This is a genomic window from Agrobacterium vaccinii (genome assembly GCF_021310995.1).
Lineage (GTDB): Bacteria > Pseudomonadota > Alphaproteobacteria > Rhizobiales > Rhizobiaceae > Agrobacterium > Agrobacterium vaccinii.
Map to the genome: position 1 here is coordinate 228,213 of NZ_CP054150.1, position 903,136 is coordinate 1,131,348.

Below are 903,136 nucleotides of genomic sequence, written 5' to 3' on the forward strand. Positions count from 1 at the left end.
TGAAATTCGATGGTCGGCTCACGGGAAACAGTGACGGCACAATTTGCGATCGTATCGTTGGGTCTCGCTTTAGCCAATGTTTCAGCGAGCGCCGGAATCGCTTCCACCAAAACACCCGTAGCACCGTAAAGCTTATATAGAAGGTAGGTCGAACTCGTCTGGAAGGGGTGGTTTGCGCCGATCTCAATATATCTTATCGTATCCATAGAGCGGCCAGACCTTCGCATCTGCGCACGAAGAACGGATTCTACAATAATATCTTCGTTACACTGCCCATATGTCTCATAAATATTGGTCGTTATTGGCGCCGGACTGATTGAAAAATTATTACACTCGTTGGCTACGAATGGATTTTGAAACACGTTCCGTGCAGTCTTAAGCATGATTGTCATCCCCAGTAATTCATTAAAACGTCGTTCTATTCGACATTGCAATCTCAGTTGATCATCGAATAAAACACGCGTCTTGCCTGAGGCTTGTGAATCAATCCCGTTAGACTTGTGTGCGACACTTGATGCTCAGTGCATTCGGCATCAAAAGCATTTCATGTCGATTATGATGGCATTTGGAATTGCGAAAGTGCGCTTCGCGGGTATCACGATGGCCCAAAAAATCTGACCATCGGATTTTAGGATCTGTGAGGCAGGATGATGAGATTACTGCGGAGTGATTTTCGATTCACGCAGCTTGAAGCATTGTATGCTTCGCATCACGTCTCAAATTTTAGGAAAAAGAGATGGCGCACCCGAAGAGATTCGAACTCCTGACCCCCAGATTCGTAGTCTGGTGCTCTATCCAGCTGAGCTACGGGTGCGTGCCGCAGAAACATGTTCCGTTGGCGTGGCGATCCTCTAAAACGTCCTCGGTTTGAATGCAAGCGATTTTGAAAAGAAATTGTCATTTTGGTGTAATGAAATTTCTAAATATCTGAAAATAAATGATTTTTTGATCAACGTGATTTCGACGGCTCCAAACCGCGCATCAGCCGTTACGCAGTCAGCCGCTTTTACGCCGTTGCGCTGGCGCGAAGGTCGGTGGCAGGGCGGTCAGGGATTTCGATGCGGAATTGGGTGCCGTGGTGGGATTTTTCCACGAGCGCGATGGTGCCCTTGTGCGACAGGACCAGTTCACGGGCGATGACGAGGCCAAGGCCGGTGCCGCCGGAGCGGGCGGAGCCGCGGAAGGCGGAGAACAAGTTCTCCCGGGCCTTTTGCGGCATGCCCGGACCATTGTCGTCAATGACGATGCTGACGACATCGGCGTTGCGCTGTGCGGCAATCGTCAGCCGTTTGGTCGGGTAGTCGTCGCCGCTGGCCTGTTGCAGCGCTTGCACAGCGTTGCGACAGAGGTTGTAGAGGACGCGGAACAATTGTTCGCTGTCGGCATCGATGCGCAGGTCCGCAGGCACGTTGTCGGCGAACTCGATGCCGCTGGTAGGATCTATGGCGAGGATGTCCTTGACGTCCTGCACAAGCTCGTCCAGATCAATGAGGCGGCGCTTTGGCGCGCCTTCTGTGGCCTGTCCATAGGCCAGAACTTCGCTGGTGTAGCCAACGGCGCGGTCGATGGTGCGCAGCAGTTTCGGCGCAAAGCTGCGCACCATGGGGTCTTCGACATCCACGAGCCTGTCCGACATCAGCTGGGCAGAGGACAGGATGTTGCGCATGTCGTGATTGATCTTGGAAACGGCAAGACCGAGATCCGCGAGGTTCTTCTGTTGGCGAAGGGTCTTTTGCAGTTGCGTCTGCATATCGGCCAGATGTCGTCCGGCAACCGCCAGTTCGTCGCTGCCGTCATCGGGTTTGAACACACGCGAGGGATCGTCGGGCTGTTCGGAAAAACCCTGCATTCCCAGCGTCAGACGACGGATGGGCCGGATGAGGATGCGGTTGATCGAGACGAAGATCAGGCTGGCGGTGATCAGCGACAGGGCCACCGAGATCATCAAGACATTGCCCGCATAGGCGATCATCGCGGCCCGCAGCTTATGCTCGCCGATCACGATCTCGATGATCATATTGCTGTCGCCGATGACATCGAAAACGCGGATGACACGGTTGCCACCGAACAGCAGCACGGAAAACGCGTCGCGCACGGCTTCCAGTTGGGAGACATCGGAAAGGTCGTATTGATCATCGACGCTGGGCGGCACCTCGGTCGCGGCCAGCAGCGTGTTGGTGCCATCCTTGCGCAGGGCGATCAATTTGGCGCCGGTGGCGAGCAGAGTGTCGTTCTGGACGGTTCTGGGCAGTTCTGTTTGCAAGCCATCGATGACGATGCCAGCGGCGGCAGCTGTGTTCAGCCTGTCTCGCAGCCATGAAAGGCGCATATTGGCGACGGAGGGTACGAAAATCAGGACTTCGGCGATCATCACGAAGATCACCGTCAGCAACAGCAGACGACCGGACAAGCCTTTCGTCAAGGCAGGTACCTCGCTTTGCGGGTCAGCCTGCTGACGTTCAGTCCGGTTTATGATGGTCGAAAACACCAGGCCTGTTCCTGTTGTTGCGTGCGCCCTTGGTTTCATATCGGCGCATGGCCTGAATTCCAAGCGATAATAGGGTTTTCCGCACGATTTTCAAACGCGTGACAAAGACTGCACGCGCAACGACGGTAAAGAAGAAACCCGCCGATGATGGTATCGGCGGGTTCGATGTGGAGTCACGGTTCGGCTGCGAACGCTTATGCCTTCGTTGCGAGGCTCGACAGCGCCTTGACGAGCCCCTGTGTCGAGCTGTCATGTCCTTCGGCGCTTTCCTTGCCTTCCACCACTGGCAGCAGGCCGGTTGCCAGTTCCTTGCCCAGTTCCACACCCCATTGGTCGAAGGAATTGATGCGGAAGAGCACGCCTTCGACGAAGACGCGATGTTCGTAAAGGGCAATCAGGCGGCCGAGCGCAAACGGTGTCAGCTTGTCATAGACAAAGGTGATCGACGGACGGTTGCCGGTGAAAACGCGGTGTGGGGCGATGAAATCGGCTTTTTTGTCGTCCATGCCCTTGGAGGTCAGCTGCTCCTTGGCCTCGGCCAATGTGCGGCCCTTCATCAAGGCTTCGGATTGCGCAAGGCAATTGGCAATCAGCAACTGATGCTGATGGCGCAGGTCGGGTTCGAAGCCATTGGCGGCAATCATAAATTCGACGGGAATGACGCTCGTGCCTTGATGGATGAGCTGGTAGAAAGCGTGCTGGCCGTTGGTGCCGGGTTCGCCCCAGACCACAGGGCCGGACTGTCCCTCCACCGGCGTTCCATCGATGGTGACGCCCTTGCCGTTCGATTCCATATCCAGCTGTTGCAGATAGGCAGGGAAACGCGACAGGCGCTGGTCGTAGGGCAGAATGGCGCGGGTCGGGTAATCAAGCACGTTGCGATGATAAAAACCGATAAGGCCGAGCAGCATCGGCAGGTTCTGGCGCACTGGTGCTTCCCGGAAATGCTGGTCCATGGCATGGGCGCCATCCAGGAACTTGCCGAAATTCTCAGGCCCGATGGCGATCATCAATGGCAGGCCGATGGCCGACCAGATGGAGTAGCGCCCGCCGACCCAGTCCCAGAAGCCGAAGATGCGGTCGCTTTCGATGCCGAATTTTGCGACCTTGTCGAGTGCTGTGGAAACGGCGCAGAAGTGGTGCTTAACCGCGTCTTCGCCCAGCGCATCGGCGATAAACTTGCGGGCGGTGGCCGCATTCGTCATGGTTTCGATGGTGGTGAAGGTCTTCGACGCCACGATGAAGAGGGTCGTCTCCGGGTCGGTCAGCTTCAGCGTATCGGCGATATGGGCGCCATCGATGTTGGAGACGAAATGGGCGCGCGGGCCATCATGGAAGGGTGCGAGCGACAACGTGGCCATGACAGGCCCAAGGTCGGAACCGCCAATGCCGATATTGACGACATCGGTGATTTTTTTGCCCGTCGCACCCTTGAGGGCGCCGGAACGGATGGCATTGGCAAATTTGCCCATGGCGGCGAGAACGCCGTTCACGTCCGGCATCACATCTTTGCCATCCACCACGACAGGCGTGTTGGAACGGTTGCGCAGCGCGGTGTGCAGAACGGCACGTCCCTCGGTAAAGTTGATTTCCGCGCCTGAGAACATCTCGTCACGCTTCTTCTCGACGCCGCCTTCGATGGCGAGCTTTTCGAGAAGGGCCAGAATGTCACCATTCACGGCGCATTTGGAGAAGTCCATCAACAGATCGTCGAAACGCACGCTGAACTGCTCGAAACGGTTTGCGTCGGCGGCAAAGGCGGCGCGGAGGTCGGTCGCGGCGGTCTTGGCGGCAGTGGATTTCAGGGTCTCGACGATAGCCTGCATGGAATGCTCCTCATGCTCCGGGGAAGGATGAGGAAACTATTCTTTTTCATCGGGCTAAATCAAGGCGCGTGCGTCCAAAACGGTCAAATTCTGCAAGTGGCACCAATCAGTTAGCCAGCTTCCGAAGTTCACGCCGCAAAATCTTGCCCACATTTGTCTTCGGCAGTTCCTGAATGAACTCCACATGCTTGGGTCGCTTGTAATTCGTCAGGCTTTTTGCACAGAAGGCTTTCAGGTCTTCCACCGTCAGCGCGGGGTCCTTCCTGACCACGTAAAGCTTCACCGCTTCGCCGGAATGCTCGTCTGTTACGCCGACCGCTGCGCATTCCTGCACACCGGGGTGGCCGGCTGCCACTTCCTCGATTTCGTTGGGATAAACGTTGAAGCCCGAGACGAGAATCATGTCCTTCTTGCGGTCGACGATCTTGGTGTAGCCTGCCTCGTCCATGAAGCCCATGTCGCCGGACCGGAAGAAGCCGTCTGCCGTCATCACCTTGGCGGTCTCATCCGGGCGCTGCCAGTAGCCGGGCATGACCTGTGGGCCACGAATGCAGATTTCACCGACTTCGCCGAGAGGCAGGCTGTTGCCTTCATCGTCGCGAATATCGACCTCGGTGGAGGGCACGGGAAGACCGATGGTGCCGCTGAAATCGGATCGACCAAGCGGGTTGACGGTTGCGACAGGGGAGGTTTCGGAAAGGCCATAGCCTTCGCAGATATGGGTGCCGGTCACCGATGCCCAGCGTTCTGCCACGGGCCGCTGGACGGACATGCCGCCGCCCATGACGAGCACGAGTGAGCTGAGATCCAGTTTGCGGAAGTCCTCGTTGTTCAAAAGCGCATTGAACAGCGTGTTGATGGCGGGAAAGACGTGTGGCGTATAACCGGACAGTTCTTTGACGAAGCCGGGGATGTCGCGAGGGTTTGCAATCAGCAGGTTGTGACCGCCCAGCGCAATGCCCATCAGCGAATTCACCGTCAGCGCAAAAATGTGATAAAGCGGCAGCGCGCAGACGAAGTTCATCACCTCGGGCCGCTTTTTGTGCAGAAATACCGCGTCCATCCACAGCGCAATCTGCGCCTTATTGGCAAGCAGGTTGGCATGAGTCAGCACCGCACCCTTGGAAACACCGGTCGTGCCGCCGGTATATTGCAGGAAGGCCACGTCGCTGCGGGCGATATCGACCTTCTTGAGCGTGAGCCCGCAGGATTGTTTCAACACTGCCTTGAATCTGATGGCGTTGGGCAGGTCATAGGCCGGAACCATTTTCTTGACCTTGCGAACCACGAGATTGACGATGTGGCCCTTGAGGCCCAGCAGATCGCCCATGGTGGCAACGACGATATGTTGGAGATCGGTTTTTGGAAGCGCCTGCTGCACGACATGGGCGAAGTTCTCCAGAACGAAAATGACTTTCGCACCGGAGTCCTTGAGCTGATGCTCCAACTCACGCGGTGTATAGAGCGGGTTGACATTGACCACCGTTAGGCCAGCCCGCAGGATTGCATAGGTTGCGACGGGGTTCTGGAGAATATTGGGCATCATGACCGCAACACGGTCGCCTTTTTGCAGGCCCAGCGTTTGCAACCACGCGCCGATCTGACGGGTCTGCTCTTCCAGCTGACGGTAGCTGAGCGATTTGCCCATGCTGGAAAACGCTTTGCGATCGGCATAGAGGGCGCAGCTCTTTTCCAGCAGTTCAACGAGGGAGGCGTAACCGAGGTCCGGTAGTTCCGCTGGCACACCCTGCGGATAGGATGCAAGCCATGGCCGCTGGATGATCCGGGTCGCCGGGCTGCTCAAAGTCGTGTCGCTCATGTCTAGTCCTCCCCATGCTGGCATTTGCAATCATCTGCGGTGTGCGCTTCTACCCGCCTGCTCCTCAGCCCGACAGATGCACCAGCAATTTTTGCAATCGTAGATGAAGCCTCCAAAACCATCCACTCACATCAGCGTATTTAACTCTAACGTAAACGTCAACCGAGGCCGTTCCATATTAGCGGCCACTTTTGGCACGGGCAGATGACAAGCGTTTGGGTTTTGACTTTAATCCTGATTTGCGCGATCAACAAACCAAAGCACCGCACGGAAACCAAGACATGTCAGAGATATCAGCCCTGAAACTTCACGCTGTCGGAAAGCGTTTTGGCGGTCGCGATGTGCTCACAGGCATCGATCTCTCGGTCATGCGGGGTGAAGTCATCTGCCTCGTCGGACGCTCCGGCTGCGGAAAGTCCACCTTGCTGCGCATTATTGCCGGGGTGGAAACGCCGGATGCGGGCTCTGTCACGATGAATGGGCAGGAGATCGCAGGCCCCGCCACCTTCATGGAGCCGGAAAAGCGACGCATCGGTTTCGTCTTTCAGGACTATGCGCTGTTTCCGCATCTCACCGTCGAGCAGAATGTTCTCTTTGGCTTGAAAGGCATGCCAAAAGCGCAGGCGAAAGCGCGGGCGGCAGACATGATCGAGCATGTGCGCCTGGCCGACCTTGCCAAGCGCTATCCACACACGCTTTCGGGCGGCGAACAGCAGCGCGTGGCCTTGGCTCGTGCGCTCGCGCCGAAACCGGAAATCCTCCTGATGGACGAGCCCTTCTCCAATCTGGACCGAGGTCTGCGTGACAGCGTGCGCGAGGAAACGCTGGCGCTTCTGCGGGAGCTGAAAACGACCGCGATCATGGTGACGCATGATCCTGAGGAGGCGCTTTCGGCAGGTGATCGTGTGGTGCTGATGCAGGAGGGCAGGGTCGTCCAGATCGGCACGGGCTATGAGGTGCACGACAACCCCGTTAGCCGTTATGCGGCAGATTTCTTCTGCGCCTTCAACAAGGTCGAGGGCACGGTGCGCAATGGGCATGTGAAAACACCCGTCGGCGATTTTCCACACAATGGTACGTTGGCCGAGGGTAGCCCTGCCTACGCCTATATCCGGCCCAGCGCGATCTCGATTTCGCGCGCAGGCGGCGAGGGCGATGTGGCAGGTCGCATCACCAGCCGCGTCTTCATGGGTGAGATCGAACAGGTGTCGGTCAATGTCGATGGTCTGGCGCAGGACTTGCGGGTTCGCAGCATGCGCAGAAGCCCTGTGGATGTGGACACTGTGAGGCTTTCCATCGAGAAAGACTCGGTCCTTATGTTTACTGAAAATTGAATTTTGGCTTGATGGGTCAAAAATCCCTGCCTTATTCAACTCAAAGTGAACAAAACCTCCTGAAATTCCATGGCGATAACTTGATTTAATTGATCATGTATGATGCATGCATTTCCGACGTCATTTTTCGAGTCGTAGGGGATAGACATGACATCTTTGACCAAGTTCGCGCTACTGGCCGGTACGGTGGCCTTTTCTGCCGGTACCGCACAGTCCGCAGAACTCAACATCTACACAACACGCGAGCCAGCGCTGATCCAGCCGTTGCTGGAAGCCTTCACCAAGGAAAGCGGCGTCAAGGTCAACACCGTGTTTCTGAAAGACGGTCTGGCCGAGCGCGTGTTGAGCGAAGGCGCCAGCTCGCCCGCCGACGTGCTGATGACGGTTGATGCCGGTAATCTGGTCGACCTGGTCGAAAAGGGCGTGACGCAGCCTGTCGAATCCGAAGTCTTGACCAAAGCCATCCCTGCCGAACTTCGTGATGCCAAGGGTAACTGGTTTGCCCTGTCAATGCGCGCCCGCGTTCTTTACGCCGCCAAGGATGTCGACGTGTCCTCGTTCAACTACGAAGACCTCGCCGATGCCAAGTGGAAGGGCAAGGTGTGCATTCGCTCCGGCCAGCACCCTTACAACACGGCGCTGTTTGCCGACTACATCGCCCACCACGGCGCTGAAGCGACCGAAAAGTGGCTGGCTGGCGTGAAGGACAATCTGGCCCGCAAGGCTGGCGGCGGTGACCGCGATGTTGCCAAGGACATTCTCGGCGGCATTTGCGATATCGGCATCGCCAACTCCTACTATGTCGGCCTGATGCGCTCCGGCAAGGGCGGCGAAGAACAGGTCAAGTGGGGCGAGGCCATCAAGGTCGTTCTGCCAACCTTCAAGGACGGCGGCACGCAGGTCAACGTTTCTGGTGCAGCCGTTGCCAAGAATGCGCCAAACAAGGCAGAGGCCGTCAAGCTTCTCGAATATCTGGCGTCCGATGAAGCCCAGAAGATCTACGCCGAAGCCAACTACGAGTACCCCGTCAACAAGGGCGCTGGCGTCGACAAGATCGTCGCTTCTTTCGGTGAGCTGAAGATCGACAACAAGCCACTGACGGAAATTGTGTCCCACCGCAAGGAAGCCAGCCAGCTGGTGGACAAGGTCGGCTTCGACAACTAAGCGAATGGGCATGACGCGCCCGGTATGGGTGCGTTGAGTTCTTGCCTGCGCCAACCACACACTCCGTCATCCTCGGGCTTGTCCCGAGGATCTGCAACGGACCGGGTTTGGTGACGTGGGTGGATCCTCGGGACAAGCCCGAGGATGACGGAGCGAGCGATTTATTCTCGACAATCTCAGGCGCCCGTTTCCCGCGGGCGCCTTGCCTGTTTCCCGCAAAGCGATACCCAAGATCAGCATGCGCGCCACCAACTGCACGGCCATCCGTTCCAAACCCAGACTGCGGATCAATTCCGCGTCGTGGTGGCTTGTGGCATCCTGCGGCATTGCGGCACTGGCTATGCTGCCGGTTCTGGCGCTGTTGTCAGAGGCTATCAAAGGCTCTTCTGGGCTTTGGGAGCACCTGCGCGACACGGTGCTGGCAACCGCGCTTCCCGAAACACTGATCCTGCTGCTCGGCGTCGGCCTTGTTGCCGGGGTTATCGGAACCGCCAGCGCATGGCTCGTCAGCGCCTATGATTTTCGCGGACGAAAACTGCTGGAGTGGGCGCTGCTGCTGCCGCTGGCCATGCCGACCTATATCGTCGCCTACGCCTATCTCGACATTCTGCATCCGCTGGGTCCGGTGCAGGGAGCGGTTCGCTGGCTGCTGGGATATTCCAGCCCACGCGAATTTCGGCTGCCCGATATCCGCTCGATGACGGGCTGCATCATCCTGCTCGGCTTCGTGCTTTACCCTTATGTCTACATTCCTGTCCGGGCGATGTTTCTGACGCAGGCCGGTAACCTGCTGGATGCGGCGCGGATGCTGGGAACCTCGCGGCACGCCGTGTTTTTCCGCGTCGCCGTCCCGCTCGCACGCCCGGCCATAGCCGTCGGCATCAGCCTTGCATTGATGGAAGCGCTGAACGACATCGGTGCATCCGAGTTTCTCGGCGTGCGAACGCTGACGGTCTCGATCTACACGACATGGGTCACCAAGTCTGATCTGCCGGGCGCATCGCAGATTGCGCTGTGCATGCTGCTGCTGGTCGTCGCGCTGATTGCCGTGGAGCGATGGGCGCGGCGCAGGCAGTGCTATTCGACCTCGGCACAGAAGAGCACGGTGCTCGCTCCTGCCCGTGTTGGCGGGCTCGGCGGCTTGTTGGTTTTTCTGCTCGGTGGTTTGCCGATCCTGATCGGTTTCGTCGCCCCGGCCATCTATCTCACGGTCGAGGCGTGGAAGCGTTACCAGTTTGGCGGGCTGTCATCGCGCTTTGCCTCGGAAGCCATGAATACCGTTGCTTTTGCTGGAACCGCCACGCTTGTCACCGTGGGTGCCGGGCTGGTCATTGCCTACGCCATGCGGATCATTCCCGGAAAGGCATCGCTCTGGTCCTTCCGGTTGGCCACGGTCGGCTATGCGGCACCGGGAACCGTGATCGCCATCGGCGTGCTGATTGCGCTGGGAAGTTTCGACAGGTTTCTGGATCAGACGCTGCAACAATGGTTCGGCGTTTCCAGCGGCCTGCTGTTGATCGGTAGCGGTGCTGCTCTGATCTTTGCCTACGCCGCTCGTTTCCTGACGATAGCAGGCGGCGGGATCGATGCCGGCTTGAGCCGTATTCCGATGTCCTTCGATCATGCCTCGCGCACTCTTGGCCGCACATCCACCGCAACATTCAGCGCCGTTCACTTGCCCTTGTCGAAAGCAGCCATGGCGGCAGCGGCACTGCTGGTGTTCGTGGATTGCGTCAAGGAACTGCCCGCGACACTTCTCTTGCGCCCGCTCAATTTCGAAACCTTTGCCACCCATCTCTATGGTGAGGCCGCGCGTGGCACTTACGAGGAGGCCTCGATTGCCGCCCTCGCCATCGTCGTGATCGGCATCCTGCCTGTCATCCTTCTCGCACGCGTCGGCCGCGTCAGGCGCTAATTCTGATCATCGCGCGCTTTGCATTTCGAGCGGAGATCGAGGCGCTGGACTGGCGCCAGCCAACTTTGCGCGGAACGATTTTGCCGCCCTCGGGTTTACAAGCCATAACGCATACAAGCCTAAGGAGGAAACGTTATGGTACATCATGAACCCCGCGCCGGTCAGGACCCCTACGTCAAGGACACGCCGAGCTTCATCGCCAGCGACAAGGTCGAAGGCACCAGCGTTTACGGCGCAGACAGCAAAAAGATCGGCTCTATTCAGCGCATCATCCTCGAAAAGCGCGGTGGCCGCGTCGCCTACGCCGTTCTGAGCTTCGGCGGCTTTCTGGGCATCGGTGACGACTACTATCCGCTGCCATGGGAAAAGCTGCATTACGATGAAGAGCTTGATGGCTACCGCATCGACCTCATCAAGGAGCAGATCGAGAACGGACCACGCTTTGCCAACCGTGATGACGAGAGTTTCCTCGGTCGCGATGACCGGACCGTTTACGACCACTACGGCGTTCCGCCATACTGGATGTAACACCGAAAAAGAGATGGCCCCGGAAGGGGCCATTTTCTTGTTCAACGATATCAGAAATCAAGCAGTGGTTGTAAACGCAAAATCCGATCTCAGTGAGCCCGGTGCAATTTTGCTTCAGACACCGCATCTTCAAAACACCTGCGCGCTTCCTCGGCAGTCTTGCGACCATCGAGTGCAGCACGGCACGCGCTTCTGGCGCGGACAAATGTCAATCCACGCGTATGCGGCCAGTTTTCAGTTAAAAGTGCCAGCGCGTCGAACGGGCCGGCGATTACGTCTTTGTCGGCTTTGTCGAAATTCACTTCGACAGGCTTTGTCCATTTCGTTTGTTGCATCGGACGCCTCCCTAACAGCCCATGTCAACGAGCGATAAGCTGACATGGTTCCCATCGAAGAGAATATTTGCAAAGACGCAGATTTACAACGGTAAAGTTGTGGTCTCAGCGGAAGCCGAAGAAGGACAGAATTGCGAGTACGATGACGACCAGGCCGACGATGTAAATGATCTGATTCATGGATAATCTCCGCTTTGTGAGATCGAACCGAGCGGGCTGACCGCTGCTGCAATGTTCGATGCTGAAACATATGACACTCACCGTAACGTGAGCGCCTGCGTGAGGTTCCATGAATATGAGAAATTCATTGTGCGCGAGCAGATTGCGCTCTCGGCATCGATAGGGTCGAGAGCGCGTTTTTTTGGTTTTAAGACTTTGCCAGTTTGAACTGCACGACGTCTATTCGGTCGGTTCTAAAGCCTGCTGCGCAGTAATGCAGGTAATATTGCCACATGCGGCGGAAGCGCTCGTCAAAACCCATGGGTTCGATGCGGTGCCAGTTCGCCAGAAACGCACGGTCCCACAGCATCAGGGTGCGGTCGTAATCCTTGCCGAACCGCAGCATGTCGGGCACCGCAAAGCCTTTCGCGGCGGCTGCTTTCTGGAACGCGGTGATGGTTGGCAGCATGCCGCCGGGAAAGATGTAGGTCTGGATGAAGTCGGCGTTGCGGCGATATTCATCGAAACGGCTCTCATCGATGGTGATCACCTGCACCATGGCCTCACCCTTGTCGGCCAGAAGGTCGCGCAGGCGCTGGAAATAGGTCGGCCAGTTTTCTTCACCCACCGCTTCGAACATTTCGATGGAGACGATCTTCGAGAATTGGCCCTGGCAATCGCGGTAATCTTCCAGCCGGATATCCGCACGGTGGGCGAGCCCCGCCTTTGCGAGGCGCTTCGTCGCAAAATCGGCCTGTTCGGTCGAAAGCGTAAGACCAGTCACACGGCATCCCGTCTTGGCGATTGCATATTCGGCAAAGCCACCCCAGCCGCAACCGACTTCCAGCACATGGTCGTCGGGGCCGATGTTCAACTGCTCGACGATGCGGTCGTACTTTGCATTCTGCGCGTCGGCGAGGCTCTGGCTCGGCTTTTCGAACAGCGCCGATGAGTAGGTCATCGTCTCGTCCAGCCAGGCCGAATAGAACCGGTTACCGAGATCGTAATGGAAGGCGATGTTGCGGCGGCTGCCGGACTTGGAGTTGCGGCGCAGGCGGTGGCGCAGATAGGCGAAGGCGGAGACCAGACGCGCGGGCTCCGACACGGACATCCAGTTCTGCTCATTGGCAATGGCCACTTCCAGAAGCGTGGCGATATCGGGCGTATCCCAATCGCCATCTATGTAGGACTGCGCAAAACCAAGGCTGCCGCCCATCAACAACCGGCGAACGACACGACCTTTGTTGAGCGAAACGACACCGTGCGGGCCGGGCTGCTGTCCACTAACGACATATTCATAGCCGCCGGGAAACAGCACGGTCAGGCGCCCATGGGTGATGTTTTTCAGGCGGCGACAAATCATCCGCTGCCAGAGAGGTGCTTGTTCCATGAGAAAGGGGCTGGTCTCCTGTTCAGCGTGGCTCATCTTTCATTCCTCCTGATGGTGCGCCCGCAACAGCGCTCTTTCCCTTGATGGAACTGGCAATGCGGTTGCGTGCAGCCTTGTGTCGATAAATCGGATTGCCTTTTGCCCAAAGCAGCAGCGCTTCCCAGTGGATCGCGCCCATGATCTTCAGGGTCATCAACGGATAGGTTAAAAGTGCGCTCAACAAAGCCCTGTCATCAAGGGTGCGGCGCTTGCCGGAAAAGGAAGCAAACAGCAGATCGCCATCGCGATCCTGCTCGTTGATGGCAACCAGAACCGCCTCATCCGGCGGCTGGATGCGGAAATCATAGCTGCATTCCATCGGCACGAAGGGCGAAACATACATTTCCTTGGCGCAGGAATGTCGCACCGTTCCGGGCTGATCGGCATCCGTGGGAATGACATAGGTGTGGCGTTCGTGAAAGGTGTTGCGCACTTCGTAGAGAATGGCCACCAGCCGCTCATCCTGCCGGTCGTAACAGAAATAGACCGTCAGCGGATTGAACACATACCCGAAAATCCGCGGGTAACACAGCATGTCCACCCGCAATGCCTCGGGCGCAAGTGCGATGTCCGCATCGGCCAGATGCTGCGCGACCCATTCCTTCAAGCGACCCGTCTCGCCAACGCCGTGGTCTTTGTCGTGGAAGCTGAAGACGGCTCCGCTGTTATAACCGAACAGCCGCAGGCCCTTGTCCAGAACGTTGAGTTCATCGAGGTCCAAAAGCATGGAAAACACGCGGTAGCGCATTTTGTGGGCATGCGGGCGGTGGCGCGCATGCACGACGTGTCCGGCATAAATGGCGGAACGGAAGCTCATTGCGCCAGCACCTTTTCCGGGGTGAGGAGGATGCGCCCCGACTCGTTTTCGACCGTCCAAGGGCGCTTGACGCCACCCAGCGCCTCGGCAACGGCGAGGCCCGATTGCAGCCCGTCCTCGTGGAAACCGCTGCCGAAATGCGCGCCGCAGAACCAGGTGTTGCGACGGCCCTGCAGGCTCCACAGCAGCTTCTGTGCCTCCAGCGCCTTGGTGTCGAACAGCGGATGCGCGTAATCGAATGTGCGGATCAGCTTGGCAGGATCGATCGGACGCGACGGGTTCAGCGTCACGAATAAAGGCGTTGCGTCGTCAATATTCTGCAGGCGATTCATCCAGTAGGTCACGCACAGCTGTTCGGTACCGAGCGAGCCCGGCTCGCTCAGATAATTCCAGCTGGACCAGACATTGCGACGTTTCGGCATGAGGTTGATGTCGGAATGAAGAACGGCAGTGTTGCGCGTATACTCAAAGGCACCCAGCACCGCGCGCTCATCGCTATCGGCATCGCCCAGCAGCGCCAGTGCTTGGTCAGAATGGGTGGCAATGACGACATCATCGAAGGCGGACATCAGGCCGGAGCGGTCGAGAAGTTTCACGCCATCCCCATCACGCCGTATCGCTGCGATCTGGCTGTTGACGACGACGGTGCCCTTGAACTGCGCCTTGATGCGCGAAACATATTCGCGACTGCCGCCCTTTACCGTGCGCCACTGCGGACGATCTGCCAGTTGCACGAGGCCATGATTGACGAAGAAGCGTATGAAGGCCTGAAGCGGGTAGGCACGCATGTCGGAAGCCGTGGTCGACCAGATGGCCGCGCCCATCGGCAGCAGATGATCGTCTATGAAGCTTTGCGAATAATTGTTCTGGTCGAGATAGTCACCGAGGCTGACGCCTTCCAGCGAGCCATCGTTCAGTAGATTAGGCGCTGTCTTATAAAAGCGCATCACATCGCGCACCATCCGCCAGAAACGCGGGCGCAACAGGTTGGACCTCTGCCCGAACAGGCCTGAAATGTTGGACCCCGAATATTCCAGCCTGCCGCCGGAAATCGATGCCGCAAAAGACATGTCGGAGGCGGTGGTTTCCACGCCCAGATGCTTGAAGATGGCGACGAGGTTAGGATAATTCCGCTCGTTATAGACGATGAAACCGGTATCGACGGCAATCGTGTCTTTGCCCGGCAGATCGACCGAGACGGTATTGGCGTGGCCACCCAGACGGTTATCCGCCTCGAACAGCGTCACGTCGGCGCTCTGATCCAGCAACCATGCGGCGGAAAGGCCCGAAATGCCCGAACCGATCACGGCAATCCGTTTTCTCTGAGATCGGTTGCTGGTGCCTGTCTGAAAGTCCATGACGTTCGGTTCCGCATTTGTCTTATCAGCATTTACGGGGCAGGTCGCCGACTGGATTGCTTGCGGCATAATTTTTATTGTCGGTGATCCGATTTCAGCACCGTGGCGTAATCGGATTCATGACAATAAACGTTTCCATAACGGGCCCTGCGTGCCAGTATATGAGCCGCCCTCGGAACAATCCGGTGGTTGGCAAGTCGCATGGAAGCGGAGTGAAGCCGATCCGCATGAGCAATACCGTCAAGGACGACATCGAAAATCAATGTCCGGCGCTGATCAAGGCCGTGGCTGGCGAGCGCAGCGTCGAAGCGTTCGAAGTGCTGTTCCGCTATTACGGACCGCGCGTGCGGATTTATATGTTACGGCAAGTGCGCGATGCACAGGCCGCTGAGGAGCTGATGCAGGAAACAATGATGACGGTCTGGAACAAGGCCGCTCTTTTCGATCCGGCCCGCGGCAACGTCTCGGCCTGGATATTCAGAATAGCTCGAAATCTGAGGATCGATGCGCACCGCAAGGACAAGCGCCCGGAATTCGATATCAACGACCCGGCCTTTGTGAAAGACGATGCGCCCGCCGCCGATACGCAGATGGAAGAGGTACAGGATGCCGAACGTCTGCACCGGGCGCTGGCGCAACTGCCGCAGGAACAGCTCGATCTGTTGAAACGCTCTTTTTTCGATGAGGCCTCCCACAGCACTATCGCACAGCAACTTGGTCTGCCCATCGGCACGGTCAAGTCTCGCATCCGTCTTGCCTTTGCCAAGCTTCGCACCGCGCTGGAGTCACGCTCATGAGGGTAAATCACAAGGTTAGCGACGAATTGCTGCTGGATTACGCATCGGGAAGTCTCGGCGAAAGCTGGAGCCTTGCGGTATCGACGCATCTCGCCCTGTGTCCCGAAAGCCGCCAGCGGCTGGAAGCACTTGAGATGACCGGCGGCGCGCTGCTCAGCGATATCACACCCGTCGATGAAGTGTCCGAAGATCAGTGGCAGAAGATACGCAAGCTCCTGAAGGCGGATGCAACAACTGTGTCGTCCCCGCCCGCAGCTCAGACACATGACGGCGCCGTGCTGCCGGAACCGCTGCGGTCCTATGCAGGTGGCGATGTGGATGCGCTGAAATGGAAGCAACTTGGCCCCGGCGCCTACCACTTCCCCATTCGCACGCGTGATGGCGAGGCCAATGTTCGCCTGCTGCGCATCCCGGCGGGAAAGCCGGTGCCTGAACATACCCATGGCGGGCGTGAACTCACGGTCGTGCTCTCGGGCTATTTCAAGGATGGAAACGATGTCTTCCGCCGTGGCGATTTCGAAGAGGCCGACGAGGATCTGACGCACCAGCCAATTGCGGGCGAAGGCGAAGACTGTATCTGTCTTGCCGTCACCGACGCGCCGTTGAAGTTCAAGAGTTGGCTGGTTCGGTTGGTTCAGCCGGTTCTGGGAATATAATTAGGAAGTCAGGCGGGTCGCAGGAGAAAAAATCGCGTGACCCGCAATGACCTCATTCCCGCGCCCGTCAATCCAGCCAGCCCAAGTCCTTAGGTTGAGGATAGTCTTTTTGCCGTGCAGACGCGTTTTAGCCACAAGTACAGGAATAAGCGCAGTAGCGCTGCTCTGGAATTCGCCAGCCCATTAAGGAAACAAAAGCATGCAGCTTCTCGTCGCCTATATCGGCACGGCCATCGTCTTTTTTGGACTGGATTTCATCTGGTTGTCGAAGGCATCCGGCTTTTACAAGCGCGAGATCGGCCCGCTTCTGCTACCAAAACCCAATTTCGCTGCCGCTGGCATCTTCTACCTCTTTTATATCGCCGGCATCGTCTATTTCGCCGTTCTCCCTGCATTGAATGGCGGCGGATGGAGCACGGCGCTCACCTCCGGCGCGATCCTCGGCTGCTTTGCCTATGGCACCTATGATATGACCAATCTTTCCACTTTGAAGGGCTGGTCATGGCGCATTTGTGTGGCTGATATTCTTTGGGGAACCTTCCTGACCGGCCTCGCCGCTGTCGGCGGTTTCTGGCTTGTTCAGGCCGTGGCGTAATCGGTTTCCACGATCTTCCGCCATTTGCTGTAGTAATCCAAGACGCCTTGAAGCGCTTCAACGGCGTGATAGGATTGTCGCGGCGCATTCCTGATCGCAAGCAGCGCAGCCCCGAGCGCCGTGCCAGACGGGCTGTTGCTATCGGTCACCAGGACATCCGATCCGGTTACTGCTGTCAGCGCCTGCGTGTAAATGCCATTGCTCCCGAACGGACCTTCCACGATGGTCGTTTGTGCATTGCCAACCAGCGCAAGACAAGAGGCCGTCATCATCGCCGCATAGAGACTTGCTGCGACATAGCGCTCCGCTTCGCCTCTTGGTTCGTTCAGCCAGTGGCCCTTGCCACCGGGATAGGGCCCAGAACCTTCCGCCGCATTAGGCAGATAGAGAATGTCATCTGCCAGAACGGCCTCCAGTGCCGCGCCACACTCAGCCTCGCTCGGCGGGGTAAGACCCACCGTCAGCATCTCGAATTCCCGCCCACCCATGAAACGCGCCGAAGGCACTGGCTTGCCGAACGCATCGACATTGACCAGCGTATCGCGCGCCGAGTCAAGCGTTTCCAATGGCGCGCCGACGCCAAAGCAGATGACCCATGTCCCGGTCGACACGACCGAAAACGGACCTTTGCGCACCATCAGATGCGGCAGCAGCGATGCATTGGAATCGTGAAGGCCGCAATAGACCGGCATCTCGCCATCGATGCCGATCCTCGCCGCTATATCAGGTAACACCGTTCCCAACACATCGAAAGCAGAACGCACCAGCGCGAGCAGATTGGCGATGCCCAAGCGATCCGGCAGGCTCGAAAATGTTGATTTGCCCGGCTGCCAGAGATCCGTGTGGCAGCCCAGCGATGTCGCCTCATTGGCCTTCACGCCGGTCAGCCGGTAGGCCCAATATTGCGGGTAGGTCAGGATATCAGTGACTTCGGTGAAGGCGTCGGGAAAGGCCGTCTTCTGGTAGTGCAGTTGCGCCCCGACATTCAGCCCCATGGGAAGCGCCGGTGAGAAGGTTTCCTCAAAGGGCGGGCGCAGACCGGCATAAGCTCTTTGAATGTCGTCGGGGTAGCTGTGTTCGTAATCCAGAACCGGCAGCGCCAAATCGCCCTTACTATTCAGTAGAGCGACACTCGCCCCATGGGTGGTGATGGATATCGCCTGATATCCGGGCTGCTCGTGAAAAGCCGCCAGTCCCTCGATGATGAAACTCCACAGCGTCTCGATATCGTAATGCGGGTAGGGCGGGGCGCTCAGAACCCTGTTGGCGATCTTGCGCGACGCAATTTCCTCGCCGCTCTCGCCATCGACCACGATCAGCTTGGCGTGCGTCTTGCCGATATCGATGACGGCGACATTCTTGATGGTCATGGCAGGTGAAACAACGTCACGAGGTCGGTCGCAACAGGGGAATTATCCTGATGGCTGTCCATGATGTCGGCCATATGCGCCCACCAGCGTTTCATCACCGGATGGTCGGGTAGCGATGCCATGCCGTGGTTCGCAGGACGGGTCAAAACGCCAAACAGGATGTTAGTTTCCGGGTCGAGATGAATGGAATAATCGCTGACGCCTGCCTCGTGCAGAAGCGTGACCAGTTCCGGCCAGATCTCGTCATGGCGTTTCCGGTACTCCGCTTCCATGCCGGGAAAGAGCTTCATCTTGAAGGCGTGTTTTTCGAGTTCTGACATGGTCTACCTCATGGCCCGCAGACGGCGCACGACGATGGGAATGGCGATGGTGATGATGAGGAGAAGCCCGACGAAGATGGACATGACGATGCCGGGCACGTTCAAGAGACCAAGCCCGAAGGTGACGAGGCCCGTGACGAAGGCTGCAATGACCACCCCGCCGATGGTGCCGGAACCGCCCAGAATGGAAACGCCACCCAGCACCACCATCGTCACCACTTCCAGCTCCCAGCCTTGCGCGATGGAGGGGCGGGTGGAGCCGAGGCGGGAGGTAAGGCAGACGGCAGCGATGCCGCTCATAAGGCCCGTCAGCAGGAACAGGATGAACTTCACCCGTTCCACCGGAATGCCGGAAAAGCGCGCGGCAAAGGAGTTGGTACCGATGACGAAGACCTGACGCCCGAAATTGGTGGCATGCAGCAGAATGGCGAAGAGGACGGCCATGACGACGAACAGCACGAATTCAAAGGAGATAACCCAGAACACGTAACCCTGTCCGAAATAGGCAAAGCTTTCCGGGTATTTGCCGAAGGCCTGATCGCCCAGCACCAGATAGGAAATGCCACGAAACAGGCTCATCGTGCCGATGGTGACGACGATGGAGGGCAGCCGCAAACCCGCCACCAGAAAGCCGTTGAAAGCACCGCAGGCGAGGCCGGTGCCGATGCCGAGCGCCACAAGGCCCGGCGTGCCCACACCCATCTGCACCGCATAACCCATGACGGTGGAGGCGAGCGCGATGATGGCGGCGACCGAAAGATCGATTTCACCGGCGATGATCAAAAGCGCCATGGCGAAGGCGATCAGCGCCTTTTCGGTAAAGTTGAAGGTGGCGTCCGAGAGGTTATAGGCATCGAGAAAGTAAGGCGATGCGAAGGAATTGACGACGAAGATCAGGATCGCCACGCCCAGAAGCAGCACTTCCCAACTGGCCATGATGCGCTTGAACGGCGTACCGAGCTTGTCTGGAATGACGCGCGGCGTTGCGGTGTCGGGTGCTATCACGCTCATGCCGAAGCCTCCTTGGTGATTTCGGTCCTGGCCCTGTCGCGCAGAATGATGCGGCCCTTTTTGGCTTCGGCGCGGGCGTTGAACACCACGGCAAGCACGATGACGACGCCTGAAATTGCCATCTGCGCAAAGGGCGAAATGCCGATGACGGGCAGCGCATTCTTGATGACACCGAGAAACAGAGCCCCCAGCACCGCACCGGCAACCGAGCCGATGCCACCCGCAATCGAAATGCCGCCGATGACGTTTGCGGCGACGCTATCCAGTTCGAAACCGGATGCGATATCGACATAGGCCACGGCGTAGCGCGACACCCAGAGGTAGCTCGCCAACCCCGCCAAAGCACCCGAAAGTACAAAGGCCAGAAAGCGCGTGCGGCCGACATCGATGCCCGCATAGACCGCAGCGCCCGGATTGCCGCCCGAGGCATAGGCGGAACGCCCGAAGGAGGTGCGGGTTAGGACTAGCCATGCGCCCGCAATGATGAGGACGGCGACCCAGGATAGAACAGGCATTCCAAAAATCGGCGTGCGTGGAATATTCAGGAACGTCGGCGACATCTGGTGTGCGTTGATCCATGCGCCACCGGAGAGAACAAAGGCCATGCCACGATAGATGGTCAGCGTTCCCAGTGTGACCACGATGGAAGGCAGGCCCAGCCACCAGACAAGAATGCCGTTGATCGAGCCAAGAAGTGCGCCGATGACAACCGCCATGGCAATGAGGAAGGGCAGGGGTATCGAGGGAAAAGCGGCATTGGTCATCGCCACGGCCATGCCGGTAAAGGCAAGGTTGGCGGCAACAGAGAGATCGATGGATTTCGTCAGGATCACCGCCATCTGGCCCAGCGCCAGAATGATGAGGATCGACGTGTCATTGAAGATATTGACGAGATTGGCCGGGCGCTCGAAACCGGGGGAACGCATGGAGAAGCCCGCGATCAAGGTGATGATGATGCCTGCCAGCAGCCATTCGCGATTTTTCAATAGTCTTTTCATGGCGTTGGTCCTCTCACGCGTTTCCTGTGGCAGCGCGCACCAGCTTTTCGGCGGAAAAATCTGGTCGTTCGAACACGCCCGCCATCAGACCTTCGCGCATGACGATGGCGCGGTCCGACATGCCCAGAATTTCCGGCAGTTCGGATGAAATCATGATGATCGACAGTCCCTCGGCGGCAAGCTCGCTGATGAAGCCGTGGACTGCGGCCTTGGAGCCGATATCGATGCCCTTGGTCGGCTCGTCCAGAATGATGACCTTGGGCTGGGTGGCCAGCCACTTGCCGATGACCACCTTCTGCTGGTTGCCGCCCGAGAGCGTACCGACTGGCACCGACAGGGCGGCGGCGCGCAGATCCAGACGCGAGGCATATTTGCGGGCGAGCGCAAATTCATTGGCAGCGGCCAGAAACCCCTTGCGGGATGTGCGCGCCAGCGATGGCAGCGACATGTTCTGATAGATCGGCAGTTCGAGCGCCAGCCCGTGCCGCCCGCGCTCTTCCGGCACATAGACGATGCCAGCATGAATCGCGTCTTGCGGGCTGCGAATGGAAATCTGCTGACCATCCAGCGTCAAGGTGCCGGATGCAGGGCGGGTGATGCCGAACAGCGACTGGCAAAGCTCCGAACGCCCGGCACCAATCAGGCCGTAAAGCCCGAGAATCTCGCCCTTGCGCAGATCGAAGGAAATGTCGCGAAACTCGGTATCGTGGCAATAGCTTTTGACAGAGAGCGTCGTGGTGCCGATGTTGACGGCCTGCTTGGGAAAGGCATCCTTCACATCGCGTCCCACCATCAGCCTGACGATTTCGTCCTGTGGTGTCTGCTTGAGGTCACCCGAACCGACCATCTTGCCATCACGGAACACGGCATAGCTTTCGGCGATCTCATAGACCTCATCGAATTTGTGGCTGATGAACAGGATGGCTTTGCCCTGTCGTTTCAGGTTCTCGACAATGCGGAACAGATCGTCGATTTCCTTGCGCGAAAGGGCGGCTGTCGGCTCGTCCATGATGACGATGCGGGCTTCGACAGACAGTGCACGGGCAATCGCTACCAGATGGCGCTGCGCGATGGAGAGGTCTTTCAACCGGATGGTCGGATCGATCTTGCTTTCCAGCCGCTCCAGCAAAGCGCGGGATTTGTCGTTGATTGTTTTCCAGTCGATCAGCCCGAAGCGCCCCTTCGGCGCGTGGCCGAGAAAGATGTTTTCACCCACCGAAAGCTCGTCAAACAGCACGGTTTCCTGATGGATGGCAGTCACGCCGGCATCGATGGCATCCTGCGCGCTGTGGAATGTGACGGGCTGACCATCCAGCAGGATTTCGCCCTCATTGGGGCGGTAAATACCGGTGAGGATTTTGACGAGCGTGGATTTTCCAGCACCGTTTTCACCGATGAGGGCCGTGACCTTGCCGGGGTAGAGGCGGACGTTGACGGCATCCAAGGCTTTGACGCCGGGGAATATCTGGCTGATGCCGCGCATTTCGAGAATGGGCGCTGAACTTCCCATTGCTTGTGCGTGTGGCGCTGTCGCGTCGGTGATTTTCTCTACAGCCATTGTCATTGTCAGAATTCCGAACGCTCGTTGTTGAGCAGGGGCGCCCCACACCCTCGACGTCATCCTCGGGCTTGTCCCGAGGATCTAACCACGTTCGATGTCGGGGTTCGTTAGATCCTCGGGACAAGCCCGAGGATGACGTCGAGGATGTGGATGCGACTTGAGATCCCCGGCAGCGATCACCGACCAATGCCGCCGGGAGAACCGTCAAAAGATCAGAAAATCTTCGAGAACTGATCGATATTGGACGAGTTGTAGACGAAGGGATCGGCCATCGCGGCTTCGCTGTTCTCGCCGACCTTGATCTTGCCCATGCGTCCGGCTGCGATTTCCGAACCGGCCTTGCCGTCTGCTTCGCCCTTGACGAGGCGGTAGGCGATCTGGGTGGCGGAATAGCCGAGGTCAATGGGGTTCCAGATGGCGAATTCCTTTGTCGCGCCGGACTTGATGGCACCGGCCATTTCGGATGGAAGGCCGAGGCCGGTGACGAAGACCTGGCCGATCTTGCCGGCATCCTTCACCGCCTGCGATGCCGCCAGCACGCCGACCGTGGTGGGGGCGACGATGACCTTCACATTGGGCTGCGAGGTGAGAAGGCCCTGGGCTTCGCGGTAGCTCTTGTCGGCAAGGTCGTCACCGTAAACTGTCGTGACGAGGTTAAGGCCGGGGAAGTCCTTCAGTTGCTTCTTCATCTCTTCGATCCAGATGTTCTGGTTCGTGGATGTCGTGGTGGCAGAGAGGATTGCGAAATCGCCCTTGCCGCCTTCCAGATGGTCTGCCGCCAGTTGCAGGCACATCTTGCCGATCAGCGCGTTGGAAGATGGGTTGAGCTGGAGAATGCGGCCTGCCGGTGCAACACCGCTATCCCAGGAGATAACCTTGATGCCACGCTGTGCCGCCTTCTTGAGGGCTGGAACGACCGCGTCCGGATCGTTGGCGGAAATGGCGATGGCATCCACGCCCTGCGCGATCAGCGAATTGATGACCTCGATCTGCCCTTCGGCTGTTGTCGTGGTTGGGCCGGTATAGATGATTTCGACCCCGCCCAGTTCCTTGGCCGCTTCCTGCGCGCCCTTGTTGGCGGCTTCGAAGAAGCCGTTGCCGAGCGATTTCACGACAAGCGCGATCTTGATGTCTTCGGCCTGCGCCATGCCGCCAAAACCGGCAACGCCGATGGCAACGCTGAGTGCCAGGGCCTGGCTTAATCTTCTGCGTGACAGTTTCATGTTGGTTCTCCTCCCGATTGAACTTCATTCTCCGCTGCGGTGCTCCTCAAGCAACCGAAGCGGAATCCTCCTCGTCTGGCGGTCGCGTCTGCGCCGCCGCTGCCGGTCCGGCCACGATCAACGTCACGCCCGCCGCCTCCACCATCCGTGCTGCCTCGTCTGAAATGCCCTCATCGGTAATGATGGTGGACACGTTTTCCAGCGGGCAAAGGATAAGGCTTGAGCGTTTGCGGAACTTGGAGGAGTCGATCATCACGATCAGCTCTTCCGCCTGCCGCATCAATTTCTGTTCGCTCTGAATGACGAGCGCATCCGACTCCATGATGCCAAGCGCGCCGACACCCTGTGCGCCTATGAAGATCCTGCGCGCATAAAAATTGCGGATCGCGTCGTTTTCAAAGGGCGACAATATCAGGCTCTGGTCGCGGTAGATCGCGCCGCCGGGAACGCTGACATTGCACTTGGAATGCTTGACCAGATGTTCGGCAATGGCGAAGGAATTGGTCATGACCTGCAAACGGCGGGCCAACATGTAATGCACCATCTGGAATGTCGTGGTGCCACCATTGATGATAATGGCGTCGCCTTCCTCACAGAGATCCACCGCTTTGCGTGCAATTGATCGCTTCTTGTCGATATTGACCGATTCCGACACGCGAAACGGTCGTGCCGCGAGATTGCCGAGCTGTGGTGGATGCACTGCTTCTGCCCCGCCGCGTACCCGCCGCAGCTTTCCCTGAACATGCAAGGAAGCGATATCGCGCCGGATCGTCGCTTCGGAAGCGTCCGTCAATTCGGCAATATCCTGCACCGTCACCACAGGCTTTTCCTGTATGGCGCTCAAGATGATGCGATGGCGTTCGCTTTCGTGCATGGGTCCTCCTAATGGTCAGTTATTCGTAAAGTTCTGATGTTGTCAATCAAGTTCGATCAAAATAAACAATGGTGCGATGCAGCATGAAAATTTATGATCGTTTTTGATTGACATTGTCGTTTTGAATGCGCGATACCTGCCTGCATTGGGAGGCGGGCTGGTTTGAAAGTCTGCAGATAAACGACATGGGAGGATATTGCGATGGGCCAGACGGGTCTTCTCGAAAACCGCTGGGATGATGCCTATGCGGCAACACTCGATGAGCCGGGCAAGCTGCTCTATCGCTCCAATCTCCTGGGTGCAGACAAGCGCATCACCAATTATGGCGGCGGCAACACCTCTGCGAAGGTTCTGGAAACTGACCCGCTGACGGGCGAAAAGGTCCGCGTCATGTGGGTCAAGGGCTCCGGCGGCGATGTAGGCACCATCAAGCTGGATGGCTTTGCCACGCTCTATCTCGACAAGCTGGAAGCCTTGAAAAGCATTTATAAGGGCGTGGAAGACGAAGACCGCATGGTTGGTTTCCTGCCCCATTGCACCTTCAATCTCAACCCGCGCGCCGCCTCCATCGATACGCCGCTGCACGGTTTCGTGCCGTTTGCCCACGTCGATCACATGCACCCGGATGCAATCATCGCCATTGCCGCTTCGAAAAACTCCAAAGAGCTGACGCAGCGGATTTTCGGGTCCGATATCGGCTGGCTGCCATGGCGCCGCCCCGGCTTCCAGCTGGGTCTCGACCTCGAAGCTTTCGTCAAGGCCAACCCCGCCGCCAAGGGCGTGGTTCTGGAAAGCCATGGCCTGTTTACCTGGGATAATGATGCCAAGGCCTGCTACGAACTGACGCTGAAGATCATCAACAAGGCCATCACCTGGTTTGCCAAGGAGACGGAAGGTAAGACTATTTTCGGTGGTGCGGTTGCCAAAAGCCTTTCACCAGAACAGCGCCGAGACATCGCAGCCCGCCTGATGCCGGAAATTCGTGGCCGGATCGGTCGTGATGAGCGCAAGCTCGGTCATTTCGACGATCAGGATGCCGTGCTGGAATTCGTCAATTCCAAGGATTTGAAGCCGCTGGGTGCGCTCGGCACATCCTGCCCGGACCATTTCCTGCGCACCAAGATCCGCCCGTTGATCCTCGATCTCGATACGGCAAATCCCGATGTGGATGCGCTGCTTGGCGGTCTTGATCAGGCGCTTGCCGATTATCGCGCCGATTACGTCAGATATTACGAGACCTGCAAGCACGACAACTCGCCTGGGATTCGGGATCCCAACCCGGTGATCTTCCTCATTCCCGGCGTCGGTCTGCTGTCCTTCGCCAAGGATAAGGCGACCGCGCGCATTGCCGGTGAGTTTTACGTCAACGCCATCAATGTGATGCGTGGCGCTTCCACGGTTTCGGACTATCACGGCCTGCCGGAGCAGGAAGCCTTCGATATCGAATATTGGCTGCTGGAAGAGGCGAAGCTTCAGCGTATGCCAAAGCCGAAGAGCCTGGCTGGCCGCGTCGCCTTCATCACTGGCGGAGCCGGTGGCATCGGTCGTGCGACGGCGCAACGTCTGGCAAATGAAGGTGCCTGCGTGGTGCTGGCCGATATTGACGAAGGCGCTTTGGAAGCAACCAAGTCGGATTTCGAGAGGCGTTTCAGCCCGGATGCCGTGCGCACCGTCAAGCTTGATGTGACGAAAGAAGACGCGGTGCTGTTAGCCTTTACCCAGGCCAGCGTTGAATTCGGCGGCATCGATATTCTCGTCTCCAATGCCGGCATTGCCTCGTCTGCGCCTGTCGAAGACACCACACTTGCCATGTGGAACAAGAACATCGACATTCTGGCAACCGGCTATTTCCTCGTTTCACGAGAAGCCTTCCGGCTGTTCCGTCGCCAGAAGCTCGGCGGCAACGTGGTCTTCGTAGCATCGAAGAACGGTCTGGCTTCTTCGCCAAACGCTTCCGCCTATTGCACGGCAAAGGCTGCCGAAATCCATCTGGCGCGTTGCCTTGCGCTCGAAGGTGCAGACGCGGGCATCCGTGTCAACACGGTCAATCCTGACGCGGTTCTGCGCGGTTCAAAGATCTGGAATGGTGAGTGGCGGGAGCAGCGGGCTGCCTCCTCGAAGATCGAAGTCACCGATCTCGAAGAGCATTATCGCAATCGCTCCATGCTGAAGCTGAATGTATTCCCGGAGGATATAGCGGAAGCGATCTACTTCCTGACATCGGATGCATCGGCCAAATCAACCGGCAACATCATCAATGTCGATGCGGGCAATGCGCAAAGTTTCACCCGCTAAGTGCGGGTGAAAACAGGCTTACTTGCGTAGGATAACCCAGATGGCGTGGATGATGCCGGGAATATAACCGCACAGCGTCAGCAGGATGTTGAGCCAGAAGTGCAGGCCAAGGCCAACCTGAAGGAACACGCCGACCGGCGGCAGGAAAATGGCAAGAATAATACGAATTACGTCCACGATTGAATATCCCGTCTGTTTGTTGCTGCCCCCATAACGTGGGAAACGCCGGATTGGTTTCAAATGCGAGGACGCGGACCGGGAGGAACACATGGTTGAACTGAAGATTGCCGCCGATATTGTCGGGCGCGAGAACGAAAAGCGCCAGTCGGCCCAAGGGTCAGACTATGATGCGCTGGGCGAACATCTGGCGCGGCGCAATATCGATATCGAAGCTATTACCGAGCAGGTGTCGAAATTCTCCGTGGCTGTCCCGTCCTGGGGTGTGGGCACCGGCGGCACGCGCTTTGCCCGCTTTCCCGGAAAGGGCGAGCCGCGCGGCATCTTCGACAAGCTGGATGATTGCGCCGTTATCAACCAGCTGACAGCAGCAACGCCAAACGTCTCGCTGCATATTCCCTGGGACAAACAGGACCCGAAGGCGCTGAGAGCCCATGCCGATGCGCTGGGTCTCGGCTTTGATGCGATGAACTCCAACACGTTTTCGGATGCGGAGGGACAGCAACATTCCTACAAATACGGCTCGCTCAGCCATGCCGATTCGGCAACGCGGCAGCAGGCTGTCGATCACAACATCGAATGTATCGAAATCGGCAATGCTCTCGGCTCCAAGGCGCTGACGGTGTGGGTTGGCGATGGCTCCAACTTCCCCGGCCAGAGCAATTTTACCAGAAGCTTCGAGCGGTATCTCTCCGCCATGGCCGATATCTACAAAGCGCTGCCGGATGACTGGCGCATCTTTTCCGAACACAAGATGTATGAGCCCGCCTTCTATTCGACCGTGGTGCAGGATTGGGGCACGAACTACCTCATCGCCAATACGCTGGGCGACAAGGCCTTCTGCCTCGTGGATCTCGGCCACCATGCGCCCAACACCAACATCGAAATGATCGTCGCCCGCCTGATCCAGTTCGGCAAGCTCGGCGGCTTCCATTTCAATGACAGCAAATATGGCGATGACGATCTGGATGCAGGCTCCATCGATCCCTACCGCCTGTTTTTGGTCTTCAACGAGCTTGTCGATGCCGACCACCGCGGCGTCAAGGGCTTCCACCCGGCCCACATGATCGACCAGTCGCACAATGTAACCGACCCCATCGAAAGCCTCATCTCCAGCGCCAACGAAATCCGCCGCGCCTATGCGCAGGCGCTTCTGGTGGACCGGGTGGCACTCGATGGATACCAGCAGGAAAATGATGCGCTGATGGCATCCGACACCCTAAAACGCGCTTACCGCACAGATGTTGAGCCTATTCTGGCCGAAGCGCGGAAGAGATCAAACGGTGCCATCGACCCCGTCGCCACCTACCGCGCCAGCGGCTACCGTGCCAAGGTGGCAGCCGAACGCCCGGCATCGAAGGGCGGCAGCGGCGGCATCATCTAACTCCATTCGCGCGCACCGAAAACCTTAACAAACGAAGGCACGCAACAGCGTGCCTTCACGCTTTCATAACCAAATATGTCCGCCGTTAAAAAAACGTGTTTTTCGCCCCATCATCTTCACATTCACGGTTATGTTAGCGAGGCATGAAGAAGCCAATAGACAAATCCGGCCTGATTTTCGTAGCAATGCTGTGCGTGCTCGTGGGCATCGTGCTGAGCATCGCCTTCCTCAACGGCGACAGGCAGCTTTCACCACAAAGTCAGGACGGGACGTTGATCCCGAGGACGACGGCTCAACCGCAGCAGTGATGCTTGCGGCTTTCGTCATGCGTATTTTCGTTCGCAAAGATGATACGGCTCCACTAGAGATTCCGCCGGGATGCCCCACTCCTTATGCAGCCTATGGATCATATCCACGGTAAGAGCGCGTTTCCTGTTCAGGACTTCTGAGGCGCGCGAGCGTGAACCGAAAAGCGCGGCAAGATCACCTTGAGTCCGACCAGTCATCTCCATATGCGTTTTGATCAATTCCACCGGCTCAGGCGCGTCGATGTGATAATGCTTGTTCTCAAAAGCTTCGATGAGCGTAGCTAGCACATCGAACCTGTCGGCATCAGGCGTTCCGAGATCAGGCGGATTGTCAAAATAAGGGCTGATCTCCGCAATGGCCCAGGCAAGATCAGCATCGGTTTTGATGGCGCGAATATTGTCCATTACACTGTCTCCGGGTCTATCTGGTCGTAGTCTTTATGGGTGCCGACAAAGTTGATCAAAACGCGTTTGTAAGCATATGCGACATGGACAATCAGGCGATATTTGTTGCCCGAAATGTCGAAAATGATGCGGTTATCCGAAACGAAATCCACCGTTGAACCAAACGCTGTCTTGACGTCTGAAGGTCCGCTCCACTCTGCCTTGCTGACAATCGCATACCACGTCTTCAATGCTGTTTCGGCCTGAGCATGGCGCTCCCAAAACAGCTTCAGTGTAGACTTTGCGATGATCTGCATGAAGCAGACTATACGGCATTCCCAATTTGGGAACAACGGGAAATTACCAAATTGGCGACTTTAAGTAGGCGCGGCTTAATGCTGAGCTTTCACAGCAAGCATATCAATAAAAAGGTGTAAAATGAGATTGAGTGCCGTTACAAAAACTGGTGCCGCTTGCAGGACTCGAACCTGCGACCCCATCATTACGAATGATGTGCTCTACCACCTGAGCTAAAGCGGCTTGCCAAGCGCCGAATATGTCTCGGCTCGGCGTATGGCGGGCTGATACAGGCATTGGGGATGGATTTCAAGCCTTGAATACGGGTTCGACTAAAAATCCCGTATCGCCAACCCTCGCAAGCTCCATCACGCCAGAATGCGGGCCTTGGCGGCGTCGTATTCCCGGGCGAGCCGTTCGACCACGGCGGCAACGGGCTGCACGGCTTTCACCGCGCCTACGCCCTGACCTGCGCCCCAGATGTCTTTCCAGGCTTTCGCGCCACTGGTGGCTGCTCCGAAATCCATTTTGGAAGGGTCTGCTTCCGGCAGGTTATCTGGGTCCAGACCGGCTGCGATGATCGATGCTTTCATGTAGTTGCCGTGAATGCCGGTGAAATAGTTGGAGTAGACGATGTCGTTGGCTTGGGCGTCCACAATGGCTTGCTTGTAGGCATCGGTCGCGCGCGCTTCCGTCGTGGCGATAAAGGGGGAGCCGATATAAGCCATGTCGGCACCCATGGCTTGGGCTGCGAGAATAGCGCCACCATTGGCGATGGCGCCTGCCAGAAGCAGGGGGCCGTCGAACCATTCGCGGATTTCCTGAACCAGCGCGAAGGGGGAAAGCGTGCCCGCATGACCGCCCGCACCCGTCGCCACCGCAATCAGCCCGTCCGCACCCTTGCGGATGGCGGAATTGGCGTGGCGGTTGTTGATGACGTCATGCAGCACGATGCCGCCATAGGAATGGATCGCGGCATTCACTTCCGGCACAGCCCCCAGCGAGGAGATGACGATCGGCACCTTGTATTTCACGCAGAGACCCAGATCATGCTCCAGCCGCTTGTTGGAGGTGTGGACGATCTGGTTGACGGCAAAGGGCGCTGCCGGTGTCTCAGGGTTTGCAGCATTATAGCTCGCCAAATCCTCGGTCATCATCGCCAGCCATTCGTCCAGCTGGCTTTCAGGGCGCGCATTCAGCGCCGGAAACGCCCCCACGATACCTGCCTTGCATTGCGCGAGCGTCAGCTCCGGGTGGGAAATGATGAACAGCGGAGAGGCGACCACCGGCAGTCTCAGATTGTCTTTCAATACGGATGGCAGCATGGTTCCTCCCACAGGCTTACGTTTACGCGCACGTAAGATGTAACGAAGGCTATCCGATATGAAAAGCAGAAAATTGCGTGCTGGTTTCGGTTGGAACCTTTGAAGAAGCGCAGGCCAAGCGATAGTGCTCATAGCCTTAACTTGAACGTCTAGACGTTGCGTGAGGCGTGTTTTCCCCAAGCCATTCCGATAATTGCGAAACACGTCCCTTGCGGTTGGGCAAACGAGAGGTTACCGAATCGTAAACGAAGGCGGCGCGCCTTGTTGCTTGAGTGACAGCGTGGATAATGCAGCGCCTCTTCGACGAAAAGCAAAGGACCGACAGTGAGCGGACTGGAAACGGCAATCAGAAATGCCCTTGAAAAATCGGACCGATCGAGTGCCGAGGTGCGGGCGCGTATTTACCAGTCCTCGCGTCAGGCGCTGGAAGCGGGCTTGCGCAAACAGGGCATAGACGATCCCGAAACCGTGGCGCAGCAGCGTCAACGGCTGGAGGCGCTGGTTCACGCCATTGAAAGCGAAGAGCGCAACCGTCTTTTGAGCGTCGTCGAAGACCATGTGCGCCGGGAAGCGGCACGGGCACCAGCTCCGCCGCCCATACAGACTGTCACGCCAACGGTCTCTGCACAGAACCGCGAAGACTACGACCAAGAAGACGTGCTGCCGGTGGACGCCGAAATCCGCAGTGAGCGCGACGATAGCGAGCCCGCCTCCAATGATATTGGCGATATCAGAGCAGAGCGCGGCGTGGTCGCACCGGATGCGCGGTCAAACCCGCGCACAGATGCGGCATCATCGCTAGCCTTCACACCGGAACGTGCTGCCAAGGCGCGCCGCAAGAAGGGGCTTGTCGCACGGCTGTTCATCTATTTTACCTTGCTTGCCTTTATCGGCTTGGGCGCTTGGTGGGTCTATAGTTCAGGCCTGCTTTTGTCACCGAGCGAACGCGACACCGGCGTGCCGAACCCGCCTCCTGAGGTGCAGTCGGAAGATTTCAATGGCGCAGAAGCCACGCCGCAGCCAAGTGTCGAGGCCGGTCGCGGCTTTTCCGATGCCTGGGAAGATGTCTTCAACGCTGAGCGCGGCACGAACGGCATCCAGGCGGCGTCGCTCTCGGTGGTAGAGCCCATCACCACGCCAGCCGGAAAGGCCGTGCGCCTGACATCGCGGGTCGGCGAAGTGGATGGCAATGTCAGCATCACCGTGCCTGCGGAGGTGCTGAAGGAAATGGCGGGCAAGTCCTCCACCATTTCGATTACACTGCAATCCTCCAGCGACCGGCAGACACAGCTCTCCGTCAGCTGTGATTTCGGCAGCCTCGGTGATTGCTCCCGTCATCGTTTCACCGCAACGCCGGAGCGGGCGGATATGCTGATCAACGTCGCATTCGACCGCACGCTCGCGCCCAATAGCCCGGGCCGCATCATCATCAACAGCGATATCGATGGCAATGGACTGCCGGTCAATCTCTACTCGGTCCGTATTCTGCCGGGCGAGTGATATGCTGCCCCACTCCCCGCATCGACAGGGAGTGAGGGCTTGATATCATGATTTCAGAAAATCAGGGCCAAATCCGAGAATTTTCTCGTCGATATCGCCGATGACACTCTTGTCTTTACCCTCGTAATCCAGCGTTTTTAGAATGTGACGGATAAGGTTGATGCGGGCGCGGCGCTTGTCGTTGGCGCGGATCACAGTCCACGGCGCGTCATCGATGTGGGTCTTTTCCAGCATCAAATCCCGCATGGCGGTGTAATCGTCCCACTTGGTCAGCGCTGCGATGTCCATATCGGACAGTTTCCAGGCCTTCAGCGGGCTGTGCCGCCGGTCGTGAAAACGCGCGATCTGGGTTTCGCGACCGATATCCAGCCAGAACTTGAACAGATAGGTGCCCTCGTGCTCCACCATCTTTTCCAGACGCGGCGTTTCCTTGAGAAAGCGCTTGTGTTCGTCAGGAGTGCAGAAACCCATGACCGGTTCCACGCCCGCGCGGTTGTACCATGAACGGTCGAACATGACGATTTCGCCAGCGGTCGGAAAATGCGAGATGTAGCGCTGGAAATACCATTGCCCACGCTCCGTCTCAGTTGGTTTGGACAGAGCAACCACGCGTGCGGCGCGAGGGTTGAGGTATTCCTTGACGACCGAGATAGCACCGCCTTTGCCCGCCGCATCACGGCCTTCGAAGACGGAAAGCACGCGACTGCCCGTGGCCTGTAGCCAGTATTGCACCTTCACCAACTCGATCTGCAACGCTTCCAGCGTCTTGTCATAGTCGTCTCGGTTCATCTTCTTGTCATAGGGAAAGCCGCCCGCAGACAGCTTCTTTTCTTCCACCCAGTCCGGCAAAACCGGGTCGTCTATGTTGAAGATGCGGGTCTTCCCACCGATTTGAAGTTCGACCGAACGGTCCTTGGCGTTTTCGCTCATCATCGCTCCCTGTGTGGCGGGTTCATCGTGCGGTTCGTCTGCATCAACTCACAGTCTGTGCCGAAGTTCAATATAGTGCGTTTCGCGGCGCGTGCCGGAAGATCAAGCTGTGGGAAAAGACACAGTGATGAATCTCTGTCATGAAAGAGCGATAAAAGGGTCGATACGCTGATTTCGGCGGCAGAGGAAAGCAGATGGCAATGGCGGTGATGGAAAGCGGCAGCACGCTGGCAAGATATTGGCATGGACTTCGCCGCAGCTGGCTGCCCATTTCCGTCGTCACCCTTCTGGCACTCGTCACACTTTCTGAACTGCGCACGCCCTATGTACCGCTGGTGCTGTGGGTCGGCGCGGTGCTGGCCATTCTTGCCGTCAACTCCGGCAAGGTCGCCAAGGTCACGAAACGTGCGGCAGAGACGGTTGTAGACGAGGAGCAGGCGGTCAGCGAAAGCCTGATTGCCGGGGTGCGCTCCGGGCTCGCGGTTCTCGACACGCCCGTCTTCATTCTGGATCGCAACGCCAGCGTCCTGTTTGAAAACAGCGCCGCAGACCGGGCTTTCGGCACCCTGCCAGTCGGTTCGCATATATCGGGGCGTTTGCGGTCTCCGGGCCTGCTGGATGTTATCAGGGAAACCATCGCGACCGGTCAGCCCAATCAGGTCGAACATTCCGAACGGCTTCCGTCGGAGCGGGTCTTCATCGTCCGCATCGCGCCTGCCGCGACCCAGGAGCAGGCTGGAGCGCCGATCTATATTCTGTCTTTCCGCGATGTTTCGGAACTGCGCCGGATCGATCGCATGCGCAGCGATTTCGTGGCGAATGCGAGCCATGAGCTGCGCACGCCGCTGGCATCCTTGCGCGGCTTTATCGAAACCATGCAGGGCCCGGCCCGCGATGATCCCAAGGCGCGGGAGCGGTTTTTAGGCATCATGCTGGATCAGGCCACCCGCATGAGCCGCCTCGTGGATGATCTTATGTCCCTGTCGCGGCTGGAATTGCGCGCCAATATCGCCCCGGATCAACGCGTGGATCTCGTGCCGCTCCTCGGCCACGTGCGGGACTCGCTGCTGCCGCTGGCCGAAGATCTCGAGATCGGCATCAATTTGCACATCCCCGAGGGCAAGGTGGAAGTGACCGGTGACCGGGACGAACTGGTGCAGGTGTTCCAGAACCTCGTCGAAAATGCCTGCAAATATGGTCAGGACGGCAAGGTGGTGGATGTCTTCTTGCGCGCCGACGCTGGAAAGCCCGTCGAAGTCAGCGTCGTGGACAAGGGGCCGGGCATTCCGGCAGAGCACGTGCCGCGTCTCACAGAGCGGTTTTACCGGGTCAGTGTCGCAGACAGCCGCTCCAAAAAAGGCACCGGTTTAGGCCTTGCCATCGTCAAGCACATCCTCACCAGACACCGGGCTCGCCTCATCATTCGCTCGGAACTGGAGGTCGGCACGGACTTCACCGTTAGATTTTGACACATAATGCTTTGCTCGTGCATTGCGGATAAAAATAGATATTGAAAATCATATACTTGACCTGTCACAAATCTTTCACCCAAATGACATAAAAGGGTGTGGCAAGACTGGTTAAGAAGAGGCCGCCGGGGCAGCCCAGATTGGGCAAGAGGGTAAAGTTACTGCCGGCAGCGTCTATAAAAGCCCAATGCGGGCCCCATACGGGAGAGTTACATGAATATCGTAAAATTGTCCGCCGCCGCCTTGGTGGCCTCCGTTGCCTTTGCGGGTGCCGCATCTGCTCGTGACCAGATCCAGGTTGCCGGCTCGTCCACGGTTCTGCCTTACGCAAAGATCGTTGCTGAAACTTTTGCTGAAACTTTCCCTGACTTCAAGGCTCCAGTCGTTGAGTCCGGCGGCACAGGCGGCGGCTTGAAGGCATTCTGCTCCGGCGTTGGTGAAGGCACCATCGACGTTGCAAACGCCTCGCGCCCAATCAAGGCCGACGAACTTGCAGCCTGTAAGGCAGCAGGCGTGACCGACGTTCAGGAAGTCAAGATCGGTTACGACGGCATCGTCTTCGCCATGGACAAGTCCAACAAGGACGTGAAGCTCGAGCCAAAGGACCTCTACCTCGGTCTCGCTGCTGAAGTCGTCAAGGACGGCAAGCTGGTTGCCAACCCTTACAAGAAGTGGTCGGAAATCAACAAGGAACTGCCTGACGTCGCCATCGCTGCCTACATCCCAGGCTCCAAGCACGGTACACGCGAAGTCTTCGAAGAGAAGATCATGGCTGACGGCTGCAAGGAAGCTGGTGCGACCGACGCGATCAAGGGTCTCGTTGCCGACGCCAAGCAGGCTGCTGCAAAGTGCGTTGCTGTTCGTAAAGACGGCGCTGCTGTCGACATCGACGGCGACTACACAGAGACGCTCGCTCGCATCGACGCCAACAAGACCGGTCTCGGCGTATTCGGCCTCGCATTCTACGAAAACAACAAGGACAAGCTGAAGGTTGCAACCGTCAGCGGCGTTGTTCCAACGACTGAATCCGTTGCAAGCGGCAAGTACCCTGTGTCTCGCCCGCTGTTCTTCTACGTCAAGAAGGCACATGTCGGCGTTATTCCTGGTCTGAAGGAATATGTCGAGTTCTTCACCTCCGACGAGATGATCGGCCCTGACTCGCCGCTGTCCAACTACGGTCTGGTTGCGGCGCCTGAAGCCGAGCGCAAGGAAATCCGCGCTCAGTTCGAAGCTGGCAAGATCATGTAATAGGTCTGGAAGGCGCGGCGACATCGTCGCGCCTTCCGTCCATCTATCTGTTGGCAAGGCGCTGTGTGGGTTGACAGTTCCTATTTATCGCATGATCAAGCGGCCGATACATATGATGTATCAACCCGGAATGCCTGAGCCAAAATAGGGAAGACGGCACTGTCGCGAAGCCATCGAGCTGAAAGAAGTTCGGTGCGGTTTTTCGATGATCCGATGTGCAAGTAACAAAGCTGCCTGATACCGCATCCCTTTCTGGTGCGCCGAGGAAAGTCTCATGAACACATCCATTCTTTTGCTGATATTGGCGCTGATCGGCATAACCAGCTATGTGCTGGGTTCACGCCGCGCTGTCGCCCTGGCGGGCGGTCGTCCGTCCTCCATGCATTCCCGTGCCGGTTATCATGGTTCCTATGTTCTCATATGGGCCGTCCTGCCTGCCGCATTCATTTTAGCACTCTGGCTCATCATCAGCCCCATGATCGTCACTGCAGCCGTCCGGGGCGAGTTTCCCGAAGACATCAAGGCGCGGTCCGAGGCGCAGCAGAGCCTCAGCTACGGCATGGTCGGTTCCATCGCCCGCGGCCTTCAACGGCTGACGGCAGATGAAACTGCCCAGGCAAAGGCCGATCCGGCCAAATTGCGTCCGCTGCTCGGCTCCAAGGGTGTCGCCATTGCTGGCGATCCCGAAGCCTACATGGTCGAAGCGGCTGAAACGCTCAATACCATGACGACGGCCAGCCGCCTTGGCATGGTCATCATCGTGCTGGGCACGGCCTTCGCTGGCGCCTTCTACGCCATGCGCGGCATCGCACCTCGGTTCCGGGCGCGCAACAATGTCGAGAAGGTCATTCTCGCAGCCCTGCTGCTGGCCTCTTCCATCGCCATCCTCACCACCATCGGCATCGTATTGTCGATGCTGACGGAAGCCATCCAGTTCTTCAACATGGTCCCGGCTCAGGAGTTCTTCTTCGGAACGGTCTGGGACCCGCGGTTTGCCGCAGCGGGCTCGACGGACAGTGCCGGTCAGTTCGGTCTCATTCCACTTTTGGCGGGCACGCTTTACATCGGCTTCGTCGCCATGCTGGTTGCCGTTCCCGTCGGTCTGTTCTCGGCCATCTACATGGCGGAATATGCCAGCCCTCGCTTCCGCTCGGTCGCAAAGCCGCTGCTGGAAGTTCTGGCCGGTATCCCCACCATCGTTTACGGCTTCTTCGCGCTGACAACGGTCGGTCCCTTCCTGCGGGACATCTCCTCGCAGATCAATGGCCTGACGACTGGCGATTACACTAACTTCATTCAGGCGCAGAGTGTCATCACCGCCGGTTTCGTCATGGGTATCATGTTGATCCCTTACGTCTCCTCGCTGTCCGATGACATCATCACAGCCGTTCCTCGCACGCTGCGCGATGGTTCGCTGGGTCTGGGTGCAACACGCTCCGAGACGGTCAAGAAGGTCATCCTGCCTGCCGCTCTTCCCGGCATCGTCGGCGCCATTCTGATGACTGCTTCGCGCGCCATCGGTGAAACGATGATCGTGGTTCTGGCCGCCGGTGTTGCCGCACGCCTTCAGATCGATCCGTTCGAGCCGATGACGACGGTCACCGTCAAGATCGTCAGCCAGTTGACGGGCGACCTTGAATTCACGTCGCCGCAGACACTGGTTGCCTTTGCGCTTGGCATCACCCTGTTTGCCATCACGCTTTGCCTCAATATCTACGCGCTCTATATCGTGCGCAAATACCGGGAGCAGTACGAATGACCGAGGTCGTTACTCCGGGCGTCATCGCCCCCGCCGCAACGAAGAAGGTCCGTCGCGATATCGGCATCAAGCGCCGTTACGCCTCAGAGCGCCGCTTTCGGACCTATGGTCTGGCGGCCATCTCCTTCGGCCTGCTGTTTCTGTTCCTGCTTCTCTGGTCCGTCGTCGGCAAAGGCTACACGGCGTTCCAGCAGACCATGATCACCGTTCCGGTCGAGTTCTCGCAGCAGATCATCGATCCCGACAATGTCCGTGCCCAGAACCCCGGCAAGCTGATGACCGCGAACTATCCCGTGGTTGCCCGCAATGCGGTGGCAAAGGCACTCGGCGTGTCCTTGGATGATCGTGATGCCCTGAAGGCCGTGAATGCGATGATCTCCGACAGCATCCGAGGACAGCTTCGCGATCTGGTGGTGGCCGATCCTAGCGTCATCGGTACCACGCGCACCGTTGCCCTTCTGGCATCCGGCGATCTCGACAGCGTGGTCAAAGGTCAGGTCGATGTTTCCGTCAACGAACAGAACCGTCGCATCTCCGACCAGCAGCTCGGCTGGGTCAAGCAACTGACCGATGCGGGGCAACTGGCCAAGGAGTTCAACACCGGCATCTTCTTCAACGGCGCATCCAGCCGTCCAGAGGCCGCAGGTGTCGGCGTGGCGCTGATCGGCTCCTTCTATATGATGCTGATCGTTCTGGTGCTGTCCCTGCCCATCGGTGTCGCCGCTTCCATCTATCTGGAAGAATTCGCACCGAAGAACCGCCTGACGGACCTGATCGAGGTCAACATCAACAACCTCGCAGCCGTTCCGTCGATCGTCTACGGTCTGCTCGGCCTGTCGGTCTTCATCAACTTCATGGGCTTCCCGCGCTCGGCCTCGCTGGTCGGTGGTCTGGTCCTGACGCTGATGACGCTGCCGACCATCATCATCGCCACACGTGCGGCGCTGAAAGCCGTACCGCCATCCATCCGTGCTGCGGCCCTTGGGCTTGGCGCATCGAAAATGCAGACGATTTTCCACCACGTGCTGCCACTGGCCATGCCGGGAATTCTCACCGGCACCATCATCGGTCTGGCGCATGCCCTAGGCGAAACCGCACCGCTGCTGCTCATCGGCATGGTCGCCTTCGTCGCAAATTACCCGACAACGCCGATGGACCCGTCCACGGCACTGCCGGTACAGATCTACATGTGGGCGAACGAAGCAGAACGTGCCTTTGTCGAGAGAACATCAGGCGCTATCATCATTCTGCTCATGTTCCTCGTCGTCATGAATGTTGGAGCAATCCTGTTGCGCCGCCGCTTCGAGCGTCGCTGGTAAGCATTTCCTGAAAAACCGGTCTCCGGTTTTTCCTCTGGACGTGCGATGTAACGGAAACCGGGAGCTTGAGGCTATGAATATGTTGTCGGAAGCAGCAGTTGAAAAGGCGCTGGACAAGAAAATGAATGAAGTAACATACAAGATGATCGGCAAGGACGTTTCGGTCTATTACAGCGAGAAGCGTGCCCTCTACGATGTGAACCTCAATGTTCGCGAAAACACCGTGACGGCGCTCATCGGCCCGTCCGGCTGTGGCAAATCGACATTCCTGCGCACACTGAACCGCATGAATGACACGATCGATGGCTGCCGCGTTGCGGGTAAGATCACGCTCGACGAAGAAGACATCTACGATCAGACCATCGACGTGGTTGAACTGCGTGCCCGTGTCGGCATGGTGTTCCAGAAGCCCAACCCGTTCCCCAAGACGATCTACGAAAACATCGCCTACGGCCCGCGCATCCATGGTCTTGCCCGCAACAAGGCGGATATGGACCAGATCGTCGAGTCCAGCCTTCAGAAGGCCGGTCTGTGGAACGAAGCCAAGGATCGTCTGCACGAATCCGGCACCGGCCTGTCCGGCGGTCAGCAGCAGCGTCTGTGCATCGCCCGCGCCATTGCCGTTTCGCCCGAAGTCATTCTCATGGACGAGCCCTGCTCGGCGCTGGACCCGATCGCAACTGCTAAGGTCGAGGAGCTGATCCACGAACTGCGCGCCAATTACACCATCGTCATCGTCACCCACTCCATGCAGCAGGCTGCCCGTGTTTCGCAACGCACGGCCATGTTCCATCTGGGTCACCTGGTGGAAGAGAACGATACGGACAAGATGTTCACCAACCCGGATGACCAGCGCACGCAGGACTACATCATGGGTCGCTTCGGCTGATTGGCCGTAGGTTTAATCATTCGCGCCAAACGCTGGAGCCCTACCGGGCTTGCGAAAAAGCGCATCGAAACTGGAGAGTTCGAACATGCCGACACATTCGCATATCATGTCCGCCTACGATGAAGAGCTGAAGTTCCTGACCCGCCGTATCGCCGAAATGGGCGGTCTGGCAGAGCAGATGTGTGCCGATGCGGTGCGCGCGCTGGTCAACTCCGACGCGGCTCTAGCCCAGAAGGTCATCTCGGACGATACGATCCTCGATCACGCCGAGCGCGAGATTGGCGATAAGGCTATCGTTACCATTGCAAAGCGTCAGCCCATGGCGGCGGACCTTCGCGAGATCATCGGTTCGCTGCGCATCGCAGCCGATCTGGAGCGCGTGGGCGATCTGGGCAAGAACACCGCCAAACGTGTCATCGCGGTTGCCGGTACGGGTGTTCCGCGCAAGTTGGCGCGCGGTCTGGAGCATCTCTCCGAACTGGCTCTGGTGCAGCTCAAGGAAGTGCTCGACGTCTACTCCACCCGTTCCGCGGAAAAGGCGCAGGCCATCCGTGAGCGTGACGAGGAAATCGACGCCATGTACACGTCGCTGTTCCGCGAACTTTTGACCTACATGATGGAAGATCCGCGCAACATCACGACCTGCACGCACCTTCTGTTCTGCGCCAAGAACATAGAGCGCGTGGGTGACCACGCCACCAATATCGCCGAGACCATCTACTATATGGCAACCGGCAGCCAGCCGGAAGGCGAGCGTCCCAAGGACGACAGTTCCAACACGCTCGGTGCGATCACCGAGTAAGCCTCGTCGCATCGGCCCGATCCGTTCGGTCGGGCCGGATGCGTAAACCCACATGCCAATGCGTCCTTGCGGGCGCATGGCGTTCTCCCAAGATGGGCGGAGTCCTGAGCTATGGTGCCGAAAATCGCAGTTGTCGAAGACGAGGAAGCCCTCAGCGTTCTTCTTCGATACAATCTGGAATCTGAAGGTTACGACGTGGACACCATTCCGCGTGGCGACGAGGCGGAAATCCGTCTGCAGGAGCGAACCCCGGATCTTCTGATCCTCGATTGGATGCTTCCAGGCGTTTCCGGCATCGAGCTGTGCCGCCGCCTGCGCATGCGCCCGGAAACGGAGCGACTGCCGATCATCATGCTGACGGCCCGTGGCGAAGAGAGCGAGCGCGTACGCGGCCTGGCAACCGGCGCCGACGATTACGTAGTCAAGCCGTTCTCGACACCGGAACTGATGGCACGAGTCAAGGCCATGTTGCGCCGCGCCCGCCCGGAAGTTCTGTCATCGCTGTTGAAATGCGGCGATATCGAGCTGGACCGCGAAACCCATCGCGTCCATCGCAAGACGCGCGAAGTGCGTCTGGGGCCGACCGAATTCCGCCTGCTGGAGTTCCTAATGGTATCGCCGGGTCGAGTCTTCTCGCGCTCACAGCTTCTCGACGGTGTCTGGGGCCACGATATCTACGTGGATGAACGCACCGTGGACGTCCACGTAGGCCGTCTGCGCAAGGCGCTCAACTTCTCCAACATGCAGGATGTCATCCGCACCGTACGCGGCGCTGGCTACTCCATGGAAGCCTGAGAGCTTCAATACGCTCTGCGATGACGCCAATTGAGGCGTCATCAGCTGCGCCGAAATGGACGGCGTTCTCTATGAAATTGCAGAAAGCCAAGCCAAACCAAAGCCTGATGCATATCCCCGGCCATATATTTTCTACCTCTTTGACGGCTCCGAATGACGCTTATGGAGGGTGATTGTCCGGCGTGCAAGAGGCGAGGGCGGTCTGGTATTTGTTCAGCGAAATCAGTTATATCGGAGATATTGATCGTCGATTTGAATGAACAGTGAATAGGATTCCAAGTCGAATTTCAAATGACTGTCGCTGACGCCAAGAACAGGAATTTTGAAAATTAAGTTTGACTAGCTCGCCATAAACCTCTATCAATACGTCATCGATCTTTTGCTTGCTGAGCTTTGGTTACCGCGCGATTAGCACCGCGCTTTGAACTAACACTTCCTTTCAAAAAAATCGCTATATTCGCACACAGGGCACCTGTCCTGTGATCTGTAACTTATGCTTTGAAAGGGTTCATTATGACCACAGGCACAGTAAAATGGTTTAACTCCACCAAGGGCTTCGGCTTCATTCAGCCAGACAACGGCGGCGCTGATGCATTCGTGCACATCTCTGCTGTAGAGCGTGCAGGCATGCGCGAAATCGTAGAAGGCCAGAAGCTGAGCTACGATCTTGAGCGGGACAACAAGTCCGGCAAGATGTCTGCCTGCAATCTTCAGGCTGCTTAATACGGAATCTACTTTCCTTTGACCACGGATGTACTGGCACTGTTGAAAGTATGAGACCAACCGAGGTCAGGCAACGTTGCCTGGCCTTTTTTTGTGCCGCATGTCGGCCAGTCCCTTTAGGCGTCCATAAGCGTGTCGCACGAAATGTGCAGCAGTTTTGCGATAATGATATGCTTGAATGGACGCGAGGCGCTCTGAGCCAACCACTTCACATCCCGTTTAGGTCGATGTGACAGAAAGGGAATTCCATGACAGAAACGTATAGCAAGTCTCGCCAGCAGGCGGAGATCGCTTTCGGTGCGGCGCAATCCCAGTTTTTCGCCAAGGGCCATGCGGTTGACGAACTCAACTCGATCGCTCAAGCTCGTGATGAAAAGACGCTTCGGCTGCGTGAAGCGCGTCTTGCCAAGGAATTGCAGGACAGCACCACGCCTAAACCCACCCCTTCAAAGCGTGTCAAGAAATCCTGAGCCCGATCAGGCTGACACTTTCACTGGAGTAGAGATTTGAAAAATACTAAAAACGTGAAGAACAACGATCTTTCTGACCGTCGCAGCGCCGCTGCCGACGCGAAGGCAGCCCTTCTTCAGGCCTATCGTGCCGCCAAGGAAGCTGCCGAACCTTTGCGCGAAGCCAAGCAGGCCGAACGTATTGCCGCAGCAGAAGCCCGTGAGGCACGCCGTGCAGAGCGCGAGCAGCTGAAGCTGGAAGAGAAGAAGCAGGCCGAAGCTGAAAAGCTTCAACGCGAAGCTGAAATCGAAGCCGCAGCCAATGCTGAAGCCGAAGAGCGTAAGCTCGCCGAGAAAAGCCGCGTTGCCCGCGTGATCGAAGACGAAGCAGCCCGTAAGGCCGCGCGTGACCTTCGCTACGCCAACCGCAAGGCCCGCCAAGGCTGATACTGATAGCGCCACGGGTCCTTCGGGACGTACCAAGGGCGCTGTGAGTTTACATCGACATTGTGCAGTCTGAAAATCGATTTCGGTTTTCAGACCGATGCTTTGAAGTGCTGCGCGTCCAGCAGGGATGCGCCGCTTCGATCTTGATCAAAGTGATCACGGCTGCGAAAGCCGTTGCAATTTTCGCCCCCAATCCCGCAGTTCCCACCGTTTGCAACGTCCGAGCATCCCTCGGACGATCACAATGCTGAGTTTTCGCGACGCTGTCGCCGACGAGCGAGGCGGCGCCTTCCCGACATTAAAACCGTAAGACGGACATCAACCGTGATGGTCTATCGGCCAGCGAATGTATGATCTAAAACGAAAAAAGCGGGCCCTTTGACCCGCTTTTCGTCGTCAATGTCTGGAAGCAATCAGGCGCGGCGGCGTTCGCTCACCGGCTGGTACGCCATCTTTGCGTGGAACTTGCAGTAAGGAGAGGATTCCGACGCGTCGCAGCCGCAAAAATGGAAGTCATCCTTCAGCGGATCGCCAACCGGCCACTTGCAGGTGCGTTCCGTCAGTTCCGTCAGCGTCAGGCGAAGCGATGTCGGCAGCGTGGCGTTGCTGACCGGTACGTATTCGAGAACCTGCGCGGTATCCATGTCCATCTCGTCCTTCAGCGCGGTTGCGCCTGCGGTGCGGATGTTGGGACGGGAAGGGGCGACGCGTGCCTGAAAATTGGCGGCGCGTGGAGCAGCCGTTGCTGGCGCTGCCGGGCGCTTGGCGGCAGGACGTGTGGTTGCAACCGTGCCACCAGCCTTGGCGCGGCCAGGCAGGTTCAGACGGTGCACTTTGCCGATGACTGCGTTACGGCTGACACCGCCCAACTGGGCAGCGATCTGGCTGGCGCTCAGGCCTTCAGACCACAGTCGTTTCAGTCTCTCGACTCGTTCATCAGTCCAGTTCATGCCGTTTCTCCGCTGGTCGCGAAGGCAGAATCATTCTGCTATGCCGTGGAGCAAACCACGCGCAGAGTATCCGCCAGATTGTAGGTGACTAGGTCCGCCGCTTGCGATCTAGTAATTGAGAGTTAACCTAATCGTCGGCAGACTCCGTGACAAGAGTCGGGAGAATCATCTGGAATCGATTTTCCGGTTTTCCCCAACTTGCTGTGTCCAGTGAGTCAGAAAAGCAACACACTGAGGGCCATCGTGACGTCATCCCACCTCTTGGAAGTGCCGGGAAATGTGGACATTTGTTGACATCCTCGGGCGAAGTGACAATAGTGCGCTCGCAGTTACAGGGATACCCCAAGCCGCCGCGAGGCGGCATTTTTGATTTTCAGGCACGGTATAACCGATAAGCCCTATTGACAGCGCGTTTGCGCAGGGAGTGATGCAGCCATGGCCGACACTGTGCTCGAAACTGGGCCATTGTTCGATACGTTTTCCAGAGCCCCTTTGCGCTTCGAGCGAGGAGAGGGCGTGTGGCTCGTGACCGAGACCGGAGAGCGATATCTGGATTTCGGCGCAGGCGTCGCGGTCACCTCCGTCGGCCACAGCCATCCACACATGGTCGATGCGCTCAAGTCGCAGGCCGAGAAGGTCTGGCACCTGTCCAATCTCTATGAGGTTGCGGGTCAGGAAACGCTCGCCAGACGGCTGACCGATGCAACCTTTGCGGATAAAGCCTTTTTTACCAATTCCGGGGCCGAAGCCTTGGAATGTGCGATCAAGACCGCGCGCCGGTATCACTATACCCATGGCAATCCTGAGAAATTCCGCATCATCACGTTCGAAGGTGCATTTCACGGGCGCACGCTGGCAACCATCGCAGCCGGTGGCCAGCAGAAATATATCGAAGGCTTTGGGCCCAAGGTCGAAGGTTTCGATCAGGTGCCCTTCAATGATCTCGACGCGCTGAAGGCGGCCATCGTGCCGGAAACGGCAGCGTTGCTGATCGAGCCCATTCAGGGCGAGGGCGGTATTCGTCCCGTGGCGCCGGAGTTCCTGCGTGAGCTTCGCGCGCTGTGCGACGAGCACGGTCTGTTGTTGATCTATGATGAGGTTCAGACCGGCGTTGGCCGTACCGGCAAGTTCTTCGCTTATGAGTGGTCGGGCGTGGCACCGGATATCATGGCTGTGGCCAAGGGCATCGGCGGCGGCTTCCCATTCGGCGCATGCCTTGCAACGGCAGAGGCCGCATCCGGCATGACGGCTGGCGTTCACGGCACGACCTATGGCGGCAACCCGCTGGCCATGGCCTGCGGCAATGCCGTGCTGGATATCGTTCTGGCCGATGGTTTCCTCCAGCATGTGCGCGATGTCGCGCTGGTGTTCCGTCAGGGACTGGCCTCGCTAAAAGACCGTTTTCCAGACGTGATCGAGGAAATTCGCGGTGAGGGCCTGCTTTTGGGCGTCAAGGCGAAGGTTCCGTCATCCGATCTTCTCGCTGCCATTCGCGCCGAGCATCTCCTTGGCGTTCCCGCTGGCGATAACGTCATCCGTCTGCTGCCACCGCTCGTGGTCACGGCGGAAGAAGCGCGCGACGGTCTGGCACGGCTTGAAAAGGCTGCAGAAGCAGTCACCTCGAAACTGGCAAAGAGCGCCTGACGCCTGTTGCACAAAGGCGTGCAGCGGTTTCGGAACAACGACATGCACCAAGATAACGCATCCGGGCTGGCAAAGAGGTCGCCCGTAGTGATGGGACTATATTGAAATGGCATCAGCTAAGCATTTTCTAGACCTTTCGACCGTCGGCTCGGAAGACCTGCGGGTCATTATGGACGACGCCCGCGCCCGCAAGATCGCAACCAAGAACGGCACGGCGGAAAAGCCATTGGCTGGCAAGATGCTGGCGATGATCTTCGAAAAGCCCTCGACGCGCACCCGCGTTTCCTTCGATGTCGGCATGCGCCAGTTGGGCGGCGAAACGCTGTTTCTCTCCGGCACCGAAATGCAGCTCGGTCGCGCCGAAACCATTGGCGATACGGCCAAGGTGCTGTCGCGTTATGTGGATGCGATCATGATCCGCACGACCGACCACAAGCGCCTGCTGGAGCTGGCCGAACACGCTACCGTGCCCGTCATCAATGGCCTGACGGACGATACGCATCCGTGCCAGATCATGGCCGATATCCTGACCTTCGAAGAGCACCGTGGCCCGGTCAAGGGCAAGACGATCGCCTGGACGGGTGATGGCAACAACGTGCTGCATTCGCTGGTCGAGGGTTCTGCCCGCTTCGGTTACAAGATGAACATGGCCGTGCCCATGGGTTCCGAACCGCATGACCGTTTCCTGAACTGGGCGCGCAACAATGGCGGCGACATCATGCTGTGCCATGATGCGGAACGTGCCGTCGAAGGTGCGGACTGCGTTGTGACCGACACCTGGGTGTCCATGAACCAGGAACACAAGGCCCGTGGCCACAACATCTTCCAGCCCTATCAGGTCAATGCCGGTTTGATGGGCAAGGCGAACAAGGACGCGCTGTTCATGCATTGCCTGCCCGCCCACCGTGGCGAGGAAGTGACCGACGAGGTCATCGATGGCCCGCAGTCTGTGGTGTTCGACGAGGCAGAAAACCGTTTGCACGCACAAAAGGCCATCATTGCCTGGTGCATGGGCGTCATCTGATTTCAACATCTCGTCGCGCGTGCCGGGCTGCTTGAAATCCCGATCTGGCTTCCCATTTGTAGGCCAGGTCGATGCCGCCGGAGTGTTTGAAGGCGGCTTTTCATCAATTGTTCATCGCATACAGCCCCGGCAGCGGTTTCGCTTTCCGGGCGTCTGTGCAAGAACGAATATCATGTCCGTCGCGACGCCGGTTACGGCATAGCTGTGTCCCCATGCGGTTGCGCGCATGCAGACGGGCGTCAAGGAGTTGGAATATGGCAGACGTAACGGTAGAGCTGGACGAGCTTCAATTGGCTGGCGATGACAAGGTCGTTCCCTTTCAGGTCGAGGGGTTGGATGTGCGTGGCCGCGCCGTGCAGATCGGTCCTTTGTTGAACTCCATTCTGGAGCGGCATGATTACCCGCCGGTCGTTGCCTGCCTTCTGGCGGAGGCCGTGGTGCTGACGGCGCTCATCGGTACATCGCTGAAATTTTCCGGCAAGCTGACGCTCCAGACCAAGGGTGATGGCCCGGTCGATCTGTTGGTCGCCGATTTCACAGCGCCCGAAAACATGCGCGCCTATGCCCGTTTCGATGAGGAGCGTTTGCAGCAGGCCATCGCGTCTGGTGAAACCTCGCCGGAAGAGCTGCTGGGCAACGGCATCCTCGCCTTCACCATCGATCAGGGCGTCGGCATGCAGCCTTATCAGGGCATCGTGCCGCTGGATGGATCGTCGCTGGAAGACATTGCAGGCGTCTATTTCCGCCAGTCGGAACAGCTTCCGACCCGTGTGCGCCTGGGTGTTGCCGAACTCTTCGACCGTGACGAGGATGGCAAACCACGCCACGGCTGGCGCGCTGGCGGCATCATCGCCCAGTTCCTGCCGCAGGCCCCGGAGCGTCTGCGCCAGCAGGACCTTCACGGCGGTGATGGCGATGAGGGCGCAGTCGATTTGGCCTATGACGACGCCTGGAACGAGGCGGTGGCACTGATCGACACCGTGCATATGGACGAGTTGACGGACCCGCAGGTGCCTGCCGAAAAGCTGCTGTTCCGGCTGTTTCACGAGCAGGGCGTGCGCGTCTACGATCCGCAACTGATCGTGGACCGATGCAATTGCTCACGCGAAAAGATCAAGGGCGTCCTCACAGGCTTCACCGCCGAGGAAATCCGCGACAGCCAGGAAGACGGCGTCATCTCCGTCACTTGCGAGTTCTGCTCCACGACCTACCACTACCCGGTAGACGAAGTCGCGGCGATCAGTTGAGAAGAGAAGGGCGGGACCATGATCCCGCCCGTTATCGTCAGGGGGCCTGACACGCAAAGTTTGCACCGTCATTGATATTGCCGCTACCGGAGTACTTTGCAGATTCCGGGTATGGGCAAAGCGGACGCGTCATCGTGGTTTTGTCGGCAACGATCTTTTTGGCCTCGATGACATCAGGTGCCTTGCCGTTTTCTACCCAATCCATCAGCGGCGTGAAGGCATCGAACGTATCCGTGCCGTAGCCCATGCGGCAATGGAACATGCCGGGCACCATGAACATCCGATAGAAATCGGCAACCTTCTCTGCCCCCATCGTCTTGCGCACGGATTCGTAATAATCGACGCCCATCAGTGGGTTCAACGCCGGGTCCGACCATCCGAAATAGGTGATCATCCGTCCGCCGCGTTTGTGAAACGCACTGAGGTCGGGATCGTCAGCATCAACAAGCCCACGCACCATCACCGTCTTTTCATACTGCGTGTCGAAGTCGTAGCGTTTCCAGTCTATGTCCTTGCCGGATGCAGGCAGCATGGCCATGTTCTTGACGAAGGTATCGCCATAGGCCAGTTGTCGGCTTGGTCCCTTTTCCGAAATCACCCATTCTTCCCAGCCGCTCACGCCAGCGGCGTCGATCCCCTCCGTGCCGGGCAGCACACCGGGAAACACGGTTTGACCCTTGACCTTCACGCCGTCAGCGAGTGTTTTCAGCGTATCGACCTGCGCTGTCGTAAAGCAATCATCGCCGCCATTTTCGCACATCTTCAAATCCTTGGCAGGATCGAAATTGCATTGGCGCGGATCCGCAATCAGCCCATCCTTGGCGCCATCGATCGCGTCACATTTGTCCATGACGGCTTTGGCCAAGGCAGGCAGTTGCGCCTTGCTGATGGGCGCCTTGGCCAGCGCCTGCGCGTTCCAGATGTTCCACAGGCCCGTATCGCTGAAACGCAGAACCGGGGCACCCGCCAGAATGCCATCGAAATCGCCGGGATAGCGCTGCGCCGCCATCAGTCCCTGACGACCGCCGGTCGAGCATCCATCCCAATAGGAGAACGAGGGGTCTCGGTCATAATACTGTGCCGCGACGGCCTTCGCCGTTTGCAATGTCACGTGGACCGCCCGCGAACCGTAATCCACCAGGAGCGCCATATCCGACGCAAAGTCTCCCAGATCATAGGTTTTCGCGTCATGACCGGTGTTTTGCTGGACGCTGATGAATCCCCTTTGCAAGGCAGCGTTACGCGTCTCGAGGCGGGACGGGGCGGCCAGATCCTCTCCGGCATAACCGCCATTTCCGAACATGTAGACGCGCCGATTCCAGCTGTCCGGCAGTGCAATTTCAAACCGAATCTGGGGTTGGATATATCCGGTGACATGGCAAAAGCCCGGCACCTTGCCCTGCGCTTCCACATGCCGGACGCTCAGCATCGTCACCTCATCAAATGTCTGCGCCGCAAGCACGCTGCATTGCATATTGGCCGAGACGGTGGCGGAAGACAGGTCCGTCCGGTCATCCTGAACGAGAAAGCTGCTTCGATTTTGCGCGAGTTCCGAGGTGGAAACGAGCAGACCGAGAAACACCGGGCCTGCCAGCAGGATAGATCGCGTCATGTGTTTTCCTCCCAGAAACGGTGACGCGACAAGTTTTAAGGATTGCAACCGGAAGAACAAATAACAAAAACGGCCCGATTCATAACCGTAAGCTGTATTCGTTCAATTCAGCACGCGCGACAATCCGGGGCTGTCGAGGGAAAAGGCGGGAATGGCGACGGTGAAGACCTCGCCCGTCTCGGCCTGCATTTCGTAATGGCCGAACATCAGCCCGGACGGCGTATCCAGCGGGCAGCCAGATGAATATTCGTAGGTATCGCCGGGCTTCAGATGCGGCTGTTCGCCGATCACGCCGGGGCCGGAGACCTCGTCCACTTGGCCATTTTCATCGGTAATGTGCCAGTAGCGACTGACCAGCGTCACCGATATATCCGAGTTGTTGGAAATCACGACCGTGTAGCCCCAGACGTAGCGGTTGTCATCCGGGTCGGACTGCTCCTCAAGATAATACGGGTCTACGGTGACCTCGATCTCTCTTGTCAGTGCACGGTACATTCACAGGGCCCTAAGTCATTGTTGTCAAGACATTCTACACTACAGGCGCGGGCCGTGGTCAAGAAAGGTAAGACCCATATTAGCTTTGCTTTACAAAACAGCCGTGCATTTCGTCTGTCAGGGATAAGTTTATTGGTAAACAGAAGCGGCCCGGCTGATAATGCCGGGCCTTAAGGGTCTCTTAGGCCGAGACCTGTGCCAGCGCTGCTGCGAAATCTTCCAACAGGTCGTCGGTGTCCTCGATGCCGCAGGACAGGCGCAACGTGCCGCCGGAAATACCGAGCTCAGCACGCGCCTCGTCCGTCAGGTTCTTGTGCGTTGTCGTGCCGGGATGTGTAATCAGGCTCTTGGCATCGCCCAGATTGTTGGAAATCTTGACGACTTCAAGCGCGTTCTGCAGCTTGAACGCCGCCTCCTTGCCGCCCTTCAATTCGAAGCAGACCAGCGTCGAGCCGCCCGTCATCTGCTTGGCAATGATATCGGCCTGCGGATGGTCGGCACGGCCCGGGTAGATGACCTTGGCGACCTTGTTCTGCTCGGCGAGAAAATCTGCAATCTTGCCTGCATTCGCCGTCTGCTGGCGCACGCGCAGCGGCAGCGTCTCGATACCCTTCAACAGCGTCCATGCGTTGAAAGGCGAAAGGGCAGGGCCGGTGTGGCGGAAATAATCCTGAAGCTCTTCCTCGATCCATTTCTTGTCCGAGAGAACGACGCCACCCAGGCAACGGCCCTGGCCATCGATATGCTTGGTTGCGGAGTAGACGACGATATGCGCCCCCAACTCCAATGGCTTCTGGAAAAGCGGCGTGGCAAACACGTTGTCGACCACCACTTTCGCGTCGATCTGGTTGGCGAGCTTGGCCACGCCAGCAATATCGACCACTTCCAGCGTCGGGTTCGTCGGGCTTTCAAGGAAGAACAGCTGGGTGTTCGGCTGGATCGCCTTTTCCCAATTGGCCAGATCACGACCATCGACCAGCGTGCACTCGATGCCGTATTTCGGCGCCAGCGTTTCAACAACCCAGCGGCAGGAGCCGAACAGGGCGCGGGCAGCCACGATGTGATCGCCTGCCTTCAACTGGCACAAAATGGCGGCGCTGACGGCAGCCATGCCGGATGCCGTGGCGCGGGCATCTTCGGCACCCTCCAGCAGGCACATGCGCTTTTCAAACATGTCATTGGTGGGGCTGGCGTAGCGGGCGTAGATGAAGCCCTCGGTTTCGCCCTTGAAACGGGCTTCCGCCGCTTCCGAGCTGTCATAGACGAAGCCTTGGGTCAGATAGATTGCCTCAGAGGTCTCGCCATATTCGGACCGCAGCGTACCGCCGTGAACCAGTTGCGTTGCCGGGCGCCATTTCTTGCTCATGTCATCACCTTACAAACAAAAAAACCGGTCGCAAAAGCAGACCGGTTACAAGCGCACCCGGTCTTTTTAGCCACTTATTTAACGTGGCTGCAAGCCGACCGGCCAAATCACCACGGGATAAGATTGCCATAACTCCGTTAACGACTTGCGTCAATGCCTGGCTTTTGGTTTTGTCGCCGTGAAAAGGGATGATCAAAAGATGACGAGAACGACGGGCATACTGGCGGATGGCGCGATCCGGGAACTGTTCGCTTCAGGCCAATTGACGAGCGAACGGTCGCTGGATGCCGACCAGATTCAGCCTGCCAGCCTCGATCTGCGTCTGGGCGCGAAAGCCTATCGCGTGCGCGCCAGCTTCATGCCCGGCCCCACGACAAAGGTCATCGAAAAGCTCACACGTCTCAGCCTGCACGAGATCGATCTCAGCGACGGCGCGGTTCTGGAAACCGGCTGCGTCTACATCGTGCCACTGATGGAAGCTCTCGCACTTCCGCAGGGCATGTCGGCCTCGGCAAACCCGAAAAGCTCCACGGGCCGTCTCGATATTTTCACCCGCGTCATCACCGACCACGCGCAGGAATTTGACAAGATCCCAGCAGGCTATAACGGCCCACTTTATCTGGAAATCAGCCCGCGCACCTTCCCCATCGTCGTGCGCCAGGGCTCGCGCCTCTCGCAAATCCGCTTCCGCATCGGCCATTCCGTGCTGGCCGATACCGAGCTGCTGGCCCTGCATGAAAGTGAAATACTGGTTGCCAGCGAGACGCCCAACGTCTCCGGCGGAGGCATTGCCCTGTCCATCGATCTCCAGGGGTTCGGTGAGCTCGGGCTGATCGGCTACCGTGGCAAGCATCACACGGCGGTTGTCGATGTCGACCAGAAGGCGGCCCATGACGTGCTGGATTTCTGGGACCCGATCTATTCGCGGGGTCGAGCCGAACTCATTCTCGATCCGGATGAATTCTACATCCTCGTCTCGCAGGAAGCCGTCCACGTTCCACCGCTCTACGCTGCCGAAATGACGCCCTTCGATCCGCTGGTCGGCGAATTCCGCGTCCACTACGCCGGCTTCTTCGACCCCGGCTTCGGCCACGCCAGCGCCGGCGGCACCGGCAGCCGCGCCGTCCTCGAAGTCCGCAGCCACGAAGTCCCCTTCATCTTGGAACACGGCCAGATCGTCGGCCGCCTCGTCTATGAACACATGCTCACCAAACCCGAAGGCCTCTACGGCTCGGGCCTGGGCTCCAACTATCAAGCGCAGGGCCTGAAACTGTCCAAACACTTCCGCGCCGAATAACCACAAAGCTTGACAGCCTCCAGGAACTATCAGACCCTCAGGTCTGCGCGGGTGTAGCTCAATGGTAGAGCAGCAGCTTCCCAAGCTGAATACGAGGGTTCGATTCCCTTCACCCGCTCCAGTAACTTTAATGAAATTTCGCGCCACTTTTGTCAGGTGCGGTTTTTAGCCCGCGCTTCGGCAACTTTACGGCTCATATCTAGACCGTCACCACGGCTGTAGCGTTTGGTCATCTTTACGGTCGTATGCCTGGCCAACTCTCTGGCTGCTTCAATCGACTCTGTTGCCTCAATTGTTTTAGACACGGCGCCGGCGCGGGAATACTTACATTCGAGGAGACGCCAGCCGCATTTCTCACCTTTCTGAATTTTTCAGCGTAACGATTTCCGCGCTGATGCTAGAGCACATAGTTGTGGTCGGGCAAGTTCAGAGAGTCTTGGTCGATTTTGCGTAACGCACCAATTGATATGGGCGCGCGTTATGCCGAAGCCATCGTCAAGGGTGATTGCCTATTCCAAAGGGCTATATTCGGCCGAGGCAAAACTGAAAACTGTAAAAACTTCAGCCACGAAGCGTTTATCCCAAATTCAAGTATATTTCCAGCTTCGAGGCGTCGCGAGTGGTTCTGGCATCTGAATGGAACCTTCCAGTGCGTATAGACTAAAATCATCAATTCGAACTGGTGAGCGAAAGAAATCGTTGCCAATCAATGGCATAAATTCCAAGAGGTATGGAAGAGAGAATTCGAAATCTGCATCTATGTTGTCGCGTATCTCCAAAACTCTATCGACGTATTGCGAATGTTTACACAAATACAGGGCGGATTGAGGAACTAAGTCTTTATTATTTTTATAATAATCAGAAGATGAAAGAAAGACATTGCGTGATATTTCATCCAATCCCTTGATGTGGTTGCTTGGCTTCAGAAATGTGTTGCGTCCTTCCGATGCGAATAAGATGGAAGGATTTGCCGCTGCGAGCTCGACAAGGTCTGCTAGTGGTGTTCTCCCCAGAAATGCTTCGGGCACGCGGTCGCATTGCTCGTCCTCCCAAAACGCTGACATCCCGTGCTGGTCGAGCGACATTTGCACAAAGTATGCGAGTGACGCTTTAGACGGTGGATTATCGGTCGATATCAGGGTGGAAAATGCAAAGTTTTCTTCGCTAGTACTTGGACCGGTCCATGCTTCAGCAGTGATGAAAACTTCGCCCCAAGGATACTCAAGTGTCAACGACCTTAAACGTTCAGTGAATTTTTCACTGTAGCTTTCTATCATGGACTTTTGGAAAAACGGTTTACTAAACAGGTCACAGTCGATGAATTCGCAAAAGCTTTTACCAATGAAGTAAAACCGAACTAATTGATCTGACGTATCGGGATATATTTCTGCTTTGAGGTCATCTGACTGAACATGTTGACAAGCATCAAAAATAGCTTTCTTGGCAAGAGGAAAAATACCTACATGTCCCTTATCTATGTCCAGCCTCCTCAAAATTGCATCCTCTATAAACGTGATTGCCGGTGCCAGAACGGTGGTTGGCCCGTTCTTCGGTCTACCAGTATAAATTGTTTCAAATCTCTTACCCAAGCTCTATCGGAGCGATTTGGATTAAGTCTTTCAAGTTTGCGATAATAATCCCTGATGGACCCCATTTCCGGATTAGTATGCATTACGAAATTCTGAGTTTGACCTTTCTCAATCGCTGTTCATCTGGTTTACCATCGCCGTTTGATCAAAGGTCTGGTGTTTTCTGCGGCTGATTTCTAACGAAGGGAAAGTCGCTTTCTACAAGACGCTGGGTGCCCTCCCGCGAATGATTTTTCCGGCTTTTCCTTGAGGGGTCGTCGAGCATATCGATCTAGGTCCTGTTGACAAAGTGGATTCCCAAATCAGCGGAAGCATGATTCAAGATTGCCTTTTAGGAGGCAGTTTTGGCTCGCGGCGACCTGACGGATATAGAATGGCGGATCATTGAGGGGCTGTTGCCCACCGAACGCGGCAGGAAGTCTCGTCCCTCACACGATAATCGACGATACCTGAACGGCATGCTACATGTTCTTCGGGTCGGATGCCCATGGCGCGACATGTATGACCGATACGGAAAGTGGAATTCCGTCTATGTGCGCTTTCGCCGTTGGGCCGAGCAAGGAGTTTGGGACGCTCTGCTTGAAACACTCGTTGAACTGGGACTGACGGATGACTGGCAACACATGATCGACAGCACCACGGTTCGCGGCCATTCTCAGGCTGCGGGCGCTAAAGGGGGACTTATCAGGAGGCTTTTGGTCGATCACGCGGCGGCTTTACGACGAAAATCCACGCCCGAGCAGACGGTCAAGGACGCCCTCTTGGCTTCGTCCTGACGGGTGGTGAGGCTTCAGACTTCAACGCCGTTCCGGACCTGCTGGCAATACCGGTCGGCAAGCCGAGGCTGTTCCTTGCTGACAAGGGCTACGACGGCGATTTCCTGCGCGAGGAACTCCTGATCCACGGGATCAGGCCGGTCATTCCGCCGAAGGCCAACCGGAAGAACCCGCCTGCCTGCGACTTCCGGGCATACAAGGATCGAAACCGCATCGAGCGGATGTTCAACCGCCTCAAACAGTTCCGTCGCGTTGCGACCCGATACGACAAGACCCGAAAAGCCTTCTCAGCATTTCTCGCCCTGGCCGCCGTAAAGATATGGCTGCCATACTTTGTCAACAGGCCCTAGTAACCCCGTTTCTGAAGAGCTTTTCGCTTCACCGACCTTTCCAATGAGTTCACCTACGTTGCTAAGCACTGGGTTATCATCGCTTTAGCATGACGAAGCGCAGCATATTGCAATGATATATTGAGGAAATTCAACATCGCGTCGCACGTCGATTTTTTGCGTGTCAATACGAAATTTTAACTTTCTTCACTTTTCCGGAACAAAAGGCGTAGGCCTGACGTTGGTATTCCAAATAGAAAAAAGGAATTACCGATGTCTATTCTGGTAAAACTCGTTTCTGTCGTTGCAGTGAGCATTGGTTTCTCGACAGTTACTACAATACCTGCTCACGCCCTCAGCATCATCTCTCCTGCCTATGAAGGCCAGGCAGAAGCCCAAGGCTCCACCTATGGCAACGCGCCCGTTGCCTTTACAGGCGGTGTTGCGCAGAGCGCCAATTCCAGCGGTTTGTCTCTGTCTGCCCAGGAAATCAAGCATGTTACGTGGTGTGCGAAGACATATACATCTTACCACGCAACTGATAACAGCTATCAGACCAAGCAGGGTTCGCGCACGGAGTGCCGCTCACCATACTGAGTGAAACGAAAATTGCGTTTCCAGTTATACTTTAAAAAAACTATATTTTAATTAGAAATTTACTTAGTTATTCTTGGCGGTCGGCTTGTGCGGCGTCTTGTTCCAGACAAATGGCTTATATCGTAATTTGTAGACTGCTCTCCATGCCGCGACTGATAGAAGAAGCCAATAAACCGGCGTCGCAATCCACCGTCGTCCCACCATGCCCCGCTCGTGTGCGATCATTGCGCGCGTGCCCATTAGCAGAAAAATCGCGTAACTTGCCGCCATGTTGAGCAGATCGACTCCCGCTAGCGCGAGCTCGGCGTGAGATAGCGCGCTTGGCCCCTCTAGAAGAAGAGTCTTGCTGACCATCAACAGGTAGATGATGAAAATTGGATGTGTCAGCGAAGAGAGTAGCATACCGCCGATCAATAGGTGGAACACCGCATAGGCTTTCCAGCCCATCTCTTCGCCAACGCGTAAGGGCGACCGCATCATCACCAGCCAGCTTTGAAGCCAGCCCTTGAACCAGCGGCTGCGTTGCGCCAACCACACTGAAAGATCGGTCGGTGCATCCTCCAGCGTCTGGTAGCTGATGACATCTGAATAATAGCCCAACCGGTAGAGCCGCATGCCTAGATCGGCATCCTCGGTGACGTTGTAAGGGTCCCATGCCCCGACCTCACGGAGGATCGATGCGCGAAAATGGTTGGACGTGCCACCCAGTGGCAGAGGCATTTTCATACGCGCCAGCATCGGCAGCATGCGCCTGAACAGGGCGGAATATTCCAGCGAGAAGGATGAAGTCATCCACGAGACATGCGCATTGCTGATGATCAACGGTGCCTGCAGGCAGGCCAGCTTGTCGCACCCATCGCGAAAACGCGCATAGGCTTCGCGCAATTGCTTGGGGTGCGGGCGGTCTTCGGCATCGTAGATGGCGATGAACTCGCCCCTTGCTCCGGCAAGAGCGTAGTTCAGAGCCTTCGGCTTGGTCCGTGGCAATGAGGGAGGGACGGTGACGATTTCGAATTGAGGACCGGGCCGCAAGCGCTCTATCGCCGCGATGGTAGAGGCATCGTCCGCCTCGCAGACCAGCTTGATATCGAGCCTGGATTTCGGCCAGTCGAGCCGGTTCAGCGCCGTGACAAGTTGCTCGACCACGGCTTCCTCGCGGTAGAGCGCCACCAGTATCGTATAGACGGGCAGGGGGCCGTCTGGCGATTGCTCCACCAGCTTCAACGTTCGTCGGTCCGGCTTTGCGCGCAGCGGTACCAGCCGGAACAGAATAGCCGCCATGTAAAGTGCTGCCGTCAGAATATGCAGCAGCTGAAAAGTCATATCAGGCGAAATCAGGATCAGGCACGCCAGCAGCGTTGCGCCGACACCCAGCAGAAATCCCTGTTTTCCATGTAGCGTGATCCGTGCCGAATAATGAGGTTTGGCATCGAACAGGGCGTTGACCGTCTGGCGTGTGCGGCGATCTTCGCCCACCTCCCAAACTGCTTTTCGCAGCGCCGTTGGTGTCGTCACGACGAGGTTCCTGCCGAAGTCGGGTGACGTCTCCAGCGCCTGTTTTAGCCGCTCGATGCTGCCCACGTCCGGCACCATCGCGATGTAAGGCGCTGCGTCTTTGGGAGACAGGCGTACCATCCGCGTGTCCAGAAGCTGCACGTCCAGCGATGGCGTGTCCACCACCAGACCACTGTCCAGCTCGGCCAGGAACGGCAGCCGCAAAAAGCGCGCAAAAGCGCCGAAATAGGCGTCTTCCGTCACCGTTCCGCTCTGCAACAACTCCGCCTCGAAGGTGGAACCGTTGCGAAGGGCGCGAGCGGTGAAGTCTTCTATATAGGGCTTGCCCAACCCCAGTGCTTTGAGAAATGTAGCCGCGTCGCTGTCTTGCGACGGCCCGTCCAAAAAAGGAATGAGCTCGCCCTCGAGCCTGTCGAGCGCGACAATTTCACCCTTCACAAGCATCGCTTTTTGCGATTCTTGTGTATACTCGTCAAAACGCAACATACGCTACCCGCCACCGTTGAGGTGGAGCCCCTAAATTCCCCAGCCGGATCATATGCATGCGCTCTTTGGTTGCAACCTTGAAAATTACGGGGATTTTGGTTTCCGCCATCACCGCGTCGTTGTTTATTGGCCCGAACTCTGCCGTTGCAGATGGGCTGGTGGAAAATGGACGCCTGCCGGTGCTGTTCGATACGCAGGAGCGTCTACCCGGCGCCGACCTCTCGACCATTCCGCGCGTTCGTTTCCTGATGTCGGTGGATTTTCCACCTTTCAACTTCACCGATCAGGATGGGCGTCTGGTCGGCTTCCACGTCGATCTGGCACGGGAGATTTGCGCGCAGCTGAAAATCGAAAACAAATGCCAGGTGCAGGCTTTGCCGTTCGATGAGCTTGAGGCGGCTGTCGAAATGGGCGAGGGCGAGGCTGTCATGTCCGGCATCGCCTCCAGCGCTGATCTGCGAAAAAGTTTCAGTTTTACGCGCCCCTATACGCTTCTGCCTGCCCGTTTTGCGGTGAATAAGGCGACGAAACTCGATGGGCAGTCAGCCACTGCGCTATCTGGCAAAAAGGTCGGCGTTGTCACCAATTCGCGTCATGAGGCCATGCTCAAGGCATTTTTCCCGGCGGTTCTGATCAATGGTTTCGATGGTTACGAGCCAATGTATGAGGCGCTGAAATCCGGCAAGATAGATGCTGTCTTTGCCGATGGCCTGCGCCTGCCCTTTTGGGTATCGGGCACGGCGTCCAGTGGCTGCTGCGCCATGTTCGACGGCCCCTATATGTCGGACCGGTTTCTGGGTGAGGGGCTGTCCATCATGACCGTCGATCCTGAAAACAAGCTGGTTCCCGCCTTTGATCAAGCGCTGGCCGCTCTGTCGCGCAACGGCCGTCTGGAAGAAATCTACCGCAGGTATTTCCCCTACGGAATGTTTTAACGCTAATTATTGGCTGGCCCAGATGATACGCGCCATCCACTCCACATCCGCTAGATCGAAGCTGCGATTGGGATGCTCGGGGTTGAGCGAAAAAAGCTCGATGGTTTTGGCGGTCTGGCGGGCCAGCACCTTTGCCATGACTTCGCCATCCCGGCTTTTGACGACGACGCGGTCGCCCCGACGCACCTGCGCGCCCGGCTCCACGATCAGCACGTCGCCGTCGCGGTAGAGCGGCATCATGCTTTCGCCCTGCACTTCCAGTGCATAAACGCCGACCTTGTTGGCGGGGGAAGCGGGGAAATCCACGACATCCCAGCCTTGGCCAGCGGGGAAACCACCATCATCGAAGAAACCACCGGAACCGGCCTGCGCAAAGCCCAGCAACGGAATGGCGCCCGGCTGCGGCGGAAAATTGCTTTCGGGCAGCGTATTTCTGTCCGCATGGTTCAGCACATAGCCGAAAAACTGGTCGACTGTCGCCCCGGTCGCCTCCAGCACCTTGGACACGGACTCGGTGGAAGGCCAGCGCTGGCGTCCATCCGGCCCCAGCCGCTTGGATTTGTTGAACGAAGTCGGGTCCAGCCCCGCTTTCCGCGCCAGCCCGGAAGGGGTCAACTGGTTACGGTCCGCAAGCGTATCGATCGCACTCCAGATATTATCGTGTGACAGCATGGTTCAACGGTCCGGATGGAGCGGCGTCGTCACGCGGCTCGCTTCAGTATCTGGCGAAATTTAACCAAAGACGCTCGAAGAGTAAAGTCGTAAAAGGAATAAAATCCTTAATGATCAGGCCACCAGTGTCGACATATTGATCTTGGAAAGCTGGATCACGGCCTGCGTGCGGCTGTCCACCTTCAGTTTCAGCAAGATGGCAGAGACATGCGCCTTGATCGTGGCTTCGGAAACGCCGAGTTCATAGGCGATCTGCTTGTTCAGCAACCCTTCGCCCAGCATGCCCAGAACCCTGCTTTGCTGCGGCGTCAGCGTGCGCAAGCGGTGTATGAGGTCGGCCATGTCAGGGTCCTGCTCGTGGCCTGACTGACAGGATGCGGGTATCCAGACGTCGCCCTCCAGCACGGCACGAATACCGGCGCGCATGTCTTCGATGCCCGAGGATTTGGAAATGAAGCCGGACGCGCCAAGCTCGATGGCACGGCGCATGGTGGCAGGGTCGTCGGTGGCCGAGACGATGACGATGGGCAGGCTGAAAAACTCCGCCCGCAGCGCCATCAACCCCGAAAACCCGCTGACGCCTGGCATGGCGAGGTCCAGCAGCATCAGATCGGCATCGGGCTGCTGCCCTGCGGCGGCCTTCGCCGCTTCGAAATCGCCCGCTTCGATGATGGCGTTGTCGCCTTCCAGCCCCGTCACCGCCTGGCGAAGCGCGCCGCGAAACAGGGGATGATCATCTGCAATGATAATGGTGAGTTGTGACATGCAGCGCCCCCTCCCAAAGGCATTTCATGTGCGTCCCATATTTGGCGCAGAACAGTTGGCCGTCAAGCGACCGCAATCCAAATCTAAATCAAGAATTGCGTGAAATGCGGCTGCAACACAAGCGCTAGATTGCATGCAGCACCCCTCAGGTGCCATCTACACGCAAAATTCTGTGTGAAGCGGTGGACAAGGACCCGCATTTGCGGCAAACCGCCCGCATATGAAGGAGACGCCGCATGAGTGAAACGCCCCCGATTATCAATCAGGTCATTTACAAGATCGTGCCGACAGGCCTTTGGCGGGACGCGAAGGAAGCGGGTGTTTTCAACGGCGCGGCCATAGACCTCGAGGATGGTTATATCCATTTCTCCACCGCAGCCCAGGTCAAGGAAACCGCGCTCAAGCACTTCGCCGGTCAGGACGATCTTCTGCTGGTCGCCGTCGATGGTGGCGTGCTGGGTGACAAGCTGGTGTTCGAAACCTCACGCGGTGGAGATCAGTTCCCCCATCTTTACGCGCCTCTGCCCTTGAACGCGGTCCTTTGGGAAACACCGCTGACACTTGATGATGATGGTGCCCACCAGTTTCCGGAGATTGCATGATGAGCGGAATTTTTTCCTCAATCGGTCGGCGCGGCCTGTTTCTCATAGACCCGGAAGTGGCCCACGGCATGTCGATCACGGCGCTGCGCTCCGGCTTCATCCCCACCTGCATGGTGCCGCACGATCCCCGCCTGCAACAGACGGTCGCTGGCCTCGTCTTTCCCAACCCACTTGGCATGGCGGCGGGCTATGACAAGAACGCGGAAGTGCCTGGCCCATTGCTGAAACTCGGCTTCGGCTTCACAGAAATCGGCACGGTCACGCCGCGCCCGCAATCGGGCAATCCGAAACCCCGCATCTTCCGCCTCGTGGAAAACGACGCCGTCATCAACCGTCTCGGCTTCAATAATGAAGGCCATGCGGCAGCCCTTGCCCGCCTGATCGCCGCTGGCCTGCGCGGCCTTGTTGGCGTCAATATTGGTGCCAACAAGGATAGCGAAGACCGCATTTCTGACTACGTGAAGGGCATCGAGACCTTCGCCTCTGTCGCCTCCTATTTCACGGCCAACATCTCCTCGCCCAACACGCCGGGCCTGCGCGATTTGCAGGCGCGCGAAAGCCTGTCTGCCCTGTTGAAAGCCGTGCTGGAAAAGCGCGATGCCGAGGCGGCAAAGCTCAATCGCCCGCTTCCAGTCTTCCTCAAGATCGCACCCGATCTGACCGAGGAAGGGCTTGATGATATCGCCGCTGAAGTGCTGGCGCATAATCTCGATGGTCTGATCGTCTCCAATACCACGCTGTCGCGCGATGGCCTTCGACCCGGCCCCAACAATCATGAAACGGGTGGTCTGTCCGGCAAACCACTCTTCGATCTCTCCACCACCGTGCTCGCCAAAATGCGCAAACGCGTCGGCCCTGATCTCCCCATCATTGGGGTCGGTGGCGTGTCATCGGCGGAAACCGCGCTCGAAAAAATCCGCGCCGGTGCCGATCTTGTGCAGCTCTATTCCTGCATGGTCTATGAGGGGCCGGCTCTACCGGGCCGCATCGTGCGCGGGCTTTCCACCTTGGTGGAGCGCGAGCGGGTTGGGAATGTCAGGGAGTTGCGTGATAGCGCTGTGGACCGCTGGGCCGAGCGGACGATTTAGTGATCTTACGTCGTGTATGCCTTGAGCGAGCGAACCCCTCACTTGCGATTTCTAACACTTAAGCGAGCTTAAGATGTTGAAATCGCTTTCTCTCCCACAAGGGGAGAGATAAGATTGCCGCGCCGCCGCGGGTTACCTCTCCCCTTGTGGGAGAGGAAGAAAAATCATGATCTTAGCGTCAGCTAAGTCATAGATTTTTCAGGTGAGGGGTGCCTTCACGGGCGCAGGTTCAACCCCATCACCGACACAGCACCATTGCCCAATAAGGCCGGTTCTTCGCCGCCGCATCATAAGCAACCGCCACACCGAGCCCGCCATAATTGCCCAGCATATTCTCCAGATGGTGCGGAGAGCTAATCCACGCCTTCACCACGCGCTCGACCGTATCCTGCCCAGCCGCAACATTTTCAGCCGCAGGCAACGGTACGCCGCCGTCCTTCATGCGAATGAGAAAACTGTCCGTAAGGCCGATGAGATGCGCCATTTTCTGCGCTTTCACCATGCGGTTGGCCTGATAGGCGGCGGCCTGCTGCGCCGCGCTGTTGGCGGACAGCGTGGGTAACCCCTTCGAGCGGCGAAGCTCGTTGACCATAGGCAAGGCCGCAGCTGTCTCATCGCGCGTGCCGGAGGCCACGCCCTTGTTGGTGGGCGTGGAAACGCAGGCGGACAGTGCAGCACCAGCGGAAACCAGCACGAAGCCGCGCCGGGAAAACGTAAGCAGGGAATGTTGGGTCATATCAGCGGCGGAAGCTCAAAAGGCGCAGGATGATGAAAACGGGGACGACGATTACGGCACCCGCCAGCAGATAGTCGCCAATGCTGCCCAGAGCACGGAAGCCGCTATGCCAGAGGTCGAGCACGAAATTTCTGACGCCATAGATGATGTTCCATGGTGTCAGGCCGAAGACAGCCATGACGAAGCCGACGATCAGCGATACGACCAGCAACTTTATGATCGTGCGCGCTACGCTGTCACCCAGCACCTTATCCACCTCACCGGCCATCTGCAAAATCTCCTAATTCAGCCAAGACATAGAAAGCATGGTGCCTCTATGCAAGCGTCGGCGCATTATCAGCGCCATATTGGCCGCTGCCATGAAATAGGACTTGAGTTTTTTTATGGCCTGATGAAAGACAGCCCACCTCTTTCAGGAAAGCGTGCATGGCCCCACACCAGTTTTCGTCCGGCGATGCCATCGCAGACCGGCGCGCAGATTACGCCCGCATGCTGGCGGAAAGCGCAGATCACGCCGCCGCTGCCGAACTGATGGAGCAGGCGCTGGAACTGACCCCATCATGGGCCGCAGGCTGGGTCCAGCTGGGAGATTATTGCGACAAGGCTGGGCAAAGGGAAAAGGCAATTACGGCCTACGAGACAGTCGATCGGCTGGACCCCGAAGGTATCTTCGCAGCCCCGCTCAAACTCGCCGTACTCGGTGCCGCCGCAACACCGGAGCAACCGCCAAGCGCTTATGTCGAAGGCCTGTTCGATGATTACGCCGACCGTTTCGAAACCTCGCTGGTGGAAAAGTTGGAATACAGCGTCCCACAGAAACTGGCAGCGTTGATCGAAACGGCAAGACCAGGTGGCGGCCAATTCAATTGCACTGTCGATATCGGTTGCGGCACCGGCCTGCTGGGTCTCGAAATCCACGGCTGGACGCAACGCCTCGAAGGCTTCGACATCTCCACCAACATGCTGGCCAAGGCCGAAGAAAAGGGCATCTACAACCATCTGGCGCAAGCCGATCTTTCGCTGGCGGCAGAAACATCCGGCCTCTTTACCGATGACCTTCCCCATCGCCGCGCCGATCTGGTCGCCGCCGCCGATGTGATGATGTATCTCGGCAGTCTGGAAACCGTCATGCCGCTGGTCCTGGCGCTGCTGGCAGCTGGAGGTACCTTCGCTTTTTCGGTGGAAGATGCAGGGAGCGAGGAGGGCTTTGTCCTCCAGCCGTCCCTGCGGTATGCCCATTCGGAAGCCTATGTCCGAGCTCTCCTGGAGGCCTCCGGCCTGCAAACAATGCAAACCCGCAAAACCACCATTCGCAAGGACGCCGGAAAACCTCTCGCTGGCATTCTGTTTCTTGCCAGAAAACCCACCTGATCTTTTCGTTTCTTGCCTTTTTATCGATAGGTCAGCCTTGCTTACATATCGATGTTGAAACGCCGCCTCTTGCAGTGCAAAATAGACCCCGTTGAGCTGGCCCAATCGCAAGAATGACGATGCGGCGATGCCCTCTCATAAAACTGGCAGTTCCATTTCGGGGTAGCGCGCATGGCATTCACGAGAAGCGTTTATGGCATGTGGAGTGCCGATCCGGCCAAGCACGCGCCGGTGGAAGACATTCAGGGCATCGTCACCGGCAGCATCGTCTCGGCGCTCGGTTTCTACCTTCTCGCCAAGGTCGGCCTGCTCACCGGCGGCACGGCGGGCGTGGCCTTTCTTCTGCATTACGCCTTCGGCATCAGTTTCGGCCTGCTGTTCTTCCTCGTCAATCTTCCCTTCTACTACCTGTCCTTCCGTCGTTTGGGCCTTGCCTTCTCGCTTAAAACCTTCATCGCCATCGGCCTCGTGTCGGTGCTGACGGAGCTGGAAAGCCGCTGGATGGTGGTGGAAAGCATCAATCCGCTCTGGGCGGCACTGCTCGGCGGTCTTCTTCTGGGCTACGGCCTTCTGGCGCTCTATCGTCACCGCGCCAGCCTTGGCGGCATCGGCATTCTCGCCATCTACATTCAGGATCGTTTCGGCATCCGCGCCGGTCTCATCCAGCTTGCTTTCGATATCTGCGTCATGATCGCCGCCTTTGCCGTCATCAACCCCGAAACGGTGCTCTACTCCATCGTCGGCGCCTTTGTGCTCAATCTCTTCCTCGCCATCAACCACCGCTCGGATCGCTATATCGTCGTGCGCTGACCTCCAAGGCCTTCTTTTTCGCCCAGGTTTCACTACTTTAGATCAGTGAAACACACTGAGCCCCCCATCTCCGGCGTCGACGTCGGCACCTTGCCTTTATCCTTCCAGAAATGGTTCGGCGAAAAGGGCTGGAGCCCCCGCGCCCATCAGCTGGAATTATCCGCTCGCGCTCGCGCGGGTGAAAACATGCTGCTGATTGCGCCCACGGGTGCGGGCAAGACGCTGGGCGGCTTCATGGCCTCGCTCACCGATCTCGCAGAACGCGGCAAGGTGCCGCCCGGCTCGGCCTTCGTCGGCGTCCACACGCTCTACATCTCGCCGCTTAAAGCCTTGGCCGTCGATATCGAGCGCAACCTGATGAAGCCGGTGTCGGAAATGGGCCTGCCCATATCTGTCGAAACCCGCACCGGCGATACGCCACAGGCCAAGCGCCAGCGCCAGAAGCTGAAACCACCCGACATTCTGCTGACGACACCCGAACAGGTCTCCCTGCTGCTCGCCAACAAGGAAGCCGAACGCTTCTTCAAGGACCTGAAATATGTGGTGCTGGATGAGCTGCATTCGCTCGTCACCTCCAAGCGCGGCCACCTGCTATCTTTGGCCTTGGCGCGTGTGCGCAAACACGCCCCCGCCATGCGCACTATCGGCCTGTCCGCCACCGTCGCTGACCCGATGGATTTGCAACGCTATCTCAGCCCGCAGACAGAGGGCGAACCCACCGCCGGTCTCATCACCGTGGATGGTGGCGCAAAGCCCGACATCGCCATTCTCGGCACCGAAGAGCGCATTCCATGGTCCGGTCACTCGGCGCGCTATGCGATGCAGGATCTCTACCCGGCCTTGAAGGCGCACAAGACGACGCTGATTTTCGTCAACACCCGCTCTCAAGCCGAGCGCATTTTTCAGGAACTGTGGACCATCAACGACGACAATCTGCCGATTGCGCTGCATCACGGCTCGCTCGATGCGGGCCAGCGCCGCAAGGTGGAAGCGGCGATGGCCGACAACAAGCTGCGCGCCGTCGTCGCCACCTCCACGCTCGATCTCGGCATCGACTGGGGCGATGTCGATCTCGTCGTGCATGTCGGTGCGCCCAAGGGTGCCAGCCGCCTTGCCCAGCGTATCGGCCGTGCCAACCACCGCATGGACGAACCCTCCAAGGCCATCCTCGTGCCCGCCAACCGTTTCGAGGTCATGGAATGCCGCGCCGCACTGGATGCCAACTACATCGGCGCACAGGACACGCCGCCGATTGCCGAGGGCGCGCTGGATGTGTTGGCCCAGCATGTGCTCGGCATGGCCTGCGCCGAACCCTTCGATGCGGATGACCTCTACCGCGAAGTCACCACCGCCTCACCCTATGCCGATCTGCCGCGCGAAACCTTCGACCGTATCGTGGATTTCACCGCCACCGGCGGCTATGCCCTGCGCACCTATGAGCGTTACGCCCGCATCCGCCAGACGAAAGATGGCCTTTGGCGCGTCTCCAACCCGCAGGTCGCGATGCAATATCGCCTCAACCTCGGCACGATTGTCGAGGCGGCGGAACTGAATGTCCGTATGGTCAAACGCAACGCCAAGGGTACCATCGGGCGCGGCGGCATGACGCTCGGCAAGGTCGAGGAGCATTTCTTAGAGCAGTTGGTGCAGGGCGATACCTTCCTCTTTGCGGGTAAGGTGCTGCGCTTCGAAGGTATCCGCGAAAGCGAATGCCTCGTCAGTCAGGCCTTTTCCATGGACCCGAAAATACCGTCCTATGCAGGCGGCAAGTTTCCGCTCTCCACCTATCTGGCAGACCAGGTCCGCTCCATGCTGGCCGATCCCGCCCGCTGGCACGCCTTGCCGGATCAGGTCCGCGATTGGCTGGCCATCCAGAAAGAGAAATCCATCATCCCCAAACGGGATGAACTGCTGGTTGAGACCTTCCCTTTCCGCAAGCGCTTCTTCATGGTCATGTATCCCTTCGAGGGGCGGCTGGCGCACCAGACGCTGGGCATGTTGCTGACGCGGCGGCTGGAGCGGGCAGGGGCCAAGCCCATGGGCTTCGTCGCCACGGATTATTCACTGGCCATCTGGGCGCTGGAAGATATCGGCATGCGCCTGCAATCCGACCGCCTTTCGCTGCCCGATCTCTTGGATGAGGATATGCTGGGTGATGATCTCGAGGCATGGCTCGACGAATCCTTCATGCTCAAACGCACCTTCCGCAATTGCGCGATCATTTCTGGCCTCATCGAACGCCGCCATCCCGGCAAGGAAAAGACCGGGCGGCAGGTCACGGTCTCTGCCGATCTTATTTATGACGTTCTTCGCAGCCATGAGCCCGATCACATCCTGCTGGAAGCCACGCGGCGCGATGCCGCAGCCGGACTTTTGGACATTGGCCGTCTTGGCGATATGCTAAGGCGAATCAAGGGCCACACCACCCATTGCGCTCTGGAGCATGTCTCGCCGCTGGCCGTTCCGGTTATGATGGAAATAGGGCGCGAGACGGTGCCGGGCCAAGCCTTGGACGATGTGCTGGCCGAAGCCGCCGACGAACTGATTGCGGATGCGATGTCATGATGCATCCGCTTGCCAAGAATGAAGGACAAAACCGAAACGTGCTGAGCCGACTTGCCCTGAGCGACAAATTTGCCACTGGCTTCGAATGCCTCGGCTCGGAAACCGCCATCAACGGCGTCGCTGGCTGGTGCGATCCGCTGGGCGGGCTCTATCTGCCCGACCTGTCGCTGCTGGTCGTCTCGGATTTGCACCTGGAAAAGGGTGCCGCCTTTGCCCGTCGCGGTCGCTTGCTGCCGCCCTACGACACCATCGCCACCCTCAAAATCCTGTCCTCGTTGATCACACGCTACGACCCGAAGATCGTCGTCAGCCTCGGCGATAATTTCCACGATCGCATCGGCTCGCATCATCTGCCGCTGCCTCTGCGGGATCTCATCAAGGAAATGGCCCGGGGCCGCGAATGGATCTGGATCAACGGCAATCACGATCCCGATGGCACGGTGGATTTGCCGGGCTCATCGTCCGATGAAATGTTCTACGGCAACCTCGTTTTCCGGCACGAGCCGAAACCGGGCGCATCATCAGGCGAAATCGCCGGCCACCTCCACCCCGCCGCCACCGTCCGCCGCCGCGATAAATCGGTGCGCCGCCCCTGCTTCGCCACTGACGGAACCCGCATGCTGATGCCAGCCTTCGGCGTGCTCAGCGGCGGGCTTGATCTGCGCCACAAGGCGATGAAGGGCCTATTTGACCATTCGGCGCTGGTTGCGCATCTGCTGGGGCGGGACCGGATTTATTCGGTTCGGTTCGGGAACTTGCTGGGGTGAGGGGTGTGGGCGGTTGGCCGCAGAGTACGCCGCTCACCCCCCTCTGTCCTGCCGGACATCTCCCCCTCAAGGGGGGAGATCGGCAAGAGGCGCGATCACCGCTCTAATTACAGCCGTTAGACGGTTGGTCGGCAATACACGTCGTACCCAGTGCAGCAGCGCAACGCTCAAGATGGTCGAGCGCCATCCACGAGTCGATCTCCCCACCTGAGGGGGAGATGCCCGGCAGGGCAGAGGGAGGTAAACCCCACTCTCTGACCTCACGATGCACTCCCCAAAACACCTCAAACAAAAATACTTCCAATCTAAATCAACAACTTAAAATAAATCCCGCAAAAAACACCAAAATCCCCCCCGCAACTTTCTCAATGACGCGCGAATCACCCGCACAATTGCCCCGTTCCGCCCTCGGATACACCGCAAGGCGTTGCGGCGAGGCGGGACCGGCGCTGGGGTTGAGAGGGTGACGCAAACCTTTCAACCTCGGGGTCGAGCAGCGATCTCCCCGGTGGGACGGGAGAAAGGCGGCGGCGGTTTCGGACCGGCTGTCGCAGCCTTTCCAATGTCCGGACCGGCCCGGCATGTCTGCGCCCCAAAACACCGTTTCGGGTTTTGTGGCGGGTCATGACGGTCCGGTTCGCCAGCCACCGGGTGTACCGACAGCTCATTGGCACCGGGTCGAACGCGACCGCAGGGGCTTGAAGCGAAAGTCAGGCGGTACACAGGAACACGCTGCATCTGCCCCGCACTGTCGATGAGACAGCGCGGACGGACCGCAAGGGACGCACAAGCCATGGATGGCGAGTGTGGCTCTTGCGGAGAACGGATCGATGGCTGCGGGCGCTTCGTCAGAATGAACGCTCGCATCCTCGAAGGCAGATGTGGCCGAACTGGCAGGCGACGGCTTTGGCAACAAAGCCGCCGTCACCCGGGTGGGTAAGGGCCGGACCTTGGAAATGTCCGACCGTTCCAACGGCAAGGCCCCCTTGCCCTCCGGGATATGCCAGCCGTGGCAAGAGGATCGCTGTTTGGCCAAAAGAGCTGAACGGGGCGCTGCGAGGTGCCATTCTTTAGACTACCCAACGAGGCAACTTACAGCGCCCCGTCCGAAATACCATGGCCGCGAATGGCTGTGGACACTGATTGAAGGTCAAGCCACGGGCAGATGCTGCCGCGTGAACGGCGAAGCTTGTTTGAGCGGTGGCCGGGGTTTTTGATAGCGATGGATTGGTGACGTTTAGGCCGCTGGTTGCCGGTGCAAGCTGCGTTCGCTGGGCCGCAGGCAGCAACGTAGCAACCCTCATCCTGAGGTGCCCCGCAGGGGCCTCGAAGGACGGGGGTTGCGGGCTTGAGGCAGAGTATGCGGCGGATGCTTCGAGGCTTTGCCCTTCGGCCAAAGCACCTCAGCATGAGGGCAGTGGGTGAGGTTGCCCTCTCCAATACCGGACCAACGCGGAATGCGACCATGTAGGAGGAATGCTTGGCGATGATGCAGGCCGCAGGCCGCAACCCTCACCACCATGAGAGCCGAACGAGGTGCCACGCAAAGGGCACGACAGAGCAACCCTCATCCATCATCCTGAGCTTGTCGAAGGAGAGGTGCCCCGCAGGGGCCTCGAAGGACGAGGGTTGCGGGCTTAGTTACAGAATGCGGCGGATGCTTCGAGGCTTTGCCCTTCGGTCAAAGCACCTCAGCATGAGGGCGGAGTACGCCGCTAGCCCCTCAATCCTAATCCCGCCGGAACAAAATACTCGCACCCCAACCCGTCACCACCGCCAGCAACACACACAAAAAGCCATAAACCACCGGCGTCTGGTGTGCCGCATCCGTTATCGCCTGCTCCATGCCCGTTTTCACCACGCGCAGCCGCAATTCCTTCTGCGCAATCGGCAGGCCGCTCTTGAACAGATAGGCGCGGGCCGTGTGGACGCCGTTGGGCACGTTGGCGGGCAGGCGCAGCGTTGCCCAGAAGAGGCCGGTGCGCTCCAGACGAACACCGGTCGTGTCGTTGCGGTAGATGCCGCTCGATAGTTTCAGGCGGCGATAGGCATCCTGGAAGTCGTAGACATTGTCAGGCACGCCGGAAAAGACGGCGCTACGCAGTGGCAGGTGGTCCACGCCCAGGCCCATGGCCTTCAGCGTACCCGCCGTTGCTATGGTGTCGATGCTGCGCGTGCTGGCCATGGAATAGGATTCCGGCAGCGGCGCAAAGGTGATCGCGCTGGTGTTGATCCAGATACCCGCTACCCGGCTTTTTTTGCGCACGGTGGAGTAATCGTTGGGGCCTTCCAGCGTCACGACGATGTCGTATTGGCCGATGGCCAGCAGCAACTGGTCGGCATTGTTCAGCGCGCCGAACATGGTGAAATCCGCGCCGCGAAAATCTGACGCGATGGAGATTTCGGTGGTCGATGCGCCGATCTCGATGTTTTCCTGCAAGGTGCGGGTCTGCCCGCGCGCATCCGGCAAAATCGCAAGCGGTGGCGTTTGCGCCTGGGCAGCGCTACAGCACAGGCCGAAGATCGCAGCGATGAGGGTGCCACGGATCAATAGCCCAGCCCCCCAACAGCCACCGAAAACAGGTCTTCTGGTCGTACAACCAGCCCGATGGCAAGACGGATGCCGACGGCCAGAACCAGCAGCGCCAAGAGCGCGCGCAACTGTTCGCCGCGCAGCTTCTGCCCCACCCGCACGCCATATTGCGCGCCGATCACGCCCGCCAGCATCAGAATGAAGGCCAGCACGATATCGACGGAGTAGTTCGTTGCCGCCTGCACGATGGTGGTGTAGGCGGTAACGAAAATGATCTGGAACAGCGAAGTGCCGACAACGACGTTGGTGGGAATGCGCAGGAGATAGATCATGGCGGGCACCATAATGAAGCCGCCGCCCACACCCATGATCGAGGTCAGAACGCCGATGCCGAAGCCGAGAACGATGATGGGAATGACGCTGAGATAGAGCTTCGATTTCTTGAACCGCATTTTCAGCGGCAGGCGGTGCACCCAGTTGTGGTGGCCGGGGCGGCGCAGCGTCACTGTTTCATTGCGCGCCGTGCGGCGAATGGCCGAAATGCTTTCCTTCAGCATCAGCGCGCCGACGGTGGAAAGCAGGATGACGTAGAGGAGCGAAATGATGAGGTCGAGTTGGCCGACGCTGCGCAAAAGCGTAAACAGCCACACGCCGAGCGTCGCCCCGCACAGGCCGCCGATCAGCAGCACGGTTCCCAGCTTCACATCCAGCGTGCCGCGCCGGAAATGGGTGATCGAACCCGAGACGGAGGAAGCGACGACCTGGTTTGCGCCGGTTGCTACGGCAACGACGGGGGGAATGTTGTAGAATATCAGCAGCGGCGTGATCAGAAACCCGCCGCCGACGCCAAACATGCCGGACAAAAATCCCACAGCCGCGCCCATGCCGAGAATGATGAAGATATTCACCGAAAGTTCCGCAATGGGCAGATAGACAGTCACATCAGGACCTCTGGCATGGTTCCGTGTAGAAAAGGCAAAGCGCCGTCAAGGCAGGGCTTGCGGCGATTGGGCGGTCTGTGTCTGAGAGGCGAAGGCCTTGGCCATCCGACCTGACATCGGTCATGCCCGTGGTGGGCATGACTGTCAATTATTCAACGGCAAATACGTTGATAATTAGGAAAGATCGGGTCCGGCTAAAATTACTTGTTGCGCGCCAGCAACGCTGTGACCAGCTCGTCGGTAATACGGCCATCCGGCGTCTGGCCCACGGACTTCTGGAAGTCCTTGATAGCCGCCACCGTCGCACGGCCCAGCTTGCCATCCGGCTCGCCTGCCTTGAAGCCATTGTTGTTGAGAATGGCCTGAATGTTGCGGATCGCCTTCTGCATATCGACAGACGATGTCTTGACCTCTTCGCCGCCGGTCCATTCGGCTGGCGGGTTGACCGAGTTCGCTTCGTCGTTGAGCGGCGTCACCTGCCATGCATCCACCTTGGCCTTGGCGCTGGCCAGTTGTTCGGGCCGCATGGCCTTGGCAACATCGTCGCGCTTCTGACCGGCATCGGCATCGCCATCACGAGCGGCAATCGCGAACCATTTGTAGGATTCCTCCAGGCTCTGGGGCACGCCGCTGCCACGAGCATAGAGAATGGCAAGGTTGAACTGGCTGTCACGGACGCCAAGGTTGGATGCCTTGATGAACCAGTCACCGGCAGTCTTGAAGTCAGGGGCACCGGCAGCATCGGAAGCCAGAAGCACGGCCAGATTATGCATGGCCCCGGCATTACCCTGGTCAGCCGCCATCTGGTAGTAGCGCTTGGCCTCGGAAAGGTTGCGCTCTACGCCGTTGGCCTTCTCATACATGTTGCCAAGGCGGTATTGGGCCGGTGCAAGACCACGATCTGCGGACAGCTTGTACCACTTGGCGGCCTCGGTGCGGTCGGCAGCAACGCCGCGACCATCTGTAAAGCGCGCGCCGATTTCAAACAGGGCCTGCCTGTCACCCTTGACCGCAGCATCCGCCAGTGATGGCGGCGTGATGCCTGCGGGAACGGCAATGATCTCTTCTAGCTGCAAAGGCTGCTGCTGGGCTTGTGGCTGTGCCTCGGGTGCCTGTGCGGCAGGGCGCAGATCGGCAATATCGGCCCCGGCGGATGGCGCAGGCGCTTCCACGGCGGGCGTTTCATCGGGCATTGGTGCCCCGCCAACCTGCCTTGTGTCGATGTCAGGCGCGGCCCGGTCGGCATCGGCCTGCATGCGCTCGCCTGCGGCGCGCGCACTTTCGTCCATCGCTTCGGTTGATGGTTCGGTCACGGCTGGCGTGACGGAGGCTGGCACGGTGACGGCTGCTGCTGGCGCAACCGGCTTTGCCTGGGTGGGCAGAACCGGCAGCATCGACATGTCGTTGTTGGCCTTCGGTTCAATCGTTGCGGCAGGAGGCGTGGTTTCGCCGCCGACGAACGACTTGATCGCAGGCATGGCCATCATCGCCAGAAGAATGGCGCCGATGCCCAGAAGCAGCGGGCGGCGGTAACGGGAAAGTGCTGAGCCTTCCTTCTGCTCGACACCCTTGCTGCTGCGCGATGGGCGCGAAGTGATGCTTCTGTCCGGTACGCTTTCCTGGGCTGCGGCCTGCGCTGCACGGCGGGCGGCGGCAATGAAGTCGGCGCGGTTGTCGCTTTCGCTCGCACCGGCGCGAGCCGCTGCCGTCTGGCTGGCACGCACGCGTTCCAGAATTTTCTTGATGTCGGGAGCGCCCGAGCCGGGCTCCAGCAGTTCGGTTTCGATATCGGCCTGCAGCACATCGACAGGGTCGAGCGCAGGTGCCGGGTCGATCTGGGTACGGGCCGAAACCTGCTCCTGCGGTGCATCTTCGGCCTTTGCCGCGCTGGATTTGAAACGGCGCGTCAGACCGGCCAGAAGCCCGCGCTTTTCCTGCGCGGCAGGCTTTTGCGCTTCCGGCGGCGTAAGCGTGTCGGTGTCGACGCCAGCCTCATGTTCGTTCTGCGCAATCAGGCCCTCTTCAGGGAAGGTGGCGGCAGGCATGCGTGCATTGCCGTCATAGTCGGCCCAGTCACGGTCGGCATCTGCCGGTGCCGCGGCTGTCGGGCGCGCGCTGCCGCGGCTGTCCAGATTGTCCAGGCGACCGGCAATCTGCACCAATGTTTCATGCAGTGCCTCGAAGGTGCGGTGCGTGCGCTCTTCGGTGTTGCGGCTCAACCCTTCCAGCTTGCGCAGGTCGTTGGCCAGCTCGGTCAAAATGGCGATGTCGCCATTGGTGGCGGTTTGCGCCAGATTGTTGCGCGTGTGGGCTTCCAGCACGGCTTCCGCCGCCTGTCGTGCCGCTTCGATAATATACTCGTCGCTCGACGCCATATACTCTTCGATCGCGGACATGCGGTCGTTCAGCTCCGGCGACATGCCGGAAACGACAGGTGTTGCCGGTGCCTGCGTCTCGTCCAGCTTGGCGGCAATGTCGCTCAGCCGGTCTTCCAGCCGCTTGAAGGCGGTGTCATAGGATGGGTTTTTGGCAGGGGCGGGCTGCGCCTCGATCTGCTCGATGCGGCGAGCGATTTTTTCCAGACGCTCGGCCAGCTTGTCATTGACCGCACCACTGCCCAGCTCGTCGATCTTGCGCGAGATATCGGTCAGAAAGCGTGTCAGTTCAGGTTGACTGGATGGGCGCTGCGAACGCTCCAGCAACAGCGAAAGCTGATCCAGCCGTTCGCCCAGCTGCGCCACGTTGCGCTCGGCAGACAGTTCCTCGATGCGGCTGGTCAGCGCATCGAGACGCAGACCAAGGGCTTCGGAAGGCTTGTCTTTTGCGCTCGCAAGGTCGTTCAGCACGTCCATCTGCGAAGAGAGCGCCTGCAAGCGGTTTTCCAGACGCTCGGCAAGGGCCGGATCGACGGAGGGTGCCGCGCGGTTTCCGGCAGCGGCAATCGCACGGCTGATTTCGTCGAGACGCTGGTCCAGACCGGAGAAATGCTCGCTATAGGCCTGATCGTTGGGCTGAACATGCTTGCCGATATGCTCTACGGCACTGGCAATGGTCAGAAGCTTTTCTTCCAGCGCACGCACGGTGGCATTGCTGCCGCTCATCGAACCCAGCTGGCTCTTGATGTCATCCAGCCGGTAGGCCAGCGCCACGATTTCATCCTGAAGCGGAACGGTGTCGAAACCGCTCAACCGGTCGTCCACGCTGTTGAAGCGGCTTTCCATGCGGTGCAGGCTGTCTTCGCGGGCAACCTGGTCCATCAGGCTGCGAAGCTCTTCGAATTCGCTGCGCAGAGCCTCGACATCAGGCGACGTCGTCTCGCCCATGCGGTCGATGCTGGCGGCCAGCCGGGCGACATCCTCGCGGATGTCCTCGGCGAAATCCTGGGTTTCGGCAAAAGTGCGGATGTTGCGCAGTTCGGAACGCACACCCTGCATTTCGCGGGCAACGCCTTCGGAAATCTCGTGCTTCAGTTCCTGACGCAGGCTGACCAGCGCTTCAGCCACTTCGCGCAGCGCCGCATCACTCTGATTGGGTGCTGCTGGGGCTGGGGCAGGCGGCGCACTGCGCTCGTAACGGGCTGTGGGACGCTGGCGGGCTGGGGGAATGGCGGTCGAGGCACGGTATTCGCGCTCGCTATAGCGGTGGTCCAGTTCCCGTTCAGCGGAAAGGTCGGTGCCACGCGGAGCTTCCGTCTGCTGGCGTTCCCAGCGGGCGTCCAGTGCCTGCTGGCGCTGGCGGATTTCATTGACGGGGTCGAAGCGTGGCTTGGATGCGGGCCGTGCAGCATTGGCAGTGCGCTCGGTCTCAGTCCGGGCAGGGGCGCTTTCATAGGGAGAACGCGTGGGTTTCGCGCCCAGCAAATCCTCTATCCGGGCTTCCAGGCCTTCGATAGTGCGATTGAGCGCATCCAGAGACGATCTGTCGCTATGCTGCTGGGAATTCGATCGCAATCCGTTCATCGTCCTGCCCGCTTCGTCTTTGCCCGATGGTGTTCCCCCTTCTGGTCGACACCGTCGAGGCGAACATAGGTCTTTTCGATTTCATTAAAGGACCCCCACGATTCCCGAAGCAGTCCCCTGAAGAGGAACAATTGACGAAGTGTGGTTAATTAATTATTAATTAGAGGTTCCTTGTTTAACGATTTCTTCAGTATTTAGCTTGTGCGAAACTTGCCGAAATGGCGAAATTTCACCATTAAATTGATTTAGAGGTATCTAATTATAATTATTCGATTGACGTAATCGCTGTGCGCAAAGCTGACAATGCACTGGTTTCATTGAATTGCGAGTTCGCTTGAGGATCGAAGCACCGCTTCGTACGCATTTAAGCCCTGCGCGCATCGCTTGCGTTAAGATTACGCCGTGCGGTTGTGTAAAAGCTGCGCACCGCTTTCACGAAGCCGCAATGTTTATCGTCCAACATCCCAGCCTTCCCTGACGAAATTTTGTTCTGAAAGCCATTTGACGTTTACGCGCACGTCAAATATTGTTGGTCTATCTTGAGGCCGGATGATCTCCGGCGAGCGATGCGGAGGATCATCGGTAATGCCTGTTTACAAGGCCCCTGTTAAGGATACGCTTTTCATTCTGAACGACGTGCTCGGTATCGAGCGCTACAACAACCTTCCCGGTTTTGAAGACGCCACGCCCGATATGATCGAGGCGATTACTGGCGAAGCCGCAAAGCTGGCGGAAGAACAGCTTTTCCCGCTCAACCTGTCTGGCGACCAGCAGGGTTGCAAGCGCGCCGAAGATGGCTCGGTCTCTGTGCCGGACGGTTTCAAGCAGGCCTACGATGCCTATTGCGAAGGCGGCTGGACCGGCCTTGCCGTGCCGCCGGAATATGGCGGGCAAGGGCTGCCCTATACGCTGCATGCGGCCATCGGTGAATATATGTCGTCCGCCAACCTGTCGCTGATGATGTATCCCGGCCTGACGCAGGGCGCGATTGCGGCCGTTCTGGCGCATGGCTCCGACGAGCAGAAGCAGACCTATCTGCCGAAGATGGTCGAGGGCACATGGTCCGGCACCATGAACCTGACCGAGCCCCATTGTGGCACCGATCTCGGTCTTCTGCGCACCAAGGCCGTGCCGCAGGGCGATGGTTCCTACAAGATTTCTGGCCAGAAGATTTTCATCTCGGCTGGCGAACATTCCATGACCAGCAACATCATCCATCTGGTTCTCGCCCGCATCGAAGGCGCGCCCGAGGGGACCAAGGGTATCTCGCTGTTCATCGTGCCGAAGTTCCTCGTCAATGACGATGGATCGGTCGGCGCGCGCAACGGCGTGGTCTGCGGTGCGCTTGAGCACAAGATGGGCATTCACGGCAACGCCACCTGCGTCATGAATTACGATGATGCGACCGGCTACCTCATCGGCGCGGAGAACAAGGGCCTGTCGGCCATGTTCGTGATGATGAACGAAGCCCGCCTTGGCGTTGGTCTTCAGGGCCTGTCGGTTGGCGAAATCGCCTATCAGAACGCGGTGGAATATGCCCGTGAGCGCATTCAGGGCCGCTCTCTCTCAGGCGCTAAGGCTCCAGACAAGAAGGCCGATCCGATCATCGTCCATCCTGATATCCGCCGCACGCTGATGACCATCAAGGCCTATAACGAAGCCAGCCGCGCCTTCCTTCTCTGGACCGCGCTGCAATCGGACATCGCTCATCGCGCAGCAGATGAGAAGGAACGTCAGGCAGCAGACGATATTCTCGGCCTCGTCACCCCCATCCTCAAGGGTGTGTTGACCGACAAGGGCTTCGACCACGCCGTTATGGCGCAGCAGGTGTTCGGCGGTCACGGCTATATCGAAGAACACGGCATGAGCCAGTATGTGCGCGATGCGCGCATCACCATGATCTATGAGGGTGCCAACGGCATTCAGGCGCTCGACCTCGTCGGCCGCAAGCTGGGCCTCAATGGCGGACGTGCCGTGATGGCGCTGTTCAAGGAAATCGGTGATTTCTGCGAGGAAAACCGTGGCGATGAAGCCCTGACACTCTACACCAAGGGCCTCAAGAAGGGCCTGAACGACCTGCAGGCGGCCACCATGTGGTTCATGCAGCATGCCATGGCAAAGCCAGACAATGCCGGTGCCGGTTCCACAGACTACATGCACCTCTTCGGCCTTGTGGTGCTGGGTTACATGCAGGCCCGCATGGCAAAGGCCGCGCAGGCTGCCTTGTCGTCGGGCTCTGCCTCTGACGAGCAGTACCTCAAGACCAAGCTCGTCACCGCTAAGTTCTTCATGGAACGCATTCTGCCGGAAACGGCGGTTCGCAAGATCCGCATCGAGGCTGGTGCCGATACGATGATGGAACTGGCTGCTGAGGCGTTTTGAGCAGAGACACCCTCCCCCTTGTGGGGAGGGTTGGGGAGGGGTTCTTCCCAAGGTCTGTGCCGGTGAATTAGGGCGCCCATGCGCCGACAGGGAGATGAGAAATGACTGACGTATACATTTATGACCACGTCCGCACTCCGCGCGGGCGCGGCAAGAAGGATGGTTCGTTGCACGAAGTGCCGTCCGTTCGTCTGGCCGCCAAGACGCTGGAAGCCATCCGCGACCGCAACGGGCTCGATACATCCACCGTCGATGACATCATCATGGGCTGCGTCGATCCGGTCATGGATGCCGGTGCTGTCATTGCCAAGGGTGCCGCCTTCGAGGCCGGTTATTCCACCAAGGCACCGGGCATGCAAATCTCGCGCTTCTGCGCCTCGGGTCTCGATGCCATCAATTTCGCAGCCGGAAAGGTTGCGGCAGGTGCCGATGAGATTGTCATCGCGGGCGGCGTGGAAAGCATGTCGCGCGTCGGCATGGGCATGTCCGGCGGTGCCTGGTACATGGACCCCTCGGTCAGCTTCCCGGCTTACTTCATGCCGCAGGGCGTATCCGCCGATCTTATCGCCACCAAATACGGTTTCAGCCGCGATGACGTGGATGCATTTGCCGTGGAAAGCCAGAAGCGCGCCGCCCACGCCTGGGAAAACGGCTACTTCAAGAACTCCGTCATTCCGGTGAAAGACCAGAACGGTATCACCATTCTCGACCGCGACGAGCATATGCGTCCCGGCACGGACATGCAGGCGCTGGCCTCGCTCAACGCATCCTTCCAGATGCCGGGCGAAATGGGCGGCTTCGAGGCCGTCGGTATCATGGCGCACCCGGAAGTCGAGCGCATCAATTATGTCCACCATGCGGGCAATTCATCCGGCATCGTCGATGGCGCCGCTGCCGTGCTGGTCGGCTCCAAGGCTGGCGGCGAGAGCATGGGCCTGAAACCCCGCGCCCGCATCCGCTCCTTTGCCAATATCGGCTCCGACCCGGCGCTTATGCTGACAGGCCCGGTGGACGTGACCGAAAAGCTGTTGGCGAAAACCGGCATGTCGATTTCCGATATCGACCTCTTTGAACTCAACGAAGCCTTCGCCGCCGTCGTACTGCGTTACCTTCAGGCCTTCGACATCAGCCACGACAAGATGAACGTCAACGGCGGCGCGATTGCCATGGGCCACCCGCTGGGCGCCACCGGCGCAATGATCCTCGGCACGGTTCTGGACGAGTTGGAACGCCGCGATCTCAACACCGCGCTGGTCACGCTCTGCATTGGCGCGGGCATGGGTACGGCGACTGTCATCGAGCGGGTTTGATTGGGACGACGAGCATGGCGGGCTATCAAAACGAGACAAAGCGCCACTTCCAGACGAGGCAACTCGACAAGGACATGGCCGAGGCTGCTGAAGCAGCCGGTCGCGTTGCGCCTGCCCAAAGCCACGCACGGATGAAAGCAGAGGGGCGAGGACTGATTATCGTTCTTGCTCTGCTTGTCGTTCTGCTTTGCTACCTGCTCGGCGTCTTCGGTTAGCACAAGAAATTCAGGGAAGAGGAATCCCACTATGAGCACTTACACCAATTTCACCGTCGAAACAGACGCAGACGGCATCGCCCTCGTCACCTGGGATATGCCGGAAAAATCCATGAACGTCTTCACAGCCCAAGTGCTGGAAGAACTGGATGCCATCGTGGATGCGACGGTGGCGGATGCCGCCGTCAAGGGCGTGGTGTTCACATCGGGCAAGAGCACATTTTCCGGCGGCGCTGATCTGTCGATGATCAAGTCCATGTTCTCCTTCTATCATGAGGAGAAGGAAAAGAACCCGGATGAGGCCGCCAAAAAGCTGTTCGACCTCGTCGGCAAGATGAACTGGTTGTACCGCAAGCTGGAAACCAACGGCAAACCCTGGGTGTCTGCCATCAACGGCACCTGCATGGGCGGCGCGCTGGAACTGTCGCTGGCCTGCCATGGCCGCGTTGCCTCCAATGCTAAAAGCGTCAAGCTGGCGCTGCCGGAAATTAAGGTCGGCATTTTCCCCGGTGCCGGTGGCACACAGCGCGTCTCGCGCCTCACCGACGCGCAGTCCGCGCTTCAGATGATGACGACCGGCCAGTCGCTGACGGCAAGCCGCGCGAAGTCCATGAACCTCGTGCATCAGGTGGTGGAGCCCGATCAGCTGATCCCCGCCGCCAAGCAGATGATCAAGGACGGCCTGAAACCCGTCGCCCCATGGGACGAAAAAGGCTTCAAGGCCCCCGGTGGTGGCATCTGGACGCCCGCTGCCGCTCAGCTCTGGCCAGCAGCCCCAGCCATTCTGCGCCGCGAAAGTGCTGGCAATTACCCCGCAGCACTCGCCATTCTCAAATGCGTTTACGAAGGCCTGCAATTGCCCTTCGATACCGCTTTGAAGGTGGAGCAGCGCTATTTCACGGAAATCCTTCGTTCGAAGGAAGCCTTCGCAATGATCCGCTCGCTGTTCATTTCCATGCAGGAACTGGGCAAGGGTGCGCGCCGCCCAGCCGGTCAGCCGAAGAGCGATCTGAAGCATGTCGGCGTCGTCGGTGCAGGCTTCATGGGTGCGTCCATTGCGTACGTTACAGCCGTTGCTGGTCTCGACGTCACCCTGATCGACCGTGACGACGAAGCCGCCGCCAAGGGCAAAACCACCTGCGAAGGTCTGGTGAAGGACAGCGTCGGTAAGGGCCGCATGACGCAGGAAGAGGGTGCCGCCATCCTCGCCCGCATCACGCCAAGCTCGGATTATGCCTCGCTCAAGACCGCAAACCTTGTCATCGAAGCCGTGTTCGAAGACCGCGACGTGAAGAAAGCCGTGATCGAAGCCGTGGAAGCTGTCCTTCCCGAAGGCGCGATCTTCGCTTCCAACACCTCCACTTTGCCCATCACCGGTCTGGCGCAGAATTCCAAGCGCCCGACCGATTTCATCGGCATCCACTTCTTCTCGCCCGTCGAAAAGATGATGCTGACGGAAGTCATTCTCGGCAAGGAAACCGGCGACAAGGCGCTGGCCGTGGCGCTGGATTACGTCGCGAAAATCAAGAAGACGCCGATTGTCGTTAACGACACCCGTGGCTTCTTCGTCAATCGCTGCGTGCTGCGTTACATGGCCGAAAGCTATGACATGCTGATCGAAGGCGTGCCCGCCGCCATGATCGAGAATGCCGCGAAATTCGCCGGCATGCCTGTGGGACCACTGGCGCTGAACGACGAAGTCGCCATCGACCTCTCCTACAAAATCCTCAAGGCCACTGTCGCCGATCTGGGCGAAAAGGCCGTGGACCCGCGCCATATGGAGCTGGTCAAGACGATGGTGGAAGGCGAGGGCCGCTTTGGCCGCAAGAACGCCAAGGGCTTTTACGATTACCCGGCCAAGCCTGCCAAGAAATCTCTCTGGCCAGGTCTGAAAGACCTCCATGCGCAGAAGAAGCCTGAGGATGTGGACATGGAGGTGCTGAAACAGCGCTTCCTCGTCACCATCGCTCTGGAAGCCGCCCGCACAGTCGAAGAGGGCATAGTGACCGATCCACGCGAAGCCGACGTCGGCTCCATCCTCGGCTTCGGCTTTGCGCCCTACACCGGCGGTGCGCTGTCCTACATTGATGGCATGGGCGTGAAGACTTTCGTGGAACTGGCCGAAAAGCTCAGCCAAACCTACGGTCCGCACTTCAAACCCACCCCGTTGCTGCAAGACATGGCCTCCAAGGGCGACACCTTCTACGGCAGGTTCGATCCCTATGGGGCCGCCGCAAAAGCTGCCTGAGATCAAAATCACGCAACCATCAGCAGGCCCTTGGGGGCCTGTTTCTTTATCGAGCCATCTCGATATCAATCTGTAATTGCGGAGCCAGTGTATAATGCAAAATTTATAGAGGGCTGTTACAGAGAATGACCGTCCTGGGCCACGTTAACTCTGGTCGTAACATTCTCCATTACTTGATATTATTCTGATGACATAATAACGGCTTTTCCTTTATATCCATTTTGGCAACGGCTGGGGCACCATTGCTCACCTGATATTGCGCGCCTCGATTCCAGAGGATTTTTCCATGAAAAGAACCATCTTGGCCGCCGCCTTTGTGCTGGCGCCGTTTTTTGCGCAGGCCGAAACACTCAAGTTTCCCAGCGACGCGCCAATCGCATCGGTCAAAATTCCCAATGACTGGGAGCCGAAGGAAACCGAATCCGGCGTTGACGCCACATCGCCCGATGCCGCGATCTACTTCTCCATCGATGTCGCCAGCGACAAGACCATGGACAAGGTCATCGATGACGCCATCAAGTTCTTGACCGACAATGGCGTGGAGATCGATGCCAGCACCAAGTCGGATTCCGGCGATGTCGAGATTAACGGCATGCAGTTCGGCAGCATCGAATTCGATGGCAAGGATGAGGATGGCCCGGTCGAAGTCTCCCTTGGCTTCGCCTCGCCACGCGAGGGCAAGATGCTGGTCGTGACCTATTGGGGCACCAAGGCCACGCAGGACGCCCACCACTCGGAACTGGTCGGCATTCTCCAGTCGCTGAAGCCTGTCAAGTAAACGGCCCTGCACCGCATGACGATACGACCAGACGCCGCAGTCAACATGCGGCGTCAGTCGGTCTGGCTGTCCGGTTTTTGACGGACATAGCAGGTCCTCATAAAACACTGCATCCTTTTGCGCCTCTCTGCGTTTGCAAAACATCCATGATCCGGTCGCAAGATTGCGACCTACACGCACGTGAGAGGAAAATTGCATGAGGGCGCCGATCCGTTCCCATGGGTTCGACAAACCGTCAGACCTTGAAGACGAACTTTCTCAACTGGATGATGACGTGAAAGCAACGCCGACAAAACCATCCGCCCGCGCCAAGCCGCCGCAAAAACCTGGCATCGACGCATCGTTGCGCCGCGAGATAGAAGACCTGCGCCGCGATATCGACACCATCCGCAAGCAGGTGGAAGAGCTTCAGGAGGCGCAGTCGTGCGCGATGCGTTCCGCGTCACCCCGCCAGAACGCATCGCGCCACAGCACAGATATCGCCAATTGGCTACCGGTCGTCCGCTCCGTCGCCATCACCTCGCTGGCAGGCCGCATCTTCGCGTCCTCCCCCGTCATGGCACTTTTGGTCGCAGCCGTTCCATTCGCTCTCGGTCTTTCTGCCGGGTCGAAATAAGCACTATTCCTGTCAGACAGACTGCCTGCGGCCCGCCCAATGCGGGCCGTTTGCATGTCCGCAGATACGTTTTGTAAAAATATCTTTTTTAAAACAGATGCTTACTCAAAAAATGCAAAATAATCCAAAAATCTTTCTCAATGGCACCAAAACCGCCCGCACAATGCCCCTGCTTCCGCCACCAAACTGTATCGCGAGACAGTGAGGTGGCGGGGCTGGTGCGCAATTGTCTGGCTGTAACGTGCGGTCAGATATGTCGGGCCATCGAAGGGCTGACCCGTCGACACCAGAAGGGCGTCGGGTCAGCCCGACTTCTCATGTGCAAAACACATGGGAGGAATACATGCCTTGAAGGCAGCGCATGGTCCCGGAGTGTTGATCCGGCCAGGACGATGCGTGTTGCCTGAAGGTGTGCGTGCAGGAAATGAAATGGGGATAGCGATATCCCCGCAGTCCGAAGGCCACGCAAATGCGGATGCCAACAGACTTACCATACCAGAGATGACCGCATTTGCGTGCGCTCTCCGGGTTAAAAGAAACGCCAGCCACGGGTGCTCGCACCGCCTGACCGGCGAAGCATGCCAAAAATTTGGAAGGCCTGAACGACGGGAAAATCGAAGAGAAAATGCAATTTGATCATAAGCTTCCGTGACCTTTTCCCATGAAGTACAGGCCTTTCAAAGCCCATCCACGACCACCGCCAAAAAACTGTCAAAAAAGTTCAGCCAACCGCTTGCCATGGCCGAACAAGATGTTATAACCCCGCTCATTCCGGGGCAGCCAAGCTTCTCCGGCGCTGTAAAAAGCGAAGGTTCCACAAGAGCCTGTAGTGCCCGAATAGCTCAGTTGGTAGAGCAGCGGATTGAAAATCCGCGTGTCGGTGGTTCAAATCCGCCTTCGGGCACCATTTTTCTTCGATAAAATCAATGACATGGTGCACACATATAGCGTCACATTCTAAGTGCTTTGTGTGCTAGAACCGCTTATTTCTTTGAGTTTTCGAGAGCTTACAGCTAATCCATGCAAACACGCTACCGTGCTTGAACTTCCGTAAGTAAGCAGATGACATTTCGTAAGTTTAGTTAGCGAAAAAGAACAATACGAGAACATATTTTAGAGTTGTCAGTTCGTCGTGAAATCGCTTGTGGATTGTCGTTCCATCCACTGACTAATCAGGTGATTCTGGAGTCATAGTGCGCGTGTGCCGGAAAGCAAATGCGTTTAGAACCCGCATAATAATCTACTTCCCGGCCACTGGCGACCCCGGACGGGGGAGGGCGGCTGCAACCGTTCTCCCTCACTCGACCGGATAGCCGTTATTCTTCAACAATCCATCCAACCTGCAAAGCCCCACGTGATCTTTTGCAGATATTTTTTTGGGTAGAGAAATGGAAAATCCTGACAACTCCCTATTGGTCGAGCACTGGACAGATGAGAAACGGCGCGAGCGATATCAGTATTACGCTCGAGAAAAGTACGAGTTTTATAAGTCCGCTCGTGAGATCGCTTTCAAGGCTAACATTGATTATGGAAAATGGCTGTTAGCCTCCGGTTTGCTTGTCCACGGTGGTGCAATCTACGCGATTAATACGATCAAGGATCCGTCCAAGCAGGGGCTGATGGAGGGCTTGATGATCGGCGCACAGTGGAACGTGGCAGGCATTGTATTTGTGTTGATTGCTGGACTAGCCGCTTGGCTGAATTTTCAAGCGGCGGCGTCGATATACGACGAATGGGCAAACCCCCTTATGGTATACAAAACCGATCAGTTTCCAGAGAACAGCAGTAGTAGGGATTTCGTCGGGGCTACCCGTCTTCTCTCTATTTTTTCAGGTCTCTTAGCTTTGTGGTCATTCGTCGCGAGTGCTACAAATGTATTCCAAGCATTGAAGGCTAGCTACTGAACTATCGATAAACTTAGCCGCGATAGGGGTGTTAAAGGGTTTATCCTAAAATCTTACCTACCATCTTCCCGAGCGGCCGGCGTCAAACCTCGACCACTAGTGCTCCACCTACTCCTGATACAACTCGCCCGCCGAGGTCACGATCTGCCATTTGCCATCGATGTTGTTCATGGACAGCAGTTTGCTTTCGTCTGGCAGGACGGAGCCGATCTGGACGAGGAACATGCCGGATTTGTCCTCGATGAGAGCGCGGCCGTTGGAGACGTGGAGGAGTTTGAAGCGGGTGCCGCCGGGGAAGGGTTGTGACGTGCCTTCATTGGCGTTCTGGCCTTGGCCGGAGGCCTGCACCGTGGCTGTGGTCAGGGTGTCGAGGTGGCTGGCGGTTTCCTCGCGTTTTTCGGCGGCCAGGCTTTCGTCGATATGCGGGATCACGGCTGTCACGCCGCCGCCTTCGCGCTGGGGCACATTCGTCAGGGCTTCCCAGCCATTGCCAGTCATGCCGAATTTTTCCGGGTTGAAGAAGACGTACCATGGCAGGGCCGCCGCCGCCGCCGCTACCGCAACGAGGCCGCCGGTCAGGACGCGGTCGAAATCGCGGATGGAGCGTCTCTGGCGGGCAGCCTGCTCGGAATTGCCACGGGTTTTCTGTCTGCGGAATGTCATTGTCATGGCCCCCGTCGCTGCGCTGGCTGAGTGTTGACCGGCGCGTTTCTCAATGCGTTGGCCAGTTCGGCATAGGCATCTATGACTGTGGGATCACCGGGTGATTGCTTGAGAACGTCGTAGACGAAGGGCACCTGCTTGACGGCCATGTCGAGCTCGGCATCCACGCCGGGGCGATAGCCGCCGATGAGACGCAGGTCCTTCGTTTCCTCGTAATTGTGGATCAGGGATTTGAGCCGCGAGACCAGCTTGTGCTGGTCCGGCGTCCACGCCTTGTGGGAGAGGCGCGAAATCGAGGCGAGCGGGTTGATGGGCGGGTAACGGCCTTCATCGGCAAGCGAGCGGTCGAGCACGATGTGTCCGTCCAGAATACCACGCGTCGAGTCAGCGATAGGGTCGTTATGATTGTCTCCGTCCACCAGGATGGAGATGATGGCGGTCACGGTTCCCGTGCCCTCTTCACCGGGGCCGGCGCGTTCCAGCAGACGGGGAAGTTCGGTGAAAACTGATGCCGGGTAGCCACGCGCGATCGGCGGTTCGCCAGCGGCAATCGCCACTTCGCGGATGGCATGGGCAAAACGGGTGATACTGTCTGCGATGAAGAGAACGTTTTCGCCCTTGTCGCGAAAATGCTCGGCAACCGTCATGGCCACCAGCGGCGCCATCTTGCGCAGCATCGGGCTTTCATCGCTGGTCGCGACGATGGCGATGGATTTCTTCATGTTGTCACCGAGCGTGTCTTCGATGAATTCGCGCACTTCGCGGCCACGTTCGCCCACCAGTGCGATAACGACCTTGTCGAAGGCATCGGCGCGCGCCAGCATGGACAGCAGCGTGGATTTACCGACGCCCGAACCGGCGAAAATGCCGAGGCGCTGGCCCAGACACAGCGGGGTGAAGATATCGATGGCCTTGACGCCGGTGCGGAAACCGGTGTCTACGCGGCTGCGTGTCATGGATGGCGGGGGCAGGGTCATGACGGAGCGCTTCTTCGCGCCCTTCATCAACGGGCCCTTGTTGTCGATGGGCTTGCACAGCGAGTTGATGGTGCGTCCACACCAGCTGTCGTCAGGCTCGACCCGGAACTCACCCTCACGCAGAACGATGTCGTTGACACCGATCGGGTCGCCCGGCTCGATCGGGCAGACATAGATCAGGTCGGGTTCCACACGCACCACTTCGCCCAGATGCAGGCCGGTCTCGCTCTTGTGCACCACAAACTCGCCAAGGCGAACGAAGGGCGACAGACCGCTGACGGTGTAGTGACCGGCAGCAATGGTCCTGACCCGCCCGCCGCGTGACATCGGCGTGCCGGATGCGACCTGCGCTTCCACCATCTGCGCCAAGGCATCAAGCCGGGTGAAGATGTTGGCAGGCTGGGCAAGTGGTGGTTCGACCACGGGCTCTGGAAGGGTGTCGATCTCGGCTTCGATGTCCATTTAAATCACACGCCGCTTACTGGCCGCCCCCAAGGGTGCGGATGGCTTGTGAGAAGGAATCTTCCGTGGACTTCATCAGCGAGGAAATGCCTTCGAAGGCGCGGTTGACCTGCACGAGCTGCGTCATCTGGCTGATGGCATTGACGTTGGACTGCTCGACATAACCCTGGATCACGCCGATATCGCCGTTGTCGACAACCGGCTGCGGGGCTTCTGAAAAGATGACGCCGGAGTTTTCATAGCGCACAAAGCCCTTGTTGGCGTCCGCCGTAAAGAGGCCCAGCTGCGCGACTGTCGCGCCGTTTTGCAGAATGCGGCCATCGGCACCCACGGTCGGTTCACCGGCGGCGGGGTTGAGCTGGATCGGCGCACCGCCTGCATCCACAACGGGATAGCCCTGCGTGGAAACGAGCTCGCCGGTAATGCCCATGGAGAAGCGACCGTCGCGGGTCAGGACCTGGCCCGCAGGCGTGTTGATCGCAAACCAGCCGTCACCCTTGACGGCAAAGTCAAAGGAGTTGCCGGTGCGGATCATTTCGCCGTTGCGGGTGGAAAGATAATCGCTGCCCTGGGTTACGAAGGAAACGTCGGCGTTCAGGTCGTTGTGCGTCTGGCTCATCACTTGGTCGAACTTCACTTCCGTGCCGCGAAAGCCGACCGTGTTCATGTTGGCAATGTTGTCTGCGATGGTGGTGAGACGACGTTCCAGTGCGATCTGCGAGGATATGCCTACGTAAATACCAGACTGCATGTCGGTCTCCTGTCCGTAACTTCTAGAAAAGGCGCGCTGGTGACACTGCAACCTCATGTATGTCCCGAAACTACGGGCGCTTGCTTGTGCGAAGCTTTTGAACGGCAGCTTATAAAGAGAGCGAGCATGGTGGGGCGGCGCGTGGGCCCAGCCGATGTTTCGAGGGGCAGGGGCGGGCGGTGCGACAAACCGCGTTCGCAAGCCAGCCTCGCACAAGGCATGTCACCTATCCCTGAAGTGCGAAATTGGCATCAGACGCGAGCTTCAGATGAATATTATTATCGGACTAGTGATTACCTTCGGCTGTATTATCGGCGGCTACATGGCCATGGGCGGTCACCTGGACGTGCTTTTCCAGCCGTTCGAGCTTGTCATCATCGGCGGTGCCGGTCTTGGTGGCTTCATCATGGCCAACCCGATGAAGGTCGTGAAGGACAGCGGTAAAGCCATCGGCGAGGCGTTCAAGTTCGCGGTGCCGAAAGAGCGCAATTACCTCGACGTTCTCGGCGTTCTCTACTCGCTGATGCGCGATCTGCGCACGAAATCGCGCAACGAGATCGAAGCTCACATCGATAACCCGGACGAATCCTCGATCTTCCAGACGGCACCGTCTGTTTTGAAGAACAAGGAGCTGACGTCCTTCATCTGCGACTATGTCCGTCTGATCATCATCGGCAATGCCCGCAGCCACGAAATCGAAGCGCTGATGGATGAGGAAATCGAGACGATCCTCAACGACAAGCTGAAGCCCTATCACGCCATTACGGCCATGGGTGACTCCTTCCCGGCCATCGGTATCGTCGCCGCCGTTCTCGGCGTCATCAAGGCCATGGGCAAGATCAACGAATCGCCTGCGGTTCTGGGTGGTCTCATCGGCGCGGCGCTCGTCGGCACCATGCTTGGCATCATTCTGTCCTACTCGATCTGTAACCCGCTGACATCGCAGATCAAGATCGTTCGCACAAAGCAGCACCGGCTCTACATCGTCGTGAAGCAGACGCTGATCGCCTACATGAACGGCTCGGTTCCGCAGGTTGCGCTCGAATACGGCCGCAAGACGATTTCCGGCTACGAGCGTCCTTCCATCGATGCCGTGGAGCAGGAAATGATGAACCCGGGTGGCGACCAGAAGGCGGCTTGATGATGGCGAATGCTGCACAATCAAAAACTTCGGCGAACGTAACGCCCATGGAACCCGCCCTTCTCGCAAAGCTGACGGGCGGTCTGGGTGACAGCAAGAAGGTCTCAAAGATCGGTTCGGATATCGGCCAGATCTACAGCCACTTCCTGCCGGATATCTTCCACAGCGAAACGGGCATCGCCATCCAGGTGGATTATCTGGGCTGCGAGTCCGGTCTGATGGTCGAACTTGTCCAGAAGCTCGGCAAGGACTTTGCCGTTGCCGATTGCTCGCTGCGCAACTGGTGCCCCAATTTTCTGATCGGCACCGGCACGGCCTTCATTATGGCGCTGATGGAGCGCATGCTGGGTGCCGCCCCCGATACGATCATGGAACCCGAGACACGGGCGCTGTCGCATATCGAGCTTGATCTCGCTGCCCTCGTCATGGGCCGGATCGGCGATGTGCTGCGGTCTGCCGTCAATGCGCCGGGTGGTTTCGAAGCGACCATCGACCCGCCCTTCAACGGCAACGGCAAGACCATTTTCGAAGAAGCGATCTCTGCCCAGTTCGGCATGATGATCCGCCTCAAGGTCGAAATCGGCAAGGTTGCCTCCGAATTTGCACTGGTCATTCCGCAGCGCACGCTGCTGAAGACGACTATCGTCGCGCCCAAGCCATCGGCCCAGGCGTTGAAGAAGCAGGAAGAATGGATGGAGATGATCTCCGAACAGGTGAAGCGTTCACAGGTGACGCTGGAAGCCAGAATCCGGTTGCAGAGCCTGACGCTGAAAACGATCTCGCGGCTGGTGGAGGGGGATGTCATTCCCTTCCGCGATATCCGCCAGGACGACATCTGCGTCGAGGTGAGCGCCAATGGCGCGAACATGTACAACTGCGAGTTCGGTCGCGCAGGGGATAAATACACGGTTCGCGTGAAAAACAACGTCAGCACGGACGACGAAATTCTTAGACATTTGATGGGTTGAATGCCCGTTTCGCCTTCTCACAGGCATGGGCAGCTTGACGCAAGTTTCAAAGGGAATAATTAGCGCATGGCTACGAAAAAGACACCAAAACCCGAAGATGATTTCATGGCTTCGCTGGATGATACCGGCGATCTGGATCAGGCAATCGGCGATCTGCGCGGTGTTCTGAAAAGCGATTCGGAAGGATCGCTCTCGGACTTCGGTGATTTTGGCGACTTCGGTTCGACAGCGGTCGAGCCGGCGGCGACAGACGATCTGGCGGGCTTCGGTGGCGGAATGGACAGCTTCGGCATGTCCGATTTCGGCTCCTCTTCCGCCCCGCTGTCCGCTTCGCCCTCGCCACTGGGCAGCGGACTGTCCGACAACTTCGATCTGATCATGGATATCCCGATCGATGTCCAGATCGTGCTGGGCACTAGCCGCATGCTGGTGTCGGGCCTGATGGGACTGGAAGAAGGCGCCACCATCGCTCTTGAGCGCAGGATTGGTGAGCCGGTAGAGATCATGGTGAATGGCCGCTGCATCGCACGCGGCGAAATCACCGTGCTGGATGATGACGATACGCGTTTCGGTGTGAAGCTGATTGAAGTAATGAGTACGAAGAAAGCCTAATCCCTGTGGGGACGGAGAGGAAAGACCATGATGGACTTTGAGGATTTCGGTAACCCAATCGCTGGGAAACCGTTGTCTCAGGCTGATAAGGCCGCCGCCGTACTGCTGGCGATGGGAAAAGGCGTGGCCGGAAAACTCCTCAAGTTTTTCACGCAGGCCGAGTTGCAGACCATCATCAATTCGGCCCAGACGCTTCGGGTTATTCCGCCAGACGAGCTTGCGCAGATCGTGGCGGAATTCGAAGACCTGTTTACCGAAGGCACTGGCCTTATGGACAACGCCAAAGCCATCGAGAGCATTCTCGAAGAAGGTCTGACCCCTGAAGAGGTCGACGGTCTTTTGGGCCGTCGCGCCGCGTTCCAGGCATACGAGACCTCCATCTGGGATCAGTTGCAGGATGCGGACCCGCAGTTCATCGGCAAGTTCCTGATGCGCGAGCATCCTCAGACCATCGCCTACATCCTCTCCATGCTGCCATCGTCCTTCGGTGCCAAGGTACTGTTGACCATTCCCGACGAGCAGCGCGCCGACATCATGAACCGTACCGTCAACATGAAGGAGGTCAGCCCAGCTGCCGCCCAGATCATCGAAAAGCGTGTCATGGCGCTGATCGCCGAAATCGAGGCCGAACGCAATGCTGGAGGCTCGGCAAAGGTTGCCGACCTGATGAACGAACTCGAAAAGCCGCAGGTCGATACCCTGCTCAGCTCGCTCGAAACGCTCAGCAAGGAATCCGCCAACAAGGTCAAGCCGAAGATCTTCCTGTTCGAAGACCTTCTCTACATGCCGCAGCGCAGCCGCGTTTCGCTGCTCAACGATGTCTCGGCAGACATTCTCACCATGGCGCTGCGTGGCGCCACGAACGAGATCAAGGAATGTGTGCTGGCCTGTATCAGCCCGCGCCAGCGCCGCATGATCGAATCGGATTTGGCTGTGCCGACCGCATCCCTCAACACCCGCGAAGTGGCGATTGCGCGGCGCGCGGTTGCTCAGGAAGCCATCCGTCTGGCCAATTCCGGCCAGATCTTGCTGAAAGAAACGGCTCCTGCCGATCAGTCAGCCGCTGCCTAAAAGCCATACGGGCCCATAAAACCTGTGTGGCAAGCCCAGGCGGCTTGCGGGCCAAAGCGCGCCCCTATACCCTCTCAATAACGGCCTGCCGGTTCCGGCGGGCCTTTTCCATTGAGGGGACGTGTCTTGTCGGACGAAGACAAAGACAGTAAAACAGAAGAACCAACAGAGAAAAAACTACGCGACGCGATGGAAAAGGGAAATGTCCCTTCATCGCAGGAAGCGTCGTTGTTCGCGTCCACGCTCGCGTTTTACATTTATCTCGTGTTTTTTCTCCCCGATGGCATCAAACGGCTGTCGCAAACACTGCAAGACATTCTCGAGCGGCCCGAACAATGGCGGATGACCAACGCCGCCGACATGGTGTCGCTTGGCCTGCATCTGGCAAAGGAGATCGGTTGGCTGCTAACACCCGCTGCCATTCTCTTCTGTCTGTTCGGGCTGGCACAGTCCTTCGTGCAGAACCTGCCGCAATTCGTGCTGGATCGAATCACCCCGAAATTCGAGCGCATATCGCCAGTCGGTGGTTTCAAGCGCATCTACAGCGCCAATGGCATGGTCAATTTCGGCAAATCGCTGTTCAAGGTGGTGGTCGTCGCCATCATCATGGTGATGGTTCTGAAAGCCGACTACTATAAGCTGCTCGACGCGCTGGTCACCGACCCGCACACCATGATCTACACCGGCTATGAAATTCTGAAGAAAATGGTCGTCGTGGTTCTGTTTTCGACCGGCATTCTGACCGTCGCCGACTACTTCTGGACGACCTATCGCTGGCACGCCGACCAGCGCATGTCGAAGCAGGAAATTAAGGACGAATACAAGCAATCGCAGGGCGACCCGGTGGTCAAGGCCCGTCAGCGCTCGATTGCGCGTGACCGTGCACGGCGTAGAATGATGGACGGCGTGCCAAGAGCCACGCTGGTCATCACCAACCCGACGCACTATGCGGTTGCGCTGCGTTACGTGAAGGAAGAAAGCGACGCGCCGGTCGTCGTTGCCAAGGGGCAGGATCTCATCGCTTTGAGGATCAGGGAGATCGCCACAGAAAACGGAATTCCGATTTTTGAAGACGTTCCGCTCGCTCGCTCCATGTTTGCACAAGTCTCGGTCGATAGTGTCATACCGTCAGTATTTTATAAGGCTGTGGCTGAACTTATTCATAAGGTTTACGCCGCACGCCAAAACAAAAGACGGGTAAACTGATCAATATGAAAAAATGCTCATATTCGGCTGAACGGGAAGAAATCTTGGCTCGTGCAATCGGCCCTGTGGCAGCCGAGCTTCGTTTAATCGATGCGGGAGATCTGATCTCCCTCCTGAAATTCGAGTATTACAGCTCCCTGTCGGATCTCGTCGATTCGGCAGCCGAGCTCTACTTCCATCCGGGCACGGTGTATTTCGGCATCGGCGGTGATTACAAGTTGGATTGGGACACCTATCCAACCATCACGCTGGATCTGGAAATCAAGCCGAAGGGCGTCACCATCTATGCACAGTTGTTGCTGGAGAAGGACCGCGCCGGGGTGAACATCAACTACATCAACTTCCAGAATCCATCCAACGACCCGAACGAGAATACCGCGTTCCTGGCCGACAGTCTGCGCCACGCAGCCTTCCAGCGCGCGAACGATGCACCCGTCAGTACCACGGCTCACTGATTTGGCGTGACAGACCGTGACGGTGCACGTCACGGTTTCAGAAGTATAATCCTGACATAAAACCACTCGCCACCAACGATCCAAACGATCGCCGGTGGCGTTTGGTTTGCGTCAGATGGATTTGCCGAGAATATAGCTCGAGAGCCGGTCTGCGGCGTCTTCGATCTGGGCGGGATTGCGCAGGAAGCAGGCGCGCAGGAACAGCTCTCCCCCTGAACCGAAGGCTGTGCCGGGTGCAAGGCCGACGCCGACCTTATCGACGATGTCGAAGGCGGCTGCGCGGCTGTCGGTGACACCATCTATTTTCAGGAACGCATAAAGCGCGCCATCGGGTTTGAGCGTTTCCACACGGTTGGTGGCGATCAGAGCATCGCAGAGAATGTCGCGCGATCTGGCGGCGCGGTCGAAGTTCTGGCGGATGAAGTCATCGCCGTTATCGAGGGCTGCAATCGCGCCCCGCTGCATGAATTGCGCCACGCCCGACGTCGAATACTGGATGAGGTTTTCGATGACCTGCCCGATTTCCGGTGGGGCCACCAGCCAGCCGACGCGCCAGCCGGTCATCGACCAGTTCTTCGAGAAGGAATTGGCAAACACGATCCGGTCGCCATCTTCCATGATGTCGAGGAAGGATGGCGCGCGGGTCCCGGCATAATGGTAGAGCGCGTAGATCTCGTCGGCGATGATCCAGAGACCGTGCTTGCGCGCCAGAGTGAGAATATCGCGCAGGTTATCGAGCGTCGCCGTCCAGCCGGTCGGGTTGGATGGGGTGTTGATGAACAGCGCCTTGGTCTTCGGCGTGATCGCCTGTTCCAGCTTGGCAATATCGATATCCCATTTGCCGTTGGTGAAATCGATGCCGACAGGCACCGCCTTGGCACCGGCCACGCCGATGGCGGCGACGATATTGGGCCATGTCGGCGTGAGGTACACCAGCTCGTCACCCGGTGACGTCAGCGCCTGTACGGCAAGGACGATGGCCTGCATACCGGAACCGGTGACGTAGAAATGGTCGGACGAGAGGCTGGCCGCAAAGTGGCGCTGGTAGTAACGGCTCAGCGCCTCGCGCAGTTCTGGAATGCCGCGCTGCCAGGTGTAGAAGGTCTCGCCGCCCGCCAGCGCATCTGCCGCCGCCTGTGCGATGAAGGCAGGTGTTGGAAGATCGCCTTCGCCGACCCAGAGCGGCAAAAGGTTTTCGCGGGCATGGGCGTATTTCTTGACCTCGACGATGCCGCTTTCAGGCGCAGCCAGAGAACGGGTACTTAGACTTTGCAGAACCGACATGAAAAAAGGCACTCCAGTGTGAGTGCCTTCTTTAGCGCATGAAAAGCCTGTCTTGCATGATATTCCGTGAAGAGATCACGGATTTTTCTGATGGATCAGATGCGATTGGTGCCAGAAGTTTTCAGCAGATCGCGGATTTCCATGAGAAGACGCACGTCTTCCGGCGGCGGAGCAGGTTCCTTCTTCTCCTCGATCTTCTGACGCTCGACCGACGAGCGCAGCTTGTTCACGCCCTTGACCATCAGGAAGATGATCCAGGCGAGGATGACGAAGTTGATGACGACGGTGAGGAAGTTGCCATAGGCGAAAACCGCACCCTGCTCACGTGCAGCGGCAAGCGACTCGGCTGTCACCTTCGAGCTGAGCGGCAGGAAGTAATTGGCAAAATCGAACCCGCCGAAGATGGCGCCAACGATCGGCATGATCAGATCGTTGACCACCGATTCGACGATCTTGCTGAAGGCAGCGCCGATGATCACACCTACGGCGAGGTCCATAACGTTGCCGCGGGCGATAAAGGTTTTAAATTCGTTGAGCATTCAGATGTCCCTCTTTGAAGCCCTCTCTCAGCCGTCGCATCCGCGACGACCAACGCATAATAACATCCAATTTTCGAATGTGCAGATATACGCAACAAAAACACGATTGGTTCCGCCGTCTTAAACTTTATGCCAAGGCCTGACCAATTCTCATTTTGGCGGAACTGGCCTATGCTCGACCGCGAGGACGGTGGAGGAGAACAGCCAGGTGCTTCCGGGGTGGGTCATATTCGGTTCGGCATTCGCCTATATTCTGCTGCTGTTTGCGGTGGCAAGTTATGGCGACGCCAAGAGCCGTGGCAAGCCGCCCTCGAAAAAGGGCAGGCCCATCGTCTATGCGCTGAGCCTTGCGATCTATTGCACATCATGGACCTATTTCGGCGGTGTCGGTCTCGCATCCGAACGCGGCCTGGAATTCCTCGGCATCTACACCGGCCCGATCCTCGCCTTCACATTGGGCATGCCCATCCTGCGGCGCATCGTGGAACTGGCGAAGGCCGAAAAGCTGACGTCGGTCGCCGATTTCATCGCGGCCCGCTATGGCAAGAATCCGACGGTGGCAACGCTGGTCTCGATCATCGCGCTGGTCGGGGCCATTCCCTATATCGCCTTGCAGCTGAAAGCCGTCTCCAACTCGGTTGCCGCCATGGTAGACCCGAGCGATTACGGTATTGGCAGCGGCAATCTCTATTTCCTCGATCTGCCGCTGCTGGTGACGGTCGTCATGGCCGGATTTGCGGTCATCTTCGGCACCCGCCACACGGATGCTACGGAGCATCAGGATGGGCTGATCCTCGCCATTTCAATGGAATCGGTCGTCAAGCTGATCGCCATCTGCACGGCAGGTGTCTATGTCGTCTTCTTCCTGTTCGACGGTCCCTCGCAGCTCTGGGAGTTGGCGTCGAAGAACGAACAGGTCATGCAGGCCATGTCCTATCAGACGCCGATCAGTCGCTGGATCGTGCTGACGCTGCTCTCGGCCTTCGCGATCATTCTCCTGCCGCGCCAGTTTCATGTGACGGTGGTCGAAAACCGCACGCCGAATGAGCTGCGCATGGCGGGGCTGCTGTTTCCGCTCTACCTCATCGCCATCAACATCTTCGTGCTGCCGATTGCCATTGCCGGGCTGCTGACGCTGGGTAGCCGCGGTGACGCCGATCTCTATGTGCTGCAATTGCCGCTGGTGAACCAGATGCCGGTGGTGTCGCTGATCACCTTCATCGGTGGCTTTTCGGCGGCGACGGCGATGGTCATCGTCGCTTCGGTCGCGCTGTCCATCATGGTCTCCAATGATATCGTGATGCCGATTTTCCTGCGGCAGAAGTTGCTGAACCGCACCGCGCATCGCGATGACTTTGCCAAGACGCTGCTCAACATCCGCCGCACCGCTATCTTTGCGGTTCTGCTTTTGGGCTATGCCTATTACCGGGCGGCAGACAGCGCGTCGGGCCTCGCCTCCATCGGTCTGCTGGCCTTTGCGGCAATCGCGCAGATGGCACCGTCTCTGCTGGGCGGGCTGGTCTGGCGACGGGCCAATGCGCGCGGGGCCATTGCGGGCTTGAGTTCCGGTTTCTTCGTCTGGGGTTATCTGTTGTTTCTACCCAGCCTCGGCGGGCCTGACAATTCTCACATCGCAACAACGGTTCTGAGCTTCCTGCTGCCGGGCGTGACCGTGTTCAGCGGCACGGATGCCGACCCGCTGGTCAACGCCGTCACGCTCAGCCTGCTGGTCAATTGCGCTGCCTTCGTGCTGGGGTCTCTGTCGCGCAATCCGCGTCCGGTGGAGCGCATCCAGTCCGGCATTTTTGTGAAGCGCCATTCGCGATCGCAATTTGCGACGCGCGGCTGGAAAACGCGGGTCAGCGTGGGTGATTTGAAGACTGCGGTGGCACGCTATCTGGGGGAGGAGCGCATGCTGCGCTCGCTGTCTGCCTACGAGAAGACCGCCGGGCGCAAGCTGGAAGACGAGCAACCGGCGGATATGGCGCTTATTCATTTCTCGGAGCAATTGCTGGGCAGTGCCATCGGCTCGTCTTCGGCGCGGCTGGTGCTGTCGCTGATCCTGCAAAAGGCCGAGGACACCAGCGCCGATACGGTCTGGCTGCTGGACCAGGCCAGCGAAGCGCTGCAATATAATCAGGACATGCTGCAAACGGCGCTGGCGCAGATGGAGCAGGGGATTGCCGTGTTCGATAGTTCGCAGCAACTGACCATCTGGAACCGCCGGTTCCGCACGCTGCTGGACCTGCCGGAACAGTTCGGGCGCGTGGGTCTGCCGCTCAACGAGATCGTTGCGATGCTGGAAGAGCGCGGCGATATCGCAGCGGGTCAGGAAAAGCAGACCATCGATCTGTTCCTGACCATGGACATGCCGTTCTCGCTGGTGCTGGCCGGTGGCGCGCGGATCATCGAGGTGCGCTCCAATGCCATGCCGGACAAGGGCATCGTCGCGACCTTCACCGATATCACCCAGCGGGTGGCGAGCGATCAGGCGCTGAAGCAGGCCAACGAAACGCTGGAGCAGCGGGTGGAAGAGCGTACCGGCGAGCTGACAAGGGTAAACCACGAGCTGGCCGAGGCACGGGCCGCTGCCGATGAGGCCAATATCGGCAAGACCCGCTTCTTCGCCGCTGCCGGACACGACATTCTCCAGCCGCTCAACGCCGCCCGGCTTTATTCGTCGGCGCTGGTGGAGCGGGTGGGCGCGTCTGAGAATGGCTCCCTCGTCCAGAACATCGATTCGGCGCTGGAATCCGTTGAGGCGATCCTCGGGGCCGTGCTGGATATTTCGCGGCTCGACACCGGCACCATGAAGCCGCGCATGGCATCTGTTGCCTTGAATGACCTGTTGAAGCGCATCGAGACGGATTTTGCGCCGATGGCGCGGGAAAAAAACCTCGAACTCATCGTCATGCCGACATCGTTGACGGTGAAATCCGACATCAACCTGCTGCGACGTCTGGTGCAGAACCTCGTGTCCAACGCCATCAAGTATACGGTGACAGGCAAGGTGGTCGTCGGGGTGCGTCGCCAAGGGAAAGAGGCGATCATTCAGGTGGTGGATTCCGGCATCGGCATTCCGTCGTCCAAATTCCGCACCATCTTCAAGGAGTTCGCGCGGCTGGACGAGGGTGCCAAGACGGCGGCAGGCCTTGGCCTTGGGCTTTCCATCGTCGACCGCCTGTCGCGCATTCTGCACCACCCCGTCCACCTCTCGTCCGTGCCGGGCAGGGGGACGTCCTTCCGGGTCAATCTGCCACGCGAGACGACCCAGAGCAGGTCAATGAAAGCGGTGGAGCGAGATGTGCCGCAGCCCGTTGCCCAGCAACTGCGCGGTTTCCGGGTGCTGTGCATCGATAACGAACCGAAGATACTGGATGGCATGGAGCTTCTCATATCCGGCTGGGGCTGCAAGGTCAGCACGGCGGGCTCCATCAGCGCCGTCGATGCCTTGCTGTCGGCGCCGGGCGACGCGCCCGATATCATCGTTGCGGATTATCATCTTGACGACGGCGATGGCATCGATGCCGTGCTGCGGCTGCGACGCTTCTACCGCAAGGATATTCCGGCCCTGCTGATCACGGCGGACCGGACGCCGGAGGTGCGCGCGCAGGCCGAAAAGGAAGGCATTGCCGTGCAGCACAAACCGGTGCGGCCTGCTGCACTCAGGGCCTATATCAACCAGGTTTTCAGCGTCACCCAGGCGGCAGCCGAATAGAAAAAGGGCCGCCTGAGAGGTATCAGGCGGCCCTTTCGGATTTCGGATGATGTAGCTTTGATCAGGCAGCGCGGCTGTAGCGGTCGCGCTGCTGGTCAGGCTGGATGCGGAAGCGCTGGACGAGACCGAGCAAGGCTTCGACCTCTTCCGACAGCATCTGGGTCGCGGCGCTGGATTCTTCGGCCATGGCGGCGTTCTGCTGGGTCATCTGGTCCATCTGGTTGACGGAGCCGTTGACTTCCTGAAGCGCAGAGGACTGGTCGGCGGTAGCAGTCGCGATGGTTTCGACGTGCTTGCTGACGACGATGATCTGCTCGCTGATGTCGGACAGAACCTGTCCGGCTTCCTGCACCAGAAGCGCGCCTGTGCCGACTTCGTTGGTGGACTGGTTGATCAGCGTCTTGATTTCGCGAGCGGCATCCGCCGAACGCTGGGCAAGCTCGCGGACTTCCTGAGCGACGACGGCAAAGCCCTTGCCGGCTTCACCCGCGCGGGCAGCTTCGATACCGGCGTTCAGCGCAAGCAGGTTGGTCTGGAAGGCGATGTCGTCGATAACCTCGATGATCTGTTCGATCTTCTTGGATGCGTCTTCGATACGGCCCATCGCGTCGATGGCGTTCTTGACGACAGAGCCGGAGCTGTCGGCGCTCTTCTGGGTGACGCGAACCGCCTGGTTGGCTTCACGGGCACGTTCAGCCGAAGACTTCACGGTCACGGTGATCTCTTCGACGGCGGCAGCCGTTTCTTCCAGCGATGCAGCCTGTGATTCCGTGCGGCGGGACAGATCGTTGGAGGATTCACGCATTTCCATGCCGTTGTGCTGAATGACCAGCGTTCTCTCGCGGATTTGCGCCAGAACGTCTTTCAGGTTGGCGAGCGAGTTGTTGAAGTCCGAACGCAACTGCTCCAGACGGCCGGAGAATGGCGTATCGATGGTCTGCGTCAGATCACCCTGCGAAAGCCGGGCAAGGCCACCGGCCAGCTGGGTCACGGCGAAGTCGATCTGGCGATCCGTCTCGCGCTTTTCGGCATCGTTGCGACCGCGTTCTGCTTCTGCTTCTGCGCGTTCATCGGCACTGCGGCCTTCGATGACCAGCTTTTCATGGGCATTGTCGCGGAAAACTTCGAGTGCGCGGGCAATGTTGCCGAACTCGTTCTTGCGTTGGACATAGGGAATGGTCGTGTCGAGCTTGCCTTCCGACAGCGACTTGACCGCGTTGGTCAGCACGCCGAGTGGGCGAAGTGCGCGGTTGATGACGTAGTAGCCGAGAAGGCCGAAGACCAGCATGACGCCGAATCCGCACCACAGCACGATGTCGCGCAGGCCGTCGATGTGAGACTGATAGACCGTCATGGGAACGCCGACGAACAGAATGCCGACGGCAGCGCCAGACTTATTGAGAACGGGAAGGTATCCAGTCATGTAATCGGTGCCGAACAGGCGGGCCTGACCGAAGTAGGCCTCACCCTTGCTGATCTTGGCATAGGCGGGGCTGTCGAGCGCCAGCTTGGTGCCGACGGCGCGTTCGCCCTTTTCGTTTTTCACGTTGGTCGAGATACGCAGGAAATCAGACCCCTGAGCCTGAAACACCGTGGCGACGCCGCCATTGGAAATGCCGGTGCGATCCACAAGGTCGAAGTCCAGCAGAGAGCCGATGCTGGGACGGCTGACGGATTTCAGTTCGCCGTTTTCGATGGCGACCTGCGCACCGCCGACCTTCATCTCATAAAGGATTGCCATGCTTCTGACCGCGCGCCGCGTATCGAGAAGAGCGCTTTCCATGACATCATCTTTCAACCGCATGTAGGTTGTGCTGCCAACGGCCACGATGCCCATAAAAATGAGTGCGATGGTCAGACAGACCATCTGCACCACGATCGATTTTGAAAAGAAACCCGTCATAACATACCCCGAACAAACTGAATTCCGCCACAATGCGGGAAAACCGTTAAGATTCAGGGAACATCGCGCCGCTGTAAATATGCGATATCACTCATCTTTTTGGCGGATTTGACAGGGGTCAAATATAGGAAATCATTGGATTTTCAGGGTGTGAATGGTTGTAGAAAACAATCAAGCTGTTTTACAGGCTGTCAGTTTTCTACAAAAAACTATCGACATCAACGGGTTTTGGGGCGCTCAGCGCTCAGAGGCTCTGGCGACTGTTGGGGTCCTGTTCGGCGCGGTCGCGGTAGAGGGCCGCGCGTCCCAGAAGCATCAGCGAGACCGGCGTGGTGATGGTCATGAACAGGCCGATGAAGATTTCATGGAAGACCGGGCGCTGGCCCGACACCGAGAAATAGATGATGGATGCCATGACGATACCGCCCGTGCCCCAACTCGTGCCAAGCGTCGGGGCGTGCAGGCGCTCGTAGAAACTTTGCAGCCGAGCAAAGCCGATGGTGCCGACCAGCGTCAGCGATGATCCCAAAAGCACGAAGAATGCGACCAGTATGGCGGCCCAGAGGGGGAATTCGGCAGCTTCACTCATTCGATGACCTCCCCGCGCATCATGAATTTCGAGAGCGCAACGGTTGAAACAAAGCCCAAGATGGCAATCAGCAGGGATGCGGCGAAGTAGACATCGTTACCGGTGCGCAGGCCGAAGGTCAGCACCAGCAGCATAGCGTTGACATAAAGCGTATCGACACCCAGCACCCGGTCCTGCGCGCGCGGGCCGATGGCGATGCGGTAGACGGAAATGGCCATGGCGATGGCGAGAAAGAACTGGGCGATGGAAAACGACCAGAACAGGATAACCGAACTCATTCGAATATCTCCATCAGTAATTTTTCATATCGGCTTTTGATGAGGTTCTGCCAATGCGCCTCGCTGACTTCGTCGAGAACGTGGATCAACAGGGTGCCCTGCGAGGAGTTGTATTCCAGCCATGCGCTGCCCGGCGTGGCGGTCAGCACCACGGCCAGAGCCGCAAGGCCCATCGGGTCTCGCAGGTCGAGCGGAATGGTCAAAAAGCCCGCATTGGCCTTTCTGTCACGATTGAACAGAATGATGAAGGCAACCGCGAGGTTGGAGCGAATGATATCGTAAAACACGATGAAGCACAGCTTCACCACGAGATGCCAGTTGCGAATGCGCGGCTTTGGCGGACGCAGCGAGGCCATGGCCCAGGACGCGACCATGGCAACAGCAATTCCCAGCAACAGATGACCGGGCGAAAAGCTGTTGATCGTCATCCAGAAGACGACCAGCGAGATCGTCAGCAGCGGGTAGGGAAAGATGCGTCTGATCATGGTGCTGCCTCCGGGGCAGTGGCGGCCCGCGGTGCCGTCATCACGCCCTGGATGTAGCTTTCGGGCAGGCCGCCGATCCGCGCCGTTTCCTGCATGTAGCGCATGATCGGCCCGGCAGCGATGGTCATGGCGAGCGTCATGCCGAGCAGCAGCAGGATCGGTGCGATTTCGATGACGAGAACGCGTGGCACCGTGCCTTCCAGCGAACCCCAGAAAGTGCGGATGCCAGCGCGCGTCATGGAAATGAGCGAGGCAAGACCTGAGAAGACGATGAGGAACACCAGCCACCACGACAGCGTGGAGATGGTATCGTTCGCGCCAAGGCCCGATGGGTTGAGGATGGCCGAGAGCATCGAGAATTTGGCGATGAAGCCCGAGAGTGGCGGCAGACCGGCGAGCAGAATTCCGCAGGCCGCAAAGCAGGTGCCGAGAACTGCCATGGTGCCGGGCATGGTCACACCGACCTCGTCTTCCACCTCGTCCTCCTCACCGTCACCATAGGCTTCCATGGTCACGGCCAGAACGTTGGCACCGGCATCCTGTCCGCGCTCCACGAGTTCGATCAGCAGGAAGAAGGCGCTGATCGTCAGCGTCGAGGAGACGAGATAATAGAGCGCACCGGCGGCAACCGTGGGATTGCCGGTGCCCATGGCCGCCAGCAGGGTGCCGGAAGACACCAGCACCGAGAAACCGGCCAGACGTCCGAGTGCCTGCGAGGCCAGTACGCCGATGGTGCCGAAGACGATGGTGGCGATACCGCCGACCAGCAGCGCATCATGGCCGAAGCCTGCGGAGGCGCCTGCCGTTTCACCAAACAGCAGGAAGGACAGGCGGGCGACCACGTAGATGCCGACCTTGCTCATGATGGCAAACAGCGCGGCGACCGGGGCGGAGGCGGCGCTGTAGGCGGACGGCAACCAGAAGTTCAGCGGCCACATGCCTGCTTTGACCAGAAAGGCGATGCCGAGAACGGCTGCGCCTGTTTCCAGCAGCATGCGCTGATCCGGGTTGAGGCCCGCAATGCGCTGGGCGAGATCGCCCATGTTGAGGGTGCCGGTGACGCCATAGATCAGGCTGACGCCGATCAGGAAGAAGAGTGCGGCCACGAGGTTGATGGCGATGTAGTGCAGACCGGCCTTTACTCGCAACTGTCCCGAACCGTGCAGCAGAAGGCCATAGGAGGCGGCCAGCATAACCTCGAAGAAGACGAAGAGGTTGAACAGATCGCCCGTCAGGAACGCGCCGTTGACGCCCATCAGCATCAGATGGAACAGTGAGTGGAAATGCGCGCCCGCCTTGTGCCATTTGGCCAGCGAATAGATGAGCGATGGAATGGCGAGCAGCGCCACCAGCAGCACCATCAGCCCCGACAGGCGGTCTGCGACCAGAACGATGCCGAAGGGGGCGGGCCAGTTGCCGAGCAGGTAGACGCCGGTCGAAATGACGGCTGCGACTTCCGTGTTGACGGTCGAATTCACCTCGAGAAACAGCGCGATGGCGACGGCCAGCGATACGAAAGTGGCAAGGACACTGATGAGACCCTTCGCGGTACGCTTGCGCTCATCGATGAAGAGCAGCAGTGCACCGGCGATCAGCGGCACCAGAATGGGTAAAACGACGATGTGGGCGGGGAAGTCGTTCACTTCGTTTCCCTCCCGTCGACATGGTCGGTGCCGGTCAGGCCGCGCGCTGCCAGCAGCACCACGAGGAACAGGGCGGTGGTGGCAAAGCCGATGACGATGGCTGTCAGCACCAGTGCCTGTGGAACCGGATCGGTGAGGGTAGAGGTGATGACGCCATCCAGAAGCAGGGGTGGTGCATTGGTCTTGATGCCGCCGACGCCGAAGATGAAGAGATTGACGGCGTAGGACAGCAGCGACAGGCCGATGATGACCTGATAGGTGCGCGGGCGCAGGATCAGCCAGACGCCCGATCCCGTCATCACACCGATACCCATGGCGAGAATGAGTTCCATTACGCGTCCTCCGCTTTTGCGGCGTCGGGCGTACGTACCTTGTAATTACGCAGCGATTGGTGCGCCAATGCTATCAGAATAAGAACGGTCGCGCCGACCACCAGCGAAAAGACGCCGAGATCGAACAGCAGCGCCGTGGCTGTCGGCATTTTGCCGATATAGGGGATCTCCGTGTACTGGAAATAGGAGGTCAAGAACGGATAGCCCAGGAACCACGACCCCATACCGGTCGATGCCGCCATCAACAGGCCAAAGCCCATCCAGCGCAGCGGCAGGATGCGGATACGGTCTTCCGCCCAGCGGGTGCCGCCTGCCAGATATTGCAGCAGGAACGCCACCGCCATCGTGATGCCAGCCGAAAACCCGCCGCCGGGCAGATCATGACCGCGAATGAACAGGAAGAAGGAGAAGGTGACGATGACGGGGAACATCCACTGCATGATGACCGATGGCACCAGCAGGTAATCGCGCACCGTATCGCCCTTGCTGCGCTCTGGGCTATCGGCATCGAAAGCGTTCTGGATGAGCTGCTGTTCCGGCAGGCCGATGCTTTCCTGAGCGGGGCGGAAACGGCGAAGCAGCGCAAAGACGGTGAGGCCGACGATGGCCAGTACAGCGATTTCACCCATCGTATCGAAGCCACGGAAGTCCACCAGAATGACGTTGACGACATTGGTGCCGCCGCCTTCCGAATAGGCTTTCTCGAGGAAATAATTTGCGATCGTGTTGGGCACCGGCAGCGTCATGACGGCAAAGGCGATGACGCTCATGCCGATGCCGCAGAAAACGGCGAGCAGGAAATCCCGCCCGCGACGAAGCTGCGAGGGCAGTTCGTTGTTGTTGTCCACCTTCACCATACGCTTGGGCAGCCAGCGCAGGCCAAGCAGAATGAGCACGAGGGTGACGATTTCGACCAGCAACTGGGTAATCGCGAGATCCGGTGCCGACAGCCACACGAAGGTGAGGCAGGTGACGAGGCCGGAGACGCCAAGCATGACGAGGGCCGCAAGCCGATGATACTTCGCCTGCCATGCCGCACCCATGGCGGCAATCATGCCGATGGCCCATAGAATGGCGAAGATCGGATCGAAACTGGTGACGCTGGGCAGCGTCAGCGAAAACTGCGAGGCGGCAAGCGGCGAGAAACCGGCAATCAGCGCAACGAGGATCAGCATGCGCAGCTGTGGCTGAAGACGCCGGGTTCCCAGCGTGCTTTCCAGCCAGCGCGCCCATTTCCATGACACGGTGACGATGATGCGCTCGAAAATACGCTGGCCGCGCAGGTGGCGAAAGATCGGTGGGCCATCTTCGCAGCGCGAAAAATAGCCGCCGAGCGCCGCATAGATGGCAACGCCGCCGATGAGCGCCACGAGGCTCATCATCAGCGGAACGTTGAAACCGTGCCAGATCGACAGGCTGTAGACCGGCGTCTGCGGCCCTAGCACCGACAGCACCGCCGAATGCAGGAACGGGCCGATGGAGAGGCTGGGCACGATGCCGACGATCAGGCAGGCGAGAACCAGAAACTCGATGGGAAAACGCATCCAGCGCGGCGGTTCATGCGGCTTGGGGTTGGGAATATCGTGCGGCGGCGGGCCGAAGAACACGGTGTGAATGAAGCGTAGCGAATAGGCCACCGCAAATGCACCCGACAGGGTCGCGACATAGGGCAGGGCCTTGTCCAGCAGCGAATCCGCATGGGTTTCGACGGATTCGGCGAAGAACATTTCCTTCGACAGGAAGCCGTTGAACAAGGGCACCCCGGCCATGGCCGCACTGGCCGCCATGGCAAGCGTGGCGGTTGCGGGCAGGAAGCGATAGAGGCCGCTCAAACGCCGCATGTCTCGGGTGCCGGTCTCGTGGTCGATGATGCCAGCGGCCATGAACAAAGACGCCTTGAAGGTGGCATGGTTCATCATGTGGAAGATGGCGGCGACAGCGGCCAGCGGGCTTCCAAGGCTCAAAAGCGTGGTGATGAGGCCGAGGTGGCTGATGGTGGAGTAGGCGAGAAGCCCCTTCAAATCCTGCTGGAACATCGCGAAGTAGGCGCCGAGCAAAAGGGTGATGATGCCGCAGAAACCGAGCAGCCAGAACCATTCCGGCGTCCCCGCCAGAACCGGCCACATGCGCGCAAGCAGGAAGACGCCCGCTTTTACCATGGTGGCGGAGTGCAGATAGGCCGAAACCGGCGTCGGCGCGGCCATCGCATTGGGAAGCCAGAAATGGAACGGGAACTGCGCGCTTTTCGTCAGCGCACCAATGAGGATGAGGACGAGGGCTGGCACATACAGCGAGTGGGCGCGGATATCGGCACCCTTTGCAATGATCGCGTCCAGATCGTAGCTGCCTGCCATGTGGCCGAGGATCAGCAGACCCGCCAGAAGGCAGAAACCACCGATGCCGGTGACGGTCAGCGCCATGCGCGCGCCATCGCGGGCGGTGGCATTGTGGTGCCAGTAACCGATCAGCAGGAAGGAGAAGACGCTGGTCAGTTCCCAGAAGATCGACAGCAGAATGACGTTGCCGGACAGCACGATACCCAGCATCGAGCCCATGAAGGACAGGAGAAAGGCGAAGAAGCGCGGGATCGGGTCTTCTGCCGACATGTAATAGCGGGCGTAAAGCACCACCAGAAAACCGATGCCGGTGATGAGGATGATGAACATCCAAGCGAAGGCATCCAGCCGAAGCGTGAAGTTGAGGCCGAGCTGCGGCAACCATTCCACATCATATTTGATGACCGCGCCACCCTTGACGCTGCTATAGAGAAAGATAGCGGAAAGCAGCGCAAACAGGGCAATGCCACCGGCCACGGCGGCGGGCGCGCGCGCGGCGCCATATCGCGGCATCGCGGCAGTGATGATGCTGCCGAGGAAGGGTAGGGCAATCAAAATGGGAAGTAGGACTTCAAGTCTCATATAGGCTGGCAATTTCTCTGGCGTTGCGGTTTGGCGGTTCTTGCGTCCGTCAGCTTCGCCAGATCCGTCGGGAAGAGACGGAAGAAATGGCCGTGACGGCTATGTGCTTGTTTTCGGTGGACCGCGAGGCGAGACCGTTCCGGCGAGACGAAAACCACGCAGATCGGCGCGCAGGTCTTCAAGCCCGATTTGGGCCTTCCTACAGTCGGTTACCAGTGGCAAAACCGGTAAAATCCCATGAACAAAATTGTGATCGAGCGTGTGATCGCAGACATCGCAGATGGCGACTTGAACAGCCAGATCAGCGCTTGCCTCGGCACCGGAGGGCGCTGTCTGCTGCGGAAGATGGGAGCGTTCGAGACGGTGTGGTTTCAGAACCGGCGCGGCGTTTGCGGCAACCTGAATTCCGATGAAAACGAGCATGCCCGCGACAAAGACATCGATCAGCCTCGTGGAGTGAAGCGGGGCGCAACGGCTTTTCCCGATCCATGGCAAAATCATGTCTCCTTATTCGTCGTCAGCGTTTCGTTGAAACATCACCATGGAAGTGGATATCGTGTGATTTTGTTTTAGGGGAACGGTGTTGCCGTTGTCCAGCGCGGGAGGCCTAAAAATAAGAAATCTTTTCCAAAAACGGCGATTCTCGAATGAATCCGATCCTGTTAAATGTTGTGAAAGATAAATTACATAACAAATTTTAGCAATCTCAGGTGAAACCGCGCTTTCTTAACCTTCAAGCAAGGAATTAACCATAAAGATTGGACGTATTTCACGGCGGAATGGAGTTTCACCAATCTCCTTCCAGGCATGACGCCGCCCTGCCGTACCGGGTTGATCCGGTATTCTCTTTGATTGCAGAAGGCTCAGCAGCGTCGGTGCGTCACCATGTGTGGTGCGCGGGCTCGTGAAATATCCTCCCGGATACTGACATTCTCAATCGGTCATGAGCCGGTTTCAACCGGCGTAACTATCGGGGACGTCGCTTGGGGCAGGAATTGCCAACAGATCATACGCGAAAGGCCACAGGCGGAAGCTTGGCAGGCCGGTTGCGTTTTGCTGGTCTTGACCAAGACCAGTGCGATCTGCTGCGCCGTTACCGCACCATGCTGGAGCCCCACGTCAAGGCGGGCCTGCGCGACCTGATGGTTCGCTTCCAGTCCATGCCCGACTGTTCCCCTTCTTTCGAAAGTGAAAACCAGCTCGACCGTCTGCACGACCTCCAGACCGCGCATTGGAGCGTTTTGACGGACGCCCGTTTCGACGCTGTCTATGCGGAACGGATCAAGGTTCTGTCCGACACCGAAAGCCGCATGGGTCTCGACCCGCGCTGGCACGTGGCCGGTCATGCGGTAGTTCTTGAAAATCTTCTGGGCGGATTGATTGCGCAAAACGCGCCCCGCTCCATTCTGCCCGGCAATCGCAAGCGTCAGCGCGAACTGGCCGAAGCCGTCAAGGCCGTCGTCCGGCTGGTGATGGTCGATACCGAAATTGCCGTGTCGCTGCGTTTCAACGAATTGCGCCTTCGCCACACCCAGGAACTGGCCAAGCAGCGCGAAGGCGACCAGGCCGATGCCAAGCGGCTTCTGGGCGATGCACTGAATGCATTTGCAGCCGGTGACCTGACCGCGCGCATCATCGGCGACATTCCCGACGTCTACCGCGATCTGGCAGAGGCCTTCAACAGCGCGCTGGAAAAGATCGAAGCTTCTATGGCTGCGGCGCAGGCCGGTGTGCGCGATGCGCAGACCGCAACCGAGCGCATGGCAGGCGAGGGCCGTACTATGGCCGCGCAGTCCTCGCAGCAGGCACAAAGGTTTACCGGTGCTTCCGATACGCTGGGCGCCGTTATCGGCGAAGTGCGCACCAGCAGCGAGCGCATTCAGGCCGCAGAAAATGCAATGACACAGGCCCGCACGGCGGCAACCGAAAGCGGCACCGCCGTCGGTGAAGCCATCAGCGCCATGGCCGGTATCGAACAATCCGCCGAGCAGATCGGTCGCATCATCGGCTCCATCGACGAGATTGCCTTCCAGACGAACTTGCTTGCACTCAATGCAGGCATTGAGGCGGCACGCGCTGGCGAAAGCGGTCGCGGTTTTGCCGTGGTGGCGCAGGAAGTGCGCGCCTTGGCGCAGCGTTCTGCCGATGCCGCACGCGAAATCAAGAACCTCGTCAACGGCACGAAAACGCAGGTGGACGCAGGAGTTCGCATGGTCAACCGCACCCAGGAAGCCATCGGCGGCGTTGTTCGCCAGGTCTCCGGCGTCAGCGACATGATCGGCGATGTGGCCCGTCGCACCGGTGAAAACGTCACCAGCCTGCAGGGCGTTGCGGTGGAACTCAATGCCATCGGCGCGGAGACGGACCGTTCCGCCAGCCGCCTGACGACGGCTTCGCAGGACGCAGACGACCTGCACACAGTCATTCTCGAGCTGGGCCGGACCGTGCGGGAATTCCGCATTGCCCGCCAGATGAACGCGGTGGAGCAGCCGATCACGAGACAACATCAGCAAAACGTGGCGACCATGCGCGAAGAGCCCATGGACTATGGCTACGTGCACCAACAATTCAGACGCCAAGGAGTGATTTGATGGCAGGCAGGAAAGCAGCGCAGTCGACATTGAAATTGTCACCGGTGCTGGACCTCAATCAGGCATCCGTCTTGCACGGAAAACTGATGGAAATGAGGGGTGCCCCGCTTGCGGTGGATGCCTCCGAGGTCGAGCGCGTGGGCGTGCAGTGCGCCCAGGTCTTGATGGCAGGCGTCAAGGCTTGGGAAGCCGACGGCAAGTCATTCACATTTTCCAAGGCATCCGATGCCTTTGACAAAACCCTTAAACTGATCGGCATGGACATCGATCATATGCTCCCGAAGGAGATGCAGAAATGAAGAAGAAGGTTCTGACCGTCGACGACTCCAGAACGATCCGCAATATGCTGCTATTGACGCTGAACAATGCCGGTTTTGAGACCATTCAGGCAGAAGACGGCATCGAAGGGCTGGAAGTGCTGGAAGGCTGCCAGCCGGATGTCATCGTCACCGACATCAACATGCCGCGTCTTGATGGCTTCGGCTTCATCGAGGGCGTTCGTCGCAACGAAAAGTACCGTGCGATCCCCATCCTCGTGCTGACCACCGAAAGCGATGCCGAGAAGAAAAATCGTGCCCGCCAGGCAGGCGCTACCGGCTGGATCGTCAAGCCGTTCGACCCTGCAAAGCTGATCGATGCCATTGAACGCGTAACTGCCTGATACGGGACCACACACGATGGATATGAACGAAATCAAAGAAATCTTTTTCCAGGAGTGCGAGGAGCAACTCGCTGAACTGGAATCGGGTCTTCTGAAATTAAATGACGGCGACCGCGACCCGGAAACCGTGAATGCTGTGTTTCGTGCCGTTCATTCCATCAAGGGTGGAGCGGGTGCATTCGGTCTCGAAGATCTCGTGGCCTTCGCCCATGTTTTCGAAACGACACTGGATTGCGTACGCTCGAACAAGCTCGAGCCCGATCAGGACGTTCTGAAGGTCATGCTGAAATCGGCTGACGTTCTGGCCGATCTGACCAATGCCGCCCGTGATGGTGGCAGCGTTGAGGAAGGCCGTACACGCGGTCTGGTCAAGGAACTGGAAGCGCTTGCCAACGGCGAAAAGGTGTCGCCCGGTGCAGCAGAACCAGCCGCACCAAAGGCCGCAGCGCCTGCACCGGTTGCAGCAGCACCGGCCCCGACAGACGACAGCGGCTTCCAGCCCGTCGCCTTCTCCTTCGGCGATTTTGAAGACGACACGGTTCCATTGATGGAAACACCGTCCTTCAACGTCGTCTTCAAGCCGCAGAACTCGCTCTATGCCAAGGGTAACGAAGCAGCACTTCTGCTGCGCGACCTTTCGCGCATCGGCGAGATGAGCATCAACTGCGACATGAGCAACCTGCCTGCGCTCGAAAACATCGAGCCGGAAGCGGCCTATTTCCAGTGGAAGATCACGATCAAGACGGACAAGGGCGCCGCTGGCATCCGCACCGTGTTCGAGTTCGCGGAATGGGATTGCGATCTGGAAATCACCGAGATCGTCGCCGAAGCCCCGCCTGAAGAAGAACTGCCGATGATACCGGTGCCGTTCGATCTTTCGGTACTGGATGAAGTTGCCGACGAACCAGCCGTCATGTCTGCTGGCGCAGAAGAGACGATTGCTGCAAAGACCGTTGCAACAGCCGTTGCCGCGACCGAAGTCACGCGCACCGTTTCTGCCGCTGCCGAGAAGAAGGAAGCACCGGCTGCCGCCGCTGCTGCCGCAAACGCCAGCGCCGGTCAGACCATCCGCGTCGATCTCGACCGCGTCGACCGCCTCATCAACCTCGTTGGCGAGCTCGTCATCAACCAGGCGATGCTGTCGCAGAGCGTCATCGAGAACGACACGACCGGCACATCTGCCGTGAACATGGGTCTGGAAGAACTCCAGCAGCTGACGCGTGAAATTCAGGATAGCGTCATGGCCATCCGCGCGCAGCCTGTGAAGCCTGTCTTCCAGCGCATGTCGCGTATCGTTCGCGAAGTGGCCGACATGATTGGCAAGCAGATCCGTCTGATCACCGAGGGTGAAAACACCGAAGTGGACAAGACGGTCATCGACAAGCTGGCCGAGCCGCTGACGCACATGATCCGTAATGCCGTCGACCACGGCATCGAAACACCTGAAAAGCGCGAAGCCGCAGGCAAGAACCCTGAGGGCACCGTCAAGCTGACGGCGAAGCACCGTTCGGGCCGCATTCTGATCGAACTGGCCGACGACGGCGCGGGTATCAACCGCGAGCGCGTTCGTCAGAAGGCCATCGACAACGATCTGATCGCTGCCGATGCCAACCTGACGGATGAGGAAATTGACAACCTGATCTTCGCACCGGGCTTCTCCACCGCCGACAAGATTTCCGACATTTCGGGTCGTGGCGTCGGCATGGACGTGGTCAAGCGCTCGATCCAGGCACTCGGTGGCCGCATCAGCATCACCTCGCGTCCGGGTCTCGGCTCCACCTTCACCATGAGCCTTCCGCTGACGCTGGCCGTTCTCGATGGCATGGTGGTGACGGTTGCTGGCCAGACACTGGTCGTGCCTTTGACGGCGATTGTCGAAACATTGCAGCCGGAAGCCGTGAACATTCACTCCTTCGGTTCCAACCAGCGCCTGATCTCCATCCGCAACTCCTTCTGCCCGCTGGTGGACGTCGGTCGCATTCTCAACTTCCGCGCCACCCAGGCAAACCCGGTCGACGGTGTTGCCCTTCTGGTGGAATCGGAAGGTGGCGGTCAGCGCGCTCTGATGGTCGATGCCATCCAGGGTCAGCGTCAGGTCGTGATCAAATCGCTGGAAGCCAACTACACCCACGTTCCGGGCATTGCTGCCGCAACCATCCTTGGCGATGGCCGCGTGGCTCTCATTCTGGATGTGGATGCCGTTGTCGGCGCGTCTCGTGGCCAGTCGCTCAAGCAAGAGATGTCTCTTGCGGTAGCCGGTTGAAAGTAGTGATGAATGACAGCGCTCAAGTTTAACGATACACGCCTATCCCCGGACGAAGTGCTGGCCAGCGGAGAATATCCGCTGACACGCCGCGACCTGTCCGAAATCGCCGCGATGATCTATGCCGATGCCGGCATCTATCTGAACGACACCAAGGCGTCGCTCGTTTATTCGCGACTGTCCAAGCACATCCGCAATCTGGGTATTTCCGGTTTTCGGGAATACTGCACCCTCGTGTCGTCCCAGGAAGGCGCCCATGCCCGTCGCGAGATGCTGTCGCATCTGACGACGAACTTCACGCGCTTCTTCCGCGAAAACCACCACTTCGAGAATCTGCGCGATGAGGTTCTTCCAGGGCTCATCAACCGTGCGAAAGCCGGTGGACGTGTTCGTATCTGGTCTGCCGCATGTTCCGATGGGCAGGAGCCCTATTCGATCGCCTTGACGGTTCTGGGCATGTTTCCCAACGCCGCCGAATACGACTTCCGCATTCTGGCAACCGATATCGACCCCAAAATTCTGGCGCAGGCCAGAGCCGGGGTCTATGACGAAAACGCACTGGAAACCGTCACGCCTGCCATGCGCAAGCAATGGTTCCAGGACGTGGATGTCGCCGGTCGCCGCAAGTTTCAGATCAGCGACAAGGTCAAGAAGTTGATCACCTTCAACGAGCTGAACCTCATGACGCAATGGCCCTTCAAGGGCGGTTTCGACGTGATCTTCTGCCGCAACGTGGTGATCTATTTCGATGAGCCGACACAGGTGAAAATCTGGGCACGTTTTGCCGGTCTTCTGCCGGAAGGCGGCCATCTCTATATCGGCCACTCCGAACGGGTCTCGGGCGACCCGAAGGCGCTGTTCGATAATACCGGCATCACGACCTATAAATACATCGGCAAACCGGGCGGGAGGAAAGCATGAGCGCACCCGCCAGAGTCCTCGTCGTCGATGATTCCCCGACGATGCGCGGCCTGATTTCGGCTGTCCTGAAAGCCGACCCCGATGTTCAAGTGGTGGGCCAGGCGGGCAACGCCATGGAAGCGCGCGCCGCGATCAAGGAGCTCAATCCTGATGTCGTGACGCTGGATATCGAGATGCCAGAGATGAACGGTCTCGAGTTTCTGGAAAAGATCATGCGGCTTCGGCCTATGCCCGTCATCATGGTCTCGACGCTGACGCATCGCGGTGCCGGTGCTTCGCTGGCGGCGCTTGAAATCGGCGCGTTCGATTGCGTCGGCAAGCCAGCGCCGGGCGACAGCAGGCCGTTTGGCGATCTGGCCGAGAAGGTCAAGGCCGCCGCACGTTCGCAGCATCAGAGCTATCGCAGCGTCGAGGTGGAAAAACCCGTTGCGTCGCTGCCCATGGCGGTCAGCGATTACCGCGTCGGTCGCAAGATCGTCGCCATCGGTTCTTCGACCGGCGGTGTCGAGGCTCTGATCTCCGTTTTACAGAAATTCCCGGCCAATTGCCCACCCACCGTCATCACGCAGCACATGCCATCGACGTTCACGAAAAGCTTTGCTGAGCGTCTGAACAGACTGTGCGCACCGGTGGTGGAAGAGGCAACCGATGGGGCGCGTCTCCAGACCGGGAAAATATATCTTGCACCGGGCGGGGAGCGCCATTTGCAGGTCGTTAATCATTCCGCACCAAGTTGCAGGCTTTTGGAAAAAGAACCTGTTAATGGCCATCGTCCGTCCGTTGATGTTCTGTTCGATTCCGTGGCCGAACTCGCCGGACGCAATGCCGTTGGTGTCATCCTGACCGGAATGGGGCGGGACGGTGCTGCCGGACTGCTGAAGATGCGCCATGCCGGTGCGCGCACGATCGGCCAAAACGAAAAAACCTGCGTCGTTTATGGCATGCCACGCGTTGCTCATGAGCTTGGTGCCGTCGAACAACAATTTCCGCTCAACGCCATCGGCGAAGAAATTCTGAAACTTACTGCTGCCCGAAAAGAAGGTTCCGACTAATGTCTCTTGCAGAAAAAATCAAAGTTCTGATCGTTGACGATCAGGTCACAAGCCGCCTCCTGCTCAGTGATGCACTGACGCAGCTCGGCTTCAAGCAGATCACCTCCGCTGGCGATGGCGAGCAGGGCATGAAGATCATGGAGCAGCAGCCCCATCATCTCGTGATCTCCGACTTCAACATGCCCAAGATGGATGGCCTCGGCTTCTTGCAGGCGGTTCGCACGAACCCCACCACCAAGAAGGCAGCCTTCATCATTCTGACCGCGCAGGGTGACCGCGCGCTGGTTCAGAAGGCGGCACAGCTGGGCGCCAACAACGTTCTGGCCAAGCCATTCTCCATCGACAAGATGAAGGCGGCAATCGAAGCCGTATTTGGATCCTTGAAATGATCGAAACCGCAGCCAAGCGCGTACATATTATCCAAGGCGAGTATAAAATCGCCAATGATCCCGATGTGGTCCTGACGACCATTCTCGGTTCGTGCGTGGCTGCGTGTCTCAGAGACCCTGTTGCGGGCGTCGGCGGCATGAACCATTTTCTGCTGCCGGGGACAGGGGGCATGGGGGGCGGAGATGCAACCCGTTATGGGGTGCATCTCATGGAATTGCTGATCAACGGCTTGCTCAAGCAGGGAGCACGCCGCGATCGGCTCGAGGCAAAGATTTTCGGCGGGGCGAAAACCATTGCCAGCTTCTCGAATGTCGGCGAACAGAACGCCGCATTCGCGGTGCAATTTCTAAAGGATGAAGGCATTCGTCTGCTGGGGCAGTCGACCGGGGGGGACTCGGGCCGCAAGGTAGAGTTCTGGCCGGTCTCCGGTCGTGCGCGTCAGCATCCGCTCAGCGGTGCCGAAGCACAGTCGACGGTCGCGCTGGAAAGACGTCCAGCACCGGCGCCGAAGCCAGTGGCCAACGATATCGAGTTTTTCTGACACGGCGTATAAGGGCGATTTGCTCACGCCGTACCATCATTTTTGTTTGAGTTTCGAACCGGGTAAAAACCTCTCGGTCCGCAATTCCGGCCACGGAGTATTTTATGCAGATCGCCGAGCACATAGATCTTTCAACTTTCGACGAGGCGCTGCCCGATGTGCTGATGCGGGTCGTTTCCGAATTGCACGACGTGGCCTATCTCATCGAACGTATCGAGCCGCAATTGCTCGAAGCGACCAATGGTGCGGTGACGACCGAGGGTATGCGGCTGTTGCAGGGCATCGACCTTGCCGTCCAGAAGACGCGCGGCCTTGCCGAATTCATCGACACCATCACCGGCTCCATTCCGATCGACTGGGTCGTGGATGTCTCCACGGCACTCAGCCTCGTCAAGCTGGCGGAAATGCAGAAGGCTCTGGGCGCTGGCCTGCGCCACGGTCATTCGCAGCCGCTCGACAAGGTCTCCGGCGACATCGACCTGTTCTAGAATGTGTCCCTACATGGCGGGCAAACAGATTATCTGCCCGCCTGATCGTAATTTCAGCAGCAATTCCATACAATTTTGAGTAAAGTCACGCTGATTTCGTGCAAGTAAAGCGCCGCACAAGCTTCGACGTATTAATCTCCACTCCGATTTAACACAGCTATTGGTTCGTTGCCCTTTGGGCACGCCAGCTCCGGGGTCTTGATTGATGAACAGTGTCGCAAACGTTGGTTCTTCCAGCTCGCTTTTTCTAAACCTTCTTGAACTGGCCAAATCTCAACGCCTTGCGCTGGGCGACGTGTTCAAGTTTGCCGAAAGCTTCAGCGCGGAAGGCCGCAAGGGCGAGGCGGTCGAGCTTTACAAGACGTGGCTCGCCTTTAACGAAGCGCACCCCGGCGCGCAGATGGTCTATTTCAACTATTCCGTCATGCTGCGTCAGCTCAATGACATCCCCGGCTCCATCAACGCCATGCGCGCCGCCCTGAAGATCGACCCCATGTTCGGGCCTGCCCAAATCAATCTCGGCCGCGCCTTCGAAGACAGCGGCTCTTTCCCGCAGGCGATCCAGCAATGGAGAAGCTTTGTCGAGAGCACGTCCGAGACGACGCCCGACCGCCTGTCCTACCGTGTCATGGCGATGCAGCACATAGGTCGCGTGATGGAAAATGCCGGACTTCTGGAAGAAGCCGAGACCATTCTGTGGGATGCCATGGAGCTTCGCCCGGAAAAGACCGAGACCGGACAGCACTGGAGTGCCATCCGTCAACGTCAGTGCAAATGGCCGATCATCACCTCCTCCAGCCATGTCACGCAACGCCAGATGATCGATTCCATGTCGCCGCTGACGCTGGGATGCTATGCCGACGACCCGATGTTCCAGTTGGCGCGTGCCTATGAATACAACAAGAGCTTCGTCGGTCGTCTCGACCTGCGCAATTTCCCGCGCAAAACGGTCAAGCAGAAGACCGGCACGGGCCAGCGCTTGCGTGTCGGCTATGTCTCTTCCGACCTGCGCGACCACGCCGTTGGATTTGCGCTGCGCGAAATGCTGGAACTGCATGACAAGACGAGCGTCGAAATTCACGCTTACTATTGCGGCGACCCGGTTGCCAACGATGCGACGCAGACGCGCATGAAGGCGGCGGTCGATGTGTGGCACGACATCGGCACGTTGACCGATGAGGCTGCGGCCCGCCAGATCGCCAACGACGAGATCGACATCCTGATCGACGTCAACGGCTATACCAAGCATGCGCGCACCAAGATTTTCGGCTACCGTCCGGCGCCGGTCATCGTCAATTTCTGCGGCTATCCCGGCTCCATGGGCTCGCCGTTCCACCAGTACATGATTGCCGACGCACAGATCGTGCCGCCTTCGAGCGAGATTTATTACTCCGAAAAGGTTCTGCGGATCGCCTGCAACCAGCCGATCGACCGCAAGCGTCTCATCGCCGAAAAGCCGTCGCGTGAAAAAGCCGGTCTGCCGGAAAACGCCTTCGTGTTCGCCTGCTTCAACGGCATGCAGAAGATCACGGCGGGTACGTTCGAACAGTGGAAGTCCATTTTGACAGCGACGCCGGGCAGCATTCTGTGGATGCTCAGCGGCAACGAAAAGGCCGACCAGCGTCTGCTGGCCATGTTCGTGGCAGCCGGAATCGACGCCGAGCGGATCATCTTTGCGCCAAAGGCGGCCAATGCCGAGCATCTGGCCCGCATCGGCGTCGCCGATCTCTTCCTCGACACCTTCCCCTACGGCGCGCACTCGACGGCAGCCGACTCGCTGACGGTCGGGCTTCCCGTGCTGACCTTCCCCGGCAAGAGCTTTGCATCACGCTTCTGCGCAAGCGTCGTTGCCGCAACCGGCGTGCCTGAACTGATCTGCGATGGTCCGCAGGATTACGTCGCCAAGGCGATTGCCTATGCCAAGAACCCGGCTGCGCTGAAACTGATCAGGGACAAGCTTCAGGCCAACCGCGAAACGAGTGCACTGCGCGACATTCCGGGTCTGGCCCGTCGTCTGGAAGAGCTGTACTGGCAGATGCAGGGTGAGGCCGAACGCGGCGAAACACCGGTTCCAGACTTCCGCAACATGGATGTCTACTACGAAATCGGTTCGGAACTCGTTCTGGAAAATCTCGAATTCGTCGATGAGGCGACCTATCGCGCGCGTTACCTCGAGAAGATGCTCGAGTGGCACGCCTTCTCCGACATTCCACATGATGCACGGTTGTGGACGCCTGAAGCCTCGGCTACGGCTTGACGTCCGAAGTGTCACAAATCGATATCGCCCCGTAAAGGAATATCGCAAGACTAACGCAGCACACCTGCGCATCCCAGATGTGCGGGTGTGCGTGTAACATTTACAAGGCAGGTCGATGACGTCCCAGTCCAAGAAGATAGCCATTGTCGGCGCCGGGCTTTCCGGTGCCGTTATCGGTCGCGAACTCGCCGTTGCGGGCCATCAGGTCGATATTTTCGACCGGCGCGACCATATTGCCGGCAATTGCCATACGGAGCGCGATGCGGAGACAGGCGTGATGGTTCACGTCTACGGCCCGCACATCTTCCACACCGACGATGCCGAGGTCTGGGATTACGTCAACACCTACCAGACCTTCATGCCCTACAAGAACCGGGTCAAGACAACCAGCCGCGACCAAGTGTTCTCGCTGCCGGTCAACCTGCATACGATCAACCAGTTCTTCAACAAGACATTTCGCCCGGATGAGGCGAAAGCATTTATTGAAGAGCAGGCCGACAAGACAGTCGAAGACCCGCAGACCTTCGAGGAACAGGCGCTGCGCTTCGTGGGACGCGATCTCTACGAGGCGTTTTTCCAGGGCTACACGCAGAAGCAATGGGGCTGCTCGCCGACCGATCTGCCCGCATCCATCCTCAAGCGCCTGCCGGTGCGGTTCAATTACGACGACGACTATTTCTTCCACAAATATCAGGGCATGCCGGAAACCGGCTACACGCCGATGGTGGAACGCATTCTCGATCATCCCGGCATTCGCGTTCACCTGAACAGCAATTTCGGTCGCGGGGATATCGCTGGCTACGACCATACCTTCTATTCCGGCTCGCTGGATGGTTACTTCGAATATGCCAATGGCAGGCTGGGTTATCGTACGCTGGATTTCGAACGCTTCACCTATGACGGCGATTACCAGGGCTGCGCGGTTATGAATTACGGTGAGGTCTCGGTGCCCTTCACCCGCATTACCGAACACAAGCACTTTTCACCGTGGGAAAAGCACGAAAGCTCCGTCTGCTACCGCGAGTTTTCGCGTGAATGCGGACCAGACGATGTGCCCTACTATCCCATCCGTCTGGTGACCGAAAAAGAGCAGCTTGCGCAATATGTTTCGCTGGCCAATGAGGAAAAGTCCGTGACCTTCGTGGGTCGGCTCGGCACCTATCGTTATCTGGACATGGATGTGACGATCCGCGAGGCGCTCGACACGTCGCGGCTTTTCCTATCGCTTGTCGAGGGTGAAAAGGCAATGCCGTCATTCCTCAACCCGCCGCTATGAGCTGAAGACTACTCCAGATTGTTACTCATAATGATCGCCGCGCGGTATCCGCGCGGCTTTTTACGTTTTTACGCATCGAAACTGCTCTGCCACGCTGCATGGGTGGGTTTTATATCGATAAAACTGACAGTTTCGCACAAGCAACGAAACCTAGGATTGCCGGTGACGAATGCCGTCTTCAGCTCTGCTGCAGGCCGGTTGCCTCGTCAGTCTGTTTTCGATCTTGAACTCGCGACCAAGGCCTGCAAATGACGTCGATCATTCCTTCCATGAGTGTTGCTCAAATCTCGAAATTATCGACTGCGGTAATTTCGAGTTGGACGACCGACGATGTGGAAGCGCTTTCGACGGAGCAGATCGCCGCTCTTTCCACTCGGCAGATCGGCGCCTTTTCTTCCCAGCATGTCGCTGCGCTGGAAACCGAAGACCTAGCCGCGATGTCAACGAAGCAGCGTGTGGGCATCACCGCCACCGCAATCGTCGGCCTGACGCTCGATCAGATCGCAGTGCTGGACAAACTCTCCATCGCCAGCCTCAGTGCAGATCAGGTCGCGGCGCTGACGAATTCGCAGGTCGCGGCGCTGGATCTAGACCAGACCGAAGCGCTCACGCCGAAGCAAATCGCGGTCATGAGCTCGAGCCAGATCGCAGCGCTGGACTATGATGAACTGGCGACATTTTCCAGCGCCGACATGGCGGCCATCTCGGCCAGCGCCATTGCGGGTATCAGTTCGGACGCTGTCGAGCATCTATCGACGGATCAGGTCGCAGCCATCAGCGCAAACGCCATTCCTGGAATGGGCCTCGATACCCTCACATCGCTGTCGGATGCACAGTTGGCGGCGATCAGCACCGGTGCGATCTCAAGGTTGACGACAGACCAGATCGGCGCCTTGAGCGCAGACCAGATCGGCGCCTTTACCTCTAGCCAGATCGCATCTCTCAAGGCCGTCCAGATTTCAGCACTCGGCGCCGATTACATCGCCAACCTTTCTTCTTCCGGTATCGCAGGCCTCAGCACGGCAGCGATTGCCAGCCTGACCACGGCCCAGGTCACGGCTCTCTCCACCGAGCAACTGTCAGGCTTGACGACAAAACAGGTCGCGGCGTTGAAGTCGACGCAGATAGAGGTGATCGCTGTCGAGAATATCGCAGCCTTCTCGGCAGAACAGATCACCGCACTCAGCACCAGATCCATCACGGGACTGACAACGGGCCAGATCGATAAATTGTCGACGCTTCAGGCTGAAGCCCTGAGTTCCCGACAGGTGAAAGTGCTGAGCTCGACGCAGATCGCGGCTCTGGGCAACGACCACATTGCGACATTTTCGACGGCGGATATCGCAGCGATTACCAGCGCGACCGCCGCTGGACTGACGACCGGCATGGTTGCAGCGTTGACTGAGGCTCAGGTTGCTTCGATCAGCGCCGGAACATTTGCCAAGTTGACGACCGAACAGATCGATGCTTTGAGTGCCAGCCAGCTTGGCGCGCTGACGTCTACGCAGATTGCATCGTTTACCTCGACGCAGGTCGCAGCCCTGACAGCGGATGACCTCAAGGCTCTGCCGTCGTCTGCCCTCGTCTCACTCTCGGGTAAGGCAATCTCCGGGCTGAGCACTGATCTCGTTTCGGAATTGACGCCTGTTCAGATCGCCGCCCTGTCTACCGGCGCAATCGCCAAGCTGACGACCGAACAGATCGGCGCGCTCACGACGGCGCAGGTCGAGGCGCTGACATCGGCGCAAGTGAAGGTTCTTAGCTCTTTGCAGATCGCCGCGATCAGCGTTGATGGTATAAAAACATTCTCGACCGGCGATATCGCAGCCATCTCCACCAAGGGCATTGCAGGATTGAGCACGGCAGCCGTCGCCGCATTGACGGCTGATAAGGTTGCAGCGTTCAGCTCGGCTGCGATCGCAGTGTTTTCAGCCGACCAGGTCAGCGCGCTCACCGCAGCCCAGCTGGAAGCATTGACGACGAAACAAATGACGGCAATCAAGGCTGCCCAGATCAAGGTATTGACGACTGAGGATGTCAGCAAGCTGACTCTGGAACAGATACCGTCGCTCAGCACCGGCGCCATTGCCGGTCTGTCTACCGCGCAGGTCCAGGCCTTTACACCACTTCAAATCGGCGCTTTTACACCGCAGCAGGTCAAGGCGCTCACCTCGGCGCAACTGTCGGTCCTGGGCGTCAACGATGTCGCCCAGTTTTCTTCGGAAGATATCGCTGCCATCAGCTCCAGGGCCATCCAGGGTCTGAGCACCGACGCTTTAAAGTCTCTAAAATCCTTTCAGATTTCTGCTCTCAGCCCGTCGGCCATAGCGGGCCTGACGACAGTTCAGGTCGACGCACTGACTAGCGAACAGCTTGGCTATATTTCGTCCGCTCAGGCCGCTGTTTTCAATTCTGAACAGCTTGGAGTGCTGGGTGTCGATGACATCGCAGCGTTGAAGAATGCAGCTATCGGCGCGTTGAGCACGAAGGCGATTTCGGGTCTTTCGACGGCGTCCATCGCGTCCTTGACAGCAGAGCAGGTGGCGGCCCTGAGCACCAATTCTGTCGCCAATCTGACCACGGGTCAGATCGGGGCGCTAACCGCAACGCAGGTTGCGGCCCTTTCGACAGGGCAAGTGAAGGCACTTGCCTCCACACAGGTGGCAGCCCTTGCGTCTGACAGGATCAGCGTTCTCACATCCAACCAGATTGGCGCGTTGACGACAAAAGCTTTGGCCGGTCTCAATTCAGACCAGATATCCGACCTCAAAACAACACAGATTGCTGCGTTGACGGCTTCGCAGATTGCCTCGCTGACATCCGCCCAAATCGCCGGTTTGGAAGTCGAAGACATTGCGGCATTGAAAATCGCCGGGATTCAGGCCTTGAGCGCTTCGGGCGCTTCAGGCTTATCGACGGATATCATGACGAACCTCACCTCGCTTGAGATCGCAGCTTTGAGCACCGCCGCGGTTGGCGGTCTGACATCCACGCAGCTTGCCGCGCTTTCGACAGGACAGGTCAATGCCCTGACGGAACGGCAACTCGGGGCTCTCAAGTCAACCCAGACGGTGGCACTGGGAACCGACGATATCGCGACCTTTGACTCAAAGGATATTGCGGCACTGACCAGCCGGGGTATCGCTGGTCTTAGCACCGCAGTCCTGGCCGCTCTGACCACGTCGCAATTGGTGGGTCTGTCGGTGGCCGCAGTTGCAGGACTGACGACGGACCAGATAGATATCATGAGCTCGACACAGCTCAACGCTCTCTCACTGACGCAGATCGCGGCCCTGACATCGACGCAGATTGCCGTGCTCAGCCCGACAATTCTGTCCTCTCTGTCTGCCGACAAGATTGCCGCAATGCGCGAGAGCGCCGTGACCAATTTGACCGACACCCAGCTGTCGGCACTGACACCCGCCCAACTTGCTGGCCTCAACACTGCACAGATCGCCGCCTTTACCTCCACCCAGATATCAGCGATGAGCAGCGCGCAGGTTGCGGCGCTGACCGCAGAGCAAATCACAGCCATCAGCACGGCGGGTGTGACCGGCCTTTCCAGCAAACATATCGCTGCCCTGTCCACAGCGCAGGCGCAGGCCTTTTCCAACATCCAAATTGCCAAGCTGACGGCTGAGCAGTTCGAAGGATTTGGGGCTGACGATCTCTCGACCTTCACGGACAAGGAACTCGGAGCCATTGGCTCCACAGCGATTACAGGCATTTCGCCCTCGCAACTGTCATTGCTCTCCCCCGACAAGATCGCACTGCTGAGCGAAACGAGTATCCCTGCCATGACGACGTCGCAGGTCGCGTCGTTGACGTCGGGTCAGGTCGCGGCCTTAACGCCCAAGCAGGTCGCCGCGCTGGCCGCGGGGCAGGTTGCGGTGCTTCGCACGGATGACATCAAGGCATTGACGACAGCACAGGTGGCCGCGCTGGGTACGAGCGGAATTTCCGGTTTGACGACGGCGCAGCTTTCGGTGCTGGACACCGATCAAGCCAAAGCGCTGACGAAGGTGCAGATTGAAGCGTTGAGCTATACGCAGTTTTCCGCCATCAAGGCTGAGGGCATCGCCACGTTCTCCGATGAGGAAATTGGCTCTGTTAGCACCAGCGTGCTGAGTTCATTGCCGACGGCGACGATTGCCGCTTTGACAACGACCCAGATTTCTTATTGGAGCACTGCGGCCGTTGCCAGCTTGACCAGCAGTCAAGTGAGTGCATTGACGACCGGTCAGGTGGCCTCTCTATCGACAAAACAGATAGGGGCTTTGAGTTCGCAACAGCTATCGGCTTTCGGAACGGATGATTTCAACGCGTTGTCTACCGGAGCCATCGCGGCCATCAGTTCGGCGGCCATTGCCGGTCTGTCCACCACGACGATCGCCGGTCTATATACTTCGCAGATCGCTGCCATCAGCACCGGAGCCATCGCTGGCCTGACGGGCGCTCAGCTGGATGCGTTGAGCATCGTTCAAATCGGTAGTCTCTTAACGACACAGATCTCGAGCTTGACGTCGAGACAGATAACGGCGCTGGGCGTCGGTGGCACCCAGTCGCTGACAGCAAATCAGATTTCAGCCATCAGCTCCGCCGGTATCGCCGGGCTTTCGACCGCCCAGATCAGTTCCTTGAGAGCAGATCAGGCGGAAGCTCTGAGTCCCACACAGGTTGCCGTGCTCAGCTCCGCACAGGTCAGTGCCCTCAGTGCTAACAGTTTGGCGACGTTCTCCATCAGAGACATCATGGCACTGTCCAGCGTTGCAGTTGCCGGTCTCTCGACCGCAGTTCTGGCCGGGTTGTCGAATGACGCCATTTCCAGCTTGTCGAGTGCAGGCATAGGCGGACTTTCAACAGCCCAGATCGCCGCACTGACGGCGTCACAGATCGGTGCATTGACGACGATGCAGGTCTCGGCGCTCGGCTCAAAGCAGGTTGCCGCCCTGGGCACCGGTGGCGCCATGGCGCTGTCCACCGCGCAGCTCGCCGCGTTGAGCAGCACGGGCATTCCCGGTCTTTCATCGGCGCAGATCGACGCACTGTCCACCGTTCAGGTCGAAGCGTTCAATACCACGCAGGTTGGATTTTTCACGTCCGGGCAGGTTGCCGGATTTAGTGCTGGTGATCTCGGTGTCTTTTCGACGGCGGAGCTGGCGGCGCTGACATCCACGGCCCTTCAGGGCATCTCCTCGGCCACGCTCTCGGGGCTTTCGGCAGATCGCATTGCGGTACTGGGAACCGCAAGCGTCTCCGGGCTGACGACGGAGCAGCTTGCATCCCTGACATCGGTTCAGCTGGAAGCGCTGACCACCGGTCAGGTCGCTTCGCTCGGGTCCAAGCAGATTGCGGCGCTAGGAACGACCGGAGCCGTCGCCCTGACCACAGCCCAGATTGCCGCTTTGGGTACCGCTGGCATCGCGGGGCTTTCGACAGCCCAGATTGCCGCTTTGTCCACCATCCAGATAGAAGCACTGACGTCCACGCAGGTTGCTGTGCTGACCTCGCTTCAGATCAGCGCGATGGACACCGATGATCTCGGTGTCTTTTCGACTGCCGATCTTGCAGCCTTGCCATCGAGCGCGCTTCAGGGGCTTTCGACGGAGATCATTGCAGGTCTTGCTACAGAGCGGGTTGCCGTCCTCGGCACGGCCAGCATTTCCGGTCTGACGACGGCGCAGATCGCAGCTTTGAAAACGGCGCAGCTTGAGGTTTTGACCACCGGCCAGGTTGCCGCACTTAGCTCCAAGCAGGTTGCTGCACTGGGAACGGCAGGCGTTTCTGTCCTGTCCACCGCGCAGATCATGTCCCTCAGTTCTGGGGCGATTGCCGGATTGTCCACGGGGCAGGTCGCGGTTCTCTCTACCGATCAGGTCGAATCCCTGACCTCGACGCAGGTGGCAGCGCTGAGTTCAACGCAGCTTTCGGCTCTGGCGCTCGATGATATCGATGTTCTCTCCAACGATGATCTTGCGGCCATGCCAGCGCATGCGATTCAGGGGCTCTCGACCGCCGCCATCGCCGCGCTGTCCACCGGCAGGATCGCGATTTTGAGTACGTCCGGCATCTCCGGGCTGACAACCGGCCAGATTGCGGCGCTCAGCCCGGATCAGGTGGAGGCCTTCACTAGCGATCAGGTGGCAGCACTCGGCTCCAAGCAGATGGCCGCACTCGGTCTCGATGACCTCAAGACATTCTCGACGGCGGATATCGCCGCCATCAGCGCGGGCGCCATCGTCGGTATTTCGACATCCATGCTGGCCGCGCTGCCGACGGAAACGATCCACGCTCTGAGTTCGCTCGGCATATCCGGTCTTTCGACGGCGCAGGTTGCTGCATTGACGGTCGATCAGATCAGTGCCCTTTCGCCCACGCAGGTGGGAGCCTTTACCTCACAACAGGTCGCAGCACTTGAAACACTGGATATCGCAGCCCTTTCCACGGGCCAGATCGCGGCGATCAGCACCGCTGGTATCACCGGACTTTCGAGCGGCCAGGTCGCAGCATTCAGCCTTGAGCAATTGCATGTGCTGACGACCGGGCAGATGGGTGCGCTAACCTCCACAGCGGTCTCCGGCCTGACGGCTGAGGAACTGGACACCCTGTCTTCCGCCCAGATTGCCGCGATTGGCAGCGCCGCCGTTGCGGGCTTGCCGACAGACTTTATCGCAGCATTGTCCCCGAGCGAGCTTGCGGCCATGGGCACAGCCGGTATTTCCGGCCTGACCAGCAAGCAGGTTGCCGTTCTCAGCCGGGATCAGCTCGACAGTTTGACGACCAGCCAGATCGCGGCGTTCAGCGCCGATGGCCTGTCCGGCCTGACGACTGATGGCATGGCGACCTTCTCCACCGCAGATATAGCCGCCATCGCATCCTCCGCCATCCGTGGGCTTTCGACCGCCATCATCGCACGGTTGACGACAGACGAGATCAAGGTGCTGACAGCCGGTCAGGTCGGGTCGCTGGGCTATAACCAGATCGTGGCGCTGAGCACCGGTCAGGTGGATGCCCTGTCCACGACGCAGCTCAATGCGTTCAACGCCATTCAGGCAGCGGCGCTGGGCACCGAAGACATCGCCCTGTTCACCACCGAAGACATCATAGCGCTCAGCACCAGCGCGGTCTCCGGCCTTGCGACGAGCGTTCTTGCGGCGCTGACGACAAGCCAGAGCGAGGCGCTGACACCGGCGCAGGTGGGGGCATTGACCTCATCGCAGGTCGCGGCTCTGTCGAAAGAAAAACTCGCGACGTTCTCGACAGCCGATATCGCCGCCTTCAGCTCGTCCGGTGTCAAGGGACTGTCCACCGATACGCTGGTCAGTCTCTCCAGCCAGCAGATCGATGCAATCCTGAACACCCATATGGGCGCGCTGACGCCGGAGCAGGTTTCGGCAATCATCTCCGTCTACATGACGTGATAAAGCGCAGTTTGAGGTTTCCCTTTAAAAGCCATGAGGGAAACGCTCGCGCAAGCTTCGCCGTCTAATTTGGTATCGAGGCCAAAAGGTCTTCGTTTCTTTGAATGACGGTGCGGGACAGAATGAATCTGTTAAATCAATTCCCACAGGTTTTAAAAAACTTCGCGGCCCTTGGGCAGACGCGGCTTTTGGTGCTTGGTGGCGTGGGTGTTCTGTCCATGGCGATCATTCTTGCCGCTGCGCTCTACGTGAACAAACCTGCTTACGAAACACTCTACGTCGGTCTGGAAACGATGGATCTGAACAAGATCAGCGTTGCTCTTGCCGAATCGAATGTCGATTTCCAGGTCGGTACAGACGGAACGAGCCTTCAGGTTCCCGTTGGCATGACAAGCAAGGCCCGCCTTTTGCTGGCCGAACGCGGTTTGCCCGATAGCGCCAATGCCGGTTACGAGCTGTTCGACAATGTCGGTTCGCTCGGCCTGACATCCTTCATGCAGGAAGTGACCCGCGTTCGCGCACTGGAAGGCGAAATTGGGCGGTCCATCCAGCAGATCGATGGCGTTGCCGCAGCCCGCGTGCACATCGTCATGCCCGACGTCGGCAATTTCCGCCGCGGCGAGCAAAAGCCGACCGCCTCCGTCATGATCCGTGCCAGTGCCACAGCCGGCCGCAAGGCCGCTTCTTCCATTCGCCACCTTGTCGCCTCGGCTGTTCCCGGCCTTGAAGTCGATGACGTGACGCTGCTGGATTCCACCGGCCAGCTTCTGGCATCCGGCGACGATGTCGGCAACGGCGCTCTCAACCGCTCGCTCACCCTGTCACAGAACGTCCAGCAGGAACTCGAAACCAAGATCGACAAGGCGCTTGCGCCATTCCTCGGCATGGACAACTTCCGCTCCACCGTCACAGCGGAACTGAACACCGACAGCCAGCAGATTCAGGAAACCGTGTTCGACCCCGAATCACGGGTCGAACGTTCTGTGCGCACCACCAAGGAAGACCAGAAATCGCAGGAAACGACGCCCGATACGGCCGCGACCGTGGAACAGAACGTTCCGCAGGCAGCGCCGCAGGGTGGCGGCAGCGGTCCGAAATCTTCTGACGAATCGGCCAAGAAGGAAGAACAGACCAACTACGAAATCAACTCCAAGACCACGGCCACTGTTCGTAACGGCTACACGGTCGACAAGATTTCGATTGCGGTCGTCGTCAACAAGGGCCGCCTCGCCAAGATGATCGGCGACAACGCCGACCAGGCCAAGGTCGATGCCTATCTGGCAGAAATGCAGAAGATCGTTGCTTCGGCAGCCGGTATCTCCACCAATCGCGGCGACGTGGTAACGATCACCGCCATGGACTTCCTCGAAACGCAGCTGCTCGATCAGGCGGTTGCCGGTCCGGGCTTCATGGAAGTGATGAGCCGCAACTCCGCAGGCATCATCAACTCGCTCGCCTTCGTTGCCGTCGCCTTCCTGGTGGTCTGGCTGGGTGTGCGTCCGATGGTTCGCTCCTTCTCCGGCGGCTCGGCAGCAACCGCAGAGCTTGGTCAGGAAACAGCAGGGCTCGAACTGCCGGACTTCTCCCCAGGCCTGGGTGGCGCAAGCGCCGGTGGCGGTCTCATGGATGGTTTCGGTGCCGACTTCGGCTTCGACAGCACCGACGATCTTCTCTCCGGCGACAATGGCGATGGCGATTTCAATCGCCGGGTTCGCGAAGGACCGGAACGTCGTCTGTCGCGCATGGTGGAAATCAGCGAAGAGCGCGCCGCCAAAATCCTGCGCAAATGGGCAATCGAAAAAGCAGCATAATCATGGAAGGCCGGTCTCGTACCGGCCTTTCGCCGTTTTATCGCTTGCATCATACCGGCGCACATGTTCTGTTTTGGGGCAGAATTTACGATTTGTTCATCACGTCGACAATTTACGTTGGAATAATGAAATCAACTCTGTGCGAGGCCGAGAACATCAATATGCTTTTGGTGGTATGACAGGGAGATAAAGACGGGGATGTCCACCGCTGGTGATGGCGTTTTTCGTCGCGTCTTTCTAATATACAATGATTCGGTCGCCAGACATGCAAGCCACGGATTGTGATTGTGTTTCTGAATGGAAATGATTTCCATCCCGGTTAAGTGATCTCCGATAAGGAGAGTGAGAGGGCGTAGGCTATTGAAGGTGGATGTTGATGTTCGCAGGCTCATCGCTGCGCCGTTTGATAGGTCGGTGAAGTTGCCGCGCGATCAACTCATTCGGAACATTTCTGTCGCGGCTACTGACGGCAACGTTACAGCCGCCATCGAAATGCTTGCGTCCTTTGCAGGCGCTGCCCACTATCTGCTGGCGCGCGAAGATCTTTTGCAGGAAGCCGGTCTCAATTTCATCATCACATCCGACTGGCCCTTCGATCTGGTGCGCAGGTTGGGGTCGGAACTGACCAACAACCAGAACCGCGTCAGCGAGATGGAAAAGTGCCTGGCGCTTTTGAAGCCGCGTGTGCTGTTCCTGCCGGACGATGCCGTCGTGCCCCATGGTGTCGACCGCAAATATTGCGCCATGACCTTCTGCGTGGGGCGCGTGCGGTTCTCGCTGCTGCTGCTGTTCGAACTCGACAATGTCCCCGTGGACGATCGCCTGCGTGAGACCGGTATGTTGGCGGGTTACTTCGCCAGTTCCGGCATCGTGGCGGAATCGCGTGTCGAACGGGACATCGACCTGACCGAGCGGGAACTCGAATGCCTGTTCTGGATTGCCGAGGGCAAGACCAGCGACGAAATGGCGACGATCCTCGGCATCTCCCGCAACACCATCAACAACTACATCACCAGCGTCATGCGCAAGACGGCAACCAAGACCCGCTCCGAGGCCATTGCCTATGCGGTTCGAAACAATCTCGTATGAGGGTGCGTGAGATGGGCTACTATAAGGATTCCGAGGTCGCCAGCACAGACCCTGTGGTGCCTGCGCGCGCCACGACAGCGGCCAGCCGCTCCGATCTGTTTCCGCGCCTTGTGGCGATACAGCGCATTCTGGGCGCCAAGAATTTTGTCGTGGTCAGGGCCGTCGCGTCTGGCTTTCCCAACAAGCGTAAGCTGTTCTGCGAGCTGGAAAACTGGGGCATCAATGCCAGCGATCAAAGCACGCGGCTGGTGTTGGCCATGGGCGAGCGTCTGCTCGAACATCTTGAACGTTCGCTTCTGCCCGTCACATGGAAGAGCGAAAACGGCTCGGGCTTTGCCGACGTCCCCGACGTTGCCGCGCTGATGGTTCGGCTTGCCAATGACGATCTGTCCTATGCCGGGCTGGCGCTGCCAGTGCGGCTGGGCACGATCGGCAATGGTTATGTCGTGTTCTGCGGTGGAAACCTGCTGCTGGACAACGAGATCGTTCTGGAGCAGCACATCAAGTGCACGGAAATCATGGTCGATCTTCTGGCGCTCGACGAACGCCGAGTCACGCCTGCCGAATCTCTCAGCGAACGCGAAGTCGCCTGCCTTCAGCTTGCCGGAGATGGCCGCATCAGCGAAGAAATTGCCGTGAAGCTCGGCCTGTCGGTTCACACCGTCAACGCCTATCTCGGCTCCGCGACCATCAAGCTTGATTCGGTCAACCGCATCCAGGCCATCGCCAAAGCGATCCGCATGGGCTACATCCACTGATATAGCGTTGCGACGCACGCTTTGTCCCTATATCGAACGGCCTGAAATCCCTTGGGAATTCAGGCCTTTTGCGTTTATCGCACCTCGAATGCGCCCTTCCGTGCGGGCAGGGCAGGGACGTCGAAGTGGTCGGGTGCTTCACCCGTCTTTGCCCGCTCGACCATCATTTCGTAAGCGGTCTCGAGGTGACGGCAGAAGCGTTCGGCATCGAACAGCGGCTTGATGAAACGGTTCGCATCGATGCGCGCGCGGATTTCCTTCAACGGTGCCTGATCCTGCGCATAGGCCACGGCCTGATCGACATAGGCTGCCTCGTCTTCTGCAATCAGTTCCGGCGCGCCGATGGCATGCAACAGGCTTTCGCTGACGCGGGAGGCGAAGTTGGTGCCCTTGACCGTCAGCACTGGCAGGCCGGACCATAGTTGTTCCGACGTCGTCGTGTGACCGTTGACGGGGAAGGTATCGAGGCCGAGATCGGCCACGGTGATACGATTGAGGTGAAGCTCGAAATCCAGCTTTGACATGAAGAACACGCGCTTGGCCGGAATGCCCATCGCCATGAACTTGGCCAGGATATTGGCCTTGCTGTCCTGACTGTTGTGCAAAATCCAGATGACGCTGTTGGGCGTGCGCTTGAGAATATCGCCCCAGATTTCGGCAACGCGCGGCGTGATCTTGCGGTTGGCGTTGAAGGACGCGAAGACGAAGGCGTCTTCCGGCAGGCCGACATCGGCGCGGCTGAGCTGTTTGGCGAGCGGGCGGTTGACCGGGTCGTTCGGTTGATAGGTCTCAGGCAGGCGCGCGAATTTTTCGTAATAGTGCGGTTTGGAACTGTCCGGCAGCACGTAATGGTCGCCGATGGCATAGTCCAGGTCGACATTGACCGTGGAGCCGGGAAAGCCGATCCATGCGACTTGCACGGGAGCTGCGCCCATGTTGAGGATGGCTGTGCGGTTGCCCGCCGTATGGCCTTTCAGGTCGACCAGAATATCGATGTTGCGTGCCTTGATCTCGGCCAGCGCCTCGTCATTGCTCATCTCGCGGATCGTGACCACGTCACCCCACAGGCTGCGGTCGGCCTCGTTGGTCTTCAAAAGATCCGGTGCGGAATGGCAAAACAGCGTGATCTCGAAGCGATCACGGTCATGCAACTCCAGCACGCGGCGAATGAGCTTCATGGTGGCATGTTTGTCGAAAAGGTCGGATGATAGATAGCCGATCCGTATTTTGCTGCCCCATTCATGGGGCATCTGCCGACGTGCAACGCTCATCTCCGGCTTGAAGGCAGGCGTGTTGCTGCGCGCAAGCTGGTTGATGTGTTCATCGCCACTCCAGTGGAGATTGAAGAAGGTGCCGTCCAGCGAGATGAAATTCACATCTCCGTTGGCGACCACCTCATCGATGATAGGCTGGTGCTTTTCGATGGCGTCGAACTTGCTGTGTTCGCGGCAGAAGACCAGATACATCAGGCGCACGGCCTGCTGGCGCGGCAATTTCGCCAGAAGCAGGCGGGCCGTCTCGATGTCTTTCGCATCGAACAGGTCCCATGTGGTGATGGCAATGCGCGCGCCGAGCTTGATGTGCTCGATGTCGTCGCTCTTCATCAGGATGCTTTTCAGTGCACGGGCAATACGGGGCTCGCCGCGTTCCAGCAGCATCGTGCCGACGATGAAGCATATTTCGGGGTATTTATGGAAGCGATGGATCAGCTTGTTGGAGAGCGCGAGCGCCTTTTCCTTCTGGCCGCAATCGTAATAGAGCTTGATACTATCGACGAGATAGCTCTCCGCATCCATGCCATTTTGCTGGTAGGCCAGCTCATAGGATGTTGCCGCCTGTTCGGGCATGCCGATCTGCAGGCAGGTCTTGGCCAGCAAAGCATAGGTACGCGCGTCACGCTTGGTATCGATCAGCTTGTTCAGCGTTTGAAGGGCCTGGGTGTACTGACCGGTCTTGAAATGCTTCGAGGCGGCGGAATAGCTGATTTCGTTTAACATGTGTCCCGTTCTATTCTCTTGCGGTTCCGCTTGCAGACAACGGCCTCTCGGGCGCGCGGAGACTGCCGATTTAGAAATTCGACAGATACTATCGGGCGAAGCTTGCTTGAAACAGGTCTTCGCGCGCACGCACCTGTCTCATTCTGGTTAACCCCTCTAACCGGCTGTTTGCGCAACATTAACCATTAGAATCGAGGGGGAAGCCGATACTGCTAAAATTAAGGACTTGGAAATGCTTGCCGCGCATTTTGACTGTGCGTGACGGGTTTGGTGTCCATTAAAAAACGGAACCGAGTGGCATGATGCCGAACCGTTATCGCCGGTACTTGTAATCCGGCATGTCCCTCATCTTGTACCGCGTTTTAAAGGGGCAACTTATGTCTAGCATCAACTTCAATTCTTCTGCGAACAATGCACTTCAGACATTGCGCACGATCAACTCGAACCTCGGCAACACACAGGACCGCGTTTCGACCGGCCTGAAAATCGCCAACGCCTCCGACGGTGCAGCATACTGGTCCATCGCGACCACAATGAAGTCCGACAACAAGGCCCTCGGCGCTGCAACGGATGCACTCGGCATCGGTTCTGCCAAGGTCGATACCGCGTATGCCGCCATGGACAGCGCGATTGACGTCGTCAACGAAATCAAGACGAAGCTGACCACTGCCAGCGAAACGTCCGTTGACAAGGAGCAGGTTCAGCTCGAAATCAAAAAGCTTCAGGAACAGCTGACGGCTATCGGTCAGGCTGCATCCTTCAACGGCGAAAACTGGATGGTTCAGTCCTCGGGTTCGAGCACGACGGTTGTCGACGGCTTCATCCGTAACTCTGACGGCACCGTCAAGGTCACCAGCGCGAACTTCAGCGCCGGCGACTACGCCCTTTTCGACACGATTGCCGGCGGCGTTGGCAGCAACGGTCTTCTGGGCGGCGTCATGACAGTCGCTCTGACGGCTACCACGACACAGGGTGAAATCGACACGTTCCTTTCGACGGTCGAATCTGCACTCGGCGAAATGACCAAGGGTGCAGCTGCTCTCGGCGCTCTCTCCACACGTATCGACCTGCAGGATGAATATTCCAGCAAGCTCAGCGATGCGATGGATGCAGGTATCAGCCGTCTCGTAGACGCTGATATGGAAGAAGAATCTGCACGTCTTTCGGCCTTGCAGACGCAGCAGCAGCTGGCCGTCCAGTCGCTGTCGATTGCGAACTCCAGCTCGCAGAGCCTGCTGTCGCTGTTCCGTTAATACGGGCATCAACATACGATATGAGGGGTCGGACCTATGGTCCGGCCCCTTTTTCGTTAACAAAGTATTATCAATTTATTTTAAAAATTTACTATTTGTTTATACAAAATTTGGAAGTCTTTAACCTTAATGAGGTTAGATCAGGTCATCGAAGCGACAGCCGAAAATTAACTATATTGTTCGGCAGGCATGAAGCTGATCGTCGTTTACCGGTAAGACCGGAATGTCCCTTCAAATATATTTGCCAAAGGGGCAATTAATACTATGACCAGTATCCTGACCAACACATCTGCTATGTCTGCACTGCAGACTCTTCGCACGATCAACAACAACCTTTCCACAACGCAGGACCGTGTGTCCTCCGGTGAGAAGGTCGGAAAAGCTGCCGATAACGTCGCCTACTGGTCCATCTCGACAACGATGAATTCGGACAACAAGGCACTCGGCGCAGCCACCGACGCTCTGGGCGTTGGCGCAGCAAAAGTCGACACTGCCTATGCCGCCATGGACAGCGCGATTGACGTCGTTAACGAAATCAAGGCAAAACTGACGACTTCCAGCGAAACATCTGTCGACAAGGAACAGGTTCAGCTCGAAATCACCAAGCTTCAGGAACAGCTGACGGCAATCGGCCAGGCTGCATCCTTCAACGGTGAGAACTGGGCAATTCAGGCTGACGTCTCTTCTCAGACGACTGTCGTCGACGGCTTCATTCGCAACGAAGACGGCTCGGTCAAGGTTACGACGGCTACCTTCGACGCAGGCACTTACGCCATGTTCTCCACCATCGCCGATGGCGTTGGTAACGGCGGCATTCTCGGCAGCGTCATGAGCGTTGCACTGACGAGCGTATCCACACAGGGCGAAATCGACGCCTTCCTGTCGACCGTTCAGACCGCGATCGACAACCTCACCGACGGTGCGGCTGCTCTTGGTGCGCTTTCTTCGCGTATCGACATGCAGGACGACTACTCCTCCAAGCTCAGCGATGCGATCGAAGCTGGCGTAAGCCGTCTGGTCGATGCCGACATGGAAGAAGAATCTGCACGCCTCTCGGCCCTGCAGACCCAGCAGCAGCTGGCCGTCCAGTCGCTGTCGATTGCGAACTCCAGCTCGCAGAACATCATGACCCTCTTCAGAGGCTAATCATTTCCTTAATGAAACGGAAAAGCCGCGCCCACAGCGCGGCTTTTTTTATGAAAAAATTCAACTTATCAGATTTAGAAAATCCACATATTTAACAATGACTTAATGAACATTAACGGGGTTTCCCGAGCTTAATGCTTTCTTCAACAAGGTAAAAGAACTCCTACTATTAAACCTTTGTTAACCAAAAACCTGTTTTCTGTGGTCATCGAAACAGCGCACCGAACACTACGATCGGTAAGCATGAAGCTGCCTGCTGCGTTTCCCGGCTTAAACCGGAATGTCCCTTCTTAAAAAATTTGCCAAAGGGGCGACCTACAGATGACAAGTATTTTGACAAACACCTCTGCAATGTCTGCCCTTCAGACGCTGCGCTCGATCAACACAGATCTCTCCAACACACAGGATCGCGTTTCGTCTGGTTACCGGGTTGGTCAGGCCAAGGACAACGTCGCTTACTGGTCCATCTCCACGACCATGAACTCCGATAACAAGGCGCTGAACGCGGCTTCGGACGCTCTGGGTGTGGGTGCTGCCAAGGTCGATACCGCCTATGCGGCAATGGAAAGCGCGATCAGCGCCGTCGACGAAATCAAGGCGAAACTGGTTACCGCCAGCGAACAATCCACCGACAAAGCACAGATCCAGCTCGAAATCAGCAAGCTTCAGGAACAGCTTTCGTCCATCGCACAGGGCGCTTCCTTCTCCGGTGAAAACTGGATGGTTCTGGGTGACGCCTCCGAGGCCAGCGTCGTTGACGGCTTCATCCGCACAGCCAGCGGCGGCGTCAGCGTCACGACTGCAAAGTTCAACATTTCCTCCTATGCCATGTTCTCGACGATCAACGCCGATGGTGTTGGCGAAGGTGGCATTCTCGGCAGCGTCATGAGCGTTGCACTGACGAGCGTCTCTACACAGGGCGAAATCGACGCATTCATGGACATCGTTGAAACAGCGATGAGCAGCCTGACGGACTCTGCCGCAGCTATCGGTGCCCTTCAGACCCGTATCGACTTGCAGGACAACTACTCGGCCAAGCTTTCCGACGCCATGGAATCCGGCGTCAGCCGTCTGGTCGATGCCGACATGGAAGAAGAATCAGCCAAGCTCTCTGCCTTGCAGACGCAGCAACAGCTGGCGATCCAGTCGCTGTCGATTGCAAACTCCAGCGCACAGAACATCATGTCGCTGTTCCAGCAGTAAAACTAGCATCCTCCCGATCCAAACCGCGCCCTCTGCAAAGGAGGCGCGGTTTTTTCGTCTTTCTGCTCAAGCGATTAAAAACATATGGTTTTTCGGCGTCGAACAGCCATCACGCAAGTTTCGCCATAGCTTCGGCGCGTAGAAGACTTGCCACGGGTTTAGCATTTCGTTAACCCTTGAGCCGTGCGATGCTTCGTGTCTTTTCGCGCCTGTGCCTCTTCATGATGAGAGTGCGGCTTTACGCCAGAAAGTTCTGGCATGTCCCCGTTCCTCCCGGCCCGATGTAGGTAACATGACCAATATCCTTTCTTCCAGCAGCGTGCAGAGTGCGCTTCAGACGCTTCTGTTCAGCAACGATACCCTTCAAAAAACGCAGGAACGCGTGACGTCGGGTTACAAGATTGCGTCCGCTGCGGACAATTCCGGGTACTGGTCGACGGCCACCAACCTGACATCGGACGGCAATGTTCTGACCAGCATCGGCGATGCCCTTAATCTCGGAGCCTCCAAGGTGGACACCACCTATGAGGCCGTCTCCTCGATGATCGACGTCACGGATCAGATCATGACGCAGTTGACGACGGCCTATGAAACGGGCACCGACCGCAGCCAAATCAACAACGCCATCGGTGCGTTGAAGGACAATTTGTACTCGATTTCTCAAGCCGCGACCTTCTCTGGCGACAATTGGCTTTTCAATTCGAGCGAGCAGCTTCCTGCGGAAAAAGTCGTGCCGTTCTCGTTCCACAAGGGCATCTCCGGCTCGATCTCGCTGGAGTATCTAACCGTCAACACCGCCGAAACGACGCTCGTAGATACGAACGACGCCAACCGGGGCCTGCTGACGAAGGGCGTCGATGCAAGCGCGCGGGACGCAAATGGCGGCTCCTCGGCGCGCGAATATTACCTGCTCGACGCCAACTCTGCGACAGCGGCGTCCGGCACTGAGATTTCCGTTTCCGATGCGACCACCAGAGACGAACTTGATGACATGGTCTATGTCGTTGGGCACTTGTCCAGTCAACTCAAACAGTTGGGTGCTTCATTGGGCACGATGTCCAACCGGATGGATCAGCAGACAACATTCGTGAGTTCCCTGAAGGATTCGATGGACAAGAGCGTCAGCCGCTTGGTGGATGCCAATATGGAAGAGGAATCCACACGGTTGACGGCCTATAAGACGCAGCGCGATCTGGCGGTCGAGGTCGTGTCCATGGCCAATAATCATCGCAAAAGCCTAGCCAGTCTGTTTGGTTGATGCGTGACGGGGTTCATCCTCGCACAAGTTTGACTCTCTATTTTAGAAAACTGAATTGCTGCCGGGTGTCTGTGCTTTCTCAATCAAAGCGACAGAATTCTGCCGGCCCTCTCTGACTGCCTTGCGGATGATTTCATGATTCTCTTCTCCATCGAAAAGACAAGCGCGATATTGGGCGAGGTGCGGCCATGAGCGGAGCGCTGGCGAGATATCTCAAGGACTTCAGTCAAGACACGACACCTGAACCTGTCGTCCATTTCGCAATGGAGACACCTGTTACGAGCTTCGAGAGCGACTGGCCGGCGGAACCCGAGGTCGTCATCGATATCGAAGAGGTAAAGAACAAGGCCTTTGCGGAGGGCCAGGAGGCGGGGAAGCGCGAGCAGCTTCTGGCCCAGGAAACCGAACTCGATGCGTTGCGCGCCCTCCACGATAAAGAGATGGAGGCGATGCGCACGCGCTATGAGGACGAGATCGCGACGCATCTCGCCACGTCGGTCACATCGATGAAGCATGCGATTGCCGGAAACGTCGAGTCCGCCTGTCTTCGCCTGTTCGAAACGGTTATGGAGCGGGAGCTGGCAAATACGGCAGCAACGGATATTTCGGCGAAGATCATCCGCGAAATACAGGACGGTTTTGCCGGAACGATCAAGATCACCGGTCCTGACCGGCTTCTGGCACGCATCCGTGAAACGCTTGGCGATGTCGACAATCAGGTCGATTACGATGCGTCCGATGACATCGATATCAAAGTTCAATTGGATAGCTCGGTCTTGATGACAAGACTTTCGGAGTTCTTCCAGAACACGCGAGGTCTAGCCGATGAGTGAAGGCGAAAATCACCATCACGGCAAGAACGAGATCATCATCGTCAAACGCCATAAGGGTGGCCACGACGGCGCGCATGGTGGTGCGTGGAAAATCGCCTACGCGGATTTCATGACCGCGATGATGGCGTTCTTTCTGGTCATGTGGCTGGTCAATGCTGCAAACGAGCCGACGAAAGCCTCTGTCGCCAGCTATTTCAACCCCATCAAGCTGACGGATGAAAAGCCTGCGGACCGGGGCATGAAACAGCCCGCGAAAACCGCCAAGGGCGAGCAGACGCAGCAGACGTCTGACACCAAATCCGAAAAGCCGCAGGACGCTGCTGCTGCGGCGAGCGGTGAAGATATGACCTCGTCTGCGGGCGATAACACCGCCTATTCCGAAGCGGCGCTGTTTGAAAACCCATACGCTGTTCTCGCCGAAATCGCGCAGGAAGTTGGCCAGCAGGCCAATGTCAGCTCCAAGGGCGAGGGCGGTGCCAGCAATTCCGGTCCTTCGACCGGCGCATCCGGTGGTGAAGCCTACCGCGACCCGTTCGACCCAGATTTTTGGAGCAAACAGGTGGAAGTGCGCCCCGACCAGAATGGCATGGCCATTCAGGACACGGCGCTGCCCGAAAAAGCGCAGAAGAAAACCGATGCGAAGGCTGTTGCCACGCCGCAGGATATGGCGAGCGTGATCAACGACAGCGAGCCATCGACGCCGTCGGCGATCAAGCCGCAAAAGGTCGATCCCGGCTCTGCCGACGAAATCGGTGAGGAATCTGCCAAGCCTGTCCAGTCCAAGGCGGCGAAGGCGGCAGCGGAAACGCAGGAAAAGACGACCGACGAATTGCGCGACGAGATTACCCAGCAGGTTGCAGGCGTTGCGGGCAAGCTCGCGGAAGGCATCGTCGTGACGCCAGCCGAAGGCGGAACGCTGATCACGATCTCGGAAAAGGCCAATACGGCCATGTTCGATGTCGGTTCGGCTGTGCCGCAGAAGGATCTGGTGCTGGCCATGCAGAAGATCGGCGAAGTGCTGAGCAGGCAGAAGGGCGCCGTCGTCATTCGTGGCCATACCGATGCACGGCCCTATAGCAGCGGCGGCAAGGACAATTGGACGCTATCGATGGATCGCGCCCATGCGGCCTATTATATGCTGGCACGCGGCGGGCTGGATGAGACCCGTATCAAACAGCTTTCCGGCTTTGCCGACCGTCGCTTGCAGTCCACGACCGATCCGCTCGACGGTGCAAACCGCCGCATCGAAATCTTGCTCGAGGATAGTTGAGGCAGCGGATGATGAAAGCGACCCGCATAGCTGTCCTGTTGACGGGCATTTCGTGGCTGGCAAGCGCCGGTTACGCTGATGCCCAGAGCGACCTGCCGCCCGCCAAGATATTGCGGTCGTTGCAGTTCATTCAGGATTCGGTCGTCATGGGCGATCATTCCGCCCGCGAAATGCAGAAATATCTGCTTGAGACGATCGACACGACGCTGCGGACCGCTGATCCCTCGATCTTCGAAGATTCCCGCAATGCGGACGCCGCTCTTGCCTACATCATGAGCGGCGGGAACCCGCAGACGCTCGATTATCTCGTGGCGCGCGACGTGCAGGGGCACTTCGATTCCCGCGTCATCAATATCCTGCTTAAATACTTCAATGGACGCGGCGGGCAGGTGGAAAAAATCCTGACCGATATTCTTCCCGAATATCGAAAGGGTGTCCTCGGCCCCTATCTGATGCTGATCGCAGGCAACATCGCTGTTAACAGAGACCCGGTCGCATCGCTGGTGTTCTTCGACGATGCGCGGCTGACAGCGCCCGGCACCATCATCGAGGAAGCCGCATTGCGGCGCTCGATCATCGCGATGATCCAGGCCAAACAGCTGGACAAGGCGTTTGAATATAGCCGCAAATACGCGGTCAGGTTTCTCCATTCGCCCTATGCCTCGCAGTTTGCCGATCTCTTCGTCAGCTTCGTGGTGGAGAGCGAAGGTGGCGTGTCCCATGACAGGATTGCCGAAATTGCCCAGCTGATGGACCCTGAAAGGGCAGAGGAAATCTATCTGCGCATCGCCCGGCAAGCGTCCTTGCGCGGTGAGGTCGATCTGGCGCGTTTTGCGACTGAACAGTCCACGGCACTTACATCGCAGACAGGCGACGTCTCGCGCGAGCCTCTGTCGAAGCTTTATTCGGGCCTTGCCGGCGTTCCGAGCGGCGATGTCCATAGCGCCAGTGAAACGCTGGCAAGCATCCCCAACGACGAGCTGTCGTCGCGCGATCTCGCGCTGCGGGATGCAGCCAAGGCGATTGCCGAACAGATCGTCAGAAAGCCTGCCTTCGAGACCGCGCCGCAAGGCGCTGATAGCGCGGTTGCGGGTAACGACAATCCGGTTCTTCAGGCCAATAACGACGACATGGCGCCCCAGCAGCAATCGGGACAGGCTGTCGCTGGCGCACCTTTGAGAGAATTCTTCGACAAGAGCCGGGCTCGTCTGAACGAGATCGACTCCATGCTGGAGCAGGAGGAGAGATAGTATGAACGTTGCGCAGACCATCGTTTCGGGCAATTCCGACGTCACGAACAAGACGAGCAGGCAGGACCGGGATAGTTCTTCCAAGCGGGGAGGCTCGGGCTTTTCCGACACACTTGGCTCGATCGACAAGCAGAGCTCTTCCTCTTCCAATGCATCGAGCGCTCCGGCAAAGCCGAGTTCAGCTTCCAGCGCCGCGACGTCAACCACCACGACGACAGCCGCAGACGGTGCCCAGACCCAGACGCCAGCCCAGACTGCGCCAGTCGCTGGCGCGCCGTCCACTCCAGCACCTGCCGCAGGCACCAAGGGCATTGTTGCTAACACCCTGTTTCTGACCGTTGGTGCTGATCAGACCGGGATTGCGGCTCTGGGCGACGTCACGCTGACCCAAGGCGTGGATACGGCCAAGGGGCCTGATAATATCGCACAGCTGATCAAGACCGAGGGCGATGTCGCCGTTCTTCCCGAGATGAGCGACCTTGCCCAACTGGTGACGGCGCTGAGCAAGAGCATTGCGGCTCCTGCCTCAGACGAGACTGAAGTCGTCGCCGATGGCAGCGAAGAGGCCGGTGACGCGGATGCGGACGCAGCACCCGGTGATTTGGCAGGCGAAAGCATGGACCTGTTGTCTCTGCTGGCCGCCACCGCCATGCCGGTCAACCAGAATACGCCACCGGCTGCGCAGGACGCGGGCCCGGCCCTGAGCGGTCTTTCCGGTACGGGGCAGGGCGTTGATCCACTGGCCGATGCGGTCGTTGCAACATCGACCGTGGTGAGATTGCAGAAGCAGGACGTGCCAGCGATCGATTTCCACATCGAGACGCAGGAGGATGGCTCAGCCACGCTTGATGTCTCCAAGGCGATGGGTGATGTGGCTGACGTTGTGCAGGTCGTCGATAGCAGACGCTTCGTTGGCATGGCCGCAGCCTCCAACGCAACGGCAATCTCGAGCGCGATGGCGGCGGACCCTGACTGGGCGACCACCATGGCGGGCCAGACCAGCAATTCTCCAATGATTTCAAGCACGGGACAGGTCGTTCATGTGCTGAAGATACAGATGACGCCAGTCGAGCTTGGCCACGTGACTGCGGCCATGAAACTGGTCGGTGACGAGCTGAGCGTGCAACTGACTGCACACACGCTGAAGGGCTATAGCGAGCTGCAAAAAGACAGTTCCGAAATTCTCGATGCCTTGAAATCGCAGGGCTTCAACGTTGACCAGGTCACAGTCACGCTGGCAAGCGGGGCAGACCGTCAGGACAGCAGCACCGGCAACCGCCAGCCGCAGGATGCGGGCCAGCAGGGTGCGCAGCAGGGCCAGCGCGGCAGCGACGACAGGCCGCAGGAGCAGTTTTACCGGCAGCCAGGCCGCGGCGCCCGCGAGGAAACAACAATTCATGAGACCACTTCACAGCCTGAAATACCTTCTCGCGTTAGCAGCGCTCGTCCTGACCACGTCTATCTGTGAGGCCTCTCAACCGGCCTCCAGGGTCGATTGTGAGCGGCAGATACAGGCGGCGGCGGGACACTACGGCATACCCGAAGGCATACTCTATTCGGTTGGTTTGACGGAGACGGGACGCAAGGGATCGCTCAGTCCCTATGCCATCAACATCGAGGGTAAGGCGTTTTTTCCTGACAGTTTACCAGAGGCTTTCAAGCTGGTGGATGATGCCCGACGCAACGGCGCGAAGCTGATCGACATCGGCTGCATGCAGATCAACGTGTATTTTCATGGCGCAGAGTTCAAATCTGTTGCAGAAATGTTCGATCCTGCAAAGAACGTCGCTTATGCCGCCCAGTTCCTCAAACGGCTCCATGATCGCCACGACACGTGGACGATGGCAGTTGCGCGTTACCATGCCGGACCCAACAATGACCCTGCCCAACAACGCTACGTGTGCCGAGTTATAAGCAATCTGGTCGCCACGGGCTACGGTCAGTGGACTGCCAATGCGAGAACTTTCTGCCTCACCTGAACAACCAATGATTGAGCAGCGGTTCTCTCCAGGGGCTCAAAACCAAATGTGGCAGGATTCATCCCAAAAATGGCAAGCAAGCAAAAAATGGGTTGACTGGCACTTTTCCACCAAAAAAATATACCGATTTTTGAAATCGTATACTAGATATAGATCAAATCGGGACAATATGGTTAATCAATTATTAATTATTGCCTGCGTTTTTTTGTAGTTGTGAGAGATTCACGCGATTCGTACACCTCACATTGTAGATTGGCTACACTGATTCGGAGGCGGACGAATGATCGTGGTAGTTGATGAGCGCAAGCTTGTTAAAGACGGATACACAGCCCTTTTTGGGCGCGAGGGAATTCCCTCAACCGGGTTTGATCCGGTAGAATTTGGTGAATGGGTAAATACGGCAGCAGACTCCGACATCGCGGCAATCGAGGCATTTCTGATCGGTCAGGCAGAAATGACCCAGGAGCTGCCGCGTGCCATCAGAGATCGCTCGCAGGCACCGGTGATTGCGGTTAGCGACCAGCACTCGCTGGATGCAACGCTTGCACTGTTTGATTGCGGCGTGGACGATGTTGTCCGCAAGCCCGTGCACCCACGTGAAATTCTGGCACGTGCTGCGGCTATCCGCCGTCGCCTGTCGGTTCTCACCAACTTCACGGACGCAGGACCTATCAGAGTTTTCTCTGATGGACGCGATCCAGAAGTGAACGGCGAAGTTTTCGCATTGCCGCGCCGCGAGCGCCGCATTCTGGAATACTTGATTGCCAACCGTGGCCGTCGTGTTTCCAAGGCGCAAATCTTCAACGCGATCTACGGCATCTTTGATGAAGAAGTCGAAGAGAACGTCGTGGAAAGCCACATCAGCAAATTGCGCAAGAAGCTTCGCAAGAAGCTCGGCTTCGATCCGATCGATTCCAAGCGGTTTCTGGGTTACTGCATCGACTGGAGCTAAACACGCTCTGCCCCGAAATCCTTAAACAGGTTTTGGAGAAACACATGCAAATCTATCGTTGACACGCCGTGGGTTCAAACAGCCCGCGGCGTTTTTCTTTCAACCAATTTCATACATCAGTTGCGGTCGCGGCCACCGACAGTTGCTCAAACACTCGACGCCAGGAATGGTTCCGCCCGGTTTTTTCTTTTTTCCAGATATTCTCAATCAGCGAAAAACAGACAGCCTCACGCAAGGCACACATCCTAGTTTCGCTATAGTTAAGAACAGAGGATTCGAGATGAGCCTTTTTGGAACGATGAAGACCGCCGTATCCGGTATGAATGCCCAGTCCAACAAATTGGGCACAGTCGGCGACAACATCGCGAACGCCAGCACGACCGGCTACAAAAGCGCATCGACAGCTTTTTCCTCGCTCGTCTTGAACACCGGCGGTGGCGGCGGCAACTACAATTCCGGCGGCGTCGATACAAAGGTGAAGTATTCGATTTCCCAGGCTGGCGCGACCGTCGCGACGCAATCTAACACCGACCTTGCCATCAATGGCGACGGCTTCTTCGTTGTTCAGGACTCGGCAGGCAGCATTTTCCTGACGCGTGCCGGCTCCTTTACCGCAGATGACAACGGCAACCTTGTCAACGACTCGGGCTTCACGCTTCTGGGTTACCAAAACAATGGAACAACGCCCACGACTGTCGTTAACAGCTATGATGGTCTGGTTCCCGTAAACATCGGTGCTAACGGTTTGACCGCGACCGCTTCCACGAAGGGCTCGTTGGAGGGTAACCTCAATCAGTCTGCTGAGGTCGTAAGCGTTCTTCCAAGTGACAAAGATGCCAATGTCGATCTCACTGAAAGCGGCATCTTGAAGACGTCGATGACCGGTTACAACGCCTATGGCGCAACCGTGAAATATGACTTTTACTTCGCCAAGACCGATACTGATACTTGGGAAGTGACGGTCTATGATGCTTCAAAATCGACCAATGGCGGCTTCCCATATTCTGAGGACCCGGTCGCTGGTCCTGAGACAATGTCCTATGATATCGGTAAACTAGCCGATCCTGAGACGATTACGATCGATGACGTTAATAACGATCTCAGTATTACCATTGACCTTTCTGCCATGACGCAGCTGTCGGGCAAATCAACGGGTGATGGCGGTAACATCAACGGTAACCCAGCGGAAGCGGTACAATCCGTATCCGTTTCGGCCGATGGCACCGTTTACGCCAACTATGCCAAATCCGCTGCTCGTGCACTCTACCAGATTCCGCTGGCTGATGTCGCAAGCCCCGACAATCTGAGTGTCCTTTCAGGAAACGTTTTCCAGACGAGCGCCGAATCCGGTGTCGTAACACTTGGCTTCGCCGGGACCTCCGGTTTCGGCAACATCAATTCCAAGCAGCTGGAATCGTCCAACGTCGATACCGCGACCGAGCTGACGGAAATGATCCAGGCTCAGCGCAGCTACACCGCAAACTCCAAGGTCTTCCAGACGGGTTCCGATCTGATGGAAACTCTCATCAATCTGGTACGATAACGTTTTAGAGGACGGGTGAATGTCGCTAGCATCGGCGCTTAATACGACGAAGGCAACTCTGAGCAATAATGCTGTTCAGAGCGGCATCGTCTCGAACAATATATCGTCTGCCAGCAACGCGGATTATAATCGCCGGACTGCGATCACCACCACAAACACCTCGACAGGCGCGATCACGGTCAAGCTTGAGCGGACTGAAGATGCGGCACTCTTGAAGCAGACGCTGTCTGCAACGTCTGACGATGCAGGCAAGCAGACGTTCCTCGATGGCATGAATTCGCTGAGTGTTCTTCTCGGCGGCGACGAATATTCGGCAGCTCCGTCCTCTTACCTTGCTGCCCTCCAGGAGGCCATGCAGACCTATGCGGCATCTCCGGGCGACGTAACCCTGGCATCTGCGGCCATTAGCGCTGCGAGCGATGTTGCCAACTCGTTGAACACATCCACCCAGTCTCTTCAGCAGTTGAGAGCGGATGCCGATACGGAAATCGACACGACGGTCAAAAAGCTGAACCAGCTTCTGGCCGATTTCGAGACGGCCAACAACGCCGTCAAATCCGCCACAGCCTCTGGCGGCGATCCGAACAATGCGCTCGACCAGCGAGAAGGCCTGCTGAAACAGATTTCCGGTATCGTCGGGATTTCAACGTCGGCTCGCGCCAACAACGATCTCATCATCTACACGGCAGACGGCACTACGCTGTTCGAAACAACAGCTCGCAAAGTGTCGTTCGATTCACAGTCTGCCTATGACACGACCGCGACTGGCAGCGGCGTCTACATCGACGGCGTTGCGGTCAAGACAGGGTCCGGCAGCAACACCGATGCGAAGGGCAGCCTTCCCGCACTTCTGCAATTGCGCGATGAGGTTTACCCGACCTATCAGTCGCAGCTGGATGAAATAGCACGCACCTTGATGGGTGCTTTCTCGGAAACGGACGCTGGTGGCGATCCTATCGCCGGACTGTTCACGACCTCAGATGGTTCGGACGTCGATTTTGCCACAGCCGAAATCGTGCCCGGTCTGGCAGGTCTGATCAAGGTTTCTGCTGATGCCCTGGCATCTCCGACCAAGCTTCGTGACGGCAGCATTGCCGGCGACACGCCCAACACCGACAGCTCTTCCGGCTATTCCGAGCTGCTGTACAAATACGCTGCTGCGCTGAACTCCCAGGTCGATTTTGACCCAAAGGCTGGCATTTCCACCAATGTCTCGCTGCTCAGCTTCGCATCCGACTCCGTCGGCTTCGTTGAAGAATATCGCAGCAACGCGACGACGGCTGCCGAAAGCACATCGGCCATGTTGAACAAGTCGAAGGAGGCCTACTCCAATTCGACTGGCGTCAACCTGGACGAAGAACTGATCCAGATGCTGGATATCGAACAGTCCTACAAGGCTGCGGCAAAGTTGATGTCGACCATCGACGAGCTTTTGAAGACACTGATGGAGGCTGCGGGCTGATATGAAAACGACACCGATTTCTTCCCTTTCTATTAGCAGCGCCATGCAATTAACCGTTTCCAACGCGCAGACGGAGATCACCAAGTTGCAGACAGAAGCCGTGACCGGAACCTATGCGGATGTGGGCCTCGAGCTGGGCACACGGACATCCACCAGCGTGGACTACAACCGCGAAAGCAGCCGTCTGCAATCCATCATGGACTCCAATTCCATCGCCGAACAGCGCATGGATGCGTCGCAGCTGGCCATGGAAAACATGTCGTCTTCCGCGCAAAGCCTTCTGAACTCGGTCATCGCGCTCAGCGGCAACACCGATGCCAGCAGCCTCAGCGTTGCCAAGACGACGGCCATGTCCACGCTCGAAAATTTCGTCAGCTACTCGAACACTTCGGTCAACGGCGAGTTCCTGTTCTCCGGCATCAACACCGATGTTCAGACGTTGAGCGACACGTTCATCCCCGACATTACTGCGGACTTCAATGCGGCCTTTACGGCGCAGTTCCCGGACCCTTCTGCGGTGACCGCGGATGACATGAAAACCTTCCTCGCCGACTATCAGGACGGCCTCGACTGGTCTGCCTGGACCGGTGCTTCGGAAGCCACCATGAACAGCCGCATTAGTACTTCGGAAACCGTATCTACATCCACTACGGCCAATTCCGACGGTTTCAAAAACCTCGTGCTGGCAAGTGTGATATCCTCGCAGCTGGTAAATTCCGGATTGAACGCAAGTGCGCTGGCCGTCGTCAACGACACCACCACGAGCCTGGCCGGGTCGGCTATTTCCGGCATCGACACCCAGCGCTCGCAGATCGGCCTGTCGCAGGAGCGCGTGGAAAAGGCGAATACCTATATGAGCGCCCAGAAAACCATCATCGACACACAGCTGAACAACCTGATCGGCGTCGATACGTATGAGGCCTCCACGCGCCTGACGACCCTGCTCAATCAGGTCGAGACGTCCTACAGCATCACATCCAAAATTCAGGGCCTCAGCCTTGTGAACTATCTCTGACGAAAACACTCAAACGCCTATGACGGGTGCCGGTTAAGACCATGAAGGAAAGATGAATGTTCCAGTTTTCATACGCGGAGATAATGGAGGATGACCCCAATATCGCCCGGGATAGGGAAAGACAGGTTCTTGAGCGATCGATTGAACTTCTTGCTGCCGCCAAGGCGCATGATCACTACGGTAAAGACGGCATAGAAGCCGTTTTCTACACACGACGCGTTTGGACCAGGCTCATAGACGACCTTAAACAGCCGGAAAATGAGCTGCCTGTTGAACTAAAAGCCAACCTGATATCCATCGCTATCTGGATTCTGAGAGAATGCGAGCAGATACGCAAACGTAATTCGAAGAATTATCAGGGCATTATCGACGTTACAACCATCATCAAGGATGGATTAAAATGAAAAGTACGCTGCGGATCTCTTTGAAGTCTGGGGAAAAAATCTTCATCAACGGCGCAGTTCTGCGCGTTGACCGGAAAGTATCTCTGGAATTCCTCAATGACGTAACATTCCTTCTGGAAAACCACGTCCTGCAACTTGAGGACACCACAACGCCATTGCGGCAGCTCTACTTCATCGTCCAGATGATGCTGATCAACCCGGAAGGCAAGGAACAGTCCCTGACGCTGTTCCGCAAGTCGATCACCATGTTGCTGACGACGTTCAAGAACGAAGAAATTCGCTCGGAACTGAAGCGCATCGACGCCACGGTTTCCTCCGGTCGTCCGTTTGACGCCCTGAAGACCATCCGCGGCCTTTACGCCAAGGAAGAAGCCATTCTCAACAGTCACGAGATCACTCCAGCCGTGGTCAACGAACTCAAGCGGGAAATCGCACCATGGCGGTAGACGGCGTAACGGGCACGACAGCAGCGGCAAACACCGCGTCCACAACATCAGCGTCAAAGACGGATGGTGCGAAGGCATCGCTGGACTATGATAATTTTCTGCAGCTGCTGATCGCGCAGATGAAGAACCAGGATCCAACGGACCCTATGGATGCCAGCGAACAGGTCGCGCAGCTCGCAACCTTCTCGCAGGTGGAACAGTCCATCAAGATGAACACCAATCTTGAAAGCCTGCTTTCCGTCAACACGCTGTCCAATGCGTCTTCCTATATCGGCAAGACACTGACCAGCGCAGACGAGAAGACCACCGGCGTCGTTGCCTCCATCAAGGTGACATCCGAGGGATTGACGGCCACCACGACATCAGGTGGCACGATCGCCATCACGTCCGGCATCAAAATTGCCGACACGCCGCAGACCACGTCTTAACGGCCCGTCGCGAATCATATACCGCTCTATGAAGACGGAAACGGCGTCACTGAAACTTTGAGACTTTCTTCGGCTTCGTGACGCCGATTACCCCGAGCGGGACTGAGATGAACGAGGCCGACGCTCTCGATATTATGCAGAATGCAATCTGGACAGTCCTGATCGCATCTGGCCCCGCCGTGCTCGCAGCCATGACAGTCGGCATCATCATCGCTTTCATTCAGGCGCTGACGCAGATTCAGGAAATGACGCTCACCTTCGTCCCCAAGATCATCGCTGTCATGGTCGCAATCGGCATCACAGCCCCTTTCGTCGGCGCCCAGATCGCCATGTTCACGAATATGGTGTTTTCCCGGGTTCAGTCGGGTTTTTAATGTGAGGGGTGGCGTGGCGCCACTCAAGATAATATCTCGTCCCAACGCCTCGACATACACAGCAAGGACACAGTGTTCTTGACTTCGAGCACAATATTTCTTATTTATTTCTTCAGGCACGCTGACTTAAATGTCGCTGTCATGTCAACCAAGGCTTAGCGGTTTTGGTCTCGTACACCACGGTAATGGACAACACATCAAGGCCCGGCGAAAGCTGGGCCTTATGCTTTTGGAGTGCGAGTTTTTTCGAAAATACATTTCCTGGCGAAATAGCTCAGTGTTTTGCGGCTGATACCTTTTTGGTTGATCAGTTTTGCATGACACGACAGGATTTCCATGCGCACTGATCGGCCATCATCCAAAGGCTGAAAACAATAGACGACTGCCCAGACCTCATTGTCGGCCGTCTCGATAAAAATAAGATTGTCTATCCCGCCATAGCTTTTTGAAACATGCGTCAGACTATTTGCGATGATGTGCTGCGCGATCAAAGCCGGAAGCGCCTTCGACATATCGTAGCGTTTCAAATCGAGCGCCCTTTTCGTGCCATGGTGATCAATGGCGTGGTGTTCTTCTCCGTGCTTCGCCCGCTCCGTGTAGACATGGTTTGAAAAAACGACCTCAACTGCGAGGTCGGTATTTTTGTCCGTACCCTTGCCGGGAATAGACGCAGAGAAGGCCCGAAGGTGGGCCAAGTCATAGACGTTGCCGTCTACCGTAACGGTGAATGGTCGGATGGGATGCTCACAAAACCGATATATAGATGGCAACGTCTAGCATCAACCAATAGTTGTTGACGGTCGATTATGTCATGTCAATATGATTTTGGAAAATGGTGCTGCGAAAGAGGATTGAACTCTCGACCTCTCCCTTACCAAGGGAGTGCTCTACCACTGAGCTACCGCAGCATCCGATGCCGAAGCAGGTGCTTCACATCAAGTTGGGGCCTATTGCCATAGGTTTATGACGAGCGCAAGCCGCAATTTGAGACTTCGTCATTCCATTCAGTAAAAATCGGTAGTGAGCCAAAAGCCGGTGGGGGCTATTGAAAAGGCGGAAATTCGGCTAGGGATGCGGATATGGATAAGGATCACGATGTTTTAGCGGATAATGCGGCGGTGCCTTCCGGCCAGAACGGTCCCGGTGACAGGGCAAAGCGGCAGGAGGCTGAGCGCAAGGCGCGGGCGGCGAAGAAGCTGCGCGAAAACCTTGCGCGCCGCAAAAGCCAAGCGCGGGCGCGCCGGGCAGGCGAAGCGGATGAGACAATTGGTCTACCCGCCGCAAAAACGGACGAATCGTGCTGACAAGAAATATGCATCAGAAATTTGAAATGGAATTGCGTTTCCTCTACTGCATAATCCAACGGATCACGCGGCAGACCCGCCGCTTAAGCCATTTCAGCTAGATATCTCAAACGAACGCTCGTTCGTTGCAAGCACTCAGGAAAGGCGGGCGCAATGCCCGTAGGGACGTATGGATCGCATCAGAATAACCGGCGGGAACGAACTCAACGGCATCATCCCCATTTCAGGCGCAAAGAACGCGGCTTTGCCGTTGATGATTGCGTCATTGATGACGAGCGATACGCTGACGCTGGAAAACGTGCCGCATCTGGCAGACGTCGAACAGCTCATCCGCATTCTGGGCAACCACGGTGTCGATATCTCGGTCAATGGCCGTCGCGAAAGCCAGGGCGAGGGCTATTCCCGCACAGTGCATTTCACCTGCCGCACCATCGTAGACACCACGGCTCCCTATGAGCTCGTGTCGAAGATGCGCGCAAGCTTCTGGGTTATCGGCCCGCTTCTGGCACGTAACGGCCAAGCACGTGTCTCCTTGCCCGGCGGCTGCGCCATCGGCACCCGCCCGGTCGATCTGTTCATCGAGGGTCTGGAAGCCCTTGGTGCCAAAATGGAAATCGACGGCGGCTACATCAATGCGACGGCTCCATCAGGCGGCCTTATCGGCGCGACCTACACATTCCCGAAAGTCTCGGTCGGCGCAACGCATGTGATGTTGATGGCAGCCTCGCTGGCACGCGGGACCACGGTCATTCACAACGCGGCGCGTGAGCCTGAAGTGGTCGATCTTGCCGATTGCCTCAAGGCCATGGGTGCGAAAATCGAAGGTGCCGGGACCTCTACCATCACCATCGAAGGTGTCACCTCGCTGTCCGGCGCGCGCCACCGGGTGTTGCCCGACCGTATCGAAACCGGCACCTACGCCATGGCGGTTGCCATGACGGGTGGCGATGTTCTCCTGGAAGGCACGCGCGCGTCTCTGCTCGACAATGCGCTCGATACGCTGAAGCTTGCCGGTGCGACCATCACGGAAACGGAGTCCGGCCTGCGCGTGGTGCGCAATGGCAATGGCATCCACCCCGTGGATGTCGTGACGGAGCCGTTCCCCGGCTTCCCGACCGACCTTCAGGCGCAGTTCATGGCGCTGATGACGATGGCGCAGGGCGTCTCGCACATTACCGAGACGATTTTCGAAAACCGCTTCATGCACGTGCAGGAACTGGCGCGTCTCGGTGCGAAGATTTCTCTCTCCGGTCAGATGGCCCGCATCGAAGGCGTATCTCGCCTCAAGGGTGCACCGGTCATGGCAACGGATCTGCGCGCCTCGGTATCGCTGGTGATCGCGGGTCTGGTGGCGGAAGGCGAAACGATGGTGTCGCGCGTCTACCATCTCGACCGTGGCTTCGAGCGGCTGGAAGAGAAGCTCAACCGCTGCGGCGCGCAGGTTGAGCGCGTCAGCGACTAATACTGTCCTTTCATCGAGGCCCGCTGGTTGCAGATCGGGCCTCGACTGCCTATCTCCAAGTCATATTTGGATATAGGCGAGCCTCTCGTGCAGAGGACTCCGCACAAGGAGGGCATAGACACGATGAGTGGCCTTAAATTGATGGCGCTGGATGGGGAAGACCTCTCCGTTATCTCCACACACATGCAGGACAGCGTCTTCAAGCTGAAAGACGTGTCCTTTGACCGCAAGCACGGTCAGTTTCTTCTCTCCGCCAACCGTTTCGTGTGGGAAAGCGTGGCCAAAAAGGGTCAAGCGCCGGAACGCTGCCGCAGTGTGCTGGCGCTCAAGCGGGTCGGCAATGTGCGGTCCAACGGGTTCAACCGCGACAACCGCGAAGAGGTACATTCGCTGCTGGCGGTACAGTTCAGCCAGAACGGTGAAGGACCTGACGGGACGGTGGAACTGACGCTTTCGGGCGGCGGCGCAATTGCACTCGACGTGGAATGCATCGAGGCGCAATTGGCCGATGTCAGCGGTGGTTGGGAAACGACGTCCAAGCCGCACCACCCGGAAGACTGAACCAATCCATTTCTTATCATCCAGGCGGACAGGAATTGCCTTGCCCGCCTGTTTTAATTTATGCCACATACCCAAGAGCGCATGCGTCAGCATGCAGGACAAGCATTTTGCCCCGCCCATTGGACGGGGCCGCAAGAGGGTAGGTTACGTGGCAATCTGGCTGGAGCAGGCGTCTCAGGATTTCGAACAGGCTTTCGCAGCGTTTTTGACGACCAAGAGAGAAGTGTCCGAAGACGTCAATGCCGTGGTGCGCGAGATTATCGACGACGTCCGCAGCCGGGGCGATGAAGCACTGGCCCATTACTCTCTGAAGTTCGACAAGCTGGATTTTTCGAAGACCTCCATGCGGGTTACCGCGAAGGAAATAGACGAGGCCATTGCACAGGTCGATCCCGCCGTTCTGGATGCCCTGAAACTCGCAGCCAAGCGCATCGAAAAGCACCACGCCCGGCAGATGCCGAAAGACGACATTTACGAGGACGATATCGGCGTGGGCCTCGGATCTCGCTGGACGGCGATCGAGGCGGTCGGGCTTTATGTGCCGGGCGGCACGGCGAGCTATCCAAGCTCGGTGCTGATGAATGCGGTTCCGGCCAAGGTCGCGGGTGTCGAGCGTGTGGTCATGGTGGTGCCGGCAAATGGCGGTGTCATCAACCCGGCGGTTCTGGCGGCGGCGCGAATCGCAGGCGTGGAAGAAATCTACCGCATCGGTGGTGCGCAGGCGGTTGCCGCTCTGGCCTATGGCACCGACAGCATTGCGCCGGTTGCCAAGATCGTCGGCCCCGGCAATGCCTATGTCGCAGCCGCCAAGCGACATGTTTTCGGCACTGTCGGCATCGACATGATCGCCGGACCATCCGAAGTGCTTGTCATTGCCGACAAGAACAACAATCCCGAATGGCTGGCTGCCGACTTGCTTGCGCAGGCCGAGCATGACGAGGGTGCCCAGTCCATTCTGATCACCGACGATGCCGAGTTGGGCAAAGCGGTGGAGCAGGCGGTTGAGCGTCAGTTGAAGCTGCTGTCACGCGAAAAGACGGCGACCGCCAGCTGGCGCGATTTCGGCGCAATCATTCTGGTGGATGATCTTGCGAAATCCGTCCCCCTTGCCAACCGCATCGCCGCCGAACATCTGGAGCTGGCGGTCGATGATCCCGACGCGCTCATGGCTGGTATCCGCAATGCGGGCGCGATCTTCGTCGGGCGCCATACGCCTGAAGTGATCGGTGATTATGTTGGCGGCTCCAACCATGTTCTGCCGACGGCACGGTCTGCCCGTTTCTCGTCTGGCCTGTCGGTTCTGGATTTCGTCAAGCGCACATCGATCCTGCGTCTGGGCGCGGAGCAGTTGCGACAACTGGCCCCGGCTGCGATTACGCTCGCCCATTCCGAAGGACTGGATGCGCATGCGCGCTCCGTCGCCATTCGTCTCAATCTGGAAGGGTGAGACATGGGGGCAGGGGATTTCAGGCTCTGCGATGTGGTTCTGGACGAGAGCATCGGCCGGTCCACGCCTGACGTGGAGCATGAACGCGCCGTTGCCATCTTCGACCTCATCGAGGAAAACTCGTTTGAGCCCGCAGGCCATGCCGGCGGCCCCTATCGGCTGAATATTTCGCTGGTGGATGCAAAGCTCGTCTTCACGATCAAGACCGAAAGCGATGAGGCCGTTGCGACCCATATCCTGTCGCTCACGCCGTTTCGCCGCATCATCAAAGACTATTTCGTGATCTGCGAAAGCTATTATGAAGCCATCCGGTCCTCTACGCCAAGCCAGATCGAAGCCATCGACATGGGCAGGCGCGGTATTCACAATGATGGCTCGCAGACATTGATGGACCGCCTATCGGGCAAGATAAAGGTGGACTTCGATACTGCGCGGCGACTGTTCACGCTGGTCTGTGTGCTGTATTGGCGGGGCTAGAGATGCAGGACCCGGCGGCTGTCGACTTGAAAGACAAGGCGCCGCGCGCCATATTGTTCATGTGCGGCATGAATTCCATCCGCTCTCCCATGGCCGAAGTCATTGCAAAACAGGTGATTGCACCGGGTATCTATATCCAGTCGGCTGGCGTACGCGCGGGTGAGCGCGACCCCTTCGTGGATGCGGTGCTGGATGAGGCGGGGCTGACGCTTGGAAAGCACAAGCCACGCACGCTGGACGAGATCGAGGACGACTTCTTCGACCTCATCATCACCCTGACCCCGGAGGCGCATCACGCCGCGCTGGAACTGACGCGGTCCAATGCGCTCGATGTCGTCTACTGGCCCACCATGGACCCGACGGTCGCCACAGGCACGCGCGAGCAGATACTGGAAGCTTACCGTGAGGTGCGGGAGCACCTGAAAAAGCTGATTTCGGAGCGCCTTCCGCAACGTGCCAGGCCATTTTCCGAGACACTTTAAAACGATTGACAATTTAGGTTCACAAATGTGCGGCGATTGTGTAGTTTCCGCGCAATTTTCCCGGACTGTTCAGCCCGGTAATATCAACAGGAAGAAAAACCCTATATGACCAAAGAAGAAGTCCTCGAGTTTCCGGGCGTCGTGACCGAACTTTTGCCGAATGCCACGTTCCGCGTGAAGCTGGAAAACGAACACGAAATCATTGCCCACACGGCTGGCCGCATGCGCAAGAACCGTATCCGCGTTCTGGCGGGCGACAAGGTGCTTGTCGAAATGACGCCTTACGACCTGACCAAGGGTCGCATCACCTATCGTTTCAAGTAATCGACCGGCTGATCGGACGACTGGCAGAGCATGACAGACGCAAAACAAAAGCTGATTCTGGCTTCCGGATCGCCACGCCGTCTTGAGCTGTTGCATCAGGTGGGCATCGAACCCGCACGTCTGATGCCGATGGATATCGACGAGACACCCGCACGGCTAGAGCATCCGCGCACGCTTTGCCGCAGGCTTTCCATGGCAAAGGCCGACGCCGCCTATAAGGCTGTGAAGGGTGAGCTTGCCTGGAAGGGTGCCTATGTGCTCGGCTCCGACACCGTGGTTGCCGTCGGTCGTCGCATCGTCGGTAAGGCGGAATACATCGAAGATGCCTCTGCCGCACTTCATCTTCTGTCGGGCCGAAGCCACTGGGTCTATACGGGCGTCTGCCTGATTACTCCCGGCGGCAAGGTACGCCAGAAGGTCGTCGAGACCAAGGTCCGCTTCAAGCGACTTTCCCAGCACGAGATCGAAAACTACATCGCCTCGGGCCAATGGCGCGGCAAGGCGGGCGCCTATGGCATTCAGGGCATTGCCAGCTGCTTCGTGCAGAAGCTGACCGGCTCCTACACCAATGTCGTCGGCCTGCCGCTGTATGAAACGGTATCGCTGCTGACAGGTGAAGGTTTCGAGGTGGCATCCGCCTGGCAGGAGGGTTGATTTCCATGACAGACGACAACAAATCCACGGTCACGCCGCTGCGCAAGGCCCAGCCTTGCCCGGAATGCAAACGGCCGTCCACACGCGAAGACTATCCGTTTTGCTCCGACCGCTGTCGCTCGCTCGATCTGTCGCGCTGGCTGAAAGGCTCCTACGCCATTCCGGTGGCCGACGATGAGAGCCAGGTCGACGGAACCGACGACCGCCGCCCGGGTGATGAGGATTATTAAACTCACACAGCAGCATCATTGAAGCGCTTGGAAGAAGCCCGGACACCAGATGGCGTCGCGGGCTTTTTTAATGCTTATCTGGCTGAGAGCTGAGCGACTGCCAGAAGCGTGTCTGCGCTGATCGATGTGCCGGTGTTGCTCGTCAGGATCGACAGGGACGACGATGTCGAATTGCTGTTCTGGAGATCGTAGAGCGCGGTGAAGCGCTTGAGAAGCTTGTTCACATATTCAGGGTCCTGAAGCTGCGTCAGGTCAACGAACTTGTTGACCATCTCGGCCTGTTTGGTCACGTCCATGTTGGCGATGGAGCTAGGTAGGCTGAAGGTGGTCTTGAAGAACTGGAACAAGGCGTCGTCGCTGAGGAAGCTGTAAGCGCTGGTAATGGTGGGCGCTGCGCGCTCGAAATACATGGCCAGCCGCACGCCTGCATTGCTTGCGCCCTGCTGCTCTTCCAGCGTCTGCTGGAAATAGTGATTGGTCGTTTCCAGAAGGGCACCACGTTGCTGTCCGCCGATCGAGGCATCGGCGTTCAGCTTTCCCTTGTCATCGAAGTTGAAGGAGCTAACAAGCTCGGCGAACCTGTTGTTTTCCTGCGTGTTGACGAAACTCTTCGGATCGGAAAGATCGGAAGCGAACATTCTCTTGAGGTCGGCAGGCTCGACACTCTTGGGGTCTACTCCGCTGCCCACAAGCATGAAATTCGTCAAACGGCTGTCGGCTAGAAGCTCGTCCACCGTCTTGATGGACTTCATTTTGTCCTTGTAATACTCGACTTCCGTCTCGGCCTTCGTATTCGCCGCCTGCTTGGCCTGGCCTGAGAGGGTTCGCACCATGCTGGCCTTGTAGTCGTCAGCCAGCTTGTTGGTCATGCTTTCAGATTGCGCCAGCAGCGGTGCCTTCAATTCTCCATCGCTGGTGAAGTTGAAAGCCTTGTTGAGCTCTACGAAGCGCTCGTCTTTCAACGAGTTGACGTAACTTTTCTTGTCAGACACGTCGCTGGTCAGAACACGTTTCAATTCGGATTGACTGACCTCGTCGGGGTCGATGCCGAACGCTCTCAGCGCCACGTCCCATACCTCGGTGACGTTGTTGTTCTTCTGGTCGTCGTCCTTTTTGTTGGAGACGAAGAAGTCATCGATATTCTCGTAGCTGGAAATCCGTGCCTCGTAGTTGGCAACTGCGGCGGTGCGTGCCGCGGATTCGTTGGCGGAAAATGCCGTGTTGTAGAGTTTGGCGACGGCACTAGTCTGTGTTGCCGTCTGCGCCGTATCGCCAGCGGCCAGCGTGCCATCGGTCTGGAAATTGAACTGGTCGAGCAACGCGGTGTTGCCATAGGTGGTTGCGAAATTCTCGCTCGACATCAGGCTGGCCACACTGCTGGACAGCATCGTGGAACTCAGACTGAAGGCCGTTTTGACGTAGGCCAGAACCCGGCTGTCCGAAACCAGTTCGGTCGCGGTCGTCGCCCTGGCAACGCTCTTTTCGAAATACCGATTGTTCGCATCGGACAGAGTCTTCGAATTGAATGTCGAATTGTTGAAGACATAGTCCAGCTTCAAATCTTCGGTCTGGTCTGCCGTCTGGGCGGTGATGCCGCTATCGAGTGTGCCATCGGCATTGAAGTTGAAGGCTTCGGCAAGCGTCTTCCAGGCCTTGTTCTTGGCCTGATTGGCGACACTGTTTTCGTCGTCCAGATCACTGGTCAGGACCTGTTTCAGATAGCTTTTGGAAACGAATTCGGAATCCAGGCCGACCGCATCGAGCATGTAGGACTGAAGCCTGCTGTTTTTGAGCAGGTCATCCACACTGGTGATCGCGCCGATCTTGCTGGCGAAATAGGTCGATTCGTCCTTGATCGACTTTTCCTCTGCGGCGAACGAGGCGGTGTAGGCATCGGTCAGGCTGGTGGCCTGGGCGGAATTCTGCGCGGCCTTCTTGTCACCGGCGAAGTTGAAGACCTCGGCGAACTGCACATAGCGTTTGTCGGTCAGCGAATTGGCAAAGCTGGCGCTATCGGTAAGATCGCTCTCCAGCACCTTGCGCATGAAGGCTTTGCCGTAGGTCATGTCTTCAAGGCCATAGGCCTTCATCGCATAGGAATAGAGCTTGTAGTCGCCCAGAAACTCATCGACCGTCGTGACCTTGCCGATGTTTTCCTTGTAATACGCCGTGTCCTTCGCCACCGAGGACTGGCTGGCCACCGTCGCAAGCGATGACTTCAGATCCCGGTTTACGGTCAGATAACTTGCATAGGTGGAAATCGCCATCGGTAGCCTTGCAGGGTTAGGCCTTACGTCATGGCCAGCGTGCACGCTCTCATCGCGCGAATAACTTCACATAAGATATTACAAAAATGGTGTGAACCAAAGCCTAAATTTGGGGTGAAGGGGTATGTTTGCTCGCAAGGTGGCATCCGCCAATCCATCCACTCTCGCGCAAGCTTGGATGCTTAAATGTCGGGCGTCGATCTCTGTCCAATGGGTCGGCAGGCTTTTCCATGAGAGAAAAGCCGTGATGCTTCTACAAGTTCTCATGAAGAGATGGAGTTAGAATGGCTGCGCCTTCGAGCATATTGCCCCTTCCCAAAGTCGCCGCACGAGGTCGCGACATCGGGTTTGCCGTCGGCATCGTGTCCATTCTGTGCATTCTCTTCCTGCCGATACCGGTCTTTATGATCGATATGGGACTGGCGTTCTCGATTGCGTTTTCCGTCCTTATCCTGATGGTGTCGTTGTGGATTCAGCGCCCGCTGGACTTCTCGTCCTTCCCGACGATCCTTCTGATTTCGACCATGATCCGTCTGGCGCTCAACATCGCGACCACGCGCGTCATCTTGTCTCACGGCAATGAGGGACACAGTGCTGCCGGTGGGGTCATTGCGGGCTTCTCCAGCCTTGTCATGTCCGGCGACTTCGTCATCGGTTTGATCGTCTTCCTCATCCTCATTGTGGTGAACTTCATCGTCATCACCAAGGGTGCGACGCGTATCGCGGAAGTCGGCGCTCGCTTCACCCTCGATGCCATTCCCGGCAAGCAGATGTCGATCGATGCCGACTTGTCTGCCGGTATCATCAACGAAAAAGAAGCCCAGCTTCGCCGCCGCGAACTCGAAGAAGAAAGCGCCTTTTACGGTGCGATGGACGGTGCGTCCAAGTTCGTTCGTGGTGATGCGGTCGCGGGCCTTCTCATCACCGCCATCAACATCTGCGGCGGTATCATCATCGGCGTTTTCCGTCACGGCATGCCGATCGGTGAAGCTGCCGACGTGTTCGTCAAACTTTCGGTCGGTGACGGTATCGTCTCGCAGGTTCCGGCCCTGATCGTCTCGCTGGCCGCAGGTCTGATCATCACCCGTGGTGGCGCGCAGGGCTCCACCGACACGGCCGTCATCAACCAGCTGAGCGGATATCCAAAGGCCCTCGGCGTTGCCGCAGGCCTGATGTTCGTTCTGTCGCTCATTCCGGGCCTGCCCTTCATACCGTTCTGTTTCCTGGGCGGCATGCTGGCCTTTGGCGCATGGTTCATTCCCCGGCAGTTGGCGGAAGCCAAGAACGCAGAGCGCATTGCCGAAGAACAGCAGACGACCAAGACCGAGGAAGCCGAAAAGGACACCGTCAAGAACTCGCTGCGCACCACAGAAATCGAGCTTGCGCTAGGCAAGCAGGTCTCGCCACGCCTGCTGGGTGCGCATCAGGAACTGGGATTCCGTGTCGGCAAGATGCGCAAGAAGTTCGCCACGCAATACGGTTTCGTCGTGCCGGAAATCAAGGTCACCGACGATATCGCCATTCCCGACAAGTCCTACCAGATCAGAATTCACGGCACGACGGTTGCCGCAAGCACCTTGCGCGTCGGTGAAGTTCTTGTCATCACCGGCAAGGGTCGCAGACCCTCGGTTCCGGGTGACGAGGTTCGCGAACCCGCTTTCGGCATGCCAGCGGTCTCGGTGCTGGAAAACTTCGTGGAAGATTTGAAGCGCGAGGGCTTCCACCCTATCGACAATATCTCCGCCCTTCTGACCCACGTCAGCGAAGTCATCCGCAACAACCTGCCGATGCTGCTGTCCTATAAGGACGTCAAGGTGCTGATCGATCGTCTGGACCCGGAGTACAAGAAGCTCGCCGACGAAATCTGCTCGTCGCACATGTCCTATTCCGGTCTGCAGGCCATCTTGAAGCTGCTGCTGGCCGAGCGCGTGTCGATCCGCAATCTTCACCTCATTCTCGAAGCGGTCGCGGAACTTGCGCCGCATCTTCGCCGCACGGAGCAGATCGTCGAACACGTTCGCATCCGCATGGCGCAGCAGATTTGCGGCGATCTCTCCGACAACGGCGTGCTGCGCGTGCTGCGACTGGGCACGAAATGGGACGTTGTGTTCCAGCAGGCCATCAAGCGCGATCCAAAGGGCGAAGTCATCGAATTCGACATCGATCCGCGTCAGGTGGAAGAGTTCTCCAACGAGGCCAGCAAAGTTATCCGTGAATACATGGATGTCGGCCTGCCATTCGTACTTGTCACCTTGCCGGAAACCCGGTCATATGTGCGCATGATTACCGAACGGCTTTTCAGCACGCTGCCGGTGCTGTCCCATGTCGAACTCGCCAAGGGCACGGAAATAAAGATACTCGGCTCGATCTCATGATCTCAGACCCGCAGGGAACGGTTGTAGCACTGTTTTTGGCATTTTGCCGGATCGGTGCCTGCTTGATGGTGATGCCGGGGTTTTCCTCGGCGCGCGTTCCCATGCAAATCCGCCTGTTGCTCGCCATGGCCCTCGCCATGGCGATTTTGCCACTGCTGTGGGACACGATCTACCCGGTGGTGAAGTCCGATCCCGTGACGATCCTCAAATTCATCTTCTTCGAATCCATGGTCGGCGCCACCTTCGGCATGATCGCCCATCTCTACGTGCTGGGAATGCAGTTCGCCGCAACGGCCATGGGCACGGCCATCTCATTTACCGGCCCGCCGGCTCAGGATGTGCTGGAAGATACCTCGGAAAACCAGTTGGCGAGCATGCTGTCCTATGGCGTGCTGCTGCTGCTGTTCATTCTCGATTTCCACCACGTCGTCTTCCGCGCTATCGTCGAGTCCTACGTGACCATTCCGCTGGGCGGTGCCATGAGCGTGCAGCGCATGCTGATTTCGCTGACGGATACGCTGGTCGCCTCGATGAACGTGGCTCTGCGCGTGGCGAGCCCGTTTATTCTCTACGGTTTCCTCTTCAACGTGGCGATCGGCCTTATCAACAAGCTGGCGCCGCAGATACCTGTCTACTTTATCTCCACGCCCTATGCGCTGGGCGGGGGGCTGCTGCTGCTCTACTTCGGCATAGGAGCGCTGGTGAATCAATTCGTCACCGGCTTCTTCCGTGTCTTTGGCAATATGTGAGGTCGGCGATGGACGATTCGAAATCCAAGAAGCTCAACCGTCTGGTCAAGGTGCAGGGTCACCTGAAACAGATGGCTGAAAACGAGCTGGCCATCACCACGCGCGAGCGCAACGAGATCGCCGAAAAGATCGACGCGCTGAGCGGTTATCTGACCTCTCTCGATCCGATGCACCAGCAGATGCTCAAGCATTACGCCACCCGCCACGGCAGGCTGATGTCGCGTGATGTGCGCCTGGAAGCGATCGAAAAGGCGCAGGAACAGCACGTTCTGAAAGAGACGAAAAAGGGCGAGCGCCTGGAAGACAAGCGCGATGCTGCCCGCGCCGACGAGCAGCGTGTGCGCGAAGACAACAGCGTCTATGAGATGATCGATCTCCAGATGAGCCTGAAAGACACCAGCCTCCAGCAAGGTTAGGCAGGTATCGTCATCCGATTAAAACGGAAAGGATGACGACGTGGCCATTTCTCCTCCAAGCGATCTCGTGCTTGATGTCGTGAATGCGGCGGACCCTACACAGCTGGTCGCTGCGCGGGAAAAACTGAGTTCGCTCGGTGCTGCGCGTCAAGCGTCGGTGCTGACGGCCAGCAATGCGGGCTTCGAATCTGCCATCAACAGCATCGACACGGCAGCGGGCAAGGCGGGCGTCGGCAACATCCACCACGTCAAGTCCGACGAAAAGATACCCGAGACCTATCGCAAGTTCGAGGCGAGCGTTCTGTCCACGATGCTTCAGAACATGATGCCGAAGGAAAGCGAAGAGGTTTACGGCAAGGGTTCTGCCGGTGACTTCTGGAAAAGCATGATGGCCGAGCAGATGGCGGATGCCGTTTCCAAGCGCGGCGGCATCGGCATTGCCGAGCAGGCCTATAATCAGGCCATGCAGAAGGTGCGCAATGCCGAAGCACCCACCAAGATGAACGAGGACGACAAGAGCCTTGCCGTCAGTATGGTGACGGACTTCCAGCGGCGCACATTTTCTGTAGCCGAAACCAACAAGACTGAAAGCTAAGCGGCGGAGCGCTGAAATATCATGGAAATTGTAAACAACGACTATAGAACACAGGCTATTCTCGGCCGCCTCGAAACGGTGATCGACAACGAGAACCAGCGGATCGGCAAGGACCCGGATTTCGACTTCAAGACGTCCAACGCCCACAAGAGCCGGTGCCTCTACGAACTCAGCATGCTGCTGCGCGACGTCGACGGTGCCAAGATCGCCGCGGCGCACAAGCGTCAGATCCTCGACATCAAGGCAAAGCTTGCCATCAACACCCGTCGTGTCGAAGCCAATCTCTTCGCCGTCAAGGCCGTGGTCGATCTCTTGAAGACCGCCGCCAAGCGTGCTGAAGACGATGGCACCTACTCGTTGCAACAGTTCGCGAGCGGGGCGCAATGATCAAGCTGATCGCGACCGGGATATGGATTCTCGTCGTAACACTCGGCGGCGTCTATGCCGCCGTGACATTCGGTAATAAGGGTGGAGCAGACAAAAGCGCCGAAGTCGTTCAGCCGCCGCATTTCGTGCAAAGCGAAACGGTCACCTTGCCCGTGGTGGCCGATGGCAAGGTGTCCGGCTACTTCCTCGTGCGCGCCAGCCTTCAGGTCGATGACGAAGCGCTGAAGGACCTCAAGGTTCCGGTTCCAACCTTTCTGACCGATGAGCTCTATACGCTTCTGGTCGGCGACAAGCTGGTGAACGTCAAGGACGCCGATAAGTTCGACGTCAACGGTTTCAAGGCAAGGATCAAGGACGGTCTCAACGCGCGGATGGAAAAGCCGCTCGTCAAGCAGGTCCTCATCGAGCAGATGGATTTCATCTCGAAGGAAGAGATCGAGGCGAGAAACCCCAATGCCAAGCCGAAGAAGATCGTTGTCGATACCGACCCCGAGCCGCCGAAGCCCGCCGGTGCTGCCAGTTCCGGCCACTGATTAATCGATCTTCATCCATGCGAATTCAGCCGCCCGAACTGCGTCATGTCAGTTCGGGCGGTTTTGTTTTATCTGGACGGTTGATGAATGAAAAAGATGGGGGCGGAGGAGGGCGCTGACACGGTCTCGTGGCGCGCGCTTCGTCAGTAGAACGATCTGACCAGCGAGCCGACCAGCAGGTTCCAGCCGTCGATCAGCACGAAGAACAGGATCTTGAACGGCAGCGAGATCGAGGTTGGCGGCAGCATCATCATGCCCATGGCCATGGTGATGGTGGCAACCACCATGTCGATAACGAGGAACGGCAGGATGATGAGGAAGCCGATTTCAAAGCCGCGACGGATTTCCGACAGCATGAAGGCGGGGATGAGGACGCGATATTGCGGCACAGTGCCGTTCATCGTTTCCTGCCCGCGCTCATTTGCGAGGTCCACGAAAAGCGCAAGATCCTTGGGGCGTGTATTGGCGACCATGAAGGTGCGAAACGGCTCGGCACCGCGCTCTATGGCCACGGCCTCGGTAATCTGGTTTTGCAAAAGCGGCTGGATGCCATCCTGCCAGGACCGCTCGAACGTCGGTGCCATGACGTAGAAGGTCATGAACATCGCCATGCTGGTCAGGATCATGGTAGATGGGGTGGTGCCCAGGCCCATGCCGGAACGCAGAATGGAAAAGGCAATGATGAAGCGCGGAAAGCTAGTCACCATGATGAGGATGCCGGGCGCGATGGACAAAACCGTCAGCAGCCCGAAGGTGCGAATGATCCACGAGGCCGCAGACCCATCAAGCGGCAGATTGAGCAAATCCGCCGGCGTTTGTTGGGCGAGCGCAAGTCCCGGTGTAAGGACTATGACCAGCAGAAGGAAAAGTTTTCGAATCATTCTATCACAAAGGTTCTGAAGAGAACCTTGGATACGCGCCCTTTTGATCTGAGGTCAACGATTTCTCTCAGGTCATCCCTAAGATATTGAAAGCCGCGCGGGCCCTGAAGCTGCTGGAGAGAAACGGTTCTGAGATAGGCCATCAGTTCCTGGTGCAAATCCTGAGCCATGCCGGTGTCACCGGGGCCGTTGAATTGCAGCGCAAGTTCGAGCCTGATCCAGTTGTCGGTGGGGTAACCGAGATTGGTAACGATGGGATCGAGCGCGATCAGGCTGGGTCCAGCAGCACCCGCCGCGCCATGCTCGCCACCGGCAGCCGGTGCGCCATGACCACCCGCTGCGGCAGCAGCCGAGGCTGGCTCCGCAGCAGGCGGGACCACCGGTGTTGCAGCAACAGGCGCGGCTGGAACCAGCAGCGTGTTGCCCACGAACCAGCCGCCGCCGATACCCAGAAGCGAGAGCACGACAATGGCCCCCGCCGTCACGATGATGGACGGCTTCTTCGGTGCGGCAGGTTCGGTTGTCGTGAGGCTCATGATCGCTTCTAACGTCTGTCTTGGATGACAGCCCCTGCGGAATGCAAGGGGCCGGATGCACTTGTATGGATGCGTCGATCAGATCGGCGAGAACATGTCCGCGATCTGCTGGCCCACCGGCGGCTGCTGGATTTCCGTGATGCGGCCACGGCCACCGTAGGAAATACGGGCTTCCGCGATCTTCTCGTAGGAAATGGTGTTTTCGGAATTGACGTCCTGAGGACGCACGATACCGGCGACGTTCAGAATGCGAACTTCGTGGTTGACGCGCACTTCCTGCGAACCGCTGATCAGAAGATTGCCGTTTTCCAGAATGCCGGTGACGACGGCTGCCACCAGAAGCGTCAGCTTTTCAGCACGGCTGATGGTGCCTTTGCCGTTGGACTCGCTGGTGTTGTCGAAACTGAGCGTGGAATCCGCCTGCGGCTTCCAGCCGAGAATTTCGGCATTCGCTTTCCAGCCGGTCTCACGGTTGTTCTTCTTCGTGCGGTCGGTCTCGTTGTCGAACGACGCCTTGTCGTTGATCTGGATGTTGACCGTCAGGATATCGCCGATGTTGAGGGCGCGTGCATCCTTGAACAGGGCCGCCTTGCTATCGCTCCACAGCGAGTAGCCACTAGCCGCGCGCAGAGGCTGCTTGGGGTAGGAGGCAAGCTGCGGCGCCTGGCTGAACTGCAATCCGCTGCCGATCGGGCTCATGGCGGGTGCGTTGCCGATTTCCTTCAGCGTCTGGTTCTGGGTGATGCTGGAGCAACCGGAAAGAACGCTTGCGGCGGAAAGGACAAGAATGAGCGCTTTGTTCATGACGGATCTCTTGATGTGGTTTTGTCGGACGCGCTGGACATGATCCCGGCGACCATGGCTGCCTTCTTGGGATCCATTTCGGCCAGTATCAGGCCGGATTGTCGTGGCGGTAGCTTCATGATGATGGCTGCCGCAAGGATGGGATTGACCTCGGCGAGCTGCGGTGCGGCGGCATCCGCCTTCATCGTCTTGTAGACGTTGACGAGGTTCGCGTCGGCCTGCGCCATGAAGTCGTTGCGGCGTTTCAGCCAGTCTTCATACTCGGCCTTGCGCGCTTCCATGACGGCAATGCGGTTGTCCACGTCCGCCTGCAGCTTTTCCAGATCCTGCTTTTGCAGGACATAGCGCTGGTCGCGGGCCTGATCGATGACGTTGGTGCAATATTGCTGAATTTCCTGCCCACTGGTGTCGCCGGTGGTGACGCGCACCTGTTCCTGCGCTTTCGCGGAGGGAAGGGCGGCTGTCAGAAGAAACAGCGCGATCAGCGTGCGGCGAGGGGTGAGGATGTCTGCGAATTTAGCCATCATTGTAGCACCAGTTCTGCTTGCAGCGCACCGGCTGACTTGATGCCCTGAAGAATGGCGATGATGCCATCGGGCTTGACGCCGATATTGTTGAGACCGGCCACCAGCGAGCGGAGGTTCGGACCGTTCAAGACAGCAACCGGGCCGCCCTTGTCGATGACAGAAATATCCGTTTGCGGCTGGACGGCAGTCTGCCCACGGCTGAATGGCTGCGGCTGGATGACCTGCGGCGTCTCGGTAACCTGAACGGTGAGCGTGCCGTAGCTGACGGCAACCTGCGAAATGCGGACGTCGGCGCCGATCACGATGGTGCCCGTACGCTCATTGATCACGACCTTGGCGGGCGTGTCGGTGATGACGGCCAGGTTTTCGATGCTGGCCATCAACCGCGTCAGGTCTGCGGTGCGGGGCTTCTGGATGAAAACGACCTGGCTGTCGCGCGCTTCGGCAATCGGTTCACCGAAAGCCGTGCGGGCATAGCCGTTGATGGCGTCTGCGATGCGGGTCGATGTCGAGAAGTCAGGGTTGCGCAGTTGCAGCACCAGATTGACGGAGTCCTTGAACTGGGATGGCAGCTCGCGCTCGATGATCGCGCCGCTGGGCACGCGCCCTGCGGTCGTCACGCCCTGAGTCACCTGTGCAGCCTGTCCCTCGGCATTGAAACCGGATACGATGACGGAGCCCTGTGCGACGGCATAGATCTGGCCATCGGCGCCGGACATGGACGTCATGATCAGCGTGCCGCCACGCAGCGACGATGCGTCGCCGAGCGAGCTGACATTGACATCGAGCCTGCTGCCGGGGCTGGCAAAGGGCGGAAGATTGGCCGTGACCATGACAGCAGCGACGTTCTTCGAGCCGGTCTGGTTGCCCTGCATGGAAATGCCGAGATTTTGTAGCATGGCGCGCATGGACTGTTCGGTGAAGGGCGATGACCGCATGCTATCGCCCGAGCCCTGAAGACCAACGACGAGGCCGTAACCGATCAACTGGTTTTCACGACCCGCCTGGAGGGACGCGATATCCTTGATGCGCGCATTCGCTTCGGAATAGGCCTCTGGCGCCGACACGAACAGCGTGGCGACGATCAGTGCGGCAGAGATGATGCCCTGACGGAAACTCATTTTTGGAAAACCTCCACAGTTCCATCCTGCATCGCCGTTCCGCTGATGGTGACGCCCGTATCGCGGTTGCGAACGCGGACGATTTCGCCAGCCATGCCGTCTTCGACGGCGGTGCCGGATGCCGAGAGGTTCATGCCGCCCATGCTGTAGACGATTCGGATGGTGGCCCCGCGCTGGATGGCGAAAGGATCACGAAGGTCGCCGACCTGAATGGTCCGGCCGGCAACCAGTGTGCGTTTGGAAACCTTGCCCACCACGGTCTGGATGCTTTCGGCATAGCCGGGCGCGAGATTGGGGTTGGTTACCAGAACTTCCGTCACGCGTTCGCGGGTGATGGTGTCGCCGGGGAAAATGGTGCCAGTCGGTACAACGGCGTGTCCTTGCTGCGAAAGTGCAGCCTGAGGCGCAAGCGCCACCAGACCGACCATGAGCGCCAGCGCCGTTGTGCAGAGACTGCCAGGCACGATTTTCGGGCGAAACTTCATGTTACCCTACCTTTGCGTTACTTCAGGTTCTGGCTGACGATCGTTGCCATCTCGTCGGCGGTGGTGATGACCTTGGAGTTCATTTCATAGGCGCGCTGCGCGGAAATGAGGTCGGTGATTTCCTTGACGGAATCGACGTTCGAGCTTTCGAGGTAACCCTGCTTGATGTAACCGAAGCCTACAGTCTGCGGTGTCGCCGTTACGGGATTGCCGGATGCTTCCGTCTGCGAAAACAGGTTGTCGCCCAGTGGCTTCAGACCCGCTTCGTTGGCGAAGTTGCTGAGGTTCAACTGGCCGAGTTCCGTCAGGGTTTCAGCCGTGCCGATGCGGGCCGATACGATACCATCCGTGCTGATCGTGACCTGCGTCGCGTCGGTCGGGATGGTGATGTTAGGCTGAACGCCGTAACCATCGATCGTCACAAGACGTCCGGTCGAATCCTTGTTCAGGGCGCCAGCACGTGTGTAGAGCGTGTTGCCATCGGGGCCATCGACCTGAAGCCAGCCCTTGCCGACGATTGCAACGTCGAGGTCGTTGCTGGTCTGGGAAATTTCGCCCTGAATGTGCAGCTTGCGAACGGCGGATGTCTGCACACCCAGACCGATATTGGCGCCTTCCGGCACCACGGACTGGTTGGCACGGTTCATCACGCCCTGTGCGCGTTCCGTCTGGTACAAAAGGTCGGTAAACTCGGCGCGGCCGCGCTTGAACGCGGTCGTGTTGATGTTCGCGATGTTGTTCGCGATGACCTCAAGGTTTGTCTGCTGGGCATCCATGCCCGTCGCTGCGATGGCTAGTGCTCTCATTTTTTATGTCCTTCAGCGTCAAATCTGCATTTTCACGATGTCGAGATAGGCCGAGACGATCTTGTCTCGCAGCGCAACCGCGGTCTTGAGTGTCTGGTCCGCCTGCATGACGGCATCCACCACTTCACGCGTGTCGGCCTTGCCCTGAATGCCGGCAAAGGACATCGCTTCACCCTTTTTCAGGGAATCGATGGCATCGGTTGCCACGCCGCCCAGCACGCTGGCAAAGGTCGGGCCGGTGGCAACGGTTGCGGCGGTAGAGACGGCGCTTTCGGCGAGCGAGCCGAGGCTGGACGACACACCTTTGATGCTGTCCATTGCGGAATTGCCCGTCAGTGATTTCAGGCTGCTAATTGAGTCGATCATCACTAACCCTTCAGTAAGTCGATGGTGGAGCTGATCAGGTCGCGGGTCTGCTTGATGACCTGAAGATTGGCGTCGTAGCTGCGGTTGGCTTCGCGAAGGTCGGCCATCTCGATCAGCATGTTGACGTTCGGAAGCTTGACCATGCCTTTTGCATCGGCGGCCGGGCTGTCTGGATCGTATTCCTGCGTGAAATCGGAACGGTCGACGCCCAGCTTCTTGACCTCTACGAGATTCGTCTGGGTAGCGCGGTCCATTTCCGTTGCAAAGGTAATCGTCTTGCGGCGATAGGGATCGGCACCGGGGGTGTCGCCCGTGGTGCGAGAGTTGGCGATATTTTCCGAGACGATGCGCAGGCGCGTGGCCTGGGCTTCCATCCCGCTGCCTGCGATCTTCATTGAAGACGAAAGACTGTCCATTTTTATTTGCCCACCGCGGTCAACATCATGTTGTGAAAGGAGCGAACGAGCTGCGTGTTCAGGTCATACTGACGCTTGATCTCGCCCGTTTTCGCCATTTCGGTCGAAAGGGAAACGGAGTTGCCGGATTCCTGCATGCCGATTTCATTGGCCAGAGGCGCGTCCGTCAGGCCGATCTTGCCAGCACCGGTAACTGCCAGTTCCATGTGCGCTGCATTGGTACGTGCCATCTGCATGCCGACCGACTGCAATTCCGTGTCGAAAGGAACGATGTCCTTGGCACGAAACTTGGGCGTGTTGGCATTTGCGATGTTGCTGGCGACGACTTCTTGACGCACAGAAAGCCATTCGGCCTGCCGGGATGCCAGCGAGAAGAGCTGAATCGGCTGCATGACAATTCTCCGTGTTTAACTTGTCCCCGGTTTAGGTCGACAATCTTGCGCGGGACTTACCGGCAGGGGCTTTCTTGAGCAGGTTCGGAAATGCAGCCTGTCTGTGCTGTTTTGGCCGCTATTAACCATTTGTTTGCCTTGTCGCTTTAGGGTTCGTTTATATTTACACCAGCGGAATTCCGACCTGGACACGCTGTAACCCCATGGGTTCGCAATGGTTTTTGAGAGCAAAAGACTCGGCCTGCCAAATTGGACCGTGCTTCGCAGCAAGCTGGGGCCAGCGTCCCTGCGCCACTCTCTGCTGTCTGCGGGTGTTGTCGTCTCGTTGACGGCGTCCGGTCTTTTCTTGCCGGGCATACTGCTCAACCCGGGCCTTCAGGGCTATGTCTCGGAGGCCAGTGTCAAGATTTCCAACCCGCGCGCCAACGCACCGGGCATACAGCGCCTTGCAGTTCATTTGCAGGAGACATTGCTGTCGCCGATGATGCTCGGCTTGATGGTGTCGGAGATGAAACTGCAGCCGCAGGACCTGACCGGCACTCAAGCGCCGGGCTACCTCTCGATCATCATGGACCTATTGGCGGGCGGCGGACAGGACATCACCACACTTGCCGGTGCCACCGAAACGGCATTGAAGAACGCAGTGAGGATTTCGGCTGCGCCTGCGAGCGACGAGATCGACATCGACGTCACCGCAGCCACGGCGGACGCATCACAGCGGATTGCCGACTATCTCGCCATCCGCGTCGTCAGGGAAATCGGCGCCGAGCGACACGATCCGCAGCTTCAGGCCGTCGAGACGGCGCGCGTGGCTCTCGACAGTGCCGAGGCGGCGCTGACCGGCTTCCAGATGCGGCATGGCAATGACGCCGTATCCCGCATTCAGGGCTTGCAGCAGAACATCCGCGAAGAGGAAGCGACAACCGCGACGCTTGCCGCCCGTGACCGCGAGCTTGGCGACGCCCTGTCGTCGGCGACCTCGATGAAACTTGACGATGTGTTGAGCCGCACCTTGCCTGCAATGGCGGAGTTTTCGCCGCTAGAGACCATCCGCCAGAGCTATACGACGGCAAAGCTGGCCTTGGCCGACGTCAGCGTCGATCACGGCCCGAAACATCCGCGCACCATTGCGGCCCAGACCACGCTGGACGCCGCACGCGCCACCGCCATGCCTGCCTTGCGCCGGGTGCGTGAAGCGCTGGCGCAGGAAAAAACGACGGTGAAAGCCGCACTCGATGCGCATGCCAGCGTCCGTGCCGATCTTGACAGCCAGTTGCAGGCCATGGGTGACGCGCCCGCTGATCTCGCACGGCTTGAAACGGCGCTCGAAAAGGCACGCAGCAATTACATCATCTCTAGTCAGGCCGCTGGCACCTTCTCGCCCTCGCCCCGCATCAGTGCTGCCGTTTCCGATGCAGCGCAGCCGGGCGTGGCCAACTACGACAGCTTTACCGCAACCGCCATGGCTCTGGCTGGCGGTGCCGCCGGTTTGCTGATGTCGCTTTTGATCCTCAGCTTCAAGCGCAGGCAAGACAGCGAAGAGCAGGCCGAAACCATCGTGGAGTTCGAGCCTGATGTTGTTGCCATTGCTGACGAGATCGAAGTCGAGGCGGCGCCTGTTGCAGCAATCGAGCCCGGCATCTTCGAGGATTTGGCACCTTCCAAGGGTGAAATTGAGCCCGAGCGCCCTCTCTTGGTCGAAGACGTCGCCGAGACCATGGAACACGAGCTTCCAGCTTTCGATACGGACCATGAACAGCCCGCAAACGACATGCCGCTCGACCAGCGGGTGCGGCAGGTGCTGATGCGCAACGCCGTGCCTGCGACGCCAACCGAAAGCGCCGCGCCGGTCTTCAAGCTGCCGCCGTTGCTGGCTGCGGCTCTGGCAGGCAAGGCGGAACATCCGCAGGCCGAGACGGCAGAACTGCGGGCATTGCGTCAGGAACTGGTTATCCTTCGCGAACGTCTTCATGAACTTGCGCAGGAAGAGCGCGACCGCGGTCACGCCTGATTTCATCTTTTCCCTTGCATTCCCACAGGCCTCGCAGCATTAGGGCGATAGACAGCTATCTTGTTCTAAGGAGGCAGGCATATGGCAGTGGTAATCGACGGCAAGGCGAAGGCGGCATCTGTTACGGCAACCGTTCGCGAGGCGGCGGAACGTCTGGAGCAACAGACGGGCGTCAAACCCGGACTTGCAGTTGTGATCGTCGGCAACGACCCGGCCAGCCATGCCTATGTGAACTCCAAGAGCAAGACGGCCAAGGAATGCGGCTTCAATTCCGTCCAGCACACGCTGGCGGAAGACACCACGCAGGCCGAGCTTGAAGCGCTGGTCGCCGCCTTGAATGCGGATGCGTCCATCCACGGTATTCTGGTGCAATTGCCGCTGCCGAAACATCTTGATGCCGATCCCGTCATCCAGTCCATTCTGCCTGAAAAGGACGTGGACGGGCTGAGCTTCGTCAATGCCGGGAAACTGGCGACCGGCGATATGGCAACAGGACTGATTTCCTGTACGCCTGCCGGTTCGATGCTTCTGGTTCGCAGCATTCATGGTGATGACCTTTCCGGCCTCAACGCCGTGGTCATCGGTCGTTCCAACCTGTTCGGCAAGCCGATGGGGCAATTGCTGCTCAACGCAAATGCGACCGTGACGATGGCCCATTCGCGCACCAAGAATCTGGCCGACGTTTGCCGCAATGCCGATATTCTGGTCGCCGCCGTTGGCCGTCCGCAGATGGTCAAGGCCGACTGGATCAAGCCAGGTGCGACGGTCATCGATGTCGGCATCAACCGTATTCCCGCACCTGAGAAGGGCGAGGGCAAATCGCGTCTGGTGGGAGATGTCGCCTATGATGAGGCGAGCACCGTCGCCGCAGCCATCACACCCGTTCCGGGCGGCGTTGGGCCGATGACGATTGCGATGCTGATGGCCAATACGGTCATTGCCGCACACCGCGCGCTTGGAAAACCCGCACCGACATTCTGATAAGACGGCAGAATAAGGCTCAGCCTTGTGCCGGGCCAGTCGATCCGCGCACCACGAGTTCAGCCTTCCACAACTCTTGAAGGCTGTCCTTTTTGCCGCTCTTGATCTGGCCGATCAGCCGCTCGGCAATCCGCGCGCCTGCCGCCCGCAAGGATGACCGGGTGGTGGTGAGCGGCACGGAAAAATTGACGGGTTTCAGCAGCGGCAACACGTCGTCATGGGCGATGACCGATATATCCTTGCCGGGTTTCAAGCCCCGTTGATTGAGTGCCCTGACAGCGCCCAGTGCCAGAGCCGTAGAGGCGCAGATGACCGCGGTGGGCCGATCTGTGCGCGACAGCAGCGCCTCCATCTTCACGTAACCGGCTTCGTCGCTCATGAAGCTGTGGCTGACATTGTCAGGGTTTAGAACGCCGCCATGTTCGCCAAGCGCCGCCGCCACGCCGCGCTGGCGTCGGAAGGTGAAGTCGTAACCTTCGGGGCCATTCAGCAGCGCAATGTTGCGGTGGCCGAGTTGTAAGAGAAGCGAGGTCGCATCGCGAAACGCCGTCTCGTTGTCGACGTCGAGATAGGGGTAGTCCGTTTCCACGCCCCACGAACGGCCATGCACCATGAAGGGGATCGACAGGTTCTGCATCATGGCGATGCGCGGATCGTTCTTCTTCATATAAGCGAGGTAGATGCCATCGACGCTGCCGCTTGCGGCGAGCTCCCGCAAGGCCTCTTCCTCATCCGCCGGATCGGTCGGCATGATGACGAGGTGGAAGCCGTTGCGGGCGGATGCCTCGCCAAGCCCGCTCAAAAACTCGCCGAAATGCACGTCGGACTGATGCTCCGGCCCGGTCGGCATGACCAGGCCGATGGACCCCATCTTGCCGGTTGCCAAGCGCTGGGCGGCGGCGTTGGGTCTGTAACCGGTTTTCTGTGCGGCCTCGATGATCCTGCGACGTGTCTCGGCGTTGACCTCGGGATAACCATTGAGCGCGCGGCTAATGGTGGTCTGGGAAATGCCGAGCAGCTGCGACAATTGCTTTAGGTTCATATAGCGCAGCCCTCCTTTTCAATCTCCACCCTTGGAACCTTTATTCGCCAAAGGAGTTCCCAAACCGCTTTGGAGATTAGCAATTCTTATGGATGGTCACAATTGGAAAGTGATATTTTCTACCGCACAATCATTTTATTGCGCTGCGGTAGACGGACATAAGCCGTCATAGTTGCGCAGAGGTCTTGACTCCTGTTCCATCTCAATGAGATGAATAGGCAGCCAAAGCGCTTTGAAGATTTTTTGCGGGTGATAGCCTGACAATGTGATGGGAGGAAAATCACATGAAAAAGACTTTCTGGACGACCGTGGCCATCGCCACATTTCTGTCGGGAGCGGCCTTTGCGGCGGAGCTCAAATTCAAGCCCGGCGAAGACGCCAAGTTCAACTGGAAAAGCTACGAAGACTACAAGGCTGCCAATGCCAGCCTGAAGGGCGAAACGCTGACGATCTTCGGACCATGGCGTGGTGAAGACGAGGCGCTGTTCCAGTCGGTTCTGGCTTATTTCGGCGAAGCGACCGGCGTCAACGTGCGCTACTCCTCCTCTGAGAACTACGAACAGCAGATCGTCATCGACACGCAGGCTGGCTCCCCTCCCAATGTCGCGATCTTGCCGCAGCCCGGCCTTCTGGCCGACCTCGCTGCCAAGGGTCTGCTGACGCCGCTGGGCGATGAGACGGCGAATTGGGTCAAGGAAAATTACGGCGCGGGCCAGTCCTGGGTCGATCTGGGCATGTACCCCGGCAAGGATGGGCAGAAGGCCTATTTCGCATTTCCGTTCAAAGCCGACGTGAAGTCGCTGGTCTGGTACGTGCCTGAAAACTTCGAAGAAGCAGGCTACAAGGTTCCAGAAAGCGTGGAAGACCTCGTCAAGCTTTCCGATCAGATCGTCGCCGATGGTGGCACGCCGTGGTGCATCGGTCTTGGTTCCGGTGGTGCCACGGGCTGGCCGGGCACCGACTGGGTCGAAGACTTCATGCTGCGCACCCAGCCGCTTGATGTCTACCTGAAGTGGACGACGAACGAAGTGAAGTTCAACGACCCACGCGTGGTCGCAGCCATCGAGGAATTTGGCAAATTCGCCAAGAACGACAAATATGTCTCGGGTGGCGTTGCGGCCGTTGCCTCCACCGACTTCCGCGATAGCCCCAAGGGTCTCTTCGACATTCCGCCGAAGTGCTACCTGCATCGCCAGGCATCGTTCATTCCATCCTTCTTCCCTGAGGGCACGAAGGTCGGAACGGACGTTGATTTCTTCTACATGCCGACATTTGCCTCCAAGCCAGAGCTTGGAAAGCCGGTTCTGGGTGCGGGAACGCTGTTCACCATCACCAAGGATTCCAAGGCTGCACGCGCCTTCGTCGAATTCCTGAAGACGCCGATTGCCCATGAAGTCTGGATGGCACAGTCCGGCTTCCTGACGCCCTACAAGAACGTCAACCTCGATACCTATGCCAGCGAGCAGACCAAACGTCAGGGACAAATTCTGACCGGGGCGACCAGCTTCGGCTTCGATGGTTCGGACCTGATGCCCGGCAAGATCGGTGCTGGCGCCTTCTGGACCGGCATGGTCGATTTCGTCGGCGGCAAGTCTGCGCAGCAGGTGGGCGACGACATTCAAAAGGCCTGGGACGGCCTGAAATAAGCAAATACTCCGCCCGGCAGTGGGAAGCCATTGCCGGGCCGTTCTTTGCAGGAGCCTGCATGGCAGCCATTGCGCGTCTTCAGGCACAGACGGAATAACGGGGAGGGAACATGATTACCCAGATCGTTTCGGCGCTCGGCGTGATGATCGTCGGCGTCTTCGCCTGCGCCGCCTATTACTGGCTTTCGGACAAGGCGCTGCAATTCATCTTCCCGCTGAAGGATGGCGACGTCATTCACGCCTCCCGCAACCTGAACCGGCGCGCGGCCGTTCGGCCTTGGCTCTTCGTCGGTCCGGCGCTGCTGCTGCTCACCGTCTATCTCGTCTATCCCGTCATCGCGACCTTCATCCTGTCGTTCCATGACAGAACCGGTGATAATTTCGTTGGTCTCGCAAACTACCGCTGGGCGTTTTTCGACGCGGGTTTCCGCCAGTCGATTTTCAACAACATCCTCTGGCTTGCCGTCGTGCCCGCCGCCTGCACCTTTTTTGGCCTGGTCATCGCCGTCATGACCGACCGCATCTGGTGGGGCAACATTGCCAAGTCCATCGTCTTCATGCCCATGGCCATTTCCTTCGTCGGCGCCTCGGTCATCTGGAAGTTCATCTATGAATATCGGGGTGAGGGGCAGGTGCAGATCGGCCTTCTGAACGCCATCGTTGAGTTCTTTGGCGGTAACCCGGAGGTGTGGATTTCCATACCCTTCTGGAACAACTTCTTTCTCATGGTCATCCTCATCTGGATCCAGACCGGCTTTGCCATGGTCATCCTGTCGGCGGCCCTGCGCGGCATTCCCGAGGAAACCGTCGAGGCGGCTGTCATCGATGGTGCCAATGGCTGGCAAATCTTCTGGAAAATCCTCGTGCCGCAGATTTGGGGCACCATCGCCGTGGTCTGGACGACCATCACCATTCTCGTTCTCAAGGTCTTCGATATCGTTCTGACCATGACCAACGGCCAGTGGAACACCATGGTTCTCGCCAACCTCATGTTCGACTGGATGTTCCGTGGTGGCGGCGATAGCGGACGCAGCGCCGTCATTGCACTCGTCATCATGGCAGCGGTCACGCCGATCATGATCTGGAACATCCGTCAGGCCAACAGCGAAATGGAGGGCCGCTGATATGAGCATCGCAACCCGCATTCGCCGCGTCGGCCTGCCACGCCTCATCGTCCACATCAGCGTTCTCTTTGTCGTGCTGCTCTGGCTTCTGCCGACACTCGGCATTCTCGTGAGCTCTCTGCGTGACAAGGACCAGCTCGTGGTTTCCGGCTGGTGGACGGCATTTTCCAGCTCCAGCCAAACGCAGGCGTCACGTCTTGCCGACCCGGCAACGCAACGCCAAGAAGGCGATCGTTTCGTCATCGCTGGCAACGTCTTCGAGAATGGCGCCGGTGGCAAGATTTCCGCCTTCGGAGTGCGCGTGCATGAACCGGCTGCTTTCGAGGCTGGCACAACGGCTGATCTGGGCGATGGCGAAAGCCTCGTCATCAACGAAGACGGCACCTATCAATATAGCAAGAATGCGAGCTTCGAAGGCTCTCGTGCCAAGCGCGTCTATCTTGCCGTGGCCACGCCGCCGATCTTCACACTCGACAACTATCGCACGGTGCTCACCTCTGAGGGGATTGGCCAGTCCTTCGTTAACTCGCTAACTGTTGCCATTCCGGCCACCGTCATCCCGATTCTCATCGCGGCCTTTGCGGCCTACGCGCTGTCATGGATGAAGTTTACCGGTCGCTCGTTGATGATTGCCATGGTCGTCGGCCTCATCGTCGTGCCCTTGCAAATGTCGCTCATTCCGCTCTTGCAGCTCTATAACTGGATCGGCAACGTGTTCGGCGTGCCATCCAAGACCTATGCAGGCATATGGTTGGCGCACACCGCTTTCGGCCTGCCGCTCGCCATCTACCTGCTGCGCAACTACATCGCCGGTTTGCCGAAAGAGATCATCGAAAGCGCGCGTGTCGATGGCGCCAGCGATTTCGAAATCTTCGTCAAGATCATCCTGCCGCTGTCGTTCCCGGCGCTAGCATCCTTTTCGATCTTCCAGTTCCTATGGACATGGAACGACCTTCTGGTCGCCATGGTGTTCCTCGGCACACAGAAGGACGAACTGGTGCTGACGGGTGCCCTGAATGCGCTGCTCGGTTCGCGCGGCGGCAACTGGGAAATCCTCACAGCATCGGCCTTCGTCACCATCATCGTGCCGCTCTGCGTTTTCTTCGCTCTCCAACGTTACCTTGTGCGCGGCCTGCTGACAGGCTCGGTCAAGGGAGGCTGATACATCCATGAATGCCCATACCACACAGGATACTGCAATGACGTCTTCTGCTCTCGTGCGCGATAAGGATTGGTGGCGCGGCGCCGTGATCTACCAGATCTACCCGCGCTCCTATCAGGATTCCAATGGCGATGGCATTGGTGACCTCAAGGGCATCACCTCGCGCCTGGAACACATCGCAAAGCTCGGCGCGGACGCGATCTGGATTTCGCCCTTCTTCACCTCGCCCATGAAGGATTTCGGCTACGACGTCTCCAACTACGTCGATGTCGACCCCATGTTCGGCACACTGGCGGATTTCGATGGCCTGATCGCCGAAGCCCACCGCCTCGGTGTTCGGGTGATGATCGACCTCGTCCTGTCGCACACGTCAGATCAGCATCCATGGTTCGTGCAAAGCCGCTCCAGCCGCCAGAACCCCAAGGCGGACTGGTATGTGTGGAGCGATGGCAAGCCGGATGGTACGCCGCCCAACAATTGGCTGTCCATCTTCGGCGGTTCCGGCTGGCAGTGGGACCCGACGCGCATGCAATATTACATGCACAACTTCCTCACTTCGCAGCCCGACCTCAATCTGCACAATGAAGAGGTGCAGCAGGAACTGCTGAACATCACCCGCTTCTGGCTGGAGCGCGGCGTCGATGGCTTCCGTCTGGATACCATCAACTTCTATTTCCACGACAAGGAGTTGCGCAACAACCCGGCGCTGGCACCGGAGCGCCGTAATGCGTCTACCGCACCTGCCGTGAACCCCTATAATTTTCAGGAACACATCTACGACAAGAACCGCCCTGAGAATATCGCCTTCCTCAAGCGTTTCCGCGCCGTGCTGGATGAGTTCCCGGATATCGCAGCCGTTGGCGAAGTCGGCGACAGCCAGCGCGGTCTCGAAATCGTTGGCGAATACACCTCCGGCGATGACAAGATGCAGATGTGCTATGCCTTCGAATTTCTGGCCCCAGACGCGCTGACACCGCAACGCGTGGCCGATGTGCAGGCGGAATTTGCCCAAGCTGCACCCGAGGGATGGGCCTGCTGGGCGTTCTCCAACCATGACGTCGTGCGTCATATCAGCCGTTGGGGCGATGTGGTGGAAGACAAGGACGCTTTCGCCAAGGTTTTGGCGGCACTGCTGATGACACAGCGCGGCTCTGTCTGCATCTATGAAGGCGAAGAGCTTGGCCTGACCGAAGCCGATATCGCCTTTGAAGATTTGCAGGACCCCTACGGCATTCAGTTCTGGCCGGAATTCAAGGGCCGTGATGGTTGCCGCACACCGATGGTCTGGGATGCGGGCCATGCGCTGGCAGGCTTCTCGACCGCCGAAAAGGGCTGGCTTCCCATTCCGCCGGAGCATAAAAAGCGTGCCGTCAGCGCCCAACAGGGCGACGAGACATCGGTGCTGGAGCATTATCGCCGCTTCCTGACGTTCCGCAAACTGCATCCGGCCTTTGCCAAGGGCAAGATCGAGTTCCAGCCGGTGGTCGGCACGGTGTCGAGCTATACGCGCACGCTCGGCAACGAGACGGTGCTGTGCCTCTTCAACCTCTCGGCAGAACCTTCGGTGGCGACACTGCCGGATGGTGACTGGCAGGTTCTGGACGGTCACGGCTTTACCGCAGAGCAGAGCGGCAACGAGGTTACATTACCGGCATGGGGCGCTTTCTTCGCCCGCCACGCCTGAAGATTGAGGGAGGACACCGCATGACTGGCGTTATTCTGAAGGATATCCGCAAATCCTACGGGCAGGTCAAAGTCCTGCACGGTATCGATCTCGACATCAAACAGGGCGAGTTCATCGTCTTTGTCGGCCCGTCCGGCTGCGGCAAATCCACGCTGCTGCGCATGATTGCCGGGCTGGAAGAGATCACCGGCGGCGAGATGTATATCGATGGCCAGCTGGTCAACGAAATCCCGCCCTCGCGGCGCGGCATCGCCATGGTGTTCCAGTCCTATGCGCTCTATCCGCATATGACCGTCTACGACAACATGGCCTTCGGCATGAAGATCGCCAAGGAAAACAAACAGGAGATCGACCGCCGCGTGCGTGCCGCCGCCGATATCCTGCAACTGACGCAATATCTGGAGCGTCTGCCGAAAGCGCTGTCCGGCGGTCAGCGCCAGCGTGTTGCCATCGGTCGCGCCATCTGCCGCAATCCGAAGGTCTTCCTGTTCGATGAACCCCTGTCAAACCTCGATGCTGCCCTGCGTGTTGCAACGCGCATCGAGATCGCCAAGCTGTCCGAACAGATGGCCGATACCACGATGATCTACGTCACCCACGATCAGGTCGAGGCCATGACGCTGGCCGACCGCATCGTCGTGCTGAACGGCGGTCGGGTCGAGCAGGTCGGTGCACCGCTCGATCTTTACGAAAACCCCGCCAATCTGTTCGTGGCGAAGTTCATCGGCTCTCCGGCCATGAACATCATCTCTGGCAAAGTGACGACCACGGGTGCGCAGACGGCGCTCGCGCTTGCCTATGGCAAATCGCTCATCGTCCCGATTGCGACGGCTGCCGGCGAAGAAGGCAAGGCCGCAGCCTTTGGCGTGAGGCCCGAAGACCTGTCGATTTCGACGGGTGACGACTATCTGTTCGAGGGCAAGGTTTCCATCGTGGAGGCACTCGGCGAAGTGACGCTTTTGTACCTCGAGGCACCTGCCGGACAGGAGCCGATCATCGTCAAGATACCCGGCATCGCGCAGGCCAAAAAAGGTCAGACTTTGCGCTTCTCCGCACCCGCTGAAAAGCTGCATCTCTTTGATGCGAACGGGCAGACATATCGCCGCTAAAAACGCTTGCGGAACGGCTTGTTAACGATAAAGATGAGCCGTTCCAAATTGCTATTATCCATAACATTTGTACAAAATTGAATTTTATCAACAGGTTAAGCCGCGTGACGTTGCGTAGGCGGTGATGAAGTTGAATTATCCACAGCAAGATTTCGTATGTGTTTCATATCGAAACGGCAACAGGAATTCTTAAGGAGTTCTGGCTAGTCTTTATCCGTGAAAAATAACAAAAAGGATGATGGCAGTGAACGCCCGGGCGGACATCGGTAAACCCACCTATCTCAGCAAGGAAGAATCTTTCATGTACGACCGGGAAGGTCGTTTCAAAATGGAAGATACGATGAATGCCGCGCGGATCGAATATACCGAAAAGGCCGTGATGAACATGGCGTCGCGCCGCTGTGACGTCATCAAGATTTCGTATTCGGAAGCGATCCTTGCGCTGATGACGCAGTACAATCTGCCGAAGCAATTCTATCTGGATATTCCAGACGCCCGCATCACCAAGATTGGTTGCGTGTTGTTGAAGGTCAATCCCAACAACACGATCCACGTTCGCTTCCTGCACCTTTTGAGCAAGAAGGACATGGACCGCATTTTCGTGTTCAGCACACACCCGGCGCACCGCGACCGCAAGCTCGATATCCGGGCCTGGTAGTCCTTAAGCTCAGCCGTGAAGCCTGGGCGTGCTGATTTTGAACCACGCCTTGGCAATCTTGCCGTCCGCGATCTCGTAGATGCAGATGACGTCCAACTCGCCGGGGCCGTCCGCAAACGTACGTATGACCGTTTCATGGTCGACCACGGTGTTGCCCATCACGATGCGATGCAGCAGCTTGCCGTGCAGGTTTGGCTCTTTGAAGCGCTCGACGTGTCTCTCGCGAATCTCCTCGGCGCTGCTGGCGACGAGTTGATCGGGAAAAACGTAATACTCGCAATCGTCAGCCCACCACGGCATGAACGCGTCGATGTCGCAGGCGTTATAGGCCTCCAGCTGCATCTGCACCGGGTGGGCTGCGTCGTCTGGCCCCATGCTGTCGCTCAATGCGAAAACACGCTCGCGCCGTGATCTGCGGCACCGACGCTGCGGCGGAAGGGGGCGAAAAGTTCGCGGCCCATGCCCCATTCGTTGCCGGAAAGATCTGCCGTGGCAGGTTCGCGCTTGGACAGTTCGGCAGCCGAAACCAGAATTTCCAACGTGCCGGAAATGGCGTCAAGACGGACGATATCGCCATCGCGGATGAGCGAGATCGGGCCGCAATCCACCGCTTCAGGCGTGACGTGGATGGCGGCTGGGACCTTGCCGGATGCACCGGACATACGACCATCGGTGACCAGCGCCACGTTGAAGCCACGATCCTGCAACACGCCAAGCGGTGGCGTCAGCTGGTGCAATTCGGGCATGCCATTGGCCTTCGGGCCTTGGAAACGAACGACAGCAACGAAGTCCCGGTTCAGCTTGCCTTCCTTGAAGGCGGCCTGGAGGCTGTCCTGATCGTGGAAGATGATGGCCGGGGCCTCGATGATATGGCGCTCTGGCTTGACCGCAGAAATCTTGATGACGGCCTTGCCGAGATTGCCGCTCAGCATCTTTACGCCACCGGTTGGCTGGAACGGCGTTTCAATGCCAGCGAGAACCTTCGGGTCATGGCTGACTTCCGGCGCGGCGGTGCGGGCTATCGCACCGTCTTCATCCAGTGTCGGCTCGATAGTGTAGGCTTCAAGCCCATGGCCGAACACGGTGCGCACGTCATCATGCACGAGACCCTGCTTCAAAAGCTGCTTGATGAGGAAGCCCATGCCGCCTGCTGCGTGAAAGTGGTTCACATCCGCCATACCGTTCGGATAGACACGGGCCAGAAGCGGCACAACGTCTGACAGATCGGAGATGTCCTGCCATGTCAGCACGATGCCAGCGGCTCGCGCCATGGCGATGAGGTGCATCGTGTGATTGGTGGAGCCACCCGTAGCGTGCAGACCAACGACGCCGTTGACCACGGAGCGCTCGTCGATCATCTCGCCCGCGGGCGTAAACTCGTTGCCCTGCGCGGTAATCGCCAACGCCCGCTTGGTGGCCTCACGCGTCATCGCATCGCGCAATGGCGTGTTGGGGTTGATGAAGGAGGAGCCGGGCATGTGAAAGCCCATGATTTCCATCAGCATCTGGTTGGAATTGGCGGTGCCGTAGAAGGTGCAGGTGCCGGGGCCGTGGTAGGATTTGGATTCGGCTTCCAGCAGTTCGGCGCGCCCAACCTTGCCTTCGGCATAGAGCTGGCGAATGCGCGACTTCTCGTCATTCGGCAAGCCCGACGTCATCGGCCCCGCCGGAATGAAGATCGAGGGCAGATGACCGAAGGACAGCGCCGCGATCACCAGACCCGGTACAATCTTGTCGCAGACGCCGAGGAACAGTGCAGCATCGAACATATTGTGCGACAGGCCGATGCCCGCTGCCATGGCGATTGCATCGCGTGAAAACAGCGACAGCTCCATGCCCGGCTGTCCTTGCGTCACGCCATCACACATGGCGGGAACCGCACCTGCCACCTGTGCAATGCCGCCAGCTTCCTTGGCGGCCTCACGGATCAGGTTCGGGTAAACCTCAAAGGGCTGATGCGCCGAGAGCATGTCGTTATAGGACGTGATGATGCCGAGATTTCCGACCCGGTCGCCGGCAAGGATGTCCTTGTCGGCGGGGGAACAGACCGCAAAGCCGTGCGCCAGATTGGCGCAGGAAAGAACTGAGCGATGCACACCCTTAGTCACCTGAAGCCGAAGCCTTTCGAGATAAATCTCGCGGTAAGGTTTCGAGCGCTCGACGATACGGGCCGTGATAGCCTGAATGCGCGGGTCGGCAGCCATGGGCGTTCATCCTGTCCTTCTGTAGATCATCGGCCAGACGCTTGGGAAAGCCGGGCCAATGATCATGTTGCTGTTTAAAGCCCGGGCCTTAGGGCGCCCAGTAGATATTCACCGGCGATTCCGCGCGGTTGAGGACGGCCCGGATGGGCATCTCTTCCTCGTCCAGATCGGACTTCGCCTGATCGAGCGTCTCTTTCTTGGCCGCACCTTCGATATGCAGCACCAGAAAACGGGCATCGTGGAGGGCGGAAAGATTGAAGGTCAAGCGATCTTCACCCGCAGTTTCAGCCGTCATCGGCAGCACGGCGCGGTCCTCATCCAGATCGAGTGCCTCTTCGAGATTGTCGCCGCCGGGGAAGAACGAGGCAGTATGGCCATCCGTGCCCATGCCCAAAATGACGACATCGAAGGGATCGCAGATCGCTTCCGTCTTGACGGTTGCCAGCGTTGCGGCATCTTCCGTGGTGGCGAAGAACTGGTAGAGCGGCACGAAATATGCGTAGGTCGCGGCGTTCTGCAACAGATTGTCGGCCACCAGCTTGTGGTTGGAACGATCGCTTTCCGGCGGCACGAAACGTTCGTCCACCAGCGTCACGCTGATGTTCTTCCAGTCTAGCTCGTGTTTCGAAAGCTCCTGAAAGAAGCGCTTCGGTGTCGAGCCGCCAGAGACGGCGATGCTTGCCGTGCCGCGCTCGGAAACCGCGTCTTCAAGACGCTTGGCGACGTCCTTTGCCAGTGTTTCTGCCAGTTCCTGGCCGTTTGCGAAGATATGCTCCTGCCCAATCATCTGCATATCCCCCTTAATCGGCTTCGTGCCATGTGCGGCCATCGCGTTCGATCAGTGCGATCGAACCGCTTGGGCCCCATGTGCCTGAGGTGTAACCCTGAACGCCCTGGCCCACGGCTTCCCAGCTTTTCAGAATAGGATCGACCCATTTCCATGCTGCTTCCACTTCGTCGCGGCGCATGAACAGGGCCTGATTGGAGCGGATGGTGTCCATCAACAGACGCTCATAGGCATCGGGGCTGCGCACGTTGAAGGCCTGTGCAAAGCTCATATCCAGCGAAACCTGACGCAGGCGCATGCCGCCTGGACCTGGGTCCTTGATGAGAAGAGACTGCTTGACGCCCTCATCCGGCTGCAGGCGAATGACCAGCTTATTGGCCTCGACCTTGCCAGCCGCATCGTCAAAGATCGAATGCGGGATCTGCTTGAATGTAACGACGATCTCGGAAACGCGGGTCGCAAGACGCTTGCCTGTGCGGATGTAGAACGGCACGCCCGCCCAGCGCCAGTTGGCGATCTCCGCTTTGATGGCAACGAAGGTTTCGGTGTTGGAAACGCCGCCTTCCAGCTCTTCCAGATAGCCTTTCACAGGACCACCGGCAGAGGCACCCGCGCGGTACTGACCGCGCACCGTCAGCTTCTCGACATTGGATTCATCGATCAGCTTCAGCGAACGCAGAACCTTGACCTTCTCGTCACGCACCGCTTCCGCATCCATGGAGGAGGGAGGCTCCATCGCAACAAGGCACAGCAATTGCAGAATGTGGTTCTGCACCATGTCGCGCAGCGCGCCGGCCTTGTCGTAATATCCGGCGCGGCCTTCCAGACCGACGGATTCGGCAACCGTGATCTGCACGTGGTCGATATGGGCGGAATTCCACAGCGGCTCGTAGAGCGCATTGGCAAACCGCAGAACCATCAGGTTCTGCACGGTTTCCTTGCCGAGATAGTGGTCGATACGGAAGATTTGCTCTTCCTTGAAGACATTGCCCAGCGTGTCGTTGAGTTCCAGCGCAGAGGCGAGATCGCGGCCGATCGGCTTTTCCACGACGATACGGGTGGATTTGGTGATGAGCTTGTGATCGCGGATCTTGAAGGCGATATCGCCGAAAATGCCGGGTGCAACGGCGAGATAAAAGGCGCGGATGCGATCCTTGCCTTCGTCCAGCAGCTTCTTCAACTTGTCCCAGCCGCCATCGGACTTGGCATCGACGGGAATGTAGAACAGGCGGGCGCAGAATTTTGCGACCTGTTCATCGTCATATTCGCCCTTCTTGAGATGCTCTTTCAGGGCATCCTGTGCGAATTTGCGATATTCCTCATGGGTCATGACCGAACGGGAGGCGCCAATGATGCGTGTCGGTTCAGACAGCTGGTTTTCCACCTGGCGGTGGTAAAGGGCTGGCAGAAGCTTGCGCTCGGCCAGATCGCCAGTGCCGCCGAAGACGACGCAATCGAAGGGCTCTACTGGAATGATTTGACTGCTCATACCGATTCTCTCGATCTTTCCATGTTGAGGGCATCCATAATCTAATCGATTTAAAAATGCCAGACGTGTTGTAAGAATTTATGAATTTTGCGTGCAAGCCGTTGTTTCTGTTCACTATGAGGATGTCTCACGAACATCTGCTCCAAACGCTCAATTAAAACCTGTCGCGCAATGCGTACCATGAAAGCGCCAGAAACAGCAGGGGTGCGCGCAACGTGGTGCCGCCCGGAAACGACGGGACATCCAGTGAGGCGAACTGGTCCAGTGCCTTATCCTTGGCAACGACCATATCCGCATAAAGCTTGCCGCAATAATTCGCCAGCATCACGCCATGGCCGGAATAGCCACCGATGGACATTACACCCGGCATCACTTCTCGCACGAAGGGCTGGCGCGTCAGCGTAATGCCCACCGATCCACCCCAGGCATGGGTCATCTCGATGGCATTCAAGGCCGGATATATCTCCGCAATCTGCTTGCGGATGTGTTTGGAAATGTCTCGCGGCGAATCCGCCGTATAGGCCTCGCGCCCGCCAAACAGCAGCCGGTTATCGGGCGTCTTGCGGAAGTAGCGCACCACGAAACGGCTGTCGGCAACCGCTTCTTTCCCCGGAATGATATCAGGAAAATCATCCAGCGGCACGGTCGCGCCGATGAAGGAGCGGATCGGCATGACATGCGCTGCCGTGACCGGCTCCAGATTGCCGATATGGGCATTGGTGGCGATCAACACACGGTTGGAGGTGATGGTGCCGGACGACGTTTTGATCAGCGTCTTGCCGCCCGACTGCGCAATGGATTTGGCCGGCGTCATTTCGAAGATCTGCGCACCAGCCGCCTTCGCTGCCTTCGCCAGCCCAATGACGAGTTTCAGCGGATGAATATGGCCGGTGCCGGTGTCGCGCACGCCGAAATGATAATGGTCGGAGCCCAGCCGCTGCGCCGTTTCAGCCTTCTCCATGAAGGAAACGTGGCTATAGCCATAACGACTGCGCATCGCCTCGACGCTTTTGCGATAGTCCCTCTCGTAGGACGCCTTGTGCAGAACGTTCAACTGGCCCGGCAGAAACTCCATGTCGATAGCGTGCTCGCGGGCGAAGTCCAGCACATAGTGTTTGGCGCTCTCGGCAATGTCGAACAGCGCCTTGGAGCGCTCAAAGCCGATGTCCTTTTCCAGATCATCCGGCCACGCGCGCTGGCCGGTGCCGAACTGGCCGCCATTGCGACCGGATGCGCCGTCGCCAAACCTGTAACCTTCGACAAGCGCAACAGAAACGCCAGCCTTGGCCAGATTATAGGCCGCCTGTAAGCCGGTAAAGCCACCGCCGATGATGGCCACGTCCACCGTGCGCGAACCATCCATCGCCGCATATTCGGGCCGCTCGCTCAGACTGTCCTGATACCAGGACATGCCGGGCGCTATCGGGCTTTGCCATGTCATGGGTATGCCCTCACACGTTCAACAGCAGGAATTCCCGTTCCCACGGGCTGATCACCTGCATGAAGGTCTCGAACTCGCCACGCTTCAAACCGGCGTAGAGGCCGACGAATTCGTGCCCAAAGACACGCTCCAGCTGCGGTTCGCCTTCCAGCAGTGCCACGGCTTCCAAAAGACCGCGTGGCAACTCGATTGAGCCTTCGTTCGCCGTCTCATAGGTCGGTTCGGTCGGTTCTATATTGTTCATAATGCCAAGCCAGCCGCAGGCGAGTGACGCCGCGATGGCGAGATACGGGTTCGCATCGGAACTTGGCAGGCGGTTTTCCACGCGCCGTGCCGAAGGGCCTGATATCGGCACGCGAAACGCCGTCGTGCGGTTGTCGTAACCCCAGGCATTGTTGACCGGGCAGGCCATGTCAGGCGTCAGGCGGCGGTAGGAGTTCACGTAAGGTGCCAGCATGACCAGTGCATTCGGCACATAACGCTGCATGCCGCCGACGAAGGAGAAGAACTCTTTCGACGGGCTGCCATCCTTGTTGGAAAACACGTTATCGCCGGTCTCGATATCCACCACCGACTGGTGAATATGCATGGCAGAACCGGGCATGCCCTGCATGGGTTTGGCCATGAAGGTGGCATAGATACCGTGTTTAAGTGCCGCCTCGCGGATCGTGCGCTTGAACAGGAACACCTGATCGGCAAGCTCGATGGGATCGCCATGGCGAAGGTTGATTTCCAGCTGCGCCGGACCTTCTTCGTGGATCAGCGTGTCGATCTCCAGACCCTGCTTTTCCGAGAAGTGATAGATATCGTCGATTAATTCGTCGAATTCGTTGATACCGGCAATAGAATAGCTCTGCCCGCCAACGATGGAGCGGCCGGAACGCCCCTTTGGCGGATGCAGCGGGTAATCCGGGTCGTCATTCATGGCCACGAGATAGAACTCGATTTCCGGAGCAACGACCGGCTTCCAGCCCTTGTCCTTGTAGAGATCAAGCACGTTTCGCAGCACGTTGCGCGGCGTATAGGGAACGAACTTGCCTTCCTGATCCACGACATCGCAGATGACCTGTGCGGTAGGGTCGCTCTCCCACGGCACGACGCAAAGCGTGGAAAGATCGGGCACCAGCTTCAGGTCGCTATCGCGCGGTTCATAACGGAAGTTTGCCGTCTCATCCGGGTATTCGCCAGAAATCGTGTGGCGATAAAGCGCGGATGGAAGCGCCAGCGATGTATCGCCGGTGAATTTGGAAGTCGGCATCATCTTGCCGCGGGGAACGCCTGCAAGGTCCGGGGTAATGCATTCGATGTCCTCGATGCCGCGGGCTTTCAGCCACTGCGCGGCTTCGCGCCATGTAGAGCAACCGCGTGTCGGAGAGACGTCAACTTGTATTTTCTTCGCCATGTTTGCCGGTTTTTTCGGATGGAGCATGGTTTTCTTGGGAGGCATAAATCACCGGCTTTGTGTTTCGATTGGCACTATCATAGTCAGACTTTGGCAATTGGCGAGGGGGGAAGCGCCATTGACAACAGACCTGACTTCGAAAAGAGGAAGTACACTGAAACTAGGGAAACTCCATGACGGAAAAATGTAACGTGCTGATTTTAGGCGCAGGCGCCGCTGGCATGATGTGCGCCATCCGTGCCGGTCAGCGTGGCCGTTCCGTCATCATCATCGATCACGCCAAGGCACCGGGCGAGAAAATCCGCATTTCCGGTGGTGGTCGCTGCAACTTTACCAATGTCCATGCGGCCCCGAAGAATTACCTCTCGAGCAATCCGCATTTCGCCAAATCCGCCTTGGCCCGTTACACGCCGCGCGACTTCATTGCCCTTGTCGAAAAGCACCGAATCCCGTTTCACGAAAAGACGCTTGGCCAATTGTTCTGCGATGACAGCGCCAAGGACATTATCCGCATGCTGCTGGCGGAAATGCAGGCCGTGGGCGTGAAGCTCAGGTTGCAAACGGAGATTGCTTCGGTGGAAGCCATTCCGACTGGTGGCTTTCGTGTTGCGACTTCATCCAGCATCATCGAAACGGAAAGTCTGGTGCTGGCGACCGGTGGAAAATCCATTCCGAAAATGGGCGCGACCGGCTTCGCCTATCGTATTGGCGAACAATTCGGCCTCGGCATCATCGAAACGCGCCCCGGCCTCGTGCCTTTGGCGCTGGAGCCAACGCAGCTTGAAAAGCTCTCGGCTCTCTCCGGCATCGCCGTTCCAGCCGAAATTTCCCTTGGCAAAACCTCGTTCAATGAGGCGCTGCTGTTCACGCACCGAGGGCTAAGCGGCCCATCCATTTTGCAGATATCATCCTACTGGCGCGAGGGTGATGAGATCAGCCTGAAGATGGAGCCCGATCTGGACATTATCGGCCATCTGAAAGCGGTGAAAAAGACCAACGGTCGCCAGTCTGCTCAAACCGCACTGGGCGAAATCCTGCCCAAGCGACTGGCGCAGCATGTGGTGGAGCGGGCAGGGGTTACCGGCAACATTGGCGATATGTCCGACAAGACATTATCGGCGCTGACTGCCGCAGTGCAGGAGTGGTCCATAAAGCCCTCCGGTTCGGAAGGATATCGCACTGCGGAAGTCACGCTCGGCGGCGTCGATACCACCCATCTCGACTCCAAATCCATGCAGGCCAAAACCGTGCCGGGCCTCTATTTCATCGGCGAATGCGTTGACGTGACGGGCTGGCTAGGTGGCTATAATTTCCAGTGGGCATGGGCATCCGGCCACGCCGCCGGGGAATCTGTGTAAAGCCTCGACATCTTAATGCCTTATTAAGAGACGCGGAGTCATGCTGATCGAATGCCAGCACAACGCAAGTTGATACATGATGTCCCGCTGGACGCCGGAACCCGGCATCGATCGGTTATGTTTCTCGTTCAGGAAGCCGCTCATGATGATGTCCAGAAAACCCGCCCGCGCCATCGCAATTGCTCGCACCGCCAATGACACCGCCGTCTATGCCTTCCGCCTGACCATGATTTCGGCGGGTGCGATTGCTGCGTTTCTCGTGCTGTTGCACTAAGTTTTTCATCGCATAGCCGCAAAATATGATGACAGCTTTGGCACATCGCCAAGGCGCTGACGCCTGCGCCGCCTCTGCATAAAACCTGTCCTCCTCCTCTCGCGCGTTTCGGGGCGTGTCGGGACGGGTAATCTTCAACAAAGCCAGTGCCGAATAAAGCTCTTGCATAAATGCCTCCGTATTTGAGGCTCAAGCATGAGCGATATTTTTTGATTTATATGCAGCCAAGAATGCCCTATGTTTTTCACTGATGAAAAACCTCGGTTGGGATGCATTTCAGATTTTCCTTGATGTCGCCCGCAGCGGTGGCCTCACCGGCGCGACCACAACGTCGGGCCTCAGTGCAGCGACGATCGGACGGCGGATGCTGGAGCTGGAGCAGACGCTCGGCAAATCCCTCTTCCTTCGCAGCCAGACCGGTTACCTGCTGACCGCCGATGGTCGTGCGTTGCTCGATCAACTTCAGGCCATGGAAGACGCGGCCCGCAATATCGACGGCTGGCGCAAATCCGGGGCGGCTTCGTCACTGGTGCGCATTGCCGCAGGCACTTGGAACACCCATCTACTCACCACCAACTTTTCAGCCATTTGCAGCGAGCGCGATGATTTCCGTGTCGATCTCTTTGTGGCGGAACAACGTGCCAGCCTGGCCCACCGCGAAAACGATATTGGCATCCGCGCGTTCGAGCCGGAAGAACGCAATCTCGCCGCCATCAAAACCGGTGACGTTGCCTATGCGGCCTATCGATTGCGCAATGCCGCAGCCTCCATCCGTGATCGCTGGGTAGCCGTTTCCACCGACAGCGCGATTTCCGCCTATCTGCGTTGGCCGCACGAAAACAGGGTCGGAAACATCGTGGTCACGGTCAACCGCCCAACGGCCTTGCTGGACCTGGCACTGGCTGGCGCAGGCGTGGCAGTGTTGCCCTGTTTCATCGGCGATGCGGAGGCGCGACTGGTGCGCGAGGGTGAGGTCATCGAGGAACTGCGCCACAAGCAATGGATCGTCATGAACAACGAAGACCGCCACCGTCGTGACATCAGGACGGTGGCGGATCGCATGGTGAAGCTGATCAAGGGGCATTCCGATCTCTTCGCCGGACGGCACAACCGCCCGGTTTGAGATTGGGGTCAAGCCGCAGCCTTACCCTGCGCGACGATGACAGGGATCAGCAGATCGCCCCAGTTGCCATCACCGCCATGGTGGCGGGCGGAGCGGACGAGCTCTACCGATACACCGGCCTCGACCGCATTCATGACCGCCTGGTTGAGGCGGTGCAGGTCGTTTGCCAGCATGCGGATGGCGCTTTGCTGATCCTGGCTCATGGATGAGGACTGCTCCTCGGTGCGTTCCTTAACTCTCGAAATCGAAGCCATTGGTTTTCCTCCGTTCAATGGGCTTGAAGCTGGTGTCTCGTTTGTCGCATGTCGTTATCGCAAAACCGCGGCACACTTTTGCGCGACATGCTTGTCATTCCGCAGCGGGGCGGAACTGGTCGTGTTCGGTCGATTCCTTCATCGCCGTGGTGGATGAGGTGCCGCCGGATATGGCGACGGAGACCGCATCGAAATAGCCGGTGCCGACTTCGCGCTGGTGCTTGGTGGCGGTGTAGCCGTTGATTTCGGCGGCGAATTCCGCTTCCTGAAGCTCCGAATAGGCTGCCATCTGCCGGTCCTTATAGCCGCGTGCCAGTTCGAACATGCCGTAGTTGAGTTGGTGGAAACCGGCAAGTGTGATGAACTGGAACTTGTAGCCCATGGCACCGAGTTCGCGCTGGAACTTGGCAATCGTCGCATCATCCAAGTGTTTCTTCCAGTTGAACGAAGGCGAGCAATTGTATGCCAGCTTCTTGCCCGGATGCACCTTGTGCACGCCTTCCGCAAAGCGCTTGGCCTGTTCCAGATCCGGCTTGGATGTTTCGCACCAGATGAGATCGCAATAGGGCGCATAGGCGTTGGCGCGGGCAATGCACGGTTCCAGCCCGTTTTTGACCGGGTAGAAGCCCTCGACCGTGCGCCCGGCATCGTAATCCACGAAGGGCTGGTCGCGCTCATCGATATCAGACGTCAGAAGCTTTGCGGCTTCCGCATCGGTGCGGGCTATGACCAGCGTCGGCGTGCCCATGACGTCTGCGGCCAAACGCGCCGCCGTCAGGTTGCGGATATGCGCCGCTGTCGGGATCAGAACCTTGCCGCCCAGATGGCCGCATTTCTTTTCAGATGCCAACTGGTCTTCATAATGAACACCCGCAGCCCCGGCCTCGATAAAGGCCTTCATGATTTCGAACGCATTCAGCGGGCCACCGAAGCCGGCTTCCGCATCGGCAACGATGGGTGCAAACCATGTGTCGACGGACAGGCCCTTGCCTTCGGCAGTCTCGATCTGGTCGGCGCGCTGCAAGGTCTTGTTGATGCGCTTCGCCAGTTCAGGCGCTGCATTGGCCGGGTAAAGCGATTGATCCGGGTACATCGCCGATGCCGTGTTGGCGTCTGCCGCAACCTGCCAGCCCGAGAGATAGATCGCCTTCAGACCGGCGCGAACCATCTGCATGGCCTGATTGCCGGAAAGCGCGCCGAGCGCATTGATGTAGCTTTCCTCGTTGATCAGCTTCCACAATCGGTTCGCGCCCATTTCCGCCAGCGAATGACGGATTTCGACGGAGCCGCGCAACCTCTCAACGTCCGTTGTTGTGTAAGTGCGCTCAATGCCATCGTAACGGCCTCTGGGTGCGCCCGGAACCAGCTTGTAAAAATCAGTCATGTCTCTCTCCCTTGTCAGAACCGAAAATCCCTCCACACATCGTTACTCCAATATGATGTGTGATCCGATGTGACTGAATTTACAGTTTCGATAATTTTTACGCCAGATAAAAAGGAAAATCAGTGACTTGAAAGAGGTCATGCTGTATCGCCTTTGACAGGGTGGAGTTGTAAAATTGTAAATTTTGTAAAAGTCGTGCACGACTAATTTTGTGTGGATTTTGTAAAGGGAGGAGGTCTGGTGGAGGCCAAGATATTTGCAGGGCCGCGCGTCCGGCGTGTGCGTAACGGGTTGGGTCTGACGCAGACGGCCATGGCCGAGGCGCTGTCGATCTCGCCGTCCTATCTCAATCTCATCGAGCGCAATCAGCGCCCGCTGACCGTCCAGCTGCTGTTGAAACTGAGCTCCGTTTATAAGGTCGATCTGGACGATTTGCAGGGCGAAAGCGGCGGCATTGCCAGCCAGTTGCGGGAAGTCTTTGCCGATCCGCTGCTGGCGGGCGAGGTGCCATCGGGGCAGGAACTGGTCGAGGTGGCGGAAGCGGCACCCAATGCGGCCAGCGGCATCACCAAGCTTTATCGTGCTTATAAGGAGCAGGCACAGCGCCTGAGCGATCTGTCAGACCTTCTGGCGCGGGAAGGGCACCAGACAACACTGTCGGCCACCCGCCTGCCGATCGACGAAGTCAGGGAAATCTTCGAGCGGCGTGCGGCACATTTCGCGCAGCTGGATGTGGCGGCGGAAGCTTTTCATGCGGCGCTGTCGCCCGGTGACGACTTGGCGCAGGCGCTGAAAAGCTGGCTTCAGAAAAACCACGGCATCGTCGTGCGCTCCATGCCCGTCCACGCCATGCCAAACCTGCGCCGACGTTATGACCGGCACTCCATGCGGCTGTTTCTATCCGAGCGCCTGTCGCCGCAGGACCAGTTGCGCGAAATGGCGATGGAGGCCTGTCTTCTGGCGCTGACGGAGGAGATTGGTGCAGAACTGCAAGCGCTGGCGCTATCAGGTGAAGAGGCCAAGCGCATCGCCCGTTTCGAGCTTGCCCGTTACGCCGCCCATGCGCTGATGATGCCCTACGGTGCGTTTCTCAGCGCTGCCCAGCGGGCGCGCTACGACATCGATATCCTACGCGGGCGCTTCAATGTGTCGTTCGAGCAGGTGGCGAACCGTCTCGTCACGCTGGCGCGTCCCGGTGCTTCCGGCATTCCGTTTTTTCTGATGGAAATCGACAGCGCCGGAAACCGATTTCGCAAGGCGGGCGCACAAGGCTTTCCGCAGGCAAAGTTCGGTGGGCAGTGCGTCAAGCTCAACGTCCACGCCGCTTTTTCCCAGCCGGGGCAGGTGCTGGTCGAACAGGTGGAGATGCCGGATGGCGGGGCTTATCTCACCATCGCCCGCTCGCTGGATGGGCCGCAGGCGGGGTTTGGAGAGCGCATTCGTCGCACGGCCATTATGGTCGCCTGCGATGCGGCGCTGGCGAAAGAGACTATTTACGGCGATGTCGTTGGCATCAAGGCCGGTACCATCGCCATCGGCCCATCCTGTCGGCTGTGTGAGCGGCAGGGCTGTCTGTCGCGGGCGGAGGCTCCATTGACGCGGCCGCTGGGGCTGGATGAAATGGTGACGGGCTTGAGCGTTTTCGATTTTCAGTGAGTGCTTTCAACACAATTGTTTGAAATTGCCGCGCTGCACATTTCCTGCTTGCCGCCGCAACTTTTCCTTTCTAGTCTCTGGCAAAACAAGGGGATCACGCGTCTTCCCACGGCGCGTTCAAACAGGAGATATCATGAAACATCGTTCGCTTCGTTTCAGCCTCGCCGTTGCCGCAGCCGTTCTGGCCGCTGGCACCGCATTTGCGCAGGAAAAGGTCGTCCACGTCTACAACTGGTCGGACTATATCGATCCTGCCCTTTTGGAAGAATTCACCAAGGAAACCGGCATCAAGGTCGTTTACGACGTCTATGACGGCAACGAAGTGCTGGAAACCAAGTTGCTGGCTGGCAACTCCGGTTATGATGTGGTCGCGCCGACATCGCCGTTCCTGGCGCGTCAGATCAAGGCTGGGGTCTACCAGAAGCTGGACAAGTCCAAGCTTCCGAACCTCAAGAACATGTGGCCGGAAATTACCACGCGCCTGTCGCAGTATGATCCCGGCAATGAATATGCCGTCAACTACATGTGGGGCACCACCGGCATCGGCTACAACGTCGCCAAGATCAAGGCTGCACTCGGCGATGATGTTAAGGTCGATAGCTGGGATATTCTGTTCAAGCCGGAAAACGCGGCCAAGCTGAAGTCCTGCGGCATCAACATTCTCGATGCATCCGACGAAACTTTCGCCATCGCCATGAACTACATCGGCAAGAACCCGGACAGCAAGGAAACGGCTGATCTGGAAGCCGGTGGCGATGTCTACAAGGCCATCCGTCCTTCGGTCAAAACCTTCAATTCCTCGGCCTATATCGATGAGCTGGCCAATGGCGACAGCTGCATCACCATCGGCTGGTCCGGCGATATTCTCCAGGCCAAGACCCGCGCCGAGGAAGCAAAGAACGGCGTTGAAGTGAACTACGTCATTCCGAAAGAAGGCACCTATATCTGGATGGATTCCTTTGCCATTCCCGCAGATGCCAAGAATGTTGATGCAGCGCACGCCTTCATCAACTTCATGATGAAGCCTGATGTTGCCGCCAAGGCTTCGGATTACGTCCAATATGCCAACGGCAACCTTGCGTCGCAGCCGCTAATGGATGAGGCTGTCTCCAAGAACCCGGGCGTTTACCCGGATGCGGAGACGATGAAGAAGCTCTTCACCATTTCGCCCTATGGACCGAAAGAACAGCGCGTTCTCAACCGCGTCTGGACCCAGATAAAAACCGGCAGCTGACCGGGTTTTCAAAAGGGGCGGGTGGAAACTCCTGCCCCTTTCTCGTTCAGCCTTTACATAAAACAAATGGGACAGTTCATGGCGAAATCTCTTGGCCCGGTTAAACGCAAATTCTCTCCATGGACTGATCCGGCGGCGGCTCCGTTCATCCGGTTTGAGAATGTCACCAAGAGGTTTGGCGATTTCGTCGCCGTGGATAATTTGACGCTGGATATTTACGAGCGCGAATTCTTCTCGCTGCTCGGCCCATCCGGCTGCGGCAAGACCACGCTGATGCGCATGCTGGCCGGTTTCGAGGAGCCGACGGAAGGTCGTATCCTCTTGCAGGGCAAGGACATCTCCGGCGTACCGCCCTATAAGCGGCCCACCAATATGATGTTCCAGTCCTACGCCTTGTTTCCGCATATGTCGGTGGAAAAGAACATCGCCTTCGGTCTTGAGCAGGATGGTCTGCCCAAAGCAGATATCAAGCTCCGCGTCGAGGAAATGCTGCGCATGGTCAAGCTCACCGAGTTTGCCAAACGCAAGCCGAGCCAGCTTTCCGGCGGGCAGCGTCAACGCGTGGCGCTGGCGCGCTCTCTGGCCAAGCGGCCAAAGGTGCTGTTGCTGGACGAGCCGCTTGGCGCGCTGGACAAGAAGCTGCGCGAGGAAACCCAGTTCGAGTTGATGGACCTTCAGCAAACGCTTGGTACCACCTTCCTCATCGTCACCCATGATCAGGAAGAAGCGATGACGGTATCTGACCGCATTGCCGTGATGGACAAGGGCATCGTCGCGCAGGTAGCAACACCGGCTGAAATTTACGAAGCCCCCAACAGCCGCTACGTGGCGGACTTCATCGGTGACATCAACATCTTCGACGCCACCGTCACGTCCAAGACAGGCCCTGCCGTGCAACTGGATTGCGATGGTCTTGATGTCACCGTGGAGCAGGAATGCGCCGCCGCAATCGGCGACAGGGTGGCCTTTGCCGTCCGCCCGGAAAAGGTCCGCATTTCACTGGATGCACCGACGGAGACATCGCCGAACGTGGCGCATGGCGAGGTCTGGGATATCGGCTATCTCGGCGATTTCTCGGTGTTCATCGTCAAGCTGGACGATGGCCGGGTCATTCGTGCCGCGCAGGCCAATGTCTCGCGTCTGGTCGATAGGCCCATCACCTTCGGGGATATGGTCTGGCTCAACTGGAAAGCCGATTCCGGTCTGGTTCTCACACGCTGAGGGAGGGTTGAACATGGCGATTTCGTCCCCGGAAAACCGGCAAAGCCCCACCCGTTGGCTGGTGGTGGCCATACCCTATCTCTGGCTGCTGCTGTTCTTCGCGGCACCCTTCCTCATCATTCTGAAAATCTCCTTTTCAGACACCGCCATCGCCATGCCGCCCTATACGCCGGTCTTCGAAGGCTTTGCCAGGATCGGCGATTTCTTTTCGCAGCTGGATTTCGAGAACTATCTCTTCCTGACCGAGGACCCGCTTTATATCGAAGCCTATCTGTCGTCGCTGCGCATCGCCTTCATCTCGACCTTCCTTCTGCTGTTGATCGGCTACCCCATGGCGCTGGCCATGGCGCGTGCTCCCAGCACCATCCGACCCACGCTGGTGATGCTGGTCATCCTGCCGTTCTGGACCTCGTTCCTCATACGCGTTTACGCCTGGATCGGCATTCTGAAGCCCGAAGGCCTCTTGACGTTGCTGTTCCAGACCACCGGACTTCTCGGGCCGGACGAACAGGTCAACATCTTCCGCACCGATACCGCCGTCTTCATCGGCATCGTCTATTCCTACCTGCCCTTCATGGTGCTGCCGCTTTACGCTGCGCTGGAAAAGCTGGATGCGACACTGTTGGAAGCAGCCAACGATCTGGGATGCCCACCGTGGAAAGCGTTCTGGAAAATCACCCTCCCGCTGTCTCTGCCGGGCGTCATCGCCGGATCGATGATCTGCTTCATTCCCATCACCGGCGAGTTCGTCATTCCCGATTTGCTGGGCGGCGCAGAAACTCTGATGATCGGCAAGACGCTTTGGACGGAGTTCTTCGGCAATCGTGACTGGCCGTTGGCATCTGCCGTGGCGGTGCTGTTGCTGCTGTTGCTCGTCGTGCCCATCGCCATCTTCCAGAACCAGCAGAAGAAGGTGGCATAGACATGAAGCGCGGCAAGTTCGATACGACTATTCTCACCTTCTGCTTTGCTTTTCTCTACATCCCCATCATCATTCTGGTGATCTATTCCTTCAATGCCTCCAAGCTGGTCACGGTGTGGGGCGGCTTTTCGCTGCAATGGTACAGCTCCATGTGGTCCAACCAGGGCCTGATGGATGCGGCATGGATCACCGCGCGCGTCGCCGTTCTCAGTGCCACCATCGGCACCATTCTCGGCACGCTGGCGGCACTGTCGCTCACGCGGTTCTCTCGCTTTCCGGGCCGTATCCTGTTTTCCGGCATGATCTATGCGCCACTGGTCATGCCGGAGGTGATCACCGGCCTGTCGCTGTTGCTGCTCTTCGTGGCCGTGGGCGTGGACCGCAGTTTCTGGACCGTGGTCATCGCGCATACGACTTTCACCATGTGTTACGTGGCGATTGTCGTGCAATCACGCCTGCTAACCTTCGACCGCAGTCTGGAAGAAGCCGCGCTCGATCTCGGTTGCCCGCCGGTCAAAACCTTCTTCCGCATCACGCTACCGCTCATCCTGCCCGCCGTCGTCGCCGGGTGGATGCTGGCCTTTTCGTTGTCGCTAGACGATCTCGTCATCGCCAGCTTCACGACCGGGCCGGGTGCCACGACGCTGCCGATCAAGATCTACTCGCAGGTGCGTCTTGGTGTGACGCCTGAGATCAATGCCATCTGCACCATCCTGATCGCGCTCGTCACCATCGGCGTCATCTGCGCCTCCATCGCTTCTAAACGTGGCGAATTGCAGCGCATGCGCGATGAACATGCGGCGGCGAAAGGATGAACCGGCAACTGAGCAGCGTCTCGCGAAATCCGGCGAATAATCTTAGGAATTTGTTGTCCCTAAATGGTGTAGTCGCCCTTTAACCCTTTGTTAAATGGCCATGTTCCAAATGGTAGGCAACGTGGGTGCACTCAATGAGAGGGTGACCGGGCCGGTGGCTCAAAGACATGATGTTGTTTTATTCCGACTCTCGTTAATAAGCACAAACTCTCAAGGCAGCTTCGGCTGCCTTTTCTTTTCGACGGATGCGCCTCATGACAAGTCAGGACTGCTCCACGTCCTGAAGAATTTTTTCCAGCATAAGGCGTCCGTATTCGACATTGGCGTGATAGTCGCCCGGTTGTTTTGCAAAGACGTCGAGCATCGCGCCATCTGCATCGTAAACCGACGAAGGTGGATGGTGGTAAGCGATGCCCATGTCTTCCAGTTGTGCCGTCGCGCGGTCGCGGAACCGATTGTAGATAAAAGCGATCTCGCCGTCAGCGAATTGGGTTTTCCCGGCCAACCTTTGATAGCTTGATGGTACAGGGCAACAGGAAGCAACCGAGAACTCAACGTTCATGCCACGCAGTGTGCGGAAGAACGACATAGGCTCTATCAGCGTGTGATCGATGATCGCGTCAAAGCCGCTCTTGGAGACGAATTGTCGGTCCTGAGACCAGATTGCGGCAGTGTGTGTCGTCCAGTGCTTTTGATCGAAACCAAAGCTTGGATAGAGCCCGAACATGAAGACGAAGCGTCGAGGATCGTTTCGGCAAATGACGGTCGGATGATCCGGGTTGATTTTCTCGAATATCGCCTTCGCAGGCGCCTGGGTAAACGCGACGGTATCGTTGTCGGCGGAAAAGAAAGGCTCCAGAAAGTTATAGCCGTGCCCCATCTGGGCGATACGCAATTGCCCATGACGGCTGTTGAAGGAGACATGCTTGATCGCCTCCGCCAGCGCGATGATGTGCGAATCTCCGATGATTTCAAGCATAACCAAGCTCCTGCGCCTGCATCATTTCCTCGCAGACGATCTCATGGTCGCCAATATTGATTGGCCTGCTTGTCATCGCGGAGGGTGCGGACGTGCCGCCCCGGTGCTCTTTGAAAAAATGTGACATGACGTAATCGACACCTGCGGGCGTTACCGTACGCAGGTTGGGATCGTAGAAAATACCGCGCCCGCTCGGCGCTGCGATGATCTCATAGGAGGGGAAATAATCGACGAAATCGGCTTCATTCGAAAGATGGCCTGCAACCGCACGCAGCACGGACTTGGAATACAGCGATGCCGCGAGAACGTGATCATCGCTCTTGGTCGCAGTCAGCGGAACGGGGGAGACGGTCAGCACGAATTTTATATCGGCATTGACCTCACGCCAACGCGTGATGATGGCAACGAGGTCTTCGAAAATCTCGAAGTAGTTGAAGTTTTTGAATTCGTATTCGCTCTCGTCAAACCGACCGGCCACCGTGCCAGGGCAAAGCGGAAAAACGGCGCCATCGCTTTTGGCAATCCAGGCTTCGGTCAGGCCCAGCGTGAAGACGAAGACTTCCGTTTTGGTAAAGAGCTCTCTGATCGCAGCGAAATGGGACTGGCGGGAGCGCTCCAGTTCTGCGACGCTTGAAAACGGCTCAGGCTCCAGCAGCGGACGGAATGGATCGACCACGCCTTCGCCCTTGCGCCACGCTTGCTCACCGGGCGTGAACCGGCCAAATGCCCGGTCAAACGTCTGGAGCAACTGCCGTGCGCTGTAAATGTTGCAATAGCGGGCGGAATAGACCCCATAATTGTAGCTCTTGGCCTGCGCTGGCGGAAAAAGAGGTGGCGCGGGTTCGAAGTCCGTGAAGGCAAAACCGTTCTTTTTCAGCGATGTGGCAACATGCTGCGCAAAGCAGCTGCCGGCTGTCGCAATTGCCGTTTGGGGGAAGATGTCGAATTTCTTCTTGTACAGATTTTCCAACTGCAACGCATGGGTCTCTGCCACCGCTTTGCGCCAGATCGCCCGGTCGGGGAGCGCACTATAGGGGTGGGAGCCAAGCTCAGCGTTTGCGGAATCTGTTTGCGCGATACTCATGCGTATCCTTCATGCCTCTTCTCTATCCACGTCGGAAAGGAAGGGCTTGAGGAATGAGCAGCATTACTTTCCTCGGCAAACATATCCGCCAAGGCTTTCTTCAGGCTGGTGCAGATGGCTGGATTACTGCCCGCCAGCCTCGCCTTTATGATCCAGCGATCGCGACACCAGCAGCACGGGTATCAGCCCGGCAGCGATGATGATGAGGGCGGGGATGGAAGCGTCCTGCACCTTGGAGCGTGATGCGTCTTCGTAGACGAGTGTTGCCAGCGTGTTGAAGTTGAAGGGGCGCAGCATGATGGTGGCGGGGAGTTCTTTGAGGGATTCGATGAAAACCAGCAGCGCCGCCGTGATGGCGGCAGGGCGGATGTTGGGTAAGAGAACGGTGATGAGCGTCTGCGCACGGTTGCGCCCCAGCGTCCTAGCCGCCATGTCGATGTGAGGCGAGAGCTTTTGAAAGCCCGCATCGATGGTGCCTTCCGCCAGTGTCATGAAGCGGACGCTGTGCGCATAGATGATGGCAAAGGCCGTGCCTGACAACAGAAGTCCGGTCGAGTAATTCATGTGCAGTCGCAAAAATCCATCCAGCGCATTGTCGAGCGCCGATAACGGCAACAGCACGCCGATCGCCAGCACGGTGCCGGGTATGCCATAACCGAGCGAGCCGATGCGGCTTGCCGACCGCGCCATCGGCGATGCGTTGACCCGCTGCACATAGGCAAAGATAAAGCCGCAGACGAGGGTGATCAGCGCCGCAGACAGCGAGACCTCCAGACTGTGGGCGAGCGCCTTGAGCAGTTTGGGGTCCGACAGCGCGCCAAGCCGTTTCAACGCATAACCACCCAGAACCAGCACCGGGATGGCAAAGCCCGAGAGGATTGGCAGCAGGCAAAACATCGTGGCAGCCCAGCCGCGTGCACCTGGCAGAGGCTTGAGGGCAAAGCGTTGCGTCATCGCCGTCGACTTGGCGGCTGAAAATCGCTGGCGGCTGCGTGCCCGCCTTTCCGTGATGATGAGCGCCGCGACGATGAGGATGAGGACCGAGGCGATCTGTGTCGCGCCTGCCAGATTGCCACGGTTCAGCCATGTCTCGTAAATGGCGAAGGTCAGCGTGCGAACACCGAGATATTCGATGGCCCCGATGTCATTCAGCGTTTCCATCATCACCAGGGCGAGGCCGATGATGATGGCGGGCCTTGCCATAGGCAGTTGCACGGACAGGAATATGCGCAGCGGACTTGCGCCGAGTGTTCTGGCGGCTTCCGTTGCATAGCGGCCTTGCAGGCCGAACGCCGCTCTGACTGAAAGATAGACATACGGATAAAGAACGGAGCTGAGCACCAGCACCGCACCGCCGAGAGACCGGATATCGGGAAACCAGTAATCCCTGATCGAATGATAGCCGAACAGCGTGCGGACGGCACTCTGCACCGGTCCGGTAAAATCCAGAAACTCGCCGAACGCGTATGCCGCAAGATAGGACGGAATTGCGAGCGGCAGAACCAGCGCGACCGAAAGGGCACGGCGCAGCGGAAACTGGAAAGTGCTAACCAGCCATGCTGCGATGATGCCGAATACGGCGGCAGCAAGTCCTGTCATGGAAAGCAGCAATAGCGTTTGGCCGCCTGCGCGCGGCAAAACATTGACCAGCAGGTGGCGCCAGCCATCGGTGCCGCCCGTGGCCGCGATGGAGAAGATCGCGATCAGCGGCATGGCGACCGCGACAGCAAGAACCAGTGTGCCGAGCGAAAGCCCCGAAGGTTTCAGGCTTCGGGCAACCGTGCGGGTAGGGGAAGCATGGGACAGCGGCAAGCTCTGATCCTTCCGGCACCGGCACTGGCCGATGGGCAGCTTAAAAATGCGAGAAGAGCGGATAGCGCTCTCCCACATTGCTAATCCCGTCAGGGGCTAGTTCGCAAGCACGCGCTGCGAGGGAAAGCTGATTTCCACCAGCGTTCCCTCATTGGGGGCCGATGTGATCGAGAAGTTGGCGCGGTTCGCATCCACCATCGCCTTGGTCAGCGGCAGGCCAAGGCCGGTGCCATCTCCCCGCACACGGCTGCTGGAGGCTGCAACCTGACGGAACGGTTTCATAGCCTGTTCCAGCTCGGCCCGGGTCATGCCGATGCCGGTATCGCGAATGCGCAGCACGACGCTGCCGTTCGCCTCATAGGCCGTGGACACCACGATCTGTCCGCCTGAAGGTGTGAACTTGATGGCGTTCGACAGCACATTGAGCATGATCTGCTTGATGGAGCGCAGATCGGCAACGATCGGCGGCACGGACTGCGACAATGCAGTGCGGATGATGACGCGCTGATTGTTGGCCTGCGGCTGCACAATGGAAACGGCCTCAGCAATCGTATCATTCAAGGCAACCGCCTTGAAGTCGACATCCATCTGCCCCGCCTCGATTTTAGAGATGTCGAGAAGGTCGTTGACGATATCAAGAACATGGCGGCCAGAGCGCACGATGTCATTGGAATATTCGACGTAGCGCGGATGACCGACCGGGCCGAACCGCTCCGTCGCCATCATGTCCGCAAAGCCGATGATCGCATTCAACGGCGTGCGGATTTCATGGCTGACGCGGGCAAGGAAATCCGTCTTGTGGGCATTGGCGGTTTCTGCGGCGCGTTTGGCGTTGCGCAAATCTTCCTCGGTGCGCTTCCATTGGGTAATGTCGCGGATGACGGCGCAGTAGCCGTTGGAGGATTTCAACCGACCGATGGTCATGAACAATGGCAGGAAACCGCCAGACGCTTCACGACCGATCACCTCGCGGCCATCGTTCAGCACGCTGGCAACGCCGTTATTGGCAAGCCCGGAAAGGTAATCCAGCACGGCCCGCTGGCTTTCATGCGCAAACAGGGTCACGAACGGCTTGGCGGAAAGTTCGTCATGATCGTAGTTGAACAGCGCGCTGGCCGACCGGTTGAGCGAGCGAATGGTACCGTCTTCACCCAGCAGCACAACGCCATCCGTTGCTGTTTCCAGAATGGAGTGCAGCTCCTCGACCTGACCTTTCAGATCGGTGACTTCGGCATCCGTTTCTCCAACAGGTGCTTCGCTATTGCTGTTGGCGGGCAGGGGATGCGCGGTTTGCTCATCCGTCGGGATCAGCGACAGCATCAACGCACCCGCATCTTCCCAGCGAATGGATTGTAGCCGCGCCTTGACCGGGATCAGCTCGTTATCGGCGCTGACGGCAACCATACCGCCCGAGCGTTCCGACACCGCGTCCAGTTCATCCCGTTGCAGCAGCGCATCGAGACCACCGACCTCGGCCAACTCTTCGGCTGTCGAATAACCCGTCAACCGCAGAAACTCCGGGTTGGCGTGGATCAGCCGGTCACCGCTGTGGATGAGAAGCGCGAGCGGCATCTGGTCTATCGTCTCTGCCGTCAAGGTCGCGGCGGGACGCAGCGGCGCGCGCTGCCCGGTAATGGCGTCATTTGCCTCTTCAGCATCCGCACCGCGGGCCGAGGCGAGTGGCACAACGAAGCTGACAGGCTCATCGCCCCGCGTATAATCCGCGAAGTCGTCATCTTCGGCCTGCGGCTCCACGACCGTCACTTCCGGGGTGGAAGGCTCATCCTGCGGCTGCACATCGGCCACGATTTCGGGCTCAGGGGCGATGATATCCGCCGTCTCCTGAGCATCCATTTCCTGATGCTCGGCGCCACCGTCGTCATCGCTGACCGCAGGCTTCAATGTGCGGGCAATTTCCTGAAAGGCCGCACGCTCGCTGACGGTCAATTGCTCGCGGCTTTTGGCACGCCGGTCTTCGAACTGCACCACCTTGTCGGAATAACGGCGGTTCGGCGTCTCGGTGATCCTGAGCGCAGGCACTTCATGGTCGGGCGGCTCGTAGCTGCGCGGCTCGTCTTCCGCTACGTTTTCATTCACCGCGTCAGGAATGGAAGTGGGCTGAACCTCGGCTTCTTCATCCTCCTGCGGCAGGGAAAACAGCGTTTCCTCGTCAACAGGCGCTGGCTCGATGGTCTCCGGCTGCACCTCTTCGGCAGACAGCGGTCCGGCAGCAAGAGACAGGCCAACCGCATTCGGATCTTCCACCGCGTCGCCAATGCGCACGATGCCAAAGCCCCGGAAGCCGTCGAATTCACGCGAGCGGGTATAGGTCGGCAGCGCGGCCAGATCGATGGGAACGGTCAGCGATGTGCCTTCGACGGGCCAAAAGATCGTCTTGCCGGACCATGTATCACGCCGGTTCAAAAGCTCGGTGATCTTGCCATCGGGGTCCAGATTGAACAGGGCAGCGAGATCGGAAAAGCTCATGCCCTCGACATTGGCAGCCTTCGGTCCGACAGCATCGGAAAATTCCCGCGAGATCGAGGTGAAACGTCCGGCCGCATCGATTTTCCAGACAAAGCGGGAGGCACGACGGTTCGGATCGAACACGAAGGGCGCGTCTTCGCCAGCCTGCTTTGTGTCAGGTTCCGCGTTGTCAATGGTGGCGACGGCGGGCTCTGCCAGCAGCGGCAGCTCGGGCTCAGCCTCGACCACCTGCGCTTCTGGCTCTTCGTCAACGATCGGCATCGGTTCTGCTGGTTGTTCGAGCTCGTCTTCGGCCAGAGCCTCGTTCGCAACCTCCGGCTCTGCCGCTTCCACGGCAACCGCGTCCGCAATCACCTCGGCATCATCATCAGCGTCCTGCGGCTCGGAGATATCATCGATATCCGCCACTGCATCCGGCGCATCGGCAATGGTCTGCGCTGCTTCATCGGCCATTTCGACAGGCGCAGTTGGCTCCGGTTCAGGCTCTACCTGCGGCTCCGGCTTCGTCTGCGTGAATTCGGCGGAAGGATCGAGCGTACCGATGACGGTCTCGACCACAAACAACAAATTGAGTTCCGGGTCCTGCGATAGCTGTCCAGCGGCGGCGGGCAGATAGCCTTTGCCTGCCGGCACAGGCCGCTTCACCAGCTTGCCCTGCTGGCTGGACGCCATGGAAACAAGGGTGCGCGTGGTGACCGGTGTGATGCCGAGCCCGGCGAACCCAGTGGATGCCGCCAGGATTTTGCTGTTTGCATCCAGCACGGCCATGTGAATATCGGGATCGTCAAAACCCTCTATCATCCGGCGCGCACGTTCCTGCAATGAAGGGATGGCAGCATCGATAGGAGCGGTAAACAGCAGGGTCTGCTCGCCTGCTTCCACCTCGATGATCTCGGCAGTTGCGACGACTGAAACGCTTCTAAAGCCGGAATGAATACGGATCGTGAACTGACCGCTATCGCCGGTCTTTACAAGACGCCCCGCCGTTGCGGAAAACTGGCGGAACGTCACGTCCTGCTGTCTTGGTCCACGTTCCAGAAAATCATAGATCATCGGAGTACCGAACAGTGCGGCACCGCGACCGTTTGCCCAGAGCGCACTTTGCAAATCCATCGAAAACAGGGCCATGGCTTCGCCCCGACCGAAATGGTCTCGAACACGCTCATGAACTGCAATGTCTATAAATGGATATTGTACGGCGGGCATGGGTAACCTATTCTGGGCACGACCTGACCTCACGCAACCGCTAGACCTCATCATGAGGAACCACACAGCCTGCATCGGCTCGATGTTAACAGAATCTTAAATAACTTCACAGGCCCAATAGGTCCATCATCTGTCTTGGGAATTGCCAATTACAGTTAATTCGCCGGGCCCATGAAAAAGTTCTGCACATCACGCAGAATGTGTGTTGGCAGGCCACCTTTTGCAATCGCCAATCACGCAGCGAAGCGTTCAATCCAAGCCTTTTTGCACGCCGTTGGCCATGCGGCCCGAACACGCTTGCTTTCCCAAGCTTTTTTGGCAAATATCACCGAAGGACTTGCAAAACGGAAAAACTCCCCGTATGTGAGCCTCCGTAACGCCGACGCGGCGTTTCTATGCGGTTGTAGCTCAGTTGGTTAGAGCGCAGGTTTGTGGCACCTGAGGTCGGAGGTTCAATTCCCCCCAACCGTACCATTTCTTCACAAAAAGCTTTTTGTTTAAAAGATGCCGATGTTTGAGCGGTCTGTCGCTTCACATGCGGCAATCTTTTGCGTTGCCTGATCCGCGTTCAACTCCCAGTACCAACGGGCGATTTCCTTTGCGATTTTTTCGCTGGATTCCACCTTGAAGTGAAGAACGTCGACCATCCCGTCAGCGCCAACCAGGCTATCGACGTCCATCAGATCGACGCAGTCGAATTTTTCTGCGATGGCCGCCCAAGCGTCACTGACACCCTTCAAACGCCTTTTGGTTATGCCATTAGTCTCCGAGTAGAACTCTTCGCCGTCCGGAGCTGCAGAGCAGACGACAAGCATTCGCTTGCCGTTCTCCTGAAGAAACTGCGCAAGCTTTTCCGCGCAAAACGGATAGAGCTTGGTTTCCAGCTCAGCTCGTTCTTCTTCCGGCCAAGGCATATCCATATAGTCGATACCGGTATGGTACACGAGAAAGTCCGGGAAATTCTGCACGCTGGGATCAAGACGGAGCATGAGCGGCAGAGCGAATACGCGCGGATAATTGTCGATCTCCGCAATATCCCTCAAGCCTGAAAAATGCGCGAAGGTGCCGGAATGGCAATGCGCCATAAACCGGATTTTTACCTTGGCCGGGTCGACCTCAATGTTTTTTTCCCTATCCAGAATCAGGGCTCGGATCGGGGCTGCGTTATAGTTTTCCTGCGTAATCCACGATGGAATGGTGGGCTCTATCGTCAAGGTAGGCGGAACTTTAAGATTTGGATAGTGTTCCATAACGTGCGCCAAAAACAGATTTTCCATGCCCATGTGCATGATGCGGCAAGAAAACGTCATGTGCAGCAAGGTGTTTTCTCGAACGTCGACTGCGATAAATCCGACAAGACCGTGATAGCCGAATTTGTCCCAAGCAAACAAGGCAAAGGACATGCGTAAGGATGACTCCGACAGGAATCTCGCCATGCTTCCAGGTTCGACTCGCGTCTTAAGAAAGTTCAGCTGGTTCGTTCGATTGATGAGTTCTTCAATCCGATGTGCAAAATCGACCACGTCGGATTCTCTGGCGATGGCGACACGAATATCGCAGGATTTCAGAAACTCTTCCCTGCTTCCCCCATGCAGTTGGTCTTCACTGACACGATTCTCCAGTGCCCGGTAGTCATCCAGTCGCGACTTGGTGACATTGCCATGCGCATCGAGCAGGGTCTGCAGGAACACGTCGCAATCTGCCGCCGTTGCATCAAGGACTTGAAGGTCGGGGAGAGCGGCGCAAGCCTCTGCCAGATTAACCGCGTTATCATCGATGAACAGGCAGTTTTTCGGTCGCAACTGCATGTCTGAAATCATGGATTTCAAAGCATCGCCCTTTGGGACAAAAGCAATCCGAGGAAAGACGAATTCATCCCATATGCCGAGTTCGATCAGTTTGGCCTTTGCGGTGTCGAAGTCATTTTTGGAACATATGGCGGAAATCAGTCCGCATTTGTTAAGGCGCTTGATGGTTTCGACCCGAAACGCTTTGAGTGACAGGGCACCGATATCATCCAGTGTCCCGTCCCACAGCGTATCGTCGAGATCCCAGATAATCGCCTTGATACTCTTTGCGCGATCGGCGAGATTCTCTCGTGATTGTTGAGCTTCAGCAGCCTTGAAGGGCCCCAGTGCCGCAAAGGCTCCTTGCAAAAAATACATCGCCGCTAGAAGGCCGGAAGATGTCAGTTCCAGACCAGCTTCTGGACGGAAGCAGATCGAAACAGGAATGCCGGTTTCTGACAAGGTATGGAACATTTTCAGAAAGTTCGCAGGTGGCGTGTGAGGATTGAGCCCCCCATGAACAAGAAAGACCGGCGGTAAGCTTTTGCAATCCATCGCGAAGTTTTCAAGATGCATGTTGAAGCTGATGATGGCCGCGAACTTGTCTTCGCTTTTTAGGGCTTCACACAGTATTTTGTCGGCGGCTGAGCCAAACCCGATGAGTGCCATGCGCTGTTTGGGAAGTCCGAATTGCTTTTCCAGAACTGCCAATCGTGCCGGAAGCTCTGGTGCGTGCGGGAGTGGCACAATCGCAAATGCTGTCGCTGGAAGATGTTCGCGCCATCGTTCGTAGGTTGACTGTGCATTGGCGTAGCCATCCGGGTCGTCATAGGTGAGAACTGCGAGGGTTGTCGCATTAGTCACTGACGCCGCAGGATATGACATTTCCAAAAGCATTTTGTACCTTCCATCGCGTCTAGAATTTGGTGGGCTACTTATGTTTGCACTCTTGGCAAACGTTTCTTGCCTAAACCTTGAGTTGGCGTCGCAACGGCGCGGAAGATCACGTTTATCCATGTTTGGAGGTGCAGATATTGTCGATGGTATTTACGCCGGGTCTATTTTCACCTGTGGGGCGGGATATTCTGCAATCGCAGCCAGCCGGAACTTACGACCTGACAGCACCGGAAAGCCGAGTGGCGTGGTCAATGTGTCTTGGCGAGACGATTCAGTTGTGAAGCGCATATTGTCGAAGACGGGGTAGGGCGGCAATCGGAGCTGATCACGAGATTTTCCTCAATCGAAGGGCTCTCTCGTCAAGCGGGAGACTAGCCCAATTGCGCTTTGCGTCCTGCGACAGCAGAGGGCTGCAACGCCCCACCCAAAAATCGGTTGGCTAAAATGCCGGGCGCTGGTATGGTTGCGTCAACGTAACTTATGAACGCCAGCAGCATCGCTTTACGCTTTCGCGCGGCGGATATGGATAGAACAGTGACTGACCCCGGTAACGGCGTAAAGCCGTCGGAATCAGGGGCGTCGGCGGTGGAAAAGGGGAATGCGAAGCGTTCCCGTCGTGGTAAGAGCAGGCGCAGCGGTAAGCCCCGTGATGCGCAGGCTTTGCCGCAGCTACATCATGCCGATTCCCGCACGGATTCCCCAAACACTGGCAATGCGGAGCGTGACTCCGAACCGCGAAAGCGTAAGCGACGCAGGCGTGCGCGCGGACAGGGAGGCGGCCAAGGGGGTGGCCAGAGCGATGCTCAGGCATCGCAGGAAACAGGCGCTGCTAGCCCTGCCACAGAGACATCAGGTCAACAGCAACCATCGCAGGGCAAACGCAAGTCGCGTGGCGGAAAACGTACGCAACGCGGACCGCAGGGCAGGCCGCTCATGCCGACCCATGCGCCCAAGACGTCTGCGCGTCAGAATGGCGCGGCAGCACCTGCGCATGCTCCCGCACCGACAGATCAACAGCATCGCGGTCATGGGCGGTCGCAGGCGCATTACCGTGACGGCAGCGTGGATACCAATGCCGACATGTATGCCGCGCTCGATCTTGGCACCAACAATTGCCGTCTCCTGATCGCGCAGCCCACCCGCCCCGGACAGTTCCGCGTGGTGGATGCCTTCTCGCGGATCGTGCGACTGGGTGAGGGGTTGGTATCGACGGGGCGGCTTTCGGACGATGCCATGGACCGCGCGGTCGAGGCGCTGAAGGTTTGCGCGGCCAAACTCGCCGGGCGCTCTATCCGCCGGATGCGGTTGATTGCGACGGAGGCCTGCCGCCAGGCAGTCAATGGCGAAGAGTTCCTGTCGCGTGTCACGCGTGAGACGGGGCTCGTTCTCGAGATCATCAGCCGCGAGACGGAGGCCCGTCTGGCGGTTTCCGGCTGCTCGTCGCTCGTCGGTCGCGAGGCAAGCTCTGTCGTGCTGTTCGATATTGGCGGTGGCTCGTCGGAGATCGCGGTGATCAGCGTCGGTGAAAACAGGTCCAGTCGGCTTGCCAACCACATCACGCACTGGACGTCGCTGCCGGTGGGTGTCGTGACGCTGTCCGAGCGTCATGGCGGGCGCGATGTGACGCCGGATGTCTTCGCGGCCATGGTGGGTGAGGTCGAGGGCCTGCTGGACGGGTTCCATTGCCCTCCGCTGGGGGCGCAGGCATCGCATGAGGATTTCCATCTGATCGGAACCTCTGGCACGGTGACGACGCTGGCTGGTGTTCATCTCGACTTGCCGCGCTATGATCGCAGAAAAGTCGATGGTCTTTGGCTGTCGGACGACGAGGTCACCGCCATGCAGGACAAGTTGCTGGCTTGGGATTTCGAAGGTCGCGCCGCCAATGCCTGCATCGGGCCGGATCGTGCCGATCTGGTTCTGGCCGGTTGCGCCATCCTTGAGGCGATCCGCAAGCGTTGGCCATCCCGGCGCATGCGCGTGGCCGACAGGGGGCTTCGCGAGGGGCTTTTGACGGATATGATGGCAGACGATGGCGCGTGGCGCCGCAACAAGATTCGCCGTGCGCAAATGCAGGGCAAACCGGAACGAAAGAGTTGATATGAGCAAGGCGCCCACGAGTACCAACCGTACCGGACGCAAGATCGGGCAGAAGGTGAAGAAGGCAAAGCTGAAGCCTTCGTCCCGCCGCTGGATCGAGCGTCACATCAACGACCCCTATGTGCAGCGGGCAAAGCTCGAGGGCTATCGCGCGCGAGCGGCTTTCAAGCTGCTGGAAATCAACGACAAGCATCAGATTTTGAAGGATGCGCGCCGCATCATCGATCTGGGGGCAGCCCCCGGCAGCTGGTCGCAGATTGCGGCCAAGGTAACGGATTCGACTGAAGACGACATCCGCGTCGCCGCCATCGACTTCCTCGAGCTTGACCCCATTCCCGGCGTCAAGATCCTGCATCTCGACTTTCTCGACCCAAGCGCGCCAGACCTGTTGATCGAATCTGTCGGTGGCACGCCGGATCTCGTTTTGTCGGATATGGCAGCGCCGACCACCGGCCACCAGAAGACCGACCATATTCGCACGATGCATCTTTGCGAAGTGGCGGCGGATTTTGCCGTGCAGGTGTTGGCAGAAGGCGGTCACTTCCTGGCCAAGACCTTCCAGGGCGGTACCGAAAAAGCGCTGCTGGATATGTTGAAGCAGAACTTCAAGCAGGTCATTCATATCAAACCTGCTTCGTCACGCTCCGAGTCCGTCGAAATGTTCCTGCTGGCCAAGCACTTCAAGGGCCGCAAGCCAGCGCCGGTCGCCGCCGAAGACGACAAATAGAACGCCCTAGAACAGGATAGAATATTTGCATCATGCCGCGCCCACTACGCGGCATGATCTATTCCGCTGGCGAGGCCTTGCCCCGGTGGCCGGAGACGGCGGCACCGGCGCTTCGGTCCATGGCAATCAGCGGCGCGATGGCGACAAGCGATACGATGGCCACGATCATGAAGGCCATGTGGAAATCTGCCAGTTGCAGATGCGACCCCGAGACATAGCTGCTGACTTCGAGGATCGTGGCGGCAAAGGCGACGCCGAGCGCGAGGCTGATCTGCTGCAGGACCGACGCCATGGATGTCGCCTGGCTCGCCTGTGAATCGTCGATATCCGAATAGCTGAGCGCGTTGGTTCCGGTGAAGAAAAAGGAGCGCGCGAAACCTGCCGTGACCAGAAAGATCATGATCAGCGGGTAGGGGGTCTGCTGGGTGAAGAAGGAGTTGGCCAGCGTCGTGAAGGCTCCGACGATGCCCGCGCCGATCAGAATGGTCTTGAAGCCCGTCGCCGCAAACACCCGCCGCGCCATGAACTTGGTGGTGATGGCGCCGATGGCGCCTGCAAAGGTGATCATGCCCGACTGGAACGGGTTAAGCCCGAACCCGATCTGCAACATCAGCGGCATCAGGAACGGGATAGCGCCGGTCGAAATGCGAAAGATCGTGCCGCTGACGGAAGCCGCGCGGAACGTCGCATTGCGGAAGATACGGAAGTCGAGGATCGGCGACGGATGCCCCTTGGCATGCCGGACATACAGGAAGCCGCAGATGAAACCGATCAACGTCGCCGCTATGCCGATCCACGGCGGCAGTGCGGGCAGGCTGACGACGGACACGCCGAAGACGACGCCCGATGCAGCGATGCCCGACAGGATGAAGCCCTTGGTATCCATTGGCGGCGGGCTGGTCGTTTCGATTTCCGGCAGGAAGATGGTTGCCAGCCAGATGCCGATGACGCCGATCGGTACGTTGATGAGGAAAATCCAGTGCCAGGAAAAATATGTGGTGATGAAGCCGCCGATGGGCGGGCCGGTGAGGGGCCCGACAAGGCCCGGTATCGTCAACAGTGCCATGGCCGAGACCAGATCGCTGCGCTTTGTGGTACGCAACAGCACCAGCCTGCCAACCGGCGTCATCATGGCGCCGCCCATGCCCTGCAGGAAGCGCGACACGACGAACTCGACCACCGACGAGGATATCGCACAGCAGATGGAGCCGACGACGAAGATGGCGATGGCGATGCGGAAGATTTTCTTGGCGCCGTATTTATCCGCCATCCAGCCGCTGATGGGAATGAAGATGGCCAGCGCCACCATGTAGGCGGTCAGAGCGAGCTTGAGCGTTATCGGCCCGACATGAAGGTCGGCAGCAATCGCTGGAAGCGATGTCGCGATGACGGTCGAGTCCATTTGCTCCATGAAGAGAGCGACGGCGAGGATCAGCGGAATGATGCGGTTCATGGATCGATTGCGGCTGGCCGCATCCTGAGACATTGATAAGCCCTACCTACGCCCATGTTTCGCCTTTGCCAACTAAACATTACGCAATATTCAGCTTTCCATCACGTCTGTGTGAGGCCGCTTTTTTCTACACATTCTCGGCACTTTACGGGTGATAGTGCGTTGAGTGTCGCTGAGAATTTATTGGAGGGTTTCATGAGCAATTTTTTAAAGATGAACAGGCGCGGGCTTTTCGCCACCGCAGGGCTTGGCGCCCTTGCGGCACCCTTCGTGCTGCGCGGCACCGCATTTGCACAGGCAACCCAGCCACAAACATCCATGAAGGTCGATCACGTCATGCCACCAGAAACAAACCGCTTCAAACTCGGAAATTTTGAAATTCTCGTCGTCAAGGACGGAGCGCGGCCTTCCGGCAAGCCAAACGAGACCTTCGGCACCAACCAGAGCGCTGACGCGGTGGGTGAATTGCTGGACAAGAATTTCCTGCCCAAGGACCAGTTCGTTAACAGCTTCTCGCCTGCGCTGATCAACACCGGCTCCGACCTCGTGTTGTTCGATACTGGCTTCGGCGAAAGCGGTCGCGAGGCTGGCAACGGACGTCTGCTGGAAGGTCTGGCGGCTGCCGGTTACAAGCCGGAAGACGTGACGGTGGTCGTTCTCACGCATATGCACGGCGACCATATTGGCGGGCTGATGGAGAAGGGCGCGCCGGCGTTTCCGAAGGCCAGATACGTCATGGGCCAAGTCGAGTATGATTTCTGGACGGATGCCAAGCGGGTGGGCACACCTGCGGAAGGCGGACAGAAGGGTGTGCTGGCCAACGTCAAGCCGCTGGCGGAAAAAGCAACTTTCATCGGCGATGGCGCAACCGTTGTGCCTGGCATCACCAGCGTTGCCGCTTTCGGTCACTCGCCTGGCCACATGATTTTCCTTGTCGAGTCGGAAGGCAAACAACTGGTGCTGACCGCCGATACTGCCAACCACTTCGTCCTTTCGCTTCAGCGCCCGGAATGGGAAGTAAAGTTCGACATGGACAAGGCCGCAGCCGCTGCCAGCCGCAAGAAGGTGTTCGATATGATCGCCACGGATCGCCTGCCGTTTCTGGGATATCACATGCCATTCCCGGCGGTTGGTTACGCGGAAAAACAGGATGTCGGTTACCGTTTCGTACCGAAATCCTACCAGTTCGACATCTGATATCTGCTGCAACGCAGCAACAGCGGGAACCCGGATCATGCGTCCGGGTTTTTTCTGTTCCCTTCCTGTCATGAACGTGTTACGAGCCCTCGCCAACTTCCAAGCAATCCTTTGCAAGGGCCGCCGGGGTGAACGTATCGTTCCGGGACGGCTATGCATTTTCAAAACAGGAATTTGGCCATGGCACGTATTATCCAAACCCCAACCGGTCTTGACGCCCTGACGTTCGACGATGTGCTGCTTCAGCCAGGGCACTCCGAAGTCATGCCCGGCCAGACGAATATCGCCACGCGCATCGCCCGCGATATCGATCTGAACCTGCCGATCCTTTCTTCCGCCATGGACACGGTGACAGAAGGTCGCCTCGCAATTGCCATGGCGCAGGCCGGTGGCATCGGCGTCATTCACCGCAACCTCACCCCCGTCGAGCAGGCCGAGGAAGTACGTCAGGTCAAGAAGTTCGAAAGCGGCATGGTCGTCAACCCTGTGACGATCGGACCGGATGCCACGCTTGCCGAAGCGCAGGCACTGATGAAGACCTACAGCATTTCCGGTATTCCCGTCGTTGAAAATGGTGGTTCCGGTGGTCACAAATCGGGACGCCTCGTCGGCATCCTCACCAACCGCGACGTGCGTTTCGCTTCCGATCCAGCCCAGAAAATTTACGAGCTGATGACCCGCGAAAACCTCGTGACGGTCAAGGAAAGCAGCGTCGATCAGCAGGAAGCCCGACGCCTTCTGCATAAGCACCGCATTGAAAAGCTGGTGGTTGTCGATGCCGCTGGCAATTGCGTTGGCCTTGTCACTGTCAAGGACATCGAAAAGTCGCAGCTGAACCCCAACGCGACCAAGGACGCGCAGGGACGCCTTCGCGCGGCTGCCGCCATCAGCGTTGGTGCAGATGCCATCGAGCGCGCAGAGCGCCTGATTGCAGCCGGTGTCGACCTTCTGGTGGTCGATACGGCTCATGGTCACTCGCAGCGCGTTCTCGATGCCGTGACGCAGGTCAAGAAGATGTCGAACTCGGTTCGCATCATCGCCGGTAACGTCGCAACGGCGGACGGAACGAAGGCACTGATCGATGCGGGCGCGGATGGCGTGAAGGTCGGTATCGGTCCCGGCTCGATCTGCACCACGCGCATCGTCGCAGGCGTTGGCGTTCCACAGCTTGCCGCCATCATGTCGGCGGTTGAAGCAGCACAGGCAGCGGATATTCCCGTTATCGCCGATGGCGGCATCAAGTTCTCGGGCGATCTGGCCAAGGCCATTGCCGCCGGTGCTTCCGCTGTCATGATCGGCTCGCTGCTGGCAGGCACGGATGAAAGCCCGGGCGAAGTGTTCCTCTATCAGGGTCGCTCCTTCAAGGCCTATCGCGGCATGGGCTCCGTTGGCGCCATGGCGCGCGGCTCGGCAGACCGTTACTTCCAGGCGGAAGTGCGCGATACGCTGAAGCTGGTTCCCGAAGGCATCGAAGGCCAGGTCCCCTACAAGGGTCCGGTTTCCGGCGTCCTGCACCAGTTGGCAGGCGGCCTGAAGGCAGCCATGGGTTATGTCGGCGGCAGCACCATCAAGGACTTCCAGGAGCGCGCCACCTTCGTTCGCATTTCCGGTGCAGGCTTGCGCGAAAGCCACGCCCATGACGTAACGATCACCCGCGAAAGCCCGAATTACCCTGGCGCGGTTTAATCTTTCGTCCAGATACGGAACATGCCAAAAGATACACGCTCTCCGAACAGACTGGTTCGGGGAGCGTTTTGCTGAAAGGAAGAGACGATGTCACCGACGACCGCAATGTTCTGGCCCATGATTGCCCACGCTTTCCTGGTTTTCGGTCTCTACGTGCTGCTTTTCCTGCGTCGAAAAAAGTTCACCTTCACCAGCCGCGAGGCCATCCAGCGTTTTCGCGATGCGCGTGAGGAGTCCGAGCAGAGCAAGCTGGTCAACAAGAACCTCGCCAACCAGTTCGAAATGCCGATGCTGTTTCATGCGGTGTGCCTGCTGCTTTACATCACCGATGCCGACAATATCGCCACTATCATTCTGGCGTGGATTTTCGTGGCGGGGCGTTATGCGCATTCCTACGTGCACGTGACCAGCAACCGCCTGCGTTACCGCGCGCCTGCCTTTGCCATCAGCCTCGCGTCGCTGATCCTGATGTGGGGCTGGATGATCGTCTGGCTGGCGCTGGAATAGGTCTCAGCGCGCGCTTTGGGATCGCGAAAAATTGTTTTGCCGATCCCAAAGCCCTGCATCCCTTTGCTTTCGTTTCAGCTAGTCTCGCCCGTGGCCGTTCACATGGGAGAAGATGATGACCGATAAGCCGAAGATTACGCAGGCAATGATCGATGCCTATGACGAATACACCCATCTCAGCCTCGACCGCCGCAAATTCATGGAAAAGCTGTCACTGCTGGCAGGTTCCGGGGCTGCTGCCGCTGTTATCGCGCCCATGCTGGCGGCAAGCGGTGCGCAAGCGGCCATCGTTCCCGAAACAGACGACCGTCTGACGACGGAAAACGTGAGCTATCCCGGCACAAAGGGTGAGATGAAGGGCTATCTTGTCACGCCCAAGACCGCGTCCGCGCCGCTCGGCTCCGTCATCGTCATCCACGAAAACCGAGGCCTCAACGAACATATTCGCGATGTCGCACGCCGGATGGCTCTGGACGGTTTTATAGCGCTTGCGCCTGATTTTCTGTCGCCGCAGGGCGGCACGCCAGCCGACGAAGACAAGGCACGTGAAATGTTCAGTGGTCTGGATATGGCCGCCACTGTTGCCGATGCGGAGGCCACGCGCGTGTGGTTATCCAAGCGTGAGGGTGCCAATGGCAAAGTCGGAGCTGTCGGCTTCTGCTGGGGCGGCGGCCTCGTCAACCGCCTCGCCACGAAGTCTGAAGGCCTCAATGCCGGTGTCGCCTATTACGGCGCCCAGCCCCCGGCAGAAGACGTCCCCGCCATCAAGGCGCCCCTGCTTCTGCACTATGCCGGTCTGGACGAGCGCATCAATGCTGGGATCGACGCCTATCGCAAGGCGCTGGAAACCAATGGCAAGACATTCGAGATCTTCGTCTATGACGGCGTCAACCATGCGTTCAACAACGACACGTCCAGTGCGCGCTATGACAAGAAGGCTGCGGACCTGGCGTGGGGCCGGACGGTGGATTTCTTTCGTAAGAATTTGGGGTGATTTGGTTGTTTTGATGCCGGGGCGTGGGGCGGTGGGCGTGGCTTACCCCCCTCTGTCCTGCCGGACATCTCCCCCACAGGTGGGGAGATCAGCAAGACGGATGCGCTCGCTCCACGCGAAGCCGTCGAGATGGCCGAGAGTTCTCAACGAGTCGATCTCCCTCCTTGTGGGGGAGATGTCCCGCAGGACAGAGGGGGGTGAGCCACACCCACTGCCAGCTAATACCTACCACCCCGGCGCCAACTGCCCCGTCCTCACCCGCGCCAGTTTCGGAAACTGCTTGATATCCTCATCCAGCTCATCCGGCGGTGATGCCAGCGAGATGTTGTCTAGACACGCGGTAATGTGGTCGGTGATGGCGTTGATGAGCGACGGTGACAGACCGGGTCGCTTCATCAGGCCGATTTGCACGGGCGGCAAAGGCGGGAAGCCATCAGCAGATGTCAGCACCTTCATGCCGGTTCGAAGGGTCGATTCCGGCAGGACAGAGACTGCCATGCCAGCCAGAACGGCAGCGGCGATGACGGTCGACGACCAACTCGTGAACAGAACCTGATAATCGCGTCCATCCGCATCGAGCGCAGAGGCGGCCAGTTGACGCCACTGGCAATCGCGCCGTCCCACGGCCAGCGGTACGGGTACATCGTCCCGCAGCGGATGGTTGGCGGATGCCACCCAGCAGAGAGGCTCCGTGCGGACGATGTCTGAAGCGCGGGCGCGGGGGTTATGGGTTACGAGCGCGATATCGAGTTCGCCGCGGCCCATTTTCTCCGCAAGGCTGACCGATGGCTCGCAGACGATATAGAGCTCGACATTCGGATGGGTCTTGGCAAAACGACCGATGATCTCGGGCATGTAGCGGTCCGCATAATCATCCGGCGTGCCGATGCGCAGCGTACCTTCCAGCCTGTTATCATCGAAGGCGGCTACGGCTTCGTTGTTGAGGCGGATGATACGGCGGGCATAATGCATCAGCTTTTCGCCCTCTGCCGTCAGCCGGTTGCCGCGCCCGTCCTTGGCGAAAAGCTGCTTGCCCAGCCGCTCCTCCAGCCGTCGCATCTGCATGGAGACGGCGGATTGCGTCTTGAAGACCCGGTCTGCCGCCTTGGTAAAGCTTCCCGTATCGACGATGGCGATAAAGGTATGCAACTGATCGATGTCGAGTGGTGCGGACATGGCGGGCCATCCATAAGAATGATTGATGCGTGACATTAGAAACATTCGTTGGACTGATCAATGGTCTTGCGACATTTTGACGCTCGGAACAGCAAATAACCAAATGGTCATCCGCCGATGACCGAACTGGCGGCTTTCACGCATGGGTGTGAAAGCGGTGCCTCATCGTGCCTGAATGAAGGGATAGTGTCATGCGCACGGCAGAACGGAAAATGGAACTGGGTTTTCTCGCACCACGGGCTACCTCCTTCGAGGCAGCGACGATGGGCGCGGTGAAAGGTTTCGTGACGTTTCTGCGCCGCATTGGCAATCGCGTGCAGGCCAATCGTCTTCTCGAGATGGATGACCATCAACTCGCGGATATCGGTCTGACCCGGGGCGAGCTCAAGAATGCGCTGGACACCGGCCTCATGGACGACCCAACGACGCAGCTTGCACGTTGCGCCAGAATGGCAGCGGCGCGCGCCCTGTAGTCGCCATCTACCAATCAGTTTCCCCGCAGGGTGATTGCCAATTAGCCCTGCCTTTTGCCCGGTGTTCGGCCCCAAGCCGCACCGGGCTTTTTTACGTCTCGATGTCAGTATTGATATTCGTCGAACACCGGCAAGACGGAGCCATTCCAGCGACCGTTGTAAAGCGCCAGCAGATCTTCCGCCATCGTCGTCTTCTTGGCCAGAACTTCATCCAGCGGATTGAGGAAGACGCTCTCGTCCTGCCCGTCGTCGTTCAGGCGCTTGCGGTTCTGTAGGCCCGTGCGGGAGATGGACATCGTCTCACGGGCGATGTCGAGCAGGTCGTGGCCAGCCACTTTTGCCTTCAATCCCTGTGCAGGCACGGTATCGCGCATGGCGATGACATCTTCGACTGTCCAGTTCGCGGTCAATTCATCGGCTGCGGTCAAGGCTGCGTCGTCATAGAGCAGGCCGACCCAGAAGGCAGGCAGCGCACAGATACGGCGCCATGGGCCGCCATCGGCGCCGCGCATTTCCAGAAAGCGCTTCAGGCGCACATCCGGGAACAGTGTCGACAGATGGTTGGTCCAGTCACCCAGATTGGGTTGCCATTCGGCAATCTGGCCCTTCAACGCGCCAGCCATGAACTGGCGGAAAGTGATGTCGGTACAATCGCGGTATTTGCCATCGCGAACGATGAAATACATCGGTGCGTCCAGGGCCCATTCGACATAATGGCGGAAACCGAAATCCGCGTCGAAGGTGAAGGGCAGCACGCCGGAGCGTCGGTTGTCGGTGTCACGCCAGATATCGCCGCGCCAGGACAGGAGTCCGTTCGGCTTGCCCTCGGTGAAGGGGGAGGAGGCAAACAGCGCGGTGGCGAGCGATTGCAACTTCATCGACGCGCGCATCTTGCGGCGCATGTCGTCTTCCGATGAAAAGTCGAGGTTCACCTGAATGGTGCAGGTGCGGTACATCATATCCAGACCCTGCGTGCCGACCTTGGGCATGTAGCGGGTCATGATGGCGTAGCGGGATTTCGGCATCTGCGGGGTTTCATCGAGCGTCCACAGCGGGCTGCCGCCGATGCCGAGAAAGCGGATGCCCATCGGCTCGGCAATCTCGCGCAGCATTGCCAGATGCCGGTTGGATTCCTTACAGGTCTCGTGCAGCGTTTCCAGCGGCGCGCCTGACAGCTCGAACTGGCCGCCGGGCTCGATGGAAATGGCACCCATGCCATTGGGCTCGCCAAGGCCGATGATGTTGCCCTCATCGATGATCGGTTCCCAGCCAAGCTTGTCCTGCATGCCCTTCAGCAAAGCGGAGATGCTGGCATCGCCGAAATAGGGAACAGGCGTGTTGTCACCCTTGAAGAAGGCGAACTTCTCGTGCTCCGTCCCGATGCGGAACTTCTCCACCGGTTTGCAACCCTCCGCCAGATAGTCTGTCAATTCCTGTGCGGAGGAAATGGGTGTCTGGTCGGTGGTATCGCGGGCCATGAAATTACCTTGTGGTCGATGGTGCCTTTGAGGCTTTGAATTCGCTGATAGGGCGCGGCAGGGCCGCGCGCAAATGAATTTCTTTCAAGCATGGTACAGCAGATTTATTTTGTGCCGTTGCCGTGTCCAATCAAGCTCTATTTCCAGTCGCCAAGTGTGGCCTGAATGACCGCTAAGGCCGCAACCGCTGCGGTATCCGCCCGCAGAATGCGTGGGCCCAGCGGAATGGGCGTGACCAAGGGATGGTTGCGCAACATGGCCCGCTCCTCCTCGGAAAAACCGCCTTCCGGTCCAACCAGAAGGGCGATCTGCTTTTCGGTGATGCGACCTAGAATGGGCAGCGGGTTCTGGCCTTCGTCGCCTTCATCGCAATAGATGATGCGGCGGTCGGCAGGCCATGTCTCCAGCAAGTCCTTGAGCTTGACCGGCTCTTCCACATCGGGAACGGACAGGATGCCACATTGCTCGGCGGCCTCGATGACATTTGCGCGCAGCTTGTCCAGATTGGTGATTTTTCCCTGCACATGCTGCGTCATCACAGGTTGCAGAACGCCTGCGCCCATTTCCACGACCTTTTGCACGAGATAATCCATGCGGCCCGTTTTCAAGGGAGCAAAGAGGTAGTGAAGGTCAGGCTTCTGAGGCTGTGCTCGCGTTTGTTCCGTTGGTGTCAGCAGGATTTTCTTGCGGGTGGGGTAGGACAGCGTCGCCTTCCATTCGCCATCACGCCCGTTGAACAGCAGTATGTCTGCCCCATCGGTCATGCGCAGCACGTTGGCGAGATAGTTGAACTGATCGCTATCGGCCTCCACCGCGCCGTTCATCACAAGGGCGTGGGTGACGAAAAGCCGCTGCATTCGAAAATTGGCGCGCATGTTTCTCTTCTATGTCAATCGTTACGCAAACAGCAGATACAGGATGCCATAAAGCACTGCCGCCAGTGTCGCGCTGGTGGGAACGGTAATAACCCATGCAGCAACGATCGTCATGAAGTGAGACCGTCGCACCAGATAACGACGGCGCACTTCGGATGAGTTCTCGTTGTCGTCATCCCCACCGGTCTGGCGCGCATCGCCCTCGTCCTGTCGTACGGCTTCTAGGCGGCTGCGGGAACGCTGGGTGTACCATTCACGGAAAAATCCGACCCCGAAGACGGCGCCAATGGCGGTGTGGGTGGTGCTGACGGGCAAGCCGAGACGTGAAGCGACCAGCACGGTGAGTGCGGTAGACACCGACACGCAAAAGGCGCGCATGGGATTGAGCTTGGTGATCTGCTCACCCACCAGCCGGATGAGGCGGGGGCCGAACAGCAGAATGCCGCAGGAGAGGCCAAAGGCGCCGATCAGCATTACCCATTCCGGTGCGCGCGCGGTATCGCCGACGACCTGGCCCTGCATGGCGCGCACGATGGCGACCACGGGGCCGATGGCGTTCGATACGTCATTGGCACCATGGGCAAAGGACATCATCGCCGCCGCGAAAATCAATGGCCATTGAAACAGCCTGCGCAGAGATTGGTTGCGATTTTCCAGCCCTTCGGACTGGCGGCGGATGAGCGGCACGCTGAGCCGCCAGCCGAGAAGCCCGACGGCAAGACCCAAAAGGCTTGCCGTGCCCATCGAAACCGTCACCACATTGTGCAGGCCAACCCAGATGAGATAGGCGGTGAAAACCCCGCTCATGACGCCGATCAGAACCGGAACCCACAGCCGCGCCGCCGCGATCTTGTCGTCGCGGTAGATGATCTTTTCCTTGATGAAGGCGAGGAAGACGACCGCGAAGAAGGCACTGATGAAGGGCGTCGTCATCCATGCCAATGCTATCTTCGACAGCGAAAACCAGTCGACCGCACCGAAACCATAGGCCGCCGTTCCCGCGCCCGCCACACCGCCGACAATGGTGTGGGTGGTGGAGATGGGAGCTTTCACGAGGTTGGACAGGTTGACCAACAGGCCCGCCGTGATCAGCGCCGACAGCATGGCCCAGGCGAAAATGGCCTTGTCGGGAATGGTATCGACGCTGATGATGCCGCGCGAGATGGTTTCCACCACATTGCCACCGGTGATCAGCGCGCCTGAAACCTCGCATATGGCAGCGAGGACCAACGCCGCCGTCAGGGGAATGGCCTTTGCGCCGACAGCCGGGCCGACATTGTTGGCGACGTCCTTCGCCCCGATGTTGAGGGCCATGTAAGCGCCGAGAATGGCAGCGGCCACCACGATCATACCGCCCGGCTTGCCGACGACATAGGCGCTGGCGAAGATGGCGGTGACGATGAGGAAAAGCAGACCGGCCGCGGGTGCCGACAGGCGGTCAGTGATGTGAAACGTAGCTTCCTCCACGCGCGTGAGCTTATCCAGATCCTTGTCCAGAGTCGGCTTCATGCGGTTAGACGGAGGTTGCGCCATCGGGTCTGCTTTCAATCGCGGCTGTTACCGCGTTTGCAGGCGCAGGAGCGGTGTTTTGTGGGGATTACAGGTTTACGGCTTTTTGAACCGGCTGCTGTTGTGTTTGCGCCATTTGCTTGCCGAAAGAAAGGAAAAGTTCCTTCAGTTCAGGCTCGTTGACGCGCAACGATGCTTCCTGTGGGGTGACCCATTCAAGCCTGCGACTTTCCCGCTCGGGAAAATTCTTGACCAGATCGGTCACCTCGAGCAGATGCACCTGCACGCGGCACATGACCTTCACGCCGTTGCGCAGCTTTTTTTCGTAATCGAAAAATCCGAAATGATTTTTATCGACATCGCCGCGCACGCCAGCTTCCTCGAAAGCCTCCTGCGCTGCCACAGCATGGGCTTTCTTGCCATTCATCGGCCAGCCCTTGGGAATGACCCAGCGTCCAGTGTCCCGGCTGGTCAGCAGCAGGACTTCCAGCTCGTTCGTCTTCTTTTTGCGACGATAGCAAAGTGCTGCATATTGCTGGCGCGGTGGGCGGCGCAGCATCAGGCAGACATCATTTGCAAGTCGGGTGATAATGTTCAAAGTTCCGGGCGTCCTTGTGGTCGATGTTTAATATACGATATGCCTAATGTATAAGCCAGCCGCGATATGCTGCAGCTGGCATCAGTATTGAATGATTCGCTTAATTGTCCCGATGTCGCGGACATAGGTCAATGCGCAGGCACTCGGCGCACACGCATTTTTGATGTTAAGCAGACATCACCTGTGAACGAAACAGATGGCTTTATAATGACAGCCAGTGCTTCAACCCGGAAATGATCCCATCGGCTTCTGCTTGGGTGGCACTATAGATGGTGTCCCGACCCTGCGCCAGCGCCCTCAGTTCAGGCAGCGCATTTGCGGGCGTAATGCCCCGCACGCCAGGGAGTTCGAACATGGCGCGGTCATTGCCCGTATCACCCGCCACGACCACTTCATCCAGACCGATTTCCAGGTGGTCGCAAAGCCAGGTAAGGGCCGCACCTTTGTCGGCAGCGCTTGGCAAAATGTCAAGATCACGATTGCTTGAATAGACGATGCGGGCATCGATACCATCGTTGCGAAGCAAGGTCTCGATGCCTTCAATGTCATCAGGCGAGGCATCATGCAGGTACCAACTCGACTTCATGCCATGCTGATACCGCTCGGGTTGAATGCTGATGCCGGTTATGCCCGATACCAGCGCCTGGATTTTCGCCGTGTCGAAGGCCTTGCCGAGCGAGGCACTGTAGGCCTGTCGCAGTGACGGTTGGTCACGGCAGGACAGCATGGTGCCGACACCGCCGATGACATAATCGGGTGTCGGCAGCGGCACGGCGTCCATCAATTCGAACTGATCATCCAGAAGGCGCCCACTGTTAAGCACCAGCAGGGGGCGGCTTTCCTCTGGCAGCGACTGCCAGAAGTCACGAAAACGGGCCGTCGCGGCGTCATCGCCGACGACGGTTCCATCCAGATCGGTGGAAAAGAGGCGAACCTGTTTCAATCGCCATCATTCCATGGTTCGGCCCAATCGGACTCTTCCAACACAGGCATCATCGGACGTCCTTCAACGACTGCCAGAAGCTGCTGGGCAATGCCGGTCCATGTGAACAGGCTGCGGGCCTTGTGGGCGCCCATGCGCGACAGGCGACCATAGAGCCGCTCATGCTTGAACGGCTTCATCATGGTGATGCCGAGATCTTCCTTGTCGAACGGATCGGCAAACAGTGCATGACGGCCATAGCTGACGGCTCGGAACAGGCCGCCGTGAATGGTGACGACAGTCGGCGTGCCGCTCGCCATCGCTTCGATGGCGGTCATGCCGAAGGGCTCGTATCGGCTGGAGAGCACGAAAAGGTCTGCTGCACGGTAAATATCCGGCAGGTCTTCATCGGCCACGTAACCAGAGAAGACGACCTTGTCCCCGAGGTTCAGGGCTTTCACCCGGCCCTTCAACTGGTTGAGGATCGTCGTTTCCTGCTCATCCATGTTCTCGCCACCGACGGCGAGATGCAGGCGCGCTTCCGGCTCGCGCTCGGCCAGCACAGAAAAGCCGTCGATCAAGAGATCATAGCCTTTGTTGGTGGCCAGACGCCCCAACGCCAACACCGTCTTGCCCTCGAAGCCGAAACGCTGACGCAACATCTGGCGTGAGCCTTCCGACACGGGGAAGAAGCGGTTGTCGTCATAACCCGGCGGGATCATGTGGATGTGCTTACGCTTGAGGCCGTAGTCCTCGATCAGCACGTCCAGCTGCACCGGCGTCGTCGCGATGACCATGTCGCAGCTGCGATAGATGATCAACTCGTGCTGGATACGTTCCTTGAAGTTGAACTCCAGCTCGAACGTATCGGCCTTCTCAGGATAATCCGTCTCCATCTGGCGCTTTTTCCAGATGCCGATGGAGTGCGGCGTGTGGAGATGCGGCACTTTCAGCGCTTCGGACAGGCGTTGTCCGGCAACACCCGCATCCCAGTAATGGCTGTTGATGAACGAGTAGTTGAGATTGTTCTTCTTGATGAACCGCAAGGCGTTCTCGCACCATTCCATCAGATGGCGGTGCAGATATTCCTTTGGAATGAAGTCCTTGCCCCCGCAGGGAATGCGCACGACGCGCACGCGTTCATCCACCTCATCGAATTCAGGCTGGTCTTCGAACTGGCGGGTATAGAGATCGACGGTATATCCGAGCTGTCCCAATTTCTTGGCAAGTTCGAGGACATAAACGACCTGTCCGCCGGTATCTGCTGCGCCGAGAGGCGGTTGTGCGGCTACGTAGCCATGTGTCGATATGAGTGCTATCCGGGGATAGCGTTCAGTTTCGCTCGTGGTAATCATAGCGTCCCATCGTAGTAAAAATTTCTAATTAACCTCATGACAATCTCCCTCTGCGGAAAAAGTTCCATCAAGAGGCGATAAAATTTTCAGTTTTTGATGTGATGGAACCTTTCGGCGTGATCCCGATAAGTCGCTGAATTTTGTTTTTCAAAGCATATTAGCGACCACTCGCGACGGACATGACGATGGAGTGGCTTGCATCATAATGCGAAACACCCATAGACTTTGCCCTACGCATCGCAAGGGAGGAGGCCTGTGGCGCAACCATGTCCCAACCCATAGAGTTTCTGAAACCTCGCGCTCCCGTGCTTGAAAGCAGGGACCGGATCATCGCCGATCTTGCCGACCTTCTGCCGCCGGACTGTCTGGTCCATGAGCCGCGTGAACTGGTGCCGTTCGAGACGGATGCGTTCGTTTCCTACCGCCGTGTGCCGCTTGCCGTTGTCTTGCCGAAAACGACGGAGCAGGTTTCCGCTGTCATGAAATACTGCCATCGCTATGGCATTCCCATCGTGCCACGTGGGGCAGGGACCTCGCTGTCTGGTGGTGCGATACCGCAGGAGGATGCGGTGGTGATCGGCCTGTCGAAACTGTCCGCCATTCTCGACCTCGATTTCTTCAACCGCACCGCCACCGTGCAGGCTGGGGTCACCAACCTTTCCATTTCCGATGCGGCGGGGCCGGAAGGCTTTTTCTATGCGCCCGACCCCAGCTCGCAGCTCGCCTGCACCATCGGCGGTAACATCGGCATGAACTCCGGCGGGGCGCATTGTCTGAAATACGGAGTGACCACCAACAATCTGCTGGGCGTGAAAATGGTGCTGGTGGATGGCACGGTGCTGGAGGTGGGCGGCAAACATCTGGATGCGGCGGGTTACGATCTGCTCGGCCTGATCTGCGGGTCGGAAGGCCAGCTTGGCATCGTCACCGAAGCGACGGTTCGGCTGATTGCCAAGCCCGAAGGAGCGCGACCTGTTCTCTTCGGGTTTGAAACCTCCGATCAGGCCGGTTCCTGCGTAGCGGATATCATCGCGGCGGGCATCATTCCCGTTGCCATCGAGTTCATGGACAAGCCTGCCATCGAGATTTGCGAAGCCTTCGCCAAGGCGGGTTATCCGCTGGATGTCGGCGCGCTGCTGATCGTCGAGGTGGAAGGGTCCGACGAAGAGATGGACGCCATGTTGGCCGACATCGTCTCCATTGCCCGCAGGCATGCGGTGAAGACGGTGCGCGAATGCCAATCCGCCACGGAAGCCGCCGCCATCTGGAAAGGCCGCAAATCCGCCTTCGGCGCGACGGGGCGCATTGCAGATTACATCTGCATGGATGGCACGGTGCCGCTCAGCCAGTTGTCCTATGTTCTAAAGAAGACCGGCGAAATTATCGATAGCCTCGGCCTTCGCGTCGCCAATGTCTTCCACGCAGGCGACGGCAACATGCACCCGCTCATTCTGTTCAATGCGAATGACCCGGAAGAAGTCGCGAAAGCAGAAGAAGCCGGTAATCAAATTCTGCGCCTCTGCGTCGATGCGGGTGGTTGCCTGACGGGCGAACACGGCGTCGGCATCGAAAAGCGCGACTTGATGCGCCACCAATATTCCGATGCCGATCTGGCACAGCAGATGGCGGTACGTTCGGCCTTCGACGAGGGCTGGATTCTCAATCCATCCAAGGTCTTTCCGCTGGAAGGACGGCCTGCGTCATGAAGGACATGCTTCTACCCAGCACCGAAACCGAAGCCGCCGATATCATCCGCGATCATGCGCAGGCCAGCCGGGCGCTCGCGATCTTCGGCGGCAACACGCGCTCGGGCTTCGGCAATCGCGTTGAGGCGGACGTCTCGTTGTCGTCGCGAGCAATCACCGGAATCGTCGCCTATAATCCCGCCGAAATGGTGATGACGGTCAAAGCTGGAACACCGGTGGCAGAGGTGGAGGCCGCCTTATCAGCGGCCAACCAGATGATGGCCTTCGAACCCATGGACCACCGCGCCATAATGGGAACGGCAGGTGAGCCAACCATCGGCGGCGTGTTCGCGGCCAACGTCTCCGGCCCGCGTCGCTTCGTTGCTGGTGCCGCGCGCGACAGCCTGCTGGGCATCCGCTTCATCAACGGCCAGGGTGAAGCCATCAAGGCGGGCGGTCGGGTCATGAAGAATGTCACCGGGCTCGATCTGGTGAAACTTCTGGCGGGCTCTTACGGCACGCTCGGCTTCCTCACCGAAGTCACATTCCGCGTCCTGCCGGTGCCGCCTGCGCAAACCACGCTCGTCATATCCGGCCTTGAGGACGAGGCCGCAACCCATGCCATGGCCTCCGCCATGGCGACTAGCGTCGAGGTTTCCGGTGCCGCGCATCTGCCGGAAAGCGTCAAATCGCGGTTTCTGGATGGATCGCTGCCGGATGGCGCAGCAACCGTTTTGCGGCTGGAAGGTCTTGCCGCGTCGGTGAAAGCGCGGTCGCAGAAATTGCAGACGAGCCTTTCCGGGCTTGGTCCTTCCATCTTTCTCTCCGAGGACGACAGCAAGACACTGTGGCGAGAGATCCGCGACGTGACGCCCTATGCAGCCAATCTTGCAAAACCGCTCTGGCGCGTCTCTGTCGCCCCCTCCCAAGGTCACAAGCTGGTGGCGGCATTGCGGTTGGAGGCGGGGATCGATGCGTTCTACGATTGGCAGGGCGGGTTGGTCTGGATGCAGATGGAATACGATCCAGAAGCGGACCTGATCAGCCACCGCATCAGAGCTTTGGGTGGTGGCCATTCGACGTTGATAAGGGCGTTGCCCATATCTCGCCATGGTCTCGCAGGCTTTGAGCCGCTTTTGATTGCTGAGAATGAGCTTTCGAAGCGCATCAAGGCAAAGCTTGATCCGGCAGGGATATTCAATCCGGGGAGGATGGGGCGATAATGATTGTTGAATTCGTGGCTTACCCCCCTCTGTCCTGCCGTACATCTCCCCCACAAGGAGGGAGATCGACTTGCGGTGACCTCCTGCCCATATTTGACGTCGAAGGTGAAGCGACGTTCGTGCGCCCAGCCGATCTCCCCACCTGTGGGGGAGATGTCCGGCAGGACAGAGGGGGGCACATCCGCACCCAAGCCCAACGAGGTCCAGCCTGATGCAAACCTCCTTCACCCCCCAGCAACTCGCCGATCCCCAAGTAGCGGAATCGGAAAAAATCCTGCGCAAATGCGTGCATTGCGGGTTCTGCACGGCCACCTGTCCCACCTATGTGACGCTGGGTAACGAGCTGGATAGCCCGCGCGGGCGCATCTATCTCATCAAGGATATGCTGGAAAACGACCGCCCGGCGGATAAGCAGGTGGTGACGCATATAGACCGGTGTCTGTCCTGTCTGGCCTGCACCACCACCTGTCCGTCTGGCGTCGACTATATGCATCTGGTCGATCACGCCCGAATCCATATCGAAAAGACCTATCGCCGCCCGCTTGTTGACCGGATGATGCGCAGCCTGCTGGCCTTCGTGCTGCCCCACCCATCGCGGTTTCGCCTGGCGCTGAAGCTTGCGCGCTTCGGCAGGCCGTTCGCTGGCCTGTTTCGCAAGACCGCAACGCTGAAACCGCTTGCGGCGATGCTGGATCTCGCGCCTCAAACAATTCCCGTCGCTTCCGCCCTGTCAAACCCCGGCACCTATTCACCCCAGATCGAAAAACGCGGGCGGGTCGCCATTTTGGGCGGTTGCGCGCAGCCGGTGCTCGATCCCGCCATCAATGACGCGACCATCCGGCTTCTGACCCGGCTTGGCGTAGAGGTGGTGCTGCCGGAAGGCGAGGGCTGTTGCGGCGCGCTGGTGCACCACATGGGGCGAGAGGAACAGGCGCTGGTTTCTGCAAGGCGCAATGTCGATGTCTGGACGCGCGAAATCGAGACCGGCGGGCTGGACGCGATCATCATCACCGCGTCCGGTTGCGGCACCACCATCAAGGATTACGGCCATATGCTGCGGCTGGATGCGGCCTATGCGGAAAAGGCAGCGCGCGTCTCGGCGCTTGCAAAAGACATCACCGAATATCTTGCCAGCCTCGATCTCGCGCCGCTGGAGCGAAACGGTCTGACCGTGGCCTATCACTCAGCCTGTTCCATGCAGCACGGCCAGAAGATCACTTCCATTCCCAAGCTGTTGCTGAAAGCCGCAGGCTTTACAGTACGCGACCCAGCGGAAGGACATCTCTGTTGTGGCTCGGCGGGAACCTACAATATTCTTCAGCCGGAAATATCGGCAACGTTGAAGGCCCGTAAGGTCAAAAATATCGAGGCGACGAAGGCCGACATCATCGCCACCGGCAACATTGGCTGCATGACGCAGATTGCCACCGGCACGGCCATGCCCATTCTGCACACGGTGCAACTGCTGGATTGGGCCTATGGTGGAGAAAAGCCTGCCGTGATCGAAGCGATACATAAAAAACGGGCGGTTTGAGCCGCCCGTTTTTCAATGTCCGGTCTGCTGCTGTAAAGCGCGTCCGGCCCCCTTGACGTCCCCCGCCAAAGTCGATGGCCGGACCTTAACCTATCTTTTTCAGAGAGCAACTTTCTTTACGCCCGTTTTCTACTTTTGGGCGTAAGGAATGACTTCACCGTTGCTATCAGATCACAATCACGCGGGTGCCGACATTCACCCGCTCGTAGAGATCGGTCACATCTTCATTGCGCATGCGGATACAACCTGAGGAATTGTTGCTGCCAATGGTCCATGGCTGGTTGGTGCCGTGGATGCGGTACAGCGTGGAGCCGAGATACATGGCGCGCGCGCCCATCGGGTTTTGCGGACCGCCTTCCATATAGGCGGGCAGGTAGTGTCCCTTGGCGGCCTCGCGGGTGATCATCTCTTTTGGCGGCGTCCAATCCGGCCATTCGTTCTTGCGGGTAATCTTGTGCGTACCGGCCCATTCGAAACCCGGCTTGCCGACGCCGACGCCGTAGCGACGCGCTTTGCCGTCTGCCATCACCAGATAAAGAAACCGGTTAGGCGTATCGATAACGATGGTGCCGGGCGCTTCCTTGCCATCATATCGCACCATCTGCGGCAGAAACTGCGGGGCGATGCGCAGGCGTGGATCACCCGTTCTGGCGGCAGCCGCCTGTGGGCGCGGTTGGGCCACCGGACGCTGGAACAGCGAACGAGATGCCGGGCGCTGCGGATAAACGACCGGGCGAACTTGCCCGCCGCCAAGCTGCATGACCCACGGCGCAGTAAGGTCAGGGCTGACGACGACCGGCGGGCGCTCCCGGTAGCGATCATTGGCAAGGGCTGGCATGGAGATGGCTGAGAGGAAACTCAGCGCCAGAACAACGGATTTCATCGACATCGGGTGGACTCTCTACATGACACCGGAAAATAATCATCACGTTCGCACCTCTAAGACAGCGAATGGTAAATGGCACATCATGAAAAGGCGCGATTTGGATGAAACCTTTTAATAAGGTTAGCGCGCGGTTTTGAAACAGAGTGAATCAATGGTAATCACCGCGTCACCAACCACAAAGGCATCTGCTCCATGACTGAAACCGGCCTTATGACGGGCGAAGATGGCAAGATCCGCTGCTTCTGGCAGCAGGGCCTGGAAGACTATGCCAGATACCATGATGAGGAATGGGGCCGCCCCGTCGATGACGACAGGCGCCTGTTCGAAAAGATTTGCCTTGAGGGCTTCCAGTCCGGCCTGTCCTGGCTGACGGTGCTGCGAAAGCGCGAAGCCTTTCGCGCCGCATTCTGTGGTTTCGATTTCGACAAGGTCGCGGAATTCGGAGACGAGGATATCGAGCGTTGCGTGTCCGACAAGGGCATCATCCGCCATCGCGGCAAGATCGTCTCCACCATCAACAATGCCCGCCGCGCCATCGAGATGCGCGATGAATTCGGGTCACTCGCCCGCTATTTCTGGCGCTTCGAGCCGCAGCCGGATGAGCGCCCGCCGGTGTTCGATTACGCCACCCTGCGCGCCAACCCCATCACGCCCGCCTCCACGCGCCTGTCGAAAGACCTGAAGAAGCGCGGCTGGAGCTTTGTCGGCCCGACGACAGTCTATGCTTTCATGCAGGCCATGGGTATGGTCAACGACCACATCGAAGGTTGCCACTGCCGCCCCCGCATCGATGCTCAACGGCTGGAGTTTTCACGCCCGTGACCCGATTTTTACACATTCTTCTGGCGTCTCTTCTCGTCATCTCGGCGACGGCTCCCGCCCATGCGGAAGGCCGCAATGTCGATGGTATCTGGCTTGATGATGGCGAGGCGCTGAAACAGGCGGCGCTTCCCGCCTCCGGCCCGCTGGTACTCAACGGCTGGACGCGGCAGGGCAGGGGAGATGTCTACCGCGTCAAGGTCAAGGCGGGCGAAACGCTGAAGGTAACGCTGACCAGTCGCAGCGAATTCGTCGTCATGGCGATCTTCGATTTCGCCAAGCCCGAGGACGACGCGATCTTTTTCAGCGATGCGGGCAAGAACACGGCGGTGCTGACACCCAAGGCCGACACGGAATGGCTGATCCGCCCCATCCTCGTTCTCAGCGCATCCCGCCGCGGGCTTGGGGCGAATTATACCATCACGGTGGAGAGGCAGCCTTAAGCTACCCTTTAGTGACCTCTGGCTTTCAGCCATTCTTTCATCATGGCTATCTCAGCTTCCTGCGCCTTGATGACCTCTTCCGCCAGTTTGCGGATTTCGGGGTCTTTGCCGTATTGCAATTGCACCTTCGCCATTTCAATCGCGCCCTGATGATGTGGGATCATGCCACGCACGAAATCCACGTCGGCATCGCCGGTATAGTCCATGGCCATATCGCCATGCATCTTCTTGCTGGCTTCCATGAACGCTTTCGTCGAGGGGCTGTCTGCTGCTGCGGCCTTTGACATGTCGTGGCCGGCATGGCTGCCGCTATCCTGCGCATAGGCTGGCATGATGAGCGAGACGACAATTGCGGCGGCGAGGGAAATGGTCTTCATGGTGATCGTGGGTCCTTGTTCAATCCTGCGGAATATCAAGAAAATAGGACAATCATGTCAGTTCGCTGGCAACGACTTTGTGAATGATCTGATAATCGCGGCTTTCTTCGCCAAACGGCACCACTGGCCAGTCCCAGCTGCGTGCACTCTTCGGAATACTCACGCCATGCAACAGGTCTTCCTGCTGATGCCGCGTGCCGTTTTTATCAATGACCTCGAAGGCGGTATCGGTGATAATGCAGGCCTTGCAGGGAAGACCCGACAGGCCATCCAGATGCGCCTGAATGAGCTGCGGCAAGGCGTCCTGCGGCATCGCGGGATCAGGCTGCTTTTCCAGCCGGTTGCGAATGCCGGTGCCGATTTGCGACAGAAGATTGGCCGACACGACGAAGTCGAGATAGGGCACCAGCCGCAGAAAACCTAACGGCTCCAGCGGCTTGCCTGCTTTCAGATCGTCATAACCGGAGAGATCGCGGTGGTTCAGAACCACGGTTCTGCTGTGGCGAGCATAAAGCTTGGCGCGAAGGCTGGCGAGATGCACCAGATCGACCAGCACCACCGTATCGAAGGCCGCAGCCAGTTGCTGCAACGGCACATCCCGCAACAGGCCGGAACCCAGCACGACAGCCGTGCGGCGCTGTTTCAGCTTCGCCGCAGCGGACAAAATGAAGCGCTTGCTGTTGTCCTCATGCTCGGCCCAAGCTTTTCCGCACCGGTTGGCCCGCGCCCACAGATTGACGGAATAGCGGATATAGGGCCGAAATTCAGGCGGCGTCTTGCGGTATGTCGCGGCGTAATTGATGGCTTCGAGGATCATGGTTCAGCGATAGACTTCTTGGGCAGGTGGCCGATTTCGATGACGAGTATGGACCGCTTTTGATCGTGAATATCGCAAATGAGCCGCAAACCGCTTTCCCAATATCGCCAGTAGTTGCCAAGATTTGCGCCGATTTTGCGCGGGTCGTCCAAGACCGCCACCTGCTCATGCAAAAACGAGCGGATGCGGTGGCGAAGACTTGGATCGATGTCTGCGACTTTCGTTCGAAAATCCGAGTGGTACTCAATTTTCCACGTCACGCCACATCTCCTCCGCGCTGATGATTTTGGACTGACCGCGCTGTATCTGCCGCGTCGCTTCTTCTGCCAGATACAAATCCTCCATATCCTCGATGTGCTTTTCGATGGCCTCGCGGATGTAATAGGTGGATGTGCGGCCCGTGCGTTCGGACAGCGCTTTCAGGCGCTCATAGGTGTCATCGGGCAGGCGAATGGCGGTCTGTTTGCTCATTGAGTTCTTCTCCCGGCAGTGGAGTGGGATGCGTGTATCCCAGCTAGCATCTTTTCCATCGCCACGCCAGTAAAACTGCACCGCTGCGGCCTTGCCGCACAGGGCTTCGTCCTCTATGACACCGGCTTGATTTCAAGAGATAATTGGACCGGCCCCATGAGCGAAAAAGCAAAAAAGCCTCAGAAACTGAAAGCCCGCCTGCCGCGCGGCTTCGTGGACCGCTCGAGCGCCGATATCCATGCCGCCAACGAGATGATCGAGAAGATCCGTGGCGTCTACGAACTCTACGGTTTCGATCCCATCGAGACGCCGCTGTTCGAATACACCGATGCGCTCGGCAAGTTCCTGCCCGATAGCGACCGCCCCAACGAAGGCGTGTTTTCGCTGACCGATGACGACGACCAGTGGATGAGCCTGCGCTACGACCTCACTGCCCCACTCGCCCGCCATGTGGCTGAGAACTTCAACGAGATACAGCTACCCTTCCGCACTTACCGCGCTGGTTACGTTTTTCGCAACGAAAAGCCCGGCCCCGGCCGCTTCCGCCAGTTCATGCAGTTCGATGCCGATAGCGTCGGTGCGCCGGGCGTGTCTGCCGATGCTGAAATGTGCATGATGATGGCTGATGTAATGGAAGCGCTGGGGCTGAAGGGCCAGTATGTCATTCGGGTCAATAACCGCAAAGTCCTCGATGGCTTAATGGAGGCCATCGGTTTGGGTGGAGAAGAATTAGCTGCCCAGCGACTTACCGTTATGCGTGCAATAGATAAGCTCGACAAATTCGGACCTGAGGGCGTTAAGCTTTTGCTTGGTAACGGTCGCAAGGATGAATCCGGCGATTTCACGAAAGGGGCGGGTTTATCTTCCGAACAAATTGAGAAATTCGAATTCTTGTTTGCCTGTTTCGAAGGTCGGACTTCTGCGTTCACCAGTGACGATTTTACGAAGCCAAACTATCGCGTGCCGACAGAAGAGGACGTGAGCAGGGCTAAAACCGAGGAGGCAGGAGTCTACTCACTGCCACTTGGAGTATTGCGTTCAGCCTTCCAAAAATTCGGCGGCGATGCTGACGCTACCCTAAGCGGCTTCGAGGGATACAAAGAACTGCTTCAGATGGGTATGCTCTTCAATGCGGCTGGTTATGCCGACCGCATCAAGATCGACCCCTCTGTAGTCCGTGGCCTCGAATACTACACCGGCCCTGTCTACGAAGCCGAACTCACCTTCGACGTCACCAACGAAAAAGGCGAAAAAGTCGTTTTCGGCTCGGTCGGCGGTGGTGGCCGTTATGATGGTCTGGTATCGCGCTTCATGGGTCAGCCGGTTCCCGCAACAGGCTTTTCCATCGGCGTTTCGCGTCTGATGACGGCGCTGAAGAACCTTGGCAAGCTGGGTCAGGTCAAGCCGCTCGCACCCGTCCTCGTCACCGTCATGGATGGCGATGTGGAGAGCATGGGACGCTACCAGCGCTTCACGCAGGCACTGCGCAAGGAAGGCATTCGCGCCGAAATGTATCAGGGGAACTGGAAGAAATTCGGCAATCAGCTGAAATATGCCGACCGCATGGGCGCCCCCATCGCGATCATTCAGGGTGGCGACGAACGTGCCGAGAACGTCGTGCAGATCAAGGACCTGATCGAGGGCAAGCGCCTGTCGGGCGAGATCGAGGACAATGTTGCTTGGCGTGAAGCCCGTGTCGCACAGGAAACCGTACCGGAAGCGGAACTCGTCGCGAAGGTGAAAGAGATTCTGGCGGCGCAGGCGGAAGATCGCCAGCGGGCGCAAGGCAATTAAGCGATGAGCCCAGCCAGCCCCCCTCTGCCCTGCCGGGCATCTCCCCCACAGGTGGGGAGATCGAACCGTAGCGCCGTCTCGGCCATCTTTAACGCTGCGGAAGGGGCAAGGAGCTTACGTCTTGCCGATCTCCCTCCTTGTGGGGGAGATGCCCGGCAGGGCAGAGGGGGGTATCCCGCACTCTGCGCAGGAGATCGTCCATGCCTCTGATCGATATGCCCGACTTCTCCGCAGATCTCTTGGATGAATTCGCCGCCCGCAAGACAGCGCGCGTCAACACCCCGGTCATTCAACCAGCCGAACCGTTCCTAGACATGGCTGGCGAAGACCTGCGCCGCCGAATTTTTCTGACGGAGAGTGAAACGGGCGAAAGCCTGTGCCTGCGCCCGGAATTCACCATTCCCGTCTGCCTGCGCCACATCGAAACCGCAACCGGCACGCCCAAGCGTTATTCCTATCTGGGCGAAGTCTTCCGCCAGCGCCGTGAAGGTGCAAACGAGTTTTATCAGGCCGGCATCGAAGACTTGGGCGATACCGATGTCGCCAGCGCCGATGCACGCGCCATCAGCGATGCCATCGGCATTCTGGCGCGGATTCTTCCCGGTCGCAAACTGACGGTGACGCTGGGTGACCAGCAGGTGTTCGAAGCGGTCGTCGCCGCCCTCGGCTTGCCGCAAGGCTGGCAAAAGCGGCTGGTGCAGGCCTTTGGCGATACGAAGCAGTTGGAAGCGCTGCTGCAAAGCCTCGTCAGCCCCAAACCCATGACGGGGCTCGATGCGCGCGTCGCTGGTTTGCTGGCCACGGGCGAAGAAAAGGTGCTGGTCGAGTATATCGACAGCGTCATGCAGGACACGGGCTATTCCACCAATGCCAGCCGCGCGCCGCAGGAAATCGCCCGCCGTCTGCGGGAAAAGCTGGCACTGGCCGCCACGCGCCTGCCGGATGAAAGTTTCGAGCTGCTGAAACAGTTTCTATCCCTGCAAGCCCCGCTGTCGCAGGCATCGCAGACGCTGTCCGAATTTGCCGATAAGGCGAAACTGAAACTGGATGGCGCCTTGTCTGCCTTCGACGCCCGTGTCGCAGCGCTTGCAAATGGCGGTCTCGATCTTGATGCGATCACCTACGGTGCCGCCTTCGGTCGTCCGCTGGATTACTACACCGGCCTCGTTTTCGAAGTCGGCGTAGAAGGCGAGAGTGCCGTTCTGGCAGGTGGAGGTCGGTTTGATCGGCTGATGACGCTGCTCGGCGCAAAAGACAAAATACCGGCGGTCGGGTTCTCGCTCTGGCTGGATCGCATCGAAGCCGTGAGGGCCAAACCATGACCATCACCATTGCTCTGCCCTCCAAGGGCCGCATGAAGGAAGATTCCTCCGCCATTCTGGAGCGGGCGGGCCTCAAGGTTGTCGCCATCGGCAATGACCGCTCCTATCGTGGACGCATCGAAGGGCGCGACGATATAGAAATCGCCTATCTCTCGGCCTCCGAAATCGCCCGCGAAATCGGTAATGGCACTGTGGATTTCGGCGTCACCGGTGAAGACCTCGTGCGCGAGGATTTGAGCGATGTCGAAAACCGCGTCGAGTTCTGCGCCCGGCTCGGCTTCGGCCATGCCGATGTCGTCGTCGCCGTGCCGGAGATTTGGCTGGATGTCGACAGCATGGCCGATCTTGGCGATGTCGCCTCCGAATTTCGCGCCCGCCATGGCCGTCGCCTCGCCATCGCCACCAAATACTGGCGGCTGACCCAGCAGTTCTTTTCGCGCCAGCACGGCATCCAGCTTTACCGCATCGTGGAAAGCTTAGGGGCCACCGAAGGTGCACCGGCGGCAGGGCAGGCCGATATCATCGTCGATATCACCTCCACCGGGTCGACGCTCAAGGCCAACCATTTGAAAATCCTGACCGACGGCATCATTCTGCGCTCGGAAGCCTGCTTCGTGCGGGCGCGCAAGCCGGAACATGAGGGTGATGCGGTGGTGGCCGATATCGTTTCGCGGCTGAAGTCTGCCGTCTGAGAATTGGAATTTGATCCAAACAAAAAGGCCGCCGGATCGCTCCAGCGGCCTTTTTCATGAACGGACGAGCAGCTTATGCGCGGGCGAGGCTGAGGCCACGGCGTGCGTCGAGCGAGTAGGCACCAGCGCCGAAGGTGGCAAGCAGGATGTAAGCGCCAGCCAGCGTGATGTTCTTCATCAGCATGATGCCGTTCAGCGTGTTGATCCAGCCCAGAGCGGCATCAGGCCAGCCGGGAACGGCAACAGTGCCGCTGTGGAAGACCAGACCGGTAAACACGCAGAAGGCGGCCAGTGCCCATGCGGCGATCTTCGTCTGGAAGCCGACGAGAATGGCAAGACCTGTGACCAACTCGAATGCGCCAGCGAGATAAGCAAGAGCGGTTGCGGCAGGCAGGCCAGCGCCGGTGATCATGCCAGCCGTACCGGCAGGATCCGTTAGCTTGCCGAAGCCGGAGAAGATAAAGATGAAGGACAGAAGAATACGCGCGACGAGCACGAGTGCGTTCTGAGTGTTGGACATTGGGGCGTCTCCGGTTGACGGGCGGTTTCTCAAGCCCGTTATAAATTCTGGAAACACTTCTGCCGGATTTCAGAGAGCTAAGAAAGATAAACGAATGAAGACATATTGTTCACTATTTGAAGACAGTCGTTGAAAGCCATCTCGCTCAATCAATTAAGCTTAGAAGACCCGTTTCAACAACGTCAAAGGCGGATGGCGCAAGATTTTCCTGCGGCACGAAAACGGATGCGTTCTCATGGCGAATAACAAAGCCCTCGATTCCCTTGAGATAGACGTAATCTTCGCATGGGACGAGAGCGCCGGAGTACAGTTCGACTGATTTGTCGCCTTCGCAGGTTTTGACGATTGGGATGAAGAAAGCCAGCTTGGCGAGAAAGAAACCGGCCAACGCCGATGCGGTCAAAAGAGGTGCCGCGCCCGCAAGCCCAAGGGACAGCAGTGTCGGTGTGAAATAGAGAATGAAGCCTACCGCAAGTATGTAGGAAATGCCGGAAAAGCCGATGGCAATCAGCAAAGGTGAGATGAAGATCGTCAAGCCAAGGCCTATTCCGGCATAGGGCTGTTTTAAAAGCCAGCCGGGAAATTTCAGATACGGGCCCTTCGATGGCGACGGTCGTTCGAGTGGCCTGCCGCAGGACGCTGCGACCGCAAAAAAAACCATCGTCTGTTTGCTGAAGAATGCGTCCTTGGTGAGAGCGAATAGAAGCGAAACCATATTATCTGGCACAGGAAGCGGCAATGATAGGATAACGCCTGCGGCATAACCAAAGCTATATAACACGAGGCAAAGGCACAGACACACGAGGCGTAGGACCACTTCTGAACGGCGGAATGGCTCTTGTTCAGCAACGTCTTCGACCTTTGTCATAGTCCCTCCTGGTGCGTCTAAAATGCGCGCCCCGGTGGTGCATCACTACGGATTTAATCGCAAGACGTCTACAAGCAAAAAAGGCGGCCCGTGAGGACCGCCTTTCCGTATTCCAGAGGGTAAGACTTCTTAGAAGTCCATACCGCCCATGCCGCCGCCAGGCATCTGTGGCATTGCAGATTCCTTCTTAGGAAGTTCTGCAATCATGGCTTCTGTCGTGATCAGCAGGGAAGCAACCGAAGCTGCGTTCTGCAGGGCTGTGCGAACAACCTTGACCGGGTCGACGATACCCATGGCAATCATGTCGCCATACTCGGAGGTCTGGGCGTTGTAGCCCCAGTTCTCTTCGTTCTTTTCGAGGATCTTGCCAACAACGATGGAGGCTTCGTCACCTGCGTTTTCAGCGATCTGGCGAACCAGCGACTGAAGAGCGCGGCGAACGATGTTGATGCCAGCTTCCTGGTCGTCGTTTGCACCCTTGACGGTGATCTTCGTGGAAGAGCGCAGAAGAGCAGTACCGCCGCCTGGGACGATGCCTTCCTGAACAGCAGCGCGCGTCGCGTTCAGAGCGTCGTCGATGCGGTCCTTGCGTTCCTTCACTTCGATTTCCGTGGAGCCGCCAACGCGGATAACGGCAACGCCGCCAGCGAGCTTGGCAAGACGTTCCTGCAGCTTTTCGCGGTCGTAATCGGAAGATGTTTCTTCGATCTGAGCCTTGATCTGGGCAACGCGGCCTTCGATGTCGGTCTTCTGGCCGGAGCCGTCAACGATCGTTGTGTTTTCCTTGGAGATCGAAACCTTCTTCGCCTTGCCGAGCATGTCGAGCGTGACGTTTTCGAGCTTGATGCCGATATCTTCGGAGATAACCGTACCGCCGGTCAGGATCGCGATGTCTTCTAGCATGGCCTTGCGGCGATCGCCGAAGCCAGGAGCCTTGACAGCAGCAATCTTCAGGCCGCCACGCAGCTTGTTGACGACGAGCGTAGCAAGAGCTTCGCCTTCAACGTCTTCAGCGATGATGACGAGTGGCTTGCCGGTCTGAACGACAGCTTCGAGAACAGGCAGCATGGCCTGAAGGTTCGAAAGCTTCTTCTCGTGGAGAAGAATGTAAGCGTCTTCCAGGTCAGCAACCATCTTTTCAGGGTTGGTGACGAAGTAAGGCGACAGGTAACCGCGGTCGAACTGCATGCCTTCAACGACTTCGAGTTCTGTTTCGGCGGTCTTGGCTTCTTCGACGGTGATAACGCCTTCGTTGCCAACCTTCTGCATGGCTTCGGCAATATCCTTGCCGACCTGCGTGTCGCCGTTTGCAGAGATCGTGCCGACCTGTGCAACTTCTTCAGACGTGGAGATCTTCTTCGCCTTGGACTGAAGGTCCTTGACGACTTCGGACACAGCGAGGTCGATACCGCGCTTGAGGTCCATCGGGTTCATGCCGGCAGCAACTGCCTTGTTGCCTTCGCGAACGATGGCCTGTGCAAGAACGGTCGCAGTCGTGGTGCCGTCACCGGCAATGTCGTTGGTCTTCGAAGCAACTTCGCGGACCATCTGCGCGCCCATGTTTTCGAACTTGTCTTCGAGTTCGATTTCCTTGGCGACAGAAACGCCGTCCTTGGTGATGCGCGGTGCGCCAAAGGACTTGTCGATGATGACGTTACGACCCTTAGGACCGAGCGTTACCTTCACTGCGTCTGCGAGGACGTCGACGCCCTTGAGCATCTTTTCGCGCGCTGTGCGGCCGAATTTAATTTCTTTAGCTGCCATTGTAGAAAACTCCCGGGCTCATTGCCCATTGGTTGTCATGGAAAGGTGAGAAGAACCGGCTAAATCAGCCGATAACGCCCATGATGTCGGATTCCTTCATGATCAGAAGGTCTTCGCCGTCGAGCTTGACTTCTGTGCCGGACCACTTGCCGAACAGAACGCGGTCGCCAGCCTTCACGTCCAAAGGAACGAGCTTGCCGCTATCGTCGCGAGCGCCGGTGCCAACAGCGACGATTTCGCCTTCCTGTGGCTTTTCCTTGGCGGTATCTGGAATGATGATGCCGCCCTTGGTCTTTGCTTCAGACTCAACGCGACGAACAACGACGCGGTCATGCAGCGGGCGGAAAGTTGTGCTTGTCATTAGTCTAATCCCTCGATCAAATGACCTGAACGAACCTCACAAAAAGGTCCGAGTGATGATTGTTAGCACTCTTCATTGGAGAGTGCTAGCGAGGCAGAGATAGGGGTGCCGCTGTGACGAGTCAAGAACGGCCTGTCGGAAATATTTCACATAAAATGGTTATCAGCGGTTCATGACAGATTTTGTAAGCCCGCCACCGACTGCCAAACCATCTCTCGCCGAACTCACATCGGTCTTCGCCCGCATCGGTTGCCTCAGCTTTGGCGGACCAGCAGGCCAGATCGGCATGATGCACCGCGTTCTGGTGGATGAGAAACGCTGGGTATCTGATGCGCGCTTCATGCACGCCCTCAATTATTGCATGTTGCTGCCGGGGCCGGAGGCGCAACAACTGGCCACCTATATCGGCTGGCTTATGCATGGCGTGCGCGGCGGCATCATCGCGGGAACGTTGTTCATCCTGCCGGGCTTCTTCGCCATCGTTGCGCTCGCCGCCGCCTACTGTCTGTATCAGGACACGCACTGGCTGCCCGGCCTTTTGTTTGGCCTCAAAGCCTGCGTGCTGGCTATCGTCATCGAAGCCTTGATCCGGGTGGCGAAACGGGCGCTGGTCAGCCGCTTTCTGGCGGCCATCGCCGCTGCTGCTTTTATTGCGCTATTCGTCTTCGGACTGCCGTTTCCGCTCGTCATTTTTGCCGCCGGTCTGCTCGGTTTTCTGAGAGCGCGACGGGGCGATCAGATCGGACAGGCGGAGACTGAGGACGACGCGGAGGCCACGCCCGTCATGCTGCTGTCGCGGGTGAGGGGGCTCGTGCTGGGGCTGGTGATCTGGCAGATACCGTTGGCCCTGATCTTTCTCTTCTCCGCACCGGAAACCTTAGCGACCCTGCAAAGCTTCTTCTCGCGCATGGCGGTCGTTACCTTCGGCGGTGCCTATGCGGTGCTGGCCTATGTCGCGCAGGTGGCGGTGGAAACCCATGGATGGCTCAGCCCCGGCGAAATGCTGGATGGTCTGGCGCTGGCCGAAGCCACGCCCGGTCCTCTGGTGCTGGTGCTGCCCTATATCGGCTTTCTCGCCGGTTTCCGCCACGCGGAATGGCTGGACCCGATGGTCGCAGGTATTCTCGGTGCGACGGTAACCGCCTGGGCGACATTCGTGCCCAGCTTCATCTTCATTTTCCTCGGCGCACCCTATGTCGAAAAACTGCGCAACAATCGCGCGCTGTCGGCAGCTCTGTCAGCCATCACGGCGGCGGTTGTTGGTGTCATTCTCAACCTTTCCATCTGGTTCGGGCTGCATGTGCTGTTTGGTGAGGTCAAGCGCATCGCCATCGTCCCCAGCTTCGGCCCCGGCATATCCTGGCCGGTCTGGAACACGCTTGATCCCTTCGCGACCGTGCTTCTCGCCTTGTCTCTACTGATGCTGATGCGCTGGAAAGTCGGCATGGTGCCGGTGCTGGCGCTTGGCATCGCAGGCGGTGTTCTTCGCCTCTGGCTGATGTGATGTGCCGCCGCGATAGCACGGCGGCACCAACGATTATTTGCCCTCGACAGCAGGCCTCATCGTCGCCTTCCCACCTGCGTTGGATGACGCGCGCTGGCTTTTCGACGTATAGAAGGGCCGCTCCACATATTTGTGCGCAAGGTAGGAGAAGGGAATGGCGGTGGCGAAGGTCAGCGCCGCCAGCATGGCGAAATAGGTGCCCTGGCTGAACCCCTGATCGTTCAGCACATACATCCAGCCATAGAGCGGGATCATGTGCAGCAGATAGAGCGAATAGGAGACGGTGCCGAGGAACATCATGACGGGATGCTCCAGAAACATCGCCACGAAACCCTTCTTGCGGCCCTTGTCGCGCACCATGATGGCGCTGGTGAAGACGAAAATCCATGCGCCGATGGCCAGATCGAAATAGCCGACGATGGCCGCCAGTGGCAGGACCACGGGCGGCGACATGAAGGGCTGGTCGTCCCAGCGCATTTTCCAGAGATAATAGCTGGCAATGCCCGACGCGAAATAGATCGCGTAATTGGCGAGGATCGCCCCGTTCGGCCAATGGCGGAAATACCAGACGCCCATGACGGAGGCGACCACAAAGCCTGCGCGTACAAGATTGCTGGAATGGTGAAGGCACCAGAAGGCCAGCGGCGCGATGAGATAGAACTGGAATTCCGTGGAAATATTCCACGCCTGCCCCAAAAACGCATAGGCCCCCAGCGGCAACCAGCTATCGGGAATGATGCCGTGCAGCATGGTCATATGAGCAAGCGTGTGCATTTCCCAGCTTTCGAAACTGCGGTCGAGAATGGCGATGCGGCCTGCATTGCGCACACTGTTGAAATCAGCGGTTAGCAGCGCCTGATAGGCGACCCATGCAAAACCGATCGACAGGAAAAACGCGAAAATATAGACGGGATAAATGCGTTTGATGCGGCGTGTGATGTAGGTGGAATAGTCTTCCGACAACGAGGACATCATGACGAAAATCACGAAACCGCTCATGATGCAGAAGATTTGCACCCGGATTTTCTCGTTGATCAGCGGTTTCAGCGCACCCATGCTGTCTGGATCGATACCGGCTGCGGGCAGCAGGTGAACCAGAACAACCCATGCGGCCAAAAGACCGCGAAGACCCTCGAGTTGGTCAATTCTCTTCATCGATGGCTCCTCGGTTGAGTAAGCCAGCCCCACTGCTTTAAAACACGTCAGGCGTGTGATCGCAATATGTTGCAGTGCAATAAGGCGAGTTTTCGTTTTTACGCCTTGGGCGCTGAGACACCTTTTTGCTTGTAATCGGCGTGCCGGTTTGCCATGTCACCCCCAAGCATTTTTGGAAAATCTGGCATTTTTGAAAGTCTGGAAGCAGCTCATGGCCCACCGCATTTCCACCCTTGGCGAAATCACAGATCGGTTCGACGTCGTTCTGTCCGATGTCTGGGGCGTGTTGCACAACGGTGTTGTCGCGTTTCCCCACGCCGCCACTGCGCTGGAAGCCGCGCGTAAGGCGGGCAAGACGGTCGTCCTCATTACCAATTCTCCGCGCCCGGCGCCGGGCGTCATCCCGCAGTTGCGGGCGCTGGGAGTTCCCGATAGCGCCTATGACCGCATCATCACCTCGGGCGATGTGACGCGCGAATTGATTGCGCAAGGGCCGAAAAAAGTCTTCCTGCTGGGACCAGAGCGCGACCTGCCGCTGATGGACGGTCTCGACGTCGAGATCGCGCTGGAAGCAGAGGCGACAGCCGTCGTCTGCACCGGCTTCTTCGATGACGAGACGGAAACGCCGGAAGATTATACGGAGATGCTCAAAGGCTTCGTTGCCCGCGGCGTGCCGATGATCTGCGCCAACCCCGATCTGGTGGTGGAGCGTGGCGAGCGCATCATTCCCTGTGCCGGAGCCGTCGCCGCTTACTACGAGCAATTGGGTGGTGAGGTTCGCATAGCGGGCAAGCCGCATTCGCCGATCTACGAGGCCTGCATGACAGCGGCCAAAGAGGTGCGTGGCGATTTTGCGAAAGACCGGGTGCTGGCCATCGGCGATGGTATGCCGACGGATGTAAAGGGTGCCATCAATGCAGGCCTCCAGCTTCTCTATATCAGCGGCGGCATTCATGCGGCGGAATATACGCTGAACGGTGAGACGGACGAGGCGCTGCTGAATGCCTATCTCAAAAGTCAGAACGCCGCTCCCGGCTGGTGGATGCCACGTCTTGCCTAACTGTGTGGCATCGGAATAGAGTCTGCCCATGACCGTGTTTCATCGCAATGAAAAGAAGGAACCGCTGCCCGAAAACCTGAAGGGCGGCGTCATCGCCATTGGCAATTTCGACGGTGTCCATCGTGGCCACCGCGCCGTGCTGGACCGTGCGCTGGAGCTTGCCGCGTCGCGCAACGTCCCGGCTCTGGTGCTCACATTCGAGCCGCATCCGCGCACCGTGTTTCGCCCCGAGACGCCGGTCTTCCGCCTCACACCTGCGTCTGTCAAGGCGCGGGTGCTGGAAGCCGAAGGGTTCAACTCCGTCATCGAATACCCGTTTGACCGGGATTTTTCGCAGCGGTCTGCGGAAGATTTCGTCAAATCCATTCTGGTCGACTGGCTGGGTGCAAGTGCCGTCGTCACCGGCGTCGATTTCCACTTCGGCAAGGGACGCGAAGGTGGCCCGGCCTATCTGATGGCCGCCGGGAAAAGGCACGGCTTCGATGTGATGCTGATCGATTCCTTCCGCGATGAAGGGGCAGAAGTCGTCTCCTCCAGCCGCATCCGGGACTTGCTGGCGCAAGGCGATGTTGCCGGTGCCGCTGGCCTGCTGGGATATCGCTACACCGTCGAAGCGGAAGTCATCGGCGGGCAGAAGCTGGGCCGCACGCTGGGTTATCCCACCGCCAACATGGCGTTGCCACCGGAAACGGAACTGAAGCCCGGTATTTACGCGGTGCGTTTCCGCCGGGCGGATGGGAGCCTGTATGATGGCGTCGCCAGCTTCGGCTATCGCCCGACGGTGACGGAGGATGGCGCGGCCCTTCTGGAAACCTTTCTCTTCGATTTTTCCGGCGATCTCTATGGCGAGATTTGCTCGGTCTCCTTTTTCGGCCATCTGCGCGACGAGCTGAAATTCGACGGGCTGGAAGCTCTGGTCGCTCAGATCAAGCGCGACGAGGAAGAGGCGAGGGCGTTGTTGTCAGGTGTGACGCCGCTGGGAGAGTTGGACGCGAGGCTTTCCTTTTGATGCTTGGCCAGCGGTTTTGTCGGCCAACAAGGGCATATTCGTGCCCTTAACCTCTTCCTTTTTACCGGAAAAACACATAAACATTGCGAATGTACCAATTTCGGTTGACGTTCATTTCCCGAATTATTGGCCCGGCCTTTCGCGCGCAGTAAGCAGCCGAAAGGTCCGGGATTTCGGCGCTTGCCTTGAGCGCCTTCCGCTTTTGCCCTCTTGCACTCAAGACGGCGCGACCTCTCAGCTTGAATGAGGGGGCGCCGCATAACGGTATGATCATGAACGACACCGCACAGACGATCGACTACTCCACCACGCTGTACCTGCCGCAGACGGATTTTCCGATGCGTGCCGGTCTGCCGCAGAAAGAGCCCGAGACGGTTGCCCGCTGGCAGCAGATGGGCCTTTACAAGAAGCTGCGCGCTTCCGCCGCTGGCCGCGAAAAATTCGTGCTGCATGATGGCCCTCCCTATGCCAACGGCAACATCCATATCGGCCATGCGCTGAACAAGATCCTCAAAGACGTCATCACCCGCTCGTTCCAGATGCGTGGGTTTGACAGCAACTATGTCCCCGGCTGGGACTGCCACGGCCTTCCCATCGAGTGGAAGATCGAGGAAGCCTACCGCGCCAAGGGCAAGAACAAGGACGAAGTCCCGATCAACGAATTCCGTCAGGAATGCCGTGAGTTCGCCGCTGGCTGGATCGCGAAGCAGTCGGAGGAATTCAAGCGTCTCGGCATCGAAGGCGATTTCGAAAACCCCTACACGACCATGAACTTCCACGCGGAAGCCCGCATCGCTGGCGAGCTGCTGAAGATCGCCAAGAGCGGCCAGCTGTATCGCGGGTCGAAGCCGGTCATGTGGTCGGTTGTCGAGCGCACGGCTTTGGCTGAGGCCGAGGTCGAGTATGCGGATGTCGAAAGCGACATGATCTGGGTGAAGTTCCCGGTTGAGAGTGTTGAGGGTGCTGCGAAGGCGGAATTCTTGTCGGGCACGAAGCGGGAGATGCCTGTCTCAAACGCACTAAATGACTTGGAATACGCATCCGTCGTCATCTGGACTACAACGCCTTGGACCATCCCCGGCAACCGGGCGATCTCCTTCTCCTCGCGCTTCCCTTACGGCCTGTTCGAAGTGGAAACGGCAGAAAACGATTTCGGTCCGCAGCCCGGTGAAAAGCTGATCTTCGCCACCAAGCTTGCCGACGAAGCGGCGAAGAAAGCAAAGCTGACATTCAAGCTGGTTCGGCCCGTCACGACGGACGAACTCGGTGCGATCACCTGTGCCCATCCGCTGGTCAATCTCGGTTACGACTTCGCCGTCCCGCTTCTCGATGGCGATCACGTCACCGATGATGCCGGTACTGGCTTCGTCCACACCGCACCAAGCCATGGTCGCGAAGACTTTGATGCATGGACGTCAAAGGTTCGCGAGCTTGAAGATCGTGGGATATCCACTAAAATCCCGTTCCCTGTTGGCGATGACGGCTTCTACACCGAAGACGCGCCCGGTTTCGGCCCATCCGCCGAAGGCGGTGCTGCCCGCGTGATGGACGATAACGGCAAGAAGGGTGATGCAAACGAGCGTGTCATCAAGGCGCTGATCGGCGCCAACAACCTTTTTGCCCGTGGCCGTCTGAAGCACAGCTATCCGCATAGCTGGCGCTCCAAGAAGCCGGTCATCTTCCGCAACACGCCGCAATGGTTCGTCTATATGGACAAGGAACTGGGCGATGGCACCACGCTGCGCTCGCGCTCCCTGTCGGCCATCGATGACACCCGTTTCGTGCCTGCCGCTGGCCAGAACCGCCTGCGCGCCATGATCGAGAACCGCCCGGATTGGGTTCTCTCGCGTCAGCGCGCCTGGGGCGTTCCCATCGCTGTGTTTGCCGATGAAAAGGGCGAAGTGCTGCTGGACGAAGCCGTCAATGCCCGCATCATCGAAGCCTTCGAGGCCGAAGGTGCCGATGCGTGGTTTGCCGATGGCGCACGCGAGCGCTTCCTTGGCAACCGTGCCGGTGAACCATGGATGCAGGTGCGCGATATCCTCGACGTCTGGTTCGACTCGGGTTGCACCCACACCTTCACGCTCGAAGACCGGCCAGATATGAAGTGGCCTGCCGATGTCTATCTTGAAGGCTCCGATCAGCATCGTGGCTGGTTCCACTCGTCGCTGCTGGAAAGCTGCGCGACGCGTGGTCGTGCGCCTTACAACGCCGTCGTCACCCACGGTTTCACCATGGACGAGCAGGGCCGCAAGCAGTCCAAGTCGCTTGGCAACGTGGTCGCTCCACAGGACGTGATGAAAGAGTCAGGCGCGGATATCCTGCGTCTGTGGGTCATGACCACGGATTATTGGGAAGACCAGCGTCTGGGCAAGGCCATCATCCAGACCAACATCGATGCCTATCGCAAGCTGCGCAACACCATCCGCTGGATGCTGGGCACGCTGGCCCACGATACGGGCGATGACATTGCCTATGCCGATCTGCCGGAACTGGAACAGCTGATGCTGCACCGTCTGTCGGAGCTGGATAAGGTCGTGCGTGACGGTTACGATGCTTTCGACTTCAAGAAGATCACCCGCGCGCTGATCGATTTCGCCAATGTCGAGCTGTCGGCCTTCTACTTCGATATCCGCAAGGATGCGCTCTATTGCGACGCGCCATCGTCGCTGAAGCGCCGCGCCTCACTGTCGGTCATCGCAAAGCTGTTCGATTGCCTCGTCACATGGCTCGCGCCCATGCTGCCGTTCACCACGGAGGAGGCATGGCTTTCGCGTTACCCGGATGCCGAGTCCGTGCATCTCGTTCAGTTCCCCGAAGTCCCGGCGGAATGGAAGAACGAGGCGCTGGAAGCCAAGTGGGATAAAATCCGCAAGGTTCGCACGGTGGTAACTGGCGCGCTGGAAGTCGAACGCCGCGAAAAGCGCATCGGTTCGTCGCTGGAAGCGGCTCCCGTCGTGCACATTGCCGATGCCGAGCTGATGGCTGCACTGGATGGTCAGGATTTTGCGGAAATCTGCATCACCTCGGCCATCTCCGTTGTGTCGGGTGAAGGCCCGGCAGATGGCTTCCGTCTGAACGAAGTGCAGAAGGTTTCCGTCGAGCAGAAGCTTGCCGAAGGCCGCAAATGCGCCCGTTCCTGGCGCATCACCACCGATGTCGGCTCCGACGCGGCGTTTCCTGACGTTTCGGCGCGCGACGCCGCTGCGCTTCGCGAATTGGGTGTGGCGCTCTAAGAAAAGTACCGGATGAATTGCACTTTGGCCATTCATCCGGTAAACCTGCCTGAAATTGGCCGGAATTTTAGCATCAATGCGGGCTGCCGGTCGTCGGGACGGCTAGGGCGGAAGGGTTTCAATGAGCATGACGCAGAGTTTTCGCATGTACAGCACCATTGCGGGCGCAATATCTGTCAGCCTGGCACTGAGCGCGTGCACCAGCCCCACCTATGGCACGGGCAAGACTGCTGCTGAGCAATTGGTAGACGACCTTGGCAACGCGACGTCCATTACCGGCGATCAGTCCAAGCGCAATGTGAAGTACAATCCCCGTCCGGGCCTCGTCGTGCCTGCACAGGCGCGTGGCGAACAGCTAACGCAGCCGCAGCAGAGCCTTGCCAACCGCGAGACGAACCCGCAATGGCCTGAGACGCCGGAAGAGGCGCGTGAACGCCTGCGCAAGGAAGCCGACGAAAACCGCGACAACCCGAATTACCGTTCGCCATTGCTGGCCGGTAACGGCACCAACGGTCAGATGACCGAGACCCAGAAGTGGGAAGCCTTCCGCAAGGCCAAGGCTGACGCGAAGGGTGGCTCGGTCGTCAACACCAACCAGCGCAAGTTCCTGACCGACCCACCGGTCGAATACCGCAACGTGCCGCAGGATCAGCTGGCCGATCTCGGCACGCCGGAAGCGAAAAAAGAAAAAGAACGCAAGAAGAATGCGGCCATGGCCAACACCGGCAAGAGCTGGTGGAACCCGTTCCAGTAAGGGTTGGGCTGACGCACGGTCTCTTCTCCCCGTTTGGGTGAAGATGGCCCGAAGGGCCGGATGAGGGGGCACTCCCCCCAACCTTCGTCACCCCGCACTCGATGCGGGGTCCAGTTCGATCAAGTCTTTGATCGCAAAAGACTCTTTCTCGTTACAGACGCAGTTCTACTGGATGCCGGGTCAAGCCCGGCATGACGGAAAAGAAGCATTTTCACAGCCTCACTCCCCACGCTTCCCTTGAAAAAACTCCCGTAAAATCTCCGCACTCTCCGTCTCGCCAAGGCCGGAATAGACCTCCGGCGCGTGGTGACAGGTGGGCTGGTTGAAGAACCGCACGCCACTTTCCACAGCCCCGCCTTTCACGTCGTTTGCGCCGTAATACAGGCGGCGGATGCGTGCGAAGGATATGGCAGCGGCGCACATGGTGCAGGGCTCCAGCGTCACATAAAGGTCTGCCCCCGGCAGCCGTTCCTGCCCCAGTTCTTCGCAAGCCATGCGAATGACGGCGATTTCGGCGTGGGCGGTTACATCGTTCAATTCGCGGGTGCGGTTGCCTGAACTGGCGATGATGCGACCATCCAGCACCAGCACGGCGCCGATAGGGACTTCATCGCGCTGGGCAGCAGCACGCGCCTGCGAGAGGGCAAAGTCCATGAAATGCGTCGTTTCCGCCATCGTTCTTGCAATTTCCTCTTAACCAGTGCCGCACGAACTGATAGGACACGGCAAACAACAGGCAAACAACAAATGACATTCAAAGACAAGCCGCCGCGCGGCGGGGCCAAGACATTCGACCGGGACCGGAAGCCGAATTCCACTGGCAAGCCCGATGCGGCGCGTGAGAAAAAGCCTTTCGTCGCGAAGGCGGAGACCGTCGTTTCGGAGACCGCGCCGACGAAACCAGAGCGCATCTCCAAGATCATGGCGCGCGCAGGCGTGGCCTCGCGCCGCGATGTCGAGCGCATGATCATGGAAGGTCGCGTTTCGCTGAACGGCGTCAAGCTGGAAAGCCCTGCGGTCAACGCCACCCTGGATGACAAGATAGAGGTCGATGGCGAACCGATCCGTGGTGCCGAACGCACGCGGCTTTGGCTCTATCACAAGCCATCCGGCCTGGTGACGACGAATTCCGATCCCGAGGGTCGCCCGACCGTTTTCGACAATCTGCCGAAGGAGCTTCCCCGCGTTTTGTCCATCGGACGTCTGGATATCAACACGGAAGGCCTGCTGCTGCTGACCAATGACGGCGGCCTGTCGCGCGTTCTGGAATTGCCGACCACCGGCTGGCTGCGCCGTTACCGCGTGCGCGCCTATGGTGAGGTCGATCAGGCTGCTCTCGACAAGCTGAAGGACGGCATTGCCGTCGATGGCGTGCTCTACGGTGCCATCGAGGCAACGCTCGATCGTACTCAGGGCCACAATGTCTGGATCACCATGGGTCTGCGCGAAGGCAAGAACCGTGAGATTAAGAACGTGCTGGGCGCCATCGGTCTTGAGGTCAACCGCCTCATCCGTATTTCCTATGGTCCGTTTCAGCTGGGTGACCTGCCGGAGAGCCAGGTCGTGGAAGTGCGCGGCCGCATGCTGCGCGATCAGCTTGGCCCACGCCTCATCGAGGCCGCCGGTGCGAACTTCGATGCGCCAATCTACGATGCCGTCACCGATGACGACGAAGCGCCTGCCCAGCGTCCCGTGAAGTCCGAATGGACGAAGCGCGGCGATGCGGAGCAGAACCCACGCGGCGGCAATTTCGCTGAAAAGCGCGACAATCCGCGTGATCGTGCGCAGGGCAAGCCGGATGCAAAACGTCCCGGCAAACCTTTCGCCAAGGGTCGTGATGACGAGCGGGACGATGATCGTCCCAAGCGTCCTCAGATGGGCAGCAACCGCACGGCCAATGTGTGGATGGCGCCGGGTGCAAGACCAACGCGCGATGGCAAGGAGCGCAAGTCCGTGCGCGCCGAAGCCGAAAGCGTCTTCAAACCATCGGCAGAAGCCGATGCCCGTCGCGCCATCGTCAGACACAGGGACGGTGACGGCGAATGGATTCGCGCCGACAAGCCTGCGCAGGACGAAAGCCGTGGACGCGGCAGAGGCGAACGCGGCGAGAAATCCTTTGGTGACCGTCCAGCTCGCGGTGGTGATCGCGGTGACCGGCCATCCGGCGACCGCAAACCGCGTGTTGTGGGTGAACGTTCCGACCGCCCGCGCGGCGAACGCTCCTTCGGTGACCGTCCGGCCCGCACTGACAGACCGTCTGGAGACCGCCCCAACCGTTCCGAGCGACCGTTCAGCGACCGCCCGTCCCGTGGTGGTGAACGAAGCGACCGCCCATATGGCGACCGCAAGCCGCGCGATGCTGGCGAACGTTCCTTCGGGGATCGCCCAGACCGTGGTGATCGCCCAGCGCGTGCAGAGAGATCATTCGGTGATCGTCCGGCCCGTAGCGGCGAGCGGCCTTACGGCGATCGCAAGCCACGCGAGGAGGGTGACCGTCCCCGTGGCGACCGCCCGTTCGGCGATAAGACGCGGGGAGCAAGACCTTTTGGCGACAAGCCGCGTGAAGGCAGGCCTTCCGGTGGCAAGCCGGGTGGCTTCGGCGGCAAGCCTGCATTTGGAAAGCCGCGTGGCGAGCGTTCCGAAGGCGGCTTTTCCGGCAAGGGCCCCGGCAATAAGGGACCTGGTGGCAAAGGTCCGGGCGGAAACGGCCCAAGCAACGGTCCCGGTGGCAAAGGCCCCGGTGGCAAACCTCCTGGCGCTAGGGGAATGACGCGTAATGCGGATCGTAGGCGGTGAATTTCGCGGCCGTTCCTTGGCCGCTCCGAAATCGAATGCAATCAGACCCACCATCGACCGTACGCGAGAAAGCCTCTTCAACATCCTGAGCCATGCCTATCCAGAGAGTCTGGATGGCACGCGCATTCTCGATGTTTTCGCGGGCACCGGTGCGGTGGGGCTGGAAGCCCTGTCGCGCGGTTGCCGGGTTGCGCTGTTCGTGGAAAACGGCGTCGAAGGCCGGGGTCTCCTTTGGGAAAATATCGATGCTCTGGGCCTGCATGGCCGCGCGCGCATTTTGCGCCGCGATGCCACCAAGCTCGGTAGCGTCAACAATATCGAACCCTTCAACGTGCTGTTTGCCGACCCTCCCTATGGCTTCGGTCACGGTGAGAAGGCGCTTCTGGCGGCGCATCTGGGCGGCTGGCTCGCGCCGGGCGCACTCGTCATCTTGGAAGAGCGCGCCGATGTGCTGGTGACGGTCGATCCGACTTTCACGCATCTGGAAAGCCGCACCTTCGGCGATTCCCGCATGCACTTTTATCGCTACAGCGCTTAACGCGCGTCTTCGTTTACGGCGCGCACGCCTGTGCTGCGCGCCGTCACTCTCCTGTCGTCTTTGTGTCATAGAGCGGGGCATCTGATGACATGAAGGAGAGGCCCCTCTCTTGGCTGCTAAGAAAAAGAAACTTTCCGAAAAGAAGCGTAAACGCGATGCGGTGGTCAAAGAGGTCCGCGATCCGACATTCGCACTCGCATTGGGCGGCGGCGGTGCACGCGGAATCTGCCACATCAACATCGTGGAAGCACTGGACGAGTTGGGCATTCGCCCCACCGCCATTGCCGGGTCCTCCATTGGGTCCATCATCGGCGCGGGCATGGCAGCAGGCATGCGCGGGCGCGATATCCGCGATTATATGCTGGAACTGATGGGCAAAAAGGGCAGCGTCGCCAATCGGCTCTGGAGCCTTGGGCCCGCTGCCATGCGCCACACCGCCTTCGGGTTTCGTCTGGGCCAGTTCAATCTCGAACTCATCCTCGATGCTCTCCTGCCCGCAGCACTGCCGAAGAATTTCGAAGAGCTGTCCATTCCGCTTAAAGTGACCGCGACGGATTATTACGATCAGTCGGAAGTCATCGTGGAAACGGGAGATCTGCGCCAAGCGCTTGCGGCATCGTCTGCCATCCCGGCTCTCTTCATGCCCATCCGCATGAATGGCCGGATCATGATCGATGGCGGCATCTTCAACCCGGTTCCCTATGATCATTTGCTGGATAAGGCGGATATCGTCATCGGTGTTGACGTCGTCGGCGGGCCGGAAGGCGATGGCACGACGATGCCCAGCCGCTTCGAAAGCCTGTTCGGAGCAAGTCAGTTGATGATGCAATCGGTCATTTCGCTGAAGCTGCGTATGCACCCGCCCCATATTTTCCTGCGCCCACCGGTCAATCGCTTCCGGGTGCTGGACTTTAGAAAGGCGCATGAAGTGCTGGCCGAATCCGAGGTCAGCAAGGACGATCTCAAGCGGCAGATCGAGATGCAGGTGGAGCTTTATCACAGGGGTCATGGGGTAGGGGCGTAGGTAAACGCCTCAAATCCAGGTGAATTGCCGCTTTGGCCTTGATGCGGCAGGTGCGCCGCAATAAATGAAGGTCAACGAAAGGCCCTCCTCATGTCCTCAGAAATCGATTCCTCCAATCTTCTCGACCGTGCAAGCGAACTCGTGGACCTCGCGCGTCGCGCCGGTGCAGATGAGGCGGATGCCGTGATCGTGCGGTCACGCTCGCAATCCGTTGGCGTGCGCCTGGGCAAGGTCGAGAGCACGGAATCGTCTGAAAGTGACGACTTTTCCCTGCGCGTTTTCGTCGGCAAGCGGGTTGCCAGTGTTTCGGCCAATCCGGGTTTCGACTTGAAGACGCTGGCCGAACGCGCCGTGGCGATGGCGAAAGTGTCGCCGGAAGACCCCTTCGCTTGCCTTGCGGACAAGGAGCGTCTGGCCACTTCCTATGACGACCTGCAACTGTTCGACCCGACGGAAGTCTCCACGGATCAGTTACGCGAGGCGGCACTGGCTGCGGAAGAAGCAGCGCTTGCGGTTCCCGGTGTCAGCAATTCGTCGGGCGCCGGCGCGTCCAGCGGCATGGGCGGCCTTGTTCTGGTTACGTCGCACGGATTTTCGGGCAGCTATATGGGAAGCCGTTTCAGCCGCTCGGTCAGCGTCATCGCGGGCGAGGGCACGAAGATGGAGCGCGATTACGATTTCGACAGCCGTCTCTACTTCGCCGATCTGGATACGCCCGACGATATCGGGCGCCGCGCAGGCGAAAAGGCAGTCAAGCGCATCAACCCGCGTCAGGTCGATACCGGCAGCAATATCACTGTCGTGTTCGATCCGCGCATCGCACGCGGTTTTGTCGGCAGCATTGCCGGTGCCATCAACGGCGCATCGGTTGCCCGCAAGACCAGCTTCCTGCGTGACAAGATGGGCCAGCAGGTGCTGAAAAAAGGCCTTGTTATCACCGACGATCCGCAGATCGTGCGCGGCCCGTCGTCGCGTCCCTTCGATGGCGAGGGCGTGCGTGGCGAAAAGCTCGTGATGATCGAAGACGGCGTGCTGAAACACTGGTTCCTGTCCACATCCACCGCCCGCGAAATCGGGCTGGAAACCAATGGCCGTGGGGTTCGTGGCGGCAATCTCGTCTCTCCGGCCTCCACCAATCTGGCGCTGGAGCCGGGCGATATCTCGCCAAAGGATTTGATGGCGCAGGTCGGCACAGGCTTTTACGTAACGGAACTGATCGGCCATGGCGCCAATCTGCTGACCGGCGAATATAGCTGTGGCGCAAGCGGTTTCTGGATCGAAGGTGGCGAAAAGGCCTTCCCCGTTTCCGAAGTCACGATTGCGTCCAACCTCAAGGACATGTTCATGCGGGTCACTCCCGCAAACGACATAGACCGCAAGTATGGTGTGGCCGCACCGACGCTCGCCATCGAAGGCATGACGATAGCGGGACGCTGATAGCGGCATTCGACGGTTGATTTGACCGCCATGCCATGCGCATGTTCTGGCATGTAAAACGCACCTTCTGAAGGTCGAATGACAAACGAAGACGATATGACCGATGCAACGGGAGCCGACTGGCGCTCCGACCTTGACCTTATTCTGGATGCCGCGCGGCAAGCAGGGCAGGTGGCGCTGAAGTTTTTCCGCAAGGACCCGGAGGTCTGGTGGAAACAGGGCCACTCTCCCGTCAGTGCCGCAGATTACGCCGCCAACGAATTGCTGGAAACCCTGCTTCGCAAGGCGCGACCGGATTATGGCTGGCTTTCGGAGGAAACGGATGACGATGAGGAGCGGTTGTCGAAAGAGACGCTCTTCGTTGTGGACCCCATCGATGGCACCCGCGCCTTCATTGGTGGCAAGGACACATGGTGTGTCAGCGTCGCCGTGGTTCATCGCGGCAGGCCGGTCGCAGCCGCACTGGTAGCACCTGCCTTTGACGAAGAGTTCAGTGCGCTCACTGTCGGTCCGGCCATGAAGAATGGTCAGCCCCTGTCTGTTACCGTAGCTGGCGAGGATATAAGACTTGCCGCGCCTGAAGACGTGATTGCGCGGCTTCCGCAGACGGTGAAGGCGCGGGTGCACCGCATTCCGCATGTGCCATCGCTGGCCTACCGGCTGGCCATGGTTGCCGATGGGCGCATTGACGGAACGCTGGTGAAGGCCAATTCCCATGACTGGGATCTCGCCGCTGCCGATCTCATTCTGGAGCGCGCTGGCGGTCGTCTGGTGGATTTTGCTGGAAAACCGTTGATCTACAACCAGCGTGATGTAACGCATCCAGAATTGTGCGCAGCCGCCGACCATGCGTTGCCTGTTCTCCTCAATCCCCCTCAACCTGTCTGACAGAGGTTGATTTTCACGACGAAATCCCGCAAATGAGGGGCTCTGCGGGCAATTGACCATTAGAAAGAAGATACAAAATGACGGCAGCGGGCGACCAGAAACAGCTTCTTCACCTCGTATTCGGCGGCGAACTTGAAAATCTGCAAGAGGTTCAGTTTCGCGATTTGAAGGCGCTGGATATCGTCGGCATCTTCCCGGATTATGCAACGGCACTGACGGCGTGGAAGTCCAAGGCCCAGCAGACTGTGGATAACGCCCATATGCGTTATTTTATAGTGCATATGCACCGTCTGCTCGATCCTCAAAGCAAATAATCGCTGCTTTCCTACTTCCTTTGTACTATACCAGACAGAGCAAAAGGTTGTGCGGCTCCCTCTAGGGTACGCACAACATCTGGGACCGCGGCGGATTTTTCGCAGACCCGTTTCTGTTCTGAAACAAAAAAGACGCATTTTTATATGAAGTAGGCCTTCAGGCATCGAAGGGAAAACGCAGAGACGTTTTCGAAAGATGCGATGCCAAACAAAAAGATAGAGCAACGCGGGTCAGCCCGTTGTTTGACGCTACGCTCTGGCAGGGTTCACAGGGGAAAGCATTGCGCGAAATGATCGAAGGCAGCATGTCATGAACAGCCGAATCGCACGTTTCGCCCTTTCGGGTTATAGAATTGCAGGCGTTGCAGCCTATCCCTTCGCCAGGCCTTACCTCATGTACCGCGCTGCCAAGGGCAAGGAAGACAAGCGTCGCCGCATGGAACGCTTCGGTCATGCCAGTGCCGACCGTCCGCGCGGACCCCTTGTCTGGTTCCACGCAGCCAGTGTCGGTGAAACGCTGGCGCTCGTGCCGCTCATTCGCGAGATACGCAAGCGCGATATTCACGTTCTTTTGACCACGGGCACAGTGACGTCTGCGGAGTTGAGCAAGACCCGCCTCGGCGACGATGTCATCCACCAATATGTGCCGCTCGATATCAAGATTTCCATCAACCGCTTCCTCACCTACTGGATGCCGGACGCGGCCATTACCGCTGAATCCGAGATATGGCCGGTGACGATGATGGAGCTCGAACGCCGCCACATTCCGCAAATCCGCGTCAATGCGCGCCTTTCGGATCGCTCCTTTGGACGTTGGCACAACCGGTCCGATTTTGCCGAGGCCTTGTTCAGCAAGCTTGCTCTCGTTGTCGCCCAGTCCGATCTCGATGCCGAACGTTTCCGTGATCTCGGTTCGTGGCCTGTCGTCGTATCGGGCAATCTCAAGGGCGACACCGATCCTCCGCCCTGCGATGCGACTGTGCTGGACACCTATCGTCGCCAGATCGGCAACCGCAAGACATGGGCAGCCATCTCCACCTTCGAAGGGGAAGAGAAGGCGGCGGCCACGGTTCACAACGCCATCAAATCCCGCGATGGGCAGTTGACGATCATCGTGCCGCGTCACCCGGAACGCTGCGACGACATCGAGACCATGCTGAAAGGCATGAACCTCAACGTCGCACGCCGCAGCCGCAACGATGTGATCACGCCGCAGACGGATGTGTTTCTGGGCGACAGCATCGGTGAAATGGGGCTTTATCTGCGCCTGACCGAACTGGCCTTTGTCGGCCGCTCCCTGCTGGCAGAGGGTGGGCAGAACCCGCTGGAACCAGCCATGCTGGGCTGCGCGGTACTGTCAGGTGCGCATGTGCAAAACTTCCGCGAAGCCTATCAGAAATTGCTGCGGTCCGGCGGCGGGCGCATCATCCGCGATGTAGAAATGCTGGCGAAGGCGGTGCATTACCTGCTGGTCAACGACAATGAACGCTACAAGATGATCGATGCTGGCGGCAGGGTCATTCAGGACATGCGCGGCGCGCTGTCCTGCACTGTGAAGGCGCTTGAACCCTACATTAACCCATTGACGGTAACGGCGAAACTCCAGCCCCGCAGTGCGGTCGGCTGATGATGCAGGTAGGCAGTGCCGCAAAATCGCCCGATGCCATAGCGGCCATTCTGTTCGACAAGGACGGAACGCTGATCGGTTATGATGCGAGCTGGGGGCCGGTCAACCGGGAGCTGGCGGCCATTGCCTCGCAGGGGGATGCCGCGCTGGCAGACCGATTGCTTCTCGCCTGTGGCATGGACCCCGTCACCGGACACGTCAAACCCGATAGCCTGCTGGCCGCTGGAAACACGGTGCAGATTGCCGAGGGCCTCGTTGCCGCCGGTTCGCCTTGCGAAATCGTGGACCTCACCCGGCGTCTCGATCTGCTGTTCACGCAAGCGGCGGGAAAATCCGTCGTGGTCACCGATCTCAAGGCGCTGTTCGCCCGTTTGAAGGGCAGGGGTTACAAGCTCGGCATCGCATCCAGCGACAATGAAGCGTCCATCCGCGAACTCGCCAAGCGTTTCGGCTTCGATGCCGATCTCGATTTCGTCGCGGGCTATGACAGCGGCCACGGCACCAAGCCGCAGCCCGGCATGGTCTTGGGCTTCTGTGCTGCCACCGGTCTGCCGCCGGAACGTGTGGCAGTGGTGGGCGATAACAATCACGATCTCCACATGGGCAGGCACGCGGGTGCTGGTCTGTGCATCGCCGTGCTCACGGGCACGGGCTCAAGAGAAAGCCTCGCTGCAGATTGTGATTATTGTTTAGACGACATCACCGGTCTCGAGACCCTGCTGCCGCAGCAGGTCACGGTTTAGCGGCGACCCACGCGCGCCGCCATTCTTTGCAAAATCCTTACCTTTCTGGCAGATAGCTGGTCTGATCCTAAGCCTGTCGCGCGAAATCTGCGCTACGACGTGCTTGGACAGAAACGCAGGAGTTTGGGGGACTGATGGTTTCGGAAGCGCCGCCATTCTGGTGGGAAAAGGCTGGTTGGCAGGCGTGGGCGCTGGCACCGTTTTCGTTCGTCTATGGCAAAATTGCCGGACGCACGATGAAAAAGGCCAGGCGTGCCTCCGTTCCGGTCCCGGTCATCTGCATCGGTAACTTCACCGTCGGTGGTGCGGGCAAGACTCCGACTGCCATTGCTATTGCCAGAGCCGCCCTTGCCAAAGGGCTGAAGCCCGGCTTTCTCAGCCGCGGTTATGGCGGCACACTGGATGTCACCACGCTGGTCGATGCCGATCATCACCGCTCCGTGGATGTTGGCGATGAACCGCTGTTGCTGGCCCGTGAGGCCATCACCGTCATTTCCCGCAGGCGGGTGGAGGGCGCGCGCCGTCTGGTGGCGGAAGGCGTCGATCTCATCATCATGGATGACGGCTTTCAAAGTGCGCGGCTGACGCTGGACTATGCGCTGGTGGTGATCGACACCCAGCGTGGCATTGGCAACGGCCATCTGGTGCCGGGTGGACCGGTCCGCGCACCGCTTGCCGAGCAAATGCGGCAACTCACCGCAATTTTGAAAGTCGGCAGCGGGCAGGCGGCGGAAGTCATCGTTCGCACTGCCGCGCGCGCCGGAAAGCCCGTCTTCGTCTCCTCCATCAAGCCAAGGCCGCAGCCGGATTTCGCGGATAAACGCGTGCTGGCCTATGCCGGTATCGCCGATCCCACCAAGTTTTATCGCACGGTCGAAGAACTGGGCGGGCAGATCGTCGCGCGCCGCTCTTTCCCGGATCACCACAATTTCAGCGACGAGGAAATCCGCGATCTGACGGATGAGGCCAACCGGCTCAACCTTATGCTGGTCACCACCGCCAAGGATGCCGTTCGCCTGAAAGGCCATCACGGCAGTGCTTCTGAACTGCTTTCGAGCACACTGGTCATCGATATCGACATGATCTTCGACGATCCCAATGCAGCAGGCGCCATCATCGACACAGCGATCAGCAACTGCCGTCAGCGGAAACTGGCGCAGGCCTAGACTTGCGCAGAGCGCGCGAATATCGCACGGCGAAGGAACTATATGGCTTTTGCACACTTTCCTGATGAGAGATGAGCGTCACATTTGTGCGTTCTCTGGTTTCAGGAGGATCCAATGCCGCAGGAAAATACGGAAAAGAAGGTGTTTACACCGCGCGAAAGCCGACAGGGTTTTAAAGGCAGCCCAGTGCTAATCATTCTCGTCATCAGCCTTCTGTTGGCTGGCGCTGTCTGGATCGTTGCCGAAACCTGGGGTGAAAGCACCGCACCTGCGACCACTGAGACACAGCCAGCACCTGGCCCAGCGACGTCTGTGCCATCGGCCAATCCAGGTGCACAGGGTGGCCAGACCTTCGACAACAACACTCCATCCGGCGCGACGCCCCCTACCGAAGGCACGGACAGAAACCCTAGCTCGACGAATACACCAGCACCCTAAGAAAACGCCGGGCGAGAGCCCGGCCTTTTCATACGTCGTGTCTCAAGCAAAAACGACGTCTCAGGCATTCCGCTTCTGATTTGGTAAAGCCCCGGCCCGTTTTTCGGCTTCCATCGACGCTGCCGCGTCCGCATAGGGCTCCTGACGCAACACGCTCCAATAGCGCAACTCATCGATGGGGATGTGCTTGCCAGTCATGGCACAGATGACGTGGGAGCCGGTCTGGACGATGCGCATATCGCCGTCGAGATATTCGACCTTGGCCTCGCGGTTGCTACCGCCTTCAAATCTGTTCATCTCTGTGCTCTCCTGACGTCTGTCTTATTAATGATGCCGCCTGAAAAATGCCAGCATGTTTTCCTCAGCTTCTGCCGAACAGTCGTTCGATATCGGCGAGCTTCAGTTCGATATAGGTTGGGCGCCCGTGGTTGCACTGGCCGGAGCCGGGCGTGTTTTCCATCTGCCGCAGCAGGGCGTTCATTTCTTCCGGGCGCATGCGGCGACCTGCGCGCACCGAACCGTGGCACGCCATGGTGGCAGCGACATATTCGAGCTTGCTGGCCAGACTGCCAGCCGTGTCCCACTCGGCTATTTCGTCAGCAAGCTGGCGCACCAGCCCTTGCACATTGACCTCACCCAGCATTGCGGGCGTCTCGCGCACGGCGACAGCACCCGGACCGAACCGCTCGATCGTCAGGCCCATGCTGTCGAACCCGGCGGCATGTTCCATCAGCCGGTCGCAATCCTCTTCCGGCAGATCGATGATTTCAGGGATGAGAAGCACCTGTGAGGGCGGGCGTTTGGCGTGAAGCGCCTTGCGAATTTCCTCGAAAACCAGCCGTTCATGCGCCGCGTGCTGATCCACGATCACGAGCCCGTCTTCCGTTTGCGCAACGATGTAGTTGGCGTGAACCTGCGCGCGGGCCGCTCCCAGAGGAAACCGCGATGGTTCGGCCCCGGTCACCACCGTTTCCGCAACCGCCTGTTCGGCGCGCGCGGTCGGCATGGTTATGTCGGTGAACTGCGATTGCGCGGTTTCCCGCAGCGCCAGATCGTTCGAAACCGACAATGGCCGAGACGGTGATGCGGCTGGCGTCCACGCCTGCGAAGGATAGGGCCGCACTGTCGAAGGGCTGTAGCCGGGGCGAAACGCGTTCATCATCTGTGCTGCACCGGTGGTGGCCGCCCGGTCTCCCTCGCGCAGCAAGCCCTGACGCACGGCCCCGACGATCAGCCCACGGATGAGGCCGGGATCGCGAAAACGCACATCGGATTTTGCCGGATGCACATTGACGTCAACCAGTGCGGGGTCGAGTTGCAGCGACAGAACTGCAATCGGGTAACGGCCATGGGGCACGGTTTCAGCATAGGCGCCGCGAATGGCCGAAAGCAGCAGCTTGTCCTGCACCGGGCGACCGTTCACGAACATATATTGATGCGCCGAGTTTCCCCTGTTGAAGGTCGGCACACCGGCAAATCCGGTCAGCGTGACGTCTTCGCGCTCCGCGTCGATCTCGATGGCGTTGTCCTTGAAATCCGCACCGAGAATCTGCGCCATGCGTGCCAGATGGTCATCACCGGTTGCCGCAAACTCCAGCGTCGAGCGGTCCGTGCCTGAGAGAACGAAGCGGATATGCGGGAAGGCAATCGCCATGCGCTTGACGATTTCGGTAATCGCTGCCGCTTCGGCCCGCTCCGTCTTCAGGAATTTCAGCCGCGCGGGCGTGGCAAAGAACAGGTCGCGTACTTCAACGATCGTGCCGGTGTTGGACGGCGCTGGCCGCACCGGCGAAAGCTTGCCACCCGCAACCGAGATAACAGCACCTTCGGTCGCACCCTGCTGGCGGCTGGTGATGGTCAGTTTGGCGACGGAGCCGATGGAGGGGAGGGCCTCGCCACGAAACCCCAGCGTCCTGATATCGTCGAGCGTTGCTGAAATCTTCGAGGTGCAATGCCTGCGGATCGCCAGCTCCAGATCGGCAGGCGACATGCCGCAGCCATTGTCCGAGATGCGCACGAGCCCTTTGCCGCCGCCAGCGGTGGCAATCTCGATGCGCGTTGCGCCTGCGTCGATGGCGTTTTCGATCAACTCCTTGGCCGCACTGGAAGGGCGCTCGATGACCTCGCCTGCGGCAATCTGGTTGATCAGGGTCTCGGAAAGCTGTTTGATGGACATGGCGTTATTTTCGTGGATTCGTCCGCCATGTGAAAGGAAATTCGCACAAAGCCCGGCAGATCGATTGGTTGTCCCGCTAAATTTTTGCAAACGACAATGTTAAGTGCCTTTTAAGGTAAAGCAGTTACTGTGCATTCAGCTTGAAATGAGTGCAGCATGATGTCCCTTCGGCGTGGCCAAGGGTGTGTGACGGGTAGCTGGGGCCGTCACATAACGCAAAAGGTCTGCTTCAAGTCGTAACCCCGTCTGTCTCATAATTTATCTATTTTCATGCGGCTATCGGTCGGGTTTTTGCTGTGAGTGATTATCGCCTTGAGACGTATGTGTGAGGAATTGCAATGAAGGAGGTGGGGTCGGTTTGCGCAGACATTCAGACTGCCATGTTCGACGCCGTTTGCGACGCGATCTCCTCCGCGCTGATCATCTATGACCGTGACGATCATATCGTTTTTGCGAGTCGCCGTGTTCTGAACCACTTTGCCGTTTGTGAGACCAAGTTCGCCGTCGGCACGCGGCTGCGCGATTTTCTAGGCGCACTCTACGATTGCCAGCGGGCATCGGGTGATGATTGCGCACCCCATTGCGTGGAGCGCGAAGACTGGATTGCAGAGCAACTGGCATCGCACTGGAAAGAGCGCTCCGAAACCGTCGAACAGATCGCTGGTGATCGCTGGTTGCGCTTGATGAAACGGCGCATGCCCTCCGGCATCGGCATCTGCGTCATCACCGACATTTCAGAGCAGAAGAAGCGCGAGGAGCAGTGGCGTTCGGATATCGAGCGGGTACAGTTGACGGAAGAAATTCTCGATACGCTGCCGCTGTCGGTCTTCGTCAAGGATCGCAGCACGGCCTATGTCGCTGTCAACAAAGCCGGTTGCGCGCTTCTGGAAACATCCGCCGATCTCATTCTTGGGCGCACCGTTTCCGATATCCACTCCGACCCGCTTGCCTCGCGCATCGATGCCATCGACCGTCACGTGCTGGCAACCGGCACGCCCGATATCTACCCGGAACGCGTCACGCGGCTGACAGGCGAAGAGGTTCTGGTCATCACGCGCAAACAGCGTGTGGGCAAGCCTGGTCGGTATTTCCTCGTCACCACCATGGATGATGTCACGGCCTTTTCGACAGCCGGAACGGATGGAAAGAGTGTCATTCGCGGGCTGGAACACATGTCCTTCGTGACCTCGTCCTACGTGGATGACGAGCATCATCAGGCATCGCAGATACTGAAGGGCCGCAGCATTCTGCTGGTCACGCCCAACGCCACGTTGGGGGAATTTGCGCGGCGCAAAATGGTGGCCGTGGGTGTGGACTGTGCGGTCACCACCAGTCAGGCCGAGCAGAGAGCGTTCATGGAATTCGCCGCATCCGCAGGGGTGCAGGTCGATCTCGTGATCGTTGACGTTCAACTGGATATTGCGTGCCTCGACCTTTCGCAGTCCTATGGCGTGGATTCGGTGGCGGTAGACGATTATCTGCTCGAAAGCGCACTGATCCATCATATTACCCGTCATTTCCGTCTCACCAGCCAGGCGCTGTCTTCCCCCGAAAGCGATGGCGGCTGGGAAATTTCCACCGGCACCACGCCTGCGAGCATCAAGAAAACCACGCTCGACGTTCTGGTCGTCGAGGATAACAACATCAACCAGATCGTCTTTTCGCAGATCATGGAAAGCCTGGGCATGAGCTATAGGATCGCCGCCACGGGCAAGGATGCGCTTCACCTTTACGAGCAGGAAAAGCCCGCCTTCGTCCTTCTGGATACGACCCTGCCGGACCTCGACGGCTTCGAAGTCGCGCGCAGATTGCGCAATATGATGGGATCGCAGCTGGCGCGCACGCCCATCATCGGCGTGGTGTCTCTGGCTTTCGAGGGCGATCGGCAAGCCTGCCTTGCCGCTGGCATGGACGATATGCTGCTGAAACCCGTCAGCCCCGATATGGTGGATGCTCTTATCAAACGACACATGCCACAACGGGAGTCCCGTGTGCGCAGTTAAATCGCTGCGCCAAGAGCGGTTCTACCCTCAAAATCGATAGCTATTTCGCAGAGTTCAGCGATAGTGATTGTGCAAGAATCATTCATGTCGACCTCGAAAATTCCTCACAATGCCCCGATCAGGATGCGCGAATGAAATCGCCTGAGCCCAATGCGCCGATGGTGAGCCAGCACGAGTTGCAGGCCATGGCCTATAGTGATCCGCTGACGGGTCTGGGAAACCGCTACCGGCTTCGTGACAAGGTGCGCATGCTGGCAACGGAACGGGCGAATGATCCTGCTCCCTTCACCATCGGTGTCGCCAATATCGACGGCTTCAAGCCGATCAACGATCTGTTCGGCGTGCAGGCGGGCGATGAGATTCTCTGTCAGGTCGCCCACCGCCTGAAGGCCTGCGTGCCGGATGGTGCCATCGTCACCCGTCACGATGGCGACGAGTTCGCTTTCGTCCTGCCACTCGTCTTCGAGCGAACCGGGGCAGAACGCGTCGGCCAGATGATCAAGGACGTCCTGTCGGCACCGTACGATCTGGGAGACCGCAATGTGCGTCTGTCTTCCTCCTTCGGCTTTGCAATCTACCCTTTCGCGGGCGACGATTTCGAGGATTTGCTGAAGAGTGCCGAAACAGCACTTTATCGCTCGAAGCGACGCGGTCGTGGGCAGATCACCGTCTATTCGCGCGAAATTGCGCAGGAAATGAAAAACGCGACGCAACTCGAACAGGCGCTGCGGCATGCCATCATCAGCGATTCCGTCGATGTGCATTTCCAACCCATCGTGCGTCTGACGGATGCCACCGTCATCGGCTTCGAGGCGCTGGCGCGCTGGAACGATCCCGACCTCGGCTTCGTGTCGCCCGCCGTCTTCGTGCCTCTGGCGGAAGAGCGCGGCTTCATCGATGCGCTCTCTGAAACGTTGCTGCGCAAGGCGGCAGAAGCCGCACTCTCCTGGCCACGGGAGCTGTTTTTATCCTTTAATCTCTCCTCGGCGCAATTGATGGACCCCGGCACTGCCGAGAACATTCTCTCCATTCTGCGGCGTGTCGGGCTCGATCCAAGGCGCGTTGAACTGGAAATCACCGAAACGGCGGTCATGACATCCGCCGATACCGCACAGCGCATCCTGACCGAACTTCAGCATGCAGGCATCAGGATTTCGCTGGATGATTTCGGCACCGGACAGTCCAGTCTCGGTCGCCTCCGCGACTTTTCGTTCGATAAGGTCAAGATCGACCGCGCCTTCGTCTCGCGCATCAGCACCGACCGTCCCTCGGAACACATCATCAAGGCCATTGTCGCCATGTGTGACGGGCTGGATCTGGAAGTCGTGGCGGAGGGTATCGAAGACAAGAGCGAGGCGGAGAAACTTCGCAGCCTCGGTTGCGCCATGGGTCAGGGCTATTTCTATGGCCGTCCGGTGGATTCCGCCGCCACCCACCGCTACCTTCAGGAAAACTACCGCGACCTCGCATCCGCCAGTCGCCATCCCTGAACCGATATCCCCGGGGCACGCCCGAGGATATCTGCATTCAAGCGCGAACTTAAGCTTTGTACGCCGCGTCCAGCACGCCCTTGACCTCGATACCAAGATCGAATGTCGCGCCGTAAAGCGGATTGGCCTTAATCACGTCGTCATCAAGACCTTCGCAGGCCGAGGTGACGCCAATGCGATTGGCCGATGCGCCGAAGAAGACCGGGCAGGTGCTCTGCACGGCAGGCACCTCGTAGCGCGCGAGATGTTGACCCTGCGGCGAATAGTGGTCCACTGCGCCAACACCCCAGCGGGCGTTCCAGATGTGACCTTCCGCATCGCAGACTGCGCCGTCCATGCCGCCCTTTTCGCCAGCCTGATCGATGAAGACCTCGGCTTTGCCGGTTGGCAGGCCGGTCGCCGGGTCCAGCGGCAGGCGCATCATGCGGTTGACCTTGGTGTCGACGTAGTAACCGGTCGCGCCGTCAGGTGAAAAGCAGATGGCATTGCTGATGCTGATGTTTTCAAACAGCGTCGTCACCACGCCCTTGGCCACGTGATAAATGGCCCCGGCGCCCTCTTCGGCCTTCCTGCCCATGGTGCCGATCCACAGGGCACCGCTTGGGTGCACGCGTCCGTCGTTGGAGCGATTGCCGGGCTTGGTCGGTTCGAAATCGACGTGAAGGAACAGCCCACCCGTCTCCCGGTCGCGGATGAACAGGCCGTCGTCCGTTGCCAGCAACTGCCGTTTGTCATCGATGCGCGCCACGACGCTTGCCATGAAGGGCAGAGCGTGGACGGTCTTGATGTCCGTCTTCAGATCGAGTTCGTGAAGCTCCTTGCCGAGAATGTTCAGCCAGCACAGCGTGTTGTTGGTTGGGTCGAAGCTTGGGCCTTCGCCCAGTTTCATCTGGGCCTTGTCCAGTACCTTGCCCGTAAACTTATGGATATCCGTCATGGCTCAGGCTCCCATCGCGGCGTCATAGGCCTTGACGGTCGTGACTGCGCGCTGACACACATCGTCCGCCGTCATGCCGGGCTTGTAAAGGCTGGTGCCAAGGCCGAAGGCCGTCACACCGATGCTGGTGTAATCGGTGAAATTTTTGTCCGAGACGCCACCCACAGCCGCAACCAGCGTATCCTTGGGCAGAATGGCTCTGATGGCGCTGATGCCGGATGGTCCCAGAACGCTTGCCGGGAAGAATTTCAGCCCGGTCGCACCGGCTTTCAGCGCCAGCAGCGCTTCCGTCGGCGTCAATACGCCCGGCATGGTGACCATGCCCTTTTCGCGGGCGGCGGTGATGACATCGACATCCACATTCGGGCTGACCATCAGCCTGCCACCGGCAGCATCCAGCTTTGCGACGTCTTCCACCGTCAGCACGGTGCCAGCGCCGATCAGCGCATCCGCAGGTGCAAGCTTTGCTGCGATCTCTATAGAGCGGAAGGCGTCAGGCGAGTTCAGCGGGATCTCGATGGCGCGTAGGCCGCTTTCCAGGAGAGCGGTGACAATGCCATCGGTTTCTTCGGGCCTGATGCCGCGCAAGATGGCGACGAGCGGATATGTCATGGAAGGGAAGGGAATACGCATGGTGTTGTTTCCTCAGTGCCAAATGGCGTTTGCGGCTGCGACAAGCCCGCGGCGAACGGCTTCATCGGCGTCGATTGTTACGAATTCTATGGACAGCGCGTCGAACGCGGCCTTGTAAAGGTCGCCTAGCGCACCGGACGCGATGAGAACGACCTTGGCATCTTTCGGTGCGGTGGAATGGGCCCCGGCAATTTCCAGCCCGATCATCGTGCCGGACAGTTTCGCCTTGGCATCGGTTGCGGAAAGGCCATGCAGCAACTGGCCGGAGCGGACCGTAAACAACCGGTTGGTCGCCATTTGCGGATTGGCATAGGCGTCCATCACGGCAGTGCGGAAAGCCGCGAGATCGCCGGTAAAGGCTTCTGCATCGGAGACAGCGTGCGAGAGAATGGAGTGCTTCGAAATGACGTCGAACAATTCGCCCGTCATGAAGGTGGAAAAGCCGGTGACCTTGAGATCGCTGACGCTGACCCATTTGGAATGGGTGCCGGGCATGCAGACAAGTTGCTGGCCTGTACGGTAATCTGCTGACAGCGCACCCAGCAACTGGGTCTCTTCGCCACGCATCACGTCTGGTGTTTCCACCGCGCGCTGGGCAAGGCCCGGCAGGATGCGGACATCGCTTGCCTGTCCCGGCACCTGGACAGCACCTTTCAGCACGTCAGAAAGATCGGCGGGAACATCGACATAACCGGCTTCGACCCAGCCCTGACGGGCACCCGCCATGCCGCAGATGATGACAGGCAGGCCCGCAGGTGCGGCCAGCGCTTCGAGATGCGATGCCAGCACCTCTGAAAAGCCGGTGCGCATAGCGGTCGTCATGCCTTCAGCGCTACGTCGCTCGCCAATGATCTCGCCGGATGTGCTGATCAGCCAGAGCCGGAAACTGGTCGTACCCCAGTCCACGGCAACGAATGCTGCATCGGACATTATAAAAGACCTCCATCGATGATGATTGTTTGGGCCGTCATGGCGGCGGATGCCGACGAGGCCAGAAATAGGCAGGGGCCGACGATGTCGTCTGCCGTCAGCGCGCGTTTGAGGCACTGGCGAGCGACAGTCTGGGTAATCGAATCATCGGTCAACCACAGCGCCTTTTGCCGCTCGGTCACGATCATGCCGGGCAGAATGGCATTGACGCGAATGTTTTCCGCCCCCAGCCGACCGGCAAGGCTCTTCGTCAACCCGATGATACCAGCCTTGGCAGCAGTATAGGCGGGTAATTCGCCCATGTTCAGCAGATAGGAGATGGATGAGAAATTGATGATCGAAGCATCCTTCTCCTTGCGCAAATAGGGCAGGGCCGCCTGCGTGACGAAGAAGACCGGCTTCAGATTGACCGCATGGTTTGCGTCCCAGTAGTCGCTGGTGACGGTGTCGATGTCGTGCCGGTCATCCCAGGCGGCGTTGTTGATCAGCACCTTGATGCCACCAGTCGCCTGAGCAGCATCCGTCACGGCTTTTGCCAGTTGCGACTGGTCGCGAAGGTCTGCCTTGATGAAGGATACGGGATGCTTCGTCCGTGCCGATAGTGTTTCGGAAAGCTCTTTTCCTGCGGTATCATCGATATCGATGAAAGCGACCTTCGCGCCGCGCTCTGCAAAGGCTGCGACCAGCGACGCGCCGATGCCGGAGCTGCCGCCGGTAATCAGAACGCCCTGATCGGCAAATTCGGAAAGCGTTTCGGAATTTTCCTGCAACATGACACCCGGCAAGGATTGCAAGTTCCAATATTTGGAACTAAGTTTCATTTAACGGAATAGTGCCCTCGCTGCCAGCGCAATGTCAAGCGCGGCAATTGCGCACGTGGAGAATAGCATGGCCGCTCGAATCGATAAAACCGGCGAGAGCACGACCGGTACGCTGGGCAAGGCCATATCCTTGCTTGAACTGGTCGTGATGTCGCCGCAACCGCTACGCTTCACGGATATTCTTCAACGCTGCGGACAGCCACGCGGCACGCTGCACCGCCAGCTCGCGCACCTCATGGAAGAAGGGCTGCTGGAGCAGCGCGGCGACCAGACCTATGTTGCGGGTCTGCGTCTGCTCACCTTCGCCTCGCAGGCCTGGAGCGGAAACGACGTGCGCTCGGTGGCCCTGCCGCATCTGCGGCTCCTGCATGAGAAGACGCAGGAATCCGTCCATCTCGGCGTGTTGCGCGGTGCCGAGATCGTCTACCTCGACAAGATCGATGGTAAGCATGCGGTGCGGATGCACTCCCAGATCGGTCGCGTTTCCCCAGCCTATTGCACCGGCGTCGGCAAGGCGGCGCTCTCGCTGCTCGGGGCGGCGGAACTGGATGAGACGCTGGCAGCCATCGCCTTCCACCCCTACACGGTCAATACGATCATATCTGCAAGAGAACTGAAACAGCAGGTTGCAGATATCCGCATGTCCGGTTATGGCTTCGATCTTGAAGAGCATGAAACCGGTATCCAGTGCATTGCCGTGCCCGTACCGGCACCGGGACGGCGCATTCACGCCGCCATTTCCGTGACAGGTCCGGCCTATAGATTAACTCGAGAGCGACTTGAGGAGTGGGTGGGCATCGTTTGCGAGGCCGCGCAGAATATCTCTCGTGATTTGATGGTACGCCTGCCCCCGTCGCAGGAATAGAAAACAGATATGACTGACTAATGTCCAATAACAATATTCATCAGACAAAAGTGTGATTAATGTTACCAACAACTTTTGTTTGCAAAAAATTGATACATTGATATTCATGCCTGATCATTCTTCTGATACTGAATATTTTTAATATAAGTCTATCCGTAAAGACAAAGCCAATGCTGAAACCAGAGATTTCAACCTATTCTCATCCCGGTGCCGAATGCGCGCAGGAAGTGGCCGAACTCAACACCCAATTCGACATTTTCCGGTTTCTCAAGAAGCTGACCGAAGCCTGGGATTTCAAGGCTTTCATGGTCGTCAATCTTCCAAGCCACATCGCGTTGGAGCTGTCGCAATATACGGTCATCAACAACTGGCCCGCCGAATTGCTACACCAGTATGATCACGAGGGCCTTCTGCCTCGCAGCAACGTGATGCGCACATTGAAGCAGTCCTGCACGCCTTTCCTCGTCGACCCCACCTTCATGAAAGCGGGGCATGAGGAGGCCCGTGCAAAAACGATCGTTGAGCTCTTTGCACGGTTCGAAATGACCATGTCGCTGTGGTGTCCCGTTCAGGACAGTACCGGCCAAAGGGGCGCGATTTCGTTTCACGGCGAAAACATCAAGCTGGGGCCGAAGTGCATTGCGGAAATCGCCTATGTCTCGGCCCATGTCTACAGCCGTCTCGCCTATGTCCGCAGCCTCGATACGCGCATTCCCGGCACCCTGACCGACCGGGAGATCGACTGTCTGAACTGGACAGCAGCCGGAAAGACCAGCGCGGAGATCGCCGATATCCTTACCTTGTCGGAACACACGGTCAATCACTACCTCAACCGCGCAACCAAGAAGCTCGATACGGTCAACCGCACCCAGGCCGTCGCAAAAGCATTGCGTGTAGGCTTGATAAAATAGGAATATTTTCGATTTTTCGATTGTGATATGCTCGAACGTGCGCAATTCTCATAGGAGCTGGCGGCAGAGGAGATTCGTTTGGCAGCTTCGAAAAGCTTCAAGGCCGGGTTTTCTCCCACGGTGGATAGCGCGGTCCTCGTTGTTGCTGCCGAAAAGGGCTTTGCCGCTGATGAAGGCATATCTCTAACACTGCTGAAAAAGCCTTCCGTGCAGGATTTGCTGACCGAATGGCGCAGCGGTGACCTCCAGGGCCTCCATCTTTCCGCCTCCTTGCCCGTTGCCAGCGCGCTTGGCGTGCCGGACCTTCCACCAGACCTCATCGCGCCCTTTATTCTCGCCACCGGCGGCGCGACATTCGTGGTGTCGCAGGAATTGCACGATGATCTGGCCGAGCAGGGCATGAAAATCCCTGACCCTGGCACCTTGGCCCGCGCTATGGCCCGTGTGGCGGCATCCCGTCAGTCGGCCCGGCTAAAGCCGCTGGTGTTCGGGGTGGAGCATCATCTGGCGGTTTCGGTGTTCGAGCTGCGATACCTGCTGGATAGCGCCCGTCTCAGCGCCGGTCAGGATTTCACTCTGGTCGAAGTCCCGCCCGCCGACATGCCGCAAATGCTCGAAGCAGGCGAGATCGACGGCTTCTACGGTTGCGAACCCTATGGCACCACCGCGGTTCTGCGTGGCACGGCGCGCATCGTCACAACGAAATCCCACATCTGGCAGAATGCGCCGGAAAAAGTGCTTGCCGTTTCACGCGAATGGGCTGACGCCGAGCCCGCCACACTGGAAGCACTGCTGCGCGCGCTCTACCATGCAGGGGAATGGTGCTCCAGCCACGCCAATATCGAGGAACTGGCAGGCATCCTGGCATCGCCGAATTATCTGGACATGGATGGCGAGCTTATACTGCCTGCGCTGACCGGCTTTATCTCGCACTCACCCGCCCGCATGCTGGAGTGCCACGGCTTCTTTTCCACCAGCGGCAAGGCGGCGAATTTTCCGTGGCAGAGCCAGGCACTGTGGTTCTTCAGCCAGATGCTGCACTGGAACGACTGCCCCGCAGAATTCGCGACCGATGCGAAGGTATACGACTCCGCCGCCAGCGCCTATCGCCCGGATATTTTCAGAAAGGCCGTGCGTCCCATCTTCGCCCCCGTGCCATCGGCCAACATGAAGCTGGAGGGCACGTTGCAGGTGCCGGTCCATGTCGGTGCTTCACGCTCCGGCCTCGTTCTGGGCCCGGATGCCTTTTTCGATGGGCGCATCTTCGACCCCGAGAAATTCGACGCCAAGACCGATCCGTGATGCCGCCTGTGTCGATATTGCGGCCAAACGTCCCCAATTACGCTTTATCATTGGCGAAACCGCAGCACTTGGTTATGGAGAACCTGCGGATGCCAAGCGTATGGAAAATGACATGACACAGGCCGATAAGAAGCAGATCGAGCAGGCGCTGGAAGGCGTCATCTATCCCGGCAGCGATAAAAGCATCGTTGCGCTCGGCATGGTGTCCGAAATCTTCATTGCGGATGGCAAAGCCTTTTTTTCCATTACTGTTCCCGCAGATCAGGCCGATGATATGGAACACTTGCGGCTGGCAGCGGAAAAAGCTGCACTCGCCGTGCCCGGCGTCAAGGCCGCCATGGTCGCCCTGACGGCTGACCGCAAACACGGCGCATCTCCGACCCAGCGCCCCGCCTCGAAAGCCCAGCCTTCGCCACCACCGCCCAGCCAGCCAGCGCGCACCAAGGCAGGCGTTCCCGGCATTGGCGCCATCATTGCCGTCGCATCCGGCAAGGGCGGCGTTGGAAAATCCACCACGGCAGTCAATCTGGCACTGGGGCTACAGACGCTCGGACTGCGCGTGGGTATTCTGGATGCGGATATTTACGGCCCATCGCTGCCACGGTTGCTCAAGCTTTCCGGTCGTCCCCAACAGGGTGAAGGTCGCACCATCATTCCCATGGAAAATTATGGCCTGAAGGTCATGTCCATGGGCTTTCTGGTGGATGAGGAAGCCGCGATGATCTGGCGCGGGCCGATGGTGCAATCGGCGCTGATGCAGATGCTGCGCGAAGTTGCCTGGGGCGAACTCGACGTTCTTGTGCTGGACATGCCACCCGGCACCGGCGATGCGCAACTGACTATCGCCCAGCAGGTGCCTCTGGCAGGGGCTGTCATCGTCTCCACGCCACAGGATTTGGCCCTGATCGATGCGCGCAAGGGCATCACCATGTTCAAGAAGGTCGAGGTGCCGCTTCTCGGAGTCATCGAAAACATGAGCTACTTCATCGCGCCCGATACCGGAGCACGCTATGATATCTTCGGCCATGGCGGCGCGCGGGCGGAAGCAGAACGCATCGGCGTTCCCTTCCTCGGCGAAGTGCCGCTCACCATCTCCATCCGTGAGCTGTCGGACGCAGGAACACCCGTGGTCGTGGCCGAGCCAGACGGGCCGCAGGCGAAGATTTACCGCGACATCGCGCAAGGGGTGTGGACCCAGATCGGCGCCGGTCTGCGCAGGCCCGCTCCCCGCATCGTTTTCGACTAATCGCAAGATAATCGATGCGTGCTGCGCATAGCACTCGGTCTTTCGCACGGCTTGACAGCGCTGCGTTTAAGTAGAGCCTACAGTTGGATTTCTGGTTTTACGGGAATCTAATGCGCGCTTGTTTTAATGTTCAACCAATTGATACATATGCGTTATACGCGATTTTTTGACGTATCCATGGTTGGGAGACGATTAACGAAACTACGCCGATGAAACAGCCATTCCACATTGGTTGCATGGCGACCCTGAAAAATACTCCTTGATTATTGCGGGCATAAAGAGCATAGGCCGCGCCGTTTGATCCGCCGTCCATTCTGGGCGTTTGCGGAAGCCACACATGATGTGTTAGAGCAGCCTTCCGGCATTTGTCGGTGTGCTGACCGGAGAAACTGATTGATCAAGGCCTATCGCTCGAATTGCGAGGCAATCAGCCTGTCGGCGGACCCATCGGTCCAGCAGATTTCGGATGATATTGTCTGGATCGACCTCATCAATCCCGACCGGGCCGAAGAAATACGTGTCGAGAAAATGCTCGGCGTCGAGTTGCCCACCCGTGAAGATTTGAAAGATATCGAACCGTCAAGCCGTCTTTATGTCGAAGACGGCAATGTCTTCATGACGGGCTCGCTTGTCTGGAATGCAGATAGCAAAGATCCGCGCCTGACCGATGTCGCTTTCATTCTGGCGGGCAAGCGGCTGGTCACGATCCGCTACGCCGAACCGAAATCCTTCAATCTCTTCATCGCCGCCATCACCCGTGTGCCGCACGAAATGCGCAGTGGTACGGCGCTGCTGTTGAAGCTTCTCGAAACGATCGTGGACCGCACGGCAGAAATTCTCGAAACCTCCGTTATTCGCATCGATACGGTCGCTGCCGGAATTTTCGGTGAACAGGCGCGCAGCAAACGCAAGGCACCGCGTTATCTGGAAGACAAGCTTGCCGATATCTCCGGTTATCACCGCCTGATATCGAAGGTGCGTGACAGCCTGGCATCGCTCGCCCGTCTGCAATCTTTCCTGCAAGCCACGCCCAATGTACAGCAGGACAAGGAAGCCAAGGAAACCGGGCGCTCGATTGGACGCGACATCCAGTCCCTGTCGGAGCATGCGTCCTTTATTTCAGGCAATCTGACGTTTCTGCTGGATGCGTCGCTTGGCATTATCAATGTCGAGCAGAACGCCATTATCAAGATTTTCTCCATCGCGTCGGTCGTGTTTTTGCCGCCAACGCTCGTGGCATCCGTTTACGGAATGAACTTTCAGGTCATGCCGGAGTTGCAGTGGTCCTACGGGTATCCATTGGCAGTTTTCATCATGCTCATATCGGCCATCATTCCGTTCATCATTTTCCGTTGGAAGGGCTGGCTCTAAAGGGTCAGAAACACCATGTCTCATGCCTTGGATAAGGAAAGCCACGACAAGCCGGAAGCGGGTGATCACCGCATGAAGGGCCTGTTTGCGGCAATGCTGGGTTCGATCGGTGTCGTCTATGGCGATATCGGTACCAGTCCGCTCTACGCTTTTCGCGAGGCGCTGAAGCCGATCTCGCACGATGGCCTGACGGAAGCGGAGGTCATCGGCCTCATCTCGCTGATGATCTGGGCTCTCACCATCATCGTCACCATCAAATACATCTGTTTCCTGCTGCGTGCAGACAATGACGGCGAAGGCGGCACACTGTCGCTTCTGGCCTTGCTGATGAAAAATGCAGGTGCCAAGCGCGGCGTGCTGATCATGCTCGGCCTCATCGGTGCCGCCCTGTTTCTGGGTGATGCGATGATCACGCCTGCGCTCTCGGTGTTGTCGGCGGTGGAGGGGTTGAAGCTTGTCACGCCGCAGATGGATGAGTTCATCATCCCCATATCCGTCTTTATTCTGGTCGGGCTTTTTGCCATCCAGTCCCACGGCACGGAAGTCGTTGCCAAGTTTTTCGGACCCATTACCGCGGTCTGGTTCCTCGTCATGGGCCTGACGGGCCTGATGCACATTTCCGATGATTACAGCATTCTCTTTGCTTTCAATCCTGTCCACGCGGTGGAGTTTCTGCTGGCGGAAGGTTTCTACGGCATCGTGGTTCTGGGCGCGGTCTTCCTGACTATCACCGGTGCCGAAGCGCTTTACGCCGACCTCGGCCATTTCGGGCGCAGGCCCATTCAATGGGCGTGGTTCGTGCTGGTGTTTCCGGCTCTGACACTTAATTATCTCGGGCAGGGCGCTCTGGTTCTCAAAGACCCCGCTGCGGCGGCCAACCCGTTCTATCTGATGTTCCCGCAATGGGCTCTGCTGCCTGCGGTCATTCTGGCAACTGCGGCGACCATCATTGCCAGCCAGGCCGTGATAACGGGGGCGTTCTCGCTGGTACGTCAGGCCATCCACCTTGGCTATCTGCCGCGCATGGAAATCCTGTTCACGTCGGAAACCAACACCGGGCAAATCTACCTGCCATCGGTCAATACCATCCTGCTGATCGGCGTGGTTGCCTTGGTGCTGACCTTCAAAAGCTCCGATGCGCTGGCAACGGCCTACGGCATTTCCGTCACCGGCGCGATGGTCGTCACCAGCCTGCTGTTCTTCCAGTTTGCACGCAGCCACTGGAAATGGTCGAAATCCCTGGCGATGCTGGTCATCTTCCCGTTCATTTCGCTGGAACTGATCTTCCTTGGCGCAAACCTCCTGAAGATTCACGATGGCGGCTACGTTCCTGTGCTGCTGGCTGTCGCTTTCGTCATCATCATGACGACATGGCAGCGCGGTTCGAAAATCCTGTTCGCCAAGACCCGCCGCACCGACGTTCCGTTGAAGGCCTTCGTGTCGTCAGTTGAAAAAGAAAGCGCCCATGCGCCGGTTCGTATTCCCGGCACGGCGATCTTCCTGACCGGCGACCCGGAGACGGCACCTGCGGCGCTGCTGCATAACCTCAAGCATAACCACGTCCTGCACGACAAGAACGTCATCCTGACGATCAGAACCGAGGACACGCCGCGCATTCACGCGGACAGGCGCTACACCATCACCAAGATCAGCGAACGTTTCGTCGTGGTCGAACTGCATTTCGGCTTCATGGAAACGCAAAACGTGACGCAGGCCTTGGGCTACCTGCGCCGCACCGGGTACAAGTTCGATATCATGTCGACATCCTTCTACCTCGGTCGTCGCAAGCTGGTGCCGGACCCGAAGTCGGGCATGCCCGGCTGGCAAAACCGCCTCTTCATCGCGCTTGCCGAAACGGCAGCAGACCCATCGGATTACTTCCGTCTGCCCGCAAACCGCGTGGTCGAGCTGGGTTCCCACGTCGTGATCTGACACGAGCTGTCTTCTTATATGCAACATTCAAACGCCACCCTGCCAAGCCGGGTGGCGTTTTTGCTTCCGGTACACGTTAACGTGAAACCGCGTCTGGCCCCGGCGTTAACCAAGCATCAAGGTTAATGAGAGATTATCCGGTCCTGTAGCAGTGAGTTGCGTTGTGTCCGGAGTACTGGTTTTGCGTTCAAAGAAAGTATCGCGTCGCGGGTTCTTCTTCTCGTATGAGAAATGGGCATCGCCTGTCATCTTCGGCATGGCCGCATGGCTTGCCTTTCCCTCCCTTGCAGCACGCGCCGATTTGGCATCCTTGCTCGCCGGTCTCGATGCCGGGGGCGAGCAGTGGCGCATGGTGCTCACCAACTCACCTGCCGGTTCCGTTCACAGCGCATCGCTTGCATTCAACGAAGCCGACCCTGCTTCGGCACTGACCGGTGCCGGAATGATCACACCGGATGGCCGCAAGGTCGCCTTCGTCACCGCCAAGAGCGGCAAGGAAAGCACGCCGGATGCGGACCGCGTCAACCGCACCAGCAAAAAGGGCAGGGTGGTCGCCACCGAAATCATGCAGCCGCCAAAAGCCTTCACGGCAGGGTCTGTCCTGCAACGCACCAGCATGCTGGACATCGAGCCGTTGAAGCGCAAGGACCGCACGGCCTTCGTCAAGCAGAAGAAGGAAAAGGACATCGAACTGGCGTCCTTCTATTTCCGCCGTGACGAAACCAAGAGCGAGAAGAATGTCTCGCCGATGGTGGCAGAGCTGATCACCAATCGCACACCCGACATTCTGGCCACCGCCTATGCCCCGGCAGAACCGGATTTCGCCCGCGAATCGCCCTTCGATGCGATTTTGAAAAAGCCTGAGACGGGCCGTTTCATTCCCCAGATCGCCGCAGACGACCATGCCTGGGCGGCGACCCCGCTTCCGGCAGAGGTTTTCTCCGCAGCCGAGCAGCAGTGTCTGGCGTCCGGCATCTATTTCGAGGCGCGCGGCGAATCGGTGAAAGGTCAGGCGGCTGTCGCGCAGGTCATTTTGAACCGCGTGCGCAACCCATCCTATCCCAAAACCATCTGTGGCGTCGTCTACCAGAACCAGGATTGGCGCAATCGCTGCCAGTTTTCCTTTGCCTGCGACAATATCAAGGACCGCATCAATTCCGAACGGCACTGGAAGATGGCCCGCGAAGTGGCTCTTGCCACGACGGCTGGCAAGATCTGGCTGAAGGAAGTCGGCTCCGCGACGCACTACCATGCCGTCTATGTTCGCCCCGCATGGGGAAAATCCATGAAAAAGGTTGGTAGAATCGGCCTGCACGTCTTCTACCGCACCTATGGCGGCGGCTGGAGCTGATATTCCGGCCTTTTCCCCGGGATAACCGTGTCAAAATTGCCGATTCTGCACGGCTGTGACGCCAATAATCCGCGAATATCAAATAACCAATTGTTTTCAATACACAATTTTGTATTCCGCTGAGGGCCATCAGTGCCTTGACTAGCGAAGTCCCTAAAACTATGTTGCGCGCGACTTCAGAGCGGGCTGGAACAGGCTTGAAGCCCTGCCGTTTACAACTCCAAAGAGTTCTGGCAATGCCAGTATGGAGACAAAGGGTGGGATTTGACGATGACCGGCAACCGTAACGATAGTCTGGATGAGCGCCGCAAGCGCCTTGCCAACGAATTGGCAAAGGTGAAGGCGGAAGACGACGCGGAACAGCGGACGGAGCAGAATGCAGCGGAGACCCGGAAGGGTTTTGCGATGGCGATCAAGCTCTCTTCCGAGTTCATTTCCGCAGTTATCGTCGGTGCGATGCTGGGTTATCTTCTGGACCATTTTGCTGGTACGTCGCCGTGGGGGATGATCGTTCTTCTTCTTCTCGGTTTCTGTGCCGGTGTGCTGAACGTTCTGCGTTCCGCCGGAGTGGTTGCCAAGCCGCCGCTTCTCGAAGGTGGGTTGGGGAAAGACAAGAGTGGTAAGCAGGGCGAGTAATCGCTTCGCTTCTATAGAAATAAAGTGCCGCTATCTGCGGCAAAAGGTAAAGAGGGCAGCCGGTGGCAAACGATCCGACGCATCAGTTCATTGTACAGCCGATCATCCCGATTGAGATCGGTGGCGTGGATTTTTCGTTCACCAACGCATCTCTCTTCATGGTCGCTACGGTTGCTGCCGCTTCCGGCTTCCTCTATTTCGCAACGTCGAACCGCGGTCTCATTCCTGGCCGCATGCAGTCCGTTGCCGAAATGTCGTACGAATTCATCGCGTCGATGCTGCGCGAAGGCGCTGGCAAGAAGGGAATGGTGTTCTTTCCATTCGTCTTCTCGCTGTTCATGTTCGTTCTGACCGCAAACCTTCTCGGCATGTTCCCGTATTTCTTCACGGTCACCAGCCAGATCATCGTAACCTTCGCACTGTCGTGCTTGGTCATCGGAACGGTCGTCGTTTACGGTTTCTATAAGCATGGCCTGCACTTCCTCGGCATTTTCGCGCCGCAGGGCGTTCCGGCGGTTCTTCTGCCGCTTGTGTCATCGATCGAAATCATCTCTTTCCTTTCGCGTCCCATCAGCCTGTCCGTTCGTCTTTTCGCGAACATGCTGGCCGGTCACATCACGCTGAAGGTTTTCTCGGGCTTCGTCGCCTCCATGGGTGCGCTCGGCGCTCTGGGTGTCGGTGGCGCAATCCTGCCACTCATCATGACGGTCGCAATGACCGGTCTGGAATTTCTCGTCGCCTTCCTGCAGGCATACGTCTTCGCGGTACTGACTTGCATGTACCTGAACGACGCCGTGCATGGCGGTCACTGAGAAGTAAAGTCGCTGGCCCCGGAGGACGGGTGTCAAAAATAGCCGCAACAACCATTCTAAGGAGCTTAACATGGAAGCGGAAGCAGCAAAGTACATCGGCGCAGGTCTCGCATGCCTCGGCATGGCTGGTACGTCCCTCGCTCTCGGCCGTATCTTCGGCGATTTCTTGTCGGGCGCATTGCGCAACCCGTCTGCCGCTGACAGCCAGTTCGGCCGTCTGGTATTCGGCTTCGCCGTTACGGAAGCTCTGGGCATCTTCTCGCTGCTCGTAGCTCTCCTTCTCCTGTTCGCTGTCTAATAACAGCATCAGGTTTGGATCACGGCTCGCAGCAGCGTGCCGTGATCCTTCGCATTTGCACTACCCCTGGAGGTGAGCATGTTCGTGACCGAGGCTTTGGCCCAGTCAGCACCGGCGACAAGTGAAACGAATACCGGAACTCCGGCTGTCGGTCAGACTGCCCCGGAAGCAACACATACGGAAACGGGAGTGGCACATGATGCCGGTCACGCATCTGCTGTGTTCCCACCGTTCGATCAGTCCACTTACGCATCCCAGCTTCTCTGGCTGGCAATTTCGTTCGGCCTTTTCTACGTGCTCATGAAGAAGGTCATCGTGCCACGCGTCGGCGGAATTCTCGAAGACCGTCACGGCCGTATCGCACAGGATCTGGATGAAGCATCCCGGCTCAAGGCCGAGGCAGATGCCGCCATCGAAACCTATGAAAAAGAATTGGCTGCTGCGCGCGCCAAGGCTGGCTCCATCGCCGCCGCTGCGCGTGACGCTGCAAAGACAAAGGCCGATGCAGATCGTGCCGCAATCGAAGCCGAGTTGGCCCAGAAGCTGACCGCTGCCGAAGCGCGCATCGACAGCATCAAGCAGCAGGCATTTGCCGATGTCGGCACGATTGCTGAGGAAACCGCGACCGCAATCGTCGATCAGCTGATCGGCGCCAAGGTCACCGAAACCGATGCCAAGGCAGCTGTATCAGCCGCATCCGCAGTGAAGGGGGCTTGATATGGCGTTCGATGCAACATTTTTCGCCCTCGTCGGTCTTATCCTTTTCTTCGTCCTGATTGCCTACCTGAAGGTTCCAGGCATGTTGGCAAGCTCGCTCGATGAGCGTGCAGGCAACATCAAGGAAGAGCTGGCGGAAGCCAAGCGCCTGCGTGAAGAGGCTCAGCATCTGCTGGCCGAATATCAGCGCAAGCGTAAGGAAGCCGAAGCAGACGCCGCCAACATCATCGCCGCTGCAGAACGTGAAGCAGCAGCGCTGACAGCGGAAGCCAAGGTCAAGACGGAAGAATTCGTCGCACGCCGCAACGCTTTGTCCGAACAGAAGATCAAGCAGGCAGAAACCGACGCCATCGGCGCCGTTCGTGCCGCCGCTGTCGATCTGGCTATTGCAGCCTCCGAAAAGCTGATTGCTCAAAAGACGACAGCAGCTTCGACGGCCAAGCTGTTCAACGCCGCTGTCAGCGACGTGAAGACACGCCTCAACTAAGATTTCGCATCATCGTCGTCTGGCGACAGACAACGTCGAAAATTTCGAACCCCGCCAATCGATTGGCGGGGTTTTTGTTTTGTCTAGGCACTATCAGCGGCAGTCCAGACGACCCCTCTATAGGACAGTCATTCAATAGTCGGAATAAAATCCGCCTGAGGAAAGCACGGGCGGTCGGGAGTGGACGCACATGTGCATTACACTTGCTTATATCTGCAAGAATTCGAATTTTATAAAGTTTCTCTCGCACGCCGCTCTAGATCATTCAAAATTTAATCAAATTTCAATCATGACAACACACTGTATCGTTATATCAGCTGCGTAATTGCGCGTCTGCTCAACAGTATAATTTAAGTTTCGATGTTCTAGACCTTCCTCAATCCGGGTGATCTGCTTTGGCAGAGAGACCGCGTGGGTCGATGCAGCAGGTCAGGCACATCCCGACGGGGGACGTAACATGAAAATATCCATTGGTGTCGTACTTGCAGCCCTCTCTGGCATCATGCTGCTGGTGGCAGGTGTGCAGGGAACGTTTTCAATTTCGTCTCTCCAGCAGATCAGGGGCGGGATCGACACGATCGTCGGCGACCGCGTTCCAGCCTTCATATTGATTGGCGAGATAAGCACCGAAGTCGGAAACATCAGAAATATCCAGAGCTCGATCGTCAGTTCGGCAGCCGACAAGTGGCCGCAGTTCGAAGCGCAGATGGGGAAATCACGGGCCGCACTGGAAGGTGATTTCGTCAAATATCAGGACTATCTGGTCGACGAGCTGGACAAGAAGCTCTTTCTGGATTTCGTGGCGAAATGGAAGATTGCCGAAAATGGCTGGAACGACGTCACAGCCCTGTTGAAAAGCGGAAACCTGGACGAGGCGCGGGCGCGTTTTGTTGGGCCCTCATTGGCTGACTACACCGCCGCAAACGCAATGCTCAAAGACACCGTCAGCGATATGGAGGCCGATGTCCGTCAGGAAGGTGAAAACACCACCGCGATCGCCGAAGATGCCGCCACGCTCAACTACATCTCCCTGGCCGTGGCGCTTGCCATCGGCGCGGGTGCCGCACTCTTCGGCAATATGCATTTGGCCCGACCATTGGTCCGCATGACGGACGTGATGCGCCGCCTGTCCGATGGCGATACCGAGATCACCGTGCCTGCGCGTGGGCGCAAGGACGAGATCGGCGCCATGGCGGAAGCCGTCGATGTCTTCCGCCTCGCGGCAATCGAGAACAAGCGCCTTGAGCTTCAGGCCGAGACGAACCGCCAGCTGGCCGAACAGGATCGGATAGCAACGCAGCAGAAGGCCGAAGCCGATGCGCAGGCACGGTTGCAGATTGCCACGGCTGGCCTCGCGGATGGTCTGCGTCGACTTGCATCCGGCGATCTCGCCTTCCAGCTCAACGACGCTTTCGCGCCGGATTTCGAGACGTTGCGGCAGGACTTCAACCGTTCGCTCAAGCAGTTGGGCGGCACGATGGCGGAGATTTCCCACTCCATCGACACCATGAACAATGGTACCCGCGAAATTGCTGGCGCTTCGGTGGAGCTTTCCAAGCGCACCGAACAGCAGGCCGCAACGCTGGAGGAAACGGCAGCAGCACTCGATGAAATCACGGTGAATGTGGCCAACTCCACCAAGCGCGTTCAGGAAGCACGTGGAGCCGCCACGGAGGCCAACCGCGCGGCCAAGGTTTCAGGCGAGGTCGTTGCAACTGCGGTGGACGCCATGCACCGCATCGAGCAATCCTCCGGCCAGATTTCCAACATCATCGTCGTCATCGATGAGATCGCCTTCCAGACCAATCTTCTGGCGCTGAACGCAGGCGTGGAAGCGGCTCGTGCGGGTGAAGCAGGCAAGGGCTTTGCCGTTGTTGCGCAGGAGGTGCGCGAACTGGCTCAGCGTTCCGCCAAGGCCGCCAAGGAAATCAAGGAACTGATCGGAAAATCGTCGGTCGAAGTGGAGAACGGTGTCAATCTGGTGCGCCAGACTGGCGATGCCCTCAAGACCATCGAGCAGCACGTGACCGTCATGAACCAGCATATGACCGCCATCGCCTCGTCGTCACAAGAACAGTCCACAGGGCTTGTCGAAGTCAACAATGCCGTCAACCAGATGGACCAGACGACCCAGCAGAACGCAGCCATGGTCGAGGAAACCACGTCCGCCACATCGGCACTCGCCAGCGAGAGCGATAAGCTGCGGACATTGCTGCAACAGTTTCAGCTGACTAGTTCGAATTCCTACGGTCAGCGGCACGAAGGATACGAGATGAGGCTTGCCGGCTAAAACCGAGGGTTTTGGCTTACTCTACGCGCATGGGACGAAAGCTCATGCGGTGCAGAGGGCAGGGGCCATTCGCCTCGATGGCACGCAGATGCGTCGGCGTGCCATAGCCTGCATGGGCTTCGAAACCATAGACGATATGGATCGACCCGGCTCTTTCCATCATTCTATCACGCGTGACTTTTGCGATGATGGAGGCCGCGGCAATCGAAACGGATCGAGCGTCTCCTTTGATCACGGCCTTACCGGCACACCCGATCCCCGGCGGAATGTCACGGCCATCGGCCAGAACCAGCGCGGGCGTCGTTTCCAGGCCGAGCACGGCCCTGCGCATCGCATCCAGACTGGCGCGCAGAATGTTCATCCGGTCGATGAGAACCGGGCCTGATGACGCGATCGAGACCTGCGACGTCTCCAGAATGCGCTCGAACAGAAATTCCCGACGTGCTTTCGAAAGCTTCTTCGAATCGTTGAGGCCATCGGGAATATTGTCCGGGTCGAGAATGACGGCTGCGGCAACCACAGGCCCGGCCAAGGGGCCGCGCCCGGCTTCATCCGTTCCGGCAACCGGCCATTCGCCACGCCGCTTCGCCTCAAGCTCCAGACTGAAATCAGGACCTGTTTCGGTGAAGTCGAAGAGCGCAGGAGAATCGGGTGCTGTGTTTCGTTTCATTTGGCGAAACTCGCACAGGCAACCGATCTCCTGCAAGCCCCCGGACGCAGGGTGTTTGCGCCAGCCCACGGGGCGGAGGGCTGGTGCATGAGGTCTCATGACCTCCAAAGCTCTTTCAATCGGGGCGGAAAGAGCAGACCCATGCGAGGCGGCAGATGCCGGGGGCGAAACCCGTAGCGCAGGGCATAGACGCTAGGGGTATTTCTGAGCGTCCGGCTGGCCCACAGGGCAGCAGCCGGACGTCTGTCATATCAAAGCAGCGAGAGTTGCACGCCTGCACCTCCCGGTGCGACGAACAGGTCATCCCGAAGGTGGAGGCCACGGCGCACGAGCCCCAGCCTCTTGGTCGTCATCTCGAAGCGACGGCCGATCTGCCAGGCATAGGGGCCAGCGCCCTTCATGCGCTTGCCGAATTCGGCATCATAGTCCTTGCCATCACGCATGGAGCGCACCAGCGACATGACATGCTGGTACCGGTGCGGATAATTGCGCAACAACCACTCGCGAAACAGCGGGCTGACCTCCAGCGGAAGCCGCAGCAGCACGTATGATGCTTCGGTTGCGCCTGCCGCCTTTCCGGCCTCCAGAACCCGCTCGATCTCGTGGTCGTTCAGCGCAGGAATGACCGGCGCCATCATCACGGCGACGGGAATACCGGCCTCAGTCAGCGTCTTGATGGCTTCCAGCCGCTTGGCAGGTGTCGCAGCGCGTGGTTCCATGCTTCGGGCAAGCTTGCGGTCCAGCGTGGTGACGGAGATGGCGACCTTCACAAGGCCCTTGGCGGCCATCGGGGCCAGAATATCGATATCGCGGGTGATCAGGCCCGATTTGGTGACGATGGCAACCGGATGCTCGGCCTTGGCCAGCACCTCGAGGATTTGCCGCATGATGCGCCATTCCCGCTCGATCGGCTGGTAGGGATCGGTATTGGTGCCGATGGCGATGACGCGGGCCTTGTATCCCGGCTTGCCCAGCTCCCGTTCCAGAAGCTTTGCGGCATCCGGCTTGGCAAACAGCTTGGCCTCGAAATCCAGCCCCGCCGACAGGCCCATATAGCTGTGGCTCGGCCTTGCGAAACAATAGATGCAGCCATGCTCGCATCCGCGATAGGGATTGACGGATCGGTCGAAGGGAATATCAGGCGAATCGTTGCGGCTGATGATCGTGCGTGGCTTTTCCACCTGCACTTCGGTACGAAACTCCGGCAATTCCTCGATGATCTGCCAGCCATCATCGACAGGCTCGTGCTGTAAGGTCTCGAAGCGGCCACCCGGATTGATGCCCGCACCACGCCCGCGACGACGGTCGATTTCGATCCGCAGACCCGATGCATCGACCAGCGCATTGGCAATATCTGGCGTATGGCCCGGCTGGAATGCAGCCTGCCCCGAAAGCACATGTTGTCTCATCTGGATGCTCCTGACCGGCACGAACCGGCTTGTTGGATGCCCCGATTCCTATCGCAGAAATTAGAACAATACAAGAACAAAATGTTAAAAACGCGCGATGGTAATTTGTTTTGCATTGCGATAGGAATTTGATCGATGAAATCTTGTGGCTTTGCGCGCTTTCTGTTTTATCGCTTCTAGGGGATCACACGCTGATAGACATATGCTGACAGTCATCATGGAATGCCGGGATCAGGAGCCGGAGCTTGCTCACACCCTCGCCACGCTCGTCTCGGGCGCCGTGGAAGGGCTGATCAGTGACGTCATCGTGCTGGATCATGCCTCCAGCGACGGCTCTGAGCGTGTGGCCGAAGCCGCTGGCTGCCGGTTTCATACGCAATGGGACATAAGGGATGTCATCGGCTCGGCGCGCGGCGAGTGGATTTTGATGATGGAGCCGGGCAGTCGCCCGCAAAATGGCTGGATCGCTGACATCAGCGAATATATGGCGCTGAGCAAACTGCCGGCACGCTTTGCGCCGTCGCGCCATTATCGCCCGTCGTTTCTGTCGCGGTTCGTCAGACGTAGGCCACCGCTGGAATATGGGCTGTTGCTGCGCAAACAGGAAGCTTTATCGATTGCCAAATCCGGCATGCCGCTCGACCATTTCCCGAAATCGCAGAAGACCCGCCGCTTGAGCGCCGAACTCATTCCTTCATGGGTGCTGCGCGCCGCGCGATAGTCAGCCTTGCGCCTTGCCGCGCTTCAGGTGCTCGTCCAGACGCGGCATGATTTCCACGAAATTGCAGGGCAAGTGGCGGTAGTCCAACTGCGCCTTCAAGATGCCGTCCCACGCATCCTTGCAGGCACCGGGAGAACCGGGCAGAACGAAGATGAAGGTGGAATTGGCAAGTCCCGCCGTGGCGCGCGACTGGATCGTCGATGTGCCGATCTTGTCATAGGAAATGCGTTGAAACACAGCCGAAAAGCCATCCATGCGCTTTTCGAACAGCGGCTCCAGCGCTTCCGGTGTCACGTCGCGCCCCGTGAAGCCGGTACCGCCGGTGGTGATGACGACGTCGATGTCTTCCGACAACGTCCACGCCTCGACCGTCTCACGAATAGCCGCCTTGTCGTCCTCGACGATGCCGCGATCCACCAGCCGGTGGCCCGTCTCCGCGATGCGCGCAACCAGCGTGTCGCCGGATTTGTCATCGGCAAGCGTGCGGGTGTCGGAGACGGTCAACACCGCGATGCCGACGGGAATAAAGGCTCTTTCGCCACTCATGATGCAGGTTCCGATACGGTTGTCGTGGCCTGAACATACCAGCCTAGCCGCTGTTGACGAAGAAAAACTGCGGCAGAGTTTGCTTCGTCTGCCGTGGCATAAAGTCCGAAACAGGTGGCGCCGGAGCCGGACATGCGCACCAGCGCCGCCCCGGTTCGTGTTAGCAACGCAGAGGCTTCGCCGATTTCGGCAAGACGTGTCCGGGCAGGCGGCTCCAGATCGTTGCGGCTTTTTGCGATGAAACTGAGCCAGTCCTCGCTGCGACGCTGCATGAGGGGTGGATTGTTCTTGTTGGCCAGATGCCTGAACACCTCGGGCGTCGAGACGCCCTTCAAGGGATTGACGAGAACGAGGTGCAGCGTCGGCATATCCTCGATGATCTCGAGGTCTTCGCCAATGCCGCGCGCAATCAGCGGCTTGCTGGCAAGACACATCGGCACATCTGCGCCGAGTTGGAGGCCGATCTCCACGAGGGCGGAATGGTCCGGCGCAACACCCCAGTGGGTCATCAAAGCGCGCAAGGTCGCGGCTGCATCGGCAGAACCGCCACCGATACCGGAGGCGACGGGCAGATTTTTATGCAGGTGGATGAAGACGGGCGTGGCGCTGGCGCCTGCCACTGCTCGCAAAAGATCCCGTGCCTTCAGCACGAGATTGCTGGCTGGATCGGCCTCTTTCAGCACATCGGCGAAGGGGCCGGAAATCACGAAGCCATCGCTTTCGGCATCGCTGATTTCGATCAGGTCACCCGCCTGCGTGAAAACCACCAGCGATTCAAGCAGATGATACCCGTCAGCCCGCTGACCCGTCACATGCAAGGCCAGATTGATCTTGGCGGGAGCGGCCTCTGTCGTCACGACCGCTCCAATAGGCTCGCGCAAGAGCATGATACCCTTAAGACTTCTTGTCCGGGGCAGGGGCCGGGGCCACGGGTGGCTCCGGCGGTGTCTGGTCTTTCCGGGCGGTGTTCTGCGCGTCCTTTTCCAGAGGCGGCAGGCCGTTGGCGATCTTTTCCTTCACCTTAGCCTTGTCGACATCGTCGCTATCGCCGATCAGGGCGCGGTTCCACTGGTACACGGCTTCGATCTTGCGACCGACGCGCCAGTAGGCATCGCCCAGATGGTCGTTGATGGTCGGGTCACCGGCGCGCAGTTCGATGGCGCGTTCCAGTTCCGTGACCGCCTCATCGAAAGCACCGAGACGGAAATGCGCCCAGCCGAGCGAATCGACGATGTAGCCGTCATTCGGGCGAAGCTCCACCGCGCGGCGGATCATGTCCATTGCCTGATCGAGGTTGAGGTTCTTGTCCACCCAGGAATAGCCCAGATAATTCAGAACCTGCGGCTGTTCCGGGTTCAGCTCCAGTGCGCGCTTGAAATCCGGCTCCGCCTTGTCCCACTGCTTCAGTCGCTCATAGGCAATGGCGCGCTGGAAGAAAATGGTCCAGTCGGTCTTCTTCGGCACGGCACCGATAACCTCGACAGCCTTGTCGTAATTGGCCGCCATCGCCGCATAGTCCTTGGCATCCGACAGGACCGAGCCATAGGCGAGATACGACCGCAGGTCTGTCGGGTCGGATTCCAGCAGCGAGCGCAGGTGCTGGCGCGCCTCGTCAACCTTGTCCGTCTGCGCCAGCGTTAGGCCCAGCTGCAACTCCGAAATGCGGTGCATGGGCGAATCGTCAGGCACTTCGCGATAGAACGCAATGGCGCGTTCCGGCTGCTTCTGCGCTTCTGCGAGGCCACCCAGCAAAATCAGCGTATCTGCGCTTTGCGGATCGAGCGCCCGAGATGTCTGAAGGTAGAGCGTAACGATCTCTTCGGCACCTTCGCGGTTCAGCGCACCGGCGATGGAGAACATCACCGAAGCGGCGCCCTCGATGGCGGTCTGAACCTGCTGATCTGGCTTTTCACCCTTTTCGATGCTCTGGCGCAGCGCCTTCAGCGGCGCATAGTTCGGCGCGAAGTTGTCGCCGACGGAAATCGTGTCCAGCGCCTTCTGCTTGTTGCCAGCCTTGGCCTCCAGCCGGGCCAGCGCCATCACCGCGCGCATGTAGGTATCGGTTGCGGTTGCGCCGCCTTCACGGTCGGCCACGGCGTCGTTCAGGTTCTTGCGGGCCGCTTCCGTGTTGCCGGTCACCAGCGCAATCGCGCCCGCATGATATTTCTGGAAAATGGAAATCCAGCCCGGGCCCTTCATGCCGTTGACCAGTGCCAGGGCTTCCTTGCCCTTGCCGGAACCGGCGCGCGACCAGGCGGTCAGCAGCGTGTTGACCATGCGGTCCAGATCGTTGGGGCCGGTATATTTCAGGATTTTTTCCGCGCTAGAAAATTCCTTGTGCTTGATGGCCGCCAGTGCCCGCACGATGGTGGTGACGCGCTCCACAGACGAATCGTCCTTGAGGCTATCGGCAATCTTGGCGCCTGCCTCGAAATCACCGCTCAGCAGCTGTGCAATCATCAGGCGCTGGCGAATTTCCACGTTGGCGGTATCGAATTCCAGCGCCTTTTTGTAGAGCGTAATGGCTGTCGCAAAATCCTGATCGACATCTGCCGTGCGTGCGGCCAGAAACGCGCCGGAGAAGGTGTTGACCTTATCGGGATTAAAAGTGACGGCATCAGGTGCTTTTTCTGCCGGTTTCGTCTCGGCAAATGCGGCCTGCTGGCCAGCGCCGAGGGAAAGGGCGGCAATGAAAGCCGCACCGCAGAGAAGACGAAATGCTGATTTGCGCCGCATGAAGAAACCTTTGCTCTTGTGCATATGCACCGAAAAATCCGTTGCACCCTACAGTTCGGTGCACCTTGCGGCACCTGGACGCTGTATGGCTTTGGCGGGAATCGAATGTCTGAATCGAGGCCGATTCAGACGATGACGCACCACGTCACGACAGAATGGCTTTTTTGAAGCAGCCCCGCAAGAAAATCCGCCACTGATATCAGAACTGCCGGAAATGTCGGCATCGCGCATATGATCAATCCGCGATGCTCTCCGTTATCAGTTCACACGCTCGATGCAGAAATCGATGACTTCCATCAGGGCGTTCTTCCATGGGCTTTTCGGCAGCGGCGCCAGCGCATCGCGCGCAATGGTGCCATAATGGTTGGCGCGGGTAATGGTGTCGGCCAGACCATTGTATTTCTTGATCAGGCCCAGCGCTGTTTCCAGATTTGCATCCGTGCTTTCGCCCTGCTCGATAGCGCGTTTCCAGAATTCGCGCTCTTCCACAGTGCCACGACGATAGGACAGAATGACCGGCAGCGTGATCTTGCCTTCGCGGAAATCATCGCCGGTGTTCTTGCCCAGATCGGCAGATTTGCCGCCGTAATCCAGCACGTCATCCACCAGCTGGAAGGCAAGGCCGAGGTTCATGCCGTAGGATTTCAGCGCGCTGCGGGTCGCCTTGTCGGTCTTGGCAACGATCGGGCCCACTTCGGCGGCAGCAGCAAAAAGAGCAGCGGTCTTAGCGCGAATGACCTGGAGATAATCGTCCTCGGTGGTTTCCATGTTCTTGGCCACGGAAAGCTGAAGAACCTCGCCCTCGGCAATCACGGAAGCCGCGGTGGACAGCACATCCAGCGCATCCAGCGAACCGACATCCACCATCATGCGGAAGGCCTGACCCAGCAGAAAATCTCCCACAAGAACGCTCGCCTGGTTGCCCCAGATGGTGCGTGCCGTAGATTTGCCGCGGCGCAGATCGCTCTCGTCCACCACGTCGTCATGCAGCAGCGTTGCCGTGTGCATGAATTCCACACTGGTTGCCAGCTTGATGTGGTGGTCGCCCTTGTAATCGAACATGGCAGCGGATGCGAGCGTCAGCATCGGACGCAGGCGCTTTCCACCGGAGGAGATCAGGTGGTTCGCCACTTCGGGTATCATCTGGACATCGGAACCGGCTTTGGAAAGAATAAGCTGGTTAACCCTTTCCATATCCGGGCGAGTCAGGTCGACAAGCGGCGTGACGGATGCGAGTTTGTTTTTGCTTTCTTCAAGCGGTATGACGACGCCCAACGGACCGGACTCCTGTTCGATATTGGGGCCGACAATAGAAAGCGGCGGTGCAAGCGGCAAGGGGCGAATTGCCTCATGCCGTTCAAAAAGATGGGATTTAGGGTGGAAACTGACCTATGCGTGAACTGATCCGTACAAACGACGCCGTTGTGCTCTCTTTTGCACAGAGCCTCATGAAGGATGCAGGCATTCACAGCCTCATCGCCGATCAGGGCATGAGCATTCTGGAAGGATCGCTCGGGCTGTTGCCACGCCGTTTTCTGGTGGAAGAGGATCGTGGCGATGAAGCGCGCCGCATTCTGACGGATGCCGGACTGGCCGACGAGCTGCGCGAAGACAAGGCCTGAAACGCCATGGCGGCAACCGTTTCCGAAACAGTCGATGCGTTTCATCGCGGTCGCTTCGAGATCGTGCAACCCAAGGGCAGGGGCCACAGGGCAGGCATGGATGCCATGCTGCTGGCCTCTCTGGTGGTTGATGATACCGCGTGTCGCGTGGCCGATCTGGGCGCCGGGGCGGGGGCCGCAGGCATGGCGGTGGCATCGCGTCTGGAAAAAGCTGACGTCACGCTGTTCGAGTTTTCGCCTGAGATGGTGGTTTTTGCGCAGCGCAGTTTGCAACTCCCGGCTAATGCTGCCTTTGCGCAGCGCGTCCTTGTCCAACAAGCGGATGTCACCCTGCGCGCCGACGCTCGAAGGGACGCGGGGCTGCTCGACAACCATTTCCATCACGTCATCATGAACCCGCCCTATAACGACGCAGGCGACCGCAAAACCCCCGATGCGCTCAAAGCCACCGCCCACGCCATGACGGACGATCTCTTCGAACACTGGCTCAGAACCGCCGCCGCCATCCTGATCCCCGGCGGCCAACTCTCCCTCATCGCCCGCCCCCAATCCATCTCCGACATCATCACCGCCTGCGGCCGCCGCTTCGGCGGCCTCGAAATCACCCTCGTCCACCCGCGCGCAGGCGAAGACGCGGTACGCATGCTGGTGACCGCCATCAAAGGCTCCCGCGCAAGGCTCACATTCCGCGCGCCGCTGACGATGCATGAGGATGGAAGTCATGCGTTTTTGCCGAGGGTGGATGATTTGAGCAATGGGCGGGTGGGGTATGGGCGGAATGATGCAAATACGCTGGGCAGGAGGCAGTCACCCTCCTCCTGAGGCACGTTCGCTATCCTGCCGAAGTTTTACGCACCTTTGCTGCGGGGGGTGTATTTGCATTTGTTTGCCGAGAGCTAAGGGGCGCGACGGTAGCAGTCCTCATCCTGAGGTGCCCCGTAGGGGCCTCGAAGGACGAGGGTTGCGGGCGGCGGGAATGCCGACACCAGAAACACATTTTTGCCCTCGCTGCCCAGCAGTCCTGACACCGCGACGTCTCTCCGCCCTCATGGTGAGGTGCGTAGCCCACAGGGCGGAGCCTCGAACCATCGGGGGCGGCCACTGGTTCAAGCCTTAACCACGGCAGGTCCCCTGCGCGACAGCTCCGGCAGCGTCTCATAGGCCATCGCAATCAACGCTTCCTTCTTGCGCCGCGACCAGCCCTTAATCTGGCGCTCCCGTTCGATGGCATCGACAATGCGGTCGTAGGTCTCAGTAAACACCAGCTCGACCGGGCGTGGTTTGGAGGTATATCCATAAATACCGGCGTTGTGTTCCCAAACGCGGGCTTCAACGGACTGCTTGGTCAGTCAGGTATAATACGATCCATCGCAGCAACGAACGATATAAACGGGTACTTCCATGGCGGGAATTCTGCCAAGTCATTACAGTCAATTCAATACTGAAAACTGCCAGTATTCCGGCCTTTGGAGCAAAACAACCCGCAGCCCCCGCCCTTCGAGGCCCCTACGGGGCACCTCAGGGTGAGGGCTGCTACCGCTGCGGAACCAAGTCGCGATTTCATCACCAACAGGAAGTTATGCATGAAGTGCGATATAGAGCTAAGCCACAGGCTCCGACGGTAGCAACCCTCATCCTGAGGTGCGGAGGCGAAGCCGGAGCCTCGAAGGACGAGGGTTGCGGGCAGTGGTATAAGGGCGGATAGCCGTCGCGGCATCAGTCGGCTTCCACCCGCAGCCCCCGCCCTTCGAGGCCCCTGCGGGGCACCTCAGGGTGAGGGCTGCTACCGCTGCGGAACCATAACGCGATCACCACCAACAGAAAGCTATGCACGAGACGTGATATAGAGCCAAGCCAAGGGCCCCGACGCAGCAACCCTCATCCATCATCCTGAGCTTGTCGAAGGAGAGGCGCGGAGGCGAAGCCGGAGCCTCGAAGGACGAGGGTTGCGGGCAAATTGCATGATGTCGTTCAAGCGCGCACCCACCCACCCCTCACCAAATTATCACCACCCCCGCCATTGTCTTTGCCCCGGCCATACCCACATCGGTTCCCATAGGAATGACGATGAGGATAAAATGGCCGGAATTTTGAAGCGATTGGTGCCCAAGCGGTTTCGCAAGACGGAGCTGATCATTCCCGTGGTGCGCATGCACGGCGCAATCATGGCAGGCGGCAGTCAGTTTCGTCCGGCGCTCAATCTGGCGTCCTACGCCCCACTGCTGGACAAGGCGTTCGGCATGAAGGAGGCGCCTGTCGTTGCCATTACGCTGAATTCCCCCGGCGGTTCGCCGGTTCAGTCGCGGATGATCTATAACCGCATCCGCCAGCTGGCGGAGGAGAAGAACAAGAAGGTGCTGATCTTCGTGGAAGATGTGGCGGCATCCGGCGGTTACATGATTGCGCTGGCGGGTGATGAGATCATCGCCGACCCGACCTCCATCGTCGGCTCTATCGGCGTCGTCTCCGGCGGCTTCGGTTTCCCTGAAATGCTGAAGAAGATCGGCGTCGAACGACGTGTCTATACTGCAGGCCAGAACAAGGCGATCCTCGATCCCTTCCAGCCGGAAAAGGAAGGCGATATCGAATATCTGAAATCGCTCCAGCTCGAAATCCACAACGTTTTCATCGACATGGTCAAACTGCGTCGCGGCTCGAAGTTGAAGGACGATCCGGCGATGTTCTCCGGCCTGTTCTGGACCGGCATGCGCGGGCTCGACCTCGGTCTTATCGATGGTCTGGGCGATATGCGCGACGTCCTGCGCCGTCGCTACGGCGACAAGGTCAAGCTTCAGCTTGTCAGCGGCGCGCGCAATTTCTTCGGCAAGAAACTGCCGGGCGTCGATCTCCACGCCCAGTCCATCGCCGCATCCGCCGCCTCGGGGCTTGCGGAAGTGGCGGAAGAAAAGGCATTGTGGGCCCGTTACGGTTTTTGATGGACAAACGATAGATGGCCCAATTGATAACGCTCGCCCTGCTCATGTTCGGGGCGATCATTCTTTACAAACGCTTCGTCGGCGATGCGAAAAAATTGTCCGAAAAAACCAAACGGCAGGAAAAAGAACGGGAAACCGGTGCCACCGGCACGCTCATCAAAGACCCCACCACGGGCGAATACCGCGTGAAGAAGGAAGACGAGGTTTAACCCTCGTCGCAGAGGCCGCTCACCAGCCCCCGCCTCCACCACCACCACCACCAGACCCGGACGAACCACCGCCACCGGAAAAGCTCGATGAAGACGAGCTGACCGGTGCCGGTATCGTTGAGGCGATTGTCGATGCCATGGAAGAGGAAAAGCCGCCGATTCGGGTTCCGAAATTGCTGTAGTTACCGCTGTACCATCCAGGCGAATATTCTCCCGCTTGAGCATTCGCCAGCCACGTCTCGAACGCCTCGCTCCAGGGCTTTTCCACGCCCAGAGCAACGGCATAAGGCAGCAATGTCTCAAAATGCTGTGGTGACATCTGCGGCGCGCCCTGCATGTTCATCCGGTCTTTCTCAGCCACCGTCAGATAAAGCCGAAGGCCCTCGATGCCGTCCATCAGCTTGCGCCCCAGCGGCGTCGGTGCGCCCATCAGCATCACGAACACGATGTTTGTGGTGATGATACCAGCGACGGACATCATGGCAGGCAATTGCAGCGCTTCGAGCTTTTCCAGCGAAACGACGGTCATCGCACCGCCAATACCGGAGATCAGCATGGACGCCACCAGCGCCAGAACGACGATCATCCCGATGCGCTTGAGCAGAGAGCCACCACGCGTCAACGATTTTCCGAAGGCAAGTGCAAAAATCGTCCCGACGAAGGACAGGATGCCGATGAAAAAGGTCGCAAAAAGGGCCTCCGGTTCGAAATTACCAAAGAACAAAACTGCGCAAACGATGAAGAAGGATAGGAAAAAGCCTGAGACCACAAAACCAATATTCTCGCGATAGTATTTGCCACTATGTTCCGTTTCGATTGCCTTTTGAAAAGCATTGCCGAGCGATACGACCCTTGATCCGTTTTTCTTGTTGATCTCGAATGCCATGCCCGGTTCATCGACCGTATTGATGATCTTTGCCTCACCCGCCTGTAACTTGCCCTCGATTGGCTTGTCGGTGCGGCGAATGATGAGCGAATTCTTCAAATCCTCCAGCACCACGTAACCTTTGACCGCAAGGTTGAGCGATGCGGCGGAAAACGCCGTCCAGCCATTCTCGGAAAACCCGTGATTATCGACGTAGTTGACGAGCGCAGGCGACAATCCCTCCGGCGCATCCCAACGCGGCACGATGATGCCCTTGGCGGGGTCGCGGCCAACAGCCGACCAAGCCCGGTAATAATAAAACAGGATGATTATGAAGCCTGAAACACCCAGTACCGAGCCCAAATGGTCTTGCAACCACCAGCTCCGCGCCTGCGCAGCCGTCGGCGCGTCAATCACACCCTTCGGCAGTTTCACCGCAATCGTCATGCCTTCGCCCTGATAGAACGGGCGCGTCGAGGCGAAGAACACCTCGTTGCCCTCGGTCATCACACGGGCATCCTTGCCCTTCGAACCGAGAGGTCCGGTGAAAACGGCGGTTTCGGATGGCGCCACGCCCTCCGGCAGGGAGACGGTGGCCGAGATGTCGCGCATCGGAAACTGCCAGCCATTGCCGGTCACGTTCCAGGTCAGCTCGTCATATGTGTCGAAATAGCGGATTTGCCGGTCGGTGGTATAGGTGATCTGGAAAACGTGATCGCCGGTTGGCAGAAACCGGTCGGCATTGCCGGTATAGATGCGGATGCCGCCATCGATGCTTTCGGTGCGCCAATCTTCTGGAGCGCCATCCCGCTCCACCGACAGAACCTTGAAGCCGACCTTGGTGCGGCTGCCGTTCTTGTCCAGCGCATACAGCGGGAAGTCGCGGAAAATACCGCGCTTGATCCGGTTGCCTTCGGCCCGCGCCGTAATGGTCTCCGTCACCGTCAGTTCACCGCTTTTGGCGACATCCACCACGGAATGATAGGAACTGATGAACTCTTCAGCCGCCGCAGGCAGGGCCGCAAGCATGAAGACGAAAAGTGCCAGACATCTCGCAGCAATAGTCTTCACGGGTGGCCCTTTCTGAGCGTCAGTCCTGTCCGGTTTCGCTGTAATCCACACCCAGCGAAGCCAGCGCCTTCCAGTAGCCGGGGTAGGTCTTGCCCACGCAAGCCGGGTTCTGAATGGCGATGCCGCCAGTCTTCAGGCCTGCCAGCGCAAAGCTCATGGCAATGCGGTGATCGTGGAACGTATCGATGGAGGCCGACACTGTCTGTCCGGCCAGATCAGGATCGGCATGCACGATCAGATCGTCGCCATCCTCTTCCGCAAGCCCTGCACGGATACCGTTCAGGCCAAGCGACAGCGCCCGAATGCGATCGCATTCCTTCACCCGCAGATTGGCAATGCCCACGAACCGCACCGGCGTCGTGTTGTAAGCAGCCAGCACCGCAATCGTCGGAATGGCGTCCTGCATCTGGCTGCCATCGATTTCGGCTGGCAGGTTGGGAAACTGTGCCATCACGGCATAGGCCTTGGCATCCGGCTGCGTAAACGCATCCGCAGGCGTACCGATATCGATCTTGCCGCCCGTCAACAGTTCCGCACCCCAGAGATAGGTGGCGGCAGACGCATCCGGCTCGATGTGGAAGTCGGTGGCCTTGTAACCAGTCGGGTGCACGCGCCAGACGGCGTTGCTCACCCGCTCAACCGTCGCGCCGAAGGCCTCCATGGCAGACACAGTCAGGTCGATATAGCCCTTGGCGCCAATGTCCTCACCCGCCAGAATGATATCCAGCGGCTTTGCCCCGCAAGGCGCGGCCATCAGAAGCGCGGACACATACTGGCTGGAAAGATTGGCGTCGATGGTCACGCTATCCCTCACAAAACCCTGTCCATTGCCCTTCACCGTCACCGGCGGGCAACCCGTTGCCGCTTCCGCTTCGATGCCCAGCGCATTCAGCGCCTCCACCAACGGCTGGATCGGCCGCTTGCGCATATGCTCGTCGCCATCGACAACCACGGTGCCATCCACGGAAGCCACCGCCGCCGTCAAAAACCGTGTCGCCGTTCCCGCATTGCCGAGGAAAAGCGGCTTGGTCGGTGCCGTCAATACGCCGCTGCTTTCCACCACGAAACTCGTCGCATCCGGCTCGGTCACATCAACGCCCATGGCGCGCAGGGCTTCGGCCATATAGAGCGTATCGTCGCTTTTCAGCGCGCCGGTCAGCACGCTTCGTCCCTTGGCAAGACCCGCCAGCAGCAACACGCGGTTGGTGATGGATTTGGAACCGGGCGGCTCCACCTTGCCGGAAAGCGGATGGTTGGGCGGGGTAATGGTCAGTTCGATCATGGCTTTATCGTTTCTCAACCAGCCGGCGGCCGGTTCTTTGGCTCAGAATTTTACGGTAGGAACGGCGCGATCCGCCTCATTGGTGATCTCGAAAAACGGTGCTTTGGCAAAGCCGAAATTGCGTGCCACCAGATTGGAAGGGAAGCTCTCCACCTTCACATTCAGGTCGCGCGCCGAACCATTATAATATCGGCGTGACATCTGAATTTCACCCTCGATGGTCTCAAGAGATTTCTGCAATTCCAGAAAGCCCTGATTGGCCTTGAGATCGGGGTAGGCCTCCGCCAGCGCAAACAACTTGCCCAGCGCCTGGCTCAGCAACCCTTCCGCCTGCGCACGCCCCTCGACATCGCCAGCAGGTACCGCCTGAGCGCGGTTGCGCATCGCCACCACCTCTTCAAAGGTGCTCTTCTCGTGCGCCGCATAGCCTTTCACGGTCTCGATCAGGTTGGGAATGAGGTCCGCGCGGCGCTTCAACTGCACATCGATGCCCGACCACGCCTCTTCCTTCATCTGCCGCGCCGTGACGAGGCTGTTATAGATGAAGACGACATAGACGGCGATAACAGCGATAATGGCCAGTGCGATATACATGTCCCAGTCCCCCTCATGAAACCTTATGGTCTGGCCGGACGATAGTCGTTCCGGCCCTCCCTGTCATCGCCTGTCAAACAACGCGTCAGGCCGCGTCCTTATTCCAGTTCGCACCACCGGCGTCGGTCATCAAAAACGCCTCGCCGCAGGCCTTGGACAGCGTGCGCACGCGCAAAATATAGCTCTGCCGCTCGGTCACGGAAATCACGCCGCGCGCATCCAGCAGGTTGAAGACGTGGCTCGCCTTGATGCACTGGTCATAGGCCGGAAACACGCATTTATGCAGCATTTGGTTGGCGTTGTCGCCGGGCGCACCGGCATCCAGCAGCGCCTTGCACTCTTTCTCGGCGTCGATGAAATGGCGGTGCAGCATGGCGGTGTCGGCATATTCGAAGTTGTGGCGCGAATATTCCTGCTCTGCCTGCAGGAAAACATCGCCGTAGGAAATCTTTTCCTCGCCTTCGCGACCATTGAAGTTCAGGTCGTAAACATTGTCCACGCCCTGCACATACATGGCCAGCCGCTCCAGACCATAGGTCAACTCACCGGCAACCGGCGAGCACTCGATGCCGCAAACCTGCTGGAAATAGGTAAACTGCGACACTTCCATGCCGTCGCACCAGCACTCCCAACCCAGACCCCAGGCCCCCAGCGTCGGGCTTTCCCAGTCGTCTTCCACAAAGCGCACATCATGCAGCAATGGATCGAGACCGATAGCCTTCAGCGAGCCGAGATACAGCTCCTGCAAATTGGAAGGGTTGGGTTTGAGAATGACCTGATATTGGTAATAATGCTGCAACCGGTTGGGGTTCTCACCATAGCGCCCGTCGGATGGACGGCGTGACGGCTGCACATAGGCAGCCTTCCACGGCTTCGGCCCCAGCGCCCGCAACGTCGTTGCCGGGTGAAACGTACCCGCGCCCACTTCCATATCGTAAGGCTGCAACACCGCACAGCCCTTGTCGGCCCAGTAATTGTGCAGCGTCAGGATCAACGCCTGAAAGGAACGCTTCGGGTTCATATGGTCTGGAACGTCGGTCATTACAGTCATCACGGCCATCGATTGTTGTCAGTAAGCGCTTACTTACCTCGGATGCGGACAGGTGCCACGGGGATGGGTTGCGGGTCAAGAACTTCTGTGTGTGGGAGGGTGCCTTGCGGCGGATGCTTCGAGGGCGCTGCGCGCCACCTTAGCATGAGGGCGGTGGGCGTGGTAGCCCGACTATCTCGCATAAGTGGAGAGCATCGCACAACGCAGCAACCCTCATCCATCATCCTGAGCCTGTCGAAGGAGAGGTGCCCGCAGGTCGCATTGGTAGCAATCCTCATCCTGAGGTGCCCCGCAGGGGCCTCGAAGGACGAGGGTTGCGGGCTTGAGGCAGAGTGCGCGGCAGATGCTTCGAGGGTCGCTTCGCTCCCACCTCAGCATGAGGTTGGAGGGTGTGGTGGCCCCAAGGCTTCGAGAGGGCAGAGCGAGACGCTGGACATCGAGCGCAAGGCAGCAACCCGAAAGGTCAGAGTACGCCGCTCACCCCCCTCTGGCCTGCCGGCCATCTCCCCCACAGGTGGGGAGATCGAATGCGGCAAACTCTCGCGAATCTCGACCGTTTTGGGAGAGGCCAGTTCGGAAGAGGCCATCTCTGCCGCTGCGGATAAAGCGGGGAGCATGCGCCCAGCCGATCTCCCCACCTGTGGGGGAGATGGCCGGCAGGCCAGAGGGGGGCGATCTGGCGCCGAGGCTTACCATCCTGCCAACAACACCCCACCCGCCCGATATTACCATTGTGCATCCACCGCAAATTTTGCTAGCAGAGGCCAACCGAAAATCCATGACACCGGAAAATAGATATGCCCGATCTTCTGCTTGAACTCCGCTCCGAGGAAATCCCCGCTCGCATGCAGCGGAAGGCGGCTGGCGATCTGAAGAAGCTTGTCACCGATGCGTTGGTGGAAAAAGGGCTGACCTATGAGGGTGCGCGCGAATATTGGACGCCGCGCCGCCTGACGCTGGATATTCGCGGGCTGAACGCGCGCTCTGCCGATGTGCGCGAAGAAAAGAAAGGCCCCCGCACCGATGCCAACGAAAAGGCCATCGAAGGCTTTTTGCGTGGCGCGGGCCTCAGCGATATCGCGCAGGCGCAGGTCGTGTCCGACCCGAAGAAGGGTGATTTCTACATTGCCATCGTCAACAAGCCCGGCCGTGCGGCAGAAGAGATTATTGCCGAGGTGATGCCCGGCATCATCCGCAAGTTCCCGTGGCCTGTTTCCATGCGCTCCGGGCCAGCCTCCATGCCAAAGGGCTCCAGCTATGCGGGCATTGAAGGCAAGGGTTCGGAAAGCCTCAGCTGGGTGCGCCCGCTGCAATCCATCGTCTGCCTGTTCGGCCCCGAACATGACGAAACGCAGGTCATTCCCTTCGAGATCGATGGCATTGTGGCCAGCAACGTGACCTATGGCCACCGTTTCCATGCGCCGGACGCCATCACCGTGCGCCGCTTCGAGGACTATGTGTCGAGCCTCGAAAAGGCCAAGGTCATCTTGGATGCCGAGCGCCGCAAGGACATCATTCTGCACGATGCCAAGGATCTGGCTTTCGCCAACGGCCTCGATCTCGTGGAAGACGAAGGCCTGCTGGAAGAAGTCTCCGGCCTCGTGGAATGGCCGCAGGTGCTGATCGGCACCTTCGAGGAAGATTACCTCGAAATCCCCGCCGAAATCATCCGCCTCACCATCAAGACCAACCAGAAGTGTTTCGTCACCCGCCCGCAAGGCGCGACGGAGGGCCTGTCCAACCGCTTCATTCTGGTCTCCAATATTCAAGCCATCGATGGCGGCAAGGAAATCATCCACGGCAACGGCAAGGTCGTGCGCGCCCGCCTCTCGGATGCCAAGCACTTCTGGACCCGCGATCAGGGCGACCTGCCGGACCTGGAAACGCTCAAAGCTTCCGCTGCGAAATTCGACCTCGACCTGAGGAAGCCGCTGGACCAGCGCATGGCCAAGCTCGATGCGCTGAACGTGACGTTCCACGCCAAGCTCGGCACGCAGGGCGAACGCGTCGCCCGCATCCGCGAACTGGCCAAGCAGCTTGCCCCGGTTATCGGGGCCGATGCCGATCTGGTAGACCGCGCCGTGGTTCTCGCCAAGGCCGACCTGCGCACCGAAGCCGTCGGCGAGTTCCCCGAGCTACAGGGCCTGATGGGCCGCAAATATGCGAGCCTTCAGGGCGAAAACGAAAGCGTCGCCGCCGCGATCGAAGACCACTGGAAGCCGAATGGCCCGTCCGACCGTCTGCCGCAAGACAAGGTCGGTCTGACGGTGGCTCTAGCCGACAAGCTAGATACCCTCGTCGGCTTCTGGGCCATCGATGAAAAGCCCACAGGTTCGAAAGACCCATTCGCGCTGCGCCGTGCGGCGCTTGGTGTGGTGCGGATGATTTTGGAGCGGGGTGTTCGGTTGCCGCTTAGGTTCTTACCAATCTATCGTGTAACAACGCCGGAGGAAGAGGCTACAAAATTTCCTCTTGGCCTTTATTCTGTCACTGCTGCTGATGCTGAAGACCTTAAGAGGTTTGTTCGCGATGACAAGCCTGAAATTGATCAAAGTGCTCTTGATCTACTAAAGGGCACCGCTGAATTTTGGCTTCAGCACAATGAAGTTGTTGGGCTTTCCGAGGCGGAAAAGAGAAATGCCAGTGTGAGGTCCGAGCCATCATACCAATTGTTTGGTCCTATGGCACAATATCTGGACCTCCTATCCTTTTTCCACGACCGCCTCAAAGTCTACCTCCGCGATCTCGGCGCGCGCTACGATCTCATCGAAGCCGTCCTCACGCCTGAGACAGACGATCTCCTCATGGTCGCCCGCCGCGTCGAAGCGCTGACGGCTTTCGTGACGGATCAGGATGGCATTAACCTTCTGGCTGGCACCAAGCGCGCCACCCAGCTTCTGGCCGCAGAAGAAAAGAAGGGCACCGTGGTGGCCGACAGCGTTTCGGAAGAACTGCTGAAACTCGACGCCGAAAAAGCGCTCTTTGCGGCCATCAAGACAGCCTCTGCCGATGCCGCCAAGGCGGTCGAAACGGAAGACTTCCGCTCCGCCATGCAGGCGCTTTCAACGCTGCGCGCGCCCGTCGACAAATTCTTCGAAGACGTCCTCGTCAACGACGAAGACACCGCCATCCGCGCCAACCGCCTGGCCCTGCTAAAGGCCATCCGCGAAGCGACAGGCACGGTTGCGGACTTCTCGAAGATCAGTGGGTGAGTTGGTCTTGCTCATGGTAACATTTATGGTACTATAGGCGATGAAGATTGTCGAATACATCGACCGGAATGGCATCAGCCCATTTGGCCGCTGGTTCGCGAAAATCGAGGCCCGTGCTGCGTCGAAAGTAACGATTGCCTTGACCCGCATGGGACAGGGCAATTAAGACCGTTGGCTCGGGCGTGCTGGAGTACCGGATTGATTATGGGCCGGGATACAGGGTTTATTTCGGTCGCGATGGCGATGAACTGGTGATTTTGCTGGTCGGTGGAACAAAAGCGCGGCAGCAGAACGATATCGAGACCGCACACGGTCTGTGGCGCGACTACAAATCCAGAAAGGGTATCTAACATGGCCCTGACACGGGACTTCAAACAAACGGTCAAGCTGCGGGCGGACAATGACCCGGCCTTCAGGGCAGCACTTCTCTCGGATGCGGTCGAACTGTTTCTGGAAGGTGACGTGGACACCGGCAAGGCCGTTTTGCGTGACTTCATCAATGCGACGATCGGCTTCGAAGCCTTGGCCATCGCGGTGGATATGCCGCCCAAAAGCCTGATGCGCATGTTCGGGCCAAAGGGCAATCCGCGTGCGGATAATCTGTTCAGCGTCATCCATGCGCTTCAGAAAGACTCCGGCATTCACCTTGCCGTCGCCGCGGCTTGAGCGTGCCCAAAATCCTCATCAGCGCCTGCCTGCTCGGCCACGCCGTCCGCTACGATGGCAGGGGCAAACCACTCTCCCACCCGGCCATCGAGCGCTGGAAGGGAGAGGGCCGATTGGTGACGATCTGTCCCGAAATGGCAGGCGGCATGGCGGTGCCGCGTCCGCCAGCGGAAATCGAAAATGGAGCCTCGGGCCTTGATGTGCTGGAGGGCCGGGCGCGCGTTCTGGAAATCACTGGTGGTGACGTGACGGCGCAGTTCGTGGCTGGTGCGCAAAAGGCGCTGGCGTTCGCGAAGGACAATGGCTGCGGCTATGCGCTGCTGATCGATGGCAGTCCATCCTGCGGGTCGGTTGCCATCCATGACGGTTCGTTTTCGGGCCGCAAGCACGCAAGCAACGGGGTTACCGCAGCATTGTTCGCGCAGGCAGGCATTACGGTGTTTTCCGACGGGCAGATCGATGCGCTTGTTGCTGCAGTCGAACAGCACGGAGCGCCGTCCTAGCGACCTCTGGAATTTTGAGGCATGATGCATTCGCCATACTGAATTCAGGGAGGAATGCACAATGGCCAAGAACACGATTTGCGTCTGGTATGACAAGGATGCCGAAGCCGCTGCCCGGTTTTATGCTGAGGTGTTTCCCGATAGCAACGTCGGCAGGGTCTATCACGCCCCCGGCGATTATCCCTCTGGCAAGCAGGGGGATGTGCTGATGGTGGAGTTCACGGTGGCAGGCGTCGCCTGCGTCGGCCTGAATGGCGGGCCGGTGTTCAAGCACAACGAAGCCTTCTCCTTCCAGATTTCAACCGAAACGCAGGAGGAGACCGACCGGTATTGGAGTGCCATCGTCGGCAATGGCGGGCAGGAAAGCGACTGCGGCTGGTGCAAGGACAAGTGGGGTGTCTCGTGGCAGATCACGCCGCGCGTGCTGATGGAGGCTATGGCCGCCGGTGGTGCCGAGGCCAAGAGGGCTTTCGATGCCATGATGACGATGAAGAAGATCGACGTGGCGAAGATCGAGGCGGCCCGGCGCGGACCATAATCGGTTTGTCTCACCCATAAAAAAAACGCGGGAGATCTCTCCCCGGCGGTTCACTTCAAAACATTCCGCTAAACCCGATCAGCTCGCCATCCGCATCTGCTGCGCCATGCCGTGCAGGCTGCCATTTTGCGAATTGGAGACGCGGAAGGTGCGGATGAGGTTGAGAAGCTCTTCGGTGTCGGCGGCCAACGCTTCGGCAGACGCGGTGGTCTCCTCGGCTATGGCGGCGTTGTGCTGGGTTGCGGCGTCCAGCTGGTTGAGCGAGGACGAGATGGAGCGAAGTGTGGTGTCCTGCTCAGCCGCCGAATGGGCGATCTTGCTGACGATGTCGCTGGAGGATTTGATCTGAGTGGAGATGCGTTTCAGCGCATCGCCTGCCTCACCCACCAGACGCACGCCATTTTCCACCTGGGTGGAGGAGCGGGCGATCTGCGTCTTGATTTCCTTGGCAGCAGCGGCGGATTTCTGGGCCAGTTCGCGCACTTCCTGGGCTACGACGGCAAAGCCCTTGCCAGCTTCACCTGCACGGGCAGCTTCCACACCCGCATTCAGGGCCAGAAGGTTAGTCTGGAAAGCGATGTCGTCGATGACGCCGATGATCTTGGAGATTTCCACGGCGGATTGTTCGATGCCGCTCATCGCGCCGATGGCTTCCTCCACGATCTGGTCGCTGCGGCTCGCATCTGTGCTGATGGAGGTCACGCGCTTTGCGGCTTCCGATGCGCCGTCTGCGGTCTGGCGTACGGCAACCGTCAGCTCGTCCAGTGCCGCCGAGGTTTCCTCAAGGCTTGCGGCCTGACGTTCGGTGCGCTGGGAGAGTTCATTGGAGGCCTTGCGGATTTCATCCTTGGAGCCGCCGATATCCACGCTCTTGACGTTGACCTTTTCCATGGCCGCGTCGAGTTGCGATAGTGCCTCGTTGAAATTGTCGCGCAAAGCGGCATAGCGCGAACCGAGATCGCCGCAGCGTACCGTCAAATCGCCCTGCGCCAGTTGCTCCAGCGCGTTGCCGATGGTGGTCACGACGCGGGCCTGTAGCTCGGCCTCATCGCGCTGCATGTCGAGGTTGGTCTGGCGCTCGGTGTCCAGCTGCTGCTGCTGTTCGTCCTGACGGGCCTGCATGGTGTGGCGCTCGCGCACCTTCTGTTGCAAGGCTTCCGTCGCCTTGGCCATCAGGCCGATCTCGTTCTTCATGCCGGTGTGGGGAATGGCCAAATCGACATTCTCGTTGGCGACTTCGCCCAGCGCCTTGTGAATGTCATCGAGCGGCTTGGAGATGCCTCTGATCACGATATAGGCAGCAGCGAGACCCAGCAGGAAGACGCCGAGACCGAAGGAAATGGCGCTGATGATGGTGTCGCGAACCTGCGCTTGCAGGTCATCGATATAGACACCCGTCACGACCACGACCTGCCACGGCTCGAATGCCATTGCGTAGGAGCTTTTGGCATAGGTATCGCCCTCAGCACCGGGCTTTGGACCATAAAAGCTGGTCTGGCCGCCGCCTGCGCGGGCCAGCCGAACCAGCTCATCGCGATAGTTGAAGCCTTGGCTGTCCGGCTTGCCCTTGAAGCTCTGGCCGACGCGCTTTGGATCAGGGTGAAACAGCATTTTGACATCGTAGTCATAGCCGAACATATATCCATCCGGGGTATATTTCATGGCCGCGACGATGGCGAAGGCTTGCGATATCGCCTGTTCGTGGGTCAGCGTACCCGCTTTTTCCTTGTCGTAGAACGACTGGAGAATGGAGATGGACGACTGCACCTGCGTGCGCAGCATCCCATATCGTTCCTCGTAAATGGCGTTGACGGACGATCTGATCTGGAAATAGGTCGTGGCGGCAAAGGCTGCCATCAGCGCGACCACGAGCAGGATCAGTTGTCGGGAAATCGGCAGGTTTTTCATACGCGCTCACAGGGCTAAAGCACCGCAGCATGGGCAACGGAGCGATCTCGGGACGATGTGGGATGGGCGCCTGATGCGCTACAAAGGTGCATTCATCGCACCCGATAATGTAGATGAAGCTTCAAAAATTTGAACAATTGTTTAAATTCGGCCCGCTGGAGGCGGCGCCGTAGAAAATATTTTGTCATTTGTCAAATATATGACAATAAAATTCCATCATTGGTTGTTCGTGATATCGGTTGTCACTCAGGATGGTTGTTTTTGCCATCACTGGCGCAGCCTAAAGCCATCCAGCGACAGCGGCGTGACAGCGTCCGCAGTTACAGGTTCGGGCATTTCACCGCCGATGGTCTTGCCGACAGCAGAAGTCTTCGCCGTCATATCGACAGTATCGGGTGCGGGGGCCGCCACATTCATCTCTGGCGCAGGAAACCATGTAGGGTTGCTGCTGACATAGGTTACGGGTGATCCGCCGAGCCAGGCTTCCGTGCGCACGATTTCCTTCTTGCCGCCGACATCACGAATGGAAATATCCTGCGTGCCGGGGCTGAGAACGGGGGTGGGCTGCGGTGCTGGCTGTCTTGGCTTGGGTGGCGGGCAGCCATCGCAGGAAATGGACAGCAGACTGCCGTTTCCGGTACGGTTCTGGCCAATGACTTCGATGGAAGATGCCATGGCACTGCTGCTTGTCAGCACAACTGCAATCGTCAGCAAAGTCTTGCGCATGAAAATCCCCGTCATCGGCAGCTCTTCGCTGCTGTATCAGGCGGGAATTTTACGCAGACTTCCTTTCCATACCGTCAGGAATAATGGTAAAAATTGAGCGAAATCAGCCCTCGCTCTGGCCTTGCTTTTCGCGGGCTACAGCTTGCCAGCCTATGTCCGTGCGGCTGAAACCATTGTCCCACTTCACCTCTTTGGCCAAGGCGTAGGCGCGGTCTCTTGCTTCGGTCACGGTCTTGCCAAAGGCAGTCACGTTCAGCACGCGCCCCCCGGTGGCAACCAGTTGGCCGTCCTTGATGGCTGTACCCGCGTGAAAGACCTTGGCATCGGCGCGCTCGTCCGGCACATGCGCAATCGGCATGTTTTTCTCATAGGAAGCGGGATAGCCGTTCGACGCCAGAACGATGGTCAGTGCCGCATCGTCACGCCATTCGGCGCTGACCTGATCCAGCGTGCCGGTGGCCGTTGCATGGAGGATTGGCAGAAGATCGCTCTTCAGCCGCATCATCAGCACCTGGCATTCCGGGTCGCCGAAACGGACATTGTACTCGATCAGCTCCGGGCCTTTCTGCGTGATCATAAGCCCTGCGAAAAAGACGCCGGAAAACGGGTTTCCGTCCTTCGCCATGCCCTTGATGGTCGGCTCGATGATCTCCTTCATGGTGCGTTCCACCATTTCGGGCGTCATGACCGGGGCAGGCGAATAGGCGCCCATGCCGCCTGTGTTGGGACCGGTGTCGCCATCGCCGACGCGCTTGTGATCCTGCGCGGTGGCCAGCGCCAGCGCTGTTTTGCCATCGGACAGGCAGAAAAAGCTGGCTTCCTCACCATCGAGAAAGGCTTCGACCACGACTTCAGCACCGGCAGCGCCGAAGGCACCATCGAAGCAATCGTCAATGGCTGCAAGCGCCTCGGCTTCCGTCATCGCAACGGTCACGCCTTTGCCAGCCGCCAGACCATCGGCCTTGATGACGATGGGTGCGCCCTGTTCGCGGACATAGGCCTTGGCCGGTTCGGCAGCCTTGAAGCGCTGATAGGCGCCGGTTGGAATATCGTATCGCGCACAGAGATCCTTGGTGAAGCCCTTGGATCCCTCTAGCTGTGCTGCTGCCTTCGATGGGCCGAAGGTCACGATGCCTGCTGCGCGCAGGTCATCGGCCAGACCCGCCACCAGCGGTGCTTCCGGGCCGACGATCACGAAGTCGATTGAGTTTTCCTGACAGAAGGCGATGACTGCCGGATGATCTTCGACATCGAGTGTGACCAGCGTCGCATGGTCGGCAATGCCGGGGTTGCCGGGGGCGGCGTAGAGTTTCGTCAGCAGGGGAGACTGGGCAATTTTCCACGCCAGCGCATGTTCGCGTCCGCCGGAACCAATCAACAGAACTTTCATGGTCAACACCCCTGTCATCTCGCGTTTTATCGTATTGTTGGGGCGTTAAGGGCAGGGGCAGGAAAGGTCAAGGTCACCTGCGGCTTTTCTGTGGAATCGATAAAGCTTCCTGTTGTCATGCCATAATCAACATCTATGTTCGGGCAGATTTTCAAAACAGTTCAGAGAACCATATGTCCGCAGATAATGCCCGTATCGCCCCGACAATCGCTTCCGAGATCAATGCCCGCGCCGAACAGGTCAAGGCAGCGATCGCGCTGCTGGACGAAGGCGCCACCGTGCCCTTCATCGCCCGCTACCGCAAGGAAGTGACCGGCGGGCTTGACGATACGCAACTGCGCACGCTGGCGGAGCGGCTATCCTATCTGCGGGAACTCAATGCCCGCCGCGCATCGATTGTCGATTCCATCACGGGTCAGGACAAGATGACCGACGAACTGATGGTCAAGATCGTCTCGGCCACGACGAAAGCGGAACTCGAAGACCTCTACCTTCCCTACAAGCCCAAGCGCCGCACCCGCGCCGAAATTGCCCGTGAACGCGGGCTTGGACCGCTGGCGCAGGCCATCTGGGACGACCGCAGCGCCGACCCGGCCAAGCTGGCGCAGGCTTATGTTCAGGGCGAGGTGGCCGATGTGAAGGCGGCGCTGGAGGGCGCACGCGACATCGTGGCCGAAACCATGACCGAGAATGCCGATCTGCTGAAGCGGCTGCGTGACTACATGCGCCACAATGCAACCTTCCGCGCCAAGGTGGTGGATGGTAAGCAGGCGACGGGTGAGAAGTTCTACGACTATTTCGACCATTCCGAGAAATGGGCGACTGTGCCGGGCCATCGCGCCTTGGCCATGCTGCGCGGCTGGAACGAGGAAGTGTTGACGCTGACCATCGATGTCGATGCGGATGATCCGTCGCCGGTCAAACCCGCCCAGCGCACCATCGCCAGCGCGTTTGATGTTCGCAGTGCGGGACCTGCCGATGCTTGGCTGATGGAAGTTGCTGGTTGGACCTGGCGCGTGAAGTTGTCCATGTCGCTTTCGCTCGACCTGATGCGCGAGCTGCGGGAGCGGGCGGAAGAGGAGGCAATCCACGTCTTTGCCCGCAACCTCAAGGACTTGCTGCTGGCTGCTCCCGCCGGTTCGCGTGCCACCATGGGTCTCGATCCGGGCATCCGCACCGGCGTCAAGGTGGCGATTATCGATGGCACCGGCAAGCTGCTGGATACGACCACGGTCTACCCGTTCCCGCCACGAAACGATATTCGCGGCACGCAGGCAGAGCTTGCGAGCCTCATCAAGAAGCACAATGTCGAGCTTATCTCCATTGGCAACGGCACAGGCAGCCGTGAAACGGAGCGGCTGGTTGCGGATATGCTGGTTCAGTTGACGGGCGCAAAGCCGACGAAGGTCATCGTGTCGGAAGCAGGGGCCTCGATCTATTCGGCCTCGGCCAGTGCTGCCGCCGAATTCCCCAATCTGGACGTCTCGCTGCGTGGTGCCGTCTCCATTGCTCGTCGTCTGCAAGACCCGCTGGCGGAACTGGTGAAGATCGAGCCGAAGTCGATCGGTGTCGGCCAGTACCAGCACGATGTCGATCAGGGCAAGCTGTCGCGCTCTCTGGATGCCGTCGTGGAAGATGCGGTGAATGCCGTGGGCGTCGACCTCAACACGGCGTCGGCTCCGTTGCTGGCCCGGGTTTCGGGCCTCGGTAGTTCGATTGCTGATGCCATCGTGCTGCATCGCGATCAGACCGGCCCGTTTGCCAGCCGCAAGGAACTGCTGAAAGTGCCGCGTCTCGGCCAACGCACATTCGAGCAATGCGCGGGCTTTCTGCGCATTCCCAACGGCAAGGAGCCGCTGGATTCGTCATCGGTGCACCCGGAAGCATACGGCGTTGCCAAGAAGATCGTCGCCGCCTGCGGTCGCGATCTGCGTTCTGTCATGGGTGACAGCGCCGCGCTGAAATCCTTGGATCCGAAGCAGTTCATTGATGAGCAGTTCGGTCTTCCCACAGTCAAAGACATCATCGCCGAGCTTGAAAAGCCGGGCCGCGACCCGCGCCCAAGCTTCAAGACCGCAACCTTTGCCGATGGCGTGGATGAAATCACCGACTTGAAGCCTGGTATGCTGCTGGAAGGCACGGTGACGAATGTCGCAGCCTTCGGTGCCTTCGTGGATATCGGCGTGCATCAGGATGGCCTCGTTCACGTGTCGCAGCTTGCGGACCGCTTTGTCAAAGACCCGCATGAGGTGGTAAAGGCCGGTGACGTGGTGAAGGTGCGCGTGGTGGAAGTGGACGTGAAGCGAAAGCGCATCGGTCTCACCATGCGCAAGGATGGCGGCGAGGCTGCTCCCCAGCCGATGCGCGAAAAGGGCAACGCCAATGCCATGCGCCATGCCAGCGCCAAACCGCAGACGCGTGCTGAGGCAGCGCCATCCGGCGGTGCATTGGCGGCAGCTTTGGCGGAAGCGATGAAGAAACGGTGATTGGTCGTAGATGTCAGCGGGCTTGGCTTACCCCCTCTGTCCTGCCGGACATCTCCCCCACAGGTGGGGAGATCGAATCGTGGCAAGCTCTTGCCCATCGTGAAGACTGCGGATAGAGCGGGGTGCATGCGTCTTGCCGATCTCCCTCCTTGTGGGGGAGATGTCCGGCAGGACAGAGGGGGGTAAGCCACACCCACTAAGCCTCTCTACTCTATCAACCACCCGAATAACGCCCAAAAACCAAGCTGAAATCATTCAATATTTTTGAACATTGTCCGGCTTGCAACTTTGCTTGAAAAGAATAGCTTCATTTTACTTGATAAGTGAGACTTAGCTTATTTGGTGGGTGGAATGGCCTCATCTCTGCATGCTCTGCTTGGTAAAATCATAAAGACAGGAAATCTGGTCGTGACGGGCCCTGGGGGCCTTCAGGTCTTTGGCGACAACACGGGAAAACGTGTCGCCATCAACTTCACCGATCAGGCCGCGATGGACGAGATTGCCGCGGACCCCGCGTTGAAGCTGGCGGAAATGTTCATGGAAGGGCGGATGGTTGTCGTTGAGGGCGACATCTATGATTTTCTCGCCCTCATCAAAAGCAACACGATCAGCGAAGCTTTGACATTCGGCATGATCTGGCGCGGCATGGCCCGCATCATCGCTGCCCGTATCAAGATGCACCTGCCGGTCAACCACAACAAGGATAACGTCGCTCACCATTATGATCTGAGCGCCAAGCTGTTTGATCTGTTTCTGGACGAGGACTGGCAATATTCCTGCGCCTACTTCAATCCACCAGGCATAAGTCTCTACGAAGCGCAGGTTGCCAAGAAGCGGCATATTACGGCAAAGCTTATGCCGGAGGCAGGCCATCGCGTGCTGGAAATCGGGTCCGGTTGGGGCGGGATGGCGATGTATCTTGCGGAAAGCTCCGGCGTCGAGGTCACGGGCATCACGCTCAGCGAAGAGCAGTTGCGGGTTTCGCGCGACCGTTCGCAAAAGCGCGGTCTGGATGCCAAGGTGCATTTCGAGCTGCAGGACTATCGCTATATGTCTGCCGGGCGACCTTATGACCGCATCGTTTCCGTCGGCATGTTCGAACATGTGGGGCCGACGCATTACCGCGAATACTTCACCAAGGCTGCAGAATTGCTGGATGATGACGGTGTGATGCTGCTGCATTCCATCGGCCAGCCACAACCCGCTTTGGCGACCAATCCCTTCATCGAAAAATATATTTTCCCCGGCGGTTATATTCCCTCGCTTGCCGAGGTTCTGCCGGCCATCGAAAAATCCGGTCTTCTGGTGCGTGACATCGAAATCCTGCCAATGCACTACGCCCATACGCTTCGGGCGTGGCGGGAACGGTTCGTTGCAAGCAAGGCGGAAGCCATCGCTCTTTATGATGAGCGCTTCTTCCGCATGTGGGAATTCTATCTGGCCGGATCGGAAATGGCCTTCACCCACGAGAACTTCCACATCTTCCAGATGCAGCTGACAAAACGTGGCGGCGTGGTGCCCGTTGCGCGCGATTACATCGCGAAAAACGAAGCGCGGCTAATGGAATTCGAAAAGACGCGTACGCCGCTGGAGAAGGTCATGTTTTAACGGGAATCGATCGCGCCCCCGCCCCCGCCCCCGCTTGACGCTTGATGAAGGCGAGGCGTAGAACGCTGGCATGGCTGACCAAAGCGATCTCTCCGGCCGCGTTTCCGACGCGCCATCCAACAATTGGGTCTATCGGATCTTGCCGAGGACGCTGCGGCCCTATGCGCAGCTTGCGCGTTGGGATAGGCCGATCGGCTGGGAGTTGCTGATGTGGCCGTGCTTCTGGTCGGCGGCGATGGCAGCCAATGCGGCGCAGCATCTCGGCACGTTCTCCTGGGGCCCGCTGCTTTTCCATCTCTTCCTGTTTTTTGCCGGTTCTGTCGCCATGCGTGGCGCGGGCTGCACTTATAATGATCTCGTCGATCACAATATCGATATGGCGGTGGCCAGAACCCGCTCGCGACCGCTGCCATCCGGGCGGGTCAGCCGCAAACAGGCGAAAATCTTCATCGTAATTCAGGCGTTTGTCGGACTTGCGGTGCTGTTGTGCTTCAACGGATTTGCCATTCTGGTCGGCCTGTCATCGCTCGTTTTCGTGGCGATATATCCCTTTGCGAAACGCTTCACCCACTGGCCGCAGTTTTTCCTCGGCCTTGCCTTTTCCTGGGGTGCGTTGATGGGCTGGGCCGGGCAGTTCGGATCGCTGTCGATGTCGCCTGTCCTGCTCTACGTCGGTGCCATCGCCTGGACCATCGGTTACGATACGATCTATGCGCATCAGGACCGGGAAGATGACACGGCTGCGGGCATCGGCTCGACAGCGCTGTTGTTCGGTGACAAGACCCATGGCTGGCTGATCGGTCTTTATGGTGCAGCGCTCGCCTTCATCCTGCTCGCATTTGTCACCGCAGGAGTCAGTCTCGCAGGCTATATCGGCGTCGCCATTGCGGCTTTCCTGCTGTTTCGACAGGTCTGGGTGCTGGATATCGACAATGTCGAGCAGTGCCTGGCGCTTTTCAAATCCAACAATCGCGTCGGACTTCTGATCTTTGCCGGATTGCTTCTGCCACTGGTCACAGGCTGACATGAAAAACCCGGCTGCGTCCTCAAACGCGCCGGGTTTTCTTTTGTCCGCAAGCGTGGTGGATCAGCTGCGGGCGATGATTTCCTTGCCCTGAATGCGCATGGTCATGCCCAGAGAACCGGTGCTGCGGCGCACGAGGAAGCGCGGGCGGCGGTCTGCGAAATAGGAATGGCGGCGGCGCGGGCGGGAGGTCTGGGTGCGCACATTGCCGAGATGATCTTCCAGTGGACGGGCAACGCCATCGGCTTCGACCATCAGCATGGGAATGCGATACTTTTCCGACCAGCTGCGCCAGTCTGCAGCGATGTCGCACAGATCGTGCGCCACCAGCAGCGGAATGCACAGCTCCGGGTCGTCGTGGTGAAGTTCGAGGGTAACAGTGACCTGTCCGTCACCATGGTCGATGGCGCGGGCGGCAACACCTTTGAAGGCGCGGGCAGGCAGAGCGAAGGAAAGCGGAAGGCCGCTGGTGTGAAGCACTTTGCGAAGAACAGCGCCGCGCTCATCAAGCGTGATTGCCACATCGGCTGAACCCTGGTCGTTGCCATACGTCAGCTGCTGCGGGAACCGCGTAGGATCGAGCCGGAGTGTCGCGCCTGCCCATTCGGGCTTCAGAACAGTGTTGGTCATATCATGCTATCCTTGTTTTACCTGAGAGCCGTTTCATGGTCTCGTCCGGGACTTTTCGTCCTCTGATAGGGAGAAGATAGCGGGCGCTTGTTCGATACAGCTTAAAAATCGAGGTTAAGAAAACTTTGCATTCCCAAATGGTTAGCAAAACGCAGCCTGATAGGGTTTCGAATTCCTGAATTGGTACGGCAACCCCTTGTGGCAGCCTGTCAGCCAATATCACCCCTTCACCCCGTCCATGCCGCATTCGGCTACGCTTCCCTTGCCCCCGCAGGTTCCGCCTAAAAGCAGCTTGCGCAGTGCAAAGCGCTTCCGCAATCGGTAAAATTGCGAAAGCCAAAAATGAGCGTGGATGAGGGAAAAGGGCGCGGAATCTCCGCGTCGGGTCAGTTCATGTCAGCTGTGGAAAATGAGCGCGAAAACGCCCTATATCTGCACAACCTTGCCCGGGTTCATGATGCCTGCGGGGTCGAAGGCTGTCTTGATTCGGTGCATCAATTCCATTTCGATGCCGGGGCGGATGGATGCGAGCTCGTCACGTTTTAACTGGCCGATGCCATGTTCGGCAGAAATCGACCCGCCATGGGAAAGCACGATGCCATGGACGATGTGGTTGATGTCACGCCAGCGTTCGATGAACTGCGCCTTGTCGGCCCCCACGGGCTGCGAGATGTTGTAATGGATATTGCCGTCACCCAGATGGCCGAAGGCGCAGATGCGCGCGCCGGGAATGGCTTGGAGAACGCCAGCCTCGGCCTCTGCCATAAATTCCGGGATTTTGGAAACCGGCACGGACACATCATGCTTGATGGAGCCGCCCTCAGGCTTTTGGGCATCCGACATGCTTTCGCGCATGTGCCACAGCGCCTGTCGCTGTGCCTCGGAACTGGCAATCACGGCATCCTGCACGATCCCGGCCTCAAAACCTTGCTCCAGAAGGGTCTCGATCATCGTCTGCGCCGTCTCGGCAGTGTCGGAGGTCGAGACGTCGATCAGCGCATACCAGGGATGCGGCGTTTCCAGGGGATCGCGGACGCCGGGAATGTGCTTTGCTGTAAACTCGATACCGATGCGTGGCATCAGCTCGAAACCGGTCAGCGCGCTGCCGCAAAGGGTCGAAGCGCGGTCGAAAAGCGTCAAGGCATCCGCCGGTGAATTCAATCCCGCAAATGCGACCTGATGGCCGCGCGGTTTCGGAAAGAGTTTCAGCACCGCACCTGTGATCACGCCAAGCGTACCTTCGGAGCCGATGAACAGGTCGCGCAGATCGTAACCGGTATTGTCCTTCTTCAGTCGGCGCAAGCCGTTCCAGATTTCGCCGGTCGGCAGAACGACCTCCAGACCGAGGCAAAGCTGGCGCATGTTGCCATAGGCCAAAACCGCCGTGCCGCCTGCATTGGTGGCGAGGTTGCCGCCGATGCGGCACGAGCCCTGCGAACCCAGCGACAGCGGAAAGATGCGCTCCACCTTGTCGGCGGCCTGATGGACGCTGTCGAGAATGCAGCCGCCATCCACCACGATGACATTGGCGACTGGATCGATATCGCGAACGCTGTTCATGCGCTCCAGCGATAGAATGACGTCGCTGGCATCGCCGCGTGGCGTCTGCCCGCCCACAAGGCCGGTATTGCCGGTCTGTGGAACGATGGCCGTACCGGTTTCGCTGGCAAGCTTCATGATGGCTGCGACCTCTTCCGTCGTGGCCGGTTTCAGCAGCAGCGGCGAGCTGCCCTTGTAAAGGCCACGATTTTCCACGAGATGCGGCGCCAGCTCTGAGGGATCGCGTAGAGCGTTCTTCTCCCCGACAATGGTCACGAAACGCTGCAACAGGTCATCGGGCAAAGCGGTCATCGTCATGAAGTCCTTATGGTGATGCGTCAGGGGCGGGGGGCTGCGGCGCGAGACAGCCGGTCGTTGATGGCTTCGCCAAGCCCGGTATTGGGGATGGGCGTAATGGCGATGAGGCTTGCGCCGCTGGCATCGGCGATTTTGAGATGGTCGAAGAGATTGGCAGCGGCTTCGGCCAGATCGGCAGCGGTGCTCAGATCAAGAATAATGGCCGCGTTTTCGTCACCCTCCACACGGCGGCCACCGAAACGGATCAGGGCCTCGCCAGCCTCCACGGAAACGGCGTTTAGCCGCACGGCAGCGCCTGGCGCATAATGAGAGGCCAGCATGCCGGGCGCTTCGATGGTGGCGGATGCCGTTTGCGGGCGGATCAGCGCCACGCCGGTCACCCGCTCAATATCCTCGGCAACCAGCCCTCCGGGCCGCAACAGCCGCACGGCGCCGTCAGCCTCGACCTTGACGATGGTGGATTCGACACCGACAGGTGCCGCGCCGCCATCGAGAATGAGGCTGATGCGCGCACCCAGATCGGCCTCGACATGGGCCGCGCTGGTGGAACTGATCTTGCCGGAACTGTTGGCGCTGGGTGCCGCCAGCGGCTTGCCGAAAGCACCGATCAACTCGGCCGCAAAGCCTTGGGGAATGCGGATGCCAACGGTATCAAGCCCCGCCGTTGCCAGCGAATGAATTGGGCTGCCTCGACGCAGCGGCAAAATGAGGGTCAGCGGACCTGGCCAGAATGCCTGCGCCAGTTTGCGCGAGATGGGATCGAAGGTGGCGTATTCCTCAGCCATCTCAACGCTGGCCATATGGCAGATCAACGGATTGAACTGCGGGCGGCCCTTGGTCTCGTAAATACGGGTAATGGCACCGGGGTTGGTCGCATCCGCAGCAAGGCCATAGACCGTCTCGGTGGGAATGGCGACGGGATGGCCAGACGACAACACCGCCACGGCGTCCCGAAGCGCCGTTTCCCTGTCTTGGTCGATGTCGATATGACGAGCCATTGCTGCTGCACCCTGTGGCGCGCGTCGCCTGAAAGCGCCGCACGGTTTTGCGCGGCATGCTTTAGAGGTTTTCGGGAGGGTTGGAAAGCCATATGCCGTTCACCGCGGGGCGATGATGCCGAGGTGACTTCTCGGGCAAGATCAGATGCTGCGGATGAACTTGCGCATCTCGCTGGAGCGTGTGCCGAGCATCAGCACATTTTTCAGTGCGATCTTCGGGTCGTGGGTGCGGAACAGCAAGCCATCGCGGTGGATGGTCTTGTCGATCTTCACCGACCTGTCCCCTGCCACATCCATCGCAACCGCAAAATACATTCGGGAATGGCGCGAATCGATGTTTTCGAAAAACGCACCCTCGCCGCACAGTTCAGAAAAGAAGTTTGCGAAGTAGAACGACCAGATGACCGGATTGCGCAAATCGAAACTGGTGCGCGATGCCGTGACGTGGCAGTAGCCGAGATGCGGGCTCTCATCGATGGTGCGGTGAAACACCATGTTGGGAAAGCGAATGGAGCTGTGAAAGCTGTTCAGCCGCGAATAGGTCAGTTCTCCGGCAGCCTGAAGCTTGCGGCCTGTAATGTCCGCGACCTGGTCATGGGTGAGATAACGCGGCTCCGGCGGTAGCCATTTCTGCTCATAACGGGCAATTCTGCCGGTGCGCAGGAAATCCGAATGGGCCGTTTTCGTGCGTGCAGGAGCCGCCGAGCGCGCGCTCGCATCGAAGTAGCGGATCTGTGTTCCCTTTTCCATCGGAGAACTCCTGTTGCCGATCTGATCTTTTTTTACGGCAAGGGAGTTAAAATTTCCTTGTCGCGGCATGACAAGCGTTAATGATTGCAAAGTGCTACGATTGCGTCATATTGCGACGGATTTTATCGCTGGAACGGCAATAAGCCTCTGTTTTGGAATTAGAATAACCCTTTGTCGCCATTCTGCGACATGTCGCAAATTGTCGCCAATGCGGAAGCCGATGTCGCTCTATGTGGTGCTGAAAAGGGGCGTCAGTGGTTAGATCATTTTCACACACGCGGCGCATGCCAGTCGATCCAGCCGCGACTTTTCGAGGACATGGCCATGGATTTGCGTGAAACCGTACTGCGCCAACTGAAAAACCGCCGCGAGGGCTTCACTCTGGAGCAGCCCTTCTATGTCGATCAGGACTATTTCAAGCTGGATATGGAAAATATCTGGTACCGGGACTGGTTGTTCGTGGCGCATGATTGCGAGGTGCCCAAAACCGGCGCCTACACGACGGTACAGATCGGCGACTACGCCATCGTCATCGTTCGCGGCAAGGATGGCGTTATCAGAGCATTCCACAATTCATGCCGCCATCGTGGCTCGCGCGTCTGCACCAGCCAGAAGGGACAGTCTGCCCGTCTCGTCTGTCCCTACCACCAGTGGACCTATGATCTGGATGGCAAGCTTCTGTTTGCACGCCACATGGGCGATGACTTCGACAAGGGTGATTTCGGCCTGAAGCCGATTGCCTGCGAATCCGTTGCCGGATACGTCTTCATCTGTCTGGCTGAGCAGCCGCTCGATTTCGCGCCTGTGCGCGCCGAGATCGAATCCTACATGGCCCCGCACCGGGTCTGGGAAGCGAAGGTCGCCCATGAGAGCACGATCATCGAAAAGGGCAACTGGAAGCTCGTTTGGGAAAACAATCGCGAGTGCTATCACTGCGCCGCTAACCACCCCGAGCTTTGCCGCACCTATCCTGAAAACCCCAGTGTCACCGGTACCGATGGCGGGGCAAGCGACCCGGAAATCGGCGGCCACTGGGCGCGCTGCGAAGCTGCCGGTCTGCCCAGCCGCTTCAAGATCGATCCCACCGGCCAATTCCGCGTGGCGCGCATGCCGCTGATCGGCGATGCCGAAAGCTACACCATGTCCGGCAAGCGCGCGGTACGCCGTCCGCTCTCCGATGATGTGACCATCGACCATATCGGCACGCTGCTTCTGTTCCACTACCCCACGACATGGAACCACTTCCTTGGCGACCACCTGATTTCCTTCCGCGTGATACCGCTGGGCCCGCAGGAAACGCAGGTCACGACCAAGTGGCTGGTGCACAAGGATGCGGTGGAAGGCGTCGATTACAATCTCGAAGACCTGACCCATGTCTGGAACGAGACCAACGATCAGGACCGCCGCATCGTCGAGGAAAACGCCTTCGGCATTCGCTCGCCCGCCTATGAGCCCGGCCCGTATTCGATGGAAGACGAGGGCGGCGTCATGCAGTTTGTGAACTGGTATTCCGATTTCATGATCGACCGTCTGTCCGGCGATAAACAGAAACTGTCGGCGGTTGCATGACATCGATGACCATGACGACGACGTACAAGCACATCGATGAAATGAAGCCGTGGAGCGATAAGCTCCACATGCTGGAATGTATTTCGGTCACGCCCGAAACACCGGATGTGATGACGTTTCTGTTTCGCTCAGAAGGTCCCAACTGGTTTCGATACCTGCCGGGCCAGTTCGTGACGCTGGAACTGCCGGTGGGGCCGGAGCCGCTGTTTCGCACCTACACGTTGTCATCAAGCCCGTCTCGACCCTATGCGCTGGCTGTCACGGTCAAGGCGCAGGCCACCAGCGTTGGAACGCGCTGGATGTTCAACAACCTCAAGCCTGGCATGCGCATCCGTGCGCTGGGGCCGCTGGGCGACTTTTCCTATGTGCGTCATCCCGGCGAGAAGTATCTGTTCATCTCGGCAGGCTCTGGCGTTACGCCGATGATGTCGATGGTGCGCGATATGAGCGACCGGGCACCGCAGAGCGACATCTCGTTCATCAACTGCTCGCGGTCCCCCTCAGACATTGTTTTCCGGCACGAACTGGAATATCTCGCCCGCTTCATGCCCAATCTGTCGCTGGGTTTCATCGTCGAGAATTGCGGTCGCACCGATCTCTGGTCGGGCCTAAAGGGCATGGTAGACAAGGCCAAGATCGCGCTGCTGTCGCATGATTTCATGGATCGCACCGTGTTCTGCTGCGGGCCGGAGCCGTTTATGGCCGCCATCCGCTCCATGCTGGATGCCTCGGACTTCGATATGTCGCGCTACCATCAGGAGAGCTTCTCTCCGGCCATGCCCGTTGCCGTCGGCGAGAGCGATTTGCCTGACGATGGCGAAGTGCTGGCTAAGATCGGTTTCACCCTGTCCGGCATGGACGTGCCATGCCAGCCGGGCCAGACGATTTTGATGACGGCGCGTGCCGCTGGCGTGCGCATCGGTGCTGCCTGCGAATCCGGCATCTGCGGCACCTGCCGCGTTTTGAAGATATCGGGCGAAGTTGAGATGAACCATAATGGTGGCATTCTCGATGAAGATATCGAGGAAGGTTATATTCTCGCCTGCTGCTCGCGCCCGCTGACGGATGTCAAAGTAGAGGCATAAATATACTTGGTTGCACTTCGCGTGGAACCAACACCCCGTTTTCCCGTTATTTGCCTATCGAAGCGCGGTTTCAACGCGTAGTGTAAAAAACGGAGGAAATTCATGCTGAATTTGCGCAAGACGAGCGTTGCGACCGCTCTGGTCATGCTTTTGACAAGCTTCACGCCGTCCCAGGCCTTTCAGGTCCCAATCCCAGCGCCAAAGCCGATCGCAGCACAGTCGAGCAACGTCGTAGACGTTCAGTACCGCGAATGGGACCGTCGTCATTACCGTAATGGACGTGATTTCCGCCGTGACCGCGACTTCCGCCGTCAGGGCTACTACAACGGCCACCGTGGCTACCGCGACCGTCGTCCAGGATATCGCCAGCACAATGGCTACTGGTTCCCGCTCGCAGCCTTCGCAACTGGTGCCATCATCGGCGGTGCGATGCAGCAGCAGACGCGTCCAGCCTATGGCAGCAGCCACCAGCAATATTGTGCCAATCGCTGGAGATCGTACCGCGCGTATGACAACACGTATCAGCCAAACAATGGCCCGCGCAGACAGTGCGTTTCGCCATAAGCTGATAGTTCCCAATATGCCCGGCGCAAGCCGGGCTTACTGCGTTTGATTTATTGAGACCGCATCAAGTACCTGTGATCGCATTGTTAATGCTGGGTTCAGCTAGCCGTTCCTATGCTACATAACATATAAATACCTCACCCTGTGTGAGATGAAATAAACAAGAAAACGTCGTCGTTGTTCACAATGAGCCGGAAGAGTAACCGGACGTGGATGGAGGAAATCAGATGCAAAACTATATGAAAACACTCTGGGCTGCCGGTTTCGCAGCATTGACTGCGGCAGGTGCCGTCGTACCAGCGCAGGCCATGCCGATGACAATCAATCCGCCTGTGGTCGATAAGGCCAATGACGGCGTCGTCAACGTGCAGTATTGGCGCGACCGCGGCTATGGTCGTGATTACGGCGGCGGCTATTATCGTGGCCATCGCGGATACCGCGACTACCGTCCCGGTTATCGCCACCACAACGGTTACTGGTTCCCGCTGGCTGCCTTCGGCGCTGGTGCGATCATCGGTGGTGCGCTTGCCCAGCCACGTGAAGTCTACCGTCCCGTTCCGGAATACCGTCCTCGCCCAGTATACCGCGAGTACCGCCCGACACGCCGCGCTGGCGTCAGCCAGAGCCATGTGAACTGGTGCTTCGGTCGCTACCGTTCGTATGATGCCTATAGCAACACGTTCCAGCCTTACAACGGCCCACGTCAGACCTGCTATTCGCCTTATGGCTGATATATTGACAGTGTGAAATGACAAACGCCGTCCGGCTCCAAACGGGCGGCGTTTTTGCGTTTAGAGAATACCGGCTCGGCGCAAGACCACCCAGGCGAACAAAATCGAAGCGACGATGAAGCTCGCCGCGTAGACCGTGCCGCTGGTGCCTTCGGTAAAGGGCAGCGCGCCCGTGTTCATGCCGAAAAAGCCCGTGACCAACGTGGGCGGCAAGAGAAACGCCGTCATCAGCGACAGGATATAGAGATGTCGGTTGGTTTCGGAGGATAGTTTCGAGTCCACTTCTTCATGCAGCAGCCGAGCCCTCTCTTGAAGCGCATAAACGTCGTGATCGATGGATTCCAGACGACCGGTCAGCCGGGCCGCGATATCTTCGAAACCGAAGGGCATCTCCTCCTCATCGGCCGCAGACGCTCTCCGCATCAAAGTCAGCACCGTGCGCAGATGCCGGTGGAGGCGCACCACGGTGCGCCGGACAGGGGCCAACCGGCGGCGCTCATCGCGCGGAGTGCTGTCATAGACGATGTCCTCGATGGCATTCAGCTCTTCGGTCGTTTCCATAACCAGGGCGATCAGGCTGCGCTGAAATTCCGCGACCAGTCCTTCGAAAATATGCGACGGCGTCGAATAGCGCTTGGGGTTCTTGTCAATGGCGGCACGCAGGCGATCGACGGAGCGCAGCGGTTGCAGGCGGGTGGTGATGATGTAGCGCTCACCCAGCGCAAAATGCAGCCAGCCGATATCGCGCGTTTCCTGATCGAACTCCCGCTGGAAATCGACCAGCGTTCCATAGAGCGCGCCCTCATCCACCACGATGGACGGGTGGGTCTCATGCGTTGTCAGATTTGCCTTCATGCTTTCGTCGAGCCCCGGCATGGTCTCGAGAAAGGCGGTGACGCGCGAGTCGGCCAGATTGAGGTGCAGCCAGAAAAAGCCGTCTTCGGTTTGCAGTTCGGCAAGCTCCACATCCGGGGGCAATCGGGTGCAGGGTTCCACGCCGGGACGGAAGCGATAGGCCCAGACAAGGCCGGGAATGGAGGGGTGGGGAATGTCCATGGGCGTAATCCTGAAACGGCAATCGCGGCGGGCAGCGGATGGTGCTCCGCTGAGGCGATACGGATATGCTGAGCAGAGTTTTGTGACAGTTTGATAACATCGAAGTTGATCGTACCAAGGATATTTCAAATTGACGTTTACGTAAAAATCATTTAGCCGAAGATTATCGCATTGCAGCAGACGCTTCGGGAGGAGGCAGGATGTACACCGCACCGGTCAACGACATTGCTTTTACGCTGAAACACGTGGCTGGCCTTGGTGCCGCACTGGAAAGCGGCGCATTTGGCGACCTCAGCGAAGACATCGTGGATGCTATCCTTCACGAAGCCGGGCGCTTTGCATCTGACGAAGTCGCGCCGCTCGCCGAAATCGGCGACAAACAAGGCTCGAAACTGGTGGACGGTGTTGTTCGCACGCCGGATGGTTGGGCAGACCTTTATCGCCGCTGGGCCGAAGGCGGCTGGAACGGCCTGACAGCACCAGAGGAATTCGGCGGCCAAGCCCTGCCGCATCTGCTCAACGTTGCCGCACTGGAAATGTGGAACTCCGGCTCCATGGCCTTTGCGCTGTGCCCGACACTGACCATGGGCGCTGTGGAAGCCATTGCCACCCACGGCAGCGATGATCTGAAGGCGATCTATCTCGAAAAGCTGGTATCCGGCCTCTGGACCGGAACGATGAACCTGACGGAACCCCATGCGGGATCTGATCTCGGTGCACTGAAAAGCCGGGCGGAACGCGTCGGCGATGGCAGCTACCGGATTTTCGGCCAGAAGATTTTCATCACCTGGGGTGAGCACGACGCTGCCGACAACATCATCCATCTGGTGCTGGCGCGCCTGCCGGATGCGCCTGCCGGTACACGTGGCATTTCGCTATTTCTGGTGCCAAAATTTCTGCCAGATGAGGCCGGAAATCCGGGCGAGCGCAACGATCTCTTCTGCCACGCGCTGGAACACAAGCTCGGTATTCATGGCTCTCCCACCTGCACGATGATCTTCGGCGATGGTCGCTACGGCACTGAAAAGGGCGCGCTGGGCTGGATCGTCGGCGAGGAAAACAAGGGTCTGGCCTGCATGTTCACGATGATGAACAATGCCCGCCTTGCCGTCGGCATGCAGGGCGTTGCCATTTGTGAAGCGGCAACGCAAAAGGCCATCGCCTACGCCAAGGACCGCACGCAGGGCAAAGCGCCGGGCACGACAGCCACGGGCATGAGCCCGATCATCGAGCATCCCGATATCGCCAGAACGCTTCTGACGATGAAGGCGCTGACGCAGGGTTCGCGCGCCATTTCCTTTTCCTGTGCCCACGCCATCGACATGAGCCACGCCGAGACAGATGCGACGAAGCAGAAATTCTGGCAGGAACGGGCTGCCCTTCTGACCCCAATTGCCAAGTCCTTTTCCACCGATGCCGGGGTGGACGTGGCCTCTCTTGGCATTCAGGTGCATGGCGGCATGGGCTTTATCGAGGAAACAGGTGCCGCGCGCTATCTGCGCGATGCCCGCATCGCGCCGATTTATGAAGGCACCAACGGCATTCAGGCTATCGATCTCGTCATGCGCAAATTGCCGCTGTCCGAAGGCGCGCAGGTTCGCGGCTTCATTGCCGAGCTGAAAGAGCAAGCCGAAGCTGTGCGTGCATCCAACCAGCCTGAACTGGGCGAGACCGCACGCTATCTGGAACAGAGCCTTGCCGATCTAGAAGAGGCGACGGAGTGGATGCTGGCATCTATCGCCAAGGGTGAGACCGCGGCGGCCCTTTCAGGTGCCACGCCGTACCAGCGGCTGTTCGGCCTCGCATTGACTGGTGCTTATCACGCCAAGGGCGCGCTTGCGCCTGTGGATGATGGACAGGCTGGAAACCGCGCCGCACTTTGCCGCTTTACGGCTGAAAATCTGCTGGCGGAAACAGCGGCCCTGAAAGACCGTGTCATTGCCGGTGCCGCAAGCCTCGAGGCGGCACGCGCCGTTCTGGCATAAGGAGCTATCTATGTCCGCAGAGCCTATTCTCGTCCAACGGCCTGAAACAGCACCGGGCGTCGAAGTCATACGCTTCAACCGCCCGGAAAAGAAAAACGCTATCACCGACGCCATGTATCGTACCATGATCGAGGCATTGCAGGCGGCGGATGCCGATGCGGATGTGCGCGTCATCGCGTTTCTCGGCTCGGACGGCTGCTTTTCGGCAGGCAATGACATGGCCGATTTCATGGCCTTCGCCATGTCCGGCGGGCAGGGACGGCTGGCAGCCGGTGATTTCCTGCATGCGCTCGTCGGTGTCGGCAAACCCATTATCTCCGGCGTCGATGGTCTGGCCATCGGCATCGGTACGACGCTCAACCTGCATTGCGATCTGACGGTCGCCTCCAGCCGCAGCCTGTTCAAGACGCCGTTCGTCGATCTGGCACTGGTGCCGGAAGCGGCCTCCAGCCTGCTCGTGCCGCGCATCATGGGTCATCAGCGGGCTTTCGCGCTTTTGGCCGCAGGCGAGGGCTTCTCCGCCGAACAGGCACTACAGGCTGGGTTGATCTGGAAAGTCGTTTCCGAAACGGAAGTCGAGAGCGAAACCCTGAAAATCGCAGCTTCGCTCGCCGCAAAGCCGCCCAAGGCCTTGAAGATCGCCCGTGATCTTCTGCGAGGCGATGTCTCAGAGGTTCGCGATCGCATCGACGCCGAGATCGTGCATTTTGCAGCGCAGTTGCAGAGCGCGGAAGCCAAAGCTGCCTTCGAGGCATTCATGCGCCGTTAAGGGTGGCTGATGAAAGTGGTCGGGTCTTATGGAATTGCTGATGAAGGCTGGTTAGTCTTTGCTCAACAACACCCGTCTTTCAAGAAAGCCGCCACCATGCGCAAAGTCGTTTTCGCAACGCTCGCCCTCATGTCGCTCTCCAGCCTCGCGGAGGCGGCCAGTTTCCAGCCGCCGTTGATGTCGCAGCCAGCACAGAGCGATGTCATCGAAGTACAGAACTTCAACAGCCAGGCCGGTCCATCCAACCGCAACAATGGTTACGACCGTCGCAAACAGCGTTTCGTCTGCGTCGTGACGCCACCCGATAGCGCCAACCGCTCACAGCCCTATGTCTGCCCGGTGCAGCAGGGGCGGGTAGGTGGTCGCTGCCGTTGCAGCGGTGTGGTGGGGAATGGCAATATCGATACGGCTTGGTGAGCGATAAATGCTTCCGTCATTCCGGCCTTGAGTCGGAAACCAGCAGTCACGCGTCTGCGTGGCAAAAGAGTCCTTCGCGATCAAGGACTTGATCGCACTGGACCCCGCAGCAAGTGCGGGGTGACGCAGGGGCTCTTTTGCCCTACTTCTCCAACGTCGCAACCGCTTCCACATGCGGCGACCACAGGAACTGGTCGATAGGTGTCACCTTGGTCACGCGGTAACCGCCCTCAACCAGAATGGCCAGATCGCGGGCAAGCGACAGCGGGTTGCAGCTGACGGCAACGATCTTCTTGACGCTGCTTTTCGCCAGCTCCTTGCACTGTGCTTCGGCACCCGCGCGCGGTGGATCGAACACGACGGCGTCGTAGTTCTTCAGTTCCTTGACGGTCAGCGCATGGCGGAAGAGGTCACGCTTTTCGATGGTGACGGGCTTCAAACCTTGTGTATTGCGGGCCGCGAGATCGAGCGCCTTCAGCGCCTTGTCTTCGGCTTCCACCGCGTGCACCTTGCCAAGACGTGCCAGCCGCAGGGCAAATGTGCCGGAGCCGCAGAAGAGGTCGGCGATGCGCTTGGATTTGCCGACATGCGCCAGCACCAGTTCCGCCATGGCGTCTTCCGCCGGTTTTGTGGCCTGCGCGAAACCGCCGGACGGTGGCGAAATCATCACGCCGTCGAAATCGATCAGCGGCTTTTGCGGCTCGATCAGAATTTCACCGGCAATCGAAACACGCGCAATGCCACGCGTGGCCAGCGTGATTTCCGTCGCCGTTCTGCGCTGCTTGTCGTTGGGCGCCTTGATGCCTTCAAAGGAAATATCGAGCCCTGTCCGTGTTTCCATAACGGTGATGCGGAACGGCTCGGCATTCGAGACCAGCGGTAGACCGATGGCACGGATGGCGTCCAGGCGTGAGACGATGCCATCCGACGCAACGGGACATTCCTCGATGGCGACGATGTGATGGCTGCCAGCCTGGCTGAAACCTAAAAGCAGGCCTTTTTCCGTCTTGCGGGCGGAAAACACAACGCGGCGTCTGTCTCCGGGGCGACAGTGCACCAGCGCATCGACTTCTGCGTCCAGCCCCTTGGATTTCAAGGCTGCAACGACGAGGCTGCGCTTGAAGACGTGGTAGGGCTCATCGGCCATATGCTGCAAGGAACAGCCGCCACAGGTGCCGTTTTTCCCGTCAGGGCCGAAGTGACAGCAGGCAGGTTCACGCCGTTCGGGGGCAGCCTCGGCAATCGACATGATCGTGCCCACGTCCTTGACGCGGGCAATGGCCACGGTTTCGCCGGGCAATGCAAATGGCACGTAGACCGTGCCGTCGGGACAGTGGACGATGCCATCGCCCTGCGCGCCGAGGTTCTGGATTTTTACGGTCTGGGCGGTCATGGTTTTTTGCCTCCGAGAAGGAATTCCTCGTTGCCGTCACCACCTGCAATGGGCGAGGGGATGAGGCCAAGGCTGACCCAGCCCATGTCTTCCACCAGCCAGCGCTCAAGTTCTGCAGCGACCGCCGGTGCCGTCTCCGGCTCCTTGAGCAGACCAGCCTTGCTGATCGCATCGCGTCCGGCCTCGAATTGCGGTTTGACGAGCAGGATGGCCAGTGCTTCCGGTTCTGCCAGTTCCAGGGCAGGGGCCAGCGCCAGTTTCAGCGAGATGAAGGACACGTCCGAGACGATGAAATTGATCGGGCGGTTGTCGATATCGTCACTGGTCAGAAAGCGGGCGTTGAAACCTTCGATGCTAGTGACGCGCCGGTCGTTTTCGATGCGCGGATGGATTTGGCCATGGCCGACATCGATGGAGGTGACGTGAGACGCGCCGCGCTTCAGCAACACCTCGGTAAAGCCACCGGTGGAGGCGCCGACGTCGAGACATTCGCAGTTGCGTGGGTCGATCTGGAAATGATCGAGTGCTGCAACCAGTTTCAAGGCCGCGCGCGACACATAATCCTGCGCAGGATCGCTGATCTCGAAGACGACATTTCCGGGGAATGTCAGGCTGGGCTTGGTAACGACCTTGCCATTGACGCGTACGGTGCCGCGCGCGACCGCGTCGCGTGCACGGGAGCGGCTGGCGAACAGGCCGCGCGATACCAGAAGCTGGTCCAGCCGGTGATTTTCAGATGAATGAGACATGGCCGTGTCAATGACTGTCAAAAGCCCGGAAAGCAAGTGTTTTGTATGGGTGAAGCTGTGAGCGAGGCGTGAACTGCGATTTCAACGCGGTTGCAGCAATCTGGGTCCTGCTGGGCGTTTAAGCGAAAATAAACGGCTTGGTGGCATTCTCTCGCCCAGCTGAGTTAGTCTCAACATTTTCGCCATGAAGGCGGTCCTCCCCAAATACATTGTGTGGTGTCACAGGCCGCTTTGCGTCTGGTCACACCTGAAGCGTGTCGAAAGAGTTCTCGATGTCTTTGAAGAATTTACCTATCAACCTGAAGCTGGTCGCCACATTCGTTGCGCTGATGGGCGTTTGCCTGGTCGCGTCAGCGGTTGTTTTCATGCAAACGGTTGATGCCAAGCGTGTCTCTGAACGTCAGACGAACACTGCCAAGATCATGTCGAACGTGGACGACGCGAAAGCGGCGATGCTGGAGCAGGCGGTCAACCAGCGCGGCTTCCTGCTGTTTCGCAGCGACAGCACATACAACGATGTGTTTGCCCAGCGCGACCTGATGTTGAAGAAGCTGGATGAGGCCCGTGCCTTGGCTGCCGGTCAGCCGGACATCCTGAAATCCATCGACGACATGCAGGCCAGCGCGACCGTGTTCTACACGCAGCTGGCTCAGCCACAGATGGCAGCCCGCAAGAACACCGAGGCACCGATTTCCGAAGTCATCGAAATCGGTCGCAATCAGGCCAAGGGTCAGCTGGATGGCTTCCGTGCCGCCGCTGCAAAGATCAAGGAGCAATTGACCGTTGCGTCGGATGCTCAGGTGGCCACACAGGCAGCCGCCCATACCAATCTGGAACTGGCGCTTCTGGGTGGCGGTGCCGCCGCTGGCGTCGTTGCCGTCCTGCTGATCTGGGCCCTGTCGCGCGCCATCGTGGCCCCGATTGTCGGCATGACGGACGCGATGAGCCGCCTTGCCGGTGGTGACACGACCGTTGACGTTCCTGCTCTCGACCGTGGTGATGAAGTCGGCAAGATGGCCAAGGCCGTTCTGGTCTTCAAGGACGCCGGTATCGAAAAGTCCCGCCTTGCGGATGAAAGCGACCGCATGCGTTCTTCGACGGAAGCAGACCGTCGCCGCAACGAAGCCGAAAAGGCACGTGCAGACGCCGAGCAGACCTTTGCGAGCGAAGAACTGGCTAAGGGCTTGCAGTCGCTCGCCGATGGCAATCTCGTCTACCGTATCGAAACGCCATTTGCAGAATCCATGGAGCCGCTGCGCATCAACTTCAACAACTCGCTGGACAAGCTACAGGAAGCCCTGAGCAATGTCGGTGACAACGCTTCTGCTATCAATGCCGGTGCCTCCGAAATGTTGTCCTCCGCAGACGACCTCTCGCGCCGTACCGAACAGCAGGCCGCATCCATCGAGCAGACGGCTGCAGCACTCGAAGAAGTCACCACCACCGTGCGCGACAGCGCCAGGGGTGCGGAAGAGGCAAGTGCTCTGGTTCAGCGCGCGCGTTCAGGTGCCGAAAATTCCGGCGTCGTGGTTCGCAAGGCGGTTGCTGCCATGCAGGAAATCGAGAAGTCGTCTGGCGAGATCACCAACATCATCGGTGTGATCGATGATATCGCGTTCCAGACCAACCTTCTGGCTTTGAACGCTGGTGTCGAAGCCGCGCGTGCCGGTGAGGCAGGCAAGGGCTTTGCGGTCGTGGCACAGGAAGTGCGTGAACTGGCGCAGCGCTCTGCCAACGCCGCCAAGGAAATCAAGGCTCTGATCGGTGCATCCAGCGCGCAGGTCGAAAACGGCGTGAACCTCGTTGGTGAAACCGGCAAGGCGTTGCAGGCGATCATTGCCGAGGTCGAAGAGATCAACTCCCACGTCAGCACCATCGTCACGGCGGCCCGCGAACAGGCAACCGGCCTTCAGGAAATCAACACCGCCGTCAACACCATGGATCAGGGCACGCAGCAGAACGCAGCCATGGTCGAAGAGCAGACCGCCGCAAGCCATGCACTTGCCCGGGAAGCGGAAGCACTCAACAGCCTGATCGGCCAGTTCAATCTGGGTGGCAGAGCGCGTGGTACAACAGCCTTTGCACCGTCCAGCACTCATGCCGCGCCACGCTCGGCAGCGCCTGCACCGAAGCCAAGCTTCGTCGCAAAACCACGCCCCGCCGCAAAGATCGCAGCGCCAAGCGCACGCCCGGTGTCTTCACCGGCCCGCGCACTCGGCCAGAGCCTCGCTCAGGCCTTTGCTCCGGCTCCGGCGCAGCCAGCAACGCAGGACTGGGAAGAATTCTGAGATCGAACGGAATTTGAAATGAATAAAACGCCGGGTCACCCCGGCGTTTTATTTTGTTCTATTGCAAGAATTCAAGGATCGGTCTGATCCGAAAACGTTCTAGGACGCGGCGTATTCCACGCCCGTCTGCTTCTGGCCCAACGCCTTGAACACCGTCGCAACGATGCCCGCGCGGTCCAGCCCGGCATTGGCATACATGATTTCAGGCTTGGCCTGCTCCACCCATTGGTCAGGCAGTGTCAGCGTTCGGACCTTGAGGCCCGTGTCGAGAAGACCGGCACTGGCCATGAAGTGCAGCACATGCGCGCCGAAACCGCCCGCCGATCCCTCTTCGATGGTGATGAGAACCTCGTGGTGGCTGGCCAACTGACGAATGAGATCGAGGTCCAGCGGCTTGGCAAAGCGCGCGTCGGCAACGGTGGTGGATAGTCCGGCGGCGTCGAGGTCTTCGGCTGCGGACAGGCATTCCGCAAGGCGCGTGCCGAATGAAAGAAGGGCGACCTTGCTGCCTTCCTTGACGATGCGGCCCTTGCCGATTTCGAGGATTTCACCACGCACCGGCATCTCGATGCCGACACCTTCGCCACGCGGGTAGCGGAATGAAATCGGACCGTCATCATAGGCGGCAGCGGTGCGCACCATATGTTTCAGTTCCGCCTCGTCAGCAGCCGCCATGACCACCATGCCAGGCAGGGTAGCGAGGAAGGTCGTGTCGAACGATCCTGAGTGGGTGGGGCCATCGGCACCGACGAAACCGGCGCGATCGATGGGAAAGCGCACCGGCAGGCTCTGAATGGCCACATCATGCACCAGCTGGTCGTAACCGCGTTGCAGGAAGGTGGAGTAAAGCGCGCAAAACGGCTTGTATCCATCCGCAGCAAGCCCCGCCGCAAAGGTCACCGCGTGCTGCTCGGCAATGCCGACATCGAAGCTGCGTGTGGGGAAGAGTTCGGCGAGCTTATCCAACCCGGTGCCATTCGGCATGGCGGCACTGACACCGACGATCTTGTCATCCAGCGTTGCTTCCTGGATCAGCGCTTCGGCAAAGACGCTGGTGTAGCTCGGTGCATTCGGCTTGGCCTTGGCCTGCGCGCCGGTGATGACGTCGAACTTGTTGACGCCGTGGTACTTGTCTGCCGCAGCTTCGGCAGGCGCGTAACCCTTGCCCTTTTGCGTGACGACATGGATCAGAACAGGGCCCTTCTGGTTATCGCGCACATTGCGTAGCACGGGCAACAGATGGTCGAAGGAATGACCGTCGATGGGGCCGATATGGTAAAAACCGAGCTCCTCGAACAGCGTTCCGCCGGTGACGTAGCCCCGCGCATGGGTCACGGCACGGGTAATGGCCCGGTCGATGGTCTTGCCAAGATAGGCCGTCAGTTTCTTGCCGAAATCGCGGAAACCCATATAGGTGCGGCCGGATGCGAGTCGCGCCAGATAGGCGCTCATGGCACCGGTCGGTGGCGCAATCGACATGTCGTTGTCATTGAGAATGACGATCAGGCGTGCATCCAGTGCACCGGCATTGTTCAGCGCCTCGAATGCCATGCCCGCCGACATCGAGCCATCGCCGATCACCGAGATGACCTTGCGATTGCTGCCATCGAGTTCCGCTGCCACGGCCATGCCGAGGCCGGCGGAAATGGAGGTGGAGGAGTGGCCTGCACCGAAATCGTCATATTCGCTCTCGGCGCGGCGGGTAAACCCGGAAAGGCCGCCTTCCTGGCGCAGCGTGCGAATGCGATCACGACGACCGGTCAGGATTTTGTGTGGATAGCATTGGTGGCCGACATCGAAAATCAGCCGGTCTTCCGGTGTGTTGAAAACCTTGTGAATGGCAATGGTCAGCTCGACGACACCAAGACCCGCACCCAGATGCCCACCGGTTGTGGAAACGGCGTCGATCATCTCGTCGCGCAATTCCCTGGCCAGCTGCGGCAGGTCGCGATCTTCTATCGCCTTGAGGTCGGATGGGAATTTCACCCGGTCAAGCAATGGTGTCTCTGGCATTCCGGTCAATCGTTCGGCCTTCGTCTCTATCGTTCTACCTATTGGCTACCAGATGGTGTGTAGCGTGGCCTTCGGCAAGATTTAAATCCTTTTAACGACTTTCAACCCTGCGGCAAAGGGACAAACTCTTCTTCATCCCCCGGAACGATATCGAAGCGTCCGGTTCTCCACTCCTGCTTGGCTTGTTCTATGCGTTCTTTTGATGACGATACGAAATTCCACCAGATGTATCGCTTCGAATTCAGCGCCGCTCCACCGAACATCATGATGTGGCAACCGCTGATTCCACCCTTCAGCGTAATGTCATCGCCCGCACGAAAGACGATCAATTGGTCGGCGGCAAACACATCGCCCGCCACTTCCAGACAGCCGGACAGAATATAGATCGCCCGCTCCTCTTGGTCGGCTGGAAAGGGGAATTTCACTCCGGCATTCAGGGTCAGATCGACATAGAGCGTATCCGTCAGGGTTTTGACCGGTGACGACGATCCGGCGAAGGCACCGATCACGACGCGACCGAAGACACCCGCATCGTCTATCATCGGCATGGACTCGCGTCCGGTATGGGAAAATTCCGGCGCGATCTCTTCCTTATCATCGGGCAAAGCAAGCCATGTTTGCAGGCCGGACATGGACAGCGGATGCCCGCGCAGATTTTCCGGTGTGCGTTCCGAATGCACGATGCCGCGCCCCGCCGTCATCAGGTTGATATCGCCGGGGCGGATGGTGAGTTCGGTGCCCAGACTATCCCGATGCTTGATCTCGCCATCGAACAGATAGGTGACGGTGGAAAGCCCGATATGCGGATGCGGTTTCACATCCAGCGCTTCCCCGGCTTTGAGGATCGCCGGACCCATGCGGTCGAAGAAGATGAACGGCCCAACCAGCCGCCGGTCCCGCGTCGGCAGCGCGCGCCGCACGGCAAAGCCGCCGATGTCGCTCGATCGCGGAATGATCAGATTCTCGATAGCATCGCAGGCAAAAGCGTCGCCCGCGACGGGGTCTTTTCCGGGAAAAAACGACATGGCAGATCTCCTGCGTTGCTGGCCGGTAGATTACCACGATTTGCGGGACTGTTGAGCGTTCTCTTATGAACGCTGTGTTCTCTGTTAAGGGAGGATAGGAGATCGCCCCACAACCCCTCCGCCGTCATGCTCGGGCCTGTCCCGAGCATCTAACGAAACCCTACGTTGATGAAACGTGGGCAGACCCTCAGGGTAAGCCCGAGGGTGACGAGTGCGAGGATAACCTGCGCCTCAGTCGCCGTCCAGCGGCTCCACGCCGACCGGCTTGCCAGCACGGTCCAGACGAATTTTCTCGATACGCTTTTCGGCAGCCGTCAGCAGGGTTTCGCAATGTTTCTTCAGGGCTTCACCGCGCTCATAGATGGCGATGGATTCGTCCAGCGCCACATCGCCGCGTTCCAGACGGGCGACAATGCTTTCCAGCTCGGCGACAGCCTTTTCGAAAGAATAACCGCTGACATCGGCTGTGTTGGCATTTTCCGTCATGTTCAACCCTTCATCATTCTCAAAATATGCATGGCTGCCGATTCCGCCAGCCCTTCCAGATCATAACCGCCTTCAAGCAGGCTGACGACCCGGTTGGCGGCAAATTTGTCGGCCATCTCTAGAATTCGCCCCGTCGCCCAGTCGAAATCATCGCCTACCAGATTGATCTGCGCCAACGGGTCGCGGTGGTGCGCATCGAAACCCGCAGAGATGATGATGAGATCGGGCGAGAAATCCGCAAGTGCAGGCAGCACGCGGGATTTGAACGCCTCGCGAAAATGATCGCTGCCGGTGTTGGGAGACAGCGGCGCGTTGACCACATTGTTTTTGATGCCGGTTTCTTTCTTCTCACCGCTCCACGGGTAAAGCGGCATCTGGTGGGTGGAGCAGAACAGGACCGATGTGTCGTTCCAGAAAATATCCTGCGTGCCGTTGCCGTGGTGCACGTCCCAATCAACGATCGCAACACGTTCCGCGCCATGGACCTTCTGCGCATGGCGGGCCGCGATGGCGGCGTTGTTGAACAGGCAAAAGCCCATCGCCTTTTCGGTCTCGGCATGGTGGCCGGGCGGGCGGCTGGCAACAAAGACATTGTCGGCGGCACCGCTGAACACGTCATCCACCGCCGCCATGGCAGCGCCGATGCCGGTCAGCGCCGCTTGCAGGCTTTTGGGCGAGGCATAGGTATCGGCCTCAATGCGGTTGATCTCGCCTTCTTCCTCGGGAATCTGCCGCATGATCGAGATCAGATGGCTTTCCGGGTGGGCCAGCAGCACTGCATCCTCATTGGCTTGCGGCGCTTGGCTAAGCTCCAGCCGCTCGAAATTCGGATGCTCCAGCGCGATGTTGAGCGAGCGCAGCCTGTCGGGCCGCTCCGGGTGGCCCGCAGGTGTGATGTGTTCCAGGAATATGGGATGCTCGTAAAGCCGTGTGGCCATGGCGGATACTCCTGAACGTGGGGCTTAGACCTATACGCGTTGTGGCAACAGCGGATATCCGGCCATCACGGCCCGACCTGCCAGTGCTGCGAGAACGGCCTTGAGGACATCGCCCGGAATGAAGGCCATGGAGCCGATAAAGGCTTTGGAAAAGCCGATGCCCGCTGCAAAGCCGAGATAGGTGATGCCGAACGCATAGAGCACGACCACCCCACCGGCGACGCTGGCCAGAAAGAAGCCGAAGCCTTGCGCGAGAGCCGATTGATCGCGATTGACCAGACGCTCCGACAGGTAGCCGGTGGTAAAGACAGCCGCGATCCAGCCGATCAGATAACCTGTTGTCGGTGTGTAGAAGATCGAAAGGCCACCGCGACCGCCCGAAAGCACCGGCAACCCAATGGCGGCGATGAGAATGGTGAGCAGAACGGCGAGCGTGCCGCGCTTTGCCCCCAGCACCACACCGGCCAGCATGACGCCAAGCGACTGCGCGGTGATGGGCACCGGAATGAAGCCGAGCGGGATCGGCGGCAACAGGCCAAGTGCGATGATGATGGCTGAAAACAGCGAAATCAGAACGAGGTCACGGGTCTTCATTCTCAATAGGCTCCCCTCTACAAATCCTTGGATGAGGTTTGGCCTCTGAAACCGCGCGCGTCAATGGCATCCGCAATCGCATCGGCATCCTTCAACGTCATAATGATGAGCGGAACCAGCGTGCTGTGCAGCTTTGGCGTCAACCCGCGTGCGCGTTGCGCATCCCGCAATGTCTCGTAGCGGGTCACGACCTCGGGCACGAAGCGCACGACGAGCCCCACGGCAAGCCCGATATCGGAGGCATTGGCGAGGCCAAGTTTTTCCAAGGGACGCAGCGCAAAGGCAATTTCATCCATGAACTGCGAAATGCTGACGCTGGCCGTCACCGCCGTTGCCAGTAGCGTCAGGGCCGTTAGTCGCAGCAGGGAGACGGTCGCCTCAAGAGGGGAGACCAGAACGAAACTGAAAGCCGCGATGATGGCGATGGTCAAAAAGACCGGGCGCAACCGCGCCATCGTCTCGCGCCAGCCCAGATGCGCCTGCGACAGAACCAGCGCCGCCAACGCAACTGCCATACCAAGGACCAGCATATCGCGGGTCAGAAACAAGGCAACGCTGAAAGCGGCAAGCGTGATGAGCTTGATGCGCGGCGATAGACGGTAGAGCCACCCACTACCTTCGATGTGGAGGCTTCTCATGACAGCGCCAGCGTGCGGTAGGCTTTGATGGCCTCGGTTGGCGAGGCGTCGCTATGCAACTTTCCCTGATGAAACAGCAGAACGCGATCGAAACTTTCCAGCAATGGCAGGTCATGGGTGATGACGATCAGCGACTGTTCCAAACCGGCCATCGTCCGCTCCACGAGGGCACGGTTTTTCAGGTCGAGCTGGTTTGTCGGCTCGTCCATGATCAGGATTCTGGGCTTGGTGATAGTCAGCGCCGCCAAGGCCGATAGCTGCAATTCTCCACCGGACAGTTCATGTGCGCGGCGCTTTGCCAGATGCTGGATATCGAAGCGTTGCAAGGTGGCATCCACAGCTGCATCGATTGCAGCCTTGTTCAGCCCCTTGTTCTTCAGGCCAAAGGCGATGTCGTCGCGGATGATGGGCAGGATGATCTGGTTTTGCGGGTTCTGGAAGATGAAGCCGACATCCTTCAAAACCTCCGAAGCGTCTTTGACCGTATCCAGCCCGTTGACGCTGACATGGCCGCTCGTCGGTTTCGTCAGGCCGTTGATCATCCGCGCAAAGGTGGTTTTGCCCGAGCCGTTGAGGCCGATAATGCCGACGCGTCGTTCAGTGAGCGTAAGCGTAAGCGGCTCGACCGCCGCTCTGCCGTCAAATACCACGCCAGCATCCTGAAAACGAATATCCAAAGGCCAGTCCCCGAAATGTTCTGGCTGTCTCTATAAACGCGAGGGACGACAAACGAAACAAGGAACAAAAAAAGAACATTGATTTTTCGTCGGCGCAACCATAGGCTTTTGCTATGGCGATTCTGATTTCGAACGAAGCAGCACGACGTATTTTTCTGGCGCGACAGGGCCTGTCCGCACCGCCTAGCCGCGCCATGGGCAAGGCAGATTTGCTGAAGCTCATCACCGACCTTGGCTTCGTTCAGCTCGACAGTATCGCCACGGTGGAGCGGGCACATCATCAGATCATCTTTTCACGCAACCAGACCTACAAGCGCCAGCACCTGACGGAACTGCTGGAAAAGGACCGGGCGCTGTTCGAACACTGGACGCATGACGCCTCGATTCTGCCCGCGACCTTCTACCCATACTGGAAACACCGCTTCCGCCGCCGTGAGCCGATCATTCAGGAACGCTGGCGCAATTGGCATGGCGAGGGCTTCGATTCCGCCTTCGAGGAAACCTATCGCCGCATTGCCGAAAACGGTCCCACCATGTCGCGCGATATGAAAGCGGAAGGACATCAGTCCGGCGGCTGGTGGAACTGGCATCCGTCGAAAACCGCGCTCGAATATCTCTGGCATACCGGCAAGCTGGCCGTGGCAGGCCGCGTTAATTTTCAGAAGGTCTATGATCTTGCGGAACGGGTGATTCCGTCAGAGCATCACGATCTGGAGGTCGATCACGATGCCTTTGTCGACTGGGCCTGCCGCGAGGCGTTAACGCGCCTCGGCTTTGCAACATCGGGCGAGATATCCGCGTTTTTCGACATCGTCACGCCGCAGGAAGCACGGGCGTGGGTGATGGCGCATCGCGATGAACTCTGCGAAGTCTCGCTCGCCTCGTCTGATGGCACCAAGGAACGTATCTCCTACGCCTTCGAAGGGTTTGCGAGCGGAGCGGAAGCAGAAATCGAGCCCCCTAACCGCATTCGGGTACTCAGCCCCTTCGATCCGCTCTTGCGCAACCGCGCCCGTACCGAACGCCTGTTCGGCTTTTTCTACCGCATCGAAGTCTTCGTGCCGGAGCCCAAACGGCAATATGGCTATTACGTCTTCCCACTTCTGGAAGGTGACCGCCTTGTCGGTCGCATCGATATGAAGGCGGAGCGCAAGGGAGGGACATTGGACGTGAGGCGGCTGTGGCTCGAAAAGGGCGTGCGTGCGTCTTCGGTGAGGCTTGCAAAGCTGGATGCGGAGTTGAGCCGGCTGGCGAAGTTCACGGGTGTCGAGAGTGTGCGGTATCTGGATGGGTGGCTGGGGTGAGAGGGTAATGTTGCCCCACGACCCTCATTCCTGTGCTCGTCACAGGAATCCAGTGGACGCGCGTCTGCGCGGCGGGAAGGGCCTCTTCAGCCCAAGGACTTGGGCTGGCTGGATTCCTGTCACAAGGACAGGAATGGGAGAGTTGATGTGCAGCGGTATTCGAAACTCACCCAATATCCGTCGAACTGATCTGGATTCCAAAACCCTCTAGCCCGACATAGTGGCGCTCGCGGGTGCTCAGCAGCTTGATCGAACTGATGCCAAGTTCCTTGAGGATCTGCGCGCCGAGGCCGATTTCTAGCCATTCATCGTCGCGCGAGCGTGCTTGCGCATGGGCCTCTTCAGGGTCGCGGGATTTGCGACGTCCGGCAACCTGTCCGACGCCGACCGAGCCTTCGCGCAGATAGATGATGACGCCGCGGCCTTCGGCTGCAATCTTTTCCATGTAGTGCTGCACGGGCTGCTTCTTGCCGAAGATGTCGTCTGCCACGTTTTCCGGGTGCAGGCGCACGGGAATATCGACACCATCGCGGATATCACCGAAGATCACGGCCATGTGCTCCATCGGGTCCCAAGGTAGGGAATAGGTTTGCGCCTTGGCGGGGCCGAAGGGCGTGTCGAGGGTGAATTCGGATTCCTTTTCGACCAGCGTTTCCTTGCGCTGGCGGTAGGCGATGAGATCGGCGACCGAAACCTGCTTCATGCCATGCGTTTCGGCGAAGGCCGAAACTTGCGGGCCGCGCATGACGGTGCCGTCGTCATTGACCAGCTCGCTGATGACGCCGATCAGTGGCAGGCCCGCGAGTTTGCAGAGATCGACGGCGGCTTCCGTATGGCCGGAGCGCATCAGCACACCGCCCTCGCGCGACACCAGCGGGAAGATGTGGCCGGGGCGGGTGAAATCGGCGGCACCTGCATTCGGATTGGCCAGATTGCGAACCGTCACGTTGCGGTCGCTGGCGGAAATGCCCGTCGTCGTGCCGTGTTTGAAGTCTACCGAAACAGTAAAGGCTGTCGTATGCGCGCTGTCGTTTTCGGCGACCATAGCGTTGAGGTTGAGGCGTTTGGCCTCTTCCCGTGGCATAGGCGCGCAGACGATACCGGAGGTGTGGCGCACGATGAAAGCCATCTTTTCCGGTGTGCAATGCACGGCAGCGACGATCAGGTCGCCTTCGTTCTCGCGGTCGTCGTCATCCATGACCACAACGATTTCGCCAGCCTCGAAGGCTCTGATCGCTTCAACGACGCGTTTTTGATCGTAGGTCATGGGTCTGTCTCCTATTCCAGACGGCCAGTCTGGCCGCGGTCTCTGAGGTAATGGTCGGCAACGGTGCAGGCAACCATGGCTTCGCCAATGGGCACGGCGCGAATGCCGACGCAGGGATCGTGGCGACCCTTCGTGCGCACATCGACATTGCGCCCATCGGCATCGATGGACTGGCGCTCGGTCAAAATGGATGAGGTCGGCTTGATGGCAAAGCGGGCGACGACGGGTTCGCCGGTTGCGATGCCGCCCAGAATGCCGCCTGCATGGTTGGACAGGAAAATCCGCCTGCCATCATTGCCCATCCGCATTTCGTCGGCATTTTCTTCGCCGGTCAACTCGGCAGAGGCGAAACCTTCGCCGATTTCCACGCCCTTGACGGCGTTGATCGACATGAGGTTGGAAGCGATATCCTGATCGAGCTTGGCATAAATGGGGGCGCCTATACCAGCGGGAACGCCCTCGGCCACGACTTCGACAACGGCACCGATGGAAGAACCGGCCTTGCGGATGCCATCGAGATACTCTTCCCAGACCGGCACCATCTCGGCATCCGGGCAGAAGAACGGGTTCTGGTCGACCTGCGCCCAGTCCCAATTGTCGCGGTTGATCTTGTGTTTGCCGATCTGCACCAGCGCGCCGCGCACATTGAGGCTGGGCACCACCTTGCGGGCGAGCGCACCGGCGGCAACACGGGCTGCCGTTTCGCGGGCGGAAGACCGACCGCCGCCACGATAATCGCGAATGCCGTATTTCAGGTCATAGGTGAAATCTGCATGGCCGGGGCGGAAGCTTCTGGCGATTTCGCCGTAATCCTTGGAGCGCTGGTCGGTGTTTTCGATCATCATCGACACGGGTGTTCCCGTGGTGATCATCGTCTCACCGTCCTCATCCATCATCACGCCGGAGAGGACTTTGACGATGTCGTCTTCGCGGCGCTGGGTCACGAAGCGGTTCTGGCCGGGCTTGCGCTTGTCCATCCATGCTTGCACTTCGGACAGCGTGAAGCGAATACCGGGCGGGCACCCGTCGATCACACAGCCCAGCGCCGGGCCGTGGCTTTCGCCCCAAGTGGAGACACGGAAGAGATAACCGAAAGTATTATGCGACATATGATCAAACCGAGAGAGCGGCATTCCGCAGGCGGAACGCATTTTCACAAACAAGCGGGTTTGTCATAGTGTAAAAACCGGGGAAGGCAAAAGCCTTTCTTTTGCCAATGGGGCTCGCCGGGAATGGCACAGGCGGGTAGGGCTCCACCCGCCATCTTGCTGGTGCATCACGATACCTTGCGCCATCTTTCCGCGCTTGCGAATTCCGAAAACTCCTCCGGGGCAAGCGGCTTTGCGAAGGCGTAGCCCTGAACCATGTCGCAACCCAACTGCCGCAGCAGGGCGGCGTGTTCCTGCGTTTCGACGCCTTCGGCAATGGTCTCTACGCCGAGCGACCGGGCGATATCGATGATGGAGCGGACCAGCGAGCGCTCCTGCGGCGAGGTGACGATGGGCATGACCAGCTGCCGGTCGATCTTCAGACGTTTCGGCTTCAGCCGCAAAAGGCTGATGATCGAGGTGTGGCCAGTGCCGAAATCGTCGATTTCGATATCGATGCCCATGGCCTTGATGCGCTCGATATTGCTTGCGGCGACATCCTCGTTCTCATCGAGAAAGATCGATTCCACCAGCTCGAACGTGACCTCGCCCGGCTTGATCTGCAATTGCTTGAGGCTCTCGATCAACTGATCGTCGTGCAGACGGCGAACCGAGACATTGACCGAAACACGCGGGACATCGAAGCCCTTCAGGCGCCATATTTCCATGTCCCGCAGCGCGTGTTGAAGAACGATGTGGTCGATGTTCGAGACGACGTTCAGCTCCTCGGCAATCTTGAGGAACTTGTCCGGTGTCAGAATGCCCCTGACGGGGTGGCGCCAGCGGACCAGCGCTTCCACGCCGGTCAGTTGTTGAGTGTTGGCACAAAATTGCGGCTGGTACCACGCTTCAAACTCGCCCCGCTCCAGTCCTGCCAGAATTTCGTCTGCGGTGCGCTTGTGGCTGACGATTTCGGCCTGAAGGTTCTGGGTGAAGAACTCGTAGCGGTTACGGCCCGTTGCCTTTGCGCGGTAGAGCGCAAGATCGGCATTGATCAGCGTGCGCCGTGCATCTGCCGATCCGACATCTGCGAACGCGATGCCGATGGAAACGCCGCAACGGCAGGTGAAACCCTCGAAATCGAAGGGATGGCTGAAGGCCGCAATGATCTTCGTGGCGATGGCCTTGATGTTGTCCTTATCGGCCAAGGGGGAGATCAGAATGACGAACTCATCGCCGCCGATGCGCGCGACGACGTCGCCTTCACGCACGTTGCGCGACAATATTTTCGCAGCATGGATCAACACCGCATCGCCAGCAGCGTGGCCCAACGTGTCGTTGATCTGCTTGAAGCGATCGAGATCGAGGTGGAGAATGGCGAAACGCTTGCGCTCGCCGGGAGAATGCGATGAGAGCGCGTCCAACTCGTGGTCCAGCTTGCGGCGGTTGGCAAGCCCGGTTAGAGGGTCGTGAAGCGCATTATGCTCGATGCGGTTCTTGGCGTGTTCCAGCTCTGCGTTTCTGGCCTCCGCTTCATCCTTGGCGGAGTTGAGCTGTTCCGACAGCAAAACATCAGCGGTGACATCGAAGGCGATACCAACGATTTTCCGGGTTCCATTGCGGTTTTCGTGGAGACGGCCGACAGCTTTGACATAGCGAATGCTACCATCAGGCAAAACGATCCGCTGCGTGGTCACGCGTTCCGGGTCATCGGCGGCTCTCATCGTGTTCAAAAGAGCGTTCGGTCTTTCGTCGGGATGGATGCAGTTGAGGTAATCATCCCGCGTGACGTATCTTCCCGCCTCCGGTGGCAGTCCGTAAAGCTCGCACATCCGCTCATTCCAAACGGCGCTGGAATAGTCGGCGACTGATTCCCATATCCCGCAATTGTAGGATTCCAAGGCGAGTGTCAGGCGTCCAGACAGCTCTTCCAACTCATGTTCGCGACTTGAAAGCTCCTGCAGGGCAAGCTCGAGTTCGGCATTCTTGATGTCGCTATTGTCCTTTGCCTCACGCAGCTTTTGCGCCATCAGCATGTCGGATGTCACATCCCACAAAATGCCCGTGGTCTGGTAGGTGCCATCCGGCTTTATGTAGCTGGAACCGGCAGAGCGCAGATAGCGAACCGTGCCACCTTCCATCGGCACGCGATAGACTTCCGACGATGTCTGCTGGCCGGAGGAGCAATTGAAGAAGAACCGTGCCGCCTTCGAGCGGTCTTCGACCACGAGCGCGGTCAGCCACGCATTCAGCAACAGATGCTGCTCCTGCATCGGAAAACCATGCAGGCTCGATGCGCGCTCATCCAGATAACAGCGTGATGTATCGTTTTCGATTTCCCAGATGCCGATACTGGACGAATCCATCGCAAGCTTGAAGCGCTGGGAGAGTTCCAGAAGCTTGCTCTCGCGCTGGCGCAGCGTCTTGATGTTGCGGTTGCGCTCGGAAAGCAGCAGTGCGGCCACTATGATGGGCAGCAGCATGGATATTGCAGCGATGGCAAGAGTGGTGCTGACGGAGCGATAATAGGGCTTCACCGCCTCCCATCCCGACGCAGGTGTCGCGCGGATTTCCCAGTTCGAACCGGGCAGGTCCACGGTTCTGACAACAGGGTCTTCGTGCAAGGGCTCCAGGACGCTGCTGACGACTTCGTTCGTCACCGTATCGCGGATTTCGAACCTTATATCACCGGCCTCTTCGCTCAGCGGGGCATGCGTGTCATAACCAATGCTCTGGAGCAGCTTTCTGCGGTCAACGACGGCAAGAATGAGGTCATCTTTATTCGCGTTTCCAGCGCTGGCTGGCGGCATGGTGACGATGACCATGATGGTGCCGCCCTCAGCCGCCTCGAAGACCTGGGTGTGCGGCAGGCGGTCTTTTTCCGGCATGGCCGCCAGCTTGGCCAGCCACTCGTTCAGCATCCTGTTCAGTCGATCGGCGGGAAAATCGGACGCAGATTGCGATGTATAGACCTTATCCAGCTGGAAATTCTGCGCAAAACCGATGGCGATGAAATGGCTCGACTGCTCGAACTGGAAGTCTGCAATCCTTTCGAAACCCTGCGTGGAAAGCGTCGCGTAATGCCCAAGCGAGGTCAGCGTCGCGACATCGTTGCGCAAACGCATGACAAGACCGTCATGCAGGAGATCGAGGGCGTAATGCGCGTGGGTTTCGAGGTCTTCGCGCATAGACGTCGCGCTGCGGTGATCCACGACATTGAATGCGCAGAAGGTGATACCGGCCATGGCGAGAGCCAGCATGGCGGCGACAACCCGCCGTTTTATGATTTCGTTAAGGCGGTCGCTAATATCAGCCCAAACAGTCACTTAATTATCCTTCGGCATTATCGCAATTTTCTCTGCTATACAGTGTAAAAGACAATATATTCTGAATCGTGAAATATAGATCGTGTTTCAATTAAAGCTAATATAGCAACACCAAAATTGCCGGGCGGTTTCGCGCACAGCAAGAGGAAACATTGCCTAAAGGCTTGATTAAAAGTTAAAATCCGTTCATCAATTATACGGAAAATGTCATGCTTGCGGGCGAATTCCGCCACATTCGGGAGGCAAATCTTGTCGCGTACACAGTTTTTCAGCAGCCTTAAGAAAGCTATAGCGATGCGTTTGATGATTGCCGCACTGATGGCCACAGCCAGTCTGTTTGCTCCCTTCAACGCGTTCTCGCAGAGCGTGGATGTGGAATCCACCATCAGCAAGGTGGATGTGAAGGGCCTGACGATTACGCTTGCGGATGGCAAGAGCTACAAGGTGCCCGAAGAGTTCAATTTCGATGGTTTGCAGGCGGGCGTTAAGGTCGTGGTGTTCTACACCGAAGTCGATGGAAAGCGCGTCGTTGATGACCTCGAGGTTATCCAGTAACAGCCTTTAGAGGTTCGCCGTAGCGTCGATCCACTCGGCGGTTCCGTTATCGGTTTCGACCTTGAGAATCTTGTCCTGCGGAATGGGAATGTCCGCAGCTTCTTCTTTTTCCATGCCTGTCACCAAGCGGAAGATGGAGCGGATGACGCCGCCATGGCAAACGCAGACGGTCTGGCGGTCGACGGACGCCAGCCAAGCGCCGATCCGCCAGGACAAAATCTCGTAGCTTTCAGCATCCTGACCGGGTGGGATGAAATCCCATTTGGCGGCCTTGCGGGCCCTGACTTTTTCGGGATGCGTGAGCTTCAGCTCGGGCAGTGTCTGGCCTTCCCAATCACCGAAGGAAACTTCGACCAGACGATCATCGGTTCGGTAGGCGTGCGCGTCTAGGCCCATGGCACCGCGCAGCAGTTCCATGGTTTCGCGCGTGCGGCCCAGCGGGCTGGCGACGTAGTCGAATTCGGGAGCTTTTCCCCCAAGAATGTCGCGAAGGGTTTTGCCGTTGGCGATCGCCTGTGAGCGACCGAAGTCATTGAGGGGAATGTCTTTTTGGCCTTGAAGCCTGCGGATCGCATTCCAGTCTGTTTGTCCGTGACGGATAACATAGACCAGCAAAGCGTCACTCCTGTTTCATTCGGTCATTCAAAGACAGCTGCGCTGTACTCAACGGCAAGCGCGTTGATTACACATGTCGCGCAAAAGCGCTTTACACTTTTACGCGACATGCAAAATATCAGTCTTTTACGACAGAGATATCGGGCGCGTCCACAGCCTTCATGCCGATCGTGTGATAGCCGGAATCGACGTGGTGAACTTCACCCGTCACGCCGGTGGACAGATCGGAGAGGAGGTACAAGGCGGATTTGCCGACTTCTTCGATGGAAACGGTGCGCTTCAGCGGCGCATTATATTCGTTCCACTTGAGGATATAGCGGAAGTCACCGATGCCGGAGGCAGCGAGCGTCTTGATCGGGCCAGCCGAAACAGCGTTGACGCGAATGCCACGACCGCCGAGATCGACAGCGAGATACCGAACGCTGGCTTCGAGAGCCGCCTTGGCAACGCCCATGACGTTGTAATTCGGCATGACTTTTTCCGCGCCATAATAGGTCAGCGTCAGCAGCGAGCCGCCATCGTTCATGACCGGGTCCGCGCGCTTGGCAACTGCGGCCAGTGAATAGACCGAAATGTCCATGGTGCGGTTGAAGTTGTCACGGCTGGTATCGAGATAACGACCGGTCAGCTCATCTTTGTCGGAAAACGCGATGGCGTGAACGACGAAGTCGATCTTGCCCCAATGCGCTTCGATATTCGCAAACACCGCATCGATGGTGCTGAGATCGGTCACGTCGCAGTGGCCCGCCATAAACGCGCCAAGTTCCTGCGCAAGTGGTTCGACGCGCTTCTTCAGCGCATCGCCCTGCCAGGTGAAAGCCAGTTCCGCGCCCGCATCCGCGCACGCCTTGGCAATGCCCCATGCGATGGAGCGGTTGTTTGCGACGCCCATGATGAGGCCGCGCTTGCCAGCCATGAGGCCGGATGTCTGAGCCATTGGATGCTCCCTATACACAAATCGAACTTGCCTATGGCATAGGCCGAACGCCGGTTCAAGCAGGGCCGGGATCATCTCGTGTTTGGGAACGTAACAAAGGGTGCGTTGTTCACGCCTTTCGACAAGAAGTACGTAGAAACCGTGTGCCGGCTTAGAGATAAAGCCCTTCGCGCATGTGGCGCATGAGGTCCATCACCTTGGCATCCGGCGTGTCCAGCAGCACAATGCGCAGCTCGACGACGAAATCCCCATGGCCGCCATTGCCATCGGCAAGACCCTTGCCTTCAACGCGAATGGCGCGGTCGGAGCCGGACCATGCGGGAACATCGACTTTCACCTCTCCGAACGGAGACTGAACGGTGGCCTCGTAACCCAGAACGGCATCCGCCAGGGAAACAGGCAAAGTCGTGTGAATATCGAAATTGTTGATGGTGAAGGGGCCATCTCGCGAAACCAGCAGCGTCACCACGAGGTCGCCGCGATTGGATTCCGGCAGTTTTAGCCCCTGACCCTTTAGACGCACGACGTAACCATCCGTCATGCCGGGCTCGAGCTGGAAGCGAACTTCCCGGTCTTCTGGCATGTTGAGGGTGACCCACTTGCGCTCGATAAGATCGGTCACGCTGATTGTGGCTTCGGCGGTGATATCGGGTGCCTTTTCGGGAACACTCGTGGTGCCCCTGATACGGCGCAAAAGCGAAGCGAAGAAGCTCGTGACCTGCGCACTGGCGGCTTCGGCTTTTTCTCTCTGCTGCGCCGGAGTGTCTTCCGATGAATTGTCGGTCTGTTCGGCCTCAGCCTTGGCGGCGACCTTGGCCTTCGCGTCGGCGCCGAAAATGCGCTCCAGCATGTCTTCGGCAGTTTCCGGCTTTGCAGCCTCGGCTGATGGTTCTGCCTTAGCAGTGCGGGCCTGTGCGCGGGCCAGTTCTTCCATCAACTTTTCGGCAGCCTTTGCGCGTTCCGCTGCCTGTCTGGCTGCATCGCGCTGCTGCATGATGGTTTGGTCGCGTTTTTTGGTTTCCGCCACACGTTTGGCCTGATCGTAAAGGCCGCGTTTCTTGGGGTCTTTCAGGAGGTCATAGGCCTGGCCTATTTCGGCAAAGCGGGCAGTTGCGTCCGGGTCGTTGCGGTTCTGATCGGGATGCACGGCTTTCGCCTGCGAACGCCACGCCGCCTTGATTTCGTCCGATCCGGCATCCTTTTGAACGCCGAGAATAGAGTAAGGATCACGCATCCAGACCACCAGTTACGCTTGCCGGTGCAGGCCGTTTGTTTCCATCATGAAAAGCCTGCAACACGTATGCCACCCCTTCTGAACGTGCTTGCGGTGTATTGCGTTGCATCGTTCGGTTTAAATTGGGTTTGACTGTCGCAAGAAGTTGCTAATCAGACCTTTACAGTCGCAAGCCTGCAGCTGCTGCTGCCGCTTTAAAGAAGGAAAGGGTAAATGCTTTATTTCTGGCTGAAGCGGGTCATCAGCCATTCACCGGTCTCGGAGAGACAGGCCTGACCGCTATAGCTCGCCACGCCTTCGAAAGAATGGCGAGTGGTATCGAACTGGCGGCAGACAAAGCCGCTGGCCCTGTCTTCCCTGATGGCGGTGACGACACCGGCACTGCCAGTGGCCGCATTGGCCCAGGGCAGGGGAGAATCGGAAATCTTTGCGAGATCGGCAGACGTGACGGCGTTGCGGATCGTCGCATCGTCGGAAAGCGTCTGGGTATTCGACTGGTTGGGAACCGATGCCGTGGACAGGGATTTATCGACCTTGTCACCACCGAACAGGTCAAGACTGACGCAACCGGTCAACATGCCAAGCATGCACACAGTTGCGGAGGCACCCGCGACCGATGACAAGAAGCTCTTTGTTCGACTGTTCGACTTTGCTATGACGTTCACCATCTATAAACCAGAATCCATCTCTGGTGTGCAAATCAGCTCAGGAGCATTTTATTCAATATGTCGGAAAGCCGGTTAACATCCAGTGACTTTACTGAGGAAAATGAACCTTTCACACTTTTTGCGGCCTGGTTGCAGGATGCGACCGCTTCGGAAATCAACGATCCGAACGGCGTAGCACTCGCTTCGGTGGATGAGGAAGGCATGCCCAGCGTGCGTATGGTTCTGTTGAAACATGCCGATGAGCGGGGCTTCGTTTTCTACACCAACTTCGAAAGCCGCAAAGGCCACGAACTGCTTGGCCAAAAAAAGGCGGCCATGTGTTTTCATTGGAAAAGCCTGCGCAGACAGGTGCGTGTGCGCGGTCTGGTCGAGGTTGTCAGCGATGCGGAAGCGGATGAATATTATGCGACGCGCGCCCGTGGCAGCCGCATCGGCGCATGGGCATCCAAACAGTCGCGCCCGCTGGAAAGCCGTTTCGCGTTGGAAAAAGCCGTCGCTGCCTATACGGCAAAATACGCCATCGGCGACATACCCCGCCCGCCGCACTGGTCGGGCTTCCGCATCCAGCCGCTGACCATCGAGTTCTGGCAAGACGGCAAATTCCGCCTGCACGACCGCGTCGAATTTCGCCGCGAGACGCCGCATGGGGACTGGTCCAAGGTGCGGATGTATCCCTGATGTGAAAGCGTTGCTTACGACGCTTTCAACAATTCCGCTACGTCGAACAGGCTGTCGCAGATCGCCACACACTTTTCGCGCATCGCGTCCGTCGCGGGCGCGACATCGGGCACCATAATGGTCTGCGTTCCAGCGCTCCATGCGGACTGAACGCCGTGATAGGAATCTTCCAGCGCAACGCAATCGCGAGGGTCGATGCCGAGACGTTCGGCGGCGGTCAGATAGGGGAGGGGCGATGGCTTCGGTTCCGCATAATCGCCGCGCGCCAGGATATGGTCAAAGCGGCGCAGGAGATCGAACGGGCCGAGATGGCGATTGACGGATTCGTGGCCGGACGACGTGGCGATGGCGCGCGGCAGGCCCATCTCGTCCAGCAGATCCAGAATTTCGAGAACGCCACCCCGAAGTGCCACGCCATCCGCCATCTGGATCGCCAGATGCCGAAGCCAGGCGTCGCGAAACGCCTCCATTGGAAAATCCTCGCCGTATTCGGTGCGGATGGTCTTGGTAATGACATCCCACGGACTACCGCAGACCCGCTGGTAGACATCGACCACCATGCCATGCCCGCCCTCTTCTGAGGCAGCCAGAAATGCATCCCGGTAGTGCTTTTCGCTCTCGATCAGCAGCCCATCCATATCAAAAATGACGGCTTTCGGCCTACGCAACATCAGGGCCATGGTTCAGCCGAACCGGAATGGGCGCTCGCCCAGGCTTTCGAATGGGCGGATGAGATAACCGTCCGGGTCAGCGACGACGAATTGCCGGTTGCCGACTTCGGTCTCGCCCCTCCGATACCATTTCTCTTCCAACGGCAGAAACAGCGAAATCTCCGCGCGCTCCAACCGCTCGATAATGGCCTCCAGCGACGGCACCACCAATTGAAGGTTCATTCCCCGCCCCAATGGATAATTCATCGGTCTGGTCTCGTCCTCGAAAGTCCGTCCCGCCCCGATCTGGTCGATCATCAACTGTGCATCGCCCAGCGCCAGATAGGTAAAACCTTCTTCCGGTCGTTCATAGACCACGTGAAAACCAATGAGATCGCAGTAAAAAGACCGGCTTCTCGGCCAGTCGCTAACGGCCAGTTCAGGAACAAGGGCATTTTCTATGAAAGTCATTTTTGGGCCATGTCACCTTTAAAAATACAATTGCTATAACGCTTCTGCGCAGAAAAGGTAACTCCGTTCAGGCGGAAACGTTGCAGGCCGACGATCCATTCAACGCGAACGCACCAGTTTGAGGGCACCATAGGTCAGCACGATCATGAGCGGTAAGCTGATGCCAAAGCCGATCAGCATTTCCAGATCAGCAACCTGCTCCGCATTTTCCGCCCCATAAAGATCGACAAGCTTTTCGGCAAGTGGTTGCGGAAATTGCGGAAACCAGTCAGGTCGCGTGAGCCAGAGATGCGTGAGAACGCTTGAGGCGAACAACACCCATATCGACACGAGAGCTGGTTCGGCGAGCTTCCGCATGAGCTCCGTCAAGCCTTCGTCCCGCCCACGGTGATCTGGTCCATGCGCAGATGCGGCTGGCCAACGCCGACCGGCACCCATTGGCCTGCCTTGCCGCAATTGCCGATACCGGTGTCGAGCTTCATGTCGTTGCCGATCATCGTCACGCGCTTCATGGCGTCAGGCCCGTTGCCGATCAGCATGGCGCCCTTGACCGGCGCGCCGATCTTGCCGTTCTCGATAAGGTAGGCTTCTGTGCAGCCGAAAACGAATTTGCCCGAGGTAATATCGACCTGACCGCCGCCGAAGGAAACGGCGTAGATGCCCTTCTTGACCGAGGCGATGATCTCTTCCGGCGTCTTGTCGCCGCCCAGCATATAGGTGTTCGTCATGCGCGGCATGGGGACATGCGAGTAACCCTGACGGCGGCCATTGCCGGTTGCCGTCATGCCCATCAGACGAGCATTCTGCCGGTCCTGCATATAGCCAACCAGCTTGCCGTTTTCGATCAGGACGTTGTAGGCGGACGGTGTGCCTTCGTCGTCGACGGTAATCGAACCGCGACGATTGTCGATGGTGCCGTCATCCACCACGGTTACGCCGGGTGCTGCCACCATTTCGCCCAACAGGCCAGCAAAGGCCGATGTCTTCTTGCGGTTGAAATCGCCTTCCAGACCGTGGCCGACGGCCTCATGCAGCATAACGCCTGGCCAGCCGGAGCCGAGCACCACATCCATGGTGCCTGCAGGCGCATCGATGGCGCTGAGGTTGACGAGGGCCTGACGTAAGGCGTCATCGGCACCGCGCTGCCAGTTTTCCGTGGTGATGAAATCGCTGAAGCCAACACGACCGCCGACGCCGAAGGAGCCGCTTTCCTGACGGTCGCCTTCTCCTGCGATGACGGAGATGTTGATGCGCGTCATCGGCCTGATGTCACTCACGCGATGGCCGTCTGCACGCAAGATATCCACGACCTGCCAGCTTGCCGAGACGCTGGCCGTAACCTGGCGGACCTTAGGGTCCTTGTCGCGCAGATAGGCGTCGATTTCGGTCAGAAGCTTCACCTTTTCCTCGAAGCTCGGAGCGCCGATGGGATTTTCATCGCCGTAGAGTTTCTTGTTGGTGCGCTGCGGAGCTGCCGCATAGGAGCCGGAATAACCTTTGGTGACCGCACCGACGGCATCCGATGCGCGCTGAAGGGCGCTCAGCGAAAGCTCGCCCGCATGGGCATAGCCCACCGTTTCGCCAGCGACGGCGCGAAGGCCAAAACCCTGATCGGTGTTGAAGCTGCCGCCCTTGAGGCGACCATTGTCGAAGGTCAGGGATTCCGACTGCGCATGTTCCACGAACAATTCACCGTCGTCTGCCCCGGAGAGCGCCTCGGCGACCTTGGCGCGCAACTGCCCTTCATCGCAATCGAAAAGGGTCAACAGGTCTTGGGTCATCGCAGGCTCCAGTCTTGGTGTGTCCTCAGCATCGAACAGTCTTTCTGTCCAACGCTTCAGCGCATTTAAGTGCTGAAACCCTTGCGCGCAAGATCGGTCAGGGGAGGGTGTCGTAACCTTCGGCAAAGCCGCGCAGCTCGATGGGGATACCGACACGGTCCTGATCCACGGCTTCACGCAGCGCGAAAACGGCGTTTTTGCCAGCCCGCAGCACCTTCAGCAACTCGTCGTCAATATCGACCTCGACATAGCAACCTTCGGAGAAGCAGCGTGTGAAATAGGCGCGGCCGATATTGTTGTTGTCTATGTAGAGTTCCATCCCATCCTTCAACAACACGCCCAGCGGCGCCAGAATGCGAAGAATGCGCGACTTGCGATCCGCTGTCTTGAGAATGACAACGGAAAGGCCAACTTCCGGGCGATCGTCCGCAATCACGTTCTGCATCAATGCGCATTGTTCTTCGGACGCGCCCGCAGGCTTGTCGCAGATGACAGACCATGCGCCATGCGTCGATTTCGGTGTTCCCGGCGGCTGCTGGGCAAAACCCACAGCGGGAACGGTAAGGGAAAGACCGGCGGCGAAAAGAAAAGCGCGCGCAATCGGGGACAGACGCATGGATACCTCGGAATTCGAATCAGTGCGGCTATTTTGACTTGCCGTTAGGGACAAGGAAAGAGCCGCGCTCCTCAATTCCAAGCGAGTGCGGCCAAAATAGGACTTAGAGGGGAGAAGGCTGCGGTTCCGGGCTTCGGCAAGCGCCTAATCCTGCGCTTTACGGGTCTGCGTGGGCCATCATAGCAGAACGTATAGCGTTAAAAATGCGTGGCTTGCCAACCAAGGCGATATTGCGGCGAAGGGCAAACTATGATTTGAAGTCTACACTATATGCATGGATTCTGCGTTTGAGATTGATCATGATCAAACGCGTGAGGGAGAGGTACCGTGACTAACAGGATTTACGCAAGCTTGGTGGGCGCCATCTGTCTGCTCACGGCTGCCGGCGCCCGCGCCGACCAGCCGCGGGACTGGCAAATGGGATTGCAGGAGGCGGCAACGCCCATCATGCATGAGATTCGCTGGTTCGAACAATATACACTTTGGTTCATCGTTCCGGTCACGCTGTTCGTGCTCGCCCTGTTGATTGTCGTTGCGGTCAAGTTCCGCGCGTCGAAAAATCCGGTGCCGTCCAAGACAAGCCATAACACTGCCATCGAGATCGTCTGGACGCTCGCGCCGGTTCTCATTCTGATGTTCCTGGCATTCCCCTCGTTCAACCTGCTCAATGCGCAGCTGACGCAGCCGGAAAATCCCGATCTGACGCTCAAGGCCACAGCTACACAGTGGCAGTGGAATTACGAATACGCGGCTGCCGAGGGCGCCGAGCCGCTGGCCTTCGACAGCTACATGCTGAAAGAGCCGGATCGCGCCACCGCTGGAAAACAGGATGTGGCCCGCTATCCGCGTCTTCTCGCCGTCGACAACGAAATGGTCGTTCCCGTCGGCAAGACCGTGCGTCTTCTGGTCACGGCAGCGCCGACAGACGTCATCCATGCCTTCGCGATGCCTGCCTTCGGCGTCAAGATCGATGCCGTGCCGGGCCGCCTGAACGAAACATGGTTCAAGCCTGAAAAAGAAGGCCTCTATTACGGGCAGTGCTCCGAGCTTTGCGGCAAGGATCACGCCTTCATGCCAATCGCCATACGTGTGGTTTCCGAAGAGCAGTACAACACCTGGCACGCCGCAGCCGCTTCAGATCTGAGCGGTGCGAACCGGGCGCTCATGGCTTCCGTGGATGGTGCGCCAAGCACCGTTCAGGTCGCCGAAAACGAAACCAAGTAACGTAAGGAGTGAGGACAATGGCTGGACCTTCCGCACACGACGATCATCACTCTCACGCGCATGATGCTTCTCATGATGATCACGCGCACCATGCGCATAAGCCGAGCTTCGCTCAGCGCTGGCTCTTTTCCACCAACCACAAAGACATCGGTACGCTCTACCTGATCTTCGCGATCATCGCGGGTATCATCGGTGGTGGCCTTTCCGTCGTCATGCGTATGGAATTGCAAGAGCCGGGCATTCAGATTTTCCATGGCCTCGCATCCATGGTCTATGGTTTCGAAGGCGATGCGGCCATTGATGGTGGCAAGCACATGTATAATGTGTTCACCACCGCGCACGCGCTCATCATGATCTTCTTCATGGTGATGCCTGCCATGATCGGCGGTTTCGCCAACTGGATGGTGCCGATCATGATCGGTGCGCCAGATATGGCGTTCCCGCGTCTCAACAACATCTCCTTCTGGCTCATCGTGCCAGCCTTTATTCTGCTGCTTCTGTCGCTCTTCGTTGAAGGACCGGCGGGTGCCTATGGTGTGGGTGGTGGCTGGACCATGTATCCGCCGCTCTCGACCAGCGGCATGCCGGGGCCTGCGGTGGATCTGGCGATCTTTGCGCTCCACGTTGCCGGTGCTTCGTCCATTCTGGGTGCCATCAACTTCATCACGACCATTCTCAACATGCGTGCGCCGGGCATGACCCTGCACAAGATGCCGCTGTTTGCATGGTCGGTGCTGGTGACAGCATTCCTGCTTCTCCTGTCGCTGCCGGTGTTGGCCGGTGGCATCACCATGCTTCTGACAGACCGCAACTTCGGAACGACTTTCTTCTCGCCCGAGGGCGGTGGTGATCCGATCCTCTACCAGCACCTGTTCTGGTTCTTCGGTCACCCGGAAGTCTACATTCTGATCCTGCCCGGCTTCGGCATCATCAGCCACATCGTGTCGACCTTCTCCAAGAAGCCGATCTTCGGTTATCTCGGCATGGCCTACGCCATGGTCGCCATCGGTGCCGTCGGCTTCATCGTGTGGGCGCACCACATGTACACGGTCGGCCTGTCGCTGGAAGCGCAGCGGTATTTCGTCTTCGCAACCATGGTCATCGCGGTGCCCACGGGGATCAAGATCTTTTCCTGGATTGCCACGATGTGGGGTGGGTCGCTGACTTTCTCGACACCGATGATCTGGGCCATCGGCTTCATCTTCCTGTTCACGGTGGGTGGCGTCACGGGCGTACAGCTCGCCAATGCCGGTCTCGACCGTTCGCTGCATGACACCTACTACGTGGTCGCACACTTCCATTACGTGCTGTCGCTGGGTGCCGTCTTTGCGATCTTTGCGGGCTGGTACTACTGGTTCCCGAAAATCACCGGTTACATGTACAGCGAAAAGATCGGCAATCTGCACTTCTGGGTCATGTTCGTCGGCGTCAACCTCATCTTCTTCCCGCAGCACTTCCTCGGTCTCGCTGGCATGCCGCGTCGTTACATCGACTACCCGGATGCCTATGCACATTGGAACGCAGTGTCGTCCTACGGCTCCTACATTTCGGCGGTGGCGGTTCTCATCTTCCTCGCCGGTGTCTGGGAAGCCTTCGCCAAGAAGCGTGTGGCGGGTGACAACCCTTGGGGTGAAGGTGCAACGACGCTGGAATGGCAGCTGTCTTCGCCGCCACCATATCACCAGTGGGAACAGCTTCCCCGCATCCGCTGAGGCATTTTGTCCAAGCGTGTATGTTTGCTGAACATGATAAATGTCAGTTTCACGCTGAGATGAAAGACACACAGGAGCGCCGCATCCATGCGCGGCGTTTCCTATGAAAGCAGAAAAAATGACTGTTATCGACAATCGCGACACGTTGGGACTGGAAAGCGTCAGGCTTTCGGAAGCGGGCGCTCGCGATTATTTCGAGCTGCTGAAGCCACGCGTCATGTCGCTTGTGGTGTTCACGGGCTTTGCTGGCCTCGTCCTTGCACCGGGCACGATCAATCCCGTGCTTGCGGTGGTTGCCATCCTCTGTATCGCCGTGGGTGCTGGTGCATCCGGCGCGCTGAACATGTGGTATGATGCGGATATCGACGCCGTGATGACACGCACTGCCAAGCGCCCGATCCCGTCTGGCCGCGTCGCACCCGGCGAAGCGCTGGCATTCGGCCTGATATTGTCGGTGTTCTCGGTCGCCATTCTCGGGCTCGCCATCAACTGGTTTGCCGCAGGCCTTCTGGCCTTTACGATCTTCTTCTACGCCGTGGTCTACACCATGTGGCTGAAGCGCTCGACACCGCAGAACATCGTTATCGGTGGCGCGGCGGGTGCATTCCCGCCCACGCTGGGCTGGGCCTGTGTGACGGGCGGCGTGTCGCTCGACAGCACCATTCTCTTCCTCATCATCTTCCTTTGGACGCCTGCGCATTTCTGGGCGCTGGCTCTATTCAAAATGCGCGACTACGGCTCCGTCGGCATTCCGATGATGCCGAATGTCGCAGGCGAGCGGTCCACCAAAAACCAGATGATCGCCTATTCGGTGCTGACGGCCTTCGTCGCGGTTGCGCCCTATTATACGGGTCTTGCGGGTGCTGGTTACGGCATCTTCGCCGCCGTTCTCAGCGCCATCTTCATCTACTGTTCCATCTCTGTCCGGCGCATGCCGGATGGCGACGAGCGTATGATGCAGGCCAAGAAGATGTTCGCCTATTCGGTTTTCTATCTCTTCGCGATCTTTTCCGGCCTGCTGGCCGATCATCTCGCGCCGTCATTTATGACGTTGATCTCGGGAGCGGCATAATGGAAACCATCAAGCTCAACGATGCGCAGAAGCGCTCGCGACGCAGCCGAAACATCGCGCTCGGCGTCGTGCTGGCCTCGCTCGTGGTTCTTTTCTACATCATCACCATCATAAAAATCGGCGATTTCTGATCGCGATCAGAGGAGGGGGAGGCGATATGGCAGCAACGGAAACCACGGCTAAGAAGACCAGCAACGGCTCTATTCTCGTGCTGTGCCTTGTCTTCGTCTGCGGCATGGTCGGCATGGCCTATGCGTCGGTGCCGCTTTACCGTCTGTTCTGCCAGGTCACCGGCTATAACGGCACCACCCAGCGTGTCGAGCAATATTCGGATGTCATTCTCGACAAGACGATAAAGGTCACCTTCGACGCCAACACCTCCACCGGTCTGAACTGGGATTTTCGTCCGGTTGACAGACAAGTCGAGCCGAAGATCGGAGAGACGGTGCAGGTCATGTTCAAGGCGACGAATCGCTCGCCGGTTGCCACGACCGGCAGTGCCGTGTTCAACGTGACGCCGATGGAGGCGGGTGCATACTTCAACAAGGTGCAATGTTTCTGCTTCACGGAAACCACGCTGCAACCCGGCGAAACGCTTGAGATGCCAGTGGTTTTCTTCATCGATCCCGAGATCGTCAAGGCTCGGGAAACGAAGGGCATTCATACTTTGACACTGTCCTATACGTTTTATCCATCCAAGACGGAAAAACCGGTTGCGTCCTTGCCGGTAAAGACTGAACGTGAAGAGACGAAACTTTGAGAGTGGGAGGCTCGACCGTTCCGGTCGTGCTGTAGACGTGGTTTTCTTGATGAAGAGCACGGTATCGAGTGAGACGAGCGCATCGACTTGAAACCTCAAGGGTTTCGAAATAGTCGATGGGTAGATGAAGAGAGTGAGAGCGTGGCGTGCGTCCGGTTGGATGTCCGGCGCTTTAGGGAAGAGCCTGCGGGGATCGATCACATGGCAGACACACATCAGAAGAAACATGACTACCATATCATAGACCCCAGCCCGTGGCCGCTTCTGGCCTCGATTGGTGCTTTCGTCCTGACCTTCGGTGGCGTCTGTTACATGCGCTACCTGCATGGCGGCTCGATGAAGATGTTCGGCCTGGAATGGGCCAACCCATGGATGTTCTACATCGGCGTGGCCATCGTGCTCTACGTCATGTACGCCTGGTGGGCCGATACGGTGAAGGAAGGACATGAGGGGCACCATACGCCTGTCGTGTCGCTGCATCTGCGCTACGGCATGATCATGTTCATCGCCTCCGAAGTCATGTTCTTCGTGGCTTGGTTCTGGGCCTATTTCGACGCCAGCCTTTACCCGCATGAGGCCATTCAGGCAGCACGCGTGGAGTTCACAGGCGGTCAATGGCCACCCAAGGGTATCGAGGTCATCGATCCCTGGCACCTGCCTCTTTACAACACGGTCATCCTGCTGTTGTCCGGTACCTGCGTGACCTGGGCGCACCACGCACTGCTGCACAATGACCGCAAGGGTCTGATCAGCGGACTGGCGTTGACGGTCGCGCTCGGCGCATTCTTCTCCTTCGTGCAGGTCTACGAATACATGCACGCGCCGTTCGACTTCAAAAATTCGATTTACGGCGCGACCTTCTTCATGGCGACAGGCTTTCACGGCTTCCACGTTTTCGTGGGAACGATCTTCCTGCTGGTCTGCCTGTTCCGTGCCATTTCAGGTGATTTTTCACCCAAGCGGCATTTCGCGTTCGAAGCTGCCGCATGGTACTGGCACTTCGTTGACGTTGTCTGGCTGTTCCTGTTTTTCGCTATCTACGTTTGGGGTGGCTGGGGCGCACCGCTGGCCCATTGAGGTCAAACGAGGAATTGAACAAAGGGCGGCGCGTGCCGCCCTTTGTATTTTTGCGGCCTGATGGATCGCAAAGGGAGAGGATGCGATGACGCAGGACAATGAGGCGCTTTATCCGCCCGTGGACCCGGTCAAGGTCGGGCTGCGGGGCTGTTGCCCGCGTTGCGGCCACGGCAGGCTGTTTGCCGGATTTCTGACGTTGAAACCCAAATGCAGCGCCTGCGGTCTGGATTATGCCTTTGCCGATGCGGGCGAGGGGCCAGCCGTTTTCGTCATGCTCATCGTCGGTTTCCTCATCATCGGTCTGGCGCTGTGGTTCGATGCTCGGTTTGCGCCACCGGTCTGGCTGCACGCCTTGATATGGATACCCACAGCGATCATCCTCTCGCTCGTTCTGCTCAAGAAAATGAAGGGCATCATGATTGCCCTGCAATATCGCACCAAGGCCAGTGAAGGCAGGATCGATCGTGACTGACAGTGCATCTCTTAAACCGCGACAGCGCAGCTTCTGGTTTGCAGCACCGCTCATCCTGCTGGCCATGATCATTCTCGTGTCGCTGGGTACCTGGCAGGTGAAGCGGATGTACTGGAAAGAGGCGCTTCTGGCCGACATCCAGCAACGCATCCACGCAGCCCCCGTGCCGCTTTCGGATATCGAGGCGATGGCCAAGAGCGGTGGCGATATCGAGTATCGCACCGTGGCGCTCACCGGCACGTTCGATCACGCCCACGAACAACACTTCTTCGCGACGTTTCAGGGCCAGACCGGCTATTACATCTATACGCCACTGAAACTTGAGGATGGCAGATCGATTTTCGTCAATCGTGGCTTCGTGCCATACGACATGAAGGAACCTGCCAAGCGTATGGCAGGCGAGGTTGCGGGTGTGGTGTCGATACAAGGTCTTGCCCGCGCCCGGCTTAACGCCAAACCATCGAGCCTGCTGCCGGAAAACGATCTGAACAAAAACATCTATTACTGGAAAGACCTCACCGCGATGACCGGCGCGGCAGGGCTTGAAAGCGAAAATGTCCTGCCGTTTTTCGTGGATACCAACGATGCATCCAACCCCGGCGGTTGGCCGAAGGGCGGTGTCACGCTGATCGATCTGCCGAATAATCACCTTCAATATGCGATAACTTGGTACGGATTGGCGCTCGCCCTTGTCATCGTGGTCGGTTTTGCCTATGTCCGGGGTTCAAGAAAAGCGACGGACTGAAAGCTCGGGAGGCAGAAGGAGAAGGAATGAATATTGCCGTTTCCAAACCGCCTCTGACGATCAGGCTCTGTGGCCCGCGCGGCTTCTGTGCTGGTGTCGACCGTGCCATCCAGATCGTCGTTCTGGCGCTGAAAGCCTATGGCGCACCCGTTTATGTCCGCCATGAAATCGTTCACAACCGCTATGTCGTTGAAGGTCTCGAGGCCAAAGGCGCGATTTTCGTTGAGGAACTGAACGAAATTCCGCCGGAGCATCGCCAGCAGCCGGTGGTGTTTTCCGCCCATGGCGTTCCCAAATCCGTGCCTGAGGATGCGCAGGCCAGAAACCTGTTCTACCTCGATGCGACGTGCCCGCTGGTGTCGAAGGTCCACAAGCAGGCCATGCGCCACCAGCGCCTCGGCCGCCATGTCATCCTCATCGGTCATGCCGGTCACCCGGAGGTCATCGGCACCATGGGGCAACTGCCGGAAGGCTCTGTCTCGCTGGTCGAAACCATCGAGGATGCCGCGCGCTATCAGCCCGCGGACACACAAAATCTCGGCTTCGTCACCCAGACGACTCTGTCCGTGGATGACACGGCAGGCGTGATCGCCAAGCTGCAGGAACGGTTTCCTGCCATGCAGGCACCTGCCGCAGACAGCATCTGCTACGCCACCACCAACCGTCAGGATGCGGTCAAGCAGGCGGCCCCCGGTTGCGACCTGTTCATCGTCGTCGGCGCGCCCAACTCCTCCAATTCCAAGCGGCTCGTGGAAGTGGCATTGCGCGCAGGCGCAAAACGCTCCGTGCTGGTGCAACGTGCCGCCGAAATCGACTGGAACGAGGTCGGTGATGTGGAGACCGTTGGCCTGTCTGCCGGTGCGTCCGCGCCCGAGGTCATCGTGGATGAGATCATCCAGGCCTTCAAGGCGCGCTACGACACCAAGCTCGACCTGGCCGTGACGGTCGAGGAAACAGAGCATTTCCTCGTCAATCGCGAATTGCGCGAGATCGAGCTGACGGTGCAGGACATGGCGTTCGTCAACGGTAGCGCGAGCGACGCTCTGCCTGCCAAACTCGCCAAGCCCCTCTGATCGCTAGCGAAAAATTTACGTCCCGACCCTTCTTCCGCTTAAGAGATTGAAAATTGGCAGTTTACACGGATATCAGCGAAGACGATCTGCGGCAGTTTCTCGGACAATATGATGTCGGTGAGCTGACATCCTATAAGGGCATTGCCGAGGGCGTGGAAAACACCAATTTTCTGCTGCACACGACAAAAGAACCGCTGATCCTGACGCTTTATGAAAAGCGGGTGGAAAAGTCGGACCTGCCATTCTTTCTGGGCCTGAAGCAGCATCTGTTCGCAAATGGCCTGTCGTGCCCTCTGCCCCTGCCGCGCCACGATGGCGAACTTCTGGGTGAACTTTCGGGCCGTCCCGCCGCACTGATCTCGTTTCTGGAAGGTATGTGGTTGCGCAAACCCGAGGCGCGTCATTGCCGTGAAGTGGGTAAGGCGCTCGCCGCCATGCATCTCGCCGGTGAAGGTTTTGAACTGACGCGCCCCAATGCGCTATCGGTGGAAGGCTGGAAGGTCTTGTGGGAAAAATCCGCTGATCGGGCCGACGAGGTCGAGGCCGGTTTGCAGAGCGAAATTCCCGCCGACATCGATTTCCTCAGCACCCACTGGCCGAAGGACCTGCCATCGGGCGTCATCCATGCCGATCTGTTTCAGGACAATGTCTTCTTTCTCGGAGATGAACTGTCCGGCCTGATCGACTTCTATTTCGCCTGCAATGATCTGCTGGCCTACGATGTTTCCATCTGCCTCAACGCATGGTGCTTCGAGAAAGACGGGTCTTATAACGTCACGAAGGGCAAGGCGCTGCTGGAGGGTTACCAGTCTGTGCGGCCTATGAGTGCGGCTGAACTGGATGCGTTGCCGCTTCTGGCGCGCGGCTCTGCGCTGCGGTTTTTCCTGACACGCCTGTATGACTGGCTGACGACGCCGGAAAGCGCGCTGGTGGTCAAGAAAGACCCGCTGGAGTATCTGCGCAAGCTTCGATTCCACCGCGCGGTTTCCAACGTGGCGGAATACGGGCTGGCAGTCGCATGAAGCATGTCGAAATTTACACCGATGGTGCCTGCTCGGGTAATCCGGGTCCGGGCGGCTGGGGCGCGGTGCTGCGCTATGGCGAGACGGAAAAAGAACTGTTCGGCGGTGAGGCCGATACCACCAACAACCGCATGGAGCTGATGGCAGCGATACAGTCGCTGAACGCGCTGAAAGCGGCTTGCGAGGTCGATCTTTACACCGACAGTGCCTATGTGAAGGACGGTATCACCAAGTGGATTTTCGGCTGGAAGAAAAAGGGCTGGAAAACCGCCGATAACAAGCCGGTCAAGAATGTCGAGCTTTGGCAGGCGCTAGAATTGGCACGTGAGCGACACAAGGTAACGCTGCACTGGGTCAAGGGCCATGCTGGTCACCCGGAAAACGAACGTGCCGACGAACTTGCCCGAAAGGGCATGGAGCCATTCAAACGGCGGTAACAGACAGGTGCTTTACTGGGGTTGCAGATCGCGCCCGCAAGGCTATCTATCGCTGATCATAATAAGAAATAAAGCAGAGAGGGACCCCGATGATTTCACATTGCGTATTTGTGCGCTTCAAATCCGCCGTTGCCAGTTCGGAAAAGCAGGCGATCTATGAAGCGATCACTGCGCTGAAAGACGTCATTCCCGGCATTATCGACGTCAAATTCGGGCAGAACGTTTCGTCTGAGGGGCTGAACGGCGGCTTTCTGGATGGTTTCATCGTAACGCTCGACAGTGTTGAAGCCCGCGACGAATATCTGGCACATCCGCAGCATATCGATGTGGGCGAGCGCTTGATCGGCTTGACGGATGGCGGCGCTGCCGGGCTGCTGGTCTTCGATATGGCCATCTGATCGAGACTTGCGGCGGGTGGCCCGCCGCAACTCAAACCGCTGGTCAGCTGGATTTGTTGATGGCAGCGGCAATCTGCTCGACATTGTAACGGAACATCTTTTCGTAAGTCGAGGCAGGGCCCTTCGCCTTGGAGAGTGATTCCACGTAGAGTTCACCGCCCGGCTCGGCCCCCGTTGCCTTTGCCACCTGCTTCACCAGGCGCGGATCGTTCGAATTCTCGAAGAAGTACGTCTTCACATGCTCGGCCTTGATCTGCTCGATCAGCTTGGCAACATCGCCCGCAGACGCTTCGGTTTCCGTCGAAACGCCGAGCGGCGACAGGAACGTCACCTTGTATTCGCGCCCGAAATAGCCGAACGCATCGTGGCTGGTCAGCACCTTGCGGCGATCTTCCGGGATGGCATCGAATTTCGTATGGGCATAGGCATCCAGTTTGTCCAGCGTCTTGAGGTAGGCCTGTGCATTGGCCTTGAAGTCCTGGGCGTCCGACGGATCTGCGGCTGAAAGCGCGGTCTCGATGTTTTCCACCCAGACTTTCACATTGACCGGGCTGTTCCACACATGCGGATCGGTCACCGTCTTCCCGTCCTCATCCATCTCGCGGGTCTTGATGCCTTGCGAAACCGTCACCGGCGTTCCCTTGTAACCGGAGGCGGAAATCAGGCGGTCCATCCAGCCTTCCAGCCCCAGGCCGCTGACGAAAACCACGTCTGCCGCCTTCAGGCTTTTGGCATCGGCGGGCGATGGCTCGAATTCATGCGGGTCGCCGTCAGGCTTGACGAGACTGGTGACGGTCACATCGTTGCCGCCCACCTGCTTGACCACATCGGCCAGCACGGTGAAAGACGCGACGGCCTTCAGTTCCGCAGCGGATGCGGGCGAGGCATAGGCCATGAGGGCGGGTAGTGCAGCAGTCGTCAGGAGTAGAGTTCGCGATAGCATTGGCAAGTCTCCAGATTTAGCCCTTCAAATGTGGGCGGGTGAAATAACGACCGGCCAGTCCCGCAGGGGCGGCCAGAATGGAAAGCCCGTATAGGCAGGTTGCTGCCATGATGATGGTCGGGCCGGAGGCGAGCTCGAAATGGTAGGACACCACAAGCCCGAGATAGCCGGAAAGCGCGGCGCTGAGCGCTGCGACGATGAGCATGGATGGCAGGCTGCGGGTCCACAATTGCGCGATGGCCGCAGGCAGCATCATGAGCCCCACCGCCATCAAGGTGCCAAGTGCCTGAAAGCTCGCGACCAGATTGATGACGACCAGCACCAGAAAAATGACGTGATAGGCAGGCCCACGCCCACCCACGGCTCGCAGAAATCCAGGATCGAAACATTCCGTCACCAGTGGGCGGTAGATGAAGGCGAGAGCGACAAGAGTGAGGGAAGTGATTGCGCCGATCTGGTAAAGGGCCGGTGCGTCTATCGCCAGAATGGTGCCGAACAGCACATGCAGAAGATCGACATTGGAACCGCGCAGGGACACGATCAGCACGCCCAGCGCCAGCGACGCCAGATAGAAGCTCGCAAAACTCGCATCCTCCTGCAACGGCGTGATGCGGCTGACGATGCCCGAGAGAAGGGCGACGGACAGCCCGGCAATCAGACCGCCAAAACCCATGGCTGTCAGCGAAAGTGACCCGGCGACGAGATAGCCGATGGCAGCGCCCGGCAGGATGGCATGGCTCAGCGCATCTCCCATCAGGCTCATGCGACGCAGCATCAGAAACACGCCGATGGGACTTGCGCCCACTGCCAAACAGAAGCAGGCAACGAGTGCCCGGCGCATGAAGCCATAATCCTGAAACGGTGCGAGGAAAATATCATAGACCGTCATGCTGCTGGCTCACAGACATCGCTGTTGTCGTCCCAGCGTTCCGCCATGATGCGGGCGCGCATCAGATTGACGGGCGACATCACTTGTTGCGTCGGCCCCCACGCAATCAGTTCTCGGGCCATCAACAGCGTCTCGGGAAAATAGGCGCGCACTTGATCGAAGTCATGCAGCACGGCAATGACCGTGCGTCCCTCGCCATGCCAGCGACCAACGATGTCCAGAAGGTCACGGGTTGTGCGGGCGTCGATTGCGGTAAAGGGCTCGTCCAGTAGGATGAGGCTGGCATCCTGCATCAACAGGCGGGCAAACAGCACGCGCTGGAACTGGCCGGCGGAAAGCGCCCCGACGGATCGGTGCTCGAAGCCCGCAAGACCGACGATGGCAAGAGCCTCCTCGGCACGCGCCTGCTGCTTTTTGCCGATGGAGCCGAAGGCTCCGGCGGTTTTCCATGTGCCCAGAAGCACGGTTTCGAGAACCGAAATCGGAAAACGCCTGTTGATATCGGCTGCTTGCGGCAGATAGCCGAAGTCGGCGCGCTCAAGAGCGTGGGTGATTCTGCCTTCTGACACCTTGAGGTCGCCGATAATCGCCTTCAGCAGCGTGGACTTGCCCGCCCCATTCGGCCCGGCAATCGCCGTCAGGCTGCCCCGGTCAAAACTCCCGGAGAGGTGATGCACCGCCGGATGCCGGTCATAGGCCACGGTCAGATTGTCGATCGACAGAACCGCCGCGCCGCTCATGACAGCAACGCCGCCCAGTGGATGGCAAGCCAGAGCGGAAGGAGAATGACAAGGGCGAGGATAAGGCGGGTCATGGCAGACTGTCGCAACAGGTGCCGTGGAGAGAGATGATGCAGCATGGAATGCTCACAATAATGTTATAGCATTACTGTAATGATATAACGATTACGGCGAAAGCATGACGTGTGTGTTGGGGATAACGGTAGACAGCACGCTAAGCGCGCGATGACTGGAATATGGGTGAGTGACCAGCCAGACCCATGACAGCAGCCGGTTCTGATCATCGCTTTCGTCATTCCGGCCTTGAGCCTTGACACCAGCGATCTCAGTTGGTCAGGTCGAAAGAGTCTTCCAACCCAAGGACTTGGGTTGGCTGGACCCCGGCTCAAGGCCGGGGTGACGGCGTCAGTAGACGCTTAAAGCTGCTCGATCATAGTCGCGGCAGACGACACTGTGGCCTGGCCGGGATTGTCTTCGACATTCAGAGACTTAATCACGCCGTCTTCCACCAGCATGGAGTAGCGCTTGGAGCGCACGCCGAGGCTTCCGGCGGAGAGATCGGCATCGAGGCCAAGCGCCTTGGTGAATGATGCGTCCCAGTCTGCGAGGAAGTGGATTTTGCCCTGGCCACCTGATGATTGCGCCCATGCACCCATGACGTGCCAGTCATTGACCGAAACAACGGCAATATCGTCCACGCCACGCGCGAGGATCGTATCGCGGTTTTCGAGGTAGCCGGGCAGGTGGTTGAGCGAGCAGGTGGGGGTGAACGCGCCGGGAACGGCGAAGACAACGACCTTCTTGCCTGCAAACAGGGCGTCCGTGGTGGTGTCCACCGGGCCGTCTGCCGTCTTTTCCTTGAAGGTCGCGGATGGAAGTTTATCGCCGATCTTGATGGTCATGCTGTCGCTCCTGTGGCAGTTTTCAGGGGCGACTATAGAGGACGAATTGCTGCCGTCGTCAATGAAATCCGGTGTCTTTCACTGCGGAAAATCGAGCGGCGCTTCCATGACCTGTCCACCGGACTTGACCAGAATGGTCCAGTGCTGGCCGCGCGGGTTATAGGATTTCGGCAGGCCCTTGATATTCATGTAGAAGGACAGCTTGCGCTTGTCGCGCACCATGTTCTGCGGCTCGAAATAGGCGTAACCGGAGGGGCCAGCGACGTAGATTTCCGTCTCCTTCGGCGCATTGTCCGGCAGACGAAGCTCTACGCCGAGCAGGGTTTTGTCGGGCGTGATGTGGAAATTCTGCACTTTGAAATCATCATCCGGCGGCTGCGGCAGTGCGACTTTGGCGTTGGCGACAGCTTCGGTCTCTTCCGGTGTCGCCGGCTTGCCGTGGTCCTTGCGGATTTCGAAATTCGCCTCGAAGGGAATGCAGATATTGAGGCAGACGCCGATGAATGCCGTCAATCTCGCCTTGTCTTCATCCGACCCCGGTTGTGCTTGCAAAACGAAAGGCAGGCTGACGGGGGCGTCGTAGCCGATGTCGTTGATCTCGCCATTCTCGATGAGTTTCGGCACGGGAAACGCCAGCGACGTCAGGGTCGCGCCGCTTGTCGGATCAAGCGTGATCTTCGGCGGAATGCCTGCTTCGCCCGGTTCGCGCCAATAGGTAATCCAGCCCGGTTTGAGTTCGATCTGCAATACGGCCTCGATGCGACCGCTGGCGTCGGCGGGTTGGCTGACGACACGCATGCGCCCACCCTCGCTGGTTTCCCAGTCCGTCGTATCGGCATTGGCCGGGGCAGGGGAGAGTACGAATGGAAGCGCAAGGGCGAAGAATGGCAACGATGCGCGCAGAAAGAGAGAGAGCTTAGCGTTCATTCCCCCGGTCTAGCCTAACATCCGCTAGCGGGCCAGTTACGATTTTGAGCCGGTTATCATTTTCGGTTGATTGATGGGCGACTATGCCGCATCCTTAACAAATGACCAACCCAATGCCGTAGCTGCTCACGCCAGCCTATCGCAGACCGGAGGCTCCAGTGACCTTTTCGACCCTGATGGACAAGAGAGAACGCGGCTTTCTGGATGGCCATTTTCTCATCGCGATGCCGGGACTGGAGGGCGGGTCCTTCGAGCGTTCGGTGGTTTACATCTGCGCCCATTCCAGCGCTGGCGCTATGGGCTTTATCATCAACCGCCCGCAACAGATCACCTTTACCGATGTGCTGCTGCACTTGAAGATGATGGATCAGAACGACGCCATCATGCTGCCGAACCGCACCCGCGAGTTCCCCATTCAGTGCGGCGGACCGGTGGAGTCCGGCAGGGGCTTCGTGCTGCATTCGGATGATTATAATGGCGACTCCAGCATTCCCGTCAGCGACGATATCTCGTTGACCTCGACGCTGGATATTGTGCGCGCCATTTCCAGCGGGCGCGGACCCGATAAGGCAACGATGCTGCTGGGCTATGCGGGTTGGGGGCCGGGGCAGCTCGAAGGCGAGATTGCCAGCAATGGCTGGCTCAATTGCCCCGCATCCGAGGAATTGATCTTCGACCGTATGCTGGACAATAAATACGAACGTGCCCTGGCGCTGATGGGGGTCGATCCGCGAATGCTGTCGGCAGAAGCGGGTCATGCTTAAGGGGCCAGAAATTTAGCGGAACCAAAATTTAATCCCGACGTTTTTATCCCGGTCGCCAGCGCCAAGTCTGGTTAAAAAACTAGGGAGAAACATCATGGGTAGCACATCCGATAAAGTCGCTGGCACAGCCAATGAAGTTGCTGGCAAGGTAAAGAAGAGCGTTGGCTCTGCCACTGGTAATGACCGTATGCGCGCCGAAGGTGCTGCACAGGAAACCAAGGGCAAGGTCCAGAAGACGGTTGGCAAGGCCAAGGATTCCGTCAAGGGCGCCGTAGACCGCATGTAATTCGTTTGGTCACTTCGGCCACCGGGCCGTGGCAATATTCTATAAAACGCATGTGCCGATATCAGGCGCATGCGTTTTTTCATCTCTGATCTCTCAATTTTCATAGCGCCGGACCATTCGAAAGCCGATCTTTCCCGTCCGCGTGCTCGCTTCTGGAGCGTTAAATGCAGCTATTCTCTTGCGCTGCCTGTGGGCAGCCGGTCCATTTCGACAATCGGTCCTGTGTGAAATGCGGCCATCGTCTGGCCTTCGTGCCGGAAACGCTTTCCATGGAAGCCGTGGACCCTGTGGGTGATCCAAACTGGTCGCTGGTGTCCAATCCAGAGCGGCAAATTCGCTATTGCGCCAATGAAGTCAACGACATCTGCAACTGGTCGGTGCCCGCTGAGAGCGACCATAAATTCTGCCCGGCCTGCAGCCATAACCGGCTCGTTCCAGACGCTTCGACAGAGGAGGGCATCGAGCAATGGCGCCGGTTGAGCCAGGCGCAACGTCACCTGTTCTATTCCATGCTGCGCCTGAACCTGCCGCACCCCAACCGCGATGTCGACCCAAATGGTGGTCTCGTTTTCGATTTTCTGGTGGATGAAGTCGCGCCCGATGGTTCGATCATTCCTGCCATGACCGGCCATGATGAAGGCTTGATTGCCATTCGCGCTGCTGAATCCGATGATGCGACGCGCGCGCAGATCAAAAGCAACATGAACGAGCCATACCGCACCATGCTCGGCCATTTCCGCCATGAAGTCGGTCACTTTATCTGGAACAAGCTGGTGCGCGATGCCAACCGGTTGGAAGCCTGCCGTGCCGTCTTTGGCGACGAGCGCGAGGATTATGGCGACGCGTTGAAGCGCAATTACGAGCAGGGGCCGCAGCTCGGCTGGGAGCAGACTTACATCAGCTCCTATGCCTCGGTTCACCCGTGGGAAGACTTTGCGGAATGCTTCGCGCACTACCTCCACATCGTCGACACGCTGGAAACGGCGCATGCTTTCGGCATCGCCATCGAGCCGGAAGGCCATGAGGAACTTGAAACGGATGTCGCCTTCGAGCCGTACAGCGCACGAAGTGCCAAACAGTTGGTCAACGCTTGGGTGCCGCTCAGCGTCGCGTTGAACTCCATGCAGCGCAGCATGGGTGAGGCCGACCTATATCCCTTCGTGCTGACGCCAGCCGTTGTGGACAAGCTGGAGTTCCTGCACAAGCTGTTGCATGGCCGGGTGCCTGAAGACCAGCAGCAGAACTGGCAGCCCGCCCCGCAGCAGCAGGCTGAGCAAAATCAGGCTCTCTTGACCACCTGAAAACGCTCGCGCAGCAGCTGTAGCGCCGCCTCCGGCGTATCCGGCGTACCGAACAGGAAGCTTTGCCCGTAATGACAATTCATGCGGGCAAGCTCTGCCGCATCTTCCGGCGTTTCGATCCCCTCAGCAACGACCTGCATTTCCAGCGCCCTCGCCATGGCGATGATTGAGCGCAGTAAGACGTTTCGCTTGTCGCTGGTGTTGGCGACCAGCGCCTTGTCCAGCTTGATCGTGTCGAACGGGAAGCGGGTGAGATAGGCGAGCGAAGAATAACCCGTGCCGAAATCGTCCAGTGCGAGGCTGAGCCCGGTTTCCTTTAGCTTTGCCAGCACCAGACGCGCCTGTTCCGGGTTTTCCATCACGACGGATTCGGTCAACTCCAGCTTCAACTGCGCGGGATTGCACCGCGTGCGCTGCAACATGCTGCGCACGTCGTTGTACAACTCGTTGTTCAGCAGTTGCGCGCTGGAGATATTCACGGAAATGAAGATCGGTAGCTTGTCGATGGCATGTTGCCAGTCCATAAGATCCGTCGCAGCCCGTTCCAGCGCGAACATGCCAAGCGGTTCGATAAGACCGGACGCTTCCGCAACAGGAATGAACTCGGATGGCGGAATGCTGCCGCGCTTGGGGTGTTCCCAACGCATCAAAGCTTCGAAGCCTGCCATATCGCCATTGTCGAGCTTGATAATCGGCTGATACGCCAGCGACAGCTCCTTGCGCTCTATAGCACGGCGAAGGTCGCTTTCCATCTGCAAACGGTCTGTGCCGGATGTGCGGAAGGCAGGGCGGAACGGCTCGACGCGGTTGCCGCCCGCGCGCTTGGCACGGTACATGGCAAGCTCGGCGTCGCTGAGCAGACCAGCGGCGTTTTCCTGCTGGTCGATCCACGAGACGAGGCCGATGGAGGCCGTCAGAATGATTTCGCGGTTGGCGAAATTGATCGGCACCATGATGGCCTTGTTCACCGCATCGGCAAAATCCGCCACGCGCTGAGGATCGCGTTCCGACACGAGAATGAGGCCGAATTCATCGCCCGACAGGCGCGCAAGTGTGTCCTGCGGTTTCAGCAGACGGCGCAGGCGGCGTGTCAATGCAATCAGGATATTGTCGCCAGCGGCAATGCCCAGCGTATCGTTGACCAGCTTGTAGCGGTCGATATCGATGGCCATGACGGTGGGGCGTACGGTTTCGCCTTCCGGTGCCAGATTGAGCACGGATTGCAGACGGTCGAGAAAAACCTGGCGGTTGGGCAGGCCGGTGAGATTGTCGCTCAAGGCATCCTGCAACAGCCGCTCTACCGAGTTCTTCTGCTCGGTGATATCGGTGATGGTGCCAACGCAACGGATGATTTCGCCGTTCGAGCCCAGCACGGGCCGCGCGCGGATTTGCAGCCAATGGAAATGCCCATCCTCGGCGCGAATGCGGAATTCGTGGTTCAGGCGTCCCTTGCGGTGGTCCAGCAGCACGTCCAGCGTGGCTTTGAAACGGTCACGGTCATCCGGGTGCAAGCGCGGCAACCAGTTGCGCGCAGCGCCGTGCATAGTGCCGGGGTGCAGGCCAAGCTTGATCGAGACATCAGGGGTGGTGACGATGCGGTCACGCGTCACGTCCCAGTCCCACACGGTGTCGCCACTACCCGTCAGCGCCAGAGATTGCCGTTCGAGATCCGAAAACAGCCCCTGTTGATAAGCACTGCCCGCAAAGGCATGCTGGATCACGGTAAAGCCGATCAAGAGAACGATGAGAACGAGACCGCCGCCCAGCGCAGGCTGAACGATGTCATTATCCAGTTGCCCCGTGACCGTCAGCCAACTTCCAAACAGCCAGACGAGAATCAGCGCCCATGAGGGCACAAGCAGAATGGCCCGGTCGTAGCGGTTGAAGCCGAGATAGATGATCAGCACGATACCGGCGGTCGCCGTTAGCGCAAACGACAGGCGGGCAATGCCGGACGCGATGGAAGGATCGTAGATCGCCACGCCGAACAGTGCGCCAAGCCCGATGATCCACGCAAATGTCGCGTAGCCAAGATGCGCGTGCCATCTGTTCAGATTGAGATAGGTGAACAGGAAGACCACGAAACTGGACGCGAGTGCGACTTCCGCACCCGCGCGCCATATTCGCTCGTCGCTTGATGTCACGGTGATCAGCTTTTCCAGAAAGCCGAAATCCACGCAGATGTAAGCCAGAACAGCCCAGGACAGCGCCGCAGAGGCGGGCAGGACGGAGGTGCCTTTGACCACGAAGAGGATGGTCAGGAGAACGGCGAGCAAACCCGCAATACCCAGCACGATGCCGCGATAGAGCGTGAACGCGTTGATCGTGTCTTTATATGCCTCGGGTTCCCAGAGATAGATTTGCGGCAGTTGTGGCGTGGAAAGCTCCGCCACGAAGGTGATGACCGCGCCGGGGTTCAGCGTGATGCGAAACACGTCGGCGTCGGGGCTGGGTTGCCGGTCCAGCGCAAAGCCTTCACTGGGGGTAATCGCAATGATGCGCTGCGAGCCGAGATCGGGCCAGAACAGTTTGGAATTCACCAGACGGAAATGCGGGGCGACGATCACGCGCTCCAGCTGCTCTTCCGACACGTTCGCCAGCGCAAACACGGCCCAGTCACCCTGATGTGCGGGGGAGGAAGCGCGCACTTCGATACGGCGGCGAATGCCATCAGGGCCGGGCGCTGTGGAAACCTGAAAGGCTTCGCCCTGATTGGCGTAAATGTCCGTCGTCGCCGTCAGGTCCAGCGCGGTGTCATCGCGAGAAATCTTGACCGGTTCGAAAGCATGGGCTTGTGCGGCGAAAAGTGCGCACAGAAACATCAGGGGCGTAAAGCGCGCTGCGGCCACAAAGCGTCCTATGAGGCGCAACGCAAGGCTAATATATGTCATCTATCCTACTGCGTCCCGCCGGGATTTTGCTTATCGGCAATGAGGGAGAACATGACGTGGTCTCGCCACTCACCGTTTATTTTCAGATATTCCCGCAAGAGACCTTCTCGCTGAAATCCGGCGTTTTCAAGCAGCCGTATGCTTTTGAAGTTCTCTGGAATACAGGCTGCCTCAATACGGTGCAACTGAAGTCCGTTGAAGATGTAGGGTATTACCAGCTTTAATGCGGCAGACATATGGCCTTGGCCCGCGTAAGCCTCGCCCATCCAATACCCGATCATGCAGCTTTGCGCCGCACCCCGCCGGATGTAGCCGATGGTGATGCCGCCCAAAAGCGTGTTGTCGGATTTGAACAGCAGCATGGACACCGCAAGGCCAGAGGAAAATTCCTGGCCGTTGCGTGTCACGCGGACCCGGTAGGAGCTTTCGCTCAGCTCGTCACCGCGCCAGCTCGGCTCCCACGGTTGAAGGAACTGCCTGCTATCCGAGCGCAGCCTGTGCCACTGTCGGTAATCGGAATAGCGCGGCAGTCGCAACAGATATTCGGCACTGCGAAGTTCCGGCGTATCGCTATGACGGGAAAGAAAACGCAGCATGTAAGGTCAGACCTCATCCTACTTGCCGCGGACACATGCCCTTAGCCCTCAGCCATTTGCCTTTATCTGGATGGACGGCGACGCAGAAAGCTCCGCCGTGATGTCTGACAGCGGCGAGAGGTTTTCCAGCGGGCCGATGGCGGACAAAGTCGGAACTGTATCGAAAAACAGCCGTCCCGCAAGATCAGTCAAACGCTGCGGAGTAATATCCCCCAGACGCTGCATCATCTCGTCATTGGGAATCGGGCGACCATAAAGCATCATCTGGCGTGCCATCTGCCCGGCACGCGCCGCCGGGCTTTCCTGACCCATCAGCAACTGCGCACGAATTTGGGCACGGGCGCGGTCGATTTCTTCCTGATGGATGGTCTGCGAGGACTTGCGAAGCTCGTCTATGATGACGGGCACGAGTTCCGGCAGGTCGCTGCTGCCGGTGGCGGCATGAATGCCGAAAATGCCGGTATCGGAGAAGCCCCAGTGGAAGGCGTAGACCGAGTAGCACAGGCCGCGATACTCACGCACTTCCTGAAACAGTCGCGAAGACATGCCGCCGCCGAGGATGTTGGCCAGAATTTGCGAACAGTAGAAATCGCGGGCGTGATAAGCCTTCCCCTCGAAACCGAGAAGCACCTGCGCATCCATCAGATCGCGCGTCTCGCGGATTTCACCACCTGTATAAATGGCTTTTTCCATGACAGGCGTGGCGACCGGCAGCTGCGGCAGGCCTGCGAAGCGTTGCTCGACCTGCTTGACGAAACTTTCATGATCCACCGCACCGGCGGCAACGACGAAAATACGATCCGTCGTGTAATTGCGTGCCAAATAGTGGCGAATCTGGCCGGTTGTAAAGGATTGGACCGTTTCAGGCGTGCCCAGAATAGGTCGGCCAATGGTTTGGTCGCGATAGGCGACACCGGAGAAATTGTCGAAGATGACGTCGTCGGGAGTATCGGTCGCAGCACCGATTTCCTGCAGGATGACGTTCTTTTCACGCTCCAGTTCCGCCTCTTCGAAAGCGGATTCGGTCAGGATATCTGCGAGGATATCCACCGCGAGCGGTACGTGGTCCTTGAGGACGCGGGCGTAATAGGATGTCGTTTCGGTCGATGTGGCAGCGTTGACTTCGCCGCCCACATTCTCGATTTCCTCGGCAATCTGGCGCGCTGTGCGCCGTGCCGTGCCCTTGAAGGCCATATGTTCGAGAAGATGCGCGATGCCATGCTCGTCATCGGTCTCGTTGCGGGAGCCGGATTTGATCCACACCCCAAGAGCAACGCTTTCGAGGTGTGGCATTCTTTCGGTAACAACGGTCAACCCGGAGGCTAGCCGGGTCACATTTACACTCATATTCAGTCTTTCCGCGCTACTCACTCTTGGCGCGAGCATGTATGCCGATGAAAGTTTCCACGGCGTCCAGCTCAGCATCCAGAATGTCGAAACGCTCCTCCCGGTTCATAAGATCAGCAAGCCATAGTGGAAGCGCGGGATCGATTTCGCAAGCGGATTTTACAGCAGCGGGAAATTTCGCTGGATGCGCAGTGGACAAGGTGACCATCGGCGCGCTTGATTTCTCATGCTTTTTCGCCACGTAGACGGCAGTTGCCGTGTGCGGGTCCAGGAGGTATCCGGTCTTTTCCAGCGTCTCGCGGATGGTGTCGGCTACCTGCTTTTCAGTGGCGCGGCCTGCACGGAAATCCCGCTTGATGAACTTCATCGCCTTGTCGGAAATGTCGAAAGCACCCGATTGCTTCAGCCCGTCCATGGAGCGTTTGACGGCGGAAGGGTCACGGTCATTGGCTTCAAACAGCAAGCGTTCGAAGTTGGACGAAATCTGGATGTCCATCGAAGGCGATGTCGTGGCGTGAACGCCGCGCATTTCGTAGCGACCGGTCTTCAGCGTGCGGGCCAGAATGTCGTTGTCGTTGGTGGCAATCACCAGCTTGTCGATGGGCAGGCCCATCTGCTTGGCTACGTAACCCGCGAAAATATCGCCGAAATTGCCTGTCGGTACCGTAAACGAAATCTTCCGGTCCGGCCCGCCCAGCGAAAGGGATGCGGTGAAGTAATAGACCACCTGCGCCATGATGCGCGCCCAATTGATGGAGTTGACGCCCGACAGCTTGACGCCGTCGCGGAATTTCGCGTCGTTGAACATCTCTTTGACGAGGTTCTGGCAATCGTCGAAATTACCGTTGACGGCGACGGCGTGCACATTGGACGCAGTCGAACTCGTCATCTGGCGCTGTTGCACCGGTGACACCTTGCCATGCGGGAAGAGGATGAAGATATCGGTGCGATCGCGGCCCGCGAAGGCATCGATGGCGGCGCCACCCGTATCGCCCGATGTCGCGCCGACGATGGTTGCGCGTTCGTCGCGTTGCGTCAGCACATAGTCCATCAGCCGAGCGATGAGTTGCATCGCCACGTCCTTGAACGCCAGCGTCGTGCCGTGGAACAGTTCAAGAATATAGGAGTTCGGCCCGGTCTGCACCAGCGGTGCAACTGCGGGATGACGGAACGTCGCGTAAGCATCGTCGATCATTGCACGGAAAGTGTCGGCGGGAATTTCGCCGCCGGTAAAACGGTAGAGAACCTCGAAGGCGACTTCCTGATAGGATTTGCCACGCAGCGCGCGAATTTCTTTTTTCGACATGGTCGGCCATTTGCGCGGGACATAAAGTCCGCCGTCACGTGCCAGACCCGCCAGAAGCGCGTCGGAAAAACCCAGCGATGGGGCGCTGCCCCTGGTCGAAACATATTCCACGAGATGGTCCCTTGTCGTCTTTCAGGCAAATGTCGTCAGTCGCTCATCCGCCGGAGGTGCCTGTTCGGCCCTGTCGAAAGCATTTTGCAAAATTCGGCCAAATCCGAACGCAACCAATCGATTTTCTCCAGCGTCGCTGCTATAGACCATCGCCGACGGGCATGAAAGGCCATTAAACGGGTTCTGCGGTCCTGTATCGGGATAGTTTTTGAAGGGTTGAACAAAGTGACAGGGAATATTTTGCGTTTGTCCGCCGCGATGTCGGTTCTTGCCGTGCTTGCTGGTTGCAACTCTTCCAATCCGTCGGACGCTATGGCGGTCAATCCACCGGCTGCGCAGGCCGTGGCACCGGTCGTGCAGGCCAATTGCCCCACCATCACCATTCTCGATAACAACGCCGTTAAACGGGTCTATGCCGGTGGCGCCAAGGACGATCCGACGAAGCTGGTCTATCAGGCGTCTCTTTCCGATACCACGCGCTCGTGCAGCATGAGTGACGCGACGCTGACCGTAAACGTGTTGGCCCAGGGCCGCCTCGTTCCCGGCCCGCTCTCCAAGCCCGGCCGCGTCAACCTGCCCATCCGCGTCACCGTGAAAGACGGCGACGGTGAAATCTTCTCGCAGGTCACCAATTTCCCAGTGGATGTCCCCGCAGGCCCATCCGGCACCCAGTTCATCTTCAACAACCCCAACGTCGCCATTCCCAACGCCCCTGGTGGCGCATCACGCCAGACGAATGTGTTTATTTCGTTTGACGAGGGTGGGGCGAATGCCGGCACGAAGAAGGGCCGTCGGGGGTAAGGCTAGTCTTTTGAACGCTGACGTTATGACAGCCCTGCGGCCTTGCGCAGGGCTTCATTCATTCTGCCTTGCCAGCCTTTTCCACTTTGGCGAAGCATCTAAGCGCCTTGCGAGGCCGTCCTCTTAATGTTATATAAATGTTCTACATTTTAGAGGCGAAGGTTATGGCGACAACAAAAGGTCAAACGGCGCGAAAGGACTTCTCGACGACGTCGAGGCTAAAGAAGGCTGGGGGCTCCTTGGTACTGACAGTGCCAGCCGCTGCTCGCAATATGCTAGGTCTTACCGAGGGCCAGGAGATGATCGTGTCTGTTAAAGGAAGACAGGTTATTGCCGAGGCTGCACCGGGTGCTAGTGGAACAATAAAGGTTCGTCAGCCAAAATACACGCTCGATCAATTGCTCGAGGGGTATAGCGCGGATGCTTCCATGTCGCTGGAAGAAGAGGCCTGGCTTAATGCGCCAGCGGTGGGAAATGAAGTTTGGTAAGGCCTAATATTCCGGCGCCTGGCGAAATATGGTGGCTCGACATGCAGCCGTCTGCCGGCAAAGAGCAACGCGGTCGCCATGCCGGACTCATTCTATCTGCGTTTAAGTTTAACATGGCTACCGGCTTTGCATTCATCGCCCCAATTACCACGACTGGCAACGCCTCGCGCAACAGCGGGTTTGCAATACAGTTGATCGGCGCGGGGACGAGTGCAACTGGTGTCGTTCAAATCGACCAAGTTAAATCAATGGACTGGCGAAATCGAAATGCAGAGAAGTCCAAAGACAAAATACCGGATGATATTTTCGCAGAAGTGCTAGAGCGGTTTGCTCCAATCTTCGGTCTCGTTTTCGCAGTGCCTGACCAAGAGTAACGGCATCGGCTTTAACGAGCCGCTCTCATGTGAGGCTGTCGCCTTCACATGAGAGCAAGTCACAATAATTACGCCACACCGCCCCACTCAGCTAACGCTTCGATCGTCGCAGGCAAATCCTGCATACGCGCAATCACCGTTTCCGCGCCCGCATCCGTCAAGCGATCCGCGTGGCTGGGATAGGTGTGGGAGGCGCCGGTGAAGCCGATGACGCGCATTCCGGCTGCGCGGGCGCCGTTGATGCCGTGGACGGAATCTTCAACGACGACGACGCGGTCCGGTGAGACATTGAACTGCTTGGCGCCGTGTAGAAAGATGTCAGGCTTGGGCTTGACGCGATCAGGGCCGAGATCCTTGGCGGAATAGATATGGCCCTCGAAATAGGGTTTAAGGCCGACTTTGGTCAGCATCATATCCAGGCGATGGCTGGATGAGTTCGAGCAGATGCAGCGCGGCGTCGTCAGGCGGGAAAGCGCCAGCTTGACGCCGTCGATGACCTTCACGTCCCGTTCGAGCCGGGCGTCCAGAAGCTTTTCCGACTTTTCCAGTAGGGAGGCTGAGAGCGGAATGCTGGCTTCACGCTCGATATCGAGGAGGATGTTTTTCCACGTCATGCCGGAGAAGCGCTCGCCCATTTCCTCGGTGGAAATTGGGTAGCCAGCATCGGTCAGCAGGCGCGATTCGACCTGGGCAGCGATGATTTCGGAATCGACGAGAACGCCGTCGCAGTCGAAAATAATGAGGTCGAAGCCGCTCATGGGCTCTCCTTAACGATTTGGGTCGGGAAGATTTGCGCGCTTTTAGCCCATGTGGGCCGCAAGCTCAACCGATGCCGATGCAAACGAGCCTTGCAAGGGGCGGCGCTTCCTCGACAATCCTGTCAGGGCATTTTATGGGAGTGCATGGCCAAACCTCAAAAAAACAAGCCGGACGATACCATCGCCACCAAAATCAGCCGCACGCTTGCAGACCGCATCGTGCGCGGCGAACTTGCGCCCGGTGCCCGGCTGCGGCAGGACCATGTGGCTGAGGAGTTTGGCGCGTCGCATGTGCCGGTGCGCGAAGCCTTCCGTCGGCTGGAGGCGCAGGGGCTTGCGGTCAGCATTCCACGCCGGGGTGTTCGCGTTGCCGATTTTGGCTTGCCCGATGTGCAGGAGGTAGCGGAGATGCGTGCGGCGCTGGAGGTCCTGGCCCTGCGTCACGCCGTCCCTAATCTGACTGCCGCTATTCTTGACGAGGCTGAGGCGGCGACGCTCGCCGGTGACAGGGCCATGGACGTGCGGCAATGGGAAGAGGCGAACCGCCGCTTTCACCGCCTGATTACGGCGCCGTGCGACATGCCGCGTCTGATGGAGGCCATCGACGGACTTCACGCCGCCAGTGCCCGCTTTCTGTTTTCGGCGTGGCGGGCAGGGTGGGAGAGGCGCACCGACACCGACCACCGCGCCATCATCGATGCGCTTCGCGGCAAGCGCGATGAGGAAGCTGTTCGCATTCTTGCCGGTCACGTTCAGTGGATCGGGCGCACCGCAATTCGCACGCCGACGGGCTCCACTCGAGATGCCTTCGCGATCGTCGGATAAATTATAGATAATTTTATATCGATATAAATATATGAAAAATATGAGTTAATTTCGACTCTATCCACATGAAGTGCGCATCTCTGCATCGAAGTTTTTGTTCCAAGCTTCCTTTGGTCGGTCTTTTAGCGATACATATCTCTCTGTTCTTTCAAATTATCTATAATTGAAATTCAGGAGGATATCATGTCCATTCAAATGCCCACCGCAACCACCGGCTTCCTTGGTTTGTCATCCAGATCATACGTTCAGCAGGCCCTGTTTCTTGTGGCAGGAACGATGATCCTGGCGCTTGCATCCAAGATCGAGGTCCCCATGGTGCCGGTGCCCATCACCATGCAGACATTTGCGGTTACGATGATCGGCGCTCTCTACGGTTGGCGTCTTGGCACATTGACGGTGCTCGCGTGGCTGGCTGAGGCCATGCTCGGACTGCCCGTTCTGGCAGATGCGGCATCTGGCCATGCGCCATTCGTCGGCCCGACGGCAGGCTACCTCGTGGCCTTTCCGGTCATGGCTGCGCTGGTTGGGCTTCTTACCGAAAAAGGTGCGGATGGTGATCGCCCGGTTGCCGCGTTCCTGCTGCATCTGTGCGCGAATGTCCTGTGCCTTGCACTTGGTTGGGCCTGGCTTGCGGGCCTGATCGGTTCAGAGGCGGCCTGGGTTGGCGGTGTTGCACCCTTCATACTCGGCGCTGTCCTGAAGTCGGCGCTGGCTGCCGCAGCATTGAAACTCATCGCATCGCGCGGCAGAAGCGCCCGGTGACGGTTCGCCTCAGAGCCCATCACCTGCTGTGCATGCTGACCTATGTCGGCAAGGGCTACACGCCCGGCTTCACGGTCAATTATGACCGTGTCGCTGCGCGGCTGAATGCCGGTGAGGATATCGAGATCGTTTCCGGTCCCGATGACATCTGTGCGCCGCTGCTGACGGACGCTGATGCACACTGCTTCAGCCAGAGTGTTGTGATACGCGATCAGAAAGCAATGGCGTCTATCGCACATTTTCTGGGTGAAGCAGTGACCGTGCACAAGAGTTTCACGCCTGACGACGCCTTTATGAAAAAGCTTCGCTCAGGCTTTCGCGATGGCACCGTGCGTTCGGCCTGTTCAGCATGCGAATGGGCCGATCTCTGCAACGAAGTCGCCGCTTCCAACTATTGCAGTGTCAAGATTGCGCCGCCGCTCAATCCGTGATGTTCAGTTCGGTGCGCTCCGCAGCCTTTACCGTGGCGGTCAGCTCCTTGGGCTCACGGTTGGTCTTGTCGTCATAGGTGATTTTGACAGAGTAGTCGCCGGGATGCAGGGTTTCCTGATGGGTGGTGCCGTAGCGACCGGAAATTTCATTCTGCGTGCCCTGCAAATCCTTGGTTGTTTCGACAATGTCGATACGCTGGGCATCGGGTGCCGTAACGGCCAGAACGCCTGCATTCAGATTGACGGTGACATTCGTCCGCTGTCCTGCGGTGACGGAGAAGGGTATCTCGGCACTGACCTTTCCAAGCCGCGCCCGCATGATGAAGTCACCAGCAGGCATCTGCATCATCTTGCCAACGCCGTAAGTGCCCGTCAGCGTGTCACGCGTGCCATCCAGTGTCTCGGTAGGGGAAACCGTTTCGAAGCGGATATTGTCCGTATCGACCGCGCGGCCACCATCCTTGTAGACGGCATTGGCAATTACCACACCGCTTGGGATGATAAGGTCGTGGCTGACAACGTCGCCAGCCTTGACAGTGACCGTGTCATCGGCGCGCGCCGGGCCAATGCGGCCCTCCAGCGTCAACTGCCCGGCAGGAACGTAAATCTGCTTGGCACCGTAGATGCTGTCGCTGAAGTCGGCGCCCTGCTTGACTTCGACACGGGCCTGCGGCTCAGCGTCCTTGCTGTCAGGGCTGCGCTTGGGGACGACGGTCAATTGAGCCGCGTTGAAGTCAGCCTTTACCTCCGCAACCGCCCCGTCCTTCACCTCGACAGGTATTTCGCGACGAATGTTTCCAAGGCCTGCCACGGCAATGTATTTGCCTGCCGGAATCTTTTCCTCGAACGTCGCATCATAGGCTCCACCGACGTTCTCATCGCTGCGTCCGCCTGCGCTGTCCACCTTGTAGAAATCCCAACGCACCTTGTCGCTATTGCCCAGCGAGGGTCCACCCTTCACCAGCACGGCGTCGGTGCGCACATTGATCGGCGGCTTGGGAACCGGAGGTGTGGCGGTTTGCGCAAACGCAGCGCTGGCAAAAAGTGTCGATACGATAACGAGAGAAATGCGCATTCTGAAATTACCCCTGCAGCCCTTACCCATGCCTTTCGGCTCCATCACACAGATGGCGCGCAAAATTCCGAAATCACAACGTTAAAAGATGCAACTGGTTCCATTGTGCGCCACTGATTGTGGTTGGAATGGTAAATGCCTCCGATATTGCTTTCCGCCATCAGGCAATCGATGCGAGGGGCCAACGTTTCGTTCGGCTCCTCACACAAAGGCAGTTTGCGTATTTTTTTACGCACTTAGCGTGATTTTGCATCACGCGTTCAGTCTTTGATAACCAACTTCGGTAACCATAAGGGTCAGTTCAGTCGAGTAAGCGTATGGAGCGAGTACCTATGGCATCAGTGTTTCCGCTGGCCGATTTTCGGCGTGCCGGTTTTGACCTTGCAGGTGATAGCGATGCCTGGAAGGACAGCATCATCAAGGGTGATTGCGTGGCCGCGCTTGAGGCACTTCCCAGTCAATCCGTTGATGCAATTTTTGCCGATCCACCATACAACCTTCAACTGGGCGGCGCGCTCCACCGCCCGGATCAGTCTGTTGTCGATGCTGTCGACAACGACTGGGACCAGTTCGCATCCTTCGAAGCTTACGATGCCTTTACCCGCGCATGGCTTCTGGCATGCCGCCGGGTGCTGAAGCCCAATGGCACCATCTGGGTCATCGGCTCCTATCACAATATCTACCGCGTCGGTTCCATTCTTCAGGACATGAATTTCTGGATTCTCAATGACATCGTTTGGCGCAAGACCAACCCGATGCCGAACTTCAAGGGTCGCCGGTTCCAGAACGCGCATGAAACCATGATCTGGGCCAGCCGCGACGCTAAGGCAAAAAGCTACACCTTCAATTACGAAGCGCTGAAGGCCTCCAATGATGACGTCCAGATGCGCTCGGATTGGCTGTTCCCGATTTGCAGCGGCGGCGAGCGCCTGAAAGGCGATGACGGCAAGAAGGTCCACCCGACCCAGAAACCGGAAGCCCTGCTGGCTCGCGTCATAATGGCATCCACAAAGCCCGGCGATGTCGTGCTCGACCCGTTCTTCGGCTCCGGCACCACAGGTGCGGTGGCAAAGCGTCTGGGTCGCCACTTCGTCGGCATCGAGCGCGAGCAGGACTATATCGATGCCGCCTCCGCACGCATCGCAGCCGTCGAGCCCCTCGGCAAGGCGGAACTGACCGTAATGACCGGGAAGAAGGCCGAACCACGCGTTGCCTTCAACGTGCTGCTCGAAAGCGGTCTGGTTCGCCCCGGACAGGTTCTGACAGACGCGAAACGTCGTTACAGTGCCATCATCCGTGCCGATGGTACCGTTGCCTCTGCCGGTACCGCAGGCTCCATTCATCGCCTCGGTGCAAAGGTGCAAGGGTTGGATGCCTGCAATGGCTGGACCTTCTGGCACTATGAGGACGGTGAGGCCTTGAAGCCCATCGATGATCTGAGAACACTGATCCGCAATGAAATGGCAAAGGCGGGATAAAGCGATCCACCGCTTTGCCCTTGCCAACAGTAGGCGGTCTTGCCGCCCCACAGACTTCGCCCGGTTTTAGTACCTTCAGTCCCGGGTGAAGAATAGGAGAGGCCCGGCGTTCCCTGAACGTCGGGCCTCTCCGTATTCGTTATTAATCATAACAGAATTTTCTTAAATATATCAATTGCATGGCAAGCCTGGAGCAAGTATGGCTCTCTAGCTAGTGTGTCCAAGGGAGCCACAAGCAAGCCGCCAACGGGTCTAGCCGAACGTCAGACATGATGTTCGTAAAGGTCAGATCCGGGAATAAGAAAGACGGCAACGTTCCCGATTACGAGATTTGACAAATCTGGCCGCTTGCGGCCGGACTGGTGCAGGTAGAAGACCGCCATTTTCGCCTGCACCAGACATTCTCAGCTCAGATGTCGATGCCGTATGCGGCCAGATCGGCTCTCAACTTTTCAGCACCGGTAAAATGCACCGCCTGCCATCCAACAGCCTTCGCGCCCTCCACATTGGGAAACGAGTCGTCGATGAAAAGACTGCTGGCAGGGTCGAGCCCAAAGGTCCGCGCATGCAATTCATAAATCGCCACATCGGGTTTGATCAGGCCCACATCGCCTGAGACCGTCACGCCGCGTGAGAGGGTCAGGAAGGGATACATCTTCTGCGCTTCCCGAAACGTGTCGGAGGCGAAATTGGTCAGCATCGTCACGTCGTGACCTGAAGCGATCAGACCTTTGAGAATGGCGACCGAATCGTCATAGGAGTGCGACACCATTTCGTGCCAGTGCAGACGAAAGGCGCGGATCGTTTTTTCGTGGTCCGGGTAAGTCTCCAAAAGCAACGCCTCGGCTTCTTCCCATGTGCGGCCCCGGTCCTGCTCCAGGTTCCATTCGTGCGTGCAGACATTCTCGAAGAACCATGCCCGCTCGTTCTCATCGGGAATTATGCTGCTGTAGGGAATGTTCGGGTCGTAGTGGATCAGAACCTTGCCGATATCGAAAACGATGTGATTGATCTTGGTCATCAATTTTTCCTGCTTTTATCGAATGCGAGAGGAATAGCCTGCGCGATCGCTTTTTTCATTACCGTCGGCAGGGCCTGCGCATCAAGATTTGTGACCGGCTCCCACCATTCGTCATTGGCACCCGGTTTCATGCTGCCGGAAACCCTGGCGCGGAAAATGGAGAGCCGAAGCTCGAAATGGGTGAAGACGTGGACAATTGTGCCCGCTGCTTCCCACTCCGCATCGAAGGGTGCGTGCTCAGTGCCAGTGCCACCATCGATCCGCGCAGTCCATGCGGTCGTCGGCACCTCCGTCATGCCGCCCAGCAGGCCAGTTTCGATCCGGCGGCGCAGCAGGATTTCGCCCTTGTCATTCACCGCAACGAAGGCGGCACCGACGCGGACAGGTTTTTCTTTCTTAGCAGCCTTCACCGGAAAACGCTCCGGCTCATCCTGCGCCAGCGCCAGACAGTGGCTATTGAACGGACAGAGCGCGCAGGCAGGGCGCTTCGGCGTGCAAATGGTGGCGCCGAGGTCCATCATCGCCTGAGCAAAATCCCCCGGACGATCAGCAGGTGTAACCTCCGCCACCTTCGCCCGCATTACTCCCTTTGAGCCGGGTAGGGGGGCATCGATGCAAAACAGACGGGAAACCACCCGCTCGACATTGCCATCCAGCACCGCCGATTGCCGGTTGAAGGCGATGGCTGCGATGGCCGCCGCCGTATAATCGCCGATGCCGGGCAGGCTCTTCAAGCCCTCTTCGGTGTCGGGAAACACGCCGCCATGCTCATTGGCAACGGCTTCAGCGCATTTCTTCAAGTTGCGGGCACGTGCATAATACCCAAGCCCTGCCCATGCCGCCATCACGTCCTCGCTGGGTGCTGCGGCCAGGTCCTCCACCTTTGGCCATAGCGCCAGAAACTTGGCGAAATAGGGCTTCACTGCCTGCACGGTGGTCTGTTGCAACATGACCTCCGATAGCCAGACGTGGTAAGGATTGGCCCGCAAACCCGTTGCGGTCATAGGTGGTGATGTGCGCCATGGGAGGTCGCGATGGTGCCTATCGTACCATGCTAAAAGTTGATCTGCTGTTGTCGGGAGTAGTGTTTTTCGAGCCGTTGTATCCATCTCACTGAACATAAGGCGAGCCTTGAAATCTTCAACATTATTCAGCCTCGGGTTAGATCGAACACGCGTCTTTAGGACGATGCGAAAATTAGATAGTCATTTCCAGAGCACAAAGGTTGAACAATGCTAGGTTTGTTAGTGAATGAAGTACCTCCAGCAATACGTTATGGAGCAGGCGTCTTGCTGGGTGTATTGCTCCTTGGATTGCTTTTAAACGGGCTCGGTCGCGTTTATTTTAATATCCCCAAACTTACAGCTTTTCTCATTGAGCGACTTATGAAAGAGGCTAGGGAACTTCAAAAATTCCAAGGTAGGCCATCAAGGCGTTGGCAGCTCTGCGAAGCATTTTTTTGGACGCTATTTGGTCATTTCATGTGGGTGTATCTCTTAGTGGTTCTCGTAAGTATGATGGTTATTGCAGCTACGTACCCTGTCGAGAAGATGTGGCACTTGCAGCTATTAGCAATGGGTTACTTCCTTTTAGGTTGCGCAGTGGCCCGATTTATACGGCTGAATGCCCGTAAAGATTGGTTTCGGTTTCGCACGCTCTTAAAGAATGGCGGTGAAAAATAACTGTGTGGCTTGATCTCGCGCGGACACATTGATTTAATAAGTTATGAAAAAACCAGCACAATCAGGGCGCAAAGGCGTTATCCAGATTGCCGAAATCGCAAACGGCATCATCGATCCGGTTCTAGCGAAACGCGCCGGAATCAGCACGTCGCTGCTCGGTTCGTGGGATGAAATCGCTGGCGTGGACTTTGCCGATTGCACCCGCCCGGAAAAGATTACATGGCCGCGCCGTGACGAGGGGCCGGATCGTGGCGGCTATCAGCCCGGCGTTCTGACCATCGCCTGCGAAGGGGCTCGCGCGCTGTTTCTCACCCATGCGCAGGGCGAATTGATTGCCCGCATCAATGGTTTCTTCGGCTTTCCCGCCGTCCGCCAGATCAGGATCGTGCAGAAGCCTGTCTCGCAAACGCTGAGCCGTCGCCCCAAACCGCAACCGCTGCGTGGTGATGCCGCCAGGCGGCTGGAAGGCATGATGGAGGGCATCGAAAGTGAGGCCTTGCGCAAGGCGGTCGAGCGTCTGGGAACTGCTGTTTTGCAGAAGCGAAAAGCAGGTCGGACGATTTGAAGCAGTCTTTCGGTCAAGACTGTCCTTGACTGGTCACAATTCTTTGACAAGAAGAAAAGAAATGGCCGCTTGTTCTGAACATGTGGCCGCGATATCGCAATTGCAGACAATTCCAGTCTTTCACACATAGGTGCTTGATGCATTTTCCTGAATTCAATATCACCCGTCGCAGCCTTCTGGGCGGCGTTGCTCTTGCAGCAGTCGCCGCATCCATTCCTTTTGCCCTGATGCCCAACGCAGCCCTTGCGCAGGATCTGCCCGAATCATCCGGCAATGTGGACATGGCCGCCGTTCTCAAGCCAGGCCCGCTGCCGGACCGTGCGCTGGGTGATGCGAATGCACCTGTCAAGATCGTTGAATATATGTCGATGACATGCCCGCACTGCGCGCATTTCCACAACACGACTTTCGAAGAAATCAAGAAGAAGTATATCGACACCGGCAAGGTCTACTTCATCATCCGCGAATTCCCGTTCGATCCACGCGCTGCCGCTGCCTTCATGCTGGCCCGCTGCGCGCCTGAACAGCAGTATTACCCGTTCGTTTCCATGCTGTTCAAACAGCAGCAGACATGGGCAACCGCGCAGGATGCACGCGCTGCCCTGCTGCAAATGTCGAAACTGGCCGGTTTTTCACAGGAGACATTCGAGGCCTGCTTGACGAACCAGAAACTTCTGGATGATGTGAACGCAACGATGCAACGCGGTGCGACGGAGTTCGGCGTCAACTCGACCCCGACCTTCATCATCAACGGAAAGCGCTACGCTGGAGACATGTCTGTGGAAAATATGTCGGCTCTCGTCGACAGCCTTCTCTAAAAGACGTTACCGCACAAAAACGGGCGACGGACATATCCGTGCGCCCGTTTTTTATGACCGCAGGGCAGCAGCATGAAATTCAACAAGCTGCGCCTGCTCGGCTTCAAGTCCTTCGTCGAGCCCTCCGAGTTCATCATCGAGCCGGGACTGACGGGCGTCGTCGGCCCCAATGGCTGCGGCAAGTCCAATCTTGTCGAGGCGCTTCGCTGGGTGATGGGCGAAAACTCCTACAAGAATATGCGCGCATCCGGCATGGATGACGTGATCTTCTCTGGTTCCGGCAATCGCCCGGCCCGCAACACTGCCGAAGTCGGCCTCTATCTCGACAATTCCGACCGCACCGCACCAGCCGCCTTCAACGATGCCGATGAAATTCAGGTCACACGACGCATCGAGCGCGAAAACGGCTCGGTCTATCGCATCAATGGTAAGGAAGCCCGCGCCAAGGACGTCCAGCTTCTGTTTGCCGATGCTTCCACCGGCGCTCGCTCGCCCTCCATGGTGGGGCAGGGGCGGATCGGCGAACTCATAAACGCCAAACCGCAGGCGCGCCGCCAGCTTCTGGAAGAGGCGGCGGGCATTTCCGGCCTGCATTCGCGCCGCCACGAGGCGGAACTGCGCCTGCGCGCGGCAGAGGCCAATCTGGAACGGCTGGAAGACGTCACCGCTCAGCTGGAAAGCCAGATCGAAAGCCTGAAACGGCAAGCGCGACAGGCCAACCGCTTCAAGATGCTATCAGCAGATATCCGCGCCCGTGAGGCGACCTTGCTGCACATCCGATGGGTGGAGGCCAAGCACGCCGAAGGCGAAGCAGAAAGCGCGCTCAATCAGGCGACCAATGTGGTGGCTGAAAAGGCGCAGGCGCAGATGGAAGCGGCAAAGGCGCAAGGGCTTGCGAGCTTCAAGCTGCCGGAACTGCGTGAAAACGAAGCCAAGGCCGCTGCTGCGCTGCAACGCCTGCAAATTGCCCGCACCCAACTGGATGAGGAAACCAACCGCATCCTGCGCCGCCGCGACGAGCTTGCCCGTCGCCTTGCGCAACTAGTCGAAGATATCGAGCGCGAAGAGCGCATGGTTTCTGACAATGCAGAAATCCTGGCGCGTCTGGATTCGGAAGAGGCGGAGATTCTCGAAATCCTGGCCGACTCGGGCCGCTATTCCGAGGAAACCCGCGAAGCTTTTGAAGCCTCCGCCGCAAAGCTGGCCGAGAGCGAACGTGTTTTCGCAAGCCTCACCGCAGAGCGAGCCGAGGCCTCCGCCAACCGGACCCAGCTTGAGCGCACCATCCGCGATCTGGCTGACCGGAAAGCGCGGCTGGACCGTCAGGCATCGGACGCCGCTGCCGAGATCGAAAACATAGATGAAAAACTCTCCGGCCTGCCGGACCCTTCGGAAAAGCGCGAAAGCGTGGAAGCCGCCGAAATCGCCGTCGAAGACGCGTTGATCGTGGTGGAAGAGGCGGAATCGGCTGTGGCAGACGCGCGGTCTGCGGAGGCGCTGGCGCGTGGACCGTTGGATATGGCGCGCAACCGTCTCAACGCGCTGGAAACCGAAGCGCGCACCATTTCCAAAATGCTGGCCGCCGGTGCCGTCTCCGGCTCGTTCACGCCGGTTGCCGAAGAACTGAAGGTGGATCGCGGCTTTGAAGCAGCCCTCGGTGCTGCCTTGGGTGATGATCTCGAAAGCCCGCTCGACCCTGCCGCCCCGGCCTATTGGACCGCAAACGGCGAAGGTGAGGCAGACCCAACGCTGCCCGACGGCGTGGGATCCCTGCTAGCGCATGTCGCAGGACCGGATGCGCTGAAACGCACGCTACGCCAGACGGGTATCGTTTCAAACGCTGATGACGCCAAACGCTTGATGCCCGCGCTGAAACCCGGCCAGCGCCTCGTTACTAAAGATGGCGCGCTGTTTCGCTGGGACGGCCACATCACCAGTGCGGACGCGCCCGGCAATGCAGCCCTGCGGCTTGCCCAGAAAAACCGTCTTGCCGAGCTGGAAGGTGAAGTCGAAGAGGCGCGCTACGCATTGGAGGAAGCCGAAGAGCAGCTTGCCGCCAGCGCCGATGAGATTCGACTTGTCGAAAGCCAGCTTGCCGACGCGCGGGAGCGCAGCCGTCTCGCTTCGCGCCAACTGGTCGAAGCCCGCGACGCATTGTCGATGGCCGAACGTGCCTCTGGCGATCTGCTGCGCCGTCGCGATATCGTTTCCGAAGCGATCAACCAGATCAGCGGCCAGATCGAAGACATTGCCGCTCAGGAAGAAAATGCGCGGATCGAGCTGGAAGAGGCTGCCGATCTTTCCGACCTCGATCTGCGCCTGCGCGAAAGCCAGTTGGAAGTCGCAACCGACCGCAGCCTTGTCGCCGAAGCCCGCGCAAAACATGAAGGCCTGAAACGTGAGGCCGAGGCACGCCAGCGCCGCATCAATGCCATCGCGCAGGAACGCGCCACGTGGCAGGCCCGCGCCGCGAGCGCCAGCGGTCATATCGCTACGCTGCGCGAACGTGAAGACGAAGCGCGCGACGAACTTGCCGAACTGGATATCGCGCCGGAAGAATTCGATGAAAAGCGCCGCGATCTCTTGACGCAACTACAAAAAACCGAGGAAGCACGGCGGGCCGCTGCGGATCAACTGGTCGAGGCGGAAAACCTGCAACGCGAGGCAGACCGCGCAGCCACCATCGCTTTGTCCGCGCTGGCAGAAGCTCGAGAAAAGCGCGGCCGCGCCGAAGAGCGCCTGGTATCTGCCCGCGAGAAACGTCAGGAAGGTGAACATCGCATCCGCGAGGCGCTGAACGTCGAGCCTCACATGGCCTTTCGCCTGACGGGCTTGGCGGGCGATGCGCCGATGCCCGAGATCCGCGATGTCGAGCGAGATCTAGACCGGCTGAAGATAGAACGCGAGCGGCTGGGTGCCGTCAACCTGCGCGCCGATGAGGAGCAGGCAGAGCTGTCCGAAAAGCTGGCGGCCCTCATCAAGGAACGCGACGACATCATCGATGCGGTCCGAAAGCTGCGTGCCGGCATCCACAACCTCAACCGCGAAGGCCGCGAGCGACTGGTTGCCGCCTTTGATATCGTCAACACCCAGTTCCAGCGGTTGTTCACCCACCTGTTCGGCGGTGGCACAGCGGAGCTGCAACTGATCGAATCTGACGATCCCTTGGAAGCGGGTCTCGAAATTCTCGCCCGCCCGCCCGGCAAGAAGCCGCAGACCATGACGCTGCTATCCGGCGGCGAGCAGGCGCTGACCGCCATGGCACTCATCTTTGCCGTCTTCCTCACCAACCCCGCACCGATCTGCGTGCTGGACGAAGTGGACGCACCGCTGGATGACCATAATGTCGAGCGTTACTGCAACCTGATGGACGAGATGGTGGCCTCCACCGAAACACGCTTCGTCATCATCACCCACAACCCCATCACCATGGCCCGCATGGACCGCCTGTTTGGGGTCACTATGGCAGAGCAGGGCGTGTCGCAACTGGTATCAGTCGATTTGCAGATGGCGGAACGGCTGATCGAGACCGTTTGACGTTGATAACTTCGATTTATTTTTGCGATTTCGCAAAAATAAACGCCATAATGCCTAAGCTTCCGTAACGTAAAGTGTGAATATTTACCCATCCTGGCGATGTGCTGCCTTATAGTCTCTCTTGGAAGTTGGCGCCTACGCGACGTATGCGTAATTATTATACATCTCTTGATTGGTATTCTTTCTTTCTGACGAGTAAGTCTGATCATTCCACGCGCAAACTGCTTAAATTATCAGCATAAAGGATATGTTTCATATCTAATTAATGCTTCGAGATCACTCTTTGATCGCGCATTCCATACATCGCCAGACATTATTCGGTTCCGTCCGATTGTCGCGAAGATGCGTCGTTCAAGAGGATCTCCATGTCTATTCGGTCAAAACTTCTGTCCTGCATATTCTTCCTCGTCGCAATACTTGCGGTGACGTCGGTCTTTTCGTTTTACGCGCTGAATGAAGAAGCAAGGCTGCTGCGCAGCGTTGTCGCCGACCGCGTGATACCCATGGCACAGCTCAAATCCATTTCGGATGACTATGCGGTCAAGATCGTGGACACCGTTCACAAGGTCAGCGGCGGTTCCCTGACGGTCGACCAGGGTATCCAGAACATCCGTGGCGCGATGCAGAACATCGACAAGTCCTGGAGGGATTATACCGCCACCTATCTGACAGTGGATGAGAAGCGTCTGGCCGATGAATTTCAGAGCATGCGCCAATCTGCGGATCAGAAAATCCAGGGCATCATCACGCTGTTGCAGGCCGGTAATCTGGAGGAGATCGGCAATTTCGCCGATGGTCAGCTCTATTCGATCATCGATCCCCTGGGCGATTCCGTATCGAAACTCATAGATATCCAGTTGACCGCAGCCAAGGACGGCATGGTTGCCGGTGAAGACCTCAAATCCTTCATCGTCCACACCTTGGCCATTCTCGGTGCCATTGCTTTGGCGCTGGCGGTGGTCTGCGTGCTCATCGTCATCCGTGGCGTCATCAAGCCCATTCAGCGTATGACGGGCTCCATGTCGTCGCTTGCATCCGGCAATGTCGATCTGGAAATTCCCGGCGCAGATCGCAAGGACGAGATCGGCAAGATGGCGCAGAACGTCGTCATCTTCCGCAACAATGCCATCGAACGCGCTCGCCTCGAACAGGAAGCCGATGCCAATCGCAGCCTGTCCGAGAAGGAACGCATTGCCCGCGAAGAACAGAAGGCTAAGGAAGCAGCAGACACAAGCTTTGCCGTCGATAATCTGGCCGATGCGCTGTCGCGCCTGTCGGACGGCGATGTGTCCTATCGCATCAGCCAGCCCTTCGCTGCCCATCTCGATGCTGTCCGCAGCAACTTCAACTCGTCCGCTGAAAAGCTGCAATCGGCGCTGTCTCGCGTTGCCGAAAACGCTCGCGGTATCGACGCCGGTGCCAATGAAATCCGCTCGGCTGCCGATGATCTGGCCAAGCGCACCGAACAGCAGGCTGCATCGGTAGAAGAAACCGCAGCAGCTCTGGAGCAGATCACTACGACGGTGAAGGACAGCACCAAGCGTGCACAGGAAGCCGGTCATCTGGTTGCCAAGGCTCGCACGGGTGCCGAACAGTCCGGCAACGTCGTCCGCAAGGCCGTCGTTGCGATGGAGCAGATCGAGAAGTCCTCGTCTGAAATCTCCAACATCATCAGCGTGATCGATGAGATCGCCTTCCAGACCAACCTTCTGGCACTCAACGCCGGTGTTGAAGCGGCACGTGCCGGTGAAGCAGGCAAGGGCTTTGCGGTCGTGGCACAGGAAGTGCGCGAGCTTGCACAGCGTTCCGCAAATGCTGCGAAGGACATCAAGGCGCTGATCACGACTTCGAACACGCAGGTTCAGGAAGGCGTCGAACTCGTCGGCCAGACCGGTCGTGCCTTGGAAACCATCGTGACCGAAGTGCAGGAAATCAACCGCCATGTCGTGGCCATCGTGGACGCGGCGCAGGAGCAGTCTTCCGGTCTCCAGCAGATCAACACCGCTGTGAACCAGATGGACCAGGACACGCAGAAGAACGCGGCCATGGTCGAAGAGCAGACGGCAGCCAGCCACGGCCTTGCAAAGGAAGCGGCGTCGCTCAACCAGTTGCTGGGCCAGTTCAGGCTGGGTGGTGGATACGAAGCACCGCGCCAGGCGACGCAGGCGCAGCGCCCGGTTCAGTCACCGGCCCGCGCGCTGGGTCGCAAGGTTGCCTCTGCCTTCAACGGCAGTGCCGCTGTAAAATCCGAATGGGAAGAGTTTTGAGCCGAAAGGTTTGAATGACCTGATCCGATAAGATCATGATTGCATGCCGCCCGCGCTCGTCGCGGGTGGTTTTTTATGATGAGCGCTGGCGCCTGCGCCGTATTTATGCTGCACTGCGGTGGCAACCTGCCAAAACTGGCGTTTCCAACACTATGACAATGCTGTAAAGGGTTGAAAAACAAGAACGCTTCTGGGTGGAGAGCGTAGAATGAAAAAGTGGGTCTATACCTTTGGCGATGGGATCGCTGAGGGACGCGCGAGCGACATCGCCATATTGGGCGGCAAGGGCGCGAACCTTGCCGAAATGGCGAGTCTCGGCCTGCCTGTTCCCCCCGGCCTGACCATCATCAGCGAGGCCTGTGCGCGCTACCATCAGGGCGGTCGCTGTCTGCCTGAAGAGCTGAAATTGCAGGTCACCAGCGGTATTTCCGGCATGGAAGCCATCACCGGTCGCACCTTCGGCTCCGGCTCTCAACCGCTTCTCCTTTCCATTCGCTCCGGCGCGCGCGCCTCCATGCCCGGCATGATGGACACCGTCCTTAACCTCGGCCTCAATGACGAGACGGTGCAGGCGCTGGCCAGCGATTCGGGTGACGCTCGCTTTGCTTGGGATAGCTACCGCCGCTTCATCCAGATGTATGCCGATGTGGTGATGGGCCTCGACCACGAAATCTTCGAGGAAATCCTGGAGGATGAGAAGGGTCGTCTTGGATATGAATACGATACCGAACTGTCGGCGGATGAGTGGCAGCACATCGTCTCGCTCTACAACGGCCTGATCGAAGACGAGCTCGGCGAGCCCTTTCCGCAGGACACGCAGGTGCAATTGTGGGGCGCCATCGGTGCCGTCTTTGCCAGCTGGATGAACACCCGCGCCGTCACCTATCGCCAACTGCACAATATTCCGGGCGATTGGGGCACGGCGGTCAACGTGCAGGCCATGGTGTTTGGCAATCTCGGCTCTACGTCCGCGACTGGCGTTGCCTTCACCCGCAATCCCTCCACCGGCGAAAAAGAGCTATACGGCGAATTCCTCGTCAATGCGCAGGGCGAGGATGTGGTCGCGGGCATTCGTACACCGCAATCCATCACCGAAGAGGCGCGCATAAACTCCGGCTCCGACAAGCCATCGATGGAAAAGCTGATGCCGGAGGCATTTGCTGAATTCATGCAGATTTGCGGACGGCTGGAAGGCCATTACCGCGATATGCAGGATATGGAATTTACCATAGAGCGCGGCAAATTGTGGATGTTGCAGACTCGTGCTGGCAAGCGCACCACCAAGGCCGCGATGAAGATCGCCGTCGACATGGTGGCCGAAGGTCTGGTTACCACTGATGAAGCCATCTGCCGCATCGAGCCATCCTCGCTGGATCAGTTGCTGCACCCGACCATCGATCCCTCCATCGAGCGCCCGATCATCGGCTCCGGCCTTCCGGCCTCGCCCGGTGCGGCATCCGGTGAGATCGTCTTCAGCTCCGATGAGGCGGTAGCGGCAAAAGCCGAGGGACGCCGCGTGATTCTCGTGCGCATGGAAACCAGCCCGGAAGACATTCACGGAATGCACGCCGCCGAAGGCATCCTGACCACGCGCGGCGGCATGACCAGCCACGCGGCGGTGGTCGCGCGTGGCATGGGCATTCCCTGCGTATCAGGCGCAGGCTCCATGCGGGTGGATGTGCGCAACAATGTCCTGATCGGCGTCGGCTGCATGCTGAGACGGGGCGATGTCATCACTATCGACGGGTCGTCCGGTCGCGTGATGAAGGGCGAAGTGCCGATGACGCAGCCTGAACTGTCAGGGGATTTCGCCAAGCTGATGCAATGGGCAGACGCCACCCGCCGCATGACGGTGCGCACCAATGCCGACACACCTGCCGATGCCCGCGCCGCCCGAGCTTTTGGCGCCGAAGGCATTGGCCTGTGCCGTACCGAACACATGTTCTTCGAAGGCGACCGCATTCAGGTGATGCGGGAAATGATCCTTGCCGAACACGAAGAGGGCAGGCGGGCAGCACTCGACCAGTTGCTGCCCATGCAGCGGCAGGATTTTACCGACCTGTTTTCCATCATGCACGGCCTGCCGGTGACAATTCGCCTGCTCGACCCGCCCTTGCACGAATTCCTGCCGAAGACCGATGGCGAGATCGTGGAGGTCGCGGCGGCCATGGGCATGTCGCAGACGCTGTTCCGGCAACGGCTGGATGCACTGCATGAGTTCAACCCCATGCTCGGCCATCGCGGTTGCCGCCTAGCCATTTCCTATCCTGAAATCGCCGAAATGCAGGCTCGCGCCATTTTCGAAGCCGCCGTCGAAGCCGCACGCCAGACCGGCGCACCCGTCGTGCCGGAAATCATGGTGCCGCTGGTTGGCCTGCGCTCGGAGCTGGACTATGTCCGCGCCGTCATCGACCGCGTCGCCGCCGCCGTGGCGCAGGAAACCGGCGTGACGCTGGAATATCTCACCGGGACCATGATCGAGCTACCGCGTGCCGCTCTCCGTGCCCATGTGATTGCCGAGGCCGCCGAATTCTTCTCCTTCGGCACCAACGACCTGACGCAAACGACATTCGGCATTTCCCGCGATGATGCCGCACGCTTCATTGAGACCTATCAGCGCAAAGGCATCATCGAGCGCGATCCCTTCGTTTCACTGGATTTCGACGGTGTCGGTGAGTTGATCCGCATCGCAGCAGATCGCGGTCGCCAGACGCGCCCGGAACTCAAGCTCGGCATTTGCGGCGAACATGGTGGCGATCCTGCCTCCATCCATTTCTGTGAGGATGCGGGTCTTGATTACGTGTCCTGCTCGCCCTTCCGCGTGCCGATTGCACGGCTATCTGCGGCGCAGGCAACGCTCTCCATGGCGCAAAAACGTGACACCGAAGCCGTTTCGAAAGTCGTGGCTTTCCGGGCCATTCCGGCGAAGGTCTAGCGATTCTGCACGATGATACGGCGTTCCACCACAACAGGGCGATAGAACATATCGCGGCTGGATTGTGCCTGCCATGCACGCGCATCCGCGCGGCGGTCGAGGTCCAGATCCAGCAGGCATCCGGCCATCTGGTCCGTATTGGGGCGGAAGCCATAACCGCGGCAGGTCGTCTCATCACGTGCGCGTCGCTCTTCCGGGCTCAGCGTCTGGCAGGACGAAAGCGCCATGGCAACGCCAAGTGCGCCAAGAACGATGGAAACACGCATGATGATAACTCCTGTAATGTCGGCCTGCCGCTCGATCTGCCTGGCACACTGATACGACTGTTTTCTTCCGTAGAAAAGTCCGGCGTCTGGCAAAGGTTGCGTAGGCGAAACAGATCACGCAAAACTGTGATAGACCGGGCACCCAGCGCCCAAACGGATTCCCTTCGGCCCGGAAACACATTATGACGTGATATCGGGCGATTCCCGCGAACGCTGCTGTTCGCGCGGGGTGGCTTTCAGCAAGACGACAGCATGTCAGGCGAAACGTATTCGACGGCACATGCGCATCCGGGTGCCGCTTTATGACTGTTCGTTTCGTTCGGCCCGTATCCTATGCGGCGTATCTTTCCCGATATCTCGGGCTGTCTTCGCTCGTCCTGTTTCTCATCGCCGCGCCCCTGCATCGGTTCGGGCCGTTGACCACGCCCGATTTCATCTCGCTTGCCCTGTTGTCAGCGGCAATCGCGGTCGCAGCTCTCGTGCTCGCCATGATCGGCCTGTTGCGTCTGTGGGTCTCTGGCGCAAAAGGTGGCATGTGGTCTCTGGCAGCGCTTGCTTTGGTAGCACTACCGCTCGGTGCTGTGGGTTTCGCGACGTTTCTCTATTGGCAGAAACCACCGCTTTACGATGTCTCGACCGATGTCACGGATACGCCGAACTGGCTCTCCATTCCCAAAGCCAACCAGCAATGGATGCCCCGCCCGCCCACCGTTTCCAAGGCCGAGCGCGACGTGCAGCTGGCCGCCTATCCCAGCCTTGCCGGTCATCGCTATGAAGGTGCCATCGACCGCGTCTATACGGCTGCACGCAAGGTGGCGAAGGCGCAGCACATCCGCATCGCCCATACCGACGGCCTTATAGGCTCGCTACCGGACGTGCAGCCCGGCGTACCACCGCAGGATCAGACCGAAGGCGCAAACGACACGCCCGTCGAAGAACTGCCGACGAACGTTCCCGTGCCCTTGGCCAGACCGCTCGATGCACCGGCCCCGACCTTCTTCAACGGCAGCGGCGTGGTGCTGTTGCAGGGCGAAATGCGCACCCTGATCTGGGGTCTGCGCTATGATATCCTCATTCGCCTGCGCGAAGACACCGAAACCACCCTCGTCGACGTCCGCATCGCCTCCCGCTATGGTCCCCACGATCTGGGTGTCGGCGCCGAGATGGCCGAAGCCTATCTAGACGCGCTGGATGCAGAAATGCAGGGTTTGAACGATAATTGAACGAGATCAGAGGAAACGATTGCGTTCGTCATCCGTCGGTATCCGGCAAGCCTGACTTCGTCCGGCAATTTTCATTCGGTTGCGGGCGACAAGATCATAAACCCAGTCTCGAAGACTGCGCGGCAAGAAGCGCAGCAGTGCCAAGAGGCTGACAGCCCCGCCCAAAAGCTGAAGCACGCGCAACACACCATCGGAGCGGGGATAGGCAATCCCGTTTTCAATCAGCAGGCTTGTTTCGTAGTTGTCGGTTCGATAGCCGTAGTGGCGCATCAACGCAGTACCGAGTTCAAATTGCGCAGGCGTGAAGCGAAACACCCTTTTCTTATCGTGCCGTAGAACGAAGTTGATATCCCGAGAGCAAAACCCGCAATCGTCGTCAAAAACGATGAGTGGCTTGTCGTCGGGAAAATCCGGAACCGACGGATCGTCGCGGTAGCTATAAGCCCTACCCATTGTCTCGCTCCTATGTCGGCAGATAAACACCACCCAGCGAAGGCGGACCTTCGGTCTGTACCTCGCCTTTTTCGATCAGGTCCTCGATGTGGGCCAGAACCGATAGCGCGGCAGCGCCGTGCAGGCGCACATCCGTACTGCGGTAGATGACCTTCACCATGTCCGCGATCGACCTGTCACCCGCCTTGATGCGGGCGAGCACGGCTTTTTCGCGCATGCGCCGGTGGGCACGAAGACCACGCATGAAGGCGTTGGGTTCGGTCACCGGGCCGCCATGGCCGGGCAGGAACAGCCTGTCATCGCGTTTGAGAAGCTTGTCCAGCGAGGCCATGTAATCGCTCATGGCCCCATCCGGCGGCGCAACGATGGTCGTGGCCCAGGCCATGACGTGGTCTGCCGAAAACACGATGTCACGTCCTTCCAGCGCGAAGGCGGCGTGATTGGCCGTATGGCCCGGCGTGTGCAGCGCCGTCAGCGTCCAGCCGTCGCCGGAGATACCTTCGCCATCCGCCAGCGTCACATCAGGCACGAAATCCGTATCGGAGCTTTCCGCAAAAGGGTTGAGCTCGCCTGCATGCAGCGTACGCGCGGCGCGATGCGGCCCTTCCGCAATGGTCAGCGCCCCGGTCGCTTCACGCAAACGCGCAGCAAGCGGGGAGTGATCGCGATGCGTATGGCTGACGAAAATATGCGTAACCTCGCGGCCCTCGAGAGCCGTCATCAAGGCCTGAAAATGCGCATCGTCTGCCGGGCCGGGGTCTATCACGGCCACGGAATCCTTGCCAACGATGTAGCTATTCGTGCCGTGAAAGGTGAACGGGGAGGGATTGTTGACGGTAAGACGCTGCACGTCCTGCGCCACCGGCACGGCGAGGCCATAAGCAGGCTCGAAATCACGGTTGAAATTCGGGTCTGCCATGCCGTTCGCCTTACTTGTACTCGATCTCGATGAACGACATCGGCTCGCTGCCGCCATTGACGACATTATGCGAAATACCGGCATCGCGCCGATAGGCTGCGCCCTTCGCCACATCCACCTGTCGACTTCCCGTTTCGTCTTCGATCAGAAACTGGCAGTCGGTCATCGGCACGACGACATAGCCAAGACCATGCGTGTGGTGCCCGGTTGCAGCACCGGGCTCAAAGTCCCAGCGAATGATCCTGACGACGGTATCATCGACCAGCGTCGTGGGAATGGCAGGCGGGCGGGCACTATATTTGCTCATGAACAGATTGGCCTGAAAAGCACTGAAACAAAGGTTGTATCCTCACGTAACATGAAGCTTCTGGCCGACCCACAAGAAATATCGCCCCTCCCTCAACTTAATGATTGCCGCTGCCATTGCGCTTTGCTAATCAGGCCCGGTTCAGGCAGTGGCGCTTTGCCCATCTGCCCTGTTGGGGCGTCGCCAAGCGGTAAGGCACCGGTTTTTGGTACCGGCATTCCCAGGTTCGAATCCTGGCGCCCCAGCCAGTTTTGAAAACGGCACACATTGCACAGCATCGTTGCATTGCTTCTGTCAGGCAATGGATAATTTCGTTCGAAGTTTCTTAAGTCTCAAACTTGACGCCCGCTAGGCGAGGCGGAGATATGGGCTCAGTGCCCCACCAGTTTCGCAAGGCGATATCGAGTTCCTGGGCTTCGGTGTCGTCGAATATTCGCTTCGGTAAAACGTGAGCCTGAGTTTTCGAGGTCCAGAAATAGTAACGCTCTGCGTCTTCCTCAACGCTATAGAGACTCTCCCACGGACAAATCCATGTTTGTTGCCGAATAAGAATGGAGACGCCGTTGGTATCGACCGTCATTTCCATTGGGACATTGACAGCCTCGCGTGCTTCGAGAAAACCCTTCCAAAACCCGCGGAACTGCGCGCGGAAAAAGCCGTAAAGCAACCAGGCAAGAGCTGGGCCTGAAGCGATAGCACCTATGACGATCGCCACAGCTGTTAAACGGTTCCCGTTCTTCCACCAGTCAAACGCAAATATGAAACCGGTAAAAAGCGTACACAGAGTGATAAACCCGGCAAAGCGGCCAAAAGGCAAAGGTTCAGTGCGGGCATAGCGAACCGCCAAGTGGTCTTCGACGCTGAGTTCAAACTGCTTTTTAAAGGAAGGTGTCGTCGATCTACGCCAAATAGAAGGAACGGTCGACTTGGTCATTTGATCTTCCTTTGCATTGGATCGGTTCATAGATACCGCCATTGCTCACCTTGGCAATAAGCCGGTACTTATTGAATACTTGTCCTCGCAAGGGTCATTTTTGCCATCTGTAAATTGTGGATGCAAGCAAAGATTGCGTCACGTCTAAATGCCACAAACGACAAGGGCGCGCCTGCAGACGTGCCCTTGTGTTCAAAAATTTTCGACTGGCGTTGATGTGCGCCAAAGTCGATTGTCAGAGCGCCATGTCTGGCCGCTTCACGCCAGGCTCGCCCGGGGCTGCGCCCGGCTCTGCGCTGACGGCGCTCATATCAATCTGTGGCGGTGTTGGCAGTTGCAGGTGTTCGCTTGTATAGGCCCATTCCTGCATGACCTTTTCCGGGTCGGCGTTCAGCTTCGTGCCGTAGCTTGGAACGATCTGGCGGATTTTGGTCTGCCATTCGGGGGAGGCGACCTTTTCCTTGAAGACCTTTTCCAGCACGTTAAGCATGATCGGCGCGGCAGTGGATGCGCCCGGGGAGGCGCCCAGCAGAGCTGCGATGCTGCCGTCCTTTGCGCTGACGATCTCGGTGCCGAGCTTCAGGACGCCGCCTTCTTCATCATCGCGCTTGATGATCTGCACGCGCTGGCCAGCCTGCCACAGACGCCATTCACCCTGCTTTGCATTGGGGAAATACTCCTGAAGCGCTGCAAAGCGGTCGTCGTCGGAGAGCATCAGCTGGCCTGCAAGATATTCGACCAGCGGATATTCGTCGATGCCGACGCTGACCATCGGCCACGCATTGCTGAGCGTCGTGGAGGTCAGGAGGTCGAAGTAAGACCCTTCCTTGAGGAACTTCGTAGAGAAGGTTGCGAACGGCCCGAACAGAACGACCCGCTTGCCGCCGATGACGCGCGTGTCCAGATGCGGAACCGACATGGGCGGAGAGCCGACCGAAGCCTTGCCATAGGCCTTGGCCAGATGCAGCATGGTCACGTCGGGGTTCTCGTTGACGAGGAACGAGCCGCCCACTGGGAAGCCTGCATAATCGTCGCCTTCGGGAATGCCGGACATCTGCAACAGGTGCAGCGCGCCGCCACCAGCGCCGACGAAGACGAACTTCGCATCAACGGTGTGGCTGCTGTCGTCCTTCGAATTGCTGTAGCTCACGCGCCATGTGCCGTCAGCATTACGCTCAATGCCGTCGACTTCGCTGGAAACCTGAAGGTTGAAATTCTGCTGGCTCTTCAAATGGGCGACGAACTGGCGGGTGATTTCACCGAATTCCATGTCGGTGCCCAGCGGAGACCAGGTCGCGCCGATTTTCTGGTTGGGATCACGCCCTTCCATCATCAATGGCACCCATTTCTTGATCTGCTCAGGGTCCGTGGAATATTGCATGCCTGCGAAAAGCGGGCTGGCCTTCAGCGCCTCATAGCGCTTTTCCAGATAAGAAATGTTCTCGTCGCCCCACACGAAGCTCATATGCGGCGTGTGGTTGATGAAGGAGCGCGGGTTTTTCAACACGCCATTGCGCACCTGCCAGGCCCAGAACTGACGCGAAATCTGGAAGGACTCGTTGATTTCGACAGCCTTGGAGATGTCGATGCCGCCATTGGCGGTCTCCGGCGTGTAGTTCAGTTCAGCGAGCGCCGAATGGCCGGTGCCGGCATTGTTCCAGCCGTTGGAGCTTTCCAGTGCCACAGCGTCCAGACGTTCGAGCATTTCGATGGACCATGTCGGTTCCAGCTCATGCAGCCACACGCCGAGTGTCGCGCTCATGATGCCGCCGCCGATCAGCAGCACATCGACCTTTTTATCCGCCGCCTGCGCAAGCGCCGGTGCGCCGGGAACCGCGGCAGCCGCAAGGCCCGCCAGCGCCGTGCCCAGCACCTGGCGACGGTTCATGGTAAAATCCTGAGAAAATCCGGTGGTAAGGCCGTTGCCCTTGATATCTTTGGTCACGTCTTGTCCTAAATTATTGATGATTTTCAATTTGTGCGGCGCAATAACGCACAAAAGTCTGTAAGACAACTCGTGGCCGGAAGGGGCAGGTGCCGCATTTGGCACAGGGGGCCGTCACAAGGCGGTCGCAGAAAAGCCGCGAAACATAGCGCATCAAAGATCAAGCTGCGACATTTTGCCTTATTTTTCCGCGTCATAGCAGCTGTAAAGCAGCATGATGCGCGTTTGAAACTCATCAGCTATAGCAAATACTAATCGGTTGAATAAGCAGGAATGCGCTGTGCGCATATCTGATGTGCGGCGTCGATTTGAGCTATGCGCGGTGATGTGAGCGGACAAATTGTCAGATCAAAAAAGCCCGCCTCGGAATGTCCGGGCGGGCTCTTGGGTCGATATTCGACAGGTCTTAATCGGCTGCGAGGAACTCTGCGCAGTAGCTTGGGCCGTTGACGCCGGGACGATCCGAAACTGTACGGATCGAGCGGATTTTGTAGTCGCTATCGACGACAATCTGCACGGTGCAGGAAAGGTAGGAGGTGCGGGCAGAGGCTGTCTGGCGACCGCGCTTGCCGTCTTTGCCTTCTTCGAACTTGGCCGGAATTTTCGCAGTCTTGTAACCGCCGCGCCAGTTGAATGTCGTCGTGGAGCCGGTGTCGACATCGCTGAGTGGCGGGCCGAACTTGGCAAAGAAGACGCCAGCCGACTGGCCAACCCAACGCGTTTCGACCGCACTTTTGGGCGAGAGCGAAGGGCCTGTTGTGGTGCAGGCGGACAGGGCCATCGCCAGCCCTACCAATGTCACGCTACGAAAACGCATTGAGATTTCCTTTTTATGCCGTATCCAGAAATGGGAGATGATGTCCCCTAGCAGATTTGTGGCGATGCGGCAGGGGCGCCAGACACGCAATCGAATATTTTTCGCCACAATTGCTTTTTTGTAACGTTTTTGACCCGCGCGAGAGGGCTCAAACCGGGGCTCAATATCTGTCACAAAAATTACATGTGGCGCGCTTGTCGAAGATAATGAGCTGGTTTATAGCAGCGCTGATGGTCGCGGAGTGTAGCGCAGTCTGGTAGCGCACGTCGTTCGGGACGACGGTTTCTAAGCGGATGCGTCTTTCTAGAGACGTGGCCGAAACCCTTGTTTATCAGGGCTTGTAGATGTTTTTAGCCTTCGTATTGAAATAGCTTTGTTCTCCATGCGCACAGTTTGCGCACAGGTTCAGAACGCATTCGCCGCGCTTTGCTGGAAATCAGGCGCGTTATGCAGGTACGTTCTTTCGAACTCATCGCTGGTAATTCCAAGCGATGCAGCGGCTTCCTGAACATCAACGCCAGCATGGGCCAGCCATGTCGCGCGCGTGTGCCGCAATATGTGCGGGGTGACATCTTCGCCCAGTCCAGCCTTAGCGCGGACAGCACGGAAGGCCTTGTGAGGCTTTATCAAACTCTCCCCGAAATAATGAATGACATATTGAGCGGCGAACTCATTCGATTTTCTGTCTCGCTCATACCAGTAGCGCAGGAATCGCAATAGGCGCGGCGGTATCTTTGCCGGCGTCTTGCGCTTGTTGTGAGCCACGCGCTCCCCGACCGCTTTGCGGTACATCACGCCCTTCTCAAGATCGACCCACCCACCATTGATATTAGGCATCCAGTTGAGCCCGAGCATGGCCGACAGGCGGGTGCCGCTGTAGACGCCGACGAGCAGCAAGCGGACAATGTGTTCGCAACGGTGGGTGTTTCTAGCGGCTCTGATGAGCTTGGCAACTTCCTGCCTTGTCAGCCAGCGTTCGCGTGGCAGGCTTTTTTCTGGAAGAGTGACCTTTGGCACAACGTCCAAGGTGTATTCGCCATGGTAGTAATTGATGGCGGCTCGGAGAACCTCGAGATCGCGGCGCGCGCCAGACACGGTTCCGCGCCATTCGGCAAAATCACGGCAAAGCTTGCCGCGAATATCCATTGCCAATTTTCCACCGAAGAACTCATTTAGACGAGCGATGCGAGCCTTTGTCTCTTTTGGCTCGCTGGTCTGATCAGCTTTCTCATCGTGATAGACGAGGAGGATATCAGCTATCTTGATCGAAGCGGCAGAACCGCCGCGCTTTGGCTCGTATTTTTCCGCGAGGTATTCACGGAGTTTGTTTTCTGCGCCGACAGTCTCTGCCTCAGAACATCCTGTGCGGATATCTTTCCCGCCATCTCTGATGATCCAGACGCGCTTTCCCTTGTCGGTTCGGAGATAGAGCCTGGGGGGCTTTCTTCTCTGTGACATTTTTCAATCATCCTTTTGATCCCGTTGCGAGTGACGAAATCCTTATTGGCAATCCGAATGAGATTGAGATTGCCGCGCTGCGCTTCCGTTCGGAGAGCGGATTTCGTCAGCCTGCCACCGAAGAACAATCGGCACGCCTCATCAAGCTTTACGGGTTCGTCATCCCCGATAAACACAGGGTCTGTCATCCCTCGCTCCTTTCAAGCGCCGCTCTGCCAGCTATACCAAGCTGGAGCTTTCTGGTTTTCCCGCACCAAGCGCACATAGGCTCCTCATTGCCGGGGTTTTCCCCTGCAAGACAGGCTTTGATGAACTTTGATTTTCGGGTTTCGTAATTGCCGCATACACAACGGACCACCCATTTTGCGCCGGTACCACCTGTCGGTATATCCGCCGCAACGCCGAGGACATTCAGCCGACCAATTTTCGAGCCGGTGAGATCAACAAACTGGCTTTGTTCATATTCATGCTTGCTAGGTTCGCGAAACGGTAGCGGCGTAGCGCTATGCACTTGGTGGGCCTTTGCACCAAATTCAAAATGTTCGCCCCTACCAGAAACTAACGCTGCAGTTTTGTTTGCGGGAGAGAGTGGCGCAATCGTGTCGAACAGGTTCTTGGCCATCAACGCTCCTCCGATTGCAGTTTGCGGATAGCTTTAGCTGCCCTTCGCAAGGAATTCCTTCGTTGCTCCCAAGGGGTTTTCTCGGCTGCTACATCAACAACCTTCGCAGCCTCCTCCAGCGCGACCCGCCTTGCGTCCTTCTCGCGCTGATCTGCTTCGGAGAGGAGTGTGCGTGACCGTTCTCGCTCGGCAAGAATTGCAAGGGCGATGACGACATACGCGTCGGTCTTCAGGATTTTGCCGTCTGCTTCACGCCAGGCCTTTTGAGCCGTTTCCATAATGTCTTCTGGGATCGCGCTCATTCTTCCTCTCCCTGCTTGGCGGCGGGTGCTGCGGCCATCGCCTGTGCGGCAGTAGCGTGGACGCCGACGAAACGAGACGTTGCGCTGAAGTCGTGGTTGTTTAAGTGCCATCCATCAGCGTACCTCTCGACTGACCAAGGATAATTCGAATAGCGCTCTGGGATTTTCTTCCAGCCTTCCGGTATAGCCACGTCCTGCACCTGTGCGGAGAGGGCGGAAACTGCTGGTTTGGTGGCGATTAAAGAAGCGATCTTCGCAGCATCCATCGGCGTGAAGTTTCCTTCCACCCACCGATGATTTCCAATGAACATCGAAACCGTGATAAGGTCGTCGTTGTCCTTCCATTCCTTAACGCTAACTCGGCTGTCAGGCTTTCCCTCAGCGCCCGTTTCGACAGAGGACCGGATAACACCGATATGCTTTTCGTCATCGGTCAGCTTCACGGCCACGGATGGCGCGGGAGCAGATGGAGAGTTGAGAGCGGCAATAATAGCCTTGCTCAACTCAGGGCGCATAACCGATGGGAGAAGCTGAATGGCCTCTCTCAAGTCCTTCGCATCAACTGGCTGGCTATATGCCACCGGCTCCGCGTCCGTCGATAGGGCGGCTTCGAGGGCAGCGCGGGCAAATTTCTCCTGCAGCCGCCAGCCGAGTACATATCGGCGTTTGCGATCATCTTCGGTGTCGAAACTTTCTTTCCCATCGAAGACGTTGATCTGATGCAGGCAGTCAGGGTTAAGCCCCTTGACCGCGCATATGGACCTTGAGGCCGCTTCAATCATCTTCTCAGTTACCATGGGTGTCTCCAGTGCTGGAAAGGGCGGCGCGGTTACGCTTGGCCATGACGCGCATCATGATAGCGTCCACATCGTCAGACGGTTTGCCTTCGGATAATGTTTCGAGAAGGCAGGCGGCGGAATCTAGCTCGTCGCGCAATCGACCGACATACTTTCGTACCGGCTCGGCACCATTCCAGATACCCGGTTCGCCGCGCGCGCCGCTGATGATCTGGTAGATTTCGGCAATCGTGGAATTTGCCCCTCGGGCTTCCATCGCGTGGTTCTGCGCTTCCAGCTTCAAACGGTCGGCAAGATTGCGCAGTTCCTCGTTTTCGCGCTGCAAGCTTTCGAGGGAATCATTTGCCTCTTCTGCCCGCGCCTTCTCATGCCACAGGCCATAGCGAAGCATGCTGTTGATATCGCGGATCCGCTCAAGCTCCTGAATGGCCTCAATGCTCAATTCACCAGACTGAACAAGCTTGTCGATGTGCGGGCATGTCAGTTCCGGCTCAACGTTGAGGGAGGATAGAGCAGTGCGGTCTTTTTCAAGCTCACGCATGAACTTGTCGCGCCAATGCTCTGGCATCGAGACATGGTTGATGATGAAAGCCATGTTCTCGGTTTGCCGTTCCAGCGCCTTCTTGATTGCTGTGATCGTATCTGCGGTCATGGCTTGGCCTCCGTAGTGACCGATATCGGAACAGCTTTGGTGCAGCCTTTGCCGCACGCCTCGGGATTAAATGAGGTCGTTGTGCCGGTGCAGTTAGAGAAATAGACAAACCGGCCAGCGTCTTTGAAGCGATACACCTTGCAGCCATCAGTTTCGAATAGGACCGCGACAGGCACATTTGGGTTGTCGGTGCTTTGTCTCGACACCGGGTCTTCACCGCAGGATGCCAAAACAGCAGCCGCCAACAATAATGCTAAAATGCTCTTCATGGCTTGGCCTCGTAAAAGCTGTTGCGTGGGAGCGGTGGCAGACCCTTGTTCGGATCGCGGCTAGATGACTTCTCGGACTTCGCGAACGATGGGCCTAGGAGCGGCTTAGCTGGCTTCGTCTTGATCCCGCGCACTTTGTCCTGCTGGCGAACCGTCTTCGCTGCCATCGGGATATCGTGGTTTGCCGTCTTCCACTTATGGCATTTGATGCAGACGGCGGCGCAGTTCTCCAGGCTATTATCCTTGGAGTTGGCATCGAGAACTATGTGGTCGAACTGTACGCCAAGCGCCAGATCGGCGTTGCATCGCTGGCCGGATGGAAGGCCATACATTGCTCCTATGGCTTCGCACTTAAATCCGGAGCGGGTGAATGCCTCGCGTTGGGTTTTCTTGGTGAACTCTTTGCGGTTGGCCATCACATCTGCCCTCCCAGCGCGTTCGAGCAGGAAGACTTGGGCTCTGTCCACATCGTGTAAGCCTTGGCGGTGACAACACCGGGCCAAAGCAGCACGGCATAATATTGCTCGGTTCCTGAAAGCTTCCTCCCAAGCCTGCCTTCGACACCAGCGGCAATGCCGATGCCCGCAATGATGTAGAGAGCTATCGCGAGTGTACCTCTCATAGCCCACCTCCCAGCGCTCGGGTCACCCGCTTCCACCAAGGCTCATGCCCAATGGAGTTGCGGAAGTCGTTGACCTTGCCCATGGCGTCACGCTGCTGGCGCTCGGCCATCGCCTTGTTGATGGTTGACTGGAACGGATCGGCTGGCTTCTTCACCCGGATTGTTTTTGTGGCGGTGGTCATGATGCACCTCCAATCTCGGATGGCTGGCAATCCAGAACCTCGGCATACAGCGCGAATGCCTTCTCACGAAGCGCAGGCATCACCTTCGGATCGGCCTTGATCTGGGCATCAACGCTTTCGACAAAGCCCTTGATGTGATCGTGCAGTTCGGCAGGAAGTTGAGCCTTCCACATATCCTTCGCTGCGATCAGCGTGTTCCGGCGCTCTTGTGGTGTCGTCAGCAATGGGTCAACCGGGATGAACATCATCTTGCGCAGGCATTCGATTAGGTCTGCGCGATCTGCCGGGAATAGTTCTGAGGGCGAGGCGGCTGGAGGAGTTTCCACCTCGCCCTCTGCTGGCTGGGCGCCAGCGTCAACCGACGAAGCAGGGGCGGAATCGTCGGTATCAGTGTTGTTGAGTATTTCGCCTGTGAGAGCGTCGTGCGGCTCGTCGGCGGCAGGTGTTGCGGTGAAGCCTTCGCGCTCGTCAGCGGCACGCTGTGGGGCGATAGGTTCATCCGACAGAGGGTCAAACACAGGCGTGATGTTCTTGGCTTTGTCAGGTCCACGGAACTCTTCGGCTTCGTCACGATCATAGACCCCGAGAATGACTTCCGGGCAGTGACGGCGCGCCCATGAGCGGGCTGCGAAATATCCGAGCTGCTGTTGCGGGTCAGATTTCCACAGCGGTGAGTTCTTGGTGGTGATGCTGCCCATGGATGGCGACGTGTAGACGCATTCCTCGCCGTCTAGGACGCCGGTAACAGTGCATGTCAGGGCAGGGCCTTCACCATCGAACTGGTAGCGCAAGCGGCCCTTGATACCGGATCGGGTGTTGACGACAGCGGCGATAAGCTGGGCCTCATAGGCAATGGCGCCACCAACCGAGTAGGATTTGCTGGCGACGGCAAAAGGGGACATCTGCCACTCAAGCGCCTGAAGCGCGACGGCCATACATGCCCCAGCATTCCCGCGTAGGTGCTTTGGAAGCGCGATATCAGCCCGCGCCATGACTTCTGCGAACTTGACAACCTCTCCCAGGTTCTGCGGCGCGATCTTGGTGCCGGTACCGGTGTTGGAGACGCCGACGGCATCCATCGGGATACGCTCTTGCTGTGTGGCTACTTGGTTCATGATCATGCTCCAGTCATGAGGCGCTGCTGGTACCAGACCGGCAGATCGGTTTCGTCTAGTTCTTCAAGGGGAGTGGACGGCACCCACGCGGCAGATGTGCCGAACTCCTTCATGTATCGGCGGTAATTGCCGATTGCCTTCTCGATCAGATTTCGCGCATACCCAAAGAGTGGGTTGCCGGGGGAAAGCTTGATGCCGTGCGATATCGGCGCGCCGTCCTTCTGCCAAAAGACAAAGACGAAGGCGAAGACCTCGTTGACAGCCACCTTGGCAAGCCATTCCGGGTCATGCGGTCCAAAGACCTTGCCTTCAGCAAACAGCCTTGCCATCTGGCGGCGACCGTCTGCGTAATGCTCTGCCGAGATGATGTAGTCGTAAGAACCGATTGCATCCCGGCAAGCCTTGTCGAACTCCTTGCCATACATGTTGGCGAGAGATTTCAAGTCGGTGATCGCATTCATCTTGAGATAGTCGAACCGGGCCTTGTAGCGAATGCCATCGACCGTCCAGAAAACCGAGACTTCCGGCTCTCCATTCTCGAAAGCATTTGCCAGCGTCTTGTTGGCCTTGATGAAGGCCGAAGCGGCTAGGATCTTTGTCCAGTCCTTGAACTTGACGGGCGTCTTCCCGGCAGACTTGATCTTGGCAATCTCGTCCTTGCCATCCTTGATGTTGCCTGGGTGCATCTGTGGCGCGTGGGCAGACTTGAACTTGTCTTCGCCTTCGAGGACGCACTGGTGAAGCTGCCGACCGAATATCTTCGCTGGTGTGTCGTCGTCATCTGGGCGCGCTGGGTTGAGGTGGCTTTCCCACCAGAAGTCCGGCGCATTGCCGATCAGCTTCTTCAGGCTGGTTGAGCCGAGCGCAGTATCAGCGTGATAGACCGCATCGCTCATGCCGAAATAGATACCGTCGGCGTGGTTCGTGAACCCAGCTTTCTCGCCAGCGTCGGCAACGATCTTCGCGACGAGATTTCCAATTACCTGTTCCATGCGATGACATTCTCCTGATTGATTTTCGCCTGCTGTTTCAGGCTGTTTTCGAGAACCAGAGTGCCGCCGAACAAAAGGCTTGATGCGACGAGAACGACCGTCAGGCACTCAATCCGCCATGCTTTTGCAAAGGCCTGATCGATCCTTTTGAGGCGCTTTTCAGCGATGTGCAGCAGGACGGTTACTTCGTCTCGGGCTTCTTCTGGTGTTGGGAAAGCGTCCATCACGCACCAGCCTCAACTGGCACGTCCAGCGTTTCGAGCATCGCCTGCATCGCCGCGATTTCGATCTCTGCCTTTTCACGCAAAGCCCCGGCCTGCTTTTCCATGATCTCTGCCATAGTCGCGAAGATCAGCTTCTGGTGCTTGTTGATGGCTGCGATGAAAACTTCATTCACGGCCTTGCCATCGTTCAAGGACAGTTGGCTGTAGACTGATGAGCTGCCGTATTGACCGGCATAAGCGTAAAACCACACATTCGTTTTGAACGCGAAGTACTCGCTGCTGCTGCTTGGATTGAAGCCGAATCCTTGCTTGTCGTGGTGCTTCTTGTCGGCAAATGCCTTTGCGAACCAGTCGTGGAACCCGCCGATCTTCGCGGCATCGCTTTTCAACGTCTGAATTTTCTGGATTGCTGCTGTATCGGTTGCCATTTGTCCTGCCCCTTGATTGCGCGGGTAAAGCGTGGTGGGTGTTTGGAAGTTGGCCGGGTTGCCGGAATTGCACCTTGAGCCCCGTCGGGCTGCCCCTCTCCGTTACAAACGGAGCGCTCTCTCTAGTGAGCTAAACCCGTGTTCTGTCCGTCATGCAGCCGCAGCAAGAGCGTTGGCCTTCTCAGCGATGCGCTTGGCCGAATAGAGCGAATTGTTCGTGATCATCCGCTGCCATGCCGTGTTGCGTGGCGACCATTTCCAAGCCGCGCCTTTCAGCTCCGCGAGGATTTCTGGCGTTGGCTTGCCGTCAAAGACGATCTGGACGCGCTCGATGTCGTGGTTGACCAAGATTTTGATATCGCCAACGATGACTTCTTCCGTGCCGGTCTTTGCGCCCTCTGGCTTTGGTGGCGCGACATAGCCGACCAGATTCACCGCCTTGATTGCCGTAGCCAGTGCGCGTTCCTGCCAAGTGTAGAACTCACCGCACTTCTTCTCGAAAGACGCCCAGACCTTCTCTTGGCGGCGCACAGGGAAGTTTGCGGGGCCGGTGATCATGGTGGACATCATCCGGCTACGGGAAGCCCAGACAGCGTTCTGGCGCTGGATATAGCCTTCACGGAAGCGCTCCGACTGAGCGACTGCCTCGGCCATGCGGTCTTCGTTGTCTGCGATGGCTGCCAGCTTGTCGTTGAATTCCTGAATGGCAGACACATAGCTGGCGACTTCGCTTTCGCCCCGGCGCTCTGGGCTGTGGCTGGTTCCAGAGTGGGCGCGGATTGCAGCCTCAAGGCTAACGTCGGTGGCGAGTGGCGTTCTGAAATTGCTCATATCGGTTACTCCGCAGCTGCGAGGAAAAGGGCAGGAGCGCTGGGGCGAACGAAGACTTTGCGGAAGCACTGAAATTCCATGACTTCGCCGTCCATCTGGTCGGCAACTTCCTGAGCTTCGTCTGCGTCGTCAAATTCGTGCGCGGCGTCGGCGTCCGTGGACCAAACAAACTCGCCAGCAAATGTCGTGAGGTAGAAGGCAGAGCCGTTGCGGTTAAGCTTTTCGACGTTGAAGCGTTTTACGAACTGCTCTTCCATGACGTTCCCATCCTCATCCGGGGTTCTGTTTCCGCCTTCCGTTTCGTCGTCCCGTAGGAGCTTCAGTCGGTGGGCTGATGGGGATTATGAAAGCATATCTTTCAACTGTGCGCAAGCAAAAAGAAAGCATTGCTTTCAGTTTTGTGAAAGCGTATGTCTTTCAGCAAGCGATGGGCGACCGGGTGCAATTCCCGAGCTGATGAAGCCCACGGCGCGGGAAGCGAAAGCTCTTAAGTGTGCTGTCAGAAAATCAGGGCGAGGTAAGCGAATAGCTCCTCTGGCGTGTGTCCCATCCCGGCTCCGGCCTTCAGGACTTAGCCATGGTTTCCCCGCCTCTTGGATTTGATCCATGGGGTAGGGGGAAGCTATGGCTGGAACCCTCCCTCACCATCCTTCAAAGACAAAAGATTTCAGGATAGGAAGAGTAGATAGGTAGTGGGAGAGTGCATGTCCGAAGATCAACGCAATGTACGTCCAAAGCGCCGTCGCCCGGTCTGGCCGTGGTTGCTCTTACTGGCCGTAACGCTGATCGCAATCGCGGGCTATTCGAAGCTCCTATCCGACATCGAGGACATGAAGCGGACTTGGAACGATCTGGTGCAGCTTTTCTGGCTAATCGTACCTGACAAACAATAGGCAAAAAGAAACCCGCCACGATGGACGGGCAGGTTGGGAATGCCGCGCGTACTCAGTACATTTCGCGCTTGGTTTCAGCTTTGCACGTCAGACGTTAATCGCGCGTGAATGGTAACAAAAAGAAACCCACTGGAGCGGGTCACTGGGTGCCGGCCGATATCCCGAGAAGCTGCTGTATCTGGCTTTGGAAAATAGTGATTGCAGCTATCAGTGCACCCACGATCCCGTAAACGCCGAAGACGAAAGATTTAGTGGCCATTGAGCTTTCGATGCGTACGGCACGGTCTCTCACATCGCGCATGTCGGTGCGCAGTTCCGATACGTCACGCTTGACGTATTCCAAATCAGCTTCGAGTTTTGCTAGGCGTGCTTCCATGCCGCCATTATTGCCACCATTGCCGCCGCCATGCAAATCTGCTTCTCTCTTGGCAGCTTCTGCGGCTTGACTGAATCTCGCAAACGCGTCCCGATCGATGTTACTCATCCGCTTCGATCCCCGGAAAATTCTTCTGAGATGTTTTTACGACTTGGTCAAAACTATCGAGCATTGCATCCATGCTGGCGGTAAGTCTGTCGATCTGGTCCCTCGGCACGTTCGTATGAGTTAGTGTAATATATGAAAGTTCAAGCACCACTCTATGGACCTTTTGAAAATGGCCGATGAGATCAAGCACTTCCATCTTCGTCGCATAAAACGGTTTCATCGGATCGTTATTACTCAATGCGTTATTCCTCCACGTCGCTCGACATACTGAGCGTTCAACAGATCTACCAGATCGTCTGCCTCTTCCATTTTAAGCGCATCCATCAGATTCCCGTTCACCTCCGCCGGAAGCCCGGTGAAGATATCGAAGACAGTCCAGTATTCGTCGTGGGCGTTCTTGCGCATGTTGTATCGGGCTTCGGACGGGTCAGGCATCACAATTCCCCTTTTGCGTTTAAAACGACTCGACTCTTGTTTTAGAACCTGCTTTCTTACCGTGAACGAAATGAGAACAAACGGGAGAAAGAAAATGGCTCAGAAAGCGGTAAATCAGTTTTTCGTAGTGCCGCCAGAAGATCAGCGCGACGGCGTTGTTGAAAACAAAGAGTTGTTCAAGGCCCACCTCAACGAGAGCTTTCCGGCTTATGAATTTTTGGTTCAGAAGAACTCCCCCTTTGAAAGCGACGACTTTCAAATAATCCCTATCGCTGGCGTGGTCGGGGACGATGAGAACCCCGGTGAAATGAGAAAGATGCCAGAGCGCTGGGTACTCGATGACATCGTGCAGGTCTGCCGCCGGTTTGACATCTCCACTTCCAAGCGCAAGCTCTCCTGATTACTTCCGAGCAATATGGCCGACGATCCGGCCAAGGATCGTCAAGCGCTCAAGCTCAACGGTGAAGCGCTCAAGATTTGGATTGTCCGAGATGATACGGACCTCCACAGGATCGCTGAACGGCACGCGCTGGAGCCGCTTGATTTGCGGTTCACTCTGGCCGTCGCTGATGGCATAGACCGTATCGCTGGACATCGTGGTCTGCGATAGGTCCACCAACACGCGATCACCTGGCATGTAAGTCGGCAGCATCGAATCCCCGATCACTTCCATAACCAGAGTGTGGTTCGGTGAGGCCTTTGCTTCATTTCGCAAGTACTGGAGCGGGATAAGCCATTCGGCCACCACTGCGTGGCCAGAGAAGCTCTCGCGACCCACGGATATATTGATCGTTTCCCCAACGACGCCGGACCCGGCGCCTAGCTTCACGTCTACTTCAGGAAGCGCACCATCTACCGCAGGCTTCCAATGCTCGCGGCTATAGCTGGCCGTTTCTTCCCGCGGTTGGTCATCACCTTCATCGGGATCGTATGATCTCACCAGAGCGCTTGTTATTCCCGTCGGTGCGACAGTTTTTATCACAGGGCCGCTACCCTTGTTGTAGGCCAGCCATTCGAGATCAACCCCTGATACTCGCGCAATCGAGGTGAGGCTTTCCAAGGAAATCTCCTTGCCAAGCTCCCAGTTCCCAACGGCGCCTCGGGTGGACTGTTTGCCGTGTCTGGTAAGCACTTCGGCAAATTTCTCTTGTGACTTTATGTGCATCACTTCGGTCCGGACATATTTGATCCGTTCGCCGCGCTCAGCATCGATTTTTCTCATTGTCGTCATTTCGAGAATATGCCCGACGAAAGAAAAACTTTCACCGAAAGATATGCTTGCATTAATCTGAAAGATATGCTTTCAATATGGGCATGGAAACAGTTTGCGAAAAAGCCAAAGACACCGCCGGCGGACCTGCCGCACTCGCTAAGGCATTGGGAGGTGTCACCCCCCAGGCCGTATCTCAATGGAAGAAAGTTCCAGCAGAGCGCGTTCTCGAAGTCGAGCGTGTCACTGGCATTTCGCGTCATGAGCTTCGACCCGATGTGTTCGGCGTTGCGGAGACCGCAGCATGACCCAATGGAGCCACGATATCAGCGCCGCACCGCGCGGCGAAGAAAAGCTCACCACGATTAGCGTAGACGGCAAACAGCGCACGAAGCGTGAATATCACGTCGCTCCGGTTTGGCTGGCTTGGGCTGATGGATCGGTAAGCCGCTCCTATTGGGTGCCTGAGACCAAAGCTGGTCCCGCCCGCTGGTCTGGCTGCACAGCGGCACAGGTTCCGATTGCTTGGCAGCACTTCGTTGTGCCGGAACATCCATTCACCCAGCGCGATGGCGCCAACGCAGGAGGCAGCCATGTAACCCCCGGTCGGAATGCTCACCCTCAACCATCGGCGGTTGAGCCCGTCAGTAGCTCCACCGAGTTCTACCTCGAAGATGCGGGGTCGGGCGCATGACATCAGCACGTGTCGAAGCCACGCTCCAATCACAGCGCGCAATCCACCAGACAGCCTATCAGGGCTGCCCAGAGTGCCAGCGTCGTCTGTCCATAGCAGAGATTGTCGAGCGCCATTGTGAAGGCTGCGACAAGGAAATTTCACCACGGGATATTCGGGAGGAACGGGCATGAAGAATTCTCGCAAGCGCAGCACTCCCAAGCCCATCGTCATCGACATGCAAGCCCTTGAAGCCGAGCTTATGGCCGAGGTGGACCGCATCAACCGTGAACGGGTGGCGGCATGAATAGCCAATCCCTCTTTATCGGTCTGGGCGCTTTCATCGGGGCTGTAACCATCCTCGTCATTCTCGCTCATTTTACAGTGTCGGGGAGGAAGTGATGGCTTTGGCAATGCTCAAGCCTGCACCTTGGCAACTTATGGATCAAATTGAGGGTGATCGCGCATCGGAAGCCTTTGTGGCCCTCTGCGCTGTCTATCCCGGCAGTGTCTCAGCAAAAGAGCTCATGACTAAATCGGGTCTGTCTTGGCGGGCCGAGCCGATCAAGTCCTTCGTGTGTCTTTGCAACGATTTCAAACGCATCAACGCAGCTATCAATCTCTACGGCTGGCAGGCCGAGCGGACCAATGGGACGCCTGATGCAATTTACTGGCTTTCGCCTCTGGGCGGGTAGCTCCTTTCCTATCGGCGCCCTCTGATAGTCCCAAGCTATCAGGAGAGCCGACCATGATCCGACAAACCTCAACCCACAAACCGACAATTAGTAAAACTGAAAACAGGGAAATTTCGATGAGTACCCTAGAGATGTTTTCTCCAGAACTGGCCCGAGATTACGGGCGCAAAATGCTTGAGATGGAAAGCCGGGGCAACGGCGATCAGTTGAATGCACTCGAAAGGATTGGCCGTGTTGTTGGCCTCAAGCCACGCGCTGTCCGTCGCATTCTCAACGGGGAAACCCAACCGACATTATCGGTCTTCGCCCGCTTGCGTTCCGGCTACCTCGATCTCTGCGAACGACAAATAAACCGGCTGCAGCACGAGGTTGCGACCGAAAAGGCGAGGTTTGGCGATGCTGCTTTTGCAGGTCTTGATCAAGAAATTCAGGCTCTGGCGGAAAAAATCCACAGAGCAAAAGAAGGCCAACCGAATGGATAGGAAAGGAACGGGTGAATGACAGCAGCAACAGCGAATATCGGACACAACGTTGACAAGGCAGAGCGCGAGCGGCGTGTTCTCTTCGCGTTCTACCACAAGAAAGACCGCGAGATTGCGGCGAAGATCAAGGCTCTGGCCGAGGAGAAGAAGTCAAACCGGCAGAATGCAAAGGCATCAGGTTTCCCCGCCCAGAAGCTCGACCATTACCTGGAATCATTTCAGGCCGAAGATCACCAGAAGCCGGTCGATAAGCTCAAGTCGGAACGGGAAAATCTCGAATGGCTTGGCTACATCCCGGCGACGAGCGGCGGCGACCTCCTCAAGCAGACTGATCGCGTTGACGGCGAACAGATGATTCAGGCCAAGGGCTTCCACGCCGGTCTGACGGGGCTTGATAGAGCCTCGGGCTACGACGGTGGCAGCGCAGACGACAAGCTCTGGCTGGAAAGCTACGACGCCGGGAAGAAGGAATACGATTCCGAAATCCCCGACATTATGGCGCGTCTTGAAACCACCAAGAGCAAGGAAGAGCCGCCGGTAACGTCTGCCGATGGCGATGATCCGTTCACCTTCAATCAGGAGAAATGAGCCATGGCCTTTGAGCGGGTTCTTATTCAGGCAAAGCAGGCATCCACAGGCACTGGCTTCAAGGTCATTTTGTCTAAGCGAACTGGACCCGCTTCGATGCGGTTCACGATCACGAAGGCAGTGGCGACGAAACTTGGTTGGTCAAACGGCGACAAGCTCGAAGTTCTCGTCGGAACCGAAGGCGACCACGGCATGCTTCGCTTCCGCAAAAACAACAGCGTTGGCGATGCCATCGTAAGCTTCAAGCAGACGGCCAAGGGCGAATGGGTGTCACTCAATATCGGACACCAAGCCCGCTTCGTTGACGAGGCCCAGCCAGCCGCTTGGTGCCAGTTCGAAGAGATCGAAGGCGGTTATGTCGAAGTCGTCCTTCCACGGTGGGCAGACCGCACGGCGCCGAAGAAGGTTTTGGCTGAAGCCAGACCAGTCGGCAGGCCACCATCTGACCCAACCCGCAGACCGGCGGCAGTTACCTCTAGCATCATGGGTGATCCACCACCGAACCGGCGCGAGATGATCGCGAAGATTGGCGAGATCAAAGCCTAAGAGTTCCCCCGGCCAGCTTACTCCCTGCTGGCCCATCTAGCCCGATGCGATGACTTGTAGTGCGGACCCGTCGCATCGGGCCTTTTCAATCCACGAGGCCGGATATGAACCACGTACCGCAGACAAGTCAGTTTACCTGCCCGTGCTGCAAGGGCTTTATCGGAGAAGCGGCGCCGATCGATGCTGTCAACGACAGCCTGTCGCGCCCGATCCTTCGCATCATCCTTGACCAGCTTTCCAAGCGCGTTGGCCGTAATGTCAGGCGCGATGCCATCATAGAGGCCTGTTACGCAGACGTTATTGACGGCGGCCCCGACGATGCGGAGCGGGTGTTTCGCGTCAACATGTTCAATCTGCGCAAAGCCATCAAGCCTTTCGGCTGGCATATCGAATGTGTTGGCGGCGTGGGTCGAGGACAAACGGGTGGCGCCTTCTATCGCCTGATGCCTGCGGAGGTGTCGCCATGAAGGTTCTAGCGTTCGATACCTCAAAGACAGCCGGATGGGCCGTGTTCGATACCGATCGGCATATCTCTTCGATCACCACTGGCGTTCTCGAATTTCCAGCCAAGGCGACAATCGAATACTGCGCTGACCAGATGGGCCTCAAAGTGGCGGCTCTGATCAAAGAGCATCGGCCCGCATTCGTCATCATGGAAACCGCGCTCAAGATGAGCCCCGGCGGCACGTTGGCCACGGTCGTTTCCTGCATGCTTCACGGCGCGGTTCTATCGACGGTCGCGAACTTCGGTATTCCTTGGGGTACGATCTCTTCAGCCACCTGGCGCAAGATGTTCTACGGCGAAGGCTTCAAGCCGCCTTTCAAGATCCACAAGCTGAAAACTCCCGACAAGAAGACCGGCAAGACAGAGCGGATAGAATACCTCTGGAAAGAGGCTATCGTGACCGCCTGCGAGCGCGAGAACATCGTTCTGCCGACCCGCAAGACCATCGCTCATAATGCCGGGGAAGCCGCTGCAATCGCCTACTGCTGGCGTGGTGCGAAAATCCATGCCGGTCGCTATTTGCCAGCCTTCCAAGACTTCCTGCAGCGCCGCAATGAGCGGTCTTCATCCAACGATCTATTCGCGGGGCAGGTGGCATAATGTTTGTAACGTTAATTGAGAAGAAGCTTCTCGCTAAGACCTTCACGCAAATCCAAGTAGTCTCCGAGCAAGGAAAGGGTCGCTTCAGTAGGCGGGTGTCCGGCGTGATAGTAGCAGCCTTCGAACTTGGAGCCCTCAATGTCACACGTAAAGTCAGCGCCGCTGAAATCGCATCGGATAAATTCGTTGTTTTTACTTTCTTCGGAGATTTTGAGAACCAAGGAGTCCTGGACATTGCAGTCTCTGATCCAAGCACCTTTGTTGATAAGTATGCTGTGTTCGATTCGACAATCCTGAAGATCAACTGTTCGCACGAAGTTAATATTTCGGAAATGTGCGTTCACCAAATAAACTTCACTATTACCTTCGCTCTCCAGCGCCCGCGCATCCGTTTCTCCTTCAGCTGCAGACCTCCCCAAGTGACCGAGCAAAGCCACGGAAGCCAAATAATAATCTATTTTCCCGCGCTCGTCGTGGTGCCTAATAAATTGGTAGAGAATATTGCCCGCAGCTCTAACCGCCACTTCGTCATCTTGCTTGAGAATAGCCTCGAGCATGTGGACCCCGGTTGCGCGCGACGAAGATTTGTCAGCTTCGAGCAGCGATCCACCTTTTTCAAGAAACCCCAAGTTCTCCGACGCTTGCCCGAGACGAAGCTGTTTCTCAGCGTGTTGCAATTGTTTCTCAGTTCGCAATCCCTGCGCAATTGTCTCGTCAACTTGTCGCTTAGCGATCCAACTTCTCCAAATGGCGAGAGGAAGTCCTATGATGCCAAGCAGGAACAATCCGACGTTTCGGACGATCTCGGACCGCTGAGAGAGACCGTCAAGGCTTTCGCTCCTGGCGGACACAATCTCGGAAACACCGAAGAGTCCACCAGCAACGACAATTGCCGCGAACACCACCAATGTGAGCCCCACAGCGTCAACACCTTTGCTTCCAACTCCACCCGTATCGTTATTTTCAGGCATGCAACTTCACCCCTCAGCCAGCTTTGCAAGGCTTCGACTGATTCTATGAGAAGTTGCAAGAGGTGTGCAGCATGAACGCCATGAACCAATCCGACCGCATGATGATGGACAAGATCACGGAAGCCGACGCTTTCGATGCTGCTGAACAGTTCTTCGCCTGCATGTTCGCTGACAACGAGGTTTTGAAGGACTGCGGGCTCGATGCTGACGACTTCGGCGAGCCGCTTCATCACACGGTCTTTTCCGAAGCCTTGAAGCTCTATGAAGCGCAGCAGCTGGTCAATGCCGTATCGCTTAAGCCAGCTATCCCGCGCCACATCGACAAGCTTGAAGTCACGCCAGCCGAGTACCTTTCCCGGTTGATGATCATGGGTGCCAATCCGTCTGTTCGGTCTGGGCTTGTCGCGGCGATCCAGATCATCAAATCGGTATCGCTCGCCCGCAAGGCAGCGCATGAAGCGCACTTCCTGTCCGATCTGGCCAATGAAGGCCACACTCTCCTGACTTTGGACGAGGAGATCGAAGCGCTTGAGAATCGGCTACGCGAGACCAGACAGCGGTTAAGCGCTCTCCGCAACGGTGCGTCAGCTGGCGCTCTCTATCTCAATGCCTTCAATGCCTCTGCCAAGCGCAACGGCGTGGTCGGCGTTCCTATCGCGCTGCCTGAAATAGGCCGTGTGCTGTCAGAGCCGGTCATGGAAGCGGGAAACCTCTATGGTCTGCTGTCATCATCAGGCGAGGGCAAAACCTCTCTGACGGTCCAGATGGTGCTTTACGCGCTGGAGCAAGGCCACCCGGTTCTCGTTATGTCCTATGACCAGTCGGCAGCCCAGATCATCCGGCAGATGATTTCCCAGAAATACAGCATCGACAACAAGCAGCAGCGCGATCCCATGAACAACATGACGGACAGCGAGAGAGACACTTGCGTTCGGTTCAGCACGTGGATCGATCAGCAGCCGTTCGAAGTCATCAAATGCCGCCGCGAGGGAATCGACCGCATCTGCACCTATGCCCGCCGGTTTGTGAAGAAGCACGGCAATGGCAACGCGCCCATGATCGTTCTCGACCACATCGGGAAAGTGACGCCAAAGGACGGCAGACTTTCCGCCGACAGGATATCCGGCGACATCACTGTAGAGGCCAAGGCCTGCGCAGAAGAGACCGGCGCTGCCTGGCTCGTGCTGAACCAGAGAAATGGGCAAGGCGACAAGCGAGACAATCCCCGGCCTATCGCAGCTGACCTTTACGGCGGTACCGGCGCGCGCGCTGACTATGACGCGATCCTCTACCTCTACTCCGCAGAGAAATACAAAGCCGAGCGAGAGAAGGTCGCAGCATCCGACGCCGACTGGAAGAAGATCAACCGGGTTTTCGGCTCCGACATCGCAGGCGTTCGCGAGATTGGCGTGATCAAGAGCCGGTTCGGAGACCCCACGCTGACCGAGAACGTCACCTTCATCCCCCGATACACACGATACGAGCCGAACAAACAGGCCGACCAACAGCCGAGGATGTTTTGATGACCCCCATCCAGTGGAACGGATCTAGCACGAGCTTCAGACAGTGGAGCAAGGCGAAGAATAGAGGGCTATTCGCATGACGTGGTCATTGATGCAAAACGTCAGTATCGAGCGACGATGCCCCGGAGACCGTATGTATGTGGGTTCGCAACTTCCTAGCTTTCGTCTCGCCTACAAGTTCGTACTCCAATTCTACGGGGAATGTATCCCAGCCGTAGACCTGCGGGTTTCGCGTTATGTGGACTGCTATCGAGAATTTCAGCATCGACGGCTCGCTTTCTCGCTTTACCCAGCCTTCAATGAGAATTGCTGGATCGAAAGCAATTGCAGTACTTCCAGTAGGGTTCAAATTTCCGAACCTGCGCGCAAAATCTGGATGCTTTTCTGGATTGAAGAAAAGATAAAGCGTAGCGTCCAGTTCGCTGGGTTCGATCAAAGCAATCCGCCTGAGGATCATAGATCGTCTGTTCCAGTTGCGAATGCGGATGACTACACGACGGTTGTCCTCCGCGTGCTGTACGGCGTCCAGACTGGGAGGAGCGTCACCCAGCTGAAAGTCAGTTTGTTTACGAGCAGCCTCTGCTTGCTGCCGAAGGCTGACTATGGTGATCCCAGCCGCAACCGCCGCAGCCCATCCACTCAAAGCTCCCACCCACTCGCGAAAGCAACTTTCGTCTGCACTGCAGAAGAATATTTCGCTGGGTGTGCTGAGAAACAGATAACCGATGAACATCGCCATCAAAATAATTGGCCCAAGCCAGTCCCAAAAACCTGCAGGCTTCATTCGAATCTCCCACGTCGTGATTACGTTTCAATCACAATGAAAAAGCTATTCACGCGGTCTTGGCTCGAAACACTCCAATTTGTGCCGAACAGCATTATTTCTGTCGTCTCCGTCGTGTGCTCGATGGATCGCTACGTGGCAGAGTGGGTGCAAGGCAATTACGGAATAGATGTCATCTGGTCCATTATCGGCGCGCCTATCGACGTGGTGGCACTCAAGGTATGGCTGGCCACGACGATTATTGAATGGCGCGGGTTCATTGCAGCATTCACATACGCCCTGTGCTCTTCGCAGAACGTGAGCCGTGATAGCCGCGGCACGATGGTAGACGTTTCGCTCACCCCGGTCTGCTGGTCTCTGATTTCCAGCGTCGATCGCTCGTTGGCGGAGCACCTCATCGGGTTCCGCATCGTATGCTTCAACGATTTCTTCAAGGGCATCTTGGCCGAGGGCTTCTCCGCGGACCAGGTTGAAGATCACTTGTTGAACTCTGGCGCCATCACGAACGACTTCTATCTCGCGATAGCCGTTATAGAACCATTCGCCATCAAATCTGTATTCGCCATTTTCTTTGAAGAACAAGAGTATCGATCGACCAACCTGCATGTGGTCGCGGATTTGGTGGTTGTTGTTTCGCCAAGCTCTGCCGCGTTGCGCGCGCTGTCCGTAGTACTCGTAACTTCCATCAGGAAGAAAATGATCACGGTAGCCGTATTTATTGCCGTGGGGATCGGACACCACAATCACAGTGTCCTCATCGTTGCTGTGGCTGATGCCTTGAAAACGATCGCCTCCGAACGTCGCTTTTATGTCCACGCGACGACGAAACCCAAGTCCTATGTGCTCATGCCACGGCATGCAATCCCCCCTGCCTATTTACCTGAGGCTGTATCAACCGAGGCGGGTTGCATCCGCGTTAAGGAGGAGCGTTAATGAACCACTTCGCAGCCTATTCAGTACCCGTTCCCGGTGGCCATTGGGCTATGTGCCGGTTCGCACAGAACGCGCAGCCATGGCCGATCCTCGACGGTGACAAGCCACTGATATTCACGACAGCCAAAGACGCGCTCATCGCCGCACAGGCCCACGTCATCAAGCACATAAACGGCACCATGCGCCGCGACGGAGCGGTTCTTGAAGCCCGCAGCAAGGCCGACGCGATATTCAATCTCCCCCGTTCCGTAAAGGTCAAGGGGAGAGAGAAGCGCACTGAGGTAGAGAGACGGAGGATAACGGCATGAACAGAGTTGTCATCAACATGGACGCTCAAGGCTTATTCACCGTCTACAGCGACGAACCGATTGAGTTCTTCGTGGTCTGCGATCACGTGCCAGATGATCGTGTCTACCAGATGGAGGTAGAGACAGGCGTGGAGAAGGTGCAACAGCAATTGCGCCTTGATCCTGTCGGCCACCGGAATGACAGCCACACGCTGGGTGAGGGGTATGGGCCTCGTAAGCCGCCATCAAAGCGCAAGCTGGAGGTGGTGAAGTGAACCAGATCGCACACATCTCCTATGAAGACAGAGCCAAGGCCAGAGCCGCTGAAATACGGCGCCGACTGATGGGAACCCCAAGGCGGGTGAACGTCATCCGTGAGGTGCTGGCAGACGTTGCGGCCCGACCAGTTCTTCCGACCGTAGAGCCCAAGCTGCAAGGCACCCATTGCACCATAAGGCTGGTAATGCCGGAACCTATCGTATTCGACCGGATATCCGATGTCTCTTTCGGTCCGCGCACCATGAAAGAAATTGCTGACGAGGTTCTGAGGTCTTTTCCAGACGTCACGCTGGCAGATATCAAAGGCCACAGCCGCATGCGCCACATCGTTCGCCCGCGCCAGTTGATCGTCCATGCCATTAAGACGGAACTGAACAAGTCATGGCCCGAGATTGGCCGGTTTATCGGCGGACGTGATCACACCACCGCGCTGCATGCGTTCCGTAAGATCAAAGCGGAGAGGGTGAGGGCGGGATGATCGATAAGCGCGTCTACGCCATATGCGAAGAGTACGGGATCGAGATCATCGACGGTCGCGCATACCCAGACGTTCGCCAGACGCGCGCTGTCGCCACTATGGACCGTATCTTGCGTAACCGTGGCGAAGATCATTTCCGCATGGTCATGTCCACATTGGCCGAGACCGATAACAATCAGGGACAGTTGGATGAATACCTTTTCTGGGCAGTCAGCGACCTTGTGGAAGCTTGCAAGGGGATTATCGAGGATGATCCATCCGCTTGGCTAGAATGCTTCGACGCAACACCGGTAGGGCAGCTACAATACATCGCTCGAGACCTATGCGGCATAACCCATCAGCGACATGCAATCGCTGGAATGCTATATGAAAGGATAGTCAGGCGCTTCGGTCCCAACGCTGCGCAAGGCGATCTATTTGATGAACGACGGAGGACAGCATGACCCGCGAAGAGATCATAGAGCTTTTCATCTCGGCTGCCGACGTTGACCGCCGGTTGCCAGACACAGCACGGCCCGCAAAACTCAAGGCTCAAGCACTGCCATATGTCCACGACAAGGCCGACCAAAACGGCTGGGGCGCGGAAAGGTACGGCGAGGAGCGTGAGAGCTTCTGGGATAGCCGCTCCACCCGATTGAAGACGGAAGACATCGGGATATGGGAACGGGCGAACGAACTCATCAAGCGCACCACGGATGAAAGCAACCGTCGTTGCCTGTGGCGCTGGGCTAAATCCAAGGTCGGCGGGCGACCTTTCAGTGAGTGGTGCAGGGCAGAGGGCATCCATTCGGAGACGGGAAGACGACGCAAAGACCGTGCAATCGTAGAGATTGAATTAAGTTTCCATCGGAACGCATTGCAAAATAACGAAAATGCCCCAGAAGAGCAGTTGTCAAGTGGCCATGAAATCAGCGATAAACATGTCATCATAAGCGATCCGACGCACTCACTTACATGGCGCTCGGATGATGCTTTCAGCCCCGTGGCAGTTCCAGAACTTCGGGACTTCACATGGTCAGACAAACGAAACGAAATGCGCCGCCAGCGTGAAGCAAGAAAGCGCGAGGCGGCATAACAGTTCGCATGATGACGCGGTAATTAGCCAAGGCCGTCCTCCCCGTAAGGGTGTAGAGTAATCCGAGTGTTTGGCGCTCGGCATGCGATTGGGAAGAGATACTTTGATTAACCGACGGATAAACTATCTTTGGCTTTATCGAACGGGATTGATCGTCATTCTGATTATGGCTTGCGTCACATCGGAATTCGCACGTCTCGTGTGTCTTGGCTTTGCGATACTTTGTCTCCCCGGCGTTCTAAGATTGTACGTAATGGGCGAGACGAAAAAATCTATCGCATCTCAGGACGTTAATCTGAAGGCGATTGTCTTCCTGCTGATGGCGCTTTACGTCTGGAACGGGCTCAGAGGTAGAGGCGAGATACCTCGATGGCATCAAGGCGGACATAGCTTGTGAAGGTTGGCTTTCTCGCCGGTCATTCCTGCATAGGTAATGGCCAGCTTAAAGCCATAGTCGGAGAAAAGTGGCGAGAATGCTTTGTGAAAGCCAAGCCCGCAAGGGACCGACTAGGGTATGAATTCGGAGATTGGTGATAACAGATCAGTCATCGACAAATTTCCCTTTGTCGAAGCCGTTCCATATGTATTCGAAAAAGTGAAGCGCGAAACAAGAGTAGTTGAACACCCCTAGCTCGCTAGACGATCTAACGCCTTTATTGATCAGAATTCGTACTACTAATCCCGCTAGAACATAGCAGAGGATTGCCGCTAGGATTTTGACGCCAGTCGCTGTTGAAAGAAGAGGCAATGGAATGAGCACGAGCACGGCTCTATAGGTGATAATGTTTTTTCTAATGAAACTTTTCACTAGCCCACCGCCCTGATCCGCATCAAATCCGCGGGGCGTTAAAGGTATTCGCACGGCACGTGACATGCAAGCAGACTCGGGAATTTGATCGTGTTTTGATCGTCATACAAGTTCACCAGCCCCGCCCGTAACAAGGTGGGGCTGATCTCGTTTCAGGAGCGAACATGATCCTCCTCCAAACCATGGTCTACATGATCGCGGCGCACTTCCTGCTCGACTATGCCCTTCAAGGCGAATGGATGAGCAAGGCGAAGAACGCAACGCTTGATCTGGTGCCAGGTGAGCGCATCTGGCCGCTGGCATTGTTCGGGCATGCTCTGCTTCATGCGACGGCGGTGCAGATCATCACAGGCAGCTGGGTGTTCTTTGCCGCCGAACTGATCATCCACGGTTCGACCGATTATGCCAAGTGCAATGGCCGGTTCGGCTACAACATTGATCAGGCCATCCACATCTGCTGCAAGCTGGCATATGTTGGCGCAATGCTGATCGCGCTTCTGTAGACCGTTGCGGGACCCCCCGTTTCGGCTTTCGTTTATGGAGATGAGAGATGAAGTTTTACATCTCCTTTAATCCTGAACCTAAACCGAATAGCCCTCCGAGCGCTCCTTTAGGAGGCGAATCCATAAGTGCTTTGGCGATCCGTTGAAGCGACATGCGGCTTTTGATTGATCGAAGATTGTTGTCAATGAGATTGATCTCATCAATGCGATCGATGAAGTCGTCAACGGACCAGTCTGTTTCAGCAAACTTAAGCTGCTTCTTGGCTTCGATAGTGAAGAACTCTACCCCATCGGTTTTAGGGCTGGCTCTAAAAGCGGTGTGGGCCACAATGTTTCTGGCCTCAGAAATCTTTCTGGCTTTTAATGCCCAGTTGTCGAACTCCTTGGCCTTTGTTTTATCGAAGACATAGAAGTTCACCAGCGACCTCAGGGTATTGATCTTGTCATTGAGGGACATGTTGCGGGTGATTATCGACAGTTTTGCTTGATCAATATCCAAAACGTCTCCGACCGCATCATTGATTGCCAATTCCAATACGGCGAAGTAGCCCATGTAGGCACCGACGAGAGTAAAAGCTCTTGTGTCTGGCTCAAGCTTGAGCATCTCGCTTTTTGTTAAGGGAGCCACCACCTACTGCCTTTCCTGCACCGCCATATAGTGCGGATTGTTACCGAAGGCGATTGGCCGTTGGTTTCCGATCCTATCGAAGTGTCCGGCTCGCTCGGGGTCGCCTTTGGGAAGCGATGCGCTGATTACCTCGTTTGGGTTGAGTTCGGTTGCCACAAGCCTGCGCATGATCTCTTCGATTTCGGTATCATCCAAGCCACCAGGCAACGACCAGGACGATACCGGTTCTAGCCCGTCATACTTAGTTATTATCCATTTCGCCATTCTCTCATCCCCCAAGGTAATCCATGCCAGTCCTGAAGAATGCACGGCACGAGCGGATGGCGCAAGGTCTCGCCAAAGGGCTGTCGGCAGAGAAGGCGCATGTCGAAGCAGGGTTCAAGCAGAACCGGCATAACGCGGCGGCTTTAGCACGAGATCAACACATTTTAACACGGGTGAAAGAATTGCAGGGCAAGGCCGCTGAAAAGGCCGGTGTCACCATACAGAGCCTCACAGAAGAGCTTGAGCAGGCTCGGGGCATCGCAATAGCCGAAAAGCAATCAAGCGCTGCTGTGGCCGCTACAATGGGCAAAGCAAAGCTGCATGGATTGCTCATTGAGAAGAAGCGCCTTGAAGGACCAGACGGCGGACCGGTCAAGATCGACCTGACAGGATATTCAATTGAACAGCTCCAGTCCCTTGAACAACTTCTCGGTTCGATTGCCAGCAGCACCGGCGGTGATACTGAAACAGGTGAGAGCGGAGATAGCGAAGCGGACGGCTGAAGCGGAGCGCGAAAGGATCGCGGCAGACGCAGAGCGGATCAAGGCGAGATGCCAGACACTGGAAGGGTTCATTACTGAGTTCTGGGATATCCTTGAACCGAAGAAGGAACTGAAATTCGGATGGGCCTTGCGCGCGATGTGCAAGCATCTGGAGGCGGTAACAGAAGGCAAGATACAGTTCCTGATGATGACCGTGCCGCCTGGCATGATGAAGTCATTGGTAATGGTGTTCTGGTCGGCATGGGAGTGGGGACCACTAGAGCGCCCTGATATTCAGGTTCTCGCCACCTCCTACAGCCAGCCAAACGTTCTTCGCGATAACATGAAGCTTCGCCGGTTGGTGGAGAGCGATAAGTTCCAGATGCTCTGGCCGCTCCGGCTTCGGGATGATCAGAACGCCAAGGGCAAGTTCGAAAACACTGGCAGCGGCTTTAGCGAGGCTCGTCCATTCAGTTCCATGACCGGTGGTCGCGGTGACCGGGTAAAGATCGATGACCCGCATTCGACCGAGACGGCAGAGAGCGACACAGAACGGCAGACGGCAGTCCGTATATTCCGAGAGGGTATATCGGACCGCCTGAACGATGTAACGACCTCGGCCATCGTCATCATCATGCAGCGATTGCACGAGCAGGACGTGGCCGGTGTGGCGCTGCAGCTTGATATCGGCTTTGTTCATCTCAACCTGCCGATGGAGTTCGAACCGGAGCGTAAGTGCCAGACATACGTCAAAGGCGAACTGTTCTTCGAAGACCCACGGACGGAAGATGGGGAGCTGCTGTTCCCTGAACGCTTCCCGGCGACCGAGATCGAACGGCTCAAGCGGGCGAAGGGATCATACGCCTATTCGGGTCAGTACCAGCAGCGTCCAGCGCCGCGCTCGGGCGGTATGTTCCAGCGTGGTGACTTTGAGATTGTTGACGCAGTCCCAGCCGGTGCCATGCGGTGCAGAGCGTGGGACTTTGCAGCAACCCAGCCGAAGCCCGGTAAGCAGCCTGACTGGACCGTGGGCCTCCGCATGGCGCATCACGCGGGCATCTTCTACGTCGAGGATGTGAAGCGTGACCGGTGGTCGCCAGCCGATGTGGAAAAGAACCTGAAGAACACGGCATCGCAGGATGGCCTAGAGGTTCGCGTTCGCATGCCGCAAGACCCCGGCGCTGCGGGTAAGTCGGATGCGGCCACGAAGGTCAAGCTGCTCGCCGGTTACGAGGTCAAGGTAGTGGCGCCGACTGGTGAGAAGTCGGTACGCGCCAAGCCAGCCTCTGCGCAGGCCGAAGCGGGCAACGTCAAGCTGGTGCGCGGACCATGGAACGATACATTTCTGGATGAGGTCTGCTCATTCCCGAATGCCCAACATGATGACCAGGTCGATGCCTTCGCTGATGCTCTGAATGAGTTGGCGCTTGGCTCAACCTTCACACTCGACAATATCTGAGGAACCCTATGGGAAACAATGACGTGCGGCTGAACGACAGCCTGACCAGTCTCGTGTCCCGCATGGGAACGGATCGGGACAAGGCCGCAACGGTCTTCTACACGCATCCGACCTTGGATGACGGGCAGGCGCTGGCCGCATATCGTGGCTCGTGGCTGCCGCGTAAGATCGTGGACATCCCGGCGCTGGATAGCTGCCGCAAGTGGCGCGACTGGCAGGCCAAGAATGATGAGATCGAACTCATCGAGGCGGAAGAGAACCGGCTGAACCTGAAGGGCAAGGTGCTGGATGCTCTGATCAAGGCTCGGCTTCTTGGTGGCGGCGCAATCTTCATCGGGACAGGTGATGCCAACCCAGAGGAGCCGCTTGACTATGAGAAGGTCCAGAAGGACGGCCTGAAATACCTTACCGTGCTTTCCAAGCGCGATATGTCGGCAGGACCGATCGATCAGGATGTGAACTCGGATTTTCATGGCAAGCCGTCATACTACGAGGTGACCGGCAACAACGCGATGGTGCGAATCCATCCGTCGCGTCTCGTGATCTTCGCCGGTGCCAAGCATCCAGACAGCCTCATGATGGGCATTCAGGACGGCTGGGGCGATAGTGTGCTGACTGCAACGCTCGATGCCATCAAAAACGCAGACAGCACGGCAGGCAACATCGCCTCGCTCGTGTTCGAAGCCAAGATCGATATCATCCGCGTTCCCAACTTCATGGCCTCGCTTGGCAATGAAGAATACAAGCGCAAGATCCTAGAGCGCTACACGCTGGCCAACATGTCCAAGGGCATCAACGGCACGCTGCTGCTCGACAAGGAAGAGGAATACGAGACCAAGTCTGCCCAGCTGGCAGGACTGACCGACATCCTCATGGCCTTCATGCAGATCGTGTCCGGTGCTGCCGATATCCCGGTTACACGCCTTCTAGGGCAGTCACCAGCGGGCATGAATGCAACCGGCACCAGCGACATGAAGAACTATCATGATCGCATCCAGTCGATACAACAGCTGGAAATGACGCCCGCCCTGCACAAGCTGGATGAAGTGCTTATCCGGTCCGCGCTCGGCAAGCGCCCGCCTGAAATCCATTATGTCTGGTCACCACTTGAGCAGATGAGTGAAAAGGAACGGGCCGACATCTTCAAGCTCAACGCCGATGCGGCACGCCAGCTTGTTGGCTCTGGAACGGGGCAAGAGATCATCACCCGTGAGGCTGTATCGAAGGCTCTGGTCAATCGACTGGTCGAGGATGGCGTTCTGCCAGGTCTTGAGGATGCCGTTGACGAGTTTGGCGGCATCGAAGAGCAAGAGCCAACCGAAGAAGAGCTTGCAGCCGCAGCAGGTGCCCAGCAGGCAGCAAACACCAACAACGTGACCCGGATGCAGCAGGCGGCGAACGATGCCGCTCCACGGACGCTGTATGTGTCCCGCAAGGTGGTCAACGCTGCTGATCTGATCGCATGGGCAAAGGGGCAGGGGTTTAAGACCACGCTTCCAGCCGATGATCTGCACGTAACCATAGCATTCAGCCGCGCGCCGGTGGATTGGATGAAGGTCGGTGAAGCTTGGCAGAGTGAGCTAAAGCTTGCCGCCGGTGGGCCGCGTCTGATGGAACGGTTCGGTGAAGCTCGGGTGCTGCTGTTCAAGGCCAGTGAGCTTGAGTGGCGACATGAAGCAATGAAGGCGGCTGGCGCATCGTGGGATCACGAGGAATACCAGCCGCACATCACCATCAGCTATGACCCGGAATCGCCTGACCTCGCCGACGTCGAGCCCTATCAGGGTGAGATCATCTTGGGGCCGGAGATGTTTGCCGAGGTCAAGGAGGGGTAAGGGTTTAGGAGTGAACCATAAGTGGGGCTGATCCTTGGGTGTTCCGATGATCTTCGGATGCCCAAAGTCGCCAAGCGCGAGTAAATACGCAGTTCGACTCATAGGACGAAATTCGTAAAGTAGCCAAGTTGAGATGGCCACCTCGCAATTTCATATCGGTCTTATTAGCTCCAATAACGAGCTTCAGTCCGGATGCTCCAATTTCCAGTGTCCCGGCTCTCTCTGCCAATGAAGAATCGGAAGTGAAACTCGCATCAGGCTCTATTTCGAAAACCCAGTCAGACCCGTAAGTTAGGCAAAGTTCTTCATTGTTGAACCTGTCAATGTAAGGCTCCGATCCTTGCTCTCCCACGAAACACGCGACCAGTGTTTGGTCATACTCAGGGTTCTGAGAGATAACGATGCCTAAGTCGGCCACACCGCTGTTTGGGATAATTACAAGTTCCCCTACGGCGACTGCCGAAAGCACCTTCGACTGAAATGCTGACTTTACTAACATTCTACCTCCTTTGATTGATAGTTGAAGTTAAGCACACGAAGCAACCCGTAGTCGATAGCGACTTAAGGACGATCAACAATGCAATTCACCGACGCTGTAACGGTGTCCGGCACGCGTCGGACTGCCGATGGATATCTTATTGCCGAAGCCAAGTCGGTTCGCACCGGCATCCAGCTTTACTCTGGCGATGAGGTCGGCAAGCCAGACATGAAGGTGGTGCGCGTCTATCGCCCTGCCGATCAGGTCTTTGCAGATAGCAGCCTCCAGAGCTTCACCCATGCCCCGGTGACGATGAACCACCCTGACGAAGCGGTGACAGCAGACAACTGGAAAGAGCTTGCCGTTGGAGAAGTCAGCACGGCTGCCAAGAAGGATGGGGAGTGGGTTCACCTGCCTCTCATCCTGAAGGACGCAGCGGCCATTTCCTCGGTGGAGAGCGGCAAGCGTGAGCTATCCGCTGGTTACACCTGCGAACTCGTCTGGGGCGACGGTGTGACGGATGACGGGCAAGAGTTCAACGCCACCCAGACAAACATCAAGATCAACCACCTGGCCATCGTAGATCGCGCCAGAGCCGGTTCACAAGCTCGCATTGGTGACAGTGCGGGAGAATGGGGCGCTTCCCCGCTCACCAATGATCACAAACCGAAAGAGGAAAAGATCATGACCCTGAAGACGGTTACCGTCGATGGCATCCCGGTTGAAGTAACCGATCAGGGCGCCATCGTCATCAATACGCTACAGACCCGGCTTGCGGACGCTGTTGCCAAGATCACCACGACCGAGACGGCCCACCAGTCTGTCGTAGCTGCAAAGGATCAGGAAATCGGCACGCTGAAAGCCGATCTCAAGAAGGCTCAAGACGCTGCCATGAAGCCGGAAGACGTTGACCGCCTCGTGGCCGACCGTTCTGCTCTCGTGCAAACCGTCAAGGCAATCGACAGCGCAATCGAAATCAAAGGCTCTGACGCCGATCTTCGCCGCGCTGCGGTCAAGTCCAAGCTCGGTGACGAGATGGTCAAGGATGCATCCGACGACATGATTACCGGCATGTTCCGGGCAATCGCCAAGGATGCCAAGCCGGTCGATGCTTTTGCCGACGTCATCAAAGACGGGCTCAAGCCATCTCCAACACTCACCGCCGATGAAGACAAGGCTTGGGCCGCGTCCATCGCTGATCTCAACCGCAAGACGGAGGCCGCATAATATGGCTATGACCCCTCTACAGACCACGTACCCGGATCGTCAGGCCCGCTGGGTCGAAGGTATGATCCCAGATATGCGCACGCCCGGTCAGGACATCTCGCTGAACGTTGAGACGGCGGCTGGTATCGGCTTCGGCAAGGCTGCATTCCACGGCACGGCTGACAATCAACTGATCGTCGCGAACGGCACTGCCAAGTTCGCGGGCATCACGGTTCTCGACACAACGCAGCTTGAAGACAAGTACCCGCAGTATGCGACCGCGCGCGTCCGCACCAAGGGCCCCGTTGTCGTCACCGCCAATGTGCAGGTTGCCAAGGGCGATCCGGCTTACTTCATCCCGGCCTCGGGCCTCTACACCAATGTGGCGACGAATAACACGCTCATCGGCAAGTTCGAGACCTCGACAACCGGCGCCACCCAGCTTGCAGTTCTGAACCTGCAGTAATCCTGAAAGGAAACGCTGAAATGAAACACTTCCAGATGGATGCTCAGGTGGCGATGTCTTTCGCCATTTCTCAGGCATCCCGCATCAACGCCACGGTCTACCAGACCCGCTACCCGGCGATCCGGTATCGTGGCCTCGTTCCTGTCGATACGACCGGCCCAGAATGGGTGAAGTCCATCACGTACTTCTCTCTTGATGGTGTTGGACAGGCTGAATGGATGAACGCTGGCGCCGATGACGTGCCGCGCGCAGAGCTTATCCGTGCCAAGACTGAAACCACCGTCAGCATGGCGGCTATCGGTTACGGTTGGAATCTCGAAGAGCTGGCGCAGGCTCAGATGCTTGGCATTGAACTTGCCCCTCGCAAGGGTCAAGCAGCACGCCGAGCGTCTGAAGAGTTCACGGATAACGTCGCTTTCTTCGGTGACGTCACCAAAGGCTTCTACGGCGTGACCAATCAGCCTGGCGTCGTCGCAGGTGACGCTCCGGCCACGGGCACAGGTTCCTCCACTTCGTGGGACGACAAGACGCCAGGTCAGATCATGGCAGATGTCAACGGCCTTCTGTCTGGCGTCTTCATCGGCTCCAATACCGTTGAAATGGCTGACACCCTTGTTCTCCCGTACACGGAGATGCACGAGATTGGCACCCGTCAGTTGTCCGAAAACACGGAAACCACCATCCTTGAATGGCTGCGCACCAACAACGTTTACACGATGGAAACGGGCCAACCCCTGACCATCCGTGGCATTCGGGGCCTCGAAAACGCAGGGGCGGGCGGTTCATCTCGCGCGGTTGCTTATCGCAATGACGAGGAAGTTCTTCGCATGAATATGCCAATGCCCTTCCGGTTCTTCCCGGTCTGGCAGACGGGCCCGTTCCGTTACGAAGTGCCAGGCGCGATGCGTCTTGGTGGTGTTGATGTCTCCCTTCCTGCAGCTATTCGCTACATGGACGGGATCGGCGCGGAGGATTGATCCATGGAAGTCACAAACAACAGCCCGGCAACGCTTGTCCTCAACGGCAAGGTTGACGGCAAGGTCAAGCAGTTCTCCCTCAAGCCGAAGGAAAAAAAGGAGTTTGACCTCCTCGAAACCAAGGCGAACGAAGCGCGTATCAAGTCCGGCGCGATCTCCGTTGATGGCGAGCGCGCAGCCAGCAAGGACGAGCCGAATCTTGACCGTGAAGACCTCAAGAAGCAGGCCGACGAGCTGGGCATCGAATACCCAGCAAACGTCAAGACGGCCAAGCTGAAAGAACTGATCGACGCCAAACTGGCCGAGTGATCACCATCCCCGGCGGGCAACTGCCGGGGTTACTTATTTAGATCAGGGTCTGATAGGTCTTCGGCGTATATCTGAAGGTTGCCAATCTGGTCCGCTCCGTCGCGGTCGTACTTGTTGCTTGCGATCTTCTCAAGAAGAAGCCTGTAGCGTTTGAACGTGGTCAGCGTGGCCCCTTCGGTCCTGTCCAGAGTCAAAAGTACGCTTCGTCCGATGACTATCTGCACATCCTCATGGGTGTCTGTTTTCATGGGCCAGAGTATTGCTGAAGGCTTTGGCTCTGCATCTCTTGAAATGGCTAGCAATGGCATATTTGTCTCCTTTCATGAGGAGGTAATATTTAACCCACCTTCTTTAAAGAGCCCGGGATTTAGAAACATGGCTGCATATGGCAACATCGCAGGTTTCACGGCTTATGCTGTTGCCGCTGGCTATGCGTTCCCCGATGACACGACCGATGCCCAGAAATCCGCTGCGCTTATGCGTGGGTCTCTGGTGATCGATCGATATGAGCCAAGGTTCAGCGGAAAGCGGACAGGTGGTTTTGCTCAAGATCGGGCATGGCCGCGCACCGGTGCCAGCACTTACTATGGCGAGGCGGTACCTGACAATGTCGTACCGGTGGCGATTGATAACGCAGCCTATGAGGCAGCTTTTCTCGAATTGACCAACCCCGGCAGCCTGTCACCGGTGATTACCGGATCGGCCACGGTCAAGCGGGAGAAGATCGGCAGCCTTGAGGTCGAATACAGTTCTAGCTCCACCATGAGCTTTGAAGACATGATCAAGCTGGCCACACCGTTCGTGCTGACAATTGAGGGACTGCTGTGGATGTTCTTCCGCGCGCCCGAGCCAGCGATATTGGTGGTGTAGCTAGAATGAAGCTATGCAACTTCCGGTGTCCTTATCGATTACTCGAATGATGTCATAGCGATGGCCAGCGTTTCTGGAAAACTGCTCACCCATCTTGATAGCAGCATTTTCAGTGCCGCTGCCTGTGTGAAGATTTGTCTTAGACCCACCTTTGTGACCGACAATCTGAAATGTAACCGACATCTGTGTCTCCTTGGTTTTATGTGCGGTTCTGTCATTACATCCAAGGGTTTAAATGATGGGCTAAAAAACTCAGTGAATGTTTGACTAAATGGGAGATTTGATCGTTGGGAAGCTTTGACTACGCGAAGTCCCGAGCGACCGCTGAACGCCTCATTGCTAAGTTCGGCATGGCGGGCACGATCCGGCGCTCGGTCTCTTCCGGCCCGTCATACGATCCGGTCATCACCGATGTGGATTACACATGCCAGCTGGTAGTTCTCGACTACGAGGACAGCAAGATTGACGGCACGCTCATCCGCAAGACCGACAAGATGATCTACATCTCGACGGCTGGCCTCACGATCACGATGGCCGAGAGCGATAAGGTGATTGCCGATGGCAAGGAATATGCCATTGAGAAGCTGAAGCCGCTGTCGCCTGCTGGGCTGGTTGTGTTCTACGAAATCCAGGGCAGACGATGAACGACAACGTGCCGCCGTCAATAGCAGCCCGCATTCTCGTGCGCGGCGTGATCATCGGCTTCCTCATTGCATGCGCCGCAAGGCTTGGCTGGGCCGCTGGTGGCTGGATAATCGGGTGACAGATGGCACGTAAACCAACAGCCAAGCAGCAAATCCGCAAGCTGCTGGATGATCTGGAGCCTACCGTCCAGAAGGCGTTCTTCGACAGCATCGACAACCTGAAATCCAACATCGAACTAAACCGGATTGTTGAGCGGCTGGAGCGGCAGGACCTTGATGGCGCGTTACGGCTGCTGAACATCGACGCCAGCGCCTACAGACCGCTACAGAAGACCACAGAAGACGTTTTCGAGAGCGGTGGTGCACAGGCATCAAAGAAGGTACCAAAGCCTTCAGATATGGCAACAGCGACTTTTCGCTTCGATGTCAGGCACCCAACGGCAGAGCAGGACTTGCGGCAGTACAGTTCGACACTGGTCACCCGGATCAGTGAAGACCAGCGCCAGGCTGTCCGTGATGCATTGGCAGATGGCATCGCACAGGGCAGGGCACCGCGCCGCACGGCTCTGGATATCGTCGGCAGGCTAGATCGCATCACAGGACGCCGTGAGGGCGGGATCATTGGCCTTTCGAACCCACAGGCCAAGTATGTCGAGAACATGCGCCAGCGGCTCCTATCGGGCGATAAGGACGAACTGAAGAAGGTTCTGACCATGGAGCGCCGTGACAAGCGCTTTGATCGATCGATCCTCGAAGCCATTAAGACTGGCAAGAAGCTGGATCAAGCAACGGTGGACCGGATGACGGGCCGATATGCCGACCGGTTGCTTCTACTGCGCGGTGAGACAATCGCCCGTACCGAGACAATGACAGCCTTCAACAAAGGCCAGATGTCCTCGATGGGGCAGGCCATTGCAGAGGGCCGACTGTCTGCCGCTGTCGTGATGAAGGTCTGGCATGCCTTTCTTGATGAGCGGACACGGTTCACGCATCGGCTGCTCAATAAGACGCGAGTGGCGTTCAATGACAAGTTCCAGACGGCGCGGGGCAGGTTCATGGCTCATCCCGGCGACCTGGAAGGCGGCGTTGAGGAGTGTGCTTGCTGCCGGTGCTGGATGGAGTTCGTTATCGACTTCTTGGCGGATCTAGACTGATGGCGCGCGGACCAAGCGTAACGACGAGAGCGGGTAGGGCATCCTTCGGGAAGGCTCGTTTCTCCAGCCAGATTGATGCGTGGGTAAACCAGACAGAGAGGCGGATAAACGCCGTCTTCCGACTCTCCACGCAGAAGGTCATCAGCTACATGCAGGAGAACGTTCCGGTTCGGGATGGCTTCTTGCGCGCCTCGCTGGTGGTGCTGGTCAACCAAGACCCGCCGAAGGCTGACAAGACCGACGAGGATGGCTTAGGACCTTACACAGACGCCTACATGAAGATGGCTCTGGCTGGGGCGGTTGCCGGTGATCGCATCGTATCGGCTTACACGATGGTATATGCCCGTAGGCTGGAATACGGCTTCACGGGCACGGATTCCCTGGGCCGGTCATATAACCAGCCGCCAAGGGGCTGGACGCGCGCTGCGGCGGCTCGGTGGAATGAAGCGGTTCAGGAAGCGACCAAGGAAGCTATAGCCCGTTCCGGTCAATAATGGCGCCGTTGTTGCGGTCGCCACGCTCTGAGGCGATCAGCAGGCACCCTTGCAGATTTACCAGTGTCGTCAACGCGGCTGCCATCGTGGCAGTGCCAAGCGGTGTCAGGCATGTGTCATGGCCCAGCGCCTTGATCGCATCATGCAGGCGGTCGTGAACATCGTTATCGCTGAGCGGCTTTTTCGCAGACATAGAGGTTGAATACATGGCGACGGGACCGGACGCAATAATCCTTGCTGCGCTGCTCGCGCATCTTGAACAACTGACATTTACGCCCGCACTCCAGATCGCGATGCCTGGCATCGACTTCCCAACTAGCGGACAGCCCAAGCCAGACAATTACCTCGCTGCGTTCTTCATGCCGAATGAAACGACCAACAGCGAGCTTGGGGCAGGGCAGGAGCAGCGCCGAGGCATGTTGCAGGTTTCCGTCTTCTGGAAGAAAGGCGTCGGCCACATCAAGCCCATGGAAGCCGCAGACAAGATTATCGCTCACTTCGCCAAGGGCACGAAACTCCACAGCGGCGGCTTGAAGATCATCATTGATCGCAAGCCTTACGCCGCGTCACCACTCCAAGAAACCGACCGTGTGCAGGTGCCTGTGACGGTTCGATACCACGCCTTTGCATAGGAAAGGATATCCCCATGGCAGGCATTAAGACCACACTGGCGGGCACCGTTGTGTCCATCAGCACCACACCCGTTTCACCCGTTCTCAACCAGGCTGCATTCGCTGCTTTGAGCTATACGCCAATCGGCTCTGTCGGCAATCTGGGCGACTACGGTTCGGCGCCCAACATGGTGACCTACAACACGCTGGACACGGAAGTTGCTTCCAAGGCTAAGGGCGTGGAAGACGCTGGCGATATGTCGATTGAAGTGGCTCGTATCTTCGATGATCCCGGCCAGATCGCGATGCGCGCAGCTGCCGGCACGAAGTTCAACTATGCGATCAAGATCGAATACGAGGACGCCCCGAACGAAGATTACAGCAACACCATCATGTATGCGGTCGGCCCTGTAGCTGGCCCGCAGCTTCTTGGCGGTGGCACTGACGACTTTATCCGCGAAAGCTACACCATAGCATTCACGGATCAGCGTCCGCTCTTCATCGCCCCTGTCGAAACTCCATAAGGTGACCAATGGACATTCTTGCACTGACACCATCCACAATCACAGTTGATCTGAAGCATCCAGGCACAGGCGAGCTGCTCGGCGTCTCTGTCGAGTTGCAGAGCATCGAAAGCGATGAGGTGAAAGCAGTCGAACGCTCCTTGAAGAATAAGGCGCTGTCTTCGGGCCGCAACCGCGTGACCGCTGAAAAGATTGATGACAACACGATTGCGATTCTATCGGCCACCATCGTCAACTGGACGTTCACTGGTGAAGCAAACCTTGCTGGTGACAAGAAACCAGCCTGCAACGCTGCCAACAAGCGCAAGCTGCTGTCCAACCCCGTGATCGCCAAGCAGATCGATCTTGCCCTTGGAGATGAGGCGGCTTTTTTCGCCAGCTAGGCGACGAGCTAGTCGCCGCTGTCTCCCAGATCGCAAAATGGGAAACGCCCGGATATGAATTGGAGGAAATGCCCTCCGGTCCCGGCAAGGGTAAGGGCAAGAAGAAATCGAAGATCATCCTATCCCGGCGGGAGTTCAATGAGCGCTTTGGCCGGGACGATGAGAACCCAGATCAGCCGGAAATCTCCGACGAAGGTCAGCACCTCTGGGCTTGGTTCTGGCATCTTCACGCCAGACGATTGCAGGGCATGAACGGGCCGCAACCAATCACCTACGCGGATATCGATATCTGGTCGAGAATGACCGGGGAGGCAGTTCTGCGCGAGGAGGTGGCTATCCTGATCCGAATGGATGACGGGTATCGGATTGCAATGGCAGAAGAGATGGAAGTTCATCGGAAGGCGAGGGAGGCGGGTTAGCCTCAAGAAGAAAATATGCCAGTTGCGAAAGATATGTGGGTAGAAGTGTTCCGCTGGGCAACAGGTGACGAGGCATGTTGACAATCGGGACGGATAAAAAGGTGAGATGGGGGCGGCTACCAAGCCGCCTTTTCTATTTTCGCCCCTCGGCATCAAGCTGCTGATCGTAGGTGATGTAACCGTTGTCCCTGCACCAATCTCGTAGTCGCTTCGCTGGCCCCAACTGCCATCCGTGAAAATCGCTGATCGAAGCCGCGCACCGCTCTCGCTTGACAACTTCAGTATCGGTTGCATGAGGGATATCGGGAGCGGTCCTGACCTGTGAACTAGCAGATGATGCGGCCAGTAAGATTGCTGCGGCAGCAAATAGAACTTTTCTCATTTCGTGATCCTCACTCCAATTTGGAGCGGGACCATAATCTGCATCGCTGCGGAAGGTAAAGCCATGGACATCGCACAGTTAGGGATTGAGGTTCAGTCCGGCGGCGTGAAAAGCGCTACAAACGACCTCAAGCAGTTCACAAACGCCTCACGCGTTGCAGAGCGGGCGGCGTCTGGCTTGTCTGATGCGTCGGGAAAGTTCTCCACCTCTGAGATTGCGGCAATGTCTGCTGCTATGGGCGGCGTAGAGAAAACATCAAATGCTGCCGCTAAGGCAATGGCAGCGGCTGCGCTGGCTGCCCAGCGAGCTGGTTCGGTCGGCGCTTCTGGGGTGAAGTCTCTAGGCCAAGCGTCAGGGGCCGCACGCCAGCAGGTTCAAAACCTTTCGTACCAGATGCAGGACATCGTAACGATGATGGCTATGGGCCAGTCACCGTTTATGTTGCTTGCACAGCAGCTGCCGCAGGTCACCCAGAATGGCGGACAGTTGAACGGCGTGCTGTCTGCCATCAAGCAAACGATTACTGGACTGGTGAGCCCTCTTGGCCTGGCGACTACGGCTTTTGTCTTCCTCGGAAGCGCAGCCATCTCATATTTCACCGAATGGATGAGTAAAGGATCATCGGCCAACGACCTGTTGAAAGAACAAGCCCAACTTATCCAGACTGTCGCGGACAGGTGGGGAGACGCGATCCCGGCACTGAGGGAGTACGCAGACCAACTCACACGCGCTCGTGAGGCTGCGGAGTTGCGCGAAGGATTGAGCCTGCTCAACGACAACACGCTAGAATCCGTGCGCGGTCGGCTCTCTGATGTGACGTTGGGACTTGCTGACCTCGTGTCGAATCTATCTGCCGCTGGCGAAGAGGCTACTGTCATTCGTGAGCTTCAGGAAGCTTTTGCAAGGTTCGCTGAGAGCGCGGCTGATGGATCGCTTCAGGTTTCAGAGGTGGAAAGGGTGCAGAATGCTTTGTCGGCAGCAGTCAATAGCACCGGTATCCCGGCCATCGATAGTTTCCGCTCATTCTTCGACACCTTGAGTGCGTCAGCTCTAAAGGCCGCTGAAAGCGTTGGAGCCGCGACCCAGGCAGCGAACATTGCCCAATCCCGTATCAACGACCCACGGACTTGGAGGGGCGTCGGCTTAGAAAGTAATGCTGACGGACGAATCCAAGGAGAAATGTTCCCGTTACCGGAAGATGGCCCAACACCCGGTAGCCGTCCACTGATCGAATTGGAAGGCATGCCAAAGACCAAGGGCGGCGGAGCGAAGCAGAAGGCCTACGAATCTGCCACAGCCTCAATCAACGAGCAGACCCGTGCGCTTCAAGCCCAGACAGCAGCCCAGCAGTCGCTCAACCCTGCCATTAACGACTACGGCTATGCCGTGGCCAAGGCCAAGGTTGAAACCGATCTGCTGCTGGCCGCTGAAAAGGATAAGAAGGCAATCACGCCTGAACTGACCGCACAGATCGGTGCGCAGGCTGAGAAGTATGCGCAAGCCGTTGTCGAGCAGAACAAGTTCACCGAGGCGACCAAGCGCGCCAATGAGGCAACGCAGTTCGTCAAGAACACGACCGCCGGATTTATCAACGATCTGCGGGACGGGTTGAAGAACGGGGAGAGCTTCTGGTCCTCATTCGGGAGCGCTGCTTTGTCCGTTCTCGATCGGATCACCGACAAGCTTCTGAACGAAGTGCTAGACGCCGTGTTCAAGGTTTCAAACGCAGGCTCTGGCGGTGGTGGTGGCTTTCTTTCAAGCATCTTTGGCAGCATTTTTGGTGGCGGCAATGGAGGATTGGGTGCTTCTGGCGTTCCTATGTATGCCAGTGGAACGGCATCCGCGCGCGCTGGCATGGCCCTAGTTGGGGAAAAGGGACCGGAAGTCGTTCGCTTTGGCGGCGGGGAGCAAGTGGTTCCGAACAATCAGCTTGGCAACGGCTTCGTCGGAAGTCGTCAGGCTGCCAACGCCAACACACCTCAGTCCATGCATGTCACCGTGGGTGTCTCCGTTGATCAGGACGGAAACCTGCAAGCCTACGTCAAAGATGTGGCGCGCAGCGAATCTGCGAAAATCTCCACTGCCGTGGTGAAGCAGAACGAGAAGAACAAGCGAAACCTTCAACAGAACGGGCAGGCTGCGTAATGGCTGATCCTATTTCTCTGCCTGCCGTTGGATGGAAGGAATGCACCTTCGATCCTATCCAGCCCAGAAGTACGAACCGCATGGAAGGACGCCGAACGGAATCGCAAACGTTCGGCACTCCTTTCTGGCGGGCGACCTATCAAGCCACCTGGTTGGATAAGTCCAAGTTCGGACTGATGGATGCCTTCATGATGCAAGCCGGGGATGATGGAGAAACCTTCCTCGGTTACGACATCTTCCGCCCGCGCCCTATTGCTATGGACACCGGTTCACCATTGAGCGGTACGAAGGCAGGTGGCGGTGCTTTCAACGGGACTGCTGTTCTCCAGGCGGTCACGAATAGCCGCACAGTGGTCATATCTGGCCTGCCAGCGGGATTTGTGCTTTCGCCGGGGGATTACGTCGAGTTCCGCATGTCGCCACTCCTGCGCTCTCTCCACCGGATCATCGCGCCAGCTACCGCAAATGGTTCTGGAGTTGTGACGTTGAGCATCCGGCACGGGCTCGACACTCAAAACTTCACGACAAGCTCTGTCGTCAACTTCGAGAAAGCTTCATGCACAATGCAGATCGACGCGGACAGTTATTCTGGGGCCAAATCTTGGGATAGCCGCGAGCCATCATTTACTGCGACGGAGGTCTTCGTATCATGAGTGCGATTGATCCAGTCGTTGCAGCACAGGTCGATAAGGGCAGAATTGCTCGACTTGATCTCATCCGCTTCGATCTCCCCGGCAAAACAGTGGGATATCATCGCGGCGGCAGGCCATACACCTACAATGGCCTCGTCTACCTGCCCAATCGCTTCATTGACATGGGCGGTATGAATTCTGCGGTCGGCACTGCAGTGACAACCCGAACCATCGTCTTTTCCGATATCCCTGTTACCAACCCAGATGATGCGATCGCGAAGATCGAGGAATACGATTATCAAAACTCCCCGGTGATCATCGCCCACCTTTGTGGTGTTCCAGGCACAAGCGACGTGCTGGGCGTGCTTGCGTCATCCATCTACGAGATTGATCAGGTCCGCTACAATAAAGGCGCTGTGAGCGGTTCTGAGCGAACGCTGACGATGGAAATCGATCTTCAGCCTCCGGGCCGCTCGGCGCGCGGCTCTACCGGCGTCAAGCGCTCTCTGGCCGAACAACAGTTCGACAACGACCCGACAGACACGGGCTTCGAATACGTCGCCACCAATGCCAGCATCCCCGAAGAGTGGGGCCAACGGACAGGCTGAACCATGAACAGATTTAGAGTTGTCGAAGCTACGCTAAACGCGGAGCTGGCGAAGCCGTATGCCTATGGAAATCCGGCGAAATCGGATTGTTTGTTTATGGGCTTCGCAATGGTGGACGCGCTCACAGGGTCTGATCTGTGCGGCAAATATGCCGGAAGCTACAAGACGCTCATCGGCGCGCAAAAAAGGCTTCGGAAGCATGGGCACAAATCTCTTGTCACAGCTTTTGCTGAAGAATTGGATCAACAGCCCCAAGGCGGCGCGGAAGCTCGTTTTGGTGACATCGCCATTTTGCGTCTTGATGACGGCGCTGAACACGTCGCGATTTGCCTCGGTACTAGGTTCGTAACCAAAACCCCAGCCGGTCGGCAGGATCACTACCTGTCCGAAGTCATCGCCGCTTTCCACATCGGATAATCATTCATGGCAATTTTCACGCTTATAGGCACGGCTATTGCCGGGGCGCTGTTCGGCGGCTCGTTGCTCGCCGCAACGCTCATCGCAGGCGCTCTTGCCTATGGCACCAGCATTGCCTTCAGCTATCTCAAGCGCCCAAAGAAGCGCACCTATACCGCTGTCCAAGGTGAAACGAAGTATGGCGGCGATGTCGATGTTGAAGCGCTGTATGGCACCGGCAAGACCAAAGGCCAGCGGACCTTCTACGCGAAATGGGGCGGCGGTAACAAGGTCAATGCCGACGTCTTCGTTCTGTCTGATGGTTGGTGTGATGGTCTTGAGCCCTACTGCTTCATGTATGGCGAGAAGAAAGAGCTTCTGCTGGTCGCCAACATCGGTGGTGAGGCGGCGCATTACCGTGTGAACGGCTATGGCGGGAACATCTCTATCCGTTTTTATGACGGTCGCCCCGGCCAGCCTGTGGACATGAAGCTCGTCAACGACACCGTTGCGCTTGGCAGCCGGTGGAAGATCACCAGCACGAATGCTGGCAAGGCTTATGTTATCGTTGAGCGGACCTATGACAGTGGCTTGTTTGAAAAGGGAAAGCCAGAGTTCGAATTCGTCATGCGCGGCCTTCGGGAATACGACCCTCGCAAGGATTCGACCGTCTCAGGTGGCTCCGGCCCACAGCGCATCAACGACCGTTCGACATGGGTGTTCACCAAGAACCCTGCTGTCCACCGGCTGAATTATCAGCTTGGCTTGAGAGCCATGATTTCCGGACGCACGCTGATCGGTGAAGGCAAGACCCTCGGTCAAATCGATCTGCCTACCTATTTCGCCGCCATGAACGTGTGCGACACGATCAAGAACGGCAAGAAGACCTACGAGTGCGGTCTATGGGTAACTGGCGCTGATGACCACACCGAAATCCTGAAAGAGTTTGACGATGCGATGGCTGGGTATGGCCTGAACCGTCGTGGGCTTTCTGGGGTGATCGCTGGCGCTCCACAGTTGCCAGTCGCCGCGATCACCGCAAAAGACATCGACATTGGCCGCTCGACAGAGGTGCAGTTCAAGAAGTCTGCCTTTGAGCGTTATAATCATCTTTCCGGTCAGTTCCTTTCCATTGAGGATAATTGGAACCCGCAGAGCCTTAAACCGATCTACGTCAATGCCGACGTTACCGCCGATGGACGAAATCGTCAGACCAGTAACGACTTTCTACAGGTCACCGACCCGGATATCGCACAATACCTTCTGACGATCCGCTATCGCCAGAACCGTCTTGGCGGCTCCGCGACAATCCCTGTGAGCCGCAGCCTTGGACTGAAGGTTCAGGAAGGCGAGTGGGTTACCTACGAAGAACGCGAATGGATGATTTCGGAATGGGGCTGTGATGAGAATTTTGACATCACTCTTACGCTCTCTGAAACCAGCGCCGACATTTACGATGATGGCGACATAGAGCCTGGCCCTATCGTCGTTCCTCCAACGCCGCCGGTTAACCCATCGATTATCACAACGGTTTCCGGGTTCCGTATCGAGACTGGGCTGATCCAAGGTGCTGACGGTTTTGAACAGCCCACGGTTCGCTTTGTTTGGGACGCACCAGACGATCCGACTATCACGCAGGTTCGATTCGAATACCGCATCAACGGGAAGACACAAGTCTATACCGACGTTTCGAATGAGCCGGAGAGTGGCCTCTATGAGACTTCCAAGGATGTGCAGTCCGGTGTGATCTATGATGCGCGCGCGACAATAACGACAGTTCCAGATCGGTTCAGGACTTTTACTCCGTGGGTGACTTCTTTAAGCGCAACGGGATACTCGTCTATTCGGTCTTCGTTGACGTCCATTGGCAGCGATGTGAAATCTGTCTTTCAGGAGCTAGGGCAGGAGCTTACTGATCTGTGGCAAAGGCTTGAAGAGGCCACGACAGCGTTTTCTCTCGACGGTGCAGTTGGTCAGATCGACCGCCAGCGTATCAAGGCTGAAATTGGTGCCGCGCGTGCTGAGATCGTCACTGAAAAACGGGTCCGCGCCACAGAAACGGAAGCGTTGGCTGAAGCGCTACTCGGTGTTTCCGCTGATGTGAATGGCAACTTTGCCAATGGTCTGGTGTCATTCAAGGCGGTGTCTGCGCCTGCCGGTGTGGATGTGCGCTTTGCCATCATGCTCCGGGCCGGGATGGACGATGCTCTCAAGGAGAGTGGCTTCTTCATCGAGATATACACTGAGGGTGGCGTTCAGAAATCGCGCGCTGCTTTCAATGTAGATCAATTCACGATCACTGATGGCGTGAATAGTTTCGCACTGTTTGCCATCGTGAATGGCGTTGTGAAGATGTTGAATGCGCAGATATCACAGGCGCAGATTGATAATCTGGTGGTTGGAACAAGTAACATCGAACCTGGAGCGGTGACTAGGTTTTTTTCTGCATCTGGCGGGGCGAACATCACCATCGCCGTTAATCATGGATTGGGCTCTCCTACAGTAAAGATCGAATATAAGGCAAATATTACTATAGTTGGTGAGTTCGGATCTGTAGCCGCTACCCTTTCAAACGTGACAGACGGCGGTAATATAGAGGTTGCTGGTGGTAGCTCTCCTCAGATCATATTCTCTTCAGTGTTGTTTACCCCTCCGCCTGATCGTGCATCCACCACATTTAGGCTTGTGACGCAGTCTCAAAACTCAAGCGTATCAGGGCAGACCCTTTTCGCTCTCGTCTTCAAAAGGTAATCACCAACATGACCACTCCTTACACGACGGGGCAGATCAGCCTCGTCAACGGCGAAGCTTTGGTGACTGGTATCGGCACGGGCTGGGCAACGTCGCTTATCATCGGCGGCACGATCTATGTCGAGGCGGATGGCGGCAATGCACTGCCAATTGACGAGATCACGAGCGATACCGAAATCACGTCGGCAATCGTCTGGAAAGGGCCGACAGGCACTTACGATTACGCTTTGGTCCGCGATACGGCTTATGGCCAGCAGACCGTGGCGAATGCACAAGCGTTGGCCGATTATATCCAGCGGCTGAATAGCACTGCATTGTCAGCCGTGGCAGGTGTGAGCCCGTCGGCTAACATGCTCATTCTGTTTACCGGTCCCGATAGTGCAACTCTGATCAATGCTGACGAAATCAGCGGCAGTGGTTTGGACTTCGACAAAGAGGTAAACGATCTTGCGGGAAGGGCGATTTATGACACGTCTGCCGCAAACTTTCGGGTAGCTGTCGCCAATATTGGTGATGGCAGAAGCGCGGTCTACGTCAAGAAAAGCGATACTGCCGGTGATTGGAGTGATCCGCTTTATATCACAGGCCGTGATGGCACCAACGGTACGGATGGAGCTGATGGTGAAGATGGCGCACCTGGCGCACCGGGTGCACCCGGCTCTCCTGGCCCGTACACAACGATCAACCCCGGAACTGTAACCACGCTCGCACCCGGATCACAAGCGACAGCTTCCTTCGCGCCTGTATCGTCTGGCGTCGTGCAGCTGAACCTTGGCATTCCAGCTGGTCAAAATGGCACCGGTTCTGGCACTGTCACCAGCGTTGGCTTGTCGGTGCCGACAGGCCTTCAGGTAAGCGTTGCAAGCATCACGACGACCGGCACCTTCGCTATCACTTACCAGAGCGGTTATCAGGGCTATACCACTGTCGAAGCGAACAAGCTTGCAGGTATACAGACGGGTGCACAGGTCAACCAGACTGTCGGCACCACGTCAGGCACTGTTGCCGCTGGCGATGATAGTCGCTTCAACAACAACGGCAAGCTCAACGTCGAAGACCAAACGCTGACAGGCGGCGCGCGCGTCACATCGAAAGACCTCGGCACGATCTCGACCGGAACACTCACGCTCGATCCGGGCGACCGCCCGTTACAGCACTACACGAACAACGGCGCTCACACACTGGCACCCGGCACTAACACCGGGTCATTCATGTTGGACATCACCAACGGCGCTTCGGCGGGCGCGATCACTGTCACTGGCTGGACGAAAGTAGCCGGTGACGCTTTCACCACCACCAGCGGCAACAAATTCCGTCTCCATTGCTCTGTTGGCAATGGTGGCTCGCTGCTCATTGTACAGGCGTTGCAATAATGGTCGCTTTCTTCTGCCCGCCGCCGTTTATGCGTAGCGCTGCGGTGAGAGGTGCTCCGTCGCTGATACCCTTTGGCACTGGTACCATATTTGGTGACTATCCGACCAGGTTGGCGACCGTGTTCGATGGGGTAACCTCACAATTCAGCACAGCCGGAGCGGTAAAAACATCTTCCTCAAACGCTTACGCTGGCAAGGCTTACTCGGCTCCAGTTGCAGTGAGTAATCTCGTGGTCTACGGGTCCGGCAATGCTGGATTCTTCTCAATTGATCCGACTGTAACGATAGAAATAAGAGCCAAAAAGGGCGCCGCTCCTGCTTCTGGAAGCGATGGTACTCTTCTAGGTTCAGTAACATTCACCGACACTGCGAACGAAAGCGCTGGAAGAACTATAATGAGTAACGATACGACCACTTATTGGGACCGTATTTGGGCGTTCATTTCAGGAAATCAAAGCGGGTCAATGTTTCTTGCTGAAATACAAATCGTAGGATGGACACAATGACGCTCGCGCTTATCAAAGACAACGTGGTACTGAACCGCGTGGATATACTAGGCCAGTTCCAAGAAGGCGCCTGGGTCGATCTGCCGGACGGTTCGCGTGTCTCGCCAGCCTATGACGGATGGGCACTGCGGGGCTATGAACTTCACACAATCCAGTCTGCCGATCCAGTGCCGACGGGCTATCGCGTCGCGTCGTCATCAGTCCAGATCGTGAACGGTCTGCCGAAGTGGGTGGATGTGGTTGAGATCGCTCCGCCGCAGCCATATCAGATCGCCAAAACTACTCCATGGCTGCGCATGACCGAAGACGAGGCGGCAATCATGGACGCTGTCATGAGCGAGACGACGGCACGTCTGAAGCAGATTTACATGGCTGCGCAGTTTCTCAGTTCGGGGGATTCTCTTTGGTCCACCATGCACGATCTCATTGCTGGTGCTCTTCCGGGCGGCAGTACACGCGCCGATGAACTACTCGCGCCGGAGGGCTGACAATGGCGAAGAAGATACCGGACGCCGCGCCGCTCACAGGCACAGAGGCCGCTATCGTTATTCAAGATGGCAAGGCTGTGAAGACAACCGCCCAGGCGATTGCCGATAAGGCAAAAGTAACCAAGGGCGATAAGGGGGACAAAGGAGATAAGGGCGATCTGGGGCCGACCGGCGCCCCGAAGCGCATTTCCCGGTTTTCTGCGGCGACAAACAGCAGCGGAATTGCCACGGTCACATTCAGCCCCGCATTCGAAACCGTCCCAGACATTGACGTCATTGATGGTTGGGCAAATGAGCAAATGATTACCGGTGCCGTTGTTGCCGGATCAGCCACAAAGACCGGCTGCCAAGTTCAGGTGATGGTGTCTCGCGGCACGTTGCTTTTGACCTCCGGCCCATTCCAGAAAGCCGCAGCGGGCGTGTCTGTGACCGTTCGCGCTATCGGCAACTAAAACCCCACAACATCAGGAGACCACCATGGCGACTGTACGCGACGTACAGCGGCGCTTGATTGCGCTTGGGTATGACGTAGGGCCAGCGGGTGCCGATGGCATTTCGGGCCGCAATACGACTAAGGCCGTTGCGCGCTTTCAGGACGATAAGAATATCCAGGTGCTGTATCGCGGGACCATCGGACCGAAGACGATTGCAGCTCTGGGCCTGAACGACAACGAGCCCATCAGTCCACCATGGGTGACGGAAGCCCGCCGGTTCCTCGGCCTGCACGAAGTGAAGAACGCCAAGGTACTGGACAGGGCGCTGCGCCTCGATGCCAGTGAAACTGCTTGGTGCGGGGCATTCGTCGGCATGGTCATTGCTACGGCTCTGCCGAAAGAACCACTGCCGGCCAATCCGCTCGGCTCTCGCAACTGGCTCAAGTTCGGGAAGGCTATCACCGGGCCGCAGATCGGCGCTATTGCTGTCTTCTGGCGCGGGTCCAAGACTGGCTGGCAAGGCCACGTCGGCATTGTCGTAGGCCACGACAAGACGCATCTGCATATCCTCGGCGGGAATCAAAGTGACTCTGTCAGTATCGCCCGGGTCGCGAAGAACCGCCTTCTCGGCTACCGCTGGCCGACAACTTACCCGGATGCTCCGAATACCGCTTTGCCGATGACGACGATCACGGCGAGCGTCACGACGAACGAGGCGTGAGATGGCAGCATTATCTCGCAAGCTTCGCAGCGCTCAAGATGGCGGCATTCTGTTTTGGTGCCCCGGGTGTGATGGGGCGCATATCGTTACGGTGGGTGAAGGGCAGGGTCCTAGGTGGGGCTATAACGGCAACGCTGAATCCCCGACTTTCACGCCCTCTGTTTTGGTGACCTACAATGGCCCAGACGCTGGCATTGACGGCGCGCCACCTGCGATCTGCCATTCATTCGTTACCGATGGCCGTATCCAGTTCCTAAGAGACTGCACTCACTCGCTCGCTGGGCAAACAGTAGACATTCCAGACTTCGACAACTGAACCATTCCACAAAGGAAACCACCATGCGTTCACTGATCATCGTATCAGCGGCGGCTATCGGCCTGTCCGCGTGCCAGTCTACCGGATCAATCGACACAGGCATCCGCCAAAGCCTTCCACAGGTCTGCTCGGCTGGCGAAACTGCCTATGCCGTGCTTCTGCCGTTCATCGCAGCCGACCGCCTCAAGCCAAAGACCGCTGCGGCTGCCGAGGCTGCTCACCAGAGCCTTCAGGCACTCTGCGCGAACAAAGACACAGCAACGCTTGCTTCAACGCTGGTGGCTGCGTCTGGCGCCTACCTGACGATCACCATCGCCATGCGCGAAGCCAAGAAGGTGGAGAACTGATCATGAATACTAACAAAGAGAATATCATCTCTGCCATCGCGCAAGGCGTCATAACCGGCGTCAATAGCCCATCCACGCGCGCGACGGCTTCGGATGCCAGAACCATCATCGATGCTGTCGAGCGATCTACAGCGCCCGTTGTGGCGCACATCACGAATACGGAGCCATGGTATCAGTCGCGTGTAACGCTCGGCGCCATCCTTGCCGCTGCGGCTGGTCTGCTCGGCGTTTTCGGCTACGCCTTCCCAGAAGACGTGCAGGGCAAAGTGGTTGACCTGATCGTTGCGCTTGCCCCGGTCATTGGCGGTATACTGGCGCTGCATGGTCGATGGGTCGCCAAGAAGCCTCTGGGCAAGTGAGGCAGCCATGAGCGAGGGCTACAAGGGAACAGGAATGTGGGTTCGAATCCAACACCGATTCGGCCCACGCATGATGGAGTGGTTCTTGGCTGGCCACCTCATCCTCTTCGGATATGTGCTGCTTCTACCGTCGCAGACATTCAACCAGCCATCTTTCATGGCCTTCGCCTCTCTCGTGCCATCCGAGAATTTTCTCGGGTGGTTGATGTTCCTTGTCGGCTGCTTGCGCATCATTGGTCTCGTGGTCAATGGAGCGAGGAAAACCGTCACACCTCAGATCCGGCAATTCTCTGCCGCTGCTGGGTGCCTCATCTGGGCTGGCATATCGTATGGCTTCGCATCCTCTGGTGTCATCAGCACGTGGCTTGCCATCTACCCACTCTTCGCAATCGGGGAGCTGGTAAACATCAATCGCGCTGCGCATGACCAAGGGGAAGCACGCAATGGAACAGTTGGCTAATCTCCCGCCGCTCGCGATCATTGCCCTGGGGGTAACGCTCGCGATCATCTTCGGCGTGCGATATCTAGGGCTTGCCTCCGGGGAGAACGCTTCTCCATCCAAGAGCCAAGCTGCGGCACAGGTTGCTGCGGTTATTGTTGATCCTACTGCGCTCAACAACGCTACAAAAGCCTTGGAATCTCATACGGAGGTGATGGGAGATATGATCGACGCCATGAAGGAATCAGGCCAATCTATTGCGAGGATGGCAATTGAGATGGATCGGATCAGGGAAGAGCTTCGAATCCAGCGTGAGGTTGCCCGTAGGCCTTAGATCCCTCTCCTCGACCGGTTAAGGCCGAGGAGCTTGACTTGGGATCAACAGCGAAAGCCTATCGGCTGTGGATCTTCGCTTGTAATCGTGATCACTGTGACAAAAGTAAGGCTGGTTGTCTACAGCTATTTTTCAAGCATAAATAACAAAAAACCCGGCACAATGGCCGGGTTTCTCGTCACTAACCTAAGTTAGATGATTAGAAGTTGCGCTGCAGGCGAACGAAACCGGTGACCTGATCGTCACGACCGTCTTCGTCGTAGTAGTTTGCGGTCATCTTCGTTGTCAGGCCGTCGGTGATTTTGTAATCAACCGTCAAGCCAGCTGTCCATGCGTCGCGGTTGGACCAATCAGAGCTGCGAAGCGTGGTGCTGTCGCCAGATACTGCTGTGCCGAGAGCCACAGTGTTTGTGCGAACTGCGTCAGATACGTTACCGAACCACTGAGCGCCGGGAGTGATGGTCAGCTTGTCAGTTGCCTTGATTGCGTATTCAGCAGCAACTGCCCACTCAGAGCGAGCGAAGTAAGCGTTTGCACCAGAGGAGTAAACGCCAGCCAAGCCGAGTGTGCCAGGGCCGATATCAGCTGTACCCATCAGACGAACAGCGCCGTCTTCGCGGTCAACGTCATAGCCGCCGATCAGCTGAAGCGTGAAGCCACCAAGCTTTGTGCCAACGCCAGCAGAGATGCCGACGTTGTTGTCAGGCTCAATACCAGCTGCAATGTCTGCAACTGTTCCGGTGAGAACGTTCGCGCTGGTTACGCGAGTGCCGAGGCCTTCAAGTTCGTCGACCGAAACGCCAGCCCAGAAAGAGCCTGCATCGTAGGTGTAACGGATGGAGTTGAAGAGTGTAGCAGAGTTCAGGTAGTCAGTTTCGCCAGAAAGGCTATCGTCCCACCAGTTGTAGAACTTACCGACCTTCAGGCCGCCGAGTTCGATGAATGCCTGCTGAATGTTGAGGCCAGCAGAGTCAGCATTGTCAGCATCACCACGGAATTCGATGAAACCACGCAGAGCGCCGAGTTCGGTGTCTGTACGTGTGTCAACGTTGAACTGAGCGCGTGTGAACGAATCCCAGTCAGATGTGCCAGAGCGGTCACGGGAGAAGTCTGTCTGGAAACGAACGTAACCAGAGAACTTCAAGCAGGTTTCGGTACCAGGGATGTAGAAGAAGCCTGTGCCGAAAGCGTCGCAAACGCGAACGTATTCCATTGGCTCAGGCTCAGCAGCGACGATTGCGTCGGCAGCCTGGGCGCCAGTTACTGCTGCGAGAGCGGCAGCGGAGCCGATCAAAAGGCTCTTGATGTTCATAATGACCTCCAGTCATGTTTCGATACAAAAAGCGAGACAATCTCGGAGATGCCCCCCGCTTCGGATTTGGAATAGACAGAAAGACGGGAGGATTCGCAATCAGCATTAGCCATATTTAAGGTTGCTGGCGTGAACGCGGGCTAAGTCCTGTTGCAATTTGAGCACAATTTAGTTCTGCACACTTAGCGTTTGCTTGATTTTGTTAAGGTTTTGTAAATGATTGGATTGTGGATAAACCGGGGCGCCACTACCTGCGAGGCACCTCCTTATGCGGGTAATGCTCCCAACACCACCATTGCGGCGGCTCGGCCTTGCTGCGGGCGAATCCAAACCCGCCCCATTTCTTGCATCCAGGCTCGCAGCAATAGTGGGTGTCTATTACGCCGTCGCCGGTCTTGCTCGTCAGGTCGCTCATCTTGATTCCTCAGTTGGCGGCAACCCCGCCGCCTCCCGCTGCCTATCATAATGCTCCTCGACCAGCCTAACGGCTTCTGACCGGCTTGGCGCATATCCACCATGTGGCATCACGGTTACGCGAATCTTCCGAGAGTGACCGCCGTTCCACATCCACTGGCCTTTCATCGGCCCTGCCTCTTGGTACGATATCCGGCCCGTATTCTCCCCGTCGATCACGCAGACGTAGTCTTCAAGCAGCTTGCCATCCAGCCCGGTTTCTCCCGGCCATGTGCGCTTCCATGGGTATCTGCGTTGGTATTCGGTCATGGAGTCAAATTAGCACTGATTCTGGTAAAGTCGTGACCGTGAACAAAACAGTGCGGCGCACAGTTTGCGCACAGTTTGACGGAACAGGACTGGAACAAACGCGGAATAGCTTGAACGGGAAACCCCGCGTTTGTTGACTTCTGCGGCCCAGCCAGTCGTTCGGGACGACGGGGTCGGAGGTTCGAATCCTCTCACTCCGACCAGAATTGTCTATTTCCGACATTCGCCGCACGGTACCGCTAAGCCTTTCCTCCTGCCTTCTTGATCTTCGTCAAATCCAGTCTGGAACAGTGCGTATTCACGTGCAGGTTTTAGCCGCGAGACGATTGTTATCGAGACTATTTTTGGGCTAAGGTGCGTTTCCGCCGCTTTTTTCGCCAAATCTGTTGACGTGTCGCGGATGGACGGTGACGTATATAAGAAACCACTGTATTTGAAAATATCAACTTTCTTGACAAATATTCCGTGCTGCAACGTTTTAGTTTAGTCCTCGCCCACGCCCACAAGCCAAGGTTCATGGATGTCCCACCGTCGTAAACGGAAAACCGCGATCAAAGTTACATTGCAAGACGTCGCCCGGGAAATCGGCGTCAGCGCAATTACGGTGTCACGCGCATTGCGCGAGCCTGAGAAGGTATCTGAGACCTTGCGCGACCAGATTCTCGGTGCCGTGGACAAGATGGGTTATGTTCCCGATCTGCATGCAAGGGCCTTGGCCAGAGGTACCAGCAATTTCATCGGTGTCCTCCTGCCGTCGCTCTCCCACCCCGCCGTCAGCGCCGTGCTCAATGGCATCGAGGCGCGCATCAGGGGAACGGATTATCGAATTCAGTATTCCAACAGCCATTATGACCCGGAAGAAGAGGTGCGGCAGTTGCGGGCGTTTGCTGCGCACAGCCCCGCGGGCGTCATCGTAGCGGGCACGGAACGGCTTGAGAACCTGAACACCATGGCGCAGGAAGCGGGCTGTCCCGTGGTGCAGACCATCGATGCCTCGCTCAAGATGGATGGTATCGCCGTCGGTATCAATCACAAGCAGGCGGCCATGGTCGCGACGCGGCACATGTTGTCGCAAGGGTACCGGCGCATCGCCATGCTGGGCTGCGGCCACGACATCAGAATTCGTTTGCGCCAATCCGGTTATTGCGAGGTCATGCAACAGGCCGGTCTGTTCGATGAGAAGCTGATCATCTGGCAGGATGCCCCGCCAAGCATTCATCTCGGCTCCCGAATGATCCGCCGTTTCATCGAGGCGCATCCCGATGTCGAGGGCGTTGTGTGCCACAGCGACGACCTGGCTCTGGGCGTCATCTTCGAGTGTCAGCGCCTCGGTATAAGGGTGCCCGAAGATTTCGGCATTTGCGGCTTCAACGATCTGGAATATGCCGTCTCGACGGAGCCACCCCTGACGACCGTTCGCGTTCCCCGCTTCGACATCGGTTACAAGGCCGCTGACATCGTAATTACGCTGGGCGAAGGCGGCGTTGTGCACGAACGCACCTGGGACCTTGGCTTTGAGCTCGTGGTGCGCGAAACGACACGGCGCACCCGCGCCGCAGCATTGGCCTAACCAAGAATTCTATACTTTTGCATATTCTCATACGCGCAAGGTCATTCCTCCAGGGAACTATTCGCCGGGATATCGCGTTAGATACACATGTGAAAAGGAGAATATTATGCTAAAAGGAATGGTTTTGTGGGCAATGGGTGTGCCGCTGGTGGTGGTCGTTCTGCTCTGGATGTTTGTATTTTGATTTCAGCGTAAACTGGCAAAGCTGAGCTTAAATTAGCTCAGCTTTGCCGTTTTTGTGTTTGCTTCAGCGCAAAATCTCTGTCCTGTGCATGCCTTCCCTAGAAGCATCAATCAACGACAGAGGCGTCATGCGTAACGACGAATTTCCTCAAGGGTAGACGTGGTTGATACGCCATCTGTCCGAGGCAAATATACGACTTCACATATGTGACTTAGGTAATCAAACCGTCCAGCCCAGTCGTCACCCATCACCAAAACATCGGCAGCATGCTCTGTAATGTATTGTTCTTTCAATTCGAGTGAGTGCTCCAGAAATACTTCATCCACACCAATAATAGCGCTGATAATTTCAAGCCGTTCATTTTCATTGTAAATCGGGCTTTTTTGCTTTTTTGAGTAATTGAGGGCGTCGGTCGAAACGCCTACAACAAGATAATCGCCCAACGCCCGCGCTCTTTGAAGAATTCGGATATGGCCGATGTGCAAAACGTCGAACGTGCCAAAAGTGATAATTTTCTTCATTTCAGTACCTCATCAAAAATACCGTTACCGCGCGTATCTCTCGTCAATTCGCTATGATCGCACCGTTCGAAAACGAGACGCAAAATCAGATGTGCAGCTTCAGCGAGCGCCCTCTTTAATCCCCTCGGCGATTGCCTCAAGAATAGCGGCAGATGCTTTCCCACGATTGGGGAGGATGTTGTCCTGAAGGGTTTTTCGCTCTTGCTCGAACTCCCAGGCTTTTCCGTCTTTGTACTCGATTGCGGCCTGTTTCAGCTGATCGAACGTCGTGACCCGTCGAGAGGCGGCTTCTGCCAGCTTACCGAGATCATTGAACTCAACATGGTTGCCAGAATCGAAGAAGATCAATGGCTTGTTGAAGAGAGGGTATTCCGCAAGGAACGAAAGGCCGTCTGATATCATAAGGTCAGACGCCGCAAAAAGAGAGCCATATTGCTCTTCTGAAAACGCACAGTTCGGCAGATCCGTCCACGCCTTCCTGATGACCGTCTGCGCCTCGGGAGTCAGCATAGCTCCGAAAAGAGCCGGGTGCGGCTTCATGACGAAGTCGATATCCGGGCTCTGTCTCGCCCAAGACAGCATCGATTCCCATATGCGATCAAATACCCCGAACCCGAGGCCTCCACCCTTTCCAACCGAATAGTGCGGAGCCCAGATAATTCTGAAATTCCGGCGGCCTGGGTGAGAAATCGGCCAGGACGGCGTTTCGCTTTCGCTGAGCAGGCGATCAAATTTCGGATAGCCGCTCAGAACAAATTTCTCTGGGTCCGAGTGGGCGAATGAACGAAAATAATTTTGAGTGATCGGTGTTTCGCAAAAAACACGCCAAGCCGCTCGGTGATAGGTTTGATCAAAGCCAAAGGCCGAAACATCGGTAACCACAGGATCACCCAAAGACGCCGCCAGATTGAGCGCATAGGGAACAAGACAAAGGCGGCTGAAGGTCAGTTCGTGTGTGCGGAATGCAGGCTGAACACCCATATCCCACTGCTGTTGGCGGAATATGACGGCGGGTCTCAATGCTTTGAGAATATCCAGCGCGGCATAGGAATCGTCCATATTAAAGCGAAGGTGGGGAATTCCCTGTTCTGAAAAGGCGCTGCTCACCTTATCCTCACCCTCGTAAATGTTGCGCCCCAGAGTGCCGACATGGATGGAGATGATGATCGGATCGAACCGATCATCGGCAACCATGGCATCATAAACATCTGAAAGTGCATCCCACATGGGTATGGACTGGATGAGGAACACGATTCGGATCGGAAAAACTCCGCGCGTCTGCTCGCGCAGGGTCAGATTCGCGCTTTGCTTTAAAGACGCGATATCGAGTGTTTTCTGCCTGCTATCATGCACGACTGCGAGGCCGATTTTCGATAGGTCGCTACGAATACTTCCGTCGGCAGCGGTTGTGACGGCGTTGGATAACGCGTCGACTTTGCCGTCCAGTTCCAACTGCGTCTGCTGCATGTGTTGCAGCAACTTCACGACTTCAATTTGGATTTCGCCATGAGTTTCATTGTTTTGCATCAAGGCATCCAGCCTCATGCTCATTTCGTCGATTTTTGCGGCAACAGAGTCAAGCCGGTCAGTCAATTGCACAGAGATTGAGGCGTCCATAGAACCTGTTCCGAGTTTACTGCGAATTCCGGCTGTCAGATTGGTGTGTGCACGGGTTTACACAGAGAATAAATTAACTGCGGACATACATTGCTGAACTGTAGTGGGGCTTGCGCGGTAGCTGCCGATCTTGAAGTCGGGACGCAAACCTTGGGTTAAAGACCTCCAAAAAAAAGGCGCCAGTTTTCACCAGCGCCTTTTTTCCGTTGTTTCAGCCCGGACCTCAGTCCAGTTCGTCCAGAACGCGTGCGGCGGTCGCGGCACTGGTGCGGCGGATGTCGATTTCGTCGCGGCGGCTGGAGAGCAGTTCGCTGGCGAGGATGGCTTCGGCCAGATCGGCCGGAAGCGAAAGGAGAACGCGTTCGCCCTGAGCGATCTTGCCGGTCTCGCTGCGTTTGCCGAGGATCATCCCGCCCGCGACAGTGTTGTTGGTGTCGGGGTCGATCAGGATGAAGGAGCCGGTGGACCGGTTCTGTTCGTAAGGGTCGAAAATCGCCGTTTCATCGAAGGAGAGTCGGACCTTGCCGATGGCGTTCATGGCCAGTGTATCGGTGTGGGCAAGCCACTGACCGTTCTTCAGGTCGAGCTGCGTGACCGGCTGCACGCTGACGCGCTGGCGGCGGCTGCCGCTTTTCAGCCAGTAGCGCTTGCCGGGTTCGATGCCGCCGGGCTGGAGCGCCACGATCTGCGCATCGAAGGCGTGACCCGTCTGCGGCTGTGCCTCGATGGACACGATCATGTCGCCACGCGAGACGTCCACCTGCCGGTCGAGAACCAGCGTTATGGCGTCGCCGGAAACGGCAGCATTGCGCACGAGATCGAAGGTGACGATCTGTTTAACGTTGGCCACCATGCCCGATGGCAGGATGACGACGGAATCACCTGGCTTCACAGCGCCACCGGCCACCGTGCCCTGATATCCACGGAAGCTTTCGCCGGGACGCGACACGCGCTGTACGGGCAGGCGGAAGCCACCGGTCTGCGTGGAGCGAGCAGTTGCCAGCTCCAGCGTTTCGGCCAGTGTCGGGCCTTCATACCACGGCATGGAAGGCTTGCCGGAGAGAACGACGTTCTCGCCCTTCAGTGCCGACATGGGGATCGACGTGATCTGCTTGATACCGAGCGAAAGCGCAAATTCTCTGAAATCATGGGCGATCAGCTCGAAACCGGCCTTGTCGTAATCGGTCAGGTCGATCTTGTTGACGGCCAGCACGAACTGGCGGATGCCCATCAGCGCGGCAATCGTCGCGTGGCGGCGGGTCTGTTCGAGAATGCCGGTGCGTGCATCGACCAGCAGCACGGCCAGATCGGCAGTCGATGCACCGGTGGCCATGTTGCGGGTGTACTGCTCATGGCCGGGTGTGTCGGCAACGATGAAGGCGCGCTTGTCGGTGGCGAAATAGCGATAGGCGACATCGATTGTGATGCCCTGTTCGCGCTCTGCCTGAAGACCATCCAGCAGCAGCGCGAAATCGGGCAGGCCGAGATCGTTCTGCTTGCCGCTGTCGCGGTGAAGCGTGGCGGCCTGATCTTCCTTGACCGCCTTGGTGTCCCAAAGCAGGCGACCGATCAGCGTGGATTTGCCGTCATCCACGCTGCCGCAGGTGATGAGACGCAAAGGGCGCGTATCACGCACGGCCTTGGCGGGCTCGACGAAAGGCAGAATGGTGGCGGATTGTGCGTTTGCGTTCTGGGTCATCAGAAATAGCCCTCGCGCTTTTTCTTTTCCATGGAGCCGGACTGGTCGCGGTCGATGGCGCGGCCCTGTCGTTCGGAAACGGTGGCGATCTCAAGCTCGGAAATCACCTCGTCCAGCGTCGTCGCCTCGGAGTTGATCGCACCGGTCAGCGGGAAGCAGCCGAGTGTTCGGAAGCGGATCATGCCGTGCTGAATTTCTTCGCCCGGAAGCAGCTCCAGCCGTTCGTCTTCAGCCAAAATCATCATGCCATCACGCTCGACGTAAGGGCGCTCTGCGGCGTAATAGAGTGGCACGAGTGGAATGTTTTCAGCCTGAATGTAGCGCCAGATATCGACCTCGGTCCAGTTGGACAGCGGGAAGGCGCGAACGCTTTCACCCTGACGCACCATGCCGTTATAGATGTTCCACAGCTCCGGGCGCTGATTGCGCGGGTCCCATTTATGGTCGGGCGTGCGGAAGGAATAGATACGCTCCTTGGCGCGGCTGGCTTCCTCATCGCGGCGTGCACCACCAAAGGCGGCATCGTACTTGCCAGCGTCGAGTGCTTGCCGCAGCGCTTCCGTCTTCATGATATCGGTATAGAGCGCAGAGCCATGCGTAAACGGCGTCACATTTTCGCTCGCACCACGTGGGTTGGTGTAGGATATGAGATCGAGATCGTATTCCTTGACGATATTGTCACGGAATTCGATCATTTCCTTGAACTTCCAGCCGGTGTTGACGTGCAGAAGCGGGAAGGGGATGCGACCCGGGAAGAACGCCTTGCGTGCCAGGTGCAACAGCACGGACGAGTCCTTGCCGATGGAATAGAGCATCACGGGATTGTCGAATTCCGCAGCGACTTCGCGGAAGATATGGATGGCTTCGTTTTCAAGGGCTTTCAGATGTGGATCAAGCGGCTGTTTGGGGCTGCTGACATTGCTGCCTTCCGTTTCCGGAACTGCGTTGGACATTTTAAACTCCGGCAATCTACTGATTTTCAAATATCTTTGTGAGGCGGCTGTTACAGGGGAGGCTTGGGTCGCCTCGGCCACGTGCAGGCCGCATTCGCGCTTCTCGTCATTTTCCCACCACCATCGACCGGCGCGTTCTGGCTCGCCGGGCTTGATGGCGCGGGTACACGGCTCGCAGCCGATGGAGGGATACCCGCGGGCGTGGAGGGGGTTGACGGGAATGTTTTCCGCAAGAACATGCGCCTTGATCACATCGATATCCCAATCCGCGAGAGGATTGACCTTGATCAGATTGCGCTCGGAATCGAACTCGGCAAAGGGCGTCGTCGCCCGGTTGCCGGACTGGCCACGGCGAAGACCCGTGATCCAGAAACTTGCGCCTTCCAGTGCCTTTGCCAGCGGCACCAGTTTGCGCACGTGACAGCAGGCATGACGGGCCTCGACGCTGTCGTAAAAGCCGTTGAGGCCATATTTTGCCGCGAAGGCATCGATATCGTCCTGCGCGGGGGTGAAACGTTTGATCGCGATATCGTAACGCTCTTCGGTCTCGCCGATCAATTCGACAGTCTCGGCAAAAAGCCGCCCCGTCTCCAGCGTGGAGACCTCAACCGGCAAACGGTGTGTGCCGATGGCGGCGGTGATGACCTGATCCTCAATGCCGAGGCTCGTGGTAAACACGGCGCGGCCACCCAGACCCGCAATGAAACTCAGACGTCCGGCCAGATTGAGCTTGGCAAGCGTCTCATCCAAGGATGCAACATCGTGGCTGGAAATATCATGCGGCGGGGTGTTGAGAGTCATTCCACTGGGTTCCGAACTTTACTGTTCGAAATATCCCCGAAATCCGCGGCTTTTGACAGGAATGGCTATGCTTGTGTCTGCCCGAGTGGAGCAAATATCTCTCGCTCACGCTGAATATGCGCAAAAGCCTCCCAAAGGCACAGTAATCCGCAATTATGCCGCTGCATAAAATCGTTTTGCCAGCAAAATGCAAGGCCTATTCGCGATATTTTCTGTAATTTTTGTAGACTATACTGCTGACGGTTATGACCAGTGGCGCGTTTGAGCAGAGTGCCCGTGCCGGGAAGAGGCTCCTAACCGCAGAAAAACATTCCGGTCGCGATAAAATTTTGGTTTTCACGGCGTCAATTGTGGTGAAAATACGAACTGGTTTTGCGTAGGTCATGGGTTTGGCCCATGTCTTATTGCGTGTTTTGCGGGAAGGGCGGCGTGTTTGTTGTCGTGCATGCAAGGCCAAGGGAAACACTTTTGCGATTGAATTGCACCTGATTGACCAGCGGGGCTGAACAAGTAGTCTTAGGCCCAGAGCATCTAGGAGGGTATCTATGTCCAAACTTATTTCCAGCCTGAGCGCAATTGCGCTGGGCCTGTCATTTACTCTGGGTGCAGTCGCAACGGCCTCGGCGCAGACGAAACTTCTCAATGTGTCCTACGACCCGACGCGCGAACTCTATAAGGACTTCAACGAAGCCTTCGCGAAAAAATGGAAAGCCGATACGGGCGAGGATGTCACCATCCAGCAATCCCACGGCGGTTCGGGCAAGCAGGCTCGTTCGGTTATCGATGGTCTGGAGGCAGACGTCGTGACACTGGCGCTTCAAAGCGATATCGACGCCATCGTCAAGAACAGCGGCAAGATCAAGGAAGACTGGCGCACACGCCTTCCTCATAACTCCTCTCCTTACACATCCACAATCGTGTTTCTGGTCCGCAAGGGCAACCCGAAGGGTATCCATAACTGGGGTGATCTCGTGAAGGGCGATATCCAGATCGTGACGCCAAACCCCAAGACATCGGGCGGTGCGCGCTGGAATTACCTAGCTGCTTGGGCATGGGCAAACGAGGAGTACAAAGGCGATCAGGACAAGATCAAGGCCTATGTCGGCGAACTCTACAAACGCGCTCCAGTGCTGGATACCGGCGCTCGCGGTTCGACCGTGACGTTTGCACAGCGCCAGATCGGTGACGTGCTGCTGGCCTGGGAAAACGAGGCCTATCTGGCCGGTGAAGAGTTCGGCAAGGACGCCTTCGACATCGTCGTTCCGCCGATCTCCATTCTGGCAGAACCGCCAGTCGCTGTGGTTGACGCCAATGTGGATGCCAAGGGAACGCGCAAGCAGGCCGAGGCCTATCTTCAGTACCTCTATTCGGACGAAGGCCAGAACATTGCTGCCAAGCACTTCTACCGCCCGTCCAACCCTTCCGTCGTTTCCAAGGATCTCCTCAAGCAGCTGCCTGACATCAAGCTCGTCACCATCGATGATCCGCAGTTCGGCGGGTGGGCCAAGGCGCAGCCTGAACATTTTGGCGATGGCGGCATCTTCGACCAGATTTACAAGCCCGCCAAGTAAGCGGATGATGGAGCACACCGAACAGGTCGTCTAGGCTTCCTGTTCGGATCGGAGACAAGATCGACCGGCCGCAAGCCGGTCGATGGCGCATAGAAAGACGGTCGCTGCCGCCTTTCAATTTACCCGGAGCCTTGATGAGCAATACCCCATCGCCCGCTAAGTGGAAGTGGCGTCAGTCGAGCGTCTTGCCTGGATTTGGCCTGACGCTGGGTTACACCATCACCTATCTTTTTCTGATCATTCTTATTCCGTTGGCCGGTCTGGTCTGGTCCACCGCAAAACTCGGTTTCGCAGATTTTTTCGCGATTGCCACCGATAGCCGTACGCTGAATGCGCTACGCATAAGCTTCACCACCGCGTTTCTAGCCGCGTTCGTCAACGCCATCTTCGGCGTGCTGATCGCCTGGGTTCTGGTGCGTTATCGCTTTCCCGGTCGTCGCTTCGTGGATGCTATCGTCGATTTGCCGTTTGCGCTGCCCACCGCTGTTGCAGGTATTGCGCTGACCGCGCTCTATTCCAATCGTGGCTGGGTGGGCGCCCTGTTCGAGCCCTTCGGCATCAAGATCGCATTCACGCCCACGGGCATCGTCATTGCGCTCATCTTCATCGGGCTGCCCTTCGTGGTGCGCACGGTGCAGCCGGTCATGGAAGAAATCGACCGTCAGGTGGAAGAGGTTGCCGCAACGCTCGGTGCCAACCGTTTCCAGACGATAACCCGCATTCTGCTGCCAAGCCTGCTGCCTGCGATCCTCACGGGCTTTTCCCTGGCATTTGCGCGTGGGGTTGGTGAATATGGTTCGGTCATCTTCATTGCCGGCAACATTCCCTATGTCTCTGAGATCGCACCGCTTCTCATCGTCATCCGGCTGGAGGAGTTCAACTATGCGGCAGCGACCGGCATTGCCACCATCATGCTGATCATCTCCTTTGCCATGCTCTTCGTCATCAATCTCATTCAGGCCTGGAGCCGCAAGAGGTACGGTTATGCCTGATAATGCGCGCAGCCTTCCATCCACCAAGCCGTTCCGCGATCCGGCCAGCGAGGCCTTGCCCGCCCGCATCGTGCTGATCGGTCTCGCTTTTCTGTTTCTCGCGCTGTTTCTCGTGCTGCCGCTGGTCGCGGTCTTCGTGGAGGCATTCCGCAAGGGCATCGGCTCTTTCTGGGAAGCGATTGTCGAGCAGGACGCCCTGTCGGCCATTCGCCTGACGCTGCTCGTGGCCGCCATCTCCGTGCCGCTCAACCTCGTCTTCGGCATCGCGGCTGCATGGTCCATCGCCAAATTCGAATTCAAAGGCAAAGCGTTCCTGATCACCCTGATCGATCTGCCATTCTCCATCTCGCCAGTCATTTCCGGCCTCGTCTATGTCATCCTGTTTTCATCGCACAGCGTGCTGGGGCCGTTCCTGAAAAGCTATGGCATCGAAATCCTGTTTGCCGTACCGGGCATCGTGCTGGCCACCATCTTCGTGACGTTCCCCTTCGTCGCGCGTGAGTTGATCCCACTCATGCAGGATCAGGGCACGGGTGATGAGGAAGCGGCGATTTCGCTTGGTGCTTCCGGCTGGCAGACCTTCTGGTTCGTCACGCTGCCCAATATCAAATGGGGTCTGCTCTACGGCGTACTGCTGTGCAACGCCCGCGCCATGGGTGAGTTCGGTGCCGTCTCTGTGGTCTCGGGCCATATCCGTGGCGAAACCAACACCATGCCGCTGCACGTCGAAATCCTTTACAACGAGTACAATATCGGCGCGGCCTTTGCCGTGGCGACATTGCTTGCGGGTCTGGCGCTCGTCACCCTCGTTCTTAAAACCATTCTTGAAATACGCTTTGGCGCGGGCAACGCCGCCGGCAAGCATTGAAGGGCATATCCATGGAAGTGAAAGTTTCCGGCATCACCAAGCAGTTCGATCGCTTCCCGGCGCTGAACGACGTGTCGCTCGACATCCGCTCCGGTGAGCTGATCGCGCTGCTCGGGCCCTCCGGGTCTGGTAAAACGACGCTGCTGCGCCTCATCGCCGGTTTGGAGCAGCCAACCAAGGGCCAGATTTTCTTTGGTGACGAAGACGCCTCGCACCGCTCCGTGCAGGAGCGCAACGTCGGCTTCGTGTTTCAGCATTACGCCCTGTTCCGCCACATGACGGTCGCCGATAATATCGGCTTTGGACTCAAAGTCCGCCCGTCCTCCAGCCGCCCCGCGAAATCAGACATCCGCAAGCGCGTGTCGGAACTTCTGGATATGGTCCACCTTCAAGGGCTGGAAAAACGCTATCCCAATCAGCTCTCCGGTGGTCAGCGTCAGCGCGTGGCGCTCGCCCGTGCCGTCGCCATCGAACCCCGCGTGCTGCTTCTCGATGAGCCCTTCGGCGCACTGGATGCCAAGGTTCGCAAGGAGCTGCGCCGCTGGCTGCGCGAGTTCCACGACCGCACCGGCCACACCACGGTCTTCGTGACGCATGATCAGGAGGAAGCGCTGGAACTGGCCGACCGCGTCGTCGTCATGAGCCAGGGCAAGATCGAGCAGGTCGGTACTGCAGACGATGTCTATGATACGCCGAACTCACCCTTCGTCTTCTCCTTCATCGGCGAATCCTCCAACTTGCCAGTGGCAATCCGCGATGGTCACGTGCTGTTTCAAGGTGAAAGCATTGGCATCAGAGAGGCCAATGACGGCGAGGGCGATCTGTTCTTCCGCCCTGAGGATGTGGTGCTAACTGGTGAGCAGGACGCGCTCTACGGCAAAGTCACCACCTGCCGCCGTCTTGCGGGCACCCGCATCGCCGAAATCGACATCGCCAACAACGGCCATGAACCCTACCATCTGGAAATCGAAGTCCCGCTCGACGCCTCGGTCGCCGTCGGCAACGAACTCCGCTTCCGCCCAACCCGCTGGAAAGTCTTCCGCAAGTAACAGAGGCTGACAAAGGAAAAGGGCCGCTTGGGGCGGCCCTTCCATGAGTTTGGTCGTTGTTACAGACCTGGAAACGTTTATCAACGTCCCGTTAGAAGGCGGATCAAGCCGAGGGCTGCCTCGTCAAAATCAAATCCTTTCCACTGTCACGCACCAAGACCGAAATCTCACTAGACATTGGATCACCTTCCTTTCGCTACGTTGAACATAAGAAGAAGGTAATACGATTCTGCAGGATTGCAAGGGTCTGATCTGGTATCACGCGTATTTACAACGAAGCGTAAATTACGTATTTTGCGTAAACGTGTGTTGTCCATTCGGGGAGGCCTATTCATGGTCCGTGCTCTTCAGGTACCTGCAACTGCTTTCTCCCGTAGCTTCGGAAAATATAGGGATGAGGTCCACAATATTGGTGTTATCGAGGTCACTTCGCATGACCGCGTTGTGGGCGCTTACATTAGTGCGAAAGAACTCGAGCATTTCAACGAGCTTAAAAAGCGTGAGCGACAGGTGATCCGAATAGAGGATGCCGACGATGAATTGATCGAGGCGATCAGAAATGCTCGCTGGGGCGAAATATCAGAGTGATCTATCCTGTTCCGGTTCAAGGTCTCGTCGTTCGTTATAATTATCTATGGCATTCAGACTATATCGGGGGTCTGACCGACAGCGGTAAAAACAGGCCCTGTGCGCTTGTCCTTTACTCATCGAAAAAAGGACAAGCTGCCGTCGTACCCATCACACATTCTCCACCGGAACTGGGTGAGGAGGATATGTCGATAATGATTCCTCCCGATATCTGCAAAGCCATCGGTTTAGACGAGGATATAAACTGGGTACGGGTCAACGAACTCAACACATTCGATTGGCCTGGAAATCATCTTTGTCTCCGTCCAGATAGCCCGTCACGTTTTGACTATGGCATCATGCCAAAAGACTTTTTTGAACAGGTGCGAGACCGGCTGGTAGATTTAATGACACAACGGCGTGTGGTGCAGACGAAACGATAAGACAACGCAATACGATACCTCACACGCCGCTTAAATAGAGCTATCCAGCAACCCGCATCACAATCTTCCCGATGTGGCTGCTGCTTTCCATCAACCTATGCCCATCCGCAACATGATCAAAATCGATCACATCGTGAATAACTGGCGCAATTGTGCCAGCCTCTAAGAGCGGCCACACCTCCGCCACCAGTTCATCGCGAATAGCACGCTTCTCGTCTGCGGTGCGGGGGCGCATGGTGGAGCCGGTGACGGTCAGGCGTTTGACCATGATGGGGCGCAGATCGACCTTTTCAGCGATGTTGCCGCCCAGAAAGGCGATGATCGACAGACAGCCGTCCTTGGCGAGAGAGGACAGGTTCTTCTCGAAATAGGATGCGCCGATCATGTCCAGAATGACATCGACACCCTTGCCGCCCGTTTCTGCCTTGATGACCTCCGCGAAATCCTCTTCGCGGTAATTGATCGCGCGCTTCGCACCGAGCTTTTCGCAAGCGTCGCATTTTTCCTTCGAACCGGCGGTGGCGTAGACCTCCGCGCCGAACGCCTTGGCGAGCTGGATCGCCGTCGTGCCGATGCCGCTAGTGCCGCCGTGGATCAGCACGCTCTCACCTTCGGTCAGGCCTGCCATCTGGAACAGATTGGCCCAGACGGTGAAGAAGGTTTCGGGCACAGCCGCTGCTTTTGCCGCGTCGTAACCCTTGGGAAATGGCAGGGTCTGCCCCGCAGGCAAGACGCAATATTCGGCATAACCGCCGCCGTTGGCCAATCCGCAGACATTGTCGCCGATCTTGAATTCGGTGACACCTTCGCCCAGCGCCACCACTTCACCTGAAATTTCCAGGCCCAGCACCGGGCTTGCATCCTTAGGTGCCGGATAGTGGCCCTGCCGTTGCGCCACATCCGGGCGGTTGATGCCCGCTGCTGCGACCTTCACCAGAATTTCACCTGCCTTGGGGGAGGGAAGCGGACCCGTCGCGAAGGTCATCACATCGGGCGCGCCGAAGCTTGGTAGATCAACAAATCGCATGGTTATGGGCAAAGTCATGGGGCGGCCTCCTCGAATTTTTCAATGACCTGAACTTAGGTCAGCGGAAAGGCCAATAAAAGGAGGTGTAATGCCGCGAGAGACAAAAACGCGGATTTGTCAGCGGCTGTGCACTGTTTTGGACCTGCCCGCAAATTATGGGGTCGTCACGCCGAAAGTGCGTATCACCAGACCGGAGTCGCTCTCCTTGGCCGCCTTCTTGATGGCGGCGATCTCGCTGCTGATGCGCTCCGGATTGCCGATGATCAAGCCCTTGGGCAGTTGCACCACGCCAATGGAACAGCGCAGAAGGGCAAATTCCCGCTCATTGCCAAAACGGTCGTGGCCGGTAATGACGCCAGCCGCGCGGTCTTCGTCGGAATAGAGATCGATCACGTCTTCGTGGAAATCGCTGAGCAACCGCTCGAGTATTTCTGTTACCTCCTCTTTCGCCCAGTCACGCACGCCGATGAAAAAGTCGTCACCGCCGATATGGCCGAGGAAGCAGTCGCCGGAGAAGAAGTAGCGCTTCATCAAGGCCGAAAATAGTGTGATCGAGTGGTCGCCGACGTGGAAGCCGTATTTGTCGTTGAAGGGCTTGAAGTTATCGAAGTCGCAATAGCAGAAAAAGCGGTCGTCATCGCTGTCGCTGCAACTATGGTCGATGAAGTTGCTGATGGCGCGGTTGCCGGGCAGTGCTGTCAGCGGGTTCTGTTCCTGCGCCAGTTTCAGCTGCTTTTCATTGATGACCTTGATCAGCGATGCTGCCGAGACGACACCGATATAGCGCATGTTTTCGGTCAAAATCACACAGGCGCTGCCGCCGGTGTTGGCAAAGACATTCATCAGCTGATCGGCATCCGCATCCAGCCCGACGATGGGCGCGCCATCCACGAAATGCGAAATCGTCCGCTCGTAGACCTTGTTCTTCAGCAGGTCGCGACCGAAGGGCTGGTAGATATATTCCTTCAGATGATGCTCGTTGATCACGCCGCGCGGCTCGCCATTGGCGTTGAGAACGGGAAAGAAGGCCTGCGCGGGATTGCGGCGGAACAGTTCGAAAACGCTGTCGATCGTGTCGTTTTCAAACACGGTCGGCAACCGCTCGATCTGGCGGCGGATGAGAATTTCGTCCAGCGTCTGGCTGCTGCGACGGACTTCTCCCAAATGCTGGAGATGCGGGAATGAGGGTTGCAATTCGCTGACGAAGGTGGTGGGGCGCGAGATGAACCAGCCCTGTACCAGATCCACGCCATGCTCCCGGCAGGCCAGAAATTCCGCTTCGGTCTCGATACCCTCGGCAATGACCCGAACGCCCAGAACATGCGCGATATTGACGATGTTCTTGACCAGATGCCGCTTGCGCGGATTGCGGTCCACGCCATCGATGAAATAGCGGTCGATCTTGAGGTAATCGACGGGATAGTCGCACAGCAGCTTCATCTCGCCGTGACCGACGCCGAAGTCATCGATGGCCAGTTTGAAGCCTTCCTTGCGCATGCGGGCAATCAGCGCGCTGAATTCCGGCACGGTGGTATTGTCGAACCGTTCTGACAGTTCGAAACAGATGGAGGAGGGCGGTATGGAGGCCTTCGCCAGATGCTCCAGCAGCTTGTCCAGAATGGTATCGCCATGCGGAATGAGCCGGACATCGAGATTGAGAAACAGCGTGGCAGAGGAAAATTCCGGCAAAGTGGAGAATTTCGCCAGCGCGCGGCCTGCCAGCATCTGCTCCACGGCAACCAGTTGGCCATCCGCTTCAACATGATCGAGCAATTCGAGAGGGTTTGAAAAGCCTATGCGGTCGAAACCGCGCATCAGCGACTCGTAACCAAAAACGGTTCCGGTGGTGGCTTCGACAATGGGTTGGAATGCAGTTTCTAAAACGAGTTTGGCCATAGACGCCATCTGCCCGCTGGCAAATCGCCGTATGACATCAGGGTCGATCGCCGTCGACTGCATGTTTTTTCTCCACCATCGCACCCCGGTCTGATCGCAGGGGCACTTTTTGATGGTGAGCGTGCCGTAAACTCCTCAACAAAAGCTTTCCCGTTCGTGAAGCTTTCTTGAAGGTTTTATGACGCCAATGTGACGTGCTAAAACAGTTTTAATGCAATTGTCTCAATTGCTTAGGCTTGGCGTCTTTTCAGCGAGTGTGCGGCGTAGAGTTCCGCGACATTGAGATGTTCGCCGTTTGACGAGGCACCGGAAGCGCCTCTTCGTTGGGAGCCACCATCACGACCCGCTATTTCGACCCATAAACGCAATGCGGCACGCACTACCTCGCTTCCCGAAGCATAGTCACCGCTGTCAACGGCTTCACGCATCTTGGCTGCCTGCTCTGGGGAAATGGATACAGTCACCATTGGCATCGTGTCTCTCCCTATGTTGGCGGTTCGTCCTCCAACGATCATGTCGAAGCCGCGCCGTCCCTGGCCGATTTAGCCATCCGCTCCAGGCCATTTGTGAACGGACTTAAGTGATTATTATATTAGCACATGCGCCATGCGCGCCGGAAGGAACGCCCGCCTTCGGTTAAGGTTCCAGACGAAACTTCGTTTCATGAAATGGGCAACTGGCAATAAAAAACATTACGCGGTCTGACGCGATGCAAACGTCTGCCTGCGTTAAGCGACGGCTGTCTTTTTTCAAGCGAATGCACTCGGTCATGTCTGCGACCTTTCCTGTGCCAGTTGGCGGAACCCTATCATATTCGCGCCCCCGGGCAAAATCTTTTGCAGGGTTTGAAATGACGCAACTCACACATTTGCGTGTCGCATTTATTATTGATTGATCAGTCAATCAATAATAAATTGTCCACGAAGGAGATTGGCATGCCGAAAGTTGGAATGGAGCCGCTGCGCAAAAAGGCGCTGATGGATGCTGCCCTGCGAGCCATCGGCCAGAACGGTTCGCTGAACGTGACCATGTCGGATATCGCCCGCGAGGCGGGTGTGTCGGCGGCTTTGGCGCACCATTATTTTGGCAGCAAGCAACAGCTTCTTCTCGAAACCATTCGCAGCCTGCTGCGCGCGCTTCGCCGGGATGCAATTACAGCCCTTGGGCAGGCGTCCGGCCCGCGAGCAAGGCTGAGCGCCGTCGTCCGCGTTTCGTTCCAGAGCGATCAGTTCACCAATGATACGGTTGCCGCATGGCTGGCCTTTTACGTCGAGGCACAACGCTCGGAAGAGATGCGCCGCCTGCTGATCGTCTATACGCGCCGCCTGCGCTCCAACATCATGGACAGCCTCAACCGCCTCTGCCCGCCAGATGATGCGGCGCGCATTGCGGAAGGGGCCGCAGCACTGATCGATGGGCTCTATATCAGGCACAGCCTTCAAGCGGCCCCGCTCGGCCTTTCCGCCGCACCGGCGCTGGTCGAAAATTACTTCGACACCCAACTCAAACCCTTTTTTGACGCCCCTTCTCGTGAAGGCAAGCCGTCCATTCGTATTCTCTGAGGACCTTTTAGATGACATTGAAAGCCCAGCCCAAAGCCTCGCATTTCATCGATGGCGACTATGTCGAAGATACTGCGGGCACCGTATTCGAAAGCATTTATCCCGCGACCGGCGAAGTCGTGGCAAGGCTGCATGCCGCCACACCCGCCATTGTGGAGCGCGCAATCGCTTCCGCCAAGAAGGCACAGAAGGAGTGGGCGGCGATGAGTCCGACCGCGCGAGGTCGCATCCTGCGAAGAGCGGCGGATATTATGCGCGAGCGTAACCGCGAGCTTTCTGAACTGGAAACGCTGGATACCGGCAAGCCCATTCAGGAAACCATCGTCGCTGACCCGACCTCCGGTGCGGACAGCTTCGAGTTCTTCGGCGGCATCGCACCGTCTGCGCTGAACGGCGATTACATTCCCCTTGGCGGCGATTTTGCCTATACCAAGCGCGTGCCGCTCGGTGTCTGCGTCGGCATCGGCGCGTGGAACTACCCTCAGCAGATCGCCTGCTGGAAGGCCGCACCGGCGCTGGTCGCTGGCAATGCCATGGTTTTCAAGCCATCGGAAAACACACCGCTTGGCGCACTTAAGATTGCGGAAATTCTGATCGAAGCCGGGCTTCCCAAAGGTCTCTTCAACGTCATTCAGGGCGACCGGGACACAGGCCCACTGCTGGTCAACCACCCGGATGTCGCCAAGGTTTCGTTGACGGGTTCGGTTCCCACGGGTCGAAAGGTGGCCGCTGCCGCCGCCGGACATTTGAAGCACGTCACCATGGAACTCGGCGGCAAGTCGCCGCTCATCGTGTTTGATGATGCCGATATCGAAAGTGCTGTCGGCGGGGCGATGCTCGGCAATTTCTACTCGTCCGGCCAGGTCTGCTCCAACGGTACCCGCGTTTTCGTCCAGCGTGGCGCAAAGCAGCGCTTTCTCGATAACCTCAAATCCCGCACCGATGCGATGGTGATTGGCGACCCGATGGACGAGAGAACGCAGATCGGCCCTCTGGTGTCCAAGGCGCAGCAGGAAAAGGTGCTGGCCTATATTGAAAAGGGCAAAGCCGAGGGTGCCACGCTCATCACCGGCGGCGGCATTCCCAACCATGTTGCGGGCGAGGGTGCTTACGTGCAGCCCACGGTCTTTGCCGATGTAACTGACGGTATGACCATCGCACGCGAGGAAATCTTCGGGCCCGTCATGTGCGTGCTGGATTTCGATGACGAAGACGAAGTCATCGCCCGTGCCAACGCCACCGAATTCGGCCTCGCGGGCGGTGTCTTCACCGCCGACATCAACCGCGCCCACCGGGTGGTGGACCAGCTAGAGGCCGGTACGTTGTGGATCAACACGTATAATTTGTGCCCGGTGGAGATGCCGTTTGGTGGGTCGAAACAGTCCGGGTTCGGGCGGGAGAATTCTGCAGCGGCGCTTAGTCATTATAGTGAATTGAAGACGGTTTATGTGGCGATGGGCAAGGTGGACGCGCCGTATTGATCGGTACGCTCCCCTGCTAAGGGAGTATTGGGATCAGCGGCTCATCCTGGTCCTTCGAGGCCCGTTTCACGGGCACCTCAGGATGAGGATGAGAGTAAGCATTTTCGACCACGGGGACCGCCGAGAGGGCGATGGCTGTTGAAGCAGTCCTAAGTCCCTGAGGCAATCTTAGTAGCGCGCGTTTTTTATTAAGTAACAACACGTCTCTCCACCTCATCCTGAGGTGCCCGTAAAACGGGCCTCGAAGGGCGACGTGGCCACAGCAAAGAGCAACCACAATGCAAAACGCAGATTTCGTCATCGTCGGTTCGGGTTCCGCAGGCTCTGCAATGGCCTATCGCCTGTCGGAAGACGGCAAATATTCCGTCATCGTCATCGAGGCAGGCGGCTCGGATTTCGGCCCCTTCATCCAGATGCCCGCTGCCCTTGCATGGCCGATGAGCATGAAGCGTTACAATTGGGGCTACCACTCGGAGCCCGAACCGAACCTCAACAACCGCCGCATCACCGCGCCGCGCGGCAAGGTGCTGGGGGGCTCATCCTCCATCAACGGTCTTGTCTATGTTCGCGGCCATGCAGAGGATTTCAACCGGTGGGAGGCGCTGGGTGCGCAGGGTTGGGCCTATGCGGATGTGTTGCCTTACTTCAAGCGCATGGAAACCAGCCATGGCGGAGAAGAGGGCTGGCGCGGAACCGATGGACCGCTGCATGTGCAGCGCGGGCCGGTCAAAAATCCGCTGTTTCATGCCTTCGTCAAAGCCGGTTCGCAGGCCGGGTTCGAATTGACGGATGACTATAATGGCTCCAAGCAGGAGGGTTTCGGCCTGATGGAGCAGACAATCCACAATGGTCGCCGCTGGTCCGCCGCCAATGCCTATCTGCGGCCCGCCTTGAAACGCGGAAACGTGACGCTGGTGCAAGGTTTTGCGCGCAAGATCGTCATCGAAAACGGTCGCGCCACGGGCGTCGAGATCGAACGCCGTGGCAAAGTGGAAGCCGTGCGTGCCAACCGCGAGGTCATCGTCGCGGCGTCTTCCTTCAATTCGCCCAAGCTGCTGATGCTCTCGGGCATCGGCCCTGCCCAGCATCTGCAGGATCTGGGTATCGAGGTGAAGGTCGATCGTCCCGGTGTCGGTGCCAATCTTCAGGACCATATGGAGTTCTATTTCCAGCAGGTCTCCACCAAGCCCGTCTCGCTCTATTCATGGCTGCCATGGTTCTGGCAGGGCGTCGCGGGTGCGCAATGGCTGGTGACCAAGGGTGGTCTGGGTGCCTCCAACCAGTTCGAGGCCTGCGCTTTTCTGCGGTCCGAACCGGGGCTAAAGCAGCCGGATATCCAGTTCCATTTCCTGCCCGTCGCCATTTCCTATGATGGCAAGGCCGCGGCGAAAAGCCATGGTTTTCAAGTGCATGTCGGCTTCAACCTGTCGAAATCACGCGGCAATGTCACGCTGCGCTCGTCCGATCCGAAGGACGATCCGGTCATTCGCTTCAACTATATGAGCCACGCCGAAGACTGGGAGAAATTCCGCCATTGCGTTCGCCTCACGCGGGACATCTTCAGCCAGAAGGCATTCGACGATTATCGCGGACCAGAGATACAGCCGGGCGAGGGCGTGCAGTCGGACGACGCTATCGACGCTTTCCTGCGCGAGCATCTGGAAAGCGCCTACCACCCCTGTGGCACCTGCCGAATGGGCGACCGAGATGACCCGATGGCGGTGGTCGATCCCGAATGCCGGGTGATCGGTGTGGAGGCCTTACGCGTTGCCGACAGCTCGATCTTCCCGCATGTCACCTACGGCAACCTCAACGGCCCCTCGATCATGACGGGCGAGAAGGCGGCAGATCATATTCTGGGGAGGCAGCCGCTGCCGCGCTCCAATCAGGAGCCGTGGGTCAATCCGCGCGCAGCAGTGAGCGATCGGTAGAGGTCAGTGGTAATCGTCTTCGCGTTGGTGGCGAATTGCGAGGATGGTGATTTTTTCTGAAGTCTCGACCTCAAACAAGACGACATATCCTGAAGAGCCAAATGGAATGATCAACTCACGTAAGAAAGGATTTACGGGGTCGACCTTGCGGAAACTCATCGGGAAATCGCCAAGCGCGTTGTTGCCCTTTTGAATGGCATCGTATGCGCGCTGTGCCGCGTACTTATCGTAATCGAGAAGATATCTGTAGAGGCGCATAATATCATCACGCGCTTTGTCCGCGAGAAATATTTGATACGTCACTGTTTTTTGTCTTCCGCGAGCTTTGCGTCCAGCATGGATTTCAGTTCTGCAAGAACTTCATCTGCTGAATAATAAATACCAGTCCGCTTCGATTCTTCTCTTGCGGCAAGTCCACGCGCAATAAACTCCGCCTGTGATTTGCGAATTTCGACCTGCTTGCGAACCGCCGCTTCCATGAACGCGGAGAGCGTCTCGCCTTCGTTTAAAACGCTTTCCGCCTTGTCACGAAATTCCGGCTCAACGCGTAGGGAAGGCAACGTGGCAGTCTTTAAGATTCGGCTCATGAGTAATAACCCCGCATTGCAATTGCGATGCGTGATCGTGCTCCTTTTCTAGCCAATTGTCAAAGATGCGGTTGAAATCGATGCGGGACGGGTCGATAACGGGCCCTCCTGACACCTGTCAAATTCCTACCTCAAAATGTCTGGATCATCATGCCTGCCAAGTCCCAAAAGCTGAAAATGCTGCGTCGTACCCGTGTCGTGTGGGGATCGTGGCGCATCTGGAAACCGCGGGCCGTGTTCTGGCTGGGTGCGCTTGCCGTTGGCGTCATCAGCGTTGTGTTTGCGATCTTGGCAGACCATGCTCAGCATCTTTTTTCCGTGGCAGTCTCGTCCGGGCAATATACGTATCTGTTGCCTTTGGTGATCAGCCCCTTGGGGTTCATGTTGTGCACCTGGCTTGCTTTTTCATTCTTTCCCAATGCGCAGGGCAGCGGTATTCCGCAGGCCATTGCGGCGCGTCACTTTCATGATGATGAGGATCGATCCCGTCTTCTTTCGCTGAAGCTTGCTTTCGGCAAGATCGTGCTGACGGTTGCGGGTCTCCTCTCCGGGGCCTCGATAGGCCGTGAAGGCCCGACTGTGCAGGTGGGAGCCTCGATCATGCTTCAGGCCGCACGCTGGGGCGGCATGGCGCAGGCCAGAGGTCTTATTCTCGCAGGCTCTGCCGCTGGCATCGCCGCCGCTTTCAACACGCCTTTGGCCGGTATCGTCTTTGCCATCGAGGAGATGGGCAAAGCCTACGAAACCCGCACCAACGGCATCGTGCTGACAGCCGTCATTCTCGCGGGCCTCTCATCCATCGGGCTCGTCGGAAGCTACAATTATTTCGGCACGAGCGCCATGATGGCGACCACTGCCATCGATTGGCTGCTGGTGTTGATCTGCGGTCTTCTCGGAGGCGTACTGGGTGCTCTGTTCAGTTCAACAGCCGTCAAAATCATGGCGCGCATTCGCCGCTGGAGCCATGTGCTACCGCTGAAACGCCTGCTGATCGTCGCCGCGACCTGCGGTCTGCTGTCCGCCATTATCGGTATCGTCTCAGGCGGCACGACCTATGGTACGGGTTACGAACAGGCCCGCGCCGCCATTGAAGGCCACGCTGCTCCTGCCATCTTCTTCATCGAAAAACTGCTGGCCACATTCCTCGCTATGCTATCCGGCATCCCCGGCGGCTTTTTCGCGCCTTCGCTCTCAGTCGGCACCGCACTTGGCAGCACGGTTGCGGATATGATCGGCGCCAGTATTGGCCTCGGTGCCATTCTCGGCATGGCTGGATATTTTTCCGGCGTCACGCAGGCGCCGATGACGACATTTGTCATCATTCTCGAAATGACGGGAAATCACCGCTGCATGATCCCCATCATGGCAGCATCCATGATCGGCTATCTGGCCTCGCGTATCATCATGCCGGAGCAGTTCTATCACGGAATGGCGCGTGTCTTCGTCGCCAACGTCATTCGCTCGCGACGCGCGGAGCATGCGCCGGACCATTGACGCGCTGGCGTCAGGCGCTGGTCGGCGGTCTCTCGGGGGCAGGCTCGAAAGAGTTGACGCCGAAATAACCGAGCCCAGGAATTTTGATGCCCGGGTTCATCACGTCGATGCCTGCTACGAGGCCTAAGAAGTTGACCTCGAAGCCGCTTCTGGCACCTGCCGAGACGCCGAAAATGCCGCCAAGCGAAAGACTGACATCCTTCCAGTCGTCGGCGACGTGGATGAACTCGCCATTGGGCAGGTAGTCGCGACCAACGGCATCGGGCGGCAGAACGACGCCGAGTTCCGGCACGCTGCGCAGCACGTGGGCGACGAAGGTGTTGGAGTTGGGGCCGGGATAAATATGATATCCGCCCGCCTTGCCATAGGGATAGTCGGCAATGGCCTGCTGCACTTTCGGTATCAGCTTTTCGGCCTCTTCGCCATGCAGCTCCACCACCAGACGTGGCATGTTGGAGTACCAATAGGCATCCGGCGCATAGGCATTGCGGCGAATGGGGTTGCCCCAGCCGACCTTGTCGTAACGCTCATAGCTATCCGCGCCCTGCGGCTTCATCACGATCCAGGCGTGGCTGGCGATCGAGCCTTTGAAGCCGCCGGTCATGGCGGAATAGACGTAGATGGCGGCTGGCTTGTCGGCGGGTGCCTGTGGCAAAATACCGGCGGAAGACCAGCGCGCATTGCGATAGCCGGTCGGATGTTCCTTCATGGCCCAGAGACCAGCCGAGGCAAGCGCGGGCAAAAGATAGATGATGAGAATGGCAAGCAGCAAACGTTTGGCAACTTTCAACGATGGGCCTCGTGCATCAATAAGAGAAGTTGGATAGAACGATCTCAATTTCGTATTTTTTGAGGCCGGACCCATGCACAACCCCGTTACCGTCGAAGTCACCAGAGGAAATCTCGTCGAAAGCCGCCATCGCGGCATGGCCGTGGTGGTGGATGGTGATGGCTCCGTCGTGTTTTCCGCAGGCGATGTGGAAGGTGGCGTGTTTCCACGCTCCGCCTGCAAGGCGATGCAGGCGCTGCCGCTCATCGAAAGCGGGGCTGCGGATGCTTACGGATTTGGAAACCGGGAACTGGCCTTTGCCTGCGCCTCCCATTCGGGCGAAGATGCTCATGCGCAGCTTGCGGCGGCCATGCTTGCTAAGGCAGGCAGGGACGTCGACACACTGGAATGCGGCGCGCACTGGTCGTCTGACCAGAAGACCATCATCCATCAGGCCCGCACGATGGATAGGCCCACGGCCCTTCACAACAATTGCTCCGGCAAACATTCCGGCTTCGTCTGCACCTGCGTCCATTCAGGCATGGAGACGAAGGGCTATGTCGGTTACGACCATCCTCTTCAGGCCGAGATACGCGCGACGATGGAAAGCCTGACCGGTGCCATGCTGGGTCATGACAATTGCGGTGTCGATGGCTGCTCCATCCCGACCTATGCCGTGCCGCTAAAGGGGCTGGCCCATGGCTTTGCCAGAATGGCGACGGGGCAGGGGTTGGGTGCAGGCCGCGCCAAAGCCTCCCGCCGTCTGATCGACGCCTGCATGGCGGAGCCGTTTTATGTGGCCGGCACGGGCCGCACCTGCACGCGGCTGATGGAACTCGCACCCGGCCAGATTTTCGCAAAGACGGGTGCGGAAGGCGTGTTTGTTGCCGGCTTGCCGCAGCAGGGCATCGCCATGGCGGTGAAGTGCGAGGATGGCACCACACGGGCTGCAGAAGCGATGATTGCAGCGCTTCTGGCACGAAACTTCGACAAGGATAGCGCGGAGCGCCACGCGCTTGTGTCCATGGCCAACCGTCCCATGAAAAACTGGAACGGCATCCATGTCGGCGATATCAGGGTGACGGGAGTCCTCGCTTAGCCTTAGGCGGGCTCGGCGGTGCGCGCATCCCACATGGCCTTAAAGGCCGGGCGTGCCTGGCAGCGTTCCAGCCAGGCCGTGACCGCGGGGTTGGCTTCAAACAGCGGCCCATGCGCCTGGGCGTATCGCACCACTTCTGCTGCATTGATATCCGCTACGCTGAAACGGTTGCCGACCAGATAATCGCTGCCCGACAGATGCTGTTCGAGAACCTTGAACGGACGACGCAGCATGCGCGCGGCGACCTCGATGACGGCTTGACCGGCATCGGTGCCTGCAAGTCCTTCGGCAGCGGTCGAAGAAATCTTCAGCGCATTGGTCTCGATTTCCGTCGCAGCGAAGAACGACCATTGCATCATCTGCGCGTCTTCGGCCAGATCCGCAGGCGCGAGCGCCGTTCCATGCTTGCGCGCCAGATAAAGATTGATGGCCATGGATTCGTACAGAACCATGCCGTCATCATCGATGCAGGGAATGGTGCCCATGGGATTGACCGCAAGATAGGATGGCGTCAGCGTGTTGACAGGCGCATCGGCAGCGAGCGGATCGCTGAGGCGGCGTGCCTGAATGACCGGCACATGTTTGAACTCCAGTCCCAGTTCGCCCGCCAGCCACAATGTGCGCGTTGCGCGAGAGCGATAGACCCCATAGATCGTCAGCATTCCATATCCCCTCAGATGTGTTGGTGGCAAGCCTATTGCTGCTACGCGCAAAACAAAAGCGGGAATGTCACAGTGCCAATATTTTTTGACTATCTAACGCATCCCTGAATTGCATTTTCCATCAATTCAATTTATCAGCTCTGTAGCTTTGTTATTGTCAACTCGTGAATATATTCAAGATATATATTGAGTGTTATAGCTCATATTAATTGAGCATAAGTTATTATGCTCTATGGTGATATCCGCTGTACCAGGTCTAAAAGTATGGTTTCGGTTGCAAGATCAACACGGTATGGAAAAGCTCGGCAGTATGAGGCTCTTGCGTAATGCGGGACGAAAATAGCGCTCGATCGTTCGACATGGTGGAAGTGAAGGATGCGTTCCTCACGAATGGCTTGTTGGACGTACGCCTGGCCTATCTGCTGGATAATATACCGGAGATGGTATTCCTGAAGGATGCCGCTGGATATTATACCTATATGAACGCAGCCGCGCTGGCGTCGCTCGGTCATCCTCCAGATCACATTCGCGGCCGCAGGCTGACGATCTATGATATGGCGCCCTACGATGTGGCGCGGCGGCTGGACGAGATCGACCAGCGTATCCTGACGACGGGTGTCGGGATCTATGAGGCCGAAGAGCGCGTGGGCACCCAGGACGGGCAGGTGCGCTGGTTTTCGGGAACACGCATCCCCATGCGCAACGAGCTGGGCGAAATAACTGGTATTGCAGGCATTTCGCGAAATATCACCGCTGCCAAGTGGCAGGAAACGCTGCGGCGCAGCCATGCCTCGCTTCTGGAAATGATCGTTCACGGAGAGCCACTCGGCACCGTTCTTGACGCCATCGTCGGCACTGTTGAAAATATTCTCGACAACCTGTCCGGCTCCATTCTTTTCGTGGAGCAGAACCGCTTGCGCACGGCATCGGCACCCTCTTTGCACAAGACCTATACGTCGGTGATCGACGGGGTGGAAATCGGCCCGGATGTCGGTTCCTGCGGCACGGCGGCATGGCGTCGCGAGGCGGTCTATGTCAGCGACACTTATCACGATCCGCTTTGGAAAAACTTCGCCGAAGCTGCAATGCGCCACGGCCTGCGCTCCTGCTGGTCCACGCCCATCATCGGCAATGGCGGTGTGTTGCTGGGCACCTTCGCTCTCTATTCCGGCACGGTGCGCAAGCCTTCCCCACTCGAAATCGAAATCATCGACATGGCGACCAACATCGCCGGTATTGCTATTGACCAGCGCCGTGCCGAAGAGCGCGCGCACTTCATGGCGCATCACGACCCGCTGACCGGGCTCTACAACAGAAACCTGTTCTGGACCCAGTTCAGCCGCGCCATCCACGAGGCCAAGCGCGAAAACCGGCTGGTGGCGATCACCTATATCGACCTCGATAATTTCAAGCAGATCAACGATACGCACGGCCATGCCGTAGGCGATGCGGTCCTGCGCAACCTGGCGGATCGCATTTCAAGCTGCATCAGGGCGTCCGACATTGCAGTGCGATTGGGTGGTGATGAGTTCGCCATCATTTTCAGCAACCCCAAGCACGACGAAGAGGGCATTCTTCGGCGGCTGGAAGCCATTCGCCAACGCGCCGCAGAGCCGATTGAGTTGACGCAGGGCTGTCTCTCCGTCACCTGCTCGTCCGGCACGGCTTTCTATCCCGGTGATGGCGATACGCCGGAAGCGCTGCTGGCGAAAGCGGATGCCGCCATGTATGCGGCGAAGAAAGACGGGCGCAACAGCGTGCGCGTTTCCGATCAGTCCGCGGGCAGCGGCATCTGAAATCATAATCGTCGTTACGCGTCGTCCGGCTTCGGTGTCGCCATCAGCGCGACGGCATCCGGCGCAAGGCGTTTTTCGAACCGTCCGATGAAGCGGTCGAACAGACGCGAAAAGTCCGCCACGTCCTGTTCGGGCCAGTCGCTGACGACGTCGCGGATAATGCTGATTTTAGCGCTGCGCATTTCAGCCAGAATGCTGTGGCCCAGCGGCGTGATGTCGATGACGCTGCGGCGCCCGTCTTCCTGGGACGCTTCCCGTTTCAAAAGACCTCTGCTGACCATTTCCGTCACCACGCGGCTGCCGCGCGATGGGTCGAGACGCATGGCATCGGCAATGGCACCCACTGTGGACGAGCCTTCGGCGCGGTTGACGATATCAAGCACATCGATATGCGAGAGCTCCAGCCCGGGGGCTAGCTTGGCGATGGCCATGCGGCCAATCACGCGTCGCCCTATCATCAGCCGCATACGCGTCATGGTGTGGCTGATATCCAGCACGTCATCGCGATCGGTGTTTTCACACTCTTTCGATAGTGACGCGTGCTCGTTCATATCCGCAATTCCCCTGACAATTCTCACCCACCATAGCACAGACACAGAAATGTGCCATTGACATATATATGCGAAAGGCACATAAATTGTCCATCAAGCGTGAGACCTTTCCATGGATATGTCCGTTACGCCTGTGGCGCCCCTCGTAACCGATCGCCGTCGCAGGCTTGTTGTGTTCTCTTTTCTGATGTTGGCCATGTTCATGGCGACGCTCGACAACCAGATCGTATCGACGGCTCTGCCGACGATCGTGGGTGAGTTCGGCGCGCTGGAGCGCTTCGGCTGGATCGGCTCTGCCTATCTTCTGGCCACCAGCGCCGTCATGCCTGTCTATGGCAAATTGGGCGATCTCTTCGGGCGCAAATACGTCATGATGGCCGCTATCGTGATCTTCACGCTGGGCTCGCTGGCCTGTGGGCTGGCATGGTCGATGGATTCTCTGATTGCCGCGCGCGTTCTGCAAGGTCTCGGCGGCGGCGGCATCATGGTGTCGATCTTCTCCGTCAATGCCGATCTGTTCGAGGCACGGGAGAGGGCACGTTACCAGAGCTATTCCAGCCTCGTCATCATGGCGTCGGGCAGCGTCGGGCCAATTCTCGGTGGCACGATGAGCGATCTCTTCGGCTGGCGCTCGATCTTCCTCATCAACCTGCCTATCGGTATCATCGTGCTGACGGGCCTTGCTTTCCTTCTGCCTTACCGTCGCCCGGAACGTCAGCCCAAGATCGATTATCTCGGCGCTCTGCTTCTGGCTCTGACGATTTCCAGCGTCGTGCTGTGGGCCGATAGTTCGCAGCTCTTCGGTTCGATCTTCGCCTGGAAAAGTCTCTGCATCGTCGCCTTTGCCGCTGTTACCGCCTATTTGTGGGTGCTGGTGGAGCGCCGTGCGCCGGAACCCGTGGTGCCGCTACGCCTGTTCAAGGACAGCACCTTTCCGCTGTTCATGATCATTTCGCTGGTCAGCGGCGGTCTTGGCATCGGCATGGTCAACTACTACGCGCTGTTCCTGCAAACGACGACGGGCCTGTCGCCATCGTCCGCCGGTCTGTTCTTCATCGCCATCACCGGCGGCATCGTCATGGGGTCTTTGACGGCAGGCCGTCTGATCTCGATCACCGGCAGTTACAAGATATTCTCCGTCATCAGCCTCAGCATAGGCGTAGTCGCCATGCTGTCGCTTTCGCAGATGCATGCGGGCTCACCACTGTTCATCATCGCCATCATCATGTTTGCGCAGGGCCTCGGTGTTGGTCTCGGTCAGCAGGCACCGATCATCGCGGTGCAGAACTCGGCGCCAAGGGCGGATATCGGTGCGGCCAGTGGCGCAGTGTCGCTGACGCGCATGGGCGGCGCTGCCATTGCCATCTCCATCTACGGCGCGATTGTCTCGTCCTATCTGAAGGGCGTATCCGTCGATATTCCGGGGGTTGGCAAGATACAGGAACTGACGCCGAAAATGCTGTCGGAACTGCCGGTCGCTTCGCAGAGCGCGGTTGCCAATCTCTATGCCGGTGCCTTCACGCCGTTGTTTTATGCAGCAGCAGCAACGGCGGCCATCGGGCTCGTTGCAGCCCTTGCGCTGAAGAACAAGAAGCTACCGGCAGCGGCCATCGAAAAGCCTGTTGCAGCGGTTGAGTAACGCGAAGCGCTGAAAAGTCGTGGCGGGAGGAACGTGTTGCTTTGGCAAACGTTTCTTCCATCCATGCCGCAATCGATAGCGCTTATGAAACCAGAGAAACTGCTCAACCCCACGCCAAAGGGGCTCTATTGCCCCGTTGGTGATTTCTATGTGGACCCTGTGCGCCCCGTGCCACGGGCGCTGATCACCCACGGCCATTCCGACCACGCCCGTGCCGGTCACGAGAAGGTTCTAGCCACCCGCCAGACGCTGGATATCATGCGCATTCGCTATGGCGAGGATTTCACGGGAAGTGAGCAGGCCGTTGGCTTTGGTGAGACCGTGGAGATCAACGGTGTCACGGTGGGCTTTTATCCCGCTGGTCATGTGCTCGGTTCTGCGCAAATCTCCATCGAATATGGTGGCACACGCATCGTGGCCTCGGGCGATTACAAGCGCGGCATCGATCCCACATGCGCATCGTTCGAACCCGTGCCCTGTGATGTCTTCATCACGGAGGCGACCTTCGGCTTGCCGGTTTTTCACCACCCGAAACCCAGCGTGGAAATCGGCAAGCTGCTGACCTCCATCCGGCAGTTTCCTGAGCGCACCCATCTTGTCGGGGCCTACTCGCTCGGCAAGGCACAACGCGTGCTACGCCTGCTGCGCGACAATGGTTATTCCAAACCGGTCTACATCCATGGCGCGCTGGCCAAGCTCTGCGATTACTACGTGTCTCAGGGCATAGACCTCGGAGACCTTTGCCCCGCCACGCTGGAAAAGAGCAATCCCGCCCAGTTCAAAGGCGCCATCGTCGTTGGCCCACCCTCCGCCTTTCAGGAAAAATGGGCCCGCCGCTTCAACGAACCGCTGATATCCTTCGCCTCGGGATGGATGATGGTGCGCCAGCGCGCCAAGCAGGGTGGCGTAGAACTGCCGCTTGTCATTTCCGACCATTGTGACTGGCCGGAGCTACTAGAAACCATCAAGGAAGTCGCACCGTCGCAGGTCTGGGTCACACACGGGCGCGAGGAGGCGCTGGTGCGCTGGTGCGAATTGCAGGGCATTCCGGCCAGGCCGCTGCATCTGGTGGGTTATGAGGATGAGGGGGATTGATGGTGCGGAGTTTGCGGCTTACCCCCCTCTGTCCTGCCGGACATCTCCCCCACAAGGAGGGAGATCGGCAAGACGCGCGCTCCTTACTCTATTCGCAACCTACAAGATGGGCGAGAGCCAACCACGAGTCGATCTCCCCCCTTGAGGGGGAGATGTCCGGCAGGACAGAGGGGGGTAACCCACCCACAGTTTCCCGATATGGGGAGAACCCCCACCCATGAAATCCTTCGCAACCCTCCTAGACCGCCTAGTCCTAACGCCCTCCCGCAACGGCAAGCTCAAACTCCTGACCGACTACTTCCGCGACACCCCAGACCCCGACCGAGGCTACGGCCTTGCCGCCATCGCTGGCACGTTGGACCTGAAAAGCGTCAAACCCGCCATGCTGCGCGAGCTGGTGCTGGAGCGCATGGACGATGTGCTGTTCCGCTATTCCTACGACTATGTCGGCGATCTGGCCGAGACGATCTCGCTCGTCTGGGACACCAGCCAGAATGCCAACCCGCCAGAGGTCCAAGATCCCGGCCTTGGCGAAATCGTCGATCTAATGAACTCGCTGGGCCGAACGGAAGTGCGTTCCGCTGTGCGCGATCTCCTCGACCGGCTGGAAACCTCCTCGCGCTTTGCCTTCCTCAAGCTCGTCACCGGCGGCCTGCGCATCGGCGTGTCCGCCCGGCTGGCCCGTCAGGCGCTGGCGGATTTCGGCGGGCGGGATATCACCGAGATCGAAACGCTCTGGCACGGTCTGGAACCGCCCTATGAGCCCTTGTTTGCGTGGCTGGAGGGCAAGACCGAGCGGCCCGTCATCGCCACGCCCGCCATCTTTCACTCCGTCATGCTGTCCACGCCGGTGGGCGATAACGACCTCCAAAACCTTGACCCGCAGGATTTTGTTTCGGAGTGGAAGTGGGATGGCATCCGTGTGCAGCTATCGCGCTCCGGCGAGACCAGAAAGCTCTATTCCCGGTCCGGCGACGATATTTCCGGCGCCTTTCCAGATGTTCTCGACAGGATCAACTTCGAAGGCGTTGTCGATGGGGAACTGCTGATCGGCGGCACGGCGCGCTCCAACATTGCGACCCGCACCTTTTCCGATCTCCAGCAGCGCCTGAACCGCAAGACCGTGACCGGCAAGATGCTGGAGGAGTATCCCGCCTTCATCCGCGCCTATGATCTTCTGTTCGACGGCGATGAGGACATTCGTGGCGAGGTCTTTCTCAAGCGACGGGAAAAGCTCACCCATCTCATCGAAAACGCCCCGCATGACAGGTTCGATATCTCGCCGCTGGTGCCCTTCGAAAGCTGGGACGAGTTGGAAACCCTGCGCAAGGCACCGCCCGATCCGGTCATCGAAGGCGTTATGATCAAGCGCAAGGACAGCATCTATCAGGCCGGTCGCGCCAAGGGGCCGTGGTTCAAATGGAAACGCGATCCCTTCAACATCGATGCCGTCATGATGTACGCCCAGCGCGGCCACGGCAAACGCTCTAGCTATTATTCCGACTTCACCTTCGGCGTCTGGTCGGACAATGAAGGAGCCGAACAACTGGTGCCCGTCGGCAAGGCCTATTTCGGCTTTACCGATGCCGAACTGGAAGTGCTGGACAAGTTCGTCCGCGACAACACCGTCGAGCGCTTCGGCCCCGTCCGCGCCGTTCGCGCGACCCCGCAATTCGGTTTCGTTCTCGAAGTCGCCTTCGAAGGTATAAATCGCTCCAACCGCCACAAATCCGGCGTAGCCATGCGCTTTCCCAGAATAGCCAGACTCCGCGCCGACAAGCTGCCATCGGAGGCCGACAGACTATCGACGCTGATGGCGATGATCGACGAGAAGGAAAGCGGTTAGCTTACCCACCACTTTCGCGAAACAGTGAGTGGACAACAGAATTTTTGAGTGATGAAATTGATAACGCGCAACGCAGATCCTGGGTCATCGACATGACAGATAAACGGTCTTCATTTCCTAGCACCTCTTCCCCACGCAGCATGACGCGTCGTTCGCTTTTGGCGGGCGGGGCCGGACTCTCGCTGGCGGCTTTGTTGCCGGTGCCGGGCGGGGCGGCGTTGATGATGCCGGAGAGCCTGCCGCTGGAGGCGGGGGACTATGCGGATGCGCGCCGGAAGTTTCAGACGCATTTGCTGCGCAAGATTGCCGCGCCTGAGAAGTCCGGGCCCCTCGGCACGCCGCCGGGTGCGACGCGGGTAACCTATCCGGGTGGTCCTAATGGGTCCATCGAGCTTGTGGCGTGGATTTCGCAATATGAACCATCGCAAAAGCTGAAGCCTGCCGTGCTGTTTCTCCACGGTGGCAATGCCACGGGTGATGGGCACTGGGCCTTGATGAAGCCCTATTGGGATGCCGGTTTCGTGGTGCTGCTGCCATCCTTCCGGGGCGAAAACGGCCAGAAGGGCAATTACTCCGGCTTCTATGACGAGACGTCTGACGCGTTGGCGGCGGCATCCTATCTCGAAAGCCTGCCGGGTATTGATCTCGACCGCCTGTTCATTGCCGGTCATTCCAATGGCGGTACGCTGTCTCTGCTCGCATCCATGACGCGGAAATTCCGCGCCGCCGTGCCGATTTCAGCCGGGGTGAACTCCTGGCGCTACTTTAACCGCTATTCCGATGAGCTGTGCTTCGATGAAAACAACCCGAAGGAATTCATCATGCGCTCCTCGGTCTGCTTCGGCCCCAGCCTGAAATGCCCGACACTTCTGTTGCGCGGCACCGAAGAGCGGCCTTTCGATGCTGACCACAAGCTTTTGATGGAGCGCGTAAGGTCTGCGGGCATGCAGATCGACAATATGCTGCTGAAAGGTACGCACAATGGCGTGGTGCCGGGTGCGGTGGTGGAAAGCATCCGTTTCTTCAATCAGTTCGCTTGACGCCGCCAAACTGACCGTTCCTCCAGCTTCGCGCCAGCCGGGGAGGGCATTGTCGTGAAAACGATGACTCCTGTGAAGCGGTGCAATGACAGCCCTATCCTTGAAAACCTGCCGTCGCCTTCTGTCTTTCGCGGCCCTTGCGGTCATGCCGCTTTTGAGCGGCTGCCTTTTTGTCACGGATACAAGCCGCATGAACCCTGATGTGTTCGTGCAGGAAACGGCGCCGGTCTTCAATTACAACAATGTCGGCTCCATTCCGCGTCAGCCGTTGCCGCCGACGCCGGGGTCGATCAACAGCCGTCCGCCGGATCTGTTCCGCTCGCAGTTCCAGCAGCTTTACGGTCCGCCATCCACCGCCCGCCCGCCCGCATCGGGCCTGTCGCCAGCCTATAGCGGCCAGACGGTCGGTTATGGCCTGCCGGTTTCCAACCCGCTGCACCGCGCCATGTATGACCAGATCAGCGATGACGGTCACACGCTGCCCGCCATTCCCTATTCCCGTGTCGATCCACGTTTCCTGCGGCAGGATGTGAGCTACCAGACGGCAGAAGCGCCGGGTACGATCGTCGTCGATACCAAGCAGCACTTCCTCTATCTGGTGCAGCCGGGCGGCAAGGCCGTTCGCTACGGCGTCGGCCTCGGTCGCGATGGTTATGCCTGGGCCGGTCGCGGCAAGATACAGTGGAAAGCCAAATGGCCGCGCTGGACGCCGCCGGACGAGATGGTGCAGCGACAACCGGAACTGGCGTCCATCTCAGCCGCCAATGGCGGCATGATTCCCGGTCTCAACAATCCGCTCGGTGCCCGGGCGCTTTACATTTTCAAGGATGGTAAGGACACGCTTTACCGCGTCCATGGTACGCCGGACTGGCAGTCGGTCGGCAAGGCAACATCATCCGGTTGCGTGCGCATGCTCAATCAGGATGTCATCGATCTCTATGACCGCGTGCCGCAGGGCGCGCCGATTGTGGTTATCTGATCACGCACGCCAACAATGCTCTGCTGAAACGGCCAGTGTTGCATCCGCGCAACTGGCCTTTAGTCATGTATTAACTACTATACCAATACGTGATTGATCGTGGAACAAACGACGTACAGCGAGATTGATGGATGGTTCCGGCAAACCCGCGCAATATCCGCCCCATTCGCTTCGATGTGAGAAAAACGGCCTTATGATGAGCACCGACACAGACTTTTCCAGACGTACCTTCCTTTCCCTTCTTGGCCTCTCCTCTGCATCGCTTCTGGCGGGTTGCGCGTCTTCCGGCGTCCGGCCTTACAACAGCGTTGAACCGGGTAGCCTTGCCAGCAACTTCGCGGGCGATTTCCGCTCCATGTTTGCAGGCGGCATTTCCGATGCAGAGCTTGCCGTCATGTACGGCACGGTGGAAGATGGCGGCTACGTCATCCCTGCCATTCCTTACCAGAAGATCGACCGCCGCTATTATCGCCAGCGCGTTGTCGACCCAACGGGCGAACCAGCCGGCACGATCGTCGTCGATACGCGCTCGCGCTTCCTCTACGTGGTCGAGCAGAACGGCTCCGCCATGCGCTACGGCGTCGGCATCGGCCGCGAAGGCTTTGCATGGTCGGGCGAGGGCGTGATCCAGTGGCGTCAGAAGTGGCCCAAGTGGACACCGCCAGACGAAATGGTTGCCCGTCAGCCAGAACTGGTCAAATTCTCCTCCAAGAACGGCGGCATGCCACCAGGCCTGAAAAACCCGCTCGGTGCCCGCGCGCTTTACATCTTCCAGAACGGCAAGGACACGCTCTACCGTCTGCACGGCTCGCCGGAGTGGAATTCCATCGGCAAGGCAGTGTCTTCCGGCTGCGTGCGCCTGATGAACCAGGACATCATCGACCTCTACGACCGCGTGCCGAACAAGGCACGGGTTGTTGTTTGGCAGTAAGCTGACCAATCAGATTTAAAAAGGAAAGCCGCAAGCGATCACACATCGTTCGCGGCTTTTTCAATATTATTCGGTGATTGCGCGTCGATCTTCAGGGATGGGATATTGCTGTCCATTGTAGACTAGCTTGAGTTTTTGCGGCTTGCTCGTGACGACAGTGTCGTTGCAGTCGCCGTCCTTCCCAAGAGCGCTGGTTGTTGTAGAGCCTGTTTCAGTCGCGATGATATCCAAGTGGCCTTGGCTAGCGGTCTGACCTATCGAAAGTGTGGTCTGCACCGACTGAAACTCACCGGCGCAATTGGTGTCCCATTCGCCGGTATTTTTCGAGACGATCATGCCGTCAAGCACCGGGCGAAGAGCGCCATTCTCAAGAGTGAAAAGCCATAAGCTGACGTCACTATAGGGGTTTGGTCTCGAACTTCCGCTTGTGGAGATGCGTAGGCCGAAGGCAGTCTGGTCTTTCGCCAGTCTGTAACGCGCCGTGTCGAATTCGACTGCGCTGATTCGCAGGGCATCGTCGTTCATTCTGTTCTCGAGACGAAGGCGATGTTTGACCGCAGATGTGGCCGTCTCGACAACCAGAAGGTCCAGATCGCCTTCATTTCCATCCTCATTCATGGAGGTCATCAACGGCACGGCCACCAATGTCAGTTGCGGATTGGCTGACCAGACGCGGCATCGCATCACCTGCGGCGCGTCTACAGCCACTTCGCTGTCGTTGACCGAGATTGCCGATCCGCCTACCGTGAATGTTTCGTCGCCGCTTTTGGTAGCATCAGGGTATGCATTGCGGATGATCTCCTCAGCCTCGCCGTCGCAACTAGTGGTCTCTGCGGCCTCCGCTCTTTCGAGTGGGAGAACGCCCATCACTACGGAAAGTAAAACAAGCCTCGCATATTGGGAAAACATTTGGCGGTTCCATGGGGCGGGATCAGGCGTGAATTTAGCATTACCGCGACCGCCTCGTGTTTCAAACCTACTCCTTCACCAAATTTTCCTTCAGCGCGTTCAACCGATCCCGCAGCTGTCCCAGCTCATCCAAGCTACAGCCCGTTGCCTCACCAATCGAGCGCATGACATTGGCGGCCTTCTTTTTCAAATCCGCACCCTCTGGCGTCAGCGCAATCAGCACCTGACGCTCATCCACCGTGCCGCGTTTGCGCGTAATGAGGCCTGCCTGTTCCAGCCGTTTCAAAAGCGGGGAGAGTGTGCCGGAATCCAGCCCCAGCATTTCGCCCAGAACTTTGACGGTGGCTGTTTCCTTTTCCCATAGCGCCATCATGACGAGATACTGCGGGTAGGTCAGACCCAGCGGCTCCAACAGGGGTTTATAGGCGCGGTTGAACGCATGTGCTGCGCCGTACAGCGCAAAGCAGATTTGCAGGTCCAGCCTCAGAAGGCCTTCCATCGTTCCATCGTCCATCGTGGGGGCGTCCATTATGTGGGCTCCAAATGCGGCTGCATAGGGAACAATTTATCCCGTCACTCGGTTCCTGCCCCATGCAACAAGCAATGCAATCTCCTCTCCACCTATCGCAGAAAGAGAAATCATTCTCAATGTGCAAAATTATATTGCGCACAATCTAATTGTGAGCTATATGAATACCAACATCACGCAAAAGGAGCAGTGACATGGCAATTCTCTACACGACCAAGGCAAGTGCAACAGGCGGCCGCGCCGGTAATGCCAAATCGGAAGATGGCGTTCTCGACGTCACCCTGACGGTGCCGAAGGAACTGGGTGGCGACGGTGCAACGGGTACCAACCCCGAGCAGCTCTTTGCCGCTGGCTATTCCGCCTGCTTTCTCGGCGCGTTGAAGAACGTTGCTGGCAAGCAGAAGGTAAAGATCCCTGAAGACACGACAGTGACAGCCAGCGTTGGCGTCGGTCCGCGCGATGACGGCACCGGCTTCGGCATCGACGTGTCGCTCTCCGTCAACATTCCAGGCCTCGATAAGGCAACGGCAGAAGATCTGGTCAAGAAGGCGCATATCGTTTGCCCTTACTCCCACGCTCTTCGCACCTCCACAGAGGTTCCTGTTTCCGTAGCGTAACCTCGTCCCCCGCGATTTTACGACACGGTAAGGGCTGGCTTCAACGCCAGCCCTTCTTGCTTTCAGAAAGAAATTCGCTATATTCTTTCCAAGGAAAGGATATGCGCATGAATATCCAAGTTAAACCAGCGGTCGACCCGGCAGAGCAGGGCAGGGTCGTTACGAAGGCCGTGGTCTCTGCTGCAGAGCGACTGGGCCTGAATGCCGCCCGCGTTGCTGATGTGCTGGGCGTTTCAGCCCCCACCGTCTCGCGCATGAAGCGGCTCGATTTCGTTTTGGAGCCCGGCAGCAAGGCCTTCGAACTCGCCGTCCTGCTTATCCGCGTTTTCCGCTCGCTCGACGCCATCGTCGGTGGGGATGAAGCGGTGGCACACGCGTGGATGCGTAACCACAACGAGACACTTGCCGCCGTACCAGCAGAAAAACTCACAACCATTACCGGATTGCTCGATGTCCTTGCCTATCTGGACGCCAGACGCGCTCCAATCTGAAAAGCGCGAAGTCTCAGGCCCTTATTGGCGGCTGGTGGAGGCGCAGCACCAGGTTTCCACCATGAAGCTTGTCGATACGGTCGATGAGCAGTCTCTGCTGGAAGATATTCTCGAAGGCAGCAAGCGCCGCTTTCCACCTGAGTGTGCGGGGCTCGATTATCTTCTGGCCACACCCTTCCGCTATGATGCCGCCTATCCCTATGGATCGCGCTTCCGTCGGGCGGGCTGGACCACGGGCGTCTATTATGCTGCCGCAAGCGTGGAAACGGCGCTGGCCGAAATGGCCTTCTATCGCCTGCTGTTTCACTCCGAATCCCCCGCTACGCCGTTACCCGCCAATGCGGCTGAATACACCGCCTTTTCCGCCGAAATCACTACCCCTGCAGCAATCGATCTGACCACGCCGCCCCTCTCAGACGACAAGGCGCTCTGGACGCACCCTACGGATTACGAACCGTGCCAAACGCTGGCCGATACGGCGCGCACGGCGGAGATCGAGGCCATCCTCTATCAGTCGGTGCGCGATCCCGTGGGTGGCCTGAACATCGCGCTTCTGACGCCGCATGGATTTACCCGCAAGCAGCCGGTGGAGCGGGTGAGTTGGCGCATCCGCCTTGCGAAAACAGGCATACAGGCGCTGTGCGAATTTCCCATGCGGCGCATTGGGTTTGCGGTGGAGGATTTTGCGGGAGACCCGCGTATTGCGGATTTGTTGCGGGGGTAGAGCTACCCACCTCCCTCATTCCTGTGACGAGCACAGGAATGAGGGGCGTTACTGTACTGGCGCCTACCCCAAATCCACAAGGTCACGCCTCAACCGGTCCGCATCGCCGCTTCCAATCTGCGCTTCCACCTCGCCATGCGTCCGCGTCCAGATGGGAACGGCGGAGGCCAGCACTGCCAATCCTTCCGGCGTCAGCTTCAAACGCTTGCCGCGCTTATCTCTCGGGTCCGGCTCTATGGAGAGCAGCCCGCGCTTTTCCAAGGGCTTCAACGCCGCCGTCAGTGTCGTGCGGTCCATGGCCAACAGGTTCGCCACCGGTCCCATAGGCGGCGGTTCGGGGCGGTTGAGAGACATCAGCAGCGAAAATTGCCCATTCGTCAGCCCCACCGGCTTCAGCGCCATGTCGAAACGTCGTGCCAGGGCGCGGGCGGCGCGCTGGGCGTGCAAGCACAGGCAGGTATCGCGCACCAGAAGCGTTGTTGAAAAAGGAATCACCACTGTATTTGACATCAGCAATATATGTTGATATCAACGTAAATAGTCAAGCGAAATCGTTTAGCCGGTCGGGGTTAGGGCGTCAGCCAAACCAAACCGCGCAACAAGCGTTGCTTGTGCAGCAGTAAGATCGAAGGAGGATGAGATCATGCCGCATGCTGTCGTTTCCAAGAAGGAGTGGCTGGAGGCCCGCAAGGCGCTTCTGGCGCAGGAGAAGGAACTCACCCGCGCCCGTGACAGGCTTAACGAGGCGCGCCGCACCCTGCCATGGGAGCCGGTGACAAAGGACTACATTTTCGACACCCCTTCCGGCCCGAAATCGCTGGCCGAGCTGTTCGGCACGTGCAGCCAGCTTATCGTCTACCATTTCATGCTAGCACCGGATTGGGAAGAGGGCTGCGTCGGCTGCTCATTCTTTGCAGACCATGTCGATGGCGCCATGGCACATCTGAAAGCGGGCGATGCCGCCTTCGTCGCTGCATCGCGCGCGCCGCTGGACAAGATCGAGGCTTACAAGGCACGCATGGGCTGGAAATTCCCCTGGGTGTCATCGCAGGGCAGCGATTTCAATTACGACTATCAGGCCTCGTTCCGCGATGAGGACGTCGCCTCCGGCACCATCACCTACAATTACACCGACATGCCCGCCATGGGCGACCTGAAGGACCTGCACGGCACCAGCGTCTTTGCGAAAGACGAAGATGGCAAGGTCTTCCATACCTATTCCACCTATGCCCGCGGTGCCGAGCAAACGCTGACGACACTCATGCTGCTCGACCTCGTGCCCAAGGGCCGCAACGAGGAGGGCACCATGGACTGGGTGCGCCGTCACGACCAGTATGAGGATGCGCCGAAGGCCGCCAGCTGTTGCCATTAAAATTCCAAGGGAGGAGAAACCAATGGAAAGCGCAAAGCCGCAAAAGGAACACGCATTTCTGGAGCGCCTCGTCGGAGACTGGGAGATGGTGTCCAGCACGGGCTATGAGGGATACGATCCCAACGATTCCAAACAGCGTTTCACCGAAACCATCCGCTCCATCGGCGGGCTCTGGATCGTCAGCGATGGCAGGGGCAAGATGCCGGATGGAACGCCGATGGAGGCGATCATCACGCTCGGCTTCGACCCCGCCAAAGACCATTATGTCGGCTCGTGGATCGGCTCGATGATGACGACGCTCTGGGTCTACAAGGGCTGGCTGGAGCCCGATGGCAAGACTTTGGTGCTGGAAGCGCAGGGCCCGAAATTCGATGGCAGCGGCGAGCACGCCACCTATCATGATGTCATGACCCTGCACGATGATAATAGCCGCACCTTTTCCGGCAGCGTGTTGCAGCCGGATGGAAGTTTCAAACAATTCATGTCGTCGGAATTCCGCCGCGTCTAAAAAGGGAGAAAAGCAAATGTCCGATACCCATGGAAAATTCATCTGGGCGGAATTGATGACGCCGGACAAGGACAGCGCAGGCCGCTTTTACAGCCACGTTGTCAGCTGGGACATCAAGGATTTCGGTTCACCAGAGATGGGCTACAAGATTTTCGAGGCCAACGGCATCGGCGTCGGCGGCATGATGGAACTGACGGACGAGCACAAAGGCGAGGGCATTCCGCCGAACTGGACGCGCTATGTCGCCGTCGATGATGTGGATGCCACGGCAAAACGCTTCGAGAAAAAAGGCGGCAAGATCATGCGTCCGCCGAGCGATATCCCCGAAGTCGGGCGCTTCGCTGTGGTGACGGACCCATCGGGTGCGGTACTGTGCATCATGAAACCCCTGCCGATGGACAGCAGCGGCTTTCCCGAGGACACCCACACCCTGACCGGTCACGTCGGCTGGAACGAGCTTTTCACCGATGACGTCGATAGCGCCATGGAATTCTACGGCGATGTCTTCGGCTGGACCAAGGACCATGATTTCGACATGGGCGAGATGGGACCATACCGCATGTTCGCCCACAACGGCAAAACCATCGGCGGCATCATGAAACGCCCACCCCAGGTACCCGTCTGCCACTGGGCTTACTACTTCAATGTAGACGGCATCGACGACGCCATCACCCGCGTCAGCACCGGCGGCGGCAAGGTCGTCAACGGCCCGATGTCCGTGCCGGGCGACACCTGGATCGTCAACTGCCAGGACCCGCAGGGTGCTTATTTCTCACTGGTTTCGCAGCGGAAGTAGCTTTAGACTTGTGGGCTTAGTGTTAAAGCCTCTAACGTCCGATAAGAGCGACCGCACCCACATTCGGTGCGGTCGATGGCGGAAATCAAGAGCTCGTTCGCTCAGTTAAAAGTCAAGCTCTTCCGCAACCATCATCTTGCATAGTTTCGAAGCTGTGCCTGTTCTACACGGCCTAAGGTTACTTCGCCTCTCGCTGAAACGTCGATTGGAGCTCGGCGGTTAATGATGGTGTTATCGATGAACCGATTTTTGATCGCTACCCAATCTCTTCCACTGTGTGAAGGCCGTATTGTACTGAACATGAGAGGAAACGATGTGTCGGAAGGTGATGACACGCCTGCGGTCGTTGGAAAAAGAATTGGCCTGAAGCTGCGTTTTTAACCGCACCAATTCCTTTGGGCAAATACTCGTCCCATATCCGCAGACTTTCCTTTTCTCCGGTATCGCCGCAAATATCGCGCAGCCGCGCCTCGCCAATGTTTCGATATGCGCCGTAGAAACCGATCAGGTTCGAAACTAGATCCTCTCCGCTAAAGCCGGAGTTCGTCGCCAGTGAAAAAGGAACGCTTGCCTGCATGTGTTCGAACGTACGTGACGCTGCCATGAAAATTCCGAGAGCAGCGCTTTCTTTCTGTTGCGGTGAGAGCCCTTTGCGAACGACCCAGTGAGCAACGGTTGAAACCTTTATCCCTATGCCTCCCATTTCCTGGCCGTAAACAATGACAAAAGCGGGCTCTCCCTCCAATCGTATGTCCAGCCGTTTGAGAGATGTCGAGTTGGCTTCCTCCTGGTCCATCTGGCCTTTGAGCGCTCGTGCACTCTCTGGCCGCGCATGTCCCCAATCAATCCAGCCGCATCGACGCGTATAGCTCAGTCTTCGCCAGCCGCGTCCATTTGCCGAAATATCTTTACGTTCAGTCATGTAGCCTCCGCCTCAAAAGCCTATCGCACGGGTTTCAATCATGAGCTTGCAATTGCTTTCGCAAGAGATTTTCGCGTAAACGCTGACGCTTTCACCGTTGTACCGTCCTGTGCATACAAGGTCTGGTTCCGACTCAAAAATATCTTTTGCAGGTGAGGACAGCCCCAACTCCGAACATCCTGTCTTTACAGAGGTAATTGTAGCGTTGCTTCCAGATTTCAGGGTGATTTCCTGATAGGCGGTTTCTGGCATGGGGCCATCGGGCGGCTCCACATCGATGGCGCCGGTGGAAAGTGCGTCAATATTGCCAGACGATACAATTTTTGTGAGAACTTCGGCGCTGGTTCCAGCGCGTTTTATGTTCCAGCTCTGCTGCGCTGATGCGACATTGGTGCCAAGCGATGAGCAGATCACCAGCCCAGTGAAAGTCAACGTGCGGCGCAGGTTCATATTCATCAACATTCCAAATCCCGTGAAAAGCCAAAACAGATCACATGTAATGCGTATGCCAAAGGTAGAAAATTTAGGGCAATTTAAAGGCAGTTATCGCTTTGGTTGATTTATAGTGTGGTCCAGAGTGTCTGAAAACGGCTGCTCCCCCACCTGTTGGTAGCCGCACATGATCGATAAAAACCCGCGAAGCTGGGGCAATAGCGTTCCAGCATGGCACAACTGCCCATGCTCGATATAGGGGCGAAAGGTTTCTTACATTCCGAAGGTCATGCCGGCGCCTGCGCAGGCCAGCTTGATCATCAGTTGCATGTCGTTACGGGGTTTACGGCGAATGGTGAGTTCGTGGATGATGTGCTGTATCACGGGGGCATGATTTTTTATCGGGACAAGTGATCTCCTCCCTCATTCCTGTGCTTGTCACAGGAATCCAGCAGACGCGCGTCTGCGCGGCGGAAGAGTCCTTTCAGCCCAAAGACTTGGGCTGACTAGATTCCTGTGACAAGCACAGGAGTGAGGGGCACCACCACAGGCTTCTGACGAAAGCCGTGGCGTATCCTACCGCCGCAAACTCCCCAAGATACCCCGTACCAATGCACGCCCCACCGAACTTGCCACAGTCCGCGCCGCACTCTTCATCGCCGCCTCGATTACCGTTTCGCGCTGATAGCCACCAGCCTTGCGTTTTGCGCCAGTGGTGGAAGCCTGTGTCGGCTCCTCGTCGCCAAAGCCGGGCAGCTTCCAGCGGCTGGCGGCAGCGTCCGGTTGGTTTGCCTGTTCTTCGGCAGCACGCTTCGCCGCTTCCGCATCGGCGGCTTTCTGGGCGCGGGCTGCCAGAAGTTCGAAGGCGGATTCACGGTCCAGGTCCGTGTCGTAGATACCGGCAACCGGGCTGGTGCTCATGATGCTGCGGCGCTCATCATCGCTGACGGGGCCGACGCGGCCTGATGGCGGGCGAACCAGCGTGCGTTCCACTATGGAGGGTGCGCCCCTGTCGCCCAGCGTCGAAACCAGTGCTTCGCCGGTGCCAAGTGTGGTGATGGCATCCGCCGTGCTGAAGGCCGGGTTCTGGCGGAATGTATCGGCGGCGGTTTTCACCGCTTTCTGCTCACGTGGTGTGTAGGCGCGAAGCGCATGCTGCACGCGATTGCCCAGCTGTGCCAGCACGGTTTCCGGTACGTCCAGCGGGTTCTGCGTCACGAAATAGACGCCGACGCCCTTGGAGCGAATGAGGCGCACGACCTGCTCCACGCGCTCCACCAGCACGCGCGGTGCATCGTTGAACAGCAGATGCGCCTCGTCGAAGAAGAAGACGAGTTTCGGCTTGGCGGGATCGCCCACCTCCGGCAGTTCCTCGAAAAGTTCTGAGAGCATCCACAGCAGGAATGTGCCGTAAAGGCGCGGATTCATCATCAGCTTGTCGGCGGCCAGAACCGAGATCGTGCCGCGTCCATCGCTGGTGGTGCGCATGATATCGGAAATCTTCAGCGCCGGTTCGCCGAAGAAATGTTCGGCACCCTGTAGCTCCAGCACCAGCAGACCGCGTTGCAGCGAGCCAACGGAGGATTTGGAAATCAGGCCGAACTGGTTGGACAGTTCTGAGGCATGCTCACCCATATAGTTCAGCAGCGCCTGCAAATCCTTGAGGTCCAGCAGCGGCAACCCGCCCTGATCGGCAATCTTGAAGGCGATGTTCAGCACGCCTTCCTGCGCCTCGGATGCATCCATCAGGCGCGCCAGCAGAAGCGGGCCCATTTCGGCGATGGTGGCCCGCACGCGGTGGCCTTTTTCACCGTAAAGGTCCCAGAAAATCACCGGAAACTGCTCGAAGGCAAGGTCGGTAAAGCCGATCTGCTCGGCGCGTTTCGTCACCCAGTCCTTGGCCTCACCCTTGGCCGCGATGCCTGAGAGGTCGCCCTTTACGTCGGCGCAGAACACCGGCACGCCTGCCTTGGCAAAGCCTTCGGCCAGCACTTGAAGCGACACGGTTTTTCCCGTGCCGGTCGCGCCGGTAATGAGGCCATGGCGGTTGCCGAAGCGCAGGTCGAGATATTCGCCCTTATTGAGGCTATCGTCGGCGTTGCGGCTCGTGCCGATGTAGAGCTTTCCATCCTGCAACATCAGGCCATTTCCTCCGGTCAGCGGGCATGGGTGCCCTTTATCCAATCTTTGCAATATTCTTATATGAACTGGCTGCGGGCTCAACAACTGTTTGATAAGGTTGTCGAAGCAGGGCCGCAAACTTAGTTGCGGCACCATTTCCCACCTTGTGTCCAAACTTCAGTTGTTTTACGTTGACGTTAACGTCATTTATTCGTTTTCAGGAGGAAACTATGAGCGAAATCGTTACCCAGGTTGCCGATAAGGTTGGTATCGAACACGACAAGGCCGAAAAGGCTTTGGGCATGATGCTGGGCTTTCTCCAGCGTGAAGCGGATGACGCACCCGTCGCCAAGATGATCGAAGCCATTCCCGGCGCGCCGGATCTGGTTGCCCGCTTCAACGGCGAAGGCCAGGGCGGCGGCGGTTTGCTGGGTGGCCTGATGAGCGCCATCGGCGGCGGCGGCATCATGGGTCTGGGCCAGCAACTGATGAGCCAGGGCCTCGGCATGAGCGAGATTTCTGCGCTGGCCAAGGAAACCATCGCAATCGCTCGCCAGCACGCAGGCGACGAAACCGTGGATCAGGTCATTGCATCTGTCCCAGGCCTTAGCCAGTTCGCTTAAGTCATTGATCATTCAAGGCGCGGGGATGGCTTTTTGAAAGCTTCTCGCGCCTTTTCTATTTCGGCATGGTGGGTTTCGGCCCAAATCCAGACGCCGCAAAATGCGCTGCCCAAGGTCTTGCCGAGATGGGTCAGGCTATAGTCCACATGAGGCGGAATGACGGGGTGAACGGTGCGGTTTACCAGCCCGTCGCATTCCATTTGCCGCAGCGTTTTCGTCAGCATTTTCTGGCTGATATCACCGACGACTTTGCCAATCTGGGTGAAGCGCAGCGTGCCGTTTTCTTCCAGCGCTTCCAGAATGAGCATCGTCCATTTGTCCGCGACCTTCGCGATTATATCCTGAACCAGCGCCTCGATGGCCGGGTCGGTCACATCGGGTGGTGGGTGCTGGCGCCTGTTTTCGATCTCGGGATCGGCGTGATGCCTTTTCATTCAGACACTCTCTTTCGGGTAAGTATAAATCTTTTGGGTGCCTACTTTCGATTAGAGAGCATCGTAGCTAACTTGAGTTCACCCAACAAGAGAGGTTATCTCGATGAAGACGACAGGCAATACCATTCTCATCACCGGCGGCGGTTCCGGTATCGGTCGGGCGCTGGCCGAAGCGTTTCACGCGCTTGGAAATAAAGTCATCATATCGGGGCGTCGTTGGGCGGTGCTGGATGAGGTGACGGCTGCCAACCCCGGCATGGCATCCATGGTGCTGGACGCAACCGAGGCCGCCGGCATCCGCGATTTCGCAAACGCCTTGACCCGCGAGCACCCGGATTTGAATGTCGTCATCAACAATGCCGGCATCATGAAGAACGAGGATATCATATCCGCACCTGATTATCTCGACACTGCAGAAGAAACCATCGCCACAAATCTTCTGGCCCCCATCCGCTTGACAGCAGCGCTCTTGCCGCATTTTCTGCAAAAGCCTGACGCAGCGGTATTGACCGTCTCATCGGGCCTCGCCTTCGTACCCATGGTCGCCACCCCCACCTACAGCGCCACGAAATCGGCCATCCACGCCTATTCAATGGCCATCCGCGAACAGCTCAAAAGCACGTCTGTCGATGTCATCGAGATCATTCCGCCCTACGTCCAGACGACGCTCCAAGGCGATCATCAGGCAACGGACGAACGCGCCATGCCGCTGGATGCCTATATCGCCGAGGTCATGGATATTCTGATCAACCAGCCGGATGCGACGGAAGTGGTGGTGGAACGCTGTAAACCTCTGCGGTTTGCGGCTGAGAACGGCAATTTCGATCAGGTGTTTGGCATGGTGAACGGGGCTCATTCTTGAGGAGGAGATGGGGATCGAACAAGTCGCTCCCCTGTCTCGACGTCATCCTCGGGCTTGTCCCACTGCTGTCCGGTTTAAACCTCCGTCCATTGGAGCATCAACTGGTCATTGTGGCATCTGCTGCTGTTGGGTGGTTTGAGAAGACTGTCTGTTCTTTTTCGATGCATGAGGTTGGCCCGCACGAGGCGGGCGAAGATCCAGGGGCTTTTGATGGTCTTCTGGTCTGCCTGCGCCATGCGCAGAAGCAGGAAAGCGATGAGGGCCACGGTGATCTGAATGCGCACGGCGTTTTCTGAGACACCCAGGAAATGCTTGATCTTCAAGGTCTGCTTGACCCATTTGAAGAACAGTTCGATAGCCCAGCGGCGCTTGTAGAGATCGGCGATCTCTTGCGCAGTGGCATCGAGATCGTTCGACAGGATCCGCAGCACCTTGCCGGTATCCTTTTGCACCGTGATCTCGCGAACCGGGTCGCTGAACGGGTTCTTGCGGTTGCCGGCCTGACGGGCAGGCAGCAGACCAATGCGATCCGACAGGATGCGACCACCGTTTGCATCCGCGTCCTCCAGCGGCTGCTCATGCAACACCGTCAAGGGTGTATGGGACTTGAAGCGGGTGACGATGCGGCATCCGGCCTGATCCATCCTGGCCCACCACGAGAAATCATAATAGCCCAGATCAAAGACGTAGGTCGCGCCCGGTTCGATCGGCATGGCCTTGGCGGCGGTGATGTCATTGACATTGGCGGGTGTGACGGCGGCATAGATCGGTCGCTCTGCGCCCGCATCATAGACGATGTGGACCTTGGCTCCGCAAGCCTGATGGGAGAACCGCGCCCATTGCGATCCTGCACCGGAAAGGCGAAGGCTCGTGGCATCAATCAGATAGGTCGCCTCGCCGACGGACCGTCGCAACCCGCGCCCGGCTCGTGCGACCAGCTCGGCAAACAGACCGGTAAAGACCGCACTTGAGCGTTTGGCATTGGCATCAGCCAGTGTCGAACGTGAGGCCGGGCGTGCGCCGAGATGATAAAGGCGTGTCGAATGGCTTTCCAGACCACCTTCGATCTCGCGCAAGCTGACAGCACCGGCGAGTTGCCCATACAGCAGGGCGATCAACTGGCTCTTGGTGGACAATCGCCGGATATGCTTGTCGGTGCCATGCTCATCCACAAGCCGCTCGAAGGTCGACCAGGAAATGCGCTTCAAAAGATCATGAAAAACGCTATTGTGATGCCGCACGGTGTTGCCCCTCTTTCGTGTCCAAATCGTCGCCAAACGCTTGAATACGAATAGAATCAACACCGTGCGCCGTGTCTACAAATTTAAACCGGACAGCAGTGGGCTTGTCCCGAGGATCCAATCACGTCTCCATATTTGCGACGAGAAAGATGCTCGGGACAAGCCCGAGCATGACGAAAAGCGGGCGTTCAAACACGATCAACCCTTTGACAGTGCTATCCTTTTCTGCCCAAACCTACTTATCCCACTCCGGCGCCAGATGGCCCGGATTGACGATCCGGCCATCCGCCTTCGCCAGCGCAAAGATCGCCTGCATTTCGTCACTGGAAAGCTCGAAATCGAAGATGTCGTAGTTTTCCTGCAACCGGCTCTCCGTCGCGGTTTTGGATAGCCCGATGACATCCGGTTGCTGCACGGCCCAGCGGAGTGCGACTTGTGCTGCCGTCTTGCCGTGTTTCGCGCCAATGTCCTTCAGCACCGTATCGTGGGGCACCTTGCCGTCGGCCATCAAGTAGTAGGCCGTAATGGAAATGCCGTGTTTGCGGGCAGCTTCGATGACCTTGGTCTGGTCGAGATAAGGGTGGTACTCGATCTGGTTGTTGGCAACGGGTGCATCGGAGAGTTTTACGGCCTCGTCGGTCAGCGCCACGTTGAAGTTGGAAATACCGATATTGCGGGTCTTGCCAGCCTTGTGCACCTCGTTCAGCGCGCCCATGCGTTCCGCCAGCGGCACGTCGCTCTTTGGCCAATGCAGCAGAAGAAGGTCGACGTAATCAGTCTTCAGCTTTTTCAGGCTCTCATCGACCGACTTGATGAAGTCGGCATGCTTATATTGATCGACCCAAACCTTGGTCGTGAGAAAGATGTCGCCACGCGCAATACCGGAATTGGCGATGACGTCGCCGACGGACGCTTCGTTCTTGTAGATTTGCGCCGTATCGACGTGGCGAAAGCCGAGTTTCAGGGCCTGCGGCAGAATGCGGTGGACGTCGTCATCCGGCATCCGAAACGTGCCGAAGCCGAGCGCTGGAATGTTCGCGCCATTGGCGTTCACTGTGTGCATGATCGTCTCCTTGGTGGGAGTTGGCCCGGCAGTGCGGGCGGGAATGTGTACCAGGGATAAGTGTGTGGTTGGCGGTTTGGTTCAAGCCGCTTTAGCAACATTCGCCGAATGAAGGTTGGGCACATTGCGCAAAAGCCCCGGTTTTCTAGGCCCGGGCGGGACAACACAAAATGCGGGCACCATGGCCCGCATCGTTTTTTCCGTTGGTGATCTATCTGCCGAAACAGACCGGCTTTTCTTAGCTTGTCAGGCGTGGTGAGGTGATCACGCGCTTGAACAGGGCTGCCATGGCGTCAGTAATGCCCTGTGTCGGGCTGACCTCGAAGTAGAGGCCGGGCGTGGCGCATTCTTCCATCTTGGTGCCGATCTGCGACTGGAATGGGCTGATCCACTTGTTGTACCAGTCGTTGGTCGGCAGGGGCAGATAGGTGGTGTAGAGCACGGCGATGCGGTAGCCTTTGTCTTTCAGCGCGGTGCAAAGCTTTGTGTCGATAGGCTCCTGACAACGACCACCGGTCAGCTTCTTTGTGCAGCCCGATGGCTTGTAGCTATCGCCGACGCCATCGGAAACGAAGAAGACGACCTTATCGGGGTTTGCGGAACTCGTGCCATCGCCTGCTGTGCTCATCTTGGTGCTGATTTGCGTGAGAGCACGATCAAAGTCGGTCATCTGGTCGTTGTTGAAACCCTGCATCGGGATCGACATCAGGTCGATGTCGCTTGCCTTCTTTTTGGTGGTGGCAAGATCGGCACTCAAGGCCGATACTTCCAGAAGCTTGGTATCTTCAGCCTTTTCACCGAACGTATAGACTGCCATCCTGTACTGGTTGACGGCCTTGCGGGTGGCGACAGCGGTGTCCATCAGGCTTGCGGTTGCCTGCGCAACGACGTTGATGCGGGTGGTGACGCCAAGCGACTTGGCCTTGAAATAATAGCTGTTCTGGTCGGCCACACCGTCTTTCACGATGTGACAGGCGAAGGCACATTTGTCGCTGGTGTTTGCCACCAGCTTCGCCACGTCGGCGGGTGTCGCGCCAACGCCCATGGACGGTGTGTTGTCCAGCAGCAGGTAGAAGTCGCTATAGGTTTCTGTTTCGTATTTCGCGGTGGCCCTGCCGGCCACGGTCACGAATTGCTTGCCAAGGATTTTGGTCAGCGAGGTATTGACGGTGGCCTGAAAGGTAACCGCGGCCTGCACGACATTGCCGACCTTCTCAACGCTCAACGAAACATTTTCGACCTTGAAATCCTCGCGCCCCACGGCGTCGCTCGTGAAGAACTCCAGCGCCTCGCCATTGGGAACCGAAATCTTGCCGTCACCCGACATCTTCCGGGCAGCTTCCACATAGGTGGACATCTTGGCCACGGAAGACAGAACGGCGGCATCGGCCGCCTGCTGAAGATCGGTCTTTACAGCCATTGCCTGGCTGATATCCAGCGCCACGCCCGCCGACCCGAAAATCGGGACGATCATCAGCGCGGTCAGAATTCCAAAGTTACCCGATCTGTCTTGCCAGAAATTTCGCACGTTCTACCCCAGCGTTACGATGTGCTGGAAGTATAGGTCGACAAAATTGAAAACTCGTTTCCGTAGATAACTAACGTGTTGTGAATATATTGCATTAATCTATTGATATTCAGGCATAATCATAGGGCCTTAAAGCCGTTTCGAGATGACGGCGATCTTCAGGGAAATACAGTGTCACGTTCTCAGCGGCTTTTCGATCTCTTGCAACTTTTGCGCACGCATCGCAGGCCGGTCAGCGGCGCTGAACTGGCTAGAGAGACTGGCATCAGCCTGCGCACACTCTACCGCGATATCGCGACGCTTCAGGCGCAGGGCGCCAATATCGAGGGTGAGGCCGGTGTGGGATATGTGCTGCGACCCGGTTTTCTGCTGCCACCCCTGATGTTCACCGAAGCAGAAATAGAAGCGCTTGTTCTGGGCTCGCGCTGGGTGGCAGGCCGGGCGGATGGCACCATGGCAACCGCGGCGCGGGCAGCGTTGGCAAAAATCGCCGCCGTTCTGCCGGAAGAACTGGGCGAAGAGCTCGAAAACTCCACGCTTTTGATCGGCCCCGGCAAGGTGCTGGAGATGGCGCATGTCGAGCTTGGTGTGCTGCGGGCAACCATTCGCAGCCAGTTGAAAGCACAGATCGACTACGGCGATGAAAATGGGCAGGGCACGCAACGCACGGTGTGGCCCTTTGCGCTGGCGTTTTTCGATCAGGTTCGGGTGGTTCTGGCATGGTGCGAGCTACGGCAGGATTTTCGCAGCTTCCGCGCACACCGCATCACCGCGTTCCAGCCAACGTCCACACGATACCCACGCAGCCGCCAATCGCTTTTGAAGGAATGGCGTGCGCGCCAGACAATCACTGCTGACAAAAACTGACAGCAGTACGGTCTAGGCTCACTCCATCGTCACAAAGGAGACAGAGCGATGACCCACCCCAACTTCACCATCCTGTTCGCGGAAAACCCGGTAAAAAGCACCGAATTCTACAAGGACCTGTTCGGCACTGCACCGGTCGAAGCGTCCGAGACCTTCGCGCTGTTCATTCTGCAAGGCGGCCTCAAATTCGGCCTTTGGTCACGCCACACGGCAGAACCCGCCGTGACCGTGACAGGTGGCGGAACGGAAGTCGTCTTTCAGGTGGCGGCGGATAGCGATGTCGATGCGCGCCACCTCGAATGGAAGGCCAAAGGCCTGACTGTTCTGCAAGCGCCGACCGCCATGGATTTCGGTTACACCTTCGCAGCCGCTGACCCCGATGGGCACCGCCTGCGCGTTTACGCCTTCCACGGCTAACGCTTGACCGCCACGATAAACAGGCGTGGAAACCGCAGCAGCCGCCGCCCGTCTGCCATGGGTGGATAGGCGGCGTCGATGCGGGCCAGATAGTCGGTGAGGAACGCTTCGCGGTGTTCTTCGCCTGCCGCATCCAGATAGGGGCGAAGGCCGGTGCCCTTGACCCATTCCACAATGGCCTGGGCAGTCTGCATAGGATGGTTATAGATCGTGTGCCAGACATCGACGCGTGCCGATTTCGGAGAAAGCCGGTCGAAATAGGTGGCGGGAGAAGGCAGGGGGTGTCGGCGCAATCGGTTGCCCTCGAATGCTGCGCTCCAAGGTCCCGCAGCGCCGGTTTCTTCCATCGCAAGATGGCTGGGCTCGCCCAAATTATCCGGCATCTGCACGGCCAGCACGCCGCCGGGCTTCAAGTGATCCATCAGCGTAACGAGAACATCCAAGTGGTTCGGCAGCCATTGAAAAACGGCATTGGCATAGAGCAGATCGGCCTTCTGCTGTGGCTTCCATGTGGCAAGATCGGCTCTCTGGAACGTGGTGTTGGGCAACCGAAGCCGCGCTTTTTCCAGCATATCCTGATCGCTATCCACGCCCGTGATGACGTTGACACCGTAGCGTTCGGCCAGAAGCTCCGTGGAATTGCCGGGTCCACAACCCAGATCGTACCCCGCCACCAGCTTTTCCAGCGGCACCTGCGCCAGGAGATCGCTGGCCGGACGCGTGCGTTCATTCTCGAATTTCAGATATTGTTGCGCCGACCAGACCATTTTTCACTCCTTCGCCAACCTTGAATTTTGCACGGCGTGGCGGCCCTGACCAGCCGACAACCCATCAATAAGCGTGATGGGTCCATCGACGCCGTTTGTGTAATTGCGCAATAAAATCCAAGGATTGGGGCGGTTTTCCGTAACTTTCCATCAATTTCCGATGTCAGAAGCATTTGGTCTTGACGCTTGGAGTGCAGAGGCATTCATTCGCCGGAACTATTCCAAGGAGAATGCCATGTCCGTCGATACCGCACCCCGATCCACCACCTGGACTTATGTCGATGGCCAGTGGCTGCCCGGCAATCCGCCGTTGATCGGGCCGACCTCGCATGCCATGTGGCTGGCTTCCACGGTGTTCGATGGTGCGCGCTGGTTCAACGGTCTGGCGCCGGATCTCGATCTGCACTGCCAGCGCGTCAACCGCTCTGCCATCAACATGGGCCTGAAGCCGACCTTTACGGCAGAGGAAATCGAGCAACTGGCGCTGGAAGGTGTGGCCAAGTTCGATGGCAATATGGCGATCTACATCAAGCCGATGTACTGGGCCGAACATGGCATGCCGGGCAGCATCGTTGCACCGGATGCAGCCTCCACGCGCTTCGCACTATGCCTGTTCGAAGCGCCGATGGATGCAGGCGCGCCTGTAACACTGACGGTCTCGTCGCTTCGCCGCCCTTCGCCGGAAACAGCCATGACGGATGCCAAGGCCGGTAGCCTGTACCCCAACAGTGGACGCGCCATCATCGAGGCCCGTTCTCGCGGGTTCAGCGGCGCGTTGATGCTGGATATGAACGGCAATGTCGCCGAGACGTCCTCGGCCAACGTCTTCATGGTCAAGGACGGTGTCGTCTTCACGCCCGTGCCCAACCGCACCTTCCTCGCCGGCATTACCCGCTCCCGCGTCATGCTCCTGCTGCGTCAGGCCGGTTTCGATGTGCGCGAGGTAACGCTCTCGGTTCAGGATTTCCGCGAAGCCGACGAAATCTTCTGCTCCGGCAATTACTCCAAAGTCTCGCCCGTGACGAAGCTGGACGAGCGTGAATTGCAGGCCGGTCCGGTCGCCCGTAAGGCGCTGGATTTGTATATGGAGTGGGCGGCGAGCTCGGGTGTCGAGGCGGAGTGAGGGAGCCAAGCCGCAGGTGTTGAGCTTGGGGCGGGACCCCTCACTTGCGATTTCTAACACTTAGCGAAGACGCTAAGATGTTGAAATCGCTTTCTCTCCCACAAGGGGAGAGATAAGGCTGCCGCGCCGCCGCAGGTTACCTCTCCCCCTGTGGGAGAGGACAGAAAATCACGATCTTAGCTGAAAGCTAAGTCGTAGATTTTCTAGGTGAGGGGTCCAGCCCCTTGCTCCAACCTGTCACCCCTGCACCAACACACCCCGCGCCACATCGACCACCGCCTGCGTCAACGGCTTGAGCTTCTCCGCCGCCAGCCGGTTCACCTGCCAGTACAGCGGAATATCCAGCGGCGTATCGGGCACCAGTTCCACCAGGCGTCCCGAGGCCAGATGCTGGGCCACCAGCGCGTGTGGGTTCATGCCCCAGCCCATGCTCAAAAGCGCTGCATCCACGAAGCTTTGGGTGGAGGGCAGCCAGTGGGTGGGGTGAACGACCGGTGCACCGAAGACATTCGACACCCATTGATGTTGCAGCCGGTCCTTCTGGTTGAAGGTCAGCGCTGGTGCCTGTGAGAGCCGCGCTTCCGTCACGCCGCCTGCAAAATATCGCGCCATGAATTGCGGGCTGGCGGTTGCGTGGTATCGCAATGACCCAAGCGGCGTGACGCGGCAACCCTGCACCGGCTTTTCAAGGCTGGTGACGGCACCCAGAACCCGGCCGCGTTGCAGCCACTCCGCCGTGTGGTCCTGATCGTCGACGGCAATGTTCAGCAGGTAGTTCTGCTCGGTGGCAAAGCCGGAGATGGCGTTGAGAAACCACGTGCCGAGGCTATCGGCATTGGTTGCGATGTGCAGCGTGACCTGCCGCCCCGGCTCGTCTGGCGTGAGCAGAGCGGGCAGTTGCCCGAACAGCTCCGTTTCCAGCATGCCGACATGCTCCATGTGGCGGCAGACCCACTCGCCCTTTTCCGTTGCCGTGCAGGGACTGCCGCGCAGGATCAGCACCGCACCCAACCGTTCCTCCAGTTGCTTGACGCGCTGTGAAACCGCCGAAGGCGTGACATGCAGCGCCTGCGCCGCCCGCTCGAAGCTGCCCGTCTGCACCACCATGGCCACTGCGCGAAGCGCCGCATAATCCAGCATATAAGTTAGCCTGCCTTAATCACGATAAGAAACCTTAACTGGATTAACCCAACTGCGCGCTCTATCCAAACCATGAATGAGGGCAGGACGATGGATTTTTCGACGTACATGACCGGTTTGACGATGGGGCTGACTCTGATCGTGGCCATCGGCGCGCAGAACGCGTTCGTCCTGCGGCAGGGCCTGCGCGGCGAGCACGTCTTCGCCGTGGTGCTGGCCTGCGCCCTGTCGGATGCCATTCTCATCACCATCGGCGTCACCGCATTCCGGCAGATGGCCACCATTCTGCCTGCGCTGGAACCCGCCATGCGCTATGCAGGCGCTGCATTTCTGTTCTGGTACGGCGCAAAAAGCCTGCAATCGGCGCTCGGCCCTGCCAATGCCCTCGCCGCTGCCTCCGGCAACGCCTCACACCTCTCGACAACGCTCGCCACCTGCCTTGCGCTGACATGGCTGAACCCGCATGTCTATCTCGACACCGTCGTGCTGCTCGGCACCATCTCCACGCAGTTTCCGGGGGCAGAAAAAGCATTCTGGGCAGGGGCGGTCACCTCGTCCTTCCTGTTCTTCTTTTCGCTCGGCTACGGCGCTCGCTGGCTGCGCCCCATCTTCGCCAATCCTCAAGCGTGGCGGATACTGGAGGGCGTGATTGCGCTCACCATGTGGCTGATTGCCATCAAGCTGTTGGCGGGTGGTTGAGAATGGCGGCAAGCGCCCGAAGCGGCGCGGTCAAATGCTTGTCGCGTCGAAGACCAAGCGCCAGCCTTCGTTCGAGCTTGGGTGACAAAGAACGCGCCGTCAGCGGCGAAGATTCTGCCTCACTCTGGATGGCCATGGCTGGAATGATGGCGACACCCAGCCCTGCTTGCGCGAGCTTCTTCAAAGCTTCGACGCTGCCGAGTTCCATCACTGGCTGAACGCGTTTGCCGCTCGCCCTCAGCCAGTCATCCACCAGCCGCCTTGTATTGCCACCTTCGTAAAGCAATAGCGGTTGGGCGGAGAGAAAATCGGCGGTGATTTCACTTGGTAGCGGCGCGGCATCTGGCGGAAAGATCGCCACCAGTTCTTCGCAATGGATATCGCGCAGTTCGATGCTGCGCCCGCTCGTGGGCAGTGTCACGATGGCTGCATCGATCATATTCTCTTCCAGAAGCCGCAGAATATCCGGCGTATTGCCGGTCTGAACCTTGATCTCGACATCCGGCATGGCTTGGTGAATCTGACCCAGAATGGCAGGCAAAAAATAGATCAGCGTCGTCGCACCTGTGCCGATCCGCAGCCGACCAGAAGTGCCGCTGCGGTGAGGCGCCACGGCCTCTAGTGCCTGCTCGACATCCTCCGCGATGCGCCGCGCATGGACGAGAAGATCATGACCAGCAAACGTCGGCTGCATCCGCCGCCCCACGCGCTCCACCAGCCGTGTGCCCAACTGCTTTTCCAGCAAGCGAATATGCAGACTGATCGCAGGCTGGGTCATGCCTGCTTTCTGCGCTGCTGCTGAAAAACTGCCGAGATCAGCCACGTCCATGAAGCTGCGCAATTGCTTGAGATCGAAATCCATAGACAAAGAATCCCTTATGGTTTGCATAAGATGGATAATCTTTATTTTGGCTTCCGCCTGATGCAAACTGTGTGCAGTGAATTTTCCAGGATATTGAAATGCATTCCCAGCCAAGACCAGCCGTCACCATCCGCCCCTGTGAAGAGGCTGATATCGAAACCATTACAGAGATCTATCGCGATGCCGTGCTTTACGGCAGCGCCAGTTTCGAAATCGAGCCTCCTTCCGCCGAGACGATGACCCAGCGCCGGGATGCTTTGGTGGCGGGGGGCTTTCCCTATATCGTGGCGGAGGTGGAGGGCACGGTTGCGGGCTATGCCTATGCGGGACCGCACCGCGCCCGCCCGGCCTATGGCGCGACGGTGGAGGATTCGATCTACGTCGATCAGAACCGCAAAGGCCTTGGCATCGGCAAGACGTTGCTGCTGGCGCTCATCGACGAGGCAACCGCCAAAGGCTTTCGGCAGATGGTGGCGGTGGTCGGCGATTCGGAGAATGCCGCCTCCGTCGGCGTCCACCGTGCGGCAGGCTTCGACATGGTCGGCACGCTCAAATCCGTTGGCTGGAAGCACGGTCGCTGGCTCGATATCGTGTTGATGCAGCGTCCGCTGGGTGACGCGGACACGACGCCACGGTTTTGATCACGGCTTGGTCGATCCCGGCAGTTCGACCTTGACGGTGTCGGCTGAAAATTCGCTGCCGAGTTCGACCTTCTTCGTCTTCTTGTCGTAAACGCAGATGTGGCTGATGGTGGTCTTAGTGCCCTTGGCGTTGCCGGTGAGGATCGCCAGGCCATAGTTTTCGCTGCCGGTCGGATCGACCACCGCCTTGGCATCCTCGATCATGTCCTTGGATGCATCCAGACATTTGGCCTGCACATCGGCTGCGAATTCCTGCCATGCAGCGTCGGAAGAGGCAACGGCGGGCAGTGCCAGAAGGCTTGCCAGACCGGCTACGAAAAACTGTCGTACCATGGTGTTACTCCTTGGAGTGTACTCGCCGCAAAAGAGGACGGATTTTCTTGTTTCGGTACGGCAGCCTCGGGTTGAAAAGTGTTTTCCGCAGGGCATGAGACGAATTTTCTCTTTTGCCGGAACAATTTGATATTTCACAGGTTGCCTCGGATGGCGTCCGCTCTTATGGTCCGGGCACACGGTTTCAAGGAGCGGTCAAGCCGCTGCAACAAGGAGTAAAACCATGGCTTTTGAACTTCCAGAATTGCCTTACGATTACGATGCGCTCGCGCCTTACATGTCGCGCGAAACGCTCGAATTCCACCACGACAAGCACCACAAGGCCTATGTCGACAACGGCAACAAGCTTGCCGCTGAAGCTGGTCTTGCTGACCTTTCGCTGGAAGAAGTCGTCAAGAAGTCGTTCGGCACCAATGCTGGCCTGTTCAACAACGCTGCCCAGCACTACAACCACGTCCATTTCTGGAAGTGGATGAAGAAGGACGGCGGCGGCAACAAGCTGCCCGGCAAGCTGGAGCAGGCTTTTGCGTCTGACCTCGGCGGCTACGATAAGTTCAAGGCTGACTTCATCGCAGCCGGTACCACGCAGTTCGGCTCCGGCTGGGCATGGCTGTCGGTCAAGAACGGCAAGCTCGAAATCTCCAAGACGCCAAACGGTGAAAACCCGCTGGTTCACGGCGCAGACCCGATCCTCGGCGTCGACGTGTGGGAACATTCCTACTACATCGACTACCGCAACCTGCGTCCAAAGTACCTCGAAGCCTTCGTCGATAATCTCATCAACTGGGATTACGTTCTGGAGCGCTACGAAGCTGCTGCCAAGTAAGCTTTTAACGCGTGAAGAATACGAAACACCCGGCCTCAGCGCCGGGTGTTTTCGTTCTGTCATATGCGTGTCATTTGCCCGGCCTATGCGGGTGCCATCATGACCGATACATCCCCGCTCTTCTCCTTCGGCATCGTCGCCGATCCTCAATATGCCGATATCGCGCCGCGCCCGGAGATGGACCGATATTATGCGCAAAGCACGCGCAAGCTGGATGCAGCAATCGAGGTGTTCAACGCGAACGATCTGGAATTCGTGGTGACGCTGGGGGATATCATCGATCGTGGCTGGGAGAATTTCGACGCTATTCTGGCGTGTTACGACAGGCTGAAACATCGCTCCGTATTGCTGCCCGGCAATCATGATTTTGCGGTTGCGCCTGAATATCTCGACAAGGTCCATGCGCGTCTCGGCATGCCTGCACCCTGGTATGATTTCGCGGTTGGCGGCGTCCGCTTCATCGTGCTGGATGGCAGTGATGTCAGCGTCTTTGCGCCACCCCCGGGTGATCCGCGTCGGGAGCTGGCGGCGCAGAGATTGGCGGCCCTTGCGCAGGCGGATGCCGTCAACGCGCAAGACTGGAACGGCTCTTTCAGCCCTGAGCAGTTCACGTGGCTTCGCGACACGTTGGCCGCGGCAGATGCGGCAGGCGAAAGCGCCGTCCTTTTCTGCCACTACCCGCTCTACCCGCAAAACTCCCACAATATGTGGGACGCACCTGAAATCCTCGACCTTCTCTCGGCACATCCCTGTGCCAAAGCCTGGTTCTGCGGCCACAACCATGTCGGCAATTACGGCCTCCTGGGCGGCACGCATTTTCTGAACTTCAAGGGCATGGTCGATACGCAGCACGAAAACACCTTCGCCATTGCCGATGTCTATGACGACAGAATCGACATTCGTGGCTTCGGTCGTGAAGACTCGAGAACGCTAAGCTTCTGATATCAAGATATTTCAGACAGCTCACCGCGCCCGGCCAGCAGGCGAAAACGCATCGCCAGCGAGATGAATTCACCACACGTATTCATCTGATATTTCCCAGAAATGCGCTGGAATTGGTCCGATATCCCGCATCGATCATTTTGCGACGGCTCTATTTTCAGGACCGCTCATGCGTAGGAAGAAGAGACCTATCATTAGGTTCAACTTCGGGTTTTCAGCGATCCTAGCGTGGATAAGGCTTTCTACGGTTTGATCACTTTCATCTTTCCAATTATTCATAGCCGGAACCCTGGTGAGGAACCGAGAGGGGTTCTCGCCTTGCGGTCATTTAAATCTCTATTACTCGTGGTCTCATAGCAACCATCAGTTCTGTGTCACACACGCCGTACGACTAACCGCGCTCTAAACAAGTTGAGTATGGAAACATGGGTGAAAAAGATGCCAGCAATGCAGTGCTGCACACTGCAGTAATCAAAGACGCTTATGAAATGTGGTCGAAGCTCTTGTGGGATGTCGATGTATTCCAAGACTTGCAGCGACTAAATCCCGATGAGAAAGAGCCTCTAGGTTTTGCTGCGATCAACGCATGCATCTCCATATCGGTGTTTGTTGATTGGGTGGCGAAGGCGACGGTGAACGGAAACAGGAAGAAATTTCTAAATGATCACCCGGACTTCCTCATGTTTACGGCGATAGCGAACACGTCGAAGCATAGTCTTCATGTTGAGAAAGATGGCGCACCGGTTGAAGCGAAAATGGTTTGGTTTGACGGTGATGAAGATTGCCCCCCGGCATGGCAACTATACTATGTAAATTCCGGCGAGAGCGTCACGGCGTATGAACGCTTTGATCGGATCAAGATTATCGCTTGGAAGGTTCTGGAAAAATTCGATCTAACGGATAGTCGGACATCTGGACCCGAGTGGTATCGAAGGAAGATGCTCCGCATATTCCGCCCCATCTCTCAGGAAGAGGTCAAGGCGCTAATTCAAAGCCACGAGCATACTGGAGAGTGATACGTGCCATTTGAAGTGTCCATAGTTACAGCCACGGACGCAGACAGCGTTGAGGGGGACACGGAAGTCTGTGTTCGCTTTATCTGCGATCTCCTTCATACGACGAAGGAAGAAGCCACGGCACTTCTAGCAAGAACGATGTTTTGTGATGTGGATGTCCAGTCGCCTATAACGCTGCATATAACAGTTCAAGGGCGCGACATATCTAATCGGTTGGATACACCATTCGCATCGCTGTATGATCTTGGACCGGGCGACTGGAGATATCAATTTATTGATAGCGGAGACACCGACGACGACATTTGATCGTCTCCCTTGTGTTTTGGCGTCCAGAAGCTAACGCCAGTTTGTCCAGAAGCCCGCGCCGCGCCACAGTCGCGCTGCGGGCTTGCTGCTGGTCATCATCGCCGGTTTCACGATTTGGGAGGCCGTTGCCGTCAGGTGATATGGGACTGATAATGCTTGAAAAATTCACCGGAATGTGACTTCTTTTTGCCATGTGAAACAGGCATCTTCTGTTTCGCTCGTGGCCAATGTTGAGCGTATCTGTGCGGCTGTTCCACGTTCTGACATTTTAGACCATTTCATAGCATCACCCCGCTGCGGCGGACCTCAGGAGAGAGACGATGAAGCTTAAAACCATTGCCGCATCCATACTGATAGGCTGTCTTTGCGCCGGTGCGGTTTCCGCAGCCGGCGAGGTCGAAAAGCGCGAAGGCCTGATGAAGGGTATCGGCGGCGCCATGGGCGCGCTGGGCGCCATCGCCAAGGGTGAAAAGCCTTACGACGCAGCCGCCGTCAAGACCGCCGTCACCACCATCAGCACCAACGCCAAGGCGTTCCCGGACCAGTTCCCTGCCGGTTCCGAAGGCGGTGCTGCGGCGCCTGCCATCTGGCAGAACTTCGCAGACTTCAAGTCGAAGTCCGAGAAGCTCGGCACGGATGCGGACGCGGCTCTGGCACAGTTGCCGACGGACCAGGCCAGCGTCGGTGCCGCCCTGAAGACGCTGGGTGCAGATTGCAGCAGCTGTCACCAGACGTATCGCCTCAAGAAGTAATAACTGAAAAGCCAGGTCCGCCGGTCATCCGGCGGACTTTTTCATCATTGATTTTACAATAGGCGGAGAAGGCGATGGCTTCCATCTGGGCCAGGCTGGCAGGCGGTGCCGTTATTGCGGGCGCGGCGGGGCTCGGTGTTTTCATGTGGGTGACCGCGCCTCAACGTCAGGCGCCGAGCCACTGGGCCAATTTAGGCGAACCGAACCTTGCCAATGGCGAAACCCTGTTCTGGGCAGGCGGTTGCGCCAGTTGCCACGCGGCACCCGATGCCACGGGTGATGCGCTCAAGACGCTCTCCGGCGGGCAGGCGCTGCCCAGCCCTTTCGGCACCTTCCATATGCCCAATATCTCGCCCGATCCGCAGCATGGTATCGGCGCATGGACTGTCGCAGAATTCGGCGATGCCATGACGCGCGGCGTCGGCAAGCAGGGAGAGCACCTCTACCCGTCCTTCCCCTATAATTCCTATGCGCGGATGACGCCGCAGGATGTCAACGACCTCTTCGCCTATCTGAAAACACTGCCCGCCAGCACCAATGATGCGCCGGGCCACGATCTGCCGTTTCCCTTCAACATTCGTCTGTCGCTGGGCGGCTGGAAGTTCCTGTATTTCGACAAGGGCCAACCGCGTGTCGAACTGGCCAATGCGAGTGCGGATGTCGTGCGCGGACAATATCTCGTCGAAGGCCTCGGCCATTGCGGCGAATGTCACACACCACGCGATGCGCTGGGTGGCTTCCTCAAGGGGCAGTGGCTGGCAGGCGGACCGAACCCGGAGGGCGAGGGCAAGATACCCGACATCCGTCCCGAATCCGCTACGATCGGTTCATGGACACAGGCCGATATCGCCAACTACCTCGAGACTGGCTTTACACCGGATTTCGACAGCGCTGGCGGCTCCATGGTCAAGGTGCAGCAGAACATGGCCCGCATTCCCGCCGAAGACCGCAATGCGATCGCGGCGTACCTCAAGGCGCTGCCTTCCCCGTGATGGCCATTGACTCGGCGAAACTTCCGCCGGATAACAGACGTGTGATGGTCTTTCCGGGTTCGCCCGAAAAGTGAAAAGGGAACACGATAGAAGCGCCAAGCTTTGATTCGTGGCTGCCCCCGCAACTGTGAGCGGATAGCCTGAGAACGAAAAGCCACTGATCTGGCGCATCGACGCGAAATCGTCTTCGATTTCGTAAAATACGATGCGGATACAAAAGGATTGGGAAGGTGTTTTCAAGGTTACGACCCGCAAGCCAGGAGACCTGCCATCACGTGAAGTGTCGTCCAAACCGGCGGGGTGTCCGGAACAGCACGGTTACGAGGTCTGATGTTTCAGGCCTTAGGACCCTGTGTCTCTTTTCCCCGTGGTGAATGTTGAATGCGGTCGTGTGGCGTTTGATCAGAATACGCCCACCCGCACAGGAAAGGGTCACCATGTCTATCCAGCAGAATACGGCCTCAGCCGTCTCAACCAAAACATCGAAAATCGCGCAATCATTGACGGCAGCCGCACTCGGCCTGTTCATCGTCGGCTTTGTCGGTTTTTCGCATGTCGAAGCCGTGCACAATGCCGCGCATGACACGCGTCATGCCAACGCTTTCCCTTGCCATTGAAGGGAGAGAGATCAATGCCATTTTTCCGTAATATCGTCTTTACCGCCGTTCTGGTGGGGCTGATTGCCGGTCTGGCCGTCAGCGCCCTGCAGGCCATCGGCACCACGCCGCTCATTCTCCAGGCGGAAACATTCGAAAGCGCGGGTGGCGAAGCAGCCCCCGCTCACGCCCACGATGCGGCAACACCTGCCGACCATCACCACGATACCGAGGCATGGGCACCCGCCGATGGCTTCGAGCGCAACGCCTATACCCTTGCCGCCAATGTGCTGACGGCTATCGGTTACGCGCTGGTACTGACAGCCCTTATCTCGCTGCGCAGCACGCAGGGCGGCTGGCGTGAAGGCCTGTTCTGGGGCCTTGCCGGTTTTGCCGCCGTCATGCTGGCACCCATGATCGGCCTGCCACCGGAATTGCCGGGAAGCCCAGCTGCTGCTCTCGAAGCACGGCAAATCTGGTGGGTCGCGACCGTTGCGGCAACGGCTGGCGGCATTGCGCTGCTTGCCTTCAAACGCAACGAACCATGGGCCATCCTTCTTGCTGTGGTGCTCATCGTCGCACCGCACGTCGTCGGCGCGCCACTGCCGCCAGAGGGTGAACATGCACTGGCCCCGTTGCCGCTGGAACGCCGTTTCATGGTGCTGGCAACGGTAACGAGCTTCGTGTTCTGGCTTATCCTCGGCTCGCTGAGCGGCCTGTTCCTCAAGCGCTTCGACGTTGCCCGATAAGATGGAAAACGCAGCGGAATGGAGTGACGAGCTCGACGCCGTGCGTTTTTCCATCCCCGGTCATGGCGCACCTTGCGCCATGCATCGCCTGGCCTTCAGGGCGCTTCTGGCAGAAGAACCGGGCAGGGAGGCCTGCCTCGCATTCTTTGCCGAAAACAGCGAGGCATTCTTCACCGCCGCCACCGCCAAGATCGCGCGACTTGCGTTGCCATTCGACCGCAGCCTGCACATCAACAGCCGTGATGTCAGACGCGCGATGGCCGGAAATGCGAGGGAGGGCGCAGCCCGCGCCTGCCGCGTTCTCGATCAGCGCTGATCTCACCGATGCTCCGCTGAAAACACCGCGATTTCGGCTTCTGCCTCCGGTCCCCACAGATCGAGCGCCTTTAGCACTTCGGCGGCAAAAGTCACCGGGGCGCTGCCGGGTGCAGTGACGATGCCTTCGTCGCTGACGGCCTGCGGCTGGTCGCGGTAGTGCTCCACGCCCTGATAGGTCTCGTATTTGCCGTGCGATTCCAGGGAATTGCCGGTATGGGCCACATGGTTCAACACGCCGGTTCCCGCCAGCGCGCTTGCCGCGGCGCAAATGCCGGCGACCACGCGGTGCTGGGTGCGAAAGCGGTGGACGAGATCGGTAAAATCCGGTGCGGCGCCCTTTTCCCAGGCCAGCCCGCCGGGAATGACCAGCGCATGGATCGTTTCCGGGTCGAGCGCGTCATAGGCCATGTCGGGCGTGACCCTCAGGCCGCCCATGGATGTCACGGGCGCGCCATCCGGTGAGGCCGTGACAATATCGACTCCTAGATATCCCCGTGCTGCCGCGGCCAGCAAAGCGGGTTCCCAATCGGCGAATTCCTCGGTCAGAGCCAAGGCGATGCGAGGCATAGTCTTCTCCTGCAATCAACGACATCAAGATCAGCGAACGGATGTCCGGCCGTCAAGCGAAACCTGAAAACGGCTGGGTCGGTTCCGTCTCGTTCGATGCTCTACGCCAATGCCTGCATGAAGCGCATGCCGGTGACGGGGCGGGGGACGAAATCCATGTTTTCGTAGAACTTGTGCGCAGCGAAATTGCCAGTGGCAGCGCCGACGGACAGGAAGTCGCAACCGCAACGCTTGGCCACATCGCGTGCACGCCCGACCAGATGCTGGCCGGTGCCGTGGCCACGATGTCCATCCCGCACGAAGAGGTGGTGAAGCTCCATGCCGCGACGGCCTTCCTGCGCGCGGTACTGCGGCACGAGAATGGCGTAGCCGATCAATTCGCCATCCGCCTCGGCCACCAGCGCGGTGATCCACGGCATCTGCGCAAACAGATCGCGCTCCAGCTTCTCAGGTGTAATCGCAGCCGCATCGCCATGGTGGGCGGCCAGCAGCGTGATCATCTCGTTCAGCTCAGGCAAATCCGTCTTGCGCGCCCCACGAATGGTCACGACAGGCGGTCTCGGCAAAGTCAGAAGGCTGTCCTCAGTCATTTTCTCGTCCCTCGGTTTCTTGGTGGTGCCGTCAGGACGTTTGAAAACAACAAAGCCGCCTGACGGCGGCTTGTTGACAAAGTGATCTGTCGAGCCGCCCTTAAAGGAAGGCCCAAAAATACGAGCAGGAAATGGGTGCGCGTTCGTTGATCATGGCGTGAGTGATGCGCCGGAATTTGGAAGGTGTCAAGGGCGGTAAAAGGGATTTGGACTGCCTCTAAAGAAATAGCAAAACAACAGAGGACCTTGATCACAATTTTGCACGTCCAAGTTCGCGTTCTAGGACGCGAATTACTCCGTTTCCCCTTTTGGTAAGTACGCGAAACCCTTGCGCACCAAGAGGAACAAATGAAATTCTTCATAACAGTCGTTGCTTCCGTGTTTGGCGCGATCTCTTCTTTGCTGATTGTTTTGCCGTTATCGGCAGCGGCGAATGAAGCTGTCGGCGTACGTCAAATTACCGCACATTCCACAGAACGTAACAGCGATCTCTCCGTTACAGTCTGGTACCCGTCAATGGGCGGCGGAAAGCCGGTAATGCTCGGCGAGAGCCCGTTTTTCGTGGGAACGCCAGCCTTGCTCGACGCACCAGCCAGCAAACACAGATATCCTTTGATTTTGCTCTCGCATGGCGCTGGCATTGCGGGGAGTGCGCAAGCCGTAAGCTGGATTGCGGGCCCCTTGGCAGCGCGCGGATTTATCGTCGCTGCGCCTACGCATCCGGGAAATGGCGGCACGAGCAGATCCGCGGCAGAAACGATGAAGCTGTGGTTGCGCCCAAAGGATATAACGGAAACGTTGAACACGTTGAACAAAGACGAATTTTTCAAAGACAATATCCAGTCTAAAGAAGTCGGTATGCTGGGGCTGTCAATGGGTGGAAACACAGCCCTTGCGATCGCTGGTGCGCGTATCGATCCAGCAATGCTTGCTCACTATTGCGACGATAACACGCGCAATGCCTCGCTTTGCGACTGGGTCACCAGAAGCGGCGTAGATCTACATGCCATGGACATGACATTGGCTGGCCGTGATAACCGAGATGATCGCATCAAATTTGTCATGGCGATTGATCCGGCACCAATGGATATTTTCGCGTCAAGGAGTTTTGCGACGATTTCGCTTTCTGTCCATCTGGTCAATCTCGGCAAATTATCGGAAATTCCACAGACGGTCAGGGCGGATAAAGCCGCACAGTCCATGCCTAATGCATCATACGCGACGATAGAGGATGCAAGTCACTATAGCATGTTTGCCGATTGTAAGCCCGGCATAGCGGGGAGTTCGGCAGAGAAAGAAGTCGGTGATCCTATTTGTTCAGATGGCGACGGAAGGTCTCGGAAGGAAATTCACGATCAAATGATCGATATGGCGAATGCCGCTTTTACGCAGGCGCTTAAATAAGAGCCGTAAGCCTGTTGACCCACGTTCCGAAAGGCGGCCACGCGTCTTCCACTGTTCAATAAAAACCGTCTTTTGGCCTTCGCAGGTCCTGATCCGAGATTGCACCCTCTGGCTCACAGCCCTTCCGGGTGAGGGGAGAGCCATTGGCGAAATGCGGTCCGCAATTCATCCGCTTTTTGAAAGCTCGCGGGAAACACGTCGAAGCCGCCGTCATAGGGAGCGAAAATGGTGGCATTTTCGCCATGCAACCACAGAGTGGGGCCGGTCGCATCGTCGGCGATTGAGCGCAGCAACGGGTCATGCTCGCCCATGCGCCATTTTGTTTTAGTGACAGTTGCGACCCAGCAGCTTTGTTCAGCGTCATCGTTAAAAATGAATGTGCCGGGAAGATTATCTTCGTGGGTGTGCTCGTGGTCAGCATGGCGGCATTCGATCTGCCAGCACTCTGTCCCGTCCTCTAACACGGCATTTCCGAGAGTATAGGCCCTTTCGAGGATGACTGCTGTTTCGTCGTCATGCTCGGCATAGCGTTTTGAGTTAGGCAGTGCATGAAATCGAACCCATGGGACGGATTTATCCTGCCGCAACAGATGCGACAGAGGCGTGCGACGACCATAGACGCGGCACCAATACAGATGAAAATTCTGTTCCACGCTTTTAGTCGATCTCAATGCTCGTGCTCACACAAAGCATGGTTCGACAGCGCGCGGATAACATAGCAATCCTCGATCGAATGCCCGTCGCAATGGGAAACGATGCGTTCCAGCTCGTGCTCTAGCTTCTTCAGCTTAACGATTTTTTCGCGGACGGTTGTCAGGTGGTCGGCGGCGATGCGGTCGGCGTCGGTGCAGGGCATTTCGCGGTGCTGGCTGAGCGCGATCAGTTCTTTGATCGCGTCGAGATTGAGGCCGAGGTCGCGGGCGTGGCGCACGAAGGCGAGGCGCTCGAGGTCGGACTTTTCGTAGCGCCGTTGGTTGCCCTCGGACCGTTCCGCTGCCCGCAGCAGGCCCATCTGCTCGTAATAGCGAATGGTCGGCACCTTGACGCCGGTATTTCGAGACAGATCACCGATGGAGTACATGTTCATTCCTCAAAGCTATAGCTTCTGGAGATATAGATCTTCAGCGCCACGGTAGCAAGGGGAGGGAGCAGCACCTTGCACACAGCGTCACTTCTCTATAATATACCCCCCTATACTATTTTGAAAGAAACTCATGTCACACACCTCCCAGAACAAGGACAAGCTGCTTGCCCGCATCCGTCGCCTCAAAGGCCAGATGGAAGCGGTGGAGCGGGCGTTGGAAGGTGGCAAGCCATGCGGGGAGGTGCTGCAATTGCTGGCATCCGTGCGCGGTGCGCTGTCCGGGCTGACGGGCGAGGTGATGCAGGACCATCTGCATGAGCATGTTCTGCATGCCGAAAATGACGAAGAGCGTGCCCGTGCCACCGAAGAGCTGGCGCAGGTTCTGAAAACCTATATCCGATAGAGGTGTGCCATGACGGCAGCGACTGACCATTTCCACCCGCATCCCCATCCCCATCCCCATCCCCACGGCACGCATAGCCATGTCTTTCTTGGCGATAACCACGAGCGCAACGAGCGCCGCGTCTGGGCCGTCATCGGCCTGACGACGGCGATGATGGTGGCGGAAATTGCCGCCGGTAGCTGGTTCGGCTCCATGGCGCTGACGGCGGATGGTTGGCATATGGCGACCCATGCGGGCGCGATGCTGATTTCGGCGCTCGCCTACCTCTATGCCCGCCGTCAGATCGCCAATGACCGTTTTACCTTCGGGACGGGAAAATTCGGCGATCTCGCGGGCTTTGCCAGCGCCGTGGTGCTGGGCGTTGCCGCCATCATGATTGCGTGGGAAAGCCTGCTGAGGTTCTTTGCACCGGTGGATATCGATTTCAACCAGGCAATCGCGGTTGCCGCCATCGGTCTCGTGGTCAACCTCGTCAGCGCTTGGCTATTGAAGGACGATCACCATCACGACCACGGACATGGACATTCGCATGGAAGCCATGCGCACCACGGAAGCCACGCCCATCAAGGTGATCACGCGCACCATGAAAGCCATGGCAGCAAGGATAACAACCTGCGTTCAGCCTATCTGCATGTGCTGGCCGATGCGCTGACATCGGTGCTCGCCATCGTCGCGCTGTTGCTTGGCAAATGGAATGGCTGGACGTTCCTCGATCCCGCCATGGGCATCGTCGGCGGCATCGTGATTGCGCGTTGGTCCTGGGGGCTGCTGCGCTCTACCGCATCCGTGCTGGTCGATGCAGCGCCAGAAGCGCAGGACCTTTCGCGTGAGATTCGAAATGCGGTTGAAACCCCGCAAGAGCAGATCACCGATCTCCACGTCTGGCAGGTAGGGCCGGGGCACCATGCGGCCATCGTCTCGATCCAGGCATCGTCACCGCAGGCGCCAGCATTCTATCGGCAGAAGCTGGAAGCAATCCACGAGCTGTCGCATGTGACGGTAGAGATCAACGCTGCCCATCCGGCGTGATGTGTTGAGGTCAAAGGCTCGAACGATAAGACGTGAGCTTGGTCCAGCGGGTACATCCCTCATTCCTGTGCTTGTCACAGGAATCCAGTCGTCGCGCGTCTGCGCGGCGGGAAAACTCCTTGCGCTTGCACTAGCTGAGAAAAGCTGGAGATCGCGGCGTCATAACTCAAGCCGCAGAGCGTTGATATAGAGCGGCGCGAAAAACTTTGAGCGCAGCCACTCCCAGGCCATTAATCAACTTTTAATCTAAAATATGCTTGCTGGCGACGTTAACTCAGTGTGAGCGATGCGATTCGGGGCAGATCAATGTTCCGTATAGGCTTGGCGAAACCATGCGCTGTCCAGCTGCGACGTGGCGCCTTCGCTGCCCTGCGCGGTGCTGGCATCCGCGTCATTGCTAACGGTCCACAGAACGTTGGCAAGAGATGTCGTTTCCAGCACGTTGACAAAGGAAAGTCTGCCGCCGCCGGAAACCGTTTGCTGCTGCTCGGGAGCGACAGGCTCAACCGTGCGCTTTTCGATGTGCTGAGAGCGGCTTTGATGCGCAGATCCGCCGATATTATTATCGATATTCATTGCAAGCCTCTTTCTTGACCGATTAACGAATTGTTAACGGCCGAAGCTTGCGCGAAGCTTGCGTCATTGTGTTTGGCTTGCGTTCTTCGCTTGACAGCATGGAAAGTGCTGCTTCGTTTTTACGTTTTTTAGGGTTGCCAAACCAGAAAACCGCCATTTCGAGCGATTCCCTAACGTAAGACGCCCTCCGCAAGGTGAGTCGTGGAGGGCGTTGGGTAGAATCAGGCGATCCGTTTTTCCGGTTCCGGCGATTCTGACGGCTCTGTCAGTGGCACGCCCGTCGGCACGGCCTCATCATCCTGCGTGGCAGGTGTCACCATGGCTGCCATCAGCGTTTCGATGCCGATGCTGCCGACCGTCTTGCCGTCTTCGTCCACCACCTGCGCAGTGGTCTCGTTGGCATCTGTCATGTCACGGGCAATGTTTTCCAGCGTGTCGGTTTCCAGAACCGACAGGTTTTCCGGCGCCGTCGTGGCCGGTTCCATCACGGTTGTTGCCTGCAACACGCGGCCACGGTTCACGTCACGCACGAAGTCGCTGACATATTCGTTGGCCGGATGCTGGATGATGCTCTGGCCATCGCCCTGCTGCACCATCTCGCCGTCTTTCAGGATCGCGATATGGTCACCAAGCCGCAGCGCTTCATCCAAATCGTGGGTAATGAAGACGACGGTCTTCTTCAGCTCCTGCTGAAGATCGAGCAGCATGGTCTGCATATCGACGCGGATCAGCGGGTCGAGCGCCGAATAGGCCTCATCCATCAACAGAATATCGGCATCGTTGGTCAGTGCCCGGGCAAGGCCTACGCGCTGCTGCATGCCGCCCGACAGCTGGTTCGGGTAATTGTCCTCGTAACCATCGAGGCCCACGCGGTTCAGCCAGTAACGGCCTTTTTCCAGACTGTCCTTGCGGGACACGCCCTGAATATCGAGACCATAGACGCTGTTCTCCAAGACGGTGCGATGCGGCAAAAGGCCGAATTTCTGGAACACCATCGCCGTCTTGTGGCGGCGGAAATCGCGAAGGGCGGACGTGCCCATCGAGCAGACGTCCTCGCCGCCATACAGCACTTCACCCGCACTCGGCTCGATCAACCGGTTGATGTGGCGGATCAGCGTAGACTTGCCGGAGCCCGAGAGGCCCATGACCACGGTGATCTTGCCGCCGGGCATGGTGATGTTGATGTTGTTGAGGCCGAGAACGTGGTTGTGCTTGTCGTTCAGCTCGGTCTTGCTCAAGCCGTTTTTAACGGCTTCGAGATGTCTCTCAGGGTGCTTGCCGAAGATCTTGTAAAGTCGGCGGATTTCGATGTCCTTAGCCATGTTGCACCTCGCGATATTTCTGCAAACGCTTGCCGAAGGCCTGGCTGGCACGGTCAAACATGATGGCGATAGCCACCAGCGCAAAGCCGTTCAGAAAGCCGATTGTGAAGAACTGGTTGTTGATGGCCTGAAGCACGTTCTTGCCCAAACCGCCGACACCGACCATGGAGGCGACCACGACCATGGCCAGCGACATCATGATTGTTTGGTTGATGCCGGTCATGATGGTGGGCAGCGCCAATGGCAGTTGCACATTGAACAGCTTCTGGGTGTTGGACGAGCCGAAGGCGTCTGCCGCCTCCAGCGTTTCCCGGTCCACCATGCGAATGCCCAGATTGGTCAGGCGGATCATCGGCGGTATCGCGTAGATGACGACCGCAATCAGGCCCGGCACCTTGCCAATGCCGAAGATGACGACGACCGGAATGAGATATACGAAGCTCGGCATCGTCTGCATCACATCCAGACCCGGATTGATGAAGCGTTGCAATCGCTCGGACCGCGCCATGAGAATGCCTAGCGGCAGGCCGATGGCAACGGCGATCAGCGTCGCAATCGCTACGATCGACAGCGTCGTCATCGCATCCCGCCACAGGCCAACAGCGCCAATCAGACACAGCGAAACGGCAGTGCCAAGCGTAATGCGGAAGCTGCGCCCGGCCAGATGCACCATGGCCAGCAGGCCGAGAAAAATGATGATCCACGGCGTCTGCGTGAAAAAGCGTTCGGATGAATTCAAAAACAGCTGCAGCGGGTGCATGACCGTATCGATGACATCGCCGTAGCTACGAACGATATCACGGAAGCCGTCATCGATAGACTTGCGCGCCACGCGCATGGTGCTGTTGCCAATGGCCGGAAACTTGCACAGCATATCCGGCAGGAGATTACAGAGGGCCATTATTGTTTTTTTCCCTTAGTTTTTGTTGGAGGGGCTTGTGGGTCGATGCCGAGTATGCGGCTTACCCCCTCTGTCCTGCCGGACATCTCCCCCACAAGGAGGGAGATCGACTCGGGGCGACCTCTCGGTCACCTCAAACGTCGAGAGTGGAGCGATGTCGGCGCGCCTTGCTTATCTCCCCACCTGTGGGGGAGATGCCCGGCAGGGCAGAGGGGGGTAAGCCACGCATTCAAGGGCTGCGATCAAACCGCAGCCCCAAACACACTCACATCACATCGAAGCCTTGATCTTCTCAGCCACCTCGGGCGAAACCCACTTCGTCCAGATGTCCTCATGGTTCTCGAGGAAATACGCTGCACCGTCTTCATTGGTGCCCTGGTTTTCATCCATCCAGGCCAGAATTTTCGCCAGGGTTTCGTTATCCCACTGGCGCTTCTTCACGTATTCGCCTGAAGGGCCAGCTTTTTCGGCGAATTCCTTGGTCACGACGGTAAAGACGTCCGCGATGGGATAGGCGTTCGGCTTGGGGTCGGCGCAATCGGCCTTGGCGATGCAGGTGTCGTAGGCCTCGCGGTCGAGTTCGACACCGTCATCCAGCTTGACCATATCGTATTTGCCCATGATCGCCGTTGGTGCCCAGTAATAGCCAAGCCAACCCTGCTTCTTCTCGTAAGCGTTGGAGATGGAGCCATCGAGACCCGCAGCCGAGCCGGTATCGACGAGGGTAAAGCCCTTGTCTTCCGCCTTGCGCGCCTTGAACAGATTGGCCGTCGTTGGCTGGCAACCCCAACCGGGAGGGCAACCGAAGACGGCGCCCTTGCTGGCATCTTCGGGGGCGGGGAACAGTTCGGGATGCTTCAACGCATCTTCAACCGTCTTGATGTCGGGATGTGCATCAGCCAGATACTTCGGAATCCACCATCCCTCGATGCCGCCATCGCTCAGAATCTTGACGTCCTGAATGAGATTGCCGGACTTGATGGCTTCCTCGTAAGGCGCGCCCAGCGTGTTCACCCACATCTCAGGCGCCATATCCGGCTGGCCTTTTTCGTTCATGGAGGTGAAGGTCGGTGTTGTATCGCCGGTCACGATATCGACCGTGCAGTCATAACCGTTTTCCATGATGAACTTATCGACATAAGCCGCGACACCCGCAGATGCCCAGTTCATTTCGGCGATGGAGATATTGCCGCAGGTCTCAGCGGCGTTGGCGGTGCTTGCGCCAGCGGCGGCGGCAAGGGTGAAGCCCGTGACAAGAATGGTCGAGGCGAGGAGTTTCTTCATTGTAAGACCCCCAAGTCTAATGCAGTGTTTATGTGAGGCATACCGGGGCACTGCAGAGCCCGGCCTGCCAAAGCGCCGGCGCGACATCAACGATATCGGCTGCCAGAACGCAGAGCTAAGGCCATGGAGCGTGAGTTCCGCCAGCATGCGCCAGCGAAAGCCCCAGGACGAAATGACATGCGCGGAAAGACGAGTGGAAACCCGTCAAAGAAAAGTCGCTCGACAGCGACGAAAAGAGCCGCAGTCGCAGCGGCGAAAAGCGCGTAAATATGTCAACGGGTTTTATAATACGGCGAGAAGATGATATTGCAACGCAAAATGCCGCATTGCAGCCATGCACATTGCTGCGGAACCATTTTTGTGGATGGGTAATACTTTTGGATGGTTATATTATACTGATAAAACGTAGATTTAAATTTCTTGAAAAATTAAAATGCAATTAATTTTGAAGATACATTCAAATAAACTGATGATTTGATTTTTTGTGGAAAAAAATCTCAAATAAATCATTTTAGGAGGTATTTTTCTCCAAGAAATCCCGAGTTCGTCATCCTCGGGCCTGTCCCGAAGATCTCATCATGCTTCTGCGGATGATACGTGGCAGATGCTCGGGACGAGCCCGAGCATGACGACGGTAGGCGTCCGGCTTGAAATAGCAGCCTTTGCCCTAAGCAAGTGCAAAACGGCTAGCCGTCATCCTCGGGCTTGACCCACTGCTGTCCGGTTTAAACTTATGTCCATTGGAGCATCAGCTGGTCATTGTGGCATCTGCTGCTGTTGGGTGGTTTTAGAAGACTGTCTGTTCTTTTTCGATGCATGAGGTTGGCCCGCACGAGGCGGGCGAAGATCCAGGGGCTTTTGATGGTCTTCTGGTCTGCCTGCGCCATGCGCAGAAGCAGGAAAGCGATGAGGGCCACGGTGATCTGAATGCGCACGGCGTTTTCTGAGACACCCAGGAAATGCTTGATCTTCAAGGTCTGCTTGACCCATTTGAAGAACAGTTCGATAGCCCAGCGGCGCTTGTAGAGATCGGCGATCTCTTGCGCAGTGGCATCGAGATCGTTCGACAGGATCCGCAGCACCTTGCCGGTATCGCTTTGCACCGTGATCTCGCGAACCGGGTCGCTGAACGGGTTCTTGCGGTTGCCGGCCTGACGGGCAGGCAGCAGACCAATGCGATCCGACAGGATGCGACCACCGTTTGCATCCGCGTCCTCCAGCGGCTGCTCATGCAACACCGTCAAGGGTGTATGGGACTTGAAGCGGGTGACGATGCGGCATCCGGCCTGATCCATCCTGGCCCACCACGAGAAATCATAATAGCCCAGATCAAAGACGTAGGTCGCGCCCGGTTCGATCGGCATGGCCTTGGCGGCGGTGATGTCATTGACATTGGCGGGTGTGACGGCGGCATAGATCGGTCGCTCTGCGCCCGCATCATAGACGATGTGGACCTTGGCCCCGCAAGCCTGATGGGAGAACCGCGCCCATTGCGATCCTGCACCGGAAAGGCGAAGGCTCGTGGCATCGATCAGATAGGTCGCCTCGCCGACGGCCCGTCGCAACCCGCGCCCGGCTCGTGCGACCAGCTCGGCAAACAGACCGGTAAAGACCGCACTTGAGCGTTTGGCATTGGCATCAGCCAGTGTCGAACGTGAGGCCGGGCGTGCGCCGAGATGATAAAGGCGTGTCGAATGGCTTTCCAGACCACCTTCGATCTCGCGCAAGCTGACAGCGCCGGCCAGTTGCCCATACAGCAGGGCGATCAACTGGCTCTTGGTGGACAATCGCCGGATATGCTTATCGGTACCATGCTCATCCACAAGCCGCTCGAAGGTCGACCAGGAAATGCGCTTCAAAAGATCATGAAAAACGCTATTGTGATGCCGCACGGTGTTGCCCCTCTTTCGTGTCCAAATCGTCGCCAAACGTTTGAATACGAATAGAATCAACACCGTGCGCCGTGTCTACAAATTTAAACCGGACAGCAGTGGGCTTGTCCCGAGGATCTAATCACGCTCCTGCGGATGCAACGTTGGTAGATGCCCGGGACAAGCCCGAGCATGACGAACGTGAGCCTATTGGCCTTCAAACCCCAGCCTTACCCGCCACCTTCAACGCAAACGCATACTCAAACGCAATCTCTTCCAACCGCTGGAACCGCCCGGACTTGCCGCCATGCCCCGCCGCCATATTTGTCTTAAGCAGAATGGGCGCTTCACCCGTCGTGTGCTCGCGAAGCTTCGCCACCCACTTGGTCGGTTCCCAATAGGTCACGCGCGGGTCGGTCAGGCCGGAAATGGCCAGAAGCGGTGGGTAGGGCTTCGCACCGACATTGTCATAAGGCGAATAGGCTGCGATCCACTGGTACTCTTCTTCGGACTCCAGCGGGTTACCCCATTCCGGCCATTCCGGCGGCGTCAGCGGCAGGGTGTCGTCCAGCATGGTGGTCAGCACGTCCACGAAGGGAACGGCAGCGATGATGCCTGCGAATTTCTCCGGTGCCATATTGGCCACCGCGCCCATCAGCATGCCACCGGCAGAACCACCTTCCGCGATGATGCCGCTGTAGGAGGTGAAACCGTCCTTCACCAGATGGTCGGCCGCCGCGATGAAGTCTTTGAACGTGTTCTGCTTGTGCTCCATCTTGCCGGTTTCGTACCACTCGAAACCCTTGTCCTTGCCGCCGCGAATATGGGCCACAGCATAGACGAAGCCGCGATCGGCCAGCGACAGATTGTTGGTGCTGAAGGACGCGGGGATGGAAATGCCGTAAGCGCCGTAACCATAAAGCAGGCAAGGGGCAGAACCATCCAGCGGCGTATCCTTCCGGTAGAGCAGGGAAACCGGCACCTGCGCGCCATCATGCGATGTCGCCATGATGCGGCGCGTCACGTAGTCGTCAGAGTTATGACCGGAGGGCACTTCCTGCGTTTTCAGCAGCGTGCGCTCACGCGTCACCATGTCGTAATCGAACAGCTGGCTCGGCGTCGTCATGGAAGAGTAGCTGAAGCGGATGACATTGGTGTCGTATTCGGCGGCACCATGCAGACCCAGCGAATAGGCTTCCTCATCAAAGGCAACGCTGTGTTCCTCACCGCTCACACGGTCGCGAATGACGATGCGCGGCAGGCCATCGCGGCGCTCCAGCCAGATCAGATGGCGGGCATAGGCGTCGATATCGAGGATGAGACGGCCCGGCTCGTGCGGCACGACCTCGGTCCAATTTTCCTTGCTCGGAGCCGTGACCGGCGTCTGGCAGATGCGGAAATCCTTGGCATCGCCGTCATTGGTCAGGATGTAGAAGACATCGCCGCCCTCGCACAGCGAATATTCGATGCCTTCCTCACGCTCCGCCACGATCTGCGGCTCGGCTGTCAAATCCTTGGTGGAGAGAATGCGGTATTCGCTGGTTTCGTGGTCGTGAATATCGATGAAGATGAAATCGTCCAGCACAGATGCGCCCACGCCCATGAAGAAGCCGGGGTCTTTTTCCTCATAGACCAATCGGTCGGATGATTGCGGCTCACCGATAATGTGGTGGAAGACCTTCGATGGGCGGTGGTTCTCGTCCTGTAGCGAATAGAAGAAGCTCTTGCCATCCGGCGCCCATGCACCACCACCGGCAGTGTTCTCGATCACGTCGGCCAGGTCCTCGCCGCTCTCCAGCTCACGAATGCGCAGCGTGTAATATTCCGAACCCTTGTCGTCGTAACCCCAGATGCCGCGACTGTGATCGCTGGTCTGGTCGAGACCGGCGAGCCGGAAATAATCCTTGCCTTCGGCTTCCTTGTCGCCGTTCAACAAAACGTGCTTCTCGCCACCGCCGCGCGGCGTGCGGAAATAATGCGGCTGCTCGCCACCGGTCACGAACAGGGTGCCATAGGCATAGGGACCGTCATTCACCGGCACGGATGAATCATCCTGCTTGATGCGGCCTTTCATCTCCTCAAACAGCTTTTCCTGAAGCGGCTTGGTATCGGCCATGGCCGCTTCCATATAGGCGTTCTCGGCTTCCAGATGGGTGCGGATGGCGGGGTCCAGCAGCGTCGGGTCCTTGAACATCGCCTGCCAGTTGTCGGCGCGAAACCACGCATAATCATCCGTGCGCGTTATGCCGTGATGCGTATCGGTGGTCGGCTTTTTCGCTGCAACGGGCGTTGCGGGCAGGTTCTTGAAAATGGACAAGGGAAACTCGCTTTCATGGGAAATCAGTCTGCGTAGCCAAAGATGTAGAGTGCCACCGCAGGTGGATCAAGGTCGAAATCTTGTCGGGGTGAAACCGAACACGGGCACAATTCTGTCAGCTTTCCATCACAATTTCATACTAGATCGCAAATCTGACACATCCATGTCGATGCTGTCGATCAGTGGGTTTGCCCAGCGAATCAAAAAGAAGAAACGAAGAGCCCGAACAGGATCCCATGCAAAAGCTTCTCCCCGTCGCCCTTCTTGCAACCTTGGCCGGCCTGCCTGCGGCCATGCCCGCATTTGCCATCGATGCCAATGTTCTCAGACAGTTGAACGTGCTTGCCCCGGAAGAACGCCTCGAGCAGCGTTGCGACATCGAAGCCATGGAGCGCATCGCCAAGGAACAGAAGGGCATGAAGCCCGACAAGGTCATCGCCTACGCCTTCGGCGACCCGGATGTAACCTCCGACAGCATCAAGGCCTCCGGCGCCGTGTTCAGAAGCGGCGGCGAATGGTTCCGCCTGCGCTACAAATGCCAGATCACGACGTCCACGCTTGGCATCAAGGATTTCGATTACAAGGTGGGAGACAAGGTGCCGGAAGCGCAGTGGGCGAAGCATTATCTGTATGATTGAGCCACAACGTCCCTCATTCCTGTGACGCGCACAGGAATGAGGGCAGAGAGACTGCCAGTTGCCAATCCGCAACGATATCTAACTGATTTCTTATTGATATTGCCGCCTGCTGAATTGCCGACTAATCCTTGTGTGAGAGGGTTTTTCAGGGGCAGGTTGCATGAGTGTGCGTTTTCACGGGCTTTCGGCGTTTCCGCTGACACCGGCGGATGAAGAAGGCGTCGTCGATGTCGAGGCACTGTCGCGGTTGATCGACAGGGCAGGGGCCGCGCAGGTGGATTCCATCGGCCTGCTGGGTAGTACGGGAAGCTACGTCTATTTCTCTCGCGAACAGCGCCGCCGGGCCGTGGAAGCGGCAGCGGAGTGCCTGAAAGGCAGCCGTCCTCTTCTCGTCGGCGTGGGCACGCTGCGCACCAACGATGCGGTCCTGCTGGCAAAGGATGCGGAAGCGGCAGGCGCGAATGCGCTGCTGCTGGCACCGGTGTCCTATGCCCCGCTGACGCAGGAAGAGGTCTATCACCACTTCGCAGCGGTGGCCGGTGCCACCAGCCTGCCGCTCTGCATTTACAACAACCCGTCCACCACCCATTTTACCTTCACCGACGAGCTGCTGGTGCGGCTGGCTTACATCCCGCATATCCTGGCGGTGAAAATGCCCTTGGCGCCAAACATGGAATTCAAGCCGGAACTGGAGCGTCTGCGCCCGCGTCTGGGCGACAATTTCTCCATTGGCTATAGCGGTGATTGGGGCTGTGCCGACGCCGTGCTGCAAGGGGCAGACGCCTGGTACAGCGTCATCGGTGGCCTTTTGCCGGTGCCATCATTGCGGCTTTTGCGCGCCGCACAGGCAGGCGACAGCGCCGAAGTTCAGCGGATCAGCGCTTACTTCGAACCGCTCTGGGCCTTGTTCAAGGAGTTCGGCAGCTTCCGCGTGGTCTATGCCGCCGCCAACCTGCTGTCGCTCACCCACCGCCAGCCACCTCTGCCGGTCATGCCCCTCAGCGTCAGCGATTGCGCGCGGGTGGAAGAGGCGCTGGCAAAGCTTGCAGAACTGGATGGCCTGCCCAACGCCACGCCATAATTCCGGCACTTTGCGGGCAGATTTGCCATGCAGTTGAAGATTGAAAGCACCTGACATGCTGAAGAAACTTGCCCTTGCCTGCATGCTGACCGCCGTCGCGTCTCCCGTTTTCGCGAGCTCCGGCCTGCTGGAGCCGACGTTGAAAATGCAGCCGGGCAAGGCGCATGCTCCGCGCGTTGCGATCACGCTGGATGCCTGCATGGGCAAGACGGATTTTCGCATTCTCGATACGCTCGTAAACGAGAAAATACCCGCCACCATCTTCGTCACCGCCCGCTGGCTCAAGCACAACCCCGAAGCGCTTGCGGTGATGCTGTCGCACCCCGACCTGTTCGAGCTTGAAAATCACGGCGAAAACCACATTCCCGCCGTCGATAAGCCCGTCTCGATCTACGGTATTGCTGCTGCCGGTTCGCAAGCAGCTGTGGAGCAAGAAGTAGAAGGCGGCAGGCTCGCCATCGTTGCTGCCACGGGCCACCAACCGCAATGGTTTCGCGGCGCAACGGCCAAATACACGGCCTCATCCATGACCACCATCAACCGCCTCGGCGAACGCGTCGCGGGTTATTCCATCAATGGCGATGGCGGATCGCTTCTGGGCGCAGGCGCAACGGCCAAACACATCGCATCCGCAAAAGACGGCGACGTCATCATCTCCCACATCAACCAGCCGACGCACGAAGCAGGCGAAGGCGTGGTCAAGGGCCTGCTGGCCCTGAAAGCCAGAGGCGTCATCTTCACCCGCCTCGACAGCCCGGCTTTTATCGTTCCGTCGAATTGATCAAGACGGCAAATTCGGCACCACTCTGCGCGATGGAAACAGCTCGCGTGCCACGGTCATTCCGATGAGGGAGAGGGGCAGGGCCAGCATGGCACCGGCGGCACCCCACATCCAGGTCCAGAAGATGATGGCGACGAAGACGAGGAAGGGGTTGATTTCCATGTTCTTTCCCACCACTGCCGGAAACGCCAGGTTTTCCATCAACAGGTGAATGGTGAAGAAGACGATGGCGGGCAGGAGGCCGAGGATGAGGCTGTCGTGGGTCAGAATGCCGCCCACCGTCAGGGCCAGCGTCATGGCGGTGATGCCGAGGAAGGGCACGAAGCTGGAGAGGAAGGCGAATAACCCCCACAGGAAAGGCATGGCGAGACCGCCGACATAGGCGATGATGATCATCGAGACGCCAAGCCCCGCATACATCATCGATGCTGTGGCAAAGTAGGAGCTCAAAACCTGCTCGATGGACCCGATGGTGCGGATAGTGCGCAGGCGCTGGTGGCGCTGGGGGAAGGCCATGATGGTGGCTTTGCGCAGGCGCACGCGGCTGTAGAGAAACAGCAGCAAGGCTGCAAAGAAGATCAGGGCCTGGACGATGGCAGGCGTGATGTTGGAGCCGATGACGGCGATGATATCGCCGCTGCGTGAAATCAACGATTCCATCGACATCGAACTCAGGCTGAAGGTGGCGGCGGAAACATTCAGCCAGCGCAGGCTTTGCAGGTAGGGCAAAAAGCGGTCGATGGCTTTTTCGACGATATTGGGGCCTTCTGCTGCCAGCGTCGACAGCGGGTCGATCAGCGAGTTGACGACCAGAAACAGAACGAGTGCCACGGCAGACGACAGAATGAGCGCCACCGCAAAGCCCGGAATGCCATAGGAGTTCAGCTTGGTGGCGGCCACGCCGAGAATCATGCCCACAACGATGGCCATGACCACGGGGATGAGGATGATCGACAAAGAATGGATGACGCTCATCATGATGACGACGAAGATGCCGACGGTGGACCAAGCCACGGCCACATCCAGAGCCTCGCGGCCCAGCGGCTGTTGGCTTCTTTCATCGTCCTGCGCAGAGCCAACAGCCCCGCGCATATACGGATCCTTCGGGTCGGCAGCAAGAAGGCTGCGTTCCGCCTGTTTCCGGTTGGCAATCGTCTGGTCATTCATCGAGCAGTCCCCCATCAGGGCGTATAACGCTCAACGGGTACGCCGGTTCCGGTGCATGGCCAATTTCGGTGTGGGGCGGCAAAGACGCAACCGCGCTTGCCGCCAGCACCTCAGGCCGAGAGCTTGAGGCCGATGCCCCATGGGTCTTTCAGCGCAATGCCATCGCTCTGCCGCTCCGTTGCGATTTCCATCCGCTCGAGGGCGGCAATCGCGGTGTCGAGTGCTGCTTTCTCGTTGAATTTCAGCGAGTAACCGGAAAGCCCTGTCATATTGGCTTGACGCGCCTGCGCACCCCGGCTGTTCCAGATGTTGGCCGCCACATGGTGGTGGTAGGCGCCGGAGCCGAAGAAGCTTGCACCGGGATACCGCGCCATGATCTTCAGCCCCAGCACATCCTGATAGAAGGCATCCGCCTCCGGGATATTGCCTACCTGGAGGTGGATATGGCCAATCGCCGTGTCTTCGGCAGCCTTGGCAAAGGTGGCCTTCGGCGCACTGTCGTAGAGTTCCTGAAGGTTGAGCCGCAAGGTGGACATGCTGATCGTGCCGTCCGCTTGGTAGGACCACTCCTGCGGTGTGCGGTCGCGGTAGACCTCGATACCGTTGCCTTCGGGGTCAGCCAGATAGATGGCTTCGCTGACGAGGTGGTCGGATGCGCCCTGCAAGGCGACATTGTTGTTGGCAACATGGGTCAGCCACAGCGCCAGATCGCTGCGTGTCGGCATCAGAAACGCGGTGTGGAACAGGCCCGCAGCGCCACCCGGTGCCCGCGTCGTGTTCTGCCCTGTGGTCAGCGTCAACAGCGGTTTGCCGCCTGCGCCCAGAACCTCGCCGCTCGGCGACGTCTCCAGCACCGAGAGACCGATGATCTGCTGATAGAAGGCCGAGACGCTTGCCAGGTCCTGCACCACCAGATGCGCCTGTCCCACATAAGCCGGGCGCGTCACCGCGAACATCTTGTCTTCGTTCATGTCATGCACTCCTGTCGGTTGCGCCCTTGCGGCGACGTTGGAGCCAATATGCGCGCGAATGATCGTTCACGAAAGACAGTGATTTGGTGAAGCAGCGTGCACTCAGTGTTGACAATGAAACGCGCTTACTTTGACGTCGATCAATTCCATCCGTGCCGGGAACGTGTAGATTAGCATCAGATCAACATCGAAGGGAGACCGATATGTACAACAAGATCCTTGTTCCGGTTGATTTGAGTGGCACGGAAAAAGCCCAAAAAATCCTGGCAAAGGCCGAGACCTTGCTGAACCCGGATGGTCAGATCGTGCTGCTGAACGTGGTCGAGGATTTGCCGAATTACCTCGCCATCGACCTGCCGATGGACCTCATCGAAAACGCCATAAAGGACGCGAAAGACCGGCTTGCCGTGTTGAAGCAGGGATCGCCCCGCGTCGGGCTGGTAGAAATTCGCAGCGGTGCGCCCGCGCGTGAAATTCTCGCCGCCGCTGCCGATCTTGAGGCCGACCTCATCATCATCGCTTCGCATACGCCCGACCTGACGAACTACTTCATCGGCGCAACGGCAGACCGGGTCGTGCGACACGCCAAATGCTCGGTACTGGTGGACCGATAGTTCGAGGCGCTGCCGCGGTCCCATAGCGTTTTGCAACAGGCGTGAATGCAAAGTGATCGCCTTTTGCAACCGTGGTCTTGTTCCCGTCTCATATTGCCTGCATGATCTCAAAACTAACATGCAGGAACAGATTTATGAGTGAGCTTTGGCGCTTCGGACGCCGTTATGACCTTCCCGAAGTCGTCGCTGATGGCATTGTCCATGGAGTAGGCATCGTTTTTGCGCTGATCGGCACGACGGCGCTGATTTTCTACGTCACGCTGTGGGGCAGCATAAGCGCCATTGCCGCCGTGTGGATTTACGCGCTGGGGCTGGTGGCCTGCCTGTCCATCTCCTTTACCTACAATATCTGGCCCCATTCCAACGTGAAATGGTACCTGCGCAGGCTGGATCATTCCGGCATCTTCATTCTCATCGCGGCCACCTACACACCGATTCTCCAGCGCGGTATCGAAGACCCGTTGATTGCCGTCACGCTGGCGGGAATCTGGGTCGCGGCGCTGTCCGGTATCATGCTGAAATGCTTCTTCCCCGGACGGTTCGACCGCCTGACCATTCTGCTTTACCTCGCCATGGGCTGGAGCGGCGTCATGGTGGCGGATCGCCTGTCCTATCATCTTCCGCCGCTCAGCCTCTGGCTCATCGTCATCGGTGGCGTCATCTATTCCATGGGCGTCATCTTCCACGTCTGGGAACGGCTGCGCTTCCAGAACGCCATCTGGCACGGCTTCGTGGTTACGGCGGCAGCGGTGCATTACGTGGCGGTGATGACCAGTTTCAGCATGGCCCCGGTCAGCGCGTAGAGCACTGTAATTTAACAGCCAGACGACTGTACGGTGCCGCAGCTTTCGTTATGTTGGCCGCGACATTGATTTGCAGCGGATAAACAGCATGACCATCGAGATGCGCGATGCCACCCCGGATGACCTTCCCGGCATCATGGAAATTTACAACGACGCGGTGCTGAACACCACGGCGATCTGGAACGATGTTCTGGTCGATCTGGAGAACCGCAAGGAGTGGTTCAAGGCCCGCAAGGACCGTGGCTTCCCCGTCATTGTCGCGGTGAGGGACGGTTCTGTCGTAGGCTACGCCTCCTATGGAGACTGGCGTGCCTTCGATGGCTACCGCCACACCCGCGAACATTCCATTTACGTGCACAAGAACGCCCGTGGCGCAGGCTTAGGCAAGCTGTTGATGCAGGCTTTGATCGAACACGCCAAAGCCAATGGCGTGCATGTGCTGATCGGCGCCATCGAATCGGAAAACACAGCATCCATCCGCCTGCATGAGGCGCTGGGCTTCCGCATTGCCGGCAGATATTCGGAGGTCGGTCGAAAATTCGACCGCTGGCTGGACCTGACCAGCATGGAACTCAAGCTTCCTACGGTGTGAACTGAACTGCGCCGAAGCGCTCGCGATAGCTCGCGGGTGTGGTGGCAAATTGCTGGCGAAAATGGTGCCGCAGATTGGCGGCACTGCCGAGGCCGCATGTCTCGGCCAGCGTTTCCATACCCATATCGGTCGTCTCCAGCAGATCCCTGGCCTTCGCCAACCGTTGCAGCAACAGCCATTTGGCAGGCGTGGTGCCGGTCGCGGCCTCGAAGCGACGCAGAAACGTACGGCTGCTCATGCCCGCCATTTGCGCCAAACGGGCGACACTGTAATCGCCGGTCAGATCGGCCTGCATTGTGTGGAGCAATGGCCCAAGCCTTGATTTTTCGTGCGGGTCCGGCACGGCCTTGTCGATGAATTGTGCCTGTCCGCCGTCCCGGTGCGGCGGCACCACCAGCCTTCGCGCCACCATATTCGCCGCCCGCGTGCCGAAATCACGGCGGATGAGGTGCAGGCAGAGATCGATCCCGGCGGCGCTGCCCGCCGAGGTCAGCACGTTGCCACCATCGACATAGAGCACGTCGGGCAGTACCTCGATATGGGCGAAGCGTTCCTTGAGAGCATCGGTATAACGCCAGTGCGTCGTCGCCTTGCGGCCCGTTAGCAGACCCGCTGCCGCCAGCACGAATACGCCGGAACAGATGGAGAGCAAGCGTGCGCCGTTGTCATGCGCCTTGCGCAGGGCCTCGCACAGCGCTTCGGGCACAGGGCAATCGATACCACGCCAGCCCGGCACGATGATCGTTCCCGCTTGCTCGATCAACTCGGTCCCGCCATCGGCAACGAACCGGACGCCGCCCGTCGCCCGCATTTCACCGCCATCGACCGCCGCCACCGCAAACCGGTACCAGTCGTCGCCCATCTCTGGCCGAGCCAGCCCGAAGACTTCGACCGCAACGCCGAATTCGAACGTGCACAGCCCGTCATAGGCAAGGGCAACGACGAGGCGGTTGGGTGGGGCGGTGAAGCCAGGTTTTGTCATGATCCTAACGATATATGGCAATCATGCCATCTGCCAGTCTTTTCGCATCCGGGTTAGGTTTGGACATCGCAACACGAAGGAGAAGCCCATGAGCACCGTCACAGACATTCCCGCCGCATCGCCGCAGGTCGCCGCCGATCATTTTTTAAAATTGCTGTCATTGGAAACAGATTGCTGGGACGTATACGGGGCGATGAACGCGGGGGAGCAGGATTTCGTCCTGCTGCACGTGGTCGGCACCGCGGACGTGTTCGCCCGCAGGCACATTCCCGGCGCGCTTCACCTTCGCCATGCGGAGATGACGGCAGAGCGCGTCGCGCAGTGGCCGGATGATACGCTGTTCGTCGTCTATTGCGCTGGCCCCCACTGCAACGGCGCCGACCGCGCCGCCCTCAAGCTCGCCCGCCTGGGTCGCCCCGTCAAAATCATGATCGGGGGAATGACGGGTTGGGAAGATGAAGGGTTTGGTTTTGTGAAGGGCGGTGTGGAATAGGTGGCAAGTTCCACCCAATACCGTCACCCTCGGGCTTGTCCCGAGGGCCTAATCACGCTTCTGCGGATGCAACCTAGCAGATCCTTGGGACAAGCCCAAGGATGACGGAGGTAGGGTCTTGCCGTGATTGCGAAGTTCCCGGCGGTAGGGTGGTGCTGTTGCAAGCCATAGTAACCGCACCATCACTCCTGCGGTTCAAACACCATCGAATGGCCGTTAATGCAGTAACGCAGACCCGTGGGCGGTGGGCCATCGGGGAACACGTGGCCGAGGTGGCCGCCGCAGTTGGCGCAGCGGATTTCCGTGCGCACCATGCCAAACGCGTTGTCGCGATGTTCGGTCACGGCATCCGGCTTTACAGGCTCAAAATAACTCGGCCAGCCGCAACCGGCATCGAATTTCGTGTCCGAGTAAAACAGTTCCTCATCGCAGGCAGCACAACGGTACAGTCCCTTTTCGGTGCTGTTCCAGTACGGGCCGGTGAACGGCCGTTCGGTGCCGTGCTCGCGCAGAATGCGGTACTGGTCCGCCGTCAGTTCCTCGCGCCACTGCGCATCGCTCTTGGTGATTTTCGGGGATTTGAGATCGCTCATCGGGGGATCCTTTCGTTTGGCATAGAGATAGTGTGGCAGCCTGCGCGATAAAAGAGGAAGCGGCTTTTCCCGGCAATAAAGCTGCTGTGATCCCGCTAAAGTCCGAAAACAGTTGAGGTCATCGCCACCTTGCCCTAATTGATTCCCTCAAAATCGTGTCGCGAAAAACAGAGCGGCGGGGGCTGGGAGACGAGATGATTGCCAATGTCACGCTGCTGACATTCGTTGTGCTGTTTTTGCCTTTCGTCATGGCATTGTGCGCACCGCTGGCACTCGCCCGGCTGGGGCACAATGCTGTCTGGCTTCTGGCGCTGGCACCGGCGCTTGCGTTCGTGCATTTCCTTGGTTTCATACCCACGATCTCGGCAGGTGAGGTCGTCACCGGCGGTTACGCCTGGGTGCCCAGCCTCAACCTCAGTTTCTCCTGGTTCATCGATGGTCTCTCGCTGACATTCGCGCTGCTCATCACCGGCATCGGCACGCTGATCGTGCTCTACGCGGGCGGCTACATGAAGGGCCATCCACAGCAGGGGCGTTTTCTGGCCTTTCTGCTACTGTTCATGGGCGCCATGTTGGGCGTTGTGGTGTCCGACAGCCTGTTGATGCTGTTCATCTATTGGGAACTGACATCGATCACCTCCTTCCTGCTGATCGGCTTCGATCACCGGCGCGAAGCGGCACGACGGGCGGCGTTGCAGGCGCTGGTGGTGACGGGCGGCGGCGGGCTTGCGCTTTTGGCGGGGCTCATCTTCATCTGGAACATCAGCGGCACGACGCAGCTTTCGATGCTGGTGCATGGCGATGATGTGCTGCGCCAGAGCCCGTTCTATTTCGCCACGCTGGTGCTGGTGCTGGGCGGTGCCTTCACCAAATCGGCGCAGTTTCCGTTTCACTTCTGGCTGCCCAATGCCATGGAAGCGCCGACGCCGGTGTCGGCCTATCTGCATTCCGCGACCATGGTAAAGGCGGGCGTCTATCTGTTGATGCGGCTTAACCCCGTCATGGGCGATACGGTGGCCTGGGAAATCCTGCTGCCCTTCTTCGGTGGGCTGACCATGCTGACCGGCGCGTTTCTGGCGCTGCGCCAGACCGATCTGAAACTGATGCTGGCCTATACGACGCTCTCGTCCCTCGGCCTTCTGGTTCTTTTGACCGGGTTCGGCGCACCCTATGCCATCGAAGCCGCCGTGCTGTATCTGGTGGCGCACTCCCTGTTCAAAGGCGCCCTGTTCATGGTCGTCGGCACCATCGACCATGAGACGGGAACGCGTGATGTGACGAAGCTTTCCGGCCTTCGCCGGGCCATGCCCGTCACCTTCGTCGTCGCCATCACTGCCGCGCTGTCCATGGCGGGCCTGCCGCCCTTATTCGGCTTTCTGGCAAAGGAAGAGATTTATGCGGCACTGGCGCACGCCAATCCCCGCGCCATTCTTTTTGTCGGCGTCGCTATCATCGGCAATGCCGCCATGCTCGCCATCGCCCTTGCCGTCGGCCTGAAACCTTTTATCGGCAAGCCTTCCAAAACGCTGAAACATCCGCATGAGGGACCGCTTCTGCTCTGGCTCGGACCTGCGGTCCTGGCCTTGGCCGGTCTGATCTCCGCGCTGTTTTCAGAAGTGTTTCACGCCGCCATTTCCACACCCATGGCAACGGCCATTGCGGGTGATTCCTCCCCGGTCGAGATATCGCTGATACCGCATATCGGCGTTCCCCTGGCGTTGTCGCTGTTTACGGTGGCGCTGGGCGTGATGATCTACACCAAGCTTTCCCTAGCACGCCACCTCATGGTCCGCGCTTTCGCCGCTGCCGGGCCGGGACCGGACAAGGCTTTCGATGCCGTCATCTCCAGCCTCGTCAAACTGTCCTTCCACGTCACCCGCATGATCCAGCCGGGCAGGCTGGAATTCTACGTCACCGCGACCTTCGCCATCATCGCGCTGGTGCTGCTGGTGCCGCTGTTTGCCTATGGCGAGTTGCCGGTCATGCCGGTCTGGCCTGCCGATATCCAGCTGCCCGAACTCACCTTCATCGCCATCGCCATCATCGGCCTCATCGCCGTTCTGACGGCAGCAAGTCGCCTGACGGCCATCGTTGCGCTCGGCATTCAGGGTTTCGCCGTGGCGGTGTTGTTTCTACTCTTCGGTGCACCGGACCTGTCGTTTACGCAGTTCATGGTCGAAACGCTTTTCGTCGTCATCCTGACGCTGGTCATGACACGCCTTCGCCTGTCTCCCACCGATCATCGCAAGCTCGGACAGAAACTGCTGGATGGCACGATCGCGCTGTCCTGCGGCACCGGCTTTGCGCTGATGCTGCTCAAATCCACGCAAGCGCCTTTCGATACCAGCCTTACCGCCTTTTTCAGCACCTATTCCAAGGTCATCGCCCACGGAAACAACGTGGTCAACGTCATCATCGTTGACTTCAGAGGCACCGATACGCTGGGCGAAATCGCCGTCGTCATGGTCACCGGCCTTGCCATTCTGGCGCTGATCCGCATTCGCCACGGCGCAAAACCGGCGCCTGTCGGTAAGACGGAGGGTAAGCCATGAACACGCTCATCTTCCGTACCGCCGCGCCCGTCATCACCAGCCTCATGGTCATGTTTTCCATCTTCGTCCTGCTGCGCGGTCATAACGAGCCGGGCGGTGGGTTCATCGGCGGGCTGATCGCGGTTTCGGCGCTGGCGATTTACGGCATCGCCTATGGCGCCGCTGCTGTCAGGCGCGCCATCGTCTTTCATCCGCTGTCCATTTCTGGCTTCGGCCTGCTGCTTGCCACGCTGTCCGGCGTCGTCTCGGCTTTCGTCGGCGTGCCCTTCATGACCGGGCTGTGGGTTACCCCCAGTTTCGCGGGGGTAGAGGTGCCGCTCGCAACGGTCATCTCCTTCGATATCGGCGTCTACCTTGTCGTGGTCGGTGGCTTCACCTCCATTGCGCTGGCCCTGGAAGAACGGGAGCGTGACTGATGGAAGCCGTGTTTTCGATCCTCGTCGGCATCTTCTTCAGCGTTGCCATTTACCTCATGCTGTCGCGCCACAGCGTACGGCTGCTGCTGGGCATCGCCGTGTTCGGAAACGCCGTGAACCTGCTTCTGTTTACCGCGGGTAGGCTGACACGCGAGGTGCCGCCCATGATCGGCGCGGGGCAGGATGTGCTGTCGCCAACCGCTGCCAATCCGCTGCCGCAGGCGCTGATCCTGACCGCCATCGTCATATCCTTCTGCTTCTTCTGCTTTTTGCTGGTCCTTGTCTGGCGGGCGTTTCAGGAGCTGAAAACCGACGATACCGACGAGATGCGCGCAGCCGAACCGGCACGTGAACCCTTGCCGCCGCTGAAGTATTGAAAGCGAACACGACTGATATGGCCGCACCCGGTTCCACTCCCATCGATCTTGCCGCTGCACTGGTGACCCAGCCAACCGTGCTGTCGGATTGGCTGATCATCGCCCCGGTCGCGCTGTGCATATCGGTCGGCGCTATCCTGATGATGGTTCGGCACGCCACGCGCCTGCATTCCACCATCGCAATTTCGGCCCTCGCCATGCTCACCGCCATCGATGCTGCATTGTTGTGGAAGGTTGCGACGGGCGGTCCCTTCACCATGGTCATGGGCCGCTGGCTGGCGCCCTTCGGTATTGCCTTCACCGCAGACCTGACCGGCGCGGCGCTCGCCCTTGCGGGCGCAATCGCGGCCCTTGGCTGCGCCATCCACGCGCGTGGTGAAATCGGTGACGCGTCCACGCGCTATGGCTTTTACCCGTTTCTGATGCTGCTGATGGCAGGCGTCAGCGGCGCGTTTCTGACCGGCGATATTTTCAACCTCTATGTCTGGTTCGAAGTTCTGCTGGTCTCGTCCTTCGGCCTCATCGTGCTCGGCTCCCGCAAGGAGCAGATCGATGGTGCACTGAAATATGCCGTGCTCAATCTCATCGGCACCACGCTGTTTTTGATCACGGTCGGCTACCTATATGCCATCTTCGGCACGCTCAACATGGCCGACATTGCGCTGAAGGTCAGGGTGGCAGATGGCGGCGCTCCGCTGATGACGCTCGGCGCGTTGTTCCTGCTGGCCTTCGCCATGAAGGCGGCGGCGTTTCCCGTCAATTTCTGGCTGCCCGCCTCCTATCACACGCCCAAACTCGTGGTATCCGCGCTGTTCGGCGGGTTGCTCACCAAGGTCGGCATCTATGCGCTGTTGCGCGTGATGGTCATGCTGTTTCCGGTGCAGCGGGAAGAACTCAGCCTCGTCATCGCCGTCGTCGCCGCGCTCACCATGCTCCTGGGCGCCATGGGTGCGCTGGCCCAGAACGATCTTCGCCGCCTGCTGGGCTATATCGTCGTGTCGGGCATAGGCACCATGCTGGCAGGCCTTGCCATCGGCTCTCCTTCGGCGCTCGGCGGCCTCATCTTCTATGCGCTGAATTCCGTGATCGTCATGACGGCGCTTTATCTCGCCATCGGTCACGCCATACGCCTTGGCGGTGCGTCGACGCTGTCGGAACTCTCCGGTCTCTATGCAAAGGCACCGCTGTTCTCCGGCCTTGCGCTGGCACTGTTTTTCGCAGGCTCCGGCCTGCCGCCTTTCTCCGGCTTCTGGCCGAAACTGATGCTGACGAAATCGGCCATCGATATCGGCGCATGGTGGCTGGCGGCTTCGATCCTCATTTCCGGCTTCCTCTGCACTATCGCCTTTGCCCGCATCTACCTGCTGTGCTTCTGGCGTTCCTCGCCGCCGGGCATGAAGGCGGTCGAGACCGAGTCACCTGCGCCATCCCTTGTCCCGCTCGTGGGCCTGACACTGCTCATCGTCGGCTTTGGCCTGTTCCCCGACGCCGTCGTGCGGCTTAGCCAGCAGGCGGCGGATCAACTGGCAGAGCCATCGGCCTATATCCGCTCGGTCTTTCCGCAGGAGCGTGCGCCATGAGCCGTTTCGTCATCGGTCTGCTGTTTCTTGTCGTCTGGTTCGCCATCACCGGAAGTTTTACGGTAGCGAACGGGCTGTTCGGCGCGGGTGTTGCGGCGCTGTCGCTCTTTCTCATCCGCCATCAGGTGAGGGAGAGCGAGACCTATTGGGGCCGCATCCCGGCCATTGTGTCGCTCGCGCTGCTGTTCATCAAGGAATTGGCGCTGTCCGCCTGGACCGTAGCCATGCTGGTCATCAGACCGCGCCTTGCCCTGACGCCGGGCATTTTCGCTTATCCGCTGGAGGTGAAAAGCGATTTCGAAATCACGTTGCTCGCCAATCTCATTACGCTCACACCCGGCACGCTCTCGGTGGATGTGTCTTCCGATCGCGCGACGCTCTATGTCCACGCGCTGGATTGCAGCGATGTGGAGGCCACAAAACGCTCCATTGCTGAGGGTTTCGAGCGTAAGATCATGGAGGCATTCCGCAAATGACACCGGAAACGCTGGTCTCCGGCGCAACCTTCGCCGCTTCCGTCATCCTCTCCATCGCGTTCCTCTTGACTGTGGTGCGGGTGGTCCTCGGGCCTACCCTGCCGGACAGGGTCATCGCGCTGGATATGCTGGTCGGCATCGCCATCGGTTTTCTGGGCGTCATCGCCATTCGCACGGGCTTTGATCTTTACGTGGATATTGCCATCGCGCTCGGGCTTGTCGGCTTTCTTGCGACAGTTGCATTCGCCCGTTTCATCCTGTCCCGCAGGCCGCAGGCAGGGCAGCATGGAAAACAGGTGCTCGATGGCACCGACCAGATGCCCGCGGGCAAGCCATCGCATCCACCCAAACAGCGCAAACGGTCGGGCAGGGGGAAGCGATCATGAACTGGATCATTGCCATCGCAGTTTCGGTTTTGCTGATCAGCGGCGCACTTTTCTCGCTGGCCGCCGCCATCGGTATCAACCGTTTTCCCGACCTCTATACTCGCATGCACGCTGCATCCAAGGCGGGAACAGTCGGCTCCGGCCTGCTTCTTCTTGCCGTCGGTCTGAATTCACTTGAACTTGCCGTATTCACGCGGTCTTTCATTGGTTTTTGCTTTGTTATTCTCACTGCCCCGGTATCGGCGCATTTGTTGGCCAAAGCTGCACATGAAGCTGGATATCGCTTATCAGGCATAACCATAAAAGATGAGTTGAAAGTAAACCGTAAGTTGAGTTGATGCTAATGCTTTATTGTAAGCTTGGCCACAATTCCAACATAAGCTCTAATTTTGTTACCTGTCATTTCTTGTAGGTAGAATAGTCGGTATTTGCTCTGGAATGTTCCAAAATAATAATTGGACTTTTTTTGGTTTGGTGTTATCCACATCAGGTAACGTGAATGATGTTGATTTGCAGCACGCGCAACAGCGAAATCGTCTTGGTATTTTAATAATGCCTAATCTATCCTCCTTCGAGAATAGCACGATATTTCTTCGGTGTTTGCAAATGTCGTAAGCATTACTCCCTGTTCTGTGGAGATCAGAATCGGGAATTGAACTTCGCAAGATGCAATCAGTGGGTAGGGTTTAACTTTGTTTCACAGGTAGGCGGGATATGCCCATGCCGGTGAAAATACGAACAGGAGAGACATAAATGACGGAAACTACATACGGCGGTGCGCAGGATCTGCTCGTTGAACTGACGGCGGATATCGTTGCTGCCTATGTTAGCCACCACGTCGTTCCGGTCACGGAACTGCCTGGCCTTATTTCCGACGTGCATACGGCGCTGAGCGGCACTTCCACACCGGTGGTGGCTGCTGTTAATGTTGAAAAGCAGAAGCCTGCGGTCTCCGTTCGCAAGTCGGTTCAGGATGACCAGATCATCTGCCTGGAATGTGGTGGTTCGTTCAAGTCGCTCAAGCGTCACCTGACGACACATCACAGCATCAGCCCGGAAGAATACCGCGACAAGTGGGATCTGCCGGTCGATTACCCCATGGTGGCTCCCGCCTACGCAGAAGCGCGCTCGCGCCTCGCCAAGGAAATGGGCCTCGGCCAGCGCCGCAAGTCCGGTCGCTAATCACACCAATCTTTCTAACGGAAAGCCGGTCCTCGTGGCCGGCTTTTTTGTGCGTTCTGGGTCAAAGAAAATATGAAAATAATCCTTAATAAATTTCTTATTGCAGAATATATGATTTAAAACCTGTTATTTCCTACTAGAATTACCGGATTGTCGCCATCGCTTTGCTGATGTATGAATTAATTCCTATTTAACGAGGAATTGCATCATGACGTTCAATCTCGACCCTTCCGGCCCACCACCGCCCGTCGCCCCCCATCACTCTGCCCCGCCAATCCCTACGCCGCCTGTGCCCAAGGTCAACCGCGATGCCTGCCAGCGAGTGCGGGAGATCACCTATCAGCTGTTCGTGGATATCGTTGATAGAGAGATGGTGCGTCGCGACCGTCGCCATGCCATGGCCCATATCCGCCAGATCGCGCTCTATATCAGCCATGTCGCGCTGTCCCTGCCCATGTGGCAGGTCGCAATCTGTTTCGGTCGGGAGCAATCCACGGCCAGCATCACCTGCCAGAATGTCGAGGATCGGCGCGACGATGCGGGTTTCGATGAGTTCGTGCTGGCCGTGGAAGAGGCCGTCAAACCGCTTATCCCAACGTTGGAGATCGCACACGATGCCTGAAGCACCCGCCAAGCAAAACCGCGCCCTCGTGCGCCTGCTGCGTTTCATCGGTCGCGATGCCGCGATGGTGACAGACCAAGGCGCCTATATGGAAATCACCCTCGAAAAGACCGGTGAGATCAGGCAGATCGACAACGGCGTTTTGGAAGAGGGCCGCTCCGCCGGATTGCTGCGCCGTGAAAACGACCGGCTTTTCGCTCAGCCCGCGGCCAGCGCCTTCCTCAAACGTGCGATGGTCAAGGAACGGGACGAGATATTTCAGGCGCAGCACCGTGACTGCGAAGTCGTCTCCGTCGAAATCGAAGGCGAGCGCCAGACCGCAAGACGCAACGAACTGTCGTCGCCCCTCTTGGCCCTGCTGCGTTTGAAGGATCGCGATGGGAAACTGTTCTTTCCCGCCCATACGATCGAAGCGGGCGAAAGGCTGGCCAGCGATTTCCACCGGGGACAGCTCAGCCCGCGTATCACCGCAAGCTGGGAGCCACGTCTGGCGAAACGCACCAAAGGGCAGGCCAATGGCGCGCAAGACCTGACCGACACAGCCGTCGCCGCCCGCATGCGCTTCTCCCGCGCCGCCGACGCCATGGGCCCGGAACTGGCGGGCGTCGCTATCGATATCTGCTGCTTCGAAAAAGGCCTTGAGGTCGTGGAGCGCGAAAGGCAATGGCCGGTCCGCTCCGCAAAACTCATGCTCCGCACCGCCCTCCAAAGCCTTGCCCGCCACTACGCCCCACCGTTAGCTCCGCAAAGCCGCAGCCAGCATCATTGGGGCGCGGAGGGTTACCGTCCGGTTTTGTAAAAAGGGGGCTCAAGCCGCCAAAACCTGCGCTTCCCCACGGATGCGGTTGATCATGGAGCGCAGGCCGTTGGCGCGTTGGGAGGAGAGGTGTTCTACGAGGCCGATTTTGCCGAAGACTTCGATGGCGTCGAGGCCGGCGATTTCGGAGGCGTGTTTTCCCGAGTAAACGGCCAGCACGATGGCCACCAGTCCGCGCACGATGTGGGCGTCGGAATCGCCCTCGAAGGTCAACACGGGGTCATCGCCGCCATCGCTGTGGCTGACGACCCAGACCTGACTGGCGCATCCCTGCACCTTGTTTTCGGCGGTCTTCTTCTCGTCTGCGAGATCGGGCAGGTCCTTGCCCAGTTCGATGACATAGCGATAGCGGTCTTCCCAGTCGTCCAGAAAGGCGAAGTCATCGAGGATTTTATCGAGAGAAGTCATGGGTCGGTCGTCCGTTCGTCGGATGCGTATAGGCAAGCATATAGGTCAAAGCCTGCGTGAATTGAACAGCCGCAGGGATGAAAAAAAGCCCTGCGACGAAGCAAATTCGTGCAGGGCTTGCAAGTCGGGCAGTCAGGCGGCTCACGCATGAGCCGCAAGGGGTGTCACGAGGCGGGCGGCCTCGGAAAGAAATCGCGTGAACTGTTTTAGATCAGAGCGCTGGGCGGCGCTGGGGCAGGGGCACGTAGGGCTGCGATTTGATGGTGCCGGTCTGGATCGCATCGGCCTTGACGTCTTCGATCGCCAAGGGAGCATCGACATGGACGACAGGCGCTTCGGCGGTAGCAAGTTTTGCGGGCTGTTCGCTGCCTGCAAGCTGGGCATCGATCAGCTGGTAGGCAACCTTGGCGCCTTCGCGGGCTCTTTCGCCAAGGGCGTGGAATGTTTCGGCGCCTTTTTCGCAGACCTCGGGTTTCTCAACGCAGATGGCGCTGACATAGCGGTAGGCTTCGCTGGCTGCCGATACGGCGCCTGCGACATTCATCTGCGAGGTCGGTGCATTGCTGTCGCTGGAACCGCCGAAGTAGGACAGCGCCACCAGTACCAGCGAAAAGAAGATCGACCCTTTGATCAAAAACCACATTGCGACACTACCCTGTTTGACCGTTGCCCTTTGCGGGTCATCCGTGTTTGCCCTGTTTTTCGGGCTTGCAATCACCCTAGAGCCAACAGACCAACAGCCATTTGCAAAAACCGGCAGAATTTAATTCAAATTGTCTCTATTTGTTCCGTGGCTGGACGAAGATTGCGAATTCGAGACAAGTTTAACGGATGCTATTAAGCATAATTGCGGCGCTGGCCCGCAATTGCAGGGGATAAGCCCACTACGCCGTGCCTTAAATGTTAACGCGAAGGGAAAAATATAACGAAATCCTTCGCTTACCCGTCATTAACCATGAAATGCAAAGTCTGCCCCAAATGCCTCGAAATGGGATTCCACGGGGCTTTAACCGGGGGCAGCGGCTCCGCTTTTAGCCTTTCCTTAAGCCGCGGGCCGCTATTGTCGGGCATGGTTAAGGGCGGCCTCGCCCCTTTGGAATTCGGTGTTCAAGTATTGCGTAAAATCACGGAAAAAGCGATTGCGTTGATTGATCATGCCACCGGCATGTGGCTTTCGCGCATGGAAGAAGACGCCAGCATACGGGTGGAAACGGTCCACGCGTTGCGTCGTCTCGTGGCCTTCGGCATGGCCGCGCTGGTCGTTTTGCCAGCTGCTTTCTGCCTGGCTTTTTCCGTATCGGTTGCGCTGCCGCTCGGCGTTGCGACCGTGTTCGCAATCTTCCTCGCCGCCGCTGCGTCCATGCTTGCCCTGCGTCGCCCCCAGAAAGTGCAGGACGTCGTGGCCTCTCCGGTTATGGGCAACATGGTGCTTGCGTCGCAGGTGCCCGGCCTGCTGCTGGTGTTCGATGAGCATGGCGTGGTCAAAAACGTTGCGGGCCGCGATGTCAGCCAGTTTCCATCGAAGTTTCAGAACTGCGCCGGTCATTTCTTTGCTGAACTGGTGCATGTATCCGATCGCATCGGCCTGATGCAGGCTTTCGATGCCCTTCGCCAGGGCAACGAGTCCTCCATTGCCGATCTGCGCTTCGACAATCCTGTTTCCGCGCGCCAGACGCAGTTCCTTCATGCCCGCATGGATATGACCGCAGAGCGCGACGACTTCGGCAGGCTGACCGGCGTTATCGGTCAGTTGCGCGATGTTACCGAGAAGGAATTGCTACGAACCGAGGTTGCCCGCAAGGCGGCAGAGGCGGAATCGGCAAACGATGCCAAGTCGCGTTTCCTCGCTGCCGTCAGCCATGAATTGCGCACGCCGCTCAATGCCGTGCTCGGCTTTTCGGATGTTCTGGCGGGCGAATATTTCGGCAAGCTGCAGAACGATCGCCAGCGCGAATACGTCTCTTTGATCCGCCAGTCGGGCGCCCATCTCCTGTCGGTGGTCAACACCATGCTGGATATGAGCAAGCTGGAAGCAGGCCGCTATGAGCTGATCATGGAACCCTTCCGCATCGGCGATGCCATCGCTACCTGCGAAGGCATGCTGGGTCTTCAGGCCAAACAGAAGGGCCTGACGCTGACGAGCCGCGTTCAGCGTGATATCGGTGAAGTCGTCGCCGATCAGCGCGCCGTTCAGCAGGTTCTCATCAATCTTGCAGGCAATGCCATCAAGTTTACCGAATCGGGTGGTGTGGTCACCATGGACGCATCGCTGGAAGGCGGCATGCTAAAGCTCACCGTCAGCGATACCGGCATCGGCATCGCCGCAGACAAGATGGCGTTTCTGGGCCAGCCTTTCATGCAGGTGCAGAACGAATATACACGGCGCTACGAAGGCACGGGCCTTGGGCTTGCGCTGGTCAAGGGATTGGTGGAGTTGCATGGCGGCAGCTTTGCGATTTCCAGCCGCGCGGGTGAGGGCACCATTGTAACGATCCTGCTGCCTGCGGATGGCTCTGGCCGCTCCGCTGGCGGTGACCGCGATGATGCGAGACACCCGGTGGAATTTCCGCCGCGTCTCAAGCAGGTCGTGGATGCAGATGAAATGACGAAGGAGGATGTTGCGGATGGCCGCGCCAAAGCGAAAATCGCCTAGGAAGACATCGGCTCGCAAGGAGCCCGGTTTCGTTTCCACGGTTGCTTCGGCCATGGGAAGGCAACTGTTGCAGCATCCAAAACTGGTCGGCGGCTGTACCGCCTTTTTCGTCGTTTTCGGCTTCATCGCCGCCAATGCGCTGTGGTATCAGCCCGGCCACCATCCATCGCCCTTCCTGCGCACGCGCGATGAGGAAAATCCCAACGGCATCGCCGGTTATCGCGTGGCCTCCGGCCTTGGCGAAAATGGCAACGTCACCACCTTCCGCATCGAGCGCCAGACGGACACGCCGCAACCGGCAGCGCCACCGCAAGCGCCCGCAGCAGCTGCGGTCCCCGACGATGCGCCTGCCTTGCCCCCGCTGGCGACGCCCCATCAGCCCTCCGAACTCGTAGCGGAAATCCAGCGTGAGCTTGCCCGTCGCGGCCTCTATGAAGGCGTTGCCGATGGCATGACCGGCCCGCGCACCACCGCCGCCATTCTCTTCTTCGAAGAAACCGTCGGCATGGAACAGACAGGCGAGCCGACGAGCCGCATTCTGTCTGCCCTCAAGATCGATAGCGCCACGACGGTCGCCGCCATTCCCAAGGCGCTTCCGAAGGATCGTCCCGCCAGCGCCAATTCCGGCGGCGTCGCCATCGATCCCGTGGCTGCCGCCATTCGCAGCGCCGAGGAGAGCAAGCCGAAGGCACAGTCGGTTTCGTTGACATCAGGCAACGCGGCCAAGCCTGTGACCAAGGATATCGTCGCGAAGATCCAGCAGGGCCTCGTCAACATCGCCTATGCGGATGTGAAGGTGGACGGCATGGCGGGCGAACAGACCCGCACCGCCATCCGCAATTTCGAAAAGCACTACCGCCTGCCGGAAACCGGCGAGCCCAGTGAAGCCGTGCTGAAGAAACTGAAATCCATCGGCGCCTTGTGATGCCAGCCTGGAAATGCTCCTGCCATGCGCCTTAAATCCGAGATCGTCGTCTCCGCCCTCCTGCGCCGCGTCTTCGCCGCCGGTGACTTCGCCGCCATCGAGCGCAAGGGTGCAGACGCCGCAGGCGCCATCTTCATTCGCCAGCGCCTTCGCAGCGGTCTGGAAAACCTCTACGGCCCAGCCCCGCAAAGCTTCTCCGACGATGAGGAAGAAAGGGCCGAACGCCGTTTCGAGCGCCGACTGACGAATGCGCAATCGCCGGATGTCGAGGCGCTGCTGGAGAAGGAACAGCGGTTCGACAGCGATCTATGGGTGGTGGAGTTGGAGACGGAAACCGTGGAGGGGTTGTTTACGGTTGTTGCTTGAGGTTCGGGGGCTTTGGGCGGCAGTAACAGTCTTGGCGACGGTGGTTTGTCGCCTTGTCGCGGCTGTAGTGGGTGGGGCTCACCCCCCTCTGTCCTGCCGGACATCTCCCCCACAAGGAGGGAGATCGGCTGGGCGCTCTGACACCACTTCACTCTCGACGCGAGAGATGGCCGAGAGCTCTCCACGAGTCGATCTCCCCACCTGTGGGGGAGATGGCCGGCAGGCCAGAGGGGGGTAAACCCCACCCACTGCCGCCTGCGAACTTACGCGCCGCCACAACACAAAAAGCGCCAACGCTAACGCATCGACGCCTTCCAACTGCATCCAAATTTCCGCTAAAAATCAGCTTACCGCCTCACCACCATCCGCTCACGGTCCCGCTCGTCCTGCTGCGGCACTGCGGTTTCCCGGCTCGGATCAACCGTATACCGGTCCGCGCGCCGCCAGCTCTCGATGCGGTCTTCGCATTGGGCGGCGTCGAGCTTGTCGAGCATGGCTTCCGCACGCGTCATGTCGTCTTCCCGGGCTTTGAGGTGCGGGTAGAAGCATTCCAGCACGAAGGCTGCGTCGGCGAAGTCCATGCCGAGTCCGATCATGGTGGTGGCCAGTTGCTGGCCGGAAATGTCCAGCATGATGCGTTCCGACAGCCAGTGGCTTGCCGATAGGGAGTCCGACAGGGCGGTGGAAAACTGGCGGGCATTGCGTTCTCGGGCAAAGCGCACCAGCAGCGCTTCCTGAACGTCCGTGAGGCGCCGTACCCCAAGGCCATCGCTGACCGGGCGGTGAAGCTGGCGTGCCATGGTGCGCAACTGGCGGCGCAAATCTTCTTCGCGCTCGGCAATCGTCTTTTCCATGGTACGCGAGACGGTGGGCTGCTCCGTAGCAGGCGAGGGGGCATTGCGCGAATGGCGCAGTCCCACCAAGGCATCGATAACCGTAGGCGAAAGGTCGTCGCGGCGCACGATGGTGCGCGCATGGGCGCCACCCTGGCTGCGGGCAATGGCAATCAGCGTATCGTCATCAAGGCACTTCGACGACACCAGAAAGGGTGCGGAAACGCCGATGGGCTGGCTGGCGATGAAGAAGGCGACCGCCGAGGGGACGTTGGGGTTCTGTGACAATGCCGCCACCGCTTCACGCTTCGCTTCCGGTGTGGAGGCGGTGAAGAGCGGCATGAACAGCTCCGCAAACTGGCGAAGCTCGGATTTGGACGGATGAGAAAGCCCTTCAAAACTCGAAACAGTGGCCATCAGCACCACATCTTTCTTCCTCTCGGCACTAGGCCTTTCTAACTCTCGAAACCGGTCGGTCAACGCAATACCCAATGTGACGCAAAACAAAACGATCCGTTCAAACTATAACAAACGTGTTGACGCGCTGTTAACCAGCACTGGCGCAAAGGACTTTTTTGCCGCTATGCACAGCAAATTTTTAAGACAATATTTTTGGGCGTACCGGGAACTCGGATGGGCATCGCAACGTCGCGTATCCTCAGCGGGAACTCGTCCCATCGACCACTGGCCGATAAAGACGAGCCCCTGACCGCCATCATGTCGGCTAAGGCACGTTAGACAGCAAGCAAATGACGCCCGTCAAATTTATTGCGCTGCAAAAATAACCCGCAATTTCTGGATTTTTCGGAATTGGTTATTGATTACAATGACTTTGGGAGAAGGCCCGTTTCTGGACTCACAGAACCGTGAACTCAACCTTTACGGACGGTATAAATAACACACTCAATTTTAATGGCATATGGTTCAAAGCCGGAACATTAGTGTTAACGAATGATTAACTTCTGCGTGTTTGTAATCCCATAGGCGGCTTTCAGATTCGGTGTTAGATTTCGATAAAGAAATTTAGGCTTTACTGTAGCAAGCGACATGGTTTGCAGCGGCCTCTCGTCTCCCATGCCAGTCTGTGGACTGGAAATGCACAATGTTGTGGTGATGGCATTCCCGCGCGTTTCTTTAATTCTCCGCGCGATTATTCAACAACCAAGCGTCATGCCCCTGAGAGGAGAAGACTATGACGGAAATTATTTCGTTTTATGCAGCGGCCCGCCGCCTGAGCCGACCGACGGATGTGCAAAAGCCCACGGGTGGTCCCGCCCAGCTTCTGTTCTTCACCGGCGTTCGCTACGAGCGCCCTGAGGTCGAGATCGATATTCAGACGCAGAGAAAACCGAGAAAGCGCAAGGTCGTGTCCGTCACGCCGGATGCGGCTATTGGTTCCTGAGTTCAAACGTCAGGCCGCCGTTTACGACCACGGCGTCTGCTCGCATTTTGCCTCGCTTAGAAATCGCGTGGCTTCCTCGCCGAAAGAGGACTGCGGCACCATGGTGCGCAACACGGCATAGCCCTTGTTCTGCCCCGCCTCCACCAGAATGGACTTGGAAAGGCCTGATGGCTGCGCCTTGCGAATAGCGGCCAGTTGCACCTGGTTTGCAACCAGAATATCCAGCTCGCCACCCGCTGAGGTACGGTCGTTCATGCTGAAGATTTCGTTGGAGGCGCTGTCGAAAACGGCAACCGACCAGAACGGCACAGCCCCGAAAGCCGCCAGACGCACAGGCTTTTCATCCACATCGAACGTGCACACGGCGACCCGCATGAAGGGATCGCCACTGCCCAGAGCCTTCTTTTCACTGGCTTCATCCAACAGGTGAAATGCATTGGGCGCGCCTTCCGCCATCGCGCGTGTGTACGCATCGCGGTTGGAAAAATGCGGCGTTGCCAGCAGAATGACCAGATGCAGAACGGCGGCACCCACAAGTCCGACGAAGACGGCGAAAAGCACTTTAAGCATTGCCGCATCCTGTCGTCTTGATGTCCGGCATCTTGATGTCGATCAGCCCCGTGCTGCCCGCAACAGGTGTGTCCAGCAGCGTCAGCACCAGCTTGAAATGGCCGTTAGGTGGCACCGCCAGCCAATTATAGGTCTGCGCAGAGGCGGCAACGCTGATGTCCATGCCACCGCCCGCACCATGCAGCAACGTGCGGGAGTTCAACGCCATGGGTCGCCCGGTGCCGTCATCCAGAAGATTACCCTGTTGGTCCGCGACATAAAGCGTCCAGAAGCGCGCAGGCGGCAAGGTGCCGGTCAGCCGGTAACGGCAGTCGCCTGATAGCCGCTGGCCGCTGCTATCGGCGGCGGCAGAAAAGCTCAGGCCCTCTGCCGTTCCATACAGAAGCTTGCCCGCATCTGCCCGGTGCGATTTCGCGTAAGGGTCGGCCTCGATGGTCTGCGCTTCGGGAAACGCATCCCACGCGCCGATCTTGATCGAACCGAACCCTTCGGTTGCTTCCAACGCCGCAAACGTTGACAATATGCCACCGCCAAAGGCGATGATGAGTGAAATCGCGACAAGGAATGGAACTCGAAACACGCTGTTTTCCCGTTTTGGAACAGGCCAGCGTTAGCATTGATTTCGTTGCGGGGAAATGGGCAGAACGAAGCGGAGACAAGGCTTTGCGCAAATGTCCACGCCCTTTGCTGGTGATGCGCTGAATTGCCACCTAACCGCCCGATGCGGTGTGTAACGCGTTCGAGGGTTTCTGAGCGGCTGAAACCTATCAGCTATCATGTCCTTGGGATGAACGAACAAACGCCGCCAACCCGAGGGTTAGCGGCGTTTGCTGAAATGCAGCGTCAGTTCGCAGGGGCCGGTGCTGTTGGTGTCGGTGTTGCCGCAGGTGCCGGTGTCGCAGGGGCAGGTGTGGATGATGCAGCAGCAGTACCTGACACGTCGTCCGTCGCCACCGGCGCAGGTGTAACCTTGCCATCGGCGGCAGCGACACGCCAGACCGTGTTGCCCGCATCGTCAGCCACAAGCAGCGCGCCAGTGCCATCGATGCCGACGCCGACTGGTCTGCCTCGGGCCTTGTCGCCCTGAATGAAGCCGGTGACCACATCCTGCGTCTTGCCTGCTGGCTTGCCGTTTTCGAATGGCACATAGGTCACGCGGTAACCGTTGAAGGCGTTGCGGTTCCAACTGCCGTGCTCGCCGATGAATGCGCCGTTTGCGTAGGCTGCGGGCAGGGCGGAGTTCAGCGAAAATGTTAGGCCGAGTGCGGCAACATGGCTTGAGAGCGCGTAATCAGGCTTGATAGCCTTCTCCACCATATCAGGACGCGGCGGGTGAACACGGGCATCGACATGGTTGCCGTAATAGCTCCACGGCCAGCCATAGAACGCACCTTCCTTTACCGATGTCATGTAATCGGGCACGAGGTTGGGACCGAGCTCGTCGCGCTCGTTGATGACAGCCCAGAGTTCCTTGCTTTCAGGGTTGAACGCCAGACCATTGGGGTTGCGCAGGCCGGACGCAAACAGCTTGAACGCGCCCGTCTGGCGGTCCACCTGCAAGATTGCCGCGCGGTTCTTTTCAGCCTCGATACCGTTTTCCACGATGTTGGAATTTGAGCCGACGGAGGCGTAGAGGAACTTGCCATCCGGGCTCAGCGCCAGATCCTTCGTCCAGTGGTGGTTGATCGGCCCGCCGGGCAGAGGCGTGAGGATTCTCGGCTCAGCCGTAATCTCGTTCTGCCCCAACTGGTAGGGATAGGCGACGATGTTGGACGCTGTCGCCACGTAGAGCGTGTTATCGGCAAAGGCGACGCCAAAGGGAGAATCCAGCTTCGTCAGCAACTCGTGGCGCTCATCTACCACGCCATCGCGGTTGGTATCTCGCAGCAGGGTAATGATGTTGCTTTCCTTGGGCGTACCGCCGGTTTCTCCATGCGCAATCGCCATGATCCAGCCGCGGATAATGTCTTTTGGCCGCGTCGGTGCCTCACCGGCAGGTGCACGGGACTGCACCACCAGCACATCACCGTTGGGCAGCGTGTGCACGGTGCGGGGATTGACCAGATCCTTCTGGTAAACCGAAATTTTCAAACCATCCGGCACGGTCGGCATCTCGCCGTCCTTCCAGCCGATGACCTCGGCCACCTTCAGGTCGGGAATGAGGTTCCGCGAAGGCTCCGGCAGCACAGGGTCGGCCCCGATCTGCTGGGCCGGATCGAAATTTGCGTCCTGCTGGTTGCATGCGGAAAGGACGACGGCGACACTGCCCATCAGGACAGCCGTGTGAATAAGGCGGCGCGCGATCATCATACTCTCCAAGCCAGACGTGCATATTTGCGGGTAGAAGCGGCAACCGCCATCAGCGAAACGACGAATGTCACCGCCGAAAGCAGCAACCCATAGGGCATCACCGCCGTCCAGCCATCACCGGCATGAACAAGACTGTTGGCGAAAGCCAGTACCAGCATAACCAGAAACAGAACGATCGCGAAAAACGACGGACGCATAGGCCGCGTGCGCGCCCGCAACACATCCACCACCCCCGCCAGGATCGCCAGCCCGCCGAACACCAGCCCGGCAAACAACAACCAGGCCGAAAAATTCTGCCACATCAGATTGGCCGTCTGCCAAAAGGCAATGTCGGTTCCCAGCGCCAGCGAAAAGCACACGAAGGGAAATGGCACGAATAGGGATTGAAAGGGATAGGCAGAGGCTTCTCTGCGAGACGCTTCACTCATAGGCCGAACTCCAACCTGAAATGGTAAGAACGTCCAAGTCATTGTGCGACTTGGACGTTTTAAAGGATATTGAGCTAACGGTTGGATGTGGGATTGGTTGCAGCAAAGACTAACGGGTGGGGCGAAGATGTCCCTGGTATGAAACGATGAGACCGATGCCACGGAGCGAAATATTGACATGAAAGCAGAAATTGCCGTTTTGCTCCATCTCGAAGCTCTCTTCCTTTCCTAGTAGCCATACGGGAAAGGGAATGCCAAACAGAGACCACCTTCTGGGAACAAGATAGAGTTTGTCGTCTTCTACTACGCAGGCCAGCGCGACAACTGTGGCGCCAAACCGCTCCAAGACCAGATATTTGTTTCTGCCGCTGCCGACTGATTGTCGTGATGAGAAAGTCGTTTGCCCGAATGTTCTGGTCCATAATTCACAATTGTGCCCAGGCGTTATGACGACCTGCACCGGAACACCGTCCGAACCTTGTGGGAATTTCATGAATTTGCAGATAAGCCGCGCAAAGGCAGAGCGCCCGCGTTTGACCGTGGCGCTTCCTTGCCAGCTGCGTGCCTGCTGGGAGTCATGCAAAGCTTTTACTGTTTCAGGTAAGGTTTCAAAACGAGGCCCCAATACCTGTTTGTAAACGGGATCGGTTTGGGTCTCGGCACCGCGAAATCCGGCGAATATGGAGCGAGTGGAAAATATCTGCTCGTAGTCCGCGAGTTCCAGTGCCCGGGTGGCCGGTCGTGCGCCAGTGGCTGGTCTGATGCCCGACAGAAGCTTGCGAATGATAATCTCTATCGCCATGGAAGGAATGTAAGGGCCGTCATCTCCTTCCGCCAATAAGTGCCAGCTTTGTTCTGTCTTCTGTTCATTCCTAGTGCCGATCGCATGAACGAACATACCGCCGCGATGTTCTCCGAACTTCATGACGTTGAGAGCCGTGTAAAAGAGCCTGGAGAGCGGAACGAGCGAAGGCAGTGGAAATCTTGAACGTACTTTTGCGAGCACGTTGAGCACGCGATGCAAAATCTCTGGCACAGGTCCGGCCCCCATCCATATATTTTGTAAAGACGGGTGCTCGGGTGGGATAACCTGAAGGTCCGGCACATCCACCAACGAAAAATGGATGTTTTTAAGCGGTAGTTTTCCGGGGGCGGCAATGGTGTAACGCATACTTTCCGTAAGTCCTGGCGCATGAGCCTGCTTGCCGTTTCGCCAAAGCTTGACGGGTTCTCCCGCATATCCCACCACCGCCCGCATGACATTCAGGCCAATTCCGGCAAAGGGGGAGGGCGCAATTCCGCCGCGCACGGAGATAATGTCCATTGTTTTCGCCATTTCCCGCAGAACTGCTGCGGTCAATACTGGAAAACTGCTGACGCCTGACAGAACGAATATTCCGGCAGCGTTTGCTGCGGCATCATATTGCGACACACCTAACACGAAGTCTGACGAATCGGAAAAATCGACATAATTGACGCCATGCGTAATGCAAGCCTCGATCACGCCGTAGGGTTTCGGTCCATAATTTTGAAAGGGCCCGGACGCATCGACCAACAGTTCGGGTTGTTCCGTTTGAAGAAGACTGTCGATCTGGTCTCGGTCTGATTTCAGAGGGCGGACTTTTGACTTGCCGCGATAGGTCGCACAAAAATCAACGGCTTTCGAAAGATTGCGTCCACCTATGAGGATTTCCAGATTGTCAATGTCGCCAAGCAGCTGAGCCAACCTGCCGCCAAAAACGCCGTATCCACCAAGAATGAGTATTTTCAACGTAACAGTCTCTTTTGAACTTCAGAATGTGGCAATTCGCACAAATCGGCGCTTCCGAAAAAGCGGAGACGGTTGACTGCAAAAAAACGATAGAGGCGATCTTGTAAGGAAGTAGGGAGAATATCAAGCAAAGACAGTAGCTTCCATTTCCCACCTAATCGATGTCCGGCGCGAATGAAAGCGTTGAGCGAGCAGAAGGCGCGCCCATCCTCGACATATAACCAAGATGCTGGGTCGTCAGGATTCATGCCATAGTGAGCGATCAAAGCGTTCCCTAACGCCGATTGCAGCGGTACAATCTTGAATTCTTGTTTCAAGTCGTTCTGCGCAATCCAGGTAGCGCCCTTTGCGCAGAGACCGCACTGAGCGTCCATGACGGTGAACACAGCGGTGTCGGGAAAGGTTGGAACGGATTTGTCTTCCTTGTAAGAAAACGGCTCGCGGCTTTCGATCATCCCAAGGTGCATCCGTATTGCGTCAGAAGCAACTTAGAGATGTCGAGCCCTACGGGCAACCGGAAGATTGTCTTGTCTGACGGTACGGTAAAACGGTGTGAAGCAGTATCCAACCTGGCGAGGGCGTAATAGCTGAAAGTCAAATACAGAAGCGACTAACTGCAGCATGTGCCTCTACCGCTTCACGCCCACATCCCCACCAACATCCGCCACCTTCTGCACCGTCAACGAAGGCGCAGATGCCTCCTTCAATTGTTTGCCGATCGAGCGGATAACGCGTGTTGCCTCTGCGGAGAGAGAGCGGGGGCGGGTGAGGGCTGGTAGGGCGTTGGCGTCTGCTGCGGCCACTTCTGCGCCAGCCACTGGTTTGGGGCGAGAGCCTGATGGCAGCGGGTTCTGGATGCCGGGGATGGGGCGCAGTTCCATGCCTTGGTGGGCATAGTCCATGAGGCGTTTGAACGTCATGGCGGGCAGGGCGCCGCCGGTCATGTTGTTCATGGAGGTGAAGTCGTCGTTACCGAACCACACGGCGGTCGTGTAGTTGCCGGTGAAGCCCACATACCAGGCATCGCGGTAGGATTGCGAGGTGCCGGTCTTGCCGCCGGAGACGATGCCGTTATCCAACGCGCCGCGCCGGGCGGTGCCTTCCACGGGAATGGTCACCAGCATGCGGTTCATCTTAGAATTGGCTTCTTCCGACAGCACCCGGTGTGCGGGCGGTTCGTCGCGGTCGAAATCGTAGAGAACCTTGCCTTCATAATCCAGCACCTGCTCGATGCCGTGGCGGCGCGATTGCATGCCGTTGGCCGGGAACACGGCATAGCCGGTCGCCTGATCCAGCACCGTCAGTTCAGAGGTGCCGAGTGGGATGGTCTTGTCGGTGCGCAGCGGTGTGGCCACGCCCATGGCCTTTGCGGTATCGGCAATGATCTGCGTGCCCAGCACATCCTTGGCAAGGCGCACCGGCACGGTGTTGTAGGATTTGGCCAGCGCCACCTGCAAGGTGACCTTGCCGGCATAGGAGCGGCCATAGTTCTGCGGCGACCAGCCGCGCCATGTGACGGGCGCGTCCGAAATCAGCGTTTCCGGCTTGTAGCCTTTTTCCATGGCTGCGGAGTAGGTGTAGACCTTGAAGGACGATCCCGGCTGGCGTAACGCTGCCGTTGCGCGGTTGAACTGGCTTTCGCCATAGTCGCGACCGCCGACCATGGCGCGGATTCCGCCGCCATTTTCGATCATCACCATCGCGCCCTGCTTGACCTTGTAGCCTTCGCCGAACTCGCGGAGGCTGCCTTCCATGGCCTGTTCGGCGGCCTGTTGCAGGCCGCTGTCGATGGTGGTGCGCACCACGACGGTGTGGTCCCTGAGCTTGCCGTCCTTGGCCAGTTTCTGCACCTCGTCAAAGGCCCAGTCGAGGAAGTAATCCGGTGCTTTCACGTCTTCACGGTCGATGACGGTGGCCGGGTTGCGGCGTGCGCCGACGACCTGACCCTCAGTCATCAATCCACCCTGAACGAGGTTGGAAAGAACCGTGTTGGCGCGCGCGCGCGCCGCAGGAAGGTTGACGTGCGGCGCGTATTTCGCCGGTGCCTTGAACAGGCCCGCCAGAATGGCGGATTCCGCCAGCGTCACATCCGTCAGGTTCTTGCCGAAATAGAATTGCGCCGCCGCCGCCGCACCAAAGGTGCCGCCGCCCATATAGGCGCGGTCGAGATAAAGGCTGAGGATTTCCTTCTTGGACATGTTGGCTTCCAGCCACAACGCCAGAAAGGCCTCCTTGATCTTGCGTTCCAGCGAGCGTTCATTGGTCAAAAACAGGTTCTTGGCCAATTGCTGCGTCAGCGTCGAGCCACCCTGCACGACCCCGCCTGCACGGGCGTTTTCGCTCATGGCGCGGGCAAGGCCGATGAAATCGATGCCGAAATGCTCGAAGAAGCGCCGGTCTTCGGTCGCCAGAACCGCCTTGATGAAATGATCCGGCATCTGGTCGATCGGCACGGAATCTTCGTGGATGATGCCGCGATGGCCGATGGTATTGCCGTAACGATCGAGGAATGTGACAGCAAAATCACCGCGATAACGCCAGTCCTTTTTGGTCTCCTCGAAGGCGGGCAGGGCCAGAGCGAGCATCAGCACGGTGCCAGCGGTGCCGACCGTCAGCGCATCGTCGGCAATGTTGATGAGGAATTTCTTCCACCCGCGCACGTGCAGTTTGCGGGATGCAATGGTAACGTCTTCCCAGAAATCCAAAACGCGGGATGCAGCCGTCCACAGGCCGGAATCGATGAAGGAATCGATCCGTAGCAGGATATGGCGTTTACGACGCGCTTGTTTCTTGTCTTTATCTTCCTGCACGTAAAACGAATTCCTGTTCGATATGGCGAGCGGATGCTTGACGCAACAACCTTGCGCGGGTCATTTCCCTCACCACCACTCTGCCAGATTTTAGAGTTATCTTAAAATCCTGAAGATTGCGATATGACAAAACGGGCTATGCCATGTTGCCGCCCGGCGCCCCAAAATGAAACGGAAATGTTAACGATGAGTGACGCGCCATTCTGGAAAACCAAATCGCTGGCGCAAATGAGTAACAGCGAGTGGGAAAGCCTGTGTGATGGCTGCGGCCTGTGCTGTCTCAACAAGCTTGAGGATTGGGACACAGGCGACGTGGTGTTCACCTCCGTTGCCTGCCAGTTGCTGGATGGGGATAGCTGTCAGTGCTCGGATTACCCCAACCGGTTCGCTACGGTGCCGGATTGCATTCAGCTGAACCTCAAGCTGGTCAACGAAATCGGATGGCTGCCACCCACCTGCGCCTATGCGCTGGTGCGCGATGGCGAGGACCTCTACTGGTGGCATCATCTGGTTTCGGGCGACCCTGAGACGGTGCATGTGGCCGGCATTTCCGCCCGTGGTCGTACAGTAAACGAGCTGAAGGTGGAGGTGGATGATTTCGAGAACTATGTGGTGGACTGGCCGTTGACGGTGGGAGAGCAGCCGGAGGCGCAGCAGCGGTGAGATCATCTTGCATCCACTCCACCCTCATTCCTGTGCTTGTCACAGGAATCCAGCCAGCCCAAGTCCTTGGGCTGAAAAGACTCGTCCCGCCGCGCAGACGCGCGACGACTGGATTCCTGTCACAGGGACAGGAATGAGGGGGATATGGGCTCGTCCTATTCCTGCCCCATCTGCATCCTAATATCTTCCGATACCTTTAGACACGCCCGTTACCGGCGATGACGACCGGATATTCAAGGAAAATGCATGCTGCCCCGCTGCGCCGTTCTTAAAGCTCTGTGCCTGACCGCTTTCGGTTTGTCACCCGTTTGGGCCTATGCCGCCACCCAGCCTTATGAATGCACCTTCGTAACATCGGTGGAAACCGGCGCGGTCATTACCCAGCAGGGCACCTGCGACAAGCGTGTTTCCCCCGGTGCCACGTTCAAGGTCCCGCTGGCGCTGATCGGCTATGATTCCGGCATTCTGCTGGATGAATTCAATCCCGTCTGGGACTGGCAGAAGGGCATGGAGGCAGCGCCGCAGGAGCGCAAGAAGGTCGATCCGTCCACCTGGCAGAAAGAGTCGATCCGCTGGTACTCCCGCGAAATCACGAGCCGCCTTGGGCCGGAGAAATTCGCCAGTTACGTCAAACGTCTGGGCTTCGGCAATGCCGATGTGGCGGGAGAGGCAGGCAAGGATAACGGCCTGACGGACGCCTGGGTCGGCACGTCTCTTGCCATTTCCCCAGTCGAACAGATCGGCTTCATGCGCCGCCTGCTGGCCAACAATCTGCCATTTTCCCGCGATGCCCAGAACAAGACCAAGGCCATCATCCCAGTATTCGATGGCGCCGAAGCCTGGAGCGCCCACGGCACGACCGGCACCGGCAACCTCAAGGGCGACGACGGCCAACCAGACCCCAACCGCCCCTTCGGCTGGTTCGTCGGCTGGGCCGAACGCGAAGGCCAGCACATCGTTTTCGTCCGCTTCCGTGTGGCCGATAAGCCATCGGACAAGCCGATGGGAGAGGTAGTGCGTGAGGAGTTCTTGCGGGATATTCCTCGGTTTTCGGTGCACCGGTGAGGGCAGGGTCACTTCCCGGCTTCTGATGGTTTGACGTAAACGCCGGAAAAGCTGACGCCTTGTCCGCCACATCTGTCATTGTCTTCCACGACCATGAAGTGGGTTAGGGAACGAAGACGGACACGACAACCGTCATCAGGTTCAGGCGTGCCCATGGCTGGCTCCGTGCCATCATAATGGTTATCTTGATACCCGGCCAACATGCCTTCCGGCTGAAGAAACGCCGGTCCCATAATCGACCCGGTGTGATAGGAGGGCGGCCCGTTGCCAGCGTCCCCCTCAATCATCACGAAGCTGCTGTTCTCTCCACCCGATATCGTGATGGTGGAATTTCCGGTCTTCCATGAACCCTGCATTTCCTGTGTATCGAACTTGGCGAAGACGTTGGTTTCGAAATCGAGGCAACGTGCTGGCAGAAGGCCCATTTTGCTGTTTCCCTTGGCGGAAATATACAAAACGCAAGACAGCTCGGCCGTTCCCGAGGACACGATCACCCTGTCTCCGGGGATCAGGTAGGCATCCTCTTCGCATTTGGTCCCGTCACTTGCGCATTGTTTGTCGGTCGCGGGATTTTTGACGAAATGGAGCTTACCCGTTCCATTGTCCAGCACCGTTGCGGTGTAGAGGTTCTTGGCCTGGACGACATCGTACTGACTGGAGCAGGGCAGGGACTGATCGCCGAACTGGATCCAGTTGGCATAGGCCTGATTCATCATTGCCACTGTCAGAAGAAAAACCATAAGTGAAAATCGCATCGGCGTTTCCAATCTCGCGTTTTAAAAATGGCGTGCATCAATATCGTGTAACCCTTTTAGACGGCATGCCGAGAAATACAATCACATCCCTTGACCTTCCCATCATGGGAAGCATTACATGGAGTCTCGAAAGGGGAAATCCCATGAACGAGACCATCAAGACTTTAACCGCGCCAGAGCCGATTTCCGTGTCCGTGGAAGGCATGACCTGTGCGTCCTGCGTGCGGCGTGTGGAGGTGGCGGCGGGGAAGGTGCCGGGGGTGGCGGCGAGTTCGGTGAATTTTGCGACGAAGAAGCTAACGGTGGAACCGGGGGCGGGGTTTTCTGCAAAGACACTGGCTGCGGCGGTGAAGAAAATTGGTTACGAGGTTGCGCCTCAAACGATGACGCTTTCGGCGCATGGCTTGAAGGGTGCGGATGATGCGGCGCGGTTGAAGACTGTGCTGGAAGCTGCGCCGACCACTATAAATGTGGAGGTGGATGCGCAGAGCGGGACTGTGACCATCGAGAGCTTGGGCGGTGCGCGTCAGCGCGATGTGTTGGTGGAAACGGCTCGGCTGGCCGGGTTTGCGTTGAACGTTCCGGGTGCCGCTGGCCGCGATCATGCAGGGCATGAGCACAGCCACCATGCCAGCGACGAGGCGACGCTGAAGCGGGATGTCATTCTGGCGGCCATCCTCACCGCGCCGCTCTTCGTGCTGGAAATGGGTGGGCATCTTTATGAGCCGATGCACCATTGGTTGATGGGCGTCATCGAGACGCAGACGCTGTATTACATCTATTTCGCACTGGCGACGGTGGTGATTTTCGGGCCGGGATGGCGCTTTCTAAAGTCCGGTTTTCCAGCGCTTGTGCATGGTGCGCCGGAGATGAATTCGCTGGTGGCGCTGGGGGTGAGCGCGGCCTATCTCTATTCGCTTGTGACGACCTTTGCCCCAGGCCTGCTGCCGGAGAACGCCCGGCACGTTTATTATGAGGCCGCGACCGTCATCGTCACGCTGATCCTGATCGGACGGTTGCTGGAGGCCCGCGCCAGCGGCAACACTGGCGATGCTATTCGTAAACTAGCGAACCTTCAGGCCAAGACGGCACGGGTGGAGCGGGGCGGGCAAACGCTCGATATCGCGCCGGAAGAGGTGGTGGTGGGTGACATCATCATCATTCGCCCCGGCGAGCGCCTGGCCGTGGATGGAGACGTGGTCGAGGGCGCGTCCTATATCGATGAATCGATGATTTCGGGCGAGCCGGTGCCGGTGGAAAAGACGGTGGGCGCGCATGTCACTGGCGGCACCATCAACAGGAATGGCACGCTGAAATTTCGCGTCACCAAGGTCGGGGCGGATACGATGCTGGCGCAGATCATCCGGTTGGTCGAGCATGCGCAAGGCGCGAAATTGCCGATCCAGCTTCTGGTCGACAAGGTCACTGCGCTGTTCGTGCCTGTCGTCATCGCCATCTCGGTATTGACTTTCATCGTCTGGGCGCTGTTCGGGCCACAGCCTGCCTATACCTACGCAATGATCAATGCCGTGGCCGTTCTCATCATCGCCTGCCCCTGTGCCATGGGGCTCGCCACACCGACATCCATCATGGTCGGCACGGGAAGGGCCGTGGAACTGGGCGTGCTGTTTCGCAAGGGCGCCGCCTTGCAGGCACTGAGTTCCGCCGGGATTGTTGTGGTGGACAAGACGGGGACGGTGACGAAGGGTCAACCGGAGTTGACTGATCTGGTGTTGGCAGAAGGGTTTGAGCGCCGTGAGGTATTGAGGCTGGTGGCGGCAGTGGAAAGCCGGTCGGAGCATCCGATTGCCGAGGCGATTGTGCGGGCGGCGCGTGGGCAAGAACCCCTCCCCAACCCCTCCCCACAAGGGGGAGGGACTAACCCAGCCGCACCGTTAGGAAATAGAATGGTGGGTCTGCCGCACGGTCTCTCCCCCCTTGTGGGGGCAGAGGAGCGGTCTGCGCAGCAGAGTAATCGATCCAGTGAATCGATTGCAGCGACGAAGCCCGGCAGGGCAGAGGGGGTCTTCACTCCTACAATAACCGACTTCCAGAACATTCCCGGTTACGGCATCTCCGCCACCGTTGATGGCCGCAAAGTCGACGTCGGCGCAGACCGCTTCATGTCCAAACTCGGCCTTTCCATCGCGCCTTTCGCTGACACCGCACAAAAGCTGGGCGATGAAGGCAAGACGCCACTTTACACAGCCATTGATGGTCAACTGGCAGCGATCATCGCGGTGGCGGACCCGCTGAAACCATCTAGCGTCCATGCCATAAAAGCCTTGAAATACATGGGCATAGAGCTGGCGATGGTGACGGGGGATAATGCCCGCACGGCAAAGGCCATCGCCCGTCAGGTGGGCATCGAGAAGGTGGTGGCCGAGGTGCTGCCGGAGGGCAAGGTGCAGGCGATCCATGATCTGCGGCGGGGCGGCACGACGCTGGTCTTCGTGGGCGATGGTATCAATGACGCACCAGCGCTGGCTGAAGCCGATATCGGTATCGCCATCGGTACCGGCACGGATGTCGCCATTGAAAGTGCCGATGTGGTGCTGGTGGGTGGTGATCTGATGGGTGTGGTCCATGCCATCGAGATGAGCTGCGCCACCATGCGCAACATCCGCCAGAACCTGTTCTGGGCGTTCGGCTACAACGTCGCGCTCATTCCCGTGGCGGCAGGCGCGCTTTATCCCGGCTTCGGCATCATGCTGTCGCCGATGATCGGCGCGGGTGCCATGGCGTTGTCCTCGGTCTTCGTGCTGGGCAACGCCTTGAGATTGAAAACAGCGGGGGTATCGCCATGAACATCGGTCAGGCATCGCAGGTCTCAGGCGTTTCAGCCAAAATGATCCGCTATTACGAGCAAATCGGCCTAATCACGCCCGCCGCCCGTACCGGCAACAATTACCGAACCTATGGCGAGCAGGACGTGCACAATCTGCGCTTCATCAAGCGCTCCCGCACGCTGGGCTTTTCGCTTGAAGAAACGGAAACGCTGCTGAAACTCTGGCAGGACAAGACCCGCGAAAGCTCAGCCGTGAAGGACATAGCGCTCGCCCACATCAATGATCTCGAGCGCAAGATTGCCGAGATGAAAGCCATGGTCAAAACGCTCTCCCATCTCGCCCACTGCTGCGGCGGCGACCACCGGCCCGATTGCCCCATTCTGGACGATCTGGCAGGCATCGACGCTGCCGCTTCGCAGACATAATTCGCAACGAAACAAAGGATACCACCATGGAAACCAATACCTTCACCGTTCCCGACATGACCTGCGGCCACTGCGAGAAGACCATCCGCGGCGCGCTGGCAGAGGCGCTTCCCGGCGCGAATATCGGCATCGATCTGCCCACACATCGTGTGACGGTGACTGGTGATGCTGCGATGGCTGAGGAGGCGATACGAGAGGTGGGGTATAGCCCGGAACGGGTGGGATGATGTTGCAAAAGAGGTGGTATGTGCTACATATGTAGCACATATGATCCCACTTAAGGCTTCGTTTGTCTTGAAACTATTCGTGACGACGCAGAGCGGAAATCTGGAGCAGGAGCAATGACGGTAACGACAAAAATCAGACGGCAGGGCGGTGCTGCGGTCATGACCATACCGCCCGCTTTGCTGAAGCTCATGGGAACCGAAATCGGTTCGGAAATGACACTCGAAATCGACAACGGAAATCTTGTCGCGAGCCCGGTGACAACGCAAAAAAAGCGCTACTCGCTTGCAGAATTGCTGGAGGGCGCTGATGAAATGGCTGAGCTGAACGTGGAAGCTTCGGCCTGGGACGCAGCGCCGCGTGTGGGCAAAGAAGCGCTGTAATGGTGCGCAGCAATGTTCCAAAGCGCGGCGACGTGTTTCTCATCGATCTCAACCCGGTGGTCGGCAATGAGATGAAGGACGAACATCGCTGTGTCGTCATTACGCCAAAAGAGATAAATGCCGTTGGGCTGTGCTTGGTCGTACCGATAACGACTGGAGGTATGTTTACCCGTAAAGCGGGCTTGGCGGTCAATATTTCCGGGCAGAGAACGACCGGCGTTGCGCTGTGTAATCAAGTACGAAGCCTCGATATTGCTGGGCGTATCGCGCTAAAGAAAGCAAAATTTCTCGAAACGTTGGATGATGCTACGATGCAGGAGATCGTGGCGAGGGTCGTCAGTGTGATCGACCCAGCATAGAGGTCGCAATGGATGAGAGAGGCGTTACAACGAACGCGGCAATTCCCGACGATGAGATCGAGCTCAGAGAACTGCTTCTGGCCCGAATGCGTGGGAAGTTTGTGTCTGATGAAGACGCCAGATCGCGAACCGAGGCAATGATCAAGGCGAAGAAAGTCTTTTATGGCCTGGCGAAATCAGCGCCCCTCAAGGATTGAGAAGCGCTTGTGATTTCAAACCTCGTCGAACTTTCCGCCTTCCATGGATGGATTGCGGTCCAAGACCTTTTCCTCATCGTCATCAGGCAGAGCGTCGTCGCTTTCCTGATAGGGATCGTCATCCGTTTCGGCCTCTTCGTCCCGCAGTTCATGCTCGATCTGCTGGGACAGTTCTCCGTCTTCGGGCAGATCGTCTACCTCGAGATCTACGATGTCTTGGTCGAGGGCGTCTTCGTTTTCTGTCAGTGGCTTGCGCGGGTCCATGGGGGCCTCCCTGAGGGTTTTTGTTCTTGTCATCAGTTAAACTGAATGGGGGGCGCAGAGTTCCGGCTGCGCATCAAAACAAAGTCTTGACCTCAACCGTGGTTGAGGACCTATTTTCCCTGCCGACCTTTGAATGAGCATGGAGACGGCAGTGGTGGATGTGATGGAAGAGAGCAGTTGGGCAGCATTGTTGCGGGGTCGCAATCTGGCGCTGCTGATGGCGATTTCGGCGGGCATCGGGCTTCATGCCTTCAACCAGTTCGCCATTGTCGCGGCTTTGCCGGTGGCGGTGGCGGATATTGGTGGGGCGCTGATCTATAGCTGGGCCTACAGCATCTACTTCGTCGGGTCTGTCGCAGGTGGTGTGACGGCCATTCTTCTGCGCGAACGGGTTGGCGCACGGGCGGCGCTGGTGGTGTCGGCGCTGTTCTTTTCTTTGGGTATGGTGATCTGCGCGGGTGCCATCAACTTTCCCATTCTGATCGTGGGGCGCGGTTTGCAGGGCATTGCCGATGGTTTGATCGTGGCCGTGTGTTACAGTCTGATCCCCGCAGGCTTCAGGTCCGATCTGCTGCCGAAGGTCTTTGCGGTTGAGGCTGGCGTGTGGGCGGCTGCATCCGTCGCGGGGCCGCTTCTGGGCGGGCTTGCCACCGAACATGTGTCGTGGCGGGCGACGTATCTGTTGCCGGTGCCGCTCATTCTGTTGCTGGTCGTCTATACGTGGGTGTCGGTTTCGCCGGAAAAGCTCGCCGTGTCGCAGCGCAAGGCGACATGGCCGCTGCTGCTGTGCCTGACGGGTGCGCTGGCCCTGTCGGCCCCCGCCGCCTTCGAAGGTCTGGAGATGCGCATTGCCAGCCTGGTGCTGGGCTCGGCATTGCTGTTCACGTCACTGAAAATGGGGGTGCGGCCCGACGCCGGACTGTTTCCCAAGGATGCGTTTCGGCCCGGCACGGTGGTGGGAAATGGTTTCTGGATGCTGTTTCTGATGTCCTATGCGCAGGCGCTGACCAGCGTCTATCTGGCGCTGATCGCCATCGGGCGGTGGGGCTACGAGCCGACATTTGCGGGGTTCATCGTGGTGGCCATGCCATTGGCTTGGAGCACGGTGGCGGTGATTGTCGGCAGCTTGCGGTCGCAGCGGCTGCGCGATGCGTGTGTGCATTACGGCCCGTGGCAGATGGCGCCGGGTTGCGCGCTGTTGGGGTATGGTCTGTTGACGGGAAGCTGGCTTGAAATGCTGGCGGGACAGGCCCTGATCGGCTCGACATTCGGCATGTGCTGGGCTGGCATCAACCAGAACGCGATGGAAGCCGCGCCGGAGCACGAGCGCAAGATGACCGGAGCGCTACTGCCGACCGTCGCCACCTTGGGCGCGGCTGCCGGGGCAGGGGCGAGCGGGACGATTGCTGCCGCCACAGCTCTCGTTCCCGCTCTTGAGCGCGGCGATTTATCGCCATCGCTATCTTCGATTTATGGAGTGGCAGCTGCGGTTTCGGTTGCCGCTATCTGGATCGGCCGGCGCGTCACGAAGGGTGCCGCGCCGTCGCCCTCATGACTGGGTGGTCGCGAACACGATCATTGCCAGATAAATGACGAAAGCCATGATGCCGACGCCAGCGATGATGAGGATGATGCCGCGACCGGCGCGTTTCTTCTCGCCCTTGTTCTCGTTGGCTTCGGAAGGAAATAGAATAGGATCGGTTTCCTGAATCTTGGTCACGCGGCTCTCCTCTGGATATTTTCGTTACCCAGAGAACGGTGTGGGCCCAGGAATGTTCCTACGCACTTACTGTTTTAGCGCCCAAATCGTGGCATGGGCCACCGCGCCTTCGATGCTTTTCAGGTGCGCGGCCCGCACCGGCTTGAAGCTGTCGATGCGCTTGGTGCCGACATAGCGGCCATGGTCCGCGAACACTTCGATGGAGCCGTAATCCAGGAAAATCCGTAGGCGGAAGGGGCGCGCGCCTTCAGCGATATAGCGCGGCGAGGGACCTTTGCGACCATCTTCATGGCGAATCCACAGGCCTGTTTCATCGCAGACAACGCCGAGTTTGACGCCGGGATGGTCCAGCTCAAGTTCGAAAGGCAGGCCGGGCGTGGTCAATTCGAACAGCAATTCAACGGCGCCTGTCGGAAACTCCACGCGCTCTCCTGCCGCCAGCCGTGTGCGGTCCAGAATACGGTGGCGCAGGCTTTCCGCCGCACCGATGGGCGGTGTCAGCAGCGCGCCGTGGGAGAAGTGCAGGCGGCGCGGCAGGGTCATGGCAGTGGGGAAGTCTATTTCCGGCGTCGCATCCGCCCAGTTGGCCAGCCAGCCGATGCCGACGATGGTATCGCCATCCAAAAAGGCCTGGAACGCATAATTATCCGTGCCGAAATCCAGCTCCTGGCCGAATTCCTTGACGAACGTCTTGCCATCGAACCAGCCGACATCTGCCATGGTCAGGTTCTTGCGGCCCGTGGCGGCATCTTCGGAATGCATGAGGCCATAGGTCAGCACCCAACGGGTAGAGCGGGCATTGGCAGGGCCATCCAGCGGCAGAAGGCACGGGCATTCTATCGCCGTGGTCTTGTAGCGCGTTTCCACCCACAGCTTGCCGACATAGGTCCAGCCGGATGCGGCTGTCGGGTCCTGTGTTTCATAGAGCAGAATGACGCCGCCGCCATCGCTCTGGCTACCCAGCAGCATTTTCCACAGGCCATCCGGGCCGCGTACCACATAGGGGTCACGGAAATCCGGGGTCAACCCCTGCCCATCCGGGCGGTGGCCGAGAATGACATCTGCCTGGCCGGCCATGATGAGATCCGACGAGGTGGCAGTGAGCTGGATCTGTTGTTCCGGCACGCGGTCCTGCACCTGCTCGGTGAAGAACACGCGAATGCCGGTGCCTTCCACCAGCGGAATGGTGGAGCCGGAATAGGCCCCGCCGCGCTTGTCAGGCCTTGTCGTCAGGTCTTCGGAGGGGAACAGAAAGATCGGCAGATGCCGCCAGCGCAGGTAATCCGAAGAAACCGCGTGGCCCCAATGCATGGTGTTCCAGCGCAGGCCGTGGGAATAATGCTGATAAAACAGATGCGGGCGCCCCTCGAAACGGCCAAAGCCGTTGGGGTCGTTCATCCAGCCAAAAGGCGGGCGGAAGTGGTAGCTATCGGGCAGATCGGGCGCTGCATTATCCGGCTTGGTGTGGACGACAGTAATGCCGGTTTCCAGAACATCGGAGGCGATGAACCAGTACATGACGGAGACCGCAGTGGTCACCGTATCATAGCTCAGCTCAACCCGCCCGCCGCCAAACACTTGATAAATACGGAAATTATACTCATCGACATTGGTGGTGGAGACTTCGCCGAACTTGCCATTATGATTGGAAAAGGACACCGAACCCGGCTCATCCGCCTTCTTCGCCTTCAGCCAGACGTGGAACGTGGCATTGACCGGAAGATCGGTTTGTATGGTGCGAACAGCGCTCTCGATCTCTACGGGCAAAGCTGTATCGTTCATTCCACTATCCTTTCATCAATATGCGGTGACAGGATAGCAACGAAAGTGGCAGGTTAAAGTTCAAGTCCACTGTAGCCAGTCCGTAAGGACTGATATGCATAAGGCGATAACAAGCAGCCAAAGAGACGTTTTCACAGATATCTTCGGAAATAGCGGCGCTAGCAGAATATGAAACAAGGCGCTCACGGTCGCGAAAATCAAAAACAGACCGATAAGAAAGAGCTGTCCAGACAATGCTGGTTCGGCATCGGAATGCAATATTGGGGCCGCTATTAAAAAGCCGACTGCAGCCAAGGCCATAAACCCTGCAAAAATCATTGATTCACGACGATTCATCGGTCACCATATTCCGAATATTGCTCGCTTTGGTTTAACATAATCTGCGGAAATACGCAGTGCTGTGTAGGATGAGGCTGGGTGGCGCGGCAGAGGAGGTAGATGTTTGAAACGCGTGATTTCTAGGCGCTAACCCACGCATTTGCGCTCCGTCCTTTCATGAACACCGTCTTCGGGCTGTTTTTCGCGGTCGTCATTGCGACGCACATCTTCATTTATTGATCTTACTTCGAATTTAATTTGGATATTGACCTTTGGTTGTATTTGTTGATTCCTTGGACATGTTCTTCAATTTTGTTTGTGCGGCGTTTGGTTTTTATAAGGGTGGCTGATGGCCGAATATTCGGACCGTATCATTCGCGTGGCAACCATTTTCACCGCCACTGATTTTGCAGTGACCACATCTTATCTCGAAGCATATGGCATCGTCGTTGTGGCAAAGCCGGTTCACGTCATCAATAATTTCCAGCATTACACAAACGCCGTTGGTGGTGCCGGTGTTTTCGTGCCGGAAAGACAAGCGCAGGCGGCGGTCAATCTCCTGATTGAAGCGGACAGAGGGGAGACGGAAATGAAAGACGGTGAGCCAAAACTCATGATGCCGAAGACTTTGTTCGACAGGGTGATGGAGCTGTTTCTCTACATCTATATCGGCGGAGGAGAGCCCGCGCCGCCCTATGCGAGCCGCCTCGTTCACGGGCAATGGCAGGCTCTGGGCAAAGAGGAAATTTAGCCGTGGACACCAAGGAGCGAGTTCTGGACATACGCTATGTTTGTATGCGGTCTGACTTCATTGCGGTCACCCGAGCATTGATCCGCAGACCCTTCTGGCACACTGCGTTGACAGTCGTCTTGTCACTAATCATTGCTGGAAATCTTTTCGTCATGGCATGGTTTTGGCCGGTCAAGGAGGGGGTGCCGACATGGTATGCCGAACTCTATTTCCGTTACTGGCCCATCTGGTGTCTGCCGCTTTTATTGACCGTTTTCAGCGGTCATCTGGCCGGTCTGATGGCGGCGATGGTATTCAAAACAAGGGCGGCGGCCAATCAGGACATCGTCGTTACGCTGTCAAAGGATGGCGTCAGGGCTCGTTCTGCGGATATCAACAGTGACATTTCTTGGAGTGGTATCGTCAAGGCGGTACAAACCAGGACGCATCTCTTTCTGGCCTTGTCCAAACGCGAGGCGTTGATCCTGCCGCGCCGGGGTTTTGCGTCCGATGCCGATTATGCCGAGGGGGTACGCCTGCTTCGCGCGCATCTCAAACCCTCCGCCCCGTTCGTCAGGCACGAAGGGTTGCGCATTATCGACGTGAAGACGGGCGATGTGAAATGAAGTCTCAGCGTCTGCTGCTGGAATATTGGGCTAAACCCGCCCATATAGATGGAAACAGGGAGAGTACCCGTGATCCATTTTGACAATTCCTATGCGCGCTTGCCAGAGCATTTTACCGCCGCTGCGTTGCCCACGCCGGTGGCGGCACCGATGTTGATTGCGTTCAACCGCCCGCTGGCTGACGAGCTGGGACTGGAGCTTGAAGGCGTCGATGAGGCGCGTTTGGCGGCGGTCTTTTCGGGCAATGTCGTGCCGCAGGGGGCGGAGCCGTTGGCCATGGCCTATGCGGGGCATCAGTTCGGCAATTTCGTGCCGCAGCTGGGGGATGGCCGGGCTATTCTGCTGGGCGAAGTTGTTGATATCAGTGGCAAACGGCGCGATATTCAGCTGAAGGGTGCCGGGCCGACGAAGTTTTCGAGGCGTGGTGACGGGCGGGCTGCGCTGGGGCCAGTTCTGCGGGAATATATCGTATCCGAGGCCATGCATGCGCTGGGCATCCCGGCCACACGGGCGCTGGCGGCAGTAGCGACGGGTGAGCGTGTGCAGCGCGAAACCGGCCTGCCGGGTGGCGTCGTGACGCGTGTGGCGGCGAGCCACATCAGGGTCGGGACGTTCCAGTTTTTCGCGGCGCGTGAGGACAACGAAGCGATAAAGGCGCTGGCTGATTATGTGATCGACCGGCACTACCCGGATGTCAAACAGGCGGAAAAGCCTTATTTTGCTTTGCTGCAAGCGATTGCGGAGCGGCAGCGGGTGCTGGTGTGTCGCTGGCTGATGGTGGGGTTCATCCATGGTGTGATGAATACCGACAATGTGGCTATATCCGGCGAGACGATCGATTTCGGGCCTTGCGCTTTTGTGGATGAATATAATCCTAACAAGGTATTCTCGTCCATCGATGCGCAGGGGCGCTATGCCTATAACAGCCAGCCGGGCATCGCCCAGTGGAACATTGCGCGGCTGGCGGAGTGCCTGTTGCTGTTGCTGGATGAGGATGCCGAAAAGGCCGTTGAACTAGCCAATGGCGTGCTGGCGGAATTTGCCAGTGATTTCCCCAGACGCTGGCTTTCCGGCATGCGCGAGAAGCTGGGATTGTCCACGCAGGACGATGCCGACGAGCAACTGGCGCAGGATTTGCTGGCGCTGATGCAGCGCAATGAGGTGGATTTTACGCTGACGTTCCGCAGGCTTTGCGATGCGGCGGATGGCAGCACGGAGGCGTTTCGCGGCATGTTTACCGATCTGGCAGGTGCGGATGAGTGGCTGGCCCGTTGGCGACAGCGGACATGGCGGGAAAGTGCCACCGAGAGTGACCGGGCGCAGGCGATGCGGGCGGTGAACCCGGCGGTCATTCCGCGCAACCACCGCATCGAGGAAGTGATTGCGGCGGCGGTGGAAGATGGCGATTTTGAGCCGATTCATAAGATGCTGAAAGCGACGGCACGGCCCTATGAGGAGGTGCCGGAGTTTGCGGTTTATATGCAGGCGCCGATGGGGCACGAGCGGGTGTTTCGGACGTTTTGTGGGACATGAGGATCGAGGATTGAGGGCGGTGGTTGGGGCTTACCCCCCTCTGTCCTGCCGGACATCTCCCCCACAAGGAGGGAGATTGGCTGGGCGTACGAACCCCGCTCTATCCGCAGCGTTTGAGGTGGGCGAGACCTCTCCGCGATTCGATCTCCCCACCTGTGGGGGGAGATGCCTGGCACGGCAGAGGGGGGTAAGCCCCACCCGCTTCCGCCAGTTGAGTTACCCCACCTTCGCTAAACCCTCACGCGGCGCATAATACTGCCCGAACCGATTGGCCAGGAAATCCGCCAAGCCGATATCCTCCTGTTTCACAAAGCCTTTTTGCGGTAGCTTCCCCTGGCTGAGCAAATCCAGAACTGTCGTGATCCCTGCTGCGGTGGTGATCTGGATGGCGCTCATCATGCGGCCGGAGACGGGGCCGGCGTAGACTTTGTGGGCGTAGGTTTCCTGCATGAAGCGGCCGTTCTTGGTGCCGCAGACAGTGACGAAGACGATGACGACATCCTGCATGGTGGCGGGGAGGGCGTTTTCGAACAGGTCTTTCAGCACATCGCGCCGGTTGCGCAGGTTGAGGTCGTTGAGCAGCGCCTTCATGATGGAAACGTGGCCGGGGTAGCGGATGGTGCGGTAATTCATGGTGCGCACCTTGCCCTCCAGCGTGGAGGCCAGCGTGCCGAGGCCGCCTGAGGTGTTGAAGGCCTCGTATGTCATGCCATCGAGCGAGAATTCCTCGCGTTCTTCCAGCGCGGGAACGGCTGTCAGGCGGCCCTCGACGATGGCTTCGCAGGGCTCGATATACTCGTTGATGAGGCCGTCCGTGCTCCAGGTGAGGTTATAATTCAAGGCGTTGGACGGATATTGCGGAAGCGCGCCGACGCGCATGCGCACGCTGTCCAACTTGTCGAAACGGGAGGCAAGATCGGCAGCGACGATGGAGATGAAGCCGGGCGCAAGGCCGCATTGCGGGATGAGGGCGCTTTCGGACGTTTCGGCCAGTTTCTTGACCTTGCGGGTGGATTCGACGTCTTCGGTAAGGTCGAGATAGTGCGTGCCGACGGCGACGGCGGCTTCGGCAATGCCAGCGGTGAGGTGGAACGGGGCGGCGGAGAGGACCGCGAATTTGTCCTTCAACAGCGCTTGCAGGCCAAGACGATCTGTGATGTCGACGATCTCGGTGTCGACGCGTTCATGGCTGGGAACGTTGGCGAGCTGGTCTGCGGAACGGTCCGCGACGGTGACGCGGTAATCGCCTGTGACGGCGAGCATCCATGCGATGGCTGAACCGATATTGCCCGCGCCGATGATGACGATGTGTTTCATTCTTTCCCCTTCAGATTTTTGTTGAGGTAACAGAATGCCGCTTTTCGCAGACGATTCGTAGCTTCACAATGTGCGAAAGAGCGATTAGAATTGTGCAGATCGCCGGGAGGATTGTGCACAATGCTAAGCGAAAAAGATCGGGCGCTGCTGTCGCTGCTGGCAGACAATGCGCGCATGCCGGTGGCGGAACTGGCGCGGAAGCTTGGCCTTTCCCGCACCACGGTGCAGGCGCGTATCGAGCGGCTGGAGGCGGATGGGGTGATATCTGGTTACGGCATCAAGCTGTCCGACGCTTATTTGTCCGGGCTGGTGCGGGCGCATGTGCTGATTACGATTGCGCCCAAGGCACTCGCGGGTGTGACCGCTGCACTTGCCGCGATCAAAGAAGTCACGACGCTGCATTCGGTCAGCGGCAGCTTCGACCTGATTGCTATTCTCACCGCGCCTTCGATTGCCGATCTCGACCGATTGATCGATGGCATCGGGGCGCTGGATGGGGTGGAGCGGACGTTGTCTTCGGTGATTTTATCGACGCGGATTTCGCGGTAGGTGGGCTACTCTTCGTAGTCGAAGTCATCGTCGATATCGATAGATGGTGGTTTCTGCTGCCCGTGTCGAACCTTCAAAATGGTGATTTCGTCTGGGCGAATCTCATAATCCACAAGATAGTTACCCATGACGACGCGGCGCACACCGGGTAGGGGAAGCTCTTCGGTTTCGTGACCAAGGCGCGGAAATTGCAGGAGGTTTTGCCTTAGTCTCGCAAGGTCGTCACGGAAGTGAGTGGCCGCCTGCGGGCTGCGTTTTCGCAGATAGGCCGCTTCCGACTTGATGTATTCCCGCGCCAGCGGAGAGACAACAAGCTTCACGCCGCAGCGCCCTTTACGATATCATCGACTTCGGCAATGACGTCATCCAGATCGAAGCTTTCGCCGTTCTCGATTTGCTGTCGGGCTTGGGCGATCTCTATGATTTCCCGGCCTTCTGCAGCGAGATATGTTTTCAAGGCGCGGACGAAAACCCAGCTGCGTGTTTTGTCGCAGGCTGCTGCAATCTGTTCGATTTCCGCCAAGATATCCTGGGGTAGGCGCATCGTGATGGGTTGCGATAGATTTCTTTGATCCGACATCGATTTTTCCTCGATTTGTAATACAAAGATAGCCGAGAATGTACTTTTCGTCAAAGGCATTTTCTCACCGCGCAGACGCGTGGTGGCTGGACCCCGGCTCAAGGCCGGGGTGACGGAGGAGAGGGCTCACACCGGGTCCGTGCTGCCCCGTTTCGCCTTGAAAAACATCTTCAGCCGCTGGATTTCGGCGGGTGTCCAGCCCTGTGGTTGGGTCACTTCCAGCCAGGCGTCGATATAGTGTTCGGGGGCGTAGACGTGGCCGTAGCCCATGGGGGCGGTGGTGGCGGCGGCGACGTCCAGGAGCAGTTGTAGTTCGGTGACGACTGGGAACCAGCGGAAGGAGGTGGACACGTCGCGGCCGCGGGGTTGTTTCATCCATTCCGGGCGGCGGTAGAGGGCGGCGGCCTCAAAAAAGGTGATGGGGTCGCTGGCATATTGCAGATAGACGATGCGCATCGGCCCCCAGGGCTTATCCGGCATGTGGGCGTTGGTGTACTGGTCCGCAAAGCGGATGACCGAGGAATCGCGGAATTTGGGCAGCCAATAGGGTGAGCCGGAGGCGCGGCCTGATGTGGCCATGCGCCATGTGGGGCTGGAGAAAGGTGGGCCGCTCCACAGTGCGCCCTGGAAGGGGTCTGCCAGCACATCGTAGAGATCGGACGATTTCTGGCTGTTCAGCGCGCCGAGGCTGAGGCCGTGGAGGTAGAGCTTGGGGCGGGTGTCCTTGGGCAGCGTCGTCCAGTAGCCGTAGATGGCTTCGAACAGGGCACGGGCGGTTTCCACGCCGTAATCCGGTTCGGTCAAAAGCGCGATCCAGCTGGAGAGGTAGGAATATTGCACGGCGACGGTGGCGACATCGCCATTGTGCAAATATTCAAGCGTATCAATAGCTTCCGGATCGATCCAGCCGGTGCCGGTTGGGGCGACGACGACAAGGGTATCGCGCTCGAAACCGCCGGTGCGTTTGAGTTCTTCGAGCGCCAGTTTGGCGCGGTCCGCCGGTGTTGCGCCGGCATTCAGACCGGCGTAAACGCGGATGGGTTCTATGGCGGGGCGGTTGGTGAAGGCGGAAATTTCGGCGCTGTGCGGCCCGGTGGCCACGAATTCGCGGCCGCGGCGTCCCAGCGATTCCCATGACATGAGCGAGGCTTCGCTGCCGGTTTTCATGGGGTCGGAGGGGCGCGGCACATCCGGTTCGATGAGGCTATCCACCTGTTTCAGCGATGAGTCCATGAACCGCAGGCCGACATCGACCACCAGCCCGTTGAGCAGGAGCACAGCGATGACGGCGGCGGCGGCAATGCCGACGACATTGGCCAGCGGGCGCGGCAAAAACCGGCGGCTGCGCAGGGCGAACAGCCGCCGCACGATCTGAAACAGACGCCCGAAACCGATGAGCAGGGCAGAGACGCCAACGGCGATGGCACCGGTTTTGATGCGGTGGGCGCTGTCCAGCGGGTCGAGTTCCATCAAGACGCGGATGGAGTTTTGCCACGTTGCCGCCTGCCACAGAAACCCGACCGCCGCGACGATGGCCGCCAGCGACACGACAAAGAGAATGCCGCGCTTATCATGCCGGGAGGGCTGCGGGAGGCCGAGATAGATGGCGATATCCTTCAGGAAAACGCCGATGAGATAACCTATGGCAAAGGAAAACCCGCACAACACGCCCTGCATAACGAAGGTGCGGGGAAGCAACGACGGCGTGAGCGAGACGCAGAGCAACACCGTGCCGACGACGATGCCCGTGCTCGACAACGGCATGACCAAACGACTGATCCATCTCAAGATTTTGCTTCCTTCCCCGTATCCACCGCCTGAGTGTAATATGCCGGGGGAGGGGTTGGAAGAATAAATTTTGGATGTGATAGGAAAATAATCCTTGACGGCGTTACGGTCGTTTGGTAGTGTTTGGGTATAGTCGGAAAAGTGTGGGTGGTGGGGGTGTTGCCGCAGGAGTGGACGCTTTCTCTATTCCATCGTCGGCGTTGCGGGTGGGGCTTACCCCCCTCTGTCCTGCCGGACATCTCCCCCACAAGGAGGGAGATTGGCAAGACGCACGCACTCCGCTCTATCCGAAGTCTTCAAGATGGGCGAGAGCTAGCCACGAGTCGATCTCCCCACCTGTGGGGGAGATGCCTGGCAAGGCAGAGGGGGGCGAGCTTGCGCCAGCTTTTGATGTTTTTACCGCAGGCAAACCATGACATCCACAATCAACGACGACCTCTCGCTTTACCGCGAGTGGCCGCAAAGCCTTGTCTACGCGCCGACCATAACACTCGAAACCAAATCTCTGCCGCCTGACACCGCAACCATTCACGAGCCGGATGGGTTGTGGGGCCTGCTGAATGAGATGACCGCTGAAATGCGCGAGCAGTTCCGGTTCTTTCGTCAGTTGCGCGAAGGAGCGGGCGCTGCGCTGGAGGGCGTGGCGGATGAGGCGGCGGGGAAGGTGGCGCGGGCGGATGTGAAGGCGGCAAACGATGCCGTTTCGCTGATCGTGCGGACGCTGGAAAAGATAGACACGCTGCAACGGCAACTGGCCCGGGATCGCGAGGCGGCGGCTGAAGACGCGGCGGGAGCGCAAGATTATGAAGAGGCCGTCGCATTCTTCCAAAGGCGCATCGACGAACTCGTCCGGCAAAAGATGCGGGCAAGGCTTGTCGCTGCCGGTGTTTCGCCGGACGAAGACACGGTTCAAGCCTGAAAATGAGGCGGGCCGGGCGGCGGTGCCTGTCATCGGCTCCACCGTTCCTGACATTCGCAGGCAGGAGATTGCGCAAGGCATGGCAGCGCCGCTGGCAGAGAAATATCAACGGCAGCACATTGCCCGTTTCAACCGCGACTGGCGCTTCGTGGGCAACCACCCGCAGCAACAGCCGGATGGCGACTGGCGCAACTGGCTGCTGATCGGCGGGCGTGGTTCCGGCAAGACGCGGGCCGGGGCCGAATGGGTGCATCTGGTTGCCTCCATGGGCGATCGCTCCGATCTGCGCATAGCGCTGGTGGCGGAAACGCTGGGCGATGCGCGTGAGGTGATGATCGACGGCGTCTCCGGCATCTGCCGGGTGGCGCGGTTCAGGCGACCGGATTTCGAGGCATCGCGCCGCAGGCTGGTCTGGCCGAACGGGGCGATGGCGCAAATCTTCTCTTCCGAAGACCCGGAAAGCCTGCGCGGACCGCAGTTTCATTTTGCCTGGTCTGATGAGCTGGCGAAATGGCGCTATGCCCAGGAAACCTGGGACATGCTGCAATTTGGCCTTCGCCTCGGTGACAATCCGCGTCAGCTGATTACCACCACGCCAAGGCCGATTCCGCTGTTGAAGACGCTGATGGCCGACCCGGCAAGCCGTGTGGTGCGAATGCGCACCCACGACAATGCCGATAATCTTTCGCCCGGCTTCATCGACGCCATGCTGAAACGCTATGGCGGCACGCGGCTGGGGCGGCAGGAACTGGATGGCGAGTTGATTGCACAGCGCGATGATGCGCTGTGGAAGCGCGCCGATCTGGAAGCGATTTTCGATGCAAGGCCGGATGCTTTGGCGCGGATCGTGGTCGCGGTGGACCCGCCAGCGGGAAGCGGCGAGGGCTCGTGCTGCGGTATCGTGGTGGCGGGCATCGGCATCGACGGGCGGTTCTGGGTTCTGGCGGATTGTTCCGCCGAGGGCGCGACACCGGCGGGCTGGGCGCGGGCAGTTGTTGCCGCCTTCCGCCGTTTCGAGGCCGACCGGGTGGTGGCGGAAGTCAACCAGGGCGGCGAGATGGTGAGCGCCATGCTGAAAAGCATCGACGCCAACCTGCCGATTACCATGGTGCGGGCCAGCCGGGGCAAGTTCACCCGCGCCGAACCGGTGGCGGCACTTTATGAGCAGGGTCGGGTGCGGCATGCGGACAGGTTTGAGAAGCTGGAAGACCAGATGGCCGATTTCGGGCCGGATGGGCTGTCTTCGGGCAAGTCGCCAGACAGGCTGGATGCGCTGGTCTGGGCGCTGACGGCGCTGGCGATGGACACGATGGCAGAGCCGCGGGTGCGGGGGATGTGATGGGAAGATGACATCGTCTTCCGTCATGCCGGGCTTGACCCGGTATCCAGTGCGATCAAGTCCTTGATCGGGGAAGAGTCTTTTCGCCGCGTAGACACGCGGCGGCTGGACCTCGCAGCACGTGCGGGGTGACGGAGTTTTGGGTTAGCGCTTCAGCACAAACGCAAAACGCCCGCGAAGGCCAATAAGGCGCATCACGGGCGGTTTCGAATTCCAGCAGGGGGCAGCATGTGCCCCTCCCAATTACTTCTTCGGGGCCTGCGAAGGTTTTGTCTGTGCGCTGACTTCGCGCATCTGACGCCATTCGTTTTCGAGACGGTCGTAGGTCGTCTGAGGGATCGTCGCGGTCATGGCATTCCTCCTTCGGGTTGGCGCTGTTCATTGCGCGGTGTGAAACAGAGTAGGGGGCCAGAGGTTCCGCAATTCAAGGTAAATTTTACCCTTAAAACGGTTCGCATGAAATAAAATCGATTAGGATTTTTCTAAATCGATTTAGGTACGGAAAGTTGCATATTAAAATCTGGGGTTTAGGCCACCATGATTCTGAGAGGTGATAATGCTGTTGGACAGACAACGTTTTTTCACGATGATTCGGGGTGCTCCCTTTCCGGGCCGATTGAGTGCCACACAGGTTACCGGCACGGAATTGGTGCTCGAGGAATTCGAGACAAGAGCGCCGGATGGAGACCTTCGCCACCTGGCCTATATGCTGGCGACCGCGTTTCATGAAACGGCGGCGACCATGCAGCCGGTGCGCGAAACGCTGGCCGCGAGCGATGAGGCGGCGATCCGTATTCTGGACCGGGCCTATGCGGCAGGAAGGTTGGGGCAGGTGCGCACGCCCTATTGGCGGCGCGATGCAGACGGCAAAAGCTGGCTGGGGCGCGGGCTGGTGCAACTGACGCACCGGCGCAATTACGAGGCGATGTCAGCGGTGACGGGCATCGATCTGGTGGAGCGCCCCGAGCGGGCGATGGAGCCGCAGGTATCAGCCGCCATTCTGGTGGAGGGCATGCTGCGCGGCAGTTTTACCGGTAGGCGGCTTTCGCAGTATTTCGATGCCCAGCGTGCCGACTGGGAGGGTGCGAGAGCCATCGTCAACGGTAATGACCGGGCGGCACTGATCGCCGGTTATGGCCGGACGTTTTACGCGGCCTTGACGGCAAGCCTGATTGAACAGCCAGCGGTGGGATGATAGCGATTTCCACCCCGAGATTTTGCATGACAGGTGCCACCATGATCCGCCACATCGTTTTCTTCACCGTACCGGAAGCCAACCGCGACGCGGTGCGCAAGGGCCTCTCCGGCCTGACCGCAATCTCCCACGCTTCGACGCTGGAAATCGGCGAGAACGTGAAGAAGGATCAGTGGGGCAATTCGGTCGACTTCATCGTCTACGGCGAATTTGAGAACGAGGCGGCGCTGGCGGCCTACAAGGCAGACCCAGCCTATGAGCTTTCCACCAGTACGGTGAAGCCGCTCAGGGATACGCGGGTGGCTGCGGATTTTGATAGTGACCGGGCGGTGAAAGCGCCGATCAAGTAAGTCAGCTTTCTGGCCCTCCATCTTAGCCACCTGCAGGGTGGCTTTTTTGTTGTCTTTCAAAGGAAATATCCATGCGATTTTTTGGTCATCTGCCGTGGCGGCGCCCGGTGGGGCGTGAGGGTGTGCGCGAAGAAAAGGCGGCGGGCGGGTTTCTGGTGCTGTCTGGCGAAGCGGGGCGGGCGCATTGGTCTGGCCGGGGTTATGGCGCGCTGTCGCGCGAAGGCTTCATGCGTAACCCGGTGGCGCATCGGGCGGCGCGGATGGTGGCGGAGGCTGCGGCGTCCGTCAGTTGGTTGCTGTATGAGGGTGACGACGAGATTGGCGAGCATGCGCTATTGCGGCTGCTGGCGCGTCCCAACGGGCAGATGAGCGGGCCGGATTTCTTCGAGGCGCTGTACGGACATCTGCTGCTGTCCGGCAATGGCTATATCGAGCCGCTGATGGTGGGCGAGCGGTTGCGGGAGCTGCATCTGCTGCGGCCCGACCGGGTCGGCATCATCGAGGGCGCGGATGGCTGGGTGGCGGCCTATGATTACCGCGCCGAAGGCCGGGCGGCGCGGCGCATCGCGGCGGATCGCGATGGGTTGGGGCTGCTACATCTGAAATTATTCAACCCGCTCGACGACCACGGCGGGTTTTCACCGCTGGCGGCGGCTGGTGCAGCGCTGGATCTGCACAATGCCGCCAGCATCTGGAACAAGCGGTTGCTGGACAACTCCGCCCGCCCCTCCGGCGCGCTGGTCTATCAGCCCAAGGAGGGCGGTAATCTTTCCACCGACCAATATGAGCGGCTGAAGCGGGAGCTGGAGGAGGGCTATGCAGGTGCCGTGAATGCCGGGCGTCCGCTGCTGCTGGAGGGCGGGCTGGACTGGAAGAGCATGGGGCTTTCGCCCAGGGATATGGACTTTATGGAGGCCAAGAATGGCGCGGCGCGGGACATCGCGCTGGCACTCGGCGTGCCGCCCATGCTGCTGGGCATTCCCGGTGACAATACCTATGCGAATTACCAGGAGGCCAACCGGGCGTTCTATCGGCTGACGGTTCTGCCGCTGATCAACCGGACGGCGGCGAGTTTATCGGCTTGGCTGGCACCATTGTTCGAGGGTTCTTTGCGGCTGGAGCCAGATCTGGATCGGATTGCGGGCTTGGCTGGCGAGCGGGATGCGCTGTGGGCGCGGGTGGGGGCTGCTGGGTTTTTGAGCGATGAGGAGAAGCGGGAGGCGGTGGGGTACTGAGGGTGGCTGTTCACGACAGCATATCCATGAGAATGAACGTCGCCGCTTGCCTTTGGTGTGCATTTATCAGCGGCACGAGCCGTGTAAAATGCTCTGTGGCGCAATGGGCATCCAGTGCTGCACGATCCGGCCATTCTTCGATGAAAACGAAGTGGCCCGGGTCTTTTTGATCGATGAAAAGATCATATGCGATGCAGAGTTCTTCCTGCTTCGTTTTCTCCACAAGCTCTCGGTAGAGTGGGAGCACAGTCTCGACCGCGTCAAGTTTGATAAAGTCCTGAGCGATGACCTTGAGCATGAAAATCTTTCGATAACAACTGCTTATGAGATGATGCGGAATCGGCTTGCGAAGCCCGACCCGCAAGTGGAATCGTTTTATGAGGCCTTTGCGATAAGCCGCTCAAATGAATCGGCAAAACGGACGTCCATTGTCAAAACACGCCGATCGTCCGGTCAAAGACAGGGCGTGGCCGCAACTTCAATCTAACCCGGAATGGTTACTTATGTCTGAATTTGCAAACGAGGGTAGCATCTGGGCTGCCCGTTTTACCGGGGCCGTGGCGGGAGCCGGGGTTTCGCTGATCTATCTGTTGCCGCAGACGCACCGTGAGGCGGCGAGCCGTTTTTTGACCGGGCTTGCCTGCGGCATGATTTTCGGCGGGCCGGTGGGGCTGTGGATCGTCCAGCGGCTGGGTATCTCCGGTGGCCTTTCGAGCCAGGAGGTGATGCTGACCGGCTCGGCTGCCGCCAGCCTGTGTGCGTGGTGGGGGCTGGGCGCGATGGTGCGCGTGGCCGAGCGGTACGCGGCGCGGCCCAAACCTTGACCTGATCCGTCAACGCACATTTCCTCAAAATCCCAGGAGAATTTCATGCACGTTTATCGCGGGCCGCGGCCTGCTACGCGCAAATTTGCCAGTCTGGAACTGCGCGGTATCCCTTTCGATGGGTCGTTTTCCGGTTATGCCAGCGTGTTTGGCGAGGTGGATCTGGGGCGTGATGTGATTGAGCAGGGTGCGTTTCGGCGCTCGCTGGAAGAACGCGGCGCTTCCGGGATTCGCATGCTGTACCAGCACGACCCGGCCCAGCCCATCGGCGCATGGCGCACCATTCGTGAAGATGAGCGCGGGCTCTACGTGGAGGGGGTGCTGGCGCCGGATGTGGCGCGGGCGAAGGAGGTGCATTCGTTGATGAAGACGGGTGCATTGGACGGACTTTCCATCGGTTTCCAGACCGTGCGGGCGGGTAAGGCATCCCGTGGTGGTGTGCGGCGTATTCTGGAGGCGGACCTTTGGGAAATTTCGGTCGTGACCTTTCCCATGCTGCCATCTGCGCGGGTTTCCAACGTCAAGCAGGCGAGGTTCTTTCGCGACCGGGAGACGGAGCTGGTGCGAACGATGCGCCTGGCGGCGAAGAGTTTGGCGGGCGGGGTGTTTCGGCGGTGAGGGGGCTTTTGAGGTTCGCCGTTTGGCCCTCATTCCTGTGCTCGTCACAGGAATCCAGCCAGCCCAAGTCCTTGGGCTGAAGGGAGTCTTTTCGCCACGCAGACGCGTGTCGACTGGATCCCTGTGACAAGCACAGGGATGAGGGAAGAGGAGTGGGTTTGCGCCGAGGAAGAGTCTTTTGCATCGCAGACGCGATGCTGCTGGGCCCCGGATCAAGTCCGGGGTGACGATGGGGAGGCGGGCGTCGTCTTCCAACTTAAAAACAATCAACAGAGGAAAACCACATGACGGAACAGACAGTTGCACCGCAGATCAAGGCCGTGCCGGATACGATGACGGCGGCTTTCGATGATTTTATGGAGGCGTTCGAGGCCTTCAGGGAGACCAATGACGAGCGGTTGGGGGATATCGAGCGCAAGATGGGCAGCGATGTTCTGACCCGCGAAAAGCTTGATCGCATTGACAAGGCGCTGGACGACAATAAAAAGGCGATGGACGAGCTTTCGCTGAAGAAGGCGCGACCTGCGCTGGGGCGCAGGGGTGCGGCCAACGCGGAGGCGGAGGAGCACAAGGCGGCGTTCGAGGCCTATATTCGCCGGGGTGACGAGGGCGCGCTGCGCGATCTGGAGGCCAAGGCGTTTTCTGGGAGTAGCGGCGCTGATGGCGGGTATCTGCTGCCCAACGAGACAGACAGCGATATCGGCAGGCGCATGGCGGTGGTTTCGCCCATGCGCGCACTTTCCACCGTGCGGCAGGTTTCCGGCTCTGTGCTGAAAAAGCCGTTTGCGCCGAGCGGCATGGCCACCGGCTGGGTTTCCGAGACGGCGGCACGACCGCAGACCAACACGCCGCAGCTTTCCGAGCTGACCTTCCCCACCATGGAGCTTTACGCAATGCCAGCGGCTACGCAAGGTTTGCTGGATGATGCGGCAGTCGATATCGAGGCGTGGATTGCGTCCGAAGTCGACGTGGCCTTTGCCGAGCAGGAGGGCACGGCGTTTATTTCCGGCGATGGGGTGAACAAGCCGAAGGGTCTGCTGGCCTATGACACGGTGGCGAACTCGGCCTGGGAGTGGGGCAAAATCGGCTATGTGGCGACCGGGACAGCTGGCGCGTTTGCCTCTTCCGGGCCGCTGGATGTGCTGATCGACACGGTCTATGCGCTCAAAGCCGGGCACCGCCAGAATGGCAACTTCCTGATGAACCGCAAGACGCAGTCCACCTTGCGCCGGGCGAAGGACAACACCGGCAACTATCTGTGGCAGCCACCAGCTTCTGCGGGTCAGGCGGCGCTGTTGATGGGCTTTCCGGTGGCCGAAGCCGAGGATATGCCGGATGTGGCTGCGGGCAGCACGGCCATTGCGTTTGGTGATTTCCGCGCCGGGTATCTGGTGGTGGACCGCACGGGTATTCGCATTCTGCGCGATCCGTATTCGGCAAAGCCTTATGTGCTGTTTTACACGACCAAGCGTGTTGGGGGCGGAGTGCAGAACTTTGAGGCGGTGAAGCTGGTGAAGTTTGCGGCGAGTTGAGAACTCGGTTCTTCATCTTGATGTCGTCATGCCGGAGTTTTCCGGCATGACGGAAGACGAACAGAAGCGTCATCGCTTGTGGCACACCCCCCTCTGTCCTGCCGGACATCTCCCCCACAAGGAGGGAGATCGGCAAGACGTGTGATCCCCACTCTATCCGCAACCCATGAGATGGGCGAGAGGTCTCAACGGGTCGATCTCCCCCATTGAGGGGGAGATGTCCGGCATGACAGAGGGGGTAAGCCACGGGCGCTGACAGACAAGAGTTGCTGCTGCAACGACCCAATTCCCCGGAGACACCATGACCTATGCCACACTGACCCCGCCGCTGGCGGAGGCGTTGACGCTTGCCGATGTGAAGGCGCATTTGCGGCTGGATGGCGCGGATGAGGATGCGCTGCTGGCAGCGCTGATCACCACCGCGCGCGAGCATCTGGAGCGCCAGACGGGCCTGTGCCTTATGCGCCGGAGCTTTCGGCTGTATCTCGACGACTGGCCTGCCAACGGCGTGATTCAGATTGCCAAGGGACCGGTGCAAGCCATCGAAACGATTCTGGTTTTCGATGATGCGGGCGACCCGACCGACGTAACCGACACGGACAAGCTGCTGGACGGGCAGGCGCGACCGGCGCGGCTGTGGCTGCGCCAGCCGCCTGCGTCGGGACAACCGCTGAACGGCATCGAAATCGATTTTACCGCAGGCTTTGGCGAGAGCGGCGCCGATGTGCCCGATACGCTGAAGCGGGCGATGCTGATCCATATTGCGCATATGTTTGCGTTTCGCGGCGCGGTTTCGCCTGCCGACCAGCCTGCGGGTGTGCCCGTTGGTTACGAGCGGCTGGTTGCACCGTTTCGCCGTGTGGGGCTGTGAGCGATGAACCTGACCTTTCTCGACCCCGGCCAGCTGACGGCGCGGCTGGAGCTTGAGGCACCGGAAGACCTTTCCGACGGACAGGGCGGTGTGACGGCGGGCTGGCGTCCGCTGCGTTCGCTCTGGGCGGCCATAGAGCCGGTTTCGCAAGGGGCTTACGAGCGGGCATCTGCCGATGGCGTGGCGATCACGCATCGCATCTGGGCCGGGTTTCGCAGCGATGTTGTGGCGGGCATGCGGCTGCGCAAAGGCGCGCGGGTGTTTGCGGTGAAATCGGTCATCGACCCCGATGAAACGGGTCGTTTCATTGTCTGCCGTTGCGAGGAGGAAAGCCGATGAGGGCAGCCAATGCGCTGTTGCAGGCGGTTCATGCCCGGCTCGTCCGCGATGCCGAACTGGTGGGCATGGTGGGTAGCGGCGGCATTGTGGACCGGCTGCTGCCGAGGCCGGTTTTGCCCTGCGTGGCCTTTGGCGAAATCGACAGCCGCGATTATTCTACCGCGTCGGAGCGCGGCGAAGAGCATTTTCTGACCATCGAAGTGTGGAGCGAGGCGGGCGGGCGAAAGCTGGCGCAGGACATTGCCGTGCGCATTCTGGCCCTGCTCGACGACGCGCCACTGGTGCTGGGCGGCGGCATTGCGCTGGTGAGCTTGTTTTATCGCAACAGCCGGTCTGTGCGGCAGGCGAAGACGAAGCAGTTTTTGACGGAAATACGGTTTCGGGCGGTGACGGAGTAAGCCTCAGGACGGAGGTGACATACGATTTTCAAGATCATGCAGTCGAATGCTTGTCTCTTCTGAAATCCGTAGTGCTTGCGAAGCATTCTGGAGGGCCGTCAGGATATCATTATACTGACCGGTGAGATCAATTTGAGTGCGTTTGACGTCCCGTGCACGCTCGTCAAGCTGCCGCTCCATATCTTCAATGCGAACTGAAACGGCATCAAGACGCCCCGTTGTTTCACCGTGCTGGCGAACGGCTAGCTCTTGTAGAGTCCCGAACTGGCGCATGTTCGACTCTTGCAGGCCGTTCATCTTGCGATTGAGTTTGGTGATTTCCGTTTCGACCGATGAAAACTTTTCGATCGCCGCTTCGACCATACCAAGCGTGCGGCGTTGGCCCTCGAAGAGGGCATTCAGTAACGGTAGTAATTTTGCGGCTTCATTATCAGACATTTGAAGCAATCCTCTCATCAAACGAAATATGGCACCGGATAGCGCGAAGTACAAGTAACCGCGCATCGCGTTAAGTCTGGGTTGCCGCGCTGTCGCGTGTCGTCACAACCATTCGAAAGGAAAAACCATGGTGGCGCAGAAGGGGAAAGACCTGCTGCTGAAGATCGAGAATGGCGGGGCGTTCGTGACCGTGGCCGGGCTGCGGACGAAACGGCTGGCGTTCAATGCGGAGAGCGTTGACGTAACCGATGCCGAAAGCGCCGGGCGCTGGCGGGAATTGCTGGCTGGGGCGGGCATTCAGCGGGCGGGGTTGACGGCATCGGGCATTTTCAAGGACCAGCAAAGCGACGCGCTGGTACGCGGGCAGTTCTTTGCCGGTGCCATTCCCGGCTGGCAGATCGTGATCCCGGATTTCGGCACGGTTGCGGGACCGTTCCAGATTACCGCGCTGGAATATTCCGGGCGGCATGATGGCGAAGTGCAGTTCGAAATCGCGCTGGAATCGGCGGGTGCCATCAGCTTCGGAGCTTTGTGATGGGGGCCGCGAATTTCAGGCGGGCGAACCGAAGGCGCGGCGAAGTGGAGGCAGTGCTGGATGGCGAGCGGCGCATTCTATGCCTAACGCTGGGCGCACTCGCCGAACTGGAAACCGCCTTTGCTGCCGATGACCTGACGGGTTTGGCGAGCCGCTTTGCCAGCGGGCGAATGAAGGCCGCCGATATGATCCGCGTCATCGGTGCCGGGCTTCGCGGCGCAGGCAATGTGTTTTCCGATGACGATGTGGGCGCGATGAGCATCGAAGGTGGAATTGCCGGTTACGCAACGATCGTGGGAGACCTCCTGACCGCGACTTTTGCCGGAACCGGCGAGCAGGGGCAAGCCACGGCTTCCCCTTGAGTGCCGCAGCGGGCGCAGACCACGCGCAGGATGCCAAGCCCTTTCCCTGGGGGCAGGTGATCCATGCGGGGCTGAGCCTGCTGCGGCTTTCTCCGGCGGTTTTCTGGGCGCTGACGCCGGTCGAGTTTTTTGCCATGACGGGTGGGATGCGGCCGCAACGTGGTGGGCTGGATCGGGGTGGGCTGGAGGGGTTGATGCGGGCTTTTCCGGATGGGTGACGTCTAATTTGTCGCATAGTGGTGCGGCGGGTTATCTCTCCCCCCTGTGGGAGAGAAAGCAATTTCAAAATCTTAAGCTTGCTTAAGTGTTAGAAATTGCAAGTGAGGGGTTCGACTTCGGCGCTAGCGGTAAACCCCTCACCTAGAAAATCTACGACTTAGCTGATGCTAAGATCGTGATTTTCTGTCCTCTCCCACAGGGGGAGAGGTAACCCGCAGCACACTCTGCGAAAATTCCTTTGTATTCCAATCCCCTAGCTTCCCAAATTGAATCAGAAAGGCAAGGCCGATGGTTGATGAGACGAGTTTTGCCGACCAGCGTGATGAGGCGCAGGCTTTGGCTGACGTGATGGAGGATCTGGAGCGGCGGTCTCAGCGGTTTGGGTCGGCGCTGACGTCTGCGCTTCAGGCAGCGACGACGGGCGGCAAGGGGCTGGATAGCGTGTTGCAGGGACTTGGGACGCGGCTTTCCAATATTGCGCTGTCTGCCGGGTTGAAACCGCTGGAGAACATGCTGTCATCGGCGGTCAGCAGTCTCACATCCGGGGCTGGATCGCTGTTTGCCTTTGCCGATGGCGGCGTGCCGGGGCGGGTGACGCCGTTTGCGGAGGGCGGTGTGGTTTCGAGCCCGACGTTTTTTCCCATGGGTGGCGATATGGGGTTGATGGGCGAGGCTGGGAGTGAAGCGATTTTGCCGCTGAAGCGCGGGGCGGATGGGTCGCTGGGCGTGGCTTCTGCCGGTGGCGTTGGGGGCACGCAGATCGTGTTCAACGTGACGGCGAGCGATGCGGCAAGTTTTCGGCGCAGCGAGGGGCAGATTTCGGCGATGCTGGCTAGGAGTGTGGGGCGGGGACAGAGGGGGCTTTAGTGTGTGTGGCTGAAGCGTTTTGCGTTTGGCGTTGAGTTTGTGGCTCACCCCCCTCTGTCCTGCCGGACATCTCCCCCACAAGGAGGGAGATCGGCTGGGCGCTTGCTCCCCGTTCTGTCCGCAGCCTTTGAGATGGCCGAGAGGCCTCCACAAGTCGATCTCCCCACCTGTGGGGGAGATGGCCGGCAGGCCAGAGGGGGGTGTGCCGCGCCCACTGCCGCCAGCGGGCTGCTCGCAAAATTTCACTTAAATCAGGAAAATCAAAGTCATGGCAGCATTTCATGAGGTGCGGTTTCCGTTGCGGTTGGCGTTGGGGACCAGTGGGGGACCGGTGCGGCGGACGGATATTGTCAATTTGTCCAATGGGCGGGAGAACCGGAACCAGCGGTGGAGGAATTCTCGGCGGGCATATGATGCTGGGTCGGGGGTGCGCTCGGTGAGTGACCTTTATGCGGTACTGGAGTTTTTCGAGGCGCGGAGCGGGCAGCTCTATGGATTTCGGTTTCGTGAACCGGTTGACTTCCGGTCCTGCCCGCCGCTGACGGTACCCACCGCCATGGACCAGCGGATCGGCACTGGCGATGGGGTGGCGGCTGCGTTTCCGTTGGTGAAGACCTATGCCGATGCAGGTGGCGGGTGGACGCGGACGATTGCGAAGCCCGTGGAGGGGTCGGTGCTGGTTTCGGTTAATGGTGTGGCGACGGTGAATTTTAGCACCGATTACGCGACCGGGATGGTGACGTTTGCGCCGGGGCATGTGCCAGCAGTGGGAGCAGCCATCCGGGCAGGGTTCGAGTTCGATGTGCCGGTGCGGTTCGATGTCGATCGCATCGACGTGAGCCTCAGTGCCTTCGAGGCCGGGCGTATTCCGTCCATTCCACTAGTGGAGATTTTGCCATGAAGACCGTGCCTTCGGCTCTCGCTGCGCATCTTAGGGGCGAGGCGACGACGACGTGTCATTGCTGGAAGGTGAGCCTGCGCGATGGCGCCATCATGGGCTTTACCGAGCATGACGAGCCGCTGACCTTCGGCGGCGTGACCTATCTGGCCGCATGCGGTTTTCAGGCCAGTGAAAACGACAGCGAGACGGGACTGGCGGCCAGCAGCGGCGAAGTCGCAGGCGGCTTTTCCAGCGAGGCGGTGAGCGAGGATGACCTTGCGGCTGGGCGTTATGACGGCGCGAAGGTGGAGCTTTACCTCGTGAACTGGCAGGCACCGGAGCAGCACATTCTGCTGAAGGTGCGCGAGATTGGCGAGGTGACTCGGGCGGGTGGGGCGTTTACGGCGGAACTGCGCAGTTTCGCGCACAGGCTGAGCCAGCCGCAGGGGCGGGTCTATGGACGGCGATGCGATGCGGCGCTGGGCGATGGCAGATGCGGTGCCAATGTGGGGGCGTTTCAGACCGGTGGCGCGGTGGTTTCAACGGATGCGGCGGGGCGACTGACGGTGTCTGGACTGTCTGCCTTTGCCGATGGGTTTTTCAAGCAGGGCAAGATGCGTTTTACCAGCGGGGCGAACAAAGGCCGCGGTTTCGACCTCGATGACCACGCGCTGCGCGATGGGGTGGTGACGTTTCGGTTGTGGCTGCCGCTGGAGGTTTTGCCGCAGCAGGGAGACACGTTCACGGTGACGGCGGGGTGCGACAAGAGCTTTGCGACCTGCAAAGCGAAGTTTGCCAATTATCTGAATTTTCGAGGCTTTCCGCATATGCCGGGGGCGGATTTTGCCTATTCCTATGTGACGAGCCGGACGCAACACGATGGCGGGGCGCTGTACCTATGAGCGATACGGGAGAACGTGTGCTGGCCGTGGCCGAAAGCTGGATCGGCACGCCCTACCGGCATCAGGCTTCCACCATCGGTGTGGGCTGCGATTGTCTGGGGCTGGTGCGCGGTATCTGGCGCGCGCTGTACGGTGACGAGCCAGAATTGCCGCCGCCCTATGCCCGCGACTGGGCCGAGCGTGGCGGTGAGGACCGGCTGATGGCGGCGGCGCAGCGGCATTTTCAGCCCGTTGCCAGCATGGCAGATGCGCTGCCGGGCGACATGCTGCTGTTTCGCTGGCGGCCGGAATTTGCAGCCAAGCATGTGGGCATTCTGGCCGGGCCTGATCACTTCATTCACGCCTATGAGGCGGCAGCGGTGTTGCGGTCTGCGTTGGTGCCCGCCTGGCGCAGGCGTGTTGCGGGGGTGTTTCGTTTTCCCGAAGGGGTGAGGTCGGATGAGGGGCGGGCGTCGATGGGGACGGATAGCTAGCCCCCGCATCCCGCGCCGCGACCTTCTCCCCGGCGGGGCGAAGGCGGCAAGGTGCGCCCACTGTGTTCATCCATAAAGTCTCGATAAACCTAAGAAGAGAGAGCTATGGCGACCCTTGTTCTACAGGCGGCTGGTGCTGCTGTTGGCAGTCTTTTCGGGCCGGTTGGGGCCATCATCGGCAGGGCGGCGGGGGCGTTGGCGGGGAGTGCTATCGATAGCGCGCTGCTGTCGAGTTCCAGAACGGTGACGGGTGCGCGGCTCTCGACGGCGCGTATTCCCGGTGCCGAGGAGGGGGCTGCCATATCACGGGCCTATGGCACGGTGCGCATCGGCGGCACGCTGATCTGGGCGACGCGGTTTGAGGAAAGTGTGACGCGGGAGCGGCAGGGCGGCAAGGGCAGCAACAGCGGCAGCACGACGACGGTCGAGACCTTCACCTACTTCGCTAACATCGCCATCGGCCTGTGCGAAGGCGAGGTGGCCATGGTGCGGCGGGTGTGGGCCGATGGGCAGGAGTTGGATCTGACCGGCATCGAAACACGGTTCTACCCCGGCAGTGACGACCAGCTTCCCGACCCGCTGATCGAGGCCAAGCAGGGTGCGGGCAATGCACCTGCCTATCGCGGGCTGTGCTACATGGTGTTCGAGCGGCTGCCGCTGGAAAGCTTCGGCAATCGTATTCCGCTGCTGCAGTTCGAGGTGGTCAGGCCCATCGGAAAGCTGGAGGGGCAGATCCGCGCGGTGACGGTGATACCCGGCGCGACGGAATATGGCTATGCGACGACTGCCGTTTCCGAGCGCACGGGTGCTGGCGAAAGCCGTATTCTGAACCGAAACACGCTGGTGGCGACGACCGACTGGCAGGCCTCCATCGACGAATTGCAGGCGCTTTGCCCCAATCTGGCGAGCGTGGCGCTGGTGGTGACGTGGTTCGGCACCGACATGCGGGCGGGCGAATGCCGTGTGCTGCCGGGGGTGGAGGTGGCCTATCGCGACCGCGAGAGTGCCACGTGGTCCGTGGCGGGGATGGGGCGCTGGCAGGCGCGGCTGGTTAGCCACCGTGACGGCGGCCCAGCCTATGGCGGCACGCCCAGCGATGCGAGCGTGTTGCAGGCCATTGCCGATTTGAAGGCGCGCGGTTTGAAAGTGTGTCTCTATCCGTTCGTGATGATGGATGTGCCAGCGGGCAATGGCTTGGCCGACCCCTATGGCAAAAGCGAGCAGGACGCCTATGGCTGGCGCGGCAACATTACCTGCCACCCGGCGGCGGGACGGGCGGGGAGCGTTGACCGGACTGCGGCGGCGCGGGGCCAAGTGACTGCCTTCAGCAGCCGGGCCGATGGTTACCGGCGCATGGTGCTGCATTATGCGGCGCTGGCAAAGCAGGCGGGCGGGGTGGATGCGTTTTTGATCGGTTCCGAACTGCGCGGGTTGACGCGGGTGCGGGATCAGGCCGGGGCATTTCCGTTCGTCGAGGACCTGGTGCGACTGGCGGGCGATGTGCGCGGGATGCTGGGTGCTGCGACGAAGCTGACCTATTCTGCCGACTGGAGCGAGTATTTCGGCTATCACCCGGCGGACGGCACGGGCGACGTGTTCTTCAACCTCGATCCGCTGTGGGCGAGCCCCGCCATCGATGCTGTCGGGATCGACAACTACATGCCGGTTTCCGACTGGCGTGACGAGGATGTGGAGGGCGGCAACCCGGATGGTTTCGTGGGTGCCGACGATGCGGCGGGCTTTGCGCGCAACGTGACGGCGGGCGAGGGGTATGACTGGTATTATGCCAGCGATGCCGACCGCGCGGCGCGACAGCGAACTGCCATTTCCGACGGTCTGAAGGGCAAGCACTGGCTTTATCGATACAAGGATCTGGTCGGCTGGTGGCAGAACCGACATTACGACCGGGTGGGTGGTGCGGAACGGTCTGCTCCGACAGCCTGGGTGCCAGGCATGAAGCCATTCTGGTTCACGGAGCTGGGTTGTCCGGCCATCGACAAGGGGGCGAACCGGCCCAACACCTTTATCGACCCGAAGTCCTCCGAAAGCGCTTTCCCGCATTTTTCCACCCGCAACCGTGCCGACAGTCAGCAGCGGCGTTTTCTGGAGGCGCATCACGACCATTGGGCAGGTGCTGCTGCGCCTGCCGGTATGGTCGATCCCGACAGGATTTTTGTGTGGACCTGGGATGCGCGGCCCTATCCGGCCTTTCCGCAGGATACGGCAAGCTGGAGCGACGGCGCGAACTGGCGCACCGGCCACTGGATGAACGGCAGGCTGGGCGCAACGACATTGGCCGATCTCATCTCTGCGGTTCTGACCGAGCATGGCTTTGCCGACTACGACGTGGCCGCCGTAACCGGCGATGTCGGCGGCTATGTGCAGGGCGAGGTGACGGCGGCGCGCAATCTGCTGGAGCCGTTGCTGGACGTGTTTCAGGTGGATTTGATCGAGGACGGGGCGGTGCTGCGGTTCGTGTCTCGCGGCAAGGCTGCGACGCGCACGAGGGTCATTTCCGCCTATGCGGATATCGAGGATGCGGCGCTGTGGTCCGAGGCGCGGGGGCACGACAGTGATTTTGCCGCAGAGGCTGTGCTGACGGCGTTCAACCCGGCGCTGGACTACGAGCAGGCCAGTGTGCGCTCGCGCCGTATCGACAATGCCGGAAACCGAGTGCTGCGGTACGATCTGGGTGCGGTGCTGGCGCAGGAAACGGCGCAGAATGCCGTGGAGGCGCTGCTGCGCGACAACCGGCTGGCGCGGCGCACGGTGCGGTTTTCGATCTCGCCGCAGGAGATCGCGCTCGACCCCGGCGACTGCGTGCAACTGGCTGGCGGCCCGAGCGGTCGTTTTCTGGTGAGCCGGATCGAGGATGGCGATGTCAGGCGGATCGAGGCGCGGGAGTTTTCACCCTCGGCAGTCGCCGCATCCGGCGAAACGGAGCCGTCGCGCAATGGCAGTGGCGGTGCGTCCGATGGTTTCGACCCCGATATCGTGCTGATGGATCTGCCGCGTTTCGAAACGGGCGAGGCGGCGGGCTTTGCCCGCGTAGCCGCCTATGCGCGTCCATGGCGGCGAATGGCGCTTTCCGTTTCAGCCGGGACGGAAGGCTATGAGGCACGCGCGGTGCTGGATCAGCCAGCGAAGATCGGCGCGCTGACGAGCGCCCTGCCGCAGGGGGTGGCAGGTCGTTTCAACTCGGCGGGGACGATAGACATCAGCTTGCCCTATGGCGATCTGGCCTCTGCCAGCGACCTTGCGGTGCTGAACGGTGCCAACCGCATTGCCATTCGCTGTGCCAACGGTGCGTGGGAGGTGGCGGCGTTCGGCCGCGCGCAGGAGGTGGCAAGCGGCGCGTGGCGGCTTTCCCGGTTGCTGCGCGGGCTGGCCGGGACCGAGGATGCAATGGCGGCGGGTGCCGTTTCTGGAAGCGACGTGGTGATTCTGGACGCGGGCGTTGTGGCGATGGGGCTGCGCAGCGAAGAACGCGGCCTGCACCTGAACTGGATCATCGAGGCGGCGGGTAAGCAGATTTCCAGCATCGGTCCCTTTGCCTTTGCCGGTGGAACGCGTGCCGAGACGCCGCTGGCACCGGTGCATCTGCGCGCGGTGCGACAGGCGGACGGTGTGCGCCTGACATGGGTGCGGCGCGGGCGCGTGGATGCCGATGGCTGGGACGCAGCCGATATTCCTCTGGATGAGGTGGCCGAGCGCTACCGCGTGGACATTCTGGCGGGGGAGGCAGTGCGCCGGACGATTGAGGTGGCTGAGGCCGCCTGTCTTTATGCCGCCAACGACGAGATTTCCGATTTCGGCGCGAAGCAGGCGACGCTTTCGGTCCGGGTGCGCCAGCTTGGACGGGCGGTGCCGTTGGGGATCGCAGCGGGCGCGATCTTGGACCTTTGAACTTCACAATGACGTCAACCGGGAAAGGGTAGAAACATGGACGATATGAAAGCCTGGTATCAGTCGAAAACCGTCTGGGGCGCACTGGTTGCCGTGATGGCACCGCTGTTGCAGGTGGTGGGTTTGAACTTGCCGAGGGGGTTTGAAGGCGAGCTTGTTGAGGGGTTGATGACGGTGGCTGGTGGCGTGGGCGGGTTGATTGCGCTGTATGGGCGGTTGTCGGCGACGCGGGTTATTCGGTAGTGGCGGTGGCTTCAGATAGGGCAGTGGGCGTGGCTAGCCCCCCTCTGCCCTGCCGGGCATCTCCCCCACAGGTGGGGAGATCGACTCGTGGTGATCTCTCGCCCATCTCAAACGCCGCGGATGGAGCGGTGAGCAAGCGTCTAGCCTATCTCCCCACCTGTGGGGGAGATGCCGGCAGGCAAAAGGGGGAGCCCCACCCACCGCCCTTCACCACACCCTCAAATCCGCGACATCCCACATTCATTTGCCATTCAGACGCTTTGCGATACATATTCGGGCAAGAATTCGTTTCGACGTGCATCCGATTTTTCCTTGGAAGTTTTTGCAATGGCATCACCTCTCATCATCGCGACGCTTGCAGCCGGTCTCTCCGGCTTTCCTGCGCCGCAGGCAGATGGGCAGGGTTCGTCAGCCCCGGCGCGTGTGCAGCAGGTTGCAAGCGACTGCTCGTCTGCCGTATCCCGTGTGGTGCGTGAGACCGGTGGGCAGTTGCTTTCGGTCTATCCCTCCAATGACGGCCAGAACTGTGTCGTGACCGTGCTGGTTCAGGGCAATGGCGAGCGCCCGCGCAAGGTGACGATGCGCGTGCCGATGTAGGTCAAGCCCCATCGAAATCTGCTTTAATCTGTTATAGATGTGATTTGGATTGCCGGTCTGCAGGCCGGATGGAATGAAAGGGCTGATGATGCGCATTCTCGTGGTCGAGGACGATACCAACCTCAATCGCCAACTGACCGACGCATTAAAAGAGGCGGGCTACGTTGTCGATCAGGCTTTCGATGGCGAAGAGGGGCATTATCTGGGTGATACCGAACCCTATGACGCCATTGTTCTCGATATCGGCCTGCCGCAACTGGACGGCATTACCGTTGTCGAGAAATGGCGTGCCAGCGGCAAGACCATGCCTGTCCTTATCCTCACCGCGCGTGACCGCTGGAGCGACAAGGTGGCAGGCATCGATGCCGGTGCCGACGACTATGTGACCAAGCCTTTCCATGTGGAAGAAGTGCTGGCGCGTGTGCGCGCACTGATCCGCCGTGCGGCGGGCCATGCATCGTCTGAAATCGTCTGTGGACCTGTCAGGCTGGACACCAAGTCTTCCAAGGCGACCGTCAACGGCACGACGCTGAAGCTGACCTCGCACGAGTTCCGGCTGCTCTCCTACCTCATGCACCACATGGGCGAAGTCGTTTCGCGTACCGAGCTGGTCGAGCATATGTACGATCAGGATTTCGACCGTGATTCCAATACGATCGAGGTGTTTGTCGGACGTTTGCGCAAGAAGCTGGGTGTCGATCTGATCGAGACCATCCGTGGCCTCGGCTACCGGATGCAAGCACCCGCAGATGCGAAGTAACTCACTCACCGCCCGCGTTCTGTTGCTGGCATCGGCATGGTCGATGCTGGCGCTGGTGGTGATCGCGGTGGTGATTTCCACGCTTTATAGACAGGGCGTGGAGCGCAGTTTTACCGATCTGCTGCGTGCGCAGCTTTACAACGTCATCAACTCCATCACCGTTTCCAACGAAAACACGCTGGCGGGAAGTCCGCAGCTGGGAGACCTGCGGTTTTCGCAGCCCGATACCGGCTGGTACTGGGTGGTGGAGCCGCTGGGCAATTTCCAGACTGCGCCTCTGGTGTCATCGTCTCTGGGTGTGTCGACGCTGCCTGTGCCCGGTATTCTGGACGTGCCCTTCGACAATCGCTACGAGCGTTATTACGTGGTGACGGATAGCGCGCAAAACCGCGTGCAGGTGGCGGAAACAGAGGTTGTGCTGGATGGCGAAGGCAGAGCGGCGCGGTTTCGCGTGACCGGCAATCTCAATGTCGTTGAAGACGATGTGCGCGATTTTTCCAACAGTCTTTATCTGGCACTGGCCGTGTTCGGCGTGGGCAGCCTAGTCGTCAATGGTCTTGCCATTCTCTACAGTTTGCGACCGCTGGACCATGCGCGTGTGGCACTGGGCAAGATACGCGGCGGCGATGCCGAACGTCTTGAGGGCGAATTTCCGAGGGAAATCCAGCCCTTGGCGACCGAAATCAATGCGCTGATCGAAAGCAACCGGAGGCTTGTGGAGCGAGCACGCATGCAGGTGGGCAATCTGGCGCACTCGCTGAAAACACCGATTGCCGTGCTGCTGAACGAGGCGCGCACGCTGGACAGCCACCATGGTGATCTGGTGCGCGGACAGGTGGAAGCGATGCAGGCGCAGGTGCAGTCCTACCTGTCACGCGCCCGGATCGCGGCGCAGCGCGGCTCGATTCTGGCGCGCGCGGAAGCCGAACCCGCGCTGGAGCGGCTGGTGCGCGTGATGCGCCGCCTGAACCCGGAAAAGACGTTCGAGCTGGATATGCAGCAACCGGCAGTCGTGCTGGCCATGGAGCAGCAGGATCTGGAAGAGGCCGTGGGCAACCTGCTGGAAAACGCGGCGCGTTTTGCGGATACGAAGGTGGTCATCAGCGTGATGCCCGGGGTTCATCCATCGTCCGACCCCGATGTGACGCGCCGCACCTGGGTTACGCTGCTGGTGGAGGATGATGGGCCGGGTCTGGAGCCCGAGCAGATAACCGAAGCGATGAAGCGCGGCAGGCGTCTGGACGAGAGCCGTCCGGGCACAGGCTTGGGTCTTTCCATCGTCAGCGAGGTGGTTTCTGAGTACCACGGTACCTTTGCCCTGTCGCGCAGTTCGCTTGGAGGCTTAAAAGCAGAATTGCTTCTACCCGGACTTTCGAAAGAGCTTGCATGACGGCCAAAAACTGGCAAGAGATGGCGGGAGCAGACCGTGCTAGGATGGCGCGTTGATAGGGAGTGTATTCTTGTTTGACATGATGGGCAAAGCCGGACTTGCCGGGAAGAATTCCAGCCTGATGCGCCCTGCCGTTCTGCCGGTCATCTGCCTGATGGCACTCAGCTCCTGCACGGCATCCGATACACGTTCTTCCGGTGGTGGACTGCTGGGACGCAGCGCGTCGCCATCCACGCCGTATATCTCTGCGCTTCAGGGCGGAATCGTTGGCCGCAGCGGCTTGCAGATGGGCCGGGGTGATTTCAACAAGGCGCTGGAAGCCGAATATCAGGCGCTGGAAACGGCACCCGGCGGCCAAGCAGTCACTTGGGGAAGCGGCGATACGCGCGGCGAAGTGATTGCCAACGCACCCTACCAGGTGGGCAACCAGAATTGCCGCCAATACGCACACAATCTGACGATCGATGGCAAACAGGCCAAGGTGCGCGGTGCAGCCTGTCGCAACGCAGACGGCACGTGGACGCCGCTGACCTGATGGCCGCTTGACACATGTCAAGGCAAGCGCAAGGCTTGTCGTTCAGAACTTGGACCGGTTGGGTCATCTACCGCAGGACGCCTTTGTGCGACCGCCTGCGGCATAGGGCCTCAAATTCACGTCATCCCGCAGCGGCTTATTCCAAAGCGGTGCGCATTCGAGTAATTGAAACGGCATGTTCTGGATTATCATCGCCCTGTTGACGGCGGCCGTGGCCCTCGTTTTGACCTATCCGCTGATGCGCAGCAAAGGCATAGCCGACACTGCCCGTGAGGGCGAGGTGGCGGTCTACCGCGACCAGCTGGCCGAATTGCAGCGCGAGCGCGCAAGCGGGCTGATCGGCGAGACCGAAGCCGAGTATGCGCGCGCCGAAATCGGTCGGCGACTTCTGGCGGCGGCGTCCGACAAAACGGGTGAGGCGTCAGCGATATCGCCACGCAAGCACAATGCTCTCGCCAGCATCGTGACCGTGCTTTTGCCGCTGATGGGGCTCTGTCTTTACTTGTATATGGGCAGTCCGAACACGCCGGATATGCCGCTTGCCGCGCGGCTGGAAAAGCCCGGCAACGACATGAACCTGATGATTGCCAAGGCCGAGCGGCATCTTGCACAGAACCCGGACGATGGCGCCGGATGGGACGTGCTGGCACCGATCTATTTCAAGACCATGCGTTTGGGTGATGCGGAGATGGCGTATCGCAATGCCATCCGTCTTCAGGGCGAAAACGCGCCGCGGCTGACCGGACTTGCCGAAACACTGATTGCGACCAATGACGGTGTCGTCGTCGAGGATGCGCGCTCGGCATTGGAAGATGCGGAAAAGATGAGCCCCGGCAATCCGCGCGTGCGCTTTTATCTGGCGCTTTCGCTGGAGCAGGCGGGCAAGACGGATCAAGCGCGCGATGCCTTTGCCGCGCTGCTGAAGGAATCGCCTGGGGGCGCGCCTTGGATCCCGTTGGTGCAGGCGCATCTGCAAAATACCGGTGGTGCCGATATAGCCGCAGCGCCGAGGCCACAGGCGCCGGGTGGACCGAGTGCCGAGGATGTGGCTGCGGCCAGCAGCATGTCGAGCGAAGACCGACAGGCGATGGTGGCGGGCATGGTGGAAAGCCTGGACGCGCGGCTGAAGGAAAATCCTGATAATTTCGAGGGTTGGATGCGGCTTGTGCGATCCTACGCGATGTTGAAGAATGACGAGAAGGCGCGCCAAGCTCTGGCCGATGGCCTGAAAGCCTTTCCGGCCGCCGGTGAACAGGGCAAGCAATTGCTGGCGCTGGCGCAGCAGCTGGGCGTGAATGCGCAGGGAGTGACGCAATGACCCGCAAGCAGAAAAGACTGGCGATTATCGGCGGTGGCGTCAGCTTCATCATGATCGCGGCGTTTCTGGTGATGTTCGCCTTCGGGCAATCCATTGCTTACTTCTACATGCCGGGCGATCTGGAAAAGACCGCAGTCGCACCCGGCACGCGCATCCGTCTTGGCGGGCTGGTGGCCGAAGGGTCGGTCAAGCGCGGCGAGGGGCGCACGGTAAGTTTTGCGGTAACCGATGGCGGGGCGAGTGTGCCGGTGAGCTATACCGGAATTTTGCCGGACCTGTTTCGTGAAGGGCAGGGCGTGGTGACCGAGGGCACCTTCGATGCCGCGACGCATGCCTTTGTTGCCGACAGCGTTCTGGCCAAGCATGATGAAAACTACATGCCCAAGGACGTTGCCGACCGCCTGAAGGACAAGGGCCTGTGGCAGCAGGCACCAGATGGCACCGCCAAAACCGGAGCAACGCAATGATCACCGAAATCGGCCATTATGCTCTGGTGCTGGCGCTGGGTGTAGCGCTTATCGTGTCCACGCTGCCCGCGTTCGGAGCGCGGCGCAACGACAAGGCGCTGATGGACATCGCGCCCATCGGCTCCGTTCTGCTGTTTTTGCTAGTCGGCATTTCGTTTGCGGCGCTGACGCATGCCTATGCCGTATCCGATTTCTCTCTGAAGAACGTTTACGAGAACTCCCATTCGCTGATGCCGATGCTCTACAAGCTGACCGGCGTGTGGGGCAACCATGAGGGATCGATGCTGCTGTGGCTGCTGATCCTGGTGCTGTTCAGCGCGATGGTCGCCGTCTATGGCCGCAATCTGCCCGATACGCTGCGGGCCAATGTGCTGGCCGTGCAGGCGTGGGTGACGACGGCGTTTCTGCTGTTCATTCTCTTGACCTCCAACCCGTTTGCCCGGCTTTCGCCGGTTCCAGCCGAAGGGCAGGACCTGAACCCGATCCTTCAGGATTTCGGTCTCGCGATCCACCCGCCGCTTCTTTATCTCGGCTATGTCGGCTTTTCCGTCTGTTTCTCCTTTGCTGTCGCTGCCCTGATCGAAGGGCGCATCGACGCCGCCTGGGCGCGCTGGGTGCGGCCATGGACGCTGGCCGCCTGGACGTTTCTGACGGCGGGTATTTCGATGGGGTCCTACTGGGCTTACTACGAACTCGGCTGGGGCGGTTGGTGGTTCTGGGACCCGGTGGAGAACGCATCCTTCATGCCATGGCTTGCGGGAACTGCGCTTTTGCATTCGGCGCTGGTGATGGAAAAGCGCGAGGCGCTGAAAATCTGGACCGTACTGCTGGCGATCATGACGTTTTCGCTGTCGCTGCTCGGCACCTTCCTCGTGCGCTCCGGTGTGCTGACCTCGGTGCATGCTTTTGCGACCGACCCGAGCCGTGGCATTTTCATTCTGTGCATTTTGATGATCTTCATCGGCGGCGCGTTTTCGCTGTTTGCATGGCGTGCGCCCATGTTGAAAGCGGGTGGACTGTTTGCGCCGATCTCGCGCGAGGGTGCGCTGGTTCTCAACAATCTGATCCTGACGGTTTCGACGGCGACTGTGCTGATCGGTACGCTCTATCCGCTGGTTCTGGAAACGCTGACAGGCGAGAAGATTTCCGTCGGCGAGCCCTTCTTCAACCTGACATTCGGTCTGTTGATGATCCCCATTCTGATCGTGACGCCGTTCGGGCCGATGCTGGCGTGGAAGCGCGGCGATCTGCTGGGCGCGTTTCAGCGGCTTTATGTGGCGGCGGGTTTGGCGGCACTTGCGGGTCTTGCGCTGTGGTACGCGGAACATGGCGGGCCGGTGCTGGCGGTTCTTGGCATCATCGCCGGGTTCTGGCTGATCTTCGGGGCGCTGGTCGATCTGTGGTACCGCGCCAATTTCGGCAAACTGGCCTTTGGAATCGCGTTTCGCCGCCTGAAAGGGTTGCCGCGTTCGACATTTGGCACGGCACTGGCGCATATGGGCCTCGGCATCAGCGTGCTGGGCATTGTCACCGTCACGACCTTCGAGACGGAAACCGTCGTGGAGATGAAGCAGGGAATGACGGTGGATGCGGGCGGCTACAGCCTGACCTTCGACGGCATTCGCCACCATGTCGGCCCCAACTATACCGAGGATCGCGGGCACTTCACGGCGCGCAAAGGCGGAGCAGAGGTGGCCGATGTGTGGTCCTCAAAACGGCTCTATACGGCGCGGCGCATGCCGACGACGGAAGCGGGGATCATGACCTTCGGCCTTTCGCAGCTCTATGTCTCGCTCGGTGACCCGATGAGCGACGGCGGCATGGTGGTTCGGATCTGGTGGAAACCGTTCATTCTGTGCATCTGGGGTGGGACGGTGTTCATGATGATCGGTGGCTTTGTTTCGCTGTCTGACCGCCGACTGCGGGTGGGTGCGCCGACGCGTAAGGCGAAGGCCGTGAAGGCTAGACCAGTGCCGGAGCCTGCGGAATGATGGGCAAGAACCCCTCCCCAACCCCTCCCCACAAGGGGGAGGGGCTTAACCTGGCCTCACGCTTTTCGTTTCCATTGGACCGGGTGGGTGCCGCACGGTGTCTCCCCCCTTGTGGGGGAGATGGCCGACAGGCCAGAGGGGGCTTTGTTCGCCATCTGAGAGCAATCGCCCTTTTCTTCACCCTTCTCCTCACCGCGCTCCCCGCCTTCGCCTTCAACCCGGACGAAGTCCTCGCCGACCCGGCACTGGAAGCCCGTGCGCGGGCGTTGACCGTTCAACTGCGATGCATGGTGTGCCAGAACCAGTCCATCGATGACAGTAATGCGGAGCTGGCGCGGGATTTGCGCGTGCTGGTGCGCGAGCGGTTGACGCAGGGCGATAGTGACGAAGCGGTGATCGATTATGTCGTGTCCCGCTACGGCGAATTCGTGCTGCTGAAGCCGCGTTTCAGTGCGCGGACCATTGCGCTTTGGGGTGCGCCGATTGCGCTGATTTTGATTGGTGCGATAGCGATTTTCGTTTTTGCGCGACGGCGAGTGGCGGTGTCGGAGGGGCAGAAGTTGACGGTGGATGAAGAGGCGCGGATTCGGGATTTGTTGGGGTAGAGGTGAGGCAGGGTGGCGTGTTCGGTACGCTTGTGGGTGTGGCTCACCCCCCTCTGTCCTGCCGGACATCTCCCCCACAGGTGGGGAGATCGACTCGTGGATAGCTCTCGGCCATCTCTGAAGTCCAGGTGAAGCGGGGTTGGTGCGTCTAGCCAATCTCCCTCCTTGTGGGGGAGATGTCCGGCAGGACAGAGGGGGGTAAGCCGCACCCGCCATCCGATATTATTGGCTGTTAGGAAAAAACCAAAAAAAGTAGATAATTCAGAATCTTAAATGCCCTTCATCACCCCACCTCTCTCAAATTCCCCAACATTACCGATTTTTCACGCACCAGACACTTCGCTGTAAGGTAGAGCGACCTATATCTTTAGTCATCCACCGCTTCCCCGATCCACCGGGGCTCCAGTCTGAATGAAGAAAGAAGGTAAGTTCCATGTTGAATTCGCAAAACGGACGTCCCTCGTTGAAGACCATTCTCAAGTCTTCCGCTGTTGGCGGTCTGGCGGCTCTGATGCTGACGACCGGTGTGGCCGGGCCAATCGCTCATTCTTTTGCAGCACCCGTTGAAGTGACCGCGCCGCAGGTGCCGAGCTTTGCCAATGTCGTTGACGCGGTCTCGCCCGCTGTCGTTTCGGTGCGTGTGCAGTCCAATGTGCAGCCTGCTTCTGACGACAACAGTGGCTATTCGTTCAATTTCGGCGGTCGTGGTCTCGACCAGCTTCCCGATGATCACCCGCTGAAGCGTTTCTTTAAAGAATTCGGTGGCCCAGGCTCCGGTGACGACAAGCGCGCCGACCGTGGCCCGAAGGCTCACCGTGATGGCAAGGGTCCGCTGCGTCCAACGGCTCAGGGCTCCGGCTTCTTCATCTCTGAAGACGGGTATATCGTGACCAACAACCACGTTGTTGATGATGGTTCTGCCTACACGGTCGTGATGAATGACGGCACCGAGCTTGACGCCAAGCTGGTCGGTCGCGACAGCCGCACCGATCTGGCCGTGCTGAAAGTGGATGTGAACCGCAAGTTTACCTATGTGCAGTTTGCGGATGACAGCAAAATCCGCGTCGGTGACTGGGTGGTTGCCGTGGGTAACCCGTTCGGCCTCGGCGGCACGGTGACCTCGGGTATCATTTCGGCCCGTGGACGCGATATCGGCTCTGGCCCTTACGACGATTATCTTCAGATCGATGCTGCCGTGAATCGTGGCAACTCCGGCGGTCCGGCGTTCAACCTCAACGGCGAAGTGATCGGCATCAACACGGCGATCTTCTCTCCTTCTGGCGGTAACGTCGGTATTGCCTTTGCCATTCCTGCCTCCGTTGCCAAGGACGTCATTCAGGACCTGATCAAGGACGGTAAGGTCGAGCGTGGCTGGCTTGGTGTGCAGATTCAGCCCGTAAGCAAGGATATTGCCGAATCGCTCGGTCTTTCCGAGGCAAGTGGTGCGCTGGTTGTTGCCCCGCAGGCCGGTTCGCCCGGTGACAAGGCTGGCATCAAGCAGGGTGATATCATCACCGCGATCAACGGCGATACGGTAAAGGATGCCCGCGATCTGTCACGCCGCATCGGTGCCATGGCGCCGAACACCAAGGTCGAGCTGTCGCTATGGCGCGGTGGCAAGTCGCAGCCAGTCAGCGTAACTCTGGGTGATCTGGCCAGCGACGATGCTACCAAGGCAACGGCAAACCAGAACGACGACAAGGGCGGTCAGTCCTCCAGCGAAAAGGCACTGTCGAGCCTCGGCCTTTCGGTCGCACCGGCTGACGACGGCAACGGGCTTGCCATTACCGATGTCGACCCCGACTCCGATGCCGCAGCGCGTGGCTTGAAGACCGGTGAGAAGATCACCTCTGTGAACAACCAGCAGGTGGCCAAGGCAGCCGATGTCGAGAAAATTCTCGAGCAGGCCAAGAAGGATGGGCGCTCCAAGGCGCTGTTCCAAATCCAGACCGACGATGGCAGCCGCTTCATCGCGCTGGATATCGACCAGGGTTGATGAACTGATGAGACGGGAAGGGGTTTCCTCTTCCCGTCACGTCGTTTTCGGGGAAACAGTTGGTGTTTCCTCGTCATCCCGGCCTTGAGCCGGGATCCAGTGCGATCAGGTCTCTGATCGCTAAAGACCCTTTGCCGCGCAGACGCGCGGCGGCTGGACCCCGGCTCAAGGCCGGGGTGACGGTGGAGAGGGCAACCTTTCGTGTCACTTGGTCGTCTTGTCACTGCTCGGGAGCCGAAACATATGGAAAGCAATCTGCATAACGAGAGCAACCCCACTGTTTCCAGTTGTGTGGCGAAGGTCGAGGACGCTATTGTCCCGCACATGAAGATTCTTGTTATCGAAGATGATCTGGAAGCTGCGGCCTATATGACCAAGGCGTTCCGGGAAGCAGGCATTGTGGCCGATCACGCCAGCGATGGCGAGAGCGGTTTGTTTATGGGCGTCGAGAACGCCTATGACGTGATGGTCATCGACCGTATGCTGCCGCGCCGTGATGGTCTTTCCGTCATCAGCGAGCTGCGCCGCCGTGGCATCGAGACGCCCGTGCTGATCCTGTCCGCACTGGGGCAGGTGGACGACCGCGTGACGGGTCTGCGCGCCGGTGGTGATGACTACTTGCCGAAGCCCTATGCGTTTAGCGAACTTCTGGCGCGTATCGAAGTGCTGGGCCGCCGCAAGGGCAAGCCTGAGCAGGACATGATCTACCGTGTCGGCGATCTGGAACTCGACCGTCTCTCCCATGATGTGCGTCGTGGCGGCAAGGAAATTCTCCTTCAGCCGCGCGAGTTTCGCCTGCTGGAATATTTGATGAAGAATGCGGGGCAGGTCGTGACGCGTACCATGCTGCTCGAAAATGTATGGGATTACCACTTCGATCCGCAGACCAATGTCATCGACGTGCATGTGTCGCGCCTGCGTTCCAAGATCGAGAAGGACTTCGACAAGCCGCTGCTGAAAACCATTCGCGGCGCCGGTTACATTATGAAGGACGAGGGGTAACGCCGCCTCATGGCCCGTCTTCGTCTTTTGTTCAGCTCGACGGCGGTGCGCCTTTCGGCGCTCTATATCCTGCTTTTCGCGCTTTGTGCCGCTTTCCTCGTTTTTTATGTCACGGCGTTGTCCGAAGGTTTGCTGAACCAGCAGACGCGCGATGCAGTGCAGCAGGAAGTCAACGACGTTCAGCGCGTTTATAATCGCGGCGGCATCAACCCGCTGCTGCGGATGATGGAGCGCCGCGCACGTCAACCGGGGGCGAGCCTTTATGTGATTGCCGGGCCGAATGGTGAAATTCTGGCGGGTAACGTCGCCTCCGTGCAGCCAGGTGTTTTCGACAGTGAGGGCTGGACCGAATTGCCGTTCGGTTATGAGCGCTATTCCGAAAGCGGCGATGCCGTGAAGCATCTGGCCACGGCCAATATTTTCCGTCTGGATAATGGACTTCGCATTCTGGTCGGTCGCGATCTGGGCGAGCCGACGAAGTTCCGTCTGCTGGTGCGCAATGCGCTGATGGTGGCGCTCGCTATCATGGGTGGCGGCGCCGTTCTCATCTGGTTCGCGATTGGGCGCAATGCTCTGAAGCGTCTCAACCGCATGTCGGATGCGACCAAGAAAATCATGGCAGGCGACCTGTCGCAGCGCCTGCCGCAAGGTCGTTCCGGCGATGAATTCGACCGGCTCTCGGGTTCGCTCAACGCCATGCTGGGGCGGATCGAGAAGCTGAACGAGGGGCTGCGGCAGGTTTCCGACAATATCGCCCATGACCTCAAAACGCCACTGACGCGCCTGCGCAACAAAGCGACCGAGGCGCTGGAAGACCGGGATGACGGTAAGCGCCGGGCAGCACTGGAGGGCATCATCGCCGAATCCGACCAGCTGATCCGCACCTTCAACGCGCTGCTGATGATTTCCCGTGTCGAGGCCGGTTCGATTGCCGCCGAGATGAGCGATGTGGATGTCTCGGCGATTGCCGAGGATAGCGCCGAACTTTACGAGCCGGTGGCCGATGAGGAAGGTTTGACGCTGACGGCGGATATTGCGCCGGGGCTGATCGTGCAGGGCAACCGCGAACTGATCGGTCAGGCGCTGACAAACATCATCGACAACGCCATCAAATATGCCGGTGGGCATGAGGGCAAGAAGGCGCTGGCCGTGCGGCTGGCGCGGCAGGACGAGGGGATCGTGCTTTCGGTTGCAGACAATGGACCCGGTGTCCCCGCAGCCAAGCGCGATGAGGTCATCAAGCGTTTCGTGCGGCTGGACGAAAGCCGCTCCAAGCCAGGAACGGGTCTGGGGCTTTCGCTTGTCGAGGCGGTGATGGAGCTGCATGGCGGTTCGCTGCGGCTTTCCGATACCGATCCCGACAACGCCGAGGCACCCGGCCTGACTGTTTCGATGGTTTTTCCCGTTTCCACACCGTAAGGTCGTACCCAAAAACAATGAAGCCGATTCCGTGAGGTCGGCATTCAGCGTGTAAGGGAGAGAGACATTGCAAAATGCCGCAACCGTCGAAAGACGGCTTGAAGACGTGCAGTCGGGGGTGATCCGCCCTTATACACAGACGGAGCTGAAATCCGTTCTCTCTACTTTGAAGGATATCGGCAAAAGCGAGCCGGATGTCGCGGCGCTTCTGGCGAGCGACAGGCCGCTCAAGGATTTCGTCGCGCAGGCATTGTCATTGTCTCCCTATCTGCGGGACGCTGCGGTGGCCGATGAGGGGTTGCTGACGCTGGCCATATCTGGACCGCTGGATGCAACACTCGCGCGTTTGGTCGAGGATGCCCGCAATTGCTGGCGACCTGATGATGAGGGCGCCCTGCCGAGCGAGGCCGAGGTGATGACCCAGCTGCGGATTGCCAAACGACGACTGTCCTTTATAGCGGCACTTGCCGATCTGGCGCGGGTCTTCGTGGCAAGAGATACGACCCGATGGTTGAGCGATATGGCCGACGCCAGTCTGGCGGCGGCTATCGATCACTTGCTTCTGGCCAACCACCACAGCGGCAAGCTGACGCTGAAGAATCTGGATGCGCCGAGTGAGGGCTCTGGCCTGATCGTGCTGGGCATGGGCAAGCTGGGTGCGCAGGAGCTGAATTATTCCTCCGATATCGATGCCGTTGTATTCTTCGAGCCATCCTCCGGCATCATCCCCGACCCGCTGGATGCGTTGGAAATCTTTGGACGCATGATGCGCCGCCTGATCCGTATCATGCAGGAGCGGACGGCGGATGGTTATGTCTTCAGAACCGACCTGCGGCTTCGTCCGGACCCCGGCTCGACGCCGCTGGCCATACCCGTCGAGGCGGCGCTGACCTATTATGAGGGCAGGGGGCAGAACTGGGAGCGTGCGGCCTATATCAAGGCGCGGCCGGTGGCAGGGGACATCAAGGCGGGTGAAAGCTTCCTGCGGGAACTGACGCCCTTCGTGTTTCGCAAGTATCTGGATTATGCGGCGATTGCCGATATCCACTCCATCAAGCGGCAGATACATGCGCATAAGGGCCATGGCGCGATTGCGGTGAAGGGGCACAATGTGAAGCTCGGTCGCGGTGGTATTCGTGAGATCGAATTCTTCGCGCAGACGCAGCAGTTGATTGCGGGCGGGCGGATGGCACCGCTGCGGGTGCGCTCGACGCAGGAAGCATTGGCGGCGCTGACGGAGGCGAAGTGGATCGATGCCAGCACGCGCGACAAGCTGACGGATGCCTACTGGTTTCTGCGCGAGGTGGAACACCGCATCCAGATGGTGCGCGACGAGCAGACGCATATTCTGCCCGATACCGAGGCGGAGCTGAAACGCATCGCCTTCATGCTGGGCTTTGCCGATACCAAGGCGTTTTCCGAAAAGCTGGAAACGGTGCTGCGGTTGGTGGAGCGGAAATATTCGGCGCTGTTCGAGCAGGAAACCAAACTTTCGGGCGAAAGCGGCAATCTGGTCTTTACCGGCCAGAAGGATGACCCTGATACGCTGAAGACGCTGGCAAGGCTTGGCTTCGAGCGCCCCGAATCCATGTCGGGCGTCATCCGCACATGGCACAATGGGCGTTACCGCGCCACGCAATCCGTCGAGGCGCGGGAGCGATTGACGGAGCTGACGCCGGAGCTATTGCAGGCTTTCGGCAAGAGCAAGCGGGCCGATGAGGCGTTATTGCGGTTCGACAATTTCCTGTCCGGTCTGCCTGCCGGTATTCAGCTTTTTTCGCTGCTGGGCAACAATCCGGCGCTTCTCTCGCTGCTGGTGACGATCATGTCGTCTGCGCCTCGACTGGCAGAAATTATCGCTGCGCGCCCGCATGTGTTCGATGGCATGCTGGACCCGGCGCTGATGACGGAAATCCCGACACGCGAGTATCTCGGCCAGCGCATGCAGGGCTTTTTGGCACCGGCGCGGCACTATGAAGACATTCTCGACCGGCTGCGAATCTTTGCTGCCGAACAGCGCTTCCTGATCGGTGTGCGGCTGCTGACGGGTGCCATCAGGGGAGAGGTTGCCGCGCGGGCCTTCACCTACCTTGCCGATCTGGTGATCGAAGCTGCGGTGAAGGCTGTGATGGCTGAGATGGAAGCTGCACATGGCAGATATCCTGGCGGTCGTGTCGCGATCGTCGGCATGGGCAAGCTTGGCTCGTTCGAGCTAACGGCGGGCTCAGATGTCGATCTGATTCTGCTGTATGATTATGACGATGCGGCGTCCGAATCCGATGGGGCGAAGCCGCTGGATGCGGTCCGATATTTCACCCGCATAACGCAAAGGCTGATTTCGGCTCTCTCAGCGCCGACTGCGGAAGGTGTGCTCTACGAAGTCGATATGCGGCTGCGGCCTTCCGGCAACAAGGGGCCGGTGGCGACGCGCATTTCCACCTTCGAGAAGTACCAGCGCGAGGAGGCATGGACATGGGAGCACCTGGCGCTGTCCCGCGCACGGTTGATCTGCGGCGATGCCTCGCTGATTGAGGATGCCGAACGCATCATTGCATCCGTTCTCTCGCAGACGCGGGATGTGGCGAAGATTGCGGCTGACGTGGCCGAGATGCGCAAGCTGATCGGCGAGGAAAAGCCGCCTGCCAATGGTTGGGATTTCAAGCTGATACCCGGCGGTCTGGTCGATCTGGAGTTCATCGCGCAATATCTGACGCTGGTTGCGCCCGCAAAGGACCTGCCGCCGCATGTGTCCGGGGAAAGCACGGCAGATGTTTGGAAACGCGTCGCGGCAGGCGCGATGGAGCCGCAGACCTATGACGACTGCATGGCTGCGCTCAATCTTTTTACTGAACTTTCCCAGATCATCCGCCTGTGCATCGACAGCGATTTCGAACCGAAGCAAGCGCCTGCCGGGCTGATCGACCTCGTCTGCCGTGCCGGTGATTGCCCTGATATCGGCACGCTGGAAGGTGAGGTGAAGCGGTTGTCGAAAACTGTGCGGAAGGCGTTTTCTGCGGTTGTGGCGGCAAAGGACTAAATTATAGGATGTACCAGCCTCAAGCTGGAGATGAGCAGATGATTGGATACACCATGGTTGGCACGACGGATCTGGACCGTGCTGTGCTGTTCTACGATCCGATTTTTACAGAGATGGGACTGAAGCAGTGCTACAAAGACGAGCAGGTTGCATTCTGGGGTGACAAGAGCGATGTCAACGCGCCACGTTTTGCAACGGGTTATCCCTTCGATGGTGGCACGGCTGGTGTTGGCAACGGCACGATGACGGCGTTCGTGATCGATGGTTCCGATACGATCGATCGGCTGCACGGACTTGCCATGGCAAATGGCGGATCGGATGAGGGTGCGCCGGGCCTGCGCCCGGATTACGGCGAAGGCTTTTACGCCGCCTATGTCCGCGATCCCGATGGCAACAAGATCGCATTCGTTTGCTACGACGTTAACAAGAGCGGCTGAGGGTTCTCGGACTGCGAATAAATGACGAAATCATTGACTTGGCCGTTTGACGCACCAGATGACCAAGACGGGCATTGGCCCTTGGCGGACTGATCTGCCGGGCGGCCAAGTTCGTAATAAGATGTTTAGCAAAGGCGCATTTATGTTTCATCTGATCTTCGGACTGCCGTGGCTGCTAGTGGTGATACGCTTCATCCAGCCGCTTCCCTGGATTTTGTCCGTCAAGGTGTCGCTTGCGATCCTTCTTCTCATCGGGTCTCAATATCTGCTGTTCAACCGTCTTTCGTCCGGTTCGGTGTTTTCCCCTGAGTTCCCGAGGGTGCTGGTCATCGCCTTCAACGTTGTGATGGGCACGGTCATCCTGCTTGCATTCTTTCAGATTGCGCTAGATCTGGTCTCGTTGGTCCTGCTTCCATTCAAGGGCCATTTTCCACGAGCGCCGGTGGGCCTGCGATACGCCATGGGTATCGTCGCTTTCGGCATGGCGGGTTTGGGCGTCAGTCAGGCCATTCGCGTTCCACCGCTCAAAGATATCGAGATACAGATAAAAGGCCTGCCAGCAGCCTTCGACGGCTACCAGATGGTGCAACTGACAGACCTGCACATCAGCCGACTGTTTTCCACAGGCTGGGCCGAAAAGGTGGTGGCCAAGACGAATGCGCTGAACGCCGATCTCATCGTCATCACGGGTGACCTGATTGATGGCAATATTCAGAGCCGTCGGGGTGATATCGCGCCACTTGCCAATCTCAAGGCAAAGGACGGCGTCTACACCATTCCGGGCAACCACGAATACTTCTTTGGCTACGAAGACTGGATGAAGTATTACGAGGGGCTGAACATGAAGACGCTGGCCAACGGCCATGCGATCATCGAGCGGGGCGGGGCGAAAATCGTTATCGCTGGAGTGACCGATCTGTCGTCATCGAGAACCGGCGCTCCCCCTCCCGATATCGCGGCGGCGCTGAATGGCGCGCCGGAGATTGCGCCGGTGATCTTGCTGGATCACCAGCCAAAGGAGGCGGCGCGCAACGCGGCTGCGGGCGTTGCCGTGCAGCTTTCCGGCCACACGCATGGTGGCATGGTTCTGGGTCTCAAAAACCTCGTCGCGCGCGCCAATAACGGCCTCGTATCTGGTTTCTATCAGATCGGTGGCATGCAGCTCTACGTCAACAACGGCACGGCGCTTTGGCCAGGATTTGCGATACGCCTGGGAGTTCCGTCGGAGCTCACGCGGATCACGTTGCGCCGTGCGGGGTGACGATCAATCTCCCCGCCAAATCCATCAGGCGGTTTCCGTGTTCGGAATGAACAGGGTGACCACAGTGCCCTTGCCGACGCAGGAGCGGATTTTCATGGTGCCGCCGTGCAGTTTGACCAGTGAGCGGGAGATGGCGAGGCCGAGGCCGGAGCCACCCTGGCTCTTGGCGTACTGGCTCTGAACCTGCTCGAAAGGCTGGCCGATTCTGTTGATGTTGGCTGAGGGGATGCCGATGCCGGTATCGGCGATGGTCAGCATCAAACCCTTCTGGTGAATATGGGTGCGAAGTTCGACACGTCCGCCATCGCCTGTGAACTTTACTGCGTTCGAAAGCAGGTTGAGCATGATCTGCTTCATGGCGCGGCGGTCGCCGGTCATGTGCATGTCGCGGCAGACACGCTGCTGGATGGCGATGTTTTTCTGAGCGGCCTGAATGGCGGTGAGGCGAAGCGTTTCCTCGACCAGTGGTGCGAGATCGACCTTTTCGCGATTGATGCGCATGTGCCCGGCTTCGATCTTGGACATATCGAGAATGTCGTTGATGACGTTAAGCAGGTGCTTGCCGCTATCGTGAATGTCGCGGGCATATTCGCTGTATTTCGATGAACCGACGGGGCCGAACATTTCCGCAAGCAGAATTTCGGAGAAGCCGAGAATGGCGTTCAGCGGAGTGCGCAGTTCGTGGCTCATATTGGCGAGGAACTCGGATTTCGCCGTATTGGCCGCTTCCGCACGTTCCTTTTCAGCCTGATAATTGGCGTTGGCGTTGGACAGCTCGGTCTTCTGACGTTCCAGCTTGTGGCGGGAGGCGGAGAGATCGCCAATCGTCGCCATCAGGCGTTTTTCGGAGTCGCGCAGACGCTCTTCGTGGCGCTTGAGAAGGGTGATGTTTGTGCCGACCGAAACCAGACCGCCATCACGGGTGCGGCGTTCGTTGATCTGTAGCCAGCGCGCATCGGCAAGCTGAACTTCGGTGGTGCGGGAAAGGCCCGATTGATCCGGGTCCGCCACGCGACGTTCCACCACGGGGCGGCAGGCGGCGGCGTTGACGACGGAACGCTCGGTGCCAGCGACCAGCACGCTATCGGGTAGACCATAGGCCTGCTGGAAGTGGGCGTTGCACATCACGAGACGATCATTCTTGTCCCAGAGGACGAAGGCTTCCGACGTGCTTTCGATGGCGTCCGCAAGACGCTGGTCGGCTTCTGCATAACGCTGGGCCAAGCGGTGCTGCTCAGTTACGTCCATGGCGATGCCGATGACGCGGGGGCCGTTCGAGGTGCGGATGACCTGAGCGCGGGCGCGGAGCCAGACGTAATGGCCGTGTGCATGGCGCATGCGGAAAATCTGGTCGATCTGGCGCAGGTCGCCACAGCCGACGGAACGGGCGAGTTCGTAGAGGTTGCCATCTTCCGAATGCATCATGCGGGCGGCATCGCTGAACGACAGCGGTTCGGTTCTAGGAGGAAGGCCGAGAATTTCGTAGAGCGAGGTGGACCAGAACATGCGACGGTTCGACAGATCGAAATCCCAGAGGCCGCAGCGTCCGCGAGACAGAGCCGTCTCGACGCGCAGGTTGGATTCGACGAAGATTTCATCTGCCGTGCGAGCGCGCTTCACCTGCATGTAATAGGCGTAGAGAATGACCAGCAGAATGGCCGAGATGCCGGTAAATAGCGTGACGTTCATCGCCACTTCGCTGCGCCAGAACGAGCGGATCGGTTGCAGCGAACGCGCTGCGATGATCATGCCGCCATCCATGCCGAGGGGCAGCATCGTTGCGTAGTGGGCCGTGCCTTCGATATTGGTCTCAATGGTGCCTGGAGCGCCTGGGAAACGTCTGACAATGGCGATTTCCGGCAGGAGATTGGTCAGCGATGTGCCAAGGTAAAGCCCTGCATGTTTGCCGATGCCGCCGAAGATACGGCCATCATTGCCCGCGACCAGCAGCAGCGTGTCGTCATCGAGGCTGCCGACGGGGAAAGCGGTGCGCATCCGCGCTTCTGCAGCCCCTTGATCCTGCGTCATGAACAGCGATTCAGCGCCGTTGAGCGATGCCTTGGCTGCCAGAGCGGAGAGGGCGGTGGCTTGCCGTGCGGATGCTTCCATGCGGCCAGATTCCGCGACGATGCCGACCATGCGCGAGGCTGCCACGACGACCAGAAAGGCCAGAATGAGAACCGGTATGAGCCGCTTTAGCAGCACTTCCAATTGTGGTAACTGAAGACTGCTTCTGGGCACTGTGGCAAATGCCGTCAGATATCCAGAAAGCTTTTCGCCCCATGCAGCTATGTCAGCAAATTTGGCATACGGGCGTTCATCGCCCGCGGTCGCCCGCCGCACGTTCGTCATTGTCCCGCCTTGATCTCCCCAGTGGAATTCGAAGCGCCGCCGCTCGAATCTGACACCAGTGAATCAAAGCTGATTCGGCTTGTCCAGAGCTTGAGGTTAAAAGAATTTTAACCCTTTGAACCGACTCCGTATTTTTTTGGGACAGGTCTGGCGGCCTGCTGAAAAGCCGCCAAACTCACGTAACGTCAAGCTTTTAGCACACGTTCGACGATGTCTCGAACGTCTGTCGAGAGTGCTGGAGCACGCTCGATTGTGGCCAGTGCATCGCGTGCGTGATCGGCCCGAACAGGCTCCAGAGAGCGCCATGAGCGCATGGAGGTGAGGATGCGGGCAGCAAGCTGCGGATTGCGCTTGTCGATGCTGACGATCTGTTCGGCCAGGAAGCGGTAGGCTTCACCATCGGCACGATTGAAGCCGGTCGGATTTCCGAAGGCGAAGGTGCCGATGAGGGAGCGAACGCGGTTCGGATTGGTGGCGATGAAGTGCTTCGAGCTTGTCAGTTGCTTGATGCGGGCAAGCGCGCCATCGCCGGGAATAGCAGCCTGGATAGACAGCCACTTGTCCAGAACGAGAGCGTTATCGGCAAAACGGCTCTCGAAGGTTGCCAGTGCCTGCGTCGTCTCCGGTGCATCTGGGAAACGCTGTGTGAGAACGCTGAGCGCATGGGCCAGATCGGTCATGTTGGTTGCTGCGGCAAAGGTTGCTGCGGCGCGCTCCGGTGTCGATTGCGCAAACGACAGATAGCTCATGGCGCTGTTGCGCAGGGACCTGCGGCCAGCGCTTGTTGCATCCGGCGAATAGGCGCCCTTGTCTTCGAAATCAGCAAAGAGCGACGTGAAGGTTGCCAGACCTGCTTCGGCGATGGCTGTCATGGCAGCCTTGCGCGCGGTGTGGACGGCTTCTGGATCGTTGTTGCTGCCGATCTCGCGGGCCACATCGGCTTCGCTCGGCAATGCTAGCGCCTGCGCCCGGAAGGCAGGTTCCAGCGTTTCGTCGCCAGCAATTTCGATAAGCGTTGCGATGAAGGCTGAGTCGAACTCCACAGGGGCGCCAGCGCGCACGGCATGTGTTGCCTTGACGAGGTTTGGCATGGCCAATGCTGTGAGCGCCTGCCAGCGGGAGAACATATCCGTATCGTGGCGGGCGATCAGCACGAGGTCGTCAGTCGGCTGTTCCAGATGCAGGTTGATGGGCGCCGAGAAGCCGCGATTGAGCGACAGCGCCGGACGCGACGGTATGCCGGAAAACGTGAAGGTCTGGCTGCGTTCGGTCAGGTGCAGAACGCCATCGCGGTATTCACCACCTTCGACCTTCGACGGTTCGGCAATCTGGCCGTTGTCGAGGATGAGCGCGGTGGAAAGCGGAATGTGCAGCGGTTCTTTCTTGCTCTGGCCGGGCGTTGGCGGAACGGTCTGCTCCAGCGACAGCGTAAAGGTCGAGGCGGCGGCGTCGAAGGCCGTCGATACGCTGACAAGCGGCGTACCGGCCTGCACGTACCAGCGGAAGAACTGCTGGAGATCGCGACCGCTTGCCTCTTCGAAGCACTTGATGAAATCCTCAACCGTCGAGGCATCGCCATCGTGGCGCTCGAAGTAAAGGTCCATGCCCTTGCGCAGATCATCCGGGCCCAGAATGGTAGCGATCATGCCGGTGATCTCGGCACCCTTCTCGTAGACGGTCGTGGTGTAAAAGTTGTTGATTTCGCGGTATTTATCCGGGCGTGGCGGATGCGCTAGCGGGCCGCCGTCTTCCGGGAACTGTTCCGACTTCAGGTGGCGCACATCGGCAATACGCTTGACGGCGCGCGAGCGCATGTCGGAAGAGAATTCCTGATCGCGATAGACGGTCAGGCCTTCCTTCAGGCAGAGCTGGAACCAGTCGCGGCAGGTGATGCGGTTGCCGGTCCAGTTGTGGAAATATTCGTGTGCGATGATGCGTTCGATATTGGCGTAATCGGTATCGGTCGCGGTCTCAGGGTCGGCCAAAACGTACTTGTCGTTGAAGACGTTGAGGCCCTTGTTTTCCATCGCGCCCATATTGAAATCGGACACGGCGACGATCATGAAAATATCCAGATCGTATTCGCGACCGAAGCGCTCTTCGTCCCATTTCATGGAGCGTTTCAGAGCATCCATGGCGTAGGCCGCGCGCGGCTCCTTGCCGTGCTCGACATAAATCTTCAACGCGACCTCACGACCGGACATGGTGGTGAATGTGTCTTCGATCAGACCGAGATCGCCAGCGACCAGCGCGAAGAGATAGCTTGGTTTGGGATGCGGATCGAACCATGCCGCAAAGTGGCGGCCTTCATCGTAATTGCCGCCACCAAGGAAATTGCCGTTCGACAGCAGGAAAGTATTGCCTTCTTTCGCCGCGATGATGGTGATGGTGTAGGGCGCCAGAACGTCGGGACGATCAGGGAAATAGGTGATGCGGCGGAAGCCTTCGGCTTCGCACTGGGTGCAATAGACGCCGTTGGTGCGGTAAAGACCCATCAACTGCGTATTGGTTTCCGGGTTGATGTAGTTGGTGACGCAGATTTCGAACGGTTCTGCTGCGGGCAGATCGCGGATCGTCAGGCTATCCGGCGTCGCATCATATTGCGCTGCCGGAATGTCGATCTGGTCCAGAAGCAGACCTGATAGCGCAAGCTCATCGCCATCGAGAACCAGCGGTGCCGAGACATCGACGCCTTCGCGCCGATGAAAGATCAGCCGGGCTTCGACCTTGGTGTTTTGCGGATCGAGTTCGAAGGTGAGGTCAACTCGTTCGAGAACGAAATCGAAAGGGCGATAATCCGCCAGGTGAACGATTTGGCCTATGTCTGTTCGCATGACTATTCCTGAATGAACCTTGTCTGCCACGATTCAGGTTTCATGCCGCATGCCACCTGAAAGTAAAATTGAAAGAGGGTCACATACATGTGAAATTCGCAAGACATGATGTCCTGCGTGTTGTCCTCGCCAGACCAACCGCTCAGAGAGGATCAATGAATGTGTCTCGCATTGGCACATCATTCCATTAAATGTTGAACGATTACTGAAATTATCGCCGTGCCAGAATTATATTATGATAAAATATTCACTTGGTTATCAATTCTATTAGAACAGGCTGCATGACCTCGATTTTATGCTGCCGCCCCGAAAAGCCGGGGCGCTGGCAGGTATGGTTCAGCCCTTGAGGCCGAGACTGGCTCTGATCGCATCCTCGTTTTCCGTTTGCTGAACGACAACGCCGTACCAGCCAAGGCCGCTATAGTCTTCATATCCCAGCGTTTTAGCGAAGGCGACGATTGCGCCGTTTGAGTCGTAGTAGCTGCCACGCATGGCATCGGCTGCATTTGCGAGCGGGAACCGGGTGAAGCGCAGAGCAGCGTTGTTGCTGGCGATGACCCGCATGTCTTCATCCAGAAGCATGACGACGGTGCGTTCCGCCACCTGCGGCGGCAGGTTCGCTTCCTTTTCCACAATGGCCTGACCCTGATCCTGCCAGTCGAAATAAACGCCGAGCGTGCCAAGCAACGCGCCGTCATTCTTTCCACCTTCGCGGATGCCGGTCGCATAGACCAGAACGTCGCGATCATCGTGGAATGGGCTGCTCTTGACTTGGTCGACAATATATTCGTCGCCGCTGCGGCACTGCGAGGCGGCGATAAACCATGGCTCGAGTTTCAGGCTGCGATCGATGAGGTTGCGCTGGTGCCGCGGATTGGCCGATGCGATGACCATGCCGTTCACGTCGGTCATGACGAGGTCGAGATAGACAGTATAGAAACGGTTGATGACGCCAAGACGCTCCGAAGCGAATGCGGCGTCGGCCTTGTCCCTGCTTTGCAGGGCCTGCCAGAGGGCGGTGTCCGTCGCCCACCAGCGCACGTCGGCGGTTCGCTCGAACAGATTGCGGACGATGAGCTGGACCAGCGTCTGTGCCGTGTCCATCAGGCGCACACCTTCCATCTCCTCCACCAGCGCTTCAGCCATATCGCGGCTGAGACCGATGCGGCTGAGCACGTTCTGTTCGAAGGTCGATGAAATATCCGAGGCGATCTGCGCGAGGCGCTGCACTTCATTGGCAACGACAGCGAAGCCCTTGCCTGCTTCACCCGCTCTTGCCGCCTCGATGAGGGCGTTGATGGCGAGCAGGCGGATCTGCTTGACGATGTGTGTATTGTCGGTGCTGAACCGCTTGAGGTCTGTGGACATGCCATCGGTGACAACACGCATGCCGCGCGGCGTCGCGGATTGCGATGCGTTTTTCCCGGCTGTCCGTAAAGCGCTGTTCATGGGGTGCCATCAATTCCAAATAGATATGAAAACAGTGTCAGTCTTTCCATCCACCGGATTGCAGAGCTGAGTTTCGAACTATCAAAATTAGAATAGAGCGTGGTTAATATTTGATTTCTACAGAACTACGACAAGTTGTCATGCAGTTGATCATGCAATGCGTACTAAGTGGGCATGTGCATTACTTTACGGCAGAACTTGACGGCTGCATGGCGGTTTGGGCCTGACGTGGCATTTGCGCACGGTGTCTGGCAAAAATGCCTTGGGGTGTACAGGATGATCAAATTTGTGTCCGACTCGGGTTCGATAATCTGCTACGCAGGGTGAACATGCAGGCTGACGTTGCGGTCTGTGAGGTGCAACCGGTTCACACTTCGAACCTATGAATGCCAATTCCCATGAGTGCCGCCCCCAACAACCCCATCCGGGGCATAAGCTTCAAGCTGATATCCGTTGCGTTTTTTCTGGTCATGCAGACCTGTATCAAGGCGGCCGGTTCGGACGTGCCTGCCGGGCAGATCAGCTTCTTCCGCTCGACCTTCGCCATCGTGCCGATCGTCATCTATCTGGCCTATCTGCGCAGTCTCAGCAGTGCATTTCACACGGAAAATCTTTTCGGGCATTTCAAGCGCGGGCTGCTTGGCATCCTCTCTATGATCTGCGGCTTTTACGGGCTGACGCTGTTGCCGCTGCCGGAGTTCATTGCCATCGGCTATGCATCGCCACTGATGGCGGTGGTGTTTGCCGCGCTGGTGCTGGGTGAAGCGGTGCGCATCTATCGCTGGTCTGCGGTTCTGATCGGCATGTCCGGCGTCATCATCATTCTATGGCCGAAACTGACGCTTTTGCAGCAGGGCGGTTTTGAAGCGGGTGAGGGCATCGGCGCGCTGGCCGTTCTGCTGGCTGCTGTGCTGGGCGGGCTTGCCATGGTGCAGGTGCGCCAACTGGTGGTGACCGAAAAGACGGCGACCATCGTTCTCTACTTCTCGCTGACCGGTAGCCTGCTTTCGGCTCTCAGCCTGCCCTTTGCCTGGGAATGGCTGGACTGGAAGCAAACGACCCTTCTGATCTCCTGCGGTATTGCCGGTGGTATCGCCCAGATTTTGCTGACAGAGAGCTATCGTCACGCCGAAGTCTCGACCATCGCGCCCTTCGAATACAGCTCCATCCTGTTCGGCATCGGTGTGTCCTATGTCTTGTTCGGTGACATACCGACGGTGACGATGCTGGTGGGAACGGCAATCGTGGTTTTCGCGGGAATATTCATCATCTTTCGCGAGCATCAACTCGGACTTGCCCGCAAGGCGGCGCGAAAGGCATCCTCCCCGCAGGGCTAGTCGCAACATTCATTTGATTGGGTGATTTAGCAGCTTCAAAAAACGATGTTTTTATCAAAGTTTTATTCAATTTGCGCACGAGTGTGTTATTGAACACACGGGTGGTAAAATGCAAATCTAAGGTGGCATAATCGTGTTTGGGGTAAAACGCGTGGAGCCTGATAACGCGCGTCTGTTAATGGGCGTTCGTGTTTGGCAGGGCAATGACGTGGCGAAGAACGGTCGCCACAAAACAAATTTCTTTTCATTATTTTTACAGGGGTGGTCATGACGTATTCGTATGACGACCTCGTTGCGCATCCTGAATTGCTGGGAGCGATAAGAACACTCGCCCGCAATCTGCGGGGCGCCTATAACAGTAATCCGCGGATAGCTCGGTTACTTTCAGCGCACCAGAAATGGTTGATGACGCAGGCGGGGATGGCCCTGAACCTGGAAAGCGGACCGCGTGGCTTCACGGTTGCACAAGCGCGGGAACTCATCACAACCAATCATGTCGCAAGCCGTAACACGGTTCAGAACTATCTCGATCAGCTTGAAATTTATCGATACGTCGAAAGGGTCAGCCCGGCCTCTCAGCGCCCCCGCCGATACAAGGCGACGCCCGTAAGCGAAGAGGCAATCCTGATGTGGTATATCGCCAATCTGGCAGCTCTCGATTGTCTTGATGGGGGAATACGCGCCGTTGAGATGATGGCGCATTCAAACTTGCTGGAGGTGGCGCAACCATTGGCCGCTCGTCTGTGCCTCATGGATCCTGCATGGGTGAACCCGCCTCCGCGCGTTGGGCTCTTTCTATGGACCGAGGCAGGGGCTCTGGTCATGGATGAATTCATCAGCCGGATTGAAGATGCAAACCGCGAAGTAGAGCGTATTGATATCGGTTTTGTCGATGCGCGTGCTTTGGCGGCGGAATTTATGATGTCACGCACGCATTTGCAGCGTCTTCTCAATAAGGCTGCAGAGCAGGGTGCGATGGGCTGGCATGACAGCGGCCTTCGTAGCGGCATGTGGTTTGCGCGCGACTTTCTGGAAGAGTATTGCCGATGGCAGGCAATCAAGTTCAAATATGTCCAGGATGCATTTATCGAGGCCAAGGCGAAAGCTGTCTGATCTGCTTCCGAAGCCATGCCGCCGTTTCCTTTGAAAACAGCCCGCTCGATTGCAAGGGGGGGCACAGGGTGCCCTCTCGTGCAGAGAGGGTTCGACTTTGAGCGGCAGCTTTTGATCTAGGATTTTTCAGGGCATATTTGCGTGCTGAGGGCGTTGCCACGACATATCCGTAAGTGGGGAGACGCAATCCGTCACGGCGTAAAACATGCCATTTGTAAAATATCGGCACTATTAAAACGCAAAAGCGCCTCTCCATGGGAAAGGCGCTGCGAAAGCGTCGTATCTTGAATGTCCTTCAGAGCTATGCCTGAAGACGATTTCTATCAGCGCTCACGGAAATCTGCGAAGACTGCCGAAGGACGTGTCGTGCGAACCTGCTGAGATGACGCGCGAGCGGTCAGCTGTTCGTTGGTGCCACCGAAGCGGTGGTAGCTGTCACCCGAGCGCGGGCCGAGGCCTGCAAGTCGGAGAGTTTCGAAGCCGGAGTGAACCGGACGGAAGCGAGTGGTCATTGCCTTGGTTCCTTAAACCTTTTCCTCCCAAGACGAGATCACTTATTGCAGTGCGGTATGGATTCGGCAATCAGGGTAAATGCGCCGCTGTTATGCGTCATTTGCATGGCTATTTTCATAAATGATTCATATTGATCAAAAAGGAAGCATTCACATTTGGCGAATGTGGGCCTGAAACGCTAATAAATCCTGCCACGCCAATGGTTTACTGGCTGGAGCGTTTAAAAGCTCTTGCGGGTGCAGGGTGGCGATTGCGGGCACGATTCCATGCCCGGATGCGACATCACGCCACTGTCCGCGCAGCGTATGGATGGTGCCGGTGCCGCCAAAGAAAAAACGAGCGGTGAAGTTGCCCAAAAGCAACAGTGCTTTCGGCTCTGCCAAAGCAACTTGACGCTCGATGAAGGGGCGGCAAATTTCCATCTCCGGGCCCGATGGCGAGCGATTGCCAGGTGGGCGCCACGGCACGACGTTGCTCAGCAGCAGATTGGCGCGATCGAGCCCGATGGCGGCCAGCATGCGATCCAGCAGAACGCCGGTTTTGCCGACGAAAGGCTGACCCTCGCGGTCATCATCCGCATCCGGCATGGGGCCGATCACCATGATGCCGGAGGACGGGTTGCCCTCGGCAAAGATGGTGTTGCGGGCGCTATTCTTGAGATTGCAGCCGTTGAAGCTTTCCAGCGCCGTCTTCAATTCCGGCAGGGAACGAGCGGTTTCCGCAGCAAACCGGGCGGCGGCAATGGCCTGCTCGTCCGGCATGGCCACATTGGTCTGGATGGCGGGCGCAGCGGGCGCCGAGCTACGGCCCTGCGGTGCCGACTGAGCAGCACGGGACGGGCTGTTTTGCGGCGCATCGTTCTGACGGGGTGGTGCTTCCCGTTGCGGCGCCCGGTTTTGCCGGGTGGCTGCAAATTCCGCGAAGCGATCCAGAGACGTGTCTTCCAGCAGCCAGTCCACGCCCGCATCCGCATGGAAATGCAGGAGCGCCGCCAGTTCTGCCGGGGAAAGGTCTTGGGCCAAGATCATGAGGCAAAACTACCTCAAGTGCTCGCCCCGCGAAACCCCTGTCATCACGCTGTCCAGCGCTCAATGTCACCACTGTCACCGATCATGGCTAGACCATGGGCGATGGAGAGCAACTCGCCGCCGGTCTCGATCTTATCGGCATCGAAACGGCGGGTGAAAAGCTGGCGCACGGCGGGCACGAAAGAGGTGCCGCCGGTGAGAAAGACCTTGTCGATGGCTTCAGGGGCGGTCTGGGTTTTCTCCAGCACCTCGTCCAGCGCGCCTTCAATCTTGGCGAGATCATCGCTGATCCAGCGGTCGAAATCTGTGCGCTTGACGGTCTTGCGGCCAGCCTTGCCCAAAGGCGAGAAGTTGAACTCGGCCTCTTCACTTGAAGACAGCGCCATCTTCGTCGCGGAGATGGCCTGGTAGAGCGGGTAGCCCTCATCATGCTCCACCAGTTCCACAAACATCTCCAGCTTCTCCGGCTCAAGCGCCGAGCGAACCAGCGATTTCAGGTCCGAGAATTCCTTGGAGGTCTTGAAGATGGACAATTGGTTCCAGCGGCCGAAATTGACGTAGTAACCGGAGGGGACATCGAGAACCTTGTCGAAGCTCTTGAATTTGCTGCCCTTGCCGATTTCGGGCGACACGAGATTGTCGATCATGCGGAAGTCGAAATGGTCGCCCGCAACGCCGACGCCGGAATGGCCGATGGGGGTGGCCGACAGCTTGCCGCCGTGCGTCTCGAAACGAATGAGCGAATAGTCGGTGGTGCCGCCGCCGAAGTCGGCAACCAGCACATTGGCGTCCTTCTTCAGGCTCTGCGCGAAGTAATAGGCTGCTGCCACGGGCTCGTAAACGTAATGGATTTCCGGAAAACCCGCGCGCGTGAGGGCATCGTTGTAGCGGGCAATCGCCAGCGCCTCATCCGGGTGGCTGCCAGCAAAACGGACCGGACGACCGGCTACCACGGTGGAGACGTCGTCGCGCCAGTCGTCACCTGCATAGGTCTTCAGCTTGCGCAGGAAGACCTCCATCAGGTCTTCGAAGCTCTGGCGCTTGGCAAAGACCAGCGTGCCCTGAAACAGCGAGGAGGCAGCGAAGGTCTTGATGGATTGCAGGAAGCGGCAATCGCCGGGATTATCGATGAACTGGCGAATGGCGGCATGACCGGCTTCGACCTGAAGGGCTGCGGCACCGAATGTGCCCGTTTTCATGAAGGACAGCGCCGTGCGCATGCTGTCCGTCGTGCCCGCACTGCTGGTGAAGCGCATGGACTGGCTGGTGTTACCGTTGTCAGACATTGCCATGACCGTGTTGGTCGTGCCGAAATCGAGCCCGAGTGTTCTTGCCATAGCGTGTTTTTCCCAAAGTCAATGATAGCTGTGCCGGGTGCCAATGGCGTCCGGTCATGAACGGGATGCAAAAGCATCCGCCTGTTTTGAAGAGGGCGCGTGATCGCACAGCGAATTGTGAATGGCAAGCACAAGGGCGGATTTTCCCTGATGCTGCCATAATAATGCCCGCCCAAATCGCGCTTATAAGTCGCTGGGGGAATCTCTTATGCGGATGAGTGGAGTGCCAATGGCCTTGAAACGACCTTTTGCAGCGGCAAGTTTTGCTGCTGTTTCTGCATGCTGCCTTTCCATGATGCCTGCGTCTGCCGCCGAGACGGCGCACTGCACGGTTATTCTGGATGCTGCCAGCGGCAAAGCCCTGCATCGCGACGGTGCCTGCGACAAGGCATTTGCGCCGCAATCCTCCTTCAAGCTGCCATTGGCGGTGATGGGTTACGATGCTGGTATTCTGAAAGACGAGACAAACCCGCGCTGGGACTACAAGGCGGAATGGAAGCGACCCAAGCGCGAGCAGAAGGCGACCGACCCGACCATCTGGGAGCGCGATTCCATCGTCTGGTACTCGCAGGAAATCACGCGGCGTCTCGGTGCCGAAAAATTTGCCGATTACGTGCGCCGCTTCGATTACGGCAATGCCGATGTGAAGGGCGTGAAAGGCCGAACGGACGGGCTGACCGAAGCCTGGTTGATGTCATCGCTAAAGATTTCCGGCGATGCGCAGGCTGACTTTGTTCGTCGCTTCGTGACAGGCAAGCTGCCGGTTTCCGCCGAGGCGACGAAAAAGACCATGGCGATCATTCCGCAATTTGCCGCAGCCGATGGCTGGCAGGTGCATGGCAAAACCGGTTCGGGGCGTATGCGCACCGAGGCTGGTAAATTCGACGGAGATTACTGGCTGGGCTGGTTCGTCGGCTGGGCACAGAAGGGCGACCGGCAGGTCGTGTTCGCCACCATGAACGTCAAGGACTGGAAAAGCGAAGAGCCCATCAGCTTTGCCACGCGGGACGCGCTGATTGCGGACTTGCCGAAGCTGGTGAAGTAATTCAGCGAACGAAGCGCCGGGCAGAGAAAATCAGCGCCAGACCGATGATGGCAACGATTGCCCCGCGCAGCATCCACGGGCTCTGGTTGATCATGAAACTGGAGGCAGGGTAGGGGAAATAACCGCTGCCCTGCCCAATCCAGACGATGCCGATGAGGGTGAGCAATGCGCCGAAGACAACAAGGGAAATCCGAAGTATCTGCATGATAGGCCTCGACAGGGGAAAATCTCCCCGGAGGTTACTCCGGGGAGGGTGCAATAGCCAATGGATTTCGCGGGCCCGGCTATACCCGAACGATTGCCGTTTATGAATTATGTGCGGCGTTTTTGGCAGCCAGCTTTAGTTCGGCCAGACGCTCACGCATCACGCCTTGCAACAGGGTTCCAACATCGTCCATCGACATGCCCTGATCTGCGAGACCCAGGACGAGATTGCTGAGATCGACGCGTGTCGTATCCGGCACGCCCGGCAGGTTGAGTGCACTGGCGTGCTGATCGATAAATGGAACGCGGCGATAGAAACCTTCTCCAAAAATATGGAGCCACATGCGTTCCAGAATATAGCCGTTTGCGTTGGCTGCTCCGGTCGCGAACTCGTAGATCAGTTGCTTCGTTTCGTCCGATAGCCGTGCAACATTCTCGTTGCGCACGGCGAAGATCGCGCCATAGGAGAAGACGCCGACCGTATGCCGCGCCGCTTCTTCGGCCTGCGCATCCAGCTTCCATTTTTTCAAGACATAGGCCGCAATATTGCTGGTATTGGGCGAGATGCCTTCCAGTGTCTTGTACACCAGCCCCATGTTCCAGGCACCGGCATCTTTGAATTCGAGCGCTTTCCAGTCCATCAGCGAGAATGTTTCAGGCCGGACACGAAGGTGAATCGGGAAATACTCCTGATAGCGCGCCAGCGTTTCTGCTGTTGGAATGTTGTTCGTCGTCAGCCACTGCCAGGAGAGAGCCTGGATATCATCCCATCTGCGCCAGTTCTTCAGCAGATCGATGAAGTCAGGGCTGTGCGTGATGGGATCGCCCTGGCTGAAGACGGTAAAGTCGCGATTATCCGCTTTGCGGGTCATCATGTGGTGAATGTAGGTCTCGGATTCGCGACCGACATTGGGGCGTGCGATGATCTCGTCGGCGCGCTGAAGCACAGCAGGCGAGGTGATTTCCTGGCCCTTGTTGTAGATGATGACTTTAAAATCTGTTGGAATATCAACGATCCACTCAAGTGCTTCGCTGTATCTCGCTAAAACGATGGTATGCATGGAATCCCTCTGATCAATATTAGGGCAGCCGCAATTCAGGTGGCTATCTATACATCGGAGGTATTCGGCTAAGCTTGTGCGTGCATTGTGCGGCCAAGGTTCCACGGCCCCGTCACTTCAGAGGGCAAGTAGAGAGCCCGCCATGCCGGGGCAACGACGGGCACATCCTGTTTACATCAGATCGATTTCGACGCGCCGCCATCCACGCGCAGCATGGTGCCGGTGATGTAGCTGGCAGGCTCTGAGCACAGGAAGGCACCGGCTGCGGCGAATTCCTCGACCTTGCCGAGTCGACCGGCGGGAATGGTCTTGAGGGACGCTTCGCGCACTTCTTCCACGCTTTTGCCCAGCCGGGTTGCGTTGGCGCCATCGAGTTCATCGATACGGTCGGTGTGGATGCGCCCCGGCAGCAACAGGTTGGCGGTAATGCCGGAGCCAGCGATTTCCGTGGCAAGTGTCTTGTTCCAGCCAACCAGCGCGCCGCGCAACGTGTTGGACAGGGCAAGGTTGGGAATGGGCTCGAACACGCCTGACGAGGCGACCGTCAGAATGCGGCCCCAGCCTTGCTCCTTCATCTGCGGCAGGAATGCGCCGGTCAGTGTGATGACGCGCAGCACCATGGACTGGAAAAAGGTTTCCAGCTTGTCGACAGTGATATCCTGTGCCGTGCCTGGAGTGGGCCCACCGGTGTTGTTGACGAGAATATCGATGCCGCCAAGCTTCGTCTGAACGGCCTCGACCATGGAGGCCACGAAATTCTCCTGCGAAAGATCGCCCTGCACCCAATCCGCCTTGCCCTTGCCAAGCGCATTGATGGCGTCCGCATTGGCTGCCAGCTTCTCACTGGTGCGCCCGACCAGAAGCACATGCGCGCCTTCCTTCGCCAGAGCCGTTGCAATGCCGAGGCCAAGGCCGCGAGAAGAGGCCAGAACGAGCGCGCGTTTGCCGGAAATGCCGAGATCCATGGGTGTCCTCCTAAAAGTGTTGGGGTGTTATAGGGGTGGGCGCCAGAGTTTTGAAGGTGTTTATTTCGCAGCTCGTCTACGAGATGATGCGCTCTCCACCTACAACCTTGACCTCCTCGCAAATCCCGGTAATTTACGTGAACGTAAGAGTAAGATATTACATGTGCGGTCGATAATGTAATAAGCTCGGATAGGATTTGCCGCGTTTCAACCTCGACAACGGCTTTTTGCTTTGCGAAGAAGGAGTTGAGACAGAGCCTGAAAGCAGGCGAGTGCAGCCAGGGTTGTGAACCCTGCGGCGGTTGGCACGTTAGAAAAACAACGCCGGATGGGACCGGCGAGCTGAGAGGATGGATATGACGGACGCGATGGAAATGCCGGAACGCGAATCGATGGAATTCGACGTTGTGATCGTTGGTGCGGGACCTGCGGGTCTTTCGGCGGCGATACGGCTGAAGCAGGTCAATCCTGAACTTTCCGTCGTCGTGCTGGAAAAGGGCGCGGAAGTCGGCGCGCATATCGTCTCCGGCGCCGTGGTCGATCCGATCGGCATCGACCGTCTGCTGCCGGGCTGGCGCGAAGAAGAGGGGCATCCCTTCAAGACGGAAGTCAAGGACGACCAGTTTCTGCTTCTCGGGCCCGCTGGCTCCATCCGCCTGCCCAACTTCGCCATGCCGCCGCTGATGAACAACCACGGCAACTACATCGTCTCGCTCGGGCTCGTCTGTCGCTGGCTGGCGGAAAAGGCGGAAGCGCTGGGCGTTGAAATTTATCCCGGCTTTGCGGCGACTGAAGTGCTTTACAATGACGCTGGCGCGGTGATCGGCGTTGCGACCGGCGACATGGGCGTGGAACGCAACGGCGAACCCGGCCCGGCTTTTACGCGCGGTATGGAGCTGCACGGCAAATATGTGCTGATCGGCGAGGGCGTGCGCGGCTCGCTGGCCAAGCAGCTCATCCAGAAATTCGACCTCTCCAAGGATAGCGACGTCCAGAAATTCGGCATCGGTATCAAGGAACTCTGGCAGGTCAAGCCGGAGAACCATAGGCCCGGCCTCGTGCAGCACTCCTTCGGCTGGCCACTGGGCATGAAGACGGGTGGCGGATCGTTCCTCTATCACCTCGAAGACAATCTCGTTGCCGTCGGCTTCGTGGTGCATCTGAACTACAAGAACCCTTACCTCTATCCCTTCGAGGAATTCCAGCGCTACAAGACGCATCCGGCAATTGCCCCGACATTCGAAGGCGGCAAGCGCCTGTCCTACGGCGCGCGCGCGATTACCGAGGGCGGGTATCAGTCGGTGCCGAAGCTGACCTTCCCCGGCGGTGCGCTGATCGGCTGTTCCGCCGGTTTCGTCAACGTGCCGCGCATCAAGGGCAGCCACAATGCCGTGCTGTCAGGCATGATGGCGGCGGACAGGCTGGCGGATGCCATCGCCGCTGGCCGTGCCAATGACGAAGTCATCGAGATCGAAAACGAATGGCGCGGCAGCGACATCGGCAAGGATCTGAAGCGCGTGCGCAACGTCAAGCCGCTGTGGTCGAAGTTCGGCACGGCGATCGGCGTGGCGCTGGGCGGGCTGGATATGTGGACCAACCAGTTGCTCGGCCTTTCGATTTTCGGCACGCTGAAGCACGGCAAGACCGATGCGCAAAGCCTGGAGCCAGCGAAGTTCCACAAGCCCATCGCTTATCCAAGACCCGACGGCGTGCTGACCTTCGACCGCCTGTCATCCGTGTTCCTCTCCTCCACCAACCACGAGGAAGACCAGCCGGTGCACCTGCAGGTGAAGGATATGGACCTGCAGAAACGATCCGAACACGACGTCTACGCCGGTCCTTCGACCCGCTACTGTCCCGCCGGGGTCTATGAGTGGGTGGAGAAGGACGGCGAGCCGACCTATGTCATCAACGCGCAAAACTGCGTCCATTGCAAAACCTGCGATATCAAGGACCCTAACCAGAACATCAACTGGGTACCACCACAGGGCGGCGAAGGGCCGGTTTACGCCAATATGTGATGGAGCAGGCGCTGGTGACAGGGAGGCAGGTGCCTGTTTCGTGGTCAAACGTATATTTGCGGGATCGTCGCTGATAATCTAGTAATGGATGGGCCTTACGATGACGCATGATAGTGTGATCGAAAATGGGCTGCGGGAGTGAGCAGATGACAAGTTCAGCCGATATGGTTTCAACGGTGCGCAAAAAAAGGCAGTTGGTGGCGGCTATGTCTCTGGCGGTGTTGGCGCTGAGTGCCGCTGGCGGGTCTCCTGTTCTGGCCGCAAGCTGCCGTGCAGATGCCGCCGCAGAGATCGACTGGAGTGCGTGCAACAAGCGTCTTCTGATGCTGGGCGGTAGCGTGCTGGATGGTGCGGATTTGCGCGGGACGGATTTCACCTTTACCGATCTGCGTGGTTCTTCCTTCAAGAAAGCCAATCTGGAAAAGGCCAAGCTGATCCGTACGTCTCTGGCGTCATCGCAATTGCAGGGCGGAAATTTTGTGAAGGTCGAGGCCTATCGCGGTGATTTCAGCGATGCGGATGCGGAAAATGCGAAGTTCAACAGCGCAGAAATGCAGCGGGCGAATTTTCAGAATGCCAAGCTCGTGGGTACCGATTTCAGCAAGGCTGAACTTGGCAGGGCCGATTTCGAAGGCGCGACGCTGACGGGCGCTAAGTTTTCCATGGCCAACCTGTCGCGCTCCCGTTTCGAAGGCGCAAAATTCACCGGGCCCATCGATTTCGCCAATGCGTTTCTTCTTCTGGCCCGCATCGAAGGGCTGGACCTTTCGGCCGCGACTGGCCTTGAGCAGAAGCAGGTGGATATTGCCTGCGGCGATGCCAAGACCAAACTGCCGCAGGGACTGACGGCACCTGCGGAGTGGCCGTGCCCTGAGGACCCGGACGACGATTGAGGGTCGGGCGGGACGCAGGGTCGGTGGGTGTGGCCTACCCCCCTCTGTCCTGCCGGACATCTCCCCCTCAGGTGGGGAGATTAGCAAGGTGCGCCGACATTGCGTCAGTCTCGACGTATGAGATGGCCGAAGGGCTGCCGCGAGTCGATCTCCCCCCTTGAGGGGGAGATGCCTGGCAAGGCAGAGGGGGGTGAGCGGCAGTCTCAACCGCTCATGACGTCTCCGCCACTAGAACCCCGACAAAACAATCTTACCCCGAGCCGTTCCACTTTCGATCAACGCATGCGCCTTGATCAGATTGGCGGCGTTGACGGTGCCGAAGACCTCGGTGAGCGTTGTCTTGATCTTGCCCGCATCCACCAGTTCAGACACGTGGTTCAGCAGTTTGTGCTGTTCGAGAATATCGGCTGTTTCGAAGACCGGGCGGGCAAACATCATTTCCCAGTGGATGGAGATGGCCTTGCGTTTGAAGGGCATGGCATCGAAGCCGCCTGCGGGGTCGTCGATCAGGCAGAAGCGTCCCTGTGGGGCGATCAGCGCGACGCTGTCGGCGGCGTGGAGATCGCTTTGGGTGGTGGAGAAGACAAAGGCGGGTGCGCCGAGGCCGAGCGCTTCCACCTGCGGGGCGAGCGGCTGGCTGTGGTCGATAATGTGGTGCGCGCCAAGGGATTTGGCCCATTCCTTGGTTTCAGGGCGTGAGGCCGTGGCGATGACGGTGAGGTCGGTCAGCTGCCGTGCCAGCTGGATGGCGATGGAGCCGACGCCGCCTGCACCACCGATGATGAGGATGGCATTGGCTGCACCGGCGACGGGGTCTTTCACCTTCAGCCGGTCGAACAGCGCCTCGTAAGCGGTGATGGCGGTGAGGGGCAGGGCGGCGGCTTCCTCGAAGCTGAGGCTTTTGGGCTTGGTGCCGACGATGCGCTCATCCACCAGATGGAATTCGCTGTTGGAGCCGGGGCGGTTGATGGCACCGGCGTAAAACACCTCGTCGCCTGGCTTGAACAGCGTCACGCCTTCGCCCACGGCCTTGACGATGCCTGCGGCATCGAAGCCGAGAATGCGGGCCTAGCCTTCTTCCGGCGGCTGGTTGCGGCGTACCTTCGTATCGACAGGATTGACGGACACGGCCTTCACCTCGACCAGAAGATCATGCCCTCCAGCTTCCGGCACGGATACATCGAGGTCAACAAGCGCATCTGCTTCCGTGATGGGTTTTGCGCTTTTGTAACCGATCGCACGCATGGCGTATTCTCCTTTGCTTGTTGCGTTGACCTCTATTTGATAGAGATGAGCGCGCACCGCAAGAATGCACATATTCTGTATATACGCACAAAAAGGATACTACGATGTCCCGTCCCCGTGCCAAATTGACCGGCAATTTTCCCGGTTGTCCGGTGGAGTCGACGCTGAGTTTTCTGGATGGAAAATGGAAGGGCGTGATCCTCTATCACCTGATGAACGAGGGCACGCTGCGCTTCAACGAGCTGCGCCGCCACATCCCCAGCGTGACCCAGCGCATGCTGACCAAGCAGTTGCGTGAACTGGAAGAGGCCGGGCTGATTTCCCGCAAGGTCTTTGCCGTGGTGCCGCCACGTGTGGATTACGCTCTGACGCCGCTGGGGCTCAGCATGCAGCCGGTTATCGTTGCGCTGAAGACGTGGGGTGAGGCGCATGTGATCTGCAAGGATGGCGCAAAGCGCTTCGTTTCTCCCGCCGATCTGATCAGGCCGCTGGAGGCCGCCGAATGAGCGACGCCGTCGAGATTCTTGCCCGCCAGCGCGATGCCTTTCTGCGTGACGGACCGCCGACACTCGAGGCGCGCAAGGCTGATCTGAAAGCGCTGCGCAAGGTGGTGACAGCGCGCAGGCGGGATATCGAGCAGGCGGTCGATCTGGATTTCGGTGGGCGTTCACCGCGTGAAACGGCCCTGCTGGATATTCTGGGCGTGGTGCAGGGCATCGATTACCTGACGCGTCATCTGAAGCGCTTCATGAAGCCGGAGCGCCGCCATGTGGCGGCGACATTCCAGATGGGGCGGGCCCATGTGGAGTATCAGCCGCTGGGCGTCATCGGCATCATGTCGCCGTGGAACTACCCGTTTCTGCTGGCCATGGTGCCGCTGGCAACGGCCATTGCTGCCGGAAACCGGGCGATGTTGAAGCCCTCCGAACTGACGCCGCGCACCAGCCAGTTGATGAAGGACATGCTGGCCAGTATTTTTCCGGAAGAAAAAGTCGCCGTCATTTTAGGGGATGCCGAGGTGGGTGCGGCCTTCAGCGGGCTTGCCTTCGATCATCTGTTCTTCACCGGCAGCACGCAGGTGGGCAAGGCCGTGATGAGGGCGGCCAGCGAGAACCTCGTGCCGGTGACGCTGGAGTTGGGCGGCAAGAGCCCGACGCTTATTCAAAAGGGCCATGCCACCGAAAGCAATGTGGCCTCCGTCGTGTTCGGCAAACTGACCAATGGCGGACAGACCTGCGTGGCACCGGATTACGTCTTCGTGCATGAGGATGATCTGGACGCCTTTACCGATGCCTTCGGTAGGGCGGTGGCGAAATCCTATCCCAAGGGACCATCGACCATCGATTTCGCCTCCATCGTCAGCGACCGGCACTTTGGGCGGCTGAAGGGCCTGCTGGATGACGCACGGCAAAATGGGGCGCGGGTGGTGGAGGTCGGCAGTGCCGCGCCGTCCGCCGCAAGCCGCATCCGCGTTCTGCCGCCAACGCTGGTCTTCGACGCGACCGACGAGATGGCAGTGATGCGCGAAGAGATTTTCGGGCCGATCCTGCCCGTGCGGACCTATCGCGAGATCGGCGAAGTGATTGCTTACATCAATGCAAGGCCAAGGCCTCTGGCGCTTTATGTGTTTGGCGATGAAAAGAGCGAGGATTGCCGGGCGGTGCTGGCCCGCACCATCTCCGGCAATGTCGGCATCAACAACACCATATTGCATGTGGCGCAGGATGATCTGCCGTTTGGCGGGGTAGGGGCCAGCGGCATGGGTGCCTATCACGGCATAGAGGGCTTTCGTCGCATGAGCCACGCCAAAGGCGTGTTCGTGCAAGGGCGGTGGAGCCTGCCGACGCTGTTGCGCGCGCCATTCGGGCGGCTGACAGACTGGACGCTGGCATTTCTGCTTCGATAAAAATATTCCGCACCGCAACATTGATCTGCCCGGATTGCTTCATAGCGTCGCGGCAGTGATTCTCAGTCAGGGACGACAAGCATGGGTATTGGTTGGATTGAGGCCGCGATTCTCGGTTTTATTCAAGGTCTTACGGAATTTTTGCCGATTTCTTCCAGCGCGCATCTGCGGATTGCCGGGGAGTTTCTGGGAACGGGGGAAGATCCCGGCGCTGCCTTCACCGCCATTATTCAGATCGGGACCGAACTGGCGGTTCTCGTCTATTTCTGGTCCGACATCATGCGCATCGCCATGGCATGGCTTCGCCAGAACCTGCGCCTTGGCGGCAGCTACGATGCTGCCGACGCGCGCATGGGCTGGCTCATCATTATCGGCTCGGTGCCGATCGTGCTGTTGGGCCTGCTGTTCAAGGATTCCATCGAGACCTCGCTGCGCAATCTCTATATCACCGCCGTCATGCTGATCGTCTTCGGCATCATCCTTGGTTATGCGGATAAGATTGGCAAGAAGAAGTATCCGCTGAACAAGCTCATCTGGCGTGATGGCATTCTGTTCGGTTTCGCACAGGCCATGGCGCTGATCCCCGGCGTGTCCCGCTCCGGCGGCACGATTACGGCGGGCCTGCTGCTCGGCTATACACGCGAAGCGGCAGCACGCTATTCCTTTCTTCTCGCCGTTCCCGCCGTCTTCGGTTCCGGTTTCTACCAGCTTTACAAAAGCATCGGCCAGGTCAACCCAGTCGGCTGGGGTCCCACAGCACTCGCCACGCTGATCTCCTTCATCGTCGGCTATGCCGTCATCGTCGGCTTCCTGAAGCTGGTCTCGAGCAAAAGCTATATGCCGTTCGTGTGGTACCGCGTGGGTCTGGGCGTGTTGCTTCTGGTGCTTCTCTCCACGGGCGTGATCAGCGCTGCGTAACAAGCGACGATGCTGCCATGTCGTATCCTCGGCTTTTAGGGCCGGGGATCGATTTACGATTTTCCTTGAAATCTTTTCCGTGGAATGATTTTTCACCCCGGATGTGCAATAGAGCCGTTTATTGCGCGGTATTTTTCGTTTGCTTCTATAAGTATCCATCCGCAACAAGGACAGTCGGGACCCGTTGATGAGTATTGAAGGCTGTTACGCTTTGGCGGTGGAGGACATCCACAAGAGCTTCGGTACGCATGAAGTCCTCAAAGGCATTTCACTGAACGCCCGCAAGGGTGACGTGATCTCGATCATCGGCTCCTCCGGCTCCGGCAAGAGCACGTTCCTGCGCTGCATCAACTTTCTGGAAATGCCCGACCGTGGCCGTGTGACCGTCAATGGCGAGGAAGTCTCCGTCAAGATTGGACGCGATGGCAAGGCCGTGCCGAAAAGCTGGCGGCAGGTGGAGCGCCTGCGCACCGGGCTTGGCATGGTGTTTCAGAACTTCAATCTCTGGGCCCACCGCACGGTGCTGGAAAACATCATCGAAGCGCCCGTCCATGTGATGGGCGTGAAGCGGCAGGATGCGATTGAGCGAGCCGAAGCGCTGCTCAACAAGGTCGGCCTTTACGACAAGAAGGACGCCTATCCGGCGATTCTCTCCGGCGGCCAGCAGCAGCGTGCAGCGATTGCGCGAGCGCTCTGTGTCGAGCCCGCCGTGATGCTGTTCGATGAGCCGACCTCGGCACTGGACCCGGAACTGGTGGGCGAGGTGCTGAGGGTGATCCGCGATCTGGCCGAAGAAGGCCGCACCATGTTGCTGGTGACGCATGAAATGCGCTTTGCCCGTGATGTGTCCAACCACGTCATGTTTCTGCATCAGGGCCGTGTGGAAGAGGAGGGGACGCCGGATCAGGTGTTTGGAAACCCGACCAGCACCCGCACCCGCGACTTTACCGGCGCCATCGCCAACTGATCTATCATCGTTTTAACCGGAGAGATTTCCATGAAACTGTTCGCCACGCTGCTTGCCGGATCGGCATTTGCGCTATCCGCCTTCACCGCCAGCGCCGATGTGCGCTTCGGCATTATGAACGAATCCTACCCGCCGTTTTTTGCCAAGGATGCATCCGGCAAATGGCAGGGCTGGGAAATCGACCTGATGGACGCCGTCTGCGCGGAAATGAAGGAAAAATGCTCCATCGTCGAACTGTCCTGGGATGGGCTTATTCCCGCACTCGAGGCCAAGAAGTTCGACGTGATCTGGTCGTCCATGTCCAACACGCAGGAGCGCCAGAAGGTCATCACCTTCACCGACAAATACTACAACACGCCGAGCAAGCTGATCGGCGCCAAGGATGGCAAGCCGGGTGCGACCGCGGAAGACGTGAAGGGCAAGACCATCGGCATTCAGGTCTCCACCATCCAGTCGGCCTATTATGCCAAGTATTTCAAGGATGCGGCGGACGAAAAGACCTATCAGACACTGGACGAAGCGTTTCAGGATCTGGCCGCCGGTCGCATCGACTATGTCTTCGGTGACTCGCTCGTTCTCGATGCCTTCCTGAAAAGCGATGCGGGCAAGGATTGCTGCGCGGATGCGGGCAATGTGGCCGACGACAAAGAAATCCTCGGTCTGGGAGTATCAGGCGGTCTACGCAAGGACGACACCGAGCTGAAGCAGAAGCTGAACACGGCGCTGGCTGCCGTTCGTGCCAGCGGAAAATATGACGAGATCACCAAGAAATACTTCACCTTCGACATCTACGGCGCGAAGTAAATCTCGGTCGAGTTGATGGCAAGCATTGAAACCATGGTCCAACTTCTGTCGCCCTATCCTCCGGGATGGGGTGGCACGCTGTTGACCGGTGCCGTTTCCACGCTTGCCATCTCCGCCGGTGCCTATCTCATCGGGATCGTCATCGGCATGGCTGGTGCGCTGGGCAAGCTGTCCGGCAACGGGCCACTGGGCGTGGTGCTGGGTTTCTACACCACGATGATCCGGGCCGTGCCGGAACTCATTCTGATCGTGGGGCTCTATTACGCCGGCACCGATGGCCTCAACCGGCTGCTGCAATGGGCCGGAATGCCGCCCTTGGAAATCAACGGTTTCGTCGCGGCCATTGCCGTTCTCGGCTTCGTGCAGGGCGCCTATATGACCGAGGTTCTGCGCGGCGCGATCCTTGCCATTCCGGCTGGCCAGATCGAAGCTGCGAGGGCCTTCGGCATGTCGCCATTTCTGCGGTTCCGCCGCGTTGTGTTGCCCGCACTCATTCCCAATGCGCTGCCGGGGCTTGCCAATCTGTGGCTGGCGGTGACCAAGGACAGCGCGCTGGTGGCCGTCGTCGGGTATCAGGAACTGGCACTGGCGACGCGTCTTGCTGGGGCCAGCACCAAGCAGTATTTCCTGTTCTTCATGGCGGCGGCGCTGTTGTATCTGGCGATTACGCTCGTCTCCAATCTCGTCTTTTCATTGATCGAGCGCCGGGTGCGGCGCGGTCAACCTGCGCTGGTTTAGGGGAAGATCATGGACTTCTCCTGGCTCGAAAAATACTGGCCGCTGCTTTTATCCGGTGCCTATCAGACGGTCGCACTGCTGGTCATTTCCGTTGTCCTCGGCTTCATTCTTGCCATCGGCCTTGCCTTTGCGCAGGTCAGCGGCGGCAGGCTGACGCGAGTGCTGGCGCGAGGGTATTGCACCTTCTTTCGCGGCACGCCGTTGCTCATCCAGCTTTGGCTTCTCTATTACGGCGTCGGCTCTCTGCTGCCGATGATACCGGGCCTGCGCCAAAGCTTTATGTGGCCGGTCTTGCGGGAAGGTTTCTTCTTCGCTGCCGTCAGCTTCACGCTGAACTATGCAGCCTATGAGGCCGAAGTCTTGCGCGGCGCGCTGCTGGCGGTGCCGAAGGGCGAGCTTGAGGCGGGCCGGGCATTCGGCATGAGCCGTTTCACACTGATCCGCCGCATCTGGCTGCCGCGCGCCATCCGCATCGCCCTGCCGACCATTGCGGGCGAGGTGGTGATGCAGCTGAAGGCAACGCCGCTAGCCTTCACCGTCACCGTCATGGACCTCTACGCCGTGGCCTACAAGGTGCGACAGGACACGCTGCTGGTTTATGAGCCGCTGTTCGTCGTTACCATTTTCTATCTCATCCTAACCGCCATCATCGTGCGCTGTTTCGGCTTTGTCGAAGCGCAAGTGCCGCAGCGGCGGTAACATACCCAAGGAGTTCCACATGGGCGATATCCGTATTCTCGACGGCGGCATGAGCCGCGAATTGCAGCGGCTGGGCGCGCAGCTGAAACAGCCGGAATGGTCGGCCCTGGCGCTGATCGACACGCCAGACATCGTGCGCCAGGTCCATGTGGAGTTTATCGAGGCCGGTGCCGATGTGGTCACCACCAATTCCTACGCGCTGGTGCCGTTTCACATTGGTGAGGAACGCTTCCGTAGCGAAGGCGCATCGCTGATTGCGCTGTCAGGCAAGCTGGCCCGCGAAGCAGCCGATGTTGCTGGCCGCAAGGTTACCATCGCCGGTGGCCTGCCACCCATCTTCGGCTCCTACGAACCGCAGAATTTCGATCCCACCCGCGTGCAGGACTACCTCAAGGTGCTCGTGGAAAACCTCGCTCCCCATGTCGATGTCTGGCTGGGCGAAACGCTGAGCCTGATTGCCGAAGGCGAGGCGGTGCGTGAGGCGGTGGCTGGGACAGGCAAACCCTTCTGGGTGTCCTTCACGCTGAATGATGATGCTGCGCAGGTAGATGGCGGCGAATCGCAGCTTCGCTCCGGCGAAACCGTGCGCGCCGCCGCCGAATGGGCCGCCGGTTCAGGCGCTGCCGCGCTGCTGTTCAATTGCAGCAAACCGGAAGTCATGAAAGCCGCCGTCGAGACCGCCGCCTCCGTCTTCAAGGACAAGGGCGTCTCCATTGACATCGGCGTCTATGCCAATGCCTTCGAAGGCGAGCAGGGCGATTCCGCCGCCAATGAAGGCCTGCACGGCACCCGCGCCGACCTCACCGACGATGCCTATTCCCGCTTCGCCTGCGAATGGGCCAATGCCGGTGCGACGATGATCGGCGGTTGCTGCGGAATTGGCGCTGCGCATATTCATACGGTTGCAGGTGCGCTTAGGGCGCGGTGAAGGCATTCCCATTCTCCGTCACCCCGCACTTGCTGCGGGGTCCAGCAAACGCGAGTCTGCGCGGCGTAGAAATTTCTTTCAGCCCAAAGACTTGGGCTGACTGGATCCCGCATCGAGTGCGGGATGACGGAGCCAGAAGCAAAGCCCCTACGAGCGGGCAATACATCAAGGCTTCACGTTCGGCGTCCGTCAAACGCTCGGAATGCTGAACACATCCACGCCTGCCACATCCTCTTCGATAAGCGTAAATCCCTGTTTCAGATAATAAGCTCGCTTGTCTGCCGTGGCACACAGGTAGCAGGTGTCGTAGCCCAGCGTCGCGACGTAAGCCCGACTGCGGGCAATCAGTAGTGCGGCGATGCCCTGTCGTCTGAACTCCGGTTCGACCCAAAGGGCTGCGATCCATGGGGCGTAGTCTGGCCGCTCATCGAGGTCGTTTTCGATGATGAGGACGGAGCCGATATAGCGGTCGTCATCATGGGCGACGAAGGCTGAGGGAATGCCGTCTTTTTCAAGCATCGGGTTGAGATGGGCGCGGTAGTCTTCGAGAGGGACACCGCTTTCGGTCCACCATGCATTCCAACCTCGGTCCGCTATCGTATCTGCAAATGTCGGATAGTGTTTAAGATTGGAGATCTGCAAAAGCCCGTCCTCTTTCTGAATCAAAGTCGCATTGTAAGGTTACAAGCTTTTGAAAAGGCAAGGCAAGAGGCCGGTCGCATGCGAGTTGCGACCGGCTTTTTTGAGATGGGCTTAAAGCAGCGTCCCGCTCAAGATCGCCAGTGCCACCGAGAAGTAGATGACGAGGCCGCTCACATCCACCAGTGTTGCCACGAAGGGAGCAGAAGCGCTGGCGGGGTCGAGGCGGAGGCGTTGCAGCAGGAAGGGCAGCATGGAGCCTGCGAGCGAGCCGAAGGTCACGATGCCGATGAGGGCGCAGAAGACGGTGAAGCCGACCAGAAGCCAGTGTTCGCCGTAATCGTAAAAACCAGCCTGCTGCCAGATGGTGAGCCGCAGGAAGCCGATGGCGCCAAGGATGGCACCGAGCGTCAGGCCTGTTGGCAGTTCACGCAGCAGCACCTTCCACCAGTCGGAGAGCTTCAGTTCGCCCAGCGCCAGCGCCCGGATGATGAGCGATGTGGCCTGCGAACCGGAGTTGCCGCCTGACGACATGATGAGCGGGATGAACAGCGTCAGCACCACGGCCTTTTCCAGCTCCCCCTCGAAATGCTGCATGGCGCTGGCCGTCAGCATTTCGCCGAGGAAGAGGGCGGACAGCCAGCCGGCGCGTTTGCGGATCATGTCCATAAAGCCCATCGTCATATAGGGCTTGCCGAGTGCTTCCATACCGCCGAACTTATGTGCGTCTTCCGTCGTATCGGCAATCATGGTGTCGATGACGTCATCCACCGTGACGATGCCGAGAATGTGGACGTGCTCATCCACGACAGGAATGGCCAGAAGGTCATGCTTGCGGATGAGGCGTGCGACATCCTCCTGCGACATCATGGGGTCGGCATAGGTGATGCCTTCCTTGGATGCGACGGTGAGGATGGATGCGGTGGGCTCGCCCGTCACGAGGCTGCGCAGGGTGACGACCTTGGTCAGCGTTCCGTCTTCGGCCAGTACATAGATGGCGTAGACGGTTTCGCGGGAACGTTCGACGATGCGGATATGCGCGAGGGTCTGCTCCACCGTCCAGCGGTCCGGCACGCTGACGAACTCCGTGGTCATCATGGAGCCAGCCGTGCGGGGCGGATAGGTCATCAGGTGCTGAATGGCGGTGGCCGTTGCACGGTCCAGCCGGGAAAAAAGCTTAGCGCGTGGCTCGTCGTCCATCTCGGCCATCACGTCTGCAACGCGGTCATCCGACATGAGGTTGACGAAGCGGGCAGCCTGTTCCAGCGGTATCAAGGCGATGATCTCGGCTGCATGATGCAGTTCTGGGCGATCCAGAACGGCAACGGCTTTTGCCTGGGGCAGTTTCAGCAAAGCATCGACAGCTTCAGGCACGTCGAGCGTGTTCAACTGATCGACGCGTTCTGCAATGGTGGTTGGGCCAATGCTACCGCTGCGCAAAATGCGGGCAGCCTTGCTGGCTCTTTCAGAGAGGTTGTGAAAGTTCATGATTGCTCACCTTCCAGTCGATCCGCCGATCACGGCGGAACGTGGTGAGCCGACAGGAGTCAGATCAGTGCACGTCTCGCCGTGTTCGGCAAAGGCAATCGACTACTACTGTCGCTAGACATCTAATGATGCTCCGTGGATATCTGCGCCAGATCGATGGCTTGACCTGCGCATGTGCTATCTGTTGCGCCCGAAAAAAGGCCGAGTCAAGCAGGGCAAATATGAAATTTTGGCAAGGTAGATATTCAGGCCTAAAGACGCGCTTTAGAGGTTTTTAAAGCGCCATGAAATCAAGCCGTTAACGCCGCCTTCTCGCGTCGTTCCAGCACCACGGCCACGGCAAATACGATGAGGCCGCCCAGCGATAGAACCGCGCCGATATATCCCGTCGACGCATAGCCGTAACCCATGGCGATGACGAGACCGCCGAGCCATGCGCCGAGTGCGTTGGCGATGTTGAAGGCGGAGTGGTTGGAGGCGGCGGCGAGCGTCTGGGCGTCGGCGGCCACATCCATCAGGCGTGTCTGGACCGCAGGGCAGGCGGCAAAGCCGCAGCCGATGAGGAAGACGCACAGGCACAGCATGTAAGGATTATGGGCGGTGAGGCTGAAAAGCGCCATGAGCAGCACATTGAGCGCCAGCATGCCGCCGATGGTGCCGTTGAGCGACCAATCCGCAAGGCGTGAGCCGACGACATTGCCCACATTCATGCCGATGCCGAACAGCGCCAGAACGAGCGAGACCGAAGACACGGGCATCATCGCAACATCGGTCGTGGTTTTGGCTATGTAGCTGAAGACGGAGAACATGCCGCCGAAACCGACCGAGGCAACGGCCAGTGTCAGCCAGACCTGCACGCGTCTGAAGGCGCCGAGTTCACGCCAGATGCTGGCACCTTCCTGCACCTTGTCGCGGGGCTGGAAAAGCCACAGCAGCACCACGGTCAACAGTGCAATGCCGCCCACCATCATGAAGGCTGCGCGCCAGGAAAACATCTGGCCAAAAAAGGTGGCAAGCGGGGTTCCGAGCAGTGTCGCGATGGTGAGGCCCAGCATGACGCGGCCCACAGCGCGGGCGCGTTTGTGAATCGGCGCCATGGACGCCGCCACCAACGCTGCCACGCCAAAATAGGCACCGTGCGGCAGGCCGGTGATGAACCGCAGTGCCGTGAAGGTGGCGAAGTCAGGCGCGATGGCGCTGAGAATATTGCCCGCCGCAAAGAGGCTCATCAATGCCAGCAGAAGCACGCGTCGTGTCATGCGGGCGGCAAGGACGGCGATGATGGGCGCGCCGATGACGACGCCAATCGCATAGGCGGCAATGACATATCCTGCCTGCGGAACGGTAACGCCGTAGGTGGTGGCGACATCCGGCAGAAGACCCATGATCGCAAATTCACCCGTGCCGATGCCAAAGCCACCGGCGGCAAGCGCCAGTTCGATCAATGTAATGGAAAGAGGGGTAAGTGCTGCTGTCGATACTGGTGCAACGGGCGTTGCAGCCGCGTCTGCGCGGATTTCGGAGTTAAGTATCTGGGTCATGATTTCTGCGGTGAAACGAGCAAAAAAAAGGGCAAGACCGAGGTCTCGGCCTGCCCTGACTGGAGTTATGTGGCCACCAAAATGACCTTATCTCCACGCATAGCACAGGCTTGTGCGTTGCGGTAGTCTCTGATTCGGCAAAATATTCGACTCACGCAAAGGTGTACGGAACGGAACGTTCGCTATTCCATTTAGGTCGCGCGCATGGGCGCAACGGGGGCTGGACAATCATATGAAGTTGGTTGCGATTTTTAACCGCGATGGCGGGACCTTCAAGACCACGGATATGGATGCATTCTGCGAACACGCACGAACGGTTTTCCAGGCTGCGGGACACGACATCGAATGCCGTCTGGTGTCCGGCAAGGACATCGTTGAGGAAATGGAACGCACTGCCGATGACAAAGGGCTGGATGGCCTGATTGCAGGCGGTGGCGACGGCACCATCTCAGCCGCTGCAGGCATTGCCTGGAAGCACGGCATTGCGCTGGGCGTGGTGCCCGCCGGAACCATGAACCTGTTTGCCCGCTCTCTGAAACTGCCGCTGGATATCTGGCAGGCGGTGGATACGCTGGCGCTGGGGCATGTCGAGAATGTCGATATTGCCAGCGCCAATGGACGGCCCTTCGTGCACCAGTTTTCCGCAGGCCTGCATGCCCGCATGGTGCGCTACCGTGACCAGATGGAATATGCTTCACGGCTGGGCAAGATCAGGGCGAATATTCGTGCAGCCATCGGTGTGGTTTTCAACCCGCCGAAGTTCGACATGGAATTTACCGTTGACGGGAAAACCCAGCACCGCCGCGCCTGCGCCATTTCCGCATCCAACAACGAATTCGGGCAAAGCCCGCTGCTGGTCGCCGACGATATCACACAGGGGAAGCTCGGGCTTTATATCGCCGAGGCGTTGACGCCCTCTGGCGTCATGGGTCTTGCCATCGATATTCTGCGCGGCAAGCTGAAGGAAAATGCGGCGGTGACGGCCATGGCCGTGACGAATGCCGATCTGCATTTTCCCAAGCGGCATGGTGAGGTGAAATGCGTGATCGACGGCGAATTGCTGCCAATGAAACGCGATGTCACGCTGAAAATCCATGCTGGCGAACTGAAAGTCATCGTTCCCAAAGACTTCACAAGCCACTGATATCATTGGCTGAGTGCCTATGCCGAAAGACCCGTTGGTTGCCTGGCAGCAGCCTTGCAAAATGCTGCCGCGCCCTCCATGCTGCGCTCCTATGAGTCAATGGGAGTGCATGCCGCGATGAATGAAAATGCCGGGACGATATCCAACCTCGCCGCCATCGACGCCGCTCACCACCTGCATCCCTTTTCCGACATGGGCAAGCTGAACGCCACGGGCACGCGCATCATCGAGCGGGCGGAAGGCGTGTTCATCTATGACAGCACCGGAAAGAAGTATCTGGACGCCTTCGCCGGTCTGTGGTGCGTCAACATCGGCTACGGCAGGCGTGAGATTTCCGATGCCGTTTTCCGGCAGATGAATGAGCTGCCCTACTACAACGCCTTCTTCGGCACGACGACGCCTCCGGCGACCCTTCTGGCGCAGAAAATAACCGCCCATGCCGGGCCGAACATGAACCACGTGTTCTTCACCAATTCCGGCTCCGAGGCCACTGACACGTGGTTTCGCATGGCGCGGGTTTACTGGAAGGCGCTGGGGCACCCGACGAAAACACACGTCATTGCAAGGCGAAATGGCTATCACGGCTCCACTGTGGCGGGCGCCTCTTTGGGCGGCATGACGTGGATGCACGAGCAGGGCAATCTACCCATCGAAGGCGTGTCGCATATCGGCCAGCCCTACTGGTATGTCGAAGGCAGTGATCTTTCGCCTGCCGAATTCGGGCTGAAAGTCGCGCGGCAACTCGAAGCGAAGATAGACGAGCTGGGCGAAGACAATGTCGCGGCCTTCGTGGCCGAACCTATTCAAGGGGCGGGCGGGGTCATCGTGCCGCCGGACACCTATTGGCCGGAAATCGCGCGGATCTGCAAGGCGCGCAACATTCTGCTGGTCTCCGACGAGGTGATCTGCGGCTTCGGGCGGCTGGGCTCATGGTTCGGTTATCAGCACTTCGGTTATGAGCCCGATCTGGCACCCATTGCGAAAGGGCTTTCATCCGGTTACCTGCCGATCGGTGGCGTTCTGGTCTCGGACCGTGTGGCCGAGGTGATGCTGACAAAGGTGGGTGATTTCAACCACGGCTTCACCTATTCCGGCCACCCCGTCTGTGCCGCCGCTGCACTTGAAAATCTCCGCATCATCGAGGACGAGGGACTGGTGGAGCGGGTGCGCGACGAGATCGGCCCCTATTTCCGACAGGGATGGGAAAGCCTGGCCGACCATGAAACGGTGGGCGAGGCGGTCAACGTCGGTCTCATCGGCGGGCTGCAACTGACGGCGGACAAGGCCACGCGCAGGCGGTACGACAAGCCGGACGATATCGGCGCTCTGGTGCGCAATCATTGCCTGGAAAACGGGCTGGTCATGCGTGCCACCGGCGACCGCATGCTGGCATCGCCTGCCTTTACCATCAGCCGGTCGGAGGTGGACCAGATCATCGAAACACTGCGCAAGGGGCTGGACCACCTTCGCGATACAATAAAGGTTTGAAAGACGTGGCAGACAACGAGCATCACTACCGGGTGAAAATCGAATGGACCGGCAATCGCGGCACCGGCACATCCGGCTACCGCGACTACGACCGCAACCATCTTATTTCAGCCGAGGGCAAGGCCGATATATCAGGCTCATCCGACCCGGCCTTCCGGGGAGACGCATCGCGCTGGAACCCGGAGGAGTTGCTGCTGGCCTCCGTGTCTGCCTGCCACAAGCTCTGGTATCTGCACTTCTGTGCCGTCTCCGGCGTGGTGGTGACGGATTACGTGGATGAGCCAGAGGGCACGATGGTGCTGGCGAAAGACGGGGCTGGGCAGTTCACCGAAGTGGTGCTGAAGCCGATCGTGACCATCTCCAAGGGCGATGCGCAGACGGCACAGGAACTGCACAACGACGCGCACGAGAAATGCTTCATTGCCAATTCGGTGAATTTTCTAATCCGCGTTGAAGCGCAGATCAGGTCGGTGTGAGTGGCGACAGGTGCTCTACCGCGCAGGTATGGTTTCCCAGGCGTAATAGAATGCATGGCGCTTGTTGCCCTTGCCGGTATAGGGCACGTTGGCATTCCGTATTTCCGTCGGCGATGGCAGGGCAGACCGCTGGGCAAGCTTCGCCAGTTCGGCGCCCGGATTTTCCGGCATGACGCCATCGTCACTGGTTCCAGCCAGCAGAACGATTGCTCCGGCGGGCCATTTCGCCGGCAGTGTTTCGATATCCTTGTTGCCGGAAAAGACCGTTGCATTGGGGAACTGCATTTTCAGATTACCGCCCACCAGACCGCCTGAGGCGATGACATAACGCGGCTCCGGTTGGCCATCCTTGCGCACCGCTTCGCCGAATTTGTCATAGGGAATGTGAACCAGCGAATAGCGCTCGAAATAGGGGGCGATCAATCCACGCGACAGCAGGACGATGACGAAGCCGACGGACAAGGTGGCCGTGATCGCCAGCATCGATGGCAGTTTGCGTTCCGCAAGGATGCCTGCGGCCTGAACCTTGAGAGCAAGGTAAAGTGGCCACAGCAACAGATAGACCGTGACCCACTTCTGGCGCACCTGCGTGGCACCCAAACCCCAGATGATAAACATGACACAGATGAATGAAATCAGGATGATACGGCCAACGATTCGCGTGGATTGATCGTTGGCGCGGATGATGGCCTTGAGGTCCTTGAAGAACAGTAGGGCGTAGATGACGGTGGTCAGCGCCATGCCTTTCACGAAGGCGAACAGGAGTTCGAGGGAGCCTTCGAGCGCATGAAAGACCACGTCGTCATCGCCTTCCCGCATCTCGGTCGTGGTCTGGCTGACGGCCAGATTGAGGTGATCCCGCACCCACATAATATGTGGGGTCGCGATGACCAGTGCAGCGGCGATGGTCAGCAGCATGCGCCAGTCGAGCAGACGCGCGCGCATGTCCTTTTCGAGTGCGATCGCGATCAAGGCAGCAACGGGGAGAACGACGAAATTGTATTTCGACAATGCGCCGAGACCGATGGCAGCACCGGTCAGGATGTAGCCCCAAGCCGTGGGTTTCTGCAACGTGCTGAACAAGGCATAGATGAACAGGGCCACTGCAAAAAGCGCCAGCACCGTGTGCGAAAGATCACGCTGCACCATGACGAAAACGGTCGGCAGCGTGATAACGCCTAGCGTGGCTATGTTCACCAGCGCTTTTTCGCGGATGAGCAGGCGCGCGGCCAACCAGACGTAGAGACAACAGAGAAACATCAGGCCGTTTTTCAACAGGCTCAAGGCCGCGACGGACGCGCCGAGAATGCTGTTGGCGCCATATTGCAGCCATGTGTAGATGGGCGGTTGTGAACCATAGCCAAACAGCAGAAACTGCGAAAATAGTGCCTGTTGCGTCTCGTCTACTTCGAGAGCTGGCGAGCGGATAAGCCGGGCCGCGACCGCAAGCAGGAAATATCCCGCAATCAGCACCAGAACCACATCGGCATTGCGGGAAAGTGCTTTGCGCATGGGGCTCAGGACTCGGTTGCGGTGAAGGTCTTGGCGACGATGTAATTCGGGGTCCGCTCATCGCGGTAATAGAGCCGGGCGATCATTTCGGCGAGGATGCCGGTGGTAATCATCTGCACCGACGACAAAAGCAATACGACACCCACCATCAGCATCGGACGTGTGCCGATATCGTTGCCGAAGATGAACTTGTCTACGCAAAGATAAAACAGGATGACGGTGGCGAGTGCGCCGAGACCGAGGCCGAGCGAGCCGAAGAAATGCCCCGGACGCGCCTTGTAGCGCATGAAGAACATGACCGACAGCAGGTCGAGAATGACACGGAATGTGCGCGAAATGCCGTATTTCGATGCGCCGAACTGTCGGGCATGGTGGGTTACCGGCATTTCCCCGATGCGCGTGCTGGGCACCACGCCGGCCACCCAGGCCGGAATGAAGCGGTGCATTTCACCCATCAGCTTCACCTGTTTGATGACGGATGAGCGGTATATCTTGAGGCTGCAACCATAGTCGTGCAGGCGCACGCCGGTAATCCTGCCGATCAGCCGGTTGGCGATCCAGGAGGGGACCTTGCGCAGAAACAGCCCGTCCTGCCGGTTTTTGCGCCAGCCCACCAGAAGGTCCAGTTCCCGGCGCTCGAGCTCCGCGACCAGCATGGGTATGTCCTTGGGGTCATTCTGCAAGTCGCCATCGAGCGTTGCGATGAGGCGCCCGCGAGCATTGTCGATGCCCGCCTGCATGGCAGCGGTCTGGCCGAAATTGCGCTGCAATGCGACGATCTTCAGCGACAGACCGTCCTGCGAGAGATAGGGCCGCGCATTGGCAATGGTCGCATCCGTGCTGCCATCATCGACCAGAATGAGTTCCCAGCCAGCAGCATAGGAGGACATGGCCTCCACCACACGCTCGATCAGCGGGCCAACGCTTTCCTGCTCATTGAAAATCGGCACGACAAGCGATAGTTCCGGTGTATCTTTCATCAGAAACTCGTCGCGAAACGCAGTCGTTGTTGGCACCGAGGCTCTCTCCAGTTAAGGCATGGGACATATACTCTCAGCCGGATAGGACGCCCCAGGGTTTTTGTCCAGATAAGGCCGTAGTTTGACAGGGAATCCGGGCACTATGAAACCAACGGCGTGGCTTAGCCGCAACGCGATGACGCTTTTCACCGTGCTGGTGATTGCCGCCTATGCGGGCTTCATACAGTGGATGTGGGGCTGGCGCAGCATTTTCGACCTCTGGCGCACCGCCGGGTGGGGCGAAATCGTGCTGGCTCTTGCACTACTGGTCTCCACCTATGTGCTGCGCACCTGGCGCATTTACGATTACTTTCCGCGCGAAACCAATGGGCGTTTTGCAGCCCTTTTCAGGGTCGTGCAGATCCACAATTTGCTCAACATTATGTTGCCCTTTCGCAGTGGTGAGACCAGTTTTCCGCTGTTGATGCGCAAGGAATTCGACGTGGGGCTGTTGCGCGGCACATCTGCGCTGTTCGTCATGCGCCTGTTCGATCTCCACGCCCTGCTTGCCGCTGCGGGCGTAGGACTGGCGCTGGAAAAAGGTGGCGTGTTGATATGGCTGGGCTGGAGCGCGTTCTTGCTGCTACCCGCGTTCGGCTTTGGTGTTCGCGCGGTGCTGTTCAAGCTGGTCGGGCGCATTCCTTCGCCGAAGCTCATCAAGCTGATGGCCGAGGTGCAGGCGGGCTTGCCTGCTGACAACATTGCCTTCCTGCGCGCCTGGGGCGTGACGCTGATCAACTGGTTCGTCAAAATCGCCGTGCTGGCATGGGTGCTGATGCTGATGGGAAACATCGCTTTGCCACCGGGCTTTGGCGGTGCACTCGGCGGTGAGCTGTCCTCGGTTTTACCCATCCACGCACCGGGCGGGGTAGGGACCTATCCTGCTGGAATCATTGCCGGTGCCATCGGCTTTGGCGCAGCATCCGGTGAAGCCGCGCTATCCATCCTCGGACAGGCCGCCGTCAACGTCCACCTGTTGGTTATCATCTCATCGCTGATCGGCACGACGCTGGCGCTGTTCGTGCCGAAGAAGAGGTAGGGTTGCGGCCCGGTTCGAACGATTTTCTGATCGTCCTGCCGCGATTTTACTGAAACGCCGTCTCGTAAAAGCTTCTCAACTTGCGCGAATGCAGCGTTTCCTTCTGCATGGCGGCGAGCTTTTGTACTGCGCGGATGCCGATCTGCAAGTGTTGCGCGACCTGGGTGCGGTAGAACTCCGTGGCCATGCCGGGCAGTTTCAATTCGCCGTGCAGGGGCTTGTCGGAAACGCAGAGCAGGGTGCCGTAGGGCACGCGGAAGCGGAAGCCGTTGGCGGCGATGGTGGCGGATTCCATGTCTAGCGCGATGGCGCGTGATTGCGACAGGCGTTTGACCGGGCCTGCCTGATCGCGAAGTTCCCAGTTGCGGTTATCGATGGTGGCGACGGTGCCGGTGCGCATGATGCGTTTCAGCTCGAAGCCTTCGTAACCGGTCACCTCGGCAACCGCGCCCTCCAGCGCCATTTGCACTTCGGCAAGCGCGGGGATGGGCACCCAGACTGGCAGGTCATCATCCAGAACATGGTCTTCACGCACATAGGCGTGCGCCAGAACATAGTCGCCCAGACGCTGACTGTTGCGAAGACCTGCGCAGTGGCCAACCATCAGCCATGCGTGTGGACGAAGCACCGCGACGTGGTCGGTGATCGTCTTGGCATTGGAGGGGCCGACGCCGATATTGACGAGCGTGATGCCCGCATGGCCCTTTTTCTTGAGGTGGTAGGCGGGCATTTGCGGCAGGCGACCGAGCGTTATATCGGTGATCGGGCGGTCTGAACCGGCCTGCGTGACGATGTTGCCCGGCTCCACGAATTCCGTATAGCCTTCGCCGCCATCCGCCATCATCTTGCGCGCCCAGGCCGAGAATTCATCGATGTAGAACTGGTAGTTGGTGAACAGTACGAAGTTCTGGAAGTGGTTGGCGCTGGTGGCCGTGTAGTGGCTGAGGCGGGCCAGTGAGTAATCGATGCGCTGCGCTGTAAACGGCGCCAGCGGCGCGGGCTCGCCCGGCACCTGATCATATTCGCCATTGGCGATCAGATCATCGGTGTTGTTGAGATCGGGCGTATCGAACAGGTCGCGCAGCGGCACATCCGACAGGGAAGAGGCCGCTGCCGCTTCCACATAGGCACCTTCGCCAAAGGCAAAATGCAGCGGAATGGGCGTGGCGGATTCGGCGACCGTGACATGCACGCCGTGGTTCTTGATGAGAAGGCCCAACTGCTCCTTCAGGTAATGCCGGAAAAGCTGTGGCCGCGTGATCGTCGTTGTGTATACGCCGGGCGAGGTGACGTGGCCATAGGACAGGCGCGAATCGACATGACCGAAGGTCGATGTCTCGATGCTGACCTGGGGATAACACGCCCGGTAGCGGCCCTCGATCGGCGCGCCCTGCGCCAGATCGGTGAACGATTTGATGAGGAAATTCGTGTTGCGCTCATAAAGCGCCGTCAACGCATCCACGGCTTCTTTCGGATCAGTGAAAGTCTGCGGCGCGAAAGGCTCCGGCGTGATGAAGGCGAGGGGCGGAATCGTGTGCTTTGCTATTGTCATGGCCTATTATAGAGAGCCAATTTCGACAGGCAAGCGACAGAAATATGAGCGTTTGAAAAATTACGCGCTACAACCGTTGGTGACGCTTGCTTTCAAGGGCGCAATGGATAACGTCTTCCCATGACTCTCATGGCGCTCTTGATTTTCGCCGGAGCTCTGATTGCGGATAGCATCAGCCCCGGGCCAACCGTTGCAGCACTGGTTGCGCGCGTGCTGTCGCGTGGGGTTCGCGATGTCTTGCCGTTTCTGATCGCAATCTGGATTGGTGAAGCGATCTGGCTCAGCGTTGCTCTCGCAGGATTGGCAGCGCTGGCATCGACCTTCTACGTGGTTTTTGAAATCATCAAATGGTTGGGCGTCGTCTACCTGTTCTATCTGGCCTGGACGCTTTTCACGCAAAAGCCCGATGTTGCGCAGGGCGAACTGCCCGTCAAAGGAAGCGGCCTGAAGGCCTTCTTTTCAGGCCTTTCGGTGTCTATCGGCAACCCAAAGAACATGCTGTTTTATCTGACATTAATGCCATCGCTGATCGACATCCAGGGTGTGACGGCCATGGGCTGGGCGCAACTTCTGGCAACCTTGGTCGTAACACTGATCGCAGTCGATCTTTCCTGGGTGTTTCTTGCGTCAAAGGCTCGCAGGTTTCTGCAAAACAGCCGTGCGATCCGCCGCATCAATCAAATCAGCGGCGCTGCGATGGCGCTTGCTGCTGCAGCCATCGCTACGCGTTGAGCGGGCAAACCTGTCAGTCAATCGCCTAAATCGTCATGTGGCAGTTTGTGGAAAGATTTTGCTGGCAGGCGATCGATGCGCCGACATTGACCCGCTGAAAGCTGCGGTTGGGATTGACCACCAGCGCCGCAAACGACATCGCGAAAATTGCCATCAACAAAACGATGATGCTGAACCGACGTACCAAGATTGCCATGCCCATTTCCCCTTTGTGTGTAACCGTGTCCCTTACTGTTGACACGACATTGCCACGTTTGGACTGAACCGATGCTGAGAGCCGGGTTCATGTGGGGTTCAGGGAACAGAGTACGATTGGTGGCGTCCAACGGGAGATGGAAACGGTAATGGCGGACGAAACATGGGCGTCGTTCAGTCTGTACAGATGGCCGTTCAATCCCGCTTATGCGGAGGTCTTCGACCTCGTATTCAAGCTTTCTTACACGACGGATGGACAGAATACCCCTCGTCTGGAGGTGTTTGTCGACAGCGATTTGGCCAAGGAGAAGGATTGGAGAATCTATGGCGCTCCGGGCGACGAATCGGATGATGTGGCGGAAATCCATTTTTTGGCGGCCGGGGAGCGAAAGCCGCTCATCCTGATGTCGCGGTTCTATATGGTGGAATTCGCCGAGCTGCGCTTTGAATATCGTCCAATCGCTAGCGAAACCTTCGTGCCGGTTTATTACTTCAAGGCGGCGATCATCGGGTGAAGTCGATGCCTGTCTTGCCTCATGCTTTGTTGTTTCGGCCAGCAAAAGCGGCTTTCAGCAACGCAAGAGCGAGAAAAACCAGTGCGGCCAAGGGTAGCAGAGCTATAAGTACGAAGAGCAAGAGTATCGTTAGAATGCCTTCTCCACCATCTGCAATGGCAACCCAGACCCTTAGGACTTTCAGCATTGCTGGCCCGCACGCGATAATAAGCAGGACGTAGGCGCCGAGCACAAATAAAGCGTTTCCCCCAAATCCCATCACATAAATGGCCGTCGCAACAGCAATGGCAAGGCCTGCTGCGATGCGCAGCGCCTGCAGGAGATGGCCCCGCCGCTTTTGATGAGGTCCATGAACATCTGGCGGGCAGGTTGATTCCTCCATTCACAACTCTTCTTTCTTGTTTCTTGTGTTCGTTAGTAATGGCTTCGGCTTACTAAAGATTGCAGTATACTGAGTTTTGGTTGTGATAAAGTTTCGAAAGTTTCTATCAAACGTGGAGGAAGAGTGATGAGTGGCGCATTCACTGTTCGAGACAAAAAAGTTTTTCTCGTCGATGGCAGCGACGAACCGGTGGAGGTGAAGGGTGGCATTTCCCCGCAGGATTTCGCGGTGGTAAGCCAGTCTCCTGATCGGTATCTCTGGAGCGGATATCTGCGGGATAAAAAGGGTATCTGGTGGTATCATCAGCGCAACAAAAAGGCGAAGTTCGTCACGAGCGACGCCGATGGATTTCGTGTGGTGAATGATGACTACGGGTTGGACGGCGCCCAAGTCTATCTTGAAGATCGGGTCATTCCCGGTGCTGATCCGCGCAGTTTTTCACTCATGGAAAACACTAACTATTTCGCCAAGGATAAGCATCGCCTGTACGTCAAAACCGGCTCCCGTTTTTTCCACGTCGATAAACTCGATCCGGCCACTCTGGTGGCAAACGGACCCTACGTCGGGGACAAGCACGATCTCTACTATCTGTTCGATTCCTTGACGCTGAGTAACAGTTCGAAGCTCAATGAGACCGTGCGGTATTCGCTCTGCAAAGAGCACCATATGTTGTTGAAGGACTGGTTTGCCAAACACTACCCCGACATCGTCGGCTGGTGGCATCCCACTTATCGGTTCAATGCAGATGGCGCAGAACAGATCGCGGGTGATTGGTACAGGACCTCGAACGCCGTGTTCTTCAAAGAGACACTGACGACGATGCGGACGTCCCAAGAGGTCTTCAATCTTGTGCGCGGCGCAGATCCGGCCAGTTTCGAGCCGCTGGATGACTTTCATGCGCGCGACGCGGAAAACGTGTTTTGCCGATCAAGGCGGATTGACGGTGTTGATCGAGAGACTTTCCTGCCGATCGAGGGCCTTTTCGGGAAAGATAAGGCGGGCGTTTATTTCAACGGCTATCCTGTCGAGCATGCCGACCCGGCGAAGTTTCAAGTTCTCCGGTCAGTGGTTCCGCTGGCGAAAGACAATAAGCGGGTTTACGTGGCCGCCCATGCGCGCACGGCCTGGCCGTTCGGGTGCCCGGACGACATTCTCGTCACGCTGGATGAGGCCGATGCCGACAGTTTTCGGACATTCGGCGAGCGTGGGGTGTGGGCCGCGGACGCTGCCCGTGTCTATCTGCGCGGCGAGCATCAGAAGAAGCTGGATGATGGCAGCTTCCGGTTTCTCTGCGAAACTAAGACCAACTGCTGGGCGGCGGATGACAAGGGGCTCTACCGCTCCAACGGGACGCTCATTGTTGCGGGCATAGATGGTCGCCACTTCGTCAAACTCAACGATTTCTGGGGAAGCGATGGCAAGGCCGTTTTCTCTTTCGTGACCGGAGCCATACAAAAGGCAATGGACGCCGAAAGTTTTGTCGTAACGGATGAGAGCGGCGGGGGCAGGGATGCTGCTTTCAGCTATCGGGTCGATAATGGGAGTATTCGAAAAACCAAACGTTGAATGACTCGTTTTGCGACGTCGAACCAACAAGTACTGTGATGTTAGGGATTTTCACGATGAGGCACAAAGCAGGTTTCAATTGTCACTTTTCACTACACGTGCTGCCGTTTATCAATCTGCCAGCCATGGTTTTATGTTCTGGTAAACGATGATGTGAAAGGAGACATGATGATCTGGAGCGGACAAGGTTATCTCGTCGCAGCTATTGTGTTTGGCGTGTCATTACTCATGAACATGGTTGTCGATGGAATTTATGGTGAGGGGGCATATTCCACTCAACCGATATGGTTTCCGTTAGCTCTGTTGGTCGCTGCGCCGTTCATTTGGGTCCTTGGAACAGCCCTTCAAAAGAATGGTGATCGCGTCGTCATCGACAAGGAAACCGGTGAAGAGCTGACGATCAACCGATCGAGCCACATGTTTATGTTTGTACCGATGAAATACTGGGCCTTTATCGCCACGGCGGTAGCTGGAGTTCTCTTCATCAAAACCGCACTTGCCCTTTGATGTTTTCGGGAAATATTTTCAAGATCATGAAAAGATCGTCGATTTCGACAGCGCAGCTACCTTGCTTTTCAAGCTGCCTTTCTTCGGCCAAAACACTCCCCCTATAAGCAGGTATGGAAATCCTTGAGACCTATATTCCCGAAGACGTCTATTCGCTGTTGGTAATGGGCGTTGTTGTGGTCGTTGCGATCTGGCTGGTGCTGTTTGTCGTGCGCAAGCTGATCGGCATTGCCTTGCTGGCGGCTATCATTATCGGGGGGCTGATGGTTTGGCACAATCCCGTTCTGCTGCGGAATGCGCAGGATACTGCCGTGCGTTACTACGACCAGTGGCGTTATGGCGCGACGGTCCATGAGGAACAGCGGCGCTGGTAACACTTTTAATTGGCCGCCTTGCCCCAGTGAGACAAGGCGGCAAATTGTGTTAGCCTCTACTTCTTGAACACCTTCTGCAAATACGCCTCGAACGATGGACGCCAGACATCCATCTCGTGGCCGAGGTCTTTGTAATCCGTGTAGTCGTGGACGATCTTCTTTTCGTCCAGCGTGGCTTTGAGGCCTGCGATGTCCTTGCCGGTGACGACGTCTTTTGTGCCGACGGTAACGGTGAGGTTGCGCAAGGCTTTGTTGATCTTGTCGGGCTCGTTCAGGGCTGTGTCCACCGCCTTGTTTGGCACCGTTGTGGTGGTGACGCCGCTGAAGGTGGCGACCCAGCCGAAGGTGCCCAAGTGTGTGAGGCCGGAGACGAGGGACTGGTAGCCGCCCTGTGAGAGGCCGACAACGGCGCTGCCATCGGCATCGTCACGTACCTTATAGTGCTGCTTCATGTAGGGGATGAGGTCTTCCACGAGTTCGCGATCGATGGCATCGGCATTGATGGGATAGAAGTTCTTGCGACGGTCGGCGCCGGGGAAGTTTTCCGCGATGGCTTCTGGAATGTCGGCTTCCGTATCGGGAATGACCACGATCATCGGCTCGATTTTCTTCTCGGCCAGGAGATTGTCGAGGATTTGCGGGGCGCGGCCCTGGGTGACCCAGGAGGCAACCGTGTCGCCAAAGCCGTGGTAGAGATACATCACCGGCAGAGGTTCGGACGCATCCGTGTAGCCCGGCGGCGTGTAGACATAGGTTGCGCGCTGGGATTTCAAGGCTTTGGACGGAATGGTGACGAGGCGAAGTTCGCCATGCGGCACATCGCGCACATCGAGGATGCTGCCGGGGACCAGAATGAGGCTGGTGTTCACCTGCCGCTGCGGCTTGGGATAATTGGTGCCGGTATCGATGCTGCGGAAGCCGTCTATGTTGAAATAATATTCATAGAGATTGGGCTTCAGCACATCACTCTTGGCGCTCCAGACGCCGTTGTCTGCTCGCTTCATTTCCAGCGGCGCATTGCTGCCGAGAGTGACGGATACTGCCTTGGCCGCAGGCGCGAAGAGGCGGAATGTGATCGATCCGTTCTTTTCGACTGCGGTGACGAATTCGTTCAACGGTCGGTCTGCCGGTGGCGAGGCGGGCGGTTCGGCAGCAAAAGCGGGTGCGGTCATGATGCAACTGGCCAAAAGGATACAAGGCAAAAGCATGCGCATGAAAATATGTCCTCCAAATTACGTTACCCCCGGCCCGAAACTGACAGATGCACCCTGCCTTTTCAACTGCGCACTGGCGGGGTGAGCATAAAGATCAGGTTGCTTGCTGAAACCGGCTTTCCCGGCTAGGACCGGGCCTGGCCCGTGCAAGGGCGGCTCTCATGCAGATCGTGCGAAAGAGCTGTGGCGCGGGTCGACATTCATGTGACGCGTAAGGACATACTGTGAAAATTATAAGAGTGCTGACGATGGTTGTGATCTTCGCCGTCGTGATCTTCGGTTACCGTTGGTACAGCTACGTCACCAACACCGAGAGCCCATACGACGAAGTGGGCATCGAGCTGAACAGCCGCATGCCAGCGCCAATCAGAAAATGGGGTTGCGACAAGCTGCACCAGACCTTCGGCAACGCTGTGCCGCCGCTTGGCTGCAGTGCTGGTGGCAGCAACGACTGGATTTGACAGGTTTTTAAAGGCCTGAAGCAGAATCAAAAAAGGCGCCGCGTGAACGGCGCCTTTTTTATTGGTGTCCGTGATCAGCCGATCATGGCGTTGTCATCACGCTTGACGGCGATGAGAGCCGAGCGGGGCAGCTTGCCTTCGCCATCCGGGAAGGGGGCATCGGGGTGCTGAATGCCGACGAAGTGGGTGCGCTTATCGGCAGACCATGTCTGGCCGGTGACTTCCGCGCCCTTCGGTGCCGTTAGGAAGCGCTGGATGCGACCGGTGACGGGGTCGCCTGCCAGCATCTGGTTGTTGCCCTGTCCGGCATACTGACCGTCATTGCTGTCTTCGCCATCCGTCTGGATCCAGAGCAGGCCGGTCGAATCGAACATCATGCCATCTGGCGAATTGAACATGTTGCCGGAGTTGATGTTCGAGGAACCTGCATAGGCATCCTTGTGAACGTCAGGATTGCCGGCCATGCAGAACAGGTCCCACTTGAACTTGCCATCGGCATGGTCGTCATTCTCAGGATACCAGCGCACGATCTGGCCGTATTCGTTCTTTTCGCGCGGGTTTGCGGCGTTGAGAGCCATGGCATCGCCGCCACCATTGGCGCGTAGCTTGCCGTCTTTCGTCACGCCGCGATTGGTATTGTTGGTCAGCGCGCAATAGGCTTCGATGGCGACGGGGTTGATGGCAACCCATTCCGGGCGGTCCATGGTGGTGGCACCAACCTTTGAGGCGGCCTGGCGGGTGAAGACGCAAATCTCGTCCATCTTCATGCCGGTGGATTCAGGCGTCAGCGCCACCCACTCGCCATTGCCGTCATCGCTGAACTTGGCGACGTAGAGCGTGCCTTCGTCCAAGAGCTTGGACGTATCGCCACCCGGCACATAGATGCCGTTGGAGACGAACTTGTAGAGGAACTCGCCACGCTCGTCGTCGCCCATATAAACGACGACGCGACCATCGCGCGCGATGACGACGGCGGCGTTTTCATGCTTGATGCGGCCAAGGGCCGTGCGCTTGATGGGCGTGGAGGATGCGTTGGACGGATCGATTTCGACGACGTAACCGGCGCGACGCGGCTCGTTGGGGTGCTTGGACACGTCGAAACGCTCGTCAAACAGCTCATAGCCGTAACGGGTCTCGGCCGCGATGCCGTAACGCTTGTAATCATCCGGCATCTTGAAGGCGGCGTCGGTGGAGCCGAAATAGCCGTTGAAGTTTTCTTCGCAGGTCAGGTAGGTGCCCCACGGCGTGCGGCCCGCGCCGCAATTGTTGAAGGTGCCAAGACAGTCGATGCCGTTGGGATCGGTCTTGGTCTTGACCAGTTCGGAGCCTGCGGCGGGGCCGGACAGCGTCATCGGCGTGTTGTGGTGAATGCGGCGGTTGAACGGGCTACCGACCACGATGTCCCAGCCATCCTTGCCTTCCGCCACTTCCATGACGGTCACGCCCTGCATGTGCTGGAGGATTTTGACCTCGTCCAGATTGGCAGGCATGCCCTTTTCGCGGTGGGGCAAGTTGGTTTCGTTGTTCACATATTCATGGTTGACGGCAATCAACTGATGACTGCCGACCACGAACAGCTCCATGCCATCGGTGTTTTCGCCGAAAACCTTGTCCGAGTTCTCAATGGTTACACCCTTGACCGGGTCGATATCCGACACGTTGGGAAACAGCGGCTGGCCCCATTTGGCAACCGGCTTCCAGCTATAGCCTTCGGGCACGTGGATGGTGTTGTCGGTGGTGGCAGCAATTGGCTTGAATGGAAAGCGCGATGCGGCTTCCTGCGCCTGTGCCGATGTGGAGGAGGCGAGGTTGCCAAACGTGCCCAGTGCGGCAGCAGCAGAACCGAAGGCCAGAACGCCGCTAAGGAAGCCACGACGCGAAATCGCCGATTCCACCACGCGATCAAAATCAGTCACTGCTGGTGGCGGGTTCTGAAGTTCGTCCCACTCGTCCCAGCTCAGCTTGCTCGTGTCGATCTTTGTCATAGCGCTCTCCATCCGCTCGTTGTTTGGAATAGTTCCAGAGAAGGCAACTAAAGAGGGTTTATTACAGCGATATGACGGAGGGAATTTGGCAAATATACCCTAAGGTTGCGAGCCGCGCCATTGTCGTCCACTCGTGTGGGATTTGGATTTAGACCAAAGACCAGATCATGAAACCTAATAGGACAATCATGTTAAGAACGTAGAGCGGGCGAAACAGATAGAAGCGCTGCCAGTTGGTTAGGTCGAGGTTGTAAACGGTAATCTTCTCATCGATCTTCAGCCGATCCAAATTGCTGTCGACTGAAAAATCCCAGCCATTCCCTTTGTAGAAATAATACTCTCGTATCTGCGTCGCCACTTGATGCACAATAAGCAATGAGAGTGCGGCGATGGCCGCACTTATGATGAGAATTTCGAAAAGTAACATCATGGAGAAAGATGGGCGGTTCTAGGCCGCCCAGTCCTCGTTCTGATTAGAGCCGTGTCCATGTCTGGGATTTGCACAGCACTTTCAGCACGCAGCCCTTCATGCTGAGCGAGCTGCCCGAAACGGTGCCGGTACCGGCATAGGTCTTGTCATTGGCGGGGTCGGTGATTTCGCCGGAATAGCTGTTGCCCTTACCGCTCATCTTGCCGATCTGCTTTCCGGCATGCTTGCCGGTCTTCAAGGTCACGCAATAGGCAGAGCCGCACTGGGTGATCGCTGCGGTTTCGCCGCTGGCCGTCTTCCAGTTGCCCTCGATGGCTTCTGCAGCAAAGGCGCCGCTGCCCATCAAAAATGCGGCGGCGGCAAATATCGTCATTCTCTTCATAGGGACCTCCCAATCCAGCTTTGGCTGAACCTTGCACAGTTCCAAGGCTCGCTCTCGCATCTCCTCATGCGAATACGCAGATTTATAGTTTACGTGGACGTAAAAGGAAATACGGGCGGCAGCGAAATTCGGCGATTTTCAGCTCTTTGCGCCGTTGAAAATCATCCATCCAAAAATGCTGAGTTGAGACGTGGTTACGAAAGGGTTGAATTCCATCCGTAAACTTTTCGTAAAATTGTCTCCAAAGTCCTTAATTTCCGGGGCTTGTGATATTTAACAAAAACCCAACTTTACCAATCGTTTGGACTTTGTTTGTCCCCTATTAATCATGGATTTTAAGCGCCCGTTGAAGCCCGTTTGGCATAGTGGGGACATCGAAAGAGCAGAGCAAATCTGCCGACGGACAAGGCCAAAACAAGCCGCAGAAGACGGTAAGGCCCTATCCGCCAAAGCTCCCGCAGAGGGGCGACGACAGAGAGAAAAAACGGGCAAACAGGATAGAGAAAATGGCACGCTTTGAAGTTCGCGATATCGAAATGGCAGTCGCCGGTGGCCAAAGCCGCGCGGACGTCTTCTGCAACCTCGGCCTTATCTACGCGACAGGCCGTGGTTGCCCGGTGAACCTCATCGCTGCCCACAAGTGGCTGAACATCGCCGCGATCAAGGGTTCGGAACGGGCGGTTTCGCTGCGTGCCGATCTGGCTCGCAACATGAGCAAGGCAGACCTCGCAACGGCGCTGCGCGCCGCCCGCGACTGGATGACCTCGCACTGAGTTCAGGCGAGACTTTTAAAGGATACATCAAAAAGACAGAGCGGGCTCAAGTCCGCCATTCCCTCCCAACCGGTATCCTCCAGTCCCGGTCGGCACAAAATATAAGCCTTAAAAGGCAAGCGGCCAGATCCACGCCGACACATCAAACCGTGACCAGCAGAAACAAGGCTGGCACGGTTTTTTTGTTGGCTGAGCTGTTTAGAGGTCTGAGGAAGGAACGCGAAAAACGCCACGAATTTTGGCAGGATTGCAGACAGCTATCTGGATGTGCGTACGGGTCTTAAAGCCTGAGTTGGGATAGGCTGTCTCGCCTTCCTGAAAAATTCCACGAACGGAATCAAATTTTTGCAAGCCAGCGCGTTCTCGACTTGAATGCAGGTGATTGATAACGGCACAATCCAACTCACGCAAAAGCAAGTCGTCTCCAAGTTTATTGTTCGGCATATCGAGTTCAGGTATTTTTTGGAAAATTGCTTTCAAGTCCGTGTAAGCGTTGCTGATTGCATCGACCCCAAGAGACGACGATAAATCTAGACAAAATCCGAGATCAAGTATCGCGCCGACAACAGCAACGTCGTTTGGGTCGCGTTCTTTTCGGACTTGGGCATCGCGGAAACTCGATGCCTCTTCTTGGATTGGCTTCCCAGAAATATATCCCCTTTCCAAGCCAATCATAGGCGTTCTCGCTAGGGCGAAAGGGATCGCCGTTCAGCAAACTCGCGGCGACAGTTTTGCTGCAACCGTGATATCCAAGAACGAAAGAGGTGTTGAGCGAGTGCAAGGCAGATCAGGCAACTTTTTTATGATTGTATTCGGCAGTCAACTCGCCATTTTCATCAACCATACCAATGTCTTGCAAATAACGAAGCGCAGATTCCTTTGACTGCGTCGCCGCTTCACGCGTCTCACGCAGTGCTTTTTTTGTCTTTTGAAATTCTTCTTCGTTCATATCGAGCGCTCACTACAGATGCTGTATGCAGTCTCTCATAAGCGCTATGCGCAATCAACCATTCGTTGATTATCGCACTCCATCTATTCCAGTGCCTTCAAGACCTTTGGCAGCGCGTCTGCAAACAAATCCAGCTTCGCGTCCGGGGCGGCACTGACGCGGATGCAACGGTTGAGTGGCTCCACCCCGGGCATGCGGATGAAGACGCCGTGGTCCATCAGCCCATCCACGATGGCTTTGGCGTAGGCGCCGTCCTTGTGGCAATCGATGGTGACGAAGTTGGTGGCGGAGGGCAGGGGCGAAAGGCCGTTCTGGCGGGCGATGGTTGAGATGCGCTCGCGGGCGTTGGCGATGCGCTTGACCACGTCGCGCAGATAGGCCTGATCCTTAAGTGCTGCGAGTGCTGCAGCGATCGAAATCCGGGGCATGCCGAAGTGATCGCGGATTTTGTCGAAGGCTTGCGCATTGCCCAGCGTGCCGATGGCGTAACCAACGCGCGCGCCTGCAAGGCCGTACGCCTTTGAGAAGGTGCGCATACGCAGCACATTCGGCATGCCAATCATGGCGCGAACGCTGGGGATAGCGCTTTCCGGCGCGGTCTCGCAATAGGCCTCGTCCAGAACCAGCAGACAGCTTTCCGGCAGCGCCTTGGCAAAGGTCAGGACTTCGCTTGCTTCCCACCAGCTTCCCATAGGATTGTCGGGATTGGCGAAATACACCAGCGGCGCGTTCTCTTTCTTGACGAGGTCCAGCAGACCATCGAGGTTCTCGTGATCATCCAGATAGGGCGTCGTCACCAGACGCCCGCCGTAACCGGTGACGTGGTAATTGAAGGTGGGATAACCGCCGAAGGACGTGACGACGGGCGTTCCCGGCTCCACCACCAGCCGCACGATTTCACCCAGCAAACCGTCCACGCCATTGCCGATGGCGATGTTGTTACGGGAAATGCCGTGATAGATGGCCAGCGCTTCCCGCAATTCGAAATTTTCTGGGTCGGCATACATCCAGGTTTCGGACGCTGCCTGCTTCATGGCTTCCAGCACCGATGGGGCCGGGCCAAAGCCGCTTTCATTCGCGCCGATCCGTGCTTTGACGGCGAGCTTGCGGTTGCGCTCTATAGCCTCTGGTCCGACGAAAGGCACTGACGAAGGAAGCGAAGCGGCGAGCGGCGTAAAGCGCGAAAATGCGGACATTTCAGAGAGTTCCGTTATCTATTGACAGACGGACCTCACAATAGAATCAAAATTGGCCCGCGCAAGGCAGGCCAATGGAATTGGCGGAATTTTGAAAAGTTTTCCCAAGCACCTGGAAAACAGGGTTACTCTATAATGCCGTTTCGAAACTCAGGCGGCGAATATGGTGCAGGAATTCCGCATCGATCAGCATGTTGAAGCCGACGGTAGCCTGTTCTGCCTCACGACGGATCAGCGTGCAGCCGATTTCGTCGCGAATGCCGAGAATTTCCAGATAGAAGTTCGTCGGCATGTCCAAGTGAGGGCTGACCTCGAGATCCGCGCCGTAGAGCGAGACGTTGCGAATAAGGCAGCGCATGGTGTTTTTCGCACTGAGATGATGACCGATGAAGGTTATCTTGCCAGGGCGATCCACCGGAAATTTCTCATAGAGTTCGTCGTGCGGTACGGCGTCGCTTGCAGTGATGTTTACGTTGAGCGCCATGACAACCTCCCGATTGCCTTTTGTCTTGTTACAATCATAGGCCCGCTTCATTGCCAAATGCTGAAGAAAAACGATAAAACGCCAGTGTTTCTGGCACGTTATGCCACAGCATGTCAGCCCGCGCGAACCGGCTTCGAGCTTGAAACGTATGTAGTGCCATTAGGTTGCGCAGAACTGTAGCCGGGTGGGGGCGAGGAGGCGTCCGTTCGTCCTTAATCGGTTGACGGCAGGCGTACTTGTCGTTACGCCTGTGACATCTCATGGAGTGATGGAGCGACATATGGCAGGCACACTCGTCATCGTTGGTGCGGGCCAGGCCGCCTTTTCCCTTGCCGCGAAACTGCGGGCGTTGAAGGACGAGCGACCGATTACGATCATCGGTTCGGAAGATGTTTTGCCTTACCAGCGGCCACCGCTATCCAAGAAATATCTGATGGGCGAGATGAGCTTCGACAGGCTCCAGTTTCGCGATTCCCAATGGTTTACGGACAACAATGTCGACGTGCGTCTCTCCACCTGGGTCGAAGAAATCGACCGCACGGCGAAGACGGTGCGCATGCAGGATGGCAGCACGCTTGCCTATGACAAGCTGGCGCTGGCAACGGGCTCTGCCCCGCGCACCCTGCCAGCCGGTGTTGGTGGCGATCTCGAAGGAGTCTTGACGGTGCGAGACGAGCGCGATGCCGACCGGCTGATGGAAGAGATGAAGCCGGGGCGCAGATTGTTGGTGATCGGTGGCGGTTACATCGGGCTGGAAGCGGCAGCCGTTGCGCGAAACCTGGGGCTGGAGGTGACGCTGATCGAAATGGCCGACCGCATCTTGCAACGCGTGGCCGCCCCCGAAACAGCACGCATCATGCGCGACATTCACAACGCGCACGGCGTTTCCATCCGCGAGAAGACCGGCCTCGTGCGGTTGATCGGCACGGATGGCCATGTCAGCGCAGCCGAGCTTTCAGACGGAACGGTGCTATCCGTGGATTTCGTCATCGTCGGTATCGGCGTTTTGCCGAATGATCGGCTGGCGCGTGATTCGGGCCTCGATATCGGCAACGGGATTCTGGTCGATGAATTCACCCGCACATCCGATCCTAATATTCACGCCATGGGCGATTGCGCGCTTTTGCCGCTCGATGGCGCGCGGGTGCGGCTCGAATCGGTGCAGAACGCGGTCGATCAGGCCGAAGCGGCGGCTCTCGTCCTGACCGGCGAGGAAAAACCCTATCAGCCCAAGCCATGGTTCTGGTCCGACCAATATGATGTGAAGTTGCAGATTGCCGGGTTCAACATGGGTTACGATGAGACGGTGCTGCGGCCCGGCCAACGGGAAGGCAGCCATTCCATCTGGTATTTCCGTGCGGGCCGCTTCATTGCCGTGGATGCCATCAACGATGCCAAGGCCTATGTCAGCGGCAAAAAGCTGCTGGAGACCGGCAAACAGCCGGACCGTGCCATTCTGGCCGATCATTCTGCCGATCTGAAATTGCTGCTGGCCTGAAGGAACACCCATGCGCGCCGAGGAAAACCGCTTCAAGACCGCCATTCGCGACGGCAAACCGCAAATCGGCCTCTGGCTGGATATGGGTGAGGCGATCACGGCGGAAATTGCCGGAACAGCCGGTTTCGACTGGCTGGTGATCGATGGTGAGCACGGCCCCAACGATCTGCGCAGCATCATCGACCAGTTACGCGCGCTAGCGCCATTCCCCGCTGAGCCTGTGGTGCGTGTTCCCGTGGGGGAAAGCTGGATCATCAAGCAATTGCTGGATGCCGGTGCGCGCACGCTTCTGGTTCCGATGGTCGATTCGGCTGCGCAAGCAACGCAACTCGTTGCCGCCATGCATTACCCGCCGCGTGGCATTCGCGGCATGGGCGCCGTTGTGGCCAGAGCGTCGGGCTTCAACACCATCGACAATTACGCGCAAAACGCATCCGATGGCCTGTGTTTGCTGGTGCAGGCAGAAACGCGCGCGGCCATCGCCGATCTCGACAATATATTGCAGGTGGATGGTATCGACGGCGTCTTCATCGGCCCTGCCGATTTGGCAGCCGATATGGGCTATCTCGGGCGGATCGACGAGCCGGAGGTGCAGGAGACCATCGAAGCGGCCATTCGCAAGATCGTCGCATCCGGCAAAGCCGCTGGTATTCTGACCTTCAACGAGACCTACAATAAGCGCTATCTCGAACTCGGCGCATCATTCGTGGCCGTTGGCGCAGATGTCACGGAGTTTTCCAACGCCATCCGGTCGCTCTGCGCGCGTTACAAGGGCGGCGCGCCGGAGAAGGCATCGAGCTACTGAAACTGCTCAGTCATCGTTGCTTGCATTGAGTTTTTCCGGGCGAATGCCCTCTTGGCCGGAAAACAGAAAGCCTTCCCGCACCAACCACTCACGCACAATCCGCTGTATCGCCTCTTCTCGATCAAGGCCGCTTTCTTGCACGAAGGCGGCCAATGCCGTTTCGAGTTCCTCATTGAACATCATCATGTCTCTCCCATCCCAATAACGAAAAAGGCAAGGAGCTAAACGCTCCTTGCCTCTCGAATGTCTTGAAGTCAGAGCTTAGCGCCAGCGATAAAGGCTGCTCTTTTGCTCTGTCGCGGCGTTGGCCACGCAGTAACCAAGTGCAAAGCCCAACGCGCCGACAACTGTCAGCAGCGATGTCGCGGTGCCTGGATTTTCTTTGACGGCCTCGACCACATTGTGGCCCTGCGCCTTCACGGTCTGTGCAGCTGTCTGCGCGACGCGCTGTACACGGCCGCGTGCCTCATCCACAAATTCCGAAGCGTCTTCGGAAAGTGTGCCAGCCCGCGCCGAAACCGACTTGGACAGGGAAGAGATCTGCGCACGCAGCTCTGCAATCTGATTCTCAACTGTATCTTCGACAACGTTCAATTTGGTCTGAGCCATGTGAAATCACCTCTTGCTGTTTCCGGGGTGATAACGCAGCGGCCAAACGAAATGTTCCGCAATGCAGCGAATTCATGTGTTCAGATTTTGAATGGGGGTTTTGTGATTATGGCGGAGAGGATGGGATTCGAACCCACGATACGCTTTTGACGTATACTCCCTTAGCAGGGGAGCGCCTTCGACCACTCGGCCACCTCTCCGGTGCCGCCTGATTATGGCGTATAAAAATTGAATGCAAGGCCTTTTCTATAAAGAGACGAAAAAGAACCGTTTCCTCCCATGTTTTCTCAAGGGCATGGCGGTTGAAGAACAGAGAATCAGTAAGTTCTCACAAAGGCAAAGAGAATCGGTTCAGAGGAATCGGCGTTGTTCATCCGCCCAAACAGCTGCATTGCTATATAGGAAGTGTGCAGCGTGGTTACCGCAGGCGATGCGCTGGCCCACCAAAATCCTTGAGAATGCGGGCTTACAAGGGCATCAAGCCACCTCATCCACATGGCGGCACTCTCGATGGCGAGGGGATAAGCCTTGGATTCAAAAGGCATTTTTTAATATTCTGTAAACGTTTGATGCCGCCAGACCCCGCAAATGTGTTGTTTCAGCAACAACGCAAAATGAAGCAGGCCCACAAAGCTGTCATATCCATCATTGCCGATTGCAACTGCGCCATCCTTTTGTATTTTCGGCAACGGAAGCGAGGCGGTGGATCGTCCGTTTTCAAAGAACACGGGAATGGGGCAGGGAATGCTGTCCTTCAGCTTAAGAACCCAGACCCTTTTGAAACTTGACTGGAGGTCAACATGAACATTAAGAGCCTTTTGATCGGCTCCGCTGCAGCTCTCGCAGCAGTATCTGGCGCCCAGGCTGCCGACGCTATCGTCGCTGCTGAGCCAGAGCCAATGGAATACGTTCGCGTTTGCGACGCTTTCGGCACAGGCTTCTTCTACATCCCTGGCACCGAAACCTGCCTGAAGTTCTCTGGTTACGTTCGTTTCCAGACAGACATCAGCCGCGACCGTTCCGGCACTTCTGACTGGGATTCGTTCACACGTGCTCAGTTCAACGTTGACACCAAGACAGACACCGAACTCGGTGCAGTTCGTGGCTTCATCGAATTCCGTGGCGATGCTGACAACGCAGACTCTGCCGGTCTCAACATCCAGCAGGCTTTCATCGAAGTTGGCGGCCTCAAGGTCGGTAAGTTCTACAACTGGTGGGACGACAGCCTTTCTGGCGAAACTGACTACCTGAACACTGCAACACTGTTCAACTCCATTCGTTACACCTACGACGCAGGCTCTTTCTGGGCCGGTATTTCGGTTGACGAACTCGAAGGTCTGAACGTTCGCACAGTTCGCGCACCAGTCCTCGGTGTTGCTAACGCTGCCTTGGCTGCCGCTGCGGAAGCCGACAACAACGTTGGTATTTCTGCTGGCGTTGGCACCAAGCTCGCTGGCTTCACACTTCAGCTGATCGGCGGCTATGACGTTGACCAGGAAGAAGGCGCAGTTCGCCTGATGGGTACTGCTGACATCGGTCCTGGCACACTGGGCCTGGCTGGTATCTATGCAACCGGCGGCTCTGCATACTTCAACAAGGCTGAATGGGTTGTTGCTGCTGAATACGCAATCAAGGCTACAGATCGTCTGACGATCACGCCTGCTGCTCAGTACTTCGGCAACGTTGCTGACGCTCAGCGCACCAACACAGCTGCTTTCGGCACAGCGATTTCCGGCGACTCCACAACGGTTCGTCGTGGCGACGACTGGTCGAACCGCGATGCTTGGACTGCTGGCGTAACGGTTGACTACAAGCTCACCGAAGGCTTGACCACGAAGGTTACTGCAAACTACTACGACGAAGACGACCGTGGCGATCAGGTCACCGGCTTCGTTCGCCTGCAGCGCAACTTCTAATCTGATCTGACTTTTGTCAGTGATGGAAAACCCGGCTTTCGAGCCGGGTTTTTTTTGTTTTGCGTAATAGCTTCTGGAAAGTTCCGGGTCGGTGAATGTCAGTTTGCCGGTAAGAGATCGTTAACACCTTGACCGACTTGAGGTCGATTTGTGACGAAGTTGCAACAGCAAGACGGCAACGCTTCGACTTTAATGCTAAATTGCTTTCTTCCAGATTGCGCGAATCTGTGGTTGTGGCTTTAATCGATTTCAAGAACAGCATTCGTTCCCACCCGCTGTTTTTTATCATTTGACTTGGAGGTCACCATGAACATTAAGAGCCTTTTGATCGGCTCCGCTGCGGCTCTCGCAGCAGTATCCGGCGCCCAGGCTGCTGACGCTATCGTCGCTGCTGAGCCTGAGCCAATGGAATACGTTCGCGTTTGCGACGCTTTCGGCACAGGTTTCTTCTACATTCCTGGTACAGAGACATGCTTGAAGTTCTCTGGTTACATCCGTTTCCAGACTGACTTCGGTCGTGATGAATCTGGCACTTCTGACTGGGATTCTTTCACACGCGCTCAGTTCAACGTTGACACCAAGACAGACACCGAACTCGGTGCTGTTCGTGGCTTCATCGAATTCCGTGGCGATGCTGATAATGCTGATTCTGCTGGTTTGAACATTCAGCAGGCGTTTATCGAGCTCGGCGGCCTTAAGGTTGGTAAGTTCTATAGCTGGTGGGATGACGATCTTTCCGGTGAAACAGACGTTCTGTCCACCAACACGCTCTTCAACTCTATCCGTTACACATACGACGCAGGCTCGTTCTGGGCTGGCGTTTCGGTTGACGAACTCGAAGGCAAGAACAGCAGCTTCCTTTTCGTAGATCCAACAACTGTTAATGGCTACACACTCGAAGCTGACAACAACGTTGGTATCACCGCTGGCGTTGGCGCAAAGTTTGGCGCAGCTACTCTTCAGGTTATCGGCTCGTATGACGTCGATCAGGAAGAAGGCGCTGTCCGCGCTATGATGTTTGCTGACATCGGTCCAGGTACGCTCGGCGTCGCCGGTGTATGGGCTTCTGGCGTAAACGCTTACTACGCAGAATCTGAGTGGGCTGCTGCGATCGAATACGCTATCAAGGCAACTGACAAGCTGACGATTACGCCTGCTTTCCAGTACTCTGGTAACGTGGCTGCTAAGGCAAGCGGTTCTGATCTTACAGGCCTTGGTTTCCTTGGTCTTGAAAACGACAACACTGCTTACTACGCAACGAATGACTGGACGAGCAACGACGAGTGGCGCGCTGGCGTGACGGTTGATTACAAGATCACCGACGGCCTGACCAGCAAGGTTACTGCTAACTACGTTGACCGTGACGGTGCTGACGATCAGGTCACTGGCTTCGTTCGCCTTCAGCGCGACTTCTAATCTGATCTGACTTCGGTCAGTGATGGAAAGCCCGGCTCTCGAGCCGGGCTTTTTCGTTTTGCGGTGAGGCAACTGGGTGGGGTTGCTGGAGGTTCTGAGACGGTTGTCAGTAGTGAATACAAAAAAGCGCCGATCGCTCGGCGCTTTGGATGGTCCGGTTATATTGTGAGAGTGTTATCCTGAACGGCCATTGCGTAGGTCGCTGACAATGTCCGCTTTCTGACCCAGCCTTGTCTTATACACCTGATAATTTTCCATCACCCGCTGCACATAGTTGCGTGTCTCGGGGAAGGGGATGCGTTCGATCCAGTCGACAACGTCGTCGATGGGTTTGCCGCGGGGGTCGCCGTAGCGGCTGATCCATTCGGGGACGCGTTTGGGGCCGGCATTATAGGCGACGAAGGTCAGGATGTAGGAGCCGCCGAAGCTGTCGATCTGTTCGCCGAGGTAGTGAGCACCAAGTGTGGCGTTGTAGCCTGCATCGGTGGTGAGTTTCGCTTGGGTGAAATCCATGCCGTGTCGGCTGGCGACGCCTTTGGCGGTGCCGGGCAGAAGTTGTAAGAGGCCGCGCGCATTTGCAGGCGAGACGGCTGCGGGGTTGAAGGCGCTTTCCTGGCGCGCAATCGCATAGGCCAGTGCCATGCCGGAGCCGGAGATGTTGGCCGTGCCGGGAATGACGCCGATCGGGTAGGCGAGCGCTGCGGCATCGATGCCGCGACTGAAGGCCGTTTTGCCGATCTGAAGCGAGACCTGATGGTTGTTGTTCTTTTCCGCGCGCGAAGCGAGGATGGCCAATTCGCCGGGGCTGTCCATCTGCTCGGCCAAGGCGCGATAGAGGCTATCGGCACGCCAGCTATAGCCTGCGGCCTCAAGTCTTTCGATGGCGCGCACGGCTTCACGCTCGGCAAAGTGCTGGCGGTCGTTGTCGCTTGGGGAAGGGTAGGTCACGTTGATCGTGGTCGTACCGATTCGCGCTGCGGCAAGCTGGCCATAGAATGTGCCGGGATGGGCGGCGGCCTTGGTGAAGAACTCGCGGGCATTGCCCGGTCCGCCAGCTTCGGCGGTGCGGCCCAGCCAGTAATAGGCGCGCGACGCGGAAAGGGGTCGGTTCGATGTCTCAAGCAGTCGGTTGAAATGTTTTGCAGCATCGGTGGGGTCTTGTAGCGCGCGCAGCGCGTACCAGCCCGCATGGAATTCCGCATCGGCAATATCCACTGCTGACGTCGCGGCGTGGTTGGCGACAATCGTGTAGGCCTGGCGGAAATCGCCGAGGTCTGCCAGTCCGCGCGCGATGATGCGGCGCTCGTTCCACCACTCACCGGGATTGACGAGCTTTGCCTGATCCGTTGGCGCTTGCGCCAAAAGCGCTGCGGCATCGGCGTATTTCTGCTGATGGCGCAGGTTTTCGATGCGGGCGAAGAGATAGGCGGGATCGTTGCGGGCAGGGCCGGTCACGGCGGCGAGTGCGGCAGGCGCGTTTTTGGCGCGTTGCAACACGGCGGCCCAGGCGGCGTAGAGTGGCTGCGCCTTGCCGAGATCACCAAAGCGTTTCGCCTGGCTGACGCGGCTGCGATACATCAGATAATCCATCCGCGCCTTGTGATCGGCAGCAGAGAGAAAACCGGGAAATTCATCGATGACGCGGTCTTCCAGCGCCGTGTCCATGCCTTCGCTGACCCATAATGTCTGGATGAGCTTTTGCGCCCGGGCCGTATTGCCGCTGGTGTTCTGCGCATGCGCAAGGGCGATCGTGCCCTCCGGCGTTTCGGGCGCGCCGTTGGCGAAATAGGCGATGAGCTGTGCCGCTGGCGGACTTTCGCGCAGCATGGCGCGCTCGGCATTGGCGCGGAATGTGGCGGTGCCCGGCCAACCCTTGAGTTCGGTCTGCGCGGTGGCAATCTCGGCGGAGGAGACGTCCTTCTGGCCGGAAATGGCAATCGCCCATGTCAGGATATGCCGGTCGAGAGCCGTCGCGGGCAGGGAGTTGCGAATGGCGATGGCGCGCAGGGCATCCCGGCTGGACAGCGCGTCAAGCCCGGCTTTCAGATCGGAGACGTCGAGCGGCGCATTCGGCCGCATGATCGAGCCGGTGATTTCGGGCGTCGCAGGCATGAATGCGGGGGTCGCCGGTGAATTGGGTTTGACATAGGGCAGGGGGACGATGGCGCTTTCGGTCGCGGGCCCGGCCCACGCACCCCAGACTGTTGCCGCAAGGCCTGCCATGGCCAGGCCTAAAGCTGCTTTCTTCATGCGTTCACTCGCGACTTTGGACCGCCGCTTGGCCGCAACGCCGGGTTTTGCCGGGCGCACGACCTGGAAAGGGCTGTCTGGTTTTGCGGCTCTGTGTCTTGCAGGTGTCATGCCTCCATTAGCTGCTTTCAGCATTAACAGAACCTTAATCCCGACTACCGCTTATGATCAAATTTCGGTCACAAACGGCGTGAACGGGGGTCTGCAACATCATCGGCAGGTGCGGTGCTGTGGATGCTGTGAACCATGAAACTATTTGTGTTTCGCGCATCAAAAGGCGTCGTTAACAGCTTGTCGGTAGCTTAGGCCCGCTTTAATGTGACATCGTTTTAATCATGGAATGCGGCTGAAGCATGGACTGGCTCACCGCAAGGAGTATTGCATGTTCAAGGGATCCATTCCCGCCCTCATTACGCCGTTTACCGACCAAGGCGCGGTAGACGAAACGGCGTTTGCCGCCCATGTGGAGTGGCAGATTGCCGAAGGCAGCAGCGGCCTCGTGCCCGTCGGGACAACCGGGGAATCCCCCACCTTGTCCCACGACGAGCACAAACGGGTCGTTGAACTGTGCGTGGAAACGGCGGGTAAACGGGTTCCGGTCATTGCCGGTGCAGGCTCCAACAACACCCACGAAGCGATAGAGCTTGGCCTGCATGCGCAGGAAGTGGGCGCGGACGCACTGCTGGTCGTTACGCCTTATTATAACAAGCCGACGCAGAAGGGCCTGTTCGCGCATTTCTCGGCAATCGCCGAGGCCGTGACGCTGCCCATCGTGATCTACAACATCCCACCGCGTTCGGTCATCGATATGACGCCGGAAACGATGGGTGCGCTGGTCAAGGCGCACAAGAACATCGTTGGTGTAAAAGACGCCACCGGCAAGCTTGACCGCGTTTCGGAACAGCGCATCACCTGCGGCCCGGATTTCATCCAGCTTTCGGGTGAAGACGGCACGGCACTGGGCTTCAACGCCCATGGCGGCGTCGGCTGCATTTCGGTGACGGCAAACGTTGCGCCGCGCCTCTGTGCGGAGTTTCAGGCGGCCATGCTGGCCGGAAACTATGCGCTGGCGCTGGAGTATCAGGATCGCCTGATGCCGTTGCACAAGGCGATCTTCATGGAGCCCGGTGTTTGCGGCACGAAATACGCGCTGGCGCGCCGCCGCAACGTCAGCCGCAAGGTGCGCTCGCCGTTGATGGATACGCTGGAGCCTGCGACGGAAGCGGCCATCGATGCCGCGTTGAAACATGCGGGCCTGTTCAATTGATATGAACCCGAGGTGCGCTGGCAACGGCGCACCTTCACTTTCGGCGCCTTAGCCACTACATAGGGGCCGAACCGCAGATCATTGCGGACGAATAAAAGACGGATTGAGAAATGGCCCCTAAAGGCAGTCAGCGCGTGGTGAACAAGGTCGTTGCGGAAAACCGCAAGGCCCGCTTCAATTATGAAATCCTCGATACCTACGAGGCTGGCATTGTTCTGACGGGCACTGAGGTCAAATCCTTACGCGATGGCAAGGCGAATATCGCCGAATCCTACGCCTCGGATGAAGGTAATGAGATATGGCTGATCAATTCGCATCTGCCGGAATATCTTCAGGCCAATCGTTTCAACCACGAGCCGCGCCGTCGCCGCAAGCTGCTGCTGTCCAAGCGCGAAATCCATCGCATGCGCGTGGGCATCAACCGCGAAGGCATGACGCTGGTGCCGTTGAAAATCTACTTCAACGACAAGGGCCGCGCAAAGTTGGAGCTGGCGCTGGCCAAGGGTAAGAAGCTGCACGACAAGCGCGAGACGGAAAAAGAACGCGACTGGAACCGCCAGAAATCGCGTTTGATGAAGGGTGGCGCTGCCTGATAGGGTGGCGTTTACTCACGCTGGCCGCGTACGCTCTCTGACTGATGTTAAGCCTTTGTCATAGCAGCCATAGGCATCCGCACTAAGCCTTCAGCCTACTCGCCCAGTTCCATGACCAGTGACAAGGGTGCACGGAACGTCGCGATCAGGCCGCTTGGCAGGAAGTTTTTCTCCACATCACCTGTTCCGGCAATACCCATGCGGATGAGGCGGGAGCCAAAGCCTCGGCGTTCGGGCTCGGATGCGGGCGGGCCGCCTTTTTCTTCCCATTTCAAGGTCAGGATCGGCTTTTCGGAATCATCCGAGACGTGCCAGCTGATGTCGACAAGACCGGCATCGGTCGAGAGCGCGCCGTATTTGGTGGCGTTGGTGCCGAGTTCGTGCAGCAGGAGTGACAGCGACAGTCCGGCCTTGGGGCCGAGCGGAACTTCCGGGCCCGACATGACGACTTTGCCGTCTCCGGCGTGGAGATGCATGACCCTGCCGATGACTTCGCGCAGGCGCGCCGTCGACCAGGATTGCTGGAGCAGCACGTTATGCGCGGAGCTGAGAGCCTGAAGCCGACCGTTGAAGGCGGCGACGGCGTCCTTTTCCGTGACGTTGCGCAGGGTTTGGGCGGCAATGGCCTGGACGATGGACAGCGTGTTTTTCAGGCGATGGCTGAGTTCCTGATTGAGGATGCGTTGCTCCGACTCGGCATTCAGCCTTGCAATCGCGGCGTAGGCGCGGTCAGCGACGCCCCAGGCAAAATCGAGTTCCAGCTTGCTCCAGAAACGGGGCTTGGCATCATGCGCGAAGAGGATGCCGACGAGAGCGCCACGGTCGATGATCGGCACCTTGACGAAGGAGCGAACGCCCATCTCCGCATAGCCGGACGCATCGCTATCCAGCCAGCTGGCGGCGTTGATGTTGGGTACGGCCAGCGTATCGCCGATTTCAAGGCGCTTCATCGTTGCCTGAAAATCGGTGAGTTTGTGATGTCCGGCAATGGATTGCGCCTCGGCGGCAAGCCAGTTGAACTCCACGAACAAGCTATCGGTCGCCGAATTGACGGTTGCGTAACCGGAGCGGTTGACGGCAAGGCCTTCCGCCAGAATTTCAGACGCGATGCGCGATATGTCCTGAACAGTCTTGCCCGCGCGCAATCTGTCACCCAGCGTCAACAGGGCGGCGATGCGGGCATCCTTGCGCTTGGAATCGGTGATGTCGATGATGACGCCGATCATCTTCACCGGTATTCCGCGGTCATCCAGAATGAACTGCGCGCGCCGCGCAACCCAGCGAACACGCTGGTCGCTGCCACGACGAATACGATATTCGACGCTGAGCTGCGCTGTCGCCGATATCCGGCTTGCGGCTTCTGACGCGGTTTTGCGGTCTGTATCGACAACGAGCTTTTCGAAAACGGACGAATCGTAGCTCGGCTGTTCCGGCACACCAAAAATGCGGCAGAACTCTTCGGAAACGATAGCTTCGTTCGTTTCGATATCTATTTCAAAAATACCGATCTGGCCCGCATCATGGGCCGCCTTGGAGCGTTCGTGGTTGACCCGCAACTCCTCGTTCTTGGCACCCACCTTGCTGACGCGCAGCTGGCGCTTTGCGGAAAGGCGACGCTCCAGCGCGAGATCATACGTCGCGCTTTGGAGGGTGCGGCGCAGCTCTAGGTGCGACATGACCTGCCGCGCCAGCGCTTTCAACGCATTCTGCTGGGCGTCGGTAATGGCTTTCGGCTCATGGCCCAGAACGCAAATGGTGCCGATTGGAAGCCCGTCATCAGACTTCAGAAGCGCACCGGCGTAAAAACGGATATGGGGCTCGCCGGTGACCAGCGGATTGGTCTGGAAGCGCGGATCGCGAGTCGCATCGGGAATGACCAGAAAATCGTCTTCGAGAATCGCACGGGCGCAAAACGACGTATCCAGCGGTGTTTCGCGAACGCCCAGACCAACCTCGGCCTTGAAGAACTGCCTGCCATCGCCAATGAGGTTTACGACTGCGATCGGCGTGTCGCAAATGGTGGAGGCCAGTAACGCGAGGTCGTCGAAATCCTGCTCTCGCGGTGTATCAAGAACATTGTAGCTATCGAGTGCGGCCAAGCGGCGCTGTTCTTTGGACGAGATACCTTCCATGGGCCTTTGAAAATTGGAGCCATCACTGACGTGCCGGCCCGAAGCAGCCGATCGTTCGGCTCATTTGATACAATAGTTTAATCCAATCGCATAAGAAAAAAAGAATGTGCTCAATCAATTGATTGGGGTCGTATCGTCATGTTGATGATCTCGCATTCGGAACAAAAAAAACGCCGGTGCGGTGTCCACAACCGCATCGGCGTTTTTCCGTTCCCGGGCAAGGCCTGTAGGGCTATGCGGCGCGGTAGACCGCCTGCTGGTGGCGCATGGATTTCTGCACGTTGAACCGGCTGACGAGGGCTGCGAGATTGCTGCTGATGTCGCTCAGACCATGCGTTGCGGCGTTGGTTTCTTCCACCATGGCGGCGTTCTGCTGGGTCAATTGATCCATGCTGGCAATGGCGGAATTAATTTCCTGAATGCCCATAGCCTGCTCCTGCACCGCCTGGGTGATGGCGCCGATGTGGTCCTGAATATGGTCCACCTTGCCGCCGATGGAATTGAGCGCTTCACCCGTGCGGCTGACCAGCGAGACGCCGTTTGCGACATCCTGCGAGGACTTGTCGATCAGGACACGGATTTCCTTGGCAGCATTTGCGGAACGCTGGGCGAGTTCGCGCACTTCCTGCGCGACCACAGCGAAGCCCTTGCCCGCTTCACCGGCACGTGCGGCTTCAACGCCTGCATTCAGTGCGAGAAGATTGGTCTGGAAGGCGATTTCATCGATAACGCTGACGATCTGGGTGATTTTCTGCGAGGAGTGCTCGATGGCACTCATGGCTTCCACGGCTTCCGTCACGATGTGGCGGGAGCGCGCGGCCTCCTCTGCAGAGCTTTTCACGATATCCTGCGCCTGCTCGGTGCGCTGCGCGGACTGTCTGGAGATGGTTGTGATCTGCTCAAGTGCTGCGGCGGTCTGCTCCAGAGACGCCGCCTGCTGCTCGGTGCGGCGCGCCATGTCATCGGTGGAAGACGTCAGCTCTCGCGTGTTGGCCGAAATCTTGTGTGATTCCTCAACGATTTCGGAGAAGGCACCGGACAGCTTGGCAAGGGCGGTGTTGAAATTGGTCTTCAGACCATCGAATTGCGCCGCAAGATCGCCGTCCATGCGTGAAGTCAGGTCGCCCTGCGCCATGTGGTTTAGCGCCGTGTTCAAAAGAGACAGGACCTGTTGCTGCTCCTGCTTCATGCGCTGCTGTTCCAATTCGGATGCAGCGCGCTCTTCAGCAAGGGCTTCCAGATAGACCGAGATCGAATAATCCATGTCGAGAAGTGCAGCCTTGACCGCAACGGTGATGTCTTTTGCGACCTGCTTGCCCTTCTTTTCGAACATGAAGCCTTTGAGCTGCGCGTCTACGACGGCCTTGATAATGCCTTCGAGAATAAGCGCGTAGCCGCCGATATACCAGCGCGGCTCAAGACCGAGGCGTGCATGGGTGCGACCAATCGCGGTAACGGCGGTGGTGTATTCGCTGTCGAACGAGGCGGATGCGATGCGCGACCAGTGCTTGATCTGCATGGATTTGGCGTGCTGGATATGCGCTTCGTTGGCGAAGAATTTCGCGGTGTCGGGAACGGCGCGGGCTTTGGTGTAGAAATCGTCCAGTGAGCCGCTCAGCGAGGCGACGATAGCAGGCTTCAACGCAGCCAGGTTTTTCTTTTGCTCCGGGCCAAGACCCAAAAACGCAAGCCTTTCCGAAAGTTGATGTCCGGCCTGTTGTCCACTCATGTCGTAACCCCTGATTTTCGAAACGCGATCCCCACCGCGTCTAGTCCAGGCGTAATGAATACTTTTATACTTAATGAAGTGCTAAGTTTTCAAGATTGCTTATATAATAACGTCGAACCACAAAGCAAAACGCGAAGCCTTAGAGGGCCTCGCGTTCAAGTTTCAGACGGTGATGTAACGGTTTACTCGACCGATTCGGTATTCTCGACGACACGGTGCGCACGCTCGCTCGGATCGCGACCGATTTCTGCCTTCAAGGACAGAAGGTCGATGAAGTGGTCGGCCTGACGGCGCAGGTCGTCTGCAATCATCGGAGGCTGCGTAGACATGGTGGAGATGACGGACACCTTGCGGCCACGGCGCTGAAGCGCATCGACCAGCGTGGTGAAATCGCCATCGCCGGAGAAGAGAACGAGGTGATCGACGGTCTCGGACTGTTCCATTGCATCGACGGCCAGTTCGATATCCATGTTGCCCTTGATTTTGCGGCGGCCCATCGCATCGGTGAATTCCTTGGCGGGCTTCGTCACGACCTTGTAACCATTATAGTCCAACCAGTCGATCAACGGGCGAATCGAGGAATATTCCTGATCTTCGATCAGCGCAGTGTAATAATAGGCGCGCAAGAGGTAGCCGCGCTTCTGAAATGCCTTCAAAAGTTTGCGATAATCGATATCGAAACCGAGGCTTTTGGATGCGGCGTAAAGGTTGGCGCCATCGATAAAGAGCGCAATTTTTTCGCGTGGATCAAACATTGAAACAAAATCCTCCCTTGGCGAACGACCGCCAGTAATTCAAACAGTATCGGCTTAGCGAATATCAGCGCTTCATACGGTACATTATTAAGCATTCATATAAGCGTCATAGTTCCGCCGTCCAGCCCCCCATGGAAATTATGTGGAAACTTTAATCCAATTGTCTGAATTCGACATGGAAAGCGCCTCTTAAACGCCCGGAACAGGAAAAACTTGAAATCTTTGGCCAATGCCTGTATCGGGACGGGTAATCCGCGACATTAAGACCGCAAAGGACAGGCAATGGCCCGTGTCACCGTAGAAGATTGCATTGATAAAGTAGACAACCGCTTCGAACTGGTTCTGTTGGCCAGCCACCGTGCGCGCCAGATTTCGCAGGGGTCGCAGATCACCATCGATCGCGACAACGACAAGAACCCTGTCGTTGCGCTGCGCGAAATCGCCGACGAAACGCTGTCGCCAGACGACCTGAAGGAAGACCTGATCCACTCGCTACAGAAGCATGTGGAAGTGGACGAGCCAGAGCCCGATCCGGTTTCGATCGCGGCTGCCGGTTCTTCCAGCGACGCGGAAGACGACGACGCTCCCGAGACTGTCAACTTCGACCAGATGTCGGAAGAAGATCTTCTCGCCGGCATCGAAGGCCTTGTGCCGCCGGAAAAGAACGACGACTATTGATTTTGCCGACGCGCAGCCGGGCAGGGACCGGTTACGCTCTGTAAAGCTTTGTCGTCATAATCTGAACCCAGATTATGCAGCAATGTGCGCCGGTCCAGATCGGCGCGCTTTTTTTTCGGGGCATCCCATACATGATGCGACAGTACGAACTCGTCGAACGGGTTCAAAAATACAAGCCTGAAGCCAATGAGGCCTTGTTGAACAAGGCCTATGTCTACGCCATGCAAAAGCACGGCCAGCAGAAGCGCGCCAACGGCGACCCTTATATTTCGCATCCGCTTGAAGTTGCGGCCATCCTCACCGAAATGCATCTGGACGAATCGACCATCGCGGTCGCGTTGCTGCATGACACCATCGAAGATACCAGCGCCACGCGCGCGGAAATCGATGATCTGTTCGGCGAAGATATCGGTCGCCTCGTGGAAGGGCTGACGAAGCTCAAGAAGCTTGATCTCGTTACCAAGAAAGCCAAGCAGGCCGAAAACCTGCGCAAGCTGCTGCTCGCGATTTCCGATGACGTGCGCGTTCTCCTGGTGAAGCTGGCGGACCGGCTCCACAATATGCGCACGATGGAGCATATGCCGGAGGACAAACGCAGCCGGATTTCCGAAGAGACGATGGAAATCTATGCGCCGCTGGCCGGACGCATGGGCATGCAGGACATGCGCGACGAGCTGGAAGACCTGTCCTTCCGCTATCTGAACCCCGAAGCCTTCGCGACGGTGACCAAGCGCCTTCAGGACCTCGAAGAGCACAATCAGGGCCTCATCAAGAAGATCGAAGACGAATTGCGCGAACTGCTGCTCGCCAATGGCGTCGAGGGTGCCTACGTCAAGGGTCGCCAGAAGAAGCCGCATTCGGTGTTTCGCAAGATGCAGTCGAAGTCGCTGTCCTTCGAGCAGCTATCCGACGTCTACGGCTTCCGTATTCTGGTGCAGGATATTCCCGCCTGCTATCGCGCCCTCGGCATCGTCCACACGCGCTGGCGCGTGGTGCCGGGGCGGTTCAAGGATTATATCTCGACGCCGAAGCAGAACGATTATCGCTCCATTCACACCACTATCGTCGGTCCTTCGCGCCAGCGTATCGAATTGCAGATCCGCACACAGCGCATGCACGAGATTGCCGAATTCGGCATTGCCGCGCATTCCCTCTACAAGGATGGCGAGATCGGTGATGGCGACGTGCTGTCGCCCGAATCCAATGCTTATTCGTGGCTGCGCCACACCATCGAGGCGCTGGCAGATGGAGACAGCCCGGAAGAGTTTCTGGAGCACACCAAGCTCGAACTGTTCCAGGATCAGGTCTTCTGCTTCACGCCCAAGGGCAAGCTGATCGCGCTGCCGCGCGGTGCGACACCCATCGACTTTGCCTATGCCGTGCACACCAATATCGGCGATACCACCGTTGGCGCCAAGATCAACGGGCGGATCATGCCGCTGGTCACGCGGCTCAACAATGGTGACGAGGTCGAGATCATCCGCTCTGGCGTGCAGGTCCCGCCTGCCGCTTGGGAGGAGGTGGTGGTGACCGGCAAGGCGCGCTCCGCCATTCGCCGCGCCACCCGCATGGCCATTCGCAAGCAATATGCCGGTCTCGGCTACCGTATTCTGGAGCGCACTTTCGAGCGCGCGGGCAAGCCGTTCTCGAGGGAAGGGCTCAAGCCCGTGCTGCATCGTCTGGCTCAGAAGGATGTCGAGGATGCGATTGCCGCCGTTGGCCGTGGCGAGGTTTCCTCGCTCGACGTGCTGCGCGCCGTCTACCCGGATTATCAGGATGAGCGCGTCACGGTGAAGATGACCGGCGACGACGGCTGGTTCAACATGCGCAGCGCATCCGGCATGGTCTTCAAGATACCCGGCAAATCACGCTCGGTACTGGAAGACGATGGTGCTGCCGAAGTGCTTGAAAGCCCCGACCCGCTGCCCATTCGCGGCCTGTCGGACAATGTCGAAGTGCATTTCGGTGCCGCCGGTGCCGTGCCGGGTGACCGTATCGTCGGCATCATGGAGAAGGGCAAGGGGATCACCATCTACCCGATCCAGTCGCCTGCGCTGCAACGCTTCGATGATGAGCCGGAGCGCTGGATCGACGTGCGCTGGGATCTGGATGAGGCCAACAAGTCGCGGTTCATGGCGCGGGTGATGATCAATGCGCTGAACGAGCCCGGCACGCTGGCGTCGGTCGCGCAATCCATCGCGACGCTGGATGTGAACATTCGCGGCCTCAACATGGTGCGCATCGGGACCGATTTCTCCGAACTGGCGCTCGATATCGAGGTGTGGGACCTGCGGCAGCTGAACCAGCTTCTGTCACAGCTCAAAGACCTGGATTGCGTCTCAACCGTCAAACGTGCCTTCGATTAAGGCAGTTTTGCTCAAATATTGAGCCTGAAGGCCGTCGCTATGCGCTCACTGCATGGCAGCGGCCTTGTCCTGTCTGTAGTCACCGGCGATAAACGGGACTATCTTCACTCCAGAAATCAAGAGCAAGACAAAGGCCAGCCGGGACAGACCCGATGATGTGGCCGATGCAACTGGAAAAGGAAAACACAATGTTTGGACCCCTTCGCAAGATCGCTCGCGCTGTTCGTGGCAAGACAACGCAGGAACGTGAATTCGATTACCTCAGCGACTCGGTATCGCGTATCGACCTGGAATTCCGCCAGCGCGAAGTCGACCGCGGCATGTTCCGCAAGTAATGCAAAAATGCATACCGGCTATGTCGGTATGTGACGTAGGGGAGCGCGTTCGATATGCGCTCCTGGGTGAGGTGCGGTTTCGCCCTTGGCGTAATCGAAACGATGCAATAAGTTCGCAATATGCCGTTTCGTCGCCGTACACCCGCCAGACCCATTGAAAGATTACGCGCCGTTGTGTGGCCGCGCATGGGTTTCCGCCGTTCGCTTCGATATCTGAAGCTGAGGCTCGTGCGGCTGTCTGCATCCCCATATTCCGTGGCGGCGGGAGTGGCGATTGGCGTGGCAGTCGCATGGACGCCCTTTCTCGGTGTCCACATCATCATCGCCATGGCGCTCGGGTTTATTTTCAGGGCCAATCTAGTGGCAGCGGCTCTCGGCACGACCTTCGCAAATCCCCTGACATTTCCGTTGATCTGGGCTTCCACGTGGGAGCTTGGCCACCTCATTCTCGGTCGCAGTGACCAGAACGTGTCGTCGCACGTGGATTTCGTTGCGCTTTTCAGCCACATGAATTTCCTACAGCTTTGGCGCCCGGTGCTGGAGCCGATGACCATCGGCGCGCTCATTCCCGCCGCTCTCTCGGCTATCGTTGCCTATGTCAGCGTCTACGCCATCATCAGCGGTGTCAGAAAGAAGCAGCACGACAAGCTGGCACTGCACAGTGCGCAGCGTAAAACCATTTTGGGTGTGACGGAATGATTATCGGCATGGGCAGCGACCTCATAGACATCAGGCGTATCGAAACCTCCATCGAGCGTTTCGGCGACCGCTTCACCCACCGTTGTTTCACCGATGTCGAGCAGGCAAAGTCGGACAGGCGCAAAAACCGTGCGGCATCCTATGCCAAGCGTTTCGCCGCCAAGGAAGCTTGCTCCAAGGCGCTGGGGACCGGGCTGGCGCAGGGCGTTTTCTGGCGGGACATGGGCGTGGTCAACCTGCCGAGCGGCAAGCCGACGATGCGCCTGACCAATGGCGCAGCGGACCGTCTGGAGGCGCTTTTGCCAGCGGGGCACGAAGCCGTTATTCACCTGACGATCACGGATGAGTTCCCTTATGCGCAGGCCTTTGTGATCATCGAGGCGCTGCCGGTAACCAAATAACGCGAAATTCCGATGCTTCCGGTGGTTTCGCCTGGTGGTGCGCGATGGAAACGCTTCCCTTTACCCTTGAAAGGTTCTAGAGAAGTCCGTCGAAATTGAAGAACGAGCAGGCAGGTCTCTAAGTGTCCGAAAAAGCTGAAAAGAAGCAGAGCGCCCTTTGGGAAAACGTCAAGGTCATCGTGCAGGCGTTGCTCCTGGCGATGGTCATCCGTACGGTGCTTTTCCAGCCTTTCACCATTCCGTCCGGCTCCATGATGCCGACGCTTCTGGTGGGCGACTATCTGTTCGTCAATAAATTCTCCTACGGCTATTCGAAATATTCGCTGCCGTTTTCGCCGGATCTGTTTTCCGGGCGTATCCTCGAGTTCAGCGAACCCAAGCGCGGCGACGTCGTCGTCTTCCGCCTGCCGCCGAACCCCGAGGTCGATTACATCAAGCGTCTCGTCGGCCTTCCCGGTGACCGCATTCAGGTCACCAACGGCGTATTGCTGATCAATGGTCAGCCCGTGCCCAAGCAGGCCGATGGCGTCTTCACTTCCGATTACCGTGCCGACCCCGGTGCAAACGTGCCCGTGTTCCGCGAAACACTCGACAACGGCGTAACCTACGACACGCTGGACCAGTCGCCGGACTCGCGTGGCGATAACACCCGCGAATTCATCGTGCCCGAAGGCCATTACTTTATGATGGGCGACAACCGCGACAACTCGCTCGACAGCCGCTTCGATGTCGGTTTCGTGCCTGCTGAAAATCTGGTCGGCCGCGCAAGCGTCATCTTCTTCTCGCTGGGCAACGACACGCCGTTCAGCCGCGTTTGGGAATGGCCCGCCAACATGCGTTGGGACCGCCTGTTCAAGGTTGTCAAATGAGCAAGACAAAACCGCTTTCGATGGAAGAAATCGGTCGACTGGAAACGCTCATCGGATACAGGTTCAAGGAAAAGGCCCGGCTTGACCGGGCCTTGACCCATGCGAGCGCCAATGCGGGCAAGGCTGGAAATTACGAGCGACTGGAGTTTCTGGGCGACCGCGTCCTTGGCCTCTGTGTTGCCGAGCTGCTGTTTTCGACATTCCGGTCGGCATCCGAGGGTGAGCTTTCTGTTCGCCTGAACCAGCTGGTCAGCGCCGATTCCTGCGCAGCGATTGCCGATGAGATGGGTCTGCACACCTTTATCCGCACCGGCGCCGATGTGAAGAAGCTGACGGGCAAGACCATGCTCAACGTGCGCGCCGACGTGGTGGAAAGCCTGATTGCGACCATCTATCTGGATGGCGGTCTTGAGGCTGCACGGGCGTTCATTATGAAATACTGGCAGAAGCGGGCCACCAGCATCGATGCCGGTCGCCGTGACGCCAAGACGGAATTGCAGGAGTGGGCCCACGCGAAATTTGCCGTGACCCCGCTTTACAGGATTGACGACCGCACCGGACCGGATCACGATCCAAGCTTCACGGTGACGGTGGAAGTACCCGGCGTTGCGCCGGAAACGGGCGTTGATCGCTCCAAGCGTGCCGCAGAGCAGGTGGCCGCAACACGACTATTGGAACGCGAAGGCGTTTGGCAGAAATCCTCTGCCGCAAACTGATTGGATACTCCATGAGCGAGAATGAATTCGACGCCGCACCGGCTGACGATAATGGTAACGAGACTGCGCAGACCAGACCGACGCATTCCGGTTTCGTTGCGCTGATCGGCCCGACCAATGCCGGTAAATCGACGCTGGTCAACCGCCTCGTCGGCGCCAAGGTGTCCATCGTCAGCCACAAGGTGCAGACGACACGCGCCGTGATGCGCGGCATCGCCATTCACAACAACGCCCAGATCGTCTTCATGGACACGCCCGGCATCTTCAAGCCGCGTCGCAGGCTGGACCGCGCCATGGTCACCTCCGCGTGGGGTGGTGCCAAGGACGCTGACATCATTCTGCTGCTGATCGACAGCGAGCGCGGGCTGAAGGGCGATGCACAGACGATCCTCGAAGGCCTGAAGGATGTGAAGCAGACGAAGATTCTCTGCCTGAACAAGATCGATCAGGTTCAGCGCGAAGACTTGCTGAAGCTGGCGTCCGATGCCAACGAGATTGTCGGTTTCGACCGCACGTTTATGATTTCGGCCACCAATGGTTCAGGCTGTGACGACCTGATGAACTATCTCTCGGACGAGTTGCCGGAGGGCCCTTGGTATTACCCGGAAGATCAGATTTCCGATCTTCCCATGCGCCAGCTTGCTGCGGAAATTACCCGCGAGAAGCTGTTCCTGCGCCTTCACCAGGAACTTCCCTACGCATCCCACGTCGAAACCGAGAAGTGGGAAGAGCGCAAGGACGGGTCCGTGCGCATCGAGCAGGTCATCTATGTCGAGCGCGATAGCCAGAAGAAGATTGCTCTTGGCAAGAACGGCGATGCCATCAAGGCGATCTCTTCATCTTCGCGCAAGGAATTGTCGGCTATTCTTGAGCAGACAGTCCACCTGTTCCTGTTCGTGAAAGTGCGCGAAAACTGGGGCGATGACCCGGAGCGCTTCCGTGAAATGGGTCTCGAGTTTCCGCGCAACTGACGATCCACGACGGAACCGACCGGGGTGCCCGGGTGAAGCCTATGATTGCCTTATCGATTTCGTTGTTCATGGATACTCATGTCGCCCAAGAAGCCAAACGGCACCTCCACCACGCCCTGCGAGCAATGCCCTCTGCGAGGCATGAAGTATTTTCGTGACTTCTCGGCCCCGGAACTGGATTTCGTCTCCCGGTTCAAGACCGGCGAGCTGTCCGTGGAGCCGGGTGCCATCGTGCTGATGGAGGGCTCGCACAGTGCCCACCTCTACACGATCCTGCAGGGATGGGGCTTCCGCTACAAAACGCTGGAAGATGGCCGTCGCCAGATCCTCAATTACCTGATGCCCGGCGATCTGGTTGGATTGCAGGGTACGGTCATGGGCGAAATGCAGCATTCCGTCGAGGCGCTGTCGCCCATCACGCTTTGCGTGTTCGAGCGCGGGCGGCTGAACAGCCTGTTCGGTGATCACCCGTCGCTTGCCTATGACATCACCTGGATTGCGGCCAGCGAAGAACGCATGCTGGACAGCCATTTGCTCAGCATCGGTCGGCGCACGGCAATCGAGCGGGCGGCCTATCTGCTGGCCTTCCTCCACGACAAGGCCGTGCGGGTCGGGCTGTTGGAGAAAGATGGCCCGATTCCCGTGACGCAGCAGCATGTTGCCGATACGCTGGGTCTTTCCATCGTCCACACCAACAAGACGCTGCGCAAACTTGCGGACAAGGATCTGATCCGTTGGACGGACAAGGGGTGCATCGTTCTGGATGACGCGGGTCTGGCACAAATCGCAGGGTGGGAAGCCGATTTGCGCAATTTGAGACCGTTTATTTAGAATTTACTGATGTAATTCTCTATCTTTTTGATATGTCTTTTTTAAATGACGTATTTCGGACGATCTGCGATGTCATAGGAATTGGTTCCGTGAACGTCACGGATTTTTTGCTGCTGCGTTATTGCCCGCAGCCAGAGAAAGATAAAATATGTTGCCTCAACGGGTTCTCATCGTGGAGGACGAGTATCTGGTCGCGATGGATGTGGAATCTTCCCTTCAATCCATGGGCGTCAAGACCATTGATATTGCGACCACACTGTTTCAGGCCAAGGAAGCGTTGCTGCGGGCTAAGCCCGATTGCGTTCTCCTGGACGTCAGCCTTTCGGATGGCATGAGCTATGAACTTGCACGTCATTTGAGAGATTTCTCCATACCCTTCGGTTTCGTCAGCGGTTATGGCGACACCAGCGGTTTTCCACCTGATTTCGTCGATTCGCATCTTCTCGACAAACCGTTCGGCGAGGCGGAATTGCGTGCCTTCGTCACGCGTATCATGAGCTGACGAAAACCCAGGCATCTCTGCACCGGATCGGCTATGATGGTGGCTGCTTCAGGTGCAATAGACGAAACATTCCATGCAGTGGCAGGACGATGCAATTATTCTGGGCGTGAAACGTCACGGCGAATCCAGCGTGATCGCCGAGTTGATGACGCGCATGCGTGGGCGTTATCTCGGCCTCGTGCGTGCCGGTCGTTCCCGCAATATGCAGGCCGTCTTGCAGCCCGGAAACCGGGTGGATGTCACCTGGCGGGCGCGTCTGCACGACCATCTGGGTGAATATCGCATCGAGCCTATCCGCCTGCGCGCTGCACAGTTGATGGAGACGGCAACCGCCGTCTACGGTGTTCAGGCGATGGCGGCCCTGCTGCGGTTGCTGCCGGAGCGAGACCCGCACCCGCATCTCTTCGAAGCGCTGGATGTGATTCTCGAAAACCTGTCGGACCCGGCGGATGCTGGCGAACTCTTCGTGCGCTTTGAGTTGGCGGTGCTGAACGATCTCGGTTTCGGGCTCGATCTTAGCGCGTGCGCAGCCACCGGCCTGCGTACCGATCTCGTCTATGTGTCACCGAAAACGGGCAGGGCGGTGTGCCGCACCGCGGGCGCACCTTACGCTTCACGCATGTTGTCATTGCCGTCGTTTCTGAGCCAGGAGCATTCCAAGGCCGCAGACCGGGAAAGCCTTGCCGCAGCCTTTCAGCTGACTGGCCATTTTCTAAACCGTCACGTCTATGAGCCGCGTGGCCTCAACGAAAACGCCACCCGCGACGGTTTCGTGCAGGCGGCGTTGAAGGCATTGGACAAGGCGGGCTGAGCCGCGCGTCTCAGGCGGCGGCAGGCCTCAGCACGGCGCGTTCCTCGATTGGCCAGTGGACGATAGCGGCGAAGATGCCCATCGCCACGCCCAGCCACCAGACCACATCGTAAGAGCCAACCTTGTCATAGAGATAGCCACCCATCCATACGCCGAGGAACGAGCCGATCTGATGCGACAGGAACACCACGCCGCCCAGCATGCCGAGATGACGCGTGCCGAACATGATGGCGACGAGGCCGTTCGTTGGCGGCACGGTGGAAAGCCACAGAATGCCCATGGTGGCGGCAAAGATGATCACCGACGTTGGTGATTGCGGCAAAAGCAGAAACGCAGTGACCGCAATCGAGCGACCGATATAGATGTAGGCCAGAAGGTAGGGTTTCGAGTAGCGCTGGGCGATGAAGCCTGCTGCCAGCGAACCGGCAATGTTGAAAAAGCCGATTAACGCCATGGCGATGACGGCGTAGCGCGGTTCGATGCCGATATCACCGAGATAGGCAGGGAAATGCGCGGTGATGAAAGCAACCTGAAACCCGCAGACGAGGAAGCCTGTGGCAAGCAGCAGGTAGCTCTTGTGCCCCAGAGCTTCGCGTAGCGCCTGTCCCGCCGTCTGCTGAAACTGCGCGTGTGACTGTGTGCCGGAGGATGAGTTGCCCCGCAGCGGCCATGCCAGCAGCGGCACGATCAGCATCATGGCCCCGAGCCAGACAAGACTATCCGACCATCCATAGCTGGAGATCAGGCCTTGGCTGATGGGTGCGAACACGAACATGCCCGCAGAGCCAGCCGCCGTGCCGATACCAAAGGCCATTGAGCGCTGCTCCGGTGTCACATGTCGGGCAAAGGCCGACAGAATCACGCTGAAAGAACCCGCCGCAATGCCAAGCCCGACCAGAACGCCGCCACCCAGATGCAGCCAAAGCGGCGATGTGCCGATCGACATGCAGACAAGTCCAGCCGCATAGATCAAACCGGACAATACCAGCACGCGGCCCGTTCCGTACTTATCCGCCAGCGCGCCGAAAAATGGCTGGCCCAGACCCCAGAACAGGTTCTGCAACGCCATGGCAAAACCGAAGGTGGAGCGATCCCATCCCGTATCGGCCAGCATCGGCAGTTGAAAGAAGCCCATGGCGGAACGGGGCCCGAAGGTCAGAACCGCGATCAGCGATCCGGCAACGATGATGAGCCATGGCATTGGGTTGGTGGAAGAGGTGGCGATTCGGGACAAGGGAATGATCTCCAGACAGGGGGAGATTATTACCGTTTGCAGACGTCTTTCGCCAACGACTTTTCTTGACGGGGATATGAGCGGGGTTGATGGGTGGAGGTGGAAAGGTGAGGGCAGTTGTTGGGGAGCCTACAGAATCGATGGCTCACCGGGTGTGGCTTACCCCCCTCTGGCCTGCCGGCCATCTCCCCCACAGGTGGGGAGATCGACTCGTTGAGGCCTCTCGCCCATCTTGAAGGCTGCGGATAGAGTGGGGAGCACGCGCCCAGCCAATCTCCCTCCTTGTGGGGGAGATGTCCGGCAGGACAGAGGGGGGTAAGCCGCGCACTCTGCCATCAACGATGCGCGGCCGTTCTCACCGCCTCTTGATCGCCCAACCCTCCGCACGCTCCTCCACAACCTTCGCCACATCTCCAACCGCAATCGAGCCTCCGCCGCGCGGGGTGAGGTTCCAGCCGAACAGCACGCCGGGGACGCGTCGGTCGGCGGACATGCGCAGGCGGCCCATGGCTTTCATGGGGGAGGGTACGTCGCGGGAGCCGGTTTGCTGGTCCTGCGTGGTCATGATGCAGCGGGTGCAGGGTTTGACGAGGTCGAAACGGATGCCGTTGATCTCGATGGCGGCCCAGCGGTCTTCGGCCCAGGGTTCATCCGTTTCCAGCACGATGTTGGGACGAAAACGCTCCATGCCCACGTGGTCTTCACCATTGGTCACCATGTTTTCGTTGAGTGCGGCCAGCGATGCCGTGGTGGTGACGAGGATCTGGTAGCCATCTGCGAAGGTGACCGGCGTGTCGTTTCCTGCCCAGTCCGGGTTGGCGACGCGGCTGGATTGGTCGTCGAAAAACACGAGCTTCACATCGCGCCCGAGCCAGCCGGAGAGTGCGGCATTGGCATCATCCGACGCTAGGGCGGCATCGACCGTCGATCTCCAGACCGTCACATCGGCGCGATTGCCGGAGGGCAGAGCCAGCACGTCCCCCTTGCCGTCGATGGCCAGACGAAAACCGGCGCCTTCAGCCTGGACGACGAGTTGGGCGATATCAGGCAATTCCCGCTGCGTGATGAACTGCCCGTCGGGATCGATCAGCATGGCGCGACGGTCACCCACCAGACCTTCCGCCGCGATTGCGCTCTGCGGAAGCGGGATGCCCCGGCCACTTTTCAGCGGGTAAATGTTGAGTTCGGTAATGCGCATTGCGGGCCTCATATCTCATCCAGAAACATATCAAGGACCTGCTGCAAACGCTGGTGCCTTTCGTGTGCGATCTGTCGTCCGGTTTCTGTTTGAAAGCCATCCGCCAGCTTGAACAGCTTGTTTTCGAAATGGTCGATGGCAAAAGCGCGGTCATCCAGCGGGCGGTTTTTCGCAAGCGGGTCTTCAGGGTCGTAAAGCGCGGAGCCCAGACGACCGGCGATATAAAAGCAGCGCGCAGCCCCGACCATGCCGATGGCATCCAGCCGGTCTGCATCCTGCAGGATTTTTGCTTCCAGTGTTTCCGGCGCGAGATTGGCTGAAAAGCTGTGCGTCAGGATGGCGTGGGCCACGGCTTCGATATCCGCAGTTGCCCAGCCAAGGCCAGCGAGAATGCCCGACGCCTTTTCCGCAGCAAGCCGTGACGCTTGAGAACGTAGCGGTGAATTCTTTTCCACGGCAACGCAATCATGCAGCAAGACGCTGGCCGCCAAAACCGGCCCGTTGCCACCTTCCGAATTGTGGATGCGCATGGCATTGCGAAACACGCGGTGAATATGGGCCAGATCATGCGAGCCGTCATCGCCCTCAGCCGCATGCGGCATCAAGGTTTCGGCAAGTTGCTCGAACGGTGCGAAAGCCTCTGCCCGCATGTGATTCCCCTCTGTCTCGGATGCCTGTTTAGAGGCTGAAAACGAGGGGCGCAATCACCCTTGCGCTTCCTCCGGCTTTGGCTGTGCGGTGAGGATTTTCTGGTAGAATAGGCCGATACCAATAAGAACCACGCCAAGCCCGATGAAGGACAACGCACGCAGAACGCCTTCCAGATTGCTCATATCGATCAAGAACGCCTTGGCAACGGCCAGAAACACCAGACCTGCCGATGCAAGACGCAGGCTTTTGGCGTTGAATCGTGAACCCAGCACCAGAAGCACCACGCCGATGACGAGCCAGACGACAGAGTAGCTGTAGGTCTCGCCCTGAAGGAAGCCCTTCCAGTCCGCGATATTTTCGCCCTGCCAGAACCTGCGCACGGAAAGCGTGGCCCAGGCAAAGCCGAGGGCAGCGCCCGACAGTGCCAGCAGCGTGACATAGACAGGTGGGCGCTTGCCACGCGCGTACACGGCAAGTCCAGCATAGGCCAATCCGGGAAGAAGATATCCGATCAGCAGCAGATTGAGGAACGGCCACGGCCCTGTGCTTTCACCGGTAAAGTAAGGGTTCAGCGCGAAGAAATGGGCGACCAGCACGTTGAACATGGCGATGACGCCTGCCAGCATCGAACCATAGCGGAAGACGGGGCTTGGGCTTTTCAGGTCGAGTGTCATCAACACGCCGGACATGCCGATGGTCAGCAACGTGTAGATCGACTGTTCGCCCAGTGTCGGAACCGTCTCGGTCAACACGCCGCCATTCATGGCGTGACGCACGAGAATAGCGACGGCGAGCAGGGCCATGAGGCTGGCGATGGCCTGAATGAAGTTTCTGACGCGTGTATCTCGCCAGTTGCGCAACTGCCATGCAGAAGCAACGGCGAGCAGGGCGGGAATGCCGTAACCCGGCAAAAGCGCGTTGAAGACCGGCGTGGTGCCCAGATATTGCGGCCCGACGATTGTCGGTTCCCAGGCGATGCGGCCCAGAACGAAGAGCATCGACAGAGCCGTGATCCAGGGCATTGCCCACCAATGCGGATAGCGTGCCGCCAAAAGATAAAGAAAGCCGAGGACCGGGATCAGAATGGTCGTCGCGAGCCCTGATGTCAGCGTGTGAATGGTCAGCACGAAGCCAAGGAAAGAGCCGATGGCCAGGATATTGGCTGACCACAGAAACGCTCGTTTCCCTTTCTGCATCATGCGGTAGGAGGAGCCGAGCAAGATCAAGCCGATGACCACTCCATAAAAGGCATGGCCCCAGTCGCGCGTAAGGTTGCCATATTCCACGAAGCTGATGACGCCGAGACCGAGCGGAACGGTTGCGCCGATGACGGCCCAGAGTGTTCCGAAGCGAGGATCGTTCTGAGCCCTCCGGCGTGTCACGAATGTGCTGAAGAACAGGAATATGATGCCCATCATGCGCAGGACAGGTCCTGACACATTGTCATTGGAAATAAACGGCGAATAGGAAATGTCACCGCCTATGGCCGGAAGATAGACGAATTCGCCACCCGTCAGAAGCCAGGCGCAGCCGAGAGCAGCCAGCGATGAAAAGATCGCGGGGAAGGCAGCGTGGTGACGACCGGCACCGTAGGCCGCCAAGCTCAGGACGAGCGCTGCCACGGCAACAGCGGGCGGCAACGTCACCCCATTTCGCGTGATCGCAAAGGCTGCGGCAGGCACAGTCACGGCGATGGCGATGATGGCGCTGAGGTTAGATGGCGGACGGTTGAGCAGTTCCGACAATGCAGGACGAAAGCGGTCGAATCGCGCGTTACGCGTGGGGATATCCCGGATCTGTTCGTAAATGTTGCCGGGCCAGATCCAGATCGCGCCTGCAATCATGCATACGAGCCCCAGCAGGACCGGCTCTGCCTCGATAAGGGGCGCAAACGCCATATAACCGATTGCCCATAGCGCCATGCCGATACTGGCAAGGGCGGGCACGACGTGCCACCTTTGGCTTCGGGCGGCCAATGCGGTTGCAAGCCAGGAGATTGTCAGGAAGCCAAACAGGGCCCAGACATTGGGGCTTTCGGTGGAGATAAGGGCAGGGGTGATCATCGAGCCGAACAGGCCGAGACCGGCCAGCGCCTGTCCATGCAAGAGCGAGAGGGCAAGCGTGGCAAGGGCCACCAGTGCAAGGGCGATGAAGGCCGTCGTCGGGCCGATATAGTCGTAAATGCCATAGGCGGCATAGACCACACCGAAAAGCGTCAGCGCACCCGCCGCCGTCAGTACGCCGGGGATCATGGCATTGGAATAGGTGGTCTCGATGCCGGGAACGGCCTTGCGACGGATCGCTTCGCCCGCTGCCGCCAGAAAGAGGCCGAAGATGGCGGCGAGCGAAAGCCGCACGGCGGGGCTGAGAAGCCCGCTTTCGATGGAATATTTAACGAGGAAAATGCCACCCAGCGCCAGCGCCAGACCACCAGCCCACACGGCCCAACGTGCGCCGAGCTTGCTTTCGAAGCTTTCCGTCGATTTGGCACGGGCAGGCAGCACCATCGTCGCGACGACGCCGTCTTCGGCTGAAGACTGAGCCGCAACCGGTGTTTCATCCTCCAGCGGTTCCGCCACGGGAGCGGTTTCTGGTACGGCATCGTCAGTCGCCGCCGTTGAGGTAAGCGCGTCCGTCTGCACGGTCTGTGGATAGGCAAACTCACCGGAGGCCAGTTTCGCCTTGAGGTCTTTCAGTTCCGTCTCGACGATATCGAGCCGTCTGGAGTTTTTGATGCTTGCATTCAACGTATAGAAGAAAGCAACGACGTAACCGACGATCAGCAAAATCAGAAAAGATGTCATAAGGACCTCAAATATGGTCCTGTTTTTTAAGCCTTTTCTTATTGTTTATGCAAGGCCGCCTGTGGACAAGGTTTTTGCCCATTGCTTCGCCAGTTCCACATCCTCCAGCCCCAACTCGTGGCCATGCGGAAGAACATTCACAGCCACCTGCGCACCGCTTGCCGCAAGATGCTCCCGCAACGCCAGCGTCCTCTCCTTGTGCCGGTCGGTTTCACCCGCCGCCAGCGTGAAGCGCTTGCCGGAAAGATCGGATTGCGGCCAGTCTGCCAGCACGGCCATGGGGCGCAGCAACAGTGCATCCTGCGCAAATTCCGGGTAGAGAGCGAAAAACGCGGCGAGGAAGTTCGCGCCGTTGGAGTGACCGATGAAGCTCAGCTTTGCGCGATCAGGGTCATAGGCGCGCAGCGCACCCTCGATGAAAGCAGCAAAGGCTTCCGCTTCGGAGGCGATATCCTTTTCATCAAAGGAGAGGTCGGAAAACCGGCGGAACCAGCGGGCAATGTCTTCTTCTGTGCTGCGTCCGCGCACGCCCAAAAGCGTGGCACGCGGATTGGCCGTATGGGCAAGCGCCATCAGGCTGGTCTCGCTGCCGCCGGAACCATGCAGCAGCACGATGGTGCTGCCATCCGGGTCGGCAGGCGTGTGGAAGCGGTGGATGAAGGGCAGGTCACGGTAAATGACGCGCTCTTCACCGGGCATGCCGAACTGCGGCAGTGCGACGCGAACATCCTCCTCATCCCGCATGAAAAGCGGTGGAATGAACAGCTTTTCGCCCAGCGTTTCCAGCGGCTCGTCCACGGTCATGCCGGGCAAATCCGTGGCCATCTCGATCAGCACGTCGCCCGGTTCGCGAACGTAGAGTGAGGCGAAATATTTGCGGTCATGGGCATTGGTGGGGGAGGAGTTACGCGATTTCAGTGCCTCCAAGGTTCGGTTCAGCTCATCCATGTCCCGGGCGCGAAAAGCGATATGGTCGACCGTGCCGGTGCCGGGCGCGCTGGACCAGAAGCCGGTCGCATCCCGCACATCGATGATATCGCCTGACGTGGAGACAGTCCGGCGAATGCTGCCGCTTTGTGCCGTGTGGACATAACCGAAATGCTGCGCGAGGAAGCTCTCGGTCTCTTCTGGTACCTCGCTCAGCACGGTCGCACCGCGGATGCGGCGGATGGCGTGTTCTGGTGGAATGCCCTGAGCAACGTTCGGAACACTATCCTCAAAAGCGGTCGTTCCTACGAGTTTGAGAATGATACCATCAGGGTCTTTCAGTCTGATAACAGGTTCGCCGAACTCTTCCATGGGGCCTTCCGTCCGCACGCCTGCCTGAAGGGCGCGCGTCAGCCAGAAGCCGATGCTGGCGGGATGGATGGCAAGCGCGACCTCCAGCGTCTGACCATAACCGACACGGCCTTGCGCACCATCTTCCCAGACAAGGAAGGTCAGCAGCGAGCCCGGCGTTGCTTGTGCATCGCCGTACAGCAAATGCAGTTGCATGGCATCCTCGAAACCAGCGGTGCGCTTGACCAGCCGCAGGCCCAGGAAACCGACGTAAAAATCCACATTGGCCTGCACCTTGCGGGTAATCATGGTGATGTGGTGAATGCCCAGTGCGGATGTCATGTGGTTCTCCCTGCGTCTTGCCTGATGATGTCATGTGTCCTGTAGAAGCGTGGATGAGGCAATCCCGTGAAATGAGAACGATGTGTTGCCAATGTGAACAATCGTGTGACAGCGGCGCTTTTGTGCTTCGAAAATATGCGGTTGCACGATCAACTTTGCGAATTTGCACAAATAAAATGCAATAAAATATTTGAGCAAAATCTGTGCGATTTTTGCTTGCCATGATGGCGTAAATTGGTTTGTATGCCCTCAATTCAAAAAAAATCTCCAAGGGGAATGATCGGATGTTGAAGCGTAGGCTGTTTGCGAAAACGGCGGCGATAGTCGCTGTGGGTATGTTTGCTGGACTTTCTATCCCACTCGCACCAGCCTACGCGGAGACGCCGATCAAATTTACGCTGGACTGGAAATTCGAAGGCCCCGCCGCCGGATTTTTGCTGGCGCTCGACAAGGGTTACTTCAAGGCCGAGGGTCTGGATGTGACCATCGACAGCGGCAACGGCTCGGTCGAAGCCATTCCGCGCGTAGCGACCGGCGCCTATCAAATGGGCTTCGGCGACATCAATTCCGTCGTAAAATTTCTCGATGAAGATCCGAGCCAGAAGGTGAAAGCCGTCTACATGGTGTATGAGCGCCCGACCTTTGCGGTTGTCGGTCGCAAATCGCTGGGCGTGACGGGTGATCCCAAATCGCTGGAAGGCAAGAAGCTAGGTGCGCCACCACCGGATGGTGCCTTTGCGCAGTGGAAGGCCTTCAAGCAGGTCGCCAAGATCGACGATAGCAAAATCGACATTCAGTCCATCGGCTTTCCCGTTCGGGAGCCGATGCTGGCGAAGGGCGATGTCGATGCCGTCTTCGGTTTCGCATTCTCCGTCATTCTCAACCTCAAGGCACAGGGCATTGCCGACGACGACATTTCGACCATTCTAATGGCCGAACATGGTTTGAATCTCTATGGCAATTCCGTGCTGGTAAACACTGATTTTGCTGAGAAAAACCCTGCTGCGGTCAAGGGCTTCCTGAAGGCGCTGGCAAAGGGCTTTGCCGATTCGGTCAAGAACCCGGAAGAGGGCGTGGCCGCTGTGCTGAAGCGCAACGAGACGCTCAACAGCGATATCGAATTGCAGCGCCTGACCATGGCCAACGCCATGAACATCAAGACACCCTATGTCGTTGAAAACGGCATGGGCGGTATCGATCCCGCCCGGCTCGCCGCTTCTCTGGAAACACTGAAAGTGTCCGTTGGCTTGAAGGGCAATGTGAAGGCCGAACAGGTTTTCGACGCGAGCTATCTGCCGCCCAAGGAAGAGCGAATGCTGCCTTGATGGGATTCCCGTCGTCATGCTCGGGCCTGTCCCGAGCATCCACTGTCGTTCGTTTTGTTTCGACGCGAGTGGATTCTCGGCTCAAGGCCGAGGATGGCGTTGAATGCGGGGTGACGCGGTTGCAACTTCGTAAAGCTTCTAAAATTTGAATTACAGGAACGGACATGGCGCATCTGGTCGAAATCGATGGCGTGGATATGCGCTATGGCGGGGCATCGGGCACGCTGGCTGTTTCCGGTCTTGATCTCAAGGTGAAAAAGGGTGAATTCGCCGCCGTGGTGGGGCCGTCCGGTTGTGGCAAGTCGACCCTGATGAAGCTCGTCACCGGACTGCACATTCCGCAAAAGGGAAATGTCATCGTTGCAGGCAAGCAGGTGACGGAGCCGGTTTCGATTGTCGGAATGGCGTTTCAAAACCCCACCATGCTGCCATGGCGCACGACGCTGGAAAACATTCTTCTACCGCTGGAAATCGTGGAAAAGCACCGTCACCGGCTGCGGGCAAACAAGGCGGAATATGTTGCCAAGGCCGAGCGGCTGTTAGAGATCGTCGGGCTGAAAGGCTTCGGCTCCAAATTTCCCTGGCAGCTTTCCGGTGGCATGCAGCAGCGCGCCAATCTGTGCCGCGCCCTGATCCATGAGCCCGACCTCTTGATGCTGGACGAACCCTTTGGTGCGCTGGATGCTTTCACCCGCGAAGAACTCTGGTGCGTCATTCGCGATCTCCACGCCGCCAAGCGCGTCACCATCGTGCTTGTCACCCACGATCTGCGCGAAGCGACATTTCTCGCCGACAAGATTTTCGTCATGAGTGCGCGGCCGGGCCGCATACTGGCGCAGCACCGTGTGCCGTTCGAGCGCCCGCGCAAGCTCGACCTGATGTATGAGAAGAGTTTCAATGCCATGGTCCAGCAGCTGCACGGTGAAATCGCAAAGGCGAGGGTTGCGGCATGAGCGCGACCGTTGAAAGAACGCCGGTGCCGCAGCAGCGCCAGCCACTGGTTGCCCGCGTCAACTGGGTGCGGGCAGCGCCATGGCTGTACACCGTGGCGCTGTTCCTTGCCTGGGAACTTTTCGTCTACGCGCTGAAAATGCCGCCCACCATTTTGCCATCGCCGGTGCGGGTGGGGCAGGCCATCGTGCAATACTGGTCACCGATCTGGAAAAACTCGCTACAAACGCTTTACACGACGACGCTCGGTTTTGCTCTGGCCGTGGTCGCAGGGCTCGCCATCGGGCTGTTCATCGGATGGTCCAAGGCGATCTATGCCGGGCTTTATCCGCTCATGATCGGCTTTAACGCCATTCCCAAAGTGGCGCTGGTGCCGATCCTCGTGATCTGGTTCGGCATCGGAACCGTGCCTGCGGTGCTGACGGCATTCCTGATTTCCTTCTTCCCCATCGTCGTCAATGTCGCAACCGGCCTTGCGACCATCGAGCCCGAAACGGAAGATGTGCTGCGCGCGCTGGGTGCCCGCAAGATGGACATCATGCTGAAGGTGGGCATACCGCGCTCCATGCCCTACTTCTTCGGCTCCCTCAAAATCGCCATCACACTTGCCTTCGTCGGCTCCGTCGTATCGGAAACCGTCGCCTCCAACTATGGCCTCGGCAATATGATGAGCTCCGCCCAAAGCCAATTCAACGTCCCGCTCGTCTTCGCAGGCCTGCTCATGCTCGCCGTAGAAGGCATCGTCATGTACGCAATCATGGCGTGGGTCGAAAGGCGCATGACCGGCTGGGCCCACCGCTCAACCATGGGGCAGTAGCTGCTAGAAAACCCGGATTGCTGAATGCTCGATATCGGTCCTCAACAGTGTGTGAAGACTGTTTCGCGTCGTCAGATCAACCGGGATTTCCAGTTCTTCCTCGAGAAACTGCTTGATACCGACGAGGTCGAGAAGCGAGAACTTGCTGGCAGGATCGTAGTCTATGTAGACGTCCAGATCGCTGGCAACAGAGGCCTCATCGCGCGCCGTGGAGCCAAAAATATAAAGAGCAGTCGCACCCATGCCTTTCACGGCATCGGTGCGTTGTCTCAACATCTCTAGAGCCACTGCCTTTTCCATAGGGGCAACTTACAACACATTACCCGCGTCATCCACACGAATATAGGTAGGCGTTCCAGTGAGAATCACTCCGCTGCCTGTTCGCTCAGTCTCACGTCGCGTTCATCGAATGCGTTTTTGAGGGACTTGGTCATGTCGCGGGTGGTGGCGAACCAATTGTCGCTTCGGGCCCAGTAGCGCAGTGTCACTGTAGCGCCGTCGTTGCTCACGGAATCCACGAAAGTTGTCGGGGCGGGGTCCAAAAGGACACGGCTGTCGCTGCGGGCGAGGTGCATCAGCATGCCCTGTGCTTCCGCTAGGCTTTCGCCCTTTGGCACGTTGACGCTGAGTTCGTGGCGGCGGGAGGGGAAGCGGCTGTAGTTGGTAATCGGCACGTTCCAGAGTGTCGAATTCGGGGCGAGGCGATAGAGGCCGTCGCTGGTCTTCAGCTCTGTCGCGAACAGGCCGATTTCGACCACGGTGCCGGTGACGGCGCTCGTTTCGATGTATTCACCGACGCGAAAGGGACGCAGAACGAGCAGCATGATGCCGGCGGCGATGTTCTGCAATGTGCCCTGCAAGGCCAGACCGACGGCCAGACCGGCAGCACCGAGGGCGGCGAGGATCGATGCTGTCTGAACGCCGAACTGTCCGAGCACCATGACCAGCACGAGAATGAGAACGACGTAACGGACGATGCCAGAGAAGAAGCGCGCCAGCGTTTCATCGAAGCCGCGAATGCGTGAGAGGCCTTCGAACGACCAACGTTGCAGCAGCGTCGCGGCAATCCAGCCAATGATGAGAAGCACGAGCGCGCCGACGATCGAGAACGAGTATTGAACCGCCAGGGCGCTGGCCTGGCGAAGCGCCGCCTGCGATGCAACGATGATTTCGGTGGTCTGCTGGTCCATCTATCATAGCCTCTTTGGTTTGTCCTATGCCTCGGCAAACGAGGGCTCCGGCATTTTGCTCCATTGAAAATTGAAAAAGCGCGCTAAAGCGGGAAGGCGGTGCTTGTTGGTCCAATCAAGTCAGGACGTTATGCGATGGCGTCACTCAGCGGCAGCACGAAGGGCACATTGCCGTCCGTATCCGCGCCGCGCCCGATCGTCTTGATGGCGGCAACCAGCGCGCCACCCCGTCCCAGCAATTGATCGCCGATAGCGATGATGCGTGAATTGGGCGTGGAATAGGGCGAGACCGCGCGCAATCTGGTGGCCAGTGCTGCGTCATCCTGTTGTGGCTGCACGGCCAGAACAGCGATCAGCGCTGCTGCCGGTGAGCGGGAAACGCCCATCCAGCAATGAACGAGAAGCGGCGCCGACTGATCCCAACTGCGCGCAAAATCGATCACTTGCTGAACATGGACTTCATCCGGCGCAATCAGCTTGTCGGTGCCCTTGAAGGTGATGTCATTCATCTGCAAGGTCAGGTGCCGGTCTGCCGAGATGACGGCAGGACGATGAAAGGCCTGCTCCTTGGCAATCAGTGTGATCATCTCTTTCGATTTATGGCGCACGGCCATTTCCGCGATGCGCGATAGCGGCGATACGACGATAGCGGTCATGGTCCTGCCTTTCGCAACAGTTCGATGGCCTCGAAACGTTGCATGAACCGGCTTTGCGCGGCAAGTGCCGGTGCCGGTTCGATATCGATCATGTCTTTGGTGATGCCGCGCGGCAGGCCGAAAAACTTGTTTGCTTCCGCCATGGAGAAACCGGCAAGCTCGGTCGCTTCGAAATAGGCGGCGACGGTATCGGCTTTCTTGATCCGGTCTTTCAGATCGCGGCTGGCATGCGGTGGCAGGCCGAAACGCAGGTGTATGGCAGCCTCCAGCCGCTTTTCCACGCTCTTGTAGCCGCCACCTACCACGGATTTGAACGGAGAAATCATATCGCCGATGACATATTCCGGTGCATCGTGCAGCAGGGCAAACAGCATATCATTGGCCGTTGCAGCCGGGTTCATGCGGCAGAAAATGGTCTCGACGATCAGGCTGTGCTGAGCAACAGAAAATGCGTGATCGCCGCGTGTCTGGCCGTTCCAGCGTGCGACGCGCGCAAGCCCGTGGGCGATATCGACCAGTTCGACATCGAGCGGCGAGGGGTCCAGAAGGTCTAGCCGCCTGCCGGACAGCATGCGTTGCCACGCACGTGGCGTCTTAGGCGCGGCCAAACTCAGGCCTCCGCATTGGCCGCAGGGTCTGCGCTGGGAAAGCTGAGGCCGCTCCATGCAGGCAGGGCGACAGTCACGGCCACATCATCTGCCATGATATTGGTGCCGGACGCGATGGCGTCTGCGACGCGGTCGGTGCGGACGATGGCAAGCCCCTTGCTGCCACTGACAGTGCCAAGCGTGCCGATGGGCTTGCCGCCTGCCATAAGTTCGGTGCCGACAGCCGGGAGCGCCGTTTGCGCGCTGACGATGACGACACGCCTACGCGCAGTGCCGCGATGCTTCATGCGCGACACGACTTCCTGGCCCACAAAGCATCCTTTTTTGAAGGAAACACCGCCGTTCACATCCATCATTACATCGTGTGGAAAAGCATCCTGCAACGCGTAATCTGCGCCTGCGATGACGATACCGTTCTCGACGCGCAAAGCGTTGTAGGTCGCGGCATCACCGGAAGCGGATGCGCCGGGCGCGCGGACGAGATCAACACCAGCGGCTGCAAAAAGGCTGTCCTTGATGGCGCCTTCTGGAGCAGTCTCATTCCAGTAAACGCTGATACCCGGTGTCGTGTCCGCCTTGAGTTCGACCGGCGCGCGCAGCTTGTAGAGCGTCAGACGGCGCAGAAGGGCGTCCTGCTGGTCGGCGCCGGTTTCGAGCACATAGCCTTTGCTATCGCGCCAGATCAGGAACTCGAACATAATTTTGCCCTGCGGCGTCAGCAGCGCACCTGTGCGAGCTTCGCCTTCGGGCAGGGAATCGAGATCTGACGTGATGAGGTTCTGCAAAAAGTCCGTGGCACCGGTGCCGGAAACACGGATGAGAGCGCGGTCTGGAAGAAAAGCGGAGGACATGGGCGTTACCGTTCGGGTTTGTTCATCTCGAACAAAAACATGTCGCGTGCCCCTGTTCACACGACATGTTCTAGGGTTTTTGACGAGAAACGACAAGCGCTTCCGGTTCAGTCACCTGCGGTGAAGAACTTCCACTGACCATCTGGCGAGATGCCGATGCGGTAAAAGCTGTAATTGCCGTATTCCTGCATGTCGGCCAGATCACCAGCGGTGATGATGCGCAGCAACTCCACTTTTTCCGGTGGTGTCAGGGTGGTCAGCGACTTACCGGCGAAATAGGGGAAGACATACATTTCATCCGGCGTGCCGGCGTCGATATGGGCGTAGCCGGTGGATAGCAGATCGATGATGATGGCGAGAACTTCCAGACCATCGGGGTCGCCGGAGAAGCTTTTCAGTGCTGCGATAGGGTCTTCACCATCGCCATCAACGCGGGCCTGGTTGGGGCCGGGATTGACCAGCGGACGCAGCTTTTCAATGTTGCCGGTCGCGGCGGCATCGATAATCATCTGGCGCAAACGGCGAACCGGCTCCGGTGCCTTGCTGATGTCGTGCTCGATCTGGGCGGAAATCTGCGGTGTGTCTTTGTCTGCGGGCGCAGCCTGCTGACCGGAAGAGCGGTTGACCAACGGGTCGGGCAGGGGAATGCCATCCGAATCGCCTTCGATAGCCTCCGGCTCCACCGGCTGCTGCTTGTCGGCGGGCTTTTCACCTTCTTCGGTGGCAGCGCCCGGTGCAGGCTTGAGTTCGGACAGCGCGAAGGCGCCGTTGGGAAAGCTGACTGCGGCAAGCGTCAGAGAAAGCGTCAAGGAAAGCGCGGCAGATGACCGCAAAAGCCCCTTGAGAGAGCAAGACATAGTGAACTCCGGCTTATTGAATAATGCGATGCGGGGAAAACTCGCCTTCGAGCATCCGTTGGCGCAACGATTCGAGCATGGCTTCGGCGCCAGCTTCGCCATGCATGCGGATGGTTTCGCGCATGGCCAGAGCAATAGCGGCGTCTGCGATAATCTCCGGCTCGATGCCATCGGCCATACCATCGGCCCATGCTTCGTTCTGATGTTCCAGAGCGACCTGCATCTTTTCATGCACGATCATATCGTGGATTTCGTTACGGCTTGTTTGCATCTTTCATCCTCGACAGGCAGGCAACTCGTTACCACCCTGTTAACAACTCTAACAGTCTTTTATCAAAACGGCACGGCCTGCGACCAAAAGAGGTTAATAAACCTCTAATTTCCAAACCTTGACGCGATTTCTTGCGCCAGTGTTGCCCCTTCGATACGGTATTTCTCTTCCGCTGCGATTGCAGCCGGTGTGCAGGCGGTGTGAACCGCCGCGAATGTGCGATAACCGCGGTTGAAGGCAGCCGTCATGCGTTGCTTGCGCTGCGGTTCGCTGGCCGTGTCTGCCGCCAGAAGGTCGCCCATCGCCTTTCGCCACTCTTCCGAACCGGTGGCGGGGCACAGCGTGCGAAGATATTGCACCGCTCCCAGAATTTCAGACAGACGGGCCATCTGGTTATCATAGGGCGCGGGTTTGTTTTGCTGGGGTGGCGCGGATGGTGACGGCGCAGACGGCTGTGCGGCGGAAAGGGATGCGAAAGGCATCACCACACCCAGGCCAATCAACAGCGAAAGCGAAAGTCGTCGTTTCATCAATTTACGCATTACCCGACAGGTTGTTTCAACAACGTGCTTGCAGATAGCCGCGATTCTGCTCAGCATTGCAACTGGCCCAGCACACGTTGTGCGCATTCCAGTACGCTTTCCGGCACGGGAAGGGCGCGGATTTCCTCCAGCGTGTACCAACCGGCATCCGCCGCATCATCTGCTGCCATCACAAGTGCGTCCTCATCGGCCTCGACGGTAAAGACCGACAGAAAGAAGTGGCTGGTCAGCTGCCCTGCATTGTCATGGGACGGAAGATCATAGGTAGCGAAGAGGCGTGGATTCCGCGCGATGACACCCGTTTCTTCCGCCAGCTCCCGCAGAGCCGTTTCTTCCGGCGTCTCACCCTCATCGCCCCGGCCGCCCGGAAAGGCGAACATGTCCTGCGAAGGTGGGTTGATGCGCCGCACAAGAAGCAGACGATCCCCACGGCGCAGGATTGCGGAAGAGGCAGGTTGTGGTTGGGGCATGGAACATCCTTTGCGATGAAACATCCCATTATGCGCTCAACCTTGCAGGAAACGTGGCGGGAGCACAAAGCGTTTAGAAAAGCGCTTTCAAGTCGCGTCGGCCATCTATCACCCTGACGATAAGCACGTGTTTGACAACGTCATATAAGGTGTCCGGCGTTGCTTCGTAGAGAATGACATAGGGCGCTTTAACGAGCATTCGCACCGAGGGGAAGATATCGGGCCGTTTTTCACCCGCAAGCGGGTGTCTCGTCAGCAAATCCACTTTTTCTCGGAAATCTTTAAAATACCGCTCTGCGCTTTGTGGATTTACTTTGGAAAGATCGATGTAGATTTTCTTGACGTCTGCCCGTGCCATAGGCGTCCAGAGAATCCTGACTTTCATTTTTTTAAAGCAGCAAGTTCGGCGCGCGCTTCATTCAGTGCTGCCTCGAGATCGACTTCAGTGGCGTTGCCGCTGGCCTTGCCGTCCGTCCACATCTTGCGCAGTCTGGCGATATCGCCACGCCGCTCAGACCATTTGGCGGCCCAGTCTCGCATTGCCTCGCGGATGACTTCGCTGCCACTGGCGTAAGCGCCGCTCTCCACCGCATCACGGAGAACTTCTGCATGTTGTGGTGTCATCGATACACTGATTTTCTGCACGTTTGCCATGGGACGCTCCATCTGAAACCGGTAGTAATTTTTACTACCAACTTGAGGTTTCCGCAATGCGAATACGACAGGATATTCTATGTACTTTTGGGTTGAAGTTAGGATACCCATCAGAATCGGAGCCGGGAATCGTTTTATGAAACTCTACCTCATCTATGCCGCTGCCGCTCTGGCGGAAATTGCCGGTTGCTTCGCATTCTGGGCGTGGCTGCGGATGGGAAAGAGTGTGGGCTGGCTGTTGCCCGGCATGATCTCGCTGGCAGCCTTTGCATGGTTGCTGACGCTGGTGCCGACGGAAGCGGCGGGCAGGGCGTATGCCGCGTATGGCGGGATTTACATCGTCGCGTCGCTGATCTGGCTCTGGAGCGTGGAGGGGCACACGCCTGATCGCTGGGATATAGCTGGCGGTGTCGTTTGTCTGGCGGGTGCTTCGCTCATCCTGTTTGGTCCAAGAGCGTAAGGGAGGCGGCGATGTGCGGGCGCTTCGTTTTGAATGCAACGCCGGAAGAGGTTGCGGAGTATCTCGACCTGATTGGTCTGGAGGATTTTCCGGCCCGTTTCAACATCGCGCCAACCCAGCCCATTCTGGTCATCCTCGAAGGGGCGCGGCCAGAACCGGGCAGCAATTTGCCGAACCGGCAGGCCATGCTGGCGCGGTGGGGTTTCCTGCCCGGCTGGGTGAAGGACCCCAAGGAATTTCCGTTGTTGATCAATGCCCGCTCTGAAACCGCCATTGGCAAGGCGTCGTTTCGCGCGGCCATGCGCCACCGCCGCGTTCTCATTCCAGCCACCGGCTTTTACGAGTGGCGCAGGCCTGCGAAGGAAGAAGGCGGCAAGGCGCAGGCCTATTACATCAAGCCGAAACACGGCGGTATCGTCGCTTTCGCAGGCCTGATGGAAACATGGTCGTCGGCAGATGGATCGGAAGTCGATACGGGCGCAATTCTGACGACCGCCGCCAACCACTCGATATCCCGTGTCCACGACCGGATGCCGGTGGTGATTGCGCCGGAGGATTTCAGCCGCTGGCTGGACTGCAAGACGCAGGAGCCGCGCGACGTTTCCGACTTGATGACAGCAGCGAGCGAAGATTTCTTCGATCTTGTGCCGGTCTCGGACAAGGTCAACAAGGTCGCAAACACCGGACCTGATCTCATAGAGGCCATCACCGAAAGCCAACCGCTTGCGCGAGCCGCTTCTAAAAATTCAGACGAGCAACTCTCGCTGTTCTAAGGTCCAGCAAGAGACGATGTTTTCTTTGACGAGGAAGTTAGCGGCGTCCGCCTTCCGCGCGCGCCTGGGTGATGACGGGATCGGGATAAACGCGGTTTCGGCCATTCTCCTTTGCCATGTAAAGCAATCGGTCCGCAGCGGTTAGCTGGTTGCCGATGGGCTCGTTGCTTTCGATTTCCACGACACCGATGGAGATCGTCAGCGCCACGTCGCAGATGCTGAAGTACATCCCGTTTTTTTCCACCGCTTCGCGCATGGCTTCACAGAAGTCATAGGCCTGCTCGCCACTCAATCCTTTCAGCAGCAGGCCGAACTCCTCGCCACCGAGCCGGGCGACGAGGTGACCATGTGGAACGCATAGGTCTGACAACAGCCGGGCCAGCTTGGTCAATGCCCTGTCGCCAGCCTCGTGACCCAACGTGTCGTTGATCTTCTTGAAATAGTCGATGTCGAGGATGGCGACCGCACCGCCCGTTGACTGATCGCCCTGGGCTTTCATCGTTTCGAGAAAGGCGTTTGCCTGATCAAAAAACGAACGACGGTTGGAAAGGCCGGTAAGGTCGTCGCGATCTGCAAGTTGGCGCAGCCGCATCAGTTGCTTGAGCGTTTCGATGTTGTTGTCGATCCGGCATTGCAATTCTTCCGGCACGAAAGGGCGATAGATGAAATCCGAGGCGCCTGCTTTCAGAAACTGCGCAGACAGCATGCGATCCGTGGAAGCCGAAACGCCGACAATTCGCAGGTCCTGCGATGTGCGGCTAAGGCGGATGCGGCGGGTCAACTCGTGACCATCCATATCGGGCATCAGGTAATCGGTAATCACAAGCTGGATGGAAGGCTCGCTTGCCAGAATTTCCAACGCCTGCGCGCCGGAATGGGCTTCGCGAACGGTGAAATTCTGCCGCGCCAGAATTTCGACGAGGCTGGAGCGGGCGGCGCGCGCATCATCTACGACCAGAATGGAGAACTGCCGGTTGGTCAGAATTCGCTCGACGGTCTTGACCACCGTTTCCACGGTGCGATGGGTGTCCTTGACGATGTAGTCGATGATCTTCCGTTCCGCGTAGTGCAGTCGTGCCGTGTCATCGACAGTTCCGGTAAAGACGATCGTGGGCACATTGCGCTTCTCCAGCGCGGTCAGGATTTCGCCATTGGGTGCATCGGGAAGGTTGAGACCAGTCAACGCCAACGTAAACCGGTGTCGCTCGATCAGAATCTGTGCGTCTTTGAGAGTATCGCAGTGAAAAACATTCGCCGTCGTGTCGGCACTCAGTCGGGTTTTCAACAACATGGAAAGCGCGATAGAATCTTCGACGATTAGAATCTTGTCCTGCATGGCAATATCTCGATCTGAAAATACGATGATCTGAAAATGAATTTCGGTCGAAAGGCACTGCATCTGCCCGGAGATACCCGAAGAAGCTGCAATTACGCATGAAAAGATTGCAAAACATAAAATTCCAAGCCGCTTTCACGGTTTGGTTGTCGAATGACGAGTGACGCTGTGCGAGCGGCATCCACCTCAAAACAAAAACGGCGCCCGGTGGCGCCATTTGTCTGTCGTCAAAAAACTGTAGCGGCTAAAGTTGTGCTCACACCGTCTTCGGCTTGCGGGCCACCATCATGGCGGCGGCTGCGACGGCTCTCAGACCAAGCGGCTGATAATGGCTGTTGAGATCAGGTTTTGCCGGGGCTTCGGCTTTTTTCGTTTCGGTCATTCCACTCTCCAGAGGTCCTGTGCAAGCCTTCGATTCGCGGGCTTGCCTGATGACGTCTGTCGTGGGGAATCGTGACGAATTCGAGGCAATTTTAATCAATTGAAAATTGCACACTGCGACATTTCGTGTTCGGCCTGCGCCTCAAACCCGCCGCAATAAAGCTGGTGGTTGCCGTAGCGTCAGATGCCCCGATCCATGCCTACGCCATCATGATGATCGCCATGGGCGTCCTCATCGATGGTGAGCGTGCCGTAACGCTTGTGCCAGATGCGCGCACTGAATGGAAGGAAGACGAGATAGGCGAGAACCGTCACCACCAGAATTTCCCACGTAAAGCTCATTAGCAGCGCCACGTAGAGCACGACGATGAGAATGGCGGGCATGACGAGATCGCGGCGGATGCGGCTTTCGGACTTGCCCGACCAGACCGGCAGACGGCTGATGAGGAAGTAGCCGATCAGGACCGTGTAAGCGGCAGCGAAATACGCGAAGGTCTTGCCGGGCTCGATGCCGAGAAAACCGAGATAGACGGGCAGTAGCACCAGCATGGCACCCATGGGGGCGGGCACACCGACGAAGAATTCGTTCTGCCACGGTGCCTTGACCTCACGTTCGATCATGACGTTGAAGCGCGCGAGGCGCAGACCAGCAGCGATGACGTAGATGAGGGCCGCGATCCAGCCGAGTGAGCGGGCTTGATCAAGAAGGTACGCGTAGACGACGAGAGCCGGCGCAACACCGAAGTTGACGATATCCGCCAGCGAATCCATCTGCGCGCCGAACTTGGAGGTCGCCTTCATCATGCGGGCAAGACGTCCGTCGACACCATCCAGAAACGCCGCCAGCAGAACCATAGCAACAGCCAGTTCGAACCGGCCTTCGAAAGCAAGCCTGACACCGCTGAGGCCAGCACAAATGGCAAGCACGGTGACGAGATTGGGGATGATGAGCCGCAGCGGGATTTCCCGAAGGCGCGGCCCGCGACCGCTATCCTTGGTCATCTCGGGCTTGTCGTTGGTGCTGGGCGATGGTGTCGGCGTGTCCATAGTGCTCGCTTCCTATCGTCTGATCAGCCGCGACGGCTGATGACCGGACCCTTGGCAGAACCGAATTCCGCCAGAACGGTTTCACCGGCAATGGCTGTCTGGCCAACGGAAACGCGTGGCTGGAAGCCTTCCGGCAGGAAGATGTCCAGACGCGAACCGAAGCGGATGAGGCCGAAGCGCTCACCGGCATCGACGGGCTCGTTCGGCTTGACCCAGCAGACGATGCGGCGGGCGACCATGCCTGCGATCTGAACGACGCCGACCTTGCCGTGCGCCGTCTCGATGACGAGGCCGTTACGCTCATTGTCTTCCGACGCCTTGTCGACTTCGGCATTGAGGAAGAGGCCGGGACGATAGGCGACATTGATGATGCGGCCACGCACGGGCGCGCGGTTTACGTGGCAGTTAAAGACGTTCATGAAAACGGAAATGCGGACCATCGGCTCCTTGCCGAGTTCCAGTTCCAGCGGCGGGACCACGGTCATCACGGCGGAAACCTTGCCATCGGCAGGGCTGATAACGAGGTCGTCATCCTGCGGCGTGACGCGCTCTGGATCGCGGAAGAAATAGGCGCACCAGGCGGTCAGCACGAGGCCAACCCAGAACAGCGGTTCGGCTATCCAGCCAAGCACCAGCGATGCGACGAAGAAGGCGGCCACAAAGACATAACCTTCCTTATGGATCGGCACGATGGTGTTACGAATGGTGTCGAACAGGCTCATTGATCTTTCTTCTCCGAATTGATTACCGCTGCATATATAATGACTTCACGAGGATATACATGTTCTAACGCGATAAAACACGCATAGGTGACTACAGGCAAACCGTGTCACGGGCAATGTGTTCTGCTTGCGCACCGGGGTTATACCCGTCAATGCGCAGGCTCGCCGCGATCCACGACACCCAGATCGTCCTTCTCGCGCACTTCACGCAGGCGCTCTTCCGCCTGAATGGCCTCGCGCTGGCGGCTCCACATCGAGGCGTATAGCCCGCCGGAGGCGATGAGCGATATGTGGGTGCCGCGCTCGGCGATCATGCCATCCTTCAGCACGATGATCTCATCTGCGCCGATGACGGTGGAAAGGCGGTGGGCGATGACGAGCGTGGTGCGGTTTTTCGACACCACATCCAGTGCGCTCTGGATTTCCTGCTCCGTGTGCGTGTCCAATGCCGACGTTGCCTCATCGAGAATGAGGATCGGCGGTGCCTTCAAGATGGTGCGGGCGATGGCGACGCGCTGTTTTTCTCCGCCGGAGAGTTTCAGGCCTCTTTCTCCGACCATGGTGTCGTAGCCATGCGGCAACTTGCTGATGAAACCGCTGATCTGGGCGGCATTGGCCGCTGCCATCACCTCGGCCTCGGTAGCGTCGGGGCGACCGTAGCGAATATTGTAGGCGAGCGTATCGTTAAACAGCACTGTGTCCTGCGGAACCATGCCGATGCCCGAGCGCAGGCTTTTCTGGGTGACGTCGCGGATGTCCTGACCATCGATGGTAATCGCGCCGCCCTGGATATCGTAGAAACGGTAGAGCAACCGCGACAGGGTGGACTTGCCCGCACCAGATGGGCCGACGATGGCCACGGTCTTTCCCGCGGGCACATCGAATGAAATACCCTTGAGAATGGGCCGTTCCGCATCATAGGCGAAATGCACATCGCGAAAACAGAGGGCTCCGGTGCCGATCTGCAGTTCCTTCGCATCCGGTGCATCCACCACTTCTGCCTGGACTTCGAGCAGATCGAACATCTCTTCGATATCCGTCAGCCCCTGGCGGATTTCGCGGTAGACGAAGCCGATGAAATTGAGCGGCACGGAAAGCTGCAAAAGCAGCGCATTGATGAAAACGAAATCGCCGATGGTCTGTTCGCCGCGCTGAACGGCCAGCGCCGACATGACCATCATGATTGCGGAGCCGAGGCCGAAAATGACGCCCTGACCAAAGTTCAGCCAGCCAAGCGATGTCCAGATCGCGGTCGCCGATTTTTCATAGCGCGCCATGGAGGCATCGAAACGGCTGGCCTCCATCTGTTCGTTGCCGAAGTATTTGACGGTTTCGAAATTCAGCAGCGAATCGATGGCCTTGGTGTTGGCGTCGGTATCGCTGTCGTTCATGGAGCGGCGAATGCCGATGCGCCAGTTGCTGGCTTTGACCGTGAACCAGATATAGGCCCACACGGTGATGACGGTGACGAAGACATACCAGAAGCCATAGGTCAGCCAGAAGATGACGGCGGTCAGCAGGAACTCGATAAAGGTCGGAGCCGTATTGAGAATGGTGAAGCGCACGATGGTTTCGATGCCCTTCGTGCCGCGCTCTATGACGCGAGACAGGCCGCCAGTCTTGCGCTCCAGATGGAAGCGCAGCGACAGACGGTGCATATGCACGAAGGTCTTGTAGGCCAGTTGCCGGACGGCGTGCTGGCCGACGCTGGCAAACAGTGCATCCCGTAACTGGTTGAAGCCGATCTGGATCAGCCGTGTCAGATTATAGGCAACCACCAGCACCACGGCACCCAGCAGAAATGCCGGGACGAGCCCGGCAAGATCGAGCTTACCGTTCAGCGCATCTGTTGCCCATTTGAAGAAATAGGGAACCGAAATCAGCACCAGCTTGGCGACCAACAGAAAGAACGTTGCCCAGACCACGCGCATTTTCAGGTCCGGCCTACCTTGCGGCCACATATAGGGCCAAAGGTTCACGATGGTCTGGAGCGGATTGCTGGCATCCGCTGCGATCGTCTTCTTATTCGGGTCGGTCATGCTCTGCTCCGGCGTCTGCCGGGGTGCAGACAGCAAGACGGCGGCCCTGAGCGAGCCGCCGTCTTGACGTTAATTAATATTTGCACATCACTTTTGCAATGCCGCAAGACGCTGCTTACTTGCCCGTCATCCGCTTGCGGTGCAGTTCTTCCGCATTCGGCAGGGCGTTTTCGGGAACACCAAAAATCTGGCCGGGTTCGATCAGATCCGGGTTTTTGATCTGGTCCTGATTGGCAAGATAGATCGTGGTGTAACGCACGCCCTGGCCGTAGACGCGGCGCGAAATCTGCCACAGCGTATCGCCCCGACGAATGATGACGGCGCTGTCGCTATGGGCGAGGGGTGCCTGTTCGAAGGTTCTGGGACCGCTCTGAGCAAGTGCAGGTGTCTGAGCCTGCGCGGAAGTCGGTTCCGCCGTGACGGGGGCTTCCGCATTCAGTTCCGCGAAACGATCCGTCAGCCCGGCAATCTGCTTGCCGATGGCTGCGACATCGTTCGGTAAACCATCGATGACGGCATACAGCGCGCGGGCCTTGGCAGTGATGTCAGCGACGAAGGCGGTAAAGGCCGGATCGGCAGTCGCCGCCGTGCGGAACTCCGAAAGGGAGCGCAACGCAATCGACGTGGCGGATTTCGCAGCGGCGACCTCTTCCAGAGCAGGCGTCTTGCCGTCCTTGTAAAGACCGGAAAGGATGGCGAATGCCTTGGTGACATCGTCGCGCAGGGCTTCGAATGCCGTGCGGTCGCTGACCACGCCCGGATCCTGTTGAGGAGCGGCTGTGGTGTTGGGTGTCGCGGGCTGTGCGGGTGCCTGCTGCATGGCCACGGTCGCCTGATCCGTTGCGGGGCGCGCGAAGGGCACCCGGACGCGGACGGTGACGTTGCCAGCCGCATCAAGTGCTTCCGCCGTGACGATGTGGTTGCCGACGGAAAGATCGACATCACCTTCGATGACGAAACTGCCCGAAGCTTCCGCCTTGGCACTGCCGATCTGCTTGTCATCCACCAGCACGCGGACTGTCGTGTTTGCAGGTGCAGAACCGGCAACGAAAATCTTCGTGCCCTCGAACTCGACGGCCACCACGCGAATGGACGGCGTTTCCGTGGAGCTTGCTGCTGGCGCTTGACCTGGGGTCGCGGCAGGGGCTGTCGGTGCTGAACCGTTCTGCGCAGGTGCAGCGTTGCCTGGCTGCGACTGGGCGGCGGCGGTTTCGTTATTCGTCGTCGCTGGTGCTTGCAGGGCAGGCGACGCGGCGTCCGGCATGGTCATGACGCGGCTTGCCTTGCCCGGCGTGGTGACCATGGCAAGAAGTTCGCCGTTCTTTTGTGCTGGCACGGAAACCGTTGCGGTTTCCTGAGATTGTGCTGCCTTGCCATCCTTACCGGTAGCGCGCAGCACGATTTCGTGGTCGCCGGGTGGCAGAGGGTTGTCGAGAACGGCCGCAAAATCGCCGCTGCCTTCAACCGTCGTCCGTGCAATGACCTGACCGTTGTTGATGATATCGAGCTTCGAGCCCGGTGTTGCCTTGCCAGCGATGACCGCAGAGCCATCCGGCTCAACGCGGAGCACATCGAAGGTCGGAAGCTGTGCCGCATCGGCAGGTGCGGTAGCAGGGGCAGCAGGTGTCGGTGTTGCAGGCGCGACTGGTACCGGTGCGCCATCATCCGTGCCGGCAAACACGCCGGGCAGGCGGCGAACCTGTGCAGCTGCTTCCCGCGCATCCGCAGGCAGACCGCGTAGGAAGGCGATCGTTCTTTCCGCTGCCGTGCGTGCCGTGGTGATCAGGCGCGAGTTGTTCTCGTCCAGCGCTTCTGGAATATCGACATTGTCCAGTTCCTTCAGCGAATCCTCGACCTTCTTGCGCGCGGCTGCGAAGTCTTCGTTGGACGGCACGTTGTTGTCGGCGAAGCGGCCCGTCATGTCCTTGATGGACTGGGTTGCCGATTCAGCCAGACGTCCAACCTTCTCGGCAATATTGGTCGTCTCTTTTGCGGCGTCGGACAGGAGGTCACCTGCTTTGTCGCTACCCATTTCCAGGCTGTTCTTGACGTCGTTGCCAGCCTGATTGATGGCATCACCAATCGGCTTGTCGTCTGTGGACATGCGTGGAAGAACGAAGAAGACCATGAGAAGCGTCGCGACGCCAAGCACGATAAGCGCCAGCAGTCCGGCCCTTTTATTGTTCATCATCAATCTCCGGGTAACTTTCCTGTCTTCAAGTTGCGATAGCTAGCGTCTAAGTTACGCTCATACAAGCGGGAGGCCCGCAAAAGCAGCGTTTCCAGCCTGTCATCCCCCAAATTTTCTTGACGGATCGGCTGCCCCGATGTTCCTTCAGCCCATGAGTGAAGAAAATACATCGATTCGATCCATCTGCGTTTACTGCGGTTCCCAGCCCGGACGTGATCCGGCCTATATGGAAGCGGGCCGCGCACTCGGCAAATCCATCGCTGAAAACGGCCTGCGCCTTATTTATGGCGGTGGTACCAAGGGCATCATGGGTGCCGTGGCAAGCGGCGTTCTGGCCAGTGGCGGCGAAGTTACGGGCATCATACCGGAATTTCTAGTGGATATGGAGGCCACACGCCATTCTCTCGGACAATTGAACGAATTGATCATCACCAAGGACATGCATGAGCGCAAGCACATGATGTTCGAGCGATCGGATGCGTTCGTGACCCTGCCCGGTGGCATCGGCACGTTGGAAGAGATCGTCGAGATCATGACCTGGGCGCAGCTTGGCCGCCATGCCAAGCCGATGGTCTTCGCCAACATCAACGGTTTCTGGGACCCGATGCTGGAACTGATACGCCATATGCGCGATCAGGGCTTCATCCACCGCGCGCATCTGCTGAACCCGCTGGTGATCGACCAGATCGAGAATGTCGTTTCCGCCATCATCGAACGCGCCGCAGCCCAGCAGAACCCCGAGGGCGATCCGTCCGTCATCTCCCAGCTCTAAAGCTTATTTCGCTTTTCGGCTGCTGATCAGTCCAGGCACGGTGTAGATCAACAGCGCCGCCCAGATCATGATGAAGGCCACGAGGCGCACCGTGTCGAACGGTTCTTTGAAGATGAAGACAGCGATGATGAAGATCATCGATGGCGCGATATATTGCATAATGCCAATGGTTGACAGCTTCAGCAGCTTTGCGCCATTGCCGTAGAGAATAAGCGGTGTAGCGGTTACGATACCGCTGGCGATCAGCAGCCAGGTATCTGTGGGCGTTCCCGCCATGAAATGCGCCTGACCCGTGCTCATGAGATAGACGATGAAGGCAAGCGCCGGCGGCGTCAGCAGCAGCACTTCCAGCAGAAAACCCTGCGTCGGGCCGATGGGCAACGTCTTGCGAAAGAAGGCGTAAAAGCCCCAGGATACCGTCAAGGCGACGGAAACCCATGGCAGGCTGCCCGCGTGCCACGTCAGCAGGGCGACGGCCAGCGCGGAGAGGGCGATGGCCGATATCTGGAAACGGCTGAGGTTTTCCTTCAACAGCACGGCACCCAGAAAAATGCTGAACAGCGGATTGATGAAGTAACCAAGCGCGGCATCCAGCGCACGACCGCTGCCGATGGCCCAGATATAGACGCCCCAGTTGATGCTGATAATGGTTGCCGTCAGGCACGCCATGGCCAGCATGCGCGGCGTTGTCAGTGCTTTTCTGATTTCGGCGGTGCGCCCGAGAAGGATGAGCACGGCCGCGGCGATGGGTACTGACCAGATGACACGGTGCGCGATGACCTCGAACGGCGACACATGCGCGACGGCCTTCATGTAAAACGGTAGGAAACCCCACAGGATGTAGGAGGTAAAAGCGTAGGCAAAGCCACGCACGCCATCGCCGGGTTGCGAGGTCTCTGTTGTCTGGTTCACGGCCATTGGAGCTACCAATCTCATCGGATAGCACCGGCCTATTCCTGTCCGGCGTTATATACCAATTCATTTGCGTGAAGCATGCGGTGAGAAAAGCTTCATTTGTTCAAAAAACGAATGTGTCGCCTGAATCGGAATATCAGGCGGCACAAACAGGTATCTGTAATGATTGGCTTTACTTGCCCGCGAAGCGATCCGTCGCGCGGATGAGTTGATCAAGAATGCCGGGTTCGCTCAGCGCGTGGCCTGCGGCTTCGACAATGTGCAGATCGGCCTTCGGCCATGCCTTGGAAAGCTGCCATGCATATTTCAGCGGGCAGGGCATGTCATAGCGCCCGTGGACGATGACGCCGGGAATGTCTTTCAGCTTATAGGCATCGCGAAGCAACTGGCCGTCCTCGAACCACCCGGCATTGACGAAGTAATGCGTTTCGATACGGGCAAAGGCGATGGCATATTGGTCCTCACCGAATTCTTCCACGCGCGTGTGATCCGTAACCAGCGAGATCGTTGCGCCTTCCCATTGGCTCCAGGCCTTGGCGCATTCCAGTTTCTTTTTCTCGTCCGTGCCGGTCAGATAGCGATTATAGGCCACCATCGTCTCGTGGCGCTCGGCTTCGGGGATGGGTGCGATGAAAGTTTCCCAGCGGTCCGGGTACATTTCGGACACGCCGAACTGGTAGTACCAGTCCAGCTCCGGCTTGGTCAGCGTGTAGATGCCGCGCAGCACGAGCTCGCTCACCCGCTCAGGATGAGTCTCGGCGTAGGCAAGCGCCAGCGTTGAACCCCAGGAACCGCCGAAAACCTGCCATGTCTCGAAGCCGAATTTTTCCCGCAGCCTCTCCATGTCCGCCACCAGATGCCAAGTGGTGTTGGCGTCCAGCGACGCATGCGGCGTGGAGCGCCCGCAGCCGCGCTGGTCGAACAGGATGACATCGTAAAGCGCGGGATCGAACACCCGCCGCTGCGTGGGGGTAACCCCACCGCCGGGGCCGCCATGCAGGAAGACGGCAGGTTTGCCGCCCTTAGTGCCGACCCGCTCCCAATAGATCACATGGCCATCGCCGACATCCAGTATGCCGGTTTCGAAGGGTTCGATTTCCGGGTAGAAGCTGCGCAATTCTTCGCTCATGTCGTCTTTTCCTGTGGTGGCCAATGCGAGGTATCTTCGTCTGGATGCTGGCGGTTTTGAACGGTCTGCGCTGCACCGCTTTCCGGCTCTACAGGCAGGGTATCGAGATGAGCAAACCAGCCCATCTTGTTGGAAAGATTCGATTGTGCCTCGGGCGAGATGCTCTGCGGATCATCCAGCGAACCAAGTGTGACATTGATGAAATCCATGCCTGGAATATCATAGAATAACGGCGTACCGCATAATCCACAAAAGCCGCGTCGAACGTGTTCGGAGGAGTAAAACCAGTTCGGCTCTCCTCTGGTCAAAGTGAAGCGATCACGGCTGCTTGCGCCAAGCGGCAGGAAGTAGTTGCCCGAGGCCTTCTGGCACATGCGGCAGTGGCAGACATGCGGATAGCGGATATCGCCATCGATCCTGTAGCGCACGGCACCACACTGGCAACCGCCGGAGTATGCCGTTGCTGTCATGGGTTCACATTATCTTCCGGCGGCCAGACGTAGGTGTCGTGATCAGGGTGTTGGTAGGAGACCATGGAGCTCTCATCCAGACTTTGCTCCGCAGTTGGCTTGTCGAACAGCGCCTTGATCCACGGCATCTGCATATGCGTGTTCACCTGAACCTGCGGCTCGATCTCCTGCGGGTGATCGAAGGCGCCGATGGCGATCTCCACGCCGCCGGGATGATGATAGGTCAACGGCGTACCGCATTTGTTGCAAAAGCCACGATGGATTTTGGCAGATGAGCGGAAGAGGCTGGGCTGCCCGCGCGTCCACGTCAGATGCGCCTGATCCGCTGTCACCAGCGCGCCGAAGAAATTGCCGAAATGTTTCTGGCACATGCGGCAATGGCAGATGGATGGGCGACCAAGCTTGCCCGCATGAAACCGCACCGCGCCGCACTGGCATCCGCCGGAATAACCCGCATCACTCATCTGTCCTTCTCCTTAGGTCATGCATCGGTATCGTGATCAGGATGCTGATAAGACACGAGGTTGGCCAGATAGTCCACGGATGTCAGGTCATCTTCCGTCGGCACGGCGGGCAGGGTGTGAAGGCGATCCACAAACGCGACTTTCTTTTCGACCCCCCACTGGATCGACGGCGGAAATGCCGAGGGATCATCAAACGCCCCGGCGGCAACCGCCATACCGTCAGGCGCCTCATAGGTCAGCGGCGTGCCACAATCGCCACAAAAACCACGGCTCACCACATCGGAAGACCGAAACCGCTTCGGCTCGCCTCGCGTCCACGCGAAGTTCTTGCCACGCACGGACACCAGCGGCGCATAATAGGCTCCGAACGCCTTCTGGCACATGCGGCAATGGCAGATGGAACTGTCCGTCAGGTCACCGTCGACTCGAAAACGGATGGCACCGCATTGGCACCCGCCGGTGTGAGTTGTCATGGCCGATGCTCCCCAATTGTTCTGATGATGTGGAGGCAGACGTTATCGATATCGCGCAGGATGTCATCGTTCCAGAAACGGATGACGGTCCAGCCGTCTTTTTGAAGCCGAGCGGTTCTTTCATCGTCATACATAATGGCCGCGTTCTGTGTATGTTGAGAGCCGTCTATCTCGATAATGAGGCGATGATCTGAGCAAGCGAAATCAACGATATACCCGGCAACTGGCATTTGCCGCCGGAAACTTATCCCTTCCAAACGATGGGCGCGAATAGCATTCCAGAGTTTTAGCTCCGCGTCGGTCATCGTTTTTCGCATTTGCCGCGCGTAAGCGCGATGCTGCGGTTTCACGTCTGCGTGGGGCATGATTAGCTCTTCGTCTGGTTTCGACCAGAGATTGGTCGAACGAGCCCGAAATCGCAAGTCGATTGTAGCCGTGGTTGCGTCAGCTTCATCGTTGGGTTGGAGTTTGTGACTCACCCCCCTCTGTCCTGCCGGACATCTCCCCCACAAGGAGGGAGATTGGCTGGGCGCTCGGACATCGCTTTTACCTCGGCGTAGGAGATGGTCGAAAGCTAAAGGCGAGTCGATCTCCCCACCTGTGGGGGAGATGTCCAGCAGGACAGAGGGGGGTGAGCGGCAACCTCTGAACTATCGTGGGAACTGCCTATCGCTTTATCTCCCAAGTCGTCACCCGCTCACCGCTGTCCTTATCCTTGCCATCCGTCAACTGGACGCCCTTCGCCGACAGCTCATCACGAATACGATCCGCTTCCGCAAAATTCTTCGCCTTCAGCATCTCCAACCGCATGGCGACAAGCGCGTCTACAGCTGAAGAAAGCGGGCTGCCAGCGACGCTCTTGCGTTCTTCTTCGACTTCCCACACTTGCATACTTTCGAAATCGATCACTCCCACGAGCGACAAATTAGCGAACATCGCGTGACCATCTTCAATACTGTTTGACTTGGAAAGCCTATGAAGTTCAGCGATCGCGGCACTGCTGTTGAGATCGTTTGCCAAGGCTTCAATAAACTTGGAAGAGGGTGGAATATCAGCATAATAATCGCTATTCCCATCCTGCCAAGACAGCCCCTTATTCAACATGGCTTCTTTCCAGTTCAACAAAGTGGCGTATGCTTCCTCCAATCGCTTCACCGAAAAATCGATCGGTTCGCGGTAATGCGTCATCAGCATCGCCAGACGCAGCACTTCACCCGGCCACTTCCGTCCACCGAATTTTTCCGTATGTAGCAGCTCATGTATCGTGATGAAATTGCCGTCGGATTTCGACATCTTGCGGCCTTCGACCTGCACGAAACCGTTGTGCATCCAGACATTGGCCATGACATGGGTACCGTGGGCGCAACGGGATTGGGCGATTTCGTTTTCGTGGTGGGGGAAGATCAGGTCCAGCCCGCCGCCATGAATGTCGAAGGTTTCGCCGAGGTAGCGCTCGCTCATGGCCGAACATTCGATATGCCAGCCCGGACGACCGCGACCCCAGGGGCTTTCCCAGCCGGGCTCGTTGTGACTGGAAAGCTTCCACAGAACGAAATCGCCGGGGCTTTTCTTGTGCACCTCGACCGCGACACGCGCACCGGCCTGCTGCTCATCCAGCGGACGCTTGGAAAGCTGACCGTAACCGCTCATGGATTTGGTGTCGAACAGCACTTCGCCGCTGGCGACATAGGCGTGGCCGCGCGCGATCAGCTTTTCAATGATCTCGATCATCTGGGGAATGTTATCGGTGGCTCGCGGCTCCACGGTTGGCTCAAGGCAGCCGAGCATGGCGACATCGTCATGAAACTGCTGCGCCGTCTTTTCCGTCACCGCATGGATGGCGTCATTCAGCGGCAGGTTGGGGTAGTCGCGCAGGGCGCGTGCGTTGATCTTGTCATCGACGTCGGTGATGTTGCGGGCATAGGTGACATGCGCGTCGCCATAGACATGGCGCAGCAGCCGGTAGAGCACGTCGAACACGATGACGGGGCGGGCATTGCCGATATGGGCGAAATCGTAGACCGTTGGGCCGCAGACATACATGCGCACATTATTTGCATCGATCGGCTGAAACTCAGCCTTTTCGCGGGTCAGTGTGTTGTGGAGTTTCAGGCGCAAGGACATGGCTCTTCCTCAAGGGCAATCAGTTTCCCCAGCCGGAACGTTTGTCTGCTTTTGACCTTTCGGGAGACGAAAACGATCTGGCCGGGTGTGAGACCAGCAAAATTTAACTCAGCAACAGCAGCAGATCGTTGTTTTCATGGCTTGCGTTATGAAACGGCAGGCCGATTTGGTCAAGAGAGATTGGTGCGCGATGACGCACCGATCATCATCGTCATTCAGGCATCCGGTAACTGACGAATTTTTTGTCTCTGACGACGTAAATCTTGCCCGTTGCCGTAGCGTCCGGTGCAGCCAGCGGCAGAATCGCGGCAGCGACCTCGGATGGATGGGGCAGGGTATCAGGGTCTTCGCCCGGCATGGCCTGTGCGCGCATGGCAGTACGGGTGGCGCCGGGATTGATGCTGTTGACGCGCAGCGCCGTTGCTTCCGTTTCCGCCGCCCATGTGCGGGCCAGTGCTTCTACGGCAGCCTTGGAGGTAGAGTACGCACCCCAGAACGGGCGACAGGAATGTGGCGCGCCGGAGGAGAGGATAAGGGCACGGCCAGCATCGGATTTCAGCAGCAGCGGCTCGACCGAGCGGATCAACCGCCACGTCGCGGTGACGTTGATGGTCATCACCTTCTCAAACACCTTTGCCTCGATATGGCCGACAGGAGAGATGACGCCGAGAACGCCAGCATTGGCGACGAGAATATCCAGCTTGCCCCAACGCTCGTTGATGGAAGCGCCCAGCGCATCGATAGCGTTCATATCGGCCAGATCGAACGGCACCAGCGTCGCGGTGCCGCCCGCAGCCTTGATGGCATCATCCAGGTCTTCGAGACCGCCCACGGTGCGTGCGCATGCGATGACATGCGCGCCTGCTTTTGCCAGTTCCAGCGCCGTGAAGTAGCCAATGCCACGGGATGCGCCTGTGACGAGCGCGATGCGGCCTTTAAGGTTGATGGTCATGCTTCTAAAATCCCCCGCCGAACGCTTAATCCGGCCTCTTCTCCGATTGGTTGCCCAGAGTTCCTCATCCCTGTGCTTGTCACAGGGATCCAGTGCGCGCAAGTCCTCGCGCGCTTAAGGCTCTTTCACGGCGCAGACACGCCGTGGCTGGATTCCTGTGACAAGCACAGGAATGAGGGATGTCAAATATCAGCCGTTGCTGGCCAGCATGGAAATCTTGTTGCCCATGGATTCGCCGTTCTTATCGAGCAGGCGAGTGGGGTATTCACCGGTAAAATAGTGATCGGTGAACTGCGGGCGCGCGTCGTTGCGGTCAACACCGCCCACGGCCTGGTAGAGACCGTTGATGGACAGGAACGCCAGCGAATCGACGCCGATGAATTTCGCCATGTCTTCGACGTTGGCATACTGGTTGGCCAGCAGCTTGTCGGCGTCAGGCGTGTCGATGCCGTAAAAATCCGGGTGGAAGATCATCGGGCTGGCAACACGGATGTGAACTTCCTTTGCACCGGCCTCGCGGATCATCTGAACGATCTTGACCGAGGTGGTGCCGCGCACGATGGAATCATCCACCAGAACGACGCGCTTGCCTTCGATCATCGCCCGGTTGGCCGAGTGCTTTAGCTTCACGCCGAGCGCGCGGATTGACTGCGTCGGCTCGATGAAGGTACGACCAACATAATGGTTGCGGATGATGCCGTATTCGAACGGAATACCGCTTTCCTGCGCAAAGCCGAGCGCTGCTGGCGTTCCACCATCCGGCACCGGCACCACGACGTCTGCTTCGAGCGGCGCTTCCTTGGCAAGGATGGCGCCCATGTTCTTGCGGGTCGTGTAAACGTTGCGACCACCGACGACGGAATCGGGACGGGCGAAATAGACATATTCGAACAGGCAAAGACGCTCTGGCTGCGGCTTGACCGGCTTGCGCGCATCGATGGTGACAGAACCATCCGGCTGGATCTCGCAGATGATGACTTCACCATTTTCCACGTCTCGGACGAACTTTGCGCCGATAATATCCAGCGCGCAGGTTTCCGAACAGAAAATCGGCTTGCCATCGAGATCGCCCATGACCAGCGGGCGGATGCCCGTGGGATCGCGGGCGGCGATCAGCTTGGTGCGCGTCATCGCCAGCATCGAGTAGCCGCCTTCCATCTGCCTGATGGCGTCGATGAAGCGATCTGCGGTGGAGGAGTGGCGCGAGCGCGCGATGAGGTGGAGAACGACTTCGGTATCTGATGTGGACTGACAGATGGCGCCGGTTGCGATGATCTGGCGGCGCAGCGTCAGGCCGTTGGTAAAGTTACCGTTATGGGCAACGGCAATGCCGCCTTCTTCCAGCTCGGCAAACAGTGGCTGCACATTGCGCAACGCCACTTCACCGGTCGTGGAATAACGAGTGTGGCCGATGCAGATCGATCCTGGCAGGCGGGCAAGCGTGACAGGATTGGTGTAATGATCGCCAACGAGGCCCATATGGCGTTCCTGGTAGAAACGCTTGCCATCGAAGGACACCATGCCCGCGGCTTCCTGGCCGCGATGTTGCAGAGCATGCAGACCGAGGGCCGTCAGGGCCGCTGCATCCGGGTGCCCCAGAACGCCGAACACGCCGCATTCTTCATGCAGAGTGTCGCCATTGATGATGTCGTTGAAGGTGGACTGCGAAAGCGGCTCATTCATCTGGCTTGCCTTTGCTTAACTGCCAAAAACAAAAACCGCTCCGGCGGGTGGTGCGCCAGTGGGGTCTGTCTGCTGCCTATATTGAATATCTAGCACAAATAGCGCGCCTTGCATGTATTGCAAGACGCGCATTGACGTCAGTTTGCCGGTGCGGGTGAATTTGTTGCGGGGGCATCATCGGCAGGGGTCTGTTCCGTGGCGCCCTCAGGTGGTTTGCCGAGGATGCGCGCCCTGATTTGCGGCTCGATATTATCAGGCAACGCTGCTTCCAGCTTGGCCACGAGGCCATCGAGGAACGGCTTGGACTTGGCCTGCGTCACCCATTCAGGCTGTGTTCTAACGTCTACCAGCCAGTTCCAGAAGGCGACCGCGACCACCAACAACAGGATGCCTCGGGCCGCGCCGAACAGAAAGCCCAACGTGCGATCCAGCGCGCCGATGCGGCTGTCGATGATGAAATCGGCAATGCGCGACGTGATGAACGAAATGATGATTAGCGCGATCAGGAAGATGACGCCAGCCGAACCGGCAATCGCGATCTTGTCATCATCCGTATAGTTGCGCGCATAGGGCAACAGGACCGGGTAAAGATAATAAGCGGCTGCGACCGAACCACCCCAGCTTGCGATAGACAGGATCTCGCGCGAAAAACCTCGCACCATGGCGAGAACGGCGGAGAACAGGACAACGGCGATAACGATGCCGTCGAAAATCGTGATGGGCATTTACCAACTCCGGAGGTCGCGACACCTTTGAACGTGCCACTGTGCCAATTTGCGATCCTCTTACACTAGCCGGTTAGCCAACGAAAGGATCATTATTCGTCTTCCTGAACCTGTCTGAACCGGTTGCCCGACCCCGCAATGCGCGAGACCAAATCCGGCAGGCTCTCGATTTCAGTCCAGCGCCCTTTTGAGGCTTTCGGCAATTCAGCAGAAGCCGAAGGCAGAAATGCGGTGGAAAAGCCAAGTTTCTCAGCCTCTTTCAGCCGCTGGCCCGTGTGAGACACAGGCCTGACAGCGCCAGAAAGGCTGACCTCGCCGAAATAGACGCAATCGGCAGGCAGGGCAAGACCGGCAAGCGATGAAACCAGTGCAGAGGCGATTGCCATATCTGCCGCAGGCTCCGAAATGCGATATCCGCCTGCAACGTTGAGGTAAACATCGTGGCTGCCGAGCTTCACGCCGCAATGGGCCTCGAGCACGGCAAGGATCATGGCCAGCCGCGACGAATCCCAGCCGACGACGGCACGGCGTGGTGTACCGAGCGACGTGGGCGCGACCAGAGCCTGTACCTCAACCAGCACGGGGCGCGTGCCCTCCATGCCCGCAAAAACGGCGGCACCCGGTGATTTCTCGTTGCGCTCGCCCAGAAACAGCTCAGACGGATTGGAGACCTCACGCAACCCCTTGTCGGACATTTCGAACACGCCGATTTCATCGGTGGGACCGAAACGGTTCTTCACTGTGCGCAGGATGCGGTAATGGTGGCCGCGATCGCCTTCGAAATACAGCACGGCATCCACCATGTGTTCCACGACGCGTGGACCGGCGATTTGCCCGTCCTTGGTGACGTGGCCGACGAGAACCATGGTCGCGCCCGTCTGTTTGGCAAAACGGATCATGGCCTGCACGCCGGTGCGCACCTGCGTGACGGTTCCGGGCGCAGAATCAGCCGTGTCGCTCCAAAGCGTCTGGATCGAGTCGATGATGATCAGATCGGGGCGCTTGCCCTCGGAAATGGTGGCTAGAATATCCTCGACATTGGTTTCCGCTGCCAAGAGAACATCGGTATCAGCAGCCCCCAGACGCTGCGCGCGCAGCCGGACCTGCGCCACCGCCTCTTCGCCAGAAACATAGACGATGCGATGCCCGCGCCGCGAAAGTGCCGCCGCCGCCTGCATCAGAAGCGTCGATTTACCAATGCCAGGATCGCCACCGATCAACACCGCAGACCCGCGCACGAAGCCGCCGCCGGTTGCCCGGTCGAGCTCGCTCATGCCGGTCGGGATGCGCGGTGCCTCCTCGATCTCACCGGAAAGAGAGGTGAGGGTGACGGGTCTGCCCTTCTTCGGCGTCTTGCCCGGACCAGAGCCGATACCGCCCATCGGGTCTTCTTCGACAATGGTGTTCCACTCACCACAGCCCTCGCATTTTCCCGCCCATCGGGTGTGGACCGTGCCGCAGTTCTGGCAGATGAATTGTGTTTTGGCTTTGGCCATAAATGTCAGTTTTCTTCTTGTTTGAAATCGATATTGGATATGTTTTGATGGCCATGTAGAACGCGAAGAATGATCAGTTCCGTGTCTTCAACGCGAAAGAAAATCAGTCGCTCTCGGTACGCGATGCTGCGGACGCCGGGGCCGAAGGCTTCCTTGGAAACACCTGTAAGCCCCAGTTCGGCTATGGAATGAGCTTTTCTGCGGATATCTCGCGCGAGGCGATCGGCCGCCGCTATGTTTTCTTCGGAGATGAAGGCGTGATCCTTGGCGACGTCGAGTCTGGCAGCAGTGGTCCAAACAGTGCTGCGCGTTTTAATGACCAGTCCCCGTTTTCTGCTGCGCCGATAACGCGCGAATGTCGTTCAGGAAATCCTCTTCTGAATCATAGTGATGAACGCGTCCGGCCTCGACGTCATCCAGCCCCTCCTGAATCAGGCGCTGAAGTTCTGCTTTCTTACCTTCATCGCTGTTTAGCAACCGCAAGCTAGCATGCACAACTGCGTCAGCGTTTCTGTACACACCCGCTTTGACCTGCTCATCAATAAACTTGCGATCCTGCTCGCTGAGATGGATTTCGGTCATTTCGATCTCCTTTTGTTCTCGTATAGCACAGGTCTTCAGCTCTTTCCAAGAGGCAAGAAAAGCGTTACTCGTCTTCGATCAGATATTGTCGCTCATAACGCAATCCAAGCCCGGTCAACATTTCGTAACTGATGGTTCCTGCTGCGCGTGCCACCTCATCCACGGGCACGTTGGGGCCGAAAAGTTCGATGTAGTCGCCAGCGCGGAGGGCGTTTGGAGGTACGTCCGTCACATCGAAAATCGTCAGATCCATCGTCACACGACCAGCAACCGGCACCTCGTAACCATCGATAAAGCCGTATGCGCCGACATTGCCCATATCGCGCAGCGGAATGCCAGAGCCGGAGAGCGAGCGGTGATAGCCATCAGCATAACCGACTGAGGCGATTGCCAGACGGCTGGCGCGTTTCAGCACGTGGGTGCCGCCATAACTGACGGTCTGGCCTTCACCCGCCTCGCGGATTTGGATGATGCGGGCTTCTGCTTTCGCAACAGGGCGCATAGGGTTTGCCATGTCATTCACTGCTTCCCCACCATAAAGCGCAATGCCGGGGCGGGTGAGATCGAAGTGATAGTCGGAGCCAAGGAAAATTCCGGCAGAGGCTGAAAGGCTTGATTCGATGCCTTCGAAAGCGGCGCTAACCTGCCGGAATGATTCAAGCTGTGCCTTGTTCATTGGTGAGGACGGCGTGTCGGCGCAGGCCAGATGGGAGAGCACCAGCACAGGATCGAAACTTGCTGGGCGGGTCACGTCATCAGCCAGAAACAATGCGTCGTCCAGCGGCAGACCGAGCCGGTTGAAGCCGGTGTCGACATGCAGCGCGAAAGGGTGATCGCCGCGCTCTGCCATAAGCCGCATCCAGAAAGAAAGCTGTTCTTCGGAAGCGATAACAGGAACGAGGTCGTTGGTGAAAACCTGTTGCTCCTGGCCGGGCCAGATGCCGGAGAGAACGAAGATGCGGGCCTCGGGCGCGTGCGGGCGCAGCGTCGCGCCTTCGGCAACGGTCGCCACGAAGAAATCCCGTGCGCCCGCATGATACAGCGTAGAGCCGCAATCTTCGATGCCCATACCATAGGCATCCGCCTTCACAACAGCACTGGCGCGCGCCTTGCCGGAGCGTCTGGCCATGTCGCGCCAATTGTCGGCAAGGGCGCCGAGATCGATGGTCAGTCGAAGCGGGGCGGTGTCGAATGCATCGTGCCCAATCTCGGAAAAGCTGTCGTCGAAATCGTCTGTCATTATTCCGTACCGTTAAAAAAGTAGCGCCCCGCGCTTTGGAGAAAGGCGGGGCGAAATCTGGATTATTGCTCTTCGTATTGCGTAAACGATGGGTCAGCCAGATCTGCGAAGCGGGTGAATTCTGACTGGAACTGGAGCTTTACTGTACCGGTCGGTCCGTGGCGCTGTTTGGCGATGATGACGTCGGCGGTGCCTTTGACGCGGTCGAAATGCGCTTCCCATTCGGCGTATTTCGGGTCGGACATTTCGCGCGGCTCCATGTTCTTGACGTAGTATTCTTCACGGAACACGAACAGAACCACGTCGGCGTCCTGCTCGATGGAGCCCGATTCACGAAGGTCGGAGAGCTGCGGGCGTTTGTCTTCGCGGCTTTCCACCTGACGCGACAGCTGGGAGAGCGCGATGATGGGAACGTTGAGTTCTTTGCCGAGCGCTTTCAAGCCCGTTGTGATCTGGGTGATTTCCTGCACTCGGTTTTCGCCAGACTTGCCGGAACCCGTCATCAGCTGAATATAGTCTACCACAAGGCAATCGAGGCCGCGCTGGCGTTTCAGACGGCGAGCGCGGGCGGAAAGCTGGGCGATGGAGATACCACCGGTCTGGTCGATATAGAGCGGAACCTTCTGCATCATCTGGCTGCAAGCGACCAGCTTCTCGAAATCGGCCTCGGTGATTTCACCACGGCGGATTTTCGAGGAGGAGACTTCGGTCTGCTCGGAAATGATACGCGTTGCCAGCTGTTCTGACGACATTTCGAGGGAGTAGAAGCCGACGACGCCGCCGTTCTTGGCCTTGAACGAGCCGTCCGGCTGAACTTCCTGCTCGTAGGATGCGGCGATGTTGTAGGCGATATTGGTGGCAAGCGAGGTCTTGCCCATACCTGGACGTCCCGCAAGCACGATCAAGTCGGAGCGCTGCAAGCCACCCATGCGGCCATCCAGAGAATGGATGCCGGTGGAAATACCTGAGAGATTGCCGTCACGCTCAAACGCTGCTCCGGCCATATCGATGGCCAGCGACACGGCGTCGTTGAAGGACTGGAAGCCGCCATCGTAACGACCGGTTTCCGCCAGTTCGAACAGGCGGCGCTCGGTGTCTTCGATCTGGGACTGCGGCGGCATGTCCAGCGGCGCGTCATAGGCGATGTTGACGACGTCTTCGCCGATCTGGATCAGGGCTCGGCGCAGTGCCAAATCATAGATCGCGCGGCCATAGTCCTCGGCGTTGATGATCGAGACGGCGTCCGAGGCAAGGCGCGCGAGATATTGCGCCACCGTCAGGTCGCCGATCTTGCCGTCTGCTGGCAGGAAGGTCTTGATCGTCACGGGGTTGGCGGTCTTGCCCATGCGGATGATATCGCCGGCAACCTCGAAAATCTTGCGGTGAAGCGGCTCATAGAGATGGACGGGCTTCAGGAAGTCCGAAACGCGGTAATAGGCATCGTTGTTGACTAGAATAGCGCCCAGCAGCGCCTGTTCCGCTTCGATGTTGTTCGGTGCCTCGCGGTAGAGCGGTTCAGCAGCCGGGGCGGGGGTGATTTTTCTCACAGCGTCGTTCATGGTTTTCTGTGATCTCCCTTGAGGCTCGTTCCAAGCCTTCGTTTCTCGCAAGCCTGCCGGTTTGAAGCTGGAGGCAGCGGCAGTCAAGGACAATGCAGCAACAGTAGCAGACAGGCTTGCCGGAACAGTGGCCGGTGGCCTCACAAATTGTGTTGTTAACAGTAATCCACAGGCTGATTCGTGAGCGCCATAGGAGGTTCCGCGAATCGGTTCTGGTTCGCCATGAGTTTACGTCATGGCTGCCATCCAGACAAAGCATCTTGCAATTAAGCGCATTCGAAAATAAATAGGCATGAAATAGATAGCGTGCTAATTATAAGGTGTAGATACTTTGTCGCGTGCGACTGAAAAAGAGCAACTTTTCGATGAGATGGCGGCGTTCAACCGCAAGCTCAGATCCTTCTTCGACGCGAGAGTGGCGGAGCAGGGGCTGACGCTTGCACGCGCCCGGGCGCTTTTCGCGCTCTCGCGTCGCGGCCCGTTGACGCAAAAGGAGCTTGCCGAAGAGCTGGAAATCGAAACGCCGACGCTGGTGCGCGTGCTGGATGCGATGGAGAAACAAAACCTCATCGAACGGCGTTCTGACGAGATCGACCGGCGTGCAAAGCGCATTCACATGACGCCAGTTGGTTTAACGACATTCGAGGACGTGCATATGCAGGCAAAATCCATGCGGGCCGACATCGCTGCCGATATTTCGACGGATGATATCAGCGCCGCACTGGACGTGGTTCGTCGCCTGTCTGCAAATCTGCAAAACCTCGCTGGCGAAAAGGTGCAGTCGTGAGCAACGCCATCGCAGACATCCATGATGAGCCGGATGACGTGGCCGAAAAGGTGCCCGAAACGCCTGCTACACCCGCGCCTCCACCTGAAAAATCATTTTCCGCAAAGCTGCTCTATATCTTCGCTGGACTCTGCTTCTTCGTGACGCAGGGCATGGGCATGAACATTGTCATGGCCAACATCTATCAGTTGCAAGGAGAGTTTTCGGCGACGGTGGCAGAGGTCGCGTGGCTATCGGCGGCCTATATGGCGCCTTACGCAACCTTTTCCATCGCTCTGTTCAAAATTCGCCAGCAATATGGCCTGCGGCCTTTTGCGGAAATCAGCATTATTTGCTTCGTGCTGGCGTCCTGTCTCAACCTGTTTGTGACGGATTTGCATTCCGCCATCGTGGTGCGCTTCGTCAGCGGCATGGCGGCAGCACCGCTGTCTTCGCTGGGGTTTCTTTATATTCTCGAGGCTTTTCCCGTACAGCGAAAGCTGACGCTGGGCCTTAGCATTGCGCTGACCGGCACGCTTCTGTCATCGCCGCTCGCCCGCATTCTGTCGCCGGATTTGCTGCAAATCGATGGCTGGCAGGCGCTTTACTCGATGGAGGTCGGGCTGTCGCTTGCTGTTCTGCCCATCATTTATCTGTTGCCGCTAACGCCGCCGCCACGGGCGAAGGTCATCGAGCGCATCGATATCTTGAGCTATCTGCTGTTTGCCGGTGGCCTCGGCTGTCTGGCTGTGTTTCTGACGCTGGGGCGTTTTTACTGGTGGTTCGAAACCTGGTGGCTCGGCGTGCTGCTGGCCTGCTCGGTGGCTCTGCTGACGATCATGACCATCATCGAACTTCCCCGGAAAAATCCGATGCTCGATTTGCGCTGGATTTTCTCCAAGACCAATCTGCACCTCATCGCCATTTTGCTGATCTACCGCGCGGTATCGTCGGAGCAGTCATCGACCGCCGTTGGCCTTTACCAGCAACTCGGCATTTTGAATGAACAGACGATGGGGCTTTACGCGCTCATCATTCTGGCGACCGTGTTGGGTGGTGCACTGTGTGCCGTGCTGATGCTGACGAAATATGTCGATACCGCCCACGTCATCGCTTTGACGCTGATTGCGCTGGGTGCCTATATGGACAGCACGTCGACAAATCTGGTGCGCCCGGAGCAGATGTATTTGAGCCAAGCGATGATTGCATTCGGTGCGGCCATGTTCCTGCCGCCGGTAATGGCTAAGGGCTTTGGTGCAGCGCTGGCCAAGGGCCCGCCCTACCTCGTCAACTTCATCACCATCTTCCTGTTCACGCAGATCACCGGCTCGATGCTGACGACAGGCATTCTCGGTTCCTTCGTGACATTGCGGGAAAAATTCCACTCGAATATTCTGGTGGAAAGCATTCTGTTGCAGAACCCGCAGGTGGCGCAGCGCGTCAGCCAGCTCTCTGCCGGGTACAGCCACGTCATTACCGATGCAGCACTTCTGAAGGCGGAAGGGCTGTCGCTGCTCGGCGCACAGGTCACGCGCGAGGCCTATATTTTGGCCTATAACGACACGTTCCTGCTGATTTCGGTCTGCGCCGCTGCTGCTCTTGTCATGCTTTTGCTTCATCTTGCATGGTTACGTCTCAAGTCTGCGCTGAAAGGCGAAGACGAGACCGTGGCTGCGCCTCAATCCTGATTGTCCAGAGATATAAAAATGCTGAAAAAAACATTCACGCCTCTTACTCTCATCGTTCTCCTTGGCGGCGTCGCCGGTGTGGCGCTGGTCCTTTACGCATGGCGGTTGCCGCCTTTTTCCAGCTCGGTGGAGATGACCGATAATGCCTATGTGCGCGGCTACGTCACGACCATGAGCCCGCAGGTCAGCGGCTACGTCGTTGATGTGCCAGTCAAGGATTATCAGGAGGTCAAGCAGGGCGATCTGCTGGCGAAAATAGATGACCGCATCTTCCGTCAGAAACTTGCGCAGGCGCAGGCGTCTCTGGACAGCCAAAAGGCTGCCTTCGACAATTCGCGTCAGCAGGAAATCGCTGCTAAGGCCAATATCGCCTCGGGTGAAGCGGCGGTGGATGGCGCGCAGGCATCGCTGAAACAGGCGCAACTGGCCTCGGACCGACAGGATAATCTGGTGCGCAGCGGTGCCGGAACATCCAGCGTTCAGGAAGAGGCACAGGCCAGCCTCGACAAGGCTCGCGCCGGTCTGTCGCAGTCAAAGGCTGCACTCGAAGTTGCCCGGCAGGATCTACAAACCATCATTATCAACAGGGGCTCGTTGCAGGCGGCTGTGGCCAATGCGGAGGCGGCGATAGAGCTAGCGAAGATCGACTTGCAGAACACCGAAATTCACGCGCCGAGGGACGGCAAGCTTGGAGAGGTCGGCGTACGCATCGGCCAGTACGCTGCTGCAGGTACACAGTTGATGGCGGTTGTTCCGCATGACATCTGGGTCGTCGCCAATTTCAAGGAAACGCAACTGGCTGGCATGGAAGCAGGGCAGGCGGTCTCGATTTCCGTGGATGCCCTGCACCGCAAGAAGCTGACCGGCAAGGTGGAGCGCTTCGCTCCTGCTGCGGGATCGGAATTCGCGGTTATCAAGCCTGACAATGCGACTGGTAATTTCGTGAAGATCGCCCAGCGTCTGGGCGTGCGCATCTCCATCGACCCAGATCAGCCGCTGGCCGCCGAGCTTTCGCCGGGTATGTCCGTCGTCGTGCGGGTGGACAAGGGGCAGGCGACAGAGAGAACTGAAACTGCTGCACGCTAGGTCCTTGCGTTCTCCCTCATTCCTGTGACAAGCGCGCGGGAATGAGGGGTAAGTTGAAAGCGCCAAGAATGCTATAAGCCGTCCTTCCAGCCCACCGGCAAAGAAAACGCCTCCCGAAACCCGTTTTCGCCCGCAGGTGTGATGCGTAATGCGCGGCTGTCCTGCTTGCGAGCAATCCACCCCAGTTCCAGCGTACGCTCCAGCAAGGCCGTGCCGACGCGCCCGGCAATGTGGTGTCGTCGCTCGCTCCAGTCGAGACAGGTTCTGCAAAGCGGACGTTTGGATGGCGAACCGCTATCGAGATCAATGCCGAGGCCCTCGAGAAAGGCTTTGCCTTTTTCAGTGACGAGCGCACCCTCATCCGACAGAAGAACACTTCCGCTCGCTGAAAGGCTATCGGCCATTGCGACGGCCAGCCGTCCGGCGATGTGGTCGTAGCAACTGCGCGCAATGCGCATATCCCGCTCTTTCGGACCCACGGGATGGTGACGGTGCGGGCCATCGGCGGCAATCGTCATCAGCGCATCGATGCCATGTGCCACCTGTGCGGAGGCCAGCCGATAGTAGCGGTGCCGTCCCTGTTTCACCGTCGTTAGCAGATGCGCATCGACCATCTTCGCCAAATGGCCGCTGCCGGTTTGTGGCGTGATGCCTGCCTGACGCGAAAGCTCGCCTGCGGTCAGGGCCTGCCCGCCCATCAACGCACAGAGCATGTTGGCGCGCGTCGTATCGCCAATGAGGCTGGCGATGGTAGCGATGGTGTTGGGTGAGGCGATATTGGTCATGGCGCGAGACTATCATTCATGACGGCGAACGTCAGCCGTGCATGGTTCGGTCGATGCCGAAGCTTTTCATTCTGACGGGACTCTATAGAGAGAAACTTGCCTCGCATGTGGAGAGAATTGAAATGACCGGCGACAAAAAGCTGCTTCCCGAACTGGCCCTGTTATTACTGCTGGGGTGCCTATGGGGCAGCTCTTACACTTTCATCAAGATAGGGATCGAGACGATACCGCCGCTGACCCTGATTGCGGCCCGCACCGCCATTGCGGGCACCATTCTGACCATCATCATATTCTGGCGAGGTTTGCGGCTGCCCAGGGATCCGGCACTGTGGAAGATGTTCGCCATTCAGGCCGTGTTGAACAGTGTGCTGCCCTTTACCCTGATTGCCTGGGCGGAACATTACATCGACGCAGGGCTCGCGGTCATCCTCAACTCGCTGACGCCGGTTTTCACATTTCTGCTGACGCTTATTATCACCCGCCACGAAGTGCTGAGTGGAACAAAGCTGTTCGGCGTGATGATCGGACTGGCTGGCACTGTCGTCATGATCGGCGTGCAGGCGCTCAATGGTCTGGGTGATGTCGTACTGGCGCAGATGGCCGTCATTCTCGCCACCGCTTTTTACGCAGGCGCGGCGATTTTCGGAAAGAACTTCAAGGGCATCGATTCGATGATCCCGGCTGCCGCTTCGCTGATCTGCGGTGCGGTCATCCTCATTCCCGTCAGCCTCGTCGTCGATAGACCATGGGAGCTTGCACCCTCAAGCCGGTCTCTCATGGCGCTGCTCGGGCTTTCGATATTCTCGACTGCGCTCGCTTTCACCATCTATTTCCGCCTTGTGCGGACGCTGGGATCACTCGGCACGACCGCCCAGGCCTATGTGCGCGTGCCGGTGGGGGTGGCAATCGGTGTCGTCTTTCTTGGCGAGCAACTGCATGCCAGTACGATGATTGGCCTCGTCTGCATTCTGGCGGGTGTCATTGCCATGACGTTGCCGTCGCGCGCTCCACTGGTCTCGCGCTGAACCTTTCGGCATCAAGACTTTCGACAAACAAAAACCCCGGATGTCGCCATCCGGGGTTCTGTCTGTGAGCCATTAAAGCCCGCAAATATTACTCGTCGTCGCCATCGCGATCTGCATCTGGATCGAAGAAGTCTTCTGGGCGAAGCGCGTCTTCGTCAACGCCGTAGATGGCGTCAGCAGATGTGAGGCTTTCGCCCTTGGCCTGACGCTCGGCTTCTTCGGCAGAACGAGCAACGTTCAACTCAATCTGCAGCTCGACTTCGGCGTGCAGGTGAAGCGTAACATTGTGCAGACCAATGGTCTTGATAGGCGTGTTGAGTTCGACCTGGTTGCGGCCAATGTTGAAGCCTTCAGCGCCGAGGATTTCAACGACGTCACGGGCAGCAACGGAGCCGTACATCTGGCCGGTTTCGCCAGCGGAACGAACAACGATGAAGCTCTTGCCAGCAAGTGCGTCTGCAACTGTCTGTGCTTCGGACTTGCGCTCGAGGTTACGAGCTTCGAGCGTTGCGCGCTCGGACTCGAAACGGGTCTTGTTGCTTGCATTGGCGCGGAGCGCCTTGCCCTGCGGCAGCAGGAAGTTACGCGCGTAGCCGTCGCGAACCTTTACGGTTTCGCCCATTTGGCCAAGCTTGGCGATACGTTCGAGAAGAATGACTTCCATCTTCTTGATCCTTTCTAGTTTTCGGTTTCGTTGGTGTTGTCGGTTTTCCGTGCCGGGGTAAGAGAGATCGTGCTGCGCACGTCGCTGAGACCCAGTACGAGAATGATGAACAGCGGAAAGACGAAGATCGCTGAAATATAGGACAGGACCAGAACCGGCCAGCGCCAGTCCTTGCCTTTGGAACGGTGGTGCAGAGAGGCATAACCCGCCATCAGGAAGCCTGCGCCGAACGTGCCGCAGATGACTGCGCCAACCATGGCCACGGTGCCGCCGAAAAAGGTGAGCACGATGCCGCCGAGGAAAATGAAGATCGCATTGCGGTGCATGCGCAGGGCCGCTGCGATGTCTTCGCGCGGGCGAAGGCCCTTGCCGAAGGAGCGAACCATGCGGCTGGCGAAATAATAGGCTGCAAACAGCATGATGACCCAAAGCCCACCCTGGATCATCGGCAGCATCAGCACCAGCAGGGATTTCGTCTGGGCAAGCGCCGTTGCATCCGGCGTAAAAGCGGCTTCACGCGTCTGCACCGAGGCCATCATGACATCCACCAGCTGCGAAACGAGATCAGGCCCGTAGCCGATCATCGTGCCGAGAATGATAACGGAGAGCGTGATGATGCCACACAGATGCAGCACGATGCCCGACAGCGGATACCATGCCAGAAGGTCATCAGGGCCGCCGATTTCCGATGCGGGGCGCGCCAGATTGGCAAGGTGGGACAGCCAGCCAGCAGGGACGAGCGTAAAAATCGCAATCGTGACGGCAAAGATCGGCGAAACGGCAAGTGCACCCAGGAAGGCGGCAGACAGAACGGCGACGATGGCCGCAGCATTGCCCCAGCCGAGACCGGCCACAAGAATAGGCATCGCGGAGGCGGCATAAAGCAGGAATGACATGGACGACTGCGCAGTTGCGCCAAGCGTAAGAAACGCTGCGCATACACCGGCGAGGATGCCGGAAATCAGCACTGTCTGGTTCAGTTGTTTCAACGTCGCTGTCCTGCCCGGATACGGTAGCAGTTAGAGGACCATTCATTCGAATGACGTCCCCAACATGGGTTTTCAGTTCATGTCGATCCGCGCCCAACGCGGAAGGATTTTGGAATTCTCGGCCCGCTGACGAAGAGCGAGCTGCCCCGAGAAAAAACGAGGCCGCGCAAATGCGCAGCCTCGCCATTGTCGATTAAGACAGAACGTATGGCAGCAGGCCGAGGAAACGAGCGCGCTTGATCGCCTGAGCGAGTTCGCGCTGCTTCTTCTGCGAAACAGCTGTGATACGGGAAGGAACGATCTTGCCACGCTCAGAAATGTAGCGCTGCAGAAGACGTACGTCCTTGTAGTCGATCTTCGGTGCGTTTGCGCCGGAGAAAGGGCACGTCTTGCGACGGCGGTGGAACGGGCGGCGTGCCTGGGAAGAAGAAGAGTCAGCCATTATATAGTCTCCTTATGCACGGTCTTCGCGCGGACGGCGCGGACGGTCTTCACGATCGCCGAAGCCACCTTCGCGGGGCGGACGAGGACCACGGTCGAAGCCACCTTCACGAGGGCCACGGTCAGGACGGTCGCCACGTGGACGGTCGTCGCGGTCGCGCTTCTGCATCATTGCAGATGGGCCTTCTTCGTGAGCTTCAACAGCGATGGACATGTAACGAAGAACGTCTTCGTTGATGCGCATCTGACGCTCGATTTCGTGGATTGCCGCTGCCGGAGCATCGATATCCATCAGAGCGTAATGAGCCTTGCGGTTCTTCTTGATGCGGTATGTGAGGGACTTGAGGCCCCAGTTTTCGACGCGTCCGACCTTACCGCCGTACGATTCGATAACGCCCTTGTACTGCTCGACAAGTGCGTCGACCTGCTGGGCAGTGATATCCTGCCGGGCAAGGAAGATGTGTTCGTAAAGAGCCATTTAAGCTTTGCCTTTCTTGCGTTTCATTCATCACCCGGCAACGGCGCTAAGCCTCAACGACTGCTCCTGTTTGGCAAAAGCCAAGGGCAAGAAAAGCGTTGTTCGAGACGGTCGAGAGCGGAGACACGGGAGGCCGGAAACCTTATGGTCCTGCTGTTTCGTCGCCGAAACCAGCCCTCCGTTCAGCCACCAGCCAATTGGACCGGGTGTTGTGAACAGCGCGCTTATACGGATTTCTCGTGAGAATGCAAGCGCGCTGCCCTAAAAAGCGGGGAAAGGCTGCCCTTAGATCGGCATCGGGTACTGGCGGTGAATATCCGCAATGCCTTTGAGAACCTCGTCGGAGAGCTTGACGTCGGCGGCAGCGATATCGACCTTCAACTGCTCCATCGTGGTCGCACCAATAATGGATGCGGCCATGAAGGGGCGGGACAGTGTAAAGGCGATGGCCAGTTGGGCAGGGTCGATACCGTGTTCGTAGGCGAGCTCAAGGTAGGCCTTGACAGGTGCTTCCTGCAAAGGCTGCAAGCGCCCGCCGATGTTCTCATTGATGGACGCGCGCGAACCCGCCGGGCGGGCACCGTTCTGGTACTTGCCTGTCAAAATGCCGCCAGCGAGTGGAGAATAGGCGAGGAGGCCGACATTTTCGTGATGCGACACTTCGGCCAGATCGAGATCGAAGGGCCGGTAGAGCAGGTTATATTCATTTTGAATGGAGGCCACGCGCGGCAGACCTTTAGCTTCGGCGATGTCGATGTATTTCTGCGTACCCCATGCGCTTTCGTTGGAAAGGCCGATGGCACGGATTTTTCCGGCCTTGACCAGTTCGTCAAGCGTTTCCAGCTTCTCGGTGATTTCGGCAAGCGTCTTTGCCGTATCCTGCGTCGAGGCATCGAAACCCCACGTACCTCGAAAATGGTAGGTGCCGCGGTTGGGCCAGTGAACCTGATAGAGGTCGATATAGTCTGTCCTCAGACGCGTCAGGCTGCTTTCCACGGCCTCGCGGATGGAGGCTGCGTCGATCTCGCGTCCGCCCCGGATGTAATCGCGGCCAGAACCGGCGACTTTGGTAGCAAGGATGATGTCCTTGCGCTTGCCCGTCTTCTGGAACCATGTCCCGATGTGTTCTTCCGTGCGCCCCTGCGTTTCGGCAGATACGGGCGTGGTGGGATAAAGTTCAGCGGTGTCGAAGAAATTCACGCCCTGCTCGACGGCATAATCCATCTGCTCATGGGCTTCAGCTTCGGTGTTCTGCGTACCCCATGTCATCGTGCCAAGGCAAATTTCGGACACGGACATATCCGTGCGACCCAATGTATTCTGTTTCATGAGAGATCTCGCTCGCTTGGAAGGTGGGTAGAACGTAGTATCGAATTACCGCAGCGCAAGAAAAAATATTCTCATGGATGTCTGTGGATGAGTCGGCGGAAAAACCGTCCAAAATGGGGGTAAAAGGCGGAAAGCCTTGACTTCCGAAGCTGGAATGTGAATGGAAAACCACGATTTGAAGGCAAGACCCGGCAAACGGGCCGAAAAAGAAAGACCATATCCCATGGCTATTGCATTCACGTTTCCAGGTCAGGGCAGCCAGGCTGTCTGCATGGGCAAGGAACTCGCAGAAAACTTTGCCGAGGCCCGCGCGGTTTTCGAAGAGGTCGATGAGGCGCTTGGCCAGAAGCTTTCCGAGATCATCTGGAACGGACCGGAAGAAACCTTGACGCTGACTGCCAACGCCCAGCCGGCGTTGATGGCGGTCTCCGTTGCTGTCATGCGCGTGCTGGAGGCCCGTGGCCTGAAGCTTGCCGAAAAGGTTGCCTATGTTGCAGGTCATTCGCTTGGCGAATATTCCGCGCTCTGTGCCGCTGGAACGTTCTCGCTCGCCGATACCGCACGCTTGCTGCGCATTCGCGGCAACGCCATGCAGGCCGCAGTGCCGGTGGGTGAGGGCGCGATGGCGGCCATTATCGGCCTCGAGCACGGCGACGTCGATGCCATCTGCCGGGAAGCCGCAATCGGCGGCGTCTGCCAGATCGCCAACGACAATGGCGGTGGACAGCTGGTCATCTCGGGCTCGAAGGCTCCGGTTGAAAAGGCCGCAGCCCTTGCCTCGGAAAAGGGCGCCAAGCGCGCCATCATGCTTCCCGTGTCCGCTCCTTTCCACTCCGCGCTGATGGCACCTGCTGCCGAAGCGATGCGTGAAGCACTGGCGAATGTGACGAAGCGCGCACCGGTCGTGCCTGTCATAGCAAACGTGCGCGCCGCCCCTGTTTCGGATGCCGACGAGATTGCGGGCCTTCTCGTGGAGCAGGTGACGGGTCAGGTGCGCTGGCGCGAAACCGTTGAATGGTTTGCGGCAAACGATGTCACCACTCTCTATGAAATCGGCTCCGGCAAGGTGCTGACCGGGCTTGCCCGCCGTATCGACAAGACGGTCACGGGCATCTCGGTCAATACGGCTGCCGATATCGACGCCGCCTTGCAAACGCTTCTTGGCTGAGTTCAAAAGAAATAAAGGATAATCCTATGTTCGATCTGACAGGCCGCAAGGCTCTCATCACAGGCGCAACCGGTGGCATCGGCGAAGAAATCGCCCGCACGTTGCATGCGCGGGGCGCGACCGTGGGCCTGCACGGCACACGCGTCGAAAAGCTGGAGGCGCTGGCCGCCGAACTTGGCGAGCGTGCGCACGTCTTTGCTGCCAACCTTGCCGACCGCGCCGAGGTAAAAGCTCTGGGCGAAAAGACGGAAGCCGAGCTGGGTGGCGTAGATATTCTCGTCAACAATGCCGGGATCACCAAGGACGGTCTCTTCGTTCGCATGAGCGATGACGACTGGGACAAGGTGATCGAGGTCAATCTGACCTCCATGTTCCGCCTGACGCGCGAGTTGACCCACCCAATGATGCGCCGCCGCTTTGGCCGCATCATCAACATCACCTCCATCGTCGGCGTGACTGGCAATCCGGGTCAGGCGAATTACTGCGCGTCCAAGGCTGGTATGATCGGCTTTTCCAAGTCGCTCGCGCAGGAAATCGCCACCCGCAACGTGACCGTCAACTGCGTGGCGCCGGGCTTCATCGAAAGCGCGATGACCGGCAAGTTGAACGACAAGCAAAAAGAAGCCATCATGGGTGCCATTCCCATGAAGCGCATGGGCACCGGTTCGGAAATCGCATCCGCCGTTCTCTACCTCGCTTCCAACGAAGCGAGCTACATGACAGGTCAGACCTTGCACGTGAATGGCGGCATGGCGATGATTTAATATTCGCTCCGCAAGGCGACTTGCTGGAAAAATTGCCTGTAGAGCAAGATGGTTAGCACTATTTTAAGGCTTTTTTCCCGCAGGAAACCGTGTTAAGCGGGCGAAGACTGTGAACAGTCGTTCCGGAACGAAAAGCGACCGTTGCGATTTTATGCGACGATGTTTAGCTTGAACCGGGTTGAACGGGTTTGCCCACGGTGCCTCAATGACAGGCGCTTTGGGATTTTAACAGGGCAGGATGTCTGAAGAGGCATTCCTTTCAAAGTAAAGGTCGAGGAAACCGACATGAGCGATATCGCAGAACGCGTAAAGAAAATTGTAGTTGACCATCTTGGCGTTGACGCCGAAAAAGTCGTTGAAGGCGCAAGCTTTATCGACGATCTGGGCGCTGACTCGCTCGACACCGTTGAACTGGTTATGGCGTTCGAAGAAGAATTCGGCGTTGAAATTCCAGACGACGCAGCTGACTCGATCCTCACAGTCGGCGACGCTGTAAAGTTCATCGAAAAGGCTCAGGCCTAATCGTTTGATCCGTGTAAGGGAAGGCGCCAGCCTTCCCGATATGGCCCGGCCAGTCCGGGCCAATATTTATTCTGTGGCACTTTGCATCGCGTAAGTGTCACAACACATAGAGCGATGTTTGGATAAGGGCGGAGCATTGGCGATGAGACGTGTCGTTATCACCGGTACCGGCATGGTATCTCCTCTTGGCTGCGGAACGGAAATTACCTGGGAGCGTCTGCTGGCCGGCCAGAACGGTGCGCGTCTTGTAACGGAGTTCCAAGTCGACGATCTGCCCGCTAAAATTGCCTGCCGCATTCCCGTCGGTGATGGTTCCAACGGAACTTTCAACGCCGATGACTGGATGGAGCCCAAAGAGCAGCGCAAGGTCGATCCCTTTATCGTTTACGGCATGGCCGCCGCCGAAATGGCGCTCAATGATGCCAACTGGCATCCCATCGACAGTACCGACGAAGACCAGATCATGACCGGCGTTCTCATCGGCTCAGGTATCGGCGGCCTCGATGGCATCGTCGAAGCCGGTTATACCCTGCGGGACAAGGGGCCACGCCGCGTTTCGCCGTTCTTCATTCCCGGTCGCCTCATCAATCTCGTCTCCGGTCAGGTCTCCATTCGCCATAAGTTGCGCGGCCCGAACCATTCGGTCGTAACGGCTTGCTCTACCGGCGCGCACGCCATTGGCGATGCAGCGCGACTGATCATGATGGGTGATGCGGACGTGATGGTCGCTGGCGGTGCAGAATCGCCCGTCTGCCGCATTTCGCTCGCTGGCTTCGCCGCCTGCAAGGCGCTTTCCACCCAGCACAATGACGATCCGCAAAAGGCGTCTCGCCCGTATGACCGCGACCGCGATGGTTTCGTCATGGGCGAGGGGGCTGGTATCGTCGTTCTGGAAGAACTGGAACATGCCAAGGCACGTGGCGCAAAAATTTACGCCGAAGTCGTGGGCTACGGTCTCTCCGGCGACGCGTTCCACATTACCGCTCCATCGGAAGATGGCGACGGTGCATTCCGCTGCATGACTATGGCGCTGAAGCGCGCCGGTCTGGCTCCTGCCGATGTGGACTACATCAACGCCCATGGTACATCGACCATGGCTGACACCATCGAGCTTGGTGCCGTCGAGCGTCTGGTCGGGGATGCGGCGTCGAAGGTTTCCATGTCGTCCACCAAATCTGCGACGGGCCATTTGCTCGGCGCTGCCGGTGCGATCGAGGCGATTTTCGCGGTGCTTGCCATTCGTGACAACATCGTTCCGCCGACGCTCAATCTCGATAATCCCGATGTCGAAACACAAATCGATCTGGTGCCGCACAAGGCGCGCAAGCGCACGGTGAATGTTGCATTGTCCAACTCCTTCGGTTTCGGCGGCACCAACGCTTCGCTCGTTCTTCGCCGTTACGAGGCATAATTGAACGACACTTGCCGTTCCCAAGGGAATCGCAGAAAACCATCTCTATCTCGGCCATGGCCGGGATAATCGTCTTGCCTGCCAGTGCGTGCAGTCCAGACCGGAAAACCGGCATATCCTGATACAAAGTGTCCGAAGTTTCCCTGTGTACCGAGTGCAGAATAGCCTGCCGAACCTGTTTTTGCCGCATTGCCTGCTCAAATAAGCCGCTGTGATGCCGAACTGAAAAGGACCGCCGGTGAGCGATACGAAAGAGAACAATCAGGCCCCCCAAGGACGTGACGGCTCTGGCGAGAGCAAGGGCGGCCCGATCATTCCAAAATCACCGACCGAAGCTTTGAGACCCGAGAGAGTTCCGGCTCCGCCCAAGCGTTCCCGCAAGGCCCACAGCCAGGTGGTCATTTTCCTCAACTTCCTGATGACGCTGGTGGTTGCCGTCTGCGTCGTTGGCGTCGCGGCCTTCTATTACATGATCAATTCGTTTCACGAGCCCGGTCCGCTGGAGATCAGCAAGACGGTGACGGTTCGTAACGGCGCGGGTCTTGCGGAAATCGCCAACAATCTGGAGCGCGAAGGGACTATTTCCAATGCGCGTGTCTTCCGCTTGATGGCAGACCGTTACATGACGCCGAGCCAGACACCAAAGCCTGGCGAATATGAAATCAAAGCCCATACGTCCATGAAGGACATTCTGGCGCTGCTGGAATCCGGCAAATCCATTCTTTACTCCGTGTCAATGCCGGAAGGCCTGACGGTGAAGCAGATGTTCGCGCGGCTCGCCTCCGACACCATTCTTGAGGGCGATCTGCCAGCGGCACTGCCTGCGGAAGGCACGTTGCGGCCGGATACATACCCCTTCACGCGCGGCACAAAGCGGGAAGAAATCGTCAACCAGATGCGCGCCGCGCAATCTCGACTGGTGCAGGCAACCTGGGAGCGTCGTGATCCCGATTTGCCGATCAAGAGCATCGAGGAATTCGTAACGCTGGCCTCCATCGTGGAAAAGGAAACCGGCAAGGACGACGAGCGCGGCCATGTGGCATCGGTGTTCTACAACCGCATGAAAAAGAACATGCGCCTGCAATCTGATCCGACCATCATCTATGGTCTGTTCGGCGGCGAAGGTAAGCCATCCGACCGCCCGATCTATCAGTCCGATCTGCAAAAAGAGACGCCGTTCAACACCTACATTATCCGAGGCTTGCCGCCGCACCCGATTGCCAATCCAGGTCGGGCAGCCCTTGAGGCGACGGCCAATCCTTGGCGCACGGATGACCTGTATTTCGTGGCGGACGGCACGGGCGGGCACACCTTCGCCAAAACGCTGGATGAGCACAACGCCAATGTTCGCCGCTGGCGCAAGATCGAGGCTGAGAAAGCGGCGTCCGGCGGCACCGCCAGCTCTTCCGAGACGGTGGTGGATGGACAGCCAGATGGCTCTCAAGCCGAGCGTCCCTCCACACGAAATTGATTTTACATGATGCTGTCGCCCCAACCGGCGGCAGCTTTTGGTTTGGGGTATTTCATGACATTGCAATCCATGACGGGTTTTGCCCGTAGCGAAGGATCATGCGGGCGTTACCGCTGGGCTTGGGAGCTGCGCTCCGTCAATGGCAAAGGACTGGATCTGCGTCTGCGTCTACCAACGGGAATGGAAGTGCTGGAAACCGAGCTGCGGGACATCGCGACCAAAAGCCTGTCACGCGGCAATATTCAGGCGGGGTTGAGCGTTTCTGCGTCAGAAGTGAAGATGGAAGCCGTGGTCAATCGCGATGCACTGGATGCCGTGCTTGCCCTCAAGCGAGACCTGGGCGATGCCGTCAGCGACGCACCTCTCAGCTTCGATACGTTGCTGTCCGTCAGGGGGCTGGTGGAATTTCGCGAACCGGAGGAAAACGCGGATGCGCAGGAGGCGCGCAACAGGGATGTCATCAACGGCTTCACTGCTGCCATCGAGGCATTGAAGGCGATGCGCGAGCGGGAGGGTGGGGCTCTGTTCGGCGTGCTTTCCAGCCAGATCGACAGAATCGAACAGCTGACGAAATCCATCGAAGCGGACCCATCACGGCAGCCCGAGCAAATCCGTGCGCGTCTCGCAGCGCAGATAGCCCTCATTGCCGATGGTAGCAGCGGTCTGGATCGCGACCGTCTCCATGCCGAAGCAGCATTGCTGGCTACCAAGGCCGATCTACGCGAAGAGATCGACCGTCTGAACGGCCATGTCGCCGCCGCTAGAGAGCTTTTAAGCAGCGGCGTGCCAGTGGGCCGCAAGCTCGACTTTCTTGCACAGGAATTTAACCGGGAGTCGAATACAATCTGTTCCAAATCCAACGCCAGTGCTGTAACCGCTGCTGGTATAGAATTGAAAGTGGTGATCGATCAATTCCGCGAACAGGTCCAAAATCTGGAGTAGACCCCATGGCGTCCGCCAGCATTCCTCCCGTCCATATTGCCCGCAGAGGCTTGATGCTGGTCATTTCGTCGCCATCGGGTGCCGGCAAGTCGACCATTGCCCGCAACCTGCTGGAAAAGGACAAGAACATCAGCCTGTCCGTCAGCGTCACCACCCGGGCACGGCGCCAGAGCGAGATCGACGGCATCCACTACCACTTCATTTCCAAGCGTGATTTCGAACGCATGCGTGAAGGCGAAGAGCTGCTGGAATGGGCGGAAGTTCACGGAAACTTCTACGGTACGCCGCGTGAGCCTGTCGAGGCAGCCATGGAAGAAGGCAAGGACATGCTGTTCGATATCGACTGGCAGGGTGCCGAGCAGCTTCAGGACAAGATGAAGGCGGACGTGGTCTCGATCTTCATTCTGCCACCCACAATGACCGAGCTGCAATCTCGTCTGCATCGCCGTGCCGAAGACACCGAAGAGGTCATTCAGACCCGTCTTGCCAATTCCCGATCCGAAATCGAACATTGGCGCGACTACGACTACGTCATCCTCAATGACGATTTGCAGGCAGCATTCGAAGCAATCGAAGCCATCGTCAAAGCCGAACGCGTCCGCCGCGACCGTCGCCACGGCATGTTTGACTTCGTCCGAGAGCTCCTTGCGGAAGTGCCGACGCTGCCGGGTCGGTGAGGGGTAGGCGGTACGCCGCCTTGAATCAGAAGTGCAAAAGCGTTACGTATATGCGGATTGGATATACGGAGCAGCGCTATGACCACGTCCACGGTATTCCTCAGTAATAAAAGTCAGGCCGTACGGCTGCCGAAGGCAGTTGCATTTCCCGACGACGTTCATCAGGTCGACATACTGAAAATTGGACGAAGTCGAGTTATTGTTCCCCACGGGCGCCGCTGGGACGATCTCTTCGCGTCTGGCCCCCGTGCCAGCGAAGATTTTCTCATGGAACGTGAAATGCCGCTTCTTGATGAGCGCGAGTCTTTTTGATGCTTTCCTATATGCTCGATACCAATATCTGCATCTACGTCATGAAGACCTATCCTCCCGAACTCAGGGATAGATTCAATGCCACCGCAGAACAGCTTTGCATTTCTAGTATTACGCTGGGTGAGCTTTGTTTCGGCGCTGAAAAATCGGCGCGTCGTAGTGAAAACCTTGCCGCTATCGATAATTTCGTATCGAGGCTGGACGTACTCCCCTTCGGCGATAAGGCCGCTGCCCACTACGGACAAATCCGGGCTGAATTGTCGCGCGCAGGGACACCCTGTGGCGTTCACGACATGCAGATCGGTGGGCACGCACGCGCAGAGGGTCTGATCGTTGTCACAAACAATATGCGGGAATTCGTCCGAATGCCCGGCCTACGGGTCGAGAACTGGGTCTAGTCCTTGACCTAAAGCATGTTCGCCAATCGAACAAACTCTTCCACCGACAATGTCTCAGCACGCCTTGTTGGGTCGATACCCGCTTTTTCAAGCAAGGCTTCGCCGCCAATGCTCTTCACGCTCTGGCGCAACATCTTGCGGCGTTGGCCGAAAGCGGCTTCCGTGACCTTTTCGAGGTGAGCAACTTCGCATGGAATAGGCTTGTCACGGGGCAGGAGGTGAACAACGGTCGAGGTGACCTTCGGTGGGGGGCTGAAGGCTTGCGGTGGCACGTCGAAAGCCATTTCCGGCACTGTGCGCCACCCTGCGAGCACGCCGAGGCGACCGTAATGGTTGTCGCCTTCTTCAGCCACGATGCGCTGGCCGACTTCCTTCTGGAACATCAGCGTGAGTGAAAGCCAGAACGGAGGCCATGCTTTGGGCAGCAACCAGTTCACGAGCAATTGCGTACCAACATTATAAGGCAGGTTGGCGATGATACGAACCGGCTCGCCTGCCGGAACCATCGTCTCGAAATCTGTCTTCAAGGCATCGCCTTCGATGACATCGAGACGCCCGGGATAATGCGCGGCGATTTCAGCAAGGGCGGGGAGGCAGCGGCTGTCGCGCTCAACCGCAATCACCTTCTTTGCGCCCAGCGACAGGATGGCCCGCGTCAGGCCGCCAGGGCCTGGACCCACCTCGAATACGGTCACACCTTCGAGGGGACCTGCGGTGCGAGCAATCTTCCGAGTGAGATTGAGATCGAGCAGAAAGTTCTGCCCAAGCGATTTCTTCGCATCGAGCCCGTGGCGCTGGATAATGTCGCGCAGCGGCGGAAGACCATCAATGGCTGCCATTACGCTGTCACCGATCGAGCTGCGATCTCCGCTGCCATTTTCAAGGCCGCAACCAGGCTCGATTCATTGGCGATGCCCTGACCAGCGATGCCGAAGGCAGTGCCGTGGTCCGGTGAGGTGCGAATGAAGGGCAGGCCGAGCGTCACATTGACAGAATCGTCGAAACCCAGCGCCTTGGCAGGAATCAGAGCCTGATCATGATACATGCAGACGGCGACATCGTAGCGCCTGCGGGCTGCCTCATGAAACATCGTATCGGCAGGCAGAGGGCCGAAAGCATCAATCCCTTCTTTTCGCAGCTGGATCGTTGCGGGATGGATCAAGTCTCGATCTTCGGTGCCAATCGTGCCATCCTCACCTGCATGCGGGTTGAGGCCAGCAACGGCGAGGCGGGGCGCCTCGATGCCGAACTTCTTGATGAAATCAGCAGCAACAATACGGCAGGTCTCTATGATCAGCTCTTCGCTCAGCGCACCCGGCACGTCTTTAACCGGGATGTGGATCGTGACAGGCACGACGCGCAGCTTTGGTCCAGCGATCATCATCACCGGCTTTGCGATCTGCCCTGTCAGTTTGGCTGCTAGGTCAGCAAGAAATTCGGTATGGCCCGGAAAACCGAAACCCGCCTCATAGAGAACGGACTTCGCGATGGGGTTGGTCACGACTGCGGACACTCTCTTCTCCACAGTCAGCGTGACGGCAGTCTCGATAGCTTTGATGGTCGCGTGGGCCGCACCGACATGCGGTTGCCCGGCGAGCACTTCAAAACCGACGGGAAGTGCAAGAACCGGAAGCGCATTGGGGAACACCGAAATGGCGTCCTCAGGCTCACACACTTTCACCTCGATATCGACGCCGAGAAGATTGGCGCGGCTCGTAATGACATCGGGATCGCCGATGAAAATGAAAGGTGGTAGTCCCAGCGCGTGACGTTTTGTCCAGGCGGCAATGGTAATGTCGGGACCAATCCCGGCGGGGTCGCCCTGGGTAAGGGCGAGAGGTAATGGCGGTATGGTCACAAATTACGCTTTCACGTCAGGTGCTGGTGATCTGGGCTTTCTTCCGCAGCTCTTCTATGTATTTCTTTTCGTTGGGATTTTCACCCTTTTCGGCTTTCGTCAAGTCTTCTGCGCGGAAGACGATTTCGGCGGCATAATCATCCGAAACCTGCTGCTTTTTGCAGACTGCCAGATATTCAACGCCCTTTTCCGTGACGCGGGTTCCGGTCGTGCCGCCTTCTGACGTCTTCTCGACGAGGGGCTTCCAGTCCGGCGGCAATTCCGGCTCAAGCGTCCGTCCGAGGTCTTTGATCGATACATCGAGCATTGTTGCTGCGAAGGTTCTCGCCTGTTCGCAGCCGGGATAACGCTTACGGGAAGCTTCGGCTTCTGACTTGCGCTTGCCAGTAATCGCATTCCGCTTAGACTCGGGGATTACGAAGATGATCTGCTGGAGAAAATATTCCGTCGTGACAGGCTTCTGTCCGCGCTCTTTCAGCCGTGTGACGAAATCCTGCGTGGACATCTTGTTGCGACCGCCGTAGCGGGCATTGACGAGACGCGGCCAGCTCATCTGCACCGCAATAAAGGATTTGAAGTGATCAGCGCCGACGCCAGCCTGCGACAGGACTTTGGTCAACTGATCCGTCGTCATCTTGTTGGTTGCCGCAAAACGGGCGAAAGAGGCATCGACATCGGCTGTGCTGACCGACATTTTGACGCGCGCAATTTCCTCACGCTTTAAAGCTTCATCGATAAGCTGCTCGCGGGCCTTTTCGGCAAGGTTGCCGGACTGGCGCTGCAGTTTCAAAAACGCGACACGGCGCGCAAGATCATCGCTCGTGATCGGCGTCTTGTTGACGACGACCTTGACGGCGCTTGCAGCGAAAGCCTGATGCGTTGGAAGCGCAATGACCACGGGAACTGCGAAAATCGCAAAGGCGAATGCTACACTGCGCAACGCCGTCTTTCCGAGTTTCATCCTGTTCTCTCCCTGTCGAAGCCTTGGTAAAATCGCCATGGCTTAGTTTTTGATAAAGGCTCTGATCGGATGGAGCGGCGAGAGCCGTTCGTCAACCAACAGGTTTCATTTTGCTACAGATTAAATCTGAGCGCGACCGTATATATCACCTGATCTGGCAAAACGGCAATCATATGCGCGGGGAACAGTGCAGTTATCTTGCGGCGAAACGGTGGCGCAGAATAGCACTGCCGATCACATCGAATAAATAATAATGGCGGAGTTTTCACTCCGCCGTCACAAAAATTAGAAGTTGTTCGGTTTCCAGCCGATTTCCGCATCATCCCAATCCGTTCCAGCAGAGCCGACGCTGATGTCACCGAGCGTTCTGAAGGCGAGACGGGCGTTGATCGACCAGTCATTTGCAGACTCGTTTACAGCGTTGATGCTGCCTTCGTCGGAATAGCTGACGGTGAAGATCGTGCACTCGTCCTGGTAAAGAATGCCGATGCGGCGTTCGCTGGAGAACTTGTTGTTGATATCGTAATTGATCGCACCAAAGAGAGACCAGTTGTCATCCACACGCAACTTGCCGGACGCCTGAACGATATCCCGCTTGCGGTCATATCCATATTCCGGCTGTGCGTCGACCTGCGTATAGCTGACTTTACCCGACACGCGATTGTCAGTGTAGGTAACTGCCGTCTCAGAACGATTGACCTCCAAGCTGTCCTTGTCAAATCTCAGGCTGGAAGACAGCGACAGGCCGATCGGCGCGTCGATGGCAGCCATGGCGACGTAGTCAGACCGATCTGTTTCCAGGCCGGAGTTGGCACCGACATTCACGAGGTCGTTGGACGCAAAGGAATTGACGCCTGCAAGGTGGAACGACTGACCTGCGACGGCGCGAATACCATAACCATTGTCAAACGTACCGTTGTATCGGACACCGAGATTGGCGCGTGTGCCGCCCTCGATACGATCGAAGCCAGAGAATTTGTCGCGATCGAAAAGGTTCGTCGCATCGAACACGAAAGCCTGGGAGTCTTCGTTTGGAAGCTCTCCGGCGTAGGATTCGTTGGGGCGAACGAAAATCTGGGCGATGGGCTCGATCACGTGATTGCTATGAAGCGCTGTGAAGAGCACCGGATACCGGGCTTCGAGACCGAATGTCGCCATACCGCGCAAAGCCGCATCATCATTGATCGTGCCGTCATAATTCAAAGACGTGCCAAAGCTGTTTGCAGACATATCCGTCCACAATGCGTCGCCGCGTGCAGCCAGAAGAGGCGTCAGGAGCAAGCCGCTGTCAAAGGTAAAGGTCCGCTTCCACTCTCCCTCGGTTGACAGACGCGTGTAGCTGCCTTCGAGGCCGTTGTAACGGATGGAATCACCGAGATTGTAGGCATCCTGCTTCTGACGCGTCAGGCTGGTGAAGTTGGTCGTCAGCGAAAGCTCACCGCCATAGACCGGGTCAGGCATGAAATAACGGTAGTCGAGTGCAGGGTGAACGATGGCCTGCTTGCGCTCTTCCGTTTCCGAATCGTCCTTGTCCTGAACGTTGAAGTAATAAGCGTTCAGGTCGAAGTTGTTACGCTCGCCGACGCCATTGAGATAAATCTTATTTGTCTGGACTGAGCTTTTATAATCCTTGATGCCGTAGGTGCGCGAGAAGTTGTTGTCGGTCTGCACCATGGCATCCCAGCCGAAGGCCCAGCGGGGATTGATGTTGAACTCGCCCTTGGACGCGATCATCGCACGCGTATCGTTCAGCGAGTCGCTTGTATTGGCATCGAAATCCTTCGGATTCTGCTGGTTGATGCCGGCAGCTCGCAATGTATGCGTTCCCATTTCGAAACGCTGACGCAACTCACCCTCGAGCAGAAGACCCTGCGAGGTGTAGTAGGTTGGCGTAATAGTCATGTCTGATGTGTCAGATAGGACCTGGAAATAAGGCACGCCGATGCCGAAGCCGAGATTGTCCGTCACGCTCATGCGTGGGAACAGGAAGCCGGACTTACGTTTCACGGTATTGTCTGGAACCGTGATGAACGGAAGATAGGCGATGGACTTGCCAAACAGCTCGAAGCGGGCTTTTTCCAGCCGAACCGTATGGGTCTTTCCGTCCTGAATTACGCGCTCTGCCTTGACCTGCCACAGAGGTGGCTTGTCCGGGCGTTCCGCGCAGGGAAGACACGCTGTGTAGACGCCGTTGTTGAGGACCATGACGTCCTGTGACAGGCGCTCGGCACTCTCACCGGCGATACGGGTGTTGTCGGTGGTTTCCACACGAAGCGTGTTGACGAAGCCCTGGCCGAAATCGTCCGTTACATCCAGTTCATCCGCGTAGATGCGGTTGCCGCCGGGCTCGATCAATTCGATGTTGCCGCGCGCAAGAACGCGTCCGGTGGACTGATTGTATTCCACGCGCTGGGCGACCATGCGGTAGCCGGTGTAGTGCATGCGCACGCCCCCGGTCGCAACCACGCGCTGCGAATCCTTATTATAGGTCAGTTCATTTGCTGTAAGCAGGAGTTTTGATTGGTCTTGTGGATCGCCCACGATAACGCCGTCTTCAGCAAAAACGCTGGAAGCGGTCGCTACATATGCGCACACAGAAGCCCCAGTCAGAAGGGCTGTTGCCAGCCGTCTGATATTCCCGCGGTCAAATACCGCCACTAGCCGTCCTCCTGATGAAGCAGAATGGTTGCACCCAACGCCAATGCCACGACAACTGGAACCCAGACCGCGACGAAGGGAGGGACAACCCCGCTACTCCCGAATGCCCTTACGAGCACGGTTACTACATAAAGCACGAAGCCGGAAACGATTCCACCCAGAATCACTGAACGAGACTGTGCAAAACGGCTGAACTTTAATGAAACAGTCGCGGCGATCAAGGTCATCGCCACGAGAAGAAAAGGCATGGACAACAGGAAGTGGTACTGCGTCTCAAGCGCCTTGGACGAAATGCCGAAGGACTGAGCGACCTCGATTTTGTGAGAAAGCTCAAAGAAAGCAACGGTTTCGGGCTGTGTCAGGCGCTCCTGCACGAACTCGCGTCTCAGATTGGTGCTGATTCGTGCCGTCGATTCCCGGCTTGGTACATGACCGGGACGAATCTCCGCCACGTCGTTAAGAAGCCAGTAACCATCTTCCAACTTAGCCGACTTCGCATCCTGTCTGAGAAGGATGTTACCGGCCTTGTCGAGGTGAATCAGGACGACATCTTTCAGCAGCGTTCCGTTGTCTTCGAAGCTTTTGGCGCCGATGATCGTATCCTGCCCGCCGCTGCTCTGGCGCAACCAGGGGAGGACCTGTTGCTGGCGTGTCGATCCGCCTTCATTGCGCCAACCCGATTCGACTGCGAGCGACTTGCTCTCGCCCCAGGCAGCGATAGGGTTGAGCACCGTCACGGCCAGAACGCCGAGAAGGATCGCACCGCCGATGAAGGGCAGAATGAATTGCCAAGCGGAAATGCCGGCAGCGCGCGTCACAACCAGCTCATAGCGCCGGTTGAGCGAAATCAGCGTCGTCATACCAACAAAGAGGGCGATGAACGGCACGGTCTGCTGCAAAATGAGCGGAAGACGAAGCGCCGTCAGACCAAGGGCTGCTGGAACCGAGTATCCGGGCAGGCCGGACATGCGTCGGGCTGTCTCACTGAAATCGGCCAGGAAAATGATTGCGGAAATACCAAGCAGAAACCAGAACGTCGTCATGGCGTAACGCTTGAGGAAATAGCGGGCGAGGGTGCCGAACATCATGCGCTTTGCCCTCCAGCGCCGGGCGCCTTGGAAGACGAGAAGCGCTTCTGGATGGTTTGCAAAGCATTGCCGAATGCGCGCGGCATCAACAGTTTCTTACCCGAGAGCAGCAGGAACGTGGCGATACCGCCGCTGACGAACGGCACCGCATAGACGAAGGGTATGAAAGCCGCGCTCTGCTTGACCTGATTGGTGAAGTAGAAGCCAAGCCAGCGCAGCATGAAAGCAGTGATGAGGGCCGCGACCATCGGGTGCAGGCGCGCCTCACGGTGGGAGCGCGCATCGGCAGCGACAACCAGCGAAATCAGAGCAAAAACAAATGGGAACATCCAGTCCGACAAACGGCGGTGAAGCTCCGAGCGAAAACCGCCGGGAGATTTCTTGTAACTGTCCACAGTCGGATCCGGCGACAGAAGGAATGACAGGCTCGCATCGCTGGATGAAATGGATGTCTCGTTATCGGACTTCTCCGACATCGTCGAAAGGTCAAAGGCGTAGGACAGGAATTTCACCACGGACACTTTGCCATCCGGCGTCTTCTGCTGGACTTCGCCATCGCGCATGGTGAGAGATGTGCCGCCTTCATCGATCATGCCTTCCTTGGCATAATAGATGAGGTCGTAATTCGGATCGCGCCGATCCGCCACGAACAGGCCACGCAGAATGCGACCCTGTCGTTGACCGATCTGAACGTAAAGACCATCCTGAATGGTGCGGAACGTCTTTTCCTCGATGACCGACGAGAGAAGGTCGGCATAGGCGGCGGCCACCATCTGCCGCGCAGCGGTGCGGGCAGGGGGCTCGGCAAAATTGGTGATTCCAAAGGAAACGAGGCTCAGAACCGTACCGAGAATGAGGATGGGCTTGAAGATGATGGAGCGCGGCGCGCCTGATGCATCTATGATCGCCAGTTCCGAATCCGTATTCATGGCGGTGAGCGTCTGGGTGATGGCAATCACCAGCGCAAACGGCAGAACGACGGGGATAAGGGTCGGCAAAAGCATGGTCGCAAGGGTTACAAACGACCCCATGGACTGGCCCGTATCGGTGACGAGGTTGATTCTCTGAAGAACCTGAATCGTCCAGATAATCGCCAGAACAGGCAGCAGCGCGACCAGAAACATCTGCGTCGCACGTCGCAATATGTATCGTTCAAGAAGCGTCATTCGGTCCCTGATGTGGTGTCTTCATGCCTGTTCCCCCCGCGGGAACGGCTCCTATCTAGCCGCAACAAACGCGAATGGCTATTCCGCACCACGCACAATTCTGTTTTGTGCGGTCATTTTTCTTACCTCTGTGTCTTTTTGTTGAAGGTGATTTCTGACCGGGATGGCGGGCCGATTCACAAAATTGACACGGCGGAGGCCGATTGCAGGGTTGCGCCGGGCCGGGAAAAAGCCATGATCCGCCGCATCCCGAAATAAAGCGATGAGCGAGAACATGTCCGCCAAATTCGATATCTCTTTTGCCAATTCCGCCAATCTTGAAGATGCCACCGCAATTCTGTTGCAGGTTACCGGTGATGGCGGCCCCGCAGGGCAGGCACAGGTCGACCCATCCGGTGTTCTGGCAAAGGCAACCAAAGTGGCCGGTTTTGCCGCAAAATCGATGAGCGTTCTGGACGTGTTGGCACCGCAAGGTTCGGATGCCGACCGGATCGTGGTGATCGGTCTCGGCAAGCCTGCCAAACTGACGGCACATGACTGGCTGCGCGCAGGCGGAGCCGCCGCCGCCCAGTTCAAGAAGGCCGAGAAAGTCGTCATCTATCTCGATGCCTTGGGGATCGAAGTCGATGGCAAGGCTGCTGCCGATTTCGCCCTCGGGCTGCTGCTGCGGGCCTATAGCTTCGATACCTACAAGACGAAAAAGAAATCCGAAGACGACAAAACGCCCAAGAGCGTGGATGTGACGATTATCACCGCCGCCCACGTGGAGGCAAAGACCGCATTTGAGACTGCGGAAGCCGAGGCGCAAGGCGTCATCCTGGCACGTGACCTCGTCAACCTGCCGCCGAATGTTCTGGGTCCCGTCGAGTTCGCCGACAAGGCCGAGGAGTTGAAGAAACTCGGCGTGGAAGTTGAAATCCTTGGCGAAAAGGAAATGAAGAAGCTGGGCATGGGCGCGCTGCTGGGCGTTGCGCAGGGCTCAGTTCGTCCACCACGCCTCGCAATCATGCAGTGGAAGGGTGGCTCCAAGAAGGATGAGCCGATCGCTTTCGTCGGTAAGGGCGTCGTTTTCGACACAGGCGGTATTTCCCTCAAACCCGGTGCGGGCATGGAGGACATGAAGGGCGACATGGGCGGCGCTGCCGCCGTGACTGGCCTTATGCACACGCTTGCTGCCCGCAAGGCGAAGGCCAATGTTATCGGCGTAATCGGTCTTGTGGAAAACATGCCGGACGGCAATGCGCAGCGCCCCGGCGACATCGTCACCTCCATGTCGGGACAGACCATCGAGATCATCAATACCGATGCGGAAGGTCGCCTCGTTTTGGCAGACGCGCTTTGGTACACAAACGACCGCTTCAAGCCTAAGTTCATGGTCAATCTGGCCACTCTGACCGGCGCCATCACCGTCGCACTCGGAAATCTGCAGGCTGGCCTGTTTTGCAATGATGATGAGTTGGCAGAACGACTGACGAAGGCGGGCGATACGACGCAGGAGCGTTTGTGGCGCATGCCGCTGGGCAAGGACTACGACAAGATCATCGATTCGAAGTTCGCGGATATGAAGAACAGCTCCGGTCGTCTGGCCGGTTCCGTCACCGCCGCGCAGTTCCTGAAGCGCTTCGTCGGCGATATGCCGTGGGCCCATCTAGACATTGCAGGAACCGCAATGGGATCGCCTCTGACGGAAATCAATCAGTCCTGGGGCTCCGGTTACGGGGTGCGGCTGCTGAATGAACTGGTTCGCGCGCACTATGAGGATTGAAACTTGACGCGGAACTGGCTACGGGCGTTTCGATGACAGACATACTGTTTTACCATCTGACGGAATCGAAACTTGAAGACGCCCTGCCACCGCTTTTGGAAAAGTCGCTGGAGCGTGGCTGGAAGGTCGCGGTCCAGACGGCTGGAGAGGCGCGTCGGGATGCTCTCGACGTTCATCTCTGGACGTTTCGTGACGACAGTTTCATGCCCCACGCCACCGACGCGTCGGACAGAGCAGCCGATCAGCCCGTCCTGTTGACGGCGACTGCCGACAACGCCAATGCAGCCAATGTCCGCTTTATCGTCGATGGTGCCGAACCTCCTGCTTTCGACGCCTATGAGCGCATCGTGTTCATGTTTGACGGTTATGATGCAGCCCAGCTGGAAGGCGCGCGCGCTCAGTGGAAGAAGCTGAAGGGCGAAGGCCACACGCTGACCTACTGGCAGCAGTCGCCGGAAGGCCGCTGGCAGAAGAAGGCATGAGGGCAGGGTACGCATGGGCGTGAGGGACGTTTAATGGGGCAAGAGACGCCATTTTCCAAAGATGAAGCCGCCCGCCTGATGGCCGTGCGCGAAATATTGCCGCTGGCTGATGCTCCCGCAGAGGAGCTGGCCGCGCTATCGGGGCTTGCCAGAGACATGTTCGGCACCTCGCGGGCCGCAGTGCATATTATTGACGACCACTGGATGCACATCGTGCACCAGTCCGGTGAGCAGATCAGCGAATGCAGCAGCGATATTTCCGCCTGCAACGTGGTCGTCATGACGAATGAGACGGTCGTCATTCCCGATCTTTCCGGCGACCCGAAATGGAAGTCCATGCCCTATGTGGTCGCCAGCCCGAATATCCGGTTCTATGCCGGTACGCCTATCGAGCTTGAGCCTGGACTGGCCGTCGGAGCTTTTTGCTTGACGGATACCAAACCGCGCCAGTTCGGCCCGGAGGAGCAGACGAATCTTCAACGATTTGCGACGCTTGCTGGGGCACTGCTGAGATTGCAGCGGGCCAATTTTACCATGAGCCTTGCCCAGAGAGAGTTGCGCGACGCCGCAATGACCGATCCGCTGACCGGCTTCTATAACCGCAAGGCGTTGGAGTTGTTGATCGACGCGCAATTGGGTGCGGAACTGCGCGATCACGGCACATTCGGCGCGCTTTATCTGGATATGGATGGCTTTAAGGCCATCAATGACACGCTGGGCCATGCCGCCGGTGACCGCGTGTTGCAGGAATCGGCAGACCGTATTCGCGCATGTATTCGCACGCAGGATACGGTGGTGCGCATGGGAGGCGATGAATTCGCCATCTTCGTGCCGCGCCCGCAGGCGCCTGAAACGCTGGAAAGAATCGCCGAGCGTCTTTTGAACGCCTTCCGTGAACCCTTCGATATCGATGGCCATGGTGTCGTGGCCAATCTGAGCATCGGCGGTGCCATCGCGCCACAAGCCGGAGCGGACCGTGCGGCGCTGTTGCAACGCGTCGATGAGGCGCTGTATCAGGCCAAAAAAGAAGGGCGCAACCGCTTCATCAGCCGCGCCCTCTGATATCTGACGTCGCGACGTCGATCAGTCGAAAAACGAATCGACGAACTTGTGACGACCGAGAAGGAAGGCGTCGGCCACGTGGGTCAACGGAGCCAGATCGACGTCGGATGTTCCAGCCTTGATGATTTCGGCGAAGCGTTCGTAAAGGGCAGGATATTCGCGCTCCGGCTCGGCCATTTTCAGGTCGCCATCGATCGAAAGCTTGGCGCCGCCTTCCGACAGAACCATCTGTCCGGCATCGGTTTCAGCAATGATGTCCCAGCTCTGCTTGCCGGTCTGGCGCCAATCGAATTCGGCATGGACCTGTAACTGCGTGACATCCGAAAAGCGGATGTCGGCGGCAATCGGTGCATCGCGGTTCTCAGGGAATTCCAGCGTTGCCTTGGTGATGAACAGCGCGCGCGGCAGAATGTGGGTGATGATCGACAGGGCATTGATGCCGGGATCGAACACGCCGAGACCACCCGCCTGCCAGATCCAGTCCTGATTGGGATGCCAGTGGCGCACGTCTTCTTTCCAGATGACATGAACGCTGTTGATTTTTGTCGAGGCGAGGAAAGACTTGGCGGCTTCTACGGCAGGTGCATAGCGGGAATGCCAGCTGGCAAACAGCGAAACGCCCTTGGATGCTGCCAGACGCGACAGGTCCTGCACTTCGGAAAGCGTGGCACCGGGCGGCTTTTCGAGGAAAACATGCTTGCCCGCGGTCAGCGCGGCATAGGCTGCGGTATAGCGATACTGCGGCGGCATGCACAACGAGACGGCCTGAACGTCCGGCACTGCCTCGAGCAGAGCTTCGATGGTGCCGTAGGACGGCACGCCATCCACAGTGCCGTGACGGCTGGCCGTGGCAACCAGGTCGAAATCCGGATTGGCGGCAATGGCTGGAAGGTGTTGATCGCGAACGATTTTACCGACGCCGACGATGGCGAGCTTGGTAGCTGACATGTAAGAAAACCCGTCTGAATGTTGCACTCGAATAATACTACTTAATCGAGTTCTAGCAGAAACATCGGAGTGGGCAAGGGTGGCGGCTACAGTACGATGCTATGGATTCTAAATGCTGGGGGGTGATATTATCCTCCCTCATTCCTGTGCTTGTCACAGGAATCCAGCCAGCCCAAGTCGTTGGGCTGAAAAGACTTCTCTCCGCGGCGCAGACGCGCGACGACTGGATTCCTGTGACAAGCACAGGAATGAGGAAAGTAGTGATCCTTGGCTTATGTCCTCTACCGTGGCGAACGCAAAGGCTTCCGGCTTTCGTCAGTCCAATGAGGCAACAAGCAGCGGCTTATGGGCCGGTTTCTTGTAAATCAGATGCACCACTTTGTAGCCCTCGGCTTTCAACTGTGTCAGCAGAGCGGGCAGCATGGTGGCGGTGCGTTTGTGGATGTCGTGCATGAGAATGATGCCGCTGCCGCGATGGCGAAGTGCTGCCATGGTTCGCGAGGCGACGACTGCCGGAGAATCGGTGAAGTAATCCTTCGAATCGATCTGCACATCCATGATGACCATGCCGCGGTCCGATACCATATGGCGCAAACGCCCATTATCCGCCAGATACGGGAAGCGGAAGAACGAGGCGTCGGTATCCGTGGCCTTGGCAACCGCCATGGCACCCTTCGAGACTTCTGCCAAGGCGCGATCGAACGACAGGCTGCGAAGATTTGGGTGACTGTAGGTATGGCTGCCGATGCTGTGCCCTTCGGCAAGCACCTTCTTGGCAATGGCCGGATGCGCCTGCGCCATCTCGCCCACCATCAAAAACGTCGCCTTGACGCCGAATTCATCCAGTGTTGCCAGAATGCTTTCCGTCTTGCCCGGCACCGGGCCGTCATCGAAACTGAGGATCACTTCCTTGTTGGCAAGCGCAATGTCCTTGACCGATGACACGTAGATATCACGCCCGGCAAGGCCACCCGGATTGCGCGGACGCATCCATGCCGCTGGCGAGAGTGCGACGGGATCATGTGCCCTGAGCGATGAGCCTGCTGGCATCGTTGCCGCAAATGATGTCTTGAGCGAGCCATCGGGCTGGGGTTTGCCAGTACAGCTGGAAAGGCACGCGGCAACACATGCAGCGACGAAGAGGTGGCGCAAAACCATTGTGATTCTCGGAAAATGGACGAATTGAACTGCCGAGAATTTCGCTGATTATGGTTAACGCGTGGTTACTGTTTGCGAGGAGCTTATCACTCGCCAGTATACGCAAAGCTTTGTACGCGTGGGGTAGGGCATAGACAGGGTTGCCGCAAATGTATGTCAGCAGGCTTCAGGCCAGCTGATATAGTCTCAACCCGCCATAGCCTCTTCATACTCGCTGGAAAGCATCAGCCACTGCTCTTCGGCATCGGCCAGTTTGCTGGCAGCTTCGCCGCGTTCCTTGACTTTCAGGGCTGCCTTGGCAGGGGCCTTTTCATAAAGGGCGGGGTCTCCAAGCTCTTTATCAAGGGCCTGAATCAGCTTCTCAAGCTTTGCCGTCAAGGATTCGATATCGTTGATCTTTTTGCGAAGAGGGGCGAGCGAGGCGCGCTTTTCAGCGTTGGCCTTGCGTTGGTCCGCTTTTGAAGCGCCGTCTACGACGACTTCAATTTTTTCGTCTTTTTTTTTACCTGAGGAGACAATCAGATCGCGATACTCATCCATATCGCCTTCGAAGGTCGTCACCGTGCCATTGTTGACGAGCCAGAGGCGGTCCACCGTTGCTTCGATCAGATGGCGATCATGCGAAATCAGGATGACGGCGCCGTTATAATCGTTCAGCGCTTCGATGAGTGCGCGGCGGCTGTCGATGTCGAGGTGGTTGGTCGGTTCGTCGAGGATGAGCAGGTTCGGTGCGTGGAACGCGGCCAGGCCCATCAGCAGACGAGCCTTTTCGCCACCCGACAAGTCCTTGGCAGGTGTTGCCATCTTTTCCGTCGCCAGTCCCATCTGCGCCACGCGGGCGCGCACCTTGGCTTCCGGTGCCTGCGGCATCAGCTTGCGCACGTGCTCGACGGGGTTTTCTTCTGGAACGAGGTCATCCAGCTGGTGCTGGGCGAAGAAGCCGATTTTCAGCGAAGGGGCTAGCCTCAAGTCGCCGTTTTCGGGCGCGAGGCGACCGGAAATGAACTTGGCGAAGGTGGATTTACCGTTGCCGTTGGAGCCCAGCAGCGCGATGCGGTCGTCATTGTCGATGCGCAGATTGAGACCCTTGAGGATCGGCTTGCCCGGCTCGTAACCCACCGAACCGCTATTGATGGCGACGATGGGCGAGGCGGGTTGCTTTTCCGGTTCCGGGAAGGTGATGGGCTGAACGTGATCTTCGATGACGGAGGACACCGTGCCCATGCGCTCCAGCGCTTTCACGCGGCTCTGAGCCTGCTTGGCCTTGGACGCCTTTGCCTTGAAGCGGTCGATGAAGCTTTGCAGATGTTTGCGCGCAGCATCGTTCTTGACTTTGGCCTTCGTCTGCAACTCGTCAGCTTCGGCCTTCTGGCGCTCGAACTGGTCGTAACCGCCGCGATAGAAGGTCAGCTTCTTCTGGTCCAGATGCACGATGGCATTGACAGCGTTGTTGAGCAGATCGCGGTCATGGCTGATGATGATGACGGTGTAGGGATAGCGGCGGATGTAATCTTCCAGCCACAACGTGCCTTCAAGGTCGAGGTAGTTGGTCGGTTCGTCCAGCAGCAGCAGGTCCGGCTCTGCAAACAGCACCGACGCCAGCGCCACGCGCATGCGCCAGCCGCCGGAAAAGGACGAGGCCGGGCGAAGCTGCGCATCCTGATCGAAACCCAGACCGGCCAGAATGCTCGACGCGCGGGCTTCGGCAGAATGGGCATCGATATCGACGAGGCGCATCTGGATATCCGCGATGCGGCCCGGATCGGTCGCCGTTTCGGATTCGAGCATCAGCGCTGCACGTTCCTTATCGGCCGCCAGCACGATGTCGATGAGGCTTTCTTCCGTTGCCGGTGCTTCCTGCGCCACCTGGCCCATGCGGGCGTTTTTGGGGATGGACACCACGCCCGTTTCAGCACCAAGATCGCCAGTGATGATGCGGAACAGGGTGGACTTGCCAGCGCCATTGCGCCCCACGAGCCCGGCCTTCGTGCCCGATGGGAGCGACACGGTGGCGTGATCGAGGAGGAGGCGCCCGGCAATACGGGCAGAAACGTCTGAAATGGTAATCATGGCGCCGTTTTGGCCGAACTCACAGCCGAACGCAAGAGCACGAAAGCCACAGTTTCAACCGCGTTTATCCACCGATCTGCATCAGGTAACTGTTGCGGGAACGCTGGGCCACTTCCCGGCAATAGGGAATGACGCAATTGCGCGCGCCGCTGCGGGCGGCCAGAAGCGCCAGTTCGGCATGACCATAGAACTCGGCAGGGCTGACGGTGCCTTCCGAGGCGGCAACGCCCATGGAGACCGTCAAATGTTCGCCATCGCCTTCCTTGGTCGCAAAACGCAGGTTTTCCACGGTGTGGCGCAGGCGCTCGGCAATGCTTTGCGCCGTGCCCTGTGAGACGCCGGAAAACAGAAACGCGAAATCATTGCCGCCGATGCGGGCGGCGAAATCGTCTTTCTTGATCGATTTGCGAAACAGCGCGGCCAGACGACGCAGCGCCTTGTTGCCAGCGATGGTGCCGTACTTCTCGTTGATCTCGCGGAAGTGGTCGATATTGACGAGGACCAGGCAGGCGGATGCGCTGTGTTCGCTTTGAAACAGCTCGGCAAGCTTTGCCAGGAACGCGGCACGGTTGGGAAGCGCGGTCAGCGAGTCCTTCAGCGAGGCGGCCTGAAGCTTGCGGCTGCTGGTTTCCTGATCGCGGATTTTTTCCAGACCTTGGCGCACGAAATTATGCAGGCTGGCCTGTTCGTGATGAATGTCTTCCAGCAGTTGGGCGAGATAATCCTGCGTCAACGGCGTGGAGGACTTTGCGGAGACCGATGCCAGTAGGGTTTCGGAACGGTCCAGTGCCGCAGAAAGGCGCACCGAAATCTGCTCGATTGTGGTGGCTGCTTCGCTTGCGGCATGTGCCGCCGCCATGCGCGAAAAGCCTGGCAGATTGTGCTTCTGGCCGACCATGTCAATTTCGTGCTGTTGCGGGGAATTTCCCAGCGCCAGGATATCTCGGCCCATGGCGGCGTTGTGTCCGGCCAGCACCTCGAAGAAAAGCTCGTAATTTCGTGGCAAAGGGGCAAGGTTCATCTTGGTAATGAACTGCGTCACCTTGGTGACGATGACGCCGCTTCTGGACGTGTCTCGGCTTTTGCTGCTGGTTGGTGTCGTCATGCCCCCGCATCTCCATACACTCGATATGCCGCTCTCGCAGTACATCTGACCATTTCAGCATTCTATTGTTCAAGACACTTTAAAATACCATAAATGGCGGACATCAATTGCAAGTAGCGGCTGCATTCGATGGCGTGATGAGTGCCATGACATTTCGTCATTTGATCATCCTGAAGTCCGCTGATTTGATGGGACAAGTTTCACATGCGGGAAGGACCAGCCATGACATCCAGAACCCTCTATTCTCTTTGCGGAGCAGATGACGCCCGGCCATTTTCGCCCCATTGCTGGAAGACGGTTTTATCGCTCGCGCACAAAGGGCTGGATTTTGAAGAGCGTCCGCTCGCATTCACCGCCATTCCGGGCGTGGAAAACGGCTATTCCAAAACGGTGCCGATCTTGCGGGATGGCGATCAACTGGTGAAAGACAGTTTTGAAATCGCACTGTATCTGGACGAGGCCTATCCCGACGCGCCGTCCCTGTTCAACGGGGAGGGCGGCAAGGCTCTGGCCCGTTTCGTCGAAAGCTGGTCGCAGACCCAGCTTCATCCCGCCATCGCCAAATTTGCCGTTTTGGATATTCACGACATATTGGACGAGCAGGACAGGGTCTATTTCCGCGAAAGCCGCACCAAGCGTTTTGGCCGGACGCTCGAGGAGGTAACTGCCAATCGTGACGCCGAGATTGCGGCGTTTCCGGCAAAGCTGGAACCGATCCGTAGCATGCTGACCTTCCAACCGTTCATTGGTGGCGATTGCCCGCTCTTTGCCGATTATATCGTTTTCGGTGCGCTACAATGGGTCCGCATCATCTCCGGCGTGGACATGTTCGCTGACAAAGACCCCGTGCGCGATTGGTTCGAGCGATGCCTTGATCTGCACGGTGCAAGGGGACGAAGTGTGACAGCGGCGTGAAATGTGACACCGGACATGTCAAATCCGGTGCTCCCCCTTGTTTTCGGGCCTTCGGGCGGGTAAACACCGCCCACTTTCTCCAAGGACAAGGAACAGACACATGGCGATTGAACGCACATTTTCGATGATCAAGCCTGACGCGACCAAGCGCAACCTGACCGGCGCGATCACCAAGGTATTTGAAGACAACGGCCTGCGCATCATCGCATCCAAGCGCGTCTGGATGAGCAAGCGCGAAGCAGAAGGCTTCTACGCTGTTCACAAGGAACGTCCTTTCTTCGGCGAACTGGTTGAAGGCATGACATCCGGCCCGACCATCGTTCAGGTTCTGGAAGGCGAAAACGCAATCCTCAAGAACCGCGAAATCATGGGTGCTACCAACCCTGCCAACGCTGACGAAGGCACGATCCGCAAGCAGTTCGCGCTGTCCATCGGCGAAAACTCCGTTCACGGTTCGGATGCCCCTGAAACTGCCGCTCAGGAAATCGCCTACTGGTTCGCAGAAACCGAAATCGTCGGCTGATTCAGTTTTTGAAGCGGCGGAATCTTTTTGTGAGATGCGCGCTTTAAGGTGATGAAGTGATTTGGAAAACGGAGCCGAGAGGCTCCGTTTTTTGTGTGCGTGTGTTGGTTGGTCAGTTGGCGTTTTGCCGTGTGGCTCACCCCCCTCTGGCCTGCCGGCCATCTCCCCCACAAGGAGGCAGATCAGCTGGGCGTGAACACCTACTTCCATCTCGACGTTGGAGATGGCCGAGTGGCCGCCACGAGTCGATCTCCCCACCTGTGGGGGAGATGGCCGGCAGGCCAGAGGGGGGTGAGCCACACGGCAAAACGCCAACCAATTTCAGCGAGCAGGACACCCCGAAACCGGCGCCATATCCGTACTCCCATCCGCCTTAAACACCTCCGGGTTTGGCGTGTAGAGCGGCCCCACCACGAGCGGCTTGGCGGGCAGCATCGATTGATCGGTATCGGATGTGATGCTCGTCTCTATCGTCTGCATCACATGCCCGTCCGGCGCTTTCAGACGGATCTTTACCTGATAGGCACGGCCTTCTTTGACGCATTCGACTGGCGGGCTCTGCAGCACGATTTTCGGACTTTTGGGAAACAGCCGTTCCGTTACGGCGAATGCCTCACCGCCACGGGGATTTTCAAAGCTGGCTTCGATGCTGCTTCCTTCCCTGATAGGCGCAGTCGGCTGTAGCGTTACAAGATAAGTCGCGGTGGCCACACGATAATTGAAGACGAACATGCGACCGGACACGCTGACGATTTCTCTTTGCTCTTCGCGCTGACAGGCTGTCAGCAGGAGAGTGGCGGTGAGGAGAATGGCGACCGTCTTCATGACGCCGTCTCCTTCTTGCGCCGGTAGTGCTTGGCCGCCTTCTGCCGATTGCCGCAGACCGCCATGTCGCACCAGATGCGGCTGCGGTTCTTGCTGCGGTCGATGAACAGCCACCCGCAATGGCCGCAAATCCGCAATCGGGTGCGATCCGGCCCTGCCATGAGGTTCAGCACGGAGCGGGCGGTTGCCGCTTCGAGGCTGTGTCTGTCAGGCGCGTTTTTGAGAGCCTTGGCAGAGGCGGTCAAAAGGGCGGCCAACAGGTCGTTTTCATCCTGTCCCGTCTCGATCAACTGGCGGAAATAGCGGTCGGTCGCTTCGCGCAGTTCGATCAGATTCACTCGGTTTGTGGCAGAGGGTGTCGCAAGGGCAGGGAATATGCCCCGCTCTGCCGATAGCCGGGCCGCTGCCTCGCAAAAACTGTCCACCTGTTCTGGCATAGCAAAAAGATCCACGGATTTCTCGTTGTCGAAGCGCAGGATGACGCTGTTGGCGACATCGAGCGCCAGTGCTCCTCCGACAAAACGATGTGGCGTCCAGACAAAATTCATGATGTAGATATAACCGACAAAGCGTATTTTACCAGTTATAAATTTGAAAGGCGGGAGGTATGGCGTATTTCATGCAGCAGTTGCTGAACGGATTGCCGGTGGCTGCGCTCTATGCCGCGCTCGCCTTCGGTTACGCCATCGCCTTCTCCATCACCAAGCGCGCAGATGTGACCTATGGCGCCATCTTTGCTTTCGCTGGCCTCACATGTCTGCTGTTTGCGGATTTCGGTTGGAATGAATTGTGGTTGATCCTGCCCGCCACGCTGGCACTCGGTGCTCTCGCGGGTATTTCAGGCGGGCTCTGGGCTGGGCTTTTTATCGGCAGGGCAGTGATGCGCCCGCTGTCGAAAGCGTCTCCAAACGCGGTCACCGTCGCATCCATCGGCGCGCTGATTGCGCTGATGGAAAGTGCGAGGCTGGCAGCGGGGACGCGGTCCCTATGGCTACCGCCTTTTCTGAATGAGCCTCTTTACGTTTGGCGAAGCCCGGATTTCGGCGTAACCATCACGCCGATGCAGCTTGTCAATTCGACAACCATGGTTGCGATGGTGGCGGTCGGCTACACGATATTGCAGACATCGAACGTTGGAAGACGATGGAAGGCTGTCTCGGAGGACGCCCTCGCCGCGTCGCTGCTTGGCGTCGATGCGGGACGGGTGTTTCTAGGGGCCTATGTCGTCGCCGCGCTCTTCGCTTCCATCTGCGGTGTGCTGGCGACATTTTATTACGGCAATATGGATTTCGGTGCCGGGCTGGCCTTCGGCCTGAAAGTGGTGCTGATTTCGGCGGCAGGTGGTTACAGTAGTCCCCTGAAATGCGCAGCCGGAGCAGCCGCGATTGGCTTTGCCGAAACATTCTGGGCTGCGTACGGTCCCGTGACATGGCGTGATGCAGCGGTGCTGGCCATGTTGATTGTGTGGCTGGTTATCACCAGAAGCGAGCGGGAAGCGCCTTAGCGCCACTTATCCTCGGCAGCACTGTCTGCATCCTTGGCGGATATCCAGTCACCGGCCGTGCCATCCCTGTCGTGCTCTTTCTTCCAGAAAGGGGCAGAGGTCTTGAGGTAATCCATGACGAAGTTCGCGCCGTCAAATGCGGCTTGCCGGTGGGTAGACGCGGCGATGACGAGAACGATGGTGTCGCCTGTGGCGATTTTGCCGTAGCGATGGATCGCCGTAAGGCCGAGGAGATCAAAGCGCTCGATTGCGAGATTGGCAATGCGCAGCATTTCGGCTTCCGCCATTCCGGGATAATGCTCGAGTTCCAGAGCGGATAGTGTGCCACCATCATCACGGCATAGACCGGTGAAAGTGACGACGGCACCGATCGCAAGGTTGCCGTCCGTAAGACGCTTTGCTTCCAACGCGGCGTCGAACTCCTGCTGCTGCACACGGATTGTGGGGGTGATTGCAGCAGTCATGGCCGTCAGCCGCCAGTCATTGGCGGGAAAATGCCGATTTCACGAGCGCCGACAATGCTCTCATCGTGGTCGATATGTTCCTGATTGACGGCGACACGGATGACATCGGGAAATGCGAAGGCAGCCTCGTACTCGTCGCCGCGTGTCGTCAGGTACTTGATCAATTCACCGGCGGTCGTCACATCAGCAGGAAGCTCCAAATCCTCTTCCGACTTGCCGATCCGTTCCCGCACCCATGCGAAGTAGACGATATGGACCATTATTCCGCATCCACGATGTGCTTGAGGCCAGCTTTGAAGTAGTCGTAGCCGGTGTAGATGGTCAGCGCCGCAGCGACCCAAAGAAGGGTGATGCCGATTTCCGTTGTGTAGGGCAGGACCTGATCGCCAGCCGGGCCCGCCAGAAGAAAGGCTATGGACACCATCTGGATCGTCGTCTTCCACTTGGCGATCTGTGTGACCGGAACGGAAACCTTGAGTGCGGCGAGATATTCGCGCAGGCCGGAGACCAGAATTTCACGGCACAGGATGGTGATGGCGGCCCAGAGCGACCAGCCCGCAATGGTGCCATCGGCAGCCAGCAGCAACAGCACGGATGCAATCAGCAGTTTGTCGGCTATGGGGTCCAGCATGCGACCGATATTGGATGTCTGGTTCCAGATACGAGCGAGATATCCATCGAGAAAATCGGTGAGCGAGGCGATGATGAACAGCCACAGCGCTGTCCACCGGGCAAAATCCGAACTTTCGAGCTTCCCCTCCACGAAGAAACACAAAACGATGACCGGCACGGCCAGAATGCGGCCATAGGTCAGAAGATTGGGGATGTTGTAGGTGCGCGAAGCCATGGGGAAACCTGTCAGTCGATATGGAACGTTGATGCAGCCCTAAGCAGCAAGCGTCAACACCCTATTATGTTTTTTTGCGGGTGCGGTACGAAAGCGTGGACTTACTCTCGGCCACTCTCATGGAAGTGATTGTAAACCTGTCGCGCGACCGTCTCGGAAATACCGCCCACCGCCATTAGGTCGCTCAGCGCTGCGCGTGACACAGCCTTTGCCGTGCCGAAATGTTGCAGCAGCGCGCGCTTGCGGCCGGGCCCGATGCCACTGATTTCATCCAGTGGGTTCTTGACCAGTTCCTTCTTGCGCCTGGCGCGGTGAGAGCCGATGGCAAAACGGTGCGCTTCGTCACGCATGCGCTGGATGAAATAGAGAACCGGATCCCGTGGCGGCAGCGAAAAATCGCTGCGCGTATCGGTAAAGAACCGCTCGCGGCCCGCATCGCGGTCCACGCCCTTGGCAACGCCAATGGCCGTCACGCAATCGCGGATACCAAGCTCATCGAGAATGGTGCGCACAGCCGTCATCTGGCCCTGACCACCATCGATCAGTATGACATCGGGCCATGCGGGGAAGGGGATGTCAGCGGCATCCTCTGGCGTGACAGTCTGCGTGCGGTCCGGTCGTCCCTCTTCTTTCAGCAGCCGTGAAAAGCGCCGTGTCATGACTTCGCGCATCATGCCGAAGTCGTCGCCGGGGGTGATGTCGGTCGATTTGATGTTGAACTTGCGGTAGTGGGCCTTGGTGAAACCATCCGGCCCCGCCACCACCATGCCGCCCACGGCATTGGTGCCCATCATGTGCGAGTTATCGTAAATCTCGATGCGGCGCGGCACGTAGGGAAGGGCAAAGGTCTCGGCAAAGCCTTTCAGCAGGCGGGCCTGAGACGATGTTTCGGCAAGCTTGCGGCCATGCGCCTCACGCGCGTTACCGAGAACATGGGCGACGACATCCTTCTTCTCGCCCCGTTGCGGCACCGAGATCGTAACCTTGTGATTGGCTTTTTCGCTGAACGCGGCGGCCAGAAGCTCCTGCTCCTCGACCACCTCCGACAGGAAAATCTGCTTTGGAACGGGTTTGTCATCGTAAAACTGCGCCAGAAAGGCACTCAGGATTTCAGAGCCCGGCAGCGATGGGTCGGCCTTGGGGAAATAAGCGCGGTTGCCCCAGTTCTGGCCGGTGCGGAAGAAGAACACCTGAATGCAGGACACGCCGCCTTCGTGGTGGATGGCAAACACATCCGCCTCATCGATGCCCGCCGGGTTGATACCCTGATGGCTTTGGACGTGCGAGAGCGCGGCCAACCGGTCGCGATACACAGCGGCGCGTTCGAAATCGAGGTCTTCAGAAGCCTCGTTCATCTGCGAGGCAATGGTGGCTTTCACGCTCTGGCTTTTGCCCGAGAGGAAGTCCTTCGCCTCTTTCACCAGTTCCGCATAGCCGTCATCACTGATTTCATGGGTGCAGGGGCCCGAGCAGCGCTTGATCTGGTGCAGAAGACAGGGACGGGTGCGCGATTCGAAGACACTGTCGGTGCATGTGCGGATCAGGAATGCGCGCTGGAGCGAGTTGATCGTGCGGCCCACGGCGCCAGCCGATGCGAAGGGGCCAAAATAGTCGCCTTTTCGCGCCCGCGCGCCACGATGTTTGAAAATGGCAGGTGCCCGGTTATCCGCCGTGATAAGAATGTAGGGGAAGGACTTGTCGTCGCGCAGAAGTACGTTGAAGCGCGGGCGCAATCGCTTGATGAGATTCGCTTCCAGCAACAGCGCTTCGATTTCCGTGCGCGTCGTCACGAATTCCATATGCGTGGTCACCCGCACCATCTGACCGATGCGGTTGGAGTGAAACCGGCCCTGTGCGTAATTGCTGACGCGCTTCTTAAGCGAGCGCGCCTTGCCCACATACAGCACATCCCCAGCATCGTTGAACATGCGGTAAACGCCGGGGCTATTGGGCAGATGTTTGACGAACTCACCGATGAGATCCATGCCCTTGAGGCCGGATTCGTTTTTCCAGCCTGCATTCCAGTCCATGGATGCGGCGGCGTATTCCCCGACCAAATCAGTGACGGGGGAGGCTACGTCGTCTTCATCTTCTTCATTATCATCGAAGAGAATACCGCCATCGGGCAGCTTCTTTCCGTTCATTCAGGTATCTCCGCGACGTCAGGGGTTTCCCAGCCGAGGTGCTGGCCCCCGTCGAGTGCGATCATCTGGCCGGTGATCGACGGGGTGTCATATAAAAAGCGAATGGTCCGGCCGAACTCGTCCGGTCGTGGCCCACGCTTTAATATAAGGGCGTCGATCTGCGCCTGAAAGTCCTCGGGCTCCTGTCTTTCACTTTTAAACGATGGACCAGGGCCAATGGCATTCACGCGAACACGCGGCGCAAAGCTCTGCGCCATGGTTTTCGTCGCTGTCCACATGGCAGATTTGGACAGCGTGTAGGAGTAGAAACGCGGCGTCAGAGCCAACACGCGCTGATCGATGATGTTGACGATCAGACCGGACGCATTCTCCGGCAGTTGCCGTACCAGCGCAGCGCCGAGCATCGAGGGCGCGCGGACATGGACGGCGAAATGGGCATCGAAAGCAGCACTATCAAAGGTCTCCGCACTGTCATGACGGAAGACGGAGGCATTGTTGACGAGAATTCCGATAGGGCCGAGCGCTGAATTCGCGCCCTCCATGAGTTTTTCTGTCGATGCCGAATCTTCCAGGTCCGCCTGGATAACGGCAGCTCTGCCGCCGTTCTGCCTTAATGTATTAGCGAAATCCTCCGCCTCACCTAAGGAGGAGCGGGCATGAATGCCGATGGCAAAGCCTTCTGCCGCAAGGAATTCGGCGATGGCGCGCCCCATACGGCGGGCGGCGCCGGTAATCAGTACGGTCTTGGGGATATTCTCGTTCAAAGCCGACCTGCATCCTGCCTACTTGGTTTTCCACACCCGATATAAAGCGAAAGCGCAAGTTTTGCCCAGAGCGCCCACCATTTATACAGAATTATGCCCCAACGTTCCATGCCAAGTAATTTGATTTAAATACCTGTAAAATTGAAGTATTCTTATCTTAACCAGTCATTATCCTTAATAAATTTTTGTGTCATTTTAGCAACGTCCCATTTCTGTCACGTCGCTGCCCCAATCAATTCACATTTTGGCTGTGTGATCTCCTCAATCACCCATCATTTTGATCATCAGTCGGGCAAGGGAACAAACTGTTTTACACCGCGTTTGGGAACAAGTGTTTGAGCACCCCGCGGGTATGAAAAGGAGAATAGCATGCGTACTATCGTTGCAACACTTATGGCGAGCACAATGGCAGCTGCGGCGTTTTCGGCAGCACACGCAGCCGACGCTGTGAACGAAGTGCCGCAGGCACCTGTCGCTTACGAGCAGCCAGCGCCTATCAGCAACTGGTCTGGCGCGTATCTCGGTGCGACTGCCAACTATGACTGGGGTCGCTTCACCGGTAACGGCGGCGATCGTGATGCCGACGGCTTCGGCGGCGGTCTTTACGGTGGTTACAACTGGCAGAGCGGCCAGCTGGTCTACGGTGCAGAAGCTGACGTCAACCTCGGCGACAACAAGGGTTCTGCTGGAACATTCCAGGGTGAATCTCTGGAAGGCAAGCAGGGCGTCAACGGTTCGATCCGTGCTCGCGTTGGTTATGACATGAACCCGTTCCTGCTGTACGGTACAGGCGGTCTGGCGATTGCTGACCAGAAGGTTAGCAACCCAGGCTCTAGCGATAACGCAACAGCACTCGGCTACACAGTCGGTGCCGGTGTAGAAGCGATGGTGACCAACAACATCACTGCGCGTGTTGAATACCGTTACAGCGATTACCAGAACAAGGACTTCACTCTTGACACCGGAACCGTATCTCGCGGCTTCGACGATCACAGCGTGAAGGCTGGTATCGGCGTCAAGTTCTAAGCCTTACCGGGATTAAAGTGGAAAGCCGGGGTTCGCCCCGGCTTTTTGCGTTTTAGGTGGCCGCATCTCTAGGCACGTTGCCCGAAAATGCGCGAGCTGCTTTAAGCAGGGGTCTTCATCTCCGCGTAATCCTTGAAGCGTTTGCCGAATTTTTCCGGCCACTGGGCCAGAGACTTGCGCCCTTCGGCCCATTCGCCTGCGAAACGCAGGTCTAGGTAGCCGATCATAGCTGCGAGTGCGAAGTGGCCGCCGTGCAGTTTCTTTCCCGTTTTCGGCAGGTTCGCATTGAGGTAGTCCAGCCCGCGCACGACCTTGCGCCATTGCTTGTCGATCCACGGCTGATGGACCTTGTCCTCCGGGCGCGAGCGGCGCTCGTAGACGATGGCCAGCAGGCAATCCATGATGCCATCGCACAGCGCCTCCAGAATTTCCGCCTCGGTGCGCTTTTCGCTCTTCTTCGGGTAGAGCTTGTTGCCAGAGAGACGGTCGAGATAATGCATGATCGCAACGCTGTCATAGACAGAACCACCGTCATCAAGCAGCAGAACCGGGATTTTTCCGAGTGGATTATTGTCCATCAGTGTTGCCGGTTCGGCGTTGGTATCGACGCGGACATCGGTAATGCCGATGTCGAGATAGCGCGAGGCCATGCGAACCTTGGCGGAGTAGGGCGAGGCGGGCGAATAGAGTAATTCCATTGATGTTGACCTTTAAGGCTTGCTGATGGGTAAGATTTCAGTGGAGCTTGCGCGGCAACCCCTACGGTCCACCTCCGGGCAATCGCGAAAGCTCAAGTCCTTGTTCATACAGATGCGCACCTCCTCCAGCTTTGGCCCCTCGCAACTGATGGCGATGCCACGTTTTGAAAGGCCGGGGTTGGATGAAACGAAGGCGTTCTCGATCGCATCTGCCGAAAGCGTCTGACTGCTGGTGCCGGAGGCGATGTTGCCGGGAAGGGTGACGCGTTCATAAGCCGCGCGGATCGTCGTGAGATAGTCTTTCTGCGAAAGTCCGCTGCACGTACCGTGCTTGCGCCACTGATGGCCAATGAGGCCCATGGACGGCATGATATCGAACAGATCGCGTCCCAGCGCTCCTGGTACACGTTCCTCGCGGTCCTTGCCGCAGAATTCCGGGTAACCCTGCTCGTTCTGAGGCCAGAGCCCGTGGACGATGAAGCCGTATCTGCGATTCGTCCCGCATTGCTGGCGGCTATTTTTACCGGCATCGCTGGCGCAAAAAGCTGGTGACCACGATAGCGACAGAACGTAGAAGTCGAAACCGGAACCTTGAACCGGCTGCGCCGTTCGTGTTGGGGAGGGTAATTTAGAAGATACGCTTATATCGCTTTGAGATGGTTCCCAGGCGTGGCCTCCCATCATCATCCACCCAGCGGCAGCAAGTGAAAGCACGCCGAGAGCGATAAAGCCGGCATATTGTTTCATCGGCTCAGATGTCTTTCCACTGTATGATGACGAAGTCTTGATCGTTTGTTGGGTTTTATACCATCTCGCGCCTGTGGCAAACAGGCGTCCGAAAAATGAAACATAGGTTGAAACGGAGCTTGTATAACGAATAAGCTCTACGAATCCGGGGCATTGCTGCCGGAAGAGGAGTAAGCCCGGGCATGTCCGCATGAAATTGAAGAAATACATCTGGCCAGTCGTCGGGGCGGCAACAATCGGATTTTCCGTCTGGTTGCTTTACAGGGAACTTCAGCACCTTTCACTCGACGACGTCTGGGATAGTCTCGCCGCCATCGGCACACATGACTGGGTGATGTCCGGCATATGTACGCTCGTCGCTTACGCCGCCTTGGCTGGTTATGACCGCATTGCCCTTCAGCACCTCAAACGCAAGGTCGGCTGGCTCTTCATCACGCTCACCTCCTTCACCACCTACGCATTGTCTCACAATGTCGGGGCATCGGTGTTTTCGGGTGCCGTCGTGCGCTACCGGGCTTACACGTCAAAGGGGTTGAGCGTGCCGGAAATAGGTGTGCTCGTTGCTCTCTGCTCTTTCACCTTCGTTATCGGCACCATCATGCTGATCGGCCTCGTGCTCGTTTATGAGCCCGACATCACCGAACGCTTCGTGAATGTCCTGCCGGTCGAGGCGTCGCGGACGACAGGGTTCATCCTGCTCGGCATCGTCGGGCTTTACGTGCTGGGCAGCCTTCTCAAGTTGCGGCCTTTGAAACTGGGATCGTTCACGCTGTTTTACCCGGCACCACGCCTTGTCATTCAGCAGCTGATCATCGGCCCGATCGAACTGCTGGGCGCTGCCGGTATCATCTATTACGCGCTGCCCGAGGTCGGAAATCCCGGCTTTATGGTCATCCTCGGCATATTCCTGATATCATTTTCGGCAGCGTTGATTTCCCACGCGCCTGGCGGCCTTGGTGTGCTGGAACTGGTCTTCGTCACCGGCCTGCCGGACATGAACCCGGCAGATGTAATCGCAGCGCTTCTGGTGTTCCGTCTGTTCTACCTCATCATTCCCTTCGTCATCGGCCTTTTCATCATCCTCTTTTTCGAGAGGTCACAATTGGCCGCTGCGGAAAGGGAAGAACAACGTCTGGAGCAGAGGTAGCTATTCGCCCTGTAGCCAGAACGCCCTGTGCGAGGCATAGCGATCCTGCGCCATGATGGTCTTCAACACTGGAAGTAACGTGTGCAGTTCGTCCTTCAGGGTGAAGGGTGGGTTGACGATGATGAGGCCTGAGCCGCTGAGTCCTTCCAGACGGTCGCTGCGCACTGATAGTTCTGTGCACAGCATCTTCGGAATTTCGTAGGATTGCAACTGTTCGTGAAATTCCTTGATGGGCGCGCCTTTTTTCAGCGGATACCACAGGCAATACGTCCCCGTCGCAAAGCGGCGATAGGCCTTGTGAAAACCTTCGGCCATGCGCGCATATTCGTTTTCTTTTTCAAACGGCGGATCGACCAGCACGAGACCACGCTTTTCTTTCGGCGGTAAATGCGCGCCCAGCGAAAGCCAGCCATCCAGTTCCGTTACGCGGGCCTGATAATCACCCTCGAACAGACGTGCCAGCGCCCGATAGTCATCCGGGTGCAGCTCCATGGCGGACAGACGGTCCTGCGGCCTGAACAGCATGCGGGCTAGCTTCGGAGAGCCAGGATAATATTGAAGACCACCCTCCGGGTTCAACTCCCGCACCGCCGTGAGATAAGGCTCCAGCAAATCGGCGACGGCAGGCGGCAGGTCTGCCTCCAAAAGCTTACCGATGCCGGTCTGCCATTCGCCGGTTTTCTGCGCTTCTTCGGAAGACAGGTCGTAAAGACCGATGCCCGCATGGGTGTCCAGCACCCGGAAGGCCTTGTCCTTGTTCTGGAGATAGCGAACAAGCCGCGCCATGACGGCGTGCTTGAGAACATCGGCAAAGTTGCCTGCGTGATAGATATGCCGATAGTTCATGCGCGCCGATGCCTTTTATGAATATTCTTGATGGTCGTCACTTGGCCCTTTTGGCCGCATTGCCTTTGCAATATACAAAAGCGATGAATGATGCGACCCCGATTTCCGCCAAAGCCGTGACTGGTGCTGTCAGCATCGGTCACACCGTCTGTCCCCACGACTGTCCGAGTGCCTGCGCGCTGGAAGTGGATATCAACGCGGATGGCCGGATTGGCCGTGCGCGCGGGGCCAATGCCAACACCTACACGGCTGGCGTTATCTGCGCCAAGGTGGCGCGCTACGCCGAGCGTATTTATCATCCGGGACGATTGCTGACCCCAAAGCGCCGTAAGGGCGCAAAAGGGGCGGGCGACTGGCAGGAGATCGGCTGGGATGCCGCTCTCGATGAAATTGCCAATGCCTTCGTGAAGGCGGAAGCAAAGCATGGTGCCGAGGCCATCTGGCCCTATTTCTATGCCGGGACCATGGGGCAAGTGCAGCGCGACAGCATAGAGCGGCTTCGCCACGCCAAGAAATATTCCGGCTTCTTCGGTTCCATCTGCACCAACATGGCATGGACGGGTTACGTGATGGGCACGGGCGCGCTACGCGGACCGGACCCGCGCGAGATGGCAAAGGCCGATGCCGTCGTCATCTGGGGCACCAATGCCGTTGCCACGCAGGTCAATGTCATGACCCACGCGATCAGAGCCCGCAAGGAGCGCGGTGCCAAGATCGTGGTCGTGGATATCTACGACAACCCGACGATGAAGCAGGCGGATATGAAGCTGATCGTGCGACCCGGCACGGATGCGGCCCTTGCCTGCGCCGTCATGCACATCGCCTTCCGCGATGGTTATGCCGACCGCGCCTATATGGCGAAATTCGCGGATGATCCTGCCGGGCTTGAAGCCCATCTAGTGACCAAAACACCGCAATGGGCAGCAGAGATTACCGGGCTGACGGTTGATGAGATCGAGGCTTTCGCCAAGCTGATTGGTACGACGCAAAAGAGCTTCTTCCGTCTCGGTTATGGTTTTGCCCGCCAGCGCAATGGCGCAGTGGCCATGCATGCAGCACTCTCCATCGCCACCGTGCTTGGTTCCTGGCAATATGAAGGCGGCGGCGCGTTTCACAACAATGGCGACATCTTCCGGCTGAACAAGGCGGAGCTGATGGGCACGGCCTATGCCGACCCAAATGTGCGCCAGCTCGACCAGTCGCAGATCGGTCGTGTGCTGACCGGAGACGCCGAGGCTTTGCGTTACGGCGGGCCGGTAACAGCACTGCTGATCCAGAACACCAACCCGGTCAATGTCTGCCCCGAGCAGCGGCTGGTAAAGCAGGGTTTCCTGCGCGATGATCTTTTCGTGGCCGTGCACGAGCAGTTCATGACCGAGACAGCAGAGCTTGCCGACATCGTGCTGCCTGCCACCATGTTCCTCGAACATGACGACATCTACCGCGCTGGTGGCCAGAACCACATTCTGCTCGGCCCCAAACTGGTGGAGCAGCCGGACACCGTTCGCACCAATCTCTTCGTGATCGAGGAACTGGCCAAGCGCCTCGGCGTCGCTGACATGCCGGGATTCGGCATGACGGAACGCGAGCATATCGATCTCATTCTCGGCCCCGGCGGTTGGGGCAATTTCGACAGCCTTGCCGAAGAAAAATGGATCGATGCGCAGCCACCGTTCGAGGTCGCGCATTATCTCGAAGGCTTCGGATATGCGGACGGCAAATTCCGCTTCAGCCCGGATTGGCAGAGCGGTCCATCCCCCAACAAGCCACCGAAGAACGTGCCTGTCATGGGACCGGTGGCGGAATTGCCGAAATTCCCGGATCAGGTCGATGTCATCGAAGTGGCCGATGCCGAGCATCCGTTCCGTCTGGCAACATCCCCCGCCCGCAATTTCCTGAACTCGACGTTCGCCGAGACGAAGACGTCGGTTCAGAAAGAGGGACGCCCGGAGCTGATGATCTGTCCCGCTGATGCCACACGTCTTGGTATCGGCGACGGAGATATCGTGCGCATCGGAAATCAGCGGGGCGCGCTCCGCATACATGTGAAGATCGTCGAGGGTGCGAGGGCAGGTGTTCTCATCGCTGAGGGATTGTGGCCCAACAAGGCGCATCTGGATGGCGAGGGCATCAATGTGCTGACGGGTGGCGACGCGGTTGCCCCGTATGGAGGCGCAGCTTTTCACGACAACAAGGTTTGGCTTCAAGGGCAATAGCAGGATTTGGAATGCAGAAATTTGACGACGTAAAAATTGAAATTCTTAACGACGAAACACTTTCAAAAAACTGGTACCACCTTCGCAACATCACCTACAATTACACCAACTCCAAGGGTGAAACCAAAACGCTGAAGCGCGAAGCTTATGATCGCGGCAACGGCGCAACCATTCTGCTCTACGATCCGAAAATCGATAGCGTGATTCTGGTTCGCCAATTTCGCGTGCCGACCTATGTGAATGGCTATCACGGCTGGTTGCTGGAAACGCCCGCAGGCCTTCTGGATGGCGACAACCCAGCAGACGCCATCGCCCGCGAGGTAATGGAGGAAACCGGCTACAAGCTTCGCGACACGCGCTTCCTGTTCAAGTCCTTCATGTCGCCGGGTTCGGTTACGGAGGTGCTGCATTTCTTCGCAGCGATTATCGACGCCTCTGACAAGGTGGAGGAGGGCGGCGGTGCGGCCCATGAAGACGAAGACATTGAGGTCGTCGTCATTCCCTTGGCGGACGCCATGAAGATGATCGAGGACGGTGATATCTGCGACGGCAAGACCATCATGCTGCTGCAATGGGCTGCCCTGAACAAGGTTGCTCTCACAGCCTGAAAACGGAGTTTCAGATGAACGATACGCCAAAATTGTCAGTGACTGAGGATGAGGGCCGCGTGCGGCTCATTACGAAGGAAACAGTCTGGAAGCGTTTCGTTCACCTACAAACACTCGTGTTCGACCAGACGATGGCGGACGGGCGGGTCGTCCGTCTGAACCGCGAAGTGCACGACCACGGGAGTGCTGCGGCAATTTTGCTGTTCGATGCCGATAAGGATGCCGTCGTTCTGGTCCGCCAATTTCGGCCTGGAGCCTTCGTCAACGGTGATCCGAGTTTCATGCTGGAGGTCCCGGCAGGTCTGACCGATGGAGACCACCCCGACGAAGCGATCCGCCGCGAGGCGATGGAAGAAACCGGCTATGCCGTACAAGAGGTGCAATATCTTTTCGACATCTATGCCAGCCCCGGCACATTGACGGAGAAGATCGGTCTCTTTTACGCGCGGATCGATCTGGACGAAAAAGCGGGCGAAGGCGGCGGGCTTGAGACGGAAGGTGAAGACATCGAAGTCATCTCGGTACCGCTCGATAAGGCCTTCTCGATGATCGCGACCGGCGAAATTACGGACGCCAAGACAATCATATTGCTGCAATGGGCAATACTGAACCGCGAGCAACTCTAAAGGCGTGTCAAACTCATGCGATGATGGAGAATACGAACGACTTCGATGGCTGCGTCTGTCTCTTTGAAAAATACGGTGTGCGAGCCGACAATGGTCTTGCGGTAGTGTTTTCTTATGGACTCTGCGGATTGTGAGATGGTTGAGCCATCAGCGAGCCCTTCGAGGGCTTTTTGTATCGCGGTGATATAGACTTCAGCTTGATTGATGCCCCAATTATCAACCGTGTAGTCCCAGATCCCCTCGATATCAGATCGAGCTTTCGGGGTAAGAAGGAGCGCTTTCATCCCGGTTTTTTCTTGCCGCGAACGAATTCACGGAAGTCAAACGGTACAGCGTCGCCGGATTTTTCTCCTTCAATCAACGCAGCCCGGAGATGGCTAAGCTCAGCCTCCCGTTCTTCAAGAAGCCGCAGACCTGCACGCAAGACCTCGCTGGCAGACGCGTAGCGACCATCTTCTATCTGTTGCTCGATAAACGCATCAAAATGATCATTGAGATTGACGGACGTGCTTTTTCCCATCACTTGCTCCTGCTTATTCAGATAATGTACCAAAGATTGGTAGAGCTTGAAACAGGATATTCAGGTCAGGCGGAAATCAGCTGCTGTCCCGCATAACAGGCATCCTGCGCCCGCACCACCTTGCCACCCTCCATCCGCACCACACCTTCAGCCAGAAGCTTGAGTGCCAGCGGATAGAGTTGATGTTCGATGGTCAGCACGCGTGCCGCGAGGGTATCAGGCGTATCATCCAGAAGGACTGGCACTGCAGCCTGCCCAACGACCGGACCTTCGTCCATGCCTTCGGTCACGAAATGGACCGTGCAGCCCGTGATCTTCATGCCGCTTTCGATTGCGCGCTCATGCGTGTGCAGGCCCGGAAAGAGCGGTAGCAGGGACGGGTGAATGTTGATGATGCGGCCCGCATAGGGCGCGATAAACTCTGCGGAGATGAGCCGCATGTAGCCTGCAAGGCAGATGATGTCGGGTGCGATTTCGCTTAGCGCCGCCAGAATGGATTGCTCGTGTTCGACCTTGCTTGCGTAGGTCTTGCGCTCGAAAACGAGTGTGGGAATGCCAAGGCTTTGTGCCTTGGCAAGACCGCCCGCCGACGCCTTGTCGGAGATCACGCAGGCGATTTCGGCAGGGAAATCCTGGGCCTGACAAGCCTGCGCCAGCGCCATCATGTTGGAGCCGCTGCCGGAGATGAAAACGACGACGCGTTTGCGGGCAGGGGCGGTGCTCATAGGCCGAGCGTGCCCTTGTAGATGGTGCCGTGAGCGTCTTCTGCACGCGCGACCATGCGGCCCAGTGCGAAGACGGTTTCGCCTTCGGCTGAGAGCGCATCCGTAACCGTCTGGGCGTCTTCTGCGGAAACCACGACAATCATGCCGACGCCGCAGTTGAAGGTGCGCAACATTTCATTAGGGGCAACGCCGCCAGTCTTCGCCAGCCATGAGAAGACTGAGGGAACTTTGATAGCGTCGAGATCGATCTCGGCTGCCAGATGCTTTGGCAGAACGCGCGGAATATTCTCCGGGAAGCCGCCGCCGGTGATGTGTGCGAGCGCCTTGAGTGCGCCAGTCTCACGAATGGCCTTCAGCAGTGGCTTGACGTAGATACGTGTTGGCGTCAGCAGCGCTTCACCCAACTTCTTGCCATCTGCAAAGGGCGCTGGCGCATCCCAGCCGAGGCCGGAGAGCGAGACGATCTTGCGAACCAGTGAAAAGCCGTTGGAGTGAACGCCGGAGGATGCGAGACCGAGAATGACGTCGCCTTCGGCAATGTCGCCTGCAGGCAGCAATTGGCCGCGTTCGGCAGCGCCGACGGCAAAGCCTGCGAGGTCGTAGTCGCCTTCCGAATACATGCCCGGCATTTCCGCCGTCTCACCGCCGATCAACGCACAACCGGATTCTAGGCAGCCCGCCGCAATGCCGTTGACGATGGCAGCGCCCTGGTCGGGATCAAGCTTGCCAGTCGCGAAATAGTCGAGGAAGAACAGCGGTTCGGCGCCCTGTACCACGAGATCGTTGACGCACATGGCAACGAGATCGATACCAACGGTGTCGTGATAATCGGCGTCGATTGCGATCTTGAGCTTGGTGCCAACGCCATCATTGGCGGCGACCAGAACCGGGTCCTTGAAACCAGCGGCCTTCAAATCGAACAGACCGCCGAAGCCGCCGATTTCGCCATCCGCGCCGGGGCGGCGGGTCGAGCGAACGGCTGGCTTGATCTTTTCGACCATCAGGTTTCCGGCGTCGATATCCACACCTGCATCGCTGTAGGTAAGACCGTTCTTGCCTGGCTCGCTCATGGCTGTCGTCTCCACTGGTTCCGTTTGGCGTCGCCATTCGCATGAGACGGTTGCCGATGCAAGTATGAGCGCGTCAAAACTCATGTTTTTCACGCCTTTTGGATGTTTTAGCCGCATTGCCATGGGAAAGGTTGGCCTCGGCGAATTTGGCAACGGTGTCACACTTGACCAGCCCGGTCCACGCATCCTATCTCCTAACCATGGCGTTAAGCGTACGGGCGCCCAAAGGAGCAGACGATGCAACCACATATCAGAGGCTTGAATCTGCGACGCCAGATCTTTTTCTGGTTGGGTGCGCTCGTCGTCTTCATCGTGTTCCTCATGGTGTTCAGCTCCATCCTGCTGCCCTTCGTGGCAGGCATGGCGCTCGCTTATTTCCTCGATCCCATTGCGGATTGGCTGGAGCGGCGCGGCTTGAGCCGCATGATGGCGAGTGTGATGATTCTCGTGTCCTTCGTGCTGCTCTTCACACTTTCGCTGATCATCATCATCCCGCTGGTGGTTGCGCAGGCCTCGGAATTCATCACCCGCATTCCGCAATATATTTCCTCGCTTCAACAACTCATCGCCGGAGCAGACTCCAACCTGCTGCCCGGCTGGGTCAGTTCCCAGATCGATACGGTTAAAGAGAATTTTTCCAAGTTGCTGGCCGAAGGTGCGGGATTTATTGGTACGCTGCTGACGCAAATCTGGAACTCCGGCAAGTCGCTGGTGGATGTGATTTCGTTGCTCGTGGTGACGCCAGTCGTGGCGTTCTATCTGCTGTTGGACTGGGACCGGATGATTTCCAAGGTCGATAGCTGGATACCGCGTGACCATGTCGGCACCGTGCGCCAGATCGCACGCGACATGGACAGCACCATTGCAGGCTTCATTCGCGGGCAGGGGTCTCTCTGCCTCATCCTCGGCGTTTACTACGCTGTCGGCCTGTCGTTGGTCGGTCTGAATTTCGGATTGCTGATCGGGCTCTTCGCCGGTGCCATTAGCTTCATACCCTATGTCGGTTCCATGGTGGGGCTGGTGCTGGCCGTGGGCGTGGCGCTGGTTCAGTTCTGGCCGGATTATGTGGATGTGATTCTGGTGCTGGCTGTCTTCTTCTCCGGCCAATTCATCGAGGGTAACATCTTGCAGCCGAAGCTGGTCGGAAGCAGCGTTGGACTTCACCCTGTGTGGCTGATGTTTGCGCTGTTCGCGTTCGGTGCTCTCTTCGGTTTCGTCGGGCTTCTGGTGGCCGTACCTGCTGCTGCAGCGGTGGGTGTGCTGGTGCGTTTCGTGCTGTCGCGCTATCTGGACAGCGACCTTTACCATGGACGTGCAGCCAACCTGCCTTGGGAGGCCGAAGGGGCGCAGGTGGAGCAATTGCCGCCGAAAAAGATCGATTCCCAGAGCTGAGCCGATGAGCGAAAACAACAAAACCGGTGGTGCGCGGCCAAAGGCCGAGCAGTTGCCGCTTGCCTTCTCACACCAGACGGCGACCGGGCGCGACGATTTGCTGGTCGCAGCACCACTGCATGCTGCCGTCAGCATTGTCGATGAGTGGCCGCGCTGGCCGTCGCCGGTCGTCATTTTGGTCGGGCCTCAGGGCTCTGGGAAGTCTCATCTCGCCAGCATCTGGAAAAACACCAGCAATGCGGTCGCGATCATTCCCTTCAAGGATGCTGAAGCCGCCCGTCTGGCGGAACATGGCCCTGTGCTGTTCGAGGATGCCGATAGAAACGGCTTCGACGACACCGAACTCTTCCATGTCATCAACAGCGTGCGAGAGAACGGCACCTCGCTGCTGATCACGACGCGCGAGTGGCCCGCCGCATGGCCTGTGACGCTGCCTGACCTTCGCTCGCGCCTCAAGGCCGCGACGGTCGTGGAAATCGGTGAACCGGACGAGGATTTGCTGGGCCAGGTTTTGATGAAGCTCTTTGCAGACCGACAGCTTTACATGGATGACAAACTTGTCAGCTATATCGTTGCGAGGATGGAGCGTTCGCTCAACATGGCGCAGACGATCGTCGAGAGATTGGATCGTTTGGGCCTGTCGCGCGGCACGCGCATCAGCCGGGCCATGGCAGCAGAAGTGCTGACAGAGCTTGGCGGCAACGTTGACGAGGATTGACTGTCACAGTTCCGTCGTCAAACTGTTATACGGGCTTTAGGCATCGGACAGTGGTTTCAGGATCGCCCGATGCTTCAACACGATCGGGTGCATTGCGGGGCTCAAGCCTTTGTGCAGCGCTGATCAGCAGGTTTTAAAGGGCGGAGTATTTGATGGATTCGGTAGTGCAGGAAGGTTCCAACGAGAACGTGCAGACGCCAACAGAGGTAGAGAACCTCTGGGATAGCCCGACACGCTTCGTGAACCGCGAATTCTCTTGGCTGCAGTTCAACCGCCGTGTTCTGGAAGAAACACTCAATACGGATCATCCGCTTTTGGAGCGCCTGCGGTTTCTCTCCATCTCCGCTGCCAACCTCGATGAATTCTTCATGGTGCGCGTCGCCGGTCTCGAAGGACAGGTGCGCCAGTCCATCACCGTCAAGACACCAGATGGCAAGACGCCCGCCGAGCAGCTCGAAAACATCCTGAAAGAAATCGACAATCTCCAGATGGAGCAGCAGGCGTCTCTCGCAGTCTTGCAGCAATATCTGGCGAAGGAAGACATTTACATCGTTCGCCCGGCCTCTCTCTCGGATGAAGATCGCGTCTGGCTTGAGAACGAGTTCGAGGCGCTGATCTTCCCGGTGCTGACGCCGTTGTCCATCGATCCGGCCCACCCGTTCCCGTTCATTCCGAACCTCGGCTTCTCCATGGGTCTGCAACTGGACAGCGTCAACGGTCGCGAGCCGATGACGGCCCTGTTGCGTCTGCCGCCTGCGCTCGACCGCTTCATTCGTTTGCCGGACGAGAAGACCGCCGTTCGTTACATCACGCTGGAAGATGTCGTCGGTCTCTTCATCCACCGGCTGTACCCTGGCTACACCGTCCGCGGTTTCGGTACGTTCCGCATTATTAGAGACAGCGATATCGAGCTTGAGGAAGAAGCGGAAGATCTGGTCCGTTACTTCGAAAGCGCGCTGAAGCGTCGCCGTCGCGGCTCGGTCATTCGCATCGAGACCGATAGCGAAATGCCGCCAGCGCTTCGACAGTTCGTGGTGCACGAGTTGGGCGTGCCGGATAATCGCGTTGCCGTTCTGCCGGGTCTCCTGGCGCTGAACACGATTTCGGAAATCGTCAAGGCACCACGCGACGACCTCAAATTCGAACCCTACAATGCGCGTTTCCCGGAGCGCGTGCGTGAGCATGCTGGCGATTGCCTCGCCGCCATCCGCGAAAAGGACATGGTGGTTCACCATCCCTATGAAAGCTTCGACGTGGTCGTGCAGTTCCTGCTGCAAGCGGCCCGCGATCCCAACGTTCTCGCCATCAAGCAGACGCTTTATCGTACCTCGAATGACAGCCCTATCGTACGCGCGCTGATCGACGCTGCCGATGCCGGTAAGTCGGTGACAGCTCTCGTCGAGCTGAAAGCGCGCTTTGACGAAGAGGCGAACATTCGCTGGGCGCGCGATCTGGAGCGTGCAGGCGTTCAGGTCGTTTTCGGCTTCATCGAATTGAAGACGCACTCCAAGATGTCCATGGTCGTGCGCCGTGAGGATGGCAAGCTGCGGACCTATTGTCACCTTGGTACCGGCAACTACCATCCGGTGACGGCAAAGGTTTACACGGACCTCTCCTTCTTCACCTGCAACCCGAAGATTGCCCATGACATGGCGAATATCTTCAACTTCATCACCGGTTACGGTGAGCCCGAAGAGGGCATGAAGTTGGCGGTCTCGCCTTACACCATGCGGTCGCGGATATTGAAGCACATTCATGATGAGACCGAACACGCGAAAAATGGTGTGCCGGCGGCCATCTGGATGAAGATGAACTCGTTGGTCGATCCTGAAATCATCGATTCGCTCTATCGCGCCAGCGAAGCCGGTGTCGAGATCGATCTCGTTATCCGTGGCATATGCTGCCTGCGTCCGCAGGTGCCTGGCCTCTCCGACAACATTCGCGTCAAGTCGATCGTCGGACGCTTCCTCGAGCACAGCCGTATCTTCTGCTTCGGTAATGGCTACGGCCTGCCATCCGACAAGGCTTTGGTCTACATCGGCTCGGCGGATATGATGCCGCGAAACCTTGATAGACGCGTTGAAACCATGGTGCCGCTGGTCAATCCAACGGTGCACGAGCAGGTTCTTTCACAGATCATGCTGGGCAATCTCATTGACAACCAGCAGAGCTACGAGATACTGCCGGACGGAACGTCGAGGCGCATCGAGGTGCGCAAAGGCGAGGAACCGTTCAACGCGCAGCACTATTTCATGACCAATCCAAGCCTTTCTGGACGTGGTGAAGCCTTGAAATCCAGTGCGCCTAAACTGATTGCTGGGCTGATATCATCCCGCAAGAAACAGGCTGAATGACACGATCAGAAGCACAGGGGCGGCTTACCGGTCTCGCCCCCGTTTCCGTCATAGATATTGGTTCGAACTCCGTTCGTCTCGTTGTTTATGAAGGTCTCTCGCGCGCCCCTGCGGTGCTCTTCAATGAAAAGGTCCTCTGCGGGCTCGGTAAGGGCCTCGCGCTCACCGGTCGCATGGACGAGGAAGGCGTTACCCGCGCATTAGCAGCGTTGCGCCGTTTCCACGCGCTGTCGGAACAGGCGCAGGCCAAACAACTCTACGTGCTGGCCACCGCCGCTGCCCGTGAAGCGTCGAATGGCCCGGATTTCATCCGTGATGCCGAAGCTATTCTCGGCTGCGAAATCGAGGTGCTGTCCGGCGAGAAGGAAGCGCTCTATTCCGCCTATGGCGTCATCAGCGGTTTCCATGATGCAGACGGTATCGCCGGTGACCTTGGCGGCGGTTCGCTGGAACTCATCGATATCAAGGGCACGACGTGCGGCGAGGGCATCACACTGCCACTTGGTGGTTTGCGTCTTTCCGAGCACTCTGGCGGCTCCATCGAAAGGGCTGCCAGCTTCACAAAAAAGCAGGTCAAGACCGCCAAGCTGCTCGCCAAGGGCGAGGGGCGGACTTTTTATGCCGTGGGTGGCACATGGCGTAACATCGCCAAGCTGCACATGGAAATCAGCGGCTATCCCCTGCACATGATGCAGGGCTATGAACTTCCGCTGGCCGATATGCTGAGCTTCTTGGACGAGGTCATTGCCTCCAAGGATAGCAAGGACCCTGCATGGCAGGCCGTTTCCAAGAACCGCCGCACGCTGTTGCCATTCGGTGCGGTTGCCATGCGCGAAGTGCTGGAGACCATGAAGCCCGCAAAGGTCGCCTTCTCGGCGCAGGGCGTTCGCGAAGGCTATCTCTATTCGCTGCTGCCGGAAGCCGAGAAAAGCGCAGATCCCCTGCTGGTGGTTGCGGATGAACTGGCAATCCTGCGCGCAAGGTCACCGGAACACGCCCGCGAGCTGGCCGACTGGAGCGGACGGACCGTTCCGATCTTCGGTATCGATGAAACACCTGAGGAAGCGCGCTATCGCCAAGCCGCCTGCCTGCTGGCGGATATTAGCTGGCGCGCGCATCCCGATTATCGCGGGCTTCAGGCGCTCAACATCATCGCCCATTCGTCCTTCATCGCCATCACCCATCCGGGCCGCGCCTATATTGCGCTTGCCAATTACTACCGGTTCGAGGGACTGAACGATAACGGCGCGACGCAGAACCTGACGACGATCGCCGGTGAGAGAATGCAGGAGCTTGCCAAGCTGCTGGGCGGTCTGCTGCGGGTGATCTATCTGTTCTCGGCATCCATGCCAGGCGTTGTCGATCACCTGAAATTCCGTAAATCCGAAAACCCCGATTGCGATCTGGAATTCGTGGTGCCGCATGAGTACAGCGATTTCGCCGGTGAGCGTCTCGAAGGACGCTTACAGCAACTGTCGAAGCTGACCGGAAAGCGTCTGGCTTTCGTTTTCGAATAAAGAGACAACAGGTGCCGCCCCATAGAGCGGCACCTGCCTAATCTTATTTCGCGTCCAGCAAGTCTTGCACCTCAAGCAGCACGAACTCGTTGTCGTCTGCCTTGTCCAGCGCGCGGCCTGCCGAGAATGGCAGGTTATTGTCGTTGCCGACGATGATGTGCGTCGCATCGACCTTGTCGACATTCTCGATGGTGACGAACGGCATGGTGTAGATGCCGTTGGCGCTGCCCTGTTTGGCCTTGTTGTCCGGGTCAGCGATCTTCATCAGGTCGATGTAGCCGATCTTGCGGGCGGCCTTGCCGACATTCGCATCGTTGAATTCGATCTTATAGATCCGCTTCAGCTTGGCAGGAACAGCAAAGCAATTGGTTTCCGGCTTCTTCGGGTCTGCGCAGGCTTTGTCTGTCGTGCCAGCGCCGTTGTCACGCTCTATGACGAGAGCCGTGCTGTCGTCCAGCATGTTGAAATCGCCTATGGCTTCACCGCCCTCGGCTAGAGGGTAGAGCCACGAGCGCCCGGTCCAGTTTTTGGAGGCGACGTCGAGTTCGATGATACGCAGGCCGGTTGCGCCGTCTTCGGTCTTCTCGACCTGACCGTCTGCAGTGTAGAGCGGACCTTCCAGAAGGCCGTAAAGCTTGGAGCCATCCTTGGACATGGCCATGCCTTCATAACCACCCGAGCGCTTCAGGTTGAACGCTGGCATTTTCTGAGTCGGGTTGCCGGGCAGAGAAAGCGCCGGATGGTCGGGAGATTTGACGTCGATATCGCCAGCTTTTGTCGAGACCACATCCGTCAGCTTGCCGTCACGGGTGAATTTCAGGATGTAGGGGCCGAATTCTTCGCCGACCCAGAAGCCGTCATTTGTTGGCTGGATGGATTCGACGTCGAAGTCCGCGCCTGTCAGATAACGCTTTTCCGAACCTTCCATGACGATGGGGAAGGGTGCTTTTTTGTCAGGGTCGGACAGGAAGACGGTTTCAAGCGCTGCTACCTTGCCATTGTCCCAATCGAATTTCAGGTGGTGCAGCATCAGCATTGCGTCGCTGGAATTCAGCTTGGAGCCGAAACCGTTGTCGGACAGGCTCCAGAACGTGCCATCGGCCATGGTCTTGATACCGGAAAAACCCTGCATGGCTTGACCGTTGAAAGGCATGGAGAGGCCGGTTGACCTGATACCATCCTTGCCCTGCACAGTGCCGAGGCCTTCCGCACGCTTGCGGTCCGCCGTGGTAAACTTCGCGGATGTCTTGAGATGCTCCGGCGCATCTGCCGGTGCCGGAATGATGGTGTTTGCCGGGATGATGGCCTGGGAAACGAGCTTTGCGGGAAATTCCTTTTCCGCAGCGAAGGCCGAGGCCGTGCCAAGGGAAAAAATGGCGGCGGAGGCGAGGAAGATGGTCTTCATGGGGCACCTGTCGGTTTGCATCTGTAACGCAGGACCGTTAGGCAGACTTCATGACAGGGGCGTAATGTAGCGTTGACGGTTTGATGACATTTGCTGCGCCGGAAGTCAGGCGGCGACCGGCTGGCGGCTGAGCGCACAGACGCCGAGTGTCTGTCCGCGACCCTTCACGGCATGTTCTCCGAGATATTCGCTTCTTATGCCTTTCGGCAGCAGCAATTGGTGCGCCAGATCGGACGAGATGAGAACCGGATGACCCAGCATCTTGCTGAGTGATTCCAACCGCGCCGTGGTATTCACCGTGTCGCCGAAATAGGTGATCTTGTGGTGATCGACGCCGATTTCAGCAGTGATGACAGGGCCGCCATGAATGGCGAAGCGCAACTTCGGCGACGTGCCGAAGCGCAGAAGCCATTCAGCGCGGTTGTTTTCGATGGTCGAGAGAATATCAAAGACGCAGTTGATACAGGCAGCACGGCGTATCGCCAGATGGTAGGGCCAGGTGATGATGGCGGCATCGCCGATATAGTCATCGATCACGCCGCCATGGCGCCTCACGGGACCGGCATAGGTCGAAAACAGCTCACCCAGATATTCCTGAGCCCGCAGATCTCCGTGGATTTCAGCGAAAGATGTCGAACCGACCAGATCAATGAACAGGAACACCCGTTCCTCGCTGACCGGGCGGCGATATCTGCCGAGAATGAGGTCGATGAAAATATCGCGGCCCAGCAATTCACGCACACGCATGATGAAGACGATGATGGCGCAGACGCCGAGCGTGAACAGCAGCGTTTGCATTTCGGCATGCACCGCGCGCCGCCAACTGACCGGGAAGATGCCTGTGGCCCACAAAATGGTGCCACCCAGACCGAAGCCGCAAAACACCAGCACGGCGTAAACGATCAGGCCGATCAATATGTAAGCCGGTGTCGGCAGCATGCTGATGCGGCGAGCAAGACCGGGCATGATATAGCCGCGCTCAAATGCAAGGATAGGCGCGCACGCGAACAGAGCATAGGTCGCACCAATCAGCGCTCCGCCGCCATATTCCAGGAAGGCATAGGCCACACCGCTTCCGGCAATCGCCAGAAACAGCACGACATAGTCCAGCATGGCGAGAAATTTCCTCATATACGCTCTTTGCTTGCAGCGCAGGTGGAGACCATGCCGCTATCCTCGGGGACCGGAATGTGATTCCTCCGCGCTTGCGACTTTATTGTGGAAACCACCGGTCAAAAAGCGATGTTTCGGCAAAGCCTGGCGGATGGGTGCTGCCTGTGACCGACTTGCATCGGTCACGAAGACCACATCCATTGGCGCAGTGTCGATTGATGTGGTGTCGCTTAGCTTGCCTCGGTTTCCTGAGGCAGTTCAAGCGCTTCCACTTTCTTGCCTGCGAAACGCAGTGCGACTTCGCCCCGGATCAGTTTCAAAGCTGGCTCACCAAAAAGATCGCGACGCCAGCCCGAAAGAGCAGCGACTTCAGCCTTTTCGCCCTCGGAAGCGATCTTGTCGAGATCTTCACTGTTGGCGATGACCTTGGCGGCAACGCCGTGCTTGTCTGCCGTCAACTTCAGCAGAACCTTGAGAAGCTCCACCGCAGCACCGGAACCTTCGGGCGAATGGCTCTGACGTGGAGCGTGCGGCATATCACCCTTCGGCAAGGCGAGGGCCGCATTGACGGTCTCGATGATGGCAGTGCCGGACGAGGAACGTTCCCAGCCCTTGGGGATGGTGCGAAGACGCGAGAGCGCATCCGCATCCTTCGGCTGCTGCTGGGCAATCTCGAAAATGGCATCGTCTTTCAAAACACGCGAACGCGGCACATTGCGCGCGCGCGCCTCGCGTTCACGCCATGCTGCGACGAATTTCAGGATGGCAAGTTCGGTTGGTTTGCGAAGGCGCGATTTCAGCCGCAGCCATGCATCATCGGGATGCATGTCGTAGGTATCGACCGATTCCAGAATATCCATCTCTTCCTTCAGCCAGGAGGAGCGGCCATCACGTTCTAGCTGTGCCTTCAGAGCCAGATAGACATCGCGCAGATGCGTGACATCCGCCAGTGCGTAGTCCAGCTGCTTTTCGGTCAGCGGACGGCGGCTCCAGTCGGTGAAGCGCGAGGACTTGTCGATCTGAACGTTTTTGATTCTCTGGACAAGCTGATCGTATGAAATCGAGTCGCCGAAGCCACAGACCATGGCCGCAACCTGCGTATCGAAAATCGGGTGCGGAATGAGGCCGCCCAGATGGTGGACGATTTCGATATCCTGACGCGCGGCATGAAACACCTTGATGACACTGGTATCGGCCATAAGTTCGAACAGAGGCGTCAGATCGATGTCTTTTGCCAAGGGATCGACCAGCACTTCAAGCGTCGGGCTTGCCATCTGCACGAGGCAGAGCTGCGGCCAGAACGTGGTCTCGCGCAAGAATTCCGTGTCGATGGTGATGAAATCGGATTTCGCCAGTTCCTTACAGGCTTCGGCGAGTGCTGCGGTTGTGTCGATCATTGTTTTTTGCCAGTCAATGGAAAGTACGGAACTTACTTTCCCTTTGAAGCGCCCATGTCAATACAAAGGCGGCTGTTCTTGTCCGTCTGTCCCGTCTTTCTGGACCAAATCTGGCGGTTGCTTGGGGTTTTGAGGCCGTTCGTTGCACATATCATCTCGAAAGCACGTCAACGGCGGCGCGCAGTCGAGAGAAGAGATGGGTTGGGAAATGGCACAAAATCGCGCTTTGCCTTGACAAATCGGGCAGGCCATGCGCTTTTCCGCCCGATTTAGAATACGCGATACACGTGCGTGATCGCCGCTATGTTTCAGGATAACAAAATGCATCGTTACCGCAGCCACACCTGTGCCGCTCTTCGCAAATCGCATGTCGGCGAAACCGTTCGCCTGTCCGGCTGGGTTCACCGTGTGCGAGATCATGGCGGCGTTCTCTTCATCGACCTTCGCGACCACTACGGCATCACGCAGGTGGTGGCAGACCCGGACAGCCCGGCATTCAAGACCGCTGAAGTCGTTCGCGGCGAATGGGTCATCCGCATCGATGGTCTGGTCAAGGCCCGTTCGGAAGACACGGTCAACAAGACCATGGCGACCGGCGAAATCGAGCTGTACGCGCAGGAAATCGAAGTGCTGGCCGCTTCGAAGGAGCTGCCGCTGCCGGTCTTCGGTGAGCCTGATTATCCGGAAGACGTGCGCCTGAAGTACCGCTTCCTCGACCTGCGCCGCGATACGCTGCACAAGAACATCGTCAAGCGCACGCAGATCATTTCCGATATGCGCCGCCGCATGGGCGATATCGGCTTTGCCGAATATTCCACGCCGATCCTCACGGCATCCTCGCCGGAAGGCGCGCGCGACTTCCTTGTGCCGAGCCGTATCCACGAAGGCAAGTTCTTCGCTCTGCCGCAGGCACCGCAGCAGTACAAGCAGCTTCTGATGGTGGCCGGTTTCGACCGCTACTTCCAGATCGCACCATGCTTCCGCGATGAAGACCCGCGTGCCGACCGTCTGCCGGGCGAATTCTACCAGCTCGACCTCGAGATGAGCTTCGTCACGCAGGAAGATGTCTGGGAAACCATGGAGCCCGTCATTCGCGGCGTGTTCGAGCAGTTTGCCGAAGGCAAGCCAGTCACGCAGAACTTCCGTCGCATCGCCTATGACGATTCGATCCGCACTTACGGTTCCGACAAGCCGGACCTGCGTAACCCGATTGAAATGCAGGCCGTGACCGACCATTTTGCCGGTTCCGGCTTTAAGGTCTTCGCGAACATGATCGCATCCAACCCGAAGGTTGAAGTCTGGGCCATTCCGGCCAAGACCGGTGGCAGCAGAGCGTTCTGCGACCGCATGAACGCTTGGGCGCAAGGACAGGGTCAGCCAGGCCTCGGCTACATCTTCTGGAAGGAAGAGGACGGTAAGGTCGTCGGTTCCGGCCCGCTTGCCAAGAACATCGGCGAAGAACGCACGGAAGCGCTCCGCGTTCAGCTTGGTCTGGAAGCGGGCGATGCCTCCTTCTTCGTGGCGGGTGACCCTGCCAAGTTCTACAAGTTCGCAGGCGAAGCCCGCACACGTGCCGGCGAGGAGTTGAACCTCGTTGACCGCGACCGTTTCGAGCTGTGCTGGATCGTTGACTTCCCGTTCTTCGAATATAACGAAGAAGAAAAGAAGATCGACTTCGCGCACAACCCGTTTTCCATGCCGCAGGGCGGAATGGATGCGCTGGACAATCAGGACCCGTTGACGATCAAGGCCTACCAGTACGACATGGTCTGCAACGGCTACGAAATCGCTTCCGGCTCCATTCGTAACCAGTCGCCTGAACTGATGGTCAAGGCGTTCGAGAAGGTCGGTCTCAGCCAGCAGGACGTGGAAGACCGCTTCGGCGGCCTATACCGCGCCTTCCAGTACGGCGCACCTCCGCATGGTGGCATGGCGGCTGGTGTGGACCGCGTGGTGATGTTGCTGACCGGCACCAAGAACCTGCGCGAAATCACGCTGTTCCCAATGAACCAGCAGGCACAGGATCTGCTGATGAATGCGCCTGCTCCTGCGTCGCCAACGCAGCTTCGCGAACTGGCCCTGCGTGTGGTGCCGACGCCGAAGAAGGATTGATACGGAACAATCCGTTTCAACATCAAAGGGCTGGCGGAAACGCTGGCCCTTTTTGTTTGTGTCGCTCACCAGCGCAATAAAAAACCGCCTTGCGATGATGCGCAAGGCGGCTTCAGTTCACATGATTTCAGATCAATCGTTGGCCGTAACCGTCACGCCAAGCACCTGTGGAATGGTGTTCGGTGCACCCATGGCCGCGCCCATGATCATCGGGAATGGCACAGGCTTTGCCGGTGCAGCAGAGATGGTGAAGTTCTTTGGGTCGTCGACATAGGTGTTGACGGCTTCAGACACGGCGTTCTGCAGTTCCGGCACGTTCAGCTGCGCCATCATCATAGGCACCATGCCCTTGATCATCTGCGAAAGCTGATCTGCCGTCGTGCCCTGTTCGGATGCCGCATAATCAATGCCACGCTTCGTTACGCCAGCATCATCGAAGCTGATTTCGGCGCTGTTGAAGGTCAGCTGCTGCATGAGGCCAAGCATGGCAAGGCCAGCGGCCTGATCAGCCTGTTCCTTATTGGGATTGGCAGCCTGAGCCTTGATGGCGTCCTGCATGGACTTGATGAACTTCAGCGTGTAGCCCGAGAAGCTGAACGCCATGTTGAGACGGCCGACATCTTTCAGGTCGATGGAGTATTCCTCGATGTTGAAGGTGCCTGGTGCAACTTCCCACGAACCGCTGATGGACAGTTCACCAGCGAGCGTCTGCATGTTGAGCTTTTCGAGCGCTTCCTTGCTCTTGGGGTCCGGCACAGTGGCCAAGTCTGCCTTGAAGCCGCTGGCGTTCACATCGAAGCTGATGGTGCCCTTGTCTTCGCTACGGGTCATGGTGGCGGTGGATTCTTCGAAGGAGGCGACTTCCTTGCCATCGATCTTCACTGTCGCCGGGCCGCTGTGTGCTTCATCGTAAAACAGCAGCGAATCAACGTTGCCTGCCGCCGTGTCAGCGGGAACGACGATACCGGACATGTAGAGGTCGGAGACGTTCACAGCGACGTTTTCATGAGCGTAATCAATGTTCTGGAAGCTCATCTTGTCGATGTTGTAGCCGCCATTGTCTTCTTCCACGCCTTCGAGCGTCACGTCACCGACGGGGAAGGTCTGTTCCTTGTTGCCATAGGCACCGAAGGTAACGCCGGAGAGAGTGACAGTCGAACCATTGACCGCGACGGACTTTGCAGCAATCTCGCCGCCCTGTGCGGCATAGGCAGCATTGATCTTCTTGAGGACATCTGCACCGTCAAGCGCGAAAGCGGGCGACGCGAATGCAACGACGGCGGCGCTGGCGAACAGAAAATGCCGGGTGGTTTGAAGTCTCATCCTATTCTTTCCTCACATGTCTTTAAATTGACGACCAATATCTGGAATCATGCATTTATATCCGAGGCATAGCCTAGGTCCACTGCATTCGTACTTTCTAACGGGTGGCCGAATTGCGGCATAAAAACAAGATTAACGAAAAATATACGATTGCGGCCTTTCATCCACAGCGGAAAAGGCGCGATTCCTTGCCGGGAATCGGCATTTCGGCTAGTCAAGCGCAATGGCAAAAAATATTGTTCCTCCGTCCGGCGGAGACGACGACAACGTACTCCCGATCGACCTCAAGGCCGCGCTCGAAGAGCGCTATCTGGCCTATGCGCTGTCGACCATCATGCACCGTGCGCTGCCGGATGTTCGCGATGGCCTGAAGCCGGTGCATCGCCGCATCATTCACGCCATGAGCGAGATGGGCATCCGCCCAAATTCGGCGTTCAAGAAATGCGCCCGTATCGTCGGTGACGTTATCGGTAAGTTCCACCCGCATGGCGACCAGTCGGTCTATGATGCGCTGGTGCGCCTGGCGCAGGACTTTTCCCAGCGCTACCCGATCGTGGACGGGCAGGGCAACTTCGGCAACATTGATGGCGATGGCGCCGCCGCCTATCGTTACACCGAAGCGCGCATGACCGATGTCGCGGCGCTTTTGCTTGAGGGTATCGAGCAGGACGCGGTCGATTTTCGCCCCACCTATAACGAGGAAGACGACGAGCCTGTCGTCATGCCCGGCGCGTTTCCCAACCTTCTCGCCAACGGTTCCTCCGGCATCGCGGTTGGTATGGCAACGTCCATTCCGCCGCACAACGCCCATGAGCTGTGCGATGCGGCACTTCGGTTGATCAAGAACCCGGAGTCGAGCGTCGAGGACCTGATGTTCGATCCCGCCCACCCGGAAAAGGGCGGCATCGAGGGGCCGGACCTGCCCACGGGCGGCATCATCATTGAGAGCCGCGAGAGCATCATCGAAGCCTACAAGACCGGTCGTGGTGGTTTCCGCGTGCGGGCGAAGTGGGAAATCGAAGACCTCGGCCGCGGCGGCTACCAGATCGTCATCACCGAAATTCCCTATCAGGTTCAGAAATCTCGGCTGATCGAAAAGATTGCCGAGCTTCTGCTGGCGCGGCGCCTGCCGTTGCTGGAAGACGTGCGCGATGAATCCGCAGAAGACGTGCGCGTGGTGCTGGTGCCGAAGAACCGCACCGTCGACGCCACGTTGCTGATGGAATCGCTTTTCCGCCTGTCCGATCTGGAAAACCGCATTCCGCTCAACATGAACGTTCTGTCCATGGGCCGTGTGCCCAAGGTCATGGCGCTGAACGAGGTGTTGAAAGAGTGGCTGGACCACCGTCGTGACGTGCTGCTGCGCCGCTCGCGATTCCGTCTGGCTGCTATCGACCGCCGCCTGGAAATTCTTGGCGGCTTCCTCATCGCCTATCTCAACATTGATGAGATCATCGCCATCATCCGCGAGGAAGATGAGCCGAAGCCGGTCATGGTGGCCCGCTTCAACCTCACCGATGTCCAGGCCGAAGCCATTCTCAACATGCGCCTGCGCTCTCTGCGCAAGCTGGAAGAATTCGAAATCCGCACGGAATTCGAAGGCTTGAGCAGCGAAAAGGCCGAGATCGAGTCGCTGCTGGCATCGCCGGACAAGCAGTGGAAGACGGTTGCCTGGGAAATCGAAGAGGTCAAAAAGAAATACGCCAAGGTGACGAAGCTCGGCGCACGTCGCACCCTGTTCGCCATGGCACCGACTGCCGATATGGATGCCATCCAGCAGTCGATGATCGAGAAGGAACCTGTCACGATCGTCATCTCTCAGAAGGGCTGGATCAGAGCGCTGAAGGGACACATGACCGATACTTCGGCGCTGACCTTCAAGGAAGGTGATGGCCCGAAACTGACATTCCCAGCCCAGACCACGGACAAGCTGCTGCTGGTGACCACCGGCGGCAAGGCCTACACACTGGGCGCAGACAAGCTGCCGGGCGGGCGTGGCCATGGCGAGCCGGTGCGCATCATGGTGGATATGGAGAACGATCAGGACATTCTGACCGCCTTCGTCCATGATCCATCGCGCAAGCTGCTGCTCGTCTCCACCGGCGGAAACGGCTTCGTGGTGGCGGAAACGGAAATGGTGGCCAATACCCGCAAGGGCAAGCAGATCATGAACGTTGCCATGCCAGATGAAATGAAGCTGGTCGTGCCTGTGACGGGCGACCATGTCGCCGTCGTTGGCGAAAACCGCAAGATGCTGACGTTCCCGCTCTCGCAAGTGCCGGAAATGTCGCGCGGCAAGGGCGTGCGCCTGCAACGCTACAAGGATGGCGGCATCTCGGACGTGAAGTGCTTTGCGCTGGCAGCCGGCCTGACATGGGAAGACAGCGCCGGGCGCTCCTTCTCCAAGGTGGGCGACGAGCTGCTGGAATGGATGGCCGACCGCGCCACCGCAGGCCGCACCGTACCGAAGGGTTTTCCGCGTAGCGGCAAGTTCGGCGGGTAAGGGCTGGGCGTCCATCCCTCTCATCTTCGCCTCGCGCCACCATTGTCCGGTTAGAACGGGAGGGTGGTTTGGCGCAAATACATCCACTCCGTCACCCCGCACTTGCTGCGGGTCCAACCGACGCGCGGCTGCCCGTCGAGAACGTTCTTTCAGCCCAAGCCATTGGGCTGACTGGATTTCGGCTTAGAGCGCTTCACCTTTTGACGGAACCATATCCTGCATTTCTGATGTAGTTTGCGCATTCGTCGGGTCGGATCGTTTCGACCAGCCCGCCAATATGCCGCCAGGTATCTTCGATGCTGCGCTTCTGTGCGTGGCGCATCCAGTGCTTTATCTTCGAGAAGGCCTGTTCGATTGGATTGAGGTCCGGCGAGTAGGGTGGCAGGAACCATAGCCGAGCACCGGCAGCCGTGATCGCCTGACGGACTGCCGCGGATTTGTGGCTGCCAAGATTGTCCATGACGACGATGTCGCCTGGCTTGAGAACCGGAACCAACTGCTGTTCGACATAGGCACGAAAGCACTGACCGTTGATCGGTCCGTCGAAGACACAAGGTGCTGCCAACCGATCCTTTCTCAATGCACCGAGGAATGTCAGCGTACGCCAGTGCCCATGCGGCGCAAACGCACGCAGTCGCTTGCCTTTGGGTCCCCAGCCCCTGATGGGTGTCATGTTGGTCTTGATCCAGGTCTCATCAATGAAGACCAGCCGTTCAGGATCGAGGTGATGCTGTAAGGTCTTCCATCGCTCTCTTCTACGGGCGACATCGGCACGCGCCTGTTCAAGGGCGAACAGCGTTTTTTTTAAAGCGCAGCCCCTCGCTGCGGATGAATTTCCAAATCGTATTGTGGGAGACGGCGATGCCTCGCAAGGCAAGTTCGGCCTTCAGTCCATGCAGTGTCAGGTGTGGATTCTGAGCGAGCCGTTCGGCAATGAAGCTGCGATGTGGCTCCAGGATGCGCTTGCGGTAACCACCCATCTTGCCTGGACGAACCGATCCGGTCGCACGATGGCGCTGAGACCATTTCACCACCGAAGACGCGGCCACATCAAAGCGCGCTGCAACGGCACGGACGCTTTCGCCGCTCGACACGGCTGCGACAACACGTTCACGAAGATCATTTGATATCGGTGCGGTCATCAGATGCTGGCCTCCATCCAGCCAACATCAGTGAATCACATCAGAACTGATTTGGGAATCAAACCCGATTCAGAAAGACGTGGAAACGCTCTAGGGCCGGAATGACGGCAGGAGTGTATGTATTAAACCCTCGAGGGCAAATCCGGGAGGGTTATCGCCTCAAACAAAGAAGCCCACCGACGATTGGAGTGAACCAACTGCCGGTGGGCTTGAAGACCGGCGGAATATGACCGCCTATCTTACGTGATTAGTCGTCCAGCTTGTCGTAGTCCAACTTCGGCGCAGCTTCGAGCGCTTCCTTGGTCGTGTCTACGTAAGCCTTCCACGTGCCATTTTCGTTGTTGATGGCGACGGAGGCAGGGTCGAGAACGACGTAGCTCTTGTCGATGCCGAGGAAGCCGCCAACGCTGGCGACCAGACCGATGACAGACTTTCCATCGCCGATCACGACGTCTTCGATCTCACCAATTTCCTCGTTCTTCGCATTGTAGATGTCCATGCCATCCAGCTGCGAAGCGGTGAGGTCGGTCTTCTGCACATTGACGAACTTCAAAGGGCCATTTGCCTTGGTGCCCATGGTAATCCCAGGACCCGAAAGCGCCGCATCAGCACCAGCAGCCGGTGCAGCCGCAGGAGCCGTCGTCGCTGTCTGCGCAAACGCAACAGAAGATGTCAGAACCGCAGCAGCAGCCAGTGCGAAAACCTTGTTTTTCATAATGTTTCTTCCCTTTTCAGTATCGGACACGGTGTCCGGGGGAAGAACGGGTTGGGGTGGGTTTGGTTCCGATATGTAATTAGTGCAAACAAGTGATATTGGAGCTTCAGTATTTTCGGTTTTGGTTGACAAAACAGTAGATTTTTCGTATTCAGTTGCAATGGTTAAAGGGGATTTAAAAAGTGAATCACGCAGAAGCGTTTGTGAGAGATCAGATTTCCGCAACTTGTCAGTCGTTGATCCCGACGACTTTGAAGACCGCTTACCAAACGGCGAAAGTGATAATCGCGAACGAACCTGTTTTTTCAGTTCCTAGTGCTGAAGACAATCATGGTCGAATTATTCAGTGGTGCGTAGATTTTGCTTTCGTACGATTGATTACGACGGGTCAATGGAATTTCGAATATGCTTGGCGTCACTTTGAAAAGCCGACTGGTCGCTATTTGGAAATTAGGCCGACACATTCCTGTGTCACCATTTCACAGGTGAATAATCCCAAGAAGCAACCTCGTGATGTTAGGTTTCGCGAGAATATGCGTCTGCAAAGCCAAACCTGGTTGGCAGGTTTGGCTCCGCCTGAAGTCGAGTTGAGAGGTCTTCCGCATATTCTGTTAATGCATGGTCATAAAACACTTGACTTTGCGCACTTGGCGTTGCCGAAAGGCGAGCATGAGAACGGCTTTCATTATCGTAGCGGAAATTTGATGCGAATGCCTCACGCAATCCCTGAGCAAGAAGTTCCTGTTGAAGATACAGACTACGATTCGATTCTGTCTCTGAAGGATGAAATCGATAAATGGCGAAAAGATCATGGATGATACTAATGTTATCGCTTTTCCTAGCGCCGCTCGGTTCCAACAAGCCGGGCGGCTTTTGATTGGTGAAAAAATTCGTGATGCACGAAAAGTAATGCGGCTTAATCAAGCCGAGCTTGCGAAGCTGGTCGAGGTAAGCCGTCAGGCCATTTCTGCTTTTGAGGCTGATGATAAGTATCCAGATCCTAGCACGTTTGGGCGCATTGTTGGCGTATTACAGCAACCTGTCGCTTACTTTCTGGCCGAAAGTAATCCTAGCTTTGGTGGTAATGGTCCTAAATTTTACAGAAAGTTTGGCGCTGACACCGCGCGCAGAAATGAGGCTTGCGCCGTTCTAGGTGAATGGTTTGCACAATCCGCTAAGTATCTGAGCGAATTTGTAAATTTCCCTGCTGTCAATGTACCTCATTTCAGTCCTCTGAGCGGTGCAGGCCAATATTCTTTTGAAGAGGTTAATGCGATTGCTGATCAGCTTCGAGGAATTTGGGGTCTAGGCTTGGGGCCACTATCTAATGTCCTTGCGCTTATGGAGAGCAAAGGAATTGTGACTTGCAGATATGAGCTGGCAGGTGAAAACGTTGAGGCATTCTCTTTTTGGAATGGTGATAGGCCTTTTGTATTTATCGCTTCGGAGAAAGATGGGGGTGTAAGGTCTCGTTTTGATCTTGCTCATGAACTTGGCCATCTTGTTTTGCACAGAGGTGTCAAGCAGAGTGAAATAGAAGATAAGGACAGGTTAAAGGTTATAGAGAGGGAGGCGAATTGGTTTGCTGGCGCTTTTCTGCTTCCTGAAAGCACATTTTCTAATGAGATTTACTCCCCAAGGCTTGATAGCTTTATTTCTTTGAAAGCGCGGTGGAAAGTATCTATACAAGCTATGATATATCGTTGTCATTTGCTCGGAATATTTAACGATGACCAGACGTTGAATTTGCGGAAGCAAATTTCTTATAGAAAATGGCGGGTTAAAGAGCCGATGGATGATCCCCGTGTTATTCCTTTAGAAAAGCCAAAATTACTTAGGATGGCGGTCAATCTTCTAATCGAAAAAAACGTTAAAATTCCGGAAACTATAGTAGATGATATGAAAATAAGGCCTAGCTTGCTGGAGGATTTTTTTGGGTTACCTCAAGGAACTCTTGCTACAAAGAATGTCGATTTTTTCAAACCATCTTTGAGATAAGGGCTCACAATAAAAATATATGAGCTTGAAATGCGTTGGTTGTGTCGTTCAATCGTCTGTCATCGCTACGCGACTAAAAGATCATTCCCACTCCCCATCCACAAACTTCAACGCATCAATAATCGACACCTTCCATACATCCCAGACATGATCCCCATCCGTAATCCGCAGTTCGGATTTGCGGTTGTCGGCTTGCAGGGTTTCGTGGAGGGCGATGGCGCCGCGCCATAGGGAGAAGCCGTCGTCGTCGCCGACGGTAAGGTAGGTGGCGGGGAGGTCCTGTTTTTTGACGACGTGCTGGGCGACTGTCGTGAAGATGTTTTGCTCGTTGAAGCGTCGGGCGTCGAAGGGTGTGCCGAAGGAGCCGGAGAAGTGATCGCCGGTGGAGGGAAGCACGATGCCGCTGGTGATGGTGGTGCGGTCGATGCGGTGGAAGAAGGCACTGTCCTGGATGAGCTTCAGCTCGGCAGGCGTCTTGTCGAGATCGGTGGCGGGTACGTTTTGCCAGATTGCGCCTGAGAGGCTGGCGACCGCGGCGTACAGGTCTTCATGCGCATAGGCCAGATGCAGTGCGCCGAAACCGCCCATGGAGAGGCCAATGATGGCGCGACCCTGCCTGTCCTTGCGCACGGGCAGCGTCTTTTCCACATGCACCCGCAGATCGCCGGTCAGCGCTGTCTCGTAATTGCCGGGACCGCCGACATCGGCGGAATCCACATACCAACTGTTCTTCACGCCCGGCATGACGACGACCACGGGGCGGATCGCGCCTGACGCAATCATACCATCCAGTGTTTTTTCGATATTGCCGAGATCGCGCCAGCTGTTCTGGTCGCCGTCATGGCCGTGCAGCAGGTAGATCACTGGCCAGCCATTGTCCGGCGGATCGCCATCCGGGCGGTAGATGTTGACGGGCAGATCGGCGTTCAAGGCTTTGCTATGGAAGGTGGCATCGGCAAGAGTACCGGCGACGCTGCCGCCAGCCATCAAGACGAACGCCAGAAGAGATGTTGCGATGATCTTTACGCGCATTTTTTCCTGGCTCCCTCTGCCGGTTGCAATGGTTTCTCAACGCACTTTTTTGCGTGAGGTTCCGATTGGGGCGGGTCGTCGAGCCGGACCGTTCGCGCATCATCCGCAACGGGATGCAGAGGAAACGGTGCACTCTTTTGCGCTGGATGTGATGGAATAGCTTTACGGAGGGGTCTGAAGCGGAGCGGTAATGTTACCGCCCCGGTCTTCCGGTTTTGCCCTTGGTTCGGCCCTTGCGCTTCTGCTCGCCGGGGTCTTCATAGGAGCCGACGCCGACCTTGCCACGCGTGATGGGGCGGGGGTCGTCAGAACCCCTTACCAAGTCCGCCGATCCACTCGGCTTCGCAGCGCGGCGCGGACTATCCTCCCCCACAAGGGGAGAGGAAGAGCTGCGGCGCTCCGGCTGGCCTTCCAGAAGAGGAGCGAAGCGTTTGCCGTCTTCGCTCTTCGGCTTGGCCGGGGTTGCTCCCTTGACGGGTTTTTCCGTGCGGCCGACGGTCATCTCGTCGAGGCTGTTTTTGCGGAACAGGGGTTTTGCGGTGTCGGTGCCGGGGCCCATGTTGTCGAGGGTGGGTTTGGCGAAGAGGGATTTGGAGGTGCCGCCCTCGTGGTTCGAGACGGCCCCTTGGGCCTCCTCACCATGAGGGCTCATTGTTGCGCCGTCTTCACCATAAAGACTACCGGCACCACGGTCCTCATCCTGAGGCGCGGAGCCCGAAGGGCGGAGCCTCGAAGGATCCTTCTTTGTGCCCTTCTTGCCGCCACTCTCCAGCGACTTCGCCTCTTCCTTCGCAATCGGGTCGTCCATGGCGGCGAGTTCGGCGGCTTTGAGGCGTTTGATTTCGTCGCGGAGGCGGGCGGCTTTTTCGAAGTCGAGATCGGCGGCGGCGTCGCGCATGGACTTTTCCAGCGCGTTGAGGTGGGCCTGAAGATTGTTGCCGACCATGTGGCCGCCATCCGCAAAGCCCTTTCCGGATGCGCCCGATATATCGGCGCGGACGTGGTCGCGCTCGTAAACGCTGTCGAGAATATCCGAGATGCGGGCCTTGACGGACTCAGGCGTGATGCCGTGTTCGGTGTTGTAGGCCACCTGCTTTTCGCGGCGGCGGCTGGTTTCTTCCATCGCCCGCTTCATGGAGCCGGTGATGTTATCCGCATAGAGAATGACCTTGCCATCGACGTTACGCGCCGCACGACCGATGGTCTGGATGAGCGAGGTTTCCGAGCGCAGGAAGCCTTCCTTATCCGCATCGAGAATGGCGACGAAGCCGCATTCGGGAATGTCGAGACCTTCGCGCAGAAGGTTGATACCGACGAGAACGTCGAACGCGCCGAGGCGTAGGTCGCGAATGATTTCGATGCGTTCCAGCGTGTCGATATCCGAGTGCATGTAGCGCACGCGCACGCCCTGTTCATGCAGATATTCGGTGAGGTCTTCGGCCATGCGCTTGGTCAGCACGGTGACGAGGGTGCGATATCCAGCCTGCGCCGTCTCGCGAATTTCGCCCAGCACGTCATCCACCTGGCTGCGGGCGGAGCGGATTTCGACCGGCGGATCGATGAGGCCCGTGGGACGGATGACCTGTTCGGCAAAGACGCCGCCGGACTGTTCCATTTCCCAATTGCCGGGGGTGGCCGACACTGCGACCGTCGGCGGGCGCATGGCATCCCATTCCTCAAAGCGCAGCGGGCGGTTGTCCATGCAGGAGGGCAGGCGGAAGCCATATTCGGCCAGCGTCGCCTTGCGCCTGAAGTCGCCCCGGTACATGCCGCCGATCTGGCTGACGGAGACGTGGCTCTCATCGATGAACAGCAGGGCGTTGTCGGGGATATATTCGAACAGGGTCGGCGGCGGTTCGCCTGGGCTGCGGCCGGTGAGATAGCGCGAATAGTTCTCGATGCCAGCGCAGGAGCCGGTGGCCTCCAGCATTTCGATATCGTAGCGGGTGCGCTGCTCCAGCCGCTGAGCTTCCAGCAGGCGTCCGGCCTTTTCCAGCTCGGCCAGACGGCCTTTCAGCTCTTCCTTGATGGAGCGGATGGCACCATTCAGCGTAGGGCGAGGGGTGACATAGTGCGAGTTGGCGTAAATCTTGACCGATTGCAGATCGCCGGTTTTCTGGCCGGTGAGGGGATCGAATTCGGTGATCGAGTCGATCTCGTCTCCAAACATGGAGATGCGCCATGCGGCATCTTCCAAGTGGGCGGGGAAGATTTCGATGGTATCGCCGCGCACGCGGAAGGAACCGCGCTGGAAATCCATATCGCGGCGTTTATATTGCTGGGCCACGAGATCGGCCAGCAGCTGGCGCTGGTCCAGCCTGTCGCCAATCGCCATCTGGAAGGTCATGGCGGTGTAGGTTTCCACCGAGCCGATACCGTAAATGCACGACACCGAGGCGACGATGATGCAATCATCCCGTTCCAGCAGCGAGCGGGTAGCGGAGTGGCGCATGCGGTCGATCTGTTCGTTGATCGAGGATTCCTTCTCGATGAAGGTATCCGAGCGCGGCACATAGGCTTCCGGCTGGTAATAATCGTAATAGGAGACGAAATATTCCACCGCATTGTCGGGGAAGAAGTTCTTGAACTCCGAATAAAGCTGCGCCGCCAGCGTCTTGTTGGGCGCAAGGATGACGGCGGGGCGCTGGGTGGCCTCGATGACCTTGGCCATGGTGAAGGTCTTGCCCGAGCCGGTGACGCCGAGCAGCACCTGTGAGCGTTCGCCGGAATTGATGCCCTCGACCAAATCCTTGATCGCGGTGGGCTGATCGCCCGCCGGTTCGAAATCCGAGGCCATGCGGATGGTGATGCCGCCTTCGGATTTGGGCGGACGGGCAGGGCGGTGCGGCGTCCACATCTTGCCGTCCTTGAACAGCGGATTGCCGCTTTCAATTAGCGCAGAGAGCGCCTCGACGGTGGCGGTGACCGCGCCGGTGGCGAGGTTTTCGGCGTCCTCGAGGCTGACATCCATGCCCGCGACCGGATTGAGACCGGCGGCGGCGCGGGTTTTCGGATCGTTCGACGCACCGATGGACACGCCACGCGAGGTCTTCTGCGCGGTGGCCTTCTTGTTGACACTGCCGCTGCTCTTGGCCTTCTCGGCTTCCTCGATGGCTTGTTTGCGCGCCTCGATCTCGATCTTCTTGCGGTGCTTGCCCGCTTTCGACGCGACCTCGCGCTGGGTCTCCACCGAAGACGCTTCCGCCTCGGCCTCCAGCTGCTTCACCCAATCGGAAACGCTGCCGGGGAGTGGCGCGCCTTCAAATGGGGCTTGCGGCATTTCTGCGAAGCCATCGGAGCGGTAGGTTTTGTCGGAAGGTTTTTTCGGTGATCTGGCCATGGTCGGAATATGGAGAGAGTCCAGTTGAAAGTGAAGGGGCGGGGTCTAAAATATGAGTACAAACAGGAAACGTTGAGCGCGCCGGAACCAGTTGGAAAGTTTTGCGTTCTTCACGCGCCCTCACCACCCGGTAAAGGGCGCGTCAAAATCCTGTTCCTGTTTGCTGCGTCCTGCGTTAAGCAATGCGTCGCAAGCCGGAACAGGTTCCCTCTTGCACCAACATTCGCTCCCATTTTCAAAGGTCCGTCATGCCTTTTTCCATAACCCCTGCGCACATCTGGCCGGTCGTCATGCTGATTGCCTCGAATGTTTTCATGACCTTCGCCTGGTACGGCCACCTCAAGCACAAGGGCAGCCTGTTGTATCTGGCCATCCTGACGAGTTGGGGTATCGCTTTCTTCGAATATTGCCTTGCCGTGCCAGCCAACCGTATGGGCTCCGAGGTCTATTCGACGGCACAGTTGAAGACGATGCAGGAAGTCATCACGCTCACCGTGTTTGCGCTGTTTTCGGTATTCTGGCTGAAGGAAAGCCTGACGATCAACCATGTGATCGGATTTGCGCTGATTGCGTTCGGGGCTTCGTTCCTCTTCAAGTCTTAAGCAGGGCGTTGTTATGAATTCCAATCGGACCGCAGTAATTTCCGCTGCCTTCCTGATGGCGTTTCTTGGAGGCCAGTCGCAGGCCAAAGAACCAGATCCGCGCGTTTCTGCCGCGCTTGCTCCGCAAATCGCGTCCTGCTGGACCGTGGCGGCTGAACCGCCGGTGGTCCTACCGATTTTGAATGCTCAGCTTGAACGGGACGGATCGGTGAAGTCCGTCGTAGTCGCCAATCATTCAGAGGACCCCTCGTTCGCAGTCTATGCAGAAGCGGCGCGGCGCGCCGTTCTGCGCTGTGCGCCGTTTGATCTAGCGGAATTCGCGGATAGCTACGAAGACTGGCGCGAATTAACACTGAACTTCTCGTCGGATAATGGTTCTGAGCAATCCAAGCGGCAGAACAGGGAAACCGGCGTGACATCGCTGATGCCGAAGTTCAGCAGCGGTGGCAGGGTCGCCAACGGTATCGCGCAGCAGGCCACGTCATGGGACGGTCGTGAGACTATGGTCATGTTTATGTGCGTGCCAGAAGAAAAGCCAAACGGGTTCGCCATCGGTGTCGATTTCGGCGTAGGCCGCGATCAGACGCAGCCGCAAAACGTGACGATGATGTACGGCCAGACGACGGACAAGAGAAAGTACACGCGTGTCGCAGAGTATCTCGGCTTCGAGGGCGCGGTTGCAGCGAAGCATCTGAAAGCGATAGGCGATGCAAAAGGCTACCTTGAGTTTGCCAGCGAGAATGGGCATTCCGCATTTTTCAAGTTCGAAGACATGAAGAATGAATTGAGTCAGTTCCTCAAGCTGTGTGATTTGAAAAGCTGACTGTTCTTGTGATTGGATAGAAGATGATCGTGCGTTCCGCAGAGTTAGACGATGCCGAGGGCATGGCCGCCGTGCAAAACGAAATCTTTGCGGCAGGCCTGCGCAAGATGCCCACGGATGTCGCGACTGTACTGGCCAACTATCTCACGCCGGAGGACCGTATCCAGTGCACGGTGGCTGTCGATGATGAGGGCCGTATTCTCGGATTCCAGTCGCTGAGATTGGCGACGGCGGCTGGCAATCCCTATGGTGTCGAGCAGGGCTGGGGCATCATCGGAACCCATGTCAGCCCGAACGCTGCCCGCCAAGGCGTTGGTTCAGCCCTGTTTCTCGCGACATTAGCGGCTGCAAAAGCTGCGGGGGTCGAAAACATTGACGCGAGCATCGGTGCGGATAATCCGCTGGGGCAGGCCTATTACGAGGCGATGGGGTTTCGGACGTATCGCACGCCGGAGGGGCGGGTGTGCAAGTCCTATCGAGTGGAATGATGCTTGAGTTTACGGCTTGGATGACGTCTGAAAGAGCCGGGATTTTCCCCGCCCAACTATCCTTTATCCGCATTACGCCTCTCTCGCTTGCAATTTAAAGATGCGTGTGAAAAATGTTCTATCCGACAGCCTGTAGAGCAGAGCGGCAATCGCTGCCGTCGCGACCACGGCAAATACGACACGTCCGATGAGAATGCTGTAGATATCGGCACCGAGCGAGACCATAAGAAGTGTGTCCTCGATCACGCTGTGCGCAAACCCCATAAAGATGCAGGATAGAAAGATTTGGCGCGGGGATATCGCGCCGGATCTGGCTTGGCGGATGAGCAGGCCTGCGCCGTAGGAAATGCCCAGAAACAAGCCGATGGCCGTGAGATGGCTTGCTTCACCCTTGATGCCAGCAAGACGCAATACGGGTGCCAGAGCTGTCATCATCACCTTCATCAGTCCTATCGCTTTGAGGATTTCGAGGCTCCACGACAGGGCGAAGAGAATGACGAGCATGGAGATCATCGTCTCCAGGAGACCACGAAAGTACGCGGCCCAGTCGGGCGTCGCGCTCATCGGTATCCACGTTGGATTGACGGGGTCGGACAACCAGCCGGTGGCCTGCAAGAGATGATGCAGAAGAAACGCGTAGAGCAAACCACCCGCGATACGCAGTGTCGTTGTGGTGGTGAAGCCAGGACCGGCTTGCTGAATGATCTTTTGCTCGATCGGCAGGCCATGCGCAAACAGAATGAGCGCCGAGAATACCGTGACATCAGCAACACTCAGCGATGACGCCGAAACGAGCGTGAAAATGAGCGGGACAGCGCCCCATATCCCGACGAGCATGGCGGTCAGCCATGCCAAGCCCAACTCGGAAGGTAAGCCGATCAGGTTCATGACCGGCGCAAACGCTGGCGACACCGCTTCGATCGCACCCATGCGTGACAGAATTTCCGTGATGATCGCAATAGGAATCGTGATCCGAATAAGCACCCAATAAATCGCAAGTGTGTCGCGTGTATTTTGCAGGAACGTCATCAAAAACTTCATGGAGGACTCCTCTTCGTCGGTCTCCATCTGCTAGCGCGAGCCGTTTCGAATTTATGGTCAAAGATTGCATTCTCTTGCAATTTTATTGCAAATTCGAACCACTCGGATATTTTGTCTCTATGGACGGTATCGATCGCAAACTTCTGAATTTGATGCAGCGTGATGCTTCGCGCACGAATATCGATATGGCCGATGAGGTAGGATTGTCACCTTCCAGTTGCCTGCGCCGCATGCAGCGGCTGCGTAAATCGGGCGTGATCGATCGCATCGTCGCGATCCTCAATCCCGCCAAATCCGGGCGCGGTATAAAGGCGCTCGTTACGGTGGAGCTGAAGTTGCATGGCGAGCAGCATATGCGCCGCTTTCTGGACATCGCGTCTAAAGAGGAGGCCGTTTCACAAGCCTATGCGGTGACTGGTGAAACGGACGTCGTTCTGATGTTGCGCTTGCGCGATATGGAGGAGTTCGATGCCCTCTGCGACAGGCTTTTCCGCGATCAGACGAATGTCGCGCGCTTCTTCACGATGATCGTCATCAGAACAGCAAAAGAGGAGACGGCCATCCGGCTCTGAGGGGGGATGCCGTCTCGACCTGTGAAGGCAAGGTGCCGGGATCGCTCCCGGCTTCCGTTTTCAAACTGCTCTCTGCTTACTCACTCTCTGCACAATCAAATCAAGCACCAGCATCACCAGCAAACTCACGCCGACCAACGGAAAGATCACGCCGCCAATGGCGAGCAGGGCGATCAACCCACGCAGCACGCGTTTTTCCTGTGGCAGTGGCGGTACGCCGAGAGAACCCTTCGGGCGGCGTTTCCACCACATGATGCCGCCGGAGACCGCGAGGAGAATGATGCCGAGACAGGCGAGGGCGAGGATAATCTGGTTGGCCAAGCCATATTGCTGGCCCATATGGACGTTGATGCCCCATTCCAGACCTTTGCCAAGCGGGCCGTAATCGGCATAGCTCATATCGATCAGCGGTTCGCCGCTATATTGATCGAGATGGACGACGCGCTGTTTCGACAGATCATCGGGGTAGACAGAGCCGCTATAGACGCCGGTGGGTGTCGTCGGCAAGGCCACGGTGTAGCCGGGCTGGAGACCGAGTTCATTGAAGCGGACGACGGCGGTGTCGATGTCGATAGGCTGTTGAATCGGATCGCCGTCCATTGGCGGCATGGCATCGCCCATATCCATATGCTGGCCGTGATCATGGGTGCTGGACTGCGGTATCTGCGCTTGCTCGAGCGACCATGACGTTTTGGCCACGTCGTTCAGATGCTGCCCGGACATGGGCACATCGGTACGCACACCCGCCGGATATCCGAAATTGCTGCCATTGGCCCATTCATTGACCTTGGCGCCCCACACGCCGGACCATGGCATGCCGGTGATGGCGAGGAAGACAATGAATATCCCGACGAATATGCCGGTTACGGCATGGGTGTCGCGCCAGAACACGCGCTTTTTTGGCGTGCCGCGCACGGTGATGACGCCGCCCGTCTGCTTGCGTGGCCACCAGAGATAGATGCCCGTTGCCACGAGGAGGATGGACCAGCCAGCAGCGATCTCGATGAAATAACGGGCGAAGGTTCCGAAATATTTGAGGCTATGGATGTAACGGATGGTCCACATGACGGTGCCGCGATCCGGCAGGGAACCCAGAGTTTCGCCTGTATAGGTGTTGACGTAAACGGCCCGCTTGCCCTCCGCCGTATTAACGGTGATCTCCGTTGAAGCGCCGGGGTCGGTGGGGGTGGTGTATTTGACGGCGGTGCCGGGAACGGTAGCCAGTGCCGATACGATGATGGTGGATGGACTCGCTTGTACGGCATTCTGCACCGCTTCGATACGTTTCAGATCAGCATGGACAACGCCGTCGATCTCATCCTTGAAAAGATACAGTGCACCGGTGATGGCCAGTGAAGCCAAAAAGGGCAAAACGAAAAGACCGGCATAAAAATGCCAGCGCCAGACGGCGCGATAGAGATTGATGGAAGAGGATTGCGCAGGTGCGCGCACCGCTTCGGAAGAAGCTGTCACGGACATGGGATGTCTCCGCAAGACGATGAGGTTGCGGCTGCTAGCGCGTTGGCCATGGTGGCGCAACGGCGTGTGGCCGGATGATTCTCATATTTGCGGGAGAGAGGGAGGTCCGCGCGGTTGCGAATCCCGATTTATCGTCAGGGGTGGGCTTGCGGCAGCATGGCCGAAGAAGGTGATTTCAACCTTTGGAGCATCGTTGCCGATGAGTTCGATTGGCGTGACCAGTAGCGCAGCGGCAGATGTAGAAGCCAGACGGCAGAGCGTGCCGCAGCAATTGTTGGCCAGTTTACCCGCCGGGTCCTGCTTGCCGGATATGCCTTCCGGTAGATGACTGGAACAGATGATCCCATCCGCTTCCAGTGCCAAGGCAGCCATGCTTCCGTTGGTTACACCATTGGCGAGGCCTTGCAGGAGAAACAGCAGAACAGCCAGCATGGCGATGGCGCCAGCCGAACTTTTGTCCTGCATGATCTTGCGTAAGAACCTCATGCTTCGTGACGTGCCACAGTTTTTCCGCATTGTCACTGCGACAGAGTGCGCTTTTCCTGGCTTTCCGGCCCATGCTGCCGGCGAATTACAAATTGTCCATGTCGGGAAAATGCCATGATCCGGCAACTTTTTTGCCCGATTTGGCGAGGATTTTCATTGCCATCTTCAAGTTGGCAGGAGTGGCTGAAATGGCTCCTTTTTCTCCAACGATGGCGGCGATCCGCTATGGTTACGGGCTCTCGCCCGGCCAGGTACTCGACCGGAATGCAGATGATCTATTGGTACAGCTTGCCGACGCGCCTCTGAAGGAGGCGTTCTTTCCCGTGGGCGGCGCATTCGAGGCGCGCCAGCGCTCAGACGATCTCGCTGATAGACTGATCGCGACCAGTGCACGCAACAACGGTGGCGAGCTGGATCGTGATGGCCGCAAGATCATACAGCAGAAGGCCGAGCAAAGCTTCCAGCGGGACAGTCTGGCGCGGGTCATGCAGGCGGTGTTTTCGCCCTATGGCTTCCACGAACGCCTCTCGTCTTTCTGGGTGGACCATTTTTCGGTCAATGCCCGCAAGGCGGTGCCGATGCGGCTGATAACCCCTCTTTATGAAGTCGAAGCGATCCGTCCTCATCTGGCAGGTACATTTCGCGATCTTCTACAGGCCGCGGTTCTGCACCCCGCAATGCTGATTTATCTGGACCAGAACCGCTCGGCGGGACCGGAATCAGCCGCTGCCGAAAAAAACAAGCGTGGCTTGAACGAAAATCTCGGTCGTGAATTGCTCGAACTCCACACCATGGGTGCAGGCAGCGGCTATACGCAGACGGATGTGCGCTCAGCCGCACTTGTTCTGACGGGTATGACGGTGGATGACCGCAATGAAATGCTGTTCCGCCCCGGCATGGCAGAACCCGGCCAGATCAAGGTGCTGGGCGTGTCCTATGGCGGAAATAAGCGCACTGCCGATGATTGTCTCGATATGCTGGACGATCTGGCGACGCGACCGGAAACCGCCATTCACGTCTGTCGCAAACTGGCAGCGCATTTCATCGCCGATGACGTGCCAGCCGATGTGCTGACGGCAATGGTGGATGAGTGGAAGGCAAGCAAGGGTCACCTCGTCAAAGTCTATGCCGCTATGCTCAACCACCCCAGGGCGTGGGCCGAGCCGGGGCGAAAAATGAAGCTCCCATTCGATTACGTTGTGTCGGGCCTGCGCGCCCTCGGCATAACGCAAAAGAATTGGCAGAGCCGAATGTCTCCAGCCGGTGACGATGATGTCGCGCAGTCCGCGACCGGCATGCCGCCAGCGGTGAAGGATGAGGCCGCAACTGCCATGAAGGCAGATGGCGACCAGATGACGATGGACAAACCTGCCACCGACATCAAGTCCGCGACCGGGCTTATGCAACCACCTAAAGCCAAGCAAAGCCTTGCACGGACGCTGACGCTCGCTTCGCTGCGGCGCATGGGCCAGCCTGTTTGGCAACCGCCAAGCCCCGCTGGGTTCGAGGAGGGTGTGGCGTCATGGCTTTCACCCAGCCAGATGAGCGAGCGGATTTTCTGGGCCCGCAAAGCATCGCAGTCACTGGGCGGTGATATGGAGCCGAAACGGCTTCTGGAGGTCGCCATGGCCGATATGGCGCGTGACGATACGATCCGCGTCGTCAGTCAGGCTCCCAACCGTGTGAGCGGCATGACGCTGGCGCTGTCTTCGCCCGAATTCAACAGGAGATAGGATAATGGCCTTCTCTCAGGATATGATTATCAGTCGCCGCAGTTTTCTGGCCACCGCCTGTTGCGCCGCTGCTGCGCCGATGTTTTCACCGGTCAGTTTCGCCGCCATGCCCGGCGACAACCGGTTCGTCACCATCGTTTTGCGTGGAGCGATGGATGGGCTGGATCTGGTTCAGCCCTATGGCGACACAGCGTTTTCAGGCTTCCGTCCCACTTTGGCGCTGACGCCGGACACTGGCCTGATCGATCTCGACGGTCATTTCGGCCTCAATCCGGCGGCCCAAGCCTTGATGCCGCTCTGGCAGGCGAAGGAGCTGGCCTTCATTCATGCCGTTTCGACGCCCTACCGCGACCAGCGTAGCCATTTCGATGGCCAGGATATGCTGGAAAGCGGGGCAGAGCACGTGCATGGTGAGCGAACCGGCTGGCTCAATCGCGCGCTATCGGCCATTCCTCGATCCGAAGATCGAAAGGCAATCGATATCAACACGTCCATGGAGCTGATTCTCTCCGGGCCGAACGACGCGGATGTCTGGGCTTCGACATCCAACATGACGATGGGCGCGGATGACGTCGCGTTTTTCAAGCGGCTCTACGCCAATGATGCGGATTTCAACCGTGTGCTGGCGGAAGCGTTGCGCACGGACATGTCTGCCGAGCAACTGTTTCAGGATGAAAAGCGCGGGCAGGGCATTCGCGATTTCGCGAAGCTCGCCGGTGGTTTGCTGCGGGAGGATTACCGAATCGCCAGTTTTTCCGTCGATGGATGGGATACCCATGCGGGCCAAAAAGGCCAGTTTGCCCGCACGATCAAAGACCTGACGATTGCGCTGACCACGCTCAAGGATGCGCTGGGGCCGGATGTCTGGAAGAAAACCGTCGTGCTGGCGATGACGGAATTTGGACGCACTGCCCGTGAGAACGGCACGGAGGGCACAGACCACGGCACCGGTGGCGCTGCCATTCTGGCCGGTGGCGGTATCGATGGCGGGCGGGTGCTGGGCAATTGGCCCGGACTTGGCGATGGCAAGCTGCTTGATGACCGGGACCTGATGCCCACGGGTGATGTGCGGGAACTGGCTGCCGCTATGCTCTATCGCCAGTTCGATGTCGGCAGTGAAGCGTTGACCAACGGCGTATTTCCGGGCCTCAGCTTCGACAGGTCATCATCCTATCTGAAGGTATGAGTGCGAACGCCATGGCAGATCGCCACGGCGCTCGTGTCCATCAGGCGCTGATGATGGGCCTCGGCTTTCCTTCGTCGTCCATCGCCACCATGATAAAGGTGCCTGCCGTGACCTTTTCCAAAGCGTCGTAACGCGAACGCTGGGCCCATGCTTCCACGGTCAGTGTTATGGAGGTGCGGCCGACGCGGGAAATATCGGTGTAGATGGAGAGCGTGTCTCCGATTTTGACCGGCAGTTCGAACGCCATTTCCTTTACCGCCGCGGTGACCACGCGACAGCGGGCACGTTCAGCGGCCCTGATGCCGCTGGCCAAGTCCATCTGAGACATCACCCAACCGCCGAAAATATCGCCTGCCGGATTGGCATCTGCGGGCATCGCGAGCGTGCGAAGTGTGAGTTCACCGGTGGGCTTGATCTGTTCTGGCATTGTGGCTCCCTATGAAAATGCAGCGATGAAAAGAAAATCAGGTTTTGGGTAAAAACTGGCGGGTGGCGTAAAGCGCGATGGCTGCGGCGTTCGAGACATTCAGCGATTTGATTTCGCCGGGCATATCGAGTCGTGCCAGCGCTGAAACGGTCTCGCGCGTCTTCTGCCGTAGTCCCTTGCCTTCGGCTCCCAGCACCAGAGCGATCTTCTCGCCTTGAAACGTTTCTTCAAGAGGCGCGGGGCCTTCCGAATCGAGACCTATGGAGGTGAAGCCCAGCTTGTGAAGTTCGCCCAGTGCGTCTGCGAGGTTCGTGATCTGGATATAGGGAATCAATTCCAGCGCACCGGAGGCCGATTTGGCCAGCACGCCTGATTCTGTCGGGCTATGGCGCATGGTGGTGATCAAAGCGCCCGCGTTGAAGGCAACGGCGGAACGCATGACCGCGCCGACATTGTGCGGGTCGGTGACCTGATCCAGCACCAGAATGAGGGGGCTGTCTTTCAGCGCGGAAAGCCTGCGAACGGGCAGGGGTTTCGTTTCCAGCATCACGCCCTGATGGATGGCGTCGGGGCCCAGAACCTTGTCGATATCCTGCGGCGAAACCATCTCGACGGGGAAAGGCTGTTCTTCCGCGGTGCCGATTTCCAGACGCGCCAGCGCGTTCAAGGTAACGGACAGTTTGACGATCTGCCGTTCCTTGTTTGCCAAGGCGGCGCGCACCGTGTGCAGGCCATAAAGATGCACCTGATCAGGCGCCAGTTGCGGTGCCTTCCAGTCCTCGCCGCCTTTCGGCTTGCGCTTCTGGAAAGCTGGCGTTGGTATTTCGCCACGTTCTCTCTTGGCATCGCGCACCTGGCGGCGCAGCGTTGCATAGTGAGTGTCGCGGGTGGATTTTTCGTTGGGATCGTCTTTGCTCATGGGGCCTTATATCTCCGGCGTCGCTTTCGCACCAGTACCCTCAAACGCCCGACGCACTTTCCTTTCTCCATAGTGCTGCACGTCGTTTTCCCTTTTCGCCGACTGTCATGTTGAAAGTTGAGGCTCTCTCACCTGGGATGCTGCGGTAATCCACAGGCCTATGACTCTGTTCGAATTTTTCGTGATTTTTCGACACACATCGTGTTGACAGACGCGGCGAGGGCAGTCATATACGCGGCCACAGACGACGAAACGGCAACACGCCGGGCCGGAAATCTGACGAAGCTTGGTCGCTTGATCCTCGCAGAATACTGGAGGAATGCCCGAGTGGTTAAAGGGGACGGACTGTAAATCCGTTGGCTCAGCCTACGTTGGTTCAAATCCAACTTCCTCCACCATTCTGCACGGATCGAAACCACCACCGCGGGTATAGCTCAATGGTAGAGCAGCAGCCTTCCAAGCTGAATACGCGGGTTCGATTCCCGCTACCCGCTCCATCTCCACCAAGCAGTGTACCGTCCGCCGCACACTTCAGTTTGTGGCTTTCTGCTTGCTTTGGCACGACATTTGGTCGTGATCAGCGGAATTGACAAAAATCAATTATCTGCGTGGAACCATTCTGCAATCACTCTGTTTGAGCGAAAACACAGTTTTGCCTTATTGTGCGGTCCTCTGATACCGCATAAGGTGGTTTCGCGGTTTAGAGTAAACCCTGGATTGAGAATGCCTGATAACACACCCATTCAGCGCTATGTCGCAATGAACCTCGGTGGATTTTATGTCTGGGATGTCCAGCAAAACCTCTTTTGGGCGGATGAGGTCTTCGCCAAAATCATGGGTTTTACGCCAGAAGAACTGGATGGCGGTCTGCCGGTAGAGCGCATGATGCCGATCATCCACGAAGACGACCGGCTATATGTCGCGGAAGGCATCAAGAATTCCGTCCTGGCTGGCGAGGCCTTCGAGATGGTTTACCGCGTGCGCCGGGGCGACGGATTCGCAAAGATCACCGAAATCGGAAAATGTTACCGCCATGTCGATGGTGTGGCGACGCTGTTCAGCGGTGTTGTCTTCGATAGCCCTGCCTCATCCACCGCAGATGCATCAAATGTGAACGTGCCGATATCAACGCCATGAGCGTTCAGGCTTTATACCGTCACGTATAACGTTCCCAGCATAAGCAGCGTGAGAAAAGCCGCGCTTACAGCGACGCCGAATTTAAGTTGGCGAAAACGGCGAACACGTCCGCCGGACCAGTCATAAGCCATTGTTCAGATAACCTTTGTAGTTATTTCTTATATCTAAAGTAATGGGTCTCTAAGCTTGCCCGTGGCTTACTGCAATCATGAAAAGGTATAGGCGAGTTTTACGACTTGCGGTCGGTGCCGTGGTGATTTGTCCGTGCGAATAATTTTGCGCTGGGTCGGGCAATAAAAAACCCGGAGATTTTGATGATCTCCGGGTTCCAAGAAGCGTCATGCTACCAGTTTAGCTGAAGTAGGGCTGTATGTAAGGCCAGACCTCGACGAAGCCATGATAAAGCATGTTGCCAGCGACATAGACGATGACGGCGAGGCCGAGATACGAAATCCACTGGTAGCGATGCAGCAGCTTCGCGACGTAGTTTGCGGCAAGGCCCATCAAGGCGATGGAGAAGATCAGGCCGATGATGAGGACGGTGATGTGGTCCTGCGCAGCACCTGCCACAGCCAGAACGTTATCCAGTGACATCGATACGTCGGCAATGACGATTTGAACCGCCGCCTGGAAGAAGGTTTTGTTTCCCTTCGTCAGATCGGCATCATCATTGGTGGCGTGGCCGTCTGCGTTGTTGCTTTGCGAACGCAGCTCTGTCCACATTTTCCAGCAAACCCATGCCAGAAGAAGTCCACCGAACAGCTGCAAGCCGACGATGGCGAGCAATTGTACTGTTACGGCAGCAAAAGCTATGCGCAGAACGGTGGCAGCGATGATACCGACGAGAATAGCCTTGCGGCGAAGTTCTGCGGGGAGGCCGGCAGCGGCAAGGCCGATGACGATGGCATTATCGCCCGCAAGAACGAGGTCGATCGCGATGACCTGAAGAAATGCCGTAAAACCGGCAGCAGTAAAAATTTCCATGGTAGATCCCGAAGCGGATTCGAATGGGTGCCGTGGGAGAAAGCGGCGTCAAAGGCGATGTGTGAATACCGGCATCGAGGCAGCCGGCGGCCTGTCCCCACAGGCTAATCCTGCTGTCAATATGTCATGAATCACATCTTCGTAAAGAGCGCGTGTGGCTTAATGCGCTGTTACACCAGACGATGTGGCGTTGATAATAAGAAATACGCACACCATATGAGGCTCATCACGTCGCTTTTCCCGGCTCAACATACACACTTGCAATTAAGTCTTGCGCATTCGCGTGCAAAGCCTTAAACGGCGACACCAAACCGGTTCGCCGGGGAAACGACTTCACGTTCACAGGAAGCAATTCACATGGCAAAGAGCAAGTTTGAGCGCAATAAGCCGCACGTCAACATTGGCACGATCGGTCACGTTGACCACGGCAAGACGTCGTTGACTGCTGCGATCACGAAGTACTTCGGCGAGTTCAAGGCGTACGACCAGATCGACGCTGCACCGGAAGAAAAGGCCCGCGGTATCACGATTTCGACGGCCCACGTTGAGTATGAGACACCTGCTCGTCACTACGCGCACGTCGACTGCCCCGGCCACGCCGATTACGTGAAGAACATGATCACCGGTGCTGCCCAGATGGACGGCGCGATCCTGGTTTGCTCGGCTGCTGACGGCCCAATGCCACAGACCCGCGAGCACATTCTGCTGGCTCGTCAGGTTGGCGTTCCTGCGATCGTTGTGTTCCTCAACAAGGTTGACCAGGTTGACGACGCAGAGCTGCTGGAACTTGTAGAACTGGAAGTTCGCGAACTTCTGTCGTCCTACGACTTCCCAGGCGACGATATTCCAATCGTCAAGGGTTCGGCTCTTGCTGCTCTTGAAGACAGCGACAAGAAGATCGGCGAAGACGCCATCCGTGAGCTGATGGCTCAGGTTGACGCCTACATCCCAACGCCTGAGCGTCCAATCGATCAGCCGTTCCTGATGCCAATCGAAGACGTGTTCTCGATTTCCGGCCGTGGTACGGTTGTGACGGGTCGCGTTGAGCGCGGTATCGTCAAGGTTGGCGAAGAAGTCGAAATCGTCGGCATCAAGGCAACATCGAAGACGACGGTTACCGGCGTTGAAATGTTCCGCAAGCTGCTCGATCAGGGCCAGGCTGGCGACAACATCGGTGCTCTCGTTCGTGGCGTACAGCGCGATGGCGTTGAGCGTGGTCAGATTCTTTGCAAGCCAGGCTCTGTCAAGCCGCACAAGAAGTTCATGGCTGAAGCCTACATCCTGACGAAGGAAGAAGGCGGCCGTCATACGCCGTTCTTCACGAACTACCGCCCACAGTTCTACTTCCGTACGACTGACGTGACCGGTATCGTTTCGCTTCCAGAAGGCACGGAAATGGTTATGCCAGGCGACAACGTCACCGTTGAAGTCGAACTGATCGTTCCGATCGCGATGGAAGAAAAGCTGCGCTTCGCGATCCGCGAAGGCGGCCGTACCGTCGGCGCCGGCATCGTCGCTTCGATCGTCGAGTAATCATTTCCCGCAAGGGATATGGAGAGCCCCGCTGGAAACAGCGGGGCTTTTTTTGTTTGCGCGCACGAATATCCCGCGTGGCCTTGTGCGTTTCCATTAAGCCCTTACCTATGGGGCCGATTTCATGACCCGGAGGAGAAAATCATGGCAAAGCGCATTCTGTTCACAGGCGGCTCTGGCAAGGCTGGCAAGCACGTCGTGCCGTGGTTGGTCGCTAAGGGATATGAGGTTCACAATCTCGATCTCGTCCCGCTCGATAGCCCGGGTGTTACGAACTTGATTGTCGATGTCACCGACAGTGGACAAGTGTTCAATGCGCTGTCCATGCATCGCGATTTTCCTGATCTGGAGACGGGTAGGGGCGTTCAGCCCTATGATGCCGTGGTGCATTTCGCCGCCATTCCGCGCATCCTCATCAAGCCTGACAATGAGACATTCCGCGTCAATACCATGGGCACTTATAATGTCATCGAGGCGGCAGTGAAGCTCGGCGTGCGCAAGATCATCGTCGCGTCTTCTGAAACCACCTATGGCATTTGCTTTGCCGAAGGACACCGCGATTTCCACCAGTTCCCGCTGGAGGAAGATTATGATGTCGATCCGATGGATTCCTACGGCCTGTCCAAGGTCGTCAACGAAAAGACGGCGCGCGCATTTGCGGAACGCTACGGCGCAGATATCTATGCCCTTCGAATCGGCAATGTCATCGAGCCGCATGAATACGACAAATTTCCTGCCTTCTTTGCCGACCCGGAAACGCGCAAGCGCAATGCCTGGAATTACATCGATGCCCGCGATCTTGGGCAAATATGCCATTTGTGCATCGAGAAAGACGGTCTGGGTTTCCAGGTCTTCAACGCCGCGAACGACACCGCGACGGCCAATGTGCCCAGCAAGGAACTTGCTTCGCGCTTTTTCCCAAATGTGCCGTTCACGCGCGACATTGGCGAGCATGAAGGTCTCTATTCCAACCGCAAAATCCGGGAGGTCCTGGGTTTCAAGGAGGAGCACGATTGGCGCAAATATGTGAAAGCGTGAGATAAAGGGAATTCGAGGGAGTGGCGTTGGAAAAAATGAAAAACACCCTTGCCATTCTTTTCCGGGCACTTTAAAGAGCGGCATACCGACTTGGGGGACACGCTTTATGTCTCTGGTGTCGGTGTCGTAGGGGTATAGCTCAGTTGGTAGAGCGGCGGTCTCCAAAACCGCAGGCCGTGGGTTCGAGCCCCTCTGCCCCTGCCATTTCTCATCAGCAAGCGCGTGGCATCGCTGCATGGCAGATGAGGTGCCGGTTTACCGGTGAAATTCGCCGAATGTCGATTTGCCCTTGTTAAAAGGGGAATCGGCGTTTATGTAGGTCAAAACAGACACGCGGTGTGTGGGGCTGATTAATTCGGCTTTACGCGCCGTAATTGCGTGGGCAGTCAATGGCATCCAAAACCAATCCGTTTACGTTTCTGCAGCAGGTTCGCGCCGAAGCGTCGAAGATCACTTGGCCGTCGCGCCGCGAGACCATGATTTCAACGGCGATGGTGCTGGTGATGGTCATCTTCGCGGCACTGTTCTTCTTTGCGGCTGACCAGCTCATCGGCTGGTTGCTCAGTCTCGTTCTGAGCGTCGGCCGATAATAGAGTGAGCGGAGAGTAAAGATGGCAGCGCGTTGGTATATCGTCCAGGCATATTCGAACTTCGAAAAGAAGGTCGCCGAGTCGATTGAAGAAAAGGTCCGTCAGAAGGGCCTCGATCATCTATTCGAGAAAATCCTCGTGCCGACCGAAAAGGTTGTCGAGGTGCGTCGCGGTCGCAAGGTCGATAGCGAGCGTAAGTTCTTTCCGGGTTACGTGCTGGTTCGCGCCAACCTGACGGATGAGGCCTATCACCTCATCAAGAACACGCCCAAAGTCACGGGCTTCCTGGGTTCGGATAACAAGCCTGTTCCGATCCCTGATTCTGAAGCCGACCGCATTTTGGGTCAGGTTCAGGAAGGTGTCGAACGTCCGAAGTCTTCGGTTTCGTTCGAGATCGGCGAGCAGGTTCGCGTTTCCGATGGTCCTTTCGCGTCGTTCAACGGCGTCGTTCAGGATGTCGACGAAGAGCGGTCGCGCCTCAAGGTGGAAGTTTCCATCTTCGGTCGCGCTACCCCCGTCGAGCTGGAATATGCGCAGGTCGAAAAGGTCTGACGATATCATGAAGGGCGCTAAGGCGCTCTTCAACCAATACATCAGCAAGCGTGAGCAAGTGATTGTTCTGCCCTGATGTGGATGCGACTGATGTCGCATAACGCGTGGAAGATCGCTGGCTCTTAGCCGGGGCAGGGATCGCACCACGCAACCGCAGCCGCCGATTATATCGGCATGGGAGCCGGGCAACCGGTTCGATTTGAAAGGCAGAGAGATATGGCTAAGAAAGTTGCAGGCCAGCTCAAGCTTCAGGTCAAGGCAGGATCGGCAAACCCGTCCCCGCCAATCGGCCCGGCGCTTGGTCAGCGTGGCATTAACATCATGGAATTCTGCAAGGCGTTCAACGCCGCTACGCAGGAAATGGAAAAGGGTATGCCGATCCCGGTCGTCATCACCTATTACCAGGACAAGTCCTTCACGTTTGCTATGAAGCAGCCGCCAATGACCTATTGGCTGAAGAAGGAAGCAAAGATCACCTCCGGTTCCAAGACACCTGGTAAGGGTGCCAAGGTCGGCTCGATCACCAAGGCTCAGGTCAGAACTATTGCCGAAGGCAAAATGAAGGACCTGAATGCAGCCAACATCGAAGGCGCAATGGCAATGGTTGAGGGCTCTGCCCGCGCCATGGGCCTGGAAGTGGTAGGTTGATCATGGCAAAGCTTGCAAAGCGCGTACAGAAGATCCGCGAAGGCGTTGATCCAAAGACACTTTACGTCCTGACCGACGCCATTTCGATGGTTAAGGAACGGGCTGTCGCCAAGTTCGACGAAACCGTTGAAGTTTCCATGAACCTCGGTGTTGACCCACGTCACGCTGACCAGATGGTTCGCGGCGTTGTCAATCTGCCAAACGGCACAGGCCGTGACGTTCGCGTTGCTGTCTTCGCTCGTGGCGCCAAGGCTGATGAAGCCAAGGCTGCCGGTGCAGACATCGTTGGTGCAGAAGACCTGCTGGAAATCGTTCAGGGCGGCAAGATCGACTTCGATCGCGTCATCGCCACACCTGACATGATGCCACTCGTCGGTCGCCTCGGTAAGGTTCTCGGCCCACGCGGCATGATGCCGAACCCCAAGGTCGGTACGGTTACGATGGACGTTGCTGGAGCTGTGAAGGCTTCCAAGGGCGGCGCTGTTGAATTCCGCGTCGAAAAGGCCGGTATCGTTCATGCTGGCATCGGTAAGGCTTCCTTCGATGCCAAGGCGCTCGAAGAAAACATCAAGGCTTTCGCTGACGCCGTCATCAAAGCAAAGCCAGCCGGTGCGAAGGGCAACTACGTCAAGCGCGTAGCGATCTCCTCGACCATGGGTCCAGGCGTTCGCATCGAGCCTTCGTCGGTCACTGCATAATCATTCGCCGCGCTTCTCAGGAGGCGCGGCACTTCAGATTTCCGGCTCGCAAGGGCCGGGAATTTCCAGGGCAACCTGGAACTCCTGTCCGAGATTGTAGGCGGCTCATTTCCTCCGGGATTTAAGCCTTAATCATTCAGCCTGCATGAGACGGGTAAGGCCCGGATTTTCGCATCCAAGGATGCTTAATAATCCGGTTCGAACCTGATGTGCCTGTGCCTGAAGCCGTTTGCGGCGACAGAGCGGGGGACAGGATCCTCAAGCGTCGCTTGAGATTTTGGCAACAAGGTCTCTTGAGGCAAAGGCAAACCCGATGGGTGCACATGTCATGTGCAGTCATCTACTGGAGACAGACAGTGGAAAGAGCGGAAAAACGCGAATTCGTCACGGAGCTGAACGAAGTCTTCAAGGCTTCCGGTTCAGTTGTCGTGGCCCACTATGCTGGTGTCACAGTTGCGCAGATGAACGATTTTCGTTCGAAAATGCGTGCTGCTGGCGGCACCGTCAAGGTCGCGAAAAACCGCCTGGCCAAGATCGCTCTTCAGGGTACGGAGTCGGAAGGGATCATCGATCTCTTCAAGGGACAGACGCTGATTGCATACAGCACTGACCCTATGATTGCTCCGAAAGTCGTCATGGACTTCGCAAAGACCAACGATAAAGTCGTTGTTCTCGGCGGAGCCATGGGTGCAACCACGCTCAACGCCGAAGCAGTCAAGTCGCTTGCGACCCTGCCTTCGCTGGACGAGCTGCGTGCAAAGCTGCTGGGCCTGTTTGCGGCTCCTGCAACGCGCGTCGCTACGGTTGTCGCAGCACCTGCAAGCCAGCTTGCACGCGTGTTCTCGGCTTACTCAAAGAAGGACGAAGCCGCTTAAGGCGGTTTTTCGCTGTAAATATTCAAACCGGTTCGAACCGAATTAAAGGAACTATGACATGGCTGATCTCGCAAAGATCGTTGACGACCTCTCCGCTCTGACAGTTTTGGAAGCTGCTGAGCTTTCCAAGCTTCTCGAAGAAAAGTGGGGCGTTTCCGCTGCTGCTCCTGTAGCAGTTGCTGCTGCCGGCGGCGCTGCTGCAGCTCCTGCTGAAGAAGAAAAGACTGAATTCGACGTCGTTCTCGTTGACGCTGGCGCCAACAAGATCAACGTCATCAAGGAAGTCCGCGCTATCACAGGTCTCGGCCTGAAGGAAGCTAAGGACCTCGTTGAAGGCGCTCCTAAGGCTGTCAAGGAAGCCGTTTCCAAGGCTGAAGCTGCAGACCTCAAGAAGAAGCTTGAAGACGCAGGCGCCAAGGTTGACGTTAAGTAATCTTGGAATGTTCGGGAGGCGGCGTTCGCGCCGTCTCCTGTCTTCATTTCTACTGGACTTATTACCCAAAAGCCGCGTGAAAATGGCTTTTGGGTAATGGGTTCTTCAAGAGAATGGTTTCGAACCGCGCTGTACAGGCAATCCGGCCTTACAATTCGGGACGTGAAACGAGATTGAAGATACTCATTGGATTGACGGGATCGACTGGCCAGCGGTTCCCGTCCGTTGCAGGCCCGGATGCAATTTTAAAGGAGCGACGATGGCTCAGACCCTTTCGTTTAACGGTCGCAGGCGCGTACGCAAGTTTTTCGGCAAAATTCCAGAAGTAGCGGAAATGCCGAACCTCATTGAGGTTCAGAAGGCTTCGTACGACCAGTTTCTCATGGTTGACGAGCCCAAGGGCGGTCGTCCCGACGAGGGATTGAATGCAGTCTTCAAGTCCGTATTCCCGATCACCGACTTTTCCGGTGCGTCGATGCTGGAGTTCGTATCCTACGAATTCGAAGCGCCTAAGTTCGACGTGGAAGAGTGCCGTCAGCGCGATCTGACCTACGCAGCGCCGCTTAAGGTGACGCTGCGTCTCATCGTGTTTGATATTGACGAAGATACAGGCGCGAAGTCCATCAAGGACATCAAGGAACAGTCCGTCTACATGGGCGACATGCCGCTCATGACAAACAACGGCACGTTCATCGTCAACGGCACGGAACGCGTTATCGTTTCGCAGATGCACCGTTCGCCGGGCGTCTTCTTCGACCACGACAAGGGCAAGAGCCACTCGTCGGGCAAGCTTCTGTTTGCTGCGCGCGTCATTCCTTACCGCGGTTCCTGGCTGGATATCGAATTCGACGCCAAGGATGTCGTCTACGCACGTATCGACCGTCGCCGTAAGCTGCCTGCAACATCGCTTCTGATGGCGCTTGGCATGGATGGCGAAGAAATTCTGTCGACCTTCTACACCAAGGCAAGCTACGAGCGTGACGGCGAAGGCTGGCGTTTCCCTTATCAGCCGGACGTGCTGAAGGGTGCCAAGGCTATCACCGAGATGGTCGATGCCGATACGGGCGAAGTCGTTGTGGAAGCCGGCAAGAAGCTGACACCGCGTCTGATCCGCCAGCTTTCCGACAAGGGCCTCAAGTTCCTGAAGGCAACCGACGAAGAGCTTTATGGCAACTTCCTCGCCGAAGACATGGTCAACTACGAGACAGGTGAAATCTATCTCGAAGCTGGTAATGAAATCGACGAAAAGACGCTGAAGCTCATCCTCGACACCGGCTTCACTGAAATTCCGATCCTCAACATCGACCACGTCAATGTTGGTGCCTACATCCGCAACACGTTGGCTGCAGACAAGAACGAGAACCGTCAGGAAGCTCTGTTCGACATCTATCGCGTCATGCGTCCGGGTGAGCCACCGACTATGGATTCGGCGGAAGCCATGTTCAAGTCGCTGTTCTTCGATAGCGAGCGCTACGATCTGTCTGCGGTTGGCCGCGTGAAAATGAACATGCGTCTCGACCTCGATGCAGAAGACACCGTGCGCACGCTGCGCAAGGAAGACATTCTGGCTGTCGTCAGAATGCTGGTCGAACTACGTGACGGCAAGGGCGAAATCGACGATATCGACAACCTCGGTAACCGTCGCGTTCGCTCCGTCGGTGAGTTGATGGAGAACCAGTATCGTCTGGGTCTGCTGCGCATGGAACGTGCGATCAAGGAACGGATGTCCTCGATCGAAATCGACACCGTGATGCCGCAGGATCTGATCAACGCTAAACCAGCAGCAGCTGCCGTTCGCGAATTCTTCGGCTCCTCTCAGCTGTCGCAGTTCATGGACCAGGTGAACCCGCTTTCGGAAATCACCCACAAGCGCCGTCTTTCGGCTCTTGGACCTGGTGGTCTGACCCGCGAGCGCGCAGGCTTCGAAGTCCGCGACGTTCACCCGACCCACTACGGCCGTATTTGCCCGATCGAAACGCCTGAAGGCCCGAACATCGGTCTAATCAACTCACTCGCAACCTTTGCCCGCGTCAACAAGTACGGCTTCATCGAAAGCCCGTACCGCAAGATCATCGACGGCAAGGTCACGACCGACGTGATCTACCTCTCCGCCATGGAAGAGGCCAAGTACTACGTTGCACAGGCCAATGCCGAACTGGACGCTGAAGGCGCATTCACGGAAGAATTCGTGGTTTGCCGTCACTCCGGCGAAGTTATGCTGGCACCGCGTGACAACATCAACCTGATGGACGTATCGCCGAAGCAGCTGGTTTCGGTCGCTGCGGCTCTCATCCCGTTCCTGGAAAACGACGACGCCAACCGCGCCCTCATGGGTTCGAACATGCAGCGTCAGGCCGTTCCGCTCTTGCGTGCGGAAGCTCCGTTCGTCGGAACCGGTATGGAACCGATCGTTGCTCGTGACTCCGGCGCTGCCATTGCAGCCCGTCGTGGCGGCGTGGTCGACCAGGTTGACGCAACGCGTATCGTTATCCGTGCGACGGAAGATCTCGATGCTGGCAAGTCCGGCGTTGACATCTATCGTCTCCAGAAGTTCCAGCGCTCCAACCAGAACACCTGCGTCAACCAGCGTCCGCTGGTCGCCGTCGGCGACATTCTGAACAAGGGCGACATCATCGCTGACGGTCCTTCGACCGACCTCGGTGACCTGGCACTTGGCCGCAACGCGCTCGTCGCGTTCATGCCTTGGAATGGTTACAACTACGAAGACTCCATCCTGATGTCCGAACGCATCGTTTCCGACGACGTGTTCACCTCCATCCACATCGAAGAATTCGAAGTGATGGCGCGCGACACCAAGCTTGGTCCTGAAGAAATCACGCGCGATATTCCGAACGTCTCGGAAGAAGCGCTGAAGAACCTCGACGAAGCCGGTATCGTGTACATCGGTGCGGAAGTTCAGCCTGGCGATATCCTCGTCGGCAAGATCACACCGAAGGGTGAAAGCCCGATGACGCCGGAAGAAAAGCTTCTGCGCGCCATCTTCGGTGAAAAGGCTTCCGACGTTCGCGACACATCCATGCGTATGCCTCCGGGCACGTTCGGTACGGTCGTCGAAGTTCGCGTGTTCAACCGTCACGGCGTCGAAAAAGACGAACGTGCAATGGCAATCGAGCGCGAAGAGATCGAACGTCTGGCCAAGGACCGTGACGACGAGCAGGCCATTCTGGACCGCAACGTCTATGGCCGTCTGGTCGACATGCTGCGCGGACAGGTTTCCATCGCTGGTCCGAAGGGCTTCAAGAAGGGCGTCGAGCTTTCGAACGCCGTCGTATCTGAATATCCACGCTCGCAGTGGTGGATGTTTGCCGTTGAAGACGAGAAGGCTCAGGCCGAACTCGAAGCGCTTCGCGGTCAGTACGACGAATCCAAGTCGCGCCTTGAACAGCGCTTCATGGACAAGGTCGAGAAGGTTCAGCGCGGCGACGAAATGCCTCCTGGTGTCATGAAAATGGTCAAGGTCTTTGTTGCTGTAAAGCGCAAGATCCAGCCAGGCGACAAGATGGCTGGCCGTCACGGTAACAAGGGCGTTGTCTCGCGTATCGTGCCGGTTGAAGACATGCCGTTCCTGGAAGACGGTACGCATGTCGACATCTGCTTGAACCCACTGGGCGTGCCATCGCGCATGAACGTCGGCCAGATTCTCGAAACCCACCTTGCCTGGGCTTGCGCCGGCATGGGTAAGAAGATCGGCGACATGCTCGACGAGTATCACAAGTCGCTGGATATAACGGACCTGAAGCGCGAGCTGACGGAAGTGTATTCCTCCCAGGCCAAGGATGAAGTCGCTCACTTCGACGACGAGTCCCTGATCCGTCTTGCCGAGCAGTCCCGCAAGGGCGTCTCGATTGCGACGCCGGTCTTCGACGGCGCGCATGAGCCAGACGTTGCAGAAATGCTGACGAGAGCCGGTCTCAATGAATCGGGTCAGTCTGTTCTGTACGATGGTCGTACTGGTGAAACCTTCGACCGTAAGGTCACCGTCGGCTACATGTACATGATCAAGCTGAACCACCTTGTCGACGACAAGATTCACGCTCGCTCGATCGGTCCATACTCGCTCGTCACCCAGCAGCCGCTTGGTGGTAAGGCGCAGTTCGGCGGACAGCGCTTCGGGGAAATGGAAGTCTGGGCACTGGAAGCTTACGGCGCGGCTTACACGCTGCAGGAAATGCTGACCGTCAAGTCTGACGACGTGGCGGGCCGCACCAAGGTTTACGAAGCAATTGTCCGTGGCGACGATACCTTCGAAGCCGGTATTCCTGAAAGCTTCAACGTTCTCGTCAAGGAAATGCGCTCGCTGGGTCTCAGCGTCGAATTGGAAAACTCCAAGCTCGACGAAGCCAACGCAGCGGATCAACTGCCTGACGCGGCGGAATAAGAAACAGAAGGGCAGGCACCTCACAGGTGCCTGCCTGTTTCGCCCGATGGCTTGCGCCTGACGGTAGAAACTTCCGCCGCATTTTGCGGTTAATCATGTTTTAGGCATTGGCCGGTGATGCGGACTGCACCGCGCCAGATGCAAGCAAGGGGCCAAACCCCTAAGGAGACAGGCATGAACCAAGAGGTCATGAACCTTTTCAACCCGGCTGTACCGGCGCAGCACTTCGATTCCATCCGGATTTCGATTGCCAGCCCCGAAAAGATTCTTTCGTGGTCGTACGGCGAAATCAAGAAGCCGGAAACCATCAACTATCGTACGTTCAAGCCTGAACGCGATGGTCTTTTCTGCGCGCGTATTTTTGGACCGATCAAGGACTATGAGTGCCTGTGCGGCAAGTACAAGCGCATGAAGTACAAGGGCATCATCTGCGAAAAGTGCGGCGTCGAAGTCACGCTGTCGCGCGTTCGCCGCGAGCGCATGGGCCATATCGAGCTCGCAGCACCCGTTGCCCACATCTGGTTCCTGAAGTCGCTGCCTTCGCGTATCTCGACGCTGCTCGACATGACGCTGAAAGATGTGGAGCGCGTTCTCTACTTCGAAAACTACATCGTGACCGAGCCTGGCCTGACTTCGATGAAGCAGAACCAGCTTCTGAACGAAGAAGAGTACATGATCGCCGTCGACGAGTTCGGCGAAGACCAGTTCACGGCCATGATCGGTGCTGAAGCCATCTACGAAATGCTGGCTTCGATGAACCTCGAGAAGATCGCTGGCGATCTTCGCGCGGAACTCGCCGAGACAACGTCTGAACTGAAGCAGAAGAAGTACATGAAGCGTCTCAAGATCGTTGAGAACTTCATGGAATCTGGCAATCGTCCCGAGTGGATGATCATGAAGGTCGTTCCAGTCATTCCACCGGACCTGCGTCCGCTGGTTCCGCTGGATGGTGGCCGCTTTGCGACTTCCGACCTGAACGATCTCTATCGTCGCGTCATCAACCGTAACAACCGTTTGAAGCGTCTGATCGAGCTTCGTGCGCCTGGCATCATCATCCGCAACGAAAAGCGTATGTTGCAGGAATCCGTCGATGCGCTGTTCGACAACGGCCGTCGTGGTCGCGTCATCACGGGTGCCAACAAGCGCCCGCTGAAGTCGCTGTCCGACATGCTCAAGGGCAAGCAGGGCCGCTTCCGTCAGAACCTTCTCGGCAAGCGCGTCGACTATTCCGGTCGTTCGGTTATCGTGACGGGTCCAGAACTGAAGCTGCACCAGTGCGGTCTGCCGAAGAAGATGGCGCTCGAGCTGTTCAAGCCGTTCATCTACGCCCGTCTCGACGCAAAGGGTTACTCCTCCACCGTCAAGCAGGCCAAGAAGCTTGTCGAAAAAGAAAAGCCTGAAGTTTGGGATATCCTCGACGAGGTCATTCGCGAGCATCCGGTTCTGTTGAACCGCGCACCGACGCTGCACCGCTTGGGCATCCAGGCCTTCGAACCCATGCTGGTCGAAGGCAAGGCTATCCAGCTGCATCCGCTCGTCTGCACGGCCTTCAACGCCGACTTCGACGGTGACCAGATGGCCGTTCACGTTCCGCTGTCGCTCGAAGCGCAGCTGGAAGCACGCGTGCTGATGATGTCCACCAACAACATCCTGCACCCTGCAAACGGTCAGCCGATCATCGTTCCTTCGCAGGACATGGTTCTCGGTCTCTATTACCTGTCGATCATGAACCAGAACGAGCCTGGCGAAGGCATGGCCTTCTCCGACCTCGGCGAACTGCATCACGCTTTGGAAAACAAGGTCGTGACGCTGCATGCCAAGATTCGTGGCCGCTTCAAGACTGTCGATGCCGATGGCAAGCCAGTCTCGAAAATCTATGAAACGACGCCTGGCCGTATGCTCATCGGTGAGCTTCTGCCGAAGAACGTCAATGTGCCTTTCGAGACCTGCAACCAGGAAATGACCAAGAAGAACATCTCCAAGATGATTGACACGGTCTACCGTCATTGCGGCCAGAAAGACACGGTCATCTTCTGCGACCGCATCATGCAGCTCGGCTTCACGCACGCTTGCCGCGCCGGTATTTCGTTCGGCAAGGACGACATGATCATTCCTGAAACCAAGGAAAAGATCGTTGGCGACACGGAAAGCTTGGTCAAGGAATACGAACAGCAGTACAATGACGGCCTGATCACTCAGGGCGAAAAGTACAACAAGGTCGTAGACGCCTGGGGTAAGGCAACCGAAAAGGTCGCGGAAGACATGATGGCCCGCATTAAGGCTGTCGAGTTCGATCCAGAGACCGGTCGTCAGAAGCCGATGAACGCCATCTACATGATGTCCCACTCCGGTGCGCGTGGTTCTCCGAACCAGATGCGTCAGCTGGGTGGTATGCGCGGCCTTATGGCCAAGCCATCGGGTGAGATCATCGAAACACCGATCATCTCCAACTTTAAGGAAGGTCTGACCGTTAACGAGTACTTCAACTCGACCCACGGTGCCCGTAAGGGTCTTGCAGACACGGCCTTGAAGACGGCGAACTCCGGTTATCTTACACGTCGTCTCGTTGACGTCGCGCAGGATTGCATCGTCAATTCCACGGATTGCGGCACCGACAAGGGCCTCACCATGACCGCCATCGTCGATGCTGGTCAGGTCGTTGCCTCGCTTGGCGCACGTATCCTTGGTCGTACGGCTCTCGATGATATCGACAACCCGGTCACGGGCGAAAATATCGTCAAGGCTGGCAAGCTGATGGACGAAGCCGATATCGCGACCATCGAAAAGTCCGGCATCCAGTCCGTTCGTATTCGCTCCGCTCTGACCTGCGAAATTCAGGTCGGTGTTTGCGGCGTCTGCTACGGTCGTGACCTTGCACGTGGTACGCCAGTCAACATGGGCGAAGCGGTCGGCGTTATCGCCGCTCAGTCCATCGGTGAACCGGGCACACAGCTCACCATGCGTACGTTCCACCTTGGTGGCACGGCCAACGTGGTCGACCAGTCGTTCTTGGAAGCATCGTACGAAGGTACGATCCAGATCAAGAACCGCAATAGCCTGCGTAACTCCGACAACATCCTCATCGCGATGGGCCGTAACATGTCCGTCACCATTCTCGATGAGCGTGGCGTCGAGCGTTCCTCGCAGCGTGTGGCCTACGGCTCCAAGCTGTTCGTGGATGATGGCGACAAGGTCAAGCGCGGTCAGCGTCTGGCAGAGTGGGACCCTTACACACGTCCAATGATGACGGAAGTGGAAGGCACCGTTCACTTCGAAGATCTGGTCGACGGTCTTTCCGTTCTGGAAGCGACCGACGAATCCACCGGTATCACCAAGCGTCAGGTTATCGACTGGCGTTCGACACCACGTGGTTCGGATCTGAAGCCTTGCATCGTCATCAAGGACGCATCCGGCAATGTGGCCAAGCTTGCACGTGGTAGCGAAGCTCGCTTCCAGCTGTCGGTTGACGCCATCCTGTCGGTCGAGCCTGGCATGAAGGTCTTCCAGGGTGACGTGCTTGCACGTTCGCCATTGGAAAGCGCCAAGACCAAGGACATCACCGGTGGTCTGCCGCGTGTTGCTGAACTCTTCGAAGCGCGTCGTCCGAAGGATCACGCTATCATCGCCGAAATCGATGGTACGATCCGCTTGGGCCGCGACTACAAGAACAAGCGTCGCGTTCAGATCGAGCCTGCGGAAGACGGTGTCGAGCCAGTCGAATACCTGATCCCGAAGAGCAAGCCGTTCCACCTTCAGGAAGGCGACTACATCGAGAAGGGTGAATACATTCTCGATGGTAACCCGGCACCGCACGACATCCTGGCGATCAAGGGCGTGGAGGCTTTGGCTTCCTATCTCGTGAACGAAATCCAGGAAGTCTACCGCTTGCAGGGCGTTGTCATCAACGACAAGCACATCGAAGTGATCGTGCGTCAGATGCTGCAGAAGGTGGAAATCACCGATGCAGGTGACTCGCATTACATCGTGGGCGACAGCGTTGATCGCATCGAGATGGAAGACAACAACGATCGTCTGATCGACGAAGGCAAGAAGCCATCCTACGGCGACCCGGTTCTTCTGGGTATCACCAAGGCATCGCTGCAAACGCCATCGTTCATCTCGGCTGCTTCGTTCCAGGAAACCACAAAGGTTCTCACGGAAGCTGCAATCGCCGGCAAGACCGACACGTTGCAGGGTCTGAAGGAAAACGTCATTGTAGGCCGTCTTATCCCGGCTGGTACCGGCGGCACCATGACCCAGATCCGTCGCATCGCCACAAGCCGCGACGAACTGATCATCGAAGAGCGCAAGAAGAGCACAGGCTCTTCTTCCGCAAACCAGATGTTGCAGGACATGACAGACAAGGCTCCAGCTGCCGAGTAACGGTGGCCAGGGCAGGGGCCTTGCCAGAGGCACCGCTTGCTGAAACAGAAACGCCCGGAGTGATCCGGGCGTTTTTTTGTTTGGGATTTATACGCAGTATCCAAATTGAACTTGTCACAATGAACAAGATTCCATGTGATATCAGGCAGCACCAGTAAAGAATTTCAAGGTGGTGAAGTGGCTGCAGAAATTAGACTTGCTCAACAGTCAGACGTGTCGGCTTTGTTTGATGTTCGAACTTCCGTTCGTGAAAATCATATTTCTTTCGAACGGCTTGCTAAGATGGGCGTCACTGAGACTTCTATTTCAGAGATGATCGCCGCCTCGCATTGTGCGTGGGTCGCAACTATAGGCGGCAAAGTGGTTGGGTTCTCTATGATTGACATTAGCGATGCATCGCTTTTTGCCGCGTTCATACTCCCTTCGCATGAAGACAAAGGTCTTGGGAAGAAGCTCGTTTTGGCTGCCGAAGAAGAGTTGTTCAAACATCACGCCGAAATTTGGTTGGAGACGGATAGGGATAGTCGCGCAGCAGGTTTCTATCGGCACCTCGGCTGGGGCGGAGAGCGTGAGGCTGAGGGAGGACAAATCCGGTTTACGAAAATTCGGCCTTGATGCCCCAGTCTGTAAAAGCCGCGAGACATAGCTGAGACTTTACAAATTCCAAATGCAGCTGTATTGTTACATGTAACGAGTATCGGAGGCTACCTTGGCAACGTCTGTCAACCATCGTGTACAGAAGCGTCGCGATGCTCTTCGCGCTTCTGGCCTTCGCCCTATGCAGATTTGGGTTCCTGATACGCGCCGAGCGGGCTTCGAAGCAGAATGCCGCCGTCAGTCCAGAGCGGTTGCTGCTTCAGACGCACTCGACACGGAATTCGACGCATTCACAGATGCCGCATTGGCTGATCTGGATGATGAGGTTTCTGAGTGAGGCGAGGGGATCTCGTAACGGTGTCTGTTTCAGGTGACTTTGGAAAGCCACGTCCTGCTGTGATCGTTCAATCTGATTACTTTTCAGATACAGCAACGGTGACAGTGTTGTTGCTTTCTGGAACTCTGGTTGAAGCACCGTTCATACGCCTGACAGTTCAGCCATCACCTCAAAACGGATTGACCAAGCCGTCTCAGGTGATGATCGACAAGTCAATGACTGTGCTACGAAACAAGTTAGGACCAGTATTCGGTCGCCTTGACGACGACATGATGCTTTCGATCACAAGATCACTGGCAGTCTTTATCGGTATCGCCTGAGCGCGCCAGTAAATGTGGCGCGCCCATCTCTTTATCAAGCAAACCTGATAATCGCCACCTCACCCTCGAGCGCGCCCTGATAGGCAGATGCATGCGGTTCCTCGTCCGGGATTTCCGTCAGCATGCCGATCTGGTCGAGGTCTGCTTCGAGGAAGCCTTCTTCGGAGAGGGCGTTCAGGGCTTCCCGTACGGCGCTGTCGTCGTCGGGTGCGCGTAGGATGATGTGGATGTCGATGCCTTTTTCGCCTTCGCGCTCATAGGCCTTGCCAATGACGATAAAGACCATGGCATCGTCGCGTCCGTTGTCGTTGTCTGGTTCTGTGATCATGACGCGATTCCTTTTCTGGCTATGATTTTGTGACGCAAGGTGAAGCCATGCCTGTGGCTCGTTTTCACCTCATGCCGTTATGGGAATCAATAGACGGCTTTTGTGAAAAGCCAAAGGCCGGATTGGAAAAACTGGACGGGGAGAGAGGGTTTATGTTGAAAGCCGCGCGAAATACTGTAGGTCAGGGGCTTGGGGCTGGTCCGCTGGGTACTAAATGCGGATTCACCCTTGACGAAAGCGGGGTAAAACAGTAGTACGCCCGCCATCGGAGCCAATGTGAGGACTGGCCATCTGGAACGACTCGTTCTGGAGATCACCTCAAACAAGGGTCCAAAAACACGTACGAAACACGAATGTTGCACGCACGACGTATCATTTACGTCCTCTGCATTGAGTGGTCCATCCGTGAAAACCGGATCGGGCCACGTTTTGCGCATGAGACTATGCGTGCGTCGTTGCCGGAAACGGTATAACCGCCATCCGAGAGGGTGGCTAAAGTAGTTTTTGCAAGGGATGGTTATATGCCTACCGTAAACCAGCTGATCCGCAAGCCACGTCAGGCACAGGTAAAGCGTAATAAGGTTCCTGCTCTTCAGGAAAACCCACAGAAGCGTGGCGTTTGCACCCGCGTTTACACGACGACCCCTAAGAAGCCTAACTCGGCTCTTCGTAAGGTTGCCAAGATCCGCCTGACCAACGGCTTCGAAGTCATCGGCTATATTCCTGGTGAAGGCCACAACCTTCAGGAACACTCCGTTGTCATGATCCGCGGCGGCCGCGTAAAGGACTTGCCGGGCGTTCGTTACCACATCATCCGTGGTGTTCTCGATACGCAGGGCGTCAAGAACCGTAAGCAGCGTCGTTCCAAGTACGGTGCAAAGCGTCCGAAGTAATTCGGCTTTAAACAATTTCCGGCGCTGCGCGAGGTTCTCCGCGTGATAAAGCGTCCATAACCGTTGAGAGACAAGAATATGTCCCGTCGCCATAGTGCAGAAAAGCGTGAGATCAACCCGGACCCGAAGTTCGGCGATCTGATCGTTACCAAATTCATGAACGCCATCATGCTTCACGGCAAGAAGTCGGTCGCAGAAAGCATCGTTTACGGCGCGTTCGACGTCGTGCAGGGCAAGACCAAGGCAGAGCCACTCGGCATCTTCCATTCGGCCCTCGACAACGTTGCTCCGCACGTTGAAGTGCGTTCGCGCCGCGTTGGTGGTGCAACATATCAGGTTCCGGTCGATGTTCGCCCAGAGCGCCGTCAGGCTCTCGCGATCCGCTGGCTGATCGCTGCTGCGCGCAAGCGCAACGAAACAACCATGGTCGATCGCCTTTCCGGCGAACTCATGGATGCAGCGAACAACCGTGGTTCCGCAGTCAAGAAGCGCGAAGACACGCACAAGATGGCCGACGCCAACCGCGCATTCTCGCATTACCGCTGGTAATCTAACCGATCCGAAAGGCAGTCCGTTATGGCTCGCGAATATAAAATCGAAGACTACCGCAATTTCGGTATCATGGCGCATATCGACGCCGGCAAGACGACCACCACCGAGCGTATTCTCTACTACACCGGTAAGTCGCACAAGATCGGCGAAGTTCACGATGGCGCAGCCACGATGGACTGGATGGAGCAGGAGCAGGAACGTGGTATCACCATCACGTCGGCTGCTACGACGACCTTCTGGAAGGGTCGCGATGGCAAGATGCGCCGTTTCAACATCATCGACACCCCCGGCCACGTTGATTTCACGATTGAAGTCGAACGTTCGCTGCGCGTTCTCGACGGTGCTATTGCCCTTCTCGATGCCAACGCCGGTGTAGAGCCGCAGACGGAAACCGTCTGGCGTCAGGCTGAGAAGTACAACGTTCCGCGTATGATCTTCTGCAACAAGATGGACAAGACCGGCGCTGACTTCTACCGCTCGGTAGAGATGATCAAGACCCGTCTCGGCGCCATCGCAGTCGTCATGCAGCTCCCGATCGGTGCAGAAACCGAGTTCAAGGGCGTGATCGACCTGATCGAGATGAACGCACTCATCTGGCGCGACGAGTCTCTCGGCGCTCAGTGGGACGTCGTTGAGATTCCAGACGACATGAAGGCCAAGGCAGACGAATATCGCGAAAAGCTGATCGAGACTGTTGTCGAGATCGACGAAGAAGCGATGGAAGACTACCTGAACGGCAAAATGCCTGACAACGAAAAGATCCGTGCGCTCGTTCGCCGCGGCACCATCGACGTGAAGTTCCACCCGATGTTCTGCGGTACCGCGTTCAAGAACAAGGGCGTTCAGCCTCTGCTCGACGCCGTTTGCGATTACCTGCCTTCGCCGCTGGACATTCCTGCGATCAAGGGCATCGACTTCAAGACCGAAGCCGAAATCGAGCGTCATGCAGATGACTCCGAGCCGCTTTCGATGCTTGCGTTCAAGATCATGAACGACCCCTTCGTTGGTTCGCTCACCTTCGCACGCATCTACTCTGGCAAGCTCGAAAAGGGCACATCTGTCATCAACACGGTCAAGGACAAGCGTGAGCGCGTCGGCCGTATGCTTCAGATGCACTCCAACAGCCGTGAAGACATCGAAGAAGCCTTCGCTGGCGACATCGTTGCTCTGGCTGGGCTCAAGGAAACGACAACAGGCGATACGCTTTGCGATCCTCTGAAGCCAGTTATCCTCGAGCGCATGGAATTCCCTGAGCCGGTTATCCAGATCGCGATCGAACCGAAGACCAAGGGCGACCAGGAAAAGATGGGCCTCGCGCTCAACCGCCTGGCTGCTGAAGATCCTTCGTTCCGCGTCAAGACGGATGAAGAATCCGGTCAGACGATCATCGCTGGCATGGGCGAACTTCACCTCGACATTCTCGTTGACCGTATGCGTCGCGAGTTCAAGGTTGAAGCTACCGTCGGTGCTCCGCAGGTTGCTTACCGCGAAACGATCACACGTCAGCACGAAGAAGATTACACACACAAGAAGCAGTCCGGTGGTACAGGTCAGTTCGCTCGTGTGAAGATCATCTTCGAACCGAACCCCGATGGCGAAGACTTCAAGTTCGAGTCCAAGATCGTTGGTGGTGCTGTTCCGAAGGAATACATCCCGGGCGTTCAGAAGGGTATCGAAAGCGTTCTGTCTTCCGGTCCTCTGGCTGGCTTCCCGATGCTTGGCGTCAAAGCAACCCTGATCGACGGCGCATACCACGACGTTGACTCCTCGGTTCTGGCGTTCGAAATCGCGTCGCGTGCCTGCTTCCGTGAAGCAGCGAAGAAGGCTGGTGCACAGCTTCTCGAGCCGATGATGAAGGTCGAAGTCGTAACCCCTGAAGATTACGTCGGTGACGTGATCGGCGATCTGAACTCGCGTCGCGGTCAGATCCAGGGCCAGGAAAGCCGCGGTATTGCCGTTGTCATCAACGCGCATGTTCCGCTGGCCAACATGTTCAAGTACGTCGATAACCTGCGCTCCATGTCCCAGGGCCGCGCGCAGTACTCGATGACCTTCGATCACTATTCGCCGGTTCCGAGCAACGTTGCTCAGGAAATCCAGGCAAAGTACTCCGGTCAGAAGTGATCGGGGTACGCCCCAAACGAATTTTAGAGTTTATTCCCTTTACGGGATCAGAATGGAGAGCCACTCATGGCAAAGAGCAAGTTTGAGCGCAATAAGCCGCACGTCAACATTGGCACGATCGGTCACGTTGACCACGGCAAGACGTCGTTGACTGCTGCGATCACGAAGTACTTCGGCGAGTTCAAGGCGTACGACCAGATCGACGCTGCACCGGAAGAAAAGGCCCGCGGTATCACGATTTCGACGGCCCACGTTGAGTATGAGACACCTGCTCGTCACTACGCGCACGTCGACTGCCCCGGCCACGCCGATTACGTGAAGAACATGATCACCGGTGCTGCCCAGATGGACGGCGCGATCCTGGTTTGCTCGGCTGCTGACGGCCCAATGCCACAGACCCGCGAGCACATTCTGCTGGCTCGTCAGGTTGGCGTTCCTGCGATCGTTGTGTTCCTCAACAAGGTTGACCAGGTTGACGACGCAGAGCTGCTGGAACTTGTAGAACTGGAAGTTCGCGAACTTCTGTCGTCCTACGACTTCCCAGGCGACGATATTCCAATCGTCAAGGGTTCGGCTCTTGCTGCTCTTGAAGACAGCGACAAGAAGATCGGCGAAGACGCCATCCGTGAGCTGATGGCTCAGGTTGACGCCTACATCCCAACGCCTGAGCGTCCAATCGATCAGCCGTTCCTGATGCCAATCGAAGACGTGTTCTCGATTTCCGGCCGTGGTACGGTTGTGACGGGTCGCGTTGAGCGCGGTATCGTCAAGGTTGGCGAAGAAGTCGAAATCGTCGGCATCAAGGCAACATCGAAGACGACGGTTACCGGCGTTGAAATGTTCCGCAAGCTGCTCGATCAGGGCCAGGCTGGCGACAACATCGGTGCTCTCGTTCGTGGCGTACAGCGCGATGGCGTTGAGCGTGGTCAGATTCTTTGCAAGCCAGGCTCTGTCAAGCCGCACAAGAAGTTCATGGCTGAAGCCTACATCCTGACGAAGGAAGAAGGCGGTCGTCATACACCGTTCTTCACGAACTACCGTCCACAGTTCTACTTCCGTACGACTGACGTGACCGGTATCGTTTCGCTTCCAGAAGGCACGGAAATGGTTATGCCAGGCGACAACGTCACTGTTGAAGTCGAACTGATCGTTCCGATCGCGATGGAAGAAAAGCTGCGCTTCGCGATCCGCGAAGGCGGCCGTACCGTCGGCGCCGGCATCGTCGCTTCGATCGTCGAGTAATAGGGTAGGCGGCGCCGATGGCGCCGCAGCCTTAACGTCGGGCATCTGCCCGGCGGGATAATTCTGGACAATGGCGGTGTGAAAAGCACCGCCATTGGACGTTTGATAAAAAGCGTCATGGCGTTGCACTTTTTGTGCTTGAAAATGACAGTGAAAGCGCGTAAACGCGCACTCACACTCACCAGATTGGATTCGCATCTTCTGCGAGGCCCGGTGATTTGCAAATACAGACTACTGAAATGATTGGTGTGCGTCGTGCATGCCTCTTGATTTTTGAAAATCTGCGGCGCCACGATCAACTAGGTTCATGTATTTCCGCGTGCGGAAATTCTAAAACAAAGAACAAGGACAAGACGAATGAACGGCCAGAATATCCGTATCCGCCTCAAGGCGTTTGATCACCGGATCCTCGATGCCTCTACCCGTGAGATCGTGTCGACCGCCAAGCGCACCGGCGCCAGCGTTCGCGGCCCGGTTCCACTTCCTACCCGCATCGAAAAGTTTACCGTCAACCGCTCTCCTCACGTTGACAAGAAGAGCCGTGAGCAGTTCGAAATGCGGACGCACAAGCGTCTTCTCGATATCGTTGACCCTACACCGCAGACCGTCGATGCTTTGATGAAGCTCGATCTGGCTGCTGGCGTTGACGTGGAAATCAAGCTCTAAGACCTCGGCCTGACCTTGCGAAAGTAAGGGCCGATATAACAAGGAAGGTACGTGGAGCAATCCAACGACTTCCAATCCGGAGACCGGAAACGTCGTGAGATGTCGAAGGGAACTCCTTAACAAAGGCCACAGAGGGTTTTCCCTTCAAGGCTCGCAAGAGGATTGAACCAATGCGTTCAGGTGTGATTGCACAGAAAGTGGGTATGACCCGGGTCTATAACGACGCCGGTGAGCATATCCCAGTAACGGTACTGCGTTTGGACAACGTACAAGTTGTTTCCCAGCGCACAGAAGACAAGAATGGCTACACCGCAGTTCAGCTCGGTGCAGGCCAGTCCAAGGTCAAGAATACGACAAAGGCACTCCGCGGTCATTTCGCCGCTGCCAGCGTCGAGCCGAAAGCAAAGCTCGTTGAATTCCGGGTATCCCCCGAAAACCTCATCGACGTCGGTGCAACACTGACCGCAGATCATTTCCAGGCAGGCCAGCTGGTAGACGTTACCGGCACCACGATCGGTAAGGGCTTCGCGGGTTCCATGAAGCGTCACAACTTCGGTGGTGGTCGCGCTTCTCACGGTAACTCCGTCTCGCACCGTGCCCATGGTTCGACTGGTTCGAACCAGGATCCGGGCAAGGTCTGGAAGGGCAAGCGCATGGCTGGTCATATGGGCAGCACACGCGTTACCACCCAGAATCTGGAAGTGGTTTCGACTGATGAGGGTCGCGGTTTGATCCTCGTGAAGGGCGCCGTTCCCGGTTCCAAGGGTTCCTGGATCATCGTCCGCGACGCCGTTAAGTCGGCAGCGAAGTAAGGGAGCCTCATCATGGAATTGAACGTCACAACCCTCGAGGGAAAAGACGCCGGCAAGGTATCCCTGTCGGACGAAATTTTCGGCCTCGACCCACGCCAGGATATCCTGGCCCGCATGGTTCGTTACCAGCTCGCCAAGAAGCAGCAGGGAACGCATAAATCCAAGAACCGTTCGGAAGTTTCCCGCACGGGTGCAAAGATGTACAAGCAGAAGGGTACGGGCCGCGCTCGTCACCATTCGGCACGCGCACCGCAGTTTCGCGGCGGCGGCAAGGCCCACGGCCCAGTCGTTCGCAGCCATGCACATGACCTTCCTAAGAAGGTTCGTGCACTCGCTCTGCGTCACGCACTCTCTGCCAAGCTGAAGGCCGAAGACCTGATCATCATCGATCAGCTCGTGGCAACCGAAGCAAAGACCAAGTCTCTGCTGGGTAGCTTCGCATCGCTTGGCCTGACCAACGCTCTCGTCATCGGTGGCGCAGAACTTGACGGCAACTTCAAGCTCGCAGCACAGAACATCCCGAATGTGGACGTTCTTCCGATCCAGGGCATCAATGTTTACGACATACTGCGTCGTGGCAAGCTCGTGCTTTCCAAGGCTGCAGTTGAAGCCCTTGAGGAGCGGTTCAAATGACGGATCTTCGCCACTACGATGTGATCGTGTCTCCATCGATCACGGAAAAGTCGACGCTGGTCTCCGAACAGAACCAGGTCGTATTCAACGTCGCCAAAGACGCTTCGAAGCCTGAAATCAAGGCAGCTATCGAAGCACTCTTCGGCGTCAAGGTCACGGCTGTGAACACGCTTATCCGCAAGGGTAAGACCCGTCGTTTCCGTGGATTCGCTGGTAAGCGTAAGGATGTCAAGAAAGCCATCGTTACGCTGGCCGAAGGTCAATCCATCGACGTGTCCACCGGACTCTAAAGGTTAGGCCCAAGCGGGCAAAGACCCAAAAGGGAACAAATACAATGGCATTGAAAAGTTTCAATCCGACCACGCCAAGCCAGCGTCAGCTGGTTATCGTGGACCGTTCTTCGCTCTACAAGGGCAAGCCGGTAAAGGCTCTCACAGAGGGCCTCAGCTCGAAGGGTGGCCGTAACAACCAGGGCCGGATCACCGTTCGTTTTCAGGGCGGCGGTCACAAGCGGACCTACCGTCTGGTAGACTTCAAGCGTCGTAAATTCGACGTTGAAGGTACGGTCGAGCGTCTGGAATATGACCCTAACCGCACCGCATTCATCGCGCTCGTGACATACACGGACGGCGAACAGGCTTACATTCTCGCGCCACAGCGTCTCGCTGCCGGTGACAAGGTGATTGCCTCCGAAAAGGCAGTGGACGTGAAGCCAGGCAACACTATGCCTCTTCAGTACATTCCTGTCGGATCAATCATCCACAACGTCGAGATGAAGCCTGCAAAGGGTGGTCAGATTGCCCGCTCTGCCGGTACCTATGTTCAGCTCGTTGGCCGCGATGCGGGGATGGCGATCCTTCGCTTGAACTCCGGCGAGCAGCGTCTCGTGCATGGCTCTTGCCTTGCATCCATCGGCGCTGTCTCGAATGCCGATCACGGCAACATCAACGACGGCAAAGCAGGTCGTTCACGCTGGCGCGGCAAGAAGCCTCACGTTCGCGGTGTCGTGATGAACCCGGTTGACCACCCACACGGTGGTGGTGAAGGTCGCACGTCGGGTGGTCGTCACCCGGTTACCCCTTGGGGTAAGCCTACCAAGGGCAAGCGCACCCGCTCGAACAAGTCGACCGACAAGTTCATCATGCGTTCGCGCCATCAGCGCAAGAAGTAAGAGAGGAACTCTCAAATGGCTCGTTCAGTATGGAAAGGTCCGTTTGTTGACGGCTATCTTCTCACGAAAGCTGAGAAGGTACGTGAAGGCGGACGCAATGAAGTGATCAAGATCTGGAGCCGTCGCTCCACGATCCTGCCGCAGTTCGTTGGTCTGACATTCGGCGTCTACAACGGCAGCAAGCATGTGCCCGTCTCGGTCAACGAAGACATGGTCGGACACAAGTTCGGTGAATTCTCTCCGACCCGGACCTATTACGGTCATGGCGCGGACAAGAAGGCAAAGAGGAAGTAATCATGGCGAAGGCTAAGACCGAACGCCGGCTGAAGGACAATGAGGCTCAGGCCATTGCCCGCACGCTCCGCGTCAGCCCCCAGAAACTTAACCTGGTTGCCGCTCTTATCCGTGGCAAGAAGGTAGATCGCGCTCTCGCCGAGCTCGAATTCTCCCGCAAGCGCATCGCTTCCACCGTCAAGAAGACGCTGGAATCGGCAATCGCGAACGCAGAAAACAACCATGATCTCGACGTCGACGCTCTCGTCGTCGCCGAGGCCTATGTCGGCAAGTCCATCACCATGAAGCGTTTCCATGCTCGTGGCCGTGGCCGTGCATCGCGTATCGAGAAGCCTTTCGCACACTTGACGATCGTTGTTCGTGAAGTGGAAGAAAAAGGGGAGGCCGCATAATGGGTCAGAAAATCAATCCAATCGGCTTCCGCCTCGGCATCAACCGTACGTGGGACAGCCGCTGGTACGCAGACACTGCCGAATATGGCAAGCTGCTGCATGAAGACCTCGCTATCCGTGCTTACCTGATCAAGGAATTGAAGCAGGCCGGCATCGCCAAGGTCATCATCGAGCGTCCGCACAAGAAGTGCCGCGTGACCATTCACTCGGCTCGTCCGGGTCTGATCATCGGCAAGAAGGGTGCAGACATCGAGAAGCTTCGCAAGAAGATTTCCGAGATGACTGCTTCTGAGACGCACCTCAACATCGTTGAAGTGCGCAAGCCGGAAATCGACGCAACGCTCGTTGCTCAGTCGATCGCTCAGCAGCTCGAACGTCGCGTGGCTTTCCGCCGCGCCATGAAGCGCGCTGTTCAGTCCGCACTGCGTCTTGGCGCCGAAGGCATCAAGATCACCTGCGGTGGCCGTCTTGGTGGCGCTGAAATCGCTCGTACCGAATGGTACCGCGAAGGTCGCGTTCCATTGCACACGCTGCGTGCGGACATCGACTACGGTGTGGCAGAAGCCACGACCGCATTCGGCATCTGCGGCATCAAGGTTTGGATTTTCAAGGGCGAAATCCTTGAGCACGATCCAATGGCTTCCGAGCGTCGTGGGCTCGAAGGCGATGCACAGGGTCCGGCAAGCCGTGAGCGCGGCGATCGTGGCGACCGTCGCCGCGAAAACGCTTGATTGACGCTGGCGAAAGATAAGCTCGGAGAAGTTAGAAAATGTTGCAGCCAAAGCGTACTAAGTACCGTAAGCAGTTTAAGGGTCGCATTAAAGGCGTGGCCAAGGGCGGCTTTGACCTGGCATTCGGTGAATTCGGCTTGAAGTCGCAGGAACCGAACCGCGTGAACGCGCGCGAGATCGAGGCGGCCCGCCGCGCGATCACGCGTTACATGAAGCGCGCTGGTCGTGTGTGGATCCGCGTATTCCCAGACACTCCGGTTACGGCGAAGCCGACCGAAGTCCGTATGGGTAAGGGCAAGGGTTCTGTTGAATACTGGGCATGCAAGGTCAAGCCCGGTCGTATGATGTTCGAGATCGACGGTGTTTCCGAGGAGATCGCCCGCGAGGCGCTCCGTCTCGGCGCGGCCAAGCTCTCGGTTAAGACGCGCTTCGTTCAGCGCATCGCAGAGTAAGGAGCAGGCACCATGAAAGCCGAAGACGTTCGCGGCCTCAGCGCCGATCAGCTCAAGGACAAACTCGCCGACCTGAAGAAAGAGCAGTTCAACCTGCGCTTCCAGAAGGCAACCGGCCAGTTGGAAAAGTCCTCGCGCATTGACGAAGTCCGCAAGGACATCGCCCGCGTGAAAACCATTGCCCGCCAGAAGGCGGCAGAAGCCAAGGCCTAAAGGAAGAATAATATGCCTAAACGCATTCTGCAGGGCGTCGTTGTGTCCGACAAGAACGAGAAGACTGTCGTAGTTCGCGTCGAGCGCCGATTCGCTCACCCGCTGCTTCAGAAGACCGTTCGCCGTTCGAAGAAGTACAAGGCGCACGACGAAAACAACCAGTACAAGATCGGTGATACCGTTTCCATCGAGGAATGCGCGCCGATTTCCAAGGATAAGCGCTGGACGGTGGTTTCCGCCCAGGCATAATTTCAACAGATTTTCGCGCGGGCCTTGCTATATGCGCGAAAGTCTGTATGAAGCAGCACAAGAACGCTCGTTCACGGGCGTTCTTTTGCTTTGATGCGCACGGAAGGTCCTTTAGGAAACCACCCTGTCACGATTATTCCGCGCGAAAACAGAGACAGTTCATAAGCTGGAACAGGGGGCCATCCGTTTAGGTGTGCCCAACCGGTCCGGTAACAACAAGAAGGCGACCTGACATGATTCAGATGCAAACAAACCTCGACGTGGCGGATAATTCCGGCGCACGTCGTGTCATGTGCATCAAGGTGCTGGGCGGCTCGAAGCGTAAGTATGCTTCCGTTGGCGACATTATTGTCGTTTCGATCAAGGAAGCAATTCCGCGCGGCCGCGTCAAAAAGGGCGACGTGATGAAGGCGGTTGTTGTTCGTACCGCCAAGGACATCCGCCGCGCTGACGGCAGCGTCATCCGTTTCGATAATAACGCAGCCGTTCTTATCGATAACAAGAAAGAGCCGATCGGCACCCGTATCTTCGGACCGGTTCCACGCGAACTTCGCGCTAAGAACCACATGAAGATCATCTCGCTGGCTCCAGAAGTACTGTAAGGAGCGATAGCGATGCAGAAAATTCGTAAAGGCGACAAAGTTGTCGTATTGACCGGTAAGGACAAGGGCCGTACCGGCGAAGTAACACAGGTCTTGCCGAAAGAAGACCGGGCTTTTGTGAGTGGCGTAAACATGGTGAAACGTCACCAGCGCCAGACCCAGGGCCAGGAAGGCGGCATCATCAACAAGGAAGCTTCCTTGCACATTTCCAACCTCGCCATCGCCGATAAGGATGGCAAGCCAACTCGCGTTGGTTTCCAGGTTATCGATGGCAAGAAGGTCCGTGTGGCCAAGCGTTCGGGAGAAGTGATCGATGGCTGAGTCCAAGTACGAGCCGCGTCTCAAGGCTGAATACGTTTCCCGTATTCGCGGCGCGATGCAAGAGAAGTTCTCTTACGCGAACGTTATGATGATCCCCAAGCTGGACAAGATCGTCATCAACATGGGTGTTGGCGAAGCAACGGCTGATTCTAAGAAGCCAACAGTTGCTGCTGGCGATTTGGCGGCTATTGCCGGTCAGAAGCCTGTCATCACCAAGGCTCGCAATTCCATCGCGGGCTTCAAGGTTCGCGAGCACATGCCAATCGGCGCGAAGGTTACTCTTCGTGGCGCCCGCATGTACGAATTCCTTGATCGTCTGGTCAACATCGCGCTTCCGCGCGTTCGCGACTTCCGGGGTCTGAACCCCAAGAGCTTTGACGGCCGTGGCAACTTCGCCATGGGCATCAAGGAGCACATTGTGTTCCCAGAGATCAACTACGATAAGGTTGATCAGATGTGGGGCATGGACATCATCGTTTGCACGACGGCGACATCGGACGACGAAGCACGGGCTCTTTTGACAGAGTTCAACTTCCCGTTCCGTCAGTAACCGTAACGACGAGCGTAGAAAAGGAACTCCGATATGGCGAAAACAAGCGCAGTTGAAAAGAACAAGCGCCGCCGCAAGACAGTTGCCTCGCAGGCTGGCAAGCGTGCCTCCCTCAAGGCTATTGTCATGAACCAGTCCCTTCCGATCGAAGAGCGGTTCCAGGCAACTCTGAAGCTCGCTTCGCTGCCGCGTGACGGCTCGAAGACGCGTATCCGCAACCGCTGCGAAGTAACGGGCCGTCCGCGCGCGTTCTATCGTAAACTCAAGATGTCGCGTATCGCGCTTCGCGAGTTGGGCAATTCCGGCAAGGTGCCGGGTATTGTCAAGTCGAGCTGGTAAGGAGACGGGCACATGACAATGACTGATCCTTTGGGTGATATGCTCACCCGAATCCGCAATGGTGCAGCCCGTCGCAAGTCTTCGGTCAACACCCCAGCATCCAGCCTGCGTGCACGCGTTCTCGACGTGCTTCAGGCTGAAGGCTACATTCGCGGTTATTCCAAGGTCGATTTCGAGAACGGCAAGTCCGAGCTCACCATCGAACTGAAGTACTACGAAGGCGCGTCGGTGATCCGTGAGATCGGCCGCGTGTCCAAGCCGGGCCGCCGGGTTTATGTCTCGGTCAAGTCCATCCCGCAGGTTGCGAACGGCCTCGGCATCACCATCCTTTCGACTCCGAAGGGTGTGATGGCTGATCACCAGGCTCGCGAACAGAACGTTGGTGGTGAGGTTCTTTGCTCCGTCTTCTAAGACTGGGCAAGGATCTCCTTAACGGACAGACAGGATAGAAATATGTCTCGTATCGGTAAAAAGCCCGTTCAGGTTCCTGCAGGTGTGACGGCCAATGTCGACGGCCAGAAGATTACTGCCAAGGGTCCTAAGGGCGAACTGTTCTTCGTCGCCAATGACGAAGTCCAGGTTAAACTGGAAGATGGCGCGGTTTCCGTAACGCCTGCCAACGACTCCAAGGAAGCTCGTTCCAAGTGGGGCATGTCCCGCACGATGGTCGAGAACATCTTCAAGGGTGTCAAGGACGGTTACGAACGCAAGCTCGAAATCAACGGCGTTGGTTATCGTGCTGCCATGCAGGGCAAGAACCTGCAGCTGGCACTCGGTTTCAGCCACGATGTAGTTTACCAGACTCCGGAAGGCATCACCATTGCCGTTCCGAAGCCAACGGAAATCATCGTTTCGGGTATCAACAAGCAGCAGGTCGGTCAGGTTGCCGCGGAAATCCGCGAATACCGTGGTCCCGAGCCCTACAAGGGCAAAGGCGTCAAGTACGCTGAAGAACGGATCATCCGCAAAGAAGGCAAGAAGAAGTAAGGATCACGCGAAATGGCTAGCAGGAAAGAAGCACTTGCACGTCGCGCGAACCGCGTGCGCCGTCAGATTAAAGCGGTTGCCAACGGTCGTCCGCGCCTGTCGGTTCATCGCTCGTCGAAGAACATCTACGTTCAGGTTATCGATGATGTGGCTGGAAAGACGCTTGCGTCTGCCTCCACGCTCGAGGCTGACATGCGCTCGTCTTTGAAGACGGGTGCTGACGTTGCAGCAGCTGCCGCAGTTGGCAAGCTGGTTGCTGAACGCGCTGGCAAGGCTGGCGTCAAGGATGTCGTATTCGACCGCGGCGCCTTCATTTACCACGGCCGTATCAAGGCTTTGGCTGAAGCTGCCCGCGAAGGCGGTCTGAACTTCTAAGACTTTTCCGCCCGGCAATGACCGGGCGGATTTTCACCGGACCATGCGGGTTTCAGCAATGAAGCCGATGGTCTTTTCGTATGCCGTTCCACCCGCAAAAGAAAAAGGAAAAGGACAATGGCACAGGAAAAAAGAGGTTCTCGCGACGATCGCCAGAACCGCGAAGAGCGCGATAGCGAATTCGTTGACAAGCTGGTTGCGATCAACCGCGTTGCAAAAGTCGTCAAGGGCGGCCGTCGTTTCGGTTTTGCTGCTCTCGTCGTCGTTGGTGACCAGAAGGGTCGCGTTGGTTTCGGTCACGGCAAGGCTCGTGAAGTTCCAGAAGCGATCCGCAAGGCAACCGAATCTGCAAAGCGCGATCTGATTTTCGTTCCGCTTCGCGATGGCCGTACGCTGCACCACGACGTCAACGGACGTCACGGCGCTGGCAAGGTTCTGCTTCGCTCTGCAAAGGCCGGTACTGGTATCATCGCCGGTGGCCCGATGCGCGCAGTTTTCGAAACGCTCGGCGTTCATGACGTCGTTGCCAAGTCGACCGGTTCCTCGAACCCATACAACATGGTTCGTGCAACGTTCGACGCCCTGAAGCACCAGGTTCATCCTAAGGACATCGCTGCACAGCGCGGTCTTAAGTATGCTACCCTTCAGACTCGCCGCGCCGCTTCCGGCAACGCTGCTGAAGAATAAGGAGCAGTATCATGGCCAAGAAGACCACTGAAGCCAAGACGACTGTTACGGTCGAACAGATCGGCAGCCCAATTCGCCGCCCTGCGGTTCAGCGCCAGACGCTGATCGGCCTGGGCCTCAACAAGATGCACCGTCAGCGCACTCTGGAGGATACTCCGGCTGTTCGCGGCATGATCCGTGCTGTCCAGCATCTCGTTCGCGTCGTAGACGAGAAGTGAGACGGAGGAAGTCATCATGAAACTCAATGAAATTAAAGACAACGAAGGTTCCACCAAGGATCGTATCCGCGTAGGTCGCGGTATCGGTTCTGGCAAGGGCAAGACCGGTGGTCGCGGCGTCAAGGGTCAGAAGGCTCGTTCCGGCGTTGCCGTCAACGGCTTCGAAGGCGGCCAGATGCCAATCTACCGCCGTCTGCCAAAGCGTGGCTTCACCAACATCTTCGCATCCGAGTATGCAGAAGTATCGATCGGTCGCGTTCAGACTGCTATCGATGCGGGCAAGCTCGATGCCAAGACGACTGTTGATGCTGCTGCCCTCAAGGCTGCTGGCGTTATCCGTCGCGTCAAGGACGGCGTGCGCATTCTGGCTGATGGTGAACTGACAACGAAGGTTTCCTTCGAAGTTGCTGGCGCTTCCAAGTCTGCTGTTGAAAAAATCGAGAAGGCTGGTGGTTCCATCAAGCTTCTGGTTGTTGCAGCGGAAGCCGCAGAGTAATATAACGTCTTGAACGCCCGGTGTGTTTCACTCCGGGCGTTTGTGCTCGAAGTCGCATAAGCCTTTGAATCCTAATCGATTAAGTCGGCTTGTGCGGATACTCTCAAGTGATGTGCAAACGTCACGGGGGGAGCCTCACAGTTCCGAAGCGTTCAATTGAACGTGGAGCGGACGCAAGAAAACAGGGTGAGGCATGATTAGGCTAGAAAGCCATGATCCGTCCGAAGCCCGGTTTTTGAACCAGTATCTTTTAGACCTTTTCCGGAATTGCCGGTTTCCGTGCCGCTGGACAAGGGTCATGCGGAGAAATTTATGGCTTCAGCAGCGGAACAACTGGCCTCGAACCTGAATTTTTCGACCTTCGCGAAAGCTGAAGATCTGAAAAAGCGCCTATGGTTCACCCTTGCCGCACTTCTCGTTTATCGCCTTGGCACGCATATTCCGCTTCCTGGTCTGAACCCGGAAGCCTATGCACGCGCCTTTCAGGGCCAGGCGAACGGTATTCTCGGTCTCTTCAACATGTTTGCGGGCGGCGCTGTAGAGCGCATGGCGATTTTCGCGCTCGGCATCATGCCTTACATTTCCGCATCGATCATCGTGCAGCTGATGACATCGGTCGTTCCGTCCCTCGAAGCCTTGAAAAAGGAAGGTGAGGCGGGTCGCAAGATCATCAACCAGTACACGCGTTACGGCACGGTGCTGCTCGGTACGCTCCAGGCTTATGGCATTGCCGTTGGTCTTGAAGGCGGGGCAGGGCTCGTCGTCGATCCCGGCGTCTTCTTCCGTATTTCCACGGTCATCACGCTGCTCGGCGGCACGATGTTCCTGATGTGGCTTGGAGAGCAGATCACGTCGCGTGGTATCGGTAACGGTATCTCGTTGATCATCTTCGCGGGTATTGCCGCTGGTTTGCCAAAGGCTCTGGCTGGTACTTTGGAACTGGGTCGTACGGGCGCTTTGTCCACCGGTCTCATTCTCATGGTCATTGTGGTCGCCATTGGCGTGATTGCGCTGATCGTGTTCGTCGAGCGTGCGCAGCGTCGCCTTCTGATCCAGTATCCGAAGCGACAGGTGGGCAACCGTATGTTCCAGGGCGACACGTCGCACCTGCCGCTGAAGCTGAACACGGCTGGCGTCATTCCTGCTATCTTTGCGTCCTCGCTGCTGCTTCTGCCTGCAACCGCAGCCGGCTTCACGAACAGCACGAACCTGCCACCTTGGGCTACGACCATCATTGCGTCGTTGCAGCATGGCCAGCCGCTGTTCATGTTGTTCTACGGTATGCTGATCGCGTTCTTTGCGTTCTTCTACACGGCAATCGTCTTCAATCCGAAGGATACGGCTGACAATCTGAAGAAGCATGGCGGCTTTATCCCTGGTATTCGTCCAGGCGAGCGGACAGCCGAGTACATAGACTATGTTTTGACCCGTATCACCGTCGTGGGCGCGATCTACCTCGTCTTCGTGTGTATTCTCCCGGAAACGCTGATTGCGCGCACGGGCATCCCATTAGCCCTTGGTGGTACTTCGCTTTTGATCGTTGTCAGTGTAACTCTTGATACTGTGGCACAGATTCAGGGTCACCTGATCGCTCAGCAATATGAGGGGCTGATCAAGAAATCGAAACTGCGTGGAGGAAAGAGGGGACGATGAGACTGATATTTTTGGGACCGCCGGGTGCTGGCAAGGGAACCCAGGCCAAGCGCCTGACGGACAAATATGCCATTCCGCAGCTATCGACCGGCGACATGCTTCGTGCTGCCGTCAACGACGGATCGGAAATCGGGAAACGCGCCAAGGAAGTGATGGATGCCGGTGGTCTCGTATCGGATGATATCGTCAACCAGATCGTGTCCGAACGCATTGAGCAGCCTGACTGTGCCAATGGTTTCATTCTCGATGGTTACCCACGCACGGTTCCGCAGGCCAAGGCGCTTGCGGATAACATGCGGCAGAAGAATCTCACTCTCGATGGCGTGATAGAGCTGCGGGTAGACGAAGAAGCGCTGGTGCGCCGAATCGAAAATCGCGTTGCTGAAACGGTGGCTGCCGGTGGAACTGTTCGTTCGGATGACAATCCCGAATCGTTCCGCAAGCGTCTGTCCGAGTACCGCGAAAAAACGGCGCCTCTGTCTCAATACTATCAGGAGCAGGGAGAACTCGTGGTGCTGGATGGCATGGCCGATATGGATGTCGTGGCTGCTGCTATCGAAGCCGCGCTTGAAAAAGACAACACTGCCGGGGCATCTGCCGCGCGTATCTAAAGAATCTTGGCGGGGCCGGTTGCTTTTTTGAACCGATTCCGTTAAACACCGCGCCAACTCGCGACAACCCAAGCGACTGGCGCGGATTTTCCTTTAGGGAAGGAAAGTCCGGGTTCAGTCGTTTTGACTTGTGACGAACATCAATTTGAACTGGCGGCAGCATCATGTCGCTCAAATGAAAGCACCACTTGCCGGATGGCAACTGGAACGCAAGGAGTATAGACGTGGCACGTATCGCTGGCGTCAACATCCCGACTGCAAAGCGCGTTGTTATCGCGCTGACCTATATTCACGGGATTGGTTCGAAATTCGCGCAGGAAATCATGGAGAAGGTCGGTATTCCGGCTGAAAAGCGCGTTCATCAGCTGACGGACGCAGAAGTCCTTCAGATTCGCGAAACCATCGACCGCGATTACCGCGTCGAGGGTGATCTTCGTCGCGAAACATCGATGAACATCAAGCGTCTCATGGACCTTGGTTGCTACCGTGGTCTTCGTCACCGTCGTGGCCTTCCGGTCCGCGGTCAGCGCACGCACACCAACGCTCGTACCCGCAAGGGTCCAGCGAAGGCGATTGCTGGTAAGAAGAAGTAATTTTCCGGTTTTCCGGAATGGGAAGGCTGGTGCGAGCCGCGCCAGCCTTTCTGAGTTTGGCGAAAAGTCCGTAAGGCTTTTCGCCGGTGTAGCCGCTGGTGTTACGGCGGTGAAGAGATCAATGAAAGGTAGACCATGGCCAAGGAAGCCACTCGCGTTAAACGTCGCGAACGTAAAAATATCACGTCGGGCGTAGCGCACGTCAACTCGACCTTCAACAACACGATGATCACCATCACCGACGCACAGGGCAATGCTATTGCCTGGTCGTCTGCTGGTGCAAAGGGTTTCAAGGGTTCGCGTAAGTCGACCCCGTTCGCTGCCCAGATCGCTGCTGAAGATTGCGCCAAGAAGGCTCAGGAACACGGCATGAAGTCGCTTGAGGTAGAGGTTTGCGGTCCAGGTTCTGGCCGTGAGTCCGCACTTCGCGCTCTCCAGGCTGCCGGTTTCATGATCACTTCGATCCGCGACGTAACGCCGATCCCGCACAACGGTTGCCGCCCGCGCAAGAAGCGCCGCGTCTAACGCGTTTCTGTCAGGGAATTCCGCCTTACCTTCGGTCTGGCGGAATTTTCGCGTAATCGGCGTGGGGTGGCCGGCTTGTCCGGTTTTCCAACGCTTTCAAACCCTCCGATGAACCTTATGGTTCCTCTCGGTGATCATGCTCGGTCCGCCACGATTGGATGGTGGCGGCGAACGGAAGGTTTAAAGATGATTCAAAAGAATTGGCAGGAACTGATCAAGCCGAACAAGGTCGAGTTCACGTCTTCCAGCCGCACCAAGGCAACGCTGGTTGCCGAGCCGCTGGAACGCGGTTTCGGTCTGACGCTCGGTAACGCGCTTCGTCGCGTTCTCTTGTCGTCTCTGCGTGGGGCCGCTGTAACAGCGGTTCAGATCGACGGCGTTCTGCACGAGTTCTCCTCCATTCCCGGCGTTCGGGAAGACGTGACGGACATCGTGCTGAACATCAAGGAAATCGCCATCAAGATGGATGGTGACGATTCCAAGCGCATGGTCGTGCGCAAGCAGGGTCCAGGTGCCGTAACCGCTGGCGATATCCAGACGGTTGGTGACATCGAAATCCTCAACCCTGACCACGTCATCTGCACGCTGGATGATGGCGCTGAAATCCGCATGGAATTCACCGTCAACAACGGCAAGGGCTATGTGCCTGCAGAGCGTAACCGCGCGGAAGATGCACCGATCGGTCTTATTCCGGTGGACAGCCTTTATTCTCCGGTCAAGAAAGTGTCCTACAAGGTTGAAAATACCCGTGAAGGTCAGGTTCTGGACTACGACAAGCTGATCATGACGATCGAGACCAACGGTTCGGTTTCCGGCGAAGACGCCGTTGCCTTCGCCGCTCGTATTCTTCAGGACCAGCTCGGCGTCTTCGTCAACTTCGACGAGCCGCAGAAGGAAGCAGAAGAAGAATCAGTGACCGAACTGGCATTCAACCCGGCGCTTCTCAAGAAGGTCGACGAGTTGGAACTGTCCGTTCGTTCGGCAAACTGCCTGAAGAACGACAACATCGTCTACATTGGCGATCTCATTCAGAAGACAGAAGCCGAAATGCTTCGCACACCGAACTTTGGTCGCAAGTCGCTCAACGAAATCAAGGAAGTTCTCGCTTCCATGGGTCTGCACCTCGGCATGGAAGTGCCAGCATGGCCGCCAGAGAACATCGAAGATCTCGCTAAGCGTTACGAAGATCAGTATTAACAAATAAAAAGGCAGGCCCTTTAAAGACTGCCTTTCCCCGTCAAACAGCAGGCACATCGCCTGCATGTGCCAGGAAACGGCAGGCCCGGATAGGAACCTGCATAAAGGAGAATAGCAATGCGCCACGGAAATTCAGGCCGCAAGCTCAATAGAACCGCCAGCCACCGCAAGGCAATGTTTGCGAACATGGCTGCTTCGCTCATCACCCATGAGCAGATCGTAACGACGCTGCCAAAGGCGAAGGAAATTCGCCCGATCGTCGAACGTCTCGTAACGCTCGGCAAGCGCGGCGACCTGCACGCTCGTCGTCAGGCCGTGTCCCAGATCAAGGATCAGGATGCAGTTCGCAAGCTGTTCGATGCCATCGCTGAACGTTACGCCACCCGTAACGGCGGCTACCTGCGCATCATGAAGGCTGGCTACCGTCAGGGCGACAACGCTGCCATGGCTGTTGTCGAGTTCGTAGAACGCGACGTAGACGCCAAGGGCAAGGCCGACAAGGCTCGCGTTGCTGCAGAAGCTGCTGAAGCCGAAGCTGCATAATATCAGGCGCTGAAAAGCGTTAAATAATGAAAAGCCGGGTGAGCGATCATCCGGCTTTTTGTTGTTTTGGCGGACTATCTTGAAGCGTGAATCAGCTTGTTATCGGCGTGCTGATGGGCTGGATCAATCAGACGCTCCATCTTCATCCGGCAGATTATGTTCGCCCCAGATTTCTCTTGGTATCGAGTCTCCCAGCAGAAATTCAAACGCAGCGACTTTCGTTTTATATATGGCCAGTTGGCATTTGAATTGAAGACGATACCAGTCGCGCTCGCTGTGAATGGCCGCTCCCTCGGCGACGAAAGCGCTACCTGACAATTTAGGATCGGCCATGGCATAGGCCACGACCCGGTCTGGCTTCAGTTCCTTGCTCCACGCGCCGACTTGCGCCATGGCTTCCAGATTGCAAAGCTGTTCAATCTGATCTGTCGGCGCAAGCTGTTTCAGCGCCTCTCGCGCCTGTGTGCTTCGGCGGTCCGCGAGAACATCTTCCGAGAGCACTCGTGTTGGCTTCACAAAATTCGTTTTGTTGTCTTTATTCAGGACATTCTGAGGCGGTGTCTTAAAGCTTGCCGCTGGCTCGGTAATGGGTTCGTTGCCGGGTAACGGAGACGTCGCGGATGGGGCAGGCTGAGCTGGGACGTGATTTGCAATTGGAGACCGCCTCACTGGCTGGAGCGCGGCAGGGGCTGACGGGATGATTTCCACGCTGATGCTCCCATCTTGCGGGACAGAATTCGGTAGAGGAGAAGGCATGAGAAAAAGGGAAATACAGAGAAGGCCATGAAACAGAACGGAGAGAACGACGCACCAGCTCTTGATCCTGCGTCCTACCTTGCTGGCCTCTCTCATCAGCGCTGGCCCTCATCAATCTGCATCGATCTGCTTTTCCGCGTAAATCGTTCCCTGCCTTGCGGCTCTTCGCCATGGGCGAGCTTTGTTAAGGGGCCCGTCATAATGGGCGTCTTTTCTATCAAGCTTTGCAAAAGCCAATTGATTGCTTGGCTCCACTGTGCAGGCTGCGATGACTTTTCCGTCTGGCCCTAAAATTCCCGCAGGGCCTTGGGGTGCCTTTTGCGCGGGTGTTGCGCCGCTGATCCAGACGCAATTGAAACCGGCATGGGCGCGTAGTGCGATCTGAAAAAAGTTTCCAATTCCGTAGGATGAAAACAGAATCGCATCGACATCGAGACTTTCGTATTCCATGAACAATTCTGGAAACTGCACTTCGATGCACGTTAGGCAACCAAAGCGGTAGCCATCGACTTCGAAGGTGATCGGATGTTTTCCCGGTGTGAACCAGCCATCAAGTTCGGAATTTGAGAGATATTGCTTGTCGTATCGCGCAATCATCTGGCCGTGATCATTGATGATGTATTGGCTGTTGCGCGGCGGGTGAGGCGAGGGCAGCGGAGATGCTGATCCGATCACTGCAAATGTGCCTTTGTCCTTGCATGTTTTAGCAATGGCTTCGAGTTCGGCGGCATGTGCATTCCAATCGAAGTTTTGCCAGTCTTCGGGAGAGGTAATTTGTGCCTTCGCATAGCCCGATAGTGCACCCTCACAGAAGTTGACGAGGCGGGCACCTTGATCTGCTGCCTGATGAATGAGCGAGCGTATAATCCGGCCGTTTTCGGCGACGTCTTTTGTTACGATGCTCTGTGCTGCGGCAATTTTCATGGGACGTTCCAGCTCACTCCGGCACTGAAATCCGGCCTTTGATGTGCTTCAGATGAGAAACGATCGAGAACGTCATGATGACCAGCAACGACCATGAGCTCCATTTGCCGATATGCACTGCCGACCATGCGCCGAGTTGGTTAGGGTAGCTCCAGATGCCGAAGAAGGTGGAAATGTTTTCCGCGAGCCAGACGAAGAAGCCGATCAGGATAAAGGAGAGCAGCAGCGGCATTTTGCGGTCGCGATCATAGGGACGGTAGATGACAGTGGCGCGGGCATAGAGGCCGATGGCGCAGGCGGCGATGTACCATCGATAATCGCCGATGAAGTGGTGAGTGAAGAAGTTGGCGTAGATCGCGATGCCCATCAGCGAGGCCATCCAATAGGGCGGATGGTGGCGGATGCGGACATCGAGCAGGCGCCATGCCTGAATGATGTAGCTGCCGACGGCGGCATACATGAAGCCGGAAAACAGGGGCACGCCAAGAACTTTGGTATAGGCGAAATCCTGATAGGACCATGACTGGATGGCGCTTGATGTTTTGAAGACTTCGAGTGCGAAGCCGACGACGTGAAAGAGGAGAATCGCCTTGGCTTCGTCCAGTGTTTCCAGTTTGCTCCAAATCATGAAAAACTGAATGCCAAGGGCGATTACCAGCAGAACATCATAGCGGGGCAGGCCAAGCAGGCCGTCTCGCGGTACCAGAAAGATCGAGATAAAAAATAGCCCGGCAAACATGCAGGCTCGCGCTTCCTTGATACCGAAATAGAGAAACTCGACGATGAAACGCTTTAGGCCTTTCAACTCGCCCCACGGCTGTCGATCGCAAAGGAAGGCGTCAAGCGTGGACAGACGGCTGGCGGGGTAGGTGGTTTTGCTTGTCAAAGCCATCGGTCCTTTTGCGCGGCAGGATTGTATCTCTACAACAAACCGGAAATAAAGCGACATGATGATCAAGGATGCTCACCGATTTTACGACAGCCGTTCCGCGCTTTTTATCGCGGTATGTGTGGTGATCGTCGTCGGGCTGGCGCTGCGGCGATACGGTTACACTGTCGGGTTGCCATTCATCGTCGTGAAATATGGCGGGTCGGTGCTGTGGGGATCGATGGTCTATCTGCTTGTCGCGACCATCTTGCCGCGGCGCAAACGGGGTTTGGCCGTCGCGGTTGCCTGCGTGGTGGCAATCGTTGTCGAAGCGATCCGGCTTGTGCATTTTCCAGCGCTGGATGCATTTCGCGCGACGACATCAGGAGCCTTGCTCCTCGGTCGTGTTTTTTCGCTGTGGAATATCGTGTCTTACGGCTTGGGCATAGCGATGGCAGCGCTCATCGCGCAGCGCTTTTTGGCGAAAGAGCGGCCTTGCGAGCACGTTTCCGGGCCATAATGGTGGGTCTGACGGTTCGATATCCGAGCAGAATGAGCATCACCGCGATGTAGAAGACCGGCTCCAGCGTCAGCGACTTGCGCGCCAGCACGAAATGCAAAGTACCGGCAATCAGGATGAAGTAGGTCAAGCGGTGCAGCGTGTTCCAGCGTGAGCCCAGAGTGCGGATCGACGAGCGGTTAGAGGTCAGCGCCAGCGGTATCAGCATCACAAGACCTGCCATGCCGAACATGATGTATGGCCGCTTGAGAATATCTGAGAGGATGGAGCTGAAAACCAAACCACGATCCAGCACCAGATAAACCGCAAAATGGGCCAGCACGTAATAGAAAGCGATCAGTCCCAGCGCCCGTCGGTAGGCGATGAGATTGATGTTGAAGAGATCGCGTAGTGGCGTGACGACGAGACCGAGGCATAGGAAACGCAGTGCCCATATGCCGAGAAGATGTTCGAAATCCTTGACCGGATTGAAACCCAGTCCGCCGGTGGCAGCGAGATAGAAATACCAGACACCGGGCGCCAGACCGACGACATAAAGCGCCCAGATGGCCGTCGGCTGATATCGTTTCGGCAAAGATGGGAGCGAGAGGGCGAACGCCATAATCAGTAATTCGCCTTCAGATCCAGCCCGGTATAAAGGCCTGCAACCTCATCATAGCCGTTGAACATCAACGTGGGTCTTCTCTGCGTGCTGAAAAAGCCACCGTCGCCGATGCGTTGCTCGGTCGCCTGGCTCCAGCGTGGATGATCCACCTTCGGATTGACGTTGGAGTAGAAGCCATATTCGCGCGCGTTTGAGTTCTTCCACGTCGTTTCCGGCTGCTTTTCGACCAAAGAAATCCGCACGATGGATTTGATGCCCTTGAAACCGTATTTCCACGGCACGACAAGGCGGATTGGCGCGCCGTTCTGGTTCGGCAGCGTTTCACCGTAAAGACCGACAGCGAGAATCGTCAGGGGGTGGCGAGCCTCATCAAGACGTAGTCCTTCAACGTAAGGCCAGTCCAGGGGCTGGAACAAACCGCTCTGGCCAGGCATCTCTTCCGGGCGGACAACGGTTTCAAATTTGACATATTTCGCGCTGCCAAGCGGCTCTACCTTGTCCAGCAGGGTAGACAGCGAGAACCCGATCCACGGGATGACCATGGACCAGCCCTCGACGCAGCGCATGCGATAGGTACGCTCTTCCAGCGGGGATTTCAGCAGGTCTTCGATCCCGAATTCCTGCGGCTTGCCGACCAGCCCATCGACTTTCACCGTCCATGGTGTCGGCTTGAAGTTTCCAGCATTCTCTTTCGGATCGGATTTTCCCGTGCCGAATTCGTAGAAGTTGTTGTAGCTGGTCACGGCATCGAGCGGCGTCAGCTTGTCATCCAGCTTGTAAGGGCCGGGCTTGGCGGTCAGCGGTGCGGCGAGAGCGCTCTCAGCCGTCAGACCCATGGCAGCGAGACCGGCTGCGGTTCCCAGAAAATTGCGTCGGGACAGGTAGACGTCACGCGGGGTGATTTCGGCAGAAGAGATACGGGGTGGGCGATAGGCGGGCATGGAAACCTCCTGAGAAACCAATCGGCGATATTGCTATCCAATACCCAGTACGTTGGCTTCGTAAGATATGTTTCACATTACGAGAAAAAAATGGATTTGGAGCATGTGCGGAAAACAATTTTACGAGAACGATGCACAGCCACTGAAACGGAAGATGCCGAAAAGCCGTGAGGCGCACGGTTGAACGCGCGCCTCACGGTATTTTTGTCTTAGAGGGTCAGGCGGAACTTCGCAAAGCCTTCGGCGCCGTCACCGGCTTCCTCGATCTTTGCGCCCTTCACGTCCTTGGCGTATTGGCGTGCCTTCGGTCCGGTTTCGAACACGGCGGTCGTGTTGGCCACGGGCGCGAAGGACCAGTTATCATCCGCAGACGGGTTGATGGTGCCCTGCGCGATGATGTAGCGCACGATCACGTCGCGGTTGGTATCAGGCGCGACGAAGATGATCTTGTCGGATGAAATGCCGGGGAACTTGCCGCCACCGCTGGCGCGGTAATTGTTCGTTGCCACCACGAATTTCTGTTCCGGGTCGATCGGCTTGCCTTCGAACTGGAGATTGACGATGCGGCTGACATCCGGGTTGACCGCCTTGCCGTCCTTGTCGAACTTCGCCGGTTTGGAAATGTCGATCTGGTAGGTCACGCCATCGATGACATCGTAATTGTAGGACGGGAAATCATTGTTCAGCAGCGGTGCGTCTTTTGCGCCTGCTTCCACCGTCTTGAACATGCCCGCCGACATTTCCAGCCAGTCCTTGACCTGCGCGCCGGTGATCAGCACGGCCTGCACGGTGTTGGGATAGAGGTAGAGGTCGGCGACGTTCTTGATGGCAATGTCACCGGCGGGCACATCGGTGTAATAGTCCGCTCCACCGCGACCACCAGCCTTGAAGGGAGCTGCCGCTGAAAGCACGGGGAGGTCCTTGTACTGACCTTCCTTTAGCATGTCCTTGATGTACCAGGTCTGCGCGTTGGACACGATCTGCACGGATGGATCGTCGGCCACCAGCGCGAAGTAGGAGTAGAGCGGCGCGGATGTTTTGCCGACAGGGCGACGGACATACGCGAGGGTGGCTTCGTGATCCGTCTTGACGGCGGCGATGACCTCCGGCTTGTCCTTGACGTCCGCCACGATCTTGCGGTTGTCATCACGGTGATAGATCGGGCGTGCTTCACTGGTGAAGTCCACGATCTTCCAGCTCTTGCCATCCTTTTCCAGCAGCAGATCAATGAGGCCCATATGCGAGCCCCAGAAACCGGCCATGACGGCAGGCTTGCCCATCAGCGTGCCCTTGACCGGATCGGCGCCTTCAATGCCTTCCCAGGTCTTGGGGCCAGGGAAGACGAGATGCTGGTGGCCGGTAAAGACCGCATCGATATCCTTGACGCCAGCAAGATACAGCGAGGCGTTTTCCATGCGGTCGCTCTGACCCTTGCCTTCGATACCGGAGTGCGAAAGCGCGATGATGATATCGGCACCCTGTTCTTTCATGACGGGCACCCAGGCCTTGGCAGCATCCACGATGTCGCGGGTCTGCGCTTTGCCCTCAAGGTTCTTCGCATCCCACATCATGATCTGCGGCGGCACGAAGCCGATGATGCCGACCTTGACGGTGCTGGTGGCACCGGAGCCGTCCTTGATCTGCTTGTCGAGGATGACGAAAGGCTTGAAGAAGAGGTCGTCCTGCTTGGGATTGGACGCCAGCTGTCCCTTGGTCAAATTGGCGCAGACATAAGGGAAGCCAGCGCCGCCCAGGGTGTTGAACATGAAGTCGAGCCCGTAATTGAACTCGTGGTTGCCCAGCGTGCCGCAGTCATAGCCCAGCACGTTCATGGCATTGATGACCGGGTGCTTGTCACCGGCCTTCATGCCACGCTCATAGGCGATGTAGTCGCCCAGCGGGTTGCCCTGAAGGAAGTCGCCGTTATCCACCAGCATGGAGTTGCCGGCTTCTGCGCGAATGCTGTCGATGATGGAGGCGGTGCGGGCGAGGCCCAGCGTGTCGTTCGGCTTATCGGCATAATAATCATAAGGGAAAACGTGGACGTGGATGTCGGTCGTTTCCATAATGCGCAGATGCGCCTGATTGCCCTGCGCGCGCGCCGCAAACGGGTGCAGCATGACAAGGGCGGAAGATGCCGCAATGCCGCTCAGCAGGGAGCGGCGCGTGATGGGATGGAGGCCGATAAGCGAAGACATGGAAACTCCTCGATGGAATTCAGGCTGCATGGAAAAGGCGCAGCCTAAGACGAATTCCCAAGGAGTCCATCATCAAAATGACAAGCATATGACTTACCCCGGATTTTTGAACCGTCCGGTAAAAATCCCCTCATCCCGCCAGCGTCGGCTTCACCTCTTCATGGAAGAAGCGGAAGTAGGAGGAAAGCTGTGCCAGCGTGTTGGTGGAAAGCTGCAATTGCAGACCCAGCCGGTTGGCATGCTGCCATTGCACCGTGCCCTCGATGAAACCCAGATCCTCGCTTTGTACCTTCACGCGGCTGCCTTTGGCGGCGGCAAAGGCCCCTTCGAGTTCCAGCGCCATGCCGGTGGCCGAGAGATCGACCACGCGGCCTTTGACTGTCTGGTTGAAATATTGAACCGTACCGTAGATGCGGGTCTTGCTGCGGCCCGCACCGCGATTTTGCATGCTCATACTGCCAGTCATCGTGTCAGCCCCCTGTTTTTTCATTGTGTCAAAATCGCACAGAAGGTTTGATGGCCGTTTAGAATATTCGATAAAATTGGGTGGAATAACGTTTCACGCCCGGTCGATCCGGCACTGGTAACAATTGTTGCGCGCGGACCTGACATGCACATAGGCGATATCATCATTCGCCAGCAATTCCCTGGCTCGCTCGGTGATTCCTTCGGTCGGCGTCACGGCGCCGGTGCCATAGACGATGCGGTCGGCGTGGCTGTAGCCGCGCACGATATAGTCAGAGCTTTCGAGCATGGGCGGCAGGATTTCCTGCGCTTCATAGGCACTGCATGATTCGGCGTGGATGAAAATCGGGCCCGTCTCAGCGAAGGGTTGCAGGCTTGGAAATGGTCGATAGGCCAGCAACAGCATGGCTTCGCCGTCCTTGATCTGCCCGAGGCAGACCCGGCAGGGAAAGCTTCCCGCAGCGATGGAACGCTCCGGTTTTTGGCCGTTAGCGTCCAACTCGCCGCGGCGAAGTTCGTCTGCCTCATCGGCATTCATGGCGGTGAAAATGATCTTGGTCATAGCGTCTCCTTGAGCGTTGCTTGTTTGTCGCTATGCTCTTCAAACATGCGTGTATCCACCCGTTTCTTGCGTCTGGAGGCAACCACCCCATTGCTTGTGCCGTTGAGTGTGGCAATCAATCGAACGTCCTCTTTTTGGAAAGTTCATGTCCATGCTGCGCAGGTTGATGACCGCTTCTCTGGTCACCGTGTTTTCGTTTTTTTCACCTGCCGCCCATGCGCAAACCGCGCCCGCGCTAGACGGTCTTTCGGATGACCAGTTGCAGCAGACGGTGAATTTCGTCATCGGCAATGCGATTTTCGGCCTCTATCACGAGGCGGCAAAAATGCTGATTTCCGATCTGGCGCTGCCCGAGGCCGATGCTGGCGCAAACTCCGCAGATCAATTGGCAGGCACCATGATGCTGGAAGCCAATGAGGAATGGCTGGATACGGCAATCGTCAATGCGACCGATAGTTGGTATCTGGCGCGCTCTTCACAGTCATTGCCAGACCATGCAGCCCCTGTATACTCGACGCTCGTTCCCAACACGACGCGCGACCGCCAGATGGCTTGCCTGATGGTGGGCAAGGATGCAGGCGGATACGGTGATCTGGCGGATATGATGGGCCTGCCAAAGAACGACTGGAAGGCCTGCGAAGCGGCCTATCCACAGACGGTCGCACGCTGGAATGATGCGTTGAAGCCGTTCGTGGCGAAGGCAGGTGCCACCAAATTTACGGCCCGGTACGAGCCGGTTCGCGATCCATTTCTCGATATCTACGCCACCATCGTCAAGGAATCCAAAGTTCTGGATCTAATTGCCCGCAGCTTCAATGGCTACAACCTCAAGGGTGATGTGAAACTGACGGCCCGCACCTGCGGTCGCCCTGACGTCTACTGGTCAGCGGAAAAGCGCGAAATCACCTATTGCTACGAGATGGCCAGATTTCACGGTGAACTCATCGCCGCGCATCTCGCCAGCGGGGGCAGCGAAAAGGAAAGTGATCCTGCCCAGGAAATTCCGACCGCTGTGAATTTGGGGCAGGAGCTTTAGGCTCGGAGGCATCCCCTACCAACGTGTGATTGTGCGTAGCGGCGGTAGCAGTCCTCATCCTGAGGTGCTCCGCAGAAGCCTCGAACGGCGAGGACTGCGGTCACAGCTCAGGTGCGTGCTTCGAGGCTTTGCCCGATGGGCAAAGCACCTCAGCATGAAGGGCGTGCGAGACGCGCTTACCCCCGCCGCGAAATCTCCAGATACTCGCTATCCGTCAGCGGCTCGACCCAGGCCTCGGACGTGCTGACGGGGGAAAAGCCCATCATCTGGTAGAGTTGTAGCGCGCGCGGGTGGTCCAGCGTGTTGGTGGAAACGGTGATCTTTTTCGGATTGTCCTGCCAAGCCGCGTAAAGCGCCTGCAACAGAAACCATTTGCCGACGCCTGCACCGATCGCTTCTTCCATCAGCCCGAAATAGGACAACTCGGTCACATCCGTATTGATGCGGTTGAGTTCGAAGAAACCGGCGGGCGCGCCGTTGAGATAGAGCACCGTGACCGAATTGGCCGGATCCCGTAGCGTTACGGAAAGCTCGGCGTCGCTCATGCGCATGCGCTTTTGCCAGTGCCAGCGTTTGCCAACGCGCCAATAGAGATAGCGGTAGAAATGCAGCGGAATGTCCGTCGTGCGCATGATGGCCGTCTGGATGTTGACCGGTACCGGCAGGCTGACCTTCGGTGGCGCTGTCATCTCCAACTGCGTGACATGGGCTTTGAGCGGGCCGACATCGTTTACGACGATGGGTTCGGCTGGTCCGGTCACGATCGGAGTGTCCTCTTTGGAACCCCATTCCGACCACGAGCCATCGTAAAGCGAATTATCGAAATGGCCGAGTGACTCCAGTGCCAGAGTGATGACCGCCGCGGTGACGCCCGAACCACAGCTGGTGATGACCGGCTGTGTCAGGTCTATTCCAGCCTCAGTAAACATGCGGCGGATCGTCGGCAGGTCCTTGAAGCGACCGTTTTCGGCAAATGCCGTGGCGGGCAGGTTGCGAGCGCCGGGCATATGGCCGGAACGCATACCGGCGCGTGGCTCGGCTTCGTCACCGGTGAAGCGTCCTGCGCCGCGTGCGTCGGCAATCTGCTCCTCACCGTCGTCAACGACGGCGCGCATAGCCGCAAATGAGGTGATGCGTTTGGGATTAAAATGAACTTCGAAGGTCTCTGGTTCTATGTTTGGAGCGCCGGTTTCCAGCGGCTTGTCTGCCGCCTTCCATCCATCCAGACCACCGTCCAGCACGTAGACCTTTTCGGCACCCATGACGCGCAGCATCCACCAAACGCGCGGTGCGGAGAAAAAGCCGGGGCCATCATAGACGACGATCGTGTCACCAGCATCGATGCCGAGATTGCCGACTTCCTGAGCGAAGACCTGTGGCGAGGGCAGGGAGTGCGGCAGGCCCGTGCTGTGGTCTGCGATCGCATCCTGGTCGAAAAACACGGCGCCGGGCAGGTGGCCTGCCAAAAATTCTTCTTTGCCATTGCGCTTATGCGCAGGCAGATACCAGGAGGCATCGACGAGTTTGAAGTCTGGGGTGCCAAGCTGTTGCTCGACCCAATCCGCCGAAACGACGAAACGGCTTTTATCCGTGGTCACGATGTGTCTCCTAAAAAATCAGGCGGAAAGGCCGGGCTTGCCGAAACGGATTCGGAAGCGGCGATTCTCCTTGCCCTTCTTTTCAATCTTGGCGATGTGAATATCGCCCACTTCCTGCGTCTTGGCCACATGAGTGCCGCCGCAGGGCTGGCTGTCAACGGAAGAGTCGTATCCGATGCAAACGAGGCTGACGCGGCCTAGCCCCACTGGAGGGCGCACGTTCTTGGATTTGACGATATCGGGATTGGCGGCAAGTTCCTCGTCGGTAATCCATTTCAGAAATACCGGGTGATCTTCCTCGACCAAAGCCATCAGCTTTGCAGTAACCTCGTCCTTGTCGATTGTCTCGGACATGTCGAAATCGACGCGGGATTCATCCTCACCCACGGCAGCACCGGTGATTGCCCAAGGGCAGACCACTGAAAGCAGATGGCAGGCGGTGTGCATGCGCATGAGCTTGTAGCGGCGTGGCCAATCGACATGGAGGGTAACCTTTTCCCCGATGTCTGGAGATGGCTGACCTTCGATGGGACTATGGATGATAACGCTTTTGTCGACGCCATGCCGTGTCAGGCCGAGATCGATCCGCGAGCCATCGGCGCGCAGCATATGCCCGGTATCGCCGGGCTGGCCGCCGGATGTGGCATAAAAGCAGGTTTGATCCAGCTCTATGCCGCCATCTTCATGGACTGCTGTTACCACCGCTTCGCATGTGGAAAGATAAAAATCATCACGAAACAGGGCATTCACAGACATATGGGCGCAGACCTCAGACGGTTTCGTACGGCACCGATATCTCGCGCTTTTCAGTCAGCCACAGGGGCAGGGGAAGTCCCTTGGACCGCAGGAAGTCCGGGTTGAAAAGCTTCGACTGGTAACGGTTACCGTAGTCACAAAGAATGGTAACGATTGTATGCCCCGGACCGAGGTCGCGGGCAAGTCGAATTGCACCGGCAACATTGATTCCCGAGGAGCCGCCGAGGCAAAGTCCTTCCGTCGTGACCAGATCGTACAGCACCGGCAGGGCTTCCGCATCCGAAATGCGGTAAGCGAAATCCGGTTCGAAACCCTCCAGATTGGCCGTGATGCGCCCCTGTCCAATGCCCTCGGTAATGGAGCTGCCTTCGGATTTCAGGGCACCGTTCTTGTAAAACTCGAACAAGGCGGCGCCATCCGGGTCGGCCAGTCCGATCTTGATATCGGGATTGAAGTCGCGGAGACCATCTGCAACGCCTGCCAATGTGCCGCCCGAACCAACAGCGCAGACGAAGCCATCGACGCGGCCATCCGTCTGGTCCCAGATTTCCGGTGCGGTGGTTTCGATATGAGCCTGACGGTTGGCGATGTTGTCGAACTGGTTTGCCCAGACCGCACCGTTGGGGTCTGTTGCGGCAAGCTGCTTGGCCAGGCGCCCCGAGACCTTCACGTAATTGTTCGGGTTGGAGTAGGGGGCCGCTGGCACTTCGATCAGTTGCGCGCCCAGAAGCTTCAGCGCGTCCTTCTTTTCCTGGCTCTGCGTTTCGGGAATGACGATGACCGTCTTGTACCCAAGTGCATTGGCGACGAGCGAAAGGCCGATGCCGGTATTGCCGGCAGTGCCCTCGACGATCGTGCCGCCGGGCCGCAACTGCCCGCGGCGTTCCGCATCGCGAATGATGTAGAGCGCGGCGCGGTCCTTGACCGACTGGCCGGGGTTCATGAATTCCGCTTTTCCGAGAATCTCGCATCCTGTCGCCTGTGACGCTGCGTTCAGGCGAATGAGCGGCGTGTTGCCGATAGCAGTAAGCACAGAGGTATGAATGGTCATGTCGGGGCCTTCTCGTCCAGTCAGCGATTGAGATGCAGTTATCTCCCTGCCAACGAGCCTTGTGACAAGAAAATATGTTCCGGTGAATAGCGTTCAGGCGCAAAATCTTGCCGTTAGCCGATTTTTAGTCGCCTTTCTTCATGTCAGAATAGACCGCCAGCGCTTTTTGTCTTGCCTCGTTATGATCGACAAGCGGCTTCGGGTATGTCTCGCCCAGCTCGATCCCGGCTTTTTTTAAAACTTCCTTCGGCGCGTCGAACGGCTTGTGGATGAATTTTTTGTCGAGATTTTCGAGTTCCGGCACGAAGGTTTTAACATAGCCGCCATCGGGATCGAATTTCTCGCCCTGCAGGATCGGGTTGAAGATACGGAAAAACGGAGAGGCGTCCGCGCCAGATCCTGCCACCCATTGCCAATTGGCGGGGTTGGAGGCTGGATCGGCATCAACGAGAGTATTGCGAAACCATTTCTCGCCCATTCGCCAGTCGATCAGCAGGTGCTTGATGAGGAACGAAGCTGTGATCATGCGCACACGGTTATGCATCACGCCATGCTTCCAAAGCTGGCGCATGCCCGCATCAACGATGGGATAACCCGTCATGCCCTTCGTCCAGGCAGTAAATTTAGCGCTGTCGGTATGCCATTCGAAGGAATCGAAACTGCTGTTCCAGTTCTTCTCGTTCAGTTCGGGGAAATGAAAAAGCAGGTGGTAGCAGAATTCACGCCAGACGATTTCCTTACGAAAGCGACTGAGATCATTGGAGGCGATGTTACGCGGCAAGCCACGGGTCGCGTCCCAAACTTGCGCAGGCGAAATTTCGCCCATGGTCAAATGTGGCGACAACATGGAGGTGGCAGGCTTCGCTGGGAAGTCTCGGCCCTCTTCGTAACCTTTCAGCGCGTCTTCTATGAAGGTTTTCAGGTTCTCGGCAGCACCAGCTTCACCAGGCGTCCAGACCTCTGAGAAATCCTTTGCCCAGTCCGGTTTGGCGGGCAGAAGCTTCCAATTGTCGAGCGTGTCGGATTTTGGCCAACTGGACGGGGACGGCAATGTCTTAGGTGCCGCTGCCGGTTCCGTTGGCTCGTCACCGCCTTCGAAGGCGCGCCAGAAGGGCGTATAGACGCGGTAGGGGCCACCGCTTTTCGTTTTCAGTTTGGAGGGTTCATGTAAAAGATATCCGGCAAAGCTTTCGACCTCGAACCCATCATCGCGAAACCGTTTCTTGATCTCGTTGTCGACTGCAACGCCATGCGGTTCGTAGCGTCGATTCCAGAAAATAGCCGTCGCGCCGGTCTCTTTCAGCAGTGATTTCAGCACGGAATCAGCGTTCCCACGCCGCAAGATCAGCTTGCTTCCTGCCTGTTCCAAAGTACGCGCAAGTGCCTCCAGCGAGTGGTGCAGCCACCACTCTTGAGCAGCGCCCAAAGCCCCTGTCAGCAAAGGGTTTTCGTCAGCAATATAGACCGGGATGACAGGGCCGCCACGGTCTTCTGCAGCGAGCAGAGCGCGGTTGTCGGCGAGACGTAAGTCTTTGCGAAACCACAAAATTACTGGTTCTTTTTTTGCTGTCATAGGCCACCTGGTTCACTTGGGATTGAATGATTGTTGAAGAGCTTTGTTCCCTGAACCGGCGTATGATAGAGGCTCGTCATAACATGGTTTTCAACCGGTGAATTTTTGTCTCTTGGAAACCATTTAGCGCGGAACCATATGGCGGGTCCAACGTTAGAGGCGGGTTAATTGAGTATGGAAGTCCAATCAATGATGCTGAACGACGTCAAATGGGAAAGCCCGGTGGTTATTTCCCTGGAAAATGGCGCACCCCGAACATTCACCGGCGCTTACGAGGCTTTCGATTTTCTGCAACATGAATGGCCCAGCCGTCATGGCAAGGTTTACGAGCAGGCGTTGCGGCTATGCCGCGCCTCCTTGATGGGCAGCGTCGGCGGAGAGATCGCTCGCATTGCATTCATCGAGGCAAGCAGAGACGCGCATTGCCTCGTGGAAACCCATAAGCTCGCCTCCTGATTTTTTGAACCCGCGAATATGAAAGCCATCCGCCTGATAGAGGTGGATGGCTTTTTCTATGTTTTGAGCATGAATTTCGATGGATACGGATAAAGCTTAATCCTTGAAGCCATTGTGAGGCAGCTTGCGAAATAACGTTCCAATTTTCGCCTATATCTCGTCAAATTGTCGCTAAATTGCAGGAATAGATCAAACCTTGCCAGCGGTGAGCCAGACATATCTTGTCGGCGTCCGCTGCTTTACTCTGAATATGCGCACGGGACTTCTGACGGGGCAGGAGCGAAGTCACGTGTGCTTCCAAAGGGCGAGATTTTGAAAGTAACTGCGTACGTTCTGGCCGCTGCGATCTGTGCGGCTTTCACTGCACCTGTGTCTGCTGGCATGCTCAATCAAGCTGAGAGATATTCCGGCCTTCACGAGGGTAAAAATAACAAGACCCTCAAGGCCATCCTTGGTGTCAATCCACGTAAAACCCCATGGTGCGGACATTTTCTCAGCGTCGTCGCCGAGAAGTCCGGTCGTCAGCCACCTAAGTCCTCGGGCTTTGCCAAATCGTGGAGCTCGTTCGGATATGCCGTTCCCACAGGCAACGCAAAGCCGGGTGACGTCGTGGTGGTCAGGGCTGGCAAAAGCTACCACGCCGGTATTCTGAAGAGCCTCAATAAAAATACCGCCCAAATCCTGGGCGGCAATCAGTCCGGTCGCGTTCAAGTCTCGAATTTCAGCCGCAAATCGATCGTCTCGGTTCGCCGCTAATTCATCTAACAAGCTTATGGCTGCTCTCGTGTACCGGGAGCGGCATCACGCTGATCATCGTCTTCCAAATCCGTGGCCACAATGAACGCGTCCTCGTGCTGGCGTGCGGCCTGTCTGCGCGCTCTGAGGTTAATGGCCTCATCGGGATCGATTTCGTCGGGCGTACCCTTCAGCTCCCGTTCGGTGTGAAAATCCGCGACATCCTTGTCGTCGATATCCAGCGGCTTCGAATGTTTCTCTTCCATGGTGCAACTCCTTCGTTGACCAAGTTAACGAGCGGCCTTGCCGCGAAGTTCCCTTTTGCATTCTTGCCTTTTGCAGGAACAAAATAAGTTGCCTGTTGTTTTCTACCCGACAAACCTGATGGGAGAATCCACATGACAACTGACCGCGAAGCTGAAATCCGCAAAAAGGCGTACGAAAAGTGGGAAAGTGAAGGTCGTCAGGAAGGCCAGCACGACCGCCATTGGGCGGAAGCCGAGCATGAGCTAAATACCGACATAGAGGATGGCTCAGCTGCCGGCGGCAGCGAGAAGTCTCCCGCAGCTCAGTCCTTCAGTGACGAGCAGGCAGAAGCGGCTCAGGATGGCTCCAAGACGGATTTAGAAGAGGGGCTGGAAGATAGCTTCCCTGCCAGCGACCCGGTCTCTGCAACATCATCTACGGTGACGGGTGGTGCAGCGAAGAAAAAGGGCTCAAGCCAGTCTCGTTGACATACGTGGCAACGCTCTAACGCTTTTTAGTCCACCATATGATCAGGCCGACGCACAAAAGTGCCGTCGGCCAAAAGTCTGTCGTCTGATCCCACGACCAGTTCCAGACATAATAGCCTTCGATGTGAGGCGGCGGCATATGGACGGAGACCTCGTAGTCCCGCTTTTCCCGCCCGTGAAAATGACCCGCAGCGAAAGCGAGGCCGACTAGGCCAGCATCTCGCCAATTCAGAATGGAGCGCGCGAGAGCAGCGACCACGCCCGCCATGATCACGGCCTCGAGCATGTGGCCCGCCCAGTCCCAATTCTGCTGAATATAGGTCCAGTCGAAATCCATGACACAATCCTGTCGTGACGAAAGTGCTATGTGAGGTGTGATATTCTGTGCAGCAAAGACGAGGTAGCAACTACCTTCGTCATAACCATTTCACCAATTTGGAAGAAATGGCTCCCCGGGCCGGATTCGAACCGGCGACCTGTCGATTAACAGTCGAATGCTCTACCGCTGAGCTACCAGGGAACGTGCGCTGCTTGGCGCGGTGTGAGCGGGGTAATACAAATGCTTTTCCGATTTGCCAAGCGCTTTTTTCAAAAAAAATGAAATCCTCTTGTTTTATCCACCGAAGTCCCCACTTTTCCGGGAATGTTGGCTCTAAAAAAGTTTTCAGCAACTGTTCCTCAGAGGGAAGTTTCCAAATGACATTCGGTCTTCACCCCCAAACGGGGCGCCTTCATTTGGGAAAATGGAGCATGCCGATGCCGCGATCGCGAGTCGGCCGCATCATTATCGGCGTTTTGCTCGTCGTCGGTGGCATACTTGGCTTCTTGCCCATCCTCGGATTCTGGATGGTGCCGCTGGGGCTTCTCATCCTGTCGCAGGATCTGCCCTATGTGCGGCGCAAGCGCAGGCGCTTGGCAATCTGGTGGGCGAGACGGCAGCGCGCCCGGCAGGCGCGCCGCGGCGGCATTACGCGCCCGTGAGTGAGTTGCTGATGCCTTGTCCTGCCCAGAAAGCGCCATAACCGAGGGCTGCGAAGTAAATGGTGGTCAGGATAAGGAAAGCGTAACCTCCCAGCACGGTCGCGCCGTCGCGCTGGATCATGCCAGCGGAAAACAGCAGGATAGCCACGCCGGGCAGTGTGTTAGAAAAAGGCACGAAACCCAGCGGCATCATCAGCAATATTCCGGAGGCCATGATGGCGAGGCCGTTGATGCGGGCCATAACGGCACCTGCGGTCAGCGCGGGCAGGCGAGGGCGCATGAAGCGGTCCAGCTTCGACACGATGTTCACACCCTTCTGCAAGGCAGGTGTGAGGCGCGCTGTTTCCATTTCCTTGTCGAGGATACGTCTTGGTAGCCATGGCAGGCGGTTGAGAGTGATCGCAAGACTGATCATCACGATAGCCGCGCCAAAAATCGTGCTCACACCCGGTATCGACACGGGGATCAGAAAAGGCAGGCAAGCGATGGCGCACATCAGCAAGAGACCCTGCTCACCAATCGCTTCCATCAGCTCTCGCAGAGTGATCGTTTTGCCAGTCAGATTGCCAATCAGCCTTTCCAGAACTGTGCTGAGGCTCTCCGATGTATCTGTGAACGTATATTTCTGCGTCATGCTCTATCCCGGAACGATTTCGATGCGGGATAGATAACATTCAAGAAATGGCGTGCCTATGGCAAACGCAACTCTTCGGCGCAGCTATTGGTCATTGTGCAGTTGGTTGGCTGCTAGTGAGATACCCATGAGCTGTATGCGCCAGCCAGGAGCACGAGCACCAGAATTCCAATGATGAACGGGTTCAGCGAAGTAACGAAGCCTACATAGTCCATGGTTATTTCCTCCTCCATTCGTCCCAATCGTGAGTCTACTCCGATTTTGAGAATTTACCAGTATAAATGGATTTTGTAGTTGCGCTGCAACATATGGTTTCTTCGTCCACTGGGAATGTTGCGCAAAGGTCATGCTGCGCTGCGAAACATGGTCACCGTCATCGCCTCAATAATGCCTTGCAAGATTTGTCATAAGCCGTCAGCACAGTCGCAATGGCGTTTGAAGGGGTAAGGCATGCTCAAGAGGCTATACGCATGGACCATGGCGCTGGCCGCGCGAAAAACTGCGGTATGGTGGCTGGCAATCGTCGCGTTCGTGGAAAGCTCAGTGTTCGTCGTTCCCGCCGATGTGTTGTTCATACCCATGGTGCTGGCAAGGCCGAAGCGTGCGATGTTCTATGCTTTGGTCGCGACGGTTGCGTCTGTGCTGGGCGGAATAGGCGGCTGGTATCTGGGGCATTACGCCTTCGAAAGCGTCGCGCGCCCTGTGCTGGAATTCTACGGAAAGCTGGATAGTTTCGAGCAGCTGAAGGCATCTGTGGATTACGAGACGATTCTGCTGCTCCTCGTCACTTCGGGCCTCGCGCATCTTCCGCCCATCAAAGTTGTCACCATTCTCTCCGGTGCCGCAAACATCAGTCTCGGCCTCTTTATTCTATCTGCTGTCGTCACCCGGGCCGCCCGCTTTTTCATCCTCGCCGGGTTGCTCCAGCGCTATGGCGAACCCATCCGTGACTTCATCGAAAAACGCCTTGGTGTGATCGCAGCCGTCACGGCGGGCCTGCTGATTGCCGTCTATGCCACTTATGTCCTCGCGCGGTGACAAGGCTTGATCTAGGCGTCCTCATCGATAAGGGCGTCATTCAGCTTAGTGTCAGTATTCGCGATCATCTCTCCTGTCAGACAAACAGGAAAAATGATGATGCGCAGGATTTTGTTTCGGGGTGTTCTACCAATCGCACTCACGCCGTTGGTGTTCCTGGCGTATATCGGGGTGCTTCAGCTTTCAGGCAACTCCCATGAGGTCATTGCCGGCCAGCTCTATCGCTCCAGCCAGCTTTCGGACACGCAACTGGCAGACTACGTCAAGGCAAATGGCATAAAGACCATCATCAACCTGCGCGGTGCAAATGACGGCTCATCCTGGTACCGGGAAGAAGTGGCAGTGGCTGAGCAACTCGGCGTCCAGCACGTTGATTTCGGGATGTCTGCTTATAAAGAACTCGGCTTGGGGCGAGTGGCGCAGCTCATCCAGATCATGCGCGATGCGCCCAAGCCCATCCTCATCCACTGCAAGTCCGGTTCAGACCGCACAGGCCTCGCTTCCGCAATCTACGTGAACCGTGTTGCGGGACTGGACGAAGAAACCGCCGAGCACCAACTCTCCATCCGCTTCGGCCACCTCGGCATTCCCTACCTGTCTGCGGCCTACGCCATGGATAAAAGCTGGGAAAAAATCGAAGACGCGCGCGCCATCACGAGCATGGTCGATACGAACGAACATGTGATCTGATTAGTAAGGCATATATCTGGATTGGTATTCGGTCGAGGTCATTCGAAGCCGACTGGAGACCCGTGTCAGGAACACCTACTGTAAACTGAATGAAATTCTGTAAACTGCTTGAGGGTGGGGGAGGCCTCAAGTCTTTGAATTAATGGTCGGAGCGGCGGGATTCGAACCCACGACCCCTTGACCCCCAGTCAAAAGGATTCCGATTTATAGCCATGCATAGCGTTGCATTTCCTTATAGATATCATTGATATGCAACGTTATCCATCTCATGACCACTTGACTATTTTTCGCCTACATCCAATATACCGGCTATATATTGGCTATAAAATGGAATCTGGCGATGAAGCTGACTGCGTCAAGTGTGAATGAAATCATGGACGCTTCGCCTCCGAACAAGACGAAGTATTATTTCGACGATGATCTGACTGGCTTCGGAATGTATCGCACTCCGGGCGGTACCGGCACGTTTTTTGCCGAGTTCCGCCCGCTGGCAGGCGGCAGCAAGAAGCGCCTGAAACTAGGCCGTGTCGGCACCTTGAAAGCAAACGAGGCGCGTGAAGCGGCAAGGCGGGCAATCGCCCATGCTGGCCTTGGGAAGGATCTAGCAAAGGATCGATCGGACGAGCGCGCCAGCGTCACCGTGGCGTCCATGGTCTCGACCTATATCGAGAATTATGTCGCCGTGAAGAAGAAAGCGTCGTCCGCAGACTTCTACCGCACAATGCTGAAAAAGCACATCACGCCTGCATGCGGAACTGTTAAGGCCGCTGCCCTCACCCGTATCGATGTGCAACGTGCGCACGGCACTATGTCAAAGACTGCCAAGATGTCTGCAAACCGATCCGTGAAATTGCTCTCTGCCGCATATGGCTGGGGCTCCAAGAACGGGATTGTGCCAGAGGGGATGAACCCGGCGCGCGGCGTTGAACTGAATAAAGAAACGGGCCGCGAACGCTTCCTGACCACTGACGAGATGCAACGGCTCGGCGACGCGATGATTGAGGCAGAAACGGTAGGCTTCGAAGTCAACGCTGGTGAGGCGAAGCACGCGCCGAAGGGCCAACGTATCGTCATGCACCCGTCTGTCACAGGTGCTATCCGCCTCCTTATGCTGACTGGCATGCGGCTGCGTGAAGTGCTGCATCTTCGATGGGATGAAGTCGATGAAGAGCGCGGTCTGCTGTTTTTGCCAGATTCGAAGACTGGTCGAAAGACGGTAGTGCTATCCTCTCCGGCTGTCGCAATTCTGAACGATCTTCCTAAGGTCGGCGTGTTCGTCATTGCCGGCGAAAGCGCTGGCCTCAAAGATGAAAAACCGAGGGCAGACTTAAAGCGGCCATGGGCTGCAATCACGAAACGCGCTCGGCTTGATGGACTGCGAATCCATGATCTGCGCCACAGCTTTGCGTCCGTCGGCGCGTGGTCCGGCCTGGGTCTGCCTGTCATCGGCAAGCTGCTCGGACACGCTGATGCAAAAACAACGCAGCGATATGCGCACGTGGACGTGGATTCATCGCGCCGTGCAGCTGACGCCATTGCAGGCCAGATATCGTCCGCGCTGGGAGGAAAGTGATGGCAAAACTTCCGAAGCCATTCAGTCAGGCATCGTCTGTCATTTCGTCCGCTATAGCTGAGGGTCGCGCCGAGGAGGCTATGCAAAAGCTGATACACGCGCTTCGCTCAGATGCCGATGACCGTGCTGTTCGTTTACTGGCGTCTGAATGGATTGAGCGTATCGGCCTACCGCCTGGAGGCGCAAAGGCCCTGCGCAATGGTCAGTCTGCCCTTCCCGAAGATTGGCTAGACATCTCGGAAATGGTCGGAAAACTACAGAGCGACGGTTGCACCTATGCCATCGCCATATCGGACACAGCAAAGCATTTCGGGTGCAGTGAGCGACACGTTCAGAAATGCGTTTCTGCATGGAGTGACGTTTGTAAAAACAGAGAAGAATGACGTCAACCGCACGATGTTCTAAAGTCGTGCGGCTGATCGCTTCGAACTGAACGTCTATATTACTCCATGCAATCACGAACAACATGGAGGATAAATTTGAAAAATCTTCGAGTTCCGCTAGCCGCCGAATACCTTGGGGTTTCGAAATCCCTGCTCGACAAACTACGATGCTACGGCGGCGGGCCGGTATATTCAAAAATCGGTTCCACTGTCATTTATTCTACCATCGATCTGGACGCCTGGGTCGCGTCGAAGCGCGTGGCCGCGAATAGCAACGTTCGGGCCGAGGTGGCGGCATGACTGACCGTTCCTCAGAGTTCGCCAAATTCCTGATTGAGGAATACAGGGACATCCCTGAGCGGAACCGCGCGAGCGTTGTTCGAGACCGATTTCCTGATATTGCCCACGACGAATTCATGCGCGCCTTCGCGATTGCAGAAGAGATCGCCGTTGCAGATGCGCTGAGCCCACGCACCTAATCACCTGAACCACCATCGTCAACAACCTGCAACGTCCGGCGCGTCCGGCGAGGAGGATCTATGCGCATCATTCACAACACACGGCTCGACCGATTGACAACCAACCAGCCATCACCGGTGCTCGCCACTCGCCACAAGGGGTATGGTTTGGCACTCGACTTTATGGACGGTTACGCCGCCGATGCCCGCATGATCGAGAAGTTTTCGCCCGTGCTGTTCATCGAGAAAATTGCCAAAACCGAAGGCGAAAAAAGAGATCGCAGGCGCTTTGGGCTTGTCGAGTACGCAGGCGATGGCGCGCCCCCGAAAGCCGGCCTTCTGCGATATGTGGCTGATGCCTTTTTCGCAGATCCGCGGACTGCTGAATTCGTTTGGCAGGCCTGCATCGAAAAGATCGAGAATGATGCGGCGGCTCGCAAATGAGCGTCGCTATTCAATCAATTGAGCCGGTCGAACGACCGGCTCCGGCCGGCGGCGCAAGAACAGTCGCAAAGTTCACCGTTGAGATCGACGGCCTACGTTTGTTCGGGCTTCTACTGAGGGAGTTGCCAGACGGGTCTCGAAGAACAGTCGCGCAGAATATCGCAGGACGCCACAGCGTAACGTTCCGTCGCGATCTCGCCGAGCAAATCACAGCAGCTGCGTCAAAAGCATTGGGGGGCCACATTGCCAAAACTTCCGAAACTCGAAAGTAATTTTGCGACATCGCCGCTAAACGACGCGATTGAGATCCGGCGCAAATTGATCGAAAATGGCTATGTGCCTATCCCCGTCGACGGTAAGCGGCCGAAGATCAAGGGCTGGTCAAACTTCAAGCCAAAGCTAGAGCAAATTGAAGGGCAAGCACGCCGTTTTTCTGATCACCCGAACACCGGGATTCTATGCGGCGAGGTGGTGGCGATCGATATCGATGTTCCAGATGAAGAAGCTGCCGCTCACCTCGTTTCACTGGTGTTGTCACTGCCTGGTGCGGACAGCGCGATTCAGCGGGTTGGTCGCGCACCGAAAACCACATTTGTATTTCGCGCCGCCACCGCGCGTCGCAAGACTGCGACGAACAAGTACGTCGTTGATGGGCATGATTGCCAGGTTGAGATTTTAGGTAGCGGCCAGCAGTTTGTCGCATTTGGCATTCATCCTGATACGAGCGGCGCGTACAGGTGGGTTGGTGCAACCCCGCTCGAGATTCAGTTTTCGGACTTGCCAGAGATTGCGACCGAAACCATTGATGCCTTCGTCAAGGAGGCCGACACCTACCTCGCCAGCGTCGGTGAACCAATCATCAGGAAGGCCGAACCTCAGTCATCATTTACAGCTGGCGGCAGTTTTTGGCAGCAGGTGAACTCGGCAGCACTGAGCAATACCGATGCGTGGGTGCCGAGTTTGTTCACTGGCGCTCGAAAAGAAGCGGGTACCGGTGCCTGGCGCGTAACCAGCAAGGATCTGGGGCGGTCACTTGAAGAGGACATCTCAATCCATTCGGGCGGCATCCAAGACTTCGGAGAAGAACGGTCCTACACAGCGATAGAACTGGTTAAGGAGTTCGCCGGGGCACCTTCCGCGCGCGATGCGGCATTCTGGCTGTGCGACTGTTTAGGGATCGAACCCGCGACCCTCGGCTGGGAAACACACTTTGGTAGCGCACGAATGACGCTGGGTAGCTTACAGCGCGCTGCGCCTTCCGCCGCCAACGACAATGACCCAGATGATGATGATGATATCGAGACTTCACCCGCTATCGCGACCAGTGCTGCAGGTCTGCCAGAAGCGCTCTGCTTTCCACCGGGCGCTGTCGGTGAATTCGCACGGTTCATCGTTGGCTGCGCTCGATTCCCATCGCCGCACCTAGCGTTGGTGTCGTCGCTTGCGTTCGTCGCCGGTCTCATTGGGCGTCGCTACAAAGGGCCAACCGGATTGCGCTCAAATATCTATCTAGTCGGTCTAGCGGAATCAGGATTTGGCAAGGACATCACTATACGCGCCTCCGCCGCGCTGGCCGACAGCACAGATTATGGCCCGAAGGTCGCGGAATGGCTTTATATGGACCAGATTCGTAGTTTGCCCGGTTTGACGAATAAACTGCGCAAATCGCCCACTTCAATTTGCGTGCAGGACGAGTTTGGCCGTTGGCTTGCGGACCACACGGGACGCAACGTTGCCACGCATCGGGCCGAGATTGCCAGCGCCTTGATGGAGCTCACGGGCGCGCCGCAAGGTTTTTGGGGAGGGCAGGAGAAGGCAGGTGGCAACATCGCGCGCATTGTTGCGCCATGCTTTACGATGCACGGTGTGTCGACGCCGTCGACCTTTTGGGGAGCGCTGTCTTCGAATAATATCGCCGAGGGTTTGCTTGGGCGGTTGGTCGTCATCGACGTGGGCGGCGGAGATCCGGTAAAAGTGCGCGTCCCGCCTAATTCACTGGATGATATTCCCGTTAACATTTCCACACGGGTCGCCGACCTGTTGGGGCTATCCTCGGGAAAATATACCGGGCCCTTTTTCGCATTGAATGCCCGTTCGGATGAGAAGCCGCACCCAATCATGACGGCAACGTGGGGTGAGGGTGTCGACGATATCTTCGAAGAATTCGACGACAGAATGCGCGCCATGAAGAAAAGTGTCGATCCACAGTACCGTCCTATTCTCAACCGCGTCGGTGAGAATGCAGCACGCTTGGCGCTGATTGTCGCTGTTGGATGCGACCACAAGGATCCGGTCATAACGGCCGAAATCCAGCGGTGGGCGAATGCGGTCGCGGAGCATTCCTTGAATGTCATTCTGAGGGGAGCAGACGACAACATCGCCGACAACGATCGCGCCGCGGAGTACCTTCGCGTAAAGCGCATTATTCAGCGAAAGGGAGGCGAGGGCATCACTGCGAAGGCCGTCGTTAAGGCTCTGCGGGGTGCGATTGATCGGCGGCGTCTGGACGACATTTTAGTGATGCTGCGCCAAGCAAGGGAAATTCACTTGGCCCGCATGGTCGCAGACAGTGGGCAGGTCAAACTGCGCTTCTGGGCCGGCGAATACGTTCCAGAAGATGCGGTGATCATTCCGCCTACAGGTTGAATGGTAGGCGGGGCGGTCGTGAGAGGAAATGGCTGGTCATTTTTTAGGCGGAACGATGTTCCCCTATGAGAGTTTAGGTTCTGCTAAAACGCAGTCGGCAAGGCTGCGGCGCCCTTTTCGTGCAGGAAGCATCAAATAGGCTTCGGATCAGCTGCGCCATTAGGACTGATTTCTTTAGAGGAGACCCTCATGAACTCGATCATTTATCTCGTGGGACTAGTCGTAGTTGTCCTGTTTGTTCTCTCTCTGCTGGGGTTACGTTGATGGTAGAATCTTCATTGGCCGATAACCCGAACCGCAGCTACGTCGACTGGCCAGCAATTTTTGCTGGAACGGCGATCGCTTCCGGTACCATGGCCATATTTACCGCGTTTGCCGGTGGTCTGGGACTAAACGCCATTTCGGCTGACAACGGTGGCGAAATCAGCGTCACTTGGCTCGTTGTGACGGGACTTTTCGTGGTCGTTTCGATGGTCGCGTCCTATATGCTCGGTGGCTACATCTCTGGCCGCATGCGACGTCCAGCTTCGGAAACCACAACGAGTGATGAGCGGACGACTCGAGACGGTGTTAACGGTCTTGTCGTGTGGGGCATCGGTACGGTCGTATCCGCTTTCCTGGCTCTTGGCCTTGTTTCTGGCGGCGTCAAGGCTGTCGGAAGTGTTGCTCAAACAGCTGTTGAAGCGACTGGCTCTGCGGTAGGCGGTGCAGCGCAGGGCGTGGGTCAGTTGGCTGGCGGCGTTGTGTCAGGAGCAGGTAATGCTGTTGGTGGCATCGCGCAGGGTGCCGGTCAGGCTGCCGCTCCGAGCATCGAGCAGTCGTTGCCGCAGGGTCTCAAAGCAAATCCGATCGACTACTTTACAGACACACTGCTGCGGACCGACACACCTGCGCTTAATGCCGATCCAAACAGCGGCGACTTTCAGCGCCAAGCCAGCGGCATCCTGAGCAATCTGCTTTCGACAGGTGAAATTTCCGATGCCGATAAGGCGTGGATGGCTAATCAGATCGCTGCTCGTACAGGCATTCCCCAGGCAGATGCGCAGAACCGCGTGAACCAGGCTGTGGAACGTGTTCAGGCTCTTCGTACAGCAGCGCAGCAGCGCGTCGATGAAGCTCAGAAGAAGATCGACGAACTGACAGCCCAAGCCGAAAAGACAATGCAGGACGCCAAGACCGCCGCTGCAGACGCGGCTGAGAAAGCCCGTATTACCGGCATCCTCACGGCGTTCCTTCTTGCGGCATCTTCGCTCGTGGCCGCAGCGGCGGCCTACATTGGCGCCGTGCACGGCGGACGTCACCGCGATGAAGGTCGTGTTTGGGGCGGCTTGTCGTATCGTAAGTAAAAAGGTCGCGGAGGCGGAACCAACTCTGTCTCCGCGCATTATTTAGCCCAAAGGAAGGTCGGTGCGGTTTCGCCCCGGCCTTTTTTGTTGTCTTCATCGTGACCTGTTTTTCTCTCTAATCGAGGACACGAGAGCAAAGCCACCCATGAACAGCGAGAAGTAGAAGAAGTAAATATGGGCTAGAGTCTTCACTGAGCTAGCAAGCCATCCATCTTGGAAACTCAACCCAAATTTTGAGATGTCATCTTTAGGCGCAAATGTGGTGATCAGTAAGAGGAGAGCACAAGTTGGCCCCGACACCCAGACCAGTTCCCAGACATTAACTGGTTTTAGGTGCCTCCAAATGACTGCCCAGCTCACTACCACCCAAATGATGAGCGAAAGGCTCGAAACGGCCCGCAGAACCATCGCCGAGCACATGATCTTGTCACCGGCGACCGAGGGTACCTGTCGAAACCAAATATTTGGAAACCAAGCATAATCAACAAATTGGCTGTTCGAGTACACGCAGGACGTCGTCGTTGACTGAGATAGGAAAACGGCGACGAATAACGAGACAACCAATGGAATGAGCATGATCTTGCAGCACAAAACGTATGCTGCAGTTAACTGTTGATCTACCGGCGATTGCTTCGGTGGCATTACGCATGTACTCAGGTTGAGATTCAATATGCAGAATTTTTGCTCAGAAACTTCGTCGTTATTTTCGTTACGACTTCGTCCATTCATCAAACCAGGGTCGTCGAAAGTGCTATTTCTTTGGCTGTACCGTTGCTTGTTAATCCAAGTCCTATTTTTCGCAGTTCTTAGATGGGAATCCGCTCGCTACATATTGGGAATCTACGGACTGCTTTGCATACCTGGCGCACTCCGATTATATTTGATGGGGGAACGGAGGAAACCCATTGATAGGCAGGATGTTAACTTAAAAGCAATCGTGTTCTTAGTGTTCGCGCTATACGTCTGGAATGGCTTTCGCGGCAGAGAAGGCTAAATGGGTGGAGTGCTTGCAGGTGTGCTTGCGTGGATCAGATTTGCAATCTTTCACTTGTCCTCTTACCGCCGCCATCTGAGCGATGCAAAAAGAGGCACCCATAAAGGCCGGCCACAGACGGTGTACAAGACGGGGATAAAGACCGGGTAAAAGAGGGTCCCAAGAGGGAGTGCAAAAATGAACTGGCCGCGCAGATACCCAAAATCTGCACCCCCTCTTTACCCCCCCTTTTACCCCCCTCTTGGACCCCGTCTTTATACCCCTCTTATGACGATATAATATAATGATTACATATATATAGGGTAAGAGGGGGTGCCAACCGAGGGGTGGTAGTTACCCTCGAAGCGTTTTGGGTCGTCAAAAACCATGTGTCACGCGCGTGTGCGCGAGGTATGGTCCGTCACCGATGATTTTCGAGCCAACCCAAAAGAGTGCTTCTAAGAGACCGCAATTCCTCGTTCTTGTGCTTGCGCGACGCCGGGTGCAGCGTATAGCCGGCAAGCGTAGATCCGAGTGCGGACGATTTTAGCCCTTTTGTATGACCGGGCACGCCTGGGATTGGGATTTCGTTTGCAAGCCCAGCTGCGTCGTCCTCAAAAATGTGGCGAGCCATCCAGCTTAGGCCGCCCGTCATCATGATCAGGATGTCAGGTTGTGCGTAACGAAGTTCCGCCAGCAAGAGCGGTCGTTGCCAACGTAGAACTTGCATTTTTTCCCTTGCTTTCAGCTTGCCCACACTGACACCATAGCCGTCGTTATCGGCCAATTGAACTTTGCTTATATTTGTCCAAGCTGTCGCTCGCCTAGAGGGAAGCCCGTAGTTGTCACAAATTTCGGTATAGGCTTTCCACCATCTGCTAAACTCGGGATCCTTCCCGTAGGCGAAGTCAAAGCGCACTTCTTCTTGAAGCTGGCGCTGATACTCATCAGCGAGCCAGCCTTCCGTTGCCATTGGCACGTCTTTCAGATGACGAGTGTTCCCGTAGGTTTCCTGACCCATGATCATTATTTTCACCGGTGCCTGACGATATTCATCGGTCAGACGCATGGCTTGGATCGAGCTCACCCTTGCAAACAGCTCGTCACCCAAAAGCGGTGCGCTTTTGAGTGTCTCTATGTAAACGTCGCGGTAGTCTGTCTCATTCATATCAATCCCCCAGATACTGTGGCTGCTGTTGCATCTTTTCTTTGAATCGCTTCCCAAAATTTATTTCACCTCACCCCCGGCTTTTTCGAACGAAAAACCTAAAATACCTCTGACAACTTCGGAGGGACTATGCACGCACTTTTGCAGCGAGTGGCGCGGGGCAAACGCGAACCACTGGATGATTATTGCACGCGCGTCATTGCGCACCACTGCTCTTCGGACATACCAGGCGTCAGAGAAGATATGATAGCCGAAGTGCTCACGTTTCACAGGAACAGCGTTAGTTCGTACGTCGAGGAAAAGGAGCGCTTGGCAGCGTTAAGCGCACGGAGCCATGTCGATGCTCGGCTAGCTGAGACTGCCAAGGACCGCGATCGGTACAAGGCCGCTTACACCAACCTACGTGACAACACCCCAACGTCGATATCATTACGAGAGGCGGAAGACGGTTGTTTGAAATCCTTCAATCGGGCTCGTGAAAAGGCAGCGATGCTCTTTGAAGATGAGGGCGGCCAACCGACAGCATCGAGTGAAGCAATTAGAGCAATCCCAGACCCAAAACCAAGGTGGAGCAAGTGATGCCAGCAGCAAAGAAAGTTGAAGTCGTTCTAAGCGCTACGACTGGCCGGCCAGTCGAGAGCATTGGCAGGATGATTGCCAATGCGAAACCAGTGGTTGATGCGCGGAAGAAAGCGGAGGCAAAAGCGATCAAAATGTTGACTAGCCAGATAGGCAAGCGCCAGTCGAAGGGTGCTGATTGGAATGGTGCCGCCAACGACAACGTGTCGATGCCTGCGATCCGTTGGCTGCTGACGCAGAAAAAAGACGAACTCCTAAAGCCACTGCTTGCCTACATCCAGCTGGACCGTGAGGCGAATAGCGGAGCCGAACTCACTGGAAACACCTACACCGCGCAGGATCTTCTGCAAGTTGATCAAAATACGTGGGTTGACCCAAAGACCGGCGACGTCAAATACAAAGGTGAGCGCAGACTTACGGCAATGCAGTTCACCGGGCGCGAGCATGCGGCGAAATCAAACGCAGACCTTTTGCAAGTGAAAAAAGAACCTTCACCGGTCGCTAAGCCTTTTATAGGTGATCGGGCTGTCATCGCCAGGATGGACGCTACACCTAAGTTGGCGCAGCTTCGGGCTGCGCTCGGACCGTTGCTTGAGCCCTTTGAAGAGTTGGCGCTGTTTGGCAAAAAGCTTGAGGCAGTTGGCTGGACAGCAGGCGCATCCAACGAGCGAGCTGCAATGTCGGTAGGCGGATCGATCTTGCTGATGGGGCTATCCGCAGTGATCGGTGAGCTCGAAGACATACGCAGGCAAGAGCGAAGAGCGGCATAACCGTACGGTAAAATATAACGCCAAAGGGTACTTGTATAAGGTTCTTTCAAGAGGTCGCTGATGCGGCCTCTTTTGTTTTGATTGCCCCTGCCTAAGGTTATCCAAGGTGAAGGATGCGCGATCTGCCCGGCTTCGGTCGGGCTAACTATGGCCGACCCAATCCTCTGCTTGCAAGCTTGGCCCTGAATTGACAGGCGTGCACCACGGACGCGTGGTGCTTGGTCGGGATCCTTTTATCGTGGAGTAGAGCAGCCCGGTAGCTCGTCAGGCTCATAACCTGAAGGCCGTGAGTTCGAATCTCACCTCCGCAACCAACCAGCAGGACAGGAAATTGTAACTCCTGAGAAGATTGGGGCTTCCCGGTCATTCTTTGCTTCGCGCCATTGGCGCACCACGTGCATCTGCGGGTGCACGTTCCTTTCCCAATCCCATGCGCGTTCTCCTCCGCTTGCATGGTGATCGTGCGGCCCGTTCCCTTAAGTGGTTGAGCGGGCCGCTTTGAGTTTTAACGGGGCGTGCTCTGGGTAAGCGGGTAATCCTTGCAAGATTGCTGCCGGTCGGTTCGATTCCGACACGCTCCACCATTACGCCGGCATAGCTCAGTAGGTAGAGCGCCTCCTTTGTAACGAGGATGTCGTGGGTTCAATTCCTGCTGCCGGCACCATTCATCTGTGTGTAGCTCAGTCTGGTCAGAGTACCGCACTTGGACTGCGGGAGCCGCTGGTTCGAATCCAGCCACGCAGACCAATTACCAGGCAACACAATGCCCAGCACTGACAAGCGTCCCTGGAAGCGATGGTACAAACTGGCCAGATGGGAGCGCCGACGACAGGCGTTGTTTGCCGATCAACCGCTCTGTGTAAAGTGCCTTGAGCGCGACGAAGTAACGGTAGCGGATACTGCCGACCATGTAATTCCTCACCGTGGAGATGAGGATTTATTCTGGCACGGCGAGTTGCAGGCTTTGTGTGCTTCCTGTCATAGCAAATCCAAACAGCTTGAAGAACACGGCCGTCATGTCGTGGTCTACGGACCAGACGGTTGGCCACTTTAATGCCTGCGCAATTCTCGACCTCTTGCGCTGGTGTAGCGGGTGGGCTTCGGCTCACCCGCCATACATGAGGTCGACAGGGAGTCGAGACCTTGATTGACAAACTATTCGGTGGCCCCGTTGCCGCCAATGACAACGCTCAGCGTATATGCCCTATGTGCGGTTCTGCAGTTACGGGACCAATATCTAAAAAGTTCTGCTGCGCCAAATGTCGTAGGGCAAACGAGAGAGCTAATCGAGACCTTGACGCAGAGCGTATCCGCAGAGAAGAGCTGGCGCCAGAAAGAGTGTGCGAGCATTGCGGAGCTACATTTCGGCGCAGAAGCGACAGTCACAACGCGGCAAGGTTTTGTTCTAGACAGTGCGGATTTGATGCTGGCTCTAATGTCTGGGCGGCTCCTCGGGTAGGCGCAGCATTGCTTGATTTGGCGAAGGAGCTAACTGTTTCTTTCCACTGCGCATCAGTATTGTGCAAAGAGTGCGGGTCTAGGTTCACGTGTGAAGACATACGAACTGTGTACTGTTCTCTTGAGTGCAGGAGGATATCGTTCTGGAGGCGGAAAGGCGTGGACCCTAAGCCACGCAAGTGCCCAGAATGCGATGCAGTATTCGCTGTGGTTTACGGCAGAGGGCAAGCGCTATTCTGTTCGCAGCAGTGTTCTTCTCGGCACAACGCACGCAAATCTAAATGGCGTCGGAAGGCTCGCATGAAAGCGGTAGCCAACGATAACATTAATCCGTTCTACGTATTCGACAGAGACGGATGGCGATGCAAGTTGTGCGGGGTAAATACACCCAAAAAGCTAAGAGGCACTCACGATGATAGGGCGCCAGAGCTAGACCACATCATGCCAATCAGCCTTGGTGGATCTCACACGCTAGACAATGTTCAGTGCTCTTGCCGCAAGTGCAATGGCTTAAAAAGCAACAAGCCGATGGGCCAGATGCTACTGTTCGGATAGGGCGGGGGCCATCGGAAAGTCTAGAAACCCGTTCGCTTCGCGGACCGGCGAGGATCATTCGCGTACACTTTTCCAATTCAAAATATGAGGGTCGGCAATGGCAAGGCCAAGAACGCCGAAGGCGAAAGCCGCGGTGACTGGTCAGTCTTCCGTGCGAAAAACGAAATTTGAAGCTCGTGCGGAGCCGGTCATTGAAGGTGATATCGGAGAGCCATTTCTTTGGTTGTCCGATAACGCGAAGCAAGCTTGGCGAGAGCTTTCTGAGGAAATCCCTTGGCTCAACAAAAGCCACCGTGGCGTTCTTTCGGTGGCCGCGAAAATTCGTGGCCGAATGATGGGGGATGTAGCTAACGGCGAAACTGACGTCGGCGTGCAAGCCATGAACCTTTACCGTCAGTGCCTTGGATCAATGGGAGCAACGCCAGCAGACGCTTCTAAGGCGGGAGGCAAGCCAGATGGCGAAACGACCGACCCGGCCGACAAATACTTCTGAGGATCCAGCGACTTCGTACGCTCGATCGGTAGTTTCCGGTGAAATGATCGCTGGGCCTCACGTGCGTAATGCATGCCGTCGCCACCTCGACGACCTGATCAAGGGCAAAGAGCGAGGCCTGATCTGGGACGTCACTGCAGTAGAAAGATTCATCGGATACTGTCGCGACGTTCTGCGTTTGAACGGCGGCCAGTTTGAAGGAAGGCCATTCATCCTTGAGCCGAGCCAGGCGTTTATTGCCGGTTCGCTGTTTGGTTGGAAGCGCACTAACGAAAATGGCAAGGTAGTCCGTAGATTCCGGCGTGCGTATATCGAACAAGCTAAAGGTCAGGGGAAGTCACCATTCGCCGGTGCTGTCGGCCTTTATTGCATGACCGCAGATGGAGAAGCGGCGGCTGAGATTTACGCAGCGGGCAAGGACAAAGCCCAGGCAATGGTTCTCTTTCGAGATTCTGTTGCGATGTACGATCAGTCTCCAAAACTGAAACGCGAGCTGACCCCTTCTGGCGGCAATCCAGTGTGGAACCTCGCGCACCTTAAGTCCCGCAGCTTCTTTCGACCGATATCGCGCGAAGGTGCGCACAGTGGCCCACGGCCATATGTCGCGCTTTGCGATGAAATTCACGAGCATCCAGACGGCAAAGTCATCGAGATGCTTGAGCGAGGCTTTAAGTTTCGAGACCAGCCACTTCTGCTCATGATCACGAACTCAGGTTCCGATCGTAACAGCATTTGCTGGGCTGAGCACCAGCACGCAGTAAAAGTCGCCGCCGGCACACAAACACCAGACGATGACTTCACATATGTAGGCGATGTTTTCGGTTCCAGTGACGAGGCGTTCAGCTACGTTTGCGCTCTGGATAAAGACGATGATCCTATCACGGACCCATCATGCTGGATCAAAGCAAACCCGCTTCTCGGAGTCACACTCAAGTACGAATACATTGAGGGCGTTGTGGCGCAGGCAAAAGACATTCCATCGAAACGGAATGGTATTTTGCGCCTTCACTTCTGCGTTTGGACGGAGGCTGACACCGCATGGATACCACGGCCTATCATCGAGAAGGTGATGGCGGATTTCGATCCGTATGAAGAACACAAAGGCAAGCAGATTACGTCTGCGGGCTTGGACTTGTCGGGCGCCAAGGATCTGACAGCTGCGGCGTTCGTCGTCGAGACAGGCACGAAGCGTGTGAAGCGCGAAGACGGTGAGTATGCCGACCTTCCAACATACGATTTATGGATCGAAGCCTGGACACCTCGCGACACAATGGATGAGAGGTCAAAGGTCGACCACGTCCCGTATCGCGTTTGGAACGAGACCTACTATCCAGGCACCAATTGGCCCTACATTCATGCTCCGGAGGGCGCTCGTGTACGATATGATCATGTTGCTGCTCTATTCGCTCGTCTCAACGCTGAGCACGGCGTAGGCGTGTTGGCGTTTGACCGGTACGCTTACGACAAGTTTGAGCAAGAGCTCGACGATTATGGCGTTGAGATAAAGACTATCGCTCATCCACAAGGTGGAAAAAAGCGCGCGAAGCCAGACGAAGAAAAAGTTCAGGCCGCAAAAGACGCAGGTCTCGAACCTCCACTAGGTTTGTGGATGCCGGGTTCCGTTTCTGCGCTGGAAACGCTGATTTTGGAGGAGCGCATTCGCATGCGTCGATCTCCCGTTCTGCTCGGCGCTCTGATGGGTGTGGCAATCGAAACCGATCCACTTATGGGCAACCAGTGGTTCTCAAAAAAGAAGTCTACCGTCCGCATCGACCCGGCTGTTGCAAGCGCAATGGCAATCGGTGCCGCAGTTGATGGTCCTGCCGCTTCTGGTCCTGACATGGACGACTTCATCAACAACATGGTTATGGTGATCTAATGGGTCTCTTCGATAGATGGCGCGGAGTACCTATCAAGCTCACTGACGGTGAGTTTTGGCGCGGGTTCTTCGGGCTAGGTACCACATCCGGCGAAAGCGTGACGATTGAAACGGCGCTTCAGCTTGATGCTGTGTGGGCGTGCGTCAATCTGATCCGGAATGCCGTTATCATGCTGCCGTGCAACGTCTACAAAGATGACGGCGTAACGATCGACAAGGCCTCGCCGCTATACGACTTGCTGCATGACATGCCGAACATGGACGACACCGCCTCGGACTTCTGGGCCATGGTTGTTTTGTGCTTGTGCCTTGATGGCAACTTCTTCGCTGAGAAGAAGCTGAACGGCGGCAAGCTGGTAGCGCTCAATCCGCTGCCGCCTCTTGCTGTCAACGTCTGCCGCGATAGTCGCAACGCGCGATACTACGAGGTCACGGAGAACGGTAAAAAGCGCAGGATCGCTGAAGACAAGATGTTCCACGTTCGCGGAGCTGTCTTGCCTGGCTGTGACCGCGGCATGTCTCCGATCGGCGTGGTTCGCAACACAGTTGGCAATGCTCTGGCGGGCGAAAAGACCGCGGGCAAGATGTTTGCCAACGGAATGCAAGTCGCAGGCGTTCTTTCGTCTGATCAGATCCTGAAAGAACCACAGCGCACGCAGCTAAGCGAAATTCTCGGCCAGTTTGCCGGCTCGGATAAGGCAGGTAAGATTGCCGTTCTGGAAGCTGGCCTCAAGTACCAGCAACTGACGATCAATCCAAAAGACGCGCAGATGCTTGAGGTGCGTCAGTTCAATGTCGAGCAGATTTGCCGCATTTTTGGCGTTCCTCCAGTCATGATCGGCCATGCTTCGAACGGCACCACGACCTGGGGCAGCGGCATCGAGCAGCTGATCCTGCAGTTCATCAAGACTTGCCTAGGCCCTCTGGTCAAAAGCATCGAATCTGCCGTCTACCGCGACCTTCTCGACGAGAAAACGCGCAAGACCACCATCGTGAAATTCAACATGGAAGGTCTGCTTCGCGGTGATAGCACGGCGAGGGCAGAATTCCTGTCAAAGATGGTCACCAACGGCATTTACACGCCAAACGAAGCTCGTTCCTACGAGAACAAGGCTCCTGTCGGCGGCGGCGAGAAGGCAATCGTCAACGGCACCATGACCCCGCTCGATAAGGTCGGTCAAGCCAACGATAAGGCGCCACAAACGCCAGCAGCACGCGCTGCATAAGGGAAAATCATGAAATTCGAACACCTGATTTCGGTCTTTCTGGCCGAACCTTGGGCTATTCAGCGCGAAAAACTGGGCGTTTTGGCTGATGTTTTGGTCGCTAGAGCCGAAGGCGAAAAGCTGTTTTCGTCCGAGTACGCCGCCTCTATCGATGAGGCGCGAGCCAAGGAAATCGCGGAAGCCAGCGGCAGCGTGGCCATTATCCCGGTTTACGGGGTTTTGGCCGACAAAATGGACCTGTTTTCCGCGATGAGCGGCGGCACATCCTATGCTGGCATCAAGAGATCGCTGCACAAGGCTCTTTCGAACGAGGACATCAAGGCTGTCGTACTCGACATTGATAGCCCTGGCGGAACGGTGCCTGGTACAGACGAGCTTGCGACGGAGATCCGCAAGCTGCGAGGCGGCGAAAAGCCAATCATTGCCCAGGTAAACAGCCTTGCGGCAAGCGCGGCTTATTGGATCGCGGCTTCGACAGACGAAATCGTCGTTACGCCATCCGGTCGTGCCGGTTCGATCGGCGTTTACACTGCGCACGATGACTTGTCGTCCGCCCTTGAGCAGCGCGGCATCAAACGCACCTACATTTCTGCTGGCAAGCACAAGGTTGAAGGCAACGAGACCGAGCCACTTGGCAAGGACACTCTGGCGCATGTGCAGGACGGCGTGAACCGCTCCTACAATCGCTTTGTCGCAGCTGTCGCCGAAGGGCGCGGCGTGACGGTCAGCAAGGTTGAGGACGGCTACGGTCAGGGGCGCGTGTTCTACGCAGAATCCCTCATGGATCGCGGCATGGTCGATCGTGTTGCCACACTTGACGAGACCTTGGCCCGCTACGGCGCCGACGCAGAGCCTGCGCCGGTAAAGCGCATCAAGGCTGCGAACGCCGCAAAGGCTGAGGCCGCACAAACGCTGGTAGCGAAGATGACGGCCGGCGAGCAAATCACAAAACGCGAGTTCGAAAACGGCATCAGGGGACTGATGGGGTTGTCGGGCTCTGAGGCAGAGCGGGCCGCTCGGCTCTACCTCAAAGATGGTCAGGGGGCTCCTGACGTCGAGACGGATGCTGCTGCTTTGGCAGCCATCAACCGGCTTATCGCCGAAGCAAAAACACCCCTCATTCTATAGGAGCCAACATGGCTGAACTTGCAGAAAAAATTGGCGAACTTGGTGCCTCCCTCGCGTCCATCAAGGAGCAGGTTGGCAATCTCGCCACCGACTTCACCTCGAAGCTTGCCGCAAACGGCGAAGTTTCGGCAGAGCTGAAGGAGAAGACCGACAAGGCACTTTCCGAGCTCGGCGACGTCACGACCCGCCTTTCCGATATGGAGAAGCGCGCCGCTCGTGAACGTGTTGGCGGCGATCCCGATGAAAAATCTCTGGGTGATCTCGTTGTCGAGTCCGCGGCATCGCAGTCGTTCGATTCTTCTTATCGAGGCCTGATCAAGGTTAAGGCTGACCGCGCTGCCATCACCTCTGCCAACCCGACCGTCGGCGCGGGACGCTCTCAGGGCACCTCGCTTGTTCCAGGCGCTCGCGTTCCCGGGATCTTTGGATTGCCTGATCGGCAGATGACTATTCGAGACCTAGTTCTTCCAGGTCAGACATCCTCGAGCTCGATCGAGTACGTCAAGGAAACTGGATTTACGAACAATGCAGCTCCAGTGGCGGAAACGACCCTGAAGCCTTATTCGGACCTGACTTTCGACATGACGTCTGCGCAGGTTCGCACGATTGCGCACCTTTTCAAGGCGTCCCGCCAGATCCTCGACGACGCGCCCGCACTTCGCTCCTACATCGACGGCCGCGCACGCTATGGTCTGCGCTTTGCCGAAGAAAATCAGCTCCTGAATGGCTCTGGCACTGGTCAGAACATCCACGGTCTGGTTCCACAGGCGACGGCGTTCAATCCCGCCTTCGCCGCAACCGACGAGACCAGCATTGACCGCCTTCGTCTGGCTATCCTGCAGGTCGTTCTCGCTGAGTATCCTGCGACTGCGTTCGTTCTGAACCCGATCGACTGGGCGAAGATTGAACTGACCAAGGATGCTGGCGGCAACTACATCATCGGCAATCCGCAGGGCTCGCTCACTCCGACGCTCTGGAACCTTCCGGTCGTGTCGACGCAGGCCATGGCCGCAGGCGAGTTCCTCACCGGCGCGTTCAGCTTCGCAGCGCAGATCTTCGACCGCATGGATATCGAAGTGCTGCTCTCCAGCGAGAACGTGGATGACTTCGAACGGAATCTTTTCACGATTCGAGCCGAACAACGTCTGGCCCTCGCAGTTTATCGTCCTGAGTCCTTCGTCACAGGCGACGTAGAAGGCGCTTAATTAGGATGGGGAGCTTCGGCTCCCCTAATCTTCGGAAGGAACAGAAGATGACCGATTTTCTAGAAGTGAAGGCCAAGCGCACGTTCGCCGTTGGCAAAGAACTGAAGACCAAAAAGAGCGATACGTTCAAGGTCGAGGCAGGAGAGGCGAAGCAGCTTGCTGCAAATGGTCTGGTCGACATCGTCGGCGACGCCAAGGATGTTCCAGGCGAGGGCGCCGCGGATGAAGCCGCTGACAAACCAGTGATCTCCTCTGCTCGCTCGACGAAAAAGAAGGACAAAACCGATGCTGACAACGAAGGCTCGTAAACAGAGAGTCGCGTCTTACATCGGTGCCGGTGTCGTTAACGGTATCGGCTCGCCGGTGAATTCCGTTGCACCAGCAATCACAGGCACTGCGCAGGTTGGCCAGACGCTGACATCGACAACTGGCACTTGGTCCGGCTCGCCGACTTACGCGCGTCAGTGGTTTGCTGCTGGCGTCGCGATTTCGGGTGCTACGGCCGCGACTTACGTTCCCGTTGCGGGTGACGTTGGAAAGGCCATCACGGTTCGCGGTACGGCCACCAACGACAAGGGCAGCGTCGCCGCTACCAGCGCGCCGACGGCCGCAGTTGTGGCGGCCTGATATGCCAATCGTCGATCTGGAAACAGTCAAGAAACACCTCCGCGTCCTCCATTCCGATGAAGACGCGGAGATCGGCATTTACCGCGATGCCGCCGAAAGCATCATCACCGAGTATCTGGATCGCGAAGTCGTCGCCGTCGGCGCAACACCAACGGCAGATGACGGCATCGCAGCCACGGCATCCATTGTTTCGGCAATCCTGCTTGTGACCGGCGATCTCTACGAAGTGCGCGAACCTGATCCAGACGCAAAAGGCGACGCTGTTCTGCCGCGCGCTGTCCGCGTGCTTTTGGCTCCTTGGCGCATCTGGCGCACACCGGTGGACGATGATGTGGCTACGTTTCCTTGCACCTTTTGATTGGCGCCAGCCGGGCTTCACCATTGCCTATGAACCCGGTCTTTACAACGTCACGCGCAAATGCGCCGCCGCTGCGATAGCTGCCAAGACTGCCGAACCCACCAAGGATCGACCAAATGCCAAAACGCAAAAGAGCCGGAGCCGGATCGCTCAGTGAGCGCATCGGCTTCGAGGCTGAGGTCGAGGGCGACGATGGGTATGGTGGCGTTGTGGTCGGCTTTGCGGAGCAGGTCTTCGAGGCCGCCAGGCTGGAGCCACGTATGGGCTCGGAATCGGTCATAGCCAGCCGACTGCAAGGTTTGCAGCCATTCACCATGACGGTTCGCAGCAACGATCGCACGCGCTCCATCACGCCAGCATGGCGGGCGCGGAACAAGCGTACCGGCGTGCTCTACGCGATCAAGACTGCGGTCAACATTGATGAGCGTAACGAGTGGATTGAAATGCTTGTGGTGCAGGGGGAGGCGTCTTGATAAAGGCAAAAGTTCTCGGCCGCGAAGCGCTTACCAAAAAGCTGAATGACATTGCGCCAAAGGCTAACCAATACGCGGCTGAGGCAAAACTACAGATCGCCAATGAAGCTGCAGAAGCTATATCCGATCGGGCACCCATAGGTACCGGCACCTCGGCCGGCGATTATGCGGCATCCATTCAAGGCGCACGTATCTCGGACAGACCAAACGCCAAGGCGATGGTCGGTACGTCGGCCAGCAAAGACCCGGATGCCACCGGAATTTTCGCATCCTGGATTTGGCACTTCCTGGAGTTCGGCACTCGTCCGCATAATACCGCAAAAGGTGGTGGCACGGCTTTAGGTAAGAAGCAGACAGAAGGTGCGCGGATGCACCCCGGCACAAAAGCCCAACCGCATGTTTTTCCAATCTGGCGTTCTTTTCGCGAGCGCGCAAAGAAGCGGATCAATGATGCTGTCTGGCGCGGCGTGAGGGAGGCCATGAAAAAGTAATGGCTAGTCCTGATCTAGAATTGCAAGGCGTTATCGTCGCCAGATTGAAGGGTCGTCATGCGCTCACCGCGCTAGTTGGACAACGCATTTACGATCGACCACCCACCAACGCGCCGTTCCCGTACGTGGAGTATGGCGAAAGCGACGTAAAACCGGCCGATGTCAATTGCGTCACGTCCGACGCAATATACGTCACAATTCACGTTTGGTCGCAATATTCCGGAGGCTTCAAGGAGCTGAAGGACATCATGTACGAGATCATCAAGGCGCTTGATAAGGCACCTCTGACACTGCCATCTCATCGCCTGATATCGCTCTCGCGCTGGGACGCTCGCACGATGAAAGACCCCGATGATGTCACGACGCATGGCGTCGTTGAATTCATCGCCCGCATCGAAACACCGGCCTGACGGCCACCCAATCCCCAAAATCATTGAGGTTCAATCATGGCCGACGGTCAGCAGATTGGTCGTACGCTACTCATCCAGACCGGTGATGGCGACGATCCAGAAGTATTTTCCAACCTTTGCGGCCTGACAACCCGCAGCTTCAACATGTCGGCAAACGAAGTCGACACGACGATCCCAGACTGTATCAATCCAGCTGCCACTCCGCAAAAGACGGCCGATCCTGGGATCAAAAACCGTACGTTCGCCGGATCTGGTAAGTTCGTGAAAAGTGCGCAAACGTCCGCATTCATGGTGCATGTCAACGACGCGACCAAGTTCAATGCAAAGGTCATCGTCCCAGGTCTTGGCACCTATACCGGCCCTTGGTTCGTTTCTGATTTTGAATTCAGCGGCGAGATGGAAGGCAACATGGACTTTTCGGCCACGTTCGTAGCCGCTGGCCCACTGTCCTTCGTTGCGGAGGCTTAATTGACCGAAAAACCATTTCCACTGGAGGTTAATGGCGCTCGAGGCGAAGTTTCGCTTTGGGTCGGCAATGTTCCCCTTGTCATCGCAGCTGAGATGGGCGGCCTAGCCGCTGTCTCGACGCGGCTCTCATGCAAGAGCATGTCGGACCTGTTTCTCCGCCTCTCTGGCGTTGAGCCAGCAGCCACGGTCGCAGCGCTCGATCTTCTCACCGTGAGGGGCGACAAGGGCAAGGCAATTGGCGTTCTGAAGCTCAAGCATTTCGGTGCCGTTGCTAAAGCCATTTCCGACTCATTATCCCATCATTTTGATGAGGATGAAGTGGGAAACGACGCAGCCGTGGAAAAGGCGGAGTAGAAGAGCCATTTCCATGGCGAGATTGGCAGAAGGTAGCATTCGGCGGTCTTGGGTGGATGCCCAGGACGTTCTGGTCTGCAACCCTGACCGAGTTCATCCTCGCGGCCCACGGCTGGTCTGAGGCGAACGGAGCCAAGAAAGAGATCGAGCCTCCGTCAGAAGATGAGCTTGACGATTTGATCAAGAAGTATGGTGGCTAGGCTGGTGGTTCACCGCTCAGCCTCTAGCTGCTGCCGATAGGTGATGTAACCGTTTTGACGGCACCACTCTCGTAGCCTTTTGGCATCACCCAGTTGCCACGCATACAACTGGCTTATTGAATCTTTGCACCGCTCCACCTTTATAATTTCGACGTCCCCAGGATTGGGGATGTCCGGGGCCTGTCGCACTTGCGCGTAGCCCAAGCAAGACGTGGATAAGCAAAAGCCGATCGCCGACCAAACCGCGCGATACCTCCTCAAGAAATTCAACACTCACGCACCTCCAAGCTCGCCTCGGCGGGCTTTTTCACGTTAGGAAACCGACTTGGCCGGTAACAATGGCGATGACCTGATTATCTCAATCAGTACCGACCTCGCAACCGTAAAGCGTGCGCTGAACAGGTTGGTGTCCGATGTCGGGCAGGCTTCCAGCGGAATTGAAAAGCGATTTGCATCCGCTGGCAAGTCAATCAATTCATCTCTCACATCGTCGATGCAAGAGCGCATCAACAGCATGGTGGGCATAGGCACATCTGCTGCAAAGGAATGGAACGGAGCCCTCGCTGATCAGCAGAAAGAGCTTGATCGCCTTCGGTCCAAATATAGCCCTCTTTTTTCGACCATCACGAGCTACAAGAACGCAGTATCAGAGATCAGGCAAGCACACGCTGTCGGAGCCATTTCCGCCAATGAGATGACTGCCGCTATTCAGCGTGAAAGGCAGGCCGCACTAGCGTCTACAGCGGCTATCAAAGGTCGGAACGCTGCTCTCAAGGCGACGGTCACCACGAGCAGTGGTAACAGCTTCAACACCGCAAACATTGCCGCACAGTTTCAGGATATCGGCGTCACGGCGGCGATGGGCATGTCGCCAATTCAGATTGCGTTGCAGCAAGGTACCCAGCTTTCTGCTGTTCTCCAGCAAATCAAAGATTCTGGACAGGGCGTAGGCCAGGGCCTTGCCGCTGCATTCGCTTCTGTTATCTCGCCGTTGTCTCTCGTGACCATTGGTGTGATTGCCGCTGGAACGGCTGCTTTCCAATACTTTTCGACCGTGATGAGTGAGGGTGACAAGTCTGCTGAGGTACTCAAGGAGCAGGCTGAACTTATTTCAGCGGTTGCTCAGCGTTGGGGTGATGCTGTTCCTGCCTTGCGGGAATACGCCGACCAACTCAAGAGAGCGCAAGAGGGCGCTGATTTAAGGAAGGGCGTCCAGCTTTTAAACGACAGCACACTGGCTGATGTCCGAAAAGAACTTGCCACGACGGAAATCGCATTTGCGGATATCCTGATCAGGTTGCAGGAATTCGGGGAGAAATACGAAACCGTAAAAAGTCTGCAGGACGCGTTTAAGCAATTCGCAGAAGCAGCCAAGGACGGCAAGGTTCAAACCGAAGACGTTGATCGCGTACAGTCGGCTTTGACCTCAGCAGTTAACAGCACCGGCATTCCTGCACTTTCTGAGTTTGCGGCCAAGTTCGACGATCTCGCATCCTCAGCGCTGGTTGCAGCGGGCAATGTCCAAAAAGTCAATGACGCAGCTTCGCGGATGACGGATGTCACCACATGGCGAAGCTACAACCCGACGACAGGCAAACTGGAAACAAACGCTGACCCTTGGGCAGATAATATCCAGAATCCAGGGTTTATGACACCCGAAGAAGGCCCAACCCCAGAGCGTCGTCCATCTGATCTTGACAGCGCTAAAAACCGCGGCTTCGGGACGCCAAAGAAGGTGAAGACCCCAGCGAAAACTGCCTCCGACCGCTTCACTGAAGACTTACAAGCCATCCGTGACAGAACGGAGGCTTTGCGTCAGGAAATGGACCTCATCGGACTTTCCAATGAGGAGCAGACCAAGCGTCGCGCTGCCCTCGACCTTGAGCAAAAGGCACTCGCCGACTTGCGTGAAGAGGCTCGCAAGAAAGGCGAAAAAGACCTTGAGAGCATCCAGTTGTCTCCCGAAAAGGTGGCTGCAATCGAGAAAGAAGCTGCCGCCTACGCTAAACAGTCAGAAGAACTGAGGAAAGTCGCTGAAAATCAGCAGCAAGCCGAAAGCAGCGCTCGCGATTTCTACGACACAGCAAAATCTGGATTTGCCAATGTCGTAACTGGCGCCGAAAGCTTGGGCGAGGCATTGAAGGGACTGGCAAACAAGTTTGCTGACCTGATGTTGAATAGCGCCTTTGATAATATATTCGGGGGCAAGTCAGCAACAGGCAGTAACGGCTGGATGACCGGATTCTTCAAACTTCTTGGTTTTGCTGACGGCGGCTACACGGGTTCAGGTGGCAAGAACCAACCAGCTGGTATCGTTCATAAAGGCGAGGTCGTCTGGTCGCAGCGCGATGTCGCTATGGCTGGTGGCGTTGGTGCTGTAGAGGCGATGCGCAAAGGCTACGCCAATGGCGGTGCAGTTGGTGTCTCAGTGCCGACGCTGCCTTCCATGAAGCCAGCAAACAGCAATTCTGCTCCAACAATTACCTTCGCGCCCGTGATCGACGCGCGTGGCGCTGACCAGGCTGCTGTCGCTAGGCTTGAGACTGTCGTAGCAAAGCAGAACCGAGAGTTTGCAGCAAACGTCCTGAAGGTCATGGGCCAAGTAGGTCCGCGCGGCGTCAGGGTTTAGCGGACATCACTTCCGCCATACTGATGATCTTTTCATCAGCCTTTTCCATTTCGTCGGCGATCTTTCCTAGAGCTGTTTGGTCTACCCCTTCGGTCGTAGCTAGAAGCTCTATGAGGTCTCCGATCGAAGTTCGGTTCCTGCTGATCATCGCAAGAAGAAGCTGGAAGTTTAAGCTGATTGTTTCCATCTGAGAATCGATCAGGTCCGACCACTCGCTCATAGCTGCCCCCATCTTTTGATGAAGCGATTAGACAACCAGAACTTCAATCAAGAGTCGAGTCCGCTCCACCTCTGTGAGGCCCAATCCACATGGCAGAAACATTACCGGTCGGCCTGAGATATGGGCCGACCTATCCTAAACTCATGCGCTCCACCAGCGTGTCGAGATATGGCAAGCGTGCCATTTCCTTCATGGAAACCAGCGACCCGTTCTGGCAAGTGGCGATGCGGGTGGTGGCCTTGAGCAATGCCGATCGGCAGAAGCTTGAGGCATTCATCTCGCGTTGCCGTGACGGCATGGTGACGGTGCTCTATACGCCCAAGCATGTGTGTCTGCCGCAAGCCTATTGGGGCAATCCGACCTCGCCAGCCATTCTCGATACCGGCGTGCTGTCTGCAATCGCTGGCAATCAGCTGACAGTATCCAGCGTCACAAACGGTTTGAAGCTGATGGAGGGTGACCTCATCGGGTTGAGCCAAGGCGACTACAACACCATCGTCCGCGTGGTGCAGGACACTACCGGAGCGGGTGGAGCGATAACCATCAAGGCCGAACCTTTTCTGCCGTCCTACATCACCGCTGGCGCGAACGTCGTTTTCAAGAACCCAGTCATGAACATGCGCCTAGTCCCGGACAGCTACGACTGCCCTGACGACTTCCGCCCAACGGCGACATTCACGCTGATCGAGGTGCCGAAGTAATGGCTTTCCCAACACGACTGCAGCAGCTGCTCAACGAGGGCAGGGCGAAGATCGGGTCTGGCGTCAAGTTTGAGTTTGGCACCGGTACATACGGTTTCTTCTCCGGTAAAGGCACGCTCGATTACAACGGCCTGACCTACAAGGGCAACTCGATTATCGAGATTGACGAGCCCGCCTTTGCCCTCGGAACCACGGCCAATCCGGTGACGATGCGGCTTCCTGCGCGCTCCGACTTCGGCCTGACGCCAGACAATCTGCTTCTGATCGAGGAGGAAGAATACAAGGGCCGTCCGGTCACCCTGTACGACTTCTATTTTGATCCAGATACCAACGCCTTCCTGCACGCAGAGCCGACCTTCTACGGCTACGTCGATACCATCGATCACCGCGAAGAAAACGGCGATGCATGGCTCGAAGCCAACATCGAAACCGAAGCAATCGACAATTTCCGCGAAGGCTACCGATACGCCAGCCACGAAGACCAGCAACTGGTCTCGGCAGGCGACATGTTCTTCGAACACGCTGCGAGGCTGAAAAATGAGTTCTTCAATTTCGAGTTCAGCCAGAAGTGATGGCTGGGATCGCGCGCTGGAAGACGTTGCATCGGCGCAGGTTTCTGCCCTGCCGGAGTGGGGAACGTCCGACTGCATGATGTCGGCCTGCGAGGCGATCAAAGCCGTTGTCGGCGTCGACCCACTGGAAGAATTTCGCGGTCGCTACAAGACAGAGGCGGGCGCTGCCAAGAAGATGCGCGGACTTGGCTGCAATCACGTCAAAGACCTTTTCGAAATCCACATCAAGCTTGAGCCTGTCAATCGCTTCGCAGCGCGAAGGGGTGATGTCGGCGTCACCGTCATCAATGGCGAGTTCGTCGCCGGTTTCGTTTGCAGCCTCGGCTTTGCGATCAAGCAGCCGCAGGGCACGATCTTTCTGCCGGTCTCCGAGATCGAGCAAGCTTACAAGGTAGGCGCATAGCCCCATGCCGTTTCTAGCACCTATCGCAGCCGCGATCTCAGCAGGGATCGCGAGCGTTACCGCTTGGCTATCGAGCACCACAATCCTTGCTGGTCTGGCAAAGACTGCGTTCGCCATTGCGCTCTCTTACGCCGTCAACGCACTTTTCAAGCCAAAGACTCCGAGCTCGTCTTCGCAAGTAGAAACCGAATACGGCGCCAATAGCCCCCGCACGGTCGTTCTCGGCACGTGCGGCATGGCTGGCCATCATATCTATCGCAACAACTATGGCGCTGGTGGACGCAATTTTCAGGATGTTTACGTTCTGTCGAGCTTCCGCATCACTGCCGTTCCCCGCGTCAAATACAATGGCCAGTGGCGCAACCTTTCCAACCCTGACGCAAATGGCTGGTATTGGGTGCCAAACGAAGGATCGTCTGGCGACAACTACGATGCGATCCGCGTCAAGTTCTACAAGGGCACGATGGATCAGCAGGCAGAGCCTGAACTGATCGCCTATTCGCGACCTGCCGGACGCTGGACCGCCAATCACCGTGGCGCTGGTGTTGCATATGCCGTCGTCTGGTGTGAGTTGCACAAGAAGGGCCGGGGCTTGGCCGCTCCTCCGCAGTTGCTATTCGAGGTGCAGGGCGCTCCGCTCTACGACTGGCGCAAGGATAGCACGGTCGGCGGTTCTGGCCCGCATCGGTGGAATGATCAGTCCACATGGGAGTACAGCGACAACACGTTTGTGCAGGCCTATAATCTTGAGCGCGGTTTCTTCAATGGCACCCAGAAGATGGTCGGCAAGGGCGTTCGCGCCTCACGTCTTCCTTTGTCGGAATGGACGCAGGCCGCGAACATCGCCGATGAGATCGTAGACGGTTACTACCGCTATCGCTCGCACATGATAGCGAAGGATGGCCCCGGTGGAAACCACGACGCGAATCTCCAGCCTCTCTTGGAAGCAGCTTGCGCATCATGGGTGGAGCGCGTGGATGGAGAGTTCCCGATTGCAGGCGCCCCGCAGGCAATAGTTGCCACCATCACCGATGATGATATCAAGATCGGTGCCCCAAAGCGGTTCACCGCCAAACGCAAGCGCACAGAACTGATCAATACTGTTGCCGCCTCCTACGTCTCGCCAGACGACTTTTACGAGACCAAGGACGCCGCAACGCGTATCGACCAATCTGCCCTTGCAGAAGACCGTGAAACGCTTGCCAGTACCATTCCCTACGGCGCCGTGACGAACGTCAAGCAGGTGGATCGTCTCGCGGACATCGCCATTCGCGGCGCTCGCTTTCAGGCTTCGGCAGAGATCACCATCCATCCGCGCTTTCTGGATGTGGTGAAGGAAGGCCGTTGGATCACATGGGCGAGCGCCAAGCACGGTACGCGCACCTATCAGGTTCTGACGCGCACCCTTGGGCCGCACAACAGTGATGGCGTTCGGGATATCACAGTGTCATTGCAGGGCATCAGCAACGGCGTGTTCGATCCGACCGCTTACGCTACCAACCCGCCCGTCATCATCGTTGTGCCGCCGCCTGAGTACCTGGCGGAAGTTCAAAACTTCACTGCTACACCCAACGTTGTCGAAGCCGAAGGCGGCGGGCTGCTTCCCGGCGTGGCTCTACGATGGGACGCGATTGAGGATATCAGCGTGTCCGGTGTTCTGGTCGAATACTGGCCGGTTGCCAATCCTACGCAGGTGTTCACAAAGCTTGTGTCGTCAGATATCAGCGTCGTGCAAATCGTGGAAGGTCTGACCTCTGAAACCGATTGGCGGGTTCGCACCACGCTCGTCGTGGACAATGGCCGGTCTGTTGCGCCGTCTGGCGTGACGAATTTCCGCACCCTTGCCGCTGGTGGTGATTTCATCGCTGATCTGGAGCATTTGGGACAGGACGTAAAAGACACGTTCAAGGTCATTTCTCAGGCCCGTAACGAGTTCATGCAACGCATCGAGCAGATCGGCCAAGCCATAACGCTGGAAGGCGCCGTGTCTCAGGTCGAGCGCGACGTTATGCGCGTCGATGTCGGGAATGCATTTGCCGAAATCTCTCAGGAGCGATCCGTCAGAGCTACGGCTGATGAGGCAATAGCTCAGCAGGTGACAACCGTTTCGGCTGGTGTTGCCGACAATGCAGCCAAGTTGATAGAAGAGCAAACGGCGCGGGCCAACGGCGACAGCGCTCTATCTTCCTCGCTCACGGCTTTGACGGCAACCGTCGGAACGAACACCGCAGCCATCGGAAGCGAAGCCACTGCGCGCGTGAATGCCGACAACGCCATATCCACGCGGATTGATGGCGTGTCAGCCACGTTCAACGGCATGTTCGCGGACGGCCTGGTTATGTTCCAAGCCGTGGCCGCACCCGCCGGTGTCTCGGTCCGGTTTTCGATCATGTTGCGCGCCAGCCTGTCGGATGCCTTCATCCAGAGCGGTATGTACATCCAGATCAGAACCGTCAGCGGCGTTCTGAAATCGGAGATTGGTTTCCTTGCCGACAAGTTCGTTGTCGTGGATGGCGCAAATACCTATTCCGTCTTCGCCATAGAAGGCGGGCAGGTAAAGATCGTCAATGCGAAGATATCACAGGCGCAGATTGATAATCTGGTGGTTGGAACAAGTAATATCGAACCTGGAGCGGTGTCTCGGTATTTCACGGCATCTGGCGAGACATCATTCAACCTTGTTGTTAACCATGGGCTTGGATCGCCAATCGTTAAGGTTGAGTGGAAAGTATTTTTGAGTTCGGTTAGCGAGTTCGGAGCATTCGGGGCGGAGCTAAGAAGTGTTACAGATTCGACTATCCTAGAGTCTATAACTGTACATTCTCCTCAAATATTGTTCTCTTCTGTTCTATTCACTCCTCCAGCAGATAGAGAATCGACTACTTTTAGTCTAGTATCAAACGGAGCAGGAGTTAGCGTTTTAAGCCGCAATTTATTTGCTCTCGTCTTCAAAAGGTAATCACCAACATGACCACACCCTATGTAACGGGCACGGTATCAGTGACCGCTGGCAACGCTATGGTGACAGGCGCAGGGACAGGCTGGCAGACCGCAGGGCTTGTCGCTGGCATGTTTGGCGTCGATGGACTGTCGGTGCCTGTGCTGTCTGTCGATAGCGACACGCAAATTACCCTTGCAAAGCCATGGCCGGGAGCAACCGCTTCCGGCAAGGCATACTGGATCACATACGACACGACCAACGGGCAGCAGACGGTTGGCCTGATGCAAAAGATTGTCGAGTACATCGCAAGGCTGAATAGCTCGGCCTTGGCCGCGATCTCCGGCGTTGTGCCGGTCGCTAATTCTCTGCTGTTGTTCACGAGCGCGAACACAGCAACAACTG

Annotated in this window: 917 protein-coding genes, 17 tRNA genes, 5 pseudogenes and 2 riboswitches (2 of these 941 only partly in view); of the genes and pseudogenes, 551 read left to right on the forward strand and 388 right to left on the reverse strand. The window is 57.9% G+C overall.

Translation table 11 applies throughout. The features are described from left to right. From HRR99_RS01155 to HRR99_RS01175, 5 genes are all read right to left on the reverse strand, one after another. A protein-coding gene (locus HRR99_RS01155) for an FkbM family methyltransferase (RefSeq protein WP_162694540.1) crosses the window boundary here: on the reverse strand, positions 1–383 show its 5' portion. 349 nt of this gene lie to the left of the window's left edge; the window shows 383 of its 732 coding nt (coding positions 1–383); its start codon is at positions 381–383; its stop codon lies beyond the left edge, outside the window. A 354-nt stretch (positions 384–737) separates the two neighbouring features. Then, positions 738–814, reverse strand: a tRNA-Arg gene (locus tag HRR99_RS01160). A 192-nt stretch (positions 815–1,006) separates the two neighbouring features. After that, positions 1,007–2,371 (reverse strand): sensor histidine kinase, encoded by a 1,365-nt coding sequence (locus HRR99_RS01165; RefSeq protein WP_233123536.1) that lies wholly within the window; start codon positions 2,369–2,371, stop codon positions 1,007–1,009. 311 nt (positions 2,372–2,682) lie between these two features. After that, the gene (pgi, locus tag HRR99_RS01170; protein ID WP_233122470.1) at positions 2,683–4,314 is read right to left on the reverse strand and encodes a glucose-6-phosphate isomerase; all 1,632 of its coding nucleotides are present in this window, start codon (positions 4,312–4,314) and stop codon (positions 2,683–2,685) included. Positions 4,315–4,420: 106 nt separating this feature from the next. After that, the gene (locus tag HRR99_RS01175) at positions 4,421–6,133 is read right to left on the reverse strand and encodes a long-chain fatty acid--CoA ligase (RefSeq protein ID WP_233122471.1); all 1,713 of its coding nucleotides are present in this window, start codon (positions 6,131–6,133) and stop codon (positions 4,421–4,423) included. A gap of 281 nt (positions 6,134–6,414) precedes the next feature. On the opposite strand from HRR99_RS01175, the gene HRR99_RS01180 reads away from it, so the two are divergent. From HRR99_RS01180 to HRR99_RS01195, 4 genes are all read left to right on the forward strand, one after another. After that, entirely contained in the window at positions 6,415–7,467 is a 1,053-nt protein-coding gene (locus HRR99_RS01180) for an ABC transporter ATP-binding protein (RefSeq protein ID WP_233122472.1), read from the forward strand. A gap of 147 nt (positions 7,468–7,614) precedes the next feature. Next, positions 7,615–8,631, forward strand: coding sequence for a Fe(3+) ABC transporter substrate-binding protein (locus HRR99_RS01185; RefSeq protein ID WP_111839949.1), 1,017 nt, complete (start codon positions 7,615–7,617; stop codon positions 8,629–8,631). A gap of 340 nt (positions 8,632–8,971) precedes the next feature. Next, positions 8,972–10,546: an ABC transporter permease gene (locus HRR99_RS01190; protein WP_233123537.1), complete on the forward strand. Its 1,575-nt coding sequence runs from the start codon at positions 8,972–8,974 to the stop codon at positions 10,544–10,546. Between the two features lie 135 nt (positions 10,547–10,681). Next, positions 10,682–11,074: a PRC-barrel domain-containing protein gene (locus tag HRR99_RS01195; RefSeq protein WP_233122473.1), complete on the forward strand. Its 393-nt coding sequence runs from the start codon at positions 10,682–10,684 to the stop codon at positions 11,072–11,074. Positions 11,075–11,163: 89 nt separating this feature from the next. On the opposite strand, the gene HRR99_RS01200 is transcribed toward HRR99_RS01195, so the two are convergent. From HRR99_RS01200 to HRR99_RS01215, 4 genes are all read right to left on the reverse strand, one after another. Next, a complete protein-coding gene (locus tag HRR99_RS01200; RefSeq protein WP_111839946.1) occupies positions 11,164–11,409 on the reverse strand; it encodes a DUF982 domain-containing protein in 246 nt (81 codons plus the stop codon). Positions 11,410–11,776: 367 nt separating this feature from the next. After that, a complete protein-coding gene (locus HRR99_RS01205; RefSeq protein WP_233122474.1) occupies positions 11,777–12,958 on the reverse strand; it encodes an SAM-dependent methyltransferase in 1,182 nt (393 codons plus the stop codon). Positions 12,959–12,980: 22 nt separating this feature from the next. Further along, positions 12,981–13,814, reverse strand: coding sequence for a DUF1365 domain-containing protein (locus HRR99_RS01210; RefSeq protein ID WP_233122475.1), 834 nt, complete (start codon positions 13,812–13,814; stop codon positions 12,981–12,983). Continuing rightward, a complete protein-coding gene (locus tag HRR99_RS01215; RefSeq protein WP_233122476.1) occupies positions 13,811–15,172 on the reverse strand; it encodes an NAD(P)/FAD-dependent oxidoreductase in 1,362 nt (453 codons plus the stop codon). The genes HRR99_RS01210 and HRR99_RS01215 overlap by 4 nt, the downstream gene beginning before the upstream one ends. A gap of 227 nt (positions 15,173–15,399) precedes the next feature. Between HRR99_RS01215 and HRR99_RS01220 the strand changes: the two genes are divergently transcribed. The 3 genes from HRR99_RS01220 to HRR99_RS01230 all read left to right on the forward strand — a co-directional run bounded on the left by HRR99_RS01220 (position 15,400) and on the right by HRR99_RS01230 (position 17,220). Next, positions 15,400–15,969 (forward strand): sigma-70 family RNA polymerase sigma factor, encoded by a 570-nt coding sequence (locus tag HRR99_RS01220; protein ID WP_111840209.1) that lies wholly within the window; start codon positions 15,400–15,402, stop codon positions 15,967–15,969. Next, positions 15,966–16,625: a ChrR family anti-sigma-E factor gene (locus tag HRR99_RS01225; protein ID WP_233122477.1), complete on the forward strand. Its 660-nt coding sequence runs from the start codon at positions 15,966–15,968 to the stop codon at positions 16,623–16,625. Before HRR99_RS01220 ends, HRR99_RS01225 begins: the two co-directional genes overlap by 4 nt. A gap of 199 nt (positions 16,626–16,824) precedes the next feature. Then, positions 16,825–17,220: a DUF2177 family protein gene (locus tag HRR99_RS01230; protein ID WP_233122478.1), complete on the forward strand. Its 396-nt coding sequence runs from the start codon at positions 16,825–16,827 to the stop codon at positions 17,218–17,220. On the opposite strand, the gene HRR99_RS01235 is transcribed toward HRR99_RS01230, so the two are convergent. The 7 genes from HRR99_RS01235 to HRR99_RS01265 form a co-directional block, all read right to left on the reverse strand. Continuing rightward, the gene (locus tag HRR99_RS01235) at positions 17,205–18,590 is read right to left on the reverse strand and encodes an FGGY-family carbohydrate kinase (RefSeq protein WP_233122479.1); all 1,386 of its coding nucleotides are present in this window, start codon (positions 18,588–18,590) and stop codon (positions 17,205–17,207) included. The two genes, HRR99_RS01230 and HRR99_RS01235, sit on opposite strands and share 16 nt — an antisense overlap. Continuing rightward, complete coding sequence (rhaM, locus tag HRR99_RS01240) at positions 18,587–18,910, reverse strand: L-rhamnose mutarotase (RefSeq protein WP_233122480.1); 324 nt, start codon at positions 18,908–18,910, stop codon at positions 18,587–18,589. The genes HRR99_RS01235 and rhaM overlap by 4 nt, the downstream gene beginning before the upstream one ends. A 3-nt stretch (positions 18,911–18,913) precedes the next feature. After that, positions 18,914–19,921: an ABC transporter permease gene (locus HRR99_RS01245; RefSeq protein ID WP_233122481.1), complete on the reverse strand. Its 1,008-nt coding sequence runs from the start codon at positions 19,919–19,921 to the stop codon at positions 18,914–18,916. Beyond that, on the reverse strand, positions 19,918–20,919 hold the full coding sequence (locus HRR99_RS01250; RefSeq protein WP_233122482.1) for an ABC transporter permease: 1,002 nt from the start codon (positions 20,917–20,919) through the stop codon (positions 19,918–19,920). The genes HRR99_RS01245 and HRR99_RS01250 overlap by 4 nt, the downstream gene beginning before the upstream one ends. 13 nt (positions 20,920–20,932) lie before the next feature. Further along, entirely contained in the window at positions 20,933–22,429 is a 1,497-nt protein-coding gene (locus HRR99_RS01255; protein ID WP_233123538.1) for a sugar ABC transporter ATP-binding protein, read from the reverse strand. Between the two features lie 263 nt (positions 22,430–22,692). Beyond that, entirely contained in the window at positions 22,693–23,703 is a 1,011-nt protein-coding gene (rhaS, locus tag HRR99_RS01260; protein ID WP_233122483.1) for a rhamnose ABC transporter substrate-binding protein, read from the reverse strand. A gap of 46 nt (positions 23,704–23,749) precedes the next feature. Beyond that, the gene (locus HRR99_RS01265) at positions 23,750–24,577 is read right to left on the reverse strand and encodes a DeoR/GlpR family DNA-binding transcription regulator (RefSeq protein ID WP_233122484.1); all 828 of its coding nucleotides are present in this window, start codon (positions 24,575–24,577) and stop codon (positions 23,750–23,752) included. A gap of 201 nt (positions 24,578–24,778) precedes the next feature. Between HRR99_RS01265 and HRR99_RS01270 the strand changes: the two genes are divergently transcribed. After that, on the forward strand, positions 24,779–26,872 hold the full coding sequence (locus tag HRR99_RS01270) for a bifunctional rhamnulose-1-phosphate aldolase/short-chain dehydrogenase (RefSeq protein ID WP_233122485.1): 2,094 nt from the start codon (positions 24,779–24,781) through the stop codon (positions 26,870–26,872). A gap of 18 nt (positions 26,873–26,890) precedes the next feature. On the opposite strand, the gene HRR99_RS01275 is transcribed toward HRR99_RS01270, so the two are convergent. Beyond that, positions 26,891–27,049, reverse strand: a complete 159-nt coding sequence (locus tag HRR99_RS01275) for a YqaE/Pmp3 family membrane protein (protein ID WP_042618061.1) — start codon at positions 27,047–27,049, stop codon at positions 26,891–26,893. Positions 27,050–27,140: 91 nt separating this feature from the next. On the opposite strand from HRR99_RS01275, the gene rhaI reads away from it, so the two are divergent. Beyond that, the gene (rhaI, locus tag HRR99_RS01280) at positions 27,141–28,433 is read left to right on the forward strand and encodes an L-rhamnose catabolism isomerase (RefSeq protein WP_233122486.1); all 1,293 of its coding nucleotides are present in this window, start codon (positions 27,141–27,143) and stop codon (positions 28,431–28,433) included. Positions 28,434–28,576: 143 nt separating this feature from the next. Then, entirely contained in the window at positions 28,577–28,741 is a 165-nt protein-coding gene (locus tag HRR99_RS01285) for a hypothetical protein (protein ID WP_233122487.1), read from the forward strand. Positions 28,742–28,756: 15 nt separating this feature from the next. On the opposite strand, the gene HRR99_RS01290 is transcribed toward HRR99_RS01285, so the two are convergent. From HRR99_RS01290 to HRR99_RS01305, 4 genes are all read right to left on the reverse strand, one after another. Then, a complete protein-coding gene (locus tag HRR99_RS01290; protein WP_233122488.1) occupies positions 28,757–29,146 on the reverse strand; it encodes a helix-turn-helix domain-containing protein in 390 nt (129 codons plus the stop codon). Further along, positions 29,146–29,442, reverse strand: a complete 297-nt coding sequence (locus HRR99_RS01295) for a type II toxin-antitoxin system HigB family toxin (RefSeq protein WP_233122489.1) — start codon at positions 29,440–29,442, stop codon at positions 29,146–29,148. Before HRR99_RS01295 ends, HRR99_RS01290 begins: the two co-directional genes overlap by 1 nt. 147 nt (positions 29,443–29,589) lie before the next feature. After that, positions 29,590–29,665, reverse strand: a tRNA-Thr gene (locus HRR99_RS01300). A gap of 125 nt (positions 29,666–29,790) precedes the next feature. Further along, the gene (locus tag HRR99_RS01305) at positions 29,791–30,747 is read right to left on the reverse strand and encodes an NAD(P)H-dependent flavin oxidoreductase (RefSeq protein ID WP_233122490.1); all 957 of its coding nucleotides are present in this window, start codon (positions 30,745–30,747) and stop codon (positions 29,791–29,793) included. Positions 30,748–31,071: 324 nt separating this feature from the next. Between HRR99_RS01305 and HRR99_RS01310 the strand changes: the two genes are divergently transcribed. Further along, positions 31,072–32,247 carry a hypothetical protein gene (locus HRR99_RS01310; protein WP_233122491.1) on the forward strand — a complete coding sequence of 392 codons (1,176 nt, stop codon included), beginning with the start codon at positions 31,072–31,074 and terminating at the stop codon, positions 32,245–32,247. Positions 32,248–32,292: 45 nt separating this feature from the next. Here HRR99_RS01310 and ppk2 read toward each other — a convergent pair whose 3' ends face one another. After that, positions 32,293–33,177, reverse strand: coding sequence for a polyphosphate kinase 2 (ppk2, locus tag HRR99_RS01315; RefSeq protein ID WP_233122492.1), 885 nt, complete (start codon positions 33,175–33,177; stop codon positions 32,293–32,295). Positions 33,178–33,371: 194 nt separating this feature from the next. Between ppk2 and phoR the strand changes: the two genes are divergently transcribed. The 10 genes from phoR (at position 33,372) to HRR99_RS01365 (ending at position 43,077) form a co-directional block, all read left to right on the forward strand. Continuing rightward, positions 33,372–34,646: a phosphate regulon sensor histidine kinase PhoR gene (gene phoR, locus HRR99_RS01320; RefSeq protein ID WP_422387281.1), complete on the forward strand. Its 1,275-nt coding sequence runs from the start codon at positions 33,372–33,374 to the stop codon at positions 34,644–34,646. Between the two features lie 213 nt (positions 34,647–34,859). Further along, entirely contained in the window at positions 34,860–35,894 is a 1,035-nt protein-coding gene (locus HRR99_RS01325) for a substrate-binding domain-containing protein (protein WP_111839925.1), read from the forward strand. 274 nt (positions 35,895–36,168) lie between these two features. Then, positions 36,169–37,653 (forward strand): phosphate ABC transporter permease subunit PstC, encoded by a 1,485-nt coding sequence (pstC, locus tag HRR99_RS01330; RefSeq protein ID WP_233122493.1) that lies wholly within the window; start codon positions 36,169–36,171, stop codon positions 37,651–37,653. Continuing rightward, complete coding sequence (gene pstA / locus HRR99_RS01335) at positions 37,650–38,972, forward strand: phosphate ABC transporter permease PstA (RefSeq protein WP_111839923.1); 1,323 nt, start codon at positions 37,650–37,652, stop codon at positions 38,970–38,972. Before pstC ends, pstA begins: the two co-directional genes overlap by 4 nt. Before the next feature lie 73 nt (positions 38,973–39,045). Continuing rightward, on the forward strand, positions 39,046–39,861 hold the full coding sequence (gene pstB, locus HRR99_RS01340; RefSeq protein ID WP_111839922.1) for a phosphate ABC transporter ATP-binding protein PstB: 816 nt from the start codon (positions 39,046–39,048) through the stop codon (positions 39,859–39,861). A gap of 85 nt (positions 39,862–39,946) precedes the next feature. Further along, on the forward strand, positions 39,947–40,663 hold the full coding sequence (phoU, locus tag HRR99_RS01345) for a phosphate signaling complex protein PhoU (RefSeq protein WP_111839921.1): 717 nt from the start codon (positions 39,947–39,949) through the stop codon (positions 40,661–40,663). A 111-nt stretch (positions 40,664–40,774) separates the two neighbouring features. Next, the gene (gene phoB / locus HRR99_RS01350; RefSeq protein ID WP_111839920.1) at positions 40,775–41,458 is read left to right on the forward strand and encodes a phosphate regulon transcriptional regulator PhoB; all 684 of its coding nucleotides are present in this window, start codon (positions 40,775–40,777) and stop codon (positions 41,456–41,458) included. 513 nt (positions 41,459–41,971) lie between these two features. Next, entirely contained in the window at positions 41,972–42,181 is a 210-nt protein-coding gene (locus HRR99_RS01355) for a cold-shock protein (RefSeq protein ID WP_042617912.1), read from the forward strand. A 248-nt stretch (positions 42,182–42,429) separates the two neighbouring features. After that, positions 42,430–42,651, forward strand: a complete 222-nt coding sequence (locus HRR99_RS01360; RefSeq protein WP_111839919.1) for a hypothetical protein — start codon at positions 42,430–42,432, stop codon at positions 42,649–42,651. Positions 42,652–42,687: 36 nt separating this feature from the next. Then, positions 42,688–43,077 (forward strand): DUF6481 family protein, encoded by a 390-nt coding sequence (locus HRR99_RS01365; RefSeq protein WP_111839918.1) that lies wholly within the window; start codon positions 42,688–42,690, stop codon positions 43,075–43,077. Positions 43,078–43,490: 413 nt separating this feature from the next. Here the strand turns inward: HRR99_RS01365 and HRR99_RS01370 are convergent, their stop codons facing one another. Beyond that, a complete protein-coding gene (locus HRR99_RS01370) occupies positions 43,491–44,027 on the reverse strand; it encodes a GcrA family cell cycle regulator (protein ID WP_112497696.1) in 537 nt (178 codons plus the stop codon). A 435-nt stretch (positions 44,028–44,462) separates the two neighbouring features. Between HRR99_RS01370 and HRR99_RS01375 the strand changes: the two genes are divergently transcribed. The 3 genes from HRR99_RS01375 to HRR99_RS01385 all read left to right on the forward strand — a co-directional run bounded on the left by HRR99_RS01375 (position 44,463) and on the right by HRR99_RS01385 (position 47,942). Further along, positions 44,463–45,671 carry an aspartate aminotransferase family protein gene (locus tag HRR99_RS01375; RefSeq protein ID WP_233122494.1) on the forward strand — a complete coding sequence of 403 codons (1,209 nt, stop codon included), beginning with the start codon at positions 44,463–44,465 and terminating at the stop codon, positions 45,669–45,671. Between the two features lie 106 nt (positions 45,672–45,777). After that, entirely contained in the window at positions 45,778–46,695 is a 918-nt protein-coding gene (argF, locus tag HRR99_RS01380; RefSeq protein WP_233122495.1) for an ornithine carbamoyltransferase, read from the forward strand. A gap of 254 nt (positions 46,696–46,949) precedes the next feature. Further along, on the forward strand, positions 46,950–47,942 hold the full coding sequence (locus tag HRR99_RS01385) for an Hsp33 family molecular chaperone (RefSeq protein ID WP_233122496.1): 993 nt from the start codon (positions 46,950–46,952) through the stop codon (positions 47,940–47,942). Positions 47,943–47,979: 37 nt separating this feature from the next. Here HRR99_RS01385 and HRR99_RS01390 read toward each other — a convergent pair whose 3' ends face one another. The 3 genes from HRR99_RS01390 to HRR99_RS01400 all read right to left on the reverse strand — a co-directional run bounded on the left by HRR99_RS01390 (position 47,980) and on the right by HRR99_RS01400 (position 51,415). After that, entirely contained in the window at positions 47,980–49,554 is a 1,575-nt protein-coding gene (locus tag HRR99_RS01390) for a tannase/feruloyl esterase family alpha/beta hydrolase (protein ID WP_233122497.1), read from the reverse strand. A gap of 102 nt (positions 49,555–49,656) precedes the next feature. Continuing rightward, complete coding sequence (gene apaG, locus HRR99_RS01395; protein WP_233122498.1) at positions 49,657–50,049, reverse strand: Co2+/Mg2+ efflux protein ApaG; 393 nt, start codon at positions 50,047–50,049, stop codon at positions 49,657–49,659. A 181-nt stretch (positions 50,050–50,230) separates the two neighbouring features. Continuing rightward, complete coding sequence (locus HRR99_RS01400; protein WP_233122499.1) at positions 50,231–51,415, reverse strand: O-succinylhomoserine sulfhydrylase; 1,185 nt, start codon at positions 51,413–51,415, stop codon at positions 50,231–50,233. Positions 51,416–51,460: 45 nt separating this feature from the next. Further along, positions 51,461–51,539, reverse strand: a riboswitch (SAM riboswitch). A gap of 75 nt (positions 51,540–51,614) precedes the next feature. Here HRR99_RS01400 and HRR99_RS01405 point away from each other — a divergent pair. Beyond that, positions 51,615–52,712: a 2'-deoxycytidine 5'-triphosphate deaminase gene (locus HRR99_RS01405; protein WP_233122500.1), complete on the forward strand. Its 1,098-nt coding sequence runs from the start codon at positions 51,615–51,617 to the stop codon at positions 52,710–52,712. Between the two features lie 47 nt (positions 52,713–52,759). Next, positions 52,760–52,833: transfer RNA gene (locus tag HRR99_RS01410), tRNA-Gly, on the forward strand. A 466-nt stretch (positions 52,834–53,299) separates the two neighbouring features. On the opposite strand, the gene HRR99_RS01415 is transcribed toward HRR99_RS01410, so the two are convergent. Further along, positions 53,300–54,301, reverse strand: coding sequence for a hypothetical protein (locus HRR99_RS01415; RefSeq protein WP_233122501.1), 1,002 nt, complete (start codon positions 54,299–54,301; stop codon positions 53,300–53,302). Positions 54,302–54,645: 344 nt separating this feature from the next. On the opposite strand from HRR99_RS01415, the gene HRR99_RS01420 reads away from it, so the two are divergent. Next, positions 54,646–55,427 (forward strand): IS5 family transposase gene (locus HRR99_RS01420; protein WP_233122502.1). Its coding sequence is split into 2 segments (ribosomal slippage): positions 54,646–54,976 and positions 54,976–55,427, totalling 783 coding nucleotides; the frame shifts between segments, so codons are not numbered across the junction. Positions 55,428–55,679: 252 nt separating this feature from the next. Then, complete coding sequence (locus HRR99_RS01425; RefSeq protein ID WP_233122503.1) at positions 55,680–56,003, forward strand: BA14K family protein; 324 nt, start codon at positions 55,680–55,682, stop codon at positions 56,001–56,003. 63 nt (positions 56,004–56,066) lie between these two features. Here HRR99_RS01425 and HRR99_RS01430 read toward each other — a convergent pair whose 3' ends face one another. After that, positions 56,067–57,962 (reverse strand): glycosyltransferase family 2 protein, encoded by a 1,896-nt coding sequence (locus HRR99_RS01430; RefSeq protein ID WP_233122504.1) that lies wholly within the window; start codon positions 57,960–57,962, stop codon positions 56,067–56,069. 215 nt (positions 57,963–58,177) lie between these two features. Between HRR99_RS01430 and HRR99_RS01435 the strand changes: the two genes are divergently transcribed. Beyond that, the gene (locus tag HRR99_RS01435) at positions 58,178–58,939 is read left to right on the forward strand and encodes a transporter substrate-binding domain-containing protein (protein WP_233123540.1); all 762 of its coding nucleotides are present in this window, start codon (positions 58,178–58,180) and stop codon (positions 58,937–58,939) included. Positions 58,940–58,945: 6 nt separating this feature from the next. On the opposite strand, the gene HRR99_RS01440 is transcribed toward HRR99_RS01435, so the two are convergent. Next, on the reverse strand, positions 58,946–59,611 hold the full coding sequence (locus HRR99_RS01440; protein WP_233122505.1) for a S24 family peptidase: 666 nt from the start codon (positions 59,609–59,611) through the stop codon (positions 58,946–58,948). Between the two features lie 114 nt (positions 59,612–59,725). Next, complete coding sequence (locus HRR99_RS01445) at positions 59,726–60,376, reverse strand: response regulator (protein ID WP_233122506.1); 651 nt, start codon at positions 60,374–60,376, stop codon at positions 59,726–59,728. Positions 60,377–60,612: 236 nt separating this feature from the next. Between HRR99_RS01445 and HRR99_RS01450 the strand changes: the two genes are divergently transcribed. Together HRR99_RS01450 and HRR99_RS01455 are read left to right on the forward strand one after the other, a co-directional pair. Beyond that, on the forward strand, positions 60,613–60,978 hold the full coding sequence (locus tag HRR99_RS01450; RefSeq protein WP_233122507.1) for a DUF952 domain-containing protein: 366 nt from the start codon (positions 60,613–60,615) through the stop codon (positions 60,976–60,978). Next, a complete protein-coding gene (locus HRR99_RS01455; RefSeq protein WP_233122508.1) occupies positions 60,978–62,066 on the forward strand; it encodes a quinone-dependent dihydroorotate dehydrogenase in 1,089 nt (362 codons plus the stop codon). The genes HRR99_RS01450 and HRR99_RS01455 overlap by 1 nt, the downstream gene beginning before the upstream one ends. 238 nt (positions 62,067–62,304) lie before the next feature. On the opposite strand, the gene HRR99_RS01460 is transcribed toward HRR99_RS01455, so the two are convergent. Both HRR99_RS01460 and HRR99_RS01465 read right to left on the reverse strand, forming a co-directional pair. Next, positions 62,305–62,802, reverse strand: a complete 498-nt coding sequence (locus HRR99_RS01460) for a CAP domain-containing protein (protein ID WP_233122509.1) — start codon at positions 62,800–62,802, stop codon at positions 62,305–62,307. A gap of 1 nt (position 62,803) precedes the next feature. After that, positions 62,804–63,070 (reverse strand): DUF6460 domain-containing protein, encoded by a 267-nt coding sequence (locus HRR99_RS01465; RefSeq protein ID WP_045229877.1) that lies wholly within the window; start codon positions 63,068–63,070, stop codon positions 62,804–62,806. 158 nt (positions 63,071–63,228) lie between these two features. Here HRR99_RS01465 and HRR99_RS01470 point away from each other — a divergent pair, with 158 nt between their 5' ends. The 4 genes from HRR99_RS01470 (at position 63,229) to pdeM (ending at position 68,315) form a co-directional block, all read left to right on the forward strand. Beyond that, positions 63,229–64,173, forward strand: coding sequence for a class I SAM-dependent DNA methyltransferase (locus HRR99_RS01470; RefSeq protein WP_233122510.1), 945 nt, complete (start codon positions 63,229–63,231; stop codon positions 64,171–64,173). A 198-nt stretch (positions 64,174–64,371) separates the two neighbouring features. Beyond that, complete coding sequence (locus HRR99_RS01475) at positions 64,372–64,983, forward strand: YitT family protein (RefSeq protein ID WP_173996182.1); 612 nt, start codon at positions 64,372–64,374, stop codon at positions 64,981–64,983. A 45-nt stretch (positions 64,984–65,028) separates the two neighbouring features. Next, on the forward strand, positions 65,029–67,548 hold the full coding sequence (locus HRR99_RS01480) for a ligase-associated DNA damage response DEXH box helicase (RefSeq protein ID WP_233122511.1): 2,520 nt from the start codon (positions 65,029–65,031) through the stop codon (positions 67,546–67,548). 38 nt (positions 67,549–67,586) lie between these two features. After that, positions 67,587–68,315 (forward strand): ligase-associated DNA damage response endonuclease PdeM, encoded by a 729-nt coding sequence (pdeM, locus tag HRR99_RS01485; RefSeq protein ID WP_233123541.1) that lies wholly within the window; start codon positions 67,587–67,589, stop codon positions 68,313–68,315. Positions 68,316–70,044: 1,729 nt separating this feature from the next. Here the strand turns inward: pdeM and HRR99_RS01490 are convergent. From HRR99_RS01490 to HRR99_RS01500, 3 genes are all read right to left on the reverse strand, one after another. Then, on the reverse strand, positions 70,045–70,866 hold the full coding sequence (locus HRR99_RS01490) for a TIGR02186 family protein (RefSeq protein ID WP_233122512.1): 822 nt from the start codon (positions 70,864–70,866) through the stop codon (positions 70,045–70,047). Then, positions 70,863–71,789: a sulfite exporter TauE/SafE family protein gene (locus tag HRR99_RS01495; RefSeq protein ID WP_062450937.1), complete on the reverse strand. Its 927-nt coding sequence runs from the start codon at positions 71,787–71,789 to the stop codon at positions 70,863–70,865. Before HRR99_RS01495 ends, HRR99_RS01490 begins: the two co-directional genes overlap by 4 nt. Positions 71,790–71,989: 200 nt before the next feature. After that, entirely contained in the window at positions 71,990–75,748 is a 3,759-nt protein-coding gene (locus HRR99_RS01500; protein WP_233122513.1) for a peptidoglycan-binding protein, read from the reverse strand. A 585-nt stretch (positions 75,749–76,333) separates the two neighbouring features. On the opposite strand from HRR99_RS01500, the gene HRR99_RS01505 reads away from it, so the two are divergent. The 8 genes from HRR99_RS01505 to HRR99_RS01540 all read left to right on the forward strand — a co-directional run bounded on the left by HRR99_RS01505 (position 76,334) and on the right by HRR99_RS01540 (position 85,201). Then, on the forward strand, positions 76,334–78,130 hold the full coding sequence (locus HRR99_RS01505) for an acyl-CoA dehydrogenase C-terminal domain-containing protein (RefSeq protein WP_233122514.1): 1,797 nt from the start codon (positions 76,334–76,336) through the stop codon (positions 78,128–78,130). A 101-nt stretch (positions 78,131–78,231) separates the two neighbouring features. Then, positions 78,232–79,440 carry an acetyl-CoA C-acetyltransferase gene (locus tag HRR99_RS01510; RefSeq protein WP_233122515.1) on the forward strand — a complete coding sequence of 403 codons (1,209 nt, stop codon included), beginning with the start codon at positions 78,232–78,234 and terminating at the stop codon, positions 79,438–79,440. Between the two features lie 14 nt (positions 79,441–79,454). Continuing rightward, a complete protein-coding gene (locus HRR99_RS01515; protein ID WP_233122516.1) occupies positions 79,455–79,655 on the forward strand; it encodes a hypothetical protein in 201 nt (66 codons plus the stop codon). Between the two features lie 31 nt (positions 79,656–79,686). Further along, positions 79,687–81,903, forward strand: coding sequence for an FAD-dependent oxidoreductase (locus HRR99_RS01520; protein ID WP_233122517.1), 2,217 nt, complete (start codon positions 79,687–79,689; stop codon positions 81,901–81,903). Between the two features lie 286 nt (positions 81,904–82,189). Next, a complete protein-coding gene (locus tag HRR99_RS01525; RefSeq protein WP_111840974.1) occupies positions 82,190–82,681 on the forward strand; it encodes a histidine kinase in 492 nt (163 codons plus the stop codon). Positions 82,682–82,877: 196 nt separating this feature from the next. Next, positions 82,878–83,297, forward strand: coding sequence for a hypothetical protein (locus HRR99_RS01530; protein ID WP_233122518.1), 420 nt, complete (start codon positions 82,878–82,880; stop codon positions 83,295–83,297). A gap of 831 nt (positions 83,298–84,128) precedes the next feature. After that, positions 84,129–84,204: transfer RNA gene (locus tag HRR99_RS01535), tRNA-Phe, on the forward strand. Between the two features lie 481 nt (positions 84,205–84,685). Continuing rightward, positions 84,686–85,201, forward strand: coding sequence for a hypothetical protein (locus HRR99_RS01540; protein WP_233122519.1), 516 nt, complete (start codon positions 84,686–84,688; stop codon positions 85,199–85,201). Positions 85,202–85,309: 108 nt separating this feature from the next. On the opposite strand, the gene HRR99_RS01545 is transcribed toward HRR99_RS01540, so the two are convergent. The 3 genes from HRR99_RS01545 to flgF form a co-directional block, all read right to left on the reverse strand. Further along, complete coding sequence (locus HRR99_RS01545) at positions 85,310–85,864, reverse strand: flagellar protein (protein WP_233122520.1); 555 nt, start codon at positions 85,862–85,864, stop codon at positions 85,310–85,312. A gap of 2 nt (positions 85,865–85,866) precedes the next feature. Next, positions 85,867–87,201 (reverse strand): flagellar protein export ATPase FliI, encoded by a 1,335-nt coding sequence (gene fliI, locus HRR99_RS01550; protein WP_233123542.1) that lies wholly within the window; start codon positions 87,199–87,201, stop codon positions 85,867–85,869. Positions 87,202–87,319: 118 nt separating this feature from the next. Beyond that, positions 87,320–88,054, reverse strand: a complete 735-nt coding sequence (gene flgF, locus HRR99_RS01555; RefSeq protein ID WP_111840797.1) for a flagellar basal-body rod protein FlgF — start codon at positions 88,052–88,054, stop codon at positions 87,320–87,322. A gap of 268 nt (positions 88,055–88,322) precedes the next feature. On the opposite strand from flgF, the gene motA reads away from it, so the two are divergent. The 6 genes from motA to HRR99_RS01585 all read left to right on the forward strand — a co-directional run bounded on the left by motA (position 88,323) and on the right by HRR99_RS01585 (position 93,507). Next, entirely contained in the window at positions 88,323–89,195 is an 873-nt protein-coding gene (gene motA, locus HRR99_RS01560) for a flagellar motor stator protein MotA (protein WP_111840976.1), read from the forward strand. Further along, positions 89,192–90,163 carry a FliM/FliN family flagellar motor switch protein gene (locus HRR99_RS01565; protein ID WP_422387282.1) on the forward strand — a complete coding sequence of 324 codons (972 nt, stop codon included), beginning with the start codon at positions 89,192–89,194 and terminating at the stop codon, positions 90,161–90,163. Before motA ends, HRR99_RS01565 begins: the two co-directional genes overlap by 4 nt. A 66-nt stretch (positions 90,164–90,229) precedes the next feature. Next, entirely contained in the window at positions 90,230–90,775 is a 546-nt protein-coding gene (gene fliN, locus HRR99_RS01570; protein ID WP_233122522.1) for a flagellar motor switch protein FliN, read from the forward strand. Between the two features lie 27 nt (positions 90,776–90,802). Next, positions 90,803–91,846 carry a flagellar motor switch protein FliG gene (gene fliG / locus HRR99_RS01575; RefSeq protein WP_111840799.1) on the forward strand — a complete coding sequence of 348 codons (1,044 nt, stop codon included), beginning with the start codon at positions 90,803–90,805 and terminating at the stop codon, positions 91,844–91,846. Between the two features lie 126 nt (positions 91,847–91,972). Continuing rightward, the gene (gene flhB / locus HRR99_RS01580; RefSeq protein WP_422387283.1) at positions 91,973–93,052 is read left to right on the forward strand and encodes a flagellar biosynthesis protein FlhB; all 1,080 of its coding nucleotides are present in this window, start codon (positions 91,973–91,975) and stop codon (positions 93,050–93,052) included. A 5-nt stretch (positions 93,053–93,057) separates the two neighbouring features. Continuing rightward, on the forward strand, positions 93,058–93,507 hold the full coding sequence (locus tag HRR99_RS01585) for a hypothetical protein (RefSeq protein WP_112498922.1): 450 nt from the start codon (positions 93,058–93,060) through the stop codon (positions 93,505–93,507). A 111-nt stretch (positions 93,508–93,618) separates the two neighbouring features. On the opposite strand, the gene HRR99_RS01590 is transcribed toward HRR99_RS01585, so the two are convergent. Next, complete coding sequence (locus tag HRR99_RS01590) at positions 93,619–94,791, reverse strand: pyridoxal phosphate-dependent aminotransferase (RefSeq protein WP_233122524.1); 1,173 nt, start codon at positions 94,789–94,791, stop codon at positions 93,619–93,621. Between the two features lie 95 nt (positions 94,792–94,886). After that, on the reverse strand, positions 94,887–95,330 hold the full coding sequence (gene mscL / locus HRR99_RS01595; protein ID WP_045229844.1) for a large conductance mechanosensitive channel protein MscL: 444 nt from the start codon (positions 95,328–95,330) through the stop codon (positions 94,887–94,889). A 208-nt stretch (positions 95,331–95,538) separates the two neighbouring features. Here mscL and HRR99_RS01600 point away from each other — a divergent pair, with 208 nt between their 5' ends. Beyond that, positions 95,539–99,048 (forward strand): PAS domain-containing hybrid sensor histidine kinase/response regulator, encoded by a 3,510-nt coding sequence (locus tag HRR99_RS01600; protein ID WP_233122525.1) that lies wholly within the window; start codon positions 95,539–95,541, stop codon positions 99,046–99,048. A gap of 61 nt (positions 99,049–99,109) precedes the next feature. Here the strand turns inward: HRR99_RS01600 and HRR99_RS01605 are convergent, their stop codons facing one another. The 7 genes from HRR99_RS01605 to HRR99_RS01635 all read right to left on the reverse strand — a co-directional run bounded on the left by HRR99_RS01605 (position 99,110) and on the right by HRR99_RS01635 (position 107,196). Further along, positions 99,110–100,951 (reverse strand): methyl-accepting chemotaxis protein, encoded by a 1,842-nt coding sequence (locus HRR99_RS01605; protein WP_233122526.1) that lies wholly within the window; start codon positions 100,949–100,951, stop codon positions 99,110–99,112. 244 nt (positions 100,952–101,195) lie between these two features. Continuing rightward, positions 101,196–101,540 (reverse strand): monovalent cation/H(+) antiporter subunit G, encoded by a 345-nt coding sequence (gene mnhG / locus HRR99_RS01610; RefSeq protein WP_233122527.1) that lies wholly within the window; start codon positions 101,538–101,540, stop codon positions 101,196–101,198. Continuing rightward, positions 101,537–101,818: a K+/H+ antiporter subunit F gene (locus tag HRR99_RS01615; protein ID WP_111840807.1), complete on the reverse strand. Its 282-nt coding sequence runs from the start codon at positions 101,816–101,818 to the stop codon at positions 101,537–101,539. Before HRR99_RS01615 ends, mnhG (HRR99_RS01610) begins: the two co-directional genes overlap by 4 nt. Next, the gene (locus HRR99_RS01620; protein ID WP_233122528.1) at positions 101,815–102,303 is read right to left on the reverse strand and encodes a Na+/H+ antiporter subunit E; all 489 of its coding nucleotides are present in this window, start codon (positions 102,301–102,303) and stop codon (positions 101,815–101,817) included. Before HRR99_RS01620 ends, HRR99_RS01615 begins: the two co-directional genes overlap by 4 nt. After that, positions 102,300–103,946 (reverse strand): monovalent cation/H+ antiporter subunit D, encoded by a 1,647-nt coding sequence (locus HRR99_RS01625; RefSeq protein WP_233122529.1) that lies wholly within the window; start codon positions 103,944–103,946, stop codon positions 102,300–102,302. Before HRR99_RS01625 ends, HRR99_RS01620 begins: the two co-directional genes overlap by 4 nt. Further along, positions 103,943–104,278 carry a Na+/H+ antiporter subunit C gene (locus HRR99_RS01630; RefSeq protein WP_111840809.1) on the reverse strand — a complete coding sequence of 112 codons (336 nt, stop codon included), beginning with the start codon at positions 104,276–104,278 and terminating at the stop codon, positions 103,943–103,945. Before HRR99_RS01630 ends, HRR99_RS01625 begins: the two co-directional genes overlap by 4 nt. Beyond that, positions 104,278–107,196, reverse strand: a complete 2,919-nt coding sequence (locus HRR99_RS01635) for a monovalent cation/H+ antiporter subunit A (protein ID WP_112498917.1) — start codon at positions 107,194–107,196, stop codon at positions 104,278–104,280. The genes HRR99_RS01630 and HRR99_RS01635 overlap by 1 nt, the downstream gene beginning before the upstream one ends. Positions 107,197–107,433: 237 nt before the next feature. Between HRR99_RS01635 and HRR99_RS01640 the strand changes: the two genes are divergently transcribed. The 16 genes from HRR99_RS01640 (at position 107,434) to visR (ending at position 130,715) form a co-directional block, all read left to right on the forward strand. Next, on the forward strand, positions 107,434–107,769 hold the full coding sequence (locus HRR99_RS01640) for a hypothetical protein (protein ID WP_233122530.1): 336 nt from the start codon (positions 107,434–107,436) through the stop codon (positions 107,767–107,769). A gap of 461 nt (positions 107,770–108,230) precedes the next feature. Further along, positions 108,231–109,787, forward strand: a complete 1,557-nt coding sequence (locus HRR99_RS01645) for a methyl-accepting chemotaxis protein (protein ID WP_233122531.1) — start codon at positions 108,231–108,233, stop codon at positions 109,785–109,787. Next, positions 109,787–110,086 (forward strand): STAS domain-containing protein, encoded by a 300-nt coding sequence (locus tag HRR99_RS01650; protein WP_111840813.1) that lies wholly within the window; start codon positions 109,787–109,789, stop codon positions 110,084–110,086. The genes HRR99_RS01645 and HRR99_RS01650 overlap by 1 nt, the downstream gene beginning before the upstream one ends. Further along, positions 110,083–110,448: a chemotaxis response regulator CheY1 gene (gene cheY1, locus HRR99_RS01655; RefSeq protein ID WP_111840814.1), complete on the forward strand. Its 366-nt coding sequence runs from the start codon at positions 110,083–110,085 to the stop codon at positions 110,446–110,448. Before HRR99_RS01650 ends, cheY1 begins: the two co-directional genes overlap by 4 nt. Positions 110,449–110,464: 16 nt before the next feature. Continuing rightward, complete coding sequence (locus tag HRR99_RS01660; protein ID WP_233122532.1) at positions 110,465–112,711, forward strand: chemotaxis protein CheA; 2,247 nt, start codon at positions 110,465–110,467, stop codon at positions 112,709–112,711. Positions 112,712–112,723: 12 nt separating this feature from the next. Further along, positions 112,724–113,632, forward strand: coding sequence for a protein-glutamate O-methyltransferase CheR (gene cheR / locus HRR99_RS01665; RefSeq protein WP_111840816.1), 909 nt, complete (start codon positions 112,724–112,726; stop codon positions 113,630–113,632). After that, the gene (gene cheB / locus HRR99_RS01670) at positions 113,629–114,684 is read left to right on the forward strand and encodes a protein-glutamate O-methylesterase CheB (protein WP_111840817.1); all 1,056 of its coding nucleotides are present in this window, start codon (positions 113,629–113,631) and stop codon (positions 114,682–114,684) included. Before cheR ends, cheB begins: the two co-directional genes overlap by 4 nt. Further along, positions 114,684–115,073 carry a chemotaxis response regulator CheY2 gene (gene cheY2 / locus HRR99_RS01675; RefSeq protein ID WP_042618009.1) on the forward strand — a complete coding sequence of 130 codons (390 nt, stop codon included), beginning with the start codon at positions 114,684–114,686 and terminating at the stop codon, positions 115,071–115,073. Before cheB ends, cheY2 begins: the two co-directional genes overlap by 1 nt. Continuing rightward, positions 115,070–115,615: a chemoreceptor glutamine deamidase CheD gene (cheD, locus tag HRR99_RS01680; protein ID WP_111840818.1), complete on the forward strand. Its 546-nt coding sequence runs from the start codon at positions 115,070–115,072 to the stop codon at positions 115,613–115,615. The genes cheY2 and cheD overlap by 4 nt, the downstream gene beginning before the upstream one ends. A gap of 104 nt (positions 115,616–115,719) precedes the next feature. Continuing rightward, entirely contained in the window at positions 115,720–116,103 is a 384-nt protein-coding gene (gene cheT / locus HRR99_RS01685; protein WP_111840819.1) for a chemotaxis protein CheT, read from the forward strand. A gap of 205 nt (positions 116,104–116,308) precedes the next feature. Continuing rightward, positions 116,309–118,360, forward strand: a complete 2,052-nt coding sequence (locus tag HRR99_RS01690) for an O-linked N-acetylglucosamine transferase, SPINDLY family protein (RefSeq protein WP_233122533.1) — start codon at positions 116,309–116,311, stop codon at positions 118,358–118,360. Positions 118,361–118,475: 115 nt separating this feature from the next. After that, complete coding sequence (gene glf, locus HRR99_RS01695; RefSeq protein ID WP_233122534.1) at positions 118,476–119,636, forward strand: UDP-galactopyranose mutase; 1,161 nt, start codon at positions 118,476–118,478, stop codon at positions 119,634–119,636. Positions 119,637–119,905: 269 nt separating this feature from the next. Further along, the gene (locus HRR99_RS01700) at positions 119,906–127,057 is read left to right on the forward strand and encodes a beta strand repeat-containing protein (RefSeq protein ID WP_233122535.1); all 7,152 of its coding nucleotides are present in this window, start codon (positions 119,906–119,908) and stop codon (positions 127,055–127,057) included. Positions 127,058–127,179: 122 nt separating this feature from the next. Further along, positions 127,180–128,868, forward strand: a complete 1,689-nt coding sequence (gene fliF / locus HRR99_RS01705; RefSeq protein WP_233122536.1) for a flagellar basal-body MS-ring/collar protein FliF — start codon at positions 127,180–127,182, stop codon at positions 128,866–128,868. A 360-nt stretch (positions 128,869–129,228) separates the two neighbouring features. After that, positions 129,229–129,957 (forward strand): transcriptional regulator VisN, encoded by a 729-nt coding sequence (visN, locus tag HRR99_RS01710; protein ID WP_162694669.1) that lies wholly within the window; start codon positions 129,229–129,231, stop codon positions 129,955–129,957. A gap of 11 nt (positions 129,958–129,968) precedes the next feature. Then, entirely contained in the window at positions 129,969–130,715 is a 747-nt protein-coding gene (gene visR, locus HRR99_RS01715) for a transcriptional regulator VisR (protein WP_112498908.1), read from the forward strand. Positions 130,716–130,789: 74 nt separating this feature from the next. On the opposite strand, the gene HRR99_RS01720 is transcribed toward visR, so the two are convergent. Beyond that, a complete protein-coding gene (locus tag HRR99_RS01720; protein WP_233122537.1) occupies positions 130,790–132,712 on the reverse strand; it encodes an O-linked N-acetylglucosamine transferase, SPINDLY family protein in 1,923 nt (640 codons plus the stop codon). 377 nt (positions 132,713–133,089) lie between these two features. On the opposite strand from HRR99_RS01720, the gene HRR99_RS01725 reads away from it, so the two are divergent. The 17 genes from HRR99_RS01725 to fliQ all read left to right on the forward strand — a co-directional run bounded on the left by HRR99_RS01725 (position 133,090) and on the right by fliQ (position 149,528). Continuing rightward, positions 133,090–133,965 (forward strand): flagellin N-terminal helical domain-containing protein, encoded by an 876-nt coding sequence (locus tag HRR99_RS01725; RefSeq protein WP_111840827.1) that lies wholly within the window; start codon positions 133,090–133,092, stop codon positions 133,963–133,965. 264 nt (positions 133,966–134,229) lie between these two features. Then, entirely contained in the window at positions 134,230–135,111 is an 882-nt protein-coding gene (locus tag HRR99_RS01730; protein WP_111840828.1) for a flagellin N-terminal helical domain-containing protein, read from the forward strand. A gap of 321 nt (positions 135,112–135,432) precedes the next feature. Beyond that, positions 135,433–136,314: a flagellin N-terminal helical domain-containing protein gene (locus HRR99_RS01735; protein WP_111840829.1), complete on the forward strand. Its 882-nt coding sequence runs from the start codon at positions 135,433–135,435 to the stop codon at positions 136,312–136,314. Between the two features lie 292 nt (positions 136,315–136,606). After that, positions 136,607–137,572, forward strand: coding sequence for a flagellin N-terminal helical domain-containing protein (locus HRR99_RS01740; RefSeq protein WP_233122538.1), 966 nt, complete (start codon positions 136,607–136,609; stop codon positions 137,570–137,572). Positions 137,573–137,760: 188 nt separating this feature from the next. Next, on the forward strand, positions 137,761–138,405 hold the full coding sequence (locus HRR99_RS01745) for a hypothetical protein (RefSeq protein WP_111840831.1): 645 nt from the start codon (positions 137,761–137,763) through the stop codon (positions 138,403–138,405). Continuing rightward, positions 138,398–139,675: a MotB family protein gene (locus HRR99_RS01750; RefSeq protein ID WP_233122539.1), complete on the forward strand. Its 1,278-nt coding sequence runs from the start codon at positions 138,398–138,400 to the stop codon at positions 139,673–139,675. The genes HRR99_RS01745 and HRR99_RS01750 overlap by 8 nt, the downstream gene beginning before the upstream one ends. An 8-nt stretch (positions 139,676–139,683) precedes the next feature. Next, positions 139,684–140,925: a chemotaxis protein gene (locus tag HRR99_RS01755; RefSeq protein WP_233122540.1), complete on the forward strand. Its 1,242-nt coding sequence runs from the start codon at positions 139,684–139,686 to the stop codon at positions 140,923–140,925. Between the two features lies 1 nt (position 140,926). Further along, the gene (fliK, locus tag HRR99_RS01760; protein WP_233122541.1) at positions 140,927–142,393 is read left to right on the forward strand and encodes a flagellar hook-length control protein FliK; all 1,467 of its coding nucleotides are present in this window, start codon (positions 140,927–140,929) and stop codon (positions 142,391–142,393) included. Next, a complete protein-coding gene (locus tag HRR99_RS01765) occupies positions 142,323–142,904 on the forward strand; it encodes a transglycosylase SLT domain-containing protein (protein ID WP_111840835.1) in 582 nt (193 codons plus the stop codon). Before fliK ends, HRR99_RS01765 begins: the two co-directional genes overlap by 71 nt. Before the next feature lie 280 nt (positions 142,905–143,184). Next, complete coding sequence (rem, locus tag HRR99_RS01770) at positions 143,185–143,856, forward strand: transcriptional activator Rem (protein WP_111840836.1); 672 nt, start codon at positions 143,185–143,187, stop codon at positions 143,854–143,856. Between the two features lie 280 nt (positions 143,857–144,136). Continuing rightward, the gene (locus HRR99_RS01775; RefSeq protein ID WP_111840837.1) at positions 144,137–145,399 is read left to right on the forward strand and encodes a flagellar hook protein FlgE; all 1,263 of its coding nucleotides are present in this window, start codon (positions 144,137–144,139) and stop codon (positions 145,397–145,399) included. A 19-nt stretch (positions 145,400–145,418) separates the two neighbouring features. Next, complete coding sequence (gene flgK / locus HRR99_RS01780) at positions 145,419–146,861, forward strand: flagellar hook-associated protein FlgK (protein WP_233122542.1); 1,443 nt, start codon at positions 145,419–145,421, stop codon at positions 146,859–146,861. Between the two features lie 43 nt (positions 146,862–146,904). Further along, positions 146,905–147,876: a flagellar hook-associated family protein gene (locus HRR99_RS01785; protein ID WP_233122543.1), complete on the forward strand. Its 972-nt coding sequence runs from the start codon at positions 146,905–146,907 to the stop codon at positions 147,874–147,876. Between the two features lie 56 nt (positions 147,877–147,932). Next, positions 147,933–148,280 (forward strand): flagellar biosynthesis regulator FlaF, encoded by a 348-nt coding sequence (gene flaF, locus HRR99_RS01790; RefSeq protein ID WP_111840840.1) that lies wholly within the window; start codon positions 147,933–147,935, stop codon positions 148,278–148,280. Beyond that, entirely contained in the window at positions 148,277–148,726 is a 450-nt protein-coding gene (gene flbT, locus HRR99_RS01795) for a flagellar biosynthesis repressor FlbT (protein WP_111840841.1), read from the forward strand. Before flaF ends, flbT begins: the two co-directional genes overlap by 4 nt. Continuing rightward, a complete protein-coding gene (gene flgD, locus HRR99_RS01800; RefSeq protein WP_111840842.1) occupies positions 148,717–149,154 on the forward strand; it encodes a flagellar hook assembly protein FlgD in 438 nt (145 codons plus the stop codon). The genes flbT and flgD overlap by 10 nt, the downstream gene beginning before the upstream one ends. A gap of 107 nt (positions 149,155–149,261) precedes the next feature. After that, entirely contained in the window at positions 149,262–149,528 is a 267-nt protein-coding gene (fliQ, locus tag HRR99_RS01805) for a flagellar biosynthesis protein FliQ (protein ID WP_062450872.1), read from the forward strand. A gap of 221 nt (positions 149,529–149,749) precedes the next feature. Here the strand turns inward: fliQ and HRR99_RS01810 are convergent, their stop codons facing one another. Then, positions 149,750–150,223, reverse strand: a complete 474-nt coding sequence (locus HRR99_RS01810) for a hypothetical protein (protein WP_233122544.1) — start codon at positions 150,221–150,223, stop codon at positions 149,750–149,752. Positions 150,224–150,361: 138 nt separating this feature from the next. After that, positions 150,362–150,436, reverse strand: a tRNA-Thr gene (locus HRR99_RS01815). A gap of 171 nt (positions 150,437–150,607) precedes the next feature. Between HRR99_RS01815 and HRR99_RS01820 the strand changes: the two genes are divergently transcribed. The 9 genes from HRR99_RS01820 (at position 150,608) to yacG (ending at position 156,469) form a co-directional block, all read left to right on the forward strand. Then, positions 150,608–150,832, forward strand: a complete 225-nt coding sequence (locus HRR99_RS01820; protein WP_233122545.1) for a hypothetical protein — start codon at positions 150,608–150,610, stop codon at positions 150,830–150,832. Between the two features lie 169 nt (positions 150,833–151,001). Continuing rightward, entirely contained in the window at positions 151,002–152,294 is a 1,293-nt protein-coding gene (gene murA, locus HRR99_RS01825; protein ID WP_111840861.1) for a UDP-N-acetylglucosamine 1-carboxyvinyltransferase, read from the forward strand. Between the two features lie 123 nt (positions 152,295–152,417). Further along, positions 152,418–152,855 (forward strand): DUF2948 family protein, encoded by a 438-nt coding sequence (locus HRR99_RS01830; RefSeq protein ID WP_111840862.1) that lies wholly within the window; start codon positions 152,418–152,420, stop codon positions 152,853–152,855. Positions 152,856–153,003: 148 nt separating this feature from the next. Further along, entirely contained in the window at positions 153,004–154,302 is a 1,299-nt protein-coding gene (gene hisD / locus HRR99_RS01835) for a histidinol dehydrogenase (RefSeq protein WP_233122546.1), read from the forward strand. Between the two features lie 3 nt (positions 154,303–154,305). Next, positions 154,306–154,779, forward strand: coding sequence for a UPF0262 family protein (locus tag HRR99_RS01840; RefSeq protein ID WP_233122547.1), 474 nt, complete (start codon positions 154,306–154,308; stop codon positions 154,777–154,779). A gap of 2 nt (positions 154,780–154,781) precedes the next feature. Then, a complete protein-coding gene (locus HRR99_RS01845) occupies positions 154,782–155,261 on the forward strand; it encodes an arsenate-mycothiol transferase ArsC (protein WP_233122548.1) in 480 nt (159 codons plus the stop codon). 105 nt (positions 155,262–155,366) lie between these two features. Then, positions 155,367–155,585: a translation initiation factor IF-1 gene (infA, locus tag HRR99_RS01850; RefSeq protein ID WP_027673809.1), complete on the forward strand. Its 219-nt coding sequence runs from the start codon at positions 155,367–155,369 to the stop codon at positions 155,583–155,585. A gap of 30 nt (positions 155,586–155,615) precedes the next feature. Beyond that, complete coding sequence (locus tag HRR99_RS01855) at positions 155,616–156,239, forward strand: Maf-like protein (RefSeq protein ID WP_111840865.1); 624 nt, start codon at positions 155,616–155,618, stop codon at positions 156,237–156,239. 5 nt (positions 156,240–156,244) lie between these two features. Next, positions 156,245–156,469 carry a DNA gyrase inhibitor YacG gene (gene yacG, locus HRR99_RS01860; protein ID WP_111840866.1) on the forward strand — a complete coding sequence of 75 codons (225 nt, stop codon included), beginning with the start codon at positions 156,245–156,247 and terminating at the stop codon, positions 156,467–156,469. A 74-nt stretch (positions 156,470–156,543) separates the two neighbouring features. Here the strand turns inward: yacG and HRR99_RS01865 are convergent, their stop codons facing one another. Continuing rightward, the gene (locus tag HRR99_RS01865) at positions 156,544–158,736 is read right to left on the reverse strand and encodes a DUF1217 domain-containing protein (protein ID WP_233122549.1); all 2,193 of its coding nucleotides are present in this window, start codon (positions 158,734–158,736) and stop codon (positions 156,544–156,546) included. Between the two features lie 284 nt (positions 158,737–159,020). On the opposite strand from HRR99_RS01865, the gene flhA reads away from it, so the two are divergent. Genes flhA through HRR99_RS01895 form a run of 6 tightly spaced genes read left to right on the forward strand, consistent with a single transcriptional unit; the run spans position 159,021 to position 163,791 of the window. Beyond that, positions 159,021–161,111 carry a flagellar biosynthesis protein FlhA gene (gene flhA / locus HRR99_RS01870; RefSeq protein ID WP_233122550.1) on the forward strand — a complete coding sequence of 697 codons (2,091 nt, stop codon included), beginning with the start codon at positions 159,021–159,023 and terminating at the stop codon, positions 161,109–161,111. Next, positions 161,108–161,860, forward strand: a complete 753-nt coding sequence (fliR, locus tag HRR99_RS01875; RefSeq protein ID WP_111840869.1) for a flagellar biosynthetic protein FliR — start codon at positions 161,108–161,110, stop codon at positions 161,858–161,860. The genes flhA and fliR overlap by 4 nt, the downstream gene beginning before the upstream one ends. Before the next feature lie 8 nt (positions 161,861–161,868). Further along, a complete protein-coding gene (locus HRR99_RS01880) occupies positions 161,869–162,276 on the forward strand; it encodes a hypothetical protein (RefSeq protein WP_111840870.1) in 408 nt (135 codons plus the stop codon). Between the two features lie 40 nt (positions 162,277–162,316). Then, positions 162,317–162,871: a rod-binding protein gene (locus HRR99_RS01885; protein WP_112498875.1), complete on the forward strand. Its 555-nt coding sequence runs from the start codon at positions 162,317–162,319 to the stop codon at positions 162,869–162,871. 21 nt (positions 162,872–162,892) lie between these two features. After that, a complete protein-coding gene (locus HRR99_RS01890; protein WP_111840872.1) occupies positions 162,893–163,258 on the forward strand; it encodes a hypothetical protein in 366 nt (121 codons plus the stop codon). Next, positions 163,255–163,791 carry a hypothetical protein gene (locus HRR99_RS01895; protein ID WP_112498874.1) on the forward strand — a complete coding sequence of 179 codons (537 nt, stop codon included), beginning with the start codon at positions 163,255–163,257 and terminating at the stop codon, positions 163,789–163,791. Before HRR99_RS01890 ends, HRR99_RS01895 begins: the two co-directional genes overlap by 4 nt. Before the next feature lie 143 nt (positions 163,792–163,934). Here HRR99_RS01895 and fliP read toward each other — a convergent pair whose 3' ends face one another. From fliP to flgB, 10 genes are all read right to left on the reverse strand, one after another. After that, positions 163,935–164,672 (reverse strand): flagellar type III secretion system pore protein FliP, encoded by a 738-nt coding sequence (gene fliP / locus HRR99_RS01900; protein WP_111840874.1) that lies wholly within the window; start codon positions 164,670–164,672, stop codon positions 163,935–163,937. After that, positions 164,669–165,208 carry a flagellar basal body-associated FliL family protein gene (locus HRR99_RS01905; protein ID WP_233122551.1) on the reverse strand — a complete coding sequence of 180 codons (540 nt, stop codon included), beginning with the start codon at positions 165,206–165,208 and terminating at the stop codon, positions 164,669–164,671. Before HRR99_RS01905 ends, fliP begins: the two co-directional genes overlap by 4 nt. 78 nt (positions 165,209–165,286) lie before the next feature. Then, on the reverse strand, positions 165,287–166,012 hold the full coding sequence (gene flgH / locus HRR99_RS01910; protein WP_111840876.1) for a flagellar basal body L-ring protein FlgH: 726 nt from the start codon (positions 166,010–166,012) through the stop codon (positions 165,287–165,289). Further along, positions 166,009–166,536: a MotE family protein gene (locus HRR99_RS01915; protein ID WP_422387323.1), complete on the reverse strand. Its 528-nt coding sequence runs from the start codon at positions 166,534–166,536 to the stop codon at positions 166,009–166,011. The genes flgH and HRR99_RS01915 overlap by 4 nt, the downstream gene beginning before the upstream one ends. Next, a complete protein-coding gene (locus HRR99_RS01920) occupies positions 166,536–167,660 on the reverse strand; it encodes a flagellar basal body P-ring protein FlgI (protein WP_233122553.1) in 1,125 nt (374 codons plus the stop codon). Before HRR99_RS01920 ends, HRR99_RS01915 begins: the two co-directional genes overlap by 1 nt. Next, a complete protein-coding gene (flgA, locus tag HRR99_RS01925; RefSeq protein WP_233122554.1) occupies positions 167,657–168,145 on the reverse strand; it encodes a flagellar basal body P-ring formation chaperone FlgA in 489 nt (162 codons plus the stop codon). Before flgA ends, HRR99_RS01920 begins: the two co-directional genes overlap by 4 nt. 17 nt (positions 168,146–168,162) lie before the next feature. After that, positions 168,163–168,951 carry a flagellar basal-body rod protein FlgG gene (gene flgG / locus HRR99_RS01930; protein ID WP_111840880.1) on the reverse strand — a complete coding sequence of 263 codons (789 nt, stop codon included), beginning with the start codon at positions 168,949–168,951 and terminating at the stop codon, positions 168,163–168,165. An 18-nt stretch (positions 168,952–168,969) separates the two neighbouring features. After that, positions 168,970–169,317: a flagellar hook-basal body complex protein FliE gene (gene fliE / locus HRR99_RS01935; RefSeq protein WP_111840881.1), complete on the reverse strand. Its 348-nt coding sequence runs from the start codon at positions 169,315–169,317 to the stop codon at positions 168,970–168,972. 2 nt (positions 169,318–169,319) lie between these two features. After that, positions 169,320–169,733: a flagellar basal body rod protein FlgC gene (gene flgC, locus HRR99_RS01940; protein ID WP_111840882.1), complete on the reverse strand. Its 414-nt coding sequence runs from the start codon at positions 169,731–169,733 to the stop codon at positions 169,320–169,322. 2 nt (positions 169,734–169,735) lie between these two features. Further along, positions 169,736–170,125 (reverse strand): flagellar basal body rod protein FlgB, encoded by a 390-nt coding sequence (gene flgB, locus HRR99_RS01945; protein ID WP_111840883.1) that lies wholly within the window; start codon positions 170,123–170,125, stop codon positions 169,736–169,738. Positions 170,126–170,339: 214 nt separating this feature from the next. On the opposite strand from flgB, the gene HRR99_RS01950 reads away from it, so the two are divergent. Together HRR99_RS01950 and folD are read left to right on the forward strand one after the other, a co-directional pair. Continuing rightward, entirely contained in the window at positions 170,340–172,136 is a 1,797-nt protein-coding gene (locus HRR99_RS01950; protein ID WP_233122555.1) for a GumC domain-containing protein, read from the forward strand. Between the two features lie 81 nt (positions 172,137–172,217). After that, entirely contained in the window at positions 172,218–173,117 is a 900-nt protein-coding gene (gene folD, locus HRR99_RS01955) for a bifunctional methylenetetrahydrofolate dehydrogenase/methenyltetrahydrofolate cyclohydrolase FolD (RefSeq protein ID WP_233122556.1), read from the forward strand. 19 nt (positions 173,118–173,136) lie between these two features. Here folD and HRR99_RS01960 read toward each other — a convergent pair whose 3' ends face one another. After that, positions 173,137–174,159, reverse strand: a complete 1,023-nt coding sequence (locus HRR99_RS01960) for a substrate-binding domain-containing protein (RefSeq protein ID WP_233122557.1) — start codon at positions 174,157–174,159, stop codon at positions 173,137–173,139. Positions 174,160–174,443: 284 nt separating this feature from the next. On the opposite strand from HRR99_RS01960, the gene HRR99_RS01965 reads away from it, so the two are divergent. From HRR99_RS01965 to HRR99_RS01990, 6 genes are all read left to right on the forward strand, one after another. Next, complete coding sequence (locus HRR99_RS01965; RefSeq protein WP_233122558.1) at positions 174,444–175,805, forward strand: ABC transporter substrate-binding protein; 1,362 nt, start codon at positions 174,444–174,446, stop codon at positions 175,803–175,805. Between the two features lie 110 nt (positions 175,806–175,915). Then, positions 175,916–176,929, forward strand: coding sequence for a carbohydrate ABC transporter permease (locus tag HRR99_RS01970; protein ID WP_233122559.1), 1,014 nt, complete (start codon positions 175,916–175,918; stop codon positions 176,927–176,929). Between the two features lies 1 nt (position 176,930). Further along, positions 176,931–178,091, forward strand: coding sequence for a carbohydrate ABC transporter permease (locus HRR99_RS01975; protein ID WP_233122560.1), 1,161 nt, complete (start codon positions 176,931–176,933; stop codon positions 178,089–178,091). A 7-nt stretch (positions 178,092–178,098) separates the two neighbouring features. Continuing rightward, entirely contained in the window at positions 178,099–179,775 is a 1,677-nt protein-coding gene (gene bglA / locus HRR99_RS01980) for a beta-galactosidase BglA (RefSeq protein WP_233122561.1), read from the forward strand. Between the two features lie 20 nt (positions 179,776–179,795). Continuing rightward, positions 179,796–180,884, forward strand: a complete 1,089-nt coding sequence (locus HRR99_RS01985) for an ABC transporter ATP-binding protein (RefSeq protein ID WP_233122562.1) — start codon at positions 179,796–179,798, stop codon at positions 180,882–180,884. Between the two features lie 301 nt (positions 180,885–181,185). After that, positions 181,186–181,542, forward strand: coding sequence for a hypothetical protein (locus HRR99_RS01990; RefSeq protein WP_162694688.1), 357 nt, complete (start codon positions 181,186–181,188; stop codon positions 181,540–181,542). 9 nt (positions 181,543–181,551) lie between these two features. Here HRR99_RS01990 and HRR99_RS01995 read toward each other — a convergent pair whose 3' ends face one another. The 6 genes from HRR99_RS01995 to HRR99_RS02020 all read right to left on the reverse strand — a co-directional run bounded on the left by HRR99_RS01995 (position 181,552) and on the right by HRR99_RS02020 (position 188,910). Further along, entirely contained in the window at positions 181,552–181,917 is a 366-nt protein-coding gene (locus tag HRR99_RS01995; protein ID WP_233122563.1) for a nuclear transport factor 2 family protein, read from the reverse strand. An 8-nt stretch (positions 181,918–181,925) separates the two neighbouring features. Then, positions 181,926–183,746, reverse strand: a complete 1,821-nt coding sequence (gene edd, locus HRR99_RS02000) for a phosphogluconate dehydratase (protein ID WP_233122564.1) — start codon at positions 183,744–183,746, stop codon at positions 181,926–181,928. A gap of 88 nt (positions 183,747–183,834) precedes the next feature. Beyond that, entirely contained in the window at positions 183,835–184,533 is a 699-nt protein-coding gene (gene pgl / locus HRR99_RS02005) for a 6-phosphogluconolactonase (RefSeq protein ID WP_233122565.1), read from the reverse strand. A gap of 13 nt (positions 184,534–184,546) precedes the next feature. Then, positions 184,547–186,022, reverse strand: coding sequence for a glucose-6-phosphate dehydrogenase (gene zwf / locus HRR99_RS02010; RefSeq protein WP_045229777.1), 1,476 nt, complete (start codon positions 186,020–186,022; stop codon positions 184,547–184,549). 154 nt (positions 186,023–186,176) lie between these two features. Then, positions 186,177–187,463 carry an NAD(P)/FAD-dependent oxidoreductase gene (locus HRR99_RS02015; RefSeq protein ID WP_233122566.1) on the reverse strand — a complete coding sequence of 429 codons (1,287 nt, stop codon included), beginning with the start codon at positions 187,461–187,463 and terminating at the stop codon, positions 186,177–186,179. 10 nt (positions 187,464–187,473) lie between these two features. Then, complete coding sequence (locus tag HRR99_RS02020) at positions 187,474–188,910, reverse strand: glutamine synthetase family protein (RefSeq protein ID WP_111840895.1); 1,437 nt, start codon at positions 188,908–188,910, stop codon at positions 187,474–187,476. A 128-nt stretch (positions 188,911–189,038) separates the two neighbouring features. Here HRR99_RS02020 and HRR99_RS02025 point away from each other — a divergent pair, with 128 nt between their 5' ends. The 3 genes from HRR99_RS02025 (at position 189,039) to HRR99_RS02030 (ending at position 191,620) form a co-directional block, all read left to right on the forward strand. After that, complete coding sequence (locus tag HRR99_RS02025) at positions 189,039–190,223, forward strand: BaiN/RdsA family NAD(P)/FAD-dependent oxidoreductase (protein WP_233122567.1); 1,185 nt, start codon at positions 189,039–189,041, stop codon at positions 190,221–190,223. 142 nt (positions 190,224–190,365) lie between these two features. Then, positions 190,366–190,497: a hypothetical protein gene (locus HRR99_RS23145; protein WP_277877893.1), complete on the forward strand. Its 132-nt coding sequence runs from the start codon at positions 190,366–190,368 to the stop codon at positions 190,495–190,497. Positions 190,498–190,747: 250 nt separating this feature from the next. Beyond that, the gene (locus HRR99_RS02030) at positions 190,748–191,620 is read left to right on the forward strand and encodes a LysR family transcriptional regulator (protein ID WP_233122568.1); all 873 of its coding nucleotides are present in this window, start codon (positions 190,748–190,750) and stop codon (positions 191,618–191,620) included. 8 nt (positions 191,621–191,628) lie between these two features. On the opposite strand, the gene HRR99_RS02035 is transcribed toward HRR99_RS02030, so the two are convergent. Further along, positions 191,629–191,874, reverse strand: a complete 246-nt coding sequence (locus HRR99_RS02035; RefSeq protein ID WP_045229770.1) for an SMc00767 family acetate metabolism repressor — start codon at positions 191,872–191,874, stop codon at positions 191,629–191,631. 94 nt (positions 191,875–191,968) lie between these two features. Then, positions 191,969–193,258 (reverse strand): isocitrate lyase, encoded by a 1,290-nt coding sequence (gene aceA / locus HRR99_RS02040; RefSeq protein ID WP_233122569.1) that lies wholly within the window; start codon positions 193,256–193,258, stop codon positions 191,969–191,971. Between the two features lie 237 nt (positions 193,259–193,495). Here aceA and HRR99_RS02045 point away from each other — a divergent pair, with 237 nt between their 5' ends. The 5 genes from HRR99_RS02045 to HRR99_RS02065 all read left to right on the forward strand — a co-directional run bounded on the left by HRR99_RS02045 (position 193,496) and on the right by HRR99_RS02065 (position 199,106). Further along, on the forward strand, positions 193,496–194,914 hold the full coding sequence (locus HRR99_RS02045) for a helix-turn-helix domain-containing protein (RefSeq protein WP_233123543.1): 1,419 nt from the start codon (positions 193,496–193,498) through the stop codon (positions 194,912–194,914). Between the two features lie 133 nt (positions 194,915–195,047). Further along, positions 195,048–196,148, forward strand: a complete 1,101-nt coding sequence (locus HRR99_RS02050; protein ID WP_112498855.1) for a polyamine ABC transporter substrate-binding protein — start codon at positions 195,048–195,050, stop codon at positions 196,146–196,148. A 78-nt stretch (positions 196,149–196,226) separates the two neighbouring features. Continuing rightward, entirely contained in the window at positions 196,227–197,369 is a 1,143-nt protein-coding gene (locus tag HRR99_RS02055; protein ID WP_112498854.1) for an ABC transporter ATP-binding protein, read from the forward strand. A 13-nt stretch (positions 197,370–197,382) separates the two neighbouring features. Then, positions 197,383–198,291: an ABC transporter permease subunit gene (locus HRR99_RS02060; protein ID WP_233122570.1), complete on the forward strand. Its 909-nt coding sequence runs from the start codon at positions 197,383–197,385 to the stop codon at positions 198,289–198,291. A gap of 2 nt (positions 198,292–198,293) precedes the next feature. Then, positions 198,294–199,106, forward strand: coding sequence for an ABC transporter permease (locus tag HRR99_RS02065; RefSeq protein ID WP_111840903.1), 813 nt, complete (start codon positions 198,294–198,296; stop codon positions 199,104–199,106). Positions 199,107–199,368: 262 nt separating this feature from the next. On the opposite strand, the gene HRR99_RS02070 is transcribed toward HRR99_RS02065, so the two are convergent. The 4 genes from HRR99_RS02070 to HRR99_RS02085 all read right to left on the reverse strand — a co-directional run bounded on the left by HRR99_RS02070 (position 199,369) and on the right by HRR99_RS02085 (position 206,674). Next, on the reverse strand, positions 199,369–200,085 hold the full coding sequence (locus HRR99_RS02070) for a hypothetical protein (protein ID WP_233122571.1): 717 nt from the start codon (positions 200,083–200,085) through the stop codon (positions 199,369–199,371). Beyond that, positions 200,078–201,169, reverse strand: coding sequence for a GSCFA domain-containing protein (locus HRR99_RS02075; protein ID WP_233122572.1), 1,092 nt, complete (start codon positions 201,167–201,169; stop codon positions 200,078–200,080). The genes HRR99_RS02070 and HRR99_RS02075 overlap by 8 nt, the downstream gene beginning before the upstream one ends. 123 nt (positions 201,170–201,292) lie before the next feature. Further along, entirely contained in the window at positions 201,293–202,882 is a 1,590-nt protein-coding gene (locus tag HRR99_RS02080; RefSeq protein ID WP_233123544.1) for an ABC transporter permease, read from the reverse strand. Positions 202,883–203,077: 195 nt separating this feature from the next. Beyond that, entirely contained in the window at positions 203,078–206,674 is a 3,597-nt protein-coding gene (locus HRR99_RS02085) for an ATP-binding protein (RefSeq protein ID WP_233122573.1), read from the reverse strand. A gap of 397 nt (positions 206,675–207,071) precedes the next feature. Here HRR99_RS02085 and HRR99_RS02090 point away from each other — a divergent pair. Then, positions 207,072–207,148, forward strand: a tRNA-His gene (locus HRR99_RS02090). 23 nt (positions 207,149–207,171) lie between these two features. Here the strand turns inward: HRR99_RS02090 and HRR99_RS02095 are convergent. Next, positions 207,172–209,358, reverse strand: a complete 2,187-nt coding sequence (locus HRR99_RS02095) for a hypothetical protein (protein ID WP_233122574.1) — start codon at positions 209,356–209,358, stop codon at positions 207,172–207,174. A gap of 522 nt (positions 209,359–209,880) precedes the next feature. Here HRR99_RS02095 and HRR99_RS02100 point away from each other — a divergent pair. Both HRR99_RS02100 and HRR99_RS02105 read left to right on the forward strand, forming a co-directional pair. Beyond that, positions 209,881–211,458 carry a Ppx/GppA phosphatase family protein gene (locus tag HRR99_RS02100; protein WP_422387284.1) on the forward strand — a complete coding sequence of 526 codons (1,578 nt, stop codon included), beginning with the start codon at positions 209,881–209,883 and terminating at the stop codon, positions 211,456–211,458. Position 211,459: 1 nt separating this feature from the next. Further along, entirely contained in the window at positions 211,460–212,185 is a 726-nt protein-coding gene (locus HRR99_RS02105; RefSeq protein ID WP_233122576.1) for an RlmE family RNA methyltransferase, read from the forward strand. A 58-nt stretch (positions 212,186–212,243) separates the two neighbouring features. On the opposite strand, the gene HRR99_RS02110 is transcribed toward HRR99_RS02105, so the two are convergent. Next, entirely contained in the window at positions 212,244–213,638 is a 1,395-nt protein-coding gene (locus tag HRR99_RS02110; RefSeq protein WP_233123545.1) for an MFS transporter, read from the reverse strand. A 213-nt stretch (positions 213,639–213,851) separates the two neighbouring features. Between HRR99_RS02110 and HRR99_RS02115 the strand changes: the two genes are divergently transcribed. From HRR99_RS02115 to HRR99_RS02130, 4 genes are all read left to right on the forward strand, one after another. Continuing rightward, complete coding sequence (locus tag HRR99_RS02115; RefSeq protein ID WP_422387324.1) at positions 213,852–214,835, forward strand: MBL fold metallo-hydrolase; 984 nt, start codon at positions 213,852–213,854, stop codon at positions 214,833–214,835. Positions 214,836–215,015: 180 nt separating this feature from the next. Beyond that, entirely contained in the window at positions 215,016–216,521 is a 1,506-nt protein-coding gene (guaB, locus tag HRR99_RS02120; protein ID WP_233122578.1) for an IMP dehydrogenase, read from the forward strand. An 87-nt stretch (positions 216,522–216,608) separates the two neighbouring features. Further along, complete coding sequence (locus HRR99_RS02125; RefSeq protein WP_233122579.1) at positions 216,609–217,028, forward strand: MAPEG family protein; 420 nt, start codon at positions 216,609–216,611, stop codon at positions 217,026–217,028. Positions 217,029–217,143: 115 nt separating this feature from the next. After that, positions 217,144–218,022 (forward strand): dienelactone hydrolase family protein, encoded by an 879-nt coding sequence (locus HRR99_RS02130; protein WP_233122580.1) that lies wholly within the window; start codon positions 217,144–217,146, stop codon positions 218,020–218,022. 225 nt (positions 218,023–218,247) lie between these two features. Here the strand turns inward: HRR99_RS02130 and HRR99_RS02135 are convergent, their stop codons facing one another. Next, positions 218,248–219,198, reverse strand: coding sequence for a LysR substrate-binding domain-containing protein (locus HRR99_RS02135; protein WP_111840988.1), 951 nt, complete (start codon positions 219,196–219,198; stop codon positions 218,248–218,250). Between the two features lie 191 nt (positions 219,199–219,389). On the opposite strand from HRR99_RS02135, the gene HRR99_RS02140 reads away from it, so the two are divergent. Further along, entirely contained in the window at positions 219,390–219,671 is a 282-nt protein-coding gene (locus HRR99_RS02140) for a DUF1127 domain-containing protein (protein ID WP_111840912.1), read from the forward strand. Positions 219,672–219,775: 104 nt separating this feature from the next. On the opposite strand, the gene HRR99_RS02145 is transcribed toward HRR99_RS02140, so the two are convergent. The 6 genes from HRR99_RS02145 to HRR99_RS02170 all read right to left on the reverse strand — a co-directional run bounded on the left by HRR99_RS02145 (position 219,776) and on the right by HRR99_RS02170 (position 226,408). Continuing rightward, positions 219,776–221,149, reverse strand: coding sequence for a glutamate--cysteine ligase (locus HRR99_RS02145; RefSeq protein ID WP_233122581.1), 1,374 nt, complete (start codon positions 221,147–221,149; stop codon positions 219,776–219,778). A gap of 137 nt (positions 221,150–221,286) precedes the next feature. After that, a complete protein-coding gene (locus HRR99_RS02150; RefSeq protein ID WP_233122582.1) occupies positions 221,287–222,024 on the reverse strand; it encodes a 16S rRNA (uracil(1498)-N(3))-methyltransferase in 738 nt (245 codons plus the stop codon). A gap of 21 nt (positions 222,025–222,045) precedes the next feature. Continuing rightward, positions 222,046–223,557, reverse strand: a complete 1,512-nt coding sequence (locus HRR99_RS02155) for an inorganic phosphate transporter (RefSeq protein ID WP_233122583.1) — start codon at positions 223,555–223,557, stop codon at positions 222,046–222,048. A 64-nt stretch (positions 223,558–223,621) separates the two neighbouring features. Further along, positions 223,622–224,131, reverse strand: a complete 510-nt coding sequence (locus HRR99_RS02160) for an NUDIX hydrolase (protein WP_112501214.1) — start codon at positions 224,129–224,131, stop codon at positions 223,622–223,624. Positions 224,132–224,333: 202 nt separating this feature from the next. Further along, on the reverse strand, positions 224,334–225,074 hold the full coding sequence (locus tag HRR99_RS02165) for an HAD-IIB family hydrolase (RefSeq protein WP_233122584.1): 741 nt from the start codon (positions 225,072–225,074) through the stop codon (positions 224,334–224,336). Continuing rightward, on the reverse strand, positions 225,071–226,408 hold the full coding sequence (locus HRR99_RS02170; RefSeq protein ID WP_233122585.1) for a glycosyltransferase family 4 protein: 1,338 nt from the start codon (positions 226,406–226,408) through the stop codon (positions 225,071–225,073). The genes HRR99_RS02165 and HRR99_RS02170 overlap by 4 nt, the downstream gene beginning before the upstream one ends. 266 nt (positions 226,409–226,674) lie before the next feature. Between HRR99_RS02170 and HRR99_RS02175 the strand changes: the two genes are divergently transcribed. The 3 genes from HRR99_RS02175 (at position 226,675) to glcF (ending at position 230,850) form a co-directional block, all read left to right on the forward strand. Beyond that, positions 226,675–228,114 (forward strand): FAD-binding oxidoreductase, encoded by a 1,440-nt coding sequence (locus tag HRR99_RS02175; RefSeq protein ID WP_233122586.1) that lies wholly within the window; start codon positions 226,675–226,677, stop codon positions 228,112–228,114. 5 nt (positions 228,115–228,119) lie between these two features. Continuing rightward, positions 228,120–229,316 carry an FAD-binding protein gene (locus tag HRR99_RS02180; RefSeq protein ID WP_233123546.1) on the forward strand — a complete coding sequence of 399 codons (1,197 nt, stop codon included), beginning with the start codon at positions 228,120–228,122 and terminating at the stop codon, positions 229,314–229,316. 211 nt (positions 229,317–229,527) lie between these two features. After that, on the forward strand, positions 229,528–230,850 hold the full coding sequence (glcF, locus tag HRR99_RS02185) for a glycolate oxidase subunit GlcF (RefSeq protein ID WP_233122587.1): 1,323 nt from the start codon (positions 229,528–229,530) through the stop codon (positions 230,848–230,850). Between the two features lie 166 nt (positions 230,851–231,016). Here glcF and HRR99_RS02190 read toward each other — a convergent pair whose 3' ends face one another. Further along, a complete protein-coding gene (locus tag HRR99_RS02190; protein ID WP_233122588.1) occupies positions 231,017–231,739 on the reverse strand; it encodes a L,D-transpeptidase in 723 nt (240 codons plus the stop codon). A gap of 189 nt (positions 231,740–231,928) precedes the next feature. Here HRR99_RS02190 and HRR99_RS02195 point away from each other — a divergent pair, with 189 nt between their 5' ends. Together HRR99_RS02195 and HRR99_RS02200 are read left to right on the forward strand one after the other, a co-directional pair. Next, positions 231,929–232,558, forward strand: coding sequence for a DNA-3-methyladenine glycosylase I (locus HRR99_RS02195; RefSeq protein ID WP_233122589.1), 630 nt, complete (start codon positions 231,929–231,931; stop codon positions 232,556–232,558). Further along, positions 232,555–232,998: an SH3 domain-containing protein gene (locus HRR99_RS02200; RefSeq protein WP_233122590.1), complete on the forward strand. Its 444-nt coding sequence runs from the start codon at positions 232,555–232,557 to the stop codon at positions 232,996–232,998. Before HRR99_RS02195 ends, HRR99_RS02200 begins: the two co-directional genes overlap by 4 nt. A gap of 8 nt (positions 232,999–233,006) precedes the next feature. Here HRR99_RS02200 and copM read toward each other — a convergent pair whose 3' ends face one another. From copM to relB, 4 genes are read right to left on the reverse strand one after another with little or no spacing between them, the layout of a single operon-like run. Further along, positions 233,007–233,381, reverse strand: coding sequence for a CopM family metallochaperone (gene copM / locus HRR99_RS02205; RefSeq protein ID WP_233123547.1), 375 nt, complete (start codon positions 233,379–233,381; stop codon positions 233,007–233,009). A gap of 46 nt (positions 233,382–233,427) precedes the next feature. Continuing rightward, a complete protein-coding gene (locus HRR99_RS02210) occupies positions 233,428–234,192 on the reverse strand; it encodes a hypothetical protein (RefSeq protein WP_233122591.1) in 765 nt (254 codons plus the stop codon). Further along, positions 234,189–234,452, reverse strand: a complete 264-nt coding sequence (locus HRR99_RS02215; RefSeq protein WP_233122592.1) for a type II toxin-antitoxin system RelE family toxin — start codon at positions 234,450–234,452, stop codon at positions 234,189–234,191. The genes HRR99_RS02210 and HRR99_RS02215 overlap by 4 nt, the downstream gene beginning before the upstream one ends. Continuing rightward, positions 234,436–234,663 (reverse strand): type II toxin-antitoxin system RelB family antitoxin, encoded by a 228-nt coding sequence (gene relB, locus HRR99_RS02220; RefSeq protein WP_233122593.1) that lies wholly within the window; start codon positions 234,661–234,663, stop codon positions 234,436–234,438. Before relB ends, HRR99_RS02215 begins: the two co-directional genes overlap by 17 nt. 156 nt (positions 234,664–234,819) lie before the next feature. Between relB and hisS the strand changes: the two genes are divergently transcribed. The 3 genes from hisS (at position 234,820) to hisG (ending at position 238,471) form a co-directional block, all read left to right on the forward strand. Then, the gene (gene hisS, locus HRR99_RS02225; protein ID WP_233122594.1) at positions 234,820–236,457 is read left to right on the forward strand and encodes a histidine--tRNA ligase; all 1,638 of its coding nucleotides are present in this window, start codon (positions 234,820–234,822) and stop codon (positions 236,455–236,457) included. 200 nt (positions 236,458–236,657) lie between these two features. Beyond that, complete coding sequence (locus HRR99_RS02230) at positions 236,658–237,779, forward strand: ATP phosphoribosyltransferase regulatory subunit (RefSeq protein ID WP_233122595.1); 1,122 nt, start codon at positions 236,658–236,660, stop codon at positions 237,777–237,779. Beyond that, on the forward strand, positions 237,776–238,471 hold the full coding sequence (gene hisG, locus HRR99_RS02235; protein WP_233122596.1) for an ATP phosphoribosyltransferase: 696 nt from the start codon (positions 237,776–237,778) through the stop codon (positions 238,469–238,471). The genes HRR99_RS02230 and hisG overlap by 4 nt, the downstream gene beginning before the upstream one ends. Positions 238,472–238,544: 73 nt before the next feature. Here the strand turns inward: hisG and HRR99_RS02240 are convergent, their stop codons facing one another. From HRR99_RS02240 to groES, 4 genes are all read right to left on the reverse strand, one after another. Continuing rightward, positions 238,545–238,991 carry a DoxX family protein gene (locus HRR99_RS02240; protein WP_233122597.1) on the reverse strand — a complete coding sequence of 149 codons (447 nt, stop codon included), beginning with the start codon at positions 238,989–238,991 and terminating at the stop codon, positions 238,545–238,547. Between the two features lie 145 nt (positions 238,992–239,136). After that, positions 239,137–239,652, reverse strand: a complete 516-nt coding sequence (locus tag HRR99_RS02245) for a hypothetical protein (RefSeq protein WP_233122598.1) — start codon at positions 239,650–239,652, stop codon at positions 239,137–239,139. 336 nt (positions 239,653–239,988) lie between these two features. Further along, positions 239,989–241,623 carry a chaperonin GroEL gene (gene groL / locus HRR99_RS02250; RefSeq protein WP_065699728.1) on the reverse strand — a complete coding sequence of 545 codons (1,635 nt, stop codon included), beginning with the start codon at positions 241,621–241,623 and terminating at the stop codon, positions 239,989–239,991. Positions 241,624–241,687: 64 nt separating this feature from the next. Further along, a complete protein-coding gene (groES, locus tag HRR99_RS02255; RefSeq protein ID WP_045229730.1) occupies positions 241,688–241,984 on the reverse strand; it encodes a co-chaperone GroES in 297 nt (98 codons plus the stop codon). 172 nt (positions 241,985–242,156) lie between these two features. Between groES and chrA the strand changes: the two genes are divergently transcribed. After that, positions 242,157–243,488, forward strand: a complete 1,332-nt coding sequence (chrA, locus tag HRR99_RS02260) for a chromate efflux transporter (RefSeq protein ID WP_233122599.1) — start codon at positions 242,157–242,159, stop codon at positions 243,486–243,488. A gap of 33 nt (positions 243,489–243,521) precedes the next feature. Here the strand turns inward: chrA and HRR99_RS02265 are convergent, their stop codons facing one another. After that, complete coding sequence (locus tag HRR99_RS02265; protein WP_233122600.1) at positions 243,522–244,643, reverse strand: acyltransferase family protein; 1,122 nt, start codon at positions 244,641–244,643, stop codon at positions 243,522–243,524. A 211-nt stretch (positions 244,644–244,854) separates the two neighbouring features. Between HRR99_RS02265 and HRR99_RS02270 the strand changes: the two genes are divergently transcribed. The 4 genes from HRR99_RS02270 to HRR99_RS02285 all read left to right on the forward strand — a co-directional run bounded on the left by HRR99_RS02270 (position 244,855) and on the right by HRR99_RS02285 (position 250,702). Continuing rightward, positions 244,855–245,703, forward strand: a complete 849-nt coding sequence (locus tag HRR99_RS02270; protein WP_233122601.1) for a TIGR01459 family HAD-type hydrolase — start codon at positions 244,855–244,857, stop codon at positions 245,701–245,703. A 28-nt stretch (positions 245,704–245,731) separates the two neighbouring features. Then, a complete protein-coding gene (locus tag HRR99_RS02275) occupies positions 245,732–246,712 on the forward strand; it encodes a bifunctional riboflavin kinase/FAD synthetase (protein WP_233122602.1) in 981 nt (326 codons plus the stop codon). 272 nt (positions 246,713–246,984) lie between these two features. Then, entirely contained in the window at positions 246,985–249,948 is a 2,964-nt protein-coding gene (ileS, locus tag HRR99_RS02280; RefSeq protein WP_233122603.1) for an isoleucine--tRNA ligase, read from the forward strand. Positions 249,949–250,075: 127 nt separating this feature from the next. Further along, positions 250,076–250,702, forward strand: coding sequence for a hypothetical protein (locus HRR99_RS02285; RefSeq protein WP_422387325.1), 627 nt, complete (start codon positions 250,076–250,078; stop codon positions 250,700–250,702). Positions 250,703–250,921: 219 nt separating this feature from the next. Here HRR99_RS02285 and HRR99_RS02290 read toward each other — a convergent pair whose 3' ends face one another. Continuing rightward, complete coding sequence (locus tag HRR99_RS02290; protein ID WP_233122604.1) at positions 250,922–251,377, reverse strand: nucleoside deaminase; 456 nt, start codon at positions 251,375–251,377, stop codon at positions 250,922–250,924. A gap of 72 nt (positions 251,378–251,449) precedes the next feature. Here HRR99_RS02290 and HRR99_RS02295 point away from each other — a divergent pair, with 72 nt between their 5' ends. The 10 genes from HRR99_RS02295 (at position 251,450) to HRR99_RS02340 (ending at position 261,673) form a co-directional block, all read left to right on the forward strand. Continuing rightward, positions 251,450–253,498 carry a pseudouridine synthase gene (locus tag HRR99_RS02295; protein ID WP_233122605.1) on the forward strand — a complete coding sequence of 683 codons (2,049 nt, stop codon included), beginning with the start codon at positions 251,450–251,452 and terminating at the stop codon, positions 253,496–253,498. Beyond that, positions 253,479–254,036, forward strand: a complete 558-nt coding sequence (gene rsmD, locus HRR99_RS02300) for a 16S rRNA (guanine(966)-N(2))-methyltransferase RsmD (RefSeq protein WP_233122606.1) — start codon at positions 253,479–253,481, stop codon at positions 254,034–254,036. The genes HRR99_RS02295 and rsmD overlap by 20 nt, the downstream gene beginning before the upstream one ends. Positions 254,037–254,196: 160 nt before the next feature. Then, complete coding sequence (locus HRR99_RS02305; RefSeq protein WP_233123549.1) at positions 254,197–255,060, forward strand: patatin-like phospholipase family protein; 864 nt, start codon at positions 254,197–254,199, stop codon at positions 255,058–255,060. Between the two features lie 90 nt (positions 255,061–255,150). Next, on the forward strand, positions 255,151–256,497 hold the full coding sequence (locus HRR99_RS02310; protein ID WP_233122607.1) for a TldD/PmbA family protein: 1,347 nt from the start codon (positions 255,151–255,153) through the stop codon (positions 256,495–256,497). Positions 256,498–256,593: 96 nt separating this feature from the next. Then, positions 256,594–257,385 carry a 3'(2'),5'-bisphosphate nucleotidase CysQ gene (locus HRR99_RS02315; protein WP_233123550.1) on the forward strand — a complete coding sequence of 264 codons (792 nt, stop codon included), beginning with the start codon at positions 256,594–256,596 and terminating at the stop codon, positions 257,383–257,385. A gap of 77 nt (positions 257,386–257,462) precedes the next feature. Continuing rightward, on the forward strand, positions 257,463–257,699 hold the full coding sequence (locus tag HRR99_RS02320; protein ID WP_233122608.1) for a DUF4170 domain-containing protein: 237 nt from the start codon (positions 257,463–257,465) through the stop codon (positions 257,697–257,699). Positions 257,700–258,009: 310 nt separating this feature from the next. After that, positions 258,010–259,326 (forward strand): lipid IV(A) 3-deoxy-D-manno-octulosonic acid transferase, encoded by a 1,317-nt coding sequence (gene waaA / locus HRR99_RS02325; RefSeq protein WP_233122609.1) that lies wholly within the window; start codon positions 258,010–258,012, stop codon positions 259,324–259,326. Between the two features lie 2 nt (positions 259,327–259,328). Continuing rightward, a complete protein-coding gene (locus HRR99_RS02330) occupies positions 259,329–260,069 on the forward strand; it encodes an HAD family hydrolase (RefSeq protein WP_233123551.1) in 741 nt (246 codons plus the stop codon). 134 nt (positions 260,070–260,203) lie between these two features. Then, positions 260,204–261,235: a tetraacyldisaccharide 4'-kinase gene (lpxK, locus tag HRR99_RS02335; RefSeq protein WP_233122610.1), complete on the forward strand. Its 1,032-nt coding sequence runs from the start codon at positions 260,204–260,206 to the stop codon at positions 261,233–261,235. A gap of 114 nt (positions 261,236–261,349) precedes the next feature. Continuing rightward, the gene (locus HRR99_RS02340) at positions 261,350–261,673 is read left to right on the forward strand and encodes a hypothetical protein (protein WP_233122611.1); all 324 of its coding nucleotides are present in this window, start codon (positions 261,350–261,352) and stop codon (positions 261,671–261,673) included. A 60-nt stretch (positions 261,674–261,733) separates the two neighbouring features. Here the strand turns inward: HRR99_RS02340 and HRR99_RS02345 are convergent, their stop codons facing one another. Together HRR99_RS02345 and mutL are read right to left on the reverse strand one after the other, a co-directional pair. Then, the gene (locus HRR99_RS02345; protein ID WP_233122612.1) at positions 261,734–261,970 is read right to left on the reverse strand and encodes a DUF2093 domain-containing protein; all 237 of its coding nucleotides are present in this window, start codon (positions 261,968–261,970) and stop codon (positions 261,734–261,736) included. 64 nt (positions 261,971–262,034) lie between these two features. Next, positions 262,035–263,849, reverse strand: coding sequence for a DNA mismatch repair endonuclease MutL (gene mutL / locus HRR99_RS02350; RefSeq protein WP_233122613.1), 1,815 nt, complete (start codon positions 263,847–263,849; stop codon positions 262,035–262,037). Positions 263,850–264,187: 338 nt separating this feature from the next. Between mutL and HRR99_RS02355 the strand changes: the two genes are divergently transcribed. Together HRR99_RS02355 and HRR99_RS02360 are read left to right on the forward strand one after the other, a co-directional pair. Further along, positions 264,188–265,852, forward strand: a complete 1,665-nt coding sequence (locus tag HRR99_RS02355; RefSeq protein ID WP_233122614.1) for a response regulator — start codon at positions 264,188–264,190, stop codon at positions 265,850–265,852. Between the two features lie 131 nt (positions 265,853–265,983). Continuing rightward, the gene (locus HRR99_RS02360) at positions 265,984–267,342 is read left to right on the forward strand and encodes a putative bifunctional diguanylate cyclase/phosphodiesterase (protein ID WP_111840951.1); all 1,359 of its coding nucleotides are present in this window, start codon (positions 265,984–265,986) and stop codon (positions 267,340–267,342) included. Between the two features lie 49 nt (positions 267,343–267,391). Here HRR99_RS02360 and HRR99_RS02365 read toward each other — a convergent pair whose 3' ends face one another. Genes HRR99_RS02365 through HRR99_RS02380 form a run of 4 tightly spaced genes read right to left on the reverse strand, consistent with a single transcriptional unit; the run spans position 267,392 to position 270,615 of the window. Beyond that, complete coding sequence (locus HRR99_RS02365) at positions 267,392–268,279, reverse strand: SMP-30/gluconolactonase/LRE family protein (protein WP_233122615.1); 888 nt, start codon at positions 268,277–268,279, stop codon at positions 267,392–267,394. Positions 268,280–268,282: 3 nt separating this feature from the next. Next, entirely contained in the window at positions 268,283–268,912 is a 630-nt protein-coding gene (locus tag HRR99_RS02370) for a 2-dehydro-3-deoxy-6-phosphogalactonate aldolase (RefSeq protein ID WP_233122616.1), read from the reverse strand. A gap of 12 nt (positions 268,913–268,924) precedes the next feature. Next, positions 268,925–269,842, reverse strand: a complete 918-nt coding sequence (locus tag HRR99_RS02375; protein WP_233122617.1) for a 2-dehydro-3-deoxygalactonokinase — start codon at positions 269,840–269,842, stop codon at positions 268,925–268,927. Further along, positions 269,842–270,615, reverse strand: a complete 774-nt coding sequence (locus HRR99_RS02380) for an SDR family NAD(P)-dependent oxidoreductase (protein ID WP_233123552.1) — start codon at positions 270,613–270,615, stop codon at positions 269,842–269,844. The genes HRR99_RS02375 and HRR99_RS02380 overlap by 1 nt, the downstream gene beginning before the upstream one ends. 115 nt (positions 270,616–270,730) lie before the next feature. Here HRR99_RS02380 and HRR99_RS02385 point away from each other — a divergent pair, with 115 nt between their 5' ends. From HRR99_RS02385 to HRR99_RS02445, 13 genes are all read left to right on the forward strand, one after another. Further along, the gene (locus HRR99_RS02385; protein ID WP_233122618.1) at positions 270,731–271,528 is read left to right on the forward strand and encodes an IclR family transcriptional regulator; all 798 of its coding nucleotides are present in this window, start codon (positions 270,731–270,733) and stop codon (positions 271,526–271,528) included. A 170-nt stretch (positions 271,529–271,698) separates the two neighbouring features. Continuing rightward, complete coding sequence (locus HRR99_RS02390) at positions 271,699–272,439, forward strand: helix-turn-helix transcriptional regulator (RefSeq protein WP_112501178.1); 741 nt, start codon at positions 271,699–271,701, stop codon at positions 272,437–272,439. A gap of 78 nt (positions 272,440–272,517) precedes the next feature. After that, on the forward strand, positions 272,518–273,741 hold the full coding sequence (locus HRR99_RS02395; RefSeq protein ID WP_233122619.1) for a CmpA/NrtA family ABC transporter substrate-binding protein: 1,224 nt from the start codon (positions 272,518–272,520) through the stop codon (positions 273,739–273,741). Between the two features lie 112 nt (positions 273,742–273,853). After that, positions 273,854–274,987: an Mrp/NBP35 family ATP-binding protein gene (locus tag HRR99_RS02400; protein ID WP_233122620.1), complete on the forward strand. Its 1,134-nt coding sequence runs from the start codon at positions 273,854–273,856 to the stop codon at positions 274,985–274,987. 393 nt (positions 274,988–275,380) lie between these two features. After that, positions 275,381–276,358 carry a magnesium transporter CorA family protein gene (locus tag HRR99_RS02405; protein ID WP_111840959.1) on the forward strand — a complete coding sequence of 326 codons (978 nt, stop codon included), beginning with the start codon at positions 275,381–275,383 and terminating at the stop codon, positions 276,356–276,358. A 27-nt stretch (positions 276,359–276,385) separates the two neighbouring features. Next, a complete protein-coding gene (locus HRR99_RS02410) occupies positions 276,386–278,290 on the forward strand; it encodes a potassium transporter Kup (protein ID WP_422387326.1) in 1,905 nt (634 codons plus the stop codon). A 181-nt stretch (positions 278,291–278,471) separates the two neighbouring features. Further along, a complete protein-coding gene (locus HRR99_RS02415; protein ID WP_422387285.1) occupies positions 278,472–279,641 on the forward strand; it encodes a cell wall hydrolase in 1,170 nt (389 codons plus the stop codon). A gap of 270 nt (positions 279,642–279,911) precedes the next feature. Then, positions 279,912–280,277 carry an AtpZ/AtpI family protein gene (locus tag HRR99_RS02420; RefSeq protein WP_112501174.1) on the forward strand — a complete coding sequence of 122 codons (366 nt, stop codon included), beginning with the start codon at positions 279,912–279,914 and terminating at the stop codon, positions 280,275–280,277. 62 nt (positions 280,278–280,339) lie between these two features. Then, positions 280,340–281,089 carry a F0F1 ATP synthase subunit A gene (locus HRR99_RS02425; protein ID WP_233122621.1) on the forward strand — a complete coding sequence of 250 codons (750 nt, stop codon included), beginning with the start codon at positions 280,340–280,342 and terminating at the stop codon, positions 281,087–281,089. Between the two features lie 70 nt (positions 281,090–281,159). Next, on the forward strand, positions 281,160–281,387 hold the full coding sequence (locus tag HRR99_RS02430) for a F0F1 ATP synthase subunit C (protein WP_027673924.1): 228 nt from the start codon (positions 281,160–281,162) through the stop codon (positions 281,385–281,387). 78 nt (positions 281,388–281,465) lie between these two features. Further along, positions 281,466–282,104 carry a F0F1 ATP synthase subunit B gene (locus HRR99_RS02435; RefSeq protein WP_111840963.1) on the forward strand — a complete coding sequence of 213 codons (639 nt, stop codon included), beginning with the start codon at positions 281,466–281,468 and terminating at the stop codon, positions 282,102–282,104. Position 282,105: 1 nt separating this feature from the next. Then, positions 282,106–282,591 (forward strand): F0F1 ATP synthase subunit B, encoded by a 486-nt coding sequence (locus tag HRR99_RS02440; RefSeq protein ID WP_233122622.1) that lies wholly within the window; start codon positions 282,106–282,108, stop codon positions 282,589–282,591. 457 nt (positions 282,592–283,048) lie between these two features. Further along, positions 283,049–284,881: a HAMP domain-containing methyl-accepting chemotaxis protein gene (locus HRR99_RS02445; RefSeq protein ID WP_233122623.1), complete on the forward strand. Its 1,833-nt coding sequence runs from the start codon at positions 283,049–283,051 to the stop codon at positions 284,879–284,881. Positions 284,882–284,897: 16 nt separating this feature from the next. Here HRR99_RS02445 and HRR99_RS02450 read toward each other — a convergent pair whose 3' ends face one another. Then, positions 284,898–285,551, reverse strand: a complete 654-nt coding sequence (locus tag HRR99_RS02450; protein WP_233122624.1) for a ribonuclease HII — start codon at positions 285,549–285,551, stop codon at positions 284,898–284,900. A 251-nt stretch (positions 285,552–285,802) separates the two neighbouring features. Beyond that, complete coding sequence (locus HRR99_RS02455; protein WP_233122625.1) at positions 285,803–286,960, reverse strand: PA0069 family radical SAM protein; 1,158 nt, start codon at positions 286,958–286,960, stop codon at positions 285,803–285,805. A gap of 202 nt (positions 286,961–287,162) precedes the next feature. Here HRR99_RS02455 and HRR99_RS02460 point away from each other — a divergent pair, with 202 nt between their 5' ends. Next, a complete protein-coding gene (locus tag HRR99_RS02460; RefSeq protein ID WP_233122626.1) occupies positions 287,163–287,681 on the forward strand; it encodes a glycosyltransferase family protein in 519 nt (172 codons plus the stop codon). Here the strand turns inward: HRR99_RS02460 and moaB are convergent, their stop codons facing one another. From moaB to HRR99_RS02480, 4 genes are all read right to left on the reverse strand, one after another. Continuing rightward, positions 287,682–288,227, reverse strand: a complete 546-nt coding sequence (gene moaB / locus HRR99_RS02465) for a molybdenum cofactor biosynthesis protein B (RefSeq protein WP_233122627.1) — start codon at positions 288,225–288,227, stop codon at positions 287,682–287,684. It abuts the gene before it with no gap. Further along, a complete protein-coding gene (locus HRR99_RS02470) occupies positions 288,224–289,114 on the reverse strand; it encodes a 4-(cytidine 5'-diphospho)-2-C-methyl-D-erythritol kinase (protein WP_233122628.1) in 891 nt (296 codons plus the stop codon). The genes moaB and HRR99_RS02470 overlap by 4 nt, the downstream gene beginning before the upstream one ends. A 7-nt stretch (positions 289,115–289,121) precedes the next feature. Next, on the reverse strand, positions 289,122–290,963 hold the full coding sequence (locus HRR99_RS02475) for a tetratricopeptide repeat protein (protein ID WP_233122629.1): 1,842 nt from the start codon (positions 290,961–290,963) through the stop codon (positions 289,122–289,124). A 258-nt stretch (positions 290,964–291,221) separates the two neighbouring features. Next, positions 291,222–292,238 carry a polyprenyl synthetase family protein gene (locus tag HRR99_RS02480; protein WP_045232878.1) on the reverse strand — a complete coding sequence of 339 codons (1,017 nt, stop codon included), beginning with the start codon at positions 292,236–292,238 and terminating at the stop codon, positions 291,222–291,224. Positions 292,239–292,354: 116 nt separating this feature from the next. Between HRR99_RS02480 and HRR99_RS02485 the strand changes: the two genes are divergently transcribed. Both HRR99_RS02485 and HRR99_RS02490 read left to right on the forward strand, forming a co-directional pair. Beyond that, a complete protein-coding gene (locus HRR99_RS02485) occupies positions 292,355–292,585 on the forward strand; it encodes a putative signal transducing protein (RefSeq protein WP_233122630.1) in 231 nt (76 codons plus the stop codon). Positions 292,586–292,591: 6 nt separating this feature from the next. Continuing rightward, complete coding sequence (locus HRR99_RS02490; RefSeq protein ID WP_233122631.1) at positions 292,592–293,407, forward strand: tRNA1(Val) (adenine(37)-N6)-methyltransferase; 816 nt, start codon at positions 292,592–292,594, stop codon at positions 293,405–293,407. 284 nt (positions 293,408–293,691) lie between these two features. Here HRR99_RS02490 and HRR99_RS02495 read toward each other — a convergent pair whose 3' ends face one another. Next, on the reverse strand, positions 293,692–293,934 hold the full coding sequence (locus HRR99_RS02495) for a GIY-YIG nuclease family protein (protein ID WP_233123555.1): 243 nt from the start codon (positions 293,932–293,934) through the stop codon (positions 293,692–293,694). A gap of 729 nt (positions 293,935–294,663) precedes the next feature. Between HRR99_RS02495 and HRR99_RS02500 the strand changes: the two genes are divergently transcribed. Continuing rightward, positions 294,664–295,521 (forward strand): S49 family peptidase, encoded by an 858-nt coding sequence (locus HRR99_RS02500; RefSeq protein ID WP_233122632.1) that lies wholly within the window; start codon positions 294,664–294,666, stop codon positions 295,519–295,521. A 14-nt stretch (positions 295,522–295,535) separates the two neighbouring features. Then, the gene (locus HRR99_RS02505; protein WP_077103523.1) at positions 295,536–295,730 is read left to right on the forward strand and encodes a hypothetical protein; all 195 of its coding nucleotides are present in this window, start codon (positions 295,536–295,538) and stop codon (positions 295,728–295,730) included. Between the two features lie 19 nt (positions 295,731–295,749). On the opposite strand, the gene HRR99_RS02510 is transcribed toward HRR99_RS02505, so the two are convergent. The 4 genes from HRR99_RS02510 to HRR99_RS02525 all read right to left on the reverse strand — a co-directional run bounded on the left by HRR99_RS02510 (position 295,750) and on the right by HRR99_RS02525 (position 300,584). Then, complete coding sequence (locus HRR99_RS02510) at positions 295,750–297,666, reverse strand: DUF2207 domain-containing protein (RefSeq protein WP_233122633.1); 1,917 nt, start codon at positions 297,664–297,666, stop codon at positions 295,750–295,752. Between the two features lie 19 nt (positions 297,667–297,685). Next, positions 297,686–298,948, reverse strand: a complete 1,263-nt coding sequence (locus HRR99_RS02515; RefSeq protein WP_233122634.1) for a 3-phosphoshikimate 1-carboxyvinyltransferase — start codon at positions 298,946–298,948, stop codon at positions 297,686–297,688. 42 nt (positions 298,949–298,990) lie between these two features. After that, positions 298,991–299,542, reverse strand: coding sequence for a LemA family protein (locus HRR99_RS02520; RefSeq protein ID WP_233122635.1), 552 nt, complete (start codon positions 299,540–299,542; stop codon positions 298,991–298,993). Between the two features lie 85 nt (positions 299,543–299,627). Beyond that, positions 299,628–300,584 carry a glycine--tRNA ligase subunit alpha gene (locus HRR99_RS02525; protein ID WP_111840739.1) on the reverse strand — a complete coding sequence of 319 codons (957 nt, stop codon included), beginning with the start codon at positions 300,582–300,584 and terminating at the stop codon, positions 299,628–299,630. 806 nt (positions 300,585–301,390) lie between these two features. Between HRR99_RS02525 and glyS the strand changes: the two genes are divergently transcribed. The 6 genes from glyS (at position 301,391) to HRR99_RS02550 (ending at position 305,512) form a co-directional block, all read left to right on the forward strand. Further along, positions 301,391–303,805, forward strand: coding sequence for a glycine--tRNA ligase subunit beta (glyS, locus tag HRR99_RS02530; protein ID WP_233122636.1), 2,415 nt, complete (start codon positions 301,391–301,393; stop codon positions 303,803–303,805). A 40-nt stretch (positions 303,806–303,845) separates the two neighbouring features. Next, positions 303,846–303,971, forward strand: coding sequence for a hypothetical protein (locus HRR99_RS23235; protein ID WP_277877894.1), 126 nt, complete (start codon positions 303,846–303,848; stop codon positions 303,969–303,971). Positions 303,972–303,987: 16 nt separating this feature from the next. Continuing rightward, positions 303,988–304,155 (forward strand): type II toxin-antitoxin system RelE/ParE family toxin, encoded by a 168-nt coding sequence (locus HRR99_RS23240; RefSeq protein ID WP_233122637.1) that lies wholly within the window; start codon positions 303,988–303,990, stop codon positions 304,153–304,155. A gap of 1 nt (position 304,156) precedes the next feature. Continuing rightward, positions 304,157–304,471, forward strand: coding sequence for a helix-turn-helix domain-containing transcriptional regulator (locus HRR99_RS02540; RefSeq protein WP_233122638.1), 315 nt, complete (start codon positions 304,157–304,159; stop codon positions 304,469–304,471). Further along, positions 304,468–304,974, forward strand: coding sequence for a 2-thiouracil desulfurase family protein (locus HRR99_RS02545; protein ID WP_233122639.1), 507 nt, complete (start codon positions 304,468–304,470; stop codon positions 304,972–304,974). Before HRR99_RS02540 ends, HRR99_RS02545 begins: the two co-directional genes overlap by 4 nt. A 61-nt stretch (positions 304,975–305,035) precedes the next feature. Then, entirely contained in the window at positions 305,036–305,512 is a 477-nt protein-coding gene (locus HRR99_RS02550; protein ID WP_233122640.1) for a VOC family protein, read from the forward strand. 78 nt (positions 305,513–305,590) lie between these two features. Here the strand turns inward: HRR99_RS02550 and HRR99_RS02555 are convergent, their stop codons facing one another. Together HRR99_RS02555 and HRR99_RS02560 are read right to left on the reverse strand one after the other, a co-directional pair. Beyond that, entirely contained in the window at positions 305,591–307,420 is a 1,830-nt protein-coding gene (locus HRR99_RS02555; RefSeq protein WP_233122641.1) for a methyl-accepting chemotaxis protein, read from the reverse strand. A 267-nt stretch (positions 307,421–307,687) separates the two neighbouring features. Continuing rightward, positions 307,688–308,095 carry a plant virulence effector HPE1-like domain-containing protein gene (locus HRR99_RS02560; RefSeq protein ID WP_233122642.1) on the reverse strand — a complete coding sequence of 136 codons (408 nt, stop codon included), beginning with the start codon at positions 308,093–308,095 and terminating at the stop codon, positions 307,688–307,690. On the opposite strand from HRR99_RS02560, the gene HRR99_RS02565 reads away from it, so the two are divergent. Continuing rightward, a complete protein-coding gene (locus tag HRR99_RS02565; protein WP_162694631.1) occupies positions 308,094–308,243 on the forward strand; it encodes a hypothetical protein in 150 nt (49 codons plus the stop codon). The genes HRR99_RS02560 and HRR99_RS02565 overlap by 2 nt on opposite strands. A 6-nt stretch (positions 308,244–308,249) precedes the next feature. On the opposite strand, the gene purD is transcribed toward HRR99_RS02565, so the two are convergent. Beyond that, positions 308,250–309,536: a phosphoribosylamine--glycine ligase gene (gene purD / locus HRR99_RS02570; protein ID WP_233122643.1), complete on the reverse strand. Its 1,287-nt coding sequence runs from the start codon at positions 309,534–309,536 to the stop codon at positions 308,250–308,252. Between the two features lie 173 nt (positions 309,537–309,709). Here purD and HRR99_RS02575 point away from each other — a divergent pair, with 173 nt between their 5' ends. The 3 genes from HRR99_RS02575 (at position 309,710) to ubiA (ending at position 314,654) form a co-directional block, all read left to right on the forward strand. Next, on the forward strand, positions 309,710–312,022 hold the full coding sequence (locus HRR99_RS02575) for a Tex family protein (RefSeq protein WP_233122644.1): 2,313 nt from the start codon (positions 309,710–309,712) through the stop codon (positions 312,020–312,022). A gap of 351 nt (positions 312,023–312,373) precedes the next feature. Next, the gene (locus HRR99_RS02580) at positions 312,374–313,630 is read left to right on the forward strand and encodes an SAM-dependent methyltransferase (RefSeq protein ID WP_233122645.1); all 1,257 of its coding nucleotides are present in this window, start codon (positions 312,374–312,376) and stop codon (positions 313,628–313,630) included. A gap of 70 nt (positions 313,631–313,700) precedes the next feature. Next, positions 313,701–314,654, forward strand: a complete 954-nt coding sequence (gene ubiA, locus HRR99_RS02585) for a 4-hydroxybenzoate octaprenyltransferase (RefSeq protein WP_233122646.1) — start codon at positions 313,701–313,703, stop codon at positions 314,652–314,654. A gap of 63 nt (positions 314,655–314,717) precedes the next feature. Here the strand turns inward: ubiA and HRR99_RS02590 are convergent, their stop codons facing one another. From HRR99_RS02590 to HRR99_RS02605, 4 genes are all read right to left on the reverse strand, one after another. Further along, positions 314,718–315,284 (reverse strand): DUF6101 family protein, encoded by a 567-nt coding sequence (locus HRR99_RS02590; RefSeq protein WP_233122647.1) that lies wholly within the window; start codon positions 315,282–315,284, stop codon positions 314,718–314,720. A 426-nt stretch (positions 315,285–315,710) separates the two neighbouring features. Continuing rightward, positions 315,711–317,141, reverse strand: coding sequence for an FAD-binding oxidoreductase (locus HRR99_RS02595; protein ID WP_233122648.1), 1,431 nt, complete (start codon positions 317,139–317,141; stop codon positions 315,711–315,713). Between the two features lie 20 nt (positions 317,142–317,161). After that, entirely contained in the window at positions 317,162–318,139 is a 978-nt protein-coding gene (locus HRR99_RS02600) for an L-threonylcarbamoyladenylate synthase (protein ID WP_233122649.1), read from the reverse strand. 141 nt (positions 318,140–318,280) lie between these two features. Beyond that, positions 318,281–318,889 carry a DUF6656 family protein gene (locus HRR99_RS02605; RefSeq protein WP_111840588.1) on the reverse strand — a complete coding sequence of 203 codons (609 nt, stop codon included), beginning with the start codon at positions 318,887–318,889 and terminating at the stop codon, positions 318,281–318,283. 324 nt (positions 318,890–319,213) lie between these two features. Here HRR99_RS02605 and HRR99_RS02610 point away from each other — a divergent pair, with 324 nt between their 5' ends. The 4 genes from HRR99_RS02610 to HRR99_RS02625 all read left to right on the forward strand — a co-directional run bounded on the left by HRR99_RS02610 (position 319,214) and on the right by HRR99_RS02625 (position 322,838). Continuing rightward, positions 319,214–320,458: an aromatic ring-hydroxylating oxygenase subunit alpha gene (locus tag HRR99_RS02610; protein WP_111840741.1), complete on the forward strand. Its 1,245-nt coding sequence runs from the start codon at positions 319,214–319,216 to the stop codon at positions 320,456–320,458. A gap of 5 nt (positions 320,459–320,463) precedes the next feature. Continuing rightward, entirely contained in the window at positions 320,464–321,543 is a 1,080-nt protein-coding gene (locus tag HRR99_RS02615) for an FAD-binding oxidoreductase (protein WP_277877904.1), read from the forward strand. A gap of 102 nt (positions 321,544–321,645) precedes the next feature. Further along, complete coding sequence (locus HRR99_RS02620; RefSeq protein WP_111840589.1) at positions 321,646–322,107, forward strand: BA14K family protein; 462 nt, start codon at positions 321,646–321,648, stop codon at positions 322,105–322,107. 227 nt (positions 322,108–322,334) lie between these two features. After that, complete coding sequence (locus HRR99_RS02625) at positions 322,335–322,838, forward strand: BA14K family protein (RefSeq protein ID WP_233122650.1); 504 nt, start codon at positions 322,335–322,337, stop codon at positions 322,836–322,838. A 60-nt stretch (positions 322,839–322,898) separates the two neighbouring features. Here HRR99_RS02625 and HRR99_RS02630 read toward each other — a convergent pair whose 3' ends face one another. Beyond that, positions 322,899–323,894 carry a transporter gene (locus HRR99_RS02630; protein ID WP_111840591.1) on the reverse strand — a complete coding sequence of 332 codons (996 nt, stop codon included), beginning with the start codon at positions 323,892–323,894 and terminating at the stop codon, positions 322,899–322,901. A 200-nt stretch (positions 323,895–324,094) separates the two neighbouring features. Between HRR99_RS02630 and HRR99_RS02635 the strand changes: the two genes are divergently transcribed. From HRR99_RS02635 to HRR99_RS02645, 3 genes are all read left to right on the forward strand, one after another. Continuing rightward, complete coding sequence (locus HRR99_RS02635; protein ID WP_233122651.1) at positions 324,095–325,879, forward strand: acyl-CoA dehydrogenase; 1,785 nt, start codon at positions 324,095–324,097, stop codon at positions 325,877–325,879. A gap of 10 nt (positions 325,880–325,889) precedes the next feature. Next, positions 325,890–326,648 carry a crotonase/enoyl-CoA hydratase family protein gene (locus tag HRR99_RS02640; protein WP_233122652.1) on the forward strand — a complete coding sequence of 253 codons (759 nt, stop codon included), beginning with the start codon at positions 325,890–325,892 and terminating at the stop codon, positions 326,646–326,648. A 96-nt stretch (positions 326,649–326,744) separates the two neighbouring features. Beyond that, on the forward strand, positions 326,745–327,065 hold the full coding sequence (locus HRR99_RS02645) for a hypothetical protein (RefSeq protein WP_233122653.1): 321 nt from the start codon (positions 326,745–326,747) through the stop codon (positions 327,063–327,065). Between the two features lie 142 nt (positions 327,066–327,207). Here the strand turns inward: HRR99_RS02645 and HRR99_RS02650 are convergent, their stop codons facing one another. Beyond that, positions 327,208–328,458: a class I SAM-dependent RNA methyltransferase gene (locus HRR99_RS02650; protein WP_233122654.1), complete on the reverse strand. Its 1,251-nt coding sequence runs from the start codon at positions 328,456–328,458 to the stop codon at positions 327,208–327,210. Further along, entirely contained in the window at positions 328,455–329,207 is a 753-nt protein-coding gene (locus HRR99_RS02655; protein ID WP_065700108.1) for a TlyA family RNA methyltransferase, read from the reverse strand. The genes HRR99_RS02650 and HRR99_RS02655 overlap by 4 nt, the downstream gene beginning before the upstream one ends. A gap of 272 nt (positions 329,208–329,479) precedes the next feature. Here HRR99_RS02655 and HRR99_RS02660 point away from each other — a divergent pair, with 272 nt between their 5' ends. Beyond that, a complete protein-coding gene (locus HRR99_RS02660; RefSeq protein ID WP_233122655.1) occupies positions 329,480–331,495 on the forward strand; it encodes a methyl-accepting chemotaxis protein in 2,016 nt (671 codons plus the stop codon). A 99-nt stretch (positions 331,496–331,594) separates the two neighbouring features. On the opposite strand, the gene dxs is transcribed toward HRR99_RS02660, so the two are convergent. The 7 genes from dxs to HRR99_RS02695 form a co-directional block, all read right to left on the reverse strand. Then, positions 331,595–333,517, reverse strand: coding sequence for a 1-deoxy-D-xylulose-5-phosphate synthase (dxs, locus tag HRR99_RS02665; protein ID WP_233122656.1), 1,923 nt, complete (start codon positions 333,515–333,517; stop codon positions 331,595–331,597). Positions 333,518–333,609: 92 nt separating this feature from the next. Then, positions 333,610–334,533 carry a pirin family protein gene (locus HRR99_RS02670; RefSeq protein ID WP_233122657.1) on the reverse strand — a complete coding sequence of 308 codons (924 nt, stop codon included), beginning with the start codon at positions 334,531–334,533 and terminating at the stop codon, positions 333,610–333,612. 231 nt (positions 334,534–334,764) lie between these two features. Next, complete coding sequence (locus HRR99_RS02675) at positions 334,765–335,019, reverse strand: exodeoxyribonuclease VII small subunit (RefSeq protein ID WP_233122658.1); 255 nt, start codon at positions 335,017–335,019, stop codon at positions 334,765–334,767. A gap of 2 nt (positions 335,020–335,021) precedes the next feature. Next, on the reverse strand, positions 335,022–335,957 hold the full coding sequence (locus HRR99_RS02680) for a histone deacetylase family protein (protein ID WP_233122659.1): 936 nt from the start codon (positions 335,955–335,957) through the stop codon (positions 335,022–335,024). 30 nt (positions 335,958–335,987) lie between these two features. Beyond that, positions 335,988–336,551: a biotin transporter BioY gene (locus HRR99_RS02685; protein ID WP_233122660.1), complete on the reverse strand. Its 564-nt coding sequence runs from the start codon at positions 336,549–336,551 to the stop codon at positions 335,988–335,990. 17 nt (positions 336,552–336,568) lie between these two features. Then, complete coding sequence (locus tag HRR99_RS02690; protein WP_233122661.1) at positions 336,569–337,189, reverse strand: CbiQ family ECF transporter T component; 621 nt, start codon at positions 337,187–337,189, stop codon at positions 336,569–336,571. Beyond that, complete coding sequence (locus HRR99_RS02695) at positions 337,186–337,866, reverse strand: energy-coupling factor ABC transporter ATP-binding protein (RefSeq protein WP_233122662.1); 681 nt, start codon at positions 337,864–337,866, stop codon at positions 337,186–337,188. Before HRR99_RS02695 ends, HRR99_RS02690 begins: the two co-directional genes overlap by 4 nt. A 113-nt stretch (positions 337,867–337,979) precedes the next feature. Here HRR99_RS02695 and HRR99_RS02700 point away from each other — a divergent pair, with 113 nt between their 5' ends. Next, a complete protein-coding gene (locus HRR99_RS02700) occupies positions 337,980–339,170 on the forward strand; it encodes a winged helix-turn-helix domain-containing protein (RefSeq protein ID WP_233122663.1) in 1,191 nt (396 codons plus the stop codon). 166 nt (positions 339,171–339,336) lie between these two features. On the opposite strand, the gene ribB is transcribed toward HRR99_RS02700, so the two are convergent. The 3 genes from ribB to HRR99_RS23155 all read right to left on the reverse strand — a co-directional run bounded on the left by ribB (position 339,337) and on the right by HRR99_RS23155 (position 344,851). Beyond that, positions 339,337–340,437, reverse strand: a complete 1,101-nt coding sequence (ribB, locus tag HRR99_RS02705) for a 3,4-dihydroxy-2-butanone-4-phosphate synthase (RefSeq protein WP_112498328.1) — start codon at positions 340,435–340,437, stop codon at positions 339,337–339,339. Between the two features lie 11 nt (positions 340,438–340,448). Then, on the reverse strand, positions 340,449–341,546 hold the full coding sequence (gene aroC, locus HRR99_RS02710) for a chorismate synthase (protein ID WP_233122664.1): 1,098 nt from the start codon (positions 341,544–341,546) through the stop codon (positions 340,449–340,451). Positions 341,547–341,713: 167 nt separating this feature from the next. Further along, positions 341,714–344,851: a bifunctional diguanylate cyclase/phosphodiesterase gene (locus HRR99_RS23155; protein WP_277877895.1), complete on the reverse strand. Its 3,138-nt coding sequence runs from the start codon at positions 344,849–344,851 to the stop codon at positions 341,714–341,716. A gap of 294 nt (positions 344,852–345,145) precedes the next feature. Here HRR99_RS23155 and HRR99_RS02730 point away from each other — a divergent pair, with 294 nt between their 5' ends. After that, on the forward strand, positions 345,146–345,406 hold the full coding sequence (locus HRR99_RS02730) for a DUF1344 domain-containing protein (protein WP_062450584.1): 261 nt from the start codon (positions 345,146–345,148) through the stop codon (positions 345,404–345,406). A 6-nt stretch (positions 345,407–345,412) separates the two neighbouring features. On the opposite strand, the gene HRR99_RS02735 is transcribed toward HRR99_RS02730, so the two are convergent. The 4 genes from HRR99_RS02735 to HRR99_RS02750 all read right to left on the reverse strand — a co-directional run bounded on the left by HRR99_RS02735 (position 345,413) and on the right by HRR99_RS02750 (position 348,860). Then, positions 345,413–346,021 carry a histidine phosphatase family protein gene (locus HRR99_RS02735; protein ID WP_233122665.1) on the reverse strand — a complete coding sequence of 203 codons (609 nt, stop codon included), beginning with the start codon at positions 346,019–346,021 and terminating at the stop codon, positions 345,413–345,415. Positions 346,022–346,139: 118 nt separating this feature from the next. Next, positions 346,140–346,958, reverse strand: coding sequence for an enoyl-ACP reductase FabI (gene fabI, locus HRR99_RS02740; protein ID WP_112498330.1), 819 nt, complete (start codon positions 346,956–346,958; stop codon positions 346,140–346,142). A gap of 151 nt (positions 346,959–347,109) precedes the next feature. Then, complete coding sequence (locus HRR99_RS02745; protein WP_233122666.1) at positions 347,110–348,192, reverse strand: DnaJ C-terminal domain-containing protein; 1,083 nt, start codon at positions 348,190–348,192, stop codon at positions 347,110–347,112. 218 nt (positions 348,193–348,410) lie between these two features. Further along, entirely contained in the window at positions 348,411–348,860 is a 450-nt protein-coding gene (locus HRR99_RS02750; RefSeq protein ID WP_338422836.1) for an RT0821/Lpp0805 family surface protein, read from the reverse strand. 57 nt (positions 348,861–348,917) lie between these two features. Between HRR99_RS02750 and pdxH the strand changes: the two genes are divergently transcribed. Then, complete coding sequence (gene pdxH / locus HRR99_RS02755; protein ID WP_233122667.1) at positions 348,918–349,538, forward strand: pyridoxamine 5'-phosphate oxidase; 621 nt, start codon at positions 348,918–348,920, stop codon at positions 349,536–349,538. 14 nt (positions 349,539–349,552) lie between these two features. Here pdxH and HRR99_RS02760 read toward each other — a convergent pair whose 3' ends face one another. From HRR99_RS02760 to HRR99_RS02780, 5 genes are all read right to left on the reverse strand, one after another. Then, complete coding sequence (locus HRR99_RS02760) at positions 349,553–350,218, reverse strand: HAD family hydrolase (RefSeq protein ID WP_162694633.1); 666 nt, start codon at positions 350,216–350,218, stop codon at positions 349,553–349,555. Positions 350,219–350,221: 3 nt separating this feature from the next. After that, positions 350,222–350,659 carry a bleomycin resistance protein gene (locus tag HRR99_RS02765; protein WP_233122668.1) on the reverse strand — a complete coding sequence of 146 codons (438 nt, stop codon included), beginning with the start codon at positions 350,657–350,659 and terminating at the stop codon, positions 350,222–350,224. Between the two features lie 99 nt (positions 350,660–350,758). Beyond that, positions 350,759–351,028 carry a hypothetical protein gene (locus HRR99_RS02770; RefSeq protein WP_233122669.1) on the reverse strand — a complete coding sequence of 90 codons (270 nt, stop codon included), beginning with the start codon at positions 351,026–351,028 and terminating at the stop codon, positions 350,759–350,761. Further along, on the reverse strand, positions 351,025–352,440 hold the full coding sequence (gene tldD / locus HRR99_RS02775; RefSeq protein WP_233122670.1) for a metalloprotease TldD: 1,416 nt from the start codon (positions 352,438–352,440) through the stop codon (positions 351,025–351,027). The genes HRR99_RS02770 and tldD overlap by 4 nt, the downstream gene beginning before the upstream one ends. A 97-nt stretch (positions 352,441–352,537) precedes the next feature. Next, the gene (locus HRR99_RS02780) at positions 352,538–353,056 is read right to left on the reverse strand and encodes an invasion associated locus B family protein (RefSeq protein ID WP_233122671.1); all 519 of its coding nucleotides are present in this window, start codon (positions 353,054–353,056) and stop codon (positions 352,538–352,540) included. Positions 353,057–353,383: 327 nt separating this feature from the next. On the opposite strand from HRR99_RS02780, the gene coxB reads away from it, so the two are divergent. The 12 genes from coxB (at position 353,384) to HRR99_RS02835 (ending at position 363,048) form a co-directional block, all read left to right on the forward strand. Continuing rightward, positions 353,384–354,280 (forward strand): cytochrome c oxidase subunit II, encoded by an 897-nt coding sequence (coxB, locus tag HRR99_RS02785; RefSeq protein WP_111840613.1) that lies wholly within the window; start codon positions 353,384–353,386, stop codon positions 354,278–354,280. A 17-nt stretch (positions 354,281–354,297) separates the two neighbouring features. Further along, on the forward strand, positions 354,298–355,992 hold the full coding sequence (gene ctaD / locus HRR99_RS02790) for a cytochrome c oxidase subunit I (RefSeq protein WP_111840614.1): 1,695 nt from the start codon (positions 354,298–354,300) through the stop codon (positions 355,990–355,992). 118 nt (positions 355,993–356,110) lie between these two features. Next, positions 356,111–357,064, forward strand: a complete 954-nt coding sequence (locus tag HRR99_RS02795) for a heme o synthase (RefSeq protein WP_233123559.1) — start codon at positions 356,111–356,113, stop codon at positions 357,062–357,064. Next, complete coding sequence (locus HRR99_RS23160; RefSeq protein WP_111840616.1) at positions 357,064–357,195, forward strand: hypothetical protein; 132 nt, start codon at positions 357,064–357,066, stop codon at positions 357,193–357,195. The genes HRR99_RS02795 and HRR99_RS23160 overlap by 1 nt, the downstream gene beginning before the upstream one ends. A gap of 26 nt (positions 357,196–357,221) precedes the next feature. Further along, the gene (locus tag HRR99_RS02800) at positions 357,222–357,824 is read left to right on the forward strand and encodes a cytochrome c oxidase assembly protein (RefSeq protein ID WP_233122672.1); all 603 of its coding nucleotides are present in this window, start codon (positions 357,222–357,224) and stop codon (positions 357,822–357,824) included. Between the two features lie 201 nt (positions 357,825–358,025). Beyond that, positions 358,026–358,901, forward strand: a complete 876-nt coding sequence (locus HRR99_RS02805) for a cytochrome c oxidase subunit 3 (protein WP_111840618.1) — start codon at positions 358,026–358,028, stop codon at positions 358,899–358,901. A gap of 85 nt (positions 358,902–358,986) precedes the next feature. Then, positions 358,987–359,373 (forward strand): DUF983 domain-containing protein, encoded by a 387-nt coding sequence (locus HRR99_RS02810; protein ID WP_112498336.1) that lies wholly within the window; start codon positions 358,987–358,989, stop codon positions 359,371–359,373. After that, positions 359,366–360,118 (forward strand): SURF1 family protein, encoded by a 753-nt coding sequence (locus HRR99_RS02815; protein WP_422387286.1) that lies wholly within the window; start codon positions 359,366–359,368, stop codon positions 360,116–360,118. Before HRR99_RS02810 ends, HRR99_RS02815 begins: the two co-directional genes overlap by 8 nt. Before the next feature lie 26 nt (positions 360,119–360,144). Next, the gene (gene ispH, locus HRR99_RS02820) at positions 360,145–361,191 is read left to right on the forward strand and encodes a 4-hydroxy-3-methylbut-2-enyl diphosphate reductase (protein ID WP_233122673.1); all 1,047 of its coding nucleotides are present in this window, start codon (positions 360,145–360,147) and stop codon (positions 361,189–361,191) included. 53 nt (positions 361,192–361,244) lie between these two features. After that, the gene (locus HRR99_RS02825) at positions 361,245–362,213 is read left to right on the forward strand and encodes a homoserine kinase (RefSeq protein ID WP_233122674.1); all 969 of its coding nucleotides are present in this window, start codon (positions 361,245–361,247) and stop codon (positions 362,211–362,213) included. Continuing rightward, entirely contained in the window at positions 362,210–362,650 is a 441-nt protein-coding gene (rnhA, locus tag HRR99_RS02830; protein WP_111840622.1) for a ribonuclease HI, read from the forward strand. The genes HRR99_RS02825 and rnhA overlap by 4 nt, the downstream gene beginning before the upstream one ends. Positions 362,651–362,739: 89 nt before the next feature. After that, positions 362,740–363,048, forward strand: a complete 309-nt coding sequence (locus tag HRR99_RS02835; RefSeq protein WP_111840623.1) for a Dabb family protein — start codon at positions 362,740–362,742, stop codon at positions 363,046–363,048. A 43-nt stretch (positions 363,049–363,091) separates the two neighbouring features. Here the strand turns inward: HRR99_RS02835 and HRR99_RS02840 are convergent, their stop codons facing one another. The 6 genes from HRR99_RS02840 to HRR99_RS02860 form a co-directional block, all read right to left on the reverse strand. After that, the gene (locus tag HRR99_RS02840; RefSeq protein ID WP_233122675.1) at positions 363,092–363,991 is read right to left on the reverse strand and encodes a metal ABC transporter substrate-binding protein; all 900 of its coding nucleotides are present in this window, start codon (positions 363,989–363,991) and stop codon (positions 363,092–363,094) included. Positions 363,992–364,007: 16 nt separating this feature from the next. Continuing rightward, a complete protein-coding gene (locus HRR99_RS02845) occupies positions 364,008–364,880 on the reverse strand; it encodes a metal ABC transporter permease (RefSeq protein ID WP_233122676.1) in 873 nt (290 codons plus the stop codon). Then, complete coding sequence (locus HRR99_RS02850; protein WP_233122677.1) at positions 364,877–365,620, reverse strand: metal ABC transporter ATP-binding protein; 744 nt, start codon at positions 365,618–365,620, stop codon at positions 364,877–364,879. The genes HRR99_RS02845 and HRR99_RS02850 overlap by 4 nt, the downstream gene beginning before the upstream one ends. Beyond that, positions 365,617–365,739, reverse strand: coding sequence for a hypothetical protein (locus HRR99_RS23165; protein WP_277877896.1), 123 nt, complete (start codon positions 365,737–365,739; stop codon positions 365,617–365,619). The genes HRR99_RS02850 and HRR99_RS23165 overlap by 4 nt, the downstream gene beginning before the upstream one ends. A 297-nt stretch (positions 365,740–366,036) precedes the next feature. Beyond that, complete coding sequence (locus tag HRR99_RS02855) at positions 366,037–366,522, reverse strand: peroxiredoxin (RefSeq protein ID WP_233122678.1); 486 nt, start codon at positions 366,520–366,522, stop codon at positions 366,037–366,039. A gap of 78 nt (positions 366,523–366,600) precedes the next feature. Beyond that, positions 366,601–367,449: a protein-disulfide reductase DsbD domain-containing protein gene (locus HRR99_RS02860; RefSeq protein WP_111840628.1), complete on the reverse strand. Its 849-nt coding sequence runs from the start codon at positions 367,447–367,449 to the stop codon at positions 366,601–366,603. A gap of 158 nt (positions 367,450–367,607) precedes the next feature. On the opposite strand from HRR99_RS02860, the gene HRR99_RS02865 reads away from it, so the two are divergent. From HRR99_RS02865 to HRR99_RS02875, 3 genes are all read left to right on the forward strand, one after another. Then, positions 367,608–368,213, forward strand: coding sequence for a YqgE/AlgH family protein (locus tag HRR99_RS02865; RefSeq protein ID WP_233122679.1), 606 nt, complete (start codon positions 367,608–367,610; stop codon positions 368,211–368,213). Between the two features lie 94 nt (positions 368,214–368,307). Continuing rightward, positions 368,308–368,499 carry a CsbD family protein gene (locus tag HRR99_RS02870; protein ID WP_111840630.1) on the forward strand — a complete coding sequence of 64 codons (192 nt, stop codon included), beginning with the start codon at positions 368,308–368,310 and terminating at the stop codon, positions 368,497–368,499. Positions 368,500–368,663: 164 nt separating this feature from the next. Further along, entirely contained in the window at positions 368,664–369,800 is a 1,137-nt protein-coding gene (locus HRR99_RS02875; protein WP_233122680.1) for a zinc-binding metallopeptidase family protein, read from the forward strand. Here HRR99_RS02875 and HRR99_RS02880 read toward each other — a convergent pair. The 4 genes and pseudogenes from HRR99_RS02880 to thrC all read right to left on the reverse strand — a co-directional run. Continuing rightward, positions 369,779–372,595: pseudogene (locus HRR99_RS02880) on the reverse strand (EAL domain-containing protein); the annotation flags it as partial. The gene HRR99_RS02875 and the pseudogene HRR99_RS02880 sit on opposite strands and share 22 nt — an antisense overlap. A gap of 101 nt (positions 372,596–372,696) precedes the next feature. Beyond that, entirely contained in the window at positions 372,697–373,287 is a 591-nt protein-coding gene (locus HRR99_RS02885; RefSeq protein ID WP_112498345.1) for a GNAT family N-acetyltransferase, read from the reverse strand. A 48-nt stretch (positions 373,288–373,335) separates the two neighbouring features. Further along, positions 373,336–374,634, reverse strand: coding sequence for a M16 family metallopeptidase (locus HRR99_RS02890; RefSeq protein WP_111840633.1), 1,299 nt, complete (start codon positions 374,632–374,634; stop codon positions 373,336–373,338). Positions 374,635–374,650: 16 nt separating this feature from the next. Beyond that, entirely contained in the window at positions 374,651–376,051 is a 1,401-nt protein-coding gene (gene thrC / locus HRR99_RS02895) for a threonine synthase (RefSeq protein WP_233122681.1), read from the reverse strand. Between the two features lie 258 nt (positions 376,052–376,309). Here thrC and HRR99_RS02900 point away from each other — a divergent pair, with 258 nt between their 5' ends. Next, positions 376,310–376,852 (forward strand): PilZ domain-containing protein, encoded by a 543-nt coding sequence (locus HRR99_RS02900; protein WP_338422841.1) that lies wholly within the window; start codon positions 376,310–376,312, stop codon positions 376,850–376,852. A 23-nt stretch (positions 376,853–376,875) separates the two neighbouring features. Here HRR99_RS02900 and HRR99_RS23245 read toward each other — a convergent pair whose 3' ends face one another. Beyond that, positions 376,876–376,950, reverse strand: a complete 75-nt coding sequence (locus HRR99_RS23245) for a BrnA antitoxin family protein (RefSeq protein WP_422387327.1) — start codon at positions 376,948–376,950, stop codon at positions 376,876–376,878. A gap of 39 nt (positions 376,951–376,989) precedes the next feature. Between HRR99_RS23245 and HRR99_RS02905 the strand changes: the two genes are divergently transcribed. After that, positions 376,990–377,340, forward strand: coding sequence for an AbrB/MazE/SpoVT family DNA-binding domain-containing protein (locus HRR99_RS02905; protein WP_233122683.1), 351 nt, complete (start codon positions 376,990–376,992; stop codon positions 377,338–377,340). Between the two features lie 41 nt (positions 377,341–377,381). Then, positions 377,382–377,714, forward strand: coding sequence for a type II toxin-antitoxin system PemK/MazF family toxin (locus HRR99_RS02910; RefSeq protein ID WP_233122684.1), 333 nt, complete (start codon positions 377,382–377,384; stop codon positions 377,712–377,714). 68 nt (positions 377,715–377,782) lie between these two features. On the opposite strand, the gene HRR99_RS02915 is transcribed toward HRR99_RS02910, so the two are convergent. Then, positions 377,783–378,472 carry an HAD family hydrolase gene (locus HRR99_RS02915; protein WP_233122685.1) on the reverse strand — a complete coding sequence of 230 codons (690 nt, stop codon included), beginning with the start codon at positions 378,470–378,472 and terminating at the stop codon, positions 377,783–377,785. A 144-nt stretch (positions 378,473–378,616) separates the two neighbouring features. On the opposite strand from HRR99_RS02915, the gene HRR99_RS02920 reads away from it, so the two are divergent. The 3 genes from HRR99_RS02920 to HRR99_RS02930 all read left to right on the forward strand — a co-directional run bounded on the left by HRR99_RS02920 (position 378,617) and on the right by HRR99_RS02930 (position 380,490). Then, positions 378,617–379,297: a GntR family transcriptional regulator gene (locus tag HRR99_RS02920; RefSeq protein WP_233122686.1), complete on the forward strand. Its 681-nt coding sequence runs from the start codon at positions 378,617–378,619 to the stop codon at positions 379,295–379,297. A gap of 183 nt (positions 379,298–379,480) precedes the next feature. Then, positions 379,481–380,059, forward strand: a complete 579-nt coding sequence (locus tag HRR99_RS02925) for a biotin transporter BioY (protein WP_233122687.1) — start codon at positions 379,481–379,483, stop codon at positions 380,057–380,059. After that, complete coding sequence (locus HRR99_RS02930; RefSeq protein WP_233122688.1) at positions 380,056–380,490, forward strand: DUF1284 domain-containing protein; 435 nt, start codon at positions 380,056–380,058, stop codon at positions 380,488–380,490. The genes HRR99_RS02925 and HRR99_RS02930 overlap by 4 nt, the downstream gene beginning before the upstream one ends. On the opposite strand, the gene HRR99_RS02935 is transcribed toward HRR99_RS02930, so the two are convergent. Continuing rightward, positions 380,480–381,565, reverse strand: coding sequence for a hypothetical protein (locus HRR99_RS02935; protein WP_233122689.1), 1,086 nt, complete (start codon positions 381,563–381,565; stop codon positions 380,480–380,482). The two genes, HRR99_RS02930 and HRR99_RS02935, sit on opposite strands and share 11 nt — an antisense overlap. A gap of 332 nt (positions 381,566–381,897) precedes the next feature. On the opposite strand from HRR99_RS02935, the gene HRR99_RS02940 reads away from it, so the two are divergent. Beyond that, positions 381,898–383,043, forward strand: a complete 1,146-nt coding sequence (locus tag HRR99_RS02940; protein WP_233122690.1) for a site-specific DNA-methyltransferase — start codon at positions 381,898–381,900, stop codon at positions 383,041–383,043. Between the two features lie 409 nt (positions 383,044–383,452). Here the strand turns inward: HRR99_RS02940 and HRR99_RS02945 are convergent, their stop codons facing one another. Together HRR99_RS02945 and mutY are read right to left on the reverse strand one after the other, a co-directional pair. Further along, a complete protein-coding gene (locus tag HRR99_RS02945; protein WP_233122691.1) occupies positions 383,453–384,064 on the reverse strand; it encodes an HAD family hydrolase in 612 nt (203 codons plus the stop codon). Continuing rightward, complete coding sequence (gene mutY / locus HRR99_RS02950; RefSeq protein ID WP_233123561.1) at positions 384,064–385,173, reverse strand: A/G-specific adenine glycosylase; 1,110 nt, start codon at positions 385,171–385,173, stop codon at positions 384,064–384,066. Before mutY ends, HRR99_RS02945 begins: the two co-directional genes overlap by 1 nt. A 138-nt stretch (positions 385,174–385,311) precedes the next feature. Here mutY and HRR99_RS02955 point away from each other — a divergent pair, with 138 nt between their 5' ends. From HRR99_RS02955 to ppdK, 6 genes are all read left to right on the forward strand, one after another. After that, positions 385,312–385,746: a hypothetical protein gene (locus HRR99_RS02955; RefSeq protein WP_233122692.1), complete on the forward strand. Its 435-nt coding sequence runs from the start codon at positions 385,312–385,314 to the stop codon at positions 385,744–385,746. A gap of 43 nt (positions 385,747–385,789) precedes the next feature. Further along, positions 385,790–386,311 carry a DUF721 domain-containing protein gene (locus HRR99_RS02960; protein WP_233122693.1) on the forward strand — a complete coding sequence of 174 codons (522 nt, stop codon included), beginning with the start codon at positions 385,790–385,792 and terminating at the stop codon, positions 386,309–386,311. A gap of 137 nt (positions 386,312–386,448) precedes the next feature. After that, positions 386,449–387,129, forward strand: a complete 681-nt coding sequence (locus tag HRR99_RS02965; RefSeq protein ID WP_111840645.1) for a DsbA family protein — start codon at positions 386,449–386,451, stop codon at positions 387,127–387,129. A 72-nt stretch (positions 387,130–387,201) separates the two neighbouring features. Continuing rightward, positions 387,202–390,666: a chromosome segregation protein SMC gene (gene smc / locus HRR99_RS02970; RefSeq protein ID WP_233122694.1), complete on the forward strand. Its 3,465-nt coding sequence runs from the start codon at positions 387,202–387,204 to the stop codon at positions 390,664–390,666. A 359-nt stretch (positions 390,667–391,025) separates the two neighbouring features. Further along, complete coding sequence (locus HRR99_RS02975; protein ID WP_422387328.1) at positions 391,026–392,933, forward strand: HAMP domain-containing methyl-accepting chemotaxis protein; 1,908 nt, start codon at positions 391,026–391,028, stop codon at positions 392,931–392,933. 208 nt (positions 392,934–393,141) lie between these two features. Then, a complete protein-coding gene (gene ppdK / locus HRR99_RS02980; protein ID WP_233122696.1) occupies positions 393,142–395,868 on the forward strand; it encodes a pyruvate, phosphate dikinase in 2,727 nt (908 codons plus the stop codon). On the opposite strand, the gene HRR99_RS02985 is transcribed toward ppdK, so the two are convergent. Continuing rightward, complete coding sequence (locus HRR99_RS02985; RefSeq protein WP_111840650.1) at positions 395,865–396,134, reverse strand: hypothetical protein; 270 nt, start codon at positions 396,132–396,134, stop codon at positions 395,865–395,867. The two genes, ppdK and HRR99_RS02985, sit on opposite strands and share 4 nt — an antisense overlap. A 302-nt stretch (positions 396,135–396,436) precedes the next feature. Between HRR99_RS02985 and HRR99_RS02990 the strand changes: the two genes are divergently transcribed. Then, positions 396,437–397,357: a DUF1499 domain-containing protein gene (locus HRR99_RS02990; RefSeq protein ID WP_233122697.1), complete on the forward strand. Its 921-nt coding sequence runs from the start codon at positions 396,437–396,439 to the stop codon at positions 397,355–397,357. Positions 397,358–397,363: 6 nt separating this feature from the next. Here the strand turns inward: HRR99_RS02990 and HRR99_RS02995 are convergent, their stop codons facing one another. The 3 genes from HRR99_RS02995 to HRR99_RS03005 are packed head-to-tail and all read right to left on the reverse strand — an operon-like array spanning position 397,364 to position 399,036. Beyond that, positions 397,364–397,810, reverse strand: a complete 447-nt coding sequence (locus tag HRR99_RS02995) for a thiol-disulfide oxidoreductase DCC family protein (RefSeq protein ID WP_233122698.1) — start codon at positions 397,808–397,810, stop codon at positions 397,364–397,366. Between the two features lie 10 nt (positions 397,811–397,820). Next, complete coding sequence (locus tag HRR99_RS03000; protein WP_233122699.1) at positions 397,821–398,729, reverse strand: MBL fold metallo-hydrolase; 909 nt, start codon at positions 398,727–398,729, stop codon at positions 397,821–397,823. Between the two features lie 10 nt (positions 398,730–398,739). Further along, positions 398,740–399,036 carry a cupin domain-containing protein gene (locus HRR99_RS03005; RefSeq protein WP_233122700.1) on the reverse strand — a complete coding sequence of 99 codons (297 nt, stop codon included), beginning with the start codon at positions 399,034–399,036 and terminating at the stop codon, positions 398,740–398,742. Between the two features lie 173 nt (positions 399,037–399,209). Here HRR99_RS03005 and HRR99_RS03010 point away from each other — a divergent pair. Beyond that, positions 399,210–399,284 (forward strand) — tRNA-Gln (locus HRR99_RS03010). 77 nt (positions 399,285–399,361) lie between these two features. Here the strand turns inward: HRR99_RS03010 and HRR99_RS03015 are convergent. The 19 genes from HRR99_RS03015 to HRR99_RS03105 all read right to left on the reverse strand — a co-directional run bounded on the left by HRR99_RS03015 (position 399,362) and on the right by HRR99_RS03105 (position 411,483). Further along, complete coding sequence (locus HRR99_RS03015) at positions 399,362–399,970, reverse strand: YcxB family protein (protein WP_233122701.1); 609 nt, start codon at positions 399,968–399,970, stop codon at positions 399,362–399,364. A 235-nt stretch (positions 399,971–400,205) separates the two neighbouring features. Then, entirely contained in the window at positions 400,206–401,858 is a 1,653-nt protein-coding gene (mqo, locus tag HRR99_RS03020) for a malate dehydrogenase (quinone) (RefSeq protein ID WP_233123562.1), read from the reverse strand. A 463-nt stretch (positions 401,859–402,321) separates the two neighbouring features. Then, complete coding sequence (locus HRR99_RS03025; protein ID WP_233122702.1) at positions 402,322–402,732, reverse strand: cupredoxin domain-containing protein; 411 nt, start codon at positions 402,730–402,732, stop codon at positions 402,322–402,324. 405 nt (positions 402,733–403,137) lie between these two features. After that, positions 403,138–404,190, reverse strand: coding sequence for a tyrosine-type recombinase/integrase (locus HRR99_RS03030; RefSeq protein ID WP_233122703.1), 1,053 nt, complete (start codon positions 404,188–404,190; stop codon positions 403,138–403,140). A gap of 184 nt (positions 404,191–404,374) precedes the next feature. Then, on the reverse strand, positions 404,375–404,812 hold the full coding sequence (locus HRR99_RS03035) for a hypothetical protein (protein ID WP_233122704.1): 438 nt from the start codon (positions 404,810–404,812) through the stop codon (positions 404,375–404,377). Further along, positions 404,812–405,114 (reverse strand): hypothetical protein, encoded by a 303-nt coding sequence (locus tag HRR99_RS03040; RefSeq protein ID WP_233122705.1) that lies wholly within the window; start codon positions 405,112–405,114, stop codon positions 404,812–404,814. Before HRR99_RS03040 ends, HRR99_RS03035 begins: the two co-directional genes overlap by 1 nt. Beyond that, positions 405,111–405,911: a hypothetical protein gene (locus HRR99_RS03045; RefSeq protein ID WP_233122706.1), complete on the reverse strand. Its 801-nt coding sequence runs from the start codon at positions 405,909–405,911 to the stop codon at positions 405,111–405,113. Before HRR99_RS03045 ends, HRR99_RS03040 begins: the two co-directional genes overlap by 4 nt. Next, the gene (locus tag HRR99_RS03050; protein ID WP_233122707.1) at positions 405,901–406,563 is read right to left on the reverse strand and encodes a hypothetical protein; all 663 of its coding nucleotides are present in this window, start codon (positions 406,561–406,563) and stop codon (positions 405,901–405,903) included. Before HRR99_RS03050 ends, HRR99_RS03045 begins: the two co-directional genes overlap by 11 nt. Then, entirely contained in the window at positions 406,560–406,832 is a 273-nt protein-coding gene (locus tag HRR99_RS03055; RefSeq protein ID WP_233122708.1) for a DUF4884 domain-containing protein, read from the reverse strand. Before HRR99_RS03055 ends, HRR99_RS03050 begins: the two co-directional genes overlap by 4 nt. Continuing rightward, positions 406,829–407,248 (reverse strand): HNH endonuclease signature motif containing protein, encoded by a 420-nt coding sequence (locus HRR99_RS03060; RefSeq protein ID WP_233122709.1) that lies wholly within the window; start codon positions 407,246–407,248, stop codon positions 406,829–406,831. The genes HRR99_RS03055 and HRR99_RS03060 overlap by 4 nt, the downstream gene beginning before the upstream one ends. Then, complete coding sequence (locus tag HRR99_RS03065; RefSeq protein WP_233122710.1) at positions 407,248–407,454, reverse strand: hypothetical protein; 207 nt, start codon at positions 407,452–407,454, stop codon at positions 407,248–407,250. The genes HRR99_RS03060 and HRR99_RS03065 overlap by 1 nt, the downstream gene beginning before the upstream one ends. Continuing rightward, a complete protein-coding gene (locus HRR99_RS03070) occupies positions 407,451–407,636 on the reverse strand; it encodes a hypothetical protein (protein WP_233122711.1) in 186 nt (61 codons plus the stop codon). The genes HRR99_RS03065 and HRR99_RS03070 overlap by 4 nt, the downstream gene beginning before the upstream one ends. Beyond that, positions 407,633–408,751 carry a recombinase RecT gene (locus tag HRR99_RS03075; RefSeq protein ID WP_233122712.1) on the reverse strand — a complete coding sequence of 373 codons (1,119 nt, stop codon included), beginning with the start codon at positions 408,749–408,751 and terminating at the stop codon, positions 407,633–407,635. The genes HRR99_RS03070 and HRR99_RS03075 overlap by 4 nt, the downstream gene beginning before the upstream one ends. 2 nt (positions 408,752–408,753) lie before the next feature. Continuing rightward, positions 408,754–409,743 carry a PD-(D/E)XK nuclease-like domain-containing protein gene (locus tag HRR99_RS03080; protein ID WP_233122713.1) on the reverse strand — a complete coding sequence of 330 codons (990 nt, stop codon included), beginning with the start codon at positions 409,741–409,743 and terminating at the stop codon, positions 408,754–408,756. Next, positions 409,731–409,967: a hypothetical protein gene (locus tag HRR99_RS03085; RefSeq protein ID WP_233122714.1), complete on the reverse strand. Its 237-nt coding sequence runs from the start codon at positions 409,965–409,967 to the stop codon at positions 409,731–409,733. Before HRR99_RS03085 ends, HRR99_RS03080 begins: the two co-directional genes overlap by 13 nt. Continuing rightward, the gene (locus tag HRR99_RS03090; RefSeq protein WP_233122715.1) at positions 409,967–410,395 is read right to left on the reverse strand and encodes a hypothetical protein; all 429 of its coding nucleotides are present in this window, start codon (positions 410,393–410,395) and stop codon (positions 409,967–409,969) included. The genes HRR99_RS03085 and HRR99_RS03090 overlap by 1 nt, the downstream gene beginning before the upstream one ends. Before the next feature lie 50 nt (positions 410,396–410,445). Continuing rightward, positions 410,446–410,534: transfer RNA gene (locus HRR99_RS03095), tRNA-Thr, on the reverse strand. An 11-nt stretch (positions 410,535–410,545) separates the two neighbouring features. Further along, entirely contained in the window at positions 410,546–411,226 is a 681-nt protein-coding gene (locus HRR99_RS03100) for a hypothetical protein (protein WP_233122716.1), read from the reverse strand. 5 nt (positions 411,227–411,231) lie between these two features. Then, on the reverse strand, positions 411,232–411,483 hold the full coding sequence (locus HRR99_RS03105) for a hypothetical protein (RefSeq protein WP_233122717.1): 252 nt from the start codon (positions 411,481–411,483) through the stop codon (positions 411,232–411,234). A gap of 447 nt (positions 411,484–411,930) precedes the next feature. Here HRR99_RS03105 and HRR99_RS03110 point away from each other — a divergent pair, with 447 nt between their 5' ends. Then, positions 411,931–412,119, forward strand: a complete 189-nt coding sequence (locus tag HRR99_RS03110) for a hypothetical protein (RefSeq protein WP_233122718.1) — start codon at positions 411,931–411,933, stop codon at positions 412,117–412,119. Between the two features lie 139 nt (positions 412,120–412,258). On the opposite strand, the gene HRR99_RS03115 is transcribed toward HRR99_RS03110, so the two are convergent. The 3 genes from HRR99_RS03115 to HRR99_RS03125 are packed head-to-tail and all read right to left on the reverse strand — an operon-like array spanning position 412,259 to position 413,038. Further along, a complete protein-coding gene (locus HRR99_RS03115; protein ID WP_233122719.1) occupies positions 412,259–412,603 on the reverse strand; it encodes a hypothetical protein in 345 nt (114 codons plus the stop codon). Next, complete coding sequence (locus HRR99_RS03120) at positions 412,596–412,841, reverse strand: hypothetical protein (RefSeq protein ID WP_233122720.1); 246 nt, start codon at positions 412,839–412,841, stop codon at positions 412,596–412,598. The genes HRR99_RS03115 and HRR99_RS03120 overlap by 8 nt, the downstream gene beginning before the upstream one ends. Next, positions 412,838–413,038: a hypothetical protein gene (locus HRR99_RS03125; RefSeq protein WP_233122721.1), complete on the reverse strand. Its 201-nt coding sequence runs from the start codon at positions 413,036–413,038 to the stop codon at positions 412,838–412,840. The genes HRR99_RS03120 and HRR99_RS03125 overlap by 4 nt, the downstream gene beginning before the upstream one ends. A 94-nt stretch (positions 413,039–413,132) precedes the next feature. Between HRR99_RS03125 and HRR99_RS03130 the strand changes: the two genes are divergently transcribed. After that, positions 413,133–413,438: a hypothetical protein gene (locus HRR99_RS03130; RefSeq protein ID WP_233122722.1), complete on the forward strand. Its 306-nt coding sequence runs from the start codon at positions 413,133–413,135 to the stop codon at positions 413,436–413,438. Here HRR99_RS03130 and HRR99_RS03135 read toward each other — a convergent pair whose 3' ends face one another. Then, positions 413,439–414,251, reverse strand: a complete 813-nt coding sequence (locus HRR99_RS03135) for a S24 family peptidase (RefSeq protein WP_422387329.1) — start codon at positions 414,249–414,251, stop codon at positions 413,439–413,441. 101 nt (positions 414,252–414,352) lie between these two features. Between HRR99_RS03135 and HRR99_RS03140 the strand changes: the two genes are divergently transcribed. From HRR99_RS03140 to HRR99_RS03180, 9 genes are all read left to right on the forward strand, one after another. Beyond that, positions 414,353–414,556: a transcriptional regulator gene (locus HRR99_RS03140; RefSeq protein ID WP_233123563.1), complete on the forward strand. Its 204-nt coding sequence runs from the start codon at positions 414,353–414,355 to the stop codon at positions 414,554–414,556. Beyond that, complete coding sequence (locus HRR99_RS03145) at positions 414,553–414,942, forward strand: hypothetical protein (protein ID WP_233122724.1); 390 nt, start codon at positions 414,553–414,555, stop codon at positions 414,940–414,942. The genes HRR99_RS03140 and HRR99_RS03145 overlap by 4 nt, the downstream gene beginning before the upstream one ends. Next, positions 414,939–415,115 carry a hypothetical protein gene (locus HRR99_RS03150; protein ID WP_233122725.1) on the forward strand — a complete coding sequence of 59 codons (177 nt, stop codon included), beginning with the start codon at positions 414,939–414,941 and terminating at the stop codon, positions 415,113–415,115. The genes HRR99_RS03145 and HRR99_RS03150 overlap by 4 nt, the downstream gene beginning before the upstream one ends. Positions 415,116–415,322: 207 nt before the next feature. Beyond that, the gene (locus HRR99_RS03155) at positions 415,323–415,616 is read left to right on the forward strand and encodes a hypothetical protein (RefSeq protein WP_233122726.1); all 294 of its coding nucleotides are present in this window, start codon (positions 415,323–415,325) and stop codon (positions 415,614–415,616) included. Between the two features lie 53 nt (positions 415,617–415,669). Beyond that, positions 415,670–416,098: a hypothetical protein gene (locus HRR99_RS03160; protein ID WP_233122727.1), complete on the forward strand. Its 429-nt coding sequence runs from the start codon at positions 415,670–415,672 to the stop codon at positions 416,096–416,098. A 15-nt stretch (positions 416,099–416,113) separates the two neighbouring features. Further along, positions 416,114–416,686 carry a hypothetical protein gene (locus tag HRR99_RS03165; protein WP_233122728.1) on the forward strand — a complete coding sequence of 191 codons (573 nt, stop codon included), beginning with the start codon at positions 416,114–416,116 and terminating at the stop codon, positions 416,684–416,686. 3 nt (positions 416,687–416,689) lie between these two features. Continuing rightward, positions 416,690–417,232, forward strand: a complete 543-nt coding sequence (locus HRR99_RS03170; protein ID WP_174022102.1) for a hypothetical protein — start codon at positions 416,690–416,692, stop codon at positions 417,230–417,232. A gap of 104 nt (positions 417,233–417,336) precedes the next feature. Beyond that, on the forward strand, positions 417,337–417,699 hold the full coding sequence (locus HRR99_RS03175; protein ID WP_233122729.1) for a helix-turn-helix domain-containing protein: 363 nt from the start codon (positions 417,337–417,339) through the stop codon (positions 417,697–417,699). After that, the gene (locus tag HRR99_RS03180; protein ID WP_233122730.1) at positions 417,696–418,337 is read left to right on the forward strand and encodes a RuvC family protein; all 642 of its coding nucleotides are present in this window, start codon (positions 417,696–417,698) and stop codon (positions 418,335–418,337) included. The genes HRR99_RS03175 and HRR99_RS03180 overlap by 4 nt, the downstream gene beginning before the upstream one ends. A gap of 11 nt (positions 418,338–418,348) precedes the next feature. Here HRR99_RS03180 and HRR99_RS03185 read toward each other — a convergent pair whose 3' ends face one another. Continuing rightward, complete coding sequence (locus HRR99_RS03185) at positions 418,349–419,308, reverse strand: hypothetical protein (protein ID WP_233122731.1); 960 nt, start codon at positions 419,306–419,308, stop codon at positions 418,349–418,351. A 71-nt stretch (positions 419,309–419,379) separates the two neighbouring features. Here HRR99_RS03185 and HRR99_RS03190 point away from each other — a divergent pair, with 71 nt between their 5' ends. Continuing rightward, complete coding sequence (locus HRR99_RS03190; protein ID WP_233122732.1) at positions 419,380–420,831, forward strand: DnaB-like helicase C-terminal domain-containing protein; 1,452 nt, start codon at positions 419,380–419,382, stop codon at positions 420,829–420,831. An 85-nt stretch (positions 420,832–420,916) separates the two neighbouring features. Here HRR99_RS03190 and HRR99_RS03195 read toward each other — a convergent pair whose 3' ends face one another. Together HRR99_RS03195 and HRR99_RS23250 are read right to left on the reverse strand one after the other, a co-directional pair. Then, positions 420,917–421,615 carry a hypothetical protein gene (locus HRR99_RS03195; RefSeq protein WP_233122733.1) on the reverse strand — a complete coding sequence of 233 codons (699 nt, stop codon included), beginning with the start codon at positions 421,613–421,615 and terminating at the stop codon, positions 420,917–420,919. Between the two features lie 45 nt (positions 421,616–421,660). Beyond that, the gene (locus tag HRR99_RS23250) at positions 421,661–422,473 is read right to left on the reverse strand and encodes an HNH endonuclease signature motif containing protein (protein WP_422387287.1); all 813 of its coding nucleotides are present in this window, start codon (positions 422,471–422,473) and stop codon (positions 421,661–421,663) included. Between the two features lie 74 nt (positions 422,474–422,547). On the opposite strand from HRR99_RS23250, the gene HRR99_RS03205 reads away from it, so the two are divergent. The 6 genes from HRR99_RS03205 (at position 422,548) to HRR99_RS03230 (ending at position 425,978) form a co-directional block, all read left to right on the forward strand. After that, entirely contained in the window at positions 422,548–422,856 is a 309-nt protein-coding gene (locus tag HRR99_RS03205; protein ID WP_233122735.1) for a hypothetical protein, read from the forward strand. After that, positions 422,853–423,110, forward strand: a complete 258-nt coding sequence (locus HRR99_RS03210; RefSeq protein ID WP_233122736.1) for a hypothetical protein — start codon at positions 422,853–422,855, stop codon at positions 423,108–423,110. The genes HRR99_RS03205 and HRR99_RS03210 overlap by 4 nt, the downstream gene beginning before the upstream one ends. Continuing rightward, positions 423,107–423,592 (forward strand): helix-turn-helix domain-containing protein, encoded by a 486-nt coding sequence (locus tag HRR99_RS03215; RefSeq protein WP_233122737.1) that lies wholly within the window; start codon positions 423,107–423,109, stop codon positions 423,590–423,592. Before HRR99_RS03210 ends, HRR99_RS03215 begins: the two co-directional genes overlap by 4 nt. Further along, a complete protein-coding gene (locus HRR99_RS03220; protein ID WP_174022095.1) occupies positions 423,589–424,035 on the forward strand; it encodes a hypothetical protein in 447 nt (148 codons plus the stop codon). Before HRR99_RS03215 ends, HRR99_RS03220 begins: the two co-directional genes overlap by 4 nt. After that, positions 424,032–424,667, forward strand: coding sequence for a hypothetical protein (locus HRR99_RS03225; RefSeq protein ID WP_233122738.1), 636 nt, complete (start codon positions 424,032–424,034; stop codon positions 424,665–424,667). Before HRR99_RS03220 ends, HRR99_RS03225 begins: the two co-directional genes overlap by 4 nt. 972 nt (positions 424,668–425,639) lie before the next feature. Beyond that, a complete protein-coding gene (locus tag HRR99_RS03230; RefSeq protein WP_233122739.1) occupies positions 425,640–425,978 on the forward strand; it encodes a DUF3307 domain-containing protein in 339 nt (112 codons plus the stop codon). Between the two features lie 55 nt (positions 425,979–426,033). Here HRR99_RS03230 and HRR99_RS03235 read toward each other — a convergent pair whose 3' ends face one another. After that, complete coding sequence (locus tag HRR99_RS03235; protein WP_233122740.1) at positions 426,034–426,609, reverse strand: hypothetical protein; 576 nt, start codon at positions 426,607–426,609, stop codon at positions 426,034–426,036. Then, positions 426,610–426,870 carry a hypothetical protein gene (locus HRR99_RS03240; RefSeq protein WP_233122741.1) on the reverse strand — a complete coding sequence of 87 codons (261 nt, stop codon included), beginning with the start codon at positions 426,868–426,870 and terminating at the stop codon, positions 426,610–426,612. Positions 426,871–426,893: 23 nt separating this feature from the next. On the opposite strand from HRR99_RS03240, the gene HRR99_RS03245 reads away from it, so the two are divergent. The 7 genes from HRR99_RS03245 to HRR99_RS03275 all read left to right on the forward strand — a co-directional run bounded on the left by HRR99_RS03245 (position 426,894) and on the right by HRR99_RS03275 (position 434,082). Then, positions 426,894–427,373, forward strand: a complete 480-nt coding sequence (locus HRR99_RS03245; protein WP_233122742.1) for a hypothetical protein — start codon at positions 426,894–426,896, stop codon at positions 427,371–427,373. Next, positions 427,270–428,811 (forward strand): phage terminase large subunit, encoded by a 1,542-nt coding sequence (gene terL, locus HRR99_RS03250; protein ID WP_233122743.1) that lies wholly within the window; start codon positions 427,270–427,272, stop codon positions 428,809–428,811. Before HRR99_RS03245 ends, terL begins: the two co-directional genes overlap by 104 nt. A gap of 8 nt (positions 428,812–428,819) precedes the next feature. Continuing rightward, complete coding sequence (locus HRR99_RS03255) at positions 428,820–430,646, forward strand: anti-CBASS protein Acb1 family protein (RefSeq protein WP_233122744.1); 1,827 nt, start codon at positions 428,820–428,822, stop codon at positions 430,644–430,646. Between the two features lie 577 nt (positions 430,647–431,223). Further along, complete coding sequence (locus tag HRR99_RS03260) at positions 431,224–432,351, forward strand: DUF2213 domain-containing protein (RefSeq protein ID WP_233122745.1); 1,128 nt, start codon at positions 431,224–431,226, stop codon at positions 432,349–432,351. Between the two features lies 1 nt (position 432,352). After that, positions 432,353–432,796, forward strand: a complete 444-nt coding sequence (locus tag HRR99_RS03265) for a structural cement protein Gp24 (protein WP_233122746.1) — start codon at positions 432,353–432,355, stop codon at positions 432,794–432,796. A 20-nt stretch (positions 432,797–432,816) separates the two neighbouring features. Further along, positions 432,817–433,773 carry a DUF2184 domain-containing protein gene (locus HRR99_RS03270; protein WP_233122747.1) on the forward strand — a complete coding sequence of 319 codons (957 nt, stop codon included), beginning with the start codon at positions 432,817–432,819 and terminating at the stop codon, positions 433,771–433,773. 3 nt (positions 433,774–433,776) lie between these two features. Then, positions 433,777–434,082: a hypothetical protein gene (locus HRR99_RS03275; protein WP_233122748.1), complete on the forward strand. Its 306-nt coding sequence runs from the start codon at positions 433,777–433,779 to the stop codon at positions 434,080–434,082. 29 nt (positions 434,083–434,111) lie between these two features. Here the strand turns inward: HRR99_RS03275 and HRR99_RS03280 are convergent, their stop codons facing one another. Continuing rightward, positions 434,112–434,390 carry a hypothetical protein gene (locus tag HRR99_RS03280; protein ID WP_233122749.1) on the reverse strand — a complete coding sequence of 93 codons (279 nt, stop codon included), beginning with the start codon at positions 434,388–434,390 and terminating at the stop codon, positions 434,112–434,114. A 67-nt stretch (positions 434,391–434,457) separates the two neighbouring features. Between HRR99_RS03280 and HRR99_RS03285 the strand changes: the two genes are divergently transcribed. The 5 genes from HRR99_RS03285 to HRR99_RS03300 all read left to right on the forward strand — a co-directional run bounded on the left by HRR99_RS03285 (position 434,458) and on the right by HRR99_RS03300 (position 437,244). Then, positions 434,458–434,952 carry a DnaT-like ssDNA-binding protein gene (locus tag HRR99_RS03285; RefSeq protein WP_233122750.1) on the forward strand — a complete coding sequence of 165 codons (495 nt, stop codon included), beginning with the start codon at positions 434,458–434,460 and terminating at the stop codon, positions 434,950–434,952. 287 nt (positions 434,953–435,239) lie between these two features. Continuing rightward, positions 435,240–435,596, forward strand: a complete 357-nt coding sequence (locus HRR99_RS03290; protein WP_233122751.1) for a hypothetical protein — start codon at positions 435,240–435,242, stop codon at positions 435,594–435,596. Next, positions 435,593–435,715 carry a hypothetical protein gene (locus HRR99_RS23170; protein ID WP_272871359.1) on the forward strand — a complete coding sequence of 41 codons (123 nt, stop codon included), beginning with the start codon at positions 435,593–435,595 and terminating at the stop codon, positions 435,713–435,715. Before HRR99_RS03290 ends, HRR99_RS23170 begins: the two co-directional genes overlap by 4 nt. A 3-nt stretch (positions 435,716–435,718) precedes the next feature. Then, entirely contained in the window at positions 435,719–436,750 is a 1,032-nt protein-coding gene (locus HRR99_RS03295; protein WP_233122752.1) for a head morphogenesis protein, read from the forward strand. Continuing rightward, complete coding sequence (locus HRR99_RS03300) at positions 436,750–437,244, forward strand: hypothetical protein (RefSeq protein ID WP_233122753.1); 495 nt, start codon at positions 436,750–436,752, stop codon at positions 437,242–437,244. The genes HRR99_RS03295 and HRR99_RS03300 overlap by 1 nt, the downstream gene beginning before the upstream one ends. On the opposite strand, the gene HRR99_RS03305 is transcribed toward HRR99_RS03300, so the two are convergent. Next, the gene (locus HRR99_RS03305; protein WP_233122754.1) at positions 437,222–437,452 is read right to left on the reverse strand and encodes a hypothetical protein; all 231 of its coding nucleotides are present in this window, start codon (positions 437,450–437,452) and stop codon (positions 437,222–437,224) included. The two genes, HRR99_RS03300 and HRR99_RS03305, sit on opposite strands and share 23 nt — an antisense overlap. Here HRR99_RS03305 and HRR99_RS03310 point away from each other — a divergent pair. From HRR99_RS03310 to HRR99_RS03400, 19 genes are all read left to right on the forward strand, one after another. Next, positions 437,451–437,876 carry a DUF4128 domain-containing protein gene (locus tag HRR99_RS03310; RefSeq protein ID WP_233122755.1) on the forward strand — a complete coding sequence of 142 codons (426 nt, stop codon included), beginning with the start codon at positions 437,451–437,453 and terminating at the stop codon, positions 437,874–437,876. The genes HRR99_RS03305 and HRR99_RS03310 overlap by 2 nt on opposite strands. A gap of 14 nt (positions 437,877–437,890) precedes the next feature. Further along, on the forward strand, positions 437,891–438,379 hold the full coding sequence (locus HRR99_RS03315; protein WP_233122756.1) for a hypothetical protein: 489 nt from the start codon (positions 437,891–437,893) through the stop codon (positions 438,377–438,379). An 8-nt stretch (positions 438,380–438,387) separates the two neighbouring features. Further along, positions 438,388–438,762 carry a hypothetical protein gene (locus HRR99_RS03320; RefSeq protein ID WP_206589440.1) on the forward strand — a complete coding sequence of 125 codons (375 nt, stop codon included), beginning with the start codon at positions 438,388–438,390 and terminating at the stop codon, positions 438,760–438,762. Between the two features lie 68 nt (positions 438,763–438,830). Further along, complete coding sequence (locus HRR99_RS03325; RefSeq protein ID WP_422387330.1) at positions 438,831–439,181, forward strand: phage tail assembly chaperone; 351 nt, start codon at positions 438,831–438,833, stop codon at positions 439,179–439,181. A gap of 445 nt (positions 439,182–439,626) precedes the next feature. Next, positions 439,627–441,708 (forward strand): phage tail length tape measure family protein, encoded by a 2,082-nt coding sequence (locus HRR99_RS03330; RefSeq protein WP_233122758.1) that lies wholly within the window; start codon positions 439,627–439,629, stop codon positions 441,706–441,708. Beyond that, a complete protein-coding gene (locus HRR99_RS03335; protein ID WP_233122759.1) occupies positions 441,708–442,361 on the forward strand; it encodes a hypothetical protein in 654 nt (217 codons plus the stop codon). Before HRR99_RS03330 ends, HRR99_RS03335 begins: the two co-directional genes overlap by 1 nt. After that, complete coding sequence (locus HRR99_RS03340) at positions 442,358–442,948, forward strand: DUF2163 domain-containing protein (protein ID WP_233122760.1); 591 nt, start codon at positions 442,358–442,360, stop codon at positions 442,946–442,948. The genes HRR99_RS03335 and HRR99_RS03340 overlap by 4 nt, the downstream gene beginning before the upstream one ends. A gap of 3 nt (positions 442,949–442,951) precedes the next feature. Further along, positions 442,952–443,365 carry a DUF6950 family protein gene (locus HRR99_RS03345; RefSeq protein ID WP_233122761.1) on the forward strand — a complete coding sequence of 138 codons (414 nt, stop codon included), beginning with the start codon at positions 442,952–442,954 and terminating at the stop codon, positions 443,363–443,365. Positions 443,366–443,371: 6 nt separating this feature from the next. Beyond that, positions 443,372–446,095 (forward strand): phage tail protein, encoded by a 2,724-nt coding sequence (locus HRR99_RS03350; protein ID WP_338422837.1) that lies wholly within the window; start codon positions 443,372–443,374, stop codon positions 446,093–446,095. 8 nt (positions 446,096–446,103) lie between these two features. After that, complete coding sequence (locus tag HRR99_RS03355) at positions 446,104–447,468, forward strand: hypothetical protein (RefSeq protein ID WP_233122763.1); 1,365 nt, start codon at positions 446,104–446,106, stop codon at positions 447,466–447,468. After that, positions 447,468–447,974, forward strand: coding sequence for a hypothetical protein (locus HRR99_RS03360; RefSeq protein ID WP_233122764.1), 507 nt, complete (start codon positions 447,468–447,470; stop codon positions 447,972–447,974). Before HRR99_RS03355 ends, HRR99_RS03360 begins: the two co-directional genes overlap by 1 nt. Further along, entirely contained in the window at positions 447,971–448,462 is a 492-nt protein-coding gene (locus tag HRR99_RS03365) for a hypothetical protein (protein ID WP_233122765.1), read from the forward strand. The genes HRR99_RS03360 and HRR99_RS03365 overlap by 4 nt, the downstream gene beginning before the upstream one ends. Positions 448,463–448,464: 2 nt before the next feature. Next, complete coding sequence (locus HRR99_RS03370) at positions 448,465–448,914, forward strand: hypothetical protein (RefSeq protein ID WP_233122766.1); 450 nt, start codon at positions 448,465–448,467, stop codon at positions 448,912–448,914. A gap of 25 nt (positions 448,915–448,939) precedes the next feature. After that, on the forward strand, positions 448,940–449,617 hold the full coding sequence (locus HRR99_RS03375) for an NlpC/P60 family protein (RefSeq protein WP_233122767.1): 678 nt from the start codon (positions 448,940–448,942) through the stop codon (positions 449,615–449,617). A 1-nt stretch (position 449,618) separates the two neighbouring features. Continuing rightward, positions 449,619–449,933, forward strand: coding sequence for a ubiquitination-like system serine protease family protein (locus HRR99_RS03380; protein WP_233122768.1), 315 nt, complete (start codon positions 449,619–449,621; stop codon positions 449,931–449,933). A gap of 23 nt (positions 449,934–449,956) precedes the next feature. Further along, positions 449,957–450,280, forward strand: coding sequence for a cell wall anchor protein (locus HRR99_RS03385; protein ID WP_233122769.1), 324 nt, complete (start codon positions 449,957–449,959; stop codon positions 450,278–450,280). A 2-nt stretch (positions 450,281–450,282) separates the two neighbouring features. Further along, positions 450,283–450,639: a hypothetical protein gene (locus tag HRR99_RS03390; protein WP_233122770.1), complete on the forward strand. Its 357-nt coding sequence runs from the start codon at positions 450,283–450,285 to the stop codon at positions 450,637–450,639. 85 nt (positions 450,640–450,724) lie between these two features. After that, positions 450,725–451,099, forward strand: coding sequence for a hypothetical protein (locus HRR99_RS03395; protein ID WP_233122771.1), 375 nt, complete (start codon positions 450,725–450,727; stop codon positions 451,097–451,099). Continuing rightward, positions 451,083–451,412 carry a hypothetical protein gene (locus HRR99_RS03400; RefSeq protein WP_233122772.1) on the forward strand — a complete coding sequence of 110 codons (330 nt, stop codon included), beginning with the start codon at positions 451,083–451,085 and terminating at the stop codon, positions 451,410–451,412. The genes HRR99_RS03395 and HRR99_RS03400 overlap by 17 nt, the downstream gene beginning before the upstream one ends. A 199-nt stretch (positions 451,413–451,611) precedes the next feature. Here HRR99_RS03400 and HRR99_RS03405 read toward each other — a convergent pair whose 3' ends face one another. Beyond that, a complete protein-coding gene (locus HRR99_RS03405; RefSeq protein WP_233122773.1) occupies positions 451,612–452,724 on the reverse strand; it encodes a porin in 1,113 nt (370 codons plus the stop codon). Between the two features lie 1,285 nt (positions 452,725–454,009). Here HRR99_RS03405 and HRR99_RS03410 point away from each other — a divergent pair. Next, a complete protein-coding gene (locus HRR99_RS03410; protein WP_233122774.1) occupies positions 454,010–455,017 on the forward strand; it encodes a LacI family DNA-binding transcriptional regulator in 1,008 nt (335 codons plus the stop codon). A gap of 309 nt (positions 455,018–455,326) precedes the next feature. Here HRR99_RS03410 and HRR99_RS03415 read toward each other — a convergent pair whose 3' ends face one another. From HRR99_RS03415 to HRR99_RS03435, 5 genes and pseudogenes are all read right to left on the reverse strand, one after another. Further along, positions 455,327–455,722 carry an FAD synthase family protein gene (locus HRR99_RS03415; protein ID WP_233122775.1) on the reverse strand — a complete coding sequence of 132 codons (396 nt, stop codon included), beginning with the start codon at positions 455,720–455,722 and terminating at the stop codon, positions 455,327–455,329. 99 nt (positions 455,723–455,821) lie between these two features. Beyond that, a complete protein-coding gene (locus HRR99_RS03420) occupies positions 455,822–457,339 on the reverse strand; it encodes a CDP-glycerol glycerophosphotransferase family protein (protein WP_233122776.1) in 1,518 nt (505 codons plus the stop codon). Between the two features lie 223 nt (positions 457,340–457,562). Continuing rightward, on the reverse strand, positions 457,563–459,038 hold the full coding sequence (gene cysN, locus HRR99_RS03425) for a sulfate adenylyltransferase subunit CysN (protein WP_233122777.1): 1,476 nt from the start codon (positions 459,036–459,038) through the stop codon (positions 457,563–457,565). Then, the gene (cysD, locus tag HRR99_RS03430) at positions 459,038–459,991 is read right to left on the reverse strand and encodes a sulfate adenylyltransferase subunit CysD (RefSeq protein WP_233123564.1); all 954 of its coding nucleotides are present in this window, start codon (positions 459,989–459,991) and stop codon (positions 459,038–459,040) included. The genes cysN and cysD overlap by 1 nt, the downstream gene beginning before the upstream one ends. Positions 459,992–460,123: 132 nt before the next feature. Continuing rightward, a pseudogene (locus HRR99_RS03435) lies at positions 460,124–460,792 on the reverse strand (phosphoadenylyl-sulfate reductase); the annotation flags it as partial. A gap of 545 nt (positions 460,793–461,337) precedes the next feature. On the opposite strand from HRR99_RS03435, the gene HRR99_RS03440 reads away from it, so the two are divergent. The 6 genes from HRR99_RS03440 to HRR99_RS03465 all read left to right on the forward strand — a co-directional run bounded on the left by HRR99_RS03440 (position 461,338) and on the right by HRR99_RS03465 (position 466,282). Next, on the forward strand, positions 461,338–462,363 hold the full coding sequence (locus HRR99_RS03440) for a sulfate ABC transporter substrate-binding protein (RefSeq protein WP_277877897.1): 1,026 nt from the start codon (positions 461,338–461,340) through the stop codon (positions 462,361–462,363). Between the two features lie 134 nt (positions 462,364–462,497). Further along, entirely contained in the window at positions 462,498–463,355 is an 858-nt protein-coding gene (gene cysT, locus HRR99_RS03445; RefSeq protein ID WP_112498374.1) for a sulfate ABC transporter permease subunit CysT, read from the forward strand. Then, complete coding sequence (gene cysW, locus HRR99_RS03450; RefSeq protein ID WP_233122778.1) at positions 463,348–464,223, forward strand: sulfate ABC transporter permease subunit CysW; 876 nt, start codon at positions 463,348–463,350, stop codon at positions 464,221–464,223. Before cysT ends, cysW begins: the two co-directional genes overlap by 8 nt. 11 nt (positions 464,224–464,234) lie before the next feature. After that, positions 464,235–465,272: a sulfate/molybdate ABC transporter ATP-binding protein gene (locus tag HRR99_RS03455; RefSeq protein WP_111840667.1), complete on the forward strand. Its 1,038-nt coding sequence runs from the start codon at positions 464,235–464,237 to the stop codon at positions 465,270–465,272. 333 nt (positions 465,273–465,605) lie between these two features. After that, a complete protein-coding gene (locus HRR99_RS03460; RefSeq protein ID WP_112498377.1) occupies positions 465,606–465,860 on the forward strand; it encodes a hypothetical protein in 255 nt (84 codons plus the stop codon). After that, entirely contained in the window at positions 465,857–466,282 is a 426-nt protein-coding gene (locus HRR99_RS03465) for a hypothetical protein (protein WP_233122779.1), read from the forward strand. The genes HRR99_RS03460 and HRR99_RS03465 overlap by 4 nt, the downstream gene beginning before the upstream one ends. Before the next feature lie 40 nt (positions 466,283–466,322). Here HRR99_RS03465 and HRR99_RS03470 read toward each other — a convergent pair whose 3' ends face one another. The 3 genes from HRR99_RS03470 to HRR99_RS03480 form a co-directional block, all read right to left on the reverse strand. After that, positions 466,323–467,327, reverse strand: coding sequence for an NAD(P)H-quinone oxidoreductase (locus HRR99_RS03470; RefSeq protein ID WP_233122780.1), 1,005 nt, complete (start codon positions 467,325–467,327; stop codon positions 466,323–466,325). Between the two features lie 135 nt (positions 467,328–467,462). Continuing rightward, a complete protein-coding gene (locus tag HRR99_RS03475) occupies positions 467,463–469,268 on the reverse strand; it encodes a GGDEF domain-containing protein (protein WP_233122781.1) in 1,806 nt (601 codons plus the stop codon). A gap of 167 nt (positions 469,269–469,435) precedes the next feature. Then, positions 469,436–469,678, reverse strand: a complete 243-nt coding sequence (locus HRR99_RS03480; RefSeq protein WP_233122782.1) for a ribbon-helix-helix domain-containing protein — start codon at positions 469,676–469,678, stop codon at positions 469,436–469,438. A 462-nt stretch (positions 469,679–470,140) separates the two neighbouring features. Here HRR99_RS03480 and betI point away from each other — a divergent pair, with 462 nt between their 5' ends. From betI to betA, 3 genes are all read left to right on the forward strand, one after another. After that, positions 470,141–470,767 carry a transcriptional regulator BetI gene (betI, locus tag HRR99_RS03485; protein WP_233122783.1) on the forward strand — a complete coding sequence of 209 codons (627 nt, stop codon included), beginning with the start codon at positions 470,141–470,143 and terminating at the stop codon, positions 470,765–470,767. Between the two features lie 17 nt (positions 470,768–470,784). Beyond that, a complete protein-coding gene (gene betB, locus HRR99_RS03490) occupies positions 470,785–472,248 on the forward strand; it encodes a betaine-aldehyde dehydrogenase (RefSeq protein WP_233123566.1) in 1,464 nt (487 codons plus the stop codon). Between the two features lie 278 nt (positions 472,249–472,526). Further along, a complete protein-coding gene (betA, locus tag HRR99_RS03495; RefSeq protein ID WP_233122784.1) occupies positions 472,527–474,179 on the forward strand; it encodes a choline dehydrogenase in 1,653 nt (550 codons plus the stop codon). A gap of 3 nt (positions 474,180–474,182) precedes the next feature. Here the strand turns inward: betA and HRR99_RS03500 are convergent, their stop codons facing one another. After that, the gene (locus tag HRR99_RS03500; RefSeq protein ID WP_233122785.1) at positions 474,183–474,482 is read right to left on the reverse strand and encodes a type II toxin-antitoxin system RelE/ParE family toxin; all 300 of its coding nucleotides are present in this window, start codon (positions 474,480–474,482) and stop codon (positions 474,183–474,185) included. Continuing rightward, positions 474,479–474,766: a YlcI/YnfO family protein gene (locus tag HRR99_RS03505; protein WP_233122786.1), complete on the reverse strand. Its 288-nt coding sequence runs from the start codon at positions 474,764–474,766 to the stop codon at positions 474,479–474,481. The genes HRR99_RS03500 and HRR99_RS03505 overlap by 4 nt, the downstream gene beginning before the upstream one ends. Before the next feature lie 150 nt (positions 474,767–474,916). On the opposite strand from HRR99_RS03505, the gene HRR99_RS03510 reads away from it, so the two are divergent. After that, a complete protein-coding gene (locus HRR99_RS03510) occupies positions 474,917–476,260 on the forward strand; it encodes a chloride channel protein (protein ID WP_233122787.1) in 1,344 nt (447 codons plus the stop codon). A 10-nt stretch (positions 476,261–476,270) separates the two neighbouring features. Here the strand turns inward: HRR99_RS03510 and HRR99_RS03515 are convergent, their stop codons facing one another. Next, a complete protein-coding gene (locus HRR99_RS03515) occupies positions 476,271–477,050 on the reverse strand; it encodes a DUF3750 domain-containing protein (RefSeq protein WP_233122788.1) in 780 nt (259 codons plus the stop codon). Positions 477,051–477,123: 73 nt separating this feature from the next. Here HRR99_RS03515 and HRR99_RS03520 point away from each other — a divergent pair, with 73 nt between their 5' ends. Then, entirely contained in the window at positions 477,124–478,128 is a 1,005-nt protein-coding gene (locus HRR99_RS03520; RefSeq protein WP_233122789.1) for an asparaginase, read from the forward strand. A gap of 2 nt (positions 478,129–478,130) precedes the next feature. Here HRR99_RS03520 and HRR99_RS03525 read toward each other — a convergent pair whose 3' ends face one another. Then, positions 478,131–478,790, reverse strand: a complete 660-nt coding sequence (locus HRR99_RS03525; RefSeq protein ID WP_233122790.1) for a glutathione S-transferase family protein — start codon at positions 478,788–478,790, stop codon at positions 478,131–478,133. 326 nt (positions 478,791–479,116) lie between these two features. On the opposite strand from HRR99_RS03525, the gene HRR99_RS03530 reads away from it, so the two are divergent. Beyond that, positions 479,117–480,586 carry a sensor domain-containing protein gene (locus HRR99_RS03530; protein ID WP_233122791.1) on the forward strand — a complete coding sequence of 490 codons (1,470 nt, stop codon included), beginning with the start codon at positions 479,117–479,119 and terminating at the stop codon, positions 480,584–480,586. Positions 480,587–480,600: 14 nt separating this feature from the next. Here the strand turns inward: HRR99_RS03530 and HRR99_RS03535 are convergent, their stop codons facing one another. After that, positions 480,601–481,062, reverse strand: coding sequence for a MarR family winged helix-turn-helix transcriptional regulator (locus HRR99_RS03535; RefSeq protein ID WP_422387331.1), 462 nt, complete (start codon positions 481,060–481,062; stop codon positions 480,601–480,603). Between the two features lie 187 nt (positions 481,063–481,249). Between HRR99_RS03535 and HRR99_RS03540 the strand changes: the two genes are divergently transcribed. From HRR99_RS03540 to HRR99_RS03565, 6 genes are all read left to right on the forward strand, one after another. Then, entirely contained in the window at positions 481,250–482,776 is a 1,527-nt protein-coding gene (locus HRR99_RS03540; RefSeq protein ID WP_233122792.1) for an MDR family MFS transporter, read from the forward strand. A gap of 84 nt (positions 482,777–482,860) precedes the next feature. Then, positions 482,861–483,871, forward strand: coding sequence for a ligase-associated DNA damage response exonuclease (locus HRR99_RS03545; RefSeq protein WP_233122793.1), 1,011 nt, complete (start codon positions 482,861–482,863; stop codon positions 483,869–483,871). A gap of 217 nt (positions 483,872–484,088) precedes the next feature. After that, positions 484,089–485,717 (forward strand): cisplatin damage response ATP-dependent DNA ligase, encoded by a 1,629-nt coding sequence (locus HRR99_RS03550; protein ID WP_233122794.1) that lies wholly within the window; start codon positions 484,089–484,091, stop codon positions 485,715–485,717. 92 nt (positions 485,718–485,809) lie between these two features. Continuing rightward, complete coding sequence (locus HRR99_RS03555; RefSeq protein ID WP_233122795.1) at positions 485,810–486,757, forward strand: alpha/beta hydrolase family protein; 948 nt, start codon at positions 485,810–485,812, stop codon at positions 486,755–486,757. An 85-nt stretch (positions 486,758–486,842) separates the two neighbouring features. Continuing rightward, positions 486,843–487,736: a L,D-transpeptidase gene (locus tag HRR99_RS03560; RefSeq protein ID WP_111840680.1), complete on the forward strand. Its 894-nt coding sequence runs from the start codon at positions 486,843–486,845 to the stop codon at positions 487,734–487,736. Positions 487,737–487,929: 193 nt separating this feature from the next. Further along, entirely contained in the window at positions 487,930–488,667 is a 738-nt protein-coding gene (locus HRR99_RS03565) for a L,D-transpeptidase (protein ID WP_111840681.1), read from the forward strand. A 66-nt stretch (positions 488,668–488,733) separates the two neighbouring features. Here the strand turns inward: HRR99_RS03565 and HRR99_RS03570 are convergent, their stop codons facing one another. Continuing rightward, positions 488,734–489,576, reverse strand: a complete 843-nt coding sequence (locus HRR99_RS03570; protein ID WP_233122796.1) for a PA3715 family protein — start codon at positions 489,574–489,576, stop codon at positions 488,734–488,736. A gap of 67 nt (positions 489,577–489,643) precedes the next feature. After that, on the reverse strand, positions 489,644–490,105 hold the full coding sequence (locus HRR99_RS03575; RefSeq protein ID WP_065699593.1) for a MarR family winged helix-turn-helix transcriptional regulator: 462 nt from the start codon (positions 490,103–490,105) through the stop codon (positions 489,644–489,646). Between the two features lie 194 nt (positions 490,106–490,299). On the opposite strand from HRR99_RS03575, the gene HRR99_RS03580 reads away from it, so the two are divergent. The 3 genes from HRR99_RS03580 to HRR99_RS03590 all read left to right on the forward strand — a co-directional run bounded on the left by HRR99_RS03580 (position 490,300) and on the right by HRR99_RS03590 (position 491,937). Further along, the gene (locus HRR99_RS03580) at positions 490,300–490,722 is read left to right on the forward strand and encodes an organic hydroperoxide resistance protein (protein ID WP_173996304.1); all 423 of its coding nucleotides are present in this window, start codon (positions 490,300–490,302) and stop codon (positions 490,720–490,722) included. Positions 490,723–490,829: 107 nt separating this feature from the next. After that, complete coding sequence (locus HRR99_RS03585) at positions 490,830–491,213, forward strand: MbcA/ParS/Xre antitoxin family protein (protein WP_233122797.1); 384 nt, start codon at positions 490,830–490,832, stop codon at positions 491,211–491,213. Beyond that, complete coding sequence (locus tag HRR99_RS03590; protein ID WP_233122798.1) at positions 491,173–491,937, forward strand: RES family NAD+ phosphorylase; 765 nt, start codon at positions 491,173–491,175, stop codon at positions 491,935–491,937. The genes HRR99_RS03585 and HRR99_RS03590 overlap by 41 nt, the downstream gene beginning before the upstream one ends. A 63-nt stretch (positions 491,938–492,000) precedes the next feature. On the opposite strand, the gene HRR99_RS03595 is transcribed toward HRR99_RS03590, so the two are convergent. After that, complete coding sequence (locus tag HRR99_RS03595; RefSeq protein ID WP_111840689.1) at positions 492,001–492,447, reverse strand: MarR family winged helix-turn-helix transcriptional regulator; 447 nt, start codon at positions 492,445–492,447, stop codon at positions 492,001–492,003. Between the two features lie 133 nt (positions 492,448–492,580). Between HRR99_RS03595 and HRR99_RS03600 the strand changes: the two genes are divergently transcribed. The 3 genes from HRR99_RS03600 to HRR99_RS03610 are packed head-to-tail and all read left to right on the forward strand — an operon-like array spanning position 492,581 to position 494,613. Next, positions 492,581–493,309, forward strand: coding sequence for a DUF899 domain-containing protein (locus HRR99_RS03600; protein ID WP_233122799.1), 729 nt, complete (start codon positions 492,581–492,583; stop codon positions 493,307–493,309). Between the two features lie 22 nt (positions 493,310–493,331). Then, positions 493,332–493,817, forward strand: coding sequence for a DUF1579 domain-containing protein (locus tag HRR99_RS03605; RefSeq protein ID WP_233122800.1), 486 nt, complete (start codon positions 493,332–493,334; stop codon positions 493,815–493,817). Between the two features lie 16 nt (positions 493,818–493,833). Beyond that, positions 493,834–494,613: a VOC family protein gene (locus tag HRR99_RS03610; RefSeq protein ID WP_233122801.1), complete on the forward strand. Its 780-nt coding sequence runs from the start codon at positions 493,834–493,836 to the stop codon at positions 494,611–494,613. A gap of 256 nt (positions 494,614–494,869) precedes the next feature. On the opposite strand, the gene HRR99_RS03615 is transcribed toward HRR99_RS03610, so the two are convergent. The 3 genes and pseudogenes from HRR99_RS03615 to HRR99_RS03625 form a co-directional block, all read right to left on the reverse strand. Then, complete coding sequence (locus tag HRR99_RS03615; protein ID WP_233122802.1) at positions 494,870–495,535, reverse strand: hypothetical protein; 666 nt, start codon at positions 495,533–495,535, stop codon at positions 494,870–494,872. Between the two features lie 12 nt (positions 495,536–495,547). Next, positions 495,548–495,991, reverse strand: coding sequence for a hypothetical protein (locus HRR99_RS03620; RefSeq protein ID WP_233122803.1), 444 nt, complete (start codon positions 495,989–495,991; stop codon positions 495,548–495,550). 170 nt (positions 495,992–496,161) lie between these two features. Continuing rightward, positions 496,162–496,303: pseudogene (locus HRR99_RS03625) on the reverse strand (LysR family transcriptional regulator); the annotation flags it as partial. Here HRR99_RS03625 and HRR99_RS03630 point away from each other — a divergent pair. Beyond that, a pseudogene (locus tag HRR99_RS03630) lies at positions 496,304–496,381 on the forward strand (Atu4866 domain-containing protein); the annotation flags it as partial. A 162-nt stretch (positions 496,382–496,543) separates the two neighbouring features. Here the strand turns inward: HRR99_RS03630 and HRR99_RS03635 are convergent. After that, on the reverse strand, positions 496,544–498,106 hold the full coding sequence (locus tag HRR99_RS03635) for a helicase HerA-like C-terminal domain-containing protein (protein WP_233122804.1): 1,563 nt from the start codon (positions 498,104–498,106) through the stop codon (positions 496,544–496,546). Between the two features lie 212 nt (positions 498,107–498,318). Here HRR99_RS03635 and HRR99_RS03640 point away from each other — a divergent pair, with 212 nt between their 5' ends. Next, the gene (locus HRR99_RS03640; RefSeq protein ID WP_045231254.1) at positions 498,319–498,711 is read left to right on the forward strand and encodes a DUF937 domain-containing protein; all 393 of its coding nucleotides are present in this window, start codon (positions 498,319–498,321) and stop codon (positions 498,709–498,711) included. An 8-nt stretch (positions 498,712–498,719) separates the two neighbouring features. Here the strand turns inward: HRR99_RS03640 and HRR99_RS03645 are convergent, their stop codons facing one another. Continuing rightward, the gene (locus HRR99_RS03645; protein ID WP_233122805.1) at positions 498,720–499,145 is read right to left on the reverse strand and encodes a winged helix-turn-helix transcriptional regulator; all 426 of its coding nucleotides are present in this window, start codon (positions 499,143–499,145) and stop codon (positions 498,720–498,722) included. Positions 499,146–499,248: 103 nt separating this feature from the next. Between HRR99_RS03645 and HRR99_RS03650 the strand changes: the two genes are divergently transcribed. Beyond that, positions 499,249–500,007 (forward strand): SDR family oxidoreductase, encoded by a 759-nt coding sequence (locus tag HRR99_RS03650; RefSeq protein WP_233122806.1) that lies wholly within the window; start codon positions 499,249–499,251, stop codon positions 500,005–500,007. Positions 500,008–500,081: 74 nt separating this feature from the next. Here HRR99_RS03650 and HRR99_RS03655 read toward each other — a convergent pair whose 3' ends face one another. From HRR99_RS03655 to HRR99_RS03665, 3 genes are all read right to left on the reverse strand, one after another. Continuing rightward, a complete protein-coding gene (locus tag HRR99_RS03655; RefSeq protein WP_233122807.1) occupies positions 500,082–501,248 on the reverse strand; it encodes an IS4 family transposase in 1,167 nt (388 codons plus the stop codon). A 235-nt stretch (positions 501,249–501,483) separates the two neighbouring features. Beyond that, on the reverse strand, positions 501,484–502,311 hold the full coding sequence (locus HRR99_RS03660; RefSeq protein ID WP_233122808.1) for an aldo/keto reductase: 828 nt from the start codon (positions 502,309–502,311) through the stop codon (positions 501,484–501,486). Positions 502,312–502,549: 238 nt separating this feature from the next. Further along, entirely contained in the window at positions 502,550–503,839 is a 1,290-nt protein-coding gene (locus HRR99_RS03665) for a TadE/TadG family type IV pilus assembly protein (RefSeq protein ID WP_422387288.1), read from the reverse strand. A 171-nt stretch (positions 503,840–504,010) separates the two neighbouring features. Between HRR99_RS03665 and HRR99_RS03670 the strand changes: the two genes are divergently transcribed. Beyond that, a complete protein-coding gene (locus HRR99_RS03670; RefSeq protein ID WP_233122809.1) occupies positions 504,011–504,706 on the forward strand; it encodes a helix-turn-helix transcriptional regulator in 696 nt (231 codons plus the stop codon). Positions 504,707–504,754: 48 nt separating this feature from the next. Next, positions 504,755–505,123: a VOC family protein gene (locus HRR99_RS03675; protein WP_233122810.1), complete on the forward strand. Its 369-nt coding sequence runs from the start codon at positions 504,755–504,757 to the stop codon at positions 505,121–505,123. Here HRR99_RS03675 and tam read toward each other — a convergent pair. Beyond that, positions 505,120–505,890, reverse strand: coding sequence for a trans-aconitate 2-methyltransferase (gene tam, locus HRR99_RS03680; RefSeq protein WP_233122811.1), 771 nt, complete (start codon positions 505,888–505,890; stop codon positions 505,120–505,122). The genes HRR99_RS03675 and tam overlap by 4 nt on opposite strands. 235 nt (positions 505,891–506,125) lie before the next feature. On the opposite strand from tam, the gene HRR99_RS03685 reads away from it, so the two are divergent. Continuing rightward, positions 506,126–507,013: a branched-chain amino acid aminotransferase gene (locus HRR99_RS03685; protein WP_233122812.1), complete on the forward strand. Its 888-nt coding sequence runs from the start codon at positions 506,126–506,128 to the stop codon at positions 507,011–507,013. A gap of 237 nt (positions 507,014–507,250) precedes the next feature. On the opposite strand, the gene HRR99_RS03690 is transcribed toward HRR99_RS03685, so the two are convergent. Beyond that, positions 507,251–508,153, reverse strand: coding sequence for a LysR family transcriptional regulator ArgP (locus tag HRR99_RS03690; RefSeq protein ID WP_233122813.1), 903 nt, complete (start codon positions 508,151–508,153; stop codon positions 507,251–507,253). Between the two features lie 90 nt (positions 508,154–508,243). On the opposite strand from HRR99_RS03690, the gene HRR99_RS03695 reads away from it, so the two are divergent. Next, the gene (locus HRR99_RS03695; protein ID WP_233122814.1) at positions 508,244–508,852 is read left to right on the forward strand and encodes a LysE/ArgO family amino acid transporter; all 609 of its coding nucleotides are present in this window, start codon (positions 508,244–508,246) and stop codon (positions 508,850–508,852) included. On the opposite strand, the gene HRR99_RS03700 is transcribed toward HRR99_RS03695, so the two are convergent. Further along, complete coding sequence (locus tag HRR99_RS03700) at positions 508,830–509,714, reverse strand: LysR family transcriptional regulator (RefSeq protein WP_233122815.1); 885 nt, start codon at positions 509,712–509,714, stop codon at positions 508,830–508,832. The two genes, HRR99_RS03695 and HRR99_RS03700, sit on opposite strands and share 23 nt — an antisense overlap. 98 nt (positions 509,715–509,812) lie before the next feature. On the opposite strand from HRR99_RS03700, the gene HRR99_RS03705 reads away from it, so the two are divergent. Further along, complete coding sequence (locus HRR99_RS03705; protein ID WP_233122816.1) at positions 509,813–510,355, forward strand: GNAT family N-acetyltransferase; 543 nt, start codon at positions 509,813–509,815, stop codon at positions 510,353–510,355. On the opposite strand, the gene HRR99_RS03710 is transcribed toward HRR99_RS03705, so the two are convergent. Further along, positions 510,356–510,688, reverse strand: coding sequence for a hypothetical protein (locus tag HRR99_RS03710; protein ID WP_112498413.1), 333 nt, complete (start codon positions 510,686–510,688; stop codon positions 510,356–510,358). Positions 510,689–510,911: 223 nt separating this feature from the next. On the opposite strand from HRR99_RS03710, the gene HRR99_RS03715 reads away from it, so the two are divergent. The 8 genes from HRR99_RS03715 (at position 510,912) to HRR99_RS03750 (ending at position 517,183) form a co-directional block, all read left to right on the forward strand. Next, positions 510,912–511,514 carry a superoxide dismutase gene (locus HRR99_RS03715; RefSeq protein WP_111840708.1) on the forward strand — a complete coding sequence of 201 codons (603 nt, stop codon included), beginning with the start codon at positions 510,912–510,914 and terminating at the stop codon, positions 511,512–511,514. A gap of 99 nt (positions 511,515–511,613) precedes the next feature. Next, on the forward strand, positions 511,614–512,456 hold the full coding sequence (locus tag HRR99_RS03720; RefSeq protein ID WP_233122817.1) for a metallophosphoesterase: 843 nt from the start codon (positions 511,614–511,616) through the stop codon (positions 512,454–512,456). A gap of 425 nt (positions 512,457–512,881) precedes the next feature. Beyond that, positions 512,882–513,472, forward strand: coding sequence for a hypothetical protein (locus HRR99_RS03725; protein WP_233122818.1), 591 nt, complete (start codon positions 512,882–512,884; stop codon positions 513,470–513,472). Between the two features lie 626 nt (positions 513,473–514,098). Continuing rightward, positions 514,099–514,530 carry a c-type cytochrome gene (locus HRR99_RS03730; RefSeq protein ID WP_233122819.1) on the forward strand — a complete coding sequence of 144 codons (432 nt, stop codon included), beginning with the start codon at positions 514,099–514,101 and terminating at the stop codon, positions 514,528–514,530. A 74-nt stretch (positions 514,531–514,604) separates the two neighbouring features. Continuing rightward, positions 514,605–515,522: a cytochrome c gene (locus HRR99_RS03735; RefSeq protein WP_233122820.1), complete on the forward strand. Its 918-nt coding sequence runs from the start codon at positions 514,605–514,607 to the stop codon at positions 515,520–515,522. Between the two features lie 28 nt (positions 515,523–515,550). Beyond that, a riboswitch (cobalamin riboswitch) is annotated at positions 515,551–515,809 on the forward strand. A 150-nt stretch (positions 515,810–515,959) separates the two neighbouring features. After that, on the forward strand, positions 515,960–516,139 hold the full coding sequence (locus HRR99_RS03740; protein ID WP_233122821.1) for a CbtB domain-containing protein: 180 nt from the start codon (positions 515,960–515,962) through the stop codon (positions 516,137–516,139). Positions 516,140–516,153: 14 nt separating this feature from the next. After that, complete coding sequence (locus HRR99_RS03745) at positions 516,154–516,867, forward strand: CbtA family protein (protein ID WP_233122822.1); 714 nt, start codon at positions 516,154–516,156, stop codon at positions 516,865–516,867. A 1-nt stretch (position 516,868) separates the two neighbouring features. Next, positions 516,869–517,183 (forward strand): hypothetical protein, encoded by a 315-nt coding sequence (locus HRR99_RS03750; protein ID WP_233122823.1) that lies wholly within the window; start codon positions 516,869–516,871, stop codon positions 517,181–517,183. Positions 517,184–517,185: 2 nt separating this feature from the next. Here HRR99_RS03750 and HRR99_RS03755 read toward each other — a convergent pair whose 3' ends face one another. Both HRR99_RS03755 and HRR99_RS03760 read right to left on the reverse strand, forming a co-directional pair. Further along, complete coding sequence (locus HRR99_RS03755; RefSeq protein ID WP_233122824.1) at positions 517,186–517,752, reverse strand: type 1 glutamine amidotransferase family protein; 567 nt, start codon at positions 517,750–517,752, stop codon at positions 517,186–517,188. 101 nt (positions 517,753–517,853) lie between these two features. After that, entirely contained in the window at positions 517,854–518,342 is a 489-nt protein-coding gene (locus tag HRR99_RS03760) for a GNAT family N-acetyltransferase (RefSeq protein ID WP_112498418.1), read from the reverse strand. Positions 518,343–518,690: 348 nt separating this feature from the next. On the opposite strand from HRR99_RS03760, the gene HRR99_RS03765 reads away from it, so the two are divergent. Continuing rightward, the gene (locus tag HRR99_RS03765) at positions 518,691–519,746 is read left to right on the forward strand and encodes an alpha/beta hydrolase family protein (protein ID WP_233122825.1); all 1,056 of its coding nucleotides are present in this window, start codon (positions 518,691–518,693) and stop codon (positions 519,744–519,746) included. Positions 519,747–519,859: 113 nt separating this feature from the next. Here HRR99_RS03765 and HRR99_RS03770 read toward each other — a convergent pair whose 3' ends face one another. Then, complete coding sequence (locus tag HRR99_RS03770) at positions 519,860–520,399, reverse strand: DUF3885 domain-containing protein (protein WP_233122826.1); 540 nt, start codon at positions 520,397–520,399, stop codon at positions 519,860–519,862. 14 nt (positions 520,400–520,413) lie between these two features. Further along, the gene (locus HRR99_RS03775; RefSeq protein WP_112498421.1) at positions 520,414–520,827 is read right to left on the reverse strand and encodes a MerR family transcriptional regulator; all 414 of its coding nucleotides are present in this window, start codon (positions 520,825–520,827) and stop codon (positions 520,414–520,416) included. Between the two features lie 133 nt (positions 520,828–520,960). Here HRR99_RS03775 and dmeR point away from each other — a divergent pair, with 133 nt between their 5' ends. Continuing rightward, a complete protein-coding gene (gene dmeR, locus HRR99_RS03780) occupies positions 520,961–521,233 on the forward strand; it encodes a Ni(II)/Co(II)-sensing transcriptional repressor DmeR (RefSeq protein ID WP_045231236.1) in 273 nt (90 codons plus the stop codon). A 9-nt stretch (positions 521,234–521,242) separates the two neighbouring features. Then, positions 521,243–522,262 carry a CDF family Co(II)/Ni(II) efflux transporter DmeF gene (gene dmeF / locus HRR99_RS03785; RefSeq protein WP_233122827.1) on the forward strand — a complete coding sequence of 340 codons (1,020 nt, stop codon included), beginning with the start codon at positions 521,243–521,245 and terminating at the stop codon, positions 522,260–522,262. Between the two features lie 303 nt (positions 522,263–522,565). On the opposite strand, the gene HRR99_RS03790 is transcribed toward dmeF, so the two are convergent. From HRR99_RS03790 to HRR99_RS03815, 6 genes are all read right to left on the reverse strand, one after another. Then, a complete protein-coding gene (locus tag HRR99_RS03790) occupies positions 522,566–522,838 on the reverse strand; it encodes a hypothetical protein (protein ID WP_112498423.1) in 273 nt (90 codons plus the stop codon). Between the two features lie 221 nt (positions 522,839–523,059). Next, positions 523,060–524,160 (reverse strand): quaternary amine ABC transporter ATP-binding protein, encoded by a 1,101-nt coding sequence (locus HRR99_RS03795; protein ID WP_233122828.1) that lies wholly within the window; start codon positions 524,158–524,160, stop codon positions 523,060–523,062. Further along, positions 524,153–525,061 (reverse strand): ABC transporter permease, encoded by a 909-nt coding sequence (locus HRR99_RS03800; RefSeq protein WP_173996332.1) that lies wholly within the window; start codon positions 525,059–525,061, stop codon positions 524,153–524,155. The genes HRR99_RS03795 and HRR99_RS03800 overlap by 8 nt, the downstream gene beginning before the upstream one ends. A gap of 270 nt (positions 525,062–525,331) precedes the next feature. Further along, positions 525,332–526,345: an ABC transporter substrate-binding protein gene (locus HRR99_RS03805; RefSeq protein WP_233122829.1), complete on the reverse strand. Its 1,014-nt coding sequence runs from the start codon at positions 526,343–526,345 to the stop codon at positions 525,332–525,334. A gap of 731 nt (positions 526,346–527,076) precedes the next feature. Next, on the reverse strand, positions 527,077–528,237 hold the full coding sequence (locus HRR99_RS03810; protein ID WP_233122830.1) for an IS4 family transposase: 1,161 nt from the start codon (positions 528,235–528,237) through the stop codon (positions 527,077–527,079). Positions 528,238–528,433: 196 nt separating this feature from the next. Then, positions 528,434–530,533 (reverse strand): S9 family peptidase, encoded by a 2,100-nt coding sequence (locus tag HRR99_RS03815; RefSeq protein WP_233122831.1) that lies wholly within the window; start codon positions 530,531–530,533, stop codon positions 528,434–528,436. 236 nt (positions 530,534–530,769) lie between these two features. On the opposite strand from HRR99_RS03815, the gene HRR99_RS03820 reads away from it, so the two are divergent. From HRR99_RS03820 to HRR99_RS03830, 3 genes are all read left to right on the forward strand, one after another. Next, entirely contained in the window at positions 530,770–531,171 is a 402-nt protein-coding gene (locus tag HRR99_RS03820; protein ID WP_045231283.1) for a DUF930 domain-containing protein, read from the forward strand. Between the two features lie 160 nt (positions 531,172–531,331). Next, entirely contained in the window at positions 531,332–532,252 is a 921-nt protein-coding gene (locus tag HRR99_RS03825) for a dihydrodipicolinate synthase family protein (RefSeq protein WP_233122832.1), read from the forward strand. A 55-nt stretch (positions 532,253–532,307) separates the two neighbouring features. Next, on the forward strand, positions 532,308–533,033 hold the full coding sequence (locus HRR99_RS03830; RefSeq protein ID WP_233122833.1) for a polysaccharide deacetylase family protein: 726 nt from the start codon (positions 532,308–532,310) through the stop codon (positions 533,031–533,033). Here the strand turns inward: HRR99_RS03830 and HRR99_RS03835 are convergent, their stop codons facing one another. Then, entirely contained in the window at positions 533,034–534,200 is a 1,167-nt protein-coding gene (locus tag HRR99_RS03835; RefSeq protein WP_233122834.1) for an AI-2E family transporter, read from the reverse strand. Positions 534,201–534,310: 110 nt separating this feature from the next. Next, positions 534,311–535,171, reverse strand: a complete 861-nt coding sequence (locus HRR99_RS03840) for a VOC family protein (protein WP_233122835.1) — start codon at positions 535,169–535,171, stop codon at positions 534,311–534,313. 203 nt (positions 535,172–535,374) lie between these two features. Here HRR99_RS03840 and HRR99_RS03845 point away from each other — a divergent pair, with 203 nt between their 5' ends. From HRR99_RS03845 to HRR99_RS03855, 3 genes are all read left to right on the forward strand, one after another. After that, a complete protein-coding gene (locus tag HRR99_RS03845; protein ID WP_112498431.1) occupies positions 535,375–535,785 on the forward strand; it encodes a universal stress protein in 411 nt (136 codons plus the stop codon). 134 nt (positions 535,786–535,919) lie between these two features. Further along, positions 535,920–536,588, forward strand: a complete 669-nt coding sequence (trhA, locus tag HRR99_RS03850) for a PAQR family membrane homeostasis protein TrhA (RefSeq protein WP_233122836.1) — start codon at positions 535,920–535,922, stop codon at positions 536,586–536,588. Between the two features lie 88 nt (positions 536,589–536,676). After that, positions 536,677–537,180, forward strand: coding sequence for a GNAT family N-acetyltransferase (locus tag HRR99_RS03855; protein ID WP_233122837.1), 504 nt, complete (start codon positions 536,677–536,679; stop codon positions 537,178–537,180). On the opposite strand, the gene ftrA is transcribed toward HRR99_RS03855, so the two are convergent. Beyond that, positions 537,170–538,162, reverse strand: a complete 993-nt coding sequence (ftrA, locus tag HRR99_RS03860; protein ID WP_233122838.1) for a transcriptional regulator FtrA — start codon at positions 538,160–538,162, stop codon at positions 537,170–537,172. The two genes, HRR99_RS03855 and ftrA, sit on opposite strands and share 11 nt — an antisense overlap. A gap of 88 nt (positions 538,163–538,250) precedes the next feature. On the opposite strand from ftrA, the gene HRR99_RS03865 reads away from it, so the two are divergent. Next, positions 538,251–538,655 carry a rhodanese-like domain-containing protein gene (locus HRR99_RS03865; RefSeq protein WP_233122839.1) on the forward strand — a complete coding sequence of 135 codons (405 nt, stop codon included), beginning with the start codon at positions 538,251–538,253 and terminating at the stop codon, positions 538,653–538,655. A 182-nt stretch (positions 538,656–538,837) separates the two neighbouring features. On the opposite strand, the gene msrB is transcribed toward HRR99_RS03865, so the two are convergent. Continuing rightward, the gene (msrB, locus tag HRR99_RS03870) at positions 538,838–539,248 is read right to left on the reverse strand and encodes a peptide-methionine (R)-S-oxide reductase MsrB (RefSeq protein WP_233122840.1); all 411 of its coding nucleotides are present in this window, start codon (positions 539,246–539,248) and stop codon (positions 538,838–538,840) included. Positions 539,249–539,442: 194 nt separating this feature from the next. Between msrB and HRR99_RS03875 the strand changes: the two genes are divergently transcribed. The 10 genes from HRR99_RS03875 to HRR99_RS03920 all read left to right on the forward strand — a co-directional run bounded on the left by HRR99_RS03875 (position 539,443) and on the right by HRR99_RS03920 (position 547,638). Beyond that, positions 539,443–541,800 (forward strand): putative monovalent cation/H+ antiporter subunit A, encoded by a 2,358-nt coding sequence (locus HRR99_RS03875; protein WP_233122841.1) that lies wholly within the window; start codon positions 539,443–539,445, stop codon positions 541,798–541,800. Then, complete coding sequence (locus HRR99_RS03880; RefSeq protein ID WP_233122842.1) at positions 541,797–542,216, forward strand: Na(+)/H(+) antiporter subunit B; 420 nt, start codon at positions 541,797–541,799, stop codon at positions 542,214–542,216. The genes HRR99_RS03875 and HRR99_RS03880 overlap by 4 nt, the downstream gene beginning before the upstream one ends. Beyond that, on the forward strand, positions 542,216–542,593 hold the full coding sequence (locus HRR99_RS03885; RefSeq protein ID WP_233122843.1) for a Na+/H+ antiporter subunit C: 378 nt from the start codon (positions 542,216–542,218) through the stop codon (positions 542,591–542,593). Before HRR99_RS03880 ends, HRR99_RS03885 begins: the two co-directional genes overlap by 1 nt. Before the next feature lie 17 nt (positions 542,594–542,610). Next, positions 542,611–544,173, forward strand: coding sequence for a Na+/H+ antiporter subunit D (locus HRR99_RS03890; RefSeq protein WP_233122844.1), 1,563 nt, complete (start codon positions 542,611–542,613; stop codon positions 544,171–544,173). Then, positions 544,170–544,649 carry a Na+/H+ antiporter subunit E gene (locus HRR99_RS03895; RefSeq protein WP_233122845.1) on the forward strand — a complete coding sequence of 160 codons (480 nt, stop codon included), beginning with the start codon at positions 544,170–544,172 and terminating at the stop codon, positions 544,647–544,649. Before HRR99_RS03890 ends, HRR99_RS03895 begins: the two co-directional genes overlap by 4 nt. Further along, a complete protein-coding gene (locus tag HRR99_RS03900; protein ID WP_233122846.1) occupies positions 544,646–545,035 on the forward strand; it encodes a cation:proton antiporter in 390 nt (129 codons plus the stop codon). Before HRR99_RS03895 ends, HRR99_RS03900 begins: the two co-directional genes overlap by 4 nt. Further along, a complete protein-coding gene (mnhG, locus tag HRR99_RS03905) occupies positions 545,032–545,373 on the forward strand; it encodes a monovalent cation/H(+) antiporter subunit G (RefSeq protein ID WP_422387289.1) in 342 nt (113 codons plus the stop codon). Before HRR99_RS03900 ends, mnhG (HRR99_RS03905) begins: the two co-directional genes overlap by 4 nt. A 415-nt stretch (positions 545,374–545,788) precedes the next feature. Continuing rightward, positions 545,789–546,217, forward strand: coding sequence for a Ros/MucR family transcriptional regulator (locus HRR99_RS03910; protein WP_111840738.1), 429 nt, complete (start codon positions 545,789–545,791; stop codon positions 546,215–546,217). Positions 546,218–546,425: 208 nt separating this feature from the next. Further along, complete coding sequence (locus tag HRR99_RS03915; RefSeq protein ID WP_233122847.1) at positions 546,426–546,839, forward strand: hypothetical protein; 414 nt, start codon at positions 546,426–546,428, stop codon at positions 546,837–546,839. Then, positions 546,832–547,638, forward strand: a complete 807-nt coding sequence (locus HRR99_RS03920) for a DUF6456 domain-containing protein (RefSeq protein WP_233122848.1) — start codon at positions 546,832–546,834, stop codon at positions 547,636–547,638. The genes HRR99_RS03915 and HRR99_RS03920 overlap by 8 nt, the downstream gene beginning before the upstream one ends. Positions 547,639–547,647: 9 nt before the next feature. Here HRR99_RS03920 and HRR99_RS03925 read toward each other — a convergent pair whose 3' ends face one another. Continuing rightward, entirely contained in the window at positions 547,648–548,064 is a 417-nt protein-coding gene (locus HRR99_RS03925; protein ID WP_233122849.1) for a SufE family protein, read from the reverse strand. A gap of 211 nt (positions 548,065–548,275) precedes the next feature. Further along, complete coding sequence (locus HRR99_RS03930) at positions 548,276–548,707, reverse strand: DUF5330 domain-containing protein (RefSeq protein ID WP_233122850.1); 432 nt, start codon at positions 548,705–548,707, stop codon at positions 548,276–548,278. A gap of 480 nt (positions 548,708–549,187) precedes the next feature. Between HRR99_RS03930 and HRR99_RS03935 the strand changes: the two genes are divergently transcribed. Genes HRR99_RS03935 through HRR99_RS03945 form a run of 3 tightly spaced genes read left to right on the forward strand, consistent with a single transcriptional unit; the run spans position 549,188 to position 552,008 of the window. Further along, complete coding sequence (locus HRR99_RS03935; protein ID WP_233123407.1) at positions 549,188–550,717, forward strand: sensor histidine kinase; 1,530 nt, start codon at positions 549,188–549,190, stop codon at positions 550,715–550,717. Then, the gene (locus HRR99_RS03940; protein ID WP_233122851.1) at positions 550,689–551,642 is read left to right on the forward strand and encodes a peptidoglycan-binding domain-containing protein; all 954 of its coding nucleotides are present in this window, start codon (positions 550,689–550,691) and stop codon (positions 551,640–551,642) included. The genes HRR99_RS03935 and HRR99_RS03940 overlap by 29 nt, the downstream gene beginning before the upstream one ends. Before the next feature lie 24 nt (positions 551,643–551,666). Further along, the gene (locus tag HRR99_RS03945) at positions 551,667–552,008 is read left to right on the forward strand and encodes a DUF1491 family protein (protein ID WP_233122852.1); all 342 of its coding nucleotides are present in this window, start codon (positions 551,667–551,669) and stop codon (positions 552,006–552,008) included. Positions 552,009–552,355: 347 nt separating this feature from the next. Here the strand turns inward: HRR99_RS03945 and HRR99_RS03950 are convergent, their stop codons facing one another. Next, entirely contained in the window at positions 552,356–553,321 is a 966-nt protein-coding gene (locus HRR99_RS03950) for a DUF2336 domain-containing protein (protein ID WP_233122853.1), read from the reverse strand. Between the two features lie 712 nt (positions 553,322–554,033). On the opposite strand from HRR99_RS03950, the gene HRR99_RS03955 reads away from it, so the two are divergent. Beyond that, a complete protein-coding gene (locus tag HRR99_RS03955; RefSeq protein ID WP_233122854.1) occupies positions 554,034–554,243 on the forward strand; it encodes a hypothetical protein in 210 nt (69 codons plus the stop codon). Between the two features lie 21 nt (positions 554,244–554,264). On the opposite strand, the gene HRR99_RS03960 is transcribed toward HRR99_RS03955, so the two are convergent. The 7 genes from HRR99_RS03960 to HRR99_RS03990 form a co-directional block, all read right to left on the reverse strand. Continuing rightward, positions 554,265–554,813: a DUF1254 domain-containing protein gene (locus HRR99_RS03960; protein ID WP_233122855.1), complete on the reverse strand. Its 549-nt coding sequence runs from the start codon at positions 554,811–554,813 to the stop codon at positions 554,265–554,267. After that, positions 554,806–555,393: a DUF1214 domain-containing protein gene (locus HRR99_RS03965; protein WP_233122856.1), complete on the reverse strand. Its 588-nt coding sequence runs from the start codon at positions 555,391–555,393 to the stop codon at positions 554,806–554,808. The genes HRR99_RS03960 and HRR99_RS03965 overlap by 8 nt, the downstream gene beginning before the upstream one ends. A gap of 263 nt (positions 555,394–555,656) precedes the next feature. Then, the gene (locus HRR99_RS03970; protein ID WP_233122857.1) at positions 555,657–557,120 is read right to left on the reverse strand and encodes a PQQ-dependent sugar dehydrogenase; all 1,464 of its coding nucleotides are present in this window, start codon (positions 557,118–557,120) and stop codon (positions 555,657–555,659) included. Beyond that, positions 557,120–557,551, reverse strand: a complete 432-nt coding sequence (locus tag HRR99_RS03975) for a DUF2231 domain-containing protein (RefSeq protein WP_111839755.1) — start codon at positions 557,549–557,551, stop codon at positions 557,120–557,122. The genes HRR99_RS03970 and HRR99_RS03975 overlap by 1 nt, the downstream gene beginning before the upstream one ends. A 109-nt stretch (positions 557,552–557,660) precedes the next feature. Then, complete coding sequence (locus HRR99_RS03980; RefSeq protein ID WP_233122858.1) at positions 557,661–559,322, reverse strand: saccharopine dehydrogenase family protein; 1,662 nt, start codon at positions 559,320–559,322, stop codon at positions 557,661–557,663. Continuing rightward, on the reverse strand, positions 559,319–559,777 hold the full coding sequence (locus HRR99_RS03985; protein WP_233122859.1) for a thiol-disulfide oxidoreductase DCC family protein: 459 nt from the start codon (positions 559,775–559,777) through the stop codon (positions 559,319–559,321). The genes HRR99_RS03980 and HRR99_RS03985 overlap by 4 nt, the downstream gene beginning before the upstream one ends. A gap of 174 nt (positions 559,778–559,951) precedes the next feature. After that, positions 559,952–562,132, reverse strand: a complete 2,181-nt coding sequence (locus HRR99_RS03990) for a transglycosylase domain-containing protein (protein WP_233122860.1) — start codon at positions 562,130–562,132, stop codon at positions 559,952–559,954. Positions 562,133–562,318: 186 nt separating this feature from the next. On the opposite strand from HRR99_RS03990, the gene HRR99_RS03995 reads away from it, so the two are divergent. Together HRR99_RS03995 and HRR99_RS04000 are read left to right on the forward strand one after the other, a co-directional pair. Continuing rightward, a complete protein-coding gene (locus tag HRR99_RS03995) occupies positions 562,319–562,795 on the forward strand; it encodes a YcgN family cysteine cluster protein (protein ID WP_233122861.1) in 477 nt (158 codons plus the stop codon). Between the two features lie 246 nt (positions 562,796–563,041). Further along, positions 563,042–563,860, forward strand: a complete 819-nt coding sequence (locus tag HRR99_RS04000) for a penicillin-binding transpeptidase domain-containing protein (protein WP_233122862.1) — start codon at positions 563,042–563,044, stop codon at positions 563,858–563,860. A gap of 8 nt (positions 563,861–563,868) precedes the next feature. Here HRR99_RS04000 and HRR99_RS04005 read toward each other — a convergent pair whose 3' ends face one another. Beyond that, positions 563,869–564,615 carry a hypothetical protein gene (locus tag HRR99_RS04005; protein ID WP_233122863.1) on the reverse strand — a complete coding sequence of 249 codons (747 nt, stop codon included), beginning with the start codon at positions 564,613–564,615 and terminating at the stop codon, positions 563,869–563,871. 143 nt (positions 564,616–564,758) lie between these two features. Between HRR99_RS04005 and HRR99_RS04010 the strand changes: the two genes are divergently transcribed. From HRR99_RS04010 to HRR99_RS04035, 6 genes are all read left to right on the forward strand, one after another. Continuing rightward, positions 564,759–567,422 carry a heavy metal translocating P-type ATPase gene (locus tag HRR99_RS04010; protein ID WP_277877898.1) on the forward strand — a complete coding sequence of 888 codons (2,664 nt, stop codon included), beginning with the start codon at positions 564,759–564,761 and terminating at the stop codon, positions 567,420–567,422. Beyond that, positions 567,419–567,829, forward strand: a complete 411-nt coding sequence (cueR, locus tag HRR99_RS04015; protein ID WP_233122864.1) for a Cu(I)-responsive transcriptional regulator — start codon at positions 567,419–567,421, stop codon at positions 567,827–567,829. The genes HRR99_RS04010 and cueR overlap by 4 nt, the downstream gene beginning before the upstream one ends. Before the next feature lie 26 nt (positions 567,830–567,855). Further along, positions 567,856–568,056, forward strand: a complete 201-nt coding sequence (locus tag HRR99_RS04020; protein WP_233122865.1) for a heavy-metal-associated domain-containing protein — start codon at positions 567,856–567,858, stop codon at positions 568,054–568,056. 114 nt (positions 568,057–568,170) lie between these two features. Further along, the gene (mazE, locus tag HRR99_RS04025; RefSeq protein ID WP_045231190.1) at positions 568,171–568,437 is read left to right on the forward strand and encodes a type II toxin-antitoxin system antitoxin MazE; all 267 of its coding nucleotides are present in this window, start codon (positions 568,171–568,173) and stop codon (positions 568,435–568,437) included. Further along, positions 568,437–568,796: a type II toxin-antitoxin system toxin MazF gene (gene mazF / locus HRR99_RS04030; protein WP_233122866.1), complete on the forward strand. Its 360-nt coding sequence runs from the start codon at positions 568,437–568,439 to the stop codon at positions 568,794–568,796. The genes mazE and mazF overlap by 1 nt, the downstream gene beginning before the upstream one ends. Positions 568,797–568,804: 8 nt before the next feature. Next, entirely contained in the window at positions 568,805–568,993 is a 189-nt protein-coding gene (locus HRR99_RS04035) for a hypothetical protein (RefSeq protein WP_233122867.1), read from the forward strand. A 15-nt stretch (positions 568,994–569,008) separates the two neighbouring features. Here HRR99_RS04035 and HRR99_RS04040 read toward each other — a convergent pair whose 3' ends face one another. Continuing rightward, entirely contained in the window at positions 569,009–569,257 is a 249-nt protein-coding gene (locus HRR99_RS04040) for a hypothetical protein (protein ID WP_233122868.1), read from the reverse strand. A 133-nt stretch (positions 569,258–569,390) separates the two neighbouring features. Here HRR99_RS04040 and HRR99_RS04045 point away from each other — a divergent pair, with 133 nt between their 5' ends. Continuing rightward, positions 569,391–570,812 (forward strand): MFS transporter, encoded by a 1,422-nt coding sequence (locus HRR99_RS04045; RefSeq protein ID WP_233122869.1) that lies wholly within the window; start codon positions 569,391–569,393, stop codon positions 570,810–570,812. Here the strand turns inward: HRR99_RS04045 and HRR99_RS04050 are convergent. Further along, the gene (locus HRR99_RS04050; RefSeq protein WP_164470675.1) at positions 570,807–570,977 is read right to left on the reverse strand and encodes a hypothetical protein; all 171 of its coding nucleotides are present in this window, start codon (positions 570,975–570,977) and stop codon (positions 570,807–570,809) included. The two genes, HRR99_RS04045 and HRR99_RS04050, sit on opposite strands and share 6 nt — an antisense overlap. 66 nt (positions 570,978–571,043) lie before the next feature. Then, the gene (locus HRR99_RS04055) at positions 571,044–572,759 is read right to left on the reverse strand and encodes a GH32 C-terminal domain-containing protein (RefSeq protein ID WP_233122870.1); all 1,716 of its coding nucleotides are present in this window, start codon (positions 572,757–572,759) and stop codon (positions 571,044–571,046) included. Positions 572,760–573,426: 667 nt separating this feature from the next. On the opposite strand from HRR99_RS04055, the gene HRR99_RS04060 reads away from it, so the two are divergent. Genes HRR99_RS04060 through HRR99_RS04070 form a run of 3 tightly spaced genes read left to right on the forward strand, consistent with a single transcriptional unit; the run spans position 573,427 to position 575,966 of the window. Then, positions 573,427–573,828: a hypothetical protein gene (locus tag HRR99_RS04060; protein WP_233122871.1), complete on the forward strand. Its 402-nt coding sequence runs from the start codon at positions 573,427–573,429 to the stop codon at positions 573,826–573,828. 2 nt (positions 573,829–573,830) lie between these two features. After that, entirely contained in the window at positions 573,831–574,433 is a 603-nt protein-coding gene (locus HRR99_RS04065; RefSeq protein ID WP_233122872.1) for a YcxB family protein, read from the forward strand. Positions 574,434–574,481: 48 nt separating this feature from the next. Then, entirely contained in the window at positions 574,482–575,966 is a 1,485-nt protein-coding gene (locus HRR99_RS04070; protein ID WP_233122873.1) for a protein adenylyltransferase SelO, read from the forward strand. Between the two features lie 216 nt (positions 575,967–576,182). On the opposite strand, the gene HRR99_RS04075 is transcribed toward HRR99_RS04070, so the two are convergent. Then, positions 576,183–577,283 (reverse strand): saccharopine dehydrogenase family protein, encoded by a 1,101-nt coding sequence (locus HRR99_RS04075; protein WP_233122874.1) that lies wholly within the window; start codon positions 577,281–577,283, stop codon positions 576,183–576,185. A 120-nt stretch (positions 577,284–577,403) separates the two neighbouring features. Between HRR99_RS04075 and HRR99_RS04080 the strand changes: the two genes are divergently transcribed. Beyond that, on the forward strand, positions 577,404–577,832 hold the full coding sequence (locus HRR99_RS04080; protein ID WP_173996386.1) for an Lrp/AsnC family transcriptional regulator: 429 nt from the start codon (positions 577,404–577,406) through the stop codon (positions 577,830–577,832). Between the two features lie 5 nt (positions 577,833–577,837). Here HRR99_RS04080 and HRR99_RS04085 read toward each other — a convergent pair whose 3' ends face one another. From HRR99_RS04085 to HRR99_RS04095, 3 genes are all read right to left on the reverse strand, one after another. Then, a complete protein-coding gene (locus tag HRR99_RS04085; RefSeq protein WP_233122875.1) occupies positions 577,838–578,152 on the reverse strand; it encodes a type II toxin-antitoxin system RelE/ParE family toxin in 315 nt (104 codons plus the stop codon). Next, a complete protein-coding gene (locus HRR99_RS04090) occupies positions 578,149–578,376 on the reverse strand; it encodes a CopG family ribbon-helix-helix protein (RefSeq protein WP_112501791.1) in 228 nt (75 codons plus the stop codon). The genes HRR99_RS04085 and HRR99_RS04090 overlap by 4 nt, the downstream gene beginning before the upstream one ends. Positions 578,377–578,538: 162 nt before the next feature. Next, entirely contained in the window at positions 578,539–580,176 is a 1,638-nt protein-coding gene (locus tag HRR99_RS04095; RefSeq protein ID WP_422387303.1) for an alpha/beta hydrolase, read from the reverse strand. Positions 580,177–580,612: 436 nt separating this feature from the next. Here HRR99_RS04095 and HRR99_RS04100 point away from each other — a divergent pair, with 436 nt between their 5' ends. The 5 genes from HRR99_RS04100 (at position 580,613) to HRR99_RS04120 (ending at position 585,238) form a co-directional block, all read left to right on the forward strand. Then, positions 580,613–581,119, forward strand: a complete 507-nt coding sequence (locus HRR99_RS04100; protein ID WP_233122877.1) for a hypothetical protein — start codon at positions 580,613–580,615, stop codon at positions 581,117–581,119. 79 nt (positions 581,120–581,198) lie between these two features. Then, positions 581,199–582,458, forward strand: coding sequence for a DNA-packaging protein (locus HRR99_RS04105; protein WP_233123410.1), 1,260 nt, complete (start codon positions 581,199–581,201; stop codon positions 582,456–582,458). A gap of 556 nt (positions 582,459–583,014) precedes the next feature. Next, the gene (locus HRR99_RS04110; protein ID WP_233122878.1) at positions 583,015–583,653 is read left to right on the forward strand and encodes a hypothetical protein; all 639 of its coding nucleotides are present in this window, start codon (positions 583,015–583,017) and stop codon (positions 583,651–583,653) included. Positions 583,654–583,694: 41 nt separating this feature from the next. Then, positions 583,695–584,003 (forward strand): Dabb family protein, encoded by a 309-nt coding sequence (locus HRR99_RS04115; RefSeq protein ID WP_233123411.1) that lies wholly within the window; start codon positions 583,695–583,697, stop codon positions 584,001–584,003. Between the two features lie 71 nt (positions 584,004–584,074). Next, complete coding sequence (locus tag HRR99_RS04120) at positions 584,075–585,238, forward strand: phage portal protein (protein ID WP_233122879.1); 1,164 nt, start codon at positions 584,075–584,077, stop codon at positions 585,236–585,238. A 10-nt stretch (positions 585,239–585,248) separates the two neighbouring features. Here HRR99_RS04120 and HRR99_RS04125 read toward each other — a convergent pair whose 3' ends face one another. Further along, positions 585,249–585,536, reverse strand: a complete 288-nt coding sequence (locus tag HRR99_RS04125; RefSeq protein WP_233122880.1) for a putative quinol monooxygenase — start codon at positions 585,534–585,536, stop codon at positions 585,249–585,251. Between the two features lie 205 nt (positions 585,537–585,741). Here HRR99_RS04125 and HRR99_RS04130 point away from each other — a divergent pair, with 205 nt between their 5' ends. From HRR99_RS04130 to HRR99_RS04155, 6 genes are all read left to right on the forward strand, one after another. Beyond that, positions 585,742–586,062: a DUF6107 family protein gene (locus HRR99_RS04130; protein WP_233122881.1), complete on the forward strand. Its 321-nt coding sequence runs from the start codon at positions 585,742–585,744 to the stop codon at positions 586,060–586,062. A gap of 45 nt (positions 586,063–586,107) precedes the next feature. Further along, complete coding sequence (locus HRR99_RS04135) at positions 586,108–586,680, forward strand: HK97 family phage prohead protease (RefSeq protein ID WP_233122882.1); 573 nt, start codon at positions 586,108–586,110, stop codon at positions 586,678–586,680. A 284-nt stretch (positions 586,681–586,964) separates the two neighbouring features. Then, on the forward strand, positions 586,965–588,212 hold the full coding sequence (locus tag HRR99_RS04140; protein WP_233122883.1) for a phage major capsid protein: 1,248 nt from the start codon (positions 586,965–586,967) through the stop codon (positions 588,210–588,212). Between the two features lie 301 nt (positions 588,213–588,513). Next, a complete protein-coding gene (locus HRR99_RS04145; protein ID WP_233122884.1) occupies positions 588,514–589,083 on the forward strand; it encodes a head-tail connector protein in 570 nt (189 codons plus the stop codon). Positions 589,084–589,086: 3 nt separating this feature from the next. Further along, positions 589,087–589,422 (forward strand): phage head closure protein, encoded by a 336-nt coding sequence (locus HRR99_RS04150; RefSeq protein ID WP_233122885.1) that lies wholly within the window; start codon positions 589,087–589,089, stop codon positions 589,420–589,422. Further along, on the forward strand, positions 589,419–589,820 hold the full coding sequence (locus HRR99_RS04155) for a DUF3168 domain-containing protein (RefSeq protein ID WP_233122886.1): 402 nt from the start codon (positions 589,419–589,421) through the stop codon (positions 589,818–589,820). The genes HRR99_RS04150 and HRR99_RS04155 overlap by 4 nt, the downstream gene beginning before the upstream one ends. A gap of 3 nt (positions 589,821–589,823) precedes the next feature. Here the strand turns inward: HRR99_RS04155 and HRR99_RS04160 are convergent, their stop codons facing one another. After that, a complete protein-coding gene (locus HRR99_RS04160) occupies positions 589,824–590,258 on the reverse strand; it encodes a hypothetical protein (RefSeq protein WP_233122887.1) in 435 nt (144 codons plus the stop codon). Between the two features lie 127 nt (positions 590,259–590,385). Here HRR99_RS04160 and HRR99_RS04165 point away from each other — a divergent pair, with 127 nt between their 5' ends. The 23 genes from HRR99_RS04165 (at position 590,386) to HRR99_RS04275 (ending at position 615,460) form a co-directional block, all read left to right on the forward strand. Further along, positions 590,386–590,793, forward strand: coding sequence for a phage major tail protein, TP901-1 family (locus tag HRR99_RS04165; protein WP_112500962.1), 408 nt, complete (start codon positions 590,386–590,388; stop codon positions 590,791–590,793). Continuing rightward, positions 590,793–591,155, forward strand: a complete 363-nt coding sequence (locus tag HRR99_RS04170; RefSeq protein ID WP_233122888.1) for a gene transfer agent family protein — start codon at positions 590,793–590,795, stop codon at positions 591,153–591,155. Before HRR99_RS04165 ends, HRR99_RS04170 begins: the two co-directional genes overlap by 1 nt. Beyond that, positions 591,152–591,373: a rcc01693 family protein gene (locus tag HRR99_RS04175; RefSeq protein WP_233122889.1), complete on the forward strand. Its 222-nt coding sequence runs from the start codon at positions 591,152–591,154 to the stop codon at positions 591,371–591,373. The genes HRR99_RS04170 and HRR99_RS04175 overlap by 4 nt, the downstream gene beginning before the upstream one ends. A gap of 289 nt (positions 591,374–591,662) precedes the next feature. Further along, a complete protein-coding gene (locus HRR99_RS04180; RefSeq protein ID WP_233122890.1) occupies positions 591,663–592,241 on the forward strand; it encodes a phage tail tape measure protein in 579 nt (192 codons plus the stop codon). 268 nt (positions 592,242–592,509) lie between these two features. Next, positions 592,510–593,142 carry a TIGR02217 family protein gene (locus tag HRR99_RS04185; protein ID WP_233122891.1) on the forward strand — a complete coding sequence of 211 codons (633 nt, stop codon included), beginning with the start codon at positions 592,510–592,512 and terminating at the stop codon, positions 593,140–593,142. Beyond that, on the forward strand, positions 593,139–594,023 hold the full coding sequence (locus HRR99_RS04190) for a DUF2163 domain-containing protein (protein ID WP_233122892.1): 885 nt from the start codon (positions 593,139–593,141) through the stop codon (positions 594,021–594,023). The genes HRR99_RS04185 and HRR99_RS04190 overlap by 4 nt, the downstream gene beginning before the upstream one ends. After that, positions 594,020–594,496 carry a C40 family peptidase gene (locus HRR99_RS04195; RefSeq protein WP_233122893.1) on the forward strand — a complete coding sequence of 159 codons (477 nt, stop codon included), beginning with the start codon at positions 594,020–594,022 and terminating at the stop codon, positions 594,494–594,496. Before HRR99_RS04190 ends, HRR99_RS04195 begins: the two co-directional genes overlap by 4 nt. A 105-nt stretch (positions 594,497–594,601) precedes the next feature. After that, positions 594,602–598,402 carry a baseplate multidomain protein megatron gene (locus HRR99_RS04200; protein ID WP_233122894.1) on the forward strand — a complete coding sequence of 1,267 codons (3,801 nt, stop codon included), beginning with the start codon at positions 594,602–594,604 and terminating at the stop codon, positions 598,400–598,402. A 36-nt stretch (positions 598,403–598,438) separates the two neighbouring features. Then, on the forward strand, positions 598,439–598,645 hold the full coding sequence (locus HRR99_RS04205) for a hypothetical protein (RefSeq protein WP_112500067.1): 207 nt from the start codon (positions 598,439–598,441) through the stop codon (positions 598,643–598,645). Between the two features lie 327 nt (positions 598,646–598,972). Next, complete coding sequence (locus HRR99_RS04210) at positions 598,973–599,242, forward strand: hypothetical protein (protein ID WP_111841660.1); 270 nt, start codon at positions 598,973–598,975, stop codon at positions 599,240–599,242. Between the two features lie 88 nt (positions 599,243–599,330). Then, positions 599,331–600,002 carry a response regulator transcription factor gene (locus HRR99_RS04215; RefSeq protein WP_111841664.1) on the forward strand — a complete coding sequence of 224 codons (672 nt, stop codon included), beginning with the start codon at positions 599,331–599,333 and terminating at the stop codon, positions 600,000–600,002. Next, positions 599,992–601,392 carry an ATP-binding protein gene (locus HRR99_RS04220; RefSeq protein WP_233122895.1) on the forward strand — a complete coding sequence of 467 codons (1,401 nt, stop codon included), beginning with the start codon at positions 599,992–599,994 and terminating at the stop codon, positions 601,390–601,392. The genes HRR99_RS04215 and HRR99_RS04220 overlap by 11 nt, the downstream gene beginning before the upstream one ends. A gap of 79 nt (positions 601,393–601,471) precedes the next feature. Then, positions 601,472–601,927: a hypothetical protein gene (locus tag HRR99_RS04225; RefSeq protein WP_233123412.1), complete on the forward strand. Its 456-nt coding sequence runs from the start codon at positions 601,472–601,474 to the stop codon at positions 601,925–601,927. A gap of 175 nt (positions 601,928–602,102) precedes the next feature. After that, positions 602,103–603,245, forward strand: coding sequence for a c-type cytochrome biogenesis protein CcmI (gene ccmI / locus HRR99_RS04230; protein WP_233122896.1), 1,143 nt, complete (start codon positions 602,103–602,105; stop codon positions 603,243–603,245). Further along, complete coding sequence (gene ccmE, locus HRR99_RS04235; RefSeq protein ID WP_233122897.1) at positions 603,242–603,712, forward strand: cytochrome c maturation protein CcmE; 471 nt, start codon at positions 603,242–603,244, stop codon at positions 603,710–603,712. Before ccmI ends, ccmE begins: the two co-directional genes overlap by 4 nt. Continuing rightward, a complete protein-coding gene (locus tag HRR99_RS04240) occupies positions 603,709–605,703 on the forward strand; it encodes a heme lyase CcmF/NrfE family subunit (protein WP_233122898.1) in 1,995 nt (664 codons plus the stop codon). Before ccmE ends, HRR99_RS04240 begins: the two co-directional genes overlap by 4 nt. Positions 605,704–605,858: 155 nt before the next feature. Beyond that, positions 605,859–606,308 carry a cytochrome c-type biogenesis protein gene (locus HRR99_RS04245; protein WP_233123413.1) on the forward strand — a complete coding sequence of 150 codons (450 nt, stop codon included), beginning with the start codon at positions 605,859–605,861 and terminating at the stop codon, positions 606,306–606,308. Between the two features lie 433 nt (positions 606,309–606,741). Next, positions 606,742–608,304 (forward strand): Do family serine endopeptidase, encoded by a 1,563-nt coding sequence (locus tag HRR99_RS04250; RefSeq protein WP_233122899.1) that lies wholly within the window; start codon positions 606,742–606,744, stop codon positions 608,302–608,304. A gap of 243 nt (positions 608,305–608,547) precedes the next feature. Continuing rightward, positions 608,548–609,306 (forward strand): response regulator transcription factor, encoded by a 759-nt coding sequence (locus HRR99_RS04255; RefSeq protein ID WP_277877899.1) that lies wholly within the window; start codon positions 608,548–608,550, stop codon positions 609,304–609,306. Between the two features lie 9 nt (positions 609,307–609,315). Next, on the forward strand, positions 609,316–610,725 hold the full coding sequence (locus tag HRR99_RS04260) for a sensor histidine kinase (RefSeq protein ID WP_233122900.1): 1,410 nt from the start codon (positions 609,316–609,318) through the stop codon (positions 610,723–610,725). 67 nt (positions 610,726–610,792) lie between these two features. Further along, a complete protein-coding gene (locus tag HRR99_RS04265) occupies positions 610,793–613,762 on the forward strand; it encodes a bifunctional [glutamine synthetase] adenylyltransferase/[glutamine synthetase]-adenylyl-L-tyrosine phosphorylase (RefSeq protein WP_233122901.1) in 2,970 nt (989 codons plus the stop codon). A 38-nt stretch (positions 613,763–613,800) separates the two neighbouring features. Further along, entirely contained in the window at positions 613,801–614,199 is a 399-nt protein-coding gene (locus HRR99_RS04270) for a VOC family protein (RefSeq protein WP_233122902.1), read from the forward strand. Positions 614,200–614,341: 142 nt separating this feature from the next. Continuing rightward, on the forward strand, positions 614,342–615,460 hold the full coding sequence (locus tag HRR99_RS04275) for a metallophosphoesterase (protein ID WP_233122903.1): 1,119 nt from the start codon (positions 614,342–614,344) through the stop codon (positions 615,458–615,460). A 24-nt stretch (positions 615,461–615,484) separates the two neighbouring features. Here the strand turns inward: HRR99_RS04275 and HRR99_RS04280 are convergent, their stop codons facing one another. From HRR99_RS04280 to HRR99_RS04290, 3 genes are all read right to left on the reverse strand, one after another. Next, positions 615,485–617,812, reverse strand: a complete 2,328-nt coding sequence (locus HRR99_RS04280) for a PAS domain-containing sensor histidine kinase (RefSeq protein WP_233122904.1) — start codon at positions 617,810–617,812, stop codon at positions 615,485–615,487. A 185-nt stretch (positions 617,813–617,997) separates the two neighbouring features. Then, positions 617,998–620,646, reverse strand: a complete 2,649-nt coding sequence (gene pepN, locus HRR99_RS04285) for an aminopeptidase N (RefSeq protein WP_233122905.1) — start codon at positions 620,644–620,646, stop codon at positions 617,998–618,000. Between the two features lie 336 nt (positions 620,647–620,982). Further along, positions 620,983–622,095 carry a methyl-accepting chemotaxis protein gene (locus HRR99_RS04290; RefSeq protein WP_277877900.1) on the reverse strand — a complete coding sequence of 371 codons (1,113 nt, stop codon included), beginning with the start codon at positions 622,093–622,095 and terminating at the stop codon, positions 620,983–620,985. A gap of 398 nt (positions 622,096–622,493) precedes the next feature. On the opposite strand from HRR99_RS04290, the gene HRR99_RS04295 reads away from it, so the two are divergent. Both HRR99_RS04295 and HRR99_RS04300 read left to right on the forward strand, forming a co-directional pair. Next, positions 622,494–623,432, forward strand: coding sequence for a DMT family transporter (locus HRR99_RS04295; RefSeq protein WP_233122906.1), 939 nt, complete (start codon positions 622,494–622,496; stop codon positions 623,430–623,432). A 267-nt stretch (positions 623,433–623,699) separates the two neighbouring features. Then, positions 623,700–624,545 carry a hypothetical protein gene (locus HRR99_RS04300; RefSeq protein ID WP_233122907.1) on the forward strand — a complete coding sequence of 282 codons (846 nt, stop codon included), beginning with the start codon at positions 623,700–623,702 and terminating at the stop codon, positions 624,543–624,545. Positions 624,546–624,868: 323 nt separating this feature from the next. On the opposite strand, the gene HRR99_RS04305 is transcribed toward HRR99_RS04300, so the two are convergent. From HRR99_RS04305 to HRR99_RS04315, 3 genes are all read right to left on the reverse strand, one after another. Further along, positions 624,869–625,057: a hypothetical protein gene (locus HRR99_RS04305; RefSeq protein ID WP_112500082.1), complete on the reverse strand. Its 189-nt coding sequence runs from the start codon at positions 625,055–625,057 to the stop codon at positions 624,869–624,871. A 150-nt stretch (positions 625,058–625,207) separates the two neighbouring features. After that, positions 625,208–626,086 carry a uracil-DNA glycosylase gene (locus tag HRR99_RS04310; RefSeq protein ID WP_233122908.1) on the reverse strand — a complete coding sequence of 293 codons (879 nt, stop codon included), beginning with the start codon at positions 626,084–626,086 and terminating at the stop codon, positions 625,208–625,210. 44 nt (positions 626,087–626,130) lie between these two features. Continuing rightward, positions 626,131–627,423, reverse strand: coding sequence for an Hsp70 family protein (locus HRR99_RS04315; protein WP_233122909.1), 1,293 nt, complete (start codon positions 627,421–627,423; stop codon positions 626,131–626,133). A 292-nt stretch (positions 627,424–627,715) separates the two neighbouring features. Here HRR99_RS04315 and blaOXA point away from each other — a divergent pair, with 292 nt between their 5' ends. Then, positions 627,716–628,468, forward strand: a complete 753-nt coding sequence (gene blaOXA, locus HRR99_RS04320; RefSeq protein ID WP_422387304.1) for a class D beta-lactamase — start codon at positions 627,716–627,718, stop codon at positions 628,466–628,468. Position 628,469: 1 nt separating this feature from the next. On the opposite strand, the gene HRR99_RS04325 is transcribed toward blaOXA, so the two are convergent. The 3 genes from HRR99_RS04325 to HRR99_RS04335 all read right to left on the reverse strand — a co-directional run bounded on the left by HRR99_RS04325 (position 628,470) and on the right by HRR99_RS04335 (position 630,698). Continuing rightward, positions 628,470–628,673, reverse strand: coding sequence for a hypothetical protein (locus HRR99_RS04325; RefSeq protein WP_112500085.1), 204 nt, complete (start codon positions 628,671–628,673; stop codon positions 628,470–628,472). A 100-nt stretch (positions 628,674–628,773) separates the two neighbouring features. Then, positions 628,774–629,733: a hypothetical protein gene (locus tag HRR99_RS04330; RefSeq protein ID WP_112500086.1), complete on the reverse strand. Its 960-nt coding sequence runs from the start codon at positions 629,731–629,733 to the stop codon at positions 628,774–628,776. A 176-nt stretch (positions 629,734–629,909) separates the two neighbouring features. Then, complete coding sequence (locus HRR99_RS04335) at positions 629,910–630,698, reverse strand: SDR family oxidoreductase (protein WP_233122911.1); 789 nt, start codon at positions 630,696–630,698, stop codon at positions 629,910–629,912. Positions 630,699–631,054: 356 nt separating this feature from the next. Here HRR99_RS04335 and HRR99_RS04340 point away from each other — a divergent pair, with 356 nt between their 5' ends. Both HRR99_RS04340 and HRR99_RS04345 read left to right on the forward strand, forming a co-directional pair. Next, positions 631,055–632,719, forward strand: coding sequence for an electron transfer flavoprotein-ubiquinone oxidoreductase (locus tag HRR99_RS04340; RefSeq protein WP_233122912.1), 1,665 nt, complete (start codon positions 631,055–631,057; stop codon positions 632,717–632,719). A gap of 206 nt (positions 632,720–632,925) precedes the next feature. Continuing rightward, positions 632,926–633,612: a pentapeptide repeat-containing protein gene (locus HRR99_RS04345; protein WP_233123415.1), complete on the forward strand. Its 687-nt coding sequence runs from the start codon at positions 632,926–632,928 to the stop codon at positions 633,610–633,612. A 228-nt stretch (positions 633,613–633,840) separates the two neighbouring features. Here HRR99_RS04345 and HRR99_RS04350 read toward each other — a convergent pair. Further along, positions 633,841–634,857 (reverse strand): annotated as a pseudogene (locus HRR99_RS04350) (zinc-binding alcohol dehydrogenase family protein). A gap of 104 nt (positions 634,858–634,961) precedes the next feature. Here HRR99_RS04350 and HRR99_RS04355 point away from each other — a divergent pair. The 8 genes from HRR99_RS04355 to HRR99_RS04390 all read left to right on the forward strand — a co-directional run bounded on the left by HRR99_RS04355 (position 634,962) and on the right by HRR99_RS04390 (position 641,817). Then, entirely contained in the window at positions 634,962–635,363 is a 402-nt protein-coding gene (locus HRR99_RS04355; protein WP_233122913.1) for a winged helix-turn-helix transcriptional regulator, read from the forward strand. Further along, the gene (locus HRR99_RS04360; RefSeq protein WP_233122914.1) at positions 635,360–636,763 is read left to right on the forward strand and encodes a coniferyl aldehyde dehydrogenase; all 1,404 of its coding nucleotides are present in this window, start codon (positions 635,360–635,362) and stop codon (positions 636,761–636,763) included. Before HRR99_RS04355 ends, HRR99_RS04360 begins: the two co-directional genes overlap by 4 nt. Before the next feature lie 81 nt (positions 636,764–636,844). After that, positions 636,845–637,681: an undecaprenyl-diphosphate phosphatase gene (locus tag HRR99_RS04365; protein ID WP_173996482.1), complete on the forward strand. Its 837-nt coding sequence runs from the start codon at positions 636,845–636,847 to the stop codon at positions 637,679–637,681. Positions 637,682–637,868: 187 nt separating this feature from the next. Further along, positions 637,869–638,648 (forward strand): ABC transporter ATP-binding protein, encoded by a 780-nt coding sequence (locus HRR99_RS04370; RefSeq protein WP_233122915.1) that lies wholly within the window; start codon positions 637,869–637,871, stop codon positions 638,646–638,648. Between the two features lie 30 nt (positions 638,649–638,678). Further along, complete coding sequence (locus HRR99_RS04375) at positions 638,679–639,452, forward strand: transporter substrate-binding domain-containing protein (RefSeq protein ID WP_045231120.1); 774 nt, start codon at positions 638,679–638,681, stop codon at positions 639,450–639,452. Positions 639,453–639,467: 15 nt separating this feature from the next. After that, the gene (locus tag HRR99_RS04380) at positions 639,468–640,190 is read left to right on the forward strand and encodes an ABC transporter permease (protein ID WP_233122916.1); all 723 of its coding nucleotides are present in this window, start codon (positions 639,468–639,470) and stop codon (positions 640,188–640,190) included. Between the two features lie 9 nt (positions 640,191–640,199). Beyond that, positions 640,200–640,889, forward strand: a complete 690-nt coding sequence (locus HRR99_RS04385) for an ABC transporter permease (protein ID WP_233122917.1) — start codon at positions 640,200–640,202, stop codon at positions 640,887–640,889. 19 nt (positions 640,890–640,908) lie between these two features. Continuing rightward, positions 640,909–641,817, forward strand: coding sequence for a homocysteine S-methyltransferase family protein (locus HRR99_RS04390; RefSeq protein WP_233122918.1), 909 nt, complete (start codon positions 640,909–640,911; stop codon positions 641,815–641,817). Between the two features lie 189 nt (positions 641,818–642,006). Here the strand turns inward: HRR99_RS04390 and HRR99_RS04395 are convergent, their stop codons facing one another. The 3 genes from HRR99_RS04395 to HRR99_RS04405 form a co-directional block, all read right to left on the reverse strand. Further along, on the reverse strand, positions 642,007–642,459 hold the full coding sequence (locus tag HRR99_RS04395; RefSeq protein WP_233122919.1) for a GNAT family N-acetyltransferase: 453 nt from the start codon (positions 642,457–642,459) through the stop codon (positions 642,007–642,009). 111 nt (positions 642,460–642,570) lie between these two features. Continuing rightward, on the reverse strand, positions 642,571–643,944 hold the full coding sequence (gene mgtE, locus HRR99_RS04400; RefSeq protein WP_233122920.1) for a magnesium transporter: 1,374 nt from the start codon (positions 643,942–643,944) through the stop codon (positions 642,571–642,573). Between the two features lie 290 nt (positions 643,945–644,234). Then, positions 644,235–645,485 carry an MFS transporter gene (locus HRR99_RS04405; RefSeq protein WP_233122921.1) on the reverse strand — a complete coding sequence of 417 codons (1,251 nt, stop codon included), beginning with the start codon at positions 645,483–645,485 and terminating at the stop codon, positions 644,235–644,237. Positions 645,486–645,717: 232 nt separating this feature from the next. On the opposite strand from HRR99_RS04405, the gene HRR99_RS04410 reads away from it, so the two are divergent. The 3 genes from HRR99_RS04410 to HRR99_RS04420 all read left to right on the forward strand — a co-directional run bounded on the left by HRR99_RS04410 (position 645,718) and on the right by HRR99_RS04420 (position 648,593). After that, complete coding sequence (locus HRR99_RS04410; RefSeq protein WP_233122922.1) at positions 645,718–646,629, forward strand: diacylglycerol/lipid kinase family protein; 912 nt, start codon at positions 645,718–645,720, stop codon at positions 646,627–646,629. Between the two features lie 117 nt (positions 646,630–646,746). Then, complete coding sequence (locus HRR99_RS04415; RefSeq protein ID WP_233122923.1) at positions 646,747–648,117, forward strand: aspartate aminotransferase family protein; 1,371 nt, start codon at positions 646,747–646,749, stop codon at positions 648,115–648,117. 5 nt (positions 648,118–648,122) lie between these two features. Continuing rightward, a complete protein-coding gene (locus HRR99_RS04420) occupies positions 648,123–648,593 on the forward strand; it encodes an OsmC family protein (protein WP_233122924.1) in 471 nt (156 codons plus the stop codon). A gap of 15 nt (positions 648,594–648,608) precedes the next feature. Here the strand turns inward: HRR99_RS04420 and HRR99_RS04425 are convergent, their stop codons facing one another. After that, positions 648,609–650,105 carry an ArnT family glycosyltransferase gene (locus HRR99_RS04425; RefSeq protein ID WP_233122925.1) on the reverse strand — a complete coding sequence of 499 codons (1,497 nt, stop codon included), beginning with the start codon at positions 650,103–650,105 and terminating at the stop codon, positions 648,609–648,611. Between the two features lie 5 nt (positions 650,106–650,110). After that, positions 650,111–651,085, reverse strand: a complete 975-nt coding sequence (locus tag HRR99_RS04430; RefSeq protein ID WP_233123416.1) for a glycosyltransferase family 2 protein — start codon at positions 651,083–651,085, stop codon at positions 650,111–650,113. 142 nt (positions 651,086–651,227) lie between these two features. Between HRR99_RS04430 and HRR99_RS04435 the strand changes: the two genes are divergently transcribed. Beyond that, positions 651,228–652,163, forward strand: coding sequence for a lysylphosphatidylglycerol synthase transmembrane domain-containing protein (locus HRR99_RS04435; RefSeq protein WP_233122926.1), 936 nt, complete (start codon positions 651,228–651,230; stop codon positions 652,161–652,163). 46 nt (positions 652,164–652,209) lie between these two features. Here HRR99_RS04435 and amn read toward each other — a convergent pair whose 3' ends face one another. Next, positions 652,210–653,715 (reverse strand): AMP nucleosidase, encoded by a 1,506-nt coding sequence (gene amn, locus HRR99_RS04440; protein ID WP_233122927.1) that lies wholly within the window; start codon positions 653,713–653,715, stop codon positions 652,210–652,212. A gap of 120 nt (positions 653,716–653,835) precedes the next feature. On the opposite strand from amn, the gene HRR99_RS04445 reads away from it, so the two are divergent. Next, on the forward strand, positions 653,836–654,447 hold the full coding sequence (locus HRR99_RS04445) for a LysE family translocator (protein WP_233122928.1): 612 nt from the start codon (positions 653,836–653,838) through the stop codon (positions 654,445–654,447). A gap of 25 nt (positions 654,448–654,472) precedes the next feature. On the opposite strand, the gene HRR99_RS04450 is transcribed toward HRR99_RS04445, so the two are convergent. Beyond that, a complete protein-coding gene (locus tag HRR99_RS04450; RefSeq protein ID WP_233123571.1) occupies positions 654,473–654,643 on the reverse strand; it encodes a hypothetical protein in 171 nt (56 codons plus the stop codon). Positions 654,644–654,791: 148 nt separating this feature from the next. Between HRR99_RS04450 and HRR99_RS04455 the strand changes: the two genes are divergently transcribed. After that, positions 654,792–655,157, forward strand: a complete 366-nt coding sequence (locus tag HRR99_RS04455; RefSeq protein WP_233122929.1) for a hypothetical protein — start codon at positions 654,792–654,794, stop codon at positions 655,155–655,157. Between the two features lie 19 nt (positions 655,158–655,176). On the opposite strand, the gene HRR99_RS04460 is transcribed toward HRR99_RS04455, so the two are convergent. Then, a complete protein-coding gene (locus HRR99_RS04460; protein WP_233122930.1) occupies positions 655,177–655,539 on the reverse strand; it encodes a hypothetical protein in 363 nt (120 codons plus the stop codon). A 126-nt stretch (positions 655,540–655,665) separates the two neighbouring features. On the opposite strand from HRR99_RS04460, the gene HRR99_RS04465 reads away from it, so the two are divergent. The 3 genes from HRR99_RS04465 to HRR99_RS04475 all read left to right on the forward strand — a co-directional run bounded on the left by HRR99_RS04465 (position 655,666) and on the right by HRR99_RS04475 (position 657,986). Further along, positions 655,666–657,105: a DKNYY domain-containing protein gene (locus tag HRR99_RS04465; RefSeq protein ID WP_233122931.1), complete on the forward strand. Its 1,440-nt coding sequence runs from the start codon at positions 655,666–655,668 to the stop codon at positions 657,103–657,105. A gap of 165 nt (positions 657,106–657,270) precedes the next feature. Continuing rightward, positions 657,271–657,612, forward strand: a complete 342-nt coding sequence (locus tag HRR99_RS04470; RefSeq protein WP_233122932.1) for a hypothetical protein — start codon at positions 657,271–657,273, stop codon at positions 657,610–657,612. Positions 657,613–657,725: 113 nt separating this feature from the next. Further along, positions 657,726–657,986, forward strand: coding sequence for a hypothetical protein (locus HRR99_RS04475; protein WP_111841595.1), 261 nt, complete (start codon positions 657,726–657,728; stop codon positions 657,984–657,986). Positions 657,987–658,042: 56 nt separating this feature from the next. Here the strand turns inward: HRR99_RS04475 and HRR99_RS04480 are convergent, their stop codons facing one another. Then, positions 658,043–659,158, reverse strand: coding sequence for an esterase (locus tag HRR99_RS04480; RefSeq protein ID WP_233122933.1), 1,116 nt, complete (start codon positions 659,156–659,158; stop codon positions 658,043–658,045). 290 nt (positions 659,159–659,448) lie between these two features. Between HRR99_RS04480 and HRR99_RS04485 the strand changes: the two genes are divergently transcribed. Beyond that, complete coding sequence (locus tag HRR99_RS04485) at positions 659,449–659,661, forward strand: hypothetical protein (RefSeq protein ID WP_065698440.1); 213 nt, start codon at positions 659,449–659,451, stop codon at positions 659,659–659,661. A gap of 74 nt (positions 659,662–659,735) precedes the next feature. Here the strand turns inward: HRR99_RS04485 and HRR99_RS04490 are convergent, their stop codons facing one another. The 3 genes from HRR99_RS04490 to HRR99_RS04500 all read right to left on the reverse strand — a co-directional run bounded on the left by HRR99_RS04490 (position 659,736) and on the right by HRR99_RS04500 (position 662,458). After that, positions 659,736–661,646 (reverse strand): PhoX family protein, encoded by a 1,911-nt coding sequence (locus tag HRR99_RS04490; RefSeq protein WP_233122934.1) that lies wholly within the window; start codon positions 661,644–661,646, stop codon positions 659,736–659,738. Positions 661,647–661,794: 148 nt separating this feature from the next. Continuing rightward, complete coding sequence (locus HRR99_RS04495) at positions 661,795–662,076, reverse strand: hypothetical protein (protein WP_233122935.1); 282 nt, start codon at positions 662,074–662,076, stop codon at positions 661,795–661,797. A gap of 43 nt (positions 662,077–662,119) precedes the next feature. After that, complete coding sequence (locus HRR99_RS04500) at positions 662,120–662,458, reverse strand: DUF2147 domain-containing protein (RefSeq protein WP_233122936.1); 339 nt, start codon at positions 662,456–662,458, stop codon at positions 662,120–662,122. A 506-nt stretch (positions 662,459–662,964) separates the two neighbouring features. On the opposite strand from HRR99_RS04500, the gene HRR99_RS04505 reads away from it, so the two are divergent. Beyond that, complete coding sequence (locus HRR99_RS04505; RefSeq protein WP_045231893.1) at positions 662,965–663,231, forward strand: SEL1-like repeat protein; 267 nt, start codon at positions 662,965–662,967, stop codon at positions 663,229–663,231. 198 nt (positions 663,232–663,429) lie between these two features. Here HRR99_RS04505 and HRR99_RS04510 read toward each other — a convergent pair whose 3' ends face one another. The 4 genes from HRR99_RS04510 to HRR99_RS04525 all read right to left on the reverse strand — a co-directional run bounded on the left by HRR99_RS04510 (position 663,430) and on the right by HRR99_RS04525 (position 665,860). Then, positions 663,430–663,906 carry a hypothetical protein gene (locus HRR99_RS04510; protein WP_233122937.1) on the reverse strand — a complete coding sequence of 159 codons (477 nt, stop codon included), beginning with the start codon at positions 663,904–663,906 and terminating at the stop codon, positions 663,430–663,432. A 112-nt stretch (positions 663,907–664,018) separates the two neighbouring features. Further along, positions 664,019–664,180, reverse strand: a complete 162-nt coding sequence (locus HRR99_RS04515) for a hypothetical protein (protein ID WP_233122938.1) — start codon at positions 664,178–664,180, stop codon at positions 664,019–664,021. 83 nt (positions 664,181–664,263) lie between these two features. After that, positions 664,264–665,376, reverse strand: coding sequence for a pyridoxal phosphate-dependent aminotransferase (locus HRR99_RS04520; RefSeq protein WP_233122939.1), 1,113 nt, complete (start codon positions 665,374–665,376; stop codon positions 664,264–664,266). Positions 665,377–665,506: 130 nt separating this feature from the next. Beyond that, complete coding sequence (locus tag HRR99_RS04525) at positions 665,507–665,860, reverse strand: hypothetical protein (RefSeq protein WP_111841600.1); 354 nt, start codon at positions 665,858–665,860, stop codon at positions 665,507–665,509. Positions 665,861–666,140: 280 nt separating this feature from the next. Between HRR99_RS04525 and HRR99_RS04530 the strand changes: the two genes are divergently transcribed. Continuing rightward, positions 666,141–667,358 (forward strand): NAD(P)/FAD-dependent oxidoreductase, encoded by a 1,218-nt coding sequence (locus HRR99_RS04530; RefSeq protein ID WP_233122940.1) that lies wholly within the window; start codon positions 666,141–666,143, stop codon positions 667,356–667,358. A gap of 10 nt (positions 667,359–667,368) precedes the next feature. After that, entirely contained in the window at positions 667,369–668,163 is a 795-nt protein-coding gene (locus HRR99_RS04535) for an aldolase/citrate lyase family protein (protein WP_233122941.1), read from the forward strand. A gap of 6 nt (positions 668,164–668,169) precedes the next feature. On the opposite strand, the gene HRR99_RS04540 is transcribed toward HRR99_RS04535, so the two are convergent. The 4 genes from HRR99_RS04540 to HRR99_RS04555 all read right to left on the reverse strand — a co-directional run bounded on the left by HRR99_RS04540 (position 668,170) and on the right by HRR99_RS04555 (position 669,317). Continuing rightward, entirely contained in the window at positions 668,170–668,349 is a 180-nt protein-coding gene (locus tag HRR99_RS04540; RefSeq protein WP_233123572.1) for a hypothetical protein, read from the reverse strand. A 75-nt stretch (positions 668,350–668,424) separates the two neighbouring features. Continuing rightward, a complete protein-coding gene (locus tag HRR99_RS04545) occupies positions 668,425–668,772 on the reverse strand; it encodes a hypothetical protein (protein ID WP_111841603.1) in 348 nt (115 codons plus the stop codon). A 109-nt stretch (positions 668,773–668,881) separates the two neighbouring features. Beyond that, positions 668,882–668,972: transfer RNA gene (locus tag HRR99_RS04550), tRNA-Ser, on the reverse strand. 117 nt (positions 668,973–669,089) lie between these two features. After that, entirely contained in the window at positions 669,090–669,317 is a 228-nt protein-coding gene (locus HRR99_RS04555; RefSeq protein WP_233122942.1) for a hypothetical protein, read from the reverse strand. Positions 669,318–669,572: 255 nt separating this feature from the next. Here HRR99_RS04555 and HRR99_RS04560 point away from each other — a divergent pair, with 255 nt between their 5' ends. Then, positions 669,573–670,688 carry a porin gene (locus HRR99_RS04560; RefSeq protein WP_233122943.1) on the forward strand — a complete coding sequence of 372 codons (1,116 nt, stop codon included), beginning with the start codon at positions 669,573–669,575 and terminating at the stop codon, positions 670,686–670,688. A 306-nt stretch (positions 670,689–670,994) separates the two neighbouring features. After that, the gene (locus HRR99_RS04565; protein WP_233122944.1) at positions 670,995–672,104 is read left to right on the forward strand and encodes a porin; all 1,110 of its coding nucleotides are present in this window, start codon (positions 670,995–670,997) and stop codon (positions 672,102–672,104) included. A 174-nt stretch (positions 672,105–672,278) separates the two neighbouring features. On the opposite strand, the gene HRR99_RS04570 is transcribed toward HRR99_RS04565, so the two are convergent. Beyond that, on the reverse strand, positions 672,279–674,354 hold the full coding sequence (locus HRR99_RS04570; protein ID WP_233123417.1) for a lytic transglycosylase domain-containing protein: 2,076 nt from the start codon (positions 674,352–674,354) through the stop codon (positions 672,279–672,281). 382 nt (positions 674,355–674,736) lie between these two features. On the opposite strand from HRR99_RS04570, the gene dapA reads away from it, so the two are divergent. Together dapA and smpB are read left to right on the forward strand one after the other, a co-directional pair. Then, a complete protein-coding gene (dapA, locus tag HRR99_RS04575; RefSeq protein WP_233122945.1) occupies positions 674,737–675,621 on the forward strand; it encodes a 4-hydroxy-tetrahydrodipicolinate synthase in 885 nt (294 codons plus the stop codon). A 110-nt stretch (positions 675,622–675,731) separates the two neighbouring features. Next, positions 675,732–676,214, forward strand: coding sequence for an SsrA-binding protein SmpB (smpB, locus tag HRR99_RS04580; protein WP_111841609.1), 483 nt, complete (start codon positions 675,732–675,734; stop codon positions 676,212–676,214). A gap of 95 nt (positions 676,215–676,309) precedes the next feature. Here smpB and HRR99_RS04585 read toward each other — a convergent pair whose 3' ends face one another. From HRR99_RS04585 to HRR99_RS04595, 3 genes are all read right to left on the reverse strand, one after another. Further along, on the reverse strand, positions 676,310–678,346 hold the full coding sequence (locus tag HRR99_RS04585; protein ID WP_233122946.1) for an HWE histidine kinase domain-containing protein: 2,037 nt from the start codon (positions 678,344–678,346) through the stop codon (positions 676,310–676,312). Between the two features lie 232 nt (positions 678,347–678,578). Further along, entirely contained in the window at positions 678,579–680,075 is a 1,497-nt protein-coding gene (locus tag HRR99_RS04590) for a methyl-accepting chemotaxis protein (protein ID WP_233122947.1), read from the reverse strand. 182 nt (positions 680,076–680,257) lie between these two features. Then, positions 680,258–680,830 carry a LabA-like NYN domain-containing protein gene (locus tag HRR99_RS04595; RefSeq protein ID WP_062452507.1) on the reverse strand — a complete coding sequence of 191 codons (573 nt, stop codon included), beginning with the start codon at positions 680,828–680,830 and terminating at the stop codon, positions 680,258–680,260. 282 nt (positions 680,831–681,112) lie between these two features. Here HRR99_RS04595 and rpoZ point away from each other — a divergent pair, with 282 nt between their 5' ends. From rpoZ to recO, 11 genes are all read left to right on the forward strand, one after another. Continuing rightward, positions 681,113–681,508 (forward strand): DNA-directed RNA polymerase subunit omega, encoded by a 396-nt coding sequence (gene rpoZ, locus HRR99_RS04600; protein WP_111841612.1) that lies wholly within the window; start codon positions 681,113–681,115, stop codon positions 681,506–681,508. Between the two features lie 131 nt (positions 681,509–681,639). Continuing rightward, a complete protein-coding gene (locus tag HRR99_RS04605; protein ID WP_111841653.1) occupies positions 681,640–683,874 on the forward strand; it encodes a RelA/SpoT family protein in 2,235 nt (744 codons plus the stop codon). Between the two features lie 188 nt (positions 683,875–684,062). Next, positions 684,063–684,209, forward strand: a complete 147-nt coding sequence (locus HRR99_RS04610) for a DUF3563 domain-containing protein (protein WP_077106133.1) — start codon at positions 684,063–684,065, stop codon at positions 684,207–684,209. Positions 684,210–684,329: 120 nt separating this feature from the next. Further along, positions 684,330–684,908 carry a DUF2062 domain-containing protein gene (locus HRR99_RS04615; protein ID WP_422387290.1) on the forward strand — a complete coding sequence of 193 codons (579 nt, stop codon included), beginning with the start codon at positions 684,330–684,332 and terminating at the stop codon, positions 684,906–684,908. Next, positions 684,905–685,309, forward strand: a complete 405-nt coding sequence (acpS, locus tag HRR99_RS04620; RefSeq protein ID WP_111841614.1) for a holo-ACP synthase — start codon at positions 684,905–684,907, stop codon at positions 685,307–685,309. Before HRR99_RS04615 ends, acpS begins: the two co-directional genes overlap by 4 nt. Positions 685,310–685,431: 122 nt before the next feature. Then, the gene (gene lepB, locus HRR99_RS04625; protein WP_111841615.1) at positions 685,432–686,178 is read left to right on the forward strand and encodes a signal peptidase I; all 747 of its coding nucleotides are present in this window, start codon (positions 685,432–685,434) and stop codon (positions 686,176–686,178) included. Then, a complete protein-coding gene (rnc, locus tag HRR99_RS04630; protein WP_111841616.1) occupies positions 686,175–686,894 on the forward strand; it encodes a ribonuclease III in 720 nt (239 codons plus the stop codon). Before lepB ends, rnc begins: the two co-directional genes overlap by 4 nt. 11 nt (positions 686,895–686,905) lie before the next feature. Beyond that, positions 686,906–687,865, forward strand: coding sequence for a GTPase Era (gene era, locus HRR99_RS04635; protein WP_233122949.1), 960 nt, complete (start codon positions 686,906–686,908; stop codon positions 687,863–687,865). A 78-nt stretch (positions 687,866–687,943) separates the two neighbouring features. Next, positions 687,944–688,696, forward strand: a complete 753-nt coding sequence (locus HRR99_RS04640; protein WP_112500122.1) for a Crp/Fnr family transcriptional regulator — start codon at positions 687,944–687,946, stop codon at positions 688,694–688,696. Positions 688,697–688,844: 148 nt separating this feature from the next. After that, the gene (locus HRR99_RS04645; RefSeq protein ID WP_111841619.1) at positions 688,845–689,198 is read left to right on the forward strand and encodes a response regulator; all 354 of its coding nucleotides are present in this window, start codon (positions 688,845–688,847) and stop codon (positions 689,196–689,198) included. Positions 689,199–689,271: 73 nt separating this feature from the next. Continuing rightward, positions 689,272–690,009: a DNA repair protein RecO gene (gene recO / locus HRR99_RS04650; RefSeq protein ID WP_233122950.1), complete on the forward strand. Its 738-nt coding sequence runs from the start codon at positions 689,272–689,274 to the stop codon at positions 690,007–690,009. Positions 690,010–690,019: 10 nt separating this feature from the next. Here the strand turns inward: recO and HRR99_RS04655 are convergent, their stop codons facing one another. The 5 genes from HRR99_RS04655 to HRR99_RS04675 form a co-directional block, all read right to left on the reverse strand. Next, positions 690,020–691,210: an MFS transporter gene (locus tag HRR99_RS04655; protein WP_422387305.1), complete on the reverse strand. Its 1,191-nt coding sequence runs from the start codon at positions 691,208–691,210 to the stop codon at positions 690,020–690,022. A gap of 388 nt (positions 691,211–691,598) precedes the next feature. Continuing rightward, positions 691,599–692,441, reverse strand: a complete 843-nt coding sequence (locus HRR99_RS04660) for an MOSC domain-containing protein (protein ID WP_233122951.1) — start codon at positions 692,439–692,441, stop codon at positions 691,599–691,601. Between the two features lie 8 nt (positions 692,442–692,449). Then, complete coding sequence (locus HRR99_RS04665) at positions 692,450–693,091, reverse strand: HD domain-containing protein (protein WP_233122952.1); 642 nt, start codon at positions 693,089–693,091, stop codon at positions 692,450–692,452. A 54-nt stretch (positions 693,092–693,145) separates the two neighbouring features. Next, positions 693,146–695,896, reverse strand: a complete 2,751-nt coding sequence (locus tag HRR99_RS04670) for a DUF2339 domain-containing protein (protein ID WP_233122953.1) — start codon at positions 695,894–695,896, stop codon at positions 693,146–693,148. 45 nt (positions 695,897–695,941) lie between these two features. Continuing rightward, the gene (locus tag HRR99_RS04675) at positions 695,942–697,516 is read right to left on the reverse strand and encodes a VOC family protein (RefSeq protein WP_233122954.1); all 1,575 of its coding nucleotides are present in this window, start codon (positions 697,514–697,516) and stop codon (positions 695,942–695,944) included. A 284-nt stretch (positions 697,517–697,800) separates the two neighbouring features. Here HRR99_RS04675 and HRR99_RS04680 point away from each other — a divergent pair, with 284 nt between their 5' ends. From HRR99_RS04680 to HRR99_RS04690, 3 genes are all read left to right on the forward strand, one after another. After that, positions 697,801–698,841 (forward strand): ABC transporter substrate-binding protein, encoded by a 1,041-nt coding sequence (locus HRR99_RS04680; protein WP_233122955.1) that lies wholly within the window; start codon positions 697,801–697,803, stop codon positions 698,839–698,841. Positions 698,842–699,005: 164 nt separating this feature from the next. Next, positions 699,006–699,794: an ABC transporter ATP-binding protein gene (locus tag HRR99_RS04685; RefSeq protein WP_162694738.1), complete on the forward strand. Its 789-nt coding sequence runs from the start codon at positions 699,006–699,008 to the stop codon at positions 699,792–699,794. Then, a complete protein-coding gene (locus HRR99_RS04690; RefSeq protein WP_233122956.1) occupies positions 699,791–700,609 on the forward strand; it encodes an ABC transporter permease in 819 nt (272 codons plus the stop codon). Before HRR99_RS04685 ends, HRR99_RS04690 begins: the two co-directional genes overlap by 4 nt. Positions 700,610–700,612: 3 nt before the next feature. On the opposite strand, the gene HRR99_RS04695 is transcribed toward HRR99_RS04690, so the two are convergent. The 11 genes from HRR99_RS04695 to HRR99_RS04745 all read right to left on the reverse strand — a co-directional run bounded on the left by HRR99_RS04695 (position 700,613) and on the right by HRR99_RS04745 (position 706,708). After that, positions 700,613–700,909: a nucleotidyltransferase family protein gene (locus HRR99_RS04695; protein ID WP_233122957.1), complete on the reverse strand. Its 297-nt coding sequence runs from the start codon at positions 700,907–700,909 to the stop codon at positions 700,613–700,615. A gap of 65 nt (positions 700,910–700,974) precedes the next feature. Continuing rightward, entirely contained in the window at positions 700,975–701,799 is an 825-nt protein-coding gene (locus HRR99_RS04700) for a mechanosensitive ion channel family protein (protein WP_233122958.1), read from the reverse strand. Positions 701,800–701,927: 128 nt separating this feature from the next. After that, positions 701,928–702,455 carry a tyrosine phosphatase family protein gene (locus tag HRR99_RS04705; RefSeq protein ID WP_233122959.1) on the reverse strand — a complete coding sequence of 176 codons (528 nt, stop codon included), beginning with the start codon at positions 702,453–702,455 and terminating at the stop codon, positions 701,928–701,930. Further along, positions 702,452–703,063 carry an HD family hydrolase gene (locus HRR99_RS04710; protein WP_233122960.1) on the reverse strand — a complete coding sequence of 204 codons (612 nt, stop codon included), beginning with the start codon at positions 703,061–703,063 and terminating at the stop codon, positions 702,452–702,454. Before HRR99_RS04710 ends, HRR99_RS04705 begins: the two co-directional genes overlap by 4 nt. Positions 703,064–703,065: 2 nt before the next feature. Continuing rightward, complete coding sequence (gene ygfZ, locus HRR99_RS04715; RefSeq protein WP_233122961.1) at positions 703,066–703,914, reverse strand: CAF17-like 4Fe-4S cluster assembly/insertion protein YgfZ; 849 nt, start codon at positions 703,912–703,914, stop codon at positions 703,066–703,068. A 107-nt stretch (positions 703,915–704,021) separates the two neighbouring features. Next, the gene (locus tag HRR99_RS04720; RefSeq protein ID WP_233122962.1) at positions 704,022–704,771 is read right to left on the reverse strand and encodes a hypothetical protein; all 750 of its coding nucleotides are present in this window, start codon (positions 704,769–704,771) and stop codon (positions 704,022–704,024) included. 13 nt (positions 704,772–704,784) lie between these two features. Further along, positions 704,785–705,042 carry a hypothetical protein gene (locus HRR99_RS04725; protein WP_111841631.1) on the reverse strand — a complete coding sequence of 86 codons (258 nt, stop codon included), beginning with the start codon at positions 705,040–705,042 and terminating at the stop codon, positions 704,785–704,787. A gap of 104 nt (positions 705,043–705,146) precedes the next feature. Further along, the gene (locus HRR99_RS04730; protein ID WP_422387291.1) at positions 705,147–705,572 is read right to left on the reverse strand and encodes a TIGR02301 family protein; all 426 of its coding nucleotides are present in this window, start codon (positions 705,570–705,572) and stop codon (positions 705,147–705,149) included. A 62-nt stretch (positions 705,573–705,634) separates the two neighbouring features. Next, complete coding sequence (locus HRR99_RS04735) at positions 705,635–706,054, reverse strand: NUDIX hydrolase (RefSeq protein ID WP_233122963.1); 420 nt, start codon at positions 706,052–706,054, stop codon at positions 705,635–705,637. A gap of 73 nt (positions 706,055–706,127) precedes the next feature. Beyond that, on the reverse strand, positions 706,128–706,412 hold the full coding sequence (locus HRR99_RS04740; protein ID WP_233122964.1) for a type II toxin-antitoxin system RelE/ParE family toxin: 285 nt from the start codon (positions 706,410–706,412) through the stop codon (positions 706,128–706,130). 23 nt (positions 706,413–706,435) lie between these two features. Then, on the reverse strand, positions 706,436–706,708 hold the full coding sequence (locus HRR99_RS04745) for a ribbon-helix-helix domain-containing protein (RefSeq protein WP_111841635.1): 273 nt from the start codon (positions 706,706–706,708) through the stop codon (positions 706,436–706,438). Positions 706,709–706,844: 136 nt separating this feature from the next. Between HRR99_RS04745 and HRR99_RS04750 the strand changes: the two genes are divergently transcribed. Continuing rightward, positions 706,845–707,168, forward strand: a complete 324-nt coding sequence (locus HRR99_RS04750) for a YnfA family protein (protein ID WP_233122965.1) — start codon at positions 706,845–706,847, stop codon at positions 707,166–707,168. Positions 707,169–707,179: 11 nt separating this feature from the next. Next, positions 707,180–707,941, forward strand: coding sequence for an SOS response-associated peptidase (locus tag HRR99_RS04755; protein ID WP_233122966.1), 762 nt, complete (start codon positions 707,180–707,182; stop codon positions 707,939–707,941). A 37-nt stretch (positions 707,942–707,978) separates the two neighbouring features. Here HRR99_RS04755 and HRR99_RS04760 read toward each other — a convergent pair whose 3' ends face one another. The 6 genes from HRR99_RS04760 to HRR99_RS04780 form a co-directional block, all read right to left on the reverse strand. Further along, on the reverse strand, positions 707,979–709,277 hold the full coding sequence (locus HRR99_RS04760; protein ID WP_233122967.1) for a GGDEF domain-containing response regulator: 1,299 nt from the start codon (positions 709,275–709,277) through the stop codon (positions 707,979–707,981). A gap of 256 nt (positions 709,278–709,533) precedes the next feature. Continuing rightward, positions 709,534–709,659: a hypothetical protein gene (locus HRR99_RS23175; RefSeq protein WP_277877901.1), complete on the reverse strand. Its 126-nt coding sequence runs from the start codon at positions 709,657–709,659 to the stop codon at positions 709,534–709,536. Positions 709,660–709,838: 179 nt separating this feature from the next. Continuing rightward, a complete protein-coding gene (locus HRR99_RS04765) occupies positions 709,839–710,705 on the reverse strand; it encodes a CDP-alcohol phosphatidyltransferase family protein (RefSeq protein ID WP_112499155.1) in 867 nt (288 codons plus the stop codon). 23 nt (positions 710,706–710,728) lie between these two features. Next, complete coding sequence (locus HRR99_RS04770; protein WP_111841639.1) at positions 710,729–711,427, reverse strand: phosphatidylserine decarboxylase; 699 nt, start codon at positions 711,425–711,427, stop codon at positions 710,729–710,731. 149 nt (positions 711,428–711,576) lie between these two features. Next, entirely contained in the window at positions 711,577–713,466 is a 1,890-nt protein-coding gene (locus tag HRR99_RS04775) for an ABCB family ABC transporter ATP-binding protein/permease (protein WP_233122968.1), read from the reverse strand. Positions 713,467–713,581: 115 nt separating this feature from the next. Continuing rightward, positions 713,582–715,654, reverse strand: coding sequence for a LysM peptidoglycan-binding domain-containing protein (locus tag HRR99_RS04780; RefSeq protein WP_233122969.1), 2,073 nt, complete (start codon positions 715,652–715,654; stop codon positions 713,582–713,584). A 154-nt stretch (positions 715,655–715,808) separates the two neighbouring features. On the opposite strand from HRR99_RS04780, the gene HRR99_RS04785 reads away from it, so the two are divergent. Continuing rightward, positions 715,809–716,429, forward strand: a complete 621-nt coding sequence (locus HRR99_RS04785; protein ID WP_233122970.1) for an LOG family protein — start codon at positions 715,809–715,811, stop codon at positions 716,427–716,429. 3 nt (positions 716,430–716,432) lie between these two features. On the opposite strand, the gene rarD is transcribed toward HRR99_RS04785, so the two are convergent. The 15 genes from rarD to HRR99_RS04855 all read right to left on the reverse strand — a co-directional run bounded on the left by rarD (position 716,433) and on the right by HRR99_RS04855 (position 730,241). Further along, a complete protein-coding gene (gene rarD, locus HRR99_RS04790; RefSeq protein WP_233123421.1) occupies positions 716,433–717,347 on the reverse strand; it encodes an EamA family transporter RarD in 915 nt (304 codons plus the stop codon). Positions 717,348–717,516: 169 nt separating this feature from the next. Next, on the reverse strand, positions 717,517–718,473 hold the full coding sequence (gene pip, locus HRR99_RS04795) for a prolyl aminopeptidase (protein ID WP_233122971.1): 957 nt from the start codon (positions 718,471–718,473) through the stop codon (positions 717,517–717,519). Further along, positions 718,470–718,943 (reverse strand): GFA family protein, encoded by a 474-nt coding sequence (locus HRR99_RS04800; protein WP_233122972.1) that lies wholly within the window; start codon positions 718,941–718,943, stop codon positions 718,470–718,472. Before HRR99_RS04800 ends, pip begins: the two co-directional genes overlap by 4 nt. Next, positions 718,940–719,407, reverse strand: coding sequence for a GFA family protein (locus tag HRR99_RS04805; protein WP_233122973.1), 468 nt, complete (start codon positions 719,405–719,407; stop codon positions 718,940–718,942). Before HRR99_RS04805 ends, HRR99_RS04800 begins: the two co-directional genes overlap by 4 nt. A 17-nt stretch (positions 719,408–719,424) precedes the next feature. Then, positions 719,425–719,880, reverse strand: coding sequence for a GFA family protein (locus tag HRR99_RS04810; RefSeq protein WP_233122974.1), 456 nt, complete (start codon positions 719,878–719,880; stop codon positions 719,425–719,427). Further along, complete coding sequence (locus HRR99_RS04815; protein WP_233122975.1) at positions 719,877–720,245, reverse strand: endonuclease domain-containing protein; 369 nt, start codon at positions 720,243–720,245, stop codon at positions 719,877–719,879. Before HRR99_RS04815 ends, HRR99_RS04810 begins: the two co-directional genes overlap by 4 nt. 301 nt (positions 720,246–720,546) lie before the next feature. Beyond that, positions 720,547–722,004: a cysteine--tRNA ligase gene (cysS, locus tag HRR99_RS04820; protein WP_233122976.1), complete on the reverse strand. Its 1,458-nt coding sequence runs from the start codon at positions 722,002–722,004 to the stop codon at positions 720,547–720,549. A 211-nt stretch (positions 722,005–722,215) separates the two neighbouring features. Further along, complete coding sequence (locus HRR99_RS04825; RefSeq protein ID WP_111839730.1) at positions 722,216–722,956, reverse strand: SDR family NAD(P)-dependent oxidoreductase; 741 nt, start codon at positions 722,954–722,956, stop codon at positions 722,216–722,218. A gap of 189 nt (positions 722,957–723,145) precedes the next feature. Beyond that, complete coding sequence (purF, locus tag HRR99_RS04830) at positions 723,146–724,639, reverse strand: amidophosphoribosyltransferase (protein ID WP_233122977.1); 1,494 nt, start codon at positions 724,637–724,639, stop codon at positions 723,146–723,148. Between the two features lie 137 nt (positions 724,640–724,776). Beyond that, the gene (locus HRR99_RS04835) at positions 724,777–725,364 is read right to left on the reverse strand and encodes a CvpA family protein (protein WP_045231818.1); all 588 of its coding nucleotides are present in this window, start codon (positions 725,362–725,364) and stop codon (positions 724,777–724,779) included. A gap of 92 nt (positions 725,365–725,456) precedes the next feature. Next, positions 725,457–726,860, reverse strand: a complete 1,404-nt coding sequence (radA, locus tag HRR99_RS04840; protein ID WP_045231819.1) for a DNA repair protein RadA — start codon at positions 726,858–726,860, stop codon at positions 725,457–725,459. A 5-nt stretch (positions 726,861–726,865) separates the two neighbouring features. Continuing rightward, complete coding sequence (locus HRR99_RS23255) at positions 726,866–727,183, reverse strand: type II toxin-antitoxin system RelE/ParE family toxin (protein WP_422387306.1); 318 nt, start codon at positions 727,181–727,183, stop codon at positions 726,866–726,868. After that, positions 727,173–727,442: a type II toxin-antitoxin system ParD family antitoxin gene (locus tag HRR99_RS04845; protein ID WP_233122978.1), complete on the reverse strand. Its 270-nt coding sequence runs from the start codon at positions 727,440–727,442 to the stop codon at positions 727,173–727,175. Before HRR99_RS04845 ends, HRR99_RS23255 begins: the two co-directional genes overlap by 11 nt. A 64-nt stretch (positions 727,443–727,506) precedes the next feature. Continuing rightward, a complete protein-coding gene (alr, locus tag HRR99_RS04850; RefSeq protein WP_233122979.1) occupies positions 727,507–728,682 on the reverse strand; it encodes an alanine racemase in 1,176 nt (391 codons plus the stop codon). 62 nt (positions 728,683–728,744) lie between these two features. Continuing rightward, positions 728,745–730,241: a replicative DNA helicase gene (locus HRR99_RS04855; RefSeq protein ID WP_045231824.1), complete on the reverse strand. Its 1,497-nt coding sequence runs from the start codon at positions 730,239–730,241 to the stop codon at positions 728,745–728,747. Between the two features lie 331 nt (positions 730,242–730,572). On the opposite strand from HRR99_RS04855, the gene HRR99_RS04860 reads away from it, so the two are divergent. The 3 genes from HRR99_RS04860 (at position 730,573) to HRR99_RS04870 (ending at position 733,781) form a co-directional block, all read left to right on the forward strand. After that, positions 730,573–731,028 (forward strand): MarR family winged helix-turn-helix transcriptional regulator, encoded by a 456-nt coding sequence (locus HRR99_RS04860; RefSeq protein WP_233122980.1) that lies wholly within the window; start codon positions 730,573–730,575, stop codon positions 731,026–731,028. Positions 731,029–731,180: 152 nt separating this feature from the next. Continuing rightward, positions 731,181–732,695: an MFS transporter gene (locus HRR99_RS04865; RefSeq protein ID WP_233123422.1), complete on the forward strand. Its 1,515-nt coding sequence runs from the start codon at positions 731,181–731,183 to the stop codon at positions 732,693–732,695. Positions 732,696–732,713: 18 nt separating this feature from the next. Beyond that, complete coding sequence (locus HRR99_RS04870; protein WP_233122981.1) at positions 732,714–733,781, forward strand: HlyD family secretion protein; 1,068 nt, start codon at positions 732,714–732,716, stop codon at positions 733,779–733,781. A 71-nt stretch (positions 733,782–733,852) separates the two neighbouring features. On the opposite strand, the gene HRR99_RS04875 is transcribed toward HRR99_RS04870, so the two are convergent. Beyond that, complete coding sequence (locus tag HRR99_RS04875) at positions 733,853–734,566, reverse strand: ArsR/SmtB family transcription factor (RefSeq protein ID WP_233122982.1); 714 nt, start codon at positions 734,564–734,566, stop codon at positions 733,853–733,855. 122 nt (positions 734,567–734,688) lie between these two features. On the opposite strand from HRR99_RS04875, the gene HRR99_RS04880 reads away from it, so the two are divergent. Next, the gene (locus HRR99_RS04880) at positions 734,689–735,591 is read left to right on the forward strand and encodes a DMT family transporter (RefSeq protein ID WP_233122983.1); all 903 of its coding nucleotides are present in this window, start codon (positions 734,689–734,691) and stop codon (positions 735,589–735,591) included. An 88-nt stretch (positions 735,592–735,679) separates the two neighbouring features. Here the strand turns inward: HRR99_RS04880 and rplI are convergent, their stop codons facing one another. The 5 genes from rplI to HRR99_RS04905 form a co-directional block, all read right to left on the reverse strand. Beyond that, entirely contained in the window at positions 735,680–736,255 is a 576-nt protein-coding gene (gene rplI, locus HRR99_RS04885) for a 50S ribosomal protein L9 (protein WP_111839721.1), read from the reverse strand. Between the two features lie 14 nt (positions 736,256–736,269). After that, entirely contained in the window at positions 736,270–737,244 is a 975-nt protein-coding gene (locus tag HRR99_RS04890; protein WP_112499175.1) for a YybS family protein, read from the reverse strand. Between the two features lie 193 nt (positions 737,245–737,437). Further along, a complete protein-coding gene (gene rpsR / locus HRR99_RS04895) occupies positions 737,438–737,686 on the reverse strand; it encodes a 30S ribosomal protein S18 (protein WP_111839719.1) in 249 nt (82 codons plus the stop codon). Positions 737,687–737,698: 12 nt separating this feature from the next. Then, entirely contained in the window at positions 737,699–738,163 is a 465-nt protein-coding gene (rpsF, locus tag HRR99_RS04900) for a 30S ribosomal protein S6 (protein WP_111839718.1), read from the reverse strand. A gap of 285 nt (positions 738,164–738,448) precedes the next feature. Beyond that, positions 738,449–739,492 (reverse strand): aldo/keto reductase, encoded by a 1,044-nt coding sequence (locus HRR99_RS04905; RefSeq protein ID WP_233122984.1) that lies wholly within the window; start codon positions 739,490–739,492, stop codon positions 738,449–738,451. Positions 739,493–739,715: 223 nt separating this feature from the next. Between HRR99_RS04905 and fabD the strand changes: the two genes are divergently transcribed. The 9 genes from fabD (at position 739,716) to vapC (ending at position 747,157) form a co-directional block, all read left to right on the forward strand. Further along, positions 739,716–740,660, forward strand: a complete 945-nt coding sequence (fabD, locus tag HRR99_RS04910) for an ACP S-malonyltransferase (protein ID WP_233122985.1) — start codon at positions 739,716–739,718, stop codon at positions 740,658–740,660. A 26-nt stretch (positions 740,661–740,686) separates the two neighbouring features. Next, complete coding sequence (gene fabG, locus HRR99_RS04915) at positions 740,687–741,424, forward strand: 3-oxoacyl-[acyl-carrier-protein] reductase (RefSeq protein ID WP_233122986.1); 738 nt, start codon at positions 740,687–740,689, stop codon at positions 741,422–741,424. Between the two features lie 285 nt (positions 741,425–741,709). Then, positions 741,710–741,946 (forward strand): acyl carrier protein, encoded by a 237-nt coding sequence (locus HRR99_RS04920; protein WP_006727438.1) that lies wholly within the window; start codon positions 741,710–741,712, stop codon positions 741,944–741,946. A gap of 142 nt (positions 741,947–742,088) precedes the next feature. Beyond that, complete coding sequence (fabF, locus tag HRR99_RS04925) at positions 742,089–743,357, forward strand: beta-ketoacyl-ACP synthase II (RefSeq protein ID WP_111839715.1); 1,269 nt, start codon at positions 742,089–742,091, stop codon at positions 743,355–743,357. A 238-nt stretch (positions 743,358–743,595) separates the two neighbouring features. Next, on the forward strand, positions 743,596–744,828 hold the full coding sequence (gene mltG / locus HRR99_RS04930) for an endolytic transglycosylase MltG (protein ID WP_111839714.1): 1,233 nt from the start codon (positions 743,596–743,598) through the stop codon (positions 744,826–744,828). 54 nt (positions 744,829–744,882) lie between these two features. Continuing rightward, a complete protein-coding gene (locus HRR99_RS04935; RefSeq protein ID WP_233122987.1) occupies positions 744,883–745,770 on the forward strand; it encodes a YicC/YloC family endoribonuclease in 888 nt (295 codons plus the stop codon). 5 nt (positions 745,771–745,775) lie between these two features. Further along, positions 745,776–746,447, forward strand: a complete 672-nt coding sequence (gene gmk / locus HRR99_RS04940) for a guanylate kinase (RefSeq protein ID WP_112499179.1) — start codon at positions 745,776–745,778, stop codon at positions 746,445–746,447. 78 nt (positions 746,448–746,525) lie between these two features. After that, the gene (gene vapB / locus HRR99_RS04945) at positions 746,526–746,759 is read left to right on the forward strand and encodes a type II toxin-antitoxin system VapB family antitoxin (RefSeq protein ID WP_111839712.1); all 234 of its coding nucleotides are present in this window, start codon (positions 746,526–746,528) and stop codon (positions 746,757–746,759) included. Continuing rightward, positions 746,759–747,157, forward strand: a complete 399-nt coding sequence (gene vapC / locus HRR99_RS04950; RefSeq protein WP_111839711.1) for a type II toxin-antitoxin system tRNA(fMet)-specific endonuclease VapC — start codon at positions 746,759–746,761, stop codon at positions 747,155–747,157. Before vapB ends, vapC begins: the two co-directional genes overlap by 1 nt. Before the next feature lie 8 nt (positions 747,158–747,165). On the opposite strand, the gene rsmA is transcribed toward vapC, so the two are convergent. The 7 genes from rsmA to HRR99_RS04985 all read right to left on the reverse strand — a co-directional run bounded on the left by rsmA (position 747,166) and on the right by HRR99_RS04985 (position 755,173). Next, positions 747,166–747,996, reverse strand: coding sequence for a 16S rRNA (adenine(1518)-N(6)/adenine(1519)-N(6))-dimethyltransferase RsmA (gene rsmA / locus HRR99_RS04955; protein ID WP_233122988.1), 831 nt, complete (start codon positions 747,994–747,996; stop codon positions 747,166–747,168). Beyond that, on the reverse strand, positions 747,996–749,015 hold the full coding sequence (pdxA, locus tag HRR99_RS04960; protein WP_233122989.1) for a 4-hydroxythreonine-4-phosphate dehydrogenase PdxA: 1,020 nt from the start codon (positions 749,013–749,015) through the stop codon (positions 747,996–747,998). Before pdxA ends, rsmA begins: the two co-directional genes overlap by 1 nt. Positions 749,016–749,031: 16 nt before the next feature. Then, on the reverse strand, positions 749,032–749,976 hold the full coding sequence (locus HRR99_RS04965) for a SurA N-terminal domain-containing protein (RefSeq protein ID WP_233122990.1): 945 nt from the start codon (positions 749,974–749,976) through the stop codon (positions 749,032–749,034). 285 nt (positions 749,977–750,261) lie between these two features. Further along, entirely contained in the window at positions 750,262–752,634 is a 2,373-nt protein-coding gene (locus HRR99_RS04970; protein ID WP_233122991.1) for an LPS-assembly protein LptD, read from the reverse strand. Next, positions 752,634–753,722 (reverse strand): LPS export ABC transporter permease LptG, encoded by a 1,089-nt coding sequence (lptG, locus tag HRR99_RS04975; RefSeq protein ID WP_233122992.1) that lies wholly within the window; start codon positions 753,720–753,722, stop codon positions 752,634–752,636. Before lptG ends, HRR99_RS04970 begins: the two co-directional genes overlap by 1 nt. Continuing rightward, the gene (lptF, locus tag HRR99_RS04980) at positions 753,719–754,888 is read right to left on the reverse strand and encodes an LPS export ABC transporter permease LptF (RefSeq protein ID WP_112499185.1); all 1,170 of its coding nucleotides are present in this window, start codon (positions 754,886–754,888) and stop codon (positions 753,719–753,721) included. The genes lptG and lptF overlap by 4 nt, the downstream gene beginning before the upstream one ends. Before the next feature lie 78 nt (positions 754,889–754,966). Next, positions 754,967–755,173: a hypothetical protein gene (locus HRR99_RS04985; protein ID WP_233122993.1), complete on the reverse strand. Its 207-nt coding sequence runs from the start codon at positions 755,171–755,173 to the stop codon at positions 754,967–754,969. Here HRR99_RS04985 and HRR99_RS04990 point away from each other — a divergent pair. Genes HRR99_RS04990 through HRR99_RS05000 form a run of 3 tightly spaced genes read left to right on the forward strand, consistent with a single transcriptional unit; the run spans position 755,163 to position 758,197 of the window. Then, entirely contained in the window at positions 755,163–756,653 is a 1,491-nt protein-coding gene (locus HRR99_RS04990) for a leucyl aminopeptidase (protein ID WP_233122994.1), read from the forward strand. The genes HRR99_RS04985 and HRR99_RS04990 overlap by 11 nt on opposite strands. Before the next feature lie 32 nt (positions 756,654–756,685). After that, positions 756,686–757,135, forward strand: a complete 450-nt coding sequence (locus HRR99_RS04995; protein WP_233122995.1) for a DNA polymerase III subunit chi — start codon at positions 756,686–756,688, stop codon at positions 757,133–757,135. Positions 757,136–757,168: 33 nt separating this feature from the next. Next, complete coding sequence (locus tag HRR99_RS05000) at positions 757,169–758,197, forward strand: sensor domain-containing diguanylate cyclase (RefSeq protein WP_233122996.1); 1,029 nt, start codon at positions 757,169–757,171, stop codon at positions 758,195–758,197. A 21-nt stretch (positions 758,198–758,218) separates the two neighbouring features. Here HRR99_RS05000 and HRR99_RS05005 read toward each other — a convergent pair whose 3' ends face one another. The 4 genes from HRR99_RS05005 to HRR99_RS05020 all read right to left on the reverse strand — a co-directional run bounded on the left by HRR99_RS05005 (position 758,219) and on the right by HRR99_RS05020 (position 763,478). Continuing rightward, positions 758,219–759,145, reverse strand: coding sequence for a Gfo/Idh/MocA family protein (locus tag HRR99_RS05005; protein WP_233122997.1), 927 nt, complete (start codon positions 759,143–759,145; stop codon positions 758,219–758,221). 315 nt (positions 759,146–759,460) lie between these two features. Then, positions 759,461–760,297 carry a polysaccharide deacetylase family protein gene (locus tag HRR99_RS05010; protein WP_233123423.1) on the reverse strand — a complete coding sequence of 279 codons (837 nt, stop codon included), beginning with the start codon at positions 760,295–760,297 and terminating at the stop codon, positions 759,461–759,463. Positions 760,298–760,489: 192 nt separating this feature from the next. Continuing rightward, complete coding sequence (locus tag HRR99_RS05015; protein ID WP_112499190.1) at positions 760,490–762,373, reverse strand: ABC-F family ATP-binding cassette domain-containing protein; 1,884 nt, start codon at positions 762,371–762,373, stop codon at positions 760,490–760,492. Between the two features lie 64 nt (positions 762,374–762,437). Then, the gene (locus tag HRR99_RS05020) at positions 762,438–763,478 is read right to left on the reverse strand and encodes a GGDEF domain-containing protein (protein WP_233122998.1); all 1,041 of its coding nucleotides are present in this window, start codon (positions 763,476–763,478) and stop codon (positions 762,438–762,440) included. A gap of 222 nt (positions 763,479–763,700) precedes the next feature. Between HRR99_RS05020 and HRR99_RS05025 the strand changes: the two genes are divergently transcribed. Next, positions 763,701–764,393 carry a glutathione S-transferase family protein gene (locus HRR99_RS05025; protein WP_233122999.1) on the forward strand — a complete coding sequence of 231 codons (693 nt, stop codon included), beginning with the start codon at positions 763,701–763,703 and terminating at the stop codon, positions 764,391–764,393. Between the two features lie 100 nt (positions 764,394–764,493). After that, positions 764,494–764,916 (forward strand): nucleoside-diphosphate kinase, encoded by a 423-nt coding sequence (gene ndk / locus HRR99_RS05030; protein ID WP_042618581.1) that lies wholly within the window; start codon positions 764,494–764,496, stop codon positions 764,914–764,916. A gap of 321 nt (positions 764,917–765,237) precedes the next feature. On the opposite strand, the gene HRR99_RS05035 is transcribed toward ndk, so the two are convergent. Further along, positions 765,238–765,741: a hypothetical protein gene (locus tag HRR99_RS05035; protein ID WP_233123000.1), complete on the reverse strand. Its 504-nt coding sequence runs from the start codon at positions 765,739–765,741 to the stop codon at positions 765,238–765,240. After that, positions 765,738–766,289, reverse strand: coding sequence for a CGNR zinc finger domain-containing protein (locus HRR99_RS05040; RefSeq protein ID WP_233123001.1), 552 nt, complete (start codon positions 766,287–766,289; stop codon positions 765,738–765,740). The genes HRR99_RS05035 and HRR99_RS05040 overlap by 4 nt, the downstream gene beginning before the upstream one ends. Positions 766,290–766,348: 59 nt before the next feature. Between HRR99_RS05040 and HRR99_RS05045 the strand changes: the two genes are divergently transcribed. Further along, a complete protein-coding gene (locus HRR99_RS05045) occupies positions 766,349–767,245 on the forward strand; it encodes a branched-chain amino acid ABC transporter permease (RefSeq protein WP_233123002.1) in 897 nt (298 codons plus the stop codon). Here the strand turns inward: HRR99_RS05045 and HRR99_RS05050 are convergent. The 5 genes from HRR99_RS05050 to HRR99_RS05070 form a co-directional block, all read right to left on the reverse strand. Beyond that, entirely contained in the window at positions 767,242–767,709 is a 468-nt protein-coding gene (locus tag HRR99_RS05050; RefSeq protein WP_233123003.1) for a molybdenum cofactor biosynthesis protein MoaE, read from the reverse strand. The genes HRR99_RS05045 and HRR99_RS05050 overlap by 4 nt on opposite strands. Before the next feature lie 5 nt (positions 767,710–767,714). Beyond that, positions 767,715–767,969 carry a molybdopterin converting factor subunit 1 gene (moaD, locus tag HRR99_RS05055; RefSeq protein WP_233123004.1) on the reverse strand — a complete coding sequence of 85 codons (255 nt, stop codon included), beginning with the start codon at positions 767,967–767,969 and terminating at the stop codon, positions 767,715–767,717. After that, a complete protein-coding gene (pgsA, locus tag HRR99_RS05060) occupies positions 767,969–768,556 on the reverse strand; it encodes a CDP-diacylglycerol--glycerol-3-phosphate 3-phosphatidyltransferase (protein WP_111839695.1) in 588 nt (195 codons plus the stop codon). The genes moaD and pgsA overlap by 1 nt, the downstream gene beginning before the upstream one ends. A 101-nt stretch (positions 768,557–768,657) precedes the next feature. Then, the gene (gene uvrC, locus HRR99_RS05065; RefSeq protein WP_233123005.1) at positions 768,658–770,700 is read right to left on the reverse strand and encodes an excinuclease ABC subunit UvrC; all 2,043 of its coding nucleotides are present in this window, start codon (positions 770,698–770,700) and stop codon (positions 768,658–768,660) included. Then, the gene (locus HRR99_RS05070) at positions 770,697–771,464 is read right to left on the reverse strand and encodes an SDR family oxidoreductase (RefSeq protein WP_422387292.1); all 768 of its coding nucleotides are present in this window, start codon (positions 771,462–771,464) and stop codon (positions 770,697–770,699) included. Before HRR99_RS05070 ends, uvrC begins: the two co-directional genes overlap by 4 nt. Positions 771,465–771,833: 369 nt before the next feature. Between HRR99_RS05070 and HRR99_RS05075 the strand changes: the two genes are divergently transcribed. After that, positions 771,834–772,490: an outer membrane protein gene (locus HRR99_RS05075; RefSeq protein ID WP_112499198.1), complete on the forward strand. Its 657-nt coding sequence runs from the start codon at positions 771,834–771,836 to the stop codon at positions 772,488–772,490. A gap of 101 nt (positions 772,491–772,591) precedes the next feature. Here HRR99_RS05075 and HRR99_RS05080 read toward each other — a convergent pair whose 3' ends face one another. Both HRR99_RS05080 and HRR99_RS05085 read right to left on the reverse strand, forming a co-directional pair. Then, the gene (locus HRR99_RS05080) at positions 772,592–773,188 is read right to left on the reverse strand and encodes a glutathione S-transferase (RefSeq protein ID WP_233123006.1); all 597 of its coding nucleotides are present in this window, start codon (positions 773,186–773,188) and stop codon (positions 772,592–772,594) included. A gap of 12 nt (positions 773,189–773,200) precedes the next feature. Next, positions 773,201–773,935 (reverse strand): ribonuclease T2 family protein, encoded by a 735-nt coding sequence (locus HRR99_RS05085; RefSeq protein WP_233123007.1) that lies wholly within the window; start codon positions 773,933–773,935, stop codon positions 773,201–773,203. A 190-nt stretch (positions 773,936–774,125) separates the two neighbouring features. Between HRR99_RS05085 and HRR99_RS05090 the strand changes: the two genes are divergently transcribed. Beyond that, positions 774,126–775,082 carry a lysylphosphatidylglycerol synthase domain-containing protein gene (locus HRR99_RS05090; RefSeq protein WP_233123008.1) on the forward strand — a complete coding sequence of 319 codons (957 nt, stop codon included), beginning with the start codon at positions 774,126–774,128 and terminating at the stop codon, positions 775,080–775,082. On the opposite strand, the gene HRR99_RS05095 is transcribed toward HRR99_RS05090, so the two are convergent. Beyond that, complete coding sequence (locus HRR99_RS05095; RefSeq protein ID WP_233123009.1) at positions 775,083–775,928, reverse strand: 23S rRNA (adenine(2030)-N(6))-methyltransferase RlmJ; 846 nt, start codon at positions 775,926–775,928, stop codon at positions 775,083–775,085. A gap of 17 nt (positions 775,929–775,945) precedes the next feature. Here HRR99_RS05095 and HRR99_RS05100 point away from each other — a divergent pair, with 17 nt between their 5' ends. The 3 genes from HRR99_RS05100 to HRR99_RS05110 are packed head-to-tail and all read left to right on the forward strand — an operon-like array spanning position 775,946 to position 779,378. Continuing rightward, positions 775,946–778,144, forward strand: coding sequence for a molybdopterin-containing oxidoreductase family protein (locus HRR99_RS05100; protein ID WP_233123010.1), 2,199 nt, complete (start codon positions 775,946–775,948; stop codon positions 778,142–778,144). An 11-nt stretch (positions 778,145–778,155) separates the two neighbouring features. After that, positions 778,156–778,752: an NUDIX domain-containing protein gene (locus tag HRR99_RS05105; RefSeq protein WP_233123011.1), complete on the forward strand. Its 597-nt coding sequence runs from the start codon at positions 778,156–778,158 to the stop codon at positions 778,750–778,752. A gap of 14 nt (positions 778,753–778,766) precedes the next feature. Beyond that, the gene (locus HRR99_RS05110) at positions 778,767–779,378 is read left to right on the forward strand and encodes an NUDIX domain-containing protein (RefSeq protein WP_233123012.1); all 612 of its coding nucleotides are present in this window, start codon (positions 778,767–778,769) and stop codon (positions 779,376–779,378) included. Here HRR99_RS05110 and HRR99_RS05115 read toward each other — a convergent pair. The 4 genes from HRR99_RS05115 to purM form a co-directional block, all read right to left on the reverse strand. Next, a complete protein-coding gene (locus HRR99_RS05115) occupies positions 779,375–779,662 on the reverse strand; it encodes a type II toxin-antitoxin system RelE/ParE family toxin (RefSeq protein WP_233123013.1) in 288 nt (95 codons plus the stop codon). The two genes, HRR99_RS05110 and HRR99_RS05115, sit on opposite strands and share 4 nt — an antisense overlap. Then, a complete protein-coding gene (locus HRR99_RS05120; RefSeq protein WP_233123014.1) occupies positions 779,659–779,898 on the reverse strand; it encodes a type II toxin-antitoxin system ParD family antitoxin in 240 nt (79 codons plus the stop codon). The genes HRR99_RS05115 and HRR99_RS05120 overlap by 4 nt, the downstream gene beginning before the upstream one ends. Before the next feature lie 65 nt (positions 779,899–779,963). Beyond that, positions 779,964–780,623, reverse strand: a complete 660-nt coding sequence (gene purN / locus HRR99_RS05125; protein ID WP_233123015.1) for a phosphoribosylglycinamide formyltransferase — start codon at positions 780,621–780,623, stop codon at positions 779,964–779,966. After that, positions 780,620–781,693, reverse strand: coding sequence for a phosphoribosylformylglycinamidine cyclo-ligase (gene purM / locus HRR99_RS05130; protein WP_233123016.1), 1,074 nt, complete (start codon positions 781,691–781,693; stop codon positions 780,620–780,622). Before purM ends, purN begins: the two co-directional genes overlap by 4 nt. 237 nt (positions 781,694–781,930) lie before the next feature. Between purM and HRR99_RS05135 the strand changes: the two genes are divergently transcribed. The 4 genes from HRR99_RS05135 to ppx all read left to right on the forward strand — a co-directional run bounded on the left by HRR99_RS05135 (position 781,931) and on the right by ppx (position 787,674). After that, entirely contained in the window at positions 781,931–783,085 is a 1,155-nt protein-coding gene (locus HRR99_RS05135) for an AI-2E family transporter (protein WP_111839682.1), read from the forward strand. A 4-nt stretch (positions 783,086–783,089) separates the two neighbouring features. Further along, positions 783,090–783,803: a DnaA regulatory inactivator HdaA gene (gene hdaA / locus HRR99_RS05140; RefSeq protein ID WP_233123017.1), complete on the forward strand. Its 714-nt coding sequence runs from the start codon at positions 783,090–783,092 to the stop codon at positions 783,801–783,803. Positions 783,804–783,955: 152 nt separating this feature from the next. Continuing rightward, the gene (locus HRR99_RS05145; RefSeq protein ID WP_112499210.1) at positions 783,956–786,157 is read left to right on the forward strand and encodes an RNA degradosome polyphosphate kinase; all 2,202 of its coding nucleotides are present in this window, start codon (positions 783,956–783,958) and stop codon (positions 786,155–786,157) included. Beyond that, positions 786,154–787,674 carry an exopolyphosphatase gene (gene ppx, locus HRR99_RS05150; protein WP_233123018.1) on the forward strand — a complete coding sequence of 507 codons (1,521 nt, stop codon included), beginning with the start codon at positions 786,154–786,156 and terminating at the stop codon, positions 787,672–787,674. Before HRR99_RS05145 ends, ppx begins: the two co-directional genes overlap by 4 nt. Positions 787,675–787,717: 43 nt before the next feature. Here ppx and HRR99_RS05155 read toward each other — a convergent pair whose 3' ends face one another. The 3 genes from HRR99_RS05155 to rnd all read right to left on the reverse strand — a co-directional run bounded on the left by HRR99_RS05155 (position 787,718) and on the right by rnd (position 791,589). Then, positions 787,718–789,079 carry an esterase-like activity of phytase family protein gene (locus HRR99_RS05155; protein WP_233123019.1) on the reverse strand — a complete coding sequence of 454 codons (1,362 nt, stop codon included), beginning with the start codon at positions 789,077–789,079 and terminating at the stop codon, positions 787,718–787,720. A 105-nt stretch (positions 789,080–789,184) separates the two neighbouring features. Beyond that, positions 789,185–790,210 (reverse strand): adenylate/guanylate cyclase domain-containing protein, encoded by a 1,026-nt coding sequence (locus HRR99_RS05160; RefSeq protein ID WP_233123020.1) that lies wholly within the window; start codon positions 790,208–790,210, stop codon positions 789,185–789,187. Positions 790,211–790,422: 212 nt separating this feature from the next. Then, positions 790,423–791,589, reverse strand: a complete 1,167-nt coding sequence (gene rnd, locus HRR99_RS05165) for a ribonuclease D (protein WP_233123021.1) — start codon at positions 791,587–791,589, stop codon at positions 790,423–790,425. A gap of 321 nt (positions 791,590–791,910) precedes the next feature. Here rnd and aspS point away from each other — a divergent pair, with 321 nt between their 5' ends. Further along, positions 791,911–793,701 (forward strand): aspartate--tRNA ligase, encoded by a 1,791-nt coding sequence (aspS, locus tag HRR99_RS05170; RefSeq protein WP_233123022.1) that lies wholly within the window; start codon positions 791,911–791,913, stop codon positions 793,699–793,701. A gap of 132 nt (positions 793,702–793,833) precedes the next feature. On the opposite strand, the gene HRR99_RS05175 is transcribed toward aspS, so the two are convergent. Further along, positions 793,834–795,024, reverse strand: a complete 1,191-nt coding sequence (locus HRR99_RS05175) for a hypothetical protein (protein WP_111839674.1) — start codon at positions 795,022–795,024, stop codon at positions 793,834–793,836. Positions 795,025–795,247: 223 nt separating this feature from the next. Between HRR99_RS05175 and parC the strand changes: the two genes are divergently transcribed. Beyond that, positions 795,248–797,527 carry a DNA topoisomerase IV subunit A gene (gene parC / locus HRR99_RS05180; RefSeq protein ID WP_233123023.1) on the forward strand — a complete coding sequence of 760 codons (2,280 nt, stop codon included), beginning with the start codon at positions 795,248–795,250 and terminating at the stop codon, positions 797,525–797,527. A 193-nt stretch (positions 797,528–797,720) separates the two neighbouring features. On the opposite strand, the gene HRR99_RS05185 is transcribed toward parC, so the two are convergent. After that, a protein-coding gene (locus HRR99_RS05185) for an IS630 family transposase (RefSeq protein WP_233121255.1) occupies positions 797,721–798,669 on the reverse strand; the annotation gives its coding sequence in 2 pieces (ribosomal slippage) (positions 797,721–798,332 and positions 798,334–798,669; 948 coding nt in all). Between the two features lie 247 nt (positions 798,670–798,916). Next, positions 798,917–799,384: a PRC-barrel domain-containing protein gene (locus tag HRR99_RS05190; RefSeq protein ID WP_233123024.1), complete on the reverse strand. Its 468-nt coding sequence runs from the start codon at positions 799,382–799,384 to the stop codon at positions 798,917–798,919. A gap of 182 nt (positions 799,385–799,566) precedes the next feature. On the opposite strand from HRR99_RS05190, the gene HRR99_RS05195 reads away from it, so the two are divergent. Both HRR99_RS05195 and HRR99_RS05200 read left to right on the forward strand, forming a co-directional pair. Continuing rightward, positions 799,567–800,202 carry a hypothetical protein gene (locus HRR99_RS05195; RefSeq protein WP_233123025.1) on the forward strand — a complete coding sequence of 212 codons (636 nt, stop codon included), beginning with the start codon at positions 799,567–799,569 and terminating at the stop codon, positions 800,200–800,202. Then, on the forward strand, positions 800,195–801,382 hold the full coding sequence (locus HRR99_RS05200) for a helix-turn-helix domain-containing protein (protein ID WP_233123026.1): 1,188 nt from the start codon (positions 800,195–800,197) through the stop codon (positions 801,380–801,382). The genes HRR99_RS05195 and HRR99_RS05200 overlap by 8 nt, the downstream gene beginning before the upstream one ends. Before the next feature lie 81 nt (positions 801,383–801,463). Here the strand turns inward: HRR99_RS05200 and HRR99_RS05205 are convergent, their stop codons facing one another. Together HRR99_RS05205 and uvrB are read right to left on the reverse strand one after the other, a co-directional pair. Next, a complete protein-coding gene (locus HRR99_RS05205) occupies positions 801,464–802,414 on the reverse strand; it encodes an alpha/beta hydrolase (protein ID WP_233123027.1) in 951 nt (316 codons plus the stop codon). Positions 802,415–802,607: 193 nt separating this feature from the next. Beyond that, the gene (uvrB, locus tag HRR99_RS05210) at positions 802,608–805,754 is read right to left on the reverse strand and encodes an excinuclease ABC subunit UvrB (RefSeq protein ID WP_233123028.1); all 3,147 of its coding nucleotides are present in this window, start codon (positions 805,752–805,754) and stop codon (positions 802,608–802,610) included. 248 nt (positions 805,755–806,002) lie between these two features. Between uvrB and HRR99_RS05215 the strand changes: the two genes are divergently transcribed. The 3 genes from HRR99_RS05215 to HRR99_RS05225 are packed head-to-tail and all read left to right on the forward strand — an operon-like array spanning position 806,003 to position 807,667. Continuing rightward, the gene (locus tag HRR99_RS05215) at positions 806,003–806,356 is read left to right on the forward strand and encodes a DMT family protein (RefSeq protein WP_233123029.1); all 354 of its coding nucleotides are present in this window, start codon (positions 806,003–806,005) and stop codon (positions 806,354–806,356) included. Between the two features lie 13 nt (positions 806,357–806,369). After that, the gene (locus HRR99_RS05220) at positions 806,370–807,179 is read left to right on the forward strand and encodes a cell envelope integrity TolA family protein (RefSeq protein WP_233123030.1); all 810 of its coding nucleotides are present in this window, start codon (positions 806,370–806,372) and stop codon (positions 807,177–807,179) included. Between the two features lie 23 nt (positions 807,180–807,202). Next, a complete protein-coding gene (locus HRR99_RS05225) occupies positions 807,203–807,667 on the forward strand; it encodes a GNAT family N-acetyltransferase (protein WP_233123031.1) in 465 nt (154 codons plus the stop codon). A gap of 72 nt (positions 807,668–807,739) precedes the next feature. Here the strand turns inward: HRR99_RS05225 and HRR99_RS05230 are convergent, their stop codons facing one another. Next, positions 807,740–808,708 (reverse strand): nucleoside recognition domain-containing protein, encoded by a 969-nt coding sequence (locus HRR99_RS05230; protein ID WP_233123032.1) that lies wholly within the window; start codon positions 808,706–808,708, stop codon positions 807,740–807,742. A gap of 119 nt (positions 808,709–808,827) precedes the next feature. Between HRR99_RS05230 and HRR99_RS05235 the strand changes: the two genes are divergently transcribed. Further along, positions 808,828–809,280, forward strand: a complete 453-nt coding sequence (locus HRR99_RS05235; protein WP_111839667.1) for an Lrp/AsnC family transcriptional regulator — start codon at positions 808,828–808,830, stop codon at positions 809,278–809,280. Positions 809,281–809,340: 60 nt separating this feature from the next. Here HRR99_RS05235 and HRR99_RS05240 read toward each other — a convergent pair whose 3' ends face one another. Both HRR99_RS05240 and HRR99_RS05245 read right to left on the reverse strand, forming a co-directional pair. After that, on the reverse strand, positions 809,341–810,759 hold the full coding sequence (locus tag HRR99_RS05240; protein WP_233123033.1) for a PepSY-associated TM helix domain-containing protein: 1,419 nt from the start codon (positions 810,757–810,759) through the stop codon (positions 809,341–809,343). A gap of 81 nt (positions 810,760–810,840) precedes the next feature. Continuing rightward, the gene (locus HRR99_RS05245) at positions 810,841–811,224 is read right to left on the reverse strand and encodes a DUF2946 domain-containing protein (protein ID WP_422387293.1); all 384 of its coding nucleotides are present in this window, start codon (positions 811,222–811,224) and stop codon (positions 810,841–810,843) included. Positions 811,225–811,433: 209 nt separating this feature from the next. Between HRR99_RS05245 and HRR99_RS05250 the strand changes: the two genes are divergently transcribed. Further along, the gene (locus HRR99_RS05250) at positions 811,434–812,978 is read left to right on the forward strand and encodes a DUF1800 domain-containing protein (RefSeq protein WP_233123035.1); all 1,545 of its coding nucleotides are present in this window, start codon (positions 811,434–811,436) and stop codon (positions 812,976–812,978) included. Between the two features lie 4 nt (positions 812,979–812,982). Further along, positions 812,983–814,164 carry a DUF1501 domain-containing protein gene (locus HRR99_RS05255; protein WP_233123036.1) on the forward strand — a complete coding sequence of 394 codons (1,182 nt, stop codon included), beginning with the start codon at positions 812,983–812,985 and terminating at the stop codon, positions 814,162–814,164. Positions 814,165–814,204: 40 nt separating this feature from the next. On the opposite strand, the gene HRR99_RS05260 is transcribed toward HRR99_RS05255, so the two are convergent. Together HRR99_RS05260 and HRR99_RS05265 are read right to left on the reverse strand one after the other, a co-directional pair. Next, entirely contained in the window at positions 814,205–814,591 is a 387-nt protein-coding gene (locus HRR99_RS05260; protein WP_111839663.1) for an acyl-CoA thioesterase, read from the reverse strand. Between the two features lie 37 nt (positions 814,592–814,628). Beyond that, positions 814,629–815,510, reverse strand: coding sequence for a TrmH family RNA methyltransferase (locus HRR99_RS05265; protein ID WP_233123037.1), 882 nt, complete (start codon positions 815,508–815,510; stop codon positions 814,629–814,631). A 313-nt stretch (positions 815,511–815,823) separates the two neighbouring features. Here HRR99_RS05265 and HRR99_RS05270 point away from each other — a divergent pair. The 3 genes from HRR99_RS05270 to HRR99_RS05280 all read left to right on the forward strand — a co-directional run bounded on the left by HRR99_RS05270 (position 815,824) and on the right by HRR99_RS05280 (position 816,647). Continuing rightward, positions 815,824–815,908: transfer RNA gene (locus tag HRR99_RS05270), tRNA-Tyr, on the forward strand. A gap of 25 nt (positions 815,909–815,933) precedes the next feature. Then, a tRNA-Gly gene (locus tag HRR99_RS05275) sits at positions 815,934–816,007 on the forward strand. A gap of 226 nt (positions 816,008–816,233) precedes the next feature. Beyond that, positions 816,234–816,647 carry a PAS domain-containing protein gene (locus HRR99_RS05280; protein ID WP_112499229.1) on the forward strand — a complete coding sequence of 138 codons (414 nt, stop codon included), beginning with the start codon at positions 816,234–816,236 and terminating at the stop codon, positions 816,645–816,647. Positions 816,648–816,998: 351 nt separating this feature from the next. Here HRR99_RS05280 and HRR99_RS05285 read toward each other — a convergent pair whose 3' ends face one another. Continuing rightward, positions 816,999–817,631 carry a TerC family protein gene (locus HRR99_RS05285; RefSeq protein WP_112499230.1) on the reverse strand — a complete coding sequence of 211 codons (633 nt, stop codon included), beginning with the start codon at positions 817,629–817,631 and terminating at the stop codon, positions 816,999–817,001. A 357-nt stretch (positions 817,632–817,988) separates the two neighbouring features. Between HRR99_RS05285 and tuf (HRR99_RS05290) the strand changes: the two genes are divergently transcribed. From tuf (HRR99_RS05290) to HRR99_RS05355, 14 genes are all read left to right on the forward strand, one after another. After that, positions 817,989–819,164, forward strand: coding sequence for an elongation factor Tu (gene tuf, locus HRR99_RS05290; protein WP_111841877.1), 1,176 nt, complete (start codon positions 817,989–817,991; stop codon positions 819,162–819,164). A gap of 144 nt (positions 819,165–819,308) precedes the next feature. After that, positions 819,309–820,202, forward strand: a complete 894-nt coding sequence (locus HRR99_RS05295) for an NAD-dependent epimerase/dehydratase family protein (protein WP_233123038.1) — start codon at positions 819,309–819,311, stop codon at positions 820,200–820,202. Between the two features lie 128 nt (positions 820,203–820,330). Then, positions 820,331–820,406, forward strand: a tRNA-Trp gene (locus HRR99_RS05300). A gap of 185 nt (positions 820,407–820,591) precedes the next feature. Beyond that, positions 820,592–820,792, forward strand: coding sequence for a preprotein translocase subunit SecE (gene secE, locus HRR99_RS05305; RefSeq protein WP_042618546.1), 201 nt, complete (start codon positions 820,592–820,594; stop codon positions 820,790–820,792). 21 nt (positions 820,793–820,813) lie between these two features. Further along, positions 820,814–821,344 (forward strand): transcription termination/antitermination protein NusG, encoded by a 531-nt coding sequence (gene nusG / locus HRR99_RS05310; RefSeq protein ID WP_045232861.1) that lies wholly within the window; start codon positions 820,814–820,816, stop codon positions 821,342–821,344. Between the two features lie 216 nt (positions 821,345–821,560). Beyond that, positions 821,561–821,992 (forward strand): 50S ribosomal protein L11, encoded by a 432-nt coding sequence (gene rplK / locus HRR99_RS05315; protein ID WP_111841238.1) that lies wholly within the window; start codon positions 821,561–821,563, stop codon positions 821,990–821,992. 2 nt (positions 821,993–821,994) lie between these two features. After that, positions 821,995–822,690 (forward strand): 50S ribosomal protein L1, encoded by a 696-nt coding sequence (gene rplA, locus HRR99_RS05320; RefSeq protein WP_111841239.1) that lies wholly within the window; start codon positions 821,995–821,997, stop codon positions 822,688–822,690. 356 nt (positions 822,691–823,046) lie between these two features. Beyond that, on the forward strand, positions 823,047–823,565 hold the full coding sequence (gene rplJ / locus HRR99_RS05325) for a 50S ribosomal protein L10 (RefSeq protein WP_062450732.1): 519 nt from the start codon (positions 823,047–823,049) through the stop codon (positions 823,563–823,565). A gap of 58 nt (positions 823,566–823,623) precedes the next feature. Then, complete coding sequence (gene rplL / locus HRR99_RS05330) at positions 823,624–823,998, forward strand: 50S ribosomal protein L7/L12 (protein WP_111841240.1); 375 nt, start codon at positions 823,624–823,626, stop codon at positions 823,996–823,998. 259 nt (positions 823,999–824,257) lie between these two features. Then, positions 824,258–828,397 carry a DNA-directed RNA polymerase subunit beta gene (gene rpoB, locus HRR99_RS05335; RefSeq protein WP_111841241.1) on the forward strand — a complete coding sequence of 1,380 codons (4,140 nt, stop codon included), beginning with the start codon at positions 824,258–824,260 and terminating at the stop codon, positions 828,395–828,397. Between the two features lie 174 nt (positions 828,398–828,571). Next, positions 828,572–832,780, forward strand: coding sequence for a DNA-directed RNA polymerase subunit beta' (gene rpoC, locus HRR99_RS05340; protein ID WP_111841242.1), 4,209 nt, complete (start codon positions 828,572–828,574; stop codon positions 832,778–832,780). Between the two features lie 135 nt (positions 832,781–832,915). Further along, complete coding sequence (locus tag HRR99_RS05345) at positions 832,916–833,395, forward strand: GNAT family N-acetyltransferase (protein ID WP_233123039.1); 480 nt, start codon at positions 832,916–832,918, stop codon at positions 833,393–833,395. Between the two features lie 94 nt (positions 833,396–833,489). After that, a complete protein-coding gene (locus HRR99_RS05350; protein ID WP_233123040.1) occupies positions 833,490–833,714 on the forward strand; it encodes an antitoxin MazE family protein in 225 nt (74 codons plus the stop codon). Further along, a complete protein-coding gene (locus HRR99_RS05355; RefSeq protein WP_233123041.1) occupies positions 833,711–834,034 on the forward strand; it encodes a type II toxin-antitoxin system PemK/MazF family toxin in 324 nt (107 codons plus the stop codon). The genes HRR99_RS05350 and HRR99_RS05355 overlap by 4 nt, the downstream gene beginning before the upstream one ends. 34 nt (positions 834,035–834,068) lie before the next feature. On the opposite strand, the gene HRR99_RS05360 is transcribed toward HRR99_RS05355, so the two are convergent. Continuing rightward, on the reverse strand, positions 834,069–834,362 hold the full coding sequence (locus HRR99_RS05360) for a transcriptional regulator (protein WP_233123042.1): 294 nt from the start codon (positions 834,360–834,362) through the stop codon (positions 834,069–834,071). 521 nt (positions 834,363–834,883) lie between these two features. Here HRR99_RS05360 and rpsL point away from each other — a divergent pair. From rpsL to rplQ, 31 genes are all read left to right on the forward strand, one after another. Then, on the forward strand, positions 834,884–835,255 hold the full coding sequence (rpsL, locus tag HRR99_RS05365) for a 30S ribosomal protein S12 (protein ID WP_003507760.1): 372 nt from the start codon (positions 834,884–834,886) through the stop codon (positions 835,253–835,255). A gap of 78 nt (positions 835,256–835,333) precedes the next feature. Next, complete coding sequence (gene rpsG / locus HRR99_RS05370) at positions 835,334–835,804, forward strand: 30S ribosomal protein S7 (protein WP_062450738.1); 471 nt, start codon at positions 835,334–835,336, stop codon at positions 835,802–835,804. Positions 835,805–835,831: 27 nt separating this feature from the next. After that, on the forward strand, positions 835,832–837,931 hold the full coding sequence (gene fusA, locus HRR99_RS05375; protein WP_233123043.1) for an elongation factor G: 2,100 nt from the start codon (positions 835,832–835,834) through the stop codon (positions 837,929–837,931). Positions 837,932–837,997: 66 nt separating this feature from the next. Further along, positions 837,998–839,173, forward strand: coding sequence for an elongation factor Tu (tuf, locus tag HRR99_RS05380; protein WP_111841877.1), 1,176 nt, complete (start codon positions 837,998–838,000; stop codon positions 839,171–839,173). Between the two features lie 357 nt (positions 839,174–839,530). Next, positions 839,531–839,839 (forward strand): 30S ribosomal protein S10, encoded by a 309-nt coding sequence (gene rpsJ / locus HRR99_RS05385; protein WP_003507767.1) that lies wholly within the window; start codon positions 839,531–839,533, stop codon positions 839,837–839,839. Between the two features lie 170 nt (positions 839,840–840,009). Beyond that, positions 840,010–840,651, forward strand: a complete 642-nt coding sequence (gene rplC / locus HRR99_RS05390) for a 50S ribosomal protein L3 (protein WP_045230777.1) — start codon at positions 840,010–840,012, stop codon at positions 840,649–840,651. A gap of 12 nt (positions 840,652–840,663) precedes the next feature. Further along, complete coding sequence (rplD, locus tag HRR99_RS05395) at positions 840,664–841,284, forward strand: 50S ribosomal protein L4 (RefSeq protein ID WP_111838907.1); 621 nt, start codon at positions 840,664–840,666, stop codon at positions 841,282–841,284. Beyond that, positions 841,281–841,574, forward strand: coding sequence for a 50S ribosomal protein L23 (locus HRR99_RS05400; protein WP_062451321.1), 294 nt, complete (start codon positions 841,281–841,283; stop codon positions 841,572–841,574). The genes rplD and HRR99_RS05400 overlap by 4 nt, the downstream gene beginning before the upstream one ends. A gap of 44 nt (positions 841,575–841,618) precedes the next feature. Further along, positions 841,619–842,455: a 50S ribosomal protein L2 gene (gene rplB, locus HRR99_RS05405; protein ID WP_111838908.1), complete on the forward strand. Its 837-nt coding sequence runs from the start codon at positions 841,619–841,621 to the stop codon at positions 842,453–842,455. Between the two features lie 15 nt (positions 842,456–842,470). Continuing rightward, positions 842,471–842,749, forward strand: coding sequence for a 30S ribosomal protein S19 (rpsS, locus tag HRR99_RS05410; protein ID WP_045230774.1), 279 nt, complete (start codon positions 842,471–842,473; stop codon positions 842,747–842,749). A 2-nt stretch (positions 842,750–842,751) separates the two neighbouring features. After that, positions 842,752–843,141 carry a 50S ribosomal protein L22 gene (gene rplV / locus HRR99_RS05415; RefSeq protein WP_045230773.1) on the forward strand — a complete coding sequence of 130 codons (390 nt, stop codon included), beginning with the start codon at positions 842,752–842,754 and terminating at the stop codon, positions 843,139–843,141. Then, positions 843,141–843,872, forward strand: a complete 732-nt coding sequence (gene rpsC, locus HRR99_RS05420) for a 30S ribosomal protein S3 (protein WP_111838909.1) — start codon at positions 843,141–843,143, stop codon at positions 843,870–843,872. Before rplV ends, rpsC begins: the two co-directional genes overlap by 1 nt. A gap of 38 nt (positions 843,873–843,910) precedes the next feature. Then, positions 843,911–844,324, forward strand: a complete 414-nt coding sequence (gene rplP / locus HRR99_RS05425) for a 50S ribosomal protein L16 (protein WP_042618528.1) — start codon at positions 843,911–843,913, stop codon at positions 844,322–844,324. A gap of 12 nt (positions 844,325–844,336) precedes the next feature. Further along, on the forward strand, positions 844,337–844,537 hold the full coding sequence (gene rpmC, locus HRR99_RS05430; RefSeq protein ID WP_042618527.1) for a 50S ribosomal protein L29: 201 nt from the start codon (positions 844,337–844,339) through the stop codon (positions 844,535–844,537). 12 nt (positions 844,538–844,549) lie between these two features. Further along, the gene (gene rpsQ, locus HRR99_RS05435) at positions 844,550–844,786 is read left to right on the forward strand and encodes a 30S ribosomal protein S17 (protein WP_111838910.1); all 237 of its coding nucleotides are present in this window, start codon (positions 844,550–844,552) and stop codon (positions 844,784–844,786) included. A 233-nt stretch (positions 844,787–845,019) separates the two neighbouring features. Then, the gene (rplN, locus tag HRR99_RS05440; RefSeq protein WP_003495199.1) at positions 845,020–845,388 is read left to right on the forward strand and encodes a 50S ribosomal protein L14; all 369 of its coding nucleotides are present in this window, start codon (positions 845,020–845,022) and stop codon (positions 845,386–845,388) included. A 12-nt stretch (positions 845,389–845,400) separates the two neighbouring features. Next, the gene (gene rplX / locus HRR99_RS05445) at positions 845,401–845,709 is read left to right on the forward strand and encodes a 50S ribosomal protein L24 (RefSeq protein ID WP_111838911.1); all 309 of its coding nucleotides are present in this window, start codon (positions 845,401–845,403) and stop codon (positions 845,707–845,709) included. Continuing rightward, on the forward strand, positions 845,702–846,259 hold the full coding sequence (rplE, locus tag HRR99_RS05450; RefSeq protein WP_111838912.1) for a 50S ribosomal protein L5: 558 nt from the start codon (positions 845,702–845,704) through the stop codon (positions 846,257–846,259). The genes rplX and rplE overlap by 8 nt, the downstream gene beginning before the upstream one ends. 33 nt (positions 846,260–846,292) lie before the next feature. After that, a complete protein-coding gene (gene rpsN, locus HRR99_RS05455) occupies positions 846,293–846,598 on the forward strand; it encodes a 30S ribosomal protein S14 (RefSeq protein ID WP_062451328.1) in 306 nt (101 codons plus the stop codon). Between the two features lie 12 nt (positions 846,599–846,610). After that, complete coding sequence (gene rpsH, locus HRR99_RS05460; protein WP_042618522.1) at positions 846,611–847,009, forward strand: 30S ribosomal protein S8; 399 nt, start codon at positions 846,611–846,613, stop codon at positions 847,007–847,009. A gap of 42 nt (positions 847,010–847,051) precedes the next feature. Continuing rightward, entirely contained in the window at positions 847,052–847,585 is a 534-nt protein-coding gene (rplF, locus tag HRR99_RS05465; protein WP_111838913.1) for a 50S ribosomal protein L6, read from the forward strand. A gap of 12 nt (positions 847,586–847,597) precedes the next feature. Continuing rightward, the gene (gene rplR / locus HRR99_RS05470; RefSeq protein WP_111838914.1) at positions 847,598–847,960 is read left to right on the forward strand and encodes a 50S ribosomal protein L18; all 363 of its coding nucleotides are present in this window, start codon (positions 847,598–847,600) and stop codon (positions 847,958–847,960) included. A 117-nt stretch (positions 847,961–848,077) separates the two neighbouring features. Next, entirely contained in the window at positions 848,078–848,647 is a 570-nt protein-coding gene (gene rpsE / locus HRR99_RS05475; protein WP_111838915.1) for a 30S ribosomal protein S5, read from the forward strand. Positions 848,648–848,658: 11 nt separating this feature from the next. Continuing rightward, entirely contained in the window at positions 848,659–848,865 is a 207-nt protein-coding gene (rpmD, locus tag HRR99_RS05480) for a 50S ribosomal protein L30 (RefSeq protein ID WP_045230765.1), read from the forward strand. A gap of 16 nt (positions 848,866–848,881) precedes the next feature. After that, entirely contained in the window at positions 848,882–849,361 is a 480-nt protein-coding gene (gene rplO, locus HRR99_RS05485; RefSeq protein ID WP_111838916.1) for a 50S ribosomal protein L15, read from the forward strand. 312 nt (positions 849,362–849,673) lie between these two features. Beyond that, positions 849,674–851,014, forward strand: coding sequence for a preprotein translocase subunit SecY (gene secY / locus HRR99_RS05490; RefSeq protein WP_111838917.1), 1,341 nt, complete (start codon positions 849,674–849,676; stop codon positions 851,012–851,014). Next, positions 851,011–851,625 carry an adenylate kinase gene (locus tag HRR99_RS05495; protein WP_233123044.1) on the forward strand — a complete coding sequence of 205 codons (615 nt, stop codon included), beginning with the start codon at positions 851,011–851,013 and terminating at the stop codon, positions 851,623–851,625. Before secY ends, HRR99_RS05495 begins: the two co-directional genes overlap by 4 nt. Positions 851,626–851,849: 224 nt before the next feature. After that, complete coding sequence (gene rpsM / locus HRR99_RS05500; RefSeq protein WP_111838919.1) at positions 851,850–852,218, forward strand: 30S ribosomal protein S13; 369 nt, start codon at positions 851,850–851,852, stop codon at positions 852,216–852,218. A gap of 135 nt (positions 852,219–852,353) precedes the next feature. Beyond that, positions 852,354–852,743: a 30S ribosomal protein S11 gene (gene rpsK, locus HRR99_RS05505; RefSeq protein WP_045230761.1), complete on the forward strand. Its 390-nt coding sequence runs from the start codon at positions 852,354–852,356 to the stop codon at positions 852,741–852,743. A gap of 186 nt (positions 852,744–852,929) precedes the next feature. Next, on the forward strand, positions 852,930–853,940 hold the full coding sequence (locus tag HRR99_RS05510; protein ID WP_003495228.1) for a DNA-directed RNA polymerase subunit alpha: 1,011 nt from the start codon (positions 852,930–852,932) through the stop codon (positions 853,938–853,940). A gap of 117 nt (positions 853,941–854,057) precedes the next feature. Then, entirely contained in the window at positions 854,058–854,483 is a 426-nt protein-coding gene (gene rplQ, locus HRR99_RS05515) for a 50S ribosomal protein L17 (RefSeq protein ID WP_111838920.1), read from the forward strand. Between the two features lie 123 nt (positions 854,484–854,606). On the opposite strand, the gene HRR99_RS05520 is transcribed toward rplQ, so the two are convergent. The 3 genes from HRR99_RS05520 to HRR99_RS05530 form a co-directional block, all read right to left on the reverse strand. Further along, a complete protein-coding gene (locus HRR99_RS05520) occupies positions 854,607–855,191 on the reverse strand; it encodes a DUF930 domain-containing protein (protein ID WP_233123045.1) in 585 nt (194 codons plus the stop codon). Between the two features lie 159 nt (positions 855,192–855,350). Beyond that, positions 855,351–856,163 carry a carbon-nitrogen hydrolase family protein gene (locus HRR99_RS05525; protein WP_233123046.1) on the reverse strand — a complete coding sequence of 271 codons (813 nt, stop codon included), beginning with the start codon at positions 856,161–856,163 and terminating at the stop codon, positions 855,351–855,353. Between the two features lie 13 nt (positions 856,164–856,176). Next, a complete protein-coding gene (locus HRR99_RS05530; protein WP_233123047.1) occupies positions 856,177–857,049 on the reverse strand; it encodes a DUF817 domain-containing protein in 873 nt (290 codons plus the stop codon). Between the two features lie 61 nt (positions 857,050–857,110). Here HRR99_RS05530 and HRR99_RS05535 point away from each other — a divergent pair, with 61 nt between their 5' ends. Continuing rightward, positions 857,111–857,551 carry a ribosomal maturation YjgA family protein gene (locus HRR99_RS05535; protein ID WP_422387294.1) on the forward strand — a complete coding sequence of 147 codons (441 nt, stop codon included), beginning with the start codon at positions 857,111–857,113 and terminating at the stop codon, positions 857,549–857,551. On the opposite strand, the gene msrQ is transcribed toward HRR99_RS05535, so the two are convergent. The 5 genes from msrQ to HRR99_RS05560 all read right to left on the reverse strand — a co-directional run bounded on the left by msrQ (position 857,493) and on the right by HRR99_RS05560 (position 862,321). Then, positions 857,493–858,152, reverse strand: coding sequence for a protein-methionine-sulfoxide reductase heme-binding subunit MsrQ (gene msrQ / locus HRR99_RS05540; RefSeq protein WP_233123048.1), 660 nt, complete (start codon positions 858,150–858,152; stop codon positions 857,493–857,495). The genes HRR99_RS05535 and msrQ overlap by 59 nt on opposite strands. 2 nt (positions 858,153–858,154) lie before the next feature. Then, on the reverse strand, positions 858,155–859,096 hold the full coding sequence (gene msrP / locus HRR99_RS05545; protein ID WP_233123049.1) for a protein-methionine-sulfoxide reductase catalytic subunit MsrP: 942 nt from the start codon (positions 859,094–859,096) through the stop codon (positions 858,155–858,157). Positions 859,097–859,305: 209 nt separating this feature from the next. Next, positions 859,306–861,294 (reverse strand): bifunctional 2',3'-cyclic-nucleotide 2'-phosphodiesterase/3'-nucleotidase, encoded by a 1,989-nt coding sequence (locus HRR99_RS05550; protein ID WP_233123050.1) that lies wholly within the window; start codon positions 861,292–861,294, stop codon positions 859,306–859,308. A gap of 130 nt (positions 861,295–861,424) precedes the next feature. After that, positions 861,425–861,760, reverse strand: a complete 336-nt coding sequence (locus HRR99_RS05555; protein WP_233123051.1) for a PilZ domain-containing protein — start codon at positions 861,758–861,760, stop codon at positions 861,425–861,427. 93 nt (positions 861,761–861,853) lie between these two features. Next, positions 861,854–862,321, reverse strand: a complete 468-nt coding sequence (locus tag HRR99_RS05560) for a DUF1203 domain-containing protein (protein ID WP_233123052.1) — start codon at positions 862,319–862,321, stop codon at positions 861,854–861,856. A 145-nt stretch (positions 862,322–862,466) separates the two neighbouring features. Between HRR99_RS05560 and HRR99_RS05565 the strand changes: the two genes are divergently transcribed. After that, a complete protein-coding gene (locus HRR99_RS05565) occupies positions 862,467–863,357 on the forward strand; it encodes a DUF4344 domain-containing metallopeptidase (RefSeq protein WP_233123053.1) in 891 nt (296 codons plus the stop codon). A gap of 176 nt (positions 863,358–863,533) precedes the next feature. Here the strand turns inward: HRR99_RS05565 and sseA are convergent, their stop codons facing one another. The 4 genes from sseA to HRR99_RS05585 all read right to left on the reverse strand — a co-directional run bounded on the left by sseA (position 863,534) and on the right by HRR99_RS05585 (position 868,335). Further along, positions 863,534–864,955, reverse strand: a complete 1,422-nt coding sequence (gene sseA / locus HRR99_RS23215) for a 3-mercaptopyruvate sulfurtransferase (RefSeq protein WP_338422839.1) — start codon at positions 864,953–864,955, stop codon at positions 863,534–863,536. A gap of 18 nt (positions 864,956–864,973) precedes the next feature. Further along, entirely contained in the window at positions 864,974–865,711 is a 738-nt protein-coding gene (locus HRR99_RS05575) for an alanyl-tRNA editing protein (protein WP_233123054.1), read from the reverse strand. A gap of 13 nt (positions 865,712–865,724) precedes the next feature. After that, the gene (locus tag HRR99_RS05580) at positions 865,725–866,762 is read right to left on the reverse strand and encodes a cysteine synthase A (RefSeq protein WP_233123055.1); all 1,038 of its coding nucleotides are present in this window, start codon (positions 866,760–866,762) and stop codon (positions 865,725–865,727) included. 124 nt (positions 866,763–866,886) lie between these two features. Further along, positions 866,887–868,335, reverse strand: a complete 1,449-nt coding sequence (locus tag HRR99_RS05585) for a cryptochrome/photolyase family protein (RefSeq protein ID WP_233123056.1) — start codon at positions 868,333–868,335, stop codon at positions 866,887–866,889. A gap of 189 nt (positions 868,336–868,524) precedes the next feature. Here HRR99_RS05585 and HRR99_RS05590 point away from each other — a divergent pair, with 189 nt between their 5' ends. Beyond that, on the forward strand, positions 868,525–868,791 hold the full coding sequence (locus tag HRR99_RS05590; RefSeq protein ID WP_162698197.1) for a DUF982 domain-containing protein: 267 nt from the start codon (positions 868,525–868,527) through the stop codon (positions 868,789–868,791). A 381-nt stretch (positions 868,792–869,172) separates the two neighbouring features. After that, positions 869,173–869,547 carry a TIGR02594 family protein gene (locus tag HRR99_RS05595; RefSeq protein ID WP_111839091.1) on the forward strand — a complete coding sequence of 125 codons (375 nt, stop codon included), beginning with the start codon at positions 869,173–869,175 and terminating at the stop codon, positions 869,545–869,547. 14 nt (positions 869,548–869,561) lie between these two features. On the opposite strand, the gene HRR99_RS05600 is transcribed toward HRR99_RS05595, so the two are convergent. Continuing rightward, positions 869,562–869,792: a hypothetical protein gene (locus tag HRR99_RS05600; RefSeq protein ID WP_111838934.1), complete on the reverse strand. Its 231-nt coding sequence runs from the start codon at positions 869,790–869,792 to the stop codon at positions 869,562–869,564. A 132-nt stretch (positions 869,793–869,924) separates the two neighbouring features. On the opposite strand from HRR99_RS05600, the gene HRR99_RS05605 reads away from it, so the two are divergent. Further along, positions 869,925–870,260 (forward strand): DUF2934 domain-containing protein, encoded by a 336-nt coding sequence (locus HRR99_RS05605; RefSeq protein ID WP_233123057.1) that lies wholly within the window; start codon positions 869,925–869,927, stop codon positions 870,258–870,260. Positions 870,261–870,276: 16 nt separating this feature from the next. Here HRR99_RS05605 and HRR99_RS05610 read toward each other — a convergent pair whose 3' ends face one another. Together HRR99_RS05610 and HRR99_RS05615 are read right to left on the reverse strand one after the other, a co-directional pair. Then, positions 870,277–870,597: a hypothetical protein gene (locus HRR99_RS05610; protein ID WP_233123058.1), complete on the reverse strand. Its 321-nt coding sequence runs from the start codon at positions 870,595–870,597 to the stop codon at positions 870,277–870,279. Positions 870,598–870,705: 108 nt separating this feature from the next. Next, a tRNA-Asn gene (locus tag HRR99_RS05615) sits at positions 870,706–870,780 on the reverse strand. Between the two features lie 176 nt (positions 870,781–870,956). Here HRR99_RS05615 and HRR99_RS05620 point away from each other — a divergent pair. After that, a complete protein-coding gene (locus HRR99_RS05620; RefSeq protein ID WP_233123059.1) occupies positions 870,957–871,241 on the forward strand; it encodes a hypothetical protein in 285 nt (94 codons plus the stop codon). On the opposite strand, the gene HRR99_RS05625 is transcribed toward HRR99_RS05620, so the two are convergent. Then, on the reverse strand, positions 871,228–871,875 hold the full coding sequence (locus HRR99_RS05625; protein ID WP_111838952.1) for an exopolysaccharide biosynthesis protein: 648 nt from the start codon (positions 871,873–871,875) through the stop codon (positions 871,228–871,230). The genes HRR99_RS05620 and HRR99_RS05625 overlap by 14 nt on opposite strands. Before the next feature lie 450 nt (positions 871,876–872,325). On the opposite strand from HRR99_RS05625, the gene HRR99_RS05630 reads away from it, so the two are divergent. The 8 genes from HRR99_RS05630 (at position 872,326) to HRR99_RS05665 (ending at position 880,453) form a co-directional block, all read left to right on the forward strand. Next, positions 872,326–872,913 (forward strand): YqaA family protein, encoded by a 588-nt coding sequence (locus HRR99_RS05630; RefSeq protein WP_233123060.1) that lies wholly within the window; start codon positions 872,326–872,328, stop codon positions 872,911–872,913. 96 nt (positions 872,914–873,009) lie between these two features. Further along, positions 873,010–873,603, forward strand: coding sequence for a dual specificity protein phosphatase family protein (locus HRR99_RS05635; protein ID WP_233123061.1), 594 nt, complete (start codon positions 873,010–873,012; stop codon positions 873,601–873,603). 373 nt (positions 873,604–873,976) lie between these two features. Next, positions 873,977–875,176, forward strand: a complete 1,200-nt coding sequence (locus HRR99_RS05640) for a tyrosine-type recombinase/integrase (protein ID WP_233123062.1) — start codon at positions 873,977–873,979, stop codon at positions 875,174–875,176. After that, the gene (locus tag HRR99_RS05645) at positions 875,176–875,559 is read left to right on the forward strand and encodes a hypothetical protein (RefSeq protein ID WP_233123063.1); all 384 of its coding nucleotides are present in this window, start codon (positions 875,176–875,178) and stop codon (positions 875,557–875,559) included. Before HRR99_RS05640 ends, HRR99_RS05645 begins: the two co-directional genes overlap by 1 nt. 296 nt (positions 875,560–875,855) lie before the next feature. Next, positions 875,856–876,038: a hypothetical protein gene (locus HRR99_RS05650; RefSeq protein ID WP_233123064.1), complete on the forward strand. Its 183-nt coding sequence runs from the start codon at positions 875,856–875,858 to the stop codon at positions 876,036–876,038. Positions 876,039–876,098: 60 nt separating this feature from the next. After that, positions 876,099–876,461, forward strand: a complete 363-nt coding sequence (locus tag HRR99_RS05655) for a hypothetical protein (RefSeq protein WP_233123065.1) — start codon at positions 876,099–876,101, stop codon at positions 876,459–876,461. Positions 876,462–876,704: 243 nt separating this feature from the next. Further along, the gene (locus HRR99_RS05660; RefSeq protein ID WP_233123066.1) at positions 876,705–879,107 is read left to right on the forward strand and encodes a bifunctional DNA primase/polymerase; all 2,403 of its coding nucleotides are present in this window, start codon (positions 876,705–876,707) and stop codon (positions 879,105–879,107) included. 263 nt (positions 879,108–879,370) lie between these two features. Then, a complete protein-coding gene (locus HRR99_RS05665) occupies positions 879,371–880,453 on the forward strand; it encodes an ATP synthase subunit B family protein (protein ID WP_233123067.1) in 1,083 nt (360 codons plus the stop codon). A gap of 1,394 nt (positions 880,454–881,847) precedes the next feature. On the opposite strand, the gene HRR99_RS05670 is transcribed toward HRR99_RS05665, so the two are convergent. Further along, a complete protein-coding gene (locus tag HRR99_RS05670) occupies positions 881,848–882,594 on the reverse strand; it encodes a hypothetical protein (protein ID WP_233123068.1) in 747 nt (248 codons plus the stop codon). Between the two features lie 578 nt (positions 882,595–883,172). Between HRR99_RS05670 and HRR99_RS05675 the strand changes: the two genes are divergently transcribed. The 5 genes from HRR99_RS05675 to HRR99_RS05695 all read left to right on the forward strand — a co-directional run bounded on the left by HRR99_RS05675 (position 883,173) and on the right by HRR99_RS05695 (position 884,690). Beyond that, positions 883,173–883,943 (forward strand): hypothetical protein, encoded by a 771-nt coding sequence (locus HRR99_RS05675; protein ID WP_233123069.1) that lies wholly within the window; start codon positions 883,173–883,175, stop codon positions 883,941–883,943. 237 nt (positions 883,944–884,180) lie between these two features. After that, a tRNA-Met gene (locus tag HRR99_RS05680) sits at positions 884,181–884,257 on the forward strand. A 196-nt stretch (positions 884,258–884,453) separates the two neighbouring features. Further along, a tRNA-Ala gene (locus tag HRR99_RS05685) sits at positions 884,454–884,527 on the forward strand. A gap of 4 nt (positions 884,528–884,531) precedes the next feature. Further along, positions 884,532–884,607: transfer RNA gene (locus HRR99_RS05690), tRNA-Thr, on the forward strand. Positions 884,608–884,612: 5 nt separating this feature from the next. Beyond that, positions 884,613–884,690, forward strand: a tRNA-Pro gene (locus HRR99_RS05695). 1 nt (position 884,691) lies between these two features. Here the strand turns inward: HRR99_RS05695 and HRR99_RS05700 are convergent. Next, a complete protein-coding gene (locus HRR99_RS05700) occupies positions 884,692–884,853 on the reverse strand; it encodes a hypothetical protein (RefSeq protein ID WP_233123573.1) in 162 nt (53 codons plus the stop codon). Between HRR99_RS05700 and HRR99_RS05705 the strand changes: the two genes are divergently transcribed. The 17 genes from HRR99_RS05705 (at position 884,779) to HRR99_RS05775 (ending at position 897,897) form a co-directional block, all read left to right on the forward strand. Beyond that, complete coding sequence (locus tag HRR99_RS05705; RefSeq protein ID WP_233123427.1) at positions 884,779–884,997, forward strand: HNH endonuclease; 219 nt, start codon at positions 884,779–884,781, stop codon at positions 884,995–884,997. The two genes, HRR99_RS05700 and HRR99_RS05705, sit on opposite strands and share 75 nt — an antisense overlap. 704 nt (positions 884,998–885,701) lie before the next feature. Beyond that, positions 885,702–885,956 carry an HNH endonuclease gene (locus HRR99_RS23260; protein WP_422387295.1) on the forward strand — a complete coding sequence of 85 codons (255 nt, stop codon included), beginning with the start codon at positions 885,702–885,704 and terminating at the stop codon, positions 885,954–885,956. 97 nt (positions 885,957–886,053) lie between these two features. After that, the gene (locus tag HRR99_RS05710) at positions 886,054–886,449 is read left to right on the forward strand and encodes a hypothetical protein (protein ID WP_233123070.1); all 396 of its coding nucleotides are present in this window, start codon (positions 886,054–886,056) and stop codon (positions 886,447–886,449) included. After that, a complete protein-coding gene (locus HRR99_RS05715; protein ID WP_233123071.1) occupies positions 886,412–888,328 on the forward strand; it encodes a terminase large subunit in 1,917 nt (638 codons plus the stop codon). Before HRR99_RS05710 ends, HRR99_RS05715 begins: the two co-directional genes overlap by 38 nt. A gap of 98 nt (positions 888,329–888,426) precedes the next feature. After that, on the forward strand, positions 888,427–889,554 hold the full coding sequence (locus HRR99_RS05720) for a phage portal protein (protein WP_233123072.1): 1,128 nt from the start codon (positions 888,427–888,429) through the stop codon (positions 889,552–889,554). 9 nt (positions 889,555–889,563) lie between these two features. Then, entirely contained in the window at positions 889,564–890,682 is a 1,119-nt protein-coding gene (locus HRR99_RS05725; RefSeq protein WP_233123073.1) for a S49 family peptidase, read from the forward strand. Between the two features lie 8 nt (positions 890,683–890,690). Then, positions 890,691–891,887, forward strand: coding sequence for a phage major capsid protein (locus HRR99_RS05730; RefSeq protein ID WP_233123074.1), 1,197 nt, complete (start codon positions 890,691–890,693; stop codon positions 891,885–891,887). 47 nt (positions 891,888–891,934) lie between these two features. Next, positions 891,935–892,195, forward strand: a complete 261-nt coding sequence (locus HRR99_RS05735) for a hypothetical protein (RefSeq protein WP_233123075.1) — start codon at positions 891,935–891,937, stop codon at positions 892,193–892,195. Continuing rightward, positions 892,173–892,514 (forward strand): hypothetical protein, encoded by a 342-nt coding sequence (locus HRR99_RS05740; protein WP_233123076.1) that lies wholly within the window; start codon positions 892,173–892,175, stop codon positions 892,512–892,514. Before HRR99_RS05735 ends, HRR99_RS05740 begins: the two co-directional genes overlap by 23 nt. 1 nt (position 892,515) lies before the next feature. Then, positions 892,516–892,872 carry a head-tail connector protein gene (locus HRR99_RS05745; RefSeq protein ID WP_233123077.1) on the forward strand — a complete coding sequence of 119 codons (357 nt, stop codon included), beginning with the start codon at positions 892,516–892,518 and terminating at the stop codon, positions 892,870–892,872. Positions 892,873–892,988: 116 nt separating this feature from the next. Further along, a complete protein-coding gene (locus HRR99_RS05750) occupies positions 892,989–893,345 on the forward strand; it encodes a head-tail adaptor protein (RefSeq protein WP_233123078.1) in 357 nt (118 codons plus the stop codon). Continuing rightward, the gene (locus HRR99_RS05755) at positions 893,342–893,836 is read left to right on the forward strand and encodes an HK97 gp10 family phage protein (protein ID WP_233123079.1); all 495 of its coding nucleotides are present in this window, start codon (positions 893,342–893,344) and stop codon (positions 893,834–893,836) included. The genes HRR99_RS05750 and HRR99_RS05755 overlap by 4 nt, the downstream gene beginning before the upstream one ends. Further along, positions 893,836–894,246 carry a DUF3168 domain-containing protein gene (locus tag HRR99_RS05760; RefSeq protein ID WP_233123080.1) on the forward strand — a complete coding sequence of 137 codons (411 nt, stop codon included), beginning with the start codon at positions 893,836–893,838 and terminating at the stop codon, positions 894,244–894,246. The genes HRR99_RS05755 and HRR99_RS05760 overlap by 1 nt, the downstream gene beginning before the upstream one ends. Positions 894,247–894,282: 36 nt before the next feature. Further along, positions 894,283–894,714: a phage tail tube protein gene (locus HRR99_RS05765; RefSeq protein ID WP_233123081.1), complete on the forward strand. Its 432-nt coding sequence runs from the start codon at positions 894,283–894,285 to the stop codon at positions 894,712–894,714. Continuing rightward, entirely contained in the window at positions 894,715–895,068 is a 354-nt protein-coding gene (locus HRR99_RS05770) for a hypothetical protein (RefSeq protein ID WP_233123082.1), read from the forward strand. A 56-nt stretch (positions 895,069–895,124) separates the two neighbouring features. After that, complete coding sequence (locus HRR99_RS23265) at positions 895,125–895,268, forward strand: hypothetical protein (protein ID WP_103656866.1); 144 nt, start codon at positions 895,125–895,127, stop codon at positions 895,266–895,268. A gap of 325 nt (positions 895,269–895,593) precedes the next feature. Beyond that, positions 895,594–897,897, forward strand: coding sequence for a phage tail length tape measure family protein (locus HRR99_RS05775; RefSeq protein ID WP_233123083.1), 2,304 nt, complete (start codon positions 895,594–895,596; stop codon positions 897,895–897,897). Here the strand turns inward: HRR99_RS05775 and HRR99_RS05780 are convergent. After that, positions 897,887–898,117 carry a hypothetical protein gene (locus HRR99_RS05780; protein ID WP_233123084.1) on the reverse strand — a complete coding sequence of 77 codons (231 nt, stop codon included), beginning with the start codon at positions 898,115–898,117 and terminating at the stop codon, positions 897,887–897,889. The genes HRR99_RS05775 and HRR99_RS05780 overlap by 11 nt on opposite strands. A gap of 89 nt (positions 898,118–898,206) precedes the next feature. Here HRR99_RS05780 and HRR99_RS05785 point away from each other — a divergent pair, with 89 nt between their 5' ends. The 5 genes in view from HRR99_RS05785 to HRR99_RS05805 are tightly spaced (at most 8 nt apart) and all read left to right on the forward strand, a layout consistent with a single transcriptional unit that may run on beyond the window. Next, the gene (locus HRR99_RS05785; RefSeq protein WP_233123085.1) at positions 898,207–898,818 is read left to right on the forward strand and encodes a hypothetical protein; all 612 of its coding nucleotides are present in this window, start codon (positions 898,207–898,209) and stop codon (positions 898,816–898,818) included. Then, positions 898,818–899,390, forward strand: a complete 573-nt coding sequence (locus HRR99_RS05790) for a hypothetical protein (protein WP_233123086.1) — start codon at positions 898,818–898,820, stop codon at positions 899,388–899,390. Before HRR99_RS05785 ends, HRR99_RS05790 begins: the two co-directional genes overlap by 1 nt. Further along, on the forward strand, positions 899,356–899,793 hold the full coding sequence (locus HRR99_RS05795) for a DUF6950 family protein (protein ID WP_233123087.1): 438 nt from the start codon (positions 899,356–899,358) through the stop codon (positions 899,791–899,793). The genes HRR99_RS05790 and HRR99_RS05795 overlap by 35 nt, the downstream gene beginning before the upstream one ends. Positions 899,794–899,797: 4 nt before the next feature. Beyond that, entirely contained in the window at positions 899,798–902,752 is a 2,955-nt protein-coding gene (locus HRR99_RS05800; protein ID WP_233123088.1) for a phage tail tip fiber protein, read from the forward strand. A gap of 8 nt (positions 902,753–902,760) precedes the next feature. Continuing rightward, positions 902,761–903,136, forward strand: partial view of a hypothetical protein gene (locus tag HRR99_RS05805; protein ID WP_233123089.1) — the 5' end (the start) only. The gene runs 1,625 nt beyond the window's last position; only the first 376 of its 2,001 coding nucleotides appear in the window; the start codon lies at positions 902,761–902,763; its stop codon lies beyond the right edge, outside the window.

Coding starts and splice junctions, on each gene's coding strand:
- HRR99_RS04170 (WP_233122888.1), top strand. CDS start 590,793: ATGGGGGCCGCGAATTTCAGGCGGGCGAACCGAAGGCGCGGCGAAGTG.
- flgG (WP_111840880.1), bottom strand. CDS start 168,951: ATGAGAGCACTAGCCATCGCAGCGACGGGCATGGATGCCCAGCAGACA.
- HRR99_RS04610 (WP_077106133.1), top strand. CDS start 684,063: ATGTTTGGACCCCTTCGCAAGATCGCTCGCGCTGTTCGTGGCAAGACA.
- HRR99_RS04800 (WP_233122972.1), bottom strand. CDS start 718,943: ATGACAGCAACGGCATACTCCGGCGGTTGCCAGTGTGGTGCCGTGCGC.
- HRR99_RS04275 (WP_233122903.1), top strand. CDS start 614,342: ATGTTTCATCTGATCTTCGGACTGCCGTGGCTGCTAGTGGTGATACGC.
- rpoC (WP_111841242.1), top strand. CDS start 828,572: ATGAACCAAGAGGTCATGAACCTTTTCAACCCGGCTGTACCGGCGCAG.
- HRR99_RS05780 (WP_233123084.1), bottom strand. CDS start 898,117: ATGAGCGAGTGGTCGGACCTGATCGATTCTCAGATGGAAACAATCAGC.
- HRR99_RS02680 (WP_233122659.1), bottom strand. CDS start 335,957: ATGGCCACACGGCTTTACGAGCATCCCATATTCCTGGAACACATCACA.
- HRR99_RS01265 (WP_233122484.1), bottom strand. CDS start 24,577: ATGCACGAAAGCGAACGCCATCGCATCATCTTGAGCGCCATACAGGAA.
- HRR99_RS02060 (WP_233122570.1), top strand. CDS start 197,383: ATGGCGATTTCGTCCCCGGAAAACCGGCAAAGCCCCACCCGTTGGCTG.
- HRR99_RS03115 (WP_233122719.1), bottom strand. CDS start 412,603: ATGAGTAACATCGATCGGGACGCGTTTGCGAGATTCAGTCAAGCCGCA.
- HRR99_RS04665 (WP_233122952.1), bottom strand. CDS start 693,091: ATGCGGGCAGAGGCTTTCGCACCGTTCGAGCAACTTGCCGAAACCTTG.
- HRR99_RS02070 (WP_233122571.1), bottom strand. CDS start 200,085: ATGCTTGAAATCATCGGAGATTCGCACATCATCGCGCTGGCGGAGGCG.
- HRR99_RS05595 (WP_111839091.1), top strand. CDS start 869,173: ATGCTCAATCAAGCTGAGAGATATTCCGGCCTTCACGAGGGTAAAAAT.
- parC (WP_233123023.1), top strand. CDS start 795,248: ATGGCAAAAAATATTGTTCCTCCGTCCGGCGGAGACGACGACAACGTA.
- rsmA (WP_233122988.1), bottom strand. CDS start 747,996: ATGGCAGCCATTGATGGTCTTCCGCCGCTGCGCGACATTATCCAGCGC.
- HRR99_RS04240 (WP_233122898.1), top strand. CDS start 603,709: ATGATCACCGAAATCGGCCATTATGCTCTGGTGCTGGCGCTGGGTGTA.
- HRR99_RS05100 (WP_233123010.1), top strand. CDS start 775,946: ATGAATATTCTTGATGGTCGTCACTTGGCCCTTTTGGCCGCATTGCCT.
- pstA (WP_111839923.1), top strand. CDS start 37,650: ATGACCGAGGTCGTTACTCCGGGCGTCATCGCCCCCGCCGCAACGAAG.
- mazF (WP_233122866.1), top strand. CDS start 568,437: ATGGTGCGCAGCAATGTTCCAAAGCGCGGCGACGTGTTTCTCATCGAT.
- HRR99_RS04735 (WP_233122963.1), bottom strand. CDS start 706,054: ATGCCCCAACCACAACCTGCCTCTTCCGCAATCCTGCGCCGTGGGGAT.
- HRR99_RS05765 (WP_233123081.1), top strand. CDS start 894,283: ATGGCCGACGGTCAGCAGATTGGTCGTACGCTACTCATCCAGACCGGT.
- groL (WP_065699728.1), bottom strand. CDS start 241,623: ATGGCAGCTAAAGAAATTAAATTCGGCCGCACAGCGCGCGAAAAGATG.
- HRR99_RS03560 (WP_111840680.1), top strand. CDS start 486,843: ATGACAGCCCTATCCTTGAAAACCTGCCGTCGCCTTCTGTCTTTCGCG.
- HRR99_RS02700 (WP_233122663.1), top strand. CDS start 337,980: ATGGCGATTCTGATTTCGAACGAAGCAGCACGACGTATTTTTCTGGCG.
- HRR99_RS03180 (WP_233122730.1), top strand. CDS start 417,696: ATGAAGGTTCTAGCGTTCGATACCTCAAAGACAGCCGGATGGGCCGTG.
- HRR99_RS03960 (WP_233122855.1), bottom strand. CDS start 554,813: ATGCTTAAAGTGCTTTTCGCCGTCTTCGTCGGACTTGTGGGTGCCGCC.
- HRR99_RS04480 (WP_233122933.1), bottom strand. CDS start 659,158: ATGACCGCACCCGCTTTTGCTGCCGAACCGCCCGCCTCGCCACCGGCA.
- fabI (WP_112498330.1), bottom strand. CDS start 346,958: ATGGCTCAGACATCCGGCCTCATGGCTGGCAAGCGCGGCCTCATCATG.
- HRR99_RS03380 (WP_233122768.1), top strand. CDS start 449,619: ATGGCAGCATTATCTCGCAAGCTTCGCAGCGCTCAAGATGGCGGCATT.
- HRR99_RS04325 (WP_112500085.1), bottom strand. CDS start 628,673: ATGCAGATACTTCGGATTTCCCTTGTTGTCTTCGGCGCATTGCTCACC.
- HRR99_RS04585 (WP_233122946.1), bottom strand. CDS start 678,346: ATGGAAGGTATCTCGTCCAAAGAACAGCGCCGCTTGGCCGCACTCGAT.
- blaOXA (WP_422387304.1), top strand. CDS start 627,716: ATGATGCCTGCGTCTGCCGCCGAGACGGCGCACTGCACGGTTATTCTG.
- fliI (WP_233123542.1), bottom strand. CDS start 87,201: ATGGTGGAAGCGCAGGTCGCATCCGGCACGCCGATGTCACGCGGCGGG.
- HRR99_RS03195 (WP_233122733.1), bottom strand. CDS start 421,615: ATGAAGCCTGCAGGTTTTTGGGACTGGCTTGGGCCAATTATTTTGATG.
- HRR99_RS04105 (WP_233123410.1), top strand. CDS start 581,199: ATGGCAGCGCCGCTGGCAGAGAAATATCAACGGCAGCACATTGCCCGT.
- HRR99_RS03420 (WP_233122776.1), bottom strand. CDS start 457,339: ATGGACGCCTCAATCTCTGTGCAATTGACTGACCGGCTTGACTCTGTT.
- flgK (WP_233122542.1), top strand. CDS start 145,419: ATGTCGCTAGCATCGGCGCTTAATACGACGAAGGCAACTCTGAGCAAT.
- HRR99_RS23260 (WP_422387295.1), top strand. CDS start 885,702: ATGAAAGCGGTAGCCAACGATAACATTAATCCGTTCTACGTATTCGAC.
- nusG (WP_045232861.1), top strand. CDS start 820,814: ATGGCAGCGCGTTGGTATATCGTCCAGGCATATTCGAACTTCGAAAAG.
- hisG (WP_233122596.1), top strand. CDS start 237,776: ATGACCATCACCATTGCTCTGCCCTCCAAGGGCCGCATGAAGGAAGAT.
- rplE (WP_111838912.1), top strand. CDS start 845,702: ATGGCTGAGTCCAAGTACGAGCCGCGTCTCAAGGCTGAATACGTTTCC.
- rplB (WP_111838908.1), top strand. CDS start 841,619: ATGGCATTGAAAAGTTTCAATCCGACCACGCCAAGCCAGCGTCAGCTG.
- HRR99_RS03535 (WP_422387331.1), bottom strand. CDS start 481,062: ATGACGCGTATGCGGCTGATGATAGGGCGACGCGTGATTGGCCGCATG.
- HRR99_RS02180 (WP_233123546.1), top strand. CDS start 228,120: ATGCTTCTACCCAGCACCGAAACCGAAGCCGCCGATATCATCCGCGAT.
- HRR99_RS01585 (WP_112498922.1), top strand. CDS start 93,058: ATGAAAAAATGCTCATATTCGGCTGAACGGGAAGAAATCTTGGCTCGT.
- HRR99_RS04845 (WP_233122978.1), bottom strand. CDS start 727,442: ATGACCGAAATCCATCTCAGCGAGCAGGATCGCAAGTTTATTGATGAG.
- HRR99_RS03570 (WP_233122796.1), bottom strand. CDS start 489,576: ATGTTTTCCCAATATGCGAGGCTTGTTTTACTTTCCGTAGTGATGGGC.
- HRR99_RS01460 (WP_233122509.1), bottom strand. CDS start 62,802: ATGACCCAACATTCCCTGCTTACGTTTTCCCGGCGCGGCTTCGTGCTG.
- HRR99_RS05725 (WP_233123073.1), top strand. CDS start 889,564: ATGAAATTCGAACACCTGATTTCGGTCTTTCTGGCCGAACCTTGGGCT.
- rplA (WP_111841239.1), top strand. CDS start 821,995: ATGGCAAAGCTTGCAAAGCGCGTACAGAAGATCCGCGAAGGCGTTGAT.
- HRR99_RS04520 (WP_233122939.1), bottom strand. CDS start 665,376: ATGTCCGCATTTTCGCGCTTTACGCCGCTCGCCGCTTCGCTTCCTTCG.
- HRR99_RS04645 (WP_111841619.1), top strand. CDS start 688,845: ATGTTGCCTCAACGGGTTCTCATCGTGGAGGACGAGTATCTGGTCGCG.
- argF (WP_233122495.1), top strand. CDS start 45,778: ATGGCATCAGCTAAGCATTTTCTAGACCTTTCGACCGTCGGCTCGGAA.
- HRR99_RS05740 (WP_233123076.1), top strand. CDS start 892,173: ATGCTGACAACGAAGGCTCGTAAACAGAGAGTCGCGTCTTACATCGGT.
- HRR99_RS05795 (WP_233123087.1), top strand. CDS start 899,356: ATGAGTTCTTCAATTTCGAGTTCAGCCAGAAGTGATGGCTGGGATCGC.
- HRR99_RS04060 (WP_233122871.1), top strand. CDS start 573,427: ATGGCCGAATATTCGGACCGTATCATTCGCGTGGCAACCATTTTCACC.
- HRR99_RS04545 (WP_111841603.1), bottom strand. CDS start 668,772: ATGGCTCAGACCAAATTGAACGTTGTCGAAGATACAGTTGAGAATCAG.
- HRR99_RS04815 (WP_233122975.1), bottom strand. CDS start 720,245: ATGCCCCACGCAGACGTGAAACCGCAGCATCGCGCTTACGCGCGGCAA.
- HRR99_RS03955 (WP_233122854.1), top strand. CDS start 554,034: ATGACGGAAATTATTTCGTTTTATGCAGCGGCCCGCCGCCTGAGCCGA.
- HRR99_RS02100 (WP_422387284.1), top strand. CDS start 209,881: ATGGATAGAACAGTGACTGACCCCGGTAACGGCGTAAAGCCGTCGGAA.
- HRR99_RS04155 (WP_233122886.1), top strand. CDS start 589,419: ATGAGGGCAGCCAATGCGCTGTTGCAGGCGGTTCATGCCCGGCTCGTC.
- HRR99_RS04825 (WP_111839730.1), bottom strand. CDS start 722,956: ATGACCATCAACCTTAAAGGCCGCATCGCGCTCGTCACAGGCGCATCC.
- flgF (WP_111840797.1), bottom strand. CDS start 88,054: ATGCAGTCTGGTATTTACGTAGGCATATCCTCGCAGATCGCACTGGAA.
- HRR99_RS05635 (WP_233123061.1), top strand. CDS start 873,010: ATGATGCGCAGGATTTTGTTTCGGGGTGTTCTACCAATCGCACTCACG.
- HRR99_RS02310 (WP_233122607.1), top strand. CDS start 255,151: ATGTCCTCAGAAATCGATTCCTCCAATCTTCTCGACCGTGCAAGCGAA.
- HRR99_RS02610 (WP_111840741.1), top strand. CDS start 319,214: ATGGATTTGCGTGAAACCGTACTGCGCCAACTGAAAAACCGCCGCGAG.
- HRR99_RS03390 (WP_233122770.1), top strand. CDS start 450,283: ATGAATACTAACAAAGAGAATATCATCTCTGCCATCGCGCAAGGCGTC.
- HRR99_RS05400 (WP_062451321.1), top strand. CDS start 841,281: ATGACGGATCTTCGCCACTACGATGTGATCGTGTCTCCATCGATCACG.
- HRR99_RS04010 (WP_277877898.1), top strand. CDS start 564,759: ATGAACGAGACCATCAAGACTTTAACCGCGCCAGAGCCGATTTCCGTG.
- HRR99_RS03320 (WP_206589440.1), top strand. CDS start 438,388: ATGGACATTCTTGCACTGACACCATCCACAATCACAGTTGATCTGAAG.
- HRR99_RS05220 (WP_233123030.1), top strand. CDS start 806,370: ATGAATTCCAATCGGACCGCAGTAATTTCCGCTGCCTTCCTGATGGCG.
- HRR99_RS03300 (WP_233122753.1), top strand. CDS start 436,750: ATGGCGCGCGGACCAAGCGTAACGACGAGAGCGGGTAGGGCATCCTTC.
- HRR99_RS03055 (WP_233122708.1), bottom strand. CDS start 406,832: ATGAAGAGCATTTTAGCATTATTGTTGGCGGCTGCTGTTTTGGCATCC.
- HRR99_RS01215 (WP_233122476.1), bottom strand. CDS start 15,172: ATGGACTTTCAGACAGGCACCAGCAACCGATCTCAGAGAAAACGGATT.
- HRR99_RS04760 (WP_233122967.1), bottom strand. CDS start 709,277: ATGCAGGACAAGATTCTAATCGTCGAAGATTCTATCGCGCTTTCCATG.
- HRR99_RS05090 (WP_233123008.1), top strand. CDS start 774,126: ATGAAATTGAAGAAATACATCTGGCCAGTCGTCGGGGCGGCAACAATC.
- rpsF (WP_111839718.1), bottom strand. CDS start 738,163: ATGGCTCTTTACGAACACATCTTCCTTGCCCGGCAGGATATCACTGCC.
- HRR99_RS04785 (WP_233122970.1), top strand. CDS start 715,809: ATGAGTGAAGAAAATACATCGATTCGATCCATCTGCGTTTACTGCGGT.
- HRR99_RS02145 (WP_233122581.1), bottom strand. CDS start 221,149: ATGGCCCGCGATACCACCGACCAGACACCCATTTCCTCCGCACAGGAA.
- edd (WP_233122564.1), bottom strand. CDS start 183,746: ATGGCTGCCGACCCGCGCATTCAGGCTATCACGGCCCGTATCGTCGAG.
- HRR99_RS02320 (WP_233122608.1), top strand. CDS start 257,463: ATGACGGCAGCGGGCGACCAGAAACAGCTTCTTCACCTCGTATTCGGC.
- HRR99_RS05295 (WP_233123038.1), top strand. CDS start 819,309: ATGGCAAAGCGCATTCTGTTCACAGGCGGCTCTGGCAAGGCTGGCAAG.
- HRR99_RS03345 (WP_233122761.1), top strand. CDS start 442,952: ATGAACAGATTTAGAGTTGTCGAAGCTACGCTAAACGCGGAGCTGGCG.
- rplX (WP_111838911.1), top strand. CDS start 845,401: ATGCAGAAAATTCGTAAAGGCGACAAAGTTGTCGTATTGACCGGTAAG.
- HRR99_RS03130 (WP_233122722.1), top strand. CDS start 413,133: ATGGCTCAGAAAGCGGTAAATCAGTTTTTCGTAGTGCCGCCAGAAGAT.
- HRR99_RS05105 (WP_233123011.1), top strand. CDS start 778,156: ATGCAGAAATTTGACGACGTAAAAATTGAAATTCTTAACGACGAAACA.
- glcF (WP_233122587.1), top strand. CDS start 229,528: ATGCAAACCTCCTTCACCCCCCAGCAACTCGCCGATCCCCAAGTAGCG.
- HRR99_RS01385 (WP_233122496.1), top strand. CDS start 46,950: ATGGCAGACGTAACGGTAGAGCTGGACGAGCTTCAATTGGCTGGCGAT.
- HRR99_RS01445 (WP_233122506.1), bottom strand. CDS start 60,376: ATGTCACAACTCACCATTATCATTGCAGATGATCATCCCCTGTTTCGC.
- HRR99_RS05565 (WP_233123053.1), top strand. CDS start 862,467: ATGTCCATGCTGCGCAGGTTGATGACCGCTTCTCTGGTCACCGTGTTT.
- HRR99_RS05155 (WP_233123019.1), bottom strand. CDS start 789,079: ATGAAGACCATCTTCCTCGCCTCCGCCGCCATTTTTTCCCTTGGCACG.
- alr (WP_233122979.1), bottom strand. CDS start 728,682: ATGACAGACGATTTCGACGACAGCTTTTCCGAGATTGGGCACGATGCA.
- HRR99_RS03760 (WP_112498418.1), bottom strand. CDS start 518,342: ATGACTGAGGACAGCCTTCTGACTTTGCCGAGACCGCCTGTCGTGACC.
- HRR99_RS03830 (WP_233122833.1), top strand. CDS start 532,308: ATGCTGAAGAAACTTGCCCTTGCCTGCATGCTGACCGCCGTCGCGTCT.
- HRR99_RS05190 (WP_233123024.1), bottom strand. CDS start 799,384: ATGAAAAACAAGGTTTTCGCACTGGCTGCTGCTGCGGTTCTGACATCT.
- HRR99_RS02360 (WP_111840951.1), top strand. CDS start 265,984: ATGAAATCGCCTGAGCCCAATGCGCCGATGGTGAGCCAGCACGAGTTG.
- HRR99_RS04595 (WP_062452507.1), bottom strand. CDS start 680,830: ATGTTTGATCCACGCGAAAAAATTGCGCTCTTTATCGATGGCGCCAAC.
- guaB (WP_233122578.1), top strand. CDS start 215,016: ATGGCACGTATTATCCAAACCCCAACCGGTCTTGACGCCCTGACGTTC.
- HRR99_RS03865 (WP_233122839.1), top strand. CDS start 538,251: ATGAGCACCGTCACAGACATTCCCGCCGCATCGCCGCAGGTCGCCGCC.
- HRR99_RS03910 (WP_111840738.1), top strand. CDS start 545,789: ATGACGGAAACTACATACGGCGGTGCGCAGGATCTGCTCGTTGAACTG.
- HRR99_RS02560 (WP_233122642.1), bottom strand. CDS start 308,095: ATGGCATCTTCCATCGAAGTCATTGGCCAGAACCGTACCGGAAACGGC.
- HRR99_RS02660 (WP_233122655.1), top strand. CDS start 329,480: ATGTCTTTGAAGAATTTACCTATCAACCTGAAGCTGGTCGCCACATTC.
- HRR99_RS04410 (WP_233122922.1), top strand. CDS start 645,718: ATGAAGTTGGTTGCGATTTTTAACCGCGATGGCGGGACCTTCAAGACC.
- HRR99_RS01840 (WP_233122547.1), top strand. CDS start 154,306: ATGGGGGCAGGGGATTTCAGGCTCTGCGATGTGGTTCTGGACGAGAGC.
- HRR99_RS02690 (WP_233122661.1), bottom strand. CDS start 337,189: ATGAGAAGCCTCCACATCGAAGGTAGTGGGTGGCTCTACCGTCTATCG.
- HRR99_RS04140 (WP_233122883.1), top strand. CDS start 586,965: ATGACGGAACAGACAGTTGCACCGCAGATCAAGGCCGTGCCGGATACG.
- HRR99_RS05555 (WP_233123051.1), bottom strand. CDS start 861,760: ATGACTGGCAGTATGAGCATGCAAAATCGCGGTGCGGGCCGCAGCAAG.
- HRR99_RS05135 (WP_111839682.1), top strand. CDS start 781,931: ATGCAACCACATATCAGAGGCTTGAATCTGCGACGCCAGATCTTTTTC.
- HRR99_RS03710 (WP_112498413.1), bottom strand. CDS start 510,688: ATGGTACGACAGTTTTTCGTAGCCGGTCTGGCAAGCCTTCTGGCACTG.
- phoU (WP_111839921.1), top strand. CDS start 39,947: ATGCCGACACATTCGCATATCATGTCCGCCTACGATGAAGAGCTGAAG.
- HRR99_RS03840 (WP_233122835.1), bottom strand. CDS start 535,171: ATGAACGAAGACAAGATGTTCGCGGTGACGCGCCCGGCTTATGTGGGA.
- HRR99_RS03825 (WP_233122832.1), top strand. CDS start 531,332: ATGAGTGTGCGTTTTCACGGGCTTTCGGCGTTTCCGCTGACACCGGCG.
- HRR99_RS01470 (WP_233122510.1), top strand. CDS start 63,229: ATGGCCCCACACCAGTTTTCGTCCGGCGATGCCATCGCAGACCGGCGC.
- HRR99_RS03970 (WP_233122857.1), bottom strand. CDS start 557,120: ATGATCGCGCGCCGCCTTATTCACACGGCTGTCCTGATGGGCAGTGTC.
- bglA (WP_233122561.1), top strand. CDS start 178,099: ATGAATGCCCATACCACACAGGATACTGCAATGACGTCTTCTGCTCTC.
- HRR99_RS02385 (WP_233122618.1), top strand. CDS start 270,731: ATGGCCGCTCGAATCGATAAAACCGGCGAGAGCACGACCGGTACGCTG.
- HRR99_RS03225 (WP_233122738.1), top strand. CDS start 424,032: ATGACCCGCGAAGAGATCATAGAGCTTTTCATCTCGGCTGCCGACGTT.
- HRR99_RS01465 (WP_045229877.1), bottom strand. CDS start 63,070: ATGGCCGGTGAGGTGGATAAGGTGCTGGGTGACAGCGTAGCGCGCACG.
- HRR99_RS04045 (WP_233122869.1), top strand. CDS start 569,391: ATGAGCATGGAGACGGCAGTGGTGGATGTGATGGAAGAGAGCAGTTGG.
- HRR99_RS02195 (WP_233122589.1), top strand. CDS start 231,929: ATGACTGAAACCGGCCTTATGACGGGCGAAGATGGCAAGATCCGCTGC.
- HRR99_RS02170 (WP_233122585.1), bottom strand. CDS start 226,408: ATGATTACCACGAGCGAAACTGAACGCTATCCCCGGATAGCACTCATA.
- fliR (WP_111840869.1), top strand. CDS start 161,108: ATGATCTCAGACCCGCAGGGAACGGTTGTAGCACTGTTTTTGGCATTT.
- HRR99_RS01200 (WP_111839946.1), bottom strand. CDS start 11,409: ATGCAACAAACGAAATGGACAAAGCCTGTCGAAGTGAATTTCGACAAA.
- HRR99_RS02625 (WP_233122650.1), top strand. CDS start 322,335: ATGCAAAACTATATGAAAACACTCTGGGCTGCCGGTTTCGCAGCATTG.
- HRR99_RS03085 (WP_233122714.1), bottom strand. CDS start 409,967: ATGGACGCTTTCCCAACACCAGAAGAAGCCCGAGACGAAGTAACCGTC.
- HRR99_RS05245 (WP_422387293.1), bottom strand. CDS start 811,224: ATGCAGGACAAAAGTTCGGCTGGCGCCATCGCCATGCTGGCTGTTCTG.
- HRR99_RS03125 (WP_233122721.1), bottom strand. CDS start 413,038: ATGCCTGACCCGTCCGAAGCCCGATACAACATGCGCAAGAACGCCCAC.
- HRR99_RS01855 (WP_111840865.1), top strand. CDS start 155,616: ATGACAGACGCAAAACAAAAGCTGATTCTGGCTTCCGGATCGCCACGC.
- HRR99_RS03260 (WP_233122745.1), top strand. CDS start 431,224: ATGCAATTCACCGACGCTGTAACGGTGTCCGGCACGCGTCGGACTGCC.
- fliG (WP_111840799.1), top strand. CDS start 90,803: ATGATGGACTTTGAGGATTTCGGTAACCCAATCGCTGGGAAACCGTTG.
- HRR99_RS04300 (WP_233122907.1), top strand. CDS start 623,700: ATGACGTATTCGTATGACGACCTCGTTGCGCATCCTGAATTGCTGGGA.
- HRR99_RS04725 (WP_111841631.1), bottom strand. CDS start 705,042: ATGCAAACAAGCCGTAACGAAATCCACGATATGATCGTGCATGAAAAG.
- phoR (WP_422387281.1), top strand. CDS start 33,372: ATGGCAATGGCGGTGATGGAAAGCGGCAGCACGCTGGCAAGATATTGG.
- rpsH (WP_042618522.1), top strand. CDS start 846,611: ATGACAATGACTGATCCTTTGGGTGATATGCTCACCCGAATCCGCAAT.
- HRR99_RS01965 (WP_233122558.1), top strand. CDS start 174,444: ATGAAAAAGACTTTCTGGACGACCGTGGCCATCGCCACATTTCTGTCG.
- HRR99_RS04870 (WP_233122981.1), top strand. CDS start 732,714: ATGCTGAAAAAAACATTCACGCCTCTTACTCTCATCGTTCTCCTTGGC.
- HRR99_RS05200 (WP_233123026.1), top strand. CDS start 800,195: ATGGATGATACTAATGTTATCGCTTTTCCTAGCGCCGCTCGGTTCCAA.
- secE (WP_042618546.1), top strand. CDS start 820,592: ATGGCATCCAAAACCAATCCGTTTACGTTTCTGCAGCAGGTTCGCGCC.
- HRR99_RS02645 (WP_233122653.1), top strand. CDS start 326,745: ATGCGCAAAGTCGTTTTCGCAACGCTCGCCCTCATGTCGCTCTCCAGC.
- ftrA (WP_233122838.1), bottom strand. CDS start 538,162: ATGACAAAACCTGGCTTCACCGCCCCACCCAACCGCCTCGTCGTTGCC.
- fliN (WP_233122522.1), top strand. CDS start 90,230: ATGGCTACGAAAAAGACACCAAAACCCGAAGATGATTTCATGGCTTCG.
- flbT (WP_111840841.1), top strand. CDS start 148,277: ATGAAAAGTACGCTGCGGATCTCTTTGAAGTCTGGGGAAAAAATCTTC.
- HRR99_RS02435 (WP_111840963.1), top strand. CDS start 281,466: ATGTTCGTGACCGAGGCTTTGGCCCAGTCAGCACCGGCGACAAGTGAA.
- HRR99_RS02525 (WP_111840739.1), bottom strand. CDS start 300,584: ATGACCGACGTTCCAGACCATATGAACCCGAAGCGTTCCTTTCAGGCG.
- HRR99_RS04180 (WP_233122890.1), top strand. CDS start 591,663: ATGGTTGATGAGACGAGTTTTGCCGACCAGCGTGATGAGGCGCAGGCT.
- HRR99_RS01880 (WP_111840870.1), top strand. CDS start 161,869: ATGGACGATTCGAAATCCAAGAAGCTCAACCGTCTGGTCAAGGTGCAG.
- pepN (WP_233122905.1), bottom strand. CDS start 620,646: ATGCGAACAGACATAGGCCAAATCGTTCACCTGGCGGATTATCGCCCT.
- HRR99_RS02150 (WP_233122582.1), bottom strand. CDS start 222,024: ATGCGCGCCAATTTTCGAATGCAGCGGCTTTTCGTCACCCACGCCCTT.
- HRR99_RS03165 (WP_233122728.1), top strand. CDS start 416,114: ATGACAGCAGCAACAGCGAATATCGGACACAACGTTGACAAGGCAGAG.
- HRR99_RS03750 (WP_233122823.1), top strand. CDS start 516,869: ATGGAAAACGCAGCGGAATGGAGTGACGAGCTCGACGCCGTGCGTTTT.
- ubiA (WP_233122646.1), top strand. CDS start 313,701: ATGGCTGACCAAAGCGATCTCTCCGGCCGCGTTTCCGACGCGCCATCC.
- HRR99_RS05745 (WP_233123077.1), top strand. CDS start 892,516: ATGCCAATCGTCGATCTGGAAACAGTCAAGAAACACCTCCGCGTCCTC.
- HRR99_RS03805 (WP_233122829.1), bottom strand. CDS start 526,345: ATGAAGAAACTCCTCGCCTCGACCATTCTTGTCACGGGCTTCACCCTT.
- HRR99_RS03580 (WP_173996304.1), top strand. CDS start 490,300: ATGGCAATTCTCTACACGACCAAGGCAAGTGCAACAGGCGGCCGCGCC.
- HRR99_RS03600 (WP_233122799.1), top strand. CDS start 492,581: ATGCCGCATGCTGTCGTTTCCAAGAAGGAGTGGCTGGAGGCCCGCAAG.
- HRR99_RS03285 (WP_233122750.1), top strand. CDS start 434,458: ATGGCTGCATATGGCAACATCGCAGGTTTCACGGCTTATGCTGTTGCC.
- HRR99_RS02140 (WP_111840912.1), top strand. CDS start 219,390: ATGCGCACGGCAGAACGGAAAATGGAACTGGGTTTTCTCGCACCACGG.
- HRR99_RS04680 (WP_233122955.1), top strand. CDS start 697,801: ATGTTGAAGCGTAGGCTGTTTGCGAAAACGGCGGCGATAGTCGCTGTG.
- HRR99_RS02270 (WP_233122601.1), top strand. CDS start 244,855: ATGGCCCACCGCATTTCCACCCTTGGCGAAATCACAGATCGGTTCGAC.
- HRR99_RS04495 (WP_233122935.1), bottom strand. CDS start 662,076: ATGATGTTACTTTTCGAAATTCTCATCATAAGTGCGGCCATCGCCGCA.
- HRR99_RS02600 (WP_233122649.1), bottom strand. CDS start 318,139: ATGGCTCGTCATATCGACATCGACCAAGACAGGGAAACGGCGCTTCGG.
- HRR99_RS03945 (WP_233122852.1), top strand. CDS start 551,667: ATGCGCCTTAAATCCGAGATCGTCGTCTCCGCCCTCCTGCGCCGCGTC.
- HRR99_RS05550 (WP_233123050.1), bottom strand. CDS start 861,294: ATGTCTTCGCTTATCGGCCTCCATCCCATCACGCGCCGCTCCCTGCTG.
- HRR99_RS04695 (WP_233122957.1), bottom strand. CDS start 700,909: ATGGAAAAGGCAGTGGCTCTAGAGATGTTGAGACAACGCACCGATGCC.
- HRR99_RS04990 (WP_233122994.1), top strand. CDS start 755,163: ATGTCCGCCAAATTCGATATCTCTTTTGCCAATTCCGCCAATCTTGAA.
- fliF (WP_233122536.1), top strand. CDS start 127,180: ATGAATCTGTTAAATCAATTCCCACAGGTTTTAAAAAACTTCGCGGCC.
- HRR99_RS01235 (WP_233122479.1), bottom strand. CDS start 18,590: ATGACCATCAAGAATGTCGCCGTCATCGATATCGGCAAGACGCACGCC.
- HRR99_RS03975 (WP_111839755.1), bottom strand. CDS start 557,551: ATGAGTGAAGCGTCTCGCAGAGAAGCCTCTGCCTATCCCTTTCAATCC.
- HRR99_RS03040 (WP_233122705.1), bottom strand. CDS start 405,114: ATGAGCGCGATCCCAGAAGACATTATGGAAACGGCTCAAAAGGCCTGG.
- HRR99_RS03510 (WP_233122787.1), top strand. CDS start 474,917: ATGCCTGCCAAGTCCCAAAAGCTGAAAATGCTGCGTCGTACCCGTGTC.
- HRR99_RS03685 (WP_233122812.1), top strand. CDS start 506,126: ATGTCCGTCGATACCGCACCCCGATCCACCACCTGGACTTATGTCGAT.
- HRR99_RS01640 (WP_233122530.1), top strand. CDS start 107,434: ATGAACAAAATTGTGATCGAGCGTGTGATCGCAGACATCGCAGATGGC.
- HRR99_RS04905 (WP_233122984.1), bottom strand. CDS start 739,492: ATGAAACAGAATACATTGGGTCGCACGGATATGTCCGTGTCCGAAATT.
- HRR99_RS05265 (WP_233123037.1), bottom strand. CDS start 815,510: ATGAGCAAAGACGATCCCAACGAAAAATCCACCCGCGACACTCACTAT.
- HRR99_RS02370 (WP_233122616.1), bottom strand. CDS start 268,912: ATGCGTATTCCCTTCCCTTCCATGACATATCCGCTCGTCGCCATCTTG.
- HRR99_RS05575 (WP_233123054.1), bottom strand. CDS start 865,711: ATGTCTGTGAATGCCCTGTTTCGTGATGATTTTTATCTTTCCACATGC.
- HRR99_RS02230 (WP_233122595.1), top strand. CDS start 236,658: ATGCCTCTGATCGATATGCCCGACTTCTCCGCAGATCTCTTGGATGAA.
- HRR99_RS05730 (WP_233123074.1), top strand. CDS start 890,691: ATGGCTGAACTTGCAGAAAAAATTGGCGAACTTGGTGCCTCCCTCGCG.
- HRR99_RS05590 (WP_162698197.1), top strand. CDS start 868,525: ATGATGCTGAACGACGTCAAATGGGAAAGCCCGGTGGTTATTTCCCTG.
- HRR99_RS05605 (WP_233123057.1), top strand. CDS start 869,925: ATGACAACTGACCGCGAAGCTGAAATCCGCAAAAAGGCGTACGAAAAG.
- rpsK (WP_045230761.1), top strand. CDS start 852,354: ATGGCCAAGGAAGCCACTCGCGTTAAACGTCGCGAACGTAAAAATATC.
- HRR99_RS02455 (WP_233122625.1), bottom strand. CDS start 286,960: ATGAGACAACATGTGCTTTCGGGGCAGGCTGCATTCCAGCCGGGCCAT.
- HRR99_RS04445 (WP_233122928.1), top strand. CDS start 653,836: ATGACTCTCATGGCGCTCTTGATTTTCGCCGGAGCTCTGATTGCGGAT.
- HRR99_RS01990 (WP_162694688.1), top strand. CDS start 181,186: ATGTACGACCGGGAAGGTCGTTTCAAAATGGAAGATACGATGAATGCC.
- groES (WP_045229730.1), bottom strand. CDS start 241,984: ATGACAAGCACAACTTTCCGCCCGCTGCATGACCGCGTCGTTGTTCGT.
- HRR99_RS02910 (WP_233122684.1), top strand. CDS start 377,382: ATGCAGCCGTCTGCCGGCAAAGAGCAACGCGGTCGCCATGCCGGACTC.
- HRR99_RS01750 (WP_233122539.1), top strand. CDS start 138,398: ATGAGTGAAGGCGAAAATCACCATCACGGCAAGAACGAGATCATCATC.
- HRR99_RS02875 (WP_233122680.1), top strand. CDS start 368,664: ATGCAGCTATTCTCTTGCGCTGCCTGTGGGCAGCCGGTCCATTTCGAC.
- HRR99_RS02655 (WP_065700108.1), bottom strand. CDS start 329,207: ATGTCTCATTCATCTGAAAATCACCGGCTGGACCAGCTTCTGGTATCG.
- HRR99_RS04345 (WP_233123415.1), top strand. CDS start 632,926: ATGTCTCTGGCGGTGTTGGCGCTGAGTGCCGCTGGCGGGTCTCCTGTT.
- HRR99_RS04745 (WP_111841635.1), bottom strand. CDS start 706,708: ATGGCAAACGTGCAGAAAATCAGTGTATCGATGACACCACAACATGCA.
- HRR99_RS03015 (WP_233122701.1), bottom strand. CDS start 399,970: ATGACCAAGTCGACCGTTCCTTCTATTTGGCGTAGATCGACGACACCT.
- HRR99_RS02025 (WP_233122567.1), top strand. CDS start 189,039: ATGACGGAAAAATGTAACGTGCTGATTTTAGGCGCAGGCGCCGCTGGC.
- HRR99_RS02635 (WP_233122651.1), top strand. CDS start 324,095: ATGTACACCGCACCGGTCAACGACATTGCTTTTACGCTGAAACACGTG.
- fliP (WP_111840874.1), bottom strand. CDS start 164,672: ATGATTCGAAAACTTTTCCTTCTGCTGGTCATAGTCCTTACACCGGGA.
- HRR99_RS02065 (WP_111840903.1), top strand. CDS start 198,294: ATGAAGCGCGGCAAGTTCGATACGACTATTCTCACCTTCTGCTTTGCT.
- uvrB (WP_233123028.1), bottom strand. CDS start 805,754: ATGGCCAGATCACCGAAAAAACCTTCCGACAAAACCTACCGCTCCGAT.
- HRR99_RS01225 (WP_233122477.1), top strand. CDS start 15,966: ATGAGGGTAAATCACAAGGTTAGCGACGAATTGCTGCTGGATTACGCA.
- HRR99_RS01180 (WP_233122472.1), top strand. CDS start 6,415: ATGTCAGAGATATCAGCCCTGAAACTTCACGCTGTCGGAAAGCGTTTT.
- HRR99_RS04310 (WP_233122908.1), bottom strand. CDS start 626,086: ATGATCTTGGCCCAAGACCTTTCCCCGGCAGAACTGGCGGCGCTCCTG.
- HRR99_RS05785 (WP_233123085.1), top strand. CDS start 898,207: ATGGCAGAAACATTACCGGTCGGCCTGAGATATGGGCCGACCTATCCT.
- HRR99_RS03925 (WP_233122849.1), bottom strand. CDS start 548,064: ATGACTTCTCTCGATAAAATCCTCGATGACTTCGCCTTTCTGGACGAC.
- HRR99_RS02595 (WP_233122648.1), bottom strand. CDS start 317,141: ATGACGATGACCGCTTTGCCCGATGACCTGTTGCAGCGTTTCGTGACC.
- aceA (WP_233122569.1), bottom strand. CDS start 193,258: ATGACTGATTTTTACAAGCTGGTTCCGGGCGCACCCAGAGGCCGTTAC.
- HRR99_RS03385 (WP_233122769.1), top strand. CDS start 449,957: ATGCGTTCACTGATCATCGTATCAGCGGCGGCTATCGGCCTGTCCGCG.
- radA (WP_045231819.1), bottom strand. CDS start 726,860: ATGGCCAAAGCCAAAACACAATTCATCTGCCAGAACTGCGGCACGGTC.
- HRR99_RS02210 (WP_233122591.1), bottom strand. CDS start 234,192: ATGATCCTCGAAGCCATCAATTACGCCGCGACATACCGCAAGACGCCG.
- HRR99_RS02245 (WP_233122598.1), bottom strand. CDS start 239,652: ATGGTTTTTTTTGCGGTCGCAGCGTCCTGCGGCAGGCCACTCGAACGA.
- HRR99_RS04315 (WP_233122909.1), bottom strand. CDS start 627,423: ATGGCAAGAACACTCGGGCTCGATTTCGGCACGACCAACACGGTCATG.
- HRR99_RS23170 (WP_272871359.1), top strand. CDS start 435,593: ATGAACGACAACGTGCCGCCGTCAATAGCAGCCCGCATTCTCGTGCGC.
- HRR99_RS01775 (WP_111840837.1), top strand. CDS start 144,137: ATGAGCCTTTTTGGAACGATGAAGACCGCCGTATCCGGTATGAATGCC.
- HRR99_RS03985 (WP_233122859.1), bottom strand. CDS start 559,777: ATGATCGAAAGCCGCGAGCCGTTTTCTTACAAGGAAGACAAATCCGTT.
- HRR99_RS01970 (WP_233122559.1), top strand. CDS start 175,916: ATGATTACCCAGATCGTTTCGGCGCTCGGCGTGATGATCGTCGGCGTC.
- HRR99_RS04385 (WP_233122917.1), top strand. CDS start 640,200: ATGGACTTCTCCTGGCTCGAAAAATACTGGCCGCTGCTTTTATCCGGT.
- HRR99_RS01960 (WP_233122557.1), bottom strand. CDS start 174,159: ATGAACCTAAAGCAATTGTCGCAGCTGCTCGGCATTTCCCAGACCACC.
- HRR99_RS02810 (WP_112498336.1), top strand. CDS start 358,987: ATGACGCAGGACAATGAGGCGCTTTATCCGCCCGTGGACCCGGTCAAG.
- HRR99_RS05035 (WP_233123000.1), bottom strand. CDS start 765,741: ATGAAGACGGTCGCCATTCTCCTCACCGCCACTCTCCTGCTGACAGCC.
- HRR99_RS01540 (WP_233122519.1), top strand. CDS start 84,686: ATGGAAAATCCTGACAACTCCCTATTGGTCGAGCACTGGACAGATGAG.
- HRR99_RS01195 (WP_233122473.1), top strand. CDS start 10,682: ATGGTACATCATGAACCCCGCGCCGGTCAGGACCCCTACGTCAAGGAC.
- HRR99_RS03405 (WP_233122773.1), bottom strand. CDS start 452,724: ATGAACATCAAGAGCCTTTTGATCGGCTCCGCTGCCGCTCTCGCAGCA.
- HRR99_RS02985 (WP_111840650.1), bottom strand. CDS start 396,134: ATGCGTGTTTCCATCGTTCTTGGCGCACTTGGCGTTGCCATGGCGCTT.
- HRR99_RS05205 (WP_233123027.1), bottom strand. CDS start 802,414: ATGCGCGTAAAGATCATCGCAACATCTCTTCTGGCGTTCGTCTTGATG.
- HRR99_RS04055 (WP_233122870.1), bottom strand. CDS start 572,759: ATGAACGATACAGCTTTGCCCGTAGAGATCGAGAGCGCTGTTCGCACC.
- HRR99_RS01505 (WP_233122514.1), top strand. CDS start 76,334: ATGCCTGTTTACAAGGCCCCTGTTAAGGATACGCTTTTCATTCTGAAC.
- rplI (WP_111839721.1), bottom strand. CDS start 736,255: ATGGAAGTCATTCTTCTCGAACGTATCGCCAAGCTTGGCCAAATGGGC.
- HRR99_RS03270 (WP_233122747.1), top strand. CDS start 432,817: ATGAAACACTTCCAGATGGATGCTCAGGTGGCGATGTCTTTCGCCATT.
- HRR99_RS02605 (WP_111840588.1), bottom strand. CDS start 318,889: ATGGAAAAGGGAACACAGATCCGCTACTTCGATGCGAGCGCGCGCTCG.
- HRR99_RS04120 (WP_233122879.1), top strand. CDS start 584,075: ATGCGATTTTTTGGTCATCTGCCGTGGCGGCGCCCGGTGGGGCGTGAG.
- HRR99_RS03460 (WP_112498377.1), top strand. CDS start 465,606: ATGGTCCGTGCTCTTCAGGTACCTGCAACTGCTTTCTCCCGTAGCTTC.
- HRR99_RS03070 (WP_233122711.1), bottom strand. CDS start 407,636: ATGACCACCGCCACAAAAACAATCCGGGTGAAGAAGCCAGCCGATCCG.
- HRR99_RS05040 (WP_233123001.1), bottom strand. CDS start 766,289: ATGAATTTTGTCTGGACGCCACATCGTTTTGTCGGAGGAGCACTGGCG.
- HRR99_RS03100 (WP_233122716.1), bottom strand. CDS start 411,226: ATGAGCAATTTCAGAACGCCACTCGCCACCGACGTTAGCCTTGAGGCT.
- HRR99_RS04150 (WP_233122885.1), top strand. CDS start 589,087: ATGAACCTGACCTTTCTCGACCCCGGCCAGCTGACGGCGCGGCTGGAG.
- tuf (WP_111841877.1), top strand. CDS start 837,998: ATGGCAAAGAGCAAGTTTGAGCGCAATAAGCCGCACGTCAACATTGGC.
- HRR99_RS05750 (WP_233123078.1), top strand. CDS start 892,989: ATGCCAAAACGCAAAAGAGCCGGAGCCGGATCGCTCAGTGAGCGCATC.
- HRR99_RS02855 (WP_233122678.1), bottom strand. CDS start 366,522: ATGACCATCAAGATCGGCGATAAACTTCCATCCGCGACCTTCAAGGAA.
- HRR99_RS04720 (WP_233122962.1), bottom strand. CDS start 704,771: ATGTCTTGCTCTCTCAAGGGGCTTTTGCGGTCATCTGCCGCGCTTTCC.
- HRR99_RS05625 (WP_111838952.1), bottom strand. CDS start 871,875: ATGACGCAGAAATATACGTTCACAGATACATCGGAGAGCCTCAGCACA.
- aspS (WP_233123022.1), top strand. CDS start 791,911: ATGCATCGTTACCGCAGCCACACCTGTGCCGCTCTTCGCAAATCGCAT.
- HRR99_RS01730 (WP_111840828.1), top strand. CDS start 134,230: ATGACCAGTATCCTGACCAACACATCTGCTATGTCTGCACTGCAGACT.
- HRR99_RS03350 (WP_338422837.1), top strand. CDS start 443,372: ATGGCAATTTTCACGCTTATAGGCACGGCTATTGCCGGGGCGCTGTTC.
- gmk (WP_112499179.1), top strand. CDS start 745,776: ATGGCGTCCGCCAGCATTCCTCCCGTCCATATTGCCCGCAGAGGCTTG.
- HRR99_RS03025 (WP_233122702.1), bottom strand. CDS start 402,732: ATGCGTTTTCGTAGCGTGACATTGGTAGGGCTGGCGATGGCCCTGTCC.
- HRR99_RS05655 (WP_233123065.1), top strand. CDS start 876,099: ATGCGCATCATTCACAACACACGGCTCGACCGATTGACAACCAACCAG.
- HRR99_RS04215 (WP_111841664.1), top strand. CDS start 599,331: ATGCGCATTCTCGTGGTCGAGGACGATACCAACCTCAATCGCCAACTG.
- HRR99_RS03565 (WP_111840681.1), top strand. CDS start 487,930: ATGATGAGCACCGACACAGACTTTTCCAGACGTACCTTCCTTTCCCTT.
- HRR99_RS04110 (WP_233122878.1), top strand. CDS start 583,015: ATGCTGTTGGACAGACAACGTTTTTTCACGATGATTCGGGGTGCTCCC.
- HRR99_RS04430 (WP_233123416.1), bottom strand. CDS start 651,085: ATGAAAGATACACCGGAACTATCGCTTGTCGTGCCGATTTTCAATGAG.
- betA (WP_233122784.1), top strand. CDS start 472,527: ATGCAAAACGCAGATTTCGTCATCGTCGGTTCGGGTTCCGCAGGCTCT.
- HRR99_RS04670 (WP_233122953.1), bottom strand. CDS start 695,896: ATGACATCTTTTCTGATTTTGCTGATCGTCGGTTACGTCGTTGCTTTC.
- ygfZ (WP_233122961.1), bottom strand. CDS start 703,914: ATGTCCTCCGCTTTTCTTCCAGACCGCGCTCTCATCCGTGTTTCCGGC.
- HRR99_RS04135 (WP_233122882.1), top strand. CDS start 586,108: ATGCACGTTTATCGCGGGCCGCGGCCTGCTACGCGCAAATTTGCCAGT.
- cheT (WP_111840819.1), top strand. CDS start 115,720: ATGCAGATCGCCGAGCACATAGATCTTTCAACTTTCGACGAGGCGCTG.
- HRR99_RS03155 (WP_233122726.1), top strand. CDS start 415,323: ATGGCTTTGGCAATGCTCAAGCCTGCACCTTGGCAACTTATGGATCAA.
- HRR99_RS04865 (WP_233123422.1), top strand. CDS start 731,181: ATGGGCATGAACATTGTCATGGCCAACATCTATCAGTTGCAAGGAGAG.
- HRR99_RS05005 (WP_233122997.1), bottom strand. CDS start 759,145: ATGTCAGCTACCAAGCTCGCCATCGTCGGCGTCGGTAAAATCGTTCGC.
- waaA (WP_233122609.1), top strand. CDS start 258,010: ATGAACAGCCGAATCGCACGTTTCGCCCTTTCGGGTTATAGAATTGCA.
- HRR99_RS03220 (WP_174022095.1), top strand. CDS start 423,589: ATGATCGATAAGCGCGTCTACGCCATATGCGAAGAGTACGGGATCGAG.
- HRR99_RS02340 (WP_233122611.1), top strand. CDS start 261,350: ATGCCGCAGGAAAATACGGAAAAGAAGGTGTTTACACCGCGCGAAAGC.
- HRR99_RS04405 (WP_233122921.1), bottom strand. CDS start 645,485: ATGACCCAGATACTTAACTCCGAAATCCGCGCAGACGCGGCTGCAACG.
- mutL (WP_233122613.1), bottom strand. CDS start 263,849: ATGTCCATCAAACAGCTTTCCGAGACCCTGATCAACCAGATTGCCGCA.
- HRR99_RS04415 (WP_233122923.1), top strand. CDS start 646,747: ATGAATGAAAATGCCGGGACGATATCCAACCTCGCCGCCATCGACGCC.
- HRR99_RS02505 (WP_077103523.1), top strand. CDS start 295,536: ATGGCCCAATTGATAACGCTCGCCCTGCTCATGTTCGGGGCGATCATT.
- HRR99_RS02840 (WP_233122675.1), bottom strand. CDS start 363,991: ATGCTATCGCGAACTCTACTCCTGACGACTGCTGCACTACCCGCCCTC.
- moaB (WP_233122627.1), bottom strand. CDS start 288,227: ATGAGTGGCGAAAGAGCCTTTATTCCCGTCGGCATCGCGGTGTTGACC.
- uvrC (WP_233123005.1), bottom strand. CDS start 770,700: ATGAACGGAAAGAAGCTGCCCGATGGCGGTATTCTCTTCGATGATAAT.
- HRR99_RS02400 (WP_233122620.1), top strand. CDS start 273,854: ATGACACAGGCCGATAAGAAGCAGATCGAGCAGGCGCTGGAAGGCGTC.
- moaD (WP_233123004.1), bottom strand. CDS start 767,969: ATGGTCCATATCGTCTACTTCGCATGGGTGCGGGAACGGATCGGCAAG.
- cysW (WP_233122778.1), top strand. CDS start 463,348: ATGCCTGATAATGCGCGCAGCCTTCCATCCACCAAGCCGTTCCGCGAT.
- HRR99_RS02365 (WP_233122615.1), bottom strand. CDS start 268,279: ATGACGGATATCCATAAGTTTACGGGCAAGGTACTGGACAAGGCCCAG.
- HRR99_RS03650 (WP_233122806.1), top strand. CDS start 499,249: ATGAAGACGACAGGCAATACCATTCTCATCACCGGCGGCGGTTCCGGT.
- HRR99_RS02915 (WP_233122685.1), bottom strand. CDS start 378,472: ATGAGCGGCTTCGACCTCATTATTTTCGACTGCGACGGCGTTCTCGTC.
- HRR99_RS04835 (WP_045231818.1), bottom strand. CDS start 725,364: ATGCCCATCACGATTTTCGACGGCATCGTTATCGCCGTTGTCCTGTTC.
- HRR99_RS04380 (WP_233122916.1), top strand. CDS start 639,468: ATGGCAAGCATTGAAACCATGGTCCAACTTCTGTCGCCCTATCCTCCG.
- HRR99_RS03930 (WP_233122850.1), bottom strand. CDS start 548,707: ATGTGGTTTTTGATCAAAGGGTCGATCTTCTTTTCGCTGGTACTGGTG.
- HRR99_RS02080 (WP_233123544.1), bottom strand. CDS start 202,882: ATGCCGCTGATCGCGATCTTCTCCATCGCGGCCACGGGCGGCACCGAT.
- HRR99_RS03940 (WP_233122851.1), top strand. CDS start 550,689: ATGGCCGCGCCAAAGCGAAAATCGCCTAGGAAGACATCGGCTCGCAAG.
- HRR99_RS01515 (WP_233122516.1), top strand. CDS start 79,455: ATGGCGGGCTATCAAAACGAGACAAAGCGCCACTTCCAGACGAGGCAA.
- HRR99_RS04335 (WP_233122911.1), bottom strand. CDS start 630,698: ATGGATCTCGGCATTTCCGGCAAACGCGCGCTCGTTCTGGCCTCTTCT.
- HRR99_RS02990 (WP_233122697.1), top strand. CDS start 396,437: ATGACTGTTCGTTTCGTTCGGCCCGTATCCTATGCGGCGTATCTTTCC.
- HRR99_RS05095 (WP_233123009.1), bottom strand. CDS start 775,928: ATGAACTATCGGCATATCTATCACGCAGGCAACTTTGCCGATGTTCTC.
- HRR99_RS04115 (WP_233123411.1), top strand. CDS start 583,695: ATGATCCGCCACATCGTTTTCTTCACCGTACCGGAAGCCAACCGCGAC.
- glf (WP_233122534.1), top strand. CDS start 118,476: ATGACGTCCCAGTCCAAGAAGATAGCCATTGTCGGCGCCGGGCTTTCC.
- aroC (WP_233122664.1), bottom strand. CDS start 341,546: ATGTCGCATAATACTTTCGGTTATCTCTTCCGTGTCTCCACTTGGGGC.
- HRR99_RS02920 (WP_233122686.1), top strand. CDS start 378,617: ATGGCCAAACCTCAAAAAAACAAGCCGGACGATACCATCGCCACCAAA.
- rpsE (WP_111838915.1), top strand. CDS start 848,078: ATGGCACAGGAAAAAAGAGGTTCTCGCGACGATCGCCAGAACCGCGAA.
- HRR99_RS03265 (WP_233122746.1), top strand. CDS start 432,353: ATGGCTATGACCCCTCTACAGACCACGTACCCGGATCGTCAGGCCCGC.
- HRR99_RS05225 (WP_233123031.1), top strand. CDS start 807,203: ATGATCGTGCGTTCCGCAGAGTTAGACGATGCCGAGGGCATGGCCGCC.
- rpsR (WP_111839719.1), bottom strand. CDS start 737,686: ATGGCTGACTCTTCTTCTTCCCAGGCACGCCGCCCGTTCCACCGCCGT.
- HRR99_RS01165 (WP_233123536.1), bottom strand. CDS start 2,371: ATGATCGCCGAAGTCCTGATTTTCGTACCCTCCGTCGCCAATATGCGC.
- HRR99_RS02265 (WP_233122600.1), bottom strand. CDS start 244,643: ATGAAGAGAATTGACCAACTCGAGGGTCTTCGCGGTCTTTTGGCCGCA.
- HRR99_RS03530 (WP_233122791.1), top strand. CDS start 479,117: ATGCGGGACGAAAATAGCGCTCGATCGTTCGACATGGTGGAAGTGAAG.
- HRR99_RS04565 (WP_233122944.1), top strand. CDS start 670,995: ATGAACATTAAGAGCCTTTTGATCGGCTCCGCTGCGGCTCTCGCAGCA.
- HRR99_RS05045 (WP_233123002.1), top strand. CDS start 766,349: ATGGCGTATTTCATGCAGCAGTTGCTGAACGGATTGCCGGTGGCTGCG.
- pgl (WP_233122565.1), bottom strand. CDS start 184,533: ATGATTGGGCAGGAGCATATCTTCGCAAACGGCCAGGAACTGGCAGAA.
- HRR99_RS03645 (WP_233122805.1), bottom strand. CDS start 499,145: ATGAAAAGGCATCACGCCGATCCCGAGATCGAAAACAGGCGCCAGCAC.
- HRR99_RS03730 (WP_233122819.1), top strand. CDS start 514,099: ATGAAGCTTAAAACCATTGCCGCATCCATACTGATAGGCTGTCTTTGC.
- HRR99_RS01865 (WP_233122549.1), bottom strand. CDS start 158,736: ATGGCGATTTCCACCTATGCAAGTTATCTGACCGTAAACCGGGATCTG.
- HRR99_RS02730 (WP_062450584.1), top strand. CDS start 345,146: ATGCGTTTGATGATTGCCGCACTGATGGCCACAGCCAGTCTGTTTGCT.
- HRR99_RS01475 (WP_173996182.1), top strand. CDS start 64,372: ATGTGGAGTGCCGATCCGGCCAAGCACGCGCCGGTGGAAGACATTCAG.
- apaG (WP_233122498.1), bottom strand. CDS start 50,049: ATGTACCGTGCACTGACAAGAGAGATCGAGGTCACCGTAGACCCGTAT.
- rnhA (WP_111840622.1), top strand. CDS start 362,210: ATGAAGCATGTCGAAATTTACACCGATGGTGCCTGCTCGGGTAATCCG.
- rplR (WP_111838914.1), top strand. CDS start 847,598: ATGGCTAGCAGGAAAGAAGCACTTGCACGTCGCGCGAACCGCGTGCGC.
- HRR99_RS03795 (WP_233122828.1), bottom strand. CDS start 524,160: ATGGCTAAGGACATCGAAATCCGCCGACTTTACAAGATCTTCGGCAAG.
- HRR99_RS05535 (WP_422387294.1), top strand. CDS start 857,111: ATGATGATCAAGGATGCTCACCGATTTTACGACAGCCGTTCCGCGCTT.
- ppx (WP_233123018.1), top strand. CDS start 786,154: ATGACACGATCAGAAGCACAGGGGCGGCTTACCGGTCTCGCCCCCGTT.
- HRR99_RS01440 (WP_233122505.1), bottom strand. CDS start 59,611: ATGCTGTCACACGATAATATCTGGAGTGCGATCGATACGCTTGCGGAC.
- HRR99_RS02685 (WP_233122660.1), bottom strand. CDS start 336,551: ATGAAGACCCGTGACCTCGTTCTGATTTCGCTGTTTTCAGCCATCATC.
- HRR99_RS03140 (WP_233123563.1), top strand. CDS start 414,353: ATGGAAACAGTTTGCGAAAAAGCCAAAGACACCGCCGGCGGACCTGCC.
- HRR99_RS01255 (WP_233123538.1), bottom strand. CDS start 22,429: ATGGGAAGTTCAGCGCCCATTCTCGAAATGCGCGGCATCAGCCAGATA.
- smpB (WP_111841609.1), top strand. CDS start 675,732: ATGGCCCCTAAAGGCAGTCAGCGCGTGGTGAACAAGGTCGTTGCGGAA.
- rplD (WP_111838907.1), top strand. CDS start 840,664: ATGGAATTGAACGTCACAACCCTCGAGGGAAAAGACGCCGGCAAGGTA.
- HRR99_RS04305 (WP_112500082.1), bottom strand. CDS start 625,057: ATGACCACTCGCTTCCGTCCGGTTCACTCCGGCTTCGAAACTCTCCGA.
- HRR99_RS04005 (WP_233122863.1), bottom strand. CDS start 564,615: ATGCGATTTTCACTTATGGTTTTTCTTCTGACAGTGGCAATGATGAAT.
- HRR99_RS03370 (WP_233122766.1), top strand. CDS start 448,465: ATGGCGAAGAAGATACCGGACGCCGCGCCGCTCACAGGCACAGAGGCC.
- HRR99_RS05670 (WP_233123068.1), bottom strand. CDS start 882,594: ATGAATGAGACAGACTACCGCGACGTTTACATAGAGACACTCAAAAGC.
- HRR99_RS03365 (WP_233122765.1), top strand. CDS start 447,971: ATGACGCTCGCGCTTATCAAAGACAACGTGGTACTGAACCGCGTGGAT.
- HRR99_RS02935 (WP_233122689.1), bottom strand. CDS start 381,565: ATGCGCATTTCTCTCGTTATCGTATCGACACTTTTTGCCAGCGCTGCG.
- HRR99_RS04560 (WP_233122943.1), top strand. CDS start 669,573: ATGAACATTAAGAGCCTTTTGATCGGCTCCGCTGCAGCTCTCGCAGCA.
- HRR99_RS03700 (WP_233122815.1), bottom strand. CDS start 509,714: ATGGATTTCGATCTCAAGCAATTGCGCAGCTTCATGGACGTGGCTGAT.
- HRR99_RS02995 (WP_233122698.1), bottom strand. CDS start 397,810: ATGGGTAGGGCTTATAGCTACCGCGACGATCCGTCGGTTCCGGATTTT.
- HRR99_RS02275 (WP_233122602.1), top strand. CDS start 245,732: ATGACCGTGTTTCATCGCAATGAAAAGAAGGAACCGCTGCCCGAAAAC.
- mscL (WP_045229844.1), bottom strand. CDS start 95,330: ATGCTCAACGAATTTAAAACCTTTATCGCCCGCGGCAACGTTATGGAC.
- HRR99_RS05110 (WP_233123012.1), top strand. CDS start 778,767: ATGAACGATACGCCAAAATTGTCAGTGACTGAGGATGAGGGCCGCGTG.
- HRR99_RS05145 (WP_112499210.1), top strand. CDS start 783,956: ATGGATTCGGTAGTGCAGGAAGGTTCCAACGAGAACGTGCAGACGCCA.
- HRR99_RS01190 (WP_233123537.1), top strand. CDS start 8,972: ATGCTGCCGGTTCTGGCGCTGTTGTCAGAGGCTATCAAAGGCTCTTCT.
- HRR99_RS02965 (WP_111840645.1), top strand. CDS start 386,449: ATGCATTTTCCTGAATTCAATATCACCCGTCGCAGCCTTCTGGGCGGC.
- HRR99_RS03480 (WP_233122782.1), bottom strand. CDS start 469,678: ATGCCAATGGTGACTGTATCCATTTCCCCAGAGCAGGCAGCCAAGATG.
- HRR99_RS04080 (WP_173996386.1), top strand. CDS start 577,404: ATGCTAAGCGAAAAAGATCGGGCGCTGCTGTCGCTGCTGGCAGACAAT.
- HRR99_RS01355 (WP_042617912.1), top strand. CDS start 41,972: ATGACCACAGGCACAGTAAAATGGTTTAACTCCACCAAGGGCTTCGGC.
- rsmD (WP_233122606.1), top strand. CDS start 253,479: ATGCGGATCGTAGGCGGTGAATTTCGCGGCCGTTCCTTGGCCGCTCCG.
- cheR (WP_111840816.1), top strand. CDS start 112,724: ATGACAGCGCTCAAGTTTAACGATACACGCCTATCCCCGGACGAAGTG.
- HRR99_RS04370 (WP_233122915.1), top strand. CDS start 637,869: ATGAGTATTGAAGGCTGTTACGCTTTGGCGGTGGAGGACATCCACAAG.
- HRR99_RS05800 (WP_233123088.1), top strand. CDS start 899,798: ATGCCGTTTCTAGCACCTATCGCAGCCGCGATCTCAGCAGGGATCGCG.
- HRR99_RS01615 (WP_111840807.1), bottom strand. CDS start 101,818: ATGAGTTCGGTTATCCTGTTCTGGTCGTTTTCCATCGCCCAGTTCTTT.
- HRR99_RS03340 (WP_233122760.1), top strand. CDS start 442,358: ATGAGTGCGATTGATCCAGTCGTTGCAGCACAGGTCGATAAGGGCAGA.
- murA (WP_111840861.1), top strand. CDS start 151,002: ATGGATCGCATCAGAATAACCGGCGGGAACGAACTCAACGGCATCATC.
- HRR99_RS05510 (WP_003495228.1), top strand. CDS start 852,930: ATGATTCAAAAGAATTGGCAGGAACTGATCAAGCCGAACAAGGTCGAG.
- visR (WP_112498908.1), top strand. CDS start 129,969: ATGGGCTACTATAAGGATTCCGAGGTCGCCAGCACAGACCCTGTGGTG.
- HRR99_RS02355 (WP_233122614.1), top strand. CDS start 264,188: ATGAAGGAGGTGGGGTCGGTTTGCGCAGACATTCAGACTGCCATGTTC.
- HRR99_RS03660 (WP_233122808.1), bottom strand. CDS start 502,311: ATGCACACAGTGAACGCCAATGGCGCGAACATTCCAGCGCTCGGCTTC.
- dmeR (WP_045231236.1), top strand. CDS start 520,961: ATGTCACACACCTCCCAGAACAAGGACAAGCTGCTTGCCCGCATCCGT.
- HRR99_RS03060 (WP_233122709.1), bottom strand. CDS start 407,248: ATGGCCAACCGCAAAGAGTTCACCAAGAAAACCCAACGCGAGGCATTC.
- HRR99_RS01635 (WP_112498917.1), bottom strand. CDS start 107,196: ATGAGACTTGAAGTCCTACTTCCCATTTTGATTGCCCTACCCTTCCTC.
- HRR99_RS01690 (WP_233122533.1), top strand. CDS start 116,309: ATGAACAGTGTCGCAAACGTTGGTTCTTCCAGCTCGCTTTTTCTAAAC.
- HRR99_RS03005 (WP_233122700.1), bottom strand. CDS start 399,036: ATGAGCAAATATAGTGCCCGCCCGCCTGCCATTCCCACGACGCTGGTC.
- HRR99_RS02795 (WP_233123559.1), top strand. CDS start 356,111: ATGACTGTTATCGACAATCGCGACACGTTGGGACTGGAAAGCGTCAGG.
- HRR99_RS04685 (WP_162694738.1), top strand. CDS start 699,006: ATGGCGCATCTGGTCGAAATCGATGGCGTGGATATGCGCTATGGCGGG.
- flgD (WP_111840842.1), top strand. CDS start 148,717: ATGGCGGTAGACGGCGTAACGGGCACGACAGCAGCGGCAAACACCGCG.
- rhaS (WP_233122483.1), bottom strand. CDS start 23,703: ATGAAACTGTCACGCAGAAGATTAAGCCAGGCCCTGGCACTCAGCGTT.
- HRR99_RS03695 (WP_233122814.1), top strand. CDS start 508,244: ATGGATTTTTCGACGTACATGACCGGTTTGACGATGGGGCTGACTCTG.
- HRR99_RS03065 (WP_233122710.1), bottom strand. CDS start 407,454: ATGAGAGGTACACTCGCGATAGCTCTCTACATCATTGCGGGCATCGGC.
- HRR99_RS02295 (WP_233122605.1), top strand. CDS start 251,450: ATGACATTCAAAGACAAGCCGCCGCGCGGCGGGGCCAAGACATTCGAC.
- HRR99_RS04660 (WP_233122951.1), bottom strand. CDS start 692,441: ATGCGCATTACCGAACTCAACATTTACCCGCTGAAAAGTGGCCGGGGC.
- HRR99_RS04555 (WP_233122942.1), bottom strand. CDS start 669,317: ATGCCTTTTGAATCCAAGGCTTATCCCCTCGCCATCGAGAGTGCCGCC.
- HRR99_RS01185 (WP_111839949.1), top strand. CDS start 7,615: ATGACATCTTTGACCAAGTTCGCGCTACTGGCCGGTACGGTGGCCTTT.
- HRR99_RS02110 (WP_233123545.1), bottom strand. CDS start 213,638: ATGAACCGCATCATTCCGCTGATCCTCGCCGTCGCTCTCTTCATGGAG.
- HRR99_RS04755 (WP_233122966.1), top strand. CDS start 707,180: ATGTGCGGGCGCTTCGTTTTGAATGCAACGCCGGAAGAGGTTGCGGAG.
- HRR99_RS03890 (WP_233122844.1), top strand. CDS start 542,611: ATGGCCGCACCCGGTTCCACTCCCATCGATCTTGCCGCTGCACTGGTG.
- msrP (WP_233123049.1), bottom strand. CDS start 859,096: ATGCCCGCCTATCGCCCACCCCGTATCTCTTCTGCCGAAATCACCCCG.
- HRR99_RS02315 (WP_233123550.1), top strand. CDS start 256,594: ATGACCGATGCAACGGGAGCCGACTGGCGCTCCGACCTTGACCTTATT.
- HRR99_RS01735 (WP_111840829.1), top strand. CDS start 135,433: ATGACAAGTATTTTGACAAACACCTCTGCAATGTCTGCCCTTCAGACG.
- HRR99_RS03160 (WP_233122727.1), top strand. CDS start 415,670: ATGATCCGACAAACCTCAACCCACAAACCGACAATTAGTAAAACTGAA.
- HRR99_RS01975 (WP_233122560.1), top strand. CDS start 176,931: ATGAGCATCGCAACCCGCATTCGCCGCGTCGGCCTGCCACGCCTCATC.
- amn (WP_233122927.1), bottom strand. CDS start 653,715: ATGACAATAGCAAAGCACACGATTCCGCCCCTCGCCTTCATCACGCCG.
- HRR99_RS03295 (WP_233122752.1), top strand. CDS start 435,719: ATGGCACGTAAACCAACAGCCAAGCAGCAAATCCGCAAGCTGCTGGAT.
- HRR99_RS05120 (WP_233123014.1), bottom strand. CDS start 779,898: ATGGGAAAAAGCACGTCCGTCAATCTCAATGATCATTTTGATGCGTTT.
- HRR99_RS03590 (WP_233122798.1), top strand. CDS start 491,173: ATGTCCTTGCCTATCTGGACGCCAGACGCGCTCCAATCTGAAAAGCGC.
- HRR99_RS02460 (WP_233122626.1), top strand. CDS start 287,163: ATGCTGACAGTCATCATGGAATGCCGGGATCAGGAGCCGGAGCTTGCT.
- HRR99_RS03705 (WP_233122816.1), top strand. CDS start 509,813: ATGCATTCCCAGCCAAGACCAGCCGTCACCATCCGCCCCTGTGAAGAG.
- HRR99_RS02650 (WP_233122654.1), bottom strand. CDS start 328,458: ATGACCGCCCAGACCGTAAAAATCCAGAACCTCGGCGCGCAGGGCGAT.
- HRR99_RS03725 (WP_233122818.1), top strand. CDS start 512,882: ATGGGTGAAAAAGATGCCAGCAATGCAGTGCTGCACACTGCAGTAATC.
- rpoZ (WP_111841612.1), top strand. CDS start 681,113: ATGGCCCGTGTCACCGTAGAAGATTGCATTGATAAAGTAGACAACCGC.
- HRR99_RS04355 (WP_233122913.1), top strand. CDS start 634,962: ATGTCCCGTCCCCGTGCCAAATTGACCGGCAATTTTCCCGGTTGTCCG.
- HRR99_RS05160 (WP_233123020.1), bottom strand. CDS start 790,210: ATGAGGAAATTTCTCGCCATGCTGGACTATGTCGTGCTGTTTCTGGCG.
- HRR99_RS04675 (WP_233122954.1), bottom strand. CDS start 697,516: ATGACATCCGCACTGGGCATTCACCACATCACCATGATTACCCGCAAG.
- HRR99_RS02940 (WP_233122690.1), top strand. CDS start 381,898: ATGGCATCAGTGTTTCCGCTGGCCGATTTTCGGCGTGCCGGTTTTGAC.
- dapA (WP_233122945.1), top strand. CDS start 674,737: ATGTTCAAGGGATCCATTCCCGCCCTCATTACGCCGTTTACCGACCAA.
- HRR99_RS01400 (WP_233122499.1), bottom strand. CDS start 51,415: ATGAGCAAGAAATGGCGCCCGGCAACGCAACTGGTTCACGGCGGTACG.
- HRR99_RS01325 (WP_111839925.1), top strand. CDS start 34,860: ATGAATATCGTAAAATTGTCCGCCGCCGCCTTGGTGGCCTCCGTTGCC.
- HRR99_RS02580 (WP_233122645.1), top strand. CDS start 312,374: ATGGCCTCATCTCTGCATGCTCTGCTTGGTAAAATCATAAAGACAGGA.
- HRR99_RS02890 (WP_111840633.1), bottom strand. CDS start 374,634: ATGAGTGTAAATGTGACCCGGCTAGCCTCCGGGTTGACCGTTGTTACC.
- HRR99_RS05080 (WP_233123006.1), bottom strand. CDS start 773,188: ATGGAATTACTCTATTCGCCCGCCTCGCCCTACTCCGCCAAGGTTCGC.
- HRR99_RS02500 (WP_233122632.1), top strand. CDS start 294,664: ATGGCCGGAATTTTGAAGCGATTGGTGCCCAAGCGGTTTCGCAAGACG.
- ctaD (WP_111840614.1), top strand. CDS start 354,298: ATGGCTGGACCTTCCGCACACGACGATCATCACTCTCACGCGCATGAT.
- HRR99_RS03330 (WP_233122758.1), top strand. CDS start 439,627: ATGGACATCGCACAGTTAGGGATTGAGGTTCAGTCCGGCGGCGTGAAA.
- mutY (WP_233123561.1), bottom strand. CDS start 385,173: ATGGATACAACGGCTCGAAAAACACTACTCCCGACAACAGCAGATCAA.
- HRR99_RS02900 (WP_338422841.1), top strand. CDS start 376,310: ATGTCGGTTCTTGCCGTGCTTGCTGGTTGCAACTCTTCCAATCCGTCG.
- HRR99_RS03525 (WP_233122790.1), bottom strand. CDS start 478,790: ATGCTGACGATCTATGGGGTCTATCGCTCTCGCGCAACGCGCACATTG.
- betI (WP_233122783.1), top strand. CDS start 470,141: ATGCCGAAAGTTGGAATGGAGCCGCTGCGCAAAAAGGCGCTGATGGAT.
- flgC (WP_111840882.1), bottom strand. CDS start 169,733: ATGGACAGTCTTTCGTCTTCAATGAAGATCGCAGGCAGCGGGATGGAA.
- flgB (WP_111840883.1), bottom strand. CDS start 170,125: ATGCAGCCGATTCAGCTCTTCTCGCTGGCATCCCGGCAGGCCGAATGG.
- HRR99_RS02925 (WP_233122687.1), top strand. CDS start 379,481: ATGTCCATTCAAATGCCCACCGCAACCACCGGCTTCCTTGGTTTGTCA.
- HRR99_RS04490 (WP_233122934.1), bottom strand. CDS start 661,646: ATGACAAAGATCGACACGAGCAAGCTGAGCTGGGACGAGTGGGACGAA.
- ndk (WP_042618581.1), top strand. CDS start 764,494: ATGGCGATTGAACGCACATTTTCGATGATCAAGCCTGACGCGACCAAG.
- HRR99_RS01530 (WP_233122518.1), top strand. CDS start 82,878: ATGAGGGCGCCGATCCGTTCCCATGGGTTCGACAAACCGTCAGACCTT.
- HRR99_RS05710 (WP_233123070.1), top strand. CDS start 886,054: ATGGCAAGGCCAAGAACGCCGAAGGCGAAAGCCGCGGTGACTGGTCAG.
- HRR99_RS01290 (WP_233122488.1), bottom strand. CDS start 29,146: ATGGACAATATTCGCGCCATCAAAACCGATGCTGATCTTGCCTGGGCC.
- HRR99_RS01270 (WP_233122485.1), top strand. CDS start 24,779: ATGGGCCAGACGGGTCTTCTCGAAAACCGCTGGGATGATGCCTATGCG.
- HRR99_RS01450 (WP_233122507.1), top strand. CDS start 60,613: ATGAGTGAAACGCCCCCGATTATCAATCAGGTCATTTACAAGATCGTG.
- phoB (WP_111839920.1), top strand. CDS start 40,775: ATGGTGCCGAAAATCGCAGTTGTCGAAGACGAGGAAGCCCTCAGCGTT.
- HRR99_RS04190 (WP_233122892.1), top strand. CDS start 593,139: ATGAAGACCGTGCCTTCGGCTCTCGCTGCGCATCTTAGGGGCGAGGCG.
- HRR99_RS02030 (WP_233122568.1), top strand. CDS start 190,748: ATGAAAAACCTCGGTTGGGATGCATTTCAGATTTTCCTTGATGTCGCC.
- HRR99_RS04205 (WP_112500067.1), top strand. CDS start 598,439: ATGGACGATATGAAAGCCTGGTATCAGTCGAAAACCGTCTGGGGCGCA.
- HRR99_RS03280 (WP_233122749.1), bottom strand. CDS start 434,390: ATGCCATTGCTAGCCATTTCAAGAGATGCAGAGCCAAAGCCTTCAGCA.
- HRR99_RS01500 (WP_233122513.1), bottom strand. CDS start 75,748: ATGAACGGATTGCGATCGAATTCCCAGCAGCATAGCGACAGATCGTCT.
- HRR99_RS04605 (WP_111841653.1), top strand. CDS start 681,640: ATGATGCGACAGTACGAACTCGTCGAACGGGTTCAAAAATACAAGCCT.
- purF (WP_233122977.1), bottom strand. CDS start 724,639: ATGAATGAGCCGCTTTCGCAGTCCACCTTCAACGACATCATCAATGGC.
- cueR (WP_233122864.1), top strand. CDS start 567,419: ATGAACATCGGTCAGGCATCGCAGGTCTCAGGCGTTTCAGCCAAAATG.
- cheY1 (WP_111840814.1), top strand. CDS start 110,083: ATGAAGAAGAAGGTTCTGACCGTCGACGACTCCAGAACGATCCGCAAT.
- HRR99_RS04805 (WP_233122973.1), bottom strand. CDS start 719,407: ATGAGTGATGCGGGTTATTCCGGCGGATGCCAGTGCGGCGCGGTGCGG.
- HRR99_RS04270 (WP_233122902.1), top strand. CDS start 613,801: ATGATTGGATACACCATGGTTGGCACGACGGATCTGGACCGTGCTGTG.
- HRR99_RS04965 (WP_233122990.1), bottom strand. CDS start 749,976: ATGAAACTCGGAAAGACGGCGTTGCGCAGTGTAGCATTCGCCTTTGCG.
- HRR99_RS02960 (WP_233122693.1), top strand. CDS start 385,790: ATGAAAAAACCAGCACAATCAGGGCGCAAAGGCGTTATCCAGATTGCC.
- HRR99_RS04655 (WP_422387305.1), bottom strand. CDS start 691,210: ATGCCATGGCTCATCATCGTTGCCGGATCGCTGATCGCGGTTCTGACC.
- purN (WP_233123015.1), bottom strand. CDS start 780,623: ATGAGCACCGCCCCTGCCCGCAAACGCGTCGTCGTTTTCATCTCCGGC.
- HRR99_RS04100 (WP_233122877.1), top strand. CDS start 580,613: ATGACATCCACAATCAACGACGACCTCTCGCTTTACCGCGAGTGGCCG.
- HRR99_RS02760 (WP_162694633.1), bottom strand. CDS start 350,218: ATGGCCCTGATGTTGCGTAGGCCGAAAGCCGTCATTTTTGATATGGAT.
- HRR99_RS03835 (WP_233122834.1), bottom strand. CDS start 534,200: ATGAATGACCAGACGATTGCCAACCGGAAACAGGCGGAACGCAGCCTT.
- rhaM (WP_233122480.1), bottom strand. CDS start 18,910: ATGTCAGAACTCGAAAAACACGCCTTCAAGATGAAGCTCTTTCCCGGC.
- HRR99_RS03675 (WP_233122810.1), top strand. CDS start 504,755: ATGACCCACCCCAACTTCACCATCCTGTTCGCGGAAAACCCGGTAAAA.
- HRR99_RS03440 (WP_277877897.1), top strand. CDS start 461,338: ATGTCCAAACTTATTTCCAGCCTGAGCGCAATTGCGCTGGGCCTGTCA.
- cheY2 (WP_042618009.1), top strand. CDS start 114,684: ATGTCTCTTGCAGAAAAAATCAAAGTTCTGATCGTTGACGATCAGGTC.
- HRR99_RS04225 (WP_233123412.1), top strand. CDS start 601,472: ATGATGGGCAAAGCCGGACTTGCCGGGAAGAATTCCAGCCTGATGCGC.
- HRR99_RS04165 (WP_112500962.1), top strand. CDS start 590,386: ATGGTGGCGCAGAAGGGGAAAGACCTGCTGCTGAAGATCGAGAATGGC.
- HRR99_RS04295 (WP_233122906.1), top strand. CDS start 622,494: ATGAGTGCCGCCCCCAACAACCCCATCCGGGGCATAAGCTTCAAGCTG.
- HRR99_RS05025 (WP_233122999.1), top strand. CDS start 763,701: ATGACATCCAGAACCCTCTATTCTCTTTGCGGAGCAGATGACGCCCGG.
- HRR99_RS02285 (WP_422387325.1), top strand. CDS start 250,076: ATGACGCAGAGTTTTCGCATGTACAGCACCATTGCGGGCGCAATATCT.
- HRR99_RS02630 (WP_111840591.1), bottom strand. CDS start 323,894: ATGGACATTCCCCACCCCTCCATTCCCGGCCTTGTCTGGGCCTATCGC.
- HRR99_RS03755 (WP_233122824.1), bottom strand. CDS start 517,752: ATGCCTCGCATCGCCTTGGCTCTGACCGAGGAATTCGCCGATTGGGAA.
- HRR99_RS02675 (WP_233122658.1), bottom strand. CDS start 335,019: ATGACGGAAAATGCCAACACAGCCGATGTCAGCGGTTATTCTTTCGAA.
- era (WP_233122949.1), top strand. CDS start 686,906: ATGAGCGAGAATGAATTCGACGCCGCACCGGCTGACGATAATGGTAAC.
- HRR99_RS04505 (WP_045231893.1), top strand. CDS start 662,965: ATGGCACGCTTTGAAGTTCGCGATATCGAAATGGCAGTCGCCGGTGGC.
- HRR99_RS05650 (WP_233123064.1), top strand. CDS start 875,856: ATGACTGACCGTTCCTCAGAGTTCGCCAAATTCCTGATTGAGGAATAC.
- HRR99_RS04145 (WP_233122884.1), top strand. CDS start 588,514: ATGACCTATGCCACACTGACCCCGCCGCTGGCGGAGGCGTTGACGCTT.
- HRR99_RS02105 (WP_233122576.1), top strand. CDS start 211,460: ATGAGCAAGGCGCCCACGAGTACCAACCGTACCGGACGCAAGATCGGG.
- HRR99_RS05250 (WP_233123035.1), top strand. CDS start 811,434: ATGGCTCCTTTTTCTCCAACGATGGCGGCGATCCGCTATGGTTACGGG.
- HRR99_RS03245 (WP_233122742.1), top strand. CDS start 426,894: ATGCCAGTCCTGAAGAATGCACGGCACGAGCGGATGGCGCAAGGTCTC.
- HRR99_RS01605 (WP_233122526.1), bottom strand. CDS start 100,951: ATGACGGGTTTCTTTTCAAAATCGATCGTGGTGCAGATGGTCTGTCTG.
- mnhG (WP_233122527.1), bottom strand. CDS start 101,540: ATGAGTGAAGCTGCCGAATTCCCCCTCTGGGCCGCCATACTGGTCGCA.
- pgsA (WP_111839695.1), bottom strand. CDS start 768,556: ATGGCTTCGCGCACCTACAACATCCCCAATCTTCTGACCTATGGCCGC.
- HRR99_RS04530 (WP_233122940.1), top strand. CDS start 666,141: ATGGCAGGCACACTCGTCATCGTTGGTGCGGGCCAGGCCGCCTTTTCC.
- HRR99_RS03880 (WP_233122842.1), top strand. CDS start 541,797: ATGAACACGCTCATCTTCCGTACCGCCGCGCCCGTCATCACCAGCCTC.
- HRR99_RS02640 (WP_233122652.1), top strand. CDS start 325,890: ATGTCCGCAGAGCCTATTCTCGTCCAACGGCCTGAAACAGCACCGGGC.
- HRR99_RS04810 (WP_233122974.1), bottom strand. CDS start 719,880: ATGACAACTCACACCGGCGGGTGCCAATGCGGTGCCATCCGTTTTCGA.
- pip (WP_233122971.1), bottom strand. CDS start 718,473: ATGAGCGAAGAATTGCGCAGCTTCTACCCGGAAATCGAACCCTTCGAA.
- HRR99_RS01520 (WP_233122517.1), top strand. CDS start 79,687: ATGAGCACTTACACCAATTTCACCGTCGAAACAGACGCAGACGGCATC.
- pgi (WP_233122470.1), bottom strand. CDS start 4,314: ATGCAGGCTATCGTCGAGACCCTGAAATCCACTGCCGCCAAGACCGCC.
- HRR99_RS04730 (WP_422387291.1), bottom strand. CDS start 705,572: ATGAAACGACGACTTTCGCTTTCGCTGTTGATTGGCCTGGGTGTGGTG.
- HRR99_RS04525 (WP_111841600.1), bottom strand. CDS start 665,860: ATGGCGCTCAACGTAAACATCACTGCAAGCGACGCCGTACCGCACGAC.
- HRR99_RS02375 (WP_233122617.1), bottom strand. CDS start 269,842: ATGTCCGATGCAGCATTCGTTGCCGTGGACTGGGGTACGACCAGTTTC.
- HRR99_RS04095 (WP_422387303.1), bottom strand. CDS start 580,176: ATGCCGTTGTCGAGCACGGGCATCGTCGTCGGCACGGTGTTGCTCTGC.
- HRR99_RS01230 (WP_233122478.1), top strand. CDS start 16,825: ATGCAGCTTCTCGTCGCCTATATCGGCACGGCCATCGTCTTTTTTGGA.
- HRR99_RS02095 (WP_233122574.1), bottom strand. CDS start 209,358: ATGCTTTTGGAAATGTCATATCCTGCGGCGTCAGTGACTAATGCGACA.
- HRR99_RS03585 (WP_233122797.1), top strand. CDS start 490,830: ATGAATATCCAAGTTAAACCAGCGGTCGACCCGGCAGAGCAGGGCAGG.
- HRR99_RS03080 (WP_233122713.1), bottom strand. CDS start 409,743: ATGGAACAGGTAATTGGAAATCTCGTCGCGAAGATCGTTGCCGACGCT.
- HRR99_RS04855 (WP_045231824.1), bottom strand. CDS start 730,241: ATGAACGACGCTGTGAGAAAAATCACCCCCGCCCCGGCTGCTGAACCG.
- HRR99_RS04130 (WP_233122881.1), top strand. CDS start 585,742: ATGTCTGAATTTGCAAACGAGGGTAGCATCTGGGCTGCCCGTTTTACC.
- HRR99_RS03110 (WP_233122718.1), top strand. CDS start 411,931: ATGTCCGAAGATCAACGCAATGTACGTCCAAAGCGCCGTCGCCCGGTC.
- HRR99_RS04515 (WP_233122938.1), bottom strand. CDS start 664,180: ATGAACGAAGAAGAATTTCAAAAGACAAAAAAAGCACTGCGTGAGACG.
- acpS (WP_111841614.1), top strand. CDS start 684,905: ATGATTATCGGCATGGGCAGCGACCTCATAGACATCAGGCGTATCGAA.
- HRR99_RS04450 (WP_233123571.1), bottom strand. CDS start 654,643: ATGGCAATCTTGGTACGTCGGTTCAGCATCATCGTTTTGTTGATGGCA.
- HRR99_RS01830 (WP_111840862.1), top strand. CDS start 152,418: ATGAGTGGCCTTAAATTGATGGCGCTGGATGGGGAAGACCTCTCCGTT.
- HRR99_RS23165 (WP_277877896.1), bottom strand. CDS start 365,739: ATGCTGCATCATCTCTCTCCACGGCACCTGTTGCGACAGTCTGCCATG.
- relB (WP_233122593.1), bottom strand. CDS start 234,663: ATGAGCAAACAGACCGCCATTCGCCTGCCCGATGACACCTATGAGCGC.
- HRR99_RS01755 (WP_233122540.1), top strand. CDS start 139,684: ATGATGAAAGCGACCCGCATAGCTGTCCTGTTGACGGGCATTTCGTGG.
- HRR99_RS01845 (WP_233122548.1), top strand. CDS start 154,782: ATGCAGGACCCGGCGGCTGTCGACTTGAAAGACAAGGCGCCGCGCGCC.
- pdxH (WP_233122667.1), top strand. CDS start 348,918: ATGTCGGAAAGCCGGTTAACATCCAGTGACTTTACTGAGGAAAATGAA.
- HRR99_RS04615 (WP_422387290.1), top strand. CDS start 684,330: ATGCCGTTTCGTCGCCGTACACCCGCCAGACCCATTGAAAGATTACGC.
- HRR99_RS01915 (WP_422387323.1), bottom strand. CDS start 166,536: ATGGCTAAATTCGCAGACATCCTCACCCCTCGCCGCACGCTGATCGCG.
- HRR99_RS03360 (WP_233122764.1), top strand. CDS start 447,468: ATGGTCGCTTTCTTCTGCCCGCCGCCGTTTATGCGTAGCGCTGCGGTG.
- HRR99_RS01545 (WP_233122520.1), bottom strand. CDS start 85,864: ATGACATTCCGCAGACAGAAAACCCGTGGCAATTCCGAGCAGGCTGCC.
- rpsQ (WP_111838910.1), top strand. CDS start 844,550: ATGCCTAAACGCATTCTGCAGGGCGTCGTTGTGTCCGACAAGAACGAG.
- HRR99_RS03620 (WP_233122803.1), bottom strand. CDS start 495,991: ATGAATATGAACCTGCGCCGCACGTTGACTTTCACTGGGCTGGTGATC.
- HRR99_RS01890 (WP_111840872.1), top strand. CDS start 162,893: ATGGAAATTGTAAACAACGACTATAGAACACAGGCTATTCTCGGCCGC.
- HRR99_RS03635 (WP_233122804.1), bottom strand. CDS start 498,106: ATGTTGCAGGATGGAAAGCTCTACATCGGCACGAGCCGCAACGCCGAC.
- HRR99_RS02590 (WP_233122647.1), bottom strand. CDS start 315,284: ATGACCAACACTGTTCTGAAGCCCGAATGGGCAGGCGCGACACTCCGG.
- trhA (WP_233122836.1), top strand. CDS start 535,920: ATGAGTGAGCTTTGGCGCTTCGGACGCCGTTATGACCTTCCCGAAGTC.
- folD (WP_233122556.1), top strand. CDS start 172,218: ATGGCAGTGGTAATCGACGGCAAGGCGAAGGCGGCATCTGTTACGGCA.
- HRR99_RS03920 (WP_233122848.1), top strand. CDS start 546,832: ATGCCTGAAGCACCCGCCAAGCAAAACCGCGCCCTCGTGCGCCTGCTG.
- HRR99_RS04535 (WP_233122941.1), top strand. CDS start 667,369: ATGCGCGCCGAGGAAAACCGCTTCAAGACCGCCATTCGCGACGGCAAA.
- HRR99_RS05280 (WP_112499229.1), top strand. CDS start 816,234: ATGCCTGATAACACACCCATTCAGCGCTATGTCGCAATGAACCTCGGT.
- HRR99_RS03790 (WP_112498423.1), bottom strand. CDS start 522,838: ATGAATATCGATAATAATATCGGCGGATCTGCGCATCAAAGCCGCTCT.
- HRR99_RS03845 (WP_112498431.1), top strand. CDS start 535,375: ATGTACAACAAGATCCTTGTTCCGGTTGATTTGAGTGGCACGGAAAAA.
- HRR99_RS03550 (WP_233122794.1), top strand. CDS start 484,089: ATGAAATCCTTCGCAACCCTCCTAGACCGCCTAGTCCTAACGCCCTCC.
- hisS (WP_233122594.1), top strand. CDS start 234,820: ATGAGCGAAAAAGCAAAAAAGCCTCAGAAACTGAAAGCCCGCCTGCCG.
- HRR99_RS04425 (WP_233122925.1), bottom strand. CDS start 650,105: ATGCGCAAAGCACTTTCCCGCAATGCCGATGTGGTTCTGGTGCTGATT.
- flhA (WP_233122550.1), top strand. CDS start 159,021: ATGGCTGCGCCTTCGAGCATATTGCCCCTTCCCAAAGTCGCCGCACGA.
- HRR99_RS05620 (WP_233123059.1), top strand. CDS start 870,957: ATGACATTCGGTCTTCACCCCCAAACGGGGCGCCTTCATTTGGGAAAA.
- HRR99_RS05020 (WP_233122998.1), bottom strand. CDS start 763,478: ATGACGACACCAACCAGCAGCAAAAGCCGAGACACGTCCAGAAGCGGC.
- HRR99_RS03090 (WP_233122715.1), bottom strand. CDS start 410,395: ATGGCAACCGATACAGCAGCAATCCAGAAAATTCAGACGTTGAAAAGC.
- fabG (WP_233122986.1), top strand. CDS start 740,687: ATGTTCGATCTGACAGGCCGCAAGGCTCTCATCACAGGCGCAACCGGT.
- purM (WP_233123016.1), bottom strand. CDS start 781,693: ATGAGCGAGCCAGGCAAGAACGGTCTTACCTACAGCGATGCAGGTGTG.
- HRR99_RS02050 (WP_112498855.1), top strand. CDS start 195,048: ATGAAACATCGTTCGCTTCGTTTCAGCCTCGCCGTTGCCGCAGCCGTT.
- lptG (WP_233122992.1), bottom strand. CDS start 753,722: ATGATGTTCGGCACCCTCGCCCGCTATTTCCTCAAGCGTTACGCCATG.
- HRR99_RS03105 (WP_233122717.1), bottom strand. CDS start 411,483: ATGGAAGAGCAGTTCGTAAAACGCTTCAACGTCGAAAAGCTTAACCGC.
- HRR99_RS04705 (WP_233122959.1), bottom strand. CDS start 702,455: ATGACCGCTATCGTCGTATCGCCGCTATCGCGCATCGCGGAAATGGCC.
- HRR99_RS01700 (WP_233122535.1), top strand. CDS start 119,906: ATGAGTGTTGCTCAAATCTCGAAATTATCGACTGCGGTAATTTCGAGT.
- HRR99_RS02475 (WP_233122629.1), bottom strand. CDS start 290,963: ATGCGGCGCAAATCAGCATTTCGTCTTCTCTGCGGTGCGGCTTTCATT.
- HRR99_RS03475 (WP_233122781.1), bottom strand. CDS start 469,268: ATGCAGTCGACGGCGATCGACCCTGATGTCATACGGCGATTTGCCAGC.
- HRR99_RS04740 (WP_233122964.1), bottom strand. CDS start 706,412: ATGGCACGGGCAGACGTCAAGAAAATCTACATCGATCTTTCCAAAGTA.
- rplC (WP_045230777.1), top strand. CDS start 840,010: ATGCGTTCAGGTGTGATTGCACAGAAAGTGGGTATGACCCGGGTCTAT.
- HRR99_RS02860 (WP_111840628.1), bottom strand. CDS start 367,449: ATGAACGCTAAGCTCTCTCTCTTTCTGCGCGCATCGTTGCCATTCTTC.
- HRR99_RS01920 (WP_233122553.1), bottom strand. CDS start 167,660: ATGAGTTTCCGTCAGGGCATCATCTCTGCCGCACTGATCGTCGCCACG.
- HRR99_RS01175 (WP_233122471.1), bottom strand. CDS start 6,133: ATGAGCGACACGACTTTGAGCAGCCCGGCGACCCGGATCATCCAGCGG.
- HRR99_RS04750 (WP_233122965.1), top strand. CDS start 706,845: ATGAAACTCTACCTCATCTATGCCGCTGCCGCTCTGGCGGAAATTGCC.
- HRR99_RS04770 (WP_111841639.1), bottom strand. CDS start 711,427: ATGAGCCTGTTCGACACCATTCGTAACACCATCGTGCCGATCCATAAG.
- HRR99_RS02750 (WP_338422836.1), bottom strand. CDS start 348,860: ATGGTGAACGTCATAGCAAAGTCGAACAGTCGAACAAAGAGCTTCTTG.
- HRR99_RS02380 (WP_233123552.1), bottom strand. CDS start 270,615: ATGTTGCAGGAAAATTCCGAAACGCTTTCCGAATTTGCCGATCAGGGC.
- HRR99_RS05495 (WP_233123044.1), top strand. CDS start 851,011: ATGAGACTGATATTTTTGGGACCGCCGGGTGCTGGCAAGGGAACCCAG.
- HRR99_RS01765 (WP_111840835.1), top strand. CDS start 142,323: ATGAGACCACTTCACAGCCTGAAATACCTTCTCGCGTTAGCAGCGCTC.
- HRR99_RS03255 (WP_233122744.1), top strand. CDS start 428,820: ATGGGAAACAATGACGTGCGGCTGAACGACAGCCTGACCAGTCTCGTG.
- HRR99_RS04995 (WP_233122995.1), top strand. CDS start 756,686: ATGACAGACATACTGTTTTACCATCTGACGGAATCGAAACTTGAAGAC.
- infA (WP_027673809.1), top strand. CDS start 155,367: ATGACCAAAGAAGAAGTCCTCGAGTTTCCGGGCGTCGTGACCGAACTT.
- HRR99_RS02345 (WP_233122612.1), bottom strand. CDS start 261,970: ATGAACAGATTTGAAGGCGGTAGCAACCGCGAGGCCAAGGTCGAATAT.
- HRR99_RS01425 (WP_233122503.1), top strand. CDS start 55,680: ATGTCTATTCTGGTAAAACTCGTTTCTGTCGTTGCAGTGAGCATTGGT.
- HRR99_RS04500 (WP_233122936.1), bottom strand. CDS start 662,458: ATGAAGAGAATGACGATATTTGCCGCCGCCGCATTTTTGATGGGCAGC.
- HRR99_RS03210 (WP_233122736.1), top strand. CDS start 422,853: ATGAACAGAGTTGTCATCAACATGGACGCTCAAGGCTTATTCACCGTC.
- secY (WP_111838917.1), top strand. CDS start 849,674: ATGGCTTCAGCAGCGGAACAACTGGCCTCGAACCTGAATTTTTCGACC.
- HRR99_RS02550 (WP_233122640.1), top strand. CDS start 305,036: ATGGCCAAGAACACGATTTGCGTCTGGTATGACAAGGATGCCGAAGCC.
- HRR99_RS04475 (WP_111841595.1), top strand. CDS start 657,726: ATGGAAATCCTTGAGACCTATATTCCCGAAGACGTCTATTCGCTGTTG.
- HRR99_RS03335 (WP_233122759.1), top strand. CDS start 441,708: ATGGCTGATCCTATTTCTCTGCCTGCCGTTGGATGGAAGGAATGCACC.
- HRR99_RS05665 (WP_233123067.1), top strand. CDS start 879,371: ATGGTAGAATCTTCATTGGCCGATAACCCGAACCGCAGCTACGTCGAC.
- HRR99_RS02800 (WP_233122672.1), top strand. CDS start 357,222: ATGGCAGCAACGGAAACCACGGCTAAGAAGACCAGCAACGGCTCTATT.
- HRR99_RS04640 (WP_112500122.1), top strand. CDS start 687,944: ATGTCGCCCAAGAAGCCAAACGGCACCTCCACCACGCCCTGCGAGCAA.
- HRR99_RS01895 (WP_112498874.1), top strand. CDS start 163,255: ATGATCAAGCTGATCGCGACCGGGATATGGATTCTCGTCGTAACACTC.
- HRR99_RS05235 (WP_111839667.1), top strand. CDS start 808,828: ATGGACGGTATCGATCGCAAACTTCTGAATTTGATGCAGCGTGATGCT.
- HRR99_RS02490 (WP_233122631.1), top strand. CDS start 292,592: ATGGCGGCAACCGTTTCCGAAACAGTCGATGCGTTTCATCGCGGTCGC.
- recO (WP_233122950.1), top strand. CDS start 689,272: ATGCAGTGGCAGGACGATGCAATTATTCTGGGCGTGAAACGTCACGGC.
- HRR99_RS01650 (WP_111840813.1), top strand. CDS start 109,787: ATGGCAGGCAGGAAAGCAGCGCAGTCGACATTGAAATTGTCACCGGTG.
- HRR99_RS04365 (WP_173996482.1), top strand. CDS start 636,845: ATGGGTATTGGTTGGATTGAGGCCGCGATTCTCGGTTTTATTCAAGGT.
- HRR99_RS03900 (WP_233122846.1), top strand. CDS start 544,646: ATGACACCGGAAACGCTGGTCTCCGGCGCAACCTTCGCCGCTTCCGTC.
- HRR99_RS02125 (WP_233122579.1), top strand. CDS start 216,609: ATGTCACCGACGACCGCAATGTTCTGGCCCATGATTGCCCACGCTTTC.
- HRR99_RS01405 (WP_233122500.1), top strand. CDS start 51,615: ATGACGAGAACGACGGGCATACTGGCGGATGGCGCGATCCGGGAACTG.
- HRR99_RS01250 (WP_233122482.1), bottom strand. CDS start 20,919: ATGAAAAGACTATTGAAAAATCGCGAATGGCTGCTGGCAGGCATCATC.
- tldD (WP_233122670.1), bottom strand. CDS start 352,440: ATGACCCAAGACCTGTTGACCCTTTTCGATTGCGATGAAGGGCAGTTG.
- rarD (WP_233123421.1), bottom strand. CDS start 717,347: ATGGCCGTGAACCAGACAACAGAGACCTCGCAACCCGGCGATGGCGTG.
- rplQ (WP_111838920.1), top strand. CDS start 854,058: ATGCGCCACGGAAATTCAGGCCGCAAGCTCAATAGAACCGCCAGCCAC.
- HRR99_RS04590 (WP_233122947.1), bottom strand. CDS start 680,075: ATGAGTGGACAACAGGCCGGACATCAACTTTCGGAAAGGCTTGCGTTT.
- HRR99_RS05640 (WP_233123062.1), top strand. CDS start 873,977: ATGGACGCTTCGCCTCCGAACAAGACGAAGTATTATTTCGACGATGAT.
- HRR99_RS01740 (WP_233122538.1), top strand. CDS start 136,607: ATGACCAATATCCTTTCTTCCAGCAGCGTGCAGAGTGCGCTTCAGACG.
- rplO (WP_111838916.1), top strand. CDS start 848,882: ATGAAACTCAATGAAATTAAAGACAACGAAGGTTCCACCAAGGATCGT.
- HRR99_RS01995 (WP_233122563.1), bottom strand. CDS start 181,917: ATGGGGCCAGACGACGCAGCCCACCCGGTGCAGATGCAGCTGGAGGCC.
- HRR99_RS01455 (WP_233122508.1), top strand. CDS start 60,978: ATGAGCGGAATTTTTTCCTCAATCGGTCGGCGCGGCCTGTTTCTCATA.
- motA (WP_111840976.1), top strand. CDS start 88,323: ATGAATATTATTATCGGACTAGTGATTACCTTCGGCTGTATTATCGGC.
- HRR99_RS01430 (WP_233122504.1), bottom strand. CDS start 57,962: ATGCTTGTGAAGGGTGAAATTGTCGCGCTCGACAGGCTCGAGGGCGAG.
- HRR99_RS01525 (WP_111840974.1), top strand. CDS start 82,190: ATGAAAAGAACCATCTTGGCCGCCGCCTTTGTGCTGGCGCCGTTTTTT.
- HRR99_RS03610 (WP_233122801.1), top strand. CDS start 493,834: ATGTCCGATACCCATGGAAAATTCATCTGGGCGGAATTGATGACGCCG.
- HRR99_RS05360 (WP_233123042.1), bottom strand. CDS start 834,362: ATGATCACAGAACCAGACAACGACAACGGACGCGACGATGCCATGGTC.
- HRR99_RS02020 (WP_111840895.1), bottom strand. CDS start 188,910: ATGCCTCCCAAGAAAACCATGCTCCATCCGAAAAAACCGGCAAACATG.
- HRR99_RS03800 (WP_173996332.1), bottom strand. CDS start 525,061: ATGGCCCTCTGTAATCTCCTGCCGGATATGCTGTGCAAGTTTCCGGCC.
- HRR99_RS03455 (WP_111840667.1), top strand. CDS start 464,235: ATGGAAGTGAAAGTTTCCGGCATCACCAAGCAGTTCGATCGCTTCCCG.
- flaF (WP_111840840.1), top strand. CDS start 147,933: ATGTTCCAGTTTTCATACGCGGAGATAATGGAGGATGACCCCAATATC.
- pstC (WP_233122493.1), top strand. CDS start 36,169: ATGAACACATCCATTCTTTTGCTGATATTGGCGCTGATCGGCATAACC.
- HRR99_RS23175 (WP_277877901.1), bottom strand. CDS start 709,659: ATGACCGAAACGAAAAAAGCCGAAGCCCCGGCAAAACCTGATCTCAAC.
- HRR99_RS04000 (WP_233122862.1), top strand. CDS start 563,042: ATGCTGCCCCGCTGCGCCGTTCTTAAAGCTCTGTGCCTGACCGCTTTC.
- HRR99_RS04290 (WP_277877900.1), bottom strand. CDS start 622,095: ATGAACAGCGCTTTACGGACAGCCGGGAAAAACGCATCGCAATCCGCG.
- HRR99_RS02515 (WP_233122634.1), bottom strand. CDS start 298,948: ATGATCGAACTGACCATTACCCCGCCCAACCATCCGCTTTCCGGCAAG.
- rnd (WP_233123021.1), bottom strand. CDS start 791,589: ATGATCGACACAACCGCAGCACTCGCCGAAGCCTGTAAGGAACTGGCG.
- HRR99_RS23235 (WP_277877894.1), top strand. CDS start 303,846: ATGAAGATTGTCGAATACATCGACCGGAATGGCATCAGCCCATTTGGC.
- HRR99_RS04510 (WP_233122937.1), bottom strand. CDS start 663,906: ATGATTGGCTTGGAAAGGGGATATATTTCTGGGAAGCCAATCCAAGAA.
- HRR99_RS05715 (WP_233123071.1), top strand. CDS start 886,412: ATGGCGAAACGACCGACCCGGCCGACAAATACTTCTGAGGATCCAGCG.
- HRR99_RS02565 (WP_162694631.1), top strand. CDS start 308,094: ATGGCACTGCTGCTTGTCAGCACAACTGCAATCGTCAGCAAAGTCTTG.
- HRR99_RS02850 (WP_233122677.1), bottom strand. CDS start 365,620: ATGAGCGGCGCGGCGGTTCTGTCGATCGACAATCTGACCGTGGCCTAT.
- lptF (WP_112499185.1), bottom strand. CDS start 754,888: ATGACGCTTCTTGAACGATACATATTGCGACGTGCGACGCAGATGTTT.
- HRR99_RS02485 (WP_233122630.1), top strand. CDS start 292,355: ATGCGTGAACTGATCCGTACAAACGACGCCGTTGTGCTCTCTTTTGCA.
- HRR99_RS02445 (WP_233122623.1), top strand. CDS start 283,049: ATGAAAATATCCATTGGTGTCGTACTTGCAGCCCTCTCTGGCATCATG.
- rplN (WP_003495199.1), top strand. CDS start 845,020: ATGATTCAGATGCAAACAAACCTCGACGTGGCGGATAATTCCGGCGCA.
- HRR99_RS03045 (WP_233122706.1), bottom strand. CDS start 405,911: ATGGTAACTGAGAAGATGATTGAAGCGGCCTCAAGGTCCATATGCGCG.
- HRR99_RS04090 (WP_112501791.1), bottom strand. CDS start 578,376: ATGCGCCTACCCCAGGATATCTTGGCGGAAATCGAACAGATTGCAGCA.
- HRR99_RS05050 (WP_233123003.1), bottom strand. CDS start 767,709: ATGACTGCTGCAATCACCCCCACAATCCGTGTGCAGCAGCAGGAGTTC.
- rplL (WP_111841240.1), top strand. CDS start 823,624: ATGGCTGATCTCGCAAAGATCGTTGACGACCTCTCCGCTCTGACAGTT.
- HRR99_RS01245 (WP_233122481.1), bottom strand. CDS start 19,921: ATGAGCGTGATAGCACCCGACACCGCAACGCCGCGCGTCATTCCAGAC.
- HRR99_RS03605 (WP_233122800.1), top strand. CDS start 493,332: ATGGAAAGCGCAAAGCCGCAAAAGGAACACGCATTTCTGGAGCGCCTC.
- HRR99_RS01590 (WP_233122524.1), bottom strand. CDS start 94,791: ATGTCGGTTCTGCAAAGTCTAAGTACCCGTTCTCTGGCTGCGCCTGAA.
- HRR99_RS05260 (WP_111839663.1), bottom strand. CDS start 814,591: ATGCCAGAACAGATCAAGCCCACCGGTGAACTCACACTTCGCACGCTC.
- HRR99_RS05610 (WP_233123058.1), bottom strand. CDS start 870,597: ATGGATTTCGACTGGACCTATATTCAGCAGAATTGGGACTGGGCGGGC.
- HRR99_RS04455 (WP_233122929.1), top strand. CDS start 654,792: ATGGCGGACGAAACATGGGCGTCGTTCAGTCTGTACAGATGGCCGTTC.
- ccmE (WP_233122897.1), top strand. CDS start 603,242: ATGACCCGCAAGCAGAAAAGACTGGCGATTATCGGCGGTGGCGTCAGC.
- HRR99_RS03690 (WP_233122813.1), bottom strand. CDS start 508,153: ATGCTGGATTATGCGGCGCTTCGCGCAGTGGCCATGGTGGTGCAGACG.
- HRR99_RS01950 (WP_233122555.1), top strand. CDS start 170,340: ATGGTTTTTGAGAGCAAAAGACTCGGCCTGCCAAATTGGACCGTGCTT.
- HRR99_RS03275 (WP_233122748.1), top strand. CDS start 433,777: ATGGAAGTCACAAACAACAGCCCGGCAACGCTTGTCCTCAACGGCAAG.
- HRR99_RS02905 (WP_233122683.1), top strand. CDS start 376,990: ATGTTCTACATTTTAGAGGCGAAGGTTATGGCGACAACAAAAGGTCAA.
- HRR99_RS02620 (WP_111840589.1), top strand. CDS start 321,646: ATGCTGAATTTGCGCAAGACGAGCGTTGCGACCGCTCTGGTCATGCTT.
- HRR99_RS02835 (WP_111840623.1), top strand. CDS start 362,740: ATGATTTCACATTGCGTATTTGTGCGCTTCAAATCCGCCGTTGCCAGT.
- HRR99_RS04920 (WP_006727438.1), top strand. CDS start 741,710: ATGAGCGATATCGCAGAACGCGTAAAGAAAATTGTAGTTGACCATCTT.
- HRR99_RS03240 (WP_233122741.1), bottom strand. CDS start 426,870: ATGGCGAAATGGATAATAACTAAGTATGACGGGCTAGAACCGGTATCG.
- HRR99_RS05075 (WP_112499198.1), top strand. CDS start 771,834: ATGCGTACTATCGTTGCAACACTTATGGCGAGCACAATGGCAGCTGCG.
- HRR99_RS03735 (WP_233122820.1), top strand. CDS start 514,605: ATGGCTTCCATCTGGGCCAGGCTGGCAGGCGGTGCCGTTATTGCGGGC.
- HRR99_RS02555 (WP_233122641.1), bottom strand. CDS start 307,420: ATGAAAAACCTGCCGATTTCCCGACAACTGATCCTGCTCGTGGTCGCG.
- mgtE (WP_233122920.1), bottom strand. CDS start 643,944: ATGAACTTTCACAACCTCTCTGAAAGAGCCAGCAAGGCTGCCCGCATT.
- HRR99_RS04775 (WP_233122968.1), bottom strand. CDS start 713,466: ATGACCGACCCGAATAAGAAGACGATCGCAGCGGATGCCAGCAATCCG.
- HRR99_RS01360 (WP_111839919.1), top strand. CDS start 42,430: ATGACAGAAACGTATAGCAAGTCTCGCCAGCAGGCGGAGATCGCTTTC.
- HRR99_RS02135 (WP_111840988.1), bottom strand. CDS start 219,198: ATGTCCGCACCACTCGACATCGATCAGTTGCATACCTTTATCGCCATC.
- rplV (WP_045230773.1), top strand. CDS start 842,752: ATGGCGAAGGCTAAGACCGAACGCCGGCTGAAGGACAATGAGGCTCAG.
- HRR99_RS04470 (WP_233122932.1), top strand. CDS start 657,271: ATGATGATCTGGAGCGGACAAGGTTATCTCGTCGCAGCTATTGTGTTT.
- HRR99_RS03745 (WP_233122822.1), top strand. CDS start 516,154: ATGCCATTTTTCCGTAATATCGTCTTTACCGCCGTTCTGGTGGGGCTG.
- HRR99_RS23145 (WP_277877893.1), top strand. CDS start 190,366: ATGATGATGTCCAGAAAACCCGCCCGCGCCATCGCAATTGCTCGCACC.
- HRR99_RS04340 (WP_233122912.1), top strand. CDS start 631,055: ATGACGGACGCGATGGAAATGCCGGAACGCGAATCGATGGAATTCGAC.
- HRR99_RS02085 (WP_233122573.1), bottom strand. CDS start 206,674: ATGCCCGCCGTACAATATCCATTTATAGACATTGCAGTTCATGAGCGT.
- rplK (WP_111841238.1), top strand. CDS start 821,561: ATGGCTAAGAAAGTTGCAGGCCAGCTCAAGCTTCAGGTCAAGGCAGGA.
- rplP (WP_042618528.1), top strand. CDS start 843,911: ATGTTGCAGCCAAAGCGTACTAAGTACCGTAAGCAGTTTAAGGGTCGC.
- HRR99_RS03205 (WP_233122735.1), top strand. CDS start 422,548: ATGAACCACTTCGCAGCCTATTCAGTACCCGTTCCCGGTGGCCATTGG.
- HRR99_RS03145 (WP_233122724.1), top strand. CDS start 414,553: ATGACCCAATGGAGCCACGATATCAGCGCCGCACCGCGCGGCGAAGAA.
- HRR99_RS05085 (WP_233123007.1), bottom strand. CDS start 773,935: ATGAAACAATATGCCGGCTTTATCGCTCTCGGCGTGCTTTCACTTGCT.
- HRR99_RS02540 (WP_233122638.1), top strand. CDS start 304,157: ATGGCCCTGACACGGGACTTCAAACAAACGGTCAAGCTGCGGGCGGAC.
- HRR99_RS01305 (WP_233122490.1), bottom strand. CDS start 30,747: ATGCTGCCATCCGTATTGAAAGACAATCTGAGACTGCCGGTGGTCGCC.
- HRR99_RS03185 (WP_233122731.1), bottom strand. CDS start 419,308: ATGCCTGAAAATAACGATACGGGTGGAGTTGGAAGCAAAGGTGTTGAC.
- hdaA (WP_233123017.1), top strand. CDS start 783,090: ATGAGCGAAAACAACAAAACCGGTGGTGCGCGGCCAAAGGCCGAGCAG.
- yacG (WP_111840866.1), top strand. CDS start 156,245: ATGACAGACGACAACAAATCCACGGTCACGCCGCTGCGCAAGGCCCAG.
- HRR99_RS02035 (WP_045229770.1), bottom strand. CDS start 191,874: ATGGCTTCGATTTCGAGAGTTAAGGAACGCACCGAGGAGCAGTCCTCA.
- HRR99_RS01620 (WP_233122528.1), bottom strand. CDS start 102,303: ATGATCAGACGCATCTTTCCCTACCCGCTGCTGACGATCTCGCTGGTC.
- HRR99_RS03035 (WP_233122704.1), bottom strand. CDS start 404,812: ATGGCCAAGAACCTGTTCGACACGATTGCGCCACTCTCTCCCGCAAAC.
- HRR99_RS04780 (WP_233122969.1), bottom strand. CDS start 715,654: ATGAACAATAAAAGGGCCGGACTGCTGGCGCTTATCGTGCTTGGCGTC.
- HRR99_RS04250 (WP_233122899.1), top strand. CDS start 606,742: ATGTTGAATTCGCAAAACGGACGTCCCTCGTTGAAGACCATTCTCAAG.
- HRR99_RS03545 (WP_233122793.1), top strand. CDS start 482,861: ATGAAACCAGAGAAACTGCTCAACCCCACGCCAAAGGGGCTCTATTGC.
- HRR99_RS03505 (WP_233122786.1), bottom strand. CDS start 474,766: ATGAGCCGAATCTTAAAGACTGCCACGTTGCCTTCCCTACGCGTTGAG.
- HRR99_RS04280 (WP_233122904.1), bottom strand. CDS start 617,812: ATGACGAACGTGCGGCGGGCGACCGCGGGCGATGAACGCCCGTATGCC.
- HRR99_RS01725 (WP_111840827.1), top strand. CDS start 133,090: ATGTCTAGCATCAACTTCAATTCTTCTGCGAACAATGCACTTCAGACA.
- cysS (WP_233122976.1), bottom strand. CDS start 722,004: ATGTCCTTGCGCCTGAAACTCCACAACACACTGACCCGCGAAAAGGCT.
- HRR99_RS03715 (WP_111840708.1), top strand. CDS start 510,912: ATGGCTTTTGAACTTCCAGAATTGCCTTACGATTACGATGCGCTCGCG.
- HRR99_RS02520 (WP_233122635.1), bottom strand. CDS start 299,542: ATGTATATCGCACTGGCCATTATCGCTGTTATCGCCGTCTATGTCGTC.
- HRR99_RS05215 (WP_233123029.1), top strand. CDS start 806,003: ATGCCTTTTTCCATAACCCCTGCGCACATCTGGCCGGTCGTCATGCTG.
- HRR99_RS02440 (WP_233122622.1), top strand. CDS start 282,106: ATGGCGTTCGATGCAACATTTTTCGCCCTCGTCGGTCTTATCCTTTTC.
- HRR99_RS02575 (WP_233122644.1), top strand. CDS start 309,710: ATGTCCGCAGATAATGCCCGTATCGCCCCGACAATCGCTTCCGAGATC.
- cheB (WP_111840817.1), top strand. CDS start 113,629: ATGAGCGCACCCGCCAGAGTCCTCGTCGTCGATGATTCCCCGACGATG.
- HRR99_RS05240 (WP_233123033.1), bottom strand. CDS start 810,759: ATGTCCGTGACAGCTTCTTCCGAAGCGGTGCGCGCACCTGCGCAATCC.
- cysT (WP_112498374.1), top strand. CDS start 462,498: ATGAGCAATACCCCATCGCCCGCTAAGTGGAAGTGGCGTCAGTCGAGC.
- HRR99_RS04195 (WP_233122893.1), top strand. CDS start 594,020: ATGAGCGATACGGGAGAACGTGTGCTGGCCGTGGCCGAAAGCTGGATC.
- HRR99_RS04460 (WP_233122930.1), bottom strand. CDS start 655,539: ATGGAGGAATCAACCTGCCCGCCAGATGTTCATGGACCTCATCAAAAG.
- HRR99_RS05560 (WP_233123052.1), bottom strand. CDS start 862,321: ATGACCAAGATCATTTTCACCGCCATGAATGCCGATGAGGCAGACGAA.
- HRR99_RS03075 (WP_233122712.1), bottom strand. CDS start 408,751: ATGAACCAAGTAGCCACACAGCAAGAGCGTATCCCGATGGATGCCGTC.
- zwf (WP_045229777.1), bottom strand. CDS start 186,022: ATGAGCAGTCAAATCATTCCAGTAGAGCCCTTCGATTGCGTCGTCTTC.
- HRR99_RS02075 (WP_233122572.1), bottom strand. CDS start 201,169: ATGAGTATCGCGCAAACAGATTCCGCAAACGCTGAGCTTGGCTCCCAC.
- HRR99_RS04540 (WP_233123572.1), bottom strand. CDS start 668,349: ATGATGATGTTCAATGAGGAACTCGAAACGGCATTGGCCGCCTTCGTG.
- HRR99_RS02115 (WP_422387324.1), top strand. CDS start 213,852: ATGAACAGGCGCGGGCTTTTCGCCACCGCAGGGCTTGGCGCCCTTGCG.
- HRR99_RS02175 (WP_233122586.1), top strand. CDS start 226,675: ATGTCCCAACCCATAGAGTTTCTGAAACCTCGCGCTCCCGTGCTTGAA.
- lpxK (WP_233122610.1), top strand. CDS start 260,204: ATGGTTTCGGAAGCGCCGCCATTCTGGTGGGAAAAGGCTGGTTGGCAG.
- HRR99_RS04390 (WP_233122918.1), top strand. CDS start 640,909: ATGGGCGATATCCGTATTCTCGACGGCGGCATGAGCCGCGAATTGCAG.
- rpsN (WP_062451328.1), top strand. CDS start 846,293: ATGGCGAAAACAAGCGCAGTTGAAAAGAACAAGCGCCGCCGCAAGACA.
- smc (WP_233122694.1), top strand. CDS start 387,202: ATGAAATTCAACAAGCTGCGCCTGCTCGGCTTCAAGTCCTTCGTCGAG.
- HRR99_RS03310 (WP_233122755.1), top strand. CDS start 437,451: ATGGCGACGGGACCGGACGCAATAATCCTTGCTGCGCTGCTCGCGCAT.
- HRR99_RS03740 (WP_233122821.1), top strand. CDS start 515,960: ATGTCTATCCAGCAGAATACGGCCTCAGCCGTCTCAACCAAAACATCG.
- rpmD (WP_045230765.1), top strand. CDS start 848,659: ATGGCCAAGAAGACCACTGAAGCCAAGACGACTGTTACGGTCGAACAG.
- HRR99_RS04435 (WP_233122926.1), top strand. CDS start 651,228: ATGAAACCAACGGCGTGGCTTAGCCGCAACGCGATGACGCTTTTCACC.
- HRR99_RS05175 (WP_111839674.1), bottom strand. CDS start 795,024: ATGAGACTTCAAACCACCCGGCATTTTCTGTTCGCCAGCGCCGCCGTC.
- HRR99_RS03190 (WP_233122732.1), top strand. CDS start 419,380: ATGAACGCCATGAACCAATCCGACCGCATGATGATGGACAAGATCACG.
- HRR99_RS01820 (WP_233122545.1), top strand. CDS start 150,608: ATGGATAAGGATCACGATGTTTTAGCGGATAATGCGGCGGTGCCTTCC.
- HRR99_RS03995 (WP_233122861.1), top strand. CDS start 562,319: ATGAGTGACGCGCCATTCTGGAAAACCAAATCGCTGGCGCAAATGAGT.
- HRR99_RS01205 (WP_233122474.1), bottom strand. CDS start 12,958: ATGGAACAAGCACCTCTCTGGCAGCGGATGATTTGTCGCCGCCTGAAA.
- HRR99_RS05115 (WP_233123013.1), bottom strand. CDS start 779,662: ATGAAAGCGCTCCTTCTTACCCCGAAAGCTCGATCTGATATCGAGGGG.
- HRR99_RS05645 (WP_233123063.1), top strand. CDS start 875,176: ATGGCAAAACTTCCGAAGCCATTCAGTCAGGCATCGTCTGTCATTTCG.
- fliQ (WP_062450872.1), top strand. CDS start 149,262: ATGAACGAGGCCGACGCTCTCGATATTATGCAGAATGCAATCTGGACA.
- rplF (WP_111838913.1), top strand. CDS start 847,052: ATGTCTCGTATCGGTAAAAAGCCCGTTCAGGTTCCTGCAGGTGTGACG.
- rpsJ (WP_003507767.1), top strand. CDS start 839,531: ATGAACGGCCAGAATATCCGTATCCGCCTCAAGGCGTTTGATCACCGG.
- HRR99_RS04035 (WP_233122867.1), top strand. CDS start 568,805: ATGGATGAGAGAGGCGTTACAACGAACGCGGCAATTCCCGACGATGAG.
- ribB (WP_112498328.1), bottom strand. CDS start 340,437: ATGACCTACGATCAAAAACGCGTCGTTGAAGCGATCAGAGCCTTCGAG.
- HRR99_RS03150 (WP_233122725.1), top strand. CDS start 414,939: ATGACATCAGCACGTGTCGAAGCCACGCTCCAATCACAGCGCGCAATC.
- HRR99_RS04570 (WP_233123417.1), bottom strand. CDS start 674,354: ATGAAGAAAGCAGCTTTAGGCCTGGCCATGGCAGGCCTTGCGGCAACA.
- HRR99_RS02470 (WP_233122628.1), bottom strand. CDS start 289,114: ATGCTCTTGCGCGAGCCTATTGGAGCGGTCGTGACGACAGAGGCCGCT.
- HRR99_RS01210 (WP_233122475.1), bottom strand. CDS start 13,814: ATGAGCTTCCGTTCCGCCATTTATGCCGGACACGTCGTGCATGCGCGC.
- HRR99_RS04465 (WP_233122931.1), top strand. CDS start 655,666: ATGAGTGGCGCATTCACTGTTCGAGACAAAAAAGTTTTTCTCGTCGAT.
- HRR99_RS23250 (WP_422387287.1), bottom strand. CDS start 422,473: ATGCCGTGGCATGAGCACATAGGACTTGGGTTTCGTCGTCGCGTGGAC.
- HRR99_RS02745 (WP_233122666.1), bottom strand. CDS start 348,192: ATGCGTGATCCTTACTCTATTCTCGGCGTTCAAAAGGATGCCGGATCG.
- HRR99_RS03820 (WP_045231283.1), top strand. CDS start 530,770: ATGCAAAAGCTTCTCCCCGTCGCCCTTCTTGCAACCTTGGCCGGCCTG.
- ccmI (WP_233122896.1), top strand. CDS start 602,103: ATGTTCTGGATTATCATCGCCCTGTTGACGGCGGCCGTGGCCCTCGTT.
- rpsL (WP_003507760.1), top strand. CDS start 834,884: ATGCCTACCGTAAACCAGCTGATCCGCAAGCCACGTCAGGCACAGGTA.
- HRR99_RS04125 (WP_233122880.1), bottom strand. CDS start 585,536: ATGCTCAAGGTCATCGCTCAGGACTTTATCAAACTTGACGCGGTCGAG.
- HRR99_RS03400 (WP_233122772.1), top strand. CDS start 451,083: ATGGAACAGTTGGCTAATCTCCCGCCGCTCGCGATCATTGCCCTGGGG.
- HRR99_RS03000 (WP_233122699.1), bottom strand. CDS start 398,729: ATGGCAGACCCGAATTTCAACCGTGATTTCGAGCCTGCTTATGGCCTC.
- HRR99_RS04200 (WP_233122894.1), top strand. CDS start 594,602: ATGGCGACCCTTGTTCTACAGGCGGCTGGTGCTGCTGTTGGCAGTCTT.
- HRR99_RS02615 (WP_277877904.1), top strand. CDS start 320,464: ATGACCATGACGACGACGTACAAGCACATCGATGAAATGAAGCCGTGG.
- mazE (WP_045231190.1), top strand. CDS start 568,171: ATGACGGTAACGACAAAAATCAGACGGCAGGGCGGTGCTGCGGTCATG.
- mqo (WP_233123562.1), bottom strand. CDS start 401,858: ATGAACCGTCGCCAGGTGCTGGGCACGGCGCTGGCGGGCCTTGCGGCT.
- HRR99_RS03175 (WP_233122729.1), top strand. CDS start 417,337: ATGAACCACGTACCGCAGACAAGTCAGTTTACCTGCCCGTGCTGCAAG.
- HRR99_RS04330 (WP_112500086.1), bottom strand. CDS start 629,733: ATGCATACCATCGTTTTAGCGAGATACAGCGAAGCACTTGAGTGGATC.
- ileS (WP_233122603.1), top strand. CDS start 246,985: ATGAACGACACCGCACAGACGATCGACTACTCCACCACGCTGTACCTG.
- HRR99_RS03915 (WP_233122847.1), top strand. CDS start 546,426: ATGACGTTCAATCTCGACCCTTCCGGCCCACCACCGCCCGTCGCCCCC.
- HRR99_RS03895 (WP_233122845.1), top strand. CDS start 544,170: ATGAGCCGTTTCGTCATCGGTCTGCTGTTTCTTGTCGTCTGGTTCGCC.
- fusA (WP_233123043.1), top strand. CDS start 835,832: ATGGCTCGCGAATATAAAATCGAAGACTACCGCAATTTCGGTATCATG.
- HRR99_RS02765 (WP_233122668.1), bottom strand. CDS start 350,659: ATGACTTTCATAGAAAATGCCCTTGTTCCTGAACTGGCCGTTAGCGAC.
- HRR99_RS03555 (WP_233122795.1), top strand. CDS start 485,810: ATGACAGATAAACGGTCTTCATTTCCTAGCACCTCTTCCCCACGCAGC.
- HRR99_RS01375 (WP_233122494.1), top strand. CDS start 44,463: ATGGCCGACACTGTGCTCGAAACTGGGCCATTGTTCGATACGTTTTCC.
- HRR99_RS05700 (WP_233123573.1), bottom strand. CDS start 884,853: ATGGTCGGCAGTATCCGCTACCGTTACTTCGTCGCGCTCAAGGCACTT.
- HRR99_RS01510 (WP_233122515.1), top strand. CDS start 78,232: ATGACTGACGTATACATTTATGACCACGTCCGCACTCCGCGCGGGCGC.
- HRR99_RS01985 (WP_233122562.1), top strand. CDS start 179,796: ATGACTGGCGTTATTCTGAAGGATATCCGCAAATCCTACGGGCAGGTC.
- HRR99_RS05675 (WP_233123069.1), top strand. CDS start 883,173: ATGCCAGCAGCAAAGAAAGTTGAAGTCGTTCTAAGCGCTACGACTGGC.
- HRR99_RS03470 (WP_233122780.1), bottom strand. CDS start 467,327: ATGACTTTGCCCATAACCATGCGATTTGTTGATCTACCAAGCTTCGGC.
- HRR99_RS03375 (WP_233122767.1), top strand. CDS start 448,940: ATGGCGACTGTACGCGACGTACAGCGGCGCTTGATTGCGCTTGGGTAT.
- HRR99_RS03315 (WP_233122756.1), top strand. CDS start 437,891: ATGGCAGGCATTAAGACCACACTGGCGGGCACCGTTGTGTCCATCAGC.
- HRR99_RS02780 (WP_233122671.1), bottom strand. CDS start 353,056: ATGCGTCTGTCCCCGATTGCGCGCGCTTTTCTTTTCGCCGCCGGTCTT.
- rem (WP_111840836.1), top strand. CDS start 143,185: ATGATCGTGGTAGTTGATGAGCGCAAGCTTGTTAAAGACGGATACACA.
- mnhG (WP_422387289.1), top strand. CDS start 545,032: ATGAACTGGATCATTGCCATCGCAGTTTCGGTTTTGCTGATCAGCGGC.
- HRR99_RS04700 (WP_233122958.1), bottom strand. CDS start 701,799: ATGGACCAGCAGACCACCGAAATCATCGTTGCATCGCAGGCGGCGCTT.
- HRR99_RS02845 (WP_233122676.1), bottom strand. CDS start 364,880: ATGACGGTCTATGATATTTTCCTCGCACCGTTTCAGGATTATGGCTTC.
- HRR99_RS03325 (WP_422387330.1), top strand. CDS start 438,831: ATGCCCTCCGGTCCCGGCAAGGGTAAGGGCAAGAAGAAATCGAAGATC.
- ppdK (WP_233122696.1), top strand. CDS start 393,142: ATGAAAAAGTGGGTCTATACCTTTGGCGATGGGATCGCTGAGGGACGC.
- HRR99_RS04360 (WP_233122914.1), top strand. CDS start 635,360: ATGAGCGACGCCGTCGAGATTCTTGCCCGCCAGCGCGATGCCTTTCTG.
- HRR99_RS01785 (WP_233122543.1), top strand. CDS start 146,905: ATGCAATTAACCGTTTCCAACGCGCAGACGGAGATCACCAAGTTGCAG.
- HRR99_RS04070 (WP_233122873.1), top strand. CDS start 574,482: ATGGAAACAGGGAGAGTACCCGTGATCCATTTTGACAATTCCTATGCG.
- HRR99_RS03305 (WP_233122754.1), bottom strand. CDS start 437,452: ATGTATTCAACCTCTATGTCTGCGAAAAAGCCGCTCAGCGATAACGAT.
- fabF (WP_111839715.1), top strand. CDS start 742,089: ATGAGACGTGTCGTTATCACCGGTACCGGCATGGTATCTCCTCTTGGC.
- rpsS (WP_045230774.1), top strand. CDS start 842,471: ATGGCTCGTTCAGTATGGAAAGGTCCGTTTGTTGACGGCTATCTTCTC.
- HRR99_RS02450 (WP_233122624.1), bottom strand. CDS start 285,551: ATGAAACGAAACACAGCACCCGATTCTCCTGCGCTCTTCGACTTCACC.
- HRR99_RS05255 (WP_233123036.1), top strand. CDS start 812,983: ATGGCCTTCTCTCAGGATATGATTATCAGTCGCCGCAGTTTTCTGGCC.
- HRR99_RS02190 (WP_233122588.1), bottom strand. CDS start 231,739: ATGTCGATGAAATCCGTTGTTCTGGCGCTGAGTTTCCTCTCAGCCATC.
- HRR99_RS02130 (WP_233122580.1), top strand. CDS start 217,144: ATGACCGATAAGCCGAAGATTACGCAGGCAATGATCGATGCCTATGAC.
- rpsG (WP_062450738.1), top strand. CDS start 835,334: ATGTCCCGTCGCCATAGTGCAGAAAAGCGTGAGATCAACCCGGACCCG.
- HRR99_RS04880 (WP_233122983.1), top strand. CDS start 734,689: ATGACCGGCGACAAAAAGCTGCTTCCCGAACTGGCCCTGTTATTACTG.
- HRR99_RS02885 (WP_112498345.1), bottom strand. CDS start 373,287: ATGCTGCGTTTTCTTTCCCGTCATAGCGATACGCCGGAACTTCGCAGT.
- HRR99_RS05000 (WP_233122996.1), top strand. CDS start 757,169: ATGGGGCAAGAGACGCCATTTTCCAAAGATGAAGCCGCCCGCCTGATG.
- HRR99_RS04375 (WP_045231120.1), top strand. CDS start 638,679: ATGAAACTGTTCGCCACGCTGCTTGCCGGATCGGCATTTGCGCTATCC.
- HRR99_RS04255 (WP_277877899.1), top strand. CDS start 608,548: ATGGAAAGCAATCTGCATAACGAGAGCAACCCCACTGTTTCCAGTTGT.
- purD (WP_233122643.1), bottom strand. CDS start 309,536: ATGAAAGTTCTGTTGATTGGTTCCGGCGGACGCGAACATGCGCTGGCG.
- HRR99_RS05790 (WP_233123086.1), top strand. CDS start 898,818: ATGGCTTTCCCAACACGACTGCAGCAGCTGCTCAACGAGGGCAGGGCG.
- HRR99_RS03855 (WP_233122837.1), top strand. CDS start 536,677: ATGACCATCGAGATGCGCGATGCCACCCCGGATGACCTTCCCGGCATC.
- HRR99_RS03230 (WP_233122739.1), top strand. CDS start 425,640: ATGATCCTCCTCCAAACCATGGTCTACATGATCGCGGCGCACTTCCTG.
- HRR99_RS05585 (WP_233123056.1), bottom strand. CDS start 868,335: ATGACAGCAAAAAAAGAACCAGTAATTTTGTGGTTTCGCAAAGACTTA.
- HRR99_RS01660 (WP_233122532.1), top strand. CDS start 110,465: ATGGATATGAACGAAATCAAAGAAATCTTTTTCCAGGAGTGCGAGGAG.
- dmeF (WP_233122827.1), top strand. CDS start 521,243: ATGACGGCAGCGACTGACCATTTCCACCCGCATCCCCATCCCCATCCC.
- tuf (WP_111841877.1), top strand. CDS start 817,989: ATGGCAAAGAGCAAGTTTGAGCGCAATAAGCCGCACGTCAACATTGGC.
- HRR99_RS02430 (WP_027673924.1), top strand. CDS start 281,160: ATGGAAGCGGAAGCAGCAAAGTACATCGGCGCAGGTCTCGCATGCCTC.
- HRR99_RS01220 (WP_111840209.1), top strand. CDS start 15,400: ATGAGCAATACCGTCAAGGACGACATCGAAAATCAATGTCCGGCGCTG.
- HRR99_RS04220 (WP_233122895.1), top strand. CDS start 599,992: ATGCGAAGTAACTCACTCACCGCCCGCGTTCTGTTGCTGGCATCGGCA.
- msrB (WP_233122840.1), bottom strand. CDS start 539,248: ATGAGCGATCTCAAATCCCCGAAAATCACCAAGAGCGATGCGCAGTGG.
- HRR99_RS02870 (WP_111840630.1), top strand. CDS start 368,308: ATGGGTAGCACATCCGATAAAGTCGCTGGCACAGCCAATGAAGTTGCT.
- cysD (WP_233123564.1), bottom strand. CDS start 459,991: ATGTCCAACGCAGTTCCGGAAACGGAAGGCAGCAATGTCAGCAGCCCC.
- flgA (WP_233122554.1), bottom strand. CDS start 168,145: ATGAAGTTTCGCCCGAAAATCGTGCCTGGCAGTCTCTGCACAACGGCG.
- HRR99_RS03355 (WP_233122763.1), top strand. CDS start 446,104: ATGACCACTCCTTACACGACGGGGCAGATCAGCCTCGTCAACGGCGAA.
- glyS (WP_233122636.1), top strand. CDS start 301,391: ATGCCCGATCTTCTGCTTGAACTCCGCTCCGAGGAAATCCCCGCTCGC.
- rnc (WP_111841616.1), top strand. CDS start 686,175: ATGAGCAAGACAAAACCGCTTTCGATGGAAGAAATCGGTCGACTGGAA.
- HRR99_RS02945 (WP_233122691.1), bottom strand. CDS start 384,064: ATGACCAAGATCAATCACATCGTTTTCGATATCGGCAAGGTTCTGATC.
- HRR99_RS04020 (WP_233122865.1), top strand. CDS start 567,856: ATGGAAACCAATACCTTCACCGTTCCCGACATGACCTGCGGCCACTGC.
- HRR99_RS01720 (WP_233122537.1), bottom strand. CDS start 132,712: ATGTTAAACGAAATCAGCTATTCCGCCGCCTCGAAGCATTTCAAGACC.
- HRR99_RS01295 (WP_233122489.1), bottom strand. CDS start 29,442: ATGCAGATCATCGCAAAGTCTACACTGAAGCTGTTTTGGGAGCGCCAT.
- rpmC (WP_042618527.1), top strand. CDS start 844,337: ATGAAAGCCGAAGACGTTCGCGGCCTCAGCGCCGATCAGCTCAAGGAC.
- pstB (WP_111839922.1), top strand. CDS start 39,046: ATGAATATGTTGTCGGAAGCAGCAGTTGAAAAGGCGCTGGACAAGAAA.
- HRR99_RS05285 (WP_112499230.1), bottom strand. CDS start 817,631: ATGGAAATTTTTACTGCTGCCGGTTTTACGGCATTTCTTCAGGTCATC.
- HRR99_RS03775 (WP_112498421.1), bottom strand. CDS start 520,827: ATGTACTCCATCGGTGATCTGTCTCGAAATACCGGCGTCAAGGTGCCG.
- HRR99_RS02670 (WP_233122657.1), bottom strand. CDS start 334,533: ATGTCGTTTTTTCCCGGAAAAGACCCCGTCGCGGGCGACGCTTTTGCC.
- HRR99_RS03415 (WP_233122775.1), bottom strand. CDS start 455,722: ATGAAGAAAATTATCACTTTTGGCACGTTCGACGTTTTGCACATCGGC.
- HRR99_RS05760 (WP_233123080.1), top strand. CDS start 893,836: ATGGCTAGTCCTGATCTAGAATTGCAAGGCGTTATCGTCGCCAGATTG.
- HRR99_RS04260 (WP_233122900.1), top strand. CDS start 609,316: ATGGCCCGTCTTCGTCTTTTGTTCAGCTCGACGGCGGTGCGCCTTTCG.
- HRR99_RS02390 (WP_112501178.1), top strand. CDS start 271,699: ATGCTGAAACCAGAGATTTCAACCTATTCTCATCCCGGTGCCGAATGC.
- vapB (WP_111839712.1), top strand. CDS start 746,526: ATGACCACGTCCACGGTATTCCTCAGTAATAAAAGTCAGGCCGTACGG.
- HRR99_RS03030 (WP_233122703.1), bottom strand. CDS start 404,190: ATGTCACAGAGAAGAAAGCCCCCCAGGCTCTATCTCCGAACCGACAAG.
- HRR99_RS02330 (WP_233123551.1), top strand. CDS start 259,329: ATGCAGGTAGGCAGTGCCGCAAAATCGCCCGATGCCATAGCGGCCATT.
- flgH (WP_111840876.1), bottom strand. CDS start 166,012: ATGAACAAAGCGCTCATTCTTGTCCTTTCCGCCGCAAGCGTTCTTTCC.
- HRR99_RS02015 (WP_233122566.1), bottom strand. CDS start 187,463: ATGACATGGCAAAGCCCGATAGCGCCCGGCATGTCCTGGTATCAGGAC.
- HRR99_RS03615 (WP_233122802.1), bottom strand. CDS start 495,535: ATGACTGAACGTAAAGATATTTCGGCAAATGGACGCGGCTGGCGAAGA.
- HRR99_RS02240 (WP_233122597.1), bottom strand. CDS start 238,991: ATGTCCAACACTCAGAACGCACTCGTGCTCGTCGCGCGTATTCTTCTG.
- HRR99_RS04040 (WP_233122868.1), bottom strand. CDS start 569,257: ATGGACCCGCGCAAGCCACTGACAGAAAACGAAGACGCCCTCGACCAA.
- HRR99_RS03595 (WP_111840689.1), bottom strand. CDS start 492,447: ATGTCAAATACAGTGGTGATTCCTTTTTCAACAACGCTTCTGGTGCGC.
- chrA (WP_233122599.1), top strand. CDS start 242,157: ATGACAGATTTTGTAAGCCCGCCACCGACTGCCAAACCATCTCTCGCC.
- HRR99_RS02290 (WP_233122604.1), bottom strand. CDS start 251,377: ATGGCGGAAACGACGCATTTCATGGACTTTGCCCTCTCGCAGGCGCGT.
- fabD (WP_233122985.1), top strand. CDS start 739,716: ATGGCTATTGCATTCACGTTTCCAGGTCAGGGCAGCCAGGCTGTCTGC.
- HRR99_RS01285 (WP_233122487.1), top strand. CDS start 28,577: ATGAAGAAGCCAATAGACAAATCCGGCCTGATTTTCGTAGCAATGCTG.
- HRR99_RS01370 (WP_112497696.1), bottom strand. CDS start 44,027: ATGAACTGGACTGATGAACGAGTCGAGAGACTGAAACGACTGTGGTCT.
- HRR99_RS02420 (WP_112501174.1), top strand. CDS start 279,912: ATGACCGGCAACCGTAACGATAGTCTGGATGAGCGCCGCAAGCGCCTT.
- HRR99_RS04185 (WP_233122891.1), top strand. CDS start 592,510: ATGGCAGCATTTCATGAGGTGCGGTTTCCGTTGCGGTTGGCGTTGGGG.
- HRR99_RS23265 (WP_103656866.1), top strand. CDS start 895,125: ATGCCCAGGACGTTCTGGTCTGCAACCCTGACCGAGTTCATCCTCGCG.
- HRR99_RS03540 (WP_233122792.1), top strand. CDS start 481,250: ATGGATATGTCCGTTACGCCTGTGGCGCCCCTCGTAACCGATCGCCGT.
- HRR99_RS04485 (WP_065698440.1), top strand. CDS start 659,449: ATGGTTGTGATCTTCGCCGTCGTGATCTTCGGTTACCGTTGGTACAGC.
- HRR99_RS03640 (WP_045231254.1), top strand. CDS start 498,319: ATGAGCGAAATCGTTACCCAGGTTGCCGATAAGGTTGGTATCGAACAC.
- HRR99_RS05630 (WP_233123060.1), top strand. CDS start 872,326: ATGCTCAAGAGGCTATACGCATGGACCATGGCGCTGGCCGCGCGAAAA.
- fliE (WP_111840881.1), bottom strand. CDS start 169,317: ATGATCGACTCAATTAGCAGCCTGAAATCACTGACGGGCAATTCCGCA.
- HRR99_RS03875 (WP_233122841.1), top strand. CDS start 539,443: ATGATTGCCAATGTCACGCTGCTGACATTCGTTGTGCTGTTTTTGCCT.
- HRR99_RS01745 (WP_111840831.1), top strand. CDS start 137,761: ATGAGCGGAGCGCTGGCGAGATATCTCAAGGACTTCAGTCAAGACACG.
- rhaI (WP_233122486.1), top strand. CDS start 27,141: ATGGTTGAACTGAAGATTGCCGCCGATATTGTCGGGCGCGAGAACGAA.
- HRR99_RS23160 (WP_111840616.1), top strand. CDS start 357,064: ATGGAAACCATCAAGCTCAACGATGCGCAGAAGCGCTCGCGACGCAGC.
- HRR99_RS01905 (WP_233122551.1), bottom strand. CDS start 165,208: ATGAGCCTCACGACAACCGAACCTGCCGCACCGAAGAAGCCGTCCATC.
- cysN (WP_233122777.1), bottom strand. CDS start 459,038: ATGACCCAGAACGCAAACGCACAATCCGCCACCATTCTGCCTTTCGTC.
- HRR99_RS05580 (WP_233123055.1), bottom strand. CDS start 866,762: ATGACCATTCATACCTCTGTGCTTACTGCTATCGGCAACACGCCGCTC.
- HRR99_RS03765 (WP_233122825.1), top strand. CDS start 518,691: ATGAAATTCTTCATAACAGTCGTTGCTTCCGTGTTTGGCGCGATCTCT.
- rpsC (WP_111838909.1), top strand. CDS start 843,141: ATGGGTCAGAAAATCAATCCAATCGGCTTCCGCCTCGGCATCAACCGT.
- HRR99_RS03885 (WP_233122843.1), top strand. CDS start 542,216: ATGGAAGCCGTGTTTTCGATCCTCGTCGGCATCTTCTTCAGCGTTGCC.
- HRR99_RS04160 (WP_233122887.1), bottom strand. CDS start 590,258: ATGTCTGATAATGAAGCCGCAAAATTACTACCGTTACTGAATGCCCTC.
- HRR99_RS04765 (WP_112499155.1), bottom strand. CDS start 710,705: ATGGACACGCCGACACCATCGCCCAGCACCAACGACAAGCCCGAGATG.
- HRR99_RS04935 (WP_233122987.1), top strand. CDS start 744,883: ATGACATTGCAATCCATGACGGGTTTTGCCCGTAGCGAAGGATCATGC.
- ppk2 (WP_233122492.1), bottom strand. CDS start 33,177: ATGAGCGAAAACGCCAAGGACCGTTCGGTCGAACTTCAAATCGGTGGG.
- HRR99_RS03575 (WP_065699593.1), bottom strand. CDS start 490,105: ATGGACGCCCCCACGATGGACGATGGAACGATGGAAGGCCTTCTGAGG.
- HRR99_RS05600 (WP_111838934.1), bottom strand. CDS start 869,792: ATGGAAGAGAAACATTCGAAGCCGCTGGATATCGACGACAAGGATGTC.
- HRR99_RS04075 (WP_233122874.1), bottom strand. CDS start 577,283: ATGAAACACATCGTCATCATCGGCGCGGGCAATATCGGTTCAGCCATC.
- HRR99_RS01630 (WP_111840809.1), bottom strand. CDS start 104,278: ATGGAACTCATTCTCGCCATGGGTATCGGTGTGATGACGGGATCGGGC.
- fliK (WP_233122541.1), top strand. CDS start 140,927: ATGAACGTTGCGCAGACCATCGTTTCGGGCAATTCCGACGTCACGAAC.
- HRR99_RS03720 (WP_233122817.1), top strand. CDS start 511,614: ATGACCGATACATCCCCGCTCTTCTCCTTCGGCATCGTCGCCGATCCT.
- HRR99_RS02055 (WP_112498854.1), top strand. CDS start 196,227: ATGGCGAAATCTCTTGGCCCGGTTAAACGCAAATTCTCTCCATGGACT.
- HRR99_RS03050 (WP_233122707.1), bottom strand. CDS start 406,563: ATGACCGCAGATACGATCACAGCAATCAAGAAGGCGCTGGAACGGCAA.
- tam (WP_233122811.1), bottom strand. CDS start 505,890: ATGGTCTGGTCGGCGCAACAATATCTGAAATTCGAGAATGAACGCACG.
- HRR99_RS05015 (WP_112499190.1), bottom strand. CDS start 762,373: ATGATTACCATTTCAGACGTTTCTGCCCGTATTGCCGGGCGCCTCCTC.
- HRR99_RS04875 (WP_233122982.1), bottom strand. CDS start 734,566: ATGACCAATATCGCCTCACCCAACACCATCGCTACCATCGCCAGCCTC.
- HRR99_RS04690 (WP_233122956.1), top strand. CDS start 699,791: ATGAGCGCGACCGTTGAAAGAACGCCGGTGCCGCAGCAGCGCCAGCCA.
- msrQ (WP_233123048.1), bottom strand. CDS start 858,152: ATGGCGTTCGCCCTCTCGCTCCCATCTTTGCCGAAACGATATCAGCCG.
- HRR99_RS03520 (WP_233122789.1), top strand. CDS start 477,124: ATGCACAACCCCGTTACCGTCGAAGTCACCAGAGGAAATCTCGTCGAA.
- HRR99_RS01390 (WP_233122497.1), bottom strand. CDS start 49,554: ATGACGCGATCTATCCTGCTGGCAGGCCCGGTGTTTCTCGGTCTGCTC.
- vapC (WP_111839711.1), top strand. CDS start 746,759: ATGCTTTCCTATATGCTCGATACCAATATCTGCATCTACGTCATGAAG.
- rpoB (WP_111841241.1), top strand. CDS start 824,258: ATGGCTCAGACCCTTTCGTTTAACGGTCGCAGGCGCGTACGCAAGTTT.
- HRR99_RS02155 (WP_233122583.1), bottom strand. CDS start 223,557: ATGGCGCAACCTCCGTCTAACCGCATGAAGCCGACTCTGGACAAGGAT.
- HRR99_RS03170 (WP_174022102.1), top strand. CDS start 416,690: ATGGCCTTTGAGCGGGTTCTTATTCAGGCAAAGCAGGCATCCACAGGC.
- HRR99_RS04210 (WP_111841660.1), top strand. CDS start 598,973: ATGGCATCACCTCTCATCATCGCGACGCTTGCAGCCGGTCTCTCCGGC.
- HRR99_RS05230 (WP_233123032.1), bottom strand. CDS start 808,708: ATGAAGTTTTTGATGACGTTCCTGCAAAATACACGCGACACACTTGCG.
- HRR99_RS05735 (WP_233123075.1), top strand. CDS start 891,935: ATGACCGATTTTCTAGAAGTGAAGGCCAAGCGCACGTTCGCCGTTGGC.
- ispH (WP_233122673.1), top strand. CDS start 360,145: ATGAATATTGCCGTTTCCAAACCGCCTCTGACGATCAGGCTCTGTGGC.
- HRR99_RS05525 (WP_233123046.1), bottom strand. CDS start 856,163: ATGAAAATTGCCGCAGCACAGAGCATCGTAACAAAAGACGTCGCCGAA.
- cheD (WP_111840818.1), top strand. CDS start 115,070: ATGATCGAAACCGCAGCCAAGCGCGTACATATTATCCAAGGCGAGTAT.
- HRR99_RS02805 (WP_111840618.1), top strand. CDS start 358,026: ATGGCAGACACACATCAGAAGAAACATGACTACCATATCATAGACCCC.